Raw genomic sequence first — 922,746 nt, forward strand, 5'->3', positions numbered from 1 at the left:
CTGCTGAGTCAGGCATCCGTACTTTCCGTGCCGCAGATGGCCTATGGGAAGAGCATCAGGTGGAAGATGTTGCAACGCCGGAAGGGTATCGTCGCGACCCTGAGTTAGTTCAAGCTTTTTATAATGCTCGTCGCCGTCAATTGCAGCAGCCAGAAATTGCACCCAATGCGGCGCATCAGGCGCTGGCAGATTTGGAAGCGGTGCTGGGTGATAACTTTGTTCTGATTACCCAGAATATTGATAATTTGCATGAAAGGGCAGGCAGTAAGCGTGTTATCCATATGCACGGTGAATTACTGAAGGTGCGTTGCACGCAGTCTGGCCAGGTATTAGATTGGCCGGGAGATCTCTCGGCTGACGAGCGTTGTCATTGCTGCCAGTTCCCATCCCCTTTGCGGCCCCACATTGTGTGGTTTGGTGAAATGCCGATGGGGATGGATGATATCTATCAGGCGCTGGCTGAGGCTGATTTCTTTATCTCGATAGGAACTTCAGGCCACGTCTATCCAGCGGCTGGGTTTGTTCATGAGTCACGTTTGCATGGTGCTCATACCGTTGAGTTGAATCTGGAACCCAGTCAGGTAGAAAGTCAGTTCGATGAAAAACACTATGGGCTTGCCAGTAAAGTGGTACCGGAATATGTGCGCGAGTTTTTGACTACCCGGGGTGAGAATCGCCAGGGTAGCAGCGGCAATTAGCCAAAATGGCGTATAAATAAACGATAGTCCCTGCGGGTTGATGAATAAATCACCCAGCAGGGTTTTAGCATCCCACCTTATTATTCTGGCTTAAGTTTGCCTAAAGCTGACTTGACGCAATATTTGATCACGATCACTTCCCCATAATGATATTCACTATTATGAGGGTGGGAACCATGGACAAATTACTCGACCGCTTTTTCAACTATGTCTCTTTTGATACACAAGCAAAAGCCAATGTAAAATCCGTGCCGAGCACTGAGGGGCAGCACAAGCTTGCGCTGGCATTACAGCATGAGTTGCAGGCGCTGGGTTTTTCTCAGGTTACCTTGAGTGATCACAGTTGTGTAATGGCAACATTACCTGCAAATGTCTCTTGGCCGGTCCCCACTATTGGTTTTATTGCACATCTCGATACGTCACCTGATTTTTCGGGCAAAAATGTTAATCCACAGATTGTAGAAAGTTACCGTGGTGGGGATATTGCCTTGGGGATAGGCGACGAGGTGTTGTCACCGGTCATGTTCCCGGTATTACACCAGCTACTCGGCCACACATTAATTACCACTGATGGTAAAACCTTGCTGGGGGCCGATGATAAAGCCGGTATTGCCGAAATTATTACTGCAATGGTGCGGTTAAAGCACAGTAATGTGCCTCACGGCGATATCCGCATTGCATTCACTCCCGATGAAGAGGTTGGCAAAGGTGCACGCTTCTTTAATGTGGACGAGTTTGATGCCCAGTGGGCTTATACCGTTGATGGTGGTGGTGTTGGCGAGTTAGAGTTTGAAAACTTTAATGCGGCGTCAGTAACGATCAAGGTTGTTGGTAATAATGTCCATCCCGGCAGTGCCAAAGGGGTAATGGTAAATGCATTATCACTGGCGACCCGTTTCCATCAGGAACTTCCTGCAAGTGAAACTCCTGAATGTACAGATGGTTACGAGGGTTTCTATCATCTGCAAAGTATTAAAGGCACTGTTGAGCGGGCAGAAATGCACTATATAGTACGTGATTTCAACCGTGATGGTTTTGAAGCCCGTAAGAAGAATATGGTGGATATTGCTAAGCGGGTTGGTAAAGGTTTGCATCGTGACTGCTACATCGAAATCGTTATGGATGACAGTTATTACAATATGCGTGAACATATAATCAAGCACCCGCATATCATCGAGTTAGCACAACAGGCGATGCGTGATTGCGATATCACGCCCGTCATGAAGCCGATACGGGGAGGCACTGATGGCGCGCAGTTATCTTTCCTCGGATTACCTTGTCCCAATATCTTTACTGGTGGTTATAATTATCATGGTAAACATGAATTTATTACGCTGGAAGGGATGGAGAAGGCGGTTGCAGTAATCATGCGGATTTCTGAACTGACAGCAGCACGAGCTAAAGCGTCATAAATTGCCTGCTACCTGCTTAACCGCCTATACAAAACGCCACGTAAATGGGGCGTTTTGTATCATATATCACAGAGATTAGTCGTTGAAATACCAATAACCGCTATTAACCAGTTCCGCCAGCAGTGCCAGGAACGCTGGGTCTTCCAATGCATCACCAAGTTGTTGAGCATCCACACTGAAATGTTGACACAAAGCATTGGCAGCACTCATATGCGGCGTATCAATCAGTTCACCGTTAACAAAGCAGCTATCACCAATACGTAAAGCGCGCAGGCCACTAAGGCGGCGTAATGCTTCACCTTGTTGTAGCAAATCATAGATCTCACTGGCCTGATAAGGTGGTTCAGGTGGCGCAACATCCAGCTCATGACGTGATTGAGAAGTAAACTCACCAAACCAGTTTTGGAAATGCTCGGGTTGCTGGAGTAAATCCAACATCATTGCCCGCAGCTTATCGACTTCATGTGGCAAAATATCTGCTGGCTGGTCACGCAGTTGCAAATCAGGATCACTGTAACGGTAGCTCCCCAATTCACGCGAAAGGATATAATCGGCAAAACCACTGACTAATTCACGGCCATTTGGCGCGCGGAAACCGACTGAATAATTCAATGCATTTTCAAGTGCATAGCCTTCATGGGGGAAACCCGGTGGAATGTAGAGAATATCGCCCGGCTCCATTTCCTCATCAATGATGGCATCAAAGGGAGCGACTTGTAGCAAGTCAGGGTGTGGGCAATGCTGCTTCATTTCAGTTTTTTCACCCACTCGCCAGCGGCGGCGGCCAGTCCCCTGAATGATAAAGACATCATATTGATCAAAATGTGGGCCAACACCGCCACCGGGTACGGAGAAGGAGATCATCAAATCATCCATACGCCAGTCAGATAGCTGGCGGAAGGGGCGCATTAATGCAGCGGCAGGCTCATGCCAATGGTCAACAGCTTGAACCAGCAGCGACCAGTTGGTTTCACCTAAGTGATCAAAACTCTCAAACGGGCCGTGGCTCACTTGCCAACGACCATCTTCATGGCTTACCAAGCGGCTGTCGACTTCATTTTCCATCGCTAGCCCAGCAAGTTCATCCGGCGAGAGCGGGTCTATAAAGTTTTTAAAACCGCGTTTGAGGATAACGGGGCGTTTCTGCCAGTAACGTTGCAGAAAGTCAGGCCAATCGAGACAGAGTTGGTAATCCATGTTTATTCCAGAATAGGAGGGAATTTGCTTGTGATTATAACGGAAGCCAGCCTTTAGTATCAGGGGCTGGCAGGCAAATTTTGTTAATCATCGTGATAATCATGTTGCTGGCCAAAAGTCACCATCATTTTGGCTCCACCTAAGGGGCTTTCAGTGATGGAAATCTCACCTTGATACTGTTCAATAATTTCGGCGGCCACGGATAGTCCCAGCCCTTGTCCAGGGCGCAAAGTATCAACTCGCTGGCCGCGCTGGAAAATCAGCAACCGCTTACTTTCAGGAATACCCGGTCCATCATCATCTACCACAATAGTTAGCTGTTTTTCAGAGTGTAGGGCGGTAATCTCAACGAATTCAAGACAATACTTGCAAGCGTTATCCAGTACGTTGCCCATCACTTCCATAAAGTCATTTTTATCACCAAGGAAGGTGACTTCAGGTGAGATATCCAGCGTGAGTACTACCCCTTTACGCTGATAGACTTTATTCAGTGCGCTGCACAAGCTGTCTAACAGCGCCGGTACCGAGTGGATTTCCCGGACCAGTACATTCTGTTCGGAACGCATACTGGCGCGGTGCAGGTAATAGCCAATTTGCTGAGAGATACGGCTTATCTGCTCTAGCATGATAGGTTCGACCTCTTCGATGGTCGTCTGCTTGCCGGTACGTAAAGAACGCAGGGTGGTCTGTAATACCGCCAGTGGGGTCTTAAGGCTGTGGGTGAGATCCGACAAGGTTGTGCGATACTTGGTGTAACGTTGACGCTCATTGGTGAGCAAAATATTGAGGTTTCGAACCAAACTCTGTAATTCACGCGGTGGATTTTCATCCAGTTGTTCGCGTTCACCTTTTTCCAACTGACTGATTTGACTGACCAGTGCTTTAATTGGCCGCAGGCTCCAGTAGGCCGCCAGCCACAGTAAGGGAACCACCAACAGCAAATTAGCCAGTAACACATAGCTAAACCAGTTCCACACCAAGTCAGAACGTTGTAACTCCTGCGGGATGGTATCTACGACCACAATGGTGAGCTGTGGTAAGCGTGAGGTCGCAGGATAAGTATTGACGGAGATTGAGTGCGTTAGGGCGCTGTTATCAGTATCGTCATATTTTTTTAGCTGGTCTTGGGCTTTGGGGTTATCACCCAACATCATGCTACTGATGTGTGTCCCGGTATCCAGTTCGTAGAAGCCGGGTTTTTGTAACCAACTTTTTTCGATATGCGATTCAAGCTCGGGCACATGGCGCTGACGCCACAAAATATTGCCGTCTTTGTCATAAATCAGCACCAACGTTGGGATGTTCAGTTCAAGTTCAGGGGGAACCGAAATACTCAGTTTATTATCATGCCACTGAGCCAAACTGAAAAATAAGTTACTTTCACCGCGATGGGCACTGAAGGTATTTTTATCAAAGCTGACAATGTACCCAACCACGGCAACCATGCCATAAGATAACGACAGCGCTAAAATGACACCTGCTGTCGCCATAAGAAAACGCGCACGAAGAGAGAACGGTTTGCTATTTTTCCTGAACATAGTGTCTAGCTGGCGTCAAAACGGTATCCCTGACCTCGGATGGTCGTAATCACTTCGCCTTCATGTTCTGCCAGTAGCTTTTTACGCAAACGGCCCATTAATACATCGATGGTGTGGCTCTCACGTAGTTCTGCATCAGGATAGAGTTGCAGCATGAGCGTATCTTTGCTGACCACTTTACCGGCATTACGAATAAGGGTTTCGATGATAGTGTATTCAAAGGCCGTCAGTTTAATCTGTTGCTGATTGACACACAACTCTCGGCGCGAGAGGTCAATCTGAAACGGAGGGAATTCAATTACCTGAGATGCTAAACCAATATTGCGGCGCATCAACGCCTGCATCCGTGCGATGACTTCTTCAAGATGAAAGGGCTTAGTCACGTAATCATCGGCACCCGCTTCCAGCACGGCGACTTTATCTTGCCAGCTTTCCCGTGCTGTGAGCACCAGAATAGGTAAGTTTGTTTGATGACTGCGCCAGCGACGAATAAGACTTAAGCCATCTTCCCCGGGAAGGCCGAGATCAATAATCGCGATATCCGGGGCATGCTCTTGCAAGAAATAGTCTGCTTCTTTAGCATCTTCCGCTGCATCAACCTGATGGCCCATTTCACGCATTTGCACCGTAAGATGGTGACGCAATAAAGCATTATCTTCCACAACCAGAACCCGCATACCACATTCCTCGATAAGACTTAACCGGGCAACTCAATATTACCCGGCAAGTAAACAATTAAAATCAATGACTTAGAAGTTGTAACGTAAACCTGCTTGCATTGCTTGATCACTCACTTTCCAGTTATGGTAGGTGTAACCTACTTCCGCTGCAAGGCTCTGTGTTAAGGCGTAGCTCGTCGTAATTCGCGCTTCATGGAATGCCCGGTGGTCATAATTTGCCAGGCGATAGGCAACATCCATACCGATACTTTGCGTGAGTTTGCTCTTAATACCGATTTCACCGGTAGCGCTATTGTAGGTATTGGTTTTTTTACCGTCTTTGCTGGCATCAAATACCATCGCATGGCGGCTGCCACCCACTAAGCTATAAAAATCGATATTAGGTGAAAAAGCAAAGTGGTACCCCAAGCCGAGCACTGCTTGTGCAAGGCCGCGATCGTTATTGGCAATACTGTTCAGACGGGCATCAATAAAGAGATCATTATCAAATCCATAGCCACCATTCAGATAAATGCCGCCCATCTCGCGATTACCCGTCTGGCTGTACTTTTTTTGGTCAAACTGTTTATCAAAACGGGCCTTATTGCTGATGGCACCGTATTGCAAGCCACCCGCTACATAAGTGTAATCACCTGCTATTGCGGCTGTACAGGTACCCATCAGGGCGAGAGATAATAAGGTTTGCTTCAACATATAATAATAGCTCCTGCAATTGTAACGTCCTTTTGGCATCGCGGATATTATCGATGATAACGGCTAAACCGTTGCTAAACAGGAGGGGAGAGTACGCAGGAAAATAAGAGAAATCAGGAGGATAATACAGGTGGCATAGGGCTACCACCTGTATTAGGGATTAAAAAATTACTTTAATTCATCGACCATAGTGGCTGCCCGGCCAATATAATTAGCGGGCGTCATTGCTTTCAACCGGGTTTTTTCTTCTTCCGGTAAGGCAAGGCCATCGATAAATGCCTGCATGCCTGCGGCATCTACCCGCTTGCCACGGGTGAGTTCTTTGAGTTTTTCATACGGTTTTTCAATGCCATAACGGCGCATTACGGTTTGGATCGGCTCAGCCAGAACTTCCCAGTTGTGATCAAGCTCATCCAGTAGGTGCGTTTCGTTGACTTCCAACTTGCTAATGCCTTTCATTGTCGCCTGATAGGCTATTAACGCATAGCCCAAACCAACACCTAAATTACGGAGCACTGTGGAGTCAGTCAGGTCGCGCTGCCAGCGGGAAACCGGTAATTTACTGGCCAGATGTCCGAGCACCGCATTGGACATGCCCAAATTGCCTTCGGAGTTTTCGAAATCAATGGGGTTCACTTTATGGGGCATGGTGCTTGAACCGATTTCACCGGCGATAGTTTTTTGTTTGAAATGATTTAGGGCAACGTAACCCCAAATATCACGGTCAAAATCGATCAGGATAGTATTGAAACGGGCAACACAATCAAACAGTTCGGCAATGTAATCATGAGGTTCAATTTGCGTAGTGTATGGGTTCCAGTTGATCCCCAGCGACGTGACAAAACTTTCGCTGAACTGATGCCAGTCCACTTCAGGATAAGCAACGATGTGAGCATTATAGTTACCTACTGCACCGTTGATTTTACCCAGAATTTCCACTTGTGACAGTTGACGGAACTGGCGCTCCATACGGTAAGCAACGTTAGCCAGTTCTTTACCGATGGTTGAAGGTGTGGCTGGCTGACCATGGGTACGGGACAGCAGTGGCAAATCACGGTACTGGTGGGCCAGCGCTTTAATTGAATCAATAATCTGCCGCCACATTGGCAATACCACATCCTGACGGGCGGTTTGCAACATTAAGGCGTGGGATAAGTTATTGATATCTTCTGAAGTACAAGCAAAGTGAATAAATTCTGACACTGCGTGCAACGCCGGAACACTCGCTACTTTTTCTTTCAGGAAATACTCAACAGCTTTCACATCATGATTAGTCGTGCGCTCAATGGTTTTGATGCGCTGTGCATCTTGTTCGTTGAACTGTTGCACGATCTTGTCAAGGTAAGCGTTTGCGTCGGCATCAAAAGCCGGAACTTCTTTGATCTCTGCGCAGGCGGCCAGTTTTTGCAGCCAACGTACTTCGACCTGCACGCGGAATTTCAGCAAACCGAATTCGCTAAAGATTGGGCGCAGTGCGCTGACTTTGTCGCCGTAGCGACCATCAATAGGTGAAACGGCGGTCAGTGAGGATAATTCCATCGGTGGCAACTCCAATTACTTTGGTATGGTTCAATTATGAGCAAGAATACTCTGTGCCTGTTTAAAAAGACGATTTCGCGAAAACATTAACTGCAAGCGGCTTCCACCGACTTGTTGCCAAAGCACGGCTGAGCGAATACCCGCCAGCAGGGCGGCACGAACTTTTGCCTGCACCAACGTGCTTTGTAAAATAGCGGGTGAACCGGTAACCTGAATGCGTGGGCCGAGAGGGCTGATGACATCAGTATAAATGGATGCCAGTGAACTCATCATTGTTTCTGATTCAAGATCGAAATGTGCCAGTTGGCGATCAAGCTGATTGATTCGGTCACCCAATGTATTCATGGCAGGCTTATTGCCATTGAGCTTGCGTTCTAACACCATTAAGCTGAGGGTATAGCGGGTCAATTCTGCTGCTGGCCCCTGACGATTGGCATTTAAGACCGTTTGCAGCGTCTCCAATCCCATTTTCAGCGATTGCTCATTACCGCCGTACACCGCAAGTGTTGACGGTGGGTCGGTCTGTAGTAGCCCGCCCAAGATGGTGTTCAATGCCTCATTATCGCACTGGCCTTCATGAGCCAGTTGCTGAACCAAGCGAGCGGACTGGCAGATCCCTGCCAGTGCCAGCGTAATGTCATAATAATTCTTCGCCACGGTCACTCCTGTAAACGTTCTGGTTCATTGCTGGGCTGATTTAGTTTGTTACTACGTCAGTCAGTGGATAACGCTCTTCAATGATACCGCCGCCAAGGCAGACTTCACCTTGATAAAATACAGCGGACTGACCCGGGGTTACTGCGGCAACCGGGCTATCGAATCTGACCTCGATACGCTCATCATCCAGCGGGGTGACGGTGCAGGGAATATCCTGCTGACGGTAGCGTGTTTTCACCACACACTGAAAAGCGGCGGTTATCGGTTGACGGTCAACCCAATGCAACTGTTGGGCTATCAGACCGACTGACATTAACCGTGGATGTTCATGTCCTTGCGCCACAAGCAAGATATTATTGGCGACATCTTTATCTACCACATACCATGGGTCATCACCGCCATCTTTGGTGCCACCGATACCCAGCCCTTTACGTTGCCCCAAGGTGTGATACATCAATCCCTGATGCTCGCCCATATGCTGACCGTCAACAGTCATGATAGGGCCGGGTTGTGCGGGCAGATAACGCCCCAGGAAATCACGGAATTTGCGCTCACCGATAAAGCAGATGCCGGTGGAGTCTTTTTTCTTGGCGGTGACCAGATCAAGTTGCTCGGCGATACGGCGCACTTCGGGTTTTTCCAGTTCGCCGACCGGGAATAGGCTTTGGGCCAATTGTTCGTGGCTTAATGTATAGAGGAAGTAACTTTGATCTTTATTGCCATCCAGACCACGTAGTAAACGGCTTTTTCCATTGACATCCTGGCGGCGAACATAGTGGCCAGTGGCAATATAGTCAGCCCCTAAGTCTTCGGCGGCAAACTCAAGGAAAGCTTTAAACTTGATCTCTTTATTACACAGAATATCAGGGTTAGGTGTGCGCCCGGCTTTATATTCTTCCAGGAACAATTCGAACACGTTATCCCAATATTCTGCGGCAAAATTGACGGTGTGCAACTCCATGCCCAGTTTGTCGCATACTGCTTGCGCATCGGCCAAATCGGTCGCTGCTGAGCAATACTCTTCGCCATCATCCTCTTCCCAATTCTTCATGAACAAACCGGCAACTTGGTAACCCTGTTGCTGAAGCAGGTAGGCGGAAACGGAAGAGTCGACACCGCCGGACATACCGACGATTACTTTTTTCTGGCTATTATCTGACATGGGAGTCTCACTAACGTAAATACCTAAGCTTCTGATAGAGACCAAGGCGGATAGCACTATCCGAACACTTTATCGCCACGGGCAAGGCATTATAAAAACAAGCGCCGGATTTTATCACGTTGACCGCTCGGCTGCATTCTAGATTCGCGCTCTCGACGAAATTACCTGAGTAAATCAACGCTACTTTTTATAAAGGCCAGTTAAAAGAACCAACCAGATCAAGGGAATAACGTTCGGGTTGTTGGTAACAGCGGATACTCTCGGCCACTAATGGTGAACGTAAATTGGCTGATTGCAGTATTTCATCAGCCAAGAGCCACCGACAGCAATCAATATCACTATCATGAGGATGGGTGGGTAAGGGGGCCAGCAGTTCAATAACGAAAGCGAAGCGCAAAAATGGGGTCTTGTCCGGGGCTATCCATTGATGCATTCGCAGAAAAGATTGCGGTGTGGCGCGAATTCCGGTCTCTTCCCACAACTCTCTCTCTGCGGCTTGCAACAGAGTTTCATTGGCTTCCAAATGTCCAGCCGGTTGATTCCATAGTTTTTTGCCATTAATCGTCTCTTCGACAACTAAGAATTTCCCTTGTGCGTGCACAACACAAGCGACAGTTACATGGGGCTTAAACATAGTTAATCTCCTTCCATTCGCCGGGCTGTAGGTCGGCAAGGCTTAAATTTCCTACACTAAACCGTATCAGACGCAGGGTAGGGAAGCCAATATGGGCCGTCATTCTGCGCACTTGCCGATTACGACCTTCGTAAAGTGTGATCTGTAGCCAGCAGGTAGGACTATTTTTGCGCTCTCTGATCGGAGGCACCCGCGGCCATAGCCACTCAGGTTCATTAACCAACTCAGCCCCTGCGGGTAAGGTAGGGCCATCTTTTAAGGTGACACCACGGCGTAATTGGCCGAGAGCATCATCGCCAGGTATTCCTTCTACTTGTACAAAATAGATTTTACCTGTTTTCTCGCCCGGTTGGGTGAGTTTGGCTTGCAACTTGCCATCATTGGTTAATACCAGTAAACCTTCACTGTCGCGATCGAGTCTGCCTGCGGCATAAACGTCGTTAAAGGGGATAAATTCCTTCAATGTGCTACGGCCAGACTCATCGGTAAATTGTGGCAAGACATCGAAAGGTTTGTTGAATAACAACACTCTCCTTGGGCCGACAGGCTTTACCCGTTTGGCCGGCGTCTTGGTGCTGAATCGGTTAACTTTGTGATTTTTAACAGAGAATTTATTCATGTTTATTGCGATTCCGAATGATTAGCGCATTATACCTCAATCCGTTTCGGATTGGCGTGGAACGAATATTCAAGTAGTATTGACACGAATCTTACAAGGCATTAACAAAATTGCGCTGAAGGAGAAGGTTGATGGAAAGCAAAGTAGTTGTTCCGGCAGAAGGTAAGAAAATTACTGTCGATGCTCAGGGTAAACTGGTTGTTCCGCATAATCCGATCATTCCATTTATTGAAGGTGATGGTATCGGCGTTGATGTGACCCCTGCCATGATCCACGTGGTAGATGCCGCGGTTAAGAAAGCCTATAAAGGTGAGCGTAAAATCTCCTGGATGGAAATCTACACCGGTGAGAAGTCAACGCATGTTTATGGCAAAGATGTTTGGCTGCCAGAAGAAACATTGGATCTGATTCGTGAGTACCGCGTGGCGATTAAAGGCCCATTGACTACCCCGGTCGGTGGCGGTATTCGTTCGTTGAACGTTGCTTTGCGCCAACAACTTGATCTGTATGTGTGCCTGCGTCCGGTGCGTTATTACGAAGGGACCCCAAGCCCGGTAAAACACCCTGAATTGACCAACATGGTAATTTTCCGCGAAAACGCGGAAGATATCTATGCTGGAATCGAATGGAAAGCCGGTTCACCAGAAGCTGAAAAAGTGATTAAGTTCCTGCGTGAAGAGATGGGTGTGAAGAAAATCCGTTTCCCTGAACAATGCGGTATTGGTATCAAACCTTGCTCAGAAGAAGGGACTAAGCGCTTGGTTCGTGCGGCAATTGAGTATGCAATTACCAACGATCGTGAATCAGTAACTCTGGTTCATAAAGGCAACATTATGAAATTCACCGAAGGTGCCTTTAAAGACTGGGGTTACCAGTTAGCACGTGAGGAATTTGGTGGTGAGCTGATCGATGGCGGTCCTTGGGTTAAAATCAAGAACCCCAATAATGGCAAAGAGATCATTATCAAAGATGTGATTGCTGATGCCTTCCTGCAACAAATTCTGCTGCGTCCTGCTGAATATGATGTTATCGCCTGTATGAACCTGAATGGTGATTACATCTCTGACGCCTTGGCTGCTCAGGTTGGCGGTATCGGTATTGCTCCGGGTGCCAACATTGGTGATGATTGTGCTTTGTTTGAGGCCACTCACGGCACTGCACCAAAATATGCTGGTCAGGATAAAGTGAACCCAGGCTCAATCATTCTGTCCGCAGAAATGATGCTACGTCATATGGGTTGGTTCGAAGCGGCTGACTTGATTATCAAAGGCACCGAAGGCGCAATTCAGGCCAAGACCGTGACTTATGATTTCGAACGCCTGATGGATGGCGCTAAACTGCGCAAATGTAGCGAGTTTGGTCAAGATATCATCGACAACATGTAAATTGTTGAGCAGAACAAAGCCTCGCGGGAGTTTAAGCTACCGTGAGGCTTTTTTTATCCCAAGAAGGGACGAAGTTGATTGCTTAAATATCTACTAGTACAGATTTATCTCTTATTTGTTATTAAATTGTTATTCACCTCTCAAACTGTTCTTGCGGTAGGAATATATGAAGAAAATATTTGACTGATTATGGTAACTCTTTATCCTTTACCGCAAGTTATTTGGCATATAGCTGCTGGCGAATTGTACTGAGCTTATTTAGCTCGCAGTTTTCAAGATATTATAAAAATCTTATTCTTTATTTTCTCTCTTAAAACAGAGGTTTACATTGTGACAAAGGATGTAGAAATTGTTAAAGCACGGCATCCGTTAGATAAGCAGCATATCAAACTGACTTATGTAACTCATTTTTACTGTAATCAGGGAAATATGGATTCTGTTGAATCTTTGTTGAAGGAATATGAAACTTACCCTGATGATATTAAAGATGCAGTGGAGTTTGTCATCGTCGATGATTGCTCGCCATTAGAGTATGACGTAAAGGATTATGATTTGAATTTCACGTGGTTAAGAATAACCACTGATATTCAGTGGAATCAGGCCGGCTCTCGGAATCTGGGGGTGACATACGCGAAGTCAGATAAGATTATCATTACTGATTTAGATTGCTTGCTACCGGCAGACACCCTGCGTTATTTGGTGAATGCCCGTAACCCTGGCCGTTCCCTATATCGTATCTACCGCACAGATGAAAAAACAGGTAAAGCCTATCGTGGCCATCCTAACCTGTTCTTCATGTCCAGAGCACGGTTCTTTAGGTTGTATGGGTATGATGAAGAGTTCGCTGGCCATTATGGCTCGGAGGATTATCGGTTTGTGAAGTTCCATAAAGATCATGGTAGCACACCACGTTATCTGCCTAAGCAGTACCGATGCATTGAGCGTAATGTAGATAGGAAGAAAAGCTACCATTCTCTGGATCGTGATTTGACTCACAACGCCCCGATTGATGACCGGAAGAAGAGTGAAATTGCACGGTTTGGTGCAGAATATGGCCATAGCCGGATATTTCTTAACTTTAACTGGGAAATTAAAAAAGTGCATTCACGTGTGCCGACGGTGCCTGAACGCAAGCTTTGGTGGCGACCATTATGGTGGTTCCGTTACTTGTTTAGATCACTGGCAGCATAACGGCACTCGCCACAAAATATTGCCATAGCTAGTGGTTATCTGATGGTTGGTTATGGCGTAAATTGGGGCTGCTATCCTTTGCGAAAAGGTATCTGATAGCCTCAACTGATTATCAATTCGAAGTGAGTGACTTATGATTTCTCCGGTTTCTACTTCTTTGCCCGGCTCAGCGCCAGTGCATCGATATGTTGGCATGTTTTCCTGTGCTACGGCATTCCTGTTAGGTATTGGTCTACCCACTTCTAATTTCATAATGAATTTGTCGATGGTGTTAGCTGTCATCTGTTTGCTGCTGAACCGCGATACTCGCTATGTGAAAACGTTGGCAAAGAATCCGTTGATTTGGTTGCCTGCCATTATGTTCATGCTGCTGGCACTGTCGTTGCTCTGGCAGCATAACCTATACGGCAAAGTGATGGTCAGCAAGTACTCCAAATTACTGTATATCTTACCGTTAGCGATGTTCTTTGTGCTGTCACGTTCATTGGCTGGCTATTTTGCCAAAGGTTTTTTACTGGCAAATGCCGTTATCCTGGCAGCCAGCCTGTGGGTTGGCCTTCTCCATCTGCCGTTGGGGCATATCGATCCACTGAATCCCTCTGTGTTTAAACTGCAAATTACGCATAATTTCTTTATGGCACTGGCCGCCGCTATCTGGCTTGCTCTGGCTTTTAGAAGCCAAGGATGGAAGCGTTGGGGTTATGGTCTGTTGATGTGTTTGGCTATCTATAACATTGTGTTTATGGTGCAAGGCCGCACCGGCTATGTTGCATTGGCCGCGGCATTTGGCCTGTGGGGGTTACTGTCACTGTCAATCCGCCAGCGCTTGGCGATGGTCGTTTGCGCATTTATCGTCGCGGCCATTGTACTTATGGTGCCTAACCGGGCGGTAGATCGGTTGCAGCAGGGCGTGACTGAGGTTAAAACCTGTCTGGCCGTCTCGAATGGTGATGCTAATGTTTCCTGTGATAGCTCGATGGGGCTACGTACCGCATTTATGCTCGCCTCAGTGAAGTTGATTGAGGATGCGCCGATATTGGGTCATGGGGCTGGGGGTTTTTGGTATTCTTTCTCGCAAAGTGCGTATAGCATCAATCCACATAATGAATATCTGATGCAGACAGTTCAGTCGGGATTGGTCGGGTTAGCCTTATTCCTGGGATGGATGTGGTGTTATTTCCGCTCCGCATGGCGTTTATCTGCTCAGGTTAGAAATGTGCTGATTGCATTACTTGGTGCCTATTTGGCTTGCCACTTGTTTAATTCCTTCTTACTCGACTCTTCAGAAGGGCATCTGTTTATTATTCTTACGGCGATAGTTGCCAGTTATTCAGTTCTGCCGCCGAAAGAGCAAAATGAAATCAGTAGTCAATAAAGTTGGCTGTGAAATAAATAAGACAGGTGCCCGATGTGGCACCTGTTATTTATCTGTTTATTCCGGTGTTGCCGTGGCTGAAGTGATGCCTAAACTGTTGTATCCCTCTTTAAAACCAAATACCTCTAAAAACTCATAAACTATTGAATACATATGGTATGGTGAGAAAAACAACCAGGTAAAAAGTGATAATAAAACCATAATGGCAACTAGCAAGAATTTATCCAGCAGCACTTTTCCTCCTTGTATTTTTTGGCTTCATAAACCTTGCCGAATTGATCTTTTAGGTCGAATACGCAAAGTACAATAACGATAACGTAAAACCATATAAAAATCATGGACAGAGTGAGCGAAAATGACTTTTTAGTCACTAGATCACCCAATTATTATTTCCTTCACCTTTGCCTTAGCACAGGCCTGTACAGCCGCCACGATAGCGATGTTCCAGTAGATACTTCAGCCAATGATGCAGAAAATACGGTGTTCAGATGGGAGATATCAGTAGTAAGGACGACAGTGCTGCTGTATATGCGGGTAATCAGGTTAATCGCCTGACGCGATACCACCGTGTGACCTTAATGGATCATGTTGTCGTTTTAATTGGTTGATTATCATGTTATTGCCATTGTTGAACAACCGGCACGACCCTGAGGATGAACCAATAAAAAGCCCTCAATGATGAGGGCTATAGACTAACGGTTGGCTTTATCATCAGCCTCATCGAGCAGGCCTTTGGCTATTTTGCTGGCATCCAGATAACGTGCTGAGTGTAAGATGCCGCTAAGCGTCTCTCGGACACTGGCCAGGAACTGATCGTTATCTGACTCATTAGCACATTCAACCATTAACGCGACAAGCAAAGCTTCATGGGCGATCAGATGATCTTCACCAGGTAAGTTTGCATCAGTTTCACCTTTGTGAGCGCGGACAGATGTTTGATTAAGTGATGACATAAAACTCCTTATTTAATAATTGAGTAACTACCTGACTACTATAGCGGGATTTTTATTTATTGCTATCGTATAAAAATACAGGTGAAATTTATCCACCTGCATAGTGAGATTGGCTAAATTAGATAAAGCCTAATTATTTATTGACCAAAGTCGACATCACATGCTTGATAAAACGCATTGCCTGAGTCTGCAACAATCCATGCCAGAATAATGACGTGATGGCCTTTTTTACCTTTAGGTAAATGAACCTTGTGCTCGATTTTAGCCACTAACTTATCGTTGTGCGAGTAATAAGGAACATAAGGATAGATATCTTCATAAAACGGTGCTGGCTCTAATTGAGCCCGTGTAATACGTTCTGCTGGGTTCCAATCATCTTTGGTAATAAACCAACGATAACCACGAGTAACATGAGCAACAGTGTAGGCCCAATATATATCAAGGTCACTGCCTGGGTTAACCACGATAGTTGGCCAGGTAAAGTTATCATTAGGGTGACCGATAGACCGTAGCTTGTGTTGCATTTCTTTATCGGTGAAATTCACCACCTCTCGATTACCGCGGTGACCACCACTGAGAATAAGGCCATCAGGGGGTGGTGGGTTGCTCCAACTATCCATTTCGTAAGGGGGGACGAAAGAACCGCCTGTCAAATCAGGGAAGTTTTTTCCTCCTTCCATTTCATTATTTTCCCATTCAGCAATCAATCCTAAATCAGTTGCTACCAAGCCTCGTGTTTGAGGATCAGTGACCCGGCCATGCCGAAGTTGTAATTTATTGTTACTCATGATTTTTACCTCGATAGTTAAGTGTTTTTTTAGATTTTTATGCAACAATATATAAGTATTAATTGGTAATATTGCAGTTTGATATTTTGTAAATAACCTTATTCTACTGTTTATTTAATTATCAAACTTATTATTAATTTGTTTGTGATAAATATCGTTAATGCCAAGTTTGGTGCACATAATGACATTGTGTTTTTTGTGGGGAATTATCGTTTAATATATTATTTTGTGTTTAATTTTTTTATAAGTATGTGGTGTGATAATTCTTTTATCAAATCCTTTAATTGTTACTCTATGAGTGAAATATGTATATCTTCACTGCTATTATATTTAACACAGTTACCGAACATGGCTGAGTTAAGGATTGGTCATCATTTTGATTATTATCATTTTTTAGGGGGCGATTAATTTTCATCCCACGATGGAACGTTGTAATTATGTTTATTTATTAAAGCGAAGTGATTTTCATAAAAAATGATACTCAGCCTTCTGGCGACGTTAAACGCGGCAGTATTATGGCTACTGGGCATATTATATTATGCTGAAAATAAAGGATTACATCTGAGATGTCAGGCCAATAGCCTTAAGTCATGACGGGTCATATCTTATCTGACATTAGCGGAGAATATCTTGCGACACTCTCCGCTAATTTTAATATGAACATTACTGGATGCTGTTCTTAAACACCTCACCAAAGCCTACCGAAGTAGGGCGTTGGAGTATCAGTGCTGGCACTATTTCAGCGTTATGTCATCTAACAACCTATCTCATTTTACTGGGCGGTAAATTCGAACAGCCGCTGTTAGGCGCAGGGTGCGATGCGCCAATTCTTCTGCCGCTCCGGCATACTGTTCAACCATGGCCGCATTCTGGTGTGTCATTTGATCTAACTGACCGATCGATTGGTTAATTTGACCAAGTGCCTGTGTCTGTTCATGGGTTGAGGTGCTGATTTCACTGATTAGGGTAGAAACTTGACCCGCTTGTTTGACGATATTATCCATGGTGGCCCCAGCATTTTGCACTAAGGCGCTACCGTCACGAACCCGCTCCACACTGGTTTCAATTAATTGTTTTATTTCTTTGGCCGCGGTTGAAGAGCGCTGAGCCAGATGGCGTACCTCGCTGGCAACTACCGCAAACCCTCGACCTTGTTCGCCAGCACGTGCCGCTTCAACCGCCGCATTGAGCGCCAGAATGTTGGTCTGAAAGGCGATTCCTTCAATGACACTGATAATATCTACAATACGATGACTGGAGGCATTAATCGTGCCCATAGTTTCAATGACTTGATGCATCAACTCGCTGCCTTGTTCTGCAGCATGGCTGCTCATCGCGGCCAACGATGTGGTTTCATTGGCACTATTAGCACTGTGCTGTACTGTGGCCACTAATTGTTCTGTGGCGCTGACGATATGCTGCAAGTTGGCGGTAGCCTGTTCAGTTCTAACTTTTAACTCACGATTCCCTGCGGCAATTTCACTGCTGGCAGTGTTAATACCATCAACCTGGCCGCTAACATCATCCGTCAGAGAACGGAGATTCAGCCCTAATTGATTGACACTCCGCATCAAGTAACCAATTTCATCAACGCGATTTAGCTGTACGTAATCAACAGCTTGCCCAGAAGAGACATCTTGCGCTTGTTGCAAAATTGCGGCGATAGGGTGGGCAACCTGACGTTCTAACCACCAGGAGGTCACCACGCTGCTGGCAACGCTAACTGCGGCCAAAACGAATAATGGCAAACCGGTTATCCCTATCACTCCGGCGGCCACAGTAGGGAGTAAAGCTGCCCCCAATAATGCCCCGCGCAAGCGCCAGCGTAATGGTAATTTTTGGAACAACGACAATAAAGACAACCAACCGGTACGAACAACTAACCCTCGATATAGTGCTATGCGGCGCTGCCTGGCCTTACCCGAATTAAAATCGACATACAGTGCTTCCGCTTGTTTAACTTCTTCGCGAGTGGGGGCAATGCGTACCGAAATATAACCGGTCAGACGGCCATCATGACGTAATGGCGTAGCATTAGCGCGTACCCAATAGTAGTCACCATTTTTACGGCGATTCTTAACCAGTGATGACCAGGATAAGCCAGCATTCAGGGTTTGCCACATGTCAGCAAATGCCGCGGGTGGCATATCTGGGTGCCGAACAACATTGTGCGGTTGACTCAGTAAGTCCTGATATTCAAAACCACTGGCGCGAACAAAAGCGGCATTGGCATAGGCGATATTGCCGTGAATATCGGTGGTGGATTGCAAGGTGGTATCGCGATCAATGGGATACTCCTGCCGACTGACAGGCTTGTTCACTCTCATAATAACCTCAGTAAATGGGGGAGTTCCCTGATAACAGGTGAATACAATAACTACAGACGGTAATCGGCCTCATAAGATAAAACTTTATACTTTTATTAATTAAATTATTGATTCCCCATAATGGTGCTGATTATTCATGCTATTGCACTTTCCTGGGGCAAGATTGTATTTATTAAATGATTAATATATTTAAATTTATTTTTTTATTCAATTATAATTCTATTATTTAAAGTGATGTAGGTTATATAAAAATACATCAAAAACAACTAGATGGGGTTTTTACTGTAGGGCTGCATTAAATATAATTGATGAAAAGAGTGAATGAGTTCTCTTGCATCTAGTTGTTTGTCTATTATTTAGATAAAACATAGTTCAAATCTGTTTGAATGTTGCAAAAGATGATGCTCATGAGTTTTTTATTTACAACTGACCATTGATTATGAATATATGAATAACTATTTGTTACAGTAGTGGGGGTATTAGTTGAGTCGCTATCAAAGGTAAAACCCCTGAAAGGCAGGGGTAAAAGATGAATAAGACCGTATGGACGTTTAATAGCAAGCTGTTCTAAATCTAATGTTTCATCTGTGCAGCTTGCAAGGTTTTGATGCTTGTAAATGGATTAAACCCATTTGAGTATTGTACTTTTGCACCGTGGATAGGGTAAATCTTCTCGCCTAGCTAAAGTGATTATGACTTTTCTTCAAGCTTTCAATTTTCATCAAAAAATCATAGATAGGTGAAAGACGGAGAAAGTCTTTACTCAACCGGTCAACCAGTTGTCTGGAAAATAATAAATCCATATCTCTGCGGTGGCTAATTAATGCCCACGACTTCTTGTTGTACCAGACCGCCAATGCCGGTGGTAGATCTTTAATCAAAGGGCGCTTGTAACTCTCTCCCTCAATCGAGAAATTGGGATAAATACAGTCAGCTATGGTGAGAAAATCAGCCGGAGCACGGAGCAGTTGTTGTCTGAAAAGATCCATTGTTTCTCGCGAGGCGCTGTAATACCCCAACCCATAACGCCACCAGTCTGGGCCAAATTCGAAAAAGTAAGTTGGAGCATCCGTCCAATTTTTACGCGATCTTTTAAATGTTAACCAAATATTGCTGCGATAGAGTGACTTATCATGAGAGAAACGGGTATCGCGATTCATGCGAGAAATTGTCTTGCCAATCGCCGGACGAACTTCAAACAGTTCATCAATAGTCAGCATATCTGAACTCAGGTCGGTAACCAGTTTTCGCACTGGCTGTAGTAGATGCTGATCATAGATATCGCGATGTTCCTCGAACCATTCTTTGTTATTGTTGTGAGCAATGTGCTGTAAGAATGTCAGCCCATGTTGAGTAAAACCGGTAAATTCACCCATAATATTCCTTTCTATATGCGGGGCGGACTAAGCCTCTGTTGCCAACCATCAACGTTTTCACGTGACATTCATCTATAAGCAGTACACCGAGGTATTCGTTAAGTTATGTTACCGGATAACCGCGATAGGACAATCTTGAATTCGGGTAGTATATGCAGGTGATAACATTTCACGTTTCATCTGCCATTCTTGATTAACTCCTTGCCCGATAAACGCAATTTTACTTTTACCGGATTGATTAATTTTGTCGATAGCCGCCATCAATGATTCACTGTTAATGTACGGTTTGCTCTCATCAAATAGACCCAATTGCGCGATACCCTGATTTGAAAAATCTCCCAACATAATACCTGCTTTCAGGTAATGGTGACCGGGTCGCCAAATTGCCGCTAGGCATTTGAGAGCTGCGGCAATAATATCCCTTGAATCCAAGGTCGGAAAGTTGAGGCGAGTGCTGGCGAGGTTACTGTAATAGACCTCGTTACGGGCAAAAGGGCTGGTTTTGATAAAGGTTGATACATGGCAACAGTATTGGTGCTCCTTGCGTAGCTTTTCTGCTGCTTTCTCGGCATAGCTACAAACGGCTTCATGCATACTTTGATATTCTGTAATGCGTTTACTAAATGAGCGCGAACAGATTATTTGTTGTTTTGTAGGTGCGAACTCAGCCACCGCCAGACAAGCTTCTCCGCGCAATTCTCGCACTGTCCGTTCCAGTACGACGCTAAAGTTTTTGCGAATAAGCGCGGGGCTGGCCTCTGATAATTGAAGGGCGGTGGTTATCCCCATCACTGCCAGCTTTTTTGCGGTACGCTGGCCCACGCCCCATACCTGTGCCGCTGGCATCAGCGCCAGCAATTTGCGTTGACGTATGGGATTGGACAAATCGACTACACCGCCCGTTTTATGCCATAACTTAGCAGCATGGTTTGCCAGCTTGGCGAGAGTCTTGCTTGGGGCGATGCCTACACCGACATTTAGGCCAGTCAATTTGCGTACTTTATCACGCACGCCCTGACCAAACTCTTCTAGTGTAATGCAATGCTGTACACCATTAAGATTGAGAAATGCCTCATCGATTGAGTAAATTTCAATCCCTGGGGCCAGTTGTTCAAGAATAGTCATGACCCGCGCAGACATATCACTGTAGAGTGCGTAATTACTGCTAAACGCGACAACACGATGCTGATGGATAACTTGCTGTATCTTGAAATAGGGTGCCCCCATTGGAATACCCACGACCTTAGCCTCCCGGCTACGGGCAATCACGCAGCCATCGTTATTGGATAACACCACCACAGGGCGACCATACAAATCAGGCCTGAATACCGTTTCACAACTGGCATAAAATGAGTTCACGTCAACGAGAGCAAACATTATCGTAACTTATTGATGCTAAATACAATGACGCCAAAGATAACCCACTCTTCATCCCCTTCACATAATATGAGTGGGGGAGTGGCTGCATTCAGCGCCTCAAGGCGGGGAACCGGTCGTAAATAAAGCCGCTTAATATTGAACTCACCCCCGATGGTTGCAACGACAATATCGCCGTGCTGTGCCTGCAAACTGCGATCTATCACCAGCAGTGCGCCGTTGTTAATACCTGCATCACTCAGGGCGTCACCCTTGGCGGTCATGAAAAAGGTGGCGGCTGGGTGCTCAATGCAGTGTTCATTAAGGTCGATTCTCTTTTCAATATAGTCCTGTGCAGCATTGCCGAATGCACCCATAAAGCCTCCAAATGCGTTATCTAAGGGGAGAGCGTGATAACAAAAAACGACTGATTTACAAAATAACTGGTTATGCATACAGTATATGCGGCGAGGTGTGGACAGAAAAGCCCTGAAGAGATATTTTTATTCAGTATATTGATTTATAAGAAGAGAAAGTTATCTATCAGGATGGAATAGATGAAACGTAGCGCTACCTGGCTGAATGGCGGCTGAGAGGATGTCGATATCGTTTAATTATAATTAATAGCTAAATAATTACTTTTGTAGGTAGGTACTGCTCATTAATTCCTCTATTGTTATTCTCTTCATCACCTCCGTCGCCAGTTAAGAATATGACTAGTCACGTTATATCATCGTGTTGGCAGCGGCGCTGGCTATTGTCATATAACAAGGGATAAAGAATGAAATTAGAAACATTATCTATTCATGCAGGTTATTCACCGGACCCCACCACCAAAGCCGTTGCGGTACCTATTTACCAGACTTCCTCCTTTGCTTTTGACGATACCCAGCATGGCGCTGATCTGTTTGATTTAAAAGTCGCCGGCAATATTTACTCGCGCATCATGAACCCCACCAATGATGTACTGGAGAAACGGGTTGCCGCTCTCGAAGGGGGGATTGCCGCTCTGGCCGTGGCTTCCGGTATGGCGGCGATTACTTATGCTATCCAAACCATTGCCGAAGTGGGGGATAATATTGTGTCGGTGGCCAAGTTGTACGGCGGGACTTACAATCTGCTGGCGCATACGTTACCGCGTTATGGGATAGAAACCCGTTTTGCCGATCATGATGATATCGCCGCATTGGAAGCCTTAATCGATGACCGAACTAAAGCAGTTTTCTGTGAATCAATTGGTAATCCTGCTGGGAATATTGTTGATTTGAAAAAATTGGCTGATGCGGCTCATCGCCATGGTGTGCCATTGATTGTCGATAATACCGTCGCAACACCAATCTTGTGTCGACCATTTGAACACGGTGCGGATATTGTGGTTCATTCATTGACCAAATATATCGGCGGTCATGGTTCCAGTATTGGCGGTATCGTGGTGGATTCGGGTAAGTTCCCTTGGACGCAATACCCTAAGCGTTTTGCTCAATTAAATACCCCTGATCCGTCATATCATGGCGTGACCTATACCGAGCAATTCGGCGCGGCTGCCTATATTGGCCGTTGCCGGGTGGTGCCATTGCGCAATACTGGCGCTGCGTTATCGCCGTTCAATGCTTTCCTGATTTTGCAGGGGCTGGAAACATTGGCTTTGCGTATGGAGCGTCATACTGAAAATGCGCTGAAAGTCGCGCACTATTTGCAAAACCATCCACAAGTCAGTTGGGTTAAATACGCAGGCTTACCTGATCATCCTGAGCATGAACTGGCCCAGCGCTATTTAGGTGGCAAACCAGCCTCAATATTGTCATTTGGTATTCATGGCGGCCAGGAGGCGGGCGGGCGTTTTATAGATGCGCTGAATTTGATCGTGCGCTTAGTGAATATTGGTGATGCCAAATCACTGGCTTGCCACCCAGCGTCAACCACCCACCGTCAGCTTAACGATGAAGAGCTGATCAAGGCGGGCGTACCACGGGATATGGTGCGTCTATCGATTGGTATTGAGCATATTGATGACATTCTCAATGATCTTGCTCAGGCACTGGATGCTGCCAAGTCTTAGTCCGGCATTATTATAAGTTCTAATGGAGAACGGCCGGTAACTTAAGGGGAACCGGCCGAGAATATTTGAATAGATTTAACGTGTCGCTAGCGTTGCAGCAATGACATCTGCATAAGGCGTTGTCGGTCGGCCAATCAGTTTGCTCAATGTATGACTGTCATCAAACAGCCCCCCTTTAGCTGCGCCAGCATCAGAATCTGCTAATAGGCTGGCGAAAACATCAGGTAAACCGGCATCGAGCAATGCTTGCTTGAAATCGGCTTCAGACAAATCGTGGTACACCACAGCTTTACCTGACTGGCGGGCAATTTCTGCCGAGAATTCAGCCAGTGTATAGATATCGTCACCGGCTAATTCGTAAACTTTACCCGCCTGGTTTCCCTGCGTTAGCACCACAGCGGCCGCTTCGGCATAGTCTTCACGTGCGGCAGAGGCGATACGCCCCTCAGCTACTGCGCCGATAAATGCGCCGTGTGCCAGGGCTGGCGCGATACTTGCTGCATAGTTCTCGGTATACCAGCCGTTACGCAATAACACCACGGGCAGACCTGATTCACGTAATAGTGCTTCGGTGGCCCGGTGTTCTTCGCCTAACCCCAGTGGGCTTTTATCCGCATGTAACAAACTGGTATATGCCAACAATTTAACACCTGCACGCTTGGCCGCCGCGATCACGGCGCTATGTTGGGCAATACGCTGACCCACTTCACTCGATGAAATTAACAGTAGTTTATCAACACCTTGAAAGGCGGTATCCAGCGTGGCTGGCTGGCTATAGTCAGCTTTGCGGATTTGAACACCTAACGCCGCCAGCTCGTGGGCTTTGTCCGGGGTACGTACCGCAGCAATAATCTCACTGGCTGGCACTTTTTTAAGTAATGCATTGATAACAAGGCGGCCCAATTGGCCTGTGGCACCGGTTACTGCGATCATAATGACACTCCAGATTTGATGTTATGAGAAAGATGACAGACAGTTGGCAAAGAATAAAACCGCATAATTGGCCAGAAAGTTGCCCTTAAGTTCATCATATGCAATATACTAACTTTACGTAAGTACACACCAAAAGGTTAGTATGAAAATAATAGAGCCGCAAAATTTGAGTCACACTGTTTCGTTTCCCGAACAAGTTCGGCGGGGTGAATTACTCAATGCTGATTGTCCCTCAAGAGAAGTGCTCAAGCGCGTAACCAGCCGTTGGGGGGTGTTAGCCTTGATTGCGTTAAGCAATGAGACTCTGCGTTTCAGTGCGTTGCGCAGAAAGATTGGCGGTGTTAGTGAAAAGATGCTGGCACAAACTCTGCAACACCTTGAAGAAGATGGTTTTGTTGAGCGTATTGCTTATCCGGTAGTACCACCTCATGTGGAATATAAATTAACGCCGTTGGGGAAAGAGATTCAGGAGCAGGTGGAAGGGCTGACTGTATGGCTTGAGGCCAATCTGCACCGTATTATGGCGCAACGACAACAGCGGGCAGAATTAACTACCAATACGTTGTAACAGCAGCCATGGCATCAACCATAGCTGCTGTTAGGATTTATCGCATAAAAGCATCACAGAGTTTTCAACGCTTCCACCGACTCGATAGCCATGGAGGCGATAAACTCGGTCACGCTATAATCGGCAACCGCATTAAACGGATCTTCGGCCAATATCTTATCCAGCTCTTCACGGGCAATACTTTTGGCCAAAATAATGCCACCGGTACGCGGCACTTTACGGCCTGATGCGATAAAAACACCTTGTGTATAGTACTTTTTCAACCACTCTTTATGACTTTCAGTGAGTGCTTCGACCACATCGATAGGTTGATGGTAAGTCAGACTGACAACAAACATGCGAAACTCCTTCAGGGCGAATGTCTAATTAAGATAACGCCTTGGCTGATGGCTGGCATCTTTAAAATGCATAATTATTAATTTTTATCTTAAGTTTTGGCCTTCATAGATAAATTTGGCATATCCAAAGCCATAATCGTTATTTCACCTTTGCGCGCGGCAGCATCTACCCTTAAAGCATCAGTTTCATCCCGCTAGATAAATAACGCAGAGGTAGCAATGGCTAAGATTACAGCATGGTTTATCGGGCTTCCCCTGTGGTGGCCAGCGCATTCAGCCGCGAGCGATACCGTCCCGCATCAAGCGGATGGTGCGCATCTATTAGAAACCATCAATGCTATTGGTGGGTTGTATGGTATTGAGTTTATCCATCACGATGGTGCTTAAACCGCACGGTGACTGCACTAGATGGCGGGCAGAAAATAAAATCATCTGCCCGGATAAACATATTTAACGGTAAGCGGCTAAAGCAGCTCGCATCCCCACACGTTTAATTGTTTGCAACTGTTCAGTAATGCTATTGGTGAGCTGCGGGATGTGATTGAGGTCTTGCCCCCAATGGGTGGCGTCGGCTAATACCAATCGCACTAATCCCTCCATCGGCAGTGAACCGGCGTCAACGTCGTGCCACATAGAGGCGAAACAATTTAGCCAGTGGGCATCATCCTGTAATGCAAAACATTCATCGTCACGTTTTCCTCGATAAAACATCAGTAAGGCGGCAAAGGCAAAGGTGAGTCGTGGCGGTAACTGCCCGTTATTTTGCTGGCTGGAGAGCAACTGAGGCAAAATACGGGTACGGAATTTGGTCATGCTATTGAGGGCAATAGACAGCAGTTGGTGCTGAATAAACGGGTTACGAAAACGGCTCAACACGGCTTGAGCAAAGGTTTGTAGCTCATCCGCGGGTAAATCCAAGACTGGAATAATCTCTTCGCTGATCAGTTGTGCGACGAATTGACTGATTTGCGTGTCGGCCATGGCCTCGCCGACCGTATTTAAACCCGCCAGAAATGCGACCGGCACCAATGCGGTATGAGCACCATTGAGAATTGCCACTTTGCGTTCTTTATAGGGCTTAATATCATCGACGATTCGAATGTTTAGTGGGTATTGATTCAGACGTAGTTCCTGCGCTAATGATTGCGGTCCTTGGATCACCAACAGGTAAAAGTGTTCTGCGGTATCGAGGAATGCATCGTGATAACCCAGGTGGTTTTCCAGGGCGACAGCTTCATCACGGGGATAGCCGGTCACGATACGATCGACCAATGTAGAGCAAAACGTATTGTGCTGTAATAACCATTGACTGAAACCTTCGCCTAAATTCCAGCACTGCGCATAGCGTAGGACTAACTCCAGCAATGCTTCGCCGTTATAATCGATCAACTCACATGGCAATAGCACCCACCCCTTATCGGCTGCCCCGGAAAAATGTTGAAAGCGCTCAAACATGAGCCGCGTTAATTTCGCAGGATAACTGGCGGGAGGCGTATCACTAAACTTATCATCTTCCAGATAACTTATCCCAGCCTCCGTAGTATTGGAGAACACCCAGCGAATATCTTCATTACGGGCGAGGGCGAGGTAGCTGTCAAAGTCCTGATAAATATTGATTTCGCGGTTAACCGAGCGAATGATGCGTGCATCACTGACTTTCTCACCTTGTTCGTTTAAACCGCGAATAATTGTGGTGTATAAGCCATCCTGAGTATTAAGTGATGGGGGGAAATCACTGTTAATCGGGCGGACCACTACGACACCGGCATTAAGGTCGGTATGTTCATTTAGTCGGTCCAATTGCCAATCGACAAAGGCGCGCAGGAAGTTTCCTTCACCAAATTGAATCACTTTATCTGGGTGAGTACGGCCAGGAAAGTTTTCGCGGTTTAACGTTAGCATGGTGTTATATCCTTAAAATGAGTGAGATCAGAATTGAATAACGCCTTTGATAAGATCTTTATTCTTCACGACCTGCTGTTCATAAATATCTGCCAATGTATTGAATTCAAAACGATGTGTCAGGATCATGTCCGCCGATAATTTGCCAGCGGCCATTAATTTCCCCACTTTGTCAAAATCCTCAAAGGTGGCATTTCTGCTGCCCATCATGGTGGTCTCTTTCTTATGGAAGTCAGGATCAGGGAAACTGAGATCACCTTTGAATAAGCCCACAAATACAATGCTGCCCCCGTGACGGATAAAGTTGAGGGTGTTATTCATTGCTCGTTGGTTACCTGTGGCATCAATAACTTTTAGTGGCAACATGCCAGCAAATTGCTGGCGTAAATTTTGCTCAAATCCGGCATCACTGGGATCTAATGTCCGGATATCCAACAGGTTTTCTACATGTTCACGGCGTTGTGCACTGGTGTCGGCCATCACTACATAGGCACCATCGGCTTGCGCAATGGCGGCCACACCCAAGCCAATTGGGCCAGCACCGACCACCAAAACATGCTCATCAGGATGAACATCGGCACGGCGCACGGCATGGGCGCTGATGGCAAAAGGTTCAATCAATGCAGCCGAGACGGGATCTACATCGTCGACCACCAATAAATTACTGACTGGGACGGATAAATACTCACTGAAACCCCCGTCTTGATGGACGCCAATAACAGAAATGTTTTCGCAGCAATTGGTTTTACCACTGAGACAGGAATTACAGTGCTGGCAAGCAACATAAGGAATAACGGCAACGCGTTGCCCGGCATGCATATTATTGACGTTATCCCCTAGCGCTATTATTTCGCCACAAATTTCATGACCCAATACTCGGGGATAACTAAAGAACGGTTGATTACCTGCCCAGGCATGTATATCTGTGCCACAAATACCAACATTTAAAACCTTTATTAAGGCTTCATTAATTCTCGGTAACGGTTGAGTTCGTTTTTGATAAATAAGTTTGGTTGGTTCAAGGCAAACTAAAGTATTCATCGTGGTCATGACTATTCCTCCAAAAGGTGAGGTTTGATATTCATTAAAAATCACAACCAGGTTTAAATCGAATGTGATATTTGTGAGGGATGACGAATTATTCTGTTTTAAATTGGTTTTAAATGAATAAAAAACAGCTAAGGATAATCATGAGCAGAACACAAAATCTTCGTCACAATGTCATCAATCAGATGATCGACGCTATTGCCAAAGGGCATATTACATCACCACTTCCTTCTCAAGCTTCCCTGGCGGAAATGTACAGTATCAGCCGGACAACTGTGCGTAATACCCTGAGTCATTTAGATCACTGTGGCGTGTTGGAGAAGGTCGGCGACTACTACATTATTGTCAGAACACCCCAATCAGAGGACGGTTTTGATTGTATCAGTCAGTCACCAGACGCTCAGGCCGACGTATTTGAACGTGCTTTTTTTCAGATGATTAATCAACGTCAGCTTCGTGCCGGAGATTCATTTTCAGAGTTACAACTTGCTCGTGCCGCCAATGTCAGCGCCGTGGTGGTTCGTGAGTTCTTACTGCGTTTTTGTCGTTATGACCTCATTGTTAATATCCGCCGTGGTCAGTGGAGCATGAAAAAATTTGATCAAAACTATGCTGAAAAATTATTTGAGTTACGTGAAATGTTGGAAACGCATGCGCTAAATCGCTTTTTAAATCTTGCACATAGTGATGAACGTTGGCTGCAAGCCAAAGAGCTATTGGCTCGCCATCGGCAATTGCGGGATACCATTGGCAGCAGCTATCGCATGTTTTCACAGTTAGATCGTGATTTTCATACCCTGATACTTTCTGCCGCTAATAACCCATTTTTTAATCAATCTCTGGAGATTATTTCAGTTATTTTCCACTTCCATTATCAATGGGATGAGAGCGATTTAAAGCAGCGCAATATCGTGGCGATAGAAGAGCATATGGCGATTTTAAGTGCGTTAATCTTTCGCAATGATTTGGATGCGGTGCGCGAGTTACGGCGTCATCTGGATACCGCTAAGCAATCAATGATTCGCTCGATCACGCAATACAGCGAATGATTAACCACCTAGAGAGTATTGCTGAAAGCGCATACTAAGATAAAAAACTGGATAAAAAACCGCATAAAAAACCATTAAGGACAGATAAAATCCAGCAAACTATTAATCATCTCACGTATTCATCACAAAGATATGCTGTATATAGAATGCCCACACTAATCTGAATTTCAGTTAACTTTTCTCTCTATAGTTGACGCTGTAATAAGTCTTTTTTCTTGAGATTTTTATTTCCTAATAGATTCATATCGGACAGGTTTTTTATGAATCGCAATGTGAATATATTATAAAGTTCAGGAGCTGGGCGTGGAAAAAAATAATGTCGTGATAAATAATGATGCGGGTGTATTAAACCCAACATCAGATGAAACCCCCAAGGCTATACTACATACAGAGCGTTCTAGTCGTATTAAAAGAATTCAAACCGTATCGATGGTTTTATTATTCTTGGCCGCAGTCATTAACTTTCTTGACCGTAGTTCTTTATCTGTAGCGAATTTAACCATTCGTGAAGAGCTAGGGCTAAGTGCCACGGAGATTGGTTTTCTGCTTTCCGCATTTTCTCTGGCATACGGTATTGCTCAACTGCCGTGTGGCCCGTTGTTAGACCGTAAAGGCCCGCGCATTATGTTAGGGCTAGGCATGTTTGTATGGTCATTCTTTCAGGCGCTATCCGGGGCTGTTCATACCTTTACGCAATTTATTCTGGTACGTATTGGGTTAGGTATCGGTGAGGCACCCATGAATCCTTGCGGTGTGAAGGTGATAAATGACTGGTTCAATATTAAAGAACGTGGCCTGCCTATGGGGATATTTAATTCTGCGTCGACAATCGGTTTAGCCATCAGTCCACCTATTCTGGCCGCCATGATGATGGTTATCGGTTGGCGTGGGATGTTTATTACCATTGGTCTTTTGGGGATCGTACTTTCTATCGGTTGGTATCTGCTTTACCGTAATCGTGACAGTATCAATTTAACCGAAGCAGAACAAAAATATCTTGATGCAGGCAGTGTTAATGTAAGTCGTAAGCCTATGAATTTTAAAGAATGGCGTGGCTTATTCCGTAATCGCACTATGTGGGGCATGATGCTGGGCTTCAGTGGCGTCAATTATACTGCATGGCTCTATCTGGCATGGCTGCCGGGCTATTTGCAGACAACGTATCATTTAAATCTTGCTAGCACTGGCATGTTTGCTTCTATACCCTTTATTTTCGGCGCGGCAGGCATGTTATGTAATGGATTCGTTACCGATTTTCTGGTCCGCCAGGGTATGGCTCCTTTAAAAAGCCGCAAAATATGCATTGCGGTCGGTATGTTGCTGTCAGCGGCATTTACCTCTGTCGTCGTCCGTGCTGACACTACCGGGAGTGCGGTTATATTAATAGGCATGGCACTGTTCTGTATTCACTTCGCTGGGACATCATGCTGGGGGCTTATACATGTCGCGGTCTCTTCTCGTATGACTGCATCGGTTGGCAGCATACAGAATTTTGCCAGTTTCATATTTGCATCATTTGCACCGGTGATAACGGGTTGGATAGTTGATACCACTCACTCATTTAGCCTGGCATTAACCATCTGTTCTTGCGTTACTGTCCTCGGGGCTCTGTCTTACATATTCATTGTACGTGAACCCATTTTAGATACCGCAAAATAAAATGAGCAAGGCCGATCAGAACTCTCGATGAGATAACGATCGGCCTTTCTTGGTTATCTTTGTGGCTGGCAATGATGGCGGCGCTTAAACCAGGATTGCATCATGCCTGGGCGTGAGAACATCACTAAATTACCCAATAGGATGAGCAGTAAACCAATAATGGCATTCAGGTGCCAGTGATAGCCTTCATAGAAGGTTGATATGGTTAGGGCCACCAGCGGAAATAACAAGGTACTATAAGCCGCACCACTGGCTCCGATTCGTCCAATCAAGCTGAAATAGGCGGCAAATGCAATCACGGAACCGAAGATAGCCAGATACAACAATGAGCCAAGGTAACGTGGCGTGAGTTCGAGAGTAAAAGAGTGTTGTTGAATCATACTGAAAAGTCCCATCACTGCCGCACCATAAGTCATGGCATAAGCATTGGTTGACAGAATATCCAATCCCTTGCGTTGGTGGCGGCTACTGATCATATTACCCAGAGAAAAACCATAGGTACCCAGCAAACTTAAGCCAATACCTTTAAGTAATTCCGGGGCTATTTGTGTGGCGGTCAGATCTTGCCAGAACAAAGCAACAATACCTATCATGCCGAGGATACTGGCTGGCAGCAGGTTAGGGCTAAGGCGTTGGCGAAAGAAAAGCATGCCATTGATGGCATTAAACAGTACCGCCATTGAGAAAATAACCGATTCCAGGCCGCTACTGATATAAGCCGCAGCATGATAAAAACAGTAAAAATTAAAAGCAAAGACACAAACCCCTTGTGCCAGACAAAAAAGGTGGTCACGCACCGTGAGCTGGTGCAGTCGGCGGGCGAGCAGTAAAACGAGCATCATGACACCGGCCGCCAGCACAAACCGATAAAAAATGGACACAGTAATAGCAACATCACCTTGCTGTTGTAGGGTAATGGCAATCCAGGTCGTTCCCCAGATCAGTACAACTAACAAATATAGCAGCGCGTTCATCGTTATTTCTCATCACAGCTAGAAAACAGCAGTATCCGGTATAGGAAGGAGAGGCGCTTTCAGCTGCTTGCTTTAAATTGCAAAATCTTGCGCATTTTTACGATAAATCGCTGGAAAATATAGTCTGCCGTCTGGCAAGCCATTAAACTGGTTGCATCCGCGTACCCAAAGGAAGTCAGCGCAATGTTGGAACGGTATCAAGCCTTTGAAACCCTAAAAGAACACAAAGCGCGCTTGCATGATTGTGTGCAACTCGGCTCGGGTATTCAATTGGCAGCCTGGTCTAACCGTGATGACTGTATTACACAAGAAAGCCCTGATCACCACACCTTGAGCCTGTATGTTGCAGATGGCTATGAGTGCTATCACAAAACGCGCGCTGGCTGGAAAAATGGCGGTGGACCGGATCGTTTTTGTATTATGCCAAAGGGCAGCTTATCCAGTTGGGATGTGCGGGATGACCTGTCATTTGTACATTTGTATTGCACCGATAAGCATCTGCGCCAGCTAGCTGAACAAATTTGGGAGCGCAGCCCCCAGTCAATTCAGGTTGATGAACGAATTTTCGCAGAAGATCCGCAAATAACGTTGTTATATCGCCAATTTTTACTGAATTGTAACTGGCAAGAACAGGCCAATCATTTAGCCCTCAGTAGTGCTGCTACCTTGTTGATGACCCATTTATTAAAAAATTACACCCAGTTGCAGTGGGCGATCCCCGTAATTCGCGGTGGGTTGTCTCCGGCAGTGTTAAAACGGGTGAAAGAGTATATTGACGAACATCTTTCACAGCCGTTGCTGTTGTCAGATCTTGCTGAACAGGCAGGGTTGAGTGAGTTCCATTTCGCACGGATGTTTAAGCAGAGCACTGGGCTGTCACCACATCAATTTGTGTTGAAAGCGCGGTTATCTCGCGCAGACCAGCTATTAAGACATAGCATGATGCCGCTTATTCACATTGCCCTGGAGTGTGGTTTCAGCTCTGCCAGCCACTTCAGTAACTGTTTTAAAGTGGCCTATGGCCTAACGCCCTCGACTATTCGGCAACGCTAATCACAGCACGCTATAAGGGGCAACTTAGGTCACCTTCAGCACAATCAAGGAATGACTGTAGTTCTGCCGAGCGAGCTTCAGTTTTGTGGGTCAAACAAGCCGAGATAATCATAGGATGCACTGAACCGCCTTCGGTGGCTGAGGATTGGAAGGTACAATCTGCGTCACGGTATTTTATCCAGGTAAGTTGCGCACTCTTTAATAATGCTCTTTGGGCTACTGGGGTTTTGGCCAAAACTTGTTTATAAATACGGTTTAGTTCGGTATCGGCTTTCTTATAATCTAAATTTGCGCACTGGTTTATATCCAGTTGTGTCAGTGCGTTCTGGCAGTCAAGTGCCAATGCTTGGTCGACGGGTAATGCCAGTAGCGATATCAATATGATCTTCTTTAACATGATTATTTTTCCCAAATAATAGTCAAAAGATAATGTTAGCCCCACATTGAATAATGTGAGGCTCAGAATTATATTACATTGGTTTCTTAGGTGCCCACTCAATCTCTTTTTTCATCTCAGTAATTTTTTTGTTCGGTGATTTTTTACAAACATCAATCACTTTTGGTGTGTAGACCTGGTCTATTTCCTGGAAATCTACGCTATCGCCTTTTTTATACTGGATATCCCGGTTTAGGATCCAGAAAGCGACGGGGGTCATACTTTTCGGATTAAGATCAAGGAATTCTTTGCAGGTCATTTCTGTTGGGGTGGTGGGTGATGATGCTGCGAATACTGTGTTAACGGTTACGAGCATGAGTGTCACAATGACACTCTTAAGCAGTGATTTATAGAACATGACTATTTCCTTATCTATATATTAAATTTCAACTGATATTATTGTTACATGGATGAGAGTTATATCTCGTTATTTAGCATGAGCTATAAAGGTATATCTTGCCAGCGCCAAGCTTAAATTATCGGGATGAGGGATAAGACGGATTATTATTTTCTGCTAGCGTTCCTCTTATGTGTCTGATTTGCATGAAAGAGATTTAATAGCGATTTATATAAGATTGGTAAACGTAGCTATCAATAGTAATTGTTTATATTTTTTGTTTCTTTATTAACTATGACATGGCTATTTATTTTGAAATAAAAAGCAGAGCAACAAAATATGCCTGCTTTCAATTTATCTGTTGCTACAATACTATTAGCGATACTAATAAATATAACATTTTAAACTTTGTGGTTTTTATCTGATAGCGGTGGAGGGCATGGATACTTGCCATCATGTTGCGGCTGGTTTTTTGCTGGTTGGCTATCATGATGTTCTTTTGCTGGCGGCAACGGGCGGCCACTCTTGTCTTTCGGCGGTTCAGGTGGGCGTTTACATCTCACCCCCGATTGTTTTTGTGCTTCTTTATTAATAGGTTGTGTGGCAAAGCTAGAGGCTGCATTCAATAGCAACATTGATACACCACAAAACATCAGTAACTTCTTCATTCTCGCTCCAGTTATTCAATAGGAATACATCATCACCATAACGGATTGTTCTTTCAGTTTTCTTGGCGAGATTTGTAATGATATTATCAAGTTGAGTGTCTGTAGTTATCTATTAGAGAGTATCATCATTCCAAACCTACACTGATTCATTGGTGTATGTTATAGTTCACAGTGTTATTATTAGCGCCATCAGTAGACTAGTTATAATTTCATTTTTTCTTGTTCTAAATTATAGGTGATTTACTTTATGTCTTTATTTTCTTTTTATCATAACTGCCTGAATGCTTTGACTGGGAAAGTATTTGGTCAGCACCGTAAAGGTGAACCAGTGAAGAGAGAGAATGGGAAAGATAAATTATCTAATCTTCAACTGGATGTACTGTTGAATGCGGAAAAACAGGTCGCGATTATTACCACCGACTTAGAGAGTCGGATCACCATATTTAATGTGGGTGCGGAGCGAATGTTTGGCTATTCTAAAGATGAAGTCTTGGGAAGCCCTATTTCGGATATACTGCACATTCCAGAGTTTGGTAAGGATCAAGCTGAGCTGGATTATTTATTGCTTAATCGGCGTGATGCCAGCGAGTGGTGTTATCAGCGCCAAGATGGGAAACGTTTCTGGGGAGCACTTAGTGTCCATGAAATAACTGCCGATAATAACCAGACCGTGGGTTATATTAGTGTGATTGCTGATGTTTCGGAAAGAAAATTCCTGCTGATGAAGCTGGAAGAAAGTAAGCAGATGATGGATCGTTTAACTAAGAATTTACCAGCAATGATTTATGCTTATTATTTAGATGCAGAGGGTAAATCTTATTTTAAATATTGTAGCGAGGGTGTCAGAAAAATATTTGCTCTGTCACCGGCTGATGTTTTGTATGTGCCCAGAGAGGAAAACCCTCTGTTTAGCCGCGTGCATACTGACGATATGGATATGCTAAAACAGGCGGTAGCCATCTCTCAACAGAATCTATCTGTCTGGCGCTGCGATTTTCGCGTGGTGTTGCCGGGCAAAGGTACACACTGGCTCCATGGTGAGTCTTTCCCGACGCTTCAGGATGATGGGGCTGTTATTTGGTATGGCTCGTTTTTCGATATTACTGAACTTAAACAGTCAGAATCGATCCTCAAGGCGTTGTCACAAACCGATGTATTAACTGGGGTAGCCAATCGTCGCCACTTTGATGATATCTATCAGCACATCTGGCAAAAAAACCAGATCGAAGGCGGTTCTCTGTCTGTGTTGATGATCGATTTTGATAATTTCAAAAGCTTTAACGACCTTTATGGTCATGCAATGGGGGATGTTTGTTTGAAATCCATTGTCGAAACTTTGTCAAAATCTATTCGTGGTGGTTCAGACATTTTGGCGCGCTATGGCGGCGAGGAGTTTATTGTATTGCTAGCACCCAGTACCCTGGCGGATGCGAAAGCGGTTGCCGAGCGCATGCGTCACTCCATTGAGGAGTTAGATATTCCCCATGGGATATCGCCAGAGGGGCGGGTGACCATCAGCATTGGTGTGGCTTCGGTATCCGCGCCGGGTGAGTCTATTTCGGCGACAGACTTGTCGGATGCTGCGGATAAAGCGTTATATCGGGCGAAAACCACGGGGAAAAACCGCGTGGAAGCGGTGGTGCTGAACTGATACGTAAAGAGCGTGTGGGGCAGGGAAGAGAGTCATTACTGCCCCACAGAGAGTCGATTTAGGATAGTTAATGTCTAGTTGTCGTGATCCTGAGCTTCACGCAGGCGTTCTTGCTCTTCAGCTATAACCGCTTTGATTTCCTCCAGTACACCCTCAACATCAGCCGCTTCGGTGCTTTCTGCAAACTCACCAGTCAGTTGCGTTTCTGGATGCAGTTTACCATCCTCATAAAGTGCCCACATCTCTTTGGCATACTTACGATTAAGCAGTTCTGGTGCGTATTGGCCATAATAGTGTGTCATGTTTGCGACATCCCGCTCCAGCATGGCTTTAGCATGATTGTTCGCCGCAGCATTGACGGCTTGCGGTAAATCGATAATGACCGGGCCCTCTTTATCAATTAAGACATTAAACTCTGATAAATCGCCATGAACCAGACCGGCGCAAAGCATCCGTACCACATATTGGATCATCAACGCATGGTCAATCAGCGCTTGTTCTCTGCTAAATGGCACATCACTCAGGCGGGGGGCGGCAAGGCCATCTGCATCGGTGACCAGTTCCATCAATAAAACACCATCAAGGCATGCATAAGGTTGAGGTACCCGAACACCGGCATTGGCGAGCAGGTACAAGGCATCCACCTCGGCAGTTTGCCAGGTCTCTTCCTGTTGCTTGCGGCCAAATTTAGAACCTTTGGCCATGGCTCGCGCGTCACGACTGTTACGAACCTTACGCCCTTCCTGATACTGAACAGCCTGTTTGAAACTGCGGTTTTCAGCTTCTTTATAGACTTTAGCGCAGCGGATATCCTGCCCACAACGGACAACGTATACATCAGCTTCTTTGCCACTTTTCAAACGACGGATGACTTCGTCAACCAAGCCGTCATCAACCAGCGGTTGGATTCGTTTTGGAATTTTCATGGCGTCCTTGTACCCTATTTAAGCCCGCGATGGAATGGCTTTGGCTGAATTTTCCTTCAGTTTACCATTCGCGCCCATCAGCGGGTGGGTTTTTACTGAGTATCAGGCAGCACTGAACTGGGCATTATGCAATTTTGCATAGGCACCTTTACGGGCCAGCAATTCATAATGGTCGCCCTGTTCCACAATCCCTTCCTTATCGACCACAATGATACGATCGGCATTTTGAATCGTGGCTAAGCGATGGGCAATCACCAACGTCGTTCTGCCTTGTGATAATTCCGTTAGCGCAAGCTGGATGGCTTGTTCAGTGGCAGTATCAAGCGCGGAGGTGGCTTCATCCAGAATCAAAATCGGTGGATTTTTCAGGAAAATACGTGCAATTGACAAGCGCTGTTTCTGCCCACCGGATAATTTCACTCCGCGCTCACCAACAACGGTATCCAGTCCATCAGGCAAGCTTTCAATCAACTCATCTAGCCGGGCTTGTTGTGCTGCAACCATTATTTCATCGTCGCTGGCATCGAGTTTACCGTAAGCAATATTCTCACGGATAGATCCGCCGAATAAGAAAACGTCCTGCTGAACAATACCGATATTATTACGCAATGATTGCTGAGTCATATCACGGATATCAATACCATCAATCGTGATTGCCCCCTCATCGAGTTCATAAAAGCGGGGCAGCAGTGAGCATAACGTGGTTTTACCCGCCCCCGATGGCCCGACGAATGCCACGGTTTCGCCAGCCCGGATTTGCAGGTTCAAATGGGTGAAAATTTTATTCTGCGGTGAATAACCGAAACTGACATTGTGATAACAAATATCGCCATGCAAATGGCCAACAGGGCGAGCGTTTGGTTGGTCAACAATATCAGGCAGTGTATCTATCAATTGAGTGAATCGCTTAAAACCGGCAATTCCTTTCGGATAACTTTCCAGGACTGAGGTTATTTTCGCCACCGGGCGAAAAAACACTTCAACTAATAACAGAAATCCGACAAAACCGCCGTAACTCAACTGGTCATGCACGACGTACCAGGTACCGGCAACCATCACAATTAACTGCACCAGACGGGTACTGAGGTAGCTCATAGTCATACTGGTGGTCATGATGCGGTAAGCCCGCAATTTGGTGGTGCGGTAGCTTTCGTTATCTGCGGCGAACAATTTCTTTTCATGAGATTCATTAGCGAAAGCTTTGACGACACGAATACCGCCGATACTTTCCTCAATGCGGGCATTAAAATTGCCAACTTGACCAAACAGTTTGCGCCAGGTTTCGGTCATCTGTGAACCGTAGCGGCTGACCAGATAGGTCATAAAGGGTACGATGATGATGGTGAGCATCGCCAGTGGTAAATGGACGGATGCCATCAAAATGAATGCACCGATAAAGGTCATAATGGCAATAAAAAGATCTTCAGGACCGTGGTGGGCAATTTCTCCAACCTCTTCAAGGTCTTTGGTGACGTGGGTGATAATATGGCCGGTCTTCATATTGTCGTAATAGCTAAATGATAATTTTTGCAGATGGCTAAAAGCCTGGCGACGCATGTCGGTTTCGATACCCACACCCAATGCGTGCCCCCAGTAGTTAACAATCGCCATTAGCGCAGTATTGAGCAGATAAATCATCAACAGGCCAGTTGCCGCCCAAACGATCAACACCCAATCTTGATTGGGAAGTAATTTATCAATGAACAGTTTTACCGCCATCGGGAAACTCAGCTCCAGCAGCCCGGCCAAAATGGCACAGCCAAAGTCCAGATAAAAAAGCCCTTTGTACGGGGCATAATAAGAAAAGAAACGGCGGAGCATTGGGGTATCCTTACAATTACAGAGGAGAAATCGGTACAAATGTCGGAAAAGCTGTTCGCTGCATTATAAATGTAAATGGTTCTTAATAGCATTTATTTTGCTATTTATTATCCGATAATAGAATTCTTATCTGTGAGAATATGCATTGAAGCCAAGATTATATCGAGTATTGTTAGTCAGATAATAGCGAGGAGCAGTAGCAATGAATTTGACCATGACAGATGCCCCAACGACTGAAGATATTGCAGAAATCATTGAGGGGTTGAAGGCTTTTAACCGTAAATTTGTTGGTGATAATGGTCGTAAACCATTAGCCGTATTTATCACAGGAGAAGATGGCGAAAAGTTGGGAGGGATTACCGGATATACATTAGGTAATTGCCTGAGTATTGAATTGTTATGGGTATCGGATGCATTACGTCACTCAGGGGCTGGTACTAACTTGATGAACGCAGCCGAACAGGAAGCAATACAGCGGGGATGCAAGTTTGCCCAAGTAGATACATTCAGCTTCCAGGCTCGCCCGTTCTATGAAAAACAGGGTTATCAATTGAAAATGACGCTAGAAAATGTACTGGGTGAGTACCACCGTTATTATTTGACTAAAAATCTGATTAACTAGTTTGGCAGCACAAACCGACTATGCGCAGTTTAAATTCAAATGGTATCAAGACCTATGTCTAATAGGTCTATTTTGTCACTGATACATAAAGAGGCTACCGCTGTGAGTGTATATACGCCTTAATATTAGTGTCACGCCCACTCAACAGTGAATATTCAGCTTTTAAAGGAGGCTCACATTTTCTCTGAATTGCATCTATAGGCGTGGGTCTTCTATTAGGTTATTCTGTTTTACATTGGATTAGTTAATGTAAATGGAAATGAATATGGCGGCTTCATCAAATAAAAAGCTCTCGCTGTGGTCATTAACCTCGCTGGTCGTGGGTTCAATGATAGGTGCTGGTATTTTCTCTTTACCTGCTACATTCGGCCGAGCAACCGGAGGATTGGGTGCCATCATCGCGTGGATTATTGCTGGTGGCGGAATGTTAACTCTGGCCTTTGTTTTTCAGACTTTGGCACAACGTAAGCCAGATTTGGATTCCGGTGTTTATATTTATGCTAAAACTGGGTTTGGTGATTATGCTGGTTTTGCCTCAGCCATTGGTTTTTGGGCTGGCGCCTGTATCGGAAGTGTTTCCTATTTTGTTTTGATCAAATCAACATTGGGAGCCTTCTTCCCACTATTTGGTGATGGTAATACGTTATCCGCTGTCTTAATTGCGTCATTAATCTTGTGGAGTTTTCATTTTATGGTGTTGCGCGGCATCAAAGAAGCCGCAGCAATCAATACTATTGCCACCTTTGCTAAAGTTATTCCGATATTTATTTTTGTTATTGTGCTGGCATTTGCATTTCATACAGATACGTTTGCATTAAACTTCTGGGGTTCCCAATCTTTGTCTGGTGTCGGTGATCTCTCCCATTTGGATGACTATGGTTATACCGGTCATGCGGCATTAGATATTGGTGCAACATCAGAGACACTATTTGCTCAAGTGCGCAGTACTATGTTGGTCACCGTATTTGTTTTTGTGGGTATTGAAGGGGCGAGTGTTTATTCCCGTTACGCTAAAGAAAGAAAGCATGTTGGTATTGCTACTGTTCTCGGTTTTATTGGTGTTTTATGTTTACTGGTATTAGTGACAATGCTTTCCTATGGCGTGCTGCTTCGTCCTGATCTTGCTGCTTTACGGCAACCCTCAATGGCTGGGGTGTTAGAACATATAGTGGGTCGATGGGGCGCTATATTTATCAGCATCGGGCTGATTATCTCCGTTATGGGTGCGTATCTGTCATGGACCCTATTGGCGGCTGAAGCACTCTATTCCGCAGCAAAAAGTAATATCATGCCGCAGATATTTGCAACGGAGAATAAGCGCGGGGTGCCATCGGCAGCGGTTTGGATGTCGAATATTTTTATCCAATTATTCTTAATTGTTACTCTCTTCACTGAGTATGCGTTCCAGTTGGCACTGGAACTCACTAGCTCATTAGTTTTGATCCCCTATTTGCTGGTTGCGGCTTATGGGCTGAAATTGGCCTGGACCCGAGAAACCTATTCGGTAGGTTCGGTCGAGCTGAAGAAAGATTTTATTTTTGCTTTGATAGCAACACTATATGCCATATTAATGGTCTACGCGGGCGGGTTGAAATACATATTACTGTCAGCAGTGATATATGGTCCGGGAACTGTGCTGTTTATCATCGCGAAGCGTGAGCAAAAGAGAGCAATATTCGCGCCGATTGAAAAATGTCTTTTTGCCGTGGCCATGATTACCGCTTTAGCCGCTCTGTATAGCCTCGCCACAGGGGTAATTACGGTATAATAACGTCGGTGATACAGTAATTGTCCACTGAACAGAGATGACATTATATTATCGCCACAAACACTTAATCAAAGCTAATGTATTTTGCGCCTATCCCTAACTTTACAATGGATGGGCTTGATCTATAACACAGAGTACGACAGGATCGCGTTGGAATAACTAATGATTAGGTTGATATCCGATAGAAATGTATCCATTATAAAATGCGATTTTTCTTATATAGAGTTAGGATTGGTGTGCGCCAATCAGTAGGTATTGCTTTGAAAAAACAACAAAATATTACCCCGAATAGTGATTATTCTGCGGGAATTGGCGATGCGCAATTTGCGCTCGTGGTTTTACTTACAACATCATGTTTGCTGATTGCAATAACATTGATTGCGATCCTATGGTTAATCTAATGATACGCCATAGAAATTAGGGGGAGTGTATGGATAAGAGCTTGTTTGATGACAACAAAGTCATCGCATTGATCGGTTTACTGTTGGCGGCACTCATTGTCGTCAGTGTCATGTTTGCGATGACCTATATGGCGGATCGCCAACGTAACGAAGCACAACCTATTGATGTACAGAATTGCTATAAAAAGAACTGAAAAGCGTTATTCGCCGGAAAGCAGTGGTAAGCATTCAGGCGAATCGTGGGCATTGCGGAGTGTTATGCCAGCTTCTGATGAATAGCATGCAAGGGCAACGCGATATTCAGGTCAATATCAGTATTTTGCCTGAAATCATACGGAGTGATACCGTAACGTTTTCTGAACATGTAAGTAAAATGTGACTGTGAGCCAAAGCCAAAGTCCAATGCGATATCAAAAATCGTACTATCACTACTTCTTAGTTGATAAACCGCGCCCGCTAAGCGTCTTTCCCGAATGTATTTACCCAGCGATACCCCGGTCACTTCTTTAAATATTTTCTGCATATGCCAAAGCGAATAGCCTGAATACACGGCTAACTCTTCAAGGTAGATGACCCGCCCTAGATGGGTTTCGACCCATTTACTGAGGGCGCAGACTAACGCGAGATGATTTTCTTGTGACATTATTTAGTCTGTTTTTTCTGGATAGGAGTAGAGCAGTATACACAAGTTGAATCGAACAACACAAAACACCAAATTGCTCCCGATTGAACAAAATAGACCATAAAGACTTTTCAGACAGTGTTTGCAAAAGATTTTTCTGGTGCCATAGTAAAAGGGTAGTGTCATCAGGAAGGGGTCTATCCCGAGGATAAAGGGTTGAGTTTGGAAAAATAGAAATTAAAAATGATGAGGTGATCGCATGTTAATAACGGTGATTATGACTCTGATAGCGGTTGTCGGCGTAACCGTTTTTTTAAAGATGCCAGTAATGGTCCTGCATAAAGGTAAAGGCGCAGGAGGTGATGAACTGTGAGATTAGGAATATTGTGATCGATTTACATCTAATGAGTTTCCTCTAGAACCAGGTGATTGATAATTTCATGCCTGGTTTTTTTATATCCTCTTCGTACTGACGTTAGCTTTCTTGCCATCTCATATCTGCTTCTTTCTTTCAAAAAGAGGGGGCAATTGATTAAGCACATCATCGACATCGGTTGTAGGTATTTCATTAGCCAAGGATAATGTTAGTCTCTCGAGTCGACAAGAGCAGTGCAGGTTAAAGAAATATTTCAGCAAGCGTGATATCCTTTTACGATATTACTGAGAAGGAATTATGCATGTCTGAAATGTTTACTAATGACCAAGAGCTGGTGTCAGACTTGGTTGCCTGCCAACTGGTGATTAAGCAAATCCTTGATGTGATTGATATCATTGCTCCGGTGGAGGTGCGAGATAAAATGTCCCATCAACTTAAAGCTATTGATTTCTCTACACACCCGGCAGGGGCGGACCCAGTGACTAAGCGAGCGATTGAGAAAGCCATTGCATTAATTGATATGAAATTTAGCCAAAAATAACAGCTACCGTTTAAGGCTGTCTGCAAGTAGGGCGGTAGTATCAGGCTAGCGGCCGTGGGGGAAATGCACTGCGGGTTATGAATAGCAAACCCGCAGTTCAATTATTCAAAAACGTTATTGCCGATCTTTTTCACTAATGGGCAGTTACTGACACCAATGACACCATTTTCACCGTTTATAAATTGAGCGGTTGTAACAGTTCTTGCCGTCAGATATTTACACTGCAAACCAATGCCTGCGGCGTTTTTCTCACTGCCAATAAGCACGCCATAGCCTGAAAAGAGAAGGCCCAAGTATATGATTGCTACCACCAAAACCAGTCTGAATAAACTCATGTAGTCACTCCATGTAATTAGTTTTACTTATTTTTTAGGATAAATATTTAACAGTTTAACGAGTAATGATAAGTTAGTTAATAGTAAAAATCCTAAATCATATTGATTTATAAGACTAAACAGTAAATTCTTATAAAAAATGTTGTTACAGAGCTATAGTGCACATCAGTAATTACATTTTGGCTATAAATGGTTGATGTTTAATACAGTATAATTAAAAAAAACATTACAGAAGGTGCCCGATTTGAACATTAAGAAACTTGTCGCAACGGTAGGGATCATTGCCGTTTGCTGCTTGTTTTATCTATTAGCCCTTGATAGTTATTGCGATCAGGGGGGGACTTTTTCTACCGGTATTTGTGCTATCACTTCGATTATTCCATGGTAAGGATAGCCTATTATGCTTAGCTATAATAACGATAGATAACTATTACTGTTAGTTATCGTTATTAAGTATGAATCACTTATTCAGATCCCCTTTGTGGTGGGCAGAGTGATAAGATAGCGCCTTAGCCACGTATGTCATAGGGTAGTCAATGTTAGATACAAATATGGGGGCACTGGGTGTCATCCCAATTGCTTTATCGCTGCTTACTGTCATTTTCTTCTTGATAGTCTGGTTCTTTTTGAGCCGTGCCAGTGTACGAGCAAATGAACAAATCCGTTTGTTACACGAAATTGCCGAACAACAAAAACGGCAAACCGAATTGCTCAATGCTTTACTGGAAAATGCTACGGGTGTCAGGCATGAGCAAGACGATAGTGATATTGTTTCGCCTCTCGACTTTAAAGGGTTTATTCCAGAGCGATAAATCCCCCCGATTCTGATGCTGTCACCAGGCGGTATCAGAATATCGTCGTAGCTAGAGTGATGGTTTCTCCTGCATAGCCGGCATTATCTTTTTGCGCGATGTGAGTTTGCCCCTTTATTTAGCCCAATATACTGCGCTGATTGTCATAAATTTGTCTTATTTTCGCCGTAATGTAGCCAGAACTTTTCAAGACAACGGTGATTCTAATGATTAAATGGTATGAAGAAAGTGACACTGAAGTGAACCGAAATATTGCACTGCTGACAGGGGAAGATCCCGATAAGTGGTATCCATACGGTGGAGTTAAAGGTAAGGACTACTGCAAAAACCCTTCTGATGCCTGGCCTATCATCTATGCCAATAAAATTGGCCTCTATTCCCCTGAAGTTAATGATAATAATCAGTGGAATGCTCGGATTACCAATCCGCAAGGTGAGTGGCAAGCCTACAGCCAAAGTCCACTTCGTGCCGCGATGATTTGTTACCTGCTCAGCCAAGATATTTGAGTAAATATTGATGATTTTCGACCGCGTGGATACCCATATGCTGAGCGCGTGGCGTGACCAACGGTAAGCGATTCTCTGACTGACTTCTTGGAGCTGATGATGAAACGTATTATTAAAGGGGATTCAAATTTATCTCACCTGGTCATTGCCCATGCGGCGATTGACCACCATCAAAAGTCTTATGGTGAGCGGCGCCAAGGCTGGCCTTCAACTTATCTTATCCGCTATAAAAATAATCGCGTGGCGGTTGAAGTTGTCACCCGGAGTCAATCTTATGTCGCGACATTGATGATTGGGGCCAGGAATCTGAGTAAGTTATGTGGCATATCTGCGTTACAACCCTAAACAGGCAAAGCATCATTGTCCTCTAATCAAATCCTTCCCATGTAAACATCGGCTGATTGATCCTTCTCCGATAGTCAGCTAACCACCTTTATTCTTGCTGCAATTAGGTTTAAGTGTTAAAAAACCGCCGCAGATTCATTTATGAAAGCGCTGTTTAGCACGTTAGTGCGTAATAGGTGCGGCAGAGGATAGGATGGAACAGCAGTTGCAGGATTCAACACTAAAACGCGGTTTAAAAAATCGACATATTCAACTGATTGCCTTGGGTGGTGCGATTGGGACCGGATTATTTTTAGGGATAGCTCAGACGATTAAGATGGCTGGCCCTTCAGTGATACTCGGCTACGCCATCGGTGGTTTTATCGCTTTTCTCATTATGCGTCAGCTCGGTGAGATGGTTGTCGAAGAGCCAGTTGCAGGTTCATTTAGTCATTTTGCGTATAAATATTGGGGCGATTTCGCTGGCTTCTTATCTGGTTGGAACTACTGGGCGATGTTTATACTGGTTGGTATGGCTGAATTGACCGCCGTCGGTATTTATATTCAATACTGGTGGCCAGAGATTCCCACCTGGGTTTCCGCTGCTGTATTTTTTGTCTTAATAAATGCCATCAATCTTATTAACGTACGAATGTATGGTGAAACTGAATTCTGGTTCGCAATCATCAAGGTTGTTGCCATTATCGGTATGATTGTGTTCGGTGCATATCTGCTGGCTTCCGGTACTGGTGGGCCTGAGGCATCGGTTACTAACCTCTGGGCACAAGGTGGGTTTATGCCCCATGGCTTGAGCGGATTAGTGATGGCGATGGCGGTGATTATGTTTTCTTTTGGTGGCTTGGAGATGGTTGGCATTACGGCCGCTGAAGCTGAAGATCCCCATCACAGTATCCCTAAAGCAACCAATCAGGTTGTCTATCGCATCCTCATTTTTTACATCGGTTCATTGGCGGTACTGCTTTCCCTATATCCGTGGGGCAAAGTGGTTGAAGGCGGTAGCCCCTTTGTGATGATTTTCCATGCGTTAGATAGCAATTGGGTTGCAACAATCTTGAATGTAGTGGTTTTGACCGCCGCGCTATCGGTTTACAACAGCGGTGTTTATTGTAATAGCCGCATGTTATTTGGCTTGGCATCGCAGGGGAATGCGCCTAAGTTGTTGACCCGAGTTAATAAACGTGGCGTGCCTATTCTGTCAATCGCACTTTCGGCGTTGGCCACCTCAGCCGGTGTTGTTATTAACTATGTTATGCCGGGCAAAGCGTTTGAACTGCTTATGGCGCTGGTTGTTTCAACATTGGTCATTAACTGGGTGATGATTTGTTTAGCTCACCTCAAATTCCGGGCTGCGAAGGTGCAAGAAGGCGTAGAACCGCGGTTTAAGGCGCTATGGTACCCATACGGTAATTATCTGTGCCTGGTGTTTCTGTCGTTGATTCTGGTCATTATGTATCTCACTGATGGTATTCAGATCTCAGTGCTAATGATGCCAGTTTGGGTTGCGCTATTGTGGTGCGGTTTTATACTCACTCGGCGTAAACATAAGCGGCATAAACTGAATGTAAATGACTCAGATGTAGCCTGATTGAAGTGTTAGCATAAAAGTGCCGGGCGATTAACTGTATGAAAAATCAAGCCCGGCTGTTATCACCTAAGACGCTATTTGTTGTGTTTAAATAATCAGCAATAAACTAAGCGGATACTCAGCATAGTTTTAATTGATGAGAACTATCGTATTTTTTTGGATCAATTAACGCTAATTGAGATTAATTCTTAATAGTCGCCTATAACCACTTTAATTGCATGGTTTAAATAGTTAAATAATAGAGTCCATTAGAATTGCCAGCGCATCCAGGTAAACAAAACATTACCATTATTATAAGTGCCGGGAATATAGGTGCTTTGTAGTGAAAACTTATTATATTCAATAGAAATAAGTGGCAAAGGCAATGGGACAGGAATGTAATAATATTCATGACGTGCGGTAATGCTGGCGGTAAAGCCTACGCCAAAACGCCAGCCGTCCATCGCTCCCGGTATCCACATTTTTTGATAGCCATAACCTATAATGGGTTCAATTTGGTTGTGCGAATCCATAAATGCCATCGCATACACAGAGTGCCAGTTGTTATCCTCATCATAGCGATACTTGCCATAGCCGATACCCCATGGCCGCTCATTGTATGACTCTATCTTGTCATCATCGTAGGTCCAGCGGTTGTGCCAGGTATTCAGCGGGATATACAGCTCCTGGTTTGGTGAATCCCAGGTAAGCGAGATGTTGCTCGTCAGGCGTTGCCACAAGCTTTCATTGCTGGTTTGCGGGTTATGCTGCCCTATAGATGTCGGTGTTGGCTGATAGTCTTCCTCCGCCAATACAGTAGCGGCCTGACCCCACCATAAGCTACTGAGAATACAGGTGTTGATAATATATTTACAATTCATAACATGGCTCTCTGATGCCCATAAGGCGAAATAAGATATCTGTGCATCAGATAATCTTTGTACTTATCAAAATAAGAGTGATTAATAGATTATTTATAATTGCGTGGAGCTTATAATCTCGAACCTAAACCACACTATAACGATAAAGTAATTTAGAGTTTTCAACTGTACATCAGTGCTATTAAATTCTGTTTCAGAAAAGTTAAGAATATATCAAGAGGAATTTCTCACACTAAATGTAGGTGGACTAGGCTACATTTCACCCTGGTGAATTAACTAATAATGCGTGCTTTAGGCGATATTCATGCAGATTAAATAAAGTGCTATCGCACCTTGTTGGTGCGATGCAGCTAATTTTTCTTGTGTATTGCACCTATATAGCACAATACCAGTCCATATGGAGAGCCAATCTTTTAGTATTAAATTTGGCATTTGAGTTTATATTTTTATATAACAAGGGGCTCTCCTTACTGTTGGGGGTAGGTTGTGCAATTGTGCTTCATAACAAAGTCGCCAATAAATTATTTCTGATTTTTGAGCAAAGATAAGATTCAAACTATAACCTGATATTAAGTAAGGGGTTAGCTAGCAAGCTTGCCCCTGTGACAGTCACTAGATGAAGAGAGTGAGCCGTCAGCGCTGGGGAGGGATATATTCAATTATTATATATTTAATGCTAATAAAATTTATACCACTGTGATTTTCGGTTCGATGCTGGGGATGGAAAACAGTAAATATCCACGTAAGCAGTATTATAAAAAGTGTTAGCTGAAATGTTAAAAACCAGTAAGAAAGCGCGATAGGCCAGTATAAAAAAATAGAGCAGAAAATACGATGACCTTCAACAAATTTCAGCATATTTACGCATTCTTTATGAGCAAGCGTTTCAAATATGTGCGACAGGTTCACCCTTGATTAAAAATGGCTTGCCATCGAATACAGAGTATGTGATAACGCATATGGGTAAAACGAGGTACAGTTCTGTATATGTGTGGCATTTTCAGTAAAGAAGTTCTGAGTAAAGACGTTAGCGTTGAATACCGCTTCTCTGCCGATCCTTATCTTAGTGCCTCAAGCAGTAACGACTCTAGTTTGTCTATGTAAACGCCTACGGGCGAGTTAAACAATCCAAAGGAAATACTCAAGATGGCAAAGATCAAAGGTCAAGTTAAGTGGTTCAACGAGTCTAAAGGTTTCGGTTTCATCACTCCAGCTGACGGCAGCAAAGATGTGTTCGTACACTTCTCTGCAATCCAGGGTAATGGTTTCAAAACCCTGGCTGAAGGCCAGAACGTAGAGTTCGAAATCCAAGACGGTCAGAAAGGTCCGTCTGCAGTAAACGTTACTGCAATCTAATCAGCTCTTTTGCTGTAAAAACCCGCCTTTGTGCGGGTTTTTTCGTATTCAGGGTGCGATAAGTATTATCTATCCGTTAAGGCAAAATAATTAAGCCGGAATGTTGATTACGGCCTTTAATCCCTGGATGGGTTGAGTCAATCGCTTGCTGCTGGCTGGTTCGGCGGAAACTGGTATATTTGAAGTGACTTTTATTATCATCATGTTGAATAGTCGTACAAATAGTACAACTGCCCACATGATCGACTTGATGAATACCTGCACTTCGTAATTGGTGTTCAGCAATGGCCGCTAAGTTGAGGTGGCGAAAACGGGGTGAAATGATATTTTTAGCCAGTGGTAATTTATTAGTAAACCTTTCGACCAACTCCTCATTGACTTCATAGCAGCAAGACTGTGCGGCAGGCCCGATGGCTGCAACCCAATTTACAGGGTCATCATCGCGCGCAATACGCTCAACCATCTTTAAGATAATACCATCAAATAAGCCCCGCCAACCAGCATGAACCACCGCAATGGCTCTCCCTTGTTGTTGGCTAAAAATGATTGGCAGACAATCAGCCGTCAGAACGGTCAATAAAATGCCTGCTTGAGTGGTATAGAAACCATCGGCTTCACCACACTCTTGTCCCGGGGCGGTCACATCGATAATCGTAGTGCCATGAACCTGCTTTTTAATGGCTTGTGAAGCCTGATATGGCAAGAGGCAGGAAGGTAACAGGGCCGATTTATTGCCAAAACCATGGCAGAGGGTGGTGATCCGGCTAAGTTGTGGTGAAAAATCAGTCATAGAACCTACCTAATGAAGAAAAAGAACGCCACTCAGTGTAAGCCGATTTTTAAGTTATTGACCAGTCACCTTTTCTTTTAAATCGCCGTTAGTGAATTGTTGCAAAATAATGCATCTTGTATCACTGTTTTGGCACCCGTTAGTGTCTGGGATAGGGTTTAATGGCAGCTATGATGCTCGCTATTCTCCAGGGTTGATCTTAATGATTCCTAAACCAAAAACTGACAGTAATAACTTTATTCGTTGGCGCTTTGGCTTGTTGTGTAGTTGTATTTTAATGTCACTTTTTGGCCTGCTGGCACGGGTTGCCTGGCTGCAAGTTATTGAACCGGATCCGCTGGTAAAAGAAGAGGACATGCGTTCAGTGCGTGTGGTGGCAACACCCAATACACGCGGTATGATAACTGATCGTGGCGGGCATCCGTTGGCGGTCAGTGTCCCGGTCGAGGCCATTTGGGCTGATGCCAAAACGGTACTGGAAAAAGGCGGGGTAGGTACTACCGAACGCTGGCAGGCATTGGCACAGGAACTCAATATGCCAATAGGTCAATTAATCAACCGTATCAATCAAAACCCCAATGCCCGTTTTATCTATCTTGCCCGACAAGTTGAACCTAATGTTGCTGAGTACATTCAACGCTTGAAACTGCCCGGTATCGCGACCAAAGCGGAGTCACGGCGTTTTTATCCGTCCGGTGATGTGGCGGCCAATTTAATTGGTTTCACTAATATAGATGACCAGGGTATTGAAGGCGTAGAAAAGAGTTTTAACTCGCTATTAAGTGGCACCGCTGGCAGTAGAGTGGTACGTAAAGATCGCTTTGGCCGAGTGGTTGAGGATATCTCTTCTACTGATAGCCACCCGGGACAGAATGTTGAACTCAGTATTGATGAGCGTTTGCAGGCTGAAACATCCCATGCGCTGACCAATGCTGTCATGTTTAATAAGGCTGATTCTGGCTCCGCAGTGGTTATTGATATTAATACTGGCGAAGTCTTGGCGATGGCCAACTATCCCACCTTTAATCCGAATAACCGCGCAGCCACGGCGGAAGAGAATTTTCGTAATCGGGCTATCAGCGATATTTTTGAGCCGGGTTCGACAGTCAAACCGATGGTGGTAATGACTGCATTACAACATCATCTGGTAAAGCCAGACAGCGTACTGGATACCCATCCTTATGTGCTGAGTGGGCACCAAATTAAAGATGTGGGTTTTTATCCCGCGCTATCGTTGACCGGCGTATTGCAGAAATCAAGTGATGTTGGCGTCTCTCGTCTGGCGTTGGCAATGCCGTCTTCGGCATTAATGGAAACCTATGCGTTGTTTGGTTTGGGAAAACCGACTCAGTTAGGCCTTACCGGTGAAAGTAGTGGGTTAATGCCACAGCGGCAACGCTGGAGTGATCTGGATCGTGCTACCTTTTCTTTCGGTTACGGCTTGATGGTGACACCGCTGCAACTGGCTCGAGTCTATGCCACCATCGGCAGCTTCGGTATTTATCGGCCATTATCGATTACTAAGGTCGATCCTCCGGTGTTAGGGCTACGGGTATTCCCCGAGGATCTGGTGCGGCAAGTGGAACATATGATGGAAAGTGTGGCGCTGCCCGGCGGTGGCGGAATGAAAGCGGCCGTCAGGGGATACCGGGTTGCCGTTAAGACGGGGACTGCTAAGAAGATTGGGCCAAATGGCCAGTATATTGATAAATATGTGGCTTATACCGCGGGTGTCGCGCCTGCCAGCCAACCCCGTTTTGCATTGGTGGTCGTGATAAACAATCCGCAAGGCGGCAAATACTATGGCGGCGCGGTTTCTGCCCCGGTATTTAGCGATATTATGGGGCAAATTTTGCGCACCATGAATGTTGAACCTGACGCTATCCCGGCAGGGATGGTACACCATAGCTGATATTCGACCGATTTATGGCGTTAAACAGTGGCTTGCAACGGTGGAAGTGCTTCTTTAGACTAACGCCGTGTCTGTCCGCGATTCTGGCGGTTATTTGTCTGTCATCTGGAAATCAACCATGTCTTATCAGTGCCCCCTTTGTCATCAGGCTTTGCAGCTTAGCGTGCAGCAGTGGCGTTGCAGCAATAATCATCAGTTCGATTGCGCCAAAGAGGGTTACGTCAATTTGATGCCAGTGCAGCACAAGGGATCGAAACAACCAGGAGATAGCCCGGAGATGATGCAGGCCCGGCGGGCATTTCTTGATGCGGGATATTATCAGCCCTTGCAACAGCGGGTCTGCGAGCTTCTGGATGCAGCGTTACCACTGGATGCCACCATGTTGCTGGATATCGGTTGTGGTGAAGGTTATTACACCGGCGCTGTGGCAGATAGGTTAAATCGGCGGCGTCAAATGGCTGTTTTCGGTTTAGATGTGGCAAAAGTCGCCGTAAGGTATGGCGCAAAGCGCTATCAACAGGTGAGCTTCTGTGTAGCTTCCAGCCATCGCTTACCTTTTGCCCATAACTCGCTTGATGCGGTATTAAGGATTTATGCACCGTGCAAAGCGGCGGAGTTATCACGTACCGTGAAACCTGGCGGGATTGTGGTTACTGTTGCCCCTGGGCCGCGTCATCTCTATCAGTTAAAAGCACTGATCTACCCAGAAGTACAACTCCACGGTGATGCACAAGAGCACCTTGAGGGGTTTGACTTGCTGAGTTGCGAAAAACTGGCTTATGAAATGAAACTTCCGGGTAAGCAGAGTTTTAATTTATTGCAGATGACCCCTTTTGCCTGGCGGGCATCAATCGAAATGGGGCAGGAGTTGGCTGCGCGGCAGGCATTTATCTGTGAAACTGACTTTGTCATTGCGTTGCACCGCCGCAGAGAAGAGCCTACGGCTGAAATTGCAGCCGTGAGCAGTGACCAATAGTCTATGCTGTTAGCGTTGGCCTGACAGTGTTCGGGCCACGAGTCTTATATAAATTATATCAATCCAGATTTGATTTTTAAAAATCACCAATACCTTAATATTAGCTAACTCCCCTAAGGTAAACTCTCATTATTATTTTAATATATTTATAGTGTGACATTCCCTGGTGTAGAATCATTAATTAACTTAAGTCAAATTCATGGTTTTTTTATATTTTACTGAAGTGGTTTATTTAAGATCTAAGTTTCGCCAGGTTCGACCACCGGATTCAGTCACCAGTATAGAGGGTATGAACCGTACCTCCTCGGCAATTTTTAGTGCTAAATCAGCGACCTCTTGTTTGTTTAGTGTGCCACTGCCATAATTGAATTCCCCTTCAGGCAATTTATAGACTTTTTCCCGACCAATAAGGCGGGTAAAGCCGGCATCAATCATTTTCTTATTAAGTGACTCGTAATCGCCTTCCACTGCATTATGCAAAACAACACTAACCGTAAAGTACGGCATATCTATTTGTTCCAAGCTATAAGATGATTATCTTTATATAGCACAGCACTGACAGCGATATTTTGACCAAAGTCTAATTGCGCGACATACAAACCAATAACCCTGATAAAATTGTGTCATTAAGGGCGATTGAGTTAATGCGCTTCTGATGATTGGTCAATTTGATGAGTGGGTGGCAGTCATCGCCACCCAGACAAGAAGGGTTTAGAGTGAGAGTGATAGCCGGTTACGGCCTGCGTGTTTTGCTGCATAACAGGCGATATCTGCCTGACGCATGGCTTGTGCGGCATTCTCAGTTTGGCGAGTTAGCGGGACGGCGCCCAGACTTGCGGTAAATGTATACGATTGACCGTGCCAATGAAATTGGATGGCGGCAATATCGGCAACCACAGATTCCAGAATGTCTGTTGCAGGCTTGTTTTGACAATTAAACAACACGATAGCAAACTCATCGCCACCTAAACGGGCAACAATGTCATTTTCACGAACGGCTTGTTGCATGGTTTGTGCCACCATTCTCAGCACCATATCCCCAGCTTCATGACCTGCGGTATCGTTAACATCTTTGAAATAGTCTAAATCGACATAACAGAGGATATGCTGCTCGTTATCCCCCAATTGGCTGATTGACTGGGTGAGCCGCTCTTCCAGTCGACGCCGATTAATCAGGCCAGTTAGCATGTCATGATTGGCCTGATATTGCAGTTCGCGCTGTGCATGGCGGGCGCGAGTCACATCCTGAAATACCACGACCGCGCCAGTGAGTATATTGTCACGATCGCGGATCGGCGAGGCAGAACAGCGAATCTCTTGCCGTTCTCCTTGGCTTGATAATAACTGGCTGCCTTCTGGTAATAAGGTATTGCGCCCCTCGGCCAAACACTGATTGAAGGCAAGTAACTGATTTTTATCTTGCAACGGAGACCACAAAATAAAAACGTCTTCAATAGGCAAACCGCAGGATTCATTTTGGCTACGCCCGGTCATCTCTTCGGCTTTGGGGTTCATCAGTACCACACGGCCTTCTGTGTCGAGGGAGATAATCCCCTCCTGGATAGATGACAACACCCGATGCAGTTGCTCGCGCTCTTCATAACGCGCGACCTCACTGGCGCGCAGTGCATCTTCGCGTTGTTTGCGCTCACTCATATCACGGATTATTTCGGCATAACCGAGAAGTTTCCCATTATTGTCATGGACTACTGTTATGACTGTCACTGCCCAGTAGCGCGTCATATCTTTGCGAACCAGCCAGCCCTCACGCTCCATTCGACTCGTCGATGCTGCGGTCTTCAGCAACTTCTCCGGTAACCCGGCGGCAATATCCTCGGGTAAAAAGAAACAACCGAAATGCTGACCAATTATCTCATTACTGGCATAGCCAATATTCCGTTCAGCACCGTGGTTCCAGGTACTGACCCGGCCCCAAGGGTCAAGCATTAAAATAGCGTAATCCTCAACAGTATCAACCATTAAGCGAAAACGCTCTTCACTGATGCGCAGTGCTTCTTCTCGTTGACGACGCTCGGTGAGATCACGGACAATTTTGGTAAATCCCAACAGTTTGCCACTGTCATCATGCATTGGGTTAATTGCTACACTGGCCCAATAGCGAATACCGTTTTTGCGCACATGCCAGCCTTCGCTCTGGTAATTACCTTCTGCGGTGGCTTTGGCGAGTGATTTCTCCGGCACCCCAGCAGAAATATCCTCCTGTGTGAACAGCAACGCAAAATGTTCACCGATTATTTCATCGCTGGTATAGCCTTCATTCCGTTCTCCACCTTTATTCCAGGTGAGAATTCGGCCATGAGTATCGATCATGTAAATAGCATAGTCTTCAACTTCACTGATCAGATGACGAAACTGTTCCTCACTCTTTCGCAGCGCATTTTCGCGCTGCCATTTATCCGTCAAGTCGCGGGTAACATGGACGAATCCCTGCAAAATATGGTCTGAATCATGCAGCGCACTCAGCGTAATATTACCCCAAAAACGTTTACCATTCTTACGCACCCGCCAGCCCTGGGTTTCATAGTGGCCAAACTGATTGGCATGTTGCAGCCCTTTGGTCGGTAATTTGTTCGCCAAATCCTCTGGGGTATAAAACAGTTCGAAAGATTGACCAATAACTTCTTCGCTAGCGTAACCGGCATTGCGTTCTGCGCCACTGTTCCAAGTGAGGATATGTCCTTGAGCATCAATGATGTATATGGCGTAGTCATCAACGGCTTCAATCAAGAGCCGGAAAATATGATCGTCAAATGATGCTGGATGCAAAGCCATTCCTGTATTTCCTTGAATTAATATTCAGCCACCTTTGGCTGAGCGGATCGAGAGCCAGAAGGGTTAATCTGTTATTGCGGTAAAAGTAATGTAGCAGTCTATCGCTAACAGATGAAATTAGGTAATGAGAATTTTCTTACCAGAAATAAATACACGATAAGAATTGTAATGGATATGAGGGTTACGCTTATCAAGCCTGTCATTACGGGACTTCAGGTAAGGAACTGATGTCAATATAACAGGGAGAAAGAATAAATCGCCTTATTAATAATAGGGGGTGGCGTGAATAACCCATAAAAATTGACTTAAGTAGGGAAGGGGAAATTAGTCTGGTCGTATATAAAAGTAATTTACGCAATCATTTCCCCTCATTTGGGGCCATAAGATTACCGACCGAGATCATGTTCATTACATAACTGATCTAATTTTTTCACGATACAAAAAATAACCCCGCAGAAGTGCAGAAATGCTTGCATCGGCAACTGTTATCAGGATAATTCTGAATCCTTATAATAAGCATTCTCATTATTAACAAAATTGCAAACTTCAGGGGCATCAACACGATGAATCAAACTATCTCTACCCGCGCAAATCAGAAGCGGCTTGCACCACGTCTTTTGTGCGTGATGATCGGTGCGGCATTAGGGACTTTGTCTGCATCTGTATGGGCAGCAACAGCCACAGACAATACGGCTGAAAGCAGCAAAAAGGCTAGCACAACAGCTGATGCCACTCAGGTTGATAGCAGCAAAACAACGGATACTATTACCGTGGTCGGGACGCAAGAGACCTTCCGTGCCGGTGGTAATGATCTTATTCCAACCTATCTGGACGGTCAGGTAGCTAACGGTGGGCGTATTGGCTTCCTGGGGCAGCAAGATGCGCGCAACGTACCTTTTAACGTGATTGGCTACACATCTAAATTGGTAGAAGACCAGCAAGCGCGGACACTGGCTGATGTGGTCAAAAACGATGCTTCAGTACAGAACGTGCGCGGCTACGGTAATGCTTCACAGAACTTCCGTATTCGTGGTTTTAATCTCGATGGGGATGATATCTCGTTCGGCGGTCTGTTCGGCGTACTGCCACGTCAGGTGGTTGATACCAGTATGGTCGAGCGAGTTGAAGTGTTTAAAGGCCCGAACGTATTTGTAAACGGTATTTCGCCGAGCGGCAGCGGTGTGGGAGGGATGATTAACCTGGAGCCTAAACGTGCCGGTGATACTCCATTGACGCGTGTTAGTGTGGATTATACTTCTTCTGCCAAGGTTGGTGGTGCGTTGGATGTCGGTCGCCGCTTTGGTGACAATGACCAATTCGGTGTGCGGGTTAATGTGCTGCACCGCGAAGGCGAAACGGCGATTCATGATCAGAACGAGCGCACGACCGCACTCTCAACCGGTTTAGATTACCGTGGTGACCGCGCCCGTACTTCTTTAGATATTGGATATCAAAAACAAACCGTTCACGGTATGCGTACTGATGTTGCCATTGGTAGTGCGACGGTGATTCCAGAACCACCGGCAGCCACCTTAAACTATGGTCAGCAGTGGGTCTATACCGATATGGCAACCACCTTCGGTATGCTGCGTAGTGAGTATGATTTAAGCCAGAACTGGACGGTATACGGTACCCTCGGTGCCAGCCACAATGACGAAACCGGGCAATATGGCTCACCAACGCTGACTGATAATAATGGCAACGCCACCATCAGCCGTCTGTATGTGCCTTATGTTTCGGACTCTATTGCTGGTTTAGGGGGGATTCGTGGTCATTTTGAAACCGGCCCAGTAACCCATAAGATGAATCTCGGTTATGCCGCTAACTACCGAACGGCTAAATCTGCCTGGAATATGTCAGGACCAGTAGACACCAATATCTATAACCCAGGGGTAATCCCATTCCCCCCAACTGCTTTTGCTAGCCCTAATCAAGACCCAACACTAAACAGTCAGGTTCGGGCCAGTAGCATCTCGGTGTCGGATACCCTGTCGGCAATGGATGATAAAGTGCAGTTGATGCTGGGGCTGCGCCGTCAGGAAGTGGTTATTCGCAATTTTGACAGTGGTGTACCAGACAGTAAAAACGTGCAAGATGCCATGAAAGTGACACCGGTATATGGCTTGCTGGTTAAACCGTGGGAAAATGTTTCCCTGTATGCTAACCACATTGAAGCATTATCGCCGGGGAAGGTCGCGCCTTGGTATACCGCCAATGCGGGTAATGTTACCGGTATTATTCATGCTAAACAGAATGAAGTTGGCGTGAAATTCGATAACAAGCGCTATGGCGGTACCTTGGCTCTGTTTGAAATCACCAGACCTGCCGGTGCCATTGATGCAACAACCAATATCTACGCCTTGGGTGGTGAACAGCGTAACCGCGGCGTTGAACTGAACGTATTCGGTGAACCGGTATTTGGTACTCGTCTGTTAGGTAGTGCCGTGTGGTTGGACCCGATACTGACCGAAGCGCAAAGCAGTCAAAATAATGGTAATTATGCTGTGGGTGTGGCTCGCTATCAGTTAGTGTTTGGCGGTGAGTACGATATTAAAGCAGTAGAAGGTTTGACGGCTACTGGTACTGTCACACGTTCTGGTTCGCAGTATGCTAACCAGGAAAACACCTTAAAACTAAAACCATGGACCCGTCTGGATCTGGGCATGCGTTACACCATGCCGCTGAAAGAGACCAATCTGATCTGGCGTGCAAATCTCGAGAACGTGACCAACGAACGTTACTGGGAGTCGGTTGAAGATACCGGTACTTATATGTACCAAGGTAATCCGCGTGAGCTAAAACTGTCTGTTTCCATGGACTTCTAATCAGAGGTTGATGCCCGTTTACTAAGCGGCATCGGAACCATAATAAACCCCGCGATTCTTTGAATGCGGGGTTTATTTTTGCCCAATGATTTTATCGGCAGAATAGACGTGTTTTAGCCATTAAGCGACCCGATAGATATGCTCATACAGAATATTAAAGCCGATCGCTATCAAGACTATCCCACCAATGATTTCGGCACGCTTACCCAATAATGGGCCAATATAACGGCCAATCAGCATACCTAAGGTAGCCATAATCATGGTCGCCAGACCGATCGCCATGGCGGTGTGGACAATATTCACTTGTAAGAAGGCTAAACCGACACCAATTGCCATAGCATCAAGGCTGGTAGCAATTGCGGTCATGACCAAAACCCAGAAGCTGTGGCTGCGCATTTTTTCAGTCTCTGCAACTTGTTGTTTCGCACCCTCAAAAATCATGCGGCAACCAAGAATAAACAGCAGACTGAAAGCAATCCAGTGATCCCATTCCAGAATATATTGACTGGCGAACAGGCCGATACACCAACCTATGAGTGGGGTGATAGCTTCTATTACGCCAAAAATAAGGCCAGTACGTAGTGCTTCTCGAAAACGGGGTTTGTGTAGACTGGCGCCTTTACCAATAGATGCAGCAAATGCATCCATAGACATAGCAAAAGCAAGGATAAGAGTTGCAGATAGATTCATAGCAATAAACTCGGCCGGGCGGCTCCATATACACGTAACCCACCCCCAACCTAACGACGGAGCTACGTGTCTATGGTCTCGCCAACCTTACCTGGCTACCCGTACCACGTTTCAATAGATGAAACGAGTATGTTGATACGGGCGTTTCTGCTTATCAATAAATACCCTTCAATTACGTTAGGTACAATTGCACAGAAACCGGCTACTCCCCATGAACGGCGCAACCTTAACATATAAATTATTATATCGACAACCCCAAAGATAATAAGACAAATTACTATTACTGATAATGATTTTCATTATCGAGATTTTTGTGCGAAATAGTACATATAAACATCGATAACAATGTGGGAATAAGCAGGATAAGAGACAAGAGTCTTGCTGGGAAATTAATCAGTTGAGTAGGCGCTCAATAGACCTATTTCCCAAGGATGTTGTTTTGTTATTGATTTTCAAGGAAAAAATTATAGATTTTCTCTAGGTCATCTAATTGTTTAACCTGGATTAATAATCTGCGCTGCTCTAAATCAATGACTAAAATTCCATCTTCAGATAAATTCATACTTTTTATTCGGCTATATTCAATAAAAGCATTAGCGTAGAAGAAACCGGTATTTTTAAATAATAATTTGGGCCAACGGATATAAGAGATATAAACCGCAATGAGCGCTAAACCCACTAATAAATAGGTGGTTAACGGTGCACCATTCGCCATGACATTATTGTAAATGAGGATAGCTATCAGTCCGACAAAGATGGCGCAGTCGATTTTGCTTTTACGTTTTAAGTGAACTTGCAGCCGGGTCTTCCCTTTCATCATGTTCATGATGAATTCATCATAAATAGCATAAGCGAGCAGTAGGGCGATAAAAACAATTAAAACGAGATCAGTAACCGACATGCAACAACTCCCAAGAGATACATCCCCATCATCTTTCAAACCACAGGTGTGTTGCTGCCACCTTCCTGCACTTTGAAATCTATTGGGTATTGGTATCTATCCTAAAAAAAACCGGGAGTAAACCCCCGGTTTTTACCAAATCTAATCAGAACATTAAGGTGCCAGGAAGCCAATCCAGTAACCGAAGATACCGATGGCGAAGAAGCCCATAATAATCCACAACGCGTTAACTTTACGACGTAATAGCCACATACAGCCGAACGTTAACAGTAATGGCACCAAACCTGGCATCAACTGGTCAAGAATGGTTTGCACCGTAGTTACTGTGGTCTGACCATTCTGATTGGTTATCTTGGAAACCACCACCGGTATGTTGACGTGGGTCCACTTGTTAACCAAGGCCCCCATAACAAACAGGCCGAGGATAGACGCCCCTTCAGTCAGTTTTTGCAGCAGGCCACCGTCCATATCGCTGACGATATTGACGCCTTTTTTATAGCCATAGGCCACACCGTAATAACGGGTCAGCAAACGTACCAGGTTAAACAGTACAAAGAACAGCAATGGGCCAAGTAAACTGCCGCTCATTGCGATACCGGCACCAAGAGCTGCCAACACCGGGCGCACAGTACCCCAGAATATTGGGTCACCGACACCTGCCAGCGGCCCCATCAGACCGACTTTGATCCCGTTAATTGCCGCATCGTCAATCTCGGCACCATTGGCTTTCTGCTCTTCCATCGCCAGTGTTACGCCCAGAATTGGCGCGGCAACGAAAGGTTGGGTGTTGAAGAATTCCAAATGACGTTTGATTGCCTGCTTACGCTCTTCCGAGTTCTCAGGGTATAAACGACGGATCGCCGGCACCATTGAGAAGCAGAACCCCAGCGCCTGCATACGTTCGAAGTTCCACGACCCTTGGAAAAGGTTAGAGCGGATAAACACCCCGCGAATATCAGCAGGCGTGAGTTTCTTTTCACCAGTCGCTGTGGTTTTATCAAGCACAGTTGTTGTATCAACCATTTCTCTCACCTTTTCCTAGTCTAATTCGTTATCAAGGTCATTATTGGACGGGCCAGACTGTACAACCTGAGACTTGTTGTATTTAGGACTGAGCTGGATATAAAGAAGGGCCATAACCACACCAATAACACCCAATGCCACCAGGTTGAAGTTGGTAAATGCGGCGGTCACGAAACCTAAGTAGAAGAATGGCATCAGGTAGCCGGCACGCATCATGTTGATAACCATGGCGTAACCTACTACGACGATCATACCACCGGCGATATTCAGGCCACTGGTAACCACATCAGGAATCGAACTGAGCAGCATCTGAACTTCAGATGTCCCAACAGACAGGGCAACGATCAGGGCAGGGATAGCGATACGCATCGCCTGCAAGAACAGGGCTGAAATGTGGATCCAGGTTATCGCTCGTAGGCTGCCACGTTCGGCGGCTCCGTCGGCGGCGTGCTGGAAGGCCACAGTAATGGTACGGACGATAATGGTTAATACCTGACCGGCTGCTGCTAGCGGAATAGCCAGTGCGATACCTGCACCGATGTCTTGGCCACCTGCAATAACCAGAATAGTAGAGATAATCGAGGCTAACGCGGCATCAGGCGCTACTGCGGCCCCGATGTTCATCCAGCCGAGAGCGATCATCTCCAAAGTACCACCGATAATAATACCGGTTTTCATATCACCTAAAACCAGACCTACCAGAGTACAGGCGACCAGGGGACGGTGAAATTGGAACTCATCCAGAATGGAACCCATCCCGGCGATACATGCAACTATGAATATCAGCACAATCTGAAGAGTTGTGATCTCCATTGTACTTCTCCTATGACCAAAAAAGCTGAGTAAAAATAACCGTGTTCCAAACAGAACAGGGCATTACCTTTCTACGTAGTTTTTAATAAAGCTATTTATTAAGTTTGCTGATTAAATCCATCATCTTGAGTCGGCTATCCGAAGAGACTTTCCGAACTTCCAGCTCAATACCACGGGCATTTAATTTATTAAAAGCTTCAATATCTTTTTCATCAACGGAGACCGCATTATTCACCTGGGTTTTACCCTGACGGAATGCCATACCACCGATATTGACTGACTTGATGTCTACACCACCCTCAACCACACGGACGACGTCAGTTGGGTTAGTAAATAACAGCATGACCCTGTCTTTGGCATATTTCGGGTTGTCATAGACGCGAATCGCTTTTTCAACATCAACGACGTGCGCGGTGACGCCGGGAGGAGCAACTTGCTTTAGCAACGTACTGCGCATTTTGTCAGCAGCAACTTCGTCGCTGACGACAATAATACGATTTACGTTAGTTTCTTTGGTCCAGCGGGTGGCAACCTGACCATGTATTAAGCGGTCATCAATACGCACCAACCCAATCTTCATATGATCATTGGGGCCTAAAGCGACGGCTGGGGCCGCGACTTTACGTGTAGCGGCAGGGGGTTGCGGTTGAGTGGTAGCCACATCAGGTTCGACGGTTTTTAATGCTTTAACTCCCTCACGACCGGTTTGCACCGCGATTTTAACCAATTCAGCAAATGATGGGTTATCATCACGAGCCATAAAGGTTTCAACCAGCATCGGGATATTAACCCCGGCAACGACCTCATAATTTTCTTTATCAGTAACAATACGACTGGCAGCGTTAAACGGGCTACCACCCCAGGTATCAACCAGGAATAGAACACCACTGCTGGTATCAAGCCCGGTCAATTTACCGTTGTATTTCTCAATCAACGTTTCGGCATTTTCACCGGGGACGAAATCGATATAAGCGACGTTAGCTTGTTCGCCTAAAATCATTTCAGCTGTTTTCAGCAGTTGTTCTGCCGCAGCCCCATGTGTGCCGATGATAATAGCTATACTCACTCGCTACCCCCTCTGTTAACTCAGAATTGAGTCCTAGCACGTAACAGAAAATCCAGTAATCACCCACAGCATTTCGGTATACATTGAATCTATTATGATAGTCACAATATCAGCGTACTGCTGATGATTTATTCGCAACACAAATGAATCGATTCAAGTAGGCCGCTTAATGTTGTTGGATGTGATTTATTTTAGTCAGTGAAAAAATAAATTATGTGACGCTGTTCATTTATTCGGACATGTTATGAATGATTTAGCTTACTTGGGTAATTAATCGACAGTTATATAAACGACATTGATGTATTCAGTTGGGCTGCTAGCGTCATATTAGACTTTTTGTGTTAACTATTTGTGTAATCGATATAAAAATTGATTCATAACCACTTTTCGGTGAGGGATAAATTTCAGGTATAGAAAAATAGAATCGCGGCTGATGATGAACCTTAAGGTGAGGAGATGACTGTTTATCGTGGGTCAGGTAATAAATCCCCCTATGCTGATAAAAAAAATCCTGATAAAGTTAACGGCTCTATTAATTGTCAGGAGTTAAGGGCCTCAGCTCTCCCTATGGACTGTCACCGAAGTTACTGTTTATTTAGCGTTAATACCCAACCAGTGGGTTTAAATCTGGTTACTCAATCACGCACCTTTGCTGCGTATAATCTCACCCAATCTTTCTGCGTATCTATACTGACAACCGTGCTACGGCGTTTTGCTGTATCTGTTGCAGTGCGCACATCATCTAAATCGTGTTCTTATTTTCGGAGTCTGACATGGAATTTCTAATGGACCCCTCAATCTGGGCAGGGTTATTGACACTGGTGGTGCTGGAAATTGTTCTGGGTATTGATAACCTGGTCTTTATTGCCATTCTGGCTGATAAACTCCCCCCCAAACAAAGAGACAAAGCGCGAATCATCGGGCTGTCGCTTGCGCTGATCATGCGCCTGGGGCTGTTGTCGGTCATCTCCTGGATGGTCACGCTGACGACACCACTGTTTAGTGTCGGCAGTTTTAGTTTCTCGGGACGCGACCTTATTTTGCTGGTGGGGGGGCTGTTTTTGCTATTTAAAGCCACCACCGAGCTACATGAACGGCTGGAGGGTAACCAGCACGATGACAGTGCCAATCGAGGCTATGCCAGCTTCTGGGCAGTAGTGGCACAGATTGTGGTGCTGGATGCTGTATTCTCACTCGATGCAGTGATTACTGCGGTGGGGATGGTGAATGACTTGGCGATTATGATGACTGCGGTTGTCATCGCCATGGGCGTGATGTTGTTGGCATCGAAAACACTGACCCGATTTGTCAATGCCCACCCTACGGTGGTGGTGCTGTGTCTGAGCTTCTTGCTGATGATTGGCCTGAGTCTGATTGCTGAAGGCTTTGGTTTCCACATTCCGAAAGGCTATCTGTACGCAGCCATTGGCTTCTCTATTCTGATTGAGCTGTTTAACCAGATTGCGCGCCGTAACTTCATTAAGCATGAGTCACGTTTGCCAAGACGCCAGCGCACGGCTGAAGCCATCATTCGTTTGATGGGGGGGCGTCAGCAGCAGGAACCACAAAATGGTGACTCGCAACAGATGATACCTACCGAGGCATTTGCACAAGAAGAGCGCTATATGATAAGTGGTGTGTTGACATTGGCATCCCGCTCGATGCGTAGTGTGATGACACCACGGACAGAGATATCCTGGGTCGATTGTAATCGCTCACAAGAGGAGATCCGTGAGCAGCTCTTAGATACACCACACAGTTTGTTCCCGGTTTGTCGTGATTCATTGGATCAGATAATCGGCGTGGTTCGCGCCAAAGATCTGTTAGTTGCCATTGAGCGAGGTGACTCTATTTGTGAGTTTGCGGCGACAACGCCACCGATTGTGGTACCCGATACCATGGACGTGATTAATCTGTTGGGTGTATTACGCAAAGCAAAAGGCCGCTTAGTGGTGGTCAATGACGAATTTGGTGTGGTACAGGGTCTGGTAACACCACTTGATGTGTTGGAAGCCATTGCCGGTGAGTTCCCGGATGAAGATGAAACACCAGACATTATCACTGACGGTGATGGCTGGTTGGTGAAAGGAGGCGCGGATTTACACTCTCTGGAACAGGCTCTGGACTGTCACGAACTGGTAAGTCCGACCGCCGATTATGCCTCACTCGCCGGGATGCTGCTGTCTCACTCAGGCCATATGCCAACCGCCGGGGATGTGGTTGAACTGCATAACCTGCGTTTTGAGATTATGGAGGTTTCGGATTACCGTATCGAGTTAGTGCGAATCACCAAACTGAATAACGAACTGGAAGAGTAAAACCGGTAATTATCAAATTGCTGAAGTGCCTGGGCCAACACGCCGTTCAGATCGTAACGGCGTAGGTTTTAAATCTTTGCCCACAGTGCGGTAATTACAGCATTTACCATCAAAGAAAAGGGGAGCTTCGGCTCCCCTTATTGATCAAGGCATCACTTATAAACGAAATTAATTACATTGCACTTTGATAGCCAGACCGCCACGGGATGTTTCGCGATATTTGGCATTCATATCTTTACCGGTCTCAAACATGGTTTCGATAACTTTATCGAGGGAGACGCGTGGATCACTGGTGCGGCGCATCGCCATACGTGCAGAGTTAATGGCTTTTACTGATGCGATGGCATTACGTTCAATACAAGGCACTTGTACCTGGCCGGCAACCGGGTCACAGGTCAGCCCCAAATTGTGTTCCATGCCAATTTCAGCGGCAATACAGACCTTTTCTGGGCTGGCACCCAGTAATTCAGCCAGACCTGCGGCTGCCATTGAGCAGGCAACGCCCACTTCACCTTGACAGCCTACTTCAGCGCCAGAAATAGAGGCATTCATCTTGTACAAAATACCGACAGCACCTGATGACAGGAAATAGCGGATAAAGATTTCCGGGGTGACCGGCTCAATAAAGTGGTCGTAATATGCCAGCACTGCGGGGACGATACCGCAAGCGCCGTTGGTTGGCGCGGTAACAACACGCCCGCCAGCCGCATTTTCTTCATTAACTGCCAGTGCAAACATATTGACCCAATCAATAACGTTCATTGGATCACTGGACAGGCTATCGGAAGAGACTAGCAGGCGGCGCAATGCGGAGGCACGGCGCGGTACACGCAGAGGACCCGGTAATACGCCCTCGGTGTTCAGACCGCGATCAATACAGGCGCGCATGGTCTGCCAGATAGCGGTGAAATAGGCTTCAATCTCTTCTTTGCTGTGCATCGCCAGCTCATTCTGCATCACCATACCGGAGATAGACATGCCGGTTTGCTTGCAGTTTGCCAGAATTTCTTCAGCAGAATTAAATGGATAGGGCACGCTGACGGCATTTACCGCAGCTTTGCCGAAATGCTCTTCATCAACGATGAAACCCCCACCGATTGAATAATAAGTTTTGCTCAGCACTTTCTCATCACCGGCAAAGGCGTGGATTTGCATGCCATTTTCGTGCAGTGGCAGATTATCGCTGCGGAACACCATTCCGCCTTCCCGTGGGAAATCAACTTCACGCAACCCATTGGCAAGCATCAATTTCTGGCTTAATCCCACATCACGGATAAAGGCTGGGATGCTGTCGATATCCACGGTGTCAGGCATATTGCCGGCTAACCCCATAATAATGGCGATATCGGTGTGATGACCTTTCCCTGTCAATGAGAGTGAGCCGTAAACATCAACGGCAACACGCGTGACAGATGGCATCAAGCCCTGAGTCACCAGCAAATCAGCAAACTCCTTGCCAGCTTTCATTGGCCCAACAGTATGAGAGCTGGATGGGCCGATACCAATCTTAAACATGTCAAAAACGCTAATCACGCTATAACTCCTTAACAACGCATTTTGTTATTCCCAGTGCATATGAATGTGACTGAGAATATCTATATTAAGTATAAGAGTTCTGTGGATAGCAGCAGGTTACTTCGCATGATAAATATTTATACATGAAGTATTGCCATCACAGACCCTTGTTTATTTGGGTCCTACTGGTGTTAGCCGCATCGATTTGATGCCGCAACAGTTACATATCACGATCAATTTAGGGCTAAAAAACGATCAAAAACCATATGAAATTAACTACATATGGTGTCTGCCTGTGTTATCACCCACGAACTAAATCGAGAGCAGCTTAGGATGACATCAGTGGCGCTCACTATCAGGTTTTAACCTTACATTTTTAGTGGTTTATAGTGATGAATGTTATTTTACAGATATTTCATAACGCTGACAGGCCAGTTTACAGTTTTTTTAAAATGGTTGTGCAAGGAAAGTAGAGTAAAAATCGATGTGATGGGGTGATAGGGATCGCTTTATGCTGTAATTCAGCTTTTTTAGCGGCAACGCTGTGAGGTGTGTCACTCATTACCCATGCTTGAGTGATGGTTTTAGATTAAATACTCACCTGTTGTGCCAGCCGCCGGATAATTGCCGCCGTCAAGCCCCAGACAAACTGGCTCTCATACCAAGAAAGATAGACCCGGTGATTGACACCTCCACGATGGATATCCAGAGAATAGTAGCGTGAAAGGCTAAGCGCCTCGTGTAAGGGCATTTCAAACAGACCAGCCACCTCTTCTTCATTAGCATGAAAGGCAATATTAGCGGGGATCAAACCAACAATCGGGGTGACCTGATAACCACTGGAACTGTCTAATGGCGCCAGTTGCCCGAGGACATGTACCGCCGAAGCAGGAATAGCGACCTCTTCTTGCGCTTCACGCAGTGCGGTATCAATCAGTGAACTGTCTTCCCTGTCTGCTTTGCCGCCGGGGAAGGCGACCTGACCGGCATGTTTACGCAGATGATCAGAGCGCCGTGTCAGCAGTAAAGTAGGCTCTGGTCGACAAATTATCGGAATTAAAACCGCGGCATGGTGGCTATTGGCCGTAAAGCTGCCAGCTTGGGGCAGTTGCAGTTGAAACCGGCTGATAAATTCAGACAAAGTTTGCCCGATAAATAATTCACTCACAGAATGGCTCGCTTATAAGCTGTCTTTTTCAACGCCAGGCATTTCCAGTTGCGGCAAAATGCGGGCGATTTTATCAAATGTTTCCTGATATTCAGCCTGCTCCTGGCTATCAGCCACAATTCCTCCACCGGCAGAACAATAGATTTTGCCGTTTTCGGTCAACAGCGTGCGGATGGTGATGTTGGTATCCATCGTACCACAGCAACTAATATAGCCAATGTTACCGCAATAGGCATTGCGCCGCTGTGGCTCCAGTTGTTCGATGATCTCCATGGCACGAATCTTCGGTGCTCCGGTTATTGAACCACCGGGGAAGCAGGCTCGAAGCAGCGCCGTCGCCGGGCATTCAGCAGGCAGAGTCGCGGTAATGGTGCTAACTAAATGGTGCACTGCCGGGAAAGGCTCAACAACAAATAACTCAGGCACCCGCACGCTACCTGGTTGTGCCACACGGCCAATATCGTTGCGCAGCAGGTCCACTATCATCAGATTTTCAGCCCGATCTTTCGGTGAGTTAGCTAACCGTTCAGCCTGCAAGCGGTCCTGCTCGGGGAGCTCCAAACGTGGCAGTGTGCCCTTGATCGGGCGGGTTTGAATTTGATGGTTTTCCAGCCATAAAAAGCGCTCCGGCGAGACACTCAGTATGGCGTTGTGTGGCAAGCGGATAAAGGCCGAAAACGGTGCGCGATTACTGCGACTCAACGACAGAAAGGCTTGCCATTCATCACCTTGATATTCAGCACTGAATCTCTGTGCCAGATTAATTTGATAGCAGTCACCACTGTGCAGGTACTCTTGAATCTGGCGGAATTTTTCGCCATATTCCGCCCGCGACATATTGGCCTGCCATGGGCTGGTCAGTGTGAATGACTGGGGAGCTTTAGGACTCTGTTGCTGCTGTAGCCAGAGTAGGCGCTGCTCGGCATCCCCATGACACACCAGCGTCAGCTTCTGCAAATGATGGTCGGCAATCAGCGCCCAGTCATACAAGCCGACCGCCATATCCGGTAATGCGATATCTTGTTCGGCCAGTGTCGGCAACTTCTCAACTCGACGGCCCAGGTCATAACCAAATAACCCCAATGCACCGCCCAGAAATGGCAGGTCAGGGTGTGATGGCAGTGGCAAGGCGAATTTATCGAGCTGCTGCTGTAATAAACAGAAGGGATCTGCCGGGGAGCAGACTCGGCCTTGCGCGCTGATTATCTCCGTTTGCAGGCCCCGAGTGGTGAGTGTTACCTGCGGGTCAGCGACCAATATATCAAAACGATTATGAGCATGTTCTGCGAATCCCGAATGCAGCAGCATTGCCCAGCTTTGATTGGCGAGTGGAGCAAATTGTTGGAGCAGGGCGTCAGGCTGATAAGGCAAGGCTTTGATGGTCAGGGATTTCACACTCATGAGTCACTATTCTTTTCTTTCGGATGGACATATTGGGGGCGCGATGACGCAGTTCGCAGCGCGCCGCAGGGAAGATTAGCATAAATTGGCGGGCGGGTCGTCTGGGGCAGTCAATTCACCGCAGACCCGAATAAACAGGTATACTTAATCAATTATATGTTGGAGATGAATCAATGCTAGCGGGTATGCCTTCACTTTCCCATGAGGAACAGCAAGAAGCTGTCGAACGTATTCACAAATTCATGTCAGAAGGTATGAGCAGTGGTGAAGCGATCGCACTGGTGGCCGCAGAAATCCGTGAGCGGCACCAAGATGATCCACAAGCCATGGCTATCTTTGAAGATACTGATTTTGATGATCATGATGAATCTGATTATCGCCGTGATAATGAGCAAGATGCGGATGACATTGAGGATCCGTACGAGGGATAAGCTCGGGATAGCAACTGATTAAACCCGCCGTTAATTGGCGGGTTTTTTATGGGATAACCAGATGAACGGGCTGAGGGTTACCCACTGACCACGACAGCCGCTGCGGCTCGTTTCGCTACTTCGATGGCGGTAGTGATATCATCAGCGACGGCCAGCGCCACCCCTAAACGCCGTTTGCCGGCAATGTCAGGTTTACCAAATAAGCGAATTTGCGTATCGCCAGTCAACGCAGTTTCTAAGCCATGATAAGCAATATTCTGGCTGGTCAATTCAGGTAAAATAACCGCTGAAGCGGCCGCGCCATATTGACGGATAGTGCCAATCGGGAAACCAAGAAATGCCCGGACATGTAATGCGAACTCAGACATATTTTGTGAAATTAACGTCACCATGCCGGTATCGTGCGGGCGCGGTGACACTTCACTGAAAATCACTTCATCGCCACAAACAAATAATTCCACGCCAAATAAGCCATAACCGCCGAGAGCTTTCACCACCTGAGACGCGATCGCTTTTGCGCGCGCCAATGCGGTCTCACTCATCACCTGTGGCTGCCAAGACTCACGGTAGTCGCCATCTTCCTGACGGTGGCCAATAGGCGCACAAAAATGGATGCCATCAACAGCATTGATTGTCAGCAGGGTAATTTCAAAATCAAAACGAACCAAGCCTTCAACAATCACTCTGCCACCCCCGGCGCGGCCACCTTGTTGGGCATAATCCCAGGCGGTTTGCAGTTGACCTGCATTGCGGATCAGACTTTGGCCTTTACCGGAAGAACTCATTACTGGCTTAACGATACAGGGATAACCCACTTCACTAACGGCCTGACGGAATGCGCTATCAGTGTCGGCGAAACGGTAGCTAGAGGTTGGCAATTGCAGGGTTTCTGCCGCTAAACGGCGAATGCCTTCACGGTTCATCGTCAGCCGGGTTGCCTCGGCACAAGGCACGACCCGTTGGCCCATCATCTCGAGTTCAACCAGCATATCGGTGGCGATAGCTTCTATTTCTGGCACGATATAGTGCGGTTTTTCCTGTTCGACCAACTGTTTCAGCGCCGAGCCATCCAGCATATTAATGACATGGCTGCGATGGGCAACATGCATGGCGGGTGCATCTGCATAGCGATCCACGGCAATCACTTCCAGCCCCAGTCTTTGGCATTCGATAGCCACTTCTTTACCCAACTCGCCAGAGCCAAGCAACATGACACGGGTAGCGCCTGGGCGCAGAGCGGTTCCAATAGTTAGCATAGTTAGGTACCTACATCAGTGGGATAGTTGCACATTTATTTGTCGCGCGATCAATTTTACGAGCGCCAGTATACGGCAAAATGGCAACGAAAACGATTGCGTATCTGGCGAATGGCAGTGAGTCGATATCAATATATGCGCAGCGCATTGCGTATTTGGTTTGTTTTTTGCGGTTTAACTCCGGCAATGCCCCCATTTCTGGTATTATCGCGCCAAAATCTTGCGCTTGCCTTCAGGCTGTCGCTGCCATTCCATCCAGTTATAAGAGTTACTGCCGTGAGTACAACTTCCTTTTCTTCCCTGACGCTGCCTGCTGAGCAGTTGTCCAATCTTAATGAACTTGGCTATACCGAGATGACACCGGTACAGGCTGCGGCTTTACCGGCAATCCTCAACGGGCAGGATGTCCGGGCGAAAGCCAAAACCGGCAGTGGCAAAACTGCGGCATTCGGTATTGGTTTACTCGATAAAATTGCGGTCGGTGAGTTTGTTACCCAGGCATTGGTACTGTGCCCGACCCGTGAATTGGCTGATCAGGTCAGCAAAGAGTTGCGCCGATTGGCCCGTTTCACGCAAAACATTAAAATCCTGACCTTGTGCGGTGGCCAACCGATGGGGCATCAATTGGATTCACTGGTACATGCGCCACACATTGTTGTGGGCACGCCGGGGCGTATTCAGGAGCATTTGCGTAAGAAAACACTGGTACTGGAAGATCTTAAGATTCTGGTATTGGATGAGGCTGATCGCATGCTGGATATGGGCTTTACCGATGCCATCGACGATGTCATTGCCTATACCCCGCCACAGCGCCAAACCCTACTGTTCTCAGCTACCTATCCGGTCGGTATCGAACGAATCAGTGCGCGAGTTCAACGCCAACCAATCAATGTTGAAGTTGATGATGGCGATGAAGTTCCTGCCATTGAGCAGGTGTTCTTTGAAACCACCCGCGAAAAACGTTTGCCGCTACTGATATCAGTTCTCAGTCATTATCAGCCGAGTTCTTGTGTGGTTTTCTGTAACACCAAGAAAGATTGCCAAAGTGTCTATGAAGCATTGGAATCTCGTGGAATCAGTGTGCTGGCTTTGCATGGTGACTTAGAACAACGTGACCGTGATCAGGTGCTGGTGCGTTTTGCCAACCGCAGTTGTCGTGTGCTGGTGGCAACCGATGTAGCAGCCCGAGGCCTGGACATTAAAGATCTGGCGCTGGTGGTTAACTTTGAGCTGGCCTTTGACCCAGAGGTTCACGTGCACCGTATTGGTCGTACTGGTCGGGCAGGGATGAGTGGTCTGGCGGTTAGCTTGTGTACACCACAAGAGATGTCCCGCGCGCATGCCATTGAAGATTATCTGCAAATAAAACTGAAATGGACCCCGGCGGAACAGGTGAGCCGTAGTGCTAACACGATGCTAGAGCCTGAAATGGTCACGTTATGCATTGATGGTGGGCGCAAAGCAAAAATTCGCCCAGGTGATATTTTGGGTGCTTTAACCGGTGAGGCCGGTCTGACCGCTGCTGACGTCGGTAAGATTGATATGTTCCCAGTCCATGCCTATGTTGCAATCCGTAAAGCCAGTGCCAAACGTGCCTTACAGCAATTACAACAAGGCAAGATTAAAGGCAAAAACTGCAAAGCCCGTTTATTGAAATAATTACACGAAGGGGAGATGACTGTTGCATCCCCCCGACAACTCACACTATACTGTTTATATGTACAGTTACTTGTGGGCGTGAAAGACATGAAAAGGACATACAGCAATGGCCGTTGAAATAAAATTCGTCGTGGTAAGACAGGGTGAGGAAAAAATGACTTTCACAACCAAAAAAGAAGCCGATGCTTACGATAAAATGCTGGATTTGGCTGACAATTTGTCTGAGTGGCTGTCACAGGCTCCCTTAACCCTTGAAGAAGATCAACGCGAAGCGCTGAGTTTCTTCCTGGCAGAAAATAAAGAGGCTTTGGGGCAAATTCTTCGAGGTGCTAACCCTGCGACTCCTGTCGATGGGCAAGCAAAAGTGAAAGCGGAAAAGAATGTACCAGAGAAAAAAAACAAATCTGAAGAAAATCAAGCCGCTTAATTTGCCAACTTTCAGCAGAAAGTGAAAAAGGGATCTAAAATGAATCGTGAAATCACCTTCTTTAGCCGATTTGAGGCGGATATTCTGGCAGATCGTAAGACGATCACCATCCGGGATAGCAGTGAATCCGATTTCCGCCCAGGGGAAACCTTGCGCGTATGTCGCAATGAAGATGGCGTATTCTTCTGCCACATTATGGTCAAATCAGTCACGCCAATCACGCTGGAGGCACTGTCTGACCGTCATGCGGAGCAAGAAAATATGTCATTGGATGAGCTGAAAAAGGTGATTAAGGAGATCTATCCTGGGCTGGAACAGTTTTATGTGATTGAATTTACGCGGTGTTAATTAAACGGCGTTATCATTATTACCCTGCAACGCTGTTCACTCTGTAACCTACCTTTCAATCATCGTTCCTACCATAGGATAGAAATAATAATATTTGGAGGAATGATGAGAAAGACAGGATTAGCCTTGGTATTGATCACTGCATTGGCGGGTATCACCAGTGGTGTACAGGCCCAAGAGCCGCGAGTAGCGAAATTACCTGCTTGCCCCGGTTTAAACCAATCTCAGGTAGCAACGCAGGTTAAGCGAGATTTTCTGCAAAACAGAATTACGCGTTGGGAAGCGGATAAGAAACAATTGGGTACTGATAGCCCAGTGGTTTGGATTAGCGCGGTAGACATTACAGGCCAGGATGATGTCTGGCAGGTTCCAATGACTGTTCGTGGTAACAAGGGTGACAAAACCTACCAAGTGGTACTTGACTGCAAAGCTGGCAGCATTACCTATAATGGCCCTAAATAGGTATACCTCTCATTAGTAATTGACTCAAATAGGTCTGGGTAGAATAACGTCTGCATAAAGTTAATAGCTGCCAAACAGGTGCTGGAGGAAACGTATCTGGTACCTGTTTATCCCCCCTCACGGCGGATACTCTCTCAGGTCTCTTTTATAATCATATTTATCATTTAATTAGCTCCCTTCAGCTAAATTATAAGCATATGCTGGTGCTTGGCATCCACAGGTAATCGTGTCACTCTCGCGTTAACGAACACAGATGGATAACTCAATCAATGACCATACCTCCAAAGGCCGATAAACGCCCTTATCCAATAACTATGCACGGCGATACCCGTGTAGATGACTATTATTGGCTACGTGATGACGAGCGTACTGACGCCGATGTTCTGAACTACTTGCAAGCTGAAAATGATTTCACCAACGCAGTGTTGCAGCCACAACAACCTTTGCGAGAAACCCTGTATCAAGAGATGGTTTCGCGAATTCCGCCACAGGAAGAATCAGTCCCCTATATCCGCAATGGCTATCGCTATCAGACGCGTTTTGAGCCGGGTAATGAATATGCTATTTACGTGCGTCAACCGGTTTGGGCTGATAGCAGTTGGGAAACGTTATTGGATGGCAACCAACGGGCAGCGGACAGTGAGTTTTATACCTTGGGTGGGTTGGATGTTAGCCCAGATAATCATCTATTAGCGGTTGCAGAGGATTTCTTATCGCGTCGCCAATATGATATTCGGGTGAAACATTTGCAAAGTGATGTTTGGCACGAAGAAGTTATCAGCAATACCTCAGGTAGTTTTGAGTGGGCCAATGATTCAAAAACGCTCTATTACGTGCGCAAACATGAAAAAACATTACTGCCTTATCAAGTGTATCGCCATGTAGTAGGAACCGACCCTCAATTGGACCAACTTATTTATCAGGAAACTGACGATACATTTTATGTTGGGCTGGAAAAAACCACATCTGAACGTTTCATTGTTATTAATCTGAGCAGTACCACTACATCTGAAATCTTGTTGCTGGATGCTGATAAGCCTGAATCCGCACCACAGATGTTTGCACCGCGCCGTAAAGACCATGAATACGGGTTGGACCACTATAAGCAACATTTTTATTTACGCTCAAATAAAGATGGCAAGAATTTCGGTTTGTACAAAATAGCCGAAGAAGGTAAGGAACAACGTGATTTTGTCGATGAATCTCAATGGGTGTCATTAATCGCGCCAACAACTGATGTTATGTTGGAGGGCTTCAGCCTATTCCGTGATTGGTTGGTAGTGGAAGAGCGTAGTGAAGGGCTGACGCATTTACGACAGATTCACTGGGCCACTGACGAAGAGAAATACATTACTTTTGATGACCCAACCTATGTTACCTGGCTGGCTTATAACCCCGAGCCAGAAACAGAATTGCTGCGCTATGGCTACTCCTCTATGACCACACCAAGTTCAATGTTTGAACTTAATATGGATACAGGTACGCGCCAGCTACTGAAACAGCAAGAAGTGAAGAATTTCACCCCGGAAAAGTATCGTAGCGAGCGGATATGGGTCACTGCAACCGACGGCGTAAAAGTGCCGGTTTCATTGGTTTATCACCAAGATCACTTTGTTTCAGGTAGTAATCCACTGTTGGTTTATGGCTATGGCTCATATGGCAGCAGTATGGATCCCGCATTCAGTGGTAGCCGATTAAGCCTATTGGATCGTGGTTTTGTCTTCGCTCTGGCTCATATTCGGGGCGGCGGAGAATTGGGACAGCAGTGGTATGAAGACGGTAAATTGCTCAACAAGTTAAATACTTTCAACGATTTTATCGATGTTACCAAAGCATTGATAACTGAGGGTTATGGTGATGCTAACCGTGTATTTGCCATGGGAGGCAGTGCTGGTGGCTTGTTGATGGGGACGGTCATCAATCAGGAACCCGGGTTATATAAAGGCGTAGTGGCACAGGTGCCGTTTGTTGATGTGGTAACCACCATGTTGGATGAATCGATTCCTCTCACCACTGGCGAGTATGATGAATGGGGCAACCCGAACGATAAGACGTATTACGACTATATTAAGCAATACAGTCCTTATGATCAGGTAAAGGCTCAGGATTATCCGCACATGCTGGTGACTACCGGCTTACATGATTCACAGGTTCAATACTGGGAACCGGCAAAGTGGGTCGCCAAGCTGCGTGAAATGAAAACGGATGACCACCAATTATTGCTCTACACCGATATGGATTCAGGTCATGGCGGTAAATCAGGCCGTTTCAAAGCGTATGAAGACATCGCTTTGGAATATGCATTCATACTGGCTTTGGCTTAATCTAGTCAGGAATATTACGTCAGGTAATAGGTCAGGGTATGGCGCATATCTGGCGTAAGGTCAGTTATTGAAGCTAACATCCAACGCAGATAGTCCGGGTCTTGCCGGGCTATCTGTTCAATGCTTTTGCCCCGGTATTTCCCAAATTTAAATGTCTGTAATAACAGCGGCTGCTGTGTTATCTCGGCCATTTGTTCGGCGTTCCAACCAGAGTCTTGCATAATGCGCTGTAATAGCGCCGCAGTGACATAGCAGTCGTATAAAGCACGATGCGGGTATAGATTATCCGGTACTGAAACATTCAGTCGCAAAGCGTAACGCAGATATTGATTACTGTGCTTAATGTCAGGATAGAGCATTCGTGCCAGCTTAAGCGTACAAATCCATTGGCCGCCCATCTCCGGTAATACCCCACGATCAAAAGGCGCATTATGGGCAACATAATATGGGCTGCCTTGATATCTTCTAATCGCCACCGCAATTCGTGGTTTGCCTTCTACCATTTCTTCAGTGATATGGTGGATTACCATCGCATCAATGCTGATTGGTCGGTCTGGACTAATCAGATCACTCATAGGGTTAGCCAATGCTCCATCAACTAAATCAATAGAAGCAACCTCAACAATCCCACCGGCTAAACCACAGGTTTCGGTATCGATAACACGAAAATACATTTCTATCTCCCACCGACTATTGCTAAATAATAGCAACAAAAAACCCGCCTAATATGGCGGGTTGACTGACGAGACGAAAAGCCCGTTTATTCTGCGCTGGTAGAAGATGACTTCTTAGCGCGTTTCTCCGCTTTTTTCTCAGCTGGAGTTTTTAGTGGCTTTTTCTTCGCGTTCTTTTTGCTGTCCATTCCCTTACTCATGGCTTGCCTCTCTTTACCTTCGGTTAGGTTGGTACGCCCACCTATTAACCACCTTATGAGGGTAAGTTGCAAGGAGATAAAGCATCAATGCAATTAATCTATTGTTTAACAACAGTATTATTAAATCTTAATTTATCTTGTTACCGTTTAAATCGTGTTATCCCGAGGATATAACTGCGCAGAATGCATTGAGATATGGCGTAATTATCGCCAGTTGGAGGAATTAATTGGCTGATTGGCGTAAATGTGATGTTTTATCGTTGACCCTGCGTGCTGTATAGGCTTTGATAACTTTAATGTCTAATAACAAACATGGAAAAATAATGGAACAATTACGTGGGCTTTATCCAGCGTATGAACCCTACGACAGTGGTTTATTAGACACCGGCGATGGGCATCAGATTTATTGGGAACTCTGTGGCAACCCAGAAGGTAAACCAGCTGTATTTATACATGGTGGACCGGGAGGGGGTATTGCACCTTATCACCGGCAACTTTTTAACCCTAAAAAATATAAAGTGCTGCTGTTTGATCAACGTGGATGTGGTCGTTCAAAACCCCACGCCAGTCTGGACAATAATACAACCTGGCATTTGGTCGATGATATCGAACGGCTACGCAAAATGGCGGATGTAGATAAGTGGCTGATCTTTGGTGGTTCATGGGGCTCAACACTCGCATTGGCTTATGGTGAAACACACCCCGAACGGGTCAGTGAGATGGTTCTGCGTGGAATTTTCACACTACGCAAAAAAGAGTTGAATTGGTACTACCAGGATGGGGCCTCTCGTTTTTTCCCAGATAAATGGCAACGTATACTTTCCATTTTATCGCCAGAAGAACGGAGTGATATTACTGCTGCTTACCGTAAGCGGCTGACATCACCTGACAAGGCGGTACAACTGGAGGCTGCCAAAATTTGGAGTTTATGGGAAGGTGAAACTGTTACATTATTACCGACCAAAAGCTCTGCTTCCTTTGGCGAAGATGATTTTGCTCTGGCCTTTGCCCGTATTGAAAATCACTATTTTACCCATCTAGGTTTTTTAGACAGTGATAACCAATTGTTGGATAACGTGACACGTATTCGTCATATTCCAGCAGTTATTATTCATGGTCGATATGATATGGCGTGCCAGCCACAGAATGCCTGGGATTTAGCACAAGCCTGGCCAGAGGCTGAATTGCATATTGTCGAAGGTGCGGGGCATTCCTTTGATGAGCCAGGAATTCTGCACCAGTTGATTCTGGCTACAGATAGATTTGCGCGTAAGTCATAATTGTCTTATTCGGTCCACTCCCGCAACTTGATACCTGCGGGAGTTTTTAGTCGCTTACTTTATCTTGGGCTCATACGGTAAGCGTGAGAATTTAATTGATTCAGCACGGTAGTGAGCTAAGCGTTGTAAAAAATACTCACGCAGTTCTTCCGGCTGTTCCCGGGCGATCATTTCAGCAATCACTGGCATATTGTAACGCTCTTTAAACGCCACACCTGAAGCGGCTAAATCAACATTCATTTTTGCCGTTTCTTCGTCAGAAAGCTCCGTCAGATTATATCCCATCGTTTTCTCCTTCTTAGGCTGTGGGGGTATGGCGCAAAAGGTAATGCAGGTAACGTGGATTGGCAAGTAGCGGATGTGACCAAACCATCACATTAATCGGTTATCTGTATTGGGATAATATTAATACCCACTGTAATTAATTATTATTTTAAGGTGAAAATCAAATAATAATCATTCCTTTTAGTATTTTGCCGGTAATGTGAATGATTCTTATAATAATTACGGTAATTTGTGGGATTTATTATTTTATGATTTAAATCAAGTGGTTGAGTTGTCTTTATCTTTTTAATGTTTTTATTGTAAATGGGGTGTTCTTATTTTGTATTTATCTTGGCATAATACGAAAAATAATCATCGCTTACCTGCATTATAAAAATAAGGGAATTATTATGTTGAAAACAGAAATGGCAAAAAAGCTCAATGAGCAGCTTAATCTGGAGTTTTACTCTGCGAATCTTTACCTGCAAATGAGTGCCTGGTGCAGCGATAAAGGTTTTGAAGGTGCTGCGGCATTTTTAAAAGAGCATTCTCAAGAAGAGATGCAGCACATGCAGCGTTTGTTCGAATATCTCAGCGGGACAGGCTCTATGCCGGTTTTGGGTACGATCAGCGCCCCACCAATTGATTTTGCTTCTCTGGCTGATGTATTCAAGCAGACTTACGAGCATGAGCAGCTTATTACTACTCAAATTAATGAACTCGCTCATGCAGCAATGGAAAACCACGATTATTCCACGTTCAATTTCCTGCAATGGTATGTGGCTGAGCAGCATGAAGAAGAAAAACTGTTCAAATCCATTCTTGATAAACTGGCCTTGGTGGGTAACAGCGGTAATTCATTGTTCTTCGTTGATAAAGATCTGAAAACAATGGCGGCCCAAAGCCACGTTCAAGCTTAATCTGTATTGTTAGAGTGATTGACGCAGTTTTTGATTCTCGATCAACAGAATCAGGAACTGCGATTTTCGTTTTTCCCCGCTAACTTAGCTACACAACTCCCTCCATCTTATTGTTTTCGTGCTAATTGCATATTGTTTAGCTATGGTTTCTCGACTTGCTATATTCAAATCGTTATCATTTGCAATAACGACAAGGCAGTGAGTTGAATTGCTGCCCAATTATTGGTGATATTTCAATCACCACTCAGAATTTGGCGTTTTGTTTTGTGTGCTATCTCACAGGTAGTGCAATTGACTGGAAGTGATAGGGGTTCGCGCTGCCAATATAGGATATGGTTGGTAGCAGATTGATTCTTTTCCCCATTGATTAAGGGATACTATGTTTATTCGCAAAGTCCGTTCTTCTTGCCGCATGCTTTCGGCGCTTATTGTGTTGTTTGTTGGGCTATCTAGCCAGCAAGCTCTGGCTCACGCACACCTGAAAATAGAGTCGCCAGCTGCCGATACCACTATCGGTTCAGCACCAGAAGCAGTGACGCTGGGTTTCTCTGAAGGTATTGAACTCAATTTCAGTGGCGTGAAAGTTACCGGCCCTGATAACAATGTAGTGAAAACTGGTGCGTTAAAATTGGATCCGGTGAATAACACACAGTTGATTTTGCCTATTGATCATGCATTAACAGCAGGGAAATATAATGTTTCATGGCACGTGGTGTCTGTCGATGGTCATAAAACCAAAGGCACATACAGCTTCACTGTGAAATAATATGTCTCTGGCGGCTCTATTCGTTCTGTGTCGCTTCTTGCATTTTCTGGCGGTGATGCTGATGTTTGGCATCAGTATATTCACCGCTGTATTAGCACCAGATCGATTCTCTTCAATACTCAAAACCCGTCTGTCACCTCTACTGATCTTCAGTACTTTTCTGGGGCTTATCTCTGCCGTGGGACTTTTAGCCGTTCAGGCTGGAATGATGGGTGATGGTTGGGCTGATACTTATCGATTGACCGTTTGGTGGTCGGTATTTGGTACACGCTTCGGCCAGGTGTGGCAATGGCATATGGGTTTATCCATTTTGATTATGTGGATAGTGTTGCTGGGTTCAACTCGTAGCAACTATCGACTGATAGCGGGCTGCTCAACGTTGTTACTCGCGAGTCTTGCTTTTACCGGGCATGCGGCGATGCATGCTGGAGTCGTGGGATGGATTCACCAAACTAATCAAATCATACATCTGCTCAGTGCGGGTTACTGGCTGGGTTGCTTACCAGCGCTGCTGATTTGCCTCGTTTATACCCGCAATAATGATGTCAAACGTGAAGCCATCACTACGTTGATTCGATTCTCAAGCTGGGGACATCTGGCCGTAGCATTGGTACTGGCGAGTGGTGTTATTAACAGCATCATTATACTGGGCGATACCGCGCTGACGCTGACATCTACTTATCAGATACTTCTGCTCTGCAAAGTGTTATTGGTGATGTTTATGATTATTGTTGCACTGATTAATCGTTATCTCATCGTTCCATTGCTTAAGCAATTACCCGCTAAAGCTCACTATTGGCTAGTGGTAAATAGTTGTGTGGAAATTATCCTCGGTGTAGCGGTATTACTCTTAGTCAGTGTTTTTGCCACTATGGCACCGGTATAGGGTAAAGCTATAAGTAACAGATATTGCTACTGAGCTTGCATTGGAGCCTTTGGATGCGAGAAAATCTAAGCAATCAATTAATTGAGGATAATTAAGATGAAAGGTTTTGTGCTGACGTTATCGTTGCTGATGCTATCAATTAACGCTATTGCTGCTGGAAAGATAGTGACGGTCAGTAAATTTGAATTTGGTAAGCAATGGGCATTTACCCGAGAAGAAGTGATGCTGGAATGCCGCCCAGGTAATGCTTTATTTGTGATTAACCCGAGTACGTTAGCGCAATATCCCCTCAATGATATTGCTACCGAGCAGATGAAATCTGGCCTTGTATTAGCGAAGCCGTTAGATATTTTGTTGTTAGATGACAGTAACAACCCTGGGCAGAAGATGAGCTTGGCGCCTTTCCAGCAGCATGCAATGTCATTGTGTCAAAATTAAACCTGAAATTGTGAGACTCACCAATATTAACCCGTATTTTTCAAATGATTACTATTACTAGTAATAGGTTTGAGTTTTCGCCATTCAGATTAGTTTACAACCGTAATTAATTAGTTCTATTGCCAAGTTGGCGAAACACATGTACTCGACTACGCTTAAGGAGTACGGCTGAATAAGCCTACGTTAATGCCAACTTTTAGCGCACGGCTCTCTCCCAAGAGCCATTTCCCTAGACCGAATATAGGAATCGTATTCGGTCTTTTTTTAACTATTTGATTTTAAATGTGGATTTTAGGTTTATCGAAATTTGATATTCGGCCTTTTTATAACATTACGTATTCTTTCCCCCTCGTATCAAGATACTTGTTCGTCATTTTTTCCGATTTATGCCCCAGCAGTTTCATCGCAAATTCCTTACCTTTTTCCTTTTCATACAATCGTCCGGCTAGGCTTCTGATCTCATGAAAAGTTGGCGGACTCTCATCAAAACGAAAATCTGTTCCTTTTCTCGCCGTTACGAATTTCTTTGTCAGGCTATCTGGATGCAGTGATCCATCAGGGCTATTTTTTCTGATGCCAGCACTTATCATAAAATCTGTTTTACTGGCTAATCTACATTGTTCAATCACGGTGCTAAGGCGTAGGCCAACGGCTTTAAGTTCAAGATCTAAGGGCAGGGAGATCATGGCTCCGGTTTTGCCTTGGTCTATCTGTAATCTGCCATCAACAATCTGGTCAAAGCGCATCAGAGATAAATCCTCACGTCGTTGGCCAGTGACTAGCGCCAGATCCATTGATAGCCCAAACCACGCCGGTAATGTGTCAGCGACCTCACGAATAGCGAGATACTGATCCAGTTCCAGGCGCTCACGTTTCACCACTGGTTTAGCTGAGCGTGTCGGTGTCACCGGATTATTATCTATATGGCCCTCGACAATCGCTTCTCGGAAAATATCAGACAACACTGACCGCATAGTAGCGGCCATAGTTTTTTTGTCCTGTGCCACCCAAAACTCTAAAAACTCTGCAATATGGCGCGTGCTGATTTTAGCTAACACCTTGTTGCCCATCTTTTCGCTGATCATGGCTATTTGTCCCTTGCGAACTTTATAGGTGTTTTCGGCCAATTCCCGGCGCTTATAGATGACGTCATATCGTTTTAGCCATGCCGCCAGTGTGTACTCCTGCGTGCCTTTGAGCTTTTCTAGTAGCGCGACAGGAGTGTAGTTTTGTTCAATGAAATTATTGGCTTCAATGGCTTGGGATATGGCGTCTCGCCGGGCAATTTTGCCGAGAGATAACTCCTTTCCAGTTAGCGGGTTGCCTGACTAAATCAATATCGACCTGATGAGTACGAACTGATTATACGGCATTATGTGTTGAATCAGTCAAAACGGGCCATTGCTCGGCAGCAGAAACGGGATGAAAGAGCCGTCAGGGTGAGCATGCAGATGGCCGAAGGATTTGTTGATGGTTGCTTGTCGATGATAGACGTTTGCCTAGAAATGGACCCTGCAACAATGAAGTCAGAAATTTATGATGAAAGTGTTGGTGCGGCCGCAAAAAGTGTATTAGTATGATAAGAGTTGGTTATGAAGTAGCGCTTATTCAGTCAAATAAACCTCGCCTTTGTGCGGGGTTTTGTCTTTTCTGGAGTTTGCATTAGTAGACTGAATTATCTGAAAAGTAACCTTGCTGATGGCGTGCTTATAAATTGATGCGTAGACCCCTACGGAAAATTGCCCGGTGCGCCTCTCTGTTGGTAATCATATCTATGAGATATTGGCAACTATTCCAGCCCTTGAGTTAATAGTTATAGGGGGGCTGTTTTGTGAGTCATGCCCACTATAAAACTGGTCATGTTTAATGTTTGTTTATAATTGCACTGTATATTATATAGTGCTGTGATAGTTACCTTGGTGCAAGGATTGCATTATCATTGGTACGGTTACAGGGTCAGCTATCACAGCACCAAACTCAAAGCCTCGGTTAATCGCCGGGGCTTTTTATTTTAAGTAAATCACTGTTCGTTTAAAAATGGGTTATTAATATTTTGATATATTCCCTTAACAAATGATAGGGATGTGATTTATGAGAATGTTAATTGCTGTTATTTTGTGTTTACCATTGTCTGCTTGTTCTTGGAGTTGGATACCAATGCCGTACCCAAGTTCTTCAGAGATATGCCCTCGCGGGACGGATAGTATCTCTCAGCAATGCCGTTGAATTATTGGTGGGAGCTGTAATTACTGGAGGGCTCATTCGCATGAGCGCTGGGCAGATCCACACTATCGACTTTCCAAAAGAAGCTAAGTGTACCTTACTGATGTGAAGTAATGGTTGGGAAAAACAGGCAACTTTCCAGCCCTTGAGTTAATTGCTCAGGAGCTTTTTATTAGCTATCGATGTTGTTCTCCACCATATATACAAAGTGCGTACCAAGGCTCTGACCAAGAATTACAATCTTTATTACACGTGTGACTAACACCCATAGAGACACAAGCAAACGTAGGGATTGCTATTGTAAACAACAATGCCACCGCTCCAAACTTTATAATTTTAAACATAATGATTTCTCCAAATTTGCAGGTGAGTTTTTATATGCTCACGTCCATATACTTGAAATATTTAATGAGTGTCAAAATAAATACATGGATCATTGATGAATCGTATACTAGTTAATAATGAAATGATTATGGTGCTATTTAATTTTGGCCTTTTTTTCATTTCTACATTCGCATGGGTACTGGATTGGTTAATCCAATCGTTGTGAAACAGTATCCAGCCGAATGTGGAGAAAGCCGGCACCGATATGTGGGGATACAAGTGGAACACCAGTGAAACGACATCGGCGAATTCCCCGCCACCACAGAAGTACATTTAAAGGTATGTGGTCAGCACATCGTTAGGTGTTGACGCCGGAACCGTAACCGACTTCAAAAATGATAAGCCCCGACATAAGTCAGGGCTTTTTGGTTTGTGGAATGGGCGGATACCTTCATTGAAAAGCACATGTCCTATTAATGTTCAACAGCGTCACCATTACGCATTCTTTGTATTACTCGCCACACAACAGTAATGACGGATTGGAGTCATCACCTTGATTTACTATTTATTTCGACCACATGGACAAATAATCCTAAAAGGTATTCATCATGTCTAATTCATTAAAATATCCCATTATTCTCGTTCACGGTTTCAGTGGTTTCGATAAGATTGCTGGAATCTATCCTTACTTTTTCGGTATTCAGCAAGCACTGGAAAAAGCCGGAGCTACTGTATTCACTGCCTCTATATCGGCAGAAAACAGTAATGAAGCTCGTGGTGAACAATTACTCAGTTTTGTAAAACAAGTCACCCAATTAACCGGAGCCCACAAGGTCAACCTGATTGGTCACAGCCAAGGCCCTTTGGCCTGCCGCTACGTCGCCGCCATTCATCCCGAACTGGTTGCGTCTGTTACCTCCGTTAATGGGGCAAACTTTGGCTCGGAAATTGCCGATCTGGTCCGTTTGGCGATGAAACCAGGCTCCCTTCCAGAAGCGATTGCGGGCGCAGTGATGAACGTTTTTGGCTCATTCCTTTCCATTATGACTGGTCGTCCCTCGCTGCCACAAGACAGTGTCGCAGCACTTAACTCGCTCACCAGCGAAGGCGTCGCTAAATTCAATGCCAAATATCCGCAGGGTTTGCCAAGCAATTGGGGAGGCGAAGGTAAAGAATATGAGAATGGCGTTTATTATTATTCTTGGGGTGGGGTGATTAATTACAACCCGATTGAGCAGGGACTCAATAATTTTGATCCGCTGCATATTTCAATGGTTGCCCTCTCATTTCTGTTCACAAAAGAACGTTTACAGAATGATGGGTTGGTTGGGCGCTATAGTATGCATCTCGGCAAAGTTATCCGCTCTGATTATTCAATGGATCACCTGGATGCTATCAATCAAACTGCGGGGGTTGTTACCAGCAGTACCAACCCTGTTCAACTATTTGTCGAGCACGTGGCACGTTTAACATCGAAAGGGTTATAACTTTCGGATAAGAGTGCTTGCGAGCTCTGTCACGTTTAGCTAATTGAAACTGCTATAGTCAGGGCTACACCGAGTGCTTTTATAGTGTAATAGATTTAATTTTAGTCACTAGTTTTATGCAACGCTAAGCGATCAATTCACGACAATTTTTAAGGCTCACTTCGGTGATTTTTTATTCATTTTTTTTGGGGGGGCGAGGAGCTCAATAAAAATGAGCGATATTTACTAATTGTTTATGTTGCTAGTGTAAATTATAACTTGCCGTGACAGTTGCTTTTTGATGATTGTGGCTCAGTCGTCCTACCCGTGGTAGTTAGCTATCACTGCATTATATTTCATCGACCAATCCAATATGATTATTAGGCGCAAAAAAAAGCCCTTACCTCTATCTTATTTGGTAAGGGATGCCAATTCGGCCAACACCAGGGAAAGTTATGTTGATTTCATTTTACCGAAGGGATCGTTCCCGTCAATGAATATATAAGTTCAATTAATTGAATTAAAATAGATTATTTATAAATGTGTTTTATATAATTAGCTCGTTATTAATATATATAGATTAAAACTGATATAGCCAGAGAACATCCCGATCACTACAGAATAATTTTAAGGCTACCAATTTGGTGGCCTTTTTTATTTAGCGTCCGTCAAAACAGTCAATTACTGAAAACACCCTCATATCTCCGAGTGACTACGACGGGAGCTATTACCTACTCAACAGCATACGAACCCGACCAATGGCGGGAATATATACCCAACTGGTGGCCACGTGATGTAATTCGTTATAGCGGTGCTGGTTTTGCTAAAATTCACCAACCTGTTATCTGGTAACTCTCGACTCGATGGGTTATAAAAATTATCTAAATATCGTTAAATTCGGGTCCCTGTTGAGCAAATACAACGATTAGTGGTGTGTTTATCCTCAGAATCATCTTAATACAAATAGGAATCGAAAATGGTCAATCTTGCTAACACTAAAGGTAACAATACCACTGGTGTACATATGCTTCAGCGCGACAAAAATGGTGGTTTTCGGATTCGTACCAGCCCAGATTGTCTGAAACGCTTCACTTCAGTTGATATACGGCCAGAACATCGTAGTTGGTTCAACGGGAAAAACGAAATTTACGGTTCGGAGCCTTACAACACGATTGAAGAAGGTGCGGCAGCTCTTTGTGCGTTCATCGAAAAGGTTTGCGGCATCACATGTGTCTGGGAACCTAAGAGAAAATAACGGTACCCTTATCTGGATTGGGGCAGATCAATTATGTCTGATCCTCGCTCTCGAGAGACCAACATAATCATTGGAGGAGGTTTGATTATGAATATGTCGTCGTGGAAAATCCCATCATCGGCCAAAAAAACTTCCTCAGAGATCATATATGGGGGAGATAACGACAGTGCCTATACAGCTTCTTCAGGGCTAGTTCAGGGGGAGGAGTGATGTTTTGAGCAGTCAGTGACCTGCGGGTAATTGCGACATACTAGATTGAGTTTGTTTTTCGGCTCGAAACCTTTATCCAGCATGCATCGTTGAATATTAGCGGCTTTGCGCAGCGTCGGCACGTAAGGCGTCGAACCCAACGGTTGCGGATAACCGCATTGATACATCACCGCCAGTGCTTGCTTGTCGTTTTCAACTTCATGAGAAAAATGCAGCGAGGCTCCCACTTTACGCCAGGTAATCAAGGAAAACTTGCTCACGCCGGAATCCGGCTTAATCGGATGAAACCCTCTGTCTGCAACAAAAGGCAGCGCTTCTAGCTGACTCTGACTCAAGGGATACCCCTGCTCTTGCTTGAGGCAGGCTGGTGTATCATGGTAAACACGAACGCTGCAAATTTTGAATCCGTCTTTACGGGTAAACCCCATATTCTCCATGCATTGGTAATACAGAACTGACTCATTATCCGTTTTGGGAATATCGGAGCCGGGGAGTTGCACGCCGCATTTACCCATCGCGACGCGCACGCCGTCGATATCCGTATCAGGACGTTGCCACTGTGTTAGATCCGGTGCTGGGGAGCATCCTGTCAGCAGGAAGATAGACGTCATCAGCAGGGGTAAAGTTATCAGAGTCGATTTTCGGAACATTAAAATCCCTTATTTATTATTGTTTCAGATCGCATCCATACTGCCCGTATTGCTCCTGTGTGACAACGCTGTCCGGGTTTTGATTATCACTGAAATAAAAATTTCACCCAGCCTGGATTGACTAAATCTCCACGTTCTATTCTGAAACATTCGATCCGCTGATACCAGGAATGTATTTTTCAGTTCTAACTTCCGCACCTCGCTCAGGCTGTGTGAAAACACCTGATCACTTTTTGGTCTAAGCGATGGTTGCATATGATCAACCATTCTTTATAAACCCATGCAACATACTTACTTTTCTATTAAAATTATAAACATACAAGTGAATACTGTGGTACCAACATGGCCAATCACATTCAAGGACATGGCAGGCATCAGGTGACATTGCTCCCTGATGCACTGGACGATTTTGTCACTGAAGATAACCCCGTCAGAGTGGTTGATATATTTGTAGATGGGTTACAGCTTGATTCTCTTGGTTTCAGAAGAGTTGATGCAAAACGAACCGGACGGCCCGGATATCACCCTGCCACCCTACTGAAGCTGTACATTTACGGATATCTCAACCGAATTCAGTCCTCCCGCAGACTGGAAAAAGAGGCCCATCGGAACGTTGAACTGATGTGGTTACTTGAACGATTAACGCCTGACTTTAAAACCATTGCAGATTTCAGAAAAGATAACGGTGAAGGTATCAGGAATGCCTGTCGGGCCTTTATTGGCCTGTGCCGGCAAATGCAAATGTTCACTGATGTCGTTGTTGCCATTGACGGCAGCAAATTCAAAGCAGTAAACAGCAAACCCAACAACTTCACATCCCAGAAAGCCAAAGACCATATTGAGCGCGTTGAGCAAAGTATTACTTTTTATTTAAACAAGCTGGATGAAGCCGACAAGAATACTGAGCCCGATGCAAACACAAAGTTAACAGCCACTAAACTGGCCTGGCTAAAAAAGCGTTTACGTGAGCTTCAGGAGATCCAACAAGCAATCGCACAACAGCCAGATAAACAACTTTCTTTAACCGACCCTGACTCCCGGTTGATGAAAACAAATAATATGAACCGGCAAGTTTGCTACAACGTTCAGACAGCTGTGGATACGAAGAACCATTTGATTGTTGCGCATGAAGTCACCAACACAACAGATAATGGGCAACTTGGTTCAGTAGCAACACTGGCTCAGAAAGCTGTTGGCCGGAAGGACATAACAGTACTTGCCGACAAAGGGTATTACAGTCGCAGTGATATTAAAACAGTTCTGGATAGCGGAGCCGTGGCGTTGGTGCCAAAGGGAGATACCTCTGGTGCTGAACGTAAGGGGCTCTATAACCGCTCAATGTTCAGATATAACAGGGAAAAAGATGTTTATGTATGCCCAATGGGCAATGAGCTTCAGAATCGATTTACCTCAATAGAGGACGGACTGGAGCAACAGTTGTACTTTAACAATATTGCCTGTCGCGATTGCAGCCAGCGTTCCAGGTGCACGACATCAAAACGCGATCCAAGGCGTATACGGCGCTGGGTTCATGAAGCTGAAATGGAAGAAATGCATGCCCGGCTTGAGGCATTTCCTCAAGCGGTAGTCATGCGAAAGCAAACGGTAGAACATCCGTTTGGGACAATTAAAATGTGGATGGGTGCAACACACTTCCTGATGCGGAAATTTAAAAATGTCAGTACAGAAATCAGCCTTCATATATTGGCTTATAACCTGAAAAGGATGCTATCAATATGGGGTACTGAAGGATTGATAATTCAACTACAGGAACAATACGGCTAACGGTTCCAGCCGTTTTACCCTCCAGTAACAACAAATATCAGGTTCTTCCCCGCTTTAAAAACTCCTGAGTCACCCGAAAAAAAACACAGATTACTTCGTCAACTTAAACGACTTTATTAAAACACAGATGAGAAATATTGTTTGGTTACTTGAAGCTATGAGTTTTCACACAGCCTGCGCTCGAAGCTGCCGTAGCAAAGACTTTAAGCAGCCATGAGCAAAAATAAAACGTTAGAGCGTATTTCACAGATCAGGGTTTTACGCCGGAATCTCAGATTTTTCCTGCGGTTAAAACTATACTGAGGTTTGATATTCCGCTTGTGTAACAAATTTACAAATTTCACTGATGATGGCAGGTTCAGGCTTGAGTATTGCGCTTACATGATCTCCCGTTGCCGAAATGAACGCAAATTTGTTCGCTTCGGTCCAGTAATTTAGTTGTCGGTAGTAAACATCTTCCAGTCCAGCCCAAAATAATTTAGGAGTGTTGATCTGAGTAAGCTGTACCGAATCATAAAAACCATCGTACGAGCTGATTGCATTGAAATATGCACGTACTGCTGGTTCTGTAGCTGGTGTTATCCAGTCGGTTAATTCAGGGGCAGTAATTTTTGCGTACGCAAAAAATGTATCAAAATCCAGTTTTCCATTTGGGCCTTCAGGAAGGCCATTTTCAACATCCCATCCCCCAATAACCAGTGAAGACAGGGCTTTTGGATGGTATTTTACTAATCCTGCAGCCAGCCAAGCCCCCGAAGAATAGCCTATTACATGAGCCTGTTGGCACCCTAATGCATTGATTAATAATTTTATATTTAATGCCTGTTTTTCCTGCTCATAAAGACCAATTTCAACTGGCTTATCACTCATTCCATGCCCTAACATGTCAGGATATGCGACACAAAATTTGTGGCTGAGAGCCTCAACCAACCCATTAGTGAGCCATGAATTTCCATCCATCAGTAAGCCATGTAATAGTACTACAAGAGGACCATTACCTTTTGTTCGATAATATAAATGACCATTTTTACCATTCATAATCATATAATACCTTCAATAAAAAGAATTAATTAACTGGTCTAACTCCGGTTGAGAGGTTTTATTCCGTCAGAACGCAGCTGACCATCAGGAAATATATGCCTGTATAGCGTTTGCCTGGTTATCCCCAGTTCCTGGCATAATGTACTGACTTTCGTCTCTGGTCGTCCCATTGGTGCCAGAAGCTGACGTAACCAGTTTTGAAAGAGTACATATGGACGTCGCTAACATCGCGTTGCGTTAAAAATTAGGGGGCAGGTCACGGACTAGATTGAATGGTATAATAACCCAAACTACTATTTGCAAGCACAACTTAATGCAAATCACCATGGACGGATTTAGGCATGACTAAAATATTGATGTTGATGATACTGGCGGCAACTGTTACAGGATGCGCACCACTAACTCCTAAGGATTGTCATAAAAATAGCGCACTTAACTCTTGCACCTACAACCGTTCTGGGAAGGTATCAGATAAAGACCTTTTTGGTTACCAGGCCTTGGGTATCAAAAAAGCACTTGATGCAGCCCTCATTGAGCCCCATGCTTGGGGTGGTAAAAGATGTGATGCACACCTCGATTTCAAAATTGATGGTACCCTACAAAATTTCATCATAAAGAGCGGCGATGAAGGTTATTGTCATGCTTTAGTGGAAGCTTCTAAACGTACATTATTCCCACCATTTACGGATCAGCACGTCTACGACGTAATGGGGTCATCGCGCTGGGATTTTCATGGACAGCCTTGAAAAGCGTAGATAGTCGCTACTACAGCGCACTTACAAACACAGTTATACATCAATGCGGTGTAAGGCCAACTTCCGCTCCTCGCTCATAGCAGTCCCCTGATGTTGCTTCGGCTGCTCTGTGCCAGAAGCGGACGTGGATACTTTATTAATATGCACTGCTCAGAAAAAATTCCCTGTTGCCCGGCAAATTCAATCCTTACGTGCATCCTGACTGAGAAGACGTGTGCGGCACACATCCAGAATCTCATCTGCCAGAGCGGAATCATCTGGGCAGGCACGGGACAGCACCAAGGCACCAACAAGATGTGCAATGGTGTCGATGAGTTCAGCACGCGTTCCGCCTTCCCCATTATTTTCATTTCCTAAAACGGCCAGCTGACGTTCAATTCCGGCCGCATATGTCGCCTTGATTGACTCAGATTGACGGGCTGTATCGGTGCCCAGTGCCGACATCACACACCCCTTTCCCATGTCATCGCGATGTTGTCGGGAGAGATAGTATTCAACAAATTTTTCCCGGTTTACACCTGCCGTGCTTTCGGCGGATCGCGTAAAACCGCAGCTCATTGCCTCCGCCATCAGATCAGCCTTAGAGCCAAAGTGCTTGTAGAACCCACCGTGGGTTAAGCCTGCCGCTGACATCAGTTCCGCGACGCCCACGCCATCGTAACCGCGCTCACGAAAAAGTTCTGAGGCCGTTTCAACAATGCGCATTCGGTTTTCCCGAACCTGCTCTTTCGACACTTTCATGCTTTCCTGCCCCTCTCAAAAGTAGGGTTTAAGTATACATTGATGATGATCATAATCAAACCAATTGACTTTATAGATTATGATCATCATCATTATATTAATGTCTCTACCAACCACTTAGCAGGCGAATAAACATGACGAACCAGACCTTATTTCAACCCTATGATCTTGGGACAATAACACTTGCCAACCATATCGTAATGGCACCACTGACGCGTAACCGAGCAGGAGCAGGCTTGGTACCCGGCGAACTGGCGGCGACCTACTACGCCCAACGTGCCACAGCAGGATTGTTGATTACCGAAGCCACGCAGATCTCAGCTCAGGCGCAGGGCTATCAGGATACGCCGGGGATCTACACGCAGGCTCAAATCGAAGGTTGGCGCAAAGTGACTGACGCGGTTCATTCCAGAGGTGGGCGCATATTTGTACAGCTATGGCACGTAGGACGGATCTCGCATGTCGATTTACAGCCTGATGGCGCTGCACCGGTCGCACCGTCTGCCATTCGTGCTGAGACTAAAACCTTTGTGAACAACGGTTTTGCTGACGTCTCTGAGCCACGTGCGCTGGAGTTGCAGGAAATACCGGGGATTATCGACGATTTCAGAAAGGCATCGGCCAATGCCATTGCCGCCGGATTTGACGGCGTAGAGATCCACGGCGCTAATGGTTATCTACTGGAACAGTTCCTCAAAGATGGTGCAAATCAGCGTACTGATGAATACGGCGGCTCTGTCGAAAATCGTGCGCGCCTGCTGTTAGAAGTCACGGCGGCCGTAAAAGAGGAGATTGGTGCTGATCGTACCGGCGTGCGCATTTCACCGGTTTCACCTGCTAATGCGATTGCGTGCAGTGATCCGCAGCCACAATATGATTACCTCGCTGAACAACTCGATGCATTAGGTATCGTGTACATCCATGTGGTTGAAGGTGCTACGGGCGGCCCGCGTGATGTATCACCGTTCGATTACGACTCCCTGCGCCGGCGCTTTAAAAACACCTACATCGGCAACAATGGCTATGACCTGGCGTTGGCGTCCACTCAACTTGCGCAGGGCAAAGCCGATCTGTTCGCGTTTGGTCGCCCGTTCATCTCCAACCCGGATCTGGTCGAAAGGCTCAATACGGGCGCCCCTCTGGCCTCACTCAACCCTGACACACTTTATGGCGGTGGCGCAGCGGGATATACCGATTACCCCTCGCTTGCTGAGGCTAGCAAGTAAAGCATCGGTGTCACGGTTCTACCTGGGTCGCACATTGCGAATTCTGTTTACATATTAACAAAGAAGATCAACTTATGACTAAAGCTTCAGTTCTCATTACAGGCGCATCCACGGGTATTGGTGCTGTTTACGCTGAACGGTTTGCCCGCCGGGGCCACGACCTGGTTCTGGTCGCGCGCGACAAAGCAAAGTTAGAGACACTTGCCGAGCGTCTGCGACAAGAAAATGATATTTCTGTCGATGTTCTGCCTGCCGACCTTACGCAAACGAGTGATTTAGCCGTGGTCGAAGTCCGCCTGCGTGAAGACGCGCAGATTGGCATTCTTATCAATAACGCGGGTATCGCGCAGTCCGGCAGTTTTACAGAGCAAACGCCAGATTCGGTAGAAAGCCTTATCGCGCTTAACGTCACCGCACTGACGAGACTTGCCAGTGCGGTGGCTCCACGATTTGTAAAAGCCGGAGAAGGCTCGATCGTCAATATCAGTTCCATCGTCGGACTCGCTCCTGAATTTGCCATGACGGTTTACGGCGCAACCAAAGCCTTTGTTCTTTTCCTGTCTCAGGGAATGAATGTAGAGCTGTCATCTAAGGGCATTTATATCCAGGCGGTGCTCCCTGCCGGCACTTACACGGAAATTTGGGATCGTGCGGGTATCGACATCAGTAATTCGGCAAAATTCATGGAAGTGGGCGAGTTAGTGGATGCCGCACTGGTGGGCTTTGATCGCCGTGAACTGGTCACCATCCCGCCTTTACATAATGCCGCCCGCTGGGACACCCTCGATGCTTCACGTCAGGCTCTGCTTTCAGACATCAAACAAGATGAAGCCGCCGAACGATATAAAGCACTGTAATCAATGAGGTGCACTGTGCAGAACGGTCTTCCGGCTGTTCTGCACAGAGGTAAATCCGACATAAATCCCTTACAACCTGTCGTCTCATCAGTGATGAGAAACATCAAAAAAATCATGAAGGCCTTATTCAGCATGACAAAAAAACGTGTAGCACTGGTTACCGGCGCTTCCTCAGGTATTGGTGAAGCGTCTGCTTATAAACTCTTAGCAGCCGGTTATACGGTATATGGGACAAGCCGACGTGGACCTCTGGCGGGTATGCATCCGTTTCCGTTATTGACGCTTGATGTGACGGACGATACCTCTGTCGAGGCTGCTATTGAGGAGTTGCTGCGTCTGGAGGGGCGGATCGATATTCTGGTGAACAATGCGGGCTTCGGGGTCGCTCCGGCGGCTGCGGAAGAAAGTTCTATCGAACAGGCCAGGCGTATTTTCGACACCAACTTTCTGGGCATAGTCAGGTTGACGCGGGCAGTGATCCCTCATATGCGTCGTCAGGGCAGTGGGCGCATCATTAACATCGGTTCGATACTGGGGATTGTTCCGTTGCCGTATGTGGCACTTTATGCGGCCAGTAAGCATGCGGTCGAAGGATATACGGGGGCACTGGATCATGAACTGCGCACGCAGGGCATCAGAGTTTCCGTCATCGAACCTGCCTATACGAAAACGCAGTTTGAAGCCAATAACTTAGAACCGGATGCCAAGCTTGAAGATTATGACCTGATCCGGGCTAAGCTGGCGAAAGTGGTGAGCAAGGCAATGGCCGAAGCGGAAAGTCCGGAGGTTGTGGCTGATGTGGTTGTTAAAGCGGCTCAGACTTTACATCCGAAGGTACGCTACACGGCGGGAGCGCTGGCAGGAAAATTGAATTTTATTCTCAGATTCGCGCCTGCATCATTCCTGGATAAGGTGGTACGCAAAAGTCTTCAGCTTGATGCGAAAGAATAAAAATGAAATTTTCTCAACTGGCTATTCTGACCTCAGTGTTATTTTTCATCCTGGCCACAGTATGGATGTTTTTCCCGGAACAGCTCTTAACTCAATGGGGAATTGAATCTACGAGTGGTACAGGAGTCGTGAGTCGTCGCTCTGCCGCATTTTTTGCGGGAATAGGGGTGATGTGTTTATTCGCCAGAAATGCAGAGCCGTCACTGACCCGCTACGCGCTGGCCGCCGGTATCAGCACGATATCTATTATTTTAGCCGTAATGGGCATAGTTGAATGGCGCGAAGGACACGTTAACGGGCAGATCCTTTTTGCCGTGTTTATCGAGCTATTCCTGGGGATTGCCTTTTTACTCAGCAACAGATCCGCTAAGAAAAATTTCACTCACAAACGCGACAGGGTAAACGACAAATGAAGACTAAGACGATGAAAGCATTTACATTTAAACACTATGGTAAATCCCCTGAATCAGGATTGGATGACGTCGGTTATCCTGCAATTAATGCTGATGAAATCCTGGTTAAAGTTTACGCGGCTGGTCTGAACCCGATAGATAACATGATCCCAACCGGAATATTTAAGCCGGTTTTGCATTTTAAGCTTCCCGCCACATTGGGCAGCGACTTGTCCGGGGTTGTTGTTGCCGTGGGGAGTCGTGTGACGCGTTTCACTCCAGGTGACGAAATCTTTGCCAGTATTTTCGACAGGGGAACGGGATCTCTTGCCGAATTTGCAGTGGTGCCTGAAAGCGCCGCAGCAATGAAACCCTCAAATCTGGATTTCGTTCAGGCTGCTTCTTTGCCGATGGTGAGCCTTACATCCTGGCAAGCGCTGACAGAGCGGGCTAAGTTGCGGCCTGGTCAGAAGGTTTTCATCCCGGCAGGTTCCGGGGGCATTGGCAGTTTTGCTATCCAACTGGCGAAGCACCTTGGCGCAAAGGTGGGAACGACAACGAGTTCAGGCAACGTCGAGTGGGTGAGTCGTCTTGGCGCAGACGAAGTGGTTGATTATAAGAAACAAGAATTTGAAAAGGTGTTGAGCGGCTACGATATTGTTCTCGGCACTGTAAGAGGCGATTTAATTGAAAAATCCACCCAAATTCTTAAGTCTGGGGGAAAGATTGTTTCTCTCATCGGCCCGTTAGATGCCGCGTTCGCCCAGGCGCGGGGATTAAACTTCCTCCTGCGTTTAGTTTTCGGGCTGATGAGCCGCAAGATTATGCGTCTTACGAAAAAACGGGGCCTGAGCTATTCATTTCTTTTTGTCCGTCCTGATGGCGATCAGCTTACCCAAATTGGCAAACTCATAGAAGCTGAACAACTCAATCCTCTGATCGATAAGGTGTTTCCCTTTGCAGAGGCGAAGGAGGCTCTTGCCTATCTTGCTCAGGGACATGCGAAAGGAAAAGTGGTCGTTAAGATGCAGGAGTGATAGCAACTGAAGTTTAAATCGGTGAAAGAGGATAACCACCAAGAACAATCTCCGCAAGTTTGACCATATATCACAGCTATTAAGTAGCTAGATTGATGGCCGTGAATGTCCGCTTTTCGCTCATAGCTGACAGTCAGGCTTGTTCGTACCTTGCTACAGAACACAACCCGAACGCATTAAACGTATCGAAATTTTTACGAATGGTTCCGAATTAGCAGTTAACTATATGAATTTAAAGACTAGGGAAGTAAGGTAATGGAAGGTGTTTTTTGAGATGATATCAATTGCTTAATAGGACTACCATCACCCCTCGTTACTTGTTATTTCATCCCTATCGCCACTTTGTCGCCATGCTTAAATCGGGCTAATGGGTTGAGTGAATAGCGTCTTGCAGGTGGTCTGCCGCGACGTGAGAGTAGCGCATGGTGACCCGAATATCTGAATGGCCGAGGATGTGTTGCAGCACGATGATATTGCCACCGGCCATCATATCCTTCGAAATCGTCTTTATGACTTTGCATTCTCTCTGCTAAGCTGCTCTGCCGGCTTCATAGCCTAACGTGATATAATCTTATTTTTACGGAAGATTTATGCTGACCAACTCATCCACTCGTCTTAACAAATATATTAGCGAGAGCGGTATCTGTTCTCGTCGTGATGCCGATCGTTATATTGAACAAGGACATGTTTTTATTAATGGCAAACGGGCCGCTGTTGGCGATCAAGTATATGGCGGGGATGTAGTCAAAGTTAACGGTCAGCTTATCGAACCGCGTGACGAAAACGACTTGGTGCTGATCGCACTGAATAAACCGGTTGGCATCATAAGCACCACCGAAGAGGGGGAAAACGATAACATCGTTGATTTCGTTAATCACAGTAAACGAGTCTTCCCTATCGGACGTTTGGACAAAGACTCGCAGGGGTTGATTTTTTTGACGAATCACGGTGATTTGGTTAACAAAATCCTGCGCGCCGGGAACGACCACGAAAAAGAGTACGTGGTTACGGTCAACAAACCGGTGACTGACGAGTTTATTCTCGGTCTGGGTGCTGGTGTACCGATGATGGGAACCGTGACCAAAAAATGCAAAGTGAATAAAGTCGCGACCTTTGTATTTAATATCACGCTGGTGCAAGGGCTTAACCGTCAAATTCGCCGTATGTGTAAACATTTTGGCTATGAAGTCACCAAGCTTGAGCGCACTCGTATCATGAACGTCACCCTGAAAGGACTGCCAATGGGTGAGTGGCGAGATTTGACTGATGATGAGCTAATCGAGTTATTTAAGCTGATTGAAAACTCATCATCTGACGAAAAACCGGTGAAAAAAGCCAAGGCTAAGCCCGTGGCAGATAAAAAACCGAGTGTTAGTGGGGCGAAAAAGGCCGAAAAACCCGATGGTAACTCAGCTTCCCGCAAGCGCTTTACCCAACCCGGACGTAAGAAGAAAGGGCGCTAAGCTCACATAATTATCATCGGTCTCAGTACTCAAGCATATAAACTCGGCAATAGCCGAGTTTATATTGATGAAACACCCGGTGTGAAACCAATCATCAGTCTTTTTCCTCATGTCCTGTCAAACCTGACGCTATGGCCTGAGTACGGCATTAGTTCCCAATATTTAATATAGAGCATACTTTCTTGCTCGTATTGACGTCACAATAATAGTAGGTAGACTGGTATACCTATAATTATCCAAAGCAGGAAGAAATTGGCCATGTCCTCACGCGAATTATCAGAAAGTGCCCGAGATCGGCTGCTGAGTGCTGCAAGGGTGTTGTTCTATAACGATGGCATTGCGGCAACGGGTATTGATGCCATTGTTAAAAGGGCTGGTGTTGCCAAGAAAAGTCTCTACAACAACTTTGAGTCCAAAGCAGAACTTGTTGCTACTTACTTACAGATTCGTCATGAAGAGTGGCTCGCACTGTACGCTAATCGTCTGCAACAAACGGCGAGTCCAAAAGAGAGCGTGATGGCTGTTTTTCTTGCTTATGCAGACCATGCTGAATTTGCCTATGAACGTGGATTCAGAGGGTGCGGACTATTGAATGCCGCGGCTGAACTGCCCGCGGGCGCCCCGGGCAGACAGGCAGTGCGCGGGCACAAGGAGCAGGTAGAGTCGATTCTGACTGAACATCTTTGTGTGCTTCTCTCTGGTGATGAACAACGTGCCATACGGATGGCCAGGCACTTTTCATTTTTACTCGAGGGGAGTATGTCTCGCGCAGGCTTGGAAGGGAATGGTGAGTGCGTTCGTCAGGCAATGACAATGGCCGCCGAAATGATGGAGTCGCTATGACTGTCACGCCAAGAGATCGCATGATGGGCAGGGTGGGAGTATTGATTGCGGCCATCTTGTGGGGAACCACAGGAACGGCGGCAACATTTGCTCCTGCGGTTAGTGCTGTTGCCATAGGCGCTGTTGCGATGGGGCTAGGGGGGCTACTCCAGGCGATGATAGCCGCTGGGAGTATCATTAGTTATGTAGATAAACTCCTTCAACAGTGGCGTTTACTGCTGATAGGGGTCATTGCTGTTGCCATCTATCCGCTGGCATTCTATGCCTCTATGCATTTAGCGGGTGTCACTGTCGGGACTGTCATTTCTATTGGTTCTGCCCCTCTGTTATCTGCTCTGATTGAATATGTCTTGGAGGGCGAGCGGTTGACGACTCGCTGGATGTTGGGGGCTGCTCTTGGCATTGCAGGCATGGTGTTGCTTTGTATGGCTGAAAGTGGGGGGCACGGCACTCTGGTTCAGTCACCCAATGTCACGATAGGAGTAATTCTAGGCCTTCTTGCTGGTTTTACTTATGCGCTGTATTCGTGGGCTGCTCGCCGTTTGATGCAGCGAGGACTTCCTTCTCGCACCGCGATGGGGGCGATTTTTGGTCTTGGCGGCATTTTACTAATGCCAGTACTCCTTATGACTGGAGCCCCGCTGCTGGAATCTTGGAGTAATGCGGCAGTGGGTGCCTATATGGCGTTGGTCCCGATGTTTCTTGGCTATATTTGCTATGGATATGGGCTGGCTCGTATAACGGCAAGTATGGCGACGACTATTACCCTCATCGAGCCTGTTATTGCTGCCATATTGGCAGTGATTATCGTGGGAGAAAGACTGCCTATTACGGGGTGGGTGGGGATCGGGCTGGTGGTAGCTTGCCTGATATTTATTACTGTTCCGATAAAATGTGCTCTAATTGTTCGGGTAAGAGAAAACAATAGCCTGTAGTGGCACAATGATGCCTGATCTTGCCCGCTTGCAGCTAGATTTCTCCATTATTGCCACCTTCGCTTCAATTGTTGTTCCGATGGTCAATCGTCCCTCTGTGCTATTGAGGGAAGTTCGCCCAGGCACTTAAGTACGCCACACCCTGTTTATTAACCACAATTTGTGGGGCAATTATCTATTTCAGGATGGTGCACTACGCTCATTCTCGGATAATCCCTATTTATGGGGCGCACTATTCAGTGTGATGTTTGCTTTGTTCATTAACAATATCGTGGTTGTGGTGATATCTAGTATGTTAATATTTTATATCATTGGTTCGGTAGTTTAGTCAGGAAACTAATATCAGCAGTGTGTTTATCAATGGTTTTCTGTGATATTACATTTAACTCAGCAGGCCATTTAACACTTTATTTTGGTGATTAGCATTAATGATTGGCGAATGTGGTTAACGTCACCTTGGTTGTTTTTTTGTTAACTTCCCAATTTCTTACAGATTAAATGTAGGAAATAAAGCACATCCTCTAATATTAAAAATAATATCGGAACAGATGTTCAGCAGATCGAATTAATACAGTGAAACCCTCAATGAGATTGATCGCTGTCAGGCTGGCGGTATACTTCACCGCAAATCAAAACTACATCAGGTCTGCGTTCATGAAGACGAGTAGCTACAGCCATGCATTCGTGGCGTGTTGTATACACATCATCGGTCACGGGCAGTGCCTCGCAAGCATCCATACCGCAGGTGCTAACCAATAAAACAAATCCTATGAGCATATATTCTCCTTATTTATAGGATTTATATGAGTATAGCGCGTTTGCTGAAGAAGTAGTGCTCTCCTTTTCTAAGAAATGGAGTTTACATTTTTTGGTTAAGTATTAGCCAAGTTTAGTTACTGCTACCCCTATCAGAATAATGGCACTGGCGATGAGTCGTAACATCGATGGTTTCTCTTTTAGCATCCAGATTGAGATTATCATGGCGAACAAGACACTGGTTTCACGTAGAGCGGCAACGAGGGCGATTGGCGTGCTTTTCATGGCCCAAATGACAATGCCATAAGCCAGTAATTGCATCGCACCACCAATCACGCCGTGTCGCCAGTGTTGGCGTATTTGACGAAAAACCACATTGCGGTGCATTATCCAAAGTAATGCAAACATGGCTATGCCGTTGCACATAAACAACCAAAAAATATAACTAAGTGGTTCAATGCTGGCGCGGCTACCAGCCCCATCAGATAGGGTGTAACAGGCAGTAAAAGTCGCAGTAATTAAGGCATAGATAATAGCCCTGCCATTGACTTTGTCAGGGCCACGTCGGCCATCAAATGTCATCATGATGACACCGGAGACTAAAATAGCCGCCCCTACTAAGGCTAACGACCTGGGGATTTCCGACAAGATTAACCAAGAGAGCAGAGCACTTAACAGGGGGGCAACGCCACGTGCGATAGGATAGATTTGACCAAACTCGGCTTGTTCATAAGCTTTACTTAGAAACAGGCAATAACCTGTGTGAAAAGCAACCGACAACAGTAACCAAGGAAGCGCGCTCAGCGAGGGTAACGCCACAAAAAAAATACCGAACAGTGAAATCACTCCGGAGAAAATTGCCATCAAAGAGATAGCGACAAAACGATCATTGCCAAATTTAACAAGAGCGTTCCAGCAAGCATGTAACAGTGCCGCGCCCAGCACCGCAAGAAATATTTCACTACTCATTCTATCCCCTTACTTAGGCGTCTCAGTTTACCTTAATTGCATTTATTTTCACGTCTGTAACACGTAAAAATTGTTCCAGCTAGCTGATTCTTAGTGAGGGAAAAGATGAAAAAATGAGCTCAATGTCCCGATTTATTGCAAGAGTAAATATAACTAACTAACAACATCTGTATCATCTTATTTACTTTCTTAAGCAATAAATAAGGGTGGATTACGCCAAGGTGACATTGCTCTGATTAAGTAAATGGGGGTGTTTATTGCATATGATATTCGTTGCTTTTTCCTTATCATTGATAGTAATCGTGTTTCTAATTTTATTTATGATAAAAGGGAATAATTAATTAGGACATATCTTGGATGATCTAAATGGACTAAAAAGAATACCAGTGGATATAATTAAACGGCAATAAATTATTATCAAAAACAGGGTCTGGCTATTATTAGCCAGAGTCTACATTCATTTTATTCTGGGGTGTCTATTTTGTTAAAAAAAAGTGTTTTCCTATTATTTGCTATGGTCGTTGTTCTTGCCGGTTGTTCTGAACCTGAACCAACAGGCACTAAAGTTTTTGGTGGCAAAGCTTACATTGAGATGCCAGCTGAATTCACTTTAATGTCTAAAGAAATGCTGGCAACTAAATACCCTCAGCAGAATGCACCACAAGAAGCCTATTCCGTTGAACAGGGCAGTGTGTCCTTCGCATTCAGCGATAGCAATAGTGCCATACCCGATGGCAAGCTCGCTGAAGTTGTTAATATGATGAAGAAACAATTTGCGCCATTCAAGCCGACTCTGGAAGAGAAGGATGTTGATGGGCGTAAAGCTTATATCATCACTATGGATACCCCGGCTGCTGATGGAACCATCAAGAATGTGATGTTGCTCACTACGATTGATGGGAAACTAGTTATTGCTACGTTTAACACGACTGAAGCTTTAGCTGACAAATATATGGATGTTGGCAAGAATGCACTGCTTTCTTTAAAGTTTAAGAAGTGACCATTATTAGTTAATTCAGTTATTTTAAGTCTAAAAAAATAGATAAAAAGTAATAAAGGTTGCCTGATTAAGAGGGCAACCTTTCTCATTGCTAAAGCAACGTTGTTGAGCGCTAGTGGGGAAGACGGTACGCCGAACACTTCCTAAAACAGCTATAAATTGGCATCATAGAGCTATGTTGTTTTTTTAGGATGAGTAATGAAACAGTTCCCTTTTGATAAACGTTATGAGATTGAAGATGCCAGTGGTGTTGTTGAGTACTACATTGATGGTGATGAGTATATTCGCCGCCAGGATGGCGTACCGGGCTATCGAATCACAGGTTATGAAGTGTATGAACATGATGCAGAGGCTAAACTCGCTGGTTTTCTCGAAGGGAAGCATATAACAACCCCGGATGCGGATATTCTGCTGACAATTTTAGATGACCAACAACCTGCGGATTAGATTTCATTACTTTGGCTTTCGTCTGTGCAATGTTGCTATATAAAGATCATCTGCGGTTTTTGAAACAGAAAATAGGGCGTTATTAGCGATAATATTTTTTTGCAGAAGCTGCTATTCAATCTGGCTAAAACCGATTAACGTCAATCTACTTAGTGATAATCAGTCGGGGTTTCGATGAGCCAGCAAACTATTACGTTGTATACCGATTCAGATTTTTTTAGTCCTTATGTGATGTCGGTATTCGTATCATTGACAGAAAAAGCACTGCCTTTCTCATTAAGCGTCATTAATTTGTCTGCTGGGGAGAATCTGCAACAGGCTTATGCCCGTCTGTCGGCGACACGTCGGGTGCCGACACTGGTTATCGATGATTTTCAACTCTCTGAGTCTTCAGCTATTGCTGAATATTTGGACGAGCGTTTCCCGGCGCCAGATTACGCTCGGCTGTATCCGCAAGATAGGCAAGAGCGTGCCAGAGCGCGTGAAATACAGGCATGGCTGCGCAGTGATTTTATGCCGGTCCGCACTGAACGGCCAACTGAAGTGGTCTTTGCTGGGTTAAGGCTGCCTCCTTTGTCTGATAGCGCGCAACAAGCGGCGAAGAAACTTATTTCTGGGTTGGAGCGTTTGCTGTCGGATGGCAGAAGATATTTATTCAGTGAATGGTGTATCGCAGATACTGATTTGGCACTGATGCTTAACCGGTTAGTTCTTAATGGCGACAACTTACCTGAGTATCTTCGTCAGTATGCAAATTACCAATGGCAGCGGCCTTCTGTGCAGCAATGGCGAGCATTATCGCAGAAATAGAGGTAAGAAAAATTGAGGGTGGGGCAATCCTTCACCTTGTACCAAAGTAGGATTAGCTTCGATAGAATGAAAAACGTTATTGAGTTTGAAACTGAGCGTTTACAGCTACGGCAGTGGCTCCCGTCAGACCGGGCACCTTTTGCAGCGCTTAACGCAGATCCTCGCGTTATGGCATTTTTCCCAGCCCCTCTAACACGTGAAGCAAGCGATATGATGGCTTCACGTTGTCAATTATTGATAGCACAGTGTGGCTGGGGGTTGTGGGCTGTTGAGCTGAAAGCTAGCGGGCAGTTTGTCGGCGCATTGGGGTTACATATTCCTACCGTTAAATTACCTTTTTCACCTTGTGTCGAGATAGGCTGGCGTTTTGCTTTTCCATTTTGGGGGCAAGGGCTGGCAACGGAAGCTGCATTGGCAGTATTGACGGTAGGTTTCGATCAATTAAAACTGGCTGAAATTGTTTCATTTACTGCTTTAATTAACCTGCGTTCACAAGCATTGATGGAACGAATCGGCATGGTGCGCGCGCCAGACCATTTTCCCCATCCAATTGTCAGCCCTGACAGTAAGTTAAGCCAACACTGTTGGTATCATCTTTCTCATCAACAATGGCATAACAGACAGGATGATTTTGTGAGACTATCATCAAATTAGTCTACGTTTAGTCAGTAATATTTGGCCGCATCTGCTAGGACATATAATGATAATAAGCTGGAAATTAGTTCGTTCCATGGCGTTGCTAACCGGAGTTTCTCTATTGGTGGCCTGTAGCCAATTACCTAGAAATCCAGTGCCAGTGGAGTTAATGCCAGCGGCCGAAATCCCTGGAATGCCGGATATCCGTGCCGGGGCAGGGCACATTAGCCCGATATTTGAAGCGGATTTACTGCAATCTTATAAAGATGAATCGAAAGAGATGTTCCGAGCCGCGGATGGAACATTGGTTTATCCCCATCTGGCATTATCTGGTGGTGGCCCAAATGGCGCCTTCGGTGCTGGTTTTTTGAACGGCTGGACGAAAACAGGTAAGCGCCCCGTGTTTAAGGTGGTCAGTGGGGTTTCCACTGGCGCGTTGATCGCACCTTTCGCCTTTTTAGGGAGTGATCACGACCAGGCATTACATGACTTTTATACCACCACCACCACCCGTGATATTTTCCATCTGGATAATCTATTATTTCGCCTCTTTTTCCGCGAATCATTAGCGGATACCAGCCCGTTGTCTAAATTGATTGATGGGCATATTACTCCTGAGTTAATGAGTGAAATCGCCCAGGCACATCGGCATGGTCGGCGGTTGTATATGGGTACGGTGGATCTCGATTCGCAAAGATTTATTGTCTGGAACATGGGGCTGATTGCGATGAAAGGGACTCCTGAAGCTTTAATGCTATTTCGTAAGGTGATGCTGGCTTCCTCTTCAGTCCCTGTCGCGTTCTCACCGGTATTTTTTGATGTGGTGGCTCAGGGTAAGCATTACGATGAAATGCATGTTGACGGCGGTGTGGCGGCGCGGGTCTTCTATAATGGTGGTGTGTACAGTTCAAAAGTCGTACGTACCAGAGCGGGCCTGGCAGACAGTAAAGAAGATATTTATATCATCCATAATGGACAGCTTGGCCCACAACCAGAACCGACCCCACGGTTGGTGCGTAATATCGCTATGCGTACTCTTGACTCAACCAGCAAAGCGGCATTGGTCGGGGATTTGTATCGTATTTATGCATTCTCTTTGGCTGAAAATTCAGGATTCCACTGGATAACGATTCCATCAAATGTTGATACCAATGGCGCAGAGATTTTTGATCCCATCAAGATGGAGCGTTTGTATCAGGCGGGTTATGCAGAGGCGTTACAGGGGCCAAAATGGTCACTACGGCCACCAGGTACCATTGAGATGAACTCCTTACTACAAGATGCTGCTGCCATGCACAGTAACTAGAGGGGGCGCTTTGGCGTTGATGCCATTGTCAGGCTGGTACTTGGGTTACATTAGGTCAAGCAGTGGGAGTGAGCCATCAATAAGCGCCGCGGTGATATAGATAATAAATAGTGAATAGAGAAAGAAATTGCTGATCATTCGGCACCTCAATTACTCACACAGATAAGGTCTTTGTCATGACAAAGCCACTACAATATAGCATGTGAGCTGACTAAAAAACGCACTGATAGTGAATAAATAATGAATCTGCTGGGGTGGATTTAGAATGATGAATGCTTTTCAAGCAAGTTCTGGGCGCGTAGTAGGGTTTTAGAGTGACTGAACAATGAGGTTAGGACCAGATCTTGCCTGTCAGTCTTGGTTGAATATGCTGTAATATCAAAACGTTATCTTCAATTGAAAACAATTTAAGCAGCATATGATCAGAGAGAGTGTAATTGTGCTACACTATGCGACCGATAATCAAGGATAAAACATGAAAAAAGTCTCAATCATTGCTCAGTGCTTAATAAACGCTAAGAGTTTCAGTGAGATGTCCGAAGCTGAATCCTCGATAAAAAAAGTTTTCAACGATAGTTACGCAGAACATTCTTTTGATGAATGGAATACCGACGTTTCTACGTTGAGTGCTAACCGTGTTATCAGTTTGGTTGCTGGTGCTTCCAAGGTTCGGGTCAGAGGGTTGATCCAAGAATTATGGAATCACTGACCCCAGACCAAAGGTTTCCAATAACCCGTCTACCACATCACTACGCCAAGCATGCAAGTCATGCTGCGTGGTGAATGATTTCCCCGTACTTTCCATTTTCCGCTTGTTTTTTTCCCGTTGTCTCCTGCAAAACCGGCTATTTTCGTGAACAAAAATCTGGCCCGGTACAGATAATCTGAGTAAACGCTGACCACTCCACGGTTTATTGCCGTTGGTTAACGTAATCTAACGAGGTTGTACAACTGAGAGGCGAGCATATGTCATTTCTTGATAGCGTCAAAAGATTGGTTAGCAGTGTAAAAGTGAAGATCAAGTGCCCAGATTGTGGCGCAGTCTCTGAGCAGAGCTCAGAAAAAGTGCACAAAAATACGGCCTTGGTTTGCCCAAAGTGTGGTTGCTTATTTTTACCTAAAGACAAACGCTAGCGGTAGTCATATCAGCCAAAAATCATCGACGCCCACCGCAGCAGCATTAATGCGCCACAGATACAGAGTAACACCACAAACATTTTCCAATGTTTCGTATGCAAGCGTTTGGTCACCATAGGGTCCTTATTCAATTTAGTATTATGTCTGACGGGGTCAGCTCTGCGGAATTCATTTGTTTACTGCGACGCTGGTTACTTTAGGTATAGTAGCGAAAATTTATGCTGATGCGAGAGTTAGTCAGTTCGTACCAGTTAAGATAAAGTGTAATATGCGCTGCATCAATAAGATGACGAATAGGAATAATGAAACTATGGCTACAGTCCCACAAAAATATCAAGATGCCGAGCGTTGGGCATTTGGTGATACTGAACAAGTGGCAGATGATGTATTGGCATTAGTACTGAACGGTACGAAAACAGCGACCTGTGCGGCATTGGATGAAGATGGCGTGCCGCAGGCGGGGGATATCTTTGTTGTGGTCAGTGGCCGCAATGAACCGGTTTGTGCGATAGAGTTGACCGACGTAGAATTGAAAACGTTTGATCAGGTTGATGAAGCCCATGCTGTCGCTGAAGGTGAGGGCGATCGAACGCTGACGTTTTGGCGTAAAACGCAACAGCGCTTTTTTGAGGAGTACGAGATGTTCTCCCCAGAAATGATGCTGATTTGTATGCAGTTCAAAGTATTGGAAAAATTCTGATAGCTGGCTTCTAGTGGTCAGTAATTTGATTGATTTTGCACTACAGATATTATCGAGTCGCAACAGAAGAAACCGTCACTCATAAATTGTAGCTATGGGTTGACGGATCTTCTTATTGCAACAATCACGTTACCCTCATTACCCAAGCATCCTGATGTCGATCGTAATGTTGCTTAAAAAGCAACCGGTCTTTCCCATCTAACGTTGCGGGAATGCTGGTATGTTCATCCCACCCATCTAGCTGCATGCACAATTCAGGATCCGATTTACAGGGGATACTGAGGGTGTTTTCGCCTTTTGTCAGTGGTGCAGATAACTCTGCGTCATCAACTTCAAAATCTCTGATTTTTACTAGAGTTTTTCCCATAAAGACTCCTTACCTACCAAGTGGTATGAGGTATGACCAGATTGGTCGCCTTATTGAGAATAGCTGAGTCAGAAAAAAGTGCCAGAGGCCGCATCTAAAAAATACCGCCTCGGCGTAAATTCTATCCGCATCGAATCTGATGGGTGTTAATTATTTAATACCGAGTATGTTTAGTCAGAGTAGCCTAATGGCTGCATTCGCAGGGGAGTTCAGCCAAATTAAATTGGTTACGGCCATTCTTTTTCGAGTAATAAAGTGCTTGATCTGCCGCGAGCATTAAATCCGCTTGATCTGTAATACCACTATGCTGATGGGCTTGATAAACAGTGACACCAAGGCTGATGGTGACTTTACGGAATTTACTGTCATTGTGTTTAATTCCCATAGCACGGATAGATTGCAATATATGCTCGGCCACCAGGCTGGCGCCCTGTTGATCGGTATCTGGCAGAATAGCAGCAAACTCTTCTCCACCATAGCGAGCAACAATATCGGTGCTGCGTTTTAGTGATTTGCGTAATGCCCTGGCGACCAACCGTAAGCAGGCATCACCAGAGATATGACCATAGCAGTCATTGAAGTTCTTAAAGTAATCAATATCAATCATTAAAACTGCTAGCGGAGAGTCTGAGCGTTTTGCCCGCATAAATTCATGGGCCAGCACTTTTTTGAACGCCCGGCGATTAGGCAATTTAGTCAGTGAGTCTGTTCTGGCCTGAATTTCCAGACGTCGATTTGCTTTAACCAGCTTAAGTTCCAGCAATTTTCGTTCATGGATATCTTCTGCGGTTCCATACCAACACAACACATCGCCATTGTCATCTACGCTGGGAACTGCTCGGATTCGCATCCAGTTCCATCCCTTTTCAACATGACAAAAGCGGATTTCAACATCCAGTGGCTGCTGTGTTTGTAAGGAGTGTTCCCAACTGATTAAGGTGGGGTGGCGATCATCTAAATGGATGGTACGCAGCCATTTATCTGCCAGCGCCTCTTCGCGGGTTAATCCCGTAATTTTTTCAAAGCGAGAACTGACATCGGTAATCATGCCATCCGGGGATGCAGTCCAGGGAATTTGCGGATTCAGCTCCACCATATTGCGGTAATGCTGTTTACTGCTGCGCAGCTTTTCTTCCATCTCTTTTAATGACGTAATATCGATCATCGCGACGGACAGCCCACTCACTTGACCACTGGGATATCTGGCGGCATTTATCCGCATAAAGAACACCCGTGCTTTATCCGGCATCTGAAACTCAGCATCGGGGATACTGTCATTGCAATAGGCTTTCAGCAGAGCACTCTGCAAAATAGGAATAATGCCAGGTAGGAAGTCTGCAATTTTGCGCCCATTAATCTCTACTGTATTTTTACCCAGAAGTTCAGCCAGATAATCATTTACAGTAACATAGCGCAGGGTTGTATCGATAAAGCACAGACCAGCCGGAGCACTGGAATAAATCGATTCCAACTCAAATAAGCGTTTACCCGCATCATAAGGTAAATTGCTCAGGTTTCGATCAATTCCTCGATAACCTTTGAATTCGCCGTTATCATCGAACAGTGGGATACCACTGGTTTCAACTAAGACTTCGCTGCCATCAGCGCGAATATTACGGTTTTGCAAACCGGCAAAAGGGATACGTGCAGCCGCAATCTCTGCAAATATCTTTCCTACCCGGCTGGCTTCATCCTGAGGCATAAAGTCAAACGGCGTTTTACCGACCACCTCATGGGGTAGGCGACCAAGAAGCTCAATGGATTTTGCAGATGAAAACGTATAACGGCCGGAAGCATCAACTTCCCAGATCCAGTCTGAATTATTCTCGATGATGTCCCGTAAGCTGTTCATTTCTTTTAACAGACCAATGTCAGCTGATTCTTCCCGATTATCGTAGTCAGTCATGATGTCCACTCCTGTTTAATCTCGGCTTTCCTTAGATAGAAATATGTCGGCTATTATTTAAGCCCGCAGATTGTATAACAGGGACAGATTTAGTACAGTCCAATCGGATTTTTCTTATAAATAAACAATAACTAAAAATTTCAATCATAAAAAAATAAAAGGTTAAAAGACCAATAGTGCATAAAACACAACGAGTTAATGGCTTCTCCTCCTCTGTATTCCGGCACCACACTAGTATTCCAGCACTACACTGACATTGTCCTGATAGGTGCCAACGGTTCTTTGCGTTTGTTGTGCATTGATCATCGCTTTATAAGGGATCTGTTGAGCTGAGCCTGTCGCGGTATCTGATCTTTTGTTGGTTATATTCCAGGGAATCGACCCCGAGCCCTGATACAGTTGATACTGTAAATAGTCGGTAGGGGGGGCAGGTATAACACTCCCTGGGAGTAATTTCATTTGGGGCCAAGGGGCAGAGAAATTATCGCCATTTGTTATGTAGGTAGTGAAGGTGGCGTTCTTGGTACAGGTAGCGGTGATAAATTGATTTACAGGAATAAATTGTGACATTAACGCGTAGCTACCAAAATCGACATTGGGCGCGGCGTTTATGACACAATCGTTGTTGACCACCAATGTGACAGTGACTGTTGATGAAGCCGTTCCTTTGAATGTGCCACCGATACAGACGCCAATAACGGCAGAGCATAAATCATAATTCCAGTTCAAAGAGATAGTATCGGTATAAGTGCCGGCACTGATATTGACGTTAATGGCATTATTACTGCCAGTACGGATATAGATAGGTAAATTGGCTTTTATTTTCCCCAGCACGATGGTGAGTAAATTGCTGTTAGCATAGTTAATATTCCCCCCGACTATAATGGGATTGTTGTAGCCTGGGTCAGAATAGATTGAATAAGGAATTAAGTCGCCGGCGGCATTCTTAAGATTAAGATTATTAGCAGTGCTGGTGATGGTGCTGTTCAATACGGGAGTGGATAATACGCTCAGCGCTGTTCCATCACAGCCAAGTGCCGTTATACCACTGGCACTTTCGGGGAGGGTATTGACATTAAACGATGAATTTTGTGGCAGCTTTACTTCTGCGGCAGCAAAAGTGCACGCGGTGGCACTGCTGACAGACAATAGCCACAGTACAGACAGAACCAACCAATAAGGTAGCCTGTATGGCCGAGGTATCTTGCTGGTAATTCGCGTCGTGAGCGATATCATTAGCTGCTCCTTAAATAAAGTTGCCGATAGCCAGGTACGGAAATTATTGGCATATGGCTGTACCAGCATCTTGTATCCCTTTAGTATTTTTCAATTGGAATTGGCTGTAGCAGCGGGTGCCATTATCAGCCCGCACTATGGTGAGTTTATTCAACTGGGTGGCTTGCTCAATATAAGCCATACCATCCCAACCGACATAACCGCTAGGTGTGTCGCCCGTGGTATATATCGCGCTGCCTTTCGGTAAGTCTTGACCGGATTTATCGGTAAGTCTGATATTTGCGGCGGTAATCTGTGTTATGGGGAAATCAATTAAATAGCCACTGCGTTCGCTGATCGCTAAATTTCGCTCTACTGTTGGCAATATGACATCGGCAGGTAAATTCATGGGGTCAATCTGGAATTTGGCCTGATAATATGAAGAAACTGTCGGAATCAAGATATATCCGTTGTTGTTCGTAGTACCAATCAGTTGGTTTTCGTAACTGACCGGAATATTGCTAAAACCATTGGTTGATACCAAGGCAAATGCATCGTTAATCATATTACTGGCATAAACGCCGCCATTCATCATAACCAGCGAGCCACTTAATTCACCCCAACTATTATAGTTATCACTATTGCCATAAACACCGGCGCGACTTTCCATTATCCGAGTGCGCCAAATAACATCTGCTTGTTGGTAACTGCTATTTTCACTGTTGCCGTTGGCATAAGCGAGATTCCAACCCAGTCCGCCATTAGAAGGAGCTGCCCGGCTATAATTCACGCGTTGGGACCACTGGTTATCAACATCACGGCTGGTGCTGGCGCTGGCTGATCCCCATTCACCCAGCGGGATACTCCAGATCAGTTGTGCGTTGTAACCTTTGGTCCCCAACTCACGATTGAGGGAGAGGTAAATACTGGTATTACGGAATATTGAGGTGCTATAGCTGATATTGACCAACCGGGTTCGCTCACCGAGCGCATCCCTGACATCGAAATAACCAGATCCAAGTGTCCCTAAGTTTCCAAGGCTGATACTGCCGGTTATCTGGTCGGTACGTCGGCTCAGACGAAAGTCGCTTTTGTAATTAGCCAGATCGCCATAATTATCGCTGCGGCTAATGCGCTGAGCATTCAGATTAAAGTAGGAATTACTGTAGGTATAACCTAATGAACGCTGGTTACCGATACCACCACGGGTATTAATGGCAACCTGTGAGGTATTAATGGTTGAATTGTTGATATCAGTGGCTGGTTGACTGATGACATCACTAAATGCATCGGCAGAGGTACTACTCATGCTGTAGGCACCATTCAGTACCCCAAATAGGCCCAGTCGAAATCCGGCTCCGCCACCTACCACATTCATGCCTTTGGCAGCATCCCCTCGGCCTTCTAGTGTCAACCAAGACGTTGTGCCATAACGAACCACGCCACTGGCGACAGGATCAGCATAATCGGCAGAACGGATGGCATAATTGCGGCGTAAAGCACCGGCTGACAGGCTAAAATCCCACATGCCGGGTTTTAGCAGTGAACTGGCAACATAAAATGGCACTGAGGTGCTGATTTGTCTACCGAGGGCATCGGTTGTAATAATAGTCGCTTGGCCAGCACCATTAATACGAGGGGCATTATCGATAACAAAAGGGCCGGGGTTAATATTGGCTGATTGTGTTCTGAAGTTATCAATATACAGTTCGACAGTGCTAGGTACCGCAGCTTGACCGGCAAATTGCGGCATCGGATAGGTAATAAGGTCGGGGCGAATAGCAAAATTACGCGCGATTTGAACACCACCCAGGCGCACCGCGCTACTCCAGGGCAAGGCTCCAGTGATCAGGTCACCTGCGGTATAACGTAGCAGGTTTTTTTCATCATTCCTCTGCCATTGGGTATCAAACCGAATATAGCCGTTATTATCCGTGTCGCCGTTATTACCTGAAAAGTTAGTACGATAAACGCCGGTATTACTGATTAAACCAAAACGGTCAAAAATACGTTGCTCGCTCCAGGCTGAGGCATTACCTGACTGTGGGTTACCACTGTTCTGGCTGACATAAAAATCATAATTTAATAAAAATCCCAGGCTACTTTGTGCAAGATTAAAATCATCGGTTGCGGCAGAGTTAATTTGCTGTTTCGGTAACCACTCGCTGGGAACATCAATTAATAGCCGTTGGTTTTCTCCATCATATTTCACGGCCACCTTATCCATCTTATCAACCGCAACCTCAGCACTAGAGGGTAATCCGATGGTTTTTAACTGTGCTGGTGAAAGATAGTAATGTCCCCCGCGATAGATGACTGGCACAGCATCACCAAAGTTACGGTCATTGACCACTAACTCAAGATATAAGGTACTGTCGGGCATTGCTGCCATAGGTGGCGGCAGATTATCCCCCCAAACTTCCCAGGGGATGAGTGGAGGCAACAACACTGAGCCATACATCAATATTAATAATGGTGACAGCTTGAATCTGATAGTCATTCCCAACCCTAGGTTATTATTAAACACACCTTATCTGCTGTATGCGAACACCTTATTGGTGTGGGATGACTATGGGTTTGGTGCTGTTATTGATAATGGCGCTTAATTCTCCTGTTCTGGCTGTTGGGCTGAGCGGGAAACTCATTTTTGCGCCGGCTAACACATAACCGAGTAAACCTTTATTAATGTCTTTCTCTTGCAGGGTCACCCGCGAAATCCGTGCATGAACAGCGCCCTGATTAGTGATATTCAACCATTGTTTCTCGCCTTGTGAATGCACGCTATAACTGAGTTTCGTCGGCATAACACCGGGGGCTGGCGTGGTATCAGATGCCGCCAGCACACCACTGCCGTAAACAAACAAGGGAACGGAATAGCGCATTTGGAATTTCAGCCCTAACTGAGTGGCAGCGGGGGCGGTTTTATCGTTTGGGTCCTTATAAGGTATTTCATCAATTAATATGCGGTAGGCTTGTTCTTGCCCAGCGGGAACGGGGGCGTTTTTGACTAAACGAATCAGTTGACGCTTACCGGGTTGAATAGTTGCAACCGGTGGGCTGGCGATGATTCTTGATTGCGGGGTGTAATCGTCTTGGGTGTTGACCTGCTGCCAACCTAATACCCGAATCTGCATATAGATAGGCTGACTATCTTTATTTTCCAACCACAATGCAGTGGCTTTATCATTGTCTGAAATTATCGGGTCAATGGGCCAGATCAGAACGGAGGCCGCAGCATACAGTTGGCTACTGGTCAGTGTGGCCGAAAGCAATATTACCCGAGATAGTAGGTTAAATGGCGTCATAGTGAAATCTCCTGCGGCATCGTGCCAGTAATCAATAAGTAACTGTAACTAATAAAGTATCTGTGTAGACGCCAGCGCTGGGTTGCATACTACTGGCAAACAGTTGTGCATATAAAATGACTTGTTGCAGGGTGCCATCGGTGGTCACTAAACGTGTCGATCCCCCATTGGCACCATCCCCCCAGATCTGTGTTCGGGCAGGGTTTTGATATATTTGATACAGCAAATATTCGCCCGTTGTGCTGTTGAGTAAGCGCCTGCCGGCAGAAATGTTACCTGAGGTATTGGCCCCGGAATTAAGCGCCAGTGTGACCGTGGGATTACCACTGCACTGGAGGACGATACTGCCTGAGTTGAGTCCAGATATTGCGTTAGTGGCGTTTGCCAATGAAGAGACGGTGCCGAAATCCAATGTGCCAAAGTTGCTGGTATCGGTGGCTCCGCCCCCAAGGCTACAGCCGGTTTGCACTATTGCATTGACAGTGAAACTTTTAGATACCGGTGAGGTGGCAGCATGGGTAACGGCTATGCTGAGTACTAAAATAAGTAGGGCGCGGGTGAGGTTATACTGAGATAAAGCATATTTCATTGTCAGCATCCTCCATAATATTTACCAATTCACCGTGACCTGAACGGTGTCGGTATAAGTCCCTACCGCCGGGGTCGGTTGGGCAAAAACCAGACCATAAACAGGAATGACCACCACTGATCCGCTAGCAATCTGGGAAATGCCAGTCAGGTTATCCCAAACTTTGCTATGTGCCGCATCGGTATACAGGTTGTAATTAACATGCTGGCCTGACGGGCCGCCGGCCAAATAACGGCTGGCAGTGCTACCACTCTGCCCGCCATTGAGTAGCACATTAAAACTGGTCCCCTTACTGCATTGGACGGAAATGGCACCGTTATTTCCCTGACCGGCGACGGCAATCGGAGTAGTTAACGCCACCACAGTGCCGAAATTCAGGGTACCAAAACTGGTTGCGCCATTAACAATGGTGCCCGCAGTACAAGTGGGCAATAGCGTGGCACGGACGGTGATATTGGCATTTTTCGTTATAGCCCCAACGGGAAAAAGTGGCAGCAGTAACAAGCTGCAAGTGGCGGCCAGAGCAAACAAGCGGCCTGCCATTACCAGGTAACAGTGACGGTAACAGTATCGAGATAGGTGCCGACACTGGGTGTCGCTTGAACAGGGACGCGGGCATAAATAGTCAGTGGGATCGCGGTGGCCAACCCAGTGCCCGTTCCATCAACCGTGCCGGATACTGGCGTCGCATTCCATGGCTGAAGAAAACCGTTGTCTCTGTAAAGGTTATAATTGACGAATTCTGATGTTCCGCCAGCCAGTCGGCGTTGCCCAGAGTTGTCATGCAGCCCATTATCTATTGCGATGGAATAAGCGGTATTATTGCTGCAATGCAATTTAAGTGAATCGTTGGTCGTGCCACTGAATGTCACGCTAAGAGGTGCGGTTAGGTCGCTCACTGTGCCGAAATTTACAGTGCCCAGATTACTTAAGTTGCCACTCCCGAGACCATTATCGATGTAACAACCGGCGATGATGTTGAGTGTTGCGTTTAGTGTTCCACTGGCGGTACCTGCACCTTGCACTGGCGCTGTCTGTAGTACCATCACCGCACCTAAAATAAGTAAAATTTTCTTCATTATTGCTTCCTTAATCATCTAATTTGCAGCCAGGTAAGCGAGAACAGAGTTGCGCCAATAACGTAGCGAAACTAATGTTTATGTAACAAATCATTAAAAATTTAGATATTTAATTAATAGCAGCAAGATTTAGAAAGTGTTTAAAATTAATTAAAAAATCTTTATCCATCTCATTTACATCATTTATTCCTATTTGTACTGGCAAAAATTTAAAAATGGGTTAGCTATTTTATTCAAGATAAATTGATGTTTTTATATCGGGGGTTTACTGGCATGAATCCATTCAGCCAAATAAGGATATGCTGAGATCCATATCAAAGATCCTGGCTATTGATTAGATTTATTTTTTGAATATATTGCAGAAATAGCTAAAGCAGTACCGCCCAATAGGGCGGCTATGCGGTAAGTAAACTGCATTCCCTGGGTGATATGATCCACGGTTGCTAATTGAATGTTTTGCTGGGCGCAGGCAAAGGCGAAAATAGCCCCCATGACAGCGGCGCCAGTAATCAGCCCGAGATTGCGCGAAAGATTCAGCAGGCCGGATGCAATGCCTCGTTGTTGCGCGCCAACAGATTTAATCACCAGCGTATTATTCGCAGCCTGGAAAATAGCATAGCCAGCTGTAATCAGGCAGACCGGCAAAATATAGCCGGGCAGGCCGGCAATTGGCCCGATCATCGACAGTGCAATTGCCCCGGTAGTGATCGCCGTTAATCCTGTAATCACCATCATTTGAGCACCGAATCTGTCGACCAGATAACCCGCAGGAACCCCGATGAGTGCCGCGACTATCGGGCCGGCGGACATCGACAATCCAACCCATGGTGTACTCATGGCAAAAGCCCGTGAAAGATAGAATGGCCCAACGACTAAGGTTGCCATCATGATAGTGGTGACCAATGCACTGACTATCAATGCACTACGCAGTTGTGAGTGGCGCCACATAGCGGTTTGAATTAATGGGTATGGGGTGTTCTTTTCCGCCCAGATGAATAATCCGATGCCGATTACCGCAGCGAGTAATAACACTAAATTAAGTGTGCCGAAGGTGCCATGGCCCAGCGTCATGGCAAGGGCATACAGTGCCAGAGTCAGGCCCAGCAATAGCATCCCAAGAGGATCAAAACCACCATGGGCCTGTTGTAATTCGTTGTTAGTGCTAGGGAATGAGTCGGAGATGGGTAAATAGCGTGATAGCAAAAATAGGGCTAATAACCCAAAAGGGATGTTAATCAGGAACATCGCTGGCCAACCGAATCCGCTGATTAACATGCCGCCCACTGATGGCCCAAGTGCCGTGCCGATAGCCGAGATGCTGCCGAGCATGCCCATCGCCCGCCCGATTTTTTCTTTGCTAATCGCCTCACCGACCAGCGCCAGAGTCAGTGTCATCATGGTGGCGGCCCCTAATCCCTGTAACACACGGGCAGCAATTAACACTCCGATGTCAGGGGCTAACGCGCAACCCAGAGAGGCCACTGTGAATAAACCAATCCCCGCATTCAACAATCGGCGTTTGTTAGTGATATCCCCCAAACGGCCAATGCTGATGGCCGAGGTGGTAATCGCCAGTAAATAGGCTAAAACGACCCACTGCGCCGCTTGAAAAGAGGCACTGAAAGTGAGTGTTAACGTGGGTAAGCCCACATTGGCGATACTGGTTGCTAATGAAGAAAGCAGCATCGGCAGGGAGAGGCTGATAACTATTCTGCTTAGCGCACTGTTGGCGATGATGTCACTATTGATGTTTTCGGTATTGATTTTCATTAATAGATTAACTCCTGAATGACCTGTTCAGGAGAGACTAGGGCATTACATCATAAGGCGGAAGGCGCATGGAATGCAGTTTATCCATGCATAAAACGCCATGTCAGCATGAGGTTGTGCTAGAGTCAGTACATGACAAAACCTGATCTCAATTTATTAATCACACTCAATGTTCTGCTGGCCGAGGGGAGCGTAGCGCGTGCTGCCCAGCGATTAGGGCTTAGCCCATCGGCGATGAGCCGGGCGTTGGCAAGATTGCGTAAAACAACCGGTGATCCCTTGCTGGTCAGGGCAGGGCGCGCCTTGGTACCGACACCAAGAGCACTTGAACTGCGTGAACAGGTCAGCCAATTAGTACAAGAAGCCACATCGGCGCTGCGGCCTGCGGCAAAACTGGACCTGGCACAGTTGATGCGTACCTTCACTTTGCGTACCAGCGATGGCTTTGTCGAAAACTTTGGCGGCGCATTGCTGACTCGGATTCATCAACAAGCCCCCAATGTGCAACTGCATTTCATGCAAAAATTGAATAAAGACAGCGCATTGTTACGTGATGGCATGGTGGATCTGGAAACGGGTGTTGTGGGTTTGGCTGCCAGCCCTGAATTACGCACACGGGCACTTTTCCGCGATCGCTTTATGGGGGTGGTGCGTGTTGACCACCCGTTATGTGGAGAGGAAATCACCCCCGTGCGCTATGCGACCCAAGGGCATATTGTGGTTTCACGGCGTCAGGGCCATAAAGGGCCGATTGATGAGGCACTACAATTACTTGGGATTGAACGGAATATTATCGCCTCGGTTGATTCTATATCCACCGCATTGGCGCTGGTGAGAGGGACGGACTTGGTGGCGACGGTTCCCGAACGGCATAGCCAGAATCTGCGCCGAGGGATGTACAGTTTTCCGCTTCCTTTAACCTTACCGACTATTACGGTTTCGATGTTGTGGCATCCGCGCATGGATGCTGATCCGGCGCATCGTTGGTTGCGACAATGTGTGCTGGATGTGGTGGTGACACCGAGTGAGCAGCAGGTTGCACACGAAGATTAATCTTTACGCAGAAATAATGTTGGGGAATTATCAGGGCAGCCCAGTGTGAGCTACCCTGATGAGCACCTAAAAGCGGGGGATTGCTGTACCCCAATTGCGCCAATCTTTCGGCTCTTCTGGGTTAAGCAAGAAGTGCTGATTTATGCTGGCCTTAGGGGCCAGTGGCGTAGTTGGTGGGGTCGCGAAAGCAATGCCGCCGCGTATAAATTGCTGGAAGGTGCCGCTTTTCACCACACCACCGGTTAGACCGAATTCAAGGTTGTACCCTGATGCCAGCCAGAACACGCTATTTTGCCGCACCAACTGCTGGAATTTCTGGCTGATCCGTATCGATACTTGCACGCGATCAGACATCGCACCAAGGTTAAACCCGGTAACAGTACCTACTTCAAGCCCACGGAAGAGGACCGGTGTGCCAACTTGCAATGATCCTGCCTCAGCGGTATCCAGAATAAGGCTCAGCCCATCAAGATAACGGGAGTCGGTAATAGTGGCGGTTTGCAACTCAAAAGTACGTAATGTGCCACCTTTACCCGGCTCTACATTAATATAAGGTTGGAACAAGGTGTCCAGATTATTGACCCCTGCGGCTGATATCTCCGGCGAGACAATAGAAAAGCGGGTACCGGCCCGGGTAAAGTTCTGCACATATTCTGGATAAAGCACGGCTTTGGCTAACACTTCGTTGCGCTCTGGTGCCAGTTTCAGCGATTCGACTTGGCCAATATTGATACCCAAATAACGAATCGGCATGCCGGTTGCCAGTTTGCTGGCATCAAAGGTGCGCAAGATGATTTGACTACCGACAGCACGGGCGGCGGTTTCATTACCATACAAGGTGCGTTTGGCCCCCTTATCCAGTGTCACACCTTCCAGATTATCAAAGCTGATAGCTCCTTTTAGAGCGCGATTCAATGGAGATGCCTGCACAGTTAGCCCACTGCCGTTCAACTGGACTTTCGCCCCACCTTCGGCCCAGAAAATGCTCTTATCAGTGAGTAAATTGCGATATTCGGGCTGAATATAGACATCTACTTCAAACTCATTGGCTTTTGGCCTGATATGGGTAATTTCACCTACCTGAAACTTGCGATATAACACCACAGAACCGGTTTGCACATCGGGCAAGCTGGCAGCAGTTAAACTTAGTGTTGTGGCGGGGGCGTTGCCTAAAATGCCATCGGTAGCTTTGGCGACACTGCTATACAGCGGATACTTATTCAGGGCTGCACCTTTACTGCCCGGCAGTATCAGAATACCGCCATCAATCCACTCCTGCGCACTGGCACCCTGAATATCAATGCCATCAATCCCGAGTTTTACCTCCAGCCGACTGTTCACCACAAACTTGCTGTCTTTATGCACCAAATCACGGTATTTGGCTTCAATTGCTGCCGTGAAGGTAACACCGTCGGCTGATAGCTCACGGGTCAAGACTTGGCCAATTTTAATTCCATGTAGCGAGATCGGCTGGCCGATATCAATGCCATAACTTTGCGGTGCAGTTAATTGCAATTCGAGCACATTGGGCTGCTGCAACAGACTTTTACTGCTTGGTAGCACGGTAAAGTGTTTTTGTGGTGCCCCTTCACCCGGGATTAACTCTAATGTATTGCCAGTCAAGAGTTCACTCAGTTTGGCATCATTAAGACTGATTCGGGGGCTGTTCATTTCAATGCGGCTGCCTGCACGCATCAAATCGACCACTGAAGGGTCAATGGTCAGTTCACCGGTCACCTTACTGTCCGGTTGAAGTGTCATTTTGGTCAGGGTGCCTACCTGTAACCCTTGATAAATCAGCGGTGTTCTCCCCTCGCTTAAACTACTCCCACTGGGTAAATCCAGCGTGATTGCCACACCACGTTGGCTATGTGCTAAATCGGGGTAGAGCTGAAAGGGTTGGTCCGGTTTCGCATCTGGGCTGTTTTTGGGTGAGTCAAAGGCAATGGCACCATTGACCAAGGCAGCCAGACTTTCCATTTGAACCGACGCGCCACTGAGACTGAAGTCACCTTTAAAACCAGACACATTCCAGAAGCGGGTATCGTTTTTTACCAATTTGGCGAAGCGCCGATCAATCAGTACGTCAATGACAACGCCATTATTATCAGGCGCGATATTGTAGTCATAGACTTTACCCACCGGGATTTTACGGTAGTAAACCAGAGAGCCGTTATTGAGTGAGGCCAAATCGGGGGCATGGAGGTGAACCATCAATTCGCCGGTATTCAGGCGGAACTTAGGCTGGGTATCCAATGCGGTAAAGTGGCTCTGCGGTTTGCCCTCGCCTGGCATCATCCCGATATAGTTACCACCGACTAGCGCATCCAAGCCAGAGACCCCGGCCAAAGAGGCCTTGGGCGTCACTAGCCAGAACTGTGTCCCTTCTCGCAATGAGTCTTCCATATCATTTTTGATACTGGCGGTGACTTTTATATTGCGCAGGTCATCATCCAGACTGATGGATTGCACCATCCCGACTTCAACGCCCTGATAGCGAATCGGGGTTCGGCCCGCCACAATACCGGCGGCAGACTGGAAATCAATAGTGACTTCGGTACCGCGGTCCTGCCAGTTGTTATAAATCAGCCAACCGGCAATCAGCAGGGCAATAAAAGGCAGCAACCAGAAAGGCGATATCCGGCGTTTATGTTTAATTTGTGCCTCAGTCGGTGTACTCGGCGTTTCCTGTTGCATGTGCATCCCAAATCAATCGGCTATCGAGCCATTCAACAGCAAGGATAGTCAAAATGACCGCAGACCCAAAATAGAAGGCTGCCGGTCCCATAGTGAAGGAAAGGAGCTGATCACGATTAATCAGCGACATCATTAACGCAATAACAAAGAGGTCTAGCATCGACCAACGGCCAATCCAGGTAATCAGTCGCAGTAATCGCATGCGCGTTTTAAGGCTATGTTGCGTCTTTAGATGAATGCTGAGCAACAATGTTAGCAACACAATCACCTTGGTAAACGGCACCAGCACACTGGCGATAAACACCACCGCGGCAATGGGCAGGTTACCCGATGAGGCCAAAGAGACCACGCCGGAGAAAATAGTATCTTCCATGCGGGTGCCATTGGCATAAACAATTGATATCGGTAAAAGATTAGCAGGCAACAGCAGGACTATCGAGGCAATTAACGCCGCCCAGGTTTTTTGGATGCTATGGCGGCGGCGATGGCGCAAAGGGGTATGGCAGCGTGGGCAGCGGCCGTGTGCATCGCAGTGCCCGGTATAATGGCATGACAGGCAAATGCGCAATGTTTCCCGGGGGCCGGGGGGCTGCTCCTGGGGATAAAATCGCTCCCACAACTGCTCCAGATTCAAATGCACCAGCGTCAGAATACTGAGTAACGTCAGAGCCAGAAACGCTATCAACCCGCCACCGGGCATAACGTCCGCATACTCTTTGACCTTAATACAGGCCACCGCCATACCGATAAGATAGATATCTAGCATGACCCATTCTTTTAGCCGCTCCAGCATCAATAACACCGGGCGCAGGTTCATGCCAATCCGGCTGCCGATACGCAGATACAGAATCGATGCGGTGAGTGTAACGGGAGCGCCAATAATACAAAATGCCACCATACTGGCTGTAATCGGGCCACCCTGACGACTCATTTGCCAGATACCCTCTAACAGACTGGCATCAATCCGCGTGCCGAGCAGGCGAATGGTAATCAGCGGCTCGGTAAAAGCAAATGGCATCAGCAGTAACATGGCAACCGCCATGGCGGTCAGGCGGGTAAGGGACCAATCGCGCCCACTGGCAATTTTTGCGCTGCATCGTGGGCAATAGGCTGTTTGTGTACCATTGAGCGGCGGCAGGGTAAATAGCGCATCGCACTGGCAGCAACGCTGAACCCTTGCAGTGGAGAGTGGCCGTTGAATGGCATGTACCTTCATATTATAAAACCCTGATGCTGACACCGGTTTATAAAGAATAGCGCGGATGGTAGCAGAGCAATCGGTCAAAACAAGGGGCAAAACGGGCCAAACCCCCGATGGCGATAACTCTTTTACTTCGTTATAGCGGAATAACCTTGTAGCCAAGGGTATTTAATGATTACTTTATATAAGCTAAGCATAACTATCGCCTCTGGCTATTCTTAGGTTTCTAACGGTCATTACATGAAAAAAGCAGAATTCTACGCGGAATTAAAACGTGACTTGAGTGCCCTGATTGCAGGTGAAACGAATTTCATTGCTACTTTGGCTAATGCCAGCGCTTTACTTTATGAGCGTCTTGATGGGTTGAATTGGGCCGGTTTTTACTTGATCGACGGCAAACAATTAGTGCTGGGTCCTTTTCAAGGGAAAATCGCCTGTGTCCGTATTCCAATCGGCAAAGGCGTATGTGGAACTGCCGTGGCAGAAAACCGCGTTCAGCGAGTGGCGGATGTGCATGCATTCCCCGGACATATTGCCTGTGACGCCGCAAGTAATGCTGAAATTGTGCTGCCAATCACTGTGAAGGGTAAAATTATCGGCGTTTTGGATATCGACAGCATTGTTTATGATCGCTTTGATGACGCTGATGAATTGGGTTTAATCTCAGTTGTGGCGGGGCTTTGCGAGCATCTTGACCTGTGTGACAGTGAGAAATATGTCACACAGACTGCAAGTTGATATACGGATAACGTGGCAATTGCTGATGGCGTCATTATAATGACGCCTGTTCATGCCTGCGCTGGTTGGCAAACCCGTTGTAATCAGGAAATTTCATGGAAAATCAACCTAAGTTGAACAGTAGTAAAGAAGTCATAGCCTTTTTGGCTGAGCGGTTCCCGCTTTGCTTCACCGCCGAAGGCGAAGCACGTCCACTGAAGATCGGTATTTTTCAAGATCTGGTCGAACGTGTTCAGGGGGAAGAGAATTTAAGCAAAACGCAATTGCGTTCTGCGCTGCGTCTCTATACCTCAAGCTGGCGTTATCTTTATGGGGTCAAAGTCGGTGCTGAACGTGTTGATTTAGACGGCAACCCTTGTGGTGTGCTGGAAGAGCAACATGTAGAACATGCCCGCAAACAGCTAGAAGAGGCGAAAGCCCGTGTTCAGGCACAACGTGCTGAACAACAAGCTAAAAAGCGCGAAGCTGCCATTGCTGCGGGTGAAACCCCAGAGCCACGTCGCCCACGTCCGGCAGGTAAAAAACCTGCGCCGCGTCGTGAAGCGGGTGTGGCTTCGGAAAACCGCAAGCCTCGTCAGTCACCTCGCCCACCACAGGCTCGGCCACCTCGGCCACAGGCCGAGGAAAACCAGCCACGCCCTGTGCCGGTCACAGATATCTCTAAACTGCAAATTGGTCAAGAAATCAAAGTCAGAGCAGGTAAGAGCGCGATGGATGCAACCGTATTAGAAATCGCTAAAGATGGCGTACGGGTGCAGCTATCTTCCGGTCTGGCGATGATTGTGCGCGCAGAACACTTGCAGTTCTGATACGGAGGCCAACCTAGGCATGAACAAATTTGTCAGACTAACAGCAATCGCAGGCTTGTTACTGGCGGGGGCGAGTTACGCAGCGGATACCACCTATCGCATCGATCAGCTACCTCAACTGCGTCAGGAACCCGAGCATGCAACCGTGAGTGAGCGCGTAACATCGCGCTTCACTCGCTCTCACTATCGTCAATTTACACTGGACGATCAGTTTTCCGCCAAAATATTTGATAGATTCCTCAACATGCTGGATTACAGCCATAACGTGTTGTTGGCATCAGATGTGGCACAGTTTGCGGATAAAAAGCAGTCGCTGGATGATGAGTTAAAATCAGGCCAGTTGGACACGCCTTTCGCTTTATTCAATTTGGCGCAAAAACGCCGCTTTGAGCGCTATCAATATGCATTGTCAGTACTGGACCGGCCAATGGTCTTTACCGGTAATGACACCATTGATATTGACCGTGGTAAAGCACCTTGGCCTACCAGCGAAGCTGAGCTGAATAAGCTTTGGGACGCAAAAGTTAAGTACGATCAGCTTAATTTGAAATTAACCGGTAAAACGGATAAAGAAATCAAAGAGACGCTGACAAAACGCTATCAGGCGGCCATTAAGCGTTTGACGCAAAGTAATAGCGAAGATGTGTTCCAGCTAATTATGAATGCGTTTGCGCATGAAATTGACCCGCATACCAACTATCTGTCGCCACGTAATACCGAACAGTTCAATACTGAAATGAGCTTGTCTCTGGAAGGTATTGGCGCTGTCTTGCAAATGGATGATGATTACACCTTAATCAACTCTATGGTTCCAGGTGGCCCCGCGGCGAAAAGTAAAACTATCGCCGTAGGTGATCGGGTGATCGGTGTGGGTCAAACCGGTAAGCCGATGGTGGATGTGATTGGATGGCGTCTCGATGATGTCGTGGCACTCATTAAAGGGCCGAAGGGCAGTAAAGTGCGGCTGGAGATTTTACCGGCCGGTAAAGGTACTAAACCGCGCACTGTAACCTTGACCCGTGAACGCATTCGTCTTGAAGATCGCGCAGTGAAAATGTCGGTGAAAACTATCGGCAAAGAGCGTGTCGGTGTACTGGATATCCCTGGTTTCTATGTTGGCCTGACCGAAGACGTTAAGGTGCAATTGCAGAAGCTGGAGAAAGAGAATGTCAGTAGCATTATTATTGACTTGCGCAGTAATGGTGGTGGTGCTCTGACCGAGGCTGTGTCGCTGTCCGGTTTGTTTATTCCGAGTGGGCCGGTGGTTCAAGTGCGGGATAACAACGGCAAAGTGCGTGAAGACAGTGATACTGATGGCGTGGTGTACTACAAAGGCCCGCTGGTGGTATTGGTGGACCGCTACAGTGCATCCGCTTCCGAAATCTTTGCTGCTGCCATGCAGGACTATGGTCGTGCATTAATTGTCGGTGAACCAACCTTTGGTAAAGGTACTGTTCAACAGTATCGGTCGTTAAATCGTATTTATGATCAAATGTTGCGCCCGGAATGGCCTGCGTTAGGTTCACTGCAATACACTATCCAGAAATTCTATCGGGTAGACGGTGGCAGTACTCAGCGTAAAGGGGTAACCCCGGATATCGTGATGCCAACCGGTGTTGATCCGGCGGAAACGGGTGAGAGTTTCGAAGACAATGCCTTGCCTTGGGACAGTATCAATGCGGCCAGTTACGTCAAGAGTGGTGATCTGAAGCCACTGGAGCCGGAGTTACTGAAAGCACATACAGCGCGGATTGCCGCTGATCCTGAATTCCAGCATATTCAGCAAGATATTGAGCGTTATAAAGCGTTGAAAGAAAAACGCAACATCGTCTCTCTCAATTACGCTCAGCGTGAAAAAGAGAACCATGATGATGATGCCACGCGACTGAATCGCTTGAATGAGCGTTTCAAACGTGAAGGTAAAAAGCCACTGAAGTCATTGGAGGATTTGCCAAAAGACTATCAGGAGCCAGACCCTTATCTGGATGAGACTGTTCATATTGCTTTGGATTTGGCTCATAAAGAAAAAGCGCAGCCACAAGTTGAATCACCACCAGCGGCAGCACCTGCGGCAAAATAAGTCAGCAGATAATATGAAGGATCCGGGCCTTAAAAAGAGCCCGGATTTTTTTTACGTTTTTTTCATCGCCGAATTTATCAATTGGCGAAAAAATAGCAAAATATGTAATGAAAAGTATCCAAATTTGTAAAGTTATGTTGATTTACTCTGTTAGAACTTAACAAGCCTTGAAAATTTATCAGATGCCCATACGATCAGCGTATCTCAGTAGTAATTTGGCTAAGTCATCATCCAGGATTATGCCAATTTTGACTTAAGACCCATGTGACTCAACACAGTGTCGACTTAAAACAATAAGGAAATAAATTTTTATGATGCGTATCGCTCTGTTCCTTCTCACCAACCTGGCAGTCATGTTGGTGTTCGGGTTGGTACTAAGCCTGACAGGTATTCAGTCCAGCAGTGTACAAGGGCTGATGATCATGGCTGGTCTGTTCGGTTTCGGCGGCGCATTTGTTTCGTTGCTGATGTCCAAATGGATGGCTTTGCGTTCAGTGGGTGGTGAGGTTATCGAACAACCGCGCAATGAAACTGAGCGCTGGTTGCTGGATACGGTACGTCGCCAATCTCAGCAAGCCGGTATTGCTATGCCACAAGTTGCTATTTATCAGGCACCGGATATTAACGCCTTTGCGACCGGGGCTCGTCGTGATGCCTCTTTAGTGGCAGTGAGTACAGGTCTATTGCAGAACATGAGCCGTGATGAAGCAGAAGCCGTTATTGCTCATGAAATTAGCCACGTTGCTAACGGCGATATGGTCACCATGACCTTGATTCAGGGGATTGTGAATACCTTTGTAATTTTCATTTCACGCCTGATTGCGCAAGTCGCGGCCGGTTTCCTATCAGGGGACCGTGATAATGAAAGCAGTAGCGCTGGTAACCCGATGGTCTACTTTGCCGTATCAATGGTCTTGGAATTGGTCTTTGGTATTCTGGCCAGCATTATCACCATGTGGTTCTCGCGCCATCGCGAATTCCACGCTGATGCCGGCTCAGCGAAACTGGTAGGGCGTGAGAAGATGATAGCGGCTCTGCAACGGCTGAAAACCAGCTATGAGCCACAGGAAGCAGGCAACATGATGGCTTTCTGCATTAATGGTAAGTCCAAAACCTTCAGCGAGCTGTTTATGTCACATCCGCCGCTGGACAAACGTATTGAAGCGCTACGTTCAGGCCAGTATCTGAAGTAGCCACCACCAACTCTTCTGATTAAAAACCCCGCCCGCCAGCGGGGTTTTTTTATTGCAACCCGAGTCTAGCCACGTTTCTGGCTTATGCGCAGCACACTCACCAATGCGGCGATACTGGCAAAGCAGCCAGCCAGCACCAGAGAAGCATGAGTGCCACTGGTTGAGAACAGATTGAACATTAATGCCACTAATGCCGCCCCAGAGGTTTGCCCGAGTAAACGGGCGGTGCCTAGCATGCCGCTGGCCCCACCACTACGATGTTGCGGTGCAGCAGAAATAATGGTGTGGTTATTCGGCGACTGAAACAGGCCAAAACCGGCACCACATAGCACCATCCGCCAGATAATATCCACATCACTCGGGTTGGCTGGCAGCAATGCTAGCAGGAACAAACCACTGGCAAACACCGCCAAACCTATCCCGCCTAATAATCCTGCATGATAACGTTCGACTAATCGCCCGGCTATCGGGGCTACCACCATGGTTGCCAACGGCCATGGGGTTAACAGCAGTCCGGTTGCCACTTCATCACGGCCCAGAACAGTTTGTAAAAAGAAGGGCAGTGACACCATTGCCAGCATTTGTGCGGCAAAAGAGCAAATAGAAGTGCCGATTGATAATGCAAAAATAGGAATACGCAGTAAATCAACCGGAAGCAGCGGGAAAGACTGACTAAGTTGACGGCGTACAAAGAAGAAACCAATTAGCAGCAATGCGATAATTTCAGCCGCTATCAGGGTTGGGCTTTGTCCCTGAGCAAAGCCACTGATAGCGGTTATCAGTAAACCAAAGGTCAGAGCATTCATCACACAACTGGTAAAATCGAAACGGTTACCGTTACTTTTCATATTATTGGCAGGCAAATACTTCATACCTAACAACCATGCCAACAAGCCGATGGGGACATTAATGGCAAATAGCCACTGCCATGAAGCAACCGATAGCACCGCCGCGGCAATGGTGGGACCGGCGGCGGCGGAAACGGCCACAATCAATGAATTAATACCGATACCACGGCCCAGTTGTGCTCGTGGATAAATAATCCGAATCAATGCAGTATTAACACTCATTAAGGCTGCTGCGCCAAGCCCTTGCAGCACACGGGCAAATGTTAGCGTCCATAAGGAGTCAGACAGAGCACAGAACAGCGATGTCACACTAAACACCAGTAAACCTGCCTGATAAACCCGCCGATAACCGATGATATCGCCCAGCGATGCCATTGAGAGCAACGACACGGTGATAGCTAACTGGTAAGCATTCACGACCCAAATAGACGTGGCTGGGCTGGCATTGAGGTCACGAGCGATGGTTGGCAAAGCTACGTTGGCGATAGTGCCATCCAACACCGCTATGGTAATACCGAGTGCAATAACCAATATTGCAGCATAGCGCTGAGGAACCGGCATGCCATCGTTTGATGATGGGATCATAGGTTTTATCTGTAAAAATAATGATGTAGGTAAGTGTTTATATGCTAACCAGTATTGTGCTTGAATGCATCCTTGCCAGCCGGCTTATTTGTAAATAGCGATGTGGTACAGTTATCGCAATCAGATTAACAGGCTGATAAGCACAGTAATTTGGCTAAATCAGTAAAAACAGAACCGCGATCACGGAAAAATGAAACATCGTTTCTATAATGTGAGATAGTATTAGCCTGACAGGTTCCCCTGCGGGCAAATTTTAATTCTCTGATGATTTTAAGGACTTTCCTGATGGCCAAAGGTAAACAAATCCCCCTGACATTTCACACATATCAGGATGCCTCTACCGGTGCACAAGTTACACGGTTAACGCCGCCTGATGTCACTTGCCACCGTAACTATTTCTATCAAAAATGTTTCACCCGTGATGGCAGTAAGTTGTTGTTCGGCGGCGCTTTTGATGGTCCGTGGAACTATTACTTGTTGGATCTCAACACGCAAGTGGCAACACAACTGACAGAAGGGCGTGGCGACAATACCTTTGGTGGTTTCCTGTCACCTGAAGACGACGCACTGTTTTATGTCAAAGATGGCCGTAACCTGATGCGGGTCTGTCTTGCCACACTGGAAGAGAGCGTGGTTTATCAGGTGCCTGAAGAGTGGGTGGGTTACGGTACCTGGGTCGCCAATTCAGATTGTACCAAGTTGGTCGGTATTGAAATTAAACGCGAAGACTGGGTCCCCTTGACCGATTGGAAAAAATTCCACGAGTTCTATTTCACTAAACCTTGTTGCCGTTTGATGCGTGTTGACTTGAAAACCGGTGAGTCGGCGGTGATTTTGCAAGAGAATCAATGGCTAGGTCACCCAATCTATCGCCCTTATGATGACAGTACGGTCGCATTCTGCCATGAAGGTCCACACGATCTGGTTGATGCACGTATGTGGCTAATCAATGAAGATGGCAGCAACATGCGTAAAGTGAAAACCCATGCTGAAGGCGAAAGCTGTACCCATGAGTTCTGGGTACCCGATGGTTCGGCGCTGGTGTATGTCTCCTATTTGAAAGGCAGCCCGGATCGCTTTATCTACAGTGCTGACCCACAGACATTGGAAAATCGCCAATTGACCTCTATGCCGGCGTGTTCCCATCTGATGAGTAACTATGACGGTACGTTGATGGTCGGCGATGGTTCAGATGCACCGGTAGATGTACAAGACGATAGCGGCTATAAGATCGAAAACGATCCTTTCCTGTATGTATTCAACATGAAAAATGGCAGCCAGCATCGTGTTGCTCGCCACGATACCTCATGGCAGGTGTTTGAAGGTGATCGGCAGGTGACGCATCCACATCCTTCCTTTACCCCTGATGATAAACAAGTTCTGTTCACATCTGATGTTCATGGCAAACCTGCACTTTATTTGGCTACTTTGCCTGAATCAGTCTGGCAATAGTTAAATTTTGCACTAGCCTCTTTCATGGAAAGAGGCTAATTTGCTGTCTGCAAGGTTAATATCTTATTATTCACATTGGTTTATTGCACAGTCTCGCAACTTCCCTTTATAATAAAACCACTGTTCTATTTTTTTTAAAACATATTGTTTTATGAAACACAGAAAACTGAGTAGGGTAACCAAGAAATGGCTATTGCAGATCTAGATAAACAGCCCGACTCTGTGTCGTCGGTTCTGAAGGTTTTTGGCATCTTACAAGCATTGGGTGAAGAACGGGAAATTGGTATTACCGAGCTTTCCCAACGTGTAATGATGCCTAAAAGTACGGTTTACCGCTTTCTCCAGACCATGAAATCCCTGGGGTATGTTGCTCAGGAAGGCGAATCAGAGAAATACTCCCTTACGCTGAAGTTATTTGAGCTGGGGGCTAAAGCGCTACAAAATGTTGATTTGATTCGTAGCGCAGATATACAGATGCGTGAATTATCTAATGAAACTCGTGAAACTATTCACTTGGGTGCATTGGATGAAGACAGCATTGTTTATATTCATAAAATTGATTCTATGTATAACCTGCGGATGCATTCCCGTATTGGTCGTCGTAACCCACTGCACAGTACCGCAATTGGTAAAGTGTTATTGGCGTGGCGTGACCGTGGTGAAGTAGAGGAAATCTTGTCTCATATTGAGTTCACCCGTAGCACTAAACACACCCTGGATAGCGCGGCTGCATTATTGCCAGTGCTGGATCTGGTGCGTGAGCAGGGCTTTGGTGAAGATGTCGAGGAGCAAGAAGAAGGTTTGCGTTGTATCGCTGTACCTGTTTTCGACCGTTTCGGTGTGGTGATCGCGGGCTTAAGTATTTCATACCCGACACTGCGTTTTTCTGAAGACAGCAAGAGTGACATAGTTAAATCTTTGCATCGCGCAGCACGTAACATCTCAGAGCAAATGGGTTACCGTGATTATCCTTTCTGAGGATAAAGCGAAATAGGGTAAATACTTTATAATTATTGGATATTTTTAATCAGCTGTTAATTATAACTATTTATTCCTTCCCAGCGATGTCGGACGGCTCCTTTAACCAGGGGCCGTTTTTTATTGGTAAATCCCCCGCGCCAAGGTGTAAGCGGCCCGACGTACCAAAATCAGTGATATGACGGTAAGCTGGGTTGTTAAAACAGCCATAACAGCAATTAATTTCTATGTATAATTATCAATCTAATACTATTTATTGTGTTTGGTATTATTCGGTCTTGTGATTTGTTAATTAAATGTATTGTTGACAGTCCATTTAATTCGGTTGGGTCACTATAACCGTGCTTAATCATATTATAGGGAGAAAAATGATGAGGAAGTTATTAAGCGCGGGTTTGTTACTGCTATTGGCGGGTTGTAGTAGCCCTCACAGTGACCGGCCGCATAAACTGATCGACCGTGATGATTATAAAATCGATACTAATCATCCATCAGTGGCTCAAAATGAACGAGTGCGTTTTTTAGTGCTTCATTATACTGCAACAGATGATGCTGAATCACTGCGAATACTGACTCAGGGTAATGTCAGTGCCCATTATTTGGTAAAAACACATCCCCAAAATGTTGAGGGCAAACCGGTTGTTTTGCAATTGGTGCCTGAAAGCCAAAGAGCCTGGCATGCCGGGGTGAGTTACTGGGAAGGGCGCACCAGTCTCAATGATACCTCTATCGGTATCGAAATCGTCAATAAGGGCTTCACTGAGAGGATGTTGGGTAGAAGATGGTATCCTTACAATGAGTCTCAGATTGAATTGATTGAGCGCCTTACCAGAGATATTGTCGAGCGTTATAATATTGCTCCGATGAATGTCGTAGCTCACAGCGATATTGCTCCACAGCGAAAATCTGATCCCGGTCCGCTATTCCCATGGCAGCGTTTGGCGCAGCAAGGCATAGGCGCCTGGCCAGATGACGCAACAGTCGCTAAGTATATTGATGGTCGAAATAAGTATGATATCGGCTCAGTTACTGTTATTCAGCAGGCACTGGCCCGTTATGGTTATCAAATCCCACAAAGCGGCGTGCTGGATAATGAAACCATTCAGGTTATTAAGGCTTTTCAGATGCATTTCAGGGCGCAGAATATTCGCGGCGTACCAGATATAGAAACTGAAGCCATTGCTCTGGCGTTGGTCGAGAAATATCACCCATAGGGTAGTTGACGTCGCCAATTAATTAGCGGCAATAAGCACTTTAAAAGCAGAAAGCCAGTCATTTTACTGACTGGCTTTCTGAGCCATCACAATAGAGTGACTAATTAGCGTCGGTTACTGATGGGCTAAATCGCCATCATCGTCGCTGTTGAGAATCTCTTTATCGGTCTGTTTCATCAATTGGCTGGTAATGGTACCGGCGGTCATTGAACCGCTGACGTTCAGCGCGGTCCGGCCCATATCAATCAATGGCTCAACCGAGATCAATAAAGCAACCAATGTAACTGGCAAGCCCAATGCCGGCAAAACAATCAGCGCGGCGAAGGTTGCACCACCGCCCACACCGGCAACACCGGCAGAACTGATGGTTACAATCCCAACCAGTGTGGCAATCCATACTGGGTCCAGAGGGTTGATTCCCACCGTTGGTGCGACCATTACGGCCAGCATCGCCGGATAGAGGCCAGCACAGCCATTTTGCCCAATGGTGGCACCAAAGGAAGCAGAGAAGCTGGCGATGGACTCCGGGATACCCAAGCGGCGGGTTTGAGCTTCCACATTCAGCGGAATACTGGCGGCGCTGGAGCGGCTGGTAAAGGCGAAGGTCAGCACCGGCCAGACTTTGCGGAAGAACTTCAACGGATTGATGCCAGTGAATGACAGCAACACGGCGTGGACCACAAACATAATCGCCAGACCAAGGTAGGAGGCAACGACAAAGCTCCCCAGCTTGATAATATCTTGAATATTAGAGCCAGCGACAACCTTGGTCATTAGTGCCAATACGCCGTAGGGGGTCAGTTTCATCACCAGACGTACCAGTTTCATCACCCAAGCTTGCAGCGTATCAATAGCAACTAATACGCGTTGTCCTTTCTCGACATCATCTTTCAGCAATTGCAGTGAGGCAATACCGAGGAACGTCGCGAAAATCACCACGCTGATAATTGAGGTCGGACTGGCCCCGGTCAAATCGGCAAACGGGTTTTTCGGAATAAACGACAGGATCAACTGCGGCACTGTCAAATCCGTCACTTTGCTTAAGTAGTTGCTTTCAATGGCACTCAAACGTGCTGTCTCTTGCGTACCTTGTACCAAGCCTTCAGCGGTTAAGCCAAACAGATTGGTAACCAGCACGCCAACCAGAGCAGCAATTAAGGTGGTGAAAAGCAACGTACCGATTGTCAGTACGCTAATTTTACCTAGCGAAGAGGCATTATGCAGTTTAGCGACAGCACTCAAGATTGAGGCGAATACCAGCGGCATAACAATCATCTGCAATAATTGCACATAACCATTTCCGACAATATTAAACCAGGTGATGGACTCTTTCAGTACCGGGTTATCAGCACCGTATACCCATTGCAAGCTCAGACCAAACAGCACACCCAGTGCTAAGCCAACCAAAACTTTCTTGGCCAGACTCCATTGTTTATGCCGGGTTTGTGCCAATAGTAATAGCAGTGCTACAAATACCAGCACGTTAATCACAAGCGGAAGGTTCATCCCCATATCTCCAAATTATTATTTTAAATACTGGCACATATTCTATTACTATTTTTATCTAGAACAGAGCCAAGCACCGTCATGGTGCAATTAGCCGCATATGGTAGCAGTTCCTCTTCAGGCTCACTTATATCCAAAAGGAATTTTATATAAATTTTTACCCTGATTTGTATGGAATACATTCAAATTGGTGATTATTAACCCATTAAAATGTGATCACAGTCGAAAGTTTTTCAATTGTTCCATATAGGATAGCAAGGGAATGGTGGTATCAGTTTGCCAATAGACGGAAAAACAAACTAATAGAACACAGAATACGCGTTCTAATTGATTGCCTTTTTGTGGGCGTAATAGCGGGATACAGAATCGCCAGCGGCAAGGCCATAACAGCGGTACGCCAGCAGGTGTGAGCATATCCGCTAGCAAATGGCTGAAATAGCCAATAATCATTGCATGGAACGCATCTGCGGGAATAATCCAATCGCGTGAGATGTCCATTTGAAATAGTGCCACACCACCAATAACGGCCAATAGGCTATGGGTAAACCCACGATGGCCAAATGCACGAGCAATGGGGGTGGAGAGCCACTTTAACCGCTGGCCAAGGATTGACTTTGGGTGATCAATATCGGGTAGCAGGGAAGTTAGCAGGGCGCCAGGGATAATATGCCACCAGTCACCCTGTGCCAGTTCCGGTGTAAGACCGACTTTTTTGGCAAAGATAGCGCAGGCGACAGAAAAAATAAGGTGTCCTTCCCCTGTCATACTTGAATTCCGAGTCTGTAGCTGTTGATTTATCCAGTATATGAGATTTATCTTGGCGTGGATAGCCGTTACGCTGTAACTAAATGTCTCATTTTTCTCTGGCTGAGAGCAGGGAGTTTAACGTGAGTATTCAGGGGGGAAATATCAGGTCTTGGGCTGAAATGAAGTTACATTGATAAAAAAAGGGGAAAAGTGACCGGGAGTCGACTTTTCCCCAAAGTAATACGGGTATGGGCATAATTTAACAAATAATGATGAGGGTACTCATAACAACATAATAATTAGAAGCTGTACTGCACACCGACACGGTAGCGAGTTTGACGCTCGTCAGTCGTTTTGCTACCTGCTACGTTGCCGATAGCAACATATGGCTTCCAGTTTTTATCCCATTTGTAAGCAATTTTCAGATCATGACTCCATTCTTCTTTTTCTTTATTTGCCAGAATTTCATCTTCAGATTTCTTGTAGTTTAATTCGTATTCTGCTGAATAGTCTTTCAAGAAACTATAAGCAAACAGCATGGTGAACTCATGGCCTTTCTCTGTTGCTTTGGTCTGAGCTGGCTGGTTACGCTTGTAATATGGGCGATAACGCAGTGAGGTAGAGAAATCATCAGTAAAGGACACTTTACCGCGCAGGTAAGGGCGATAGTTGTTCGAGTCAGATGATGACTCTAATGAGAAACCAGGCTCAATCTGGAATGTTTTGTTGAATTGATAGACGTAGCTGGCAACCACTTCGGTACCATTACTGACTTGCTCATTAAATGGTTTATTAGGCGTAGTATCAGAGCTGTGCTGGCCCCATTTCCCTTCTAAAGATAAACCAAAACCATTGGCAAAACGGTTGGAGATCAGTAAACGGTCTTTATGATCAGATTTACTGGTATCTTTCATTTCATGCCGATAGTCAATTGTTGTTGCAACAGAACTAAAACTGATAACAGATGCCACTGCCAAAGTAAGTAATTTAAATTTCATTTTTTATATAATCCCAGGGTTATGGTTATTTAAAACAACAATCATTAACAATTTTATAAAAATCAACATACGACTAAAAAACAATTCCACAATCAAAGAAACAACGTTTCACTTTATGTGGATTCATATTCTATTTATATGGATAATTATTTGTGTGATCCAGATCTTTCTTAGAGATTAATTTTTTAATCAGATATTAATTTGTGATGGCGATCTAATTGGCTATTATTATTTTTTATTTATAAAACAAAACAACCCCGCCAAATCAATGGCAGGGTTTAATAACCACTTAAGTTAAATAGATTTACAGATTATCTCATGGCGCGTTTCAGGATACGGTCACCTTGTTTATTAAAGTATTCCGCAGATTCTTCAACAGATTTCTGACCATAATCGATATATTGGATTGCATCTCGGAACAATGAAACGATTTGCGGGTCATCAAAGTATGGTGACGTTTTCATTTCATGTGGCAGTTCTAATGCCATATTTAAACCAGCAACAGATGGGTCTTCATCTTTAATTACACCGCTGGCACGCAGTTGAGTTACCGCAGTCTTACTCAGTGGTACACCACGCTCTAAGCCCATAGCATCAACACCTTCTTTGCTGTTAAGCAGGAAGTTGATGAGCATGGCACTTTCTTTAGGATACTTAGTCGATTTACCAATAGAGAGCATTTGAGCAGGTTTAAAGAACAGACCTGCATCTTTTGCCTCTGGCAACATCGGATAAGGGCCAAGTATCAATTTTGCTGGTTTAGTCAGGTTATCGGAGTACTTAGTAATGGTGGAGTTCCACATATAAGTACCACCCCATTCACCATTAATCCACGGCTTCATTTCGTACATATTACTTTTGCCGAATGATGCATAGTATTTAGTGGATGGCATTACATGGTTATCAACCATTTTCTTATACATAGTAAAGAACTCAACCCACTGTTCTGGTGTATAAGCAAACTTTTTATTAGCTTCATCGATAGTCGGGGTGTTGTATTTTTGTGTCATGTAAGAGCGAATTAATGCCAGAGTATCCTGGTGCTCTAATACCACAGGGTAATATTGGTCACCCAGTTTTTCTTTAAATACTAAACCTGCTTTAAGTAATTCGTCCCACGTTTTAGGATACTCTAAACCAGACTTAGCCCAGGTCGCGTCATTAAAATAGAAAATACGCGCTGTCACTGAAATCGGGATACCGTTTAATTTGCCATTAACGGTAGTCTGTTGCAGTTCTTTCGGATCGAATTGAGCCAAATCCAACTGCTCTGACACTTTATTTAAGTCATAGAAGCCAGTGCCGTCTTTGGAGAAGATGGGCAACCAGTTCCAGTTTGTTTGCATAACGTCAGGTTCAGTTCCACCCGCAATTTGCGTCGTCAGACGAGAAAGGTGACCGTCCCAGCCAGTGTATTCTGCTTTAACATTAATATTTGGGTGCTGCTTGTGGAACTCTTCCAGAGCCTTAAGTGTCATTTGATGACGCCCATTGCCCCCCCACCATGACATGCGTAGGTTAACGTCATCCTGTGCAAAAGCCTGATGTGATAATAAAGCCAGAGTGGATGCTATCAGCGTGTGTAGGATCGCTTTTTTCATTGGGTACTGCTCCTGTTAAAGAGAGATATTTTTTTCTGTTTTTGCATCAAAGATATGGCATTTATCCATATCAAATTGGAAGTACACGGTGCGATGCAGGCCACTTTCAATAATTGGCCGTGCTTCATCAGACGGTAAGCGACAAGTCAATTCAAAGTCGTCAACCTTGATGTATAAGAAGAATTCATGCCCCATGTTTTCCACACGAACTAATTCACCTTGCGAATGGTTATTGGCAAAGGGTTGTTGTGACATGCGAATAAATTCTGGACGTACACCAAAGAACACTTTTTCTCCGGCATGGGCGGCCACTTTGGCTTGCTGTTTTTCACTCAATACCAGAGTGTATTGGCCAACTGTCAGGCCAATCTGCCCCTCTTTTTCTACCAGCGTACTCGGTTTGATGTTCATTTCCGGTGCACCAATAAAACCTGCAACAAACATGTTGGTAGGGAAGTGGTAGAGATTATCCGGGGTATCAACTTGCATGATGTGGCCCAGTTTCATTACACAGATTCTGTCACCCATGGTCATGGCTTCGGTCTGGTCATGGGTAACATAAACAGTTGTTGCTGCTTTGCCGCTTTTTTTCAATTGCTTATGCAAATCTGAGATGCGGATACGCATTGAGGCACGCAACTTGGCATCGAGGTTCGACAACGGTTCATCAAACAAGAAAACATCAGGTTTTTTCACAATCGCCCGGCCTACTGCCACACGTTGTGCCTGGCCACCTGACAACTGGCGCGGCAGTCTGTCCAGCAGGTCTTCCAGCTCCAGGATTTTGGCCGCTTCTGCGACTTGCGCTTCAATCTGATCTTTTGGCAGCTTGCTCAGTTTCAGGCCAAAGGCCAGATTCTCTTTCACTGTCATGTGCGGATATAACGCATAGTTCTGGAACACCATGGCAATACCACGTGATTTAGGTGCCAGATTATTGACCACCCGATCACCAATTCGAACTTCGCCATCACTGATGGTTTCCAGACCTGCCAGCATGCGCAGAGTGGTGGATTTAGCACAGCCTGATGGACCAACAATAACCATAAACTCGCCATCATGGATTTTCAGATCAATGCCATGAACCGCGCGGAAACCGTTGGAGTAAACTTTGCCTAATTTATTGAAAATGACTTCAGCCATGATAAATCCTCTATTAACCTTTAATTCCGCTGCTGGTTACGCCTTGCACGAAGTAGCGTTGAGCCAGGAAGAAAACAATGATGGACGGCAGAATGGAGATGCTTGCCATTGCCAGAATTTCGTTCCACGGTGCGCCTTCGGTGACGTCAATTGACATCTTCAGAGCCAGCGCTATCGGGTACTTATCTACGCTGTAGACATAAATCAGTGGGCCGATAAAGTCGTTCATTGACCACATAAACTGGAACAGTGCGACAGAGATAATGGCCGGCTTCAAGATTGGCACAACCACATACCACAACACCTGTAGCGAGTTACAACCGTCGATCTGTGCCGCTTCTTCCATATCACGTGGTACACCGCGCAGGAACTGAATCAGCATGAAGACGAAGAACCCTTGGGTGGCGAAGGCCGTCGGCAAATAAAGTGGTAAGTAGCTATTCAGCATGCCCATTTCACGGAACATGATGTATTGCGGAATCAATAACACAGTACTTGGCAGCAACATGGTGGTAATCAATGTTGCAAACCAGAATTTCTTCCATGGGATCTCAAAGCGTGCGAAACCATATGCCACGATAGTGGAAGAGATAATAGTCAGAATGACTTTCGGGATTACAAACTTAAAGGTGTTAAGCATGTAGTGACCGAAGTTATATTCAGTACCGGTTTTCCAACCATTAACGAAACCATCACTGGTTGCGTTTTCTGGCCATAATCCTAATGTGGTGAAAATTTCATTATTGGGTTTAAACGCCGCAGAGAACATCCACAGCAGCGGATAAAGCATCATCAGGCCGACAATAATCAAAATGATGTAGCGGAAAGCAGCACTGACTTTTGCTTTGCGTTCTGTGCGGCTAATTTCCGCATTAGCAATTTCCTGCGCCAGATCTAATTTCTTCTGGTTGGAAGTTTGTTGTACGTCAGTCATTTTTTCCTCCTTTATCGGCGGAGTAGAAGACCCAATATTTAGATGATTTAAATGCAATTGAGGCGAAGAGGGCGACTACCAGGAATAATACCCAGGCCAGTGCAGCACCGTATCCCATATCAAAGTATTTAAACGCGGTATCATAGATATAGAGCGAGAATAAATACGTATAGTGAGTTGGTCCACCGTCGGTAATAACGTACGGCGCGGTAAACTCTTGGAACGCCTGCGTGGTTTGCATAATAAAGTTAAAGAAAATAACCGGCGTGATCAGTGGCACGGTAACTTTCATAAACATTTGCCATTTAGAGGCACCATCAATCATGGCTGCTTCATATTGTGACTGCGGTACGTTCTGCAATGCAGCCAAGAAGATAACCATGGCGGAACCGAACTGCCAGACACGCAGTAATGTCACGGATGTCAGCGCCAGCGCTGGTTCTCCCAACCAGTTGATGGCATCAAACCCGAACACGCCAATAAAGCTGTTTAACAGGCCATCAATGGCAAACAGGGCACGCCATAACACGGCAATTGCAACGCTGCTGCCGAGGATTGATGGAATATAGAAAGCAGTACGGAACAGGCCAATACCGCGTAATTTAAAGTTCAGTACAAAAGCGATCCCTAGAGCAAATGCCAGTTTTAAAGGAATAGTCAGAAAAACATAAGCGAATGTAACGCCCATGGATTTCCAGAATAAATCATCTTCAAGAATCATATGACGATAATTCTCGATCCCGTTAAATACGGGAGGGTTCATTAAGTCATACTCAGTAAAACTGAGAAAGAAGGATGATACAAAGGGGAAAGCCGTAAATATTATCAACCCGAGTATATAAGGCGATAAATAGGCTAACCCCAGCATTCTGTTTTCATTCATAATGCTTACCTATTTTTAATAACATGAAAGATAAATAAAATTACTGATTCAAAAGCGTCGGATAAATAAAATCAATATCATACAGAGTACGGTTTTCCCCGTTCACCCGATAATCTCCATGAATGTAACCACCATTGGTAATAAATTGAGGCATAGCAGCAGACTTATTTTGTTTTGCTGCAATTAAGGCCAATATTGCTAATGCAATTGGATTGTCGATACGGAAATAACGGTGTTGAGCCGATTCAACAAACAGGCCGCGATGGTAATGTTGTTTAAATAGTTCATCGCCAACTTGCCAGGCTAATTCAAATAATCGGCTACATTGGCAGTGTTCTGCCAGTTCAACTAAGGCCAACAATAGGTGTGCAGTGGCAGCAGGTTTTTTACCCACCATCAATGATGCTCGGCGTTTTTGTTTGTTCAATTCAGCAAACTGCCAGCGGTGCAGTAACACACCAATCAGATCCAGCAGCTCTTCATCTTCACTCAAGCGCCAGGCGCGAACTAATGGCAGCAAATAATCAACATCTAATGGGAATGGCGAAATAACCGTACCTTTGGCGCCATAGTAACCATCCCGCAGCAATACATAGCCGCTCATGTCTTGTCCATCGTTCCATAACGGGCGCAATGTATTACTCTCAACGTTATAAGCGAAACGATAGTAGTTCTTTAAGCCATCAATAACCCATTGCAAGACTTGTTCGTCGGGTTGTTGGCGCAGAATATCTAACATCGCCAATGGGTTATCAATCAGTAGCGGGCGCATATCGCGAAACAGCACATTAGCTTCGCGAGCAATGTCACCAAATTCTGGACCAAACTGACGTTTGGCACGATCGCCATACCAAGATTGGGTCTGATTATCGTCCGCCGGGATAGGGCGACGCTGTTGTGGCGAACTGAACTGATAAACCGGTAAACCGGTTTCTGGGTTACGGGCTAATACATATTGACGATAGAGATGTTTCCCCCAGGCAGCAGCAGCGATATCACCGGTATATTCAGCATATTTATATGCGGCATAAATCAGGTCAGTACCCGCATTCACAAAGGTCAGGCCTTTGGTTTCAGGAAGGCGCGGTAAGTCAGTAGGATTAACCACATCGCGGCGAGCATGGGTAAACACATGTGGGTCGCGTAACTTGTCGTAGCTACCGTGGCGGCCCAGATCCAGCGTTTGCCAATCCTCTACATGGGCGTGCCAAAAACCCTGTAAAAAATTAAGTGTTTTTTCCCGGTCAACAGTGACCAGAAAATCGTAATAGGGCAGATGATGTTTCAGTTCATGTACTTGCGCTTTTGATTCTGGCCCTTCGGTCGTTAATGTATCCAGATTGAGGAAACGATGGCCGCCCCAGTAAAACAACCCGCTTTGCTCATGAACGCCAAGGTGCATAAAATAGCTGCTTTGCACTCGTGCTTGTTGGTGATATTGCGGATCCTGAGTCACCAGACTGAGGGCATCCAATGTCCGCAACCAGTTTTGCTGACTGGCAAAATTAGATATTGGTGTATTGTGGCCATCAGGAAATTCCCATACGACCGGTTGATGTGTCAGCACATCAAAGCCATCAGCTAGCAGGGGGGTAGGGTTTTGGTTGCTATGGCCAATAGACTGGACCAGATCAACATAGCTGCGAATAGCGCTGAGCCAGTTAATCATCATTGCGTCGCTGCCTTTAATGTTGCCTATAAAATCCATTGCCATAACCCCATCATCGAACATCAGGATAGAACCGGTTTAAGGTTCCTTATAAATAGAAACGTCGTTTCACAATCTATTATATTTGTATTTACTGACGAGTCATTGAGCGAATGACAAAAGTGTGATCGGAGTCGGAACGTTGTTTTGAATTTTTTATTTTTGCGCTTTTGGCAGAAATTTACCGGTAGATTTATTTGTTAACTAATTGATAAATAAGTAATAAAAAAGGCACAACAGAAGTTGTGCCTTGATGCGTTTTTGAGTCAAAATATTGCGAATAACTCCGCCAGATAGACCTTAACTCAAATTAGTCATGATTATCGGCTTAGCGAGCCAACCAACCGCCATCAACCGCGATGGTGTAACCGCTGATATAATCAGATGCTTTAGATGCCAGGAAGACCACTGGACCTTTCAGATCATCAGGCAAGCCCCAACGACCAGCAGGGATACGGTCAAGGATCTCTTTGCTGCGTTCTTCATCTTTACGCAACTGTTGGGTATTGTTGGTTGCCATGTAACCCGGTGCCACTGCGTTAACGTTGATGCCATGTTTAGCCCACTCGTTAGCTAACAGACGAGTCACACCCATGACTGCGCTTTTCGATGCGGTGTAAGATGGCACACGGATACCACCTTGATAAGACAGCATTGATGCCACGTTGATAATCTTGCCGCCATGGCCTTGTTTGATGAACTGTTTAGCAACCGCTTGAGACATAAAGAACACGGTTTTGATGTTAACGTTCATGACATCGTCCCAGTCCTTCTCGCTGAAGTTGATCGCATCTTCACGGCGAATGATACCGGCGTTATTGACCAGAATATCGATTTGACCAAATTCAGCGACAGCTTGTTCTAACAGGGCAGGAATGTGCTCAATTTTGCTCAGGTCAGCCGTCAGACTAAGGAAACGGCGGCCTAGTGCAGTCACTTTATCAATAGTTTCACGTGGCTCAACAATGTTGATACCCACGATATCACAACCGGCTTCGGCTAAACCGATCGCCATGCCTTGGCCCAAACCTGTATCACAGCCAGTAACCAGTGCAACTTTACCTTTCAATTCAAAGGAATCTAAAATCATAGCTAACATCTCTCTCAAGGCGGTCAAAGATTGCCGCGATTTCAATATTGGGGAGAAAACCGCCCAAAGGACGGATTCGGTTGGTGACGCTTAACGCAATTCGCTAACAGCGATGTGGTCCATATCACTGAAGACTTGGTTTTCACCGACCATGCCCCAGATGAAGGTATAACGCTTAGTGCCCACGCCAGAATGAATAGACCAACTTGGTGAAATCACAGCTTGTTCGTTGTGGACTAACAAATGACGTGTTTCCTGTGCCTGGCCCATCATGTGGAACACCGCTGTTTCTTCGTCCATATCAAAGTAGAAATAGACTTCCATACGACGTTCATGGGTATGACAAGGCATGGTATTCCACAGATTGCCGGGAGCCAGTTTGGTTAAACCCATGGTCAGTTGGCAGGTTGGCAACACATCAGGCACGATGTATTTATTGATAGTGCGACGGTTGCTGGTGGCATCATCACCCAATGTTTGCGGTGCGGCCTCTGCCAACGTGATTTTTTTGTTCGGGTAAGTGGTGTGTGCTGGCGCGCTGTTGTAGTAAAACTTGGCAGGTTTTGTGCTGTCGATACTGCTGAACTGCACCTCTTTCGCACCTTTACCCACATACAATGCTTCTTCATTGTTAATTTCATAACGCTGACCATCAACAACGATAAGTCCTGAGCCACCGATGTTGATAACGCCCAATTCGCGGCGTTCCAGAAAGTAACTGACACCCAGTTGTTTACCTACATCATCACCAATGCTGACTGCTTTACTGACGGGCAAAATACCCCCGACGATGATGCGGTCAATGTGGCTATAGGTCAGGGTGTACTCATCTGCGGTGAATATATTTTCGATCAAAAATTCACGGCGCAAACCGGCAGTATCAAGCTGTTTCGCGTGGTCGCTATGGATGCTTTGGCGAACTTGCATGTCAGTACCTCTTTTACAGAACAGTATCTTGGTGGGTAAAACCCAACTCAGAAAGCAAGACCGGCTCAAACAAGCGCATGATGTCGACAATTGTTGCTGACAACCTGTACTGGTCTGATGTCTGACCGAGTGTTTCTTGTAATGCTGATGATGATAGTGTTTGCGGGAAGTTAATTCAATAAAAATGAAATGATGTTTTATTATTTTTTGAGGGATGTCATGATTTTTGGATTATTTATGGCTTATCTGCCAATTTTGCCCGTAGAATGGGCAGAATTCAGCGTGAAACTGTGACTACGCTACATCAGAAACTTATTCTGCATAATGAGGTGAGACAATGAAGATGTTCTTTATTAATGATGAAACGCCATGGGAAGAGTTAGGAAATGGCATTAAACGCAAAGTAATGACTTGGAGCGATGATCTGATGATGGTCTGCGTTCACTTTGACAAAGGTGCCATTGGTACTGCACACAAACATGACATTCATGACCAGATTGCTTATGTTGCCGCAGGCAGCTTTGAAGTGGAAATTGAAGGGCAGAAACGCATATTGAAAGCGGGTGATGCGTATCGTGCCGTGAAAAATGAGATGCACGGCGCGGTATCACTGGAAGATAACAGTATTTTAATCGACACCTTTAACCCTAAGCGAGATGATTTCCTCTAAAGGGTATTTGGGCGGTTGAGTCATTGGCTCCACCGCCCTCTATCATCAATACGGTAATATTACGTTATATCTTTTTTATTCAATTGCTCTAATGATTCCAACTTAAGATCAGCCAATACCCAGCGTGGGTCTGCGCGGTATTCAGGCGATGGGATCACGATAGAGCGCATTCGTGCTGCTTTAGTCGCAATCATACCGTTTACCGAATCTTCCAGCGTGACGCATTGTAGCGGGTCGATACCGAGATCAGCCGCAGCATTCAGATACACCTCAGGGTGCGGTTTACTGTAGGGCAGGTATTCGGCTGAAACCAGACAGTCGAACTGATTTCTAACACCTAACATGTCCAGCACACGCTCTTGCATATGGAGAGGGGATGCTGATGCCAGGCCGATTTTCAGCCCTTGTTGGCGGCAAAGGTCCAGTGCGTACTCAACGCCTGGCAGCACCGGGCGGGTCTCTTCTACCAGTTCTATCGCCCGAACAATAATCCGTTTGCACACTTCCGCCTGACTAGGACCCTGCCATGGCATGGCTTGGAACCAAAGCTTTACCACTAAATCGATACGTAAACCCAAGGTATCGGGTAATGAATCCCGTGAGGATGTATCCAGCCCAAGATTGGTGAAAATATCGAGTTCGGCCTGTAGCCATAATGGTTCCGAATCTATCAGCAAGCCATCCATATCGAAAATTGCCGCTTTAATCGGGTGAGGGGTTGCCATTTATCATCACTCCTGTGGTTTTTTTAGCTACGGGCTGAATACTTTATCATTAACTTAATGATAAAGCGCCGAATGAGCTAGGCTTGAATTTGTGTTGAGGGTGAGAGTTATAGCAAAAATTTTGCACAAAGAGCGAATGTAGCGGGTAAACTAGAGCTACATAAGTTGTGGTATTTACAAGGAGAAGTCATGACCTATCAACAGGCTGGGCGCGTCGCTGTTATCAAACGGATTGCAGGGTGGCTCGTTTTTATTCCAGCACTGCTGTCAACATTGATCTCAATTATCAATTTTGCCTATCAATATAGTCAAAAAAGCAGCGGGATTAATGCGGTCATGTTGGATTTTATCCATGTAATGACCGATATGATTCGCTTCAATACCACTTTTCTGGATGTTTTCTGGTTCAACTCGCCAGTACCTGATCTTCAGCAGGGCTTAACCGCCGCGAATATTATGTTCTTTATCATCTATATGCTGATTTTTGTCGGTTTGTCACTACAGGCATCTGGTGCTCGTATGTCGCGGCAGGTGCGGCACATTCGTGAGGGTATTGAAGATCAATTGATTTTGGAACAAGCCAAAGGTAGCGAAGGGCGCAGCCGTGAACAGCTAGAAGAGAAGGTGGTTTTACCGCATCACACCATCTTCTTGCAGTTCTTTACCTTATATATCTTGCCGTTAGTGATTGCTGTGGTGGGCTATTTTGTTCTTAAATTGTTGGGATTGATGGCTCAAGGGTGATTCTGTTGTAAGAAAGCCTTGCTGAGTGATAGAGATGTATAGAAACAAGCCAGTGTGTGACACAGCATTCTGGCCTTTTTATTGTCTATTTTATTGATATATAAATAAATTAATGTATTGAAAGAATTTTACCAGAAAACGGTAGTGATACTCTTCTTGCACTCACACTATTTCTGATGTGATTCCCTTATGCTGTAGCACTCTCTCCTCTGTCATATCAGTAAAGTAATGAACGTTTTCATTTCCAAGAAAATGCGTAATTTTATTGTGTTAGCCCAAACAAATAGCATGGCGAAGGCGGCTGAAAAATTACACATGACGGCATCTCCTTTCGGCAAAAGTATTATGGCGCTGGAAGAATTGGTCGGTTATTCCTTATTTACTCGTAATGAGAAAAGTATCAGCCTCAATAAAGCAGGACAAGAGCTTTATCAGGAGCTATTTCCTATTTATCAACGACTTTCAGCTATAGATAACAGCATTGTGGCTATGTCACAGCGTCAGAAGAATATTGTGATAGGAATTGATAACACTTACCCAACCATCATTTTTGATCAATTGTTCAGTCTCAGCGATAAATACGACGGGATTACCGCTCAGCCTTTTGAGTTTAACGAAAACAGTGTGATTGATGACTTACTCGATCGCCGTGTAGATTTTATTATCTCCCCGCAGCAAGCGTCACAACGTGTCACCCATATTGATACCCTGCAAGCCACGGAGCTTCCCTCTTTACGGCTCGGTTTTTTAGTGTCACGTCGCTTTGAGAATATCCAGGCGCTAGAGTTGTTGAATACATTGCCTTGGTTGCAAATGCGCTTCCAAAATAGGGCAAATTTTGAGGCTCTACTGGATGCGCATTTCCGTGCGATTGGCATTAACCCCACTATTATCTATCGCCCCTACAGCTTTATGGCAAAAATCAGTGCTGTTGAGCAAGGGCAGTTTCTGACGGTAGTGCCTCAGTTTGCTTATCGGTTAGTTAACCCCGCAAAGCTGAAATATTTTGATGCACCGAATCAGCCCATGTATATGCGAGAGTACCTATATTCGCTCAAGAATAATCATCACATCGAAAAAGTCATGGGCTATATACATTCAGACCGAGAGGGTGATTAAGGTGCCAACATTGAGCCAAATTCGAACAGATTTTGGTGCAACTGGAATGCTTGCGCCAGATTGTGATGCAAATGTCCGCCTTTGGCCTGTGCCAGATAGCGATGCAGGTAGTCACGATACATCGGATGTGCACAGTTATTGATAATCGTGGTGGCACGCTGCATGGGTGATAGCCCGCGTAAGTCAGCCACGCCTTGTTCTGTAACGATAACTTTTACGCTGTGCTCACTATGATCAACATGGGTACACATCGGCACAATGGTGGAGACCTTTCCACCTTTGACGATGGAGGGGGCCATAAAGATCGACAAATAGGCGTTGCGCTCAAAATCTGCACTGCCGCCAATACCGTTGACCAATTCCGTACCGGCAACGTGGGTCGAGTTGGCATGGCCGTAGATATCAAATTCAAGCCCGACGTTAAGGGCAATAACCCCTAACCGACGAATGATCTCTGGGTTGTTAGAAATCTCCTGTGGCCGCAATACAATGCGGGTAGAGAAGAAATCCATATTGTCATAGATTTTCTTCAATGAGGCGGGGGAAACGGTCAAGCTGGAGGCACTTACCCCCATCACTTTTTCGGTTTCTAATAATTGAACCACCGACTCTTGCAGCACCTCTGAATACATCATAAACGGCGGAATATCTGGGTTTTCTCCCAGACGTTTCATCACGGCATTATTGATATTACCGACGCCGCTTTGCAGCGGGAGAAACTCTGGTGGAATACGGCCCAATTTGAGTTCATTAAGCAGGAAACTCACCACATTGTCGGCTATTTTTTCACATAGTGGGTTTTCGCGATCCAGACTATTACCGGCATCCGGCAGTTCGGTTTCAACGATGGCAAAAATTTTACTCGGATCCACCTGTACATAGGGTTGGCCGACTTTATCCAATGTATGGTAGATAGGCAGGGTATTACGCCGTGGTGGGGCACCGAGCATGATGATATCAGCCAGTTCAGCGACCCGTGGGCTGTGATAATGATTGAGTTCTATGATGATTTTCTTGGCTTTATGTAAAAAAACCGGGGCATTACCAATGCCGCTGCTAAGATACACCTTGCCATCAGCGGTGATCGCCGAGGCTTCAATAACCGCGACATCAATGTCGCCAAAGAAGCCATAGTTAACCATTTGCGCCACTTCACTCAGATGCAGGTCGACAAAACTGACCGCACCCAAGTTGATTTTTTCCCGCAATAATGATGCGGTCTGATAGGGCGCGCGCCAGGCGATAGCGTCAGCCTCAGCCATTTCATCATCAGCTTTAGCACTAATGGACGCGCCGGTCAGTAAACGAATCTGAAAATCTTTTTGCTGCTGATGATGTGCTATAGCGCGCCGGGCTATAGCGGCAGGAAGCGCCTTAGGCGCTCCGGCTGGGGTAAAACCACTGAACACCACCATATGACCATGTTCAATACATTCAGCGGCTTCATCCGCGCTCATTATGCAATATGACCGTTTCATAAAGAAATCCTCTGGTTGAGAAGGTTTAATGCCCCAAAAAGGTAGGCTTACGCTTCTCCATAAATGCACTCATACCCTCGAGATAATCCTCACTATCGTAGACGGCACGCCGCAAACCTTGAATGCGCTCAAACTCATCTGAATTCATGGTGTGGGCTTCGCCTAAAACCCGTAGTTCTTCTTTAATAACGGCTATCGCCAGTGGTGCTTTTTCAGAAATGACGTGGGCTAATTTCAGTGTGAAATCCTCCAGTTCAGCGGGGTCAACCACATGATTGAGAATACCAACCGAAAGTGCACGCTGCGCGGTTATTGGCGCGGCAGTGAAAATCAACTCTTTCACGATATGGAAGCCAGCATCGCGAATAAGGTTGTGGATACCCACCAAATTGTAGGGAACGCCCAGATTCACCGGTGTCATCGAAAAGGTTGAGGTGTTACAAGCCACAATAATATCTGAGCTCATGATCATCTCGAATGCACCACCCCAAACGCTACCTTCGACCATCGAAATGATCGGTTTAGGATATTTTTGGATAGTTCGGGTGATTTGGCGCAGTGGGTCATCATATGACAGTGGGTCCCGTCGGCCAGTGGGTAATTCGTGAATATCATGGCCGGCGGAGAACACTTTTGAACCTTCGGGCGCGCGGAGAATAATGCAGCGGATATCGGTATGATTGAGGTCATGCAGCGCTTGCATCAAATCATCAATAAACACCTTACTTAAGGCATTGAGTTTGCGTGTGTGGTTGAACTCAATAATACCCACCCGATTGGCAATCAACACTTTGACATACTGATAAGACATGGTTGTTCCCTTTAATTGATAATTTTTTGTGTAATAAAATGGGTTACGTCATTAATACCGGCTCGCGGCGAGATTTGATTTTGACGTAACAGATCTTCAATTTGCTGATAGTGCTGGCGGACCTCGGGGTGAGAAAACAGCATTGCAAGTGCATTTGCCTCTACCTGATGACGCACCCAACCAAGATTTTGTTGTTGGCGCAAGGTGGTGAGCTGCCCACTTTGCGTCATGACCGGCCAAAAACTTTGTACTGCTTGCCACACTTCACGGATACCGCGTTTTTCCAACGCGCTACAGGTGAGAACCCGTGGCTGCCATGCGGGATATTTACGGCGAATGATATGCAGTGCGCTGTGATACATATGGCGGGCGATTTCAACATTGCTATGGTTGTCGCCGTCATCTTTGTTAATCACAATAAAATCGGCCATTTCCATAATGCCTTTCTTAATGCCTTGTAGGTCATCGCCCGCACCGGCGATTTGCAAAGAGATAAAGCAGTCCACCATTTCAGCCACTTCGGTTTCAGACTGCCCAACGCCGACGGTTTCAACGATGATGACGTCGTAGCCTGCGGCCTCACAGAGCAAGATCAACTCGCGGGTACTCTGGCTTATCCCACCGAGGTGGCCCCCTGACGGCACCGGGCGCACAAACGCATGCTCAGCGCGTGAGAGATTCAGCATGCGGGTTTTGTCGCCCAAAATGCTGCCGCCACTGATCGGGCTGCTGGGGTCAACGGCAATCACCGCGACCTTATGCCCTTGTGCCAATAACTCTTCGCCTAGCGCCTCAAGAAAGGTGCTTTTCCCCGCACCGGGTGTGCCAGTAACGCCTAGCCGTTTAGCCTGACCGGTATAAGGCATAATGCGGTCTAACAGCCGAGCGCTTAATGCCTGATGTCGGGGGAGGCGGCTTTCTGCCAGGGTCATGGCTTGCGCTAATGCGGCTCGGTCTCCCTGGCGTAAACGGTGAACGTAGTCCGCCATATTGTCGATATCAATCATGGCGGCGGCTGATGAGTTGTAGAACGTCACGCACGCTAACGAGCATTGGTGTACCCGGCCCATAAATTGCTGCCACACCCTGTTCACGCAAGAAGGCGTAGTCCTGTGGCGGAATAACCCCCCCAGCCACCACCAGAATATCTGGCCGTGCATATTGACGCAGCGCTTCAATCAACTCGGGGATCAATGTTTTGTGGCCGGCGGCAAGGGAAGAAGCACCGATGACGTGAACGTCATTCTCCACCGCCAGACGGGCGATTTCATCCGGTGTTGAGAACATCGGGCTAAGATCGACATCAAAACCGAGGTCAGAGTAAGCGCTGGCAATAACCTTAGCCCCCCGGTCGTGGCCATCCTGGCCCATTTTGGCAATCAGAATTCTGGGTCTGCGCCCATTCTCACTGAAGAACGTTTGGGTCTGCGCCACTATTTGATCAAATTCCTGAGCGTCTTTCTCGCTCTGGTGATAGCTGCGCGCAATGACACCGGTAACGCATTCGCTTGGTACCAGGTAGCGGTCAAACACCCTCTCCATTGCATCTGAGATTTCACCCAGTGTTGCCCGCAGTCGTGCAGCTTGAACTGCGGCTTCCAGTAGATTTTCATGGTTTTCCGCCGCATGACGCAGGTTTAGCAATGCTTGTTGAACCGCGCTGTTATCTCGCTCGGCGCGAATACGTTTAAGTTGTGCAATTTGTTCATTGCGCACTTTAACGTTGTCAATATCCAACACCTGAGTTTCAGCTTCTGTCTCTAACTTATATTTATTCACCCCGACAATAACGCGTTTTCCCTGATCGATAAGTGATTGCTGACTGGCGGACGCCTCTTCAATCATCCGTTTGGGTAGCCCAACCTCAATGGCTTTGGCCATGCCGCCCACATCATCGATCTGTTTGATAATGGTTCTGGCTTGTTTCACCATTTGATCGGTTAATGACTCGACAAAATAAGAGCCTGCCAGCGGGTCAATGGTGCGGCAAATCGCCGATTCTTCCTGAATGATTATTTGTGTATTACGCGCAATGCGTGCTGAGAAATCAGTCGGTAGGCCGAGAGCCTCATCAAAAGCATTGGTATGCAAAGACTGTGTGCCGCCGAGTGTTGCGCCCAGAGCTTCGATGGTAGTACGAATAATATTGTTGTAGGGGTCTTGCTCGGTCAGGCTCCACCCTGAAGTTTGGCAGTGGGTTCGTAGCGCTAATGATTTAGGGTCGGTTGCGCCAAATCCACTGACCGCCTCACTCCAGAGGTAGCGTGCGGCGCGTAACATGGCGATGTTCATAAACAGATCCATGCCAATGCCGAAGAAGAATGAGAGGCGTGGGGCGAAGTCATCAATATTTAAACCGGCATTTAAGGCCGCTTTGATATATTCAATACCATCAGCAATAGTAAAAGCCACTTGCTGCACGCAGTTAGCGCCGGCTTCTCCCATATGGTAGCCACTGATGCTGATAGTGTTGAAGCGCGGCATATTTTGCGAACTCCAGGCGATGATGTCGGAAATAATGCGCATGGAGGGTTTGGGTGGGTAAATATAGGTGTTGCGGCACAGATATTCTTTCAGAATATCGTTCTGAATAGTGCCGGTCAGTAGCGCAGGCTCTACCCCTTGCTCTTCGGCCGCGACGATATAAAACGCCAGAATGGGCAGCACCGCACCATTCATCGTCATCGAAACAGACATTTTATCGAGTGGTATTTGGTCGAACAGAACCTTCATATCCTCAACGCTATCAATTGCCACACCTGCTTTACCCACATCACCAGAAACGCGTGGGTTATCTGAGTCATAACCACGATGAGTGGCAAGATCAAATGCTACAGAAAGACCTTTTTGCCCCGCAGCCAGGTTTTTGCGATAAAAGGCATTTGATTCTTTAGCGGTTGAAAAACCAGCATATTGGCGAATTGTCCAGGGCTGAGCGGCATACATTGTGGCTCTTGGCCCCCTGACGTAGGGTGCAAGACCGGGGAATGAGCCAGTAACCTCTAATCCATCAAGGTCACTGGCGGTATAAAGTGCTTTTACCGCAATACCTTCGGGCGTCTTGCTGATCAAATCTTCTATTTTTTTTCCTCGTTTGCTTAATTCTTTATTAGCGAGGTTTTCCCACTCACGCATATCCACCATTTGTCTTGCTCCCAATTACTGGCAATAGAATGCCTATCGAAGGTTATGAGATATTCCTCGACGAAGGCTTTTGATTTTATTTAAGTAAGCGCTTTTTGCCGTGGGTTGTCGCTGGCAAAAAAGAACAGGGTGTCACGTCATTATTAGTCAGTGGAAATGCATCTAATCTGTGGTTTTGTTCATGTTTTTTTAGGAAAGGCGTCTTTCGTTATGAGATGTTGGTCATAAAAAAAGCACCCTTATTGGTTGGCTAGCCAATAATTGGGGGTGCTATTTATAATAGGCGGGTTATTCGTGCTAACCAGCGAGCGGGTATCTCACTAAAAACGTTCGGGGTGCAGCAAATGCTCAACGGCTTTCTGCGCGTTAATCCAGTGTTGTCCACCAAATAAATTACTGCGGTTCAATAAATAATAAAGCTGATAAATAGGTTGGCGCTCAATAAAATCGGCAGGCAGCGGCCAAACACGCTGATAACCATCATAAATTTGGGCGGGTAAGGCAGGGTAGAGCGGTAACATCGCAAGGTCGCACTCGCGATCTCCCCAATAACAGGCGGGATCAAAAATTACTGGCCCTTGGGCACTGGCAGCACAGTTAGCTGGCCATAAATCACCGTGTAGGAGTGAGGGCTGTGGCTGGTGGCCTTGTAAACGTGCGTGAACTAAGTCAGTTATCTGGTCGATATCACCAAAAGACATGCCTTTTTCCGCCGCTAATTGCAATTGCCAACCGATACGCTGCTCAGCAAAGAATTGCCCCCAGCGGCGCTGCCAGCTATTAGGCTGCGGTGTGGTGGCCAGATCATTATCAAAATCCAGCCCGAATTGCAGTTGTTCGCTCCATTGATGCAGATGGGCTAATTGCTGGCCCAGACAATAGGCGTTATGCGCATCGAGTGGCTTTAGGGGGAGATACTCTAGTAACAGAAAACTGTAATCGCGATCGCTGCCCACGCCGTAGACTTCAGGGACTTGGACTGTTTTGCTGCGGGATAATAAAGCGAGTTGATCAGCTTCGGCGGTAAATATGGGTAACATCTCACGGGTATCGCATTTTACGAAAACCTCAGTCTCACCATAACTGAGACGCCAGGCTTCATGAATATCTCCGCCCGGTAATTCAGTCCTTTCCCGAATTTCGGCGGGACCGAGATATTCACCTAACAGACGATTCACTGCTTGCCACATGATTCACCCCCTATTAGCTGCCAGTTAAACCCTGTGAACTTGAAATTACAGGGTTGTTAGCGACGTTAACTTATCCTAATCACTCGACTACATTAGCGCATCAGGATTAATGAGCCTAATCCATAAGGCTCATCCTGCGGGCTAGCATTAATGCTATTTAAATCGACTCCCGGCCGATTTGACATTCGCTGCTACCTGCAAGTCCAATGACTCTGGCTACAGATCATTAGGTTAGCGTCTTTATGCTGCGAAGAACAAGAGCTGGCGCACAGGGATACCCGTGCCGGATCAAACAAAAGACTGATTCTACTGGTAAAGTGTTAGTCGTTTCGCTGTTTTGCTCATATTACGACAAAAATGGCATGGTAAAAAACTTGCTGCTGGCTGAATCTGAATAATAAATATGCCGTACAGCGTAATGGCCATCCGGCATATTTATTGGGACTTAATTGATTATAGCAGGTTACCTTTCGGCAGGTTTTTAGCGCTAGCAGCTTTGGCCTGAGGGGATATTTTTCGGCCCTTTACGGGTTTTATATGGCTATAAATCAGGGCGACCACAAAGAACAGTGCCTGAATAATGACAATACAGGGACCCGTGGCACCATCAATATGGAAACTGATTAAGGTGCCCAGCACACAGGCCACCACTGACACCAGTGTGGCAACAATCAGCATTTGATCAAAACTACGGCAAACCATAAAGGCGATAATACCGGGGGCGATTAACATGGCGATAACCAGAATAACCCCAACCGCCTGCAATGATGCCACGATGGTCAATGCCAGCAGGCAAAGTAAGCCATAGTGCAGCAATTTGACCGGCAGCCCAATCACCCTGGCATGGTTTGGATCAAAGCAGTAGAGCATGAAATCTTTACGCTTTAATAGCACCACCAACAGAGTGAAGCCGGCAATCCACAATGTCTGTTTCAGTTCCGCTAATGAAATACCCAGCATATTGCCGAATAAAATATGGCTGAGGTGCTGGTCTGTATCCATGCGGGAAAATAGCACCAGGCCAAATGCGAACATACCGGAGAACACAATCCCCATAACGGTATCTTCTTTGACCCGGCTATTATCTTTTAAATAACCGGTGGCAATCGCGCAGAATATACCTGAGACAAAGGCACCGATAACCAGCGGAATACCGAGCCAAAAGGCCAGCACAATGCCTGGTAGCACGGCATGAGAGATAGCATCCCCCATTAATGACCAGCCTTTTAACACCAGATAACAAGACAAGACTGCACACACCACACCGGTAATAATCGCGGCCACTATCGCCCGTTGCATAAAGGGGTAGGCGAAGGGTTCGCTGACCAGACTAAACAATGTATTCATACATTATCCTCTGGCAGGTGGGGTAGTGGGTGACGGCGTTTTTGCCGCGAACGAAAACGGGTCGCCAGTAATCCGTGTTTCGGCGCGAAGAAAAAGGCTAAGAGGAAGACCAGTGTTTGTAAGGTCACAATGACCCCGCCTGTTGCGCCGTCCAGATAGAAGCTGAGATATGCACCAAAGGCACTGGTAAAGGCACCAATGGCAATCGCTATCATCAGTAAGCGGCTGAAACGGTCCGTGAGTAGGTAAGCCGTCGCCCCGGGGGTCACCACCATGGCAATGACTAAGATCGCGCCAACAGTCTGTAAAGCCGCGACAGTACAGGCACTTAACAGGGTGAAGAACAAAATTTTCAGGCGCAGGGGTGATAGTCCTATCGACATAGCGTGGCTTTCATCGAAAAACACCGCCAGCAAGTCTTTCCAGATCAGACATAGAATCACAAACGAAACCAAAATTATGATCTCTACCTGCAATACATCTTCGTCTGCTATCCCCAGAATATTACCGAAAATGATCGACTGGACATTGACCGAGGTAGGGTTGAGCGAAACAATTAATAAACCAACAGCAAAAAAGGTCGAGAAGATGAAACCAATGATGGCATCTTCACGCAGACGAGTGATATGGCGCACTAATGTCATCGCCAATGCGGCGAGCATGCCGGTAAAGAATGCACCAGCGGCATAAGGCAGCCCAAGAGCATAAGCGCCAGCAACTCCCGGAACGACGGAGTGCGATAGCGCATCCCCCATCAGCGACCAACCTTTCAGCATCAGATATGCCGATAAGAATGCGCAGACGGCACCAACAATCGCACTGACCCAGATAGCCTTGACCATGTAATTGTAGTTAAACGGTTGCAGTAACAGTTCCAGCATCAGGGGTTATTCTCCTTTGACTGACTCTGTGCCGGCGGGTCATTCTTGGTGTGACCATAAAATACCGCAGGACGTTCATCATCGGTAATGACCGTGACGGTGCGTGGGTCATTATCATCGTGCAGTGCGGTACCGGAGAGATTGATATGGCGCAGAACACCACCAAAAGTCATTTCGAGATTCTTTTGGGTAAAGGTGGTTTCGGTCGGCCCGGCGGCTAGCACGGTTTGGTTAATCAGAATCACGTGGTCACAAAATTCTGGCACGCTACCGAGGTTATGCGTGGAAACCAGAATCAGATGGCCTTCATCGCGCAGTGCCCGCAATAAATCAATAATGGCATTTTCTGTTTTGACGTCAACGCCGGTGAACGGCTCGTCCAATAACAAGACTGAGCCTTGCTGTGCCAACGCGCGGGCCAGAAACACCCGTTTCTTTTGCCCCCCCGATAGCTCACCGATCTGACGTGACCGTAATGCCGTCAAGCCGACTCTCTCAATGGCTTTATCGACAATGGTTTTATCTTCCCGGCTCGGGATGCGCAGAAAATTCATTTTGCCATAACGGCCCATCATGACCACGTCTTCCACCAACACTGGGAAATTCCAGTCGACATCTTCGGTCTGCGGCACGTAAGCGATGGTATTTTGTTTTAAGGCATGGCTGATGGGTTTATGACTCAGCTCTACTTTCCCGACACTGGGTTTAACTAACCCCATAATACTTTTAAACAGTGTCGACTTACCGCTACCATTCACACCGACCAAGGCGCAAATTGTGCCACCGGTCAGTGAGAAACTGGCGTCATAGATAGCAGTATGCCCGTTGTTATAAGTGACAGTGACATTATCCACTACCAGCTCCGGGCGGACAAAAACAGCATGGCTCATTGACCAAATCCTTTCGCGATAGTTTGTACAGTGGCGTTAATCAGATCGATATAAGTGGGGACCGGCCCCTTTTCATTCGACAGAGAATCTACATATAACACACCACCATATTGTGCACCGGTTTCTTTGCTAACTTGTTTCGCCGGTTTATCGGAAATAGTACTTTCACTGAATATCACCGGGATTTTATTTGCGCGCATGGTATCAATCACGTGGCGCACTTGTTGCGGGGAACCTTGCTCTTCCGCATTAATTGGCCACAAGTAAACTTCTTTAAAACCATAATCTTTTGCCAGATAACTGAAGGCACCTTCACTGGTCACCAGCCACCGTTGCTGTGCGGGGATGCGAGATAAACGCTCACGCAACGGGGCATCCAAGGCGGCAATTTTTTCAGCATAAGCTTTGGCATTACGATTATAGGTTTCAGCATGGGTGGGATCGTGCTCCACCAGTGCTTTACGAATATTCTCAATATAGATTAAAGCGTTTGATGGTGACATCCAGGCATGTGGATTCGGAATACCTTTATATGGCCCTTCACGGATAGGCAGGGGGGTGATGCCATCTGTAACCACAGCCGAAGGGACATCTTTAATATTTTCAAAGAAACGCTCAAACCAGCGCTCCAGGTTCATCCCATTCCAGAGAATCAAGTCTGCTGATTGTGCCTTCACGATATCTCGTGGCGTGGGCTGATAGTCGTGAATTTCTGCGCCGGGTTTGGTGATTGACTCAACAATGGCAGCATCACCGGCGACATTCTGCGCAATATCTTGAATAATTGTGAATGTAGTCACAATTTTGAATTTTTTATCAGAGTCGCTGGGTTTATTTTCTGCCAAGGCTGAGTTGCTGATCATCGAGGAGAATGCAACAAGAGCCAATAGGGTAATGGCAGGTAAAAAACGGGGTGTAATACGGCTAATTGAGTGCAGGTAGGGTATTTTTTGCTTAATAAACATGGCGATGTTCCCTTTCTTTAAATGAAAATGATTATCAATATCATTAGCGATGAAGTCAAGCCTTGCCATACAATAAACTAAAACTTACCGATAGTTACTGAATATAGCCTGATCATTATGTTGATAATGGTCAAGCTAGGCCAAAAAATCTATTTGGACGAGGTGACAACTTGTATATGCTACAAAACGGCTTATCAGCACGGGGAATACTGTGAATCCAAAAGTCGGTTGCCTAATGGCAATTTTATTGCTGGCGGGGTGTGCTAAACAAACTCCGTCACCACAAGCAAATAACGGGTGGCTGAAGAAAGCGCCACAGGGTGGTTTCCTTAACGCACCGAAAAGCAGCGGCGGTTCAAGTACAGTTGCCTATAGTGATGTAATTAAACAAGCAGCTAGCCATTACGGCGTTGATGAAACGTTGATTAAAGCCATTATTCAGGTGGAGTCTGGTTACAATCCTGATGTGGTGAGCACCTCGAATGCTGTGGGTTTGATGCAGATTAAAGCCTCTACCGCTGGTCGAGATGCCTACCGGATGAAAGGGCGCGATGGTCAACCGAGTTCAGGTGAATTAAAAGATCCGGTGAAGAATATTGATATTGGCGCGGCGTATATCAATATTTTGCAAAACCAGCAGTTAGCGGGGATAAGTGATCCGCAAACATTGCGTTATGCCACCATCGTTTCTTATGCCAATGGTGCGGGGGCGATGCTACGGACTTTTTCATCAGATAAACGTCTGGCAGTAAATAAAATAAATAGTCTTAGCCCGAACGAGTTTTATCAGCATATACAAAAGAAACATCCGGCCGCACAAGCACCACGCTATTTGTGGAAAGTAGATACCGCGTACCGGGCAATGTCAGAGTAATATTAAAACGCTAACCGATGTAGTCTTATAGGCGCCGTAACTGTTATCAGTATAAACATCGGCTAGCGTTTCCCTCTTCAATCTCACTCTTGGTTATGCAAGTGCTGGATGGTAGTTGGCAATAATGTCCAGGATGCCGTTTATAATAAATTGTACGCCCATACACACCAGCAAGAACCCCATCAAGCGTGAAATAGCTTCAATGCCGCTTTTGCCCACCCAGCGCATAATGGCCCCGGAACTGAGCAGTGAACCCCATAAAATCAATGAAACACAAAGAAAAATCAGCACTGGGGCAACCGTAACGACCCATGGGCTGAATACAGCATGGCCTTTCATTGATGCGGCAGAACTGATTATCATGGCAATAGTACCTGGCCCAGCGGTACTTGGCATCGCCAGTGGCACAAAGGCGATATTAATAGATTTTCGCTTCTTTAAATCCTGCGATTTTGCTTCTAATTGCGTATCTTCAGCTGATTGCTGCGGAAAAAGCATACGAAAACCAATAAACGCCACAATTAGCCCACCGGCAATACGCAAACCGGGAATAGAAATACCGAAGGTATTCATCACAACCTGGCCGGCATAATAAGCGATGGTCATAATAAAGAAGACATAGATTGATGCCATCTTCGATTGCTGATTGCGCTCCTCGCTGGTCATGTTGCCAGATAACCCAAGTAATAGGGCTACCGTTGTCAACGGGTTTGCCAGTGGCAGCAGTAATACCAAGCCTAAACCAATGGCTTTACATAATTCGAAAATATCTTGCATCAGTCTTACTCCGAAAATAACATCAAACGCCCCGATGAAAGTAAAGCATATCAGGCAATTAGTCGTACATTGGGTAAATATATTGCAACAGTGCATTATTCCCTACTTTGCCACTCTACGCGATACGTCAGGCAAAAGGCTATCGGGGATTAACTTGTGGCTGATGAATCACTGGTAAGTGAGCGGGTTGAGTGAATAAATGCTGCTAACGCTACGGTAACTTATATGTGATATAGATCAAATCTCTGGCGAGCAACAGTTGGTTCAATAGGGTAGATCCAGAATAATCATGTCAGCATTAATTTCTGCAAGGAATACGGTTTTGTGCATTTGTGATATCAGCGTTGAAGACGAATATACTCGTCAGCCACTATCGGCTTCTGCTGCATGGGTGTTAGATACGCAGGCCGCGCGTGCGCGTGGTCGGTTACGTTTTTTAAAACCTAAGCGTGAAGCCCGGCCGCGTTGGCGTTTAGCCCCCCTGAAAGATACTTACGAAATTCGTTTTTATCCTAACCGTATGCCAGAACTCTGGTTCTTCAGTGCGGAGAATGCGGCCAGAAAACGGCTCTAATAGTTAAATGTGGAGTAAGCTGATATGGCCTTTAACGCCGATGAACGCAATGCGCTGTTAGCCGTCAAAGGGGTCGGGCCAACGGTAGTCACCCGCCTGGAACAACTCGGTTTTACCTCCCTTGCGCAACTCAGTCAGGCGGATATGGGTGAAATTGTCACCAGTGCGGCGGCCATGGTGGGTTCTACTTGTTGGAAGAATAGCCCGCAAGCGCGCTCAGCGATTCAAGCTGCCATAGAGTTGGCTAAAACGCACACATCTGAGTGAGCCCGTTGCAGCCACCTCCCGTCTGGGCCTCTCTTCATGAGGTCAACTATCTGCATTCACTCACAGCGCTTATTGCTTCTGCTGGGGCTTCTCTGAATATGGCAGCAGTAAGTCATCCAGTATTTGCATTCTTTCTGCTACCGGAAGATATAACCAACGCGTAAACCAAGGTGTTTTGGCGGTGCATTGCTGGTGTGTTTGTTGGAAGTAGCGTTCGAGATCCGACAGATCGTCTGTAATCTTTTGCATTATATTTCTCCCCTCGTTGACCGGTGAACAAATCATAGGCAACAAAATACGGAAGAAAAACGGATGGAAAGTATTATTTTGTTCCGTATTTATCATTGTCAGGGCAAAAGCTAAATAGTGAGAGATGCACGGTAGGGGGCGGTTGCGCGTTTTTGGCGCGAGAAATGGTGGATAGCGACCAAATAAAACGCCCCGATTGCATGAACAATCGGGGCGGCGTTCCAGTAACCATTGCTACACGGAAACGGAAATTGATTATGAGCACATCCTGTAGAAATAGCAATACACCCAGCGCTACTCAAAAGCAATAGATCATAATGTAAATCATTGTTGGTGGTGATAAACACCTTTACACAACCAATGTCAGCCGTCTCTGTAGGTTTTTTGTTCCCAATTCGTTTCTTTGCCAATACCGTAATGCAGCCAACGTTAAATTAGGGGGTGAGTCCCCCTTGTTGCATTCGTTGTTCAATCCAGCGGCGAGCCTGAACAATTTCCGCCACCGGTTCCTCTGCTTTCTCCGTCCACATTTCAATCAGGAATGCGCCGCGATAATTGAGTTGATTAAGTGTCTTAAAAACATTGACGAAATCCACGCATCCTTCACCAAAAGGCACATCACGAAATTGCCCTGGTGACTGGTCAGTGACTGGATAAGTATCTTTCAGATGAATGGCTGCAATACGGTCAATTCCTATCGATAACTCATTACTGACATCATTACCCCAGGCACTCAGGTTGCCGACATCAGGATAAACCGTGAACCACGGTGAAGCGAGGCAGTTATCCCAGACCTTCCATTTACTGATCGAATTGATAAACGGCGTGTCCATTATTTCGACCGCCAACATAACCTGCGCGGCGGCTGCCTGTTGTACTGCCCATTGCAGCCCTTCGGTAAAGCGCTTTAGAGTGCCAGCATCCTGCTCTTCGTAATAGACATCATAGCCCGCCAACTGAATGGTGCGGATACCCACGTCTTTCGCCAATTGAATCGCTTGTTGCATCAAAAGGTAGGCCTGCTTTCTCAACTCGTCATCATGGCTGCCAAAAGGGAAGCGGCGATGAGCCGACAAGCACATGGAAGGGATTGCAATCCCGGTTTCTAACATGGCATCAACCAGAGATAAACGCTGTGCTTTGCTCCAACTGAGCCGCGCTAACCTTTCATCTGTTTCATCGATAGACATTTCAACAAAATCAAAACCACATGCTTTGGCTAAGGCTAAACGCTCAGGCCAGCTCAAGTGTTTAGGCAATGCTTTTTCATAAATACCTAATGGATGTTGGCGCATATTATTTCCCCCAAATAGCGTCAATGGCATGGTGGAACGCGGTGGCGGTGGCTACGGGATGTTCGGCTTCAGACAGTGCACGGCCGACAATAAAGGCACGTACCGCAATGGTGTGGAAGAGGGGTAAATCAGCAGGAGTGATACCGCCGGTAACCGACAGTTCGATTCCTAAGTCGGACAGTGTCTGCATCCTCTCTAGATCAGCCTGACTCCAGCTTTGTCCGCTGGCTTGAGCATCGCGGCCACGATGATAAATGGCTTGAGTTAACCCTAAGTCACGCCAGTTTTTAGCGTCATTTAGCGTCCAGTGGCCAAACAGTTCTATCTGGATATCGCCATCATGTTGCTTTGCCACCTCCAATGCGGCTGCCATGGTGGCGAGAGGGGCTGCGCAAATCACCGTCATCCAGTTTGCGCCGGCAGAAAATGCTTGCTGCGCCAGTGTGGCGCCCGCGTCAGCCACTTTAAGATCAGCGACCAGCGTATGTTGTGGATACCGTTGACGTAGAGTTTTGACCGCCTGAATACCTTCACTGATACACAGGATGGTACCGGCCTCGATGATATCGACATGGCGGTGCAGCAACGCGGTGGTCGCCAGTGCGGCATCAAGCCGGGTATTGTCCAGTGCGAGTTGTAATTGCGGCCTGAGGTGCTGAGTTGTCATAGTATCAATGTCCTAAATAGAGTCGGTGCCGCAACCTTGCCTGAGCAATAGAAGCTCATTGCAAAGTGCCAAGAGCAGCAACCAGTGCCTGATAGCGGAGATATTTCTCCTGATATGCTTGTCGGGCGTGCTGATCGGGTTGCAGAGTGTGCAGTTGCGGGGTTAAGGCCTGCTGAGCATCACTGAAATCGACAAAGCGCCCCGTGCCAACCATTGCCGCCAGTGATGCGCCCAGGCAACCCGTCTCCTCAACTTGCGGCAGCTCTACCGGTAACCCGCTGATGTCGGCAAACATCTGCATCCATTGCAGTGATTGAGCCGGTCCGCCGGTAATCCGTAGTGCGCTGACGGCCGAAAAGCGTTTCAGCATTCGGTTGAGGTGGGTCATATGGCTGAATACCACCCCTTCGTAGATGGCTTGCACCAGATGTTGGCGCTGGTGGAAAGATTGCATGCCATAAAATCCGGCACACATTCCTAATCCAGCGTTGGAGCCATATAAAAACGGCACAAACAGTAGCTGGCTACCTGCTTTGGGTAACTGTGCTACCCATTGATTAAGCTGTTGGTAGTCTGTTTTCCCGCCCTCAGCACCAAACCATTGGTGGGTAAACCATTCCAGATTGGCCGCAGAGGTCGGGCTGGCTTCATGTACGATGTATTTACCTGCTTCGGCATAACGGCCATAAACAAAGGGATATTCAACATCAGCTTTAAGCTGGTCGGTGATTCCCGAGGTCACCGACCAGGTCCCCATCACTGCATTTAATCGGCTTTCATCCTTCAGGCCAGCACAGAGGGCGGTAGAGACCACATCAAACAAACCGCCGACAACGGGGAGGCCAACCGGCAGACCGGTGGCATTGGCGGCAGCCTGAGTGATGGTGCCGACAATTTGTGCCGAACCCACAATCGGTGGCAGGGCTGCCATAACTTCAGGGATACCTAACAGTTGTGCCAGTGCGGGTTGATAGCCACCTTCGGCCATCGGATAGAGATTAGATTCTGAGATATTGGTCTCTTCGCAACCTAATTGGTCGGTCAGGCAGTAACGCAAATAGTCGTGGGCCATCAGAATGCTGCCAATCTGCTCATAACGGCTGGGTTGATGTTCTTTCAACCAGCGCAGCAAGGATACCGGGTGCCCGGTCCACAATGTTTGGCGGGTGATTGGATAGAGCATTTGTGGGATGCCATCTCGTTGCCACTGTTTAACCAATGACAGCGCCCGTTGGTCAGAGGATAATATGGCATTGCCTAATGGCTCACCTTTTTTATCAAGTAAAAACAGTCCCTTACCTTGAGCAGAAATGCCCACGCCCTGAATACTGCTGGGGGGAATCGTGTGGCGGGCTAACAGTTGGCGAATCACCGCACTCATTGCCTGCCATAGCACAGTCATATCGCGCTCAGCCCATCCCGGCTGGGGGCTGATAATGGCTAAATTTTGCCGCGCGATCCCGCATTCGTTACCGTCTCGGTCATACAGACCCGCTTTAATAAAGGTGCCGCCACAATCGATACCCAACCAATATTCCATTTCAGCCTCCGGTCAGCTTTTTTGTCTATTTTGGGCAGCAACAGTGCCAATAAGGAGGCGACAGCTAGTGATATAAATATCAAGTATATTTATATAAAAAGACGCCTTTCCTATTTATTATTAATGTTTAAATTTAAGGATGATTAATTTTTCATCCGAGATTATTCCGCTGGATATTTATTTAAACTCTCGAGGTTAATCCATTGGCTAAATATTTTAAGGACTCACTGCTCTTAATTCTCCTTCAAGATAAAAATAAGTATCCTGCTGAATTTTATTGATTTTAATTACATTTCTAAGATTTTTTTCCAAACCTGGTCATTAATGGGAATACCATCGCGCTGATTTTCCGCTTTAACGCGTGGGAATTTATGCCCTGGTAGACGAATAGCGACATCAGGGTTATCGCGCTCAGCTTGAGTGACATAATCACAAATGCGTTTTAATTTTTCATCGCGAGTTTTGCCATCAATCAGACGGTCGATTTCAATGGCAATAAACACTTGTGAGATACAGAATTCATCTGATTTGTCTTGCGTGACTTCGGCAACGGATAAACCGCCAGAGAGCAGGGTGGCAATCATATCCAGCACAATGGATAAACCAGAACCTTTCCAATAACCCATTGGCAGGATGCGCCGGTTTTTCTCAACAATGGCCGGATCCCGCGTGAGATTGCCGTCATTATCGAAACCACCATCCACGGGCAATGTATTGCCCGCCAATCGGTTAACTTCCAGCATGCCATAAGAGAACATCGACATAGACATATCGACCATAGTGATGGTTTCACCGGGAACGGCAATGATCAGAGGATTGGTGCCGATACGGCACTCTTTGGCTCCCCACGGCGGCATTACAGCAATTGAGTTTGTCCAGCAGATGCCAATATAACCTTGTTCTGCCGCTTGCCAGCCGTAGGCACCACCGCGCATCCAATGGTTAGCATTGCGCAAGGCCACCACCCCAATACCATGCTGATCCGCTAATACCATGGCACGATCCATCATTTGTTTGGCGGTTAAATTGCCAATAGCCTGATGAGCATCCCATTGCTCGATAGCCCCGAGTGCTAATGCCTTCGTTGGAATAGCATCAGGCACGATATCACCGGCTTCCAATTGTTGAATAAAACGTGGGAATCGATTTACGCCGTGGGAATAAACACCGTATTCAGTGGATTGCGCAAACATCTCGGCACAAGCATCAGCGGTAACTTCACTCACTTTTCGCGCCAATAGTACCCGTTTAAACTCTGCCTTTAACTGCTGGTAACTGACTCTCATTGCGCGCTCCCCTGAATAATTTAAAAATTGAAGTGTATTTTTTTGATGCGCTAAATTTCAATATACGAAATCACATTTCAAATTAATGCTATACCTCCACAGAAGTGAAGTCAAAGCAGTGCCGTAGTTAAATGTTTTTTAAAAACAATCAGTTATATTGTTTTTAGTAAAAATGTGATCACCACCTCGTTTTGTTGATTATTTAGGCAGTGTGGCGCACAGATACGACGTGGTCGTACGCAGGATAATCCTGTTTTATTATGGGGTTACGAGGGTTAATGCCGGATGAATCCGGCATGGATAGGGGGCTGGGTTATGGGTTTTTCTCAGCCATAAGTATTCACTCTGATGCGATACAGTGAAGTACCGGCAGTGATATAAAGTTCATCACCGTTCGGTCCGCCAAAAGTGCAATTTGATACCCGCTCAGGAACTGAAATCTTACCCAGTAATGTTGCTTGTGGGGTAAAAACCAGCACACCATCCGCACAACTGCAAAATAGATTGCCCGCATGATCGACACAGAATCCATCAGGGAAGCCCGGTGATATTTCTGCAAAAACACGGCCATCACCCAGTTGTAACCCAATTACGGGGTAAACCCGCAACTGCCGCCGGCCGAGGGTGGGGAAATCGACAATTGACATATCCGCCACATACAGCAGTTGTTCATCTGGCGAAAAAGCCAGCCCGTTTGGTCGCTGTAAGTCACAAGCGGCGATACGTAGTGAGCTATCTTTAGGATCGAAACAGTACAAGTAGCAGCCAATAACCTGACTTTCTGATTTATAGCCCTCGTCGTCGCCGGTAATGCCATAAGGCGGATCGGTAAACCATAAGGTACCGTCTGATTTCACTACAATGTCGTTGGGCGAGTTAAAACGCTTGCCGTCGATACGATCAACTAATAGCGTGATATTGCCTTGTATATCAGTCTGGCTGATACCGCGTCGGCCATGCTCACAACTGACAATCGAGCCATTAGCCATACGGGCATTACCATTAGCAAAGTTGGACGGTGACCGGTAGAGGCTGAGTTCGCCGTCGCGACACCAGCGAAACATCCGGTTCCCTTTTACATCACTGAATACCACCGCATTTTCTTGTGGTAACCAGACCGGCCCTTCCGCCCAGATAGCTGGGGAGCATAAACATTCCAGTGGGCTATCGGCGGCCAACACCGCCGATAATTCACCAATACCTGTCTCAGCCAGCGTTAACGTGGTCATGGTTGCTGCCTCCGACGGCGTATTTACGCCTGACTTATTTCACGCCCCAAATAGCTTTATAGTGACCCTGATAATCGTTCTGTGGGTCAAACATCTGTTTATCACCCCCGTCGCTGCTTATGTTGTCGCGGGTAACCAAATGAGCAGGAGTCACGTAGCCAGAGGGAGGCTGTTTGGCGAATGCACGGTTAAATTCATCCAGTAGTTGCCAGCCATGCAGCTTCAACGGCTCCGGCACCGTAGCTGACTGGCTGTCGCCAGAGCGGATGCGTTGATAGGCAGAAATAGAGCCATCCCCCGCCGAAATATTGTAAGGCGCGTTCTTGCCACCTTTACCAGCCGTTTTCAGGGCAGGGGCCATAAAATCAAAGTAGAGGTCGTTAATTGCTAAAGCGTATTGGAAGTTGTCACCGTATTTTTGTAACAGGCTGAAAGTCATTGCTGGCATACGGTTGGCGGTATCTGCCAACGGGGTATCAATAAATTCAATCACCTGGCATCCGGTGCATTTCTCAATGGTTTGTTTCATCACATTGGCTTTGTCCAACGCGATTTGATACAGCGAATCAGTGAAAATCAGTACCTTAGCCTGACCTTCTGATTTTGCTACGGCATACAGTGCAGCAATACGGGCTACATCATTGGAGTCGGAGGTAACATTATAAAAAATATTGTAATTCTTCACCGGACCCGGCTCTGGGACGGCATGCCAGGCGGTCAGCACAATACCTTGTGCAATGGCTTTTTTGAGTGGTATTTTCGCGACATTGGGATTCCAACCACCGATAACAATACCGTCAGGTTTTTGTGCAATCGCCTGATTTAATGATGATAACTGATCTTTAACCGAGCCTCCGCCATCAAGTGTTTCCAGCTTCCAGCCAGCGGCTTTGGCCGCTTGTGATAAGCCTTCTTGTACTCCTTGCACGCCGCCGTTTTTCATATCAGAAGCAATAAAAATAATATGCTTATTGGGTTGCAGTGCTGGGCCACTGGTGGGGCCATCCCATTCAGTCACCGTTGATGTGGCCTTACTGACTGCGGCCTTGGCTTCATCAAGATAGCTGTCAGCCCAGCCGGGTAATGCTGTGGTAAATAGCGTGGTAAAAACTAAGCCCTGTAGTATCAAATTGCGTTTCATATTCTGTTCCTTGGTGAGGTTAAGAATTTGTAGCTTTTTTAGTGTTGCCCGGCGTTTGGCTGGGCTTGACGGCTTTTTGATTCAATAATCTGCGCCGTTGGGCATAACCGGCTAAGGTGATGGAAAGCAGCAATGTGGCACCGTTAAACAAGGGTTCAACCCAGAACTCGCCACCGAATTGCTGAATACCTGCAATACCAATTGCCAGAATCGCAATCCCTACTACCGTTCCCCATACATTGACCCGGCCTGGGCGGATGGTGGTACTACCGAGGAAGGCACCGACCAGTGCTGGTAACAGATAGTCCATACCGACACTGGCCTGGCCAACCCCTTGCTCCGAGGCGATGAGCACACCACTGAATCCGGTCAACACGCTGGAGGTGATAAATGCACCGACAGTAAAACGGTTGACCGAAATTCCGTTAAGCCGGGCGGCTGCGGGATTCCCACCCACGGCATACATACAGCGGCCAAGCGGGGTATGTTCGGTAATGAGCCACAGCACCACGGCGATAATCAATACATAGAATGCAACAATAGGAATGCCGAATATCTCGGTATGGTGCAGTGCAATAAAAGCATCAGGAAGATCACCGACTATCTGACGGCCACCTGAGTGCCATAACGCGATGGCGTAAAGCACGGTGCCGGAGCCTAAGGTCGCCACAAAGCTATCAATGTCGGCTAATGCTACCAATATGCCGTTTAATAGCCCGTAAAGTGCCGAAATTATCAATACGGTTATGACGGCAGCCTGCCAAGAAAAACCGTATTGCACTTGCAGGGTTATCGCCAGAATGTGCCAGAGCACAATACCGAAACCGACGTTTAAATCGATCTTGCCGACAATCATCGGAATAGTGGCGGCCAGTGCCAGCAAAGCAATTTTTGATTTACTGGACAAAATGGCCTGCAAAGTGAGCATGGAAGCAAACGACGGGGTGGTCAGTGAGAACACCAGCACCAATAAAATACACAATAATAGTAAGCCGTAGCGCGTCATGGCCTGCATGGACCAGGCACCGAAACCGTGTTCACTCAGGCTGACTCGTTGTTCAAGCGCTGTCGATTTTATGGATGTTTTAGACATAACACTCTCCGAAACCTGAGCACCACAATGACACCGCGAGGGGCGATGTAACCATTAGCACAGGTCGCTGTTTTAAACGGATGTAACTTCCCCGGTGCTGGCAGACGCCAACTCCAATAAATTAGCGAACGAGACCTGCTGGTTACGCAGTTCACCAACCACTTCGCCACGGTTAAACACCAATGCCCGATTACAGATATGTGCGATCTCCTCTAAATCATTGGAAATCACCAAAACCGCCACACCTTCTGCTAATGATTTGTTTAATAAGTGATAAATTTCAGCACGCGCGCCAACATCCACGCCAGCAGTTGGATCTTCAAGGATCAGTAATGGCGCGCCCAGGTGCATCCAGCGTGCCATGACCACTTTTTGTTGGTTACCGCCGGAAAGGGCACTGATATCAATATTTACGTCTTTAGGTCGGACATCGAATAACTGCACTTTCCACCAACTTTCCCCCATTTCGCTGCGGGTGCTATAACGGGAAAGTAATTTGTGACCGCTGGCAATTGGGTTAATGAATAGGTTTTCGCGCACCGACATCGACATCACCAGACTTTCACCGGTGCGGTCACCGGCCACCAGGGAAACACCTGCTGCCATAGCTTGCTGCGGTGAGGCGGCGGTATAGGGGCGGTCGCGGAAAATAATTTCACCCTGATCACAATGGCGTAAACCAAATAGCAGGCGGCCTAACTCTTCTTGGCCCGCTCCTCTTAGCCCCGCTAGTGCCAGCATTTCGCCTGGTTGTAGGCTGAAAGTAACCGGGCCAATCTCACCTACCACCACCGCGTTAAGCTGTAATACAGGTTTACTGGCTTCAGGTAACGGTTCACGCTGGGAGTCGCCCATGGCTTCACCAACAATCATTTGCACCAGATCACGCAATGAGTAATCGGCGGTATTCCCACCCGCAACATAGCGTCCATCCCGCATCACACACACCCGGTCGGCAATTTCAATCACTTCATCCAAACGATGAGTGACATAAATCATGCCAACATGTTTATCCCTCAGGCGGTTAATCACTTCAAATAAATGGCGGACATCGTTGGCGGGTAGAGAGGCGGTCGGCTCATCCAACACCAATAGTTCGGCATTAACCGCAACGGCGCGGGCAATGGCCAATAATGACTTTTCAGTGCGCGACAGTTCAAACACGCGCGCATCAGGTGAGAGGTCAATGCCGATATCCTGTAAAGCCCGACTGGCTTGCTGGCGAATAGCTGACCAATTAATCAGACCGAATCGACGCGGAAACCCCATCACCAACGCCATATTTTCGGCAACGGTCATCCAGTCAATTAGCCCTAAATCCTGATGGATAAAAGCAATAGGCTGACGAGTATCACTTTTAATTTCTGCGGCAGAACGTATGTTATTTCCCTGGAACAGAATATCGCCACTGTCCCGTGGGTAGACGCCCGCCAATACTTTGATTAGAGTGGATTTTCCTGCGCCGTTTTCGCCGAGCAATGCCAGTACTTCGCCTGGCATAACATCAAGACTGACATCGTTGACCGCAATATTGCCGCCAAATCCTTTGATGATATGGCGCATCGAGAGAATGGGTTGGCCCAATTCAGTGGTATTCATCAGTGTGACGCCCCTTATCCGGTGAATGTCTTGAGTGAAAGCATTCGCGATTTAGTGGTTATCGAGCATAAACTAGACTTTATATTTCAACATACGAAATCTGATTTCAAAAATAATATGCTGATATCTTCGCTAAAGCAAAAGAAGTGATGAATTAAGTTGCTATAAAAAACAAGTAGTTATTTATTTGTTTGTGGAAATGTGACGAACTACGCACTTCTTATGTTGGATAAATGTTGCGAGATACAGCGCCAGGGATGATAACGAAACACTGTTTCGTGCTTCACACAGACTGCGGCTTTGGAGTACCATTTCATGCTAAACAACAAGGATATCGTCTATGGCCCTTATACTCACAGATGACAAGAAAGATAAGCCGTTAGGCAGCCAAAGTCTGTTCCGCGGGCTGCAACTGATTGAGATATTAAGTAATTACCCTAATGGCTGCCCATTGGCGCATCTATCTGAATTGGCCGGGATGAACAAAAGTACCGTTCATCGGTTATTGCAAGGGCTACATACCTGTGGCTATGTCACTCAGGCGCCTTCTCCAGGCAGTTATCGGCTGACAACCAAGTTCATCTCAATTGGCCAAAAAGCACTGTCATCACTGAATATTATCCATGTCGCGGCCCCACATTTAGAACAACTCAATCTTGAGCTTGGTGAGACAGTCAATTTTTCAACCCGCGAAGATGACCACGTTATCCTGATTTATAAGTTAGAACCTACCACTGGCATGATGCGCACCCGCGCTTATATCGGGCAGCATATGCCACTGTACTGCTCGGCGATGGGTAAGATATTTATGGCGTACGGTAAAAGTGACTATCCAGATGATTATTGGCAGATCCATCAGCATGAGATTCAGCCGCTGACGCACAATACCATCACCGAATTACCCAAAATGTACCAGGAACTGGCAGATATTCGTCAAGCGGGGCTGGCGATGGATCGTGAAGAGAATGAGCTAGGTGTATCTTGTGTGGCGGCTCCTGTTTTTGATATTCAGCAACGGGTACCGTACTCCGTTTCAGTTTCCCTGCCCACAGCCAAACTGCAACAGGTGGGGGTAAAAACCCTAATTAAACCTATTCTGGCTACGGCCCAGCGTATTTCGCAGGAATTGGGGTTTGTGACACCGTAACATATAATTTGTCTGTATGGGGTATTCCAGTGGTCGGGATACCTCATATCAGTTGTTTGTCTTTAGCTATTATCGAAATTCCTAATTCTAAAACAGACACATTTTTTATCAGCAGAACGCGTTTTAGCCATTGGGAGCACGGTATGGTTGGCCCATTTATTAACAGTGCAGGCATTATCCTGGGGGGGATAGTTGGCGTATTACTAGCGCGTCATGTCCCTAAGCGTTTACAGGAAGGGTTACCGGCTACGTTTGCGCTAGCTTCTATCTCCATCGGTATTGTGATGGTGGTAAAAGTACATTTTATGCCAGCGGTTATTTTGGCGTTGATTATCGGGACAGCCGTGGGGGAGTTATTATCCCTTGAGCAGGGGGTAAAATGGGGGGCAAATAAAACCCGTATAATGTTGGAACGAGTTATTCCATCACGCAGTACATTGCCGCCGCAGGAGTTTGCGCAGAGTTTCACCGCGATGATTGTGCTGTTTTGTGCTAGTGGACTGGGAGTTGTCGGTTCGTTGACTGAAGGCATTACTGGTGATTTTCAACTGCTATTTGTCAAAGCGTTAATGGACTTTTTCACCGCGCTGATATTCTCCATCTCGCTCGGTATCGCGCTGGTGGCTATTGCTGTGCCGCAATTGTTGCTCCAAATTGCATTGGTTTTGTTGGCTAAACTGATTATGCCGTATATGGATGATATTGCCTTTGCTGATTTTTCCGCCTGCGGTGGGATTATTATGATTGCAGTGGGGTTACGTATTGCACAAATTAAAATATTCGCGGTGGTGAATTTCCTGCCCGCGCTATTGTTTGTGGTACCCATATCCTATTTATGGCGCTACTTGATGGGATAATCTGTGGAGCGGAAAGATGATTTCTAAAACGGTAGGCTTCTCTGCACAGATTTATCATTGAAGCGACCGTTTCAGATTTATTTAGTTGACTGTTTTAATTGGTTATTTTTCTAATTAGCCAATTTTCCGGCACAAAAACTTACCCTTAATCACGCCATCAAAAAAACGACCTTTCGAAACCACGGACATAAAATTCTGATGAACGCGCTCCGGGACGCCAAGATATTGATAAATCCCTTGTTCGCGAAATTGTATCTCCAGCATGCGATTTTCAGGATCATAACCAATCGACAGAATTCTGGAAGATGTAACAGGTTGTCGCTGCACTAGTTGACCCTCAGTTGTACGGTATTGATATTATAGTGATCGTAGAGCAGTTTGAGCTTGATAACTTTGTCGGTGATCATTATCACCGTTTGGCTGTAGTATTAATAGATTATTCGCTAGGTATTATTCTATCCGTGACGACCGATTGCGGAGATACATCCTCTTTATTGGCATTGGGTCGATCATGCCAGGAGCGGATTGTACTGCCATTCTAAATACAAAAACCGGGCGTAATTGCCCAGTCTATTCTAAGGCTGAAACCAATCATCAGCACTTTCCCATGTTTCTTGTAAAATTTCTTCTACCGCTTTCTTATCATCTGGCGCACCACCTAGAACTGATAGACCATCAGCGCCCGCAAACCTTACTTTCACATCAATATGGTCAAATTTCCTCCCAAGCCGCTTATCCAACTCCTCAGTGAGTGCGTCGGTGTATCCTGCCGGGAATTTATTGATATTTAGCTTATCTATTGTCACTTCGATACGTAGCATGATGTTGCCCTTAACTGTGATAGCCGTTGCTAGTGTGGCTGGTCGTTCCCCGATTCGATGTAGTCTACGCGTTTTTGTCATGCTCTAATCAGTTCATTAGTCGCAATATGGCAAATTCGCCGAGGGTAACGTCGACAGTAACATCGCTGAGTGAAGTGACCAATTATCAGATAATTATCACTCTTTAACGGGGCAGGGATGCCTGATAAAGAAATCATTCTGAGTGGATAAACCAATAATGAGGATGTTAGTATGGTTCGTCCGTTATAGCGTCACACCCTATGTGCAAACAAGTTGTGTACATATGAGTGTATATATCAGGCAAAGTAAAGTCGGATAGCGTTTATAACATATTGATTTTAAATAGTATTAGAATTTTGCATGTGATCTGTCGTGTGGGTCACCACTGTAGATAAGGAATTAGAATGCCCGTTATTACCCTTCCTGACGGCAGTCAGCGTCATTTCGATCACGCCGTTTCTGCTCTCGATGTTGCCTTGGATATCGGCCCTGGTTTGGCAAAAGCCTGTATTGCTGGTCGAGTTAATGGCGAACTGGTCGATGCCAGAGACTTGATCGAATCTGATGCCCAACTGGCTATTATCACCACCAAAGATGCTGAAGGTCTGGAGATTCTCCGCCACTCTTGTGCACACTTATTGGGGCACGCAATCAAGCAACTTTGGCCTGATACCAAAATGGCCATCGGCCCGGTTATCGACAACGGTTTCTATTACGATGTAGATATCGACCGCACCTTGACGCAGGAAGATCTGGATCTGCTGGAGAAGCGGATGCATGAACTTGCCGATAAAGATTACGATGTAATTAAGAAGAAAGTCAGTTGGCAAGAAGCCCGCGACACTTTTGCTGCTCGTGGTGAAGATTATAAAGTGGCGATTCTCGATGAGAATATTAGCCGCGATGATCATCCTGGTTTGTATCACCATGAAGAATACGTTGATATGTGCCGTGGCCCGCACGTACCGAATATGCGTTTCTGCCATCACTTTAAATTGCAGAAAACATCCGGTGCTTATTGGCGTGGCGATAGCAAAAATAAAATGCTGCAACGTATTTATGGCACGGCTTGGGGTGATAAGAAGCAACTAAATGCTTATCTGCAACGTCTGGAAGAAGCGGGCAAACGCGACCATCGTAAGATTGGTAAGCAATTGGACCTTTACCACATGCAGGAAGAAGCACCAGGTATGGTGTTCTGGCATAACGACGGTTGGACTATCTTCCGTGAACTGGAAACTTTTGTGCGGACCAAGCTCAAAGAGTACCAGTATCAGGAAGTGAAAGGGCCGTTTATGATGGACCGCGTACTGTGGGAAAAAACCGGACATTGGGAAAACTATGCTGAGCATATGTTCACCACATCGTCTGAAAACCGCGAGTATTGCATCAAGCCAATGAACTGCCCAGGGCACGTGCAGATTTTCAACCAAGGGTTGAAATCATACCGTGACTTGCCATTACGTATGGCTGAGTTCGGTAGCTGCCACCGTAATGAGCCTTCAGGCGCACTGCATGGTTTAATGCGCGTCCGTGGTTTCACTCAGGATGATGCACACATTTTCTGTACCGAAGAGCAGGTTCGCGATGAAGTGAATAGCTGTATCAAGATGGTGTACGACATGTACAGCACTTTTGGCTTCGAGAAAATTGTGGTTAAGCTGTCTACCCGCCCTGAAAAACGGATTGGGAGTGATGATCTGTGGACACGTGCCGAAGATGATTTGGCCGCTGCGCTGACTGAAAATGGTATTCCATTTGATTATCAGCCGGGTGAGGGAGCGTTTTACGGTCCGAAAATTGAGTTTACCTTGCATGATTGTTTGGATCGCGCGTGGCAGTGTGGTACCGTACAGCTCGATTTCTCATTACCGGGCCGCTTAAGTGCGTCTTACATCGGCGAAAATAACGATCGTCAGGTGCCAGTAATGATTCACCGGGCTATTTTGGGGTCAATGGAGCGCTTTATCGGTATTTTAACCGAAGAGTATGCAGGCTTCTTCCCAACGTGGTTAGCTCCGGTACAAGTCGTGGTGATGAATATCACCGATAGTCAGTCTGATTATGTCCAACAAGTGACCAAAAAACTGCAAGATGCAGGGATTAGGGCAAAAGCGGACTTGAGAAATGAGAAGATTGGCTTTAAAATTCGTGAACATACGTTGCGTCGGGTTCCATATATGTTGGTCTGTGGCGATAAAGAGGTCGAATCAGGCAAAATTGCCGTTCGTACCCGCCGTGGTAAAGACTTAGGAAGCTTGGACGTCAACGTGGTCGTAGACCAGCTGCTAGCAGAAATTCGCAGCCGTAGTCTTCATCAACTGGAGGAATAAAGTATTAAAGGCGGAAAACGAGTTCAACCGGCGCGTCCTAATCGCATCAACAAAGAGATTCGCGCCACAGAAGTTCGCTTAACAGGCGTCGATGGTGAGCAGATTGGCATTGTCAGTCTGAATGAAGCTCTTGAAAAAGCTGAGGAAGCTGGTGTTGATTTAGTAGAAATCAGTCCGAATGCCGAGCCGCCGGTTTGCCGAATCATGGATTACGGCAAATTCCTCTATGAGAAGAGCAAGTCGACAAAAGAACAGAAGAAGAAGCAAAAAGTCATACAGGTCAAGGAAATCAAATTCCGTCCTGGTACCGATGATGGCGACTATCAGGTCAAACTACGCAACCTGATTCGCTTTCTGGAAGATGGCGATAAAGCCAAAATCACCCTGCGATTCCGTGGGCGTGAAATGGCGCACCAGCAGATCGGCATGGAAGTCCTTAACCGTGTCAAAAAAGATCTGACTGAAGATTCTGATTTGGCTGTCGTGGAGTCTTTCCCGACTCGTATCGAAGGCCGTCAGATGATCATGGTGCTCGCACCTAAGAAGAGACAGTAAGGCACTCAAGTAATAGGCCTCTTTCTGATTGCAGAGTAGGGGTCTGTTCGCCTAGCTAGCTCGTTGTAATTAACAATGCGAAGTGGATATATTCAATGCCAAAAATTAAGACAGTACGCGGCGCCGCTAAGCGCTTTAAAAAAACCGGTGCCGGTGGTTTTAAGCGTAAGCATGCCAACCTGCGTCATATTTTGACCAAAAAAGCTACTAAGCGTAAACGTCATTTACGTCCAAAAGGCATGGTATCTAAGAACGATCTAGGTTTGGTCGTAGCATGTCTGCCATACGCATAAGTAATTTTGGTTTGAATTAAGACGATAGGAGAAGTAAATGGCTCGCGTAAAACGTGGTGTGGTAGCTCGTGCACGTCACAAAAAAATATTAAAGCAGGCGAAAGGTTACTACGGTGCCCGTTCGCGCGTTTATCGTGTTGCTTTCCAGGCAGTAATCAAGGCAGGCCAATACGCCTACCGTGACCGCCGTCAACGGAAGCGTCAATTCCGCCAACTGTGGATTGCACGTATCAACGCAGCTGCTCGTCAGAATGGTCTGTCTTACAGCCGTTTCATCAATGGTCTGAAAAAGGCTTCTGTTGAGATTGACCGTAAGATCCTGGCTGACATCGCAGTATTCGATAAAGTGGCATTCTCTGCACTGGTCGAAAAAGCGAAAGTAGCTCTGGCGTAAGTCAGAATTGAAGAGGGAGCTTGTCTCCCTCTTTTAATCTTTATCTTCTTGGTAAGAAGGTCACTTTTATGATGCATGCAGTTACTTTTCGCTTCTTTTTTTACTTTAGCGCCTGATTTCAGGAGGCTTGCGCGTAAGAATAGAAACGAAAAATAACGCCTAAGCCTCCCATCGTGGAGGCTTTTTTGTTTTTGCTCTATAGCATTTATGGCGACTGGAGTAAGGGTATCGCGGATGTGGTACCTTATTGATTTTGTATGAAAAGTTTAGTTTACTTATCGGATTTTAACTCATTATCTATATCCAACGTTATTGGAGTTGCTGGTAGGCAGCAAGCGAGTAAATCCCGATGAGCTTACATAGGTAAGTGATTCGGGTGAGTGAGCGTAGCTAACAACCCAGCAGCTTCAAGAACAAAGGATATAACTACAAGTGGGCCATACTGGCCAGAGGAAGAGAGAACAATGCCACATCTCGCAGAGCTGGTTGCCAAAGCTAAAGCAGCCGTAGAAGATGCCCAAGATGTTGCCGCGTTGGATTTGGTACGCGTCGAATATCTAGGTAAAAAAGGCCATTTGACCCTTCAAATGACATCACTGCGCGAGCTGCCAGCTGAAGAGCGCCCGGCAGCGGGGGCCGTTATTAATCAGGCCAAGCAGGAAGTACAAGAAGCGCTTAATGCACGTAAGGACAAGCTGGAATCAGCGGTCATGAATGCCCGATTGGCAGCCGAAACCATTGATGTCTCTCTACCGGGGCGTCGTATGGAAAATGGTGGGTTGCATCCGGTTACCCGCACTATCGATCGTATCGAAACGTTCTTTGGTGAGTTGGGCTTTTCCGTTGAGTCTGGCCCGGAAATTGAAGATGACTATCATAACTTTGATGCATTGAATATTCCGGCTCATCACCCAGCGCGTGCTGACCACGACACCTTCTGGTTTGATGCTACCCGATTGCTGCGCACCCAAACCTCGGGCGTGCAAATTCGCACCATGAAAACCCAGCAGCCACCTATTCGAATTATTGTGCCGGGCCGTGTGTATCGTAATGATTACGACCAAACGCACACTCCAATGTTCCATCAAATGGAAGGGCTGATTGTTGACCGTGATATCAGTTTCACCAATTTGAAAGGCACCTTGCATGACTTCTTGCGTAATTTCTTCGAAGAAGATTTGCAAATTCGTTTCCGCCCTTCCTATTTTCCGTTTACCGAACCGTCCGCTGAAGTGGATGTGATGGGTAAAAATGGTAAATGGCTTGAAGTGCTTGGTTGCGGCATGGTGCATCCAAATGTATTGCGAAACGTCGGTATTGATCCTGATATTTATTCAGGTTTTGCATTCGGTATGGGGATGGAACGCTTAACTATGTTGCGTTACGGCGTCACCGATTTGCGGGCATTCTTCGAAAATGATCTGCGTTTCCTCAAACAGTTTAAGTAAGGCGGGAATATCTCATGAAATTCAGTGAACTTTGGTTACGCGAATGGGTAAACCCAGCCATTAGTAGTGATGACCTGGCCCATCAAATCACTATGGCCGGGTTAGAAGTTGATGGTGTAGATGCGGTTGCGGGCGAATTCAATGGTGTCGTTGTCGGTCATGTTGTCGAATGTGGCCAACATCCCAACGCCGATAAACTGCGGGTGACCAAAATTGATGTAGGCGGTGACCGCTTATTGGATATCGTGTGTGGTGCACCGAACTGTCGTCAGGGCTTGAAAGTCGCTGTTGCGACTGTTGGTGCTGTGCTGCCGGGCGATTTCAAAATCAAAGCGGCCAAACTGCGTGGTGAACCATCAGAAGGCATGCTGTGTTCTTTCTCTGAGCTGGCTATTTCAGAAGATAGTGACGGTATTATTGAACTGCCTGCTGATGCGCCTATTGGTGTCGATCTGCGTGAATATCTGTATCTGGACGATAAAACCATTGAAATCAGTGTGACACCAAACCGTGCCGATTGCTTGGGCATTATTGGTGTCGCGCGCGATGTGGCGGTTGTGAATCAATTGCCATTAATCGAACCGGATATGAGTCCTGTTGCGGCTTCCATTACGGATACATTCCCAATCCATGTAGAAGCTCCGCAGGCTTGTCCGCGCTATCTGGGCCGAGTAGTTAAAGGGATTAACGTTAAGGCTGCGACACCATTGTGGATGCGAGAGAAACTGCGCCGCTGTGGTATTCGTTCGATTGATCCGGTGGTAGACGTTACTAACTTTGTGTTGCTGGAGTTAGGCCAGCCAATGCATGCGTTTGACCTGGACCGTATTGAAGGCGGGATTATTGTTCGCCTGGCGGCTGAAGGTGAAGAATTAACACTGCTGGATGGCACAAAAGCCAAATTGAATGCAGATACGCTGGTCATTGCTGATCAGCATAAGCCGTTGGCGATGGCCGGTATCTTTGGTGGTGAACATTCAGGTGTTAACGAAGAAACCCGCAATGTCTTGCTGGAATCCGCTTTCTTCAATCCATTATCAATTACTGGTCGTGCGCGTCGCCACGGTTTGCATACCGATGCATCTCATCGCTATGAGCGTGGTGTCGACCCTGCGTTACAGCATAAAGCGATTGAGCGTGCGACACGTCTGCTCATTGATATCTGTGGTGGTGAAGCGGGGCCGGTAATAGACGTGACCACGACCGCAGAATTACCAAAATGCGCCACCATCACGCTACACCGTGAGAAATTGGATCGGTTGATTGGTCATCATGTCCCTTCACAGCAGGTGAGTGACATTCTGCGCCGGCTCGGTTGTCAGGTGACTGAACTCGGTTCTGATTGGCGGGCAGTGGCGCCAAGCTGGCGCTTCGATATGGAAATCGAAGAAGATCTGGTGGAGGAAGTTGCCCGCATCTACGGTTATAACAATATCCCGGATGTGCCTATCAAAGCTGATTTGGTGATGACCAAACACCGCGAAGCTGATTTATCATTGAAGCGTGTAAAAACCGCTTTAGTCGATCGCGGCTATCAGGAAGCAATTACTTACAGTTTTGTTGACCCGAAAGTACAAGCACTTCTGCACCCACAGCAAGACGCATTAATTTTGCCAAGCCCTATCTCGATTGAGATGTCTGCGATGCGCTTATCATTGTTGACAGGTTTACTGTCAGCAGTGGTTTATAACCAGAATCGCCAGCAATCTCGCTTGCGTTTATTTGAAAGTGGGTTACGCTTTGTACCTGATAATACAGCAGATCTCGGGGTTAGACAGGATGTAATGCTAGCCGGTGTCATTGCTGGCCACCGTTTTGAAGAGCATTGGGATCTGGCGCGTCAGCCAATCGACTTCTATGATTTGAAAGGTGATCTGGAAGCAATTCTGGAACTTACCGGCAAATTATCTGATGTTCAGTTCCGTGCACAAGCACATCCTGCACTGCATCCAGGGCAGAGTGCTGCAATTTATTTAGCAGGGGAACACATTGGTTTCATTGGTGTAGTTCACCCTGAGTTGGAACGTAAGCTGAGTCTAAATGGTCGGACTGTGGTGTTTGAAGTGCAGTGGAACAAGCTCGCAGACCGCGCTGTGCCTCAGGCCAGCGAGATTTCACGCTTCCCAGCAAACCGTCGTGACATCGCCGTTGTGGTGGCCGAAAACGTCCCCGCAGAAGATATTTTGGCGGAGTGTAAGAAAGTTGGCGCAAATCAGGTAGTTGGCGTAAACTTGTTTGATGTGTACCGTGGCAAGGGCGTAGCAGAGGGCTATAAGAGTCTGGCTATTAGTCTGGTGTTGCAGGATACCGCACGTACACTGGAAGAAGAGGAGATCGCCGCTACCGTTGCAAGATGTGTAGAGGCGTTAAAACAGCGATTCCAAGCATCCTTGAGGGATTGAACCTATGGCGCTTACTAAAGCTGAAATGTCAGAACATCTGTTTGAAAAGCTAGGGCTTAGCAAACGTGATGCCAAAGATCTGGTTGAGTTATTCTTTGAGGAAGTACGTCGTGCTCTCGAGAATGGCGAACAGGTCAAACTGTCTGGCTTTGGCAATTTTGATCTGCGAGACAAGAACCAACGTCCGGGCCGTAATCCGAAGACGGGTGAGGACATTCCTATTACGGCGCGCCGTGTGGTGACTTTCCGTCCAGGGCAAAAGCTAAAAAGCCGGGTAGAGAGTGCTACTCCAAAAGAGTAAGTATTTCCCCAAACAAAAGGCCGCGCAAGCGGCCTTTTTCTTGCCTGCACCTCATTGAGAAACATCGATTTTATTTTATAAGTGCCCACATCATGACCGCAGGTTGGGGCCATTTCCCTTTATTTGTATTTCTAGCTTAGCCTTAAGGTGGGGTCACAGAAACCAGTGGGGGTTGATTGGAAATGGAATTTTCAGCATTTAGTTTGTCTAGTCTACAACCGTTGCAAAAGCATTAATCTAGAGTAGGATTTGTCATGTTTCTGCTAATGTTCGGTGGAGTGGCACCATTCATTCTATAACATTTTTTTTAATTAAATTGTAAAGACTATATTAATCATTACGTGATAATTAATTTTTGCATCCAAATTAGATTGGCTGAGATTATATTTTCATGAAGTACTTAAGTTAGCACTCAATATTTTATTCTAAATAAATTAGACTATTCTTATTGAATGCCAGTTTTATACTTATTTTTTAGGATGTAATCTAACGCAACTGATGGTTATCATAATGCATCCTTGGGCCGCCACCGCCACCGCCACCGCCACCGCCACCGCCACCGCCACCGCCATGCGGTGGGAATATACAGCAAGCTGATAATGTAGTGCTTAATAAGAGTACTATTGTCATTAACGTTATACGTTGCATTTTATTTGTCTCATCTTTTATTATCCGGCAATGCTTGGATTATAATTCAATACAATAAATGTCACTGTCAGATAAACGTTAAGATATGTTAGGAGTGGTAGTAAATGAAAATGTCCGACTTGTAAGAACTGTATGTATTGCGTAAGCAAGATGAAATGAAAATGAAAAGAGCGGATTGTCTGATAGATGGTTTTTATTTTCGCTGATATAAATTTAATAACTGTTAAATAATACATTCGGATGTATATGAAAAAATATCTGCTATTACTTGGGGTGTTGGCATTAATGCCATCGTTTGCACAGGCAGACGTATCACTTGACATCAATATACCCGGAGTCAGCTTACATCTAGGTGATCAGGACAACCGTGGCTATTACTGGGATGGTTATGATTGGCGTCCGCCACAGTGGTGGCATGAACATCGTGGTGGCCATATTGGTGACCGCAATGACCGTGGCTATTATTGGGACGGGGGGCGTTGGCAACATCCACAACCGCAGGATGGCCATAACCCGTTCCGTGGGCAGCAAGGTAGTCAACGCCATAATGAACGCAGCGATTACGGTAATTCGCCACAGCACAATAATGGCAGTGATAATAATGGACGCGGCCAGCCAGTGAATAATAGCCGACAGGGTAGTGGTGCTAAGCAAGGCGGGCCAAATAATAACGATAATCATAATGGTCAGCCACTCTATCCATCGCAAAATAAGGGCCATCGTTGACAGTAAGTAACCGATGAATGCAGGCTTTGTCGCTAAAATCATCGACAGAGTTTGCGTTCTCTTACCATAAAAAAGTCTTATTCTTCATGCAAAACTTCCCCTTATCGCGTTAACCCCCTACTATCTGTAGCCTAGCTATGGGTATCAGCCCCTAATATTTATGAGACATCTTCAGGTTAATCCTGAGGCAGCGACCGAGGATGTAATGCAGACCAGTCAGTTATTTACTGCGCTTCAACAGCGGCAACAACAACGTGATCACCGTTACCTCAAGGGATTGGTGGTGATACTTTTTTTTGCGCTGGTAGTCAGCTTGTGTGCTGGAGATGCGTGGATTTGGCCCACTCAGTGGTTTGGTGAAAGCGGGCAATTATTCGTCTGGCAGTTGCGTTTGCCCCGAGCCTTAGCCGTAATGATGGTTGGTGCAAGTCTTGCGGTTGCGGGTGCTGTAATGCAGGCATTGTTTGAAAATCCATTAGCCGAACCCGGTCTGCTGGGGGTGGCGAATGGTGCAGGTGTTGCATTAGTTATGGCGGTCTTGCTAGGGCACGGGTTATTACCGATCTGGTTTTTAAGTGGCTGTGCTATTGCTGGAGCCTTACTTATGACGGTTCTGCTGTTAGGTTTCGCTCGCCGGCGTTTGTTGACTAACGCTCGTCTGTTACTGGTTGGTGTTGCATTGGGGATCGTTTGCAGCGCGGTGATGACATGGGCTGTTTATTTCAGTACCAGCTTGGATTTACGCCAGTTGATGTATTGGATGATGGGGGGATTCAGCGGTATAGATTGGCGACAGCAGGGATTGGTCGTAGCATTGGTGCCGATCGTGGTATGGCTTTGTTGCCAGGGGCGAGTGCTCAACTTTATGTCATTGGGTGAGCAGCAAGCCAGGCAGTTGGGGATCCCACTCCATTTATGGCGGAATTTATTAGTACTGGCTATAGGATTGCTGGTAGGTATTAGTGTTGCTCTGGCTGGTGTTATCAGCTTTATTGGCCTGGTTATTCCCCATATCTTGCGATTGACCGGTTTAACTGACCAACGCCATCTACTAAGCGGATGTGCACTAGCTGGCGCTGGAATACTGTTGTTTGCGGATGTTATCGCACGTATCGCTCTATTTTCGGCTGAGCTGCCCATTGGTGTGGTAACCGCAACGTTGGGTTCGCCATTATTTATCTGGTTGCTGACACGAGTGAAAAGTGTAAAGTGATCTGCCTTACACCTATTGATACTCTTGTAAGTTCATCTGTATATCATCGCTGAATAAGGATCCTTCCTGATGAGTAATCCAATTTATTCCATTCCTGTTAAAACCATTGAAAGTGAATCTATTCTGCTGGAAAAGTATAAAGGCTCAGTGCTGTTGGTGGTTAATGTGGCTTCTCAGTGTGGTCTGACTAAGCAGTATGAAGGGCTTGAAAACCTCTATAAAACATATCATCAGCAAGGTTTTGAAGTCTTAGGTTTTCCGAGTAATGAGTTTGCGGGGCAGGAGCCTGGCAGTGATGAAGAGATCCAAGCTTTCTGCCGTGGCACATTTGGGGTTGAATTTCCGATGTTTAGTAAAATTGAGGTCAATGGCCCGCAACGGCACCCTTTGTACCAGCAATTGATTGCGGCTAAGTCTGTTGCAATAAAACCGGAAGGGAGCGAATTTTATCAACGGTTAGCCAGTAAGGGGCGTGAGCCAAAGCAACCGGGTGATATTCTGTGGAATTTTGAGAAATTCCTGGTTAGTCGTGATGGCGAAGTTCTTGAGCGTTTTGCTCCCGATATGGCACCAGAAGATTCGATTCTAATCAGTGCAATTACTCAAGCGTTAGCCACCAAATAATTTACCGACAACAGGTTTATTTTGATGCTTTTGCAACTCAGCAATGTCCATGTCGAAACCCGCCTTGCGCCTTTTTCTGCCCAGGTAGCTGCTGGGTTGCAAATTCATTTGATAGGTCCCAATGGTGCAGGGAAAAGTACCCTGTTGGCCGCTCTGGCAGGCTTGTTGCCTGCTCGTGGTGATATTTTACTGGCCGGGCAACCACTGCCTATCTATGCAGGGCACGACTTGGCCCGTTCACGAGCCTATCTAAGTCAACAGCAATCGGCTCTGACTCTAATGCCGGTTTTCCAATATCTGGCTCTCTATCAGCCAGCCGGTGCTGCTTTGGATGCTGTAGCGGCAACGATTGGTTATCTCTGTAAAAAATTACGATTAACCGATAAATTGCCAAGAATGTTATCGCAACTTTCAGGCGGCGAGTGGCAGCGTGTTCGGCTCGCGGCAGTATTCTTGCAAGTTTGGCCGGATATCAACGCTGACAGCAAGCTGTTATTGCTTGATGAACCCTATACCGGGCTTGATGTGGCGCAAAAAGTGGCACTTGATAGTCTGCTTGCTGAGTTTTGTGCGGCTGGGCGCAGTGCTATCATTAGTGCTCATGACCTTAACCACACCTTGCAACAGGCTGATCAGGTTTGGTTAATGTCTAAAGGGGACGTGCTTGCACAGGGTGGGGCTAAACAGGTAATGGAGGCAGATATTTTATCTGATGTGTTCGAAGTGGAATTTCAAATACATAGTTTTGATGGCCAGAATTGGATTATTACAAAAAGCATATGATACTTACATTTAGCTACTAAGTTTTATTGGGAGTATAAAATTAATAACCTGCATCTATAATTTGCATTAATATTTATTATGGTGCTTATTTTTCTTTTTCTCCACAGAAGAAATCAATTAAATCATTGCGATGAAATATCCCACAGTGTTGTATGTTAATTGATTGATTTTACTATGAAAAAAAATTCCTTTCTTCGTGAAATACCCTTTCTGAATATATCAGCAAAAAAACGCTATCTTAAGGTTTATTTAAGGTTAATGGACTAGAGTTGACCCTAGCAGACCACAGGTTTATCTGATGGGCGTTTAGTTTTCGTTAACTTAAGTGAGCATATAGTTGCCGACAGCTCTGGTGTCCTAAGGGATTATTCAATGCAGAATTTTTTGCCATTTTCACGTCCGTCAATCGGTACGGACGAAATTAATGCGGTCATAAATGTATTAGGCTCAGGTTGGATAACTACTGGCCCACAGAATCAACAGTTAGAAACTGATTTTTGTAAGGCATTGGGTTGCAAGCATGCTATTGCTGTCAGTTCGGCCACTGCGGGAATGCATATCACCTTGATGGCCTTGGGTATTGGCCCAGGGGATGAAGTTATTACCCCGTCTCAAACGTGGGTTTCTACTCTTAATATGATTGTGTTGCTGGGCGCTGAGCCGGTAATGATTGATGTTGATCGCGACACTTTAATGGTAAATGCTGCGGATGTTGCAGCAGCTATCACCGCAAAAACCAAAGCCATTATCCCGGTGCATTATGCCGGCGCTCCCTGTGATCTTGATGCTTTGCGTTTAATTGCTCAGCATCAAGGTATCCCATTGATTGAAGATGCGGCCCATGCTGCTGGCACCCGCTATGGTAATCAATGGATTGGCGAGAAGGGCACCGCTATTTTCTCTTTCCATGCCATTAAAAATATGACTTGTGCTGAAGGCGGCTTAATTGCCACTGATGATGATGAGCTAGCCGACAAAGTACGGCAACTTAAGTTTCATGGCTTGGGTGTGGATGCCTTTGATCGACAGCTACAAGGGCGTAGCCCACAGGCCGAAGTTATAGTGCCTGGTTATAAATATAACTTATCTGATATTCACGCAGCGATTGCGGTAGTGCAACTCAGGCGTTTACCTGAAATCAATGCTCGTCGCCAAGAATTAGTTGCCCGCTACTATAAAGCATTGAACGATTCCCCCTTGCAACCCCTGGCGGTTCCCGACTATGCCCATCTCCATGCATGGCATCTGTTTATGGTGCGTGTTGATGAAGGTCGCTGCGGAATTAGTCGCGACTCACTGATGGAGCGGTTGAAAGAGTCAGGAATTGGTACTGGTCTGCATTTTCGTGCCGCCCATACTCAAAAGTATTATCGCGAACGCTATCCACAGTTGCACTTACCCAATACCGAATGGAATTCCGCCAGATTATGCACATTGCCCCTTTTCCCCGACATGCTAGACAGTGATGTTGACCGGGTAGTTGATGCATTGGCAACTATTATAGGGCCGCACCGTGTTACAAAATGAGCAAATCAAAAAAGTATCAATAGTTATCCCTGTTTATAACGAGCAAGAGAGCTTGCCGGCATTAATAGAGAGGACGTCGGCTGCCTGTAAGTTACTCACCCAACCTTATGAAATTATTCTGGTTGATGACGGGAGTAGTGATAGTTCTGCTGAAATTTTGACAACAGCGGCGAACCTACCTGAAAACCACATAATCGCAGTTTTGCTAAATCGTAATTATGGCCAACATTCAGCCATTATGGCTGGATTCAATCAGGTTAGTGGTGATTTGATCATTACACTTGATGCTGATCTGCAAAACCCGCCGGAGGAAATCCCACGGCTGGTCGGTGTGGCAGAAGAGGGCTACGACGTCGTCGGGACTGTGCGCGCTAATCGGCAAGATTCGCTGTTTCGTAAAACAGCCTCCCGTTTGATTAATCTGATGATTCAACGTGCTACAGGTAAATCTATGGGTGACTATGGCTGCATGTTACGAGCCTACCGCCGTCATATCGTAGAAGCAATGTTACACTGTCACGAACGCAGTACCTTTATTCCCATTCTGGCAAACAGCTTTGCCCGCCGTACCACTGAAATTACAGTTCATCATGCTGAGCGCGAATTCGGTGACTCAAAATACAGCCTGATGAAGCTCATTAATCTTATGTATGACTTGATAACTTGCCTGACAACGACCCCATTACGTCTGTTAAGCCTGGTGGGCAGTGTCATTGCACTTTCTGGTTTTACTCTTGCTGTGCTGTTAGTGGTTTTGCGTTTGGTATTTGGCCCGGAATGGGCGGGCGGCGGTGTCTTTACGCTCTTTGCCGTGTTGTTCATGTTCATCGGTGCCCAATTCGTTGGTATGGGGCTACTCGGTGAATACATCGGTCGAATTTATAACGATGTGCGCGCGCGCCCACGTTATTTCATACAGAAAGTGGTCGGGGCAGAGCATACCGACAATAATCAGGAAGTAGAAAAATGAAAGCGATTGTATTTGCCTATCATGATATTGGCTGTGTAGGTCTAAAAGCACTAGTAGAAGCTGGTTACGATATTCAGGCAGTATTTACCCATACTGACGATCCTAATGAGAATCGTTTTTTCTCTTCAGTGGCCCGGGTTGCTGCTGATTTAGAACTTCCTGTATTTGCACCGGATGATGCCAATCATCCGTTATGGGTTGAGCGCATTAAGCAATTACAGCCGGATATTATTTTCTCTTTCTATTATCGCAATATGCTGTGTGATGAAATTTTGTCGTTAGCACCGCAAGGAGGATTCAATTTACACGGCTCCTTGTTGCCGAAATACCGAGGGCGTGCTCCGATTAACTGGGCGCTGGTTAATGGGGAGACCGAAACAGGTGTAACCTTGCACCAAATGGTAAAAAAAGCTGATGCAGGCCCAATTGTGGGTCAGCACAAAGTTACCATCAGCGATACAGATACTGCATTGACATTACATGCAAAAATGCGTGAAGCGTCGCAAGAGTTGTTACGTGATTTATTGCCAAAAATGAAGCGTTCTTCACTGCATCTGACACCACAAAAAGAAGCTGATGCCAGCTATTTTGGCCGTCGAACTGCTGCTGATGGAGAGGTCAATTGGCAAAAGTCAGCATCAGATATCAATAATTTAGTTCGTGCCGTGACGGAGCCTTATCCCGGTGCATTCAGCTATCTTGGACAGCGTAAACTCATCATCTGGCGTGCGCGGCCGCTGAAGATGGCACACGGAAAGTTACCCGGCACCATACTCTCAATTTCACCTTTAGTTGTCGCCTGCGGTGAAGGTGCGCTGGAGATTGTTACTGGTCAGGGAGACGCTGGTTTGTATGTTCAGGGCAGTCGATTAGCCCAAGAAATGGGCATTGTCACGGATGTGCGTTTAGCTAATAGACCAAGCAATGCTTTGAAAAGACGTACCCGTGTACTGATCCTTGGTGTGAACGGCTTCATTGGTAATCACTTAACCGAACGCTTGTTGCGTGATGACCGTTACGAAGTCTATGGTCTGGATATTGGTTCTGATGCTATTAGTCGTTTCTTGGATAACCCTTTCTTCCATTTCGTGGAAGGCGACATCAGTATTCATTCCGAATGGATCGAATATCATATTAAAAAATGTGATGTCATTTTGCCGCTGGTGGCTATTGCGACGCCAATTGAATATACCCGCAATCCACTGCGTGTTTTCGAATTAGATTTTGAAGAAAATTTAAAGATTGTTCGCGATTGCGTTAAATACAATAAACGTATTGTCTTCCCATCCACTTCTGAAGTTTATGGTATGTGTGATGACAAAGAGTTTGACGAGGACAGTTCGCGACTGATTGTTGGGCCAATTAACAAACAGCGCTGGATATATTCGGTATCCAAACAATTATTGGATCGTGTTATCTGGGCTTATGGTGCGAAAGAAAATCTCAGATTCACATTGTTCCGCCCATTTAACTGGATGGGGCCACGTCTGGATAACCTTGACGCTGCTCGTATTGGCAGTTCCCGCGCCATTACACAATTGATATTAAATCTGGTTGAAGGCTCTCCTATTCAACTGGTTGATGGCGGCGCGCAAAAACGCTGTTTTACTGATATTCATGATGGCATTGAAGCGCTATTTCGCATTATTGAGAACAATGATGGCTGCTGTGATGGTCAGATAATCAATATTGGTAACCCGACGAATGAGGCTAGTATTCGCGAATTAGCGCAAATGCTGCTGAGTAGTTTTGAAAAACATCAATTACGTGGTCACTTCCCACCATTTGCTGGCTTTAAAGATATCGAAAGCAGTGCCTATTATGGTAAAGGCTACCAAGATGTCGAATATCGCACCCCCAGCATCACGAATGCGCGACGTATTTTACATTGGCAGCCAGAAATCGCTTTGCAGCAAACTGTCAGCGAAACCTTGGATTTCTTCCTTCGTGGTGCTGTACTCGAACTGGGTGAAACCCAAAAGGATGAGCATTATCTATGAAGCAAGTTGGACTAAGAATTGATGTGGATACCTACCGTGGAACAAAAGAAGGTGTGCCATCATTACTTGCTGTATTGGAACAGTATGATATCAGCGCCAGCTTTTTCTTCAGTGTTGGTCCAGATAATATGGGGCGTCACTTGTGGCGCCTTTTCAGACCTCGTTTCTTGTGGAAGATGTTGCGTTCTAATGCCGCTTCGCTTTATGGCTGGGATATCTTACTGGCCGGAACCGCCTGGCCGGGTAAAAAAATCGGTAAAGACCTTGGCTCATTAATGAAAGCCACGCTACAAGCAGGGCATGAGGTTGGTTTGCATGCATGGGATCATCAAGGCTGGCAAGCTAAGGTTGCATCGTGGTCAACACAACAGCTAACTGAGCAGGTTCAATGGGGTGTGGATGAATTACAGAACAGCATTGGGCAGCCAGTAACTTGTTCCGCCGCTGCTGGCTGGCGTGCAGACTCGCGGGTGTTAGCCATCAAGCAACCGTTCGCTTTTCGTTATAACAGTGATTGTCGTGGTACTCACCCTTTCCGCCCCCTATTACCTGATGGCAGTCTTGGCAGTGTACAAATTCCTGTTACGTTGCCAACGTACGATGAAGTCGTAGGGAGTGAAGTGCGGGCTGAGGATTTTAATAATTTCATCATTGAAGCTATTTTGCGTGATAGAGGTGTCTCGGTTTATACCATTCATGCTGAAGTTGAAGGGATGTCTCAGGCAGTAATGTTTGAGCAATTATTAGTCCAGGCCAAAAAACAAGGTATCCAGTTTTGCCCGCTTCGAGAGTTATTACCCGATGATTTAGATTTATTGCCGATAGGGACAGTCGAGCGTACCACCTTTCCTGGCCGAGAGGGTTGGTTAGGGTGTCAGACAAAAATTAAGGATGTCGGATGAAACTGTTAAAAGGAGGCGGGGCAGCACTGTTGGCGTTGTTTTTTGCTTTGCTATACCTATTGCCAATCAATAGTCGTTTACTGTGGCAACCTGACGAAACTCGCTACGCTGAGATTAGTCGGGAAATGTTGCAACGTGGTGATTGGGTTGTGCCGCATTTTCTGGGGATCCGCTATTTCGAAAAGCCTATCGCTGGATATTGGTTTAATAATATTAGCCAGTGGATATTTGGTGACACTAATTTTGCCGTCCGATTTGGTTCCATTTTTAGTACCGCGCTGAGTGCAATCTTAGTCTATTGGTTAGCGACTTTATTGTGGCGTAACCGCTCTACATCGGTACTGGCGACATTAATTTATCTCTCCATGTTGTTGGTATTTAGTATCGGCTCCTATGCGGTATTGGACCCGATGATTTCATTATGGCTAACCGCTTCAATGGTCTGTTTTTATCTCACATTGCGGGCCGAAACTTTGGCGCAGAAGGTTGGGGCTTACCTTTTGCTCGGCCTTGCCTGTGGCATGGGCTTTATGACTAAAGGTTTTCTGGCGTTGGCCGTGCCGGTTATTTCGGTATTGCCTATTGTCATACAGCAAAAGCGAATAAAAGAACTCATCATTTTTGGCCCGATAGCGATATTGGGTGCGGTAATCTTGAGCTTGCCGTGGGCATTGGCCATCGCGCAACGTGAACCCGATTTCTGGCATTACTTCTTTTGGGTTGAACATATTCAGAGATTCGCTGAAAAAGATGCTCAACATAAAGCCCCCATTTGGTATTACCTGCCTATTCTTTGCATCGGTGTATTGCCGTGGTTGGGGTTATTACCGGGAGCGTTACTTAAAGGGTGGCGTGAACGGGTGGCAAAACCAGAGCTGTTCTTTTTGCTCAGTTGGGTCGTCATGCCGTTGTTATTCTTCAGTGTGGCTAAAGGAAAACTCCCAACGTATATCTTGCCATGTATGGCTCCACTATCTTTACTGATAGCGGCATATGCAACAGATTGCGCCAGTAACATGCGTATGCGCGCGCTGAAAATAAATGGTGCAATAAATCTTATTTTTGGATTAGTTTGCGCGCTGGCGGTGTTAGTTATTGGTTTGAATTTGGTAGGGCACTTGGTCGCCTATGGGCCACAAGAGCAGCAGAAAGTAGTGTTGGGGATAGTCGCCTTTACTGGATGGGGGTTGGTGGGGCTGATTACATTGTATAATAACGCCCGTTATTGGCGTTGGGCTGCCGCCTGTCCATTATTGTTGGTTTTGCTGGTGGGTTACCTGATTCCTCAACAGGTTATTGATTCCAAACAGCCGCAAAATTTTATTCAGAATAATTTTGATGCGTTGAGCAGCAGCCGCTATGTGCTTACCGACAGTGTGGGTGTAGCGGCAGGGTTAGCCTGGCAACTGAAACGTAGCGATATACTGATGTTCAGCGAAAAGGGCGAGCTGTCTTATGGGCTGAACTATGCTGACAGCAAAGATAAATACATTAGCAATAAAGATTTTAGTGAATGGTTGGCTCATGCAAGGCAGCAAGGTGACGTGTCGTTAGTTGTGCAATTATCTCGCGGTGAGGACATCTCTACCCATTATCCGGTAGCCGACAAGGTTAATTTAATGAATCGTTTGGCACTTTTGTGGTACCAAAAGACACCATGACAAATTATTTGCTATTGATAGTTGTCAGTTTATTGACCTGTGCGGGGCAACTGTGTCAGAAGCAAGCTGCACAATGTTGGGGGCAATCTGGTGAAAAACGGCTTGCGCCCACACTGCGTTGGCTTGCTATCGCAGTGATATTGCTGGGCTTAGGAATGGTGCTGTGGTTGCGTTTATTGCAACATCTGCCTTTGAGTGTGGCTTATCCGCTATTAAGCTTTAACTTTGTGCTGGTGACCTTGGCCGCGCAGTTGTTTTATGGAGAAAAGACAACTTCTCGCCATTGGTTGGGTGTTGCTGCCATTATGTTTGGCATCCTTTTGATTAGTTGGCATTTATGAAAGGTTACCTGTGGGGAATAGGCAGTGTGGTGTTGGTGACCATGGCCCAACTCATGTTGAAGTGGGGGATGATGCATACTCCATTAATATCGTTGGCAGATATTAATGGTCAGTTTTTAGCACATCATCTGACACAATTAATGGCGGTAACTTTCGGGCTAGTCGGCTATGCAGTATCCATGTTGTGCTGGTTTTTTGCCTTAAGGTATTTGCCACTCAATCGAGCCTATCCATTACTGAGTCTTAGTTATGCGCTGGTCTATTTAGCCGCTGTATTGCTACCCTGGTTCAATGAGTCGGCGACGTTACTAAAAACGTTAGGGGCGGGGTTTATCCTACTGGGGATATGGCTGATTCACACCAAACCCATAAAAAGTGATTAAATCTATTATCTCATTCATATAACTTGTTTTTTCCAGACTCGATAGCTAAATTAGCTCTACTGGTACCTCTCGCTGGCCAGATATAGCGCCGAATAGCTTGCTGTGCGGTGGATTGGCTAAGCCTTACTCTGGTGATATCTCGATGCGGATGCGTTTCTGGATCTTTTTGGTCAGTATGATTCTTGCTGGTTGTAGCAGCCATGCTCCAACACCGAGTGGTCACTTATCAGATTCTATTGTGGTAGTCGCTAAACTGAATGAACAACTGCGTCAATGGGAAGGAACGCCATACCGTAATGGTGGGCTGGATCAAAGTGGTGTTGATTGTTCAGGGTTTGTTTACCGCACATTCCGTGATCGTTTTGATATGCAATTACCCCGAACAACAGCAGCGCAGACCACCTTAGGCACTAAAGTCTCTCGTGATGAACTCATGCCTGGCGACTTGGTGTTTTTCAAAACTGGCAGTGGACAAAATGGGCTGCATGTCGGTATTTACGATACTAATGATGAATTTATTCATGCCTCAACGAGTAAAGGTGTGATCCGTTCATCGTTGGAAAATGTTTACTGGAAACGTGTGTACTGGCAAGCGCGTCGCATTTGATGCATTTTCGATATAGTTCTTAATCAATACAGAATGAATCCTCGAACCTAAAGATATCGGCGTTGGTTATGTTATCTTAATAGCTGCTTATTTTGGTTCGGAGCCGCGTTTATGTCATCCCTTCGCTTACTCATTTCTGATTCTTATGACCCCTGGTTTAATCTGGCGGTAGAAGAGTGCATTTTCCGTCAGATGTCCCCGGATCAGCGAGTGCTATTTTTGTGGCGTAATGCTGACACCGTGGTGATAGGCCGTGCTCAGAATCCATGGAAAGAGTGTAATACGCGCCAAATGGAGCAAGATGGCGTGAAGCTGGCTCGGCGCAGCAGCGGCGGCGGGGCGGTATTTCATGATTTGGGCAATACCTGTTTCACCTTTATGGCGGGTAAACCTGAATATGATAAAACGGTCTCCACTCAAATTATTCTTACTGCGTTAGCCTCGCTCGGAATTCAGGCCACCGCTTCAGGTCGTAATGATTTGGTGGTTAAGAACGGTGATGATGAGCGCAAAGTTTCTGGCTCGGCGTATAAAGAGACCAAAGATCGTGGTTTTCATCATGGCACATTGTTATTGAGTGCGGATCTGAGTCGTTTGGCCGATTACCTTAATCCTGATCCGAAAAAATTGCAGGCCAAAGGGATTACATCAGTGCGCTCCCGAGTCACCAATCTGGTGGAGCTATTACCGGGAATTGAGCATCAACAGATTTGTGTCGCCATTGAGCAGGCTTTTTTCGATTATTATAATGAAAAGGTGCTGGCGGAAAGAATCTCCCCACAAGCATTGCCCGACCTACCTGGTTTTACCGAACAATTTGCGAAACAGAGTAGCTGGGAATGGAATTTCGGTCAGGCCCCCGCCTTTAGCCACTTAGTCGATACCCGTTTTATTTGGGGCGGAATTGAACTGCATTTTGATGTATTACAGGGTGCCATCGCTCGCTGCCAAATCTTTACGGATAGTTTGAATCCTGCTCCGCTGGAAGCTTTGGCTGAGCGGCTACAAGGGACGGTGTATCGTCCCGAGGCTATTAACGTTGTTTGTCAGCAATTAAGCGATGATTTTCCTGAGTCACATGCTGAGCTGTTGCAAGTTAGTCACTGGCTGGCTGAGGTATTACGCTGATGACCCCTTTTAACTTTATTCAATCAGATAGCGCTTCAAAATCTGAGAATACGCCTCAATTTAATAATAGCTACGGGCAGCAATTGAGCGGTTTTTATACTCACTTGCAACCAACGCCGTTAAAGGGGGCACGCTTGCTGTACCACAGTTCCCCGTTAGCGCTGGAGCTTGGGCTGGATGAGAGTTGGTTTAGTTTGCCGAAAGCCAGCGTATGGGCAGGAGAGGCTTTGCTACCAGGTATGGAGCCGCTGGCACAAGTATATAGTGGCCACCAGTTCGGCGTATGGGCAGGGCAACTCGGGGATGGCCGTGGGATTTTGCTCGGGGAACAACAACTCAGTGACGGCCGCAGTATGGATTGGCATTTGAAAGGCGCAGGGTTAACCCCTTATTCCCGCATGGGAGATGGGCGGGCCGTTTTGCGCTCAGTCGTCCGGGAGTTTTTAGCCTCCGAAGCATTGCACCATCTAGGAATACCTACCAGCCGTGCACTGACCATTGTTACCAGCGAACATCCTGTTTATCGTGAGCAACCAGAGCGTGGGGCGATGTTATTACGCGTGGCTGAAAGTCATGTTCGTTTTGGCCATTTCGAACACTTCTATTATCGACAGCAGCCTGCACAGGTCAGACAGTTGGCTGATTATGTTATTGCTCGTCACTGGCCGCAATGGGCCGGTCAACCGGAAAGTTACCTGTTGTGGTTTACTGATGTGGTAAAACGCACGGCACGTTTAATCGCTCATTGGCAAACGGTCGGTTTTGCTCATGGTGTGATGAATACCGATAATATGTCGATTCTTGGTATTACCATGGACTATGGTCCATTTGGTTTTCTTGATGACTATGTACCGGGATATATTTGCAATCACTCTGATCATCAGGGGCGTTATGCTTTCGATAATCAGCCAGCGGTCGCACTATGGAATCTGCATCGGTTGGGGCAGGCGTTGTCCGGCTTAATGTCGGTGGAGCAGCTACAGTTGGCACTAGAGGCTTATGAGCCAGAGTTAATGGCAGCTTATGGCCAACAGATGCGCGCTAAACTAGGTTTTGTCGAAAACAGCAGCCAGGATAACGAGTTACTGACAGGATTATTGAGTTTGATGATTCAAGAGGGGCGAGATTATACCCGTACATTCCGCTTGTTGAGCCAGGTTGAAATGCATTCGGCGCAATCGCCACTACGTGATGATTTTATCGATAGAGCCGGTTTTGACAGTTGGTACCACCGTTATCGTACACGTTTGCAACAAGAGCTGATTGACGATGTTCAGCGTCAGCAATTGATGAAAGCGGTTAACCCGAAATATATATTGCGTAACTACCTGGCACAGCAAGTGATTGATCACGCTGAAAAGGATGATATTCAACCTCTACAGCGGTTGCATCAGGCATTACAACATCCTTTCGCAGAGCAACCTGAATTTGATGACTTGGCGGCATTACCTCCTGACTGGGGGAAACATCTGGAAATCTCCTGTTCCAGTTAGTTGGTTGCATATCCAACGTATTCAGTGACTCGGGTGAGTAACAACCGCTAACTTAGCGGTGGCTTCAAGGATGAAAGGTATTTCAATCACTCCTACTCGTCGCTAACAGAAGACGTTTTACCGGCTGGACTCCCCGGCACTCCGCAACTGTTGTAGAACTTGGGGTGTTTGCAGGCCAAAACTCAGTAATGCCCTATCATCAAGTACCAGTAATCGTTGCTTTTTACCCGCAGGAGTCAGAGCTACTCCCGGTAAGCGCCATATATTATCAATGCCACCCAGTGATTTAACGCTATATGACGTAACAATCAGCAGGTCAGGAGCACTGGCGATAATCCCTTCTTGTGATAAAGGGCGATAGCCGCTGAATTTTTGCATGGTGTTGTTCAGGCCTGAAAGGCGAAATAAGCTATCCGCAGCAGTATTTTTACCCGCAGCCAGCGGCGGTAACCCCGCGTGGCTTAGGATAAATAGAACCTTTACCGGCAATGGTGTGGAATCTATCATTGCTAGCTGTTGCTGGTAGTGATTGATCAGTTGTCGGCCTTTCTGTTGCTGATTAACTGCGGTGGCAATCAACTGAATTTTAGTTACCACTGTTTGTGGCGAGCTGTCCGCGGGAATAAGTATGACCTTTACCCCATAGTCAGTGATTTGCTTCAGCGCTCGTGACGCTGAAGCCTGCTTACGACATAACACCAACGTAGGTTGTAACGCGAGAATGCCTTCGGCATTGAGTTGTCGCAAGTAACCCACGTCGGGTAAGGTTTTCAATTCACTGGGGTGCTGGCTGGCACTATCCCTGGCCACCATGTTGGCACCTACGCCTAATGCGTAGGTGATTTCAGAGATATCACTACCGAGTGTGATAATGCGTTGGCTGGCAATGCCACTGATTGGAATTATAAGGGCAATAAATATTAGCCATTTATTCATCAGCGGAGCCTATGGCAGTCAATTCAGCCAGTTGCTGATGCCAGTGGTGCTGCTCTGGTTGGCCTTCGCTACGTTGCCCAAATAATTGCAGAATATGATTACCTTGAGTATCCAGCAGCTCCAGACTTGAGATGTAACCCTCTTTGGTCGGTTTGCGTGTTACCCAACTTTCTGCAATGGCATTCTCATGCAGGTGCAAAGCAAAACGGCGGTTAAGCACACTCATCCAATGAGGCGGCGGTGTTTGCTTCCCCTGACAGGCAATAAATTGTTCTATCACGCCAGTGAAGATCTGCATACACCCGGTGTTACCGACAAAGATCATCACTTCATTCTGGCAAGCCTGTGCCGCATATAAAATTTGCCTTAATGCTTTATTATCAACCGGATAAGCCAGATCATCACCGACAGACCGGAAGGCTTGCCGGCGGGTGATTTTATTGCGTTTGAGTAGCATAAAGAACTGATGGATATCGTTCATCTTGCGCCATTCATTATCTATCGCAGCGTTATCAATGGCTGTCTCTTGAGTTAACGCCTTTTCTGCGGGGGAGAACACCAACCGCGCATTGGTTTCACAGCGATACTTTTCTACCAACTGCTGCCATGCGTTAAGGTCTGTTTCTTCGGTACAGTAGATTTGATGGATTGCTTTGCCTTGCAGATTACAGCAGTGAATACTCAATTGCTTACCCTGTGGTGTCTCCTCGCTCAGGCTAAAAATGCTGTCCCATTGGCGGAAAAACAGCCTTAAATCCAGCGCGCGTGGATTAAGAACCAAGCCTAGGTGACCGTGCAAGCGCAAATTCTGATACTCACCCCAATGCTCATGTATTGCATAATCGTTACGGGTGATCGATTTAGTGACACCGACACTGGCTAACTCAGTCAGCAGTCTATCGGCACTGATATCCAGGCGTTCCGCATCCTGTCCTACCCGCGCATAAAATAGCTCGGCTTCACTGATATTTATCATGAGGGCAATATCGTGTAGAGGCTTGCTGGGGTGTTGCTGCCGAATGTTGAGATAGTGTTGGTAATGTGATGTTTCCATGAGTCGCTTCCTTGTGATTACCACTGATAGCTGATTAATAGTTTGGCATTACGACCATCCTGCGGGATTGCTTGTGGTGAGTAGTGCACCTTATTGAATGCATTACCCAACACTGCGGTGGTGGTGAGGCTATTCAAGCTGCCAGCCCCACGGTAGCTTAGGTAAAAGTCATGGACCGCATAACCAACTTGCGGCGCATAGGAACGGCGTGACGACGTTTTGGCATCGTTATTTTTCATAAACTTGGTGTTTTCTGCCATTGTCAGGATCCAGCCAGTGCTAAAACCACTGTTGGCAATAGGGATATTAAGCCTGCTGGTGACGGTATCTGGATTGATACTGTTAATAAATTGGCGGGTGTCGAGATTAATAGCACGAGTGCGGTTATAGGCCAGCGCCCAGTCAATCCATTGATTTTGGTAATCCAATGACACATCCCAACCCCAGCTTTTACTGCGCGGGATATTGATATAGCTGGAGCTCATCATATTGACATGATTGGTAATGCGGTCTTTAGCGTGGATATCAAAATAGCTGGCTTTAAATTTAACTGAATCATTATCGGCGAATAGATTATCAAAATGCACCCCGAACCCCGTTTCGCGGGTGACGTTGCTTTCTGGCCTTAAGTTTGGATTAGGGAACCAGTAATTAGAGAACCATCTGGTAGAGAAGTGTAGCGAGTTGTTATAAAGCTCCGCTAGCGTTGGGGTACGAAATGCCTGACTGTAAGCGCCAAACAGCATCAACCAATCGGTTGGTTCAATCGTAATTGCCCCTCGTGTTGACCAGTTTTTTGCCTCCTTATCAGCAAATCCTATGCGGCTGTTTTTATAACTGTCGAAGCGGCTGCCTACCAGCAAGGTAACGGGTAAATCACGCAGTGTAACTTCGTCTTGCAACCAACCGGAGGAGAATTTGATTTCAGCGGGGGGAAAACTACGAATAACGCCGATTGGAACTTGCTCTTGATGGTAGGCTTCCACACCATAAGTGAACAAATGTGCGACTGGGCTGTAGGCAAATAGCTTACTGTTATTTTCCAGCTTTATGCCGTGGGTGATCTGTTTACGGCGGCCTGAGCCCTCGCGATTGACGTCATCGCTAATATTGATCTCGGAATAGTAGAGTTGGCTGGTGGCATCCAACCAATCAAGGTGTTGTGGTTGCAGGCGGTAGGTTAACTCGGCATCACGTTGAAGGGTGGAACGATTCATCATTGGATTTTTATTAAGTTTTAAGTCAGGCGTACTAAGGTTAGCCATGCGCGGTTCTAGTGCTTGGTTATTGTAATAACGCAGGGCGGTGGTTAACGATTGGCTGTCAGAAAGATAGGCGGTGCCCTTAAACATCAAGCTGTTAATCGTTTCATCATTCGGCGCTTCATTACCGTTGCCGTGGTAAATATTGCCGACCTTACGTTTACTTAGCGCAATAACGCCGTCAAGACTCTCTGTACGGCCAAAAATGGACATCCCAGAGCCGATACTGTGATAACCCGTGGCACCATAACCGCTGACTCGGAAACCAAGATTTTGGCCCTCTGCCAGCAAATCGGCCGCATCAATGGTCTGGTAAGCAATCACCCCGCCCATGGCGCCACTGCCAAACCTTGATGTTGATGGGCTACGAATGATGCTGACCTGCTTTATCAGGGCCGGATCAAGGAAAGTACCACTGATATTGGCCCCCGTGATGCCCTGACGAATACCATCAATGAGCACCAGCACACCATACTGATCATAGCCTCTGATATTAACGTTCTGTCCATTGGTGCGCCCAACACCGCTAACACTCACACCGGGTACGTTTTGCAGCATTTCTGCGGCGGTGGTAGCAGTTTGTTTGTCTGGTAATGCAGCATCAATGACGGTGACTGTGCCGGGGGTGTTGAAACTGTCAGTCGCCGGTTGAGTTCCGGTAACAATAAGGGTGTGATTCTTACTGGCAGGTGCCGAATGAGCTGTTGCCAGCGGGGATAACGCCACGGTTATTGCCAGACTGCATAAAGACAAACGAAAAAAACGAAGCATAAGCAACTCTCCCTATGTTATTAAACATAATCAATAAGTTGCTGGCTGCCTGAGTATTCAATATAAGGTGGCTGGCGTAGTGGATATTTTTTGCAAATAGGATCGAGTGACTAAAAATTATTTAGTCAGTATTAGTTTTCCTGCTTTGGTTTGGCGCAAATAATAGAACTGCCCTTGGTGATTGATCACCACGACATCATGTTGACCAAGCAGTTGTCCGCTATTGATACAGGATAATTGCAACACCGCAGGAGATGGGGTTGGTGTGCAATTTACGGCTTGATTAGGATAGGTGCCCTTGCGCATAAGAAGTATTCTTTAGAGTATCCAGTTAAGTGATAATCATTATCATCTTCATCTGTGGATGGTTTCAATAACAATCTCTATTACTTTTTATGTTAATTCCTTTATTTTGCTTAGTAATTAATATTTTGGATAGATAGTTTAGAATTGATTTGTAAAAAGGGAGCTTGAGCGGAATGAGGGGGCGTGGACCATTTAATCCAGTGATAGAACAGAGTCAATGTAGCGTGTTAACCCATTCTATCACTGTGTGTTAATTAAAACCGGCTGCTGACAGCAATGGCCAATAAGTTCAATAACTGTTCAGTATCGGCCCAATTCAGGCAAGGGTCGGTAATGGATTGTCCATAGATCAAGGGCTGACCCGCAACAATTTTCTGCGAGCCCTCAATCAGGAAGCTTTCAGCCATCACACCGACAATAGCGCTAGAACCGTTACGGATTTGCTGCCCGATATCAGCGGCAACTTCCAACTGGCGGCGGTGCATTTTCTGACAATTACCATGGCTAAAATCGACCACCAGATGTTCCGGTAAATCGAATTCACGCAGGCTGTCACAGGCTGTGGCAATATCAGATGCACCATAATTAGGCTGCCGACCGCCACGCATAATAATGTGCCCATGCGGGTTGCCGCTGGTTTGGTAAATCGTCATCTGGCCGTTTTTATCCGGGGATAAAAACATATGGCTGGCTTGCGCGGCACGGATAGCATCAATTGCAATGCGGGTATTGCCGTCAGTGCCATTTTTGAAACCCACCGGGCAGGAGAGGGCCGATGCCATTTCTCGATGAATCTGGCTTTCCGTGGTACGTGCGCCAATGGCCCCCCAACTGATCAGGTCGGCAATGTACTGACCTGTCACCATATCAAGGAATTCGGTGGCAGTAGGTAGACCTAACTCATTAACTGCCAATAGCAGTTTGCGCGCCATCTCAATCCCTCGATTGACCTGACATGAGCCATCCAACGCCGGGTCAGAAATTAACCCCTTCCAACCCACGACGGTGCGCGGTTTCTCGAAATAGGTGCGCATGACGACTTCCAGGCGATCCTGATAGCGCTCGCGTAATACATTCAGTCGGGTGGCGTAATCAATGGCGGCATCAAGGTCGTGAATCGAGCAGGGACCGACAACCACTAGCAAGCGGGAGTCTTCGCCGGTGAGGATCTTTTCAATTCGTTTACGTGACGCTGTCACGTTATCGGCAATGCTGGCAGAAATCGGTAATTTTTCCGCCAGTTGTTGTGGCGTGATTAAGCTATCGATGCGCGCAGTCCGCAGTTCATCTGTTTTGTGCATGGAAATTCTCTAAATCTGTTCTTCTCTACGGCAGGAATACCGGGAAGTGATGGCGATCACAATAAACCAAAACTAAATGAATTCAACCGCCACGGCCTTGATTCATACAATTTGTGATGAAATAAACTGTAAATAATATCTCAGGCAAATATTCCATTAGAACATGCGGCGACTCATGCCTAAAATATCCAGGATTTTGGTGGAGATTTCCTCAACGGAGTAGTTAGTGGAGTTCAGATAGCGAATCTGATTCTTGCGAAATAGCGCTTCTACTTCACCCACCTCTATTCGGCATTGGTGCAGCGAGGCATAACGGCTATTTTCACGTCGTTCTTCACGGATTGCCGCCAGCCGTTCAGGGTTAATTGTCAAACCAAACAGTTTTTGCTGAAAAGGTTTCAGCGCGGCGGGAAGTTGCAAATTGTCCATATCATCGGCGATAAATGGGTAGTTTGCAGCACGAATCCCAAATTGCATGGCTAAATAGAGGCTGGTTGGGGTTTTACCGCAACGGGAAACCCCCAATAGAATCACCTGTGCTTGATCCAGATTACGCAGAGAAATACCGTCATCATGGGCCAGGGCGTAGTCGATAGCCGCAATCCGCGCATCGTATTTGCCCAAATTGCTTTCAGTAAGACCGTGGGTTCGGTTGAGCACCGGTTGTGGGGCAACCCCCAGTTCGCCCTGTAGTGGGGCAACCAGTGCTTGCACAATATCCTGACAAAATCCCTCACTGTGCTGAATGAGTTCACGCACTTCCGCACTGATTATCGAATAGAAAACCAGCGGTCTAACGCCAGTGTCTTGATATATCTGATTAATCTTCTGGCAAACCTCTTGCGCACGCGCAGCACTTTCGACAAACGGCAGCGTAAAGGTAGTGGCTTTAACAGGGAACTGCGACAAAACAGCATGACCGAGTACTTCTGCAGTGATGGCGGTACCATCCGAAATATAAAACACACTTCTCTCCACGCTGACTCCTGAGTATTTTTCTGGTCGGATTGACCACACTGATAAATGAGCATCTGGTGACAAGTTTAGCCTAATCAGTGTGCCTGATTCGGCCTATCGGTAAAGCGTTTGCTGTCAGAATCGCCTGAAAATAACTTTTCTTGTTGGGTTGATCGATTCACCTGTCCATGGACTATGGATCATTGTGCTAGTCTGAAATAGCTGATTCGTCAGCCGTGATACCTCCGTCTGTACCCTACTGACCGTCCATAATTAATAGACAATGTAAAAAGGATTGTTTCGATGTCCAACAATGGCCTAAATCTGTGCAATGTGCTTTGGTACAATCAGCTTGGCATGAACGATGTTGAGCGGGTAGGCGGCAAGAATGCCTCCCTGGGTGAAATGATAACCAATCTTTCAGACCTGGGTGTTTCGGTACCTAATGGTTTTGCTACCACAGCTCAAGCATTTAACGAATTTCTGGAGCAAAGCGGTGTTAACCAACGCATTTATCAATTGTTGGATCAGACCAATGTTGATGATATTGCGGCATTAGCCAAAGCGGGCGCGCAGATTCGTCAATGGGTGGTTGAGACGCCGTTCCATCCCGAGTTTGAACAGGCTATTCATGAAGCCTACCAACAATTAGCTGACGGTGAGCCTGAGGCTTCTTTTGCTGTGCGCTCATCGGCTACTGCCGAAGATATGCCAGATGCCTCCTTTGCCGGCCAGCAGGAAACCTTCTTGAATGTGCAGGGGATTGATGCGGTGATGGTTGCTATCAAGCACGTATTTGCCTCACTGTTCAATGATCGCGCTATTTCCTATCGTGTGCATCAAGGCTACGACCACCGTGGGGTGGCGCTATCTGCTGGTGTACAACGGATGGTGCGCTCTGATCTCGCCTCGGCGGGCGTGATGTTTACTATTGATACTGAATCAGGCTTCGATCAGGTGGTTTTTATCACCGCAGCTTATGGTTTAGGCGAAATGGTGGTGCAAGGGGCGGTGAACCCGGATGAGTTTTATGTCCATAAGCCAACATTGCGTAATGGCAAACCCGCGATAGTACGCCGCACTATGGGTTCGAAAAAAATTCGCATGATCTATGCCGAAAGCCAGGAACATGGCAAACAGGTACAGATTGAAGATGTGCCAGAAGTACAACGCAATCGTTTCGCTCTCAGTGATGAAGAGGTACAGGCGCTGGCGCATCAGGCACTATCAATCGAAAAGCATTATGGCCGCCCGATGGACATTGAGTGGGCCAAAGATGGCCATACCGGTAAGCTGTTTATCGTGCAAGCTCGCCCAGAAACAGTACGTTCCAACGAGCAAGTTATGGAGCGTTATCTGCTGAATACCCAAAGTGAGGTGCTGGTGGAGGGGCGCGCCATTGGTCATCGTATTGGTGCGGGGCCGGTTAAGGTGATTAATGATATCAGCGAGATGGACCGTATTCAGGCGGGTGATGTACTGGTAACAGACATGACGGACCCTGACTGGGAACCGATCATGAAAAAAGCATCAGCGATTGTGACCAACCGTGGCGGGCGTACCTGCCATGCGGCAATCATCGCTCGTGAGCTGGGGATCCCAGCCGTTGTGGGTTGTGGTAATGCCACTGATATTCTGAGAGAAGGGCAGAAGGTTACGGTTTCTTGCGCCGAAGGGGATACGGGCTATGTTTATCAAGAGTTGCTCGATTTCTCGATTCAGAGCTCACAAGTTACTGAACTGCCTGATTTGCCGTTGAAAATAATGATGAATGTTGGCAATCCAGACCGAGCCTTCGACTTTGCCCGTCTCCCAAATGACGGCGTTGGCTTGGCGCGCCTGGAATTTATCATCAACCGCATGATTGGTGTGCATCCTAAAGCATTGCTGGAATTCGATAGCCAGGAGCCTGCAATTCAGGCGGAAATCAAAGCATTGATGAAGGGTTATGACGATCCGGTCGAGTTTTACGTTGGTCGCTTGACCGAAGGGATCTCTACCTTGGGTGCCGCTTTCTGGCCGAAACGTGTGATTGTGCGCTTGTCGGATTTTAAATCTAACGAATACGCCAATCTGGTTGGCGGAGAAGCTTATGAGCCACATGAAGAGAATCCGATGTTAGGGTTCCGTGGGGCGGGTCGTTATGTCGCAGACAGCTTCCGTGATTGTTTCGCACTGGAGTGTGAGGCGGTTAAGCGGGTGCGGAATGTGATGGGGTTGACTAACGTCGAAGTCATGGTGCCTTTCGTACGTACAGTGGCTCAGGCAGAGGCGGTGGTGGCAGAACTGGCAAGACAAGGGCTGAAACGTGGTGAGAATGGCCTGAAGCTTATTATGATGTGCGAAATCCCGTCCAATGCATTGCTGGCGGATCAATTCCTTGAGCATTTTGATGGCTTCTCTATCGGCTCCAATGATATGACTCAGTTAACATTGGGGCTGGATCGCGACTCCGGTGTGGTTTCTGAACTGTTTGATGAGCGCAATGAAGCCGTTAAGGCGTTGCTGTCGATGGCCATTCAGGCGGCGAAACGTCAAGGCAAGTATGTGGGGATTTGTGGTCAGGGTCCGTCAGACCATGAGGATTTTGCTTTATGGCTGATGGATCAGGGGATTGACAGTTTGTCCCTTAACCCAGACACCGTAGTACAAACGTGGGTCAGTTTGGCGCAACATACTAAGCATTGATTGGACTCGGGTTATACCGATAGAGAGACATTTAATTATCCGCAGCTTAGGTTGCGGATTTTTTGCAATAATAAGTAAAAAAAAAAGCCCGTCTAAGATGACAGGCAAAGACTACACACAGCAATACGTGTATTCGATTACAGATATTTAAATAAGTCATTTGAAGATGAATTATTTAAATGCCTTGGGGAAAGCACTTTCTAATAATAATATTAAGTAAATTCCGTGGCTTAGTCATTAAGAATCTTCTGAATATAATAGGTTAAATAAATGTTTTTATAGGATTAATTTCATATGGTTATTAATAATCATTCTATTTAATAACTAATGAAATACAGGTTGAGAATAGAAATAGAGGAATTAAAACGGTTGTTCTTAATTGTTAATAGCGAATGTCGCTGGATAATAGGGGTTCGGCAGCATAACTACCAAACCCCCGGTAAGAGCTAAAGCTCTTCTAAATGCTTGGCAACTTCCTTCATACTCTCTTCAGGTTCCGGCGCTTCATTGACCCAGGCAGAAGTCAGGCGGTAGGAGATGGCTAACACCACCGGCCCAATAAACAAGCCAATCATGCCGAATGACAACAAGCCACCAATCACCCCGGACAGGATGAGAATCATCGGCATATCAGCTTCCATACGGATAAGGTAGGGGCGTAAAACGTTATCCATGGTACCAACGATACAGCTCCAAACCAGCAGTGCCGTGCCCCAGGTGGTATCACCGGTCCAATACAACCAGATAATTGCCGGGACCAGTATCAACAGTGGCCCAAGCTGAGCTACGCAGCAGATAAACATTAATACGGTAAACAGTGTGGCGTATTGAATGCCCGCAATCGCCAGCCCAATCCCGCCCAGCACTGCTTGTACCAGTGCGGTGACCACGACCCCCAATGCGACGGCCCGGATAGCTTTAGCGGCCAGCACCACGACGGCATCACCACGTTTATCGGCAGCGCGCACCGCAAAATGGCGGATACCCAGTCCGACTTGCTCACCATGGAAATAGAGTAAAACACTGAACAGCACCATCAGCGCCAGATGAATCAAAAAATAACCGACATGGGCGGCTTGAGCTACCAGCCAGGTCGCGGCCGCACCAATATAGGGTTGAACTTTGGCGATCATCGCATTGCCACCACCGGCAACCAATGTATGCCAACTACTATAGAGTTTGTTCCCCACCATTGGGATCGATTGCAACCAGGTCATATCCGGCATGCGCACATTAGACGGGCTGGATGCCCACTGGATAAGCGGGCCGCTGTTTTCCACCAGGCTGCTGACCAGTAGGGCTATCGGGATGACAAACAACAACACCAGCAGCAGAGTCATGACAATAGCAGCCAGCCAGCGCTTACCCCAAAGTAGCCTTTGCAGCCTAATCAACAGTGGCCAGGTCGCAATGACTACCATGCCCGCCCAGGCAAAACCCATAATAAAAGGCTGTACCACCCAGAAACTGGCGATAATCATTATCATAATGAATATCACCCCAAACATCAGTTTAGGTAAATCGAAACGGCGCTGCTGCGGGTAATTCATCAATGGGTTCTCACATCGAAAGTCATGGCAAGGTGGCCATCGCACTGTTTTTTAGGCACTCATTAGATTTTGAACTAATTAAGCATCTGTACTAATCATGGTGTATTTTTTAATGTTTTAACAGACAACGCCGGATTTTACTGCTGTGATTTGTTAAAAAATAGCATTAGCTTGGACATAACAAAAACACCGACCGCAACCAAGGTGCTGAAACAATGTTCTTTCGGCGTGGTGCGACTATTATTTATACAATATATAATTTTGATACTTAATGATTTATTGCCGCATTTATCCTCGGCAGATACGCATCACTTTCTCATCATTCTGAATTGACATAAATTATTCGACAAAGAGGATTGCTAGCAGATAATCTCTTGGCGGAACCACAAACATACCTATTAGATAGGGTCACACTAATGATCCCACAGATTTCTCAGGCACCGGGTGTCATCCAGTTGGTGCTAGATTTTTTGGATGCTTTGAAGCAAAACGGATTCACCGGCGATACCGCCACTAATTATGCCGATCGCCTGACTATGGCGACGGACAACAGTATTTACCAACTGCTACCCGACGCCGTGGTTTTTCCTCGTTCGACTGCAGATGTTGCCTTGATTGGCCGTCTGGCTGGCCTGGAGAGTTTTAAATCCCTGGTATTTACGCCTCGCGGCGGCGGGACCGGCACCAATGGCCAGGCACTGAACAGTGGCATTGTGGTGGATATGTCGCGCCATATGAACCGTATTCTGGAGATTAATCCCGAACAGGGTTGGGTGCGGGTTGAAGCGGGGGTGATTAAAGATCAGCTCAATCAATATCTGCGGCCATTCGGCTACTTCTTTTCGCCCGAGTTATCGACCAGTAACCGTGCCACATTGGGTGGAATGATCAATACCGATGCCTCTGGGCAGGGGTCGCTAGTGTATGGCAAAACGTCCGACCATGTGTTGGGGCTACGTGCCATATTGCTGGGTGGAACCCTGCTTGATACCCGCGCCATGCCGACGGCATTGGCACAAACGATTGCGCAAGAGGACTCTGTAACCGGCCGTATTTATCATACGGTGCTGCATCACTGCCGTGAGCAGCGCGCGCTGATTCTGGAGAAATTCCCCCAATTAAACCGTTTCCTGACCGGATATGATTTACGCCACGTGTTTAGTGATGACCTGCAAACCTTTGACCTGACCCGAATTTTAACCGGTGCAGAGGGCACGCTGGCCTTCATTACTGAAGCGACACTGGATATAACACCGCTGCCTAAAGTTCGCCGTCTGGTGAATGTAAAGTATGACTCCTTCGATTCCGCTCTGCGTAATGCCCCGTTTATGGTGGAAGCCAAAGCACTGTCAGTGGAAACTGTGGACTCTAAAGTTCTTAATCTGGCCAAAGAAGATATTGTCTGGCACTCAGTAAAAGAGCTGATTACCGATATCCCTGATAAAGAGATGCTGGGGTTGAATATCGTTGAGTTTGCCGGTGATGATAAGGCACTGATCGATAGTCAAATGGAGGCACTTTGTCAGCGCTTGGATGACCTGATGTCTGCTCAGCAAGGCGGCGTTATTGGTTACCAGATTTGCAGTGAGTTAGCGGGTATTGAGCGCATCTATGGTATGCGCAAAAAAGCGGTTGGTTTGTTAGGCAACAGTAAAGGCCAGGCTAAGCCCATTCCGTTTGCGGAAGATACCTGTGTGCCACCACAACATTTGGCCGATTATATTGTCGAGTTCCGCCAACTGCTTGATAGCCACAATTTGAGCTACGGCATGTTTGGTCACGTGGATGCGGGGGTATTACATGTACGCCCAGCGCTGGATATGTGCGATCCACAGCAAGAAATGCTGATGAAACAGATATCTGACCAAGTGGTGCAACTGACGGCGCGCTATGGCGGCTTGCTATGGGGCGAGCACGGTAAGGGTTTCCGTGCAGAATACAGCCCTGACTTCTTTGGTGAAGTGCTTTACCACGAGTTGCGGCGCATTAAATCCGTTTTCGACCCGGATAATCGCTTAAATCCGGGGAAAATATGCTCACCGTTGGGCAGTGATGCGCCAATGATGAAAGTGGATACCTCAGATAAACGCGGTACCTTGGACCGGCGTATTCCGTTAGCAGTAAGAACCTCATTCCGAGGTGCGATGGAATGTAATGGTAACGGTCTGTGCTTTAACTTTGATACACGTAGCCCGATGTGCCCGTCGATGAAGATTACCGGTGACCGTATTCATTCACCAAAAGGCCGGGCAACGCTGGTGCGAGAATGGTTACGGCTGCTATCTGAGCAAGGGGTTGACCCCATTGCACTAGAGAAAGGGCTGGCGACCAAACGCCCCAGCCTGCGTGGTTTGATTGAGAAAACCCGTAATACCTGGGCTGCCAGTCAGGGGGATTATGATTTCTCTCATGAAGTCAAAGAGGCGATGTCAGGTTGTCTGGCATGCAAAGCTTGCTCGACGCAGTGCCCGATAAAAATTGATGTACCGGGCTTCCGTTCCCGCTTCCTACAGTTGTATCACACCCGTTATCACCGTCCACTGCGTGACTATGTGGTGGCTGGAGTAGAGAGTTATGCGCCGTTAATGGCCAAAACCCCAAAAGTGTTTAACTTTTTCCTCAAACAGCCGTGGGTCAGGGAGCTAAGCCGGAAAAGTATTGGTATGGTGGACTTACCGATGCTTTCTAGCCCAACGTTGAAGCAATCATTATCCGGCCATTATGCCAGTACTATGACCCTTGAGCAGTTGGAGAAACTGTCTGAGTCAGAACGCCACCAGCATGTGCTGATCGTGCAGGATCCCTTCACCAGTTACTACGACGCTCAGGTGGTGGCGGATTTTGTTCACTTGGTCGAAAAACTGGGCTTCAATCCCGTGCTGTTGCCATTCTCACCCAACGGTAAAGCGCAGCACATTAAAGGTTTCCTGCAACGTTTTGCTAAAACGGCCCGTAAGACGGCAGATTTTCTTAATCGCATTTCGTTACTGGGGATGCCAATGGTTGGGGTTGATCCGGCGCTGGTTCTTTGTTATCGCGATGAATATAAAGAGATTCTTGGTGATGCGCGCGGTGACTTTACGGTGCAATTGGTGCACGAGTGGCTACAGATGGCTCTGGCTGACCTGCCAGAGCAGCAGATGAGTGGCGAATCCTGGTACCTGTTTGGGCATTGCACCGAAACCACGGCACTACCTGCCAGCAGCCAGCACTGGGCAGCAATATTCTCCCGTTATGGTGCCAAACTGGAAAACGTCAGTGTCGGGTGTTGTGGCATGGCCGGAACTTATGGTCATGAAGCGAGGAACATCGATAACTCGTTGGGTATTTACGCGTTATCCTGGCAACAGGCGTTACAAAAGTTACCGGGTAAACGTTGTTTAGCCACAGGTTACTCTTGCCGGAGTCAGGTTAAACGTATTGAAGGCAATGGACTGAGACATCCGTTACAAGCTTTGCTTGAGCTGGTTTAACCTACGAGCTGACTATGCTATTTACTTCGTGCTACTTGCCGCCGCCTCGCAGAGGCAAAGCCCAAGGATGGGCTGAGTAATCAGAACAGCTATTGCTGCTGTAATTTCAACAACCAAGGGGAAAAGATGCTGTGGAAACGCACCGCAACGCTGGAACAGTTAAACCAGCAATGCCAGGGCTGTATGGTTGGGCATTTGGGCATTGAGTTTACCCGCCTCTCTGATAACGAAATAGAAGCCACGATGCCAGTAGACCAGCGGACGACTCAACCTTTCGGTTTACTTCATGGTGGTGCGTCGGTGGTGCTGGCGGAGTCGCTCGGTTCGATGGCCGGATATCTGTGTACCACCGAAGGCCAGCAAGTCGTGGGGTTGGAGATTAATGCTAACCACCTGAAAGCAGTACGTTCCGGGAAAGTTCGGGGTTGCTGTCGGGCCATTCATATCGGCCGCAGCCATCAGGTGTGGCAGATTGAGGTGTTTGATGAAGAAGACCATCTGTGTTGTACCTCGCGTTTAACCGTCGCCGTGTTGTCCCGATAAGGTCATTCCCACACCAAATTACACGTGATTACCTGACTCAGGGCCACCAATGGCCCTGAGTGACGTCAGCAGCTCATGGCACTTGCTGCAGCTCCCTTCAGACAGTTTCATTTAGCCGATAAATGCGGCGAATCTCTATGATAGGTTTCCCCTGTGAGGGTTTTCAGCTAAAGTTAAAATAGAAATAGGTATTTTTTATGAATGTTTTAAATACTCAGCGGCTGACTGCGATTAGCCCTTGATATAGTAAGGGATTCGAGCGTCACCGAGGAATTTATTCATTTATTTCAGGGTGATAAAAGTGCACTTTTTCCTCCAGACCTCTTCGGCCATCGCAGCATGCTTACTCGTTGCCGCCTCATTCGAGGTTCAAACGGCACTTTTCTTAATATCCCTGCAAAACAAACGGTTGAAGTGATAATTATTATCACTACCATTGTAAATAATCTGTGTTGATTCTCCAATAATCAGCCAGCAAATTGTTAACCTGAAAAGATCAACCTAATGGGTGATTGCGAAATATAAGGTAGGGCATATGCAACAGGAATCAGTCGGGACATTTTCACTCGACGAGAATGTCTGGCAGGGCGTGACGATAACAGAGAGCGCTGCCGCACAAATTACACGACTCATGCAGCAAGATCCGCAAATTAAAGGATTGCAGCTTGGCGTGAAACAATCCGGTTGTGCGGGGTTTGCTTATGTAATGGATATGGCTAAAGAGCCCGCCAGCGACGCTCTGGTTTTCGAACAGGGCAGTGCCAAACTCTACGTACCGTTAAAAGCGATGCCGTTTATCGATGGCACCGAGGTGGATTATGTCCGCGAAGGGCTAAACCAGATTTTTAAATTTAATAATCCTAAAGCTCAGCATTCCTGCGGGTGTGGCGAGAGTTTTGGCGTTTGAGCGATGTAAACGAAATGACACGAAGCAATGTAGAGGTTCCAGATGATGTGCAGGCTTGGGTCAGCGATGGTCGTTACAAAGAAGGCTTTTTTACCCAGCTTGCGACTGATCAGTTAGCGAAAGGCCTTAGTGAAGATGTCATTCGCGCCATTTCAGCGAAACGTAATGAGCCTGAATGGATGCTGGAGTTTCGTCTTGGTGCTTATCGCAGTTGGCTCGAAATGGAAGAGCCTCACTGGCTGAAAGCCAATTATAAAAGTCTGGATTATCAGGACTACAGTTATTACTCCGCGCCATCCTGTGGCAGTTGTGATGACAGTTGTGATTCGCAACCCGGTGCAGTGCAGCAATCGTCTGCGGACAGTGCGGCACCACGTGATCTGTCTGAACAGGCGATGAATGAGTACCTCACCGCAGAGGTTGAATCTGCCTTTGCTCAGCTAGGGGTTCCGGTGCGCGAAGGGGCCGAAGTAGCAGTAGACGCTATTTTTGACTCAGTTTCGGTTGCGACCACCTACCGTGGGAAATTAGCCGAACAAGGGATTATTTTCTGCTCATTTAGCGAAGCTATTCAGGAATACCCGGATTTGGTACGTAAATATCTGGGGTCGGTGGTACCGGCTAAAGATAACTTTTTTGCCGCGCTAAATGCGGCGGTGGCTTCTGATGGCACTTTTGTTTATGTGCCAAAAGGTGTGCGCTGTCCGATGGAGTTATCCACCTATTTCCGTATTAATGCGGCTAAAACAGGGCAGTTTGAACGCACCATTCTGATTGCTGACGAAGACAGTTATGTCAGCTATATCGAAGGGTGCTCAGCGCCAGTGCGAGACAGCTACCAGCTACACGCTGCGGTCGTTGAAGTCATTTTGCACAAAAATGCTGAAGTGAAATATTCAACGGTGCAGAACTGGTTCGCCGGTGCTGATAGCACTGGCGGTATTCTTAACTTCGTGACCAAACGTGCGTTGTGTGAAGGTGCGGGTTCAAAAATGTCATGGACTCAATCTGAGACTGGCTCCGCTATTACTTGGAAATATCCAAGCGTTATTTTACAGGGTGATAACTCAATCGGTGAGTTCTTCTCGGTGGCACTAACGAATGGCCACCAGCAAGCTGATACCGGTACCAAGATGATTCATATTGGCAAAAACACCAAATCAACAATTATTGCCAAAGGGATCTCTGCTGGGCATAGCCAGAACACCTACCGTGGTTTGGTGAAAATCCTGCCCGGTGCGGATAACGCACGTAACTTCACGCAATGTGATTCGATGTTGATTGGGCCGGACTCCGGTGCGCATACCTTCCCGTATGTGGAAGTGCGCAATAACTCAGCCCAATTGGAACACGAAGCGACAACATCAAAAATTGGCGATGACCAACTGTTTTATTGCTTGCAGCGTGGTATCAGTGAAGATGATGCCATCTCAATGATTGTTAACGGATTCTGTAAAGATGTGTTCTCCGAACTGCCGCTGGAGTTTGCCGTCGAAGCACAGAAACTGTTAGCCATCAGTCTGGAACACAGTGTCGGTTAAGTGTGAGTTGAAACACGCATTCGCAGAGTTTTGCGCTCTGGCGCACCAAGGAACCCTATGTTAAGCATTAAGAATTTAAAAGTCAGTGTTGAAGGTAATGAAATCCTCAAAGGTTTGGATCTGGAGATCAAACCCGGTGAAGTGCACGCCATCATGGGGCCAAACGGCTCAGGGAAAAGTACATTATCTGCCGCGTTGGCGGGGCGTGAAGAGTATGAGGTGACCGAGGGGCATATAACCTTTAAAGGGAAAGACCTGCTGGAGTTGGACCCAGAGGATCGCGCGGGTGAAGGCGTATTTTTGGCTTTTCAGTACCCAGTGGAAATTCCGGGTGTCAGTAACCATTTCTTCTTGCAAACTGCCGTCAATGCGGTGCGTAAATATCGCCAGCAAGAGCCATTGGACCGTTTTGATTTCGCTGATTTCATTGAAGAAAAAATTGAGTTACTGAAAATGCCGGCTGACTTGCTGACCCGTTCGGTTAATGTGGGCTTCTCCGGCGGCGAAAAGAAACGTAACGATATTCTGCAAATGGCGGCACTGGAACCCTCGTTATGTATTCTGGATGAAACCGACTCTGGGCTGGATATTGATGCGCTGAAAATTGTCGCTAACGGGGTTAACTCGCTACGTAACGAAAACCGTGCATTTATTATTGTGACTCACTATCAGCGTATCCTTGATTATGTAAAACCCGACTTTGTGCATGTGCTGTATCAGGGGCGGATCATTAAGTCAGGTGATTTCACATTGGTAAAACAGTTGGAGGAGCAAGGCTATGGCTGGCTTACCGACCAACAGTAAAATGCTGGAACAGCAGCATCTGCAACAAAAACAGCGCAGTGATGCACTGAAACAATTCGGTCAACTGTTTAATCTGCGCCAGCATGGCCATTCAACACAGGCCAGTGCGCACTGGCAACAGGTGTTACAGTTGGGTTTCCCGAGCTTTAAACATGAAGACTGGAAATACACGCCACTGGAACGTTTGCTGGTCAATAATTTCAGTTTCGCCAGCCCTGCGCAGGTGACGGCTAGCCAACGCGATGAACTGTCGTTGGTGCAAGATGCTCATCGTTTAGTCTTTATTGATGGCCGATATGCACCTGAACTCAGTGATATTGAGTGTGGCCCTTATCAACTGACCAACCTGAGTGGAAATACGCAGTTTCCTCCGGCGATCCAGTCTGAGGTGTTTTTGCATCTGGCGGAAAGTCTGGCGCAGGAAAGTCTGCATATCCGATTGCCGGTGGGGAAACACAGTGAGAAGCCGCTCTATCTGCTACATATCAGCTCAGGCAATGATTCTGACGTTGTGAATACCAGTCACTACCGACACCATCTGGTGATTGAAGCTAATGCACAGGCTGAAGTGATTGAACATTTCGTCAGTCTGAGTGAGCAGCCTCACTTTACCGGCGCACGGCTTACCATTGAGGTAGGTGATAATGCTGAACTACGCCATTGTAAGTTGGCATTTGAAACCCCTCACAGCTATCACTTTGCCCATAATGATCTGGTATTAAGTCGTGATGCGCGGGCGCGTAGTTATAGTTTCCTGCTGGGTGCCGGGTTGACCCGTCATAATACCAGCGCCCAGCTGAACGGCGAAGGTGCTACGTTATCCATTAATAGCTTGCTGCTCCCGATAGGGCGCGAAATCTGCGATACCCGCAGCTATCTGGAGCACAACAAAGGTTATTGTGAAAGCCGCCAGTTACACAAAACCATTGTGCGTGAACGGGGTAAAGCTATCTTTAACGGCATGATTAAAGTGGCTCAACATGCATTAAAAACTGACGGCCAGATGACCAACAATAATTTACTGTTGAGTAAATTGGCTGAAGTTGATACCAAGCCACAGTTAGAGATTTATGCTGATGATGTGAAATGCAGTCATGGTGCGACGGTTGGGCGCATTGATGCGGAACAGCTTTTTTATCTGCAATCGCGCGGGATTAATCAGGCTGATGCGCAACAGATGATTATTTTTGCCTTTGCAGCCGAATTGACGGAAGCCATTCACAGCGATGCCATTCGCAAAGTGGTGCTGGCGCGGATTGCTGAGCGCTTAGCCGGAGAATCGCTATGAGTTTCCCTATCGAACAGGTCAGAGCTGACTTTCCACTGCTGAGCCGTCAGGTTAACGGCCAGCCGCTGGCCTATCTGGACAGCGCCGCCAGCGCACAGAAGCCACAAGTGGTCATCGACAGGGAGCTTAACTTTTATCGTGAGGGTTATGCCGCAGTCCATCGTGGTATCCATACCCTAAGTAGCGAAGCGACCCAACAGATGGAAGCGGTGCGCAGCCAGGTTGCGGGTTTTATTAATGCCGCCTCGGCTGAAGAGATTGTTTTCGTTAAAGGGACTACCGAGGCCATCAACCTGGTGGCTAACAGTTATGGCCGTCATTTCCTGAGCGCCGGTGACAGCATCATCATCACTGAGATGGAGCATCACGCCAATATTGTGCCGTGGCAGATGTTAGCAACTGACTTGGGTGTTGAAATTCGTATCTGGCCGCTGACGGCGACCGGGGAACTTGAGTTGGCGGCATTGGCGGGCTTGATTGATGATACCACCCGGTTGTTGGCGATTACTCAGGTTTCCAATGTATTGGGGACCGTGAATCCCATACAGCAGATTGTTGCTCAGGCTAAAGCTGCTGGTCTGGTGGTGCTGGTGGATGGTGCGCAGGCTATCATGCATCAATCGATAGATGTGCAGGCATTGGATTGTGATTTTTATGTCTTCTCCGGCCATAAACTTTATGGGCCGTCAGGCATTGGTATTTTATACGGCAAGAGTGAACTGCTACAACACATGCCGCCATGGGAAGGGGGCGGTTCGATGATCAAAACCGTTAGCCTGACGCAAGGTACCACTTTTGCTGATGCGCCATGGCGTTTCGAGGCTGGTTCACCCAATACCGCAGGCATTATGGGGCTGGGTGCGGCAATCAGTTATGTTACTGATGTTGGACTTGCGCAGATCCAGCACTATGAGCAGTCGCTGATGCAGTATGCCTTGGAGCAACTGGGTCAGGTAAACAGCCTGACACTTTATGGCCCGCAAGCCCGTGCCGGGGTTATCGCGTTTAATTTAGGGGTGCACCACGCGTATGATGTTGGCAGTTTCCTTGACCAATACGGTATCGCGATTCGTACTGGTCATCATTGTGCCATGCCTCTGATGGCGTTCTACCAGGTTCCGAGTATGTGTCGTGCCTCATTAGCACTTTATAATACCCGTGAGGAAGTAGATCGCTTGGTGGCAGGGCTACAGCGCATTGAAAAATTGCTAGGTTGAGTGCTATTAATAAGCGCCGTACCTAAAATCAACTACTACCACATTATTGATGCCGCAGGATGAAGCTCATTAATGCCAATGAGCTTACGCGTTCGTGTAATTTGGCGGGGCAGTGGGGCCTTAATCTCCTGCGGCATCAAGTACAAAGGGTATCAGGAAGCACGCTATGGCTGTTTTGCCAGATAAAGATAAATTGATTCGTAACTTTTCCCGTTGTTTGAATTGGGAAGAAAAGTATCTGTATGTGATCGAGTTGGGTGGGCAGTTGGCAGCGTTAACGGAACAGCAGCGCCAGCCGGAGAATCTTATTTCCGGTTGCCAAAGCCAAGTGTGGATTGCCATGACAACCTCTGATGAGGGCCAGGTGGTTTTTGCCGGTGACAGTGATGCGGCTATCGTTAAAGGGTTGGTCGCGGTGGTGTTTATCCTTTATCAAGGTTTAACGCCACAACAGATAATCGAATTGGATGTTCGGCCATTTTTTGCCGACTTAGCCCTGAGTCAGCACCTGACACCATCGCGTTCGCAAGGTCTGGAAGCGATGATCCGTGCTATTCGTATTAAAGCGGCAAGTTTAAAAACTCACTAATTCATGCCAACATTTTGTGCTTTATTCCTCGGCGGTTGACCATTTTTGCGTCATGGGTCACAGTCTTAAAATGGTGGAATTTCAGCAGGTTAAATCGGCTTTCTTGCTGGATAAAGCATAATAAATTACTTTGTAACACCTTGATTTCTAGAGATATAAATTGCCTTTATAATAATGGCTGTTACTATATGTTGGCCTTATAATTGGCTGCTAGAATTAACGTAGATATACCCGTCATCTTTCAAACTGCTGGTGTGTTGGCTGCTCTCATCCCCCCGAATCACTTACTTGCGTAAGCTCAGCGGGATTCATTTGTTTGCCGCCTTCCTGCAACTTGAAATCTATCGGGTATAGCCGTGTAAACCGAATTTGAAGAAGTGATGTAGGAACTAAGCATGAAACGTGCATTAACTTTGATTGGTATGTTATTCGCAACTTGTATGGCGGGAAGTATCACCGCTGCCAATGCGACCGAGTATCCTCTGCCGCCAGCCAATAGCCGTCTGATTGGTGAAAATACTACCTATACCGTTCCAAACGATGGCCGTCCGCTTGAGGCTATTGCTGCCGATTATAAAATCGGTTTGCTGGGGATGCTCGAAGCCAACCCAGGTGCTGACCCGTATTTGCCGTTACCGGGTTCAGTATTAACTATCCCGACCCAGATGTTGCTGCCTGATACCCCACGTGAAGGTATCGTCATCAACCTGGCTGAGCTGCGTCTTTATTACTACCCTAAAGGCCAGAACAAGGTCATCGTATATCCTATCGGTATCGGCCAGTTAGGGCGTAATACTCCGACGATGACGACGTCTGTTAGCCAGAAGATCCCGAATCCGACTTGGACACCGACTGCGAACATCCGTAAGCACTACCTGGCACAAGGCGTTACCTTGCCATCAGTTGTTCCAGCAGGGCCGGAAAACCCAATGGGCCTGTTTGCTATGCGTCTGTCAGCCGGCGGCGGTGAGTACTTGATCCACGGTACTAATGCCAACTTTGGTATCGGTATGCGTGTCAGCTCCGGGTGTATCCGTTTACGTCCTGATGATATCAAGGCACTGTTCAGCTCAGTACCTAAAGGTACTCGCGTACAGATAGTCAACGAACCGGTTAAATATTCCGTAGAACCTGATGGTAAACGTTATGTGGAAGTTCATCAGCCGTTGTCCCGTGTAGACAGTGATGACCCACAAACGATGCCAATTGCGATTAGCAGCAGCCTACTGAAGTTTATGAGTGACAGCCAGACTGATGCTCAAGTGGTCCAGGATGCGATTGTACGCCGCGCTGGCATGCCCGTCATCGTAACGGTAGGTGAGACTGCCCCTGTAGAGGCTCCGGCCGCTGTAGCGCCTCAGGGCGAGCAACAGGCACAACCGCAGACAGAAGAGCAGCAACCGGCTGATGAAGCCGCACCTAAGCTGGTTCAGCCAGGTCCGGTCTACTCCGCCGCTAATTAAGTTTTAGATGCACCTTTGCCATGGCAACTTATCCGTCGTGGCAAAGCGTGTAGCAGTAACCGCAGGATGGCATGGCGAGTCAGTAGCAAAGGAAGGTCGATATCAAGGAAGGTAACGTCAGGGATTCATTTTAGCGGGGTAAAAAAAATGGCGCACAATGTGCGCCATTTTTCATTTTCAGGAAGTAATATTACTTCTTGTAAGCGTGAGCTTGGTTGTCCAGACGTTGGTTAGCACGTGCTGCATCGTCTTTAGCTGCTTGAACGTCAGAACGGATTGCGTTCACGTCGTTGCTCAGTTGGTCAACTTTAGCGTTCAGAGTTTGAACGTCAGAAGACAGTTGGTCGATTTTAGCATTGCTTGAACAACCAGCCAGCATAGTTGAAGCCAGGATTACCGCGCCCAGTACAAGTTTAGTACGATTCATTATTAACACCCTCTAGATTAAGTTAATCTCCATGTAGCGTTACAAGTATTACACAAAGTTTTTTCGAAAGAGAATAAATTTTTAGTGTTAGAGGGGTTTATTTTGATCGTTCGCTCAAAGAAGCACCTTGTTTTAAAAAAAAGTTAAAAAAACGAGGCAAAACAGCCGGATTCTATGGGATAAGTCTTATTTGAAAAAATGACTTTAACGCAGTTGGGATAAAGCAGATTTTTCAGAAAGTTTATTTGGACGGTTTAAAAAAGGAAACGCCGCTATTGAAAGCGGCGTTTTTTATTATCATCCGAGAGGAGGTGTTGGGATTATAACACGTGCACCGAAGCAGTATTGGTGGTGCCACTTGCTACCAGAGCACCAGAAACCATAACCACAACTTCGCCTTTCTGTGCCAGACCGCTGGCCAAAGCAGCTTCCTTACCGATGCGGTAGAAATCATCAGTTGAAGCAATCTTATCGACCAGTTGAGTCACCACGCCTTTAGTCAGAATAAGCTGACGTGCGGTGGTTTCATTGGTGGTCAATGCCAGAATGGTGGCGGTAGGGAAGTATTTACGCACTGATTTTGCTGATTTACCGCCACCAGTGGCAACGATAATCAGTTTTGCTTCCAGCTTTTCTGCTGTTTCTACCGCGCCACGGCAAACGGCTTCGGTGATACGCATTTTACGATTATCATTCAGCGTATCAATGCGGCTAGGCATAATTCGGTCTGTACGCTCACAGATGGTCGCCATGATGGTGACAGACTCTAATGGGTACTTACCCTTGGCGCTTTCACCCGACAGCATCACGGCGTCTGTACCATCCAGAATGGCGTTAGCAACGTCGCCAGCTTCTGCACGGGTAGGGCGTGGGTTTTTGATCATTGAATCGAGCATTTGCGTTGCAGTGATAACAACTTTGCGAGCGCGGTTACATTTCTCAATCATCATCTTCTGCGCGAAGATAACTTCTTCAACCGGGATCTCAACACCCAGGTCACCACGGGCAACCATGATACCGTCAGATGCTTCCAGGATTTCGTCGAAGTTATTCAGACCTTCCTGGTTTTCGATTTTAGAGATGATTTGGATATGCTCGCCACCGTGCGCTTTCAGGTGTTCGCGAATTTCCAGCACGTCTGAACGTTTACGGATAAACGAGGCTGCAACGAAGTCCACACCTTGCTCACAACCAAAGATCAGGTCAGCTTTATCTTTTTCAGCCAATGCAGGTAGCTGGATAGAAACGCCTGGCAGGTTAACGCCTTTGTTTTCACCCAGGTCACCGTTGTTCAGTACTTTACATACCACGGTACTTTCAGTGACTTCAGTCACTTCCATGCCGATCAGACCATCGTCAACCAGCACGGTATTACCAATTTTCAGGTCAGCAGCAAAACCGGGATAAGTCACAGCAACGATGTTGTCGTTACCGATAACACTTTGATCCGTGGTAAAGGTGAAAGTTTGACCGGCAACCAGGGCTGCATCTTTGCCGCCTTCCAGTTTCATGGTGCGGATTTCAGGGCCTTTGGTGTCCAGCAGGATGCCAGCTTTGTGGCCGGTTTTTGCCATGACAGTACGAATATTCTTGATACGTTGACCATGTTCTTCATAGTCACCATGAGAAAAGTTCAAACGCATAACGTTCATGCCGGCATCAAGCAGTTTTGTCAGCATTTCTTCAGATTCGGTTTTGGGACCGATAGTACAAACAATTTTAGTCTTTTTGTCGTTCATGTTCATGAGGATTTTTCTACAAGTTGTGATGGATTAAAAACGAAAGTTCCGTTAATGAGATCAACGGAGTGGGATCTGATTAGTGTCTGGTGTAGCGAAACGTTACAAAGAAGCAAAACATTACTAAGGATAGATGACAGTTGCGGAAGTTGAGCGGAAAACTTTAGCACGAGGCTAACCGCATGATCGGTATACGATGGCGTAAATGTGAGTTGTATTTTTTTAGCGTATCGGCAGATCAAGATGCTGAAACCATTCAACTGAAACGACGGTTCGTATTATAAGCGGTAACTAACGGGAAATGAAATAGAAAACAGAAACTCATTGCCGTTTTTTATAAAAAGGGGGAATTAGTCGCGCAAGTATTGCGAATATTTCTTATTTTGTTGCGCAACTGGTGTGATGTTTAACATTTTTAGCCAATCCAGGGTTGAAAAACAAGCAGGAGGTGGCAGGGCGATTGGTTGATATTTATTGCTTTATCTCGGTTATATATTGCAGGGAATAGGGGGTAAAAGAGTATTGGGAAGATTAAGAAAACAGAGAGTAAACCGCAAATGCAGAGTGGTGCGTTCTAATGGACTCGAACCATCGACCCCCACCATGTCAAGGTGGTGCTCTAACCAACTGAGCTAAGAACGCATCTAAAGATGATAAACCTGTTGCCAGAGTGGTGCGTCCGAATGGACTCGAACCATCGACCCCCACCATGTCAAGGTGGTGCTCTAACCAACTGAGCTACGGACGCACATTACCCTACTGACTTGACGCTACAGTGTTACCAACTGCAACGACTACTACCTTAGCGACTGAACTAACAAAATATTTAACGTTATCTATCTGCAATAAATTTGGTGCGTCCGAATGGACTCGAACCATCGACCCCCACCATGTCAAGGTGGTGCTCTAACCAACTGAGCTACGGACGCATCCTCTTTTATTACTCACCATCAATGCTGACAGCGGGGACGAATATTAACGAGCTGCCCGTCTGCTGGCAAGGGGAAAAACACAATATTCACCGCAAACTCACGTAATTGCTGCGCTTTTGCCCATTGCGCTGTTTTTTTCTCCACCTCGGTGTTTTACGCAGTCGCGACTTGCCAATATGAATTCTGCCTGTCACGCCAGAGACTATCGGTACTAATGCGCCGCCTTTTGCAGGATAAATGCTGCTGGCTGTTTTTGTAACCAGCGGATGCGCAGTGCCATTAAAATCGCCGCAGAAGTTAAGCCAATAACGAACCCAATCCAGAAACCACTTGGCCCCATGGCGGGCACGATATAATCGGTCAGCCCCAGCACGTAACCACTCGGTAACCCCAGTAACCAATAGGCAGTAAAGGTAATAAAGAAGATCGAACGTGTATCCTTATAACCACGTAGCACACCGCTACCGATTACTTGAATCGCATCCGATAGCTGGTAAATAGCGGCCAGCAACATCAAGTGCGAGGCCATCATTACCACTGCCGGTGTTTTGTTGTACAGCAAGGCAATGTGCTCGCGGAAAATAACGGTAAATACCGCAGTGACACAGGCCAGCATTAAACCCACGGCGATACTGGTATAAGCGGCCACTCTCGCTTGTTCTACCGAGCCTTGACCGAGGCGGAAACCAACACGAATGGTGGCTGCTACGCTCAGCGACATCGGTAACATAAACATTAATGAACTAAAGTTGAGCGCAATTTGGTGCCCGGCAACAGCGACAATGCCCAGGGGTGAAACCAGTAAGGCGACAACCGCGAACAGCGTCACTTCAAAGAAGAGTGCCAGAGCAACCGGCAGGCCTAGGCCACCCAAGCGTTTCATTACTTGCCAGTCCGGTGCGGCGAACCCTTTCTCCAGTTTGATATCTTGCTGTGAACGAGCGCGGGTGACATACCAGCGCATCATCAGGAACATCACCCAGTAGACTGTGCCTGTTGCCACCCCGCACCCGACGCCACCCAATGCCGGAGCACCGAATTTCCCGTAGATGAAAATATAGTTAACCGGAATATTCACGAGCAAACCAATAAAGCCGATAACCATCCCCGGCTTGGTTTTGGATAATCCTTCACATTGATTACGTAGCACCTGGAAGAAGAGATAGCCCGGCGCACCCCACATAATGGCATGCAGGAAGCCCACGGCTTTATCTGCTAGCACGGGGTCAATATTATGCATTTGCATAATAACGTGGTCGCTATTATATAGAACAAACATAATTAGCAGTGAAACGCAAAACGCCAGCCAAAACCCTTGCCTGACTTGATGGGCAATTTGATTGCGACGCCCGGAACCGTTGAGCTGTGCAACTGTCGGGGTTAGTGCCAACAACAAACCATGGCCAAATAAAATAGCCGGTAACCAGATAGAAGTACCTACCGCCACGGCAGCCATATCAGTAGCACTGACAGAACCGGCCATAATGGTGTCAACCACGCCCATGGCGGTTTGAGATAATTGCGCGATGACAACGGGAATAGCGAGAGCCAATAAGCTACGCGCTTCGACGATATACTTCTGCACGTATGCACCTTTCTCTACCCGTCGCCCTTCAATATACAGGGGTGTTGGCTGCCCTTGCTCACTCCAGACACTTAGTTATCTAAGCTCCTGGAGGTTCACGCGGTTGCCGCCTACCTGTATCTCGAAGTAACTTGGGTATAACCTAGTTATGATTTCAATAACGACTATTTATCGCGCCATGGGCGATAAATAAAATAGCGGAAAAACAATGAAGGATTGTACCTGCTCATCGCGCTTAAGCAATCTTTGTTGCTAATTATCAGCTAAATACCTCTTATCTGTTTTTTTAGTGTAAGTGGTTTGGTTTTCCTTATCTTCTGAGGCAAAATCAAGGCAAAGAAACTTTCTTTCTATAGATAAGAGGCATGGCGTATGTTTACCGGTATTGTTCAAGGCACCGCGCCGGTGGTTGCCATCGAAGAAAAATCAAATTTCCGCACCCATGTAGTAGACATGCCAGCGGAGATGTTGCCTGAATTAGCGTTAGGCGCTTCTGTTGCCCACAATGGTTGCTGCCTGACAGTCACCGCCGTTGAGGGTAATCGGGTTAGCTTTGATTTAATGAAGGAGACACTGCGTATTACCAATTTGGGCGATATTAAGGTTGGTGATACCGTTAATTTGGAACGTGCGGCTAAATTCAGCGATGAAATCGGTGGGCATCTCATGTCCGGCCATATTATTTGTACTGCTGAGATTGCCAAGATATACACATCAGAAAATAATCGTCAGATCTGGTTTCGTATGCCCAGCTTTGATTTAATGAAGTATGTGTTACACAAAGGTTTTATCGGTATTGATGGTATCAGCCTAACTATTGGTGAGGTTGTGGGGAACCGCTTCTGTGTACATCTGATACCAGAAACACTGTCGCGGACCACATTAGGTAAAAAGCGTTTGGGACATCGGGTAAATATCGAGATCGATCCACAAACCCAGGCGGTGGTGGACACGGTTGAGCGGGTATTGGCTCAGCGGGAAACTGTACTCGCTACGCCGGTAGTTGATAAGGCCACTCGCGGATAAATGTGGGCTTAACGTAAATAGGATAGGACAGGCAGTCCACCTGTCCTCTTTTAAGTATTAACGCGGCACGCGAATCCCACCCTCGACCCCGTTAGGGCTGAATAATACTTGCCACAGTTGGATGTCTCTGGCGCGGAAAGCACCCGCACAGGCATTGAGATAATAGCTAAACATCCGCTCAAATCGCGACGAGTAATTCGCAGCCAGGCTTGGCCACGCGGCTTGAAAACGTTCATACCACGCCATCAGGGTGCGATCATAATCAGCGCCAAAATTGTGCCAATCTTCCATAATAAAATAAGGCTCACTGGCGTTAGCAATATGTTTTACTGACGGCAGGCAGCCATTAGGGAAGATATATTTATTAATCCACGGATCGATACTCAGATCAGTACGATTAGCACCGATAGTGTGCAGTAAGAACAAGCCATCTGGCTTCAAATTGCGGTTTACCACATCAAAATAGGTGTGATAGTTCTTTGGCCCGACATGCTCGAACATACCGACAGAAACGATACGATCGAACTGTTCGTTCAGATCACGATAGTCTTGCAATAAAATAGTGACGTCTAAACCTTCACAGCGTTTTTGTGCCAGTTTTTGTTGTTCAGCCGAAATGGTCACACCGGAAACGGCGACGCCGTAATGCCGGGCAGCATAGGCTGCGAGGCCTCCCCAGCCACAACCGATATCGAGCAATGTCATGCCCGGAGCCAATTGAAGTTTTTCGCAGATCATCCGCAGTTTATTTTCCTGCGCTTGCTCAAGGGTCGTGGCATCTTTCCAGTAAGCGCATGAGTATTGCATATTCGAATCGAGCATTAGGCTAAACAGATCATTACCCAGATCGTAATGTTCTTTGCCAACAATCCAGGCTCTTTTCTTTGATTGTAAATTAATAATACGCGCAGCAGCAATGCGTAAAGTATCTTTTAGATGGTGTGGAAGTTGATTTTCCAGGCCAGCCCTGAGAACCCGTTGGAAAAAGATATCCAAACGGTCACATTCCCACCAGCCGTCCATATAACTCTCACCTAATGCCAAAGATCCTTCTTGAAGTATTCGTTTGAAAAAGTCTGGGTTATTGATTCGAATGTCGAAAGGGCGTGAGCCATTGATTTCAATATCAGCCCGATTCAGCATTTCTTGTACAATGCGAAACCAAGGGGTTTCTTGAATACTCTGGTCTTCTATACAGGATGAACTCATAGCTTCTCCATCACTTTCTTCTGACTTATGACCCGCGATATATGCAGATTCATACCAATAAGGTTGTCGTGACCTTGGTGTCTAATATCCATAACGGACAGAGGAAGATTAAGAAGAAACCCTAATAAAGATTGATTTAGGGTAACTCATCCATAAGCGTAAATGTGACGCAATCCACGCGCACAGAAAGTACTTAAGATAATGCTTTTTTTTAATGATATCGTAATTGGTTAAATCGAGTATAGGCTTGCCGGGAGGCTTTCTCAATAATAAATCACACCCGGCTCACGTGTTCCTTAGTGACTATTTCTATTAGAAATTAATTCACTTCGTCCTTGACGCTACCGCTGTGTTAGCGGCTCTCGTTACTTAGCCCATCCTTGGGTCTCGCCTCTATCAGGCTGCCGCTTGCAGCGTTCAAATCGATTTCCGACCCGAATCATTCCTTATCCAGGCTCATCGTGGTTCATTCGTTTGTTGCTTTGCTGTAACACCGATGACGTTGGGCATCGGATTAGTATCATTTTTTTCTTTTCGCAATGCGTAGCAATGAATGCCATATCCTAAAAACGCCAGCACCACGGTCGACAGCATCACGGTCACTGTTGCCAGCAATGGCTGGCTGATATAGGCCGATACCAACATACTGGCAACAAAACATAACCCGAGCTGAAGCGTATTTTGCAGCGCGGCTGCTTTACCGGTGTTAGCTGGAAAAGGCATTAATGCATTCGCTACGATAATAGGGTAGCAGGCACCATTCACCAGCGCCATTATGCAGAATGGAATAAGTAAGGTCAGCAGCGTCGGCGTGGTTAACGTTGCTATCAGATAAAGTGCAATCATGCTGATTGAATATCCCGCCAACAGCCACGGCAGCAAGGTATTGCCCTTGATTCGGGAAAGAGCACTGCGACAACCAAATCCACCTAACAGGAAGGCCAGGGTCTGGGGGACATAACTTAATCCGATGACATTCGGGCTATAACCCATATCACCCAGAATAAAAGGTGAACCGGTTAACCAGGCAAAGAAACCGGCACTACAGGCAGCAAACATCATCACGTTGCCACTGAATGTTGCCGACTTAAGCAACTGCCAGAAACTGATGTTGGTGCTAATGCGTGCAGCATTATCTTGTGCGGTTTTTTTGCGTTCGTTCAACCGCGCCGTTGGGATCAATAGCAGCAACGTAACGGCCAGTAGCACTACAAAAATTGAACGCCAACTGAAGTGGTTTAATAACCAGGCACCCAGTAGCGGAGCTAACGCTGGAGAGAGTGCTACGAGCGGCATAATGGTGGCAAACACGCGATTGGCCTTGCCATCGCGATAACGGTCTACCACTAACGCCTGCCAACTTACAGCAGCAGAACACACCCCTACCGCCTGAATAAAGCGGAGTACCAATAATTGTGTCGCATTTTCAACCCATAAAATCCCCAGACAACCGATGGCAAATAACGCCAAACCGGCTAACAGTACCGGTTTACGGCCTAACTTATCCGATACGGGTCCCCAGATAAGCTGAGCGATAGCAAAACCGGCGAGGAAGATACTTAAGCTGGCACTGATGGCGCCGGCAGACGTTTGAAGCTCTTGTTGCATTGCGCCAAAAGCGGGTAGATACATGTCAGTGGCCAAATAGCCCAACATACTCAGACCGGCCAGATAGAACATAAAACCAGACGACGTTTTCATTCTTTATTTCTCTTTATATCCTTGGTCTTTGAAACCGCAGAGGTGTTAGCAGCGGCTCCAATGACGTTGGCTAAATTATAATTTTTGCAGGCAAAACTTCTGTTATAGAAAATTAATTGCGGAGGGCATTCTATCCGCTGCGATATTCTGTTGTGAAACGGTAATATTTGCACCATGCTATTAAAAAATTTGATAGCAAATTGGTGATGTAAAAAGGTGAAAAACTATGTGGTCTGAATATTCACTGGATGTGGTGGACGCAGTAGCCCGTACTGGGAGTTTCAGTGCTGCTGCTCAAGAATTGCACCGCGTACCGTCTGCGATTAGTTATACGGTGCGCCAGTTGGAAGAGTGGTTGGCCGTTCCGTTGTTTGAACGACGTCATCGCGATGTGGAATTAACCGAAGCTGGCGTGGTTTTTATTAAAGATGCGCGAGATGTTATCAAAAAAATGAATGACACACGCCGTCAGTGTCAACAGGTGGCGAATGGTTGGCGTGGGCAGTTAAATATAGTAATAGATAAAATTGTTAAACCACAGCGTAGTCGCCGTTTAGTGTTGGATTTTTACCGACATTTTCCTGATATTGAACTGCGGGTACGCTATGAAGTATTCAACGGTGTGTGGGATGCGCTGGTGGATGGGCAGGCGGAAATGGCCATTGGTGCGACCCGCGCGATCCCGGTCGGTGGGCGGTTCATCTTTCGCGATATGGGCTTTTTAAGCTGGCATTGTGTGGTGAGTGTCGATCATCCTTTAGCCCAATTAACCGAGCCACTTAGCGATAATCAGTTACGGCCTTATCCCTCACTTTGCCTGGAAGATACCGCCCGTAATTTACCTAAACGTGACACCTGGACTTTAGCAAACCAGCAGCGATTGGTCGCCCCGGACTGGGCAACGGGAATCGATTGCCTGTGTGCAGGATTGTGCATCGGGATGGTGCCGGCACATATGGTATCGCCGTTGATTGAGCAAGGGAAGCTAGCGGCACTGACGCTGGCTGAACCGTTGCCCGATAGTCCATGTTGCTTGACCTGGGAGCAGAACAACCATTCACCAGCATTGGCCTGGCTGCTGGAATATCTAGGTGACAGTGTCACACTTAATACCGAATGGTTGAAAGATGACAGTGAGTTATCAATCAATGACTGAGGATTAATGAGGCAAGATTAGCCGCCGGTAGAGCTAAACACTACCGGCAGGAGAGGATTAACGGCGATAATCGAGGAACGGGCCATCAGCGACAGAACGGCGCTCAATCAGTTTAGGGTGTACCTCAATGGTCTGCGAATCTTCACGTTTGCTGACAATACGGTCAAGTAACATGGCAAAGGCCGTTTCGCCCAAGCGCTCTTTGGGCTGGTGAATAGTGGTTAGCGCCGGCGAGAAATAGCGCGCATTACGCACATTATCATACCCGATCACCGAAATATCTTGTGGTACCCGTAGGCCCAACTCATCAGCAGCACATATCGCGCCCATGGCCATAATATCGCCGCCACAGAACACCGCCGTTGGGCGATGTTTTTGTGTCAGGATTTGATGCATCGCTTTATAACCGGATTCCGGTTCAAAATCCCCTTGGACCACCCACTCATCACGCAGGGTAATATTTGCTTCTTCCAGTGCTTTCAGGAAGCCCTGGTGGCGGCCACCACCGGTATTACGGGCTAACTGGCCGGGGATAGCCCCAATGTCACGATGACCGCGCTCAATCAGGTAACGGCCCGCCAAATAGCCGCCTTCAAAAGCGTTATCAATAATCGAGTCAGTAAAATCACCCCGTGCGGTTCCCCAATCCATGACGACCATTGGGATATTGCGATATTCTTCCAACATCCCGAGTAGCTGCTCAGGATATTCTGAACACATCACCAGCAACCCATCGACACGTTTTTGTGCCAACATCGCCAGATAAGCTTTTTGCTTGTCCAGATTATTATGAGAATTACATAAAATCAGGGTATAACCTTTGCTATAACAACTATTTTCGACCGCTTCGATCACTTCGGCAAAATAGGGCGCTTCGCTGGATGTTGCCAGTAAACCAATTGATTTAGTGTGATTAACTTTCAAACTGCGGGCTACAGCGCTGGGTGAATAATGCAGTTCTTTAATGGCAGCCCACACCGCAGCCTTGGTATTCTCGGCGACGAAACGAGTTTTGTTGATAACGTGCGAAACGGTGGTGGTGGACACACCCGCGTGTTTGGCCACATCTTTAATCGTTGCCATAAAAAGAATGACTCCTAAGCTTACCGGTTACAGTAGGGTAAGTATTATGTTAATCGTTTGCCTGCATAACCCGAAAACCGCTCAGACAAAAACACGATATTAGGCTGGGAAGTTAAATCAGCTGATTGTCTGAGAGTATTTATTGGACGTTATTAGTCGGTATGCAGTTATGAACTGCGAATTTTGGCTGATCTGGAGGAAAAGTGAAAGGGGTAATCAAAGTTATAAAGTGCGTAATGAGCACAAGATTTTTTTTCTGAACTGTGGGAAAATAATTTAACACACTAACTATGTGCCTTTTCCCTACTACAAACTAACCGGCTAAGGAGTTTTTATGGATACCAATCTGAAAATGTCGCTGATTACGACTGTTGGTGCGCTGGCGATGATTATTGTCTTTAGCTTCGTGGCGGTAATGAATTAATTAAACCGCTTGCCGGTGTGAAGTGATAAGTAGGGCGGGTTAATCCCGCCCTTAATTATTTTTACGCGTAATGCGACGATGGGTTGTCACTCTTCTTGCCGTATCAGGCTAAATTTTTCTCAACGAAAGACCAGTTAACCAGTGCCCAGAAGTTTTCCAGGTATTTTGGCCGCGCATTGCGGTAATCAATATAGTAAGCATGTTCCCACACATCTACGGTTAACACTGGTTTATCGTTGGTGGTCAGTGGAGTTGCTGCATTAGACGTACTGACAATCGCCAGTGTGCCATCTGCTTTTTTAACCAGCCAGGTCCAGCCCGCACCAAAGTTTTTTACTGCCGCATCAGTAAATTGTGCTTTAAATTCAGCAAAAGAACCAAATGATTGATTAATGGCATCGGCAACTTTGCCCGTAGGTTCGCCGCCGCCGTTAGGTGACAGGCAGTGCCAGTAGAAGGTGTGGTTCCAGACTTGGGCCGCATTATTAAAGATCCCGCCATTAGCGGTTTTTACAATCTCTTCCAGCGTCTTACCCGCAAACTCAGTGTCTTTAATCAAGTTATTGAGATTAACCACATAGGTGTTGTGATGCTTGCCGTAGTGGTATTCCAGCGTTTCAGCTGAGATGTGGGGCTCTAGCGCATTTTGCGCATAGGGTAATGCCGGTAATTCAAAAGACATCGCTCTCTCCTTTCGGGGTTGCTCAGGGTGTTTGCTCCTCAAATCACATCAATTGCCACGGGCAGTGAGGTGGCGAAGAGCGGTTAAAGCTTAATTGTTGTATTTTTGTTGTGGGTATTAATCTTAACAACTTTCAACAGGAATGACAGATATAACCATACTGTTTGATGGGTGATTGTATCACCGTTATGCCATGGGGATAACAAGTGCAGGGGCGTTATTGTGCCATCAGCACCCGGTAGGACAACCGGGTGCAAACTGAAGTCTTAGCGGATGGTTTTCGGTGTGACCACACGGCGTGCGCCAACGTAATGATCCTGCCAGTAGTCATTGTCCAGCATACTGATACGAATTTCTTCACCAGTGCGTGGGGACTGAATGAACTTACCGTTACCCAGATAGACGCCTACATGGTCGGCGACGCCACGGTTGGCAATATTGAAGAACACTAAATCCCCGCTCTCCAGCTCAGCACGTTTGACGGGGGCGGCGTCACGCAAGTGATACATCTCGTTCGCGGTACGCGGCATTTTTATTCTGATCACGTCTTTATAGGCGTAATAGATAAGCCCGCTGCAATCAAATCCGGTATTAGGAGAGGTGCCACCCCAACGATAAGGTTTACCGACTTGCTTCATCAGTTTGCTCATCGCGGTCTGTTTGGCGTGTTGATAGCGTTTTTTATGCGCTGGACTGAGCTTGATTTTACTATTGGCGACTAATTCGGTAGCCGCTTTGCCTTGGGTTTTATTTCTGTGTCGGCCATAAGCGACTCTTTCTGTTTTTTTACCTGCAGTCACTTTTTTATTGGCTGCAGTTTTAATATTGGTTTTTTTCGTATTGCTGGTTTTTTTTGTAGCGATTTTACTGACTTCCTGCGTTTTCTTTTTAATGGTTTTAGTCGTGCCGACGGCAATTTTCTTTTTATCGCTGCTGGTTGCTGTTTTATTGGTAGTCACTTTGCTGGTAGGGGTTTTATTGCTGGCTACTTTTACTTTTTTGGTACTTTTATCTGCTTTACGTTTTTTACGATCATCAGGGCTGGCCTGGCTGACCTGTCCTTTCTTCTGCTCAGCAGACACATGAGCCTGCGGCGACGCATGCGCCAGATTTAAAAATAGCTGGGTAAACAGCAGCACAAACAGCGTAAATATTAAACGCATAATAACGCTACCAACCTTGCCCTGAGATGAATATGAAGAGTCACAGTATTGCCGAAACTCACGATATAAAAAAGCAGAGAGCGACAGGATCTTAATCGATATTGTGAGAAAACATTAATGGCTTAGATATTGTCGCTTTTTCACACGTCTAATGGACTTAAATCAACCATACGTCAACGAGTTATCTCTTTCCTACTTGAAACCGCAGGGGGAATCCCATAAAGAAGATAATAGTGAAGTGATGGGATCAAAAATGTTATTCTAAATGCACATATTTGTAGCTGACAATATAACCATTCGTCCACGGAGTAAAGCCCCTGCAAAAGATGGCGTTTTATTCCAGTGGTAACAGTCGCTACAATAGGCCGGACGCAATAATAAAACAGCCCTAATGGATAGGTTCTAAGTATTGTAGCCACTATATGGCTTGAGGAAGCAAGAAATGACGACGATTGATAAAATCCAGCGCCAGATAGCAGAAAACCCAATCCTGCTTTATATGAAGGGTTCACCTAAGCTGCCAAACTGCGGTTTCTCGGCTCAGGCTGTGCAGGCGCTGTCTGCCTGTGGCGAACGCTTTGCTTATGTTGATATCCTGCAAAACCCGGATATTCGTGCGGAACTGCCAAAATATGCTAACTGGCCAACCTTCCCACAATTGTGGGTTGATGGTGAATTGGTCGGCGGTTGCGACATTTTGATGGAAATGTATCAGCGTGGCGAACTACAACAGTTGTTGAAAGAAACCGCTGACAAATACCGTGCACAAGAAGAAAAGCCTGCCGCAGAATAGGGCATGTGTGTTTTCTGTGACAAAAATAAAAAGGTGGCCTTTGGGCCACCTTTTTTGAACGTAAAATTGTTGCGTCTTCTCTCATGAACAATCTTATTTCGTGAACACTGCGCTATTCGGATTCCCCCGCCGGTATAGGCCAGCCACCCAGTTTTTTCCAGCGGTTGACCAGTTCACAGAATAATTTTGCCGTTTGCATGGTGTCATACAATGCGGAGTGCGCCTGACTACTATCAAACGGAATACCTGCCGTCAGGCAGGCTTTCGCCAGCACAGTTTGCCCCAGCACCAGCCCACTGAGCGCCGCAGTATCAAAGGTTGCAAATGGGTGGAACGGGTTACGTTTCAAACTGGCGCGTTCAGCAGCAGCCATCACGAAGCTGTGATCAAAATTGGCGTTGTGTGCCACGATAATAGCTCGGTTACAACCTTGATCTTTCAGCCCTTTACGCACGGCTTTAAAGATGGCGTGCAAAGCATCGTATTCACTCACAGCACCACGCAAAGGGTTGGTTGGGTCAATGCCATTAAATGCCAGTGCTTCTGGTTGCAGATTGGCACCCTCAAATGGTTCTACATGGAAATGCAGCGTTTCATCGGGTAATAACCAACCATCCTTGTTCATCTGCAAGGTCACGGCAGCAATTTCTAATAATGCATCGGTTTGCGCATTAAAACCGGCGGTTTCCACATCAATTACAACGGGGTAATACCCACGAAAACGGCCACTTAGGGCGTTAAGATCACTTTTATCTGCCATCAGTTTCTTATCTTCATCGAATTCAGCGCGCATTATGTCAAATTTTAGCGCGGGATGCAGGGGGATATCGCGATGAGAAAAAAGGCACCTTAGGTGCCTTTGCGCTAATCAGTTGCCAAGGCCGTGTCCGGCGCTCTTATTCTCGATTAACTCGATTTTGTAACCGTCGGGATCTTCGACAAAAGCAATAATAGTATTACCGCCTTTTACCGGGCCGGCTTCACGGGTCACATTCCCACCCGCCTGACGAATTTGATCGCAGGTAGCGGCAACATCATCCACGCCCAGCGCCAGGTGACCAAATGCAGTCCCCATGTCGTAACTGTTCACGTCCCAGTTATAGGTCAGCTCAATCACTGAACCTTCACTTTCATCGCTATAACCGACGAAAGCCAGCGAGTATTTATACTCCGTGTTTTCGCTGGTACGCAGTAAACGCATCCCTAATACCTTGGTGTAAAAATCGATAGAGCGTTGCAGGTCACCAACGCGGATCATGGTATGGAGTAAGCGCTTCATAATACCTCTTTATAATCAACAGTTTAAAATCTTAAAATCATTATAAATCAAAACTGATTCATAATCATATAGTAATATCATCCCACTCTCTACCATGACTCTTCTGATATTTGGTTATCATTATGGCGGGATTGTCCCTGGAAAGGGGGGAATAAATTGACTTTTTTTGTGACATTATGTCAGTACACTATTCTGATTCAGTAAAATATCTGTATTATCCCGTGGCTAGTCGTAGGAATTTTATGGGTACTATTCTTATGGATGAATCATTAAATGGACTCTTTAGTTGTAGCGATAGCAGAAGCTTTATTTAATTTATTGGTAAGCCTATTTTCTTTTTTATTTTCGATAATACTCTTCGTGGTTGAAGCAATTTATTCTTTAACCTAGGGTGCTAAATGGATACGTAGATTAATCACAGTAGGCGTATTGAGGGCTGTTGCGGGTATTATCGTGTTTTTTGCCATCATGTGAAGATCAATTTAATCGACTCTCCCGCTATGCGTTCTTGTGGTTAATCATCTGCATGTTAAGTAATATCATTAAAAAACAATCTGTTAATTTATAGTTGAGTACCGTCACTTCTGAAATATCAGTTTGATGCCTAGCAGCGCCATGACCAAACCACCAATACGGTCAAAATATATTTTGAAACGCATATAATAGTTTCTTGGTACCGGGGCTGACAGGACACAAGCGACGATTGCGTACCAAATGAGGTCAATCAAGAATGCCAGAACAGGTAACACAATATACATCCAGCCCACGATATTCTGAGTAAGGATTGCGGCAAATATGCCGCCAAAAACCAATGCTGTATTGGGATTACTAATTTGTGTAATAAGCCCGATATAAAACGAACGAGACAGACTTGTTTGTCCGCCAACCTCGGGTTCAAATTTTATTGCTTTTTTAGGCGCGAAAAACATTTTAAAGGCTAAATAAATGAGATAAAAACCGCCGCCGATTTTAAGTGACATATATAGCCAAGGTACGGTGAGTAGCAAAGATTGCAAACCAAGCAGAGCGACCAAGGCAAAGAATGCACACCCGGTGCCCATGCCTAAAGCAACGGCTAAACCATTTTTAAGTGAGGATGACATTGCCGTTCGCGCAACAAGGATGAAACTCGGCCCTGGAGACATAGCCCCTAAAGCTATTACTCCACTGATGGTTAAAACAGAAATAATAGTGCTGTCCATTTTATCCTCCCTGTAAGTATTCCTCTGTTTCTACTCGTCATTTTTTACAAAATCAATGGCTTTATCTTGTTTCCAAAGAATTCGAAATGAATCACTAAATACCTAAGTCGATAGCGGGGGTTGTATTACATCATCCGTAGTGGGGGCAATTGCGCCATTTTTTGTGTTATCTCACCTGTAGCCATAAACAAAACAGCCAGTCAGAGGGTTAATCTAACTGGCTGTTATTCAATGATTTAATTTACGGACTAATCACAGAGTTGGGTAGTCGGTATAACCTTTTGCGCCACCGCCATAGAAGGTATCACCATCTGGTTCATTCAACGGAGCCTGTTGTTGCAGGCGGGTTACCAGATCCGGGTTAGAAATATAGCTACGGCCAAAGGCGACGGCATCAATAAACCCTTTATCAATGAGCTCTTCAGCTTTTTCAGCCGTGTATGCACCGGCACCCACAATCACACCTTTGAATTTGGCGCGGACGGCATCACGGAATGCGTCGGAGTAAGGCTTACCACCCGCCCAGTCGGGTTCCGACATGTGCAGATAAGCAATATGACGTTTGTTCAACTCGTCAATGAGGTACAACGCAGCCTCTTCCTGATCCTCGCCATTATCCAAGCCGTTGAATGGCCCCAATGGTGAAATACGAATACCAATATGTTCAGCGCCCCATTCGGCTACTGTTGCATCAACCACTTCCAATGTCAGACGGGTACGGTTTTCAATACTACCGCCGTATTGGTCGGTACGTTGATTGGATGCCGGAGACATAAATTGATGCAGCAGGTAGCCGTGGGCTGCATGCAATTCAATATAGTCAAAGCCAGCTTCACGGGCATTCGCTGTTGCCTGACGGAAATCATTAATGATGCCAGGGATCTCTTCTGTTTCCAGGGCGCGTGGGGTGGAGCAGGGAACGCGTACCCAGGCTCCCGTTTCATCGCGCACGGTGGTGCGGGTATCCGCGGCAATGGCTGAAGGTGCTACCGGCGCTTGCTGACCTGGCTGCAAACTGTTGTGCGAGATACGGCCAACATGCCATAACTGTACAGCAATATGTCCACCGTCTTCATGCACCGCCTGCGTGATTTTTTTCCAGGCGTTTAACTGTTCCTGAGTGTGTAACCCTGGAGCACCCGCATAGCCTTTCGCCTGGAAAGAAATCTGGGTGGCTTCGGTAATAATCAAACCGGCGCTGGCCCGTTGACGGTAATATTCAGCCATCAGAGGAGTTGGAATATCACCTGGCTCAATGCTGCGCAAGCGCGTTAGCGGAGCCATAAATACGCGGTTTGGCAATGTGAGCGCGCCAACTTTCAAAGGGGAGAACAGTTTAGCAGTCTTCATGGTGCGTCCTATATTAATAGACCAGTCAACTAGTAACTGGGTAAATTCTGAAAAACAAAAGTGTTAGCTTCAGAATCATTGGATTATGGGGTTGGTTGTAGAATCAGTTCGATACTTTCTAGCGCACAGGTCAGCGGAGCAACCGATCGTTTCACTTTAGCCCGCAGTGAAGCGCCGAGCCACAAGGCATACAGTGTTTCAGCGGTTGCCGCCGGTGAGAGCGTAATGCGCAGCGAGCCCTCAGCAATACCGGCTTCAATGGCATCTTGCAACCGACCAATCACACGGGCAGTGCCGATATCCAATGCATGACGCATAGGTTCGGATAAGTCACTTACCTCTGCTGATAGTTTAACCGCCAGACAAGCATTGTGGCATTCACTGCCACAATAGTTAGCAATAGCTTGAGCAAAATAGTGCAACAAATGGTGGCGCATATCACCTTGTGAATGGGTGAGCAGGCTTTCCATTTCAGCGTCGTAACGATCAAAATAACGCTGTAGCATCGCTTCACCAAAAACTTCTTTAGAACGGAAATAGTGATAAAACGAGCCTTTCGGTATGCCTGCCGTGGTCAGTAACAGGCTGAGACCCATACCATTAAAGCCAAGACGCAGGCTAAGGCTCTCACCGGTTGCTAACAGATGTTCACGGGTGTCTATGTGTGTGTGCTGTATTTTGTTCATGTCGCAGAGCGTAATAGACCAATCGGTCTAGGTCAAGAAAAAAATGCCAGCGGAGGGAAACACTGGCATCAAGCTCACTATCAGGTATTAACTCTTTACGGACTTTTTTGACTAATTCTTTCGCCCTGAGTTCGGCATTTCTGTAGTAAATCTAGTTCTGATTGGTATTCAGTGGTTTGAATATTCATCATGCCCAATAAGGTATGAAACAGATTATCTTGTGATATTTCATCATGTTGTGCGCTGGAGGATAAGCACTGACGGTCAATGCCATAGTTTTTTGTATATTCAGGTGATAGCCACATTAGAAATGGTATATGTGTCTGCTGACTTGGGGCGAACATATAAGGGGTACCGTGCAAATACATGCCATTTTCGCCTAATGATTCACCGTGATCAGAGAGATAGACCAGCGCAGTGTTAAAGTTATTATTGTGTTGTTGCAATAACTTAATGGTGTTACCCAACATCGCATCGGTATAAAGAATAGAGTTATCGTAGGTGTTTACCAATTCCTGTGGGGTGCAATCCTGAATTTGGTTGCTATCACAGGTAGGGGAAAACTGGCGAATTTCTGGGGTTGAACGGCGATAATAAGCCGGCCCGTGGCTGCCCATTTGGTGTAAGACAATGACACCGTCACCTTGTAGCCCATTAATATAATTATCTAATTTATACAGTAATGCGTTATCTAAACAGACCCCGTTCTCGCAATCGGTGGTGAGCTGCAATTGGGTAACATCCTGATGTGGGATGCGATCGCAGGCACCTTTACAACCCCCGTCATTTTCGCGCCATAAGACATTCAAGCCAGCGTGGGCAAGAATATCCATTAAGCCCTCCTGATGACTGGCGAGGGTGGCATCATAATTTTTGCGCGCCATATTCGAGAACATACAAGGTACCGACACCGCAGTTTCAGTCCCGCAGGATGATGCTTTGCTGAAATAGGTAACATCTTGTTTTTTCAGGTTCGGGTTGGTTTCTCGCTCATAACCGCCCAAGGAGAAATTCTCTGCACGGGCAGTTTCACCGACCACGAGAATGACCAGCGTTTTCTTTTGTTGCCCACTAATCAATGGGCCTTTATGGGCATCTTCACCGAGTGTTACCAGTGGCAGATTACGGGTGAAATATTTGTGTTTAGTGAATTGAAAACTGCCACTGACAAAGTTGGATGGAGTTAACATTTTAACGATGTTTTTATTATTACGAATCAACGATGCATAATCTTTATAAAACAGGGCAGCAACCAACAGAATAATCACTGCTGATATCAAAATATTTGCTGCGCGCAGCCCCAACATATACCACCATGGGCGGCTGACCCGAATACGGGCAAAGCAGACCAGGGTCGCAGGAATAATACCTGCCACCAGTAGCCATAGGGCCATACGGGGAGTGAAAAGAGCGGCCGCCTCTTGTGAGTTGGTTTCAAAGGCATTTTGCATCATATTGGCGTCAATGACGGCACCATAACTAAACATAAAATAGTTTGCCGCCGCGCTGCCCAACAGCAATAGAATAATGATTGGCTTATGCAGAAAGGGCACAGCTAACAGGCTAAATATAATGTTCAGTGCACAAAATATCACCACCGGAATTGTCGCGGCGAAGAAGTAACTGTCACTGCTGTCAAAATGGATCAGCGACCAGGCTTTCGCAATAAACAGTGCGTTATGACCCAGAGTGAAAAAGAGTGCACTGGCCAGGATAAAACTCAGGCTGTTACACCGTAACTTATATCGAACATTCATTGTGAAAATGGAATCCTACAGTTCACTAATTACCTGAATGGTATCGAATGAAACTTAAGATAACCTTAGCGGTTAAGGGCCGCGCCTCGGCGCTGATAGCGGATTTTTACAACCGTAAACAAATTGGACTTGCCAGCCGCGGTGAAGCAGTCTTCAATTAAGGTATCAGCCGCAGGAGGCAGCGTGTCTCAGCAACTTGAGTTTTTCGACATTCCCAGTCCGTGCCGTGGCATCTGCCAATCAGATGACCGTGGCTTTTGTCGTGGCTGCCTGCGTAGCAGGGATGAGCGCTTTAATTGGATGAAAATGAGTGACCCGCAGAAACGGGATGTATTGCGTTTATGCCGCCAACGCCTACTGCGCTTGCAGCGTGGTAACAAACAAGTCGATGAGCCGTTACCAGAACAACCTTCCTTATTCTAATTCGCGCTTAATCGGTCTTAAACTTTACCATTTCTGGCTATTTTACCGCTAAGCCCCCGTTTGACCTTTAATTGATGGTTCAGGGAGGATTTAACCTTACCGCCGGTTGTGTATGCTTATAGGTAGATAAACAGATGAGGTAGCTAATAATGGATACACGTAGCCAACTGGCTCCGCTTGGACCTGAATTTTCACGTATGATTTGCGGTTATTGGCGGCTGATGGAATGGGGCATGACGCCTGAGCAGTTGTTGGTTTTTATCGAGCAACACATTGAGTTGGGTATTACTACGGCGGATCATGCTGATATTTACGGCGGTTATCAGTGTGAACAAGCATTTGGCCAAGCCTTACGGCTTAAACCGTCCTTGCGTGACCAACTGGAGCTGGTGAGTAAATGTGGCATTGCCACCACGGCTAAACCGGAACATGCGTTGGGGCACTACATTACGGATAGTTCACATATCATTGCAAGTGCTGAGCAATCATTGGCCCATTTGCACACTGATTATCTTGATTTACTGCTGATTCACCGCCCGGACCCGTTGATGGATGCCGATGAGGTGGCAGAAGCCTTCACCCAACTGCACAAAAGCGGCAAAGTAAAACATTTCGGTGTGTCAAACTTTACCCCTGCGCAATTCAATTTACTGCAATCACGCCTGCCATTCTCGCTGGTAACGAATCAGGTAGAGATTTCCCCGCTACATCAGCCTGCTATTGTGGATGGTACGCTCGATGCTTGCCAGCAACTGCGTATCAAACCTATGGCATGGTCTTGTCTTGGTGGCGGTAGGTTGTTCAGCGACCCGGAGTACCAGGCATTACGTGATGAGTTACAGGCGGTAGCTGACGAAATCGGTGCAGCAAGCATTGAGCAAGTGGTTTATGCCTGGGTGCTACGTTTGCCGTCAGCGCCGCTGCCGATTATTGGTTCTGGCAAGATAGAGCGGGTTAAAGCCGCATGGGCATCACTCTCCTTGACGATGACGCGCCAGCAGTGGTTCCGCATTCGTCGTGCTGCACTGGGTTATGACGTGCCTTAAGCTTCTTTTCTGCGCCAGTAAGCTTCAGGCTGGCGCAGTTTTGCTTTCCTCAGCAGGAGGGGCCAGTTGCAGTTGTGTCAGTGAGCAATATAATCGCCAAATCAGCCCCGCCAGTTCCCGCCCAGAGGCATCGGGGTATTGAGCCAAAATAGCACTCATTCGTTGTAACTCCTGCAATGTTGCGAGTAACGAACTGGGTTGCACACCTTTTTCGGTCATACACCCCTTCAGGCAGTGAATACAAACGTCCCGTACTGCTGACAAGGGTGCAGAGGTGGTTTGCCAATCCCGTAATTGCCAGACCACATGGCTACAATTGAGCAATACCATCCCCCAACGCAGCAGCCACAGGCGAGCTGACTGATCTTTACTGAGATTGAGTTGGTTAATTCGATGGTAAATCAGTGATTCGAATTGATTCTGGCTCTGTTGTGGATGGCTACTGATTTGATCAATGAAATCGCGGCGGAGCATCCGAATGATACGTCGACTTTTGCGTTTATCAGAACTGGGGCGCAATAGCTGAAAAGCAACACCAGCTAACATTACGCCGACTAATTTACCAATATTATCATTAAGGAACTCTTGATAATCATAGCTCGGCGGGTTGGTTACACTTAGGAAAGAACCCATAAAGACAATCAATTGTCCCCACAATGAAGCATAGGCCGGATGCTGTAGTTTCATCATCTGCATGGTGATTAAAATGGGGAACAGTACGGCAGCAAATTGCCAGAAATCATCAATCTGTACCATCACACCAAACTTAAGAATAAAACAGCCGATAGAAAGCAGAACAATGGCTTTCAATAGTGTAGCAATACTGTCGGTTGGCGACGGGGTTGCGGAGTAGAGCACGCAACTTACCGCGGCCAATGCCAGTGCAGCACTGCCCGAACTCCACTGCGTATTTATCCAAAATGCACAACCAATAACAATACACACGAAGGTTCGCAGCCCATTATAGGCGGCCTCATAGGTATCGGTATGGCGAGCCAGCGCGGTTACTGGTGGCGGTTGTGGCAGGTCGCTGGCAGATTCTTTATCCAACTGTGTCAGCCAACGATTCACTTGCAAATATAACCAACAAAAATGCTGTAATCGTAACCAGAAGGCGCGGTGTCGATAGTCGAACTCATCATGCGGGGCGATTTGTTGCAGTATTTTGGCCAATTGATATTTATCGCAATCGGGTCGCTGTAGTGTTTGTAGCAACTGTGACAGAACTGGTGTCAGGTTCTCCGGTGGCGTTGGCCAGTTAAGCAACATGCGTCGTAAACTGGTAATTACACTGGTTATACGTAATTGACGATGCAAAATAAAATTCAAGACGTTATTTTGCCGCCGCAAGCGGTAATGGCTCCAAAAGGCCTGGATCCGCAGTACATTCATGGTCAGGATCTGGCCAATTACCCCTTCATGTGAGGCACGTAGCTGGGGGTTATGATCGGTTTGCCACAATAACTCGGCATGTTCCAGTAAGCGAGATTGCATGCGGCGCAGTGAGGTCAGTAATGCTTCGCCGTCGGAGGTGCTCGGCATCAGCATCATCATCAGGCCACCACAAAGAATACCGGTAATTACTTCACACACTCGGGCTTGCGCGATATCAAAAATTTGCTGGGTGCCAGCGGTGTTGACCGTAGAAAAGGCAATAATCGCGGTGGTATAACCGGCTAACGCAAACGCATAAGAAACATTATTTTGATAGTGATTGGAGACAAAAGTACAAAGGGCAATCCAGGCTGCAATGGCAAAGGTAAACAGCCAGGGGTCATTTAGGCAATGGCCGGCAATTACCACGGATGCGGCCGCCCCCAGTAAGCTGCCGATGATGCGACCAATACTCTTGCTGATGACCCCGCCGACGGTGGGGAAACTCACCACCGCAGCGGAGGTCATTGCCCAGTAAGGCTCATCTAAATTCAGCGCAAAGGCAATCCACAGTGATAAGCACATTGCCAATGAATTACGCAATGCGTAACGCCACTGACCGGTATTGGCTTTACCCCATGGGGTCTGGTGCCACAGGGGGAAGGAGATACGCATCGTTTAGTCAACCAGTGAAATAGTGCAGGTGGTGCCGGCAATAAGGGTGACATCGGCTGGGACATCCAGCAGTTTGATTCTTACCGGAACCCGTTGGGCCAGCCGTACCCAAGGAACATTAGGTTTTACATCTACCAATAAGTCCCCGCTGCTATCAACACTTTGGTCATAAATAGCACGACCAATACTTTCGACTACGCCGCGTAAAGGAATGTTGCCATTATACAAAACAATCTTGGCTTTATTACCTTCTCTAATATGTTTCAACTTGGTTTCTTCGAAATAGCCCATCACATAGAATGAATTGGTATCGATTAGCGCGACTAATGGTATGCCGGCGGTAGCATAGTTACCCACCCGTGTTTGCAAGTTGGTTATATAACCATCGGTCGGCGCATAAATACGGGTTTTGCTGAGATTCCATTTCGCTTGTTCGACATTCGCCACTGCGCCCTGATAGGCCGCTTTCATGCTATCGGCGGTTAAGTTGGCAATGTCGAGATCTTCACCAGAAATGATATTTTTCGGTAAATTTCGCCGACGTTCTGCTTCATGATTCGCTTTAGCCAGGTCAGCTTGCGCCTTCACTAAAGCGGCTTGTGCGTTATCCAGTGCCAGTTGGTAGGGTTGTGGGTCAATCACAAATAATAAGCTACCCGAGCTTACCAACTGGTTATCATGAGCTACTATTTTAACCAGCCGGCCCGACACTTCCGGGGTGATGCTGACCAATTCAGCCCGGACTTTACCATCGCGAGTCCAGGGTGATTGCATGTAGTAGTTCCACATCCACCAACCCGCACAAAGTGCGAGAGCGAAGACAATGACAGAGGAGAAATATTTAAGAGACTGATGATTCATATCAATTTACCAACTGGCTAATATCCATAAAGAAACGCTGACCGCAATGACAAAAATTGACAGATCCATTAATATTGGATGCCAGATGTCACCAGAGTAGATCCAATTCCGTAGGACATGATGGATCAATAGCCAAAACACCAAACCTAGCATAACCGCCTTAAACATCGGCGGGAAATAGATTGAGGCACCTATAACCAAGTCTGTAAGAGGTGCGTTTATGGGTAACACTGATACATACATAAGGTTAATCCTTAATAGGTATTTTTAGCTAAAACATCATTTTTTCTAAAGGATTCGCCGTATTTATTGCTATTACCCTAGCATCGACGGTATATATACATTTGTGTTTTTAATGTTAATTACCCAAAATAGACGGGACTCTGGGAGTTATGCTAGCACGCTAATTAAAAGGAGGGGCAATTGGAATCGACATTAGGATCTGATTTAGCACGATTAGTTCGCGCTTGGCGCGCGCTTATCGACCATCGGTTGAAGCCGCTGGAGTTAACTCAAACGCATTGGGTTACCTTGCATAACATTAATCGTTTACCGCCTGAACAGTCACAAATTCAACTGGCAAAAGCGATTGGTATCGAACAACCATCATTGGTTAGAACCTTAGATCAACTGGAGGAGAAAGGTTTAATCACACGGCATACCTGCGCAAATGATCGCCGTGCGAAGAGGATAAAACTGACGGAGCAGTCTTCACCGATAATCGATACGGTTGATGGAGTCATATGTTCCACCCGTAAAGAAATTCTTGGGGGGATTTCAACAGATGAGATTGAATTGCTATCTGGTCTGATTAATAAGCTTGAGAGCAATATTAACCAATTACAAAGCAAGTAATAATAAAGATTTACGACTCTATTCACAGCAGAAAGAAATATTTTAGTAAAACAAGCCAGAGTTCATTACGAACTCTGGCTTTTACCTGAAGACAGTAATAGCAGAGTTATTAGCGTGGGCTAACGGTAACGGTGCTACCACTGCTCGCTAGCATCACGCGCTGACCGACGCTAAAGCGAGTTGGGCCTTGTTTTTGCACCACCAGAATGGTTGTGCCGTCATCTTTACGGACTTCAAGTTGCACGCCGTCGGTGCGGTTCATTGCGCCCTGAACACCTTGCCCTGCCATACCACCCGCAACAGCACCTGCTGCAGTTGCCAGGCTACGACCAGTACCACCACCAACAGTATTGCCAAGGAAACCACCCAAGACTGCACCGCCAATGGCACCCATAACATTGTTTTCATCGCCACCCTGAATAGTGACTGGGCGTACGGATAGTAGGGTACCGTAAGTCACAGTTTGTACTTGTCGGGCTTCGGATGCGCTGAAGACATCACCGGACAGGGTGCTATTATTGGCACAACCGGTCAGAGTAACCGCAGCGATAGCAACGGCGATTAGTGGCTTGATCATAAAAACTCCTATTAAAAATGCACAACCGTATTACGGTTCAGTATGCCAGGGATATCCAAATCCAGTCTATTGATGGCCCAGTATTTGCGCAGGGCCGATATTTGCACAAAGTATGGCTTACCCAAATGTTTATTTCACTACTTACTTATTTTAACTTTCTGCTTAATTTTTCGACCACCATCGATGGGTACGCAGCTTAGCGGTTTATACTTCAACGAATATTAAACGGCAGTTTAACTTTCTTAAAGTAAGAAATATCACTGCGATAAATGAAAATGTCAGTAAGAGTGACTTTTATGTGACCTTTCCTACAAATAAAAAGTAGCGTTTAGGACAGGCTCCTATAGCGGTATACACTTTAAAAAGTATATCTTTTCAGGGTGTTAATTTTATTATTCTGACTTGGCTTGTGGAAAGTCTTATTGCTATTTTGTCCCTGAATGAGGGAATAAGGTCATTGCTATGAAATCAGGCCGTTTTATTGGAGTGATGTCAGGAACCAGTTTGGATGGGATTGATGTGGTGTTAGCTGCTATTGATGAGCGTATGGTGGCCCAGCAGGCCAGCTATAGTCATCCAATGCCGCTACAGCTGAAAAAAGATATCCTCGGCATGTGTCAGGGCCAGTCTACGACCTTGTCCGCAGTGGGTAAGCTTGATGCCCAACTGGGTATCTTGTTTGCGCAAGCGGTGCAGGGCTTACTAGCAAAAGAAGGCCTTAGCGCACAGGACATTACCGCCATTGGCTGTCATGGGCAAACGGTGTGGCATGAACCGCTTGGTGAACCGGCGTTTACAATACAATTAGGTGATAATAATCGTATTGCTGCGTTGACAAACATTGCTACTGTTGGGGATTTTCGCCGCCGTGATATGGCTTATGGCGGGCAAGGTGCACCTTTGGTACCCGCTTTCCACCATGCGTTACTAGCCCATGCCACCGAGCGGCGCATGATACTGAACATTGGCGGTATTGCTAATTTATCTATGCTATTACCCGATTTGCCGGTGCGGGGGTTTGATACCGGGCCTGGCAATATGTTGATGGATGCCTGGATCTGGCGTAATCGTGCCTTACCCTATGATAAAGATGCGTGCTGGGCACTGTCGGGGCAAGTTAATCAACCGCTGCTTGAGCTGATGTTCAGTGATCCCTATTTTGCCAAGCCTGCTCCAAAAAGTACCGGGCGTGAATATTTCAATGCCGGGTGGTTGGATAAGCAATTGGCGAAGGTGCCGGGGCTGAAACCGGAAGATATTCAAGCAACGTTGGCAGAGTTAACCGCGCTATCAATCGCCGAACAGGTGCAGTTGGCGGGAGGCTGTGAGCGGCTGTTGGTGTGTGGCGGCGGGGCGCGTAACCCGTTGCTGATGTCACGGATGTCAACCTTGTTACCGGGGACGGAGGTGTGCGTAACTGACAATTTTGGTGTGAGTGGCGACGATATGGAGGCTCTGGCGTTCGCCTGGCTGGCATTTCGGACCTTGTCCGGTAAATCGGGTAATTTGCCCTCGGTGACCGGAGCCAGTTGCGAAACCATTTTAGGAGCAGTCTATCCTGTATCGTCACGCTGAGGGTGTTAAGCTGCCATAGGGTACGGTGCCTTATTCCATCAACGAGGACGACATAATGAAACACTTATTTGTTGCAACTTCAGTATTTGGCGTAACAGCAGTATTGATGTTGGCAGGATGCAGTCTGGTTCAACCTAAAAGTGAAACGTTGCATTATCAGTGTGGCACAACCCGGCTGACCGTTGCTCAGGACAACCGCCAAGATAAAGTCAATTTGGTGTTAGATGGTGAACAGTTGACCTTACCTCAGGTGCGTGCAGCTTCCGGTACTAAATATAGCAACGGCCACTATAGCTTCTGGTCGAAAGGAAATAGTGCTTTTGTTGAGCGTGATGGAAAAGTCATTATCAATGACTGTGTTTTGATCAAGTAATCAGGCCGTTGTCTGCTCTGAGTGATTGTGATTCTTGCTCTGCAAGGGCAGAATAATAGTCACTGCTTTCCTGCGCGTTACAGAGCTTATATGACTGACAAGAATGAATTTGATGTTGCAGATTTACGTCGTGAATATATTCGCGGCGGTTTGCGTCGCAGTGATTTAACCGAAAACCCACTGGACTTATTTGAACGTTGGTTAAAACAGGCCTGTGAAGCGCGTTTGCCTGATCCAACAGCTATGTGTGTGGCTACGGTAGCTGCCGATGGTCAACCTTATCAGCGCATCGTGCTGCTGAAGCATTATGATGATCAGGGTATGGTGTTCTATACCAATTTGGGCAGCCGCAAAGCGCAGCAACTGGCTGAAAATCCACATATTAGTCTGTTGTTCCCTTGGCATATGTTAGACCGGCAAGTCATCTTCCTCGGTACCGCAGAACGGCTTTCAACCCTTGAAGTGCTGAAGTACTTCAGTTCCCGCCCGAAAGATAGCCAGATTGGTGCCTGGGTTTCCCAACAATCATCACGTATTTCTGCTCGTGGTGTATTGGAAAGTAAGTTCCTCGAGTTAAAGCAAAAATTCCAGCATGGTGACGTGCCATTGCCCAGTTTTTGGGGCGGGTTCCGCGTTAAGTTTGACTCTGTGGAGTTTTGGCAGGGCGGTGAGCATCGCTTGCATGACCGTTTTATTTATCAACGGCAAGCAGATGCATGGAAAATTGACCGTTTAGCCCCTTGAGAACGATGAAATAATTGTGGTTAAGCCTAGCGCTCGTGTGACGGGCGCTTTATTCTATACCCTTCGTACTTGAAGCCGCAGGGGGTTTTTACGTTCGTTACTCGGCCCACCCCTGAGTCTCGCCTCTGCGAGGCCACGGCAAGCAAATTTGTCACTCTAATCGCTTATTTCTTATTTGAGTAAGCCCAGTGGGATTTATTTGCTTGCTGCCTGGCTGCAACGCCAAGTTTTTTGGGTATAAATCCTCTTTTCCTGGTAAAAGATAATTTTTGTAAAAGACAATTTTTTGTGAAAAACAATGGAGTCGTTGATGACCAGCAGCAACCTGATTAAACAATTGCAAGAGCGGGGCCTCGTTGCCCAGGTTACGGATGAAGACGCGTTAGCAGAGAGACTGGCGCAAGGGCCAATTTCACTGTATTGCGGTTTCGATCCTACCGCAGACAGCTTGCATTTGGGTCATCTGGTTCCGTTGTTGTGCCTAAAGCGTTTCCAACTGGCTGGGCATCGTCCCGTGGCGCTGGTCGGTGGCGCTACCGGTATGATTGGTGATCCAAGTTTCAAGGCTAGCGAACGCAAACTGAATACGGAAGATACGGTTAACGAATGGGTGGAGAAAATCCGCCGTCAGGTTTCGCCATTCCTGGATTTTGATTGCGGTGAAAACAGTGCTATTGCGGCCAATAACTACGATTGGTTTGGTGGCATGAATGTGCTGACCTTCCTGCGTGATATTGGCAAGCACTTCTCTGTTAATCAGATGATCAATAAGGAAGCGGTTAAGCAACGCCTGAATCGCGATGACAGTGGGATTTCGTTTACTGAGTTTTCCTATAACCTGTTACAAGCTTATGATTTCGCTTGCCTGAATAAAGCTCACGGTGTGGCGCTGCAAATCGGCGGCTCTGATCAGTGGGGTAATATTACCTCTGGTATTGATTTGACGCGTCGCCTCCATCAGCAGCAAGTTTATGGCCTGACCGTGCCATTAATTACTAAAGCTGACGGCACTAAATTTGGTAAAACCGAAGGTGGTGCGGTATGGCTTGATCCGAAGAAGACCAGTCCTTACAAATTCTACCAGTTCTGGATTAACACCGCAGATGCCGATGTTTATCGTTTCCTGAAGTTCTTTACTTTCATGAGTATGGAAGAAATTAACGCGCTGGAAGAAGAAGATAAAAACAGCGGCAAAGCGCCACGTGCGCAGTATGTTCTGGCCGAAAATGTCACCGGTATGGTCCATGGTGCAGAAGGCCTTGCTGCCGCCAAACGTATTACCGCGAGCTTATTCTCCGGTGATTTAAATGAGCTGACCGAAGCCGACTTCGCTCAGTTAGCACAAGATGGCATGCCGACAATTGAACTGAGCCGCGATGCTGATTTACAACAGGCATTGGTTAATGCTGAGTTGGTCCCTTCTCGTGGGCAGGCGCGTACTATGATTGGTTCTAATGCTGTCGCCATTAATGGTGAAAAGCAGGCAGACCCAGAATACATCTTTACCGATGCTGATCGTCTGTTTGGGCGCTATACCTTATTGCGTCGTGGCAAAAAACATTATTGCCTGATTAGCTGGCTATAAGAATGAAATAAGATAAGGGGCTGAAATGCCCCTTATTTTTTGGCTAATGTTTTGTTAGCTGATGTTTTATTCCAGTCAGCGCTGTATTACAAAGTGGGCATGGGTGCCCTTAACTTTAGGCCGTTCCAATGAAAAATATACTTTCGATTCAGTCTCACGTTGTTTTTGGCCATGCGGGTAATAGTGCTGCTGAATTTCCTATGCGCCGAATGGGGGTCAATGTTTGGCCGCTGAATACCGTCCAGTTTTCCAACCATACGCAATATGGTCACTGGACCGGTTGTGTGATGCCCGCCAGCCATTTGACTGAGATAGTACAAGGCATTGCCGATATTGATCGGCTGAAAGATTGTGATGCGGTATTAAGTGGTTATATCGGTTCACCCGAGCAGGGCGATCATATTCTGGCTGCGGTTGCACGCGTAAAACAAGCCAATCCGAATGCCTGGTATTTTTGTGATCCGGTCATGGGGCATCCAGAGAAGGGCTGTATCGTCGCGCCAGGGGTGGCAGAGTTCTTCTGTAAAGAGGCCTTGCCTGCCAGCGATATCATTGCACCGAACCTGCTTGAACTGGAGCAACTTAGTGGTGTGCGGGTTGAAAGTGTCGAACAGGCCGTTAAGGTTGCTCGTGATCTCTGCGCCCAAGGGCCAAAAGTTGTGTTAGTTAAGCACCTAAGCCGCGCCGGTTATCATGCTGACTGCTTTGAAATGTTATTAGTCACGGCCGATGAGGCATGGCATATCAGCCGTCCGCTGGTGGACTTTGGTGCCCGCCAACCGGTCGGTGTGGGTGATTTGACCAGTGGTTTATTGCTGGTGAACTTGCTGAAAGGTGAAGCACTGGATAAGGCACTGGAGCATGTTACTGCCGCTGTATATGAAGTGATGCTGAAAACTCAGGAGATGGGTGAGTATGAACTTCAGGTTGTCGCCGCTCAGGATGGAATTGTTAATCCCGTCAGTAAATTCTCTGCCATCAAGTTATAATCCCAGCTATACAGTGCCCCTTAATGGAGGGGCACTCTAATTAATCAAAGGACTTATTTCTTAACGTCTTCTGCGGCTAATGCGGCTTTAACGGCTGGGCGTTCTGCTACACGGCCCATATATTTATCCAAATTACTGCGCTGGGTAATATCAAGTTTCAGCGCACTCGCCCAACGAGTGACAGTAAATAAATAGGCGTCAGCCACGCTGAATTTTTTGCCTAACAGATAATCGTGTTGTGCTAATACGCTGTCTACATAACTGAATTGTTTATTCAGCCGCTCACGTGCGATCGTTTTATAGTCATCTGGTGTTTTCGGGTTAAACAGTGGGCTGAAACCTTTATGTAATTCAGTCGCAATGAAGTTTAGCCACTCAATGGCATGATAGCGGGAAAGGGTCCCTGATGGGGCAATCAGGTGGCGGTCTGGCACCATATCTGCCAGATATTGCACGATAGCAACACCCTCAGTGAGCAGGCTGCCATCATCCAGTACCAAGGCGGGTACCTGTCCTTTTGGACTGATGCTTAAATAGTCTTCACCCGTTTCAGTTATTTTGGCCGCCAGATCGACACTCTCAATACTAAAATCTAACCCTGCTTCACGTAATACAATATGTGGAGACAGAGAGCAGGCACCGGGTTTATAGAACAATTTCATCACAAACTCCTTAATCGATCACTGAAAGAAAAAAGCTTCCTTAATCCTAAGGCAGGCGGGGGAAAAATGCTGCTAGCGGTGTAATATAATTATGCGGGAAATAAAATTAGTCGCAGAAATAAAGTGTTGTCCTACAGCAGTGAGTATCCACCGCTGTAGGTAATCCCTGTCTGTTATTATCAGGCAGTGGAAATCAGTTACCGTGGTGGGCGAGTGCTGATCGATGCGGACCAGCTAAAAGTGGTGGTACTTGGTGCGGTTTTTTTGGTTTTTCTTTCTACGCGGGTTAACTTGGCGACTTGTTCCCGAGCGTTCATGATTTTATCTATTGCTTCTTCTCTTACTTTATTCTGTTCTGAATTGGTTAAAGCCCTTCCTAAATTTATTCTGGCTCTATCGAGTTGCGTTTTGACGTCACGTTGCTCACTTTCGGTCATTTCTTTTAATGTTAGCCTTTTCATTTTTTTCGCCTTGTTTGCATCAGTCTTACTCAGTGTACAACCTTATCCTGCGTGTGGATGTAAGAGATTGCGATCTGGGCGACATTAATCACCATAAAAGCCTGATATTAGCCCCAGTCAAAGCTAATAAAGCGAGAACCAACGGAGTAACAGCCACCGCTCTCTGTAAATGTTATCAGGAGCGGTGTTAACGAAGGGAAGGTTTGGAGGTCATAATAGCCGTGAACCGTAACCCCACAGCAATACAGTCAGACCAAGGAGTAACTCTAATACCAGCACGCCGATAGCAAATGTGGAACCGGAGAAGATAAAACCTTCTTGTCGGTCTATATTCAGGAAGGTGGGGATGCCCAAATACATCAGGTAGCCTGCATAGCAGAGTGCAATGATGCCAACCAATAAGCACAACCAGATAATCGGGTAGAGGGCAACCACGCCACCTAAAAACATGGGCGTTGCAGCATAACCGGCGAATAAGGTACAGCTTTGCCAACTAGGCCGGCTCTCATAGCGGCGGGCCATCCAATAAATCACTCGTCCCATGAGAGCTACCGCCGCCAAAATCAAAACATAGAAAATAATGGCAAAATAGAGTGCGGTAAGGGGAGCCAGTTTTATTATCTGACCATCACCAAAGTTCCAGCCCACTTGTGTGGTGCCGATAAACGCGCAAATCACGGGAATGGCAGCCATTAAAAGGACGTGATGGGCATACAGGTGGCGGACACTTTCCCCCTCGCGTTTAATTTGCTGCAATTCCTGACTAGGACGGGTCAGAAGCCCCCATACATGGTTTATCATAAATCACCTCCTTGCCGGTTATTGACCGCAAATAACAGACGGGTTTCATTCTGATATCGCTCAAAATGGAGTTAACGCTGTGCGGTCTGTTATCAGTATAGTTTATTTTTTGCGCACAAATAATGTGATGAAGTTATCATTGATAAGGCGAGTGATATTCATCATCTCAGTAAATGTTTAGGATGAATCAGTGAATTAATCAGGTATTTTAATCAGGAGCCGTTTATGGGTATTCAGGGAAATGATAGTCGAATTGACAACATAGAGTTTGCCGTCGGTGATATTGCTCGCTCGAAGGATTTCTATGGCAAGGTATTCAATTGGCGCTTTACTGACTATGGCCCAGGATATTGTGAGTTTACCGATGGCCGACTGACCGGTGGCTTCACCACCCTGAGTGACGTTCAGCCCAACGGTGGGCCGTTAATCATTCTGTATGCTGATGATCTTGAACAGACGCAAAAACGGTTGGAAGAAGCGGGAGCCTCTATTGTGCTGGCGATATTTACTTTCCCCGGCGGGCGTCGTTTCCACTTTACCGACCCGGATGGCTATCAGTTGGCGGTATGGTCTGACAAATAAGTATTGAATTTAGGACTTATTCTCGCCAAACGACAGGCTGTCTGAGTTTTACGTGGGAGTTGGCAGGATAAAGTGCTTAGCACGCGTGCTTTATCCTGCCGGGCAATTATGCGGCGGTTACTGGGGGCGCTTTATGACTCTCTGTTGGTGCGAGAGTCATGCGATACAGTTTTGGTGCAGTGAGCATCATCAATACTGCGATAATGGCAGTGACAATACCAATCTGCATAAATACATGGCTATAGATTGCCAGTGATGCATGGGCATCAGTAACATCACTTGGCACCGCAGTTAATGCTGCAACTTTACCGGCGATCAGGGCTGCTGCTGCTGTCGTCAGGAACCATGAACCCATGATGAAGCCCATCAAGCGCTGAGGTACCAACTGCGCAACCATCGCCAGGCCGAGGCCCGAAATCATCAGTTCCCCGATACTTTGCAATGCGTAGCTCAGGATCAACCAGTTAACGGACACAATGCCATGTTCGTTGGCGAAGCTGGCACCCCATGGTAGAACCAGGAAGGCCGCAGAGCAGAGCACCATACCGAAAGCAAACTTGTGTGGCATTGGCAGTCGGTCACCCATCTTATTATAGATAGCCGCCAGTATTGGGCTGGCTACCATGATCCAGAACGGGTTCAGCGCCTGATACTGTTCTGGTTCGAAGGTAATACCAAAGATTGAATGCTCAACGTTATGAATAGCAAAGAAGTTCAGCGACGTTGGCATTTGGCTATACAGCACAAAGAACACCACCGCTTCCAGCATCAGTAAGAATGCCACAATCATTCGGCGGCGGGCAGTGCCATGCAGAGAGAAGGTCTCTTTGGCAAAGATACAGATGATGCCCAGAGATACTAATGCCAACGCCCAACGTGCCACTATTTGGTTATGCAGCAACCAGCTTGACAGCGTGACCAGTGCAACCACACCCACCAATACCATCAGTAACTTTTTAATCTGTAGTGGTGCAAAGTCAGGTTTTGAACCTTGATTTTTTACCCATTTACGGCAGAACCAGAAGTTTACCAAGGTGATCAACATACCCACTACGCTCAGTGAGAATGCGACGCTCCAGCCATACTTCGCGGCTAACCATGGGGTGGCCAGCATAGAGAAGAATGAACCGATATTGACGGACATGTAGTACATGGTGAATGCGCCGTCTAAACGCGGATCATCTTTGTTATAGCATGTTGACAGCAGAGAGGATGGGTTGGCTTTGAACAAACCATTACCAACCGCAATGGTCGCCATACCCAGATAAACCCAGAAAATGTCATGGCCGGAGTAGGCAATCATGGCATAACCGACTGCCAGCGTTAATGCACCAAGTACGATGACACGTTTGGCACCGAGCACCTTATCGCCTAACCAGCCACCGATGGCCACAAAGCCATAGACCAGTGCACTGAAGGATGAGAACAAGGTGATGGAGTCGGCTTCGCTCATCCCGAGCATTTTTACCAGATAGACGGCCATGATCCCTTGCAGGCCGTAATAACCAAAGCGCTCCCAAAGCTCGATAGAGAAGATCAGGTAAAATGCTTTTGGTTGTTTGAAAGCATTCATACTGATGCTTTCGGGTTGCTCACTGTTGGGTGGCTGTTGACTGTTGTTTGCTGTTGACACGGGGACCTCTGTTTTTCACTACCGACCACAAATGGTGGGAGAGACAAAAGTGAATGCGCGAACCGGCATCCTTTTGCATTGTTATAAGATGTTTAGCGGCGGTTAATGTTCACTATCTTTGTCAGCGAGACAAGGCTTTTGCAATATTCTGTTACATATATCTCAGGCAGGGCTATGCGACCATGTTACAAATGTTATGCAGTATTAACGTTTATGTTTTAGCTGTTTGACGATTTTTTGTTTTGATTAAAAGCTGAACTGATTTTATTTGGTGGTATATTCTGCTATTTGATTGGTTAATGGTTTATATGGTCAGATGTGAGTGAATAAACAATTCAATATTGTGGTTATTGTGAATAATCTGAAATTATCCAAATTTCGTTCAAATGTTAATCAGTAAAATGCCTGAGTTGAAAGATGAAATGGGATCTGGATCAGATAGCTGTGTAAATTTTTCGCGCGAAAAAGGCCAGCACGGCAAAACATGCCACCAAGGGACGATGGTATACTGGATAGAATCATGAAAATCTGAGTATCTGTATGGATATCAAGCAACTGGTCTATCTCTGTAATCTGGAGCGCGAGCGCCATTTTGGTCGTGCGGCTGAGGCCAGCTTTGTCAGCCAGCCAACATTGTCGATGCGTCTGAAAAACCTGGAGCGGGAACTGGGGGTGGCACTGATAAACCGGGGTAATAATTTCGAAGGATTTACCGCCGAAGGTGAGCGCGTATTAGCCTGGGCCAGAGAGATTGTCTCTGTCTATCAAGGGCTAAAGTTAGAGGTGGAGTCCCTTAAACATGGTTTAAACGGCACGCTGCGTATTGGTGTAGTACCACAATGCAGTATCTCGTTGGCACTATTACTTAAAAGTGCCAGTGAACGCTATCCCCATCTGGATTACCGTGTTTCAGTGTTAAGTGCTGACCAATTACTGGAAGCTTTAACCGGTCACTCGGTCGATGTGGGCATTGGTTTTTTTGAATTGACCACCTTGAATGAGCTGCATTTTCAGGTACAACCGCTAGTTGACGGGGGCATTGACCTGGTGTTTCACCTCGGACATTTCCCTGATTTGATGGGGACTGAGCCGCTGGCACTGGCCCAGGTAGCACAACTGCCGCTCTGCCTGGCTGAACCCAGCCGTTACTTCCGCCGCTATCTGGATAACAGTTTTCGTGATGCCGGTCTGCCGCTGCATGTGCGGCTGGAAAGTACTTCTATCTTTCAGTTGTTACAAGGCATCTTTGTCGGTTTAGGCTGTGGCCTGTTCCCGCAGGGTAGTCTACTTGAGGATATGTCACCCGACCTGCAACGGCGGCCGGTGGATATTTTGAAGATGAGTCGGCATGCTGCTGTCGTGGTGGCTGAACCAGGGCGAGTTACACCGCTGGCCCAGCACTTTTTTGATGTCGCTAAAACATGGTTGGCTACCCACTAAAACACTGCAATCCGCAATTGCGGGCGAGTATCAAACAGCTTGCCCCAGCGTTTGTCTTAACCGGTTGGTCCATCCGGCTGCGGCGGTGTCGAAGATGATACTCACCAGTTGCTGATTACTGACACCCAGAGCTAACAATGGACTGATATGTTGATGGCTAAAGCGTTCTGGTGCGCGAGTCAACTCGGCTGCGGCATAGATAAGCCAGTGGATAATCTGCTCATCAGATTGAGTCGCCAAAGCGTTATCAATCCCCGCGTCAAGTGCCGTTATCAATGTGGTGTTAGGGGTTAATTGGTGCAATTGGTGTTTATGGATAGCCAGACAGTAGCGACTGCCATTGATGCGCGCAGTCACCAACGCCACCAATGCCAGCCAATCAGGTGGCAGCAACGGAGGATAATGTTGGCGGGTGATAATGGTGCGGTACGCGAGCAGACTTTGCTGATGGTGTTGTAGCAACTCACTGAGGGTTATCTCTGCGTCATCTGACGATGGCTCAGATGAAATGACCTCATTGATTGTCTTTGAGGGTAACCAACCTTGCCATTGCGCTACAGATGACGCTATCAAGCCTGCGGGAGCATCTTCCATGCGCGGAAAACCGGGCAATATTACCGTAGGATATCCAGCGAGTGCACAAAGGGCTGCCACTACTCTGGCTTGATAACTAACAAAACCAATAATCTGCGATAAAACAATAATATCTGTAGCGGTTAAACCTACATCAGCGAGTTGTTGCAAAGCATGCTTATCAATTAATGTCGGCTGACTGGCCAGTTGACGGGCATATTGGGTTATCTGTGTCAGTCGCATATTACTTTCCCGCGATGCGTCCGGGCTGGAAAGTGGCGTCAGGCGGGCGGCATAATGGCTGCACAACCGTTGAACCCCGGTAACTTGTGCCACCGTCAGTGCGGTACTTAAGCGGTCATACAGTGAAAAGGTGTGGTCTCGGTTCAGCTCGACAGTGAGCGGGAAAAGTGCCTGATACATTGCATCTGAGGCAGACAAAATCGCCGCATGCTGGCGTAACGGGTCATCTAATCGGGCGGGAATAGTATCGGCTAAGCCAAGCAAAAAGATACCCTGTTCAATGCTGTTCTCATTTGTCAGCAGATTATCGCCATTACAACTATTAGCACTGTAACTCTCCTCGGTGACGGGGGCGGCGTAGATCTCCGGGTTACCGCTGCGTTGAGTTTCATGATACCAATGGGCATTATCCTGTTGTCGAAATTGCACCATGATGACCTCCGTTAGGGACAGCAACGCGCCCAGGTTAACGATAAAGAGGTTGTAAGCACCGTTTGGCTATAAACCGAGAGCGAATCAGTGACAAGGGTAGGTAGTGCGGTATCGGACCGGGAGCATAGCAAAGTAGTCGGTATCAACATCGGCAAGATATCCTGTTGTTTTATGGAATGAACACAGTGGATATCATTACTGATTGAGTTTGCGAGATAAAATAATGTTAAACCATAATCCATAACTAAAAGTAATAACATATTATTATATATAACAAAAATGTTGTTACGTTAGCGAATAAATGACTAAAGAAGCAGGAAAAAATCCGCGCTGAGGTGAGCGCGGAATGGGTGATCGTGGAGGTAAATGGCAGGGCAGAAAACCCGCCTAAAAATGGCCTGAGTCCCGCCGCCAGGCATCGGCGGTTAAAGCTTCACCAAAGTGGCTGGAAATCAGCCGCTTAGTCAGATCGTGCAGCGGGGATGCCAGCACCTCGGCCGTGCTACCACGCTCCACCACTTCTCCTTCATGCATCACAATCACCTGATCGCTGATATGTTTCATCATGCCTAAGTGCTGGGTGACATAAATATAAGATATGCCATGTTTTTCCTGTAACTCCAGCATCAGATTAATAATCTGTGAGCGCATGGACATATCCAAAGACGCCAGTGCTTCATCGGCAACAATCACTTTAGGTTGCAGGATAAGTGCCCGTGCCAGTGCGATACGCTGCTTCTGGCCGGACGCCAACATATGCGGATAATAGTTAGCGTGATCGGGCAGTAATCCCACTTGCCGCAAGGTCTGATAGATTCGTTGCTCACGAGCCACCGCGTCTAAATCAGTGTTCAATTTCAGTGGCGCATCCAACAACTGGCCGATGCGCTGACGCGGGTTAAGTGAGGTGCTCGGATCCTGAAAAATCATACGGATACGTTGGCTGCGATAAGCATAATCACCGTAGGACAGGCGATGATCGTCAATCAGCAATTCACCATCCGTTGGTTCAATCATGCCCGACAGCATTTTTGCCAAGGTGGATTTACCGGAACCGTTCTCACCAATCACCGCCAGGGTTTGGCCTTCGCGTAAAGTAAAACTGACCGATTTGACCGCTTCTACGTGCTGACGACGAAATAACCCGGTGCGGTAGCGGAAGGTTTTGCTCAGATTACGGACTTCGAGCAGAGTCTCTGCCATTATTGCTCCTCCAGATTTAAGGGGAAGTGGCAGGCAAAGGCGTGGTTTTTTACCAGCCGCAAGCGCGGTGTTTCAATACAGGTTTTTTGCGCATAAGGGCAGCGAGGCCCAAGACGACAGCCAACGGGCAAATGCTCCAGTGATGGAATAGCCCCAGGCAAGGTATTTAAGCGACTTTTATGTGGCAGGGAGCGGCCAAAATCGGGCATGGCACGGATCAGCGCCTGAGTATAAGGGTGGTGGGGGGCGGCCAGCAGGTCTTCGCAAACGGCACTTTCCACAGTTTGGCCGCAATACAGCACGTTAACCCGATTCGCCCATTTACTCATCATCTGCAAGTCATGGCTTATCAGCAAAATAGTGGTGTTGTTATTCTGATTAAGTCGCGCCAGCAGACGGAAAATTTGTGCCTGAGTGGTGGGTTCCATGGCATTGGTAGGTTCATCGGCGATAAGCAGCCGAGGTTGATTAGCCAGTGCAATGGCAATCATCACCTTTTGGCATTCACCTTCAGTCAGCTCATAGGGATAACTGCGCATAATATCTGTGTGGTCTTTAATCCCTACACGGTGCAGCAACTCAATTGCCCGCCGTTTGCGCCAATGAAAACGTTGCCACCAGCGACCTTTATAGGTCCAGCCCGGTATCGCTTGTATCAATTGCTGACCAATATTTTCTGAGGGATCCAGACAGGATTGCGGTTCCTGAAAAATCATCGAGATATTATGGCCGATCACCTTGCGTCGTTCGCGTGGGGTCAATTGCAACAGATCGATGTCGTCAAAGCGAAAACGGTCAGCGGTAATGCGCCAGTTATCTTTACTGACCCCACAGATAGCTTTGGCGATTAAACTTTTACCTGAACCGGATTCACCCACCAGACCACGAACTTCACCCTCAGTCAGGGTAATACTGATGCGATCAACCGCTTTGACCATCCCTTCAGAGGTCATAAATTCAATGGTGAGGTTACGAATATCAAGTAACGGCATTATTCCACCCCCGCATTAATTGCCCGGCGCATGCCGTCACCCAACAGGTTAACTAGCAGTACGCTGACTAAAATCGCGCCACCCGGCAACATCACGGTCCACGGGGCGACATAGACTAAATCAAGTGAGTCCCCCAGCATCGCTCCCCATTCCGGTGAGGGCAATTGTGCGCCTAAATCCAAAAAACCCAACGCAGCAATATCCAAAATTGCCATTGATAGTGCCCGGGTAAATTCAGTGACCAAAATAGCGGCAATATTGGGGAAAATAGCATAAGCCAGAATATGAGGGGTAGACGCGCCATCTAAACGGGCGGCAATAACATATTCTTTATCCAACTCATCATGTACGGCGCTATAAATGGTTCGTACCATTCGGGGTAGCAGTGCCAGCCAAACCGCGAACATGGCATGTTCTAAACTCGGCCCGACAAAGGCGACCACAATGATGGCCAGCAGCAGCGACGGAATAGAGAGCAGGGTATCCAGTACATGATTAAGAATAGCGGAGCGAAAGCCGTGAGTGATACCGGCAAATACACCAAGGATCACGCCACACAGCGCCGCAGCCAGTGTGACTAACAGTGCCGAGCCATAAGTCGATGCGGTTCCTGCCAATAATCGGCTTAAAATATCGCGGCCGAGATCATCAGTGCCAAGGAAGAACGAAACGTTGCCATAGCGCGACCAGGAAGGCGGGAGCAGTTGGTAGCCCAAAAACTGTTGGTCAAGGGCATAGGGTGCCAGTGTATTGCCCAACACACAAAGCACCAAGAGGGCGAGTACGCCGTAGAAGCCCACCATTGCCAAGGCATCGCCATAAAAAAGCCGCCAGGTATACAGCAACGGGCTGGGCATTTTCTTCTCACGGTAGACATTATCGAAGGGCATACCATTCCTTATGCTTTAGCGGTGTCATCATTGCACCCAGAATATCTGACAGGACGTTAATGACGATAACCAACGACCCGACCACCATTACCCCTGCAGAAATGGCGGCGTAATCCTGCTGGCGAATGGCGTTTATCAACCAACGGCCCAATCCCGGCCAGTTAAACACCACTTCGGTTATCATCGCTAACGTCAGCATGGTGGAAAACTGTAACCCCAGTTTTGGAATGATGGGCGGCAATGCATTATGCAGCACATGGCGGCGAATAATGGTAAAGCGTGATAGGCCGCGAGTGGCGGCGGCTTTAATGTAGTTTTGCCCAATAACATCATCGGTACTGGTGCGCATAAGGCGAATGACTTCGGTCGTTGGGGCCACCGCCAGTGCGGTGATTGGCAGGATCATATGCTGCACAGCGCTGAGCATCATCTCTTTGCGATACGGCGAAGGTGATAGCCATGCATCGACCAGAGCCAAACCAGTGACCGGTTTCACTTGATATAACAGGTCAAACCGGCCAGAAACCGGCAGCCAACCTAAATGCAGTGAAAAGAACAACATCAACAGCAGCGCCAACCAGAATACAGGAATTGAGAAACCAAGTAATGCGACAGAACTGATGGCGATATCAGCCCATTTCCCGCGCATCACACCGGCAATAATCCCCAGCGGAATACCAACAAATAGGGCTAGTGTAAAGGCCAGTACACATAATTCCATGGTGGCGGGGAAGGCTTCACGCAATTGCTCGCTAATAGGTTGACCATTGATGCTAGAAACCCCGAAGTCCCACTGAAACAGGCTATTGAAATAGAAGCGGTAAGCATCCATTAAGGATGCGCCATTTAACGGCGCATGAGGGGTAAAGTAGCTCAGGCTAAAACTGACCAGTGACAACATAAACAACGTTATCACTAATAGTAATAAGCGGCGTAAGGTGAAGATAATCATGGTTTTTTGCCCTCATTGCTCTCACGGAACACGCCAGCAAAAGAAGAATTGCCAAACGGGCTTAATACCAAACCTTTAATATCATAACGGTATGCCTGTAACCGTAATGAAGATGCTAATGGCAACAGTGGCAATTGTTGCTCCAAAATACGCTGAGCTTGCTGATAATATTCAATACGCGCGGATAATTGCTGGGAACGTAATGCTTTTTGTAGCAATTCATCAAACGCCGGATCACACCAATGAGCATAGTTTGTTTGCGAACGAATTGCCGCACAGCTTAAAAGCGGGCGGAAGAAACTGTCTGGGTCATTACTGTCTGTCGACCACCCCGTCAGCGTCAGGTCGTGATTCATCTCCATCAGCCGCGCCTCTTGGAATCGGCCTTCGACCGGCACTATATTGACCGTAATCCCCACCTGAGCCAAATCAGCCTGAATCAGTTCCGCCGTTTTTAATGGGCTGGGATTATAAGATTGCGAGGCGGTCGGCACCCATAGATTGAATTGTAAATTAGTCAATCCAAGCTGTTTTAGAATCTCTTTAGCTTTTTCTGGATTATATTCGGTTACCTGGGCCTGATTGTCATATGCCCATGATGCACGAGGTAAAATAGACGCTGCGGTCTCAGCGGTACCGTAATAGATTGACTGCATTAATCGCTGGTTGTTAATCGATAATGCGATCGCCTGCCGCACCCGCTGATCGTTGAGTGGTGGCTTACGGGTGTTGAATGCCAAATAAGCTACATTCATCCCTGGGCGCAGTGTCAGACGCAGGCGAGGGTCATCTCGTAAAATGGATAATTGGCTGGCTGCTGGATAGGCCAACACATCACACTCGCCGGTCAGTAGTTTGGATAAGCGGCCAGTACCACCCGCACCCAGATCGATAACCACCTGCGGCATGCGCGGTAAACCTTTCCAATAATCACTGTTACGGAACAGACGAATGTATTGCCCGGAGCGATATTCGTTCAACAAGAAGGGACCGGTCCCCACAGGCTCACGATCGATCTGCTCTTGTCGGCCTTTTTGGGTCAACACGTCGGCGTACTCGGCAGAGAGTACTGGTGCATAATGGGTAGCCAGATGCCAAAGGAAGGAGGCATCTGGAGCCTTCAGCTTAAATTCAACCGTATAATCATCCAGTTTTTTGACACTTTGCACTGCGTCGGCAAATTGTAAACTGTCGAAGTAAGGATACTCGCCACCATTGACATGGTGGTAGGGGTGTTGTGAGTCAAATACCCGCTGAAAGCTGAATATCACATCATCTGCGTTCATCATCCGGGTTGGGGTAAACCAATCGGTGGTCTGGAAGGGGACGTCTTTACGTAAATGAAAACGATATGTCGCGCCGTTATCCAGCACTTGCCAACTTTCAGCTAGTTCAGGGATTAAACGGTAGGTATACGGGTCAACGTCCAGCAGGCGGTCGTAAAGTTGTGCTGCCAGGGTATCGATGGTCAATCCGCTACTGGCCATCTGCGGATTAAAGGTATTGAGTATCCCGCTGACACAATAGACGAAGCCACGTTGGCGGATATCCGGCAGCGGTTGAGCGGGTTGAGGGGCCGGGGCGGGTTGCGCCAGCGCTGATGTCGCAAGGCAAGACAACGACAGCAAGCAAATAAGTAAAGCACGCATAAACGCTTCGCAGTAAGTAAGCAATACTCTTAGTGTACCGTAATCTGACACTCTCCCCAATCCATTGAGTAAAACAACTGCACTGTCTGCTGGTTGTTGCAGCAATCGAGGTGAATAAACAGCAAATTGTTGTTTATACGCGAGGATGTAGTGAGAGCAATGGGCGGCGGCGGCGGTGTTCGATGCTGTAATTGAGTATAATTCCATCATAATCAGTGCGGGAATGAGAAAAATTCTCAACAAAGTGTTTGCAAGTGCTATTGATAACCATTATCATCATTTTGCTCTTCGAGATAAGGCCAGTAGCTTCTGGTTTTAGACAGGAAAGCACGACATTGCTCACATTGCTTCCAGTGTTTTTTAAGCCAGCTCGGGTGCTGGCTTTTTTTTTGCCTGGCGTCGCCTGGTCCTTTCATATGTTATGTGTACTGACGTTCGATCACGATTTAATTATAAATGATAATGATATTTATCCTGTGTGCACTCAGTTTTTTTGTATTATGAAATCAATACATCCATTGCTATATTAATAAATGAAAAATATTAGTGATGAAACTGTATTTATATAGTCTGGTGGCGTTATGAAACGATGTCAATTAATGGTTTTATTGTTTATTTCTTATATAATAAGTATGAGTGGTTGGGCTAAACCGCCGGATATTGTTTGGCGTGTTGATACCCGCGATTATCAAGAGATATTCAGTCAGGGTTTTCACTCTTTAGGTGATAATGATTCTGTAGTAGAACACCTTAGTGGCAGAAGTTGCCGTGGTGACCATGCCACATCAGCGGATAGTATATTTATTTCCACTACAGCCGATAAAATCTTTGCTTATAATTATTTAGAGAGAGTTTTGAAAAAAACACAAACGACAATAGGCAGTGATGCACTGGTTTATCTTTATCAGATAAGGGCTGATAGTAATATGTATAGCGCAGATTATACATTGAATTTTATATTACGCGTGGGGGCGAGTGGTATGCAACAGGAGCTTCACCATATTTTTCGCTATTCGCCGTTCTTATCGGAATGGATGGCGCATAGCAGAATTTTAGGAGAACAAATTATGTCAGCAACTTCATACCTGTTGCGTCAGGGCAAAGTTATCGCTAATGAGTTTATGCCTAACCCTTTGTATCGGCAAACACGATCGAGTGCCAGTGCGAATCCTTATCGCAATGCTTTAATAATACCGTCGACTCTGAATATAATGCGAGTCTGGATGTTAAGAATGGGAATAAGACCGATGGTCAGGGCGTGTTTTGGCAGTATGAAGTCAACGAACCACAAGCGGGGTATAGATTCAATTTATCGAGGTCATGGCAGAATGTTTAAGTTAATCGCTATTTTATAAAGTTAATATTCCTAATATGTAGGGGTTATATTATGAAGGTGGTTATTTATGGGGCCATTGTGTTATTTTGTAGTTCGGTATTGGCGACTAAACCTGGAGATTTAAAATCACAATGTGATGCTGATAACAGCATGATGATTTATAATCAGATAATTAAAAAATATAATGCGACTATTATGTGGCGACCGGATGATATGTCGCTTAATGCGATTAATATTAAAATAGATGATAAATGGTATGGAACTATAGCAGAAGATAAAGTTAATGGTAATGGAGCGAAAGGGCTATCCAGTTTTGCACAAGCCGCTTACTTAATTAATCTCCCTGTCGATGTCTGTGTTAAAGGTAAATATCTACGGGGGCTGGAGGGGGTTCATTAGCTTTTCGCTCAGATCAGCCGGTTATTATCCTCTGCACTGAACGAAATGAGAAGCTAATTCTTTTCTACTGACCGATATCACCGCTTAAAATAGCATGTTTCTTTAACATGCCACGTAACTGATGGTAGGTTAGCCCGAGTAAACTCGCCGCTTTGCGTTGATTGAACCGCGCCTGTTCCAAAGCGTGTTTCAACATTTGCTGTTCACTGTTTTGCAACCACTGCTTTAGGTCGAGAGGCAATTGAGGAAGTTCAGAAACGTGAACGTCTGCCATTTGCGGCGCTTTGTTTTCACGAGGCTGTCGGGGTGCGAAAGGATTAATAATGATATTATCCAGTGATTGGTCACTATTCCCGTGGCGATAAACTGAACGTTCCACCACATTTTTCAACTCCCGCACATTACCCGGCCAGTCATAATCCAGTAGTTGCTGTTTAGCTTGTGGCGTAAAACCGGGAAATAGCGGCAGACCTAACTCTCTACACATCTGGATGGCAAAGTGTTCAGCGAGTAACATGATATCTTGCTGACGTTCACGTAACGGTGGTAGTTGCACTACATCAAAGGCGAGCCGGTCCAGCAGGTCGGCGCGGAATTTACCTGCCTGCGCTAAAGCGGGTAAATTGTCATTGGTAGCACAAACCAGCCGGACATCCACTTGCAACGGCTGACTGCCGCCAACGCGCTCCAGATGACCATACTCAATCACACGCAGTAATTTTTCCTGCACTAACATAGGCGCTGTTGCCAGTTCATCTAAAAAGAGCGTACCCCCATCTGCTCGTTCAAAACGCCCCAGATGGCGCTTCTGCGCACCGGTAAACGCCCCCGCTTCATGACCAAATAATTCTGAGTCAAGTAAGTTTTCATTCAATGCGGCACAGTTAAGTGAGATGAATGGCCCTTGCCAACGGTTTGATAAATAATGTAACCGGTGCGCAATCAACTCTTTACCGGTGCCTCGTTCACCAATCACCAACACCGGCTTATTCAACTTTGCCAGCCCGGAAACTTGCTCCAGCACTTCAACAAAAGAGTTTGCTTCGCCTAACAGGTTTTCTAATTGCTCGCTCATGATGAAATTCGCCAATAGTTAGTTAAAACACTCACTTTACATTCTATCTTAATTTAAGCAGAAAATATTTTTTTGTTATTTTTCAACTTATTAAAACTAATGAAAAGTTGGCACGACTCTTGATAATAGTTATTCCACAAGAGTTAGGCGAATGGATGCAACCAGACGCCGCTATTTCAGAAAGCCATTAAGTCAAAGAGGACATACATTATGGGTATTTTTTCACGCTTTGCCGATATCGTGAATGCCAACATCAATACATTGCTGGATAAAGCGGAAGATCCACAAAAGTTAGTACGCCTGATGATTCAGGAAATGGAAGATACACTAGTCGAAATTCGTTCAACATCTGCCCGCGCATTAGCTGAGAAAAAACAGTTGTTGCGTCGCATCGATCACAGCGAAAGTCAGCAGCAAGAGTGGCAGGAAAAAGCCGAGCTGGCTCTGCGTAAAGATAAAGAAGATTTAGCCCGCGCGGCACTGATTGAAAAACAAAAAGTTGCTGCATTGATTGATACACTGACCCGTGAAGTGGCCACAGTAGAAGAAACACTGAGCCGCATGAAACATGAAATTAGCGAGTTGGAAAGTAAGCTAACTGAAACCCGCGCCAGACAACAGGCGCTGACCCTGCGCCATCAGGCTGCTGCGTCATCTCGCGATGTGCGCCGCCAGCTCGATAGTGGGAAACTCGACGAAGCTATGGCACGTTTTGAGCAATTCGAGCGGCGTATTGACCATATGGAAGCTGAGGCTGAAACTGTGGGGGTCGGCAAACAAAAGTCGCTGGAAAGCCAGTTTGCTGAACTGAAAGCAGATGATGAAATCAGTAACCAGTTGGCCGCACTGAAAGCGAAAATGAATTCGGCTGAGTAATGGTCTTGACCCATTTGCGTAAGCCCTATCTTTTGCTCTGTTTTATCGCTTTAGTGGCGAAAATATATCGAGCGGGCCGTAAGCAATAAAGCGGCCTGCCATAATTTAAATGCGGATACCCGCCAGATGATTAAGGGGAACGAATGAGTATCCTGTTTCTTGCCATACCACTGACCATTTTTGTGCTGTTTGTCGCACCTATTTGGTTATGGCTGCATTACAGCAATCGCCAGCAAAGTGGCGCTCAGCTTAGTCATCAGGATATGCAGCGCCTATCACAGTTAACTGATGATGCTCGCCGGATGCGGGAACGGATTCAAACATTAGAAGAAATTCTTGATGCGCAACATCCGAACTGGAGGCAGTCATAATGGGCGATGTTTTTAAAAATAATATGTTAAGTGGCAAAAAACTGTACCGGGTGCCAGAAGAGGGCATGATCAAAGGGGTGTGTGCTGGTCTGGCCCACTATTTTGATATTCCAGTACGATTGATTCGGGTGATGGTGGTGTTATCTCTGTTCTTTGGTTTGTTTGTTTTCACTATCGCGGCCTATATCGTACTGACTTTTATACTGGAACCGGTCCCCGCAGCCAGTTTTAATGGGCAGCATGAAGCAACGCCTCGTCAGCTGCTGGATCAACTAGAGTTTGAGTTGGGCGCCGGGGAACAGCGTTTGCGCCAGGTAGAGCGCTATGTCACCTCTGAGACTTTTGGTGTCCAGAGCCGTTTTCGCCAGTTGTAGTGTTACCAATTATTGCAGCCGGGAATGTTGCCCATAGATGTTACTTACCTATCCATACAGCCTGCCGGAGGGCAAAAGATGAACAATAATCCCGCCCGTTCACGTGCAGGTGTAGTATTAACGTCACTGGTTAAAATTATCTTTACTGTTGCATTGGCCTATGGCCCAGCCAGTGCGGCTGGCTTGATAGTAAAGAGTGTGAGTCGCAAGCCCCTGCGTTGGTTGCTGCTGATGCTGCTCGAGCCAATGTTAAAACGCGCAATGCAGGCAGCTGCTGGCCAATTTGCCAAGGAGAAGCATGAAACGACTGCAAAATGAGATCACGTCTTTGGTTAATCGTGGGATGGATCGCCATCTGCGATTAGCGGTAACCGGCTTGAGCTGCAGCGGGAAAACTGCCTTTATTACTTCGTTAGTGAATCAATTACTTCATGTCCACAGCGGTGCACGTTTACCGCTGTTTTCGGCTGTGCGCGAAGAGCGGCTACTGGGTGTAAAACGGGTACCGCAGCGTGATTTGGGTATTCAACGTTTTACCTATGATGAAGGATTGGCGTCTTTATATGGCACCCCGCCAAACTGGCCAACCCCAACCCGTGGTGTCAGTGAAATTCGCTTAGCATTGCGCTTTCGTTCTGGTGATTCGCTTTTGCGCCACTTTAAAGAGACATCGACACTTTATTTGGAGATTGTCGATTACCCCGGTGAATGGTTACTGGACCTGCCTATGTTGGAACAGGACTATTTAAGCTGGTCCCGCCAGATGGCTGGTCTACTACAAGGGGATCGCGCACAGTGGGCCAAACCTTGGCTAACATTGTGTCAGCAGTGTGATCCGTTAGCACCGGCAGACGAAAACCAGCTAGCGGCCATTGCACAGGCCTATACCGATTATCTTATTCGCTGCAAGAATGAAGGCCTGCATTTCATTCAACCCGGGCGGTTTGTCCTGCCTGGTGATATGGCTGGTGCGCCTGCACTACAGTTTTTCCCGTGGCCGGAGGTGAATGAACTGAGTGAATCACGGCTGGCGCAGGCGGATAAACATTCCAATTTGGGTATGTTACGCACCCGTTTTAGCTATTACTGCAACTCGGTGGTGAAAGGTTTTTATAAAGAACATTTTGTCCGATTTGATCGACAAATTGTGCTGGTGGATTGTTTGCAACCTTTGAACAGCGGGCCGCAGGCATTCAACGATATGCGCCTGGCTCTGACACAATTAATGCAGAGTTTCCATTACGGAAAACGAACGTTATTCCGTCGCTTATTCTCGCCGTGTATCGATAAGCTGATGTTTGCGGCGACTAAAGCGGATCACGTGACGGCGGATCAACACGCGAATCTAGTATCGTTACTCCAGCAATTGGTGCAGGAAGCCTGGCAAAATGCTGCTTTCGAAGGGATCAGTATGGATTGTGTTGGGCTAGCATCGGTACAGGCGACAGAAAGTGGCATAGTCGAACATCAGGGGCAAAAAATCCCTGCATTGCGTGGCCATCGCCTACTGGATGGTGTACCGCTGACGGTATTCCCGGGGGATGTCCCGGCGCGTTTGCCTGGTCCGGCATTCTGGCAGCAACAGGGTTTTCATTTTGATGAATTTCGTCCACAAGCGGTGAATGTTGATAGCCCATTGCCCCATATTCGGCTGGATGCAGTGATGGAGTTCTTATTGGGAGATAAGTTGCGATGAGTGAGCCGTTGAAACCACGGATAGATTTTGAACAGCCTTTGCAGCCTCTTGATGAGCCAGTATTAAAAGCAGCACAGGCTTTTGATCAACAAACCGCGGAGAACTTCTACCCTGCGGCACCTGAACTAGACGCTGAAGATGAAGAAGGGCGGGTGGAAGGGTTGGTGAATGCTGCGCTGAAACCCAAACGCAGTCTGTGGCGCAAAATGGTGACGGCCGGACTGGCACTCTTTGGTGTCAGTGTAATTGCCCAGTCAGTGCAATGGGTTAATCAGGCTTGGCAGCAGCAGGATTGGATAGCACTGGGGGCAACGACTGCCGGTGGGCTGATTGTGGTGGCCGGAGTTGGTTCGGTGTTGACCGAGTGGCGGCGCTTATACCGTTTACGCCAGCGGGCACAAGAGCGAGATATCGCCCGTGAACTCTTGGTGAGTCACGGTATCGGGCAAGGGCGCACCTTTTGTGAAAAACTGGCGCGTCAGGCCGGACTGGATCAAGGGCATCCGGCACTGCAACGTTGGCAGGCGTCCTTGCATGAGACGCATAACGATCGAGAAGTGGTTGAGTTATATGCCAAACTGGTACAGCCAGCACTGGATAATCAGGCACGGGCAGAAATTAGCCGCTACGCTGCTGAATCAGCATTAATGATTGCGGTCAGTCCTCTGGCGTTGGTGGATATGGCCTTTATCGCCTGGCGTAATATTCGTCTGATTAATCGTATTGCTGCTTTGTATGGTATCGAATTGGGATATTTCAGCCGAATTCGGTTATTCCGCTTAGTGTTACTGAACATTGCTTTTGCCGGGGCTTCCGAATTGGTACGAGAAGTGGGTATGGACTGGTTGTCACAGGATTTGGCCGCGCGTTTATCGGCTCGTGCGGCGCAAGGGATCGGGGCGGGGCTACTGACCGCCCGACTGGGTATCAAAGCGATGGAGCTATGTCGCCCGTTGCCATGGCTGGATGGTGATAAACCTAAACTGGGAGATTTTCGCCGCCAGTTGATTAGCCAATTGAAAAATACGCTGCCGAAAAAAGACCAAGCTAAGCCATAGCCGGTTGGCTATTTCAATCGCGGATCGAAGGCGAAGGAGAGTGTTTTAGCGGTACTCAAACAGGTCTGAAAATCTTTGTGGCGTGGGTTGACCAGCATATTGTGTTCTGATGGCACCAGTGTGGACGGGACCAGTAATCCAATTGATGATTCTGATGCCAACCACTCGGTGCCGATATCCATCGTAGCGACAGGTGCGGGGTCGTTACGCCAGTCAATGGGCCAATCCTGTGGCTGTAACAGCATGATATTGCTATCATCAATCTCAATTTGAAATAATTCAAACTCACTGAGTGTTGAGCTGTCTTGAATATGCACCAGTGTTTCCAGCATTGCCAGTGACACACTACTGGCTAAATAGATGGCAGCGTGGCCTTTATGATTCCAGCGGCCGCCATAGATTTCAGCGCCATAGCCGGTCCAGGTTGAAGCAAGATAACGGCGCATCACAATGCGATAGAGCATCATAAGTATTGCCCCGTCGGGTTGCTAGTAATTGTGAACTTATCCATGTCATCTTCCCTATACAACTTTTATCCTTCCTGGCACTCAGCTATGAAAATACACCGTGTTCCAGCCGGCCAATTAAATCACAGATTTCTAGCGCGCCGGTTTCGGTCTCCAACAGTGAGTCAGGGCTGCGATGCCCAAGCCCCTTAATTGGCGTCGACATCCAGACGATGGCTTTGCCTTTATCACCACCAAATAGATCAACGGCGGCATCCATTACTCGCACGAAACGCGCAATTCGCTCGCTCTCTTCCGGTGTGAAACGGCCATCATGGGTGCGTCTGCGGGTTAGACTACGGCTGGGAATACCGGTAGCACGCAATACTTCAGATTTAGGTATGGACGCCCAGAGATGGATGCTATCGATGACATCGACAGAAAAACCCAATTTGATGCTATCCACCAATACCGTGCCACGACTGGCCGGCAAACCAATTTCACGCCAGAGCGCCCCTGCCTTGGTTGTGGGGGTAGGCTGATAAGCTCTCATGTAACCTCCTCGGTCATATGGCTACCTCTACTATAGCCAGTTGGCCGATGGAATGCAAAGTGTCACCTCACCTTGACGAAGGGACTGATATAGTCAGGCATTATATTATTCTGAATTATTCTTATAAAAACTAATAACTCGCTAGATGTATGGCGCACAGGCGCTGAAAATCTTACCTTGCTAGTATTGGTCGGGAAAAAAATCAGCAAAAACCCGATTCCTGTCAACTTTTGCTGACAGACTGCTTCATCAGCAAGGGGGGACAGGGTATTATCATAAGCAGAGACTCCGCACCTGCACTATATAAGGTCGATACTGATGCGCTTGGAAGTTTTTTGTGAAGACCGACTCGGTCTCACCAGAGAGTTACTTGATCTCTTGGTTTTACGCAGCATTGATTTACGGGGGATCGAAATTGATCCGATAGGGCGTATTTACCTGAACTTTTCTCAACTGGATTTCAGTGTATTCAGTGCTTTAATGATGGATATTCGACGTATCGAGGGGGTAACAGACGTTCGAACCGTCTCCTTTATGCCATCAGAACGTGAACACCGCGCGCTGCGAGCGTTACTTGAATCGATGCCAGAACCGGTATTCTCCATTGATTTAAGAGGTAATCTTGAGTTAGCGAACCCTGCGGCCCGTGAGCTTTTCTCCCTTCATGAGGAGCGTATTCGCCACAAAACTGCCGGCAGCCTGCTCGGGGGATATAACTTTGCCCGTTGGTTTGAAGGGGGGGAAACCGCGCCTCATACCGAACGGGTGTTGATCAACAATCAGGATTACCTGATGGAGATAACCCCCATCGAGCTTGAAGACGAGCATCAGCAGAACCAAACAGTGGGTGCAGTGGTGATGTTAAAATCCACGGCGCGCATGGGTAAACAGTTACAAATCTTATCAGTTAACGATGATACTGAATTTAAACAGATTGTTGCCACCAGCGTTAAGATGCGCCAAGTGCTTGAGCAAGCCCGTAAATTGGCGATGCTGGATGCCCCCTTGCTATTGGTCGGTGATACCGGTACTGGTAAAGATCTCTTGGCTCACGCCTGTCACTTGCGTAGCCCGCGCGGGAAAATGCCTTTCCTTGGCCTTAATTGTGCTTCAATGCCGGACGATGTGGTAGAAAGCGAGCTATTCGGCTATGCAGCCGGGGCTTACCCGAATGCCATCGAAGGTAAAAAAGGCTTCTTTGAGCAGGCGAATGGTGGCTCGGTGCTACTGGATGAAATCGGCGAAATGTCGCCGCGCATGCAAATCAAACTGTTGCGATTCCTAAACGATGGTACCTTCCGCCGTGTCGGGGAAGAACATGAAGTGCATGTCGATGTTCGGGTTATTTGCGCCACGCAAAAGAACCTGGTGGAGTTGGTTCAGCGTGGTGAGTTTCGTGAAGATCTCTATTATCGCCTTAATGTGCTGACTATCACCTTGCCACCATTGCGTGAGCGTCAGGCTGATATCATGCCACTGACCGAATTGTTCGTTGCCCGCTTTTCGGACGAACAAGGCGTGCCACGGCCGAAGTTGGCTCCTGAACTGAGCAGTTTTCTGACTAATTATGGTTGGCCCGGCAATGTACGGCAGTTGAAAAATGCCATTTATCGCGCTCTGACCCAATTGGACGGTTTCGAACTACGGCCCCAGGACATTATCTTGCCGGAGTTCGAAGTTGAAGCCGTACTGGGGGACGAAGTGCTTGATGGTTCGCTTGATGACATCAGCAAACGCTTTGAACGCTCAGTGCTGACCCGTCTTTATCGTAATTATCCCAGTACACGTAAATTGGCCAAGCGCCTTGGCGTCTCGCATACCGCGATTGCCAACAAGTTGCGCGAATATGGTTTAAGCAGTAAGCGGCCAGTCAGTGATAACAGCGAAGAAGAGTAAGCAACAGAGCAATACGTTGCTATAAATGGATTGTATTAAAAACGGATTGTATTAAAAAACGGCTGTACCCAGATGGGCCAGCCGTTTTGAGTTAATGCTCCGGTTTAGTTAAACCCAAGTTAACCAGTTACTTCAATGCTGCCAGGGCGGCATCATAGTTTGGTTCAGTGGTGATTTCATTAACCAGTTCACTGTAGATAACGTTATCTTGCCCATCCAGAACCACCACAGCACGCGCAGTCAAACCAGCCAATGGGCCTTCGGTAATGGCCACACCATAAGCTTGTTTGAAATCGGCGCCACGCAGCGTTGATAAGGTCGTTACGTTGCTCAGGCCTTCAGCACCGCAAAAGCGTGATTGAGCGAATGGCAGGTCAGAGGAGATACAAAGAACGACAGTGTTCTCAAGTTCGCCAGCCAATTGATTGAATTTACGTACCGATGCCGCACAAACGCCGGTATCAATACTTGGGAAGATATTCAGGACTTTACGTTTGCCAATGAAGCTGCTCAGGGCAACATCAGATAAATCTTTCGCAACCAAAGTAAAGTCTTTTGCTTTATCGCCAGCTTGTGGCAGTTGACCTGCAACAGTCACTGGATTGCCTTGAAAATGTACGGTCTGTGTCATTATTTGATCCCTTTTACAGATGTGTAACACGAAGTTCAGTTTAAGGTAACAATGGCGGCTTGGATATGAGAAATTTGCTAAATAATTGAGATTTCGCTTACGTTAGGTTCTAACGTCTGATACTCAAACCCGAATTTTGCCAAGGAGCCATAATTGAGAACAATGCGTTTCTACCCTGAGGCATGGCCTTTACATTCTGCGTTTGTTATTTCCCGTGGTAGCCGCACAGAAGCCAAAGTGGTGGTCGTCGAGATTGAAGAGGACGGCATCCTGGCTTGCGGCGAATGTACGCCATATCCACATTATGGTGAAAGTGAATCATCGGTCATGGCACAGCTCGCCTTGGTTGTTAATGCCATAGAAGGTGGCATTTCACGGCAGGATTTACAGCCGCTATTATCCGCAGGGGCCGCCAGGAATGCGGTGGATTGTGCACTGTGGCAGTTGGAATGTTTACAGAGCCAGCAAAGTTTGTGGCATATGAGCCAGACAACGGCTATTCCCCATATTTCAATGGCTCAAACAGTCAGTATCGGCACGCCAGAAGCGATGGCGTACAGTGCCAGTGCATTGGCACATCTTGGCGCCAGATTGTTGAAAATAAAACTTGATGACCATCTTATTGCTGAGCGTTTAGTGGCGATCCGCAGTGCTGCGCCAGAAGTGACCTTAATCGTGGATGCCAATGAATCCTGGCAAACCGAAGGGCTGGTTGCCCGTTGCCAGTTACTGGCAGATTTAGGTGTGGCGATGCTGGAACAGCCGCTACCGGCCGGTGAAGATGATAGCTTGCAGAATTTTATTCATCCGTTGCCGATTTGTGCTGACGAAAGCTGCCATACGCGGGCGGATTTAGCCGGACTGGTTGGCCGCTATGACATGGTAAACATTAAACTGGACAAAAGTGGCGGGTTAACCGAAGCGTTATTGCTAGCCGAGCAGGCAAAATCACAGGGATTTGCCATTATGCTCGGTTGCATGTTGTGTACTTCCCGCGCCATACGAGCGGCCTTGCCACTGGCACCGGGCGCGCGGTTTGTTGATCTCGACGGCCCGACATGGTTGGAACAGGATATTGAGGGTGGGTTGCACTTCTCAACAGGGGCGATCGATTTGTCGGTTTAATCCGCCAACGTGAGTAAATCCACCAATGCAGCCAGATAACATTCACTGGCCGCATCGGCGGAAATTGGCGGTAATTCTGCGGTGATACACGGCAAATTGCGATCAGCGCACCAGCTACCAAATGACCCCGGTGTGGCGTAACCGACACTGTTAACGAGCGGTAATGCGAAATTGGCTGCCAACCGAGCCCCTAGCACAGAGCTATCAGGGTCTTCAATGCAGGCCAGCGGCTCATGGAATGAGACGACCCAGCGGGGAGCAAGTTGCTCAATCAAGGCGCATAAAGCTTGTGTTTCTGGCTCTGAACCTGCGTGTTCGCCCGTCAATAACCGGACATCACGTGCATCAGCGGCACTGTTCCAGCGATAAACCGTCTCGCCTGGTTGCCAGTTTTTTGCCGGGAAATTGCGATTAAGATCAACACCATTGGCATTAGCACGTAACCCTAATTGGCAACCATCCGGGTTCACTGCTAATACCACATGATGGCGCTGTTGTTCCGGGGCAATAGTGCGTAACGCGCAGGAAAGGGCAACAATGGCCGCACTTTCATCGCCATGGGTGCCGGCGATAATCAACCCGGTGTTCACAGATGACGTGGGGGCAGGGAAGTAAAGCAGCGGTGCCCCCAGCAGCGATTGGCCGTAGTGTTGGCCTAAGGTGAACAAATTTCCTCGTGCTGAACGAGGTCGATATTGAGTCATAATGTTCTCTGTTATCCTGAACATATTTATAATACTTTCAACATAGCATTTAATATTATTTCTTTGAATCAATAAGTTATTTTTGATGCTGATGGCAATGGTTCAGAGAACCATAAAGGCTAACGTCAGTCGCTGATTGTATTGTTGAATGCAGTTTACTTTTGATGTTGCCGTGGTGAGCTATATTTTATCATCGTCAGTATAGGGTTTAATCTGCTAGTTTATATCGACAACGTGTTGAGTTGATGTTGAAGCTTTACTGTTTGATTTACTTTAAATAAATAGATCTAGAAATAATGATGCGTTAAATTTACACACACAGTAACCCCAAGGTCATGGCTGAATATTACCTACATAGAATATGTTGGTACGCGCTGTGAGTAGTTAACGTTATGAGCAGTCAGGGGCTGCTTTCGCTGACATGGACAACAACGATAAGGTTATCGATTATGCGCTATTTCCGTTATGCATTGTGTGCCGCATTAGTGGGCACCGCGTTGGGCGCAGCAAATGCTGCTGATGTTCCTGCGGGTACCGTATTGGCAGAAAAACAAGAAATCGTTCGTCATATTAAAGATGAGCCAGCCTCCCTTGATCCGATGAAAGCCGTGGGGCTCATCGAGGCTCAGGTCGCGCGTGACCTGTTTGAAGGCTTAGTGAATCAGGATGCTCAGGGCCAAATAATTCCCGGAGTGGCATTAAGCTGGCAAACAACAGATAACCAAACCTATATATTTACTTTACGTAAAGACGCTAAATGGTCTAACGGCTCACCGGTCACTGCACAGGACTTTGTTTACAGCTGGCGTCGATTAGTTGACCCTAAAAGTTTATCTCCTTTTGCCTGGTTCGCTGAATTAGCGGGGATGGAGAATGCACAGCAAATTATTTCAGGGAAAATGTCACCCGACACGCTAGGGGTGAGTGCTATTAATAATCACACCTTAAAAGTCAAACTCAGTAAACCAGTACCTTATTTCCCAAGTCTGACAGCAAATTTCAGTTTATTCCCGGCACCCCAGTCTGTTGTTGAACAATATGGTAATGATTGGACCAAAGTCGGTAATCTGGTAGGCAATGGCGCATTTAAATTACAAGATAGAGTCGTCAATGAGAAATTGGTCTTAGTACCGAATGAACATTATTGGGACCATGCGCATACGGTGCTGACCAAAGTAACGTTTATTCCAATTAATCAGGAAGCAAATGCCACTAAACGTTATCGTGCGGGTGATATTGATATTACAGAATCATTCCCGAAAAATTTATATCAGAAGTTGCTAAAAGATATTCCTGACCAGGTTTATACGCCTGATCAGCTAGGAACCTATTATTACGCCTTTAATACGCAACGTGCACCAACCAATGATATTCGCGTACGTAAAGCATTATCTTATGCGATAGATCGTAAAATCATTGCTGAAAAAGTATTAGGTACTGGAGAGAAGCCAGCTTATCACTTTACGCCTGATGTTACTGCTGGCTACCATCCGGTTGCAAATTTATTGCAGCAGCAAGATCAGGATGAATTGAACGCACAAGCCAAAGCATTGCTGCATGCTGCGGGCTATGGCCCTGATAAGCCGTTAACATTATCCCTCTTGTATAATACCTCTGATAATAATCAGAAATTAGCCATTGCCATTGCTTCTATGTGGAAGAAAACATTGGGTGTGGATGTCAAAATGATTAACCAGGAATGGAAGACATATATTGACAGCCGTAACACCGGTAATTTTGATGTGGTTCGTGCGTCATGGGTCGGTGACTATAATGAGCCGTCTACCTTCCTGTCACTGCTGACATCCACACACAGCGGAAATATCGCGAAATTTAATAGTGTAGATTATGATAAGTTACTCAATGAAGCGGGTAAACAGACCAATGCTAAAGCACTGAGTGATGATTATAATAAAGCTGAACAGATTATTGCCGAGCAAGTACCTATCGCACCTATATATCAATTTACCAATGGCCGTTTAATTAAGCCGTGGGTGAAAGGTTATCCAATCACTAACCCTGAGGATGTGGCATACAGTCAGACGATGTATATCATCAAACACTAAAGCTGGTGTATTTCTGACAGTTAGGCCGCCAGTATTAATTGGCGGCTTTTTCTATTTTTTTAATTTGCTCTCAGTGGTGATGAGATAATTAAATCTATCTGGTCACTTTATGTTTAGATCATTTTACTACATTTAACATTGCGTTTTCTTAGTGTCAGACGGTTCTGTTATGGCTGCGGCGAGCTATCCTGGTTCATCACCTTTAAAGATCGGGTGGCTAGCGCTACACTGAGCTAATTGCATGATAAATTCCGAAATAGAGGATGTTGTTGTGGATGTAGTCGAAGGGAAAGCACTTCAAGTCTCTGATGCGGTTTATGCCTATCAACTCGATGGTAAAGGGGGGGTGACGTCAATAAGTGTTGATGCGGTCGCCACAGCGGAGCAGCCTTGCTGGTTGCATCTGGATTATACCTATCCGCAAAGTGCAGCCTGGTTGCAAAATACACCCTTACTGCCAGAGGTGGTGCGTGATGGTCTGGCGGGGGAGAGTGTGCGTCCTAAGGTCACCCGGCTGGGTGATGGCACGATGATAACCTTGCGTGGTATTAACTTTAACACCGATGCCCGTCCCGATCAGTTAGTGACGATTAGGGTCTATATCACAGACAAATTGATCGTCTCAACTCGCCATCGTAAGGTTTACTCCATCGATGATGTACTAAATGACCTGCAAAGCGGCACTGGCCCGACAGACAGTGGTAATTGGCTGGTGGAGATTGTCGATGGCCTGACCGACCATACCAGTGAGTTTATCGAAGACTTACACGACAAAATTATCGATCTTGAAGATGATTTACTGGAGCAAAAAATCCCCCAGCGTGGGCAAATGGCATTATTACGCAAGCAGCTAATTGTGTTACGCCGCTATATGGCACCACAACGCGATGTATTTTCTCGATTGGCCAGCGAGCGTTTGCCCTGGATGAATGATGATGATCGGCGTCGAATGCAGGAAATCTCAGAACGGCTGGGCCGTGGATTAGAGGATTTAGATTCAAGCATCGCCCGCACGGCAGTGCTGTCTGATGAAATTAGTTCATTAATGGCTGATGCGATGAACCGGCGGACCTATACCATGTCGCTTTTGGCAATGGTCTTTTTACCGACGACCTTTTTGACCGGTTTGTTTGGGGTCAACCTTGGTGGGATCCCCGGTAATACCGACTCTTTTGGTTTTGCGACTTTTTGCATGATGTTGGTGGCTTTGGTGTTAGGTGTTGCCTGGTGGTTAAAGCGCAGTAAATGGCTCTAATAATGAAGCGGTAGGCGCGTAAAAGAGTGTGCCAGAGATAGGGTTAATCACTGCAAAATTGAGCCACATCAAGATTTGATGGTAATGACTCAGGCATTATCACTGTGCAGGTGAATGCAACGTCAAGCGATGGGCGTTGCGCTCCATATTTGTAATACTTTTATTTTGAATTACTGCATAGCACATAATTGTTACGATGCCGATGTTGTCTCAACATCGGCATTTTTTTTATGCATTTTTAGCAAGATATTTAATTCCTTTCAACCTGCTCAGGGTTGCTGCAATTTCTACTGTTTCATGGATGCATAAACTTACGTATAATAACGCTTTACTTTTTCACTCGGAATTAGTCGCTCTGAACGTTATTAGAGACCTGATAAGTATTTATGAATCAAGAAGATACAAGAAAAGAAACCCTTGAGTTCAATAAACTCCAGAAGCGCATTCGGAGAAATGTCGGCAACGCTATCACCGATTACAACATGATCGAAGATAATGACGTTGTAATGGCATGCATGAGTGGTGGGAAGGACTCGTTTGCAATGTTGGACATCCTGCTCGGCCTACAAAAGGTTGCGCCGATCAAGTTCGATGTTATTGCGGTAAATTTAGACCAAAAACAGCCTGGTTTTCCTGAGCATATTCTGCCTGAGTATCTTGAAAGCCTTAATATCCCTTATTATATTGTGGATAAAGATACTTATTCGGTTGTTAAAGAGAAAATACCTGAAGGTAAAACAACCTGCGGGCTATGTTCTCGTCTACGCAGAGGAACATTGTATTCATTTGCGGAGAAGATTGGCGCTACAAAAATCGCGCTCGGTCACCATATGGATGACATTGTTGAAACGCTATTTTTGAATATTTTCCATGGTGCACGCATGAAAGCGATGCCGCCAAAATTACGTTCTGACGATGGACGTAATATTGTTATCAGGCCGCTGGCATATTGCCGCGAGAAAGACCTGATTAAGTATTCTGAGTATAAAACTTTTCCAATAATTCCATGTAACCTGTGTGGTTCGCAGGAGAATTTGCAACGCCAGGCGATTAAAACCATGCTAGGCGAATGGGATAAAAAAGATCCGGGCCGGGTTGAGAGTGTATTTAAGTCAATACAAAACGTAAGCCCAAGCCAGTTAGCTGACCGTAACCTTTTTGATTTCGTCAACCTGCCGTTAGATCGTGACGGGGATAGGGAAGAGTACGCGTTTAGTGAAGCAACGGTTTCTTCTACCAATATCAATAACGCCCTGTATATAGATGTAACCAATCTCTGATTTTATTTATCTATTAAGTTAACGCGGTAATATCACCTTTGACCCATTCTGCTATTCCCCCATTGATTTATGGGGGAATACTCAGTACGAGAAGAACAATAGAATAGGGTGCCCCCAGAATCAAAACCCGCAGTACAACGCCCCGAATGAGGCGTTGTTATCCTGCTGATAAACGATGTTGATACTGAGTGGACTTATTCCTCAGAGGCGGTTTTTTCTGTTTTCCCTGCCAGTAAGCTCAGGAAGTCGTAGCGTTTTTTCAAGTCTTTCTCCGCCGCCGCGTACAACTGTGCCGCCACCTCCGGCTCTTGGGTATTGAGTCGGCGGAAACGTTGCTCATTCAGCAGTGTGGTGGTCAGGTCACTGCTTGGTGGGCGGGAGTCCAATGCCAAGGCCGCTTTGCCTTCGTCAGTGCGGCGTGGGTCAAAGCGGTATAGCGGCCAGAAACCGGTGGCGGTTAATTGCTTCATCTGGTCATGGCTGTAGGCCAAATCATAACCATGCTCCTCACACGGACTGTAAGCGATAATCAGCGATGGGCCAGGATAAGCTTCCGCTTCTTGAATGGCTTTTACCGTCTGATTGAGCTGCGCTCCCAGCGAAATCTGGGCAACATAGACATGGCCATACATCATCATACTGACGCCTAAGTCTTTGCGCGCCTTACGTTTGCCATGCTCACCAAATTTAGTGACCGCCCCGAGCGGGGTCGCTTTAGATTGCTGGCCGCCGGTGTTGGAGTAACACTGGGTATCGAGCACCAGCACATTGACGTTTTCTGTTAGGCTCAATACATGGTCAAGTCCACCAAAACCAATGTCATATGCCCAGCCATCGCCACCAATCAACCAGATGGATTTATCGACTAAATAATCCGCATCGGTTGCCAATTGTTGAGCATCATTGCCTGGGATGTCACGCAATAGCTGACGCAATTGAGAGACTTGCTCACGGCGTACTTCTGGCGTGGCATCCTGAAGAATTAACTGATCGACCAGCTCTTGCGGTAACTGTGGTGCCAGTTGGTTGATTAGGCGAGTTACCCGCTGACGATGCTGATCGACGGTGAGGCGGAAGCCCAGACCGAACTCGGCATTATCTTCGAACAGTGAGTTAGCCCATGCCGGACCACGACCATCGGCGTTGGTGGTATAAGGCGTGGTAGGTAGATTGCCGCCATAGATTGATGAGCAACCGGTGGCGTTGGCAATTAATAGACGATCGCCATATAACTGGGTCAACAGCTTAATATACGGTGTTTCGCCACAACCCGAACAGGCTCCAGAGTATTCAAACAGCGGGGAAATCAATTGTGACGTACGGATATCAATACGTTCCATTTGGGTTTTATCGATTTCCGGCAATTTGAGGAAGAAGTCATAGTGTGTTTTTTCTTCCACCAGGTGCTCCAGCCGTGGTTGCATGTTGATGGCTTTGATTTCAGGATTCTGGCGATCTTTGGCCGGACAGACTTCATAGCACAGGTTACATCCGGTGCAATCTTCCGGCGCAACTTGTAACACATACTTCTGCCCACGCATATCACGGGCTTTGACATCGAGTGACTGCAAGCTGTCAGGTGCACCAGACATAGCCTCTGGCGGTACCACTTTGGCACGGATTGCTGAGTGTGGGCAGGCGGCAACGCAGTGGTTGCACTGGGTACAGAGGTCGGGCTGCCAGATAGGAATATTTTCTGCAATATTGCGTTTTTCCCACTGGGTCGTACCCACCGGCCAGGTTCCATCAGGCGGGAAGGCTGATACTGGCAGTGCGTCCCCCAAACCAGCCAACATGGTTGCGGTAACTGTTTTGACGAAATCAGGTGCTTGATCGGAGACGATCGGTGGCCGCATCGGGCTATTTTCATTAATCGGTTGTAGCGGGATTTCAATCAGTGCATCAAGGGTCGCATCCAGCGCCTGCCAGTTGCGCGTGACAATTTCTGGCCCTTTATTACTGTAGCTACGATCAATTGCGGCCCGCAACTGCTGTTGCGCCATCGCAGTGGGTAAAATCTGTGTCAGATGGAAGAACGCCATCTGCATCACGGTATTAATACGAGCGCCCAGTTTGCATTCACGGGCAATTTTGGCTGCATTGATCACAAACAGCCGTGCATTGCGCTGGTGCAATACGGCCTGCACTTCTTGTGGTAGGCGAGACCACATTTCGTCTGCACTGAATGGGGTATTAATCAGGAAGATACCACCCGGTTTCAGCCGTTCGGCCATTTGGTAGATATCAATAAACTGCAACTGGTGGCAACCGACAAAATCGGCGTGGCTGACCAAATAGGCGGAATTGATCGGAGTTTCACTGACGCGCAAGTGCGAGACCGTCAGGCCACCCGCTTTTTTCGAGTCATAAACAAAATAACCCTGTGCATACAGTGAGGTACTGTTGCCGATTATCTTGATGTTGTTTTTAGTGGCAGAGACCGAACCATCACTGCCCAGGCCATAGAACAGCGCCTCCAGTGTGGCGCGTTGTTCTATCTTTTCGTCAGTCAATGGCAATGACAGACCAGTAACATCATCAAAAATCCCTACGGTGAAACGTGGACGAGGCAAATCCAATGTCAACTCTTTGAAAATGGCGAGAGCACAATCAGGGCCAAACTCCTTGGAAGACAAACCATAACGACCACCAATCACTTTCGGTAATGTGGCGCGTTCGCCACGGCTATAGGCTTCAGCCAATGCGGTCATCACATCAAGATAGAGTGGCTCGGCCAGTGCACCCGGTTCTTTGGTGCGATCCAACACGGCCACTTTTATTACTGATTGGGGTAAGACACTCAACAGCTGCGCCGCAGAGAAAGGGCGGAATAGACGCACTTTAAGCACGCCGACTTTTTCGCCGCGCGTCAACAAAGTATCGATCACTTCTTCGCAGGTGCCGATAGCGGAACCCATTAAGATAATGACACGCTCTGCCTGTGGGTGGCCGTAATATTCAAATGGTTTATATTCGCGCCCAGTGGCCTCGGCAAAAGCGGCCATGGCATCAGCAACATGCTGATAGGTGTTGTTATACCAAGGGTTGGTCGCTTCACGCGACTGGAAATAGGTATCAGGGTTGGCAGAGGTACCGCGCACAACCGGACTCTCCGGTGACAGCGCTCGGCTGCGGTGGCCATCTATCCCTTTTTGCGGCAATAATTGGCGTAGCGTGTCATCATCGAGTGGCACAATTTTATTGATTTCATGTGAGGTGCGGAAACCATCAAAGAAATGAATAAATGGAATGCGACTATTGAGCGTCGCTACCTGTGAAATCAGGGCGAAATCCTGCGCTTCTTGCACGCTGCTGGCGCACAGCATGGCACAACCGGTCTGGCGCACGGCCATAACATCGGAGTGATCACCAAAGATGGATAAGGCATGAGTCGCAATGGTTCGGGCTGCAACATGCAGTACGAAAGGGGTCAGTTCACCCGCTAACTTATACAACGTGGGGATCATCAACAGCAATCCCTGCGAAGAGGTAAAGGAGGTCGACAGCGCGCCAGTTTGTAGTGCGCCATGCACAGTGGCAATGGCGCCGCCTTCTGACTGCATTTCAACCACGCGGGGAACGTCTCCCCAAATATTGACTTTACCATCACCTGACCATGCATCAGCAAGCTCTGCCATGGTAGAACTGGGTGTAATAGGGTAGATAGCAATAACTTCGCTGGCGCGATAGGCCACAGAAGCTACTGCACTGTTACCGTCAGTAGTAATCATTAATTTATACCTTCACATTGCTTGTCACGCAGAGACCAAAGTAGTAATGGGTGCCTCTGACGGTTAACGAATTATTTGAACTAATACTGAAATTCTAGCAGAGTGCATTTTTGTCAGTTATCGAGTTTGTGTGGCTGGGGGGCTAAATGCTTTCAGTTAAAATGCAGAAAATAAGCCAGTAGCGCAGGCAAAGCTTATATAGATGTTATTCGGATAATAATTATTACAATTAGAAAACTATTTATTGCACTGCTCAGATATCGCTTGGTGAAGCAATACCTATGGGTGCTTTTGTAAAATAATTGTGAAACTGAATTAGATTTAATGAACATTTAATATGGGACGGGCATAATGTTGACCCAATACTGAAATGAGAAAATGATGATGAGCGGTTTCATGTATTTAATGATGGCAATTGTTGCCGAAGTGGTGGCTACTACGATGCTGAAAGCATCTGATGGGTTTACCCGATTGGTACCCTCAATTGTGGTGGTTATTGGCTACGGCATTGCATTTTGGGGGCTTTCGCAGGTGGTTAAAACCATGCCATTAGGTATCGCTTATGCCATCTGGTCAGGGTTGGGTATTGTTTTGGTGTCGATCGCCGCTACCTTTATGTACCAACAAAAGCTTGATTGGGCAGCCATTGCCGGGATGACGCTAATCATTGCGGGGGTTATGGTGATTAATCTGCTGTCTAAGACACCCATGCATTAATCACGCCTGTAGGATACAGGCGGAACTCATCTATTAGCGCGTTATCGTGGTGGGGCGGGATAACACGCTAATGAGTGATGGTCGGTATCACTGAAAGGTAGGACAACGTCCTTTTCAACTATTTAATGTCTAATTGATGTATGCCATCAATAGACAATAACGTCTCATAAAACTGATCGAGACTTTTTCTAGGTGACAAGGTCACTTCCATGGTCAGTTCACAATCGGTATCCTTCTCTTCACGTTTTTGTACCACTGACAGGTTAATTGGCCGCAGTCGCAGTTTTTGCAATGCGACCAGAATAAGTGGCACACTTTCGGGTAATAGTTTGATCGAGACATAATGGTGCTGGCCAAGCAGGCGATTACTCAATTGGCGGAAGATCTCCAGTACCACCAGTGTCATTAGCGTGCCATAGATGCCAATTTCATACAGGCCGCTACCAATCACCAGGCCGATAGCCGCTGTTACCCACATACCGGCTGCGGTTGTTAGGCCTTTAACCATCTGCTTTTGAATCATAATCGTCCCGGCTCCCAGGAACCCCATGCCGCTGACAACCTGTGCTGCGACTCGACTAGGGTCAAAACTGACGTGTTCCAGTGTCAGTAAGTCCTCGAAACCGTATTTTGAAACAATCATAAACATGGCACTGCCGATGCCAACCAGGATATGAGTACGCAATCCTGCTTCTTTTGACCGCAATTGACGTTCAATACCTATTAACCCACCCAGCAATCCGGCAAGGGCTATTCGTAGCAGTAAATCAGTGATCATAGTTATTCCCGTTTTATTTTTATCCAAATCGTAGGTAACTGATTCTCTATCTAATTAGTCTCGGTTTGGTTATTTCGCCAAATTTTTAACAGCAAACTACCTTGATAATTCGGCTATTCACCTTGTTACAGGTTAAGTTTAATTATCGAATTTGCGCTTATTTATGTTGTGTTTTAATTATAACAGATATTATATAAGCCAATTAGCGTAGACGAAATTGCATTAAACAATAGATTTATGCCTTTCTCATGCCGGAGCAGAAGAATGAAAGTATTATCAATGTTTGTGGGTGGCGCTGTGTTCTTTTTAGCCGCCTGTAGCAGCAATGACCCAACGGATACAGCTTTAAATAATGTTGATGCCTATGAACCCGTGCAACAAGCCACCAGCGCCAGTGTCCACCATAATATTAATATGGCCAATCCGGCGGCAGTCAATTGTGCCAATGCCGGTGGTGTATTAACCATTGCCAAACAACTCAATGGTGGCAGCGTAGGGATGTGTCAGTTACCCGATGGTAAACGTTGTGAAGAATGGGCGTTAATGCGCGGCGCTTGTCCGGCACGTTGATACCCGCCATCTTTCAAGTCTCAGGTGTATTGGCTACTTCTGTTTGCCGCCTGCCTGTGCTCGAAATCTATTGGGTATCCCATGCTGCCGCTTGTTATAACGTATAAATAATCAGGCGGTAATAATATTCGGGCAGGGTTCACCCTTTTTCAACTGGGCAATATTCTGCATTGTGGTGGCCGAAATACTGGTCAGCGCCTCTTCGGTCAGAAACGCCTGATGCCCGGTAAATAACACGTTATGACAAGAAGATAAACGGCGGAAAACATCATCCTGAATCACATCGTTGGATTTGTCTTCAAAGAACAGGTCACGTTCATTTTCATACACATCCATGCCGAGCGAACCTATTTTTTGCTGTTTTAGGGCATCAATGGCTGCGGTAGAGTCAATCAGACCACCTCTACTGGTGTTGATGATCATTACACCGTTTTTCATTTGATCAAATGATTGTTTATTAAGCAGATGATGGTTTTCCGGTGTCATCGGGCAATGCAAGGAAATAACATCAGATTCAGCATATAGCGTTTTGAGATCGACATATTCAGCACCCAGTTCCAGAGCTTGCGCACTTGGATAGGGGTCAAAAGCGAGCAGACGCATACCAAAACCCTTCAGAATGCGCATGGTTGCCACACCAATTTTACCGGTACCGATAATCCCGGCAGTGCGGTTATGCATATTGAAGCCGATCAGTCCTTCCAGCGAGAAGTTGGCATCACGGGTGCGCTGATAAGCACGATGAATTCGGCGGTTAAGGCTCATCATCATACCCACAGCATGTTCAGCGACCGCCTCAGGTGAATAGGCAGGGACACGAACTACCTGAATTCCCAGTTCTTTCGCGGCTTCCAGATCCACATTATTGAAACCAGCGCAACGCAACGCTAGAATCTCGACGCCGACACTTTTCAGTTCTTCCAATGTCGCACGACAACCATCATCGTTGACGAAAAGACAGACCGCATCACAGCCAGCAGCCATTTTTGCTGTTTTTGGCGTTAACAGAAAATCGAAAAACTCTAATTCAAAGCCAAAATCTTTGTTGACCAATTCGAGGTATTTACGGTCATACTGTTTAGTACTGTAAACGGCTAATTTCATCGCGATATCTCCGCTAAAATATTGTGATCAATCTAACAGATTTGAATAAATCATACAATTTGCCACAATAATAAGTTAAATAGAGCACTTGTAACTTTTTCATGCCAAAGAGATAAGGTTTTTATTCCAACTTTCAATGGCAACAGTTTTGTCTGAGTTGCAAGGGTAGCGTTATCTATTATGGTATCTTGCAGTGATTTGATTAAAGCACACCGTAAGTCTGGTTGGGGATAAAACAAGGCGAGTCATGGCTAAATGCGCAAAAATAGTGGGTTGGTTGTTATTAATCAGCGCAATTTCTCTGATGGCATTATGGAAAACCCTGCCACAGTGGTTACCCAAAGTGGCACATTATTGGTTACCCGTGGGGAGTCAGATAACGCTGGCTACGCCACCGGTATGGCGTGACGGCGCACTGCGTATCAAGCAATTGCGCTATTCGATACAAGACTGCACCCTCGCAAATATGAATCAATTGAGTGTCGGCTACCATCAGGGGCGCTGGCAACTTGCGGCCGGTAATGTTGCGTTGGATACTGCTTGTTTGAGTAAATTACCGACTAATGGCGACAGCGCACCACTGAATTTAGCTTACTGGCAACAGCAGTTATCGGTATTGGATCTGGATATCAGCAATTTGCAGATTACGCCCTGGCAGCAATATGCCGGTAAACTGACCCTCACCTCGCCCGATAAGCTTAAATTGATTCAAGAGTTACGTTATCAGGGGCCGCAACTGAGCTTTGCCGCGACCCTTGATCAGGATCAACAACTGAGTTTGCATCAATTCTCTATTGCAGTTCCTGGTACCCCGCAGCCTTTCGAACTCAGTGGAAAAATAAAGATTCCTTTGTCACTGGATGATTGGCCGGAACAGGGTGAATTACAGGGGATGCTAACCACCGGTTATCTGTCTAAACCACTGCTTCTAAACTTGAGCTGGCAACAGCAGCAAGGTGTGCTGACGCTCACTGAGCGTGGCGATGATGTGCCGCTCGCACGGTTGCCATGGCGTGTTGCGGTAAACCAAATTCAGCTAGTTAACGGACAGTGGCAATGGCCATACGCGCAGCAACCATTAAGTGGCGGTATTAACCTGACGTTACATGACTGGGACCAAGGGTTGGATCAGACCTCAGTTGACGCGCGAATTAATGTGATTACCTCTGGGCAGAGTGGTAAGGGTAATGCCGTATTGACCCTCGGGCCGGGTAATCTGAGCATGATAAACAGCGATTTAAAATTCCAACTCAGTGGTCAGGCTAATCTGGAGAAAATGGTGCTTAATGCCACCATTCCAGGGCTGCTCAGTGGTTCGGTGTTGAACCCAACGTGGGTGCTGCACCCGGGGGCGTTACTGCGCGCGCATGGCAATGTGACGCCTGAATTGCGGATAAGAGATGCTCGCTGGCCATTGGCTGGTGTCAAGGTCACGGCTGCCGGGGTTAGCGGGCGTCTACAAGCCATCGTTGATGCACAAGACAGCTATTGGGGTAATTTCAACCTGCATTTGGATGGTCAGGCGCAAGAGTTTTGGCCGGATAAAGGTTATTGGCAGTGGCGTTACTGGGGCAATGGTCACCTGCCGCCACTGGCTGCTCGCTGGGATATGGCGGGCAAGGGGAGTTGGCGCGATACATTAATCACCGTTGACCAGCTCTCGACCGGTTTTGATCGGTTGCAATATGGCCTGGTTAAGGTTGAGGCGCCAAGACTGACATTGGTGAAGCCACTCACCTGGCAGCGCGATAACCATCACCCAGCCTTTATTGCCGGTTTTGCGTTAGGGGCGAAAAAAGTGTCGTTCAGCGACGGGGGCGGTTATCTACCTCCCGCTGAATTATCTTTGCAACTCAATGGTCGGGAACCAAACAGCTTTCTGTGGCAGGGGCAATTGCAGGCGCAGCCTATCGGGCCGATCCCACTGCGCGGCCGCTGGGATGGCGAGCGGTTACGGGGTGAGGGCTGGTGGCCGAAACAATCGTTAACCGTATTCCAGCCGCTTATCGCATCCGAGTTAGGCATCAAACTGCGTGATGGAGAGCTGTATGCTCAGGCGGCCTTTTCGGCAGCCCGAGAACAAGGCTTTACCGCCGGTGGTCACTGGGTGGTGAAGAATGGCGGGATGTGGCTGAAAGACGGAGAAATGAGCGGGTTAGATTTTGTCATGTCGTATCGCTTGCAGAATCACCACTGGCAGTTGGGCGCGAAAGACCCGGTGATGTTGCGTATCGCCTCAATAAGCAACTTGTTTGAAATGCAGAATATAACTGCTGATTTACAAGGTACTTATCCCTATTCTGATGATGCACCGTTAACTTTGAGTAACGTCGGTATGGACATTCTTAACGGCCATCTGAGTTTGTCCGCGTTACGCTTACCGCAACACGACGCCGCCGTGCTGAAATTAACCGCCATTGACTTGAGTGAGCTATTTACCGTGCTACAACCGAAACAGTTTGCGATGTCGGGGAAGGTCAACGGGGAATTGCCTCTTTATCTCAATAACCCACAGTGGTTGGTGCGTAATGGTTGGATTGCTAACGATGGCAGGGTGACATTGCGCCTCGATCAAGATCTGGCCAATTCAATCGGTGATAGTAACTTTGTCGCCGGTGCTGCGATTGATTGGTTACGCTATATGGAGATTTATCAATCTTATGCCAAAGTGGATCTGGATAATTTGGGGCAATTGACATTACGCTCGAAGATTCATGGTGTGAATACGCAAAAAAACTCAAAGCGTGAGATAGTATTGAATTATCAGCATCAGGAAAATGTGTTCCAACTCTGGCGTAGCCTGCGTTTTGGTGACAATTTACAAGAGTGGCTACAACAGACGCTTTCTTTACAACCAACAGTGATACCGGCGAGGACGAAGGAATGAAGATCTTGACAGGGGAACATGTGGCAATAGCTTTGGGTGTTTTGATGCTCAGTGGCTGTTTACGCCTTGAGGTAGCGACACCGGAAAAACCGATCACTATCAATATGAACGTCAAGATTGAGCATGAAATCCAGATAAAAGTTGATAAAGATGTGGAAAACTTGCTTAAAAATCAATCCAATCTATTTTAAGGAGCCACGATGAAAAAGCAAAATTCAGGCTGGATTGGTGGCAGGCTAAGGCTGATTCGAGTGATGTTGGGGTGGACGATATTGAGTGGCAGTTTGCTGTTCAGCGCCATGGCTTTCGCCCTGACCGTGGAACAGGCAAAGCAGCAAGGGCGGGTTGGCGAAACCCTAAGTGGTTATTTGGCTCCGGTCAAAAAAGATCCTGAGACACTGGCGTTGGTAGAGCAAATCAATATTGCCAGAACAGAGAAATATCAGGAAGTGGCGCAGAAAAACCATATTTCAACTGAAGATGTTGCCAAGCTGGCAGGGCAAAAGTTAGTTAACCGTGCGGCTGCCGGTGAATATGTGCGCGGTATTAATGGCCAGTGGATGCAGCGCTAATTGTTGCGATGATGGTATCAATGACGCTATGGAAAACGCCCGTCTCAGCACGGGCGTTTTTTATGTCTAAACTTCGGGTTGCTGAAATATTGATTTCGACGGTATTGGCCTTAGCTTAAAAAATAACCAGCTAGCGCTCAGGGTGTAAACTGGCCGTAGCAGGATGCCCAGCGAGGCTATCGAGTGATTCTTTGCGATAATAGGTATCTGCATGCCCTGGTTGCTCAACTTTAACAATCAGGGTCAGCACAGCAGCAATCAGATACAGCGCAGTATAAACCCACACCACGCCAACAATATCGAAGAAAGGTAACACCAGCGAGGCAATCGCCGGGGCAACAAAGTTACTCAGACCCGCAGACAAGTTATAAATCGAGATGGCTGCACCTTTGTGTTCCGGTTCCAATACCGGGAATACTGCGGTCATCGGAACGAAAGCGGCTACGGTTATCCCCAACATTACTGCCGGGATCAGGGCCGCCCAGAAATTATGGCCGAAATGAACCGGAATATAGTAGAACGCCAGACTAGAAAGGGCACAACCGATACAGCCAAACCAACGCACCTGCCGCATCCAACCAATTTTTTCGCCCAAGATCCCCCACATAATATTGGTGAAAATTGTCACGAAGAAGAACACCGCCCAGATTTGCAGCCATTCAGACATGGTAAAACCAAGTCGGCCAACGAACAGGAGCGGCATAATAACGGCAAAACCAAATAATGACAGGGTGTTGATGATGCGGATTAAACAGGATAAGAAGATGTTTTTATTGGTAAACAGAATAGTGACGGCCCGTGACAACTCTTTGATTTTTTCTTTATTTGAGAGTGATGCTTTAGGGCTGGCAGTGCCAACATTGCGCAGTAATATCAACGCCATCATACCGCCGGCCATGACCCAGACAATGGCAAACCACAACGTACCGGTTTCACCAATCACCGGAATGGTGAAACTGGGCAAATAGCTCCCTATGACACCGATACCGACGGAATACATCGCCCAAAACCAACCCATGGCAGAAGAGAGTTGCTGTTTAGGGACATTTTGAACAATTAACATAACAAATGAATAGATAAATAACGGATAGGCCAACCCACGAATACCATAGAACAGCAACATTAGTGGATAACTTTTAATGCCTAAACCGAATACCATAAATAAGCAGTGCATGACCACCCACAGCACAAAACCAATCCGCATGGCGCGTTGTGGCGTGATGATCTCTGCAACCACACCAGAGCTCCAGGCGGCAATGGCAGCAGCTAAGCCATAGAGTGTAAACACAAAGGCTGATTGTGCCGGAGAAAAGCCCATATCAGTAATATGTTTGGATAAGAAGGCCATTTCAAATCCATCGCCGCTCATAAAAATGGCAATGGCAATGTAACCCCAGAACAAATTCATTGGCAAACCAAACCAGTGGGTAGGTTTTTTTTGCATAGTAAGTTCCTCTGGCGCTTGAGCGCCGGCTGGTTGAGTTGCTGGTAGGAGCAACGGTTATAGGGACAGAGAAAAGGGCGATAGGCTCGCCCGGGCTTGTTATATCTTTATTTTTTAGATGGTTATTGCGGCTGTTGTTGGCGTAACTGCCGCTGCTGTTGATAGAGCAGTCGATAGCGTTCAAGGCGGGCAAACAAGGCATCTTGCCGGTTAACATCGGGGATGAAGCGTTGGTCGATTTGTGGTTTGCTGCACACCTCCTGCTCATCACCGCCGCTGGCAAGCCACCCTAAACGTGCGGCACCTAAAGCCCCACCAGCCTCCCCACCGCTGTGGGTGACAATTGGCAGGTTAAGGGTGTCAGCCATCAATTGCCCCCACCACACACTGCGTGCACCACCACCAATCAACGATGATTGGCTCAGTTGGGTACCGGCCTGCTGTAACACCGCCAGGCCATCAGCAATACCGAAAGTCACCCCCTCCAGCACGGCATATCCCAGCGCCGCACGGTCTGTCGCATGAGTCATGCCATGAAACGCACCGGTTGCCAGCGGATCGTTATGGGGGGTGCGTTCGCCTGAAAGGTAAGGCAGGAAAATTGGTGCCAGCCGCTGCTCTGAGCGACTGAGTTGCGCAACCTCGGATAGAAGGGTGGTTTCATTGGTTCCCAGCAATTGGCACAACCAGCGCAGGGCGCTGGCTGCGGTCAGCATGACACTCATCTGATGCCAGCGATGCGGCAAAGCATGGCAAAAGGCATGAACGGCAGATTGTGGATTGGGCCGGTAGCAATCATTAACGGCAAACAATACACCGGACGTGCCCAGAGAGATGAAGCCATCACCAGGATTGATGGCACCAATCCCAACAGCACTGGCTGCGTTATCGCCACCACCGCCAGCAATAATCACTTTATCGGCTAAGCCCCACTCGCGCGCAATATCTGCTTTCAGGTAACCACTGGGTTCATTACCTTCAATCAAGCGCGGCATCACATCGCGGGATAATCCGCAGGCGGCCAGGAGAGAGTCCGACCAGTCGCGCCTGGCGACATCCAACCATAACGTTCCGGCGGCATCAGACATATCACTGACCTTATCGCCACTCATCATCCAGCGCAGATAATCTTTAGGTAGCAGTACCGTCGCCAGTTGTGCGAACACCTCCGGCTCATGGCGAGCAACCCACAGCAGTTTCGGTGCAGTAAAGCCTGGCATCGCCAGATTTCCGGCAATCTGATGCAACTGTGGGGCATTGCGGGTCAACTCATCACACTCTTCGGCACAGCGCGCATCATTCCACAAAATAGCCGGTCGCAAGATACGATCCTCGCGGCTCAACAGCACCGCGCCATGCATTTGACCCGAAAGACCAATCGCGAGGATCTCACCCCAGCGCTGGGGTATTTTATGGCGCAGGCGGCCAATAACCCGTTGTGTCGCCTGCCACCAGTCAGTGGGATTTTGCTCCGACCATAAAGGATGCGGGCGCTGCACGGTCAAGGGTTCGCCTTCACTGGCCAGAATCTGGCCCCGGTCATCAATCACCACGGCTTTAATTTCTGACGTCCCTAAATCAAGTCCAAGATACATAGCAATTCCTTGTCGATGATTAACGGTTAGCAACGAGCCAAGTATTTACCCGGTCAATCGATTGGCGCAGCAGCTGTTCAAACTGGTTGTCACTGGCTAGTGGCCCAAATAGCTTGCTGTCGCGAGCGAACAGACCTACCGGGTCAGTTGATTGGAACATGGCATGGACGGCCGCGGCGTCCAGTATTCCGTCCTGGTATTCATACGGCAGGGTGCCCTGATGCCAACTTTCCATAAATACGAAGAATAATGCGGGTAGTATCGCGGTTGCTGCTGGGGTATCACCTCGTTGGTAGCACTCCATCAATGTGGGTGTAATAAATCCGGGAATTTTGGAAAAGCCATCTGCCGCCACCCGTTGGTTGGTGTCACGAATATACGGATTACTGAAACGGTCCAGCACCACATCACGGTAATTGGCAAGATCCAGTGGGCTTGGCGACAGTGATGGGATGACATCCTGAGTAACATAGTCATAGGCCATCTGGCGAATAGCGTCAGTCTGGGTACTTTCATGAATGTAACTTTGCCCAAGCAAGGTGCCAGCCCAGGCAATACAACTGTGACTGGCATTGAGGATGCGGATTTTTGCCTCTTCATACGGCAGAACTGATTCCACCATCTCTACACCCACATTCTCCAATGCTGGGCGTCCGGCAATAAAATCGTCCTCAATAACCCACTGGATGAATGATTCCCCCATAACCGGTGCCAGATCAGCGAAACCGGTTTGTTCCAGCACCCGTGGTGCGATGTCATCAGCGGGGCGCGGGGTAATGCGGTCAACCATGGTATTGGGACTACGGGTTTGACTTGTCACCCAACTGAGCAAGCTTTGCTGGTCGCGAAGTGCGAGGAACTCAAGCAGGCAATGGCGGAAACGCTCACCGTTATGACGCAAATTATCGCAGTTCAGCAAGGTCACTGGCCCGCTCTGCATCTGTTGGCGTTGCAGCAAGATACGGCTGATAGCACCGTATATTGTGCGGCAATCACCTTTGAGGTCAGCCTGGATATCCGCATTATCCTGTTGCAGGTTAAATTGGTTATCCAGGTAGTAACCGCCCTCGGTCACGGTAAAGGAGATAACGCGCGTTTCTGGCAGACTACCTTGTGCTACCAATTGGCTCAGTTCTTTATCCCAAGGGATAATTTTGCGGATTGATGTGATTTTTTCATATTGACGCTCCCCCCCTGGTGTCACGGTTTCCAAGGTGTATTCGCCGTTTTGGGCTTGTAATGCATTGAGCAACGGGGTCGCGTCATCCCGAATATTAGCCAGAGCAATAGACCAACGATTATCGCCTATGGCCCGTAACCGGTGTAGATACCAGGCTTGGTGAGCACGGTGGAAGGAGCCTGCACCAATGTGCAACCACACTGCATGGGTGGTATTCAGAAAACTGTTCATAAATTATCTCCACAATCACGGTAAGTGTTGGCGTTATAATTTGAGCATAAGCTCTAATGTAGGGCATTTGCTCTAATGGCGTTAGGGTAGTGTAACTTTTGCCCGAAATTTGGGCTTTGGCTCACATAACCGTAAGTAGAGATAAAAATCTGTCAAATAGAGGCGTAAGATGATGACCATTGTGGTTTCACCCCCTATCTCTATTTCAAATAATATTGCGCAGATAACTCATGCAGAAGAGTGATAAGAAGCTGGATCAAGCGGCCAGAGCGGCCTGGATGTATTACGTTGCCGGGCAGACGCAACATGAAATTGCTGATGCCCTGGGGGTTTCGCGTCAGGTGGCCCAGCGGCTGGTGGCGTGTGCTATTGATAACGGGCTGGTCAGTGTCAGCATTGCTCACCCGGTTGGCCGCTGTATGGCGCTGGCCGAACAGGTGCAAAAGCAGTATGGCTTGCATCAGTGTCAGGTGGTCCCCAGCTTGGGGATGGACAGCGCGGGTATCCAACGAGCCATTGCTGTGGTGGGGGCTGAAGTGATGTCGCAATTTCTGCGTCAAGAACAGCCACTGGTCATTGGTGTCGGCTCTGGTCGCAGTTTGAAAGCCGCCATTGATGAGTTACCTGATTTCGAACGTCCTCAGCACAGTTGTGTCTCACTTATCGGCGCTATTGCTGCTGATGGTTCCTGTACACGCTATGACGTCCCGCTGTGGATGGCCGAGAAAACACAAGGACGCTACTTTATTTTGCCCGCGCCTTTGTTTGCTGACAGCGCGGCGGATCGTGACCTGTGGTGTAATCACCGGATTTACCGCACTGTCACTGAGAAAGCAGCTCAGGCTGATGTTACGTTTATCGGTATTGGCTCAATGGGGTATCATTGTCCATTGCATAAAGATGGCTTTATTTCTGCACAAGATGTCGATGTGCTCATGGCCGCGAATGTTGTGGCAGAAATGCTGGGTAATTTCATTGATATCGATGGTCAGCGCGTCGCCTATGAATTGGATCAGCGTTTAACCAGTGCCAGCTTACGTATTCAGCCAGAAAAACCGGTGATTGCTATCGCAGGTGGTAAGGAGAAACATCAGGCTATTAAAGCGGCGCTCAGGGGGCATTGGGTGAATGGTTTGGTTACGGATGAAGAGAGTGCGATGGCGTTACTGGCATAATCACAGAGAAAAAAGCGCGCCGAAAGGCGCGCAATTAACCAATGACACTACTGGGTAACACGAGGGTAATACAAGGTCATTTTCAGTCGCGCATTGACGGAGACACCCACTTCTGCGCGAAAGTTATCAATTAAGCACTGACAACCTGAGCCAGTAACTGTTTGGCATCAGCTTGTGCTTTGGTCGCCACTTCAGGACCATAAGCAATGCCTTCTGCAAACACAAATTCAACATCGGTAATGCCGATAAAGCCCAGGAACAGACGCAGGTAAGGCACCACCAGATCAGTTGGGGTGTCTTTATGAATGCCCCCACGGCTGGTCAGAATAATGGCACGTTTACCGGTTACCAAGCCTTCTGGACCTTTTTCTGTGTAGCGGAAAGTCACGCCAGCACGGGCAATCAGGTCAAAATAGTTTTTCAACTGCGTCGGGATATTGAAGTTGTACATTGGTGCTGCCATAACTATCACGTCATTGGCTTGCAGTTCCGCAATCAGCTCATCAGACAGTGCCAAAGCCTCTTGTTGGCGCGGTGTTAGCGCGGCATCTGAAGGGCGCAGAGCACCCACCAGTTCACCATCTAACACCGGAACCGGTTGAGCGGCCAAGTCACGTACGGTGATTTCGTCGTCAGCATGGGCTGCTTGCCATTGTTCGACAAAAAAGTCAGCTAATTGGTTGGACTGTGAATAAGTTGCCAGAATGCTTGATTTCAGGACCAGTACTTTGCTCATCGTAATTCCTTAACAGGTAACAGAGACTTAGGCGGTTCGCCCTTTCAATGAGATACACTTTATTAATATTTTTCTATTAGTGATAGCGCAATATTTTGCGTTCTTTGTTCGATTTAATTGAACGATGATAATCAGATAGGAAATCTCCGTCGGGTTACAGCGTAATCCGAGGCTGTGTTACCATATCAGGTAAGGGTTTATCTAATAAAAGCTATGGGGCACTCATCTATTTGGCGTCGAAAATGGGTGTATTGGCAGGTTAAAAATTGATACCGATTAATAAAAAATATATGTCAATCAAACTCATAGAATAAAATCATTGGGCTGATACCGTAGGTTGCAGCCGCATCGTAACAAGGAACACAGAACGTGAAATCTTCGCTCGCAGCATTATCCACCCAACTCGGTGAGTTGATGCTCCGTGACCAACAACGCCTGCGGCGTCGGCTGCAAGGCGCACGAAAAATTAATAATCCACAGGCCGTAGAGGCGATTACCCTCGAGCTTGAGGCTGATATAGCAACCGCCATGCAGCGGGTTATTCGTCGTCGAGCTGCTTGTCCGGCGATAACTTATCCTGAAAACTTGCCGGTCAGCCAGAAAAAGCAAGATATCTACCATGCTATTCGTGACCATCAGGTGGTGATCGTCGCCGGTGAAACCGGTTCCGGTAAAACCACCCAGTTGCCGAAAATTTGCCTGGAATTGGGGCGGGGCGTGCAAGGGGTGATCGGCCATACTCAACCACGTCGTCTGGCTGCGCGCACCGTCGCAAACCGTATTGCGGATGAACTGGATACCTCCCTTGGCGGTTGTGTCGGTTATAAAGTGCGTTTTAACGATCAAGTGGGTGAAAACACGCTGGTTAAGTTGATGACCGACGGGATTTTGTTGGCTGAAATTCAGCAAGATCGTCTGTTGATGCAATATGATACGTTGATTATCGATGAAGCCCATGAACGTAGCCTGAACATTGATTTCATCTTGGGCTATTTGCGTGAATTATTACCCAAACGCCCAGATCTAAAAGTAATTATCACTTCGGCGACCATTGATCCGCAGCGTTTCTCCCAGCATTTCAATAATGCCCCTATTATCGAGGTTTCTGGCCGCACCTATCCGGTCGAAGTACGTTATCGCCCCATTGTGGATGATGCCGATGATGTTGAACGTGACCAACTACAGGCTATTTTTGATGCGGTTGATGAGTTAGGCCATGAAAGTCCCGGCGATATTCTGATCTTTATGAGTGGTGAGCGTGAGATTCGTGATACCGCTGATGCATTGATGAAGCAAAATCTGCCCCATACGGAAGTACTACCACTCTATGCCCGCTTATCAAACAGTGAGCAGAATCGGGTGTTCCAGTCGCATCATGGGCGGCGAATTGTATTGGCGACCAACGTGGCTGAAACCTCGCTCACCGTACCTGGGATTAAGTACGTGATTGACCCCGGTACAGCTCGCATCAGCCGTTATAGCTTCCGTACTAAGGTGCAGCGGTTGCCTATCGAGCCGGTGTCTCAGGCGTCAGCTAATCAGCGTAAAGGCCGCTGTGGCCGTGTGTCAGACGGTATCTGTATCCGTCTTTATTCTGAGCAGGACTTCCTCTCTCGCCCAGAGTTTACCGACCCGGAAATTCTACGAACCAACCTGGCCTCCGTCATTTTGCAAATGACGTCACTCGGTCTGGGTGATATTGCGGCATTCCCGTTTGTGGAAGCCCCCGATAAACGCAATATCCAAGATGGTGTTCGGTTACTGGAAGAGCTGGGTGCGATACAAACCGCTGATAATGGTCATCAACAACTGACCCCGCTGGGGCGACAATTAGCGCAATTGCCCGTCGACCCTCGTCTGGCACGGATGGTGCTGGAAGCACAGAAAAGTGGCAGTGTCCGTGAACTGATGATCATTACCTCGGCGTTGTCGATTCAGGACCCGCGTGAACGGCCAATGGATAAGCAGCAGGCTTCTGATGAAAAACATCGTCGCTTTGCGGATAAGGATTCTGATTTCCTAGCGTTTGTTAACTTATGGGATTACCTGAAAGAGCAGCAAAAAGAGTTGTCATCAGCGCAGTTCCGTAAACTGTGCCGTAGTGACTTTCTCAACTATCTGCGGGTGCGCGAATGGCAGGATATCTACACGCAACTGCGCCAGGTGGTGAAAGAACTGGGTATTCCGGTGAATAGTGTTGCAGCCGACTACCGTAGCGTGCATACCGCGATATTGACCGGTTTGTTATCTCATATCGGCCAAAAAGATGTTGAAAAGCAAGAGTATACCGGTGCTCGTAACGCAAGGTTTGCTATCTTCCCCGGTTCCGGTTTATTTAAAAAACCGCCGAAATGGAGCATGGTGGCTGAGCTGGTCGAAACCAGTCGCTTATGGGGCCGCATTGCTGCCCGCATCGAGCCGGAATGGATCGAACCTTTGGCGCAGCATTTGGTGAAACACCATTATAGTGATCCGCATTGGGAGAAAGCACAGGGTGCAGTGATGGCCAGTGAGAAAGTCACCCTATTCGGTTTACCCATAGTTGCTGAGCGCAAAATCAATTACGGCCCGATTGACCCACCGCTATGCCGTGAGTTGTTTATTCGTCATGGCTTGGTGGAGGGGGATTGGCAAACGCGTCACGCTTTTTTCCGCGCCAATCTCAAACTATTGGCTGAAGTTGAAGAGTTGGAACACAAATCACGTCGGCGCGATATTCTGGTGGATGATGAGACACTGTTTAACTTCTATGACCAGCGAATTGGTCGCGAGGTTATTTCAGCCCGTCATTTTGATAGCTGGTGGAAGAAAACCAGCCAGACACAGCCAGAGTTATTGAACTTTGAAAAAACCATGCTTATCAAAGATGGCGCGAACAAAGTTAACCCGCTCGACTATCCCAATTTTTGGTATCAGGGGTCGCTTAAGTTACGGCTTTCCTACCAATTTGAACCCGGTACTGACGCTGATGGGGTAACCGTACATATCCCGTTGCCCATCCTTAATCAGATCCAAGAGCAGGGTTTTGATTGGCAGATACCGGGGATTCGGCGTGAATTAGTGATTGCACTGATCAAGTCTTTGCCTAAACCGGTGCGGCGCAATTTTGTCCCCGCGCCCAATTATGCTGAGGCGTTTCTGGCCCGCGTTACCCCGATGGAGGTGGGGCTGCTCGATGCATTAGAGCGTGAACTGCGGCGCATGACGGGTGTGACAGTGTCACGTGATAGTTGGCAATGGGACCAAGTTCCAGATCATCTTAAAATAACCTTCCGTGTGCTCGATGATAAAAATCGTATTTTGCGTGAAGGTAAAGACCTTGCTGCCTTGAAGCTACAGTTACAAGAGAAAGTGCAGGAAACATTGTCCGCCGTTGCCGACGATGGTATTGAACAAACTGACTTACATATCTGGAGTTTCGGTGATCTACCGCTGTGCTATGAGCAGCGTCGTGGTGGCTATGAAGTCAAGGCATACCCGGCACTGGTGGATGAAAAAGACAGTGTCGCTATTCGCTTGTTTGATACAGAATCTCAGCAACAACAAGCTATGTGGCAGGGGACAAGACGTTTACTATTATTGAATATCCCATCCCCTATAAAGTATTTACATGAGAAATTGCCGAACAAATCCAAGCTCGGGCTCTATTTTAATCCTTATGGCAAAGTGTTGGACCTGATTGATGACTGCATTGCTTGTGGTGTGGATAAGTTAGTTGCGCAGCATGGTGGCCCCGCATGGCAAGAGGCGGAGTTCGCTCGACTACAGGAAAAGGTTCGTGCTGAACTGAATGACACGGTGGTTGAGATTGCCAAGCAAGTTGAACAAATTCTGACGACGGTATTCAGTATTAATAAGCGACTGAAAGGCCGGATAGATATCTCAATGGCATTGGCTCTCTCTGATATCAAAGCCCAGCTAGGGGGGCTTATTTATCGTGGTTTCGTGACCAATAATGGTTGGAAACGTCTGCCGGATACACTGCGTTATCTGCAAGCGATTGAGCGCCGATTGGAAAAGCTGGCTATGGACCCTCATCGTGATCGTGCCCAAATGCTACGCGTAGAACATGTGCAACAGATGTGGCAGCAATGGCTGCATAAATTGCCGCCAAAACGCCAGCAAGATGAAGATGTTAAAGAAGTTCGCTGGATGATTGAAGAACTGCGTGTGAGCTTATTTGCCCAGCAATTGGGGACAGCTTACCCTATTTCTGACAAGCGTATTCTACAAACTATCGAACAGCTTTCTGCCTGATTAGCGATTAATATCACTCCGCGTTCTAAGTATCATTGATTTAGACGCGGAGTCTCTTACTGACTAAATTCCTTCCTAATATACCGCTATAAAATTCACTATCTTTATGATTCATCTATTTTTATCTGCATGTCAACTATGTAATAGATGAAACTTGCTGATGTTGATGCGAAGCCTCTCGAGAATTGTAAATTAACTGGGCTGCATGGCCGCGGCGTTATTGCCTCCTATCTTGAACTCCCGCTATATGGGTACTGATAAATCAGACCATTGGGTTAAAGTTTGTCTGATTTAGGGTCACCATATTTGATTACCTATGGTGAGTTTGATAGAGTTTTTCCAGTGCAGGGATTGCTTATGTATCAAATTAGTTTGTTGAGGTTGGCACAGCGCGAGTTGTTTAAATTACCTGTAGGCATTCAGGCGGCTCTGATTAAAGCTATGGATGAGTTAGAGGCTTATGGTCATGAGTTGCGGGAGCCAGAGGTGCGGGATATTGGGCGCGGGCTAAAGGAATTGCGGGTTAGTGCTAGAGAGGGGGGCGGGCGTGGTTTTTTCTTTTACCACCTGGGTTGGCAGGTTTACATCATTCATATCTTACAAAAGAAGACGCAAAAGACCCCAAGACGAACACTGATGTTGGCTTATCAGCGGATGAAGGAAATCAAACGGAGATTGCAACCATGAAAAAACAAGATGACTTTGACATTATTTCTTTTGCTGAGGTTAAAACAGATGCTTTAAATCATCCTCAGGTCAAAGAAGCTTACACAGACTTGCAGATTCGCGACGCCATGATGACTGAGCTGAAAGCTGCCCGTCAGCAATGTAATTTAACACAAGAGGAAGTGGCGCAACGAGCAGGGCTGAAAAAACAAAATATCAGCCGTATGGAGAAAGGTATCATTTCTCCCAACCTCACCACGTTGAGCCGTTACGCAGCAGCATTAGGTGGGACTTTTGTTTTCAAATTCAACCAAAAGCCCCATTGTGTCAGTAAGAAATAGGGGATATCCCTCACTCTGTGTATCACTGAATAAAGTGGTCACTTTGCTGCATTTTTAGCGAGCGTTTTTAACCGTTCTCTAATCGCCGTTACCGCTAGGGCGCGGTTATCCGCAAGATAGCGGTCTTTGGCGGCCGGTGCAGAACTTTGAATCGCAATTAAAGACCACGTGTCGTCATTTTTTAGTAATAGTGGGGAACCACTGTCACCTGGCAAGGTATCGCATTGGTGTGAGAGTACGCCCTGTTGTGCCCACCCGGTAACCAGACAGTCTTCATGGCTGTATAAAGTTTCAAGATGATCAAGGGGATAACCCGCTTGAGTTATTTTACGATTAACCAATTTAAGCGCTTGTGTCAGCTCACTTGAGGTTCCATCCCAAAGCGGTAACGGCTTAATCGGGATAGGCTTTGTGTTAGTTAACCGAATAAGTGCAAAATCATAAGCGGCGGCGGCGGGTGGAACTATCCAACCATCGCCATCAGGTTTAAGTTTTTTACCTAATTTGGCATCAACCAGCGTTTCCAGTCGGGTAATCTGGTACTTCCAATGACCATCATGAGAAATAAAACGTAAGGCAACAGCGCGATCAATTTTCCCCGGTGGGGTAAGAACGCAATGGCCTGCGGTGAGCGCCAGACGAGGGGAGATTAACGTTGCTGTGCAAAGGTTGCCACTGGTTGTTTCAACTTGCCCAATGGCTTGCCACGGCCACTCCGTACTATTTGTTATCGCTGTACGGTCATCTTTCCCGAAGAACAACGTGGTTTGATCCGCAATGCTGCTTTCATCATCCGGCTTGTCAGTGGGGGGAAGGGCTAAAGCCATAGAGATGGAAAGTGGCAACAGACTCAATAGTAATAATGAAGATAAACGCATAAATAATTAGCCTTGCCTTTATTTACTGACCAAAGGTTATCCATTAACACACCTGAGACCTGCTGATTAGACGACCAATCACGGCTCTACTAGCGCTAACTATAGACATAATAAGTTGTGTCATATGTTGTCAGTAATTGATTTTTCGATAATTTTAGAGCGCTATCGGCCGTTGGTACTATAAATAAAAGAATAATGTGATCAGACCGCAAATAACTAATATGGCTAAAGTGATTTCAAATAAATAATGGCGCAGCATTATCAGCACTCCTAATAAAAAACACCCGGTAAACCGGGTGTCGAGTGAATCGCTGTTGCAGGTCAATCGTGAGAGCCTGTTGTAGCTTTCACAAGTTAAATGCTGCCGCTATTTGGTCACTGGCACTGCGGTTGGAGCTGACTTACTGTGTGTCGCTTTTTTATGGTGTTTTTTGGCTGCCTGTGCTTTTTGCACCGGGGCTGCTTTATCCATTTTTTTCATCGAATCAGATTTTTTAGCTTTCTTGTGGTGCATGGTTTTAGCCGGTGCACTATGAGCTACAGGTGCTGTAACAACGGGTGCTGCCGGTGGTGCAACGGTGTCGGCGGCTATTGCTATAGATGATACACCCAAGGTTGCAGCAACAATCAGAGCTAATACTGTTTTCATAATTTATTCCTCAGTGTTCTGTTTGTATATCGGCCCCGTTGGGTCGTTATAAAGAGAGTAGAGGAAATATATACTGGCTTCCGTGAGTCATTGGTTTCGGCTTGTAACCGATTGTACAACGGCAATAAACCAGATAAATAACCGACTAAATCACTTATTTTAGTTACAACATACATATAGCCTTTTAATAAACTTATCGTCTTATGTAACATCAACGTCGCTTGATAGTGGGGATGTAATTTGAGTTATGCAGGGAGAAGGCGCCCAACCCTAATGAGAGCTTAGGCGCAGACTAACACGCAATAAATTACAAATAGCGCCGCTCTAAATGTTGGCGGAAATAGCGAGGGTTAAGTGTTTCACCGGTAGCCTTGGTAATTAATTCTGCGGTTGAGTAACGACTGCCATGCTGCCAGATATTCTGTTGTAACCAGGTGAATAGGGCGCTGAGATCGCCACTAGCGATACTTTTATCCAGCCCCGGCATAGCATCACGGGCAGTTTGGAACAGTTGCGCTGCATACATTGCACCCAATGTATAGGTTGGGAAATAGCCAAAAGCACCATCGGTCCAATGGATATCTTGCATACATCCGTTACGGTAATTACCCTCAGTATTAATACCGAGGTATTGCTGCATTTTCTCATTCCACAGCATAGGGATATCATCTACTTCGATTTCACCACTGATCAACGCTTTTTCGATTTCATACCGCAATATAACATGGGCAGGATAGCTCACTTCATCGGCATCAACTCGAATAAAACCTGTTTTAACCCGTTGATTGAGAGCTATGAAGTTCTGTTGCGCAAAAGCGGGTTGATCCCCAAATTGGTTTGCTACCAGTGGGCGGATCACTTGTAAGAATTCATTACTGCGTGCTAATTGCATCTCAAACAGTAAGCTTTGGGACTCATGGATGGCGGTTGACCGTGCATGGGAAATGGGTTGCCCTAACCATTCACGTGGTAGATTTTGCTCATAACGGGCATGGCCTGTTTCATGCACAATACCCATTAATGAACTGAGAAATTCTTGTTCGTTATAACGAGTTGTAATGCGTACGTCTTGAGGAACACCACCGCAGAACGGATGTACACTGACATCGACCCGCCCGCCGTCAAAGTCAAAACCGAGTACTTTCATCACTTGTAACCCAAGCTGACGCTGTTTTTCCACGTCAAAAGTGCCCTGTGGTATCAGGCAGTTTTCATTGGCTTGTTTAGCCGTCACTTTTTGTAATAGGTCAGGTAGCCATTGCTTAAGATCACCAAATATACGGTCTAAATCGGCACTGTTAGTCCCTGGTTCATAGAGATTAAGTAATGCGTCATAACCCGAGATACCAGCCGCCTGAGAACGTATCGAGGCTTCTTCACGGCTGAGTTTTACCACTTCCCGCAAGTTCTTTGCAAAACCATGCCAATCATTAGCGATACGCTGTTGCCGCCATGCATGCTCACATCGCGCCCCTGCCAGTGATTTAGCTTCTACCAGTGCTTCTGGCAGCAGGACTGCATTGTCATAATGGCGACGCATTTCGCATAAATTTGCCTGCTCAATATCATCAAGTGTTTCTTGCTCAGCTTGTTTTAACCATTCACCAACCTGGTTGGCCGTTAATATCTGGTGTTGTAAGACATTCAGCTCCGCCATCGCTTCTGAGCGGGCAAGGTTACCTTTCACTGGCATCATAGTCTGCATATCCCATCCGGCAATAGCCGACAGGTGTTCGAAACGTGCAAGCCGGGTAAAGGTTGTACGCAGGTGGTGGTAAGCGGTGGTCATAAAACACTCCAAAGTAAAAGTTAGTGCTTAATCTTGAGCAACGGACAGTGAGTAAAGGCTTTTTACCGGCCAACAGAAACGGAAACTGGCACCGCCTAATGAACTGGCATCGACGGAGATACTGCCTTGATAAGCCAGTGCGATGGAGTGAACAATCGCCAAGCCCAAGCCACAGCCTCCCGTTGCCCGGTCGCGGCTGGGATCGAGGCGAACAAAAGGCTCAAAAACGCGTGCGCGCTCTTCCAAAGGGATACCAGGCCCATCATCTTCAACTTGCAAGCAGGCGTTGTCACCATCAAACCATAATCCGATACGCAGTCGTTGAGTGGAATAGCGTAGCGCGTTATTAACCAGATTATCTAATACGCGCTCCATCAGACGCAGGTCAACAGCACCAAAGTCACCGCGATGGGGGATATCGAGTTCGATTTCCCGATCACTATGGATTAAGCGCATATCCACGACTTTTGCTGTTAACCAGGCGGGTAGGTCGATGGGTTCCAGATTAAGGGAAACCTGCGGGCGGTCCAATCGAGCGTAGGTCAGTAACTCATCAATCAGTGCTTCTAACTGGCCAATATCATGATTTAAAGCCAATTGTTCACTTTCTGTCAGGTTGTCACTCATCGCTAAACGATAGCGTAAACGCACGAGCGGTGTGCGGAGTTCATGAGCAATACCATCAATGAGTAATTTCTTGCTAACAATCAGAGTATTGATATTGTCAGCCATTTGATTAAACGCTACGCCTAAGCGGTTTAAACTGGACGTAGGATCAAAATGGGTTCGCTCGTCAAGATAGCCAGCCCCCAGTCGCTGAGCCGCATTCTCCAGTTTCAGTAGGTCTTTCCAGTGCGGGCGCATCCACAAGAATACTGGCAGCGCTAAGGACATACCAATCAGGATTAATAAGGCCAAGTCGAGCAGGCGCATTTGATGCAAATAAAATAAATAGGGGACTGGGCCGACAGCAAGAACGTAGTGACTGCGTGGGATACGTTGCAGGAAAGTATATTCATCATCTAACGCAATAATTTCACCGGCGCGCAGGCGTTTATTCAACCGCTCGCCGAGATCCCGTTTATCGAGAGGTTCTATATGCAACTGAAAGGAAAGATTTAAGTCCAGTGTAGCAATGGTTTTATTCCAATCCTTCAGGGGAATTTCCCGCAATTCACTGCGCATCAACGAAAGTGAACTTTTCATCAGGTCATCTAATGACTGCCTGCCAGCACGCTCTGCGGTGACTTTGTAAACCAAGCCAACCAGCATCGCCATCACCATAAAACAGACGAACAGCAATAAGAAAAACTGAATAAATAGCTTCCTCATTGTTGCACGGACTCCCAGGCATTGGGGGCGAATAAATAGCCTTTATTACGCACGGTTTTGATGCGAAATGGCTCGAAAGCATTGTCATAGAGTTTGCGCCGCAAACGCGAGATGGCAACGTCTATACTGCGGTCCATGCCGTCGTAGCTGACGCCGCGTAAATTTTTCAGTAGCGCTTCACGGTCCATTATTATTCCTGCATGGGTAGCTAACTCCCATAACAAATCAAAATCAGACGTGGATAATGTTATCTCTTCATCATTAAGATTAACTTGGCGGTTTACCGGATCGATACAGAGTAAGCCGAAATGAATCGCATTATGACCGGTAAATGGCGGACTAATGATCTCTTTGCTTTGTTGCTGATTATGCTGGCGAAGATGTAGCCGTAGGCGTGCTAGCAGTACTGCGGGTGGTGTGGTTTTGAGAATATAGTCATTTGCGCCCATTTCAAGCGACAGAATATGGTTCATATCACTGTCAAGCGAGGTCAGTAGCACAATCGGCCCCTCATAAACCGGCCGCAAATCACGACACAGCGTCATGCCATCTTTTCCTGGCAACATGATATCAAGCAATACCAAGTCCGGTTGTTGTTGTTCAATCACCGCCTGGGCCGTATCGCCACGGGGTTCTACAAACACATCAATGTCATGCTTACCCAGATAGGCAGCAATCAATTTTCCGACTTCCGGGTCGTCTTCCACAAAAACAATTTTGGTCATGTTTTTCAGTTTATAAAGGTGCCAGAATTCAGCATAGCGCGCAGTTGACAGCAATACTATGCATGTTATTTATTCCGCTTATCATTAATGCTGATGAGTGATTGCTAGACAACAGGTAAATCATTTCATTATATTAATAAAAGTGATTATATCGTCATCTCTATTTTGTTGCGCCTATCGTTTATATATCAATACTTACGATTAATGAATAGCTGTATCGATCAGCTGAGGACTGAGGGATGAGTGGCGAACACATTGGTGCGCCAGCGCACAGTGAAAAGGTTTGTTTCAATTACACGGAATTTTTAGCCGCATCATGCAAAAAACGGTGGAGTTTTATCGATGCGATTTATGGTGTTATGCCGATATTTGGCATGGTAGTAAAATCGCAGACTGAATCGGAAAAAACACCGCAAGAGCGGCTTAAAGCATTGGCCTTACAGGTATTATCTACCCAGCTTAATGACCAAACCAATATTGTTCGCTTGATTCGGCTAGCCGAACAACAGGGCATTACGGTGTTGGATATCCAGTTGCCTTACCCTTTGGATACTGATCAATTCGGTGAGATTAAACAAAAATTGCCGGAATCGATAAAATTAAACCAGCAGGGGGAGTGTTTATCGGTGGATTTGGCGGGAGCAGCTAATCATTAGTTAACAGACGATACTCAAACGGGCAAACTGAGGTAACGCGGTCAGCCCATTTGAGATCTTATTTTTCGCCGCTTTTATTCGGGCTTAATGCATCGCGAGCCAGGTTGCTGGAATAGTTGCAATCAACACCAGGCAGATAGCCGCTCGTTCCACGGTATTGAGTAATTTCAGCCCTTCATGCCCTTTGCGCGCATAAATAAATACCAATAATCCTGGGGCATATAACAGAACGGACAACAGCAGGTACACTAATCCGGCAGCATAAATTAACCACAAACCATACAAGCACGCACCACTGGCAGCAACAATCAAACGCCAGTCATGACGCTTTAAGGCGACTTTAAATAAGAAGGCTCCCACGAGGAAATAGGGTACCAGAATCATTTCTGACGCAATTGTTAGTAAGGTATTGTAATTGCTACCCGTCAGCCAAATCAGAATCAGAGCCACCTGTACTGCGCAGTTGGTTAACCACAAAGATTGTGCCGGTGCATTGTTTTTATTCTGATGGCGGAACATTTTGGGAAAAGCCCCGTGCTTAGCTGCAACCATCGGCACTTCAGCAGCCATAATGGTCCAGCTAAGATAAGCGCCACACACAGAAATAATGAGCCCAGTGGCAATGATGACTTCCCCCCAAGGGCCAATCATCTCGACCATAATTCCAGCCATCGACGGATTACGCATGCCTGCTAACTCAGCCCGCGGCACTACGCCAAGAGACAATAGGGTAATGAGCAAATAAACGCACAGGGCAGAAAGTACGGCTAACATGGTTGCCCGACCCACATCTTTTTTATTGCGTGCGCGGGCCGAAACAACGACTGCGCCTTCCACACCAATAAAGACCCAGAGCGTTATTAGCATGGTGTCCTTAACCTGCTGCCAGACCGGGGTATGCAGCGCGACACCACTAAAATCAAAACTGAAAGTATCAAGGCTGAATGCAAGTCCTGCCAACACAATAAAACCACCGATAGGCAGCAGTTTTGCCAAGGTGGCGGCCAGGTTAATACTGGCGGCGGTTTGGACACCGCGCAGAACCAGTGCATGCACCAACCATAGCAGGAAGGAGGCTCCCAGCAATGCCTGCCAAGTATTCCCTTCACCGAAGATAATGTGACCCGATTTATCAGTAAAGAAGCTTAATGCAGCAAAAACAATTACTAAGTAAGAGACATTAGCAATAACGGCGCATAGCCAGTAACCCCAGGCTGAGAAAAAACCGATAAGATCACCAAAGCCTTCTTTGGCATAGGTGAATATTCCGCCATCGAGATCAGGGCGCAAACGCGTCAGTAACAGCATGGCAAACGCCAGGAAGATGATCCCCACGCCGGTAATACTCCAGCCGATAAGCAGTGCCGCAGGGCTGGCAACTTCTGCCATATTTTGCGGTAAGCTGAAGACACCCGCTCCCAGCATTGAGCTAAGGACCAGCGCGGTTAACGCAGTCAGGCCGAGTTTTTTTTCCAATTATGGATCCTGGTTTTGAAAGTATTAATGAATGGTTACTGACTTGTAAGCAGCATTATATGAGGAAATATTATCGATAATTGACAGATAATAGCCCCAAATTTTTGGGGAGATTTTACGGAGTGGAACGCGATCATGCAATGATTGGTTATGCGATTTGGGCAAAAAATTATTCAGTCCGTACCAATAAGAAGCAGGACAACAGCAGACACATAAAAAAAGGCAGCACGGAGCTGCCCTTACAGTAACGATTTAAGCAAACTTATTTGAACAAGTCAGCGCTAACACTCAGGTTACCACCACTTTGGTTCTGCCACTGGCGAGTCACATGGTAATACTTCGCACCTTTTGCCGCAGCACGTTTAGCCACTTCATGAGATACGTCAGTCATGCTGTTGTAGTGACCGCTAAAGGTAATAGAATCAAACGGCACCATCTGTGCGGCTGTCGTGTTATTCAGCTCCTGAATTTGAGTACCATCATTCAGGGTGACAGTGTAACGTTTACCGGTTGATGATTGCGTTTCGAAGAAACGGCCCACATCAGCACTTGGCGTACCTGAAGAGGCAACACCTGGGATTTCAACGTTGGCAGCAGCTGCGCCACCGGCAGCCAGTGCCGCACGACCAGCATCAGAATCGGCAGGAATAACATCCGGGCTCTGGACAACACGTTTTGCCGCATCTGCTTTATAAACATATGCCGTAACAAACTGGTTACCGCCTTGGTTTGCATCAACCTGACGTACGATAAAGAAGGAGTAAGCCCCTTTCTCTTTTGCCGCTTTTGAAATGGCATCGTTGATATCAGGCTGGCTGCGGAAGAAGCCACTAACAGAAACGGTATCATAAGGCTGAAGCGCGTAGGCTTCTGCTTTTGGCAATTCTTTCACATCATTAAAGACGCGATACTGGGTTTCTTTGCTCACTTCCGCTGCATCGTTATGATAAACATCGGCCGTTACACGCCAGTTGCCGCCATTATTGTTGCTGTTGATATCCTGAATATAGAAGGAGTCTGCACCCAATTTGTCAGCACGGCGGGATACCGCATCCGCTGCTTCATTTATTGCATTAAATCGGCCAGTAATAGTAATGCGATCAAATGGCTTAATGGCTGCTGCTTGCTCAGGCGCGAGTTCTTTTGCCGCTTGTGCAGCAGAAAGCGCGGTGAGTGATAGCAATGCCGATGCGATGATCGTGTATTTCAGCTTCATAAAAAATCCTTTCGCCTTGCGCATTAACGTTGATACGTGCGGAACAATTGATGTGTAACAGAATAGCAGATGATTATTACATGTAATAATGGCGGGTGTCTCAGCAATTTATATGACTTAGTATATCAATTCTGAAGATTAGCCCGCCGGTACTTTACAGCAATAATAGGGATAAGCTTTACGAATAATTGCTTTAACGTCATAAGTGCTGATTATTTACATTTTGCTAACCTGATGCCGCGCCATTACTGGGCTGCCTCATTATTGTCCGGCTTGTTATTTTGGTGCAAAGTTGCAGGACAAGCCGCTAGTAAATATTATTTTTGTAGTGAATTATAGAGAGTTCTTTCCGCCTGCCAGTTTTAGTGCAAAAACTGCACCAGAAGCACACACAGATATGGATCATCAGTCACATTTTCAGTAGGTTATAGGGAGCTGTAGCAAAGCAGGTTTATCAGTAACCAAATAGAACTGAAGCATACCCAAATTAGTGGGTGTTGCCGGTAGGCTGCAAGCAAACGAATCCCACGTCAGTGGTTCGGGTGAGTGTAAGTCGCTAACGTCCCAGCAACGCCGAGTAAGATGGATATGGCAATACTCATCATCAAAGACAGGTAAAAAGGGAACATTATGCGTATTGGTGTACCAAAAGAGCGGTTGGCCAATGAAGCCCGTGTTGCAGCAACGCCGAAAACGGTGGAACAACTGCTGAAATTAGGCTTCACCGTGGCGATTGAAAGTGGAGCTGGTCACTTAGCCAGCTTCGACGATGCGGCGTACCAGGAAGCGGGTGCCACCATTACGGATACCACCGATGTGTGGCAATCCGACCTTATCCTCAAAGTGAATGCGCCCCTTGAGGAAGAAATTAGCCTGATGCGTGCTGGGAGTACGTTAGCCAGTTTTATCTGGCCAGCTCAAAACCCGGAATTACTGCAAAAGTTAGCGGAGCGTCAGGTAACCGTATTGGCCATGGATTCAGTGCCGCGCATATCTCGCGCGCAATCGATGGATGCGCTCAGTTCAATGGCCAATATAGCCGGCTATCGTGCCATTGTTGAAGCTGCCCATGAATTTGGTCGCTTCTTCACTGGGCAAATTACGGCCGCGGGTAAAGTTCCACCGGCGAAAGTGGTAATTATCGGGGCTGGGGTTGCAGGTTTGGCAGCCATCGGGGCGGCAGGGAGTATGGGTGCTATCGTGCGTGCATTCGACACCCGCCCAGAAGTAAAAGAACAAGTTCAGAGTATGGGTGCTGAATTCCTTGAGCTGGACTTTGAGGAAGAAGCGGGCAGTGGTGATGGTTACGCCAAAGTGATGTCTGACGCTTTTATCAAAGCCGAGATGGCACTGTTTGCCGCTCAAGCTGCTGAAGTGGACATCATTGTTACCACTGCACTGATTCCGGGTAAACCTGCTCCTCGGTTGATCACCAAAGAGATGGTGGCATCCATGAAGTCGGGCAGTGTGATTGTTGACCTGGCAGCGCAAACCGGTGGTAACTGTGAACTGACCGTCGCCGATAAAGTGACAGTGACAGACAATGGCGTAAAAATTATCGGCTATACCGATCTACCTAGCCGTTTACCCACACAGTCATCGCAACTTTACGGAACCAACTTGGTTAACTTGCTGAAATTACTCTGTAAAGAGAAAAATGGTGAGATAGATATTGATTTCGAAGATACCGTGATTCGCGGTGTAACCGTGGTCAAAACCGGTGAAATAACGTGGCCAGCGCCGCCTATTCAGGTATCAGCACAGCCTCAGGCGGCTAAAGCTGAACCTATTGTGAAAGAAGACGCCAAGCCTAGCTCGCCATGGCCGAAATACATCATTATGGCACTGGTCGTTGTGTTGTTTGGCTGGTTAGCAAATGTTGCTCCGAAAGAGTTTTTATCTCACTTTACGGTCTTTGCACTGGCGTGCGTAGTGGGTTATTACGTGGTGTGGAACGTCAGCCATGCACTACATACACCTTTAATGTCAGTCACTAACGCCATTTCAGGCATTATTGTCGTCGGTGCATTATTGCAGATTGGCCATGGCGGTTGGGTAAGCTTCTTATCCTTTATTGCCGTACTGATTGCCAGTATCAACATTTTTGGTGGCTTTACGGTCACCCAGCGCATGCTGAAAATGTTCCGTAAAAACTGAGTGGTATAAAACTCGGTGGGTATAAAAATAATGTCACACAAAAATATAGGGGTAACTGATGTCTAGTGGTCTCGTTACAGCTGCGTACATAGTTGCTGCGATTTTATTTATTTTCAGTTTGGCTGGGCTGTCGCGCCACGAAACATCCAAACAAGGTAACACTTTCGGTGTGACCGGTATGGCCATCGCGCTTATCGCCACCATCCTTGGGCCGGATTCAGGTAATGTTGCCTGGATCATCATTGCCATGGTGATTGGTGGCGCAATTGGTATCTATCTGGCGAAGAAAGTCGAAATGACTGAAATGCCAGAACTGGTTGCCATTTTGCACAGTTTCGTCGGTCTGGCAGCCGTTCTGGTTGGCTTTAACAGCTATCTGGATCACGGCCCGGTGGTGATGGACGCGGTGATGGTTAATATCCATCTGACTGAAGTCTTCTTAGGTATTTTTATCGGGGCAGTAACATTCACCGGTTCTATTGTTGCCTTTGGTAAGTTACGCGGGATTATCTCATCCAAACCACTGATGTTGCCACAACGCCATAAGTTGAATCTGGTGGCACTGGTTGTGTCATTCCTGCTGATGATTCTGTTCGTCAAAACCGACAGCGTTAGCTTACAAGTGGTCGCGTTGTTATTGATGACGGTGATTGCTTTGGGCTTTGGCTGGCACTTGGTGGCATCTATCGGTGGTGCTGACATGCCGGTTGTGGTCTCAATGCTGAACTCCTACTCCGGTTGGGCTGCGGCTGCGGCAGGTTTCATGTTGAGCAATGACCTGTTGATTGTAACGGGTGCCTTGGTCGGTTCTTCCGGTGCTATTCTGTCTTACATCATGTGTAAAGCGATGAATCGCTCATTTATCAGTGTGATCGCCGGTGGCTTTGGTACTGATGGTTCTTCAACCGGTAATGCTGAAGAAATGGGTGAATACCGTGAAACCACGGCTGAAGAAGTGGCTGACCTGCTGAAAAATGCTAGCTCAGTTATCATCACTCCGGGTTATGGCATGGCAGTGGCACAGGCACAATACCCCGTCGCTGAGATTACTGCAAAACTACAAGCGCGGGGCATCAAAGTCCGCTTTGGTATTCACCCGGTAGCTGGGCGTTTGCCAGGTCATATGAACGTGTTATTGGCTGAAGCCAAGGTCCCTTATGACGTAGTGCTGGAAATGGATGAAATCAATGATGATTTCCCAAGTACTGATGTCGTGTTGGTGATTGGTGCCAACGATACGGTTAACCCAGCAGCACTGGAAGACCCGCGTAGTCCGATTGCCGGCATGCCGGTGTTGGAAGTATGGAAAGCGCAAAGTGTTATTGCCTTTAAACGTTCAATGAATACCGGTTATGCTGGCGTGCAAAACCCATTGTTCTTTAAAGAAAATACCCAAATGTTGTTTGGCGATGCTAAAGACAGCGTAGAAGCAATTTTACGCGCATTGTAATTCGTTATTACGAATCGCAGATCAAGGGCCACCTATTTGGTGGCCCTTCTTTTTGATTTAATCAATGGGTGATGTCAGACAAGGGTTATTCAATCTCTTCCAGATCTTCATGGCCTTCTATCGGACAGGTAAATCCTTCGGGTTTAATTGCCAGTAAGTCACACTTAAGATGGTCGATCACATGTTCGGTAGTATTCCCAATAAAGGCGGCAGATAGCCCAGTACGCCCCAAGGTACCCAGAACAACCACCCCAGCCCGCAAGTGTTCAGCCAAATCAGGGATAACCTCTTCAGGGAGACCTTTTTCAACATGGGTGAATTTTTCATCAATGCCAAATTGCTGGCGTAATGCTTTCATCGCAACCAAATGCTGACCACGAATGGCATCGTTATAGACGCTCGGGTCAAAATCAGGCAATTCAATGGCGATATTAATCGGGGTTACCGGGTAGGCGCTGATCAGATGCACTGGCGTTTGATTGACATGTTCGGCTAACTCTCTGGTCTCTTTGACCAAACGGAGATTTAGTGGGTCATGGAGTGGATCTTCACTTGAGAGGTTAACGGCCACCAGCGCTGTGGCGCCTTCCGGCCAAGGTTGGTCTTTCACCATCCAGACTGGGCATGGGCACTTACGCAATAAATGCCAGTCGGTTGGGGTAAAGATAATCGACTCCAGGCGGTCGTGTTGATGCGCCATTTTTAACAACAAATCGTGCTTGGCGTTCAGGATTTCCTGAATAATGGCCTCATAGGGCCGATTATGCCATACCACTTTGATTTCAATTGGAATACCGGCATCAAGATAAAAGCGGCATTGCTCGCTTATCCATGCGGAACGTTGGCTGATAACCCCTTTACGCATTGCGGTACGCTCATCAGGCGACAGCAGGGTGGTCATATCATATGACAGATCATAAATAGCCAAAAATGCTTTGATTGTGCCGCCATTGCGCTGCACAAGGTAAACTGCACGTCTTAGTGCAGGTTGATCATCCTGATTGGGGTCAATAGCAACCAGAATATTCTGATACTTTGCCATAGAGTCTCCTTACAAACGTGAATTAACAGTATGTTAGTTAAAGAGTAAACCATGAAAGGGAAACAGGATAGGTGGCTGGGGGAAGCAGACCAATAAATTTTCAAGTTGCAGATTTGCTGACGGCTTGTGTTACTCGGTCGATCCTCAGACCTGCTCTCTACGAGGCCGTTACTTACCGCCTTCCTGCAACTTGAAATCTATCGGGTATTTATTATTCTGGTTTTGATCAGGTTACAGACTTGGTCTTGGATTACCCGCCAGTTTGGCCAGAGCTTCGGTATTCTCGATAGTAATGTACTTACCTTTCACACTCAGAATATCGCTTTTCTGGAAACGGCCCAGTAAACGGCTGATGGTTTCTACCGTCAGACCTAAATAGTTACCAATATCACCACGGGTCATCGTCAGGCGGAACTCACGTGGAGAGAAACCACGTTGAGCAAAACGGCGAGACAGATTATAGATAAAGGCCGCCAGACGCTCTTCTGCATTCTTTTTGGAAAGTAGCAAAATCATATCTTGGTCACCTTTGATCTCACCACTCATCAGGCGCATCATCTGCTGGCGCAGATTTGGCATTTTGCCGGATAAATCGTCCAACGTATCAAACGGGATTTCACAAACCATGGATGTTTCCAGAGCTTGTGCGAAGCTCGGATGCTGCAAATTGCTGATAGCGTCAAAACCGACTAAATCACCCGCCAGATGGAAACCGGTGATTTGCTCATCACCTTCTTCGGTAATGGTGTAGCTTTTAATGGTCCCGGAACGGATGGCATACAGGGATTTGAGTTCATCACCCGCTTTAAACAGCGCCTGTCCTTTCTGAATAGGTTTCTTCCTTTCAATGATATTGTCGAGCTGATCCAGCTCGTTTTCATTTAAGGTAAACGGAATACAGAGCTGGCTAATACTGCAATCCTGACAGTGAATTGCACAACCACCAGACTGGATACGTCGGATTACGCGTTTTTCCGGGATCATAGGGTATTCCCATTAATATTGATATGCGTCAATTTTAACATCTTTTCTTGCGTCTGATAAGAGCAACAATAGTTAGCGTGCTAAAAGATAACCCTCATGCATTAATAACCAGCGTTTTCTCTCCACTCCACCGGCATATCCTGTCAATGCACCTTGTTGCCCAATGACCCGATGACAAGGGACAACAATTGAAATAGGGTTCAATCCATTCGCCATCCCGACAGCCCGCGAAGCGGTAGGGCGGTTGATTCGTTTTGCTAACTCGCCATAAGTAATCGTTTCGCCACAGGGGATTTTTCGCAGCTCTTGCCAGACTTGACGCTGAAAATCAGTCCCAGCGGTTTTAACCGGTAAATTATCAATAATGCTCAGGTCACCAGCAAAATAGCGTTGCATACTGTCACTTAGCCCACCGGGATTGCGTTCTTCAACCAATGTAAACGCGCCCTGGCCGTAATGGTTGCCTAGCAACTTCATCAGACGCTCGTAGTGGTCAGTCCAATCGATGGCACGTAGCCGGTTTTCTTGGTCTGCGATCAGTAACAGTTCACCTTGTGGAGTTGCCATCCGATCAATAAAAAACGTTTCCATAAGTCTCCGCTATGCTGCTGTTGGTTGTAGACAGTTTTGCCGATAATGATTGCCTGAAATATGGCATCAAAAGATACCTACTGTGGCGATAATCGCATAACCAAGAAAATTTAGGTATAAATTCGGGGTGGGCGAACCCAACATTAGCGGCTAGGATGATAGCTTATTGATTACGAAAGCCCTTGTTTGTGAGTATTAACTGTTGTGACGACTGATACTTACGATTGCCACTTCATGCCAGGTACTAACTCCATGTCAAATATCATTTTGTTACGTGATGGCGATCCTCAGTCAGCTGTTATCGAGCGCCCGCACAGCCAATCACCATTTATCTTACTGGCCGACCATGCCGGTCAACGGATACCGGTTCAACTTGGTGATTTGGGGTTACCCTCAGGAGAAATTGACCGCCACATCGGTTGGGATATAGGTTCATTGGCAATGGCGCGGTTACTTAGCCAGTATCTGGATGCAACCTTGATTCATCAGCAGTATTCGCGATTGGTGATTGATTGCAATCGCACGCCGGGAATCGCCAGTTCGATCCCTGAAATTTCCGAGCACACACGGATCCCGCGCAATATTGGTGTCACCGTAGCAGAGGCTGAAGCGCGCCGGGTTGAGGTATTCCAGCCTTATCATGATTTGATTACACAAACGCTGAATCAACGTCGTGATAGCGGCCAGATGAGCGTGATCCTCTCCATGCACAGTTTTACACCGTCGTTTAAAAACATCGCGCGCCCCTGGCAGATTGGTACCTTGTTTCATCGTAATCCTGAGTTTGCTTTGCAACTGGTTTCATTGTTACAGCAAGAATGTGACCTGCACGTCGGAATTAACGAACCTTATGCCATGACGGATGCAACAGATTTCACGTTACCCTTCCACGCAGAACAGCGGCAGTTACCTTATGTGGGTATTGAGATTCGTCAGGATCTTATTACGCATCAAGCAGGTCAGGCGCTCTGGGCGAGCCGTTTGGCGCGACTGTTGCCGCAGGTGTTAGCGGCATTGAATTATGCAAAATAAGCAACAATGCCATTTATTGACATGAAAATTATCTGTTCTGCAACAATTATCAACGCACGCTCATGACCAACAGCCATTAATTGGTTATTATCAGCATAATCATCATTTTTTATTCGCTGCATAATATTAAGGTTGATAATTACGTGGAACCAAAACCTGCGCGCATTCTGATCAGTGCCTGTTTAATGGGAAAACCGGTACGTTATAACGGCAGTGCCCTGTCTGTTAGCGATGAAATTATTCAACGCTGGCAGGATGAGGGGCGACTGGTCCTTATTTGCCCTGAATTATCCGCAGGTATGCCGGTACCGCGTCCGCCTGCCGAAATTCAGCAAGGTAACGGCGAGGCGGTGTTGCAAGGACTGGCGCGGGTGACCGAGCAGTGGGGCAATGATGTTAGCCGGGAGTTTTTGCAAGGGGCTTATCAGGCTCTGGAGTTGGCGCAAAAGCACTGCTGCACAGTAGCAATTTTGACCGAAGGGAGTCCATCTTGTGGGAGCAGCCGCATCTATGATGGTCATTTTAGCGGCACCCAGCGCACAGGACAGGGAGTCACCACGGCGTTATTGCGCCGCCACGGAATAACCGTTTTCAGCCATCATCAGCTTAAACAGGCGGATGATTTTTTGCGAAGTTCTTCACAAGTCAAGGTTGAAAATTAACCGAGTGTCATAAAATCTCGCTATACTGTATGAATGTACAGTTGTGGCGTAAAGTCGCATTTTTGGTCACTTCATCTTTCTTGAAACCATTAAGTCGAGGTAGCGATATGACATTTAAGATAGTAGAAAAGCAACCGCAGCAAATAGTCAGTATTCGGCTGGTCGGCCCTTATCACGAGACTATCCCGCAAGGCTTTAACCAACTTTCTTCACTCTATACTCAGTACCAAATCCCTGGGAAAGAGTGGTTGGCTCTTTACTGGGACAATCCTGAGACTAATCCTCCTGCTGAGCTACGGGCTGACGTATCCTTGTCTGTGGCTGACGATTATGTGTTGCCCGCAGAACTCAGTGATCAACTACAACTACAAGTGATTCCCGGGGGGTTGTATGCGGTGTATCACACCAGGGTAACGGATGATGATTATGCCAAAGCCTGGAGCGAGTTGTATAACCAGCATCTGCCACAAAGTGGTTATCGTTCGGTAGAAGGTGCGTGTTATGAGGTTTACCTCAATGACGGCATAACTGATGGTTATTTTGATATCGATATCTGTCAATCGGTTGAAAAAGCACAATAATGAGTGGCGGCTGTGCCGGTTGGTGCGGCTGCCTATCGTGGCAACATTGATTCAGGATAGGCGTACCGGCGTATTATCACTTTATCTCGGTGGCAAGAAATAACTGGCTCAACCAGTCACTGAAAATACGTACTCGAGGGGAAAGCTGGCGGTTGTGAGGATACAGGAACGAGACTGGCATCGGGGGTGGTGCGTATTTTGGTAGTATCTCAACCAAGGTGCCAGCGATTAAGTCAGATTCGATATGGTAACGAGGCACTTGAATAATACCCAATCCAAGACGTGCGGCTGCTACAAAGCTTTCTGCACCACTGACTGATAGAACAGTCGGTAATTTTACTTGCTGAGTTTTAGTAGATGATGACGAAGCAGAGGGTAGATATGCGCTTTCTGTTATTACCCTGGAGGACGCTGCTTTATTATAACCTGTTGTTTTATCGGGGCTAAGGGTGCTGTCAGTGCCAAATTCCAGTGGCATCAGGCTACCGGTTGCGCTAGAACGAAAACCTACCATCTGATGGCCTGATAACTGGTCCAACCGGAGTGGAGTACCCTGTCGTTGTAAATATTGCGGTGCAGCACAGGTGACTTGTGGCAACAACGCCACTCGGCGGGCGACCATATCGCTGTCTTGTAAATTACCTACACGTAGCACCCCGTCAATACCTTCTCGAATAAGGTCGACCAAGCGGTCACCTTCACTGATAAATAACTCAATGTCAGGATATTGAGCAATAAAATCAGGTAATTGTGGCAAGACGAAATGGCGGGCTAACGTGCCCTGTACATCAATTCGTAACAAACCTCGTGGCTTGGCATTGGCAAAGGCCATTTCAGCATCTTCAATATCAGCAATAATACGCAGACAGCGCTGGTAGTAAGCTCCACCATCCAGAGTAGGGCTAACATGTCGGGTAGTTCGCTGCAATAAGCGCACATTTAAACGCTTTTCGAGCTGTTTAATGGCATCTGTCACTGTAGATCGCGGTAGATTTAAATCTTGGGCGGTTTGGGTAAAACTGCGTTGTTCCACTACCCTGATAAATACCCGCATTGCATCAATTCGGTCCACGTGATTGTTCGCTTTATTCGGATAGTGTTAACGAATAATAGATGATTATCCGAAACGATAAAAGTGGCATTCTCTGTTTGCGGGCGGTTAAACATAGCATGCTCCACTTGCTGGATAGCAATCAATGCATCGTCACAAACGATAAAATACACATCGAGGAGAAAATCATGGTGAATACAACCGGGCAGGTTGCCATTGTAACCGGAGCATCACGGGGTATTGGCGCAGCAATTGCTGAGCGTTTGGCTCAGGAGGGGTATACCGTTCTGATCAATTATGCCCGGAGTGACATTGAGGCGGAAACACTGGTGCGCAAAATTCAACAAGCGGGCGGAAATGCAGTAAGTGCGAAGGGGGATATCAGTGATGCTGCAGCGGTTGCACAGTTATTTTCTCAAGCAGAAGCTGCGTTTGGCGGGGTTGATGTCTTGGTCAACAATGCTGGAATTCTATCTCTCAGTGCCATTGCAGACAGTGATGATGAACACTTTGACCGTCAGATCGCCATTAACCTGAAAGGGAGCTTTAACGGGATGCGTGAAGCGGCAAAGCGTTTGAAAGATGGCGGCCGCATCGTAAACTTTTCAACCAGTGTTGTCGGGCTGAAACTGGAAAAATACGGTGTTTATGCTGCAACCAAAGCGGCGGTTGAAACCATGACAGCTATTCTGGCGAAAGAGTTGCGGGGGCGTAATATCACCGTTAATGCTGTGGCTCCTGGGCCGACGGCAACCTCGCTCTTCCTTGATGGTAAATCACCCGAATTAATTGAAAAAATGGCGAAAATGGCGCCACTAGAAAGATTAGGAACGCCAGAGGATATTGCAGCAGCCGTGGCTTTTCTGGTTGGAAAAGACGGTGGCTGGATTAATGGGCAAGTTTTACGCGCCAACGGTGGCCTGATTTAGCCTGTGGTGAACGCGTGGAAAGGTCAGGGGAGCCTGCATTGTCAGAGATAACAATTAATCGCGACTGTCATAAAAGCGTCATTCGCTTGTTCTAGTATCCGTTGTAACCAATCAATACAAATTGTATTACTGTTTTACAACAAGGAATTATACCGATGCAGAACCGCGTATCCACTTTGTCCGGCATAGCGTTATCCAGTCTGATACTCACCAGTTCATTGTTTACACCGAATGCTGTTGCTTCCGCCACTGGCTTATATGACCGTAGCGCCAAGGGAGATGTCACTCAATTTGGCGGGGCACGACGTTTGACCGGTGATCAGACACAGGCTCTTCGTGATTCGCTTTCCAATAAAACCGTAAAGAATGTCATTTTACTGATTGGCGATGGTATGGGCGATTCAGAAATCACCTCAGCACGTAACTATGCTATGGGGGCCGGTGGTTTCTTTAAAGGAATTGATGCGTTACCACTGACAGGGCAATACACGCACTACTCATTAGATAAGAAAACGCAAAAACCGGATTACGTGACTGACTCAGCTGCCTCCGCAACAGCTTGGTCCTCAGGTGTAAAAACGTATAACGGCGCGCTGGGTGTTGATGTGTTCGGAAAAGATCACGTCACCTTGTTGGAGTTAGCGAAGAAAGCCGGTAAAGCAACTGGTAACGTTTCAACTGCTGAACTGCAAGATGCCACTCCTGCGGCACAGTTTGCTCACGTAACTGGGCGAAAATGCTATGGCCCGGAGGAAACAAGCGAGAAGTGCAGTAGCAATGCGCTGGAAAAGGGTGGGCGCGGTTCAATTACTGAGCAGATGATTGCCGGGCGCGCGGATGTCACATTGGGTGGTGGCGCTAAATCATTCAGCCAAGTCGCTAAAGCCGGTGAATGGAAAGATAAATCTCTGCGTGAACAAGCCTTGGCTCGAGGTTATGTTATTGTCGAAAATCTTGACGATCTGAATGCAATAAAGCAGGCAGACCAACAAAAACCGCTATTAGGGTTATTTAGCCCAGGTAACATGCCAGTACGTTGGCAGGGGCCGAAAGCGTCTTATCATGGCAATTTAGATAAGCCGCCGGTAGTTTGTGAAAACAATGCCGAGCGTACTAAAGATATTCCAACCTTGGCAGTGATGACTGAAAAAGCAATTGACCTGCTGAAACATAACGAAAAAGGATTCTTCTTACAGGTTGAAGGGGCATCCATTGATAAACAAGACCATGCGGCGAATCCTTGTGGTCAGTTCGGTGAAACTGTCGATTTGGATGAAGCAGTACAAAAAGCACTGGAGTTTGCGCGTGCAGAAGGTAATACCTTGGTTATTGTGACGGCAGATCACGCGCATTCCAGTCAAATTATTGAAGCAGATGCAAAAGCTCCTGGCTTAACACAAGCGTTAACCACGAAAGATGGCGCAGTTATGGCGATAAGCTATGGCAACTCTGAAGATGATTCTCAAGGGCACACGGGTACCCAATTGCGCATAGCAGCTTACGGACCACATGCGGCAAATGTGGTTGGTCTAACAGACCAAACCGACCTGTTCTTTACCATGCGTGATGCTATGGCGATTAAATAAGTCACGATACACCTGTTACAGCACAATTCGCTGAATAATCCCGGTGCAATAATGGCCGGGATTTTTAGTTTCTGTTAGCTACGATTATATCCATCCTCTAAATATCACTGATTTACATTATCATTTCTTACCAATTGTTATAATAATAACATTTTAATTCATGCCAAACTCCTGTCTTTCGCGTGCTGTGTACTTCAATTGCTGCGATCTTTGTCACACACATAACATTTGTCAGCTGATAATGTTATTGCAATAACATTGCGTGGTAAAAATTAGAATAAAGGGGTTAACAATGGATATTGCAGTAATTGGTTCCAACATGGTTGATCTGATCACTTATATTGATGAAATGCCGCAAGTCGGGGAAACATTGGAGGCACCGAATTTTGAAATTGGGTGCGGCGGTAAAGGGGCCAATCAGGCGGTTGCCGCTGCCAAGTTAGGTGCCAATGTGATGATGATCACTCGGGTTGGTGATGATCTATTTGCGGAAAATACCATAAGGAATCTACAAAAAGCTGGGGTTGATACCCAGTATGTAAAAGCAGTTACAGGGGCCTCGAGTGGTGTGGCTCCGATTTTCGTCGATAAATCATCACAAAATCGAATTTTGATTATCAAAGGCGCTAACAATCATTTGTTACCCGCGGATGTCGATGCTGCTGCTGATGCGCTCAAAGCTTGCCAATTGATTATTCTACAACTCGAAATTCCGCTGGAAACGGTCTACGCCGCTATCGACTTTGCCCGCCAGCACCAGATTAAAGTCATTCTTAATCCAGCCCCCGCATCTAAAGCATTGGATATCGGCTATGCATGTCAGTGCGAGTTCTTTATGCCAAATGAAACTGAGCTCGCGATTCTGACCGGAATGCCAGTTGATAGTCTGGATAACATTTACCGTGCAGGGCGCAGCTTATTGGATAAAGGGTTACATAACCTGATCATTACTTTGGGGCATCGCGGATCATTATGGATGCACGGTGAACACATTAACCATGTGCCACCGGTTAGTGTCCACGCCATCGACACCAGCGGCGCAGGTGATGCTTTCATTGGTTGTTTTGCTCATGAATATGTCCAGCACGGCAATATATTAAAAGCGATGGAAATGGCTTCTGCTTTTGCAGCCTACAGTGTCACAGGAAAGGGAACCCAACGTTCTTATCCTGATGCGTCGCAATTTATTGATTTTTTAAAGACCCTACACCAAGGAAAATAAAATGCGCCTTAATACCGTTCAACTGCCAGATGGCTATTTAAATAAAACACCGTTATTCCAATTTATTTTGCTTTCCTGCTTATTCCCGCTCTGGGGATGTGCAGCCAGTCTGAATGATATTTTAATTACTCAATTTAAAAGCGTATTTGCACTCAGTGATTTTGCCAGTGCACTGGTACAAAGTGCCTTTTATGGCGGTTATTTTCTGATTGCTATTCCTGCCTCTTTGGTCATCAAAAAAAGCAGCTACAAAGTTGCTATATTAACTGGGTTAACACTTTATATTATCGGATGTATGTTGTTTTATCCTGCTTCCCATATGGCAACATATACTATGTTTCTGGCCGCTATTTTTGCCATCGCTATTGGTTTAAGTTTCCTTGAAACTGCTGCTAATACCTACAGCTCCATGATTGGTCATAAAGACTATGCCACTTTACGGCTTAATATCAGCCAAACTTTCTACCCGATCGGTGCATTGATGGGGATAGTACTCGGTAAATACTTGGTATTTCAGGAAGGTGATAGTTTACACAACCAAATGGCCGCGATGACGCCAGAACAGATTCATGCTTTTCGTCTTACGATGTTAGAACATACATTGGAGCCTTATAAATATCTGATTTTCGTTCTGCTGCTGGTTATGCTGTTATTTGTTATTACTCGTTATCCTCATTGCAAACCACAAGGTGATAGCGGTAAAAAAGTGGTTTCACCGTCATTAAAAGAAACCTTGAAATATTTAGCTGGGAACAGTCGTTTTAAAAAAGGCATTGCGGCGCAGTTCCTCTATGTGGGTATGCAAGTCGCAGTATGGTCCTTTACGATTCGCCTGGCCTTAAACCTGGGCGCATCTAATGAACGAGATGCCTCGAACTTTATGATTTACAGTTTTATTTGCTTCTTCATTGGTAAGTTTGTGGCCAACTTCCTGATGACACGATTTAAAGCCGAAAAAGTGTTAATTGCCTATTCTATTTTAGGTGCATTAACGTTGCTTTATGTCGTAACCGTACCCAACTTTACGGCGGTATATGCAGCCGTATTTGTTAGCGTCTTGTTTGGGCCCTGCTGGGCGACTATCTATGCAGGCACCCTGGATACAGTAGACAACAAATATACCGAAGTGGCCGGGGCCATTATTGTGATGTCGATAGTGGGGGCTGCAGTGGTACCAGCATTACAAGGGTTTGTCTCTGACCATCTTGGTTCAATGCAACATGCATTTTTTGTCTCATTATTGTGTTTCGCCTATGTTGGTTTCTATTTTTGGGGTGAACTGCGCAATAAACAACGGACAAGTGCGGCAACATTGGCAAATAATGAGTCTTAATTGAACCGGGAGTAACAATAAATGACCGCCAAAATAACGCTAATCCGTGAACAGTTCAGTCTTCAGGAGCAAGAGATCTATAGCAGTAGTGATTTTACTGTTATCAGTTTTAAATATGCCTCAGGTATTGAAGCTCTGAAGATTGTTAATTCTCGTGGGTACCTGACCGTTTTACCTTATTACGGCCAAATGATTTGGGATGCGGAATTTGATGGGCATAACCTGAAAATGGAAAATATGTTCTCTCGACCTAAGCGTGGAGAGAACATTGTTGATACCTACGGTTGTTTTGCTTTCCATTCGGGTTTGCGCCGTAATGGTTGTCCATCGCCTGAGGACGACCATGTATTACACGGCGAGATGCCTTGTGCTGAAATGGACTACGCTTGGCTCCTTATTGACGGCGACACACTTGCCGTCACGGGCAGTGTGGAATATGTGAAAGGGTTCGGTGATCATTATTGCGCGCAACCGCTGGTTAGGCTCAGGGCCGGTAGTGCGCAGTTCGATATTGAGATGAAGGTGACTAACTTATCCAGTATGCCGATGCCTCTGCAATATATGTGTCATATGAATTACACCTATATTCCTGGGGCCACTTTCCGTCAAAACTTACCCGGTTCAGCACTGAAATTGCGTGAGACAGTACCGGCACATGTACACCCAACCCCGCAATGGTTGCACTACACCCAACAATTACGGGAAAGAACTCAGGGATTAACCGATTTAAATGAATCGGAGTTTTACGATCCAGAAATTGTATTTTTTGCCGATAATCTTGCACAATATGTTGATAATGCAGAATTCTTTATGTTGTCCCCGCAAGGGCATCGTTTTGTGACTCGTTTTTCCACCGCGCAGTTTAATTATGCTACTCGTTGGATTTTACATAATGGCGATCAAAAAGTGGCTGCATTTATTTTACCTGCAACCTGTCGCCCGGAAGGGTATATGGCGGCGAAAGAAAAGGGGACGTTAATAATGTTATCCCCAGGAGAGAGCCGCCATTTCAGCGTGACCACCGGAGTGGTTTAATGTTGTATGCTGGCAGAGAATAGCTATGTTATTAGCGGGCAAGGACGCCCGCAGAGCCGTTAAGTAAATGCCAAACCACTGAAAACTAAATACGACCGTAAAAAGTCATTCTGGCTGTCTCGGATAGCGCAATATCGGGTTGAGCATTATAGGCTAACACTACCAGCATTCGTGTGATATTCCCTTGGGTCGGCGTGACCCGGTGAATCGCATTTCTTCCACGAAATAGCACTAAGTCCCCCGGTTCAATTTGCAATGTTTTAGGTGTGACCTGTTGGTTTAACAGTTGTTCCACTCCTGAGTAATTCATCTCTCCTTTATCGGCATCGCGCATCTCTTCAATATATTCAAAGACGCCACCCGCTTGCGGTTTTTGTACTAATAAGGTGATGGCGAATGATGAATTGTCAAAATGCCAACCTAACTCTTGGCCTTGACTGGCGTAGTGCAAGTTAATTGAAGAAAGTGAATCGGCGTAAGGGTAGAGTTGTTTTTCATCTAATACGGCACACAAGAAGTCTTGGAAATCTTGCGCATTGTACAGCGTTCGTAATGCGGAATCGGTAGGGATTTCTTCGTCAGTAATACAGCCTTTTGATGAAGTAACCAACCGATTACGGGGATGACCAGCAGGGAAGGCGGGATCGGTTTTGGTCAGATAAACATTATGCTGATTAGCGGCATAGTAAGCTCGATGCTTATGACTGACGCCTTCTTGTTTAATACTACTCAGTGCGCGGGGCTGCAAGAAGCCTGATAGTACCAAGGCACCGTATGTTTCTAACGTGTTCTTGCACTGAGTGATGAACATGACATCGTTGATTGGGTTGGCTTCCATATTAATAATTTCGCTGAGCTGCTGCATATATCCTCCCAGTAATGCTAAATGTTGCTTGGTTTCTGTTCCTAACTGTATAGGATTAGTTGTAACTGGAATAACAATAAAACGTTACTGTTAGGTTAAGTTTGGCTATCGGTATCAATATAATGCGTTATGGATAAGGGGGGCTGTTATGAATAGTTTGAAGGCTGTTCGTTTGCCAAAGTTAACCGCCATTTTAGCATTCGAGACAGCCGCTAATACCGGCAGTCTGGCCAGTGCGGCGGCCCGGTTATCATTAACGCCAGCGGCGGTTAGCCAGCAAATACGTCAGTTAGAGCAACATCTGGGGATTCAATTATTTGCCCGTTCGAAATCAGGCGTTGAACTGACCTCGCAGGGCAGTGCCTATTTAGCTTATGTACAGCAGGCATTTGAAACATTACGGATGGCCCAACAGAGTATGGCGCGGGATAAAGGCAATATATCATTAAATATCTCAGCACTGCCCGCCCTGGCGAGTCGATGGCTTAATCCGCATCTCAAACAGTGGTTAGCCCAATATCCCGATGTGGATATTCGGATTCATGCTACTCACGGGGTGGTTGATTTCAACCGTACTGCGGCAGATTTTTACCTGGCTTTTGGTGATGAACATTATCCCCAACAAGAGAAAGAAATGCTATTTCAGGATTGGGTTTTTCCGGTTGCAAGCCCACTGCTATTAACTACCCCTTGGCTTGATGGCAAACACAACATTATCTACCCGATGATACATGTTGATTGGGGCAAAGAAGGGCAGTTCTTACCTGATTGGCATGAATGGCTGCTGTCAGCAAAACTAGATGAGTGTGTTCCCAACCGAGGGCCAATCTACAACTTAACCTCCATGGCAATTGATTCGGCCGTGGCGGGGAACGGTATTTTACTGGGCCAACAACATTTGATTAAAAAAGAATTAGATGAAGGGTGTTTAATTCAGTTGTCTGAACATAAATTACCCGTTACAAAACCTTATTATCTAATTTACCCCAAGCGAACCCTGGACAAACCAAGAGCGGTGGAGTTTATCCAATGGTTGCATAGTCTTTGCTAGCTGAATGCATAATCAACTGGCATAATTGATTTATTGTGCATTCTGGCCTGTTGTTATGGTGGGCAGATGCATTAAATTAAAACACTGACTTATTATTTAACCTGTAAATTGCACTTAAGTTAAATTTACAGGTTTTCTCTACGGCTTTTTGCCGTGGTTTATTTGTGTAAGAACCGTGTGTGAAAAGAGTTATTTATTAAAAATCGCCATTAAAGGCAGAATAAAAATTACTATTTTAAGATAGGGGCATATAAACCATCGTGGCGAAGAGAAAATCTACCGGTACCGGCTGGGTTATCCTACTAATAGTCGTTTTAGGGCTGATTACAGGTATCCCAAGAGAAGTGTGGATTGCACTGAGTGCGGCTATCTTATGCATGTATTTTGTCTGGCAAAATCTTAAAGGGACTAAGCGGTCTGTCGCCTCATCTATTAGCGCGGACATGCAGAAAACTGCAGCGATACCTGATCTTGGCGATTATCCTATTACCCCTTCACAGCTTGAACCCGAAAATAGCATTGAAGGTAGCAGCGCAAATCAGACCCCATCAGTTGATGAAATCAAGAAACCCGCGACTAAAAAACCCGAGACCTCGCGAGGATCTTTAGCCCGAGCTTCCTGGTTACGTCCTGGAGAGTTGGCGGTTGTGGCTGGAATAAATTTACCCGATGGCATGATTTACATTGGTAATAAATACAAAAGTAATCGCACTGGTGCGGAACCTGCATTTATTAACCCATCGATGGATGTGGCAGAACAAGAAATAGATATCTCCTTGCCGCTGATTGATAATGCGCCTGATTACTCGACATGTTCGCCGCAAGCGAGAAGAGCTTATTTACAATGGCTTGCAGATGGGCGTAAATCACCTACTGCGCATATTGGTTACGTCTTCCTATTCTTCTATGGTTTGGAACATCGGATTTTAATCGATGCTGCGATTGATCCGGTAGCGAAAAAAGAACTTCCTGTTCTTGAAGAAGAAATTAATCGCCTGCTAAATATTTATGGGAAAAATAACGCATTTAATCATTATGCGCAGAACTTGTTGGTTTATATATCTCGAGTGAATATAGAAGAGAAACTCTATCTATCTCCACCCCCATTAACCCGCGAGGCATCAACAGAACTTCCGTTGGCGCTACTGGTTGGTTTAGGGCAGTTGGCTGTCGACCAGCAACCTTTGCCTGCCGCCTGGGCGCTCGCCTGGGGCGAGGCTGATCCGGCGATAAATCAGAATATCTCAATGGCACATTGTGCTGATATTTTCTCCTCACTTTTTCAGCAGCGTTATCGTGAGCAGTATGGAGACGGATTTTTATTACCCATAAATAAAACCAAGTTACTGATATTTTATCGCCCTGCATCTGCGGGATTAATGGGGCAAGAGTTCTTTCAGCAGATGGGGGAACTGCCGAATGTGGCTGTGTGTAAAGCGCATAGGGATAAACTGAGGCCAATATTTGAATCTTGCCAGCATGACCTGGATATCTATAACCGTTTTGCCAGTGTTAATCCAAAGAAAAAAATGTCACTGGAAGGGCAACTATTATTACCGATGCCGTTGTGGTCAGCAGCATTAAAAACAGAGTTAGAAAGTATCAAAGCGAGAGTGGGTTATGGTTTGTTGATGGTAACGCTGGATGAGCTTTTTCTTCGGCTCAGTACGGCGTGCGACACCAAGCCATTAGAGCGTTTATCCCGCAGTCAGGTTATGGCATTAACCTTTGCATTAGCATCACTGCAAGTGGGTATTGAACCTGATGTCAGAGCAGATAACCGCACACCTGTTTTGCAAGATACTGTGGCACTGTTCCCTATTGAGTCAATGGTGGCTGAATCTGCCACCTTTGCCGCATACCGCGTGACCATGCTTGCGGTGGAGTTGGCTTGCGCAGCGGTGATGATCGATGGGCGTATCGGTGAGCCAGAATCTATGATATTGACCCGACATATTGATGCCTGGGGTTATCTTAGCCCCGGTCAGCGTATGCGGTTGAAAGCTTATCTCCAACCCGGTATCAGGAAAAATAATACCCTGCTGGCCCTGAAAAATAATCTTGAGCCGCTCTCACTGGAGAACCGTCGGGCCATTGCTCGCTTTTTGGCACATTTGATTCAGGTAGAGGGAACCATTACGCCACCAGAAGTGAAATTTCTTGAGCGGGTATATAAGCGTTTTGCCTTAGACAGCAAATTGGTTTATAGCGATCTTGATAGCCGTGCAACCCCGATGACACTGAGTCTGCCGTCTCAAGCCGCTGAAGTTATTAATGATACAGACCGTATTAATCTGTTAAAAAATGAAAGCCAGGAATTAGTGGTGTTGCTGGAGAGTCTGTTTGTTACTGAAAATACTGAGGTATCGACTCAGGAAGATATTAATCCACAATCAATAGCAGCAATTAGTGCTAATTTGCCCGATAGTATCGTGACTTTCTTGAAATTATTGATTTCCCGCGACTCTTGGGAAAGAGAAAAATTAGCAGATATCGCGTTAGATATGGAAATCAAAATTGACGACGCGCTGATTGAAATCAACCGCAAAGTATTATCGGCGTTTGATGCCCCCTTGGTAACCGGTGAAGAAGTTATCGCAATAAACCGTGATATATCGGCAGCACTATTAATATGATTAGCCAGGTATCGCCGCGGTGTAACTTGAGCTGAATGCTAATAATCGCTACCATAGCGCGCCTAATAATGTCAGAGAGATAGTCGTGATGAAATACCAATGGATACTGTTCGATGCGGATGAGACACTATTTCACTTTGATGCATATCAAGGGTTAAAGCTGATGTTTTCTCGCTTTAATGTGGATTTTTCCGTGCAGGATTTCGATTATTATCAATTGGTTAATAAACCGCTGTGGGTTGATTATCAAGATGGAAAAATATCCGCCAGCGAATTACAAAACACCCGTTTTGAGATGTGGGCAGAGAAACTGGGGGTGGCAGCTACCCGGTTGAACAGTGAGTTTTTAGTCGCCATGGCGGATATCTGTTCACTCCTACCGGGGGCCCGTGAGTTGGTTGATGCCTTGAGTGGTAAAGTGAATATGGGCATTATTACCAATGGTTTTACCGAGCTACAAACGATACGTTTGGAACGTACTGGTATGAAAAATGTCTTTTCTCCGCTGATCATTTCTGAACAAGTCGGGGTGGCCAAACCGGATGTGGCTATATTTGAGCATGCTTTCAATTTAATGAATAATCCGGCCAAAGAGCATATTCTAATGGTGGGCGATAATCTGCATTCTGATATTCAGGGTGGTATTAATGCAGGGATAGATACTTGCTGGCTTAATATGCACGGCAGTGTACCGGATGATAATATTGCGCCTCGTTACCAAGTCAGTTCGCTGGCAGAGTTACAGAAATTACTCTTGGCCTAATTAACCTCCTATCTGATTTTAAAAGGCTGTTAACGGTATATTATCGATAACAGCCGGTTATCTATGCTCGTATATTAGTTGCAAATCTTGACTATATTAATTCTGAAGGAAGGCCCGTAGCCACGGGGTGAGTGCAAGATTTTATTTTCAATAGATTTAAAGAGGAATTTTAAATATGACGTTACTTCGTAAGAATTATCCTCATCTTGCTAACCCTGCGGGGGCTTACGTTCATAGCGTGCAGCACAATGGATTGCTTTATATTTCAGGTATGACAGCGTTCGGTACCATTGCACAAGGGAGAAGTATGGCCGAACAAGCTACAGAGATTTTTCATCAAATCGCTAGTATTGTGCAGGCTGAAAATAGCAGTTTTGCTGATCTTATTAAGATAACGATTTTTGTGACGGACATTTCGCAGCTAAGTACCTTGCGTGATGTTATGTATAAATTTTATGGTGCAAACTTGCCAGCCAGTTCTTTGGTTGAAGTTAAAGGTTTATTCTCACCTGAGATAAATATTGAGATAGAAACGCTATTTGCTATTAATCCAGCCTAAAATTGAGCTAGCCCGCACAGCCGCCAGTAAGCGGAAGTGCGGGTTTACAACTAAGGTCTGCCATCTAACGTAATTCAATGCTAGTGACAACGTCACCGTTGATTGGCAATTAAGTCTTCTACTTGGTCAAAAATAGGCATTTCAGGCCCGAAGCGGCGCACCTGGAGCACATCTTCCAGTTTCTCCAACTGGCTTATCATTTGCAGTAATCGCTGATCATCCAAGACTTGCAGCCAAATGCGACTTTCGTCACCGCCAGCCAACGGCATACACAAAATTCCCTCGACGTTAAATGCGCGCCGGGCAAATAGCCCACAAATATGAGACATCACCCCGGGGTGGTTGCGTACTGTGAGTAACAGTGTCACCTGCGCAGATGTCGATAGGTTTGGTGCTGGTTGTCCTGCCATTTGTTGAGTCGTCATATTACTCCCCTCCAATCATATCGATATTTGCAGCACCCGGTGGCACCATCGGATACACTTTTTCATCTACATCAATCAGTGCGTGGATCAATACTGGGCCTGGGCGGTTTAAGGCTTCATGCAAGGCAGCATAAGGGTCGCTGGCTGTGTTGAGGTCACATGTGGAGAAACCAAACCCTTCTGCGATATGAATGAAGTTTGTGCGATACGGGTAATCGGCTGCAAAAATACGTTTACCAAAGAACAGTTCCTGTTGCTGATGGACTAAACCCAATGATTGGTTATTCATCAAAATAATCTTAACGTTCAGCTGCTCTTCAGCGGCGGTCGCCATTTCCTGAATATTCATCATCAGGCTACCATCACCAGAAAAACACACTACTTTTGCCTCTGGTTTCGCCAGTGCTGCACCAATGGCAGCGGGCAGACCAAATCCCATGGTGCCCAGTCCGCCAGACGTTAACCACTGTCGCGGGCGATGCAACGGATAAGCCTGCGCTACCCACATCTGGTGTTGTCCCACATCAGTGGTAATGATGGTGTCATCATCCAGTGCTTCGGCCGCTGCGCGAATCAAACCATAGTGGCACAGTGGGTTGGTGCTGTTGGGTTGATTGAACGGAAATTCGCGCTGCATATCACTGACGGTTGAGCGCCATTCGCTGCGTGAACGAGTTTCAACTAAAGGCAACAGGTGGGTTAATACCTGCTTAATGTCGGCATTCATCGCCAGGTGTGGTCGGCGGATTTTGCCTAATTCAGCTGGGTCAATATCAATATGAATGATGCTAGCATCAGGGCAGAATTGTTCTGCTTTTCCGATAGCACGATCATCAAATCTCGCCCCAAGTACGATCAATAAATCAGCTTGTTGCATGATCAGATTGGTTGAGCGTGCTGCATGCATTCCCAACATTCCCAAAGATAATGGGTGGTCAACGGGCATGGTACCCAGTGCCATTAATGTCATGGTAGTTGGCAGTCCAGCCTGTTCAGCCAGTTGTATTGCTTGTTGGTGTGCCTGCGAACTAACGATTCCTCCCCCCAGATAGAGCACAGGCCGTGCCGCACGGTTGATCATTTGAGCGGCGTGCGCGATAGCTTGTGGGTCTATTGGGCAAGGTTCATCGGCAACTCCTGGTAGCGGCAAACTCTCAAGCTCAATTTCTGCTGTTTGCACATCTTTGGGAATATCAATCCATACCGGACCGGGCCGCCCAGACTGGGCAATGCGAAATGCCGCCGGGATCACCCGGGGCAATTCGCTGATATCGCGAACCAAATAATTATGTTTGGTGATAGGTATCGATATGCCATAGGTATCAACCTCTTGAAAAGCATCGGTGCCAATCATTGAGGAGGAAACCTGACCTGTAATACACACGAGTGGAATAGAGTCGAGTTTGGCATCGGCAATTGCCGTGACCAGATTGGTTGCCCCAGGGCCGCTGGAGGCTAAGCAGACTGCGGTTTGGCCGGTGGCGCGGGCCATGCCTTGAGCCATAAAGCCAGCACCTTGTTCGTGTCGTGCCAGCACATGGCGAATAATACGGCTTTGCCCTAGAGCATCATACAACGGTAACGCTGCGCCGCCGGGAATGCCTGCGACCGTGGTAATACCTTGCTGCTCGAGCAAGCGAACTATTAGTTGGGCGCCTGTATAACGCATGGTTATATCCTTCATCAGGGCCGGCGGTTAACAGAGTGGGGCTAAAAAGAAACCCCGCTCGGCTGGCGCCGGCGGGGTTTGGGAATCTTTCTGGATTCGGTACCCGTTACGGCGCGCTGCCGACCACCACCACTAGCACGCGTACGACTACCACTGCGTTAACATACGCAGTATTTTGTAGACTGAAGGTGGCAGTGGAATAGTTCACGAGGTATCTCATCAATAAGTGTAATAAGCCTTAAAAGATAAACACGATTCGCCAAAAGGCACAAGCAATCAGAATGATAACAATGCAAAAATCTGAGGCGGATCACAACGTTACTGGTGTGGCTGGACGCGGTAGTTAAATATTTTTTTGTTTAATTATTTGAAAATTAAAGTAATTAATAGATGTTTGGTTAGCGATTTAGCAAGATAAGGTTTTTTATCATATAGCATGAGGTGTCAGCACTCAGATAGCCTATCAACACAGGCTAATCTGCTCTTGTTGATACCTTGTTTAAAATTTAAACATTAAAGTAAAACTCTTGGAGTGTATGGAATAGCCGCTTGATAAGGCATAGAAGGGACTTATGCATAAATCGTTATCTTTGGTTCTCATTGCTGTTATCGCAGGATGTGGTGCGAAACAACCCCCTCCCGAAACGGTCAGCATTGATAATTACACCGCAAATCGTATCACCAGTATTATAGAAGCTAAATTAGAAACAGCACCTTATAGCAATAAGGGTGATGCTATTGCGAATATATCTGCTGAGTTTTTAGGTACACCTTATGAGGCAAATGTACTCATTGGTTCGCTAACGCAACCGGAACAGTTAGTGGTCGATTTCCGTGGATTGGACTGCTTCACCTACCTGGATTATGTTGAAGCCTTGCGAAAATCAGGAAGCAAGGCGGAGTTTGTGCAGCAAGTTATCAGAACAAGATATGTTGATGCTGATGTCAGCTACTTGCACCGAAAACATTTCTTTACTGACTGGTCACAGCGATCCCCTTTAAACGCACAAGATGTTACTGCACAAATAAGTACTCATACCCACACTGTTCTCAAAAATCTGAATCAGAAAAAAGAGGGTGGCGAGTTTATCCCCGGGCTGAGTGCTATTGAGCGTAATATTGTTTATATTCCGGCTGAGTTTATTAATGATGCGGTAGTCGCGGAGTTAAAAAATGGGGATTATATCGGCATTTACACCCCTATTTTAGGTCTGGATGTCACCCATACAGGAATATTTATCAGGACAGCAAAAGGCGCGATGTTCCGTAATGCATCATCAATGAAAGGGAACAATAAAGTTGTCGACTCACCTTTCTTGGAATATGTGAAGAAAACCCCAGGCATTGTGGTACTTAGGGCATTGCCGGTCGGAGATAGTGATTTAGAACCAATGGGTTGAGTTCAGTATGGTGGTATCCGTTATTCCCCCGATTCAACGGAGAATAACGGATATATTACTGATGGTTTACGGCCTGAATTGCGGATTAATCAGCAAGAATATTGCCGCTAATTGTTCACGATTCTGCAAGTTTATTTCGCTGCTGGCAGAATAACCCTGGTTGTGAATAATCATTTCACCTAAGCCAACCAGCCAATCATAAATATAAAATGCAGTATTATTGGTTGGGGTCAATGCCAATTTGGTCAATCGCTGTGATGCCCCCAACGGCGATACTGATTTAGGTGGTTGGGCAAAAATCTTATTTCCCCGATTAATACGGCTATCAGGGCGCTGGTTTTCCTCTATTTGTAAGAAACCAAGCCAGGCAACAAAATCGCCCAATACCGTCAACGCACGCGATACCTGACGATCTGCTTTGGTTTCACGGTGCAGACCAACTTGCTCACTGTCTGCCAGTATCGTGATTAACTGCCCGGCGATATCCAGTCGGATACTGGCGGTAATCAGTTCTGCAACCAGCAATTCAATGGTGGGTTTGGCAATACCGAGCAGTTCAATCAATGGGCCGTTATCGGGCAGTTGTCGCAGGTGATTTATCCAATAACGCTGCACACTTGCGGCATAGGCTGTTTCATAATCATGGCTTATCGCAGGTGTTACCGTGGTTTGAAATGCCGCGGATTCGGGCTGATCACTGAATAAGTCGATATCGATACCGATACTAAAAGGTTCGCTATGGGTCGCTGGGGTGATCAATTCAGCCGCACGGTTTTGCTGTTGTAGATATAAACCGCGTAACTCATCACGAGAGGGCAGCAGTCGCTCTAATAACTCGCCGTGTAAGCCGGTTCGCGTTTGTAAGGCTTTGAGTAAGGTTTCAGCAATACGTTGTTTCTGTTGCAATTCGCTGTTTGCTGGCTGATACCAGCCTGCAAGCAGATTATCGGTCAATTCTCGTTGTAACTCATGAAGTTGTTCGGTTATCCGTTCTGTTTTGATATCACGACGGATCTCTTGGGTCAGATAAGTGACCATTCGTTCAACACCACGAGTGTCCAATGCCAGCATGGAGCCCCAGCTATCACCAGGATTACCCACATGACGTTGTACCGCTTCGTCATAATTTTTCGCACCAGCCAACTGTGGGTCCGCGGTAACCCGTTGATCAAAAGGTGTTAATGCCCAGATTAACCCAGGATTGCGACGGGAACGCACCTGCACATTTTCCCCCTGTGTTTGCTTAACCCAATAATCCAGTGCCTTACTGACAGTTTTGACTTCTGAGCGTTTACCCGCCGCATTACAGACTAATAGCAGGTTTATCTGCTGTTTATCCGTGTAGCGGTCAAGCAAATAGGCATTTTTAGCTTGAGATAGCAAAACGGCCTGCGGATAAGGAGGATGTTCAAGGTATTCTGGTGTATCGAATGGCTCAGTAAAATCAGGGAAATCTAGCAAGTCAATGGATTCAAATACATTTTTACGGGTAGATGTGGTCAGCGGGATATGTAACTCGGCAGCTAAAAAAGTTAGCTCAGCAAGTGACAACGTCACTAAATCAGTCGCATTGTCATCAACTAAAGGTATAACTTGAATGTGGCTATCCGCGGGTGTGTTCAGAGAATAGAGTGTCGCAACATTCATAACGCCATTGGCGGGCAGTAGGGTATCGTCCACTAATACGCTTAGTGGTGACAGTACTTGAGTCGCGCCGCCCAGATGTTGCAAAGTATAGGCAAAATGGCGGTAAGCATCGGTCAATGGCTGTAATTCTGTCCACAGTAATGAGAACAAAAGGGCACGATCATCAATGCTCAGATAAGGAGCCAGTTCAATGGCCACCGGCCAGAAATGAGTTTCCAGTTTTCTCTGGCGCGGGGCGTCATGACGAACCAGATAATCCCACAGCCCAATGACATCATCACTGCTGATACCTGCGTTGGCGATCGGTTGTCTGCGCATAACGAGCTGTTGCAGATGGTCAGTAATATGCTGTTCATCCAGCGAATGCTCTCGTCCATCCTGATGACGGGGGCCTTGAGGGTTATCCAGTAGAAAAGCACCCACAACTATTTTAGCAATATCCACTTCACTGAGAAGAGAAAGCCGTACCGGATGGCTTTCGGAATGACTAACGGCTTGCTGGCTAAAACGTGTTGCCAGCCCGCTGGCCTGATAGCCCGGTTTTATTTGTTGCCAAAAGTCGAGAGTTTTCCCGCCAAGGGTGGTTTCCAAGCGGCCATTTTCATCCGCCGCCAGCGCTGAAATAAGGTGCTGTTTCCCGGCAGATGACTGACCAAAAAAGCCAATGCTCATGCCGGTTAAGGATGTTTCCGTTAGTTGACGTGCTTTATTGCGATGGCGACGCAGTTTGATGGTGAGAAGATCGGCTTCAATATCCAATCGAATGGCGTGTTGGCGCACATTGTTAATCCAATTAATTGTTTGATCAATACCTTGTGTGACTTGCTCAAGCTGGTTATTGAGCTGTTGGGTGATTAATGATTTCATTTTCTAAATACACTCCCACTATCAATCCAATAATGGGTTGATCCTGAACCGTTGCTGGCTAATGTGTTGAGCTTGAGGCGCAGGTGGTGGGATGGCACACGGCTCCCATCTTGCAATACGGCATCCGCTATCTCAAAGCGCTCCTGACCATCGTCATTCTGCTTGTCGCCCTTTGCTAATCTCAGTCTGACATGCAATACGCTGTCACCCGCAACTTTGCGCGCCAGTTCCTGATCAACAATGGATAAGGTATAAAGCGGCGAGGCAGGCCAACGGTCATTATCGAGCTGGCGAAAGCCAAGACACAACGACCCTCTAACCTGAAAATGAGCGTCGGATGGCAAGGCAAAATTGCTGCTATCCAGATCGATATCGCGATAGTAGACATTCTCTTCTGTCAGTGCGTCGCTGCTGTCTAACATCCCGAGGTAGCGTATGGTTGAATAAGGTTGGAAATCACCGGCTTTAAAGTAAAAACCGGCCAGCCGTAAGTCCAGTGCCAGTAAACATAGCATTGCCCCCACTGCGGCAGTCGATTTTGGGTTATCAATGCGACCATGCTTGTTAAACGGATACCAATCGCTGGTGTGATATCCATCCAGCGAGAGAATACGATTGTTGGGCAGAGGTTGCAGATGGCGAAATAGTGCCTGAATGCCGGGGAAGCGTGAAGGGCGGCCAGTCAATAACAGCACATCACAAGAATAGAGTGATACCACTTCAGACAGTGAACGCAGGTTTTGCGTAATACTCATTCGGTTAGATAAAAACTCACCGTGCAACTTGCTTAGCTTTAATACTAACGGAACCTGCAAAATATCAAACCCGCCAGCATCTGTTGCTAGTTCACGCTGAACTTCGCTGTTAATGTAATCAAGGACTTTCTGCGTCGGTAATTGGGGCAATAGCTCGCCAAAATTAGCGTCTATTTCTGCACTGGCATCCAGGGGATCAAAGTTCTCGTAGGCTTCCAGAATAGCCCGGCCTGCGGGCATAAATATCTGCAATGTGGCTTGCTGACGCAGGGCTGATTGCCCATCCATGCGGCCATCATTGCCGAATAATTTATCCAGCAAGGCATCAGTATTGGTGACGCCAGCTTTCTTAAGGCGAGCTTGGAGGGCAGGTAGAAGATAGAGCTGAATAACATCCAGCAAAATATCATCACCGGCCACTTTAAACCCTTCACGGAATAACAGGCGCGGGCTGATTTTGACATTATTGCCAATACCATCATCCAGCCAATATTGCGTAATTGCCAGGTCGGTGGTGCCACCGCCAATATCGATAGAGGCGATACGTAAGGTTTTCCCGGCAACATCCCCAGCTTCCGGCTGTTTATCGGGTCGTGCCATACTGGCAAAAAAGGCTGCGGTACGGCCACCGAAATTAACTTGAGTTTCGTTATACAGATAAACCATCTGACCGCAGGTCGCTTCATCCCATTCCATCTGTACATCTGGTACTGGAACCTGGCTTTTGGCGCGGCCTTGGGTGGATGCAAAGTTATCATCTGCCGGATGCCAACCCATAGATTTCCAAACTAAGGCAATGGCTTCATTCATCCGGCGGCGGAATATCTCGCGCTCCGGTTTTGGCATGGCGGACGGCAGCGTTAAGATAATGGCGCGTAATTGCCGTGGCGCATTGGCATGAGTCATTTTCAAACGTTGTGCCGCGCTGTTGATTTGCATCAGCGCTTGCGCCAATAGTTCCGACAACATAAATGTCATCAATGAACTACGGCTATAATGTGGTGAAAATACCGGGAGCCGTTCATCTACTGGCATCGTATAGAGCGGTTGGCCGTCATCATTGACCAGATTGGTCAGCGGCAACGCCGTCGCCAGCGGTTCATGTATTAGCGTGGTTTGGGTCTCGTTGAAGCGCCAGCCCGCAGTATAGGTCTCTTCATCCCACAGATAGCGGCGGGGGCTGGAAATGCCGGTAGACCCTTCGGTGCCTAAACGGTGTTGTGCCATACGGCTGGCTTCACGACCAACACGGGTAATCGCAGGCCAGATAAAGGCATCGTCACGGCCACTTTCCACCGAAAAATTCTGTTTGCCGAACTTCGCTTGCGCAAATTCAATCCGGCTTTCAAACAGTTCGTTATACAGATAGTGTGGCTCGCTTAAATCACGAATTTGTAATTCGTAAGTCTGTTTCAGGCCATTACTTTCATCGGCATGGTCTTCCACCAAAATGCCGCAGGTATGCGAGTTGCCGACATCGAGGATCAAATCAACATTAACGGTAGGTTCTTGTAAGGTGCTGGTGTGGATTTTTATTTCTGGCACACCAATTTGGCTGCCAAGTAACTCCAGCAAATTAAGATAGTGCGCCTGATATTCGAATTCGCGCAGCGACACACTGATATGCCTTTCGGTGCGTTCTTCCTGCTCTGATGCCTGTTGAACAAAAACTTCCCGCAACCAACCGTCAACCCAGGTTAAATCAAGGAATTCTGCCAATTCTTCATTGTGGTAGGCCAGGGCGAAACTTAATCCGGTTTTGACATCATTTTCATTAGGTGCCAAATACTCATTAGCATCACCTTCAGGATAGACTTTGGTATCAAATGCCATGGTGACACGTAAAGTATTGCCATCTTGATCTGGCGAATCTAGCACTAAAATCTGTACTCTGGCCCAGTTATCAGGCCCATTAACGAAGGTGCGCGGCGGATTAAAACGCAAGAAGGGCAGCGGCAACCAAATCTTGTTCAGCAGTTTTAGCGATTGTTCCAATGGAATACTAAATTCAGGTTTAACAATCTCTGGGGCTGAGCCGGGTACCATTAGCGAATATTTACCGTTATGTGGATGGTAATTCAGGCGTAATAGTGGGCCATTAGCGCTTTTGCGGACGAATTTATTTGGCAGCTCAGTATCTAATTGGGGCTTTAAAGCGAAGTCCAGAAACTGAATGCCGCTGTCCTGAATAAGCGTAATTTTCTGTTTTAAATCCGTGATCGTTGCCAGCATAATATTATTTAGTCTCACGCTTCATCGTCATTGGAAGGGTCGTATTGGCATCGTAACGGCCTTTGCAATCTGCAATCCCGCTCACGCCTTGTTTGCAGACGATCTCAGGCATTTGATATTTTGAACCATCACTGCACTGCGCCCTATAGCGGCTATTGATTACCAAATTGCCTGACTTCATTACACCAGCAGTGATATTTGCGCGGCAAGTCACGTTATCCCCGTGGGTGATTTTCACCGTACCTTTACCGTTTTTAATTTGATACTTCAGGCTGGGTGCTTTACCGGTTTGGGCGGTTTTAATATCCGGGCTGACACGCCAGTTTCCATTAAGGAATGTAGTCGATCCCACTTTGACGGCATCTGAAGGGAGTATCAGCGCACTTTTGCTCTCAACGGTGGTCGGCAATGCGACGGCGGTTGGTTCCGCGATAGCTGATGCAGGCACGACGGTGGCATTATTCAACGGCAGTTGTGATGCAATTGTGGGCTGGATAATTTGAGTAACAGGTGCAGTGGTTACCGGTGCAAGGTCTTTAACTGACAGGGTTCTATCTTCAGTGGCTGATTTATCTTCGAGGACAGTGGGCTTAACATCCGGGGCGGCAGCGGCATTTTCCGGCATTCCACCACTGAATTGCACTATCAAGGCGATGATTAGCGCCAACACCGGTAACATCCAGCTAAATCGTAGCCAACGTGTTGGTTTTTTTACTGCTTTTGATAGCGGGGTGACCTCTGCGACAGGCTCCGGCAGGGGGGGCAGCAACGTAGTTTCGGCCTGAGGTGCTAACTCAATGACAGCAGCGGCAGGCGGCGTGGGCATTGGGGCCGTAATGGTAGCGATAATAGGTTCAATCGACTCGTAAACTTCGGTGGTCTGGCGCAGACAATCGAGTGGGTCAGTGCGTGTTTTTTTATCCGGGCTGACAAATCCCCAAAAGGTCAGTACTGGCTTGCCTGCCACTAAATAAACGTGATTTTGATCGGGGAATTGCATTGTTTTGGCCAACAGTACGCCAAATAGCTGCTGTGCGGCGTTATCTGATTTTTGCGCCCGCTGACACAAGTCATTGGCACTTGCCAGACAGGCTGACAACTGCTTAACCGCTGCCTTGCGCTCAACACTGCTGGCTGCCAGCCATGAGGTCACTTTACCTTCAATGGGGGCATACCAATCTATGCGGTCGCCGCGTTCATTAAGTTGAGGTATGGCCAGACAGTCAGCAATATGTTGCTGTTTTTTAAGGCGTAATGCCTCTCTTATCTGCCGTGCAGAGGCATAAACCGGTTGCCCGTTTTCGCCTAACGCCAGAATGTCGTCCAAACTACCACTGCGTAAAAATGATTTTGCCACGCAAAAGAGACCTTTATAGTGTTGCCCAAGGCAGAAAATAATGTGTTATCTGCGACAACCTATACTTTAGTGTTGGTGAAGGGGAATCAAACGACGGAATAAGTGGCAAAATGTCCTCTTGTTTTCAATGAATGGAGGTTTTTGGTGTAACGCGTGTTTGGATATTTGACCTGTAACGGCAAAATGTTCATTACAGGGCACATTACGTCGATGGACAGTAAAACCGTGTTTTTTACTATGTTTCTGCGTCGGTTAATTGAGTAAGCTAAGCACCGCCTTTACGCGTATTGAAAGGAGATATCTTGAATCAATCACAAAATACCATTCACCTATCAGCCAGCGAAGCGATTGATAGGCTTGAGACGCTATACGAGTCAGCACTTGCGGCATTACGTGATGCTATTAGCGCTTTTATTCGCGATGGCGCTCTGCCGGATGTTGGTGAAAGGGCTAAGGGCTTGTTTTCATATCCACAGCTCAGTGTCAGTTGGGACGGAAGATTCCGCGACCACCAGCGTACCCGTGCTTATGGGCGTTTCTCCCGGACCGGGCAATACAGTACCACGGTTACTCGGCCGACATTGTTTCGGGACTATCTGACAGAGCAACTCACCTTGCTTGAAAGTGAGTACGGCGCGGTGTTTGAAGTGACACCGTCACAACAAGAAATGCCATATCCTTTTGTGATCGACGGTTCTGACCTCATTCTCGACCGGTCAATGACGGCGGGCCTTGCTCAGCACTTCCCAACCACGGATTTGGCAAAAATCGGTGATGGCATTACTGATGGTATTGATACTGCCACCGCTGATTTTCCCTTATCGCATTTCGATGCCTTGCGGACTGATTTTTCACTGGCGCGGCTAAAACATTACACCGGCACCCCCGCAGAACATATTCAGCCTTATATCCTTTTCACTAACTACAGCCGCTATGTTGATGAGTTTGTCAGTTGGGCTTGTGAGCAGATTCTCGACCCCGCCAGCCCTTATAAAGCCTTATCCTGTGCCGGTGGCAGCTACATAACGGCTGAAAATGCTGATCCTGAAAAGACCACCTCTGATCTGGCATGGAAAAAACATCAGATGCCGGCCTATCACTTAATTGCAGAAGGGGGGCATGGCATTACTTTGGTGAATATTGGCGTCGGCCCATCCAATGCCAAAACTATTTGTGATCATCTGGCGGTACTGCGGCCTCATGCATGGTTGATGATTGGGCACTGTGGTGGATTGCGTGAAAGTCAGGCCATCGGCGATTATGTGCTGGCTCATGCCTATCTGCGTGATGATCATGTGTTGGATGCGGTGTTGCCGCCAGATATCCCGATCCCAAGTATTGCTGAGGTACAGCGGGCATTGTACGACGCCACCAAAGCGGTGAGTGGCATGCCAGGCGTTGAAGTCAAACAGCGGTTGCGCACTGGGACGGTAGTCACTTCTGATGACCGTAACTGGGAGTTGCGTTTTTCTGCGTCAGCACTGCGTTTTAGCTTAAGCCGCGCAGTTGCCGTCGATATGGAAAGTGCCACCATTGCAGCTCAAGGTTATCGCTTCCGAGTGCCTTATGGCACATTGCTCTGTGTTTCAGATAAACCGTTACATGGCGAAATCAAGTTGCCGGGGCAAGCTAACCATTTCTATGAAGGTGCTATTTCTGAGCATTTGCAGATTGGTATTCGGGCAATAGATTTATTGCGCGCGGAGGGTGATCAACTGCATTCACGCAAACTGCGCACCTTTAACGAGCCGCCGTTCCGCTAATCTAATCGCGCCATAAACCGGCAAAGTATCAATCGATGTTTTGCCGGTTATGCTCGATGACCATCTTAATAAAATTGTCCCGCACCAAATCAGGAATAGTATTATTCCAAGCGATACCCACTTGCCAACTGAGGGTGTCACCGCTGAGCGCAATAATATTCATCGTCGGGGGCGCGATATGCACCACACTCTGCGGCAGTAATGCCACGCCGAGACCGGCAATCACCAGTGCGAGTATGGTCTGGATATCCTCAACTTCTTGCATCGCTGGCACGTAGAGTTGATTTGACTGTAAGAACAGGTCAATTTGTGCATTTAGCCCGCGCCCACGCTCGGTATATAAACGCAGTAACGGCAGATGTTTTAACCATTCGTCGAGTGTTAGTGCCTTATCTTGCGGGGTTACCAGCACCAGGCGATCGTCAAATAAGGGATGATAATGTAACGGCGCCTTGGGCGGCACTCGAACAAATCCTATTTGCAGTTCACCGTGAGTTAATAATGCATATTGCTGTGCCGAGGGGATATCCTCCAACGTAATGGCAATGCCAGGGAACTGCTCTCTGAATTTGGCGATACAGTGCGGAGCAGTATAGAAAGTCGACAATCCAAAACCTATCGATATAAACCCTTCAATGCCCTTGGCCACTCTGGCGGCATGTTGTAGAAAAAAATTAGACTGATTAATCACTTTCTCCGCCTCTGCCAGCAACTGTTGGCCGCCAGGGGTCAGTAGCGCACCATGACGCCCGCGTGAGAACAGATGAAGATTTAGCATCGATTCCAATAAGTTAATCTGCTTAGACAGGGCCGGTTGCGTGATACAAAGCGCCTGTGCAGCTTCATTGTAATTGCTTTTCTGTGCCAGCATAACAAAGGCTTTTAGCAACTTAATATTCACTGTTTCATTCCAATTGGTAATCGATAAAGGAAAATCATTCATTATAAAGTTATCAATACGGCTGCTGTAATGCCAATGATAAAAATCAGCGGTAGATGCCCTAGGAGGATAATGTGACTGAATTACCATTGATAACAGCAGCAACAGTGCAGTTCCAGCATCAGGCCAATAACAAACAATATAATCTGTTGGTTATTGAGAAGTTTATCGAGCAGGCAGCCCTGCAAAACATCAAAATATTAGCCTTTCCAGAGATGTGTATCACTGGATACTGGCATGTCCCTAAGTTGACTGCGGTGCAAGTCAATGCACTGGCGGAATCGATAGGAAACAGTCCATCAATCGCCTTGGTTCGTGCGTTAGCAGTTAAATATCAAATGCTTATTGGTGTGGGTCTGATTGAGCGGGCAGATGACGGGCGACTCTATAACGCCTATGTTGCTTGCATGCCTGATGGCACCTGGCACACTCATCGCAAATTGCATGCTTTTGAGCATCCAACCATTAGCAGCGGCGATTCTTACACCGTGTTTGACACCCCTTGGGGGGTCAAAGTGGGCATACTTATCTGCTGGGATAACAATTTGGTGGAGAATGTTCGCGCTACCACCTTACTGGGCGCGGATATATTATTGGCACCACACCAAACCGGTGGAACTCACTCCCGTAGCCCTTATGGCATGAAGCCCATTCCACTCGAACTGTGGCAACAGCGTGTTGAACGAAAAGAAGAAATAACCGCGGCAATTCGTGGCATCAATGGCCGGGAATGGCTGATGCGCTGGTTACCAGCCCGGGCACATGATAATGGTTTATTTATTCTGTTCAGTAATGGTATTGGGGCCGATGATGATGAAGTGCGCACCGGTAATGCGATGATACTGGACCCGTATGGTCGCATCATCAATGAAACCTGGGAGGCCGCCGACATGATGGTGTGCGCTGAGCTGGATCTCTCCTTGATCCCACTCAGTACTGGACGGCGCTGGATCTATGGTCGTCGCCCTGAGTTATATACCATTTTGACTGAGCGGCAAGGTTATGAACGGGATGCTATTTCAGCACGTTTTTCCGAGGATGCTCCAGTCCTGAAAAACAGATAGCTGACAGCCAATTTTACAGTCAATACTGGTAAGGCAGGGACTGAAAACACCTGCCTGTATTACCGGCGAATGCCGGTGCCAATGCTGATACTCGATACTCCGCCCGAACCCCCACTCACGCCGACATGACCGGTATTTGCACAGGCAATCAGCAATAGTGTAATCATCATCATGATTAACTTTTTCATTCGGTTTCCTTAGGTTCGCTAGCACGCTACGCGCGCAGAGACAGGAAGGGTAGCTTGCCTGTCTCGGATACTGCCCGATAAGTTATATCAAATAGTATATAGCTAAAGCGGGTTGTCTATGGTTTTCATCTGACAACTGAATAGGTCGCAGAGGGAGTCATATACAGCGTAAATGTATGGCAGTGATAGCTGATTCAACCTGATTGGTAACAGTATCTGTTTAATAATCAGATCAACACTTTTGCAACACTCAATCAAGAGACTCGCCTATGCACTTTACTCAAGCCATTGCCAGACTGCCGGCGGCTACCTGTGGTAGCGGCCAGACCACGTCCCAATTGGGCGCCCCAGATATTGCTGTGACGGGTCACCAATTTTTGGCCTACGTTGATACCTTGCTCCGTCTTGGCCTGAAAGTGACTATTTTACCGGCAGCACCGGCATTCCCTGATGCGCACTTTGTTGAGGATACTGCCGTCGTCATGCCGGAACTGGCGGTGATAACCCACCCTGGGGCACCCAGCCGCCAAGGCGAAGTGGCGACTATCGAGCCGCTATTTACCGACCGCCCGGTCTTTCGAATGAGCGAGCAAGGCCATCTTGATGGGGGTGATGTGCTGTTGGTGGATAAACAATTTTTTATCGGCCTGACTTCACGCACTGATGAAGTCGGGATCAGCGAGTTTACCGCCGCGGTCGCGCGCTATGGCTATCGGGTAACGCCAATAGCAGTGAGTGCGGGGTTACACCTGAAGTCGATTGTTAACTATGTTGGGCGTAACACCTTGTTGCTGACCGAGGATTATCAGTACCATCCTGCGTTTTCTCGGTTTAATACCATTGTTATTCCTGAAGATGAGTCTTACGCCGGTAATACTTTGTGGATCAATGATACGTTGATTACACCGCAAGGGTATCCTTACACGTTGGCGCAAATTGAAAAGCTGGGAATGCCAATTATTCTACTTGATACCAGTGAATTTAAAAAAATGGATGGCGGCTTGACCTGCCTCTCGCTTCGTTTCTAATCTTTGCGGTTTCTATTACTTGCCAACATTGGGATCTTAACCATGAAAAAGACATTAGCTGCAATATTGACCGGCCTGATACTTTCCGCGCCCGTGGCGGCTCAGACCATTGACACTATTAGCTTTGGTGTAGACGGGGGTTATCCACCTTTTGATGTTCTTTCTCCCAGTGGCGAGATCACCGGCTTTGATATCGATATCGCGAATGCCTTGTGTGAAAACCTGCATGCGAAGTGTGTATTCGTTAAACAACCGTTTGAAAGCATGATCGCGGCACTTAATGCCCGTAAGTTCGATGCAATTATTGCGTCGCTGACCATTACTGAAGAGCGCAAAAAAGAAGTGGATTTCACGGATCGATACTATCGCAGTGCCGCACAATTGGTGGCGCGCAAAGGCAGTCCGCTGTTACCGGACACCGCCAGCTTGAAAGGCAAAACCGTGGGTGTGCAAACCGGCTCAATCCATGAGACCTATGCGAAAAAACACTGGGGTGGACAAGGGGTGAAAATCGTCTCTTATGCTAATCAGGACAATGTCTATCTGGATCTGCTGTCTGGGCGCATCAACGCCTCGCTACAAGATAACATTCAGGCTGCCAGTAGCTTTATTGATACCCCGCGTGGGCAGAAATTTGCTTTTGCCGGGCCAGTTATCCAAGACGAAACTATCTCATCTGATGTGGGTATCGCCGTCGGTAAAGATAATCCAGCGTTACGCGATGCATTGAATGGAGCAATTAAGGCGATCCGTGCTGACGGTACTTATGACGCCATTCAGAAAAAATATTTCAGTTTCGATATTTACGGCAACTGAGTGCTCCACCATTTTTTGTGATGTAAACCCGCCGGGCCGATGACTAACGCGCCCGGCACCGGTTTTTCAGCGACAGGGGGCCAATAATGGTAGCCGAATATTTGCCTTTACTGGCACAGGGGGCGGGGTTGTCACTGTGTGTGATGCTGCTGTCACTCGCGGTGGCACTGGTACTTGGGTTGATCAATGCGGTTATCAAACTGTTTGGTCCGCGCTGGTTGCGCTGGATATCAACCGGATACACCACGTTGGTGCGAGGGATTCCTGAACTGGTGATTATGTTGCTGCTATTTTTCGGTGGCGAAATGCTGGTGAATGGGTTCCTCAGTTTATTGGGCGTGGGGCCGGTTCGCTTCAACACTTTTATCTCTGGCGTGTTGGCCATTGGTATTGTATTCGGCGCTTACTACACTGAAACCTTCCGGGGCGCATTTCAAACCGTTGATCGTGGTCAGTTGGAGGCCGCAATAGCTTACGGTATGAGTCCTGCTCAGGTATTCCGGCGCATTATGTTGCCACAGATGCTCAGTTTTGCCATTCCGGGGATCAATAACAACTGGCTTGGTTTAATGAAAGCGTCGGCGTTGATATCCATTCTGGGGTTGGAAGATATGGTGTGGCTGGCTGAACAGGCAGGGCGGGCGACACAAAAACCGTTCTTGTTTTACTTCCTGGTGGCGATGATTTACATGGTCATCACCGCGCTTTCTAGTTGGGGATTCAGTCTGCTTTCACGGCGCTATGCGCTGTCAACCTCTAGTGCAGCGAGGCAAGGATGAATCTGCAAACCATGCTGGAGGCTGCACCGACATTTTTGTATAGCGACGGGTCGGATGTTACCGGGTTGGCCATGACCGCTAAGCTGTTTTTACTGTCCGTGGTGCCGGGTTTATTGTTGGCACTACTGATGGCAGTTGGGCAAGCTTTTGGCCCACGGCCGCTCTCTTGGTTCATCCGCAGCGTAACTTATTTTTTCCGTAGCACGCCGCTCTATCTGCAATTAATGCTGATCTACTACGGTTTGTCACAGTTTGACATCGTGCAGTTGGGTTGGCAGGACGACCAACCGTTCTGGCTGCTGTTCCGTGATGCCACTTTCTGTGCCACGCTCGCGCTGGTGCTGAATACCAGTGCTTATGTGGCAGAATTATTGGCGGGAATGATGGTGACGTTTCCACGTCAGGAGTGGGTGGCTGGCGAAGCTTTTGGCATGAGCCAGTGGCAGATTATTCGCCGGTTGGTACTGCCCGCAACATTGCGGCGCGGTATCCCAGCGCTGAATAACGAGATGGTATTCCTGCTACACGCCACCTCGCTTGCCAGTACCGTAACGCTATTGGATATTACCGGCGTGGCGCGCTCGTTCTATGCGGCAACCTATTCCCCGTTCATCCCGTTCCTGATGGCGGCGGCGCTCTATCTGTTATGCACTTTTATGCTGATTTACCTATTTTCACGTGCAGAACGGCGCTGGCTGGCTTTTGCCCGTCACGATTAAGTATTCCGTGCGGGCACTGCGGATTTAAGTGCGTTTGATGGTTTGTAATTCCGTCAGGGTGACAATTTTATCGACCCGGAATTTTTTACTGGTCAGCCAACTATCAGCCAGTAACCGGTAGTGTTCCATGTTACGACAGCCAATGCGCACCAGGAAGTCGAAGCTGCCACCGACCAACCAACAGTCCAGCACCTCCGGCGTTTTGCATACTTCCTGTTCGAATGCCGCCTGCGAGTGCCCATGGTCGGCCAGTGCAATTTGTGCTTGTATAACAAAAGCATGCGCAGGTTCCGGCAACTCAATAATCGCGCTGTAACCGCGGATAATACCGGCACGCTCCAGTAGCCGTACGCGCTCCAGACAAGGGCGAGCGGTAAGGTTTACCTGTTCAGAGAGCTTTTGATAAGAGATGCGACCATCCTGGCTCAGTATTTCAAGGATTTTTTTGTCAATTCGGTCAAGCCGGGCTTTCTTTTCCACAGATAGGACGTCCAATGAAAATCAATAATCATAAGTTACCTGAACATGCCCTGGGTGGGCAGCGTCAATTAACCAGCTTTCATTTCGGCCAGCAAGGTTTTGGTGAGAAAATCTATCTACAAGCTGGCCTGCATGCTGATGAACTGCCCGGCATGCTGGTATTACATTATCTTAAAAGATTACTGAGTCAGGCGGAACGGCGCGGTGAAATTCAGAGCGAAATAATTATTGTGCCGCTTGCCAACCCGGTAGGTATTGCGCAAGTGCTCCTTAATAGTGGTATCGGCCGTTTTGATCTGGGCAGTGGCCGCAATTTCAACCGTGACTTCCCTGATCTGGCGCAAGGGGTACAAACGCGGCTGGCATCGCGGCCGCTCACTGATAGTGTTGGTATACAGCAACAAGTGCGAGTTGCCATGGTTGAGGCATTGCAGGATTTGCCTGCCAGCAGTGAAGTTGCAGCGCTGCGCCAACACTTATTAAGACTGGCTTGTGATGCGGACCTGGTGCTGGATCTGCATTGTGATGATCACGCTATTTTGCACATGTACGCTGATCCTGCCTGGCGTGAACCCGCCGAAACCTTGGCACGGTTCTTAGATATTGGCACCGTATTACTGTCGCAAGATAGCGGTGGTGGATCCTTTGATGAGGCTTGCGGCTTGCCATGGCACCGGTTAGCGGCGCACTATCCGGCGTTAAAGCTTGAACCGGGCTGCATGGCGGTGACGCTAGAATTACGGGGTCAACAGGATGTTAGCCACGCGTTGGCCAGTGCTGATGCCGAGCGTCTTTATCACTATTTGCAGTACCGTGGCGCAGTCAAAGGGCAATCTTTGGTTATTCCGCAGCGGGAAGTCACCCTGTTGCCGTTTACGGCGGGTGAGATAGTGACAGCACCTGCCAGTGGCATTCTGCTGTTATTACGCCAGCCGGGTGAATGGGTTGGGAAAGATGAAGTGGTAGCTGAAATTATTGATCCGCTCACCGATACGGTAAAAGCGGTTCGCGCTCAGGCTGGCGGCATTATCTACGCCAGTCGGCGGGCACCTTTTGTCACGTTGGGGGCAGAAGTGATGAAAATTGCAGGCAAAACCCCCTACGCAGGTGGCGGGGGGTTAGCGTTGTGATGTTATAGCGCAGCACGATTAATGTTACACACTCAGTTCACGTAACAGGGGGAAAGCCTGTTGGGTCTGTTGTTCGCTGACGACGAACGCGCGTAATTGCTGTGAGTTATCAGTGCCACGCGCCACTATCCCCTGCGCTGTCAGGCATATTTCCCAGTGGAGATCCTCGCGGTTGGTTTCGCCAGCGAAATAGAGCGGTAGATCAGGTGTTTTGACTTTAACTAACATCGGCGGCAGGGTGAGACACGCGGCTCCCCCTAGAATATTTTTTGCCAGTGTCATGGCTCCCACTAATATGGGCTGCAAAAATGGCAGTACTTTCCCCTCGACCTCGGCACAATCACCCACGGCAAAGATATCTGGATCAACCGTTTGCAACTGATTATTGACCTTAATACCACGCCCAATATCGAGACCTGCGGCAGCGGCGAGGGCAGTTTCCGGCATTAAACCAATCGCGGCAATAACAGCATCAACGGTATACGTTTGACCCGCGCGAAGTTCTACTCGCAAGCCGTTGGTGACTTTTGTCACACTGAGCAATTCATTATTAAACACCAAAGTAACACCACTTTGGCTGAGGCGCTGTTGTAAGCGGCTACTGATCTCCACTGGTATCACAGAGGCTAGCAAACTGTGTGCCTTATCCACCAGAATCACCTGCTTACCAGAACGCTGTAGGTCCATTGCCAACTCCGTCCCGATTAACCCGCCGCCCAGCACTAAAACACGCGATGCTTTTTGCAACCTATCTTGATGTTGCCGGTATTCATTTTGGCTATTAAATGTAACGATCATCTCGCTACCGGGCACGGTCGGAACCAGTGCAGACGCCCCGGTAGCCAGCACTAATTTATGGTAATTAAATCCCCGATCACCACAAAAAACGCGTTTAGTGTGCCGCTCAATGGCGGTGACCAACATCGCTGTATGCAAAGTAAGATTATTTTCTTCTGCAAACTTCTCGGCCGACAACCGGGTGAGATCGTCAGCGCTCTGCTGAAGACTAAATACATGACTTAAATCAGGTTTATTATAATCCACGCCACTGTCAGCGGCGATCATCTGGATTGGCACTTGTGGGTTAAGTTTACGGATGTTTTTAACCACTTGGCGGGCGGCAAAACCTGAACCCACAATAATAATGTTATCTGTCATAACATGCTCCATTACAGTGGATCGAACACAGATTTGCCCAAGCCACACTCTGGGCAGAGGAAGAAATCGGGGACATTTTCCCAACAGGTTCCTGGCTTAACCTCTTGAAGAGGCTCACCCAGTGCTGGGTCATATATCCACTGGCAAACACTGCATTGCATTGAAATACCCAGATTCTGTTTCTCGGCGCGGACCTTTTCTTGAGTGAGGGCGATAACGTCGTCAACCTCAGATAAATGGAGGGTCTCCAATGGATGAAGTGCCCATTCACGGGCAATTTTACGCCCATGTTCACGGCACTCTGCTAAAGCATCAGTATCAGGCCGCCATTTCATTTTTAAGGAGAGGGAGATATCAAACCCGGCATCCATCAGGCGAGTTTGAATGCGGTCAACCGCACCGCCAGTCCAGCCAAAGCTGCCAAATGCCGCAGCTTTTTTGTTACGGAAACGTAATCCGGCCAGTTCTTCGAGCATCCCGGCGATTTTTGGCATCATGACGTTGTTCATGGTGGAAGAACCCACTAAAACGCCTTTAGAACGGAAGACCTGGGTGAGGATTTCATTTTTGTCATGGCGGGCAATGTTGTAGATCTTCACTGCCACACCGGGGTCGGTATCGTGAATACCCTGAGCAATAGCATCGGCCATCATGCGGGTATTATTTGACATGGTGTCATAGAAAATGGTTATCCGGTCTTCCTGATAATCTGCCGCCCAAGCCAGATATTGCGTGACAATTTGGGTTGGATTATCGCGCCATACCACGCCATGGGAGGTGGCAATCATTGATACTGGCAGATTGAAACCAAGAATTTCATTGATTTTTGGTGTTACCAAGCGGCTGAAAGGGGTCAAAATGTTGGCATAATAGCGAGCGCACTGTTCATAAAGTTCGGTCTGATCGACCTCGTCATTAAACAGATGCTCATCACAGTAGTGCTGACCGAAAGCATCATTACTGAACAACACGGCATCACCCGTGATGTAAGTCATCATGCTGTCAGGCCAGTGCAGCATCGGTGTTTCAACAAAGATCAATTGCTTACCGTTGCCGATATCTAAGGTATCGCCTGTTTTAACTGTAATGAAATTCCATTCAGGATGATGATGATGTCCGTTGATTGAGTCGATAGCATTGGCGGTGCAATAAATCGGAGTGTTGGGGATACGCGCCATTAACTCGGTTAATGCGCCGGCATGGTCTTCTTCTGCATGATTGATAACAATATAGTCGAGCGCATTTAAGTCGATCTCCCGTGCTAAATTGGCAACAAAATCTCGATCAAATTTCTGATCAACTGTATCGATCAGAATGTTCTTTTCTTCGCAGATTAAATAGCTGTTGTAACTGGTCCCTTTCAGGGTTTTGTACTCAGTACCATGGAAATCACGCACTTCCCAATCACGTTGCCCAACCCATTTGATATTATTCTTAACTTGAATCGCCATGAACCGTTCCTCAACTAAAATAAATGATTTACCTCACCTTAGAGAGCAAATAGCGTGCCATGATTTATAGTATTGATTTTAATCATATAAAAATTAAAGTTAGTCATTATGACATTGATGTGTCATTGTCATAATGACTAACACTATGTCGGAATGACAAAATATGAGTTTATCCATTCAGTCACTGGCCAAAATAGCCATTGAGCTACAGGGCGGCTTATCAGGGCAAGATCGTTTTCAGACGTTAGTCAGTAGCTTGCGGCAATTACTGCAATGCGATGCCTCGGCACTTTTACGTTATGAACATCAATTGTTCCGCCCCTTGGCCATTGATGGTTTATCGCCTGATGTGTTGGGGCGGCGTTTTTCGTTGTCATCCCATCCGCGATTAGAGGCCATTGCCCGGGCAGGGAATGTGGTCCGTTTCCCGACTGACAGCCATCTGCCTGATCCCTATGACGGCCTGATCCCGGGCCATGATGAGCTAAAAGTCCATGCCTGTATTGGTCTGCCCTTGTTTGCTGATCAAACACTTATTGGTGCATTAACTTTCGACAGTATGAACCCGCTGCAATTTGATGGATTCAGTGATGAAGAGCTTAAACTGATAGGCGTATTAGCGGCCTCGGCATTGAATAATGCACTTTTAGTCGATGTGTTGGAGAAGCAAGCGCTCCCTACGGTTAGTTCATTAAGCATCCAAAAACAAGCCACACCAAGCTCGGAAGACGAGATGATTGGCCTGTCACCGTTGATACTGCAACTAAAACATGAGATAGGGGTGGTAGCAGGTTCAGAACTGAATGTGCTAATCACCGGAGAGACGGGGGTAGGTAAAGAGTTGGTTGCTCAGGCAATTCATCATTTATCACCCAGAGCTGCGAAGGCATTAATCTATTTAAACTGTGCCGCCTTGCCCGAGAATGTGGCGGAGAGCGAATTATTTGGCCATGTGAAGGGGGCTTTCACCGGTGCAATACATGACCGAACCGGTAAGTTCGAAATTGCCGACAATGGCACACTATTTCTTGATGAGATAGGCGAGCTTTCTTTGGTACTTCAGGCCAAATTACTCCGTGTTATTCAGTACGGCGACTTACAGCGCGTCGGTGACGACAGTACCAAGCGGGTGAATGTGCGTATTATTGCTGCTACCAATTGTGATCTTAAACAAGCAGTTATCGAAGGGCACTTTCGCGTTGATCTGTTTCACCGTTTGAGTGTATTCCCGTTACATGTTCCACCGTTACGGGAACGGAAAGGGGATATTGTCCTGTTAGCAGGATTTTTTGTGGAGCGGATAAGAAAGAAACTGGGGCTTCAGCAGTTGGGCATCCCGGCAACCACACTAACCTTGCTAGAGAATTACAGTTGGCCCGGAAATGTGCGTGAATTGGAACATGCTATTTATCGTGCTGCGGTATTAGCGCGTGCCTCACAACCGGCGACAGAATCTGCGCAACTGCATGCTGACTTATTTAATATTACAGTCACCACTATACCGGGTATTTCACCGATATCAGTCAGTGAGGACCAAGGTAGCGCGCCTGTAGACCTGCAAGCGGCGACCCGTGATTTTCAGCGGCAGGTTATCATGCAGGTTCTTCAGGAGCATGGGATGAATTGGTCGGCATCTGCTCGTGCGCTAAACCTTGACGCAGGCAACCTCCATCGTCTTGCCAAACGGCTCGGCATAAAACGATAGGAGGCCGCCGTCACCAACAGTCCATTTTATCCAACGGTTAGTGACGTGCCTGGGTAAATGAGCATTAACCGGATAAGGAATCAGGATTTTCGGCAATGAAACGTTCGGCATCCTCAACCATCGAAGAGGTGCCGACAAAGAAGGGGACTCGTTGATGTAATTGCTCTGGTGGAATATCCAGAATACGATTTTTCCCCTTTTGTGATTATGCATCTTCAAATATGACAATTCCCTCTTCCTCAGAAGCGATACCTGCCACTTCCCCACGAGCGTTTTCATGATACGGTCCCTGAATCTACAGTAGCCATCAGTCCTCTGATGTCAGTTCGGTCAATTTTTCTGTCGGTTTCTTTTGACCAAGCGGGTTATTACCCCAACATTGTTCATATTTCCAACCCGTCAGTTCTTCAATCGTTGCGCGGGGGCCAGCAGCAATGTCAGCTATCGCACCACCGGCCTTAATCCGGGCAATCTCTGCCAACAGAACCATATGACTCTTTCTGTCGAGTTTCATCTGTGTGGTATAAAAAATTGCCACTAATGCCAGCGCGGTTACGCCGATGGCAAAGACGCCAACAATCGCCTGAACCGCGGTTTCTGGCTGCACCGACTGACCAGAGACAAAGCCAAATCTGCTGAGTGTCCAGCCCATCGCAAACACAATAACCGAACGAACCATTTTGCCAGCGAATGTCATTGCACCCGCATATAGACCCTCACGCCGACGCCCCGTGAGAACTTCATCTACATCAGCGAGGAAGGTATAAACGGTCCAGGGAATATAATAAATACCGCCGGTACTCAGACCAAAAACAACGGTGATTGCGAATAATACAATGACAGTGGTCGTGTCAGACCAACCGGTAAAATAGAGCGCGGCATAGGCAAAAACACTGACAATCACCACCTGCAATGCAATACGGAAAGGACGGGCAAAGCCCATTTTCACACAGATGCCGATAAAGAATGCGGTCGAGATCAGTTGCATAATCGAACTGAAGCTATTGAGTTGCGACACCAGAACAGCACTTTGGCGTAAACCGAAAATGATAAAGTAGGTGAATGAGGAAGCGAATAACCACTCGGCACCAAATCCAAATAGATACATCCCTAAATGTTTACGGAAAATACGGAGCCGAAATGTTGACGCCATATCAATACACATTTTTTTCAGCGCCTGAAACAAACTACTGGTGGTCTCTTTGACCACTTCACTGGCCGGGCGCTCCCAAGAAGAAACGTACAGGAAGATCATGGCACAACACATGATAGCTCCATATGCGATGCCGGTATAAAGGAAGGGGGCCGGAGAATCCTTGCCATAGAGCGCAATAAATTGCCCTGGAATAAAGGCCGCCATAAAGTTGGCAACTTTTCCGAATATCGCTTTTGATCCCGTCAACTTGGAGCGCTTAGCAAAATCGGTTGTCATCTCTGTGGCTAGCGTTTCGTATGGCACCATGATCGAGGTGTAGATCAATTCAAACATGGCATAGGTTATCAAGTAGTACCAAAAGCCAAAACCACTCACCCAAAGTAGGGGATAGAACAAGACCAGCGGAATACCGATGAGGATAAAGAAGCGACGACGTCCAAACATGCGGCCAAGGCGGGTGTTATAAAAGTTATCGGTGATGTAGCCCATGATAGGGTTACTGATGGCATCAAGAATGCTGGCTAGAGAGAATATGGCGGCAGCCTCAACGACAGAAAGCCCACAAAACGTGGTATAGAAATACATAAGCCACGCGCCACTGATCGCCAATGCACCACTGCCCAACAGGTTTGCACTGCCGTATGCAACCGTGTGCCTGATGGTTATTTTCTTTTCCATTTGCATCCCTTCATTTAAATGAAACAATGTTTCATATTTATCAATCTTGCGTTTCTTTATAATCCTCTTGCTGTGTTTAAAATGAGATCACGATCACGATCTGGTGGGTTGTATGAAAAAAAACGCATTTTTTATGAATAAATATCTATATCTGAATCTCGCTAGAAGAGTTTCTGTGGCTTGCGGGCGGGGAAGGTGTCGCTCAATAATCATGAGCATTATGCAGAGTTACTATTTTTGTGACTCAAATCACAAAAATATTGAAATGCCGTTTTAAAAATAGTAAACTTTGTTTAGTGATGCAGATCACACAAATAAATCTCAACGCTCTCAGAGGAACAGCCAATGAAACACTTAAATGACATCAGTAAATTGTTTGAAAAACTGGGCGATGCTTACGATGATTTCTGCCAGCGTATTGGCTCTATTGTTTCTCCATTTTGATGGGGTACAGTAGCTGTAGTCACTCGAGTTAGAAAAAGGCGTAAACAGAGTTTATCGCCTTTTTCTAGTCGAATTGACTTTATCACTTATGAGCTATAAGTGATCGAAATCTGATGCGTCGTGGCGCTCAGGCAACTGCTCATTTGGTTCTCCCCAGGTCCGATTGACGATACGCCCCCGTTGCACGGCTGGTCGTTTCGCAATATTCTCCGTCCAACGTATCAAGTGGGTATAGGATTTAACATCCAGGAATTCCCCGGCTTCATATTGCAAGCCTAAAACCAAATTGCCATACCACGGCCAGATGGCGATATCGGCAATCGAATATTCATCCCCTGCAATATACTCATGTGTTTTGAGCTGAGTATTGAGCAAATCAAGCTGGCGTTTAGCTTCCATGGTAAAACGGTCAATTGCGTATTCAATTTTTACCGGTGCGTAATGATAAAAATGACCAAAACCCCCGCCTAAATAAGGTGCCGCGCCCTGTAGCCAGAATAACCAGTTCAGTGCTTCCGTTCTCTGTGCGTGATCTTTTGGCAGGAAATGGCCGAACTTATCCGCCAGATAAAGCAAAATAGCACCGGACTCAAAAACTCTCACCGGAGTCGGCGTTGAGTGATCCATCAGCGCGGGGATTTTTGAATTAGGATTCACTGCGACAAAACCACTTGAGAACTGGTCGCCTTCACTTATTCGAATCAAGTGGGCATCGTACTCTGCGCCTTTCTCGCCCAGCGCCAATAACTCCTCCAGCAGAATAGTGACCTTCTGGCCGTTGGGTGTCGCCATGGAGTAAAGCTGTAACGGATGTTTGCCAACAGGCAGGACCGCTTCATGACGTGCACCTGCCGTTGGGCGGTTGATTTTGGACCATACACCGCCACTCTCGTTATTTTCCGTCCAGACCTTTGGAGGCTGGTATTCGTTATCTTTCATCATTGATTACCTTATTTCAGAATGAATACGAACTTAATAATACGCATAGTGATTATGCATCAATAATAAAAGATAACAGGGATAATATTTGTTGTTAAGCGGCAGGCATGGACCGGGCACAGTTGGCAGTAGGCCAAAAGAGCATTACCAGTAAGCATGAGGTCACTCAAATTTCATACAGTACCTTTGATGCTTCTTCAACTTGCCGCTCCAGCAGTTTTAGCGTTTTTGATAATACGTTTTCTTGTTCTTTGAACCAGTTATCTTTATCGGACAAAGAGGTGACAAGCTGCCAAGAGTCTTCATCCTCTAATGCTTCCAGTTCACGCAACATCACGTCAATTTGATCTCTGACCTGCTTAATTTTTCTGCGCAGCCGTTCAAGATCGTCAATACAATCACTTGCCATTAGCGGTTCAAACCCACGTTTTAAACTCTCGAGTAACGCGTTAATTGCGGGGAAATCTCCCCGTTGGCGGGCTTGATTGAGCTGGACCATCAGTTGATGTGCTTTCTCTTTAAACTCATCGGCGACTAAATCTGGATGGCAGAGTCGACTGGCTTGCCGCCACAGGCGTTTTAGCTCTTGGCGCTGATCAACTGAGAGTTTTTGTTCATTACTATGCCGCTGTTCGGCATCTTTTTGCTGCTCCTGATAGCTCTCGTACTTCTCTTTCGCTTCTTCCCGAGCTTTACGGGTTGACTCAGTATTGCGGGTACAAAAACCCTTTTCCAGCTCTTTAATTTCCGCCAGCAGTGCGGCGATTAAATCCGTTTGCTGCTGAATCTGTTGTCGTATCTCAATGGTTTCACTCGACATAGCAGAGAGCGCTAACCAGCGCTGTTTTAACGAGGCAAGTTCATCAATGGCTTGAGATATATACTGCTGGCAGTTGCGATAATCGCGTTCCCTGCGCCGGGCTTCGGCCTCTGCTTTACGCAGAGTACATTCCGCCAACTGTTTACGTAACTGGAGGATTTTATTCATCAATGGGCCAAGGCGCACCAGATAGAGATCATTAAAGTCATCCAGCAACTGAACCCGCTCGTTACGTTTATCGATTAACTCGCGTAACTGTTCCTCCAGTGCTTTTAGCTCCATTTTACAGGCGGCCAATTCAAGGTCTTGCCACTGGGTAACCGCTTGTTTACTCGCCAGCCAGGCTGCAATTGCGTCTAGCGCATGCGTAAATTTCCCTTGTTCAATTTCCATGGCAATAAAAGCCAGCACCGCGTCCTGGGATTCGCTTTTAAGATAAGGCAGTTGTTGTCGGATAATATCCTCATCTTCAAGCTCAATAGCACTTTTAATGATCTCCAGCCGTTTAATGAGTTTTTTCATAAATATTGGATTTGCTGATAGCGTAGACAGGATAGCGACATACTAAACAACAGGTGCAAATTGTTCCAGATTAATAAGAATTTTCTCATTAGAATGGCCCGTTTCATGCCATAAAAGTGACTTTCTTATCATCCAGACCTAATGAGCGGCCAGGGGACATGACTTTCAACACAAAAATTGTAATCGGTGACGATGAAAACAGATATGGTAAAACGAATATATAATTGACTTTAACGCCAAGACTTCTAAGATAACCTCAGTATTCAGTCTTGGAGATCCCATGATTACACTCACGCCATTACAGCTTTTCAAAAATCTGTCCGACGAAACACGTCTGAATATCATCCTGCTGTTGCGAGAGTCGGGCGAGCTATGTGTTTGCGAGCTTTGTGACACATTGGATGAGTCTCAACCCAAGATCTCCAGACACTTAGCAATGCTGAGAGAATCTGGACTTTTACTCGATCGCCGTGCAGGGAAGTGGATTCACTATCGTCTGTCACCACATATCCCAGCTTGGGCGGCCACGGTGATTGAGCAGGCCTATCTTAGCCAACGAGATAAAATCGTTTTGCTGGCGAGCGGTAATGTAGCCTCGGGCGGTAAGGCAATTTGCCGCTAATACAGTAAAAATTCGCCTAATCATATATGAATTTACATATTTGATTGGAAGAGAAAGCAGATAGCAGATAGCAGGAAGGATGGTCTAGCTCATCTGGCCGTTGATGTTTAATCCATTAAAATTTACCGGGCAGGAGAGAACTCTTGCCTTTCGGGGGCGGTATGTTGTTGGCAGGTGCTATTTTTGTCCTGACTATTGTGCTGGTTATCTGGCAACCCAGAGGGTTGGGAATTGGCTGGAGTGCGCTGCTCGGTGCGGGACTGGCGTTACTGACCGGTGTGGTTCACATGGGTGATATTGCTGTGGTGTGGCAGATTGTCTGGAATGCGACCGCGACTTTTATTGCCGTGATCATCATCAGTCTGCTGTTGGATGAATCCGGTTTCTTTGAATGGGCCGCACTGCATGTGGCCCGCTGGGGCAATGGCCGTGGCCGTTTGCTGTTTACTTACATCATCTTATTAGGTGCAGCAGTGGCAGCACTGTTCGCTAATGATGGTGCCGCGCTGATCCTGACACCGATTGTGATTGCGATGCTGTTGGCGCTGGGCTTCAGCCGTGGTGCTACGTTGGCTTTTGTGATGGCAGCCGGATTCATTGCCGATACAGCCAGCTTGCCACTTATCGTCTCGAATTTGGTCAATATTGTCTCAGCTGATTTCTTTAATCTTGGATTCACTGAATACGCGGCAGTGATGGTGCCGGTTAACCTGGCCGCCATTGCGGCGACGCTGGTCATGCTGCATCTGTTTTTTCGCCAAGATATTCCTGCCGTTTACGACCTGTCGCTGTTGAAGGCACCAAAAGAGGCCATCCGCGATATCAACACCTTTAAAACCGGGTGGTTGGTGCTGGTGCTGCTGCTGTTGGGTTTCTTTGGCCTGGAGCCACTTGGTGTGCCCGTCAGTTTGGTCGCCGCCGTGGGGGCGCTGATATTGTTTGCCGTAGCGAAGAAAGGACATGCCATCAACACCGGCAAGGTGCTACGTGGTGCGCCATGGCAAATCGTTATCTTCTCACTGGGTATGTACCTGGTAGTCTATGGCCTGCGGAATGCGGGACTGACTCATTACCTTTCCGCCTTGTTGAATCAACTGGGGGAGCAGGGATTATGGGTGGCTACGCTCGGTACCGGGTTCCTGACGGCGTTCCTGTCTTCCATCATGAATAATATGCCGACCGTGTTAGTGGGGGCGCTATCGATTGATGGCAGCTCTGCCACCGGCGTGATCAAGGAAGCGATGATTTATGCCAACGTTATCGGCAGTGATCTGGGGCCAAAAATCACCCCGATAGGTAGCCTGGCGACCTTATTGTGGCTGCATGTACTGTCACAAAAGAATATGACCATTACCTGGGGCTATTATTTCCGGGTGGGCATTGTCATGACGATCCCGGTGCTGTTGGTCACGCTGGCAGCATTGGCTCTGCGATTATCAATGATGCAATAACTATTATTTACCCTCCAGAAGGCAATGCCGGCTGGGGTTCCAATGAGAGATCACCCAAATGAGCAATGTGACTATTTATCATAATCCGGCCTGCGGCACATCGCGTAACACGCTGGAGTTAATTCGCAACAGTGGCACTGAGCCCACGCTTATTCGGTATCTGGAGACACCACCAAGTCGTGAGGTGTTGGTAAAATTGATCGCCGATATGGGGATCACGGTTCGGGCGTTATTACGTAAAAACGTCGAGCCTTATGAGCAATTAGGTCTGGCAGAAAACACCTTCAGCGATGACCAACTGGTTGATTTTATGCTGCAGCATCCCATCCTGATCAACCGCCCGATTGTTGTCACGCCACTGGGTACCCGGCTGTGTCGACCTTCTGAGGTGGTGTTGGAGATTTTGCCCGATGCGCAACGTGGTTCGTTCACCAAGGAAGATGGTGAACGGTTGGTAGATGAGCAGGGCAGACGTGTAGCTGAATAATCAGGCATTCAGCGGGCATTCTCTATTGAATGACGCTGGGTTTCTCAGCAATCGCGTTAATTGCGTCTGAACTGTCAATTTGCTCGATTAAGTATGCCAATATAATCGAGCAAATTAGCCTGTTACTTCACATATTCAATAAGCTGTTTATCTTGGGATTCTGTGCAACAAACAGACCTTCTAAATAGCTTATATAGGATATTTCGATTGTTTTGCAATATCTAATATTGAGCGAAGTAATGTCCTGAATCCTGGTTTTTCTGTCCAATTTGGCGCTCCAGAACGCATGTATTCGATAGAGACAATATCAGTAACACTAACGTCGGAGAGCTGTTTTAATGAGTGGTAACCCATACTCTCTAACTTCGCGAGAATGATATCACTCCCTCCGCTAATCCCGTGTAATCTCTTACGTAACTTAATACTTTCTTCTTTAGAAAACATGATTTTCTTTACGCTATAAGTAAACAATAAGGATCTTCAGATGAAGAAGTAAACGACAAAATATCACGGAACTTTAAATGATAATGTCACTACGATATTTAACATTTTAAATATAAATGAAAGTTAAACGGTTGGTATATTTATTAATTTGAGGATTTACCGCGCCCTATAGTACCGTTTAGAAAAGTGTTTATAGGTCACTGCTACCATGGTCTTCTTCGGGCATATTATGCTTTAGGGCATATAGAGAGGGTCCAGCACCACCATAAAAAAACTATTAATCACTGACGCTAGTTAAATACAATAAAAAAGTTAAATAAATTAAGCCATATAGTCACATTTTTAATAAATGAAATAATGTTCGCTCATTTGTGCCATATGACTCTTTACTATTACCATCCGAGTGAGTGGGGTCGAAAGCCTATCGATTAGAAAGAAAAGCATCGACGATTAACCTGCTCGATGCTTTAAACTCCGCCTGACTATCTGTTATTGCATCAATTATATAAGGTTGAAATGTTCAGCATTCGCTATTTAAACGGGCATTCTATATTCAATGACGCCGGGTTTCTCAGCAATCCAGTTATACAGTTTTTGCGCCGTCAAATTACGCTCCTGAGTATGCCAGTATAATCGGGCACATTGGCGTCCCTCGGCTTGCTGTTTCACATATTCAATAAGCTGCTTACCAATATGTTTCCCTCGAGACGCAGAAGCAACAAACAGGTCTTCTAAGTAACAAAAATCATTGATAGCCCAAGTTGAACCGTGAAAAACATAGTGAACGAAGCCAAGAATTTTCGAACCTTCTCGCGCAACTGCACAATACATCGGGATCTCTGCGTCAAAGAAACGCTTCCATGTTACAAGCGTTGTCTCTTCCGGCAACTCAACGTTATAAAATTGCTGGTAGTCCAACCAATAGGGCAGCCATTTAGCGTAATCATCTGCTTGTACTGGGCTCACTGAAATAGTATGCGTATTATCAATCATATCAACCTCTTGTATTCATAAATAGAAATATAAGCCTTTAGAGATTGAATCATAGTTTTTATAGTGGTCTTACATAAGGTACACTTTCTTCATTTTTCATGGGTCCACTTTACAATGAAAAAGAACGATGCCAACTTCCCCAGTTTATTGCTTAAGAAAGGCGTAATTAAAGAGCAGTTTCATCATGCGCTAAAAGAATTGATCCTCAATGGGCAATTAAGGTCGGGAACTAAACTTCCTTCCAGCAGAACGCTTTCTGAAATGATGTCAATTTCCAGGAATTCGGTTATTTCGGGTTTCGAACGCTTGATTGATGAAGGCTATCTAATTACCAAGAAGGGCGCGGGTACTTATGTTTCATCCATTATTCCTGATGAAATGATTCATATACAAGCTACTCCCCAACACCAATGTGCTGATGATAAAAACATCGAACTCAATATTAATCCGCAAATGAAAGTAATGTCCTCAATTTGGGATAAATCCTCACCTTATACCGGACAAAATCGAATGTTTAGTATTGGAATAGGGTGTACAGATTTATTTCCCCATGAACTTTGGGGGCGGTTATTAGGGCGAGCGTGGCGGCAGTTTCGCCAACAGATTGGGCAATTAAATGAACCTTTAGGATTTCAGCCATTAAGGATGGCAATATCTGATTATGTTCGAACCACACGTGGTTTAAATTGTAATGAAGACCAAATACTCATTGTTAATGGGACTCAACAGGCGATGAATTTGGCGGCACAAGTTCTGTTGCAAAGGGGCGATGAAGTTTGGCTGGATGAGCCAGGATATGATGGTGCTTTAGGTGCATTTACTGCCATGGGTGCCAAAATTTGCCCTGTAATCAGTGATAAAGACGGTATGGATATTTCCTATGGCATCAGGGGCTGGCCAAATGCCAAAATGATTTTCACTTCTCCTTCACATCAATTTCCGCTGGGAGGAACATTGAGTTTATCGAGGAGGATGGCTTTACTTGACTGGGCGGCTGAAAATAAAACGTGGATTTTTGAGGATGACTATAATAGTGAATTCCGCTATACCGCTCCGCCGATACAAGCTCTTCAGGGGTTGGATAAACAACAACGAGTAATTTATGCCGGAACCTTTTCAAAAATGATGTTCCCCGAATTTCGCTTAGGTTTCCTGGTGATACCGAATAATCTCATTGAGTCATTTAAGCTCGCTAAATACTATGCAGATACGCGTACATCTTATTTAGAACAAGCTACACTGGCCACGTTTATTTCTGATGGTCATTACGCCCGCCACGTGAGACGGGTCAGAAAAGCCTGCTACGAACGTAAAAAAGTAATAATAGACGCCATACAACGATATCTGCCAAATAGTTTTAAGATTGAACCTGCTGATTCAGGTATTCATATTGTCTGCTGGTTATTAGACAATCTAAAAGAGCAAGATATTATCGATAAATGTCGTAAAATTGGGCTAGGGGCACAACCACTTTCTCGTTATTGCCAAACAAATTCGCCAGAACAGGCTATTTTATTAGGTTTTGCCGCTCATTCACCTGCGGAAATCGTAGCAGGGATACAGCGGCTGAGCCAAATAATTGCCTAAATAGTTTAGTTAACCACCCCAGCGGCTTCGAAGGTAACTGACTGCTTCTTGGGTCTGTGGTTGGTTGAGGTTATTCTCTCTAAACAGAATCGTTCCGGTGATTTGTGGTACTGACTCGTTCCAATCGAGCTGCTTTTTCAGCTCTGGCACGCCCCCATTATTCGACCATTCAGGCTCATTTTTTGAAGGTTCACCCACTTTGTACAGGGCAATACCAATATAGAGCCGTGTTTTTGTGGGTTTCACCACGCTAACCCACCATTTGGCTAGCACATCATAACGGGCTACTTGGCGTGAGAAGGGCCAATAAAGCTGCGGAGCAATGTAATCCAGTAATCCCAGTTGTACCCAGAGGCGGGTATCTGCATAAGCTTCATCATATGCCGCCGCTCCTCGCGTGTCGGAACCTGCTGGGTCGTGTGAACGGTTACGCCAGACACCAGAAGGGCTGACGCCGAATTCAACGTTGGGTTTCAATTGCTTGATAGTGCGTGAAACTTGTTGAATAAGTTGCAGAGTGTTGTGCCGTCTCCAGTCCGCTTTTGATTCAAATAATTGACCATACTTTTTGAATGTCTGGCTGTCGTTCAGGGCTGAATCTGCTGACTCGGCATAAAAATAATCATCAAATTGCACACCGTCAATAGGATAACGTGCAACGACTTCGGCCACGATACTGGTGATCCAGTCCCGTACCTCAGGGATACCTGGGTCGAGGACAAAACGCTCGTTTGCGGTGCGGACCCAGTCGCGATGTAGCACAAATACGCTGGCCGGATGTAGCGACAATGTACGGTTCAGTTCTGTAACAGTAGCCGGCTTGGTATTGACAGATACCCGATAGGGATTGAACCAAGCATGGACTTTCATGCCACGTTTGTGCGCCTCATCCAGCATAAACTGCAGGGGATCGTATCCAGGATCCTCACCAATATTGCCCGTCAGCATATCTGACCATGGCAAAATTTTTGATGCCCACAGTGCAGTTCCATCAGGCTTAATCTGGAAGAACACGGTGTTGATACCGAGAGTTTTTAGCTTATCTAACTTATCGGTCAGTGCTTGCTGCTGCTGGCTGATGCGGATAGCAGAGCTGCTGGCATTGACTGACGCTACCGGTGGCCAGTCGAGGCGGGAAACAGTCGCCAGCCAGACACCGCGCACCGGCTCCTGACTCTGCTGAACTTTAGCCACCGAAGGTAGCGGGGTGACGAGCGACCTCGGCGGTTCGGAGGAGCAACTGGCAAGTAAAAGAGTACAAGCGAGAAGTGCACCCCGCGGTGTAACTTTAGTTACAGAGTGAAAGCGATGAGAACAGGCGATAATACTCTCCAGTTTTTGATAATTGCCTGGCAAAGAAACCGACTATCCTCTGCTAAAGTGCAAGCAGCGGCTATGGTCATCAGTGGCAAAAATAGACAATACGGACATTTTTGTCCTCTGTTTGTTTAAGTTTTCAATTGTTTTATTTAATTCTTCTATTGATAACTTCTTCTTTATCTTACTGTTAATGGTGTTAAAAGGCATAAACCGGAGCTAAACAGGCCAGTTGAGCCTTAACTAACGCTAACAGGGATTGTACTTAATATCTGAGTCAGTATTCAATGGTGCCTTATTTATTATTCCTTCGAGCAGAATTATATTCAAATCATCCGATTCTTGTATCCAAATACATGAAATTTGATTTTACTCATTGCTGTGGATACTCGCACATCGTTCCCATAGTCACACAGACCTGCGCGGATCTTCAGCTAACGAATAGAGGAATTATTTTATATGACGGAAAATATATTTACTAACTTCCCAGACGCGGCGAGACAGGCGGCATCAGAAACTTTTGAAGAGTTGATATCTCAACCAAATGTCCATATTGAACGCATAATATCAACCGGGCAATCGAGTCCGCCAGATTTCTGGTATTGTCAGCCACAAAGTGAGTGGGTGATGGTTGTACAGGGATCAGCATGTTTGCATTTTGCAGATGAACCGAGCGTTCGTGAACTACACGCCGGGGATTTTGTTAATATTCCAGCCCAGTGCCGGCATCGAGTTGCATGGACCGATCCGAATGGACCGACTATCTGGTTAGCGGTGCATTATGGCGAGTTAGTTAATAAATAATAACCTTGGGATAATGACATAAATAATTTTAGGTTCGCAAACCATTAAAGATGGTGATGAGGCAGTAAAGAATTATTTCCTGAAACTGATAATGTCGACAGAGGTTGGGGAGTGAATACATGAGAAATCACTCCTGACAACATAACGAACATTCATCAAAATCTGCAATGAACAATGAAGATCATAACAAAATAGAGAGGGGCATCATCAAAGGTAACTGACGGATTTGTGATGGTGGCACAGATAACCATGAAGTTATGGGTTGCTCCAATCAATTTAACATAATATACATTATACGCACCAAGGTGGTGTTAGGTAGAATCTGAGGGTTTAGGCTTTATCATGTATGTGGTTGTTGATTATTTAAATCTCTTCGTTGGTACGCCAGCTCAGGGGAAACTTGCCTGCTCAGGTTGTATCAATCCAGTGTACTTGCCAAGCTCCTGGCAGGTGTTCCGTACTCACGAACATCTTGTACCATTGCGCTGGCGTAGTTCACGCTTCATATTTTACGGTCCGTCATTAATTACTCAACTATCCTTGGCTGGGCCTTTTGAGTTATCTACGTTCTACTAAAAACAGCACTGGAATCGTCTTCCAGTGCTGTGGTTGGATCATTGTTCAAATACGATATTAAGGCACTTCACTTTGCTAACGCGACTTCCAATGCGGAAATATCATCAGAGCTGAGTATGGGAATTAACCGGGCTACTTCGTCTTCAGATTTGTCGTAAATACTTAAATTTAGAATGCGTGTTACGACATCTTGTGTAAAACGAAATTTAATAACGCGTGCCGGATTGCCACCAACAATAGCGTATGGCGGAATGTCTTTTGTAACAACACTCCCAGCCGCGATAACGGCACCCTCACCGACCGTAATTCCAGGCATAATCATGCAACGCATACCGAGCCAACAGCCATCGTTCAGCACTGTGTCCCCCCGGTGCTGATATGAGTTTTTTATCATGCTCATAAATGGATAAAGGCTAATAAAATCAGTACAATGATTGTTATTACCTCCCATCAAGATAACTGTTTCAGCCGCAATACAGACATAATCTCCGATGATAAGCCTGTCTGTATGCCCAAGCGGCTCCCATTCCTGACTGATGGTATCCCCATGCAGGTATCGAACGACAGATCTTTCAAATCCCTGATCCCAGCTATCGCTGTAGTAGCTATGTTGGCCTTTGATTTCAATATTTGGATTTTTAACAGTGAGATGGAGATATTCCACTCTTGACCAATGTTTCTCTTTCATGACTTTTCCCTTTCAAAAAGAAAGCCACGGAACATTTTAATTTCGTGGCAGTGACTACACGTTCAAATAATCACTGCATTCAGTTATTCGGGGATGGAGCAACAGCGGACAGAGGTAAAAATTCATATTCATCACGATCACCTTTTTATCTATTTTAAGCAAATTATCTTATATGTTCAATCGGGCGATGATCCTTGCCCGAATGTGCAAAAATCCTAAAAGCAGCCGATCCACTGGATAAAACCCGCAATGAGAACAATACTTACCTTTCCACTGGAATAAGGCTTCACATAACCGTAAATATTATTGATGAGAGGATACTATGAAATTATTTAAAGCAATGACAACATTAGTTCTTTTAGGGGCATTCTCTTCCGGTGCCATCGCCGCCGAATTGTTAACTAAAGATGAACTGAGTAAAAGCCCAGGTCAATACGAAAAAATCGGCAATATTGTTACTGCTGGCGAGTTAGCGCCAAGTGATGCTAAGGAAGAATTGTCTAAAAAGGCTGATGAGCTTGGTGGGGATTATTTTGTTGTAACATCAGCAAATACCAACACAAAAATTCATGCTACTGCTGATGTTTATAAGAAAAAATAACCATGATAGTTTGCTCGGTAATATCAGAATGGGCTGTGAAGTGACAGCCCAATTTATTAGATGGCAAATCTCCCTGATTGCCTATTTTTTTGTTACACCGTCACCAATAACCCCCCTTTTTAATCCTATCTAGATCCGGTATGCTCGAAATATGTCAGAAAATCTTGTGGATCTGAAACGTGATTCCAGTAGCCAACTTAAATTATCTATTCCAATATAAATCAGTAAATTACCACAACTCCCACTGGTGCGAATGATGAGCCAATCGATAGTGCGCAATTCCGCTCTGCCATTATTGGTTGCTGGCGCTTTCTTTATGGAAAATCTCGATGGGACAGTTATTGTCACCGCCATGCCGCAGATGGCGACGGCATTTGCAGTACATCCCATTGATATGAATATTGGTATTTCTGCTTACATTCTGACACTGACGGTTTTTATTCCTGCCAGTGGTTGGATTGCCAATCGCTGTGGCGCTCGTAATATCTTTGCTGCCGCAATGATTATTTTCACATTAGCATCAGTGCTGTGTGCATTAAGCACTGATTTGATGACATTTACTGCCGCAAGAATTTTGCAGGGTTTTGGCGGTGCGATGATGGTCCCGGTCGGTAGGCTCATTGTATTACGTAATACGGCCAAACCTGATCTGATCAAAGCCATCGCCACCATTACCTGGCCCGGATTGGTAGCCCCGATACTCGGACCTCCTGTGGGGGGCTTTATTACTACCTATGCTTCTTGGCACTGGATATTTATATTAAATGTTCCATTGGGGATCATTGGGTTATGGCTTGCATGGCGGTTAATACCGCAGGAGTCGCCACAGAAAGAAACGCCTTTTGATACCCTTGGTTTTCTGTTAACCGGCGCTGCTTGTTTTAGCCTGATGTTTGGTCTGGAATTATTTAATCATCAAAACTTGTCACGTTTAATCCCACTATTCTGTATTGCAGGCAGCCTGATACTAGGTTCACTGGCGGTGTATCATGCAAAACATCAGGCATTCCCATTGGTTGATTTGTGGGCTTTGCAAATAAAAAGTTACAGCGTCACTATCTGGGGTGGCGGTTTATTCCGAATGGCTATTGGTGCTGTTCCCTTCTTGCTGCCGTTGCTATTTCAGATAGGTTTTGGCCTGAGCGCTTTTAATGCCGGTTTGTTAGTGTTGGCGGTGTTTGCTGGTAACCTGGTAATGAAACCTTTTACCTCTGCTATCCTCTATCGCTTTCATTTCCGCCCTACACTATTGGTTAATGGTTTACTCAATGCCGCGACTATCTTTGCCTGTGCGTTTATCACGCCAGAAACACCAACAACGCTGATTATTGTGTTGTTATTTATCAGCGGATTGACGCGTTCAATGCAGTTTACTGCGTTCAATACGCTGGCTTTTTCTGAAGTGCCTGGTCCGAAAATGGCCGGTGCCAATACGCTATCTAATATGGCGCAACAGATGGCAATTGGCCTCGGCATCGCCATCGGAGCCTTAGCGCTGCGGATAGCTGAGTGGTTTCACCCCCATCGCGCAGGTGTGATCCCATTGGAGAATTTCCAGATAGCATTTGTGGTTATCGCGCTGGTCGCATTACTATCGTTAGTAGATACATTAACCCTTAGCGGTGATGCGGGCGATGAAGTACGTAAGAAACCATCACGACGCTAAAATGTGTAGTGGACTATGCCGGAATAGCTTCCTTCTGTAGTTAAGAGTATGTTAATCATATCAATTATATTTTTAGCAACTAAAAATAAGGAATGTGTATGATCGTTTTCGTCACTGGTGCAACCTCAGGGTTTGGTGAGGCAATCGCTCGAAAGTTTATTAGCCACGGTCATCAGGTTATCGCTACAGGTCGTCGTCAGGAGCGTTTGGAAGAATTGAAGGACGAATTGGGTGAGCAGTTACATATCGTACGTTTAGATGTACGGAATCGGGCGGCTATTCAGCAAGTTATCGATGAGCTACCTACCGAACTAAAAGATATCGATCTGTTAGTTAACAATGCCGGTTTGGCATTGGGGTTGGAACCTGCACATAAAGCTAATGTTGAAGACTGGGATACGATGATTGACACCAACACCAAAGGTTTGGTGAATATGACTCGAGCATTATTGCCCGCAATGGTGGCACGTAATGTTGGTCACGTGATTAACATCGGCTCTACTGCCGCCAACTGGCCGTATGCCGGTGGTAATGTTTACGGAGCCACGAAAGCGTTTGTGAAACAATTTAGTCTGGGTCTGCGTGCTGACTTGCACGGTACACATATTCGTGTGACGGATATTGAGCCTGGTATGGTCGGTGGCACTGAATTCTCAGCAGTTCGCTTTAAAGGCGATGGCGATAAAGTCAATAAAACCTACGATGGCGCTAATCCACTGATACCTGAGGATATCGCTGAAGCCGTCTATTGGGTTGCTACGCTGCCAGCACGGGTCAATATTAACTCACTGGAGATGATGCCGGTCAGTCAATCTTTTGCTGGGTTGAGTATTCATCGCGAAGGTTAATATCAGGCGTTATTGGGTAAAATTGGGCTGGGGCTATCACCGCCCCACCCTTAATTTATCCGCCAGTCCGCAACAATTATCAGCATCCCAATCAGAGCGACCCCTGCGCCGACCCAATCGAACAGTGAAAGTTTCACGCCATCCACTACCCGTAACCAAATTAGCGCTGTCGCGACATAAACCCCACCGTATGCCGCATAAACACGCCCACTGGCAGCGGGATGCAGTGTCAATAACCAGACAAACATTGCCAGACTGGCCGCCGCGGGCAGTAATAACCAGAGAGGGCCTCCTTTACGTAACCACAAATAGGGCAAGAAACAGCCAATTATCTCAGCCAGTGCGGTAACAAAAAACAGTAACGACGTCTTTAACATGTTCTGATCTCTTGATATTGCCAACAACATCTTACCTCTGAGGCAAATGTTTAAAATTAACATTAGGTTACTCTACATATTCCCGACAAACCTGTCGCTGACTGGTTTATATACCGAAAGCAATGATATAATTTTTTATCCGCTGATAGCGTGCCAGTAAACCACATGATGATTTAACATCACCGACTAATAAAGGACTTAAGACGATGAAAATAACTAGCCTGCCACGCCTGACGCGTGCGTTTCTACCGCTAGCTTTGGTTATGCTTGCCTGGCAAACACCGGCCCTGGCACAGGCGACCAATTGCACCCAAGGCAGCACTTGTGTTTCTGTTGGTGGTAGTAATGATTCGATGTCCAAAGAACAGGCTCGCCAAAGCCAACAGCAATGGGATGATACTCATCGCCTGCGCAATAAAGTTAATACCCGGGTTGAAAAGAACTTTGATAAGTTTGATCGGGCTGAAGATGCGAAAGACAACTGCGACCGCAGTGAAAATTTGAACGCCTATTGGGAGCCTAACACGCAGCGCTGTCTGGATCGGTTATCAGGTCGCCAGATTAATCCGTAATGGGTGGCTATGGCTCAGATTTACTTGAGGTTATGAGAATCTGGACTATCCTTTAGGCACGGTTTAAGAATCAATATGTTAGGCAAGCTATTCATCCACATAAGGATTTTATGATGAAAAAAACGCTTATTATCAGTACATTGTTGTTATCGCTGGCCCCTTTGGCTGCTCTGGCATCTTGTGAAAGTGTGAAAGCAGATATCACGCAGAAGATTATCAATAATGGGGTGCCTGAGTCCGGCTTTAAACTGGATATCGTTCCTAATGATCAAGTTCAGCAAGCTGGCGGTCAGGTGGTTGGACATTGCGAAAATGATAGCCAGAAAATTGTTTATACCCGCATAACCGACAGCGAGTAATTTCGCCGTCACCGGTCTGGGTGTGCCTTTCGGTGCACCCTTTTGTTTTATCAATAATTTATTTCTGCATTTCTCAATTTTTACTGGTCATTCATTTGATGGCAAGTAACAATCGATGACAAGTAACACACTCTCCGTCAACTTACCTATCAATCACCAAAGTATGGGGTTTACCTCACTATGTCAGTCAGTAGCGTTGCATGAAACGGCCTGCCCACCTGTATTACTATCGCGCCATGCTGCGTCGACTACTGATTTCGATCATGCTGGGTATGATGGCAGCCTTGATTGTTTGGTTATTCCATCAAGCAATGTTGGGCTTGGAGTGGCTGTTATTTGCCCGAACTGATGGCAGTCTGGTAGCCGCTGCCTCTTCTATTACTGGCTGGCGACGCGCATTAACCCCCGCATTAGGTGGTTTGGCCGCCGGTGCTCTTTTATGGGGATACCAGCGTTACCGAAAACAAAAGCCCAGTGCGCCAACTGATTATATGGAGGCCATCGAGATCGGTGATGGCCGGTTAGATGTTTCCGCCAGTCTGGTCAAGTCTCTCGCTTCATTACTCGTGGTTTCCAGCGGCAGTGCGATTGGTCGCGAAGGGGCAATGGTGCTGTTGGCCGCTTTGTTTGCGTCCGTTTTTGCTCAGCGCTATGCCAAACCTAACGAATGGAAGCTTTGGGTTGCCTGTGGTGCCGCCGCCGGGATGGCCAGCGCCTATCATGCGCCGCTGGCGGGCAGTCTATTTATTGCGGAAATTCTGTTTGGTACGTTGATGCTGGCCTCACTTGGGCCAGTAGTGATCGCTGCCGTCAGTGCATTGCTCACCACCAACCTGCTGCACGGTGGCCAGGAAACCCTTTATCAAGTGCAAGCGCTACCATCACCGTGGCCAATACAATATTTACTGATGGCACTATTAGGCTTGCTGGCTGGCTTCTGTGGCCCCTTGTTTTTAAAAGGGATGGCCGCCAGTGGCGATGCTTTCCGCTCGCTGAATCTTTCTCCCCCATTACAGCTTGCGCTGGGGGGGATAATTGTCGGGCTATTATCGCTGATTTTCCCTGAGGTCTGGGGCAATGGCTACAGTGTGGTGCAGTCACTGTTGACAGCTCCGCCAGGGGTTTTATTGATTGCAGGTATATTGATATGCAAATTGTTGGCTGTATTAGCCAGTAGCGGTTCAGGTGCTCCGGGCGGGGTATTCACCCCGACCTTGTTTGTTGGGGCCGCGTTAGGCATGTTATGTGGGCAGATGTTTGCCTGGTGGCCAGCTCTTGGTGACAATATTGCGTTGTTGATGGCACTGACCGGTATGGCGACTCTATTGGCTGCGACCACTCATGCCCCTATCATGGCGGCATTAATGGTTTGCGAAATGACGGGCGAATACACCCTACTCCCAGGATTACTATTATCCTGTGTTATTTCAACAACAATAGCCCGATGGTTGCGTCCGATTTCGGTATATCATTCACGCTAAAATAGGCAACTAATGCAATAGTGGATAGCCACTATTAATTTAATCAGCCCAAAGGGATAAATAGATGATCAGCCGATCGCCGTCAAATCTAAATATTTCGCCAGCGGCTTCTCTTCTGGATGAGGAAGATAAGGTAATTGCCCTAATTGTGGCGCAGGTAACCGTTCGCGTAGCATAGCAATTGTTTCGGCGTAATGAGCTAATCCGGGATTAATTCGATTTGCGACCCATCCCAATAAGGGTAATCCATCGTTGATAATGGCTTGTGCTGTTAATAATGCATGATTGATGCAACCTAATTTAATTCCGACGACTAAAATAACCGGCAATTGTTCCTGTATCACCCAATCAGAATAGAAACGCTGGTCATTCATCATAACTTTCCAGCCACCACAACCTTCGACCACAACCGTATCGGCTTTGGCGGATAAACGTTGTAATCCTTCGGTCATTGCACCGTAATTAATCAGCGTATCCGTGCAGGCATGGATAACATCCCCTTGCAGCGGGAATGGATTAACTTCCTGATAATCCAACTTTATAGAGGATGAAGCCTGCAAAATAAGTGCATCCTGATTACGCAACCCTTCAGGTGTCTCTTTACTTTCTGTCGCTACCGGCTTATAGCCTACCGCTGTTCTGCCATTTTGGCTTAAGGCCTGAAGTAAGGCCCGTGACACCACGGTTTTACCGACAGCAGTGTCGGTACCCGTCACAAATACACGCGTTAACATAACAATACTCCGCAATCTGGCCACTTAGACTCAAGTCTTTCCGCCTAACATTAGCGAAATTGGCAACATGGATAAAAGTCTAGGCGATGCCGACAACAGACAGCTTGCGTTAGCGCAAGGTTTTGCCGAACTGAGAGAGGTTTTTAACGGATAACACCAAATAATAGGAGGAATACATCGTACATACCCACTAATAATTAACCCATAATTATTAGTGTTAATACCTACCCTTGCAGCAACTTCACCAATAATGAACCGTTATATAACGCTTCTTTTACTAATGCAGCTCCTGGCATTGTGCCCTGATTAAAAAATGCTGTAGGTTCAACCAGAATATTCTCACTGTAAGCAGGTAGTGCTTGTTGACGAATACATGACGCAATTGCCGGATGTAGAATAGATGCGGCTTTATTTAATGGGGAACCGACCAGAATTTTTTCCGGGTTAAATAAATTGACCATAATGGCAATAATTCGGCCAACACTGTGGCCAACGCCCAGAATAATATCTTTAGCTAACTGATCGCCCGCCAGCGCCGCATCACATAAAGATTCAACATTCAGTGGAGAACTGTGTAATAGCGAACTCATTGAACCATTTAATCGTTGCTGGGCAATTTCCAACATATTCTCGATACTGGCAACTGTCTCAAGGCAGCCATGATTACCGCAATAACAGCGCTTGCCGTAGGGATCCACCTGAGTATGACCAATCTCCACTACGCTACGACTACCTGCGTGCAATACCCTTCCGGCAGTGATAACACCAGCACCGACGTTATGATCAATCACCACCTGGATGACATTCTGACAGCCACGTGAAGCACCATACAGTGCTTCGGCCATCGTCCAGGCACAAATATCGTGTTGTAGATAGACAGGTAATCCCGTGCGCTGTTCCAGTGCTGGGCCAAGCAGCATCTCATCAACATCATAAAACGGCATTTTATGCACAATACCCGCCGGGGCATCAATGATGCCAGGCATAGTAATTGCAATCGCAGTTAACCGCTCAAGCTTGTCTTGATGCCGAATAAAGAATTGATCAACTTCATTGAGAATACGATTAAGTAGCGGTTCAGGATGACTATCCGGTAACGGAATTTGATCCTCAACCACCAGTTTACTGCTGAGATCACGCAAGGCGAGAGTAATAGAACCGCGACTGATACGCCCAGAGACATAATGCCAAGCTTCGGTATCAAGAACTAAACCAATGGCAGGCCGCCCACGGCTGCCAATATCTTGATATTCGGTCTCTTTGACCAGATGAGCCTCAACCAGTTCCCGCACAATCTTCGTGATACTGGCCGGGGCCAGTTGCGCCCGTTTAGACAGTTCAATACGGGATATTGGGCCGAACAAATCAATCAGCCGATAAACGGCTCCTGCATTGGTCTGCTTGATTTGATCAATGTGCCCAGGCTGTCCATCCGTTATCACTGAACCGGCTCCTTCTCTGCCAACCGAGTATTTTTCGCGCTTCTAAATAAAGATTATCGGCTATGTTGGGGCTTTTAGTATATGCCGTCAACTATTTGATTAGTTATGTGATTTACTGCACATAATCACCGGTTTTCCTGGCTTTACTGCTGGTTATTTATACGGAGTCAGTTGGCGGGCGTCGCTTGAGTATCCTTAGCCATCAAGCGAATCAACGCTTCTGCTGGGGCGGTTACTGGCCGATGTTTATGATTAACCAACCACACTTCGGTGGTGGCATCAGGTTCAGCCAAAGGTAAATATTTCACCCCATCCACTTTTACTCGGGTAAATGAGGCCGGCAGTATCGACACGCCCAAACCAGAGGACACCAAACCGACGATGGTCATCGCCTCTCCTACTTCTTGCGTAATATAAGGCGTGATACCCGCGCGGGTTAATAGTGCGAGGATTTCATCATACAGGGCAGTACCCACTTCACGCGAAAAGAAAACAAAGGGTTGTTCTGCCAGTGAGCTAAATTTAACACTCCCCGAAGGTAAAGCCGCTAAGGGGCTTTTTTCGTGGACAACGGCAACCAAAGGTTCACGTAACAACAGACGATATTGCAGTGCCTCCGGCAATCGTGTATTGCGCATTACACCAAGATCAAGCCGCCCATCCAGTAAAGGTTCAATTTGCTGTCTACTGTTAACTTCCCGCATTTTGATATGCACTTGAGGATGCAGTTGCCGGAATGCCTGTAAATTTTTAGATACCGTGCTAATAAAAGGTGCCGATGAAGTAAAACCGATAGTCAGTTCGCCGGATTCTCCGCGATGCAAACGCCCCGCTTTTTCCGCTGCCGAATGCACTTGGGCTAAAATTTGGTAAGACTCCTTTAAAAACAAGGAGCCGGCTTGGGTCAGGCTGACATTACGGTTGTTACGCGCCAAGAGTCGGGCACCAATTTGCTCTTCCAAACTCTGAATTTGCTGGCTGAGTGGTGGCTGAGAAATGCGCAAGCGCTCTGCCGCCCTACCAAAGTGCAATTCTTCTGCTACGGCAATGAAATAACGTAAATGTCTGAGTTCAATACTCATTGCGCTCCATTGATATGTTTAAAGTCTCATTTATAATAATTAATATATTAGACAAAAAACTCAGCTATTTCTATGCTCTTCTCATTAAGCTAAATAGTGGCTAAATCGAAACAGACAGTCTTTAATTGGGTTATTGATAAGGAAATACCGTGACCACCTCTTTGCGCACTACGACCACCGTAGCGCCGACATCCGCAGCACACGATGGTGCAACTTCGTTAGTTCCGCTTCCCGAGGTTACACGTTTAACTAAAAGGCCATATATTCAACGTGGTACACCAGAATTTATCCGTGTGACACTGGCTTTCTTTTCAGCAGGATTAGCTACATTCGCCCTGCTCTATTGTGTACAACCCATCCTGCCACTGTTATCTCAAGACTTTAATATCTCACCTGCGGGCAGCAGCTTATCGCTTTCAGCCGCCACCGGCATGTTAGCGTTTGGCCTGATGTTTACCGGTCCACTTTCCGATGCCATTGGACGTAAGTCGGTCATGGTCGTTGCGCTAATGCTGGCGGCTATCTGTACTTTAATTTGTGCCTTTATGACCAGTTGGCAAGGGATTTTGTTGATGCGGGCATTGATTGGTCTGTCCTTAAGCGGCGTTGCTGCTGTGGCCATGACCTACCTCAGTGAGGAGATTCATCCAAGTTTTGTCGCACTCTCCATGGGCTTGTATATCAGCGGCAATTCCATTGGAGGGATGAGTGGCCGCCTGGTGACGGGGGTGTTGAGTGACTTCTTTTCCTGGCGTATTGCACTGGCGGTTATTGGGTTGTTTGCTTTAGCTGCCGCTTGCATGTTTTGGCGAATTCTCCCGCCGTCTAAACATTTCCGCCCAACGTCGTTACGCCCTAGAACACTGGTGATTAATTTCAAGCTGCACTGGCGTGACCCAGGCTTACCACTGCTGTTTGCCGAAGGTTTTCTGATAATGGGCAGCTTTGTCACCTTATTTAATTACATTGGATACCGCTTGTTGGCTCAGCCTTATTATATGAGTCAAGCAGTGGTGGGATTATTATCGATAGTGTATCTGACGGGTTCTTATAGTTCACCGAAAGCAGGTTCGCTCACCAGCCGATATGGTCGTGGGCCGGTATTATTAGCCGCAATAAGTATGATGCTGGCCGGTGTTATTATTACCAGTTTCCCCCCGGTGATTACGATTCTTTTCGGCATGATGATATTTACAGCCGGTTTCTTTGCTGCTCACTCGGTTGCCAGTAGTTGGATTGGGCGCCGCGCTCGTCGCGCTAAAGCTCAAGCCTCATCACTCTACCTATTTTGCTATTATGCCGGTTCTAGCGTAGCGGGAACATTGGGGGGCATTTTCTGGCTTAATTTAGGCTGGACTGGGGTGGTGGGGTTTATTGCGACGCTGCTACTGCTAGCACTGTATGTCGGGCAGCGATTACGTAAATTGCCAGAAGCCGCACGAATTTAATCTTTAATTATCGAGATAAGATCTATTGGGCGCCAAACTATAATTTGACGTCCTGTCGCCTATGTATCTATTATTAATATGAAACTTAATACAGGATTACTGCTAGTTAGCGTGTAAATTAAGTATCTAACGTATTTAGGGATTTTACGAAAAATATTTCCTTAATTTATTTTTTCAGGAGAACATATGGCAAGTCACTTTCTTACGCTTTGGGACATACTGGTAACAACGTTTTCAATTTTCTTCTTTATTGCTTACTTACTGATTCTATTTCAAGTCATTTCTGACCTCTTCCGTGATCATGAGTTAGGCGGCTTTTATAAAGCAATCTGGATTGTATTTCTGCTTTTCATCCCGCTCCTCACGTCTCTTTTGTATCTCATTACCCGAGGGAAAGGCATGGCGCAGCGTTATCGCGCTACGGTACAGAAGTCGGTATCTGATACCAATGATTATATCCGCCAGGTTGCGGGGAAATCACCAGCAGAACAGATTTCTGATGCCAAGAAATTATTGGATGAAGGCACGATAACTGAAAGCGAATACCAGCAATTGAAAGCTAAAGCATTGGCTTAATATTTGAGCTACCTGCCCCCAACAAGGCTAATATGTCACTTTGAATGGCATTTAGCCTTGTTTATCGCGGCCTGCGGCATGTAACACGGCATCAATTTCCTCGATATGCGGCATTGTTTAAATTTTTCCCTTCCCCTATTTGATATAACTTACTGTAAACTGCCTGATGAAAATTCTTAACAATTTGCCTATCTGCGCCATATGTTTAGAGGCAAATTTTTCTTCCCACTTGCGAGATTCATGAATGAGACATTCACCGTTGCGGCGTTCGCTATTATTAGCTGGTCTCACAGTGCCATTGCTCAATTTTACACTACCATCCTGGGCGGCTGGGGCGAAAATGTCATTAGATAATCAACTCGCTGAACTTGAAAAATCGTCAAATGGCCGTTTAGGATTGGCGTTAATCAATACCGACAAGGGCACCAAAGTTCACTATCGTGGCGGCCAGCGCTTTCCATTCTGTAGTACCTTCAAATTAATGTTGGCCGCCGCAGTGTTGGGTCATAGCCAATCTCAGCCAAATCTACTCAGTAAACACATTATTTATCGTGAAAGTGACTTACTCGATTATGCACCGATTACGCGCAAACATTTAGCACAAGGGATGACGGTTGCAGAACTGTGCGCAGCGACTATTCAGTATAGTGATAACACGGCAGCCAATTTGTTAATCAAACAGTTGGGGGGACTCGAGGCGGTTAACCAGTTTGCCCGTAGTATTGGTGATCAGACATTCAGACTGGATCGTTGGGAACCTGAGTTAAATACTGCTTTGCCAAATGATCCTCGAGATACCACAACACCTGCGGCTATGGCAGCCAGTGTAAACAAGTTAGTACTGGGAGATGCCCTCGCTGCACCGCAACGGGAGCAGTTAGCCTTGTGGTTAAAAGGAAATACCACAGGAGCGGCAACTATCCGTGCAGGTGCGCCGACTGATTGGGTTATTGGTGATAAAACCGGTAGTGGTGATTACGGTACGACAAATGATGTCGCGGTGTTGTGGCCGGCTAAGGGCGCGCCACTGGTTTTAGTGGTTTACTTTACGCAGCTTAAGAAAGAAGCAGAGCCACGCCGTGACGTTTTAGCTGCGGCCACCAAAATTGTGTTAGCGCACTTAACCTGATTATCGGTATGGGCATTATATTTATGCCCCACTATCTAGTGAATCTTTTACCATTACGTATAGATATTCCCTTTATTAAAGTTAACAACAGGCTTTCATGGTGCTGTTTTTATTGATATGACATAATGTATGTTGTAACTAAAATCAGCTTAATTGGAAAAGATAATGGCCAAGTATGATTTGATTGAACGAATGAATGGCAGTTTTGCTGCACTGGAAATTGCATTAGATAATCTCCACCAGCAACTTAATGCGCTCCCCCTACTCGCAGCCCGTGTATTTTCGCTGCCTGAAATTGAAAAAGGTACCGAACATCAACCTATTGAGAAAATCAGCGTTACTGCAAAAGTCGGTAATAAAGCAAAAGAACTGGGGTTACAACATTACCAGCGGTTATTTATTCATCATCAGGGGCAAAATGCGAGCAGTAAAGCGGCCCTGCGCTTACCCGGGGTACTGTGTTTCAGCGTGAGTGATAGGCAACTGGGGGAATGTGAAAATACTATTGCTCAGATTAATCAGTTGAAAAGTGAGTTGGAACATATCATTACCGTCGAGTCTGGCTTACCGAGTGAGCAACGTTTCGAGTTTGTGCATACCCATTTGCATGGTCTGATTACCTTAAATACTTACCGCACCATTACTCCACTCATCAATCCTAGTTCTGTGCGTTTCGGCTGGGCCAACAAACATATAATTAAGAATGTCACCCGTGAAGAGATCTTAGTTCAACTGAATAAAAGCCTTAATGCCGGGCGCGCGGTGCCGCCTTTTAGCCGCGAACAGTGGATGGAATTAATTAGCTTGGAAATTAATGATGTAAAACGTTTACCTGAAAATACCCGCCTGAAGATTAAGCGGCCGGTAAAAGTGCAGCCTATCGCGCGAGTCTGGTATCAGGAACAGCAAAAGCAAGTGCAACACCCCTGCCCTATGCCGTTAATTGCTTTTTTCCAGGCACAATCAGCGGCGGAATTGCCTAAGTTAGGTGAGTTAATAGACTACGATATCAACCAAATTAAGCATAAATATAAGCCGGATGCCAAACCTCTGCGGTTACTGGTGCCAAGGCTGCATCTGTATATCGACGTTGAATAAATAATGCGTTGCCAAGATCAATTCCAGTACGGGCAATAACCATAACGAATTCATATACATTTTTTAAGATAGATATCTGGACGGTTTATCTGCCATACAAAGTCGTGACGATTGATCGCCTGAAAACCAGTCTTTTGGAAGAGCATGTTAAAAATGCGTGCATAGCATGAATATCGAAGCGAGATTTGTCTGTCGTAACGATAAAACTTCCCCTGCTGAATTCTTTATGGTTCTCATCCATCGATGTTTCCTTTAGACAAGTTGTATTGCTGATAGTAGCTGCCGTATAGAAAACGGAGATCTGAGTTTGACGGTTGATAACACCGGTTTTTTATCCGTAAAAAACGCCAGTCATAAGGACCGGCGTTAATCGTTTGTTTGGCTGGCCGTTATTTCATACTGCCAACCATATCTTCCGGCTTGACCCATTCATCAAACTGTTCACTGGTCAGATAGCCTAATTTCAAGGCGGCAGCTTTGAGTGTAAGCCCTTCTTTATGGGCCTTTTTGGCAATCTCGGCAGCTTTGTCATAACCAATATGGGTATTCAACGCGGTAACTAACATCAAAGACTCATTCAGTAACTGCGTTATACGGTCACGATTTGGCTCAATACCCACCGCGCAATGTTCATTAAAACCGCGCATACCATCGGCCAGCAAACGAATTGATTGCAGGAAGTTATGAATCACCAACGGGCGGAAGACGTTCAACTCAAAATTACCGGATGCTCCACCAATATTGATGGCCACGTCGTTACCCATAACCTGTGCGCATAACATCGTCATGGCTTCACACTGTGTCGGATTCACTTTGCCAGGCATGATTGAACTGCCCGGTTCATTCTCAGGAATCGCGATTTCACCAATGCCACAGCGAGGGCCAGAGGACAACCAGCGCACATCGTTGGCAATTTTCATCAATGAAGCCGCAAGTCCTTTTAAAGCCCCATGACCATGAACTAATGCATCACAAGCCGCTAATGACTCAAACTTATTAGGCGCAGTGATAAATGGTTGATGGGTAAGCGCCGCAATCTCTTTGGCTACTCGCACGGCATATTCTGGATGCGTATTCAGCCCGGTTCCTACTGCCGTCCCCCCTAACGCCAACTCACACAGATGAGGAATAGTCGCTTCAATATGCTGCACGCTGTGAGATAGCATCGCCACCCAGCCTGATATCTCCTGCCCTAAGGTCAATGGCGTAGCATCTTGCAAATGCGTCCGTCCAATCTTCACGATATCGCGAAAGGCGTCCGCTTTGTGTGCCAGTGTCTCCTGCAATGTTTTGAGTTCCGGTAACAGATGTTGCCGCAACCCGATAACCGCAGCAACATGCATCGCCGTTGGGAAGACATCATTTGAACTTTGGCTTTTATTCACATCATCATTAGGATGCACTAACCGATTGTTTCCGCGCTCGCCACCTAACAACTCACTGGCACGGTTCGCCAAAACCTCATTCATATTCATGTTGGTCTGGGTACCAGACCCGGTTTGCCAGATAGACAGTGGAAACTCACTCGGATGACACTCTTCCAGAACTTCATCTGCGGCGCGCATGATGGCCTTTGCCCGTTCGGCTGGTAGTAGCCCTAAATCCATGTTGACCTGCGCCGCTGCCCGTTTGGTCAGTGCCAGAGCATGGATCAGTGCCGTCGGCATTTTTTCTTGCGAGATACGGAAATGTTCCAGTGAACGCTGGGTTTGTGCGCCCCATAATTGATTTGCTGGTACATCGATAGGCCCCATAGAGTCTTTTTCACTGCGGGTGGTCGCCATCACGGTCTCCTTAGCATGTAGAACTGAACGGTTGAGGTATGTCATACCAGTCTCACTGGCGACATGACAACTATCATGGCACATTTGCTGTCACCTTTATGCGATTGATTCGCATTTATATCATTTTGTGATCAATATTCTCATAACGAGCCGGCGGCTAAAACACACTGCTAATTAGCACACTCATCCTTGTGACCACTCAGTTCAACCATCAAATCTCGGATCCAACCATGGCCAGCATGATTATGACTGCGCTCATGCCAAACTAAGCTGACATCAAATTGCTCCGCAAGCCAGCCAACCTCAACCATCGTGAATCGATCCGGCTGCCCCTGCACTTGCCACAATCGCCGTGGAATTAAAGCAACAAGGTTGCTAGTGGCGACTATCTCAGGAACAAAAAGGAATGACGCTGCCGACATAACAACATTACGTTGAAATCCGAATGCCGCCAGAGCATCGTCTATTGGTGTGGTGAAGCTGCCCCCAGAAGGTGAAACAATGACATGCTCTAGTTGGCTAAAATCTGCCATTGTTAACTTGTCTCTAAGCCCCGGGTGGTCCTTCCGCCCGATGAGTACATAAGTTTCATCGAACAAATGGCGTGCTCTTAGACGCGCATGATAGGCACCTTGTGTAATAACCGCTATATCAACCTCGCCACTGGCCAACTGTTGTTCCAACTGGCTCGGATTATAGTGACGAACGGCAATGCGGACCCCCGGTGATCTTTGCCGTAAGGCCAAAACCAGCGGCATGACGACCGCAGCCTGTATGTAGTCAGTACCAGCAATGGTGACCGTCAGTTGAGCCCGCTCGGGATAAAAATCCTTGTGCGATTGCAGCGTGCGGCGCAGTTGGTCCAAAGACGCACGCAGCGGAGTAAGTAACTCCAGCGCTTTTGCAGTCGGCGTCATCCCCCGTCGCGCAGGAACCAGCAAAGGGTCGTCAAATACCTCTCTCAAGCGATTCAGTTGCGCACTAACTGCGGGCTGGCTGAGATTAAGTCGCGCTGCGGCCTTCGTTACATTCTGTTCAGCAAGCAAAGCTTCCAGGGTGACCAACAGGTTTAGGTCTATCCGTGTGGTATCCATTTGGTGGATTCCTTAATATAAAACAATCGATTTCTCTTATCCCTCAGCCGTCATCATAATGCAAGTTCATGTTGTAGGGATGATCAGGAGACAGTTGATGTTATCGAATAGCAAACCACTCATCACAGTGGTGGGAGCATTGAGTAAACAAGGGCGTAGTGTGGTGCGCACGCTACTAGAGAGTCAGCGCTACCGAGTACGCGCGTTAACGCGGCGGGTAGATTCCCCTGAAGCGCAAGAGCTGGCGCTTCAGGGTGCAGAACTCATGGCAGTGCCGCTAGAGTTGGGCCATAAAGAGACGTTTGTTCAAGCATTTAAAGGGGCATATGGCGCGTTTCTGATGACGCCCGCTATCACGCCGCAGGCAAGCCACGCGGAAACACACGAAACAGCGTTAGGTAAACAAATAGCAGATGCCGCCGTCGAAGCGGGGGTAAAACATATTGTATTCTCTAGTCTGGAAAACGTAGAAAAGATTACCGAAGGGAAAAAGTGGGTGCCACACTTTACCGATAAGAGCCGGGTTGAGAGCTACATTCGTACACTGCCCGTCACCAGTTCATTTATCTACATGGCGTTTTTTTACACTAATCTACTTGAGTTCTATCAGCCACGAATGGAAGGAGATACTTTAGTCTTTCCTCTCTATCTACCTGAAGATTTTTGCGCACCTTTTGTCGACCCATTGACAGCGACCGGCCCAGCGGTGTTAGCGATTTTTGATGATAAGGACCTGTACGCGGGCCAATCTTTGCCTGTTATCGGCGAGATCATTTCACCCAAAGAGATGGTTGAAACGTTTAGCCGTGTCACGGGGAAAAAAGCCCGCTACAGCTCGGCGTTTACACGTGAGGAGCTATGTCAACACTTCCCCACATTTTCCAGCATTGGGGGATTAGTGGATGAGGTAATCGGTATGGCTGAGTATACGGTAGAGTACGGTTACTTCCGTAAAGAGCGAGATCTGCTTTGGAGCCGACAAGTAAATCCGGCCAGTTTAACCTGGGAACAATTCCTGCGTACCACTGGATGGCAAGGGCAAGCGCTATCTTTTGCTCGGTGATTTTCGCCGTATTTACCTTATCGGTTTTCTCACGTTCCTAAATAGGGGCGTCGATGTTACGCCCTCTTCGCGACATTAAACGGCGGTAGTGCCCGTTTTCGTTCAATTGGCCCCCCACCCTCCGATTACTACTTGCAACCCCCGTAGCGCCATTGTTTACTAAGGGACAATTTTATTGGGCGGCAGGGCCAGGCGCGATTAGTCATATAAAATAACTGATTTGTGTGTAACCCTTAATTTGGCCCTTAACAAACGGCAGAATGTAAATATGCAAAAGATGAAGAATGCAGTGCAAAACTACGCTTGGGGCAGTACTGACGCCCTCACTCAGCTTTATGGCATAGCAAATCCACAGGGGAAACCGATGGCTGAACTGTGGATGGGCGCGCATCCGAAGAGCAGCTCACAGGTGGCAGATGCTAACGGCCAGTGGCATTCATTGCGTGATGTGATCGAACAAGATCCCGATGCTAATCTGGGCCATGATGTTTTCAACCGTTTTGGTGAGCTACCATTCCTGTTCAAAGTACTTTGTGCGGCACAACCGTTATCGATTCAGGTTCATCCCAGTAAAACCGCCGCCGAAATTGGTTTTGCCAAAGAGAATCAGGCGGGTATCCCACTGGATGCCGGCGAAAGAAATTATAAAGATGCCAACCATAAGCCGGAGCTGGTCTATGCGCTAACACCCTTTCAGGCTATGAATGGTTTCCGTACACTGGAAGATATTCAGGCATTACTCCACCCCTTGGCGGCAGCGCATCCCGATATCGCCGCATTCCTGCGCGAACCGGATACTGAACACTTAGCGGCTCTGTTTGCCAGTTTGCTGAGTTTGGCTGGTGACCCAAAAACGCTCGCGCTGGGGATTTTGAAAGCAGCCTTAAATAACCAGTTAGGTGAGCCTTGGGATACCATCCGCAGTATCTCGCGTTTTTACCCTGATGACAGCGGCTTGTTCTCCCCCTTATTGCTAAATGTCGTGACCCTGCAACCGGGTGAAGCCATGTTCCTGTATGCTGAAACACCGCACGCCTACCTCCACGGCGTGGCACTAGAGGTGATGGCAAACTCCGATAACGTATTACGCGCGGGCCTGACACCCAAGTTTATCGATATTCCCGAACTGATGGCCAATCTGCAATTTATCCCCAAACCGGCTGATACTCTGCTGACCACGCCAAAACAGCAAGGCAATGAACTGGCCTTCCCTATCCCTGTTGAGGATTTTGCTTTTTCACTGCATACAGTAACGGCCGAGACTCAAGTGTTGGCACAACCTAGTGCGGCAATTGTGTTTTGTATTCAGGGTCAGGCGGTATTGAAAAAACAGCAGCAGGAAATAACACTACAACCAGGCGAATCCTGTTTTATCCCGGCGAATGAATCACCGGTTACAGTGCAAGGAATTGGCTCTATTGCGCGTGTTTACAACGCAGACTGAACGAAGTCACTCATTTTGTTGTCAATAACTGGCTTTTTGCTGTCGTGATAGATAGATTCCATAGTCGCAATGACGGGGTTTTGTTATTACGCAGAACTCGCACTTGCCGTTTCAGGATAGTTATCGTCGCAATAATATTTGTGTCCGGTTAATCTATGCCTATATTAATTTGGTGAATACTGTTTTTCAGGCATTCTCTTGGGTGGTTTTTCACCAGCAACTCATTACCGCGTTCAACATAGTGAATTTGGTGTATTAGAAAAGGATGAACAGAACAATGAAAAAATCGTTAGTGGCTGTCAGCGTCATTGTCGTACTTGGCGCAGCATGGACTGGAGCCTCATGGTATACCGGCAAACTGATTGAACAACGGATGGGCGAGCTGGTTAACACCGCAAACGGGCAGATCAGAACATTGCTGCCTAAAGCCGGTGTCAAACTCGCCTATACAGATTACCAACGTGGTTTGTTCCGTAGCCAGGTTCGCTATGTGCTGCAAGCAGATAGCAGTGTCGTGGGTGAAAAAGCGTTAAAAGACGGTGATGAAATCGCGTTTATCGAAACTATCGATCACGGCCCATTCCCGTTCGCGCAGTTGAAGAAATTCAATTTGATCCCGAGCATGGCATCGGTACATACCGAACTTGCCAATACCCCTGCATTGAAAAAGCTATTTGATGTTACCAAGGGCCAATCACCGTTTACTGCGGATTCACGCATTTCATACAGCGGTGATACCTCTTCCGCCATTACCTTTATTCCTATCGACTATCAGCAAAATACCACCAGCATGAAATTCTCTGGTGCTACCATTGATGCCGATGTTTCGCGCGATATGCGTAATGTGAAGATGAGTGGTAGCAGCGAGAATATCATCTTCACCAGCAAAAATCAGTGGGACCAACTGGAACAATTCAGCGTGCAGGGCCTGACGCTGAAAAGTGACAGCAAAATGGGTAAATTTGATCTCAGCATTGGTGATCAGCAAGTCGCTATCAAGCAAATTGGTTTCAGTCTTGATGGCAAAGAGATGGCAACACTGGTTGGCTTTAACCTTAATACCCAATTGGGTGAAACGGATAAAGACCTGAACGGCAAACTGAGCTACACCCTCGATGCATTAAAAATTCAGGGTAATGATTTCGGTTCCGGTAAATTAGCCTTTGCCTTTGACAAGCTTGATGGCCAAAACCTGAAGCAGTTCACCAGCGCGTATAATCAACAAGTGCTGAAAGCCGTTCAGGCTGGTGAAAATCTCGATCCTGTTGCCTATCAAGAGCAAATGACTGAGATGTTAATTGCCAATCTTCCAGGGCTGTTAAAAGGCAATCCAACCGTGAGCATTGCGCCACTGAGCTGGAAAAACGCTAAAGGGGAAAGTACCTTTACCCTGAATATCGACTTGGTTGATCCGGCGCAGACTAAAGCAAGTGCAGAACCCCTGTTAGCACAGTCAGTGAAGAAAGTTGACGCAACCCTGACTATCCCGATGCCAATGGCAACTGAGTTGACGACCCAGGCCGCACGCCTGCAAGGCTACAGCCCGGAAGAAGCTCAGAAGCTGGCACAACAACAGGTTCAAGGCATTGCCGCTATGGGTCAGATGTTTAAACTGACCACCACCAAAGATGATGTTATCAGCAGCAGCTTCCATTTTGCTGATAATCAGGTCAATTTGAATGGCCAGAAAATGTCACTGCAAGAGTTTGTTGGCCTGTTTGGTATGTTTGGCGGGGCACCTGCTGAAGAAGACACCGGCAGCGCACCAGAAGAGATGCCAGCAACCCCAGCAGAACCTGCGGTTCCGGCACAATAGTTGTTGCAATAAGTCGCAGTAATAACACATAGAACGGAGCCTGATGGCTCCGTTTTTTTATCTCTGGATCCAAACAGTACGCAGGAGGTTGCAATGACAGATAAACTTATGACCGGCCCCAACCCCGACGGCAAGCACCCTATGCTAGGCTTTCCGCAGGTTTGCTTTATCAAAAATACAACGAACAACCCGAATATTATTATCGGGGATTATACCTATTACGACGATCCACAAGATTCGGAAAACTTCGAGCGCAACGTGCTCTATCACTACCCGTTTATTGGTGACAAACTGATTATTGGCAAATTCTGCGCGCTGGCACGCGGGGTTCAATTCATCATGAATGGCGCCAATCATAAAATTTCAGGTATTTCGACTTATCCTTTCAATATTTTTGGCAATGGTTGGGAGCGCGTCACGCCATCAATGGATGAACTGCCCTATAAAGGCGATACCTGCGTTGGAAATGATGTTTGGATTGGTTATGACGTACTTATCATGCCAGGTGTGACCATCGGCAATGGTGCCATCATTTCATCACGAGCGGTAGTGACGCGTGATGTACCGGCTTATAGCATTGTGGGGGGCAACCCGGCAACCGTGATTAAGAGCCGCTTCCCACCAGTAACGATAGCTAAACTCGAGGCTATTGCTTGGTGGGACTGGCCGATAGAAGATATCAGCCGCAACCTGCATCTGATTACCGCGGGCGATGTCGATGCTTTGGCGTTAATGAATAACCCCCAAGATCAGGCATGATCAAGCAGACCCTCGGCGGATCAACACCGGCGGTAATATGACATTTTGCAGTTGCAGGTCAACACCGGCAATACGCTGGAGTAACCGCTGCCCGGCACTGTAACCAATTTCTCTGGCGGAACTGGTGATAAAGGTGAGTGGTGGTTCGGTTAATTCGGCTGCCGGCACGTCACCAAAACCAATCAGTGCCACTTGTTGATCCAGATAGGTGTCTACACCAGCACTACCAATAGTCCGACCGGTGCGTAAGATACCAAAGTAAGCCCCCAATGCCACTGATGCCTGATGACAAATGATGGCACTGACATTGGGGTGATAACGTAGCAGCTCTTCTGCCGCATCTGCCGCCGCCTGCTGTTGCCCGTCACATTCAACCACCCATTCAGAACGGAATGGCAGGCCATATTGAACCAACGTGGCGCAGAAGCCTCCCAAGCGCTCTGCCCGCGTCAATGAATGCGAGTGCCCGCCAAGGTAGGCAATTTGCCGGTGACCACGGCCAATCAAAAACTCAGTGGCCATTTTAGCCGCCTGCATATTATCAGGGCGCACGACATCCACACCTTCCAACACATTCGACCGTGCCGCGCAAATCAATGGGATATCATGCTCTGCCGCCTTCTCCTGCAATCCCATCTCACGTTTGGCTCCCCCGCCGAGGACCAAGCCGTCAACACCCTGAGCGATAAGGGTATCGAAGCAGCGCAATAGACCTTTGCCCTCGCGACCACTTTGCGTCAGAAACAGCAATTTTCCTTCAGCTTCAATTGCTTCACTTAAACCCGCTGTCATTGCGGCATAAAACGGATCGCCGATATCGCGCACAATCAAGCCAATCACGCCGGACTCACCACCGCGTAATTGTGCCGCCTGGCGGTTACGCACATAACCTAACTGTTCGATTGCCTGATTGACCCGGTCAGCGGTTGCCCCAGAGATACGCCCTTTGCCACTTATAGCTAATGAAACTGTCGCCACTGAGACGCCGGCAAACTTAGCCACATCGGTAATTGTGATTTTTTTAATGGTCATACCCGCGGATAAACAAGCCAAGTTAAACGTTTAATCTAATGATTTACTCTAATACAGAAGTAGGATCAGTAATTGTGACATATCACTCATATTATCTGGGTTAAACGTTTTATCTTGTTTAACCTCCAGACAGGGAGGCGAAATAGTCGCCATTTATCGATAAACACACCGTATTAAGAAGCGCGGTGGTTAGAGCAGACATTTTTAACATCAGGCGTTTTGAAAAACAGGAGTCACTATGTCAGCGGTAAAAAAACAAAAAATTACGCTGTGGGAGTTTTTCCAGAGTTTAGGGAAAACCTTCATGCTGCCGGTCGCCTTGCTCTCCTTCTGTGGGATCATGCTGGGTATCGGCAGTTCACTCAGCAGTAAAGATGTCATCACCCTATTACCGGTAATTGGTCATCCTGCCTTCCAGCTACTATTTACCTGGATGAGCAAGGTGGGTTCATTTGCCTTTAGTTTCCTGCCCGTAATGTTTGCCATTGCTATCCCGCTGGGTATGGCGCGCGAAAATAAGGGTGTAGCCGCCTTCTCTGGTTTCGTCGGCTTTGCCGTGCTGAATCTGGCGACCAACTTTTACCTCACCACCAGCGGTGTGTTGCCAACCACCGATCCATTAGTCCTGAAAACCCATAACATTCAAAATATTTTAGGTATTCAGTCGATCGACACTGGGATTCTGGGGGCGGTGATTGTCGGGGTCATTGTTTATTTACTGCATGAACGCTTCAACACCATTCGCTTACCTGATGCATTAGCCTTCTTTGGCGGTACTCGCTTTGTGCCGATAGTGACGACGGTAGTGCTCGGGCTGGTGGGGTTGTTGATCCCGCTGATCTGGCCATTTTTCGCCGCCGGTATCACCGGTCTGGGTCGCCTGATTAACGGTGCCGGCATGTTCGGGCCGATGATTTTCGGCAGTGGCGAACGTCTATTGCTGCCGTTTGGCCTGCACCATATTTTGGTGGCATTGATCCGCTTTACTGAAGCGGGCGGAACCATGGATGTTTGTGGTCATAGCGTGAGTGGTGCACTGACAATATTCCAGGCTCAGTTATCTTGTCCAACCACCACCGGCTTCTCAGAAAGTGCGACTCGCTTCCTGTCTCAAGGCAAAATGCCCGCCTTCCTCGGTGGCCTGCCGGGTGCTGCGCTAGCCATGTATCACTGTGCCAAGCCTGAAAACCGACATAAAATTAAAGGGTTGTTGATTTCCGGTGTTGTGGCTTGTGTGATTGGCGGTACCACCGAACCGATTGAATTCCTGTTCCTGTTTGTAGCACCGTTCCTGTATTTGATCCATGCGATCCTGACCGGTTTGGGCTTTACTGTGATGGCGTTGCTGGGTGTCACCATTGGTAATACCGACGGTAATATCATTGATTTCGTGGTATTTGGTATTCTGCATGGCACTGCGACTAAATGGTATTGGGTGCCAGTGGTTGCCGGGATCTGGTTCGTGGCGTACTACATGATTTTCCGTTTTGCTATTCAGCACTTCAATATCAAAACACCAGGCCGCGAAAGCGAAACCACCGCTAGCAGCAATGCAGAAAAAGCCACTTATGGCGCTGCAACCGGTAAATCCGGTTATAACTCCCCTGCTATTCTTCATGCGCTGGGTGGTGCAGATAACATTGTCTCGCTGGATAACTGTATTACCCGTTTGCGGATGTCAGTTAAAGATATGAGTTTGGTGGATAAAGAGGCGTTAAAAGCCAACCGCGCCATTGGCGTTATTCAACTGAATGACCATAATCTGCAAGTTGTTATTGGTCCACAAGTGCAATCGGTGAAAGATGAATTAGACTCACTGATAAGCAGTACTCAGTTTGCGACGCCTTAGGACGGTAATTCGCTAAGCGCCGTTACCTAAATACCAGTTACATGAAAAATTATACCCAAGGTTATTGGCGTTGCAGGTAGGCCACAGCAAATGAAAAATCGGTCGGGAATCGATTTGAGCGTGATTTGCAGCGGCCTCGCCTGAGGTCCAGGGATGGGCCGAGTAACAGGTGCCGAAACTCCCCGCAACTTCAAGGACCAAGGGTATATTTGATAAGCGAGATGCTGATGTTTGATTTCTCCACGCCTGTCGATCGTCACGGCACTTGGTGTACCCAATGGGATTATATTGCCGACCGTTTTGGTGCTGCTGACCTGTTGCCTTTTACCATTTCTGATATGGACTTCCCTACCGCACCGGTGATTCTGCAAGCGCTGAATCAGCGGATAGCCCACGGTGTGTTGGGCTATAGCCGCTGGCAGCATGAAGATTTCCTTGGTGCAATTCGTCATTGGTATCTGCAACGGTTTCATTGCCATATCGATACCTCAATGGCGGTCTACGGCCCGTCAGTTATCTATATGGTCGCTCAGCTAATCCGCTGTTGGTCTGCGCCCGGTGATTTCGTCGTTACCCACACCCCTGCCTATGACGCCTTCTATAAAGTCATTCTCGGTAATCAGCGCCAGCTACTTAGCTGCCCGCTGCACAAAGTAGATAACCAGTGGCAATGTGATATGGCACATCTGGAGGCACTGTTGGCGCGGCCACAGACGAAAGTGCTGCTGTTGTGTAGTCCGCATAATCCAACAGGGAAAGTCTGGACACCACAGGAGCTGGCGCAAATGGCCGAACTGTGTGAACGCCATCAGGTCCGCGTTATCAGCGATGAGATCCATATGGATATGACCTGGGGCAATCAGGTGCATACCCCTTGGAGTGAGGTAGGTCAGACTCCGTGGGCACTGCTGACCTCGGGTTCCAAAACATTCAATATCCCCGCCTTAACCGGTGCATACGGTTTTATCAGTGACAGTGAAACCCGTGATATCTACACTCAAATGTTGAAAGGCCGTGATGGACTATCCTCTCCGGCGGTACTGGCCATTGTGGCGCACATTGCGGCTTACCAGCAGGCGCAACCATGGTTGGATGAGCTACGCAGTTATTTGCAAGCCAATCTGGTTTATGTGGCACAGCGCCTTAATGTGGCGTTCCCGGCATTAAACTGGCAGCCACCGCAAGCAACCTATCTGGCATGGATAGACCTACGCCCCTTGAACATTGATGACCATCAGTTGCAAGAGGTGCTGATTGAGAAAGAGAAAGTCGCCATTATGCCCGGTTTTACCTATGGCGAAGAGGGGCGTGGCTTTTTACGTCTGAATGTAGGCTGTTCCCGCAGCAAGGTCGAAGCCGGTATGGATAAGCTGATTAACGCTATTCGTTTTTTGCAGGGCAATAACGGCAGTTAAGTAAAACAGCATCGTGTATTACGCCACTTGATGCCTTGAGTGGCGTTTCTCTCCCTCCCCATCTCATCTTTCCCGCTGCCGATAACGTCAATAATCGATATACTACTATCACGCGGCTAGGTTTATCTGTGCTGGACAACCAAATGAAAAAGAAAGAATTTATTGCTCAGGACTTGCTGAGTAAAATGTATCAGTCTGGCGAGAGATTACCTGAGAAATTGCCGCCGGAACGCCAGTTAGCAGAGGAATATGGCGTGTCACGTTTTACCATACGCAAAGCGTTAGAGAAGCTGGCAGCCATTGGTGCCGTGCATATGGTGCAAGGTGCAGGGATCTTCATTAATCCCGGCGTGGGTAATAACCCACTGGTATACAATTCAATTACCGAAAAGAAATTTAACCAAATCAGTTTTCGTTTAATTAATCTGCATAAACGCCGCCCTGATAATGAAGAACAACAGATCTTTAACCTTAGCGCGGATGATTTTATCTGGGCATTCTCACGTTTGCGTTACATTGATAATCGTAAGGTTCAAATCGAAAATTCGCGCATGCCAGTCTCCGCTTTCCCTGATTTGAACCAAAAAGTCATTGAAAGCTCGATACAGCAATATATTCTCAGCAAAGGCTATCGCCTGTCCCATGCATTAACCCATTATCAGGCGATTAATATCAATAAAGAACAAGCTGAACTGCTTGGATGCAAAAAAGGTATTGCCGCCATGCATATCCTGAACCGAGGCATTTTGCAGGATGGCCGCGTATACACATTCAGTGATATCGTGGATATCGACTATTCCTGCACCTATATTATTCCGTTTAATCAGGATAACCTGAAGTTCCGCCAGAGCTGAATCAGCTCAGACCCACTATGGTGTATGAATTGTTCCGTTAGGCAAACGGCTTTGTGTCCATTCATGAGGCCGATAAACAACCGGGAATTCATCGGCTAAACGAGTATCAAAATCAACACCTATCCCCGCCTGTTCAATTGGATACAAATAGCCTTCTGTCGGCTGAACGGCGCCCGGAAATACACTCAGGGTATTCGCCGGATAGGCCACGAACTCCTGAATTGCTGCATTGTGCAAATAGATATTTAAATGGGTGTTAACCGCAGCACCAATCGGTGTCATATCTGGCGGGCAATGCCATGCCAGGCGAACCCCAAAACTCTGACAGAAGCTGCCAAGTTTTAATGCCGGGGTAATTCCGCCAATCTGTGATACATGACAACGCAGGAAGTCGATCCGGCGATTGATTATCAAGTCTTTCCACTCTGCCGGATTGTTAAATAATTCACCCGTAGCAAGTGGTACCGCGGTTTGATTACGGATCTGTTCCAGCCATTCGTTCTGATTCGGCGGCAAAATATCTTCAATATAATAAGGGCGATAAGCTTCTAACTGCTTGGCGAATTGAACCGCTTGTTGTGGGAATAAGCGCTCATGCACATCATGTAAAATATGGAATTGATTGCCGTATTTTTCGCGTAGCGCTTTAAACATCGCCAACGTGTTATCCATATATTGGTCTTGATCGTAGTATGCGCCGATTGTTGGCTGGCGGGTCGCATGCAGATCCTGAGCATTCCCCCCATAGAACCCCAGCTGGCAGCGGATATGCCGATAACCTTGCGCCAGCAAGTTATCCACCTCAACATACAACCCATCCAGTGAGTCACTGGCGGCATGACTATAGGTGGCAATGGCATCTTTAGATTTGCCACCAAACAGTTGGTAGAGCGGCATATCCGCCAGCTTGCCTTTAATATCCCATAATGCCATATCAATCCCGGCAATCGCGTTATTGATCACCGGCCCATTGCGCCAATAGGCATTGACCATCATCATCTGCCACAAATCTTCAATATTATTAGCGTCACGCCCCAGTAATAGTGGCCGGAGATATTCATCCACCATCACTTTAACGGCAAGGGGGCGCTGCTGAAATGTGGCGCAACCCAGGCCAACAATCCCTTTATTAGTTTCAATCTTAACCACAACTAAATTATGGCGATCGGGCCGGGTTATCTGACATTCAATGCCAGTTATCAACGTGGGTTGCATGCAATGCTCCTTTACAACACTCAGATTGCGACTCTTCAACGTGGCAACCAATGATGCATGAATAAATAAATTCGTATGACGTATTCGCTAATTTCACCTTATTTACACTGACCTTGTAAACCTAAAATTTAAATGTTTTTTTTGGTTCGTGAATTACGCAAATTAGCGAAAAAAACCATACCAATTAATAGAAAAAGCATCTAAGAACACCCTAACCATCGAATAATGTGATGTAACCCATGATTTATTGGTTTGTTTTTAACTTTCAGTAAACTTATTATCATTCACAGTGAATAAAAATAATGGCTCAGGTGCGAGGGTTTTATGGGAAGGACTGAGGTATGTCAGTTAATAATTAAACTGGTCGGTGGTCAGGATAATATAAATAAAGTCTGGCATTGTATGACACGGCTGCGTTTTGATTTAATTGATGATAGTAAAGTCGAATGGCAGAAAATCAAACAATTACCCGGTGTATTAGGTGCGCAAAATCAAAGTGATCAAGTACAAATCATTATCGGCCCACAGGTAAATGCCTGGTATCAAGATATTGTTGATAATATGTCACCTGATGAGAATGTTCCCTCAAGCGCGACTACGGCAATAACACCTAAAGCACGGAAAAGTCTGGTTTCACTGTTTATGGATACCGTTTCTGGGGTATTCGGCCCTATCGTTCCGGCGATTGCCGGGGCGGGGATGATTAAAGGCTTACTGGCAGGGTTGATCGCCTTAAAAATCATCTCAGCCAAAAGCGACACCGTGATGATTATCGATTTAATTGCCAGCGGGGTATTCTATTTCCTGCCGTTCTTCCTTGCCGTTTCTGCGGCTAAGATATTTAAAACTAATGAATATCTGGCAGCGGCGGTGGCAGCCTGCCTGATGTATCCCACACTCATTGATGCCGCCAAAGCGCTGGCCACTCATACCCCGGGCGCGGTGAGTGTCATCTATTTTATGGATATCGTGCCGGTATCGGTATTTAACTATTCTGCCAGTGTTATCCCCGTTATTTTCTCAATTCTGGCGCTGAGTTATATTCACCGTTGGGTCGATAAAATTATGCCCGATGTGCTGAAAACAGTATTTACCCCGACACTAACCCTTTTTATCACCGCATTGGTTTCATTGACGTTTATCGGCCCGGCCGGCATTTATTTAGGCAAACTGCTGGCATTCGGTATTCAGGGATTATTTGATATCTCATCGGTATTTGCTGGTTTTATCGTCGGTGCCATTCGCCCGATTGCTATTCTTACCGGAATGCATCACGCCATGACCCCCATTGCATTGCAAAACTTTACCGACAAAGGTTTTGATATGTTAATGCCAATGATGTTTATGGCAAACATGGCCATTGCGGGTTCAACATTTGCTATCTATTTCCATGTCAAAACCCGGCAAGAAAAAACCGTGGTGCTGTCTGCCGCCGTTTCTGGCTTATTGGGCATTACAGAACCCGCACTGTTTGGGGTGCTAACCAAATACAAAAAAGCCTTTATTGCCACGACGATAAGCAGCTCGATTGCCTCTGCATTTATCGCCTTTTTCGGCGTAAGGCTGTACGGCTATATTTTATCAAGTATATTCAGCTTACCGGCCTATATTGGCCCTTACTTTATCTACATCCTATTAGGTGTCACCTTGTCGCTCGGCCTGTCATTTATCCTCACTTATCTGCTGGTAGTGCGAACCGAGAAAAGATTGGTCGCAGTTGAATCGCAATAAATAGTTGAAATTAAAGCCGGCGTCATGGGAGGGCGATATTGTCCGCCCATGCCAATTCGTGATTTATGTCACTTTTTTATGCAACGCAGTGGATATTTTCATTCATTTGTTTTTATAATGTTCTGCACTTTACCTACAAGAATCTACTTCTGATAAAAAGTGAGTGCACAGCATGATTGATCCCCGCCTCCCCCTGACCGACATTCACCGCCACCTTGATGGCAATATCCGTGCGCAAACTATTTTGGACCTGGGTCGCCAATTTAATCTGGCCCTGCCGGCTGATGAACTAGCCGAACTGCGCCCGCATGTGCAAATCACTAAAACTGAGCCAGATCTAGTCAGCTTCCTGCAAAAGCTGGATTGGGGGGTTGCGGTGTTGGCCTCACTTGATGCTTGCCGCCGTGTGGCCTACGAGAATGTCGAAGATGCCGCTAATGCCGGTTTGCATTATGCCGAACTGCGCTTTTCACCCTTCTATATGGCAATGAAACACCAATTGCCGGTCGCCGGTGTGGTCGAGGCCGTCATTGATGGGGTGCAGTCCGGTTGTCGTGATTTTGATATTGATATCCGCCTGATTGGGATCCTCAGCCGCACTTTTGGTGAACAAGCTTGTTTGCAAGAACTTGATGGTTTACTGGCACATCGCGAGGGGATTACTGCGTTGGATCTGGCCGGTGACGAACTGGGCTTCCCTGGCGGTTTGTTCCGCAGTCACTTTAATCGCGCACGCGATGCGGGCCTGCGTATTACCGTCCATGCCGGTGAAGCCGCTGGCCCAGAAAGTATCTGGCAAGCTATCCGTGAGTTAGGTGCTGAACGTATTGGTCACGGTGTGAAAGCCATTGAAGATAGCAAATTGATGGATTATTTGGCTGAACACAACATTGGGATCGAATCCTGCCTGACCTCTAATATTCAGACCAGTACCGTCTCTTCGTTAGCCACTCACCCGCTGGCAACCTTCCTGCGCCATGGCGTAATGGCATCGATCAACACCGATGACCCTGCGGTACAAGGGATTGAAATTGCTAATGAATATCACATTGCCGCACCTGCTGCTGGCCTAACAGCGCAAGAAATCCGCCAGGCACAACAAAATGGCCTGACGATGGCATTTATCACCGAGCAGGAAAAACAGGCACTGCGCGATAAAATCCGTGGCTAAATCGGTCAGGAATTAACTAAAAACGCCGGTATTTCATAGAAGTAGCGGCGTTTTTTATTGCAGATCGCAACCGGCTACTTAGTTTCTGCCCGCGCCGCCGTCGCCAAAGATTCAGTCGCCTCGGCATGCTCTCTGGCGACGCGTTTCGCGTAACGCTGTGCCAGGACGGCACATACCATCAATTGAACCTGATGGAATATCATCAAGGGTAATACCATCACACCGACTACTGAGGCGGGAAACAACACGTTAGCCATCGGGATACCATTGGCGAGGCTCTTCTTCGATCCGCAAAACACAATGGTGATTTCATCGGCAGTATTGAAGCCCAGCCAGCGGGCTGCCATGGTGTTAATGACTAATACCAGTGTCAATAGCACCATCGAACAGACCAGAATTGCCAGCAGTGACCAACCATCAATTTGATGCCAAATCCCCTGCACCACGGCTTCACTGAACGCGACATACACCACTAATAGAATGGATGACCGGTCAGTGATATTAACCAGTTTTTTATGGCGCTCAACCCATTTAGCTATCAGTGGGCGCGATAAATGCCCAACAATGAATGGCACCATCAGTTGCATGATAATAGAACCTATCGCATGCAACGTGTCGGTATCACCCCCTTGGGTATGCATCAACATGCCCACCAGCAGCGGTGACAGGAAAACCCCCAAAATACTGGATGCCGAGGCGCTACAAATTGCCGCCGCCACGTTACCTCCCGCGACGGAGGTATAGGCAATAGCTGACTGAACCGTGGCAGGTAACGCGCACAAATAGAGGAAACCCAGATACAGTGTTGGTGTTAACACGCCAGGTACCAACACATTCATTCCCAACCCTAACAGCGGGAATAAGGCAAAGGTGCTGAGAAACACCACCAGATGCAGTTTCCAATGCCCCATGCCTGAAACTATGGCGGCGCGGGATAACTTGGCACCGTGCATAAAGAATAATAATGCAATGGCCGCGGTCGTCAGGTGTTCGAACCACACCTTAACTTCCCCTTCACAAGGGAAAATAGAAGCAATAATAACGACCAGAATCAGCACTAATAAAAATTTATCTATCCGTAAGCGTTGTAACCATGACATGCCACTGTATTCCTTCAATATAACCTTGGTTCTTGACGTTGCAGAGGGGGGAGCTGTTTGCGTTGTGCAGCCCATCCTTAGGCCTTGCCTCGGTGAGACCGCTGCCAGTAGTGTTCAAATCTGCTGGCAGCCTACCTACAACGCCAGTGACTTTGGCTATCGTTTCTATCAAATAAGCGTATTTGGCTGCAAAATCAACTTGCTGGCGATACCGGCAGCGTTTTTTTCTGTTGATCAGAGGCAATGCCCAGTTCAATTAATTCCATTACTTTTATCGCTTCCGAGGCGGGTACTGGGTTGGCAGCAGTACCTAAAATGGCATCACGGATCCCCGCATAATAAGCAGGATAATTACCCGGCAACGTCAGTAGTGGTTTCTCAGCGAGGATGCCATCATGTGACAGTGTCACTACTCCATCGCGCATATCGTAGCCCCAATCTGCCTGTGGCAAACGTTCACCCGCTTTCAGCCTGTCCTCTTGTGGGTCCAGACCAAATTTAATGTAACTCCCCTGCATGCCGTGCACGATATAACGAGCAGTTTCTGCTGCGGCTAACACCGTACCGTGTAACACTACCCGTTGCCCCGGATAACTAAGAACCGCGTGGAAATAATCAACAGATTGCGCACCGGGGCGCAGCATCCCTAAATCAACATTTAGCGTCTGTGGCAAACCAAACAGTTGTAGCGCCTGATCCAACAGATGTGGGCCTAAATCGTACCAAATGCCACTGCCCGCACCGGCTTGTTCACGCCAACGCTGGCGGATCTCCGGGCGATAGCGGTCAAAATGAGATTCGAAATAGACAACATTCCCCAGTGAGCCTTCAGCCAGCAGTGTTTTCAGCGTCAGGAAATCACTGTCCCAACGGCGATTATGGAACACTGAAAGCAATAAGTGGGCCTCATCTGCTTGTTTCTTCAATTCATTTGCTTGTGACAGTGTCACGGTAAACGGTTTATCCACCACCACATGTTTACCGGCAGCCAGTGCTTGCTGAGCCAGCGGGAAGTGAGTGTCATTCGGGGTTGGAATCACGATAAGATCGATTGAAGGATCATCAAATAACGTTTTGGGGTCAGAAACCACCGTCATTGTCGGCCAGTCAGCATGTACTTTACTGGCATCACTACTGGAAACCCCTGCCAGCTCTAGCCCCGGAGTGCCCATAATCAGCGGCACATGGAACGTTTTGCTGGCATAACCATAGCCCAGTAAACCCACTTTGATTTTTTCAGCCATTATATTTCCTCTCGCGCAGCATATTTGCCAATTGATATCAGTCGATCAATCGATTTGACACCATGATGATTCCCGCGACAAGAGGTAATTTTTGGCTGAATGTCAGTGGCGAGACTAAATTCGCACTATGGCCTCAGCATTATCCCGCCATTCTGGCTGTCGGAGGCTGCGTTGCGGGTAATTGGTTTCAATGCTACGACGCCTGAAATCACTGGGGCTAACACCAACACGCTTACGAAAAACGCGGGAGAAATAGAGTTGATCGTCGTAACCCACCACGCGACCAATAGTGGCAATCGGTTCTTGCGTGGTTTGCAGTAATAACTTAGCCCGAATAACCCGCTGGTCTTCACGCCAACGCAATATATTGATACCAACTTGTTCACGAAACAGATGTGCCAGACGTGACGGAGACAGGCAAACATGACGTGCAACTTCGTCAATGCGCAGCTCACCGGCCAAATTGCCGGTAATAAACTGGCACGCTTCAATCACTCGAGGGTCCATAATGCGTTGTGGACTAAGAGGATCTTCTTCCATTGCGCGCAGCAGTAAGCGCTCAAGTAGATTCATACCCAACTCTTCGCCAAAACGCCGTCCTGATTTTTGCGTCTGTTCAATATTGGCAAACAGGCGATCAAATTCCAGTAATAAGTTGTTGTTAGGCAAAGATAACCGCCCAACTTCATGCGTTTTGCTATGCCACTCCAACCAGTCCGCCCAGTATGCCCGTGGCCGGAAATAGACCCAACGGTGATACCAACAATCACTGTTCGGTGAGCGACCATAATAGTGTGATGCCTTAGGGGGAAAGAGCAGCAAATCACCTGGATTGCTGTAAAAGGTATTCTCACCGTCAAAAATCTTACCTTGCCCCTTAATGGTCAGATTCAGGATATAGCCCTTCATGCCGCCTGGCCTATCGATAAAAAAATCGAGTGGTCCATCGGCCAGAATCGGGGTTAATCCTGCTACCAGATAGGCATTAAAGGTATAGCCGGGTAACAAGGGATTGGGTTGCGGTTCCTGAACCATTCGATGGTACATTTAGCCTCCTTGGAGTCCTGATCTGATTGGCGTGCAAACACATGTGCTTATTTCAGTTTATCGGGCAGAATTCACGCTGCCCGATAGTGATTACAGAACTGTGAGCCAGATAGGCTTTTTATGGACTTTTCTGTCACCGTGCAACTTATACCGTCCGTTTAGCCAACTGTTTGTAACGGTCGAAGATAACCGCTGCCAGCAGGATCAAACCACGGACCACATATTGGGAGAACGGAGAGATATTGAGTAGGTTCATGGCATTTTCCACTGTCCCCAGAATCAAGATACCGGCGATAACATAGGAAATCTTACCAATCCCACCTTTCAGTGACACGCCCCCCAGCACACAGGCCGAGATAACAATCAGCTCATAACCAATCGACGTCATTGGCTGACCACTGGTCATCCGTGATGCCAAAATGATCCCAGCCGCCGCCGATACCAAACCCGATAAGACAAAAATGATGATTTTAGTGCGAACTACCGGCACCCCCGCCAGGCGCGCCGCATCTTCGTTGCCCCCGATAGCCAGGGTATTGCGGCCAAAGGTAGTTTTGTTTAACAAGAAGCCAAACAAGGCCAGACAGGCAATAGTAATCCAGATAGGAGCTGGCAAACCGAGCCAATTGGTGTAACCCAATGCGAAGAAACGCTCATCCTCGATACCCACCGCTTTACCATCAGAGATGATATAGGCCAGGCCGCGAACAATCTGCATCGTCGCCAACGTGGTGATCAAGGCGTTAATTTTCAATCTGGCAATCACAAAACCATTGATCAGCCCGCATAGCGCGCCCAGTAACAAACCGGCGCCTACCCCCAGCCACATATTTTCGGTCATATTGATAACAACTGCCGTCGTTACCCCCGCACAGGCAATGACTGAGGCGACGGATAAGTCAAAATCGCCGGATGCCAGACAAAACAGCATGCCACAGGCCACCATCCCCGACATCGAGATAGCCAACCCCAACCCTTTCATATTGATAAAGGAGCCAAAGTTAGGCACAAATATCACACAACCAATAAATACCACCGCGAAAACTACCAACATCCCATAGCTATCCCAAATACGGGATAGTCCTAGTCCACTTTTAGCGGGTGTATCTTGTGGTGGTTGCGACTGACTATTGTGTGCTCCACCTTTTAACTCAGTTGATGCCGGGTTCTTCTTATCAGAACTCAAAGTAACGCTGGACATGGATAACTCCTTCACAATCAAGCAACCGCAGGCGCGGCATCAGTAGCAATATTCGGGGTGCGTAGCATCGCCAGACTTAACGCCTGTTCTTCAGTGGCAGAACCGTGGTCTAACTCACCAGAGATTGCCCCTTCCCGCATCACCACGATTCGGTCAGCCAGCCCAAGAACTTCTGGCAAATCACTGGACGCAAACAGCACCGCAATACCCTGTTTCGCCAGTTGATAAATCACGTTATAGATTTCATGTTTAGCCCCAACGTCGATACCTCGAGTTGGCTCATCCAACAGGATCACTTTCATATCTTCGGATAACCAACGGCCCAAAATGGCTTTCTGCTGGTTGCCGCCGGACAAATTCATAATCAGTTGTTGAGGGCTGGGTGTTTTGATATTCAAAGACTGAATACGCAGTGCCGCATTCTCCTGCTCCCAGCGGTTGTTGATCAAACAGCCAGCCGTCAGTGTTTTGCGCCGTGCGCTGATATTGATATTGTCCTGTACCGAATGAACCGGAATAATGCCATCTGCTTTACGGTCTTCCGGGCATAACATGATCCCGGCGGTGATGGCATCGATGGGTGAACGAATCGTCAGTGGCTTGCCATCCAGCAAAACCTGACCACTGCTAAGCCTGGTGCCACCAAACAACCCTTTCAGTAATTCACTGCGCCCCGCCCCCACCAAACCAAACAGGCCAACAATCTCCCCTTGATGGACGGTCAGGCTTATTGGCGATTTCACCCCAATCGCCTTCACCTCTTGCAATGTAAGACGCTCTGGCCCTATTTCACGCGGCTGATAACCATAAATATCACCCAAATTGCGCCCAACCATGGCTTGTACCAGCGAGTCGTTATTCACCTGGGTCATATCGTCAAACGTGCGCACATACCGGCCATCTTTAAACACCGTAATGGCATCACTCAGTGCAAAGATTTCTTCCATCCGGTGTGATACATACAAAATGACCCGCCCTTCGGCGCGTAATTCACGGATCACCCGGAACAGTTGTTCTATCTCTCTGGCAGAGAGCGAACTGGTCGGCTCATCAAAAGCAATGATTTTGGCATTACGGGCCAGCGCTTTGGCAATTTCCACCATCTGCCATTGGCCGATGGAGAGATATTTCAGTGGGGTATCGGGGGAGATGTCCAGCCCCAAATGTGAGAGCTGCAAACTGGATTCATAGCGCAATAATTTGCGATCAACCATGCCCATCTTGGTAGGTAATTGGCCCAGATAGATATTTTCTGCCACCGTCATTTCCGGCACCAAATGCAGTTCCTGATAAATGATCGCGACACCGGCATCAAGCGCATCGGTGGTATTGGCAAAATTAACCACTTTGCCCTTAATGTGAATTTCACCCTGAGTCGGTGAGTAGTTACCGCTGAGAATTTTCAACAAGGTTGATTTCCCCGCGCCATTCTCTCCCATCAGGGCATGGATTTGACCGGCCTGACAGGTAAAACTGATATCATCCAGCGCTTGAACACCGGGGAAACTTTTTCCAATGCCACAAAAAGCCAGATAAGGTGACTGTTCGGCTTCCAGCTCGGCTTGTAACGCAGAATGGAGTGCTGACATGATGGCTTCCTTATAAAGTTTGGGTCGCACGGTACCACCCGTCTGTGTGGTCCATTGGGGCAAGCCGTAGCCTGCCCCCGTGCGCCATAGTCTGTATACCCTTCGAATTTGACGCGGCCAGAGGGTTAGCCGCCACGCCCATGACGTTGGGTATAACGGAATTACATCAAGCCTTTCTTCTCTAACTCGACTTTGAAGTTATCCCGGGTGATCAGCACCACATCAGTCACTTCAGTAAATTTCGGTGGTTCAACACCTTTGGTCACCCAGTCATTCAGCATCTGGATACTCTTATAACCATGAATATCCGGGCTTGGTAACAGAGAGCCATAGAAACCGGTAGCCTGGCCTTTGGACAGTTCACTGACTGCATCAACGCCATTGATACCAATGCCAATCACATTGGGTGCTTTAAAGCCCTGACCTTCTGTCGCCCGGACACCACCCAACACGGTGTTGTCATTCATGCCGACAATCAGCCAGTTTTTTACTTCAGGATGCTGGACTAACATGGAGTTGGCGGCATCAAATGCCCCAGGGATATCATTGGATTTGGTCGGTACTTTATAGATTTGCTTTTCTGGGAACCCTGCGGCTTTCAGCGCGTCCATTGACCCACTGGTACGTCGGCGAGCCGTGTCCAGTTCATCAGAAGTGATCGCCATTACCGCCGTTTCACCCGGTTGCCAGCCGCGTTTACTCATCTCTTTCCACAGTTCCTGTCCTTGACGCTCACCAATTTTGGTCGCCGCCATCATGACTAATGGAACACTTTCCATCGGTTTGCCTTTGGCATTCACAAATTGGTCGTCTACTGCGATCACTTTCAGGTTATAACTGCGCGCCTTCGCCTCGATGGCCGGCCCCAGTTTCGGGTCTGGTGTACAGATAACAAAGCCTTTCGCACCACTGGCGGCAAGGCTATCGATAGCATTCAAGGTTTTCTCACCATCGGGCACTGCAATTTTTATCACTTCAAAACCTAAATCTTTCCCTGCTTTATCTGCAAACTTCCATTCGGTCTGGAACCAAGGTTCTTCAGGCTGCTTTACCAGAAAACCCAACTTCATGCTTTCGGCAATAGCTGAATGTGACATAACTGCCGCTAACCCAACGACTGCCAGCGCCTTAGTTAATTTATGCATAGTGTTCTCCGAACTATTTTTGTAGGAAGAGATGATTTTTGTTTATTTAATCGTCAACCACCCAAATCATCTGATTTTTAGTGGAAACGTTATCAATGTTATTTTTCAGTTTTAGTGCGGTTGAATGCTTTATTGAAAGCCACTTAACCTCACCACACCCGGTAAGACGCTGACAGTTTTAACGTTAATTATGCTTTAGAATGTAGAGCGCTATCACATCCAGGGATTACAGTTTATTTATCCATATATTCAGCAAATTTAACCTCTCTCTAACTTTTGACTGACATCACAAAAACACTGTAGGAAGCAGAAAAGTACATACTTCCAGCCATCGGCTCCTCACATCTTGCTGTCACTCACTCCTATGGTTATTGGCAATGAATTCCTGTTTTCTGCAAATGTTAGGAGCAACCACTATGACAACCAGCGTTGTATCGGCGGACCGTCCTTTATTAACCAATAAAGCTATAGCGCTCGGATTAGATTTTGGCAGCGATTCCGTCCGGGTATTGGCGGTAGATTGTCAACATGGCACCGAGATCGATACCGAAGTTGTCTACTACCCTCGCTGGCAGCAGGGCCTTTATTGTCAGGCCGCACAAAATCAGTTTCGCCATCATCCACTGGACTATATAGAAGCCATGGAACAGGCGATCCGTCAGGTCGTCAGCCGCCTGTCAGAAGAGCAGCGCCTCCAAATCGTCGGGATTGGTGTTGACTCCACGGGCTCAACACCCGCGCCGATTGATGAGCAAGGACAGGTATTGGCACTGCGCCCTGAATTTGCAGATAATCCCAATGCTATGTTTGTGCTGTGGAAAGACCATACGGCTATAGAAGAAGCGGAAGAGATTAATCGCTTATGTCGCAGTGGCGAATTTGCCGACTATTCCCGCTATATTGGCGGTGTCTACTCTTCTGAATGGTTCTGGGCAAAAATCCTGCACGTGACACGCGCCGATGCCGCCGTGCGTGATGCAGCGGTGTCGTGGATTGAGTTGTGTGATTGGGTACCGGCACTGTTATCCGGCACCACCGCCCCACAGGATATTCAACGGGGGCGATGCAGCGCGGGCCATAAAAGCTTATGGCACCCATCATGGGGGGGATTGCCACCGCGTGAATTCCTGGCGGCACTGGATACCCGTCTGGTAGACGACCTTACATACCCTATGTTTACTGATACCTACACGGCTGAACGGCCGGTGGGTTTAATTACTGCCGCATGGGCTGAGCGTTTGGGGCTACCGACCGGTGTTGTGCTCTCTGGTGGCGCGTTTGATTGCCATATGGGTGCCGTGGGCGCAGGTGCTCAACCTTATACCTTGGTCAAAGTTATTGGTACCTCCACTTGCGATATTCTGATTGCCGATGACAAGTTGGTGGGTGAGCGCGCCATTGCCGGTATTTGCGGTCAGGTTGAAGGCAGTGTGGTACCCGGCTGGATTGGTATGGAGGCAGGTCAGTCAGCTTTTGGTGACATGTATGCCTGGTTCAGTCGTTTACTGAGTTGGCCATTACGTCAGGCCGCCTTGGCACAACCCGAATTGCAACCCCAGTTAAAGCAGATTGAATCTACCCTCCTCGCGTCACTCACCGCTGAATGGGCAAAGAACCCTTCACTGGATCACTTGCCAGTGGTATTGGATTGGTTTAATGGTCGCCGTACGCCGAATGCTAATCAACGTTTAAAAGGGGTTATTACCGATCTGAATTTGGGAACCGATGCCCCTACTCTATTTGGTGGTTTTATCGCAGCAACCGCTTTTGGTGCGCGCGCTATCATGGAGTGTTTTGAACAGCAGGATATTCCGGTTGAGAACGTGTTGGCATTGGGCGGTATTGCGCGTAAATCACCGGTTATCATGCAAGTTTGTGCCGACGTGATGAATCGACCACTGCAAATTGTTGCCTCTGATCAATGTTGCGCGCTGGGAGCGGCAATTTTTGCCGCCGTGGCCGCAGGAATATATCGCGATGTCCCTGCTGCGCAGCGTCAGATGGCCTGTAAGATTGAGCGCACTCTGACACCAGACGCCAGCCAGGTTGCTCGCTATCAGCAACTTTATCAGCGCTATCAACAGTGGTGTCTGTCAGCAGAACCACACTATATGCCAGTAACCGATACACCTGCGCCAATGACCGAGACGACACACTGATCTTGGCGATCAAACTGATTTATAAATATATTTTTTATAACAATTTATTAAACGGAGTATCAGATGGACGTATTCAAGCAATCAGAAGTGTGGTTTGTCATTGGTAGCCAGAACCTGTATGGCCCGAAAACCCTGCAACAAGTTATGGATAATGCCCATCAGGTGGTTAACAGCCTGAATAGTGAAGCGGGCTTGCCAATAAAACTGGTACTAAAACCGTTGGTGACCACACCGGATGAGATAACTGCACTGTGCCGTGAGGCGAACTATGATACCGCCTGTATCGGGGTAATGACGTGGTTACACACCTTCTCTCCCGCCAAAATGTGGATTGGTGGTTTGAGTATTCTGAATAAACCTTTATTGCAATTCCACACTCAGTTTAATGCGCAGATCCCGTGGGAAACCATGGATATGGACTTTATGAACCTGAACCAAACCGCCCATGGTGGCCGCGAGTTTGGCTTTATCGGCGCGCGGATGCGCCAACAACACAGCGTGATAACCGGTCATTGGCAGGATAAAGCAGCGCATCAACGTATTGGTCAATGGATGCGAGTAGCGGCAGCCAAACAAGAAAGCCAACAGCTTAAAGTGGCACGTTTTGGCGACAACATGCGCGAAGTGGCAGTAACCGACGGTGATAAAGTGGCTGCTCAAATCCAGTTTGGTTACTCAGTTAATGCCTATGGGATCGGTGATTTAGTCACGGTGGTGGATGCCGTTAGCAAAGGTGATATTGATACCTTGGTTGAAGAGTATGAAGCCACTTACCGCTTCACTGATGCGGTAAAACTGAACGGCAATAAACGTGAAAATTTGCTGGATGCGGCCCGTATTGAATTAGGCATGAAGCGTTTTCTAGAACAAGGCGGTTTTAAAGCCTTTACCACTAACTTTGAAAATCTGTATGGCCTGAAGCAGTTACCGGGGCTGGCAGTACAACGACTGATGCAACAAGGTTACGGTTTTGGCGGTGAAGGTGACTGGAAGACTGCCGCGTTGCTGCGCATTCTGAAAGTAATGGGCACTGGCCTGAAAGGTGGCACCTCGTTTATGGAGGATTACACCTATAACTTCCAACCAGGCAATGATTTAGTGGTTGGCTCTCATATGCTGGAAGTGTGTCCCTCTATCGCCAAAGAAGAGAAACCGTTGCTGGATGTACAACACTTAGGTATCGGTGGTAAAGCCGATCCGGCGCGCTTGATCTTCTCTACACCGGCAGGCCCGGCACTGAATGCCAGTTTAATTGACATGGGGAACCGTTTCCGCTTATTGGTCAACGTCGTCGATACTGTCGAACAGCCGCACCCCTTACCTAAACTGCCGGTAGCCCGTGCTATCTGGCAAGCTCAGCCGTCGCTGGCAACGGCTGCTGAAGCTTGGATTATCGCCGGTGGCGCGCACCACACGGTATTCTCTCAAGCCGTCGGGGTGGATGAATTGCGCCTGTATGCCGAGATGCACGGTATTGAATTCCTGTTGATCGACAATGATACGACGCTTCCTGCATTTAAAAATGAAATCCGCTGGAACGAAGTGTATTACCATCTAAATCGCTGAGTTAAGGCTAATACAGCGATTTAATTTGTTGATTTAAATAGACCTAGTAATTTAAATAGACTTAGTGATTTAAATAAATCAATTGATTTAAACATGCTATCCAGGGGCTTAACGGCCCCTGAGTTTAATGACAACCTGTCCGCCACGGTGAAAAACCAGCAGATCGTAAAGACGTCATTTTCCCCGCGCATAATAAGCACCTATTTAGGCTCGAACCGCACCATCCTTGCCACGGATACAATATTTTCTGCCTATTCTCCCCACCAGAGCTCGTGTCGTCGAAGTTTGTCAGCAGTCGAGGAGCTTAACAGCCCTATATGTTTTCAACATCGCCGTCACTGCCGCTAACGTGCTGCCCATAACCAATGAGGTGTGGCCTCTTGTTGTATCGTTGTCTCACTTAACTGTTTATCCAACAAGATATGGCGACAGTGGCTTTCCTGCTGTAGCGCCGCCACCAGCTCAGCAGCATGGGACACCACAATCACCTGGGTATGTTGTGCCGCCTGCCCAATCAACCGCGCTAATGGTTTTAACAGATCAACATGCAGGCTGATTTCGGGTTCGTTCAGGATCATCATTTCGGGAGGTCGTGGCGATAGCAATGCCGCCACCAGCAATAAATAACGTAAGGTACCGTCTGATAGCTCTGCAACCTTGAGTGGCCTTAACAAACCTTGCTGTGACAACAGCAACTCAAAATTGGGTTCAATAGCCAACGTAGTTCCGGGAAAAGCATCTGTAATGGTATGCGTGAGTGCATCGGTATCCCCGATCTCTCTGATCGTTTGTAACGCAGCGGCCAAGTCCGCACCATCACTGGCCAGTACCGGTGTATAAGTCCCCACTTGAAGCTGGCGAGCTGGCGCATGACGGTCGGTACGCAGATTGTCATAAAAACGCCAGGCCCGCATCCGTTCGCGCATAAGCAGAATCTCTGGGGCATCACGGGGGTCTGTGCTGTGGGTCATCATACTGTCATAGGCCGCTAACCCGTGATATGACTCGCGCCAAATTCCGCGCTCATCACGGATGCGAACCCGCGGGCCTCGCCGCTCAGCAAAAAGCGCATTATTGTTCAGGGTATCGCCACACCACAGGCTTTCAAGCTTGATTTCAGGATCCAATGCAAAAAATGACCTGCGCGGTGTGGGGAGACCCAGATCGATAGCATAACCATAGTCCGCGCCAGCAAAGCCCAATTTGAGGCTCACGGGATGATGGCGAGTGGTACCTTCAATCGGTTGTTCTCCTGATTTCATCGACTGGGAAAACGACGCGGGCCCCGCCCAGAGGGTTGATTGTAACCCGCCCTCCGCCGCCAATGATTGGATAACCTGCCCCTGACCAATATCTGACAGCAACCGGAGCGCTCGATAAAGACTGGACTTGCCACTGCCATTCGCGCCGGTAATGACATTCAATTGCCCCAATTCAAGTACCACATCGCGTAACGAACGGTAGCCAGAGATAGCAAGCCGAGTGATCATCATTCTTCCTTCTTCAACAAAAAATCTTAATTTGCGAAACACTGATTATATACACAGTGGTATTCGATGACCCATCTTGTCTTTACCTCGTTTAGGCACTGTTTACGGTTTTGTGATTGGTGTCTTGTATATCGCTGTCGTTTTATTGCCGTTCAATCACTCAATTTAGCGTAACAGAAACCGGTTACAGAAACCGGTTGCATAAATAACGTTTTCCCTAATACACTGAGGATAGAGATTTTATCAAACACCCTTTTTATCCATTACATGAGAGTGATTTTATGTCTGCTTTCCCGAAAAATTTCCTGTGGGGTGCCGCCAGCGCCGCTTATCAAGTTGAAGGTGCCTATGATACTGATGGTAAAGGCCCTTCTATCAGGGACACTTTTGCACATCTGCCCGGTACCACCTATCAGGGAACCAATGGTGATGTTGCTGTCGACCACTATCATCGTTTCCGCGAAGATGTAGCTCTGATGGCGGAGATGGGCATGAAAAGTTATCGTTTTTCAATTTCATGGCCGCGTTTGTTGCCAACAGGCCGTGGGGAGGTGAACGCCGCGGGAGTTAAATTCTACAGTGAATTGATCGATGCATTGCTGGAACACAACATCGAGCCGATGATTACGCTCTATCACTGGGATTTGCCACAAGCCTTGCAAGATGAAGGGGGTTGGGAAACCCGCAGCACCACCGATGCTTTTGAAGAATATGCACGTTTGTGTTATCAGCACTATGGTGATCGGGTCAAGCTCTGGTCAACGTTCAACGAGACCATCTGTTTTATTGGTTTTGGCTATATTACTGGCGGTCATCCGCCGGGCGTCCAGAATCCTGCCCGTGCTATCCAAGCCTGCCATCACGTTTTTGTCGCTCACGCCAAAGCGGTTGCAGCATTTCGTGCCAGCGGTATCGACGGGACAATAGGTTTTGTGAATGTCCTGCAAACCAACACGCCACTGAGTGATTCCGCCGAAGATATCGCCGCATTTCGCTTAGCTGAAGGGATCTTTACCCATTGGTTATATGATCCAGTGTTAAAAGGTGAGTATCCAGCTGAATTGCTGGCGCAGACCCAGGCCATTTGGGGTGTTCCACAATTCGCCCCCGATGATGATGCTCTGTTACGTAACAATATCTGTGACTTTATTGGGTTGAACTACTATAAGCGTGAAACTATTGCTGCCAATAACCAAGAAACGCATCTGACCATGAACACCTCAGGTGAAAAAGGTTCCGGTCATCAACAAGGGAATGAGTTCGGCTTCAAAGATTTGTTTAAATTTGTCCGCAATCCTAACGGGATTTATACCGACTGGGATTGGGAGATTTACCCGCAGGGCCTTACTGAAGGTATCATGAATATCAAGGCGCGCTATGGTGACATCCCTATCTATATCACTGAAAATGGCTTGGGTGCTAAAGACCCAATCATTGAGGGCGAAGTGGTTGATGATGACCGGATTGATTACCTGCGTCAGCATATTGTGGCAATTGAAGATGCCATCAAGCAAGGTGCAGATGTCCGTGGTTACTATCCGTGGTCATTTATCGATCTACTCAGTTGGTTGAATGGCTTCCAGAAGCAATATGGTTTTGTTTATGTCGACCATCAGAAACAACTGGCACGTCAGCGTAAAAAAAGCTTCTTCTGGTATCAAGGGGTGATTAAAACCAACGGTGACAAGTTGTAATCACGCACTGTATGGCTGGTGATAGCTGGGTGAGAGATTCTCACCCAGCGTTATTTTAAGCGAGATTAATAACCCACTGCGCGATGCATTACTCAGTTTGTAACCGCCACAACCGTGCATAGGCTCCTTCCTGAGCAAGTAGCGCCTGATGACTGCCTTGTTCCAATACTTGCCCGTTTCCTAATACCAAAATACGATGACATTGGCGCAATGTATTCAATCGATGAGCAATGCAGATGACGGTGCGATTACGGATAATTTCTGGTAACTGGCGCATAATTGCCGCCTCAGATTCATAATCCAGAGCACTGGTGGCTTCATCAAGAATCAGTATTTTAGGATCCGCCATTAGCGCCCTCGCCAGAGCAACTCGCTGCCGCTGCCCGCCAGACAGCATACTCCCTTTTTCCCCCACCTGGGTTTGATAGCCCTGCGGTAGAGCCATAATAAAATCATGCGCCCCCGCCTGCCGGGCAATCGACTCAACCAGGGTATCATCAGCATTAGGCTGGCACTGGCAGATGTTGTCGCGCAGGCTACCAGAGAACAAGATGCTATCTTGCAGTACCACACTCATTTGGCGACGTAATGCCGTGGCATCTGTAATCGCCAAGTCCTGCCCATCTATCAGAATTTGCCCATGTTGAGGAATATATAACCGCTGTAGTAACTTCGTTAGCGTTGATTTGCCACAGCCGGATGGCCCGGTAATGCCAATAAACTCGCCACCAGCAATATCTAAATTAAGATTTTGTAAAACTTCGGTGGTATCTGATCGATAGCGAAAACGCACCTGTTTAAATGTCAACCGCCCGGTGCACCCATGACTTGATGATAATCCGGTGCAGCCCGGCTCGGTTGGATAATCCAAAATGGTACCAATCCGTTTCAGAGCGACTTGCGTATGGTGGAAATCTTGCCATATCTGAGCCAAACGTAAAATGGGTTGAGTTACGTAACCCGAAAACATTGAAAAAGCAATGAATTGACCTGGGCTTAACCCCCCTGCCAGTACCAATTTAACGCCAAACCACAACACTATGGCTGAGGTGACTTTATTAATAAGTGTAATACCTTGCTCAGCAATATTTGCCATCCTCATGCCAGCAAATGATGCCTGCACATAACGGGCTAATGACTGCTGCCAGCTGCGATTAAACTGGCTTTCGGTGGCAGTGGTTTTTATCGTTTCCAACCCGCTAATTGCTTCAGTTAAAAACGACGTATTATCTGCACTGGCTTCATATTGACGCTCAACCCGCTGACGTAAAACACCGCCAATGGCCCACCAAAACAGGAGGTAACAGATCAGAGAGAACAGAACTATCCATGTCAGTTGGCTGCTATAACAAAACATCACAATTATAAATGTACCAACAAAGATCAGGTCCAATAACATGGTTAATGCAGACCCCGTCAGAAAACTGCGAATCTGCTCCATTTCTTGTACTTTGGCGATAGTTTGCCCTGTCTGCTGTGCGCCAAAATAAGCCAGGGGCAACCCCAGTAAATGGCGATAAAGGCGGGTGTTAAGTTCGGCACCAACTCGGCTGGAGAGATGTGAGAACAGCCAGCCACGCAAGAAGGTGTAACAGGGTTCGGCAATTGCCAATGCTATCATGGCGCAGCCCAATACCATTAAGCTCCCGACGCCGCGGCTCACTAAGACTTTGTCGATCACCGTTTCAAATAGCATTGGCGTCACCAGCAAAATAGCCTGTAATAACAGTGACACTAAAACGATATTACGTAATTGATGGCGATATTTAGTAATAACCGGAATAAACCAACCAAAGCCAAAAGAGGCTTTTTTCGGTCCCTGTAACTCTGCTTTCGCCAATAAAATAGCGTCACCACGCCACAAGCAGGCCAGTGCTTGCTGGCTTATTTGCTGCTGCTGTCCCGTGGCGGCAAAATAAACCACCGCACCCTGATCATTCAGCGCCAGTAGTACATACCACTGATTCTCATCACTGAATAAGATAGGCAGCGCCAGATGTTTCAAACGGTCATATGACTGACTGACTTTTCTGGCCCGCAAACCAATCCAACCGGCACCACGACACAGCGCAATGTAATCTATTTTTTCCGGCGCTAATCCGAGTTGATGCGCCAACTGCGCAGGCTCAACCGCCAGATCAAAACATGCAGCAGCCCGAGCCAGTGCTGCCAATGGCTGGATGACCTGCGTTGATGTTGAATTCTTCATCTCAACGCTCCCTCATGGCTTCGGATTGGTATTCTTGTAATGGGCTGAGTAAGTAATCGATAACCCGCCGCCGGCCGGTTTTAATCTCTACACTGACCGCCATACCTGCGGATAAACGCACCGACTTCCCTTCAACGCTCAGCCTGTCGCTGTCCAGACGGATCCGGGCCGGAAACACTAAGCCTTGTTGTTGGTCCTCCATCGCATCACGAGAAATATGCTTTACTTCACCCGACAACGTGCCAAATCGGGTATAAGGAAAGCTATCAACTTTCACCTCCACCGCCTGCCCTGGCAGCACAAAACCCACATCCTTATTGAGGATCATGACATCGAGTTCTAACTGATGACTTTCAGGCACCAATACCATTAACGGTTGAGCCGTGGTGACCACGCCGCCCATAGTATGAATCGCCAATTGTTGAATCACGCCGGTAACCGGTGCGCGTAAGGTCTGTTGGCGCTGCTTTTCTAGCAATTTGATCTGCTCTTGTCGCAATTGGTTGATAACTTCATGAGCTTGATTTAATCGTTCCTGGTAACTCCGCCTCTTTTCAGCTAAATAGTGCAGTCGGGTTTGTGACAGGTGGTGTGCTTTCGCCTGCAAGATAGCCTGTTCATTGTCCAAACGGCTACTTTCAGCCGTGGCATTTAGCCATTCCCGCTCTTGTAGCAATAACTCCACGTCGGCGATTGACTTGGATTTAGCGAGTGTTCGTAACGCCTGCAACCGTTGATGAATGTTTTTCATTAACACTTTCTGGTGCGTAATATTAGTCATACCCGCTTGAATATGGGCCTGGTTAACCGCCTGTTCACTCTCCTGGCGCGATAACTCTGCATTGACCTCGTTTACTTCTTTGTGCAAAAGTGCCCTGGCGGTGATGTTCAAATCATCAGGGCTACTTTCAGGGGGAGTAAACATCGCGGCGGGGTTCACTGTCAGTAGCGCCACCATACGGGCAGCTTCCAGTAAGCGATGCATTAATTGCTGATTGATATTACCTAGCTCGGCATCAATGCCGATTGGATTTAACTCAATCAACACCTGGCCGGCTTCAACTTTGTCACCATCGCGCACCTTAATTGCGACCACCACCCCCGGTTCTAGCGGTTGGATCACTTTCGAATGTTCAGAAACAATCACTTTGCCCTTAGCTGACGCGTGAATATCAAGCCTTCCAACAATCGACCATACCAATGCCAGCAGCAGTGTCAGCGCCAGAAACCATGCAGTGCGCCGTGCCAGTGGTGCCACTGGCCGTTCCACAATATCCAGATAGGCAGGCAGGAAATCATATTCATCACGGGTGCGCTGAGGCGAGAAATGGCGTTGCCAACGGTTCTTTATGGCATTGAACCATGCTGTTCTATACCAATATTGCATCAACTTCATTTTGATTCCTCATGGCTGAAGTCAGCCTGTTGCTGCCACAATCGGGCATAAACGCCATTTAGCGCCAGTAGTTGATCATGGTTAGCCAACTCAGTAATGCGGCCTTGTGCCATGACACCGATGCGATGGCAATGTCGCACCGTCGAGAGGCGATGGGCAATAGTGATGACAGTACGATTGGCGATAATGCGGGCCATATTTTTCTGTACTTCCGCTTGCGACTCGTCATCTAACGCACTGGTTGCTTCATCAAAAATCAAAATACGGGGATTAGCCAGCAATGTACGGGCAATGGCAATACGCTGACGCTGACCACCAGAAAGCGAGGCACCGCCCTCTGACAGCACGGTGTCATAACCTAGTGGCAAGGCGAGTATAAAAGCGTTGGCTCCCGCCAGACATGCAGCCTTGACCACCTCATCCAATGATGCCGTGGGTCGTGAATGGGCGATGTTCTCCCGTACCGTACGGTTAAACAGATAACTCTCCTGCATCACAACCCCTATCTGACGCCGCAACATGTCGAGGGATAAATTTCCAATTGGGATGCCATCAATATTGATTACACCCTGCTCTGCGATATAGAGGCGTTGTAATAGTCGGGCAACGGTACTTTTACCCGAGCCTGATGGCCCCACCAGCCCGATATGTTCGCCAGCACGCAGAGATAAGGAAAAATCCTGTAGTACCGGGTTTAAATCGACGCGATAACGGAAAATCACCTGTTGCAACGTGATATCTCCTCGAATCGGGTGGTCAAGTGGCACCGCCCTCACCGACTGCTCCGCAGGTAAGCTCAAAATGTCAGAGATCAGCATTAGCCCCACTTGGGCCCGGATGCTCTGTTGCCACAAATCAACCAACTTACTCATTGGCATCAATGCCTGCACCGCCAACATGTTAAAGGCGATCAGTTGCCCGATACTGAGCTGCACCGACATCACTTGATAAGCACCCACCACAATCACCACTGCACCAGCCAGTTTTTGCAATAACTGAGCCGCCTGACTACTGAGATTTTGCAGGTTTTGTACCTGAAAATTCGCTTCAGCATAATCACGTGTTTGGGTTTCCCAGCGTTGATGCATTTGGGGTTCCAGCGCCAGACTTTTTACCGTTTCCACGCCAGAGACAGTTTCAGTTAAAAATGCCCCATTTTGTGCGGCACAACCGCACAGGACTTCAACTTTCTGTTGTAATGGCCGGGTGGTCAGCGCCGCTAATAACAGATATAACGGCAATGTGCCTAAAATGATGAGCGTCAGTAGTGGTGAAATGCACCACATGACAATAAACAACACCAGGGTAAAAACCACATCAACACATAGCGTCAGTGCGGATCCCGTAATAAATTCTCTAATATTGTCCAGCTCCTTCACTCGAGCGACAATATTGCCCACATGGCGTTGCTTAAAATAACTTAGTGGTAATTTGATTAGGTGGTTAAATAGCTTGCCGCCCAATAAAATATCAACCCGAGTGGTCGTGTGAGTGAAAATATATTCTCGCAGTAATTTTAATACGACTTCATATATGCCTACGACTAATAGCACAATAATTAACACATCAAGTGTTGTGAGTGCATTATGGACCAGCACTTTATCCATAATAACCTGAAAGAAAAGAGGAGAAATCAAGGCCAGAAACTGTAATAACATTGATAATACTAATACCTGAATCAATGATTTACGGTGGCGCAGTAATACGGGAACAAACCAGCGAATATTGAAACGCGAATGGCTACAACAAATGATGACACCACTCCAAATCGACGTAAGCTCTTGATAAGTTATTATTTCTGGCTTCCCGCTATCTGCATGTTGCAGTAGCACCTGCTTTTCATTAATACGTGCCAATAAGATAAATTTGCCTTGCATATCGCGAAAGGCAAGTGGCAATTGTTCTGGTTTAATATTATTTAATGACTTTTTTATGATTTTGAAGCGAGCTGCTGTGGTATGTGAAAATTGCGCTAAATAGCGCTGCAATGATGCACGTGTGGCCATGGTCCAACAACCGATAGCATTTTTGTGGCTAAAATCCTCAACAGTGTCTGAATTCAACCCCGCCAGACGGAGTAATCGAGCAGCGCAGACCAATGAGGAATGAACGTGGTTTTCCATAGAGTAGATTACCTAAATTATTAGGAACATCTGTTAACATAAGAAACAGATAATCGCCAAAACAAGTCTAAAAACATATAACGCCGGTATCATAGAATGGTTTTTATATATCGTTCATATCGCGTAAGGATTTATAACTTTTGATAACTCAAAACACCTTAGTTTCGTTATGTTTGTGAATTTTAATTCACAATGGAGCGATATAAATTAGACATATTAGGCCGCCAATATTAAGAATATCTATGGTAGGACACTTAACCTCGGTCACTTCACATTTATTGATTTGTATCGTCAATTATTCATCGCTTTATGTGATAATTTTGCGGTGATTTATAGCCATAGTGGTTGGCTGCCGCCGTTTTATCACTGATAACAGGACTTTTTCTCGCCATGACACCGACAATGCCTTCGACTGCCGATGACCTCCCCCCTCATTCAGATTTTATTCGTCACCCAGCAATGTTGCCAATCATGCATATTGCTCAGCAATTAGGTGTTAGCACCGATGATGTCATCCCTTATGGGCATCATATGGCAAAAGTTGATATCCGGGCGATCCAGCCTGGTCGTGCGCAAGGCAAACTGATTTTAGTTTCCAGTATCACCCCAACGCCGTTAGGCGAAGGGAAAACCGTAACAACGATTGGCTTAAGTCAGGGGATCAACCGATTAGGTCACCGTTGTGTTGCCTGTATCCGTCAACCCAGTCTTGGCCCGGTCTTTGGTGTGAAAGGGGGTGCTGCGGGTGGCGGTGCTTCACAGGTGCAACCGATGGAGAAACTGAACCTGCATCTCACAGGTGATATCCATGCCATCAGTGCTGCACATAATCTGGCCGCCGCCGCTTTGGATGCGCGGTTGTACCATGAGCAACGCTTGGGGCTGGCGTTTAGTCAACAAACCGGATTACCGTTACTGAATATTGACCCGCAGCGGATCCTCTGGCCACGCGTGGTTGATCACAACGACCGGGCGCTACGCCATATTCGTGTGGGGATCGGCGAAAGTACCCACGGTGTGGAGCGGGCAGACCATGTAGAAATAGCCGCTGCATCTGAATTGATGGCTATCTTGGCCTTATCAGAAAACCTGCAAGATATGCGACAACGCATTGGCCGGGTTATTTTGGCTCACTCCACCCACGGCGAACCGATAACCACAACAGATTTGGGCGTCGCCGGTGCCATGACCGTGCTAATGAAAGAGACTATTCATCCAACATTAATGCAAACCAGTGAACACACCCCGGTACTGATCCATGCAGGCCCTTTTGCCAATATCGCCCACGGCAACTCATCGGTTCTGGCAGACCGGTTGGGCTTACAATTAGCGGATTATGTGGTAACCGAAGCGGGTTTTGGTTCCGATATGGGGATGGAAAAATTCTTTAATATTAAGTATCGCCAATCCGGTATTGCCCCCGCTTGTGTGGTTTTGGTGGCGACACTGCGTAGCCTGAAAGCCAATAGTGGCGCGTATGATATTAAGCCGGGTCAGCCACTACCTGCCGAGATCCTCAATAGCAATATTCCCTTGCTCAATCAAGGTTGCGCCAATCTGAAATGGCACATCAATAACGCGAAAAGTTACGGTTTGCCGGTGGTGGTTGCGGTTAATCGCTTCCCCGACGACAGCCCCGAAGAATTGAGATTTTTAGCCGACTATGCTTTATCTGCCGGCGCACTTGCTTGTGAAATCAGTGACGCTTTTGCCCTGGGAGGTGCCGGGACCACCGCACTGGCTCAACAAGTGATAACTGCCTGCGCTCAGGGCGCTGAGCCGACGTTACCCTATCCAGACAGCGCCACACTGGAGAGCAAGTTACAGGTTATGGCACAGCGTTATGGCGCCCACGATGTGACATTTACGCCTCAAGCGCGCCAACAACTTGATGAGATAACCGCAGCAGGTTTCGGCCATTTGCCGCTGTGCATCGCCAAAACACCCCTGTCTATCAGTGCCGATGCCAGCCTGAAGAACGTCCCACATGATTTTGTATTGCCTGTAACGGCCTGTGCCGTGTCGGCAGGTGCCGGATTTGTTCGTATCTACACTGGAAATATCATGACCATGCCAGGGTTGGGTACCCAACCGGCGTATTACCATATTGATATAGATGACGAAGGACACATTTGCGGGTTAAGCTAGCATCATACAAAGAAGTGATAGCGACAGATGGTTATCACTCCTTATTAATAGATTACTAAGGTTCACTATGTCTCAACCGCAGGAATATCAGCGCATTGGCGGCTGGTTATTGGCCCCACTGGCTTATTTGATCGTCACACTGCTCAGCGCCAGCCTGATGCTAGTACTGTATGCCATGGCCATCTTCACCCCAGAGTCACGAGAGTATCTGGTGACCAACTCACAGGCATTTACCCTACAATGGTATTTCTCGGTGATAACAACCTTGGTGATGTGGGCCTATACATTATGGGTCATCTGGTTGTTTTGCAGCCGCTCACGTCGTCTACCGAAATGGTTTATTCTTTGGTTATTGTTAACCGTGCTACTGGCACTAAAGGCCTTTGCTTTCTCGCCGATCAGTGATGATATTGCCTTACGCACTCTGGGATGGCCCTTGCTGGCCGCCGCTGTTTTTGTGCCTTACATCAAACGTTCTCAACGCGTGAAGCATACTTTTACCGAACTTTAATGGGATTGCGCACCTTTTCCCCCTAAAATAGCCAGTAAATCGTAATAACCCTGCACTTCATCTGTTGTCGTCAGGCCGCCAATTTTGGATAATAGGCGGCTTTTATTTTTTTAGGCTTCGTAATGACTGAATACCTGCTCCTGTTTGTCGGTACTGTATTGGTAAACAACTTTGTGCTGGTCAAATTCCTTGGCCTGTGCCCGTTTATGGGGGTCTCCAAAAAACTGGAGACCGCTATTGGTATGGGGCTGGCAACTACCTTTGTACTAACATTGGCCTCTGTTTGCGCCTGGATGGTAAACAGCTTTATCTTGCTGCCGCTTGGTTTGGTGTATTTACGCACATTGGCTTTTATTTTAGTCATCGCCGTCGTGGTGCAATTTACCGAATTGGTGGTACGCAAAACCAGCCCGGCACTTTATCGTTTGCTGGGGATATTTCTGCCACTGATCACCACTAACTGTGCTGTGTTGGGTGTCGCGTTGCTTAATGTCAATCAATCTCATAATTTTATGCAATCGGCGGTTTATGGCTTCAGTGCCGCAGCTGGTTTCTCTCTGGTAATGGTGTTATTCGCTGCTATTCGCGAACGGTTGGCGGTGGCTGACGTTCCTGCGCCATTCCGCGGGTCTTCTATCGCCCTGATTACAGCAGGTTTGATGTCATTGGCCTTTATGGGCTTTACCGGGTTGGTGAAGTTCTAATGATGTCGTTATGGATTGCCGTAGGTGCATTAAGTACATTGGCGCTGATATCAGGCGTGGTGCTTGGTTTTGCTGCTCGCCGTTTTCAGGTTGATCAAGACCCCGTGGTTGAGCAAGTAGAAGCAATCTTGCCGCAAAGCCAGTGCGGTCAATGTGGCTACCCTGGCTGTCGGCCCTATGCAGAAGCTGTATCCTCTCAGGGGGAGAAAATCAATAAGTGCGCACCGGGTGGCGAACAAGTGATGCTTAAGCTGGCTGAACTGCTGGCGGTTGAACCACAACCTCTAGAGGGTGACGAAGCGGCGGCTCATCCACAGCGTAAAGTGGCCTTTATTGATGAAGCCAATTGTATTGGGTGCACAAAATGTATTCAGGCCTGCCCTGTCGATGCCATTGTGGGTGCCACCCGAGCTATGCATACCGTATTGCCAGACCTGTGTACCGGCTGCGACCTTTGTGTTGCCCCTTGCCCGACAGACTGTATTGAAATGATTCCGGTTGCCACCACCACCGCTAACTGGAAGTGGGATCTGAGCACTATTCCGGTCAAAAATCTTCCCAGCCAGTTAGTGGCCTCACAGATGATTCCAGTGAAAATGATAGATGTGGAGCAACATGTTTAAGCTGTTTACTGCCCGCCAACACGACAATATCTGGGATTTTGACGGGGGTATCCATCCACCGGAAATGAAGTTGCAATCCAGCACGGTGCCAATGCGCATCGCATCCTTGCCTGAGCAAATGATCATTCCGTTGCAACAACATCTGGGGCCAGAAGGTGAACTGCGCGTCAGAACCGGTGAACAAGTATTAAAGGGCCAGCCGCTGACCGTGGGCCGTGGCCGCACAGTTCCAGTACATGCCCCCACCTCTGGCACTATTACGGCTATTGCCCCGCATACCACTGCACATCCCTCCGGGTTGGCTGAGTTGTGTGTACATATTACCCCGGATGGTGAAGACCGTTGGCGTGAGCAACAGCCGTGGGCCGACTATTTACAGCGAGATACCGCAGCGTTACTGGATCGTATTCATCAAGCGGGTATCGCCGGTTTGGGCGGCGCAGGCTTTCCGACCGCCAGTAAATTACAAGGTGGCGTGAACAGTGTTACCACCCTGATTATCAATGCGGCTGAATGCGAGCCTTATATCACTGCCGATGATCGGTTAATGCAGGAGCACGCGCAGGAACTGGTCGCCGGTATTGATATTCTAAGACATTTGCTGCAACCACAGCAGGTGTTGATTGGCATTGAAGATAATAAGCCCGCCGCCATTGCGGCTTTACAACATGTATTACAGGGCCATGACGAGATCCAGTTGCGGGTTGTACCGACTAAATATCCGTCCGGGGGTGCCAAGCAGCTCACCAAAATCCTGACTGGTAAAGAGGTGCCTTTCGGCAAGCACTCCTCATCCATTGGGGTATTGATGCAAAACGTGGGTACAGTAGTTGCCATTAAGCGAGCGATTATCGACGATGAGCCATTAATTGAACGAGTCGTGACACTCACTGGTGATGCATTAGCAAACCCAGGCAATTTCTGGGCCAGAATTGGGACACCGGTATTGCACTTGTTGAAACTGGCCGGATTTCAGCCTCAGCACCAACCGATGGTGATCATGGGTGGCCCGCTGATGGGCTTTACCTTGCCAAGTTTGGATGTACCGATCGTTAAGATCAGTAACTGTATTTTAGCGCCGACCGAAGCCGAAATGGGGCTATCTGAACCGGAACAAGCTTGTATTCGCTGTGGCTTATGTGTTGATGCCTGTCCAGCAGGTTTATTGCCCCAACAGCTCTATTGGTTCAGTCGAGGTGAAGAACACGAGAAAGCGCGCAATCATAACTTATTCGATTGTATTGAATGTGGTGCTTGCGCCTATGTATGCCCGAGCAATATCCCATTAGTACAGTATTACCGTCAGGAAAAAGCAGAAATCCGCGCCCTCGATCAGGAAAATGCCCGAGCAGCGGAAGCCAAAGCACGTTTTGAGGCCAAACAAGCGCGGTTGGAACGAGAAAAGCATGCGCGTGAACTGCGCCATAAACAAGCCGCGGTCAAGCTGACTGATGCTGACCAGCAAAAGGTTGAAGCCGCTGTCAGTCGATTAGCTCGCCAGGATAAGAATGCCGACGCGGTTATCAGCGTGATCGCAGGGCAAGCACCGGATAACAGTGCCGTTATTGCCGCTCGAGAAGCACGTAAAGCACAGGCCAGAGCACGTCAGGCAGAAAAACAGCTGACTGTCGCCTCCGATGAGTCAACACCGTCGTCGGTTGATCCGCGCCAAGCCGCTGTAGCTGCTGCCATTGCCCGGGTCAAAGCCAAGAAAGCCGCACAAGCACAGCTTGAGTCCGCGGTTGCGACGCATGAACATGAAGAATCAGAAGAAGATCCACGCCAAGCCGCTGTAGCTGCCGCCATTGCCCGGGTCAAAGCCAAGAAAGCCGCACAAACACAGCTTGAGCCCGCGGTTGTGACGCATGAACATGAAGAATCAGAAGTAGATCCACGCAAAGCCGCTGTAGCTGCCGCCATTGCCCGGGTCAAAGCCAAGAAAGCCGCACAAACTGCTAACCCAGATTAAGAGGTAACACACTGAACTGACGCACTGCCACTGCGGCAGTACATCAGTTCGTCAACATCTGATAGTTATAAACCACCGAGATATCACGCATTTTTGATTCGGCGTGACAACTGTCTATCTCAATAACTTCCATTTCGATACCACCACCAAACTCTTCGCGTAATTTTGGCAGCACTTCATTAAACAAATAAATTGAGAATTTCACACACTCTTTGGCACTACCTTGGTGGGATATGGAGAGAAACTCCCCCGCCGGAATAGAGATATGATCAACCTCACGCAGCCCCTGGATTTCATGCCGCTTGTCTTTATCAATCGCAGTCGAATAATTCACACTGTTTTGCCCTTGTTGACACTCTTTGGCAGAAAACAGCGAGTACACCCGTTGGCATGAGAAATTAACTTCCTTAAAGAAATCGAGCAGAATTTCATCTTTCATCGCCATACAGGAGGAGTGTTGACCACTACAATGGTTGTGTTCGTCAAAATCCAGCCGCCGTGTAAAGCCCACCAATTCTCGCGGTGGTAAAGATATCCGTTTGATTTCTGGGGTGTAATTTTCACAAAAACCGAAACGGGGAATCATCCCTTGCACATCCCAGTGTTCCATTTGACGAAAACTATTTGGGGTAACACCAAAACGCTTCTTAAATGTACGGGTAAAGGTTTGCTGCGAATCGAAACCCAACTCATCAGAGATTTCAATGATAGGACGGCGTGAAATGCGCAATGCAACCGCTGCGCGAGTCAGTACCCGGCCACGTATATAGGAGGCTAATTGTACCCCCACAATACTTTTAAATTTCCGTTGTAGATGCCATTTTGAATATCCAGAAATCTTCGCCACATCGTCCAGTGTGGGCCTCTTTTCTAAATTGATTTCAATCCACTCAATTAATTCTTCTATAAACAATATGTCTTCGTTTATCATCTTATTGTTCTTTAAATATATAATTACAGTGCATACTACATTAATCTATCATTATGCCAACGCTTTTCTCAAATCTAATTTCACAAGTTAATAAATCGTTAACTTACAGTTGATTAGCTACAGATAAAACAAAAACAAACCCATTAAAACAAAGAGTTAAATCTATTTATCTGAGACCAAAGCCTAATACCCACAAGCCGCACAAAAACCCGTTTTTGCTATATGTTTGTTACCATCGCGATATAAATTGCAAGTTAAATTTTTAGATTAGCCTGATTTATTAAATGCTACAGCTTACTTAATATTTCAACACATTATGGATAATAACCCTATGATTAAGGCGTATTACACTTTGTCTGAATAGGGTAGAATGCGGCACAAATATTATCCCCCTGACGGCTGAGTGTATCGATGCCCGCAAGTATTGACTTGCCAGCGCGATAACTGCGTTTAAGAACTCTGTTAAGCATTCGACATATGGTTGTAATTTCATGAAATTCAGGCCAGCAGCATCGACCCAGAACAAAGGGTTGCAAATAGCCAGTTCCCCTTTTACGCACAATCAACGTAGTACCCGTAGCATCATGCTGCTGGTGATTCTGGCCTGCATTCCGGGCATTATTGCTCAGACCTACTTCTTTGGTTATGGCAACCTGATTCAGGTAGCACTGGCAATGGTTACCGCCATGCTAGCCGAAGGGGCCGTTTTGCAGTTACGCAAACAGCCCGTATTGATGCGGTTACAAGATAACTCCGCCCTGCTCACCGGCTTACTGCTGGGGATAAGCCTGCCCCCATTGGCCCCTTGGTGGATGATTGTGTTGGGTACGCTGTTTGCTATCGTCATCGCTAAACAACTGTATGGTGGTTTGGGACAAAATCCGTTCAACCCGGCCATGGTGGGTTATGTTGTTCTGCTTATTTCATTCCCGGTACAAATGACCAGTTGGTTACCGCCGCTGCCATTACAAGCTGCACCGGTGGGGTTTTATGACTCTCTTTTAATTATCTTTACCGGATATACCCACAGTGGCGCTGATATTCATCAACTCCAGATGAGTTATGACGGTGTCAGTCAGGCCACACCGCTTGATAGCTTTAAAACCGCCCTACGCTCACAACCCGTAGATCAAATTCTGCAACAGCCCATTTTTGCCGCAACGCTGGCGGGGGTAGGCTGGCAATGGATCAATCTCGGTTTTCTGGCGGGCGGCTTATTGCTGCTATGGCGTAAAGCGATTCATTGGCACATTCCGGTCAGTTTCTTGTTGGCACTGGCTGGCTGTGCCGCAATTAGTTGGATAGTTGCCCCGCAAAGTTTTGCCCCGCCGATGTTGCACCTGTTTTCCGGTGCCACCATGTTGGGGGCGTTCTTTATTGCCACCGATCCGGTCAGTGCCTCCACCACGCCCCGTGGCCGGCTGATTTTCGGCGCATTAATCGGTATTCTGGTGTGGTTAATTCGGGTGTATGGTGGCTATCCTGACGGGGTTGCCTTTGCCGTACTGCTGGCCAATATTACTGTTCCACTGATTGACCACTATACCCAGCCTCGGGTTTATGGTCACAACCGTGCCGGTAAATAAGGAGCCGTTATGCTAAAAACCATGAAGCGTCACGGCATTACTTTGGCGCTGTTTGCCGCCGGTGCTACCGGATTGACGGCGGTGGTTAACTCACTGACAGAGTCAACCATCGCCCATCAAGCCGCTTTGCAACAAAAAGCGTTGCTGGATCAGGTTGTCCCGGCTGAAAATTATGACAACGATATGCAAGCAGAATGTTACGTTGTCACTGATGCCGCGTTGGGTAACCTGTCGCCTCATCGCTTGTATCTGGCCCGGTTGGCGAATAAACCCGTGGCTGCCGCGATTGAAACCACCGCTCCCGATGGTTATTCCGGCGCTATCCAACTGTTAGTCGGTGCAGATTTCCACGGTAATGTGCTGGGCAGTCGGGTGATAGAACATCACGAAACCCCCGGTCTCGGTGATAAAATTGATATTAGAATCTCTGACTGGATTAGCCATTTCAGCGGCCAACATGTAGCAAGTGAACAAGACAAACGCTGGGCCGTAAAAAAAGATGGCGGTACCTTTGATCAATTTACCGGCGCCACCATTACACCAAGAGCAGTGGTGCGGGCGGTGAAAAGCACCACGCTGTATTTGGAAACCTTGCCAGCAAGGCTTGATAGCCTGCCAGGCTGTGGAGAACGGCAATGAGTGAAGCAAAAAATCTGTTAGCGCAGGGGTTATGGAAGAATAACTCAGCGCTAGTGCAGCTACTGGGGCTATGTCCGTTGTTGGCGGTCTCCTCTACCGCCACCAATGCCCTCGGTTTGGGATTAGCTACCACGCTGGTATTGGTATGTACCAATACCGCGGTATCGGCTTTGCGCCGCTGGGTGCCAAATGAAATTCGTATTCCAATCTATGTGATGATCATTGCTTCCGTGGTCAGTACCGTGCAAATGCTGATTAACGCTTATGCCTTTGGGTTATATCAATCCCTCGGGATATTTATTCCATTGATTGTTACTAACTGCATTGTGATTGGCCGGGCGGAAGCTTACGCGGCCAAGAATCCGGTGGGGTTATCGGCACTCGATGGCTTGGCTATGGGGCTAGGGGCAACCAGCGCGTTATTTGTACTGGGATCACTGCGTGAAATCCTGGGTAACGGTACGTTGTTTGATGGCGCGGATATGCTGTTAGGTAACTGGGCAAAAGTGCTGCGTATCGAAATTCTGCATCTGGATAGCCCTTTTCTGCTGGCAATGCTGCCGCCAGGTGCCTTTATTGGTTTGGGATTACTGCTGGCCGGTAAATATGTCATTGACGAAAAAATAAAAGCGCGCAAAGCACAAGTAGTAGCAACTGCGCCGCAACTTCAGGATGGAGATGCCGGGAAAGCCTTATGAATAAAGAAAAACGTGTCGCGATTCTGACCCGTCTGCGGGACAACAATCCACATCCAACCACTGAACTGGTCTACACCTCACCTTTTGAACTGCTTATTTCGGTATTGCTCTCGGCACAAGCCACCGATGTCAGCGTCAATAAAGCCACTGCCAAACTTTATCCGGTGGCTAATACCCCGCAAGCCCTGCTTGACCTGGGTGTCGATGGCCTGAAGGCATACATCAAGACCATCGGCTTGTTTAATACCAAAGCTGAAAATGTGATTAAAACCTGCCGTATTTTGCTGGAAAAACATAATGGCGAGGTGCCTGAAGACAGAGCAGCACTCGAAGCGCTGCCCGGTGTGGGGCGTAAAACGGCCAATGTGGTGTTGAACACCGCCTTTGGTTGGCCCACAATCGCGGTAGATACCCATATATTCCGTGTCTGTAATCGCACTGGCTTTGCTCCCGGTAGCAATGTAGATCAGGTTGAAGCCAAGCTACTCAAGGTGGTTCCGGCTGAATTTAAACTTGATTGCCACCACTGGTTGATCCTGCATGGTCGCTATACCTGTATTGCCCGTAAACCGCGCTGTGGTTCGTGCATTATTGAAGACTTGTGTGAGTTTAAAGAGAAGGTCTACCCCGAGCATTAATTCACTGACCACGCTCAGTAAATACCTGTGGCGGTGAGCACCGGCCGACGATAAGAATGCTGATACATCACGCTGCCACTCTATGCAGTGAGCGCGATACACTTCTGGCGCGTCTCACCGCATGTTATCAACCACGATAAACCCCCTCTATGCCGCGATTGCGGTATTCGATTAGACGCCATACCGCCGCGCCACTAAACTTGTGACAAAACAGACTCAAACAGTTAATGATTTTGTTACCTGCTTGAAACAAAAAAGACACCTGCGGCGTATCATTATGAAATTTAAATCAGCAATAAAACCCTATACCGGCGCAGCTGGTGGCTGGGGTTCTCTCGAAGCAACCACCCGCTTTGTCCTGGACAGCAAGCAAGCGTTGAAAAATATTCGCAATTTGTTGCGGGTCAATCAGGTAAAAGGTTTTGACTGCCCCGGTTGTGCCTGGGGCGACGATAATCACAGCACCTTCAGTTTTTGCGAAAATGGCGCTAAAGCGGTCAGTTGGGAAGCAACCCGCAAAGCGGTGGAACCCCAATTCTTTGCCGAACACAGTCTGACCACATTGCGCCAGCAGAGTGACTACTTCCTTGAGTACCAGGGGCGACTCACCCATCCGATGCGTTATAACCCACAAACTGACCGCTACCAACCCATCAGTTGGGAAGATGCTTTGGCGTTGATCGCTCAGCATATTAATGGATTGGATAACCCCGATCAGCTGGAGCTGTATACCTCCGGGCGGGCCAGCAATGAAGCCTCTTACCTTTATCAGTTATTTGGCCGCATGTTGGGGACCAATAACTTCCCGGACTGCTCAAACATGTGCCATGAAGCCAGTGGTACCGGATTAAAGCAGAGTATCGGCGTTGGTAAAGGTACCATTCAGATGCAGGACTTCGAACTGGCCGATGCTATTTTTGTTTTCGGACAAAACCCGGGGACTAACCACCCCCGCATGCTACACAGCCTTCGTCATGCCAAAGATCGCGGTGCACGTATTGTTAGCTTCAATACCTTGCGTGAACGCGGTTTGGAGCGTTTCGCCGATCCGCAAAATCCTCTTGAGATGCTGACACCAAAATCCTCCCCTATTAGTTCTGCTTATTTTCAACCTAATTTGGGTGGTGATATGGCGGCGGTGCGCGGCATGGTAAAAGCCTTATTGGAAACCCATCGCTATCAATTGGCGCAAGGGGAATCAGGTTTGTTTGATCAAGCCTTTATTGCGGTACATACACAAGGTATAGCGGCGTATCTGGCGGCCGTTGATAACACCTCTTGGGCGCAGATCACCCAACAGTCGGGCCTGAGTGAAGAGCAAATTCGCCATGCCGCTGATATTTATCAACATGCCGAGCGCATTATCATCACCTGGGCGATGGGGATCACTCAGCATAAACATTCAGTGATAACGGTGCGGGAACTGGCTAATCTCCAACTGTTGTTTGGTCAGTTAGGCAAACCCGGCGCGGGGTTATGTCCGGTACGTGGTCACAGTAACGTGCAAGGTAATCGCACGATGGGCATTGATGAAAAACCCGCAAAAGCCATGCTGGATCGTTTGGCCGACCATTTTGGTTTCACCCCACCACAAAGTGCGGGTCATAACACCGTGGAAGCTCTCGAGGCGATGTTGCGCGGTGAAGTAAAAGTGCTGATTGCCCTTGGCGGGAATTTGGCGGCGGCGGCACCGGATACTGAGCGCACCGCACAAGCATTACGCAGTTGCGAATTGACCGTTCATATCAGTACCAAGCTAAATCGTAGTCACCTGATAACCGGCACTGATGCCTTGATTTTGCCGACACTGGGCCGCACCGAGCGCGATATGCAAGCCAGTGGTTCACAATTCATTACGGTAGAAGATTCTTTCAGTATGGTGCACGCATCTGAAGGTGTCGGGAAGCCGCTGGCAGATACCCAGCACGCCGAAACCGCCATTGTTTGTGGCATCGCCAATGCGGTTTTCGCTAACAAAAAGGTTAATGGTGCAAAGCTGGACTGGCTGGCATTGGCCGCTGACTACAATCTGATCCGTGATCATATTGCCGCCACCGTACCGGGCTTTGATAATTTCAACACGCGTTGTGATCAACCCGGTGGTTTCTATCTGGGTAGCGCCGCCGCTGAAATGCGTTTTGCTACCCCAAGTGGTAAAGCTGAATTTTGCGCAGCGCCCCTGCCAGAGAGTCTATTCCCGCCGATTGCAGGGGGGGCGGCCCCGTTTGTGTTACAAACATTGCGCTCTCATGATCAATATAACACCACCATTTATGGTCTCGACGATCGCTACCGGGGTGTCTATGGTCAGCGAGAAGTTTTGTTCATTAATCCACAAGATTTGGCCGCGTTAGCTTTAGAAGATGGCGTGCTAGTGGAAATAGAAACCTTATGGAATGATGGGATTACTCGTAAAGTCAGTGGATTCAAGTTAGTGAGCTATGATATCCCGCGCGGTAATCTCGCCGCATACTATCCTGAAACCAACCCACTGGTGCCCTTATCCAGCTTTGGTGATCAAACCCACACCCCAACGTCAAAATCAGTGCCAGTGACCATTCGACGCTGGCAACCACCATTGTCACAGCGCATTGCCTGAGTTTGTTAGCTAAAGCCGGCCCTCTGGCTGTTGCCAGGGCTGGCAATCATGGGCAACGGATATGCCCATACCTTTAACAAGGAATTCCCCTCCAACGTGATATGCCGCTTGCCCGATGGGGCTGATTCGCGTAAAACTGTCAGCCGGATTAAACCCACTCACTACACCATTCACTGGACGATATGTTTCAAGATAACCCGCTGCTGGCGCAGCTAAAACAGCAACTTCACACTCAGACCCCGCGCGTTGAAGGCGTGGTTAAAGGTACTGAGAAAGGCTTTGGCTTTCTTGAGGTAGATGGGCAGAAAAGTTATTTTATTCCGCCGCCACAGATGAAGAAAGTCATGCACGGCGATCGGATTATTGCCACCTTGCACACGGATAAAGATCGTGAAATTGCTGAGCCAGAAACATTGGTCGAGCCGTTTCTATCCCGCTTTGTCGGTCGCGTCCAACGAAAAGATGATCGTCTGTCTATCGTGCCTGACCACCCGCTGCTGCGTGATGCCATCCAATGTCGTCCAGCCCGTGAGTTAACCCACGACTTCCAGAACGGTGATTGGGCGGTGGCTGAAATGCGCCGTCACCCATTAAAAGGCGATCGTGCTTTTAATGCTGATTTGACGGCATTTATTACCAATGGTGAAGATCATTTCGTGCCGTGGTGGGTAACATTAGCTCGCCATAATCTGGAGCGTGAAGCCCCGGTTATGGTCGAATCTACCTTACATGATAGCGCCTTAGTACGCGAAGACCTGACGGCGCTCCATTTTGTTACTATCGACAGCAACAGCACCGAAGATATGGATGATGCGCTGTATGTGGAAGACAACGGTGACGGTTCCCTGTTGTTGACCATTGCCATTGCTGATCCAACCGCCTATGTCGATGAAAACAGTGAGTTGGATTTAATCGCCCGTAAACGTGCATTTACTAACTATCTGCCTGGCTTCAACATTCCGATGCTGCCACGCCACTTGTCTGACAACCTCTGCTCTTTGCGGCCAAATGAGCGCCGCCCGGTATTAGTGTGCCGTGTGACTATCGCCGCTGATGGCGCGCTGAGTGATGATATTCGTTTCTCTGCCGCCTGGGTCGAGTCCAAAGCCAAACTGGTTTATGACGAGGTTTCTGACTGGCTGGACGGCAACACAGGTTGGCAGCCACCGGATGCGGATATTGCCGAGCAAATTCTATTGCTGAAACGGGTGTGCGAGGCGCGTAGCAACTGGCGTCAAGAGCATGCCCTGGTGTTTAAAGACCGTCCAGATTACCGCTTCCAATTGGGTGAAAAAGGCGAGGTGCTGGATATCATTGTTGAGCACCGCCGTATTGCTAACCGTATTGTTGAAGAGTGCATGATTGCCGCCAACGTCTGCGCTGCTATTGCCTTGCGCGATAATTTGGGCTTTGGCATTTATAACGTACATACCGGTTTTGATCCGGCATTGGTTGAACAGGCAGCGACCGTGTTGCAGGCCAATGGTGTCGAGGCTGACCCACAGGCTCTACTGACCCTACCAGGCTTCTGTGAGTTGCGCCGTCATCTTGATGCATTGCCAACCCAGTTCCTCGACAGCCGTATCCGCCGCTTCCAGACCTTTGCTGAAATCAGTACCGTTCCTGGCCCACACTTTGGTTTGGGGCTAGAGGCGTATGCCACCTGGACTTCACCTATTCGTAAATACGGTGATATGGTCAATCATCGCCTGCTCAAAGCCATTATTACCGGCCAGCCAGCGGAGAAACCACAAGACGAGATAACGATTCAATTGGCTGAGCGTCGTCGTCTGAATCGCATGGCCGAACGCGATGTCGGTGACTGGTTGTATGCCCGTTATCTACAGCCTCAAGCGGGTACTGATACCCGTTTCCCTGCGGAAATTATTGATGTTACCCGTGGTGGTCTGCGTGTTCGTTTGCTGGATAATGGCGCCGTGGCCTTTATCCCTGCACCGTTTATTCATGCAGTACGTGATGAGATGGTATGCAGTCAGGAAACAGGTACCGTGCAAATTAAAGGTGAAACGGTTTATAGCCAAAGCGATAAAATCGAAGTGCGCATTGCCGAGGTTCGCATGGAAACTCGCAATGTGGTGGCCCGCCCGGTGGTTTGATATTTAGAAAAAACACATTAAGCCGTGGTGATACACAACATCCCACGGCTTTTTCAATTGCCCCCCGTCAATCCCACTTGATGTTCCCTCCAGTTTAGCGCTCTCAGCGTCACAAAATGTAAGCAAATACTACTGAACGTTACGTTAAAGTAATTTATTGATCACACTTTTCACTTTCGCACCTTTTCTTTCACATTAAAGCTCCTATGTTAACTAACGGTTTGTATCTTTTTTCCAAAACCGATGCTGATAACTGTTAAATTTTCCTCATAACAAGGAGTCGTTACCCATGAAGAACGTCAAGACTGTCGTCATATGGCTGACCGTGGCGTTAATTGGTGCATTTGCCTTTGCTATGCTGGCACTCAGCCGCGGTGAGCATGTCAATGCCATCTGGTTGGTGATCGCCTCAGTGGCGTGTTACAGCATCGCTTACCGCTTTTACAGCCTGTTTATTGCCAAGAATGTGTTTGAGTTGGATGACCGGCGCCTGACACCTGCTGAGCGGCGCAATGACGGCTTGGATTATGTCCCGACCAATAAATGGGTACTATTCGGTCACCACTTTGCGGCGATTGCCGGTGCCGGGCCATTGGTTGGGCCAATTCTGGCCGCACAGATGGGCTTCTTGCCGGGGACTATCTGGATTTTGGTCGGGGTAATGATGGCCGGTGCAGTTCAGGACTTCTTGATCCTGTTTATCTCTACCCGTCGCGATGGTCGCTCTCTGGGGGAGATGGCAAAACAAGAGTTGGGCGCTTTTGCCGGGGTTATCACTATGCTGGGCGCGCTGGGGGTGATGATTATCATCTTGTCCGCGCTAGCATTAGTGGTGGTTAAAGCCTTGGCTGACAGCCCATGGGGCCTGTTCACCATTGCAGCGACTATCCCGATAGCACTGTTTATGGGCGTTTATATGCGCTTTATCCGCCCGGGGAAAATCGCGGAAGTATCCTTAATTGGTTTCGTACTGATGATGTCCGCAATTATTTACGGCGGCAATATCGCGGCTCACCCTTATTGGGGACCATTCTTTACCTTACACGGCACCACCCTGACCTGGGTGCTGGTTATTTATGGTTTTATCGCCTCAGTGCTACCGGTGTGGTTGTTGTTGGCGCCAAGGGACTATCTGTCGACCTTCCTGAAGATCGGCGTCATTATTGGTTTGGCCGTTGGTATTGTCTTTGCCATGCCTGAAATGAAAATGCCTGCCGTCACACGTTTTATTGATGGTAGCGGCCCGGTATTCTCCGGTAGCCTGTTCCCGTTCCTGTTTATTACCATCGCTTGCGGGGCCATTTCGGGCTTCCACGCCTTGGTTGCCAGTGGCACTACACCAAAACTGATTGAGCGTGAAAGTCACACCCGCTTTATCGGCTATGGCGCGATGCTGATGGAATCCTTTGTCGCCATCATGGCGCTAATTTGTGCCTCGGTTATCGATCCCGGTGTCTATTTCGCCATGAACTCTCCGGCAGCGTTGATTGGCACCACAGTAGAAAGCGCCTCTCTGGCCATTAGCAGTTGGGGATTTGTAGTCACACCAGAAACCCTGGCCATGATTGCCAAAGATGTTGGCGAGAACTCCATTTTATCCCGTGCGGGTGGTGCCCCCACTTTCGCCGTTGGGATGGCGCATATTATCAGTGAGATATTTAATAGCCGCAATATGATGGCCTTCTGGTATCACTTTGCCATTCTATTTGAAGCCATGTTTATTCTGACCGCCGTGGATGCCGGTACCCGAGCCTGTCGCTTTATGGTGCAGGATTTGGTGGGTGTCGTAGTGCCGAGCCTGGCAAATAACCGCTCATGGTTGGGTAACTTGTCCGGCACCACAGTGGCGGTCGCCTGCTGGGGCTTCTTTGTTTATCAAGGTGTGGTTGACCCATTAGGGGGGATCAATACCTTGTGGCCACTGTTCGGTATCGGTAACCAGATGCTGGCATCGATGGCGCTGATTTTAGGGACTGTCGTCCTGTTTAAAATGAAGAAGCAACGCTATGCTTGGGTAACCATCCTGCCAACAATTTGGCTGTTTATTACCTCAATGACCGCGGGCTGGCAGAAGATTTTCCATGAAAAACCGAGTATTGGTTTCCTGGCTCAAGCGAAGAAATTCTCTGCCGGTGTTGAGCAAGGCGTTCTGATTGCTCCCGCCAAGAGCATTAAAGACATGGAAACTATTGTGTTCAATAACCAGATCAATGCCGCCTTATGTGCCTTCTTTATGCTGGTGGCAGTGACCATGCTGATTTCATCTTTCTTTGTGGTCCGTCGTGCGCTGAAATCCAGCAAACCGACCACCCATGAGACTGAAATTGTCTTCCGTGAGGAGGTTGCCCGTGGCTAATGCAGGTATACCGTTTCGTACCCGAACAGGGTTAGCAACCACGCCGCGCCAGATTACGCGTTGTGTACCGTTGGTTCCTGTGGCTGTCCGCCCGACTCATCTACGGGCTTGGTTGCGCCTTATCGCACACCGCGTGGCACAAAGCTTTCGACTGATGGTGGGAGTACAGGATTACGGCAATTATGTTAATCATATGCGCCGACATCATCCTGACACTACACCGATGACCGAACGGGAATTCCACCGTTATTGTCTGAATGCCCGCTTCCCCAGTGAGGCCGGCAAACTGGGGAAATGCCCTTGTTAAACTAGCAAGCTGAATCATAAAGTGACATCGTCACGCCCTGTTGATGTTTCACAGGGCGTTTTTATTTTCCGTTTGAACACAGGCACCACCAACTAGCTCAAGATTGGCGAGCCAAATGCGCCCTGCCAATCTTGTTCAAATTGTTCTACTGCCGCTTTTACCGCAGGCGCGCTGATAAGTTGCTCTGCTACATCCACCGGAATGGTGACCGACTGACAGCCCGCCAACAGGCAATCTACTACTTGACGTGGCGTACGGAAACTGGCCGCCAATACTTTCGCGCCCGGTGCATGTAAGATTAACAATTGCTGTAACTCACGGACCATCGCAATGCCATCACCGCCTTGTGCATCCAGTCGGTTAACATAGGGTGCGACATATTCAGCCCCCGCCAATGCAGACAGCAGCCCTTGCCCGGCACCATATACGGCGGTACCTAATGTCGGAATAGACATCCCTTTCAATTGCTTAATAGCCGCCAATCCTTCTGCGGTGGCGGGGATTTTGATAACCAAACCGGGGACGCGCTTTGATAGCATGATTGCCTCAGACACCATCAGTTCGCTGTCACTGGCCAGCACTTGTGCGAAAAGTTTACCGGTACCGCCCAGAGCATCGCGCAGCGCAGGTAACACCTCCCAGATAGGCTTGCCCGCTTTGGCCAAAATAGTCGGGTTGGTAGTGACACCTTGTAATGGCAGTACGCGCGCCAGGCGTTTTACTGCAGCTACATCTGCGGTATCAAGATAAAGCTCCATAAGAACCTCCGGTTTGGATTATGTAAGCAGCCAGACTGGTTAAACAAATAAGCCAGTTAAGCAAATGGATTTACCACCAATCATCAGCCGCAATCATAGACCAATCATGAATCGATAATGTGATCTTTATCAAAATACTTTCATTCGAAAGCAAATTAAACTTCAATCAAAAGCAATGTATTTTACATACTGCAAAAAATGCGATGATAGCGTTGTAAGACAGAGTTGTGGCTTGCCTCACTTTTCCCTTAGTAACACAGGGTGTTATCCCTACTATTTAAGGTATTATTTATCATTATGATGTTGTTGTGAACCGGCGAACTTTTACCACCACGTTGGCTGGTTCAATTTTCAGCACACTTTATTATCGGGAATGCCATGAACCCAAGACAGCAAATAATTTTACAGTTGGTAAACGACCGGCAACGAGTCAGTGTCAGTGAATTGGCGCAGGAAACGCAGGTCTCTGAGGTGACAATCCGTCAGGATCTCAATCAGCTAGAGACGAGAGGTTTGCTCAAACGAGTGCATGGTTCAGCCGTCGCTCTTGAGAGTGACGATGTCGATGTTCGCATGATGACTCACTTTGCCATGAAGCAAAAATTGGCTAATCACGCCGCTTCACTGGTCAATGAAGGTGAGACGGTATTTATCGAAAGCGGCAGTAGCAACGCCCTGTTGGCGCATCATTTGGCACAACGCCCTGGTATCACCTTGGTGACGGTGAGTGGTTATATCGCCAGACAATTGAAAGAGTCTTCCTGTGAAGTGATTCTTCTAGGCGGAATTTATCAGAAAAAAAGTGACAGTATGGTTGGCCCATTGACGCAACTTTGTTTGCGCCATGTGCATTTCAGCAAGGCGTTTATCGGTATCGACGGTTATCAGGCAGATACCGGTTTTACCGGGCGCGATATGTTACGCGCCGATGTGATTAATAGTGTGTTAGCCAAAGGCGCTGAAAATATCATTCTGGCCGATGCATCAAAATTTGGTCAGGTGCATCAGAACTCACTGATGCCATTATCGTCCATCAACCGGGTCATTACCGATAACCGCCTGCCCGCAGGTTATCAGCAGCAATTAACGGCACAAGGCATTCAAGTCGATATCCTCAGCGAATAAGAGGAACAACATTCATAACGGAGTAACAGCAATAATGGCGGACATCACCTTCACGCGTGAACAGACTCAACGGATGGCACGTAAAATTCAGGATTATCTGGAGCAGAACCTGAGTATTGAGCTGGAAGATTTTGATGCGGAATTTTTACTGGAATTCATCAGTCGTGAGCTGGGCGCGCATTATTACAATCAAGGTATCAATGATGCCATTGCACAGGTCGAAGCAAAAATGCTCGATATCACTGACTCCGTGCTATGGCTGGAGAAACCCGTGCAAGACTGAACACGGGCCATATTGTCGGCTTCTCAACAGCAGGCCCAAACAGCGATTATTGTCCGTAATAGGCATTTTTACCGTGTTTGCGTAAATAGTGTTTATCCAATAATTGCGGTTGCATATCATCGAGTTGCGGGTTCAATTGGCGTGAGAAAATCCCCATATAAGCCAACTCCTCTAACACAACCGCGTTGTGTACGGCATTATCCGCACTGGTCCCCCAGGCAAACGGACCGTGTGAATTGACTAAAACCGCAGGCACATCTTCTGGTTTAATGCCCCGTTGATGGAATGTCTCAACGATGACATTGCCGGTTTCCCATTCATAGCGGCCAGCAATCTCTTCTTGCGTCATCAACCGGGTACAGGGAATGGTGCCGTAGAAGTAATCTGCGTGAGTGGTACCCCACGCAGGCAAATCTAGCCCAGCCTGGGCCCAAATGGTTGCATGGCGTGAATGGGTATGAACGATGCCGCCAATTTGCGGGAAATTAAGATAAAGCACCCGGTGAGTATCAGTATCCGATGAGGGCTTCTTACTGCCCTCCACCACTTTGCCGGTTTCCAGCTCTACCACCACCATATCGTCCAGTGTCATCACGTCATATTCCACACCGGAAGGCTTAATCACCAGTAACCCATGTTGTCTATCGACAGCACTGACATTGCCCCAAGTGAATGTGACCAAATTGTGGCGAGGTAACGCCAGATTGGCGGCCAGTACCTGTTGCTTCAGTTCGTTGAGCATCGTCGTATCCTGAATGACTGAATTTCTCTCATTTTCAGCGCCACAGGTAAGAACCGGTATGGGATAAATGGCTATAAACTGCGTGCAGATCGGCTGGAAAGTACAGTCTGCGAGGTACACATAGCAGAACGTCATATTTTATTTAGCACTGACAATGGGTTAATCGTGCCTTTAGTCTCAGACAATCCCTAATTCCCCGTCTTGTCAGATCAAATTAGGACTATTTACCTATTAAATGATTCGCGGATATTTATACTAGTTTCTATTGGTGACAAAACGAGTTTTTAGCATTAATTCTGAATTTAAATCTAAACGACGATTTTTATTCTAAACACTAACAAAATGAGACTTCGGCTAAAATTGCTACAACGCCTATACTTAGTTAGGTAATTTCAATTTTGCACGGATACATCAGGATAGATAGATTCAAACTATATGACCTGATCTATCCGTACTTAGCCAACGTCAGGAGAATTATGATGATGATAATCAATAAACGATTTGCCACTGCCGCCTTGGCGCTAACACTGGCCTTGTCCCTGTCTGCTTGTTCTAATATGTCCAAACGTGACCGCAATACCGCAATCGGTGCCGGTGCTGGTGCTGTAGGTGGTGCGGTGTTGACCGGCAGTACGCTGGGGACATTAGGTGGCGCGGCGGTTGGTGGGGTTATCGGGCACCAAGTCAGCAAATAATGTTATCGGTATGATTTGACGTTGCAGGGTGTTAGCTACGCTCACTTACCTGTGTAAGCTCATCGGGATTCGTTTGCTTGCTGCCTACCTGCAACGTCAATTAATTAGGGGAAAACTGATAAATGAAACTGTAAATTATTCTCAGCCACCCGCCAGTTTGACTTTCATCCCTTTGGCTTCGAGCAGTTGCTTAAGAAGATCGCGTTTATCTCCTTGAATTTCAATAATGCCGTCTTTAATCGAGCCACCGCAACCGCACTTCTTCTTCAATTCTGCTGCCAGTTTATCCAGCACCTCATCACTGCCATCAACACCGGTAATCAGGCACACGCCCTTTCCTTTACGACCACTGGTTTGGCGCTGAATACGAACAATACCATCCCCTTTTGGCCGCGCGGGTTTTAGCTCAGGCTCACTGATACGCCCCGAGTCAGTTGAATACACCAAACGGCTATTATAATTCGTCATTATGCCACCTTGCTCAATGATGCCAGAATCTCACTCAGTGTTTTTTCTGGGTCAGGAGATTGGGTGATCGGACGCCCAATAACCATATAATCCACCCCAGCAGAGACGGCTTGCTCAGGAGTCATGATACGGCGCTGATCACCGGCCTCACTGCCCTGCGGGCGAATACCTGGGGTAACCAGTTTAAAATCAGCGCCACAAACCTGCTTGAGGCGCACAGCTTCATGGGCGGAGCACACCACCCCCTCTAAACCGCAATCCCATGTCAGTTTCGCTAACCGTTCGGCATGTTCTGCCGGGCTGATGTTAATACCGATATCACGTAAATCTTCGCCATCCATGCTGGTGAGCACCGTAACAGCAATCAATAGGGGTGCCTGGTGCCCATAAGGCAATAAAGCTTCTTTGGCGGCAGTCATCATGCGTGCACCACCACTGGCGTGGACATTGACCATCCACACCCCAAGCTCAGCTGCCGCACTCACCGCCTTAGCGGTGGTGTTGGGAATGTCGTGAAATTTCAGATCAAGGAAAACCTCAAAACCACGCGCATGCAGATCACGGACCAACTGAGGGCCATATAAGGTAAACATCTCCTTGCCCACTTTTAACCGGCAATCTTGCGGATTAACACGATCAGCAAAGGCTAACGCAGCGTCTTTATTGGCATAGTCCAACGCGACAATGATCGGAGAAGATATCGGGCCACTGTTATTAGTTTTAGTTGCAGACGTCATTTTTAAGCCCTTTTCAGTCAATAAGTAATGATAACGCTCATATTCTACAGGCTGCTCTACTGAAATTACAGCTATCGAGCGACACCAATACTTGCTGTTTATGGGTCGTAATTGCCGCAGAGGGTCAATTTACGTCAAGCAGTGAGATTGTGCTTACCTGCCATTAAGTAAATCAGCTTCAAGAAACGTAAATTCTCAATCAAATATTTTGATTTAGATGCTCAGTTGTTTGTGATTCTCATTCAATATTAATGCTGTATCATTCACTCCATCGCCAGACAGTAATTGTCTACTGAGTAAGTAAAAAATATCAATTATTCAATATAATAAACTAGAAACTGGAGTTTCACATGAAAAGCATTAAATTCATCGCCCCGGCATTAATTCTGTCTCTCGCATCATTTGCTAGCGTCGCCGCCACTCAAATACAAACTAATCAATCAGCAGGATTGAATGAAGCTGGCGTGATTTCTGCCAGTAATGCAACTACCTTGACCGAGTTAGAAAATGCATTGGCGCAGCAAGCCAAAGCTGCCGGTGCAAAATCTTTCCTGATAACCTCTGCGACCGGCAATAACAAAATGCACGGTACCGCCATTATCTATCGTTAATACCCGTCTCTCCGGTTAACGCTTTATCTCTTTCTAAGAGCGCATTTGCGCTCTTTTTGCCGTGGCTAATGTGAATTTTTTGTGACAATTGTGTTATCCCCTAGACAGTTTCGCTTCCCTCGCTTAGCTTGGTATTTCCTCCTAAGTTAAAGGTTATATGATGAGCGAAATATCTACCTTAACCATTAAAATCCCTCTGGAATTAAAAGAGAAAATCAAGGCTGCTGCCTTAGAAAAACAGTTTTCCCTGAGTACCGAAGTGTGCGAAAGATTAGAAAAGAGCTTTGAGGTTGATGTTAAAAGTAGTAAAGCCAGCCGCAAAGATGCCAAGTTGCATCAAGGTGAGATTGATAGCCAAGGTGTAGAAGAGATTTCAGAGCAGCCGTTAAGCCAAAAAGAGTTGAAGAAACTGCGACAATTATTGAAAGACGGTGTGAAAGCGCCTCAGAAGAAAAAATAAAGATAACACCACAATACTTCATCAAAAACTATCGGGTGGCTCAGGTCACCCGATGACTGTCGCGATACCTCTGACAATAGAAACGTTTACTGCCCATCCAATCCCCGGATCGGCTTAACCGAAGCCCAGGCTCGGCATGATGGACAGTGCCAGTACAGAGAGTGCGCGGTAAAACCACATTTATGACAGCGATAACGGGGTTTGGTCCGAATCTGTTCTCCTACCATGTCTCGCAGCAACAGCAAGCTCTCTTTCGCTCGCCCTTCTTCTGCATCTGCCAGGTGATAATCCATTAATCGATAGAAAACACGCATGGTGGGATGGCGTTGTAACTGGCGGTTGATATAGGTTTGTGCCACATCACGGCCTTCATGCTGTTCCAGTATTTCGGCCAGCATTAGTTCAGCCGTAGCACCCGTATTATCTTCAACGCAGCGTTTGAGGAAATTCGCCCACGCCTCGGGCTGTTGTAGATGTTGGTAGCAATCGCTCAACATAGGTAATGCCTCGCTGACCACTTCCTTATCCTGCTCCAGCACACGCTCCAGCGCCTCTACGCCTTTGGCATATTCACCCTTGGCAATATGCACCCGACCTTGCATGATGGAGACACGGGCGCACTGCTTATCCGCAATAGCCGCTTTCTTCAGCAACCCCATTGCTTTCTCTAAATCATCACTCCCCATGGCTTGCAGCGCCAGTTCGCAATAGAAATGCGCTATCTCCAGCCGCTGATTATCTTTGCCCATCTTGACCAGTTTTTCCGCCACTTCAATCGCGTTGTTCCAATCACTGGTGGCCTGATGAATAACCAATAACTGCTGTAGTGCCCCGAGCCGGAAATCTTGCTCTTCAACCAATTGATTGAACATATCCTCTGCCCGATCATATAAACCCGCGGCCATATAATCACGACCAAGTTGCTGAATTGCCAGCAATCGTTGTTCAAAGGTCAGAGAAGCACTTTCCATCAACGCCTGATGAATGCGGATAGCGCGGTCAACTTCACCACGAGAACGGAACAAATTCCCTAATGTCAGATGCGCTTCAACGGTCGAACTGTCTTCTTTCAACATCTCAAGAAACAGATCAACCGCTTTGTCCTGCTGATTAGAGAGAAGGAAGTTAACCCCTGCCACATATTCACGAGACAGGCGGTTAGCATCCTGTTGCTTATCCTGCTGAGCGCTTCTACGCCCCATATACCAGCCATAGGCGGCAGCGACGGGCAACAGCAGAAACAGCATTTCTAACATAGAAAATTATTCCTTGCTGACAGCAGGTGTGGAAACAGCCGCACTGGATTCAATAGGCTGCTCTTGCTGTGACTCAAGACGTTTAATTTTCCGCTCTGCGCGCCCCAGTAAAATTCGAACTCGCAGATAAAAAAGCCCACAAATAACCCACCCAAGTACCAAGCCCGCCGCAAAAAGCGTTGCCAATAACGTAGATACCCGATATTCGCCCTGAGCCAATAAATAGTTAAAGGTAACGACTTGATCGTTATTTGCCCCTAACGTGACTGAAATCACGAAAATCACCAGTACTAACAAAAAAATCAGCAAATATTTCACGTTTTTTCCTAAAGGCCGAATCAACCTGATGAATTATGCCAAAAATGTGGCGCCCTTACTTGATAAATTAGCACTTCCTTACCCAGCAAAGAAACCCTGCACCAAGATAAAGCGCCGATTGGGCACCTAATTGATATTATTTTAAGCGACTGGGCTGAGAATAATAACTAATCACTCAATTTTCCTCATGCTCACGTTTTTCTATCTCGCGCTGTTCTTGTGGCAAAATGGCTAACGAGCCGAACCAACGTTGTACTAAGCTACACACAATGGCGACCAATAACCCGCTGATAAGTGCTGCGGCTACCAGATCCCGTGGCCAATGCATGCCTAATACCAACCGGCTCATCATGACACCTTGCGCCCATATCATTAGCAAAATGACGGTTTTATAATGTCGCCGTGGCCACAATATGCCTACCGCCAACAATGCCCAACTGGCAGCAAAAACCGTGTGACCTGAGGGGAAAGCAAAGCCAGTTTCAAACTGCCAATGACTGCTCAACCACGGCGGAATAATGGTTTGGCTCTGTAGTTGCTGTTTGACCAACTCACTGCGTTCAGCACGGGGAAGCGAATAGAAAAAGCGATTATCAATATGATGTTCTGCCTCAAGCCAGACGACAAATGGACGAGGTTCTTGTACCTGCTCTTTAATCAGTGATTTTATACCCTGACCGACAAGAATTACGCCCCCCATCAGGACCAACAACCCTATCGCGGGCTTAATCCGAAACCGTAGGCACCATAAAAACCAGCAACTGAGCAACGCACTGGTCAAGATTCCCCATGGCGCAGTGACCGTTTCAGTCACCCAGAACACACTTTTCAACCAAACATTATTACTGCCGGGTTGCCACTGCCAACCAGAAAGCCAGATAACAAGGGTGGGTAAGAGTAAGATAAGTGTTCCGACAGTGATTCGTTTCGCTATATTCCACATCTGGGGCCCTTGGTTACACATGATGTCTATATCGTCTTTTCCATGGTGATAGCACGAATTGTACAGCGGCTATAACCACACAGTATAAGTCCCATTAATCATTGATAACACAAACAAAATTATGTTATTACCCAAATATGTTCTCGTCAGACATTTTCTCTTTCCTTTTCGCTGCTTTGTTGAACAGCAGTGAGCCAAAAGTTATGGCAATATAGCTAATAATGATCGCAGAGAAACTTTTTATTTAACCCTATGCCCTAAGATGAAGGGATATAACGGGTTAAAGCGGGTATCCACATCAGGATGCGCGATAACATCCTTAAGGTCTGAAGTTATAATATGAACAGTAAGATGCAGCTTAAACGTGTAGCAGAAGCCAAGTTACCGACGCCTTGGGGTGATTTTTTGATGGTCGGTTTTGAAGAGTTAGCCTCTGGCCATGATCATCTGGCCTTAATATTTGGTGATATCAGTGGTGATAAACCAGTGCTCTCCCGTGTTCACTCTGAGTGCCTGACAGGTGATGCTTTGTTTAGCCTGCGTTGTGACTGTGGTTTTCAGTTAGAAGCCGCATTGACGCACATTGCCGAAGAGGGGCGCGGTGTGTTGATTTATCATCGTCAGGAAGGCCGTAATATTGGTTTGCTGAATAAGATTCGCGCTTACGCGTTACAGGATAAGGGCTTTGATACTGTGGAAGCTAACCATCAACTCGGATTTGCCGCCGATGAACGTGACTTCACCTTATGCTCAGATATATATAAATTACTGGGCGTCAAAGCCGTGCGCTTGCTAACCAATAACCCGAAGAAGGTTGAGATTCTCTCCGAGGCGGGGATTAATATCGTTGAGCGGGTGCCATTGATTGTCGGGCAAAATCCCAAGAATGAACAGTATATGGCCACCAAAGCGGCCAAAATGGGCCATCTGCTGACCAAATAATTAGCCGCGTTCAAGAACAATAAAGGGTGGTTTCTCAACCACCCTTTTTATCGAACAAGCACCGTAGTGACACTGTCACTAATGGCTGTGCCATTCTAATAACGACAACATTCTAATAACTACAGCATTTTGCGGATAACATAATGCAAAATGCCGCCATTTTCGAAATAAACCAATTCATTACCTGTATCTATACGGCAGTGGGTATCTACCGTTTGTTGCCGCCCGTCAGCATAGGTTATCGTCACTGCCACCTTCTGCCCTGGGGACAGTTTTTGTAACCCACTGACGCTAATGGATTCATCACCCGTCAGCCCCAAAGTTTTGCGATTAACCCCTGCTGGGAACTCGAGGGGCAAAATACCCATCCCAATCAGATTGGAGCGATGAATACGCTCAAATGACTCAGCAATCACTACCCGCACCCCCAGTAATCTTGGCCCTTTAGCTGCCCAGTCACGACTCGAACCGGATCCATACTCCTTACCGGCAATCACCGCCAATGGCACATTCTCCTGCTGATAGCGCATAGCAGCATCATAGATAGCCATCTCATTTTGTGACGGAATATGACGAGTGACACCCCCTTCAACCCCCGGGACCATCTCATTACGGATACGGATATTGGCAAACGTCCCACGCATCATCACTTCATGATTACCACGACGGGAACCGTAGGAGTTAAACTCTTTAATCTCGACCCCACGATCACGTAAATAGCGGCCCGCAGGGCTATCAAGCTTGATATTACCGGCGGGAGAAATATGGTCTGTGGTGACAGAATCAGCCAAAATCGCCAAAATACGTGCATGGTGAATATCCTCAACCGGATCAGGCAACGCTTTCATATCACTAAAGAAAGGAGGCAAACGGATGTAGGTGGAATCGCTCTGCCAATCATAGGTTGGTGTACTATTAACCTGAATCGACTGCCACTCTTCATCGCCATCAAATACGGCGGCATATTCCTTACGGAACATCTCAGTTTTAACCTCTTCGACAGCTTTAGCGATTTCAAATCCGCTAGGCCAGATATCCTTTAGATAAACCGGCTTGCCGTCAGGGTCGTTACCGAGCGCCTCTTGTGCCAAGTTGACATTCAAATTACCGGCCAGAGCATAAGCCACCACCAGCGGCGGCGAAGCCAGCCAGTTGGTTTTTACTAAAGGATGAATGCGCCCTTCAAAGTTTCGGTTACCGGACAGCACCGCACCGACGGTCAAATCCCCGACTTTGATGGCATTTTCTATTGGATCAGGCAATGGGCCAGAGTTACCAATGCAGGTGGTACAACCATAACCCACCAGATTAAAGCCCAAATTATCCAGATAAGCGGTTAATCCGGCGGCATTGAGATACTCAGTCACCACTTTAGAGCCTGGTGCCAGCGAGGTTTTCACCCACGGTTTGGTTTTTAGCCCCTTCTCTGCCGCTTTTTTAGCTAACAGACCGGCTGCCATCAGTACACTAGGATTCGAGGTGTTGGTGCAGGAGGTTATCGCGGCAATTACCACCGCGCCGGGCGCCAACTCGTGCGTTTTCCCTTCCAGCGTGAAGCTAACATGGTCAACTTTATCTTTTTTGCTATTGATTTCCAGCTCTTCAAACGCTTTAAAAGCTAAAGGCACTTTGGGTAAAGCGACCCGGTCTTGTGGCCGCTTTGGTCCAGCCATACTTGCTTCCACTGTGCTCAAATCCAATGAGAGCTGGCTGGTGAATATTGGCTCGTCACCGGGATGACGCCACAGCCCCTGTGCTTTACTGTAGCCCTCAACCAAGGCTATCTGTTCATCACTGCGGCCACTTAAGCGCATATACCCCAGCGTCACGTCATCCACCGGGAAGAAACCACAGGTCGCACCAAACTCCGGCGACATATTGGCTATAGTCGCGCGATCTGCCAGTGGCAAATCCGCCAGACCATCACCATAAAACTCAACGAATTTGCCTACTACCCCATGTTTTCGCAGCATTTGCGTTACGGTAAGCACCAAGTCCGTGGCAGTGATCCCTTCACGCATCTTACCGGTCATTTTGAAGCCGACCACATCGGGAATCAGCATTGAGACAGGTTGGCCCAGCATTGCGGCTTCCGCTTCAATCCCACCAACGCCCCAACCGAGTATCCCCAAGCCATTGATCATGGTGGTGTGGGAATCGGTACCCACTAGCGTATCGGGGTAAGCGACCTCCCGCCCATCCTGCTGTTCATGCCAAACCGTCTGCCCCAAATACTCAAGGTTAACCTGATGGCAGATCCCGGTACCCGGCGGTACCACACGGAAACGGCTAAAGGCTTTCTGCCCCCAACGCAGGAAGATATAGCGCTCGTGGTTACGTTCCATTTCGAGCCGGACGTTCTCGCCAAAAGCGGCTTTATCGCCAAACTCGTCAACAGTGACGGAATGGTCGATAACCAAATCTACCGGTGACAATGGGTTAACCTGCGCCACATCGCCCCCCAGCCGTTTGACTGCTTCACGCATCGCAGCCAAATCGACTACCGCCGGTACCCCGGTGAAATCCTGCATTAATACCCGCGCAGGCCGGTAAGCAATTTCCCGGCTGGCATGCCCGGTGAGCTGCCAATCAATAATGGCTTTTAAATCATCCTCTTGAACCTGTTCGCCATCCAGATGACGCAGTAGATTCTCCAGTAACACTTTCAGTGATTTCGGCAGCCGGTCAATATCCCCCAGCACTGCTGCCAGTTGCGGCAGGCTGTAGTAGTGATATTCGTGATTAAGGGCGACCAACTTGGCCATACTCGTTTTTCGCAGATCCAACGACATAGCGCCTCCATTGTTTCTTATAAGTGCTCTAAAACAGCATTCATCTCAACAAGGCTATTCCCTTGTAATTATGAGGTCTGAATTAAATATAACACAAAGAAACATTAACATTTTGGCAACAATGGCGGTTACTGGCAGCGATAGGTGTAAACGATGGTGATGGCCAATTTGTGTCAATTACTCAGATTTACATTATCTACCAAACAGCATCGTCCCATTCATAATGATCTTCCTGCTCAGACACTAATCCATCATTTCTCTCTTCAAGATCTTGAGTAAATTTAACTGAATCAATTTCTAGTTGTTTAAGACCTTTCTCATCATTCTTTATCTCATTTTTAAGAACGCCAGAAAAGTTTGTTATCATTTGTTCAATTTTATTATCACTACACTCAGCTAATTCATTGTTTATATAATGAGTTATTCCATCAAACCCTTTAATAATGGATTGCAATGATTTATTAAAATCATCTGCTTGTTCTTCACGCGCTGCTCGTTCTTCATTCAATCTATTTTCCATTACGCAATAATTACTATCATCCTTATTTATATTTGAAAAGCTCACCGCAATATTTTTTGCCATATCTACATCAGATTGAGTATTTGCCAACACAAAACCATTTAAATTGAATAAATTCATTAGCCAATCTAAAAATTTCTTTATTACAGTTCTGGAGTCCAGAGTCTCTTCTAACACCGTAGGGCATTGAGGGAAAAATTCAATAGAAATTGAAGGTTTTTCATGACTTAATTGACAATCTTTATCAAACAGAAACTCACCCGTCAATTTAAAAAGATTACAGCTCTCTTTACTGTGGATCACCTCATAATGCATCTTCACACCAGATTGACCATTTCTCTCAAAGCAGAAAGTTGGGTTATAATCAGGAGGCAGCCCACATTTATATACGTTGTTGAAACCTATCATCGTTTCTGCCAGTGGGGTCTCAACCAACGAACTCAGTAAATTGTGCAGGTTTGTGTCATGATAATTTGCAGATGGATTAACCCACCCATGTTTACATAACTCATCTAATACTTTATTAATTCCATTCTTTTTTTCTAAAAAAAACTGTTCTTCACCCATTTTTATATTAAAAATTTCACTTCCGACATAGACATTATCATGAAATGAAAACACATTAGTTAATGTATTATTTAATAATGGATAAGATATTGAAGCCATATACTCTCCTAAAAATATTTATAAAAATAACACCATTATTTTCATAAACAAATTAACAGGAGAGGTGACTATTGGCTTTTGAATTTTTACTTATTAGTTCTGTTATGGAAAAGCCATCACGAAAAAGAGATGGCTTTTATTTCTTTATAAATCACTTAGTCGGCAATTTAATGTCCTTGAACATCGCCTCGATATCATCATTAGAACGCAAGGCAACCGCTTTATCCACCACATCACGGGTCAGATGTGGGGCGAAACGCAGAATAAAGTCATACATATAACTGCGCAGGAAAGTGCTGCGGCGGAAACCAATTTTCGTGGTGCTGTAGGTAAAGATATCACGGGCATCAACTATCACCAGATCAGGATCTTGGATCGGATCAACTGCCATACTGGCGATAACCCCCACACCCAACCCTAATCGCACATAGGTTTTAATCACATCGGCATCTGTCGCGGTAAACACAATGCGCGGTGTCAGACCAGCACGATTAAACGCAGTATCCAGCTCAGAACGGCCAGTAAAACCAAAGGTATAAGTCACAATCGGGTATGCTGCCAGCTCTTCAATGCTGACGTGGGTTTTACCTGCTAAAGGATGATCAGGCTTGACTACCACAGCACGGTTCCAGTGATAGCACGGCAACATAATCAGGTCGTCATATAAATGCAGCGCCTCAGTGGCGATAGCAAAATCAGCGCTCCCTTTAGAAACCGCTTCGGCTATTTGGGTCGGCGAGCCTTGATGCATATGGAGCGACACACGCGGGTAGCGCTCGATAAAACCTTTAATCACATTCGGCAATGCATAACGCGCCTGAGTATGGGTAGTGGCTACATACAGCGAACCTTTATCAGGATAGGTATGTTCACCGGCAACGGCTTTGATAGCATCTACTTTGGATAAGACTTCACGGGCAATACGGATGATTTCCAGCCCTGCGGGGGTCACCTGCGTGAGATGTTTGCCACTGCGGGCAAAAATTTGGATACCCAGCTCATCTTCCAGCATTCGGACCTGCTTACTGATCCCCGGCTGCGAGGTATACAGTCCTTCTGCGGTGGACGATACGTTAAGGTTGTGATTGACCACCTCAACAATATAACGGAGCTGCTGCAATTTCATATCGATACCATCCTAGGTTGAACACTGTGGGAACGCCACAGTTTGGTATATCGGTATCACCCGGTATGCCGAGAAGTTATTAACTAAAACCCGTAAACTGCATGGTGCGAAGCTGGTCAGTATTGACCTTATAATAACATTAGGTGATAAGAAAATATTTTATATAACTACTATATCATTTCATCGCTAACTGTATATACCCTTCTTACTTGGTATTACAGTACATCAGCCTAAAAATAATAGTATTTTTTGATAAATGCAGACAGTAGCCAAAGTGTAATAACTTTAGCGGATTAACTAAGACTATAAAGCACTTGAGTAGATTAGCCCAATAAAAAAACCAGCCATTGAGGCTGGTTTTTTGTTGTGGTACCGGAGTACCGCACTATAGGCTTAAGTGTACTCCGATCGGTTTAACCACTTATTTTTTCGCTTCAACCCATTTTCCATCGATATAGAAAGCAGACCAACCCGTGGCTTTGCCATCTTTCTCGGATGAAACATACTGCTGTTTGGTTTTACGGCTAAAACGTACCATGGTTTTATTACCTTCTTTATCCGCCACAGGCGCATCAGCCAGATAACGTAATTTTTCAGGTAAACGATCTTTGAAGCGAACTAACTCTTCGACTAACGGCGCACGGGTTTCGCGCGACTTAGGGAAGGTGTTCGCAGCCAGGAACACGCCTGCAGCACCGTCTCGCAACACGAAATAGGCATCTGACTTCTCACAAGGCAGTTCTGGCAACGGTACCGGATCTTCTTTAGGTGGCGCGACTTCACCACTGCGCAAGATTTTACGGGTATTCTTACACTCGTCATTGGTGCAGCCCATGTACTTGCCAAAACGCCCCATTTTCAGATGCATTTCAGAACCACATTTTTCGCACTCAACAATCGGGCCTTCATACCCTTTGATACGGAACTCGCCCTCTTCTATCTCATAACCATCACACGCAGGGTTATTACCGCAAACATGCAATTTACGTTGGTTATCGATGAGATAGCTATCCATTGCCGTACCACATTTCTGGCAACGGCGGCGGGCGCGTAATGCGTTAGTTTCCGCATCATCACCCTCAAGGATATTGAGAATCTCAGCTTCGGGTACCAGATTGATCGTGGTTTTGCAGCGCTCTTTAGGTGGCAATGCATAACCAGAACACCCAAGGAACACACCGGTACTGGCGGTACGAATCCCCATCTGACGGCCACAGGTTGGGCAGTCGATGCTGGTCATCACCATCTGATTCGGGCGCATACCGCCCTCTTCAGGGTCTTTCTCTGCTTTTTCAAGCTGTTCGCTGAATTCGGCAAAGAAACCATCCAGTACAGCTTTCCACTCGGCCTGATCGTTGGCAACCTGATCCAGGCCACTTTCCATGCGCGCGGTAAAATCGTAATTCATCAATTCGCGGAAGTTTTCTTCTAACCGGTCAGTAACGATTTCACCCATTTTCTCGGCATAGAAACGGCGGTTTTCTACCCGCACATAACCACGATCTTGAATGGTCGAAATGATTGATGCATATGTGGATGGACGGCCAATACCCCGTTTTTCCAACTCTTTTACCAGTGATGCTTCGCTGTAACGTGCTGGCGGCTTGGTGAAGTGTTGGCTTGGGATAAGTTTTTGCAAATCCAGATCACTGCCCACTTCAATTACCGGTAAAGTGCGGTCTTCATCGCCTTTACGTAGCGCAGGCATCACCTTAGTCCAACCATCAAAGCGCAGAGTACGCCCTTTCGCCCGCAGTTGGAAATCGCCAGCCTGAACGGTCAACGTGGTGGAGTCATACTTAGCTGGTGTCATCTGGCAAGCCACAAACTGACGCCAAATCAGTTGGTACAGCTTCTGGGCGTCGGCTTCCATATCTTTTAACTGCTCAGCAATCACACTCACATCTGAAGGGCGAATAGCTTCATGCGCTTCTTGCGAATTTTCTTTGCTGCTGTACTGATTAGGCGCAGATGGCAGATACTTATCACCGAAATTGTCGCCAATATAATCACGCACCATGGTCAGCGCATCCTGACTTAAATTGGTGGAGTCAGTACGCATATAGGTGATATGACCTGCTTCATACAAGCGCTGCGCCATCATCATGGTTTTTTTCACACCAAAACTCAGACGGGTACTGGCAGCCTGCTGCAAGGTGGAGGTAATAAACGGCGCGCCGGGCTTGCTACTGGTCGGTTTATCTTCACGATCCAGCACCTTATAGCGCGCATTTTCCAGTAATTTCAGTGCAGCATGCGTCTGTTCGCGATTTACCGGTTTAAACGGCTTGTCATGGGCATGGGTGACTTCCATTTGAATCGGAACTTCACCTTTCGCCAGCAAGTCAGCATGCAGCTCCCAGTACTCTTCGGGAACGAATGCTTTGATATCCCGTTCACGCTCAACAACTAAGCGCACTGCCACTGATTGCACTCGACCGGCAGACAGGCCACGGGCAATTTTTTTCCAGAGCAGCGGGGAGACCATATAACCCACAACCCGATCCATAAAGCGACGAGCTTGCTGGGCATTAACCCGGTTGATATTCAATTCACCCGGTTGATTAAACGCCTGCTGGATGGCATTTTTGGTGATTTCGTTGAAAACCACACGGCTAAAGCGCTTATCATCACCACCAATCACTTCCCGCAAATGCCAGGCAATTGCCTCTCCTTCGCGGTCAAGGTCGGTTGCGAGATAGATGTGGTCAGCGTTTTCGGCTAATGCTTTCAGCTCGGCAACCACTTTTTCTTTGCCGGGCAAAATTTCGTACTGCGCTTTCCAGCCATGATAAGGATCGACGCCCATACGGTTCACTAACGCAACCTTTTCGTCTTTCTTTACTTTAGTCTTGGGCTTGTCGGTTTTCTTGGCTTTATCTTCAGTTGAGTTAGCGCTCTTCTTACTGGCTGATCCACTGGTCGGCAAATCACGAATGTGACCGACACTGGACTTAACCACGTAGTTATTCCCTAAGTATTTATTAATAGTTTTGGCTTTTGCCGGGGACTCAACTATTACGAGGGCTTTACCCATAATGACCTTTACCTAAATTATTTCTTCTAAAAGAAGGTTTTTATCTTGCCGTACCGCGGCATTCTGAATCTCTTTTTTATATTGCGGTACTTTCTCAGGAGATCAACCTGTTTTTTTGATCGGAGCCATAAATGCGCCTGCCGAGTCTTACCTGACGACCCCTCGATCCCTAAAAATTTTTGCCTACACCCAGCACTACAGCAGCGAATTCTGCCTCATGGCGTCAACAAAACCTTCCACCTAATAGTATAAAATCCCACACTGTACCTGATAAAAAGCGCTACGCAACCTAATTAGCGAGGAATATGAATTTATCCAATCACGGCTACAAAACAGCCAGAGGCTCGAATAAACCTTAGCCGGTTTGCGAACAAATGCTAACCCGCAGTACAATAGTGAGAGAAATTACATTGTAGTAAGGAGATATAATGCACGGAAACACAGCACCGATTGAGCGTAATAAATTATTAGCAGAGGCTAATGAGATTATTCGCCAGCACGAAGATTATATGCATGGGATGCAGGCAACTGAGGTTGAGCAAAAAGGGCCAGTATTGGTATTTCGCGGCGAGTTTTTCTTGGATGCAGACGGTTTACCGACAGCGAAAACAACCGCAGTATTTAATATGTTTAAACATTTGGCTCATGTTTTGTCAGCTAAATACCATTTAATCGATTAATTGCCGGTGACTCCTCCCATTATTACATGGCTAATTTCGCCATTGAGCCACAAATAACAGGGGGCTAAGCCCCCTGCCTTCCTTCACTAAAAACCCTATGCTCTCAGATTATAAAAGGGGTTTTTCGCCGCGCTGCCACCAGCGTAATAATAGACGGTCAGCGCTTTCTGCCGCGCTGCCGGTAAAACGATCCATCAGACGTTTGCGTCGCGAATAACGCACACCGATAACTTCATGATTATCCATTTCAGCAATCAATAAATCATCACTGGTACCAATGGCATCAACCAACCCTTTTTCTTTCGCTTGGGTGCCAAACCAGTGTTCACCGGTCGCAACCGCATCGATGTCCAGAGAGGGCCGCTGTTGCTGTACGAACTGTTTGAATAACAGGTGCGTTTCATTCAGATCTTCACGGAATTTCTCGCGCCCTTGTTCAGTATTCTCACCAAATAATGTCAGTGTGCGTTTAAACTCACCAGCAGTATGCAGTTCTACATCAATATCGTTCTTTTTCAGCAAGCGGTGGAAGTTCGGGATTTGGGCCACAACACCGATAGAACCAATAATGGCGAATGGCGCACTAATAATACGATCAGCCACACAGGCCATCATATATCCCCCACTGGCAGCTACTTTATCGACCGCCACCGTCAGGCGAATCCCTTTATGGCGCAAGCGCTCCAATTGCGAGGCGGCTAAACCATAACCATGCACTACGCCACCAGGGCTTTCGAGTCGCAGCAGCACTTCATCTTGCGCGCTAGCAACCGCCAGAACCGCAGAAATCTCTTCTCGCAATGACGTCACTTCATGTGCATCAATGCTACCTTTAAAATCAATTACATATAGGCAGGGTTTTACCGCTGCCACCGCACCGGCTTTGGCGCGCTGTTTCTTCAGCTTTTGATCCGCTTTTTGCTGCTTCTTAAACTCTTTGCTCCAGTTTTTTTGTTCTGCATGGCTCATGCGCGCTAGCCGCATTTCCCGCTGAATTTCCTTATATTGCTCACCCAAATCAACCAGATTCAATTCACCCCGTTGCCCTTGTTTTCTCATCCCTTGGCTGACAACCAGTAACACTACCGCACCAATGGCGACCACAATCGTCACTACTTTGGCTAGAAACAGTCCGTACAGAGAAATTAACTCCACAAATACCGCCTTTATTCATCTGCTATTAGAGAGATATCTGCATTCTAGCGAACCCGTAAGCTGCCGTCTTGCGCAAATGAAAAATTGCATTGGTTTCGCTTAAATATAAGAATGTAAGAGATATCGCGGCATGCCTGAATAAAATATCCGCCGCCAGTAAGAGGAATAACTATGCATTATCAACCTAAAGACGATCTGCTCAATAACCGCACTATACTGGTGACGGGAGCAGGCGATGGTATTGGTCGCGAAGCGGCACTGACCTATGCCCGTTTTGGTGCTCGTCTGGTGTTAGTTGGCCGGACTGAAAGTAAATTAATGGCGGTACAACAACAGATAGCTGAGGCTCAAGGGTTGCCCGCTGTAACACTGCCACTTGACCTATTACATGCATCGGAACAAGATTGCCAGCAGCTGGCAGACACCCTAAGTCAGCATGTTTCACATCTGGATGGTGTGTTGCATAATGCCGGTTTATTAGGTGATATAGTTCCGATGGCGCAGCAAAATATAGCCGTCTGGCAGGACGTGATGCAAGTGAATGTAAATGCGACATTTATGCTTACCCAAGCACTTTTACCGCTACTATTGAAATCTCACAGCGCCTCGCTGGTATTCACCAGTTCTAGCGTGGGTCGCCAGGGTCGTTCCGGCTGGGGCGCTTATGCCGTATCCAAATTCGCCACTGAAGGCATGATGCAAGTGCTTGCAGAAGAATATAAACACAGCAATTTGCGGGTGAATTGTATTAACCCGGGCGGCACCCGAACTCAGATGCGGGCATCCGCCTTCCCTGACGAAGATACAACTAAATTAAAAACACCTGCTGATATTATGCCGCTATATCTTTATCTCATGAGCGATGATAGCCGTAGAAAAACCGGCATCAGTTTCGATGCACAACCCGGCCGTAAAGCCGGCCCCGCAGAATAAAGGAACATGTTATGTCTGAAGAACGCCACCAGCAGCGCCAACAAAAAATAAAAGAAAAGGTTGAATCACGGGTTGCGGCAGCACAAGAAACACGCGGTATCATGATTATTTTTACCGGTAACGGTAAAGGTAAGACCACTGCAGCATTTGGCACTGTGACCCGGGCAGTCGGGCATGGTCTGAAAGCGGGGGTGATTCAGTTTATTAAAGGTGAATGGCCTAACGGTGAGAAAAACCTGCTGCAACAGCATGGGGTCGAATTTCAGGTTATGGCGACCGGTTTTACCTGGAATACTCAGAATAGAGAAACTGACACTGCCGCCTGCCAAGGTGTTTGGCAGCACGGTTTGCGCATGTTGGCAGACCCAAGCCTGGATTTAGTGGTGCTCGATGAGCTGACTTATATGGTCGCCTATGACTATCTGCCACTTGATGAGGTCATCACCGCCCTCAAACAGCGCCCTGCCCATCAAACCGTGATTATTACTGGCCGTGGCTGCCACCGCGATTTGTTGGAAATGGCCGATACCGTCAGTGAATTACGCCCGGTCAAACATGCTTTTGATGCCGGAATTAAAGCACAACAAGGTATTGACTGGTAATTCGCAGTATTCATGCAAACCAATGAAATGCCGCAGAGGCAATATCTGCGGCATTTTTCGCTATATATAATGAGATCTAAACTTACGGCCCCTTTTGGCAAACTCAGTTTTCCAAATTACTTCTCTAGAGGGATCATGGGTATTTTTGACGGGGTCAATGTCCCAATGGCGGGAGTTAGTGTTGCCATCCCAGGGACCACTTGGCTTGACGACTGCGCTTGGTGTTGTGTGCTGTCAAAATAGCAGATTTTTTTCAATGGTTTAGGGAGCGAACCACACGTGTTTTGGCAATTGTCACCATAGTGAGAGTAAGAGTGAGGCCCAGCACAAGCATAAGTTACAGATGAGAATCCGGTGCCGACGACAAATAAAATAGCCGCGCTGGTCGTTAACAGAGACTTTTTCATATTAATGCTCCTGAGATTTTAAATCCGAGGGGTATTCCCCAAGAGCAATATAGTCACGCCGAATATTTAGAGACTAGCGGTATCTTATCGTGGTTGACGGTGTGTATATGTGGTAAAAACATTTATTATAGAAATATTATACTATCCAATAGATGGATGGTGGTTTTTTATACTTCAGGAAGAAACACAATAGCTGACGGAGGGATGTGAATGCTTAAAATCAATGATGGGGAGAAAATGATCCCTCCCCATTAGACAAATTACCCGCGCTTGTTAGATCCGCGTCGAGCAGTCGTTGCTGCTGGCGCTGCATTACCCGTATTTTGACGAGTAGAACTTTTACGAGCAGAACCTTGACGACCCGCGACCTGACGGCCAGCGACTTCAGTGTGGCGTTTAACCGCACGACGGATTTGATTGGCTTTAACCCGGCGTCGGTCTTTCTCAACAGGCAGTTTACTGACAGTTTCAGAATCCAATTCGACCAACTCACGCAAGTAGTTGGTTGCCTTCAGATCCAATTCGGTCCAGCCACCTCGTGGCAGGCCCTTCGGCAAATTAATATCGCCATAACGCACACGAATCAGGCGGCTAACCTGCACGCCAACAGCTTCCCACAAGCGGCGAACTTCACGGTTGCGCCCTTCGGTCAACGTAACGTTATACCACTGGTTAATCCCCTCTCCGCCTTGGAAGCTAATGGTGCGGAAAGCCGCTGGACCATCTTCCAACTGCACGCCACGGCTAAGTTGTTTGATTTTTTCGTCATCGATTTGACCAAACACCCGCACGGCATATTCGCGTTCAACTTCACGGCTTGGATGCATCAGACGGTTGGCAAGTTCACCGTCAGTGGTGAACAATAATAACCCTGACGTATTAACATCCAGACGGCCTACCGCCACCCAGCGCGAACCGCGCAGTTTAGGTAAACGATCGAATACTGTTGGGCGACCTTCGGGATCATTACGGGTACAGAGTTCACCTTCCGGCTTGTAATACGCCAGAACACGGCAAACAGCCTCTTCAGATTCTTTAATAGAAAGAAGATGACCATCGAGGCGAATTTTGGTGGCCTGAGTGACTTCAACACGATCACCCAGCGTTGATATTTTACCATCAACGCTGACACGGCCTTGTTGGATAATAGTTTCGATTTCCCGACGCGAACCATGACCGGCACGTGCCAAGACTTTCTGTAATTTTTCACCCACAATTTTATCGCCCTGCGGTTTAGGGCTTTGTGGCTTTGAGTTTGGTAATTTTTGGTTTTCTGACTTCTCGCTCATTGAGCAACCTCTAATGTCGCCTTCACAGGCGTCGAATTATATATTGTAATCAACAAGTTAAGCTCGCAATCAAGCGAAACTCACTGAATGTAATACATTTTAGAACACAGCATGGCGCACTAAAAAGGGTGCAGGCGGCCTCACACACTGGTTCGTGACCCGACATATTACACTAATTTCACACTCAAGGATTCAAAAAGTGTCTGACCACCCTTTTCACTTACCCAGAGATCCACAGTGCCATGGCCAAAATGGATAAAAATCGTGCAATACAAGAATAATCCTACACCGATTGGATGCCTGTCTGATTATTTTGTGATCTAAATCAATTTAAGATGTACTCCATCAACTGCCATCTGCAGTGCTAATTCTAACTCGATAAGGCGAGTTTAAACCCGATTAAAAACCAAGCCTTTCTTTTCTCAATTTCTCACTTCTTATTTCTATTCCGTTTTCTTATTTCGATTTTATCTTTCTTGTAATCATTATTATCACCAGGATGTATTCATCTATATGAAACCTATTACAATCCAAAAATTAAATATTATTACCCGCTGCCTGATGGCAACGTTAATGACTGGTGCGGCCTCCAGTGCTTATGCTATTGAGTGTAACGACCCCGCCAGAACATCGGCTGATAGTGCCTGCACGGTCACTACAGCCTCAAGTACTGATATTATCGGCGTATTGGCGCAGGGTTCAGAGAGCACCGATGCCTCCGGGTATACTGTTACTGTCGATACGCCCGCATCCGCCACATTGCAATCTATTCTTGGCGGGTCTGCTGATGCTGTCGCATCAACGTCTAACGTAAGTAATACTGATGCGGTTATGAGCCGTGCTGATGCTAATGGGGCAAGTAATAATAATACGGTTGTCGTCAATAATGGTTTATTTAACGGCGATATTTATGGCGGTTATGCCAGTGCCGATGCCAATAGCGATGCCATGGTAAGCGCTATGGCGATAAGTCACATTGCCGAAAGTGATGCCTATGCAAACGCCAGCAGTAATATGAATACGATCATTATTAACAATGGTGTGTTCAAGGGTGATATTTACGGCGGTTATTCTGTTAGCAATGGCAATGCTTTGGCAAACGCCTACGGTACTGGCAGCATCGCCAGAAGTTTGGCTGATGCGCGCGCCACCAGTGATACCAATAACATTACGATTAATGGCGGTTCGTTTAGTGGCCCTGTGCATGGTGGATATGCCTATACCAATGTGTTTGCTTTTGCCTATGGCGCTAACAGCGTAGATAAAACTCAGGCGAACGCCAGCGCCTCAAGCAGTGGCAATACAATTGTTATTAATGATGGTTCCTTTATTGGTTCTATTTATGGTGGCTACGCAGAAGCTATCACCATGATTGACCAAATAACCCCAGGAGAAAGTAGCAGTATCAGTGTGAAAAGTAATGCCAACACTCTTACGCTGAATGGCGGTGTATTCAGTGGCCTTATTTATGGCGGTTATGCCTCAAGCTTTGGTGGCGCACCAACCCCCGAGAATGCCACTGCAATCAATAACACCATTACGCTGTCAGGCGCTCCGGTATTTAACGCTAATAGTAGTGAAATATGGGGGGGATATGCGGATATGTTCGACGGTATCGCAACCTCATATGGTGATGCTTTCACCGGCAATACTTTTAATTTTTCCGCCAACCCTATCACTCTGAATAAGATCGGTAATTTTGCCTTTTATAATTTCTATCTGAACAACAATATTAAAAATAATGATGTTTTGATTGCACTGACTAACGCGGCTAATATCGACAATGCGGCTATTGCAGTGACCGGTATCAGTAAGGACAGCAACCTGGTCAAGGGTGATGCTATTACGCTTATCTCAAATGTCACCGGGGGTGAGCCGACGTTAAATAACACGCAAAAAGTCACAATTGGTACGGCAAAACTGGCGGATATCAGAGTGTATCGGGAAAATGATGCAGTAAAAGCGTCGTTAGATAGCGTAACCCAATTAAGCCGGGAAAACGGCCCGACCACCGGTTTTGACGCAAACCCACAGACTAAAGCCTATTTGGAAGGCCGTCTGCCAGGCATGTTTTTAATCAATCAAGGCAGCGACCTGCTTGCCGGGTTGGATATAGCACAACTTTACCGTGATGATAATGGGGTGGCACTGTTTGGTCTTACCTCCGGCAGCAAGAGCCGTTACAACACCGGTTCCCACATTGATATGGATAGCTTCGCTTTGACCACCGGTATCACCAAGAATCTGGGGCAACTCACCCTCGGTGGCCTGTTTGAAGCCGGCTGGGGTAGCTATGACGCCTATAATGATTTTAGCGGATTGGCCAGTGTAAAAAGTAACGGAAATGTCGACTATAAAGGTGCAGGTATTATTGCCAACTATGCATTCACTGACGCTATTTACCTCAACAGTTCTCTGCGTGCAGGGCGGGTATCTAGCGACTTTTCTTCTGCTGATTTCGGTGTGAATGGCGGGGTTGCGAGCCATTATGACAGCGCGTCACCTTATGTCAGCGGGCAGCTGAAAACCGGCTATCGCTATGCCATGACGCCGGCGGTGAAACTAGACACCCATGCCAGTATCCTGTCGACTCGAGTGGGCAGTGACAGTGTCACCAATTCCCAGGGTGAGAAGCTGACGTTTTCGGCGTTGAACTCACAGCGTGTGAATACCGGCGTTACTGTTACCTATCATGCCACACCTAAACTGGATGTTATCGGCGGGGTTGCCTATGAATATGAGTTTGATGGTAAAGCCAAGGGGACTATCGATGGGGATAATATCGATTCTGCGGGCATTAAAGGGAGCACGGGCATTGGTGAAGTGGGCATTCGTATCACACCGACTAAAGAAAAGAATCTGTCTATGGACCTGAAACTGTCAGGTTACAGCGGAAAACGCGAAGGTGTAGCTGGCGGGCTTAGTGTGAAATATGCCTTCTAACACCCGTGATTGAGCATGTCATCTGGGTTGGATACCGGTACCTTTCGGTTATGCCGTATCCAATACCCCAGATATTAAAGATATTTAGCGGAACGGCGTGGCGTCCCCCGCTCCTTCACGAATAACTTCAGGAGAGGAATCAGTCAGATCAATAACTGTAGTGGGTTGCTGCCCTAATGAACCGCCATGGATGATTAAATCCACTTGCTTACCGAGATGGTCTTTGATCTCTTCCGGGTCGGATTCAGCAAAGTCATTACCCGGTAGCATCAATGTCGTCGACATCAAAGGCTCGCCTAATACATCCAGCAACGCCAGCGCAATAGGGTTAGAAGGCACACGTAAACCAATAGTTTTACGTTTGTCATTCATCAAACGCCGAGGAACTTCTTTCGTCGCCTTCAATATAAAGGTGTAATTACCCGGGGTATTATTTTTGATAAGTCGAAACGCTGAATTATCAACATATGCATAAGTCGATAACTCCGACAAATCACGGCACACCAGTGTGAAGTTATGATTACCATCTAATTGACGGATACGGCAAATACGTTCCATTGCCGCTTTATCTTCTAAACGGCAGCCAAGGGCATAACCAGAATCTGTCGGATAAACCACCACCCCGCCCTTGCGTAACACATCAACACTTTGGTTGATCAGTCGCGGCTGAGGGTTTTCCGGGTGTATATAAAAAAATTGACTCATGACACTACCTCATCATTCAACGTTCGCGTTAGCTGGCTCTACAGGCCAATCACGCCATACTGGTTCCACCCCTGCGGGCAGCCACAATTTGCGGCCCAATTCAATCCAGGCGCAAGGCTGATGGAAATCAGATCCCTGGGATGCCAGTAAATTATAGTCGCGCGCATACTGTGCAAGCTGCGCTCGTTCATGGGGGGCTTGTTGGCACTGGGCAACTTCCATGGCATCACCGCCATGCTCGGCAAAATGGGCTAATAAACGTTTCAACCATTTGGCGGTTAAATCGTAACGACCCGGATGCGCCAGTACCGCTTGCCCACCAGATTGCTTAATTGCTTCAATAGCTTGTTCTATTGTACACCATTGTGCGGGGACATAACCGGTCTTGCCTTTGGCTAAATACTTTTTAAAAACCTGCCCAACGTTACTCGCCAACCCCAACTCCACCAGATAGCGGGCAAAATGCCCACGGGTTACCTGTCCGCCCCCCGCCAAGCGGTTAGCTCCGTCCCAGGCACCGGGAATACGCGCTTTTTCCAGTCGCGCGCTTATTTCCTGCGCCCGAATATAGCGATAGTTGGACTGCTCACTCAATAATTTGCCAATACTGGCATGCTGGGTATCAATACCTAATCCCACAATATGGATCTCGTGGTTTTCCCATAATGTAGAAATTTCCACCCCAGGGATAAGCCGTAGTGCCAATTGTTGCTGGGCAATGGTGGCGGCGGCTTCAGCCAACCCTGCGGTGGTATCGTGATCGGTAATAGCCAAAACACCTACCCGCATCTGCGCTGCTCTTATTACCAGTGCCGAAGGGGTTAACAAGCCGTCCGACGCAGTGGTATGGCTATGCAAATCATAAAGTGTAAAGGCCGTTGATATGGTGGCATCAGCCCTATCAGATAAGGTGGTGTTATCAGTCAAAACAGGTTTATTTATCAAAATGGTCTTATTAACCAAAACAAAAATCCGAAAAAGCGTGGCGGGCTATCATACCTGTTAATAACACACTAACGTTAATCAAACTTAGTCGTGCTCTGCCACCGTATCGAAATTAAAGTGAAATAGATAACCGCACAGACTTTGTTAGAAAACAATCAATCAAGGGTTGACATTTACCTCGTGAACCAGTTAACTAGTACACAAGTTCACAGGGCACTTAAACGTCTGAGTAAACAGCAAGTGAACGTAGCTAACCCCCTACGGCGTCAAGGGCAAGGGGAATAAACTGAATGCAATCATAGAGAGTAGTGACTGATAATGAAAACTTCCCTGATTTCCTTACTGCGTTGGTGGCACATCTCCCTCTCTCGGGCGATGTAATCACGCATATCAGTCACCAGACAATGCAGATTGCTTCAGCCCGCTAATAGCGGGCTTTTTTATGGTTAGATTTCGGCGTAATCACTTTTCAGGAAAGATAAATGATGCAAACTTCGCGCCCCACATTACAGTTACTGAGCACCCCGGCGTGTTACCGCGATGACCCAACCGCGCTGTTTCACCAGCTCTGCGGCGCACGACCAGCCACTCTGCTGCTTGAATCCGCAGAAGTGACCAGTAAACAGAACTTAAAAAGCCTGCTGATTATTGATAGCGCTTTACGTATTACCGCCCTTGAGCAGAAAGTCACGATTGAAGCACTCAGTCGCAATGGCGCGTCGTTATTACCGCTGTTAGATGCTGCGTTACCGCCACAAGTAGAGATTCAAGTGCGCCCGAATGGCCGTGAATTAACCTTCCCTATCATTAACGAAGTGCAAGATGAAGACTCTCGTTTACAGTCATTGTCGGTTTTTGATGCGCTACGTTTGCTACTAAAACTGGTCGATGCACCCGAAGCTGAGCGGGAGGCCGTATTCATTGGTGGTCTATTCGCTTACGATTTGGTGGCGGGTTTTGAAAATTTACCCCCGCTGCGCCAGGACCAACGTTGCCCAGATTTCTGCTTCTATTTAGCCGAAACCTTGTTGATATTGGATCATCAGCATCGCTCGACGCAGTTGCAAGCCAGTTTGTTTACCGCCGACGCTAGCGAACATTTGCGTCTGACCCAGCGGTTAGAACAAGTTAGCCACCAGCTACAGCAAGCACCACAACCGATCCCTGCCCAGTCAGTGCCTGAGATGGCGTTACAGTGTAACCAATCAGACGCAGAGTACGGTGCAGTGGTGGCCCAATTGCAGATAGCAATCCGAGAAGGCGAAATTTTCCAGGTTGTTCCTTCGCGCCGTTTCTCACTGCCTTGCCCCTCACCACTGGCGGCATACCAAACATTGAAAGACCATAATCCCAGCCCGTATATGTTCTTTATGCAGGATAACGAATTCTCCCTGTTTGGTGCTTCACCGGAAAGTGCGCTGAAATATGACGCCACCAACCGCCAGATTGAGATTTACCCGATTGCCGGTACGCGCCCGCGTGGCCGCCGTGCCAATGGTGAATTGGATCGTGATTTAGACAGCCGTATTGAGCTGGAGATGCGCACTGACCATAAAGAATTGGCTGAACATCTGATGCTGGTGGATTTAGCCCGTAATGATTTAGCCCGCATCTGCGAGCCGGGTAGCCGCTATGTGGCCGATTTAACTAAAGTTGACCGCTATTCCTTTGTGATGCATTTGGTCTCGCGCGTAGTGGGCACGCTGCGTCAGGATCTGGATGTACTGCATGCTTATCAAGCCTGTATGAATATGGGCACCCTGAGCGGCGCACCGAAAGTCCGCGCTATGCAATTGATTGCTGGCAGTGAGGGCGCACGTCGGGGCAGTTACGGTGGCGCGGTGGGTTACTTTACCGCACACGGCGATTTGGATACCTGCATTGTTATCCGCTCAGCTTATGTCGAAGACGGTGTCGCCACGGTTCAAGCGGGGGCCGGTGTGGTGATTGACTCCATTCCACAGGCCGAAGCCGATGAAACTCGCAATAAAGCACGTGCGGTTCTACGGGCAATTGCTAGCGCACACCATGCCAGGGAGATCTTCTAATGGCTGATATCTTGCTGCTCGATAATATTGACTCATTTACTTACAACCTGGTGGACCAATTACGCTCCAGTGGCCATCGGGTGGTGATTTACCGTAACCAAATCGCCGCCGATACCATTATCGCCCGCTTGCAACAACTCGAACAACCGGTGCTGATGCTCTCACCCGGCCCTGGCACACCGGCACAGGCGGGGTGTATGCCCGAATTATTGCAACGTCTACGCGGCCAGTTACCGATTATCGGTATTTGCCTTGGCCACCAGGCCATTGTCGAAGCTTATGGCGGCCATGTAGGACAGGCCGGAGAGATACTGCACGGCAAAGCCTCGGCCATTGAACACGATGGACAAGCTATGTTTGCAGGCATGCCGAATCCGCTGCCAGTAGCCCGCTACCACTCATTAGTGGGCAGCAATATCCCAACAGAATTAACCGTTAACGCCCGTTTTGGTGAGATGGTCATGGCGGTGCGCCATGACGCACATCGGGTGTGTGGCTACCAATTCCACCCGGAATCTATTTTAACCACCCATGGTGCCCGTTTGCTTGAGCAGACGCTGGACTGGGCATTATGCCCTCCACACATGAAGCTGTAGCGGTGTTAGCTACATTCGTTACTCGCATGCTGTCACCTGTAACACCATGTTCTTTGGGTAGGGTGTAATTAAGGACTATAAGATGCAAAACTTATTATTATCAAAAGAATTATTATTGGAAAAACTGTTTCAGGCTAAATCCCTGACCCAAGCGGAAAGCCAAATCCTGTTTAGCTCTATCGTGCGAGGTGAACTGGAAGCGAGCCAATTGGCGGCGGCGTTAATCAGTATGAAAGTACGCGGTGAAACACCTGCCGAAATAGCGGGTGCCGCGCAAGCCTTATTGGCGGATGCACAGCCCTTCCCGCGCCCGGATTACCTGTTCGCCGATATCGTTGGTACCGGGGGTGACGGCACTAACAGTATCAATATATCTACCGCCAGCGCCTTTGTTGCCGCCAGTTGTGGCGTAAAAGTGGCCAAACATGGCAATCGCAGTGTTTCCAGCCGTTCCGGTTCATCAGACTTGCTGGCCGCATTTGGTATTCGCCTGGACATGAGCGCGGAACAATCCAGATTAGCCTTGGATGAGTTAGGGGTTTGTTTCCTGTTTGCGCCGCAGTATCACACTGGCTTTCGCCACGCGATGCCGGTTCGCCAGCAGTTGAAGACCCGCACCCTGTTTAATGTGTTGGGGCCATTAATCAATCCGGCTCGCCCGCCGTTGGCGCTGATTGGTGTTTACAGCCCTGAGTTGGTATTACCCATCGCGCAAACCCTACAAGTGTTGGGTTACCAGCGTGCTGCGGTGGTACATGGTGGGGGAATGGATGAAGTGGCGATTCATGCACCGACTCAGGTTGCTGAGCTGAATAACGGCAGCATCGAAAGCTATGAATTAGCACCGGAAGATTTTGGTCTGAACCGTTATTCACTGGGCGCGTTACAAGGCGGCGCACCGGAAGAAAACCGTGACATTTTAGCACGGTTGTTACAAGGTAAAGGTGAACCGGCACACGCCGCAGCCGTTGCGGCTAACGTGGCGTTATTGCTGAAGTTGCACGGTCAGGAAAACCTGCGCCATAACGCACAGCAGGCATTGGAAATGATTCACAGCGGTCAGGCTTTTGATCGTGTTACCGCTCTGGCGGCGAGAGGATAAATCATGCAGGAAACTGGGCTTAATAAAACCGTGCTCCACCACATTGTGCACGATAAGGAAATCTGGGTTGCCGCTCGGAAATTGCAACAGCCTCTGGCTAGCTTTCAAAACGATATTACCCTGAGCCAGCGCGACTTTTATCACGCGCTGCAAGGCAGTAAGACCGTTTTTATTCTGGAATGTAAGAAGGCATCCCCGTCTAAGGGGGTTATCCGCGAGAACTTTAATCCGGCAGACATTGCAGCAGTTTATAAAAATTATGCATCGGCCATCTCGGTATTAACCGATGAAAAGTACTTCCAGGGCAACTTTGATTTCTTACCACTCGTCAGTGCTGCCGTCACTCAGCCGGTGCTGTGTAAAGACTTTATTATCGACGCCTATCAGATTCAATTGGCGCGTTTTTATCAGGCTGACGCCATTTTACTGATGCTATCGGTGCTCGATGATGACAGCTATCGCCAACTGGCCGCCGTAGCACACAGCCTAAATATGGGGGTGTTGACCGAGGCCAGTAATGCTGAAGAACTGGATCGGGCAATAGCATTGGGTGCCAAAGTGGTCGGTATTAATAACCGGGATCTGCGTGACTTGTCGATAAGCCTTGATCGCACCCGCGAACTGGCCCCACGGCTGCCAAAAGGTGTCACGGTTATTAGCGAGTCAGGTATTAATAATTACCAACAGGTGCGCGAACTGAGTCACTTTGCCAACGGGTTCCTGATTGGCAGCGCGTTGATGTCTGAACCCGATCTCAATGCTGCGGTGCGCCGTGTGTTACTCGGTGAAAATAAAGTCTGCGGCCTGACCCGCGCTCAAGATGCCGCCGCAGCTTATCAAGCAGGTGCCGTCTATGGTGGTTTAATCTTTGTTGGCAGTTCACCGCGTTATGTGGATATCGCCAAAGCACGGACTGTGATTAGCGGCGCACCATTGAAGTATGTTGGCGTATTCCGTGATGCCAAAATTGAAACTGTGCAGCAAACAGCCGAGCGCCTGTCGCTGGTGGCAGTGCAGTTGCACGGGCAAGAAGATCAGAGCTATATCAATCAACTGCGGGCGATACTGCCTGCCAGTTGCCAAATTTGGCAGGCGTTGCGTGTTGACGATAGTGTACCGCAACGCAACTCACAGCATGTCGAGCGTTATGTTCTGGACCACGGCAACGGTGGCACCGGTCAACGCTTTGACTGGTCATTACTGGCCGGTCAACCGCTGGATAATGTGCTGCTGGCGGGTGGGCTAAGCGCTGACAACTGTTGTGCAGCAGCCCAACTGGGTTGTGCCGGTCTTGATTTCAATTCCGGTGTAGAAAGTGCCCCCGGCATCAAAGATCCACAACTGATCGCCGCTGTATTCCAGACGTTACGCGCTTACTGATGGATAATTTTGCTGGCTAACTTTATTCATGATTCATGGACACACTTTAGTAACCCCATAGGACAGAAAAATGACCACACTTAATCCTTATTTTGGCGAGTTCGGTGGCATGTATGTGCCGCAGATTTTGATGCCAGCATTGAAGCAACTGGAAGAGGCTTTTGTCAGTGCTCAACTGGACCCTGAGTTCCAGGCAGCATTTCAGGATCTGTTAAAGAACTATGCTGGTCGCCCGACCGCGCTAACCCTGTGTCAGAATTTGACCGCTGGGACAAAAACCAAGTTATACCTGAAACGTGAAGACCTGCTGCACGGCGGCGCGCACAAAACCAATCAGGTTTTGGGTCAGGCCTTATTGGCCAAACGCATGGGTAAAACCGAAATCATTGCGGAAACCGGCGCAGGTCAACATGGGGTAGCGTCAGCACTGGCTTGCGCCCTGCTCGGCCTGAAATGCCGTATTTATATGGGTGCCAAAGACATTGAGCGCCAGTCACCCAACGTGTTCCGTATGCGCCTGATGGGGGCTGAAGTGATCCCAGTGCACAGCGGTTCTTCCACCTTGAAAGATGCCTGTAATGAAGCACTGCGCGATTGGTCTGGCAGCTACGAAACCGCCCACTATATGTTGGGAACCGCAGCAGGCCCACACCCTTACCCGACTATCGTGCGTGAATTCCAACGGATGATTGGCGAAGAAACCAAAGCGCAGATGTTAGCCCGGGAAGGCCGTCTGCCGGATGTGGTGCTGGCATGCGTCGGTGGCGGCTCGAATGCGATTGGTATGTTTGCTGATTTTATCGATGAGCCAGGTGTTGCTCTGATTGGTGTTGAGCCGGCAGGGCTGGGTATTGAAACCGGCCAGCACGGTGCACCACTCAAACACGGTAAAGTAGGCATCTATTTCGGTATGAAATCGCCGATGATGCAGACCAGTGACGGCCAGATCGAAGAATCTTACTCAATTTCTGCGGGGTTAGACTTCCCATCCGTAGGGCCACAGCATGCTTATTTAAATAGCATTGGTCGTGCTGATTATGTTTCCGTTACCGATGACGAAGCACTCGATGCCTTTAAAGCGCTGTCATGCAAAGAGGGGATTATTCCAGCACTGGAATCCTCCCATGCCTTGGCCCATGCCTTAAAAATGATTAAAGCGTCGCCGGAAAAAGAACAGATATTGGTAGTGAATCTGTCCGGGCGTGGTGATAAAGACATTTTCACCGTTCACGATATTCTGAAAGCACGGGGAGAGATTTAATGGAGCGTTATCAGCAACTTTTCAATCAGTTAGCAGCCAAAAAAGAAGGGGCATTTGTTCCTTTCGTACAGCTAGGGGATCCAACACCGGCTCTATCTTTAGAGATTATTGATACATTAATTGCCGCAGGTGCCGATGCGTTGGAGCTGGGTATACCATTCTCAGATCCACTTGCAGATGGCCCAACCATTCAAAATGCAGCATTGCGGGCTTTTGCCGCTGGCGTGACACCCGGTATCTGCTTTGAAATGCTGGCGGAAATCCGTAAAAAACACCCCGCTATTCCCATTGGCCTACTGATGTATGCAAATCTGGTATTCCACAATGGAATTGATAGTTTCTACCAGCGTTGTGCTGCTGTCGGTGTCGATTCAGTGCTCATTGCTGACGTACCTTTTGAAGAGTCAGCCCCGTTCCGCGCAGCGGCACTGCGCCATGGGATTGCGCCTATCTTTATCTGCCCACCCAATGCGGACGATGATTTACTGCGCGAGATAGCTTCTCATGGCCGTGGTTACACCTATCTATTGTCACGTGCGGGTGTCACCGGTGCTGAGAATCACGGTCAGCTTGCGCTGAATCATCTGATTGATAAACTGCGTGAATATAATGCCGCCCCAGCACTACAAGGTTTTGGTATTTCAGAGCCAGCACAAGTGAAGACCAGTCTGGCAGCCGGTGCGGCCGGTGCGATTTCAGGCTCCGCGATTGTAAAAATCATTGAAAATAATGTCTCACAGCCCGCTGAGATGTTAGCCCAGTTGTCGCGTTTTGTGACTGAAATGAAAGCGGCAACTCGCGGTTAATCTCACCACCAGCGCCTGATTGTCGGTTCCGATCAGGCGCTATATTCGCTCGAACTTCTCGCCTGCCATGCTATATATCTGCTGCAAATTTGAATTAACACTATTCATAACCAATAATTATGTAACGCCCTAAGCATTTCTTTACATTTTGGATGCGATGAGTGATCAGTAGCACGACGTCAATATGTGTTAATAACGCTTTCAACAAGTTATTTTTTTCGTAATGTCCTGTTAAATTATTGGCAAACATGGAGAGTAATTTATGAAGCTTTTTAAGACCCTTTCAGCCTTATGTATTGTAGTAATCATGGCAATGGCAGTAGCAGCCTGTGCACCAACACCTAAATCTGAAGGCACAGGTGGATATCTGGATGATACTGTGGTGACCACCAAGGTAAAATCGGCGTTACTGGGTGAGAAGAATCTTAAATCTACTGAAATCAGTGTTGAGACCTTTAAAGGACGGGTCCAGTTAAGCGGCTTTGTTAGTTCGCGTCAGGATGCAAACCGTGCAGTACAGATCACCCGTACCGTACCTGGGGTGAAATCTGTTAGTGATAGAATGCAAATCAAATAATCCCCTGTTCGGAGGCGCTCTTCGCGCCTCCTTTGTAGGCCCCCGCAATCACATCAGAGATTCCTCAAAGTTATTGCCGTTGCAGGTAGGCGGCCAGCAAACGCATCCCGATGAGCTGACTCAGGTCAGTGATTCGGGTAAGTGAGTGCAGCTACCCCCCCTGCAGCGGCAAGAGCGAAGGCTATTACCCAAAGTTATTGCCGTTGCAGGTAGGCGGCCAGCAAACGCATCCCGATGAGCTGACTCAGGTCAGTGATTCGGGTAAGTGAGTGCAGCTCCCCCCCTGCAGCGGCAAGAGCGAAGGCTATTACCCAAAGTTATTGCCGTTGCAGGTAGGCGGCCAGCAAACGCATCCCGATGAACTGACTCAGGTCAGTGATTCGGGTAAGTGAGTGCAGCTAACACCCCTGCAGCGGCAAGAGCGAAGGGTAATTAGAAACGATAGCCCGCGCCAAACATAAACACCCATGGATCAAGACGGGTATGAATACTTTGCTCTTCACCCCCGGCTTTGAATTTCACGTCAGTTTCGATATTCATCCACCAGACCGACATATTCAGCATCCAGTTTTCACTGACCATGTAGTCCATACCCGCTTGCCCAGCAATACCCCACGAATCTTTAACACTTAAATCCGTCAAACCGGCACCTTGCCCTGTGTTATTAAATTTCTCATCAAAGAAGGTGGTGTAGTTCAGGCCGATACCCAGATACGGGCGCAGTTTGTCTTGTTTATCGCGGAAATAGTATTGCGCCATTAAGGTTGGCGGCAATTGCTTAACTTCAGCAATGGTACCGGTTGCCTCCAGACCAATTTTATGGCGGAACGGCGTAGCAGCCAGCAATTCTACACCGATGTTATCAGTAATCAGATAGCTGAAGGTCAGCCCTAACTGAGTATTGTTATCCGCTTTGAAGGAACCGTAACCTAATACATCATCAGACCCGGCATTTGGTCTGACTGTTGCTGTCCCTGCCCGGAAAATATAATCGCCTGCTTGATGCGCGCTTGCCGCAATGGGAGCCAGAGCTGCTACAGCTAACAATGCCAAAGTGACTTTTTTCATTATCCATTCCATTTGTAGGTATATTCGCGAGCAAAATATACCCATAAATGAGTATTCATGATCCAATCGAGATCACATCTTTGGTAACAAATTAAATAAATCCTATTTTATGTAAGGTTATTTAATTCCTTAATAATATTGAAATTGATCTGGATCATAGAAACCATTTAGCCGCAAATTGTGCTGACAGTCATTGATGAAAAATGGAACTGTTGTCATGCTGCTATGCTTGGATGTTGTATGTGTGAAATCGCGATCGGTTGGCTGTTTACTTTGTAAGGAGCAGTAGATTCAAGATGAACGCTGAAATTAATCCGTGTCAGAACTGTGGTGCGTGTTGCGCCTATTTTAGAGTGTCGTTCTATTGGGCTGAAGCCAAAGAGGGAGGCGGTACAGTGCCCAACGCCATGACCGAACAAGTCACACCCTTTATAAGCTGTATGTCCGGTACTAACTGTAAATCCCCCCGTTGCAGTGCACTTCAAGGTGAAGTCGGTCACACTGTTTCCTGTACAATTTATGGCGACCGCCCACCACCCTGTTATGAATTTGAACGCTCAGGGGATGCCGGAATTCATAATCCGCACTGTGACCGCGCCCGTGCGCACTATGGGTTACCACCGTTAGCTATTGATAACGTCGAGGTAATCAGATTAGAAGAAATCACTGCTAGATTAATGACAGGATCCCACAGCGCCTCATAACAAGGTATAATCATCGGCTAGCGCTATTTTTTCGATCCCAAGGAGCTTTCATGCCTATCACGGCTAACAGTTTATACCGTGACAGTTTTAACTTTTTACGTAATCAACTGCCGGCAATCCTGCTGCTGGCTTTACTGACTGCGTTCATTACCGTCATGCTGAATCAGGCATTTATCCCTGATGCTGAACAACTGGGTATTTTAAGTGCTGCGGACAGTGATATTGCGTCATCAGCAAGTGTCAGTATCAGTGAGATAGTATCGCAGATGACACCGGAGCAGCAGATGGTGCTGCTTAAAGTCTCTGCGGCGGCCACCTTTTCTGCCTTAGTCGGTAACGTGTTATTAGTCGGTGGAATGCTAACCCTGATTTCTATGGTATCGACGGGCCGTCGGGTCAGTGCATTGCAAGCTATTGGTATTTCAGTACCGATCTTGCCTCGCTTACTGCTGCTGATGTTTATCGGTACTTTGTTGATTCAGTTAGGATTAACAATATTTATCGTGCCTGGTGTGGTCATTGCTGTCGCGTTATCACTCTCACCGATCATCGTGACCACAGAGAAAGTAGGTGTTTTCTCGGCCATAAGAGTCAGTATTAAATTAGCATTTGCCAATGTGCGGTTAATCATCCCTGCGATGATGCTGTGGATAGCGGCCAAATTGATTCTGTTGTATCTGGTAAGCCACCTGACTATTTTGCCAACACCGATTGCGACTATTATTTTAAGTGCGCTTAGCAATCTGGTTTCTGCATTATTGCTGGTGTATTTGTTCCGTTTATATATGTTGTTGCGCCCTGCCACTCCAGCGGAGTAAGTACCCCGCCAAGTAAAAGCAAAAAGGGCCATTACGGCCCTTTTTGTTCATCAATGATTGATACCTATGCACTAACTTCAGGCTCGGCACCTATCTCTGGTTCTTGTTTCTCTGCCACCCGCTGCTTACTTTGAATCAGTTTTAGTGCCAGATAGAGATCCGGTACCAGAATTAGGTCATTATCCTGACTTTTCAATTTATTAACTCTAAACCAGCGTGTTAGTTCGGTACGTCTTCCCGCCAGTATCAACTTAATATTGCGTTGCTTCAGGTCACGTTTAAGCTCATCAATCGCCGATAGAACACTGATATCGGCATAGGTAAAACTGGCAACCGCATCAATAACCACCCAATCTGCCTGATGGGGGGTGCTGTCAACCAAATTCAAAATCCGCCGCTTAAAGTACGCCACGTTAAAATAGGTCAGAGGTGAATTAAAACGATAAATCATCACGCCGGGTACAGGTTTGATCCCATTGCCGCTACGCATTGAATGGATCATACCATCAGCATTAACCCCTAATAACTGTTCTGTTGGGCGGAATACCGTGCGCAGGAACTGCAATAGCCCCAATAGTACCGCCAATCCAATACCACTAATCACGCCGACCAATACTACGCTGACAAAAGTAAATATCGCTAAATAGAAAGCCTGAGTATTACGTTTACGTAATTGCCATAAACTCCTGAATCCCAGCAGTGACCAGGCAGCATAAATCAGCACCACGCCCAGCGCTGCGATCGGGATAAATTGCAACGGTCGGGTTAAAAACAGCAACACCATCGCAATCATCAACGCAGCAATAATAGAAACCAACTGGCTTTTGCCATTATTGGCGTCATTTACGGCTGTACGGGTACTGGCCCCACTGATAGCAAAACCTTGTGATAGCGCTGAAACAATGTTGGTAATACCCAAGGCGCGCAGTTCTACATCGGCATCCACCTCATAACCATTTTTGGCGGCAAAACTACGCGCGGTCAGCATCATGCTAACAAAACTGACCACGGCCAGGTTAAGTGCCGGGATAACCATATCGCGCAGCAGGCCGGGTTGGAAATCAGGCCAATGCACCATTGGCAAGCCACCATCGAACCCGCCGACCACCGCCACACCAAATTGCTGCATATTGGCAGCCCAGGAAACAAAGGTCGCCATGACGATCGCCAACAGCGGTGCAGGCCAGTTTGGTCGTAACCACTTAACACCATACAGCACCACAAAAGTCAGTAGTGAAATGGCGACGGTGGGCAAATGGCTATTAATTAAATTATGGGGTAATGCCAGTACCCGCTCAATCAGTTGTGGGGGGCGGGTCATAAAACCAAAAACCTTACCGAGCTGATCGACAATAATGGTAATTGCCACCCCATTAAGTAACCCGGTCAATATTGGCCGGGATAATAGATCAGCCAAAGCCCCCAGTTTGAAACGACTGGCCACCAGACACCATGTGCCCATCATCAATGTCATCATGATGGTGAGCTGCCAATGCACCTCACTGCTCCCCGCAGCCAGTGGCGCGACCACAGCGGCAATCACCGCACAAGTTGCCGCATCAGGTCCGACGATTAATTGTCGCGATGAACCAAAGAAAGCGTAGGCAATCATCGGCAAAATACAGGAGTACAAACCAACAGCGGCACTAACCCCCGTCAATTCAGCATAAGCAATAGCAATAGGTAATGCGACTGCGGCCACGGATAGACCCGCCCTGACATCGGGTTTGAGCCATTCACGTTCATACGCCATCAATTGGGTCAAACCCGGCATCCAGTACCGAAGTGATCTTCTCTGCATATTTACTCCACAACACCTAACCCAATAATTATTACTCATCATGCTGGGTTAACGCACTACTGGCAATATGCTGACAAAATCTGTTACTTGTTTATCGTAAGTTTCTGCAAATTCCACTGGCAGAGCGCGCATTCCGACGGATAATTAAGGATAATAGTATTTTACCGCTGGTACCCTCACACCACTGAATCCGGTATAGTCGGGCTGTGTACAAATGATGGATTGATTCATGAAGCAACTTTTAGATTTTCTCCCGCTGGTCGTATTTTTCGTTTTCTACAAGATGTATGACATTTTTGTCGCCTCAGGGGCGCTGATTGTCGCGACACTACTCGCGTTAGCCTTTACCTGGGTTAAGTACCGTAAAGTAGAAAAGATGACATTAGTTACCGCTGTTATGGTGCTGGTATTCGGGACCTTGACGCTCACATTCCACAGCGACTTATTCATTAAATGGAAAGTGACGGTGTTATATGCACTGTTTGCTGTTGCTTTGTTAATAAGCCAATGGGTTATGAAAAAACCATTGATTCAGCGCATGCTGGGTAAAGAGCTAACGCTACCAGATGCGGTATGGTCAACACTGAATATGTCATGGGCGCTGTTCTTCTTAGCTTGTGGCCTGCTGAACATTTATGTCGCGTTCTGGTTACCGCAAGATATTTGGGTAAACTTTAAAGTCTTTGGTTTAACCGCACTCACCCTGATATTCACATTGATCAGTGGCGTTTATATTTACCGGCATATGCCGGAAGAACAGAAAAAGTCATAATCTTAAATAATAGCTCCCAACATCATTGAGACTGCAGACAGGCATCGCCCTGCGGCCTCAATGACGTTGGTATATTTGCGCTTATTGAAATTTCAGTGAGCCATTCCAGGTGAATAGATTTACTTTTAGAAGTAGGCAGAGATGACTCAGGAACAATTATCACCTCGCGGTGAGCAATCATTACCTAATGGTGAATTGGTACTTCGTACCCTTGCAATGCCCGCAGACACTAATGCTAATGGTGATATATTTGGCGGTTGGTTAATGTCACAAATGGATATTGGCGGAGCCATTCAGGCCAAAGAGATAGCTCAAGGGCGAGTTGTCACTGTTCGGGTGGATGGGATGACCTTCCTCAAGCCAGTCGCTGTGGGCGATGTGGTTTGTTGCTATGCCCGCTGTATTAAAACCGGCCGTAGCTCAATTACCATCAATATTGAAGTCTGGGTGAAAAAGGTCTCTTCTGAGCCAATCGGGCAGCGCTATCGTGCCACTGAAGCGGTATTTACCTATGTAGCGGTGGATGATGCCGGTAAAGCCCGTGCGCTACCTAACGGCAGAGGGAATTTCGAGGTTGGCGCAACGCAATAACCGTTGGCCGAGTTTGTCCTGACGCAAAAAAAGGATCGCCCTGTATAACAGCGACCCTTTTCTTATTATGATATTTGCTGATTACTCAATAGCAGACTGAGTAATATCATAATAACCTTAGTTCATTTCCATATTGCCGCCGATCTTGAACACAATGGTGGTGACATAATCTTTAGCCGCAACCGCTTCAAATCGCCATTTACGCATCACTTGCTTCACCTCACGCTCAAAGGTATTACGCGGCGTCGCTTCCAAAACGCGCACATTAGTGACACGACCATTTTCGTCAATATCGTATTGGACCTTAACCTGCCCTTCGACCCCCAAAGCCAGTGCCCTTGCCGGATAAGTTGGCTTCGCCTTACTCAAGGCTCTTGGCCCAGCCGTGGTTGATGCCCCCGGGACTGACGCTTTCGGCGCGGCTTTTACCGGCGCATTATTGGCAACCAGTGCTGGCTCATCAGATTTAAACGGCTTGTCATCCGGTGGTGCTTCGCTCTTCTTCACTACCGGCTTTTTAACTTCTTTTTTCACCGGTTTAGGCTTGGGCTTTGGTTTCGGCTTCACCGGTTCAGGAATCGGTACAGGCACAGGTTCTGGCAACACCTCAGGCTCTGGCGGTGTTTCTTCAACGGGTTCCGGTTCGGCCTGTGGCTCCGCCGCCGCTGGTTGTGGTGCGGCAAAGGTCGCTATATTGACCATCGTAACGGCCAGCGGTGCATCCTCTATTTCAGGTTGTACCTTCATTTGCTCGACAGAAACGTACAGTAATGCCGCAACTACGCTGCCATGTAAACCAACTGAAAATACGATTGGCCATGTAAGCCGTCGACCCAGGAAAAATTTATTTAGCTGCATAATAATTCAATGTCCTCTAATGCAGCTAAGTGTAAATGCAAATAGCAATCATATTCAATAAGCAACCGCAAACAATCTTCCTCAACAGCCTTAAATGATGCTTTAAACGGCAATATCAACCAAATAATACTTTCTCGTTACGCTTAGTTATCATTTTATTTCATTATTAACTACCGGTGTATTCATCTGAGAATTTTAGATGCCGCCCTTTCTGCACCTTATTGAATTTATGGATAGAACATGGTGTTATGGCGCAACGAATACAAATCATCATATTGAGGTATATACCCTAAATAATTCGAGTTGCAGGAAGGCAGCCAATGCAGCCAATGCAGCCAATGCAGCCAATGCAGCTTGCAGTATGACGGGTATGACAATTTTAAAGGTGAAACATGCTTTATATAATCTTTGCAACGGATGTCCCTGATTCACTTGATAAGCGCTTATCCGTTCGCCCTGCACATCTGGCCCGCCTGCAAGTATTGCAGGATCAAGGTCGCCTACTGACAGCAGGCCCGAACCCAGCCATTGATAGCGCAGACCCCGGTGCTGCCGGATTTACTGGATCGACTGTTATCGCCGAATTTGCCTCGCAACAAGAGGCTGAATACTGGGCGGAACAAGACCCTTATAGCGCGGCTGGTGTGTATCAGTCGGTTATTGTAAAACCCTATAAACGGGTATTCTGAATCACTACAGATGTCTAACATCTATCCAGCCATAGACAAAGTCGGTTGCATGTAGCCATCTCGTCAGGCGATTACATGTATTTAATTATCTTTACTTATAATTACTGAGAATCATTGTCTAATCAGATATCGATTTTTCTATCGTGACGTTGAGTCATTTTGTTAAATGCGGAGATGAAGACTATGCAGTGTCCAGTATGCAAAGATACCCAACTGGTGATGTCTGAACGTAAGAGCATTGAGATCGATTATTGCCCTAACTGCCGTGGTGTATGGCTGGATCGCGGAGAACTGGATAAAATCATTGAAAAATCGGCTGAAAGTACACCGACATCAACATCAGCGCCATACTCTGACACCAGAGAACGTGAACGCGATAATCACGGATATGCAAAGCCTAAACACTACAAAAAGAAAAGTTTCCTCTCAGAGTTATTTGATTAACCACACAGATTGTTTTGCGCTGTGGTGGTAAACAATAGTCAACTTGATCATACGCCTGAATACAGGCGTATTTGATTTTATACTACCAGCCAGAACAAAGACGTTAACGCCGCCTTAAGCTTTGTAGTGCTTCAGCCAATGCTCTTCGCATGCCTCAACTGCTTTATCCAGCATATGCGCCGGTGCTTTTAAAATCATATGGTCTTTTCTTACCCAAACCGGATAAGTGTGTTTGCCAGCAGCAATGACTTGCTCAGAATAAATAGCAGCATGGTATACCAGCTCAGATTCTTCACAATAAATCTCGTACTTATAAAGTGCGGTGCTAACTTTTAAATCCCCGAAGAATACTGTTTTAGCTAATTTATATTGAGACATGAACTATAGCCTTTACCGAAGTAGGGACTCTATCATCCACTCATCAGCCAGATATAACTGTGATATCCACTACAAAAAGTACCCTAAGTTGATGTCCTATCGGAAAAATTTAGCTTTATTCGAGCGACAACTTCTCCACCTCAATCAACGGAAATGAACTAAATAGATAACCTTGCATGGCATCCACCCCGAGATCAGATAACTGAGTAAGCTGTTGATGAGTTTCTACCCCCTCAACTATCACGCACTGGCAGTGCTCACGAAGTCGTGTCAGCAGGTTATCGAACGTGGCACTTCCCCCCCATTGCCAGTAAAAGTGCTTATCAATTTTGACACATTCAAAGAACCCACTGGCAACGGCCGCCAGGTGAGCATTACCGCTACCAAAATCGTCCAACCATAATGAATATCGTTCAGCCAGCTTACTTAATAGTGTGTTCTTCGGCCCATCGCTGAGATTGGGAAAACTCTCCATTATTTCTAGCCGGATAAAGGGCATCATAGCTAATAATGATATGACATCTTCGTCATACAGCACCGTCTGAGCCATATCAAAATCTATATTAATTGAGAGTATTATTTGTTGGTCAATAAACCATTTCTGCTGTGATTTTACCGCACATAATTGGTCAAACAGCAGCTTAGCCTTCATTTGAGCATTAAGTTGATGAAGGAAGCGCTCAGTATAAATAGGCGATTTAAAAGAGGCCGTTGTGAACCGACTCAATAACTCCACAGCAAATAACTTACCATTCTGCCAGTAAACTGGTTCACAGATAAAAGTGCAATCAACTGCAATGTTTAGCCTGCTATCCACAGTAAAACCCTTTTATTTGATTAGAACAGCAGTATTGATCAATTGATAAAATTGATCAATTTTTTATTATTGATCACTAAAAACGATATAAGAGATTCCCAAATGTAGCAACCACTCTGAACAACCCATTGATAGATAAGAAAGTATTATTTAATCATGATGATTATCAATGTTATTATTTCATAATCATTTATTTCATAGGAGAATGGTCGCTTCGAACAACCAAACAGTAACACCCCTGAAACTGAATGATTAGAACGAAGCGACCTAATATATATGGTAGCGCGATGTCATTCTGATGTGAAATAAACTTATAAATGACTATTCTGCACCTTTTATTATTAGTAGTAACATCAGAATTATCGCATTTTGATAATTTAGGATAGGAGTGATTTTTCTGCGAAGAAAAACACTATTTAAAGTAGAAAATATCATTCCAGAATTTAACGCCAGCAACAAATTATTGACAAGTTCATCTGCAACAGCTCAGTTCCGGCAAGTATAATATGAGATATTTTGTGGTGGGAAGTTAATAAAAGCTCAGTGTTTACTATGATTAAAACAAAAACAGCCTCATAAAGAGACTGTTTTTATTACTACCACAGCGGACTACCATTCATAAGCTACAGTGAACAATAGCGCCCGACGATGCTGATGCTCGTGGAGCTGCCTGACACAATAGATATGGCGATAGCGCCGTGATTGACCTTCAAGCCAGCGATTTCTTCGGCGCTGATTTTGCCGCAGCATACGCCAACGGCCCACCTCATTCTTACTCCGTCTCATGAAACAATTCTTCCAAAGCTGAGAACTGGGCTATTATAAACCTTTCATCTTGTGAGCCAAGCCGCTGCACGGCGAAATCGTGGGTTTAGTCCAAATAGCTTATTTAGCTCAGCGTGGGAAGATTAAAAAAATCCCGTTAAATATTTAATTACCCGTTGCAAGTCCTTTAGCTTAAAAGATTTTATCCAGTAATATATCTGATTAAAGGTTTCGCCTTTGCAATACTGTGCGTACACTCTTTAGTGACCGTTTGTGAACAGGACTTCCGCCCTTATGACAACATTTTATACCGTAATCAGTTGGCTCTCGGTTTTTGGCTATTGGTTGCTTATTGCCGGGGTAACATTGCGTATTCTGATGAAACGCAGAGCCGTTCCTTCGGCTATGGCATGGCTGCTGGTTATTTATATTCTGCCGTTAGTTGGGATAATTGCGTATCTCTCATTTGGTGAACTTCATCTCGGCAAGCGCCGTGCTGAGCGAGCAAAAGCGATGTGGCCATCCACTGCTCGCTGGTTAAGTGAACTGAAAGACTGCCAACACATTTTTGCCACTTCAAATAGCGAAGTCGCTACCCCATTATTCCAATTATGTGAACGCCGCCAAGGCATCAGCGGCGTTAAAGGTAATCAATTACAGTTATTGACCACCACCGATGACACATTAAAAGCACTGGTACGTGACATTGAACTGGCCCGTCACAATATCGAGATGGTGTTCTATATCTGGCAGCCTGGTGGCTTGGTTGATCAAGTTGCCGAATCGTTAATGGCGGCAGCGCGCCGAGGTGTTCATTGCCGATTGATGCTGGACTCCGCCGGTAGCCAACAATTCTTTCGCACCCCCTATCCGGCGATGATGCGCAATGCTGGGATTGAGGTGGTCGAAGCACTCAAAGTCAATGTGTTCCGGGTCTTTCTGCGCCGAATGGATTTGCGTCAACACCGTAAAATTGTGTTGATTGATAATTATGTTGCTTACACCGGTAGCATGAATATGGTTGATCCTCGGTTTTTCAAGCAAGATGCCGGCGTAGGTCAATGGATCGATATGATGGCACGGATGGAAGGCCCGGTAGCCACCACCATAGGTATCGTATATGCCTGCGACTGGGAGATTGAAACCGGCAAACGTATTCTACCCCCGCCGCCTGATACTAATATCATGCCGTTTGAAGAAGAGAGCGGTCATACCATTCAGGTTATTGCCTCTGGCCCTGGATTCCCTGAGGAAATGATTCATCAGGCATTATTAATGGCGGTGTATGCAGCCCGTGAGCAGTTAATCATGACGACGCCATATTTCGTGCCTAGCGATGACCTGCTGCATGCCATCTGTACCGCAGCACAACGTGGTGTTGATGTCAGCATTATTGTTCCTCGAGACAACGACTCGATGATGGTCCGTTGGGCTAGCCGGGCATTCTTCTCCGAATTGTTGGAAGCGGGCGTTAAAGTTTATCAGTTTGAAGGTGGCCTATTGCACAGCAAAAGTGTGCTGGTCGACGGTCAACTAAGTTTGGTTGGTACGGTCAATCTGGATATGCGCAGCTTATGGTTGAACTTTGAAATCACGCTGGTCATTGATGATGATGGTTTTGGTGCAGATTTGGCGCAAGTTCAGGACGACTACATTGCCCGCTCGGTACTGTTAGATGGTGAATTGTGGAATAAACGCCCTCTCTGGCATCGCGTTACTGAACGATTATTCTACTTTTTCAGCCCGTTACTGTAATAACTGAGGCGGCTGGTGGTATGCCTATTGTAGATTCTCTGAGTTATTGACTTCAGATAGCATAATAATTGTAAAAGCGGCATAGAGAATGTTTTAATGAGCGCAATCTGCAAATAACAAACGGGAATCGGCAAATGGACCAGAATAGACAAGAGCCAAGCTTAATGGATCTCAATAACCGCCTGACTGAAGATGAAACACTGGAACAGGCTTACGATATCTTTCTGGAGCTGGCGGGGGACAATCTCGATCCGGCAGATATTTTATTGTTTAACCTTCAGTTTGAAGAGCGTGGCGGTGCGGAGTTATTTGATCCAGCCGAAGATTGGCAAGAACATGTCGATTTTGATTTAAACCCTGATTTTTTCGCCGAAGTTGTTATCGGCCTTGCTGATAGTGATGGTGAAGAGATTAATGATGTATTTGCGCGAGTTCTTCTGTGCCGCGAAAAAGACCATAAACTTTGCCATATTTTGTGGAAAGAGTGATCGTTACACGACCCTTCCCCCATGGCTGCTAATACCGTAATCATAACAACCCCCGTCATTTCTCTGACGGGGGTTTTGCTTTTGGACAATCACTATCAGAATGTTATAGCGGATCGACTTTCAGACAAGATACCGCGTGGCGGAAGCTACCCTCTAACAGTGGGCGGGTTTTCGCACACTCCGGCCCGGCAATCGGACAACGAGTGCGAAATACACAGCCTGATGGCGGATTAATCGGTGAAGGCAGTTCCCCCTCCAGTAGCTGAATCACTTTCGCCCTTTCTTTGTCAGGATCAGGGATAGGTACCGCCGACATGAGCGCCTTGGTATAGGGATGCTGTGGATTATGATAAACCTCATCGTAGGTCCCCAGCTCCACTGCGTGGCCTAAATACATCACCAGAACCCGATCAGAAATATGCTTCACCACCGCTAAATCATGGGCGATGAATATTAGTGACAAGCCCATTTCGCGCTGTAATTGCTGTAACAGGTTCACCACTTGCGCCTGAATTGACACATCAAGCGCGGAGACCGGTTCATCACAGATAACCAGCTTCGGTTCAAGAATCAATGCACGAGCAATACCAATACGTTGACACTGCCCCCCCGAAAATTCATGGGGATATCGGTTGATCAAGTTAGGCAACAAGCCGACCTTAAGCATCATTGCTTTAACTTTATCTTTAATTTCTTGACGCGACATTTTGGGATGATAAGTTCGCAGCGGCTCAGCGATGATTTCACCGATGGTCATACGCGGGTTTAGTGAAGCCAGTGGATCCTGGAATATCATCTGAATATCACTACGGGTCGCGCGCCATTGTGCATCACTCAGGCTAAGCAAATCTTTACCTAACCATGAAACACTGCCACTGGTCGCTTTCACCAAACCAATAATGGCACGGGCGAATGTTGATTTGCCACAGCCAGATTCGCCAACCACACCTAAGGTTTCACCTTCATACAAGCGCAATGTTACACCATCAACAGCTTTTAGTGTTTTTGATGGCTGCCAGAACCATTGTTTGCCATCCTGAATATCAAAATGGACTTTTAGATCAGCCACTTCTAGCAATACTTTCTTCTCAGTCATGGCATTCATACTAGTTCCCCTACTGGCTTATAACAGGCACGTAAACGGCCATCACCAAAATGCTCCAATGGCGGGGCCACGCCACAGCGATCCATGGCATATTGGCAACGCGGTTGGAATGGGCAACCTTTCGGCAAGCGCAATAAATTCGGCGGATTACCCGGTATCGTCATAAGAGATTCGCCTTCAGCATCAAGACGAGGAACCGCATTCAGTAGACCAATAGAATAAGGGTGACTTGGGTGATAAAACACATCGCGGGCCTGACCATACTCCATCGTTCGCCCTGCATACATCACCAGAACTTTATTGCAGATTCCGGCAACGACGCCAAGGTCATGGGTGATCATGATAATCGCGGTATTGAATTCATGCTTTAGCTCATTCAGCAACGTCATGATTTGTGCTTGAACGGTGACATCAAGTGCCGTTGTTGGCTCATCGGCAATCAATAATTTAGGGCGGCACAACAGCGCCATTGCAATCATTACCCGCTGACGCATACCACCAGAGAACTCATGGGGATACATGCGCATGCGCTTACGTGCTTCTGGCATTTTTACCGCATCAAGCATACGAATTGACTCTTCAAATGCTTCGCTTTTACTCATCTTTTTATGCAGTTGCAGCACTTCCATTAGCTGCTCACCAACACGCATATAAGGATTCAACGAGGTCATTGGGTCTTGGAATATCATCGAGATTTCCTCAGCCCGCAAACGGTTTAACTGTTTTTCCGGCAGATTTAAGATTTCGCGGCCATTAAACTTTGCAGACCCCCCTATCCGGCCATTACTGGCCAGCAACCCCATCAAAGCAAAAGCTGTTTGCGATTTCCCTGAGCCTGACTCACCTACAATGCCTAATGTTTCACCCGCACGCAGATCAAAATTAAGGGCGTTAACTGCCGTTACATCACCATCTGGCGTACCAAAAGTCACGGTTAAATCTTTTACATCCAGCAGGATATTTTGTTCCAACTGTCTATTTTGTTCCAACAATGCCGATTGCTGAACAGCAGACCGATTATCAATAGTCGTCATAGTGCTACTCCTCAGCGATCTTTCGGATCGAGGGCATCACGCAAGCCATCGCCGATAAAGTTGAAACAGAACAAGGTCACTACCAGAAAACCGGCAGGGAACATCAGCAACCATGGCGACACTTCCATGGAGTTGGCGCCATCACTTAGCAATGCGCCCCAACTACTCAAGGGTTCTTGGGTGCCTAAGCCGAGGAAACTCAGGAAAGATTCAAACAAAATCATACTGGGAACCAGTAAAGAAGCGTACACCACCACCACACCCAACACGTTCGGAACGATATGACGCAATACGATATTACGTGTGGAAACACCGCCCACCAATGCGGCCTCAATAAACTCTTTCCGTTTCAAACTTAATGTTTGTCCACGAACAATACGCGCCATATCCAGCCAGGACACCATACCGATCGCCACAAATATCAATAGAATATTCTGGCCAAAGAAGGTCACTAACAGAATAACGAAGAACATGAAGGGGAATGAGTTAAGAATCTCCAACAGGCGCATCATCAGTGAATCGACTTTCCCGCCGAGATAGCCCGATAAAGAGCCATACAAGGTGCCGACAACCACAGCAACCAACGCCGCAGCCACCCCCACCATCAATGAGATCCGACCACCAATAGCAACACGAACCAACAGATCCCGACCAGAAGAGTCAGTACCGAAGTAGTGCCCAGACTCAATATTCGGGGCGGCTGACATCATGCCCCAGTCCGTGTCTGAATAAGTAAACTGCGCTAACATCGGCGCCAAAATAACAAATAGGGTAATTAACATTAGGATCACCAAACTGGTGATCGCCGCGCGGTTATGAACAAAACGACGGCGGGCATCCTGCCAAAGGCTGCGCCCTTCAACTTCCAGTTTTTCACTGAAAACTTCCAGAGCTTCGCTATTTTTATTGCTCAACATAATTGGCGTGCTCCAGTGCTAGTAACGGATTTTAGGATCGATAACGGCATACAGCACGTCAACAATCGCATTGAATAAAATAGTCAAAGCGCCGACTAAAATGGTCAAACTCAGCACCAAAGAGTAATCGCGGTTTAACGCTCCGTTGACAAACAACTGACCAATGCCCGGCAAACCAAAGATGGTCTCAATAACCATCGAACCGGTGATAATCCCTACAAACGCAGGTCCCATATAGGATAAAACAGGCAACAACGCCGGTTTTAATGCATGGCGTAATACGATGGTCCGCAGTGGTAATCCCTTCGCTCGCGCCGTACGGATAAAGTTAGAGTGAAGAACCTCAATCATTGAGCCACGGGTAATACGCGCAATGCTGGCGATATAAGCCAACGACAGCGCGACCATCGGCAAAATGATAAACTTCGGCGCTCCGCCATTCCAACCACCACCCGGTAACCATTTCAATATAATGGCAAAAACCAACACTAATAAGGGGGCGACCACAAAACTCGGGATGACCACCCCAGTCATGGCAAAGCCCATTACCGTATAATCCCATTTGGTATTTTGATTCAGTGCCGCAATGACCCCAGCACTAACTCCTAATACTACTGCGAGTAAAAATGCTGCAAAACCAAGCTTCGCAGAGACGGGAAACGATGCAGACACCAGATCGTTCACAGTGTAATCTTTATATTTAAACGAAGGCCCAAGATCGCCATGTGCAAGTTGACCCAAGTAGTTGAAATACTGTTTATAAACCGGGTCGTTGAGGTGATATTTTGCCTCAATATTGGCCATAACTTCAGGAGGAAGATTACGCTCGCCAGTAAACGGACTTCCTGGGGCGAGACGCATCATAAAAAATGAAATGGTTATCAAAATAAAAAGTGTCGGAATCGCTTCCAGACAGCGGCGTAGAATAAATTTTAACATTGCCTGTACCTTTAGCCTCTTACTGCGACTTTATATTATCAACGCAATAAGGGCAGCACGCTAATTCAGCTGCTGCCCTTAATATATTAGTGCTTGATAATATAAAGATCTTTTACGTGCATATTATCCAGTGGGTCTTTACCGGTATATCCACCGACATAAGGTTTCACTAAGCGGGCATTCACATAGTAGAACAACGGCACAATAGCAGAATCTTTATCCAGCAATACCTCAGCTTGTTGATACAAACCGGCACGCTCTTTTTCAGATTTTACTTTCAGCGTATCTTGGATCAACTTATCAAAGGCTGGGCTCTTATAATGCACCGTGTTATTGCTGCTGTCAGATAGCATCATGTTCAGGAATGACGACGGTTCGTTATAGTCAGCACACCAGCCAGCACGCGCTACATCGAAAGTGCCTTGATGGCGGGTATCAAGGAAGGTTTTCCATTCCTGATTTTCCAGCTTAACGTCAACACCCAGATTTTTCTTCCAAATAGATGCTGCCGCAATAGCCAATTTTTTGTGTAGATCAGATGTGTTATACAACAGGTTAAATTTCAGTGGTTTATCTTGTGTGTAGCCAGCTTCAGCCAGCAACTTCTTAGCCACTTCATTACGTTTTTCCTGGGTCCAGCCAAACCATTCTGGTGGGGTCAATTCTGCGCCGCTGGTGTACGGAGGCGTAAAGCCATAGGCAGGTAAATCACCTTGGTTTTTCACTTTGTTCACGATGATATCGCGATCCATACCCAGTTTCAGTGCTTCACGAACGCGTGCATCGGTGAATGGCGCTTTTTGGTTATTGATTTCGTAATAATAGGTGCACAGATACGGGTCAACATGAACTTCTTGTGGGATCTCTTTTTTAAGTTTCTGGAATAATTCAATCGGCATGTTGTTATAGGTCATGTCGATCTCGCCGCTGCGGTAGCGGTTAACATCAGTCACTTCAGAAGAGATTGGCAGGTAAGTAACCTGATTGATAACTGTTTTCGCATTATCCCAATAGGTTGGGCTGCGTTCTAACACAATACGTTCGTTAACGGTCCAATCTTTTAACTTATAGGCACCATTACCGACAAAATTCTGTGGCTGAGTCCACTTCTCACCAAACTTCTCAACCACAGTTTTATTAACTGGAGACATGGATGGATGAGCTAACAGTTTATCTAAATAAGGAACAGGTTCGGTCAACGTGACTTCCAAAGTATGGTCATCTAACGCTTTTACACCCAAGGTATCAGGTGATTTTTTGCCGGTAATAATATCGTCGATATTCGCGATATGGGCATATTGTACATAACTCGCATACGGAGAAACTGTTTTAGGGTCCGCCAGACGTTGCCAGCTATAAACGAAATCATGTGCTGTTACAGGGTCACCGTTTGACCATTTAGCATCTTTACGCAGATGGAAAGTCCAAACTTTAAAGTCTTTGTTATCCCAACTTTCAGCGACACCAGGCAGAATCTTGCCGTTTGGATCGTTAATAACCAACCCTTCCAATAAATCGCGCGAAATATTGGATTCAGGCACACCTTCAATTTTATGCGGATCCAGTGACTGAGGTTCGGAACCATTATTGCGAACTAAAACCTGTTTCTCGGCCAGTTGTACACCTGCCGGCACATTGGCGGCAAAGGCAGTTCCCACAGCCATCATACCCATAGCAGCAGCGATACCTGCGGCCAGGAAAGTTTTCTTTGTGATGTTGGTCATGCTGATATCTACTCCAGATTTTATTATTGCGTCGCTCAGAGACTGAGCAAGCTTCACCTTTAAAAGGTATCTTTAAATCACATTGCGCGGGGAACGAACCCGGCCATGTAATGCCCTATATGTATTAGCATCAGACTAAAATCGGTACTGTGCTATACATCCCTATTACCTTGTCTGTCTCTTATTTGCTGTCATGCCACCGCGATTTTCGCTTGTGAACAATTGACATATAAGTCTGTTTTGCTGCGATAAACTTTTATAACTTAATATTTACTGCAACTTACGCATATAAAGATTTTTTAAATCCACTAAATCTTGTGGGTCTTTACCGGTAAATCCGCCGACAGTTGGCCGAATAAGTCGAACACTGACTCGATAATAGACCGGCACCATTGCAGAATCTTTATCCAATAAGTTCTCTGCCTGTTGATATAAAGCAGCGCGCGCCTCGACACTCGAAGTCGTCAGCGTTTTAGCTAACAGCGCATCGAATGCTGGATTTTTATAGAAGAAAGTATTATTGCTGCTATCCGATAGCAGCATATTCAGAAAAGCGGTCGGCTCATTGTAGTCACCACACCATGTTGCTCTGGCAACATCAAATTGCCCTTGATGGCGGCTTTCTAGAGAGGTTTTCCATTCTTGATTCTGCAAGGTAACGGTAGCACCCAAGTTTTTCTGCCACATAGAGGCAGCGGCAATCGCCTGCTGCTTATTTTGATCTGAGGTGTTATAAAGCAACGTAAACTTTAATGGATTTTGGGCATTGAAACCGGCCTCGGCAAGCACTCTTTTCGCCTCTGCATTGCGTTGTTCTTGAGTCCAGTTGGCCCATTCTGGCAATGCGAAATTACCCCCTGCGGTAAATGTCGGGGTAAAGCCATAGGCAGGGATCTGCCCTTGCCCCATAATTTTAGTCGCAATAATGTCGCGATCCAGCGTTAATTTAATTGCCGTTCTCACTCTGACGTCAGTGAATGGTGCTTTTTTATTATTAATTTCGTAATAGAAAGTACAGAGGTATGGGCTGATATGAACCTGCGATGGCAGATCCTTTTTCATTTTGGCAAATAAATTCGGGGGAATGGCACTGTTAGTCATATCGATTTCGCCGCTGCGATAGCGATTAATATCACTGACTTCTGACGTTATCGGTAAAAAAGTCGCCTTATTGATGACCGTTTCGTTGTTATTCCAGTAAGTCGGGCTACGCTCCAGCACAATCCGCTCATTAACCACCCATTCTTTTAACTGAAAAGCGCCATTACCGATAAAATTTTGTGGTAGAGTCCATTTATCACCATACTTTTCAACAGCCTCACGCTTAACCGGCTTCATCGAGGTGTGAGATAACATGCTGATAAAATAAGGAACCGGTTCCGTTAGCGTCACTTGCAAGGTTTTGCTATCTAATGCCTTAACACCTAATTCATCCGGTTTTTTGGTCCCTTTCAATACCTCGTCAACATTCTCAATTTGGGCATACTGCAAATAACTGGCATAAGGTGAACCCACTTTAGGGCTAGCCAAACGCTGCCAACTATAGACAAAATCCTGAGCAGTGACCGGAGTTCCATCACTCCACACGGCGTTATCTCGCAAATGGAAGGTCCAGACTTTATAACCGTCATTATCCCAGCGTATGGCAACTGCCGGAATTATATGCCCATTAGCATCATTGCTCACCAGACCTTCTAATAAATTCAGAATAATATTGGTTTCAGGAATGCCTTCAACCTTATGCGGGTCTAATGAGGCAACCTCGGAACCATTATTAATGGTAATACTCTGATCTATCGCTAATGCCACACTGGCCGGAACTGCCGCCGCCATTGATACAGCCGAAAATGACAAACCCAGAATAGCGCCAATTATTGCCAGTGGTGGTTGCTTAAACTTTATTTGCATTTCAAACCGCCCTTTTACGAGATTTCGTGATGTTTTTCTCAAGGTTTACGTCAATCTGCTGCCCACAACGACTAGCAATAACTATTCCAAAAATCAAAATTCGGTTTAGTTTCATTAAAAAACAAGAAATCTCTTGTCGGGAAGTTGTCCGAAAACTAACAGAACCCGAAATCTGACGCCAATAAATTTTACAGAAATGTTAAGCAATTCTCTTTTCTACAGAGTAACTAACGATATTACCTATCTTAATTAGTCGCCTAAGAAATAATCATCTATATGATTTAGCTCAAAAAAAATTATTTAAAATTTAAATTCACAGCAAAAAAAATGTCAAAAAAGCCGTTCTAGAAACATAAAGTTAACATTAGCACTAATACCAGAATAAACACCTACTGATTACAGAGTAATCACTAATAACACCTAGATAAATTCCGCACAAGCCCTACAGAATGATGTGAGCATTTTAACAACAAATAGCGTATTTAGTTTACTCTGAGGGTCACTGAATGATTTATTAAAGATGAGTAAATAAGCCTTAAGCCAAATTATCTTTATAGAGATAGCATTATTGCAGCATTTAAGTGCAATAGATTAAATTACATACATATTCTGCACTAAAATAATGCTTAGATATTTAAATACCAGGCTGAAAAACAGCAAAGGTCACCCGTAATAATACCGGTGACCTACATACCGTGGGATATGGGGATAGATTAAAGTAATCCGGGGAAAATCGCTTTGATACCGGTGACAATAAACTCGATGCCTAATGCCATCAGCAACAACCCCATAATACGCGTTATAACGTTAATACCGGTTTGCCCTAACAGCCGAACCAGCAGCGGAGCCGCCCGGAATAGCAACCAGCAACAGAACGCAAACAAGGCCACAGCCACCGTCAAGCCTAACAAATTCTGCCAGCTGTGATAGCGGGAACTCCAAACAATTGTTGAACTGATGGCACCTGGCCCTGCCATCAGGGGCAATGCGAGTGGCACAACACCGATACTTTCACGGACCGCCGTTTCGGTTTTTTCCTGCTTGTTCTGCTTATCCTCACCGAGTTTGCCGCTGATCATCGACATCGCAATGCTGACGACCAGAATCCCACCGGCAATACGGAATGAGTCGATGGAAATACCAAAAATTTTCAGAATGGCATCCCCCAAGAACAAGGATATCCACAAGATAATCGCCACTGACAGGTTAGCTGTCAGGTTAGTTTTATCCCGCCCAGCCGCTGCCTGATAGCTGGTCATACTGATAAATACCGGCAATATACCTACCGGGTTTACCAGTGCAAATAAGCCAACAAAAAACTTGATGTAACCTGAAAGGTCCAACAATGATTGACTCACACATCACTCCGCGCAATAGCTGATAAAAACGTCACAGATAACAGGCCATTATAATTTAATGCCCCAAGACAACACACCTTATGGCCCGTGCCTGGAAAATTCGCGACAAAAATAATGTCGCTACCATGCAGAATGGCACCTGCATTATTCAAGCCTCTGACCACAGTTCTTTTCACTAAAAATCACCCTTAGGGCGCTCTTCTACAGATGTGCGCGCTAATGTAATGGAATTAGTCATAGGAATCTATGTAATAAAACAGCATTTATACAAGGTAAATTTTTACCGTTTAAAATGATAACTCTTGTTAATGTCCTGTGGTGTTAATGAAGCTTTGACGTCATGAATTATCAATTTATTCATGTTAATGATAATTACTCTCAACAAATAATTGCTGAATGGTGTCAGCTTGACGATTTTGTGATTTAAATCACGAAAAACATACCTAAGAATAGTTAAGCTCTGAGCAGTGGTAGAGAGTAAGTTCACTGAGAAACAGAGTATAAAGGTTGAAAATGATATTTTCCCCCTCATCTTATTCTTAGTGGAACAAAAGCTCTTTCAGTAAATCAGCGGTAAAAAATGGGAAAGTAAGCTATAAAACTAGCTCTATTTGACCTTACGGCATACTAGAGCCTGACTATACTAGTTGCTTCAACAGCTCATTTACTAAAAGAGTTTAACATTATCAGGAGAGCATTATGGCTGTAACGAATGTCGCTGAACTTAACGAGCTAGTAGCACGCGTCAAGAAAGCCCAGCGCGAGTATGCCAACTTTACTCAAGAGCAGGTTGATAAAATCTTCCGTGCCGCAGCTCTGGCTGCAGCGGATGCCCGTATTCCCCTGGCCAAGCTGGCGGTAGAGGAATCAGGTATGGGTATTGTTGAAGATAAAGTGATCAAGAATCACTTTGCTTCTGAATACATCTACAATGCCTACAAAGATGAAAAAACTTGTGGCATTTTAGAAGAAGATAAAACCTTCGGTACAATTACTATCGCTGAACCTATTGGTTTAATCTGCGGTATCGTGCCAACAACTAACCCGACTTCTACCGCTATCTTCAAGGCATTAATTAGCCTTAAAACGCGTAACGGTATCGTATTCTCTCCACATCCACGTGCTAAAGACGCAACCAATAAAGCTGCAGATATCGTGCTTCAAGCCGCTATTGCCGCAGGTGCGCCAGCAGATATTATTGGTTGGATTGATGCGCCAACAGTTGAGTTGTCTAACCAACTGATGCACCACCCTGACATTAACCTGATTCTGGCAACCGGTGGCCCAGGCATGGTTAAAGCAGCTTATAGCTCAGGTAAACCGGCTATCGGTGTTGGTGCAGGTAACACTCCTGTTGTGGTTGACGAAACCGCTGATATTAAACGTGTTGTTGCATCTATCTTGATGTCAAAAACCTTTGATAATGGTGTGATTTGTGCCTCTGAACAATCTATCATCGTGGTTGATTCAGCTTACGACGCAGTTCGCGAGCGCTTCTCTTCCCATGGTGGCTACCTGTTACAAGGTAAAGAGCTGAAAGCAGTTCAGGATATCATTCTGAAAAATGGTGGTTTAAACGCCGCTATCGTTGGTCAGCCAGCAACTAAAATTGCTGAAATGGCTGGCATTAAAGTTCCTAGCAACACCAAAATTCTTATCGGTGAAGTTAAGGTTGTTGACGAGTCAGAACCATTTGCTCACGAAAAACTGTCGCCTACTTTAGCGATGTATCGTGCGAAGAGTTTTGAAGACGCAGTTGATAAAGCGGAAAAACTGGTAGAAATGGGGGGTATCGGCCATACATCTTGCCTGTATACCGACCAGGATAACCAACCTGCACGCGTTAAGTATTTCGGCGATAAAATGAAAACCGCCCGAATTCTAATCAACACCCCTGCCTCTCATGGTGGTATCGGTGACCTGTACAACTTCAAAGTGGCGCCATCTCTGACGCTAGGTTGTGGTTCATGGGGTGGTAACTCCATCTCTGAAAACGTTGGGCCGAAACACTTGATCAACAAGAAAACTGTGGCTAAGCGAGCAGAAAACATGTTGTGGCATAAACTACCGAAATCTATTTACTTCCGTCGTGGCTCTCTGCCTATCGCGTTGGAAGAAGTGGCAACTGACGGTGCAAAACGTGCCTTCATCGTGACTGACCGCTATCTGTTCAACAACGGTTATGCCGATCAAATCACCAGCGTGTTGAAATCTCACGGTATCGAGACTGAAGTCTTCTTCGAAGTAGAAGCGGACCCTACCCTGAGCATCGTGCGCAAAGGTGCCGAGCAGATGAACTCCTTCAAACCAGACGTGATCATTGCGCTGGGTGGTGGTTCACCGATGGATGCTGCCAAAATCATGTGGGTCATGTACGAACACCCTGAAACCCACTTCGAAGAATTGGCACTACGCTTTATGGATATCCGTAAACGTATTTACAAGTTCCCGAAAATGGGTGTGAAAGCGAAAATGATCGCGGTAACCACCACATCAGGTACCGGTTCAGAAGTGACACCATTTGCGGTAGTTACCGACGATGCAACAGGCCAGAAATACCCATTAGCTGACTACGCATTGACTCCAGACATGGCAATCGTTGATGCCAACCTGGTCATGAATATGCCTAAGTCTTTATGTGCCTTCGGTGGTCTGGACGCAGTAACTCATGCTCTGGAAGCTTATGTTTCTGTATTGGCGAATGAATATTCTGACGGCCAGGCTCTGCAAGCGCTGAAACTGCTGAAAGAATTCCTGCCAGCCAGCTACAATGAAGGTGCTAAAAACCCAGTGGCTCGTGAGCGTGTGCATAATGCCGCAACCATCGCGGGTATCGCTTTTGCTAACGCCTTCTTGGGTGTCTGCCACTCAATGGCCCATAAACTGGGTTCTGAGTTCCATATCCCGCATGGCTTAGCCAACGCCATGTTGATTTCTAACGTTATTCGCTATAACGCGAATGACAACCCAACTAAGCAGACTGCTTTCAGCCAATATGACCGCCCACAAGCGCGCCGTCGTTATGCTGAAGTTGCAGATCATCTGGGTCTGAGTGCTCCGGGCGACCGTACTGCACAGAAAATTCAGAAACTGCTGACTTGGTTAGATGAAATCAAAGCAGAGTTGGGTATCCCAGCATCAATTCGTGAAGCTGGCGTTCAAGAAGCTGATTTCTTAGCTAAAGTAGACAAACTGTCTGAAGATGCATTTGATGACCAGTGTACCGGTGCTAACCCACGTTACCCGCTGATCTCTGAGTTGAAACAGATTTTGATGGATACTTATTACGGCCGCGAATTTAGCGAAGAACTTGACCGTGAAGAAGTTGCTGTTACAGCAGCTCCTGCACCAAAAGCTGAAAAGAAAGCCAAGAAATAATAGTAATCTTAATGTGTAACCCCCATTTATAGCTGGGGGTTACACAACAGAAGATATAGCCCCCAATTGCCATTGCTGTTGGGGGTTTCTTTTTATAAGCACACTTAAAAACATTTGGTATATAACCGCTCAAATCGCCATAGTCCGTTCCTACGGACCACGCATCTAATCCCCGGACTAATCTCAATACGGCTTGCCACATCGCCACCAACCCCTGCTATACCCAAGCTAATGCGTTATAACGTCATCCACCGAATCGGCTATTGATTAAGGAGACATTAGGATCAACACCGTGTCTTTTATTAATTTTGTAAGATTGTAGAAAATGTGGCGATAAAGCCAAAATAATGACCCAGTCCAGGATATAACGTTAAACCAAGGCTTTTCACCCCGCATAAATACGAGGGATAAAGCTGTATGGCTTCATATGGCGTAAACTCAGCAAAAGGTTGGTTACCCCACAGCTTCAATAAGAAATCCCGTGAGGCATCCTTGGTGGACAATGAGTATCTAGGAAGGATTTTGGAGAGAAGCCGCTTTAATCGCCTCTTTATAATGGCGGCGACAAACAGAAACGTAGCTTTCGTTACCACCAATAACGACTTGTTCGCCGTCATGCACAGCTCTGCCTTGTTCGTCTAACCGCAGCACCATGTTTGCTTTGCGGCCACAATGACAAATTGTTTTCAGTTCAACCAATTTGTCAGCCCACGACAACAAATATTTGCTACCGGGAAATAGTTCGCCGAGAAAATCGGTACGCAAACCGTAACACAATACCGGGATATGCAGTTCATCCACCACCTGACACAATTGCTGAACTTGCTCTTTGGTCAAAAATTGGCATTCATCTAGCAAGATACAATGAACAGGCTTTTCCTGATGCTCAGTGGCAATAATGGATAATAGTGAAGTTCCACTATTATAAAGCAGCGCCTGTGAGGACAGGCCAATACGCGAACTGACAGTCCCGACACCAAAGCGATTATCTATCTCTGCTGTAAACACCAAGGTACGCATGCCCCGCTCTTGGTAGTTATAAGAAGACTGCAACAGCGCGGTGGATTTCCCTGCATTCATCGCAGAGTAATAAAAATAAAGTTGAGCCATGGGCCCGTAACTCCAGTGGTATAATAAATGGTCACAATGACAACGAGTATCAAGTTTATCATAAATTCAGACTTAACGAGGAGCAGACTACTTCTCTATATTACTGTTTTCTATATTAAGTAATGGTAGCGTTAATGTAGCTGCCGACACTTTCATTTGAAGCACCTTGCTATTATTAGGTACATTACATGACCAATCTCACAATATTGATACAGCGAACGTATGCTGCTTGAACATTAACCAGATTAGGTGAGTGGGATAGCAATAGGGTCGGATAGGATGTACCGCGATTGGTTCATTAATGATACAAGTAATGTATTACCATGGTTAATTGGTAAAATAGTGATAACAAATATTGTCAGAACCTGACAAAACCAATACAGCATGCTTTTTCCCTTACTCAATCTTTCATCATAGCTATATCAATATCGCACTTTTTGCATGATCAGTTATTGCACACGCTAGCACGATAAGTCGTCTATTTTTACTTTATTGATATAAAGCAAACTTATAACTTAGTGAGAAAATCATGTTTTCGCGTAGGGTCATTAGCGAGCAAAATGAACTTTTACGTTAAAAACACTACCGAGAATAACAAACCGCCATCGCTTATTAGTAGCAAGCAGCAACTTTTCGCTAATAAAATACGTAAATTCGAGGATGCTAATCAAATTGTCTATTGCAGAAATTAAAATAGCACTCTATTATTATCCAGACGCCCCCCCACCAATTATAATTTGAGACCAGGACAATGAGCGAAGCGTTAAAGATTCTTAACAACATCCGTACTCTGCGTGCACAAGCGCGTGAATGCACTCTTGAAACTTTAGAAGAAATGCTGGAGAAGCTTGAAGTGGTCGTTAACGAACGCCGCGAAGAAGATTCTCAAGTACAAGCTGAAATTGAAGAACGCACACGTAAATTGAGCCAATACCGTGAAATGCTTATTGCAGACGGTATTGATCCAAATGAACTGCTGCAAACTATGAGTGCAACTAAAGCTACAACTAAAGCTAAGCGTGCTGCACGCCCAGCTAAATATAAGTATGTAGACGAGAATGGCGAAACTAAAACCTGGACAGGCCAAGGCCGTACTCCAGCAGTGATTAAGAAAGCCATTGAAGACGAAGGTAAATCACTGGATGATTTCCTGCTGTAATAGTATTAGTTAATTTACTATTATGATAAAAGTACCCTCCTATTATACGGGGGGTATTTTTTTACCTCCCTCTTGCCCTGCAATCATAGTTAAAATCCTTATCAATACGGCTGTTGAATTAACATACAATTGCCAAGGAGCACCTAACCTAAACATATCGCATTCGATAAATACCCCTTAGTTATCACTGTGCTTGTAAATCTATAAGAATGCTCTGCTAATTTATAACAATACAATAATCGATATAACTGACTAAATTTCCCATAATATTGTGATATATGAGAATCTTGGAGTGAAAGAGTTGTGTCACCCCCGCCCTACGGCATGAAGATTGAGCACAAAACAGAAACTAATTAAGTTTTGTACCCAACACATAAAATCATCTTTAGAACTTATTACGCTCGATTAATCGATGTACCCCGACCAATCCCATAATAGGTAAAACCTCGGCTATTTAACCGTTCTGGATCGTACAAATTACGCCCATCAAAGATAACCGGCTGTTTTAATCGGAGCTTGATCATATCAAAATCAGGTGCTCTAAAATTCTGCCACTCAGTACAAATAATCAGAGCATCCGCCCCTTGTAGCGCTGATTCTTTTGTCCCCATTAACTTTAGGTCATCCCTTGCACCATAAATACGCTGAGCTTCATCCATTGCCTCTGGATCATAAGCTTGAATAATAGCGCCAGCACGCCATAAAGCCTCCATCAAAATCCGACTGGGGGCCTCTCGCATATCATCTGTATTGGGTTTGAATGCTAATCCCCAGAGTGCAAATGTTTTCCCTGCAAGCTGCGAATCAAAATGGTATTGAATAAATTCAGTTAACTTACACTTTTGTTCGTTATTGATTCTCTCCACTGCACGCAACAGTTGCGGCTGATAGCCACAATTTTCTGCGGTACGAATTAATGCTTGGATATCTTTTGGAAAACAGGAACCGCCATAGCCACAACCAGAATAAATAAAATGGTAGCCAATGCGAGAATCTGAGCCAATACCTTGGCGTACTTTTTCGATATCAGCACCGAGCCGCTCTGCGATATTAGCGATCTCATTCATGAAACTGATTTTTGTCGCCAACATACCGTTTGCTGCATATTTGGTCAGTTCTGCACTGCGGACATCCATAATTAACATGCGGTCATGATTTCTGTTGAATGGCTCGTATAGTTCGCTAATTAAATCAATCACACCATTATCATCAGTATCAATTCCGATAACGATACGCTCAGGCCGCTTACAGTCAGCAACAGCAGCGCCTTCTTTTAAGAATTCAGGGTTCGATACCACATTGAAAGCTATATCTTGTCCACGTTGCTGTAAAATCGCTTTAATCCTTTGCTGCACTTGATCCGCGGTACCCACTGGCACAGTTGATTTATCGATAATAACTTTAGGCGCATCCATATATTTCGCAATAGTGCTGGCAACGTCTAACACATATTTAAGGTCAGCCGCACCATCCTCATCAGGAGGGGTACCAACCGCAATAAACTGAATCGTGCTATGAGCAACACCGGCTTCGGCATCTGTTGAAAATCGAAGCCGGCCCTCGTCGTAGTTTTCTTTTACCAATGGCGCTAATCCTGGTTCAAAAATAGCGACACGGCCTTTTTGTAGGTCGGAAACTTTGTTTGCATCGATATCGATACACAGGACATCATGACCAACTTCGGCAAGTACTGCTGCCTGAACCAGTCCTACATAACCGATACCAAAAACCGTCACTTTCATGCAATCAATCCTCACGTTGGAATTCGATAAGAGACACACCGCCGACCATTATCAAGACCTAACCTTAATTTAGCCTGAGGTAGCCAACCTTATTGCCAGCGAATAATAAAAGTTAACTGAAAATTTTCAGCCACAAGTAAGGAGGAAAGTATATCAACCGATATTTCTTACATCTCGGGCATACTCATTGATTGAAACAAATGAGGTTTATTTCGTAGATTCGTTATAGAACCATTGAGACTTGGAGGGTCATAGCAGTGAATAAGTGAGCAAGATACATAAATTACGTGAACTATTTATTGAGTAATACTTTCAAAATATAAACTATTCATCGGCTGAAAGCATCAACCTCAATCGACTCCCTCCTCCCCATACCTGGCATTGCCATGCTTCACAACGCTGACTAATTTGATTTAAATGTGCTGTTTTTAACGTACCTAAAGGCACACCATTACTAAGTTGAATCTGATTTTTACCCGCACTAACATTCGCGTGAAGACCAGCCGAAACCAGAATTAAATTTTTATATTCCACATGATAATAACCAACGAGCAAAGGAAACTGCCCATCCAAATGAGTACGTCTTAGTAACTGGTTAACTTGTTTAAGTAACGTTGACATCTGCGGTAAACGCTGTTGTTGATGTGCCAAATGCTCTTGAAGAATCCCGTTAAATAACACGCGTAATAATAGTGCGGCTAAAATTCCGTTATCCCCGGCGCGGGTGACATCCAGACAATAAAATGCCAGGTCCTTATCTGATAATGCAGCGATATCAAGGACTAATCCCGGTTTCTCGACCATCGTTAACTGCCGGTAATTTACCCGACAGTGTGCAATGGTTTGCTGTGCCGGTGGTTGCAATTGCTTAAGTAACTGCGCTGCATCATGAGGATTCTTACGTAATGCATCCCAATCCTGGATAAGTTCTGTCTCTTCAATTGCATGAGAGGTAAACAGTATGGGATAAAGGCATGCCAGCACCGCTTCACGTAACCGATTTAAATCCACGATCGGTTTCAACAGTACGTCTTTCACGCCCATACGCATGACTTTAGCAATGTCAGTCATCTTATCAGTAGCCGATATAACTAAAATAGGGATCTTTACTCCTTGCATGAGTAAACGCTCAACAAACTCGATCCCTCCCATCTTAGGCATAGCGAGATCGCAGAGTATCAGGTCAGGTGATTGGACCTTAATCTGCTCTAACGCCTCCAGGCCATTTTCTGCCTGCTGGACTGCCGCACCGAGTGCCCTTAGAAACTCAGTGATTACAGTACGGAAGACCGTTTCGTCCTCGACGACTAAAATATTTTTACCTGCTAATGGTTTTTCCATGTACTGCTTCTCTTGCTAACCTTAAACGTAATAGTGGCCCAAAATGGCTGTTTGTGCTTGTCTGAAATTGTTACGTACTGCTTTACTCACACACATTTGTTACTCATCAGCCCCTTACCAAAGGACGTAACTGCTCTATATTTTTCTCCACAGCCAATTGTCCAGCGGCAATGGCTTCATCCGCCCGATGGAAATCCAGCATTGATATTTGTGGGCAGTAGGGCTGGATCAACACATCGGGAGGATCTCCTGCCATACGGTTACGTTTTAATCTGTTCTCCAATACCTGTATTGAGGTAGACATTATCTCCATGGCGCTGGGAACGGCCATCGTTGGATTACCTGACATATTGGTTATTCGTGCTTTTAAGCGCAAATGCCAACTTGCTGGCATCTCCGGGGGTTTACCTTCAGGAGATGATTGTGAGGAAAACAGATCTTGCCGAATCAGATGTGCATCATGTTGCAAATCAACGGCAATCACAATGTCAGCGCCCATTGCTCTTGCCAAAGAAATAGGAACAGGATTGACTACTGCACCATCAACCAACCAATAGCTACCGAAGCGGACAGGAGAAAGCAATCCAGGCATGCTGCATGAAGCCCTAATTGCCTGTTTAATATCCCCCTCAGTAAGCCATAACTCACGGCCCGTCGTTAAGTTGGTTACAACAGACCCAAAGGGCAATTTACATTCAGTAATGTCCTGCACTTCAATTATTTGGTTTACAGCATTAAAAACCCGCTCACCCCGCAGTAATCCGCCACGACGCCAGGAGAAATCCATCAATCGAATAACATCCCAATATTTAAACGAACGAACCCAGCGTTCCATCACATTCAGGTGATCACTGGCATACGCTGCACCAACCAAGGCACCAACCGAACAACCGGCAACAACATCAACTTTGACGCCCATTCTTCCTAGCGCGTTAATGACCCCGATATGTGCCCATCCCTTCGCGGCACCCGCGCCAAGTGCCAGTCCAATCTTAATTTTTCTCATTTTTATTTCGTCCATTTTCGATCAATTTGGCACTTTACCGCTCAACTAAATAAATCAGACTCTGATTTTGTTATCGACACTGCCGCTTGGCTCTTAACGCTAGCACGCAACAACTTAGCGCTCACTCAGAGGAAAAATCCATATTTACTCGCCAGTGCTATAACCCTACTGATTGAACTATAGTTAACATTTATCCTTCTGGTAAATTGATACAAATAGTTTACATTTCATTACTAAGATATAGGCTGTAAGTGGAAGGATATACTGTGAATATTGAAATATGCCAAACCGATCTATTTAATCCAGATCTTATTGCATTAATTGCTCAATTAGATGCGTATCAAGAAGCACTCTATCCGGCTGAAAGTAATCATACAGAGTCGATTGAGAGTATGGCTCAGAAAAAAACATTCGTTTATATTGCAACACGACAAGGTCGCGCTGTGGGATGCGCCATTCTTTTCCAACCCGAAAGTACATATCCTGAGATTAAGCGCGTTTTTGTCATCCCTGACTGCCGAGGTCATGGCATTGCGTCAATGCTAGTTACAGCACTGCTCGAAAAATCTATCTCTTTGAATTTAAAATATGTTTATTTGGAGACAGGGATTCATCAACCTGAAGCGGTAAAACTGTACCAGCGATTAGGCTTTGAATTTACGTCTGAATTTGGTTGTTATCAATACGACCCACTTAGTTTCTATATGGTAAAAACAGTGGCTAGTTGTCACTAAGTAAAAGATAAAACAGAGAGGTAGCACTCAGTTCATTCAGTAACCGTTGCTATTTTTGACTTTATTGCTTTGACACTCGACATAACACAGCAAAATAGCCACTATAGTAGTGGCTATTCAGAGTAAATATTCGGAGTTAAGACAAATTAAAATATTTAATATTATCTAGTAATATAAGATTCAATAAATAGATAATCGCGTTACATGCTGTCATTTCACCGTTAGCTCTCGTGGGCTATAGTGTTATTAACTATAACTCGACCTTTCTCAGAATATTATGAATTCTTACGGATTATTTAGGAAATAATTAACCGTTAATAGTACCAAATGAGACACTCATTTTTTCGAACATAGCGATAACTTTATTGATCAGTTTCATGGGTTGCTCCTGTAAATATCATTATTTTTATGTGATACACATCACGGTTATTAAGTTACTCCATAATGAAACGCCGGTCAACTATTTTTGTGAGCAACATCACAAAACTTAAGTTCACCCCATATCCCGCGCAAAATTATCAACTTTGAACCTCATCCCGTGATTAGGTAAGATAAGGCCCTATTTGCCCCTATTTGATTGCCCGCCTTCTTCTGTTGCTGACCATTCATTCGCAGATAAGATGGCATTATTGGTTTTTCGGAGAAATTTTGTCAGAACAGTGCCCATGTGGCAGCAGCTTTGAATATCAACGATGCTGTGCGCCTTATATCCTTAACACGCAAGTTGCGGCCAAACCTGTAATACTGATGCGCTCACGCTATAGCGCCTATGTAAAAAAGGATGCGGACTATCTGATTAAAACCTGGCATCCAGACTGCAAGGCACAAGAATGGCGAGATGGAATAATTCAAAGCTTCACCAATACTGTATGGCACGGATTAACAGTTATTGCAGAAACTACTGGCAGTCATGATGACGAAGCCTTTGTTGAGTTCATTGCCCGCTTTACTGATCCAAATAATATGCAGATAAGTACAATGCATGAACGTTCCCGCTTCCTTCGAATAAAAGAACACTGGTACTATATCGACGGAGTCCGGCCGTCGGTGGGTAGAAATGATATCTGTCCTTGCGGTTCAGGGAAAAAATATAAGAAATGCTGCGGGCATTAACAGTAAAATCGTTTCATTACGGACCGTAGCATCAAACATTTACATAACATCAAGTACTGTTAAGACAGGATTTACCACCTTATGCCACACCAGAATGTACAAAAGAAAGTGTTACGCACTATATGCCCTGACGCTAAAGGCTTAATCGCAAAAATTACCAATATTTGTTACAAGCACCAGTTGAATATCGTGCAGAATAATGAATTTGTTGATCATCTGACTGGCCGCTTTTTCATGCGTACAGAGCTTGAAGGTATTTTTAACGATACTACCCTGCTGGCAGACTTAGATGATGCTTTACCCGAAGGCACCAACCGCGAATTACATACCGCAGGGCGTCGCCGTATTGTCATTATGGTCACCAAAGAAGCACATTGCCTCGGCGACTTATTAATGAAGAGTGCCTATGGTGGTCTGGATGTTGAAATTGCGGCGGTGATTGGCAATCATGATGCACTACAGAATTTAGTGGAGCGCTTTGATATCCCTTTCCATCTCATCAGCCACGAAGGTTTGACTCGTGATCAACATGACCAACGTCTGATTGAGCAAATTGAACAATACCAACCAGACTACGTGGTTCTGGCCAAATATATGCGGGTGCTAACACCAGCCTTTGTTCAACGCTTCCCTTACCAGATTATTAATATCCACCACTCATTCTTGCCTGCATTTATCGGTGCTCGCCCTTATCACCAGGCTTATGAGCGGGGGGTGAAAATTATTGGTGCCACGGCTCACTATGTAAACGATAGCCTGGATGAAGGCCCAATCATCATGCAAGATGTTATTCACGTCGATCATTCGTACACGGCTGAAGATATGATGCGAGCCGGGCGAGATGTGGAAAAAAACGTTCTGAGTCGTGCTCTGTATCGTGTTTTAGCACAACGTGTTTTTGTTTACGGTAACCGCACCGTTATCCTGTAAGCGCGCAATAAACAGATGTTTTTTGCCCAGATAAACATCTTCAAGAACAAAAAAGCACCGAACAACTTATTTTTTTCATTTCAAGTCTTTACAGGGGCGCTTCATTTGATATGATGCGCCCCGCTTACCAAGACAGTATTGATAAGCAGTTAGGCCAGTGGTGGGGTTCCCGAGCGGCCAAAGGGAGCAGACTGTAAATCTGCCGTCATCGACTTCGAAGGTTCGAATCCTTCCCCCACCACCATTTTTACCTTGAACTTTAAACTTATCCGCAAATTAATAAATCGAGATGAGCATTTAAGGGGAAGGTAAGAACCTTCGACAAGGTAGCATCACAGATACGGCCAAGTATCTTAGTAATAAAAACCACAAATTCAGTGGTGGGGTTCCCGAGCGGCCAAAGGGAGCAGACTGTAAATCTGCCGTCATCGACTTCGAAGGTTCGAATCCTTCCCCCACCACCATCTCCTAGAGTTATTCCAACCCAATAAAAATAATAAGAATCAAAGATACTGCCATCAGGGAAGGTAAGAACCTTCGACAAGGTTCGCGCCGAGCGTAGCGAGACAACGACGCGCAGCGGCGGCCCGAAGGGTGAGGAACGCAGTGACGAATAATCCTTCCCCCACCACCATCTCCTAGAGTTATTCCAACCCAATAAAAATAATAAGAATCAAAGATACTGCCATCAGGGAAGGTAAGAACCTTCGACAAGGTTCGCGCCGAGCGTAGCGAGACAACGACGCGCAGCGGCGGCCCGAAGGGTGAGGAACGCAGTGACGAATAATCCTTCCCCCACCACCATCTCCTAGAGTTATTCCAACCCAATAAAAACAATAAAAATCAAAGATATTACCATCAGGGAAGGTAAGAACCTTCGACAAGGTTCGCGCCGAGCGTAGCGAGACAACCGGCTAATAGTCTAGATAGTTTTATACCATCGTATGAATGTACTCAATAAGTCTATTTAATACACTTGAATGTGAGCGTGATTTATAAAAATATAACTTATTCTCACTTTCAAAACTGGCTAAATTTATAAAATCCAGTTTAGAATCACCATTAAAATCATCCATTATTGAATCTGTAATACATATATAGCGACCAGAGTAAATAAAGTTTAGGCAGCAAGCCAGGTTATCCACCTGCCTAACACTAACTTTATCATGTTGTTTTTTAACTGATTCTTCAAGATTCTTAACAAAGTCACTTCTATATAGTGTCGGGTTGCACAACCAAACATTCTTGTGGAGAATATTTATAATATCTTGACTTTCATTTATTATATCTTTGCGTCCATAGATACCGAAACCACTGTCTGGCACTTCGTTTAACAACGTAAATCTTTCGCTAGAGATTTTTTCTGATGACAGAATAAGTGAATTTCCATCATAGTCTCCAATTTCATCAATATTTTCATAGTAAAATTTAATTATATTAGCTTGAATGTTATTCTTTTCTGCCTCCCGATAGAGTTTTGTCAAGTTCTCACTTTTACCCCAATCGTAGTAAATATTGATGACATTCGATACGTGCCCAGTAAGGTGTTTTTTTGTGATTTCTTTTTCTTGCTGATATAAATCTTTTAGATCATTATATAAAATCTCACCATCCCTTGTTAAACTCATACCAAATTTCTCTCTTTTAAAAAGTTTTTTTCCTATTATATTTTCAAAGTCTTTGATCGACTTTGCTACCGGAGGTGTAGTCCTGTTCATCACCCTTGCGGCCTTACTCAGCGAGCCATTTTCGACTACGGCCATAAAAGCCTCTAGCTTTCGAGATAGAAACATAATTCACTAATCCTTTGCGTAAAAATTTATCAGAAAAAATGACAGGCATGTCAACATGCACAAGGCTAGCTGTAGATAACATTCAACATTAAATAAGTTTATTATATAAATTGCATTTAAAATAATTGAAAGGTAAATTATAAAAATTTATTACTGCGTAGAAATTAATACTTTGATGTCGTTTTTTACGAAAAAACTGTAAGACTCTGTCTATTAGCACCTCAACATTACACATATTTCTAACAGACAACCATTCGTAGTTCTATGATATTTAATAACTATTTTTTATCCACCCCGTTACAAAATCAGTTAACATACGTAGCTGGAATCGGATGGTTCTGGTAGTTAAAATGAATAGCTCCATTACAAAGAATAAAAAAACGATATTTTCACCCTTTAACTTTCAAGGTGGTTACACCGCTAATAGCCCTGCACTACATTCACAAAAAATATATAATTTTAATTTACAATTGATATTTACAAATACAAAACCACCGTTCACGTTCTATTTTAATAGTGACCACATCCAGATGATTAATTTAAAACATAAATAGACATCTGAGTGGCAACTTAAATTTTAATAACTATAAATGGCAAATAGAATTACTAACAAAATTCATTGGTATTATTTTATTTCACTTTCGTTATCAATCGGTATTATCCAATTTCTTTATTCTTTACCTGTGCGTTACATTTTTATTCAGTATCTGCTAATATCTGAAATCATTTTTATCGAATAAACGGTGCTAACCATGAAGTTTGTCTCTTTTAATATCAATGGCCTACGTGCTCGACCACATCAACTAGCGGCGATAATCGAGCAACATCAACCAGAGGTTATCGGCCTTCAGGAAACGAAAGTACATGATGATATGTTTCCCCTTGAGGATGTCAGTCAGCATGGTTACCACGTTTTTTATCATGGGCAAAAAGGTCATTATGGTGTGGCGCTGTTAACCAAAAATGAACCATTGGCTGTTCGTCGTGGTTTCCCTACTGATGAAGAAGATGCTCAACGTCGTATTATAATGGCTGATATTGCAACGCCAAATGGTCCTCTCACTGTTATTAATGGCTATTTCCCCCAAGGAGAAAGCCGTGATCACCCCATAAAATTCCCAGCAAAAGAGCGTTTTTATGCTGACTTACAACAATATCTGGAACAACAACTTTCAGCAGATGCTCAGGTACTGATTATGGGGGATTTAAATATTAGTCCAACTGACCTGGATATTGGTATTGGCGAAGAGAGCCGTAAACGTTGGCTGCGCACAGGTAAGTGTTCATTTCTGCCTGAAGAGCGTGCCTGGCTGGAGCGTTTACAAAACTGGGGGCTGGTTGATACATTCCGTGCAGCTAATCCTGAGTGTAACAATCAATTTTCGTGGTTTGATTATCGCTCCCGTGGTTTTGATGAGAATAGAGGCCTGCGTATAGATTTATTGTTGGCAAGTCAGCCACTGGCTACCCGCTGCGTTGCGACAGGAATTGATTATGCAATTCGCGGCATGGAAAAACCCTCAGACCACGCGCCAGTATGGTCTGAATTCGCGCTCTGATGACATAAGTGGAGGCCCTATCAAAATGGGCCTACCACTTACCAATACGCGACCAAAGCTGGGTAAACAAAAAATGATTGATGTTGTCGCCGCCATTATTGAACAAAATGGTAAGATTCTGCTGGCTCAGCGGGACTCATGCCGTGATCAGGCCGGTTTGTGGGAGTTTCCTGGAGGGAAAGTTGAGGCGGGAGAGAACCAACCTCAGGCTCTGATACGTGAACTGGCCGAAGAGTTAAATATTGAGGCATCAGTGACCCGATATATCGCCACCAATCAATGGGATTCAGATAAACAGACCATCAGATTGCATGCCTGGCTCGTTGAGAGTTTCAGCGGCAAGCTAGCATTGCATTGTCACTCCGCAGTGGTCTGGTTGGCACCAGAGGAGGCTTACCGTTACCCTCTGGCACCCGCCGATGTTCCGCTTTTAGATGCGTTTATTGCCCAGAAACGTTAGCCTGTTACCTGGTCAACCGCTTCCAAATCAATGGATTGGTACCGATCACACTGCTATCACGCACACACTGCAACACTTCACCTTCAACTCGCAATACAGCACCTTCAGAATAATTCTGATTTTGATAGACACAACAGCGAGTGCACGGATTATTATTCGTGTTGCGATTTGATGAGTTATTCCATATTTCAGGTGGCAAAGGAACAACAACATCGACATTGTTACGATTGGCCATCGCCGCAGCAGAAATAAGCGAGGCAAAACCAATACAACCTAGCAATAACAATATTCTCATGACTTATTATCCTTGGTTTTGGACGGTGCTTTTTTACGTTTCTTTATCGCCCCAGACGGTGCTGCTGGCAACCCGCGAAAAACCTGAGGTGAACGATTTTGTTTTGCCTGACTGATTAAATCTTGCAATGTTGCCACCAGTGGCTGCATGAAATCCTGATAACGACAATTTTTCTCACTGATTTGTGTCAGTGTCGATTCCCAATGGGCCGTCATATCGGGCCGTGCAGCAATATCAGGCAGCGCGTGAATCAATGCTCTTCCCGCAGGGCTTGCATGAATATAACGCCCTTTTTTGAATAAAAAAGTACGTTTGAAAAGTAGCTCAATAATCCCAGCTCGTGTTGCCTCAGTCCCCAACCCATCCGTTGCACGTAACACTTTTTTCAGCTCTTTATCCTGCACAAAGCGCGCGATTCCGGTCATCGCTGATAATAAACTGGCATCGGTAAATGGTCGTGGCGGTTGAGTTTGCCGTTCAACAACCTCACCCCGCTCACACAATAATTCAGCACCTTTCTCCACCACCGGCAACGGCGAGCCTTCATTTTCTTCATCGCGCTCTTTGCTACCAAGCAAGGTACGCCAACCCGCCTCCGCCAGAAAACGGGCCTTAGCGACAAACTTGCCGCCAGCAATATCGAGCTCAATGACACATTTACGAAATTGTGCATCTGGACAAAATTGCATCAGATACTGCTGTGCTACCAATCGGTAAACTTTGCCTTCATCAGTGGTTAGATTCACCTTACTGGCCCGTGCTGTTGGGATAATGGCGTGGTGGGCATCGACTTTTTTGTCATCCCAGCAGCGATTACGCCGATCACTGTCCATTACCTCCAACGGCAATAAGTCAGCCTGATGAATGCTGATGGCATTCAATACCGAATGACGCCCAGCGAAATGCTCTTCTGGTAGGTATCGGCAATCTGAACGCGGATACGTAATCAATTTGTGCGTTTCATATAAACGCTGACAAATATCCAGAACTTGCTGAGCGCTCAAACCGAAGCGTTTAGCAGCTTCAATCTGCAATGTCGAAAGGGAAAAGGGTAACGGTGCGGTTTCTGATTCCCGTTTATCATTATAGGAAGTTACAAATGCAGGCTGACCCGTGATGCGATTAACCACATGTTCAGCCAGTGGCCGATGCAACAAGCGCCCTTCTTCATCCTGATATGACTCGCAAGAATCACTCGGCTGCCATAGGGCAATAAAACGCTCATCCGCAGGCGTGACAATATGGGCTTTAACTTCGAAAAAGTCTTTGGGAATAAAATCTTCAATTTCTTCGTCACGGCGGACAACCAAGCCTAATACCGGCGTTTGTACCCGCCCTACTGACAAAACACCATCATAACCTGCATTACGCCCAAGAATAGTATAGGCACGGGTCATATTGATGCCATATAGCCAATCGGCTCTGGCGCGGGCCAATGCCGAAACACATAACGGGATAAACTCGCGGTTATAACGCAAACGCTCCACCGCACGCTCCACTGCCTGCGGGTTGAGATCGTTAATCAGGCAACGGCGGACATTTTGCCGCTTCTCTGCCACCAAATCGAGGTAATCCAATACTTCATCAACCAACAGTTGCCCTTCGCGGTCCGGGTCACCGGCATGCACCACTTCGTCGGCCTGTTGCAAAAGTTGTTTGATAACATTCAATTGCTTACTGACCGAGGGCCGAGGCTGTAGTTGCCATTTTTCAGGAATAATAGGTAAATCAGCTAACGACCAACGTGCATAGCGGCTGTCATAAGCATCAGGTTGGGCCTGTTCCAGCAAGTGACCCACACACCAAGTCACCATTTGATCACTGCCACAGGCAATAAATCCATCGCCTCGACGATGCGGCTTTGGCAAAATATCGGCAATCGCCCGCGCCAAACTGGGTTTTTCAGCAATAAAAAGTCGCATCATTCACCGCAAAAATGCATCAAAGAAAAGGTCATTCTGTAATCTCAATCAACGCCCGGCGGTTATCCACAGAGCTCAACTCGCCAATAGAACTGAGCGTCATACCGTGCTGAGCCGCAATAGCCTGCACCTGAGCCTCCGCTTCAGGCAATACGGCTAACAACAAACCACCGGAAGTCTGTGGGTCACACAATAACGTTTTCTGTAACTCGGTCATCTCGCCGAGCAGATGGCCATAACTGTCAAAATTACGCCCAGTTCCCCCCGGCACACAACCCGCAGCAATATACTCTTCAACCGCAGGTAATCGCGGTATAGCCGAGAAATGTAATTTGGCCTGAACACCAGACCCTTGACAAATCTCGCTTAAATGCCCTAACAGGCCGAACCCGGTAACATCGGTCATGGCAGTGACACCGGCAATACTGGCAAAGTCCGCCCCTGATTTATTCAACTGACACATGGTTTCTGTTGCTACCCCTTGATGTTCAGGTCGCAACTTACTTTTCTTTTCTGCCGTCGTCAGAATACCAATACCCAGCGGTTTGGTCAGAAATAGCTTACAACCAGCCTGTGCGGCACTGTTTTTCTTAACCTGCTCAGTGCTGACAATTCCGGTGACCGCCAGACCGAAAATCGGCTCAGGCGCATCAATGGAATGCCCCCCTGCCAGAGAAATACCGGCCTGCTGGCAAACATAGCGCCCGCCCTCGATAACCTGTTGGGCAACTTCAGGTGCCAGTTTATCTATCGGCCAGCCCAGGATGGCAATCGCCATAATGGGTTTACCCCCCATCGCATAGATATCACTGATAGCATTGGTGGCTGCAATTCGGCCAAAATCAAAGGGATCGTCAACGATCGGCATAAAAAAGTCGGTAGTGCTGATGATGCCAACACCGCCGCCAATATCATAAACTGCTGCATCATCACGCGTTTCATTCCCCACCAACAGCCGGGGGTCAAGAAGCTTCTGCTGATCGGTATGCAATATCTTATCCAAAACTTTGGGCGAAATTTTGCAACCGCACCCCGCTCCGTGGCTGTATTGGGTAAGACGTATCGCTGGCGGTGTCATAACACTCTCCCGTGTGATGGTCAGTAATAAGCAGTTTATTGAGGAATTATGCTCGTAGGCCTAGTATCCAGACTGCCTATGGTAGCGCCTATGGCGTGGCTTGGTAAGTAGAGGCCGCTGTCGGGCAGATAGGTTGGTCACAAAGCAGACGAAAACACAGCTTAGTTCCTATAAAAGTGCATAAGCTGTGATGTTCAAGACGGCCCCAAGCGATTTGTTGCTTCGCTGGCGCCTTGAAACCTATTGATTATAGACCATATAACTATCAGAAATAGCTCACAAAAGTGGTGTAATCCAGTGGGGCCACTTTCGTCGCTGATTTCAGTTGTGGTGTGCCGAGATAAAGGAAGCCGACTATTTCATCTTGTTCACGGCAGGCAAACCCCTGACGAACCACGTGATGATGGGTCCAGGAGCCGGTACGCCAGATACCATTAAAGCCTTGAGCCAGTGCGGCCATTTGCATCGCTTGTACCGCACAACCGGCGGAAACCACTTGTTCCCAATTGGGCACTTTGGGGTTTTCAGTGACATGAGCAATAACGGTAATAATCAGCGGCGCACGAAACGGCGCTTGTTTTGCTTTTTCCAATACGGCGTCATCAGCACCATCATGTTGCACTGCTTGTTGTAACAATTGGCTAAAACGTTCTAGCCCCTCATTTTCAATCAAAATAAAGCGCCATGGCTGCAATGTGCCATGGTCAGGTGCCCGCATGCCCGCATGGATAATATGATCCAATGCCTCACCCGTTGGGGCTGGGGTGGTCAAACGGGACGCCGAACGGCGGTTAAGTAACAGTTCTAACGCATCCATCATTCTCTCCTGATAACGATTTTCATTTTCAGCACGGTAGCATAAGTTGTCGTTTTGTTGCCAGTGTTGACCTTTCGGCTAGGCTTAACAGTGATTTAAAGCTGACATTTGTTCGTCAGGTCATTAGGATAACCGTACTTGCCCGGTTTTGTTGGAGATAACATGCGCACTTTGTGGCGAATTATTGCTGGCTTTTTCAAGTGGACCTGGCGTCTGCTTAATTTCGTCAGGGAATTTATTCTTAATCTGTTCTTAATACTGTTAATTTTAGTCGGTGTGGGTATTTACCTTCAGTTCCAAAGTAAACCAGCAGAACCGGTTAAAGGCGCGCTGCTGGTAAATTTAAGTGGCGTGGTGGTTGATCAGCCCGCGGTAAACAATAAATTACGTCAATTGGGGCGTGAGTTCTTAGGGGCATCCAGTAATCGCCTACAGGAAAACTCGCTGTTTGATATTGTCGAAACTATTCGTCTGGCAAAAACCGATAAAAATATTACCGGTTTGGTGCTGTCACTGAGTGATTTTACCGGTGCCGACCAACCTTCATTGCAATATATAGGTAAAGCGCTGCGGGAATTCCGTGACAGCGGTAAGCCAATCTATGCAATTGGCGATAGCTATAATCAAACCCAATACTATTTAGCCAGCTTTGCTAATAAAATCTATCTATCGCCACAAGGGGCGGTCGATCTGCATGGTTTCGCCAGTAATAACCTCTATTACAAATCGTTGCTGGAAAAACTTAAAGTCACCACTAATATCTTCCGGGTTGGCACCTACAAGTCCGCGGTTGAACCGATGATTCGTGATGATATGTCACCGGCTGCACGTGAAGCAGACAGCCGCTGGATTGGTGGGTTATGGCAAAATTATCTTACTGCTGTTGCTGCCAACCGGCAGTTAACGCCAGAGCAACTGTTCCCAGGTGCCGCGGGTGTTATCAGTGGGTTGCAAGCCGCTGGCGGTTCTCCGGCAAAATATGCGCTGGACAATAAACTGGTGGATACATTAGCGTCACGCCCTGAGGTAGAAACCGAGTTGGTTAAAACCTTTGGTTGGGATAAAAAGAATAACGACTTTAATTACGTCAGTATTTATGACTATCAACCGGTACCTACACCACAGCAGGGCGAGCAGATAGCGGTTATTTTTGCTAACGGCGCCATCATTGATGGTCCGCAAACTCCGGGCAACGTGGGTGGCGACTCGCTGGCAGCACAGATTCGCCAGGCGCGTTTAGATCCAAAAATTAAAGCCGTAATTCTGCGAGTAAATAGCCCTGGGGGCAGTGTCAGCGCCTCTGAGTTGATTCGTTCAGAATTAGCGGCGTTACGCGCAGCCAATAAACCCTTGGTGGTATCGATGGGGGGAATGGCGGCATCGGGTGGGTATTGGATCTCCACACCCGCTAACTATATCGTTGCCAGCCCGAGCACCCTTACCGGCTCGATTGGTATTTTCGGCGTGATTAATACCTTCCAAAATTCACTGGAAAGTATTGGTGTTCATACTGACGGCGTAGCCACGTCGCCATTAGCCGATATTTCGATTACTAAAAACTTGCCGCCTGAGTTTTCGCAGATGATGCAAATTAATATCGAAAATGGCTACAAGACCTTTATTGACCTGGTCGCAACTTCACGTCATAAAACCCCTGAACAAGTGGATCAAATCGCACAGGGCCATGTGTGGCTTGGGATTGATGCTAAAAGTAACGGTCTGGTGGATCAGTTAGGTGACTTTGATGACGCGGTGAAGAAGGTCGCGGAGCTGGCACAACTGAAAACCTGGCAGTTGAATTGGTTTGTTGATGAGCCGAGTCTTAGTGACTTGATTTTCGGCCAAATGAGCGCATCGGTACAGGCCATGTTACCCGCCGCCATTCAGGCTTGGATACCTGCCCCGCTATCTGCTATGGCGCAAGCCGTGAAAGAGCAGCCAAGTTTACTCAGTACATTGAATGACCCGCAGAATCGCTATGCGTTATGCCTAACCTGTGGTGATGTCCGCTAGAAAATTAATCAAAATACTCCGCCCGGCACCCGCCGGGCTTTTTTTCCTCGTCAGTCTCCCTATAATTCACTCATCTTATTCAGTACTACTTTTCAGGCCCTCATGCTTATGCAGAAGAAATCTATTTATGTTGCCTATACTGGCGGTACCATCGGTATGCAGCGCTCGGAACATGGATACATCCCCGTATCCGGCCATCTGCAACGCCAACTTGCGCTGATGCCTGAGTTCCATCGTCCCGAAATGCCTGATTTCACTATCCATGAATATGCGCCATTAATTGACTCCTCAGATATGACACCCGAGGACTGGCAGCATATTGCCAACGATATTGAGCAAAACTACGACTTATACGACGGCTTTGTTATTTTACATGGCACAGACACCATGGCATTTACAGCCTCGGCCCTGTCATTCATGTTAGAAAATCTGGCCAAGCCAGTGATTGTTACCGGCTCTCAGATCCCGTTGGCAGAGTTACGCTCTGATGGGCAAACCAACTTGCTTAACGCCCTCTATCTGGCCGCGAACCACCCAGTGAATGAAGTCAGTCTGTTCTTTAACAACAAATTATTCCGTGGCAATCGCACCACTAAAGCCCATGCTGATGGTTTTGATGCTTTTGCCTCCCCGAATCTGTCAGTACTGCTTGAGGCTGGTATTCATATTCGGCGTATGGTGTCGGTCGAGTCACCAGCCAATAATGGGCCATTGATTGTCCATAACATCACCCCTCAACCGATCGGTGTGGTGACTATTTATCCTGGGATATCCGGCGCGGTGGTGCGCAACTTCCTGTTGCAGCCCGTTAAAGCCCTGATTTTACGTTCTTATGGTGTGGGAAACGCACCACAAAAAGCCGAGTTACTGGATGAGTTAAAAAATGCCAGCGAGCGAGGTATTGTGGTAGTGAATTTGACACAATGTATTTCCGGTAGAGTCAATATGGAAGGCTATGCAACCGGTAATGCATTGGCCCACGCCGGTGTTATCAGTGGCTTTGATATGACGGTCGAGGCCGCACTGACAAAACTACATTATTTATTGAGTCAATCTTTAACCCCTGAAGACATTCGCCGGTTAATGCAACAAAACCTGCGTGGTGAACTCACTGACACTAACTGATCCGGTGGAATATCAATGAATGCGGCACTGCTTTTAATTGATTTACAAAATGACTTTTGTCCGGGAGGGGCGCTGGCTGTTACTGAGGGTGATCAGGTTATTGCCATTGCCAATCAAGCTATTGATGCCTGCCTTAGCAAAAAGATACCTATTATTGCCAGCCAGGATTGGCACCCTGCCGGGCACCGCAGCTTTGCCGTCAATTCAAATGCGGAATCGGGTACCGTAGGTGAGCTGGATGGGTTACCACAAGTTTGGTGGCCAGTGCATTGTGTGCAAAATGAGCCAGGGGCCGCCTTACATCTGCAATTGAAACAACACGCAATTGATGCCACGTTCCGCAAAGGCCAAGATCCTGATATTGATAGCTACAGCGCTTTTTTTGACAATGGTCGGCGAGCAAAAACCCCTTTGGATGAGTGGTTACGGCAGCAAGGGATAGATCGTTTGTTCATTATGGGGCTGGCAACTGATTATTGTGTGAAATATAGCGTCTTGGATGCATTAGCTCTGGGTTATCAAACAACGGTCATCAGTGACGGTTGTCGCGGGGTCAACCTACAACCGCATGACAGTCAACACGCCCTAAATACGATGCATAAAGCAGGGGCAAGCTTACAAACACTGGCACAGTGGCTAGCTGAAATGGATTCAGCAAGCAAATAACTGGCAATAAAAATAGCACCAACGGAGCCTCACTCGGCTCCGCTGATTTTGATAAATCTTGTGGGTAACAGCCCTATTCTGGCTTCAGTTTTACCAATGTTGGCTGGCTGAATTGCTGTTTCAATTCTTGCTTGGTTTTCATCACAATTTGGCCATCAGTGCCAATACTCATATGCTGAGCATCCTCATTGTGACGGGCTTGCCATAGCATTACCATTTGCAGACTATTCTCTTTCTGCTCAGGTGTCAGTGCCACACCATCCGGCCATTTACCCAACTCAACCGCTTGCATCAAACGTTGATAAATTTCAGGTGTCATCACTGAAATCAGGTCTTCAAGCTCCATCAAAGTATCCTTAGCAAAACGAATAATAAGCTGAATCGATTTTTCAACATGCATAATCGTTGAGTATCAACCGGCAATCTGCTCGCCATTCTGGTCATCAACAAAATTCAATGACGCCGAGTTCACGCAATAGCGCTCGCCCGTAGGCTGCGGCCCATCGGGGAAAACATGGCCTAAGTGAGCATCACAATTACCACAACGAATTTCAACTCGAATCATATTGTGTGAATTATCATCAATATAGCGGATAGAGTCATCTTTGATAGGTTGGTAAAAACTCGGCCAACCACAGCCAGAGTCAAATTTCGACTCTGAGATAAACAAAGGTTGATGACAACACAGACACTCATAGATGCCATCGCGTTTGTTATGCAGCAATTTGCCACTAAACGGGGCTTCTGTCCCGCGCTGCTGGGTGACATGACGCTGAATATCGGACAGTTTCTCAATATCGGGTGTAGAGTTCAGTTCTTTAGCCATTTGTGCGGTTCTCTGGCAGGGAATAAAGTCAACGAAAACAACGTTTAATAATAACAAAAAATTAACAACAAAGCAGTTAAAATTGTCCTAAACTGTATGCCATCAAAGTGACAACCGCATATACCCTTTATACTTGACGCGGCAGGGTTGTTAGCTACGCTCATTCACCCGAATCACTTGCTAATGTAAGCTCATCGGGATTCGTTCGCTAGCTGCCTACCTGCAACGCCAATCATTTTGGGTATAAATGCGATAAAAATCGCAAATATTACCGATTCTCACTTTAAACTGAATAATTCGCCCCAATATAAAAATGAGGCTAATCGTATCTGGAAACGCGTGATTAATGTTCGATCTAACGTCGTTGGTTTGATTTGTAGCAATAATTGACACGATTCCGCTTGACGCTCGGCAAGGTTTTTGTAATTTTACAACCAACCTTTTATTCACTAACAAATAGCTGGTGGAATATATGACTATCAAAGTAGGTATCAACGGTTTTGGCCGTATCGGTCGCATTGTTTTCCGTGCTGCTCAGGAACGTTCTGACATCGAAATCGTTGCAATCAACGACCTGTTGGACGCTGAATACATGGCGTACATGCTGAAATACGACTCTACCCACGGTCGTTTCGACGGTACTGTAGAAGTAAAAGACGGCCACTTGGTTGTTAACGGTAAAACCATCCGTGTTACCGCAGAGAGAGATCCGGCTAACCTGAAGTGGAACGAAGTTAACGTTGACGTTGTTGCTGAAGCAACTGGCCTGTTCCTGACCGACGAAACAGCACGTAAGCACATCGCTGCCGGTGCTAAGAAAGTGGTTCTGACTGGTCCTTCTAAAGATGACACCCCTATGTTTGTTATGGGCGTCAACCACAAAGAATACGCGGGTCAGGAAATCGTTTCTAACGCTTCTTGCACCACTAACTGCCTGGCTCCACTGGCTAAAGTTATCAACGACAAGTTCGGTATCGTTGAAGCGTTGATGACCACTGTGCATGCAACTACTGCAACGCAAAAAACTGTTGATGGCCCGTCTCATAAAGACTGGCGCGGCGGTCGTGGCGCATCCCAGAACATCATCCCTTCTTCTACTGGTGCCGCTAAAGCAGTTGGTAAAGTTATCCCAGCACTGAACGGCAAACTGACAGGTATGGCGTTCCGCGTTCCTACTCCTAACGTTTCAGTTGTTGACCTGACTGCACGTCTGGAAAAACCAGCTTCTTACAAAGAAATCTGTGCTGCTATCAAAGCGGCTTCAGAAGGCGAGCTGAAAGGCGTTCTGGGCTACACCGAAGACGACGTTGTTTCTACCGATTTCAACGGCGAAAAACTGACTTCAGTATTCGATGCTAAAGCCGGTATCGCGCTGAACGACAACTTTGTGAAACTGGTTTCTTGGTACGATAACGAAACTGGCTACTCAAACAAAGTTCTGGACCTGATCTCTCACATCTCCAAGTAATAATGGATTGATGTAGATTTCTGCCAAAAGCCACCTTCGGGTGGCTTTTTTATTTGTAGCTATAATAAATTGCGCAATATCAATGATTCACCACTACGGTGTCGTCCATTTGCTACAAGATTTACAGCCTGTGATATTATCGAGAATCTGAAATTCAAAGGATCCCTGCTCCCTTTCCCATAAGGCCAAACGAATGAACGAGAAAGTATTCACCCTACCTGTTGTTGAACAAATTTCGCCTTACATCAGCCAACGCCAACTGGATGAATTGCCGGTAGTGGTGGTTTCTCATCCGAAGGTGCGTGCCGCAGTAAGCCTACAAGGCGCTCATTTGCTGGCCTATCAACCTAGCGGTGAGCAACCTATCATTTGGCTGAGCAATAACACGCCGTTTAAAGATGGCGTCGCTATTCGTGGTGGCGTGCCAATCTGTTGGCCTTGGTTTGGTCCATCAGCACAACCTTCTCATGGTTTTGCCCGTCTACTGCCATGGACTCTCAGTGCCCATGATGAAAACGAGAATGGAGTTATCCTGACCTTCACACTGGAAGACAGTGATGAATCCCGTAAATACTGGCCGCATGCCTTCACATTGATTGCCCGCTTCAAGCTGGGTGATGAGTGCGAAATGGAGCTGGAATCACACGGTGATTATCAGGCAGTAGCCGCGCTACATACTTACTTCCAGATTGGCGACATCGACCAGATTAAAGTCAGTGGCCTGGGTGAGAAATACTTCGATAAAGTGCTAAAAATTGCCGATGCCACACAACAAGGCGATTTAGTGTTTAACGGCCAGACTGACCGTATCTACACACAACCCGAAGCCTATAGCTTGATAAAAGATGCGGCGCTCAAACGCACCATTGAAGTACATCATCATCACCAAAGTGATGTAGTGGCATGGAATCCAGGTGCAGAGTTGTCTAGTAGCATGGTTGATATGCCAAACGAGGGTTTTAAAACCATGGTTTGCGTGGAAACAGCGCGAGTGAATAAGCCGTTGGTGGCAACACTTGACGCCCCGGCGCGTCTTGCCATGACCATCCGTAGCCGTAAAAATAGCTAACGTTCCAGATGTCGTTAGGCACAAAAATGGGGCGCTATGCCCCATTTTTTATGGCTCAACATTACCGCGTCATTAATTAGCGGAAAGTATAGGTCACGCCAGTCCACAACACGCCGCTGTAAGATGCATCAACCATTGGGCTATTTTTCACTTCACTGGCCAGGCGCACATAGCGGCCGGTAAAGAACGCATTCCAATTCGGATTGATGTTGTAGTTCACCGACAACTCAAGATATGGCGACCAGCTATCACTTGGGTTGTATTGCGCCAAGCCACTACGGGCAGATTCAGCACCGCTCACGCCATAGTAATAACTGTTTTGATCACCACTGTTCCAGTTAAAACCTACCCCCGGCGTCAGCGTCCAGCTATCGACGTTAAAGCGGTAAAGGTAAGCCAAATCGCCGATAAAACCACCACTATTATCCAGCACATCGCCAGAGAACATAGCGCGCAACGTCCCCCAATCCTCAATATGAGAATATGACATCCCCGCCATCATGGTACTGCGGCGTTTATCCAACTGCTTCATCTGCTGATCATCACTGTCACCTGGCGTAAAGTGCAGCGGTAAGTAATAAGCATCGATTGATAAGCGATTATTGTCATCTTTCCACAGGTAATAACCCGCAGCTAAGGTACGGAAGTAGAAATTATCGCTTTCATAAGAAATGATAGGTACCGGATAGACACGGTCATTCTTACCCCGATAAGGGTCTGGGCTGACTAACGCAGAAGCCCCCAAAGACCAGGTCCCTGCCATTGCCGTCGGCATGCAAACGGCCGTAGCGACTGCTAAAGCAGCCAGTGTTTTTATTTGCTTGGCTTTTAAAGAATGTTTTTTCACGGATTAAATCCCATTGGTAACAAAATAATTAGTTAACTTAGTGTAAATCAATTGGTTGCCCGTGGCGAAATCTTTACACATGTCAGCCAGATATCGATATTGCTTGTATAACTTATCGCCGATAACCAAGAGGCTGACAACCTAAAAATTTACGTAGATTTGATTACAATAAAATATCGAGATATTCAAATAGATAAGTTCAAGCAATCATATACAAAACACTACCAATCTAATAATAAATAGATTTAATTACCAAATAATGGTTATTTATTGTTTGAGGGGTGGCAAATCTGTGGTCTGGCTTAACTTGACCTTTGGAGGAGACACGGCCATAACAATAAGGTAGTAGTTTCAAAATTTTAACCCAATAAAGCGCTACTACTATTTTATGTTCCCAACCATTCAAACAGGACGGGCATCGCTATGAACATATTTGATCACTATCGCCAGCGCTATGAGGCGGCCAAGGACGAAGAGTTCACACTCCAGGAGTTCCTCACAATCTGCCAGCAAGATCGCAGCGCGTATGCTAATGCGGCTGAGCGTCTGCTGATGGCTATTGGTGAGCCAGTCATGGTCGATACCGCGCTTGAGTCCCGCATGTCTCGACTGTTCTCTAATCGGGTTATCGCTCGCTACCCTGCTTTTGAAGAGTTTTATGGCATGGAGGAAGCCATAGAGCAGATCGTTTCCTATCTCAAACACGCCGCCCAAGGGCTGGAAGAGAAGAAACAGATCCTGTATTTGCTGGGTCCCGTGGGTGGTGGTAAGTCATCATTGGCTGAACGACTGAAAGCCCTGATGCAACGGGTGCCTATCTATATTTTAAGTGCTAACGGTGAACGTAGCCCGGTCAATGACCACCCGTTATGTCTGTTCAATCCGCAGGAAGATGCGGCGATTCTGGCCAAAGAATACAGTATCCCAAGCCGCTATCTCGGTACGATTATGTCGCCATGGGCGGCAAAACGCCTGCACGATTTTGGCGGTGATATTACCAAGTTCAAAGTTATCAAGGTCTGGCCTTCTATCCTTGAACAAATTGCGATAGCGAAAACCGAACCCGGTGATGAAAACAACCAGGATATCTCGGCACTGGTCGGTAAAGTTGATATCCGTAAACTTGAAAATCACGCCCAAAACGATCCCGATGCTTATGGTTATTCCGGTGCTTTATGCCGTGCTAACCAGGGGATCATGGAATTCGTCGAGATGTTCAAAGCCCCAATTAAGGTGCTGCACCCACTACTGACCGCGACACAAGAAGGGAACTATAACGGAACCGAGGGGATATCCGCCCTGCCATTCAGCGGTATAATTCTCGCGCACTCTAACGAATCCGAGTGGGTAACATTCCGTAATAACAAGAATAATGAGGCATTCCTTGACCGTGTTTATATTGTCAAAGTGCCTTATTGCCTGCGGGTATCAGAAGAGATCAAGATTTACGACAAACTGTTAAATCACAGTGAGTTGACCCATGCGCCTTGTGCACCTGGCACGCTGGAAACGCTGGCACGCTTCTCGATTCTCTCAAGGATGAAAGAGCCAGAAAACTCCAGTATTTACTCTAAGATGCGAGTGTATGACGGTGAGAGCCTGAAAGATACCGATCCTAAAGCCAAGTCTTATCAGGAATATCGCGACTACGCTGGGGTTGATGAAGGTATGAACGGCCTTTCTACTCGTTTTGCCTTTAAAATCCTCTCCAGAGTATTTAACTTCGACCACGCTGAGGTGGCTGCTAACCCGGTGCACCTGTTCTACGTACTGGAACAGCAGATCGAACGCGAACAATTCCAACAAGATGTTGCGGAGAAATATCTCGAACACCTGAAAGGCTATTTAATCCCGAAATATGCTGAATTTATTGGTAAAGAGATTCAAACCGCCTATCTGGAGTCTTACTCTGAGTATGGTCAGAATATTTTTGACCGTTATGTTATCTACGCCGATTTCTGGATTCAGGATCAAGAGTACCGTGATCCTGACACCGGGCAACTGTTTGACCGTGAATCACTGAATGCTGAACTGGAGAAAATTGAAAAGCCAGCGGGTATCAGCAACCCGAAAGATTTCCGTAATGAAATCGTCAATTTTGTGTTGCGTGCCAGAGCCAATAACAATGGCCGTAATCCAAACTGGACCAGTTACGAGAAGCTGCGCACGGTTATCGAGAAGAAAATGTTCTCTAACACCGAAGAGTTACTGCCGGTTATCTCCTTTAATGCCAAGACCTCAACGGATGAGCAGAAAAAACATGATGATTTTGTCGATCGGATGATGGAGAAAGGCTATACCCGTAAGCAAGTTCGTTTGCTGTGTGAATGGTATCTGCGGGTGAGAAAATCGTCATAACCCATTTACCGATTCACTACGGAATCGTAGGTATAGACCCAATAGATTTCACGTTGTAGCAAGGCGGCAACTGAACGAAGTCGCCTGAATCTATACCCAAAACAATTGGTGTTGCAGGTAGGCAGCAAGCGAACAAATCCCGATGAGCTTACTCAGGTAAGTGATTCGGGTGAGTGAGAGCAGCTAACCCCCCTGCGACGTCAAGTGTGAAGGGTAAAGCCAACACAGCTACCGCGTGAAAGATGCAGGGACAGTCCCAATAGATTTCACGTTGTAGTAAGGCGGCAACTGAACGAAGCCCCAGGAGCTTAGTCTACTAAGTGACTGGGGTGAGTGATGGCAGCCAACACAGCTACCGCGTGAAAGATGCAGGGACAGTGACAAAGTCGTTTGGGGGATATATGGGCTACTTTATTGACAGACGACTTAACGGCAAGAATAAGAGCATGGTCAATCGCCAGCGCTTTTTGCGCCGCTATAAGTCGCAAATTAAACAGTCGATTGCCGATGCCATCAATAAAAGATCAGTTACTGATATTGAGAGCGGCGAGTCAGTTTCGATACCTATTGATGATATCAATGAGCCGATGTTCCATCAGGGCCGTGGTGGGTTACGCCACCGGGTACATCCTGGCAATGACCATTTTGTCACCAATGACCGAGTGGAGCGCCCTCAAGGTGGCGGTGGAGGCGGCAGTGGTCAGGGTAATGCCGGTCAGGACGGTGAAGGCGAGGATGAGTTTGTCTTTCAGATTTCCAAAGATGAATACCTCGACTTACTGTTTGAAGACCTTGCGCTGCCCAATCTGAAGAAAAATCAGTATAAGCAGTTGACCGAATTCAAAACCCATCGTGCGGGTTATACCTCGAATGGCGTGCCCGCCAATATCAGCGTGGTGCGCTCACTGCAAAACTCACTGGCGCGTCGTACCGCCATGACAGCCAGTAAGCGCCGTGAGTTACGCGAATTGGAAGAAACGCTGAACGTACTGGAAAACACGGAACCAGCACAATTGCTGGAAGAGGAACGTGTACGTAAAGCCATTGCTGAATTAAAGCAAAAAATCGCGCGGGTTCCGTTTATCGATACCTTCGATTTACGTTATAAGAACTATGAACGGCGTCCTGAGCCATCCAGCCAGGCGGTGATGTTCTGCCTGATGGATGTGTCAGGTTCGATGGATCAGGCCACCAAGGACATGGCAAAGCGCTTCTACATCCTGCTTTATCTGTTCCTGAGCCGTACCTATAAAAACGTTGATGTCGTGTATATCCGTCACCATACTCAAGCGAAAGAAGTTGATGAGCAAGAATTCTTCTATTCGCAGGAAACCGGCGGAACAATTGTCTCCAGTGCCCTGAAATTGATGGAAGAAGTGGTTCAGGAACGTTACGACCCAACGCAGTGGAATATCTATGCAGCCCAAGCCTCAGACGGCGATAACTGGGCCGATGATTCACCACTGTGTCATGAGTTACTGGCCCAAAAGCTCCTGCCAATGGTGCGTTACTATAGCTACATCGAGATAACCCGGCGCGCACACCAGACTCTGTGGCGGGAATATGAAGACTTACAGGCAAAATTTGACAACTTTGCCATGCAACATATCCGAGAACCTGAAGATATCTACCCGGTATTCCGTGAGTTGTTCCACAAACAAACCGTTGATAATTAATACTAAAATTAGCCGGTCAACTTTTTCCATGACAGGAATGGTTTCCCGGCTTTTTCATGGGCTAAAATTGCCACTACGACCTTATTTTCAGAGTTGAATCGATGAAATGGCATGATGGATTACGACAGCCCGGTGTATTAGCCGCATTAAGTGCTGCGGTGCTGTTTGGTGCTGGAACCCCGCTGGCAAAACAGTTACTCAATACGGTCAGTCCATGGCTACTGGCGGGCCTGCTCTATTTTGGCTCAGGTGCCGGTCTGGCGCTCTATCGTCTGCTCACCCAAGCAACAGCCGTGAGCCTACCTCGCAACGAACGGCGGTGGTTTATTGGTGCCATTACGGCTGGAGGGATTGTTGCCCCGGTTCTGCTGATGATAGGGCTAACGGGTATGCCTGCATCTGGCGCATCATTATTGCTTAATGCCGAAGGGGTATTTACCGCCCTACTGGCCTGGTTCGCGTTTAAAGAGAATTTTGACCGTCGCATCGCTCTTGGCATGATAGTGATTGTGGCCGGTGCAGCTATTTTAAGTTGGCCGGGTGAAGCGCGTTTTGCCGGATGGTGGCCAACACTGGCAATTCTGGGTGCTTGCTTTGCCTGGGGGATTGATAACAATCTGACCCGTAAGGTTTCATTGACGGATGCCACCTGGATTGCGTCAGTCAAAGGACTGGTTGCCGGTATCGTCAATCTCGGGCTGGCTTTTGTCCTCGGCGCAACATTGCCACCACTGACAAATCTGGCCGGTGCCCTTCTGGTAGGATTTTTTGCCTATGGCGTGAGTTTGGCACTCTTTGTTATCGGCCTGCGCCATCTTGGCACTGCTCGTACTGGTGCTTATTTCTCTATTGCCCCATTTTTAGGGGCTGTATTGGCCGTTATTATGGGTGACACTGTCACTATACCACTCGTCGTGGCGGGTCTCCTGATGGCTGTAGGGATCGCATTGCATCTCACTGAACAGCATGCCCATCAGCATATCCATGATGAATTGCTGCATGAACATGAACATCACCATGACGCACATCATCAACATGCACATGATTTCCCTGTGACAGTCGGTGTGGCGCATAAGCATCGCCATCAACATCAGCCACTGGCACACTCTCACCCGCATTACCCGGATTCACATCACCGCCACAAGCATTGAGTCGGTATAACTTGCCGCGTTACCCGCGGCTCAGCTATGCAAAGGCTTGGCTATTGCTCTTCGAGTTGGCTAAACCGCAACGCCAGATGATCAAGCACACTGCGAACAGACGGCAGTAATCCCCGCCGTGATGGATATACCGCATGAATAATCTCATGGCGTAATACCCAATCCGGTAATAAGCGAATCAGCGTTCCGGCCATCAGTTGATCTGCCACCATCATAACCGGGAGCTGTACTGCCCCGACACCACTCAGTGCTGCGCTACGAAGCGTTGTCATGTCGGCCGTCACCAATCTGGGCTGGTGATAAATCGCGGCATGCGCGCCCTCTGGTCCGGCTAAATGCCAGATAAATTCTTGGGGCGCGCGGCCCAAGCCAAGACTTGGCCAGCTAGTCAGATCTGCCGGAACATTGACGATACCTTGTCGTGCCACCAAATCCGGGCTGGCCACCAGACACTGACAACGGTTACCCAACACCTTCAACACCAAATCACTGTCTTGCAACGGCGGTGGCCGAACCCGAATGGCAATATCAATGGCTTCAGCAATCGGGTCCACTTGTCGATTGGTCGATTCAAGATAAATCGTCACCAAAGGACAACTGACCATGAAATCCGCCAGCATGGTGCTAACTGTGGCCTGTAATAGCGCCACTGGGCAGGTGATGCGCACCACACCACGGGGTTCTGCCCGTGTTAAGTCAATTGATTCCTGAGCGGCGTTGGCCTCTTCCAGCATCGCTTTACAGTGTTCGTAGTAGGTACGCCCCACCTCGGTAACCGCAAAACGGCGGGTTGAACGCTGAATTAAACGCACGCCCAATCGCTCTTCCAACAATGCCAGCCGTCGGCTCAGTTTTGATTTTGGCAAACCCAATACCCGCGCGGCAGCACTGAATCCACCGTGTTCCACCACTTCTGCGTAATAGTAGAGATCATTAAGATCTTGCATAACCTGCCTCTGTATTACTTGCCAGAGATAACGTCATCATTGTTCTGATAATAGAACAGTGATAACTAATTTTGCTATCTACTGCTTAAATTATCCTAATTATATACTTTATCCAACATGAAGCCCGGCCAGAGGTTGTGCCGGGCTGCAATACCTCATTGATGATGTTTGTAAGGAGTTTACGATGAAAAAAGTTCAAGGTATTTATCGCGCACCTCGCCAGCATTGGGTGGGAGATGGTTTTCCGGTTCGCTCACTGTTTTCATATCAAAGCCATGGTAAACAGCTCAGCCCGTTCCTGCTGCTGGACTATGCCGGGCCGATGGATTTTACCCCGACCAAACATCGCCGGGGTGTCGGGCAACACCCGCATCGTGGTTTTGAAACTGTCACCATCGTTTATCACGGCGAAGTTGAACATCGTGACTCCACCGGCAAAGGCGGCGTTATTGGCCCTGGTGACGTGCAGTGGATGACGGCAGGTGGCGGGATTCTGCATGAAGAGTTTCATTCAGATATGTTCGCACAACGTGGCGGTGCCTTTGAAATGGTGCAATTGTGGGTCAATCTGCCCGCAAAAAACAAAATGGCAGATCCTGGTTATCAGGCCATTCGCAGTGAAACTATTCCTCAGGTAGTGCTAGCTGAAGATGCTGGCAGCCTGCGGGTGATAGCCGGTGAGTATGCAGGTAAAAATGGCCCTGCTCAGACATTCTCACCACTAAACGTCTGGGATATACGGCTGAATCAGGGTAAAAGTACGGAATTTTCACTGCCTATTGGCTGGAACACGGCATTAATTGTGTTGCGTGGTACCGTATTGGTCAATGGCGATGCCGTTGCCCGCGATGCCGAAATGGTATTACTGGATGCGGCTGGCAGCAATGTAACTATTGAGGCCAATAATGATGCAGTGCTGTTGCTACTGAGTGGTGAGCCGATTGATGAACCTATTATCGGTCACGGGCCATTTGTGATGAACACTCAGCAGCAGATAATCGAGGCCATCGCTGATTTTAACGGCGGTCGTTTTGGCTCAATGGATACCCACTCATAACCCTTTATCTATCCGCCATTGCCTGACGAGGTTTTTGTCAGGTAATGGCCGGTTACCTTCCAGCAAAGCATCCCACCGTTTAAAAATAGACCTTAGTCGGAAATAGATTGATTGCTGTCACGTGCCAGCAATCAATCCCACATTTAGCTATCTGGATATCGACTAAACTTAATATTACTTATTCCTCTATTTATCACTGGCTGATTAACACAATGATGTTCATGGTGTGGACACAGAGCGATGTATTGAAATACCACCAGCTTAAATAAGACGGCCGTATTTTTTTAATCTTGATGCTATTAATTCGTATTGGAATATTTGTCATTTATCCTATTTTATTTATTTAAAAATAGTGCTATCCAATGGTTACAGTGGTAATTCATTTACGTAATACGACTGCCAAGCGCTTCTTTTACATAGGAATTCATCATGAAGCCCAAAAAAACAGCAGCATCGCAGGATGCCACGCAGTCTGAATACGACGAAAGTAGTGCGTTATTAAGTGCATTGGACCGCTCATTAGCCATCATTGAGTTTGATCTCAACAGTCGCATAATTGCGGTTAATCAAAACTACCTTGATTATTTTGGCTATCAACGTGATGAAGTCATTGGTCAACATCATCTTATGTTTTGCCATCCACAATATGCCAGTAGCGACGAGTATCAGACACTGAAGAAATCTTTACTGGCGGGGAAGTCCGTTGAGGGCCGTTTTGAACGATTGCACAAAGACGGATCCACGGTCTGGCTGGCCGCCATCTATCAACCGGTACCAGGCCCAGGGGGTAGCGTTACCCGGATGGTGAAAATTGCTAAGGACATTACTTTTTTAATTGAGCAACAAAAAGCCACTCAAGAGTGGGTAGAACTTTTAACCCAATTAACTGATCGCAGCGACAGCGCAATGTTTATTGCCGCTAATAGTGATCACGGGCAACAAGCAGTTTATATTAATCAAGGTTTTACTAAGTTATTCGGTTATACACCCGAACAGGCTCTGGGCCAGAGCATGGTCGATTTACTCCAGAGTGCACATCCTGAACAACTGGGGTTAATTGATTCCACTTCGCCAAATTCACATCAGCAATTACTACCCAAAGAGTTATTCTACAGCAAAGACAAACAGCCGCATTGGTGTTCCGCCATTATCAACTCGCTAGTTGATGAGCAGGGTAAACCGAGTTATAGCATTGGTGTGTTGACTGATATCACGCTGACCAAAATGTATGAAGTGTTGCAATATAAGGTGCTGGAAGCACTGGTTAAAGAGCTGCCACTGGAAGAAGTGATGTCTTTGCTGTGCCGCGAAGTTGAGCGGATTGCCCCCGAGGTGACCGCCAGTATTTTGCAAGCCAGCGGGCACAACTACCTCAGCCATCTCGCAGCACCCAACCTACCCCTGATTTATACTGCGGCGCTGGCCTGTGTGCCTATTGGCCCGGTATCTGGCTCATGTGGCACCGCCGCATTTCGTAAAGAACCGGTTGAAGTCCATGATATTGCCACTGACCCATTATGGGAGAACTATCGGCACCTAATTCTACCCCATGGTTTGTTAGCTTGTTGGTCGACGCCTATTCTGTCAAGCCAGGGGGATGTTCTGGGCACATTTGCCTTTTACTACAAAGAAGCGCAAGGCCCCAGCGAGTTCCACCATCAGTTGGTCAAATTAATCGCAAATTTGTGCTCATTGGCGATGGAACGGGAGCAATCACGTCAGCAAATTCAGCATTTGGCTTTTTATGATTCCCTAACTGGTTTGCCTAACCGCACTCAGTTTCTGGTTTATGCCAAACAAGCTATCGCCCTTGCCGCTGAAATGGATTACACGCTGGCAGTATTAATCATTAATCTGGACCGTTTTAAACAAGTTAATGATTCACTCGGCCTGGCCGCCGGTGATGAATTACTTGCCTTGATTGCCCAACGGTTGCGCAACGACATGCCAAAAAGTGACATTATCGGCCGCTTATCGGGCGACGAGTTTATTATCATTTTAGCCCCCTGCACCATGCAGCAGGCTACCGTGAAAGTTGAGAAAATGCTCAGTCTGCTGTCTCAGCCCTGTCAGATAGCCAACGTCAATATTATTCCTTCGGCCAGTGTCGGGATCAGTTTGTATCCTGAGAATGGTTTAGAAATGGATGCGCTGATGAATCACGCCGACATTGCCATGCATAAAGCCAAGAATATGGGACATGGTCATTTCAATTTCTTCAGTGCAGAGATGAATAATCTCAATCAACAGCGCCAGGATATGGAAGATGCTCTGCGTCATGCATTTCATATCGGGTCTCTTGAGTTATTTTATCAACCACAAGTGATGTTAAAAGATGGGCACCTATATGGTGTGGAAGCCCTTAGTCGCTGGGTTCACCCCATACTGGGGAACATTCCTCCACAGCGTTTTATTCCTATTGCTGAAGAGTGCGGGCTGATCAACGAACTGGCTCTGTGGGCGATTGAGACGGCTTGTCAACAGTTGGCGGACTGGCGTTTACGGAGTATTGATGTGCCCTCGGTTTCAGTGAACTTATCGCCGACCAATTTCCATAATCCAGGCTTGCCGGACATGATTTTACATATCTTGCAGCATTACCACTTGCCGCCGCAGGATCTCACGCTGGAAATCACCGAAGACATATTAATTGCAAATAATCCGGCGATTTTTGCCACTATAGAAAAAATTCATCGACTGGGCGTGCGTTTATCAATGGATGACTTTGGTACCGGCTATTCCAGTCTGAGTTATCTGCGCCATTTGGATCTTGATGAAATCAAACTGGATAAAAGTTTTGTCCATGATCTTGAGCATGACGAAACCAGCCGAACGTTAAGTGAGGCGGTGATCCGTATTGGTGAAAGTTTGCAACTATCAGTGATTGTCGAAGGGGTAGAAAACGAGGCGCAACGTACATTATTGAGCCGCCAAGGTTATCAAATAGGCCAAGGTTTTCTTTTTTCCGAGGCATTACCTGCCGTGAAACTAGAACAGTGGTTAGAGCATCGCACTACTAGTAGCAGTAGCTAATCAATAACAAGAGATTAATTATTAGTTGTAGTACCCTATTAGTCGATTTAGAACACCAATAGGTGACATTGTCACTATCGTTTGGTTGGCTATGGCTAACCTTTTCATTCGTCGATAAATTCTTTATTCTTGTCGCCTTTGCAATCTGGATGTTGTTTTTTTGTTATGCAAAAATTTCTTTTTCTGCTGTTAAGCCTGATTCTGCTCGGCCCATTGGGCATCGACCTCTACTTACCCACGATTCCCGCGATAGCCAAGGGGCTAAACAGTAGCGAGTCGCTGATTCAATCCACTATTGCCTTGTTTATTCTAGTACTGGGTATTGGTCAGCTGATTGCTGGGCCATTAGTCGATAAGTATGGGCGTAAACCCATAGCCATCATCGGTATTATTCTCTACATGCTGGGGGCCGCGATGGCTGCACTGGCCGTCAGCCCGCTGATGTTTGTCAGTTCTCGCCTGTTACAAGGTGTCGCTGTTTGCTGTACTGCGGTGGTGGCATTCAGTGGGGTGCGTGACCGCCTCAACGGTAATGAGGCCGCGCGCGCTTTTGGTTTCCTTAATGGGACGTTAAATATCGTACCCGCATTGGCCCCCTTGCTCGGTAGTTTATTGGCGGAAGCCTTTGGCTGGCGCGCCCCATTCTGGTTCCTGGCGTTATATGGCTTGCTGGTATTAATTCTGATAATTATCTTCCTGCCAGAAACACGGCCAGCGGGTACCCAAGCCGTTAAGGGCTTGCCGATAAAGAACTATCTGCGCATCTTACGTGATGACCGTTTTCTGATTTTCGCACTGGTGAACGCGGGCGCTATGGGCATGGCCTTAACTTATGTCTCGCTGGCACCCAACGTATTGATGGTGGGCGCAGGACTCAGTCCATTACAGTTCTCACTGGTGTTCGGTGCCAATGGCTTTTGGATCATGGCGGTCAGTTTTATTGCTAACCGTATTATCCAAAAAATCGGCCGCCCTACCTGCCTGATGACCGGCAGCCTGTTGATGGCGCTGGGGTGTCTAGGGTTATTATTTGGTCTGACGCAACTGTCGGCAGAAATACAGCAACACTGGCTGGTGTATATGTTACCCGTTGCCAGTGCCTGTGCCGGTTTAGCCTTTATGATGGGGCCAGCCACCAGTTATGCATTGGAGCCCTATGCCAATGAAGCCGGTGTCGCCTCCGCGCTGGTGGGTTTTGTGCAAATGGCCGGGGGAGCTGGATTAGGCTTGCTGGCAATGTCCTTACCAATTGAGCCTAAATTATCACTCGCCATCGTAATGCTGGCAGGGTGTCTACTGGCTTGGCAGGCACGCCGTGCCAGTAAGCATGTCTGTGGTAACTTGCAGAAAATAAACTAAAAACAACCTAAGTGCGCTCGGTGATGACGCTAACGCGACTCGCCAGTGCACACATCAACTCATACCCCACGGTGCCTGCCGCCGCCGCCACATCATCGATAGGCAGATTATCCCCCCAGATCTCAACTTTACTCCCCATTTGCGCCTGCGGACAGGGTGTCAAATCTACGGTTAGCATATCCATTGAAATCGACCCCACCGTATGAGTCAGTATGCCATCCACCCTGATGGGCGTGCCGCTGGGAGCCAGCCGTGGATAACCATCAGCATAACCGCAGGCGACGACACCGATGCGCTGTGTGCCTGTGGCACTGTAGCGGCTGCCATAGCCAACACTGTGCCCTGCTGAGAGCGTCTGTATGGCGATAATTTCGCTGTGCAGCTCCATTACCGGGCGCAATCCAATGCCAGCGATATCGCTTACATCACCACTGGGTGACGCGCCATAGAGGATAATACCTGGCCGCACCCAATCAAAGTGGGTTTCAGGATTGCGCAATATTGCCGCCGAGTTGGCAAAGCTGCGCGCAGCCACCAGATGCCCACTGGCCTGCTGAATCTGCGTGAATTGCTCGCTGGCACCAATATGGTTATCTGCATTGGCAAAGTGGCTCATTAGCGTCACCTTGCCGATGTTATTTATACTGTTAGCCCATTGCCAGATGGCCTCTGCCTGCCCGATGGGAAAACCTAAGCGATTCATGCCGCTATTAAGTTTTAAATAAATATCGAGTGGTGTGCTCAGCCGCGCCGCTTTGATGGCGTCAAGCTGCCAGTCACTGTGTACCACGGTGGTTAACCGGTAGTGGTCGATCAGGACTATATCTTGCGCACGAAAGAACCCCTCAAGCAGCAAAATTGGCCCTTGCCAGCCCTGTTCACGCAACATTATCGCTTCATTTAAATCCAATAACGCAAAACCATCGGTTGCATCCAGCCCTTGCCAAATGCGGGCCAGACCATGGCCGTAGGCATTGGCTTTTACCACTGACCAAATTTTAGCGGCCCCGGCAAGACGGCGAACAATACTGAGGTTATGGCGTAAGGCAGATAAATGAAGCGTAGCGGATATCGGGCGAGGCATGCTTTTTCCTTCTTGGGCGGTATTCAATTATTTACAGCCCGCCAGTGGGCTGTAATGATCAATCGGCGCCTTTTAGCGCACAGGGTGAATGTCGTGTAAAGGCGTGATATTCAGTGGCCGAAAGCCCGCGCTATAACGCGCGACAGATAAATCATCCGCCAGAATCGCTGGGCGACGCCCATACATAATATCAGCCAATAATTGACCCGACCCACAGGCCATGGTCCAGCCCAAGGTGCCATGGCCGGTATTCAGATAGAGATTCTTAAGCGAGGTTCGCCCGACAATGGGCGTACCATCAGGTGTCATCGGGCGCAGCCCGGTCCAGAACGTGGCCTGACTGATATTGCCCCCATGAGGGTACAAATCACCCACCACCATTTCCAGCGTCTCACGACGTGCTGGTGCCAATTGAGTATTAAATCCAACGATTTCCGCCATCCCCCCAACCCGAATCCTGTCATCAAAGCGCGTAATGGCAATCTTGTAGGTCTCATCCAGCACGGTGGAGAAAGGTGCCGAGGCCGGATCTGTAATAGGAATAGTGAGTGAATAACCTTTTAGTGGATAAACAGGAATCGAGACCAACCCGGCTAACAGCTCCGTAGAGTAAGCACCGAAGGCCACTACATAGGCATCAGCGTTAATAATATCGTCGCCACACAGCACACCGGCGATTTGGTCACCGTCCACCAGCAATTTATCCACCGAGCGATTGAACACAAACTTAACCCCAGCCCGCTCGGCCATTTGGGCTAAGCGTTCAGTAAACAGTTTGCAGTCGCCGGTTTCATCATTAGGTAAACGTAAACCACCGGTCAGTTTATGTGCAACTTTCGCCAATGCCGGTTCCACTGTTGCCAGTTGATCAGCCGTTAGCAGTGAATATGGCACCCCCGCATCATCTAACACCGCAATATCCTTGGCGGCGTTATCAAATTGCTGTTCGGTACGGAACAGTTGCAGTGTTCCCCCCTGACGGCCTTCATACTGAATACCGGTGTCTTCACGCAGCTCTTTTAAACAGTCGCGACTGTATTCTGCCAGACGCACCATACGGCTTTTGTTGAGCATGTAGTGGGAAGTGTCGCAGTTTCTCAGCATCTGCCACATCCAGCGTAGCTGGAAGCTGCTGCCGTCAAGGTGGATTGCCAACGGCGCATGGCGTTGGAACATCCATTTAATGGCTTTCAGAGGAACCCCAGGCGCAGCCCAAGGTGCCGCATATCCCGGCGATATCTGACCTGCGTTACCGGCACTGGTTTCCTGCGCGGGCCCCTGCTGACGGTCAATCACCGTAACATCATGCCCGTCTTTGGCTAAGTACCAGGCACTGGCTACCCCCACCACACCGCTTCCTAAAATGACAATGCGCATACCTTCCTCCCCCCAAACAACACCTAAAGCATAATATTCTGTTGACAGAAAATTAACTCAGCAGAAAAATCTAGCCAACATATTAATGCCAGGTCGTGACTTAATTCACAATTAATTTACAATGCAATTACTTTTCAGTTCAATAGCGTTAGGAAAATAGCGATAAGATGCTATTTTTGCCCAATTAAACGTCTAAAAGGAGAGAAAGCGCCATAATACCCACAATTAGCAGCATGAATAATTGGCATGTTGCACAAGACTCTTTTACTAGTTTTATATTCCATAATTAGACCAATAAATCAGAATAATAATCTATAAAATCCAATTAATCGTACAGACTGATACGACAGCAATGATTCTGGTACGAACCGGCAGTCAACCTACCTGTTGTTTGAAAGATGGCGGATATTCATTGACATAAGGTCTTGCCATGCCTCAACTTGTTAATCTTGAGCTAGGATTATTGAAGTGACCAGTATTTTGCAGGGTTATAAAACCGTGAGGATGCGCTAATGACAACTTCAACACCGAAACAAACCGCGCAAGATAAGCGCCTGACTGACGGCCCAGACTGGACATTTGAATTGTTGCAGGTCTATCTGGACCAAATAGACCGGGTGGCAAAACATTACCGGCTAGATACTTACCCCCACCAGATAGAGGTTATTACCTCCGAACAGATGATGGATGCCTATTCAAGTATCGGTATGCCTATCAACTATACCCATTGGTCTTTTGGTAAGAAATTTATCGAAACAGAGCAAAAATATAAGCACGGTCAGCAAGGATTAGCGTACGAGATTGTGATTAACTCCAATCCTTGCATCGCTTATTTAATGGAAGAAAATACTATTACCATGCAAGCCTTAGTCATGGCTCACGCCTGCTATGGACATAACTCTTTCTTTAAGAATAATTACTTATTTCGAGCCTGGACCGATGCCAGTTCGATAGTGGATTATTTGTTGTTTGCTCGTCATTACATCAGTGAATGCGAGGAACGTTATGGGGTGGAAGAAGTAGAGCGGCTACTCGACTCCTGTCATGCCCTGATGAATTATGGGGTGGACCGCTATAAACGTCCGCAAAAGATCTCTTTAGTGGAGGAAACCGCCCGGCAGAAAAGCCGCGAGGAGTATCTGCAAAGTCAGGTCAACTCGTTGTGGAAAACCCTACCGCGCAAGGATCGAGGGGAAGTCCAAGCCCAGGCTCAACGCTATCCCAGTGAACCGCAGGAGAACCTGCTCTATTTCATGGAGAAAAATGCTCCGCTGCTGGAGTCATGGCAACGCGAAGTGCTGCGAATAGTCCGCAAAGTCAGCCAATATTTTTATCCACAAAAACAGACACAAGTGATGAATGAAGGTTGGGCCACCTTCTGGCATTACACCATTCTTAACCATCTGTACGATGAGGGTAAGGTCACTGACCGCTTTATGATGGAGTTCTTGCACAGCCACACCAACGTTGTGTATCAACCGCCGTATAACAGCCCTTATTACAACGGTATTAACCCGTATGCCCTTGGCTTTGCCATGTTCCAAGATATCAAGCGTATTTGCCAATCACCGACGGAGGAGGACTATTATTGGTTCCCGGATATCGCCGGTAAAGATTGGTTGGATACGTTGCATTTTGCCATGCGCGACTTTAAGGATGAAAGCTTCATCAGCCAGTTCTTATCACCGAAAGTAATGCGTGACTTCCGGCTATTCACCGTGCTGGATGATGATAAGCATAACTATCTGGAGATTTCAGCCATTCATAATGAAGAAGGTTATCGGGCTATACGTAATGAATTGTCTGCTCAATATAACTTGAGTAATCACGAACCAAACATTCAGGTATGGAACGTTGATCTGCGCGGAGACCGCTCCCTGACCCTGCGCTATATTCCTCATGATCGGGCACCACTGGATAAGAGCCGTCAGCAAGTGATGAAACATATTCACCGGCTATGGGGGTTTGATATTCATATGGAACAACTGAATGACGATGGCTCGATTGAGCTACTCGACAGCGTGCCGCCAAGAGCCAATAAGCTCTAGCACAGGGCAGACGAGGTGGATAACCGCGCGAGCTATTGCGCTACATCTTGCCATGAAAAAGGGGCATTTAATGCCCCTTTTGCGTTGCAATTTTACGCGATATTCGCCTAACGGCGTGCTTCGGCCAAATCACTTGGCATCGTGCCCTGCATGCTGTGCCAAATAGCACCACTCTCTTTACCGTATGCTCTCAGGCACTCTGACACCTGATCATGGGCTTTTTCATCACACAGCGTTGACAGTTTGCTGTAGAAAGTCAGTGCCAGCTTACGGGCTTCAGGATTCGAGAAATAGTAACGCCCAACCCGGGTATAAAGCCCTTTCATGCCATTTAGGATCAACCCATAAATAGGGTTACCCGAAGCAAAAGCCAAACCACGGAAAATACCGTAATCCAGTGCGGTGAAAGCCTCGGCGTGATCATCAACTGTTTGAGCTTGTGCCAGGATTTCCTGTGCTTTCTCTGGATGATTACGGATTGCCGTGCGAACGAAGATGGTAGCGATATTTGTTCTGACTGCCAGTAAGTTGTCTATCAATTGTGGCACGCTGTCGTGGTCAAGCCGCGCCAGTGTTTCCAGAATATTAAGACCAGACGTTTCCCAAAAATTGTTTACTTTCGTCGGTTTACCATGCTGAATAGTGAGCCAGCCATCGCGGGCTAAGCGTTGTAACACTTCACGCAATGTAGTGCGAGTCACTCCAATCAGCTCTGAAAGTTCACGCTCCGCGGGCAAAATAGTGCCTGGAGGGAAGCGATTATTCCAAATACTTTCAATAATATACTCTTCCGCGAAACCGGCAGGACTTTGCGCCTTTATAACCATATTTTTGACGTTCCGTAGCGATACATATCAGCAATTTAGTGCGCTCATCATACCAGACGACGCTATCGTGACATAGCATCAGGACCGAACAAATGGTGAAAGTAGTCATAAAGTTGCAAAAATTGCGCAGATGGAATGATGTACAGATTATACGTATTGCTTTTAGAGCAATGACGTAAGGTAAAATGTAACTTTAGGCAGTAATTGCACCATAATAATTTTAATAAGGAGACTGTAACTCACAATGGATATGACCATTAGACAAGCTGTACTCAAGAATTTTCTGGGGAATTCACCTGATTGGTACAAGCTGGCAATTATCGGGTTTCTCATTATTAACCCACTGGTATTCTTTTTTGTCAGCCCATTTATTGCTGGCTGGATGTTGGTGGTCGAATTTATCTTTACACTGGCTATGGCGCTAAAATGTTACCCACTGCAACCGGGGGGTTTATTGGCCATTCAAGCCGTTGCCATCGGTATGACCAGCCCACATCAGGTGGCAGAAGAAATTGCTAATAATCTGGAAGTGCTGCTGTTGTTGGTGTTTATGGTGGCAGGTATCTATTTCATGAAGCAGTTATTACTGTTTGTATTTACCAAACTGCTGCTGAACATTCGCTCAAAAATCGTTCTTTCATTAGCCTTCTGTGTCGCCTCTGCCTTCCTTTCGGCATTCCTTGATGCCTTAACTGTAATCGCCGTGGTTATCAGTGTTTCTGTTGGTTTTTATACTATCTATCATCATGTTGCATCAAACCATACCGATAAAGATATCACCGACGACAGTTGGATCGATAATCAGGAAAACCGTAAAACGTTGGAGCAATTCCGCGCTTTCTTGCGTAGCCTGATGATGCATGCGGGTGTGGGTACTGCGCTGGGTGGCGTAATGACCATGGTTGGCGAGCCGCAGAACCTGATTATCGCTAAGAGTGCCGGTTGGAACTTTACCGACTTCTTTATTCGCATGCTGCCCGTGACGTTACCCGTCCTGTGTTGCGGATTATTGGTTTGTCTGCTGGTAGAACGTTTTAAACTGTTTGGTTATGGTGCACAGCTTCCCGAGCGCGTTCGTCAGGTTTTGACTGACTATGATCAACAAGCCAGTGCGAAACGGAGCAAGCAAGAGAAAGTGAAGCTTCTGATTCAGGCCTTGATCGGTGTTTGGTTGGTGCTCGCATTGGCCCTGCATTTAGCCGAGGTAGGCTTGGTCGGATTATCGGTGATTATACTCGCCACCTCCCTCTGCGGAATTACCAATGAACATGCACTGGGTAAGGCATTTCAGGAGGCATTGCCTTTTACTGCCCTACTCACGGTGTTTTTTGCCGTGGTTGCCGTCATTATTGAGCAGAGCCTCTTCTCACCGATTATTCAGTTTGTTTTACAATCTTCACCATCAGCACAGTTATCACTGTTTTATCTGTTTAATGGCTTACTCTCTTCGGTATCCGACAATGTATTTGTCGGTACGGTTTATATCAATGAGGCGCGCACTGCATTTGAGCACGGTATTATTTCGCTTCAGCAATTTGAGTTATTGGCTGTTGCCATCAATACCGGGACCAACCTCCCCTCAGTTGCCACACCGAACGGCCAAGCCGCTTTTCTGTTCCTGCTAACCTCCGCGCTGGCCCCTTTAATTCGTCTTTCTTATGGGCGCATGGTGTATATGGCACTCCCCTATACTATTGTGATGACCCTCGTCGGTCTGTTAGGCGTGGAGTACTTATTAGTGCCAATAACCGAATGGATGATGCAAAGTGGCTGGATAAGTTTGCCTCATCTGGCAGCCGGAGCTAGCATCACACATTGATCGCTTGCATTATAGTATCTGCCAGCCCTACACTTTTGGTCGCCGCGGGGGCTGTTATTAGCTTCGAGGGATTATGGGCTGGCAAAACAAACCAAATATCTCACCCAAAGTAAAATTCAGGCTTGTGATAACTTGTCACGCGCGAGAAAGAGCTGATTTTTGCCTAATTTTACCTTTGGGTGGCTGGCAGCAAAGATGAATTGGTTTACACTGCCGGTACAATTGCTTACTGCATGGAAAATAAAGATATGTTGCAATTCCTTAACCGCTGCTCTAAAGGGCGCGGTGCTTGGCTTTTAATGGCCCTGACTGCACTTGCACTAGAATTGGTCGCACTCTATTTTCAACACGTGATGTTGTTACAGCCTTGTGTAATGTGTATTTACGAACGTGCTGCGTTATTCGGTATTCTCGGTGCATCGTTGTTGGGTGCCATTGCACCTAAATCGCCCTTGCGCTACCTGGCAATCTTTATCTGGATCTACAGCGCATGGCGCGGTGTTCAGCTAGCCTGGGTACACACTATGCTGCAACTCCATCCTTCACCGTTCACGACCTGTGATTTCTTTGTCAGCTTCCCGTCATGGCTGCCACTAGACAAATGGCTGCCCGCTATTTTTGTTGCCAGTGGTGATTGCTCGGTAAAACAATGGGCATTTATGTCATTAGAAATGCCGCAATGGTTGGTCGGTATCTTTGCTGCATACTTATTGATTGGCGTATTGGTGCTGATCAGCCAATTCGTTAAACCGAAAAGACGTGACCTGTTTAGTCGATAATTTCAAACATATCTTTATCTGACAATGGCACCTCAGGGTGCCATTTCTTTTGGATGACAGTGCATTAACGGATGATCCCGCGCGCTGAGCGAGAGAAAAAAGATTTATAAGACTGAAGTATTTGCCATTCTCTGGCCAAAACCTCAATGTCCTGACTGACATCCGCCACCAACTTACCGGTATGGTAAATAAGCTGATAGGCGTTTTGAACCGCTTGGCAATCATCACTGTTCAACCAGTCGTCCCCCATTCCTGCTGCTCGGATACCCACCGGCACGGCACGATTACCCCCCGCAATCACATAAGGGGGGATATCCTGCACCACGCAGGCGCTTTCATTGACCAAGGCATGGGTGCCAATAACACAAAACTGGTGCACAGCACTGGCCGCGCAGATAATGGCGAAATTATCGACCTCTACATGTCCGGCTAATCCTACATTCGACGCCAATAAGCAGTGGTTACCGATAATGCAGTCATGGCCAATATGCACATGATTCATCAGACTATTGTCATTACCGATACGTGTTATACCGTGTCCTTGAACCGTGCCACGGTGTATCGTGACATTTTGCTGAATCAAATTGCGGTCGCCAATGATAACCTGGGTAGGCTCACCCTGGTACTTAAGATCCTGATTAACCTCTCCAATAGAGGAAAATTGTCCAATATTATTGTCACATCCAAGCTCGGTAATACCATTAATTACAATATGCGATTTAAGCACCGTGCCGGAACCAATAGTGACTTGAGAACCAATGTAACAAAAGTGACCAATCTGTACATTCGCACCAATCACCGCACCCTTCTCAATAATTGCAGAAGCAGAAACTATCGCGGTGTTATCAATCAAGCTATTTAACTCTCCAGATGGAGGACTCACATTACTACTTTGTGGGTAACTTCAGCGTCGACTAAGGACTAATCCATCCAGTGGTTTAATCAAATTTACAGCCATAAATGGTCATACAACGAAAAAAGGCCACCATAAGGCAGCCTCATTTTAATTCGATTATAAACTAGTTAAGCTGTGGTATGGGTACAAATGTACTGATTAGCCTGCTCACCATCAACCACCGCCAAACGGATTGGCAGCGCGGAAATATTGAGAGAAGCAATAACTTGCTCCTGGCTGTTGGCATTTTGGAATATTAACGCCTCGCCCTGACCTTCTGGATTAACTTTTACAAACTGGAACACTGATTTATCAATGGTCAATTGCTGATTCGGGCCGTCTAACACTGCGGTCAGGCTGCCTCCCTCTTTCAATTTACAATCAAGATTTATCAATGAGGCCCCAGCGGCCTGAACCTGGTGCGAAATGCTACCTAAAGTAGCAGATATGCCGATGATAACAGCGGCCAACGTTGAATATTTCATTTTATTAAGTTTCTTGGTTAAATTTCGGCGTTAGTATGCCATATCTGGCGTCTGAATAGGCATCTGTTGTCTGAGAGGCTTCAATATAAATTACATATATATCAATGGTTATCTGGCCCACTGCGGTTTATTCAAAATGTGGTCTTGCCAGTCGATAACCTCGCTCTCACGTACGGCAATATGGCGTACCGAGATCCGCTCACCGTGCATCGCAGATTTTGAACCGGCTAACAGTGGATGCCAACTCGCCAGGCCACGCCCCTCGCCCACCATCCGATAAGCACAGGTGGGTGGCAACCACTCAAACGTTACCAAATTCTCTCGGGTTAACTTGATGCAGTCTTCTTCTAATTCAAAGCGGCGCTCATAATTACGGCACTGGCAGGTTTTGAGATTGAGCTGATCACAGGCCACATTGGTGAAATAGATTTCATCCGTGTCCTCATCAATCAGTTTATTCAAGCAACATTGGCCGCATCCGTCGCACAGTGATTCCCATTCACTATCTGACATTTCAGCGAGTGTTTTTTGTTGCCAAAAAGGAAGTTGTGACATATCGGTATCCGGTGTGAATAAATGAGCGGGTCGTTATAGACGCTTTGGCGGTCAGATGCAAGTGTTGCCGCCCAGCCTGATGGCATAAGCGGCAGCGATGCTCTTAGATTATGCGGGTACTCAACGTTTTACCATTTAGCATAACTTTCAGCATATCGCCTGATTTCATCGGCCCGACGCCCTGTGGAGTGCCCGTCAGAATGATATCGCCAGCACGCAAAGTAAAGAAACGGCTGATGTAACTGATTAGCGGAATGATGGGGGTGATCATATCACGCGTGTTGCCTTGCTGACGGACCTCATCGTTAATGATAAGCGATAAGTCAGCCTGTTGCGCATCACCAAACTCCGCCACCGGTATAAAACCGGAAATCGGACAAGAACCGTCAAATGCTTTCGATTTCTCCCACGGCTGACCAGCCTTTTTCAAGCCAGATTGCAGCTCACGCAGTGTCAAATCCAATGCGACACCGTAACCGGCGATTGCGCGTGCCACTCGGTCTTCACTGGCTTGTTTTAACGGAGTACCGATCAAAACGGCTAATTCTACTTCATGATGAACCTCACCGAACTCTTTCGGGATCGATACCGGCTGGCGAATATCACATAGCGCTGTTTCAGGTTTAATAAACAGCACCGGTTCAACTGACACAGTACTCCCCATCTCTTTAATATGTTCGGCATAGTTACTGCCAACGCAAACCACTTTACTCACTGGAAAATCCAGCAAAGCCCCTTGCCAGTCTCTATGTTGATACATACTGCCTCTCCTGAATTAACATCCTGTCTGAATTTACATCTTGATTGGCTCTTGCCGCAGCGACACAACCAAGTCATACCACGATTAGGTGTTCGCAGACATTATTGACTTACGCTATCTGCCATCATACCAATACTAATAGCGAAATAGTAAGAACGGTTCCAGTGCATAATGGTACGAAAATTATCATAAACCAGAAACGCCCGCCCTTGCACATCATCAGGTACGATGACCCAAGCCCGGAGATCTGAGTTGGCAAAGTTACCGCCGGGTATCGCCATTACCCCGAGTTGCTGCCATTGGGCGACGCTTTTGGCTTGGCTGTCTTTTAAGCCCGCCAGCTTAATATCAAATCCTTCGGGCAGCGTCGCTTCCTGGCCCCAATCAACACCCGGTTTCCAACCTTCAGTAGACAGATAGTTAGCTGTCGAAGCAAAGACATCATCGATATTATTCCAAATATCAATTTTCCCATCGCCATCCCCGTCAGCGCCATAGGTCAGGAAAGAGCTAGGCATAAATTGACTCTGCCCCATCGCACCAGCCCATGATCCTTTCAACTCGGGGTCATCAACTTTGCCTTGCTGAATGATTTGCAATGCAGCTATCAGCTCTTTTGTGAAGAATGCCTCACGCCGCCCTTCAAATGCCATGGTGGATAAGGCAGAGATGACATCCTCTTTACCTTGAAACTTGCCAAACCCACTTTCCATGCCCCACAGCGCCACGATGTAACGCTCAGGCACACCATAGCGCGCAGTAACTTGTGATAACTGAGGCTGATAGCGCTGATAAATCTCTTTACCTTGCGCGACTTTCGCCTCAGTCAGAACTCTGGTCAGGTAATCATCCAGTGTGACTTTCTTTTCTAACTGATTGCGGTCTGACTGAATGACTCGGTCAACAAAATGAATATTGGCAAACGCTTTATCAAGCGTAGCCTCGCTGATCCCCTTTGCACGAGCTTGGGCCTTTAATTGTTCGACATAAGCAGGAAACTGCGCCGGATCGCGCCCTTGCTGGGATAATGTCATTTTAGTACTGTTCTTGGCCGCAGCCGGTGGTGAATCCAGCATGGTTGGTGGCGCGGTTGCTGGTGTTGGTGCCGCAATCGGGGCCGCAGCATTTTTATTGGCACATCCCACTGAGATGAGCGTCACCAGAGCAACTGCAATCATTGACAATTTCATCGACGCATTCCTGTGTAAAACAACAACCAGAGAGGAAGCTGGAAATATAAAATCAACCGGGGCTGATACATGGACATCCACCTTAGGGTTGTGATGGATGCCATCACGGTAGGCAGTTTTGATGAAAATCAACGTTATACGTTAGTATCGCCCAAGTGCATTTTCAACAAACTTTCGAGTGGCGGTGGGACTTGCAGATAAAAACCCTGCTCAATGAGTGCACTTTTTACCTTCTCGACATCCGCTGTCGCCAACGTTTTGCGTTCATTTAATGAAAGCAGCATCGCAAATTGCGGCTTGCCAAAACTGGTAAGTAATTCAGCCGGCACCCTGGAAAAATCATCTTTCTTTTCAATATATAGGTAGGTTTGATCCCGTTTCGGGCTTCTATAGATAGCACACAGCATGTTTGGACTCTATTTGATGAATTCAATAATGAGACTGTATATACCCTAAATCATTCGAGTTACAAGAAGGCGGCCAACGCACATGCAGCTTGAAGTATTACGGGTATAGTTAGCATAGTATTATAACACGCTAGCCTGGCTCAGATGCCTGGGATATCAATAGATATTGATGCCTATACTGCTAGCACAGGGATCAGATACAGCATATTGACGTTTATCATTTTCGGCGCGCCGAGCTGGGTAATGTTCTTGCTGTTGGCATTTAGCCTGCTTTTCGTTTTCCCGTTTTGCCGCTTCGGCATCTATCCGCGCTTTCTCCTCATCCAATTGCTTTTGCCATGACTCAGCACTTGGCGCCACCGATCCAAGCGCCTTACGTTTTTCAAGATAATCGGTGGGAACCTTACTGTCTTTTGGGATTTCGGCGTGGTAGCCAAAGTCAGCCCATGCAGTAAATGCAACAGGTAAAGCCATAACACAGATAAATGATAGTGGGATGAAATTCCTTTTCATCGTTGATGTTCCTCAGATAGATTGATGCAGAAACCGCAAAATATCACAAAATGATTATCATTCTCAATATAGAATCATTAAAAATAGCACTGATTAGTGCCATTTATCACTCAGCTTTAATTACCCATGCCAGCGGCAATGTGGTGATACACAGATTACTGGGTGAGATTTCTCTGAAATAATAGTGTGAGGTATTTCACTAAGTCGATAATAACCACACTCAATATCTCTATTTCATCATCTTGAAAGTGATAATAATGGTGAGTCATTACTCTATTTTATAAAAAACAACTTCATCTGATAAAAAAATGACTCATCTCTGATTAAAAATGGTCACTTTTATGGGCGACGTCAAACCCGCCATCAGCATGTTTGCTTGTTGAAAAAATACACAATTTAACGGTGGGAGTGATAACCGCCAAATATAGGCAGGTCAGGGCTAGCGAATAAGCGGAAGTTATGCTGTAATTTCTTGTCAGATTGAAGTCATTATGACCTTAAGATTTCAATATATTGATACGGATAGATTTATCTTTATATTACCTATAACATGCTTGGGAACATCAGAATATTGTACCCCGAGTGGTATTTTGGGGATTAAACGTAGCTGAAACTGAGTCAGGATAGATGTCACAATCGCCAATTGAGTTAAAAGGCAGTAGTTTTACCCTATCGGTCGTTCATTTACACGATTCACGACCGGAGGTAATCCGTCAGGCATTGCAGGAAAAGGTGGATCAAGCCCCCGCTTTCCTGAAAAACGCCCCTGTTGTGATTAACGTTGCAACGTTACCAAACGGTGCTAACTGGAAAGATCTCCAACAGGCTGTCACTTCAGCAGGTCTGCGTATTGTTGGCATCAGTGGTTGTCAGGATGAGCGTCAAAAACGGGCGATAGCACGTGCAGGTTTGCCGTTATTGAGTGAGGGTAAAGGCCAGAAAATGGCACCCGAGCCCGTTATCAGCCCGCCGGAAAACGCGCCGACCAAGACACGTATCATCAACACACCTGTCCGTTCCGGCCAACAGATTTATGCCCGTAATTGCGATTTGATTGTTATCAGCAGTGTCAGTGCCGGTGCTGAATTAATTGCCGACGGCAATATTCATATCTATGGAATGATGCGAGGCCGTGCGCTAGCAGGTGCATCCGGGGATGCCCAATGCCAGATTTTTTGCACACATTTAGGCGCTGAGCTCGTCTCTATCGCGGGGCAGTACTGGTTAAGTGACCAGATCCCGCGTGAGTATTTTGGTCAGGCCGCACGTCTGCATCTGCTGGATAACGCATTAACTATACAACCTTTAAATTAAGCCCTTTTGACAAGGAATCCATTTCATGGCACGCATTATTGTTGTTACATCGGGTAAAGGGGGCGTTGGCAAGACCACATCAAGCGCGGCTATCGCAACCGGCTTGGCCCAAAAAGGTAAAAAAACCGTCGTTATCGATTTCGATATCGGCCTACGGAATCTAGACTTGATCATGGGATGTGAACGCCGGGTAGTTTATGATTTTGTTAATGTGATTCAAGGTGATGCCACTTTGAACCAAGCATTAATAAAAGATAAGCGTACAGATAATCTGTACATTTTACCGGCTTCTCAGACGCGCGATAAAGACGCCCTGACCAAAGAGGGTGTTGAAAAGATTTTAAACGATCTTGGCGATATGAATTTCGAGTTTGTGGTATGCGACTCCCCTGCGGGTATCGAAAGCGGCGCTTTGATGGCGCTCTATTTTGCTGACGAAGCCGTTATTACCACTAACCCTGAAGTCTCCTCGGTTCGTGACTCTGACCGCATCCTCGGGATACTGTCCTCCAAGTCGCGCCGCGCAGAGAATGGCCAGGATCCAATTAAAGAACATCTGCTGTTGACCCGCTACAATCCTGGGCGTGTTAATCGCGGCGATATGCTTAGCATGGAAGATGTCCTCGATATTCTGAGGATCCCACTGGTTGGCGTTATTCCAGAAGATCAATCTGTATTGCGCGCCTCGAACCAAGGCGAGCCAGTGATTCTGGACAAAGAGTCAGATGCCGGTAAAGCTTATGACGATACCGTTGACCGTTTGCTAGGAGAAGAACGCCCCTTCCGCTTCATCGAAGAAGAGAAGAAGGGCTTCCTGAAACGCCTTTTTGGGGGATAAACCATGGCTTTGTTAGACTTTTTTCTGTCCCGCAAAAAACCGACAGCCAATATAGCCAAGGAACGGCTGCAAATTATCGTCGCTGAGCGTCGTCGTGGGGACAGTGAGCCCCATTATTTGCCTGACTTGAAACGCGATATTTTGGCGGTTATTTGTAAATATATACAGATCGATCCTGAGATGCTGCATGTGCAATTCGAGCAGAAAGGGGATGATATTTCGGTACTTGAACTTAACGTGACATTACCGGAAACGGAAGAAACGCCTAAATGATTTCTTCGCAATAAGTACCCCCTGTATTTATTTACAGGGGGTACTTTCATTTAGTTAACTGTATATATATCCAGCCCATTGTGCTATTCAATATATCTGTCACTGAAACAAGAAAAATCTTAATCTCTATTTCAATTAGTCATAAAGTACTTATGAATTAAAATTGAAACACCCAGAGTGAAGCCCACCCCACTCTGAATATCGATTAATACTGTTTCAAAATCTCAGCCAATTCCGTAGACAACAAATCGCCCCGCCAGCCACTTAATAATTCAGGCTGAGTGTCAGTTGATTTTAGTTTCCAATGCCAACTGAGTAATTGGTTTATTTGACGACGTGACGCCAGTAACTCACTACTCAGTCCACTACGTTCACTGACTGACTGGATCAACGCTTTAATATCTTTAAAGACTTTCTTGTAGCCGGGTTGGTCGATCAGGTTAGCTACCGGTTGCGGCAGCTGCTCTTCCGTTACAGCATTCCCCTCAGCCACCAGCGCCAACAAGGTACGCCCATGATAGCGAATCTCCTGCCCACTCAGGCCAAGGGAATCTAACTCACCCAGCGAGGTTGGCTGATAACGGGCGACTTGCCACAGATTCTCTTCACGCACGACAAAGTTAACCGCCAGATCACGCTCACGCGCCTGACGCAAGCGCCATGCCGCCAGCTTCTGCAAACATGCCAACTGATGGCCACGTAACTGCCAGGCATTGGTTATCTCACGGTAGGCCAGCTCAGGGTCAAGTGTTTCACTGCGACGGCGACACAGTAGTTGGCATTCATCTATCGCTGCATCCATTCGCCCAGCAGCTTCGGTGGCTTCCACTAATTTAGCTGCCAAAGGTAACAGATAGAAAACATCAGCGGCGGCATAATCACACTGTTTTTCACTGAGTGGACGGGCAATCCAGTCGGTACGTGATTCACTTTTATCTAGCTCAACACCTTCAAACTCATTTACCAGCATGGCAAAACCGCAAGACAGGGTTCGGCCAGAAAATGCCGCCAATACCTGAGTATCAATCATCGGCGTTGGCATCCGGCTAAAGGCATTTAAGAACACCTCGAGATCTTCGCTACCAGCATGCAGATATTTCACCACATTCAAATCTTGCAGTAGCTCACTGAAAGGTTGCCATTCAGTGATGGGCAAGGGGTCTATGAGTGAAAGTTGTTCACCGTCATACAGTTGAATCAGGCCCAACTGAGGATAGTAGGTGCGCGTTCTGACAAATTCCGTATCCAGCGCGACATGAGCATGTGTCCGGGCTTGTTCGCAGACCTGCTGCAACGCACTATTGGTCGTGATCAACTGATAATTCAAAACGTGATTCTCTTGGTCGTTAGTCTATGACAAACACAACAACGCCGGCGATGACCGGCGTTGTTGATGATGATTGAGTGACGCTGTTAAGTTAGGCTGCGTCTTGGTTGCTACCTTTAGCCTTAACTTGTTCGTCACGCAGTTCCCTACGTAAAATTTTGCCGACATTCGATTTCGGCAACTCGTCGCGGAACTCTACTATTTTCGGTACTTTATACCCTGTAAGGTAGCGGCGGCAATGGGTTAACAGCTCTTCAGGTGTCAGTGAGGCATCTTTTTTCACGACAAACAGTTTTACCGTCTCGCCAGAGACCTCATTAGGCACGCCAACCGCAGCAGATTCCAGCACTTTCGGATGTAACGCTACCACATCTTCAATCTCATTGGGGTAGACGTTGAAACCAGAGACCAGAATCATATCTTTTTTACGATCAACGATACGTAAAAAACCTTGTTCATCAAGGGTTGCGATATCGCCAGTTGCCAGCCAACCGTCTTTCAGCACTTCATCCGTCGCTTCTGGCCGCTGCCAATAGCCTAACATAACTTGCGGACCACGCACCCATAGTTCACCCGGTTCGCCCAATCCAACTTCGTTACCCTCATCATCCACCAGCCGAACATCGGTAGAAGGGACAGGCAGACCAATACTGCCACTGTAGTGTTTCAAATCATAAGGATTACCCGTCACTAACGGCGAGCACTCGGTCAAACCATAACCTTCCAGCAGATGTTTCCCAGTCAGTTTTTCCCATCGTTCAGCAACCGCTTTCTGCACTGGCATGCCGCCACCCACAGAAAGGCGCAGTGTGGAGAAATCTAACTTGGTGAACTCTTCATTATTCAACAAAGCATTAAATAACGTATTTACACCCGTCATGGCGGTGAATGGATAGCGACTTAGCTCTTTTACCATTCCCGAAATATCACGCGGATTGGTTATCAATAAACTGCGCCCACCTAACTCAATAAACAGCAGGCAGTTCATGGTTAAAGCAAATATGTGATAGAGGGGGAGTGCCGTGACCACCAGCTCGTGGCCGGGTTGCAGCAAAGGTGCATAAGCCGCTTTCGCCTGCTCCAGGTTCGACTGCATATTGCGGTGTGTCAGCATTGCGCCTTTCGCCACCCCCGTCGTACCTCCGGTATATTGCAAAAATGCCAGGTCAGTATTGATAATATCCGGTTTAACATATTGCAGACGGCGACCTTTTTGCAGCGCAGTGCGAAACGAAATAGCATCTGGTAGATAATATTTCGGTACCAGTCGCTTGATGTATTTCACCACGAAATTAACCAGCGTCCCTTTGGCCGTCGACAACTGATCACCCATGCGAGTTAAGATGACATGTTTGACTTGGGTTTTAAAAACGATCTTTTCCAGCGTGTGAGCGAAGTTGGAGACAATAACGATTGCCACAGCTCCGCTGTCATTCAGTTGATGCTCTAACTCGCGCGGGGTATACAGCGGGTTAACATTCACCACCACCATACCCGCACGCAAAATACCAAACAAAGCTATGGGATATTGCAGCAAGTTGGGCATCATCAAGGCGACACGGTCACCTTTTTGTAACCCTAAACCTTGCTGTAGATAGGCGGCGAAAGCACGGCTACGCTCTTCCAACTTACGGAAGGTCATCACCTCCCCCATATTGATGAACGCAGGTTGGTCCGCATAACGCAGTGCGGCGTTCTCAAACATTTCCACCAAAGAAGAATAGCGATCCGGGTCAATCTCTGCGGGGACATCTGCCGGATAACGCTTTAGCCATACTTTTTCCAAGGTAGCACTCCTGAAATTATTATTGATCGCCAGAGTAAGACGCAAATTCACACCAGAACTTTAACAATATTTTAACTCAGCTTACCAGTTTGCTTTCAAACAATTTTGAGGTTGGGATATACGTCACTATTTTCTGGCGCCGAGATCTCAAAAATAACTAAGGCAGCCAATGCCGCCCATTAAAATTCAATAAAATCAAAATATTACAGGCGATTTTTAGCATTTAAAACCATAACTCTTTGATTATATAATCTTTTATGTTTTATCGACGTAAAAAAGGCGCTGAATTCAGCGCCCTTCATGCCATTACACCCTAACATCTGGCAGCAATTGAAACCGGTCAGACTACCTACTCCGTAACAATAGTTTGAATCTGTGCTGGTCCCGGGTTGTACCAACCACCCCATCCCGGCCCCCACATCCCAGGGTTGTGGTAACCCCACGGGCCCATTGCCGGTGGCATCATCACTTGTTGTGCAAGATTCCAACGTTTGTAACCTGTGGCATTTATCACCACAAAGTCATACGGCGTCATCCCAATTTTACCGGCTTCAACACCGGTAATCGGCCCAACCACGGTCACCAGGTGACCACGAAAATCAACTGGCTCAAGGAAACCATTAACATAGGCTATCACTCGCCCTTGTGACGGCTCCCCCAAAATAGGTCTGGCACCCGAGTCTAAGGGTACGCTGGCAATTTCAAGCCGGGTGCGATGCGCTTCGTTGGCCACATTGATGACGGTCCCACCAAAACGCGCCTCCTGGCCTATAAAGACCTTCGGATCGGTTCGAACCAAATTAAGATTTTGCTGCGGCGTCGCAGTGGTACCCTGAATAGCAGGCGGGACAGTAACACAGCCGGACAGAAGCAAAACGCCCAATCCTAGCCAGCCACACGTCCATTTACGGCTTCTATTCTTTATAGATTGAGTTGCTGACGTATTTATCGCCATAGTGTGCTGCTCCTTATCATATCTATAGCTATCTGAATATTTTAGACTCTAAACAGGATGACAAGTTGCTATATCGTTAATTTTTCACATTTCCGTGGCGCAGTTCAGTTCTAACGGCCTGGCAGTTTTTTCCAGGTCACTTCATTTCTCAGATACACTGGCTCGGCATTTTCCACACTCACCATCCGCCCGTTCGCCCATGATGATAATGCCAGTGGCAACATATCCTCTGCCTGCGGCAGTAGCATCTGCCCGTCAGCCAGCACCACGTTATCGCTGCTAACCAGATCAGGATACGTCTGCCAGCCAGTGCCTACTGTGGCCCAATGGCCGCTCAGTGATGGCGCGTGTGCCAAGACTTGTGCCGGCGTCATTACTGCCTCAGTCTGTTCACCAAGCCAATCGCCTTGTGCGTCACGCTCAAACTCACCCCAATAGACTTCCCCCATGCGGGCATCAATCGCAGCCAATACGCGAGACGCGCCTGTCAGACGGAATGCCCCCTGAGCCATGGTCTGTAAGGTGGAAATACCTATCATTGGTAAGTCTGCGCCCAGAGCCAATCCCTGACCAATACCGATACCAATACGGACACCTGTAAAGCTACCAGGGCCACGGCCAAAGGCCAATGCATCGAGTTGCGTCAGTGATAAACCTGATTCAGCCAGTACTTGCTGCACCATCGGTAATATTCGTTGGGTGTGTTCCCGTGGACAAAGCTCAAACAACGCCTGAACTTCGCCGTTATTCCACAATGCAACAGAACATGCTTCTGTTGCGGTATCGATCGCTAAAATTCGCGTGGACATGCCAACCTCGGCAGGAAAAGAGTATGAATTCAATACAGGGCGCGCATGATAGCACACCCCTCCTCGCTTTTCCCTTAATCGCGTTGCTTGAGAAAAGCGATGGCTTTCGCCAAATCACGGGTGCGGGGTGCTGGCGGGAGACTATTAAGGAACATCGCGCCATAAGGGCGCATCACCAGGCGATTATCACAGATAACCAGCACGCCGCGATCGTCGATGTCACGAATCAAACGCCCCACACCTTGTTTCAAGGTAATAACGGCATCAGGCAATTGCACATCATTGAACGGGTCACCACCACGTAGACGGCAATCTTCGATGCGGGCTTTCAACAAAGGGTCATCCGGTGAGGTAAACGGCAATTTGTCGATGATGACACAAGATAACGCGTCGCCCCGCACATCCACCCCTTCCCAGAAACTGCTGGTCGCCACCAGCAGTGCATTGCCTGCTGCTACAAACTGTGCCAGCAACTGCCCCTTGCTGGTTTCGCCTTGCACCAAAACAGGTAGCGTCATGCTGGCGCGGAACTCTTCGGCTAAACCACGCATCATCTGGTGTGAGGTACACAAAAAGAAGCAACGCCCTTTATTGGCATCAATCAGTGGCTTTAGCATCACCGCCAGTTTACGGGCAGCCCCAGGTTCATTTGCCGAAGGCAAATTGCGTGGCACACAGAGTAATGCCTGATTGGCGTAATCAAACGGACTGGGCAGGAGTAGCGTTTTGGCGTTCGTTAGCCCCAACCTTGAGGTGAAATGTGATAACTGATCATTAACCGACAGTGTGGCAGAGGTAAAAATCCAGCTTCCCGGTTTTTCTTCTATCAGCTCACGAAAACGATCAGAAACCGACAACGGTGTCAACGCCAGTACGAAATGGCGTGAATTACACTCATACCAATAGCTGTAGCCGGGTGTAGTGACATCTTTTAAACGCTTAAGGCGGTTGCGATACACCGTTGCACGTTCAAAAGCAGCATCCAGCATGGCTGAACGGCCAAGGGAAAGCTTCATCACGTCATAACACAACTCCAGCGCATCATCGAGCAACAGCAACGCCCGCTGAATCGCCGGTTGTTCCAGTACATCACGTAAATTGCCGCGATATCCCGGGTCGCCGAGCACCAGACGGAAATCTTGCGTGCTTTGCGTCAGACGGTCGGCGCTTTTTTGCAATTGAGCGGAGTCACGCACTTCGGTGCGATAGGCAATAATAATATCTTTTGCCAAATCCATTAGTTGTCTACTGGTCAGTTGCTGACCAAAGTATTGGCTGGCAATATCGGGGATCTGGTGGGCTTCATCGAAAATCATCACATCTGCGGTGGGGATCAGTTCGGCAAAACCGCTCTCTTTCACCACCATATCCGCCAAGAACAGATGGTGGTTCACCACCACTATATCTGCATCCATCGCCTTACGGCGGGCTTTGACCACAAAACAATCTTTATACAGCGGGCAATCACTACCCAGACAGTTATCATTGGTACTGGTGACCAACGGCCAGACAAAGCTATCCTCAGCCACCTGGCCACAGGTACTGATATCACCATCGATGGTTTCGGCTGACCAGCCACGCAAACGAACCAAATCAACCAATGTCTCACTGGCTAATTCACCCCCGGCCAATGATTGCTGTTCAAGTCGTTCCAGACAAAGATAGTTTGAGCGCCCCTTTAATAAGGCCAGCTTCCCTTTGTATTTGAGAGCAGTCGCTACCGTGGGTAAGTCACGCGAATAGAGCTGATCTTGTAACGCTTTCGAACCTGTGGAGATAATCACTTTGCAATCAGCACGCAGTGCGGGCGCCAAATAGGCAAATGTTTTACCGGTACCGGTACCTGCCTCTACCACCAATTGTTGTTTGGCATCAATAGATTCACTGATGGCCGCCGCCATTCGGCGCTGAGACTCTCGGGGGTTAAAACCTGTAATGGCCTGCGCTAATGCGCCGTCTGTTGCAAAATCGTCTGTCACGCGTTCTCTTCCGGGCGAAATCAGCGGTGATTATGCCAAGCCTATCGCCCCGCGACCACACATTCTCATCATAAGCTATGCTACCCTACTACTGATAACTGACATTGACATTCACACAAGGGAGTGAAAATGAGTATTGAACGAATTAATCCAGAAAAACGTTGGTCAGATGCTGTGGTATTTAACAACACTATCTATTACACCAGCGTACCGGAAAATCTGGATGCAGACGCCACGGCGCAAACTGCCAACACACTGGCTGCAATAGATATGATGTTGAATCAGCTCGGTTCAGATAAAAGCCGTATTTTGGATGCCACCATTTTTCTGGCAGACAGTGCGGACTTCGCGGCGATGAATGCGGCGTGGGATGCCTGGGTGGTTGATGGCAATGCGCCAGTGCGTTGTACCGTCGAAGCCAAATTGATGAATCCGAAGTACAAAGTTGAAATCAAAATTATTGCGGCTATTTGATTTTGCGATCTGCGGGGCGACTGCACTGATGGGCACTCTGACGGCTCGCGCCCCTTGTATTTTAAACAAATAAGGACCCATTCAGTACATTTCCCCGCTTATCAGCTTCGATTAAAAACTGTCACTCGATATACCCAAAGTAACTGGAGTTGCAGGTAGGCTGCCAGCAAACAAATCCCGATGAGCTTACACCGGTAAGTGATTCGGGTTTGCGCGCGCAGCCAACACCCCTGCTGCATCAAGTACAAAGGGGATATCAGGACAGCTTAATCATCACCATGCCGGCCAGTAGCAAAATCAGGCCGATCCAGCCTTTATAGTTCAGTCGCTGATTAAACAAAATCCAACCTGCGGCCACGGTGGCGGCAATACCGAACCCGCCCCACAAGGCATAAGCCACTGATAATTCAATGCCTTTCACTGCTTGTGCCAAAGCACTGAATGCCCCTAACACTGACAGCAGTGATAATATGCCTAACCATACCCTGCGAAAACCATCTGACATTTTCAGCAAGATATTGGCAATGATTTCCAGGATGACCGCCAAAATCAGAAACGCAATATGGTAAAACTCAAGCTGTTGCATGCTGCTCACCTGAATTGTTGTGCGGTCTGCTTGGTTTCTTCGGCTTACGCGTCCCTGACTTCACTAACATTATGCCGCCGATCAAGGTCACTAAACCGGCAATTTTCAGTGGTGATAAGCTTTCATCAAACCACAGCACGCTAAACACAGTAATAATCAGGATGCCAATCCCTTCCCACAGGGCATAGGCCACGCCTAGCGCGACTTTCTTCACTGCCAGAGCCAGTAAAATGTATGAACCGGTTATCATAAAATACATCACGATATGCCCGGTCATTTCACCACTGACACTGGCATATTTCATTGATAACGTGCCGATAATTTCTGCGACAATCGCTAAACCTAAAAATATCCAATAAATCATCATTCTTCTCCTAACACAGCTACCCTATCGATTTCAAAGTGCAAGCAGCGACCTCAAAGAGGCGAGGCCCATGGACGGCCGAGTAATAAGTGGCCAACATCCCTGCTATTTGAAAAGTAACGGGTAAAACGCACGCTAAGGTCTATTTGTTACGGTTATCCTAATTTGATGCCCTATTCACAAGGAATAGACATGCGCAGGCCGTAAGAAATAGAAACTCACTTGGCGTATAAACTTTTTATACCCTAAATAATTCGAATTGCCGGAAGGCGCTAAGCAAGAGACCCCCGATGAGCTTACATCAGTAAGTGATTCGGGTGATTGAACGCAGCCAACGCACATGCAGCATGAAGTATGACGGGTATTTAAGATGGAAGAATAAAGACGCTACAGCTCGCTACACCAGTGATGCTCACTGGCCAGAATGGCTGACAGGAAAAGTTGACAGGTAGAAGGTTTGAAAGTAATTCCATTAGTTTTAATCATAATATATCTCTTTTTTTTAGCCACACATGCTTTAGCTACATACTTGTTTGCCAAACCTAGTGTGATACGCCTAAAACCCTCATCAAAATGGAATAATTCACTGCTGTATTTTTACCACAGCCAATTTTATAAAGCAAACCATCAATTTTATAAATAGTTTAAAAAAAGAGATTATAAAATAATAAGTTAGTGGTTCTAAAAAAACAAAACCCCTGCATGGCAGAGGTTTATAGTTTGACGAGATTATGCGAATTATCTCGTCAGTTCAGGAGGTTAGAACAGCTTATGCTGTTGCACCCGCCACGGCTTGTTTGGCTAATTCAGTAATACGAGCGTAGTCCCCTTTTTCCAGCGCATCTGCCGGAACCAACCATGAACCGCCAATACACAATACGCTTTTCAGCGCCAGGTAATCACGGTAGTTATTCGGGGTAATGCCGCCGGTTGGGCAGAAACGCACTTGCGAGAATGGGCCGCCGATGGCTTGCAATGCTTTAACACCACCATTAGCTTCTGCCGGGAAGAATTTAAACTCACGCAGGCCATAACTCATACCCAGCATCAGTTCTGAAACGGTGCTGATCCCAGGAATTAATGGGATTGAGCCTGCAGTGGCTGCCTTAAGTAATTCATCAGTCAGCCCTGGGCTGATAGCAAATTGCGCGCCAGCCTCAACCACATCAGCCAACTGCTGTGGATTGAGCACAGTACCTGCGCCGACAATCGCCTCAGGAACTTCTTTTGCGATAGCACGGATAGCCTCAACAGCACAAGGGGTGCGCAACGTCACTTCCAGCACCCGAACACCGCCAGCCACCAGGGCTTTTGCCAACGGTACCGCCTGCTCGAGCTTATTAATCACAATCACCGGGACCACGGGGCCTGCGGTCATGATCTGTTCTGCGCTCGTTTTCCAGCTTTTCATCAGTTGTTATCTCCACTTATGCCGATTGGCATGTACTCACCCGAGGGTGCCAGTTGAAATATGGCAGGCAGAACATGTATTCCTGCTTCTGTCTGCCATAAAGAATCACAATGCGAGCCAGCTAACGACTCTTTATTATTGCGCCTAGGTGAGGCGCTGTTATCGGGAATATACCCGTCATACTTCAAGCTGCATGTACGTTGGCTACGCTCAATAAGCCGAATCACTTACTGATGTAAGCTCATCGGGGTTAATGAGCCTCATCCTTGAGCTTGAGGCTCATCCTACGGGCTAGCATAAATACCGTTCAAATCGCTTCCCGACCGATTTGTCTCTCGCTTGCCGCCTTCCTGCAACTCGAATTATTTAGGGTATAGTCATAACCTAAATATTTATTCGAACTCATTCCATGAACGACCGTCGCGGGTAATCATGGCAACGGATGCCACCGGCCCCCAGGTTCCAGATTGATATGGCTTAGGTGCATCATTATCAGCCGCCCATGCATCCATAATGGAATCGACCCATTTCCACGCTTCCTCAACCTCATCACGGCGCACAAACAGTGCCTGAATACCACGCATGGTCTCCAGCAACAGACGTTCGTAGGCATCAGCAATATGCTGCTCGTTAAAGGTTTTGGAGAAGCTGAGGTCCAGCTTGGTGGTTTGCAGACGGTGTTTATGCTCCAGACCTGGCACTTTATTCAGCACTTCAATCTCGATACCTTCATCCGGTTGCAAGCGGATCGTCAGCTTGTTTTGAGGCAATTGCTGATAAGACTCGCGGAACAGATTCAGTGCCGGATTTTTAAAGTAAACCACCACTTCAGAACATTTTGTTGGCAGGCGTTTGCCGGTTCTCAAATAGAACGGCACCCCAGCCCAACGCCAGTCATCAATATCGACACGGATAGAAACAAACGTTTCAGTGTTGCTGTTCTTATTCGCCCCTTCCTCTTCCAGATAGCCGGGTACTTTATTACCCTGGACAAAACCGGCGGTATACTGACCACGTACTGTGGTTTCCCGCACATTGGTGTGGTCGATACGGCGCAATGATCGCAGTACTTTCACTTTTTCATCACGAATTCGGTCAGTACTGAGATCTGCTGGCGGTGACATGGCAATCATGGTCAGGATTTGCAGTAGATGGTTCTGGATCATGTCACGCATCTGGCCGGCCTGATCAAAATAGCCCCAGCGCCCTTCAATCCCGACCTCTTCGGCAACCGTGATCTGCACATGGTCAATAGTGCGATTATCCCAGTTAGAAGCAAACAGTGAGTTAGCAAAACGCAGAGCCAACAGGTTCAGTACTGTCTCTTTACCTAAATAGTGGTCGATACGGTAAACCTGACACTCGTTGAAATATTCTGCCACTTGATCGTTAATCACCCGAGAAGAGGCTAAATCCTTCCCTAACGGTTTTTCCATTACCACACGAGCAGGCTCTTTATTCAGCCCTGCTTCGCCCAATCCTTTACAAATTGCACCAAACGTATTGGGTGGCATGGCAAAGTAGTTAATGGTGGTACGACTTTTTTGATCCAGCATCTTGCCCAATTTGGCAAAGTGTTTGCTGTCATTGACATCCAAATTACAGAAGTCGAGACGAGAACTGAGCTTTTGCCACAATTCATCATCCATCTTCTCTTTCATAAAGGTATCGAGGGCTTCCTTTACCACGGCTGTGTACGCGTCTTTGTCCCACTCGGCACGGCCTACGCCGATGATGCGAGTATCTGGGTGGATGTGACCCGCTTTCTCTAATTGGTAAAGGGAAGGCAGCAGTTTCCGGCGAGCCAAGTCTCCCTTAGCGCCGAAAATCACCAGATCACACGCCTGGGCTGCCTGGGCTGTATTAGTTACCGCCATGTTATTCTCCTCGTTGCAGGATATTTGTAATTTTCTTACATTACTAATGTACTCTCTTTGACTATAGCCAGTAAACCCAGATAAAAGCAGAGCAAAAAAGGTTAAAAAACATCCATCAGGGTGCCAAGCCGCGCCAAATCAGGCCGTGCAACTTTAAAATGTAATTTTATGACGTTTTTGACAACTATTTACCATTATGAAAATTAGACACAGGTCATATTCTGGTGAAAAAACCTTACTTCCCACCCTATGCCACTGCCAACGGGTCCCAGCTCGTAGTATATTTTCATTAAACCGGCATAGATTTCTCCTTTAAATGAAATCGGTAAAACCCATGGGTGACTCTCGATATATGAATACGCTGGAAAATATCCAAAATAGTCTGGACCTCCTGAGCAAATCAGAAAGGAAAGTCGCCGAGGTGATCCTCGCCTCTCCACAAACTGCCATCCATTCAAGTATCGCGACACTAGCCAAAATGGCGAACGTTAGCGAACCGACGGTTAACCGTTTTTGCCGCCGACTGGACACCAAAGGTTTCCCTGATTTTAAACTGCATTTGGCGCAAAGTCTGGCAAATGGCACACCTTATGTGAACCGCAATGTCGAAGAAGATGATAGTGTAGCTGCTTACACGACAAAAATTTTCGAATCGACCATGGCCAGCTTGGATATGGCGAAAAACAATTTAGATATTGCGGCCATTAATCGGGCAGTAGATTTACTGACTCAGGCGAAGAAAATTTCGTTCTTTGGCCTTGGCGCCTCTGCCGCGGTTGCTCACGATGCGATGAATAAATTTTTCCGTTTCAATATTCCGGTAATTTATTTCGATGACATCGTTATGCAACGTATGAGTTGTATGAATTCCAGTGAGGGTGATGTAGTGGTATTGATCTCTCACACTGGCCGGACGAAAAACCTGGTCGAGTTGGCCCACTTAGCCCGTGAAAACGATGCCACAGTGATTGCTATCACCTCGCGTGATACACCGCTGGCAAATGAAGCAACACTATCACTGCTGCTGGATGTGCCGGAAGATACTGATATGTACATGCCGATGGTCTCCCGTATTGCTCAATTGACATTAATTGATGTGCTGGCAACCGGGTTTACCCTACGGCGTGGAGCAAAATTCAGGGATAACCTGAAACGTGTGAAAGACGCCTTGAAAGAATCGCGCTTTGATAAAGGTTCGCCGCGCGTCAACAGCGGTGAATAACGTCAAGGGCAGAAGTCGCTTTGTTTTGTGTTAGCGCATCTTCTGGAGTAATAATTTGACGTATTATTGGAAAATAGTCCTTGTATGGCGGCGGTAAACGTTACCAAAACCGATAAGGGGTAAATAGCTCGCTTTTGTAATGTTGTCATTGATGTATTGGTGGTGCTCGGATGGGGCCATTTATGCATCAATCGTTTTACATCCGCAAGCGGATAACATGCATGGCGCTGTGTGGTAAAACAGGGTTATCGTATCGCATGTCGTCGTAAAATTTGATCTTAATTACATTTTACTATCGGATTCATTATCCGCTGTTTTAACAACACCATGCTTCATCAGTCAACGGAGTAAGAGATGTCCAGACGGCTCAGAAGGACCAAGATTGTTACTACACTGGGGCCGGCTACCGACCGCGACAATAATCTGGAAAAGATTATTGCTGCTGGTGCTAACGTAGTCCGCCTGAATTTTTCCCATGGTAGCGCCGAAGATCATGAGTTGCGGGCCAATAAAGTCCGTGAGATCGCTGCAAGATTAGGGCGCCATGTTGCTATTCTTGGCGATTTGCAAGGTCCTAAAATCCGGGTATCTACTTTTAAGGAAGGCAAAGTATTCCTTAACGTACATGATAAATTCTTGCTCGATGCCAATATGGCAAAAGGCGAAGGTGATAAAGACAAAGTCGGTATCGATTACAAAGGCCTACCCGCTGATGTGGTTCCTGGTGATATTTTGCTGCTGGATGATGGCCGGGTACAATTAAAAGTCATTGAAGTCCAGGGCATGAAAGTGTTCACCGAAGTTACTGTCGGTGGCCCACTCTCCAATAATAAGGGCATTAATAAGCTCGGTGGCGGTCTGTCGGCAGAAGCGCTGACAGAAAAAGACAAAGCCGATATTATTACCGCCGCTAAAATCGGGGTGGACTTCCTGGCTGTTTCGTTCCCACGGACTGGTGAAGATTTGCATTATGCCCGCCGTTTGGCGCGTGATGCTGGCTGTAATGCACAAATCGTGGCAAAAGTTGAGCGTGCTGAAGCGGTTGCAACCGATGAAGCTATGGATGATATCATCCTGGCCTCTGATGTAGTGATGGTTGCCCGTGGTGATTTGGGGGTAGAAATTGGTGACCCAGAGCTGGTGGGAATTCAGAAGAAACTGATCCGCCGTGCTCGTCAGCTTAACCGTGCGGTTATCACCGCGACTCAAATGATGGAGTCAATGATAACCAACCCGATGCCAACCCGTGCGGAAGTGATGGACGTTGCTAACGCCGTGCTAGATGGTACTGACGCTGTTATGTTGTCAGCAGAAACCGCTGCCGGTCAGTATCCAGCAGAAACTGTTGCTGCTATGGCACGAGTTTGTCTGGGTGCGGAGAAGATCCCAAGTATCAATGTGTCTAAACACCGCCTTGATGTGCAATTCGACAATGTCGAAGAAGCTATCGCGATGTCGACCATGTATGCAGCAAACCACCTGAAAGGTATCACGGCCATTATCGCCATGACCGAATCTGGCCGTACGGCACTGATGATGTCCCGTATCAGCTCCGGTTTGCCTATCTTTGCGATGTCGCGTCATGACCATACTTTAAATCTGACGGCAATCTACCGTGGTGTCACGCCAGTTTATTGTGATACCCATACTGATGGTGTTCTGGCGGCCAGTGAAGCTGTCAGCCGACTGAAAGATAAAGGTTTCCTAGTCTCAGGTGATCTGGTTATTGTAACGCAGGGCGATGTGATGGGGACTATTGGTACGACCAATACCAGCCGCATCCTACGTGTTGAGTAGTTTGCTGTAGCCAATAAATGCAAAAGCCCGCGACTAAAATGTGCGGGCTTTTTTATGTTTAATCACGATAGCGACTGTTAAATATCCTTACGAACATAAGGCTCTATCTCACCCTCTTTACGGGTTTTCAACAACTTAAGAATCCAGGTATATTGCTCCGGGTTGGGTTTTACCAACAACTCAACTTCTTCATTCATACGGCGGGCAATATAGGCGTCATCAGCATCAGCCAAATCATCCATCGGTGGACGAATATAGATATCAAGGCGGTGTTCGCGATAATTATAGACTGGGAACATCGGTACGATTGCCGCACGACATACTTTCATCAAACGCCCTACTGCTGGCAAGGTCGCCTTATAGGTGGCAAAGAAATCAACAAATTCACTTTGCTCAGGGCCATAATCTTCATCCGGCAAATAGTAGCCCCAGAACCCCTGGCGCACTGAACTGATAAATGGCTTGATGCCACTTTCACGCGCATGAATTCGCCCACCAAACCGCAAACGGGCACTATTCCATAAATAATCAACTAGCGGATTGCGCTGATGATGGAACATACCGGCAACTGGTTTGCCCTGTTCTGCGAGCAGCATTGCCGGTATATCGATCGACCAGGCATGTGGCACCAACAAAATGACATTACGCTGCTGCTGCTGCAACTCGTCAAGAATCTCCAAACCGTGCCAATGAACCCGAGAGAGTACTTTCTTCGGTTCACGAAAGCACAGTTCTGCCATCATCATCAACGGTTGCGCCGCAGTGGCAAACATCTGGTCAATGATATGTTCGCGCTCAGCTTCCGGCAGCTCTGGCATACAATAAAGAAGATTAATCCGCGCGCGACGACGGGCGCTCTTGGCAAACTTGCCCGCCAGACGGCCAATCCCTGCTAACAAAGGATCGCGGAATTTCGGTGGCACATAAGCCATCGCGGCCATAGAACCGGCCCCCAACCATACCCCCCAAAACCGTGGGTGGAGGAAAGATTTCTTAAATACCGGAATAAAGCCAGCGGCGTCATGTTTATCTTTATGCATGGGGGAACTCTTGGAATTCTGTGGGCTAATAATAGTATACCCTTCATCCTTGAAGCCGCAGGGTTGCTAGCTACTCCCACTCACCCGAATCACTTAACCTAAGTTCATTGGGATTCGTAGGTTTGCTGCCCCCTGCAACTCCACTGTCTGGGTATAACACTCCGGTAGATAGTGGTTACTGGATAGCGGTTAATCCAGTTGTAACTGCGGAATGACCTGCTTGGCGATAGCCAGATATTCACTGCGGTCTTTACCACTCAAGCCTTCTGAGCGCGGTAATTTAGCGGTTAATGGATTAACGGCTTGCTGATTCATCCAGAATTCATAGTGCAAATGAGGACCAGTAGAGCGGCCAGTATTACCTGACAATGCGATACGATCACCACGTTTTACTTTTTGACCTGGCTTGACCAACAACTTTTTCAGATGCATATAACGGGTGGTGTATTGGCGACCATGCCGGATAGCAACATAGTTACCCGCCGCCCCACTGCGTTTTGCGATCACGACTTCACCATCACCGACGGCGAGCACTGGCGTCCCGACAGGCATAGAGAAATCCACACCTTTATGCGGGGCAATACGCCCGGTTACCGGGTTTAGGCGGCGTGGGTTAAAGTTTGACGACACCCGGAATTGCTTCATGGTAGGGAAACGCATGAAACCACGGGCCAGGCCAGAACCAAGCCGGTCATAAAATTTACCGTCATCGGCACGGATAGCGTAGTAATCCTTACCACCGGAACGCATACGCACCCCGACCAGTTGGCTTTGCTCACTGCGGCCATCAAGAATTTCACGTGACATCAAAACCGAGAATTGATCACCTTTACGCAGTTTGGCGAAGTCAAGCTGCCACTGTAATGCTTTAGTGACCGCGCGAATCTCGGAAGCCGTCAAGCCTGCCTTCCTGGCGCTGGTGACAAAGCTGCCATCAAGGCGACCCGTCAGAACCTTGTTGCTCCACTCACCTTTTTGTAGCTCTTTGGTCTCTTTGAAATTATTGCCAACACGGTCATAAGTCCGCGTTTCACGACGAGAAACTTCCCAAGTCAAGCTCTGTAAATCACCGGTATCATTGACGGTCCAAGAGATTTGCTGCCCGATCTTCAGATTACGCAGATCACGGTTTTGCGTCGCCAATAGCGACACATCAGAGATATCAATGCCGTACTGGGTAAGAATGCTGCTCAGGGTATCCCCAGTTGAAACCACATACTCATGAACACCGGTTTCACTAACATCTTTGGCATCTAGCTCATCTTGTGGAATTTCATCATCAGGCGTGGGCTGATCGATGGGTTCGCTGGCTTCAGGTAATAAAATGCGGGTTTGGCTGGTATCTAATACCACGCTCTTAGCGACAGGTTCATGCTCGGGGTGATAAACAAAAGGCCGCCAAACAGCTACGGCCAGTGTCATTACAGTCAACGACCCCAGCATAATACGGTGGGGTCGAGGGAGATTGTTATACGCCAAGGTGATAGTTCGGACTATCTGCTGCACTTATGAGTATCCTTTTAATCTTACTTCAGGCAGCTCACGTATTGGTTCGACAACTGAGACAAAAAGTTCACATAGCTGTCCTTGCCTAATACGATACCGCTGCCCAAGGGATCCAAGGTGCCTGAACGCACATTTGTTCCTTTAGCAACGGCATTAATGACGGCCGGCCTGAATTGTGGCTCAGCAAAAACGCATACCGCTTTATGCTCAACCAACTGTGTTCGAATTTGATGTAAACGCTGCGCACCAGGCTGTATTTCGGGATTGACTGTAAAATACCCTAACGGGCTCAAGCCAAAGTGTTTTTCAAAGTAGCCATAGGCATCATGAAAGACGAAATATCCCTTACCTTGGGCAGGCTTCAACATAGTAGCAATATTTTTTTCGTTTTGCGCTAGTTGATCCTCGAATCGGCGCAGGTTTGCATCTAATTTGTCCTTATTTTGTGGCATAAGTTCCAATAATCTGTCGTGAATAGCGATTGCAGATTGTTTCGCAATCGTTGGCGACAACCAAATATGCATGTTGTTCTCGCCATGATGGTGCTCGTCACTGTGATTATCTTCAGCATGATCATGGTCATGCCCTGCGGTTTCACCTTCATGTTCATCATGTTCGTCACCTTTGATCAATAAAGGTGTAACTGAAGGTAACTCAGCCAGTGCAATCTTTTTATTATCAGCAACTTGTGTCAATGGTTTTGTTAAAAATGCTTCCATTTCTGGTCCGACCCAAATAACCAGCTCGGCACTGCGTAACCGCTGGACATCCGACGGACGAAGCGCATAATCGTGTGGCGATGCACCATCGGGCAATAATACTTCCGTTGGTAACACCCCATCGGCAATGGCAGAGGCAATAAAACCTAATGGCCGTACTGATGTAACGACCGCCGCTGAGGCAATATTAAATGGGTTGGCAATTAAAATTGCGCTGGCTAGCATTGCCCGCTTTAGCCATTTTTTTTTATGTAACATAATACGAATTCTCGACGTTTTGTTGGGTAAAGCGTAATATTATAACATTCACTCGGTTCTGCAAACGTAATCATAATGTCCACATTGGTAACTCTACATAATATATCCGTCACTTTTGGTAGCCGGCGGGTACTGAACGATATCTCCCTTTCACTGCGACCGGGAAGAATTCTCACCCTGCTTGGGCCAAATGGTGCCGGTAAATCGACGCTGGTTCGCGTGGTTCTGGGGCTGATTCCTCCCACCAGCGGCACGCTTGTCCGTCAGCCGGGCTTACGCATCGGTTATGTTCCGCAAAAACTTCATTTGGATGCCACATTACCGCTCACTGTAAGCCGTTTTATGCGTTTGAAACCGGGTGTCAAAAAGGCGGATATCCTGCCGGCACTCAAGCGTGTGCATGCAGCACATTTATTAGACCAACCCATGCAAAGACTGTCTGGCGGTGAGAACCAACGCGTGCTGTTAGCCCGTGCATTACTGAACAAACCGCAGTTACTGGTACTGGATGAGCCAACGCAAGGTGTTGATGTTAATGGGCAATTAGCGCTATACGACTTAATCGAGCAACTGCGTAAAGAGTTAGGCTGTGCTGTTATGATGGTTTCCCATGACTTGCATTTAGTGATGGCCAAAACTGATGAAGTATTATGCCTTAACCAACATATCTGCTGTTCTGGTGCACCAGAGGTTGTTTCCACTCATCCTGAATTTATTGCCATGTTTGGCAATCGTGGCGCTGAGCAGCTAGCGGTTTATCGCCACCACCATAATCATCGACACGATTTGCACGGAAAGATTATTTTGAAGAACAGCGGGAGTCGTGAGGCATGATTGAATTATTGCTACCTGGCTGGTTAGCAGGAGTATTATTGGCAACAGCGGCCGGCCCGCTGGGGTCGTTCGTCGTTTGGCGTCGAATGTCCTATTTTGGTGATACTCTGGCCCATGCCTCCTTACTGGGTGTTGCTTTTGGTTTACTGCTAAATGTGAATCCGTTTTATGCCGTGATTGTAATGACCATGGTATTAGCCGTGATTTTGGTGTGGTTAGAACGCCGCCCACAGTTAGCAGTCGATACGCTACTGGGGATCATGGCTCACAGCGCATTATCACTGGGCCTGGTGGTCGTGAGTCTGATGCATAATGTCCGGGTCGATTTAATGGCCTATCTGTTTGGTGATCTGCTTTCCGTAACACTGAGTGATATCTGGTTGATTGCCGTAGGTGTTATTGTGGTGTTAGCGGTGCTGTGTTGGCAATGGCGGGCACTGCTGTCAATGACGGTTAGCCCGGAGCTGGCTCATGTTGATGGGGTCAACCTAGAACGGGTACGGATGTTGCTAATGCTGGTCACCGCACTGACTATCGGGCTGTCGATGAAGTTTGTTGGCGCGCTGATTATCACCTCACTGCTAATCATTCCTGCTGCGGCAGCTCGTCGTTTTGCCCGAACCCCCGAACAGATGGCTGGAATTGCCATCGGTATCGGTATTGTTGCCGTGACCGGTGGTCTGACATTCTCTGCTTTCTATGACACCCCCGCTGGGCCTTCAGTGGTACTTTGTGCGGCGGTCATGTTTGTACTCAGCCTGTCACAAAAGGCGCGTGGATAATTGCTCTATTAAAGGGGGGTTTAGAGTAATAAACCCCCTATCCACCCTTACCATTAATGTTCTCAAACCATTAACTCCTGCCACTAATAGCAATAACCTCGTTCACGATTAGCGTCTATTGCTAAATATTCCAACAATCATCAATTCTGTATTTTATATTTTAATTAGTGTGATCAACCACAAATACAATAAAATTGCAGTGTAATACTCTGCCTATCACTCAAATCAATGAGCAATATAATGGTTATGCAGATACCTCTTTCATTTCTGCATGGGCTTGTATGCTCCCAATTTACGCAGAATGATTATTCCGCAGAGGCGGTTCTCATGGATAGATCCACACCCACTGGTTTACTTCAGCAACCCAAACCATTCTTCATGATTTTCTTTGTCGAACTATGGGAGAGGTTCGGTTATTACGGTGTTCAAGGTATTCTTGCTGTTTTCTTCGTAAAGCAGTTAGGGTTTTCACAGGAACAAGCGTTTGTCACTTTTGGGGCTTTTGCCGCTTTGGTTTATGGCCTGATTTCGATTGGTGGATATGTCGGCGACCATTTATTAGGCACTAAACGCACCATGGTATTAGGCGCTATCGTGCTGGCTCTCGGATACTTTGCTACCGGTTTATCACTATATAACCCAAATCTAATCTTCTTTGCTTTGGGGACCATTGCTGTCGGTAATGGTTTGTTTAAAGCTAATCCGGCTAGCCTATTGTCAAAATGCTATCTCCCCAAAGATCCACGCCTTGATGGGGCCTTCACCTTGTTTTACATGTCGATCAATATCGGCTCCCTAATTTCACTGTCATTGGCTCCGGTTATTGCCGAACGCTTCGGTTATACCGTGACCTATTATTTGTGCGGTATTGGTTTGATTTTTGCTTTGTTGGTCTATTTCTGCTGCCGCCATATGGTGAGTCATATCGGTTCCGAGCCTGATGCTAAACCGTTAAATTGGCGAAACTTGCTACTGGTACTGGCTGGTAGTGCGGTGATGATATGTCTCTGTGCTTGGTTAATGAACCATGTGGTGATTGCCAATCTGGTGCTGATCGTCTTATCGTTGATTGTGGTATTTATCTTTTTCAAAGAAGCATTTAAGCAGGATAAATTAGGCCGCAATAAAATGTATGTCGCTTTTATTCTGATGATTGAAGCTATCGTCTTCTACGTGCTGTATGCACAGATGCCGACGTCACTCAACTTCTTCGCCATCAATAATGTTCATCATGAAATTCTTGGTTTCACTATCAATCCGGTGAGTTTCCAGGCACTAAATCCATTCTGGGTAGTGGTGGCCAGCCCGATTTTAGCCTCAATTTATACCCGCCTGGGCAGTAAAAACCGTGACTTATCGATGCCGGCCAAATTTACTTTAGGTATGTTTTTATGTTCACTGGGTTTTCTGACAGCGGCCGCCGCGGGGATGTGGTTTGCTGATGCACAAGGTCTGACATCACCTTGGTTTATCGTTCTGGTTTACTTATTCCAGAGCCTGGGGGAATTGATGATCAGTGCTTTAGGTTTAGCGATGGTGGCGGCACTGGTACCGCAATATCTGATGGGCTTTATTCTGGGGATGTGGTTCCTGACGCAAGCCGCATCGTTCCTGATTGGCGGTTATGTTGCCACCTTTACCGCGACACCAGAAGGGATAACAGACCCACTCGAAACACTGCCTATCTATACCGATGTTTTTGGCAAAATTGGCATCGCCACACTGGCCATTGCACTGGTTATGGCGCTACTCATTCCATGGCTTAATCGAATGATTAACATACCTGTCGGCGAACAAGCAACCGCCTGACTATCACTCCATCAGGGCTGGCATTGGCTCAGCCCTGCATCAAAAAATTTACTCTTCGCGGGTAATCCCAAAATGTTTGTAAGCATGATTGGTGGCAATTCGCCCACGTGGTGTGCGTTGAATAAAACCTTGTTGGATCAAATAGGGTTCCAGTACGTCTTCAATCGTTTCCCGCTCTTCGCCAATCGCGGCGGCCAAGTTATCCAGCCCTACCGGACCGCCCATAAACTTGTCAATCACGGCGAGCAACAGCTTACGGTCCATAAAGTCAAACCCTTCGGCATCGACATTAAGCATATCTAGCGCTTTCATCGCCACATCGCCGTTAATCGCGCCATCGGCTCTGACCTCAGCAAAATCTCGCACCCGGCGCAGCAGACGGTTAGTGATACGTGGCGTCCCTCTTGAACGACGCGCCAGTTGATGAGCCCCTTCTGGCGTCAGTTCCAACCCCATACACTTGGCACTGCGCGCGACAATATGTTCTAAATCTGCCACCTGATAAAATTCCAGGCGTTGCACAATACCAAACCTGTCACGCAGTGGAGAGGTCAATGAACCGGCGCGAGTGGTGGCACCAATCAGGGTAAATGGCGGCAGATCAAGTTTGATTGAACGGGCGGCGGGGCCTTCACCAATCATGATATCCAATTGATAATCTTCCATTGCCGGATAGAGGATCTCCTCTACAACCGGCGATAATCGATGGATTTCATCAATAAACAGGACATCGTGTGGTTCAAGATTGGTCAGCATCGCCGCTAAGTCACCGGCCTTTTCCAAGACCGGGCCGGAGGTAGTTCGCAGGTTCACCCCCATCTCATTAGCAACAATATTTGCCAATGTGGTTTTACCCAGCCCTGGCGGGCCGAAAATCAGGACATGATCAAGCGCGTCGCCACGCTGTTTTGCCGCCTGAATGAAGATTTCCATTTGCTCGCGGACGTGGGGCTGCCCGACATATTCTGCCAATAGCTTTGGTCGGATAGCCCGATCAATGCTCTCTTCATCACTGATAATACCTGCCGATATCAGGCGGTCTGCTTCAATCATCCTGTATGACTCACTCTATAATGCGGAACGCAGAGCGTCGCGGATCAGGGTTTCACAGTCAGCACCCGGTTTAGCAATTTTGCTCACCAAACGGCTGGCTTCCTGTGGTTTATAGCCCAAAGCAACCAGTGCCGAAGCAGCTTCCGCCTCAATATCGGCATCCGATGTTTGCGATGAACTGGCGGGCAACTGAATATCGCCGGTATTATTGAACAGATCGCCATTCAGACCTTTAAAGCGGTCTTTCATTTCCACCACCAGCCGTTCGGCCGTCTTCTTGCCGACACCGGGTAATTTAACCAAAGTGGTAATGTCTTCCCGTTCAACCGCGGCCACAAATTGCTGCGCAGACATGCCGGAGAGAATGGCCAGCGCCAGTTTAGGACCAACACCGTTAACTTTAATCAGTTCGCGAAACAGCGCCCGCTCCTGCTTATCATTAAAGCCATACAAAAGCTGAGCATCTTCACGCACGATAAATTGGGTAAAGATAATGGCTTCCTGCCCCAAGTCCGGCAGCTCATAAAAGCAGGTCATTGGTAATTGGACTTCATAGCCAACACCGTTTGTTTCCAACAGCACCAACGGTGGCTGTTTTTCCAGAATGATACCTCTGAGGCGCCCTATCACGTTGACTCTCTCCTCGTTTACCCGCGGTCGGGTATAAACATAATGGCTGTTTATAGCATAAAAAAGGCTGGATGGATATCCAGCCAACAATAACTGTTAACCTGTTCGCGTCTGGTAATGGGTTAGCGAATTCTGCCACGCGCCAATGTCATTTGGTCATTCCCCAATCGCAAGGTATTTTGACTAAGATGGCAATGGGTTATCGCAATAGCTAATGCATCAGCCGCATCGGCCTGGGGATTCGCTGGCAGTTTTAACAGTGAACGCACCATATGTTGAACCTGACTTTTTTCTGCCGCCCCGGTTCCCACCACAGTTTGCTTTACCTGGCGGGCTGCATATTCAGAAACCGGTAAATTCAGGTTTACCGCAGCAACAATTGCAGCGCCGCGTGCTTGCCCCAGCTTTAATGCCGAATCCGGGTTTTTCGCCATAAACACTTGTTCAATAGCAAAAAAATCAGGTTGGAACTGAGTGATAATTTCAGTCACACCAGCATAAATTAGCTTCAGACGAGTAGGCATATCGTCAACAACAGTGCGGATACAACCGCTGCCCAGATAAGTGAGCTGACGGCCTTGCTGGCGAATAACGCCATAACCGGTGACACGAGAACCGGGATCGATGCCTAATACGATCGCCATACCAGTTTTTTACCTTATTCGCTGCATTGCTTCTCATTAATATTATGTTGAGTAACATTAATGAGCAAAGGCACCGTACCTGTGCAATACCGGGGGTGCCTCTAAAAACACTGGCCACAGAATGCGGCCAGTGAGAATCACATAACTCATTGAACAACCGGATGAGATGACGCTGTTTTACAATGTTGCCGCCACTTCATCAGAGATTTCACCGTTATGGTAAACCTCTTGCACATCATCAGAATCTTCCAGCATATCGATCAAACGCAGCAGTTTTGGTGCGGTTTCTGCATCCAAATCCGCTTTGGTTGATGGAATCAACGCAACTTCAGCACCTTCAGCCACCAGACCCGCTGCATCCAAAGCATCTTTCACCGCGCCTAATGACTCCCAAGCAGTGAACACGTCAATAGCACCGTCATCATATACCACGATATCATCGGCACCCGCTTCCAATGCCGCATCCATCACGGTATCTTCAGCCAGACCTGGTGCGTAAGAGATGACGCCTTTTTTGGTAAACAGATAGGAAACAGAACCATCGGTTCCCAAATTACCGCCGGTCTTAGTGAATGCATGGCGGACTTCAGATACGGTACGGTTACGGTTATCACTCAGACATTCAACCATCACGGCAGTGCCGCCAGGTCCGTAGCCTTCGTAAATAATGGTTTCCATATTGTTATCTTCGTCACCACCAACACCACGGGCAATTGCGCGGTTCAGGGTGTCACGCGTCATATTATTCGATAACGCTTTATCGATGGCCGCACGTAAACGTGGGTTTGCACCGGGATCACCACCACCCAGACGTGCCGCAGTCACCAGCTCACGGATAATTTTAGTGAAAATCTTACCGCGCTTAGCATCCTGTGCCGCTTTGCGGTGTTTTGTGTTGGCCCATTTACTATGACCTGCCATAAATAAGTATCTCCAAAAATACTAGCTTGAATAAAGAACATACTCTTCAATCGCTTGCTGATTACTCCAGGATTTAGTTAATGCTGCGGCATCTGCAGCATCTAACCACTGGTAGGCAAGATGTTCGGTGATAACCACATCCCGCTCTTCGGGTAACGCCAGACAGAACCAATGTTCTTTATTCCGCGTAACACCCGGCGCATAGCGACGGCGCAAATGCACAAAGAGTTCAAATTCCACACAACGCAGGCAGTCGAGTAGATCAAGGTTTTCACCCAGTATATCAATGCCGACTTCTTCCTTTACTTCGCGCTGTGCGGTTTGCCGCGGCGCTTCCCCCTCTTCCAGACTGCCGGTCACCGACTGCCAAAAATCAGGATCATCACGCCGTTGCAACATCAACACCCGACCACTGGATCTGGCGTAGATCACCGCCAGTATTGATTCTGGGCGCTTATACCCGTCATCTTTCAAACTGCAAGTGTGTTGGCTTCGCTCGTTACTCGGCCCGTCCATGGGCCTCGCCTCATTGAGGCCGCTGCTAGCAGCGTTCAAATCTGCTCCCTGCTGATTTGTCATCCGAATCACTTACCGGTGTAAGCTCACCGGGATTCTCTTGCTTGCCGCCTTCCTGCATCTTGAAATCTATTGGGTATATATAATTCATTACTTCTTCTCTTCTTCCGCTACGTCTGTTGCCCCTTTCTTCGCCACTACGCTGATTGACAGCTCTTGCAGAGAAGCAGGATTAGCAAAGCTTGGCGCATCGGTCATCAGACAAGCCGCAGCAGTGGTTTTCGGGAAAGCAATGACATCACGAATGTTATCAGTACCGGTCAGCAGCATCACCAGACGATCCAGACCGAAAGCCAGACCTGCGTGTGGTGGTGTGCCATATTTCAATGCGTCCAGCAGGAAGCCAAATTTCTCACGCTGCTCGTGTTCATTGATACCCAGAATACCAAACACCTGTTGCTGCATTTCGGTACGGTGAATACGCACGGAACCGCCACCTACTTCATAACCGTTAATCACCATATCGTACGCATTGGCGATAGCCGTAGTCGGTGCCGCAGCCAATTGCTCTGGGCTCATCTCTTTTGGTGCAGTAAACGGATGATGCATCGCCGTTAGGCCGCCTTCGCTATCATCTTCAAACATCGGGAAGTCAACCACCCACAGCGGCGCCCATGTTCCCAGTTTGGTCAGTTCCAGATCACGACCTACTTTCAGACGCAATGCACCCATCGCGTCAGTGACGATTTTGTTGCTATCGGCACCAAAGAACAGGATATCGCCGCTTTCAGCCTGAGTGCGAGCCAGAATGGCTTCCAGCACCTCTGCAGTGAGGAATTTCGCAATGGGGCTTTGTACACCCTCAACGCCGGCTGCACGGTCATTGACTTTCAACCATGCCAAGCCTTTCGCGCCATAGATGTTGACAAACTGGCCGTACTCATCAATTTGCTTACGGGTAACCTGTGCGCCACCGGGAACACGCAGTGCAGCGACACGACCTTTGACATCATTTGCCGGGCCAGAGAAGACTTTAAACTCAACCTCTTTAACCAGATCCGCAACATCCACCAATTCCATTGGGTTACGCAGGTCTGGTTTATCAGAACCGAAACGACGCATAGCTTCAGCAAAAGTCATCACCGGGAAATCACCCAGCTCGACACCGTTGGTTTCCTGCCACAATTCACGCACCAGTCTCTCCATCACTTCGCGCACTTGATCGGCGGTCATGAAAGAGGTTTCAACATCGATTTGGGTGAATTCAGGCTGGCGGTCAGCACGCAAATCTTCATCACGGAAGCATTTTACGATCTGATAATAACGGTCAAAGCCAGACATCATCAGCAACTGTTTAAACAGTTGTGGTGATTGTGGCAATGCATAGAACTTGCCTTTGTGTACCCGGCTTGGCACCAGATAGTCACGCGCACCTTCTGGCGTTGCCTTGGTCAGCATTGGGGTTTCAATATCGAGGAAACCATGGCTGTCCATAAAGCGACGGACAAAGCTGGTGATTTTTGCACGGGTTTTCAGGCGGTCGGCCATTTCCGGGCGACGCAAATCCAAATAGCGATACTTCAGACGCTGTTCTTCAGTGTTGGTCTGATTAGAGTCCAGTGGCAACGGCTCAGAACGGTTGATGATATTCAGCGCATTGGCAAAGATTTCCACTTCCCCCGTCGACATATCTTTATTGATTTGGCTATCTGGGCGCGCACGCACGGTGCCGGTAATCTGGATACAGAACTCATTACGCAACTCTGAAGCCTGTTCAAAAGCGGCTTTATGGTCTGGATCGAAAAATACCTGAACGATGCCTTCGCGATCACGCATATCAATAAAAATCAGACCACCGAGGTCACGACGACGGTTAACCCAACCACAAAGTGTAACGCTTTGGCCCACATGGGACAGATTCAACTGCCCGCAATACTCAGTACGCATACAATATCCTTTTACTCAGCCGATGCCACACGCGTTATGCACTGTCCGTGCGACTGTTTTCTTAGGTGTTTTGGATTAAAGAGTCTTGAAAAATGGGGGCCATTATAAAGGAATTTCATGGTATAGATAAGAGCGAACGCACAGCTCAGGCATGACAAAATCCCTTTCAGCGATGTTTTAACACATCATTTAACAAATTTATCCCCTCACAAGGACCGCCCGATAACATATGCTAGCAACAACGGGTCAGCAGGTGGAACCGCTCATCCAGACTTTCGCATAATGATATTGAGGCGTAACAGAATGAAACTTGATGCAAAAACCACCGCACTGGTACTGATTGACCTACAACAAGGGATCTTACCTTTTGCCAAAGGCCCCTATACGGCTGAACAGGTCATCGCCACCAACGCACAATTGGCAAAGCAGTTTCGCCTGCTGGGTGCTCCGGTGGTTTTAGTGCGAGTGGGTTGGTCTGACTCCTTCGCCGAGGCACTAAAACAGCCCGTAGATCAGCCAAGCCCTGCCCCCGAGGGTGGGTTGCCAGACTCATGGTGGACGTTCCCAGAACAACTCGCGGTGGCTGATCAAGATATCAAAATTACTAAACACCAGTGGGGCGCATTTTACGGCACAGATTTGGATTTACAATTACGCCGACGCGGCATAAAGACCATCGTATTGGCGGGGATTGCCACCAATATCGGTGTGGAATCAACAGCTCGTGCCGCTTGGGAGCACGGTTATGAGTTGGTGATTGCCGAAGATGGTTGCAGTACGGCGAGCAGCGAGATGCAGCAGTTCGCATTTACCCATATTTTCCCGCGGATATCCCGCGTGCGCAGCAGTAGCGAAATTCTTGCGGCCCTTAACGCGTAACGCTATAACGTCAGCGCAGCTAACAACGCTGTAGCGCCAAGTGATAAAAGTTTACCCAAATTAATTGGTGTTACAGCTAGGCAGCAAATGAATGACAAATCGGTCGGGAATCGATTTGAACAGCATTTATGCTAGCCCGCAGGGTGAGCCTCAGTATGAGGCTCATTAATCCCGATGAGCTGACATTAGTCAGTGATTCGGGTGAATGAGTGCAGCTAACAACGCTGTAGTGCCAAGTGATAAAAGTTTACCCAAATTAATTGGTGTTACAGCTAGGCAGCAAATGAATGACAAATCGGTCGGGAATCGATTTGAACAGCATTTATGCTAGCCCGCAGGGTGAGCCTCAGTATGAGGCTCATTAATCCCGATGAGCTGACATTAGTCAGTGATTCGGGTGAATGAGTGCAGCTAACAACGCTGTAGTGCCAAGTGATAAAAGTTTACCCAAATTAATTGGTGTTACAGCTAGGCAGCAAATGAATGACAAATCGGTCGGGAATCGATTTGAACAGCATTTATGCTAGCCCGCAGGGTGAGCCTCAGTATGAGGCTCATTAATCCCGATGAGCTGACATTAGTCAGTGATTCGGGTGAATGAGTGCAGCTAACAACGCTGTAGCGCCAAGTAAGAAGGGTAAAATATGTATATCGGACTGCCGCAATGGCAACATCCAACCTGGAACCGGCTGGGTATCAAGGATTTAGCTGACTATAGCCGCTACTTTAATTGTGTTGAAGGGAATACCACGTTTTATGCATTGCCACGGCTGGAAATAGTACAGCGCTGGCGTGATATGACGCCGGACAGTTTCCGCTTTTGCTTTAAATTCCCCTCGACGATTAGCCATCAGGCGGCTTTGCGCGAATGTGAGCAAGATCTACAGGCTTTTTATCACTGTTTGGCTCCACTGCATGAACGCATTGGCCAGTTGTGGTTACAGTTGCCCGCAGCATTTGGGCCTAATGCGTTGAACCATTTGTGGCAATTTCTCGATAAATTGCCCGCAGGCTTCAATTATGGGGTCGAAGTGCGTCATCCTGAGTTTTTTGCCAAAGGTGCTGCTGAGTTGGCGCTCAATCAAGGTTTGCACCAACGGTCAATCAATCGGGTAATATTAGATAGCCGCGCTATTCATGCCGCCAAACCGGCAACTGCGGCCGTACGGGATGCACAAAGCAAGAAACCCCGCCTCCCTGTTCATGCCGTCGTCACTGGCAGTCACCCCTTGGTGCGATTTATTGGTGGCGACCAAATAGATGATAATTTGGCTCTATTTTCGCCATGGTTACAAAGGCTGCCACAGTGGGAACAGCAATATCAGCCTTATTTATTCATTCACACACCAGATAACAGTGACTCGCCGCAGCAAGCACAAAAGCTATGGCAACAGTTGGCAGCACGCATACCGACGCTAGCAACCGCACCTGACTGGCCTGAACAAGTGACGTTGTTTTAAGCTCATCTTTCCAAACACTAAACTGAACCTCAAGAAATGACAATCCATCGATTTTTCTAGCGACAGTGACCCAACAGGCGGTTATCATTATTCCGCCAGTCTATGGTTGGGCAATGGAGTTGAAAATGGTTAGCTCGCTTTATGTCGTGTTGGGCGCACTGTTATTGATAAAGCTTTCATTTGATGTGGTTAAATTGAGAAACCAGTACCGGGTAGCTTATGGCGACGGCGGTTTTTATGAATTACAAACCGCTATCCGGGTACATGGGAACGCCGTAGAATATATCCCTATTGCTGTCATTTTGCTCATTATGATGGAGATGAACGGTGCTGAAACGTGGATGATCCATATCTGTGGATTAATGCTGATAGTTGGCCGCCTGCTACATTATTATGGTTTACGCCATCGCGAAATTCGCTGGCGTCGCTCCGGGATGAGTGCCACCTATGTTTCTTTGGTATTAATGGTTATAGCTAATATTTACTACTTGCCTTGGGATCAGATTTTCAGTCTGACCTGATAGGCATATCGCTTGTTCCGTTGCGAGGTCCCCATCGCCGGAGTTCTATTAGTTTGGGCGGCTGACTACCGCCTTCACGCTCATCTGTGTCTATCAGCCCTCTTCTCACGCATTATCACGCTATTGCGTTTGGTTTTCTGTTATAATATGCGCCTTAAATTTCTTGTTAATGCCAATGACAGTCATGCCAAATCGCGACACTCAATCTCAAAACGACGCACAACGCCATCCGGCTGGGGCTATCGAGCCACTGCGTGACAGCCTATTTGCTGCCCCTATTGCCAAGTTAGGTGACTGGACCTTCGACGAAAAAGTTGCTGAAGTGTTCCCCGATATGATCCAGCGATCGGTCCCTGGTTATTCCAATATTATTTCGATGATAGGCATGTTGGCGGAACGTTTTGTGCAGCCTCACAGCCAGATTTATGATCTCGGCTGCTCGCTGGGTGCGGCCACCCTGTCAATGCGCCGTAATATTAAGGCTGAAGGTTGCAAAATTATTGCCGTGGATAACTCGCCGGCAATGGTCGAACGTTGTCGCCGCCATCTTGATGCTTTTCGGGCGGAAACGCCGGTGGAGGTTGTCGAGTCCGATATTCTAGATATTCGGCTGGAAAATGCCTCCATGGTGGTGCTTAACTTCACCCTACAATTCCTTGAACCGGCAGATCGCCAGCGGCTACTTAACCAAGTGTACCAAGGGTTACGCCCGGGAGGTGCTCTGGTGTTATCCGAAAAATTCAATTTTGAAGATAACGATATTGGCGAATTACTGTTCAATATGCACCTCGATTTTAAGCGCGCTAATGGCTATAGCGAACTGGAAATCAGTCAGAAACGCAGCATGCTGGAGAACGTCATGTTAACCGACTCGGTTGAAACCCATAAACAACGCTTGCATCAGGCGGGTTTTGAACACGCAGAAGTCTGGTTTCAATGCTTTAACTTTGGTTCTCTGATCGCCCTGAAAGCAGGAGAGGCGCAATGATTGAATTTGGCGATTTTTACCGGCTGATTGCCAAAGGCCCGTTAAGCCCATGGTTAGATACCCTGCCCGCTCAGCTCAGTGCCTGGCAGCGTGAGTCGTTACACGGCAAGTTTAAAACCTGGTTTAATGCGGTAGAGCATTTGCCGTTACTTACACCGACCACCTTGGATTTGCGTGACGGTGTACGGGCCGAAATGTCCCCCCCGATCTCTGCCGGTCAGCGGGAAGGGATGGAGAATATGTTGCGTGCGCTGATGCCGTGGCGCAAAGGCCCATTCTCGCTATATGGGCTGGATATTGATACTGAATGGCGTTCTGACTGGAAATGGCAACGGGTGTTACCGCATATTAGCCCACTGGCTGGCCGTAGCATTTTGGATGTCGGTTGTGGTAGTGGATATCATTTGTGGCGCATGATTGGCGAAGGTGCCCATCTGGCCGTCGGTATCGACCCAATGCAGCTGTTTTTATGCCAATTTGAAGCTATTCGTAAACTGCTAGGGGGGGATCAGCGAGCGCATGTGTTGCCACTGGGTATCGAACAGCTGCCGGAACTTGCAGCCTTTGATACCGTATTCTCGATGGGGGTGCTGTATCATCGTCGCTCACCTTTGGACCACCTTTATCAGCTCAAAAATCAGTTGGTCAGCGACGGTGAACTGGTACTTGAAACCTTAGTCGTTGCAGGCGATAGCCAACAGGTGTTAGTCCCGGGTGACCGTTACGCTCAGATGCGCAACGTATATTTCATTCCATCGGCACCGGCATTGAAAGCCTGGTTGGAAAAGTGTGGGTTTGTCGATGTCAGGATCGCTGATATGGCGCTGACCACCACCGATGAACAACGCCGTACTGACTGGATGACCAGCGAATCGTTAGCCGAGTTTCTTGACCCACATGACCCGAGTAAAACGGTAGAAGGCTACCCTGCTCCCCTCCGAGCGGTATTAATCGCGCGTAAGCCATAATAAGGCAGCCCCGGCGTAATTGGCCGGGGCAGTGTACAACGGTTGGCAGCACGCTTGAAAGAGCTAGGCACTTTGTGAAAGAGGGCGGCCCATCACTAATAAACTCTTCATTGCCTCAACGACATCACCATCAACACAATAATGGGCAAACTCATCAACATCACTGTCAGCACACATAGTGACGCCCGCTTTGCGATATTTCATCGTCGATGGGACCGCCCGCCCGGCAGAGCTGTGCAGCTCACGGATACCGGCATCAATAAACTTTTGCATATTCGTCAAACGAACCCCAGCGCCCGCCATGATAACCGGCCCTTTATCCTGAGTTGCAGCAAGCAAATCTTTTAATAACGCCAACCCCAGCTCAGCATTTGGCTGCTGGCCCGAGGTTAAAATCCGCGCCACATTCAGGTCAGTTAATTGCTGTAAGGCAATCATTGGGTTCTGGCACATATCAAATGCCCGGTGGAAAGTGACCGCCAATGGGCCACTGATGGACATTATCTCCCGCATCCGTGGCATATCAATGTGGCCGTCGGTATCCAGTACACCAACCACTACGCCCGCAAATCCCATATCACGGATTCGCGCGATATCATTTTTGATGATTGCAAAATCATTATTGCTATAACAAAAATCGCCACCTCGAGGCCTTACGATAGGATGCACCGGAATAGTAACAGTTTCATTGGCTTGCATTAATGTACCAACGCTGGGTGTTAAGCCCCCTTCGGACTGACCGCAGCACAATTCAATCCGGTCGGCTCCTGCCTTTTCTGCTATCTGCGCGCAATCAACGCTATAGCAACAAATTTCCAATATAGTCATTCTCTCTCCCGTTTGACGAACGCCACTGCGACAGTATTTATACCCGCTTACTTACGGGCATATAAATAAGAACTAAATAATTTACCTGTTGAATAAATAGCGAAGATCGCTCTCAAGTAAAAACAGAAACTAATAAAACATACTTAAGCGTTTACTATGGCACTCATTTTAAATCTATGAGTAGATGTCAGTCACAGTGATAACCATAAGTGAAAGTCGCTATCAAAATAAATAACCCATTAACGTTAAATATTGCGCTCACTGGCTATAATTTGCCGCAAAGTATAGGGATGGAACTTAATGGTTATCTCACCATCACTCACCGCCAGTGTCGGGTTGGCTAAGCGCTCATGTTCCCCTTGTGGAGAACTGAATTTCTCGCTGATACCCTCCGGTAATGTGGCTGGCAATAAAGCACGAGCACGTGACCTCAAGGTATGTGGGTCCCCTGGCAAGACTAGCTCGATATGCTCCCATCCCTGATGGGGGTAATGCGTTTTCCCCGGATAGGGTAATTCCACGCAATCGATCAGCCATGGCCCGACCACCAGAGGTTGAGCTAAGTCGAACAGGTAAATCACCCGACCATTAATCAGTGTCTCGGACATCAAATCACCGCACTGCGCTAACCCACTGCGCCAACGTTGCGCGGTTTCGACTTGGTGGCAACGTAACGAAATATGATCAGCGCTAAATTGCATTAAATCCAAATTCAATCGCGTGGCGAAGCGAGCCAGTTTTTGCTCAAAGCATGGTAAGTCAGTAAATAAGTCCTGTAATTCGGCAATATCTTTCAGGCTACGCATCCGGCTCTCCTTTTGAATTGTTATTGCGGGCAGTAACGCGGCCATAATCTACCGTTATTACCGCTAATCAGCCATATTTAATCTAACCGTTTTGTTCTTTCGCATTCGCCATTGCTAATAAAATAACCGGTTAATCTATTTAGCCATGAGATTAGCGACAACCACTGGCCTGATGCTGACGCCGAGGGTCAAATATGGTATAAATCCTGCCATCTTGTGACTAACCCTCTGCCAGACGGCTCTGCCGCCCATCATTTTTGTGGTGAAAGGCTTTGGCCTTGTTTGAATTAACTGGCACAGAGATTTTCTTGTGCGTCATTAATCTGTCTTTTGTGCGTAATTAAGGTAACCCGGTGAATATTCAGGCTCTTCTCTCAGATAAAGTCAGCCAGGCGCTGATTGCAGCAGGTGCTCCAGCAGATAGCGAAGCTCAGGTTCGCCAATCTGCTAAAGCTCAATTTGGCGATTATCAAGCTAATGGTGTAATGGCCGTTGCCAAAAAACTTGGCATGCAACCAAGGCAACTGGCAGAAAAAGTCATCGAGCTGCTTGATCTTTCAGGCATTGCCAGCAAAGTTGAGATTGCCGGCCCCGGTTTTATCAATATTTTTCTGGACCGCCAATGGGTTGCAGAAAAAGTAGAACATGCGCTGACGGCACCGAAACTCGGTGTTGCACCGGTAGAACCGCAAACTATCGTGGTTGACTACTCGGCACCCAACGTGGCTAAACAGATGCATGTCGGCCACCTGCGTTCAACCATCATCGGCGATGCAGCGGTGCGCACTTTAGAGTTTCTGGGCCACAATGTTATTCGCGCTAACCACGTGGGTGACTGGGGAACCCAGTTCGGCATGTTGATTGCCTATTTGGAAAAGATGCAGAACGAAAATGCCAGTGATATGGGCTTATCGGATCTGGAGCTTTTCTATCAGCAAGCCAAGAAAACCTATGACGAAGATGAAGCGTTTGCCCAACGCGCCCGCGCTTATGTAGTGAAACTGCAAGGCGGTGACGAGTATTGCCGTCAGATGTGGCGCAAGTTGGTGGATATCACCATGGCGCAAAACCAGATTGCCTACGATCGGTTAAATGTCACACTGACCAAAGATGATGTAATGGGTGAAAGCCTGTATAACGCCATGTTGCCGGGTATTGTTGCTGATCTGAAAGCCAAAGGGCTGGCGGTGGAAAGCGAAGGCGCAACCGTGGTGTATCTGGATGAGTATAAAAATAAAGATGGTGAGCCAATGGGCGTCATCATTCAGAAAAAGGATGGCGGTTACCTCTACACCACCACAGATATCGCTTGTGCCAAATATCGCTATGAAACCTTGGGCGCAGACCGCGTGCTGTATTACATCGATACCCGTCAGCACCAGCATCTGATGCAGGCCTGGACTATCGTTCGTAAAGCCGGTTATGTTCCTGAGTCAGTACCCCTTGAGCACCATATGTTTGGCATGATGCTGGGTAAAGACGGTAAACCGTTTAAGACGCGCTCCGGCGGTACAGTGAAGCTTGCCGATTTATTGGATGAAGCTATCGAGCGTGCCGGCAAATTGATTGCCGAGAAAAATCCTGATATGCCCGCAGATGAACTGAAGCAGGTGGTGGACGCCGTTGGTATTGGTGCGGTGAAATATGCCGACTTGTCTAAGAGCCGCACCACTGACTATATCTTCGACTGGGATAACATGCTGGCACTGGACGGTAACACGGCGCCTTATATGCAATATGCTTATACCCGCGTGGTTTCAGTATTTAAGCGTGCCGGTATTGATGAAAGCAACCTGACATTGCCATTGGTTATCACTGAAGACCGTGAAGCAGCACTGGCTACCCGCCTGTTGCAGTTTGAAGAGGTCATCACCACGGTGGCCCGTGAAGGCACACCACATGTGATGTGTTCATACCTGTATGATTTAGCAGGCTTGTTCTCCAGCTTCTACGAACACTGCCAGATCCTGAATGCAGAAAGTGAAGAGATCCGCCAAAGCCGCCTAAAACTGGCGATGCTGACAGCAAAAACACTGAAGCAAGGTCTGGATACTTTAGGTATTCAGACGGTAGAACGGATGTAATTGGTAGCTACATCTATATTCTCGATTCTCGTCGCCCGGCAAAATACAGGGCGGCGGGTATATCAGTGAAAAGGCACCTTTAGGTGCCTTTGTTATAATACGAGCCAGCAGATTAAATCACCGACCGCTAATTACTCTCAGGGACGTCAGGCATAATAAACTCTCCGCTTGAATAATTAAAAATTCCGCCCTGAATATTGTTATTCTTGTTAGTATTATAGGGTGCGCGTATCAGTAACTTTTTCCCTGAATCTGCATCAGCGAGGGTGCCACGGGCGACACCCAGTATAGTAGATGCAAGATTAAAACCACCACCACCCTGATGATAGCTATTACTTATATTCCCCACGTGCAGTTCTTTGATATTAGCAATAACTTTACTCTCCGCGTTATTTATTTGAGCGGCGATCAATGTCGTTTTTCCTAACACCTTAATATCAGCGATTTTTTGCGCAAAAATACCTGACAGATGATCGACGGCATCATTTTTAACTATATTGACATCTAAATTAGCATGGCCTGCGAATCCAGCAGGGCCGGTTAATCCTGTTTTAAATTTATCGCCAAGAAAACGGGCCGTCTTATCTGCGAGGTTTCGTGAGTGAGTTTTGTTTGATAGTGGCGGCAATGCTACAGTTTGCTTATCTTTGCTAAAACTAACACCTCCCATGGTATCTTTGGCCGGAAATTTTTTATTGTATGCGGTACCCATTTTATTAATACCCTTGGTTAACACATTCTTAATTTCCCCCTCAAAGCGCTTGGTGCCAATTTTCGATAGATTACTGATCACACTGCTATTTTTATCATTTGTATGACTCAGGGCAAAATTGACCAATACCTCCGTGATATCTTGTTTATCTTTCCGGCTTTCTATATTGAGATCACCACCGACATCAACGAGTGCGATATCTGCCGAGACATCAGCACCCAACATGCGGGTATCTTTATGACTTTTGAGTGTGAAAGTGCCCGTCTTTATATGGGTGTTTTGGTGCTCAACGACATCTTGCTTATCGACAGCCACTTTTATTCCTGCACCAGTATAATGACTTTTACTGCTACTATTTTTATCAACAAGACCATTGCTGTCTTTATTAAACTTACCGGTTAGCACCAAGTCGGCATTAATATCAAAGTTCCAATTATCTTTTGGCAACACAGTTAGCGCAGACTCCATCAATATGCCCCCTTGATTGGTATTGATATCCATTTTTTTTGCATCAACCTGTAGCCCTTGAGTATAAATCGCCTGATTATCATCACTGTGCGCCTGCAATGAAACCACCCCGGCACTGTATATATTCATTCCTTTACGGACCACTTTGGATTCATTGACTTTATCTGCATTGCCATCACCGCCAATGAAACCCATTTTGCTGCTATCAGTCTCAGAAGCGGCGACCTTACCTCCGACTCTGATATTCCCACCGGCTTTAAGACCATTATTAGCGCTGTCTGACAGCGAGGCTCCTAATATTAATTTTTGACCTGCCATCATCTGAACATTGCCAACCTTGGCTTTTTCATTACCTATTTTAGTCCCAATGAGAGTAATGTTACTCGCATCTAAAGTGACATCATGCCGTGCCTTTATTTGACCTACTTTAGCATTTGACTCATGTCCATGACTCTTTTGGTAACCTCCTCCCAATTCAAGGCGCAACTCTTTAGACCCCACACCACCGCCTACGGCTAATTTACCTTTCCCATGAGTTCCTGTGGCGTTATTACTGCGGTTATCAATGACCTGATCAAAATGTATATCCCCACCAGATTTAATATGAATCCCCCCTTGCTCAGAAGAGATTTCCGTCGCTTGATAATAGGCATTGCCAATTGTGTTAATCAGCACATTACTACCCGCCTTAATAGATGAGGGTAACAACACGCTGCTCGCGCTATCTTTTTCAGACGTCTCGCCTGCGGCTGATAATGCTACTTTTATGTCTTTACCTGTCGTGGTTGAGACCCGAATCGCGCCTTCCCCCTTCTCATTTTCAATATTATTTTGACTGGAGTTTATTGCTGCATGACTGAAATGATGGCCTGCATCCAAACTAAACAGTCCGCCTTGCTTATTAATACCCTTGGCGTGATACTGTGTGCCATCATCAATGATATTTTCTCTGGCAAGCAAAGTAATATCTGCGGCGGCTATTTCTGTTACTGAAGCCAATGAGCTGAGACCTGATTTAGTCGTCTTACCACCACTGGCATAGATATCCACACCAACGTTAGGATCTGAAATTCCTTTGATACTCCCTGTACCGCCTAAATGATGAAGTACATTCGCAGGGTCCTTTATGACTTTTTCTATTTGCCGGGTATATTTATTGTAATTAATATTAAAACCTAGCCCTGCTTTAATTTCTTTTTCAGTGCTGTTACTGATAGTTTTATCATTGCTGGCCATATGATAGATATTTTTCGCTCTTTCATAATATTTCCCACTAACCTGATGCTGAGCGCCCTGATGAGTGATATCCTCTCCAGCAGTAATCGTCATATTTCCATTGATATCAGTCTTTGCGCCAATACTGGTATTAGTTAGCTCATGGCTCTTATTATTACTATATTTACCTTCAACACCACTACCAAATTTATCTATTCCGCCATCATAATGTGCACCACCGGAGTAAATGGTACGCTCTTTATCCGTCATATTGGAATCAATTGCAGCCAGGAATTGGACCCCTTCTTTAGCCGATAACGCCAAGTCCCCCTGATTTGTTTTTATCGCAGTACCGTAAAACCTAATGTCTTTATCCGCATTAATATTGATTGTCTTTCCCATTAATGTGGCAAAATGACTCTTTGTTTTACTGTTTTTTTCTTTGTTATTAACATGTTTAATTTCAAACCCTGCCCGGTATTGCTTATCTTTCTGTTTCTTAGCGAACCATTCCCAACTAAGACGACTGTCTTGTTCATCACTTTGTTGTTGTTGGCGAGCTGCCGTGACAACGAAGTTACCCTTGGCATCGATGTCTAATTTACCGCGAGTATTAACCAATGCACCATCAATAAAGACATTATTTGAATCTAAAGCAACGCCGTTCCCTGATGTTATCTCAGTATCAATAAAACGCTCATTGCTGTTCTTCTTGTTGTTAGAATCTATGATAATATTAAATGCAACACCTGTTTCTTTGCTAGAGCGTTCGCTTGTTTTATTAAGTACCCCTGCCAAAATCAGATCGCCTGACGCTTTAATCGATGTATCATTTAACGCATTAACTTTACTAGCAATAATAGAAATATTTTCATTGGCGTTGATATAAACCTTGCTGCTAGATAACTCTGACGGCTCATTGATATAAGTATATTTTTTATCTGAATCTCTTTCACTGCCTCCTAACGCGTCCCATTGAGTAAAGCCCGTATAACTCACTTTGGAATTTTCAATTTTTTGTGGATTTACGCTAATATTATTACCACTATTTAATTTAAGATAGCCATCTACATTAACTTTCACGCCAGCAATATTGATGTTCCGCCCAGCCTTCAACTCAGCATTTCCATTAGCATATATATTTGTTTTACCTAACGTCTCAAATGTAATTAATTCTCTTGTATTGCCATTTTTTAGATCCCCCCCCAGATCGTTCATTACAACTAATTTATCAGTCGTTTCCTTGCCAATATGCCCGCTGAGAAGCAAATCACGACTTGCATCCAATTTTGTGTCACCGCCACTTTTTAGATTCGTGCCTTTTATAACCAAATCTCCATCAGTAGCCTCAATATTTAAACTATCGATACCGAGTATTAAACTCTCGTCGAATTTCTTCACACTTTGAGTATATTCGGTAATTTTATCACCAATGCCATCACCCTGTTTATCTGAATCTATAATGGTTTTCTTTTCACGCGCCAAACCCTCAATGATTACGGTAGAGCCTTTGACTAATACATCATGTGCCCTAAATGTAACACCGGTTAATTGGTTATTTTCGCTTGCGGTAATGTTAATATTACTGCTGTCCACAAAAATAAGTTCGTCTGTTTTATTCGATCCTTTTGTGGATACAGGGTCTTTAGCCATGATTATATTCTTGGCTTGTAGATCAATAGATTCTCCCTTTACAACATCGCTTTGTAGCCAGATGGTGCCCGCTGCATTGATATTTAGTTCCTCTTGGGCAGTGATATCCCCCACCAATGTCAAACCACTCTCTTTACGGGTATCGATGAGTTGAATACGATTTGCCGCAATGCTGCCAAGGAAATATCCGTCAATCATAGTCTCGTGGGCTTCAGTAGCATCAGACTGGAGTACTTCATTTTGGCTAGAAACCCTGTTTTGCCCAACAATAACATTAACATCCTTAGCCGCCCGAATAGCACTGTCAGCATCGATAGTCGGGGTAATTAACGTCAATACATTAGCCAGATCGGTGGCAGCGGTGTTCTTTATTGTCATTCTTTGTGTGTTGTTTGCAGTATCAAATTGCTGTAATGCCCCGTTATTTACCACCGACTGACCCACCACCAGGGTTACCTGATTGAAATTAGGATCAAAGCTACACCCATCACAGCTAATACCATTCGGATTTGCCAGAACGTAGTCAGCGGCCATACCAACAACTTGCTGCCGCCCCAATAACAGCGAGGCATTACGACCAACCACTTCATTTAGAATCAAACTGGCTGCGTTGCCTTGCAGATTGGGGTTGGCACCGAGTTGCCCCGCATTTGAATTAACACTTTCCAAGGAGTTATTAAATACCGCTCCTTCACGGCCTACATTGAACGCCTCATACTGATTGTGAGACATTCCCGATGCCGAAGGTGGGGCGATATTAATCACTGGCACCCCATTGGTAGCAACATGGATATCAGGGCCATGCGCCCCTGCTGTCGCTGCCAGACTCGACTCCGCTGCGTGAATAACAGATATTGGCGTTAGCATCATCGCCAATAGAACGGTTAATTTTCCTGCTGGTGAAAGTTTAAATTCTTTTTTTCTCATGAGTTATTACCCTTATTAATTTTTTAATCAATATTGTATTAATATTAAAATGCGTAGCTTAGCCGACCTAATATCTGGACAGGTTCTTTACGGCCGGAACTATCTGATAACAGCCAACCACGACTTACCTCGACATCAAGATTTACCTTCTTGTAGTAAAGCGTGACTCCGGCACTCAAACCGGCGTTGCTTTGCCAGCCTTGTTTATTATCACGTTGCAATACCCGCCCAACATCTATACCCACGCGAGGTATAAAGGTTAAATTGGCCCTCGATACATGTCGTGAAAGTGTATTTTTTGTATACCAACCTAATTGCCCTTTACTCGCTCCCCGGCTAAATCCGCGAATAGCATTACGTTCTGTTATGTTGAATTCCTCCGAGCCAGGCAATTGACCATGACTATATTGTCCGGATAAAATACTGTTTAGTTGATACCGTGAATTAAGGACCAGAAAGCCGTAATTTAAATTAAAATTGACACCTCCTTTTGTGAATCTATTATCTATTTTAAACACCTTTTTATGACCACGAACTTTATCATTAGCGAACCATGGCACACCTCTTTCTATATAAGAATTAATATTAATTGCACTTGTGGGCATAATGAATAATTGATTTAAACCAAGTTGCAGCGTAGTCAATTGGTAACTACTTACCTCGATTTTCTTATCATTAAAACGGGTATTTATTCTCTTGTTTTTTAACTGCACACTGAGTGTGTTTATCTTGTTTTTACTGCGATCAAATGTATATTCAGAGCGAAAATTAATGTCTCTTACATCCCCATGAAGTTTAACCCTATTGTAAGTCAGTGTTTCATAGCGCCTATACTGCATTTGGTTGATAAAAGCACTAAATGTAAAAGCACCATAAGGAATTGAATAAAATAGTGTAGTTTCATTTTTATAACGCACTCTTTGGCTGTCTAATGTTCTATTCAGGCTAATGCTGATCACATCTGACAGTCCGAGTGGGCTATCCAGGGTAAAAGATATTTTTTTCTTCCACTCGTCAATATTTTTATAACCATAATTATCGACTGAACCTGATAAGTGCCATGACGTAGACGGTTTGTTTTTTATCAGAATAATTGAGCCATTTTCATTACTGCCCGGTAATATATCCAGGGTAACTTGGTTAGATTGCAATTTGTTGGCCTGATCGATGGCTTGATCAAGCTGTGCTACCTGGAGTGGTTTACCCACCACGCCAGGAAATAGCATTTTGTGATCTGTTCGTTTATCCCCACCGGCAATTCTTTCAACAATACCTTCAGTCACACGCAGCCCAAGCTGTCCCTGTGCATTTATGGGTATAAATCTGACTCGAGCAGCAATATAGCCTTTTTTTATATACTCTTTGGTAATGTCTTTAGCCAGAGTGTTAATGTCATTATTTGTAATACAGTCATTTTCGATATTAATGAGTCGTTCTATATCCTTTAATGAAATAAGTGTATTCCCTTGAACAAAAATTCCTGACATTGCCAGGCACTGTTTTCTTTTATCATTTTCGATCAAGTCAGTCTTATCTGCCTGGGCAATATTACAAATGAAAAAAGCGATTAAAATAGATAGCCGTATAATAAGCATTTATCAAATACCTTGAGTGTACATTTTAAATATTTCATAAACATAAAGACGAATTGAATCACATACTGTGAAAGGTCAATATGAACGAATTTATTTAAATTGATGTGTATATCAACACCCATTCAAAATACATAATACCCAAGCCCAATAAAGTACATGATAAGCTAATGAGATGCTTTTTAATGATTAGTAATATAATTAGTCGATTTAGATGCATTTATTTAATAGAAATAAAATTTTTATTATGTAAACCAATAAAACAGCGTCGTTAAAAGATAAAAAAAGCCCCGAGAAATATCGGGGCTTTGGTTAGATTATTTATTTAATCTATAATTATATTTGGATTGATTGACTCAGGATGTTCTGCGGGCAAAATCCCGAATTTTAAATCCGAGTAATGCCAGCGCGGCAAAATAGGCAATCACCCCTGCGGCAACGACAGCAGACAACCGTAACAAGCGATAGGCCATCCCCCCCACATCCCACGCAGGCATCACCCAGAGCAGCCCCAGTAACACGGCCGACATCACCACAACACCGATAACCAGCTTGGTTAGAAATACGGCCCAACCCGGTTGTGGCTGGAATATTTTCTGTTTACGCAGCTGCCAATATAGCAAGCTGGCATTAAGGCAGGCCCCCAACCCAATAGAGAGTGATAACCCAGCATGCTTGAGCGGCCCGATGAATATCAGGTTCATTACTTGGGTCAATATCAGTGTGATAATGGCAATTTTCACCGGCGTTTTAATATTCTGACGCGAGTAAAAACCGGGTGCCAACACTTTCACTACAATCAGCCCCATTAAACCAATGGAATAGGCCACTAACGCCCGTTGCGTCATTGCCGCATCAAAAGCACTGAATTTACCGTATTGGAATAATGACACCACCAACGGTTTAGCTAAAATCCCTAATGCAACAGCACTTGGCAACGCCAATAGGAAACATAACCTTAGTCCCCAATCCATTAGTCGGGAATATTCATCATGATTGCCACTGGAGAAACTTTTTGCCAGTGAGGGCAATAAAATCGTGCCAAGCGCCACGCCCAGCACCCCCGACGGAAACTCCATCAAACGGTCAGCGTAATACATCCAGGAAACGGAACCTGACACCAAGAATGAAGCAAAAATGGTATTAATAATCAAAGAGATTTGGCTGACTGACACACCAAGGATCGCCGGCCCCATTTGGCGCATAACTCGCCAGACGCCAGCATCTCGCAGTGATAACCGTGGCAGCACCAACATGCCAATCTTCTTCAGATGAGGGAGTTGATAGCCTAATTGCAGCACCCCGCCAACCACCACCGCCCAGGCCAGCGCCATGACTGGTGGATTGAAATAGGGTGCGGCAAACAGCGCAAAACCTATCATGCTGATATTAAGGAAAGTGGGCGCAAAAGCAGGAATAGAAAAACGATTCCAGGTATTAAGGATCGCCCCCACTAAGGAGGCCAGCGAAATTAGCAGAATATAAGGGAAAGTCACTCGCAGCAGCGCGGAGGTTAACGCAAACTTATCAGGTGTATCAGTAAAGCCGGGAGCCGTAATAAAAATCACCCAAGGCGCGGCCAACATCCCCAAAACAGTCACTACTGCCAGTATCAGGGTTAACAGACCAGAGACGTAAGCAATGAAAGTGCGGGTTGCCTCCTCGCCCTGTTGACTTTTATATTCGGCCAGTATGGGGACAAAAGCCTGTGAGAATGCCCCTTCCGCGAATATTCGCCGCAATAGATTAGGCAATTTAAATGCCACAAAGAAGGCATCCGTTGCCATCCCGGCACCAAAAACCCGCGCCACTATCGCATCACGGGCAAAGCCTAATACGCGGGAAAACATGGTCATGGAACTGACGGCTGCCAGTGATTTCAGTAAATTCATAGGTTGTCTGATATGGGGTTCTGATCTGTTTTCCGATCTGTTTTTAATTCGCCGTAAATATCAACGCCTGCAATTAGCAGGCGTCGCTTCTACCCAATTGTTGAGGTACCGAAATTAAGGTGCCCCTGAAACGGTGTGAACACAGCCGCCAGTCTACGTATCCGGCGATGAATATCCATCGCAAGGTGTAACAAATTACTGACTTAGCCCGCTTTTTGCGCCATTTTGCTTTGCATTATCGACTTATTGAACAGTATCCTGCTGTAAAATTTGCTCTATCATTCGCTGCGCATAAATAGCTTCATCACCCGAAACTTGTGGTGCCGTTTGGTTGCTTACTGCATCAATAAAATGCTGCACTGCCCCAGTAAAGCCTCGCAGGTCTAAGGTGGTTTGCCAACTGGCTACCGGCAAACTTATCACCTGCCCATCCGACTCCTGCTGCCAGTGGCTCATATTACTAACCTGATAACAGGCAGCCGTACTGACGGCTTGCACGCTTTCCCGCTGGGTCCCTGCGTGGCGGTGCATACTGGTAGTTATCAGACCATTGCCCGCTTGAAAATGGTGTTCTGCATACAGCATCTGTCCCAACGCATTTGTCTGAAGCGTTCCACTCAGCAGCTTTGCCGCTTCGCCACCAAGCCACAGAGCGGTATCCACCACATGCAGATAATCATCAAGCAAGGTAAAGCGCAGATCATTCGGCCCCACACTGTTCTGGCGATGTTTCTCCATCCGCAGCGATGCCGGGTGAATGACTTGTTGTTTCAGTTGTTGGTATAGCGGAGCAAAACGTCGGTTAAACCCGACCATCAGTGCCAAGTGCCGTTTCGCGGCCAGTGCTATCAATTGTTCGGATTGCTCGAGTGTTTCGGCCAGCGGCTTATCGACATAAACATGAATCCCTGCCTGCAACAGTTCACTGACCACCTTAAAATGGCTGGCAGTACTGCTGTGAACAAAAATAGCATCGCATTCAGCAGCTAACGTATCTAATCGAGAAAAATAGCGCATCCGATAGCTGTCACACACAGGTTGTGCTTTGATTTGATTGGGGGAGAACGCACCAACCAGTTGCCAGTCCCGTGCTTGAGTCAAAATAGGTAAATAGGCCTTTTGTGCAATACCGCCCAAACCGACAATACCAATACGTAGCTTTTTCATAGGATCCTTATTAATCATCCAACTGAATCAATACTTCATCCAACCGACGTGTCAGTGCGACCACTTGCCGTTCAAGTTGGGCAACTCTCTCCTCAAGGGCGCTGCTTTCTCCTTCAGCACTCTCTGCTATTGCCAAGGCCGGGGCCACCTCACCACTAAAAAGATGCATAAAGCGGCTTTCACGTTTACCCGGTTCACGGGCTAAACGCACCACAAATGGCCCATCTTCGCGGATTGCCAGTTGGTTCAATACCTCTTCTGTTTCAGTAACATCGGCAAACTCATACATCCGGTTAGTGCGAGTACGCAGCTCTCCTGGTGTTTGTGCACCACGCAATAATAGCGTGGTAATCACCGCCAACTCAGCAGGTGAGAACTTTAGGTTGCCAAATTCCGAGTTGCAAAAACGGTGCTCGTACTTCATTACTCGGTTACCGCTCTGGGTGCGAATAAGGTGTTTTTTCAGCAAGAAATCCAGTGTCTGCTGGACTTCCGAATCGGATAACTCCATCACCGGTTCACGGTTGGTTTTCTGGTTACAGGCGACGGTCACGCCATTGAGCGACATCGGATATTGCTCCGGTGTTGTCACTTGTTTTTCTAGCAAACAGCCAATAACTCTGGCTTCCTGTGCATTTAAACTGTGTTTCATCCTGACCTCAGCGAGTTGGCGTCCATTCTTTATTAGTCAAAGCAGTCAGCACATGGTCGCGCCACTGACCATCAATCAGTAAATAATCCTTGGCGTAACCTTCACGCTCAAATCCAAGGCGTGCCAGTAAGTTGCCACTGCGATGATTGTGCGGCATATAATTAGCCATGATACGGTGCATCCGTTCCTGCCGCTGCATATAGCGAATCAGCGGCTGCAACGCTTCAAACATTAAACCTTGCCCCTGCCAGCGCTCACCGAGTGAATAGCCCAGAAAACAGGCATGGAACGAACCTCGCAATACATTGCTAAAGTTCGCCACTCCGCGCACTTCTTTCTCTTCGGGGTCCAGCAGAATAAAGTAGTAGGCGCTCCCCTGCTTTTGTAGCTCCATGATCATACCCAGCCGCGCCTGCCAACCGGAAGGCATGCAATGACTTTGATCGCGCACGGGTTCCCATGGTTTGAGAAATACCTGATTTTCAGCATAATACTCAGCCATGCGGTAGGCATCACGTTCATGAACCAACCGCAATGACATGCGGTCCGTCGTCAGGCGTATTTTAGGTGTTGCTGAATGATAGCCGAACATCTGCTCCCCTTGGGCTGCACTCTGTACTTAATTTAGCGACAATCTTTTACTTCAATATACCTGTTGCCCATACCCTGCGTAAAACCACCCTTGCAAACTTTGCATACAGGGACACAATGAAATCACGCAGCTAAAGCGTCAAAATACATATTATTATGAATTTTTGATGAGATAACGTATTGACGATAAAAAAATATTATCAATCTAGCCTCTATCGTTTCTAGCAATTTGGGTACAAACTATAAGCATAGTAAACACTAATATACAAACCTTTGATTAGACTAAAGAACAATAATTACCCACTAACTAACCTCAACATACTTACAATACTGGCATATTCAACTCAACCAACCTTATCATCTCAGCCAAATCTAAGTCGTTAAAGGGATGCACCGTAGCGAATTGGAAGAGACGATCAGCACCGCAATCATTCTTGTCTACGCTGCTGTAGTTTACGATGTAGTGACGATCACCGATACAAACCCCGCAGTAGAAAGTTGTCCCATCTATCTTATCTTGTTCCAACTTAAACATGACTTGATATACTGCATGAATACTCTTGATAACACTTATATCCATTTTATAATTTAAACTAAATTCTATTCTTTGATTCATTAAAGCACCCTCTTATTGTTGTTATAGATGTATTTACTAACTATAAACAAAAAAAGGCTTTAACTAAGAATACTCTCTTAGTTAAAGTCTTTAAATTTTTATCACTAATATACCTAACTACCACACCGTGTTTGCTGAACTATCTATACTCAACTACCTTTTATACTTAATAGAGAAATAATAAGAGCAATGATAGATACTACTAATGCTAATGTCGGTATGTACAAACCTGAGTATCTTGTGAATTTTTCTTTTGGATTAAGATACTCAATAAAATACATTCTTGTTTTCAACCAGTTGACCATCAGGCGGTCTTTCCACGTTCTGCGATGTAATACACCAGTATAACGGTGATAATAAAACAAGTAGCTAACCCATTTTTCAATCCTCTTTCTCGTAATAGTTGCTGCATCATGAGTGTAGTAAAGAATAAGGCTTCTATGTTTCGCTAATGAGTCGTCGGATTTTGCAGGAGCAATTAGGACATTAACCTGACCAATTGCACTATAGGTTATCATCAGTGCTGCACCGCGTTGATAATGATGATTAGAGATTTCCTCTCCATCGTTCCCATTTTTTCGGATCATGTTCCCAGTCCACTTATTATGAATTTGTAGGTTCAGTCCATCAAATCCAAAACCGGTAGGATCTTCTTCATAGTCATATACAAACACCTCAATACCATTAGCATTTGCTTCTTTAGATATATCCTCTAGCATTAACCTTATTAAATTCTTATTATAATTCCAGTTAACCTTTGAAATTGAGATTAGAAGTTTATCTCTCTGAAACTCAATACTATGTTTTTTTATCCAATTCATTGAACACCCTCAGAACTAATACATAATTTCAGAGTTTAACTTAGCTTTCAACACCCACCAATTGATACTATCGATGATAACCTATTCACAAAGGGTAGATGCAAGTTAAACTACTTTAAAGCTACCATTTAGTAATAAATTGAATATACATTTCAGTAGTTTAAGGCCATAGATGATGTGAAAAAACGGAACATCCGTTTTATTTTGATTTTAGTTTTGGAATCAGAATTTCATTACGTTATAATATTACAATAAACTACTAAATCCTTGCATCAAAATAGCCCTACCGCCCCAGAAACCACTAACTTAGTAATATATTAAATCGGTGCGTACAAGGTTCATTATGTTAAATAGCCAAGATATTCACAGGATATGCACCGCCCTACCCTACTCCGTGGAAAATATATTTTTACGGTGATGAAAATATTTCATAATTAAAGTTTAAATAGGACTTTACCTTTAATTATTCAGTAGTATAGTGGTTATCAAAATATAATTTACGGGCTATGCGGGGGAAACTGCGAACCCGTTTTCATTTAGAAGGTGTTTCAAATTTTTTATTATTTTTTTAATCAAATTAAACTACTGAATTAGTAGTGTCAAAATAGTAACCCTTTTACTTTAAACAACTCAGTAATAGTATTGTCTTTCCCAATGAAATTATCATGACTACTGGACATCTGTTTAACTGTCGCATTGAGACTATCTAATAGATAACTAAGCGAGTTACCCTTAATCTTATCTAATGCGAGAGCATCGTCATCATAACTTATACCATCTATTATGATAACTTTACTCTGATTTTTAAACCTATCAAACACTTCAATGCTATCTTTAACTGTATCTAACTCCTTAGCAAAATATTTCAACTGTGAGCAAGCCAAACCAATAGTATTTATGAAATTATAAAAGTAATATTCTCGTTCATTTGATGGATACAACCCATAGGTTTTAGTTCTGAATAGAAGTTTACTTGCTTCTTTATAAACTGAATTTGCATCTTCTGATATACTACTGCACTCAATTAAAATACTTTTTAAAGTAAACATTTCTTTTCCAGATACGCTTTCTTGTTCAATAACTTTATTGATTATAGTTAATGCCGTATTGCATAGTGGGACTACAGCTTTCAATCCTTCATGTTGAGGGAAAACATCATTAACTAACTCAATAGCTATTTTGTACCCTTCCTGTGCCGTAAATTGTGCTAGGTAGTTACGAGCAATAAGAACAGCCCCTACTGCTGCCCCAGCCATTACTACATCCATACAAGCCGACACGAAAGAACTATCAATACCCTTTGTAACGTAAACATCCAGAAGCATCACTACTACGGCACCTATACTAAAAGCCACAAATGGAGAAGTAGCATATACAGAAATCTGTTTTACAATATCTTTGATTTTCATTTCATACTCATTAGAGTTAAGTATTGTGAGCATACACAAACAGAGTAATTTATTTTATTACAAATAAATTAGTGATATGATGATTTCCTTTTATAAAATTCTCATAACTTTCATTTAAGTCACTAACTATATTAAAGGTATTGTCTAGAGCTTGTCTTAATTCTGTATCCTCTCTAATTTCTGATATAACCCCATCCATTGTAGAAATATTTTCATTATTTAATTTTGAACTAAGCGTTGCTATATTTTTAAGATTTCTTTCAACATGGAATAACATACTCCCCAATTTGCCCACATTACTACTCAATTCATCAAGACAATCTATTATATTCATCAGGTCTTCATATCGTTCATCAGAAGGCTCTAATCCATAAGTGCCCACTTTGAATAAATATTCTTCTATTTCACTTTTAAGAGTAAGTATATTATTAGCTTTAGAATGTAAATATTCATGCCTATCCTTAATGTATCCAACATGCCCGAAGTCGATGTCACGAATTATCTCATATAATATTTTCTTACTATTAGAACATATCAACCCTATTTCATTAAGTTCTTTTACTTCAGGTAATACCTCGTTAACTAACTCAATAGCTATCTTGTAACCTTCCTGTGCCGTAAACTGTGCTAAGTAGTTACGAGCAATAAGAACAGCCCCTACTGTAGCTCCTGCCATAACAACATTACAAAAAGCAGATATCCAATCAGTGTAACTACTTTTATCTATTAAATTACTATAGATAGAAAACATAAACTGACCAATTAAGGCAACTACAAATAAAGCAGCGAATGCAATCAATACTTTCTTATTCATTATATTATCTTCTTTTTATATTATCACTGACTACTTTAAATTTGAGAAAACCTTGAAAACTACATTGCTAAAATCACTTAATCCGGTATTCAAAAAAACCTCAAGTTCTTTATCTACAAAATCAATATTCTTATTACTCAAACCTTTATCATCATATACAATAGAAGCGTCTAACTCTACTTTTAGTTTAAAAGCCTCTCTTAAGTTTTCAGAAAGATTAGGTTCTATTAAAGAACTAATCTCATTGACTAAATCATAGCAATTAATGTAATTAACATACATACCAGAACGATCAAGACCTCTATTTTTGTTATTAATAGACAAATTAAAAGCAGTTCTTAACTCTACATTCAATTTGGTAATTAGTTCCCATACCTTTTCTCTACGCCAGTCATTGTAAGATTTATTTCTATTAATTCTACTTATCCATAAATTAACAAAAGCAGTTATCATTACACCAAATAATGCTCCCGCAGCAGCAACTAAAGCAACTGTAGCAGTATCTAAAACAATACTATTCGTATCCATAAGCTTATCTAAGAAGTTGTGTATAAAAGGATATTACTTCAACACTACTAAAACGTGCAAGGACATTAGCTTTTAAGCCCCTGTAAGCCCCGTATAGCCACGATTGATTGAAACCTAATAAATCTCACCTAGCTACATTATTAACACGCTTAGAATCGTTCCTACTGTGTTTTAGAAGGAAATAGTTATCTTCTGGTATTGTGAAATAGCAGTATCCACTACTATCTATAGTGTAGTTAGCATTAAATCCTTTTTTATGGATTATATTCTTAATTTTTGAAGTAGTAGTTACTACTGTCAAAACGCCTGTTCTTAGTTGTTCCCTGAATGATTCCATAGTAATATTCTCCGTAATATAAACTCTGGTAAAGTCCTAATAATAATGAAAAAGTTAAAGTTTGATTTTCGTCTTTCTCACATACTGTTCTTTTTCTTTGGTGTAATGGTAACAGTAGTTTTGCTATGGGTTCTCTATAAAGATCCAACAAGAATAACTGCACCAGCTTTAGCGGCATTAACTGCTATGTGCACTTTCTTACTTGCTTTATGGTCAGCATTTAAGGTTAATAAATGGTTAAACTCTAAAGTTAATGATGCTGCTTTCAAACAAACTGAAAGGATTTTAGAGTCATTCGCTGAAATGCATGTCATAATGGATAAGTTAAAATCACTATGTAAACTACTATGCGATATTAATATGTATAGCGTAGAAAATTTAAAACCAACAGATTCTATCATTGATAACATCAGAGAACTGGATGATGAGGGATTTAAATGCTTTATTACCGCTCTAACTCTAATAGTAACAATAAAACCATGGAATGCTAATATAAATGAAGGAAAAATAATACCATTAATATATCTAATCCAAGTAAACCATGGAAAGCTAAGAATAGACCTTGTCGAAATACAGAAAACATTTGTTAACAAAAATTATCATTTAACTGTTATTGCTGCACAAAATTGCGTCCAATTAAATAAAGAATTGTCAAATACATTCTCTAAGTTTTTCAATTTAAAATATGATGATATTTTTATGTTTAATGTAAAATCTACATCACCCTCAAAAAAGGTTTCTGAGTAGTAGCTATCTCTTCCTCATAAATCCGCATCATTTCATTTAACTGTTCTGGTGCGGTTGTTTCAGTATAACCATCATTCATTTCAGCTTTAGATAGAAACCTTATGGGTAACTCCTTTTTAATACGTTTTTCAATACGTGCTGCTAAGTCGTATTCCATACGAACCTCAAAGTATAATTTATGATGATAAATACTAAACGAATCAGTAAAGTTTTTCCTAACATTACCATCTTGTTTAGTTATACCTATTTTGATTGCGATTAAGTCTTCATCTCTGTATATCTTTTGAATGTACAATGATTGATTATCAAAGTCCCATTTATCATACTCACACCGACAATGTATCAATGGTAATACTTCTATAGGGTGATATATTTCTTTCTTACAATGAATGCACTTCCATTTGTGATCACTACTGAAGCAGTTTTTACTATTCAGTTTAGAAAGTTTCAACACTGGATTGATGCTTGATAAAACTTCTGGTGTTAAGAAGAAAGATAGTGTTTTTTCTGTTATCATTTTTGTTACCTCTGTATATATTTAATTAAAAAAAGCCCCAACACCTTTGAGGGAGTTGGGGCTAAAAAAATAGAAAAGAAAAAGAATAACTAAAAATGATTAATAACAACCATCTAATAGAGCACAACTAATAACCTCAATTCCATGTAGAATCACATCAACATTGTTCTGACCATCTGGATCTGCAATTAAGTTACCATTATCATCTAAGTGATATCCGAAAATTAAAGAACTAGCAGCACCAATAGCAAGCTAAGTTGATTTTTTAGAAAGTAATACTATTGAATACTTTCCAATGGTCTTTATAGTTTTGAGGATTTGAGGATTTGAGTTTTACTTAGTTTGATTTTCTTCATAATATCAATCCTCCATTATGCTTTATTGGGATATCTCCCTGTAGTTAACTACTAAAACGTTATACCCAATCATTACCTAACATGTTTAAATTAGAATAATCATCATTATCCCAATTGATAGTAATTTTACCCATTACCGCCTGTTTAGCTGTAATAGGTGATGAACTATGTCATTTTCTACTTCGATGATTGGACAATCGGCATTTATCAGGCTTAGGAATAGTTGAGCTGCTTCTATTGGGTTTTGCCGTGAAAATCTGTCAACGTTCTCGATCAATAGACAAGCATTGATTATTTCACCTGTAATAACCCCTGTGATAAAAGATTTCAATACGGAACCATCCGCAAGGTTTTTACCTTTAAATGCTGATACACCGTCTGCACGAAGCCAAACAATTTGATCAGAGTTTAGAAGAAAACCTAGTTTCTCTTTATCCTCATAATGTTAACGTAATCTAGGAGACTATCAGCCTGCCTACTCATCCTATAACCACTACCTTGTGTCTCTGAAGAAACACGTGCGTAGCAGTATGAAGTTCTATTATTAGTTGATATCATTATTACTGCTCTCACAAAGGGTATAGTTTGTATAATGCTTCAAACTATAAGCGTGTTTTTTATTCCCTCCTTATTTAATTTCTGACGGTGAAGCATGGCCTTGGTATCGCAAGCTCGGAGCTTGGGTAAGTATTTTTTATTGCTTGATAACTTATTAGTTGTGTTGGGTTTTTTCGTTGTCTTCCCACTCATCTCTATCCGATTTGTCGATCAACTGGGTTGGGCTGCGGTGCTCGTTGGCCTGGCCTTGGGGCTAAGGCAACTTGTCCAACAAGGGTTAGGCATCTTTGGTGGTGCCATTGCCGACCGTTTTGGTGCCAAGCCAATGATTGTTACCGGCATGCTAATGCGGGCTGCTGGCTTTGCATTTATGGCAATGGCCGATGAACCTTGGATACTCCTGCTGGCTTGTGCGCTATCTGGCTTAGGTGGCACCCTATTTGATCCGCCGCGTACCGCTTTGGTTATCAAATTAACCCGCCCCCATGAACGTGGCCGTTTTTACTCCCTGCTGATGATGCAAGACAGTGCAGGTGCGGTGATCGGCGCATTAATCGGCAGTTGGTTGCTGCAATACGACTTCCATTTTGTCTGTTGGACTGGCGCGGTAATCTTCATTTTGGCGGCAGGCTGGAACCTTTGGTTGCTGCCCGCCTATCGCATTTCCACCGTGCGTGCGCCAATGAAAGAAGGTTTAATGCGGGTGCTACGTGATCGCCGCTTTGTGACTTATGTCCTGACGCTAACAGGCTATTACATGCTGTCGGTACAGGTGATGCTCATGCTGCCGATCGTGGTAAATGAGATTGCGGGGTCTCCTGCTGCCGTTAAATGGATGTACGCCATTGAGGCCGCGCTTTCTTTGACATTGCTTTACCCACTTGCTCGCTGGAGCGAGAAACGTTTTCGCCTCGAACAGCGCCTCATGTTTGGGCTATTAATCATGACATTAAGCCTGTTTCCGATCGGCTTGATTTCCCACCTGCAAACACTGTTTATGTTCATTTGCTTCTTCTATACAGGTTCAATTATCGCTGAACCCGCACGTGAAACCCTGGGGGCTTCGCTGGCCGACTCGCGCGCACGTGGCAGCTATATGGGCTTTAGCCGTCTGGGGCTGGCGTTGGGAGGAGCATTAGGCTATACCGGTGGCGGCTGGATGTACGATACTGGCCGAACGCTGGAAATGCCGGAGTTACCCTGGTTCCTGCTGGGCGTTATTGGGGTAATTACGCTGGCCGGGCTTTACTGGCAGTTTAATCAGCGCCGTATCGAGTCTGCCATGCTAAGCGGCAGTTAGCACTATTCTGTCGTTAGCACTAGCGCCAGAGTCGCCAAGCCTCTCTGGCATCTTTTTATTCTCTTTTCAAACCAACGTTGATTCGGGGTTATCCGATTGGCAGATGCCCCCCACCGCCGCATTATTGTCCGCAATCCTGAACCTTGGTTGAACAAATATGGTTAATAATACAAAACAGTGGATTAACCGGTTACTATTGGCCTGTTTGTCTGGTTTGATGTGATGCGCCATCTTGTTTGTTTAGTAAATATTGCTATGAGGTTTTGATGAAGACATTAATGTGGGGCGCTGCTGCGCTGATTGTGACCACGACACTGGTCGGCTGTAACCAATTAACTCAATACACATTGAGCGAACAGGAAATCAATGAATATCTGCAAAAACACAATAACTATGAAAAGCAGATGGGCATACCCGGTCTGGTTGACGCCCACATTATCTTGACGCAATTGCAAAGCCAAATTGGCCGTACTGAGCCTGGTAAAGTGACCTTAACCGGTAATGCCAAAGTAGACATTACCTCGATCCTTGGCCCACAAAGTGCGGATATGACGCTGACACTAAAAGCGCAACCGACATTCGATCGTGAGAAAGGCGCTATCTTCCTAAAAGATATGGAATTGACTGATTATACCGTTAAGCCAGAAAAAATGGATTCAGTGATGAAAGCACTGACCCCTTATCTGAATCAGTCGTTGAAATCCTACTTTAATCAGCAACCGGTCTATGTGTTGGACAGTGAAAAGAGTAAAGCTGAAGGGATGGCGAAAAAGCTGGCAAAAGGTTTAGAAGTGAAACCAGGCCAGTTAGTCATCCCACTGACTGACTAGCTGCACTGCGAGGTTTACAGGCTATCGTTTGCTGGCTCGCAGGGTGAGCCTCAAAGAATGAGGCTCATTAATCCAAAGAGGGTTACTTAATTCGGCAAAGTATCTTCAGACAACTCATCCCACATCGCCTGTAACGCTTCGCGGCTCAACTGAGCCAACGTCCGATAAAAGCCGGTGTTAGCGTGGGCCTCTACTTTGCCGAGAAAGCGACCACACCAGGGCAGTAAATAGTCGTTAAACAGTGCGGTTTGAGCCGCAATCTCATCCTCTGCGGCTTGGTCTTCCAACCAAGAGGCTGCCAATAATAACCCACCAAAATGATCAGTTGGGCCATCGCCCAGCGGCATCCCTCGTTGTTGCAAAAACGCTCTGACCTCAGCTTCTGGGCAAGCATCCTCATAATCGCTGCCATAAGGTGACACGCTACGATCATCGCCGACGAACAACGCGTTATAATCAGCGACCACCGCCGGTGGCTGATACTCTTGTTGCAAACGCGCCAGCAGCTCACCTTGTTCCAGTGGCCAGTGCTGCTCTAATTTGCCCTGACTTATCAGCGCAAAAAGGGGGGCCAGTAGCGGATCTTGTGGTTGGCGATAAAATAGTGACCCAAGAACCCGGCACACCAGAGAGAAATCATTCATTTACATCTTCCTGTTTCTTATGAATATTTAAACCACAAGTGACAATGTCACATACTTTATATTATAAATCAGCCAACTCAGGGATTACCGGGCGGCCACGCTGCTCAAGGTAATTCAGTAACCGGCGCGGGCTAACATTCAAAATACGGTCTGGCGGGAAATTCACCTCAGCAATAATCCGCTCACAATGTTCGAAAATCCCCAATGAATAGGCAATATGGGAGTCAGAACCTAATGCCAACCAGCCACCGGCATCACGGACCGCTTCAGCAATCGCCCGGCAGTTCGCTTCGCTGCCCTTGCGTGAATGCGTAAAGGACGAGTTATTCAACTCCAACGCCACATTGTATTTTGCCGCTGCCTCAGCAATAGCTGGAATATCAACAGGATATTTAGGATTACCGGGATGACTGATGATGTGCACATTCCCCTGTGCCATGGCCGCAATCATTGCCTGAGTATTGGCAGCTTTGTCTTGAGGCGGGAATACAGGCTCATGGAAGCCGGCAATTAGCAGGTCGATGGCATCAAGCATCGGGCCGGTACAATCGATATCACCGTCCAAATTCTTAATATTAGCCTCAATACCGCGCAAAATACCCACACCATCTACCAACCGTGGCCAGACACGCATGTTCATAAAGTGCCAGTAATGCGGGGCATCAGCCATATCCGGGCCATGGTCAGTAATGGCAAACAGCTTAATATTTTTTAACTTAGCTTCGGCAATGTAATCGTGCAGGGTGCTGTAAGCATGGGTGCTGGCGATGGTATGCATATGTAAATCAACAGGATACATGACTACTCCACAAAGTCTTTTAAGGCAGGATGGCTTTTTTGCAGGTAAAGCATAGACTGCTAATGATAGCAGGAATTCTTCTCATCAACAGCGCTAAAAGCCCTTACTTGCAGGGCTATCGCTATATCTCATCGAACCGAGTCAGTATGTAAATCAGTAACCTCGTACCACATCGACCAGGCCCGCTGGCACTCTCCCCGCTTCGATGGCTTGAATATTGGCAACTACCTGATCCATCGCTATCTCCGGCAGGGTTATCGCTGCAATATGCGGTGTAATAGTGATGCGTGGGTGACTCCAGAAAGGATGCATTGACGGTAAGGGTTCCTCAGCAAATACATCCAATGTCGCCGCTGCAACGCTCCCAACACTCATTGCAGTTAATAGATCACGCTCCAATAAATGTGCACCACGCGCAATATTGATCACATAAGCGTTAGCATTCAATTGTGAAAACAGCGATTGGTTCAAGATACCGACAGTTTCGGGCGTATTGGGCAGCAAATTAATCAATAATTGTGTCCCTTGCAGGAAAATCGATAGTTTCTCTTTGCCGGCAAAACTGGTTATACCCTCAATCTGTTTTGGTGTACGGCTCCAACAACGCACGGTAAAACCAAACTCAGCCAATTTGTGGGCCACGCTTTTACCTAATACCCCCGCCCCGAGAATACCTATGGTAAATTTATCATGCTGATGCGGCTCCAGCGGTTGCCACACTTTCTGCTGTTGTTGCAGTTGATACTCATCCATTCGGCGGAAATATCGCAATACACCGGCTACCACATACTCCTGCATTTGCAATGACATACCAGAGTCTTCTAATCGTACCAGCGGCACTCCGGTTGGCAATGTGCCCGGAGAGCGGCGCTCTTGATCCAAAATAGCATCGACCCCCGCCCCTAAAGCAAAAATGCCTTTCAGTTCAACACGTCTGGCGAGCATTTCCTGTGGTGGCTGCCAGACGAGAGCATAATCCGCTGGTTGTGTATCACCACGTCGCCACTGCCTGATTTTCGCCGTGGGCAAGCGAGATTGTATGCCTGACAACCACTGTTTTGCTTCAAAAAACGGGTGATAAAAAATAATATTCATTATTTGCCAACTCCTTGCGAAAGTACCTGATAGATTTCCGCGATTAACGGTCAGATGCAAGTGTTACCCGCAAGAAATGACGATGAAATCAGCAAACTGCTGTAACTTTAGCTAAACAGTAACAAAGCCAATATAAGAGGGTTGACGCTGGGCACACTTTTGCCTACATTACGCCGGTCGACAGCGTTTAGCGTAGTTGATAGCTGTAACACGGTGAGGTGTCTGAGTGGCTGAAGGAGCACGCCTGGAAAGTGTGTATACGTGTAAGCGTATCGAGGGTTCGAACCCCTCCCTCACCGCCATATTTAGTCTGTAGATGAACCTTGGTTTCTACGACAAACGAAGCGGCAATCGATAACATGTCTGGTTTCATACCTGAACCTGTTAACCCGATTGCCGTTTTTTTTCGCCTTTAGATAGCTTTATTTCCTGCCAAATATCGTTTCAGACATATATACCCAAAATAATTCGAGTTGCAGGAAGACGGCAAACGAAATACAAATCGGTCGGAAACCGATTTGAACAGTATTTATGCTAGCCCGTAGGGTGAGCCTCAAGGATGAGGCTCATTAATCCCGATGGGCTTACATTTGTAAGTGATTCAGATTATTGAGCGTAGCCAACGCACATGCAGCTTGAAGTATGACGGGTATAAACATAATCACTTTATTAAATGCCTCTATTACTAATTGGTTTATTTCCAGTTCAATATTACATGTTACAAGATAAGGAATATTATAAATCCGAAATAACCCATATCGAGGTATCAAATGAAAAATAAGCGATTTTATTTTATTTCTTTATTATTCACCCTGTGTGTTAACTCCCTATCAGCCTCGCCGTTAATCGTTGCTCATCGTGCAGGAACAGCCGATTTCCCAGAGAACACTCGACATGCCATCAGTAAAGCGTTATCAAATAATGCTGATATTATTTGGGTCTCGGTTCAACTTAGTAAAGATGGTGTTTTAGTACTATATCGGCCCAAAGATTTGAGCGAATTGACAAACGGCAGCGGCCTGGTCTCTGACCACTCTTGGCAAGAATTACAGTTATTAGATGCGGCCTATCACTTTAAAAGTGACGATCAGTATACATTCCGCGGATGGGGGGTAAAGATCCCCTCATTACATCATATTTTATTATCGTTCCCAAAAGCAAGATTCACTATAGATATTAAGTCTCCTGATGCAGATCCAAAAATAATAGCGAATGCCATAATAGAAATGAGAGAAAGCATTCTCTCACCTGACCGCATTGTTTTCTATTCTACTGAGAAAAAATATCTTGATGCGCTACCTGATTATATAAGTAAATTCGAGACACGTAATAAAACCCGTAAAATTTTAGCTACTGCGGTGATGGCAGATGAATGTATAATAGCCAAAAACAAGGGTAATTCATTCATTAGCAACCAGAATAGACATTATGCCTTTGAATTAAGACGTGATGTAAAGGTCGTCGAGAAATTCACCCTGGGTAAAGGAACAACCCGGACCCAATTGGTTTGGAATCAACAGGCAATGGACTGTTTCAAGCAGAGCGAAGATGCAAAAATTTTGCTGATTGGCATAAACTCTGCAAAAGATTATCAGCTAGCTAAAGATCTCGGTGCCGATTATGTGATGGTTGATTCACCACTGCAGGCGAAAAATTGGCGTTGATTGCTTATAATTTGCCGGTGATTTACGCTATATGCATGCAGAATAACCAGATGAATGGCAACGGGTAAATACTGCTTGACCATCTGCCTGCTGGTCCCTATAGTACCGCCCCGTTGCCGTGCTTAGCGCGGTAACAAACGGTGAGGTGTCTGAGTGGCTGAAGGAGCACGCCTGGAAAGTGTGTATACGCGTAAGTGTATCGAGGGTTCGAACCCCTCTCTCACCGCCATATTCGAGCAAAAGGCTCTGACGAAAGTCAGAGCCTTTTTCGTGATTCCCACCAAGGTGTTTCTACAACTTACGGCGGCGCCCCTCTTTATCTATGCGGTCTCCCAATGGGGAAAATGGCATTAATCGGCTGTAAACCACTTGATTGCGCCCTTGTTTCTTCGCCTGATAAAGTGCTTCATCCGTCATTTTTAATGCTTTTAGCATCGACATTCCAGGCAAATAAAGAGACGCACCAATCGAGATGGTGGCCTTTATTTTACGTCCGTCAGGTAAAACCACCGCGAGATTCTCAACTTGTTGGAGAATTCGCTCGGCAACCGCTTTAATCGTTTGTGGTTCGTGGCGGCGGGTTATAACAATAAACTCTTCACCGCCATAACGGCCAACAAAGTCCTCATCGCGAATGATTGACGTCAGCAGCTTCCCCACTTCTGTTAGAAGTAAATCACCACCGTCATGACCATAGCTGTCATTCACCGACTTAAAATGGTCCAGATCCAGAATCATTAAACCACACGCCTGACGGCTGTTGTGAATTGCCGCTAATCGATAATCAATACTTGCCCGGTTATTTAGCTGGGTTAATTTGTCAATATTCGCCCGGTTTTTCATCGAAAAATAGGCGGAGATATGACGCTCTTTAAAATTCAGTGCATGGTAGCAAATAGCCAAACAGAGCGCGGAAATCAGTTGATATACTATCACCTGGGCCCAGGTCAAAATATGCGGGGCAACTAATACAGCAACGACCATACGATAAATCGCAATAGCGAGGATTGCGGTATAAAAAATACGATTGCTTTTTCGCTCCCAGACTCGTGACAGTATGAGCGGAATAAATATTATTGTTATAAGAATATTGTCGAGGGTAAACCAGCCTGTGAAAGCAAAATTAATCAGCAATGCCGTCAAGCTACTTAACCAACCACCATAGAAAGTGACCAAAATAATCGGAATCAACTCGAAACTATAGAAAAACGCACCTGAAATCACCCACTGATCCTGATTCAGATAAAGTGAAACCAGTCCCGATGCGACACCAAATAGAATACGTTTCCAGACGTCCCCATTGTAAGAAAAAGCACTGTTCTTACTTAAGGCAAAATAACTGATTGAGAGCGTCGCATAGGTGACACAAGCATCTCGGTATAGTGTCGATAGAGATTCTAATTCGCTCATGGCGTAGCATTAATCCTTTGAATTCTCAGCGAGAATTTTGGCTGACATTGGTTTGTCTTATTGCCAACTAGCATTAAGTAACGTTTTACGTCGAATATATTCATTGGAAATCCTAAACATTAAGCATGGTTAATAGCCATAGTTTCTAACTCAAATCTTAGCTGTGAGACAGGTTTTATTCCTGAATAATTTCACTATGGGACCAATCCCTCAATTCATGTAACAAGATGTCGCCTAATCACCCCCCTTTCGATTTCGCACACAGGATGCAGCCCTAGTTTGGATGCTTATTTTTCAATTTCCGATACTTGGGTCTAAAAGAAGGCGCTAGTGGGGATAATAACCACTTTTCATTTATTCAGGGGAGGAATGCACTGGTCCACCATGAATCCGTTCATTTAACCCTCTTTATAAAACCGACAGTTATCTAATTTTCCGACTGAGATTGATATACATCTAGATCTTAGTCACCTAATTGGCGTATCGTTGTGTTCTGCTACTCGAGACGGACCCTTACTGGCCCGCCATTTATTTTGTCTTTTCTTTATTTGGTTTGCACCTTAGATGAAAACGCACGGAATTAACGGCATTAGGCCGTTCAGCGCGCTTATTGACGCTTGCTGGCGAGAAACCTATACACTTCAAAGACTTCTCAAAGATATAATTGCCGGTGTCACTGTCGGTATCATTGCTATCCCACTGGCGATGGCACTGGCTATTGCCAGTGGTGTCCCACCACAATACGGCTTATATACCTCCGCTATTGCCGGTATTGTCATTGCGGTCACCGGCGGCTCCCGCTATAGCGTATCCGGCCCCACTGCCGCTTTTGTGGTTATTCTCTATCCGGTATCACAGCAGTTTGGTTTAGCGGGTTTACTGCTGGCTACACTGATCTCCGGTATATTTTTATTATTTATGGGCCTAGGGCGACTTGGCCGATTAATTGAATATATCCCGCTGTCCGTCACCCTCGGTTTTACCTCAGGTATTGGTATCACCATTGCCACCATGCAGGTGAAAGATTTCTTTGGCCTGCACCTGACAGAAGTGCCGGAAAATTATGCTGGTAAAGTTGCCGCGTTGGCTCAAGCAATGCCAACCATCAACCTCAGTGATACGCTAATTTCAACCGTCACTCTGCTGGTATTAATACTCTGGCCACGGTTAAAATTAAAGTTACCGGGTCACTTACCGGCATTGGTTGCGGGTACTGCCGTCATGGCGGTGTTATCGCTATTTGATCATCAAGTGGCGACTATCGGCTCGCGCTTTGGCTATTTACTGGCCGATGGCACCCAAGGCCACGGTATTCCCCCCATCCTGCCGCAATTTGTCTTGCCGTGGAATTTACCTGCCGCCAATAGTCAGCCATTTGTATTGAACTGGGCAACCTTCTCTGCATTACTGCCCGCAGCCTTTTCTATGGCAATGCTGGGCGCAATTGAGTCATTGCTCTGCGCCGTCGTACTTGATGGTATGACAGGACAAAAGCATCACTCCAACAGTGAGTTAGTCGGTCAGGGACTGGGGAATATCATTGCGCCATTCTTTGGCGGGATCACTGCGACTGCCGCCATTGCTCGTTCTGCGGCTAATGTTCGCGCAGGTGCAACCTCACCAGTGTCAGCCATCATCCACGCACTGTTGGTCTTACTGGCGTTACTGGTACTGGCACCGATGTTGTCTTATCTGCCTTTAGCTGCGATGGCGTCTCTGCTACTGATTGTGGCCTGGAACATGAGTGAGGCACATAAAGTCGTTGACCTCCTGCGCCGAGCGCCTAAAGATGACATTATTGTGATGTTGTTGTGCATGAGCCTGACGGTATTATTTGACATGGTGATTGCAATCACAGTGGGTATTGTGTTGGCCTCACTGCTGTTTATGCGGCGTATTGCGCGCATGACGCGCCTGAGTGAGATACCCGCGGCTGTTGATGAGCATACGCTGGTATTGCGAGTGAACGGGCCACTGTTTTTCGCTGCCGCAGAGCGGATATTTAATGAGTTACTCAGCCGTTGTGAGAATTATCAAACCATTATTTTGCAGTGGGATGCAGTACCGGTTCTGGATGCCGGTGGCCTAAATGCGTTCCTACGCTTCACAGAGGCGCTGGGCGAGCAACAACAGCTCGTTATCACGGATATTCCTTTCCAGCCGCTGAAGACGCTGGCAAGAGCCAGAGTGCAGCCCATTGAAGGCAAGTTGAGTTTTTATGGGTCACTGCCAGAAGCGCTGGAGGCTTTACGCGTAAGAGGTTAGTCCCTTTGAATGAGTATTACGGTTTTCAAAAAAGGCAGTGTAGTTACCTACACTGCCTTTTCTTTATTCAAATATTACCGGCGAACACTTTTACTTGCTGGTATCCAGCACCGGGAAACTCTTCACTAAATCATCGATAGCTTTCATCTGCACCAGGAACGGTTCTAGTTTGTCTAATGGCAAAGCTGACGGACCATCACACTTGGCGCTGTTCGGCTCTGGGTGCGCTTCGATAAACAACCCTGCCAAACCAACGGCCATGCCAGCACGCGCCAGTTCAGCTACTTGAGCACGACGGCCACCGGAGGCTGCGCCAAACGGGTCACGGCATTGTAATGCGTGAGTCACATCGAAAATAACTGGATGACCGCCAGTCGCCTGGACCATAACGTTGATACCTAACATATCAACCACCAGATTGTCATAACCGAAGTTACTGCCGCGATCACACAAGATCACTTGATCATTACCGGCTTCTTTAAATTTATCGACAATATTGCCCATCTGCCCAGGACTGACAAACTGCGGTTTTTTCACGTTGATAACCGCGCCAGTGCGGGCCATAGCTTCAACCAAATCAGTTTGACGCGCCAAAAATGCCGGTAATTGAATAACATCAACCACTTCGGACACCGGTTTTGCCTGGCTGGCTTCATGCACATCGGTGATGATTTTGACACCAAACTGCTGTTTCAGCTCTTGGAAGATTTTCATCCCCTCTTCCAAACCGGGACCACGGTAAGAATGAATTGAAGAACGGTTGGCTTTGTCGAACGAGGCTTTAAACACATAAGGAATGCCCAACTTTTGGGTCACCGTGACATAATGTTCACAAATGCGCATTGCCAGGTCGCGCGACTCAAGCACATTCATGCCGCCGAACAGCACGAAAGGTAGGTCGTTCGCTAAGTTGATATCGCCAATGCTAACCACTTTCTGTTTCATACTAATACCTTTATAAAGGGTAAATCGAGATTAATTACCACGGTTATGCCGCAAGACATGGCTACCATACAACCGCGGTATAAAAGAGATCAGTGCAATGTCACCCGCTGTTGCTCAATGGAGTGGATCTGCATTTTTATCATTTCAGCAATCGGGTCTTCCGGGCACTGTTCAACAAAATAGCTTAAATCAGAGATAGCAATATGGTTGCAATCCAGTTGGGCATAAATCAAGCCACGGTCGCGGATTTCATAGGGGTCATCGGGGTCAAAAGCCAATACCGCTTCACTGGCGCGCAATGCCAACTCCATCTGCTTCTCTTCCATTAATGCCGCTTTCAATGTATCAAGCATTTTACGAACAATCAGGGTGTTTTCCGCTTCTTCCAGATCTTCATCTTCCAGTTCGGCGCTCAAACCCAGGTTGCCCTTAATCCACACTTCTAGCATATGTTCATTAAGCGTTTCACCGTTTAACGGATTAATCAGCCACATTTCTTCATCTAACCAATCAGCCCGAAGAATTAATTGAGTTGGAAAGATAACTGGCATCAAAGGTAGATCCAGTTGATGGGCGATGTGCAGGAAAATGACGCCCAGCGATACTGGCGTCCCTTGACGTTTATCCAACACTTTATCGAGCCAGATAGCGTCTGACAGGCGATAAACGCCACCAGCACCGCCAAATTTCCATTTACGGTAAAACAGATCAATAAGCACTTCTAATTGCTGATCCTGATTGAGATTGGCGGGCATCGCAGCCCGGGCATCATCAACGAGCTGTTGTAATTGGTTGCGTACATCAACCAGTGGAAAATTCTGTCGAATCTCCTGGGTAACCAATAACACCCCATCACACAGGGACGCGTTGTTAAATTCGAAATCAGCAATGCTACTCATAGATATCCCATCAGCAGTGGTAATTTAGTTGTTGCCAGTTTGACAATCAAATACAGGCAACCCAATGCGAGTATGAAAGCAAGCCAGCGACGATTCTGGCTGCGGGTTCGCTTACCTAATGCGACATAGCCAAGCAGGATATAGATAATAACGCCAAACAGCTTTTCAGTCAGCCATGTTCCTTGCGGACTGAAAGGGTAAAATCCGGTGATAAAAATCAGTACAATACCGCTGACAAATAGCAACGTATCATTGATATGTGGCGTTATTTTTACCCAGCGCTTATCCATCATAGCCGAACCGCGACATTTCCAAAAGAAACGTAATACAAACAGCGTAATACTGATAACTACTGTGAGTAAATGTAAATACTTCATGGCGATATAATCAACCCACATGACTCTCGCTTCCTTATCTATGTTAAATATTTATCGTTTTTTTTATTTGTTGCCGAATAAATGCCGCACAAAATCAGATTTTTCTTGATTAGCCGATCCATTGCCCCAAAGTAACACGATCATTATTACCATAATCTTTATACGTCATTACAGCACTAAATCCGGCGTTTTTAAGTAATTTCTGTACTGCATCGGCTTGCTGCCAGCCATGCTCCAACATTAACCAGCCTCCCGCCTCTAAATAAGCCGGCGCACGACGGATAATCTCGTCCAGTGAAGCCATCCCTTCGGCAGGTGCGACAAGCGCACTGTGAGGCTCAAAGCGGACATCACCTTCGTTCAGATGCGGGTCATCGGCATCAATATAAGGAGGATTGCTAACAATCAGCGTAAATTGTCCGTCGACCGCGTCAAACCAGCTACTTTGCAGGAAATGTACATTATCTATGGCCAGCTTTTCTGCATTATGGCGAGCCAGTGCAACAGCGTCGGCTTGGATGTCCACACCCACCACAGCACAATCTGGCCGCTCACTGGCTAACGCCAAAGCAATAGCACCGGTACCGGTACCCAAATCCAAAATATGGCAAGGAGTGGCTGGCAGATGTGCCAACGCCTGTTCAACCAAACATTCGGTGTCAGGGCGTGGAATAAGAGTGGCGGAGGAAACACTGAGTGGCAATGACCAGAATTCGCGCTCCCCAACCAGATAAGCAATAGGTTCCCCCTGCTCACGCCGGGTTGCCAGTTGTTCCAATCGCTGTAACTGATCGGCTGTCAGCTTAGTTTCACCGAAAGCCAACACATAGGTACGCGCCTTTACGGTGACAAAACTCAATAGAATCTCGGCATCGCGCTTTGGACTGTCACTCTGACTGAAACGGGCTGCCGTTAACGACAGCCACTGCTGATAGTCCATTAATCTTGCTCTGACAACGCAGAGAGCTGGTCGGCTTGATATTCCTGCACAATCGGCTGAATCAGCATATCCAGTTTGCCTTCCATCACTTCATCTAGGCGATAGAGGGTCAGGTTAATGCGATGATCGGTCACTCGGCCCTGTGGGAAGTTATAGGTACGATTACGATCAGAGCGATCACCTGAACCAAGCAGATTACGGCGCTCGGAAGCTTCTGCCAATTGGCGCTTTTGCATTTCTGCGGCACGGATACGTGCACCCAACACCGACATCGCCTTGGCTTTGTTCTTATGTTGTGAGCGCTCATCCTGACACTCCACCACCAAGCCCGTTGGAATATGGGTGATACGGATTGCCGAATCGGTGGTGTTAACGTGCTGACCACCGGCACCAGACGAGCGGAAAGTATCAATACGCAAATCACCGGCATTGATTTCCGGCATCTCAGCTTCAGGAATGGCAGGCATTACCGCGACGGTACAGGCAGAGGTATGAATACGGCCTTGTGATTCGGTTTCGGGTACACGTTGCACACGGTGACCGCCTGACTCGAATTTTAACTGACCAAACACCCCATCACCAGAGACCTTGGCAATCACTTCTTTATAGCCACCATGCTCGCCCTCACTGGCGCTCATGATTTCAACTTTCCAGCGGCGTGCTTCGGCATAACGGCTGTACATACGGAACATGTCACCAGCAAAAATAGCCGCTTCATCACCACCGGTCCCGGCACGAATCTCGAGAAAACAATCACGCTCATCATCAGGGTCTTTAGGGAGCAACAACACTTGCAACTGCTGTTCCAGCTCTTCACTGCGCGCTTTTGCTTCTTTCAGTTCTTCCTGAGCCATTTCGCGCATTTCAAGATCTTCCAGCATCATTTCTGCGGCTTCGAGATCATCTTGCACGCTGCGCCATTCTTTAAAACAGCGGGTGACATCCGTTAATTGCGCATATTCACGTGACAACGCGCGGAAACGGTCTTGATCGGCAATAACGCTGGCATCGCCAAGATACGCCAGCACTTCTTCGTGACGCTCTTGTAACGCTTCCAGTTTGGCAACAATAGAAGACTTCATCCGTGGTTTTAAACCCTGTAATTAGAGGAAACTAATGCTGATCCAGCCCAAGGCTGTCGCGTAATAATTGCAACCGCTCCATATCGCCATCGCTGGCGGCTTGCTGGAGGGATTTGGTAGGAGCATGAATCAGGCGGTTAGTGAGCTTATGGGCCAACTCATTCAACACTTGTTCTACATTGGCACCCTGCTCAATGGCGGCCAATGCTTTAGCGGTCATCTCACTACGAACCTGTTCGGCCTGAGAACGATAATCACGAATGGTTTCAACCGCCCCCTGCGCACGTAGCCAGGCCATAAAATTCATGCTTTCCTGCTGTACTATTGATTCGGCCTGCACCGCAGCGGCCTGACGCTGTGCCATATTGTGCTGAATAATCGCGTGCAGATCATCAACACTGTATAAATAGGCATTAGACAGTTTACCCACTTCTGGCTCAATATCCCGTGGTACGGCGATATCGACAAACAGCATTGGCTGATTGCGGCGGCTTTTCAGAGCACGTTCGACCATTCCCTTACCAATAATAGGCAATGGGCTGGCCGTTGAACTGATAATAATATCGGCATCGGCCAATCGAGCATCAATTTCCGGCAAAGTAATCACTTCGGCCCCCACTTCTGTCGCCAGCACTTGAGCTCGCTCACGGGTACGGTTAGCGATAATCATATGCTTGACTTGATGCTCACGCAGATGACGAGCCACCAGCTCAATGGTTTCCCCAGCCCCCACCAACAGCACATTCAGTTCAGAAAGCGACTCAAATATCTGACGTGCCAGAGTACAGGCAGCAAAAGCAACCGAAACGGCACTGGCTCCAATATCTGTTTCTGTCCGAACCCGTTTGGCAACCGAGAAAGATTTCTGGAACAACCGCTCCAACTCGCCAGACAGCGATTGACCACGCTGAGATTCAGCAAAGGCCTTTTTCACCTGCCCCAAAATTTGGGGTTCGCCTAATACCAGTGAGTCTAACCCGCTGGCAACACGCATCAAATGACTGACGGCATCATTACCATGATGCCAATACAGGCTTTTTTTCACTTCGTCCGGGCTGAGTTTGTGATAGGTACAAAGCCAGGCAATAAGTTGTTCATGCAGATTATCTTGCTGCTCTACGCTGAGATACAACTCAGTTCGGTTACACGTAGACAATACGACACCGCCCTGCACCAACGGCTGTTGGAGCAAGCTGACAAGCGCCTGGTCGATAGATTCCGGTGAAAAGTTCACTCGTTCACGTAAAGATACAGGCGCAGTTTTGTGATTAATGCCTAATGCAAGCAGAGTCATGAGAACGGCTTCGAGTAATACTGATGTTAGTATGGATTCTCGTCTGAACCGCATTCTACTTGATGCGCGGGTTCAATAAAAGTCACAGTGCAATATCCTAAGTATTATCATAAATTATGATCAGAAATTGGTTATCTGCTGTACAACAATATTGCGTAAACCCTGTACAAAATAGAACAAGATATTGACGCTCAGCCTTCAGCCCGTTAGCGTGAGCACCTCAGATACCAATTAGCTAGGTATCAAATAATTTGTTTTATCAAAAATTATTATTTATCGGTAACATGACCTCATCAAAGACGCGTCGCCAATGATATCCGTGCGACCGATAGGATTTATAGCCATATGTCGATGTATAAAATCAGTTTTTATCGCCTGCTCCCTTTAGCAACGCTGTTGCTAGCAGCCTGTAGCACCACGCCACCGACCGGTCCGGCGACCAGTCCGACATCGCCACAGTGGCGTCAACATGAGCAACAATTACAGCAATTGAGCCAATTCCAGACCCGGGGTGCCTTTGCGTATATTTCTGAAAAACAAAAAGTCTATGCGCGCTTTTTCTGGCAACAAACTACACCTGAGCGCTATCGCCTACTGCTGACCAACCCATTGGGCAGCACAGAACTGGAATTGGTGGTACAACCAGGCGTTACCCAGTTGACCGATAATCAAGGCAAACGCTATGTCAGTGATGACCCACAAGAAATGATTCAAAAGTTGACGGGGATGTCCATTCCATTGGAAAGCTTACGTCAGTGGATTTTAGGGTTACCCGGTGATACCACTGATTTCATCCTTGATGATAAGTACCGTTTGAAGCAAGTGACTTATAAACAAAATGGTATGACGTGGGTGGTTGATTATCAGGAATACAACACTCAAGTGACGCCAGCATTGCCGAGCCGCATGGAACTGAGCCAGGGCGGGCAGCGAATTAAGCTAAAAATGGATAATTGGACTGTCAAATAACATGGTTAGCACGCAGCAACATGTCTGGCCCTCACCGGCCAAATTAAACCTGTTTCTTTATATCACCGGGCAACGGGCCGATGGTTATCATGACTTACAAACCCTGTTTCAGTTTCTCGATTATGGCGACCAGCTAACTATTGTGCCGCGAGATGACAATCAGATTCGCTTATTAACGCCAGTTGCAGGCGTAGAAAACGAACAGAACTTGATAATTCGCGCGGCGCGATTGCTACAACAACAATGTCTACAACAATTGCCACAACAACAGCCCGGCACGGTAAAAGTACCTCGTGGGGCAGATATCAGTATTGATAAACGCCTACCAATGGGGGGAGGACTGGGTGGTGGTTCATCTAATGCCGCTACGGTACTGGTTGCACTCAATTTACTGTGGCAATGTGGTTTCTCTGATGAGAAATTGGCCACTCTTGGCCTAACATTAGGTGCCGATGTGCCGGTGTTCGTTCGTGGACATGCTGCCTTTGCTGAGGGAATTGGCGAAAAATTGCAACCTGCGGAGCCTTTAGAGAAGTGGTATTTGGTGGTACACCCCGGTGTAAGCATCCCAACACCAATTATTTTTTCTGATCCTGAATTAAAAAGAAATACGCCAGTTCGCCCACTGGCGGCGCTTTTAAGCACTCCGTACGCAAATGATTGCGAACCGATCGCAAGAAAACGTTTTCGCGAGGTTGAACAGGCTCTTTCATGGCTGTTAGAATACGCTCCGTCACGCCTTACCGGAACCGGTGCTTGTGTGTTTGCAGAATTCGACACTGAGGCATCGGCCCGACAGGTGTTAAGTATTGCCCCGGAGTGGTTGCATGGTTTTGTTGCTCGTGGTGTAAATGTTTCGCCACTGCATCGTGCGCGCTCTGGGAAAATTGAAAGTTGTGAGTGCAGATAACGATTTACAGCGTTATGTAAGGTCGATGTAATGGCTCTACTAACCTTGGGTTCTGAAAATACCTGTCTCATTTGATTGAAAGCCGGTTCATAATGCTGTTTTGTACCCAATAGATTTCAAGATGCAGGAAAGCGGCAAACGAGCGAATCCCGATAACCTTACATGAGTAAGTGATGCGGGTGAACGAGAACAGTCGACACACCTGTAATTTGAATGATGACGGTTATTCACCGTGTTTTGGCTTTAAATACCCGTATGTATATTGCAATCAGTATGAATAATCGCCCCTGATTACTGATATGACAATATCTTCTCTGGACGCATGCCTGAGGTTCTTCTCGTGCCTGATATGAAGCTTTTTGCTGGTAACGCCACCCCGGAACTAGCACAACGTATTGCCAACCGTTTGTACACCAGTCTTGGTGACGCCGCTGTAGGTCGTTTTAGCGACGGCGAAGTGAGCGTGCAAATCAACGAAAATGTACGCGGTGGTGATATTTTCATCATCCAGTCCACCTGCGCACCCACGAACGATAACCTGATGGAACTGGTTGTCATGGTTGATGCCCTGCGTCGCGCCTCCGCAGGACGTATTACTGCTGTTATTCCTTACTTCGGTTACGCTCGTCAGGATCGCCGTGTGCGTTCTGCCCGTGTACCGATCACTGCCAAAGTTGTTGCCGATTTTCTCTCAAGTGTTGGGGTTGACCGCGTATTGACAGTGGATCTACATGCTGAACAGATCCAAGGCTTTTTTGATGTTCCGGTTGATAACGTATTTGGTAGCCCAATCCTGCTGGAAGATATGTTGCAGCAGAATCTGGAAAACCCAATTGTTGTCTCTCCAGACATCGGCGGCGTTGTTCGCGCCAGAGCCATTGCAAAACTGCTGAACGATACTGATATGGCGATTATCGACAAACGCCGCCCACGTGCTAACGTTTCTCAGGTGATGCACATCATCGGTGACGTTGCTGGCCGTGACTGCGTGTTAGTTGACGATATGATCGATACCGGTGGCACATTGTGTAAAGCAGCGGAAGCCCTGAAAGAACGTGGTGCCAAGCGTGTATTTGCTTACGCGACTCACCCGATCTTCTCTGGTAATGCGGTTGAAAACATCAAACATTCTGTTATCGATGAAGTGATTGTTTGTGACACGATTCCGTTGTCAGCTGAAATCAAGGCATTAAAAAATGTGCGTACTCTGACCCTGTCAGGCATGTTGGCTGAAGCCATCCGCCGTATCAGCAATGAAGAGTCCATCTCTGCGATGTTTGAGCATTAATCAGTATTAGGTTGTGGATATCCCTGCGGTGCTATCTGGCCGCAGTTAGCCATTAAGCTATTTTCGCGATAGGTCACTTGGTGGGCATCACGAATGGGGTTCATAACGAATTGATACTATGCAATGCATAAATTGAAGCAGATAAAGAAAAACCCGTTGAAGCAGATGCGACAACGGGTTTTCTACTCTCGATCGCTGAGTTCGTGATCAATAGGTGTTTGTTTTATCGCTCGTTGAGCCCTCATTTACCCCTCCTGCACATCAGCTCAATTAAAAAGCCAAGAAAACAGGTCTATGTTTGCCGCTTCGCTGTAATTAGTCGCTAATGATGCCTTGCTCGCTAGGAGTGACGCTGGTTGCGATTACAACGCTTGTCAAAGTGCTTAATCCACCAATAACGATCCGCAACTTCCTCACGCCCACCGATACGCGCGCCAACTAACCACAACAGTGCGCCGACAAAAATACTCATCACGGCACCATGGGCAAAGAATTGCGGTAGACCCAGTTGGGATACCTCTGTCAGGATTGAGTAACCTACCCCTACGACCATGGTAACCAAACCTAATCCCATCAGCACATTACCGACCCTTGCTGCGCTTTTACGTTTCATATGCCACCTCCACCTAGGTTGCCAATAAATAACCACTGAGCCGAGCGCTAAAACTGCTTGCTTAATGCGATTATTCATGTCCACTTAATAACTAAGTATAGTCAGGCTTGCGAGGAAGGTATTGCGCTTGTGATCACAACTGGCAAATATATTCCAACAAATCTTTACATAATCCAGACATTTGGCACTGAATTTGAATTATACATACAGGCAACTATTCACATCTTGAACTATTCACTCTAAATAAATTCATGCTAGCAGTTTTGTTATTACGCGCTATGACAGGTAAACTATGGCACTTTAATTCCTTTAGTTATAGCGAATGGCGACGTGAGCAGTATTAAATTAATCGTTGGGCTGGCAAATCCGGGCGCTGAATATGCCCAAACTCGCCACAATGCAGGTGCTTGGTATGTGGATTTATTGGCGCAGCGCCATAATCAACCACTGAAAGAAGAGGGTAAATTCTTCGGCTACACTGCAAGGCTAAATCTGGCAGGCCAAGACGTTCGCTTGTTGGTACCCTCTACCTTTATGAATCTCAGTGGCAAGGCCGTAGCCGCAATGGCTGGGTTTTACCGTATTCTGCCGGAAGAGATTTTAGTCGCACACGATGAGTTGGATATCCCGCCGGGCGTGGCTAAATTAAAGCTAGGTGGCGGTAACGGTGGCCATAACGGCCTGAAAGATATTCAGAGCAGGTTGGGGAATAACCCTAACTTCTATCGTTTGCGCATCGGCATCGGCCATCCGGGTGATAAAAGTAAAGTCACCGGTTTTGTTTTGGGTAAGCCACCAATCAGTGAACAAACCTTAATTGACGAGGCCATTGATGAATCTATCCGCTGTACTGAAATACTGCTAAAAGAAGACATCACTAAGGCAATGAATCGCCTGCATTCCTTTAAGGCCGGCGTATAATACTGGCCCGGTTCCCCGGCTAACGAACATAAGCCGGGGTGCCTGTATTAGTTGTTATTCATTTTTGTTGCACAGCGCATTAATCCCCTGTTGTCCCTCACCGGTCAATACCACACCTGAAAATATCACCCTCACCCGCCCGAGAAAATTGTTGCTTTTACCATCATATTCGCCCGCAATATCACTCAATTTATCGCTACAAAAAAGCGAATCCCAATCTGATGCCTTTCCTTTGTTGCGCGATAAGTCGTGGCTGCGTTCAAACTTGTCGGTTACTGCGGTAAATTTCAACTGGATGCTGTCGAAATCTTCATAAAGGGTATTTTTTTTGTACCCCACATATCTAACGCTCTTGCCCGAGTGACTTTCAATTTCCACCCCATATTGATCAACCAACTCGGCAAAGGAGGGGGCGGCAGGCTCAACATCTGCGGTAAGAAAACGCATTCCCACAATACCCGCCATCCCCCCGAACAAGATGACGATCAGCCATTTATAGATACTCATTTCCATTGGAATTACCCAAATTCAGTATGCGGACTGTAATAACTAGTTATCGGACATTTATCAGGAAACTTAAGATGGCATAAGCGTGATCTCGGACACAGAGTTAGAAAAATCAATCACCTACTCGCTCTCACAGCATGTTCCATTGCGGCGACGAAACAGCATGATCGAGATAAATCGTCAGAATGTGTATAATAGCGACATAAATTTTGATTACATCAGCACGTTAACCCTAACGAGTTGATTTTTAAGTTATTTAAGGTGATATAAAACATGGGATTCAAATGCGGTATTGTGGGCCTGCCTAACGTTGGTAAATCCACCCTGTTCAACGCGTTGACACAAGCGGGTATCGAAGCAGCTAATTTCCCGTTCTGCACCATTGAACCCAACACGGGTGTGGTGCCAATGCCGGACCCGCGTCTGGACCAACTGGCCGAGATTGTTAAACCTCAGCGTATTTTGCCAACGACGATGGAATTCGTCGATATCGCGGGCCTGGTTAAGGGTGCATCCAAAGGCGAAGGCCTGGGTAACCAGTTCCTGACCAATATCCGTGAAACTGAAGCAATTGGTCATGTGGTACGTTGTTTTGAAAATGACAACATCATCCATGTTGCCGGTAAAGTTGATCCCGTTGATGACATTGATACCATCAACACTGAACTGGCACTTTCCGATCTGGAAACCTGTGAACGCGCAATGCATCGTGTTCAGAAGAAAGCTAAAGGCGGTGATAAAGACGCTAAAGCGGAACTGGAAGCGCTGGAAAAATGTCTGCCACATTTAGAAAATGCTGGCATGCTGCGTGCGTTGAACCTGAGTGCTGAAGATAAAGCCGCCATCCGTTATCTGAGCTTCCTCACCCTGAAGCCAACCATGTACATTGCTAACGTCAATGAAGATGGGTTTGAAAACAATCCATATTTGGATCAGGTGCGTGCCATCGCTGCGGCGGAAGGTTCTGTGGTAGTTGCCGTTTGTGCCGCAGTTGAGTCTGATATTGCTGAGTTGGAAGATGCAGACCGCGCTGAATTTATGGCTGAGTTAGGTATTGAAGAACCCGGTCTGAACCGTGTGATCCGTGCCGGTTATGAATTGCTGAACCTGCAAACCTATTTTACTGCCGGTGTAAAAGAAGTGCGTGCCTGGACCATCCCGATAGGTGCAACTGCACCACAAGCTGCCGGTAAAATTCACACCGACTTCGAGAAAGGCTTTATCCGCGCACAAACTATCGCTTTCGAGGACTTTATCACCTACAAGGGTGAGCAAGGCGCGAAAGAAGCCGGCAAAATGCGTTCAGAAGGTAAAGATTACATCGTAAAAGATGGCGACGTGATGAACTTCTTGTTCAACGTCTAAATCATTTTTGTTGTTTCATGAGGATTCACTGAGTCTCATGAAAAATAACAAATACCATTAAATCCACGCATTTGCGTGGATTTTTCATTTCATGATGTCTCATCTTGTCTCGTGAAAGCGCAGTTTAAAATAAGTATGTGGATAACAATCCGCAGATAACATGCTATTCCCCTTCCCTTTCAAACCGTCAAAATGCTCAGAACGCGCCATAGTTTGACAGGATATCGGCTGCACCTATTTCCGGGTCGTGATAATCCATGCGGCCCAATGACATTGCACTCGTTGCGTCAACGACGCAAAAGCCTCGGCTGGAGCGGTACTTTCAGCACACATGTGACCAGAACAACAGGTAATACCCGTTTAAATAAGATGGGGGAGATACTCCGGGTGGCATCGTAATAGAAACTTTCGCTTTCAGAACGGGCTGGAATTATGGGCTTTGACCCACTCTTCACTGATGGGATGAACAAAATGCAACTCACTGGCGTGCAGCATCAGCCGTGGAGTCCGTTCGGTACCTGGCAGCAGGCGACCGCCATACAGGTCACAGCCCAAAATGGGATGGCCCAACTGCTGACAGTGGATGCGGAGTTGATGAGTACGCCCGGTTTCCGGGGTTAGCTGTACCCGCGTTAATGGCAGTAACGTCCCATCTTCCAACTCATGATAAAAGCGCTCCACGACCCGATAGTAGGAGCGAGCCGGCTTGCCGTGGATTGGGCAAATCGACATCAGCGGGAACAGTGCCGGGTCTTTGGCAATCGCTGCGTCTATCATCCCTTCGTTGTCATCCAGATGTCCGCAGAGCAGTGCGCTGTACACTTTGGTCACGGTGCGCTGGCTGAACTGTCGACAGAGGGTGGCATTTATAGCCTTATTGCGGGCAATCACCATCAGCCCGGAAGTGCCAAAATCCAGGCGATGAACCAGGGTACAGCCGGGGAATATCTGTACTAACCGATGATGCACCGAATCCAGATTTTGCGGATTTTTCCCCGAGAGGCTAAGCAGCCCCGCAGGTTTATTGATAAGAACCAGGTGATCGTCCTGATAGAGAGTCTCTATCTTGTCATGACACGGCGGGGCAATAAAGGTATCGATTATCTTAGACATCAGGCTACCCGGATGAAGAGTGGGAGCGGATGATACCGAATTTTAAACCGACTGGCGAATCCTGAGAGCAGGTCCCACCAGCCTCTGATAACCCCCTCCAAACTCAAGTAATACCGTGATCAGGTCCTGCAATCTGGAACAGACTCAAAAATTACAGGTATAATCCCACAAATTATTCAACTGGTTTAGGAACGAAGATGACAAAACTCACCTTACAAGAGCAGATGCTAAAAGCTGGATTAGTGACCAGCAAAAAAATGGCCAAAGTCCAAAGAACAGCTAAGAAATCACGAGCTCAGGCTCGTGAGGCAAGAGAGGCTGTGGATGAAAATAAAAAAGAACAACTTGAGCGTGATAAACAACTAAGCGAACAACAAAAACAAGCGGCTTTATCTAAAGAGTATAAAGCTCAGGTGAAACAGCTCATTGAAATGAACAGAATCGATATTTCAAAAGGCAATATTGGTTTTAACTTCACAGATAATAATTTAATTAAAAAAATAGTTGTGGATAAGCTCACTCAAGCTCAGCTAATTAGTGGTCGTCTCGCCATTGCTCGTCTGGTTGTTGAGAACAGTGGCGAGAGTGAATACGCTATTATCCCCGCGAGCGTAGCCGATAAAATTGCGCAGCGAGATGCGAACAGTATTGTATTAAATAGTGCGCTTAGTCAGGAAGAGCAAGATGGAGAAGATCCGTATGCCGATTTCAAAGTGCCCGATGATTTGATGTGGTAATTAACAGTTTGCAGATGCTTATGTATGAAAAGCCCCTCAGGGCTTTTCATTAAGATTTTATGCTCAGCCAATTCATGGAAAACGCAAAGCGATTTAACCAATGTGTTGCATCCATCGAGTGAATTCACAGCCAAAAGCGGGTGTTGATATAAATAGAAGACGTTAGCCTGTTAGGCATTGCAGTCATAATGTTTTTTTTGAAAAGCTCACTGACATATGACGGATCTATGATTTTGATTGATAATGCCGATAGCCAATTTATGGGTATTACCTGTTTGCTACTGCATCGCTGGTATGAATTGCACTGGTGGTCGGGATTCCGGGATGCCCACGGTCTCGCTCCCAGGTAAAAGGGGCAAAATCACAGTTTTCATCACGCCAATGAGGTTTGCGCAGTGCATAAATAACCAAAGGTACCATGCAGAAGAACAAGGCTAATGCGATCAAAATAGCGACATACTCCTTGGGGCTACCCACCACAATTTGGCTAGGTGGAATGAAGCTAAAGATGAAAGCAATACACGAACTCAGTAGCCCTGTACCACCAATAATCCACATCCCTGCATTACCGCCAGGTATACAATAAGGCCGTGGTCGGTTTGGTTGACTAAAGCGCAGGTAGATAGCCGCACTGAACATCAACATGTACATAATGAGATACAGGATGACGGTCAATTGGCTCAATATCTGGTAGGCCGATTGAACTGAGGGAAGTACCACGAACAAGATAGATAGCAAGGTAACAATAAGTGCTTGAACACATAGGATATGCGTCGCCATGCCATTTTTATTGATACTCTGCCACCAGCGCGGTAAGTATCCGGCCTCAGCCACTTCCAATAACCCGGATGAAGGCCCGGCAACCCATGTCACTACACCTGCTAATACCCCCACAGCCAGACAGCATGCCACTATCGGCCCTAGCCATTCGATACCAGCCCACTTGAACAGGTCGTAATAAGTCACTAACAAACTTTGCGTCAGATTGATATCAGACTCGGGGATCACAAAAGCTATGGCTAACGTGCCCAAGACAAAAATAAGTACAGTCCCTAAAGCAGCCAACATAATAGCGATGGGATAGTTTCTCTGCGGGTTCTCTACATCTTTGACATGGATGGCATTCATCTCCATCCCAGCATAAAACAGGAAGATACTGGCGGCTAAAACCACATTATCGAAATTAGAAAAGTCAGGAACAACGTTATCCCATGACAACTCTATTTGCGAGGTACCTCCACCAATCAAATATGAAAAACCTAATATGATCAGGATAATTACCGGAATGATGGTGCCTATCAATCCCCCCCATTTAGAGACCTTGGCAAAGGTTTCCACCCCTTTAAAGGCAATAAAGGTCGCAAACCAATAAATACACAACACAATCCCGAGCACAAAGAATTTATTGGCCGAGAGTGCTTGATCCCATGTCTGGTCGGGGCCAATAAAAGCTAATGAAACCGCACCGAACGTCAGGACAGTAGGGAACCATACCGTCACCTCAGTCCACAGCATAAACATGGCTAAAAATGCCCAGCGCGGGCCAAAAGCCTCGCCTACCCAGCGAAATACTCCGCCTTTTTCCGGCCAACCGGTTGCCAATTCAGCCGCCACCAAACAGACCGGGATCAAGAAGAATACAGCAGCAAACAGATAGTAAAAAATAGAACTTAATCCATACTCCGCTTCGGTAGGTAACCCTCTTAGACTGACCACTGCCACAATATTCATTACCACTAGTGTCATAATGCCCAGTTTTTTTATTGACGGGCTGCGTTTGGTTGATACGTTATTGTTCTGCATAAACTCACCTCATAATTAGATTATTAAAAGATAATTAAAAACAATCTATTAGATGTGATTGAAGCGGAATTTGTTTTTTATCAATTGAGTAACTCATTTGTAATGATCCAAAACGAGAATCTAAAAACAAACAATCCATATTATCTGACATAATAAACACCCTATTTATTTAGTTTAAATTTAGCACCATAGTTTTCACAAAGAATAAAAACAAGTCAGCTAATAATTAAGTATAAATCAACCACCATGTCTTATATTGTTTTCAGTTTAAATCTAGAATAAACATGCCAGACAAGCAACACAGAAAGTCAGTATATTTCTCGCATTGATCGTCAACATTTAAAAATGTAGTTTAATAAAAGCCAATTAAAAAAATTTGATTTATAGATATATTAATACTTATTGAATGAAGTTAATTTAATAACAAACAGATAATTCATAGCAAAGACATAAGTAGGCTTAGGTATATTAATAGTTATAAATATTACATGCCTTTCAGCCCATCATTATCATGGCTAGTAAACCGTAAGCAGCAAAGGCGACTCTCTGCCAGAGTGCTGCACTCCATTGGAAAGCAGTAATACGTAAGAAACCACTAATCTACGCAATTCTATGGGTTTCCCCCGTCTCACAAGAAATTGTGAGCCATTTTAGCCTGCCAATTACCACCAATCCTAAACGATAATCTTACACAGGCTTTTGAACCTTATAGTTCGAATGTTAATATAGTTGGCTGAGGGAGTTTGATATCACGGCGATAAAGGAAAAGTTTTGAACACTAAAAGTAGAATGCAGTTGTGGCCATGGTTGGTGGTATACGCAATGGTTGTCTTGCTATTGGCTGGGTGCTCAAACAAATCCAATCGTGACTACACCAAACTGCCAAAAGGCAGTTATAACGATAAATCGTATACCGTTAAGTCAGGTGACACACTTTATTTTATTGCATGGATCAGTGATAGCGAAGTGAGTGACCTTGCCCGCATCAACAGGCTCCGCCCCCCCTATAGACTTGAGGTTGGGCAAAAACTTCAGCTCAGCAGTTCTGCGGCGTCCGGGCGACTGGCATCAACGAAGCGTAAATCCTCAAATACTGTACTCGCTGCATCGACACCACCACCGGGTGCTAATCGATGCTGGCGCTGGCCGACCAGTGGCCAAATAATATCGCGCTACTCCAACGCCGACGGTGGTAATAAAGGCATTGATATTACGGCTAAACGTGGGCAGCCAATCTACGCGTCGGCCAAAGGGCGAGTCGTGTATGTCGGGAATCAGTTACGTGGTTATGGCAACCTGATAATGATTAAACACGGTGAGGATTTCATCACCGCTTATGCCCATAACGACACCATGCTAGTGAACAATGCTCAAGATGTGAAAGCGGGACAAAAAATAGCCACGATGGGCAGCACCGGAACAGACACGATAATGTTGCATTTCCAAATCCGTTACCGAGCAACCGCACTTGATCCACTACGCTATCTGCCACCACAAGGGGCAGCGCCTAAGTGTTAGCAGACCGCGGTGTAAGTAGTCGTTAAGTGTTTTAGCGGAATCAAATAAGCAAAAGGCTCCTGTTCAGGAGCCTTGTTTTGTTCTTCAGCACTCGAGGCTATCGTTACGCCAGTACTTCTTTCACGAAAGCTTTAATCTCTTCAACTTGGCAGTTATCAAAGAAGCACTGCTGGAAACGTGCACCGCTTACTGCGGTTTTCACTAATTCACGGTCAATAGAGCGCAGTGTATCGAGATAGTTTTCTTTCACTACCGCAGCTTTCACTTGGTTCAAAATACCCGCATTACGTACCTGCGGCTCTTTACGATCCAGCGGGTAACCTTCCCCCTTCACGCCAGTAAACGCTTTTTCAAAGATATAACGCACATTTAATTCAGCACCCCAGCCAAAACCTTTGGCGAATGGCAGTGACAATGCATTACCGTTATTGATCTGAGCAAACAGGAAAGCGTCAGCAGGATCGATGCAATATCCACATACAACACCTGGATGGATGTTTAATGACATCATTGCGCCTTGGCCTGTACCACAGCCAGTAACCACAAAATCCACTGCTTTAGAATTGAGCAGAATGCTGGCCATGATCCCCAGATGAATATAAGTCAGGTGATGGTCGTTTTCATCACTCATGCCCACGTTGTATACCGGGTACGCTTTTTCCGAGGCTACAGCATTCAGCTCTTTCAGAATGATGGCGTTTTTAGTTGCCTGACTGTTTTCCATCATCAGTGCAATTTTCATTATGTTCTCTCCTTTGCGCCAATGAGCTGTGGCCCATTGGGTGTGATAGTTAGACTTGACTGTGCAGAACATAGCACTCTAAAAACAAAATTTCAATTTTAATGAAAAGATGTTTTATAAATATCACATTTTGAGATTTAGTCGCCATGCATCCTACCGGATAACCATGAGAATAGCGGGTGTATGTAGCTGTGTGCGTCACTCATCTGCGACGAATACAAAATCAAATCGGTCAATGTTTGGCCTATCGACCCAAATGCTCGCTTGAATAACATACAAAAAGACCATGCGGATGCATGGTCTTCTCTTACTGGAAATAATCGACAACACTAACTTTAGTGATGCAACATCTCGTGAACTATTTCATCTTTGCCTAATGTGATTGGATAAAACGTTGGCCAGTTATCCATTTCTTTAAACAATGCTTCATGCGACTCATTGCTCGTGTAAATATGAAAATGATGGGATTTTTGTGGTTCTATTATATGGTCACTGAATTGGACAAATTTTGGTGCTTTTGAGTTAGCATCTTTACATTCGAATAAATAGCGTACTCCCTTCTTCCCTGAGTCATAGTGCATTATTTTAAAGCCAGAGTAGCTATACTTACATGAATTAACGGCATCTGAGGTGTGAAAATCAATAGTGTTATTCTCTATGCCAATCATAATGATATCAGTATGATAGCCCCGGCGGTAATACTCTCGGTATTCTGTAACCGTTTTATCTTTATTTTTTTTCGCTTTATTAACGAGTACCGAATCCAGATCCCCTTTTAACAGATAGGGATTAACCGATTGCCAGACCCCATCCCAATCACTCAGCCCCCTATCCTTAACATCTTTGTCTACAAAGATGCCTTCACTTGCTGTGCGTGCAGCATCCGATTGATGGTGCTCATGTGAGTGGCTATGTTTACCATGCGCAAATGATTTAAAACTGATCAATGAAATACAAACACTCAATGCAATTATGGATAGGCAGTTATATTTTTTAGACATCTATAGCTCCTTGTTGGATAGCACGAATGTAATGTTATACTATTACATATGCGCTAATCAATAGGCGCTTGTACAGTAGGCCACCAGATATTAGCTGCCGTCGCAGAGGCCGAGCATCGACGTATCCTGGAGAGGGAAAATGGCCGTTGTGCCGCCGCAATGGCTACCAAAATTAAGTCAGGGCAAAAACCACGAATGAAATCAGACATGGCTAGTATTCTTATTAACAAAAAAGCGGGTTATGGCAAAACCGGGATGTCGAGAACCCCTGATTTCCGTTTAGAGAGGAAAGTTAAGGCCGCTATTTAGGCTTACATTGCCTCTAGTTCTTTCTGAGTTCGTCCACAGTACGCAAAAGCTAGCGTTCGAATAACTTTATGGGGCAGACGCCAGACGTCGGGCAGCTTCTATGACAGAGGATCTCCGTCTGGCATGTTCTTCTGCGCTATCTGGTCCCGTTAACATGCGCGCGACCTGTGGAACGGCAGACCACCATCCGGCCAAAGCTAACACCAAAAAAGCCAGATGATCTGCTCCAATGGCTTGGGTAACAATTCCCTCGCGCTGCCCATCGCTCACGGCCTGAATCTTGTATCCATAGTATTCGCGTCGCTGTTCTTCGTCCGGCACCTCATCACTGAATATCAACCCTTCCCAGCGCATGAGCCGACTCAGTTCAGGATTGTCGAGGTGATAATCGTAGGCACGGCCAGCGTAATCGCCAATATCTTCAACCGCAAAGGATGTAATGGGCAACGCCGATGCCACCTTGGCCAACTCACTACGTAATACGGCTGAGAACAGCGCTCGCTTATCGCCAAAGTAATTATAAACACGCTCCTTGTTTACCCCGGCCAACTTGGCAACCCGCTCAAGGGTAGTGCCATCGGGTCCGAGTCGGGCGAATTCGGTCATCGCCGCATCCAGAATTTTGCGTTTCGTCCCTTCAGTATCCCAAGCCATTTTTCTTCTCTCTCATTTATGGGTTGTTGCTGTCACGTAATCATACTATAGTTATTTCCAACTAAAACGTTGGAGTTGTAATTTTACTTTATAATCGGAGTCTGAACTATGAAAAACACCATCCTCATCTGTGGATATGGCCCGGGTATTTCCCATGCAGTCGCTCGCCGTTTTGGTAAGGCGGGTCATCCCGTAGCCTTGATTGCGCGCAATGCTCAGCGTCTCGCTGATGCGGTAACGGAATTGACCGCCGAAGGCATCCAGGCTCGCGCTTTCCCAGCCGACCTTAGCGATGTTAAAGCGATTCGACATGCCGTCACGGACGTACATGAGATAATGGGGCCTATAGGTATCCTGCACTGGAACGTTTTTCTCGATATCGAAGGTGACCTGCTGTCCACTCAGCCCGCAGATCTGAGCAAGAGTTTCGATCTTCGCGTTGTTGGCTACATCACCGCCGTACAAGAGAGCAGGAACGACCTTGCGGCATCAAAAGGTACCGTACTGGTTACCAGCGGCGTCATGGCGCTCGATGACCCACAAATCAATGCGTTCGCCATCGATTATGCTGCGATTGCCATCAGCGTTGCAGCTCAACGTAAAACTACCCATATTCTGGCGCATACCCTCGCGTCACATGACATTCATGTCGGTGAGGTGATCGTCAACGGCTTCGTTGAGGGAACACCGGGCGGTGTGGGTAAAAGTGATACCGTCGCACCAATGGACATCGCTGACCAATTCTGGGAACTGCATACTGCACGTCAGGTACATTCCGTCATCGTTGGGGGTGCTGTACCGATATCGGAAGCAGAGTTCCATGGCTGAAAATACGCAATTCTCAGGCTTGGCTGATGAGACCTTCAGCAAGCCCCCTCACCTCAGACCAGCTCATTACGCGAGTGGGCCAGGTGTCACGCTACTGGTCGCGGTCGCCCTGTTGGTGCTGACCCAGCTTTACCTGGCAATCCCTTTGCTGACGTACGTCGGTCACTCTTTCAGCCCGGCAACACCGGGGGCCGTCTCGTTCGCGCTGGCCACTTGTTTCAGCCTGGCCTATGCTGGCGGGTTCCTGCTCTGGGGGCCGTTATCGGATCAGTATGGTCGTCGGCCAGTGATGCTGATGGGGCTGAGCGCCCTGTCGATTGCCACACTTGCCTGCGCCTTCGTGCCTTCGTTGCCATGGTTGGCGGGACTTCGGATGTTACAGGGGCTGGCAGCGTCCAGTTTTGCCCCGGTAGCACTGGCCTATCTTGCTGAAGCGGTGCGGATACGTCACCGAGCAACCGCCATCGGGGCCATGTCTACGTCTTTCCTCGTGGCCGGCATCCTTGGGCAAGTATTCGCGGCCTGGGTGGCGTTACGATGGGATTGGTTCTGGGTATTTCTGACCACGGGAGGCGGTCTTGTGGTCATGCTTCCATTAATTGCGTTGATGATAAAGGAACCGGCACGCACTATCGTTGAGGGTCATCTGGGCCATCGTTTCGTAGCATTGGGCAAAATTGCCGTGCGGCCTGCCATTCTGCTGCTGTCATTTGCACACATCACACTTCTCCTGTCTTTCGTTGCGATGTATACGGCGTTGGGGCCGCATCTGGCGGGCTTGAACCTTTCTCCTGCCACAGTCATTGCACTGCGCTTGGTTGGATTGCCAGGGATGTTCATCGCCTTGCTGGTCGGGCCGCTTGCTGCTCGGATCGGGATGCCGGGCGTTGCGGGTGCAGGTTATCTGGTTGCGGCCGTGGGCTTGGCCCTAGAGGCTGTGTTAGCGCAATCGCTGACCGGTATTGCCATTGGGAGTCTGGTCTTCGTGGTCGGCGTCGCTCTCGCTATTCCGGCAATGATCACCCAGTTTGGTGATCTGGCGGTACCTAACCGCGCAGCGGGCATGGCCCTCAATGGTTTTGTCCTGTTTATCGGAGCCAGCATCGGTCCATTTATCGTGTCCTGGGTGCCCGGTTTCGTCCCGCTATTGGTGGGGCTTGCGGTGGCACTTTTACTGGCCACTGTCTGCGTTGCGGGCAGTGCATCGCTTGCTTCATCCACGAGGAAATCATGAATTCTATCCGTTCTTCTCTCTCTTCAGTTCTGACTTCCTGCCGTTGGATCCTGGTGTTCCGCATCAGTCTAGGGCTTACCACTGCTCTGTCTGCTTTCGCGTTGCAAACAGCCTCCGGTGCGGTTGGAGATAACCTGATCAGCATCCCAGATACTCATCATCAAACCAGTCAGCGTTCGGTCACGCTGGATGGTCAACCCGCCGCACTCAGCCGTTACGAGAGGCGCGATGAGCGCAATGCCTTCCTGGAGGGAGAACACTTTAGTACGGTGATCGCCGCCGATGGCACACTCAAGGGTTTTGCCAACATCTCGCTCGACCTGGTGGGGAAACCGTTACCGTCTCGTGAGCGCGCTGAGCAGATTGCGGCAGAGTTCTTGCGTAAGGCTGCGCCCGACTTGCTGACCAGCCTGGGGAGAGCGTCTGTTACTCTCCATGATGAACCTATTCGCTTATCACACCCAGGCCGTAACGAGACTGTCCAACTCACCGGTTTAAAATTCAAGGCACGCAATCTGGCTGATGGGCGTTGGTTCTGGGTCATCATCGGTAGCGATGAGAAACCGATGCTGTTCGAGCGCGATCTGGAATGGGCAACCCTGCTCGCTCGCCGCAAAACGGAACAATGGCTGCATGACCGATGGATAAAAGCACAAGATGCCCAACAGATCAGTAAACCAAGCCGTTGGAATCTGCCATGGACTCATTAACTCAGATTGTTCTTGGCAGCAGTGTCGCCGCACTTGTTGTCCCCCAACATCATCGACGCCAGGCAATACTGGCGGGTGGAGTACTCGGTACTTTGCCCGATCTGGACGTGCTCTGGTTCAAAGTATTCAGCAGTGATGTGGTTACAGAAGTGACCTGGCACCGTGGTCCATCGCATTCACTCTTGATGCTAACGTTGTTGGGATTGCTGCTTTGGCTCTTGCTCAAGTCTCGCAGTTCGCTGGTTCGAGGTGCCCCATTGCGGTGGCTGTTGGCGATCTGGCTAGCCCTGATAACACATCCGTTGCTGGATGCCTTTACCGTCTACGGTACGCAGGTGCTATGGCCCATGAAGACCCCACCCGTCATGTGGGCGACAATCTTCGTCATTGATCCGTTGTATACAGTGCCGTTGTTGATAGGGGTTATGGCTGCCTGGCAGCTTTCACCATATAAAACTGCGCAGCAAACGAGTGGCTCAGGCCGAGACAGGGCGGCACGCAATTGGTTGGTAGCAGGCTTGCTCGTCAGCTCGGCCTACCTGGCTTGGAGTGTTGCCGCCAAATCTCTGGTTGACCGGGTAGCCTCGCAAAGCCTGGCTGTTCTGAACTTGCAGAATGCCCCGCGTTTTTCTACACCGTTTCCGTTCAACACGCTGGCTTGGCGGGTGATTGTGATGGTACCGGATGGCTACTGGCTCGGTGACCGATCCCTTGTCGCGGATCGGGGAGCGATGCAATTTACTTTTCACGAAAGCGACAACCAGGCGTTGGCGCAGTTCACATCCGTACCGCAGTTGAAACGTCTATTGTGGTTCACACATGGGTTTATCGCCGCTCACGCTCAGCGACGTGAGGATGGCGAGCTTCGGCTGACCCTTGCAGATCTGCGAATGGGGTTAGAGCCCGATTATTTTTTCCGCTATGACATTGCTGGCATAGATGAAAGTGGCCACTGGGCAGCAGCACCAGAAATTACCCAATTGCCTGAGTCGGGTGATACCGCCAAGATGCTAAGCTGGGTGTGGAGGCGTATTTATGACAGTAAAGCAACACCGTGAGTGACAAATGGAATTGTAATACTCTAGAACAGAGTTAATTGATTTATTGGATTATTTTCGCTAAACGGTGACTATCTGTAAGCCAATGCATTAGTAAAAACTGATACATCATCCTATAAAAAATTATCTGAAATAAAAAATAACTCCGATATTAGTGTGTTTTCTGCGTGATTTGGCCTCAAACCCCAGTAGCACTCAACAGCAGAATGATAGGCTGTTAGTGCTACTGGTTTAATCGCGCCGACTGCGGTTAGCGCTTCTTGCGGTTACGATGCATATCTATGGCGACGGCACTGACAATAATGATGCCTTTGATAATGTCCTGAATGTAGGAGTCCACACCAATAAAAGTAAAACCACTCTTAATCAGTCCTAAGATTACGGCGCCAATTACTGTACCGGTGATACGACCGACCCCACCCATCAAGCTGCTACCACCAATAACGGCAGCCGCAATCGCATCCAATTCATAAGATTGGCCCATGCTTGATTGCCCGCTACTCACCCGGGCGGCCAAAACCACGCCCGCCAAGCCAGCTAATCCCCCGGCAATGGTATAAACCGTTACCAGATATTTATTAACGTTAATGCCTGATACTTTTGCTGAAATCATATTCCCGCCGATGGCATAGACGTATTTACCATAACGGGTGTGTTTCAGTGCAATATGGAATATCACCGCAATAACCAAAAAAATGATAACGGGCATAGCACCTTGCCCAACCGCGGTAAAATCATCGGAGAGAAAACTTACCGGATTGCCTTTAGTGTAATATTGGGCAAGTCCTCTGGCAGAAACCATCATTCCTAATGTAGCGATAAAGGGAGGAATACCTGTACGGGTTATCAAGAAACCATTAATAAATCCACACAGTATCCCGACCCCTATGCCTGCAATAATAGGGATAGCCGCGGGTAAATCCAATAAGTGCGGATACATAGGTGAAATACTTTCTGATGTCTGTGCCAGACTCGCCGCGACAACAGCCGTTAATGCAATTAAAGAGCCGGATGAGAGATCAATGCCGGTAGTGATAATAACTTGTGTCACTCCGACGGCAATGATACCTATAATAGCCACTTGCAGAACGATCAATAATAGCCGATTAGGATTCAATAAAAATGATTGATCGCGAATAAACCAGCCAAGGAACTCAAAAATCAATGCAATACCGATCATGACAATAAAAATACCGGTATCTTTAGGTAATTTCCCTTTAAATCCAGACATGAATGAATGTGTTTTTGTTGACTCAACCGTTAATGATTTAGCAAATTTAACATTACTCATTATCGTTACCTTCCAGTAATTATTCTGAGGCCAGGGCCATTATCTTTTCTTGACTAGCATCTTGTTTGTCTAATATTCCAGTGATGTGTCCGCTGTGCATGACCATAACTCTATCACTCATACCAAGAATTTCAGGTAGCTCAGAGGAAACTAAAATAATGGCTACACCACGGTTCGCCAGTTCACTAATTAAACGATAAATTTCTGATTTTGCCCCAACATCAATACCTCGAGTGGGTTCATCCAGAATAAGTATTTTGGGTTGAGCTAATAACCAGCGTGCTATGAGCACCTTTTGTTGATTACCGCCACTTAAATTATTAATTATTTGATCCATCGTAGGTGTTTTGATGTTTAATTTTTTAATCTGCTCCATGCAGTCTTGAGCCATTTGTCCATGACTGACAAAACCTTTTGTATTAATGTACTCAGAAAGATTTACGATGCTCATATTCTCAACCACAGACAAGACTAAGAATAACCCTGACTTCTTTCGGTCTTCGGTAAGAAAAGCCAATCCTTGTTCAATAGCCTTTGATGGGGAGTCGATATTGACTGGCAGACCATCGATAAAAATTTCACCACTGTCCGCAGGATGCATACCAAATAAGCTTTCCATAACCTCACTACGACCTGCGCCAACCAAACCAGCAACACCCAATATCTCGCCTCGTTTTACGGAAAATGAGATATTGCGAAATAACCCATCTCGCCGTAACTCATTAACTCGCAAAACTTCTTCACCAATATTATTATTAAATTTTGGGAACATATGAGTAAGTTCACGACCGACCATCATGGTGATTAATGATTGTTTTGTCAGGTTTTCCGTTTTATCTGTGGCAACAAACATGCCATCGCGGAAAACACTTACCTCATCAGTAATTTCGAATATTTCATCCATTTTATGGCTGATATAGATAATGCCTTTCCCTTGCTCTTTTAACTCAGTAATAATCGCAAACAGATGAAAAACCTCACCTTCGGTCAGCGCTGATGTCGGTTCATCCATTATTAAAACATCTGCATCATAAGAAACAGCCTTAGCAATCTCTACCATTTGTTGGCTAGCAATATTCAATTCACCAACCAGCATATCTGGTTTCAATTTTATATTTAAATGCTTTAATAAATCCTTGGTTTTGCTGTTGAGCAAATCGTGGTTAACAAAACCATAATGAACGGGCTCTCGCCCCAACCAAATATTTTCTGCCACCGTCATATGCGGGACTAAATTTAGCTCTTGATGAATCATTGCAATACCAGCATGGAGTGCATCTAATGTATCACTGAAGCTAACCGTTTCGCCCTTTACTTTTATTGAGCCTTCATCAGGATGATATATTCCTATCAAACATTTCATCAGGGTCGATTTTCCTGCGCCATTCTCTCCCATTAATGCATGGACACTTCCTGCTTTTATTTTAATGCCCACTTTATTCAATGCCTTGACACCAGGGAATTGCTTACTGATGCCTTCAGCCTCGAGAATGTAAGGATACATATCATCATCTCCTTGGTCATCATAATACGCTCAGTGGGTAAGCGCCGTACTTATCAAAAAAGTGATAACAATAAATACGGCACCACCTATCCATTAAAATATATTTAATGAATATTTGATTTTTCATGTATAAAAATTTGACTTGAAAAGTTAACTTATTTCTGTGTTTTTATAATTAACTATTAGCCAGGGGAAAAGGTTGTTTTCACTTTTTATTTTTATTAGCAAAGTCTTGGTAATTATCTTTAGTGATGAGTTGATAAGGAATCATAACACTGCTTTCAACTTTCTGGCCGGAGGCTAATTTAATCGCAGTTTCTACAGCGCCTTCTCCTTGACCTTTAGCATCTTGGAAAATACTGACATTCAAATCGCCTTTCTTAATAAACTCAAGCGCATCGGGTGTGCCATCAATGCCACCAATTACTACGCCATTTTTCTTCGCTTGTTTTAAGGCTAAAATAGCCCCAATGGCCATTTCATCATTATTTGATGCAATGGCATCTATTTGTTGCCCAGACAAAACCCAATCAGTGGTAACGTCTACCGCTTCTTTGCGGAAAAATTTTGCAGTTTGCTTATCAATGATATGAATATCTGGATACTGAGCTGCAACTTTCTCTACTCCCCGAGTTCTATCACGAGTAGCCTCACTCGAGAGTTCCCCCATCAGGATCATTACGTTACCTTTCCCCCCCATCAGTTTCGCTAATTCCTCCATCTGTAGACGACCTGCAAGCTCAGAATCTGATCCCACATAGGCCATACCAGCTGGTAACGTTATTTCAGGACGGCGATTCACAAAAACCAATGGTATCTTCGCCTGTTCAGCTAATTTGATCATTGGCTTTACACCTTGAGTATCTACCGGATTCAGAATAATGGCATCGACCCCTTGACTGACAAAATTCTCTACCTGCTGAATTTGTTGGGCAATATCCCCTTTTGCATCCTCGAATTGCCCAGTGACATTCCCTTCTTCTTTCATTTTGTTTTGCATAGCCTGACGTAATATTGTCAGGAAGTTATCATCGAAGTAAGCCATGGAAACGCCAATTTTAAGATCTTTAGCATAAGCACCCAATGGCAACAGACAAATAGCGAGTGAGGCGATAATGATTTTTTTCAGCTTCATGAACTATACCCTTCAAAAGTGGAATGCATTAACATCTCAGCGCCTGCTTATTGAAAATATTTTTTTATAACTGCATGACTCGCAGAAGATAAAAATAGTTATTTTAGGCACTTCAATGCACTTCCGTGAATGCAAACGCCCCATTCCCGGCTTGAAATTCACAAATAATCAATATAAAACAATTGGTTAGTTTTTTATTATCTATTCTTCCATCTATCACCTCTTTTTTTAAATATTTATTTCATAATTAAGATTATTGAAATTTTTAACACCAAACAACCGAAATGTGTGTTTTGCGCAGAGCAAATAACAAAACTATGACATGGATCTAACAAATGCTGGTAATTTGAACACTATCGAGTAACCAAGCGCATGCCTTGGCAATGAGGAAATCTTCTTAGTTGCAGTTTGTGTGGCAGAGGGAAATTGTAACAGGTATAGCGGTGATGCCCACAGTATCTATGTGAGCATCAGTTATAGCAGTCTTGCATGTGAAAAAGTAACCCCAAAGAATTGCATCACTTTGGTTTGTAATGAAAATTACAAAAAACATTCCCTTTTACCGCCAAGGAAATAAATCAACCCATAGCAAATGGCTATCCGCAGTAAGAGGCTGTAATTGCCCTCCCTTAATTGCAGGCAACCACCAACAGCCTTGCGAAGCAGTAAGTTGGTGTGTTTCGGTATGGCAAACAAGCCAGTTTCCCTTCACAACGTAGATCAATCCACTATGGGAAACAGGGAGTTTTTGTGCCGAACTCACCGACGATACCGATGCCTGCCAGCAACCGCGCCGCGTCATAATATTAAAGTCTTGACTACTCCCCCCTAATAAACGCGCATGAATAGGGATATCACCGGGGAAAGCAAACGGCTGCAACGGCTTGGAAAGAGTATGTGCCTCCCAGCCTGGGCTGGATAGTTCAACCCCTTCACCTGATAGCAGCGTAATTGACCGATCGATATCCGAAAACATTGAAAACGGGCCATCCTGTTCGATTGTAGCAATGCTGGCACGCCAGGCAAAATCATCTCCACCAACGGGCCAACATGCTATTTCACGGGTTTCGCCGCCGCCATTTCGCCAACGGCTAACGGGTAAGCTGGCAAAATCAAAAAGGGTAAAGCTCATCAGACCTCCTGTTGACAGGCTTTCAATACCGTCAGAAAATCCTGTGCAGATTGCTGTTGCATTGGATGATATCTATCCACTATTACCGCTTTGCCTGCCACATAAACATCGCGAATTTGAGATTTGTCCCCCGCAAATAACCACCGATTCAACAAAGATGCCGATTTTGTACCAGCAATATAAGGATCATCGCCATCCAATACTAACCAGTCAGCGCGGTAGCCTTCGGTTAACTGACTAATTTTGCTGGCACAAGCCTGTCGTCCTCCCGCTAAAGCTTGGCTATAAAGCAAATCAGCCACGGCAGGATATTGCTCACTCGTCAGACGATTGCGGCGTTGATCACGCAGGCGCTGACCATATTCTAACCAACGTAATTCTTCCACCACATCCAATGAAACATGGCTATCTGAGCCGATACCCCAGCGCCCCTGATAATGCAGATAATCGACCCCAGGGAAAATACCATCACCAAGGTTAGCCTCGGTAGTCGGGCATAATCCTGCCACAGCCTGACTTTCTGCCAAACGAACAAGCTCGGATTTATCAAGATGTGTCGCATGAATCAGACACCAGCGGCTGTCGACTGACAAATGGTTATACAACCATGCAACGGGGCGCTGCCCACTCCAATCCAGACAGTCGTTGACCTCCTTTTGCTGCTCAGCAATATGAATATGTACCGGTAATTGATTATCCGAAGCTTGTAGGATCTCCTGCATTTGGCTGAGTTCTACGGCGCGCAAAGAATGAAAACATAAACCTTGGTTTTGTAATGGCTGATTAACCAATTGTTTACTAATAACCTGCTGCTGTTTGAGATAGCTATCGGTGCTCTGAATAAAACGGCGCTGCCCCTGCTGAGCAGGCTGAGCACCAAACCCCGCGTAGCTGTACAATACGGGTAACAATGTCATCCCGATACCCGCCTCTTGCGCGGCCTGACTCAGTTGAGCGGTCATTTCACCTGGGCAATTGTATGGATTACCGTCGGGATCGTGGTGTAAATAATGAAACTCTGCGACTTGCGTATAGCCACCTTTCAGCATCTCGATATACAGTTGACGGGCAATCACACCAACATCTTCCGGTGTTAATTGCTGTACCAGTCGATACATCAGATCTCGCCAAGTCCAGAAGCTATCCTGTGGGTTACCGGCGATTTCGGCTAATCCAGACATCATGCGCTGAAAGGCATGGGAGTGAAGATTCGGCATGCCTGGTACTATTGGGCCGGATAAAACCTGACAACCAGTACCACTGCTGCCGGTCACAATGCGCTGAATATACCCCTGTTCGTCAACAGTAATTTGTACGTTATCTGCCCATCCACTCGGTAAGAAAGCACGCTCGGTAAAATAAACTGGCATAGCGATATCCCAATATTTTGTTCAGAGTCAAACGCGCTAAGCAGCAGCGGCGTCAATTAATTAAACCACTCACTTGTATATACATATACATACGCTAAATTCAACCGTAGACTTAGCATATAAACTTTTTATTTGACGAGGTTAACGCCGTGGCGGAACAACAAAAAGTCTTACAATTAAGTGCCGCAATGGACGATACTCCTGCGCCAATTTATCAACGGGTTAAGTTGGCCATTATCCACCAGATCAGAAGCGAGGTCTGGCAGCCCCATCAACGCGTTCCCTCAGAAAGCGAGCTCGTTGCTGAGCTGGGGGTCAGCCGTATGACCATCAATCGTGCGTTACGTGAATTAACCAATGAAGGTTTCCTTATTCGTATGCAAGGCGTGGGAACTTTTGTTGCTGAAGCAAAAGCGCACAGTGCCTTACTTGAAGTTCATAACATTGCTGACGAGATAACCGCTCGAGGTCATCGCCACAGCAGTAAAATTCTGCAACTAGAAGCTCGCCCGGCAACCCCTGAAGAAGCGGTAGCGTTGGGGATCCTGCCCGGTCAACAGTTGTTCTACTCGCAAATTGTGCATTATGAGAATGACTTCCCTGTTCAAGTCGAAAATCGCTGTGTTAACCCAAGCACGGCCCCCGACTATATGAAGCAGGATTTCAATCACATAACTCCTTACAGCTATCTCACACAAGCCGCGCCTCTGACTGAAGGTGAACATATTGTTGAAGCCGTGATCCCGAGCCAGACTGAGCGACAACTGCTGCAATTGGATGAGCATGAGCCTTGTCTGTTGATTCGCCGAAGAACCTGGTATGGAAAAGTCGTCGTCACTGCGGCGCAATTACTGTATCCAGGCTCACGCTATCAACTCTATGGTCGTTTTACCCCACAAGGCACCGTGACGTCCTGATCAATTTTATTTCTCTGTGAGAACTGCGAAGTGTTACGCAATTGTTTAAATCTCTATCTTGCTGATAGTGACTTTATGCGCTAGGTTGTCCATGATTGTATATACAACTTAATTTCGCTGTGTACTCGCCATCATTAACGCTATAGCAACAAATCAATTTCGGAGCACTGACTTACGCCAGTGATTCAATCAGTGAATAGCGCTGTGGCGTCGGGTATAAAGGGTATAGCTTGAAGGAGTGAGATGGTGTCAGTAATTCACTGTGACAGTTTGTGGTACGGTGCCGATATCGTGACCATGTGTGGAGGGGAATATCATCTGATACCGCAAGGAGCAATAGCGGTCACAGGCGGTAAAATAGTCTGGATTGGGCCACATAAAGAGTTACCAGCACTCCATGCCTCACGTGAGATCGTCTTTCAAGGTGGCCTGATTACCCCTGGTTTAATTGATTGCCATACACATCTCGTCTTTGGCGGTGATCGCAGTGCTGAATTTGAGCAACGCCTTAATGGGGTCAGCTATGCAGAGATTGCCGCTAATGGTGGTGGGATTATCTCGACGGTTAGGGCAACACGGAATACCAGTGAAGAACAATTGCTCGAACAAGCTTTATTTCGGCTGAAACCTCTTCTTGCCGAGGGCGTGACTTGCATAGAGATAAAATCCGGTTATGGCCTTAGTCTTGAAAGTGAAATAAAAATGCTGCGGGTTGCCCGCCGTTTGGGTGAATTACTCCCCATTACAGTTAAAACAACCTGTTTGGCAGCACATGCTTTACCACCTGAGTTTGCCGGCAGAGCAGACGACTACATTGATTTCGTTTGTAATACCGTCATTCCTCGGGTAGCTGAAGAGGGGTTGGCCGATGCCGTTGACGCATTTTGTGAACACTTGGCATTTTCACCGGCACAGGTCGAGCGCATATTCTTGGCCGCCCAGAAAGTCGGTTTGCCGGTCAAACTGCATGCCGAGCAACTGTCGGCACTTGGTGGCAGTACTCTTGCAGCAAAATTTAATGCATTGTCGGCCGATCATCTTGAATATGCCACGAAGTCAGATGTTCAAGCCATGTGCCATGCGGGTACTGTGGCGGTATTGCTACCAGGTGCTTATTACTTGCTACGTGAAACACAATGCCCCCCCATTGAACTGTTTCGCCAGTATGGTGTGCCAATGGCCTTGGCCAGCGATGCCAACCCAGGAACCTCCCCTGCACTCTCTTTGCGTTTGATGCTCAATATGGCTTGCACCTTATTCCGTATGACACCGGAAGAAGCGTTGGCGGGTGTCACATGCTATGCCGCTCAGGCACTTGGTCTGCAAGAGACTCAAGGCACATTGGAAATTGGCAAACTGGCAAATTGGGTCCATTGGCCACTATCCCGCCCGGCCGAATTAGCTTACTGGCTAGGTGGCCAATTATCTGCGACTGTCGTTTTCCAAGGAGAGGTTCGCCCATGAATCTAACTGACCCGTTAAGTTTTCACTCCGGTAAACTGCCTTTATTAATCAGCATTCCTCATGCCGGCACCCGACTAACCCCCGTGGTGGAGGCTGGCCTAACAGCTGCCGCACGCCCTTTATCAGATACTGATTGGCATATTCCTCGTCTCTATGATTTTGCCCGAAATATGGGGGCCAGCTTACTAATAGGTAATTACTCTCGCTTAGTCGTTGACCTTAATCGCCCAGAGGACGATCAACCACTGTATACCACAGCAACAACTGGCTTATTCCCCGAAACGTTGTTCGATGGGCGACCTTGTTTTATCTCAGGCAAAACACCGTCGCCGCAGGAGCGTCAATCTTACCTGTTACATATCTGGCGTCCTTATCATCAGCAACTTCAATCCGAATTGGACCGGCTTAAAGCACAGTTTGGCTATGCATTGCTGTTAGATGCACATTCAATTGCATCAGTTATTCCGAGATTATTTGAAGGACAATTACCCGATTTGAATTTTGGTACCAATAGTGGTGTCAGTTGTGACCCATCATTAAGCAAGCAATTAATTGAATGTTGTCAACATCAATCCACCTTCAGCCATATATTGAATGGGCGCTTTAAAGGTGGTCATATAACTCGGGCATATGGTCTGCCCCAGAATCAGCAACACGCCGTGCAACTGGAATTATCCCAGTTAAACTATATGTCTGAAACTGAGCCTTATCACTACCGACCTGAGCGAGCCACGCATTTGCAGCAGTTACTCGAACAGTTAATTCATATCATGTTGTCATGGGGTGAACAGCACTATCAACGCTGAAACGTAACATTCCACTCACTGAGTTTTCAGTCGGTAATAAATGCAAAAAAGGCGGGGTTAATCCCGCCTTTTTAATTCACCTATTTCCGACACAGAAAAGGGTAATAATTACTGCTAAGTTAACTTAGAAACGGTAAGTCAAGTTAACTGCAACAGTATCATCAGTGCCCAGGCCCAGTGGATTGTTGTCTTCATCCAGTAAGTTAATCTGGTAGTCAACATAGGCAAACATGTTTTTGTTAATATAGTAAGTCACACCGATTTCAGCATATTTCAGCAAATCTGCATCGCCAACAACTGCCAGTTCTTTACCTTTAGACTGGACATAAGCGATGGACGGGCGAATGCCATTTTCGAACTGGTATTGAGCGACCAATTCAACGTTCTGGGTTTTATTCGCAATCAGTGCTTTATATGGCGTCATGTTCAGCGTTTCGCCGTACATTGCTGCGATGTAAACTTGGTTTGCATCATATTTCAGTGCAGTAGCCCAAGCCTGAGCTTTATCCCCTGTCGCACTGTCAGCCAATGTTTTTTGGCCTAAGGTCCGATTGGAAGAAGAGTATGCACCCGCAAAGCCGATACCGCTGCCTTCGATGTCTTGGTAATCAACAGACAAACCAAAACCGTCGCCATTAGCCTTCTGGATTGCGCGCTCATTCTTAGTGGTATCTCCATCGTCATTACGACCTTGATACTGAGCTGCAACATTCAAACCTTTAACCAGGCCGAAGAAGTCAGAGTTACGGTAAGTTGCCAAACCAGTAGAACGACCTGTCATGTAGTTGTCGGTATAAGCGATTGAGTCGCCACCGAACTCTGGCAGCATATCGGTATAGGCCAGCGCATCATAAACTACACCATAGTTACGGCCGTAATCGAAAGAGCCAAACTCAGCAAATTTTAGACCAGCAAAACCCAAGCGGGTTTTATTGCCTTTGTCGCCCTGTGATTCTGCATTTTTAGCGGCTACGTTATATTCCCACTGGCCGAAACCGGTCAATTGGCTATTAATCTGTGTCTCACCCTTAAAACCGAAACGCACATAGGTATCGTCAGCGTTATTATGGTTTGAGAAAAGATATTTAGCGGCTACGCGGCCATAAAGATCCAGCTTATTGCCGTCTTTATTATAAATCTCTGCTGCATTTGAAAGAGTAGGAACGATACTCAAGGTGACCGCCAAGGCCAGTAAACTGCGCTTCATCATTAATTTTCCTTTAAATTTTAATAAAACAAACCCATCGGGCTGAATTAAATTTTCAGCCTCATAAAAGTTAGTTTTTAATTTTTTATAGTTACCTGTCTTGTAAAGCGAAGAGACATTAGCATTAAGCACAAAAAGTTAAAACGGTAAACTTGTAGAAACATAGGTATAAACAGGTAATCAATTGTAACAAAATGTGTTTAATGGAACTTTCCGTAACTGATTGATTATATTTATTTTTAGGTAATTAGATATAACCAAAATAGTGCATAAGCACCAAAATGGTGCGAAAACATTTCAGTTTGTTTCTTTTTTGTTCTATTCGGATATCATATTTGTGAAATGGATCGAATATCACAGTTCCAATGCGATTTTTTATATATCTAAAGTAATTAGATGACTATTTAAAGTACAAATAGAGAGTAATGTCATGTCACCTTTGGTGCAATAACATAAAAATTAAACATTAGGGACGTTAATAGGGTTATAGAAAGTATGACTTTGTTTGGTTATTAATTATCGGTATTTTCATTGGAAGTGTATTTTTTATAAAAATCGCAATAAGAAAAACTTTAATTTAATGCATAAAAAATGAACTTCCATAGCTAAAAGCTCATTTCCTATAGGTTAGAAACAATATACCACTTAAAATTTGGCTTAAGTTGTAGTTCTGGTGGTGATATTACCTCAAGTAACTATCTATGGCGGTATTGGTAACACGGCCTTATTTATACCGTTGGTATCTCACTCTTATCCATTCGTACCAACATAATCCCTGCACGTAATCCAAGGGCTACCTGAGGGTTTGGAAACAAGATCCACTCATCTTCATGTTTAACACGGTAATACTCACCGGATTGCTCCGCCAGCAGTGTACCTTGCTTAAAACGAGTAAAATTAACCGTATCACTGTCAACCCACAGTTTAAAATCAGGATGTTGTTTTAGCAGTGATTTCACCACGCGATAAAACACCATTCCTCCTGAGGGTTGTACAGGCAATGGTTCCCCACTAACTAATGAACGTAATCCCCCGACTATATGCGTAAATTCAGCTAACTGATTTTCGCCAAATGGTAGCGCTTTTCCCAACTCAAGCGTACAACTTGCGGCCTGGCAGTGCTCACTACTAAAATGAGCAAAGGTCCCCCCTGCCGAGGTATGCATCACTAATGCATCCAGTTGAATATCTTGTAACCACCGTAGCATTACTGCGCTATAGGGTGTTGTTTGATAAGGCAACAATCCAAATCGAGTATGATGAGATTCACGAATTGCCGTGTGTAAATCGTAATGCTGGCGCGTCAGTTGACTCTCTGCTCGGAAAAACGCCGACACAGCTTGCTCAATAATTTCAACCCGTCGGGTTTCATTACTGGGAGGATAACGCCGGTGCCGCCCGCCAAACATACGGTTGATATCTGCTGAGAGGAAACGTTTGCTGGCGCTTATCGCCGCTGGATTGCCAAATATGACTAACAAACGGACGGCCAGCGTTAATTCACCCACTAACAAATCTGACACCAATTGATTCAAAATCTCAATCGGGGCCGTTTCATTTCCGTGGATACCGGCAGATAACACCACTGACTGGGTGTAATTGCCAGAAGGTGTCAACATCAGTATCCCGTCATCGAGCCATTGCCACTCGATACTCAGCGTCGCGCCACGAGTCTGTTCTGGCGGATGGCCCGAGAGTGTTATCGCCAGGAAATCTAGCATCATCGTTCCTTCTAATTCTGCTGGAACGGATATACCGAGCCAATATTAAGTATCCGTGTCAATTCATCCAATGCCTGCCGCCCTTCTTGTAATAACTGCGGATCAGCCAAGTCTTTAAATTGCAAATGATCACGATAATGTTGGTCGACCCAATTATTCAGCGTCACAAACAGCGCCGGTGTCATCATTACTCGACTATTAACAGCTTGTAACTCTGTATCGGTCAAGGCAACACGCAAGCGTAAGCAAGCAGGCCCCCCCCCATTACGCATGCTCTCGCGTAAATCGAATACTTTGACACTGTCAATCGGACCACCGCTATTGATTAATTCCGACAGATATCGCCACACGAACGGGTTTTCTTGTGCCTCCTGCGGAATAACCAACAACATTTTACCATCCGGTTTACTCAATAACTGGCTGTTAAACAGATAGCTTGATACTGCATCAGCAACCGACACCTGCGCGTCAGGGACCTCTATACTGATCAACTGTTGTTCAATGCTACCCATTTTACGGCGAATCTCATCCATAGCTTGAATGCCAGGAATGAATGCATGCTGATGATGGAATAACACATTCTGATTGCTGACAGCGATGACATCATTGTGAAAAACCCCTTGGTCGATCACTGCGGGGTTCTGTTGCACAAAAACAGTTCGGTCTGGTGCCAGTTGATGCAGTCGAGCCACTGCTTCGCTGGCCTCTCGCGTTTGGCGAGCAGGGTATCGGCTAGGATTTACTCCGTTTTCCAGTGCGTTGCGGCCATAAACAAAGACCTGAACCGCTGGCAAGCCATATTCTCCCCCCAGACGATTATGATTAGCCGCACCTTCATCACCAAACAATTCCACAGCAGGTAGTGCATCGTGATGAACAAAGTGACGATGGTTATTAAAAACGCCTTTGAGTAAAGCCGACGTGGTTTCGGCCTCAATTGCACGGTGAAATTTGTTATTTAAATTGGCCACAGTAAAATGCACTCGCCCATCCGCGCTATCCGCAGAAGGTGAGACCGTCGCCGCATTCGCCGTCCACATTGATGATGCGGAACTTACCGCAGATAATAGACGTGGAGATTTACGTGCCACTTCACTCAATACTTGTTCATCTGAACCACTAAAGCCCAACTGACGCAAAACGCCTATGGCTGGTCGCTCCTGTGGTGGCAAAATACCTTGTTTATAACCTAAATCGGCTAATGCTTTCATTTTCAGCAACCCCTGCCGCGCAGCCAGGCGAGGGTTGGAAATACTGTTTTGATGCGCAGTAGAGGCTTCATTACCAAATGACAATCCAGCATAGTGATGTGTCAGCCCAACCAATCCATCAAAATTAACCTCATATCCTGCCATCGTATTCTCCATTCATGGCTCAATGGCTATCGGGCAAATCGAAAGAGATACCCGGTGACAATGTTGCTGGTAGCGTCAAACTTTCGCTTTCGAGTGATGCCATTGGCCAGGCACAATAGTCGGCAGCATAGAAGGCACTTGGTCGATGATTACCTGATGCCCCAACCCCGCCAAAGGGTGCAGCACTTGATGCGCCGGTCAACGGTTTGTTCCAGTTAACAATACCGGCTCGGGCTTCCAATAACAGTTGTTCAAATTGTTGCCGGTCCTCAGAAACCAGACCTATCGCCAAACCGAACCTGGTTTGATTAGCAATGTGTAATGCTTGCGTAAAATCGCCATAGCGAATAACGCTGACCAGTGGGCCGAAATACTCTTCGTCAGGGACATTGATACCAGTAATATCAATGATCCCCGGCGTCAGCACTGCACTTTGGCTATCTGGGCGGGTCATGGCTAATAATGGCTTGCCACCTAAATCCAGCAAATGTTGTTGCGCTGCCAGCATTTTTTCTGCTGCTTGTGATGAAATCACCGCTCCCATAAAGGGTGCTGGCTGCATATCCCAGCGCCCGATACGCAGGGCTTTGGCAATAGCGACAAAACGCTGTAAAAATGCATCGCCTTCAGCGCCAGATTTAACCAGTAGACGGCGCGAACAAGTGCAGCGTTGACCGGCTGAGATAAAAGCCGACTGAATAGCAAGATTTACTGCCGCATCACAGTCTGCTATCTGCTCAACAATCAATGCATTATTGCCACCCATTTCCAGTGCCAGGATTTTTTCCGGTTGGCCGGCCAGTTGGCGATGCAAGTGATAACCGGTATGGGCGCTGCCGGTAAACAACAAACCATCAATATCATGTTGCGCAGCAAGGGCTTCGCCTGTTTCACGCCCACCTTGTACTAAGTTTAATACCCCGTCAGGCATACCTGCCTGCTGCCACAATTTGACGGTTTCTTCTGCCGTCTTTGGTGTTAGCTCACTGGGTTTAAATACCACCGTGTTACCGGCCAGCAATGCAGGAACGATATGCCCATTAGGGAGATGCCCTGGGAAGTTGTAAGGGCCAAATACTGCTAATACACCATGGGGACGGTGTCGTAACACGGACATACCATCAGCCATCGGTGTTTGGCTACTCCCGGTTCGGCTTTGATAGGCTTGCAACGAGATAGCCACTTTGCCAATCATTGCTTGCACCTCTGTCAGTGTTTCCCAGAGTGGCTTACTGGTTTCCAAACTGATAGTGCAGGCCAGTTGCTGTTTATACTGCTCAAGTAATGCAGCAAAACGCTGTATCACCACGACCCGCTGTTCCAGCGATGTACGCGCCCAAGCAGGGAAAGCCTGCCGTGCCGCACGACAAGCCATTGCGACATCATGGCTGTCTGCGGCGCGCGCCTGCCACAATAATTGCCTATCTATGGGGTCAAGTTTGTCGAAATGCGCGCCGTTACCGGTGCGCCATTCCCCTTGAATAAACAGTGCTGGGTGAGTCATTTTTTAATCTCCGGGGCAAAAAGGCTGACTATCCGAACCGTATCACCGGCTACGACACCCAGCGCTGCCGCATTTTTAGTCGTTAAATGCAGTAGCTCGTCTGAAAGATGAGTAGTAATCAATATTGAGCGAAAATATTGATAGCTGTCATTAGCCACTAAATAGGCAGTGCCACTCGGGTCAATATCGATGTCATCAATAACCACGATTCGCTTACTGCTGTCGCGCACCGCCCGCACTTCATCTGTGTTGGCCTCCAGTGTTGGACCGCCATCAAAGATATCCACATATCCCTGATATTGCAGGCCTTCGGTTTCCAGCACTGCACGTGCGGGAGCCGTATGTGGATGGACCTGCCCGATGACGGCCCGCGCCTCTTCTGCCAGAAAATCCACATATAACGGGTGTTTTGGCATTAATTCAGCAATAAACGCTTTCTGCCCAGTACCACTGAGATAATCAGCTTTAGCAAATTCAATGGCAAAGAAGTGCCGCCCCACATTTTCCCAAAATGGCGAACGCCCCTGTTCATCGGTATAGCCACGCATTTCCGCAATCACTTTGCGGGAGAAATACTGGCGGAATGCGGCAATGAAGAGAAAACGTACTTTTGATAAGAAGGGGCCATTTTTATCTTTACGGTATTCAGGATCGAGAAACAAGGTACAGAGTTCGCTATACCCAGTGTGATCATTGCTTAAAAACAGGGTCGGTACCGATTTGTACACATTGAGTGTTTTGGATGCATGAACCAACGTGCCGACACGGAAGTTATACCAAGGGTCATGCAAACCAACAGCCACCTCAATAGCACTAACGCCCACCACTTTTTCTCGCTCACTGTCTTCCAGAACAAACAGATAGCCCTGTTCACCCGCAGCCAAAGAACCTTGCCAGGTATTTAACGCGCGCTCAATTCGAGCGGCGAGGTGTTCTTCATTTTGTGGCAGTGAAGTCATGCCGACGCCAGTTTTACCTGCCAATTCAAGGATATCGGCCAGATCACGGCGTTCTACCGGGCGAACTATCATCATAGTCAAGGTCCCTTGCTTACTGCATCAATGTTATGACTTAACCTGTCGACAAACCTGTTCAATACCCATGGCAAGCCGGGCTAAGCCCTCTTTAATATCCTGTTGAGAAATAATCAGGGACGGAGCAAAACGCACCACATTCGGACCCGCAATCAAAGCAATAAGCCCGTACTGTGCGGCAGCCTGAACAATCTCTTTGGCCTTCTCGTCATAATCCTTGTGAAGCACACAGCCAATCAGCAACCCGCGCCCACGGATTTCAGAAAAGACTTTGTGGCGGGCGTTTATTTCAGCCAATCCAGCCAAGAACCACTGATGCCTCTCTTTTACGCCTGCGAGGAGTTCTGGTGTGTTGATAAGAGACAAAACAGTACCCGCCACGGCACAAGCCAGTGGATTACCGCCGTAGGTAGTACCATGACTGCCGACATTAAGTGCGCTGGCATATTTGGTCGTCGTTAACATTGCCGCAATCGGGAAGCCGCCCCCAAGTGCTTTGGCACTGGTCAGCACATCAGGCGTTACACCGTAATGCATGTAGGCATAAAGTTCTCCGGTACGGCCAACCCCGGTTTGTACTTCATCAAAAATAAGTAATGCGTTATGACGATCACACAAAGCTCGCAAGCCATGTAAGAACTCGCTATCAGCGGGTAGCACACCACCTTCCCCCTGAATCGGTTCCACAATGACAGCACAGGTTCGGTCATTAATCAGTTCCTCCGCTGAGGCGATATCATTGAAAATACCGTGGCTGATCCCCCCCGGTAGCGGAGCAAAGTCTTGCGAATATTTCGGCTGCCCGCCCGCAGAAACGGTAAACAGCGTCCGGCCATGAAATGCATTCCTGAATGCCACAATCTGGTTCTTTTCGCCGGCAAGCCCTGGCTTATTACCGAAATTATTCAACGCATATTTACGGGCCAGTTTCAGTGCCGCTTCATTGGCTTCAGCCCCAGAGTTACAAAAGAAAACTTTCTCGGCGAAAGTGGCATCAATCAATTGTTTTGCCAGGCGCAGTACCGGTTCATTGGTATAGCCGTTACCCAAGTGCCATACTTTTTCTGCCTGCTCAATCAGTGCTGCTTTTACTGCCGGATGCCCATGTCCCAAGGCATTTACGGCGATACCACCAGCAAAATCGATATAAGATTTGCCCTGCTGATCCCACAGTGTCGCGCCTTCCCCTCGCACGATAATAAAATCTGCTGGTGCATAGGTTGGCACGATCCATTCATCAAAAGACTGTCGGGTAACGGGGATTGGGTGTTCCATAGTGGCCTCTTTGATCAGCGTAAATATGGGGTTGAGAGACTCATCGGTTGAGGTCACCATACCCCAACAAAAATCTCTTATTCTGTTAACAATAAAGAATGAAATATATTCACCTGATATAAAGTGTACAGCAGCTTTCATGCCACACCAGTCACAATGTGAATAAAATGTACAAATTCTATTAAAACAATAATTTAAATTGCATAGTCATGCAAAACACTCGCATTCATACTGAACTTTAGCGAAGAGGAAAGCCATTTGCGTGGGTTTGAGTAGAAATTATATGCATTTGACATCAATTTTGATTTTTGCTCTGTCAGATCACATTACAGCAACACAAAAATAACAATTAAGCTTTCCAACGCCCTATAAATGGGCAGTGAATGCATCAATTAAGTGCATTTCTCCTGCTAACAAGGCCGGTGATACGAAAGGATTTACTCCGTTTATGCATAAGGGAATGAGGGATATTGCAGAAATAGCGGCAGAAGATAATGCTGTTATGGCTCCATTTTCTGGAGCCAGGTAAATATACTCATAGCGGAAATTAGATGGTTATCGACGCGAGCGGCTATTATCTATGACGCTGGTGAGTTGATTAATCAGTTGCGCCAGTATGCGGATGGCTTGTTCGCTCTGTTCCGACCAGGCAAACGAAGCATTCAGGCGAAAACAGTGATCAAACTGACTGCCCGTGGTAAACATTCTCCCCGGCGCGATGCTAACCCCCTGCGCCAACGCCCGCCGATATAACTCACTGGCATTAAACGGCGGTTCCAACTCCAGCCAAAGGAAATATCCCCCCGCAGGATGGCTGATTTTGACATTTTTAGGAAAATGCTCAATAACCGCCTGATGCAGCGTATTGAGCCGCTGTTCCATTAAGCGGCGCAGGCGGCGCAGATGAATGTCATATCCCCCCTGACTGAGATAATCTGCAATCGCTAACTGAGTCGGCACACTGGCCGAAACCGTACTCATCAGTTGTAAGTGCTGAATTCGCTGCGCATGTTCCCCTGCTGCGACCCAACCGACACGGAATCCCGGCGCCAGGCATTTAGAAAACGATGAGCAATGCAGAATTTGCCGATGCTGATCGAGTGCTTTGGCTGGCAACGGCCGCTCCGCACCAAAGTACAACTCACCATAAACATCATCTTCAATCAACGAGATATTATTCTGCTGTAGCAGGGCTACGAGCCGTTCTTTCTGCGGCCAGGACATCGTGCAACCCAATGGATTTTGAAAATGTGTCATCAGCCAACAAGCTTTGATCGGGTATTGGTTGATCACCTGTTCGAGCGCATCGAGGTCCATACCCTGTTGTGGGTGGGTTGTAATGGCAATCGCTTTTAGCCGCAAACGCTCGATCGCCTGTAATGCACCATAAAATGCGGGTGACTCAATCACTACCCAATCTCCGGGCTGCGTAACCGCTTGCAAGCTCAGGCTTAGTGATTCCATCGCACCCGCAGTGATAACAATTTCTTCAGGGGAGACATTCATTCCACTGGCGGCATAACGCTGAGCTATATTGCGCCGCAAACTTTCGTTACCCGGTGGTAAGTTAGTCACAGAGCTTTGTGGTGATATCTTACGTGCGACGCTGGCCAGCGCCCGTGATAATCGGGGTTGTAACAATAAACTCGGATCGGGAAATGCCGAGCCAAATGGCATTATTGCTGGGTCTTTCCCTGCCTGTAGTACATCAAAAATAAAGGCATTAATGTCTACCTGTTCATCCAGATGCAGTTTTTTCCCTCGCTGTGGCTGGGGTAATTGTGTCGGCCGTGAAGCAACATAATATCCCGACTGCGGCCGGGCCACGATCCAACCTTGGCTTTCTAATAGCTGATAGGACTGCACTACGGTCATCAGACTTAATCCTGATTGTTTACAACTTTCCCGCAACGAAGGCAGCTTGTCACCCGCCTGCCAGACCTTGGATTGTATTTGTGCCCGGATTTGCTGAGCTAACTGTTCATATCGAGTCATAAGCCAACTGTTATAGGTAAGATTGAATTAATTGTCACTATTATAGCCACTTTAACTTATGGTTAACTAACTGCCAAGTTTACTCCGCCAAATAATCGCCTGTTGTCACTACCTGTTATCGGGATAACTAATACCGGCGTGATTCATTTTATAGATTAATGAGGCAGCACCATGTTTGCAGCGAGGTCACTATGTTTGGCTTAACCGCTCTAGAGTTGGCCAGAATCCAATTCGCTTTTACCATCTCATTCCATATCATCTTTCCAGCCATCACTATTGGGTTGGCCAGTTTTCTTGCGGTGTTAGAAGGTTTATGGTTAAAAACCAAAAATGAGGATTACCGCGACCTCTATCATTTCTGGTCAAAAATATTTGCCGTTAACTTTGGTATGGGTGTGGTATCTGGTTTGGTCATGGCCTATCAATTCGGCACTAACTGGAGCTTTTTTTCAGAATTTGCCGGCAGTATCACCGGCCCGTTGCTGACATATGAAGTACTGACCGCGTTCTTCCTTGAAGCCGGTTTCCTTGGGGTGATGCTTTTTGGTTGGAACCGCGTTGGGCCGGGTTTGCATTTCTTTGCAACCTGCATGGTGGCATTAGGCACGTTGATGTCTACCTTCTGGATACTCGCCTCCAATAGCTGGATGCAAACCCCCCAAGGCTTTGAAGTTATTAATGGGCAAGTGGTGCCTGTCGATTGGTTGAAAGTGATATTCAATCCATCCTTCCCCTATCGGTTACTGCATATGTCCACGGCTGCTTTCCTTGCATCGGCATTCTTTGTCGGCGCCTCTGCCGCCTGGCATTTACTGCGTAAACGGGATACACCCGCGATGCGGAAAATGCTGTCAATGGCAATGTGGATGGCGTTGATCGTTGCCCCACTACAGGCGGTTATTGGCGATGCCCATGGCTTGAATACACTGGAATATCAACCGGCTAAGATTGCGGCGATTGAAGGGCACTGGGAAAACAAGCCCGGAGAACCCACGCCACTCATTCTGTTTGGTTGGCCAGACATGAAGCAGGAGAAAACCCATTTTGCGCTGGAAATTCCTTATTTAGGCAGCTTGATCCTCACTCACAGCTTAGAAAAACAGATCCCAGCATTGAAATCTTTCCCAGTGGAAGATCGTCCGAACTCAACCATTGTCTTCTGGTCCTTCCGTATTATGGTCGGATTAGGCATGTTGATGATCTTGGCCGGTATCTGGAGTTTATGGCTACGCTGGCGTGGCAGCTTATACCAATCGCGCCCTTTCCTCTATTTTGTGCTGTGGATGGGACCGTCGGGTTTAATTGCTATTCTGGCCGGTTGGTTCACCACCGAAGTCGGCCGCCAACCGTGGATAGTCTATGGTTTGCAACGCACCAGTGATGCGGTTTCATCTCATGGCGAAATGCATATGAGTATCAGCCTGCTGGTCTTTATTGTGGTTTATGGTTCGGTATTTGGGGTTGGTTACGCTTACATGATGCGGCTTATCCGTAAAGGGCCAAAAGCGCATGAAGGTACCCAGCAACAACCCGGCGGACCCGGTCAGCCGAATACGCCATCACGGCCACTGTCGGCAGTAAGTGAGTCATTTAGTTCTGACAACCACCAAAGCAGGAGCTAATTATGGGTATCGATCTTCCACTGATTTGGTTTGTCATTATCGTTTTCAGTACCATGATGTATGTGGTGATGGATGGTTTTGATTTGGGTATCGGGATCCTGTTTCCACTGGTAAAACACAGCCGTGATCGGGACTTGATGATGAACAGCGTCGCCCCCGTGTGGGATGGTAACGAAACCTGGCTGGTTCTTGGAGGGGCGGCCTTATTAGGTGCTTTCCCGTTGGCATATGCAGTTATTCTGGATGCACTGGCAATTCCTCTTACCCTAATGTTATTGGGTTTGATCTTCCGTGGCGTAGCCTTCGAATTTCGCTTTAAAGCCAGCGCTGAAAAACAGCATATCTGGGATAAAGCCTTTATCGGTGGGTCATTGATTGCCACCTTTACTCAGGGCATAGTGGTCGGTGCTTTTATTCACGGCTTCCCGGTAACGGGGCGGAGTTATAGTGGCGGCCCATTTGACTGGTTGACACCTTTTGCTCTGTTTTGCGGCTTCGGTCTGGTTATAGCCTATGCACTACTCGGCTGTACCTGGCTCATTATGAAAACCGAAGGACATGTGCAACAGGTCATGCATAAGCTAGCCACACCACTGACATGTGTAATGCTGCTCGTTATTACCATCATTAGCCTGTGGACACCGCTTGCACATCCACAAATTGCGGCACGCTGGTTTACGCTACCCAATCTGTTTTTGTTCTTACCGGTGCCATTATTGGTAGTCCTGGCTAGTTGGGTATTACTGCGCTCAGTTAAACGGGGTGGGCATTATGCCCCCTTCCTATTGACGTTATTGCTGGTGTTCCTTGGCTATAGCGGTTTGGGTATTAGCATTTGGCCTTATCTTATTCCGCCATCCATTACTTTGTGGCAAGCGGCAGCTCCGCCGCAAAGTCTGGGTTTTATGCTGGTCGGCGCACTCTTTATTATTCCTATTATTTTGGTTTACACCTTCTGGAGCTACTACGTATTCCGAGGGAAAATCCATCACGATCAAGGTTACCACTAAGTACCAAGTGGATAATGACAATCATGGGCTAGTTCGCTGGCCCTGATATGTTCTTATAGTGAATATTAGAATTTGTATGCATGAGACTTATATGTCTGAAAATAAAACGATAAAATCACAAACAGCCCTTCAGCCAACTGAACAGCTAAAATCGCCTTGGTGGAAGAAGATCGGCTGGATGTTACTTATTTGGTGCGGTAGCGTACTGACTTTATTCGCAGTTTCTATGTTGTTTCGTATGATGATGACTGCGGCCGGCATGAAGTCCCATTAACGCTTACATGACACGATGAACATACGGTAAGGTTGCCACGTTTATTGGTCAAAGGAATATTATGTTATGAAACGTTACCTCATCCCCTTGGTTAATCAGATAGCTTTACTGATGATGCTACTGGGTTTACTGGGCCTTGCCGGTATGACTATCTCGTCATGGATGGCGCAAAGTATTCAGGGTAACGCGCATGCCATCAACAAAGCAGGCTCGCTACGCATGCAAAGCTACCGGCTGCTTTCAATGGTACCGTTAAATAATGGTGATTTGCCCTACCTGGTTGCACTCGAGCAGGATAAAACCAGTAGCGACTTACAACATGCGTTACAGCGAGAAGGGTTAACCAGCCAATATCAACAAATAGAGCGTTACTGGCAAACCACGCTAAAACCACAGTTGCTACAAGCTAAACATCCCGATGACGTTGCCGTCAACGTGGCAGACTTTGTCCACCAGCTAGATGCTCTGGTATTAGCCATTGACCATAAAACTGAACAACGCTTGTTATTGGTTACCATGATTCAACTGGTGTTCATTGTTCTGATAATGAGTTTACTATTGGCCACTATCTATTATTTGCGCCGCCGCATACTGCGTCCATGGCTGCAATTAATCTCCATGGCGAATGCGATTGGTCGCGGTGATTTCAGCAAACGCTATACGCTGTCTTATCAACGAGATGAAATGGGAATGCTGGGTACCGCATTGAATCGAATGTCGCAGGAACTTTCTTTGATATACAGTGACTTGGAGCAACGAGTTACTCAAAAAACCGCTGATTTACAACAAAAAAATCAAGTATTAGCCTTTCTATATCATAGTAGCCGTCAATTACATACCCACCAACCATTAAGCGAGCGCTTAGTTCCAATTATCGAGCAGCTACAAACACTGACACCATTGGAAAATGTGCAGATCTGTTTATATGAAAATCATCTTTATCGCGATCATCTCGCTGATAACGCCGATGGCGAATATCTGCCGCCCCAAAACAGCCCGGCACAACTCACTATTAGCAGCTCATCTGGCGGAGTGAGTAGTGCTGTTTTGCGGGAATCTTTGAGTTGGAGTCTGAGTGATAAGCTTGGTCAATATGGGTTGCTACTGGCAAAACTACCCACTGATAAATCACTCAATTCAGATCAGCAGCAACTGGTCAATATGCTGGTGGAGCAACTGAGCAGTACATTGGCTCTGGAAAGCCAAGCCCGGCATCAGCAGCAATTATTATTGATGGAAGAGCGTTCAGCCATTGCCCGGGAACTGCATGACTCCATCGCCCAGTCGCTTTCCTGCCTCAAAATTCAAATCAGTTGTTTGCAGATGCAAGCGCCCGACATGCCGGAACCCAGTAAACTTTTAGTACAGCAAATGCGCGATGAACTTAACATCGCCTACCGCCAGCTACGTGAATTACTGACGACCTTCCGCCTGAAGCTAAATGAGGCAACATTACAAGCGGCACTTCAGACTTTGGTAAATGAATTCAGCGAGCGAGCCAGTTTACCCATTACCCTCGAGTTTAACTTGCCGTCAGACTGTGTCCCCGACCATCAAGCCATTCATATGGTTAACATTGCCCGTGAAGCACTGAACAACATTTATAAGCATGCTCACGCCAGTATGGCCACAGTCAGGGTTACTGTTGAGCAAGGTGATGTCATCATGTCCATCCGCGATAACGGCTGTGGGATTGGACAGGCCAGCGAGCGGCCTAATCATTACGGTTTGATCATTATGCAGGATCGGGCAAATAGCCTGAATGGTGACTGTAACATCCGCCAACGGGACGATGGCGGAACAGAAGTTCAGGTGCGATTTGCTCCAGATAATGACTCTCTTGACTGATGCTTTCTGTCCAGATGGCCTATCTCTACCGCTTCGTGGCTAGATCTGGTAATCAATCACCACCTCATCTGCTGCCTCTGCCAACACTTTCTCTTTAATATCATGCAAAGAAAGTGTTGGATTACAGAGCTGTATAAAGAACCAAATGAAGTTACGTTGTAACTGACCTCGTTTTAGCCCTAGCCAAACAGTATTAGCATCAAACAAGTGTTCGGCATTTAGTCGTACTAACCCTTTATCACGATGTGCCTCGTAGGACATATCCGCCAGAATGCCGACTCCCATGCCGAGTTCAACATAGGTCTTAATTACATCAGAATCTTGTGCACTGAGTGCAATATCGGGTGTCAGTCCAGCATTTTTGAAGGCATTGTCCAAACGTGAGCGGCCAGTAATCCCCTGACGATAGGTAATCAATGGCAACGTACTCAGCGTTTCAAGGGTGATATTAGGGTCTTGTGTTAGCGGGTGATTATCCGGCACGACAATAGCGTGGTGCCAGCGATAATAAGGAAACGTGGCGACAGACTCGTCACTCATTAATAGTTCAGTAGCAATACCAATATCCGCTTCACCGGAATGCAGCATGGCTGCAATCTCTTGCGGGTTCCCCTGGCTAATAACTAACTTAACTTGCGGGTATAACAGGCGGAATTCTTTAATCACCCGAGGCAAACTGTAGCGAGCTTGAGTGTGTGTGGTAGCAATATGCAACTGTCCACTATCATTATTGCTGAATACATCAGCCAGACGGCGGATTTGATTAGCATCATTCAGCATGCGTTCGGCTACTGTCAGCAACTCCTTGCCCGGTTCAGTCATCCCGAGCAACCGTTTTCCTCGTCGAACGAAGATCTCAATACCCAATTCTTCTTCTAGTTCGCGAATATGCCGGCTAACACCCGATTGTGAGGTAAATAAAGTATTAGCCACTTCGGTCAGGTTATAGTTGCAACGGGCTGATTCCCGAATAATTTTAAGCTGCTGGAAATTCACATTTAGCCCCTTTTGATTTCACTCTATTTGGTAGATAGATTTACGGGGGAAAATGGCCACCAACAAATACAAAAAAACCGTTGCTTATGTTTTTTTGTGCTAAGTAAAGCTTATGGCATACGTAAATCACTATACTATGGTGGTAAAAATTGAAATAACCCAAATTATCAAAAAGATAGGGGAAATAGAGGGGCTTCTAATTTTGGGGAAGAAATTAAAATCAGCTATATTTAATTACTTTTTAATATACCCAGAGCTATTGGTATTGCCGGTAGAGCGCCGACTCCCCTACTGATGCGTCAGTTACCCAGAGGATCGTACTTTGCCGTTAGACGCCCTTTTGGCTCGGTGCTAAAATCGCTTAATAAAATTCATCTGCCAAGACTTTATCTCCTTCATATTCATGCCAGGGAGTGAGTTGACATTGATGTTATTCAGCCTTTTATGTATGTAAGGCTGTTCAGGAGTTACTCATGCCATTGGCTATTATCGCACTCACCATTGCTACCTTTGGCATTGGTACCAGCGAGTTTGTAATTATGGGGTTATTGCCGGAAGTTGCCCATGACTTGGGGGTCAGTATCCCTAAAACCGGGATGTTGGTTTCTGTTTATGCCATGGGTGTGGTAATCGGCGCACCTTTATTGGCTATTGCAACGGCGCGAATCCCGCGTAAATCCACACTTTTGGGTTTAATTGTCCTGTTTATTATTGGCAATGTCCTGTGTGCATTGGCACAAACCTATAACTTATTGATGGCTGCCCGTATTATTGCAGCGCTCTGCCATGGCACTTTCTTTGGTTTGGCATCGGTGGTCGCCACTGATTTGGTCCAACCTAACCGCCGGGCGCGGGCAATAGCATTAGTCTTTATGGGTGTCACACTGGCAAATGTACTTGGTGTGCCATTAGGTACAGCAGTTGGACAAGCTTTTGGTTGGCGAGCCGCTTTCTGGGGTGTCAGTGCTATTGGTATTGTAGCTATCATCGCGGTAATCGCCTGGTTACCGAATAATATTCCGATGAAGAGAATCAGTCCTAAGCTGGAATTCAAAACCCTGATGCAGAAAAAAGTGCAAACCGCCTTACTGCTATCAGTATTAACCAATGCCAGCCTGTTTACTGTTTTCACTTATATTGCACCATTATTGCGTGAGGTGACGCGAGTTTCTGAACATGGCGTTACTGTGGTGTTATTGATTCTTGGGGTTGGGTTGTCCATCGGCAGCGTGATGGGAGGTCGTTTAGGCGACAAAAACCTGGTGGGATCCATGACCCGACTAATCGCCATACTGATAGCTATCCTGCTGGCGCTGCATTACACCATTGGTTTCTATTTACCGGCACTACTGACATTGTTTATCTGGAGTATTGTGGCTTTTGCCTTGTGCCCAATGTTACAACTATTAGTAGTGGATCAGGCCCGTGACGCCCCTAATCTGGCATCAACCTTTAACCAAAGCGCGTTCAATTTAGGTAATGCATTGGGCGCCTGGTTCGGTGGCACCTTGCTGGCTTTTGGTCTGCAATTACAGCAACTTCCGCTGGCTGCAATGGTCGTGATGGTTATCGCACTGGTCACTATGTTGCGTTTAAGATTGCATTTCCGTCGAACGGCAATTGTAAAACCCATCAATTAAGCAATCAATTCATCTTGCCCTACATATCTGTGGGGCAAATGCGCCGTTGCAGCCTATCGCACTCTTTTTATGCAAATAATTATCATTAACATTGGTTGATGTTATAGTTTATCCCTTTATAAGCCACAACCTCTGCTGGCTGATGACCAAGAATAAAACATCATAGGATAAGAAGGATAAACTGTGACCATAGGATCAACCGCAGCAAAACCCACACATCGCCCAGTTCCACCGCGTCTGGTTCAGGTGAAAAAGATAGTGGATACCTCACCGCATTTACGTCGAATCACCTTCCATAGCCCGACATTGCAGAATTACCCGTCTGATTGCGCGGGCGCTCATTTGAAAATCTTCCTACCTTTGGCGAGCCAAACTCAGCCGGAACTGCCAGTACTTGGTGAAAAAGGTCCAATCTGGCCTGCCGCCGAGGTCCGTCCGATTGTTCGAACCTATTCTGTTCGTGCTTCTCGCCCAGAACTGGGTGAGCTGGATATTGAGTTTGCTATTCATGATCACCGTGGTCCGGCGGTCGATTTTGCCCGCAATGCCAAAGTCGGTGATTGGTTAGGGATTACCAATCCTGGTGGACCGGAAACTATGTTGCCAGCAGCGGCATACAGCTATCTGGTGGGTGACCCCGCCTCACTGCCCGCTATTGCCGCCTTACTGGAAACCCTGCCTGCAAATGCCGAAGGCCATGCCATCATCCGTGTAGATAGCCCGCAAGATGTATTGAATCTGATTAAACCTGCCGGGTTGGAACTGAGTTGGGTCATTGGGGGTACGGAAAAAACAGGTGATGTGATAACCCAATTCTGTGCGCTGAATCTGCTGATGGAAGAGTCAACATTCTGGCTGGCGGGAGAAGATAGCATGGTGGTGCAATTGCGCCGTTATCTGCGCCGAGAAAAAGGGTGTGAGCGGCAGCAACTTTATGCTGTACCCTACTGGCGCGAAGGCCTGAATGAAGAAGATTATCACCATAAGCGCCATGAAGTTATGGACAATATTGACGAGTAAGATTAATTAATATCTGTAAAATCAATGGACATTACCCTGTAGTGTCCGTTTTCATAGCTATTTTTTTACCCTTTCCAGTTAAAACCTTGTAAATTTTCTGCGACAATTCCCTGTTATTTGTTAGTCTTAAAGCTACTTAGCCTACAATATGGCACTTAATTATCATTAAATGGCTCTAATGCCCGTTTAATGCAGTAAAGTTATTAGGAGCGCTCTCGAAATGAAGTCGCAAAATGATCCTGGCCGATCTAAATCTCGCCATCACGAATACTCCCTCATCCTGCCGATCATTGCATTGGTCATTCTTAATATCTGGGGTGATACCAGCAATTTTGCTGCTGTTATTGTTATCAACCTGATCGCACTTGTGGGTATCCTGAGCAGTGCTTTTAGCGTAGTGCGCCATGCCGACGTATTAGCACACCGCCTGGGAGAACCCTATGGCTCTTTAATCCTCAGTCTGTCGGTTGTTGTGCTTGAGGTCAGTTTGATCTCAGCCATGATGGCAACAGGTGATGCCGCACCCGCCCTGATGCGCGATACGCTCTATTCAATCATCATGATTGTGATTGGTGGATTGGTCGGTGTTTCCTTGCTGCTCGGCGGTCGAAAATTTGCTACCCAGCATGTCAATCTGGTAGGCATTAAACAGTATCTGATGGCTATATTCCCGCTGGCTATCATTGTGTTGGTGCTACCGAGTACCCTGCCCGGCGGCAACTTTAGCGTGGCTCAATCACTGGTTGTCGCAGCAATTTCAGCCGCGATGTACGGTGTTTTTCTGCTGATTCAAACCAAAACGCACCAAAGTCTATTTGTGTATGAACATGAGGATGAAGGTGACGACCCGAGTGACCCTCACCATGGTAAGCCATCCTCACACAGTAGCTTGTGGCACACATTTTGGTTGTTAATTCATTTAATAGCAGTAATAGCCGTTACCAAATTTGATGCCAACCCATTAGAAGCACTGCTTACTGAGTTAAATGCACCGGCTAAATTTACCGGTTTCCTGATTGCTCTGCTAATCCTCTCCCCTGAAGGATTAGGGGCGTTAAAAGCGGTGCTGGCTAATCAGGTACAGCGTGCGATGAACCTGTTCTTCGGCTCAGTGCTGGCAACCATTTCACTGACCGTTCCTGCGGTTACCTTGATTGCGGTAATCACCGGGCAAGAGTTGAACTTTGGTCTGGAAGCGCCACATATCGTGGTGATGGTCAGCGTGTTGATTTTGTCGCAAATATCATTTTCCACCGGCAGAACCAACGTACTTAATGGTACCGCCCATCTGGCGCTATTTGCCGCTTATATGATGACTATCATGCTGTAACTTCATGCCCGCCAAGGGATAAGCAAAGGGCAAGCGTTTATCGCGCTTGCCCTTTTTTATCGGGTCATCCATTCATAACATTGAGTTATGAATAGGCATTTAGAGTGTGTTGGCAGAGTGCAGAGCGGACACAGTCCTGTTTATCAAAGCGGATGATACCAATCATTTCATCCTCAGCAAAACGCTCCAGCGCGTCACTGAGACCTGATTTCACACCACGCGGAAGGTCGCATTGGGTGATATCGCCATTAACGATGACCGTAACATTTTCACCGAGACGGGTTAGGAACATCTTCATTTGGCTGGCGGTTACATTTTGTGCCTCATCGAGGATCACTACCGCATTCTCAAAGGTACGCCCGCGCATATAGGCGAAAGGCGCAATTTCCACTTTGCCGATTTCTGGGCGCAGGCAGTATTGCATGAAAGACGAGCCGAGCCGGCGCAGCAGAATGTCATACACCGGGCGGAAGTAAGGCGCGAACTTCTCAGAGATATCACCAGGTAAGAACCCCAGATCCTCATCAGCCTGTAGTACAGGTCGCGTCACAATTATCCGATCAACTTCTTTGTGAATCAGTGCTTCTGCGGCCTTAGCCGCGCTGATAAAGGTTTTACCACACCCAGCTTCGCCGGTCGCAAAGATGAGCAGTTTATTGTCTATGGCTGATAAGTAATGACCTTGAGCTTCCGTACGCGCCTGAATAACGGAGGTATCACGGCTATCCCGTGCCATACCTATTGATTCAACACCGCCCATTTGCACTAACGATGTCACGTTTTCTTCCTCACGTTGACGATGGCTACGTGAATCACGTCTAATTACGCGTTTCGCTTCACGACGAGCTTTGATCACTGCTTTCTGTCTTCCCATAGTGGCACCTTACAGTTTGTTTCACCTACCGCAGCAGCGGTTGCCTGCGCGATTATATCCGTCATACTTCAAGCTGCATGTGTGTTGACTTCCTGCAACTCGAATTACTTTGGGTATATGTTTCACATACGGATGAGGTTTTTGGCTTCCTTCGCAGCCAATAATAGCCAATGAAAAATGCGAGTAGCGTCAACACCCAGGCCCCAAAATTACTTGGGTAAAAACAGGTCTGGGGTGAGAACGATATCGCAAGGGAGTTATTACGTGACATGAATACTTGAAACAATAACGCTGGAGACAAAAATATATCAGGGATAGATAATGACAGTACTGCTGGAAAATGAGAGTCGGAGGGGGAGCCCTCGTAACAACGAGTTGCTTGGGTAAAACAGTGGTCTTGTCTTAACAGCCCAATCATGGACTCTAGCATTAGCGATCCCCGCAGTGATAAACAACAGCCTAAGCTATGCACCGTGTGAAAAATACCGCCAGATGATTACAGTATAATGACATTCTTAAGTTTCGCGATCTCAAAATGTAAAAAAATATAATTTTTTTATTTGCTCATTTTTTGCTCTGATTATTTTTTGCATCGCGCTATACTATTAAGCCCTGTTTTACTCCCTGCATCAAACGAGCTTCGTAATTTCGCCTTTACCTTTTTTATTTGGGTTATAAGTAAAGACGAAAATAAAAAAACATCATTAATACAATAGAATAAACTCAAATGTAATTAACCAGATCCTCTCTAACGGCTGATTCTTAAATCCTGTAAACGTGCTATTTGTCGGCCTTCACTATCAAAGTTCTCCAGAGCCAGCCAATCATTAAATGCCTGCTTAATTAATGGCCATTCACGATCAGTTATGGAATACCAATTGGTGTCTCTATTGCGCCCTTTAGTCACAATCGCCTGACGAAATTGGCCCTCATACTGAAAACCAAAACGAGACGCAGCAGAGTTTGAGGGTTCATTCAATGAATCGCATTTCCACTCACAGCGCCGATAGCCTAATTTATCGAAGACATAATGTAATAGTAAATATATTGCCTCCGTCCCTGCCGAGTTACGTTTTAAACGTGGCGACCAATTCACTGAACCTATCTCGATAACACCATTATTCTCATCAATTCGCTGTAAGCCAACCGTCCCCAATGCAAGGCCCGTCTGTGCATCAATAACCGTATAGTGGACAGCCCCCGGTGCCTTGATCAGGGTTTGCAGATAGAGATGAAAATCAGCTTCATTTTCAGGTCGTTCACAATAAAAATAAGTCCAGTCATCGGCCTCTTTCGCCATGTGATACGCCTGATATAACGACGCTTCATGCTTGTCTGCATTCACTGGCGCGAGATAGCAAAAATGGCCGGGTAAAATCTCACGCTGAGGTTGCTGCGCTGATTGCCAATGCGGTAATTCAGTGCCGATAGTTTGCCCAAAATGGTTTTGCTTCACTGTATGCTCCTTTTAAACACAACTGGCAGAGGAATATCAATTATTACGATACTCAATGATTTCACGCGCGGTAATTCCTGCCAAATCATAGCAATATATAAGGCAAGAATGGCAAAACAAAGTGACGTTTTTTGGCGGGAAATAGCTGAAATAATAGCAAGCAGGGTCTGAATACCCGATATAAGTACAGAATAACTTACTATCAGGTATTCAGAGATGATGGCCCATCACCCCCGGCGTAGATTAACTACCGGTGCAACGGTGGGAAGCTGTAGTCCTTCTTTGACGTCCAGCAATTGCCCATGTTCATCATTATATAACGTGAGGCAGGAACCCGCTTGAAGCTGAGCCACCACCTCCGCTGAAAGTTCCATACTGCTAGCCAACTCATCATCATTCAGATGTGGTCGATGCCCACGACGTTCTACCTGAAAACGCACCTGATTGTATTTAGCCCAGACGATGATTACCACGGCATTGAATGCCGCAATCGCCGCATACAATGCCAAGGTTGTCAGGCCGCTAATAATATACATTCTGAACGGAATCGGCCCCATATTCGGCGCTCTACCAATCATGTCGAGAAAACCTTTCACGAACAGAAAGATAAAACCTATCCAGGCCAATGCCGTGATAATAATGTCGATCCAGCGCGGTATCAGCCGCTGTTCAGTGTGAATAAGAGGTGCACTCATGGTTTAACCCTCCCGATCCCACGGTCAGGGCTAACCCAACGCGCACGTTTACGCTTGGTATTGAGCATGACTTTGGGGAACGAAACCACTGTGGTGAACAAGCTCAGCATCCAGTAGACCATGGGATACCAGATAATCCAAAACAGTGAACTACCCAGTTTAGGCTCATAGCGCCGTTCAATGACCAAGCTTATCGCAAACTGCATCAAGCAAGTCAACGCCAGTACCATCCCGGTAAAGGCCGGTGGGAAGACTGTTTGTACATGGATACCTGGCGGTAAAGTAATAACCAATCCCAGTAGGAACAGGATAATACTGAACAGGTAAGTGAACGCCCAGGTTATCGACAGTGAATATTCAAGAAACAGTAACCACATGCGGCGATTACGCCAGCGCCACAGCTTAAACATATTTTTCAGGAAAACTTCAGCCCCGCCCTGCGCCCAACGCAAACGTTGCTTCCATAAACCACGTAAGGTTTCCGGCATCAAAATCCAGCACAAACCACGAGGCTCAAAGAATACTGACCAGTGCCTGATTTGTAATTTCCAACTGATATCGATGTCTTCCGTGATCATGTCCGGGCTCCAGTAGCCCACATCCGCCAGTGCTCGGCGACGGAACGCAGCAACCACACCAGAGACGGTGAAAACTTGACCATAGACACGTTGTGTCCGTTTAATCAGCCCGATGATAGAAGAGAACTCACCAACCTGCACACGGCCAACCAACGTTGAGCGCGTACGGATTCGCGGGTTACCGGTAACCGCACCCGTGCGTGGATTCGCAATCAGCGGCGCGACCAAATAAGGCACCGCTTTGCTGTCCAGTAGGGCATCACCATCAATACATACCAGATATTCACTACGTGCCGCTGCTGCTCCCATACGCAGAGCAATAGCTTTACCCTGATTATGAGCCAGATGAATAACACGCAACCGCGAGTCTTCAGCCAACAGGCCATCCAGCACTTGTGCAGTATCATCACTGGAGCCATCGTTAATGGCGATCACTTCAATATTGGTGTAAGTCTGTGCCAATGCCGCGTGAATGGTTTCCCGCGCATTCTCTCCCTCATTAAAACAAGGGATTAAAATAGACACTAACGGATTACCTTTTAGCTCCGGTGCGGGCACATCATCGCCCCACGGCCAGTGTCTTTCTCGGCGTAGCCAAAAATAGACACCACCGGTTATCCAAATACCGGACATAAAGAGCGGATAGAAGAAAACAAAATTCAGCAACACATCACCAGTAAAGAGCAGGATCATACCCGCAGGTATACTCAGTACTAGGCATAGGATGAGTAACGCAATAATTCTATCGATCATATAAAGGGTACCAGGCAGAAGATAGCACAGGGCGGACATCTTTTAGCGGTGGTTCGCCAGTGATAAAGTTATCCGGATAGTAACCAAAATTTTGCGCGCCATTTAACTGCAACTGGCGCATCCATCCCGCCAGTATCGGGCCGCTGATGGCATTGCTGCCCTCAGGCTTGGTCCAGTCCTTCGATTGCAGTTCAAATACGGTTTTATTCAGGGCCCCAGGGCGCTCTGCAACTTTATTAACTAATTGCGATAGCCACTCATTAGACTCTGATAACGGCACCTTCTCCATTAGCGGCATTGCCATCGGGGCAACCCAATCATAGTTAGCCAGGAAATCATCAAGATTCTGCGCAAACCATGCTTCACTTTCCGGTTCTAAGATCGGCATAGCAAATATATTACGGGCAGATTTTACTTGTGGACCACGGATATCACGCACCTGACGTGTTAACTCATTAGTAAAATCAACCAGATATTTACTCTTATATCGCGTCCAGCGGGCCATGGTTTCCGGGTCTTGGCGTATGGTAGCAATCGAACCTGGGAAACCGGCTTTCTCATATGCACGGATAGCATCCGGCGATGCATCTTCAAAATCAGACATTACCGCGTCGTCATGATAGAGAATCCCGTCAATCGGTGCGCTATAGGCCATATCGCGATAAATATCGATGATGCGCTGTCTGACTTCCGGGTTAAATGGCGATAGGCGACGATATTGATCCGGATCGATACTGGTTTTCCCTGTTTTTGGGTCAATACGCTTAATCCGTGGTAACGACGGGTCCATCTCAAATGCCAACACCGGCATCCAGGCATAAACATCCACATCAGGGCGTGATGCTAGTTGCCAGGCAACGCGGTTAAACAAGTCCTGGCGCATTGGTATCCAACGGTTAGGGAAGTATACCTGACGAATATTGCCATCCCCTTTCGGATCAGAAAATGCTTGCAGGAACACCGTGGTGACGCGTAAATCAGAAATCCGTTGTACCAGTTTGTCGAGATTTTCCTTTTCCTGTACCGGGTCTGGATCGTAGAGATAATCCAAGTCAACATGCGCCACCCGCATGATGTCTTTTTCCTGCACAGAGGTAACCAACTGGGCAAAGTCTTTCAATGACGGATTATTACTGATCAAGATACGCGGTATATTCATCAGATCATTGACGTTACCAATACCGGGCTCCAGTGTCATAGCCATCTGGTAACCGTGTTGGCGTAAGATATTTAACACGGTTCCATTGGCTGCACCGTATGGCCAAACCCAGACTCTCGGTTGCTTGCCCGTTGCCTGAATAAGACGCTGAGTTATCAAGGTAACGTCTTTTTCCATCCGCTGCTTGAAAGCCGCTTCAGTTTCATATTTTTTCGTTTTAGGGTCATAAATCAAGTTGGCTGCTGCCGGTTCGGTATTCCCCTGCGGGTTTGCTATCACGCCGTAATGGGAAGCGTAAGTATGTGCACCGATTTCAATCAGTTTTGATTTAGCCATTTCGCTGATCTGTTTCCAGGTAAGAAAACGATCGCGATCAGTACTTAAACCACCGAAATCCACCTTCTTATTCGGTGGCGTATCGATCCAAGTCCCCACTGGAGCCAGTACTGCACTCAAATTATTGGCTTCTAACAATGGGTAAACACGGTTATAAAAACTACTGTACCCATCGTCAAAGGTCAGTAAAATGGCTTTATTAGGCAGCGGTGCGCCACCATTACGGGCCGCTAAAATCTGATCAACAGACACCACGTTGTAACGATTATCCTTTAGCCAGGCCAATTGTTCACTTAATGCGCTGCTTCTTACTGACAGATAGCGTTGGTCTGCGGATTCATCTTCAACGTCGTGATAAGCAATAACCACAAAGGTATTTTTTTGCCACGGCCTTTCACTTAGCGGCAATGCCCGCTCAGCGGGTGGAACGAATACCGGTTTCTCTGCATAACACACCGAGGCCAGCACCGTTATCATTCCTACTACAAGTATTCGTATAAAAAATAGTATCTTCGCCATGGCGCTGATCCCTTAGAAACGGTAATTCAAATCGAAAGCGAGCGAGAGATCGTGCTCACGGACACCATCATAGGGGCGCTTATCGTAGGTCACTGCTATCCCAGTATCCACGACATCATTCCATTGAATGCGTTGCCCATAACCTGCCGTGGTTACCAGACCATTACCGAAGTTTTTCTCCCAATAACCGCCAACACCGAGCTGAATTTGTTGGCTCCAGACGGTTTTATAGTGGCGATACATAATGTGGTTTAGGGTAATGGCAGGGACGTAAGTGAAATCACTTTTCGGGTTATAGTAAATCACATCCTCTTTGGTGTTATGGCTCGACGCTAACCCTAAGCTAAGATCTGCCGTCAGGTAAGGGCCCGTCCAGACACGCTGGCGTCCGTTGAACTCGTATTCCCAACGGTTGTTGCCGTCAGAGAAACGTGACGGTGTCACGCTAATTTCAGCATCACGCCGATCATCTGCTTTCCAGAACACATATGCTGACGCACTGTTAGCGGATATATTATTTTTTAATGCCCGCAATGGGGTATCTTTGGCCAGTCTCTCAACCTGCCCGCCAACGCGCCAGTGATCATTAAAATCGTACCAAGTCGATAACCGAGCACCGGTTTTGTTACCAAAACCGTAATTCTGATTATTCACTTCAGCCTCAACCCAATGGTCACGGGATGTCCACTCGCCCCCTAGCCGTGTCGCACGATTAATGCCTTTTCCTTCTTCAAATTGCGCATTGTCGTAGCTGCCACCACCGAATACCCGCCAGTTTTCAGCTATCGGGGGGCTATACAGCAAGGTTTCAACGCCAAAATCCTTGTTACCACTGATTGGGCTGTTGGAAGAAATAGTTCGATTCCCGGTTACACGCAATTCATACATGTTATGCACTTTGCGCTGACGATCGAGCTCCTGAGAGGGAACATCTTCAGGAGAACGGGTAATCACATCATCAGTGAGTAACTCCATCTGATGCCATTCCTGCAAATCCATCGCAGTTTCAGCTTGTGCACGTTCCAGAATAAGACTGCGTGGCGCCAATGACTCTACTGCTTTCAATTCTTGTTCAGATTTACGTGGTAAATCTTTTGCCAAATAGATACCGGCCAGAGCAATACGTAAATTCTGGTTAGCAGGAGCAGTACTGGATAGCGTTTCCAGTTTTTTCTGCGCCGCAGGCAGATCATTGAGTGCTACCAGGGATTGAACCAGCAGAGTCTGCCCTTCCATCCAGTCATCATTCGGCTCTTTACCTGGCAGACCATAAACGCCAACCTGATACGGCGTTTGCTCGCTATAGTTTTTAGCGAATTGATGTGCTTTATCCAATTGTTCACTTTCATTCAACGAATAATAGAGATCATCTGCATCAAGTAAATCATCGCTATTACGGAATGTTTTGCCATCGGCGTAATACAAACTGGTCAAGATGGGCGCTGCTTTTTCTGGCATCCGGCGATCGATATAAGCAGATGCCGCCCAGCGACGTGCATAATCCGGCATCTTGTAGCCTTCGGCTTCCATGCCTTCATATTCTTTAATGAGTTGTTCGGTATTACGGCGAACCAATAACGCGCCTAATCTATCGATACGAGCACGTTGATAATCGGCCTGCGCTTCGGGATCTTTGCTCCAACGGGCTAACAAATCCTGATAATCAGCCAACGCTTGATCAGCAATATAAAATCGCTCCGTCTCGCTGCGTGTTGGTAGTACCGCCATACGGACTTGTTCCGCTGCAGCATCTCGCTCAAGTTGCCGATATTGCTCTGCGGTCACTAATTTTGGATTCTCTTTGGCAAGCTGCAACGCAGGATCGGCAATACGGTTTCTTTGCAGAATCTCGAGGTGATTTTTTAATACTTCCTCAGATTCCGGTGCCAGTCGTACCGCCTCACTCGAGGCCTGTAAAGCATCGTAATTGCGGTTGGTTGCCCGATTAAGATAAGAGAGGGTCATATAGTTTTTTGCAGAAGGGTCACGCGCAGCCAGGTCTTTCGCTTGCTGTAAAGCTTCACCACCGCGCCCGGAATCCGCCTGAGTCATTATCATGCCAGTGATAAGATCTGGGTTGGTTGGGTCTTTCTTTAAACTGCTTTGCCACAATGCCAACGCCTGATCCCAACGTTTTTCATTGCGATATGCACGCGCTGCTGACGCTAAGCCCCGCGAAGAGAGATTCATTGAAGAGTGGTATCTTTCGTAAACGTCAATGACCTCTTGATCACGCCCTGCCCAACCGGCTATTTGTAGCCAGTCGTCTACCTGCCCACTATTGAGAGGGCCAGATTTGGATTCTTTTTGTAAGTAGTCAAGGACCGGCGCGGTATCTCCTGATCTGGCTTGGATGATTAACGAATCATACTGTGTATCTGCCAAAACTGGATTAACTGAAAGGCCGGAAATTAATAGCGCTAATAAAGTTATTCTGTGCCGGTGCAACGGGCGCAGTAGTGTTGTAAATGCGTTATACATTATATAACCCTTAAGCCAGCAACTTGTTTGATGATCAAGGAAAGCTACTTCACGAACATCCATTTTTCATTATGGAATTATGATGAAATGAAGTCCTTAGAATGTATTACAGCATGTTACATAGGATAGTTGAAAGAAAATACTGTTGTCGAATTATTATAGAATATTGTTATTCCAGCGATTAATAGAGGTGAAAATGTGTTATAGCGGTTAGTTTTAATGAAATTAAGATTAATCTTAGAAGAAAACTCTTTAAAAAGGCAAAATTTAGCGACGAAATATTTTCACTAAGGGAATCCTGCGATACAGTCGGCTGCAAAAGGGTAGCACGATTTGATTTTCGGGCTGTTTTAGCCTGTTTTTTTTTACTACTTTTAATTTTAATATCTAAAATATTATTTATCTTATAACTAGAAAATAAGTCCGCTATTATTAGCAATAGTAGATTATCACTACCGTTATCATTAAGAATGAACTGATTGAAAATCAGGTCTTACTGCCAAAATGCCCGTAACCAAACTATTAAAACACTTCTACAATTTAACTCATTATTTTATATGAATAATTTTATAACTATTTGAATGTTTGTCATATACGATTTTGACCTAAGAAAAATAGGCTCAGCTAAAATAGCTAGAGTCTATTTTCCAAGATGAATTTAATTCACATAAAGTGAGATGTTCAGCGCAGATTAGTCACAACGTTGTAAGCCGCGATCGAGTTTAGTTAAAAACTCATAACCATTATCAGTAATGAGAATCATATCCTCTAACATAATCGAACCGATCCCAATACCGTAATAGGGTGTTTCAAGGCTTAACACCATCCCAGGCTGGAACGTTTCAGTCGCTAATGTACTGATGAAAGGTGCTTCTTCTAATCCCAAAAATACACCATCACCGTGCCCTAGATGACCACGATTATAATGTGGCAAGCCCGATTTTTTAATGACGTCCATGGTGGAATCAAAAACATCTTTTAATTTAACCCCCGGTGCCACCCTTGAGAGCATATGTTCATGACCGATTCTAATGGTGTCATATATCTGCTTTGCTAGTGGGTCCGGCTCCCCCAGAACAAAAGTTCGCGCCAGATCGGCACCATAACCTGCAACATCCACACCGCAGTCAAACTTAATTAAGTCTCCCGGCTTAGCTGGGGTGTCATCCGCCAGCATTTTAGGCGAGAAGTTATCGCCAACCGAAATAAGATTGAAACGGGAGAAGTTCGTTTCCGGGAACGTCATTACTGCGGCTTTGTATGCCGCCGTCAATTGTGCCGCAGTACAACCGACGCGAATTTCTTTCGCTGCACGGGCAATACCAAACTCGGTTATCTCAGCACTTTTGCGCAGATGTTCAATCTCCCACGGGCTTTTGATCATCCTGATTTCATTAAATAACGGCGTTGAATCAACCAATTTCAGCCCTGGCGCTACTTTGTCCAGAACACCTTTTCCCCCGTTAGACATGGCATGTAATTCAATGGCAATGGTCTTACCCAGCACCCCGGCGTCCTCAAGCGCTGCTTTGACTAAACTAAAAACAGCTTCAACTGGCGGGCCAATCGGCCGCTCACGCTTGGTCTGATGATTAAGGGGATTGCGTGGAGAGTCGACATCGACCCACACCGGAAAGGTTTTTAGCACCATATTCGGCATATCAAAGTGGGCACTGGCTGCCTCAAACTCATTCATGATGATTTGCGAAGGAATTGCTCCATCACGGAACATAATCGCCACCGCCGCACCAGTGTGGCGGAAGGTATACATAAAGAAGCTGGCGAACCCAGTGAGATAGTAGAAATTATCACAGACGGTGACCACCAGAGCATCAAGCCCTTCTCGCTCCATTACCGTACGGGCTTTGCGGCTTACCGCGTCTAAATGCGCAATCTTTTCTTTATTCACCAAACTTTCCTTCAAGGCTTATTTTTATCTGTGATCTGAATAATATACCTAAAGTCATTGAAGTTGCAGGTGCAGAGTCAGGACAATTTATTACCGACTAATCAATCGTGTAATTCACCGACATCACTCCTTTTTTCTCCGAAATGGACTGAACAACAACCTTTCCCACATCGCGCAGCGAACTAACATGTGTTCCGCCACAGGCATACGCGGGCAATTCACCAAATCCGATTTCGCGAAAATCACCCTGGATCAACGTCTGTCGGGCTAAATCCTGATGAATAAACTGCTCTAAAGCTATCTGAACAGTATTAATATCAATTGGATGCGGATTTTCAGTTCGTTTAAATGAGACTCGGCCCTCACCCGGCCAGTGATGTGCCTTTATTGGCAACCAGCCATAACTTTCGCCAATATTGCCAATGATATGCCCAGCGGAATGCATGCGTGCATTCAGAAAACGCCGGTCACTGTCGATACACGCAGGTTGTATCCCTAATGCAACGGGCAGCGCCACATAATGAACTAATTGATGTTGCTGCTGCACCACATGTAATACCGGGCTGCCGCCAATCATACCGGTATCGCAAGGTTGCCCACCGCCTTGTGGATGGAAAATAGTAGCCTGCAATATTAAAGCAAATCGCTCACCATCAGGAGTACAACTCAGGACATTTACATCCGTAGCCAGCGTATCGTTATCAAAAAATAGACGAGTAGTCACAATCATTATCCTTTTATCATTTCCATTATGATTATATTAATGTCAGTCTATCGTGATAATCCGTCATAACCTCAAAGGACTGTTGCGCTGTGAGCATAAATACGCCTCTGACTTTGCTAAGCGAAATGGCTATTTTCGTTAAAGTGGTAGAAACCGGCAGTTTCTCGGCAGTTGCACGCCAGTTAGGCGTTTCACCTTCAGCAATCAGCCGTAGCGTCAGCCGACTCGAAAAAGCGCTGGCTACGCGCTTATTGCAACGAACTACGCGTAAATTGCGATTGAGCGAAAGTGGCGAAGAGGTTTTTAAACGCTGTCATGCGATGCTTAGTGCAGCCAATTCAGTGATGGAAGTCAGTGGCCAGTACAATCTGGAACCGGAAGGGCTTATTCGTATCAGTGTACCAAAAGCGGTTGGCCGTTTTGTCGTTCACCCGCATATCCCTGAATTCTTGCGCCGCCACAGTAAAATAGATGTACAACTGATCTTAGATGACCGCTACGTTGATTTAATTGATGAAAATATCGATTTGGCAATTCGTATTACTGACCAACCCCCTGCTGGAATGATTGGCCGGCAATTGATGACTATCGAACATTTGTTGTGCGCCACACCCGAATATCTCGCCGCCCATGAGGTTCCCCTGCATCCTCATGATTTAGCGCACCATAGCTGTATTTATCTCGGAGAGACGCCGGGAGACGCCCGCTGGAAATTCCGTCAAGGTAGCAAAGCGGTAACTGTCGCGGTACGGGGCCGCTACGCAGCTAACCATACCGGTGTCAGGCTAGATGCTGTCTTGCAGCATATAGGTATCGGCAGCCTACCTTATTTTACGGCCAGAACAGCATTGCAACAGGGACTGATAGTACCGGTATTACCAGAATGGCGCTTTATCAGTTCGTACAGCGGTGGCTTATGGTTACTCTACCCGCCAACCCGCTATTTACCCCCCAAGCTGCGCGTATTTATTGATTATATTGTCAGTTGTTTGCGTAAAGAACCCAACTTACCCCCCGCGGCGGTTAAATTACCCGCGATTTAATATGCTGTATTAAACCCAACTAAGTCGCAGGTTAGGTACCTACGGTGCAATTACCGTTTTTTCGCCAATAGTGTCGCAAAGCGCAGTTTTATCCGATTACCTTCGGCGTCGGTCTTATGTAATTGCCCAACATCTTCGTTGTACTTAATAATATCCCAATCTTTATAGTAATGGCTTAACTCACCCGACTTTAATGTAAAGGAGAACGGCACAGTACAAGGGAAGTCATCCGTAGACATGGCAGAGATAATCAAATTATAACCACCGGACAAGGTACACTCCTGCATATTATTAATAATAGAGGGAATTCTTTCCGGTTGTAGGAACATCAGGACCACAGTCGATAAAATAAAATCATAGCGGTTGTCCACACTGGCTTCATTAATATTGTAAGTGCTGGCGGTAATATTTTGCAGATTTTCCTGTACTATAATCTGCTGTAAATTATGGATACTATCGCTATTTTTGTCTACCGCCGTGACATCAAAATCTAATAAATTCAAATACAAAGAATTACGACCAGAACCACAACCTAAATCTAATGCTTTACCCGGTTTAACCATTTTCACGGCTTCAATGACTTCAGAGTGCGTCGGGGTTAAATTGTATTTTTTATGATAAAAATCTTCTGCCGTGCAATAGAAACTGAGTTGGCATTGCAGGTCATCTGAACATGCGGCAATACGGTGCCAGACTTGGGGTTCTATAAAGGGTGGCTGCTGCTCACAAGAGAAGCTATGCCTCGCCAAAGTATTCCCCGCTTCATCGAGGATCAGAAAATCCATCTCCCCGTTTAGAATGGTCAGTTTGGCCCAAGTACCTGCCTTGGTATTGTGTTTTTCCCGGAACATCGCCGGTACAGCGGTACTATTCCAGACAGGTAACTCTTTATAACACAGCAGTGCTGATGCATTTCCCATACTGATATTCCTCAGATAACTTAAAGATGTATTTAATATGCAACATATAATACAACATTAACATTATCAAATGAAGCCGTCGGAACAAACAAATTCGGCACGAGATTTGGTTTATTTAAATCAGTCAACAAATTGAAATAAAAGATAATATTACATCAAGGCATTGTGTGTTTAATCGTTTTTAAGTTTTCGATATGGTCGGCCAGTTTTTGAATATCGTCATCCGTCAGATGTGCTTTGGCCTTATTACCCCGGCCAACAATCTTGCCATCGCGGCGAGCAGTTAGACCATCAACAATTTCATCACGCGATAACGATATCAGTGGCGGTGCCTTATCCAAGCCTTTGCGATCAGCCGAACGCCCATGGCAACTTGAACAGGTTTGTTTATAAATATGCTCACCGTCAGTGGCCGCCTGAGCCGTGACACTGAGCAACAGGACACCCACGCTTAACAACAGCACTGCTTTCATTATGCACCCGCCGCCCATTGTTGGAACAACGTAACCAGCGCCTGCTCATTACGCGCGCCCTGATGCAATTGCGTCACTTTACCACTGCGGTCAATCAGAAAAGAAGTCGGGGTGCCAATAACCTGGTAGCGTTCTTGTGTGATACCTAATTGATCACGAATAACCGGATAACTAATATTCCGCTGTGCCAACACCGGATTGATATCCACCTGTTCAGGATCGGTGTTAATCGCCACAACCACGATATCATCCCGATATTCCTGACTCAGTTTATCCAGTGCCGCCATTTCAGCCAGACAACCGCCACAGCTAGCTGACCAGAAATTGAGGTACACCTGCTTACCTTTCCATTGATCAAGTGCCACCGGCTTGCCTTTTAGGTCATAAGCTGCCAATTGCGGGGCCGCTTCACCCACCACCAACTCTTCTTGTTTGCACGCGCTAAGTAGCAATAACACACCACACATGCCGATAACTTTTAACCGATTACGCCACATGATGACGGCTCTCTTCATTAAGATATTTACCGTGCTGGAGCCGGATTATCCGATCAGCAACACACCCTAAATCTGGATTGTGGGTAACCATGACAATGGTTCTACCCTGACGATGAATATGGTTTAGCAGATCCAGCACCCGCTGTTCATTCTCTTCATCAAGGTTGCCGGTCGGTTCATCAGCAAAAATGATAGGGGGCTGATTAACAAGCGCACGTGCAATACACACTCGCTGTTGCTCACCACCAGAGAGTTGGCTAGGCAGATGCCCCATACGTGGTGTCATCCCGACCTGTTCTAAAACCTGCCGCGCGGCGTCTTCATCAACCACACTGTGATAATGCTGCGCTAACATAATGTTCTCTAACGCCGTCAGGTAAGGAATCAGGTGAAATTGTTGAAAAACCAGCCCTATCTTGTCAGCCCGAAACTGCCTGCGGCCTTCTTCGTCTAAGCCTGCGGCATCAATACCGTCAAGTAACACCTGCCCTTCGCTAACGGTATCCAGACAGGTCAGGATATTCATTAATGTTGTTTTACCTGAGCCGGACGCCCCCATAATCGCGACAAACTCACCACGATTAATGCGAATATTAATGTCTTCCAGCGCTGTAACTTGACCAAAACGCTTATATAAATGTCGGGTTTCAATGACGGCATCCGCGGTGTATTCAGGTTTCACCCGTGTTAATGGCGATGTCATTTGCTACTCTCCTTTCAGGACTTTAGCGGGTTCGATATGAATAGCCCGACGGGTGGGAACAATGGCCGCCACGGCGGCGACTAACAATGACAATATCAGGGTCAATGGCAGTACTGGTGCTCGCAAAGCGATTGCCGCACTGAACACCGTCTGGCCCAATACTTGCGCCAACACATACCCAAGCAAAGCACCACAGACTGCGGCAGCCAGCGATATAATCAGTGTTTCAGTCAGCATCTGACGAATAATATCGGCACCACTGGCACCCAATGCTTTTTGCAAGGCGAACTCTTTTGAACGCTCACCCACTATCGCCATTAAGGTGGTGTTAACGCACAGTGATGACAAAATGAGGATCACCACCGAGACCAGCCCCATCAGCCCTTTTATTTTATCAAGCACTTGTCCTTCAGAAGCCGAAACCTTACGGATTGGCCGAATTTCAAGATCGGGATATTGCTCACGCAGGCGGCTGGCAAATGTTTCAACCTGCCCCACATCATTACTGACACTTAGGAGCGCATTGCTGATATGCCCCGGTTGATTGAGCCATTTTTGTGCCAGTTCAAGATTGACGATTAACATGTTATCCGTGGCGTCACCCGCTTCAACAATACCTTTGACCTGAAGACGCTGGCGAGTCGCTCCATTCACCAATGTAATGGTATCGCCTACTTTGACGTGCAAGCGTTCGGCAAGTTTGACACCAATCATGGCATTGCGATCATCAAAACTGACGCCGATCCAGTTGCCGGTGACTTGCCAGTAGGGAACGAGCTGTTGTAGGGATTCAAACCATACCCCCATCAGCACCACTTTTTCCAATTCGGTGCGGGCCATACCATAAATATAGGGGCTGGAAGCATTGATAAGCCCTTTGGGTGCCGCATCTATAATTGGCTGAAATCGCTGTTGTTCAAAAGAGTTACCATGCCCTGGGCCGATATAGAAATTGGCACCAAAGGTTCGTAACTCCTGACTCATTTTGGCATTAATATCGAAATAAACTGCTGACATTGCGGTGACAATCGCTGCACCAACAGTGAGTGCGGCAAATACCACACTGACCCGTTGCATCCGCAGGCGCAGTGCACGTAATACTAATCGCCAGAACATACTATTACTGCCTTTATGCTGAATTGCCCGATGATTAACGGCCATAAAGCACCTCCACCGGATAGAGACTGGCAATACGCCGGGCAGGGAACCAGGTACCTATGATGGCAATCAACACGGATATCACCAGCACACAGGGCACCACCATCCAGGCAAAACTGAGTGGAGCGCCAAACAACATCAGGCCAATGGTTTTTGCCAAGCCCCAGCCAGCCAAACAGCCTGCCAGACCACCAATCAAGCCACTGATTGCTGCTTCAAGATAAAACAGCATCAAAATTTGCCACTGACGCGCCCCCAATGCTTTCATCAAACCAATCTCTTTCGCGCGTTCCATAATCGTGCTGGTCATCAGCGATGCAATCCCCATTGCCGCAGCAATCAACGCCGCCAGCGTAACCACCGCCAACAGCAGTTGTATCTTTTCAATCACCACCCCTTCAGATGCAGCAACTTGCCAAATTGGCCGCACTACGGAGCCAGAAATAGCCTCTTCCAATTGGTGTGCAATTGAAGAAACATAAGCAGTGCAATACCACAGGTCATATTCTTCGGCATTAAGGGCTTCAAGGTTTTCGCGCGCTTTACGCGACAACTCATTTTCTGGCACAGTCAATGCTGAAACCCGCACTGCCTGGATTTTTCCTGGCAAGCCGAGGAGTGATTGCACTGCGCTTAGGGGTAATACCAGGCGGCTCTCTTCTTCACCACCACTACTCAGCACCCCACTTATCTTCACCGTTAGTGGGCCAGAGGCACCGTTGAGGTGCAACTCATCACCGACTTTCCAACCAGTTTGCTGTGCCAGTTGTTTACCTAACAATGCCTCAGCCGTTGTCGCATCGGCTTTAACTGGCTCCTGCGGCCAGTTACCACTAACCTGCCAATACGGGCTGATAATTTGCTGACCAGTGTGATAGTCCTCTTCATCGGGTACATCAACCGCCTGGTTAAAATAGGTCCCCAGCAGCGGAATAATTTGCCCCTTAACATCAGTTTCGCCGCTCAGTAATGGCGCAAAACCGACAATATTGTTACGCCAAAAAATATCTTTGATATTGGGTAACTCAGCTTGATCGAGGAAATCCTGCCCGGTAAGTGGGTTACTCTGCTCGCCGAATAATGACGGCAGTGCCACCTGCCCAGCAGGTTCAATCAAAATATTGGCACCATAAGACTTCAACTCACGTGACATTTTATCGCCAATATCTATCGATACCGCCAACAATGACGAGATGAGTCCGGCAGCAAGGAAGACCGTAAATACCGCCAGGGATTTACGCCGGACATTCCTGAACCAAGACTGCTTGAGCATGCGCCATAACATAATTATGGATTCTCCTGCGTGTCACTGTCTTCACTACTGGCAACCGGCGTCACAAACTGCTCCGGGTGTTCACGGAAACGGTTGTAATTCGCCTCAGATGAGAAGAAATAGGTCTTCTCGCCATAACTGTACTTATATTCGGCCTTTTGATTGGTGAGGCGAGTTTTATCAACCGGATCAATTACATCAAGCGTTACTACCGTGGTGAAGTAATTGACACCCGCCTCCAAAGAGGCTTTGGGAATGACTAACTCTTTATCGTCACTTTTCCACCCCTCCAACGGTATCGGGTTACAGCCCCCTGCTTTACCGATCGACGGAATGAAAATATGCACGGCGCAGGCAACGCAAATGACCTGATTGCCTTCCATGACATACCCTTGATCACCACACAACAAGCAGGCATCGAAAACCACACTCAGGCGCAGACGATCGGGATAACGGTTAATAATAAAGAAACGTACTGCTTTACCATCATCGGCGACCCAAACAAAACGATGCAACTTACCATCACGTACCTGCTCTACTGGAATACGGACTAAACCATCAGCCGAGAGTGTCACGGGTAAAGCCTCGGACAACTGGGGCGGTTGAGAAGCGACTTTATCCCAGTAGAGTTGAGCACCTGCGGCTATTACCCATGCCAGCAAGGAAAAAACAAAGATTCGGCGTACATTACGGTAATCAGCTAATGCTTTACGGTGAGCAATCGGGTCTGAATTTTCACCGACGATCCGGCGGGAATTCCGTAACGGTATCAAGTAACACAGCGTCGTAAATGCCAGAAGCAGCGCACAAATGTAACTCAACCAGGCATGCCCATTGGTAACTAAAGCGACATAACTGAGTAGTGATTTGGTCAGTGGCACAACCTGTAACTTCATTAATAACAGAATGCCGTCGCCACTGAGTGGCAAAATCAGTAATACCGTTATCAGTATCAATAGTGGCCAACGACAACGAGGCAATTGCCTGACCATCATCAGCAATAATACGGCACTGAAAATCACCCAGCCAAATGCCACGACAATAGCCGCCAAATTAAGCAGTAAATCGGTGTTGATGACATGGGTATTGGTAAAGGCACCGAGATTCGGGTTATTACCCCAATTGAATGCCGCGCCCAATACCAACAGGGCTTGCCAGACATAACCTAACGATCGGCGGAGCGTAAATTGACTTAACAAGAATAACAGCAGTGCGAGAAGTTGCCCCCCCGCCAGAACTAACTGCAATTGCTGCGATTTTGGGTAATGGGTACCGGCCCAAATACCCAAGATAGCCATGAGTATCGTTATCCATACCACCCGGTTCAATGCAGGAGCTGGCCTGAATGCCCAACTTAACCCCAATAACAACGCTACCGGTAAAAAGGCTTGTAGCACGGAAACAAAAAAATAACTCATTAGCACACACCTTGGGCAAGATAATCACAACACCTGCCAGTTATCACTGATCAGCTTTTACATCGCGCGGATAAAAACGCGCTGACCATCCAGCATTAAGAAAAAGCCGCGATAACTGTTTTAGTCATCGCGGCCATTGTTATCAATTCAAACCGGTATATTTAAAGTCATAGCTCACATCAAACGGTTTCCACCAGCGGCCAACACCCGTTTCGCTATCAGTATGGCGATGTAATCCGGCTTTAGATGGCTCACTGATATGGTAAGTAACTTTATAGTTACCTACACCCATCATTTTAATATTGGCACCGTAGTGTGGACCGTCACTGGCAACCATCGGCATGAATGTGCCTTCTTGTTTGGTACCAGTATCCGTATTCACCAAGGTATAAGCGATAGTCAGGTACGGCATCCACTCACCGGCACCAAATCCATTCTTATTGCCTTCGGTGGCATGGATATCTGCCTCCAGATGAATGTCAGCTTTCGCGGCAGGCAAACCCATGCCACGCGGTTCCATATCGATTGGCTGCAAGTAAACTGCAGCAATTTCCATATCGTTGATCTTGATAGGCTCGCCAGCCGGATACTCTTTAAAGGCGAAAGCAGCAGGCGCTGCAAAAATGCTGGCGATAATGCTGCTGGCAATAATCGTTTTCTTCATGGTCATGTAGCACACCCTCTGGTATCAAATGATAATTACATTGTCGTTATTCACACCGGCATCATGCCGGACCATTACGCTGAGACAGTACGACCACGCCGTTGCATTACCCAAAGAGCAACCAGCGCAGCAATCAGTAATATCCCTTGAGGAATCAATGTTTCCAGATATGGATAGATCCCCAACCAACTGATTTCAGGTACGCCCGGTAGCAATGTCGGCTCAAACAATTTACCTTCAATTAGTTCAAGAACACTCTTACCGGCAAATACAAACGCCATTAGGTACATAAAGCCACCGGTAAACATAAAGAAGGGTTTGAGTGGCAATTTGACTACGGTAAAGCGCATGACCAGATAAGCTGCCAGCAAGAATACACAGCCAACGCCAAAACCTGCCAGAATCGACAAGTGGCCGCTAGTGGTACTGGCATCGCCCATCAGGGCCAGATAGAACAGTACAGTTTCAGCACCTTCGCGATACACCGCCAGGAAGCTTGTCAGCCATAACCCGACCATCGATCCACTACTGAGTGATTTAGAAAATTTCCCTTCGAGATAAGCTTTCCATTGCCGTGCTTCAGTCTTCGACAATAACCAGTAACTCATTGAGAACAGCATCACCACGGCAATCATCATGGTGAAACCTTCTAATAACTCACGACTTTGCCCTGAATTAGCAAATAACCACTGGAAGACGAAAGCGGTTAGCACGCTGGCGATTAAGGCCACTACAACGGATTGACGAATGAGCGGTAATTTATCCTGATGGTTGTTTTTCACCAGATAAGCCACTATCGCGGCAACAATCAGTAAAGCTTCCAGCCCTTCACGCACAATAATCAGCAGGCTGTAGATGAACAGACTCCAGTTGGTTTCATCCCCCCCACCGAGCATCTCTACAGCACTGGCCAAATCCTTTTGCAACGCAACGGCTTCGGCTTGTAACTGTTCGACTGGCTGACCGGCTTTCATCAGGCTGACTAAACGAGTGAAATGCCCCTCTAACGTCGATTTAAATGCAGCATCACGCGAACCAACTTTATTCTCCATGCCACTGGCTTCGAACAAATCAAAGTAGGTATCCTGCACAGCCATCATTGCCGGTGTAGTCAGCCCCTTTTGGTACTGACTAATAGCATCGCTGATGGCCTGATTTATCTTACTGGAAGCAGCCGCCCAATCGGCATTAGCTTGTCCGTCAGAACTAGCAGCCGATGCCGAAGATTGCCCAACGTTGGCTTGATCTGCGGTGACGGGTTGCTGTTCACGCGTTGTGGGTAAGCCTGGAAGGGTGTCTTCGATAGTTTGTAGTAAACCGGTGACACGATAGGCAACTTCCGTTATTTGGTCTGGCTCGCGAGTGAGATCGATTAATGCGGTAAATTGTTGGTTAATTGCCGCTGCTGCTTGTGCGGAACGATTGCCCCGCACTGACATTTCCATTTCAGAGTTTTTAAAACCCTGATAATGAGCCTGTTGCACGCTTTCGCTGGCCGCGGCGAACTTCCCTTCTTGATATTCGCTTATGGCTTGTGCCAGTAAGTCATCAATGATCTTGAAACTCTGCTGCCAGTACAGTGCAATTTCACTGTTTTCATAAGCTGCATGTTGCTGTTCTGCATTAAGTTTATGCCCATCGGTCAGTATAGGCAGTACCGCAGTGAGTTCACTTTTAAGCCAATTAATTTTATTATCAACTTCTGCTTGCGGCTTGCCCTCCCCAATCATGCGCCGGATTTCACCAAAAGCGGCTTCCATCTGATAACTCTTCTGGGCAGAGATATTGATACGAATCGGGCCTTCGAGGTTTTCGAAAACTTCAAAGTACGCCATCTGCACCGTAGTACGGGCTTCATCATTGTTCTGTTGTTGGTACAACTGAGACGTTTTATCGAGACGGGATTGGATATCATTAACCAACTGCGGGTAATCCGTCGCAGCCCAGGCTAATGAGGCTGATAGCCACCAACAGCAGCAAAGCAGAAAGAGTTTGTGCCAAGTTCGCATAATATGAGTAACGCACATGAAGTTGATAATGAGATTTATTAACATTAACACTAAACAAAGGAAATGTGTCTTGATCCGCATCAAAAAATATTTAGTTTCTTGAATTTTTGTTTAAAAATGCGGCGCACTACGCAATTTCTTCTTAGGAAAGTGCAAAAATAATTCAAATAGAAGGTTTTTTATTCGCTGGTTCTGAGGGGGACAAGAGTAGAAAACAACCTGGCCTGCTGCGGAAATACCACAGGCGTGCATAACCTAATTCCGCAGACAGGCATTTATTTAAGTGAAATTTAATCTGAGTAAAATATTAAATAACTAATTTAATTCATGTGGTCGCCAGTAATCTATTAGAAGAAATATTTAAATCTGGCACGTACACCGTAGCGGTCATCGTTTTCAGCATTAACCACTTTATTGTCAGGTGACACTTCCAATTTAGACCAGTAAGCACCAAGATATAAATTAAAGTTATTCATATCCATGATATTGGCAATTTTATAGGAGGTGTGGATCGTGTGAACATCATATTTATCAGGCGAGGTTAATATCCCCGAGGTAACTATCCCTGCATTTGCACTGTTGAAATATTCGATATCATTGTGCGCGTAAATATAACCAATTTCAAAGTTTCGCCATAAGATATTAGCCCCGGCACTGAAGTTCTTCTCATTGGTTGCATCCATATAAGCTGAGCTCAGATTAGCGACAATACCATTGTCAGGATCTTTATCCTGATTATTCCAAGTGAATGTTGCCCCATAGCCATTACGTTTCGATTGGTCCTGAAACTGGCCCTGATCATCACGATAACCATAGGCATTACTGATAACGTTACTTTCCATTGCTATAGCCGCAGAAAGGCTATCTTGTTTCCACGAAATCACCGGACGAACATACGCCACATTTTTTTCATTTTCCAGCGTATTACCATGATAAGTATTATTGGCAAATAACGTGGTTCCGTCTTTTAGAATGGTGTTAACTTCAAAATACCAGTTACCCAGAGTTTTACTGACCAGGAAGTTACCCCCATTGTTGCTGCGCCCACGGCCTTCTTTCATCATATAGATGTAACCATAGCCATCACTGTAAAGATCATTCGCAGTATTACCTGAGTGTTGGACAAACGTATCCTGATTCAGTGGGAACATATCATAGGCTTCAAAGCGACCGACTTTCACCTTCCAATCTTTCTCATGACCAAAGAAGAAGGCTGCATCATCGAGGTTCATATGACCACCAATATCAGCCAGTGGCTGTACAGTGAAACCTGCGAAATTGCCATTATTCATACGCCGATAACCATCCAGACCGATCAGTATTCTGCCATTAATATCCCATTGCTCTCTACTCCCCGCTTTCCAGTCTTTATTTGCACTGGTGCGTAGAGAAGTGAGCTGCCCACTTTTACTGGCAGCATCCATATTAATCTCAACATCACCGTATAATTTCAGATTCCCTTGTGGGGTCTCCCAGGACACTTCAGCGAATACAGGCAATGATAAAAGACTGGTAAGTCCAACCAGTATAAACTTATTCATAATAACCATCTCTATTTAGGATAATGTGAAGTAAAGTATTAGGCTCTCAAAATAAAGGCGATACTCAGCTCACCCATTTTTAAAGAGTTAATGATTTATTTATTTTTATACCCAGAAGTATCTTTTTGGCAAATAACCAGCCATGGTTAAATATTCATATTTGACCTCAGTGCAATAGTTAATTTAAATATCTCTTTGACTTACACAATGAATTTCATTTACCCAAGGCGATTTATCCTCGCTGATATAATAATACTAATTCATTGGTTAATTCACGGGCTAATAACGATGTCATTAAATGATCTTGAGCATGGACCATAATCAGTGTCATCGGTGTTTTGGCTTCCCCGGCATCTTGTTCGATAAGCTTGGTTTGCATCCGATGTGCGGCCTTGGTAAAGCCATCCGATTCTGATAACAGTGCATGCGCTTGAACAAAATCACCTTCACGGGCGGCTCGCAATGCCTCAAAACAAAGACTTCTGGCCTGACCGGCATTGACGATAATCTCCATTACGGCCTCTTCCAAATCAATCATTTCGCTCTACCTCATCAAAACCTTGATTATTTGCCGTTGCCGCAAACCATTCGCCACTTTTTTTCACGATACGTTGCTGCGTTTTCAAATCTAACTGAACAAAGCCATAACGATTCTTATAGGCATTACACCATGACCAGTTATCAATAAACGTCCACATATGATAACCAAGGCAATGGCTCCCTTGCGCCAAAGCACGGTGAACCCATTTTAAATGCTCGGAAACAAACTCAATACGATAACTATCATCTATCTGACCGTTGCGGCTGAATCGCTGTTCATTTTCGACACCCATACCATTTTCTGAAATAAAACAGCGCGGATTGCCGTAGTTTTTTCGTAAGTTGGTTAGGATATCGTAAATACCGGGTTCATAAATTTCCCAACCCCGGTGCGGGTTCATTTTGCAGCCTGGCATCTGATAATAATCGAACAGCCATTCTGGCATGAAGGGGGCTTCTGGATTAACCCGGCTATCGCGGCATTTAATTCTACGTGGCTGATAATAATTGATACCGAGTAAATCTACTTTACCCTCAACAATTAATTCACTGTCTCCAGGTTGGCAGGCAGGCAGCTGATCATAATCTTTCAGTAATGCCGTCAGCTCAGTCGGATACTCGCCGCGTAATACTGGATCGAGGAAACTGCGATTAAAAAGTAAGTCGGCGATATTAGCCGCTTTTACATCCGCAGGATTTTCAGAACGCGGATACGACGGCGTGAGATTTAAAATAATGCCAATCTCACCACCTAACTCACGTTGGCGATATTTTTTCACCGCCAAAGCATGAGCCAGCACGGTGTGATAAGCCACCGTGGCCGCCCGTTTGAAATCCACTACATTCGGATAATGGAAATCGTAGAGATAGCCACCTTCGACTGGCACGATTGGTTCGTTGAAGGTAAACCAATGTTGTACCCGGTCACCAAATAAACGAAAACAGGTATCGGCATATTCAGCATAGGCGTCCACTACATAGCGGCTTTCCCACCCCCCCAACTCCTGCATGACTGTTGGCATATCAAAATGAAACAGATTGATAAATGGGGTTATCCCCTGTGCCAGCAGTTCGTCAATGACACCATTGTAAAAATCCACTGCCTGCGGATTCACTTCACCTCGTCCGTTGGGGATCAGTCGCGCCCATGAGATGGAGGTACGGAAACTGTTGTGATTTAACTGTTTCAATAAAGCAATATCTTGCTGCCAATGTTGATAAAACGTTGATGTCTGTTGCGGCCCAATCTGCTGATGAAAACGCCCCAGTTGCTTGTCAAACCAAGTGTCCCAGACAGTGGCACTTTTACCACCACTCAAGCTTTCACCTTCGGTTTGCGGGGCTGAACTGGCACTGCCCCACCAAAAATCATGTGGAAATTGATACTTCATCATACTCTCCATAAAGATTAATCTAATCACGACTTAGCGGGTTTCAGCTGACTCAGCAAAACTCAGTTGTTGCTCTTTTTCCTGGTCGGCTTTCAGCAGGCTGCGCTCATAAGCTTTGAGGAATGGGTAGTACATCACCGCCGAAAATACCATACATAACATACACATAACTACTGGACTAAACGCCCAATTGGCAGCCCAGGAAGCACCAATTGGCGCAGGCGTCGTCCACGGGGTTAATGACACAACTTGCGCTATCCACCCCAATTTGGTCGCGATATAGGCCAATGTAGCGTTGATCATCGGAACGAAGATAAAAGGCAGGAAGAACACCGGGTTCATGATGATGGGGGCACCAAACAGAATCGGTTCATTAATATTAAAGAAGCTTGGGACTATCCCCATTTTGCCAATAGTACGCAGATGAATGGCTTTGCTGCGTAATAGCAGGAAGGCCAGCGGTAAAGTCGAACCCACACCACCGATCAATAGGTAGTGATCCCAGAAACCTTGCAAATAGATATGAGGTAACGGCGCTCCGGCAGCTAAAGCCGCTTGATTTAGCGCCAAATTGGTCATCCAGAACGGGTTCATGATACCGGTCACAATCAATGCGCCATGGATACCGGCAAACCACAAAATTTGGCATAACAGAACCGACAACAAAATGGCAGGTAGCGAATCTGAGGCAGAAACTAAAGGTGCCAACAGGTGCATAATCGCTTCTGGAATAATCATTCCTGTGGAGGATTCGATAAATAAATTCAGTGGATGCAATGTCGCGACCACTGCCACTACGGGGATCAGAATTTCAAAAGATCGTGCAACCCCGGTCGGCACTTCTTTCGGCAGGCGGATAGTAATATTGTGGCGTTTGAGGAATGCATACAACTCCGTGGAATACACCGCGGTCACGATGGCGGTGAAAATCCCTTGTCCTGAGAAATATTGGGTTGAAATGTGCCCATCAGCATAAGGTGCTGCTACCAGCAAAAAGGACATCAATGCCAGCAGACCGGTCATGATTGGGTCCAACTTATATTGCCGCCCAAGGCTGGCACCAATCCCCACCGAGATAAAGAAGGTCATCACCCCCATGCTGAGATTGAAAGGCAGCATCAATTGCTCGCGATAGGTACTTGAGAAGTTTAACCAACCACGGGCAAAACCCCATGTGGTGTCCGCAGAAAATGGCGGAAAAATGAACACCAGCATAAATGAACCAATAATCATAAACGGCAGTGCCGAGGTAAACCCGTCACGAATGGCGATTATGTACTTTTGTTGCCCCAGCCGCCCAGCCAGTGGCGTAATGGTTTGCTCTATCATTCCAACCATTGCTTGGTAAAGAGAACTCATGGCAGATACCTTTTATTTCACTGCATTAATAAGAGATAAGGCGAAGTCGAGCACCTTATCACCGCGTTGCATACCGTAATCCATCATGTCGATAGTCATCACCGGGATCCCTAAAGGCTCAGCGATTGCCGCCAAATCACGTTGCATATATTTCACCTGTGGTCCCAATAGCACAACCTGATAGCGGCTGAACTGTTCATTGAATTCACTGGCACCGAAAGCATCAATCTGAACCTCAAGTCCGCGCGTTGCTGCCTCAGCCAACATTTTTTTCACTAACATGCTAGTAGACATCCCGGCGGAGCAGCACAACATTATCTTTTTCATTACGTATCGCCTCAGAGTAATTTGTCATATTGAGCCTCATTGGAAACAAAATGGAAACCGGTTTCCATGCAAACAGAATAGATATGAGAGCGCGCTCAAATATTTAACCACTGAAAGATATGCAGTTGTGAAAGACGTCACAAAAAGCTAAGCACTGGGAGCTGTTTTATTGGATACTCCTTGGTAACAACGGTTTCCGTTATGATGATCGCGGTATAGAATAGATGCAGTAAGACTGGAACCAAGGAAATAGGGAACTGACCAGGCCCTCTGGCCATTGATCAGATAAAGTGGAGTGAAGTTATGTCGACTATTAATGATGTATCGCGGTTAGCCAACGTATCTAAAGCTACAGTGTCCCGGGTGTTAAGCGGTACACGCGGCGTCAAGGAAGAGAGCCGTCTGGCGGTGATGAAGGCCGTTGAGACTCTGAATTATAAACCGAATGTCATCGCCCAGTTTCTGACTGCACAGTCAACCGGGTGTGTCGGTGTGATTTGCGCTACTGAACACATTCAGCAAACAACCAGTTATCTGTTTGCCTTGGAAAAACAGTTTAGCCAGCATCAAAAGCATTTATTACTGCGTTTTGCCGACAATAGCATCGGGGTAGCAAATGCTGTCGCTGAGCTCGCCAATGGTTTGTGTGATGCCATTATCATCATCGGCGCACGCTTTGCGCTGCCATCTCATGATGAAAATATCATCATGATTGATTGTCTTGAGTCCTCTACCCCCAACAGTATTTTATTCGACCACTCATTCGCAGCAGAAACTGCCTGTCACTATTTGGTCAGTCAGGGCCGCCGACATATTGCGCTGTTAAATCATGCCTCTGGCACGGTGGCGGAACAGACGCTACTGGGTTATCAACGGGCGTTGGAGAATTACCTGATTCCCTATAACCGCAGTTTAGTGATGGGTAACGTTCACTCCTCTTCAGAGGCGTTGCAGACACTATTGAATAACGGTGCACAATTTAATGCGCTGTTGGTAATGGATGAAATCGAAGCGCAAAAGGCCATCTCGCTATTGCATGTCTTCAAGCATACCGTTCCTGATAAAGTGATGGTTTTCAGCCTGGATGGTTCAGTGCAATTACCCGGTATCCCAGCAGTGCCAGCAATCGAGTATTCATTAGAAACATTGGCGAGAAAGGTGGTCGACTTAATTGATGCCCGCGCGGGTAAACATGTAAATCCGCAGGTTTTCCGGGGTAATTTGGTTGTTCCACATGGATTAATTGAGTAACGCTAGCCCTTTAGGTGGTAGATAATGCATAGCATTCAGACCGAATATGAAACTATCCGCGCATCTCTCAGTAATAGCGCGCAGGTCATCACCCTGCTGCATATTGGTCGTGATGCAAGCACAGTAATTATTGATCCGACTGGTGCTCAATGGCCACTTACCGTGGGTGATACCCATACAGCTCAGCGCTATTTCCGCCATAATCCGCCAACGGCTGATGAGATGGAAACCGCCATTATGGTGGTTGAAGATGAAGTTATCCGTATTAGCCCTGCGCTGAATAAAACCTCGCAATTAGTCACCACCGATAGCGAGATAGCCGAGATAGCTCTGCTCGCGGGTTTGCCTTTACAGAGCGAAATGCACTTATCACTTGAGGCGGTAGAGCGGGTGTTTGACAGGCTGGCGGCGGTAATGATGGGTAGACCCGCAGCCTCTGAAGGGATACCGGCAGATAATGTGTTTGCCGCACGCCTGCTGATCCTGCGTGAGTTTATGCATCACTTGCAGTTCGCGGCGATTACGATATTGAAGTTGTAAAACGAGCATCAGTCATCAGCGCCGCCACAAGGCGCACTGTCGATGAGATTATAGCTGATGGGATTTAAAGCGGGTTGAACACTGACAGTGGCTGTTTTCGCAGCACACTGCCAGGTTCTTTTTAGCGTTTTCTTCTATCAATACAGCATGTTATTTGCGGGCTTTAGGATCCAGATTATCCGCAGGCAATTCACCCGGTAAGTAATCAGGCAAGCGGCCTGCTGGGAAGATAGCCAGCAGTGATAGCAACGCCATAATCAGTAAGCCAAATTTCAGCGCTCGTAAACGCGCCTCTTCATTGACTCGCACCGCTTCGGCAACTTGTTCCGGTGTCGCCGTCGTCTGAGCTAACACACCTTGCAGGCGGTCATTGCTGACGAAGTTGATGCTGTCCATATTGATCTGAGCCTGAATTTCTGGCGTCAGAATTGGCGTTTCAGCCACACCACGCAGCACGTTAGCACTGAGCAAACCGACCAACAAAGCACCGGCAACCGCAGTACCGATGGCATTTGCCAGGTTGTTAGTCGTACCACGCAACGAACCAACATCGCCTGCCAACTCTTTCGGTGATGCACTGACTAATACGTTAAACAGTAAGGTCACCAATGCGCCCTGTGCCAGACCGAATACCACCAGACCGAACAGTACCGCGAACTCACTCCAGTTATTGCGCACCACGAATGCCAACCACAACAGGGCGATAGTACAGGTGATAAAACCATAACGGCCAATTTTGCGTGGTGTCAATTTCTTGTAGAAACGGACTATCAGCATCGCGGAGAAGAACACTGACAAGTTAAATGGCATCATGGCAATCGCTGTGGCCATCGGGGTACTGCCCTGCACTATCTGGATATACAACGGCACTGAGAAGTTCAACATCGCTTCCAGTGCGACCACAGCAAACATAGCGAATACTGCCGCTTTTTCCGTAGATGAGGTAATCACTTCCAGTGCCAGTAACGGTGTTTTACCTTGTTCCTGACGGCGACGGGTCCAAACCACAAACGCCTGACCCAGCACAATACCCAATACAATCATGAAGGGCGCGGGTGAGAAGCCTAACAAATCAAAGGGCGCACCATCACGCACCAGACCGAAGCCCCAGCGGTTCAGGTTATTAAAACCAAACGACAGCAGAATAATCGCCGATGCCGCCAGTACCACCCCAAACACATCGATGCCCACTTCAGGACGACCGTTATCAGATTTCAATCGGAAACTCAGCACAAAGATCACGGCCGATAACACAATCAAAATACCGAACGCTGGACGCCAGCCGATATAGGTACCCAGGACACCACCAATCAGAAACGCCGCGACACCCGCACCGGCTCGAGCTGAGCCTAAAGCACCGAGCGCCGTCGCCTGTTGTGTACCACGATAGTTTTCAGCAATCAAAGCAACCAGAGCTGGCACCAAAGCCGCCCCCGCCAAGCCACTTAATGCTTGCGCACTGATCATTACAGTAACATTCGGGCTGAATGTCATCATGACCTGCGCGATACCAAACAGCAGTACTGTGCTGCGAAATACCACCAGCGGCCCAAAACGTTGGTTGAGTTTGGCGCCCAACATCACGAAGCCCGCAACAGATAATGAGTACATAACAATCGCGGTGGCGATCGTGGTGGGTGGCACATTAAAACTTTTTACCATCCCACCCAATGCGACCGGTAGGGAAGCAACGTTGAATGACATCAGAATCTGGGCTAATGCGATGGTTATCATCGGCACCCAGGATTCTTTAACTTCCGCGCCAGCGCGGTGAGTTGATTGATTCGCCATAAATTCTCTGTCCTTTTGACATGTATTCTTGTTTTCGAGCCCTTTGGTTTGCGAGATAATTTCGTCTACCAAGTGCTCTCGTTCTTAAATCAACCTTGCACACGAAACAATATGACTGTCTGCGCAATGCTCAGATCGTGTAACTCAACTCTTTTCGGTGTAAGGCTCAGAAACAAACATGTCCATCCCAAGACTACGTGATAAGAACCGGGCAGCCAGTTGCCCTTTAACGCTGTTACCCGCACTGTCGAGTAGCGGTGCAAACGTCCCTAACCCCCCCTTTCCAGGTGACACCGTCACAATTCCACCACCAATACCGCTTTTGCCCGGCAGACCAATGTCATAAAGCCAGTCACCAGACGTTTCGTACAACCCTGCTGTTACCATTACCGCTAATGCGTAATGGCATACATCGTTGTCCACCACCCGCTCGCGAGTCAGTGGGTTAACCCCACCATCAGCCAGTGTCGCGCCCATCACCGCAAGATCTTTGGCGCTGACATTCAGCGAACATTGGCGGGTATATAAGTCGGTAGCAATAAGAGGATCGCACCCCAGACGGCCATAACCATGCAGCACATTAGCGATACCACGGTTGCGGAAGTTGGTTTCACAAGCAGATTGATACACTTCTTCGTTTAGTGTCAGCTTGCGTCCGGCAAAACGGCACAATCCGTCATAGATAAATTTCCACTGCTCATCACTGGTTGATCCAGGTACCAGACTGGTGGTGGCAATCGCACCGGAGTTCACCATCGGGTTAGTGCGGCCATCTGGCGTGCGTTCAATCGCAGTAACGGAGTTAAATGCCATACCGGTGCTGTTCACGCCCAGTTTTTCACGTGCAACTTTGGCTCCGATAGCCTGACAAACCAGCGCAAACACAAAGGGTTTGGAGACACTCATGATGGTAAACTCAACATCTACATCACCGGCAGAATGCACTTTACCGTTGGTGCCAACCATGCAGACGCCAAACAGATTCGGCGAAACGCGTTCCAATGCAGGATAAACGCTAGAAACTACACCTTCGGTATCTGCACCAAAACGTTTATGAGCTTCTTGCACCAATTTAACCACAGTGTCTGGGTCAGGTAGATGCCCGGTGGATACGTAGTCGATAATTCCATTCTTGCTATCATCTGTAGGCATATTCGCTATCTCCCGTTTACCTTTTGTTTATTTTTCTGTCTTTTTTTTTTGCCTCTACCACTTATTTTAGGCGACAGTAATACTTTCACATTTTAATTTATATAAAATGGTAATAATGAGTCCTGGCTTCTTTCACCTTTGGTTTTATCAATTAATCATGAAATTCTTAAGCTAAGATAGCTTAGGTTTAGAAAGCTGTATATCAGTTGTTTTCAATAAGATTGATTATTTTTGGTCAGACGAGAGAACAACGATACTATTGCAGTATCATGACATTAGCGATATGTGATAGGCGTAACGACGTAGGAATGATTTAATTAGCGGTAGTAGATTAGTAGGTAAGCTGACATTAAATTAGCATAATAGTGAGTGATTACTGGCAAAGTGTTGGGGAATAATCGCCACAGGGAAAGTGAATGTAATAAGAATCCGCCTGGCCTGCGGACTCTTATTATTAGTTTATTCCTATCGACTGCTGTTCTTTATACCAAGACCCATGCCAACCATACCAAAGCAAATCCGGTTAGCCCCATCAGCGTCGTCAATACTGTCCAGGTTTTTAATCCATCAGCGACGGAAAGCCCCAGATAACGTGTTACCACCCAAAATCCAGCATCATTAACATGGGATAACCCCAAGCCACCAAAACACGCCGAAAGGGTCACCAATACTAACTGCATGCTATCAAGCCCGGTAACCGCTTGGGTCAGCAAACCACTGGTAGTCAGGATTGCCACGGTAGCCGAGCCTTGAGAAGCACGTAATGCCAGCGAGAGCAGAAAAGCCGCGGGAATTAAAGGCAAGTGGATAGCTTCCAGTGAAACCGCCAATGCTTTGCCAACACCAGACTCAACCAGAACCTTACCAAAAGCGCCACCAGCGCCAGCAACCATAATGACCGCCGCCGACGTTGGAATAGCATCCCCCATAATCTGTTCTATTTTGTCCTTGCCCCAGCCACGGCGAATACCCAACAGATAGGTTGCTAACCCCAGAGCAATTAACAATGCAATGGCGGGCGTACCGATAAGCACGATAACCTCCCGCAGCAAGCTCTCTTCAGGCAACTCGGTAGCAGCCAACGAACCTAGCATGATCAAGGCGATGGGAATAATGATAAGTGAAGCAATTAAACCCGCCCCCGGGATTCGGTCACGAATATCCTTCGCCGGTTCAGCAGCAATCCCGGTTTCAGGTTTTGCCAACTGCAACTGCTCCAAAACGTCAATTGAAAGCGCATAGTTACGCCGATTCATACTCTTCGCGACCCAATACCCTATCAGCCCGACTGGAATAGAGATAAGGATGCCAATCATCATTAGCCGCCCCATATCCGCACCCAATAGCCCAGCCGCCGCCGCTGCTCCCGGATGAGTTGGCAAGGCCACATGTACTGTTAGCATGACCCCGGCCATAGGTAGGCCAAATTTAATGGGTGATACTTTAGCAACTTTAGCGAAACCATAAATAAGCGGGATAACAATGATAAAGCCAACTTCAAAAAATACCGGGATCCCCAAAATAAAGGCAGTCAGGGTTAATGCCATGACCGTGCGCTTGATCCCCAATGAGCCAGTAAATCGTTGAGCCAGAGATTCCGCACCACCGGAGGCTTCAATCAGCCCTCCCAGCATTGACCCAAGCACAATAATTATGGTTATCGAACCAAGCAATCCGCCCATACCGGACATAATCACTTTCATGATATTACTGACCGGAATACCTGTTGCTATTGCAACCAACAGACTGACAACCAATAACGCAACAAAGGGATGGACCTTGGCTTTAATGACTAATATTAATAAAAGTAAAACGCTGGCAACAGCAATAGTCAGCAGTAGGGAGGTAGACATTATTTAAACCTCGATAAAAAAAATATTACATAGGTTGTTTGTTATGTGCTTATTGGCACTTTTCTATTAATCTTATTCTGAGCCACACCCGCCTAATGCGAGTAACGAAGAAATAGCGCGCGGCCGCCAAACGACATCACGATGTTTTCTCGACTCTGTAATTATTATTTCTGTGATTCAAACAACCCGGTGAAGTGTTCGATGACAACAGCTATGATTGGTAAGGTTTTATCCAGCCTAAGCCTGCCATCGTATTAGCCCGTGGTTGATACTCGCAACCAATCCAGCCGCTATAGTTAATACTATCGAGTAGATCGAATAAGTACGGGTAGTTAATCTCCCCTTCATCTGGCTCATGACGATTCGGTACCGAGGCAATTTGAATATGGCCATAGCGCCCAGCTAAAGAGGTAATTAACTGACTGAGGTTGCCATCCACTATTTGCGCATGGAAGAGATCCAATTGGGTAAATACATTAGGGCGGTCAATAACATTAGCCAGTTCCAAGGTTTGATACTGACTGGAAAAAAGATAATTAGGTTTTATTTTCGGGTTTAACGCCTCAATCATTACCTTAATATTATGTTCGGCAAAGCGGTCAGCCGCATAGCGAATATTTTCAACAAATGTCTGCTGATAAACTGCACGATCAGCCCCCACCGGCACCACACCGGCCATCACATGGACTGACGGGCACCCTAGCACTAATGCATATTCCAACGCCAAATCTATATCGCGGCGCGCCTCTTGCTCCCGGCCAGGTAGTGCCGTCAGCCCCCATTCACCGCTACTGGCATTTCCAGGTGCGGTATTAAACAGCACTTGCTGCAAACTGTTTTCTGCCAGTGTCTGTGCAAGAAGTGCCGCCGGATAGTCGTAAGGGAATAGAAATTCCACCGCACTGAAACCGGCATCTTTGGCCGCCTTAAAGCGATCCAGGAAAGGAACCTCGGTAAACATCATTGATAAATTAGCCGCAAACTTAGGCATCTTTAACTCCTTAACTCTGCAATTTCGTCATCAGTCAAATAGCGAATAGGTCGGTCACCCAGCGTAAATATCAGACGAGCGGTTTCCTCTAGCTCCTCCATATTATCAGCGGCTTCCCGTAGGCTTTTACCCACCACAACCGGGCCATGATTTGCCAGCAGGAAAGCACGATAATGGGGTGCCAGCTTTGCCAACTCTTCACCCAACCGTGTGTCACCTGGACGATAATATGGCACCACCGGGACATCGCCGACCCGCATCACCACATAAGGTGTAAAGGGCTTGATGGCATTACGGCTATCCAGCCCTTGTAAGCAGGAAAGCGCTGTCAGATAGAGGCAATGGAGGTGAACAACCGCTTCACACGCAGGGTTATTAAGATAGATTGCGCGATGAAAACTGACCTCTTTTGACGGTTTATCACCTGAGATCCATTCACCTTCCAAACTGACTTTTGATAACCGTTCCGCATGCAGTTCACCCAGACAGGAACCTGTTGGTGTGGCCAATAATGTGCCATCAGCCAGTTTCATTGACAGATTTCCCGCAGAGCCAGTGGCGTAGCCCCGTTGGAAAAAGGACGCGCCTAACTTAACCATCTCTTCCCGCGCTTGCTGCTCATTCATACTGCGAACTCCGTTTGTGCTCTGGCAAAAAAGTTTTCGTCACCAAAATTACCTGACTTCAACGCCAGTGAAACCGGATGATCTGTGGATTTTACCCAAGGTACTCCCGGTGAGATTGCCGGGCCGATATGGAAAGCTTGAATACCCAGTGACTGCGCAACAATCCCTGAGGTTTCGCCACCAGCCACGATAAAACGCTGGAAGCCAAGTTGTTGTAAACGGTGTGCAATGGTACCGAACAGCCGCTCTACCGCCTCACTACTGGCAGCCGCCCCCCACTGCTGCTGAATTTTTTGTAACACCTCGGGTTCAGCGGTGGCATACAGTAACGGTGCCAACGGACCGCCCGCATTTTCCATTACCCACGCGCATAACTCTTCAGCATAAGATTCAGGTTCATTTAGGCAACAGGCGATATCTACCGATTGGCTAGGCGCTTGTTGTGCATAACGAGCCACTTGACGGTTGGTCATCGCCGAGCATGACCCCGACAGCACCACACACAGTTTGCCTTGTGGTGCACCAGCAGATGTGGCTTGCGGCTGATGGGACTCATCACCAGCCCATTGCCGTGCCAGACCGATGGCCAAGCCGGATCCCCCGGTCACCAGTACCATGTCGCGTACTGCTTCACCCTGCGTGAGCAAGTGACTCTCGTTTAAGCTATCCAGCACCACATAACGTATGCCCTCTTCCTTTAGGTGAGCGAGCTGTGATCTCACCGCCTGAACCCCTTGGTCCATCACTGTACTGTTGATTAATCCACTGCGACCGCGCGCTTGTGCGTCCATCAGCCGCAAGAGATTGCTGTCTGTCATCGGCGTCACTGGGTGATTACGCATTCCCGACTCCGCCAGCAGTTGCCCCATCACAAACAGGTAGCCCTGATATACCGTCCTTCCATTCACCGGTAGCGCCGGAGAGATGATGGTTTGTTGCTGACCCAGTGCATCCAGTAATGCATCAGTGACCGGGCCAATATTGCCTTGCGCGGTGCTGTCGAAGGTTGAGCAGTATTTGAAGTAGAATTGTTGGCAGCCCTGCGTTTGTAACCATGCCAGGGCCGCCAGTGAGTCCGCCACCGCAGTTGCCGTTGGGCAAGATCGTGATTTCAGGCTGACCACTGCCGCATCGGCATTCACATGATAATCGGCATCAGGCACACCATTGATTTGCACCGTCGACATGCCATTTTCCACCAGAAAACTGGCGATATCGGTCGCACCGGTAAAATCATCCGCAATTACACCGAGTCGCATCAGATATTCTCCTGTTTTTCCGGCAAGGTAATACCACTGAAAATCTTGATTACCGCGCTGTCATCCTGCTGACCAAAACCGGCGTTACTGGCTGAAGTAAACATGTTGAAGGCAGTTGATGCCAATGGCAGAGGAAAGTGCAGCGCTTTGGCGGTATCGGTCACCAGCCCTAAATCTTTTACAAAAATATCTACCGCCGATTTGGGCGAATAATCACCATCTACGACATGGCGCATACGGTTTTCAAACATCCACGAGTTACCCGCGGCATGGGTGACAACTTCATACATCGTATCCAACGGGATCCCCGCGCGCGCGGCCAGAGCCATCGCTTCGGCACCGGCAGCAATATGGACCCCGGCTAACAACTGGTGGATAATTTTCACGGTTGCGCCCAGGCCAATTTCATCACCGATGCGATAAACCTGCCCGGCTACCGCGTCTAATACTGGCTGTAACTTTTCGAAAGCAGCACGACTACCGGAGGCCATTACCGTCATTTCACCCGCAGCAGCTTTAACTGCGCCGCCCGATACTGGCGCATCCAACATAATGAGGTTATGTGCCAACAGCCCTTGCTCGATCAATTTGGCATCCTGGGCTGAGATAGTTGACGACACCATAACGGCAGTGCCGGGCCTTAATTTGGCCGCCAACCCCTGCTCGCCCAATAGAATCTGTTTTACTTGGGCAGCATTCACCACCAGCACCACAACGGCATCCAATTTTTTGGCAAAATCATCCGCGCTGACTTGGGCACTTATCGCGCCATTTTTTCGTAAGGTTTCCAGTGCCAGCGGATTAAGATCAACGCCGTAGGTCTGTAGCCCGGCTTTAATACAAGACTGTGCGGCCCCCATTCCCATAGAGCCTAGCCCGATAACGCATACTGATAGTGTTTCTGCGTGAGTCATATTCTCTCCGTGTTAATTTTGGTGATAATTTGATTTCTTATGTTAAGCATAGCCGGAGGTAAGGGCTGTTATCGTGAGTGAAATCACAATAATTAACACCAAAAATCATTAAATCACATCATTTCACATTTACCCATTCAGTAGCTCACCCCTGCATTCAGCAGCAAAATTAATCGATTAGCTATTTTTACCGCCTTTTTTTACCCGTAACATCACCCATTTCACCGCGGTGCGTAACATTTACGTTAAAAAATGAGAAAGAAATTTTCACTCTTGACGTATAATCACATTAATTACCATCCTATAGCCCGCAAGTGGGTGAATTTGGCGAGGAGTTAACGTGATACCGGTTGAACGTCACCAACAGATACTGGCACTGGTTGCCGAACGTGGAGTGGTTAGCATTGCTGAACTGACTGATCGTTTAGGCGTATCACACATGACTATTCGCCGTGACGTGCAGAAGCTGGAAGAGCAAGGCGCAGTGCTATCAGTGTCAGGTGGGGTGCGTTCCACCGAGCGGCTGGCCGCAGAACCCTCGCATCTGGATAAGACACTGATGTATAGCAGCCAGAAAAATGCCATTGGCATGTCAGCCGCACTGCATATTCCACGTAATAGCTGTATTTATCTTGATGCGGGAACAACGACACTGGCATTGGCGCGCCAATTGGAGGCCAGAGATGATTTATTGGTGGTGACTAATGACTTTGTGATCGCCAACTTTCTGATTGAATCCTGCCAATGCAGAATGATTCACTCCGGCGGCACACTGTGTCGTGAAAACCGCTCATGTGTCGGTGAGGCAGCAGCCCGCGCCCTACGAAACTTGTCCATCGATATCGCTTTTATTTCCGCGTCCTGCTGGGGATTGCGGGGTATCTCTACGCCAGACGAAGATAAGGTGGTGGTCAAACGGGCAGTCTGTGAAGTCAGCAGTAAGCGCGTGCTACTGGCTGATGCGTCAAAATACGGCAAAATAGCCACCTATCTGGCATTACCATTAACTGATTTTGATGTGGTTATCACTGATAGCAGTTTATCGGCAGCGGCCCATGACGAGTTGGCCGATAAAGAGATTGAATTGATCATCGCCTCCGTCCCGCGCTTGGCAAATTGATGATAAAACCGCTTGTAGCGGTTCCTTGCGCGGCAAATGGGACAACCGCCTGACAGCATTCAGTTTGAATAATTATATAAATCGTTATGTAGTTAAAGTAATTCTAAGTCTTAGCATCCTAATAAATAAACGGCGTAAACTATAGGGTAATTGAGTTTACCCGTTTATTTAGCTTACCGCTGATTCACCCACCCCTATTACCTCAATCTAGTGGTCGATGCATCACACTGGTCAGTGTCTCTGGAGCATGACATGAACAACGCAACAACGGCAGCAAAGCAAAAAGTGCCGTTACGGCTCAGCACCACGATTACCTTGATGGTTTCTGGGGTCATTGTCTCGGTGCTGTTGGTGGTTCACACTCTGTTCTTTATTCAGCTCAGTCAAATGGCACAGGATAGTTTGCAAGACAAGGCCGTTGCCGTAGCACGTACATTATCGTTCTCGCCCACGATTATTAACGGATTGAGTGACCCGGCTGCCGGACGGCAGATTCAGGCTTATGCCAGTGAAGTTCAGAAAGCCAATGGTCTGTTGTTCATCGTGGTTACCGATATGAAAGGCATCCGTTATTCACACCCTAATCCTGAAATGATCGGTCAACACTTTATCGGTAATGATCTGCAACCTGCGCTTGAGGGGAAAGAGAACAGTGCGATAAACCGTGGCGTCCTTGAGCAAGCATTACGTATTTTTATTCCGGTCTATGAGCCGCACGGCAAACAGTTAGGGGTGGTCGCCATTGGTATCTCACTGACCAGTATCGATTCGGTAGTGAGCGAAACTCGCTGGACCATTCCCTGGACCATATTATTCGGAGCTTTGATTGGCTCCTTGGGCACCTGGTTTTTAGTCAAAGCGCTTAAACGAATTATGCTAGGTTTCGAGCCGTATGAAATATCTAATTTATTCGAACAGCGTAACGCCATGTTGCAATCCATTAAGGAAGGCGTCATTGCGGTTGATGCCAACTCACGCATTACCGTCGTTAACCATGAAGCAAAGCGCTTATTTAAACAAAGTGGGCCGATGGAGAACTTATTATTAAGTAATGCCAGCAAATATTGGCCGGTGCGCTTGTACTTACAGCAAGTATTGGAAACGGGCATCGCTCGCCGTGATGAAGAGATAAACTTTAATGGCAGCATATTACTGACCAACACCGTGCCGGTAATAGTAAAAGGCGATATTATCGGTGCTATTGCCACCTTCCGCGATAAAACTGAAGTGAGCCAACTGATGCAACGCTTGACCGGTATGGTGCACTATGCCGACGCGTTACGGGCGCAGTCACATGAATTTATGAATAAACTTCATGTCATTTTGGGTCTGTTGCATATGAAGTATTATCAGCAACTTGAAGATTACATCGTTAAAACCTCCAATAATTATCAGGCAGAAATTGGATCGCTGTTGCGTAAAGTAAAATCGCCGGTGATAGCCGGTTTCCTGTTGGGGAAAATTAACCGTGCGCGCGATTTGGGGATAACCCTATCCATCAGTGACGAAAGCCTGCTCCCCGATACCGATAATGAGCAAGTGACCACCACTTTGATTACGGTGTTGGGTAATCTAATCGAGAATGCCATGGACGCCATTGGTAGCCTGAGTCAACGGGAGATCAATGTCAGCTTCCACTATCAAAATGGCCGGCTACATTGTGTTGTCAGCGATGATGGGCCGGGTATCGCATCAGAATTGCAAAGCCGTATTTTTGATAATGGTTTTTCCACTAAAGGAAATGAGCACGGTATCGGTTTGAGCCTGGTGCGTCAGAGTTTAGAGAGTATTGGTGGCAATATAGAATTTGATTCTGAAGCGGGCGTTTTTACCCAGTTCTTTATCAGCCTTCCTTACGACATCACACCGAATGACATTCCTTCAAACAACATCAGCGCGGTAAATCATGATTAATGTATTGATAGTAGATGATGATGCAATGGTAGCTGAGCTGAACAAGTGCTATCTGAGCCAAGTGGCAGGCTTTAACTGCTGCGGTACAGTGTCCAGTTTACAGCAAGCCAGAGAGCATTTGATGACAACAGAACACCCCATTGACCTGGTGTTATTAGATGTTTTTATGCGCCAAGACAATGGCTTGGATTTGCTGCCAGTGTTGCGTGAATTCAGCGAACATACTGACGTGATTGTTATTTCATCTGCCACCGATGTGAATACCATTAAGAAAGCGCTGCAATACGGTGTAGTGGACTATTTAATTAAACCCTTCCAGTTTTCGCGTTTCGAAGAGGCACTCTCCACTTACCGGGAAAAACAGAGTTTGCTGGGGCAACGTGAATATTGTGCTCAGGAAGATGTCGACTCATTACTGCGGCGTAGCAATGCGACGCCAACTGAGCGCAAGAAGCTACCCAAGGGGCTGACAGCACAAACACTGCGCACGGTGTGTGAATGGATTCAGGAAATGCAGGATGGGGAATTTTCAACCGAACAAATGGCGAACGCCATTGGTATTTCACGGGTTTCTTGTCGCAAATATTTGATTTACCTTTCTGATACCGACGTTTTAAGCACTAAGGTACTTTACGGTGCGACCGGTCGGCCAGTTTATCTCTACAAGTTGCTACCCAGCCAGCAAGAAGTCTTAAAGCAGTATTGCCAGTAATGAGCCGCACTGCCTCGAAGCTGTTTTTATCAACCAGCACGCACAGAAACTGTCCTGATAAAAAACCAGCGGCATTTGCTCAGGGATGCCGCTGATGACCTCAGTCTTATCGGGCAGTTATTTACATAATCCAACCCAACAGTAACGTAGCCCCAATGACGGTGGACGCACCGCCGATACGGGTTGCTATCTGGGCAAATGGCATCAGTGACATTCGGTTCGAGGCAGAGAGAATAGCAACATCACCGGTGCCACCTAGCCCGCTGTGGCAACTGGTGACGATCGACGCTTCAACCGGATACATATTCAGATAGGGTGCGATAATAAAACTGACTGCGGCCATCGACAACACCACCGAACCACACACCACCACATAACCGACAGAGAATACGGCGACGACACTTTCCAGTGGAACATACAGCATCCCCAATCCAATCATCAGCGGCCATACCAGTGTGGTGGAGACGAATTTATACCAACTGTGCGCACCTTGTTCCATTTTCGACGGAATAACCTGCGCATATTTACACATCACCGCAATCAAAATCATTAGCACCGGGCCGGGAATGTGGACAATCTTTTCAAATAAGCCCCCGACAATAAAGAAAGCACAGGTCATTAATAACCCACCGCCCATCAGTTGGAAATCGGCTTGCTTTGGCCCTTCTTGGGCGGTAAATACCGCATTATCTTGTGCCGAGCGAATTAACATCCCCTCACCATTGAGATCCTTGCGACGCAGACCAATACGAGCCAGCACCCCGGCACAAATAATAGCGAAAATATTCCCCACCACCGCAGCCGGTGCCAGTTGGGCCACATACACATCAGGAGCCTGACCAAGGATAGCCGAGTAAGCCAACGACAATGGCAAGATGCCCTCACCAATACCGCCACCGATGATAGGTACAATAATAAAGAAGAAGGTGTGATAAAGAGTAAAACCAAATAATTTACCCACCAGCAACCCCGTAACCACCGCCGTAATGGTTCCCACCACTAGCGGGACAAACATCCGGGTCATTCCCTGAATAAGCACCACGCGGTTCATCCCAAGAATACTGCCGACCACCAGACTGGCGATAACAAAATAGAGTAAGTTCGCCTCTTTCATCAGCAAGTGGACAGTATCCAAGGTGTTGGTTTGGAAAATACCAAAATAAACCAAAACCGAGGGTACCATTAAACACAAAATTGCGGGCCCACCGATATCTTTCAACACCGGTATGTGGCGGCCGATATGTGATAAAACAAAACCCATCGTCATGATTACAGCCAGGCCGCCAATCATATTTTTGGGTAAATAACTGGCATAAGCCGAAATGAATACAATAGCTGAAATAGTCATAAATAATGCCATTGGCATAGTATTTATGTTCATCTGATTTAAGTGTGCAATAACTCTCTTGATTGCAGATTTCCCCGACATGTCAATCTGTTCGACGGGGGTAAGCACGACATCCTGATTTATTTTTTTCATTTTAGACCTACTATTGGGTAGCACCTAAGGAACGGGAGGTAACGGATCTAATGCTTTAGCCGGTTATAGTGATTTGATATTTTTTGACTGATGTATCTCAATGAGGCATCGACCAACCTGGCACTTAAAAATTATTATTGATGTTAAAAACAACACAAAAAAATTCAAATGTGAATATAGAATGGCAAACTACCACTCTATTTAAAATAAAAGAACAGTTAAGGTGCAACGATGTATTGTAATTGCGAGGCTATCGTCAAGTTTATTTTAATTAACTTAACTTGGTGTTTTGTAATTAAATAATCTGAAGGATGTGAGATTTGTCTGTTATACTTTTTTGTCGCTGACAGACAAACCTATACTGAAATACCACCTGTTGTTATTTGGTGCTACTCTTCATCTATTGACGAGCCTGCAATACGAACTAAATGAATGATTAAGTACAACATTTCGTCATTTGAGAGAGTAATACTGAGCAGGTTTTTGATGTATTCACCGATTAACATACTGCAACGGTACTCACCAGGGTACTCGCGGATCATTTGTTCAAAAATAAAGTCATCTTTGGTTTCTATCTGGTTACGTTCAATCATTCGCTGGATAAAAAATTGCATATGCGTCAAAAAGCGTTGGTAATTTAGCGAGTCTTGATCAATTACGACATTAAAATGGTATTTTATAATATTAAATATGTCTTTCAACATCTTAACTGAGAGCAGTGTACTTTCCATACTCTGAATATCAGTTTGACCATTAACCAAGTGGAAAGCTATATTTCCCGCTTCCTCTTCAGGTAACTGAATATTGAGTTTCTCATTTAAGTATTTAACTGCTTGTTGCGCAATGGAAAATTCATGCGGATAAAATCTTTTTACTTCGTATAACAATCTATTTTGGATTGAAATCCCTTTGTGAAAACGTTCGATGGCAAAGGTAATATGGTCCGTTAGAGTAAAAAATAGCTGTTCACTAAGCTTTCCCTTCAGGCTGGCATTGGCGTCACTCATAATATTCTGCACCAAAGATATATACTCTTCTGGCGTATTTTCGATCAACCTAACATATTCTCTACTGGTTTGAGTGTTTTGTATCACATAGACTTTTTCTATTTTCCCAGCATCAATCGCATCACCAATTTTGCTATTAAATCCAATACCTTTCCCCATAACAATAACTTCATTATTGTTGGCATCGACAGATAAGACCAGGCTGTTATTCAATACTTTAATGACATCCATTTTTCTAGCCACCCCTGTCTTTGCGCCGCAATGACTTTATATCATGATTAGCCCGGTCTACCGGGCTGTCTAGTATGCCAACTGTTCATGTGCCATGGGCGGTTCTCTACCGCCCAGAATATCAAACTACGGTCAAAGATACTGACCATTTGAGGCAATGACTTGTTGATACCAGGTAAAACTGGCTTTTTTTATACGCCTTAGGTCGAGTAAATCATGTTCAGTCCGATTGACATAAATAAAGCCATAGCGCTTACCATAGCCCTGATGCGTGCTGACAACATCAATAACAGACCACGGGCAGTATCCCATTAGCTCTACGCCATCACTGATAGCCAACTGCATTTGCTCTATATGTTTACGCAGAAAATCAATACGATAGTCATCGTTAACCTGATCGTCGCTTTGCAGCGAATCCGGTGCGCCAATACCATTTTCGCTAATCAGGATGGGCAGATGGTAGCGCTCATACGTCTTACGTAACGTGAGACGTAAACCAATGGGGTCGACCACCCAGCCATAGCGGGTTTTATCCACAAACGGATTTTCTGCTGCGCGATACACTCCCGGTTCACCCAACATGATCTGCTGATCTCCGGCACGGGCCGTGATATCTGAGGCATCGCCCCGGCTGGCAGCAATAGTCGCCGTCGAATAATAGTTAATCGCGACAAAATCCGGCCGCCCTTGTGACAGGATTTCACTGTCGCCACTTTCCACCGTGGGCGCTAATCCACGATCCTGCAAATAACGCCACGCCAACGCATTGTAACGACCATACACCGCCACATCGAGAAAACTCCAGCAGCGTAATGTTTCCCAGTTATGGGCTGCGATAGCATCTTGTGGTGCACAGGTTTCCTGATACATCGATGTGGTATTTATCGCCGGACCAATTTTACCTTCCGGGCACATTTGATGACACAACGCCATCACCTGCGCCTGTGCCAACATCATATGGTGACTCTGCTGATATAAGGATTTTTTATCCGGTAATTGACCATTGGGCGGAGTACCAATTGCCCCAGGATGGAGGATCATGGTGTTCTGCTCATTAATCGTCAGCCAATATTTTACTTTGCTACCAAAATGGCTAAAGAGCACTTTGGCGTATTCAACAAAGGCATCAATCGTGGCGCGATGCCCCCAACCACCCTGCTGCTCCAGACAATAGGGCAAATCAAAATGGTAAAGTGTGACAACTGGCTCTATGCCGTAATGATTAAGTTCATCAATCAAATTCTGATAAAACGCGATCCCCGCAGGATTAACCGCCCCCGAACCATCAGGGATAATGCGGGTCCAGGCGACAGAAAATCGGTATGCCTTTAAGCCTAATTCGGCAAATAACTTAACGTCTTCTTTATAGTGATGGTAGTGGTCACTGGCGATTTTAAAATCTGCCGTCCCTGCTGGATGCTGGCACATATCAATGATCGATGGACTTTTACCGTCTTCATCCCAAGCACCTTCAACCTGATAGGCAGAGGTGGAACCGCCCCAGAGAAATCCTGCTGGGAAGTTCTGTAATTGTTGATAAATCATAACCGCCCCCTAACCACGTGCACCCAGAGTAATAATCGGCTCACCAAACTGAGTTGGCCCGCAAGCTACACTGCTAACCTGCGAATACGCATCACTGTTTACAATCAATACCGGTGTGACGATATCGTAGCCTGCCTGAGTAATGGCGGTGATATCAAAACTCACCAGTAGGTCGCCCACCATGACACGATCCCCCACTTGCAGCGTCGAACTGAAGTGCTGACCATTTAAGTTGACGGTATCAATACCGATATGAATCAAAACCTCAGCCCCGTCGTCTGATTTAATTCCGACGGCATGTTTACTGGGTAAGAACGTCATAATTTCACCTGTTACTGGGGCGCGCATTTCACCCACATCAGGGATAATAGCCACCCCCTGCCCCAACAATCCCAGAGAAAACACATCATCGTTAACCTGGCCTAATGGGATTAATTTTCCGCTTAATGGACTACTTATGACTGCTGCCTGAGCCGCTGTCCCCGTAGTTCTCGCCACAGAGGCAGACAAGGGAACGTTATCACTTTCATCAACTTGCGATTGTTCATCTACCGGGTCTTCAAAGCCCAATACCCAGGTCAGGGCGAAAGTGACCACAATAGCAATAACGCAGGTTATTAATGCGTGCACAATGTTCATTGGGTTTTCGCCAATAAACGCCGGTAATGCAGCAAGCCCTGGTGATACAAAGGCGTAACGCACCACACCACTTAACCCCGCATAAACACCAGCGCAGCCCCCGCCGATCATTGCCGCCACCAGCGGGCGTTTCAGCTTCAGGGTCACACCATATAATGACGGCTCGGTTATCCCCAAAAGTGCAGTGAAGCCTGCTGAAGATGCCAGTTGTTTCAAGTTCTTATTCTTTGTTTTGAAGGCGACACAGAGTGTCGCCGCCCCCTGAGCAATATTGGATGCCAACATACCGGGGCCATTGATCATCTCATAGCCTTGCTTAGTCAATTGCATGGTTGCAATCGGGGTCATGGCCCACGCCGTGCCCGTAATAACCAAGAAGGGTTGCAGCGCCCCCATTAACATGGGAATAAGCCAACTGGCTTTCGTGTTTATAATGGCAGCACCACTGCCCACCATATCATTAAGAAAGATACCAAATGGCCCGATCACGACTAATGCCAAAGGAGCAGTAATCAATAATATAATCATTGGCTTGGTAAAAAATTTAATCATCGAGGGCGAAATTCGCTCGGCAAAGCGCTCGACATAAGACATCAACCAAACGGTAAAGATAATCGGTAATACCGAACCGGCATAATCAGCCAGTCTGACCTGAATACCGATAAAGCTAACCGCGTCACCTTTTACCAACATTTGTGCCAAATTAGGGTGTAACAGTGCCCCGGCAATCGTCATTGCCAAAATAGGATTACATTCAAACTTAATCGCGGCACCATATGCCAGCAGAACCGGCAGGAAAAAGAATGCCGCATCCGCAATGGTATCGAGCAACTGATAAGTGGTACTGCTAGCTGTAATCACACCGGTGAGTTTCAAAATTGCCAGCAACGCCTTAATCATCCCGGCTCCGGTAATAGCCGGAATGACAGGGGTAAAGGTGGTAGAAATCACACTGATTATCTGGCTGAAAATACCATTTTTGGTTTTATTTTTATTGCCCTGCTTCTCTGCTGTTGGCACACTGCCAATCTCTTTCAATATCGTCCGATAGGTTTGCTGCACGTTGTTGCCGACAACTATTTGAAACTGGCCTCCTCGCTCGACCACACTGATCACACCCTCCAGTTTTTCAATCTGTTTAGCATCAACTTTAGTGTCATCGTTAAACTCAAAACGCAAGCGGGTGGCGCAATGTGTTAACTTACTGACATTACGCTTCCCCCCGATCAACGCTAAGATCTTCAATCCTAACTGCTGGTAATCCATCGCTATTCCCCTGAATTTATCACTTAAAAAAAACAAAAAAAAAGACCAAAACAAAAATGCACCCGCGGACGGGGGACACTTTTATTTTGGTCTTGCCTGCTTTACCAGTAACACGCCTCAATAAAATTATGGCAATAAATATAACTATTGCGTTATTAGTATCATCATTGAAGGTGAGAAAATGCAATATCATTCTCGGAAAACTGTGTGTTAGATCTCATATTGCATCTTACGCAGTACGCTTTATGCACAGCACTAAGTCGAGGCTATTCGAATAAGAGTTTCTGCAACTTACCTATTAGATTGAGTCACGTTAATACAACAATCTAATTGCTTGATAAATATCATCGTAAATATTAACTGCGCTACACAAAAATAAATTATAAATTTAACGCTTAGAAAAATAATATATTATTTTTATCTATAATAAGATAAATTGCAATTTTATGTGAAGCAATAATCTTAATAAATACACTCAATCTAAGAAGGGTTTATCGTTGAATAATATACAGCCAATCTATAACTCCGATCCAAAACAATTCTACTTTCATATATGTAACAATAAGTTAAGCAATACTGATATTTCGCCCTATAAGCATAAGTAATACATTACCATAAAAACATTTTTCCTGTATATAATTTAACCTTTCATTTGCAATTACTGATTCCGGTAATAGAACAAAAAAAATAATTTATAAGTGAATATTTTTTTTGCCTCATCACGATAGAAACGATAGCATGCCCTCCCAGAATCCAGTGGCAGCAATAGAAACCATAATAATCGAAGGCGCTAAGACGCTATTTATGCATTAACCTTTAGCAATCAGTTGCTGTAATACATTCACGATGATTGCACGACAGACAGGAAAATAGGGAAAGCTATGATGTCAGGAAAACATACTGCAAAGACCCATCACGCCGCCAAAAAACGCTGGCTAGACTCTCATGATACTGGCTACCACAAAAGTATGGGCCGACGTCATATCCAGATGATCGCTATCGGTGGCTCTATTGGTACGGGGTTATTTTTAGGCACCGGCGCCCGCTTGCAAATGGCTGGCCCCGCACTGGCCTTGGTGTATCTGGTGTGTGGGATTTTCTCGTTTTTTATTCTTAGAGCGCTCGGTGAATTAGTTATGCACCGCCCAACCAGTGGCAGCTTTGTTTCTTATGCCCGCGAATTCCTCGGTGAGAAAGCATCCTATGTTGCCGGATGGATGTATTTCCTTAATTGGGCCATGACCGGGATTGTCGATATCACTGCGGTGGCCCTTTATATGCACTATTGGGGGACGTTCTCTGATGTTCCGCAGTGGTTATTTGCACTGGGTGCGCTCTCAATTGTTGCCACCATGAATATGATTGGCGTTAAATGGTTTGCTGAAATGGAATTTTGGTTTGCACTGATCAAAGTCGCAGCCATTGCTATCTTTCTGGTCGTGGGTGTGATCTTTCTCGGCACAGGGCAAAGTGTTGCCGGGCATCCCACCGGTATACACCTGATAACCGATAATGGCGGATTGTTCCCCCACGGGTTGTTACCCGCGTTGATATTGGTTCAAGGGGTGATATTCGCCTTTGCCGGTATTGAATTAATTGGTACGGCGGCCGGTGAATGTAAAGACCCGGAAAAGATGCTGCCAAAGGCAATTAATAGTGTGATTTGGCGGATTGGCCTATTCTACGTCGGTTCTGTGGTGCTACTGGTGTGTCTGCTGCCATGGAATGCCTATCAGGCCGGCCAAAGCCCTTTTGTCACCTTCTTTAGTAACTTAGGCGTCCCCTATATCGGGACCATCATGAATATCGTGGTACTTTCTGCCGCACTTTCCAGTTTGAACTCTGGCCTTTACTCGACAGGTCGTATTCTGCGCTCATTATCCATGGGTGGCTCAGCACCTAAATTCATGTCCAAAATGAGCCCACAATCTGTTCCCTACGCCGGCATATTGGTTACCGTGGGTATTTATGTCTTCGGCGTGCTACTTAACTATCTGGTACCATCACAGGTATTTGAAATCGTTCTTAATATTGCCTCTTTAGGTATTATCAGCTCATGGGCATTCATCATTATCTGTCAGATGAAATTACGTCAGGCAATAAAGCAGGGAACAGCAAAACCCGTATCCTTTAAAATGCCCGGTGCGCCGGTCACATCCTGGCTGACACTGTTTTTCCTGGCAGGTGTTTTAGTGATGATGGCTTTCGACTATCCGAATGGAACCTGGACTATCGCCACATTGCCGGTGGTGGCCGTGTTATTGGTTGCCGGTTGGTTTAGTTTACGTAAGCGCGCCACTGAGGTAGCTGCCGCACCGGTAGATACAATGCCCAAACAGCGCCCGCGGGAAGATATAAACGCTTCAGAAGTGGCTCTGGCTAAGTTACGCGAACAAAACTCCACCGGTTAAAGCCCATCGTTAGCCCGTAGGTTGATAGAGAGACCTACGGGCTGAATCGACACGCTTAGTGGCGGTTACGCACCAGTTGATAACGGCGCGTTAAATATTCGATGGGTACGCTCCAGATATGTACCAAGCGTGAGAACGGGAATAAAACAAAAAGGGTCAATCCCAAGACAATATGCAACTTGAAAATCAAGGCTACATCTATCAGATAGGCCGATGCTCCGGTGCGGAAAGTCGCAATTGACTGCGCCCAACCGACCAATTTCATCATCTCGCTACCATCCATATGTTGAGCAGAAAACGGAATACTCAGTAGCCCCAAGCTAACTTGTACCACCAGCAATATCAGAATCAGGATATCTACCCGGGTACTGGTTGCTCTGATCCTCGAATTAGTCAAGCGGCGGTGTAGCAGCATGACCCCACCGACTAACATCATCAGACCGCAGGCACCGCCAGCAATCATCGCCATTTTTTGTTTTATCTCTATCGGTAAGAACGATTCATACATCCAATGTGGCGTCAGCATACCCAGCACATGGCCGAAGAATATCCCCAGAATACCGATGTGGAATAAATTAGATGCCAGCCATACACCTTTCTTATCTAACATCTGACTGGAACCTGCTCGCCAGCTATATTGCCCATAGTCGTAACGCAACCAACTGCCCACAAAGAAAATCACCATTGCCATGTAAGGATAAATATCAAAAAAGAATTTATTCAAAAAGCTCATAAGATGGCTCCTTTACGGTCCGTCACCACATGGGACTGAACGACTTTTTTGCCCTCTGAGGCAGACTGAATACTGAGATATTGTGGTAGTACGGCATCGGCAAGGTGTTTGGGGGGCATCCCCTGCTGAGCTGATGCACACCCCTGCGTGCCGAGGAATTTCACTTGCTCCTCTTCCCATACCGCATCCAGTGCTTTGGCGGTGTCATCCCGGCTTTCACCCGCCACTTTATCGCCAAGATTTTCACTGCGAATAGCACTGCCAGACAGCACTAACAGCAGATCAAACAACTGGGCATAGTCGCTATCCCGCTGATGTAAACGTGCCCCCAGCAGCGCCAAAATGGGTGCAATATCCTGCAAACCCAAGGTGATATCCTGCACTGGCTGGTTAGCCAGATACTCAAGATAAAGTGGCAGGAAATCAGGCAACTCTTTACAGTCAAGCACTAACCCCGCACGTTGATACTGTGCCATGAGGTCCACCATGGCCTGACCACGATCGCGCGACTCACCATGCACATGTTCAAATAGCAACAGTGAGGTGGCTCGCCCCCGGTCAAATAAGCCACAATAGCTAGCCTGACACTCAAGCAATTCGCTCTGACATAATGTATTGATAAATTGCCTGAGCCGATGAACCTGTTCCGTCGTGAGTTCGTCGGCGCTGTCGAGCGCCTCAACAACTTCTTGCCGGTTTTGCCACAGATCAATATCTGGGTATTCCAGCAAACGTGAAATGATTCTCAAACTAATCATGAATGGCCCCCTGGTCAGTCTTACGTGTGACATCAACGGCATCAATGCGGCGGCTATTGAACAAATTGAAACGACTGTCACTGCCATGGCAACCATCGCCGAAACTGAAGCCGCACCCCTTACTTTCCGGGAAAGCGTCACGGGCTATTTCACGGTGGCTGGATGGAATGACAAAGCGATCTTCATAATTAGCAATCGCCAGATAGCGGTACATCTCTTGCGCTTGCGCCTCTGTTAGCCCCACGGCCTCCAGTGCACTGAGATCAGTTTTACCCTCAACGGTTTCAGCCCGTTTATAGTGGCGCATTGCCAGCATCCGTTTCAGTGCCATTAATACCGGTTGAGTATCACCAGCAGTCAGTAAGTTGGCTAAATACTGAACCGGGATACGCAGGCTTTCCACATCCGGTAGCACCCCGCTGTGGGGCAGCGCGCCAGAGTCTGCCGCAGACTGAATCGGTGACAACGGCGGGACATACCATACCATCGGCAAGGTCCGGTATTCGGGGTGCAACGGCAGTGCCAATTTCCATTCCACTGCCATTTTGTAAACCGGGGAGCGTTGGGCGGCCTCAATGACACTTAAGGGAATCCCCTGTTTCTGCGCTTCGGCAATCACCAGCGGATCATGGGGATCGAGGAAAATATCCATTTGCCGTTGGTAGAGGTTTTTCTCATCAGTAGTAGCCGCGGCTTGTTCAATGCCATCCGCGTCATACAGTAGTACCCCCAGATAACGAATGCGCCCCACACAGGTTTCTGAACAAACGGTCGGTTCACCGGACTCAATGCGTGGATAGCAGAAAATACACTTCTCCGACTTGCCGCTTTTCCAGTTGAAATAGATTTTTTTATACGGGCAACCGGTCAGACACATACGCCAGCCCCGGCATTTATCCTGATCAATCAGCACAATACCGTCTTCAGCCCGTTTATAAATTGCCCCACTGGGGCAAGTTGCGACACAGGCGGGGTTAAGGCAGTGTTCACATAAACGTGGCAAATACATCATGAAGGTATGTTCAAATTGCCCATACATCTCTTTCTGAATATGGGCGAAGTTCTGGTCTTTAGATCGCTTAGAAAACTCACCGCCCAGAATCTCTTCCCAGTTAGGGCCGTTCTCGATTTTCTCCATTCGTTGACCGGTAATCAGCGAACGTGGGCGAGCTACCGGCTGATGTTTTCCAGCCGGTGCGTTGTGCAAGTGCTGGTAATCAAAATCGAAGGGTTCGTAATAATCATCTAATGCTGGTACATCAGGGTTAGCAAATATCTTGGCGAGGACCCCGACTCGGCTCCCCATACGGGGGGTCAATTTGCCATTAATCTTGCGGATCCAGCCCCCCTTCCATTTATCCTGATTCTCCCAATCGTGCGGATAACCCAGCCCCGGTTTGCTTTCCACGTTGTTAAACCAGGCATATTCCATACCCTCGCGGCTGGTCCAAACATTTTTGCAGGTTACTGAGCAGGTATGACAGCCAATACATTTGTCCAGATTCAGAACCATGCCGACTTGTGAACGGATTTTCATAGTTTGCCCCCGGTTTTGCTCTGGTTTTGCTGTTCGTCATCCAGCCAATCAATCTTATTCATCTTGCGCACCACCACGAACTCATCGCGATTGGACCCTACCGTGCCGTAGTAGTTAAAGCCGTAGGCTAATTGCGCATATCCGCCAATCATATGGGTTGGTTTTGGACTGATACGGGTGACTGAGTTATGAATACCGCCACGTTGGCCGGTAATTTCAGAACCGGGGATATTAATAATGCGCTCCTGTGCGTGGTACATCATGGTCATGCCTGACGGAATTCGCTGGCTGACGACGGCACGAGCAGTTAATGCGCCATTACTGTTAAACGCCTCAATCCAGTCGTTATCTTCTATCAGCAGATCTTTGGCATCATCTTCACTCAACCAAACGATAGGCCCCCCTCTCGACAGTGTCAGCATCAACAGGTTGTCACTGTAGGTTGAGTGAATGCCCCACTTCTGATGGGGTGTCAGGAAGTTAAGTGCTTTCTCTGGGTTACCGTTCGGCTTCTTATTAAGCAAAGGTTGGGCGGCACGAGTATCTATTGGCGGGCGATAGCACAACAAACTCTCACCAAAAGCACGCATCCATTCATGATCCTGATAAAGTTGTTGCCGGCCTGAAAGGGTGCGCCACGGGATCAACTCATGAACGTTGGTGTAACAAGCATTATAGGAAACATGCTCATCTTCCAAGCCGGACCAGATTGGACTGGAAATGATTTTGCGTGGTTGCGCCTGAATATCGCGAAAACGAATTTTTTCATCTTCTTTATTCAGAGCTAAGTGAGCATGTTGGCGACCGGTAAGTTGTTCCAAAGCCTGCCAGGCTTTTACCGCCACCTGACCGTTGGTTTCAGGGGCCAAGGATAAAATCACCTCTGCGGCATCAATAGCAGTATCAATTCTTGGTCGTCCGGCGGCAGGGCCGTCAGGCTGGGTATGGTTAAGTTTTTTGAGGAAATCAATTTCAGTCTGGGTATTCCAGTTAATCCCTTTGCCGCCATTACCTAATTTATCCAATAGGGGACCCAAGGCAGTAAAGCGAGCATAGGTTGCTGGGTAATCGCGCTCGACCACCACAATATGCGGCGCGGTTTGGCCCGGTATCAGTTCACATTCACCTTTTTTCCAGTCCTTTACACCATATGGCTGTGCCAGTTCGGCTGGCGAATCATGTTGGATGGGTAAGGTCACTACATCGGTTTCCTGACCTAAATGGCCGACGCAAACTCGAGAGAAGGTTTCGGCAATATCTTTGTAGATATCCCAGTCGCTTTTAGACTCCCAGGCAGGATCTACCGCCGCAGACAGCGGGTGAATAAACGGATGCATATCCGAGGTATTCATGTCGTCTTTTTCGTACCAGGTTGCGGTGGGTAAAATGATGTCTGAATAGAGACACGTACTAGACATGCGGAAATCCAATGTCACGACTAAATCCAGCTTGCCTTCGCCTCCCTGTTCCTGCCATTCAACCTCTTCCGGCATCACCCCACCTTGCTGGCCCAAATCTTTACCCTGAATACCATTTTCCGTACCCAACAAATACTTGAGCATATATTCATGCCCTTTGCCGGAAGAACCCAGTAGGTTGGAACGCCAGACAAACAAGTTTCGCGGGAAGTTTTGTGGATCATCTGGCTGTTCAGCGGCAAATCTCAGTGACCCGTTTTTAAGGCTATCGACGGTATATTCTACCGGTGTTTGACCGGCTTGTTGTGCGCTAGCGGCAAGGGTCAATGGATTGCAATTCAGTTGCGGGGCCGAAGGCAGCCACCCCATACGTTCAGCGCGCACATTAAGATCAATCAGACTTGGGCTAAAGCGCGAACTGTCGGCCAAGGGAGAGAGTAATTGGGTGGTGCTGACGGTCTCATAACGCCACTGACTGGAGTGATTATAGAAAAATGACGTACTGTTCATATGGCGCGGTGGACGTTGCCAATCGAGGCCAAATGCCAAAGGTAACCAGCCGGTTTGTGGTCGCAGTTTTTCCTGCCCCACATAGTGCGCCCAACCGCCACCACTTTGCCCGACACAGCCGCAGAAAATCAGCATATTAATCAGTGCACGGTAGGTCATATCCATGTGATACCAGTGATTAATACCGGCCCCGACGATAATCATCGAACGGCCATGGGTTTTCTCGGCGTTATCTGCAAATTCACGCGCAATGCGGATAATATCCTGACGTGCAACGCCAGTAATTTTTTCAGCCCAGGCAGGAGTGTAAGCTTTTATATCGTCATAATTGCTGGCGCAGTTGTCATCAGCCAAACCACGATCCAGGCCATAGTTTGCCATCATCAGGTCATAAACACTGGTCACCAGTGCTTCACTGCCATCGGCTAATGGCAACCGTTTTACTGGCAACTTGTGTTGCAGTATTTCCTCTAGCGCAACACTTTGAAAATTCTCACTGATTTCGCCACCAAAGTAGGGAAATCCGACATTAACAATAGCATCATGTTGACCCAATAAACTGAGTTGTAATGAGACTTCCTGTTGCGTTTTGCCCTCGCGCTGCTCAAGGTTCCATTTACCCTTTTCACCCCAGCGATAACCGATAGACCCTTGCGGCGCTACCAACTGCCCGCTGTTAGCGTCAATGGCAATGGTCTTCCATTCTGGGTTATTCTCCTCTCCCAGATTATCCACCAGATCGGCGGCGCGCAGTAACCGCCCGGCGGCATAATCGCCGCTATGACGAGGTTCAAGTAATACCAGCATCGGCATGTCGGTGTACTGACGCATGTATTCAACAAAGTAGCTGCTTTGTCGTTGTAGATGGAATTCATTGAGGATCACATGCCCCATTGCCATAGCCATGGCACTGTCTGTTCCTTGTTTCGGATTCAGCCATTGGTCACACAGTTTAGCGACCTCTGCATAATCCGGCGTCACCGCTACAGTTTTGGTCCCTTTGTAACGGACTTCGGTAAAGAAGTGGGCATCGGGTGTGCGGGTCTGCGGAACATTGGAACCCCAGGCAATAATATAGGATGAGTTGTACCAGTCAGCGGATTCTGGCACGTCAGTTTGCTCACCCCAGGTCATCGGTGATGCCGGAGGCAAATCGCAATACCAGTCATAGAAACTGAGGCAAACGCCGCCTATCAGTGATAGATAGCGCGCGCCCGCCGCGTAGGAAACCATCGACATCGCTGGAATCGGTGAAAAACCGATAATCCGATCCGGCCCATACTGTTTGGCGGTATAGACGTTAGCGGCGGCAATCAGTTCATTCACTTCCTGCCAGTTCGAACGGACAAAACCTCCCCGGCCACGGGCTTGCTTGTAATTCTTTGATTGTACGCTGTCACCAACAATTGAAGCCCATGCATCCACCGGATCACTGTGCAGCACTTTGGCGGCACGCCACAATTGCAACAGACTCTTACGCATCATCGGGTACTTCAGCCGATTAGCACTGTACAAATACCAGGAATAGCTGGCCCCACGAGGGCAACCACGGGGTTCATGATTAGGTAAATCCGGGCGGGTACGCGGGTAGTCAGTTTGCTGGGTTTCCCAAGTGACCAACCCATTTTTGACATAAATCTTCCAGCTACATGAACCCGTACAATTCACACCATGAGTTGAACGTACCACTTTGTCATGCTGCCAGCGGCTACGATAGCCATCTTCCCAATCACGATTGGTGTCCAGTGTCTGGCCATGGCCTTGTGCAAAAGGCTCAGCAAGTTGTTTAAAATAACGAAATCGGTCAAGAAATTTGCTCATCGGGAGATCTCCTGATTGGGGACATAACGGCCCTGTTTATTTTTATAAGTGGATTAACATTGCTCAATGTTGCTTATTTATCGGACCGTACCGGTCAACGTGGTTTTTTGGTCGCCATACCCGCGTTAAGCTTGCGCCCGTAGACAAACCAGGTGATCAATACGCAAACCACATAAAAAACCACGAATAGCTTCATCGCGCCGGCCGGTGAACCGGTTAGGGCCAGCGACGTACCAAAGGATTTAGGAATAAAGAAACCGCCGATAGCGCCAATAGCTGAGATGAAACCCAGTGCCGCCGCTGACTCTCTGACGGCATCATGCTGCGCTTGTTCATCACTACCACCCGCGAGGGTCACTCGATCGACAGTTAACTTGCGAAAGATCACCGCAATCATCTGAAACGTTGATCCACTGCCCAGTCCCGCCGTCAGAAACAGCAGCATGAATACGCCAAAAAAGGCAAAGAAGGAGCCATTAACATTGGTTCCCGGTAAGGTGAGGAAGAGTAATGCTGCAAATATTGCCATCAGGATAAAATTGACGAAGGTGACGCGAATGCCGCCAAAGCGATCAGAGAGCGCACCGCCCATTGGACGAGCCAGTGCGCCCAATAGCGGGCCGAAGAAAGCGTAATGCAGGATGACAACATCAGGAAATTGTGTTTTTGCCAACATGGCAAATCCGGCTGAGAAACCGATAAATGAACCAAAAGTTGCCAGATATAACACCGCCAAAATCCACAAATGGCCACGTTTCAGGACCGGTAATTGCTGGATAATCGACGCTTTTGCAGCAGACAAGTCATTCATACCAAACCAGGCCGCCACACTGAATATCAGCAAAAAGGGGATCCAGATATAGGCTGCGTTTTGCAACCAGAGCTGGCTACCATCCGCTTGTGGATAGCCACTGCCCATAAAGGCACTGAACACCCCAACCGAAATAGCCATAGGGGCGATAAGTTGCATCACACTGACGCCAAGATTCCCCAATCCCCCATTGAGGCCCAGCGCCCCCCCCTGCTTGGCTTTCGGGAAGAAAAAACTGATATTAGCCATGCTAGAGGCAAAGTTCGCACCGGCAAAACCACACAACAATGAAATCAATACAAATGTTCCATACTGGGTGGTGCTGTCCTGTACCGCGATACCTAACCAGAGGCAGGGGATAACCAGAAACAATGTGCTAATAGCCGTCCAGCGACGACCACCAAAGACCGGTATGACAAACGAGTATGGAACACGTAACAGTGCCCCCGATACTGAGGGTAATGCTGTCAGCATAAACAGTTGATCGGTGGTGAAGTTAAAGCCCACTTTATTCAGATTCACTGCGACCGCACTAAACAGCATCCAGACACAGAAACTCAGTAACAATGCTGGTACTGAAATCCACAAATTTCGCCGGGCAACACTATGCCCTACCTGTTGCCAGAACTGTGGATCTTCCGGGTACCACTGCGGTATTGATTGACCACCGGCTAACTTTGCCGGGATAGCGGAAGATGATGAGTTAGTTAATGGTGTCGGAGAGTGCGACATAAAAACCTCAGTCAGGGTGACCACAAACGGGAAGTAATGCGTCACCCTAGGCACCAGAGGCTATTTCAAAGTTGATTTACATCAAGAGGATGTGAAGTTAACTTTTAGCTAACAATACCCATACATCATTTGTGGGTAGTAGGTTTACTGGTAAAAAAGAGCCTCTTTTCATTTAGTTGCCGATGTGAATGTTTTCTTGAAACCGAGTAATACACCCGTTGACTATTAGGGGGTACTCCCTATTGGTTATGGGGTAATAGTCAAGGATGAGGAAGAATATCGATCAACCCTTCCGTTCGAGGTATTTACCCTCTCAGCTACAGGAACTATTCATGAGTGAACAAGACGCCGCGACCATCCTGTTGATTGATGACCACCCGATGCTAAGGCACGGTATTAAGCAATTAATCAGCATGGCACCTGGGTTATCCATCGCAGGTGAGGCCAGCAACGGTGCTCAAGGTATTATTCTCGCCACCAATCTTGATCCTGATTTGATCATGCTGGATTTAAACATGCCGGGCATGAATGGATTGGAAACACTGGATAGATTGCGTCAGCAGCCACTATCCGGGCGAATTGTGGTGTTTACCGTTTCTGACCATCAGGATGATGTCATCAGTGCCTTAAAACGCGGGGCCGATGGTTATCTGCTAAAAGATATGGACCCTGAAGATTTGCTGGTCTCACTGTATGATGCAGCAGCAGGACAAATGGTTCTCAGCGACGCATTGATGTCGATACTGGCAATCAACCTCCGCGAGAATCGGTCTGATAATGAGCGCGATATTAACACCCTCACCCCACGTGAACGCGACATATTGAAGCTGATCGCTAAAGGGTTACCGAATAAAACCATTGCCCGGAAATTGCTGATTGCAGAGAGCACCGTTAAAGTTCATGTCAAACATCTGTTGAAAAAAATGAAGCTGAAATCGCGGGTTGAAGCCGCAGTATGGGTATTACAAGAGAAAATACTATAGCTTGCTAAGCAGAAAATCACGTAACACTACCGCCTGATTCTGTTGCGTGTCGCGACTGCCATACAGCAACGTAATTGGCTGTTGTTTCAGTACGTCTAGTAAAGGTTGCCAGGCCGTTGAGCTATCAAGCTGGGCCTGATAACGCACCACAAACTCTGGCCAATCTAAACATTGATGAAACCATTTTCGTAATGCATTTTCCGGCGCCACTTCTTTTAACCATACCACCCCTAACAGCCGGGTTTTGCTAATGCCTCGCGGCCACAGCCGATCAGTCAGAAAGGTATTGGCTTGATATGGCGGCTGAACATCGTAAACTCGCGCTAAAGTGATGCGATTTTCCATCGTTGTACTCCTCCTTTGTCCGGTATATGCACCATGTTAGCAACCCTATCAACAAGAGTCTGTCGCCCAACCACAGATTTTATTCATTCGGTTAGTCTCATTAATAACCTCAAAGCTGGCATGCCATGGTTCAGCGCTTATTTCTCAACCACTCTTCGCGACTGATTTCCCATATTTCCGTCTGGAAATGCCCACTAACGTAGTCTCGCTCCTGCGTTGCAACCAAACGCATACCATTTTTACGTGATATGGCGGCTGACGCCTTATTCGGTGCGGCCTTTGTCACTCGTAAATAAGGCTGGTCCAATTGTGTAAACCAGAAGTGAGTGACTGCATCACTGGCTTCCGTTATTAACCCCTGCCCTTGCCACACAGGGCTTAACCAAAAGCCACGGTGATCGTCTGTATCACAGGCCAAATTAATAACACCAATCAAGGTCTCTGGTGAAACCTTCGGCCTGATTGACCAGAAAAAACGGCTACCACATTGCATCTTAGGTAATGCAATATCACGGACAAAGGTCAGGGCACCATCGGCTGGGTAAGGCCAAGGTACGGCAGAAGCATCTAAATACTTCACCACTGCCCATACCGGAAATTTTAGCTGTATCTGGTCAGCATCCTGTAGGGTTAAAGGTATTAATAGCAAACGATCCGTCAGTAATGGTTCCATCAAATAGTCCCTTTACAAGGCAGCCTCTAAAGCATCAATATCGTGAAACGCGAGAGTCACGAAAACAGAAAATACCACTGGTGGTTATAGCTCGACAACTGTACTCATTTATAGCAAAGTTTAATCACCACAACCATACGGATAAATGCCATGATAATTATTTCTTCATAAATACGAACATGTTATATTCATTTCAATTAAATATTTGGTGAAGAAAATGACTACTGTACCGCTTAATACCACCCGGCAGATGAAACAAAAAAATATTATGTTGGTTGCAAGCACATTAAAATCGCTGTCATCCGCAACCAAAGGCGATATATCTGCTCAAACTGGATTAAGCTTGGCAACATGTGGCACCATTTTGAATGAATTATGTTCAAAGGGCGAAATTATTGAAGAATCTATTGATGAATCACGTGGTGGCCGGCCAGCAAAGCGCTATATATATAACTCAAATTACTTTAGCATATTAAGTATTTATATTGAAGGGAGCGATACCTCCGGCGTTATATCGTCATACCTAAGGTCTGCAGATGGCAAAATCATTGTTGAGTACGATAAAATATATTCTGATTTAACTGAAGATATGTTGCTCGCGCAAATTCAAGAATTTTCAGATAAATACAATAATATCAAAGCAATAGGGCTAGGATTGCCCGGTGTCATTGTGGATGGAAAAATACTTACTTGCGATATTACCCGCCTGGAGGGATTGGCAATCACTGAATTATTAAGTAACCGATTCGGTATTTTTGTTCAGGCGGGGAATGACATGAATTATACCGCATTTGGTTTTTATCGTAATCACTGCCGTAATATAAATGAACCTATCGCCTATATTTTTATGCCACCAAGACATTGTGCCGGCTGTGGCATTGTTATTTCAGGTAAAATGCTACGTGGTGCAAGTCAATTTGCAGGTGAAGTGTCGCAACTGCCATTTTATGACAATCTAGGGACTAATATAAATTCTCACCATGAACTGGTGCAACAACGACTTATTTATATTACTTCATCGTTGATCGCCATGATTAACCCTGCAACCATAGCCATCTCAGGAGAACATATCAGTCAAAATTGTATTGCAGAATTATCTGCTCAATTACTCAAAAAATTTGATTGCAAACACATACCCCATTTTGTCTATCGCGACAACATTAAGTACGATTATCACAGTGGAATATCAGAATACACTCTTGATGCCTATAATAATTTTCGAGTATTTGAGATCTAGTATTCAGCGGTATCTATGATGAGAAAATTTTTCTAGAGCCCCCTCTCCCACCTTCAGGCTATCCTAACCGTCGTATGCCCTTTTCTCTAGTCGGTAAACCACCTTGGTAGGCAAAAATGTTCTTGACAAGCCAGGTACCCACTGTATATTTCACAACTTAATATAAGTCTTTTATGAAGTGACTTATACTTATTACTTGCTCGCTGCCACTTACCAGAGAAAGGTGCTTAAATGTCTAGCCATGTCGTCGACTACCCTCTGGATACACCGGCTACACGCACATCTACGCGCTCTATCTTCTTTGTCGCTGGATTTGCTATGGGCCTTTGGGCATCGTTGGTGCCCTATGCACAGAATAGACTTCATTTTGATGCAGGCTCTTTGGGGATGTTATTACTTTGCTTGGGAACAGGCTCCCTACTGGCAATGCTATTCTCTGGCAAACTGATTGGCCGCTTCGGCTGTAGAAGAATAATACTATTAGGTATCGTTGTTAGCGCTGTTTTCCTGCCCACATTGGCAATTATTGATCAGTTCCCTTTGATGGCACTATGTCTGTTCTTTTTTGGCGCAGGCATTGGTTTAGTCGACGTTGCGGTTAATGTCCAAGGCTCTCTGGTTGAACAATCCTCGGATAAACCACTGATGTCAGGTTTCCACTGTTTATTCAGCATTGGTTCAATTGCGGGTGCTGGCGGCGGTGCAATATTATTTACTCTTGGCTTAATGCCCCTCCCCGTAACGCTGATTGCCGTCGTGATAATGGCTATAATTACCTCAGTCGTTTTCAAGGAATTAATCCCTTTTGGCGATCATAAAGAACCTAATCAACAGCCAAAAATAAAACCACGCCCAAACTTCAGGCTCATATTAATGGCACTTATGTGCATGATTTGTTTTATGGCGGAAGGTGCAGTATTAGATTGGAGTGGCGTATTTCTAACCAATGACCGTGGCCTTGACATAGCACATGCCGGTTGGGGGTTTGCTATTTTCGGTGGCACCATGTCTGTAATGCGTTTCACTGGTGATAAAGTTGTCAGTATTTTGGGACGCAAGCATGTACTGATTTTTAGCAGTATCATCGCCATGACCGGCTATGCCATTGCCGTCATAATACCTGACTGGAAATTTACGTTATTTGGCTTTGCACTGGTAGGAATAGGTGCAGCTAATATTGTTCCAGTACTTATCACGCTGGCTGGCCAGGAAAGTGTAATGCCCGTGAACATGTCGGTAGCCATGGTCGCAACGCTGGGTTATTTCGGTATTTTAGGGGGGCCGGCACTGATCGGTTTTATTGCACATATAACTGACCTCTACACTGCATTCACAGTGGTTGCCCTGACATTTATTGTCATAGCAGTTGGGGCATTCAAACTGAAATATTCCAGTGACTAAACATTTATCTACCGATAAATAAAGCCGGTGGATAGTGGGTCAATCTGTTTTTTGAAGATAAAAGTGTGACTGAGTATGGTAATTTTACCTGCTAGCAAAATTATGCTAGCTTTTTTTTAGGTATACTATGCCGAGATATTCTCTATCAAACCAAGATGTTAAAGAGGGAAATTGTATGAGCATTAAAATCATTGCTGTTGATATGGATGGAACCTTTCTCAATGATCAGATGAGTTTTGATAGGGAACGGTTTATTACACAATATTCACAACTAAAAGAAAATGGAATAAAATTTGTTGTTGCCAGTGGTAATCAATATTATCAGCTAATTTCATTCTTCCCTGAGATTGCCAATGAAATCGCTTTTGTTGCTGAAAATGGGGCTTATGTCAGTAACAAGAATACTGAAATTTTCTGCGGTTCAATCTCTGATGAAGATTGTAATAAAGTGCTAAAAACATTACTACCAATACCCTATCTTGATGTCATTGTTTGTGGCAAAAATGGCGCTTACATGCTGAGCTCTTCAGATAATTATTTCTACACTACAATGAGTAAATACTACCATCGCCTTAAAATTATCGATAATTTCGATCAAGTAACAGAGTCTGCATTCAAATTTGCGATAAGTTTACCCAATGAGAAACTGGTAGACTTTATGAAATTTATCGAGCAAGAACTCGCAGATATAGTGACCCCGGTATCAAGTGGACATGGTTCTGTAGACCTTATAATACCCGGCATTCATAAAGCCAATGGTATTAAACTACTCCAAAAAATGTGGGATGTAACTGATCAACAAGTCGTAACTTTTGGCGATGGTGGCAATGATATTGAAATGTTACAGTACGCCGGCTTTGGTTATGCCATGGCAAATGCTCCAGACAACATTAAGAATGTAGCAAAGTATCAGGCCGAATCAAATAACGACTCTGGCGTATTAAATATAATTGATAAAATTCTAAAGAAAGAACATCCTTTCTCATAGACATATTTAATAACAAAAATATATTGGCGGGAAAGACTCCCGCCTATTAATTAATTTTCTCTATTATTGCGGCTCTCGCCATTCTATTTGTAAGCTATTTTAGAATATTAACAATCTTCTCTCACCAAAGCAGCTAACGTCTGTAAACCAATATCAGCTTGTTCTTCTGTTGCATGACTGAAGTTAAGTCGTAACTGGCCACAGCCCTCTGACGGATATGGCAGGAACGATTCGCCCGGCATAAATGCAATATTTTTTTCGAGTGCTTTAGGCAATAGTTTACGAGTATCAATACAATGATTAAGTGTGAGCCAGAAGAATAACCCACCGGCAGGTTTCTCCCAAGTGGCAAGAGAACCAAAATGGCGTTGTAAAGAGATCTCAAATGCATCACGACGACTCTTATAATATGTGGCCAGTTGGTCCATATGTTCAGCATGGTTGGCGGCACCTAGCTGTTGCAATACCAGCCATTGGCTGATTCGGCTACTGTGTAGATCAGCCGCCTGCTTTAGCCGTGTCAGATAAGGAATTAACTCTGACGAAGCAACCAGATAGCCTAACCGCAATGCCGGGGATAAACTTTTAGAAAAGGACCCCTGATAAATCCACGGTGCGTGCTGTAATAAGGCACATACCGGCTTTCGCTCACACGGATCATAGACCAGGTCATGATAGGGATCATCTTCAAACAGCGGCAACATAAGGTCATCACACGCCTTTGCTAATGTGGCCCGCTGCGTACTATCAAGACAGTGACCACTTGGATTCTGAAAAGTTGGGATGCTGTAGGCAAAAGCAGGCTTTTCTGTTTTGAGTTTATCAATATCAGGTTGTGCCGAATCATAAGCCACAAATTGTGCCCCGAAGAACCGAAATACCTGCAATGCCGCCAAATAAGTGGGCGACTCAACAGCGACAGGTGTTCCTGCATCAATAAATAATTTAGCGACCAGATCAATTCCTTGTTGCGAGCCTGAAATAATCAGGACCTGCTCCTCAGTGCAAGATAAACCGCGCCTACATAAATTCTGCGCAATATGCCTGCGCAATTCTGTTTCCCCTTCACTGGCCCCGTATTGCAACATCGATTGCGGCATTCCTTCCAGGTGCAAGTGCGGGAAACTTTCAACCGCAGGCAAGCCGCCAGCAAATGAGATCATCCCAGGCCGTTCAATAACAGAGAGTATTTCCCGTATAGGCGAGGGGTGAAGATCGTGCAGCCGTGAGGAAAATCGATTATTCTGATCCACTACAGTCTTATTCATGGCAGTCCTTCCATAAAGGTCAACATATTTGACCTTTATGGACAGTAAAATGGACGGCTGATTACGTCAATAGTATTGACCTAATTATTTTTTAATTTGTGATAAAAATCCGATGGCAACCTCCAAAAACGTCCCGCAACAGGAAGACCAACGACTGCATCAAGCCATCGAACAGTTCTATTTTGGTTATCGGACATTTACTGAACTACCGGATAAATTACTGGCTCAGCGAGGATTAGGTCGGGTTCACCACCGCATCCTGTACTTTGTCGGACACAATCCTGATATCGCCATCAATGCCTTGTTGGGAATTCTGAAAATCAGCAAACAAGCGCTTAATGCACCATTAAAACAATTAGTTAAAATGGAGCTAATCACGGTTACCACCGCCGAATATGATCAAAGAGTGCGGCAGTTATCTCTCTCCCCCGCCGGTAAAAAGCTTGAATCTCAATTAACAGAGACACAAATGCAACTGCTACGACAGGTATTCCAACAACTGGGAAAAGAAACAGAAACAGCGTGGCTGCAAGTAATGCAATGTCTTAATAAGGATTGAGATTAGCATCAAATTATAAGATGTTCTGTGTGAGCTATACTCGAATGAGATTAATGGCTGGCATTTAATAGAAGGGATAAAGAGTGATAGACCATACGGGGATTAACGTTACTAATATATTAATAAGTAAAGATTTTTACAGTGTAGCGCTTGCACCTCTCAATTACGAGATACGTCTAAACCTTGGTGATGCCTGTGGTTTTGGTGTGAAAATTTCAGCCAATGGGGATGATCCCGGCGGTGACTTTTGGGTAATGGAAGGTAAACCTTATACCCCAAGAAGCCATATCGCTTTCCGTGCTGCAAGCAAAAATGAGGTCAATCAATTCTATAATGCTGCCATGGAAGCTGGTGCAATATCGAATGGAGAGCCTGGCTACCGTCCTCATTATCATGAAAACTATTATGCTGCATTTGTTCTTGATCCAGATGGTTACAATATTGAAGCTGTCTATCATGGCAAATAATTTATAAAATAAAGGTTTCTATTTAATCAGAATGGCTATCTACTGATGATATGCACTGTTTTCGTGCATTAATTTTGACACTCACCATCGCCACTAAGCAATACTCCTAATTACTATGTTGCATATCGATTATGCTTTTAATATCTGCTAGCATCCCTGCCAGCGCTATCACATAACTTAATTGATCGGAGAAAGCGCTCAATCCAGCAATGTTGAGCGTTATACGCTATTTTATTAGTTACTCAACCGCGATGAGTATTAATAACACTTTGAATAAGGCAATTTTGGAATTGAAGATAACGTTGATAATAGCCGGTATTGTTGTGATCATCGCGGTGATAGTCTGGCTCATTCTTCGCTCGGCAGCTAAAGACGTTGAGGATGATTATTAAATGATGATCCTCTGATTTAACCTCCCTCCAGCTTGCAGTGCTAAAGAGAAGGTTGAAATCCTTCTATGCACCCAAACAGCCATTGAAAAACCAACGTTAAAATAAGTATTCTGCATATATTACTTGCTTCCCCATACCTTGTGTGGGCCTCGTTATATCAATAAGCGGGTTAGCGAGCAAACTTGTCGTTATGTGATGCATGTCATTTCAAATCAATTGTAACTGATCACTTTTTGATCAATCATTTTAGTGCCAAATCCACAGCGCTTTCATGTCTGTCAACCTGTAAGCAAGCTATGAGACCCTGTAAAAGGTTATGGATTAGGTCTTGCTTCCGCCACGAAACATCATGTCTACAAGTAATTAGATGCTAGTGGCGGCCTTTTGTATTGAAAACCGGACAATCACTTCCTCTACCTTCTTCCACCGAGCAATCATCACATATCAGGTAAATTACCGTGCCACTGGCCCTGGTGTAACACCCTTCATTTTACCAATGCCCCACTAATCCCTTCAGTCCCCTCTTTATAAGGAAACATTAAATACTCCGTCTCACCATCGCCCAGTTTCTCTAGTTTAGTGTTAAAGACCGCTTCATAGAATTTTTGTGCCCGATACATGCCTGCAACACAAATCTCAAACTAGCCACCGATATTTGCTTTCATCATATTCTCTAGTAGGTTTTTTCAGATAACGTCCTAACACTCATTCTTATAAATGGTGTTTTTTTATACAACATTATTAATCAAGTTATCTGAAACTACTTCATTGACGAAATATCAGAACATCGAGGGGTTATTTTTATCCATTATCAAGCTCCAGAAATGACAAAGCCCCAGCGATTAGCTGAGGCTTTAAATTTGGTGCTGTGATAGCTGACCCTGTAACCGTACCAATGATAATGCAATCCTTGCACCAAGGTAACTATCACAGCACCGTATAATTTACATTGTAATTATAAACAAACAGTAAACATGACCAACTTTATAGTGGGCATGACTCACAAAATGGCAAAGCCCCTACCGTTAAGCTAAGGGCTGAAATTTGGCCCGCCACCGAGGTCTCGAACCTCGCACCTACAACAACTATGGTTATCGGCTCTATCCAGCTGAGCTAGTGGCGGTTAGAGAGCGAATTCTACGCATCAATTTATAAGCACGCCATCAACAAGGTTACTTTTCAGATTATTCAGCCCACCAATCCAAGTTCAAAAACGACAAAACCCCACCGAAGCGAGGTTTATTTGGCTGGCTAGGCACTACTGCACAAACAATTCTTATCACACTAATGCACTTTTTGCGGCCGCACCGACACTTTTATCATAAATTTCTGACTTCATTATTGCCGGATCCATTTCTAGGCAAGAAACAGATCAAGGCATGGACAGAAAGATTACAGCAGGCCATCAAGATTGCCGATGAAATAGAAATAGCGCTAAGAGTGAGCAGTATTTATGTACTGCAGCAAAAGTCAGGGCATGGCTACACAAGAGATGGTTTCAATAGTCGGTGGCGCAATGCAAAATTATTGGCCGCAAAGACATTTCCTGAATTGGATTTTGATTTCACGTTTCATGATTTAAAGGCAATGGGAATATCCGATTTAGTCAAATTGATCACTATCTTATTGACAATAACAATATTTGAGGCTTTATTACATCATTAGTGAAATGTTTTTTAATATATTGCCACCACTGAACAAGTGTGAATACTATTGCAGAGTTGTCATGGCAAAATATCGTATTTTCTTACGACAGCATATTTTAGTTTTATTTTTCTAAACCAAAAGACATCAGTTAATAAAATTAATATTCCAATAATCCTAACCTCACCACCAGTGTTAAATGTAACTAGAGCGCCAATAATAGCTAAAATAACCGAGCCTACCTTTGAGTACTTTGTCTATAATTTTTTAACTGATGTAACGCCATTCATTGCATAAGTGGCACCGCTTACCGTAAACAAGCATTTGTAACCCATACATCCCCATGACTAAAGAATTCTTTTTCTTCTATTATATTGTCCCAGAAATAAAGATAGCTATAAAAAATGTGATACTGAAAATTTATCGATAATAAATTACTATCAATTTAGTGATTAGCAAGTTATTTCAAAATTTGTTGTGCTATAGCTCTTACAACCCTATCAGATTGAAGAAGACCATCTCCGATAGCATGCTTCCCCCATGCAAACTCAAATCCAAATCACTGAAATTCTGCGCCTGCTGCACAACCTGATCCGTATTGGTACAGTGGCCGCGGTCGATCTCGACCAAGTCCTGCGCCGCGTGGCGACAGGAGACAATACCACCGGCTAGTTAAACTGGCTGACGCTGCGCGCCGGTCAATCGCGATCATGGTGAGCACCGTCCGAGGGTGAGTAGGTGTTGATATTGTCCCTCGGTGACGAACTGGATACAGCCTTTGTGCTGCGTGGCATTTTCTCTGATGACTTCCCGCCGCCGTCGGCCTCGGCGCATGGCCGACAGCGGAAAACTGGCCGCTGATTGAATTACCCGAACTACCGCAGTGGCTTTTGATTGAAGCGGTGAATCAAGGTTATATCGTTTCCACTTGGCCACTTGTCATAGAATAGCTCACAAGAAATACCGTTAATACACGCTGCCAAAATAGATGTATAGTTATATTTATCATCCAGATAACAGCAATAGGAGCTGTAATGTTCGGGCAAGATAAAACCGCTGGCACCATGATATGGTGGGAAAAAACCGTTGAATACTATTTCGTGGCTAAATATTTGAGTAACACAGCTGCTATAGCCCCATTAGATGGCAATCACGAGAAAGCCGGTGACAATATATTTACTCAGGGCAATAAATGGGTATTAATTGAATTTAAAAGAAGTAAGGCCGACTTAGAATCCGAAAAAACAAAGTTTATTAATTATCAACAGGCTCAAAGCGCTCTATCCGCAATTGATGGTCATCATTTCCTTATTTATGGCGGCATGCTCTACACAGGTGAATTTTCACTATGGGCACAAACCTATTTCTCTGGTAGAACCGGAGTCTCCCTAGATGAGGTCATCAAAAATGGTAAAGGCATAAGAGCTTTTATTATGTATGTCGAAGCATTTATCGCATTTAAAAAAGGTGGTAATCCTGGTAGTTCGGGTGGTCTGGGGGTAACGGATTATGCGCAAGTGGCTTGCGTCAATAAAAATGGGGATATATGTGCCTGTATGTCTCTTGACGAGTTCCGTCGTTCATTAGGTGCAAAACCGACGCCTGACGCAAAATACAAAAGTGCAGCGCCGAGTATGTAATCATCCTTATTTGTTTCTATAAATAGTGGCACTATTACTTAATCAGTAATAGTGCCACCTTATTTTGTGCTATCCCTCACACAGCCCCCATCACCTGCCCCGCGCGTAGCAATCCGGCACCATAACGAATGTTACCACCCTGATCCGTAAAAATGGCTATCGCCTCTTGGGTTCCCGCTCCTGCTCTGATTATCCGCTATTTGCCTTTGAAAACTACATCCGTACCACGCAAATGTTGGCTGACACCATGGGTGAGGCCCATATGTGGGCCAACGATAAGCCGCTCACGCCCTCGCTGGCAAAGACATTTGTGTTGTGAGGCTATTTCACGCAATGACATCAAGCCAGCTCGGTACGCCGATTCGATGGCCTCCCAATCTGGTTTGGTCATTTGTTTACTCCAATAAAAAACCGCCGTAGGTGGTTTGATAATAATATTTAACACATAAAATGTGACTCCCAATATAGGGAATCTTCCACTATTTAATTATTAGTGCATCCGCCGTTAGCTTGACAGTGTCCATGTTCAGGAGTGCCAACATCAGGCCCCGTTGCAGGATCATTACAATACGGCCACCACTTGCTGGATGGATTACATTCTTCAGCCATAGCACCCGCAGATAGCGACATAACACTAACTAACAGTAAGCCTTTTAACATATCTTTCATCGTAACTTCCTCCATGATTAGCCGCCTAAAGTGACGGACGATGCGACGATTGCTTTTAATAACCTGCAATAGCCACCCTAATCATTAATTCATCAAGTCCACTAATCAATCAAATAAGTTGGTTTGTTTAACCGCTGTTAATAATAATTCTTATTTCCATTGGTAATGGCATTAAATTAAGGAAAATCTTATATATCCGCACCATTATCGATGGCACTCAAGGAATGCCACCTGTAATGCTACTTTACTGAGGTAATTGCCAATTCTGAGCTGGCAGGCCAGCACATGTAGCCATCGTCACCGACTTGTCCAACCCTGCAGTTGTCAGGCACTTATTTGACGCCACATTTCGCACATCCGAACCAACACCTTGAAGAGCTTTCCACTGTTGTTTTGTGTTCTGATAATCACAGGTTGCCATGACCGGAGTTGAGCCACCTTCATCTGACAAACACTGCCCACTTTTCAACACGATGTAATGGACGGTGTTTTTTTCTGAACTGGCCTTTGCCACGCTATCACAGGCTAACAAGGTGGGCTTACCTTGGGTATTCTCATCCAAACAGTTACGGCCATTTGCAATATTAAGATGGCCGGATATTGTTTCGGTAGTCATAGTCACTACCTTAGCTCCTTGGATATCTTCTTGTGAAGTTGCTGCAACCGAAGAGAACGATACAGTCAAAGCAACAATTAATGCAGATAAGCGAACTACCATATAATCACTCCTTGTGAATTAATTATCTTTCTAATTATTAACGTATTGTACTTAACAATAAATTAATGACCTGTTTTTTTATACAGTTAAAAGCTGACGCTATCAAGCCTTTATTTACAAGTTATTAACTCCATTTATATAACGTTAATGTCCGATCCTTTTTCATTGCTTCCGGGTGGCGTTCTGCCGCCAGCTAATAACCTCATCGAGCCGCCCCTTACAGATCCGCAACTCACGCTTAAGAGCTAGGGCATACAACCCACTATCGCCCCAAGTGGTACCAACGAATTCAGGTAGCGTACTTGTGCCTCGCAAGACAGGCTGATGTGCTTTCATTACGCAAGGATCAATTCAGAGAATCAGGTATATACATCAGGCAGGGTAAGACAGGGGCAAAACAAATCAAGGAATGGTCGGAGCGATTACGTGACGCTATCGCGCTGGCTGAGTCCCTGTCCTTACAGCCGGGTATCAGCAGTATCTACATCATTCGCCAACGAACGGGACTGCGGTATACACGCGACGGTTTTAATAGTCGATGGCGCAAAGCCAAAGAAGCAGCAAAAGAAGCGTACCCTGAGCTGGATTTTAATTTCACCTTCCATGACCTGAAAGCTAAAGGGGTTTCTGATCTTGAGGGTTCACTCAGTGAAAAACAGGCGATATCAGGACACAAGAATGCAGCTCAAACAGCACGATATGATCGTAAAATTGCGATAGTGCCAGCGGTAGGAGACCAGTAAAGCAGAAATAATATTATGAAGGGATATTATGAAAGGTGATTTCAGGCACAAAAAAACCGCCTCTCGGCGGTTAACGACATACTCATACTACTTTGTTTTACTTAGAATATTTTCCATGGTGCCCGGGGCGGGACTTGAACCCGCACAGCCATAAGCCGAGGGATTTTAAAAACTCTCACGGCATTATGGAAATCAATCACTTACGTAAAATCAGTAAGTTACCAAACACGATGGCGGGTTAGTTTGGGTTGTTGTGGTGGTGGTGGTCAGGCACATTGGACCTTTAATATTGCTACGATAAAAGCTCCTCAACACTGTTAACCTCAATATCTACATTCTTTCTGAGGTACTTCCGTACAGGTGAAGATTTAGATTTTAAAATCTTTAATCTAGCTGCACCTTTTGCTGTTTTTTTTGTAGGATCGTAAAAATCTATATCTTCTGTCAACAGAATCGTAGGAGTACCCATTTCTTGAACTGATTTAGCTGTTCTTACATACCACTTATCACCCCCGACTGGAAAACCAATCTTACTTAGAGATTTTATTATATCATTATGATTATTAACGGTTATTTCATTTATAAGTAATGATTCAATTTGATCTGAATACCAAGCATTAAACCACTCGGAATCCACAACATTCCGCCACTCATTTTCAATATGTACAGTATCATCAACATAGATCTTGAACTTATCATTACGAAAGACTTCGAGAACTGATGCAGTAATTTCTAGTTGCGCCACTTCCATACCCAAGACTTCTTCTTGGTAAAAACCTTTAAAAACATTAGCATCAATAACTATATCCATTAGTTACACCTTTTAATTTTTTTCAATAGTATTTATTTTGCTGTGACGAGCTCTAGCTAAAGCCTTTGCTTCTTCTAATCTTTGCGGGAAAAAACCTTCAGGCCATTCATCCTTAAATACGCCTAAATCATCTAATGTTAGTTTTTTTAATACTTTTTTTCCATCCATAACATGAGAGTAATAAAAAACAATATCCTCTTTAGGAATATTTCCAAGTGCTACATGCTGTTGCAATCTCAATATAAGATGCTCACTGTGAGTCTCAACTATAGTTATTTTTTCCTCTCGATACATATCAAGTATGAATTCTGCCAATTCAGCTTGAGCTCTAGGATGCAAATGAATTTCTGGTTCTTCAACAATTAGCGCTTGTCCTTTGCTTAAATTATAACCCGCAGTTAAAACTGGAATTATTTGGCTATTACCATATCCTACATCGGCATAGTTTTCGTATTCTTTCGTTTCTGGATGCTGGATCTTTATTTCATAATGCCTATCAGATAGATGTACAATTTTTAAATCAGAGGCTATACCCGCAGATTTCAGCCATTTAGCAACTTTAGGAATTATACCTTTACTTTTTTTACCTTTAATAATTTCATCCATAGCTAATATGTTCGCTGCATTATTTCCTGCAATACCTACTTTAGAGTGTCTTTCTCCAGAATATAAGAAACTTCTTTGTGGAGGAATTCTCATTGCTCCAAGATATTCCAATCCTGTCAAAGATCTATGAACACCATCCGTGATACTACCCAAACATCTTGTGATTTGACGCATTCCCGATGTAACAAATTCAGACAAAGCAGTATTGGCGTTTATTTCGAAATTAAATAGCATGTTTCTTGGCAAAAAATTATATACTCTCAAATGTTTTGATATACTTGATCGAAACTCACTAGGTATTATCGTATCATCTAACTCTGTAACGATATAATTCTCACTCTCATCAGATCTTTTCAAGGAAATTATATTTTTATTATCCCCACATATATTAATGCTTTTTAAAACAATCTCTCTCAAACCACTTCTATATTTATATTTTAATTTTAATGTGAACTCTTCATTTTGATCTAGGCCTGCATCCTTAAAACGAGAGGAAAGATACCCCTGCGGGGAGACTGATTTTGTAGAGATACTAATCTCCATTTCTTTTCTAATATTATTTCCATAAATAACATCTTTATAAGTACCAAAATCCCCCATGTATCCATTAAGTAATAATGGAATTGAATTATCGTAACTTTGTAATGTTTGTGCAAGCAATCGAGGTAGTGCTAATGTAGAGGATTTACCTGAGTTATTAGGGCCAAGAAATAAGGTAATTGGTCTAATTTCAACATCTAGACTTTCAAATGCTTTAAAGTTTTTTGCGCTAATTTTACTAATCAATTTAATACTCCTTAAATTATAGAAAATAGTCTGTCATAAGGATTCAAACTCACTGCTGCTTCTAAATGATCCGGTGCAAAGTGGCTATAACGCATGGTCATTTGAATAGTGGAGTGCCCGAGGATTTGTTGCAGTACTAATATATTGCCGCCGTTCATCATAAAATGACTGGAGAAAGTATGGCGTAGAACGTGGGTTAACTGGCCGGTAGGTAATACCAGTTTAGCCCGGTCAATGGCTTGGCCGAATGCGTCATAGGCATTGGCGAATAAGCGCCCTTTCATCTTTGGAATTAGTTTATGCAGTTCTGCAGAAATAGGGACTGTACGGTTCTTTTTACTCTTGGTGTTGATATAGGTAATTTTATTTGGCATCACCTGAGCTTGTCTTAGTTGCTCCGCTTCACTCCAACGCGCGCCGGTGGCCAGACAGATACGAACGATAATACCGAGATCTTTATTACTGGAGTTGTCACATTCATGCAGCAGACGTTTAATATCATCTTCATAAAGAAAAGTTAACTCGTTTTCACTTTCACGAAATAACCTGATACCATCCAGCGGGTTAGCATGATTCCAATGCCCTAGCCTTTTCAATTCATTAAAGACAGCTCGCAGATAAGCATGTTCGCGGTTAACCGTTGCCTCTTTTGGCGGTTTAACGACTCCGTGTTTTGGCTTACGGCTAAACTCACCGGCTAAACGCTGCTTGCGGTAATTGGCGAACACTTCCCGGTCAAAATCGGCAACAGCAGGATCGCCCAAGTTATCACACAGGATATTGAGTTTATCTAATCTAGCTTTGCCGTCACTCAAAGAGCGCCCGTGGAGTTCATACCACTGACCGACCAATGTTTTTAACCTCTGCGCGGCAGTCTCTGCCGGTGTGTAGTCAATATCCAGATCACCACGTTGTGCTAACTGCTCACGTTCAAAACGCAACGCCTCGCCGCGAGTAACAAAGGTTTTCCTAACCCGCTTACTATCACGGCCATCTGAGTAAAAATCACAGACCCACTTCCCATTGGGTAACTTCCGTACTGCCATAAATAAGTCCTCAAGAATAATCCCTTGGGCCTATTTACTGTATATAAAAACAGTAGTCAATGTTTGATATGTAGCGCGACAAACATCTGATTAAAAACTAACGCGTACAGGTTTTCTTTGATTTACTAATAGAGCCATCATTACAGACAAACTTTTCATTTTCACAATGAGATACCCCACCCTTTTTACAGGAACAGGGGTAGTTTCTAGCCATTGATACCGTTGGTAAAGACAGAAGCAAAGCGCCAATAATAGCTGTAGTTAAGAATTTCATCACAACTCCATGTATGTGCGCCAATCAAACAGCAAAACTCTTCCATTGTTCTTCACTAATGATTTTTAAAGGGACACCCTTTTCATCACGATAGTTAATAGCTAACTCTATTTTTCTGCCAAAGCTTTGGAAACGCCAATCACGGGAACTTAAAGTACCAATAATCAAGTAGTCTATTTTGTGAGTTATCGTATCCACAACAACGCCACCGGCAGATTCTATATCTGTCTTGCATTTATTTCGGCTACCACATAGAAACTTACCGGTAAGACAAACTACAGAACCCTGTAAATCAATATTATCCACGTGCTCAATAGGCAATCGTGTTGCCATTCCATCTACAACCCCGTTAGCTATATCACAACCGGTAAAATCAATCAGCGCTTGTTTTAAAGCTTCTCTTTCGTCTGGAGTTATAACGCCATCGGCTAAAATATCCTTGACTAGCTTATACAACTCTTTACCGGGATAATTATTTTTCAACATACCATTCTGGGAAAGCCACCAGTCAAGATAACGGACTTCGCTTTCTACCAATTGGTGATTTGCCAGCATGCCTTTGCATAATCCCTCAAGCAAATGCTGGTCTGATTCAGATGAGTAAAGATCGATATCTGGCGTGTCTAGTAAGTTCTGTTGGATGTCAATCAGGTCAATTTTAAACTGAGCTAACTCTTCTTTTTCAATAACACCATCGTCTAAAATGGTAGCTATTTTTGTTCGAATCGCATCGACACAATAATTTTCACAAATAATTTCAGATTCTAATAACCATGTATCTAAAAAGACCAGTTCTCGGGTATCAACTTCACCATCGCAGGTAATACCTTCGATCATATTGATTAGATTGGTTAACAGTTTTTCTCTATTGCGTGAGTAGTTAAAAACACTGAGTTTCTTATCCATAAAGACTCCGTGAAGCTACAAAAGTTATTTAAAATTAGATATCAATAGCCCGTAATTTCACCGACAACTTTCGCCAGTATATTAACCTCACTAACCGGCCAATTGACATCATTGATTCGCCATACATCACCCGGTAAACGAGCAATATTGCTAATCGAGGTCACACCTGCTTTTTCAATCAACCAAAGACCGTCAGCAACATTTTTAAATTGGCGTTCGACCAGAAAATAGCGTTTCTCATTAGGGAACGAAATTAATTCAGGTTCAATAATCTGAACAGGCAATAATTCTGAATCAAGCAATACCGGGGATGCATCTATCAGCAAGCCATCTTCAAGGCTTTTATGAGCAATAGATTTTGCGGTTTCATGTGCGGCAGGTTTAACCGGTTCTTGAGGTTCCCCCTCACCAGTTGCAAGCCAATGTAATGAAACACCAGTTTCTAAAGCACAGAGCACAATCTCTTTGCCCGGAAAGTAATCACGTTTGATCCAAGTGCTGATTGTTCCCGTTCCTGCACCTAGATAAGCCGCTAATTCTCTTTGTACTTTAAAACCATAGGCTTGCATCATTCTTTCTACAGCTGCAATCCCGCCGCTTAGTTTTTTATCATCCACGCTCGCAAAAACCTCTTTACATACTCACATATGCATAGTTTAATTCGTGAATTGATGGCAAATACCCACCAATACCTATATTAACCACCATCAAACAGGATGCCCTATGAATCAGAACCTTGCAATAACAGTTACATCGCCCTATCTGTCCCTAACTGAGTTCTCAAAATTGAGTGGAATCCCTTATGAAACCTGCCGTGGCATGGTGAAAGATGGTCGTCTACCTATCCGCCAGAAAGTTCGCAAAATGGAAAAGGTTCTCGTAAATATGATCGCTCTCACTAAAGAAGCGGCAAACCAGTAATGTACGATATTCAAATTTGCCAACTAATTGTCGGCATATGTGAGGAAGTAAGCCATGTTTGATTTTTCAGTGTCCAAACATCCGCATTTTGACAACGCCTGCCGTCAGTTTGCTTTAAAGCATAATTTAGTTGAGTTGGCAGCAAACGCAGGGATCTCGGCGCAAGTGTTGCGTAACAAATTGAATCCTGAGCAGCCACACCGCCTAACCGTTGACGAACTACTGTGCATCACCGACCTGACCGAAGACCCAACGTTATTAGACGGCCTGCTGTCACAAATCAATTGCATGCCATCTGTGCCAGTCAATGAAGCCTGCCCCGGTAATATCCCAACTTATGCGCTACATGCTACAGCCGCCGTGGGTTCTATTGCAGCCGCTGCGGTACAAGGCAACCATAAAACAGCATTCAGCAAATCAGCCCTTCTGGATAGTGTCAATACTGCGATTCGCCACCTGTCTCTGATTGGTCTGACAGTGCAATGTCGCATTCAGTCAACCCCTGCGCTTGCTTCAACCGTTGATGTTATTAGCGGATTGAGTGCTGTCGCTGGTTTGAGTTGAGGTGTCTTTATGATTATTTCTATTGCCCCACTGTTAAAACAGCAAAGCCCGGTAAATCTGCGCCATTTCGGCCACGGTATGCTGGAGTTGAAGAACGGCCAGCGCTGGAAGCCGGGAAGTAATCAAAAGGCGCTTTTACAAGAATTGTCCTCTGCAAAGAAGACACCAATATTACGCCGTCTGTTCGGACGTTGATTGGGGGTTATATGCTGCAATTAACGGAAGCTGAAAAATTAAGAATGATGGGTATTGCCCGTATTACTGAATTTAAAGAAAAGTATTTACGCAATAGAAAAAATGTTGCTCAAGAGGCTTTTGATAAGTCACCGGCACATTTGCGTAAAACAATCTGTTTTCATGCTGGGTTAAAAAGCCGCCATGTGAATATGCAGTTTTCAGAATTAACACCAGCAGAAAGAGAATCTGTTGTTGAAACGTTGAATTACTTAATTGAGTTTACCCGTTCGTTGCCGTCATTTGTCAGTAATGATGACTGCGCGCTGAATATTATTAATTAACCCAGCCACAATATATGGCGTTTTACTCGCCGGGTTATTCTATTGTCTATAATAAGGATTAGTGAAATGATCGATAAAGATAAACCAAAGTCGTGTGACATTATTAGAGATATTGGCCGTGCCATTGATATCTTAACTTCATTGTTCGAAAAAAATGTCATGTTTGAAGAAGTGGCAAGTGAAATATTTGATAGCTTGGATAAGGCTGTTGCAGGGGTTTTCTTCCTACCAACGATTTCACAATATGAGCGTCTTTGTGCCAGTGAATCCAAATTGAAAGAGAAAGTGGCGGAGTTGAATAGTCGCATGAAAGAACTAATTATTTGCGACTCTTCATTCGAAGTTAAATGGAAAAAATTAATTTCTACAGTTATGGGTACTGAGATTGCGCTACGCATCTGTGTAGATGAACCGACTGAAGACACAACGGAAAAAGCAATCAAAGCTATAAATAAGCTTAATTCGTTATGCATGCAAAAAGTGAGTACAGGTAAAACATATCTAAGTATGACGCAAGAATCCCTATCGTCACCTAAGACTCATCAATTAAAAATCCTACCTGAGTATTATCAAGCTGTAATTGAGGGAAGAAAAAAAGCTGAGTTGCGGAAAAATGACCGATATTTTTCTATTGGTGATTATTTACTTTTAACCGAGTGGTATGAAGATGGTGAAGTATATACGGGGCGTAAGGTAATCGTTGAGATTACAGATATTACCCAGTGTGATTTTGCCACTCCTAATTTTGTCATGCTTTCATTTGATGGCATCGACTCTATCAATACTTATTCTTTTGATGGAGGCATCCCATTTTGAATAACACTCATCCAGCACAAAATATATGGGTGGGTGTAGACCCCGCCAAGCCGGGCAGTGACCGCTCAGTCACAATGATGTCAGTTGAATCAATGGAGCTAATGCTCAATGAAGCGCGCATGGATGAAAGAAAGAATCAGGCAGCGCTGGTTTCATTTCGTTTGGATGAGATTGCTAATCAAATTCTAAACCGAGAATTGAACGGTGTAGAGGCGGCGGAGCTGCTTAATCAAATCGCTGAGCACATAATCACTCAGTCTTATGACCAGCATTAATAATATGCGTGGCCGTATTACCCCAACAGCGCCGTTACCCTATCCGGGCAGTGGCGCTGCTGTTCCTGCTTACGCCTACCCCGGCAGTAAACCGCGCCAAACCCTTGCACCTGCAAGACCGCTTACCCGTGAACAACTGATTCAGGGGCAAGCTGTTTTAGCCAATATCAATAATCTGCCTCACTTCCTGCGTAGCCAGTTTATTTCTCGCTATGAATACCTGTTAGCCAATAAAGGGCTAAACGACGCTAATAAATGGCTGGTGTTTGTTTTTGACAAGCGTATCTGGCCGCGTATTCAGGTGGTCAATAGTAAAAATGTTATGCGCCTTAGTGCGTCAATGAGCTTTTCCACTGATGCCCCAACCTATGCCAGCTTAGCGGGTATGCATGATAAAGAGCTGCGCCGCTTTGCCCGCAAAATCGGTGATGAACTAATGGTGGCGTACAACCATCATTGTGATGAATGCATTAAGGCTAATCAGGGTGACAGGGCCGTTTTATTGCAGGCTGATACACAGGTACGCATATTCGGCGATCTTGCCAGAATGGCGCGCGCTTTTAATATCACGCCGATGCACTGGCGCAAATACCTGAAAGGCCGGTTAGATATCACCTCTGCTATCGCCAGCCTATCACGTCTGGTTAATCCTGAATGGTGGGAGCGCAAACTCAAAGCACAGCGAACCCGCTGGCGGGAAGCGTTATTGATTGCTGTCGGTAATGTTAGCCGGGATATTTCAGCATCTTCTTATGCCAGTAAGCAGGCTATCCGCGAAGTGTTCGCCCGTCGCCAGTCTAATTTGGAATATCTCAAAAGCTGCCAGTTAGAAAATATTGAAACCGGTGAGCGCATCGACCTGATTGATAAGGTGATGGCGAGTATTTCTAATCCAGAAATTCGCCGCATGGAGCTAATGAACACCATCGCTTTCACGGAAAAATATGCTGCCGGGCAAAAGCACGTCGGTATGTTCCTGACCATCACCACCCCGTCCAAATATCACCCGACTCGCGTTGTTGGGAAAGGTGACAACGAGAAAGTACAGCTTAATCATAAGTGGAATGATGAAGCCTATTCACCCAAAGACGGCCAGCGCTATCTCTGCAAGATTTGGAGCAAGATGCGCACCGCCTTTAAAGACAACGAATTAAGTGTCTACGGAATGCGCGTAGTTGAGCCACACCATGACGGTACGCCGCACTGGCACATGATGCTGTTTTGCCAACGCCGCCAGCGCCAGCAGGTAATCGACATCATGCGCCGCTATGCGTTGAAAGAAGATGGTGACGAGCGCGGTGCCGCTAAATATCGCTTTGAGTGCAAGCACATGAACAAAGGCGGGGCCGCTGGCTACATCGCTAAATACATTGCCAAGAATATCGACGGCTACGCGCTTGAGGGTGAACGTGATCATGAAACCGGTGAGCTGCTGACTGACTCCGCTGCGGCGGTAACAGCGTGGGCGGCAACGTGGCGCATCCCTCAATTTCGCCCGATTGGTCTTCCCTCCATGGGAGTCTATCGCGAGTGTCGCCGTATCCGTTCGATTAGTCTGGCTGAGACTTTCGACGAAACCGTGGAAGCTGTGCGCCATGCTGCTGATGAGGGTGATTTTGCTGCCTACATCATGGCGCAAGGTGGCACCAATTGCGGAAACCAGACCGTCCGGTTAGCCAAGCGCGTCGCCGATGAACTCAACGCCTACGATGAAGAAGTACAGAAAGTCGTCGGTATCTACGCGCCGCATTTGGGCGCTGACCATATTCATGAAACCCGCACAACCCAATGGCGCATCGTTGCTGGTGCCGTTGACGTTGAGCTTTTGACTTTGAAAAGCGCCTCTGGCGCGCCTCGGAGTCCTGTCAATAACTGTGGGTTAGGTGGAAACACCCGAGCGCCAAATGACCCCAATGGGCAGGCTAAAACGCCTGTGATGGCGATGGAATACCCACCGGATGCCGTTATTGACTGGTCGGACACTGCCGCCGTAAAGGCGATTGTGGCCCGCATTAAAGATAAACAGCCAACGATCAGCAAGATACAACGCAGTTATGACCCCACCAAGGGCCGACTTATTGCGCCATCAGCCCGTTTAACCCGTGAAGAACGCCAGCGCATCCCTCAAATCCGTAATGATTTACTGCTGAAAGATATCAGCGCCCAACGCTGGGTACTGGAATCGTTAGCCCGTGGGGCCAAAATGTCTGTTGGTGATGCTGTTATCCATTATCCGGCCTTGTCCGACTGGCCGGAATTCGATGATTAATCTACCTGTGAGGAAAACCATGACTAAAACCGCCGCAACTACCCGCAAACAGGCACAGCGCCAGCGTGATAAATCTGCCGGTATCAATGAAATCCGCGCCCGACTTGAACCAGAAGAATACGCCATGCTGATAGAGGGCATGGCTGCCCGGCGTCTGTTTCGGCCAGCCTATGATTTACCAGAATATATCGCGCTGCTGATTCGGCAAGATAACCAGCGACTAAAAGAGCAACTGGCCGAGATAGGTAAACAACGTTGCGGAAAATGTGGCGATACCTTGCCGGGCGATCCAAATGGATGCTGTTTGCGGGGTGAGGCTGCTTGCTGGCAGACCAAAGGTATCAACAGCCTATTAATTAGTGCAATTAAACCATTGTGACGCGTCACATCAGATTATCTGCAATCAAAATAGCGCGTCACAAGCATCTGATTTCGCTAATTTGCCGTATACGGTATTGACCTTAATATTCTTTTACTTAATACTGTATATAAATACAGTATTATAAGGAACCTGCATGGAACACGTTGATAAGATAGAATTAACGCTAACAAGAATTAAATTTATTGCTGAAGTTTCGCAAGTTGCACAATGCAGTAATAGTGAGTTTCTTGTCGCCATGTCGTTGATATCAGACCTGACCAGCCAGATAGTGACGAGCCAAAATTATGATGAGATTTTCTATAACGCAGGCGGCAAAAAGTCGCACTGATAAATTCCCCATAAAACGATGCATGTGTGGCCCCTTCATAGTGATTTGGGTCATGCATGCATATAGTGCATGATTCCGAATGTCGATCCCCTCCCCTATTTCCTCTGTTAGCGCCTGTACCGGCGCGGTTCTCTATACCTCATGCAAGTGCATGAAAAGCGACCTGCAAAGCGCGCAGGCGTGGCGGGGATAGCATTGCGCGCAAAGGGTTTTGATACCCTTATTTATAGATCTTGGGCGGGCCGTGGTGCTGCGTTCGGTTGGGTTGGGAATCAATGCGCGTTCATCGGGTGCGAGGGCGTGGCGGGCGTCTGGTGGCGTATGGAGCGAGGTGTTGGAATTGCTACTTTTCAGGCAACTAAGACTTGTGGATATTACACCTCTTTTCAGCAGCACCCCGGTAATATATTAACCTTTAGATATATCACATTTAACCCAAGGGTCAGTGACTAGCACAGAGTTACGTCGTAGCGTAGTATGTTTCTAAATGGAACCGCTTTAATTTCATAAGGAAAAGTGAATATGTTGGCAAAAGGATATGGGTATTATGTTGTGGTGGGCGACAAGACGACCTGTGGAGGAACGGTTGTTGAGGGTTTCCCTGACAATACACTCTTTGGGCAATCCCAGTCCTGTGAAACTCATCGAGTGACCTGTGGTCAGCATCCTGGCGAATATTTCATTGTCGGCGGTACGGGCGATAAGATACATGGTAGGCAGATGGCGGGTTCATTACACAGTCAAAGCAGTTGCCCGTGCCGTGCGCGTTTTATTCCGTCAATCATGAATCACATCTACGAACTTACTGTCCCTACCGAAGACGAGCCGCAGCAGTTTGCGCAATCGGCGAAAAAACAAAATCGAGATGGTGTAGATGCCGGATTCTGCGTTGTACCACATAAAACTTCCGTCAGTGAGTTTGAGACCCAGTTATTTATATCGCCGTCGGAGGGTACCCAAGAACTCTATCGTTCACTGAATGGGGCCGGACAAATAAAGGCTGGGTCTATTTTGTTGGTTGTTGACCCTAATAAGCAAGACGCTCACCAAATTGAATCATTGAAGAAAGCTAAAGTTCGTGTTGATGCTGCCTTATCCACTATTACCGATGATGAAGCTAACTTTATGCACAAGCATTATGCAACAATAGCCAATCTTTCCAGCATTGCAGATAAAGGTATTGGTCTGGCTGCTGACTCAGCAGGCAAATATTTTGAACAAATTGAAAAAATTCTAAATAAGATTCACACCACCTATAAAAACCAATATATAACGAGAGGGACATTGATTGGTGAGCAATTCTTCGTAGAAAGAAGGCTATTATTCAAAGAACTTGATACGCTTATGAAAAATGGCTTTTTAGGTAAAACAATGAAGCTTGGTGAATATACAAAAATTAAGAATGCACTAGGTCTATCATCCTCCGCTATCATGCATAAATGGAATAAGAATGGAGTCGGTGATATTGAGGGCTATGCAACACATATCGAACGGTCGGCAAAACTGATTAAAGCGATGCGTTATACCGGATATGCAGCTATTGGGTTCAGTGCAATGCATTCTATCAATGAAGTTAATGAAGCTTGTTCTGTTGGGCGAGAAAATGAATGCACAAGGAAAAAGTACACTGAAACAGGCAGCTTTATCGGTGGGACTAGCGGAGGAATAGCGGGAGGGTTTGCCGGTGGTGCTGTTTGTGCAGTGGTAGGAGTACCTACTATGGGAACCGGGGCGTTAGTTTGTGCTATTGTTCTTGCAGGTGTTGGTGGATATATAGGTAGTGAGTTAGGTGGAAGTGGCGGAGAAAAAGTAGGCGATATTATTTACTCAGTGGTTGAGGAATAATTACGATGGGGATTTATGAATTCATCTTTGTTCTGTGCGGAGTTTTTTCTGTCCTTTCGATATTTACCTTCATAATATATACATTTTTAACAAACAGAAAATATGATGAGCTATGTGATTTATTTAGAGAAAAATTTAAATTCTTACCTGATGAGATTGTTTTATATCGTTCATCTGGCTTTTTCCTCACAATACTCCGTGACACATACTTTATTAATATTTTATTTTTCAAAAAAAATGGTTGGCACAGCAGAAATATAAAAGAAGATCATTATGACTTCATCAGAAGTTGTCCAAAACAATACACTCAGTGGTTAACAATAAAATACCTTATCTTGTTAACCTCTTTCAGTCTATTTTTGGCTTGGGCGGTGAGCTATCAATTATTACCAAGTTAGCGGCAATAGCAATGGTAGATAAGGCTGCAAAAATAAGATGTATCCAAGCAGCCAGTTGTTTTATTTAGTTTGAGTTTCCTATCAATCCTCGCTTATCAGTTCATAAGGCTTAAACCGGATCACCTCTTCCCCTATCCAGTCATTCACCTCTTTCAATCGTTCTTGCAACGGCGTTAACTCGTTACGGACAAATACTTGTGAGGCTTTCGCCACGTCACCGAATCCGCCGGTATTGTTGGGAATAATCCCCATCATCTGCGGTGGCACCCGGTGCACACTGAGCAGGTCGTCGCGGGTGGCGTTCTTGATATTAAAAAAGTCATCTTTGGTGGCGACTTCGCTCAACGGTAAAATCTGGATGCCGTCTTTTTTGCCATTAGGCGCGTACATAAACAGGTTGCGGAAATTGCCTAGCCCTTTGGTGTCGCGCATCGCTTTACGCATTGCCTCAATATCGCTGCTACTTTGCGCTGCATCAGTCATATACAGGATGTATCCCGCGTGAGCGCCGTTCTGATAATACTTGCGGCGAAACAGCGTGGCGGCTTCATTGAGCCATGCCGAATTTAAACCGCTGAGGTATTCCGGTAAACCGTAAAGCTCCTGATTGATATCAGGTTCTATCAGATGGAAAACGCTCCCGGCGGCGAACAGATGTTCATCTTTCCAGTTCTGGACAAACCAATAGCAATCTTTTTCTAATCCACGGCGGGTGTACTTTGCCGGGCTGGGGTCGAGGCGCAGTGGTGCGCCCAGTTGGTTACGGCGCACCTCTAAAAACGCATTGCCGAACACCAGATAATCCAGTGCATAGCGACTAAATGCCTGCTGACTGAGCATTGTATGAGGGGTAAATGTGCTTGCCAGTATGTTGCGCTTCACATACAGCGGTGAGCTGTGATGCACCGCCGCCCGGAAGCTACGCGCCAGCCCGTCAAAGCTGATAGGTGGGTCATACCATTTACCGTTACTGGTGCATTCGATGTAATCCAGTATTTCCCGCTTGTCGAGCACGGCGGAAGGTTCGCCAAAGGTGAACGCCTCCACCGGCTGCTGTTGGCTGGCGGTGTGATTGGTGACAGGTCGGCTTAATGCCTTGCGGCCCTTGCGTTTACTCATTTCACTTCCCCTGCATTGTTTGCCGCTTGTGACCAGTTGCACAAATATAAGAGCTTGAAATCATCCGGCGATGCATACTTTTCAAGCCAATCTTTACCCAAATGTCTTTCCAACAATGTGCAACCTTGCTGAATGGCATCATCAGCCGTAACCGATTGACGGAATACACCATCAGCACAAAAAACGCCGTTATCCGTGTGTATCACCGGTGCGGCTTTTCGTGGGCGGCGCAGTGAGCCATTCCAAATCTTGAACGCGGTATGTGAGCGGGAGGGTGTGGTATAGAGTGTTAAACGATGATTTTTGTGCATTGCCATCCCCTTAGCCATTTGCAGTATTGAACGCGGGTTTTTAGCCCATGCATATTCACCCAGGTACACATTCCCGGCATGAGCGGCTGCGTGACTGTTCTCACCGTGAAAGGCGATAAGTGCGCCATTACCTAACAGCATATTATTCAGCGAGCATGGGTTCACGTTTACCCCGACTACCCGGCAAAACTCGGCAATCGTGGCGCGGGTCGTTAGAGCGCTATATCTTGAGACGGTTAAAAAATGCTGGTTGCGGCCTGTGGTGAGGGCATCCAGTAACGCTTCAAAAGCAAAAAGCCAGTCGGCCCCAATCTGGCGCGATTTAGTGAGGCTGCGGGATGTGCCAGTCTGCCCCACCCGATACCACACTTTTTGATAGTCAAAGGCCGAGTTTTCGAAATGTTCGCGCAGGCCGTCAACTTGACCAGCAGTAAAAGTCATTGATTTCATCCGTAAAACTCCAAGAAGTTAGGGCTGTGACCGCCATATGTCGCGGTAAGGGGTTCATTTAACAGGGCGTGCATAATCGCCCACGCCACATCGGCGTGGCTGGCTTCTTCGCTGCGGCTGGCAACATAAGTCGAACTCTTGCCGCTGGCGGTCATCGTCTTGCGAATGGCCATAAATGACTGGGTGATGTCGGTGTGGCCGGTGTCATATTCCAGACGGCCGTTATTGATGGTGTGCTTGGCTTTTAGCACCATGGCGGTTTTGATTTCAGGGGTGTATTTGATTTCCCTTGCGGCCGGGAAGAACTGGCGCACCAACTGGAAAACGCCTTGCCCGACGGTAGTCGCATCGATACCGATATATTCAACACAATATTTATGCGTCAACTCTTCGATATGCTTGGCCTGTGCTTCAAAATCCATCCCTTTCCACTGGTGGCGCTCCAACACGCGGAACTTACCGCCCGGCACCATTGGTGGCGCAATCACCGCACACCCGGCACTGTCGCCACCGTTGGCCTCGGACGGGTCATAACCAATCCACACCGGGCGATAACCAAACGGCCGCAACGAATAGGGGTTGTAGTCTTCCCACTCTTCCAGACTGTCCACCATGCAAGCTTGCAACTCCTTGAACGGGAAGACTGACGCTTGATCGTCCACAAACTCGCACATCAACAGGTTTTGATATTCTGACGGGCCGTATTCCAGTGAGAGCTGGTTAAGGTCAAACAGGTTACAACCGCCCGCCAGCGCATCTTCAACCGTCACAATCTGCCGCCACTGACCATCAGCACACAGCGCGCCACGGGCTAAATGGCTGTGGCTTAAATCCAGTTGGATATGGTCGGATTTATTGCGGCGGCCTTTATTGAACAACTCACCAGACCAGAACGGGTAGGCGCTGTGGGCCAGACTCGACGGTGTGGAGAAATAGGTGGTACGCCATTTTTTGTGTAATGACATGCCGCTGGCGACTTTGCGCAGCTCCTGAAATTTGGGGATCCAAAAATACTCATCAAGATAGAGATTGCCGGTGTAGCTCTGCGCGGTGCGCACGTTAGTGCCGAGGAAGAACAAGCGCGCCCCGTTCGGCAGTACTATCGGGTCGCCTTTCAGGTCAACGTCAACCATGCGGGCAAAGTCGATAATGTAGCTTTTGAAAACGTGCGCCTGTGCCTTACTGGCGGACAGGAATATCTGGTTACGTCCGGTGGTGATGGCATCCAGCAGCGCTTCGCGGGCAAAGAAGAAGGTTGCCCCAATCTGGCGCGATTTCAGGATATTGCGGATACGGTGAGTAAGTCCGGCTTCAAACCAGTTGCGCTGATAATCAAAGATATTTTCGTGAAAAATAGACTCCAGCTTTTCAATAGCAGATTCACCGAACAGATTTTTATCCGGGGTCTTGCGCTCCCCTTTGTTGCGGTTCGCTACGTTCGGATTTAAATCAGCTTCGCTGCCGGTCTGGCTGTAGCGGTTAACCCGCGCCAGCCGTTCAATCTGGCGGCCTAACAGGTCAATCTCTTTAAAGTCCCGCCCCTCCTTTGCGTCTTTCATGATGAGCTGAATCAACCGCGCTTCCATGCTGGTTTCCACGCGGGAAATGGGCGCAATAGCGTCCCACCCGTCGCGCTTCTTCCAGCTCTGCACAGTCGGCGATTTCAGGGCCAGCGTGTCCGCAATCTGGCGCACAGAAAAGCCCTGCCAGTAAAGCAAGGCCGCCTGTCGCCGTGGGTCGCTGATGATGGTGCTCGGTGTCGTATTCATGCCATTAGGCTACGCGACCAGCCCGACCCTCTGCGCGTCCTCGCTGTTGTGCCAGCCCCGTCACAACTGGCTTTCGTTGTTGCTGCCGCCATACATCAGGAAACTAAGCCCCGAACCGAACAACCATAATCACACTGAATGGAGCCGCTCATGGCTAAGAAAGTTTCTCAGTATTTTCGTATCGGCGTTGAAGGTGATACCTGCGACGGGCGAATCATTTCCGCAGACGATATCAACCAGATGGCCGAGTCATTTGACCCGCGCGTCTACGGTTGCCGCATCAATTTGGAACATTTGAAAAGTTACTCTCCAGACAGCACTTTCCGCCGTTATGGCGATGTCTCAGCACTCAAAGCGGAAACCATTGAAGACGATTCCATCCTGAACGGTAAGCGTGCGTTGTTCGCCCAAATCAGCCCAACCGATGATTTGGTACAGATGAACAAAGCCCTACAGAAAATTTATACCTCCATGGAAATTAGCCCGAACTTTGCCAATACCGGTAAAGCCTATCTGGTCGGGCTGGCCGTGACCGATGACCCCGCCAGCCTCGGCACTGAAATGCTGGAGTTCAGCGCCAAAGCCAAACACAACCCATTAGCCGCCCGTAAATCTAACCCGGAAAACTTGTTCTCGGCAGCGGTTGAAGTGCAACTGGAATTTGAAGACGTGGCCGAGCCGGGTGTCACCTTACTCAGCATGGTGAAGTCAGTATTCAGTCGTAAACAGGCAACCGATGACGCCCGTTTTAATGATGTGCATGAGGCGGTGAATGCCGTGGCAGTGCATGTGCAGGAACAGGGGGAAACCATTGAAGCCCGCTTTACCGCCATTGAGAAACAACTCACTGACAACGTGGTGGAGCTGAAACAGAGCATCGAAAAGGGAAAGCAAGGGGTTACGTCCCTCGAAAACAAACTGTCTATCACTGAAAACTTTAGCCAGACCAAGCGCCCGGAATCCACCGGCGGCAACAATCAAAACGATGTATTGACCGACTGCTAATCGGGGTCACTGGCCCCCCGTGGTGCGGCCCACTGGTTATTTCATTAACACGTTATTTAACTGAATCAGGATTATTATGCGCCCAGCAACCCGTTTTAAATTTAATGCCTATCTGACCCGTCAAGCCGAGCTGAACGGGGTAGAAACCGGCGACCTGAATAAAAAATTCAGCGTTGAACCCTCCGTCACGCAAACCATCATGACCCGCGTTCAAGAGTCCTCAGAGTTTCTGAGCCGCATCAATATTGTGCCCGTCGCCGAGCTGACCGCTGAAAAAGTGGGCCTGAGTGTTACCGGGTCAATTGCCAGCAATACTGACACTGACGGCGGCGACGAGCGCGAAACCGCCGAGTTTGCGGGTCTGGACAGTGAGAAGTATTTCTGTGAGCAAGTGAACTACGATTTCCACATTCGCTATAACACCCTCGACCTGTGGGCGCGTTATCAGGACTTCCAGACTCGCTTGCGCGACGCGATTATCAAGCGGCAGGCACTTGACCGCATCATGGCGGGCTTCAATGGCACCCACCGCGCCAAGACCTCCAATCGTGCACTCAACCCGATGTTGCAGGATATCGCGCCGGGCTGGTTGCAAAAATACCGCACCAATGCGCCAACCCGCGTGATGAGTAACATCATCGGCGAAGATGGCGCGGTAGTGTCGGAAAAAATTCGTGTCGGCCATGGCGGTGATTACGTCAATCTGGACGCGCTGGTGATGGATGCCACGAATAACATGATTGCGGAATGGCATCAGGAAGACCCTGAACTGGTGGTTATCACTGGCCGTCAGTTGATGCAGGATAAGTATTTCCCCATCGTCAATAAAGAGCAGGAAAACAGCGAAACCCTCGCCGCTGACCTGATTATCAGCCAGAAGCGTATCGGCAATTTACCGGCTATCCGTGTGCCGTTCTTCCCGGCTAACGCATTCATGATCACCCGCCTCGATAACCTGTCCATTTACTGGTTGGAAGACTCGCACCGCCGCCATATCGATGAGAACGCCAAGCGTGACCGCATCGAAAACTACGAATCCATTAAACAGGATTATGTGGTGGAGGATTACGCCTGCGGTTGTCTGGTGGAAAACATCGAGATTTTACCGGCAAAAAGTGGCGGTGAAACCGTAATGGGTGCAAGCGCGCTGATGGTATCTGATGCCCCGAACTATGACGGCCTTGCCGCTGCGATTATGGCTGCGGTGAACGTTGCGGCCAACCCGAATGAAACCCAACCGGAAGCCACCACCGATGCGCAGGCCGCGACGGAAAGCACTCCCGAAACACCGGCAACCAAAGGGAGCAAATAAGCCATGACCAGTCCTGCGCGCCGCCACTTTATCCAACAGTCGGCTATTGCCGCCTCACAGCTACGGGATAACCCGTTGCGCCATGCCACCGGCTACGAGCTGATGTTGCTTAAGCTCAATGAAGATAAGCGCAAGCTGAAACAGGTGCGTTCAAATGAACGTAAAGCCGAGCTGAAGCGGCAATTATTGCCGGACTACCTGCCGTGGGTGTCGGGTGTGTTAAGTGAGGGGAAAGGCGCGCAGGACGCCATTGTAATGACCATCATGATTTGGCGTCTGGATGCCGGGGATATCCCCGGTGCACTGGATATCGCCCGTTATGCCCTGCGTTATCAGTTAGTGCCAACAGACCGCTTTACCCGTTCTACCGCTTACCTGATTGCCGAAGAAGTGGCCGAGTCTGCCGGGCGCGCCTATGCCACCGGTAAGCCGGTTGATGTTGACCATCTGCTGCAAACCATTGAGCTGATGGAAGACGAAGACATGCCCGACCAGGTGCGGGCCAAACTGCACAAAATGACCGGTTATGTGCTGCGTGACAGTGACCGGGGCGAACTGGCCCTGAGACACCTTCACCGCGCACTCCAACTGCATACCGGTTGTGGCGTCAAGAAAGACATTGAGCGACTGGCCGTGAAGTTAAAGAACGCCGCCAGTCGCTAAATCGAACGCTCCCCGAGCCGGGCGGCACGATGGCCGCAACAGGGTTTACCTTGTTAACGCCGTCGTCCACCGCCCACCCATTCTGATATTGAGGTTGCCATGACCACTGTTGTTATCCCCGCGCCACGGCCTGACAAAACGGCCGAACCGGTGATTGAAAATACCTTTTTCTGGCCTGCGGTTGACCCGATAAAACTGCGCGAGCTGTTGCGCCTTGAGGGAACCGTCACCGCCGAGCGCCTGCGCTTTACCATCAAAGGCGCTATTTCAGAGGTTAACGCCGAACTGTACGAGTACCGCCGTGACCAGATGGCGGCAGGCTTTAAAACACTGGCCGAGGTAGAGGCCGAGCAACTGGACGGCGAGAGCATCCAGTTGGCCGAGTACCGGCGGGCGGTTTGTGCCATTACAGCCGCACTGTTGGCCGAGCGTTATCGCGGCTATGACGCCAGCGCGCGCGGTGATAAACGTGCGGAGGCCATTGAAAGTACGGTTGATGAGTTGTGGCGTGATGCGCGGATTAGCATTCGCAACATTGCCGGTAAGCCTCACAACATTATTGGCCTTATCTGATGCAGGTCAACGCGTTGCAAGGCGACACGCTCGACGCATTGTGCTGGCGCTATTACGGGCGCACGCAAGATGTGCTGGAGCAAGTCTATGACGCGAATCCGGGGCTGTCGGAACTGGGGGCCATTCTGCCGCATGGTTATCCGGTGGAGTTGCCCGACATGGCCCCGGCGGCCCAACGTGAAACCGTTCAATTATGGGATTGAAAATGGAGAAATTTAGCTCTGCGGTAGCCTATGTCTTGGCGCTGGTGCTGGCGTTTATTGGCGCACTGAGTCCGCAAGATATCGCGTTTTATGTGGCGGCGGTGGCCGCTGCGGCGACCTGTTTTATCAACTGGTACTACCGGCGCAAGAGCTATTTCTTGCTAAAAGAGTTGGCTATCAGGCGGGAGGTGTTCGATGAACTCAATCGTTAAGCGCTGTCTGGTCGGGGCTATTCTGGCGCTGGCCGCCACCTTGCCAAATTACCAGACGCTCAACACATCGCCCGCCGGGCTAAAACTGATCGCCGATTATGAGGGCTGCCAGCTCAACGCCTACCCGTGTAGCGCCAACGTCTGGACAAATGGCATCGGTCACACGGCCGGGGTTAAGCCGGGCAGCGTTATCAGTGAGCGACAGGTGGCGGTCAATCTGGTCGCTGACGTGCAGCGGGTCGAACGGGCCATGGCGGTGTGTATGCCGGTTGCCATGCCGCAACCGGTGTATGACGCGGTGGTGTCGTTTGCCTTTAACGTCGGTACGGGGGCGGCCTGTCGCTCGACGCTGGCCTTTTTTGTCAATAAGGGGGACTGGCGCAGCGCCTGCAATCAGTTGCCACGCTGGGTGTACGTCAACGGCATGAAAACCAAAGGGTTAGAGCGTCGCCGCACCACCGAACAAACACACTGCCTGAGCGGGGTCTGAGATGCGCATAGCCATGATGGTGATAGTCGCGTTACTGGTTGCACTGGGGTGGTATGCCAACCGCCTGAACCACGATATCGACGGTGCTAACCGGATTATTGGCACTTTATCCGCTGGGATTGAGAGCCGGGACAGCGCGATCACCCGCCTGCAAGATGAGGCACGACAACAAGCAGACAATGAGCGGGCATTACGGCAATCACTGAGCCATGCCAGCACCTTGTCATTATCTCGTGAACAGAGAATTCAAAGGTTACTCAATGAAAATAAAGTCTTGCGTGATTGGTTCGCTACTGCTTTGCCTGCTGACGTTATCCGGCTGCACCAGCGCCCCGCGTTCGACAACCCCAACGATTATTTACGTTGGCTGTCCGACGGTGAGCAGTTGCCCGCTGCCGGGCAGCAACCCAGTGGTTAACGGTGATTTAAGTGCCGATATCCGTCAGTTAGAAACCGCACTGGTGGCCTGCGGGCTGCAAGTGGAAGCTGTTAAACAGTGTCAGGAACAACACCATGTTAAAACCCAAACTGTTACGCCAAGCCTTAACCGACAGTCTGCAACTGTTCCAGACTAACCCGGAGCGGCTGAAAATGTTTGTTGATGGCGGGCGCATTGTCTCAACACTGGCCCCGTCGTTGTCTTTTGAAAATCAATATACGCTGACGCTGTTTATTGAGGATTTCCCCGATGATGTTGATTATCTCTTTGTGCCGATACTGGCATGGTTGCGGGAACATCAACCGGACATCATGGCAACAGAAGAAAAACGTCGCACCGGCTTTATTCATAAGGTTGATGTGATGAGCGACGTGTTGAGTGATATCCGTATCGACCTGCAACTGACTGAGCGGGCTATTGTGAAAGAGGTAGACGGTGAATTGCATGTTGACCATGCGCTGGAACCGGCGTGGCTGGGTATGCCAACACGACCAACAGCCATCTACTTTAACGGTGAAACGGTCAAATGAATGAACTGAAACCCTTTGATGATGCACTGGCCGGACTGATTGCCAGTCTGACACCCAAAGCCCGCAAAGCACTGGCGGTGACAGTTGCCAAACGCCTGCGGGCCAGCCAGCAACAGCGCATTAAACGCCAGCAAGCGCCCGACGGCACCCCGTATGCCGTCCGTAAATCTCAACCATTGCGTAAGCCAAAAGGCCGCATTAAACGGGAAATGTTCGCCAAGTTACGCACCGCGCGCTATATGAAAGCCAGCAGTAGCCCTGATGCGGCGGTGGTCGAATTTGCCGGGCGGGTACAACGGATGGCGGCAGTGCATCATTTTGGCCTGCGTGACCGCCCGAACGTGCACAGCAAAGATGTGCAGTATGATGAAAGGCCGTTGCTGGGTTTTGAAGAAAAAGATCTCAAAGAGATTGAAACAATCATTTTTCAATCTCTTGTGCTTCATTAACTTAGTCAATCATTTCTTTTCCATCTTTGATATCGCAAAGTATTCTATTTAAGCAAATGAAGTTATAAAAACCAACGCCTAAAAGAACACTTATCAAAAAGAATGACATAGAAACGAAAGTATATATATATGCTGCCACCCTCTCGTCCCTTATAGCATTAATTAACTCATTTCTCTTTTCTGGCGTGGTGGTCACTAAATAATCGCACGCACCAGTATATATACTTTCTTTACTGGTTTTTATAGCTTCACAATATTCCTTTCTAAGATACTCTTTCTTTTTAGTATCATATATTCTTGAAGAGGAAATCATAATTTCATCACCTCTATAGTTATAAGTGGCATAACCATTTTTATGGTATGGCTTATTACAAATCATTGTTATTGACAAAATAAAAAGTGCAGCAATAAATAAAAACATCAGTACTATTTCAAAATTTACTTTCCTTTTATCTCCAAGCGGACCAAAAAAACCAGAAAAAAAGAAACTAAATCGATTGAATTTTCCTTTTTCAATTCCCTTGGTTACTAATATCACATCATCAATATTTTTTAGATGTGCGCCAGTGAGGAATCTATATATTTGCACATTAAATATATCGTTATTATGTTTTTTTAATCTATCATCAGAAAAATCCACCCTCAGTATTTTCAAGAAAAGTCTCAATAAGAATGAAATCCCTCCCATTCTGATAATCGTCAGAATGATGAGGGTGAAGAATAGTATATCTTTAGCCAGATCGGTCGTAATTAATGGGATTTCAAACATAAGTTTCCTTTCCTATTGTTAATAATATTACTTGAATATTCCTTTTCTTTCATAAAGATAACATATCAATATAATTGCCTGTCAGTTTATTGGGCTTGAATGTTGTTGTTTCTTCGATGAACAAACCCGCACAAATTGCCACCTGACTCGTTGGGCGGCATCCTTTTTGTATGAACACTCAAACCCAACTTACTGAAATTCTGCGCCTGCTGCGCAACCTGATCCGTATTGGTACGGTGGCCGAGGTTGATCTCGACCAAGCCCTGTGCCGTGTGGCGACAGGGGACAATACCACCGGCTGGTTAAACTGGCTGACGCTGCGCGCCGGTCAATCGCGATCATGGTGGGCACCGTCTGAGGGGGAGCAGGTGTTGATATTGTCCCTCGGCGGTGAACTGGACACCGCCTTTGTACTGCCGGGCATTTTCTCTGATGACTTCCCGCCGCCGTCGGCCTCGGCGGATGGCCTGTATATCGCCTTTCCTGACGGTGCAACGTTGCACTATGAACCTGAGAGCGGCGAGTTGCAGGCTGATGGCATCAAAACGGCGGTTATCAATGCCAGTGAATCGATAAATGCCACGGCTCCCACTATCACCTGTGCCGCCTCGGTCAAAATCCTGCTGGATACGCCAGAAGTGGAATGCACGAACAATCTGACTACCGGCACTTTAAACGTGAAGAAAGGCGGCACGATGAGCGGCAACATTGACCATTCCGGCGGCAAGTTCTCATCCAATGGCGTGGTAGTTGATAACCATGACCACGGCGGCGTCTTGCGCGGCGGGGATTATACGGAGGGGATTAAATGACCACTGCCACCTATCTCGGCATGAGCCGCAACGCCGGGCAAACCATTACCGACGCTGACCACATCAGCCAGTCTATCGCTGACATTCTTATCACCCCTGTGGGTTCGCGGGTGATGCGCCGTGCTTATGGTTCGCTGCTATCGGAGCTGATTGACCAGCCACAAAATCCGGCCCTGCGCCTGCAAATTATGGCCGCCAGTTACAGTGCCATTTTGCGCTGGGAGCCGAGGGTCAAACTGACTGCCATCACCTTTGAAACCACTTTTGACGGGAAAATGGTGGTTGATATCACCGGCACCCGCACCGATAGCGCGGCCCCCCTCTCTTTAACCATCCCTGTGAGCTAACCCTATGGCAACCATTGACCTGAGCCTGTTACCGCCGCCGTTTGTGGTGGAAGAACTGGACTATGAAACCCTGCTGGCCGAGCGTAAAGCCACGCTGATATCTCTTTACCCGGAAGAACAGCGCGCCGCCGTGGCCCGCACGTTGTCGCTGGAGTCGGAGCCGCTGGTCAAGTTGCTACAGGAAAACGCCTACCGCGAAGTGATATTACGCCAGCGCGTCAATGATGCGGCCCGCGCGGTGATGGTGGCCTATGCCGTCGGCAGCGATTTAGACCAGCTCGGTGCAAATAACAACGTTGAGCGGCTGGTGATTATCCCGGCTGACCCCGCCGCCATTCCGCCGATTGACGCGGTGATGGAATCTGACAGTGATTTCCGGGTGCGTATCCCGCAAGCCTTTGAGGGCTTAAGCGTCGCCGGGCCAACCGGTGCGTATGAATATCACGCCAAAAGCGCTGACGGCCGTGTGGCCGATGCCTCGGCAATCAGTCCGACACCCGCTTGTGTCACGGTCACGGTGTTATCGCGTGAGGGCAACGGCGAAGCCTCAGCCGAACTGCTGTCTGTGGTTGAGGCCGCGCTGAATGATGAGAACACGCGGCCAGTGGCTGACCGGGTGACGGTGCAATCCGCCCGCATTGAAGATTATGAGATTGACGCGGTGCTCTATCTGCATCCGGGGCCGGAAGCTGAGCCGGTACGCATTGCGGCCGAGAAGAAACTGACCGCCTTTGTCACCGCACAGCGCCGCCTTGGTCGTGACATTCGCCTGTCGGCACTCTATGCCGCGCTGCATGTTGAGGGGGTGCAGCGGGCGGTAATTAATGCCCCCCTGGCTGATGTGGTGCTGGATAAAACCCAAGCGGCCTATTGCACCGGCAGTGCCATCACTGTTGGGGGAACTGATGACTGACCGTTTATTGCCTGTTGGTTCGTCGGTGCTGGAAGTGGCCGCCGCGCGCGCCTGTGCCGAACTGGAGAATACCCCGGTACCCATTCGCCAGCTCTGGAACGCCGACACTTGCCCGTTACCCCTGCTGCCCTATCTGGCGTGGGCGTGGTCGGTGGACCGCTGGGATGAGAAATGGCCGGAAGCCACCAAGCGCGCGGTGGTGAAGTCCTCGCAGTACGTGCACAAACACAAAGGCACCATTGGCGCCATTCGCCGGGTAGTTGAGCCGCTCGGCTATCTCATCAAGGTGATTGAGTGGTGGAAGACCAACGAGACACCCGGCACCTTTCGCCTCGATGTAGGTGTATTGGAAACCGGCATTACCGAAGAAATGTATCAAGAGCTTGAGCGGCTGATAGACGACGCCAAGCCATGCAGCCGCCACTTAGTCGGCCTGTCAATCAATCTCGACAGTAGCGGCCCGCTGTATGTCGCCGCTGGTAGTTACAGCGGTGATGAGCTGACCGTATACCCGTATTTACCTGAAACTATAACCGTGACCGGCGAGGGTTACGCCAGTGCCGCAATCCACATTATCGATGACCTGAGAGTGAACCCATGACAGCGAGATTCTTTGCTTTACTGACCAACATTGGCGCGGCCAAGCTGGCGAATGCCACCGCGCTCGGCACCCGCTTAGAGATTACCCAAATGGCCGTCGGGGATGGTGGCGGAACCCTGCCAACCCCTAGCCCGGCACAAACCAAACTGGTGAATGAACAGCGCCGCGCCGGCCTTAACATGCTGACCATTGACCCGATTAACACCAGTCAGATTATTGCTGAACAGGTTATCCCTGAGACTGAGGGCGGGTGGTGGATTCGAGAAATTGGCTTACTGGATAAAGACGGTGATTTGATTGCCATTGCCAACTGTGCCGAAACTTATAAGCCGCAACTGCAAGAGGGCAGCGGCCGCACCCAAACCATTCGGATGATTTTAATTGTCAGTAGCACTGCTGCTGTCACGCTAAAAATCGACCCGTCAGTGGTGCTGGCTACGCGCAAGTACGTGGATGATAAGGTAATTGAGGTTAAGCAGTACGCCGCTGACCTGCTCACCGAGCATGAGAAATCACGCAATCACCCGGATGCCAGCAAGACAGAAAAAGGTTTTGTGAAATTAAGCAGTGCCACAACCAGCGACAGCGAAGTGTTAGCCGCCACGCCGAAAGCGGTAAAAACAGTCGCCGATAATGCAGCTAAGGCATTAGATGACCACCAAAAAGCAGATAACCCGCACTCGCAATATTTGCAGATGCCGCAATTAACCGGCGTTGTTGGCACATCCCGCAATGCAAAAATGAGTGTTACAGCAGCATCAGCAACGGCAACTTTCACAGCCAGTGAATTAATTGTTCAGGAAGGATTGGGGGAACACCAATATAAGTTAGTCAACGTCAATAAAACTATCAATTTAGCGATAGCCGGTGCGGGTGGTATGGATGAGGGTACAGCACCAGTCAGTGGATATGTGGCGTTATATGTCATTTACAACCCATCTACACAAGCGTCTGCATTACTCGCTGTAAATGCGACATTAGTAGTTGCACCTGAAGTTTATGGCGGTACTAACCTGCCAGCAGGTTACACAGCATCAACGCTCATTGCTGTTTGGGGGGTGGCGGCATCATTGCTGAAAATTGGTTTTCTCTCTGGCCGGCATGTCTCGCTTGTGCCCGTAAGCGCTTATGCCGCAACCGTCGGCACAGTACCTGTAACCCCTTTAAACTTATCCGCCACAGTCCCTCTTAATGCTATTTGTGTTGATGTCTCGATGGTAATCGGTCAAACAACATCGGGATCGGGTGTCGGTATGAGTATCTTTTCTTCACAAACAGGGATTGCACAGATTGGCACGACAGCGGCTACAGGTGGAACAACATCATCATCAGGGGTCACCGGAACACTGCCACTTATCGAGTCCCAACGGCTTTATTATTCAATGTCAAACACGACCATTGGATCGTACAGCGTGTCTTACCGTGGATATGAATTTTAATTATAGGGGGTGACTATGCTTGTTCAATTTTCCAACTCAAAGAAAATAGAAATTATTGCTTATCTGGCCGAGCCACAAGATCCAGAAAATTACCCCAATCAGGGTGAAGTAGAAGCCGATGATCCAGTGTGGGCTGTCTTTTATGACAGAGTACATATGTGGATGGATGGATTGCCAGTCCCAATGCTGGCGGACTAAAAATATGGCCGCAATCTTGCGGCCATAAACTGCGCCATGTACTCATGCAGCCTGCATTTTTTATGCCTTTCCGTTGTACCAGCTACCACACATCCCCTATCAATCGCTCCCCGCGCGGTAAGTCGTCACCATACTCTCACCCTTAACCAACGGAGAGTTACCCCATGGGTGATTACCATCACGGCGTCCGCGTTCTCGAAATCAACGAGGGGACGCGCGTCATTTCCACTATTTCCACCGCCATTGTCGGTATGGTCTGCACCAGCGATGATGCTGACGCAACCGCATTCCCCCTCAACACCCCGGTACTGATTACTGATGTGCGCGCCGCTGCCGGTAAAGCGGGTAAAAAAGGCACTCTGGCCGCGTCATTGCTGGCGATTGCTGAACAGTCGCGCCCGGTTACGATTGTGGTGCGGGTGGCTACCGGTAAAGATGAAGCCGAAACCACGTCTAATATTATTGGCGGTGCTGACGAGAACGGCCGCTACACTGGCATGAAAGCGCTGTTAGATGCGCAATCAGTCACCGGTGTGCGCCCGCGCATTCTTGGTGTGCCGGGGCTGGATAATCAGGAGGTGTCTACCGCACTGGCGAGTATCTGCCAGCAGTTGCGCGCCTTTGCCTATATCAGCGCCTACGGTTGCAAGACCCTTTCCGAAGCCATCTTGTACCGTGACAATTTCAGCCAACGCGAGTTGATGTTGATTTGGCCGGACTTCCTGAGCTGGAACACCACCGCCAACAGTACCGATATTGCTTATGCCACCGCCCGCGCCCTTGGCCTGCGTGCCAAGATTGACACCGATACCGGCTGGCATAAAACCCTGTCTAACGTCGGCGTAAATGGCGTGACCGGTATCTCTGCCAGCGTCTACTGGGATTTGCAGACCGTCGGCACTGATGCTGACCTGCTAAACCAAGCCTGCGTAACAACGCTAATCCGCAAAGATGGCTTCAAGTTTTGGGGTTCGCGCACCTGCTCTGACGACCCACTGTTTGCCTTTGAGAACTACACCCGTACCGCGCAGATTTTGGCTGACACCATGGCCGAGGCGCAGTTGTGGGCGATAGACCGCCCGATGCACCCGACGCTGGTCAAAGACATGATTGGCAGCATCAACGCCAAATTCCGCGAAATGAAATCCGCCGGGCTGATTATTGACGGCGCTTGCTGGTATGACGACAGCGCCAACGATAAAGACACTCTGAAAGCGGGCAAGCTGTTTATCGATTACGACTACACCCCAGTGCCACCGCTGGAAGATTTAACCCTGCGCCAGCGTATCACCGATAAATATTTGGTGAACTTTGCCGCCGCCGTCAACAGCTAAGGAAAACTGACTTATGGCACTGCCACGTAAGCTGAAATTGATGAACCTGTTTAACGATGGCCGGGATTACATGGGGATAGTGTCCGCCATCACCCTGCCAAAACTGACTCGCAAGCTGGAGAACTACCGGGGCGGCGGGATGAATGGTGTTGCGCCGATTGATTTGGGGCTGGACGATGACGCTCTTTCCATGGAGTGGTCGATGGGTGGCCTCGACGAGCTGGTGTTGCAGCAATGGGGGACGCCTAAAGTTGACGGGGTTCCGCTGCGCTTTGCGGGAGCTTATCAGCGTGACGATACCGGCGAAGTGACAGCGGTAGAAGTCGAAATCCGTGGTCGCCATAAAGAGATTGATGGCGGTGAATCCAAGCAAGGGGAAGACACCGAAACCAAGGTGTCCACCCAGTGCACCTACTACAAGCTGACCATTGACGGCAAGGTGGTAATGGAAATTGACGTGGTTAACCTGATTGAAATGGTTAATGGCGTAGACCTGCTGGAAGCGCAACGCAAGGCCATTGGCCGCTAACCCCTGACGGCCAGTGTTAACCCGCTGGCCCCTTACTGACTGAATTGGAAAAACCATGAAAAAACTCACTGTTAAAACTGAAACCACCGCCGAGGTTAACGAGAATGTGGTGGTACTGGAAACCCCGTTAAAGCGTGGCGACACCCTGATTACTGAAATCGAAGTTTACCGCCCCAATGCCGGGGCGCTGCGCGGGGTGCGGCTCTCGGATGTCGCTCATTCTGATGTGGATGCGCTGATTGTGGTGTTACCCCGCATCACGACACCGACACTGACCGCCGCAGAATGCAGCCGCTTGGAATTGCCGGATTTAGTGGCGCTGGCAGGCAAGGTGATTGGTTTTTTGTCGCCGAAACAGGGGGCGTAACGCTCGACCCGAAACTGGAAGTTGACGACCTGATGGCGGATATTGCCGCCATTTTTCACTGGCCGCCGTCAGAGCTTTGGGCCTTGAGCCTCACCGAGCTGGTGCGCTGGCGTCATAAAGCCTTACTACGCAGTGGAGCCGTAAATCATGAGTAAGAACTTACAGTTACAGGTATTGCTCAAAGCAGTAGACCAAGCCACCCGCCCGTTTAAAGCCATTCAAACCGCCAGTAAATCCCTCACTGGGGATATTCGCAACACACAAAGCAGCATCAAATCCCTTGATGCGCAGGCGGCGAAGATTGACGGTTTCCGCAAGGCCAGCGCCCAACTGGCCGTCACCGGGCAGGCGCTGAAAAAAGCCAAAGAAGATGCGGCGGCGCTGGCTATCGCCTTTAAAAACACCGAGAAACCCACCGCTCAACAAGCCCGACTGATGGAGGGAGCCAAGCGCGCGGCGTCTGAACTGCAAACCAAATACAACGGGTTACGCCAGTCAGTGCAGCGTCAGCGCGACGCCCTTAACGCTGACGGCATTGCCACCAAAAACCTGAGCAGTGAACAGCGCCGGTTACGCAGTAGCGCCGCCGAGGCGACTGTTGCCCTGAGTCGCCAGCGCCAAGAACTGCAACGCCTGAGCCTGAAACAGGAGCAACTCAATCGTATCAGCAATCGTTACCAGCAAGGCAAAGCCGCCACCAGTACCGTGCGTAATACCAGCGCGGCGAGTCTTGGCGTAGCAACTGCCGGGCTGTACGGTGCAGCGAAACTGGTTGCACCGGGTATGGAGTTTGACAGCCAGATGTCCGGCACACAGGCGATTTTAGGGCTGGATAAAAATGACGCCAAGCTGACCGCCATTCGTCAACAGGCGCGAGATATCGGTGGCTCCACCGCTTTTTCCCCGACTGATGTAGCGCGAACCCAAGACACACTGGCACGTTCTGGCTATGACGCTAACGCCATTCTGGCCGCGACTGAACCGACGGTTAACCTGTCGCTGGCGTCCGGGGTGGATATTGCCGAGGCGGCCGATATTGTCACCAACATGCAATCGGCGTTTAACCTGCCGTTAGACCAGATTAAACGCGTGTCGGACGTGATGGCGAAAGGCTTTACCAGCTCAAACACCAACCTGTTAGAACTGGGTGAGGCCATGAAATATGTGGCCCCTATTGCTGAGGCTGCCGGGGCCAGCATTGAAGACACCACCGCGTTACTCGGTGTACTGGCTGATAACGGTATCAAGGGCAGCATGGCGGGCACCAGTACCAGTGCGGTGTTTAGTCGGTTGCAAGCACCTGTCGGGCAAGCACCGGCCGCACTGAAAGAGCTGGGAATAACGACCCGCGACGACAAAGGCAATATGTTGCCGGTGGCGAAAATCCTCAAAGATATTGACCGCTCGTTTAAAAAGAACACGTTAGGCACCGCGCAGCAAGCCGAGTATCTGAAAGTGATATTCGGTGAAGAGGCAATGAAAGGCGCGGTGAAACTGGTGGCTGCTGCCGGTAACGGCAAGCTGGCAGAGAAACGAAGTAAGCTGATGCAGGCCGGTGGCACCGCGCAATCAATTGCCACGGTCAGAATGGATAACCTTGACGGCGACCTGAAAAACCTGAGTTCGGCATGGGAAGACTTAGAGATTGAGGTGTTTGAGAAGCAAGACTCCGCACTGCGCAAACTGACCCTAACCGCAACCGACTGGCTGATTAATGTGGCTGCATGGGCCAAGAAAAACCCTGAGCTGGTCAGCACCATTACCACCGTTACTGGCGCGGCGTTGGTACTGGTTGCCGGATTGGGGGCGCTGGGGCTGATTGCATGGCCGGTCATGGCCGGGTTTAACCTGTTATTGGCCGGGGCCGGTTTGTTAAGTACTGGCTTTTCACTGATGGCCGGAACCATTGCTGCTGCGCTCACGGCGCTGACATGGCCGATAGTGGCAGTGGTTGCGGCTATTGTGGCCGGTGGCCTGCTTATCCGTAAATACTGGGAGCCTATCAGTGCCTTTATTGCTGGTGTAGCCGATGGCTTTATCGCTGCCATGGGGCCGGTCAGTGCTGCGTTTGAACCGCTTAAACCGGTATTCAACTGGTTTAGTGACAAGGTGAAACAGCTTTCAAACTGGTTCGCAGACCTGATTAAACCGGTTAAAGCCACGCAGGAAACGTTAGACGTAGCCACCAATGCGGGCAAGTTATTCGGCGAGGGGCTGGCGGCAGCGCTCAGTCTGCCCATGGATGCGCTGAACACACTGCGCAGTGGTATTGACTGGGTACTGGAAAAACTCGGCATCATTGATACCAAGTCAGACGGACTGGCCGATAAGGTACCGAAAGATAACCCTTACGCGGGCGGGTACTCGCCAAGTGGCGGTGTGTTGTACGGCGGTTATCAGCCGGTCACCGCCCATACCGGCACCACCATCGTTGATAGCAGTGTCACCACCAATGATATCAAGATGACTATTCCGCCGGGCATGAGCCGACAGGATGCGGAACGAATGATGGTTGATGCCCTTGCCAAGAATGAACGGAACAAACGCGCTCGCCAACGCGGCCAGATGGAGAATGATTAATCATGATGTTATCACTGGGGTTATTTGTCTTTATGCGCCAGACCACGCCTTATCAAAGCATGGGCCGCAATATTGATTATCGTTGGCCGACGAATAGCCGGGTAGGCTTGCGCCCGTCCGCGCAATTTCTTGGCGTAGACAGTGAAAAAATCACGCTATCCGGTGTATTACTGCCTGAACTTACCGGCGGACGTCTTTCATTGCTGGCCCTTGAGGCGATGGCCGACCAAGGCAAAGCATGGCCGTTGGTTGAGGGGAGCGGCATGATTTATGGCATGTTTGTGATTGAGAGCCTGAGCCAGACCGGCGCACTGTTTTTTGAAGATGGTAGCGCCCGGCGCATTGAGTTCACCCTCAATCTGTTGCGGGTTGACGAGTCATTAACGGCCATGTTCGGCGACATGAAACAACAGGCAGACGAGTTGCTGGGTAAAGCGACAGCCATGACCGGTAAAGCACAGGCAGCTATCGGAGGATTATTCTTATGATGACCGGCATGTCTCTACCGGCCGGGGCGGATATGGCCCCAGACTATATGCTGACGATTAACGCGAAAGATATCACGCAGAATATTCGCGCTCGGCTGTTGTCTCTGAGCCTGACCGATAACCGGGGCTTTGAAGCTGACCAGCTTGATGTCGAACTGGATGACGCTGACGGCCAACTCGCCTTGCCGGAACGCGGCGCGGTGTTGTCGGTGTTCTTGGGCTGGAAAGGGTCGGCGCTGATTGGCAAGGGTGATTTTACCGTGGATGAGGTCGAGCACCATGGCGCACCCGATACGCTGACTATTCGTGCCCGCAGTGCCGATTTTCGGGGGTCTCTCAATGCGCGGCGGGAAGTCTCTTATCATGAGACAACGCTGGGTAAAGTCGTGGCGCAAGTGGCGGAGCGCAACAACCTGAAAGCGATGCTGGCCGAGGGGCTGGCGGATATCGCTATCTCTCATATCGACCAGACGCAAGAAACTGACGCCAAGTTTATCACCCGGTTAGCCTCGCTTAACGGCGCAGTGGCCGCCGTCAAAGCCGGGCGGTTGTTGTTTATCAAGCCGGGCAGCGGTGTCACTGCCAGTGGTAAACCCATTCCTAAAATGACGATCACCCGACAAGATGGCGACCAGCACAGCTTTAGTATTGCTGACCGGGGCGCGTATACCGGTGTGAGTGCCAGTTGGTTGCACACCAAAGACCCCAAACCGGCCAAGCCGAAAAAGGTTAAGTTAAAGCGCAAGCCGAAGTTTAAACAGCTCCGCGCACTGGAACACCCCAAAGCCAAGCCGACCCGCACTAAAGCGGCTAAAGAGAAAAAACCGGTAGAGGAAAAACAAGGGGATTATCTGGTGGGGGCTGAGGATAATGTCTTTGTTATCACGACGGTTTACGCCACGCAAAAAGCTGCCATGCGCGCTGCCCAGTCTAAATGGGAGAAGTTACAGCGCGGTGTTGCTGAGTTCTCTATCACTCTTGCCATGGGGCGCGCCGATTTATTTCCTGAAACACCTGTTGCAGTTAGCGGCTTTAAATCGGTGATAGACCAACAGAACTGGATAATCAGCAAGGTATCGCACAGCCTGAGCAACAGCGGCTACACCACCCAATTGTCTCTCGAAGTTTTGTTGTCGGATGTAACATACGAGGCCACCGAACAGTAAAAATTCAACTAATTGATATTTATTTCACAAATGCGAATACTGGTGATAAGATCAGCATAATTACTGAATATGCAGTTTCGGAGGTAAATATGATGCATTGCCCACGCTGTAAATTTGCAGCACACGCGAGATCCAGTCGTTACCTTAGTGATGAAACTAAAGAACGCTATCACCAGTGCACAAATATTAATTGCGGCAAAACCTTTAAGACCCATGAAACAATCGTTGATACGATAATGGAGCCGGGAATAATTAATGCTGTACCGCCCCACCCTAAAGGGAATCAAGGCGTGTTGTGGATGTAATTGAAGAAGCCTGCAAATTGCAGGTTTTTTTATTATTAAAATTTGGCGTAATTAATATCTTATTGGGGATAATTGGCGGTTTATCGTGCTTGCTACTGGATGCAGCCTTGAGGGTGTAAAAAGTGCCGTAGACACAATGTAGTCATTTTGTAGTCACTCTGTTGCCATTTTCAAATTTCAGGCACAAAAAAACCGCCTCTCGGCGGTTAACGACATACTCATACTACTTTGTTTTACTTAGAATATTTTCCATGGTGCCCGGGGCGGGACTTGAACCCGCACAGCCATAAGCCGAGGGATTTTAAAACGCCGGTAATATCTCTTTCTTTCATAAAGTTAACTGATTTTTTCGCCAAACTTCGCATTTAATTATATGTAACAGATCAACAATTTAGAAAATCAGATCGAAGAATATGGCGAAGAAAACACAAGGGATTAAAAGTAACTTGTAAATAATATTTTTACTGCGAACCACCGTCATGGGGTGTCGGGGGTCGGAGGTTCAAATCCTCTCATGCCGACCAAATATCCCAAAGAAAACCAATCCGTTAGGGTTGGTTTTTTTGTTTGTGGGATTTGGTGATGGTAAAACAATGGTGAAATAATGGTGAAACCCCGACGATACTTTTAGTTATCATCATCGCGCAACGGGTAATTCAGACCACCGGGTAGTGTAAGCTGGCGATAGCATCTCTCGTTTCATCTGCCATGCTTTCTGTATGCCTTGTCCGGCAAACCACACCTTTCCTTTGCCTGACCTATTAATATCGTCTAGCGCTGCCATAAGCGCTGCACTGTTAACCTTGGGCTGGTTATCATCGAACAATCCCAGTTGAGCTATACCCTGGCTGTAAAAATCACCCAGCATCACCCCACCCTTTTGATAGCGATAGCCCTCTTTCCAGATCGCATCGAGACAGCCTGCTGCGGCGGCAATGATGTCACGCGAGTCCTGAGTGGGGATATGAAGCTTAGTGCTCACTATGTTGCCGTAGTAAGACTCATTGAGTGCGAACGGGCTGGTTTTGATAAAAGCTGATATATGTCGGCAGTATTGATGCTCGCCGCGCAACTTCTCAGCCGCACGGACAGCATATCCGCAGATAGCTTCGCGCATATCCTGATAGCTGGTAATACGCTCCCCAAAGGACCGACTACAAACTATCTGCTGTTTTGTTGGGGCGAACTCTTCAAGCTCCAGGCATTGCTCGCCGTTAAGTTCTCTAACCGTTCGCTCTAACACTACATTGAAGTTTTTACGCACAAATTGAGAGTTTGTATCTGCAAGCTGTAATGCCGTGGTGATGCCCAGTTGATTGAGCTTTTTACCAATGCGACGGCCAATACCCCATATGTCCTGTACCGGCGTTATCGCGAGTAACTTACGCTGCCTGATGGGATCTGATAAATCCAGCACACCACCGGTTTGACTCCACAGCTTAGCCGCATGGTTTGCCAGTTTAGCCAGGGTTTTAGTTTGAGCTATCCCTACTCCAACAGTGAGACCGGTCCACTGCAATACCCGCTGGCGTACATCACGGCCAAACTGATCAAGGCTCATACAATTCTTGACCCCGGACACGTTCAAGAATGCTTCATCGATTGAGTATATTTCTGTAGCCGGTGACATGGCTTCCAGTACCGTCATGACCCGGTTAGACATATCAGCGTAAAGCTCATAGTTACTGCTGAATGTAATCACACAATGTTGCTGGATCAGATTACGCATTTTGAAATAGGGTTCACCCATTTTAATGTCGAGCAATTTGGCCTCGCGGCTACGAGCTATCACACAGCCATCGTTGTTTGAAAGGACGACTATCGGTTTCCCCTGTAAGTCTGGCCGGAATACAGACTCACAACTCGCATAAAACGAGTTTACGTCAGCGAGGGCAAACATTTGCAGCATCGTTAATAACGTATTTCACAACACCAAATGTTTCTAAATCGTCCCCGCCATCACTCAAAACAATGGGTGCATAATCTGGGTTCATGGCTTCAAGCTGAATAACAGGATGTAAGCACAGCTTTTTTACTGTGAACTCCCCTCCGACAGCAGCGATAATAATATCGCCATGTTGGGCTGTGATACTGCGATCGACAACAAGTAATGACCCGTCATAGATACCGGCCCCGGTCATTGAATTACCCGACACTCGCACAAAGTAAGTTGCAGCAGGATGAGCAATGCATAGTTCATTCAAATCCAGTGGCCGTTCGACATAATCCGCCGCGGGACTAGGGAAACCAGCGGGGATAGTCTCGTTAAACAACGGGATGGGAACGATTTCACGAAGCGGAGAGAGTGGGTAAAAAATCATCATTCACATCCATTATTAACTGTATATACATACAGCATAAATTGTAGGGACATTCTTGTGAAGTAAGAAAACGAAAGTTTTTTGCAAGCCTCTGGATCTTCGAAGAAGATAAGAAAACTGACGAAGAGATTTTCAAGGATATGTGGGAAAGTGCTGATGATTGGTTTCAGCCTTAGGCATAGCTGGAAAACCTTGAAGAGTCGTAACTAGTCGCTTAGTATTGCATTATCTAATTTCATAAAATAAATGAAATTTATGCAACAAAATTCTAGCGATTTGAAAAGGCATTCAAAAAAACAATGAAAGAAATCACCCCTCACTTGTCACACCCCAAATACCGACCTGATATTGATGGGTTAAGGGCGATAGCTGTAATACTTGTTTTATTTTTTCATGCTAAAATCTTCGGTGTTAATTCTGGATTTGTTGGCGTTGATGTGTTTTTCGTGATATCAGGATATTTGATAACTTTAGGGATAAAAACTGGATTAGAAAAAGGTAATTTTTCATTCATTGATTTCTTCAAAAGAAGATTGTGGAGATTGCAACCTGTTTTTATTACTTTAATAATTGTAGTGACAATAATAACCACACTGACATACCTTCCTGATGATTATTTAAAATATACCAACAGTCTTAGATACGCATCCTCATTTTTATCAAACGATTATTTTTCCAACTTAAATAACGGATATTTTACAGATAATGTGAACATTATGCCTTTATTGCATACATGGTCATTGTCTGTAGAATGGCAATGGTATTTATTGTTACCTTTTTTAATGTTTATATTTTTTAAATTACTTAACATTAAAAAATGGACATATTGGATATTACCACTTACAGCTCTAATGATAATAGGCATTCACTTTGGCTCTCTTGCAATACAAATAAAAGAAATAGATGAGAGTAAAACCTTGTCTTTTATCTTCAACGATAAAAACTCACTGAAGTATTACTATAGCTTTTCTGGCCGCATTTTTGAGATGCTTATAGGATCATCTTTAGCTGTTATTGGCTCGTTAAAAGTAGACCGAATTCCGCAATGGTTAAACTCCATCATTGGCATTGCTTGTATTGCAATTATTGTCGCTATAGGGATGAGAGGCGGAGTTTTAGATTTTTACCCAAATAAATATGCACTATCTGTATGTTTAAGTTCTGCCATTTTAATATATTTGGGTGGTTCAAAAAATAAAGGATTTGCAACAAAAATATTATCAATAAAACCAATAGTATTCGTTGGGTTGATATCATACTCTCTTTATATTTGGCATTGGCCGGTACTAGCATTTATTAGAAACTTAAATATAGAAGAAACATGGAGTGTTATTTTATTAGCATTACTTTTATCATTCTTACTTGCTATTGTCTCGTATCGTTATGTTGAAACTTTTTTCAGAAGAAAAAACTCATTATCCTTATGGAAAACTTTAATAGTTTTAGTGCTAATACCATATATCCTTGTGTCCACCCTGAGCCATAAAAGTAAAGTTACCAGTGGCATTCCATCGCGATTAGGTAGCAACTATATGAACTTGGTTCATAATAAAACAATTCAATACAATTGGATTGATAGAATTAGAAATGAATGCAATGTAGAAAACTTAAGTCTAATAATGCTTAACTGTCACTTTAATGTGGGTGCAAAAAAATCCGCGATTGTCATGGGGGACTCATACTCTGATCATTCTTGGCAATTTTTGAAATCCATCATTGGGGATGAGAGTATATCATTAGATTCAAGTTCACTTGGTGGGTGTTTAGCTGTGGAAGGTGATGAGCAATCTGAAAAAAATATATGTACAAATAGAACTAATGAAAATTACAATAAAATCAAAAAAGGGCTTTATCAGTATGTAATTATAAGTCAAACGTGGGGGCGATATATTAGCAATGAAAATCATGCCAACACCAGCGAAGCAAAGGAAAAGCTAGAGAAAGGACTTGAAAGCTCCATAACTAAAATAATCAATAGCAACGCTAGACCAATTATTATCATTGGAATATTTGATGCATACAAAAACCAAAATCCATTCTATCTTGCAAAAATACAACAAAATTCTTGTGTAATGAGAGAATATAAGTCTAGAGAACTATTACACTCTACGTGTGACTTCGATAGCAATTATGATAACGATCAATATAGAAAATGGATTGATCAAATGTTTTTAAGGTTAAAAGCCAAATTCCCTGAATTGATCTTAATAAACATGTATGAACTTCAATGTTCTACTGGCGTATGCAGGACGGATATTGACGGCTACCCCGTTTATCGAGATTGGTCACATTTAACTGATTACTCATCGCATCAATTTGGCATTGAATACCTTAAGATGCATGGTAATATCTTCAAATAATGACCGGGCAGAAATGCCCGGTAACTTTACAGATATATAGGTTGTGGTAAGAGTGGTTTTAACCACTCAGGAAGGGATTCAAAATATGTAATATATCTTAGGTCATTTGCATAAACCTCTCCTAATAAATGGTAATATTCCGATGATTGTTGGCAACAGAACCAGCTAATAATTACTGTTTCTGTTCCATCAGAAAATTGCACATATAAAATACCCATATAACTCCCGAGTTAAAATACATAATCAACTAAATTAGATGCAAAATTGCTTAATGTGCCAACCGTTGCATTAGCAGAGTAATAAATGGTTTGTGCAGTGATTACCGGGATATTCATAGCTGTATATGTTGACCCATAACCTGCCGTAGTGGTCATTGCGCTTGCCCGCCAAGCGATACCAGAAAGAGACGATGAAAATGCCATACCAACAACGCCATTAGTAGATGTCCCCAATGCGCCATCTACGCTGCAATACTTAGCATTTATAGGTAAGTAATTGGGCATATTTATTGGCAGTAGCGGTGTCGTTCCTGTTGTTGTAGTCAGTACAGTTATTCTAGGGAATGAAATAGAACGGTCTAACTGATACCCGACAGTAAACTGGCTGCTTGCAGTTCGCCACACACTGACCAACGCGGACGCCGTATAACCTGATGGCATATTAGCCCCGCCATACACCTCTGGGACCAGCACTGACGTAGCATTAACTGCAAGCAATGCAGAAACTTGAGTTGTTGGGTTATAAATCGCATACAGAGCCACAAAGCCCGCAGCCGGAACGGTGCCGGTATCCATACCACCAGCGCCATTAGTGGCAAGGTTAATTATTTTGTTGAAGTTGGTAAGCTTATACTGACGCCCACCTAACGCCGTTTGCACGATTAATTCATCTGCCGTAAAAGTGGCTGTTGCTGATGCTGCAGTAACACTCATTCGGGCATTGCGTGATGTGCCAATAACACCGGTTAATTGTGGAAGATGGGCTACATCGCTTAAGCCAAGGTTTGCAAGAGCAGCAGTTACTGCCGCTGAACCAGCCGCCGCAATTTCAGAGAAATTATTACTTGTTCGAAGAAAAAGTTTTTTCAATGCTGTCAATAACTGAGTTCTGTTGGATTTATCAAGCACCACACCAGTGGATTCAACAACCCCAGCGATCTCCTCCTGAATAGCATCAAAATAATCATCATCCAAAGCCGTAGCCGGTACGCCGGTTTGTGGGTTACCGCGCGTAAAGCCGTTCTTACCCACGCCAAATTTATCAATTTGCGCGGAGGGGGTATCAATGCGATGCATAAAGGGTTACTCCAGATATAAGAAAGTCACGTAGGTGTGTGAGGGGCAAAGTTTGTTAATGACGCATTCGGCGGTAGTGTCGCCCCACGTTCTCAGGCTATCGGTACACAGTGAGACGCAAGTCATATCGGTGATCTGTGTGGCGGTCGGCATGTTGACCTGCCACCAGTAGCGCCATTCTTCCGAATAAAGCGAATCAACACAGGTGGATGTGCAGCGAAAAATATCACTTTCAAACTGGGTAATGGTGGCATCCGGGTAACCCAGCGCTGCCAATTGTGCCAGATAGAAACTCTTGTTAATCCCACCGATAATATTGATTTTTGCGTCAAGTCGTTGCTGACGTTGGGCTAAGGTCTGCACGCCTGCTGGCGCACAGGAATCGGGTAAGCCGGTTAACTGTTCATAACGGTCGATCAACTCGGTGGTAGTGCGTGGGTCAATCTCCACCATCAGACTATCCCCGCGCTGATGTACGCGGGAATATGACGGAGCCAGCCCCAACAGTAGGGGATCATCTCCCTCCCATGCCGGACCGCGGGGCAAGAGGTTTTTTAATAATTTGGCATAGCCGTCTGTTAGGTCCACGTCAGTTCTCCCACAATAGGCAATTCAGTGGCAGCCAGCGGTATATCGTCAGTAGGACTGACAAGGACGTGTTTGTATTCGCCAGTCGCAATACTAATGGCCTCATTGATGCGCGAATGATCCAACGTGCCACCAGGCACGCCATCACGCATAAACATGGCGCGTAATTCTGCCACCACTGCATAACGCACTTCGGCAGTATCTGGCGTGAGCCGAATATGGAACGGCACCACTTTGGCAACCGGCGGGAAGGTGTAGAGACTGGCTCCCGCCACTGGCGCTAGCGGTAAAAGGTGATCACGGACGGCGGTCACTACCGCATTATCTGGGATCGGGTTTTCTAAATCGCTGTTGGCCACCATCACACCGACAGTACCGGTCCCCATCCAGTGGCGGTAAGTCCACGCGCGGGTAACGCCAGGCACCTCTTTCGCCCAGATAATATAATCACCATCCGCACCGCCCTGTGGGGTGTAATACCACCGCTCAATGATCCGCGCCCGCCACTCCTCTACCGGCTCAATATCAGCGCCACCCTCTATACTATCCGCCACCGCTGACGATGGCAGGCCGTTAATCGGCTGAGTCAGCACCATGCCGATACCATCATCTGTATTCCCCAAAGTGCCAGCGACTGAACAAATCACCGGCACCCGCAGAACACCCGCAACAGATGTCGCTGCTGCCGTGGTGGTGTACTCCTGCAAATCATCTCGCTGAATAATTCTGCCGGCGGGAACTTCAATGTCGTTAGTTACCCCTTCCCAGCGTACAAAACCGGCCGCCGTTGATGGTTGCTTACGTGGGCATCGCTTCATATTCCCATGCTGCGCTAACCAATCCTCATCACACTGATCCGGTAATAGGTTGCGGGCCAGATAATCGATGTAGCCGTAAACCGTATGCACGGCCGCCGCATGCACCCGGCTATAAACCTCGGTGTCGGTACGGCGAAGAACTGCATCAGTTTGGAATCGAGAATTAAGGTCACTGCGGATTTGGGTTATGAGTTGGGGAAGTGTCGGGCGGTTAAATCCGCTGTCAGCCATTGAGTGCACTCCATAAATCATCGAATGTTATTAGCTGAGAATTGCCATCGTTGCGGTACAGCGTTATCTCTGCGGTCAGTATTTCGGTACCGCGCCGCAAAACATTGATGGCTATTCGTGAAACTACGCCGTCATCTTTTAGCCAGGCTAATGCCTGTTCCAAATAGCCCCGCGCCAGTTCGACCGTCTTATTAGTCAGCGTGGTGCGCTGGAGTAGATAAAGGCGGGAGCCGATGCGGTCATTTTGTATGGTGGGATAGCTGTCACCCCACCACCCCATAGGCTGCTCTGAATCATCATCCGGATCAGCGCGGCGCCAGGTGAACAGAGAAATAATCACAGCGCGAGTGAGATTGTCCGTTGGTGTGGAGACTGATTGTTGCTGGCCGTTCACTATCAGGATCATGGTTTACTCCATCTGCTGGTTAGGAACGTCGGTGTTAGGTTCGCCGTGCGGGTGAGTATGCCCGTTGAACTGATCGCGCATAGCCTCCATGGTGCCAGTTTTATCTTTAACGTCAGCCTCAGACTCAATGTTACCGACTGCTTTTATCTCCCCTTTAGCTTCGATAAGCGGGGTGTTGAATACCGCCTTTTCTTCCGCGTTAACAATAAACTGCTTGGTGTTCACCTCTATTTTGTTACCGCGCTTGAGAATAATGCTGTCACCTTCGTCGCTGTAAATGGCAACCTCCCCATCCTTTAACCCCTTAATCCGGTACCGGCGATCAGCAACTACCAACACCACACCGTGAGAGCGGTCACCATCAGGGAAAGCAGCGAACGCTTCCGCGCCAGTATGTGCGGCGCTGGTGAAACCATAAGGCTCCAGATGTTCGATGTTGTCTTTTAACTCATCCGCTATCATCTGGATTTGCAGCATCTGATTTTTACTGCTGGAATTGAGGCGGCGAACCACAGCGCGAACCAACATATTGGATATCCCGCGCTGCAAACCCCCGAGTAATCTACTCATTAGAATTCGTCCTCTTCGGCTTTTTTGCGTCGCTTGTTTGGGTTGGGAGGTTTTGGTAGGTAAGCATCGGGCGGGCCAACACGTAACTGGGTGATTGTTCCCTGCTCGTTTTTGCTGTAAGTCACCTCTGCTATCAGCATTTCGCGGTTGTTAAAACCAAGCACTGGATCAAACACCGTCACCAGTTGATTGGGTGACCACAAGTCACCGTTACCCTGGCGCCAGCCCTGCACCGTATAGGTCACTTCATCAGTGCGTGCCGCCCGCCGTAGCATTTCAAACTGGCTGCGTTCAATCACCGTGGAGCCAGTCGCATTACCGCTCTGTTTGATAACCATGGGACGATAGCGATTCACGCCACCGTCAACGGTTTTAGCCCGGATCGCATTGGTGGTCGCCTCACCGAAGTCGTCGTCATTGCCCGACCGTTGTCCGGCAACCACATATTCAGAAAAACGGTCTTTAATGCTCTGTTCTGTGTCGCAGGAGATAATATTTTCACCCAGTACCAGGGCAGTGACGGTACGTGAAGCGCCCACAGGACCAATAACCAGTGCGCCCGCTGGATTGTCATAGGCCAGCACTTGCTGGATGCCCATCATCTTATCGAGCACATCCACCACAGTTTCGCCGTAATCAACCTGCAACCCCTGCATGGGTGTGTTTTCCACACCGGCATTGACCACTGACACACCAAATGGCGCGGCAAGCTGGGTCGCTATCTGGATAAAAGATCGGCCGGTAAATTGAGTTATCAGTGCGGCGCAGTCGATCAAGTCTTCTGTTTTACTGCGACCGACAATGCCCACCGATACTGAGCGGGCGTCATACCGCACAGGTGTGGCATCGATATAGCCGGTGACCACCAGGTCAGTGCCAATCAACACTGTGACCTGATCGCCCTTTTTCACTCGCGGCTGGAGGTGTCCGGCCTCTTCACTGCCGGGCCATTGGCGGGTGATTTCTACATTAAAGTCGCGGGCCAATCGCTCGATACCTGCTGAGATAGAGACAGAGGTCCACCCTACCCACTCACGGCCATTTACCCGCAACGTGACATCATTATTCATCGAATAGGTACCTGTAGTGTTTTCACTGGCACAAAGCCGGGATGGGTGATTTTGTTGCGACCGATAATGTCAGTTTCACGCGCGGCTGAGTCATACCAGTCAGCCGCCAGTACCAGTGCGGGCAGCACTTCATCTGGCGTTCGGAAAGTGGTTTTTTCTATCTGCTCGAGCCGCATACTGATATCGCGGTTCACATCAGCGCGAACGGTATTGATAGCCAGGAACAAAGCATCATCCGTCACACGTAGCAGCTCCTGATCAATAGCTGTATTCAGTGTGTCGCGGATCTCAGTTAATGACTCATAAGTCACTGGTGGGATAACGGCTACAGCGTCGCTGAGAGACGTTACCGCCGGATGAGTAACTAGCGGCAGTTGTGCTTGTGGGGTTACTGTTGCTGTCAATGCCGGACGGGTCTGCGGTAAATCAGACACGCTCTGTGCGGCTTCAGTCAGTGCGGTGGTACGGATGGCCTGAGCAACTACGTTTCGCTGTGCGGTTTGGGTCTGAATGGTCTTACTGTCCGTTTTCCATACCCCATGCGGAGCCAGATCACGACCGACAGTAAACCCACTAAGCCCCTTAATTTTGTTGATAATGTTGTCACTGTTACCCAGCAGACTATTACCCGAACGCCACATACGCTGCAGCCTATTAACGAAATTCATACCGGAGCTGGGTGGCATCAGCAGCACAGACAGATCACCATCCAACAATCGTCCCGCATCAGCAATAGCAGAATTAACGCCGTCAAAAGCTTTGATCGCCGTGTTCATCATGTCGCTGGCATCGCTGATAACGCCGTTCTGGATAAAGTCGGCCATGCCATCCAGCCCGAAATCCTTCCCAAACGCATCAGTGACACAATCGGTCATCGCATCACAGGAAGAAACCAGCTTCTGTCCAGTGGCAATGCCGGAAGTCGGAAAAGAGAGTTCACCGGCTTCGACAAAGTTGAAGCTGATGGTACACATGCGGCCATCTGCCGCGCTGTGTCCAACCCTGACCTCACCGCCTATACAAACATTTAACTCGCCGTACTGCGGGTGAATCAGTTTCCCTGGTCCAGCCTGATTAATGGCTGTGATCAGCTGATCGCGCTGTGCCGGGTAATCGTCGCCAATTAGATAGGCTGAAATAGTATCGCGCCGCGTCACCCGCCCCAAATCCTCGGAATAAGGCTTGTCGCGGTTGGGATATTCGTGGGTTTGTGTCCGGCGCCCGAAAGTGGCCTCATTCTCTTGAATTTTAAATGGCACACCCCGAAACGAGGCCGGTAATAGCTTATCTTTCCAGCTCATACATTCTCCGGGCATAAAAAAACCCACCGAAGTGGGTCTATAGGGAATTAATTACTTATTAGCGAAACGGCTATAGCCAACATCATAGCCCACACCAAAACCTGACTGATTGGTTGTAGTGCTGACAACGGCCATATTTGGAGGCGCATTATCAAACTTTACAGTAATTTCCCCATTGATTGCCTGATGTCGAGCCGAGGCTAATGGCACCTTAGAATTTTGACTGCCGTCCATATTTAGCAGCTCTTTCATGCGGGGAATAAACCCTGTATAGCCTCTGTCCTGCTCCCCTTTATTTAGCTTATCAACCAGAATGTCCCCTTTGGATTTATTGGTGGACTGAGACTCTTTACTTAGGTCATCCAGTTGCTTAAATAAGCTAATGATCACACCAATAGTGACCATTTGCCCACCATAAGAAATGAGCGTTTTTAGTGCACCATTAAGCCCTCTGACGCCTGCACCACCAGCGTTAATTCCTTTCAAAAATGAGAAAGCAAAATCACCGGCCATATACAGAGCAAGCCCTTTCATTACGCCTTCCCAGCCACCCACCATATCGACGATAGGCTTAATCTGGTTCCATACATCCTTAAATACCGGTCCCACCGTATCCCAGTTAGCCACAATCAACGCACCTGCACCGATCAGCAGCGTAAGTAACTTACCCAGCGGTGACATTTTGGTGACGAAGTTCATAATACCGATCGCTTTCGTTACCGCTGTAACGCCAGTGGCAACAGAAATTAAATAAACCCCCAATTTAAAAACTGTCTTTATTAATTCAGGATTAGCCTTAACCCATTGCCGAAACTGCTCTAATAAATGTTTAAGCTCTTTAGTACCCTCGGTAATATAGGGCAGGAACATATCCCCGAGCGTAATACTGGCAATCTCTAATTGGTTCTTCAGTAATTGAACTGCGTTGGCCGTAGTTGCCGCTCTGGATTCGTATTCTTTTTGCATTGAACCGGCATAAACCTGAGCATCTGCAACTTTATTAAAATTCTCCCTCAGTAAACCCATATTCGTTAAGAGAGGCGCTATAGCACCTAGTGACTCTCTACCAAATAGTGCTTCCAGTGCAGCAGCCTGCTTAGCTTTGGGTAATTTAGCGACAGAGTCCAACACCTTTAAAATAGCGGTTTTGGAGTCTTTTTGCATATCCGCAGCTAGTTGCTTAGGATCTATTTTTATAGCTTTTAATACTTTCCCTTTTGATCCTTTACCTGTCCCTGAGGTAAGAGACAACATAAAGTTTTTAATGCCTGTTGAAGCTATTTCAGACTCTACCCCCATCCCAGCGATAGTCGCCCCCATTGCGGCTATTTCCCCAGATGCAAGCCCTGCCACACTGCCGAGCGGGCCAATTCGAGTCACAATTTCAGATATTTTCGCCGCATTCGCAGGGCCGGTATTACCCAGGTAGTTAACTTTATCTGACAGTGTTACCACTTCACTTTGAGTCAGTTTAAATGCTGTTCTCCATTGTGCCATCATCTGGCCGGACTCTTCTGCCGTCTGATCGAAAGCAATACCCATCTTCACCGCATCAGTCGCAAAAGCTTTCAGATCGGCGCGGGCAATACCTGCTTGACCACCTGCAGCAACGATGGCAGCTATTCCATCCGCTGCCATTGGCAATTCAGTAGAAAGCTTCAATATATCCTCGCCCATCTCCTTAAACTGGGCGGGAGTATCAAAGTCAACAACCTTGCGCACATCAGCCATGGAGGATTCAAATTCCATTGCCTGGTTGATCGGAATAATGAAAGCACCACCAATGGCCGCGCCCATCATTGCCACACTTTGCATGACGTCTTTAAATTCCCCCTTAAACTTACGCAGATCCTTCTGCATAGTCGTCAACGCCGGAGATAACTTATTGACGCCAGTAATAATCGCCTTTAACTGAAAACTATCTGACATTACTCAGCTCCGTATTAATGCGTTCAGCCTGCGCCTCCATCTCAAATATTTTGGATAGAGGGCAAGCCATGACGGTAAGGGGATTCATTCGCCAAAAATAGGCAATGTTATAAATGCGGCTAGTTAGCTCACCGACACTTCTGATGCCGTAAAAAAACCGACGATCTGCATTGAGATGGTGATCAGGTCTTTCGGCAATAGTTGCTTGGCTGATGAAGGGGGAATGTCGGCCAGTACCGGTAAATATGCCAGCGTACAACTCATGTCAATTTTAGCGCTGCCGTTATCCGAGTAAGAGAACGGCATGCCAAACTTGGCAATTTCATCATATTCAGGTGCGCGAATATTTAACTCTTTGACCTTCTCACCACCAACGGTTATTTCTTTGGTTAATGTCACAATCATTGGTAAAAGCCCTCTTGCCCGTGGAATTCCATATCTACCGTACCCTCTTCGGCATTATGGTTCGCTTCGCCATGCAACCAGCCGCTGGAAAGTACATATACCTGACCGTTCGCCAGCTCACTGGTAATGGTCATGTTATCTGCTGAGGTGATCTTGCTGATGGGGTAGTCTTTCGGGACTTTAAATGTCCCTTTGGTATAGGGCGCGCGGTGGGTTTCTTTGTAATCCACTGAGCCATCCAGCCCGATCACATCATCTTTCACCGCTGTGTTCATTGGCACCTCAATGCCGCCGGTCAGAGATAATTGCTGACCATCAATTTTGAAAAAGCACGTGCCGCCAATTCGAGCCATTTAGGCCACCTCTTCGCTATATTGCAGACGGAACTGATTAAGCACTGCGAATACTCGCAGTTGGTTGACATAATCAGGTGGGAACAGCACATCAAGCCGGTTAGGGTTATCAGCGTTGCGTTCAACAATCAGGTATTGATTGAACAGGTCAAAGTTCTCAACAATGCCCGCGCGCTCCAATTGGCGATAAATGGAAAGCAATTCCCCACGGATCACCTTAGGTGTGACAATCGCCTGACCTGCACCGAAGCGAGTGCCATCGTTAGCCAGCTTATGCCGTGGATATTTGCTGGTGATAACCGACTTTAACCGGCGCAACACATAGGCGCTGGTATGCAGCGTCTCACTATCAAGGAAACTGTTATCGGCATTGCCGTAGGTATTTTTCTGATAAGTGGTGATATCGCGCTGAATACGCAACACCCCGCCCTCGCTATAAGCCGTGGCGATGCCATGAGTTAACAGCGATTGTTGCTCTGACAGAATGAAACGCGTACCCACCGGGGCCGGTAATGCGCCATTCAGCAAGCCGGTTTGCGTTGGTCGTGCCGGATCATTACGAATGAACACCGAATTACGCGCTGTTCGCGCCGCAATCAGCTCATCCGTTGCCATCTGCACGCCAGTTTCATACCCGGCGATTGTTAGATGTGGATCGTTGAATGTGGCACCAAAAGCAACCAGATCCGACAAATCCCCCACCTTGGCGGTATACACATGGCCATATAACTGCCGTGACCAACTCCAGCGCCCGGTATCGTCGTTCATCTCTTTGCCAATAGTGGCCAGTGATGCTGAGTCATTGAACGGGAAAGCGATAAAATCAAACAATTCATCGCCTAAGGTGGCAATGGTTGCAGACAGTACCGGAGCACCGGCACCGCCAGCCATTGGAACAATCGCAACATTCACGCCGGATGGATTCTGCTCACCGCCGACAGTACCGCGATAGTTCAGGCTGATAGGCAAACCGTTACCGGTTAAGCCGCTGTTTTTGGCTGTAAGGGTGACAACACCCGCCGCCGCAACTGCGGTAACCGGCAAATCAAGCAGAGCATTAACCGCTGCAGCGATACTGGTACCGATAATCGCCGGAGTATCCAGCGCAGTAACCACGACTTGAACTCGGACAGAGCCGATATAAATCGACAATGTGCCAGAGGCTTGCGCGGTACCGGTGACAGTGAGTGTGCCGGTTGCTGGTGTGCTCGCTACTTCAGGGACAGCAACTACCCACAATTCACCAAAGGGATCGACAGCCCGGTAAGCTGCCACCATTCGGGCTAGCTGGCTACCCCGACCGGCCACCTGCCCCGCCCGATCTGCCGACGGCATAATGACGAGCGTATTCTTTTCAATCGAACTGGTTGCCAGCGCGTGGGCGATAATGAGCGAAGGCCCACTGTCTTGTGCCGTATTCGCCGCGCTGTTGTCCATTTCGGCAAAGAACAACGGCACCCGTAAATCATTAGGGATGTTGTTAAAATTCATTGTTTTTTGGCCTTCTGCTCAGGTTGAACGATGGGTGCCGGTAGTGCGGTTTCTTCAGGTTCTGCGGCCTTGACGGTCACTTCTCCTGACGCTATCCGGCGGTGCCAGTAGATATTTTCATCGACGTTTCGGCCCTCTGCGGGCAAAAAGTCACCTCTGACCGGGTCAGGAACTGACCGGCCATCTTTGGGGATCACATGCATAAGGGGTTACTCGTCGTTAAGGGGGATGTTTAACTTGTGTTCAATGGTGCCGTCAGGGGTCATAAAATCGACATCAACCATGATTTGCCTCAACTCTTCAAGCTGCTGAAGGTCATCCCATTGACGGGTATCTTCTTCGGATATCTCAATTTTTGCAGAGAAATCATACTGGTAATAAAGGTGCGCGCGGTTGGTGTCCAGCAGATTACCGCCATCATACTGAATCGGGTCATAACACGGTTCTGGTTGCCAACCCAATAGCGCTTTAAACAACTCAGCGCGCAAATCATGCACGGCATCAAATGCCGCTTTCTGGCCTCGCTGATCTGCACTGTTATTCACCACTACCACCACGGCAAATCCATCTGTAATTGTCTGCCAATAGTCAGTTTTTGAGCGCTGTTCACCGGCGGTATCGTTAGTCGGGATAATCCATGCGCTGGGTAGTGCCATCTTGCCATTTTCGAGAAGCAACTCATATTCAGCCGCCCCAGACACTCGCCCCTCAAATGTCGGGCAACGTAGCCGGAGAGCAGCAATAACGAGTGATAATTTCATTTAGCCACCACTGATTTTTTTAGTGCATTGAACAGTACCTTCTCAGACCATGTGCGCCGATTGGCCAGTGCCTCTGTCATGAAGTTTTTACGGGGCGCAATTTTCCAGCCACTCCCTCCTGAGGCACCTTTTCGGTGACTCTTGCCCCGCTTGGCCTTGCGTTTCACGCCGTAGAACAGGAAAGCGGGGTAGAAATCATCACCAGAAGGTAATCTGGTTGCTCGCCTGCCCCCTTTTTGGTTGGGAGCGATACGCACCATAAAGCCCGGACGTCCACCTGATGGTGAGGGGACTTTATAGCCGATGGATTTTGATAGCCCGCCGGTGCGGGTACCAGGTGCTTCCCCCGCCTTTGATATGGCATGGCGTGCTACCAATCGCCGCGCCTCGTCTTGCACACCCCGCCCCACTTTAGCAAAGGCGTTTCTGACCCTTTTCTGGTTGAATTCCAGCTCTTTAGGTTTATCAAAATCAACGTGCAAATATAAACCGCTGGTAGAACGTTCCATTCCCATTAATGCCCCTCCCCAATAACTTCCACGGTACCCAGTTCTTCAGCAGTGATAACCAGAAAGCGGCTGGTTTCATTCAGGTTCGTGGTTCCCTTGACTCGATAAACCATTTTATTGATAACCACTTCATCATCCGTGGTGACACCCGTTCGGTAGCGGATAACAATGCGGTGAGTAATAGCAATATCAATCTGCACCGAACCGATACGGACAGAATCACCAATAGCTGACAGCTTCGCCCAGGTATCAAAGGTATTGTGATAAACGGTATCAACTCCCATATGATCATTGCCGGGAACATCTTCGCGGGTGCGGAACTGGGCGCGCTTATTCAGTTCACCGGGAGCCGGTGGCCGATAGGTAGCATTGATTTCAGTAAACCGGCGTTGAGTCATAGTGGAATAAACCTGTATGGGCCAACGAGGAAGTAGAAGCTCATCGGAACTTCTGACTGCTCAAAATCACTGACCGATGAGCGGTTTTCATACCAATGGCTGACAAGATGCAGCATGGCCAACTTGATATCATCCTCAAGAACTAGCCCGTCAGGGTCTGTTTCGGGTACAGCATCCGCATATAATTTACGGTTGGTGTAGCTGATGACCCGTTTTTCTGCTGCGCCGCCAATCAAGGTTAACAGGTCATTTTCATGGTCAAAATCAGCATCCAGACGACACTGAGCCTTAATTTCTGGCAGTGTTAACAGCATGAAAACCTCCATACCCGCAACCTGAACCCAGATTGCGGGCATAAAAAAACCGCAAAAGCGGCATGTTTTAAATCCAAGTGAAATTAACCACCCGCTGCAGGTTTACCTACCAGCGCTTTAATAGCGGCGGTATCTTCCAAAATGCAGTCAAAACGATGGAAGGCGAGGAAGCCGGTCTGGTCAAATTCGGCATAACGTTCTACCAGGCGTTTCAATGTCATGTAAGTGATACGACGAACAATGAAACGATCAAAGTCGCCACAGAACATAAATTTCTTACCAGCAGCAATGTTGTCGATTGCCTGATCAATCACGTAAGGCACCTGCAATACGGTTGCTGGCGCACCACCAATGATTTCAGGCAACCACAGTGGACGACCTTGCAGATCTTCCATTTCGGTGAGGGTTTTCAATGTTGAATCATTGAATGCCCAACGGAATTTCGGACCATTACGATACGCGGGATCGATGGAGTGCTTGAGAGCATTCATTTCTTTCCATGTAAATGTAGTGGCCGCTGCTGTTGGAGTGACGCCCGTGACAGAAGTCACCAAGCCTTTGGGTTGCACTGGCGTACCCGCGCCGGTCCCCTGAACAAGATATTTAGCCTCGCCGCGCCCAATACGCTGAGCAATACGGCCAGCCAAAAATGCTTCAATATTGACGCCACTATCCTGAAGTAACTCATTAGAAATACGAATTATTTTAGACGACAGCTTTTTAGCACCGAGTGAGCCAGAACCGAACTCAACATCCTGTTCGCTGGTTTCGGTGTTTTCACCCAACAGCTCCCCCTCCTCAGTAGTGCCGTCAGAGGTAGCCCATTCAATATCCTGCCCATTATCGGTATTCATGATCTGCGCAACACTGGCAATGCCACCGTAGGCTTTCATGGCCTCGACAATCATGGCGCGGAATTGGGTTGGGACGGTGTAACCCCCTTTTTCATTAGGGGCAGTACCTTGCGCACGTAACTCGCGCAGAGCGCCGCGCTCTTCGGCACTCAGTTCACTTTGCCCATGACGCAAGAACTTGTTAAATGCTTTTTGGCGCTGTTCTTGTTGCTGGCCCTCTGGTGTGTCAGTCCGTTGCCGCTGTTCTTGCTCCTGCTCCTGAACAAACTGCTGATCCAAGCTTCGTAACTCTTCTTCACGCGAGATTTGATCATCGAGCGCCTGAAGCTCGGTTTTTGCCTTGTTCCAATTGGTTCGTTGCTCATCAGTCCAGGCGTTATCACCTATACTGTCATGCAAAGCGCGCATATCCGTTGAAATGGTATTGCGCTTCTGCTTAATATCGTGCAATTTCATAGGCATACATTTATTTCCTTAGGCGTTAATCAAAGTCAGCAGGCGCTCACGCGCCATTTTGTGGTTAATGGCTTGTTGTAGCGCGCCACTATCTCGCGCTTCCTGCCAGGCTTGCATAGAGCGGACACCAGAATCAGCATCCTGATAGGCTGCATAAGTGACGGGGCTAACGTCATACAGCCGAGAAAATTTAGAAATCTCACGAATAACAATCCCTTCTTCATCCTCGTACCAGCTCTCACCATCGCGGGCAATTGAGAAAGCAAATGAAGATTGGGTGATATCGCCACGCAACATTGGTGCGATAACCAGATCACGAATGGTTTGTGTGTCAGGGGCCACAATGTTGTATTGCAGACCGCGCTCATCGACCGATAAAGTGAGCGTGTTAGCGCTACTGCGACCCAGAATAAAGTTAGGGTCATGGTTAAATAGCCCGCGAACGTCATTACCCAGCACATCATCGAATGCGCCAGGCTTAATGATTTCGCGAAACCCCCACAGCGGTTCTGAACGGGTATTGAACACTGAGCCGTAGCCAATAATGCGGGTTGGCTCATTCTCTCGCTGTTCTGCCCGTACCTCCCCGCTATAACAGCGTTTTTCTGTCTCACTCATTGCTCGATCCTTTATCGTTGGGGTCGATATCAGTATTTGAAGTGGTTAATTTGGCCGCATTTACGCTAACCAGCATTTCATCAAGACCGTCTACCGGGTTCATATCTTCAAAGGCGCGGGCCTCATTGCGCGACATCCAGCCATCAGTAATGGCGAAATGGTAGAAATTGGCGCGTTCTTGCGGAGTACCACGCAACAAACCGGCCAGATTAAAGCGGACGTAGTAACCCGCCGCCCGCTCTGCTCGAGTAAACAACCGGCGGTTTAATTCCTGCTCCCAGTTCACAATCCATGGCATGACCGTGTGACGCACAAACTGAATAGACTGCTGGGTAATGTTGGAGAAAGTGGCCTTTTCCAGGTCATTTATCATGTGGGCCGGTATATTGAAAATCCCCGCTATCTGGGAGCGATTCAGCTTGAGCATGTCAATGATCTGAGCATCAACCGGCGAAACCGTCAGCGCCTTATAATCCAGCTCCGCTGGCAGTAACATGGTTTTGTTCTCTTCATTCCGAAGAGCGGCAGCGGCTTTCTGCCATACAGATTTCAGTCGGTCCCATGCTTTAGTATCAAGGGATTGACCTTTGACTGAAACAATCCCAGCCGGACGCGCGTTGCCACCGAAGAAGTTGCTGGTGTATTTCTGTCCGCTCATGCCCATGCCGATAGTTTCAGCATGTTGCAGAATAGGGCTTAGCCCCATTTTCTGATTATTGCCCAGTGCACGAATGTGGATCATGTCGTCAGGGCTGACAGCAAAAGAACCTTGCTCGTTATAAACACCGTAGGTATAGCGGCCACCGGTATTTAACAGGGTGGTTTCCCATGGCATGCAGGCTTCAAGACTGATTATCTCGCCGCGCCGTGAGCGAATAACCTTGGTGTAACCATTGCCCCAGCCAAGAACATGCCGTTCCTTTAGCTCCCGCCATTTGTAACTGGTTTGCCAGACGTTCGGCTCATCATGCACCAGATAGAAAACGGGATGATCCCGTGCGACTTCAACCGTATTTCCGGTTTTGCGCATCACATGCAGCGGCATCTGTGCCAATGTTGAAGACAGCACATAAATACAGGCATAAACCGCCCCCAGTTTCATGGCGGTTTCAGGGCTGACAAAAACGTCAGATTTAAAGAAACCGGCTTCTTCTGCTGATTCTCCCGTTACAGGTGTCGCTGGATTTTCCAGTGGGTTACTTCGGAACAAAGCATCAAGTAGCACGGTATTTTCTCCTTGCGACGAACAGTGCGAATATCAACATTCCACCACCCGCGCACTGTAATGCCGTCGCTGTGCCAAATTGCAGATAAAGCCCCGCCATGAGTAAACCGAAACCGGCTACCCCGATAATGTCGATAATCAGTGATTTCATAAGATAAGCAGTTCTTCGTCTGGATCGAGGTTGGAAAGGAAATCACCCGGCGTATTCAGCATTGCTCTGCCAACCGCCATGATTAGTGCAACAGCACCGTCTATTTTGTTCTCGGAAGCCTCTTTTATCGGCCTGACCACATCATCGTTGCCCGGCAGATACTTACCCACTACGTTGCTGATGCACCATGTCATGATTGGGTTGCCATCATGGTGAAAGCGCCCAGACTCAACAGCGGCTTCCAGTTCCTTCATGGCGTCGCTCATGTTTGTATAGTTCTGAACGATAGTGATCGGACTTAACCCCTCTTCAGCCAGATGGTGAGAAAGGTTGGTTGCGCCGTGTGGATCAATAGGCGATTCTTCGACTGGATTTAGACGGTTTACCTCTTTGGCAGCCTCAAGAATTTCGCGGTAATCTATTTCGGCACCAGGAGTAGCCTCAAGATGGCCGGTAATTACCCACTTTTGGAAACGCTCAGCAGTGCGCCGATCCTCAACATCAGCACTGAATACCGTGTCATACGGCACCCAGAACTTAGGGGCGATACAGTAATAATGTTGCTTCCCGTCAATAGTCCGGGTAAACAGGCGCGGCATGGAGTTCATATCCAGCTTGCGTGCCAGGTCAAAAGAGAGATAACAGGATTGACCTTCAAACTGTTCCAGTGTCAGGGTGCTATCTTCACAAGCCCGCCAACTCACCATATTGAAGAATGCAGATCGGGCAGATACCCAGATATTCAAATGTTTAGTTTTAAAAATGTTGGCTTGACGGGCATTATTCATTGCCCTTTGTTGCTGGCTCAGTAAGAAATCACTGTAAACAGACACCCCCATATTGGGGTTAGCTTTCTTCAGTGATGCTGGTAATGTCCAGTCGTCACCCTCATCAACGGTATAGATGATCCCGAACAGTTCATCGTTTGGGACGGTACCGTTAAGCATTTCAATAACTTCTCGGCGCTTGTCGTAGCACGGCCCTTCAATGTTATAGCCAGCCGTGGTAATGGCCCACATGATGGGCTGTCTGCGTGACCCCATCCCCGTTAACATGGTGGTGTAGAGTGAGTCTGTTTCGTGTTCGTGATACTCGTCCACGATGGCGCAACTGGGCGATGAACCGTCACCGGGGTTACCGATAACCGGCTCAAACCGCGCACCATCTTCTGGCCGGTTCATGTTGGAAGCATTCACCTCAATGCCAAAGGCTTCACAGAGCAGCGGAGTACGCTTGCACATTAAGCGCGCAGGCCGGAATACTTCCCACGCTTGCTTCTCTGTTGTGGCACCGGAATAAACCTCTGCGCCAAACTCGTCATCACATGAAAAGCAGAATAGTGCCACCCCAGCGGAAATAGCCGATTTGCCATTTTTACGGGGAATTTCGGTGTAGACCTCGCGGAACCGGCGCAACTTACTGCCTTTATGCAGCCAACCGAACGCACAGCAGACGATAAAAAGTTGCCACGGCTCTAAGGTAATGGGCATTCGCTTAAAGGCCCACTCCCCCTTGGTATGAGGAAGCAGTTGAATAAACTTTGCGGCTTTCTCTGCGCGGTCCTTATCGAATCTGTATTTAAATTTACGGCCTTTTTCTGCCGCCAGATCATCGATGTGACGCTGACAGGCATCAATAACAAAACGGCAAGCAATAATCCGCCCCTGCACCACATGACGGGCGTATTGATTCGCCGCATTAACATTCGGATAGGCTTTTCTGGTCATAGGTTTGTGAACGGATTCTTTGAGGTTTTCTTGCCTGCGCCAACTAAACGGGCGCGACTGCTAGGGTCTAAGCCCAACATACCGCCGAAAGAAGCCAACTGTTTCATGGCTTCATTCAATGCCGTTAGAGCAGGGTTCTTTACTGGCCCGCCGGTTGCACCAACCATCACAACGCCATGTTCGGCCACATGCTTTTGGGATTTTCTGGCCGTGGAGTAGGCCACGCAGAACATTTCAAGGTTATGCAGATCAGTGGCACAAAGCACTTGCTGAGCACAAAGCTCTTTTGCCGCCATGATCCACATCGTTGAGGCGTATTCATCAAACCACTCTGGCGGCGATGCCCCCTTGATCGGCGTGAATGCGGGTTCGTCTTTATTCAGAGCACGTTTACCCGGATTGCCCGCCAATTCCTTCCGGGCAGTTGGCTTGGCTCGGCGTCCGGATCGGCCCGGCGCTCCAGCCATAATCCCTCCAGTTTTAATTTCATTTTACGCGGGTAAAAAAATCCAATGAGGCTGGCGGTACGGTAGGACAAGGGCTGCAGAGATTCGATCCCCCCCTCCCATTGATGATATTGATTCTCATTTGATGTGATGAAGCACCGTTTTGGTGCTCACATTGGTAATGTTGATAATCATTATCACTTGATTCGTTCGGTCGCAGTCTTCTTTCTATGGTGCGGCCAGCACAACAGCTCGAGGTTGGATGGGTCATCAGTGCCACCGTGAGCCTTAGCTCTGATGTGATCGACCGTTGTACCCGACACCACCAGACCTTCACGCAAACACTGTTGGCACAACCCTTTGTCTCTGGCCTTTATCAGTGGCTTCAACTTATCCCAGTTAGCACCATAGCCACGCTCATGCCTGGTCTTACCCTGCTGGTGGTTCTCCCATCCGGTATTCTGATGCTCAGGACAATAACCAGTGCTATGGATCGTGGTATTGCGGCACCCATGCTTACGGCAGGCGCGCGGTATTCTGGGTGGCATGGGGTTACTCCAATAGAAAAGCCACCGGCTTATTGGGCTAGTGGCTTAGATATAAAAAACCATTAAGACTGGCTTTTTTAGGCGGTATCGTTAGATCAGATTACCAATATGCTTTGCATTTACAGATAGTTTTGCTTCTGGATTACCATTAACTGAACCAGTCAGGCGATAGCCACCACCTGCGTCATTAATTGCTAAGTTAATTGTGTACTCTTTTAGACCCGGTATGACATTTTGTGCTTGAGGATTATGCTGGGACACATGCAAATCCAATGTATTACCTTGTACCTTTCCTTGATACGTAAAACCAAAGTCTCCACCATTAGCAGCACCGTCTTTTACCACTACAGTGCCGCTACCAATATCATTCTGATTGCTGCTGAAAACAACAAAATAAATACCGTCCTTCATTTTGTATCCTTATATTGTAGTGGCCATATGGCGCATTTATTATACTCGTTAAAAATGAACCACGGTAAATAATTACTGTTTATCTTTACAGTTATCTACTCTCAATTGGCCGTACATGCGTAAACATGAATCCCTCGTAAGGCATTTCAATGTTGCAGGATACCCAGAGAACTAGATCAAAAAACCATTCAGGGTCACCATTAGCGGCGCAAATGTTTGGTTGCTCCGTATGCAGGCCCTTAACATACACAGGGCAAATATTGGCAAACAGTGCCTGATGCTCGTAATCTGTTTTATTAACCCTTCCAAATATAAGAGCCATGTTTAACCTCAAGAAATACTGATGTGGACGAAACTGAACAGCCACAGAATGAACTCAGCAATTCTCCGACTCACAATGGCGAAGATACAGCCAAGTACAATAAACGTAACGGTACCAGGTAGGTCATACATTATATTTTCCGCCCCGCGTTCTGCCGCCAGCTAATGATTTCATCAAGCCGCCCCTTACAGATCCGCAGCTCACGCTTAAGGGTCAGCGCATACAGCCCGCTATCACCCCAAGTGGTACCGACGAACTCCGGCACCTCGCATTGTGTTAATGCTGATTCTGGGGGTAGCAATAGAGGGCAAGTTGTGGCTGGACGTGGTACAGACTTACTCACGCATGATGTTAATGCTAGCGTCAGGCATGCGCTGAATAGCACACTTATCATCTGACGACGCCGCCATAAACCGCTTAAGCCGATCTTCACTTTCATTGCGTAGTTTCCTTTCGTTCTCAAGCTGGCGGGTGGTGGCTGCTCGGTTTGCGGCATCGTTAGCACCGTAAGCATCAATGATGTTACCCAGGGCAATGTTAGTCGCCTGCTCGGTCACCAGCTCTGCTTCCGTCTTATCCACCTTATTTGCCAGATGGTTACGATTGAGAAGCAGAAGAAGGAAAGCCGTAGCAACTAACGCCACTAGAGCGGCGCGCCAAGTAGTCATAGCTGTAGTTCTCGCTTAGCCAACTCAAACCGCGCCTTTCGGTCATTGATACCGTTATTTCCGCCGTTAATCAGCTGAGTGACACGCTGAATATCATCAGCATATTGACCGCAGTTGCGGGATTGCCAGAACCAGGCAGCAGAACGAACAGCATTAATATCGCTCTGCAATTGGTCAGGATTGCTGATTAAGTCCAACTTCAAGGCGGTACCACATGCCCGGTAATTATCTAAACCGGTAATCTGAATCAGACCGCGACCGCGATATTTCCAACCATCACCCGCAGCTTTATTACCCATGCGGCCTGAGTAGACCAAATTGGCGATTGCTTGTTGTCGATTAAGTGGCACCGATTTTTCACCCGGCTGGCGACCCAACGCCGAAGCCTGATCCGCAGACAAACGCTTGCCGAACGTCGCAATCAAACCGTTAACACTGTAATTAAACGATTCCACCAGCAGCGTGAAACTGGCTGACTCATGGCCTACCTGAGCAATAAACATGGCCTGTTGTACTGGCGTGGTAATTCCAAATTCTTTCATTGCCAGGGTAATAGGCTGAATCCAACGTGCAGCAAGTTCGGCGCTGATGTTAGCCGCCATTCTGAATTGATAAGGGGTCATGGTTTTAGTCTCACCGGTTTAGCGAAGTGCATGACATTTCCACCAGCAGCAACAATTGCCACAGCCATGCTGATATTAATAAGAGTTTCGGACCAGTCGGCGTGGTTGTAATCGCCCGTTAAGATCCTGATAGTGACCGAAGCACTAGCAACCATCAGACCATAAGCAAAAATTGAGGCTATCGGTCGATAAGTAGCACCATGTCGGCGGTAAGCAAATAAACGGGCAGCTATCACCGCACAGGCAATAGCATCAAGTGTCAGCAGATAATTATTCATCTGGCTTTCCCCCACCACTTCTAAAGCGGTCGATGATGTTGCCGGGGTTCTTTGACTCTTTGTTTGCCCACATCAATAGACGTATGACAACAGCACCAGCAACCATTGCGCCAACCGGCTCAGCGGCTTTAACTTCATTAGGTGTTAGGAAGTTAATACACGATGTAATGAAAGGGGCTGATAACACACCGGTACCCCATGACAAGCCAAATAGAAACAGTTTCTTAAACAGAGAGAAGTCTGACGCTGATAACACGAATACAGCGGCGCCAGCGAACGCCCCCACAACAACACCAGCATCCAGCCCCGATAACAGCCCGATAAAAGTAACGCCAGTAACAGTTGCAGTGGCGGCTCCGGTGCTGGTGATCGGTTCCGACATGATGGTTTCCTTATATGTGGGGAATTTAGCCCACCAGTGCAGCCACTCATTAGCAGTGATGTGTGTGGAGTTGATTGGGTGACTGATGGGCTAAAATGAAAAAAGGCCACTTAAAGGGACCTTTGAGGTATTTGGAATTCTAATATTTATTGCTTAGCTAAGCGCTCTTTAACGTTATGCATGCATACAGGAAACTGACGGTTGCGGAAAAAATCTTTAGTTTCAGCGAATGGGGAACTCAAAGAGCTGTAAAGCTTCCGCATGGGCTCTCCACCCTCTACCGAAACTTTTCTGTAGTCTTTTTCATCTATTCCAAAATCTGAGTATGAATAACCCAGTCGCTTAAACTTGCTCATTTCATCATCGACTATAGAGACAATGCTAGCATCAGTAGAACCCCATCTTTCGGCCATACTCCATTCACTTTCGCATAAATCTGTAGCTGCTTTGTCGACATTAGTAATCGAAGATAATGCGGGGCTGGAAGCTATCAGTAACAGAAGAATTGTTCGCTTCATATCTAATCCTTTAATGGTTACCTGAAGATATTAAACGATAATGACCAACACTACTCATCATTCTGCTGCTCCAGATAACGTTGGGCCACTCAACTGCCCCGCAGAAATAAAAAGGCCATCGAAGTGAGCCTTAAAACACGTACGTTAACGTTTTCATGCCGTTAACTATAATTTGAAGCCGGTTACGGTTCCGGCGTCAACACCTACCAATGTGCTGACCGCATACCTTTGAAATGCAAAAGCCCCAGCGATTAAGCCAGGGCTAGATTCACTAAATTGGATTTATTCACATTCAAAACTAACTTGTAGTACCGGGGGTTCTTTAAATCGGCAGTCAGGACACCATGATTGCACTATATAACGTCCATCTCCCATATCTCTCATACCGAAATCATCGTAACGATAGAAAACATGGTGACCAACTCTTTCTGAGCAAGACGGGCAACTCTTATAGACTTTCCCTTCTTCTTCAGCAATCAACGAGTCACTTAACGAAGCATCACATCCAGAATACTTTGCCATGCAGCTACTCCTATAAATAATGGAATAGATTGATTAACACGGCTAAAGCGTTATGAATGGCATCAAGATCAAAAAACAAGCAAAAAGTGCATTATCATATGGTAAGTCACTGCCAAATCGACCACCCTTATCACATTACTATGCTTTTTGCGTACGCGTTAATGAATTCTATTAAAGAATGATATATCTTAAATAAGTAGGGTGTTAAGCAAAGCCCCTCAAGAAAAATAATTCCACATTAAATAATTTACATATGTGATTATATATTTACATAGGATCTGGCTATGAATTTTTCGGAAAAAAAACAAAAAGAATTTTCAAAAAGTGCTGTTGTTACTCTGTTTGAAACAAATCACGACAAAGCAGTTTTGTTCTTTGATGAATTAAAGGACAACAAGAACTTCATAGTGGATGCAGATTATAAAATTAATGATGAAAGTCATATTCGCATAAGGGATATTTCTTATGTTGGAGCTGCAGTTTTCGCTCACATAACATTTTATAATCCAAAAGCTAAAGTGTCTGTAACACCAAAAGCTGAAGATAAAGCAAAAGATCTTTTTGATATTGATAACTTTGATAACTGCCATTTATTTTTGTGTGTGAGTGGAAATTACATACGTGCAATCTTCCAATTATCAGTAACTTGGCCTATAACAAGGCTTGATAGATTTTTCAAAACATTAAAGATGTCTCCTAAAATTACGCATGTTATTGACAAAACGGTAATTAAGAAAATTAAAGATGAGGGTTTCAAAGAACTACATCTTCAAACCACTGTACATGCAACCGATTTACCTATAGTAAATACACCTTTGCGTTCACTTATAGCGAAAGAACCTAAAGTTGGTGAAGAGGGTTTATCTGGCGAATTAGTGCTTAAAAGTAAGGCAAACCCAAGACTTGCAGCTGAAATAGAAAAAAACCCTGGGGATATTGCAAAGGATTTATCTGAAGATTTTTATATCATTACGAAGGGCGGTTCTAAAATCAAAGGCGATGATGTAAAAGTTAATAAAGTCTACTTCACTCGTCCTTATGGAACGCGAACCGTTAAACCAGAATATGCATTCGAAATATTAACACATTTCAGCCAAAATGTTGTATAGTGCCCGATCACCTATATAATTACTGTGGTGGAGAGTATACATGAACCGCATCGACACGAAGGGTTTCCTAGTAGTCTTTGTATTTACAATTCTATCTCTCCTTTTTTCGTTTTTTTTCCAAGAAAAAATCAGATTTAATAAAGATCTTCTGAACCTTGTAGCTAATGTTTTTTCTATACTCACTGGTTTCCTTCTTTTGGTTCTGTCTATGTCTAGTGAAGCGGCTTCAATACTTGAGGGGCTATCTAAAACTGAACGAATGAACCAAAAGAAAAGATTTAACATAAGGTTTGCAAGATACTGTTCATTATTCTTTTTGTACTTTTCCGTCTTAGTGTTGATCTTTATCTACTATGCTATTCTGCCACCAGAAAAAGCTGCACTCAGTGACGCAAAACATCCAATATCCAATACCATTCTTACAAGCATGAAGATTTTAGAATACTTAATATGCTTCCTTACTTCATTTTCATTTCTACTTTCAACACTTATCCCTTTGAAAATAAGAGAAATTTATGAGGAAAAAATGCTTTTGAATAGTAATGATAAGAATGGTAAATAACCCCTCAGATATTTTCTGAGGGGCATCATTTAGTCAGATTCTAATTTAATATCTAACATTGATAAACATCCGTATACAAACCCCTCAGCTAACTGCATTTCTTTTCTTATAGTTCCATCCGAACACCTACGCTTACGTGCAATCGACCTGAGTGATACGTTGTACAGATAGTGCAAAACCAACAACTCATACTCATCTGGCTTGAACTTATTGAGCCTTGCAACACAGCTATCAATGATAATCCCGTCATCATCACAGCATGAAAGCCTACTCGGTGATTTTGATGGCAGTAAGCCTTTAAAACCCGCAGCAATATGAGAGTAATCTACCCCGCTGTTATCACTGGCAGCCCAGCCGCCCCAACGCTCTAATACTATAGAGATATCTCTCATGCTAACGTCTCCAAACTGCTGTAACCGGTCCGCATTCCGTTTACTGAATTCATAGTTTTACTCCACACAATTAAGGCCATTAGGCCATTGCCCCGATCGAGATAGACCGGTCCATAAAATGAAACCAAAGCTCAATTTGGCTTCCATGCTCCGCTTCCCATACACGCATATCAGCATGCAGTGCATCATGACAGAGACGGCATAGAGGAATGGTGAATAGGTCGTGGGCCTTGGTACCCATGCCACCCTGACCGTGACCGATGATGTGATGAGGGTCGTCAGCAGAACTACCACACCCACAGCATTGCTGGGATTTAACCCATTTGAGCCACTTCTTGTTCTCCCAGCGCTGCCGCTTTGGAATACGCATAAAACTGGCTGGTGGCTCATCATCAATTTTCAGTGCCAGCACTTTCTTAACCTGCTCAACTTTGCTTTCAATGATTTGTGTCGGGTTTGGCGTCCAAGTGATATCACTCTCCCTCGTTGGCCCTGATTTCATTACTGCTGGCAGCATCCGCAAACTTGCTCGAGCAATTGAGTCGGGGAGCAAGTCGGAAACCTCATTAACGACAGCCCACCAACATAATTCCGGCATAGTGAGCTGGTGGCCCTCAGGAAGCCGAAAATAACTGCATATTGTCGATATTATCCAGGTGATTAGATTGCTGGTCGCCAGTTGGTTCAATCGGGGAAGTGTATGCTCTCTCAGCTTATTATCATGATGCCAACACAGACGAATCGACCGTTGGCCATAGCGTAATGTTGTGAGATTTTGAACGTGGGAATCATCCGGATCATGCCACTGGCACTCTTTCAACTGCTTAACCCATTCTTCCAGCACTCGAGGCCCACCACCAGCATTGATAACTCGTTCCTGTTCAAAGAATGGCAATAAACGCGGATCATTAGCCAGTTGTTGATCAGTTGTTGGTAGCCGACCGGATGGAAGTGCTTTAAATTCCTCCGGTTCAGTGGCCACCAGCAAGCGCCCAGATAAATATGGCAGCAGTTCAGCACCTGGCTTCAATATCACAACACCAAGTTCCTGCTGGATAAATGGGGTTAACAATGCCCTCATGCGGCACCTTTCTTGGCAAGATACTCAATCCACAAGCCACCAATCCAGCGGACGCCCTTTGGTGTAAATCTAGCTTGAGCGAAAGCATGGCTATTTATCTGATTGGTACCGGTTTTAACTTCAAACCGTCCAGCATCAATATGCTGTTGATGCGGTATCAACCCGCCGGATAACCGATACATAATGCGATTATCCATAAGAAAAAGCCTGAATTCCGGTTCTTTAGCACTCAACAACTTACAAACCTGACGGAATACCATTGAGCCAGTAGCCTTAACGTAGCGATCGACAAACTCAACTTTTGGCGCAGCAATAGAAAGCTGGTTTTCAAGTTGCTGCTTTTCCTCTACCAAATTAGCAGCCAGGCGCAATGCCTCTGGTAAGGTTTGAGGGATCAGGTTCTGTTCCAGCTCTTGCCAGCGGTCAACCACCGCAGCTGTGAACTCAGGTGAGAGTCGGGCAACCAATACCAGAGAATTGCGCTTATTGAACCGATACTCAAAATACTTATTACCATTATGCTCAAAATCGAACTGCGCCAACGGCGCGGTTAAAATACCGCCAGCACATAGGCGTTCTGCAGAACGTTTTACATCGCTGTGCTTACTGTTCACCAGCACAGCGATTTCACGACTGCTCATAGTCACAACTAATGTGGAAACACCTGAATAATTATTCATATATTTACCTTTGCAGAGTGAGCAATACGGGCCGCAGCAGTTACCAAATGATCTGGATCTAACTCAATACCAATAAAACTGTACCCCTCAAGTAATGCAGCCTTACCCGTAGAACCTGAACCCATGAAGGGATCTAGCACTGTCCCTGCCGTTGGGGTTATCAGGCGGCACAAATAACGCATCAACTCGACCGGTTTAACTGTTGGATGGGGATTTTTCGCACCACCAGACCGGCCCGCACCAGCTCGTGGATCATTCAATCCAGCGCTCCCCTCTTTGCGCCCGCCGGTCATATCGGTAGCGGAGAAGCTAGTGAAGCGATCCATGCCTTCGTCACGCTCAGCTTTATTAACCTTTGCACAATAAAAGAATCGGGCGGCTGATTTGCTAGTTTCAATGCGGGCTGCATGTTCGCGGGGTGCGTTCATATCGCCGTAGCAAACTCGAGAAGGCCGGGTGTTTCCCGTAGTTTTCAGATCGCCTTGCTGTCCTCTGCTATCAGGAAAAGCAGCGATCACTTCTTCGCTTCCATCATGCATAATATTTGCTGGCCAGCGGCCTAACTGTTCTGGTTGCCACTCGGTGCCGTCAGGCTCTTTACCATCACAAACATGAGATAACAGCCCGCCAGCGCCACCAGAAAGAGACTCATCTGTCGGAACCCGGCATAAATCAATTCGTAATGCACCGGTACCAAACTGATTAACATTCCCTTCCACTGTCCCAACTAACGGTTTACGGGCCATAACTATTGGCTCATGAGCCGGTTTCAACGCGGTACCAAGCCCAGCATTTTCACCAGTGAGATTTTTCGACTTAGGGAAACCGCTGCCGTAAATCCACATAAGCTGATCACGTATTTCGAAACCAGCATCTTCAATATTCACCACCAGGCGGTGATAGGTTCTCGAACCACCAAATGCCAGCAAGTGTCCGCCCGGCTTTAATACCCGTAGGCACTCAGCCCACTGATCCACTGTAGGGACCTGATAATCCCATTTGTTACCCATAAAGCTCAGGCCGTAAGGCGGGTCTGTTACGATTGAATCAACCGAGTTATCAGCCATAGAAAGCAGTACATCTTCACAGCGCCCCATGTTGAGTTGATAGGTCATATTGCCCCCGCGCCATATTTGGCATAAGCCCTTACCAAAATTGGCCGCCACTGAATTTTTGCCGAGGTAATATTCGGTATTGACCCAAGATTGTTTTTATCTGCTTCTGCCAGAGCCGCCTTTTCTGCCGCATTCTTTGGTCGGCTACGGCTACCAAGCAACCGGCTGAATGACTCTTCAAAATCAATATTTTCGGTAACGGAGGTGTCCAGTAGCGGCCTATCAGCAGCAACCCAAGCGTTAGCACCCAACAGGAAACCAGAGAATTTATCCGCCCTGAATATTTCCGGTGCAGTCAGTAACCGTGCCCACTTTGGATTATTTAGAAGCTCTGCAACGCGCCATTCGATAACCAGCAGTAATTCAGCCTCGGTATATTCATCCTGCAAACGGGCCTGAATATCTGCCAACGTTTCGCGGCTTGGGGTGGTTTTACCGTTCGTTAAACGATTTAAAAATTGAAGTACCCCTCTCGCCGTTGTGACCAACTCCACTTCCGGATCAATCGGCTGGGGGGCTATAGGGGGTATTGGTTTTAGATCTTTAACGATTCCTGAAAGATTCCGTATCCCGTTTTTGGGGGTGTTACCGTCCAAAATTGGGTGTGTTACCTTAGATGAAACAATCCCGTTTTCGGTAATGTTCCCGTTTTTGGGTGTGTTTGCATCGACGGGAACTTTCTTTAAACGATCCCGTTTTCGGTAATGTTCCCGTTTTTGGGTATGTTCAACATCGGCAATGCTTTCATCAATACCAATCAGTTTATAAACAATGACTTGCTTTGTACGTCCACGACGCTCGCCCGTATCGGCAAGCATGCCTAAAGCAACCAAATGCTGGAGGCTTGATTGAACCGTTTTCTTATCTAACTCAGTAGCTTCAGCCAACGCCGCGATGGATGGAAAAGCACAATGATCGGCCCCACACATATCAGCAAGCCAAGTCAGCACGGATTTAGCGGATGACCGGCCCGTTTTGACTTTCTTGGCCCAGCGCATAGCGTCAAGACTCATACATCCACCTGTGTAAATTCTTTTTTGAACCGCTTGATAGGCTTTGATAACTCGCCATGCTCATAACCATCACGCAGGTAAATAACCTCGCCTGTGGTGCTGTCATAGCGAATGACGTGAACGCGAACGCCACGCTTATCTTTGTAATAACGATCAAGTAATTGAATTGGGTTTGTTGTAGTTGAGCCAGGGTTAGTCATACACGACCCCACTTACGGCGAACTACACCCACAATTCCCCGCGCTCTGCTGTGGTTGCACGGTTTCCACTGGCCCCTTATCATTCGTTCATACCGGAACGGACTGACACAAACGCAACGCAGTTGCGGAATAGAACGTTTAGCCGCTACAATGTTCATGCGTTAATTACTCCACACGTTTAGTTAATGCACCCGACGCCTCAGTGCCGCACACTGGGGCGTCACCCCATAACATCACCGATATCGCAATAATCTCTGCAATAATTGACTGCGCTATATACCCCTTTGCTTTTAGCCGCTTAGTCTCATCGCGATCTAAAATTCCATCAGCCGTAAACTCATTGTGAGCACGACCAAAATCACCCAAAGCCACCAGCAGATCATTAAATTTGATAAGCAACTCATCGTTGCCAATATCATTAACTTCCGGCAATTTCACGAACACACCACCAGCACGTTTACACATAGCTTCGGTAATGTCGGAACGGCCAGAGATTGATTCCATCTCTACGGCCATCCCAAATGGCACCACCTGCCCGGCTAGCTGACGAACGCGGTTACGTAATGCATTTTCGGTACCGGACAGTGGGCATAGCTGTTTAGCCATCGCGTCATACTTGCCAGGCGTTTGAGTGATAAGTTGGTGTATTGCGTCGCTTATGTCTGGCTGAGTTGGAAAGTCTTTGTTATCCACAATGTTTATCTCTCTTTGGTGGTGATACTAATTGCGGTTGAGTGCTATTGTTTTCGTAAATATCTGGTCTTAGTTGGAATTTGGTTACAACTCCACAAGTTTCATCCTCTAGCTTCTTAGCTAGAGAGAATCCGGCTTTCTTGTAACCGTTAAATACGAGCCTTAAATAACCAGTGCTACTTTCAACACGTATGGCGAGAGCTGTTTGCTCGTCTTTTGTTAGTGCATCCCAATATTCTTTCATTTGTGTACCTCCGAGATACATTATGCATTATTTAAATGAACCCGCAAGGGCCTTGTACCCTCACGGTACACACCGTTAAATGGTAGGCATGAAAACTAATGAAGAAATCCGGCGTGAAAACGCCAGAAAATTGCGGGATAGTGCAGGAGGAAACAATTCTTTCGCTGTATTGCTGGACCGCGAACCAACGCAAATAAGCAGAATAATAGGCAAGAACCCAACAAAAAAAATTGGGGACGATATGGCACGCCATATTGAAAAGTGTTTTTCTTTGCCTGATGGATGGTTAGATCAAGAACATCAGACGACTAATGTTGTGCCTGACGTGGCAGATACAGATCTAAAAATTCATATGGTCCCTGTTATTTCTTGGGTTCAGGCGGGTGCTTGGACTGAAATTGGTTATTCCGAGGTTGACTTAAGCTTGTTAGACACCTATCCATGCCCGGTCCCTTGTGGCCCTATGACGTATATTCTTCGGGTTATCGGCGACTCAATGATTGATGAGTACAGGCCAGGTGAAATGATTTTTGTTGATCCGGAAGTGGCTCCAATGCATGGTGATGATGTAATCGCCATAATGATTGATTCTGGTGAAACGACGTTCAAAAGATTGGTTGAAGATGGTGGGAAAAAATACCTTAAAGCGCTAAATGCAAACTGGCCAGAACAATACATTACCATTAATGGCAATTGCTCAATAATTGGCACGGTTATTTTCTCTGGAAAACCAAGACGTTATAGAGCATAGAAAAACTAATTTAAACATACCCGCTTCGGCGGGTTTTTTTATGCTTGACAATGTACCCTTAAGATACATAATGTACCTACCGAGTACGAAATTATCCGCTTAGTAGGGTTAACAGTGTGGAGTAACCGGAATGGCTAACTACAAAAATATCAGTATCGAATGGCTTCAATACATGCATTCAGATGGGTATATCGCCCTGTGTGATGCCGATCTTCAGGAAGTTTTGAACGTAGTTTTTGAGTAATCGGCACTTATTTTGATTTGAAACGGGCCGCTCCGGTACTAACCGGTGTGTTTTGAGGAAGGCGAACGGCAAGTAACCCCTCCTGCCACGGCAGTAAACGCGGTTGAGCCACCCGCCCGCGCAAAGAATGCCCCGTGAGGCTCAAAAGAAAGGCCGATTGATCCACGTTACGGATCACACAACAGGTAAGAGCATTGACGAGCAAGGCATTGAGTCCGGTTCAATTCCAGACGCCAGATAGATTTTTATTATCTGGTGATGGGCAAGGAAATGGTCTGTTCGATTCAGACACCGGCAATGCTCTTACCGTTGTGATGTGTACAAGCGTACTGCACCGCAGGCGGGAGGAAGACTGGAAATCGGCTGGGCGTCCATCATAACGCCAATACCAAAACCGAGCGGCCAGAAATAAGTAGGGGTAGCGCCCTAGTGTCACAACCTTGTTCCATTGCTGTTGCTGTGTTTTTAGCGGCTGCGCCAGTTCTCAATCAACCAACACCAGGGGGGAGTGAGGATAATGTTCTGACAGGCCAGCCGCTCTTTTTACACACAGAGAAGTGCTCCGGGCGGGTTATCCCTTTAAACCCGTAGGCGAACGTCGCTTTAAATTGCGCTATAGCATTCTTACCGGCGGCAATGTTCCGGTTTTAGTATTACGCATTGTTCAATTGGAAGCAGAAGAAGAAAAGATAGCTGTTGAATTTTTGGAACTACTTACAAATAAATTTAAAGGCGTCGAAGTTGAAACCTTTATCGGTAAATTCAAAGCGTAATTAATTAAACCTTAACTTTTTAGTATCACTTCAAATATCCCAGCAATGGGGTATTTGGCGGGGTATTACCTAAAAACCGTGTGGAGTATATTCATGTCTTATATTACGACTTATTCAGGGCTGGACTTTGATTATCTAAAACCTGTCGCCAGCAGCATTTGTATTGAAGATATCGCGCAGGCGTTATCACATGAATGCCGCTTTGCCGGTCACCTGCCTAATTTCTATAGTGTGGCCCAACATTGCTTGTTAATAAGCACGATTGTGCCAGAAGAATTTGCCCTTGAAGCCTTACTGCATGATGCAACCGAGGCATATTGCAAAGATATCCCCTCACCTCTTAAACGCCTACTGCCTGATTACCAGGCTATTGAGCAGCAGGTCGATACCGTCATTCGTGAAACCTTTGGGTTGCCTGCCGAAATGTCCGAGGTCGTCCACTACTGCGATCTGGTGATGCTGACCACCGAGCGCCAAGAGTTAGACATCGATGATGGTAAAGAGTGGCCCATGCTGGCAGGTATTCCACCGGCAGAAATGGCAATAGTGCCAATGTCATCACGGGATGCGCGGATCGCTTTCTTAGCGCGCTTCAATGAACTGACTGCGGCCAGCAAATCATGATGTACGGCCTGTTTTTACTCGTCTGCTACACATTCCAGCCGTGCCAGTACGAGCCGCAAGGCTACGTATACCCAGATGATAAGAACTGTATAGCCGACATTCAGCAGCAAGGTCTACCACCAGAATATGAATGCCTGCCAGTTGATGGCGTTCTCTATGCGAGGAAACAGTGATGAGCTTTCAACAAAAGTTCGAACAAAAAGGCGACTTTCAAGCCTGGTACGCATGCCAAGCGTGGCTTAATGATCGTGGCTACAGTTACGGCCAAACATCTGCTCGCGCACCGGGGGTCGGTGTTCTTAAGGGGGATTTCTGTATTGCCAAAATGCACAACCTGACAACACAGGAAATTAGACAACTGGATGGAAGAGTTGACGGTGATTTCCGAGAAGGGCCGATCACCCTTCGGCTAAAAGTTGAGCCAGAAGTTATGGTAAGCAGCGAATCAACGAAGCAGCAGCGCCTTGAACATGCCAATCAGCTGATCAGTATTATTGCCGCCCATGGTCGCCGGTTCTTCTTTGACACCAGGACAGAGAGAGTTGCCCGACTCGAATTGAACAACACCGGTAGGGTTTTTCTGATCGATGAATATACCGGTAAGCGAATTTATACCCACTTCGAAAACCGGCACTGGAAGGGGTTTAACCACGGCGGTACTTTGCGGTCGCTGGTCATAATGATGCGGAACTACATCTGTAAAGGTGAGTGCATCGATGCTTACTACTTGGGACCAGAAAACAGCAGTCTACGCAAAGGGAATATTTGGGGCTATCCAGAAGAGGCGATCGAGGCTGTTCGTAATGAAGCTGGCTTGTTACCAATCATCGAGCAGGAGGCATGATGGATAAGTCGATTTTAGATATGTGCTGCGGCTCCCGCATGTTCTGGTTCAACCGTGCCGATCCGCGCGCTGTATTCGTCGATATCCGTGCCGAAAGTCACACTTTATGTGATGGCCGTAAGCTGGAGATTGCCCCAGACCTTATTGCTGATTTTCGTCAGTTGCCGTTTGCCAATAATACTTTCCAGATCGTTGTATTCGACCCACCCCACCTTACTCATTGTGGGCCTGAAGGTTGGCAGGGAAAGAAATACGGCATCCTTAGTAAGTCATGGAAAGACGACCTTACTAAAGGCTTTGCTGAGGCGTTCCGGGTATTACGTCCGGGGGGGGTACTTATCTTTAAATGGAATGAGGTTCATATCCCTACCCGAGACATTATTAAACTGTCGCCGGTACCGCCAATATTTGGGCATCCATCAGGGAAGCGAGCGAATACGAACTGGGTATGCTTTCAAAAGCCAGGTGAAAATTTGATGGCCAACTTGAGCAGGAATTGCATATGAAAGAATTAGTCAATGACGGTGTGCATTTGTTCAAGCTAACTCTGCTTTGGCCTGATGATCACCTGATTAATCAATTGGCCCACGCGCTGATTGAACGAAATGCAGAACTGGCGGCAATTAAAGCCCAAGACCCCACTTACTGGCTAGATGTGCATGGGTACCAAACATACCTCTATTTTAACGAGAAAGATGCTACTGAAGCATGCAGTAAAAACGGTGGGATGTATGTGAAACCTGTTTTTGATGGGCCGACAGTAGCGGAAAAACAGGATGCTAAAGCCATTGAGGATAACCTAATTGAACAAGTTGGATTGATGTGCGACCGAGCTGTAAATATCCATGAGAAGAATGTCTATGGTGAAGCTTTTTGTGTGTTGAAATACGGAATACTCCCTTACCTGCGAAAAAAGGAAAATAATGAATAACTTAATGATCGACCTAGAAACCATGGGTAACAAACCAAACGCACCAATTGTCTCTATCGGCGCTGTATTTTTTGAACCTGAAACAGGTGAGATTGGCCCTGAGTTGTATGCAGCAGTTGACCTCAAGTCAGAGGTCGCGTTAGGTGCTGTTCCTGATGCTGACACTATCTTGTGGTGGCTAACTCAAAGCAGCGAAGCAAGAGCCGCCATTACAGGTGAAGCAATGCCGATCCGTGATGCCCTGTCAGAGCTTAGTGCCTTTGCTGCACTGAATAGTGCATCGCCCAAGTATCTGTGTGTTTGGGGTAATGGTGCCTCATTCGATAATGTCATCCTGCGAGCTGCATATGAACGTTGCCAGATGCCGCCATGCTGGAGTTGGTTTAACGATCTTGACGTTAGAACCATCGTTAAACTGGGCCGTGCTGTTGGTTTCGATCCCAAGCGAGATATGCCATTTGATGGCGAACGGCATAACGCCTTGGCTGATGCTATTCACCAAGCTAAATATGTCTCTGCTATTTATCAGCGGCTAATCCCAGCCACCAGCAACGATATTGAATAAATTTATCACGGCCTGTGTGCGGCGGGCCTTTAAATAAACAGTGTGGAGTAAACCCCATGAGCGAAGATAGCGGAAAATTACTGACTCGCGCTGAATTGGAAGAGATCACTGGTTTTGTTCAACCTAAGAAGCAGTGTGAATGCTTACGAGAAAATGGCATTTTTTTTATCGAACGCAAAGACGGTAGGCCCAGTACAACATGGGCGCATGTTGAGCACCCTCTTTCTTCCCGCAATATCATTCAGAACGTGCCTGAAGACCAACCAAACTATGGGGCTATTTAATGTCACGTCCACGCAAGAACCCAACAGATAACTGGATGCCACCACGGGTTCGTAAAGGCAAGTCTGCATATGAATTCAGGGCAATAGATGGGAGAACAATTCGACTATGTAGCTTTGAATGCAGCCAGGCTGATGTATGGGTTGCCTTTGAAAAATTAATGATTAGCCAAAAAGAGGATTCGACATTTACTGGTTTGATTAATGAATTTCTATTGTCAGGTGATTTCTGTGAACTGGCCACAGAGACACAAAAAGATTATCGAAAATACTCATCAAAGATAATAGCCGTGTTTGGAAAAATGTCTCCAGATAATATAAAACCAGAGCATATTCGAAAGTATATGGATAAACGCGGAGCAAAAAGCAGGGTTCAGGCAAACAGGGAAAAGTCCTTCATGTCGAGGGTATTTCGCTGGGGATATGAGCGTGGGAAAGTGAAGTTAAATCCTTGCCAAGGGGTTAAGCAATTTAAAGAAAAAGCCAGAACTCGCTATATAACAGATGAAGAATACGCTGCACTTTATGATGTTGCTCCATCAGTCGTAAAAGTAGCTATGGAGTTAGCTTATTTATGCTGTACCAGGCAAGCGGATATTTTAGATATGAAAAAAGGGCAGTTGTTGGAGAATGGTATACTTATACAACAAAGCAAAACTGGCGTTGCCCAAATTAAAGCTTGGACACCTAGGCTGCATGAGTCTATACGGCAGGCTGGCACCCTTCCTCTAAACCATGGTGTTATGAGCATCTATTTGTTACACCAACAATCAGGATCACGCTTCACCCGCGATAGTTTTAATGCCCACTGGATGAAAGCAAAAAAAGCGGCGGCTGTGAAATATCCAGAACTGGAGTTTAATTTCACTTTCCACGATCTGAAAGCAAAAGGTATCTCAGATCTAACTGGTTCGCTATATGACAAGCAGGCAATCTCAGGGCACAAAAACGCATCACAAACCGCAAGATATGATAGAAAAATTAATATTGTTCCAGTTGTGGGCGGGCAAGATGTGGCGAAGTGATATGGTGAAACAATGGTGAAAGGTGATTTTAGGCACAAAAAAACCGCCTCTCGGCGGTTAACGACATACTCATACTACTTTGTTTTACTTAGAATATTTTCCATGGTGCCCGGGGCGGGACTTGAACCCGCACAGCCATAAGCCGAGGGATTTTAAATCCCTTGTGTCTACCGATTTCACCACCCGGGCTCTGGAAAACTGGAGGCGCGTCCCGGAGTCGAACCGAGGTAGACGGATTTGCAATCCGTAGCATGGCCACTCTGCCAACGCGCCTTATTCTTCTTTGCCTTTACAGCTGAGGTTCGCCTTAAGCCAACCTACTAATTTGGAGCGGGAAACGAGACTCGAACTCGCGACCCCGACCTTGGCAAGGTCGTGCTCTACCAACTGAGCTATTCCCGCAACATCAGAACTTACTGATTCTTTTGCTATCTTTCGACATTTCGTTGCTGCCGTCTGATGCGATGCATTCTACTTACCTGACGCAATGAGTCAATAAAATTATCTGACTAATGTGTTCGTTTGCTGCTTTTTGCGGCGCTTCGATCAAGGTTCGAGCAAATCATTCCAGGCGGCGTTTAAATATTGAAACATTGACCAGAATGTCAGTACCGCAGCAATGTAGAGAAGAACAACGCTGGCGAGCTCAACATTATGGTCTGGGCGCCAAAGTAAGCCAACCAGCGAACCCATTTGAGCCGTGGTTTTCACTTTACCAATCCATGACACCGCAACACTGCTGCGCTTACCGATTTCAGCCATCCACTCACGCAGGGAAGAAATGATGATTTCACGGGCAATCATAGTTGCCGCCGGTAGAGTGATCCACCAGACATGATAATGCTCAGCGACCAACACTAATGCGATGGCAACCATAACTTTATCCGCCACAGGGTCAAGAAAAGCCCCAAAACGGGTAGTTTGTTTCCAGCGGCGCGCTAAAAAACCATCAAACCAATCGGTTGCTGCTGCAAACACAAATATGATGGCACAAACCATCGGAGCCCAAACGAATGGCAGATAAAACGCCAGAACGAAGAATGGGATGAGTACAACACGAAACAGGGTAAGCCAAGTCGGTATATTCAATTGCATAATGCTACGATAACTATCTGGCTGGGGTGGATATTATGAGTATGGTGCAACATTAGCCTCAGTGTTTCAATGCATTGTAGATTTTTTCTGCCAATGCTTGTGAAATACTCGGCACTTTTGCAATTTCCTCGACGCTAGCATTCAGTAAAGGTTGCAGTCCCCCCATATACTTCAGCAAAATTTGCCGCCGTTTAGGGCCAACTCCCTCTATCGTTTCTAATGCACTGGTATTTTTTACTTTAGCACGACGCTGCCTATGTCCGGTGATAGCATGGTTATGCGAGTCATCTCGGATATGTTGAATCAAATGCAATGCTGGTGAATCTGGTGGCAACGAGAACCCCTCCCCTTGCGCCTCCAGGAACAATGTTTCCAGCCCCGCTTTTCGATCACTTCCCTTAGCAACGCCGACCAATAATGGTTTTTGCTTATCCCACTCAACGGTGAGAGAAGCAAACACGTCAAAAGCCTGAGACAGTTGGCCTTTCCCTCCGTCAATGAAAATAACATCAGGAATTTTTTTGTCATCTAATGCCTTACCATATCGACGTTTAAGCACTTGAGACATCGCCGCATAATCATCACCGGGCGTTATGCCACTAATATTGTAGCGTCTATATTCCGAACGTACAGGACCATTTGCATCAAATACGACACAAGACGCGACAGTCTGCTCTCCCATCGTATGGCTGATATCAAAACATTCCATACGATTGATCTCATCAAGATTAAGAATCTTGGCTAACTCTTTCATTCGCTGATGTATTGTTGATTGCTGCGATAAACGAGTAATCAACGCAGTAGAGGCATTTGTGCGCGCAAGTTTAAGGTAACGCGCTCGATCCCCCCGAGGACGGCTTTGGATCTGAATTTTTCTTCCGGCCAACTCAGAAAGAGAGGAAGCCAGCAGATCCTTTTCCTCTAGGGTAAAGTCCAGCAAGATCTCACCTGGGAGCGTTCGCCCCTGGCTTCCTTGCAAATAAAACTGCCCAACAAAGGTCTGAACGACTTCACTGAGCTCAGTCCCAGCAGGAACTTTCGGGAAGTAACTCCGGCTTCCCAGCACTTTCCCTTGTCGAATAAATAGCACATGAACACAAGCTAATCCGGCATCAAACGCCACACCGATAACATCAAGATCTGCACTGTCGCCCGAAACGAACTGCTGTTCAGTAACTCGCCTTACTGCTTGTATTTGATCTCGAATACGTGCCGCATCTTCGAAATGCAACGATTGACTGGCTTCCTCCATCCGGGAAATCAGTTGTGTCAGTACCTGTTGGTCTTTGCCCGAGAGGAACAAACGCACATAATCAACCTGGCGTTGGTACTCATCATCGCTCACAAGACCTGCAACACAGGGGCCTGAACAACGGCCAATCTGATATTGCAGACAAGGCCGTGAACGATTGCGGTAGACACTGTTTTCACACTGCCTTACTGGAAAAAGTTTTTGCAATAATGCCAAGGTTTCGCGGACAGCATAAGAGTTTGGGAACGGGCCAAAATACTCACCCTTCTCATGCTTAGCACCGCGATGAATAGCTAAGCGCGGGTGAGTATCCGCACTCAAGAAAATAAGAGGATATGACTTATCATCACGCAACAGTACGTTGTAACGAGGCTGATAAAGCTTGATATAGTTATGCTCAAGCAGCAGTGCTTCCGTTTCTGTATGTGTCACGGTCACATCAATTTGAGCAATATTCTTAACCAAGGTCTCTGTTTTTCGACTGGCAACCTGAGCACGGAAATAACTCGTCAGACGTTTCTTGAGGTCTTTTGCTTTGCCGACATAAATAACTGTCCCCGTCTTATCATACATACGGTAAACACCAGGTTGGCTGGTGACAGTTTTCAAAAACTCTTTAGAATCGAAACAATCAGTCACTATTAGACAACGTCTCCGCGTTAAACAGACCGTGGCGAATAGCCAGATGGGTCAATTCAACGTCACCACTTATATTAAGCTTGCTAAACATCCGGTAGCGATAGCTGTTCACCGTTTTCGGACTCAGATGAAGTTGTTCCGAAATGTCGTTCACCTTTTGGCCTTTCGTTATCATGAGCATAATTTGTAACTCACGCTCTGACAAACAACTAAAAGGCGTTTCGGCTGGAGGCTCTAACTGACCCAAAGCCATCTGCTGCGCAATATCAGAAGCAATGTAGCGTTGCCCCGAATGAACCGCACGGATAGCCGTAACAACATCCTGAGGTGCTGCCCCCTTACTTAAATACCCACCGGCACCAGCCTGCATGACTTTTGCGGGCAGCGGATTTTCAGTATGGATGGTTAGCATGATAACTTTAGTATCTGGAGAAAAACGCAAAATCTTACGAGTTGCTTCCAACCCGCCGATACCGGGCATATTCATATCCATCAAAACGATATCAACAACATGGCTACGGCACCATTTTACCGCATCTTCACCACACTGCATCTCGCCCGCTACTTTGATACCCTTGATATCTTCAAGAATGCGTCGAATCCCTGCGCGCACCAGTTCGTGGTCATCAACAAGAAGAACGCTAATCAAAGAAAATTCTCCAAAAATAAGGGAGTAACCTAATCACGCTTTGTTTACGACAATGATATTACTTGTTTTCGACCAAAGAATGAATACAGAATAATTGCAAATTCATATCTATATTGTTTGACAGATATTATTTTTATCATCATTTCGACTATGTACATAAAATCGCTGACATATCAATTAACGACATGATAAAAAAGAAAAGTTTTTTTAAGAGTTTTCTTGGCATTACACTGCTATTCATGCAAACAGTAATTGCTGACACCCCGAAACTTATTTTTACATGAAAAAGCACAACATATTGATACCACACAGGATCGGCTATTTCCGTTCTAATTTTGCGGCATAGGAATTATTCTTAGTTTTGTTTATTTATTGTTTATCTCTTATTCACGCTCAAAATGAGTGATTTTTGACACAAAATTACTCATTCAGAAATGGTATGATTTTTATGAACAAAACTCACTTAATTAAGATAATACTTACATAGTCAGAGGAAGCATCTTCCAGACATACCTATCCCCTGCTCGCCTTCGACCACATTTTGCGCCACAAACTAAAGATTAAGCACATGTTATCAAAGCTGACCATCAGTTTATGATATAATGCTATAACTGTTTAATAATGCCGCGAATGTTCACTGCGATACTGGGTTAGCCCACATCACTTTGTTCACAGGTAAGCTATCACTTCAGGAAAAAAAATGAGTAATCCAGACTTTACCACTTCTGCTGACCCAGAAACTTTAGCAAATGAAGTTGCATGTTTGAAAGCAACATTGACTCTATTGCTAAAAGCGATCGGCCAAGCCGATGCTGGGAAAGTAATCTTAAATATCGAACGTTCCATTGCCGGTATCGAAGACACTGCTCAAGCTGAAGTTTTCACCAATACCCTGGCACAAATCAAGAACGGCTATCGTCAATAGCTTATCAAGATATAGAGTCTTATTTTGCTCCGCTGCCATATATAGGAATTTCTTTGTTTTTCATTGAAATATATTCTATTGGCAGCTTTTTTAAATTTTTCGGGATTGCGATGGGACTGTTACTTAAAGCACTGATCGGCGCCATAGTTGTGGTATTGATTGGGCTATTATCGAGGACGCGCAATTACTATATTGCTGGTTTAATCCCGTTATTCCCTACTTTCGCCCTCATCGCACACTATATTGTTGGCCATGAGCGCAATATCGAAGCACTGCGCATAACAATTACATTCGGTTTATGGGCTATCATTCCCTACTTTATCTATTTGATATCGCTTTATTTTTTAATTGACTATTTACGCCTACCACTCGCATTGACCGCGGCTGTGTTATGTTGGGCCATCGCCGCCTGGATACTTATAGCTGCCTGGAACCAATGGCATAGTTAACGAAAACCATACCATTATCAGCGCAATAGTAATAAAACAAGCGCATGAATAGCCAACAGCGCCACAGAGAAGGTGAGATTCAAATTACTGATAGATTTTGATCTGACTTCATCAGAAGGTATATCACTTACTTGAATTTTTCTGACTCTGTAAACCCAGTACCCGCCGAGCACCACAAAAAGCAAGGCCAGAGACACCGCCAAGAGTGGAGATCCCCAGACTAAGTACTCACTTAATCCTGCAATAGCAAACCAAAGAATGACAAAGACCATGATTAACCACCTAAAGTTTTGATAGTCCGAGCTTAGCACACTCCTTAAAAACCATTAAGACCCACTTACAAGAAAAAAAGGAATGCAGAAAACATAAAATGTCAGTCTAAAAACATCATAAACAGCAGAAATGAAGTTAATAAATAGTTAATTTAAAAAAAGAACCGTATTGAACATCCACAATTAAATAGCATAAGATAAAGCGATAACTAAATTATAAGACAAATCATCTATGACTTTATCTAAAAAATGATAAATTTAGCTCAAAAAGCAACATTATCCTGTATTTTGTACATTCAAATAAAATGCTTAAAAAATCAAATTAAGTAGTTTTATTACATCAAGAATTCATTTTATTTGCCGTTATACATTGCACCTCTATTTAATATACGTAATGTTCATGAAAAAGTTCTCCGACCTATCCATTTTGACAAAGTTACTCTCAGGCTTTTCGGTTGTTATTGTCATGATGTTATTGCTAGGTGCTGTGGCACTATCACAGTTAAGCAGTAATAACGCCAGGCTGGAAGCCTATCGCGACAGTTGGTTACCGGGTGTTCGCTATGCATTAGAGATGCGAGGCGTTTTAGCCGAATTGCGCCTGCAGCAGGTTCAGTATATCGCCTCATCGACAGAAAAAGAGCGCGAAGGACACCGCCTGGAGATATTACAAGCCGTAGACAACTTTCGTGCCGCGCAAGATAGATTTCTGAAATTACCCGAAGGTTACAATCACTCCGAACTATTCAAGAGAATAATGTCAGATTTTGACCACTTTTCTCAGGCAAACAGTCTCGTTATTGATGCGGTTAATAATAATCAATTAGCTGAAGCCACTAAAGTTAGTGGTGATACATCAAGAAAATATCGCACACAGTTGATGAAAGACCTCGCTGAATTAGTCGTACTGGAAGTTCAAGGTGGGGAACAAGCTGCAACAGATGGTCAACAAAGCTTTAATACTGCCAAAAACGTACTTATCGCTTTATTGCTCTTTGCTGTTTTCATTTCTGCACTGCTTGCTGTCATGATTGCCCGCAACTTTTCTCGTTTATTGGGAGGGGAACCGGCCTATGCTGTGGCTATTATGGGCCATATCGCCGCCGGAAACTTATCCACTGAAATAAAACTTCGCCCAGGTGATAATAATAGCTTACTGGCTTCCCTGAATATCATGAACCGGCAGTTGAAGAAAACGATTAATGAGATCATGCATGGGAGCGAATCAATTTCTGTGGCGTCGAATCAGATTGCTCAGGGTAATGCTGACTTATCACAACGTACCGAGGAACAAGCATCCTCTCTGATTCAAACCTCAGCAAATATGCAGGAACTCACCCAAACCGTACGTCAGAATGCGGAGAATGCACGGCAAGCAAGTGAGTTAGCGGTTAATACAGCAGCAACCGCCACAGAAGGCGGAATTATTGTTGATGAAATGCTACTTCGTATGCAAGAAATCACCAAAAGCTCAAGGAAGATCGTCGATATTATTGCTGTTATTGAAGGCATTGCCTTCCAAACCAATATATTAGCGTTAAATGCTGCAGTTGAGGCCGCCCGAGCGGGCACCGAAGGTAAGGGATTTGCCGTTGTCGCAAGCGAAGTACGCACTTTGGCACAGAAAAGTGCAAATGCAGCCAAAGAGATAAAGCAATTAATTGTTGGTACGGTTGAGAAAATTAATGCGGGTTCAGAACGCGCTGACCATGCCAGTCAAGCGATGGGCGAGATAGTCGACTCGGTGGGGAAAGTTGCTCATATCGTTGGCGAGATATCGACGGCATCACACGAGCAACACATTGGTATTCAAGAGATCGGTATCGCTGTAGAACAGATGGATCAAGTTACGCAACAAAATGCCGCATTGGTTGAACAAGCCGCCGCCGCCGCACAATCATTAACGGAGCAAGGCGCGGAGTTGCGCCAGATTATCCGTTTCTTTCAAATTAATCAGCCATCATTAAGCTAAGGAAATAATGACTAAGCGCTAAGTTGTGTGAATTATAGCAACTTAGTGCCTAGCTCAAGATGATATGGCATCTTCTCTGAAGAACATATTCATTATACGGATTACAGAAGTTCTTTCTGTACCCAAAGGCTAATACTCCCGCCATTAACAGGAAATGGCGCCCCACCATCTTCATCTGTAGTAATAATATCCTGACGATTACCTAAGTAATCAGCAAACTCTTTATTTTCAAAACCTTCACCAAGGACGATTGTTTTTTCACTTTCTGCGCCATTCGAAAGAATCACCACACAACCGGGTGCCTCCGCCGTACCAGCACGAACAAAAGCAATACAGTTTTTATCATCAAAATAATCGGTTTGTGCGCCATGAGCGAAGCGTTGTCTGGCTTGAATTAGCCTCTCCAATTCAGCAACAACCGGCATCTCTATCTGATAAGTCCCCCCATCTTCACCGTTATCTTCATAATTGGCACCAAAAAGATCGGGGTAAAAAACACAGGGAATACCTTGTTCTCGTATTAAGATCAACGCGTAAGCCAAAGGTTTAAACCAAGGTTCTACAGGTGCTTCCAGGGCCTGAAGTGGCTGAGTATCGTGATTGGCCACCAACGTAATGGTATGTGACGGGTCAACTTCAATTAATGAGCCATTGAATATTTGCGTTAAATCAAAATCTTCGCCCTGTTTCGACGCTTCGTGAAACTTGTGATGTAAAGCAACGTCGAACAACATTACATTGCCTTCTACCCGTGCCAGATATTGTTGTAATTTTTCGATATCAGGGGACCAATACTCCGCAATAATCAGTAAATCATGTTCTGTTTCATTTTGTATATATTCTATCCATGCTTTAAAAAACCATGCTGGGATATGTTTTACTGCATCCAATCTAAAACCATCAATTGGCAGTGACTCCAGTAACCATTTTCCCCAATATTTTAACTCATCCATAACGGCAGGATTACGGAAATCAATATCCGCCCCCATCAGATAATCAAAATTACCTAACTCATCATCAACCTCTGTATTCCATCCCTCATCGCTATAATCGTTTACTATCTTAAAAACCCCCTCATCTGAGGGTTCTTCAATATAATCAACACCGGTAAAACACTGTTTATCCCAAACAAAGGATGAATAAGTTTCATTGCGGCCAGAAAACGTAAAACGGGTATAGGCAAGGGCGTCGATAATATCATCGTCCATTTCAGTCCGGTTATCAGGATTAACTTTACGGACACTGACCTGTTCTTTTTCATCCGCCCCCATCTTGTGATTGAATACGACGTCAAAAAGAACTTTTATGCCATTCTCCTTCAATCGGTTAATCGCATTCTGTAATCCTTCTTTGTCGCCATATTTAGTCGACTGAGTCCCCTTCTGATCAAACTCCCCCAGATCAAACAAATCATAGGTGTCATATCCTACAGAATATCCTCCTGAGGCACCTTTATATGCGGGGGGAAGCCAAACGATATTAATTCCAAGTTGGCTAATATGTGCGGCTTGATCTGAGACCTCCTGCCATAATTTACCGCCATCAGGATAGTACCAATGGAAAAACTGGAAGATTGTGGGATTATTCATAGGCTTGATAACTCCATTTAACCGTATATCTCACAGTATGGCCCACTTTATAAAAGTTGGATTGGCAATAAGGTAATAGACTGTGTATTCGTTTTAATAGTGAGTTAATGTAAGGTCGGCCAGCATTAAAAAGAGGTAATTTAAATGAAAATAGTGGATATCCCCTTCGGTATCACCGATTGGTCAGAAATAGAAACAACTGAGCATAAGGGGGAGCAAGGGGTTGCCTACTGGCGAACACAACTTTTTGGTCGTGTTAGAGTCCGTATGGTTGAGTACAGTGCTGGATACAAAGCTGACCATTGGTGTTCTAAAGGGCATATATTGCTGTGCCTTGAAGGCGAACTAAGCACTGAATTGGACGATGGGCGAAGCTTTATATTGAAGGCAGGTATGAGTTATCAGGTTGCCGATGGCGCCGAAGCACATCGTTCATCTACAATCTCAGGGGCCAGACTTTTTATTGTCGACTGATCACGTTTTTCGAAGATGTCTATGAGTCCTTTATATTCAGCTAGCAGCCAGTCCTCGGCTGTTAGCTGAAATAAACGTTGTTACTGCCCTTCAGGTAATGAATCAACGGGGTTATCCGGGTATAAAACCCGAATACGTCGTCTGACAATCTCGACCTGAAATGCTGCCATGACTGCAATCATGATCAGGATTTCACCAAACCCGCCTTGTTCCGTTGGTTGATTATAAAGATATTGCAGTGTCCCTATAATCCATTTAGAACCAACCAATAGCAGAAATAAAGTTATCGTCAGTGGTGTTCCCTTGCAAAAAATACGTCCATCAGGTTCACGCCAAATCTCTATAAGGCGACCTTGCAAAACACCGACAACAATACTAAATAAAACTCCGCTACCTAAAACTACCCAGGAAGTCATCGTAGCGGGCATATATGTTCCACCGACTACCAGGCCGACCATCCCGTAAACCCAGGCCCATTTAAAACGGGCGGGGCCTAAAGACACCTCGTGGCTGACCGACTGGCGGTACAATGCAAAAAGTGTTAGCACCAGAATAATCAGTATTTGTACGGGAGTCATCGCTATCTCCTTCAAGAGAAGCATCTAATCAGGGATAAAGTGCCTTAATCTGGCATAGTGGCTACCTGCTCTCGCAGTATATTCACGCTTTATCAGTCTTTGGCAACACCAAACAGAAGGTGACCCTTCCCGAACGGTTAACGAAGTCCGTCAACACGTACTGTATAAAGTTTAGGCTATTTCTCAATAAATAACAGAATCCGCATAATATTAATTTACTCCGCACTCCATATTAAATAGTTTTAACTATCCGTTATTACATCTCAATATCGCTTTAGCTAATCTCAGTCATTTGTATTTATAACAAAGGAATAACATTTGGCGGCTGCTCTGATATATTCAATATCTTTTCATTAGTGCTAAACTGTCGATGTTTTTTATTCAGGAGTAAAAAGTTAATTTAAAGGAGAAGAGAAATGACTCAGAATATTTATGATAATCAGGCATTTTTTTCAGGGTATGCACAACTTCCCCGTTCAGTTGATGGATTGGCTGGCGCGCCAGAATGGGAAGCGATTCGCCAGATGCTGCCGTCGCTGTCAGGAAGTAAAGTTGTAGATCTGGGTTGTGGCTATGGCTGGTTTTGTCGCTACGCACGCTCGCAAGGTGCCAGCGAAGTTTTAGGGCTGGATGTTTCAACGCGAATGTTAAACCGCGCTAAAGAGATGACCACTGACGAAAACATTATTTACCGTCAGGAAGACCTGGAACATTTGCATCTACCACCACAACTGTTCCAATTAGCCTATAGCTCACTCACATTGCATTATATAAAAGCACTGCCAGCACTGTTTTCCACGATTTATCAAGCACTAACTCCTGGGGGCAGTTTTGTTTTTTCCGCCGAACACCCTATCTTTACCGCAGCAAAGCAACCTGGTTGGTTAATTGCCGATAATGGGCAAAAATCCTGGCTGGTGAACAGTTATCAGGCGGAAGGGGAACGTATAACAAACTGGTTGGCAGAAGGCGTTATCAAGCAGCATCGGACATTAGGGACTTATATTAATTTTTTGATAAAACAAGGTTTTATAATTACGCATGTCGAAGAATGGGGACCAACAACACAGCAAATTATAGATTATCCTGAATTGGATGAAGAGAAAGAACGCCCTATGCTATTTTTACTTTCTGCGAAGAAACCTGAATAGAAATCGGGATGGTTTTTATTAAAAATTCCTGCATCAACTCGTGACTCTTGGGGAGGTTTACTCCCCCAGCGCCTGTTTGATATTGACTCGGCGAGCCTAAAAACCACTAACTCATTATAAAACCCCTTAATAGGGTTAAATGACCTATAGTATAAATTAAATGCAACGCTGTATGGGATCCATTATGTCTAATAAAAATCACGAAGAAACAACAGTTAATGAAGGTTTGGCTAAAATTCATGAAGCTTCAGAACAACTTACCGAAGAGCAAATTGAACAGTTGGCTGAAGAAGCCAAAGCCGCAGCCAGAGAGAATGTACAAAAGCATACACACGACTAATCAACAAAATGGGGGATGTATATGAACACTGTGCCGCCAGATGGATTACCAATATACCGGCTGATTACCGGACCAGATGATTCATCATTTTGTCACCGAGTGTCTGATCAATTGAAGCTTGGCTATGTATTATACTGCTCACCATCAATCGCTTATGACCCAGAGAAAAAGACGATAATTGCAGCACAAGCGATCATTTGGCCTGGGAATTGAGCCTGATGGTAATAAAAGCTACCCGATCCACAGTTGGTAATTTGTGATACGGATAAATAGCTTCTTGGATTGAGTTTTACGTCTGTAAAATGTCATCTCACTGATGATAAAATAACTATTTTTCAATGCGTTAAATTTATTTTTGATATTGTTTTGTAGCCACACCCAGTAGTCCTTGGTCACTACTGCTAATCTTTGTTAGCGACACTTCGCGCTAAGTGGATAAGACAAGTAACAGGAGACGATGAATATGCAAGCTCCCCCGATACCTCAAGATGAGGCTAAGAGAATTGCTACATTACGCTCTTATAATATTCTCGATACCTCTCCCGAAGAACGCTTTGATCGTATCACCCGCTTAGCTAAACGTTTATTTAATGTGCCAATCGCGCTTATATCTATCGTCGACGTAAACCGGCAATGGTTTAAATCACATCCCGGACTGGAAACCAGCGAAACCCCCAGGGATATATCTTTTTGTGGTCATGCGATTTTAGGTGACGATATCCTTTTGGTACCCAATGCACTTAACGACCTTCGTTTTAGTGACAACCCACTCGTTACCGACGATCCTGGCATTCGTTTTTATGCGGGTTGTCCGCTGGTTGTTCCCAATGGCAGTAAACTTGGCACACTCTGTATTATCGATCTTAAACCGCGCTCTTTAGATGAATACGACCAACAACTTTTATGTGACTTAGCGAAAATGGCTGAGCAAGAAATTGCTGCCGTTCAATTAGCAACTATTGACGAACTAACACAGTTAACCAACCGTCGAGGCTTTGAAATTCTGGCTCAGCATGCATTAACATTTTGCTCACATAATAATATTCCTGCCACTTTGATTTTCTTTGATCTAAATGATTTTAAAGAAATAAATGACAGTTATGGTCATGCTGAAGGTGATAAGGCATTAGTGACTTTCGCTGAGGAGTTACAGTTTTTCTTCCGTGACACAGATGTTGTCGCCCGATTGGGTGGCGACGAATTTGTCACATTACTCACGGCATCAGGTTGTAGTGATATGCCAGCAATATTAAGCCGCTTTAAGAATGCGTTAGAATTACGCAATAGCCAAGAATTGCGTGGTTATAATATTGATTTTAGCGTGGGGTACGCTAATTGCAATTTAGAGAAAGATACACCGATTAATGAACTACTCGCCGCCGCCGATTCATCCATGTACATGCATAAATTAGAGCTACGCACTAAAAAAACCCCTTTTTCTAAGAGTTAATGTCATGTGTTATTACACTTCTCAAAGCACCAGTAAGTCGTCGTGTTAATAATTAATCAAATCAAAAACTAAATGCCTAAACAATAAATCTGCCAGGAGAGATATACCCGATATGCTCCTAAATGGTGCCGACTCCCTAAATAGGGGCACTAATTTAGTTATCCATAATAAAAATAAACTATTTTTCAATTAGTTAGATATGGCGCAAATATTGCTTGATTAAAGACCATAACAGCAAGGAGGAAGAAATGAGAGCAATGTCTGCGTACTACTTACAATATACTGTATTTCTGCTACTGGTTGCTGGAACCATCAATTTTATTTTTCAGTAACCGCTAAAAGAGTCTCGCTAATGCGCGGCTCTTTTGTTTTATCTCGGGTAAAAAGTACAATAAATTGTCGTATTAATACGCAAAAAAATAATTGTTTGGCTCATTGATCCTCACCCTACATGGCAGTCATACAGCCATCACGCCTCGACGTTTAGCCTAAAGTCGAAAGAATATTCTCAGGAAAGGTAGTATCAAACGTTTGAGCGATTTCCGCTTTCGACCACCATAGGTATTTACTGTTCACAGACCTCTCATATCACGGCCCCTGGATATTATGGAAAATTGAGATTTTTATTGTGCAATGTTAGTGAATAAAGCATTACGATTATCACAACTACGGAGAAAATAAAACTATTCAGCGCAAGCCTATAATCATAATTGATGTTTATTCAACTTTATTTACTCAATTAACATTCGGGTTTTAACGTGTTTTACCCATATTCCTGGTTAAGATATACATAAAAAAGTCAATTATTTAAATCGAGACTTACTATTTATATATCATAAAAAATAGGCTGAGAGAGGATATTGAGATACTAATAAGGCTTGTTCGTGGTTAACCTATCAATTTAATCCAGCATATAAAATAAACAGATGGAATATTAAATATTACCGATACAAATATGGCACGAAAATATAAATAAAACATATGAAATTTAGTGTAACTTATTGATTTTGTTGGTGGGTCGTGCAGGGTTCGAACCTGCGACCAATTGATTAAGAGTCAACTGCTCTACCAACTGAGCTAACGACCCAACGGCGATAATTATTCTCCTGTTAGCCTTGGCTGTCAAACATTTCATCGGATTTTTCTGTTTATGCTGTTTATATCCCTCTCTGGAGATTAATTATTCATCTGTTCTTTACGATTATTGTTAGTTATGTGACTTCATGTTGTAATTCCAGATGCTGTGATGAACTTAACAAAATTCAGTGTGTGAAATATAAACACTGGAAAACGAGGCGTATTGTGCAATTATTGTTGCGAAGATATTAAATAATTCGCAAATTGTACTTAAAACATAGCAAAAAACTAACAGACAGACAGACAGACAGACAGACAGACAGACAGACAGACAGACAGACAGGTTAAGACCAAAGAGCCAACATAGAGCTCAACAACTTCACAAATACAGGAAGAGGGAATGGGAAAGATGGTAGACCAATCCAAGATAGTGGCAGAACAGTTGCCGGAACCTGAAGAGCACCTTCAACGAAGTCTCTCCAACCGCCATATCCAGCTAATTGCTATTGGCGGGGCTATAGGTACCGGATTGTTTATGGGATCGGGTAAAACCATCAGCCTTGCCGGGCCGTCGATTATTTTCGTTTATATGATAATCGGTTTTATGCTGTTTTTCGTGATGCGGGCCATGGGTGAGCTGCTGCTATCGAATCTGAAATATAAATCATTTAGTGATTTCGCTGCCGACTTACTCGGTCCTTGGGCTGGTTTTTTCACCGGCTGGACCTACTGGTTTTGTTGGGTCATCACCGGTATCGCTGATGTGGTTGCCATCACGGCTTACGCCCAATTTTGGTTCCCCGGTTTCTCCCAGTGGGTTGCCTCACTGCTAGTGGTTTTACTGTTGCTATCACTGAATTTGGCCACGGTGAAAATGTTCGGTGAAATGGAGTTCTGGTTTGCCATGATTAAAATTGTGGCAATTGTGGCACTGATCTTTGCCGGCTTAACCATGGTGTTAATGAGCTATCAGTCCCCTTCGGGTACCACCGCGTCATTTACCCATTTATGGAATGATGGCGGGATGTTCCCGAAAGGAATCAGTGGATTCTTTGCGGGCTTCCAGATAGCCGTTTTTGCTTTTGTCGGTATTGAGTTAGTTGGGACCACCGCCGCTGAAACCAAAGATCCTGAAGTGGTATTACCGCGTGCTATTAACTCCATCCCTATCCGTATCATCATGTTCTATGTTTTCTCATTGATTATGATTATGTCAGTGACACCATGGAGTTCAGTAGTTGCCGATAAAAGCCCGTTTGTTGAGTTATTCGTTCTGGTCGGGTTACCCGCCGCTGCGAGTGTGATCAACTTTGTGGTCCTAACCTCGGCGGCTTCGTCAGCTAACAGTGGCGTGTTTTCCACCAGCCGTATGTTGTTCGGTTTGGCAAAAGAAGGTGATGCACCAAAGCAATTTGGTAAGCTGTCGCGCCGTTCCGTCCCCGCATCCGGCCTGACATTTTCTTGTATCTGTTTGCTAGGTGGTGTGGTTCTCATTTACCTAATCCCGAACGTAATGACAGTGTTTACACTGGTCACCACAGTTTCAGCGATTCTGTTTATGTTCGTCTGGACCATCATCCTTTGCTCTTACCTGGTGTATCGCAAAAGACGCCCGGCATTACATAAGAAATCCATCTATAAAATGCCCGCTGGTATTTTCATGTCGTGGGTATGTATGGCGTTCTTTGCCTTTGTCCTGGTGCTGTTAACCTTGGAAAGTGATACCCGCCAAGCGCTGATAGTGACGCCGCTGTGGTTTGTCATTCTGACCATTGGCTATCTCATCTTGAAGAAGCGCAGAAGCTACTTGTACGATAACCGTAATCAGTAAGGCATCATCATCACCTATAGCGGTTGTTTTATTATCATCACCTTACTCCCTGCACGGGAGTAAGGTTTTTATATAGATATACTTAGGCTGCCGTGATTGCTTCGCGTAATCGGCGTGGCGTTAAGCCAAAATGCCGCTGAAAACGTGACGTAAAGCGGGACGGTGAAATATAACCGTGCTGTGCAGCGATCTCGCCAATCGAAAGTGATGTGGTTTGTAATGCATTTAATGCACACCCCATACGAACCTCTTCCAGAATCACGCGAAAACTACGATCTTCTTGCATCAGTTTGCGCCGCAAAGTTGAATCCCCAATATGCAAAGAGTGGGCGACGTCACTCACGCTCCAGTTGCGCGCCGGATCGAGCAGTAAAATTTGTTGTACCTGTTCCGCCCATTTATCTCGTCGGTCGATTAATAACGTCCCTGCCTGTCCAGCCAAGTGCAGCGCCAATAAAACCCCCATCGCCGCATGCTGTAAGAGCGCATCTGGCGCATGACACTTCACGTTGAGCAATAAGCTATCCCATGCAAGGCGGGTATGGCTATCCAGAGGAACACATAGCGATGCAGTTGCCACTGGCGTCACCGCCGAGGCACCGTACCAGTGGCGAAACTGGCGTAATAAACTTTGCGGCAGATAGACCATATCAGAACAATAATGCCCCCGATCCGGGGTATTCGCGATACTGACTTCGATACCGGCAGGAAACAAAATAAGCGACGATTGCCCCGCACTGGCAGCCTGTGCCCCCCATTGCACCAATTTACTGCCCTGACGGACATGGCACAGTGCCGGTGAAAACACCGTGACCCGATGCAACGTATGTGCTCGGCGGGCAACAACTTCAGCGCTGGAGATAGTCATCTGGCTATGATTTATCTGCTGCATACTTCCTGCTCTTGGATTAATAATTAGCGGCCATAAGTGGCAACCAGTTGCGTTTTCGCAATCACATTACTGTTGAGCATAAAACCCACCAATGCACCACTGGCATCACTATTGAGGGGTAATTTATCTGTTTTCAATGCCCACACAGTGAACTGATAGCGATGAGGTTTATCTCCTGCTGGTGGGCAAGCCCCTCCGAATCCCGCATAGCCGAAGTCATTGCGCCCCTGAACGGCACCAACAGGTAAAGTGCCATTTTTGCTCTGCCCAGCATTTGTTGCCAATGAATGAACATCGGCGGGGATATTCACCACCGTCCAATGCCACCAGCCACTCCCCGTCGGGGCATCAGGATCATAAGCGGTAATGGCGAAGCTTTTGGTTCCTGCGGGCGCACCCTGCCATGAAAGCTGTGGCGATTGATTCCCGCCATCACAGCCAAATCCGTTAAAAACCTGCTGGGTTTGTAAGGGTCTACCTTCAGGCATATCGCTACTTTTGACGCTGAAGGTTTGTGCCTGAGCAGATAATGACACTGCGATAATCGCCAGAGACAGTGCTATCTTTTTCATGATGGTTCTCCTGTGAGGTATGTTAGTAGCTTACGCAAACAGGCTTGTTTACATTGTGCCATAACGCTCTGTTAGTGTGCCAAAAAGCTCAATCAAGAGCGTTAAGGCGTTTTATAACCAAGACGTCACGCCATGTGCAGGGTCGTCGCGGTAAAATGCTCGCAACGGCGGTTAAATAAGTCGTGATAAACGTGTCAGAAAGCTGTCGGGAACATGTCATGCTGCTGTCGTGGCAGTGGCGAGGGCTTAAGCATAGGTTTGTTGATATCGCTTCAAACCTCATAGGAAAATCAGTATGAACATGTATCGTATTCGTGAATTGCGGTTGGCCCGGGCCTGGTCACAAGAACAGTTGGCTGAACTTTGCAGTCTGAGTGTACGCACGATTCAACGCATAGAGAATGGTGAACAAGCCAGCTTGGAAACACTGAGTGCTATTGCGGCCGTCATGGATCTGAAAGTCAGTGAGCTGTATTGCCCAAATGTCTCTCAGGAACAGAGCACCCCGTCGCAAGCTGTTGACCAACGCGTCATTGATGCCCGCAAAGCGGTTGAGGATGAAATGTCTTTACTGCGTCAGTTACTGCGGGCGGTTATTCTGTGTGCAGTGCTGTTTGCTATCAATTGGTTTACTTCACCTGGCTATATGTGGGCCTGGTGGGTAGTGCTAGGGCTAAGTATCCCGCTGTGTCTGCGCGCAATAAATCTGTTATTGCTGGGTAATTGGGTCGAGCGCTGGCAGCAAAAACGCCTGCAAAAGAAGTTACGTAATCTGTAACAATATTGCGCTAATAAAACCAGCAGAAAGAGAAGGTTAGCTCATATCCCATTCATTTTGCGCACGACTAATAAGTTGCAGCCTGATTGTATTGGCGTATGGTTAATAGGTGTCATTAGCAGCGACTATGATTACATCATCAGCATTATTCAATAAATTTGATTGGAGCATAGCGAGATGGCGAAAATTTTAGTGCTTTACTATTCCATGTATGGGCATATTGAAACACTTGCCGGTGCGATTGCCGAAGGTGCCCAAAAAGTCAGCGGTGTTGAAGTGACCATCAAACGGGTCCCTGAAACCATGCCACCAGACGCCTTCGCCAATGCCGGCGGCAAAAACAACCAGCAAGCCCCGGTCGCAACGCCGCAAGAACTGGCCGATTACGATGGCATCATTTTTGGTACCCCAACCCGTTTCGGTAATATGGCAGGGCAAATGCGTACCTTCCTCGATCAAACCGGCGGGCTATGGGCTTCTGGTGCACTGTACGGCAAAGTTGCCAGTGTATTCTCCTCAACCGGTACTGGCGGCGGACAAGAGCACACCATCACCTCCACATGGACCACATTAGCCCACCACGGTTTTATCATCGTGCCAATCGGCTATGGGGCCAAAGAGTTATTTGATGTTTCACAGACCCGTGGCGGTACCCCATATGGTGCAACAACCATTGCCGGTGGTGATGGCTCCCGTCAGCCAACTGCTGAAGAGCTTGCTATCGCCCGTTTCCAGGGCGAGCATGTGGCAAAAATTACCGCCAAACTGGTAAGCTAACGCCCTTCAGACCTAATACCGCAGCGGGGTTAGTTTCGCTCAATATTCAGCCCATATCAGGGCTTGGCAAGTAGCGTTCAAATCTGCTTTGAGCATCAACCCTGCTGTCTGGCAATAAAAAAGCACCGCATGAAAGCGGTGCTTTTTCTTACTCATTAAACGGAGTTAGGCTTCAAGCAACCCTTGTGCCAGATAGTGGTTAGCATCAACCACCCCAGGTAACACGAAGAAATATCCCCCACCGATCGGTTTGACATACTCTTCTAACGCCTCACCGTTCAACCGTTTTTGTACCGTCAGGAACGCCTTTTCCAAATCAGATTGGTAGCAGACAAACAGCAAGCCCATGTCCAGTTGCCCTGAATTTGACACTCCCAGCGAGTAACTGTAGCCACGGCGTAACATCAGGTTACTCTGAGTTTCTGCGGTACGTGGATTTGCCAGCCGGATATGTGCATCTAACTTAATCACGTTACCATCGGGATCTTTGGTGTAATCCGGCTCATCATGTTCATGTAGGCTCCCCAAGGGGGCACCGCTATGTTTATCACGGCCAAAGATAGTCTGCTGTTCTTGTAACGGTGTGCGATCCCAAAATTCCACTTTAAAGCGAATAATCCGCGCCGCCTGATAGCTACCCCCGACTGCCCATGCGGGCTCGCCGATATTGCCCTGAACCCATACCACTTGATTAATCAGCGGCTTATCGCTGGTTTTGGGATTCGCAGTCCCATCTTTAAAACCCAACAAATTGATCGGCGTTTCTTTACCTTTGCTACGGGCCGCATGAGCAGAAATAAAACCTTCACGCTTCCACCGCACACTGAGTAAATCTGGCGTGTGCTTGATAATATCGCGCAGAGCGTGAATCACCGTTTCATTGGTATTAGCACAAATTTGCAGCAAGATATCACCATGACACAAACCCGCATCCAGTGAATCATTGGGGAAGCGCGTCATTCTTTGTAGCCGCAGTGGTTTCTGCCCCTGCAAACCAAACCGCTCATCAAACAAGGAATCCCCCACAGAAACCGTAATGGTCAGGTTATCCGGGTAAATTTCCGGCCCCATAATTCCAGAATCCAGCGGTGGCAATTTGGCATTAACCGAAGGTGCATGCCCGCCGCGGGTCAGGAAGGCCAGCCGCTCCGTCAGCAGTTTGAATAATCGGGTCAAGGCCGCCTTATCGGTGGCCAGTACATCAAATGCTACCAGCATCATGGCCGCTTGCTGTGGGGTTAATACCCCTGACTGATGCTGACCATAAAAGGGCTGCTTCTGCCAGCGTTCATCTTGCGCAAGTGCAGCCTCGGGTGCAGGGCAATCTGCCGCTCGGGCTATCTTTGCCCCGCCAAGAGCCAAGGCACCACTCATCATGCCCATACCCAGCAGTAAACGCCGACGGGAGGGCAACGCCGCCCCGCTACCATGTTGATACGACCCGTGTTGCGGGTCGGTTTTCTTACTCATCTTAATGCCTCAATCCAAACCCAATACGCCACGAAGCTGAGCAAGGTCTTCCGCCAGTGCCGTAATCGGCCCTTTCATAGCATTACGATCGGCGTCAGTTAACTTCTCGTAAGACTCATAACCCTCTTTCGTGCGATATTTCGCCAATACGCTATCGACGGTTTTGAAGTTAGCATCGATTTTTTGCAGCAGCGGCTGGTCGGCTTTTTCCAGCAATGGCCGCAGCAGATTAACAATTTTCTGTGCTCCATCAACGTTGGCCTGGAAATCCCACAGATCAGTACGACTATAACGGTCTTCTTCACCACTGATTTTGCTGGCCGCAACCTCTTCGATTAAGCCCGCAGCACCACCAACCACTTTATTTGGCGCAAATGTCAGGCCGGTGATGCGTTGTTGCAGTTCCAGGGTGTCCTTGTACAGTTGGTCGGCGAATTTATCCGCGCCTTTAGTGGTGTTGTCACCAAACAGGATTTTTTCTAACCGATGAAAACCGGTAAATTTCGGATCAGCGGCCTTCTGCTCAAAATCGTCCTCACGGGCATCGATACTGCCATCCAAATCTGAGAACAGTTCAGCAATCGGCTCGATACGCTCATAATGCTGGCGGGTTGGCGCATACAACTTGCGCGCCAGAGCCAAATCGCCTTTCTTGATTGCATCAGTAAAGGCTTTAGTTTGCGTGACTAATTGGGCAACCTCTTGTGTTACATAGACTTTATATTCAGCAATTGGCCCGACCAATGCCATCGCGTCCGGTTTTACCGCCGCGTGATCACCAGCCGCCGTGACTGTCAATTTACCTTTCGGGTTGCTGAGTAAGCCACAGGTCATATCGTATTCACCCGGCTCCAAATTAGCCGTCATCTTCTGGGTAAAACCCGGGGCAATATTTTCGCGTTCCTCAACCACCATCACGCCTTTGAGGATCTCCCACTCCAACCCTTTCTGACTGGCATTATGAACAATAAATTGAGTTTTACCGGCAGGAATAGACAGCGCCATCGGCTCACACTGCTTATCGTTAACGGTAATTTTAATTTGTGGAATATCAGCTGCTTGTACGTTGATAGCCACAGCAGGTAGTGCCAGTAACGCGGCGTGCAATGCAGTGCGACGGAAGAACCGGTTAGACATGTGAAAATTCCTGAATTATTGGTTAGTTTTCCGCGCAGCAGGGGCAATTGTGGCCGCCGTAGTGCGTGGTGGAAGGAAAAAGAGGATCAGTGCCGGAATCAGATAGATAAAGTAGACCGCAACTTCGCTGATTGTTGGTGCTTCCTGATAGCCAAACATCCCTTCAAGGAAGGTGCCGAGCAGTGAATGAGTGGAGAGCACATTCGTCAAATCGAACGCGATATCCTGAAAATGATTCCACAGACCGGCTTCATGGAAAGCTCTGATGGCTCCGGCGGCCAGGCCTGCGGCGACAAACAAGATAAACAGGCTGGTCCATTTGAAAAATTTAGCCAGATGCAACTTAACGCCGCCCCAGTAGATAGCCATCCCCACCAAAATGGCGCAGGTCAGGCCAAGTATTGCGCCAATTGGCGCGCCAATCCCGACATCCTGCTGGAAAGCCGCCAGTAAGAAGAATACCGATTCAAGCCCTTCACGGGCCACGGCAAAAAAGACCATCGCCACCAATGCCCAGCCCTGACTGCGGCCTGAGTTGAGTGCATTATCAATTGCCCCTTCCAGATGGACTTTGACTGACTTGGATACCTTGCGCATCCAGAAAACCATATAGGTTAAAATGCAAACTGCGACCACCGCAATAATACCTTCAAACAGCTCTTGCTGTTTTTGCGGAAACTCACCTGTGGTTTCATTAATAAAGATGCCGATAGCAAGGCATAGCGCGGCTGCCGTTACCACTCCAATCCACACTGCCCCCATCCATTGACCGCGTTGAGTACGCTTAAGGTAACTGGCTATCAAGCTAACAATCAGCGCGGCTTCCAGCCCTTCACGAAACATAATTAGAAATGGGACAAACATGCTAAGCACCCCTGCGCTGGATATGGGTATAAATATGTAATTATGAGTAACGTCAATTTTCGTAAAGAAAAGTAAAACTAAGAACGATAGTGATTATCATTCTGGCAAAAAGAAATTCAAGAGGCTAAATAAGAATATTGTTAAACAAACTGTGGCAAGTTGTTTCTGCTAGGTTAAATAACAAATAAATTCATTAAGATACGTTTTTTTAGGTCGCACCGCCCTCTCAGCCTATTTATCGATATCTGGCGCAATTTTCAGCAAAAAAAAGCCTCCTGTTGTACAGGAGGCGATGTTAAGCAACAGTAAATGCTATTAATAACTGCATGTGTGCGCTATTAAATGGTTTTAAACTCCGCTTCAGCATTACGGAAACGTTCAGTAATGGTATTACTTGGCGTATTGCCCAACAAGCTCACCACCACAATGGCGATACTGGCAAATAGGAAGCCTGGTATAATTTCATACAAGCCCAACCAGGCATATTGCTTCCAGACGATAACCGTAATAGCACCGAGCAACATCCCTGCCAGTGCGCCATTGCGAGTCATTCGTGGCCAAATCACCGAGATAAGAACCACAGGACCAAATGCGGCGCCAAAACCAGCCCATGCATAGCTAACCAGACCAAGAACCCGATTATCCGGGTCCGCTGCCAGTGCGATAGCTATCAATGCCACCAGCAACACCATGGCACGGCCGACCCACACTAACTCTTTCTGGCTGGCCTTTTTACGCAGGAATGCTTTGTACAGGTCTTCCGTCAACGCACTAGAACACACCAGTAACTGGCAGCTTAAGGTACTCATGACGGCTGCCAGAATAGCGGACAGTAAAATACCGGCAATCCATGGATTGAAGAGTAATTTAGCTAACTCAATGAAAACACGTTCGCCATTTTGGCTCACATTCCCAGCTTGTTCAGGATGGTTTTCAAAGTAAGCAATACCAAAGAAGCCCACCGCGATGGTCCCTGCCAGACAAAGGATCATCCAAGTCATACTGATGCGGCGTGCACTACGAATAGTACGGTGAGAGTCTGCCGCCATAAAACGCGCCAGAATATGTGGCTGACCAAAATAACCCAATCCCCAACCGAGTAGAGAGAGGATGGCAACCAGATTCAGCCCTTTAAACATGTCGATATTCGCGGGATTTTTCGCAGCAATGACCATCATGGAAGTGTCGATACCTCCCACCGCCAGAATAACAATAATCGGGGTCAGGATCAGAGCAAAAATCATCAGCGTTGCTTGTACTGTATCCGTCCAGCTTACTGCGAGGAAACCGCCAATAAAGGTATAGGCGATGGTGGCCGCAGCACCAGCCCATAATGCGGTGCCATAGCTCATATCAAACGTACTTTCGAATAAACGCGCACCGGCAACGATTCCTGAAGCGCAATAAATAGTGAAGAAAACCAAGATAACTACCGCTGATATCACCCGCAGCAATTTACTCTTATCTTCAAAACGGCTGGTGAAATAATCAGGCAATGTCAGTGCATTGTTATTGGCTTCGGTATGAACCCGCAAACGGCCTGCGACCAACTTCCAGTTAAGATAAGCACCAATCGTTAAACCAATGGCTATCCAGCTCTCGGAAATACCCGACAGGAATATTGCCCCCGGTAATCCCATTAATAACCAGCCACTCATATCGGAAGCACCGGCAGATAATGCAGTGACCACACTGCCTAAACTTCGCCCACCCAGAATATAATCATCAAAGTTATTGGTTGCCCGGTAGGCCATGAGGCCAATTAATATCATCCCAAAAATGTAAACTAAAAAAGTCACCAACATTGGCGTATTCATGGTCATGCAACGTCTCCATAGTGCGTATTATCGTTTTAATATATCCCGCTATTTTGAGTTCTTTCCGCTCAGTGCGGTGTCATGTTTTCACTCTGGAGAGCCGGAACGTGACACTCAGTTGCACCAGAGATGAATCTCGAACTCAAATAAACTACCAGCACAACTATTCGCTGGCGAACGGCCATCTCGCGGTGGCTATCCTAGTGGAGGAGTTTCCTTACTCACAACAAATTAAACAAATTTTTTACAAAAAATTCACCCTGCATCACATTACGCCATGTTAGAGGTTACACCTTCCATTGCAAAATGAGTCATACCTAAGGTTAATCCCTCACAAAGCCTACCATTGTTAGCATTAGCCTTAGTTAAACATAATATTCGATCCCTCCTACGCCCCGCTCGATTGTTAAAAACAAGACTGAATTCACACTTCATTCACGCCGTGATTTAACACGGTTGCACAAAGTTGCAACATGCCTGATATTATCAGGAATCAAATCATAATCCCCCTTATTAAAGGAGCCGGACAGCATGGGTAGCACCACAATGGGCGTGAAACTCGATGAAGCAACACGCGACCGTATCAAGGGCGCGGCACAGCGTATTGACCGCACGCCACACTGGCTGATCAAGCAGGCCATTTTTAACTATTTGGAACGACTGGAAAGTGGCAGTGAGCTACCCGAATTGCCAACACCCCATGTGACCCCTATCGCGGAAACGGACGATATTATGCCGCAAGTCACTGAAAGCGCACATCAACCATTTTTAGATTTTGCCGAGCAAGTGCTACCACAATCAGTAACTCGTGCGGCCATCACTGCGGCCTATCGTCGTCCCGAAACTGAAGCCATACCGATGTTATTGGAGCAAGCACGTTTACCGGCCGATTTAGCGCAAGAAACCCATAAGCTGGCCTATTCCATTGCTGAAAAATTGCGTAACCAGAAGAGTGCTAATGGTCGCGCGGGTATCGTGCAAAGCTTACTGCAAGAGTTCTCCCTCTCTTCACAAGAGGGTGTGGCATTGATGTGTCTCGCGGAAGCACTACTGCGTATTCCTGATAAGCCCACTCGTGATGCACTGATCCGCGATAAAATCAGTAACGGCAACTGGCACTCTCATTTGGGGCGCAGCCCGTCGATGTTTGTCAATGCGGCGACCTGGGGGCTGCTCTTTACCGGCCATCTGGTCTCTACTCATAATGAGGCTAAGCTCTCCGGCTCCTTAAATCGTATTATCGGTAAAGGTGGTGAGCCATTGATCCGCAAAGGTGTGGATATGGCGATGCGCCTGATGGGCGAGCAATTTGTGACCGGCGAGACCATTGCCGAGGCATTGGCGAACGCCCGTAAACTGGAAGATAAAGGATTCCGTTACTCTTACGATATGTTGGGTGAGGCAGCACTGACAGAGGTAGATGCTCAGGCTTATCTGCTCTCCTATCAACAAGCAATCCATGCTATCGGCAAAGCCTCAAATGGCAGGGGAATTTATGAAGGGCCAGGTATCTCAATTAAGCTGTCCGCCCTGCACCCTCGCTATAGCCGTGCTCAATATGAACGAGTAATGGATGAGCTGTATCCACGGCTATTATCGTTGACCTTGCAAGCACGGCAGTATGATATTGGCATTAACATTGATGCAGAAGAGGCTGATCGTCTGGAAATCTCCCTCGATCTGCTGGAAAAACTCTGTTTCGAGCCAAAATTGGCAGGCTGGAATGGTATCGGTTTCGTCATTCAGGCATACCAAAAACGTTGCCCCGCCACTATTGATGCCGTGATAGATATGGCCCAGCGCAGCCGCCGCCGGCTGATGATTCGCTTAGTCAAAGGCGCATACTGGGACAGCGAGATTAAACGCGCTCAAGTTGATGGGTTAGAAGGTTATCCGGTTTATACCCGCAAGGTGTATACCGATGTCTCTTATCTGGCTTGCGCGCGTAAATTACTGGCCGTACCTAATCTGATTTATCCCCAATTTGCCACTCATAACGCGCATACCTTGTCCGCTATCTATCATCTTGCAGGGCAAAATTATTACCCCGGCCAGTATGAGTTCCAATGCCTGCATGGCATGGGGGAACCGCTATATGAACAAGTCGTCGGGAAAGTTGCCGAGGGTAAGCTTAATCGCCCATGTCGTATTTACGCTCCGGTCGGTACCCACGAAACCTTACTGGCGTATCTAGTGCGCCGCCTGCTGGAAAACGGGGCCAACACATCGTTTGTCAATCGCATTGCCGATGCCACTCTGCCATTGGATGAACTGGTCGCTGATCCTGTTAGTGCTGTAGAAGCCATCGCCGCCAGTGAAGGGCAACTTGGTTTGCCTCATCCACGAATCCCGTTACCACGCGACCTCTACGGTAAAGATAGAGCCAATTCCAGCGGATTAGATTTGGCCAACGAACACCGTTTGGCCTCGCTCTCCAGTGCTCTCCTCACCAGTGCCAGCCAGATATGGCGGGCAGAACCGATGATTGACGCAGAAAGTGATAACGGTATAGGACTTGATAACCTAATAGAGCAAGCCGTTATCAACCCGGCAGAACCCGCTGATATCGTCGGTTACGTTCGCGAAACAACGGATGCTGAAATCAGTCGTGCGCTAGATGCGGCTGGCAGCGCGGGGGCTATCTGGTTTGCAACGCCACCGGCTGAGCGTGCGGCTATTTTAGTGCGCGCCGCCGAACTGATGGAAAGTCAGATGCAAGCATTGATGGGGATACTGGTACGAGAGGCGGGTAAAACCTTCAGTAATGCCATTGCCGAAGTGCGTGAAGCTGTTGATTTCCTGCACTATTATGCTGGAATGGTACGAAACGATTTCTCCAATGATAGCCACCGCCCTCTTGGCCCTGTGGTTTGTATCAGCCCGTGGAACTTCCCGTTGGCAATATTTACCGGCCAGATTGCCGCAGCATTAGCTGCCGGTAACAGTGTCTTGGCAAAACCGGCAGAACAAACGCCACTGATTGCTGCGCAAGCTGTACGTATCTTGCTAGAGGCCGGTATTCCTCACGGCGTACTGCAACTATTACCAGGACGAGGCGACAACGTTGGGGCGACATTGGTCAATGACAACCGTGTGCGCGGCGTGATGTTTACCGGCTCAACCGAAGTCGCTGCTATTTTGCAACGCAGCATCGCAGGCCGCCTTGATCCTCAGGGCCGCCCAACGCCGCTGATTGCCGAAACCGGTGGCCTCAATGCCATGATTGTTGATTCCTCTGCATTGACGGAACAGGTGGTGACCGATGTCGTCGCATCAGCCTTTGACAGCGCGGGCCAACGTTGTTCGGCCTTGCGTATTCTTTGCATTCAGGATGATGTTGCTGAGCACACGTTGCAAATGTTGCGTGGCGCGATGGCCGAGTGCCGGATGGGTAATCCAGAACGCCTGTCTACAGATATTGGGCCGGTGATTGATGCCGAGGCCAAAGCTGGGATTGAGCGCCATATTCAGGCCATGCGCGCCAAAGGGCGTAAAGTTTACCAGGCTGCCCGCACCAACAGTCAGGACGAAACCGAGTGGCAACGCGGTACCTTTATTAAGCCAACATTAATAGAGCTGGATAGCTTTGATGAGTTGAAAAAAGAGATCTTCGGGCCGGTACTGCATGTGGTACGTTTCCAGCGTCAGAACCTTGGCGCCTTAGTCGATCAAATCAACGCATCCGGCTATGGTTTAACCTTGGGCATTCACACTCGTATTGATGAAACTATCGCCCAAGTCACTGAAAAAGCTAAGGTAGGCAACCTCTACGTTAACCGCAATATGGTTGGGGCAGTGGTTGGCGTACAACCTTTTGGTGGTGAAGGGTTGTCAGGAACCGGCCCTAAAGCGGGTGGTCCACTGTATCTGTATCGCCTGTTGTGCAGCCGCCCAGAAGATGCAGTTCTTAAGACACTGGCACATCAAAATATTGAGCAACCACAGAATATGGCTGGTCGCGAAGCATTACAAATAGCCCATCGCGCCCTAATACAATGGGCTGACAAACAACAATATGCTGAATTAGTACCTTTAGCGCAGCGCTATGGCGAACTGGCGCAAGGTGGCACCATACAGTTATTGCCTGGGCCAACCGGTGAGCGCAACAGTTATACCCTACTACCACGTGAACGTGTTCTTTGTCTGGCGGATAATGACACTGATGCTCTAATACAACTGGCAGCCGTTCTGGCAATCGGCTGCGAGATCTTATGGCCAGAACAGGGGATACAAAAGGATCTGTTGCGCCAGCTACCGGCGGTAGTGCAATCCCAAATTACCCTTACCCATGACTGGCAAACCGCCAACGTACCGTTTGATGCCGTTATCTATCACGGTGATGCTGATCAATTGCGCACCTTGTGTGAGCAGATAGCGCAAATTGAGGGGCCAATTGTCTCGGTACAGGGCTTCGCCCGTGGTGAAACAAATATACTGCTGGAACGTCTGCTGATTGAGCACTCACTGAGTGTGAATACCGCCGCTGCGGGAGGAAATGCCAGCCTGATGACCATCGGCTAGCTAACTAAGCTCACTCTTTTTCGCACTTAGAGTGCCTGCACCAATAAGGTCCTTCGGGACCTTATTCTTTACGTAGACTCCGGTCGCAACTGACGGGTTATTATTCGATATGTGCCGCATTCCCCGATGTAAAACGGGTATGAAACTATTTTCCTCTGGTAGCCTCTCGCATATTTCACATCACTCTGTTGAGCCTTCCCTGGTAATTAACTCATTATAAATTCAGACAAATGACGGAACTGTATACGCCCCTAGCTTTCTTCTTAGTGAAGATCTTATGTACAACCCTTCTCAGGAGTGATAATAATATTCATGTCTGATAAAAAGATTGTCGATGAGACTCATCAAATTGCTAACCGGCGGGGTAATGGTCAATTACGCCGTGAAATATGGGCTGATCGGGCCGGTACTATCACCCGTTATAATTTAGCCTATATCAATCACCATTTATCACTGGGTGATAATGGTCGCGTAATAGGTTACGACAATGCGCATGGTTTTCACCATCGCCATTACTTAGGTGGCATTGAAGCAGTTGATTTTGTCAGCTTTGAACAGATAGAGGATTGCTTTCAGAAGGATTGGACTTCATTAAGGAGAAGTTAATGGACAAACTGGTCATCAAAACAGCAACGGAAGATGATTTTTTCAAACGAGGCAAACAACTCGCGGTTCTGGCAGATGCAGGGAAAGCCTTACCTGAAGAACACACTATTACCTTTGAAGACCCATTAGCGATGGTGCGGATATTAAGTGCTGCGCGCATTGTTCTGCTGCGGGCGGTAAAAATGCACCCTGGCTCTATCACCTCCCTTTCAACCCGTTTAAAAAGGGATCGCAGTGCCGTCACCCGCGATGTGGCTATTTTGAAAAAAGCAGGGTTGGTCACCGTCGAACAAAAAGTATTACCGGGCCATGGGCAGATGAAGGAAGTTAAAGCTACCGCGCTTCGCCTTAAGCTGGAAGCCTTTTTGTAAGATGATTTGATAAAACTGGGGGCCCAAAAGTGCCCCCTATTTCGCTGAATTTGGCTATCAGCTTCGCAGTAAATGACTCAGTGATTGTTCAGGAACTTATCAAGGAATAACCGAGTACGCTCATGCTGCGGATGAGCAAATAACTCTTTTGCTGGACCTTGCTCAACAATCCGTCCGTGATCCATAAAAATAGCCCTGTCAGCCACATCGCGGGCAAAGCTCATTTCATGCGTCACAATCACCATGGTGCGTTTTTCCTCAGCCAGTGCGCGGATAGTGTTGAGAACCTCCCCCACCAGTTCAGGATCTAACGCTGACGTCGGTTCATCAAACAGAATAACCTGTGGTTGCATCGCTAATGCTCGTGCTATGGCAACCCGCTGCTGCTGACCACCGGATAAACGGCGTGGGTAAGCATCTTCTTTCCCACTTAGCCCTACTTTTGCCAGCAGTTCACGAGCACGTTTCTCCGCAGAGGCTCGCTTTTCGCCTTTAACAATAACCGGCCCTTCAATAATATTCTCCAGCACCGAACGGTGTGGAAACAAATTGAAGCTCTGAAACACAAACCCGACCTGTTGGCGCAGTGCACGCACCTGACGTTGCTGCTTGCTGATAGGTATGCTGCCATCAATCTCAATATCACCGACACGAATAATCCCTGAATCAGGGACCTCCAGTAGATTAATACTGCGCAATAAAGTCGTTTTACCTGAGCCACTCGGCCCGATGATCGCCACCACTTCACCGCTATTTACTTCAAGTGAGATACCGTGCAGCACCTGCTGACCTTTAAACTGTTTGGTCAGTTGTTTAATGTCTATGGCACTCATGGCTACTCCTGATCCTGACGATTAACATGGGCTTCCAGCCGATTTTGTAATGCTGACAACAATGTCGCCATGACCCAATAAATCAACGAGGCCGCCAGATACATAGTGAAAACTTCCAATGTACGAGAAGTGACCAATTGCGCCTGACGGAAAAGTTCAGGAACCTGGATAGTCGCCGCCAAAGAGGTATCTTTTACCAGACCGATAAAACTGTTCCCTAGCGGAGGTAATGCGGTGCGCCCGGCTTGCGGCAATATCACCCGATAAAGTGTCTGCCAACGTGTCATACCGATACTGGCCGCAGCTTCCCACTGCCCTTTCTCAATTGACGAAATAGCAGCACGCAATGTCTCAGATGTATAAGCGGCGGTATTAAGTGATAGACCGATCAATGCAGCAGGCATCGGATCCAGTTCAATGCCGAACTGTGGCAGACCATAATAGATCATAAATAGCTGAGCTATTAATGGAGTACCACGGAAAATGGAGACATAGAAACGAGAAAGGAGTGATAACGGCAAGAAACGAGATAACCGCATCATGGCCAACATAAAACCTAATGCCAGACCAAAAAACATCCCCCCCAGACTGAGCTGGAGGGTAAACCAGGCACCTTTCAATAAAAATGGTGCTGAATCCAGCACCAATTGAATACTTTCTTGCATTATTTAGTTACGTCCGCACCAAAATATTTCTCAGAGATTTTGGCCAACGTGCCATCTTTTTGCATCTCAGTGATCGCCTGATTGATTGCCGCTAACAACTCTGGGTTGTTCTTACGCAATGCTACGCCAGACTCCTGACGAGCAAACGCCGGGCCTGCAACAGCAAGAGTACCATTGGTTTTCTTTACCAGATCCAATGCAGCTAAACGGTCAACCAAAATGGCGTCCGTACGGCCTACACGCAGATCCTGATATTTAGTTGGGTCATCATCATAGGTACGAATATCAACACCTTTCAGGTTGTCACGTAACCATTGTTCGTAGTTACTACCCAAGCCAACACCGACTTTCTTGCCTTGCAAATCTTCAGGTTTAGTGAAGTTACCTTCGTTACCTTTCTTAGTCAGCACCTGAATACCAGAAATGGTATAAGGCGTTGAGAAATCATATTTTTTCTTACGCTCTTCAGAAATGGTGACTTGGTTAATCGCCACATCAATACGCTTGGACTCCAATGAAGCCAACATGCCATCCCATTTAGTCGGGGTGATTTTGGCCTTAACGCCCATGTGTTCTGCTAATGCATTAGCAAAATCCACTTCAAACCCAGTGAGTTTCCCATCTTCACCTTGGAAACTGAACGGCGGATAAGTGCCCTCTAGCCCAACAATCAGAGTTCCTCGATCTTTGACCTGACTCAGCAAATCACCTGCAGCATAAGACTTCACATTCAAGCCTGTTGCCAGTGCGACTGCCACCATGCCCAGAACTAACCGGCGACGAACAATTGAAAAACCCATAAATACCCCGACTGTCATGTTTATTTTTTGATATTCAGCACTTTATCAGTGCTGTTAATGGAATAAAGGAATATAAACTAATAACGATAGCTATAAACGGAATAAGCAATAACTAAAGGTTACACCCGTGGATGATAAGCAAACAATGCGGGTGCACCACCGGTGTGGATAAACAGAATTGGACCCTCATCGCGAAACTTTTTCTGCGCAAGACCATCCAGTAAACCCGCCATCGCCTTGCCGGTATACACCGGATCGAGCAGTACACCTTCAAGCCTTGCCAACAGCCCAATAGCTGCCAACCCTTCATCGTTCGGCATGCCATATTGCGGGGCGAAATAATCATCCCACAAGATAATTTCTGCCTGCTCCCCAGTAATCCCCAGGGACGCAGCTAACTCTTGCTGAATATGCGCCACTTTAGGGCGTTGCTCATCGGCTTTACGCGATACGGTCACCCCAATCAACTCGGCATCAGGCAATAATTGTTGCAACCCTACTGCCAGACCTGCGTGGGTGCCCGCACTACCCGATGCCACCACCACCGAGCTAAAAGTGACATTCCCAGCCGACTGAGCCGCAATCTCTAATGCACATTGCACATAACCTAAAGCGCCTAAGGCATTAGAACCACCAACCGGCACCACATACGGCCGAAAGCCCTGAGCCTCCAGACGGGTTGCCAGCTCAGCCAATTGTTGGTTCGGGTCATGTAACCCGTCGCACATCACTACTTCTACGTTAAATAGATCCAATAGCAACCGATTACCGTTGGTCAGATAATTTTCCTGTGCCGTGCCAATCGGGTTTTCAAGCAATGCGACACAACGCAGCCCCAATTTCGCCGCAACTGCTGCTGTTTGGCGGACATGATTAGACTGAATAGCGCCCGCGGTAACCAGCGTATCCGCGCCCTGACTTAACGCATCTGCTGCCAAAAACTCTAACTTACGCAATTTGTTCCCCCCTAATGCCAGAGGTGTTACATCATCACGTTTGATATAAATTTCACGCCCCAGATAATCGGAGAGTCGAGATAGTTTTTCCAATGGCGTCGGATTGCCGACCAGATCTAGACGCGGAAATTGCGTCAGTTTGTGTTGAAACGTCACGGATCCCCCAGGGAATTAATAAGTCAACTGTTGCCCAACGAACTTGGCGTGTAGGTAGGTACGGATAAGTCAATGTAACTAACCCCTGCGGCTGCAAGTACCAAGAGGAAATATAGATTTATCAGATGTAACACCAATAATCACTTATTTTTATTATAGATGTCGTTGACGATAGCGCAGGGGAATAACGTAATATGCGGAATAAATAGACGATACTCAGCGATTTCAAGCTATAGAGGGCGGCACTACTCAGCTTAATCAAGTCAGTCATTCGAGGGAACGAGGGTAGCTAACACCTCTACAGGGTACAGAATGAAGGGTATTAACCCGGCACGGGGAACCTTGCCGGGCGTAAAATAATGACTGAAGGGTTTCGCGTTACACTCGCGACTTTGTTAGCGAAAATACAGAGTTTTCTCAACTGCCTGAATGCACGTACTAGTCTCAGTAATTTTTTTGCCATTCCAGATACTGATCATATTTACGCAAGGCAATACGATAATTGTTATGCGCCGCATTAGGCAACTCATCAATAATGCGCTGATGCATGGTCTCACTGGCAAACTTTTCGGCCGGATAATTAGTGGCAACCAACATTTCATCCAGACGACGTAGGCGCACAACATATTCGCGAACAGTACTATGGCTCATCTCAGTTTGTTCAAATAAATATTGCTTGAACGCCATAATATCGAAATAACCGGGCGTGCTATTACAATATATTTCGCTGCAAAAACGACATAATGCAGTCAACTCATGCTGAAGCTTTGACCATACTTGATCGTCAATGGGCTGATCCATACCGGAGATAGCTTCTTTATTAATGATTTGTCCACGGAAAACCAAAGCCATACGGTCAAGTTCTTTATGACAATGTGAACAATGGGTTTGGCCGTGTTTATAATCTTTTAAATAACGGCTCAGTGGCCGTTTTTTTAACTGAAGTCCTGGCATAAGAAGACCTGCATTAATAAAATAGAAACTGTGATATCACTGAGCGGAAGTGAATTAAGAGTCGTTATTCAGGCGGGCGCGTAAGCGTTTTATCGCCTGGCTATGAAGCTGGCTGACGCGGGACTCCCCGACCTCAAGCACCGCTCCGATTTCTTTCAGGTTCAGCTCTTCCTGGTAATACAACGTCAGCACCATCTTTTCGCGTTCCGGCAATGCCTCGATCGCTTCAATCACGCGTTGACGCAGATTTCCTTCCAACAAATGTTGCAATGGATTGGCATCCTCATGCCCTTCCAGCAGGGGTTCGACACTTTCACCATGCTCTTCCCGCCATTCGTCATAGGAGAAAAGCTGGCTATTGTTGGTATCCAACAAAATCTGACGGTACTCCGCCAAATTAATATCAAGAATTTGCGCTACTTCCTGCTCAGTTGCAGGGCGCCCCACCCGTTGTTCAACCTGTTGCATGGCACTGGCTACTTCACGTGCATTACGCCGCACACTGCGTGGAGCCCAATCTCGACTACGCAGTTCATCTAGCATGGCACCCCGTATACGCTGTACCGCATAAGTGGTAAACGCAGTCCCTTGCAAAGCGTCATAACGCTCGACAGCATTCAGCAGACCAATACCTCCAGCCTGCAACAAATCATCCAACTCCACGCTGGCCGGCAGGCGAACCTGCAAACGCAGTGCCTCATGGCGAACCAAAGGAACATAGCGTTGCCAGAGGGAATTTTTGTCGATGATGCCTTCAGCGGTATACAGATCGCTCACAGTGACAAATACCTACAATGAGAATGTTATCGTATCTATTATCCGGTGATAGTGAATAACCAATCGCCGGAATAGGAGCAGAAAAGAGGTGTTATTTGATTTATGTATTTATTTTTAGCGTGGAATACCACTACTGCGTTATAGCAACTTAATGTTACACATTACTCATCATTCTTAATCGCCTAAATAGACCCTATTCTTACTCTTATTCCACTGATTGGTATGAATAATATCGCATTGCTAATATGCTAAAATTATCCATAAGGGCTACTATTTCCCAATAAGCTTTTCCTATTTAACCTTAATAGATACAAATGCATAACAATGCTGCGTTACCTCAACGGGGAAAATTGTGTTACCACAGCACATCAAAGCAATGGTGAAATATGAAAGTAACCAATACAAAAATTCATGATGTCAAAATAATTACACCAACTGTTTTTGGGGATCCACGTGGTTTTTTTCTGGAAACGTTTGAGAAGAATCGCTACAGGGAAATGCTGGATATAGACCTTGAGTTTGTACAGGATAATTATTCACGCTCAGGAAAAGGGGTACTGCGAGGACTTCATTTCCAAAAAACAAATCCACAAGGAAAACTTGTCAGAGTTGTTCGCGGCGAGGTTTTTGATGTAGCCGTTGATATTCGTCCTGCTTCTCCCACATTTGGCCAGTGGGAAGGTATTATTTTATCTGAAGATAATAAATCTCAGTTGTGGATACCGCCAGGCCTTGCTCATGGATTCGCAGTTCTCTCAGATATAGCGGACCTGGAATACAAATGTACCGATTATTACACCCCCCAAGATGAAGGATGCCTACTCTGGAATGACCATACTATTAATATTGACTGGCCAATAAGCAATCCCTTGTTATCCGAGAAAGACAAGAATGGCCATTGTTTGCAGGCATTGTTCTAATGAAAATCCTACTAACTGGGGCAAACGGACAACTCGGCCGCTGTATACAAGATCGCATTCCTCAACAATGGCATCTCGATGTGATGGATTCAGGGCTACTGGATATTACAGATAAACAACAAGTCATGCAGAGGGTTGCTCAATGTTCACCCGACATAATTATTAATGCCGCCGCCTACACCGCCGTCGACAAAGCAGAAAGTGAATCGCTACAGGCTGAGAAAGTTAACGCTCAGGGTGCGAAATTCTTAGCCTTAGCTGCAAAAGAGCACCAGGCACGCTTAATCCATATCTCAACGGATTATATTTTTGATGGTTCTCAATCAACGCCCTATAGTGAAGTCGATATTCCCACGCCAGTTAATGTTTACGGTAAGACAAAACTCGCAGGTGAACAAGCCATCGAGTCTATCTTAACTAATGCAGTAATCATCAGAACGTCTTGGGTATTCAGTGAATATGGCAATAACTTTGTCAAAACCATGCTGAAGCTTGGCCAAGAGAGACAGCATTTGACTATCATTCATGACCAACGAGGATGCCCAACTTACGCCGGTGATCTGGCTCAAACCATTATTGAGCTGATTCAAAACCACCCACAAGCCCAAGGTATTTATAATTACTGTGGCGCAAGTGATGTATCTTGGTATGAATTTTCAGAGTTAATCTTCGATATTGCAGTGAGTGATAATTGGCTACTGACCAGACCCTACATCGAGAAAATAACAACGTCTGAATACCCTACACCGGCTAAACGTCCGCAGTACTCATTACTGGATTGCAGTAAGTTGCTCAATCTGGGAATAGAAAGATCGGACTGGAAAAAATCATTATGCAAGGTAGTAAAAAGCCTCTGTGATAATGAAACTAAATAATATTAAAAGTTATCGCTAAGGCTATTAAAATGAATAAAAGTTTACTTATTTTCCCCAGTAACATGCCTGAATCAAGAACGTTCTCACTGACAGCGGAACGTTTAGGCTTACATGTTATAAACGCCACATCAGAACAAGACGAAAATATAAGCAAAGGCAGCCATCAGTTACCTTATATTACTAATTTAAGTTTTAAAGATCACTTTGTCAGCCTGTTAGTAAAAGAATCCATAGGTTATGTGTTTACCCCCCACCCCGTCATCTGGCATTATTTACATAAACTAAAAGAGGAGTTAGCACCGCAATATAAATTTGAAATATGTAATGATGCGCCACTCGAAGCCAGTTACCGACGATTTGAACGAGCTTTTATATGGGCTGAGGCCTGTTTAAAAAGTCATATTTGCGACCTACCAGAAAAATCAGCCCCCCTGCCACAGAACTACTATGCGAATTTATACCTGAATTATTTAGATATCCCTGGCCAAAGTGATGAGCATAAACTCATGGTTCTGGCTGAAATTGCCAGGAGTGCGGTGCCGGGTGATATCGTCGAAATAGGCACATTCTTTGGCCGCTCCGCATATGCATTAGCTTGGTTGGCGCAAAAACATCAGTTGGGTAATATAATTTGTGTTGATCCTTGGCATGATAAGTCGGCACAAGACCAAGGGGTATCTGCCACTTTAGTTAATGAATCGGCTGATCAGGCTCGTTGGCATGAAATATTCTCCGGATTTATTGCTTCAGTTTCGGGCTTAAGTAATATTAACTATTTACGCCAGCCATCAGCGATTGCATGTGCAACCTACCAAGCCTGTGCACGACAGAAAGAGATAGTTAGCCCAGAGTTAGGGTCCGTGTCTATCTCTGGTAAAATTTCTATCCTACATATCGATGGCAACCATAAGTTTGAAGAAGTACAACAAGATATAAACTTATGGTTACCCTTGATGAATGATGGCGGCTGGGTGTTAATTGATGACTATAATTGGGCATTCGGTGATGGACCAAAACTTGCCGGTGATAGACTTAAAAAGCATCATCGGGTGAAGTATCACTTCGTTTCTGGCGACACTTTATACTTGAAATTATAATATTTAAAATCGGGGAGTAACCCCGATTTTACTTATCAAGCATAAGGTAAATAGATATTGAGCCATTGTTCAAGATTGCTACCTGTCAAGATCCACTCACTCTGTATTTTATGCTGTAATTGCGATCCTTTAGTTCTGCAATTAATTTTATTCTCACAGTGAGAACGAATACTTTCAATCCATGCATTCTTTTTATTCTTCACTAACGTAATCGGTAAATTACATCGATGGCTCACGATATCACTGCAAATTACAGGTACTCCGCAAGCACCATGTTCTAAGATTCTCATATTATTACCACATCGATTCTTGAATAGGTCTGCTCGTGGTACAACAGCCAAATCGAGTCGCAATGACAATAGCTTTTCAGCATATTGTTCCTTAGGCACTCTGCGGTGAAACTCACGGATGTAAGGTTTTAAAATTTTGGGATAAGCGCCGTAGAAGACCCAATCAACATCGAGAAAAGTATTTTCCATTACGCCAAGCAGGATATCAATATCTTCTGGTATTAAGTCTAGAGCAATGCATCCAATACGTGGTTTGCTATGTTCCGTCTCAATTTGCACGAGATATTGCCAAGACGTAGGGAGATAACTATTTACAGAGACGACATCTGGATGCACTGTCTTTAATATTTCACATAATAGAGGAGACGTCACCACTAACCGGTCAGCAACAGAAATATTATTAATAATCTCTATTGGTAAATTTTGAAGTGAGCTGGCTGAGGTACAATACATTGCCAAAGCATCGGCGTCAGCCAAAATAAAGATTTTAGCAATATCTCTTAACTTGCGAATACTATCACTGCTCTCAACCTTAAACGGTAGTGCTACTGAAAGCGTATCAGGTCTATATCGTAGTAATTCAACCAAAGAAGGTAATGTCTCTACCATTAGCCCACTAATCGCGCCAGCAGACGCTAACTCAACATATGAGGTTTCGACTCGCGAATGGCGATCTTCATACGAATTTTTTTTATACGGGTATAGCGCCATAATAACAGGCTGTGAGCTATCATAAACAGATTGGTATGTTAGGCCACTATTCCATTCAATATTAAAACCGCCCCCAAACATCGAAAGATTAATATTGTGTTGTGGGTCGCAAGCAATAATTGGCCACCATTTTTGGTATAGTGTGTTTTTATTTTCCTTAATTATTATTGCAGTTTCTGATTGAGGGTTTTCTGTGTTTTTCTCAACATTTAATGAATCGTATTTATCTAAAACAACGGTAGCATGTGGCGTCCAAATAGCCCTATATCCTATATCGGTTAAACGTAAACTCATCTCAACTGAGTTAATTTGTGGGTCAATGATGTGAACATCACATCCATTTAACTGTGTATAAATAGATTTTCGAATAAGCAAGCATTGCATAGGAAGTGCGCTAACACATTGTTCAACCTGCAATCGCTGCATATAACCTACAGCATCATATCGCTCATGCGTAAAAGGACTATCAGCTAATCCGTTAAGCCCCAAAATATAGCCAGCGGATAGAACCCGCCCCTCTCGTGAAATTATTTTTGGGCCAACCATTCCAATATCACTGCGCAGAGCCTGATTTAATAAATTATCTAGCCAATTTTCTTGAATGATCAATGTATGAACATCAAGTAATTGCAGGTATTCTCCTTTGGCCTCGCTAGCTGCTCTATTATTTGCTGATGGGTAATTTAACGTTGTATCTGAACGGATTACTCTAATTTTCTCAACATCGATAACCTTCAGACCCTCTAACCAATTCGACATCTGTTTATCGGTGTTATTATTATCAAGAATAATCAGTTCATAGTGACTATAACGTGTTTTTTCTAAAATAGATGTTATACATTTTTGTAATGCAACTAGCTGCTCATTAGCTACAATTAAAATACTCACAAGCGGATTAGACGGATGGTTATAGATCAATCGATAACAACCAGGCAGAGGTGAATGCACCTGGCTATCACTATAACCTGATAACTGTAAATACCGTTCCAATACCGACATGATCTCTGTACTGCTTTCTAAAACAGGAATAGCGGCCGATAGCAGTGGGTCAGGAACATGCTTGATAGCTTCAGTCCCTTTCTCACATACTATTCTAACGATTAAATCCAGTTCATAAGCATAAGCCAGATTATTATCTAGCCCTCCTAGCCCCAAAAATATTTCTCTCCGATACAGCCATCTTTTAGCAAAATACTTAGGTACCGAAAGCAGTAATTCCAGATTAATTTCAGGCAAGAACGCCCCACCCCAATTACCTTGCTCATCAAAAATTAACTCATCACAATAAACCGCAACCGACTCATTGTCATTGCACAAAGATAGCCCAAGTTTAACCATTCCATATTCGTTAAAGAGACAACCGGCCGAAACCATTTGAATCCAATCAACATCGGTGGCATTGGTCACTGAGTTTATTTCTGAAACGACATCATCGGCACAAACTGTTTTAATCCAATTTGGTGTTACTGCCAGGGAAAAACTTACCGGCGAAATAACCGTAATCTCTATATTGGGATATTTATTTCTTGCGACCACTATCGACTCTAGCGTTTTAGTGATTGCTTCACCGTCACCAATCACATCAATAATAAAAATATGAAAATGAGGATAACCCACATCATTCCCATAATTTTCTTGTATTTTATTTAACGCTGACATTGGTGGCTTTTTACTTTCCAACCAATCTCTCACATCACCGACTTTATTACTCAATTTCTGACTTGCATAATTTTGTGTTTTCTCGAGGAAAACACAAAACTCCTTTTGGAAATCAAGTTCGATATTTTTAACAAAATCCCGAACTTTATATAATTCACTGCTCACTTTAGTTAAAGATTCTTCATCGTCATGCCAGCTAATTCCAGCATTCCCCATATCTGCGAGTGTTTTTTCTGACATGGCGAAATGTTCATAACCGGCCACAACTTTCGCAACTACCGGGCAGCCACAAAGAGCGGCCAGCGCACATGTTCCCGATGCTTCAAAGGAGTAAAGTACCTTCCCACGTTTCAGAATTTCCGCTAATTCGCTTAAAGGTACTGGGTTAGCACTGGATAAGATATGAATATCTTTCGGCAAAAGGGAGAAATCTATACAGCTCAATGGAATACGATTCAGATTGAGTAATGTCATATCCCGGACATAACCCTCATCACAGAATAAATTTAAATCAATTACAGGTAATGTTAATAAGTCATGACCGACTTCCTGGTCTGCAAATTCACCTCGATAGAAAAAAAAGAGGTCATCACTATTTTCCAAGATAGGATTGCCGTTGATAACACCTTCACGGTTAAGCATATACCTAACACAAACGGGTGCCGACAGCGGATTACCAGAAACAACATCAGGATATACGCCAATGCAGTTATTCACATGCTGCTCATATACTTCTTCGCTCAGCAGTGGGGTGTTCCAATTTGGATTAACCTCAGAGCAACCTGTAATATATGCAGTGCCACCACACTCATTAATTAAGTGGCAAAGCCGATGCATAACCTGAATTCCTGAGGACGATTCTTTATAATCTGGTGCAATAATAAAGTAAGGATGATTTTTGGTACCAAGCATAGTAAGCTTCCCGCAACAGATTAAATAGTGACGATTTATTTCAGGTGAATAAAGTCAGGTTAAACATAATCAGAAAGATATTTTTTCTCTAATTCCAGTAAGTCTTTTTTCCGGTTTTTTAATCTTTTCGCTGGGATGCCAAAATAAATACCCCACGGGTCAGTACTTTTCGTCACTAATGTCATGGCACCAATAGCACATCCTTCAGCAATGATAACACCTGGGAACACAATAGAATTAGTACCTACGATAACATGTTTCCTGAGTACAACATCCGCCTCAACCAGCCCTTTAAGTTCTATTGGAATAGTCGGGTTAGTTAAAAACTTCCCGCTATAGTCATCGCTGCCGGTAAAAATATGGCATCCATAGGCTAGGCCGGAGAAATCCTCAAACGTAATACTACACTCCCCGGCACATATATTAGAAAATGCGGCAATATGCACATTCCTGCCTATAATAACTCTTCCTGAGATCAGGCAGAAATCATCAATCCGGGTATTATCGCCTATTTCTATTTCATAAGGTCTATAGATAGAGGCTCGGCTACTGACTTTAACGTTTTCCCCTATTTTTTTAAACCCCATCTGGGCTAACTCGTTTGCTGTCAGAAATGCCATATTAACCTCTAATTAAGATAATGATGGATATCATAGGTTTGTGTAACACAATATTAGCGACTAATTCACACAGACAAGAATATCTTTTTCCATATTATCAATCATTTCCAACATAATATCTAACGTTGGATAATGAAGAATAATACAGCCTAATGTATCGTGAGAACCACTAAACGCTCTGACTTTATCGCCTGGTTTCACCCATAGATCTAATTCAACAATATACTGCTTAGCGCGTTCGGAAAGCCAAAGAGACTCAAAAGATCCATTGTCAAGGGCATGAATCATATAACTTGACCAATAGCCTTGTGTTGGCAACATAGCCAAACTAGAACAATCCAGACCCAATGCAGCATCAACGGTATATTTTATTAGGTCGACTTGTGTGGAATAACGTATTACTTCAGGGATCTGGCAACCGCCATTTCTTGGGCCAAGCTCAAGGAAAAAGAATTCCCCCTCTTGAGAGAATACAAAATCAAAATTAAGAGCCCCCATTGTCATACCAAGGAGTGTGAGCAGCCGCTGAGACTCTTGATGTGCTATGTCCAGTAAATGATTGGCATGTGAAGTCGGGAACGACTGCCCGATGGGGACTAAGCCATTACAAAGCTTATCGAAATGCTCATCTGCCCAGCAGCGGAAAACCAGTTGCCCATCAACAATAAATCCATCTCCTGCAACCTGGTAACTGGCTTTAACAATCTGCTCTTCTATAACAACTTTTTTCTCTCGAGAAAATGTTAAAGCATGCGCAAAAGCTATATCAAAATCATCTAGTGACTCAAGTCGGGTTACACCTTTACTGCCTGATGAATCTACCGGTTTAATAAACGCCGGCAATTTGATATCCATCAGCCATTGTCGTGCCAATTCTTTATCATAAAAAGAAGCTGAACGCGGAACATTAAAATTATGTTGTTTTAGAAATGCACGAAATAAATCTTTGCGTGCCAAAATCTCGACTGAGGCATAAGGATTGCCAGGAAGACCTAATTGTTCAGCAACATAGGCTGCCGTCGGTGCCGCAGGGTCCGACGCATAAGCGACGATAGCATCAATCTTTAACGTTTTTGCCAACGCTAAGACAGCATCTTTATCCGTTGTGGATACGTTATATGACTCATGTGCTATACAATGCCCGGGATTATCGGGTAGATAATCACAGGTAATAACGTGATGTCCTTGTTCAAGGGCATATTTGATAGGCGGAATTTGTGTAGGTGCTGCGCCGAGAAAGAGAATTTTTTTCATAAGAAACCTTTATAGTTTTAATGATTAAATCAAGACACTCTGAATTCAAAGCGGAGAAAATGGGTAAGCAGAGTATTCTGGCTGAAATATTTCGTGAGACGTGACAGGGTGATTTTTCATTAAGGAACTCCAGGCTATCGAGACTTGGATAAAAATATCTTCTCGCCATTATCCCAGCAACCATTAAAGCGTCTTTTACTTGTAACATTTTCTGTTCCGTGTCAAACACAACCGGAACATAGGCATAGTTATTATTTATATTATTATTGCGCTGCTGAAATGAAATGAGTTCACCAAGATTATCAGCATAATTATGCCAAATTTGACTACGTTGAGCTAAATTCAGCTCTATTTCGTCCAAAACACACAGTCCCATCGCCGCATTAAATTCATTCATTTTGGCATTAATGCCTAATGCTACAATTCTCTCCGGGCCTTCAATACCAAAATTAATAAGTTCTTTAGCTTTATCAAGAGATTCTTTATCTTTAAAGATGATAGCTCCACCTTCTATGGTGTGAAATACCTTGGTGGCATGGAAACTCAAAGTAGCGGCATCGCCCCACAGTAATAAACTATCTCCGTTATGCTTAACACCAAACGCATGAGCAGCATCATAAATAACTTTCAACTGATACTTGTCAGCAATTGCCTTAATAGCCTCAACATCACATGCATTACCAAATACATGGACAGGGACGATGGCCTTAGTTTGAGGTGTAATTGAAGCTTCAATGCAAGTGGGGTCAAGACACCAAGTCTCTGCATCAATATCACAAAATACTGGCGTAATATTTTCCCATTTCAATGTACTGGCCGTCGCCACAAAACTGAATGGTGTGGTGATGGCTTCCGCCGGTTTTCCATTAATGGTTTTTTCGATTCCCAAAGCACGGTATGCCATTTGCAAGGCAAGAGTACCGTTGGCGACCAGCAGTAAGTGCTCAACACCAAGATATTTTTTTAATCTCTGTGTTAATTCTTCAACTAATGGCCCCGAATTTGTTAGCCACTTTCGCTGATAAATACCGTCAATGTATTTTTCTAATTTTTCACGTGCGGGCAAATAGGGCTGAGTGACTGGAATCATGATGTTATTACTCAATGGAAAGCTGCATTAGTTGAGATACTGCATTGATAGAATTGGGTATTTTTCGCCATAAAACTAACTTTGCGATTACGTTTAACACGCTTTCAGAGATAAATACTGCTCAATGAGTGAGGGATGTCTGCTTTATAAACACTATCGAACATAACCCTATGGCAAATAAGTATGTCGTAGATAATCCCTTTTTTAATCCTGATTTAGAGGCCATTTAGTACCTCTGTTCTTGGGATTAACAGGCATAAAAAATCATGACCAAAACAGAGGAAATTTCAGTGTGGAACAGGTGTGTGAATGTCCTATTGGTGATGGAGCCCCTATCGCCAATAGGACTATTACTATGCGAATAACCGATCTTTTACGGCTTAGGCAGCCAAGCCTGCAACCACGCGTTTAGGTTGTCACCTTCAAGCATCCATTTTTGCCGGACAGCGCTTCGTAGCTCATCACCAATACGGGCTGTCGTCTCCATATCATCCAAATGCATGCGAATCGCATCAACCCAATCTTTAAAACGATTATTTATTCGAGTCGCCGGTAGATCACCATGATATGGTTCAATATCGGTACAAATCACGGGTATTCCACAAGCCCCCATTTCCAATAGTCGTAAGTTACTTTTACTCACATTGAATTGGTTCTGTTCTAAAGGAACTACCGCCAGATCTAAATTTAAACTGGCTAATTTTTCAGGGTAGAGTTCAATTGGCACTCCGCCATGAAACTCACAATTAACCCCCTCAGGTTTCATCCCCATAAAGACCCATTCAACTTCATTTTCCAGCGCCTTGACCACGGATTTTATAATAGCAAGGTCACCCGCATGACTTGAGCCGCCGGCCCAACCTACTCGTGCTTTCTTGCCCGTTCGACGGTGGCTGGTGAGATTACTCCACCACGTAGGGGAAAGGGTATTTTGTGCAATACGAATATCTGAATGGAAAGGCGCATATTCCCGAGCAAGTGCCGCCGTGGAAACCACCAGCCAATCAGCACTCTCAATGGCCCGCCGGATACGCTTGATAACATCCTGCGGAATCTGGCGACGATAAGAACTGGCTACCGGTATGTTAGGCAGATAATCATCATATTCGAGTACAATTTTGCTCCCCACATGTTCACGATAATGCTGCATAACCTGTGGAATTCGCTCCCCGGTAATCCCCTGAAGGACAATGACATCAGGAGAAAGACGCGCAACCTCAGTCATATTATCCATGAGTCTGAGGTGAAGTCCCCCCTCAATACCACCATGCTGTTCCAGTGCTTGAAATGGCTGAATGACTCGATAGTGCCCACATCCAAACCAGTCTGCATGGCAAGCCAATACTACTGGCAGTGGTCGCCCTGGCAACGGTTGCTGAATACGGGATTGCATGATATTAAGCTCAAATCCCGGTTTTTCGCGGCTAAATGCGGGGTGATAAGCCGGATCATTGGCAAGCTGAGGTAACCAATGTTGGTAGAGTGGTTTTATATGACTCTCATCAGGTTTCGGTGCCACAGCAAAGCGATCACTTAACAACCGTGTGGCACCACCATAATGTCGAACAACAGCGTCAGGTGTCCATACGGTGAGATAGCCTTGTTGCCTGACTTTTAGTGCCAGATCAACATCGCCAAAATAGACAGGGAAAGCCTGTTCATTAAATCCCCCCACTTCAGCAAATACCTCGCGGCGCATCATCATGCAGGCCGCACTCACCGCCGAAACATTATGGGTGACCTGCAACCGATTCATGTAACCCCCCTCACGGCCCTGCTCACCTTGGAAAGCCGCCCCTACACTGTTGTCTACCCCCAAAATATATCCTGCATGCTGGATACGACCATCCGGGAACACTAACTTGGCCCCTACCGCGCCAACTTCAGGGCGCATCGCGTGATTAACCATTACAGTCAACCAATCGCCTTGCACAATTTCTATATCGTTATTCAAAAACAGGAGTAGTTCGCCGCGAGCTTGTTCCACAGCAAAATTATTTATTGCAGAATAATTAAAGGCGGCAGGCCAGCGTAAGACACGAATTTGCTCAAGTCTAAGTTCCTCTAATTGCGTAAGGAACTGACAAGCGGCCAGGTCTTGTGAGTTATTATCGACAATCAGCACTTCATAACGAGAATATTGGGTTTTCTCCATCAAACTGTCGATGCATTTGCGCAAGAAATCTAAATGATCACGGGTTGGAATAATAATCGAGACCAGTGGTTGGGTTTGATGTTGATAATCGATACGCAGAGTGCCTGATACACTGCCCAATTGTAACGTTGCATTAGAACCTAAGCGCTGCAAGTGAGCCTGTACCGCAGTAGCAGCAAGCTCAATCGTATCTGCTTTTTGCAACCATTCGGTCAAGGGTGTTTTAGCATGGAGTAGCACTTCGGTAATATGGCCTATTGATAATGGCCCGGCATGCTCAATACAACGCCACACGATATCCAATAGGCAAAGGTCACGATAATCGCTATTTAGCCCCCCTAATTGATTGATACCGTGGGGATTAATCGCCATAGCCCGGCCAATAAAAGGAAAACTCCGTAACAAATCAATATTACAATCAGGTTTTAATACCAACAGCGTAGGTTCGCCATCAGAAATAATATCTTCGTCAGTGTAGCAAACTAAAGATTCTGGGTGACAGACACGATGAGTGGCTAACAGGAGTAATGTTTGCGGCTCGAAGGTATCACCGGCATTAGATAACAACACATAACCCTCATCCATTGTGGCCATTAATGGATTAATTGCGTCAACCCAATGATCCGAATATGTGATTGTTACAATATCGCTATCACTTGAATCTACTTCATTTTGTGTTGATGAAACGATCAATATCTGGCTGGCGAGATAAGACTGTTGACGCAAACTACTCAACGAAGCGCTGATCGCCCCACTATCACCTTCACTGTCAATTATCACCACCGCAATACGCCCGGCACTGCCATTATTTTCTAACAACCCGCGTAGCAGCGCGGTGCGCGTAAGCGAGGGAATTCTCTCTTGCTGCCATTTAGTCATCGTCTCTACCGGAGTAATCTCGGTATTAAGCACTCTGCTATGCAACCTGAGTTGGCTGGCTTCCTGCTCACTAATCTGTTTTCGTTGTGTGGAATTGGTAGTCGAGAGCCATCTAACCGACTGCGATTCAAACCCATATTTATCGATAAATAGCGGCTGCTGCGATGCAGAAAACAGTTGGGCGGCTGAGTATCCCTCACGCAGAGCGGCAATAATCTCAGACAACTCAAATGTTTTGCCACCATTAACGCCTAAAAAACCCTCATCGATAAGTGATGCCATATTGGCATGGTCAACATAGCCGTTTCCGCCCCGCTCACCATAAATAAATACCGGAATTCCCATGCAAAGCGCCAGTGTGGCCCCTTCTGCCGCGGTAATAACCACATCAAAAGACGCTACAATTTCTGGCGTTAATTGGCGGTACTCCATAGCATCACAATCGATCCCTGCCGCTGACAACGCATCTAAAAACACGCCGATATCGTCAGGTAGCTGCTGAGAAAGTACCAATACACGGGAAAGAGAGTTGTTAAGCTCATGACATAATGGTGAGCAATAGCGTTGTGGTACCCAATGGCCGAAACCCAATTTTTCAGCGTTGAGACCCGTTTGACTGAGTGTCACCCTATGCTGAGGTGTGCGGGCCAAAATTAGGTCTGCCAGACGATTTTCCATGGCGACATTGACCGGTAAATCGGTGCCTGCCGCTGTATGGCTCCAAACGATAAAAGCGTCCGTCCCTTGTTGTTCCAGGCATGTGAGGAGGCTGGAACTCAAGACCGAATTTTGTATCCAGATAATCTGGTAATCATTACTCCATTCATAATCTTGCTGGTCGGAAATAATGAGCTGATTGCCATAGTGCCGCTTTTCTAATTCTTTTTGACAATCCCCGCCGTAAGATTGTGCTGTGACATCCACTTGCCAGCCCTTTGAAATGAAGTATTCAATCAACTCAAGCGTGACTAGCGCTTCACTTTGCAAATTAAGAAGTTGGTGGGTGGTTATCAAAACATTCGGCATGGAGGGTGTCCTTAAATAACGCTCAGACGCTAAAAAAAGTAATGGGGCAAATTAACATAGGGCCGCTATTAATTAACGGCAGAAAAGACGCCAGATATGCCCCTAAAAGCAAAAAACCCGGCATAAGCCGGGTTGAATATACAGTGCGATAATCGATATTAACGCAGCAGAGACAGAACAGTTTGTGGAACCTGGTTTGCCTGTGCCAATACTGAAGTACCTGCTTGTTGCAGGATCTGAGCACGGCTCATGTTAGACACTTCAGTTGCATAGTCAGCATCCTGGATACGGCTTTGTGCAGCAGTCAGGTTGTTAACAGTGTTGTTCAGGTTAGTTACTGTAGATTGGAAACGGTTTTGTACCGCACCCAGGGAGCTACGCTGAACGTCGATATCTGAAATTGCGGCATCCAGTGCTTTCAACGGATCGCTGGTCGCGCCAGTGGTCAGTTTTTTCAGGCTCAGCGTAGAGGTATCAATGGTAACCGCTGCGGTGCCCGCTGTAGCGGTGTTTGCTGTTTGTGGATCAACAGCGATATAGAAGGATTTAGTATCACCACTAGTAATATCAAAACCATTAGCTTTCAGGTTATTAGCTTCAGTCGCTGAGGCTGGAGTGATATCTACTTTAGTGAACCAGTTACCTGCGCTATCTTTAGTTGGCGCACCAGCAACAGCTACGCTACCAGAAGCTAAGCCCAAGCGGCTTGCCAAATCACCAGGGGTTTTCTCTGCTGAAGTTGCACCCGTAACACTGGTGGTTGAACCAAAGGCTTTCTGGAAATCAGCGGCGGCTAAAGCGGTCGTTGCAGCACCACCTTTAGGACCAGTTACGTTGAAGCCTTCCAGATTCAAGGTTTTAGACGTTACTTCTTTCAGGCTGATATCGATAGTTTCGTTATCGTTAGCACCAACCTGGATAGACATTTTGGTGTCTTGGCTCAGAACTTTCACGCCGTTGAACTGGGTTTGAGCAGATACACGGTCGATTTCGTCCAGACGCAATTGAATTTCGTCTTGGATTGAAGACAAGTCGCTGGTAGAGTTGCTGCCGGTAGATGCCTGAACAGTCAGCTCACGAACACGTTGTAAGTTGTTGTTGATTTCGTTCAGCGCGCCTTCAGTAGTCTGTGCAACAGAGATACCGTCGTTAGCGTTACGTGCTGCCTGAGTCAGGCCTTTGATGTTAGAAGTGAAACGGTTAGCGATTGCCTGACCCGCAGCATCGTCTTTGGCACTGTTAATACGCAGACCAGAAGACAGACGCTCAATGGCGGAGCCTAAAGCTGTCTGAGATTTAGTCATGTTGTTCTGAGTATTCAGAGACAGGATGTTAGTATTAATTACTGACATAGTGAATTCCTTAAATGCAATTGGGTTATGATTTGGGCTTACTGCCCACGGCTTCATCACCGTCACAACTTGTATCGGCGCTCTTTAAGGAACCTTTAGCCATTCTGCGAAATAATTTTAAATTTCGCTAAAAATTATTCTTTATCTCTTCTCTAATTACTGCTCTATTCAATAGGGCAAATAGCCCCCTGTTATCCCCCGTTATTCCAGCCATCATAAATTCTATTTTATGTGTAAACTTTTCCTTTCCCTGGCCGATAACCCCGTAACGACACTTGAATATTAAGGATTAGACATGGCAAGTATCAGTACGCTGGGTATCGGGTCAAATATGGATTTAAGCTCTTTGCTGGATAAGCTAACGGCAGCAGAGCAGACTCGTTTAACTCCGCTAACCAGCCAGCAGACCAGTTATAAAGGCAAACTCACGGCTTACGGTGTGTTACAAAGTTCGTTGGCAAAACTGGAAACGGCCTCTGCAGCATTAATGAAAGCAGATACGCTCAGCACCACGGCAGTCAGTAGTTCTAACACCGCATTCAGTGCGACGACCGATAGCAAAGCGACCGCGGGCAACTATACGGTTGCCGTCACCAATATTGCAAAAGCGCAGTCGTTATTGTCTGGAGATGTCCCGAATGCAACAGATAAATTAGGCAATGATAATAGTACTCGTACCATTACCATTAGCCAGCCTGGGAAAGAAACGCCGCTGGAAGTGACATTGACTAACCAGCAGACTTCACTGACTGATATACGCGATGCCATCAATAAAAAAGAAGGCAGTGTCAGTGCCAGTATCATGAAAGCGGATGACAATACCTATTATTTAGCGTTAACCGCCAAAGACACCGGTACTGAGTCAGAAATGACCATCAGCGTGACTGGCGATGATACTTTAAATGATTTCCTGAACTATACGCCAAGTAGCACTGGTGGTAGCGGCGCAATGACACAGAAAGTCAAAGCCGAAGATGCCAAATTAACCGTCAATGGCGTCGATATTACTCGCCAAAGTAACACGATCACTGACGCGCCACAGGGCGTCACCATTAATATAAAAGCACTCACGAAAACCAACGAGCCGGAACAACTGGTTATTTCCCGTGATAGTTCAGCCACTAAAGCCGCCATACAAAGCTTTGTTGACGCCTATAACTCGTTGCAATCGACTTTTGGTTCTTTAACTAAATATACCGCGGTAGAGGCGGGTAAAGACCAGGCGGCTGGTAACGGTGCATTGGTTGGCGATGGTGTATTGCGTAATATTCAGACACAGCTAAAAAGTCAATTGGCCTCTTCACAAGCGGGGGATTTAAAAACCTTGGCTAGCATGGGGATTACGCAAGATCTCGACGGTAAATTAGTCATCGACTCAACCAAGCTTGATGCCGCACTAAAAGATAAACCAAACAGTGTTACTGCATTTTTTGTCGGTGACGGTAAAACCACCGGTTTCGCCACTCAGACGGACACTTTGCTAAATACTGCGCTCGATACCACCAAAGGCACACTGAAAACAGTGACTGATGGCATCAACAAAACGTTAAAAAATCTGGATAAACAGGTCACGGCAACAACGGAGAGTATCACTGCCACGATCGAACGGTATAAAACACAGTTTACACAACTCGATAAACTCGTTAGTTCGTTAAACAATACCGCCAGTTTCTTAACTCAGCAATTCTCCTCATAAGGGATAGGACATGTACAACCGATCAGGGAGCCAGGCCTACGCCAAGGTAGGACTGGAAAGTGGTGTAATGAGTGCCAGCCCACACCAATTGATCGTGATGCTATTCGACGGGGCGCAAAGCGCCCTGGTTCGAGCCCGCATCCTGATGAATCAAGGAGATATTCCTGGCAAAGGTAACGCTCTATCCAAAGCGATTGATATTATTAACAATGGTTTAAATGCAGGGCTCGATTTAGAAAAAGGCGGTGAAATGGCTGAGAATTTGTCAGCCTTGTACGATTATATGTCACGGCGTTTGCTGCATGCCAATTTGCATAATGACGAGCAAGCAATAAATGAAGTAGCTGCTTTGCTTGAGAATATTGCGGATGCCTGGCGGCAGATCGGCCCCAATTATCAACCCAACTAGGACCCCATTTAATGGAACGTCACCAGCATCTTTTGTCCGAATATCAACAAATCCTGACTCTCAGTGAGCAAATGTTAATGCTGGCTATCGAGGGGAATTGGGATGCGCTGGTTGATCTCGAAATGACTTACCTTAAAGCTGTAGAAAGCACTGCTAATATCACCATATCCTCATGCTCATCTCAGGCATTACAAGAGTTATTACGGGATAAACTAAGAGCTATTTTGGATAATGAAGTAGAAATAAAGCGTTTATTACAGTTACGCCTGGATGCACTCAGTGAGTTAGTTGGACAATCCACTCGACAACAAGTGGTTAATAATACTTATGGTCAATTTCCTGACCATGCATTGCTGCTGGGTGAAACACAGTAGCGGCCCGTTATCGAAAATGATTATACCCTTTGTTGCAAAGCAATTACATGCCACTGCAATTATTAACATGGGAAGTAATTTTTATTGTCATTGTTTTTAACATGGGATTATATTGACAGTAACAATCACTCATATCGAGCTGGCTATTATTCTCACCCTTAATATTTTTCGCTAAAATAGCCAGTTGCTGTAAATTTTCTATTAAAATGAGTTGCTACTCTGCCACTCAAAGCGTAAAGATATTCTCAGGCTAAAATTGTGAAATGAATATCGATGGAACGTACAATTAATTTTTGCCCCGGTGTGGGTAGCTCGGCACATGTTATTCAACACACAGAGCTACTACTCACCTCCGTCTATATTGAGCATCCATTGCTCATTATGGTTAACCGTGGGTACAAAATCATTCGCTGGGATAATCAGGAATGTATTATACAAGCCGGTGAAATAGTCGCAGTGAGTAGTGGTCAAACAGTTGATGTAATTAATGGCTTATCTGACGACGGACTATTTTTTAGCCACCAACTTCGCTGTGATCCCCGTTTGATTGCTACCTTTGCCAATCATCCAGCATCCGCTGGTCTTGGGTATGTTCCAGGCGTTATGCCGGTACGTAATTTAGCACCTGAATTCATCAATACATTCGGCAATACGTTTAAAGCAATATCTGACATTGGTGATATTCCGCCAACTATCGTCAGACACCGCATGCTTGAATTGTTACTTTGGTTGGCTCAGCGTGGCGTTAAATTTATATTAAATGAAAGTGATTCGTTAAGTGAGAGAGTGCGCCGTTGTTTGGCGACAGATCCATACAAAATATGGTCGGCATCAGAAGTTGCAGACCATATGGCGATGAGCGAAGTTGTATTACGCCGAAAATTAGCTGCCGAAAAAATATTATTACGTGACTTAATGATTGATGTCCGCATGACCAGTGCATTGCGTTTATTGCAAGGTACTGATTGGCCAATATCATTAATAGCCAGCCAAGTGGGTTACGAGAGTGCATCACGTTTTGCTGAACGTTTTCGCAAACGTTTTGGCTTTGCCCCTACCGCCATCCGTGGGCACCATCGCTTACATCCGACAGATAATGATCCACCCCCTGACAGCTATCATCGCTATTTAGGTCTGCATGCGTCTGATTTAGGGCCAATATGAGCCTATTGAGGTGATACTTTTAATAATTTCCGATATGGCCTGTTTAATGCCGGTCAGTAAATTCGCTGCATCCCATTCGACTCATCAAGTCCTTTTAACCGCCTAAAAATCGGGCTGCTAAATACTGCTTTTAGATATTCTGCACGTTAAAACATTTTTTTTCTGACTGTGATTGGTTTTTTCATCCAACAATTCCGATGCAATATAAAACAAAGCTTTTACAATCATGCAATTACATACAACCTACTGAAAGATAGGGGAATATGCTGATTATGTCAGTACATTCTATGATTATAAGTAATTAAATAATAAACTTCCGGGATGGCTATGATGCTAAGTAATCTATTCGGGCTAAAAAACCGCTATCCTTTGCATATCCAGATTGCCGCTCTCTTCACCTTGTTGATCGTCTCAATAGGTACCGTCATTATTATTTTTGGTCATAGCCAACTGACTAAATTGACTGAAATCAGCACCAATCGGCAGTATCAAAAAACCGGAGAGGCGATTGCCGCTGAATTGGATGCCGTAACACGACCAATGATAATGTCGGTTAATATTCTTGCCAGTATGCAAATCACAGAACTATCGACCCTTGAACAACGAATGGCCTTTATCGATAAATTTATTGAAATTCTGAAGCAGAATAGTTATGCCAGTGCCGTGTATAGCGCCTATGCTAATGGTGATTTTTTTATGCTGCGGCGTTTAACGGAAGCTAACCGTACATTATTCCATGCCCCTGAAGATGCCGAATGGATGGTTCAAAGTAATCGTTTTCTTGATAGTTTACCGGAGAAACGTTTTATTTATCTTAATAAGCAGCAGCGAGTGATTGCTGTTATGCCGCGTGAAAATGATAACTACGATCCACGGCGGCGGGATTGGTTTATTCTGGCCGCCGCAAGTCCTATGCTGATCACCTCTCCTATTTATATTTTTAAAGGCACCGGAGAAGTCGGTTTTACTTATAGCCGTCAAGCTGAGAATAAACAGACAATCATTGGATTGGACGTTTCCCTGGCTTCACTTTCGCAATTTTTAATAAAACAAAATCTACCGCCAGGTAGCCAGGCCATTATTATTAATTCCCATGGTGAAGTTATCGCTAGCCTGCCAAAACCTAAAGATAAGGCGGCAGATAACACCAATGCAGACCGGCAAATCCCTGTATTGCAAGTTTTGCTCAATAGTCAAAAGAATAGTCAGACAGCTAGCAACTCACCGGCAAACAATGCTAATCGTAGTATCATGTTTGAAGCACAAAATCAGCGCTGGTTCGGCTCAGTTGTTGAGATTAATAGCAACGGCAATGCCTATCAGTTGATTATTGCGACACCCGCCAGCTATCTGACAGCCGATGCAAATTCTATTCGTAATCACTCAACCTTTATTGCATTTATTCTGTTAATGCTCAGCTTGCCGTTAGTTTGGTATTTCTCCAGAAAAATATCCAAACCCCTTATTCGTCTACGCCAGGACGCGGATTCCATCAGCAATCTCCATTTCGAAGAGCGCGAATTAGAACGCTCTGTGATTGAGGAAGTTGACGAGCTCCACAAGTCAATGTCAAAAATGAAATCAACACTGAAGCAGTTTATTTCGATGGGAAATATGCTGACAGCAGAAAGTAATTTCTTCCGGCAGATGCAAGGGCTATTAAGTGAAACCACAGAAATTGCTGCCATGACCGGAGGGATTATTTTTCTGTCAGATAAAGATGAGGGAACCTTCACACCAACGGCATTTCGCTGGAATGGTGAAAATATCCCGGTAGCAGAAATGTCCTCATTACAAATTAAAGAAGACAATCTCACGACTTTCCTGCCGGTACTCGAAGGGAAAACCATTGTAGGAACGCTCAATAAAGATAATATCTTTAGCCAATTACATGACTTCCTACAACCTTATTTGCCCCTCCGCTTTGTTGCCGTACCGATGAAGACCCATGATAACCAATTGCTCGGATTCCTACTGTTATTTAACCCTTATGAGCTAAATGCTGAGCGTGAACGCTCAAAAATTCAATTAGTTAATGCCCTGGTGGGCAGTTTATCAGTTTCAGTAGAAACACAGCGATTATTGCAAGAACAAAAAAACCTGCTCAACGCATTTATTGAGCTTATTGCCGGAGCTATCGATGCCAAAAGTGCCTATACCGGTGGGCATTGCCAGCGTGTGCCTGAAATAACTAAAATGCTCGCCCGTGCCGCAGTCAATATTAAAGAGGGGCCTTTCGCCAACTTTACGTTATCAGAGAATGAGTGGGAAGAGTTACATACAGCCTGCTGGTTACATGACTGTGGCAAGATTACCACGCCGGAATTTGTAGTCGATAAATCAACAAAACTGGAGCTAATTTATGATCGCATCCATGAAATACGCATGCGGTTTGAAGTCTTAAAACGTGAGAAAGAAATCGCCTTCTTACGCCAATATGGTGCGATGAGCGCCAGTGAAGCCGAGCAACAGTTGTTAGCTGAGGAATTACGCCAATTAGATGAAGATTTTTACTTTATTGCCAACTGCAATGTGGGTGGCGAGTATATGTCTGACGAAGCTATCGCGCGTATCCAGCAAATTGCCGCTTACCATTGGACTCGCACATTAGATGATAATGCAGGTATCGCCCAAGAAGAGCGAGTGCGTAAAGCCAGACAACCCGCCGCTCCACTGCCGGTACAGGAGCCGATGCTGGCGGATAAAGATGAACATATTATTTTCCGTGATAATAAAAATAAACGCCCGGAATATTTTGATTTCAAAGTACAAGAACCGAGGTTCCTCTATAACCGTGGCGAAATTTATAACCTCAGTATTCGCCGTGGCACCCTGACAGACGAGGATCGTTATAAAATAAACGAACACATCATGCAGACCATCGTGATGTTAAATAAACTCCCCTTCCCACGAACCATGGCAAATGTCCCAGTGATTGCGGGTGGGCATCATGAACGTATGGACGGTAAAGGGTATCCTTATCAGCTCACCTATAAACAGATGAGTATTCCGGTGAGGATGATGGCCATAGCTGACGTATTTGAGGCTCTGACGGCTGCCGATCGACCTTATAAACCAGGGAAGTTGTTGTCTGAAGCCCTCAATATCATGGTCAACATGGTGAATGAGAATCATCTGGACCGGGAACTGTTTATTTTGTTCCTGCAATCGGGTATCTGGCACGAATATGCCGTTGCTTATCTACAAGCAGATAAAATTGATCCAATTGATATTCCTGTATTATTGCAAAAAATTGGCCACCAGAATATCTCATTGGCAAAGACAGGATAACGACAAGGCGTGTTATTTTCCTGAGTGGTGAGTGTTATTTTTACTCCATTCACCGCTCTCATTTTTACGATAGCTTTGTTTTACCGCACTCCAGGCGACTTTATGGGCAGTCTCTTCATGCGAGTCATGTCCGCGCCGTTCATCACTGTCCTGATATTGATCCCATGCACTGTTAAATGCCGCACGATATATATCTTGCGCATGGGCGGGGAGAACACTCCTCACTGAGTCTGGTAGTAATTCATTAGATTTATAAGGCATAACCCATTCTTTTTTCAGCTAATTACCAATACATAAACATATAACTTACAGCAATAAATAAAATAATAATCCCGATTATATAACCTACCTTTGTCGGAAAAGCTTTCTCACCCGTTTTCGATGAGGGATCACTGTTTGTCTTTCTATTTTCTTCACTCATTATCTAATCCTCATTATGCTAATAGCTGATATGTACCTAAATGAAGCATTCTTTTTTAAATAGATGAATAATAAATATAGCAGTGATAGTGGTCAGATAATTCTCAATTGTAAAAAAACATCAGCAACAAACAGAGTGTGCAGCAGCTAGAATTAGCGCTATGATTTTTAACTTTCTACTTATATATTTTTATTACGTAGATAACAGGGGGCTGTCGGGCATGTTCTATCATTACGGTGAAACAGAAATTAACCATCTCAAACGGCGTGATAAAAAGATGGCCGCAGCCATCGAACGGCTGGGGATGATAACTCGCCCGCTATCCCCTGATTTATTTGCTGCATTGATCAGAAATATCGTTGACCAACAAATTTCGGTCAAGGCGGCACTAACGGTCAACTCACGGTTGGTCGCATTGCTCGGGGTCGTGACGCCAATAACTGTCGCAACTGCAACGGTAGAGGCTATTCAAGGGTGTGGTATGACGATGAGGAAAGCGGGATACATTAAAGGTGCTGCAGATGCTGCACTTAATGGCACGCTGGATTTATCTGCTATTTCTCTGCTGCCCGATAACGACGTTATTGCACAGCTATCAAACCTCAACGGTGTTGGCATCTGGACCGCAGAAATGTTATTGATCTCCTCACTTGCACGACCCGATGTCGTCAGTTGGGGAGATTTAGCGATCCGGCGCGGCATGATGAATCTATATGGCCATAAAACGCTGCCACGAGAACGCTTTGAGCGTTACCGCCGCCGTTACACACCCTATGGAACAACGGCATCCCTCTATCTATGGGCACTGTCACATGAGACGGTATAAGTAGCCTCACACCCCCATATTCATTACATCTTGATAAGCCGCAACTAACTTATTACGAACTTGAATGCCCAGTTGTAAAGATACTGATGATTTTTGCATATCTACCATCACATCATTCAGGCCAACACCGGGCACACCCAATTCAAAATTCTGTGCCTGAGTGCGGGCATGCTGTTGGTTTTCACTGATTTTGCCGATGGCCGCTTTCAACTCACTGGCGAAACCGGCTTCTGCTGGCAACATCTTTGCCGAACCGGATGCCTGCAATGCAGTGACCTGCAACTGCTGTAAAACCCCTTCAATACCTTGAACAGACATGCTCATCCTCAAACGATGTAATGGGTCAAATAACAACATGGAAAGTGAGTCCGTAAATGCAGTTATTCACCATTCGCCACGTGTCACTATTTTCAGGATGACACCCTAACACATCATTTTTGGACTAAAGCCGCTAATTAGACACAAAAATACCGGCTTATTGAGCCATCGAATTCATCACTTACAGCAAATAATGGCATGCCCATAAAAGGGGAGATCAGCTATTGATGCTTTATCGCTCACAGCACTTGGGAGTCTGTTTTGTTTCGACACATTAGTTACATAAAAAATACTAACTCAAACGTTGTTCAGCTTGGCCAAGGACGTGTATGAATGCCTCGATAACTGGCGGTGAAAATCGTGAAAATGTTTTTACGACAACACTGGCACGCCTACGCGCGAATCCAAAAATCCCACTGCTGATTGCTGCGGCTGCAGCCGTCGCTATTATTGTCGCGCTGATGTTATGGGCTAAAAGCCCGGATTATCGCGTCCTTTATAGCAACCTGAATGATCGTGACGGTGGTGATATCGTTACGCAACTGACACAACTGAATATCCCTTATCGCTTCGCGGATAATGGTGGCGCGTTGTTGGTCCCGGCAGATAAGGTGCATGAAACCCGTCTGCGTCTGGCCCAACAAGGCTTGCCTAAAGGCGGTGCGGTAGGTTTTGAACTGCTGGACCAGGAAAAATTTGGCATCAGCCAGTTCAGTGAACAAGTTAACTATCAACGGGCATTGGAAGGTGAACTGGCGCGCACTATTGGCACCCTCGGGCCAGTGATGAATGTGCGTGTTCACTTGGCAATGCCAAAACCTTCTCTCTTTGTTCGGGAACAAAAGTCTCCCACCGCCTCTGTAACACTCGCATTGCAACCAGGTCGTGCCCTTGATGATGGTCAGATTAACGCCATCGTATATATGGTCTCCAGTAGCGTGGCCGGTTTACCGCCGGGTAACGTGACTGTCGTTGACCAAACCGGCCGTTTGTTGACGCAATCCGACAGTGCGGGCCGTGATTTAAACGCCGCACAACTCAAATTTACTAACGAAGTTGAAAATCGCTTCCAACGTCGCATTGAAACCATACTCGCCCCGATGGTCGGTAGCGGTAATGTGCATGCGCAGGTCACGGCTCAAGTTGATTTTGCCAGCCGTGAACAGACCGATGAAGAGTATAAGCCTAATCAGGCCGCCGACAAAGGCGCGGTCCGCTCACAGCAAGTTAGCACCAGTGAACAACTAGGGGGAACCAATGTCGGTGGTGTTCCGGGGGCATTATCCAATCAGCCATCTGCCACACCGGTCGCACCGATTGAAACCCCAGCAGCGACGCCTGCTGCCGGTGCTGCTGGTGCTGCTGGTGCCACGGCCAACAATGCCAACGCGGCTAATCGTCCGGCCACTGCCGCTAAATCGACAGCGACATCAAGCAACAGCCGCCACGACCAAACCACTAACTTTGAAGTTGACCGCACAATCCGTCATACCCAGCAACAAGCTGGCATGGTTCAGCGCCTCTCGGTTGCCGTTGTTGTTAATTACGGCAGTGATAAGGCGGGCAAGCCAGTTGCGCTGACCAAAGATCAATTGGCACAAGTGGAATCCCTGACACGCGAGGCGATGGGCTTCTCTACTGATCGTGGCGACACATTAAATGTGGTGAATACACCATTTAACGCCACCGATGATGCCAGCGGTAACACACTGCCCTTCTGGCAACAACAATCGTTCTTTGATCAGATGTTAAATGCTGGTCGTTATCTGCTTATCTTGCTGGTGGCATGGATCTTATGGCGCAAATTAGTGCGCCCTATGGTCGCTAAGAAACAAGTTGCTGATAAGGCTGCGGCATCGGTCAATAACATTGTCCAGACTGCGGTAGCGTCTGAAAATGCCAAACAGAGTAAAGAAGAGCTGGCCTTACGTAAGAAAAATCAGCAGCGAGTGAGTGCTGAAGTTCAGGCCCAGCGTATACGCGAACTTGCGGATAAAGACCCACGTGTTGTCGCGCTGGTTATCCGTCAATGGATGAGTAATGACCAATGAGCCTGACCGGAACTGAAAAAAGCGCCATCATGCTGATGACTCTGGGTGAAGACCATGCCGCCGAGGTGTTTAAACACCTCTCCTCGCGCGAAGTGCAGCAACTCAGTACCACCATGGCCAGTATGCGTCAGGTTTCTCACCAGCAACTGATTGATGTATTGGCTGAATTTGAAGACGATGCCGAGCAATATGCCGCACTGAGCGTGAACGCCAGTGATTACCTGCGCAGTGTGCTGATAAAAGCCCTGGGGGAAGAGCGCGCATCCAGCTTGTTGGAAGATATTCTGGAATCGCGCGAAACCACCAGTGGCATGGAAACGCTCAACTTTATGGAGCCGCAGATGGCGGCCGACCTGATCCGCGACGAACATCCGCAGATTATCGCCACCATCCTGGTCCATCTGAAACGCGCTCAGGCCGCCGATATACTGGCGCTGTTCGACGAGCGCCTGCGCAACGATGTGATGTTGCGTATCGCCACCTTTGGTGGTGTCCAGCCCGCCGCATTGGCTGAGTTGACCGAAGTATTGAACAACCTGCTCGATGGCCAGAACCTCAAACGCAGCAAAATGGGCGGTATCCGCACAGCGGCCGAGATTATCAACCTGATGAAAACACAACAGGAAGAGACGGTCATGGATGCAGTGCGCGAATACGACGGCGAATTGGCTCAAAAAATTATCGACGAAATGTTCCTGTTCGAGAATTTGGTCAGTGTCGACGACCGCAGCATTCAGCGTTTACTGCAAGAGATAGACAACGAATCACTGTTGATCGCCCTGAAAGGTGCCGATCAAGCATTGCGCGAGCGTTTCCTCAGCAACATGTCATTGCGTGCAGCAGAAATCTTGCGCGACGATCTGGCAACCCGTGGACCGGTACGTATGTCACTGGTCGAAAACGAACAGAAAGCCATCTTGCTTATCGTCCGTCGTCTGGCGGAAAGCGGCGAGATAGTCATTGGTGGTGGCGAGGATATCTATGTCTGACAGGATAAATGCCCTGCCCTGGCAACCTTGGTCACTCAACGACTTTGCCACTACATCGGATACTACTCCGCCAGCGGCTGCGCCGGATATCAGTATGCTGTTTACTGATGAACCGGATACGGGTAGCGATAGTGAATCAACCGGGGTCAGTGAGCAGCAAGCGCTGGTAAATCTGCAACTCGAAGCCGAGAAGCAGGGCCGCCAACAAGGGTTCGCTAAAGGGTTACAAGAAGGGTTGGATAAAGGTTACCAGACCGGTCTGGAGGAAGGTCATCAACAGGCACTGGCCGATGCTCAAAAGCAATTGGCCCCGATGACTGCCCACTGGCAACTGATGGTGAACGACTTCCAAAGTACCCTTGATGCACTCGACAGCGTGATAGCCTCGCGGTTAATGCAAATGGCCCTGGCCGCCGCGAAACAAATTCTCGGGCAACCTGCAATCTGCGATGGCACGGCATTATTGGCCCAAATCCAACAACTGATTCAGCAGGAACCGATGTTCACCGGTAAGCCACAACTGCGGGTTAATCCCGATGATCTGGCTGTCGTCGAGCAACGCTTAGGCAGCACCTTAAGTCTGCATGGCTGGCGCTTGCTGGGTGATAGTCAAATTCATCCGGGTGGCTGCAAAGTCAGCGCCGAAGAAGGTGATCTGGATGCCAGTTTGGCGACCCGCTGGCATGAGTTGTGCCGCCTCGCCGCGCCGGGAGAATTATGATGACCGCGCGCCTTGGTCGTTGGCTCGCCTCTTTAGATAAATTCGAAGAGCGCATCAGCCAGTCAACCACTATCCGCCGCTACGGACGGTTGACTCGCGCCACCGGTTTAGTCTTGGAAGCCACAGGGTTACAACTGCCATTGGGCGCAACTTGTCTGATTGAGCGCCACGATAACGGCGAAGTGCAGGAAGTTGAAAGTGAAGTGGTCGGTTTTAACGGCCATCGCCTGTTTCTGATGCCGTTGGAAGAAGTCGAAGGCATTGTGCCAGGAGCCAGAGTCTATGCCCGGGTGACCACCGGTGGTGCTTCAGCCAGTAAACAACTGCCGCTCGGCCCGGAACTCCTGGGGCGAGTATTGGATGGCAGTGCCAAACCGCTTGATGGTCTACCTGCACCAGAAACCAGTTATCGCGCCCCACTGATCACCCCGCCAATCAATCCATTGCAACGTACCGCGATTGTGCAGGTACTCGATGTCGGTGTGCGGACGATTAATGCCCTACTGACCGTTGGCCGTGGACAACGTATGGGTCTGTTCGCCGGCTCTGGGGTAGGTAAAAGTGTGCTGCTCGGCATGATGGCGCGTTATACCCAAGCAGATGTCATTGTGGTGGGTCTGATTGGCGAACGTGGCCGTGAAGTAAAAGACTTTATCGAGAATATTTTAGGGCCGGAAGGCCGTGCTCGTTCGGTAGTGATAGCCGCTCCTGCCGACGTATCGCCATTACTGCGTATGCAAGGTGCCGCTTATGCAACTCGCATTGCAGAAGATTTCCGTGACCGTGGTCAGCACGTATTGCTGATTATGGACTCGCTGACTCGCTATGCCATGGCGCAACGTGAAATTGCGTTGGCCATCGGCGAACCACCGGCAACCAAGGGTTATCCACCCTCCGTATTCGCTAAATTACCGGCGCTGGTGGAGCGTGCGGGTAACGGTGTCACCGGCGGTGGCTCGATTACTGCATTTTATACCGTATTAACCGAAGGCGATGACCAGCAAGACCCGATTGCAGACTCGGCACGCGCCATTCTCGACGGCCATGTGGTGTTATCACGCCGTCTGGCTGAATCTGGCCACTATCCGGCCATCGATATTGAAGCATCGATCAGTCGTGCCATGACATCACTGATCGATGAGAACCATTACAGTCAAGTTCGCCAGTTTAAACAACTACTTGCCAGTTATCAGCGTAACCGAGACTTGGTCAGTGTGGGTGCCTATGCCGCCGGTAGTGATCCGCTATTGGATAAGGCCATTGCTCTTTACCCGCAAATGGAAATCTTCTTACAGCAAGGCATGTTCGAACGCAGCAGTTACGACGATGCATGCCAGCATCTGAAGAGTCTGTTTCCGGGTTGATAGCCAGTGACTCAAGCCACCGCCCCTGTCGTATACCCAAAGAAATTGGCGTGGCAGGTAGGCAGCAAGTGAATGACAAATCGGTCGGGAACCGATTTGAACAGCATTTATGCTAGCCCGTAGGATGAGCCTCATTAACCCCAATGAGCTTACACAGTCAAGTAATTTGGGTAAGTGAACGTAGCCAACAACCCTGCGGCTTCAAGTACGGAGGGTATAAGGAATACGATGAAAAGTCAGTCACCTCTCATCACCCTGCGCGATCTGGCCCAGAAAGCCGTCGAACAGGCAAGCACGCAACTGGGTCAGGTTCGCCTGTCCTATCAGAATGCTGAGCAGCAACTCACGATGTTGCTGACTTATCAGGATGAATACCGGGTGCGGTTGAATGACACACTGAGTAACGGGATGGCCTCCTCCAGTTGGCAAAACTATCAGCAATTTATTCAGACGTTGGAGCAAGCTATTGACCAACATCGTAATCAGTTGGCTCAGTGGAATGTCAAAGTTGAGCAGGCAGTTAAGCATTGGCAAGAAAAGCAGCAACGGTTAAATGCATTTGAAACCTTGAATGAGCGGGCTGAAACCACCGCGCGCTTGCAAGAAAACCGTTTGGATCAAAAATTGATGGATGAGTTCGCACAGCGCGCCTCACAAAGGAGTCTTAATTCATGAATCTGTCCCTATTGCCTGCCACTGCAACTGCCAGTGAAACTGAGGGCGCATCATCCTCTTCATCGATTGCTGCGTTATTTACTGATGCTGGGCTGCCGGCTGATTTTGCCAAATTATTGGGTGACCAACTGGGTAAAGAGCTGACGGTTATGGATGCCTCGACCCTGAAATCATCGCTGGCTGCAACCACTGATATCACTGCCGATGTGGATGGAGGAAAGTCAATCAGTGGTAACAGTAAATTGAATCAGTTATTGGCCGCCTTAGGTGATATCAGTGCCACGTTGCCTGCAGGCCTGACCCACGCAGGGCAGACTGGAGACGCGGCTAATGTGAAGAAAACCACCTTAGATGATGACAGCACGCTGGATAAAACCACCGCGCTGGCCGAATCCAGTGCGTTGCAGTCGTTATTAGCCATGTTACCCCACCAGGTTGCTACCACGCTGGGCAGCGCCAACAATGGGCAGAAAACGCAGTTGACTGACGGCAATGGCCTGACCAGCGACAAAACCAGCGCTAAGCAGGACTTAGCCACTCTGACCAGTCTGACCTCACAAGATAAAGGTTTGGCGGCATTGATCGGCGGCACAATCGGCACTGCGAAAAGTGACAATGCCAGCAACAACGCACTGCCAGCGGCCACCCCTGGTAAGACAAAAACCACCACAGCTCAAGATAAATTGGTGCGCCTAACAGCAGCACAGGATGCAGATAGCAGTCTCAGCGCGAAAGCAGTTCCTGTAGCAGTACAGGCTGACAAAACTATTGCCACAGCCGCCGTGGATAAAATAGCCGTGAGTTCAGCCACGGTAACACCATCACTCCCTCCGGTTTCCAGCCCGGTCCTGCCAGCGACGGCCAGTGGTGCGGTTAGCGTGCCAGTCAGTGGCCATTTAAGTGCTCAGTTAGGTAGCCAGGAATGGCAACAATCGCTGGGTCAGCAAGTGGTGATGTTCAGCCGTAACGGCCAACAAAATGCTGAACTGCGGCTACATCCGCAAGAGTTGGGGGCATTGCAAATCAGCCTGAAAATGGAAGATAACCAAGCTCAGTTGCACTTTGCTTCAGCTCACAGCCAGGTTCGGGCAGCTATTGAAGCGGCGATGCCAAGTTTACGCTCGGCATTGGCTGAAAGTGGTATCCAGTTGGGCCAAAGCAGTGTCGGCAGTGAAGGACAGTGGCAACAGGCACAACAACAGAGCCAACAAAATCAGCAGAATTTCGCATCACACGGCCAACCCGCTTACGGTAGCAGCGCATCGGGTGATGTACCGAACAGCACACCGCTAGTGACACCTGCGGCGTTGCAATCACTGGCTAATGGTAATGGTGGTGTTGATATTTTCGCCTAAAACGGGTGTTAATTTCAGCAAAAGGTGACAAACGGACAAGTTAGGCCGTTTTTCGCCACCTATTCTGCCTATTGGCATTAAAGATACGCGGGATAATCATCAGTAATAATTCGGATAGCATGGGGTTATTTGTCGGTGGTCAGCGGTTTGTGCCATCCAGCAATGAGATACCCCAGGTTATTGTCGTGATTCACCGGTTTGATACCGAAACAGGAATTTGTCTTCTCCATGTCTGATAATACCTTCCCGGCCAAGCGTAAGAGTTCGATCTGGGTGATCCTGCTAGTGCTGATTGCTGTGGCAGCATCTGCAGGTGGCGGTTATAGCTGGTGGATACTCCATAAGAGTAAACCTACCGCTGCGAAAGCCGTTCCTGTTATTCCGGTGTTTATGCCGCTGGAGACCTTTACGGTCAATCTGATCACGCCAGATAACAATCTGGATCGCGTGCTTTATATCGGATTAACGTTAAGGCTGCCCGACGATACGACTCGCGCTAAACTCAATGACTATCTGCCGGAAGTTCGCAGCCGCTTGCTGTTGCTACTTTCTCGGCAGTCCGCCGATAGCCTGTCAAATGAAGAAGGCAAACAGCGTTTAGTCGGTGAAATTAAAAACGTACTTAGCCCGCCAATGGTTAAAGGCCAACCTAATCAGGTAGTCAGCGATGTGCTGTTTACCGCATTTATATTGCGATAATCATTATGGGCGATAGCATTCTTTCACAAGCAGAGATTGACGCACTGTTAAACGGTGACAGCGGTGGCGATGAGCCAGTTGCTGTCGTCGGTAATGAAACAGACGTTAAACCTTACGATCCGACGACCCAGCGACGTGTGGTGCGTGAACGCCTGCAAGCGTTGGAGATCATCAATGAACGTTTTGCTCGTCAGTTCCGTATGGGGCTGTTTAACCTGTTACGTCGCAGCCCGGATATCACCGTCGGCCCGATAAAAATTCAGCCATACCACGACTTTGCCCGTAATCTGCCGGTACCGACCAATCTCAACCTGATTCATCTCAAACCGCTACGCGGCACCGCGCTATTCGTTTTCGCCCCGAGCCTGGTCTTTATTGCGGTTGATAATCTGTTCGGTGGTGATGGTCGCTTCCCCACCAAAGTAGAAGGTCGCGAGTTTACCCACACCGAACAACGTGTGATTAACCGCATGTTACGGCTGGCACTGGATGCCTACCGTGATGCCTGGGCACCTATCTATAAAATTGATGTGGAATATGTCCGTTCTGAAATACAGGTAAAATTCACCAATATCACCACCTCCCCCAACGATATCGTGGTCACCACCCCTTTCCATGTGGAGATCGGTGCGTTGAGCGGTGAGTTCAACATCTGTATTCCCTTCGCCATGATCGAGCCATTGCGTGAGCTGCTAACCAACCCACCGTTGGAAAATTCCCGACAGGAAGATAGCCACTGGCGCGAAACACTGGTGAAGCAAGTGCAGCACTCCGAGCTGGAGCTGGTGGCTAATTTTGTCGATATCCCGCTGAGACTATCGCAGATACTCAAGCTGCAACCAGGGGATGTATTACCCATAGATAAACCGGATCGACTGATTGCGCATGTCGACGGCGTACCGGTACTGACCAGTCAGTACGGGACATTAAACGGGCAATATGCCCTACGTGTTGAACATTTGATTAACCCTATTTTGAATGCTCTGAATGAGGAACAGCCCAATGAGTGACCCTAAGCTTCCGTCTGATGATGGAAAGGAATCCGTGGACGATCTGTGGGCTGATGCGTTTAATGAGCAGCAGGCAGCGGATAAACCAGCGGCCACCACCGAGGGGGTATTTAAATCACTGGAAGCGCCGGATGCCTTGGGTAACCTACAGGATATCGATTTAATTCTGGATATCCCGGTAAAGCTGACCGTTGAACTGGGTCGCACCAAAATGACCATCAAAGAGTTACTGCGCTTGTCTCAAGGCTCGGTCGTCTCCCTTGATGGACTGGCCGGTGAGCCATTGGATATTTTGATTAACGGTTATCTGATTGCGCAGGGTGAAGTGGTGGTAGTCGCTGATAAATATGGCGTACGTATCACTGACATCATTACTCCGTCAGAACGTATGCGCCGTCTGAGCCGCTAATGACCGCAGCACAGGTTGATACTGCCGCATCCACGGTTACGACACCGGTTACTGGCTTTGCGGCCAGCCACCCAGGTACTGCGGTGCAACAGACAGCACCAGCGATACCTGCCGGCTCGGTGTTAACGCAGGTTGGCAGCGTGTTAGGCGGTATTTTACTGCTGATTTTATGTGGTGCCTGGCTGGTACGCCGTTTAGGTTTTGCCCCGCAGGCACGTAACAACAAATTATTGAATGTGAAGGCCAGTTGTCAGGTTGGTCAGCGCGAACGGGTGGTCATTGTTGAAGTAGACAATACCTGGCTGGTGTTAGGCGTAACTGCACAGCAGGTGACACAACTCCACACTCTGACACGTCCTGCGATTGATGAAGCCACAGCGGCTTCGTCGCCCGACCGTGCGAAACCGGCCGATTTTCGCCAGCTACTGAACAACCATCTATTTAACAAGAAATCGAAACACCCGGAAAAATCGGCATGATGTCTCTTCGCCCCGTGCTTACCGCAGCAAATAGCGTAACAACCGCAGCGGCCAACACTGATTTCACTTATCGGTTGCTGCTGCGCCGTCTTCTGGCTGCACTCATCAATAAAACCACCCTACTGCTATTAGGCTTACTCTGCTCTCCGGCGGTACTGGCTCAACTACCCGGTATCATCAGCCAGCCATTGGCTAATGGTGGGCAGAGCTGGTCTTTACCGGTTCAGACCTTGGTTTTCATCACCACCCTGAGTTTCCTGCCTGCCGCCTTACTGATGATGACCAGTTTTACCCGTATTATTATTGTGCTCGGGTTGCTGCGCAACGCATTGGGTACCCCCTCTGCACCACCCAATCAGGTGATGTTGGGTCTGGCGCTGTTTCTGACATTTTTTATTATGTCGCCGGTATTTGACAAGGTGTATCAGGACGCTTATCTGCCTTTCAGTCAGGACAAGATAAGCATGGAAGTGGCAATGGATAAAGGCTCACAACCTTTACGTGAATTTATGCTGCGCCAAACCCGAGAATCAGATCTGGCACTGTATGCCCGGCTGGCCAATCTGCCGCCATTGGAAGGTCCCGAAGTGGTACCGATGCGCATTCTGCTACCTGCCTATGTCACCAGCGAGCTAAAAACCGCCTTCCAAATCGGTTTTACCGTGTTTATTCCCTTCCTGATTATCGATCTGGTGGTAGCCAGTGTGCTGATGGCATTGGGGATGATGATGGTTCCCCCAGCCAGTATCTCACTGCCCTTCAAGCTGATGCTATTTGTCTTGGTTGATGGTTGGCAGCTACTACTGGGTTCCCTGGCACAGAGTTTTTATAGCTAAGGTAGACTCATCATGACACCTGAATCGGTAATGGCCCTCGGCGTTGAGGCAATGAAGATTGCACTTGCTCTGGCTGCTCCCTTGTTATTAGCCGCCCTGATAAGCGGCCTGATCGTGAGCCTGTTGCAGGCAGCAACGCAAATTAACGAAATGACATTATCATTCATCCCAAAAATACTGGCCGTGTTCGCCACGATGGTGATCGCAGGCCCATGGATGCTGAACCTGATACTGGACTATATGCGTAATCTGTTCACCAGCCTGCCCACGTTGATTGGCTAACGGTGCTTTCCCTCGATACCACTCAACTTAGCCTCTGGGTCAGCCAGTATTTCTGGCCGTTAATTCGGGTGCTGGCGCTGATCACCACCGCGCCGGTGTTAAGTGAGAAGCAGATAAACCGCAAAGTTAAAGTCGGTTTGGCGCTGTTAATTACTTTTCTGATTGCCCCTTCGCTGCCCCCGGTCAATATTCCCTTAGTCTCAACCGGTGCAGTCTGGGTCGCCGCCCAACAAGTGTTGATTGGGGTAGCCATCGGCTTGACCATGCAATTTGCTTTTGCTGCCATCCGGCTGGCCGGTGAAGTGATTGGTTTACAGATGGGATTATCGTTCGCGACCTTCTTTGACCCCTCGGGGGGGCCGAATATGCCGGTTTTAGCCCGGTTACTTAACTTGCTGGCCCTGCTGTTATTCCTCACTTTTGATGGTCATTTATGGCTGATTTCATTGTTGGCCGACAGTTTTCATACCTTACCCATTCAGTTCGAACCGCTCAATGGTAATGGCTTTCTGGCCTTGACGCAGGCCGGCTCATTAATCTTTATGAATGGGCTGATGTTGGCATTGCCGCTGATCACGCTGTTGTTAACTCTGAATATGGCATTAGGCATGCTAAACCGAATGACCCCACAGCTTTCGGTGTTCGTTATCGGTTTTCCACTGACCTTGACCGTCGGGATCATCTCAATCGGATTGATAATGCCATTATTGCCCCCCTTTGCTGAGCATCTGTTCGGGGAAGTTTTTGACCGATTAGCAGGTGTATTGAGCGGATTGGCAAACTGAGTCGCTGCAAAAAAATGGTATGTCACCCCAAACCTTAGTGGGAAAAGATGACACACCAAAAAGTGCACCCGGTTTAAGTACACTTAAGAGGGAACCTGTGGGGTAGACCCACAGGCAGAAGACGGATTACTTATTAAGCTGGAACAGGGACAAACCCTGCATATTGGTAAATGTGGTATATGAAGCCTGTAGCGCAGCCTGCTGCATCACATATGACGAGATAGCCGCGGTCCAATCCACATCCTGCAAATCACTCAAACGCTGTTTATTAATCAAATTACGGTCACTGCCCAAACTATCCAGGTTGTCTAGCTCTTGCAGTTGGGTACCGATTTCGGCTTGAACCGACAACACATTATTCAATGAGTTGGACATCCCACGGATACCTTTATCCATATCGGCATTAGCTTGATCTTTAACCGCATCAGTCGCCCCTTGTAACGGGACTTTCAGTGAGTTCAGCACGGTATCGATGGTATTGAAAATATTGCTTTCTGACGCAACCGGATTACCACTGGCATCATCAGGTTCAGGTTTCGCATTACTGGTCAATGCCATAAAGACACTGGAACCGGTATGTCCAACTGTAATCGAACGGTTAGCATCGACTTTCTGCTCAATAGCGACATCGCCGCCCTGATAAGTCACATCACCGGTAGCACTAACCGCAAACGGCGCTTTGTCACTTTTGAAGCCAGCAAAGATGTAACGACCGTTGCCATCAGTGGTGTTAGCCTGATTGACCAGTTGGTCTTTCAAACCCTGTAACTGAGTGGCGTAAGAGGCACGGTCATCATCACTCAACATATCGCTCTTCGCGCTAATGACTAAGGTCTGAATTGATTGAATGGTACTGGTCGCCTGCGCCAAAACCGTGGTTTCCAGCGAAGAACTTTGGCGAGCGAAACTGCGCGCTAAAGTATATTGGCTATTTTCCGATTGGGCTTGCGACACCATCACCGCTTGAGATGCGGCCATCGGGTCATCGGAAGGGTTAACCACCCGCTTGCCGGTGGAGAGTTGTTGGCCCGACTGCATCCACAGTGATTGGGCGTTAGTCACGCCCTGCATATTTTGCTGATACAGCATGCTGGTACTTAAGCGCATGATGCCAGTTCCTTTTAGTAATCGTTCAGCCCGCCAACCCCGTTTCAACAATCAATCTGTCTTAACTGGGATACTGACTAACCGCTAAATAAGATAAGTAGCGACAGGGACTCTCTGCCGCTGACAAAAAATTAACCGCGCAGACTCAGCAACGCATTAAACAGCGTCGAAGCCGTCTGAATGACCTGGGCATTCGCCAGATAATATTGCTGGAAACGCTGTAAATCGCCGTACTCTTCATCCAGGTTCACGCCGGAAATAGACTGCTGCTCGGCGGTCAACTGTTTGACGATATTGGCTTGCGCCGTGCTGTTGGTTTTCGCGGTGCTGGTTTGGTTACCGACGTTACTGACCAAACCGGCATAAGCACCAGACAGCGTGGCTTTGCCATCAACCAGTTTTTTGGTTTGCAGATCTAACAATGCCTGGGCGTTAACGTTGTCACTCGCGCCACCATCAGCGGTACCGGCAGCAGCAATCTTACTTGAGTCGGTGATATCGACCTGTAAATTAGCAGCCACGTTAGAGACGGTTTTGACGATGAATTTATCTCTGGCTTGCGCGCCGGCAGTGCCGTTATCAACACTGACGGCGACACCATCAAAGCTCAGCCCAGTGGTGTTACCACTGCCGTCTTTTACCGGGTTAGCCGGCACTTTGGTGTTATCAGACAGCCGTGTCACCTGCCAGTCAGTTCCATCAAACTCCACACTATAATCACTGGCTTTGACTTTTGAAGTATCGGTGTAGGACACCGTCAAGCTGGCATCACCCTGATTTCTTGCATTTTTCAACACATTTGGTTGTGCAAAGCTGAAGAAATCAACGCCCGGATCACCGCTGGTATCAAATCCGGCTTTATGCTGAGTATTGAAGCTGTCTGCCATGACCAGGGCCAATTGCCCCAGTTGGTTACGTGCACTGTCGAGTGCCTCACTGCGGAATTTCAGCGTACCCCCCAGGCTACCGGTGGTCAGGCGGCTTTCGTCCACTTCAAGCACATCGCCACTACCATATTTGTAGCCAATGGTTAATCGGGTAGCATCACTGCTGGAAGGTATGGCTTCGACTTTATAAGAATCCGGTCCTTGCACCAATGGCAGACCGCTGGCAAAAGAAACGTTGTAAGCATCGCCGTCTTGCTGGGTCACGGTCACGCCAACAATCTGGTTCAATTCGGTGACCAATTGGTCGCGCTGATCGAGTAACGCATTTGGCTCGCTGCCACTGCTGCCGCGCAAACGGGTAATTTGATCGTTTAACTTGGCAATTTGGTCAGCATAGTTATTGATTTGCGTAACGCTTTCGGTGATCTTCTGGTTTACGCCGGTATCCATATCACGCAGATATTTATCCGCATTCTGGAACTGGTTAACCAACCCTTCAGCCTTGCCCAATACCGTTTTACGGGCCGCATCATCACCGGCATTACTCACCAAATTTTGCAGGTTACTGAAAAAGTCCTGCATGGTGCTGGAGAGGTTATTGGACGAATTAGAGAGCAAATTATCAATTTGCGAAATTTGCTGATAGTAGGTAGTTAAGCCACTGCTTTGCGTTTGTGAAGAACGTAATTGGTTGGTAATAAACGAGTTATATTCGCGGTTAACACCGGTTACTGCAACGCCATTACCAATAAAGCCGGCGGGACTTAAGGTTCCACCATTTTGGGCAAAAATAGTATTCTGACGGTTATAGCCCGCCACCTGAAAATTAGTGATGTTATTACTGACGGTGCTCAGGGCATATTGCGCTGCGCTCAGACCACTCATCGCAGTATTCATTAAACTATTGGACATGAAGAAATCCTTTTACCACAGACGACGAGCATCGCAGCGCCTGCATTAATTAATATTGGGATACTGCCTGAGGAGACCTAAGCCTCCGCACAGCCTGTGATTATTATCGGCTCGACTTTGGAAAACTTGAGTCAAAATATGGGTGTAAATCTCGATCCTCACCAATCCAATAGGCGTTATTGTCGCAGACAGTTTGGGTGCAGCCAGCGCACACCATGACTTTGTAAATTATGGCTACGTAACGGTACCGAGCACTGTCCAATCCCAAAATGGAAAATAAAATAGCCTATTTAGAACAACTGACTTAGGTCGCTGCTGTATGCCTTTACTGCTTGTTCGCCGCTATTTTTCATTTGCTGGATCACGCTGACTAATTTTTGCGCATATTGCGGGTCGGTGGCATAACCGGCTTGTTGCAGCGCATGTGCCCCCTGCTCAGGGCTTTGTGCTGCGGCAACATTGGCGTAGCGCGGGTTTTGTGTCAGTAATTTGACATAATCACTGACGGCCTCGACATATGAGCCATATACCCGAAAGCGAGCTTTGGTTTTCTTCGCCACACCTTGCTCATATTCGGTAGTCGTAATTTCACTGACTGGACCATCCCAGTTGCTACCCGCTTTGATGCCAAATACGTTGTAACTGGTTTTGCCGTCGGCCGTCGGAATTTCGCGCTGACCCCAGCCCGACTCCAGTGCCGCCTGAGCCACAATCAGCTGATGAGGAATGCCACTTTGCTGACTGGCAATTTGTGCCGGAATAGACATCCGCGCCACGAAATTACCGGTGCCCTGTGGCAATGACGCTGAGTTGTTGGCTGGCGGTGTTGGCATGGCGCGACGTACCATTTGTGCCAATGCCTGTGCTGGCAATGTTTGCAGCACTTCATTATCCAGCAGCATCGGCACCGTTCCTGCCGTTTCACTTGGCGAGGTAGAGCCTGAAAGCTGCTCCACCATCATATCGGCCAGACCCAACCCCTTGACCGACATTTGCTGCGCGACTTGTTGGTCATACATCGAGGTATAAAGCCGGGTCTGATCACTGTTCATCACGCCATCTTGCGGCAAGGCAGAACGCATACTTTTCAGCATCATCTGCACAAACATCCCCTCTACCTGCTGGGCAACCTGCCTCAAGTTACCCTGTGGATCTCTTGCCGCATCACGTTTTAAGGTATTCAGTGATTGGGCGTCATACGCCGCCCCAGACATCGCCATCAAATCACTCATCAGATAATTTCCAATTTAGCCCGCAAGCAGCCAGCACTTTGCATTGCCTGCAAGATAGACATCAAATCGATCGGGGTTGCCCCCAGCGAGTTCAGGGCGCGGACCACATTATTCAGATTCGGGCTGGCATTGACGCGTTGCAATACCCCACCTTGTTGCTGAACGGAAATCTGAGTATTCGGGGTAACTACGGTCTGCCCACCACCAAATGGGGTATCAGGCTGGCTGACGGTATTTTGCTTATCAATCACCACCGATAGATTCCCTTGCGCCACAGCACAAGAATCCAGCATTACATTGCGGTTCATCACCACCGAGCCGGTACGAGAGTTGATAATCACCTTGGCATCACCCGCATCGACATTCACTGGGATATTTTGAATATCTGCCAGGAAACGCACTTGCGAGCTGCTGCCGCGCGGGACCAAAACCTGAATGGTGCGAGCATCAATCGCTGTGGCAGAACCAAAACCGCGCTGGCGGTTAATGGCATCACTCACCTGTTGTGCCATGGTGAAATCCTCGGTATTCAATTGAAGATTAATCACACCATCGGTACCAAAGGTCGTCGGCAGCTCACGTTCGATAGTGGCACCATTGCTGATTCGCCCACCGGTCAGTTGGTTGACCTGTACACTACTGCCACCCGATGCCGCACCCGCACCGCCGACCAGCACGTTACCTTGTGCCAGGGCATAAACCTGATTATCCACCCCTTTCAATGGGGTCATCAGCAGGGTGCCGCCGCGAATACTTTTGGCATTACCCATTGAAGAAACCACAATATCAATGGTTTGCCCGGCACGGGAGAATGCCGGTAACTTGGCCGTGACCATCACTGCTGCTACGTTTTTGAGCTGCATATTGGTACCTGGCGGTACGGTAATCCCCAACTGCGACAGCATGTTACTCAGGCTTTGCGTGGTAAACGGCGTTTGCATGGTCTGGTCACCGGAACCATCCAGGCCGACCACCAGGCCATAACCGATTAACGCGTTATCACGTACTCCCTGAACGGTCACCAAATCACGGATACGCTCTGCGGTGGCAGGTAATGACACCAGTGTGAGCAGCGCAATAAGCTGTATAACAAATAGAGTGACAAGTGACTGTTTACGCATCGACGGCCTCTTAGTACGGTGAGATATTAAGGAAGAACCGCTGCAACCAGCCCATGGTCTGCGCTTCATTGATATAACCATTACCCACATACTCGATGCGCGCATCTGCAACCTGCGTTGAGGTCACGGTGTTGCTGCCGCTGATGGTGCGTGGGTTTACTACCCCAGAGAAGCGGATAAATTCAGTCCCCTGGTTGATTGCAATCTGTTTCTCACCGACCACATGCAAGTTGCCGTTAGCGAGCACGCGATCGACGGTAACGGTGATCGTGCCGCTGAAGGTGTTGTTGGCATTCGCCCCGCCCTTACCGCCAAAGGTATTGTCACCTGAGATATCCATATCAGCCCGCGCATTGCCCAATAATCCTTCCAGATAACGCGGCGCGGTGGCGACACCAAATTTGCTTGAACCATTACGGCTAGCGTTGGCAGAGGAGCTTTTGCTGGCACTGACATTTTCCTGCAAGGTAATGGTCAGCGTGTCACCGACATTACGTGGGCGACGGTCTTCGAACAAAGGTTGATAACCATAGTTCATTGGCTGAGCAGCCTGGAAAATAGAGCCATTCGGCAACGGCGCACTGGCCGGTGCCGGTTGTGCCGAGGTGGTACCATCCACCAGTGGTTTATGCGGAATATACGCGCAGCCATTGAGCAGCATCGCCGTCAACGGCATACAGACCCATTTCAATCCACCTGATTTGCGCAGCGGCTTTCTGTCCATCTCTGATTATCAGTCCTGTAACCGGTAAGAGGCCACGCGGTCGGCCTCATCTACTCATTATTCTGTTGCAGTCAGGGGGCTAAATTACCCCCTGAAAGCGGATTTACAATTGGGTCAGTTTTTGCAACATCTGGTCTGAAGTTGAAACCGCTTTACTGTTGATTTCATAGGCTCGTTGCGTCTGGATCATATTGACCAACTCTTCCGCCACATTGACGTTAGAGGTTTCAACATAGCCCTGATACAGCAAGCCCCCGCCGTTCAGACCTGGCGTGGTTTCGTTTGGTGCACCGGAACTGGCGGTCTCCTGATACAGGTTTTCGCCAATACTTTCCAAGCCACTGTTATTGATAAATGTGGTCAATGTCAGTTGCCCGACTTGCTGCGTGGCAGTTTGCCCCTGCAAGGTGACACTGACTATCCCGTCGCGCCCCACCGTCATGCTCAGAGCATTGGCCGGAATGGTAATTGCCGGTTGTACCTGAAAACCGCCGGATGTTACTAACTGGCCGTTTTGGTCCACCTGAAAAGACCCATCGCGAGTATAAGCGTTGGTACCATCAGGCATTTGTACCTGAAAGAACCCTTCACCTTTAATGGCGATATCTTTGGTATTGTCGGTCTTGGACAGGTTGCCTTGACTGTGTAAACGCTCTGTCGCTACCGGGCGAACACCAGTACCAATCTGTAAACCCGATGGCAAGGTTGTCTGCTCGGAGGATTGCGCACCCGGCTGGCGCATCGTCTGGTAGAGCAAATCTTCAAATACCGCCCGCTGGCGCTTAAAGCCATTGGTGCTGACGTTCGCCAGGTTGTTGGCGATGACATCCATATTGGTCTGCTGTGCATCCAAACCGGTTTTGGCAATCCATAATGATCGGATCATCAGTTTATTCCTCTGCGCCTGCGCGCTTAGCCCATTGCTAACAGCTGATTAGCGCGCTGTTCATTTTCATCCACACTGTGAATGACTTTCATCTGCATTTCGAAACTGCGGGCATTGGCAATCATGTCTGTCATGGCTTCAACCGCTTTCACGTTGCTGCCCTCCAGTACACCCGGCATAATTTTAATCAGCGGGTCATTGGCCAACTGAGCACCACGCGCCTGTTGCGTCGCGGGAGTCAAATGGAACAAACCGTCATCACCGTGCATCACTTCACCCGCATTGGCCCTAACCCGTTTGATTTGGCCGAGCTGAGCAATCGTATTCGGTGAGTCACCGGCGTTCAGCGCCGAAATGGTGCCATCAGCCGCAATAGTCACTGCGGCCTGCGGTGGCACTTCAATCGGGCCGTTATCGCCCATCAGCGGGTAGCCCTGCACGGTCATTTGACCGTTAGCCGCAACCTGAATATTCCCATTGCGAGTATAAGCCTCGGTACCATCAGGCAGTTGTACCGCCAGATAACCATCTTGCTGTAAGGCAACATCCAATGGGCGGCCGCTATAATTCATCGTCCCCTGACTGATATCCACACCGGGGGTCGATGCCGTCACCATGGTACGGGTTGCCATGCTCGGCCCGTCGATAGGTACGGCACGCATCGCTGACAACTGCGCGCGGAAACCCGGCGTCGAGGCGTTAGCCAGATTGTTAGCCGTAACCGCTTGCTGCTCCAGCGACTGCCTGGCAGCCCCCATCGCGGTATATATTGCGTGATCCATGAGCTTATCCCGTCAGTTCGATTAACGCAGGTTAACCAGAGTTTGTAAGATCTGATCCTGAGTTTTGATGGTCTGCGCATTGGACTGATAGTTACGTTGCGCCACAATCATATTCACCAGTTCTTTACTCAAATCCACGTTAGAAGACTCCAACGCGCCACTGGTCAAGGTGCCGAAACCACCACCACCGGCGGTACCGAGGATCGGGTTACCGGAAGATTTGGTTTCTTTCCAAACGTTATCGCCTTCAGGAGACAAACCTTCAGGGTTAGAGAAGTTAACCAGCACAATTTGGCCAAGCAGTTGGGTCTGCTGGTTTGAATAAGTGCCGACAACCGAGCCATCGTTGTTGATCTGGAAGCCGGTGAACTCACCTGCGGCATAGCCGGTTTGGTTTTGAGTCACAATACCGTCAGTACCGGTATTTTGCTGTTTGCTACCCCCAACATTCAGCGCGAAGGTTTGCGCCGGGGCACCATTCACCACCGCCATAGGGACAGTCAGATTGAAGTCAGTGGTACTGGCAGCACCCGCGCCATTTTTCACGCTTTTCAGTGCGCCATTGGTATCAAATACCATCGTTCCGCGCAGAGAGGCAGCGGCAGGGTCAGCAGGGTCAAAAGGTTTAGTCGCATCGGCCAATGTCCCGCTGCTGTCCTTGGTATAGACATTCCAGCTATTACCATTGACGGCATCTTCAGCGGTTTTCACATAATACACATTGATAACGTGGCGGTTACCCAGGCTATCGTAGGTGGTCATGTTATTCACAAAGCTGTAAGTATCTGGCTTTTGCGGATCAAAGGTTGCGCTAATAACATCATGGGTTGAGGTCAGGTTAGCGACCATATTGCCCGAGGTGGTGGCTTTCGCGGCAATCATATCCTGAGGAATCGACAGGGGTACCGGGTTTGCCCCTTGCTGTATGGTAGGAGGAGTTCCTGTTGCCGGATAACCGGTCAGACTCAGCCCTTGCATGTTAACGATGTTACGGTTTTCATCAAGTTTGAACTGGCCGTTACGGGCAAAGTACACACCGCCGCTGCTATCTTGCATGCGGAAGAAACCACTCTGGCTGATGGCTAAATCCAAACGGCGGTTGGTGGTGGTTGGCGTACCGTCGTTAAAGTCTTGAGTAATCCCGGCGACTTTAACCCCCATACCGGTCTGTGAACCTGCGAACATATCGGCAAAAGAAACTGAGCCGGCTTTAAAACCTGATGTCGCCGAGTTGGCGATATTGTTACCGATCACATCCAGATTGCTGGATGCTGCGTTCAAACCGCTGACTGCTTGAGAAAAGCCCATTTTCTTCTCCGTTAGATTCGGGGTCCGTTAAAGACCTTGAGCATTGATGACATATCAAACGCTATTTAAAAATTAAGGTAAGTTTTTTCAATTAGTTAACTCACCGTGGTGTTTGTTTGGTTACTGCTTAAGACTGATCTCTGACCTACAAAATCTGACGGACTTTATCCATGGTGATAGTCCCCGCCAGGCCCAGATCCAGCTTGGAACCGTCACTGCCACGGGTCACACCATTAACAACCGCATAGCTCAGCGGAGTAGCAACCAGTGATTCGCTACCACTGCTGGCGGCGATCGTTACGGTGTAAGCACCATCTGGCGCATTACCGCCCGCGTCCAGTGAACCATCCCAGGTAAAGGAGTGGACACCTGCTGACAGACCACCGATTTCAATGGTGCGTACTGCCAGACCATTGCTGTCGCTGATGGTTGCCGTCACTTTGTCTGCTGAACGTTCTAACTCAACACCAAATGGCGTAGTAGTGACGGTGCCATCTTTACTGCCTGCCAACACCGTGGTGCCAGGGATCATCACGCCGTGGCCAATCAGGCTACTGGCTTGCAGCGACTGGCTGCTATCAATCTGCCCGGAGATGGAACCCAGCGTAGTATTCAACTTTTCAATGCCGCTTACGGTGTTGATTTGCGCCAATTGCGTTGTCAACTCGTTGTTTTGCATTGGGTTAGTCGGGTCCTGATTCTTTAACTGGGCAACCAGCAACGTCAGGAAACTGTTCTGCAAATCCTGACTGGTGCTACCGCTACCGGTGGTGGAATTGGTCCCGCTAGTGCTGGTAATACCGTAATCGCTATCGGTCAGGGAATTGGTAATGGCCATGTATACAAGCTCCTGTTATTGACCCAGTGTTAGCGTCTTGAGCATCAGAGATTTAGTGGTATTAAGCACTTCAACGTTGGCTTGATAGCTACGCGAGGCCGAAATGGTGTTAATCATTTCCCCTGTTACATCAACGTTGGGCATGCGGACATAACCCTTGGCATCAGCCAGCGGATTACCCGGCTGATACACCAAACGATCCGGTGCGGGATCGTCAACGATTTGTGATACACGTACCCCGCCGGTTTCCTGCCCTGGTTGAGCCGCTACCTGAAACACCACTTGCTTGGCACGATAAGGCTGACCATCCGGGCCGGTAACGCTATCGGCGTTGGCCATGTTACTGGCGCTGACGTTCAACCGTTGCGATTGGGCTGATAATGCCGAACCGGCAATATCAAAAATATTCAGTAAAGACATACGTCTTATCCTTGTTGTAACACTGACATCATCCCTTTGATCTGGCCGCCAAGAACGGTCAAATCGGTCTGATATTTCAGGCTGTTATCGGCAAAATTAGTACGTTCACGATCCATATCAACCGTGTTACCGTCCATCGCCGGCTGGTCTGGAACCCGGAATAAAAGGTCAAGGTCAGGTGGCGCAACGGTGCTTGCCGGGATATGACGGGCTGACGTTAAACTGAGCGACACCCCTGTACCTGTGGCACGGCCTTGCTCCATCACTTTTTTCAGTTGGCTGGAGAAATCAATATCACGTGCCTGAAAGCCGGGTGTATCCGCATTTGCAATATTGGACGACAGGATCTCCTGTCGTTGCGCACGCAAGTTAAGCGCCTCTTGTTGAAAACGCAGAGCACCGTCCAGTTTGTCGAGCATAGTCCCCCCGCAAGGTTAGAATTTGGAGTCGACAGCATAAACGCCGTATAGGAAAGCCTATCGCCAGAATAAGAGCAAAATGCGTCGCTATTTGTCCCCTTAACCTCATCGCGCTACAGGTACACTAGTGTGCAAAAGAGGTGTGCCCTGGTATTACCTGGTTACACCGGCAGAAAGGAGATTGATGACAATGAATAAAAATGGCGTCATAAAGTTGGCTTGGGGGGTGCTATTGCTGAGTCAGACCGTCACTCATTCAGCGATGGCGGCAGATTTATCAACGCAGGTAAATCAATTCTTCCAACAGCAATACCCGGATAAAGAGAGTCAGGTTAAGGTGGTTATCAAAACGCCACAGAACCAATGGCCACAATGCGAAGTGCCAGAAATTACGCTGCCTGCCAATGCGCGCCCGTGGGGCAATATCAGTTTGTCCGTACGCTGTGAGGGGGTTCGCCGTTTTATTCAGACACAAGTGCAGGTTAGTGGACAATATGCTGTGGCTGGCCGCCAACTGGCAGCTGGTGAGAAAATTGCCGTGTCTGATATTCAGATGAAACAAGGCCGGTTGGATACCCTCCCCCCCGGCGCCTTGCTGGATTCACATTTTGCTCAAGGTGCCGTCAGCTTGCGGCAAATCAGTGCCGGCCAGCCGCTGACGCGCAATATGCTGCGTCGATTGTGGGTCATTAAAGCAGGGCAAGAGGTGCAAGTTTTGGCTCAGGGAGAAGGATTTAATGTTAACAGCAATGGTAAAGCGATGAACAACGCCGCCATACAGGATAACGTTCGGGTGCGCATGGCATCTGGCCAAATCGTCAGTGGCACCGTGGCCGAAGATGGCACAATTCGGATTATGTTATAGTGATTAAAGTTTTTTTAACCTTTGCCGATAACTCTGGTATGCAGTTATTTGCGGGTAGCACAGTGACAATCCCGCCTTTCTTTTTGTTAAAAGATAAAAGTCTCGCGGGTCGATAAACGTCAATCCCGCTATAGAGGGAGCAACACAACATGAGTATTGATCGCACTCAACCGTTATTACCGGTATCGCAAGTGCAGCCACGGGAAACCAGTGACATTGCGCAGCAGATGCGTAAGCCTTCTGCCCAAACAAAAGCACAGGTGAGTGGTACTGAGGTTAAATTAAGTGATGCGCAGGCAAAACTGATGCAACCGGGCAGCCAGGACATCAACGTAGAACGTGTAGAAACCTTAAAACAGGCTATCCGTTCAGGTCAACTAACGATGGACACCGGTAAAATTGCCGATGCTCTGTTAAAGAATGTCGCGGATGATCTGAGAAATAGCTAAACATAACAAAAGTCATTAACCCTAGAACAATCGTTAACCGCAAAACAGTCGTTAACCGTAAAAGGATACGTGGTGGTGGAAAGACTACAGACCAATTTGGACCAGCAACTGGAACTTCTCGAGTCACTGACGACTGTGGTAGCACAAGAGCAGCAATTACTCTGCTCCGGTCGGATTCAAGGTGTCGTGCTGCAAGGTGTGACGGAACAAAAAAGTTCAATACTGGCCACCTTGGCTTATCTGGATCAAACCCGGCTCACCACCGAAATTGCGGCCAATATACAGGCGCCTTATAGCGAGATTCAAGAGTTGGCAATACGTTGGCAACGTATCTTGCAGTTGGCTGAGAACCTTCAGTACAGTAATTTGCACAATGGATTATTGCTACAACAGCATATTGAGCATAATACTCAGGCGCTGGCAGTATTGAATACCCGCCACGGCCAGTCACTATACGGGCCAGATGGTCATTCTAAAGGTGCCAGTCTACTGGGCCGCAAGATCGGTATTTAAAACCTCATCCCTACGGATATAAACCGCCGCTCAGTCGAGGCTTATATCCGTACCGTTCCTCCGCGTTAATTGACTCGTGCCCTCAATGCTTTCTACCTACTTAAAAAATGAGTTTTCCTGTTTTTCTCCGATGTTTTAGTCTGCTGAAACTGAGCAAATGTGCTTAGTTTCAAGGAGGAGATATGAAAAAAAGGTATGTAAGTCTGCTACTGGGGTGTTTTTTTTGCGGGGCGGCAGCACTGTCAATGAGTCAGGCAGTGCAGGCCGTTGAGACCAACAATCAGCTCGAACATCCGGTCTATTTCTGTATGACTTGCTATTACCCCTTCGTCTGGTTTTAGCGATAATTGACCAGCACCTGATTGCTGATCACTTGCAACGGCGGGTTAACTCGGCCTTTACCGGCAATAAAGTAAACAAACCTCAGTTGAGTTGCTGCCGCCTCTCCCGCCAGTCCCCGGCTCTGTCCGCTGCCACCCTCAAGTGGCATACAACGGGTCGGGGTGCATAATTTAACCTGTAACCCCTCTGGCGCTGTCGACATTAATTGGTAGCGCCAGCCAACCGACACGATGCGCGCATTTTCCTGCGCCAGCGCTACCGGTGGTTGCAGTACCGCCGACGAGGTAGCTACCCCGCGCAAACCCTGCGTAACCCCAATATCGTCCGCCACCCAAGTGCCTGAAGCGACAGCATTCAACGGCAATACACATACCGGAAGTAGTGTAGCCAACATTAGGGAGAGACGAGTTAGCATCAAGCAGCTCCTATCGTTGATGTCATACGGATCTGGCGATTATCGCCAATTTCCAGATTAGACAGCACCACCATCTGCGGCAAACTGCGGCGCAAGAAACGGGCTAAAAGTGCCCGCAGTGCATGGTTAACCAGCAACACCGGCGGTGCACCCAGCATCTCCTGACGTTGCAGCGCTTGTTTAGATTGATCCAACAAACGGTCAGCCAGACCTGGCTCCAGACCACCCCCACCTTGCAGCGCCTGTAGTAACAAACGCTCTAATGCCGCATCCAGCCCGATGACCTGAATCTCGCCGGTTCCTGGGAACCATTGTTGCGCAATGGAGCGCCCTAACGCCACTCGAACTACCGCTGTTAATTCGTAAGGGTCGGTCTGGTTTGGCGCATGTTCAGCCAGTGTCTCGATAATGGTGCGCATATCGCGAATGGATACCCGCTCCATTAGTAGATTTTGCAGTACTTTATGCAGCGTGGTTAAGGTGACGACGCCGGGAATGAAGTCTTCCGTCAGCTTCGGCATCTCTTGCGCAACTCTGTCCAGCAATTGCTGGGTTTCCTGGCGGCCAAACAGTTCGCTAGCAAATTGGCTAATCAGATGGTTTAGATGGGTCGCCACGACGGTGCTGGCCTCAACTACGGTAAAACCTTGAATCTGCGCCTGCTCACGTAATGCACTTTCAATCCAAACCGCCGCCAATCCGAAGGCGGGATCATGGGTGGCCTCACCGGGTAACGAGCCAACCGCATTGCCGGGGTTAATGGCTAACCAACGGCCGGGATGAGCTTCGCCACTGCCAATCTCGACCCCTTTCATTAATATCCGATAGTTTGCTGGCGGCAGTTCCAGATTATCTCTGATATGCACCACCGGTGGCAGGTATCCCATCTCTTGAGCAAACTTTTTACGAATACTGCGAATCCGCCCCAACAGCTCACCATTTTGCTGGAAATCCACCATCGGAATCAGGCGATACCCCACCTCCATACCCAGCGGATCTTCCAGTTGAACATCTGACCAGGTCGCTTCAGTGGCTTGTTGCTGGTCTTGCACCACCGGTGATTCTGCCACCATCGGTTGCTTCATTTGCTTACCACGTAAGCGCCAGGCTAATGCCAACAGTGCGCTGGTGAATAGCAGGAAGACAAAGTTAGGCATGCCAGGCACCATCCCCAGTAACCCGAGGACACTGGCACTCAGCACCATCACGCGTGGGTTATTAAATAGCTGGGTGACCATTTGCTGGCCAACATCCTGGTCGGTACTGACGCGGGTCACGATAACGCCCGCCGCCGTCGAGATAACCAATGCCGGGATTTGTGCTACCAAGCCGTCACCAATCGTCAGCAAGGTATAGGTTTCTGCTGCATGGCCCACCGCCATGTCGTGCTGAAGCACCCCGACCAGTAAGCCGCCGACCACGTTAATCACCATGATCAGTAACCCGGCAACCGCATCACCACGAACAAATTTACTGGCCCCATCCATTGAACCGTAGAAGTCAGCTTCTTGCGTAACATCGGAACGGCGTTTTTTGGCTTCGTCTTCACCAATCAAGCCGGCATTTAAGTCGGCATCGATCGCCATCTGCTTACCGGGCATACCATCCAGAACAAAGCGCGCCCCCACTTCGGCAATACGCCCCGCCCCTTTGGTGATAACCATAAAGTTGATTATGACCAAAATAATAAAGACCACGATGCCGATGGCAAAGTTGCCACCAACCAGAAAGTGACCAAACGCTTCCACCACACGGCCCGCAGCCGCCGCACCGGTATGCCCATCCATCAGAATGATACGGGTGGAGGCGACGTTTAGCGATAAACGCAACAGCGTTGAGAACAACAGAATGGTTGGGAAGGCGGCAAAATCCAGCGTGCGTTGGGTAAACATGGCAACCAACAGCACCATAATGGACAGCGCGATATTAAAGGTAAACAGCAAATCAAGGATGAAGGGCGGCAGCGGCAGCACCATCATCGACAAGATCATCAGGATAAGAATTGGCCCGGCAAGGATTTGCCACTGCGTATCTTTAAAATTGCCCGGTAAACGTAGCAGGGCGGCCAAATTAGCCATTAGTCAGTCTCACTCTCTGTTGCAAAATCCAGTGCTTCCGGCACTGGCAGATGTTCAGGTTTTTTCGGGATTAGCCCGCCTTCCCGTTTCCAACGCTTCAACTGGTATACCCAGGCAAGAACTTCTGCCACCGCGGCATAAAGGGTGGCTGGAATATGTTGGCCTACCTCGCTGTGCCGAAACAGTGCCCTGGCCAGCGGCGGCGCTTCTAATAACGGAATACGATGCTCTGCACCTAACTCGCGGATACGCAGTGCCACTGCGCCAGCACCTTTCGCCAGCACCTTGGGTGCACTCATTTTTGCTTCGTTGTATTGCAAGGCAACAGCATAGTGGGTTGGGTTGGTCACTATTACATCAGCTTTAGGGACATCAGCCATCATTCGGCGACGAGCCATAGCCCGTTGCTGCTGACGAATGCGCCCTTTCACATGTGGATCACCTTCTTGATCTTTGAATTCATCACGTATCTCTTGTTTGGTCATACGTAATTTTTTAATGTGGCTGGTTATTTGGAAAAACACGTCGAATCCGACCATCGGGGTCAGGCCTAATACCACCACCAGTCCGCAGAAAATAATCAAGTGGACAGCATCACTTAAAGCCGCCACTGGCGGGGCTGCCATCAACCGCATCATATCTGGCCAGTTATGCCAGAGGAATATTCCCGTGACCCAACCGACCAGCGTGGCCTTGAGGATGGCTTTCAGCAATTCGGCCAGTGCCTGAGAAGAAAACATGCGCTTTAAGCCCGCAATCAGACTCATCCGCTGAAAATCGAACTTGATGGATTCTCCGCTGAACAGCACCCCACCTAACAGCATCGGTACTGCTAGCGCCACGATCACCAATCCGGCAAAGATGGGCAGTAATGCCATCATCGTTTGACTCAGCAGCGTCCCTATTTGGCGCAACATTTGCTTATCATCGCTGATAATGCCATGGTCAAAATGCAGTCCTTGGGCAATCATCGCCGCCAGTTGGCGAGCCATCGACTCCCCAGATACCCACAGGATCGCCAAACCGGCCCCGAGCATCAGCATCGAGGTCAGTTCGCGCGAACGCGGTATTTGGCCTTTTTCGCGAGCCTTCTCCAGCTTGTGGGCTGTGGGTTCCTCGCTCTTTTCCGCGTCGCTATCTTCAGCCACAGCAGGTTTTCCTGTTCAGCGTAAGCGTTCCCATATCAGATAATTAGGAAATAAAAAATTGCTGTCTAGCATGACAAATATTCAGCAAGGTTATGGATGGAACAAAGCAGCAATTAGGGGGTTATTTCTCGGATGAATACATCATGTCAGGCTCAGTAGCCTGTTGGGGGACTGGCTGTCGTCAAATTTGATAGCCAGGAACGTCTACAGCCAGTGATAGATGAAGGAAAAGGGATGAAGAACACGATCAGCCGCAACGCCAGGAATAGCCGGTTTTAAATGAGATTATCACGACGATAAATCCAGCGAGAAATAATGGCAGATGAGATATCCCCTCACCTGCCTATTATGGTCGATCAGTCGGCTTAGAAGCCTAAACTGTCTAGCAGATCATCAACTTGATCCTGGTTGGCAATAACACCAGCACCATTCTTATCCAGTTGTGGCCCATTGAGTAGACTGTCAGCAGATTTTTGCGGTTTAGATGGCATATCTGGGATATTTTCCATCAGTACCATTAATAGCTGCTTCTCAATCTCTTGCACCACATCCATCATGCGTTTGATAACCTGACCGGTAAGGTCCTGGAAATCTTGCGCCATCATGATTTCCAACAATTGTGCATTGGTAAATGAGGTATGTTGCGGTACGACTTCCAGATATTCACGGGTATCAGTGACCAGAGAGCGGGCATCTGACAGCTCGACAGGATTAGCAAACCATTCGTCCCAACGAACTTTAAGCGCCTTCGCCGATGACTCCAGCTCATTTTGGCGCGGCTGTGCTGCCTCAACACAGTTCAGTGCTCTTTCTGCGGCCTGAGCCGTCATATGAACGACATAATCCAGTCGATCACGCGCATCTGGAATGGCTTCCGCAGCCTGTGCAATCGCCTGATCAAGACCTAATTCGCGCAGGCTGTCGCGTAACATCCGCGTCAATTGGCCAATGCGGCTTATTATATCACTGGCCGATGCCGCATCTGTTGCGGGCATTTGATGGTTACTCATCTCGCCTCCTTACATACCCAACTTTTCAAAAATCTTATTGAGCTTCTCTTCCAAGGTAGCGGCAGTGAAAGGTTTCACTACATAACCACTGGCACCTGCTTGCGCTGCTGCGATGATATTCTCTTTTTTCGCTTCGGCGGTTACCATCAGAACCGGCAAAGTACCAAGAGCACCATCGGCACGGATAGTTTTCAACAGGTCCAGGCCATCCATATTCGGCATATTCCAATCAGAAACCACAAAATCAAAGCCACCCGCACGTAATTTATTCAATGCGTCGACGCCATCTTCGGCCTCTTCCACATTGTTAAAACCCAGCTCTTTCAGCAGGTTTCTGACAATACGACGCATGGTCGAAAAATCGTCTACCACCAAAAATCTGAGATTCTTATCCGCCATACCAACTCCTAAGGTTTGTTGCTCACCGCTGAGCGATTAACTATCAACGCCCGATTTCCACCGGAAAATGTCTACTAAATTCGCAGGGCTTGACCACTGCTAATCTGCGCCAACATACGCTGGCTTATCTGGTTCAAATCCAGAACTTCATTAACGCCCCCCATACCAATCGCTTCACGCGGCATGCCGAAAACCACACAACTGGCCTCGTTTTGCGCGATGGTATAAGCACCGGCGCGATACATCTCCAACAACCCGGCCGCACCATCATTGCCCATCCCCGTCAGGATAACCCCCACGGCGTTACGCCCGGCATACTGCGCCACTGAGCGAAATAGGACATCAACCGAGGGACGATGGCGATTAACCGCCGGCCCGTCATGAATGCGAACCTGATAGTTCGCCCCACTACGCGCCAGTTCCATATGCCGATCGCCGGGAGCAATATAGGCATGCCCCGGTAAGACCCGCTCACCGTCTTCTGCTTCTTTCACAGTGATTTGACACAGCTTATTAAGTCGCTCAGCAAATGAACGGGTAAAACCCGGTGGCATATGCTGAGTAATTAACAGTGCCGGGCTGGTCGGTGGCAACGGCTGTAATACCATACGGATAGCTTCTGTCCCCCCGGTAGAGGCACCAATTGCAATTAACTTTTCACTACTGAGCAGTGGTGTATGCGTAAGCATAACCGGCGCGTTTTCTGGGCCGCGCTGCGGCAGGCGAGCTTTAGCAGCTGTACGGATTTTCTCCGCAATCAACTCACTGTAAGCCAGCATTCCCTCTCTGATCCCAAGCTGAGGTTTGGTAACAAAATCAATCGCTCCCAACTCCAACGCACGCATGGTTATCTCAGAGTTCTTACCGGTTAATGATGAGACCATCACCACCGGCATCGGCCGCAACCGCATCAGTTTTTCAAGAAAATCCAAACCATCCATCCGCGGCATTTCGACATCGAGCGTCAAAACCTGCGGATTGAATTTTTTGATCAAATCACGGGCAACCAACGGATCGGGAGCCGTTGCAACCATTTCCATGTCCGGGTGACTATTAATAATCTCGGTCATTAGTTGGCGCATCAATGCAGAATCATCAACGCACAATACTCTGATTTTACTCATCACCTCTCCTTGGTCAGCCCATAAACGGTCTGCCCGCGCAAATAGAATTCCCGACTAATTTGACTGAAATTCTCCGAGTGGCCTGCAAACATCAGACCACCTGGTTTTAGCAAAGGGACAAAGCGACGCAGAATGCGCTCCTGCGTTTCTTTATCAAAATAAATCATCACATTACGACAAAAAATAGCATCAAACTGCCCGGGTAATGCCCACTCTGGTGCCAACAGATTGAGTTGCTGGAAATGGATCATATTGGCCAATTCCGGGCGCACTCGCACCATGCCTTGATGTGGGCCGGTGCCACGCAAGAAATAGCGTTGCATCTGTTGTGCCGACAATGAACGCAATTCATCTTGCCGGTATACACCACTGGTCGCTTTTTCCAGTACTTGCGTATCGATATCGCTGGCTAACACCTGACACGAACCCGCTCTATTTCCCAACACATCACACAGTGTCATCGCGATAGAGTACGGCTCTTCACCGGTCGATGCCGCCGTACTCCACACCGAATAGCTTCCCGGCCGCTGGCGGGCATGTTCAGCCAGAATCGGGAAATGGTGTGCCTCACGGAAAAATGCCGTCAGATTAGTGGTCAAGGCATTAACAAATGCCTGCCACTCTGCACTGTTCGGGTCGGTCTCTAGCAAAGCAAGGTATTGACCAAAATCGTTAATCCCTAGCAATCTCAGCCGCCTGACCAGGCGGTTATAGACCATTTCCCGTTTGTGATCGGCCAGTACTATCCCGGCTCGTTGATAAATAAGTTGGCATATGCGCCGGAAGTGAACATCCGGCAACGGGAGCCGTTGAATCATCTGAGTCAGGATCGACCCAGACTCTTGGGGCGATGGCTGTTTCATCGATGATGGTTTCATCCGGCCTCACCCCACAACAAAGTCTTCGTTACGCCGTTTGACAATCTGGAATTTCCTTAACAGCCGGTTGTTTACCACTGCCGTCTGCTGCCTGCCCCTCCCCGCTGTCGCTATCCTGCTCCAAACGAAAAACAGACACTGCATCGGAGAGCATACTTGCCTGCTCTTCGAGTGCGTTAGCCGCAGCCGCAGCCTCTTCCACTAATGCGGCGTTTTGCTGAGTGACCTGATCCATCTGTGTTACTGCCAGTGAAACCTGCTCAATACCTCGGCTTTGCTCATCCGAGGCGGAAGCGATTTCACCCATGATGTCGGTAACCCGAGTCACTGAGCGAACAATCTCTTCCATGGTAGTACCCGCATTTTCAACCAGAGTGGAGCCCTGGCGAACACGGCTGACCGATTCATCGATCAACCCTTTAATCTCTTTTGCTGCTTGTGCACTGCGCTGGGCCAGATTACGAACTTCACCGGCGACGACAGCAAAACCGCGCCCCTGCTCACCAGCGCGAGCAGCCTCAACAGCAGCATTTAACGCCAGAATATTGGTCTGGAAGGCAATACCATCAATAACACTGGTAATGGCACCAATCTTCTGTGAACTGGTGGCGATATCATGCATAGTTGTCACCACACTGCCCGTCAACTCACCCCCTTTGGCAGCGGTTGCTGATGCGTCTTTCGCCAGCAATGTTGCCTGACGAGCATTATCCGCATTCTGTTTGACCGTCGCGGTCAGTTGCTCCATGCTGGCCGCAGTTTGTTCCAGAGACGCCGCTTGCTGTTCGGTTCTTGCTGACAAATCATTGTTACCCGCAGAAATTTCCTGAATCCCCGTTAGCATTGCTTCAGTGCCATCTCGGACATGACTAACAGTGGTGATAAGCGACTGCTGCATGATGCGTAAACTGGCAAACATCTCGCTGATTTCATTACGCCCGGAGACATGAATCTGCGCTGATAAATCCCCCCGTGCGATGCGGTCAAAATGCGCGCGCATAATTTTCAGCGGCCTGACAAACATGGTGCGCAGCCAAACAAGCGACGAAATCGCCATGGCTATTACCATTACAATCGCCGCACCAAATATCCACATGGAGAGATGGTACGCCTGCTGGTTTTGGGTACCGGCCTCAGCAATCACTTCATTGGCATACTGCAAATACTGTAAAAAATCGGCTTCGAACAAATCCTGTGTTTTCTGGGTGGGTTGGTCCATAAAGCCTTGTAAATTACCGGCTTCCAGAAAATCGATTAGTTGTCGTAACGACGTCCGTAAGTTCTGATAACTGTTTTTAGTGGCATCCAACAATTCGCCACCGTTATCACTCTCATCAAGGCGTGGCACCGCAATAAACTGATTGAAGTAGAGGTCCGCTTTCTGTAATGAGCTGCGCGCATTGCCCATTAATGCGTTGACTTGCTCCTGAGGTACTTTGAGAGCCGAGCGCGTCCCCGCCCGGTTTAAGGTATTACGCGCCTGAAGCAAGGATACCCAACTGAGGCTTAATGCATCCCGTTGCTGGCTACTGAGATCCACCCGGTTCAAATTTTGGTAGTCTGAGCGAAAAGCAGTAAATGACAGACCACTTGAAATTAACTGTATCGAGCAAATTAATATCAGTAACAGGAAAAAGCTGGTAGAAATCCGAATTCGGCCAAACATCGTAACCTCTTCTCAGCCGGCTCATTGGCCAGCTTTATCTATTTTTGTTCACCCAAAATAATTGGAGTTGCAGGTAGGCAGCCAGCAAACGAACCCCGATGAGCTTACTCAAGTAAGTGATTCGGGTTCGTGAGCGCAGCTAACACCCCTGCAATTTCAAGTATCAAGGGTTGTAGGGGACTAGAAAGTTTCCCAATTGTCTTGCAGGTCACTTCCCAGTGTTTTTTTAGCAGTTCCGCTCAAATCCTGTGTCGGCTGCTTTATTTTTCTAACATCTCTTGTAGTACTACCGTTATCCATACGCAGAACGAATACAGACATGGATTGGGTTAACATACTGGCTTGTTCTTCCAGTGCGGCGGCGGCAGAGGCTGATTCTTCCACCAAAGAGGCGTTTTGCTGGGTTACCCGGTCCATTTCAGTGACCGCCTGACCCACTTGATCGATACCGCGACTTTGCTCATCGGAAGCAGAAGCGATTTCACCCATGATGTCGGTGACGCGGGTTACCGCATTAACGATATCTCCCATGGTTTCACCCGCACTTTCAACCAGTACTGACCCCATATCGACACGGCTAACCGAGTCTTCGATAAGGCCTTTAATCTCTTTTGCAGCTTGCGCACTACGTTGTGCCAGGTTACGTACTTCACCGGCAACAACGGCAAAACCACGACCCTGCTCACCGGCACGGGCTGCTTCAACGGCGGCGTTCAGCGCCAGGATATTGGTCTGGAAAGCGATACCATCGATAACACTGGTAATATCTGCAATTTTCTGTGAACTACCGGCAATCTCATGCATGGTTTGCACCACATTCGCCACCACTTTGCCACCTTTCTGTGCCGTTTCCGATGCACTTAAGGCCAGTTGGCTAGCTTGACGAGCATTCTCAGCATTCTGTTTCACTGTGGCGGTTAACTGCTCCATACTGGCGGCGGTTTCTTCCAGTGAGGCGGCTTGTTGTTCTGTACGCGCTGACAGATCGTTGTTACCGGCGGAAATTTCTGAGGCACCGCTATAGATAGCATCGGCACCTAAACGCACATCACTGACGGTGGTAATCAATTCAGATTGCATGTGTTTCAGGCTGGCGGCCAATGTGCCCATTTCGTTGCGGCTATGCACTTCGATAGTCTGCGTTAAATCACCGTTAGCGATATGTTTAATATGTTCTATCAAGTGTTTAAGCGGATTAATCAAGATGTGTTGCATGCCAAGCCAAACAACAATAATTACCGCGAATACCACAATCAGTACGGTAACAATCACCCCCATCGCGAAGCTAAATGACTGGTTGCTGTCTTCCACTGCGGAGGCATACAAGCGATCATTTTGTGTCAGGTAAGTGTTGTAATCCTGTTCAAAAGCATTTTGGAAGCTAGAGGTGGGTTGGTCGAAGAACTCATTGATCTTGCCAGCTTCCATCAATTGGATCAGTTCGGTTAACGCACCAAAATATTGGTCATAAGTCTGTTTTAATTTTTTAGCTGATTCGGCGTCTTGCTGGCTATCCAACGGGATCTGTTCGTAGCTTTTAAAACGCTCCGCCGCCACACCTAATGTCCCTTTGGCTGATGCCAACAGGTCATTCACCGTAGGGCCACTACCGGTATGATTCACATCCATCATGTAGCGGATGCCTGCGCGGTTCAGCGTATTACGGGTTTGCAGCAGATTTACCCAACTTTCATTCAACACCGACTGTTGCTGACGAATAACCTGTAAAACCGCAAAGTTCTCTTTGTCATTTTTCAGGGAATTGAAGAAAAGCCCGCCGGAAACGAACTGTAAGGCACCAAATAGCACTAACACCAACAGGAGGCTGGTGACCACTTTCATACGCTTAAACATGTTATCCCTTCATAAGTACGTCAAAACACAGGTACGCCAAAACATAGGACGTCTAATTAACTGTGTTATCGGCACTGGGAGGGGGAACTTTACCGGAGAGAGACATTATTTTAACGAGATGAGGATGAGTGTTAGCAGTTTGTTATTATCGAGGTGAAAACCGGCCTCATCAGGTTTTGGCCGGACAAGAACGGACCACGGTTTCGATGGAGAGCGGCGTGGTGATTGGTTCGGTTGACATGAGACAGGAGATCACCTGATCACTGAACGAATATCAACCGAAACCCGATAGGCAAATTAACCGAAACTTACCCTTTAATGACAGAGTCAATCAACGACATCTCTTCACTGCTCAACAGCTTTTCGATATCCACCAAAATCAGCATTCTTTCCCCGAGTGAACCTAAACCTGTTAGATACTCAGTTGCCAGAGTGACGGCAAACTCTGGTGCAGGACGTATTTGCTCATTGGTTAATGACAGCACATCTGACACACCATCAACGACAATACCCACCACGCGCTGATCAAAATTCAGTACGATCACTACGGTATTTTCGTTATAGCTCACACCTTTTTGTGCAAACTTAACCCGTAAATCAATAATAGGGACAATGACGCCGCGTAAGTTAGTGACACCTTTAATGAACGTCGGGGTGTTAGCGATACGGGTCACCTGATCGTAGCCACGGATCTCTTGTACTTTCAGAATATCAATCCCGTACTCTTCATCGCCCAGCGTAAAAATCAGGAACTCTTGTCCTACCGTTTCGCCAGCCAGCTTCGTGACGGTTGCTAGTCCTGCCATGTTTTTACCCTTCAATCAATAGGTTGAATTTATGTTTGTTTTCAGGACCGGAACACTCCGTGCCCTATACCTGTTTTCATACGGGTTCCATACAGGCTTCAATTGGTCCACCTGCTAGGCAGCGACCACATCATCAGCCGTTACACGCTTTTCCCGGTTTAATGCCTGCAAAGCCGACACATCAACAATTAATGCCACGCTGCCATCACCCAATATGGTTGCGGCTGAAATACCTGGCACTTTGCGATAGTTACTCTCGAGGTTTTTCACCACCACCTGATGCTGACCAATCAACTGGTCTACCAAGAGTGCATAACGACGCCCGGCACTTTGCAGAATCACAACGATGCCCTGAGTGGCTTCAGTTTTGGCGTTTTCAACATCAAATACCCGGTACAATTCAACCAAAGGTAAATACTCGCCGCGCACTTGTAATACCCGTTCACCGCCGGCTAGCGGGTGTAAATCTTCAGCCAAAGGTTGCAGTGATTCCATTACTGCATTCAATGGCAAGATGAAGACTTCATCACTGACTTTTACTGACATTCCATCAAGAATAGCTAGCGTCAATGGCAATAAAATACGGATTGAAGTGCCAAGACCGGCCTGGAAACTGACTTGCACATGGCCGCCCATCTCCTGAATATTTCGCTTAACCACATCCATACCGACACCGCGGCCGGAAACATCAGTGACTTGCTCTGCGGTGGAGAATCCGGGAGCAAAAATCAGCATCCCAACATCTTCATCGCTCATATGCTCATTAATGGCCATTCCTTGAGACTGCGCTTTTGCCAGAATCTTCTGCCGGTTTAACCCTGCGCCATCATCCAAGACTTCAATACAGATATTACCGCCCTGATGCTCTGCGGACAGCGTCAGATTCCCCACCGGCGATTTACCGGCAGCAATACGGGTTTCAGCATCTTCAATACCGTGGTCCAAACTGTTACGAACCAGATGGGTCAGGGGATCGATAATGCGTTCAATCAGGCTTTTATCCAGTTCTGTAGAACTGCCAAGCAGCGTCAGTTCGACTTGCTTATTGAGTTTACTGGCTAAATCGCGCACCAAACGAGGGAAGCGGCTGAACACATACTCCATCGGCATCATACGGATCGACATCACCGACTCTTGCAAGTCACGCGCATTGCGTTCCAACTGCCCCATACTATTGAGCAAATCACCGTTGATGACGGGATCCAGCGTACTGGAGCGCTGTGCCAACATTGATTGAGTAATCACCAACTCGCCCACCAGATTAATCAACTGGTCAACTTTCTCAACCGCGACGCGAATACTGGTTGACTCACTGGCTTTCGCTTTTGGTTTTACATGTTCCGGGCTGGTCGGTGCGGCAATAACACCCGTTTTAGAGGAACTGTTGGTTTCAGCCACTGGGGCCACCGCCGTTGGCGGTAATTCTGCGATAACCGGCGCCACTACAGCCACTTCAGCTGTAGCTTCTGGTTGCAATTCAGCGGGTATAAAACTGATCTGTTCCGGTTCCAACACAAAACAGAGCACGGCGCTGATATCATCTTCACTGACAGACGTAATCAGGGTGGCTTCCAGGCTATCAGCACTTTGATGTGGATCTTTAACTTCACCCAAATTGCCTAGCTCTTCCAACATCAGTGGGATTTCTTGCTCTTTCAGGCCAGACAAGCGAATGCGCATTCCCCCCTGAACCAATGCAGGTGACTTACCACCCACTTTGGTGTCAGTCATCACAACGCCATTCCCTTGTGCTACTGATGTGTTGGTACCTGTGCTTTGTTGTTCTAAAGCCTCTAATGCCAGTTGGCGCAATGCGTGGCAGATATACTCAAAGCTTTCCGCATTAGGTTCCTGAGAGGTTTTATAGGCGTCCAACTGTTCCTGCATAATATCTTTCGTTTCCAAAAACAGGTTGATGATATCAGTGCTCAACCGCATTTCATCGCGACGAGCACCATCCAACAGGTTTTCCAACAGATGGGTTGTCTCTTGTAATACCGTAAAGCCAAACGTCGCTGCACCACCTTTGATCGAATGAGCAGCACGGAAAATGGCATTGAGTTGTTCTTTATCTGGTGCCAGTGGGTCCAGCAATAACAAGTGCTGTTCCATATCTGCCAACAGTTCATCTGCTTCATCAAAGAAAGTCTGATAAAACGCGGTAATATCCATGCTCACGGTGTCACCTCTACTGTGCGTCGCGGCTTGTCGGAGAGACCGGTGCATTACTTGCAGGTGCCGCTGGCAACGATGTCGTTGGCCCAGTGGTTGCTGGAGTGATGCTCCCCGTGCTCGATTGTTGTGTTTGTGGTGCTGTTGCAGGCTGCGTTATCGTTTTCACAGGTGCTGCCGTTACCGGTACTGCCGCCGCCGATACTGTTACCGCCCCAGTCGCGGGTTGCCCGGTGGAGGTTGCCGTACCCGTTGGCGCTGTCGCAGCAGCAGGCGTCGCGGTTGGCACAGTCCCACTGGTCTCAAGCTGCTTTAAGCTCGCGGCTTTTTCTATATCCAGCGCTTTGTTATCTAAATTCTCATGCTCAATATCATGTTGCGTCTGTTTGTTCAGCACTAAAATACTGATTCGACGGTTAACCGGATCATCCGCTGCTTGCTCTTTCAAGCGCATCGTCGAGGCCATACCCACCACCCGCAGCACTTTCCCCTCATCCAAACCACCGGCGAGCAATTCACGCCGTGAAGCATTAGCACGATCAGCCGACAACTCCCAGTTGCTGTAACCTCGTTCGCCATTGGCATACGGCAGATCATCGGTATGCCCCGACAGACTGATTTTGTTTGGTATGTCATTCAAGATAGGGGCTATAGCACGTAAAATATCACGCATATACGGCTCTACCTGCGCACTGCCCATCTTAAACATCGGCCGATTCTGGCTATCAATAATCTGAATTCTTAACCCTTCTTCCATCATGTTAATCAACAGATGTGGCCGTAATGCTCTCAATCTCGGGTCAGATTCGATTAATTGATCCAGTTTTTCCCGCAACTTGTTCAGTCGATACTCTTCTTTGCGACTCTCTTCTGAATCGATGTGCTTGCGTACCTCGCCCACTTGCTGGGTGGGATCATCACCGCCCCCTGGAATCGGACTGGTACTGGCACTGCTCTTATCACCGCTGGTCAACGCTATTTTCAACGGTGTCCGAAAATACTCCGCAATTTGCGTCAGTTGCTGCGGGCTGGAAACCGATAGCAACCACATCACCAGAAAGAAGGCCATCATCGCTGTCATAAAGTCAGCGTAAGCAATTTTCCATGACCCGCCATGATGACCGCCACCATGCTTAGCTTTTCGCTTTCTAATCACAATAACGGGGTGGTTCTGATGCTTCATGCGTCCTCTTCTGTCGCTTGCGGTGCCGGCGCTTTCACTCTGCGTACATGCTCTTCCAGCTCAATGAACGACGGACGCTCAGTGGTGTAGAGCGTTTTACGACCAAACTCCACGGCAATTTGTGGCGCATATCCGTTCAGGCTGGAAAGCAGTGTCACCTTGATGCACTGCATCATTTTGGTGGTTTCTGCACTCTGTTGACGCAACAAGGTGGCCAAAGGTGAAATAAAACCATATGCCAGCAAAATACCCAGAAACGTCCCCACCATCGCATGGGCAATTAGTGCCCCAAGTTCTGCGGCTGGTCGGTCGGCGGAAGCCAGGGCATGTACCACCCCCATAACCGCAGCAACAATACCGAATGCGGGTAACGAATCCCCCACCATCGCCAAGCTACCTGCGGGAACTTCACATTCTTGTTCGTGAGTTTCTATCTCTTCATCCATCAGTGCTTCGATTTCAAAAGCATTCATATTTCCGCTAACAATTAACCGTAAATAATCAGTAATAAATTCCACTAATAACTTATCGGCCAAGATCCGAGGATAATTAGAGAAAATTTCACTTTCCCGCGGACTTTCTATATCCCGTTCCAGTGACAGCATTCCCTGTTGACGGGATTTAGCTAATAAACGGTAAAGTAACGCCATTAAGTCCATATACAGGACTTTGTTATATTTAGAACGGCGCATCAATTTTGGCATGACCTTTATTGTCGCTTTTATCGCTTTGCCGTTGTTACCCACGATAAATGCACCGATACCTGCACCGCCGATAATTAAAAATTCGGCTGGCTGATACAGTGCGCCAAGGTTGCCACCAACAATCATGTAGCCACCGAAGACCGCACCTAAGACCACGATATAACCCAAAATAACTAACACGCGACATCCTTAGCAAAGTGTGTGGGTGGAAGGTGAGGCGTTAGCACCCTTTGAGTGCAATGAATTGTCATTAACTGGCTACAGGAACGGTATCCATACCGCAGCTGTAACCAAAAAATTCTGACAACTCAAAGAGACTCAAACTGCGCGTCTAACCTGCTCATCCAGCAGTTGTGAAGTAATATCGGCAGATGGCGGAGAAAGTTTACGTTTTTTTACTGCGCGGGAAGGTGGCTGGCAGAGACTGCAAACAAAGCTATTTCGTGGTTGATGCGCATGGGTGATAAAAGTCCCACCACAGCAACTGCAACCTGAGAGTTGCAACATACCACTGTCAACGAATCGAACCAGGGTCCAGGCACGAGTTAACGCCAGTAATGGCGGTACTCCAGACTGATCAGGACACTGTTCCAGATAAAGACGATAGGCCTTAATAACGGCCTCAACACCGGTGCATTGCCCGCTTTTTAGCAGGAAGCTATAAGCGTTATAAAACATCGATGAATGAATGTTTTGTTCCCAGGTCATAAACCAATCAGTCGAAAACGGCAGCATTCCTTTAGGTGGCGGACTCCCTCTCAGCTCTTTGTAGAGCTTAATTAATCGCCCCCGGCTGAGTTGCGTTTCGCTTTCAAGCATCTGCAAACGCGCACCTAAAGTGATCAACTCCATTGCCAAATGAATGTCTTTAGCTTCCTGAACAATACTTTTCACAACCATCAGTCATGCTCTTTTTTTAGGCGCACTACCGTCTTGTAACGATAGCTCGTGGAGTAAGTGACTCGACAATAGGATCCCTGTGTGGATTTGCTGCAAGTCATCGACACGAGATTCTTTCGTCAGATGATGAATAGTGTTGTGGTCACTGAAACGGAAATGACAGACTAATTGGTTAGTCTCAGCTAATTTAACCATTTGCGGTAAAGTTAACTGCGCTAATGCGTCGGCCATAGTATCTGTAATACCCAGACGAAACATCGCTGAGGCTTTTTCATCGTTAATTAACCGTTGTGCTAAAAGCAAGTAAGACAAATTAATATCATAAATATGTTTGAGTAATTCAGACGTACTCATTTTATACATCCCGACTGATTATGTTTTAAAACATAAGTTGGATGATAGAATTCTTCACCCAAGACCTGGGATCCTTCCCGCTATACAGTTAATTAAAACCCATAGAACTAAAAGTAATTAAAACCTACTGGTGTTACATTACAAAAATACCATTTTGGTATGAAATAACATGTCGTAAACTTGGCAGCTCGATTTTGTGCTGCTCTGATAGTGCATCTTGCTATGCAACTTTTCTTACAAAATATTAGGATTATTCCTAAAGAGGCCCAACTCTACTCCCGAATCGTTAGCACATACAATGTGACTAGTGATTCATTTTAAATGTAATGTGATATAGATCACAAAAATAAAATATAAAGCTGTTTCTTACACTCATAATTGTTCACTTTTCACTCACACTCATGGTTAAAAAACACTCACAAGTCAGAAAAGAGCTAAAAAACTAGATATATAGGCCCAATTCTTAGTGTTTTTAGATCAGTTCGAACAAAAGCATTCCTAAAGCAAAATAGCAGAACATAAATCTGTTATAACCCAAAATTATCAGCAGTAAGGACTAAAGCAGAGGATTATAGTTCGGTTATCCTATAAGTACCCTTCCGAAACTATTTTGTTTTAACGAATATTTATGCGATTTCACAAAACACCGCCTACCGACCATTTATTAACCTATTTACCTTTTAACGTTAAAAAACCCAACAACATGTATTAAAAAAGGCAACAGAGGTAACTGCATGTTTCAATTCAACGCTATTGCACACATTTCATTCTGCCGCAGTTTCAACTGCGGTTCATATCCGCGTTTTCACAAGGAATTTGTGAATAAAATGTAATTAAAAATAATTAATAATGTTTGAAACATAAGTTTCAAATATTGCTTATTAGCGACTATTTTAATTAACGCCCTATCACGGCTCGCATTATTGGCTGGTCGTAACCAAATGTGACTGACATCCCATTTATCAAAGGTGTATTCCCCTAACCTTTAATCTATAGCCGCGCTTATGGGAGCTTAATGATGGGATACAGAAATGTACTGGTCGCAGTTGCCCTTTCACCCGATAGCCAACAATTGGTTAATAAAGCCGTTTCTATCGTGCGGCCCTATAATGGCAGGGTTTCGTTAATCACCCTGACAACTGAGCCAGAAATGTACAGCAGTTATGCTGCCCCCATGCTGGGAGACTTGCGTTCTGTGTTGCAAGAAGAAGCGCAACTATTTATGGAGGAGTTAGCGATTAATGCTGATTATCCCATAGAGGATAGATCCATTGTGCACGGGCAATTCGCTGATAGCATGGCTTACGTTTGCCAACAGCAGCATATTGATTTAGTTATCTGCGGTAACCACAGTACAAGCCTGATGAATAAACTCTCCTGTTCTGCTGCCAAGCTGATTAATACCAGTAGTGTCGACGTATTGATCGTCCCACTTTAATTAACCCGTAGCTGTGCATTGCGACAACCGTTCTGTCAGCACCGTAATGCCTTTCGCTGTGTTGCCGCACTATTAGCTGAAATCATCCCGCCGAGTTCTACTATTATTCTCAACACGCGTTATTTTTAATATTCGCTATGTTCACTACCGGCCTTTTTACTCCGTCCAAGTAAGGGAATTTGATGCCTCAAGATAAAACCAGTAACCGCCGTATTCTGCTGGCTTCACGCCCACATGGCACACCAACCAGCGAAAATTTCACCTTAGATATTCAACCTATTGCGCAACCCGCAGCAGGTCAGGTGCTACTTCGCACTCGCTATTTGTCGCTTGACCCCTATATGCGTGGCCGTATGAGCGACGCCCCCTCCTATGCCGCGCCGGTTGAAATTGGTGACGTCATGGTAGGCGGGGCCGTCTCACGCGTTGAAGCCTCTAATCATCCGGGGTTTCAAGTGGGTGATTGGGTTTTGGCCAACAGTGGCTGGCAAGACTATACGTTATCGGATGGTGCTGGTATCCGCAATTTGGGGCCACAACTCTCCCATCCTTCACGCTCTCTGGGCGTTTTGGGCATGCCTGGTTTCACGGCTTATATGGGACTATTGGATATTGGTCAGCCCAAAGCGGGCGAAACCCTGGTCGTTGCCGCTGCCAGTGGCGCGGTTGGTTCAGTTGTCGGGCAAGTCGGTAAACTAAAAGGATGCAAAGTTATCGGGATAGCCGGAGGATCGGAGAAATGCCGCTATGTGGTGGAAGAATTGGGCTTCGACGCCTGTATTGACCACCGGGCAACAGATTTTGCGCAACAATTGGAAAAAGCCTGTTCTGACGGCATTGATATTTATTATGAAAATGTAGGTGGTGCGGTATTTGACGCGGTATTGCCATTGCTGAACCCACGCGCCCGTATTCCAGTATGCGGGTTGATAGCACGCTATAACGATACAGAATTACCGGACGGCCCGGATCGTTTGCCACTGTTACAAAGCATCATTTTGCGCAAACGGATTAGGATGCAAGGATTTATCATTTTTGATGACTATGGCCATCATTTTGGTGATTTCCTACAGCAAATGACCCAATGGGTTGATCAGGGCAAAATCAAGTTCCGTGAAGACTTGGTCGACGGACTAGAAAATGCGCCGCAAGCCTTTATCGGCCTATTGGAAGGCAAGAATTTTGGCAAGTTGGTGATTCGCGTCAGTAATGAATAGTCGAAATAATTCCGGGGCCAACTCGCCCCGGAAACTGTTATATCAATGCCCTGATAGCAACAAATAGTCTTGCCGGATATAAAACCTAGACATTAATCGAAGCAATTACAACCACTCACCGAAGCGGCGAATATAAAATTGCTTCATCATTTGCGCAACAATACAGTAGCTGACTAAGGTACCTGCCAACCAAGGGAAATATTGCCACGGTAATGGTTGCAATCCGACTAATGCTCCCAAAGGTGAGAACGGAATATAGATACCTATTGCCATGATCAATCCGGTCGTCAATAGCACTGGTAAGGCGGCGGTACTTTGAATAAACGGTATTTTTTGTGTGCGCAACATATGGACAACCAACGTCTGCGACAACAGACCTTCAATAAACCAACCGGACTGGAACAAAGCCTGATGCTCAACACTGTTAGCCGCAAAAACAAACCACATCAGTGCATAAGTCGTAATATCAAAAATTGAGGAAGTTGGCCCAATCCATAGCATAAAGCGGCCAATATTCTTAGCATCCCACTTACGCGGCTTGCGTAAAAATTCTTTGTCCATTTTATCCCACGGCAGGGAGAGCTGGGAAATGTCATACATCAGGTTTTGTAACAGCAGGTGGATGGCAAGCATGGGTAAGAAGGGAATAAATGCACTGGCAACCAGCACTGAGAACACATTGCCGAAATTCGAGCTAGCCGTCATATTCAGATATTTGATGATATTACCGAAGGTTTCACGCCCTATAATAACCCCCTCCTCCAGCACCATCAGATTCTTTTCTAACAGAATAATATCTGCCGACTCTTTAGCGATATCAGTGCCAGTATCAACCGATATCCCCACGTCAGCATCGCGTAATGCCGGTGCATCATTGATGCCATCGCCAAGAAAACCAACGGTATGCCCATTGCTTTGCAGCATTTTTAGCACCCGTGATTTTTGCAAAGGGGTAAGTTTGGTAAACACTGTGCGCAACTCGACTTCACGCGCTAACGTTTCATCATCCATACCTTCAATATCACGACCACTCAGCGGCTCCCCCGGCTCCAACCCGACATCGCGGCAGATTTTTGCCGTAATAATCGGGTTATCGCCCGTTAACACTTTTACTGCAACACCATTTTCTCGCAGTGCGGTGATAGCAGCCTCTGCGCTCTCTTTTGGCGGATCGAGGAAAGTCAGTAGCCCTTGAACAACTAAATCACGTTCATCATTAATATTTAACGGTAATTCACTGAGCTGAGTCCCTAATTCACGGGTTGCCAGTAACAAAACACGAAAACCGTCTTCATTATATTGTGTGGCTAACGCCAGTAATTTGGCTCTGCGGGCTTCATCCAGTGGGTATATCTTATCTCCCTCGCGAACTTGGGTGCAGATACTCAGCATCTCTTCCACCGCACCTTTGCAAATTAAGCGCTGGTGCTGCTGCTCATCTTTTACCACAATTGACAGACGACGACGGATAAAATCAAACGGTAATTCATCGACCTTGTTAAAGCCGCGCAAAGCATCTATTTCAGGTTTACCGCGGCTAAATTTTATGACCGCCTGATCCATCAGATTTCGCATACCACTTTGATGGAAACTATTAAGCCATGCTAATTGCAGCACTTTATTGTCATTGCTGCCACTGGCATCCAGGTGGTGTTCAAGAATGATGCGGTCCTGGGTTAATGTGCCGGTTTTATCTGTGCACAACACATCCATAGCACCAAAGTTCTGTATTGCATTCAATCGCTTAACCACAACTTTTCGCCGTGACATAGCAATTGCGCCTTTCGCCAGGTTAGAACTGACAATCATTGGCAACATTTCAGGGGTTAACCCAACCGCAACTGCCAATGCAAATAGTGCCGCTTCAGTCCAATCACCTTTTGTAAAACCATTAATTAGCAATACAATCGGTACCATTACCAACATAAAACGAATCAATAACCAACTGACACTGTTGACGCCACGATCAAATGCCGTCTGTGCGCGTGTGCCAACAATCGACTTAGCAAGCGACCCGAAATAAGTATGCCCGCCGGTAGCCACAACCACAGCCATTGCCGTTCCACTGGCAACGTTAGTTCCCATCAGACAAATATTAGATAATTCAAGTAATTCACTCTCGCTATTGGCATCCGCATCTACTGATTTTGAGCTGATGGCCCCCATTGCGTCGTACTTTTCAATAGGGATAGCTTCTCCGGTCAGGATCGCCTGGCTGATAAACAAATCTCTGGATTTAATGAGCCGTAAATCTGCCGGAATCATATCTCCGGCGGATAACAGAATGATATCCCCCGGCACTAATTGCTTAATCGCAATTTCTTGTTTTGCCGGTTGGGCACTATGGCTACTACGGCGTAATACTGTGGCGGTGGTTCGCACCATCGATTTCAGGGCTTCAGCCGCTTTATTGGTGCGGTACTCCTGCCAGAAACGCAATAAACCACTGATCAATACCATCGTCACAATAATTGTGACACCAATCAGATCAGTCTCCTCACCCTGTTGTAATGGCAGCCAATAATCAGTAAAGAAACTGATTGCCGCCAATACCATCAAAACAAAAATAAAAGGGTTATTAAATGCTGCCAATAACTGAAGCAACGCTGGGGGCGCTTTCTCATGTGCTACCTGATTAATGCCGTATAATTCCAGTCGCTCCCTGGCATCCTCTTCTGTCAGCCCATTTAAATTAGCATTCAACTTGGATAATGTTTGATCCAAACTATTCTTGGCTTCTTGCGCGATAGCAAAAGTTTTTTTATTACTGTTACGGCTGGTAACTGTTTTTTTGAATTGGGTCATAACGCTTCTCTTTTAATTCTAAACGCACAGGGTTTATCCGCTCAATTATTGAGAGATAAATGTGCTGAACTATTATTGCGCTGCCAACTTTGTATTTATATTTAATTAGCAGCGACTAATTTGGTTAACTCCGGGGTGATCGTCCATAACAACTCCTTACTACCACGTGGGTCAGTATTTAATTATTTATTGCAAAAAATTGAACAATTTATTAATGAGTAAATTACTTTATTATTAAGCAGGTAATTCAGATGCGATACGCCAATGGACAGCACTGACGCTCCGCTCCAGACTGACACGGCAAACAATACTTTCAATTTCTCTTTGCGCTGCGGGTGTCGCCATTATTTCTGCACACACTTCCAATTGACCGGGTTTGGCAATATCTGCACTGCAAAGTGACTGTAATCGTAATGCCACACCATTTAACGCCTGTAAAATAAGGGTGCGAACCAATATCTCATCTTCCGCACCACAAGTGACCTGAATCCGGTAACGAACTTCCAGGTCTATGGCTTGTTGTTGAGGCTGCATATTAATCCGTTGCGCCGCCTCCCGTAACAATATATTGGCACACAGAATAACGGCAGTGGCGGCCACTGCATTCCAATACAGTCCCAAGCCACAAAGCACACCAATACCCGCCGAGCACCAGAGTGTAGCTGCGGTGTTCAGGCCACGAATATTCATGCCTTCACGCATAATGACGCCTGCACCCAAAAAACCGATGCCTGAAACAACTTGAGCGGCGATACGACCAGGGCTATCAGGGGATGTGGCATAAGAGCTGAGAATAAATACTGCAGCACCGGTCGCGACTAATGCATTAGTACGTAAGCCCGCCATACGCTGGCGCCATTGTCTTTCAGCGCCAATTAATGCGCCCAAACACATCGCCAGTAATAAATTTACGACAAAAGGAGTTAATGCCATGATTCTCTCCATGAATTAATCATTGGTAGAATAATCATGTGCTATTTAGCACACAGGTAATTGTGCTGAGATATATAACCCGAGGGTATAAATCAGCAATAGTCTGTGTTTCTGCCAGGAGGAAAAAGTGCGTGGTTGTTAAATACCATAATAAAAACCCGAATTATTACCCTCGATGATTAAACATCGAGTTAAATATTACACCCACACTCATTGGCGTTATAACCAGACAACGATTGAATGAATCTCGTTGCGCTGACTAAAACATGGGCTTCAAGTGAACAAACACCACCAGCGCCACGATAACGTCAAGTAATAAGGGTCTACTTGGGTATGCACAACTCAGGAAATAAGAGAGGGTGCTGCCCGCCATTTTCGGCAAGCAACAAATCTGTAGAGAGATAGGTTAGCTTGCCTTGCTTATTTGACTACTACTTTGCGTATCCATTATTTTCTCCACCGAAATTTTTCAAGAGTATAGTTGCGTGTGATAATTATGTAAAGTCTATATTTCTAAACAAAACCTAAACCAGCCCCAATGAATTAAACAATAAATTTAATATTTATAATATATCGATTAATTACATCATACTCTACTCAAGCCATTGAGCATGCGTCAGGGGCATATAAGAATAAAACAGAGATAAGAGAATCAACTCAAACACTCTTACCTGCCATTCCCCGCGTCGGCGCCCATACTCAATCACCTTCGCTAAGACTCGCGCACAATGACACCTATACCCCCTAACTCAACCAACTGAGAGCATCCCCCTGTCCTTACCATCAAGTCATTGACGCAATTACAGAAATCCCATCAATCTTTAATCCAAATTGCGATCGTGATCCCATTTATAACCCTAACTATTTTAGCTCCGTTGCCGATAGGTTCTTAAAGGACTGTTGAAATTTTTTTAGATATAGGGGTGGATTAACTTTAAGTAGCGATGCCTGTACCCACCGTAAATCGGCGTTACAGCGAACCAGGCTATAGCTTCAACCATACCGGGTACATCAGGCAAGGACCTTTCCTCGAGCGACTATAGAAACGGAACTAACAATGAAACGTGGAAGTACGCATCAGCCATTGGATATAAAAATAGCGCCAGAACAGAATAAAAATACGAAAGTATTGTTTATTAATAATATGCGTCTGGTCACGTTGTTTATCGCCATCTTGGCGGGAATACTGCTTTTATTTGCAGCGGCGATTGGGACGTCAGGTTACTTCTTAAAACAGAGTAACCAATCACTGGAAGAGGCGACGCAAGAACTAGATATCCGCCTGGGTCTGTCTAACAGTTCGAACCACCTGCGTACTGCACGCCTTATTCTGATTCAAGCAGCATCAGCGGCACGTATCGGTGATACCGAGGGTTATCAGCAGGGGCTAAAAAACGCTGAGAGCCGTATCGCTCAATCGCAGCAAATGTTTAATCTCTACTATAACCGTCCGGTTAAATCCGAAACGGATAGCGCATTAGATGCACCATTGAAAAAAGCCTATGAACAGTATCGCGACGAGGGAATGAAACTCATGCTCGACGCGACGAAAGAAGGTCATTTTGAAGAAGTTATTTCCCTTGAAGCTGAAAAACTTAATCAGTTGGATGATGCTTATAATGAACCACTGCTGAAAGCAGTTAAGTATCGTACCGAACGGGCTAACCAGATTAATCAGACCGCCCAACAACAAGCCCGTCTTGGTTATATGCTGATGGGAGGCGCTTTTATTCTGGCCATCTTACTGACATTAATTGCTTTTTTAGTGATCAGCAAAGTCATCATCAAGCCGATTAATTGGCTGGTAGCACGTATTCAGCGTATTGCTCAGGGGGATTTGACACAAAGTTCGGTCTCATTTGGCCGCAATGAAATTGGTGTGCTGGGTAACAATATTCAACAAATGCAGGATTCGTTATCCCTAACTGTGGAAGCTGTGCGCAGCAGTGCTGAATCTATTTACCAAGGATCGAGTGAAATTGCACTGGGTAATACCGACCTTTCGGCACGTACCGAGCAACAAGCCGCATCACTTGAACAGACCGCCGCCAGCATGGAGCAACTGACCGCAACCGTAAAACAAAATGCGGAGAATGCCCATCATGCGAGCCAGCTCGCAGCCAACGCATCAGGTAAAGCTGCCCAGGGTGGCGATATCGTTAATGATGTTGTTAGCACGATGGATAAGATATCCCTCAGTTCAATGAAAATTGCTGAAATTACCAATGTAATTAATAGTATCGCGTTCCAAACGAATATTCTGGCTCTGAATGCTGCGGTTGAAGCTGCCCGGGCGGGTGAACAAGGCCGTGGTTTTGCTGTAGTGGCCAGTGAAGTCCGTAATCTGGCACAGCGCAGTGCCGATGCTGCCAAAGAGATAGAATCGTTGATTGAGGCCTCGGTTGACCTGATTGGTGATGGATCCATTCTGGTGTCCGATGCCGGTAAAGCGATGAATGAGATCGTGACAGCCGTTAGTCATGTAACTGATATTATGGGTGAAATTGCCTCTGCTTCTGATGAGCAGAGTCGTGGTATTAGTCAGGTTGCCCAGGCAGTTTCAGAAATGGACAATGTCACGCAACAGAATGCCTCTTTAGTTCAGGAAGCGTCAGCGGCGGCGGCCTCTTTGGAACAACAAGCTGAAATCTTGACTCAAGCCGTTGCAGTATTCCATTTAAAAGGCGGCAACCCTGCCCCGTCACTGAAAACTCCGGCACCTATGTCCACCAAACAGAAGAGCGCGGTCGGGAATAAGAAGTCCGGTGACGACTCACTAAACTGGGAAACGTTCTGAGTTAACACCAGAAACCGTTCAACCAAACTATAGTGACGATATTTAGATAGCAAAACCGGAGGCAAGGTGTACTCACCTTCCTCCGGTTTTTTATTGCGTCGCCCGCAGCACAACAGACAGAACACCAATGTTACGGGTGAAGCGGCTCGACAAAGGTGCCATCATGGCTATCAATCTCGTTAAAGAACCAGACACCTGAGGGGTAATCTTCCAACGAAACCAGATACATAATACCCTCACTAAACTGCTCAACCTCTAACACAACCCCCTCACGCCGTGGGCCGCCATCGGTTTTTACTGTCACCCGATCATTCACTTTCATGATATTACCTTCAATTAAATCAATGCTGCTAGTGTAGTACAGAATAAGGTGAGAATGATAAGGTTTACGTATAAACAACGGTATGCTTTTGGTGAATATATTCGAGGGCAGAACAGTATTGGCTTACTGAGTAAGAGAAGCTGAGTTAATCAGAGTCGAGGGGATAAAGCAGAGGATCTTACTGGATGCCAGAAAGTAAAAAACCCGCCTTAGCGGGTTTTTTTATAATCAGCCAAAGGCCAATTAGATTGCAGTTACGTTTGCTGCAGACGGACCTTTAGCACCGTTCTCGATAGAGAATTGTACATTCTGGCCTTCAGCCAGGGTCTTGAAGCCTTGATCTTGGATTGCAGAGAAGTGAACGAACACGTCTTTGCTGCCATCAGCTGGAGTGATGAAACCGAAGCCTTTAGACTCGTTGAACCACTTTACTTGACCTTTCATCATGTTAGACATGTGTATTTCCTTTATTAAAAAAATTTGCCACCATGGGCGTGTTATAGCCGGTTATCAGTCGTTACTTATGGAGGCACTATGAAGGAAATTCGTCAGTGAAGAGCTATCAACGATAACGCTTTAAATATGAACCACTTTACTCAAGATGTCGTGCATAAATAGGTCTGTACCACAGGCCGAGACGCATTAACTCATGACCGGCTTTTAATAGCAACTCTTTTTAGCGGGCAAACTACAGATTCTTGTTTGCATGGCTAAAATAAAACCAAAAAAGCTATTAATTATACTCTTGATGCCCACTTTTACGCAGAATAATCATAAAATTTATTGTTACTAAACTACTGCTGCCCAAACGCTGGCGATAATAAAAAGAGCAAAATATATTAAATAGGCTGTTTCACGTCATGTTTTCCGATGGGTACTGAAAGTTTATCTCATGAGTTTGCTATAATATGCAGCCACCTACCCCTGAGAGGAACACATGAGGCCGAAGTCTGTCACCTTAGATGATGTTGCACGTCAGGCGGGAGTGTCATATCAAACCGTATCACGTGTTTTAAACCAGGCCCTTCATGTCTCGCCAAAAACCCGCAGCAAGGTCGAACAGGCCATGGCTGACTTAAACTATGTTCCGAACCGCGTAGCACAGCAATTAGCGGGGAAACATAGCCTTACGCTTGGGCTGGCAACGGCAGATCTCGCGTTGCATGCCCCCTCTCAAATAGCCGCAGCGATAAAAAGCAAAGCCCGCGAGTTGGGATACGCAATAGTGATTGCCATGGTTGATGATCAAACTGGCCCAGCCTGCCAGCAAGCCATAAATGAGCTATTAGCTCAACGGGTGGACGGGATCTTAGTGAATATTCCGCTGAAGCCCAAAGGCTGCGAGAAAATTGTCCAACAGTGTGCTGATACTCCAGTGCTGTTCTTGGATGTTGATCCACAATCTACCGCCTTCAGTGTTCTGTTTGATGCCAAGGTCGGGGCAGTTCAGGGGGCTGAACACCTAATTAGCTTAGGCCATCAGCAGATTGCCCTTATCTGTGGACCCAAAAATGCCATTTCAGCCCAGTTACGTTATCAGGGCTGGTTACAGGTACTCAATGATGCCTCGTTAATACCGCAGGCGGTCTATCACGGTGAGTGGAATGCCAAAAGCGGCTATCAGACCACACTGCAACTCATTACCAGCAACATCCCTTTTAGCGCCATTTTGGTCGCTAACGATCAAATGGCTCTTGGTGTATTACGCGCTCTGCATGAGCATAATATCAATGTCCCTGAGCACGTCTCGGTCATTGGTTACGATGACACCGCAGACAGCGCCTATTTCCAACCGCCACTGACGACTGTCAGGCAGGACTTCAAGCAATTAGGGGAAGAGAGCGTTTCCCGCCTGATTGTCAGGCTGCACCACTCAATTGAGCTACCTTCTGAGTCTCTCTTGTTAGCCACTGAACTGACAATACGCCAAACAACAGCACGCTTTAAGCGCTCTATCCTTAAAAACGAATAAATGCGATCACTCTCGACTATTTATCCAACCACTATTTACTTTATCTGTCGTTGAATTCATCTTTACCCCAACACAATTGTGAGCGCATAACATTTTTACCCTTTGATCACTTACCAGCACAAAAAGTATCCACGCACATCGCAGAAATGAGGCTGATATCATGACGTCACAGCAGAAGGTTCAACAGCAGGTTCAACCGCCCCTATCGCAGATTTTGTCACGCAGAGATTGGGAGAACCCGCAGGTGACGCAGTATCACCGCCTTGAAGCACATCCTCCCTTTTACAGTTGGCGTGATAGCGACAGCGCAAAAAATGATACCCCTTCGCCACAACGGTGTTTACTCAACGGACAATGGTCATTCAACTATTTCGACCAGCCAGAAAGAGTACCAGATGAGTGGGTTGAGCACGATTTATCGGGAGCGAGATTACTGCCAGTCCCCGCCAACTGGCAACGCCATGGTTACGACACCCCGATTTACACTAACGTCCAATACCCTATTCCGGTCGACCCGCCGCGAGTACCACAACAGAACCCGACCGGTTGTTATTCGCGTAATTTCGTTTTAGAGCCAGATTGGCTCTCATCAGGCCAAACACGCATTATTTTTGATGGTGTCAGTTCCGCATTTTATCTGTGGTGTAACGGGAAATGGGTGGGTTATTCCCAAGACAGTCGCCTGCCTGCTGAGTTCGATCTCACTCCTTACTTACAGGCAGGTGATAACCGTATCGCCGTTCTGGTTTTACGTTGGAGTGATGGCAGTTATCTGGAAGATCAGGATATGTGGCGCATGAGCGGTATTTTCCGTGATGTCAGTTTGCTTCACAAACCAGCGATCCATTTGCGGGATATCCATATCGCCACACATTTGTCCCCGGAGTTCAGCTCTGCCAATTTAGAGGTAATGGCAGCGATAAATATTCCTCCACTCAGCATCAACGATCCACAGATAACTGGGGCTTATCAAGTCCGCGTACAATTGTGGCTGGCAGATAAGTTAATTAGCAGTTTGCAGCAACCGCTAGGTACCCAAGCCATTGATGAACGAGGGCAATACACTGATCGCACCCATCTTAAGCTGCG

Annotated in this window: 856 protein-coding genes, 12 tRNA genes, 3 other RNA genes, 13 pseudogenes, 1 riboswitch and 2 other annotated features (2 of these 887 cut by a window edge); of the genes and pseudogenes, 417 read left to right on the forward strand and 467 right to left on the reverse strand. The window is 46.7% G+C overall.

From position 1 onward, the window contains the following. Positions 1–698, forward strand: partial view of a Sir2 family NAD+-dependent deacetylase gene (gene cobB / locus V1953_RS08340; protein WP_083158544.1) — the 3' portion only. It extends 148 nt beyond the left edge of the window; 698 of the gene's 846 nt are visible here — the last part of the coding sequence; its start codon lies beyond the left edge, outside the window; it ends in the stop codon at positions 696–698. Positions 699–874: 176 nt separating this feature from the next. Beyond that, on the forward strand, positions 875–2,110 hold the full coding sequence (pepT, locus tag V1953_RS08345) for a peptidase T (RefSeq protein WP_083158545.1): 1,236 nt from the start codon (positions 875–877) through the stop codon (positions 2,108–2,110). A gap of 75 nt (positions 2,111–2,185) precedes the next feature. Here pepT and V1953_RS08350 read toward each other — a convergent pair whose 3' ends face one another. From V1953_RS08350 to rluE, 9 genes are all read right to left on the reverse strand, one after another. After that, the gene (locus V1953_RS08350) at positions 2,186–3,307 is read right to left on the reverse strand and encodes a ribosomal protein uL16 3-hydroxylase (RefSeq protein ID WP_372569282.1); all 1,122 of its coding nucleotides are present in this window, start codon (positions 3,305–3,307) and stop codon (positions 2,186–2,188) included. 83 nt (positions 3,308–3,390) lie between these two features. Beyond that, positions 3,391–4,845, reverse strand: coding sequence for a two-component system sensor histidine kinase PhoQ (phoQ, locus tag V1953_RS08355; RefSeq protein WP_442850829.1), 1,455 nt, complete (start codon positions 4,843–4,845; stop codon positions 3,391–3,393). Between the two features lie 5 nt (positions 4,846–4,850). After that, complete coding sequence (gene phoP / locus V1953_RS08360; RefSeq protein WP_042569971.1) at positions 4,851–5,522, reverse strand: two-component system response regulator PhoP; 672 nt, start codon at positions 5,520–5,522, stop codon at positions 4,851–4,853. 72 nt (positions 5,523–5,594) lie between these two features. Then, complete coding sequence (locus tag V1953_RS08365; RefSeq protein WP_083158549.1) at positions 5,595–6,218, reverse strand: YPO1635 family putative outer membrane beta-barrel protein; 624 nt, start codon at positions 6,216–6,218, stop codon at positions 5,595–5,597. Between the two features lie 168 nt (positions 6,219–6,386). Further along, complete coding sequence (purB, locus tag V1953_RS08370) at positions 6,387–7,757, reverse strand: adenylosuccinate lyase (RefSeq protein ID WP_083158550.1); 1,371 nt, start codon at positions 7,755–7,757, stop codon at positions 6,387–6,389. Between the two features lie 30 nt (positions 7,758–7,787). Then, the gene (gene hflD / locus V1953_RS08375) at positions 7,788–8,414 is read right to left on the reverse strand and encodes a high frequency lysogenization protein HflD (protein WP_083158551.1); all 627 of its coding nucleotides are present in this window, start codon (positions 8,412–8,414) and stop codon (positions 7,788–7,790) included. A 40-nt stretch (positions 8,415–8,454) separates the two neighbouring features. Then, entirely contained in the window at positions 8,455–9,576 is a 1,122-nt protein-coding gene (gene mnmA, locus V1953_RS08380; protein ID WP_442847748.1) for a tRNA 2-thiouridine(34) synthase MnmA, read from the reverse strand. Between the two features lie 187 nt (positions 9,577–9,763). Continuing rightward, a complete protein-coding gene (locus tag V1953_RS08385) occupies positions 9,764–10,210 on the reverse strand; it encodes an NUDIX hydrolase (protein ID WP_083158553.1) in 447 nt (148 codons plus the stop codon). Beyond that, positions 10,203–10,829, reverse strand: coding sequence for a 23S rRNA pseudouridine(2457) synthase RluE (gene rluE, locus V1953_RS08390; RefSeq protein WP_083158554.1), 627 nt, complete (start codon positions 10,827–10,829; stop codon positions 10,203–10,205). Before rluE ends, V1953_RS08385 begins: the two co-directional genes overlap by 8 nt. Before the next feature lie 131 nt (positions 10,830–10,960). Here rluE and icd point away from each other — a divergent pair, with 131 nt between their 5' ends. The 3 genes from icd to V1953_RS08405 all read left to right on the forward strand — a co-directional run bounded on the left by icd (position 10,961) and on the right by V1953_RS08405 (position 14,780). Beyond that, a complete protein-coding gene (gene icd / locus V1953_RS08395) occupies positions 10,961–12,214 on the forward strand; it encodes an NADP-dependent isocitrate dehydrogenase (RefSeq protein ID WP_005183101.1) in 1,254 nt (417 codons plus the stop codon). A gap of 330 nt (positions 12,215–12,544) precedes the next feature. Beyond that, positions 12,545–13,405: a glycosyltransferase family A protein gene (locus V1953_RS08400; protein WP_083158555.1), complete on the forward strand. Its 861-nt coding sequence runs from the start codon at positions 12,545–12,547 to the stop codon at positions 13,403–13,405. Positions 13,406–13,538: 133 nt separating this feature from the next. After that, on the forward strand, positions 13,539–14,780 hold the full coding sequence (locus tag V1953_RS08405; RefSeq protein ID WP_442850830.1) for an O-antigen ligase family protein: 1,242 nt from the start codon (positions 13,539–13,541) through the stop codon (positions 14,778–14,780). A gap of 57 nt (positions 14,781–14,837) precedes the next feature. Here V1953_RS08405 and V1953_RS08410 read toward each other — a convergent pair whose 3' ends face one another. The 3 genes from V1953_RS08410 to V1953_RS08420 all read right to left on the reverse strand — a co-directional run bounded on the left by V1953_RS08410 (position 14,838) and on the right by V1953_RS08420 (position 16,521). After that, entirely contained in the window at positions 14,838–15,014 is a 177-nt protein-coding gene (locus V1953_RS08410; RefSeq protein WP_193784641.1) for a hypothetical protein, read from the reverse strand. 458 nt (positions 15,015–15,472) lie between these two features. Further along, positions 15,473–15,733, reverse strand: coding sequence for a hypothetical protein (locus V1953_RS08415; protein ID WP_083158556.1), 261 nt, complete (start codon positions 15,731–15,733; stop codon positions 15,473–15,475). Between the two features lie 137 nt (positions 15,734–15,870). Then, the gene (locus V1953_RS08420; protein ID WP_083158557.1) at positions 15,871–16,521 is read right to left on the reverse strand and encodes a lytic polysaccharide monooxygenase auxiliary activity family 9 protein; all 651 of its coding nucleotides are present in this window, start codon (positions 16,519–16,521) and stop codon (positions 15,871–15,873) included. A gap of 474 nt (positions 16,522–16,995) precedes the next feature. Here V1953_RS08420 and V1953_RS08425 point away from each other — a divergent pair. Next, positions 16,996–17,244 (forward strand): annotated as a pseudogene (locus tag V1953_RS08425) (IS4 family transposase); the annotation flags it as partial. Positions 17,245–17,288: 44 nt separating this feature from the next. Here V1953_RS08425 and V1953_RS08430 read toward each other — a convergent pair. From V1953_RS08430 to umuD (V1953_RS08445), 4 genes are all read right to left on the reverse strand, one after another. Further along, a complete protein-coding gene (locus tag V1953_RS08430) occupies positions 17,289–18,848 on the reverse strand; it encodes a methyl-accepting chemotaxis protein (RefSeq protein WP_372569278.1) in 1,560 nt (519 codons plus the stop codon). Between the two features lie 677 nt (positions 18,849–19,525). Then, positions 19,526–20,224 carry a DUF2461 domain-containing protein gene (locus tag V1953_RS08435; RefSeq protein WP_083158559.1) on the reverse strand — a complete coding sequence of 233 codons (699 nt, stop codon included), beginning with the start codon at positions 20,222–20,224 and terminating at the stop codon, positions 19,526–19,528. 108 nt (positions 20,225–20,332) lie between these two features. Continuing rightward, positions 20,333–21,601 carry a translesion error-prone DNA polymerase V subunit UmuC gene (gene umuC, locus V1953_RS08440; protein WP_083158560.1) on the reverse strand — a complete coding sequence of 423 codons (1,269 nt, stop codon included), beginning with the start codon at positions 21,599–21,601 and terminating at the stop codon, positions 20,333–20,335. Continuing rightward, on the reverse strand, positions 21,601–21,957 hold the full coding sequence (umuD, locus tag V1953_RS08445) for a translesion error-prone DNA polymerase V autoproteolytic subunit (RefSeq protein ID WP_032905840.1): 357 nt from the start codon (positions 21,955–21,957) through the stop codon (positions 21,601–21,603). Before umuD (V1953_RS08445) ends, umuC begins: the two co-directional genes overlap by 1 nt. Before the next feature lie 404 nt (positions 21,958–22,361). Here umuD (V1953_RS08445) and V1953_RS08450 point away from each other — a divergent pair, with 404 nt between their 5' ends. Beyond that, positions 22,362–23,639, forward strand: coding sequence for a bifunctional O-acetylhomoserine aminocarboxypropyltransferase/cysteine synthase (locus tag V1953_RS08450; RefSeq protein WP_372569277.1), 1,278 nt, complete (start codon positions 22,362–22,364; stop codon positions 23,637–23,639). Between the two features lie 75 nt (positions 23,640–23,714). Here the strand turns inward: V1953_RS08450 and V1953_RS08455 are convergent, their stop codons facing one another. Continuing rightward, positions 23,715–24,572: an SDR family oxidoreductase gene (locus V1953_RS08455; RefSeq protein ID WP_372569276.1), complete on the reverse strand. Its 858-nt coding sequence runs from the start codon at positions 24,570–24,572 to the stop codon at positions 23,715–23,717. A gap of 142 nt (positions 24,573–24,714) precedes the next feature. Between V1953_RS08455 and V1953_RS08460 the strand changes: the two genes are divergently transcribed. After that, positions 24,715–25,140: a winged helix-turn-helix transcriptional regulator gene (locus V1953_RS08460; RefSeq protein ID WP_083158563.1), complete on the forward strand. Its 426-nt coding sequence runs from the start codon at positions 24,715–24,717 to the stop codon at positions 25,138–25,140. 53 nt (positions 25,141–25,193) lie between these two features. Here V1953_RS08460 and V1953_RS08465 read toward each other — a convergent pair whose 3' ends face one another. Continuing rightward, positions 25,194–25,478 (reverse strand): YciI family protein, encoded by a 285-nt coding sequence (locus tag V1953_RS08465; protein WP_083158564.1) that lies wholly within the window; start codon positions 25,476–25,478, stop codon positions 25,194–25,196. Between the two features lie 219 nt (positions 25,479–25,697). On the opposite strand from V1953_RS08465, the gene V1953_RS08470 reads away from it, so the two are divergent. After that, positions 25,698–25,865 carry a hypothetical protein gene (locus tag V1953_RS08470; protein WP_193784642.1) on the forward strand — a complete coding sequence of 56 codons (168 nt, stop codon included), beginning with the start codon at positions 25,698–25,700 and terminating at the stop codon, positions 25,863–25,865. 63 nt (positions 25,866–25,928) lie between these two features. On the opposite strand, the gene V1953_RS08475 is transcribed toward V1953_RS08470, so the two are convergent. After that, complete coding sequence (locus V1953_RS08475) at positions 25,929–27,380, reverse strand: tagaturonate reductase (RefSeq protein ID WP_083158565.1); 1,452 nt, start codon at positions 27,378–27,380, stop codon at positions 25,929–25,931. Between the two features lie 27 nt (positions 27,381–27,407). Continuing rightward, entirely contained in the window at positions 27,408–28,430 is a 1,023-nt protein-coding gene (locus tag V1953_RS08480; protein WP_083158566.1) for a zinc-binding alcohol dehydrogenase family protein, read from the reverse strand. Positions 28,431–28,570: 140 nt separating this feature from the next. Here V1953_RS08480 and V1953_RS08485 point away from each other — a divergent pair, with 140 nt between their 5' ends. After that, positions 28,571–29,476, forward strand: a complete 906-nt coding sequence (locus V1953_RS08485) for a GntR family transcriptional regulator (protein WP_083158567.1) — start codon at positions 28,571–28,573, stop codon at positions 29,474–29,476. A gap of 429 nt (positions 29,477–29,905) precedes the next feature. Beyond that, positions 29,906–31,135, forward strand: coding sequence for an MFS transporter (locus V1953_RS08490; protein ID WP_372569887.1), 1,230 nt, complete (start codon positions 29,906–29,908; stop codon positions 31,133–31,135). Positions 31,136–31,188: 53 nt separating this feature from the next. On the opposite strand, the gene V1953_RS08495 is transcribed toward V1953_RS08490, so the two are convergent. Then, positions 31,189–32,109 (reverse strand): DMT family transporter, encoded by a 921-nt coding sequence (locus tag V1953_RS08495; protein ID WP_083158568.1) that lies wholly within the window; start codon positions 32,107–32,109, stop codon positions 31,189–31,191. 183 nt (positions 32,110–32,292) lie between these two features. Between V1953_RS08495 and V1953_RS08500 the strand changes: the two genes are divergently transcribed. Then, on the forward strand, positions 32,293–33,162 hold the full coding sequence (locus V1953_RS08500; protein ID WP_372569272.1) for a helix-turn-helix domain-containing protein: 870 nt from the start codon (positions 32,293–32,295) through the stop codon (positions 33,160–33,162). A 10-nt stretch (positions 33,163–33,172) separates the two neighbouring features. Here V1953_RS08500 and V1953_RS08505 read toward each other — a convergent pair whose 3' ends face one another. From V1953_RS08505 to V1953_RS08515, 3 genes are all read right to left on the reverse strand, one after another. Beyond that, positions 33,173–33,559: a lysozyme inhibitor LprI family protein gene (locus tag V1953_RS08505; protein ID WP_372569271.1), complete on the reverse strand. Its 387-nt coding sequence runs from the start codon at positions 33,557–33,559 to the stop codon at positions 33,173–33,175. A 73-nt stretch (positions 33,560–33,632) separates the two neighbouring features. Next, complete coding sequence (hdeB, locus tag V1953_RS08510) at positions 33,633–33,956, reverse strand: acid-activated periplasmic chaperone HdeB (RefSeq protein ID WP_372569270.1); 324 nt, start codon at positions 33,954–33,956, stop codon at positions 33,633–33,635. A 380-nt stretch (positions 33,957–34,336) separates the two neighbouring features. Further along, complete coding sequence (locus V1953_RS08515) at positions 34,337–34,603, reverse strand: hypothetical protein (protein WP_083158572.1); 267 nt, start codon at positions 34,601–34,603, stop codon at positions 34,337–34,339. A 247-nt stretch (positions 34,604–34,850) separates the two neighbouring features. Here V1953_RS08515 and V1953_RS08520 point away from each other — a divergent pair, with 247 nt between their 5' ends. Beyond that, positions 34,851–36,254: a sensor domain-containing diguanylate cyclase gene (locus V1953_RS08520; protein ID WP_442820808.1), complete on the forward strand. Its 1,404-nt coding sequence runs from the start codon at positions 34,851–34,853 to the stop codon at positions 36,252–36,254. A 74-nt stretch (positions 36,255–36,328) separates the two neighbouring features. On the opposite strand, the gene V1953_RS08525 is transcribed toward V1953_RS08520, so the two are convergent. Both V1953_RS08525 and V1953_RS08530 read right to left on the reverse strand, forming a co-directional pair. Further along, positions 36,329–37,180 carry a PA4780 family RIO1-like protein kinase gene (locus V1953_RS08525; protein ID WP_083158573.1) on the reverse strand — a complete coding sequence of 284 codons (852 nt, stop codon included), beginning with the start codon at positions 37,178–37,180 and terminating at the stop codon, positions 36,329–36,331. Positions 37,181–37,282: 102 nt separating this feature from the next. Next, the gene (locus tag V1953_RS08530; protein WP_420073735.1) at positions 37,283–39,001 is read right to left on the reverse strand and encodes an ABC transporter ATP-binding protein; all 1,719 of its coding nucleotides are present in this window, start codon (positions 38,999–39,001) and stop codon (positions 37,283–37,285) included. 202 nt (positions 39,002–39,203) lie between these two features. Here V1953_RS08530 and V1953_RS08535 point away from each other — a divergent pair, with 202 nt between their 5' ends. The 4 genes from V1953_RS08535 to V1953_RS08550 all read left to right on the forward strand — a co-directional run bounded on the left by V1953_RS08535 (position 39,204) and on the right by V1953_RS08550 (position 41,986). Next, entirely contained in the window at positions 39,204–39,623 is a 420-nt protein-coding gene (locus V1953_RS08535) for a GNAT family N-acetyltransferase (RefSeq protein WP_420073734.1), read from the forward strand. A gap of 265 nt (positions 39,624–39,888) precedes the next feature. After that, positions 39,889–41,391, forward strand: a complete 1,503-nt coding sequence (locus V1953_RS08540; protein ID WP_083158576.1) for a basic amino acid/polyamine antiporter — start codon at positions 39,889–39,891, stop codon at positions 41,389–41,391. 203 nt (positions 41,392–41,594) lie between these two features. Further along, positions 41,595–41,792, forward strand: a complete 198-nt coding sequence (locus V1953_RS08545) for a hypothetical protein (protein WP_083158577.1) — start codon at positions 41,595–41,597, stop codon at positions 41,790–41,792. A 29-nt stretch (positions 41,793–41,821) separates the two neighbouring features. Further along, positions 41,822–41,986, forward strand: coding sequence for a hypothetical protein (locus V1953_RS08550; RefSeq protein WP_083158578.1), 165 nt, complete (start codon positions 41,822–41,824; stop codon positions 41,984–41,986). A 62-nt stretch (positions 41,987–42,048) separates the two neighbouring features. Here V1953_RS08550 and V1953_RS08555 read toward each other — a convergent pair whose 3' ends face one another. Continuing rightward, positions 42,049–42,435 (reverse strand): helix-turn-helix domain-containing protein, encoded by a 387-nt coding sequence (locus V1953_RS08555; protein ID WP_038632374.1) that lies wholly within the window; start codon positions 42,433–42,435, stop codon positions 42,049–42,051. 656 nt (positions 42,436–43,091) lie between these two features. Between V1953_RS08555 and V1953_RS08560 the strand changes: the two genes are divergently transcribed. Next, entirely contained in the window at positions 43,092–43,331 is a 240-nt protein-coding gene (locus V1953_RS08560) for a DUF2766 family protein (protein ID WP_083158579.1), read from the forward strand. A 101-nt stretch (positions 43,332–43,432) separates the two neighbouring features. Here V1953_RS08560 and V1953_RS08565 read toward each other — a convergent pair whose 3' ends face one another. Beyond that, the gene (locus tag V1953_RS08565; protein ID WP_442820810.1) at positions 43,433–43,666 is read right to left on the reverse strand and encodes a YobH family protein; all 234 of its coding nucleotides are present in this window, start codon (positions 43,664–43,666) and stop codon (positions 43,433–43,435) included. A 244-nt stretch (positions 43,667–43,910) separates the two neighbouring features. Here V1953_RS08565 and V1953_RS08570 point away from each other — a divergent pair, with 244 nt between their 5' ends. From V1953_RS08570 to V1953_RS08590, 5 genes are all read left to right on the forward strand, one after another. Beyond that, positions 43,911–44,054: a PhoP/PhoQ regulator MgrB gene (locus V1953_RS08570; RefSeq protein WP_072081862.1), complete on the forward strand. Its 144-nt coding sequence runs from the start codon at positions 43,911–43,913 to the stop codon at positions 44,052–44,054. Between the two features lie 148 nt (positions 44,055–44,202). After that, entirely contained in the window at positions 44,203–44,478 is a 276-nt protein-coding gene (locus tag V1953_RS08575) for a YebO family protein (RefSeq protein WP_083158580.1), read from the forward strand. 206 nt (positions 44,479–44,684) lie between these two features. Next, entirely contained in the window at positions 44,685–44,984 is a 300-nt protein-coding gene (locus V1953_RS08580; protein WP_083158581.1) for a phage protein NinX family protein, read from the forward strand. A gap of 96 nt (positions 44,985–45,080) precedes the next feature. Further along, complete coding sequence (locus V1953_RS08585) at positions 45,081–45,329, forward strand: DUF4060 family protein (protein WP_083158582.1); 249 nt, start codon at positions 45,081–45,083, stop codon at positions 45,327–45,329. A gap of 193 nt (positions 45,330–45,522) precedes the next feature. Then, positions 45,523–46,914 (forward strand): amino acid permease, encoded by a 1,392-nt coding sequence (locus V1953_RS08590; RefSeq protein WP_442848652.1) that lies wholly within the window; start codon positions 45,523–45,525, stop codon positions 46,912–46,914. A 248-nt stretch (positions 46,915–47,162) separates the two neighbouring features. On the opposite strand, the gene pagP is transcribed toward V1953_RS08590, so the two are convergent. Beyond that, positions 47,163–47,774: a lipid IV(A) palmitoyltransferase PagP gene (gene pagP, locus V1953_RS08595; RefSeq protein WP_083158584.1), complete on the reverse strand. Its 612-nt coding sequence runs from the start codon at positions 47,772–47,774 to the stop codon at positions 47,163–47,165. A 987-nt stretch (positions 47,775–48,761) separates the two neighbouring features. Between pagP and V1953_RS08600 the strand changes: the two genes are divergently transcribed. Both V1953_RS08600 and cspE (V1953_RS08605) read left to right on the forward strand, forming a co-directional pair. Next, a complete protein-coding gene (locus V1953_RS08600; RefSeq protein ID WP_002211058.1) occupies positions 48,762–48,878 on the forward strand; it encodes a DUF2627 domain-containing protein in 117 nt (38 codons plus the stop codon). A gap of 42 nt (positions 48,879–48,920) precedes the next feature. Then, complete coding sequence (gene cspE / locus V1953_RS08605; protein ID WP_002221949.1) at positions 48,921–49,130, forward strand: transcription antiterminator/RNA stability regulator CspE; 210 nt, start codon at positions 48,921–48,923, stop codon at positions 49,128–49,130. Positions 49,131–49,206: 76 nt separating this feature from the next. Here the strand turns inward: cspE (V1953_RS08605) and pgeF are convergent, their stop codons facing one another. Then, on the reverse strand, positions 49,207–49,920 hold the full coding sequence (gene pgeF, locus V1953_RS08610; protein ID WP_420073460.1) for a peptidoglycan editing factor PgeF: 714 nt from the start codon (positions 49,918–49,920) through the stop codon (positions 49,207–49,209). Positions 49,921–50,122: 202 nt separating this feature from the next. On the opposite strand from pgeF, the gene ftsI reads away from it, so the two are divergent. Both ftsI and rlmA read left to right on the forward strand, forming a co-directional pair. Continuing rightward, positions 50,123–51,832, forward strand: coding sequence for a peptidoglycan glycosyltransferase FtsI (ftsI, locus tag V1953_RS08615; RefSeq protein ID WP_083158586.1), 1,710 nt, complete (start codon positions 50,123–50,125; stop codon positions 51,830–51,832). Positions 51,833–51,950: 118 nt separating this feature from the next. After that, positions 51,951–52,808 carry a 23S rRNA (guanine(745)-N(1))-methyltransferase gene (rlmA, locus tag V1953_RS08620; protein WP_083158587.1) on the forward strand — a complete coding sequence of 286 codons (858 nt, stop codon included), beginning with the start codon at positions 51,951–51,953 and terminating at the stop codon, positions 52,806–52,808. 228 nt (positions 52,809–53,036) lie between these two features. On the opposite strand, the gene V1953_RS08625 is transcribed toward rlmA, so the two are convergent. Both V1953_RS08625 and V1953_RS08630 read right to left on the reverse strand, forming a co-directional pair. Next, positions 53,037–53,315 (reverse strand): hypothetical protein, encoded by a 279-nt coding sequence (locus tag V1953_RS08625; RefSeq protein ID WP_083158588.1) that lies wholly within the window; start codon positions 53,313–53,315, stop codon positions 53,037–53,039. Positions 53,316–53,519: 204 nt separating this feature from the next. Beyond that, positions 53,520–55,601: a PAS domain S-box protein gene (locus V1953_RS08630; protein WP_372569265.1), complete on the reverse strand. Its 2,082-nt coding sequence runs from the start codon at positions 55,599–55,601 to the stop codon at positions 53,520–53,522. A gap of 563 nt (positions 55,602–56,164) precedes the next feature. Here V1953_RS08630 and V1953_RS08635 point away from each other — a divergent pair. Next, the gene (locus tag V1953_RS08635; protein WP_193784645.1) at positions 56,165–58,426 is read left to right on the forward strand and encodes a TonB-dependent receptor; all 2,262 of its coding nucleotides are present in this window, start codon (positions 56,165–56,167) and stop codon (positions 58,424–58,426) included. Between the two features lie 120 nt (positions 58,427–58,546). On the opposite strand, the gene mntP is transcribed toward V1953_RS08635, so the two are convergent. The 5 genes from mntP to manX all read right to left on the reverse strand — a co-directional run bounded on the left by mntP (position 58,547) and on the right by manX (position 62,919). Then, positions 58,547–59,116: a manganese efflux pump MntP gene (gene mntP, locus V1953_RS08640; RefSeq protein ID WP_083158590.1), complete on the reverse strand. Its 570-nt coding sequence runs from the start codon at positions 59,114–59,116 to the stop codon at positions 58,547–58,549. 10 nt (positions 59,117–59,126) lie between these two features. Continuing rightward, a riboswitch (yybP-ykoY riboswitch) is annotated at positions 59,127–59,339 on the reverse strand. A 219-nt stretch (positions 59,340–59,558) separates the two neighbouring features. Further along, positions 59,559–60,017, reverse strand: coding sequence for a DUF986 family protein (locus V1953_RS08645; protein ID WP_083158591.1), 459 nt, complete (start codon positions 60,015–60,017; stop codon positions 59,559–59,561). A gap of 153 nt (positions 60,018–60,170) precedes the next feature. Next, positions 60,171–61,040, reverse strand: coding sequence for a PTS mannose transporter subunit IID (locus V1953_RS08650; protein ID WP_083158592.1), 870 nt, complete (start codon positions 61,038–61,040; stop codon positions 60,171–60,173). A 15-nt stretch (positions 61,041–61,055) separates the two neighbouring features. Further along, a complete protein-coding gene (locus tag V1953_RS08655; protein WP_004701713.1) occupies positions 61,056–61,853 on the reverse strand; it encodes a PTS mannose/fructose/sorbose transporter subunit IIC in 798 nt (265 codons plus the stop codon). A 91-nt stretch (positions 61,854–61,944) separates the two neighbouring features. Beyond that, entirely contained in the window at positions 61,945–62,919 is a 975-nt protein-coding gene (manX, locus tag V1953_RS08660; protein ID WP_442850831.1) for a PTS mannose transporter subunit IIAB, read from the reverse strand. A 773-nt stretch (positions 62,920–63,692) separates the two neighbouring features. On the opposite strand from manX, the gene V1953_RS08665 reads away from it, so the two are divergent. Then, positions 63,693–65,237 (forward strand): TerC family protein, encoded by a 1,545-nt coding sequence (locus V1953_RS08665; protein WP_083158594.1) that lies wholly within the window; start codon positions 63,693–63,695, stop codon positions 65,235–65,237. Between the two features lie 168 nt (positions 65,238–65,405). Here the strand turns inward: V1953_RS08665 and V1953_RS08670 are convergent, their stop codons facing one another. The 3 genes from V1953_RS08670 to pabB all read right to left on the reverse strand — a co-directional run bounded on the left by V1953_RS08670 (position 65,406) and on the right by pabB (position 69,321). After that, entirely contained in the window at positions 65,406–66,770 is a 1,365-nt protein-coding gene (locus V1953_RS08670) for an L-serine ammonia-lyase (protein WP_083158595.1), read from the reverse strand. 571 nt (positions 66,771–67,341) lie between these two features. Then, entirely contained in the window at positions 67,342–67,920 is a 579-nt protein-coding gene (locus tag V1953_RS08675; protein ID WP_083158596.1) for a CoA pyrophosphatase, read from the reverse strand. A gap of 12 nt (positions 67,921–67,932) precedes the next feature. Continuing rightward, positions 67,933–69,321, reverse strand: coding sequence for an aminodeoxychorismate synthase component 1 (pabB, locus tag V1953_RS08680; RefSeq protein WP_083158597.1), 1,389 nt, complete (start codon positions 69,319–69,321; stop codon positions 67,933–67,935). Positions 69,322–69,494: 173 nt separating this feature from the next. Here pabB and V1953_RS08685 point away from each other — a divergent pair, with 173 nt between their 5' ends. Continuing rightward, entirely contained in the window at positions 69,495–69,752 is a 258-nt protein-coding gene (locus V1953_RS08685; RefSeq protein ID WP_083158598.1) for a YoaH family protein, read from the forward strand. Between the two features lie 77 nt (positions 69,753–69,829). On the opposite strand, the gene purT is transcribed toward V1953_RS08685, so the two are convergent. Further along, positions 69,830–71,008 (reverse strand): formate-dependent phosphoribosylglycinamide formyltransferase, encoded by a 1,179-nt coding sequence (gene purT / locus V1953_RS08690; protein WP_083158599.1) that lies wholly within the window; start codon positions 71,006–71,008, stop codon positions 69,830–69,832. A gap of 276 nt (positions 71,009–71,284) precedes the next feature. Here purT and dbpA point away from each other — a divergent pair, with 276 nt between their 5' ends. From dbpA to V1953_RS08715, 5 genes are all read left to right on the forward strand, one after another. Further along, entirely contained in the window at positions 71,285–72,667 is a 1,383-nt protein-coding gene (gene dbpA, locus V1953_RS08695; RefSeq protein WP_083158601.1) for an ATP-dependent RNA helicase DbpA, read from the forward strand. Between the two features lie 106 nt (positions 72,668–72,773). Continuing rightward, positions 72,774–73,094 carry a YebG family protein gene (locus tag V1953_RS08700; protein WP_083158602.1) on the forward strand — a complete coding sequence of 107 codons (321 nt, stop codon included), beginning with the start codon at positions 72,774–72,776 and terminating at the stop codon, positions 73,092–73,094. A gap of 39 nt (positions 73,095–73,133) precedes the next feature. Continuing rightward, entirely contained in the window at positions 73,134–73,442 is a 309-nt protein-coding gene (gene yqfB / locus V1953_RS08705; RefSeq protein WP_083158603.1) for a N(4)-acetylcytidine aminohydrolase, read from the forward strand. 105 nt (positions 73,443–73,547) lie between these two features. Beyond that, positions 73,548–73,904, forward strand: a complete 357-nt coding sequence (gene yebF, locus V1953_RS08710) for a protein YebF (RefSeq protein ID WP_265331620.1) — start codon at positions 73,548–73,550, stop codon at positions 73,902–73,904. A gap of 269 nt (positions 73,905–74,173) precedes the next feature. Then, positions 74,174–76,228: a S9 family peptidase gene (locus tag V1953_RS08715; RefSeq protein WP_442850832.1), complete on the forward strand. Its 2,055-nt coding sequence runs from the start codon at positions 74,174–74,176 to the stop codon at positions 76,226–76,228. A gap of 14 nt (positions 76,229–76,242) precedes the next feature. Here the strand turns inward: V1953_RS08715 and exoX are convergent, their stop codons facing one another. Beyond that, entirely contained in the window at positions 76,243–76,902 is a 660-nt protein-coding gene (exoX, locus tag V1953_RS08720; RefSeq protein WP_083158606.1) for an exodeoxyribonuclease X, read from the reverse strand. A gap of 523 nt (positions 76,903–77,425) precedes the next feature. On the opposite strand from exoX, the gene pip reads away from it, so the two are divergent. Beyond that, positions 77,426–78,382: a prolyl aminopeptidase gene (pip, locus tag V1953_RS08725; RefSeq protein WP_083158607.1), complete on the forward strand. Its 957-nt coding sequence runs from the start codon at positions 77,426–77,428 to the stop codon at positions 78,380–78,382. 54 nt (positions 78,383–78,436) lie between these two features. Here pip and V1953_RS08730 read toward each other — a convergent pair whose 3' ends face one another. Further along, entirely contained in the window at positions 78,437–78,667 is a 231-nt protein-coding gene (locus tag V1953_RS08730) for a DNA polymerase III subunit theta (RefSeq protein ID WP_083158608.1), read from the reverse strand. A gap of 389 nt (positions 78,668–79,056) precedes the next feature. Here V1953_RS08730 and ftnA point away from each other — a divergent pair, with 389 nt between their 5' ends. The 4 genes from ftnA (at position 79,057) to V1953_RS08750 (ending at position 81,656) form a co-directional block, all read left to right on the forward strand. Then, complete coding sequence (gene ftnA, locus V1953_RS08735) at positions 79,057–79,566, forward strand: non-heme ferritin (RefSeq protein ID WP_083158609.1); 510 nt, start codon at positions 79,057–79,059, stop codon at positions 79,564–79,566. A gap of 379 nt (positions 79,567–79,945) precedes the next feature. After that, positions 79,946–80,332 (forward strand): CopC domain-containing protein YobA, encoded by a 387-nt coding sequence (yobA, locus tag V1953_RS08740; RefSeq protein ID WP_083158610.1) that lies wholly within the window; start codon positions 79,946–79,948, stop codon positions 80,330–80,332. A gap of 1 nt (position 80,333) precedes the next feature. Beyond that, positions 80,334–81,218: a copper homeostasis membrane protein CopD gene (copD, locus tag V1953_RS08745; protein WP_372569260.1), complete on the forward strand. Its 885-nt coding sequence runs from the start codon at positions 80,334–80,336 to the stop codon at positions 81,216–81,218. 96 nt (positions 81,219–81,314) lie between these two features. Next, on the forward strand, positions 81,315–81,656 hold the full coding sequence (locus V1953_RS08750; RefSeq protein WP_442850833.1) for a YebY family protein: 342 nt from the start codon (positions 81,315–81,317) through the stop codon (positions 81,654–81,656). A 323-nt stretch (positions 81,657–81,979) separates the two neighbouring features. Here V1953_RS08750 and V1953_RS08755 read toward each other — a convergent pair. Next, positions 81,980–82,978 (reverse strand): annotated as a pseudogene (locus V1953_RS08755) (tyrosine-type recombinase/integrase); the annotation flags it as partial. Positions 82,979–82,984: 6 nt separating this feature from the next. Here V1953_RS08755 and V1953_RS08760 point away from each other — a divergent pair. The 3 genes and pseudogenes from V1953_RS08760 to V1953_RS08770 form a co-directional block, all read left to right on the forward strand. Beyond that, positions 82,985–83,236 (forward strand): annotated as a pseudogene (locus tag V1953_RS08760) (antiterminator Q family protein); the annotation flags it as partial. A gap of 1,575 nt (positions 83,237–84,811) precedes the next feature. Next, a complete protein-coding gene (locus V1953_RS08765) occupies positions 84,812–85,690 on the forward strand; it encodes a lipase family alpha/beta hydrolase (RefSeq protein ID WP_083158629.1) in 879 nt (292 codons plus the stop codon). 955 nt (positions 85,691–86,645) lie between these two features. Then, on the forward strand, positions 86,646–86,924 hold the full coding sequence (locus V1953_RS08770) for a hypothetical protein (RefSeq protein WP_083158630.1): 279 nt from the start codon (positions 86,646–86,648) through the stop codon (positions 86,922–86,924). Between the two features lie 194 nt (positions 86,925–87,118). On the opposite strand, the gene V1953_RS08775 is transcribed toward V1953_RS08770, so the two are convergent. Beyond that, positions 87,119–87,784: a hypothetical protein gene (locus V1953_RS08775; protein ID WP_442850834.1), complete on the reverse strand. Its 666-nt coding sequence runs from the start codon at positions 87,782–87,784 to the stop codon at positions 87,119–87,121. Between the two features lie 342 nt (positions 87,785–88,126). Here V1953_RS08775 and V1953_RS08780 point away from each other — a divergent pair, with 342 nt between their 5' ends. Next, positions 88,127–89,569 (forward strand): IS1182 family transposase, encoded by a 1,443-nt coding sequence (locus V1953_RS08780; protein WP_050089838.1) that lies wholly within the window; start codon positions 88,127–88,129, stop codon positions 89,567–89,569. Between the two features lie 294 nt (positions 89,570–89,863). Here the strand turns inward: V1953_RS08780 and V1953_RS08785 are convergent, their stop codons facing one another. After that, positions 89,864–90,607, reverse strand: a complete 744-nt coding sequence (locus V1953_RS08785) for an alpha/beta fold hydrolase (protein ID WP_442847787.1) — start codon at positions 90,605–90,607, stop codon at positions 89,864–89,866. 344 nt (positions 90,608–90,951) lie between these two features. On the opposite strand from V1953_RS08785, the gene V1953_RS08790 reads away from it, so the two are divergent. Beyond that, a complete protein-coding gene (locus V1953_RS08790) occupies positions 90,952–91,356 on the forward strand; it encodes a cell envelope integrity TolA C-terminal domain-containing protein (protein ID WP_083158633.1) in 405 nt (134 codons plus the stop codon). Positions 91,357–91,545: 189 nt separating this feature from the next. Here V1953_RS08790 and V1953_RS08795 read toward each other — a convergent pair whose 3' ends face one another. After that, a complete protein-coding gene (locus V1953_RS08795) occupies positions 91,546–92,106 on the reverse strand; it encodes a TetR/AcrR family transcriptional regulator (RefSeq protein WP_442850835.1) in 561 nt (186 codons plus the stop codon). 134 nt (positions 92,107–92,240) lie between these two features. Here V1953_RS08795 and V1953_RS08800 point away from each other — a divergent pair, with 134 nt between their 5' ends. The 5 genes from V1953_RS08800 (at position 92,241) to V1953_RS08820 (ending at position 96,569) form a co-directional block, all read left to right on the forward strand. Next, entirely contained in the window at positions 92,241–93,332 is a 1,092-nt protein-coding gene (locus V1953_RS08800) for an alkene reductase (RefSeq protein WP_057621276.1), read from the forward strand. A gap of 74 nt (positions 93,333–93,406) precedes the next feature. Further along, on the forward strand, positions 93,407–94,189 hold the full coding sequence (locus V1953_RS08805) for an SDR family NAD(P)-dependent oxidoreductase (protein WP_442850836.1): 783 nt from the start codon (positions 93,407–93,409) through the stop codon (positions 94,187–94,189). A gap of 132 nt (positions 94,190–94,321) precedes the next feature. Continuing rightward, positions 94,322–95,140 carry an oxidoreductase gene (locus V1953_RS08810; RefSeq protein WP_057621284.1) on the forward strand — a complete coding sequence of 273 codons (819 nt, stop codon included), beginning with the start codon at positions 94,322–94,324 and terminating at the stop codon, positions 95,138–95,140. Between the two features lie 2 nt (positions 95,141–95,142). Next, positions 95,143–95,553, forward strand: coding sequence for a hypothetical protein (locus V1953_RS08815; protein ID WP_372569255.1), 411 nt, complete (start codon positions 95,143–95,145; stop codon positions 95,551–95,553). Beyond that, the gene (locus tag V1953_RS08820; RefSeq protein WP_372569254.1) at positions 95,550–96,569 is read left to right on the forward strand and encodes an NADP-dependent oxidoreductase; all 1,020 of its coding nucleotides are present in this window, start codon (positions 95,550–95,552) and stop codon (positions 96,567–96,569) included. Before V1953_RS08815 ends, V1953_RS08820 begins: the two co-directional genes overlap by 4 nt. A gap of 320 nt (positions 96,570–96,889) precedes the next feature. Here V1953_RS08820 and V1953_RS08825 read toward each other — a convergent pair. Continuing rightward, positions 96,890–97,059, reverse strand: a pseudogene (locus V1953_RS08825) (site-specific integrase); the annotation flags it as partial. 100 nt (positions 97,060–97,159) lie between these two features. On the opposite strand from V1953_RS08825, the gene rluF reads away from it, so the two are divergent. The 4 genes from rluF to V1953_RS08845 all read left to right on the forward strand — a co-directional run bounded on the left by rluF (position 97,160) and on the right by V1953_RS08845 (position 100,138). After that, positions 97,160–98,032, forward strand: coding sequence for a 23S rRNA pseudouridine(2604) synthase RluF (gene rluF / locus V1953_RS08830; protein WP_083158636.1), 873 nt, complete (start codon positions 97,160–97,162; stop codon positions 98,030–98,032). 258 nt (positions 98,033–98,290) lie between these two features. Next, positions 98,291–98,875, forward strand: coding sequence for a TetR/AcrR family transcriptional regulator (locus V1953_RS08835; protein ID WP_083158637.1), 585 nt, complete (start codon positions 98,291–98,293; stop codon positions 98,873–98,875). After that, on the forward strand, positions 98,872–99,810 hold the full coding sequence (locus V1953_RS08840) for a DMT family transporter (RefSeq protein WP_372569253.1): 939 nt from the start codon (positions 98,872–98,874) through the stop codon (positions 99,808–99,810). The genes V1953_RS08835 and V1953_RS08840 overlap by 4 nt, the downstream gene beginning before the upstream one ends. Before the next feature lie 160 nt (positions 99,811–99,970). Then, positions 99,971–100,138 carry an AzlD domain-containing protein gene (locus V1953_RS08845; RefSeq protein WP_372569252.1) on the forward strand — a complete coding sequence of 56 codons (168 nt, stop codon included), beginning with the start codon at positions 99,971–99,973 and terminating at the stop codon, positions 100,136–100,138. 254 nt (positions 100,139–100,392) lie between these two features. Here the strand turns inward: V1953_RS08845 and V1953_RS08850 are convergent, their stop codons facing one another. Together V1953_RS08850 and V1953_RS08855 are read right to left on the reverse strand one after the other, a co-directional pair. Then, entirely contained in the window at positions 100,393–100,587 is a 195-nt protein-coding gene (locus tag V1953_RS08850; RefSeq protein ID WP_083158639.1) for a hypothetical protein, read from the reverse strand. A gap of 102 nt (positions 100,588–100,689) precedes the next feature. Continuing rightward, positions 100,690–101,535, reverse strand: a complete 846-nt coding sequence (locus tag V1953_RS08855) for a DMT family transporter (protein ID WP_442850837.1) — start codon at positions 101,533–101,535, stop codon at positions 100,690–100,692. Between the two features lie 481 nt (positions 101,536–102,016). Between V1953_RS08855 and V1953_RS08860 the strand changes: the two genes are divergently transcribed. The 7 genes from V1953_RS08860 to V1953_RS08890 all read left to right on the forward strand — a co-directional run bounded on the left by V1953_RS08860 (position 102,017) and on the right by V1953_RS08890 (position 106,868). Next, positions 102,017–102,535, forward strand: a complete 519-nt coding sequence (locus tag V1953_RS08860; RefSeq protein WP_083158641.1) for a hypothetical protein — start codon at positions 102,017–102,019, stop codon at positions 102,533–102,535. 198 nt (positions 102,536–102,733) lie between these two features. Next, positions 102,734–102,982 (forward strand): hypothetical protein, encoded by a 249-nt coding sequence (locus V1953_RS08865; protein ID WP_083158642.1) that lies wholly within the window; start codon positions 102,734–102,736, stop codon positions 102,980–102,982. Between the two features lie 174 nt (positions 102,983–103,156). Continuing rightward, on the forward strand, positions 103,157–103,792 hold the full coding sequence (gene yfcF / locus V1953_RS08870; protein ID WP_372569251.1) for a glutathione transferase: 636 nt from the start codon (positions 103,157–103,159) through the stop codon (positions 103,790–103,792). Positions 103,793–103,858: 66 nt separating this feature from the next. Continuing rightward, positions 103,859–104,446 carry a GNAT family N-acetyltransferase gene (locus V1953_RS08875; protein WP_083158644.1) on the forward strand — a complete coding sequence of 196 codons (588 nt, stop codon included), beginning with the start codon at positions 103,859–103,861 and terminating at the stop codon, positions 104,444–104,446. Positions 104,447–104,492: 46 nt separating this feature from the next. Beyond that, on the forward strand, positions 104,493–105,734 hold the full coding sequence (locus V1953_RS08880; RefSeq protein WP_083158645.1) for a patatin-like phospholipase family protein: 1,242 nt from the start codon (positions 104,493–104,495) through the stop codon (positions 105,732–105,734). Between the two features lie 475 nt (positions 105,735–106,209). Beyond that, positions 106,210–106,443 (forward strand): hypothetical protein, encoded by a 234-nt coding sequence (locus V1953_RS08885; protein ID WP_005182969.1) that lies wholly within the window; start codon positions 106,210–106,212, stop codon positions 106,441–106,443. A gap of 257 nt (positions 106,444–106,700) precedes the next feature. Then, complete coding sequence (locus tag V1953_RS08890) at positions 106,701–106,868, forward strand: YnfU family zinc-binding protein (protein WP_227746530.1); 168 nt, start codon at positions 106,701–106,703, stop codon at positions 106,866–106,868. 11 nt (positions 106,869–106,879) lie between these two features. On the opposite strand, the gene yniD is transcribed toward V1953_RS08890, so the two are convergent. After that, positions 106,880–106,987 (reverse strand): small membrane protein YniD, encoded by a 108-nt coding sequence (yniD, locus tag V1953_RS08895; protein WP_086018937.1) that lies wholly within the window; start codon positions 106,985–106,987, stop codon positions 106,880–106,882. 194 nt (positions 106,988–107,181) lie between these two features. Between yniD and V1953_RS08900 the strand changes: the two genes are divergently transcribed. Next, entirely contained in the window at positions 107,182–107,571 is a 390-nt protein-coding gene (locus V1953_RS08900; protein ID WP_442850838.1) for an ASCH domain-containing protein, read from the forward strand. Positions 107,572–107,695: 124 nt separating this feature from the next. On the opposite strand, the gene V1953_RS08905 is transcribed toward V1953_RS08900, so the two are convergent. From V1953_RS08905 to V1953_RS08945, 9 genes are all read right to left on the reverse strand, one after another. Beyond that, complete coding sequence (locus V1953_RS08905) at positions 107,696–107,938, reverse strand: DUF1480 family protein (protein WP_083158647.1); 243 nt, start codon at positions 107,936–107,938, stop codon at positions 107,696–107,698. Between the two features lie 184 nt (positions 107,939–108,122). After that, complete coding sequence (locus V1953_RS08910) at positions 108,123–109,844, reverse strand: sensor domain-containing diguanylate cyclase (RefSeq protein WP_083158648.1); 1,722 nt, start codon at positions 109,842–109,844, stop codon at positions 108,123–108,125. Positions 109,845–110,075: 231 nt separating this feature from the next. Continuing rightward, complete coding sequence (locus V1953_RS08915) at positions 110,076–111,080, reverse strand: Csu type fimbrial protein (protein ID WP_372569886.1); 1,005 nt, start codon at positions 111,078–111,080, stop codon at positions 110,076–110,078. Positions 111,081–111,123: 43 nt separating this feature from the next. After that, positions 111,124–113,559 carry a fimbria/pilus outer membrane usher protein gene (locus V1953_RS08920; protein ID WP_083158649.1) on the reverse strand — a complete coding sequence of 812 codons (2,436 nt, stop codon included), beginning with the start codon at positions 113,557–113,559 and terminating at the stop codon, positions 111,124–111,126. Positions 113,560–113,611: 52 nt separating this feature from the next. Next, on the reverse strand, positions 113,612–114,364 hold the full coding sequence (locus tag V1953_RS08925) for a fimbrial biogenesis chaperone (protein ID WP_083158650.1): 753 nt from the start codon (positions 114,362–114,364) through the stop codon (positions 113,612–113,614). A gap of 31 nt (positions 114,365–114,395) precedes the next feature. Then, positions 114,396–114,953, reverse strand: coding sequence for a Csu type fimbrial protein (locus tag V1953_RS08930; RefSeq protein WP_442850839.1), 558 nt, complete (start codon positions 114,951–114,953; stop codon positions 114,396–114,398). 21 nt (positions 114,954–114,974) lie between these two features. Beyond that, positions 114,975–115,496, reverse strand: a complete 522-nt coding sequence (locus V1953_RS08935) for a Csu type fimbrial protein (RefSeq protein ID WP_442850840.1) — start codon at positions 115,494–115,496, stop codon at positions 114,975–114,977. After that, on the reverse strand, positions 115,496–116,032 hold the full coding sequence (locus V1953_RS08940; protein ID WP_372559177.1) for a Csu type fimbrial protein: 537 nt from the start codon (positions 116,030–116,032) through the stop codon (positions 115,496–115,498). Before V1953_RS08940 ends, V1953_RS08935 begins: the two co-directional genes overlap by 1 nt. A 327-nt stretch (positions 116,033–116,359) precedes the next feature. Continuing rightward, entirely contained in the window at positions 116,360–117,802 is a 1,443-nt protein-coding gene (locus tag V1953_RS08945) for an MFS transporter (protein WP_442847789.1), read from the reverse strand. Positions 117,803–117,934: 132 nt separating this feature from the next. On the opposite strand from V1953_RS08945, the gene V1953_RS08950 reads away from it, so the two are divergent. After that, on the forward strand, positions 117,935–118,855 hold the full coding sequence (locus tag V1953_RS08950) for a LysR family transcriptional regulator (protein WP_442850841.1): 921 nt from the start codon (positions 117,935–117,937) through the stop codon (positions 118,853–118,855). Positions 118,856–118,921: 66 nt separating this feature from the next. Here V1953_RS08950 and V1953_RS08955 read toward each other — a convergent pair whose 3' ends face one another. Further along, complete coding sequence (locus tag V1953_RS08955) at positions 118,922–121,552, reverse strand: PqiB family protein (protein WP_083158656.1); 2,631 nt, start codon at positions 121,550–121,552, stop codon at positions 118,922–118,924. Then, a complete protein-coding gene (gene yebS / locus V1953_RS08960; protein WP_420073511.1) occupies positions 121,521–122,768 on the reverse strand; it encodes a membrane integrity lipid transport subunit YebS in 1,248 nt (415 codons plus the stop codon). The genes V1953_RS08955 and yebS overlap by 32 nt, the downstream gene beginning before the upstream one ends. 225 nt (positions 122,769–122,993) lie before the next feature. Between yebS and V1953_RS08965 the strand changes: the two genes are divergently transcribed. The 4 genes from V1953_RS08965 (at position 122,994) to htpX (ending at position 127,573) form a co-directional block, all read left to right on the forward strand. After that, positions 122,994–123,491, forward strand: a complete 498-nt coding sequence (locus V1953_RS08965) for a GAF domain-containing protein (protein WP_083158658.1) — start codon at positions 122,994–122,996, stop codon at positions 123,489–123,491. A gap of 95 nt (positions 123,492–123,586) precedes the next feature. Then, complete coding sequence (gene proQ, locus V1953_RS08970) at positions 123,587–124,300, forward strand: RNA chaperone ProQ (protein WP_005182952.1); 714 nt, start codon at positions 123,587–123,589, stop codon at positions 124,298–124,300. 19 nt (positions 124,301–124,319) lie between these two features. Then, a complete protein-coding gene (gene prc, locus V1953_RS08975; protein ID WP_083158659.1) occupies positions 124,320–126,380 on the forward strand; it encodes a carboxy terminal-processing peptidase in 2,061 nt (686 codons plus the stop codon). A gap of 311 nt (positions 126,381–126,691) precedes the next feature. Beyond that, positions 126,692–127,573: a protease HtpX gene (htpX, locus tag V1953_RS08980; protein WP_005182949.1), complete on the forward strand. Its 882-nt coding sequence runs from the start codon at positions 126,692–126,694 to the stop codon at positions 127,571–127,573. 65 nt (positions 127,574–127,638) lie between these two features. Here the strand turns inward: htpX and V1953_RS08985 are convergent, their stop codons facing one another. Beyond that, positions 127,639–129,006: an MFS transporter gene (locus V1953_RS08985; RefSeq protein ID WP_083158660.1), complete on the reverse strand. Its 1,368-nt coding sequence runs from the start codon at positions 129,004–129,006 to the stop codon at positions 127,639–127,641. A 285-nt stretch (positions 129,007–129,291) separates the two neighbouring features. On the opposite strand from V1953_RS08985, the gene ogl reads away from it, so the two are divergent. The 3 genes from ogl to V1953_RS09000 all read left to right on the forward strand — a co-directional run bounded on the left by ogl (position 129,292) and on the right by V1953_RS09000 (position 132,650). Continuing rightward, the gene (gene ogl / locus V1953_RS08990; protein WP_083158661.1) at positions 129,292–130,458 is read left to right on the forward strand and encodes an oligogalacturonate lyase; all 1,167 of its coding nucleotides are present in this window, start codon (positions 129,292–129,294) and stop codon (positions 130,456–130,458) included. Positions 130,459–130,644: 186 nt separating this feature from the next. Continuing rightward, entirely contained in the window at positions 130,645–131,436 is a 792-nt protein-coding gene (gene kdgR, locus V1953_RS08995; RefSeq protein WP_050077553.1) for a DNA-binding transcriptional regulator KdgR, read from the forward strand. 371 nt (positions 131,437–131,807) lie between these two features. Continuing rightward, a complete protein-coding gene (locus V1953_RS09000) occupies positions 131,808–132,650 on the forward strand; it encodes an N-acetylmuramoyl-L-alanine amidase (protein ID WP_083158662.1) in 843 nt (280 codons plus the stop codon). 114 nt (positions 132,651–132,764) lie between these two features. On the opposite strand, the gene V1953_RS09005 is transcribed toward V1953_RS09000, so the two are convergent. The 10 genes from V1953_RS09005 to kduI form a co-directional block, all read right to left on the reverse strand. Next, complete coding sequence (locus V1953_RS09005) at positions 132,765–134,156, reverse strand: L-cystine transporter (protein WP_372569244.1); 1,392 nt, start codon at positions 134,154–134,156, stop codon at positions 132,765–132,767. A gap of 216 nt (positions 134,157–134,372) precedes the next feature. Continuing rightward, positions 134,373–134,921 (reverse strand): metal-dependent hydrolase, encoded by a 549-nt coding sequence (locus V1953_RS09010; protein WP_005182936.1) that lies wholly within the window; start codon positions 134,919–134,921, stop codon positions 134,373–134,375. A gap of 281 nt (positions 134,922–135,202) precedes the next feature. Continuing rightward, complete coding sequence (locus tag V1953_RS09015; protein ID WP_083158664.1) at positions 135,203–135,901, reverse strand: oligogalacturonate-specific porin KdgM family protein; 699 nt, start codon at positions 135,899–135,901, stop codon at positions 135,203–135,205. A 311-nt stretch (positions 135,902–136,212) separates the two neighbouring features. Further along, positions 136,213–137,502 carry an ABC transporter substrate-binding protein gene (locus tag V1953_RS09020; protein ID WP_083158665.1) on the reverse strand — a complete coding sequence of 430 codons (1,290 nt, stop codon included), beginning with the start codon at positions 137,500–137,502 and terminating at the stop codon, positions 136,213–136,215. 15 nt (positions 137,503–137,517) lie between these two features. Further along, complete coding sequence (locus V1953_RS09025) at positions 137,518–138,645, reverse strand: ABC transporter ATP-binding protein (RefSeq protein ID WP_083158666.1); 1,128 nt, start codon at positions 138,643–138,645, stop codon at positions 137,518–137,520. A 13-nt stretch (positions 138,646–138,658) separates the two neighbouring features. Then, on the reverse strand, positions 138,659–139,579 hold the full coding sequence (locus tag V1953_RS09030; RefSeq protein ID WP_083158667.1) for a carbohydrate ABC transporter permease: 921 nt from the start codon (positions 139,577–139,579) through the stop codon (positions 138,659–138,661). After that, positions 139,572–140,462 (reverse strand): carbohydrate ABC transporter permease, encoded by an 891-nt coding sequence (locus V1953_RS09035; protein WP_083158668.1) that lies wholly within the window; start codon positions 140,460–140,462, stop codon positions 139,572–139,574. The genes V1953_RS09030 and V1953_RS09035 overlap by 8 nt, the downstream gene beginning before the upstream one ends. Positions 140,463–140,502: 40 nt before the next feature. Next, on the reverse strand, positions 140,503–142,170 hold the full coding sequence (locus V1953_RS09040; RefSeq protein WP_083163598.1) for a pectate lyase: 1,668 nt from the start codon (positions 142,168–142,170) through the stop codon (positions 140,503–140,505). 328 nt (positions 142,171–142,498) lie between these two features. After that, complete coding sequence (gene kduD / locus V1953_RS09045) at positions 142,499–143,260, reverse strand: 2-dehydro-3-deoxy-D-gluconate 5-dehydrogenase KduD (protein WP_005182925.1); 762 nt, start codon at positions 143,258–143,260, stop codon at positions 142,499–142,501. 90 nt (positions 143,261–143,350) lie between these two features. Beyond that, on the reverse strand, positions 143,351–144,187 hold the full coding sequence (gene kduI / locus V1953_RS09050; protein WP_083158669.1) for a 5-dehydro-4-deoxy-D-glucuronate isomerase: 837 nt from the start codon (positions 144,185–144,187) through the stop codon (positions 143,351–143,353). Between the two features lie 337 nt (positions 144,188–144,524). On the opposite strand from kduI, the gene V1953_RS09055 reads away from it, so the two are divergent. Next, positions 144,525–144,857 (forward strand): cupin domain-containing protein, encoded by a 333-nt coding sequence (locus tag V1953_RS09055; RefSeq protein ID WP_032905805.1) that lies wholly within the window; start codon positions 144,525–144,527, stop codon positions 144,855–144,857. A gap of 59 nt (positions 144,858–144,916) precedes the next feature. Here V1953_RS09055 and hxpB read toward each other — a convergent pair whose 3' ends face one another. Continuing rightward, positions 144,917–145,582, reverse strand: a complete 666-nt coding sequence (gene hxpB / locus V1953_RS09060) for a hexitol phosphatase HxpB (RefSeq protein ID WP_372569243.1) — start codon at positions 145,580–145,582, stop codon at positions 144,917–144,919. A 189-nt stretch (positions 145,583–145,771) separates the two neighbouring features. Between hxpB and V1953_RS09065 the strand changes: the two genes are divergently transcribed. Both V1953_RS09065 and srsR read left to right on the forward strand, forming a co-directional pair. Then, positions 145,772–146,326, forward strand: a complete 555-nt coding sequence (locus V1953_RS09065) for a YniB family protein (protein WP_083158671.1) — start codon at positions 145,772–145,774, stop codon at positions 146,324–146,326. Positions 146,327–146,554: 228 nt separating this feature from the next. Further along, positions 146,555–147,445, forward strand: coding sequence for a LysR family transcriptional regulator SrsR (srsR, locus tag V1953_RS09070; RefSeq protein ID WP_420073431.1), 891 nt, complete (start codon positions 146,555–146,557; stop codon positions 147,443–147,445). On the opposite strand, the gene V1953_RS09075 is transcribed toward srsR, so the two are convergent. The 9 genes from V1953_RS09075 to yfeA form a co-directional block, all read right to left on the reverse strand. After that, a complete protein-coding gene (locus V1953_RS09075; protein ID WP_083158673.1) occupies positions 147,442–148,923 on the reverse strand; it encodes a succinate CoA transferase in 1,482 nt (493 codons plus the stop codon). The genes srsR and V1953_RS09075 overlap by 4 nt on opposite strands. 25 nt (positions 148,924–148,948) lie before the next feature. Further along, positions 148,949–149,734: a methylmalonyl-CoA decarboxylase gene (scpB, locus tag V1953_RS09080; protein ID WP_083158674.1), complete on the reverse strand. Its 786-nt coding sequence runs from the start codon at positions 149,732–149,734 to the stop codon at positions 148,949–148,951. 11 nt (positions 149,735–149,745) lie between these two features. Then, a complete protein-coding gene (gene meaB, locus V1953_RS09085) occupies positions 149,746–150,741 on the reverse strand; it encodes a methylmalonyl Co-A mutase-associated GTPase MeaB (protein ID WP_083158675.1) in 996 nt (331 codons plus the stop codon). Then, positions 150,734–152,878: a methylmalonyl-CoA mutase gene (gene scpA, locus V1953_RS09090; protein ID WP_083158676.1), complete on the reverse strand. Its 2,145-nt coding sequence runs from the start codon at positions 152,876–152,878 to the stop codon at positions 150,734–150,736. The genes meaB and scpA overlap by 8 nt, the downstream gene beginning before the upstream one ends. Positions 152,879–153,198: 320 nt before the next feature. Beyond that, positions 153,199–154,068, reverse strand: a complete 870-nt coding sequence (locus tag V1953_RS09095; protein ID WP_083158677.1) for a fructosamine kinase family protein — start codon at positions 154,066–154,068, stop codon at positions 153,199–153,201. 453 nt (positions 154,069–154,521) lie between these two features. Then, positions 154,522–155,415, reverse strand: coding sequence for an iron/manganese ABC transporter permease subunit YfeD (yfeD, locus tag V1953_RS09100; protein ID WP_083158678.1), 894 nt, complete (start codon positions 155,413–155,415; stop codon positions 154,522–154,524). Beyond that, positions 155,412–156,296 carry an iron/manganese ABC transporter permease subunit YfeC gene (gene yfeC, locus V1953_RS09105; RefSeq protein ID WP_083158679.1) on the reverse strand — a complete coding sequence of 295 codons (885 nt, stop codon included), beginning with the start codon at positions 156,294–156,296 and terminating at the stop codon, positions 155,412–155,414. Before yfeC ends, yfeD begins: the two co-directional genes overlap by 4 nt. Then, positions 156,296–157,186: an iron/manganese ABC transporter ATP-binding protein YfeB gene (gene yfeB / locus V1953_RS09110; RefSeq protein ID WP_083158680.1), complete on the reverse strand. Its 891-nt coding sequence runs from the start codon at positions 157,184–157,186 to the stop codon at positions 156,296–156,298. Before yfeB ends, yfeC begins: the two co-directional genes overlap by 1 nt. Then, positions 157,183–158,151 (reverse strand): iron/manganese ABC transporter substrate-binding protein YfeA, encoded by a 969-nt coding sequence (gene yfeA / locus V1953_RS09115; RefSeq protein WP_083158681.1) that lies wholly within the window; start codon positions 158,149–158,151, stop codon positions 157,183–157,185. The genes yfeB and yfeA overlap by 4 nt, the downstream gene beginning before the upstream one ends. Before the next feature lie 211 nt (positions 158,152–158,362). Here yfeA and V1953_RS09120 point away from each other — a divergent pair, with 211 nt between their 5' ends. Further along, positions 158,363–159,025: a transglycosylase SLT domain-containing protein gene (locus V1953_RS09120; protein WP_083158682.1), complete on the forward strand. Its 663-nt coding sequence runs from the start codon at positions 158,363–158,365 to the stop codon at positions 159,023–159,025. 93 nt (positions 159,026–159,118) lie between these two features. On the opposite strand, the gene V1953_RS09125 is transcribed toward V1953_RS09120, so the two are convergent. Then, the gene (locus tag V1953_RS09125; RefSeq protein ID WP_083158683.1) at positions 159,119–159,802 is read right to left on the reverse strand and encodes a MarC family NAAT transporter; all 684 of its coding nucleotides are present in this window, start codon (positions 159,800–159,802) and stop codon (positions 159,119–159,121) included. Positions 159,803–160,124: 322 nt separating this feature from the next. On the opposite strand from V1953_RS09125, the gene V1953_RS09130 reads away from it, so the two are divergent. Both V1953_RS09130 and V1953_RS09135 read left to right on the forward strand, forming a co-directional pair. After that, positions 160,125–160,376: a hypothetical protein gene (locus V1953_RS09130; protein ID WP_193784813.1), complete on the forward strand. Its 252-nt coding sequence runs from the start codon at positions 160,125–160,127 to the stop codon at positions 160,374–160,376. Between the two features lie 24 nt (positions 160,377–160,400). Next, complete coding sequence (locus V1953_RS09135; protein WP_083158685.1) at positions 160,401–160,643, forward strand: Pathogenicity locus; 243 nt, start codon at positions 160,401–160,403, stop codon at positions 160,641–160,643. Between the two features lie 69 nt (positions 160,644–160,712). On the opposite strand, the gene V1953_RS09140 is transcribed toward V1953_RS09135, so the two are convergent. From V1953_RS09140 to V1953_RS09180, 9 genes are all read right to left on the reverse strand, one after another. Then, a complete protein-coding gene (locus tag V1953_RS09140) occupies positions 160,713–160,892 on the reverse strand; it encodes a hypothetical protein (RefSeq protein WP_083163601.1) in 180 nt (59 codons plus the stop codon). 434 nt (positions 160,893–161,326) lie between these two features. Then, positions 161,327–162,187, reverse strand: a complete 861-nt coding sequence (locus tag V1953_RS09145) for an L-ribulose-5-phosphate 3-epimerase (protein ID WP_083158686.1) — start codon at positions 162,185–162,187, stop codon at positions 161,327–161,329. A 1-nt stretch (position 162,188) separates the two neighbouring features. Continuing rightward, positions 162,189–162,854 (reverse strand): 3-keto-L-gulonate-6-phosphate decarboxylase UlaD, encoded by a 666-nt coding sequence (gene ulaD, locus V1953_RS09150; RefSeq protein ID WP_083158687.1) that lies wholly within the window; start codon positions 162,852–162,854, stop codon positions 162,189–162,191. Positions 162,855–162,909: 55 nt separating this feature from the next. Beyond that, positions 162,910–164,394 carry an FGGY-family carbohydrate kinase gene (locus V1953_RS09155; RefSeq protein WP_372569240.1) on the reverse strand — a complete coding sequence of 495 codons (1,485 nt, stop codon included), beginning with the start codon at positions 164,392–164,394 and terminating at the stop codon, positions 162,910–162,912. Positions 164,395–164,681: 287 nt separating this feature from the next. Further along, entirely contained in the window at positions 164,682–165,680 is a 999-nt protein-coding gene (gene yiaK / locus V1953_RS09160; protein ID WP_083158689.1) for a 3-dehydro-L-gulonate 2-dehydrogenase, read from the reverse strand. A gap of 326 nt (positions 165,681–166,006) precedes the next feature. Then, complete coding sequence (locus V1953_RS09165) at positions 166,007–166,909, reverse strand: SMP-30/gluconolactonase/LRE family protein (protein WP_227746531.1); 903 nt, start codon at positions 166,907–166,909, stop codon at positions 166,007–166,009. A gap of 34 nt (positions 166,910–166,943) precedes the next feature. Next, positions 166,944–168,050: an ABC transporter substrate-binding protein gene (locus V1953_RS09170; protein WP_083158690.1), complete on the reverse strand. Its 1,107-nt coding sequence runs from the start codon at positions 168,048–168,050 to the stop codon at positions 166,944–166,946. A 19-nt stretch (positions 168,051–168,069) separates the two neighbouring features. Then, positions 168,070–169,143 (reverse strand): ABC transporter permease, encoded by a 1,074-nt coding sequence (locus V1953_RS09175; RefSeq protein ID WP_372559151.1) that lies wholly within the window; start codon positions 169,141–169,143, stop codon positions 168,070–168,072. A 72-nt stretch (positions 169,144–169,215) separates the two neighbouring features. Next, entirely contained in the window at positions 169,216–170,742 is a 1,527-nt protein-coding gene (locus tag V1953_RS09180; protein WP_420071741.1) for a sugar ABC transporter ATP-binding protein, read from the reverse strand. A gap of 340 nt (positions 170,743–171,082) precedes the next feature. Between V1953_RS09180 and V1953_RS09185 the strand changes: the two genes are divergently transcribed. Continuing rightward, complete coding sequence (locus V1953_RS09185; RefSeq protein ID WP_442850842.1) at positions 171,083–171,889, forward strand: IclR family transcriptional regulator; 807 nt, start codon at positions 171,083–171,085, stop codon at positions 171,887–171,889. A 143-nt stretch (positions 171,890–172,032) separates the two neighbouring features. Next, positions 172,033–172,746 (forward strand): DUF554 domain-containing protein, encoded by a 714-nt coding sequence (locus tag V1953_RS09190; protein ID WP_442850843.1) that lies wholly within the window; start codon positions 172,033–172,035, stop codon positions 172,744–172,746. 114 nt (positions 172,747–172,860) lie between these two features. Here V1953_RS09190 and V1953_RS09195 read toward each other — a convergent pair whose 3' ends face one another. After that, positions 172,861–173,073 carry a KTSC domain-containing protein gene (locus V1953_RS09195; protein ID WP_005161573.1) on the reverse strand — a complete coding sequence of 71 codons (213 nt, stop codon included), beginning with the start codon at positions 173,071–173,073 and terminating at the stop codon, positions 172,861–172,863. 248 nt (positions 173,074–173,321) lie between these two features. Next, positions 173,322–173,567, reverse strand: a complete 246-nt coding sequence (locus V1953_RS09200; RefSeq protein ID WP_083163607.1) for a DinI-like family protein — start codon at positions 173,565–173,567, stop codon at positions 173,322–173,324. Between the two features lie 425 nt (positions 173,568–173,992). On the opposite strand from V1953_RS09200, the gene thrS reads away from it, so the two are divergent. The 8 genes from thrS to ihfA all read left to right on the forward strand — a co-directional run bounded on the left by thrS (position 173,993) and on the right by ihfA (position 181,314). Further along, positions 173,993–175,921, forward strand: coding sequence for a threonine--tRNA ligase (gene thrS, locus V1953_RS09205; RefSeq protein ID WP_083158695.1), 1,929 nt, complete (start codon positions 173,993–173,995; stop codon positions 175,919–175,921). Positions 175,922–175,924: 3 nt separating this feature from the next. Then, positions 175,925–176,476 (forward strand): translation initiation factor IF-3, encoded by a 552-nt coding sequence (gene infC, locus V1953_RS09210; protein ID WP_011816226.1) that lies wholly within the window; start codon positions 175,925–175,927, stop codon positions 176,474–176,476. A 95-nt stretch (positions 176,477–176,571) separates the two neighbouring features. Continuing rightward, positions 176,572–176,769, forward strand: a complete 198-nt coding sequence (rpmI, locus tag V1953_RS09215) for a 50S ribosomal protein L35 (protein ID WP_004713020.1) — start codon at positions 176,572–176,574, stop codon at positions 176,767–176,769. A 37-nt stretch (positions 176,770–176,806) separates the two neighbouring features. Further along, positions 176,807–177,163, forward strand: a complete 357-nt coding sequence (gene rplT / locus V1953_RS09220; RefSeq protein WP_004706556.1) for a 50S ribosomal protein L20 — start codon at positions 176,807–176,809, stop codon at positions 177,161–177,163. Between the two features lie 67 nt (positions 177,164–177,230). Then, positions 177,231–177,353 (forward strand) — a sequence feature (Phe leader region). Further along, entirely contained in the window at positions 177,235–177,279 is a 45-nt protein-coding gene (gene pheM, locus V1953_RS09225; RefSeq protein WP_223300610.1) for a pheST operon leader peptide PheM, read from the forward strand. Its footprint overlaps the feature before it by 45 nt. A 274-nt stretch (positions 177,354–177,627) precedes the next feature. After that, positions 177,628–178,611: a phenylalanine--tRNA ligase subunit alpha gene (gene pheS / locus V1953_RS09230; RefSeq protein ID WP_083158696.1), complete on the forward strand. Its 984-nt coding sequence runs from the start codon at positions 177,628–177,630 to the stop codon at positions 178,609–178,611. Positions 178,612–178,625: 14 nt separating this feature from the next. Further along, a complete protein-coding gene (gene pheT / locus V1953_RS09235; protein ID WP_442850844.1) occupies positions 178,626–181,013 on the forward strand; it encodes a phenylalanine--tRNA ligase subunit beta in 2,388 nt (795 codons plus the stop codon). Positions 181,014–181,017: 4 nt separating this feature from the next. Beyond that, positions 181,018–181,314: an integration host factor subunit alpha gene (ihfA, locus tag V1953_RS09240; RefSeq protein ID WP_002211830.1), complete on the forward strand. Its 297-nt coding sequence runs from the start codon at positions 181,018–181,020 to the stop codon at positions 181,312–181,314. A gap of 486 nt (positions 181,315–181,800) precedes the next feature. Here ihfA and V1953_RS09245 read toward each other — a convergent pair whose 3' ends face one another. Beyond that, positions 181,801–181,962: a hypothetical protein gene (locus V1953_RS09245; protein ID WP_442850845.1), complete on the reverse strand. Its 162-nt coding sequence runs from the start codon at positions 181,960–181,962 to the stop codon at positions 181,801–181,803. Between the two features lie 246 nt (positions 181,963–182,208). Between V1953_RS09245 and V1953_RS09250 the strand changes: the two genes are divergently transcribed. The 14 genes from V1953_RS09250 (at position 182,209) to V1953_RS09315 (ending at position 196,320) form a co-directional block, all read left to right on the forward strand. Next, positions 182,209–182,688: a DUF2502 domain-containing protein gene (locus V1953_RS09250; protein ID WP_420073407.1), complete on the forward strand. Its 480-nt coding sequence runs from the start codon at positions 182,209–182,211 to the stop codon at positions 182,686–182,688. A 205-nt stretch (positions 182,689–182,893) separates the two neighbouring features. Continuing rightward, positions 182,894–183,901 carry a vitamin B12 ABC transporter permease BtuC gene (gene btuC, locus V1953_RS09255; protein WP_083158699.1) on the forward strand — a complete coding sequence of 336 codons (1,008 nt, stop codon included), beginning with the start codon at positions 182,894–182,896 and terminating at the stop codon, positions 183,899–183,901. A 69-nt stretch (positions 183,902–183,970) separates the two neighbouring features. Continuing rightward, complete coding sequence (locus V1953_RS09260; protein ID WP_083158700.1) at positions 183,971–184,525, forward strand: glutathione peroxidase; 555 nt, start codon at positions 183,971–183,973, stop codon at positions 184,523–184,525. 24 nt (positions 184,526–184,549) lie between these two features. Then, positions 184,550–185,308: a vitamin B12 ABC transporter ATP-binding protein BtuD gene (gene btuD, locus V1953_RS09265; RefSeq protein ID WP_193784652.1), complete on the forward strand. Its 759-nt coding sequence runs from the start codon at positions 184,550–184,552 to the stop codon at positions 185,306–185,308. Positions 185,309–185,680: 372 nt separating this feature from the next. Then, positions 185,681–186,835 carry a UDP-4-amino-4-deoxy-L-arabinose aminotransferase gene (gene arnB, locus V1953_RS09270; RefSeq protein ID WP_083158702.1) on the forward strand — a complete coding sequence of 385 codons (1,155 nt, stop codon included), beginning with the start codon at positions 185,681–185,683 and terminating at the stop codon, positions 186,833–186,835. Then, positions 186,822–187,805, forward strand: a complete 984-nt coding sequence (gene arnC, locus V1953_RS09275) for an undecaprenyl-phosphate 4-deoxy-4-formamido-L-arabinose transferase (protein WP_083158703.1) — start codon at positions 186,822–186,824, stop codon at positions 187,803–187,805. The genes arnB and arnC overlap by 14 nt, the downstream gene beginning before the upstream one ends. Continuing rightward, a complete protein-coding gene (arnA, locus tag V1953_RS09280; protein WP_083158704.1) occupies positions 187,802–189,805 on the forward strand; it encodes a bifunctional UDP-4-amino-4-deoxy-L-arabinose formyltransferase/UDP-glucuronic acid oxidase ArnA in 2,004 nt (667 codons plus the stop codon). Before arnC ends, arnA begins: the two co-directional genes overlap by 4 nt. Then, on the forward strand, positions 189,802–190,707 hold the full coding sequence (gene arnD / locus V1953_RS09285) for a 4-deoxy-4-formamido-L-arabinose-phosphoundecaprenol deformylase (RefSeq protein WP_083158705.1): 906 nt from the start codon (positions 189,802–189,804) through the stop codon (positions 190,705–190,707). Before arnA ends, arnD begins: the two co-directional genes overlap by 4 nt. After that, positions 190,704–192,368, forward strand: coding sequence for a lipid IV(A) 4-amino-4-deoxy-L-arabinosyltransferase (gene arnT, locus V1953_RS09290; RefSeq protein ID WP_372569236.1), 1,665 nt, complete (start codon positions 190,704–190,706; stop codon positions 192,366–192,368). The genes arnD and arnT overlap by 4 nt, the downstream gene beginning before the upstream one ends. Then, the gene (arnE, locus tag V1953_RS09295) at positions 192,365–192,709 is read left to right on the forward strand and encodes a 4-amino-4-deoxy-L-arabinose-phosphoundecaprenol flippase subunit ArnE (protein ID WP_083158706.1); all 345 of its coding nucleotides are present in this window, start codon (positions 192,365–192,367) and stop codon (positions 192,707–192,709) included. The genes arnT and arnE overlap by 4 nt, the downstream gene beginning before the upstream one ends. Further along, on the forward strand, positions 192,706–193,092 hold the full coding sequence (gene arnF / locus V1953_RS09300) for a 4-amino-4-deoxy-L-arabinose-phosphoundecaprenol flippase subunit ArnF (RefSeq protein WP_083158707.1): 387 nt from the start codon (positions 192,706–192,708) through the stop codon (positions 193,090–193,092). Before arnE ends, arnF begins: the two co-directional genes overlap by 4 nt. A 142-nt stretch (positions 193,093–193,234) precedes the next feature. Next, positions 193,235–193,699, forward strand: a complete 465-nt coding sequence (locus V1953_RS09305; protein ID WP_083158708.1) for an NlpC/P60 family protein — start codon at positions 193,235–193,237, stop codon at positions 193,697–193,699. 111 nt (positions 193,700–193,810) lie between these two features. After that, entirely contained in the window at positions 193,811–194,827 is a 1,017-nt protein-coding gene (locus V1953_RS09310; protein WP_372569235.1) for a lipoate--protein ligase A, read from the forward strand. Beyond that, complete coding sequence (locus V1953_RS09315) at positions 194,827–196,320, forward strand: protein adenylyltransferase SelO (RefSeq protein WP_083158710.1); 1,494 nt, start codon at positions 194,827–194,829, stop codon at positions 196,318–196,320. The genes V1953_RS09310 and V1953_RS09315 overlap by 1 nt, the downstream gene beginning before the upstream one ends. Positions 196,321–196,437: 117 nt before the next feature. On the opposite strand, the gene V1953_RS09320 is transcribed toward V1953_RS09315, so the two are convergent. The 6 genes from V1953_RS09320 to ppsR form a co-directional block, all read right to left on the reverse strand. Continuing rightward, positions 196,438–197,256 carry a heme/hemin ABC transporter substrate-binding protein gene (locus tag V1953_RS09320; protein ID WP_372569234.1) on the reverse strand — a complete coding sequence of 273 codons (819 nt, stop codon included), beginning with the start codon at positions 197,254–197,256 and terminating at the stop codon, positions 196,438–196,440. Beyond that, positions 197,249–198,310, reverse strand: a complete 1,062-nt coding sequence (locus tag V1953_RS09325; RefSeq protein WP_442850846.1) for a hemin-degrading factor — start codon at positions 198,308–198,310, stop codon at positions 197,249–197,251. Before V1953_RS09325 ends, V1953_RS09320 begins: the two co-directional genes overlap by 8 nt. 17 nt (positions 198,311–198,327) lie before the next feature. After that, complete coding sequence (locus V1953_RS09330; RefSeq protein ID WP_442850847.1) at positions 198,328–200,343, reverse strand: TonB-dependent hemoglobin/transferrin/lactoferrin family receptor; 2,016 nt, start codon at positions 200,341–200,343, stop codon at positions 198,328–198,330. Between the two features lie 117 nt (positions 200,344–200,460). Next, the gene (gene hemP / locus V1953_RS09335) at positions 200,461–200,649 is read right to left on the reverse strand and encodes a hemin uptake protein HemP (RefSeq protein ID WP_083158714.1); all 189 of its coding nucleotides are present in this window, start codon (positions 200,647–200,649) and stop codon (positions 200,461–200,463) included. Positions 200,650–200,903: 254 nt separating this feature from the next. Beyond that, entirely contained in the window at positions 200,904–201,950 is a 1,047-nt protein-coding gene (locus V1953_RS09340) for a 3-deoxy-7-phosphoheptulonate synthase (protein WP_083158715.1), read from the reverse strand. A gap of 156 nt (positions 201,951–202,106) precedes the next feature. After that, a complete protein-coding gene (ppsR, locus tag V1953_RS09345; protein ID WP_083158716.1) occupies positions 202,107–202,928 on the reverse strand; it encodes a posphoenolpyruvate synthetase regulatory kinase/phosphorylase PpsR in 822 nt (273 codons plus the stop codon). A 282-nt stretch (positions 202,929–203,210) separates the two neighbouring features. Here ppsR and ppsA point away from each other — a divergent pair, with 282 nt between their 5' ends. Beyond that, positions 203,211–205,595, forward strand: a complete 2,385-nt coding sequence (gene ppsA, locus V1953_RS09350; protein WP_442850848.1) for a phosphoenolpyruvate synthase — start codon at positions 203,211–203,213, stop codon at positions 205,593–205,595. A gap of 76 nt (positions 205,596–205,671) precedes the next feature. Here the strand turns inward: ppsA and rprA are convergent. Both rprA and ydiK read right to left on the reverse strand, forming a co-directional pair. After that, positions 205,672–205,776: antisense sRNA RprA (gene rprA, locus V1953_RS09355), an RNA gene on the reverse strand. 265 nt (positions 205,777–206,041) lie between these two features. Then, positions 206,042–207,145 carry an AI-2E family transporter YdiK gene (gene ydiK / locus V1953_RS09360; protein ID WP_083158718.1) on the reverse strand — a complete coding sequence of 368 codons (1,104 nt, stop codon included), beginning with the start codon at positions 207,143–207,145 and terminating at the stop codon, positions 206,042–206,044. Between the two features lie 416 nt (positions 207,146–207,561). Between ydiK and ydiJ the strand changes: the two genes are divergently transcribed. From ydiJ to V1953_RS09405, 9 genes are all read left to right on the forward strand, one after another. Next, positions 207,562–210,618, forward strand: coding sequence for a D-2-hydroxyglutarate dehydrogenase YdiJ (gene ydiJ / locus V1953_RS09365; protein WP_420073175.1), 3,057 nt, complete (start codon positions 207,562–207,564; stop codon positions 210,616–210,618). Between the two features lie 126 nt (positions 210,619–210,744). Beyond that, positions 210,745–211,161: a hotdog fold thioesterase gene (locus tag V1953_RS09370; protein ID WP_083158721.1), complete on the forward strand. Its 417-nt coding sequence runs from the start codon at positions 210,745–210,747 to the stop codon at positions 211,159–211,161. Positions 211,162–211,696: 535 nt separating this feature from the next. Continuing rightward, positions 211,697–212,068 (forward strand): Fe-S cluster assembly scaffold SufA, encoded by a 372-nt coding sequence (sufA, locus tag V1953_RS09375; RefSeq protein ID WP_083158723.1) that lies wholly within the window; start codon positions 211,697–211,699, stop codon positions 212,066–212,068. A gap of 14 nt (positions 212,069–212,082) precedes the next feature. After that, on the forward strand, positions 212,083–213,609 hold the full coding sequence (gene sufB, locus V1953_RS09380; RefSeq protein ID WP_372559127.1) for a Fe-S cluster assembly protein SufB: 1,527 nt from the start codon (positions 212,083–212,085) through the stop codon (positions 213,607–213,609). Positions 213,610–213,666: 57 nt separating this feature from the next. Continuing rightward, positions 213,667–214,413: a Fe-S cluster assembly ATPase SufC gene (sufC, locus tag V1953_RS09385; RefSeq protein WP_083158725.1), complete on the forward strand. Its 747-nt coding sequence runs from the start codon at positions 213,667–213,669 to the stop codon at positions 214,411–214,413. Beyond that, positions 214,388–215,701 (forward strand): Fe-S cluster assembly protein SufD, encoded by a 1,314-nt coding sequence (gene sufD, locus V1953_RS09390; RefSeq protein WP_442850849.1) that lies wholly within the window; start codon positions 214,388–214,390, stop codon positions 215,699–215,701. Before sufC ends, sufD begins: the two co-directional genes overlap by 26 nt. Next, positions 215,698–216,918: a cysteine desulfurase SufS gene (gene sufS / locus V1953_RS09395; RefSeq protein WP_420073173.1), complete on the forward strand. Its 1,221-nt coding sequence runs from the start codon at positions 215,698–215,700 to the stop codon at positions 216,916–216,918. Before sufD ends, sufS begins: the two co-directional genes overlap by 4 nt. Before the next feature lie 166 nt (positions 216,919–217,084). Further along, positions 217,085–217,507: a cysteine desulfuration protein SufE gene (sufE, locus tag V1953_RS09400; RefSeq protein ID WP_083158728.1), complete on the forward strand. Its 423-nt coding sequence runs from the start codon at positions 217,085–217,087 to the stop codon at positions 217,505–217,507. A gap of 395 nt (positions 217,508–217,902) precedes the next feature. Continuing rightward, entirely contained in the window at positions 217,903–218,970 is a 1,068-nt protein-coding gene (locus tag V1953_RS09405; RefSeq protein ID WP_083158729.1) for a L,D-transpeptidase family protein, read from the forward strand. Positions 218,971–219,160: 190 nt separating this feature from the next. On the opposite strand, the gene V1953_RS09410 is transcribed toward V1953_RS09405, so the two are convergent. The 6 genes from V1953_RS09410 to V1953_RS09435 form a co-directional block, all read right to left on the reverse strand. Next, complete coding sequence (locus V1953_RS09410; protein ID WP_005165631.1) at positions 219,161–219,397, reverse strand: major outer membrane lipoprotein; 237 nt, start codon at positions 219,395–219,397, stop codon at positions 219,161–219,163. A gap of 320 nt (positions 219,398–219,717) precedes the next feature. Continuing rightward, on the reverse strand, positions 219,718–221,136 hold the full coding sequence (pykF, locus tag V1953_RS09415; RefSeq protein ID WP_083163609.1) for a pyruvate kinase PykF: 1,419 nt from the start codon (positions 221,134–221,136) through the stop codon (positions 219,718–219,720). A gap of 565 nt (positions 221,137–221,701) precedes the next feature. Next, a tRNA-Val gene (locus tag V1953_RS09420) sits at positions 221,702–221,778 on the reverse strand. Between the two features lie 29 nt (positions 221,779–221,807). Further along, positions 221,808–221,884, reverse strand: a tRNA-Val gene (locus V1953_RS09425). Between the two features lie 104 nt (positions 221,885–221,988). Then, positions 221,989–222,065: transfer RNA gene (locus tag V1953_RS09430), tRNA-Val, on the reverse strand. Positions 222,066–222,279: 214 nt separating this feature from the next. Continuing rightward, complete coding sequence (locus V1953_RS09435) at positions 222,280–223,653, reverse strand: MATE family efflux transporter (RefSeq protein ID WP_083158730.1); 1,374 nt, start codon at positions 223,651–223,653, stop codon at positions 222,280–222,282. 372 nt (positions 223,654–224,025) lie between these two features. Here V1953_RS09435 and V1953_RS09440 point away from each other — a divergent pair, with 372 nt between their 5' ends. Next, positions 224,026–224,679 (forward strand): riboflavin synthase subunit alpha, encoded by a 654-nt coding sequence (locus V1953_RS09440; protein WP_083158731.1) that lies wholly within the window; start codon positions 224,026–224,028, stop codon positions 224,677–224,679. A gap of 57 nt (positions 224,680–224,736) precedes the next feature. On the opposite strand, the gene cfa is transcribed toward V1953_RS09440, so the two are convergent. Both cfa and punC read right to left on the reverse strand, forming a co-directional pair. Further along, positions 224,737–225,888 carry a cyclopropane fatty acyl phospholipid synthase gene (gene cfa / locus V1953_RS09445; RefSeq protein ID WP_083158732.1) on the reverse strand — a complete coding sequence of 384 codons (1,152 nt, stop codon included), beginning with the start codon at positions 225,886–225,888 and terminating at the stop codon, positions 224,737–224,739. Positions 225,889–226,344: 456 nt separating this feature from the next. Continuing rightward, positions 226,345–227,589: a purine nucleoside transporter PunC gene (punC, locus tag V1953_RS09450; protein WP_442850850.1), complete on the reverse strand. Its 1,245-nt coding sequence runs from the start codon at positions 227,587–227,589 to the stop codon at positions 226,345–226,347. A gap of 226 nt (positions 227,590–227,815) precedes the next feature. On the opposite strand from punC, the gene punR reads away from it, so the two are divergent. Continuing rightward, positions 227,816–228,745, forward strand: coding sequence for a DNA-binding transcriptional activator PunR (gene punR, locus V1953_RS09455; RefSeq protein ID WP_083158734.1), 930 nt, complete (start codon positions 227,816–227,818; stop codon positions 228,743–228,745). Positions 228,746–228,802: 57 nt separating this feature from the next. Here the strand turns inward: punR and purR are convergent, their stop codons facing one another. Next, positions 228,803–229,828, reverse strand: coding sequence for an HTH-type transcriptional repressor PurR (gene purR, locus V1953_RS09460; protein ID WP_083158735.1), 1,026 nt, complete (start codon positions 229,826–229,828; stop codon positions 228,803–228,805). A gap of 334 nt (positions 229,829–230,162) precedes the next feature. On the opposite strand from purR, the gene cydH reads away from it, so the two are divergent. After that, positions 230,163–230,252, forward strand: coding sequence for a cytochrome bd-I oxidase subunit CydH (cydH, locus tag V1953_RS09465; protein WP_019079325.1), 90 nt, complete (start codon positions 230,163–230,165; stop codon positions 230,250–230,252). Positions 230,253–230,355: 103 nt separating this feature from the next. Here cydH and sodB read toward each other — a convergent pair whose 3' ends face one another. Both sodB and V1953_RS09475 read right to left on the reverse strand, forming a co-directional pair. Further along, positions 230,356–230,934 carry a superoxide dismutase [Fe] gene (gene sodB, locus V1953_RS09470; protein WP_083158736.1) on the reverse strand — a complete coding sequence of 193 codons (579 nt, stop codon included), beginning with the start codon at positions 230,932–230,934 and terminating at the stop codon, positions 230,356–230,358. A gap of 266 nt (positions 230,935–231,200) precedes the next feature. Continuing rightward, a complete protein-coding gene (locus V1953_RS09475) occupies positions 231,201–232,097 on the reverse strand; it encodes a C40 family peptidase (RefSeq protein WP_442850851.1) in 897 nt (298 codons plus the stop codon). 442 nt (positions 232,098–232,539) lie between these two features. Between V1953_RS09475 and V1953_RS09480 the strand changes: the two genes are divergently transcribed. Continuing rightward, entirely contained in the window at positions 232,540–232,890 is a 351-nt protein-coding gene (locus tag V1953_RS09480; RefSeq protein ID WP_083158738.1) for a Grx4 family monothiol glutaredoxin, read from the forward strand. A gap of 112 nt (positions 232,891–233,002) precedes the next feature. Here the strand turns inward: V1953_RS09480 and rnt are convergent, their stop codons facing one another. From rnt to eptA, 6 genes are all read right to left on the reverse strand, one after another. Then, the gene (gene rnt / locus V1953_RS09485) at positions 233,003–233,683 is read right to left on the reverse strand and encodes a ribonuclease T (RefSeq protein ID WP_193784653.1); all 681 of its coding nucleotides are present in this window, start codon (positions 233,681–233,683) and stop codon (positions 233,003–233,005) included. Positions 233,684–233,758: 75 nt separating this feature from the next. Continuing rightward, the gene (gene gloA / locus V1953_RS09490) at positions 233,759–234,169 is read right to left on the reverse strand and encodes a lactoylglutathione lyase (RefSeq protein ID WP_005184478.1); all 411 of its coding nucleotides are present in this window, start codon (positions 234,167–234,169) and stop codon (positions 233,759–233,761) included. A 578-nt stretch (positions 234,170–234,747) separates the two neighbouring features. Beyond that, positions 234,748–235,371 (reverse strand): LysE family translocator, encoded by a 624-nt coding sequence (locus V1953_RS09495; protein WP_083158739.1) that lies wholly within the window; start codon positions 235,369–235,371, stop codon positions 234,748–234,750. Positions 235,372–235,623: 252 nt separating this feature from the next. Next, positions 235,624–236,721 carry an alkene reductase gene (locus V1953_RS09500; RefSeq protein WP_083158740.1) on the reverse strand — a complete coding sequence of 366 codons (1,098 nt, stop codon included), beginning with the start codon at positions 236,719–236,721 and terminating at the stop codon, positions 235,624–235,626. 83 nt (positions 236,722–236,804) lie between these two features. After that, a complete protein-coding gene (locus V1953_RS09505) occupies positions 236,805–237,407 on the reverse strand; it encodes a TetR/AcrR family transcriptional regulator (protein WP_083158741.1) in 603 nt (200 codons plus the stop codon). Between the two features lie 95 nt (positions 237,408–237,502). Then, a complete protein-coding gene (gene eptA, locus V1953_RS09510) occupies positions 237,503–239,164 on the reverse strand; it encodes a phosphoethanolamine transferase EptA (protein WP_442820864.1) in 1,662 nt (553 codons plus the stop codon). Between the two features lie 183 nt (positions 239,165–239,347). Between eptA and V1953_RS09515 the strand changes: the two genes are divergently transcribed. Both V1953_RS09515 and V1953_RS09520 read left to right on the forward strand, forming a co-directional pair. Beyond that, positions 239,348–239,587: a DUF1289 domain-containing protein gene (locus V1953_RS09515; RefSeq protein ID WP_420073296.1), complete on the forward strand. Its 240-nt coding sequence runs from the start codon at positions 239,348–239,350 to the stop codon at positions 239,585–239,587. A 149-nt stretch (positions 239,588–239,736) separates the two neighbouring features. Further along, positions 239,737–240,633, forward strand: a complete 897-nt coding sequence (locus V1953_RS09520) for an aldo/keto reductase (protein ID WP_083158744.1) — start codon at positions 239,737–239,739, stop codon at positions 240,631–240,633. Between the two features lie 24 nt (positions 240,634–240,657). On the opposite strand, the gene V1953_RS09525 is transcribed toward V1953_RS09520, so the two are convergent. Genes V1953_RS09525 through V1953_RS09535 form a run of 3 tightly spaced genes read right to left on the reverse strand, consistent with a single transcriptional unit; the run spans position 240,658 to position 243,786 of the window. Next, a complete protein-coding gene (locus V1953_RS09525) occupies positions 240,658–242,682 on the reverse strand; it encodes an FUSC family protein (RefSeq protein ID WP_420073295.1) in 2,025 nt (674 codons plus the stop codon). A gap of 3 nt (positions 242,683–242,685) precedes the next feature. Beyond that, the gene (locus tag V1953_RS09530) at positions 242,686–243,543 is read right to left on the reverse strand and encodes an efflux RND transporter periplasmic adaptor subunit (RefSeq protein WP_083158746.1); all 858 of its coding nucleotides are present in this window, start codon (positions 243,541–243,543) and stop codon (positions 242,686–242,688) included. Positions 243,544–243,549: 6 nt separating this feature from the next. After that, a complete protein-coding gene (locus V1953_RS09535) occupies positions 243,550–243,786 on the reverse strand; it encodes a DUF1656 domain-containing protein (RefSeq protein ID WP_083158747.1) in 237 nt (78 codons plus the stop codon). A 180-nt stretch (positions 243,787–243,966) separates the two neighbouring features. Here V1953_RS09535 and slyA point away from each other — a divergent pair, with 180 nt between their 5' ends. Further along, positions 243,967–244,398, forward strand: a complete 432-nt coding sequence (gene slyA / locus V1953_RS09540) for a transcriptional regulator SlyA (RefSeq protein ID WP_083158748.1) — start codon at positions 243,967–243,969, stop codon at positions 244,396–244,398. Between the two features lie 109 nt (positions 244,399–244,507). Here slyA and V1953_RS09545 read toward each other — a convergent pair whose 3' ends face one another. Beyond that, on the reverse strand, positions 244,508–244,975 hold the full coding sequence (locus tag V1953_RS09545; protein WP_083158749.1) for a glycine zipper 2TM domain-containing protein: 468 nt from the start codon (positions 244,973–244,975) through the stop codon (positions 244,508–244,510). A 462-nt stretch (positions 244,976–245,437) separates the two neighbouring features. Here V1953_RS09545 and anmK point away from each other — a divergent pair, with 462 nt between their 5' ends. The 5 genes from anmK (at position 245,438) to pdxY (ending at position 250,241) form a co-directional block, all read left to right on the forward strand. Beyond that, complete coding sequence (anmK, locus tag V1953_RS09550; protein ID WP_083158750.1) at positions 245,438–246,550, forward strand: anhydro-N-acetylmuramic acid kinase; 1,113 nt, start codon at positions 245,438–245,440, stop codon at positions 246,548–246,550. Between the two features lie 55 nt (positions 246,551–246,605). Continuing rightward, positions 246,606–246,923 (forward strand): MliC family protein, encoded by a 318-nt coding sequence (locus tag V1953_RS09555; RefSeq protein WP_083158751.1) that lies wholly within the window; start codon positions 246,606–246,608, stop codon positions 246,921–246,923. Positions 246,924–247,013: 90 nt separating this feature from the next. Beyond that, entirely contained in the window at positions 247,014–247,667 is a 654-nt protein-coding gene (pdxH, locus tag V1953_RS09560) for a pyridoxamine 5'-phosphate oxidase (RefSeq protein ID WP_372559107.1), read from the forward strand. 310 nt (positions 247,668–247,977) lie between these two features. Continuing rightward, the gene (tyrS, locus tag V1953_RS09565; protein WP_372569225.1) at positions 247,978–249,252 is read left to right on the forward strand and encodes a tyrosine--tRNA ligase; all 1,275 of its coding nucleotides are present in this window, start codon (positions 247,978–247,980) and stop codon (positions 249,250–249,252) included. Between the two features lie 128 nt (positions 249,253–249,380). Further along, positions 249,381–250,241 (forward strand): pyridoxal kinase PdxY, encoded by an 861-nt coding sequence (gene pdxY, locus V1953_RS09570; protein ID WP_083158754.1) that lies wholly within the window; start codon positions 249,381–249,383, stop codon positions 250,239–250,241. A gap of 53 nt (positions 250,242–250,294) precedes the next feature. Here the strand turns inward: pdxY and gstA are convergent, their stop codons facing one another. The 3 genes from gstA to V1953_RS09585 form a co-directional block, all read right to left on the reverse strand. Next, positions 250,295–250,903 (reverse strand): glutathione transferase GstA, encoded by a 609-nt coding sequence (gstA, locus tag V1953_RS09575; RefSeq protein ID WP_372569224.1) that lies wholly within the window; start codon positions 250,901–250,903, stop codon positions 250,295–250,297. A gap of 197 nt (positions 250,904–251,100) precedes the next feature. Further along, positions 251,101–251,364, reverse strand: a complete 264-nt coding sequence (locus V1953_RS09580; protein ID WP_005184457.1) for a DUF3811 domain-containing protein — start codon at positions 251,362–251,364, stop codon at positions 251,101–251,103. Positions 251,365–251,574: 210 nt separating this feature from the next. Further along, a complete protein-coding gene (locus V1953_RS09585) occupies positions 251,575–252,165 on the reverse strand; it encodes a Yip1 family protein (RefSeq protein ID WP_083158756.1) in 591 nt (196 codons plus the stop codon). A gap of 225 nt (positions 252,166–252,390) precedes the next feature. Here V1953_RS09585 and V1953_RS09590 point away from each other — a divergent pair, with 225 nt between their 5' ends. Then, the gene (locus V1953_RS09590; RefSeq protein ID WP_083158757.1) at positions 252,391–252,747 is read left to right on the forward strand and encodes a VOC family protein; all 357 of its coding nucleotides are present in this window, start codon (positions 252,391–252,393) and stop codon (positions 252,745–252,747) included. A gap of 106 nt (positions 252,748–252,853) precedes the next feature. Here the strand turns inward: V1953_RS09590 and dtpA are convergent, their stop codons facing one another. Then, complete coding sequence (dtpA, locus tag V1953_RS09595; protein ID WP_442850852.1) at positions 252,854–254,380, reverse strand: dipeptide/tripeptide permease DtpA; 1,527 nt, start codon at positions 254,378–254,380, stop codon at positions 252,854–252,856. A 540-nt stretch (positions 254,381–254,920) separates the two neighbouring features. On the opposite strand from dtpA, the gene V1953_RS09600 reads away from it, so the two are divergent. Continuing rightward, positions 254,921–255,820, forward strand: coding sequence for a LysR family transcriptional regulator (locus V1953_RS09600; protein WP_442850853.1), 900 nt, complete (start codon positions 254,921–254,923; stop codon positions 255,818–255,820). A 30-nt stretch (positions 255,821–255,850) separates the two neighbouring features. Here the strand turns inward: V1953_RS09600 and V1953_RS09605 are convergent, their stop codons facing one another. From V1953_RS09605 to sapA, 6 genes are all read right to left on the reverse strand, one after another. After that, positions 255,851–257,068: a CMD domain-containing protein gene (locus V1953_RS09605; RefSeq protein WP_372569221.1), complete on the reverse strand. Its 1,218-nt coding sequence runs from the start codon at positions 257,066–257,068 to the stop codon at positions 255,851–255,853. A 387-nt stretch (positions 257,069–257,455) separates the two neighbouring features. Further along, positions 257,456–258,271: a putrescine export ABC transporter ATP-binding protein SapF gene (gene sapF, locus V1953_RS09610; RefSeq protein WP_032906086.1), complete on the reverse strand. Its 816-nt coding sequence runs from the start codon at positions 258,269–258,271 to the stop codon at positions 257,456–257,458. Then, positions 258,271–259,263 carry a putrescine export ABC transporter ATP-binding protein SapD gene (gene sapD / locus V1953_RS09615; protein WP_083158762.1) on the reverse strand — a complete coding sequence of 331 codons (993 nt, stop codon included), beginning with the start codon at positions 259,261–259,263 and terminating at the stop codon, positions 258,271–258,273. Before sapD ends, sapF begins: the two co-directional genes overlap by 1 nt. Then, positions 259,263–260,153, reverse strand: coding sequence for a putrescine export ABC transporter permease SapC (gene sapC / locus V1953_RS09620; RefSeq protein WP_083158763.1), 891 nt, complete (start codon positions 260,151–260,153; stop codon positions 259,263–259,265). The genes sapD and sapC overlap by 1 nt, the downstream gene beginning before the upstream one ends. Further along, on the reverse strand, positions 260,140–261,105 hold the full coding sequence (gene sapB, locus V1953_RS09625) for a putrescine export ABC transporter permease SapB (protein WP_083158764.1): 966 nt from the start codon (positions 261,103–261,105) through the stop codon (positions 260,140–260,142). Before sapB ends, sapC begins: the two co-directional genes overlap by 14 nt. Continuing rightward, positions 261,102–262,754, reverse strand: a complete 1,653-nt coding sequence (gene sapA / locus V1953_RS09630) for an ABC transporter substrate-binding protein SapA (RefSeq protein ID WP_372569884.1) — start codon at positions 262,752–262,754, stop codon at positions 261,102–261,104. Before sapA ends, sapB begins: the two co-directional genes overlap by 4 nt. Positions 262,755–263,335: 581 nt before the next feature. Between sapA and ytxA the strand changes: the two genes are divergently transcribed. Both ytxA and ytxB read left to right on the forward strand, forming a co-directional pair. Next, a complete protein-coding gene (gene ytxA, locus V1953_RS09635) occupies positions 263,336–264,109 on the forward strand; it encodes a putative AB5 enterotoxin ADP-ribosylating subunit YtxA (protein WP_102970402.1) in 774 nt (257 codons plus the stop codon). A 32-nt stretch (positions 264,110–264,141) separates the two neighbouring features. Continuing rightward, complete coding sequence (ytxB, locus tag V1953_RS09640) at positions 264,142–264,489, forward strand: putative AB5 enterotoxin binding subunit YtxB (RefSeq protein WP_083158766.1); 348 nt, start codon at positions 264,142–264,144, stop codon at positions 264,487–264,489. A gap of 64 nt (positions 264,490–264,553) precedes the next feature. On the opposite strand, the gene pspF is transcribed toward ytxB, so the two are convergent. Continuing rightward, positions 264,554–265,564, reverse strand: coding sequence for a phage shock protein operon transcriptional activator (gene pspF, locus V1953_RS09645; protein ID WP_372569218.1), 1,011 nt, complete (start codon positions 265,562–265,564; stop codon positions 264,554–264,556). 210 nt (positions 265,565–265,774) lie between these two features. Between pspF and pspA the strand changes: the two genes are divergently transcribed. The 6 genes from pspA to V1953_RS09675 all read left to right on the forward strand — a co-directional run bounded on the left by pspA (position 265,775) and on the right by V1953_RS09675 (position 269,939). Then, a complete protein-coding gene (pspA, locus tag V1953_RS09650; RefSeq protein WP_083158768.1) occupies positions 265,775–266,440 on the forward strand; it encodes a phage shock protein PspA in 666 nt (221 codons plus the stop codon). 143 nt (positions 266,441–266,583) lie between these two features. Next, on the forward strand, positions 266,584–266,811 hold the full coding sequence (pspB, locus tag V1953_RS09655; RefSeq protein ID WP_032906081.1) for an envelope stress response membrane protein PspB: 228 nt from the start codon (positions 266,584–266,586) through the stop codon (positions 266,809–266,811). Further along, positions 266,811–267,185 carry an envelope stress response membrane protein PspC gene (pspC, locus tag V1953_RS09660; RefSeq protein ID WP_193784654.1) on the forward strand — a complete coding sequence of 125 codons (375 nt, stop codon included), beginning with the start codon at positions 266,811–266,813 and terminating at the stop codon, positions 267,183–267,185. Before pspB ends, pspC begins: the two co-directional genes overlap by 1 nt. Before the next feature lie 78 nt (positions 267,186–267,263). Continuing rightward, positions 267,264–267,503 carry a phage shock protein PspD gene (gene pspD / locus V1953_RS09665; RefSeq protein WP_083158769.1) on the forward strand — a complete coding sequence of 80 codons (240 nt, stop codon included), beginning with the start codon at positions 267,264–267,266 and terminating at the stop codon, positions 267,501–267,503. Further along, positions 267,484–268,881, forward strand: coding sequence for a YcjX family protein (locus V1953_RS09670; protein ID WP_442850854.1), 1,398 nt, complete (start codon positions 267,484–267,486; stop codon positions 268,879–268,881). Before pspD ends, V1953_RS09670 begins: the two co-directional genes overlap by 20 nt. Next, positions 268,878–269,939 carry a YcjF family protein gene (locus V1953_RS09675; protein ID WP_083158771.1) on the forward strand — a complete coding sequence of 354 codons (1,062 nt, stop codon included), beginning with the start codon at positions 268,878–268,880 and terminating at the stop codon, positions 269,937–269,939. Before V1953_RS09670 ends, V1953_RS09675 begins: the two co-directional genes overlap by 4 nt. Before the next feature lie 8 nt (positions 269,940–269,947). Here V1953_RS09675 and V1953_RS09680 read toward each other — a convergent pair whose 3' ends face one another. Then, positions 269,948–270,406 carry an RES family NAD+ phosphorylase gene (locus V1953_RS09680; RefSeq protein ID WP_083158772.1) on the reverse strand — a complete coding sequence of 153 codons (459 nt, stop codon included), beginning with the start codon at positions 270,404–270,406 and terminating at the stop codon, positions 269,948–269,950. A gap of 85 nt (positions 270,407–270,491) precedes the next feature. Beyond that, positions 270,492–270,938 carry a DUF2384 domain-containing protein gene (locus V1953_RS09685; RefSeq protein WP_083158773.1) on the reverse strand — a complete coding sequence of 149 codons (447 nt, stop codon included), beginning with the start codon at positions 270,936–270,938 and terminating at the stop codon, positions 270,492–270,494. A 318-nt stretch (positions 270,939–271,256) separates the two neighbouring features. On the opposite strand from V1953_RS09685, the gene tyrR reads away from it, so the two are divergent. Further along, a complete protein-coding gene (gene tyrR / locus V1953_RS09690; RefSeq protein ID WP_083158774.1) occupies positions 271,257–272,834 on the forward strand; it encodes a transcriptional regulator TyrR in 1,578 nt (525 codons plus the stop codon). Positions 272,835–272,961: 127 nt separating this feature from the next. On the opposite strand, the gene tpx is transcribed toward tyrR, so the two are convergent. After that, positions 272,962–273,465 (reverse strand): thiol peroxidase, encoded by a 504-nt coding sequence (tpx, locus tag V1953_RS09695; protein WP_083158775.1) that lies wholly within the window; start codon positions 273,463–273,465, stop codon positions 272,962–272,964. Positions 273,466–273,618: 153 nt separating this feature from the next. Between tpx and ycjG the strand changes: the two genes are divergently transcribed. After that, a complete protein-coding gene (gene ycjG / locus V1953_RS09700) occupies positions 273,619–274,590 on the forward strand; it encodes an L-Ala-D/L-Glu epimerase (protein WP_083158776.1) in 972 nt (323 codons plus the stop codon). On the opposite strand, the gene mpaA is transcribed toward ycjG, so the two are convergent. Next, the gene (mpaA, locus tag V1953_RS09705) at positions 274,587–275,294 is read right to left on the reverse strand and encodes a murein tripeptide amidase MpaA (protein ID WP_083158777.1); all 708 of its coding nucleotides are present in this window, start codon (positions 275,292–275,294) and stop codon (positions 274,587–274,589) included. The genes ycjG and mpaA overlap by 4 nt on opposite strands. Before the next feature lie 449 nt (positions 275,295–275,743). Here mpaA and V1953_RS09710 point away from each other — a divergent pair, with 449 nt between their 5' ends. From V1953_RS09710 to ttcA, 3 genes are all read left to right on the forward strand, one after another. Then, on the forward strand, positions 275,744–277,360 hold the full coding sequence (locus V1953_RS09710) for a peptide ABC transporter substrate-binding protein (RefSeq protein ID WP_442850855.1): 1,617 nt from the start codon (positions 275,744–275,746) through the stop codon (positions 277,358–277,360). A 271-nt stretch (positions 277,361–277,631) separates the two neighbouring features. Further along, positions 277,632–278,615, forward strand: a complete 984-nt coding sequence (gene zntB / locus V1953_RS09715) for a zinc transporter ZntB (RefSeq protein ID WP_083158779.1) — start codon at positions 277,632–277,634, stop codon at positions 278,613–278,615. A gap of 386 nt (positions 278,616–279,001) precedes the next feature. Next, positions 279,002–279,895 (forward strand): tRNA 2-thiocytidine(32) synthetase TtcA, encoded by an 894-nt coding sequence (gene ttcA, locus V1953_RS09720; RefSeq protein ID WP_083158780.1) that lies wholly within the window; start codon positions 279,002–279,004, stop codon positions 279,893–279,895. Positions 279,896–280,089: 194 nt separating this feature from the next. Here the strand turns inward: ttcA and nifJ are convergent, their stop codons facing one another. Next, complete coding sequence (gene nifJ / locus V1953_RS09725; protein WP_442850856.1) at positions 280,090–283,626, reverse strand: pyruvate:ferredoxin (flavodoxin) oxidoreductase; 3,537 nt, start codon at positions 283,624–283,626, stop codon at positions 280,090–280,092. A 384-nt stretch (positions 283,627–284,010) separates the two neighbouring features. Here nifJ and V1953_RS09730 point away from each other — a divergent pair, with 384 nt between their 5' ends. Next, positions 284,011–284,343 (forward strand): DMT family transporter, encoded by a 333-nt coding sequence (locus V1953_RS09730; protein WP_083163615.1) that lies wholly within the window; start codon positions 284,011–284,013, stop codon positions 284,341–284,343. Between the two features lie 118 nt (positions 284,344–284,461). On the opposite strand, the gene V1953_RS09735 is transcribed toward V1953_RS09730, so the two are convergent. Further along, entirely contained in the window at positions 284,462–285,121 is a 660-nt protein-coding gene (locus V1953_RS09735) for an MgtC/SapB family protein (RefSeq protein ID WP_083158782.1), read from the reverse strand. Positions 285,122–285,385: 264 nt separating this feature from the next. On the opposite strand from V1953_RS09735, the gene V1953_RS09740 reads away from it, so the two are divergent. Further along, positions 285,386–285,691: a putative hemolysin gene (locus V1953_RS09740; protein WP_083158783.1), complete on the forward strand. Its 306-nt coding sequence runs from the start codon at positions 285,386–285,388 to the stop codon at positions 285,689–285,691. Between the two features lie 111 nt (positions 285,692–285,802). On the opposite strand, the gene V1953_RS09745 is transcribed toward V1953_RS09740, so the two are convergent. Further along, complete coding sequence (locus V1953_RS09745) at positions 285,803–286,795, reverse strand: 2-hydroxyacid dehydrogenase (protein WP_083158784.1); 993 nt, start codon at positions 286,793–286,795, stop codon at positions 285,803–285,805. Between the two features lie 247 nt (positions 286,796–287,042). Between V1953_RS09745 and V1953_RS09750 the strand changes: the two genes are divergently transcribed. Genes V1953_RS09750 through V1953_RS09760 form a run of 3 tightly spaced genes read left to right on the forward strand, consistent with a single transcriptional unit; the run spans position 287,043 to position 290,254 of the window. Next, positions 287,043–289,682 (forward strand): YdbH family protein, encoded by a 2,640-nt coding sequence (locus V1953_RS09750; protein ID WP_083158785.1) that lies wholly within the window; start codon positions 287,043–287,045, stop codon positions 289,680–289,682. Then, entirely contained in the window at positions 289,679–289,873 is a 195-nt protein-coding gene (locus tag V1953_RS09755; RefSeq protein WP_193784655.1) for a YnbE family lipoprotein, read from the forward strand. The genes V1953_RS09750 and V1953_RS09755 overlap by 4 nt, the downstream gene beginning before the upstream one ends. 9 nt (positions 289,874–289,882) lie before the next feature. Beyond that, a complete protein-coding gene (locus tag V1953_RS09760) occupies positions 289,883–290,254 on the forward strand; it encodes a YdbL family protein (RefSeq protein WP_083158786.1) in 372 nt (123 codons plus the stop codon). A 130-nt stretch (positions 290,255–290,384) separates the two neighbouring features. Here the strand turns inward: V1953_RS09760 and V1953_RS09765 are convergent, their stop codons facing one another. The 3 genes from V1953_RS09765 to dalD all read right to left on the reverse strand — a co-directional run bounded on the left by V1953_RS09765 (position 290,385) and on the right by dalD (position 294,704). Beyond that, positions 290,385–291,698 carry an MFS transporter gene (locus tag V1953_RS09765; protein WP_050085290.1) on the reverse strand — a complete coding sequence of 438 codons (1,314 nt, stop codon included), beginning with the start codon at positions 291,696–291,698 and terminating at the stop codon, positions 290,385–290,387. Between the two features lie 122 nt (positions 291,699–291,820). Then, positions 291,821–293,293: a xylulokinase gene (gene xylB / locus V1953_RS09770; RefSeq protein ID WP_372569213.1), complete on the reverse strand. Its 1,473-nt coding sequence runs from the start codon at positions 293,291–293,293 to the stop codon at positions 291,821–291,823. Between the two features lie 19 nt (positions 293,294–293,312). Further along, the gene (gene dalD / locus V1953_RS09775) at positions 293,313–294,704 is read right to left on the reverse strand and encodes a D-arabinitol 4-dehydrogenase (RefSeq protein WP_442850857.1); all 1,392 of its coding nucleotides are present in this window, start codon (positions 294,702–294,704) and stop codon (positions 293,313–293,315) included. Between the two features lie 230 nt (positions 294,705–294,934). Here dalD and V1953_RS09780 point away from each other — a divergent pair, with 230 nt between their 5' ends. Further along, positions 294,935–295,879 carry a sugar-binding transcriptional regulator gene (locus tag V1953_RS09780; protein ID WP_083158788.1) on the forward strand — a complete coding sequence of 315 codons (945 nt, stop codon included), beginning with the start codon at positions 294,935–294,937 and terminating at the stop codon, positions 295,877–295,879. A 130-nt stretch (positions 295,880–296,009) separates the two neighbouring features. On the opposite strand, the gene azoR is transcribed toward V1953_RS09780, so the two are convergent. Then, positions 296,010–296,615, reverse strand: coding sequence for an FMN-dependent NADH-azoreductase (gene azoR / locus V1953_RS09785; protein ID WP_083158789.1), 606 nt, complete (start codon positions 296,613–296,615; stop codon positions 296,010–296,012). Between the two features lie 369 nt (positions 296,616–296,984). Between azoR and hrpA the strand changes: the two genes are divergently transcribed. The 3 genes from hrpA to V1953_RS09800 all read left to right on the forward strand — a co-directional run bounded on the left by hrpA (position 296,985) and on the right by V1953_RS09800 (position 301,879). Further along, on the forward strand, positions 296,985–300,872 hold the full coding sequence (gene hrpA, locus V1953_RS09790) for an ATP-dependent RNA helicase HrpA (RefSeq protein ID WP_083158790.1): 3,888 nt from the start codon (positions 296,985–296,987) through the stop codon (positions 300,870–300,872). Positions 300,873–301,229: 357 nt separating this feature from the next. Further along, complete coding sequence (locus V1953_RS09795) at positions 301,230–301,559, forward strand: type II toxin-antitoxin system RelE/ParE family toxin (RefSeq protein WP_193784656.1); 330 nt, start codon at positions 301,230–301,232, stop codon at positions 301,557–301,559. Beyond that, positions 301,556–301,879 carry a helix-turn-helix domain-containing protein gene (locus V1953_RS09800; protein WP_083158791.1) on the forward strand — a complete coding sequence of 108 codons (324 nt, stop codon included), beginning with the start codon at positions 301,556–301,558 and terminating at the stop codon, positions 301,877–301,879. The genes V1953_RS09795 and V1953_RS09800 overlap by 4 nt, the downstream gene beginning before the upstream one ends. Positions 301,880–301,917: 38 nt before the next feature. On the opposite strand, the gene V1953_RS09805 is transcribed toward V1953_RS09800, so the two are convergent. The 5 genes from V1953_RS09805 to rstA form a co-directional block, all read right to left on the reverse strand. Next, positions 301,918–302,757, reverse strand: a complete 840-nt coding sequence (locus V1953_RS09805) for a trypsin-like serine peptidase (protein WP_442850858.1) — start codon at positions 302,755–302,757, stop codon at positions 301,918–301,920. A gap of 367 nt (positions 302,758–303,124) precedes the next feature. Next, a complete protein-coding gene (asr, locus tag V1953_RS09810) occupies positions 303,125–303,406 on the reverse strand; it encodes an acid resistance repetitive basic protein Asr (protein WP_083158793.1) in 282 nt (93 codons plus the stop codon). Between the two features lie 307 nt (positions 303,407–303,713). After that, a complete protein-coding gene (locus tag V1953_RS09815; RefSeq protein ID WP_193784657.1) occupies positions 303,714–305,195 on the reverse strand; it encodes a carboxypeptidase M32 in 1,482 nt (493 codons plus the stop codon). A 27-nt stretch (positions 305,196–305,222) separates the two neighbouring features. Next, positions 305,223–306,527 (reverse strand): two-component system sensor histidine kinase RstB, encoded by a 1,305-nt coding sequence (gene rstB / locus V1953_RS09820; RefSeq protein ID WP_083158795.1) that lies wholly within the window; start codon positions 306,525–306,527, stop codon positions 305,223–305,225. After that, entirely contained in the window at positions 306,524–307,252 is a 729-nt protein-coding gene (gene rstA, locus V1953_RS09825) for a two-component system response regulator RstA (protein ID WP_083163624.1), read from the reverse strand. Before rstA ends, rstB begins: the two co-directional genes overlap by 4 nt. A 239-nt stretch (positions 307,253–307,491) precedes the next feature. Here rstA and V1953_RS09830 point away from each other — a divergent pair, with 239 nt between their 5' ends. Continuing rightward, entirely contained in the window at positions 307,492–307,908 is a 417-nt protein-coding gene (locus V1953_RS09830) for a hypothetical protein (protein ID WP_442850859.1), read from the forward strand. An 84-nt stretch (positions 307,909–307,992) separates the two neighbouring features. On the opposite strand, the gene V1953_RS09835 is transcribed toward V1953_RS09830, so the two are convergent. Together V1953_RS09835 and ydgH are read right to left on the reverse strand one after the other, a co-directional pair. Next, complete coding sequence (locus V1953_RS09835; RefSeq protein ID WP_083158797.1) at positions 307,993–309,384, reverse strand: amino acid permease; 1,392 nt, start codon at positions 309,382–309,384, stop codon at positions 307,993–307,995. A gap of 262 nt (positions 309,385–309,646) precedes the next feature. After that, entirely contained in the window at positions 309,647–310,600 is a 954-nt protein-coding gene (gene ydgH, locus V1953_RS09840; protein ID WP_083158798.1) for a DUF1471 family protein YdgH, read from the reverse strand. 630 nt (positions 310,601–311,230) lie between these two features. Between ydgH and pntA the strand changes: the two genes are divergently transcribed. Continuing rightward, positions 311,231–312,757 carry a Re/Si-specific NAD(P)(+) transhydrogenase subunit alpha gene (gene pntA / locus V1953_RS09845; RefSeq protein WP_083158800.1) on the forward strand — a complete coding sequence of 509 codons (1,527 nt, stop codon included), beginning with the start codon at positions 311,231–311,233 and terminating at the stop codon, positions 312,755–312,757. A gap of 58 nt (positions 312,758–312,815) precedes the next feature. After that, entirely contained in the window at positions 312,816–314,207 is a 1,392-nt protein-coding gene (gene pntB / locus V1953_RS09850) for a Re/Si-specific NAD(P)(+) transhydrogenase subunit beta (protein WP_083158801.1), read from the forward strand. Between the two features lie 85 nt (positions 314,208–314,292). Here the strand turns inward: pntB and uspE are convergent, their stop codons facing one another. The 3 genes from uspE to ogt all read right to left on the reverse strand — a co-directional run bounded on the left by uspE (position 314,293) and on the right by ogt (position 316,824). After that, entirely contained in the window at positions 314,293–315,249 is a 957-nt protein-coding gene (gene uspE / locus V1953_RS09855) for a universal stress protein UspE (protein WP_083158802.1), read from the reverse strand. A 231-nt stretch (positions 315,250–315,480) separates the two neighbouring features. Next, positions 315,481–316,233 carry an FNR family transcription factor gene (locus V1953_RS09860; protein WP_004390269.1) on the reverse strand — a complete coding sequence of 251 codons (753 nt, stop codon included), beginning with the start codon at positions 316,231–316,233 and terminating at the stop codon, positions 315,481–315,483. Positions 316,234–316,305: 72 nt separating this feature from the next. Then, positions 316,306–316,824 carry a methylated-DNA--[protein]-cysteine S-methyltransferase gene (gene ogt / locus V1953_RS09865; protein ID WP_083158803.1) on the reverse strand — a complete coding sequence of 173 codons (519 nt, stop codon included), beginning with the start codon at positions 316,822–316,824 and terminating at the stop codon, positions 316,306–316,308. A gap of 252 nt (positions 316,825–317,076) precedes the next feature. On the opposite strand from ogt, the gene V1953_RS09870 reads away from it, so the two are divergent. The 3 genes from V1953_RS09870 (at position 317,077) to sbmC (ending at position 319,099) form a co-directional block, all read left to right on the forward strand. Continuing rightward, positions 317,077–317,856 (forward strand): N-formylglutamate amidohydrolase, encoded by a 780-nt coding sequence (locus V1953_RS09870; protein ID WP_442850860.1) that lies wholly within the window; start codon positions 317,077–317,079, stop codon positions 317,854–317,856. 143 nt (positions 317,857–317,999) lie between these two features. Then, entirely contained in the window at positions 318,000–318,518 is a 519-nt protein-coding gene (locus V1953_RS09875) for a DUF523 domain-containing protein (RefSeq protein ID WP_083158805.1), read from the forward strand. Positions 318,519–318,625: 107 nt separating this feature from the next. Beyond that, on the forward strand, positions 318,626–319,099 hold the full coding sequence (gene sbmC / locus V1953_RS09880) for a DNA gyrase inhibitor SbmC (RefSeq protein ID WP_420070821.1): 474 nt from the start codon (positions 318,626–318,628) through the stop codon (positions 319,097–319,099). A 76-nt stretch (positions 319,100–319,175) separates the two neighbouring features. Here the strand turns inward: sbmC and V1953_RS09885 are convergent, their stop codons facing one another. Beyond that, on the reverse strand, positions 319,176–320,171 hold the full coding sequence (locus V1953_RS09885; RefSeq protein ID WP_420072823.1) for a LysR family transcriptional regulator: 996 nt from the start codon (positions 320,169–320,171) through the stop codon (positions 319,176–319,178). Between the two features lie 167 nt (positions 320,172–320,338). Here V1953_RS09885 and V1953_RS09890 point away from each other — a divergent pair, with 167 nt between their 5' ends. The 5 genes from V1953_RS09890 to V1953_RS09910 all read left to right on the forward strand — a co-directional run bounded on the left by V1953_RS09890 (position 320,339) and on the right by V1953_RS09910 (position 326,255). Then, positions 320,339–321,079: an SDR family oxidoreductase gene (locus V1953_RS09890; RefSeq protein ID WP_372559059.1), complete on the forward strand. Its 741-nt coding sequence runs from the start codon at positions 320,339–320,341 to the stop codon at positions 321,077–321,079. A 155-nt stretch (positions 321,080–321,234) separates the two neighbouring features. Further along, a complete protein-coding gene (gene phoA / locus V1953_RS09895) occupies positions 321,235–322,665 on the forward strand; it encodes an alkaline phosphatase (protein ID WP_442820877.1) in 1,431 nt (476 codons plus the stop codon). 292 nt (positions 322,666–322,957) lie between these two features. Next, positions 322,958–323,887 (forward strand): ribokinase, encoded by a 930-nt coding sequence (rbsK, locus tag V1953_RS09900; RefSeq protein WP_083158808.1) that lies wholly within the window; start codon positions 322,958–322,960, stop codon positions 323,885–323,887. Position 323,888: 1 nt separating this feature from the next. Beyond that, positions 323,889–325,220 (forward strand): L-fucose:H+ symporter permease, encoded by a 1,332-nt coding sequence (gene fucP, locus V1953_RS09905; RefSeq protein ID WP_083158809.1) that lies wholly within the window; start codon positions 323,889–323,891, stop codon positions 325,218–325,220. Between the two features lie 21 nt (positions 325,221–325,241). Next, positions 325,242–326,255, forward strand: a complete 1,014-nt coding sequence (locus tag V1953_RS09910; protein WP_420072827.1) for an aldose 1-epimerase family protein — start codon at positions 325,242–325,244, stop codon at positions 326,253–326,255. An 85-nt stretch (positions 326,256–326,340) separates the two neighbouring features. On the opposite strand, the gene V1953_RS09915 is transcribed toward V1953_RS09910, so the two are convergent. Further along, the gene (locus V1953_RS09915) at positions 326,341–327,120 is read right to left on the reverse strand and encodes a HalD/BesD family halogenase (protein WP_083158811.1); all 780 of its coding nucleotides are present in this window, start codon (positions 327,118–327,120) and stop codon (positions 326,341–326,343) included. 148 nt (positions 327,121–327,268) lie between these two features. Here V1953_RS09915 and V1953_RS09920 point away from each other — a divergent pair, with 148 nt between their 5' ends. The 4 genes from V1953_RS09920 (at position 327,269) to V1953_RS09935 (ending at position 332,129) form a co-directional block, all read left to right on the forward strand. Continuing rightward, complete coding sequence (locus tag V1953_RS09920) at positions 327,269–328,171, forward strand: LysR substrate-binding domain-containing protein (RefSeq protein ID WP_372569203.1); 903 nt, start codon at positions 327,269–327,271, stop codon at positions 328,169–328,171. Positions 328,172–328,431: 260 nt separating this feature from the next. Next, positions 328,432–330,807, forward strand: a complete 2,376-nt coding sequence (locus V1953_RS09925) for a tellurite resistance TerB family protein (RefSeq protein ID WP_372569202.1) — start codon at positions 328,432–328,434, stop codon at positions 330,805–330,807. Positions 330,808–330,895: 88 nt separating this feature from the next. Further along, positions 330,896–331,570: a pyrimidine 5'-nucleotidase gene (gene yjjG / locus V1953_RS09930; RefSeq protein ID WP_442851309.1), complete on the forward strand. Its 675-nt coding sequence runs from the start codon at positions 330,896–330,898 to the stop codon at positions 331,568–331,570. A gap of 175 nt (positions 331,571–331,745) precedes the next feature. Further along, a complete protein-coding gene (locus tag V1953_RS09935) occupies positions 331,746–332,129 on the forward strand; it encodes a RidA family protein (RefSeq protein WP_420072830.1) in 384 nt (127 codons plus the stop codon). A 92-nt stretch (positions 332,130–332,221) separates the two neighbouring features. Here the strand turns inward: V1953_RS09935 and ilvN are convergent, their stop codons facing one another. The 3 genes from ilvN to V1953_RS09950 all read right to left on the reverse strand — a co-directional run bounded on the left by ilvN (position 332,222) and on the right by V1953_RS09950 (position 334,431). After that, positions 332,222–332,554 (reverse strand): acetolactate synthase small subunit, encoded by a 333-nt coding sequence (gene ilvN / locus V1953_RS09940; protein ID WP_193784658.1) that lies wholly within the window; start codon positions 332,552–332,554, stop codon positions 332,222–332,224. A 1-nt stretch (position 332,555) separates the two neighbouring features. Beyond that, on the reverse strand, positions 332,556–334,223 hold the full coding sequence (ilvB, locus tag V1953_RS09945) for an acetolactate synthase large subunit (RefSeq protein ID WP_193784659.1): 1,668 nt from the start codon (positions 334,221–334,223) through the stop codon (positions 332,556–332,558). A gap of 106 nt (positions 334,224–334,329) precedes the next feature. Then, the gene (locus V1953_RS09950) at positions 334,330–334,431 is read right to left on the reverse strand and encodes an ilvB operon leader peptide IvbL (protein WP_227746532.1); all 102 of its coding nucleotides are present in this window, start codon (positions 334,429–334,431) and stop codon (positions 334,330–334,332) included. Between the two features lie 364 nt (positions 334,432–334,795). Here V1953_RS09950 and V1953_RS09955 point away from each other — a divergent pair, with 364 nt between their 5' ends. Further along, positions 334,796–335,623, forward strand: coding sequence for a DUF1460 domain-containing protein (locus V1953_RS09955; protein ID WP_083158817.1), 828 nt, complete (start codon positions 334,796–334,798; stop codon positions 335,621–335,623). Between the two features lie 66 nt (positions 335,624–335,689). Here the strand turns inward: V1953_RS09955 and V1953_RS09960 are convergent, their stop codons facing one another. The 3 genes from V1953_RS09960 to V1953_RS09970 are packed head-to-tail and all read right to left on the reverse strand — an operon-like array spanning position 335,690 to position 342,481. Next, positions 335,690–338,137, reverse strand: a complete 2,448-nt coding sequence (locus V1953_RS09960; RefSeq protein WP_442820885.1) for a putative virulence factor — start codon at positions 338,135–338,137, stop codon at positions 335,690–335,692. Continuing rightward, complete coding sequence (locus tag V1953_RS09965) at positions 338,134–341,124, reverse strand: virulence factor SrfB (RefSeq protein ID WP_442851310.1); 2,991 nt, start codon at positions 341,122–341,124, stop codon at positions 338,134–338,136. The genes V1953_RS09960 and V1953_RS09965 overlap by 4 nt, the downstream gene beginning before the upstream one ends. Positions 341,125–341,128: 4 nt before the next feature. After that, complete coding sequence (locus V1953_RS09970) at positions 341,129–342,481, reverse strand: SrfA family protein (protein WP_442850861.1); 1,353 nt, start codon at positions 342,479–342,481, stop codon at positions 341,129–341,131. Positions 342,482–342,783: 302 nt separating this feature from the next. On the opposite strand from V1953_RS09970, the gene V1953_RS09975 reads away from it, so the two are divergent. After that, the gene (locus V1953_RS09975) at positions 342,784–344,244 is read left to right on the forward strand and encodes an AMP nucleosidase (protein ID WP_420073401.1); all 1,461 of its coding nucleotides are present in this window, start codon (positions 342,784–342,786) and stop codon (positions 344,242–344,244) included. A 28-nt stretch (positions 344,245–344,272) separates the two neighbouring features. On the opposite strand, the gene V1953_RS09980 is transcribed toward V1953_RS09975, so the two are convergent. After that, complete coding sequence (locus tag V1953_RS09980; RefSeq protein WP_083163631.1) at positions 344,273–345,145, reverse strand: LysR family transcriptional regulator; 873 nt, start codon at positions 345,143–345,145, stop codon at positions 344,273–344,275. Positions 345,146–345,258: 113 nt separating this feature from the next. On the opposite strand from V1953_RS09980, the gene V1953_RS09985 reads away from it, so the two are divergent. Further along, on the forward strand, positions 345,259–346,248 hold the full coding sequence (locus V1953_RS09985) for a nitrilase family protein (protein ID WP_083158822.1): 990 nt from the start codon (positions 345,259–345,261) through the stop codon (positions 346,246–346,248). A 59-nt stretch (positions 346,249–346,307) separates the two neighbouring features. Here V1953_RS09985 and V1953_RS09990 read toward each other — a convergent pair whose 3' ends face one another. Beyond that, on the reverse strand, positions 346,308–346,436 hold the full coding sequence (locus V1953_RS09990) for a hypothetical protein (RefSeq protein WP_442850862.1): 129 nt from the start codon (positions 346,434–346,436) through the stop codon (positions 346,308–346,310). A gap of 269 nt (positions 346,437–346,705) precedes the next feature. Here V1953_RS09990 and V1953_RS09995 point away from each other — a divergent pair, with 269 nt between their 5' ends. The 4 genes from V1953_RS09995 to V1953_RS10010 all read left to right on the forward strand — a co-directional run bounded on the left by V1953_RS09995 (position 346,706) and on the right by V1953_RS10010 (position 349,778). Further along, positions 346,706–347,464, forward strand: coding sequence for a dimethylarginine dimethylaminohydrolase family protein (locus V1953_RS09995; RefSeq protein ID WP_442850863.1), 759 nt, complete (start codon positions 346,706–346,708; stop codon positions 347,462–347,464). Between the two features lie 42 nt (positions 347,465–347,506). After that, the gene (locus V1953_RS10000; RefSeq protein WP_083158824.1) at positions 347,507–348,280 is read left to right on the forward strand and encodes an ABC transporter substrate-binding protein; all 774 of its coding nucleotides are present in this window, start codon (positions 347,507–347,509) and stop codon (positions 348,278–348,280) included. Positions 348,281–348,366: 86 nt separating this feature from the next. Beyond that, the gene (locus tag V1953_RS10005) at positions 348,367–349,059 is read left to right on the forward strand and encodes an ABC transporter permease (protein ID WP_005184240.1); all 693 of its coding nucleotides are present in this window, start codon (positions 348,367–348,369) and stop codon (positions 349,057–349,059) included. Then, entirely contained in the window at positions 349,056–349,778 is a 723-nt protein-coding gene (locus V1953_RS10010) for an ABC transporter permease (protein ID WP_083158825.1), read from the forward strand. The genes V1953_RS10005 and V1953_RS10010 overlap by 4 nt, the downstream gene beginning before the upstream one ends. A 24-nt stretch (positions 349,779–349,802) precedes the next feature. On the opposite strand, the gene V1953_RS10015 is transcribed toward V1953_RS10010, so the two are convergent. Beyond that, on the reverse strand, positions 349,803–350,258 hold the full coding sequence (locus V1953_RS10015; protein WP_005184236.1) for an Lrp/AsnC family transcriptional regulator: 456 nt from the start codon (positions 350,256–350,258) through the stop codon (positions 349,803–349,805). Positions 350,259–350,272: 14 nt separating this feature from the next. Here V1953_RS10015 and V1953_RS10020 point away from each other — a divergent pair, with 14 nt between their 5' ends. Then, entirely contained in the window at positions 350,273–351,388 is a 1,116-nt protein-coding gene (locus V1953_RS10020) for a succinylglutamate desuccinylase/aspartoacylase family protein (RefSeq protein WP_083158826.1), read from the forward strand. A gap of 24 nt (positions 351,389–351,412) precedes the next feature. On the opposite strand, the gene norW is transcribed toward V1953_RS10020, so the two are convergent. Both norW and norV read right to left on the reverse strand, forming a co-directional pair. Further along, positions 351,413–352,546 (reverse strand): NADH:flavorubredoxin reductase NorW, encoded by a 1,134-nt coding sequence (gene norW / locus V1953_RS10025; protein ID WP_083158827.1) that lies wholly within the window; start codon positions 352,544–352,546, stop codon positions 351,413–351,415. Positions 352,547–352,557: 11 nt separating this feature from the next. Beyond that, positions 352,558–353,997 (reverse strand): anaerobic nitric oxide reductase flavorubredoxin, encoded by a 1,440-nt coding sequence (gene norV, locus V1953_RS10030; RefSeq protein ID WP_442850864.1) that lies wholly within the window; start codon positions 353,995–353,997, stop codon positions 352,558–352,560. 163 nt (positions 353,998–354,160) lie between these two features. Here norV and norR point away from each other — a divergent pair, with 163 nt between their 5' ends. Next, on the forward strand, positions 354,161–355,702 hold the full coding sequence (norR, locus tag V1953_RS10035; protein WP_372569193.1) for a nitric oxide reductase transcriptional regulator NorR: 1,542 nt from the start codon (positions 354,161–354,163) through the stop codon (positions 355,700–355,702). A 64-nt stretch (positions 355,703–355,766) separates the two neighbouring features. Here norR and V1953_RS10040 read toward each other — a convergent pair. The 4 genes and pseudogenes from V1953_RS10040 to V1953_RS10055 form a co-directional block, all read right to left on the reverse strand. Further along, a pseudogene (locus V1953_RS10040) lies at positions 355,767–355,898 on the reverse strand (class 1 fructose-bisphosphatase); the annotation flags it as partial. 111 nt (positions 355,899–356,009) lie between these two features. Then, positions 356,010–357,536 (reverse strand): MFS transporter, encoded by a 1,527-nt coding sequence (locus V1953_RS10045; protein ID WP_442850865.1) that lies wholly within the window; start codon positions 357,534–357,536, stop codon positions 356,010–356,012. A gap of 537 nt (positions 357,537–358,073) precedes the next feature. Then, positions 358,074–358,919 carry a glutathione-dependent disulfide-bond oxidoreductase gene (gene yghU, locus V1953_RS10050; RefSeq protein WP_083158831.1) on the reverse strand — a complete coding sequence of 282 codons (846 nt, stop codon included), beginning with the start codon at positions 358,917–358,919 and terminating at the stop codon, positions 358,074–358,076. Positions 358,920–359,085: 166 nt separating this feature from the next. Continuing rightward, positions 359,086–360,261, reverse strand: a complete 1,176-nt coding sequence (locus V1953_RS10055; protein WP_442850866.1) for a DNA repair protein — start codon at positions 360,259–360,261, stop codon at positions 359,086–359,088. Positions 360,262–360,541: 280 nt separating this feature from the next. Between V1953_RS10055 and V1953_RS10060 the strand changes: the two genes are divergently transcribed. From V1953_RS10060 to arsC, 3 genes are all read left to right on the forward strand, one after another. Continuing rightward, positions 360,542–360,883: a metalloregulator ArsR/SmtB family transcription factor gene (locus V1953_RS10060; protein ID WP_102970408.1), complete on the forward strand. Its 342-nt coding sequence runs from the start codon at positions 360,542–360,544 to the stop codon at positions 360,881–360,883. A gap of 161 nt (positions 360,884–361,044) precedes the next feature. Continuing rightward, positions 361,045–362,334, forward strand: a complete 1,290-nt coding sequence (locus V1953_RS10065) for an arsenic transporter (RefSeq protein ID WP_083163637.1) — start codon at positions 361,045–361,047, stop codon at positions 362,332–362,334. A gap of 58 nt (positions 362,335–362,392) precedes the next feature. Then, a complete protein-coding gene (gene arsC / locus V1953_RS10070; protein WP_442820889.1) occupies positions 362,393–362,821 on the forward strand; it encodes a glutaredoxin-dependent arsenate reductase in 429 nt (142 codons plus the stop codon). Between the two features lie 978 nt (positions 362,822–363,799). On the opposite strand, the gene V1953_RS10075 is transcribed toward arsC, so the two are convergent. After that, a complete protein-coding gene (locus V1953_RS10075) occupies positions 363,800–364,258 on the reverse strand; it encodes a GNAT family N-acetyltransferase (protein ID WP_372569188.1) in 459 nt (152 codons plus the stop codon). A gap of 114 nt (positions 364,259–364,372) precedes the next feature. Between V1953_RS10075 and pdxR the strand changes: the two genes are divergently transcribed. Further along, positions 364,373–365,845 carry a MocR-like pyridoxine biosynthesis transcription factor PdxR gene (gene pdxR / locus V1953_RS10080; RefSeq protein WP_083158836.1) on the forward strand — a complete coding sequence of 491 codons (1,473 nt, stop codon included), beginning with the start codon at positions 364,373–364,375 and terminating at the stop codon, positions 365,843–365,845. 9 nt (positions 365,846–365,854) lie between these two features. On the opposite strand, the gene V1953_RS10085 is transcribed toward pdxR, so the two are convergent. Further along, positions 365,855–367,168, reverse strand: a complete 1,314-nt coding sequence (locus tag V1953_RS10085) for a glycoside hydrolase family 10 protein (RefSeq protein ID WP_227746590.1) — start codon at positions 367,166–367,168, stop codon at positions 365,855–365,857. Positions 367,169–367,621: 453 nt separating this feature from the next. Between V1953_RS10085 and V1953_RS10090 the strand changes: the two genes are divergently transcribed. Continuing rightward, the gene (locus V1953_RS10090) at positions 367,622–367,966 is read left to right on the forward strand and encodes a cupin domain-containing protein (protein WP_442848680.1); all 345 of its coding nucleotides are present in this window, start codon (positions 367,622–367,624) and stop codon (positions 367,964–367,966) included. A 643-nt stretch (positions 367,967–368,609) separates the two neighbouring features. On the opposite strand, the gene V1953_RS10095 is transcribed toward V1953_RS10090, so the two are convergent. Further along, positions 368,610–369,230 carry a CatB-related O-acetyltransferase gene (locus tag V1953_RS10095; RefSeq protein WP_083158839.1) on the reverse strand — a complete coding sequence of 207 codons (621 nt, stop codon included), beginning with the start codon at positions 369,228–369,230 and terminating at the stop codon, positions 368,610–368,612. A 322-nt stretch (positions 369,231–369,552) separates the two neighbouring features. Here V1953_RS10095 and yahO point away from each other — a divergent pair, with 322 nt between their 5' ends. From yahO to ydfG, 3 genes are all read left to right on the forward strand, one after another. After that, positions 369,553–369,831, forward strand: a complete 279-nt coding sequence (gene yahO / locus V1953_RS10100) for a DUF1471 family periplasmic protein YahO (protein WP_083158840.1) — start codon at positions 369,553–369,555, stop codon at positions 369,829–369,831. A gap of 256 nt (positions 369,832–370,087) precedes the next feature. Beyond that, the gene (locus tag V1953_RS10105) at positions 370,088–371,497 is read left to right on the forward strand and encodes an MFS transporter (RefSeq protein ID WP_102970409.1); all 1,410 of its coding nucleotides are present in this window, start codon (positions 370,088–370,090) and stop codon (positions 371,495–371,497) included. Between the two features lie 98 nt (positions 371,498–371,595). After that, on the forward strand, positions 371,596–372,345 hold the full coding sequence (gene ydfG, locus V1953_RS10110) for a bifunctional NADP-dependent 3-hydroxy acid dehydrogenase/3-hydroxypropionate dehydrogenase YdfG (RefSeq protein WP_050085366.1): 750 nt from the start codon (positions 371,596–371,598) through the stop codon (positions 372,343–372,345). A 50-nt stretch (positions 372,346–372,395) separates the two neighbouring features. Here ydfG and V1953_RS10115 read toward each other — a convergent pair whose 3' ends face one another. After that, on the reverse strand, positions 372,396–372,722 hold the full coding sequence (locus V1953_RS10115) for a YnfA family protein (protein ID WP_442850867.1): 327 nt from the start codon (positions 372,720–372,722) through the stop codon (positions 372,396–372,398). A gap of 206 nt (positions 372,723–372,928) precedes the next feature. Between V1953_RS10115 and V1953_RS10120 the strand changes: the two genes are divergently transcribed. From V1953_RS10120 to clcB, 3 genes are all read left to right on the forward strand, one after another. After that, positions 372,929–373,294: a DUF1283 family protein gene (locus tag V1953_RS10120; RefSeq protein ID WP_083158844.1), complete on the forward strand. Its 366-nt coding sequence runs from the start codon at positions 372,929–372,931 to the stop codon at positions 373,292–373,294. Between the two features lie 113 nt (positions 373,295–373,407). Next, positions 373,408–373,653 (forward strand): DUF1161 domain-containing protein, encoded by a 246-nt coding sequence (locus V1953_RS10125; protein ID WP_083158845.1) that lies wholly within the window; start codon positions 373,408–373,410, stop codon positions 373,651–373,653. Positions 373,654–373,853: 200 nt separating this feature from the next. Beyond that, positions 373,854–375,134 carry a voltage-gated ClC-type chloride channel ClcB gene (gene clcB, locus V1953_RS10130; protein ID WP_083158846.1) on the forward strand — a complete coding sequence of 427 codons (1,281 nt, stop codon included), beginning with the start codon at positions 373,854–373,856 and terminating at the stop codon, positions 375,132–375,134. Between the two features lie 68 nt (positions 375,135–375,202). Here the strand turns inward: clcB and bioD are convergent, their stop codons facing one another. The 3 genes from bioD to V1953_RS10145 form a co-directional block, all read right to left on the reverse strand. Next, a complete protein-coding gene (gene bioD / locus V1953_RS10135; protein ID WP_372559022.1) occupies positions 375,203–375,868 on the reverse strand; it encodes a dethiobiotin synthase in 666 nt (221 codons plus the stop codon). A 224-nt stretch (positions 375,869–376,092) separates the two neighbouring features. Further along, positions 376,093–377,310, reverse strand: coding sequence for a sugar metabolism global transcriptional regulator Mlc (mlc, locus tag V1953_RS10140; protein ID WP_083158848.1), 1,218 nt, complete (start codon positions 377,308–377,310; stop codon positions 376,093–376,095). 167 nt (positions 377,311–377,477) lie between these two features. Next, positions 377,478–378,392, reverse strand: a complete 915-nt coding sequence (locus V1953_RS10145; RefSeq protein WP_442847829.1) for a LysR substrate-binding domain-containing protein — start codon at positions 378,390–378,392, stop codon at positions 377,478–377,480. A 149-nt stretch (positions 378,393–378,541) separates the two neighbouring features. Here V1953_RS10145 and V1953_RS10150 point away from each other — a divergent pair, with 149 nt between their 5' ends. The 4 genes from V1953_RS10150 (at position 378,542) to tus (ending at position 382,643) form a co-directional block, all read left to right on the forward strand. Beyond that, on the forward strand, positions 378,542–379,840 hold the full coding sequence (locus V1953_RS10150) for an MFS transporter (RefSeq protein ID WP_083158850.1): 1,299 nt from the start codon (positions 378,542–378,544) through the stop codon (positions 379,838–379,840). Positions 379,841–380,026: 186 nt separating this feature from the next. Continuing rightward, positions 380,027–380,416 carry an SHOCT domain-containing protein gene (locus V1953_RS10155; protein ID WP_083158851.1) on the forward strand — a complete coding sequence of 130 codons (390 nt, stop codon included), beginning with the start codon at positions 380,027–380,029 and terminating at the stop codon, positions 380,414–380,416. 244 nt (positions 380,417–380,660) lie between these two features. Further along, a complete protein-coding gene (bla, locus tag V1953_RS10160) occupies positions 380,661–381,545 on the forward strand; it encodes a class A beta-lactamase (RefSeq protein ID WP_442850868.1) in 885 nt (294 codons plus the stop codon). Between the two features lie 165 nt (positions 381,546–381,710). Further along, complete coding sequence (gene tus / locus V1953_RS10165) at positions 381,711–382,643, forward strand: DNA replication terminus site-binding protein (RefSeq protein ID WP_442850869.1); 933 nt, start codon at positions 381,711–381,713, stop codon at positions 382,641–382,643. 389 nt (positions 382,644–383,032) lie between these two features. Here tus and fumC read toward each other — a convergent pair whose 3' ends face one another. Both fumC and V1953_RS10175 read right to left on the reverse strand, forming a co-directional pair. Further along, entirely contained in the window at positions 383,033–384,427 is a 1,395-nt protein-coding gene (gene fumC / locus V1953_RS10170) for a class II fumarate hydratase (RefSeq protein ID WP_442850870.1), read from the reverse strand. 170 nt (positions 384,428–384,597) lie between these two features. Then, positions 384,598–385,521, reverse strand: a complete 924-nt coding sequence (locus V1953_RS10175; RefSeq protein WP_442850871.1) for a LysR family transcriptional regulator — start codon at positions 385,519–385,521, stop codon at positions 384,598–384,600. Between the two features lie 97 nt (positions 385,522–385,618). Here V1953_RS10175 and V1953_RS10180 point away from each other — a divergent pair, with 97 nt between their 5' ends. The 4 genes from V1953_RS10180 (at position 385,619) to vat(F) (ending at position 390,603) form a co-directional block, all read left to right on the forward strand. Continuing rightward, a complete protein-coding gene (locus tag V1953_RS10180) occupies positions 385,619–386,584 on the forward strand; it encodes an NmrA/HSCARG family protein (RefSeq protein ID WP_083158858.1) in 966 nt (321 codons plus the stop codon). Positions 386,585–386,852: 268 nt separating this feature from the next. After that, positions 386,853–388,028, forward strand: a complete 1,176-nt coding sequence (gene manA / locus V1953_RS10185) for a mannose-6-phosphate isomerase (protein ID WP_442820894.1) — start codon at positions 386,853–386,855, stop codon at positions 388,026–388,028. Between the two features lie 277 nt (positions 388,029–388,305). Further along, the gene (locus tag V1953_RS10190) at positions 388,306–389,844 is read left to right on the forward strand and encodes a YdgA family protein (RefSeq protein ID WP_442850872.1); all 1,539 of its coding nucleotides are present in this window, start codon (positions 388,306–388,308) and stop codon (positions 389,842–389,844) included. Positions 389,845–389,937: 93 nt separating this feature from the next. Next, positions 389,938–390,603 (forward strand): streptogramin A O-acetyltransferase Vat(F), encoded by a 666-nt coding sequence (gene vat(F) / locus V1953_RS10195; protein WP_372569175.1) that lies wholly within the window; start codon positions 389,938–389,940, stop codon positions 390,601–390,603. On the opposite strand, the gene malI is transcribed toward vat(F), so the two are convergent. Further along, positions 390,604–391,635 carry a Mal regulon transcriptional regulator MalI gene (gene malI, locus V1953_RS10200; RefSeq protein ID WP_083158862.1) on the reverse strand — a complete coding sequence of 344 codons (1,032 nt, stop codon included), beginning with the start codon at positions 391,633–391,635 and terminating at the stop codon, positions 390,604–390,606. A gap of 238 nt (positions 391,636–391,873) precedes the next feature. On the opposite strand from malI, the gene malX reads away from it, so the two are divergent. The 3 genes from malX (at position 391,874) to V1953_RS10215 (ending at position 395,753) form a co-directional block, all read left to right on the forward strand. After that, on the forward strand, positions 391,874–393,484 hold the full coding sequence (gene malX / locus V1953_RS10205; RefSeq protein ID WP_083158863.1) for a maltose/glucose-specific PTS transporter subunit IIBC: 1,611 nt from the start codon (positions 391,874–391,876) through the stop codon (positions 393,482–393,484). A 227-nt stretch (positions 393,485–393,711) separates the two neighbouring features. Further along, positions 393,712–394,899: a MalY/PatB family protein gene (locus V1953_RS10210; RefSeq protein WP_193784660.1), complete on the forward strand. Its 1,188-nt coding sequence runs from the start codon at positions 393,712–393,714 to the stop codon at positions 394,897–394,899. Between the two features lie 143 nt (positions 394,900–395,042). Continuing rightward, positions 395,043–395,753 carry a GntR family transcriptional regulator gene (locus V1953_RS10215; protein ID WP_442850873.1) on the forward strand — a complete coding sequence of 237 codons (711 nt, stop codon included), beginning with the start codon at positions 395,043–395,045 and terminating at the stop codon, positions 395,751–395,753. Positions 395,754–395,768: 15 nt separating this feature from the next. Here V1953_RS10215 and V1953_RS10220 read toward each other — a convergent pair whose 3' ends face one another. After that, a complete protein-coding gene (locus V1953_RS10220; protein ID WP_083158866.1) occupies positions 395,769–396,968 on the reverse strand; it encodes an enolase C-terminal domain-like protein in 1,200 nt (399 codons plus the stop codon). Between the two features lie 324 nt (positions 396,969–397,292). Between V1953_RS10220 and V1953_RS10225 the strand changes: the two genes are divergently transcribed. Together V1953_RS10225 and add are read left to right on the forward strand one after the other, a co-directional pair. Continuing rightward, positions 397,293–398,699 (forward strand): PTS transporter subunit EIIC, encoded by a 1,407-nt coding sequence (locus V1953_RS10225; RefSeq protein ID WP_083158867.1) that lies wholly within the window; start codon positions 397,293–397,295, stop codon positions 398,697–398,699. Between the two features lie 172 nt (positions 398,700–398,871). Then, a complete protein-coding gene (gene add, locus V1953_RS10230; RefSeq protein WP_083158868.1) occupies positions 398,872–399,870 on the forward strand; it encodes an adenosine deaminase in 999 nt (332 codons plus the stop codon). Between the two features lie 74 nt (positions 399,871–399,944). Here add and V1953_RS10235 read toward each other — a convergent pair whose 3' ends face one another. From V1953_RS10235 to V1953_RS10260, 6 genes are all read right to left on the reverse strand, one after another. Then, on the reverse strand, positions 399,945–400,970 hold the full coding sequence (locus V1953_RS10235; RefSeq protein ID WP_083158869.1) for a bile acid:sodium symporter family protein: 1,026 nt from the start codon (positions 400,968–400,970) through the stop codon (positions 399,945–399,947). Positions 400,971–401,164: 194 nt separating this feature from the next. Continuing rightward, positions 401,165–402,214 carry an oxidoreductase gene (locus V1953_RS10240; protein ID WP_442850874.1) on the reverse strand — a complete coding sequence of 350 codons (1,050 nt, stop codon included), beginning with the start codon at positions 402,212–402,214 and terminating at the stop codon, positions 401,165–401,167. A 114-nt stretch (positions 402,215–402,328) separates the two neighbouring features. Beyond that, positions 402,329–403,261 (reverse strand): arabinose operon transcriptional regulator AraC, encoded by a 933-nt coding sequence (gene araC, locus V1953_RS10245; protein WP_083158871.1) that lies wholly within the window; start codon positions 403,259–403,261, stop codon positions 402,329–402,331. A 145-nt stretch (positions 403,262–403,406) separates the two neighbouring features. Next, entirely contained in the window at positions 403,407–404,462 is a 1,056-nt protein-coding gene (araH, locus tag V1953_RS10250) for an L-arabinose ABC transporter permease AraH (RefSeq protein WP_102970410.1), read from the reverse strand. A gap of 17 nt (positions 404,463–404,479) precedes the next feature. Further along, positions 404,480–406,051 carry an L-arabinose ABC transporter ATP-binding protein AraG gene (gene araG, locus V1953_RS10255; RefSeq protein WP_102970411.1) on the reverse strand — a complete coding sequence of 524 codons (1,572 nt, stop codon included), beginning with the start codon at positions 406,049–406,051 and terminating at the stop codon, positions 404,480–404,482. Between the two features lie 161 nt (positions 406,052–406,212). Beyond that, complete coding sequence (locus V1953_RS10260; protein WP_083158872.1) at positions 406,213–407,196, reverse strand: arabinose ABC transporter substrate-binding protein; 984 nt, start codon at positions 407,194–407,196, stop codon at positions 406,213–406,215. Positions 407,197–407,612: 416 nt separating this feature from the next. Between V1953_RS10260 and V1953_RS10265 the strand changes: the two genes are divergently transcribed. Beyond that, positions 407,613–409,355 (forward strand): ribulokinase, encoded by a 1,743-nt coding sequence (locus V1953_RS10265; protein WP_102970412.1) that lies wholly within the window; start codon positions 407,613–407,615, stop codon positions 409,353–409,355. Between the two features lie 63 nt (positions 409,356–409,418). Then, on the forward strand, positions 409,419–410,921 hold the full coding sequence (gene araA, locus V1953_RS10270) for an L-arabinose isomerase (protein ID WP_083158873.1): 1,503 nt from the start codon (positions 409,419–409,421) through the stop codon (positions 410,919–410,921). A 344-nt stretch (positions 410,922–411,265) separates the two neighbouring features. On the opposite strand, the gene V1953_RS10275 is transcribed toward araA, so the two are convergent. Beyond that, a complete protein-coding gene (locus V1953_RS10275) occupies positions 411,266–412,411 on the reverse strand; it encodes an AAA family ATPase (protein WP_083158874.1) in 1,146 nt (381 codons plus the stop codon). A gap of 281 nt (positions 412,412–412,692) precedes the next feature. On the opposite strand from V1953_RS10275, the gene V1953_RS10280 reads away from it, so the two are divergent. After that, positions 412,693–414,105 (forward strand): GH1 family beta-glucosidase, encoded by a 1,413-nt coding sequence (locus V1953_RS10280; RefSeq protein WP_442850875.1) that lies wholly within the window; start codon positions 412,693–412,695, stop codon positions 414,103–414,105. A gap of 88 nt (positions 414,106–414,193) precedes the next feature. Here V1953_RS10280 and V1953_RS10285 read toward each other — a convergent pair whose 3' ends face one another. From V1953_RS10285 to V1953_RS10295, 3 genes are read right to left on the reverse strand one after another with little or no spacing between them, the layout of a single operon-like run. Then, positions 414,194–416,314: a type I secretion system permease/ATPase gene (locus tag V1953_RS10285; RefSeq protein WP_420073437.1), complete on the reverse strand. Its 2,121-nt coding sequence runs from the start codon at positions 416,312–416,314 to the stop codon at positions 414,194–414,196. Between the two features lies 1 nt (position 416,315). Next, on the reverse strand, positions 416,316–417,710 hold the full coding sequence (locus V1953_RS10290) for an HlyD family type I secretion periplasmic adaptor subunit (RefSeq protein ID WP_442850876.1): 1,395 nt from the start codon (positions 417,708–417,710) through the stop codon (positions 416,316–416,318). Continuing rightward, positions 417,707–419,833: a peptidase domain-containing ABC transporter gene (locus V1953_RS10295; RefSeq protein WP_442850877.1), complete on the reverse strand. Its 2,127-nt coding sequence runs from the start codon at positions 419,831–419,833 to the stop codon at positions 417,707–417,709. The genes V1953_RS10290 and V1953_RS10295 overlap by 4 nt, the downstream gene beginning before the upstream one ends. Positions 419,834–420,223: 390 nt before the next feature. Between V1953_RS10295 and V1953_RS10300 the strand changes: the two genes are divergently transcribed. The 5 genes from V1953_RS10300 to rsxC all read left to right on the forward strand — a co-directional run bounded on the left by V1953_RS10300 (position 420,224) and on the right by rsxC (position 425,788). Beyond that, positions 420,224–421,981 (forward strand): formate--tetrahydrofolate ligase, encoded by a 1,758-nt coding sequence (locus V1953_RS10300; protein ID WP_083158879.1) that lies wholly within the window; start codon positions 420,224–420,226, stop codon positions 421,979–421,981. 67 nt (positions 421,982–422,048) lie between these two features. After that, the gene (locus tag V1953_RS10305) at positions 422,049–422,492 is read left to right on the forward strand and encodes a DUF2569 domain-containing protein (RefSeq protein WP_372558995.1); all 444 of its coding nucleotides are present in this window, start codon (positions 422,049–422,051) and stop codon (positions 422,490–422,492) included. Positions 422,493–422,614: 122 nt separating this feature from the next. Then, on the forward strand, positions 422,615–423,196 hold the full coding sequence (gene rsxA, locus V1953_RS10310) for an electron transport complex subunit RsxA (RefSeq protein ID WP_013649928.1): 582 nt from the start codon (positions 422,615–422,617) through the stop codon (positions 423,194–423,196). After that, the gene (rsxB, locus tag V1953_RS10315; protein ID WP_083158881.1) at positions 423,196–423,819 is read left to right on the forward strand and encodes an electron transport complex subunit RsxB; all 624 of its coding nucleotides are present in this window, start codon (positions 423,196–423,198) and stop codon (positions 423,817–423,819) included. The genes rsxA and rsxB overlap by 1 nt, the downstream gene beginning before the upstream one ends. Then, positions 423,812–425,788, forward strand: coding sequence for an electron transport complex subunit RsxC (rsxC, locus tag V1953_RS10320; protein WP_442850878.1), 1,977 nt, complete (start codon positions 423,812–423,814; stop codon positions 425,786–425,788). Before rsxB ends, rsxC begins: the two co-directional genes overlap by 8 nt. Positions 425,789–425,831: 43 nt before the next feature. Here rsxC and V1953_RS10325 read toward each other — a convergent pair whose 3' ends face one another. Continuing rightward, positions 425,832–426,719 carry a helix-turn-helix domain-containing protein gene (locus V1953_RS10325; protein WP_083158883.1) on the reverse strand — a complete coding sequence of 296 codons (888 nt, stop codon included), beginning with the start codon at positions 426,717–426,719 and terminating at the stop codon, positions 425,832–425,834. Between the two features lie 491 nt (positions 426,720–427,210). Here V1953_RS10325 and rsxD point away from each other — a divergent pair, with 491 nt between their 5' ends. From rsxD to V1953_RS10365, 8 genes are all read left to right on the forward strand, one after another. Then, positions 427,211–428,305 (forward strand): electron transport complex subunit RsxD, encoded by a 1,095-nt coding sequence (gene rsxD / locus V1953_RS10330; RefSeq protein ID WP_193784661.1) that lies wholly within the window; start codon positions 427,211–427,213, stop codon positions 428,303–428,305. A 9-nt stretch (positions 428,306–428,314) separates the two neighbouring features. After that, positions 428,315–428,944, forward strand: coding sequence for an electron transport complex subunit RsxG (gene rsxG / locus V1953_RS10335; protein ID WP_083158884.1), 630 nt, complete (start codon positions 428,315–428,317; stop codon positions 428,942–428,944). After that, on the forward strand, positions 428,941–429,642 hold the full coding sequence (locus V1953_RS10340; RefSeq protein ID WP_083158885.1) for an electron transport complex subunit E: 702 nt from the start codon (positions 428,941–428,943) through the stop codon (positions 429,640–429,642). Before rsxG ends, V1953_RS10340 begins: the two co-directional genes overlap by 4 nt. Continuing rightward, positions 429,639–430,280 (forward strand): endonuclease III, encoded by a 642-nt coding sequence (nth, locus tag V1953_RS10345; protein WP_372558991.1) that lies wholly within the window; start codon positions 429,639–429,641, stop codon positions 430,278–430,280. The genes V1953_RS10340 and nth overlap by 4 nt, the downstream gene beginning before the upstream one ends. Before the next feature lie 277 nt (positions 430,281–430,557). Further along, the gene (locus V1953_RS10350; protein WP_442850879.1) at positions 430,558–432,879 is read left to right on the forward strand and encodes an FdhF/YdeP family oxidoreductase; all 2,322 of its coding nucleotides are present in this window, start codon (positions 430,558–430,560) and stop codon (positions 432,877–432,879) included. Between the two features lie 182 nt (positions 432,880–433,061). Further along, the gene (locus tag V1953_RS10355) at positions 433,062–434,996 is read left to right on the forward strand and encodes an exoribonuclease II (protein ID WP_442850880.1); all 1,935 of its coding nucleotides are present in this window, start codon (positions 433,062–433,064) and stop codon (positions 434,994–434,996) included. Positions 434,997–435,285: 289 nt separating this feature from the next. Further along, positions 435,286–437,352: a carbon starvation CstA family protein gene (locus tag V1953_RS10360; protein WP_083158889.1), complete on the forward strand. Its 2,067-nt coding sequence runs from the start codon at positions 435,286–435,288 to the stop codon at positions 437,350–437,352. Beyond that, positions 437,345–437,659 (forward strand): CstA-like transporter-associated (seleno)protein, encoded by a 315-nt coding sequence (locus V1953_RS10365; protein ID WP_420073496.1) that lies wholly within the window; start codon positions 437,345–437,347, stop codon positions 437,657–437,659. Before V1953_RS10360 ends, V1953_RS10365 begins: the two co-directional genes overlap by 8 nt. Positions 437,660–437,751: 92 nt before the next feature. Here V1953_RS10365 and fsa read toward each other — a convergent pair whose 3' ends face one another. Then, positions 437,752–438,417, reverse strand: a complete 666-nt coding sequence (gene fsa, locus V1953_RS10370; protein ID WP_442850881.1) for a fructose-6-phosphate aldolase — start codon at positions 438,415–438,417, stop codon at positions 437,752–437,754. Between the two features lie 378 nt (positions 438,418–438,795). Here fsa and V1953_RS10375 point away from each other — a divergent pair, with 378 nt between their 5' ends. Beyond that, positions 438,796–439,542: a DeoR/GlpR family DNA-binding transcription regulator gene (locus V1953_RS10375; protein ID WP_083158892.1), complete on the forward strand. Its 747-nt coding sequence runs from the start codon at positions 438,796–438,798 to the stop codon at positions 439,540–439,542. A 34-nt stretch (positions 439,543–439,576) separates the two neighbouring features. Further along, positions 439,577–439,825, forward strand: a complete 249-nt coding sequence (locus V1953_RS10380) for a DUF2164 domain-containing protein (RefSeq protein ID WP_005191610.1) — start codon at positions 439,577–439,579, stop codon at positions 439,823–439,825. 46 nt (positions 439,826–439,871) lie between these two features. Here V1953_RS10380 and araD read toward each other — a convergent pair whose 3' ends face one another. Next, entirely contained in the window at positions 439,872–440,567 is a 696-nt protein-coding gene (gene araD / locus V1953_RS10385) for an L-ribulose-5-phosphate 4-epimerase (protein WP_442820904.1), read from the reverse strand. A 479-nt stretch (positions 440,568–441,046) separates the two neighbouring features. Here araD and osmB point away from each other — a divergent pair, with 479 nt between their 5' ends. Further along, a complete protein-coding gene (gene osmB / locus V1953_RS10390; protein WP_083158894.1) occupies positions 441,047–441,262 on the forward strand; it encodes an osmotically-inducible lipoprotein OsmB in 216 nt (71 codons plus the stop codon). Positions 441,263–441,403: 141 nt separating this feature from the next. On the opposite strand, the gene yciH is transcribed toward osmB, so the two are convergent. Next, entirely contained in the window at positions 441,404–441,730 is a 327-nt protein-coding gene (gene yciH / locus V1953_RS10395) for a stress response translation initiation inhibitor YciH (RefSeq protein WP_083158895.1), read from the reverse strand. Further along, positions 441,730–442,467 carry an orotidine-5'-phosphate decarboxylase gene (gene pyrF, locus V1953_RS10400; RefSeq protein WP_083158896.1) on the reverse strand — a complete coding sequence of 246 codons (738 nt, stop codon included), beginning with the start codon at positions 442,465–442,467 and terminating at the stop codon, positions 441,730–441,732. The genes yciH and pyrF overlap by 1 nt, the downstream gene beginning before the upstream one ends. Positions 442,468–442,817: 350 nt before the next feature. Between pyrF and bhsA the strand changes: the two genes are divergently transcribed. Continuing rightward, on the forward strand, positions 442,818–443,078 hold the full coding sequence (bhsA, locus tag V1953_RS10405) for a multiple stress resistance protein BhsA (RefSeq protein ID WP_083158897.1): 261 nt from the start codon (positions 442,818–442,820) through the stop codon (positions 443,076–443,078). A 160-nt stretch (positions 443,079–443,238) separates the two neighbouring features. Next, positions 443,239–443,538, forward strand: a complete 300-nt coding sequence (locus V1953_RS10410) for a hypothetical protein (RefSeq protein WP_193784662.1) — start codon at positions 443,239–443,241, stop codon at positions 443,536–443,538. An 86-nt stretch (positions 443,539–443,624) separates the two neighbouring features. Here the strand turns inward: V1953_RS10410 and lapB are convergent, their stop codons facing one another. The 3 genes from lapB to pgpB all read right to left on the reverse strand — a co-directional run bounded on the left by lapB (position 443,625) and on the right by pgpB (position 446,055). Continuing rightward, positions 443,625–444,794 (reverse strand): lipopolysaccharide assembly protein LapB, encoded by a 1,170-nt coding sequence (lapB, locus tag V1953_RS10415; RefSeq protein WP_083158899.1) that lies wholly within the window; start codon positions 444,792–444,794, stop codon positions 443,625–443,627. Positions 444,795–444,800: 6 nt separating this feature from the next. Then, on the reverse strand, positions 444,801–445,112 hold the full coding sequence (locus V1953_RS10420; protein WP_005191595.1) for a LapA family protein: 312 nt from the start codon (positions 445,110–445,112) through the stop codon (positions 444,801–444,803). 175 nt (positions 445,113–445,287) lie between these two features. Further along, the gene (pgpB, locus tag V1953_RS10425) at positions 445,288–446,055 is read right to left on the reverse strand and encodes a phosphatidylglycerophosphatase B (protein ID WP_083158900.1); all 768 of its coding nucleotides are present in this window, start codon (positions 446,053–446,055) and stop codon (positions 445,288–445,290) included. 351 nt (positions 446,056–446,406) lie between these two features. Here pgpB and ribA point away from each other — a divergent pair, with 351 nt between their 5' ends. Next, entirely contained in the window at positions 446,407–446,997 is a 591-nt protein-coding gene (ribA, locus tag V1953_RS10430; protein ID WP_442851311.1) for a GTP cyclohydrolase II, read from the forward strand. Positions 446,998–447,116: 119 nt separating this feature from the next. Here ribA and acnA read toward each other — a convergent pair whose 3' ends face one another. The 4 genes from acnA to topA form a co-directional block, all read right to left on the reverse strand. Then, positions 447,117–449,789, reverse strand: a complete 2,673-nt coding sequence (acnA, locus tag V1953_RS10435; RefSeq protein WP_442850882.1) for an aconitate hydratase AcnA — start codon at positions 449,787–449,789, stop codon at positions 447,117–447,119. Positions 449,790–449,985: 196 nt separating this feature from the next. After that, positions 449,986–450,975 (reverse strand): hypothetical protein, encoded by a 990-nt coding sequence (locus tag V1953_RS10440; RefSeq protein ID WP_442850883.1) that lies wholly within the window; start codon positions 450,973–450,975, stop codon positions 449,986–449,988. Between the two features lie 151 nt (positions 450,976–451,126). Next, positions 451,127–452,101: an HTH-type transcriptional regulator CysB gene (gene cysB, locus V1953_RS10445; protein WP_005191584.1), complete on the reverse strand. Its 975-nt coding sequence runs from the start codon at positions 452,099–452,101 to the stop codon at positions 451,127–451,129. A gap of 421 nt (positions 452,102–452,522) precedes the next feature. Then, positions 452,523–455,138: a type I DNA topoisomerase gene (gene topA, locus V1953_RS10450; protein WP_083158916.1), complete on the reverse strand. Its 2,616-nt coding sequence runs from the start codon at positions 455,136–455,138 to the stop codon at positions 452,523–452,525. A 428-nt stretch (positions 455,139–455,566) separates the two neighbouring features. Here topA and V1953_RS10455 point away from each other — a divergent pair, with 428 nt between their 5' ends. Further along, on the forward strand, positions 455,567–455,818 hold the full coding sequence (locus V1953_RS10455) for a YciN family protein (protein ID WP_083158917.1): 252 nt from the start codon (positions 455,567–455,569) through the stop codon (positions 455,816–455,818). A 108-nt stretch (positions 455,819–455,926) separates the two neighbouring features. Here the strand turns inward: V1953_RS10455 and sohB are convergent, their stop codons facing one another. Beyond that, positions 455,927–456,973: a protease SohB gene (gene sohB / locus V1953_RS10460; RefSeq protein WP_083158918.1), complete on the reverse strand. Its 1,047-nt coding sequence runs from the start codon at positions 456,971–456,973 to the stop codon at positions 455,927–455,929. A 171-nt stretch (positions 456,974–457,144) separates the two neighbouring features. On the opposite strand from sohB, the gene V1953_RS10465 reads away from it, so the two are divergent. Further along, entirely contained in the window at positions 457,145–457,906 is a 762-nt protein-coding gene (locus V1953_RS10465; protein ID WP_083158919.1) for a YciK family oxidoreductase, read from the forward strand. An 11-nt stretch (positions 457,907–457,917) separates the two neighbouring features. Beyond that, complete coding sequence (gene cobO / locus V1953_RS10470) at positions 457,918–458,508, forward strand: cob(I)yrinic acid a,c-diamide adenosyltransferase (RefSeq protein WP_083158920.1); 591 nt, start codon at positions 457,918–457,920, stop codon at positions 458,506–458,508. 667 nt (positions 458,509–459,175) lie between these two features. Here cobO and rluB read toward each other — a convergent pair. Further along, entirely contained in the window at positions 459,176–460,204 is a 1,029-nt protein-coding gene (gene rluB, locus V1953_RS10475; RefSeq protein ID WP_102970413.1) for a 23S rRNA pseudouridine(2605) synthase RluB, read from the reverse strand. 513 nt (positions 460,205–460,717) lie between these two features. Here rluB and V1953_RS10480 point away from each other — a divergent pair. Then, complete coding sequence (locus tag V1953_RS10480) at positions 460,718–463,147, forward strand: autotransporter domain-containing protein (protein ID WP_442850884.1); 2,430 nt, start codon at positions 460,718–460,720, stop codon at positions 463,145–463,147. 84 nt (positions 463,148–463,231) lie between these two features. On the opposite strand, the gene V1953_RS10485 is transcribed toward V1953_RS10480, so the two are convergent. Beyond that, on the reverse strand, positions 463,232–463,852 hold the full coding sequence (locus V1953_RS10485) for an L-threonylcarbamoyladenylate synthase (RefSeq protein ID WP_005191561.1): 621 nt from the start codon (positions 463,850–463,852) through the stop codon (positions 463,232–463,234). Positions 463,853–463,864: 12 nt separating this feature from the next. After that, positions 463,865–464,815: an RNase RNM gene (rnm, locus tag V1953_RS10490; protein ID WP_442820910.1), complete on the reverse strand. Its 951-nt coding sequence runs from the start codon at positions 464,813–464,815 to the stop codon at positions 463,865–463,867. Between the two features lie 300 nt (positions 464,816–465,115). Between rnm and trpL the strand changes: the two genes are divergently transcribed. The 9 genes from trpL to V1953_RS10535 all read left to right on the forward strand — a co-directional run bounded on the left by trpL (position 465,116) and on the right by V1953_RS10535 (position 472,959). Further along, the gene (trpL, locus tag V1953_RS10495) at positions 465,116–465,178 is read left to right on the forward strand and encodes a trp operon leader peptide (protein ID WP_002227930.1); all 63 of its coding nucleotides are present in this window, start codon (positions 465,116–465,118) and stop codon (positions 465,176–465,178) included. Beyond that, positions 465,140–465,241: a sequence feature (Trp leader region), on the forward strand. Its footprint overlaps the gene before it by 39 nt. 41 nt (positions 465,242–465,282) lie before the next feature. Further along, complete coding sequence (locus V1953_RS10500) at positions 465,283–466,845, forward strand: anthranilate synthase component 1 (protein ID WP_083158924.1); 1,563 nt, start codon at positions 465,283–465,285, stop codon at positions 466,843–466,845. Further along, positions 466,845–467,441, forward strand: coding sequence for a glutamine amidotransferase-related protein (locus V1953_RS10505; protein ID WP_083158925.1), 597 nt, complete (start codon positions 466,845–466,847; stop codon positions 467,439–467,441). The genes V1953_RS10500 and V1953_RS10505 overlap by 1 nt, the downstream gene beginning before the upstream one ends. 82 nt (positions 467,442–467,523) lie before the next feature. Further along, positions 467,524–468,543 (forward strand): anthranilate phosphoribosyltransferase, encoded by a 1,020-nt coding sequence (gene trpD, locus V1953_RS10510; protein WP_050073272.1) that lies wholly within the window; start codon positions 467,524–467,526, stop codon positions 468,541–468,543. A 3-nt stretch (positions 468,544–468,546) separates the two neighbouring features. Further along, positions 468,547–469,923, forward strand: coding sequence for a bifunctional indole-3-glycerol-phosphate synthase TrpC/phosphoribosylanthranilate isomerase TrpF (gene trpCF, locus V1953_RS10515; protein WP_083158926.1), 1,377 nt, complete (start codon positions 468,547–468,549; stop codon positions 469,921–469,923). Between the two features lie 70 nt (positions 469,924–469,993). Next, a complete protein-coding gene (gene trpB / locus V1953_RS10520; protein ID WP_083158927.1) occupies positions 469,994–471,184 on the forward strand; it encodes a tryptophan synthase subunit beta in 1,191 nt (396 codons plus the stop codon). Next, positions 471,184–471,990: a tryptophan synthase subunit alpha gene (gene trpA, locus V1953_RS10525; RefSeq protein WP_083158928.1), complete on the forward strand. Its 807-nt coding sequence runs from the start codon at positions 471,184–471,186 to the stop codon at positions 471,988–471,990. The genes trpB and trpA overlap by 1 nt, the downstream gene beginning before the upstream one ends. A gap of 262 nt (positions 471,991–472,252) precedes the next feature. After that, positions 472,253–472,567: a BON domain-containing protein gene (locus V1953_RS10530; RefSeq protein ID WP_083158929.1), complete on the forward strand. Its 315-nt coding sequence runs from the start codon at positions 472,253–472,255 to the stop codon at positions 472,565–472,567. Between the two features lie 269 nt (positions 472,568–472,836). Further along, positions 472,837–472,959: a hypothetical protein gene (locus tag V1953_RS10535; RefSeq protein ID WP_442850885.1), complete on the forward strand. Its 123-nt coding sequence runs from the start codon at positions 472,837–472,839 to the stop codon at positions 472,957–472,959. 40 nt (positions 472,960–472,999) lie between these two features. On the opposite strand, the gene ompW is transcribed toward V1953_RS10535, so the two are convergent. Continuing rightward, on the reverse strand, positions 473,000–473,635 hold the full coding sequence (gene ompW / locus V1953_RS10540) for an outer membrane protein OmpW (protein ID WP_083158930.1): 636 nt from the start codon (positions 473,633–473,635) through the stop codon (positions 473,000–473,002). A 296-nt stretch (positions 473,636–473,931) separates the two neighbouring features. Between ompW and V1953_RS10545 the strand changes: the two genes are divergently transcribed. Both V1953_RS10545 and V1953_RS10550 read left to right on the forward strand, forming a co-directional pair. After that, a complete protein-coding gene (locus V1953_RS10545; protein ID WP_193784665.1) occupies positions 473,932–474,339 on the forward strand; it encodes a YkgJ family cysteine cluster protein in 408 nt (135 codons plus the stop codon). 50 nt (positions 474,340–474,389) lie between these two features. Next, positions 474,390–475,157, forward strand: a complete 768-nt coding sequence (locus V1953_RS10550; protein ID WP_442850886.1) for a YciC family protein — start codon at positions 474,390–474,392, stop codon at positions 475,155–475,157. Positions 475,158–475,221: 64 nt separating this feature from the next. Here V1953_RS10550 and V1953_RS10555 read toward each other — a convergent pair whose 3' ends face one another. Further along, positions 475,222–476,958, reverse strand: coding sequence for a SulP family inorganic anion transporter (locus V1953_RS10555; RefSeq protein ID WP_083158933.1), 1,737 nt, complete (start codon positions 476,956–476,958; stop codon positions 475,222–475,224). Positions 476,959–477,187: 229 nt separating this feature from the next. Here V1953_RS10555 and V1953_RS10560 point away from each other — a divergent pair, with 229 nt between their 5' ends. Together V1953_RS10560 and yciA are read left to right on the forward strand one after the other, a co-directional pair. Then, the gene (locus V1953_RS10560; protein WP_083158934.1) at positions 477,188–477,730 is read left to right on the forward strand and encodes a septation protein A; all 543 of its coding nucleotides are present in this window, start codon (positions 477,188–477,190) and stop codon (positions 477,728–477,730) included. Between the two features lie 141 nt (positions 477,731–477,871). Beyond that, on the forward strand, positions 477,872–478,321 hold the full coding sequence (yciA, locus tag V1953_RS10565; protein ID WP_050110472.1) for an acyl-CoA thioester hydrolase YciA: 450 nt from the start codon (positions 477,872–477,874) through the stop codon (positions 478,319–478,321). Positions 478,322–478,438: 117 nt separating this feature from the next. Here yciA and tonB read toward each other — a convergent pair whose 3' ends face one another. Next, positions 478,439–479,179 carry a TonB system transport protein TonB gene (gene tonB / locus V1953_RS10570; RefSeq protein WP_420073394.1) on the reverse strand — a complete coding sequence of 247 codons (741 nt, stop codon included), beginning with the start codon at positions 479,177–479,179 and terminating at the stop codon, positions 478,439–478,441. A 392-nt stretch (positions 479,180–479,571) separates the two neighbouring features. Between tonB and V1953_RS10575 the strand changes: the two genes are divergently transcribed. Further along, positions 479,572–479,868 (forward strand): YciI family protein, encoded by a 297-nt coding sequence (locus V1953_RS10575; protein ID WP_372569142.1) that lies wholly within the window; start codon positions 479,572–479,574, stop codon positions 479,866–479,868. A gap of 183 nt (positions 479,869–480,051) precedes the next feature. Then, the gene (locus V1953_RS10580; RefSeq protein WP_083158937.1) at positions 480,052–480,312 is read left to right on the forward strand and encodes a TFIIB-type zinc ribbon-containing protein; all 261 of its coding nucleotides are present in this window, start codon (positions 480,052–480,054) and stop codon (positions 480,310–480,312) included. A gap of 114 nt (positions 480,313–480,426) precedes the next feature. On the opposite strand, the gene V1953_RS10585 is transcribed toward V1953_RS10580, so the two are convergent. The 3 genes from V1953_RS10585 to V1953_RS10595 form a co-directional block, all read right to left on the reverse strand. Beyond that, positions 480,427–480,690, reverse strand: a complete 264-nt coding sequence (locus V1953_RS10585; RefSeq protein WP_083158938.1) for a hypothetical protein — start codon at positions 480,688–480,690, stop codon at positions 480,427–480,429. A gap of 115 nt (positions 480,691–480,805) precedes the next feature. After that, positions 480,806–481,507, reverse strand: coding sequence for an EAL domain-containing protein (locus V1953_RS10590; RefSeq protein WP_083158939.1), 702 nt, complete (start codon positions 481,505–481,507; stop codon positions 480,806–480,808). 609 nt (positions 481,508–482,116) lie between these two features. Continuing rightward, on the reverse strand, positions 482,117–482,293 hold the full coding sequence (locus V1953_RS10595) for a YciY family protein (RefSeq protein WP_071843552.1): 177 nt from the start codon (positions 482,291–482,293) through the stop codon (positions 482,117–482,119). 273 nt (positions 482,294–482,566) lie between these two features. On the opposite strand from V1953_RS10595, the gene cls reads away from it, so the two are divergent. Further along, on the forward strand, positions 482,567–484,027 hold the full coding sequence (gene cls, locus V1953_RS10600) for a cardiolipin synthase (RefSeq protein ID WP_083158940.1): 1,461 nt from the start codon (positions 482,567–482,569) through the stop codon (positions 484,025–484,027). Between the two features lie 164 nt (positions 484,028–484,191). Beyond that, positions 484,192–484,515, forward strand: a complete 324-nt coding sequence (locus V1953_RS10605) for an HI1450 family dsDNA-mimic protein (RefSeq protein WP_032819973.1) — start codon at positions 484,192–484,194, stop codon at positions 484,513–484,515. 103 nt (positions 484,516–484,618) lie between these two features. Here the strand turns inward: V1953_RS10605 and oppF are convergent, their stop codons facing one another. The 7 genes from oppF to V1953_RS10640 form a co-directional block, all read right to left on the reverse strand. After that, positions 484,619–485,620 (reverse strand): murein tripeptide/oligopeptide ABC transporter ATP binding protein OppF, encoded by a 1,002-nt coding sequence (gene oppF, locus V1953_RS10610; protein WP_372558962.1) that lies wholly within the window; start codon positions 485,618–485,620, stop codon positions 484,619–484,621. Next, a complete protein-coding gene (locus V1953_RS10615; RefSeq protein ID WP_083158942.1) occupies positions 485,617–486,654 on the reverse strand; it encodes an ABC transporter ATP-binding protein in 1,038 nt (345 codons plus the stop codon). Before V1953_RS10615 ends, oppF begins: the two co-directional genes overlap by 4 nt. An 11-nt stretch (positions 486,655–486,665) precedes the next feature. Further along, positions 486,666–487,574, reverse strand: a complete 909-nt coding sequence (oppC, locus tag V1953_RS10620) for an oligopeptide ABC transporter permease OppC (protein ID WP_083158943.1) — start codon at positions 487,572–487,574, stop codon at positions 486,666–486,668. 15 nt (positions 487,575–487,589) lie between these two features. Then, positions 487,590–488,510 carry an oligopeptide ABC transporter permease OppB gene (gene oppB, locus V1953_RS10625; RefSeq protein WP_083158944.1) on the reverse strand — a complete coding sequence of 307 codons (921 nt, stop codon included), beginning with the start codon at positions 488,508–488,510 and terminating at the stop codon, positions 487,590–487,592. An 86-nt stretch (positions 488,511–488,596) separates the two neighbouring features. Beyond that, positions 488,597–490,234, reverse strand: coding sequence for an oligopeptide ABC transporter substrate-binding protein OppA (oppA, locus tag V1953_RS10630; RefSeq protein ID WP_372558960.1), 1,638 nt, complete (start codon positions 490,232–490,234; stop codon positions 488,597–488,599). A 270-nt stretch (positions 490,235–490,504) separates the two neighbouring features. Continuing rightward, positions 490,505–492,142 (reverse strand): ABC transporter substrate-binding protein, encoded by a 1,638-nt coding sequence (locus tag V1953_RS10635; RefSeq protein WP_420073319.1) that lies wholly within the window; start codon positions 492,140–492,142, stop codon positions 490,505–490,507. Positions 492,143–492,855: 713 nt separating this feature from the next. After that, the gene (locus V1953_RS10640) at positions 492,856–493,500 is read right to left on the reverse strand and encodes a YchE family NAAT transporter (protein ID WP_050101351.1); all 645 of its coding nucleotides are present in this window, start codon (positions 493,498–493,500) and stop codon (positions 492,856–492,858) included. Positions 493,501–494,199: 699 nt separating this feature from the next. Here V1953_RS10640 and adhE point away from each other — a divergent pair. Beyond that, a complete protein-coding gene (gene adhE / locus V1953_RS10645) occupies positions 494,200–496,878 on the forward strand; it encodes a bifunctional acetaldehyde-CoA/alcohol dehydrogenase (RefSeq protein WP_372558958.1) in 2,679 nt (892 codons plus the stop codon). A gap of 510 nt (positions 496,879–497,388) precedes the next feature. Here the strand turns inward: adhE and V1953_RS10650 are convergent. Further along, positions 497,389–497,988, reverse strand: coding sequence for a thymidine kinase (locus V1953_RS10650; RefSeq protein ID WP_372558957.1), 600 nt, complete (start codon positions 497,986–497,988; stop codon positions 497,389–497,391). A gap of 751 nt (positions 497,989–498,739) precedes the next feature. On the opposite strand from V1953_RS10650, the gene hns reads away from it, so the two are divergent. Further along, positions 498,740–499,147 (forward strand): histone-like nucleoid-structuring protein H-NS, encoded by a 408-nt coding sequence (gene hns / locus V1953_RS10655; RefSeq protein ID WP_083158951.1) that lies wholly within the window; start codon positions 498,740–498,742, stop codon positions 499,145–499,147. Positions 499,148–499,542: 395 nt separating this feature from the next. On the opposite strand, the gene V1953_RS10660 is transcribed toward hns, so the two are convergent. The 3 genes from V1953_RS10660 to rssA all read right to left on the reverse strand — a co-directional run bounded on the left by V1953_RS10660 (position 499,543) and on the right by rssA (position 503,236). Then, entirely contained in the window at positions 499,543–500,889 is a 1,347-nt protein-coding gene (locus tag V1953_RS10660) for a UDP-glucose dehydrogenase family protein (RefSeq protein WP_083158952.1), read from the reverse strand. A 324-nt stretch (positions 500,890–501,213) separates the two neighbouring features. After that, positions 501,214–502,230: a two-component system response regulator RssB gene (gene rssB, locus V1953_RS10665; protein ID WP_083158953.1), complete on the reverse strand. Its 1,017-nt coding sequence runs from the start codon at positions 502,228–502,230 to the stop codon at positions 501,214–501,216. Positions 502,231–502,336: 106 nt separating this feature from the next. Further along, on the reverse strand, positions 502,337–503,236 hold the full coding sequence (rssA, locus tag V1953_RS10670; protein WP_083158954.1) for a patatin-like phospholipase RssA: 900 nt from the start codon (positions 503,234–503,236) through the stop codon (positions 502,337–502,339). 266 nt (positions 503,237–503,502) lie between these two features. On the opposite strand from rssA, the gene V1953_RS10675 reads away from it, so the two are divergent. From V1953_RS10675 to V1953_RS10705, 7 genes are all read left to right on the forward strand, one after another. Continuing rightward, positions 503,503–503,970, forward strand: a complete 468-nt coding sequence (locus V1953_RS10675; RefSeq protein WP_420073316.1) for a GNAT family N-acetyltransferase — start codon at positions 503,503–503,505, stop codon at positions 503,968–503,970. Positions 503,971–504,618: 648 nt separating this feature from the next. After that, positions 504,619–505,083 (forward strand): YchJ family protein, encoded by a 465-nt coding sequence (locus V1953_RS10680; RefSeq protein ID WP_083158956.1) that lies wholly within the window; start codon positions 504,619–504,621, stop codon positions 505,081–505,083. Positions 505,084–505,164: 81 nt separating this feature from the next. After that, on the forward strand, positions 505,165–506,013 hold the full coding sequence (purU, locus tag V1953_RS10685) for a formyltetrahydrofolate deformylase (RefSeq protein WP_025378136.1): 849 nt from the start codon (positions 505,165–505,167) through the stop codon (positions 506,011–506,013). Between the two features lie 159 nt (positions 506,014–506,172). After that, positions 506,173–506,257 (forward strand) — tRNA-Tyr (locus V1953_RS10690). A 135-nt stretch (positions 506,258–506,392) separates the two neighbouring features. Beyond that, a tRNA-Tyr gene (locus tag V1953_RS10695) sits at positions 506,393–506,477 on the forward strand. 43 nt (positions 506,478–506,520) lie between these two features. Continuing rightward, a non-coding RNA gene (locus V1953_RS10700) (RtT sRNA) lies at positions 506,521–506,647 on the forward strand. A 43-nt stretch (positions 506,648–506,690) separates the two neighbouring features. Then, a non-coding RNA gene (locus V1953_RS10705) (RtT sRNA) lies at positions 506,691–506,817 on the forward strand. Positions 506,818–506,945: 128 nt separating this feature from the next. Here V1953_RS10705 and V1953_RS10710 read toward each other — a convergent pair. Then, positions 506,946–507,806 (reverse strand): LysR family transcriptional regulator, encoded by an 861-nt coding sequence (locus V1953_RS10710; RefSeq protein ID WP_083158958.1) that lies wholly within the window; start codon positions 507,804–507,806, stop codon positions 506,946–506,948. Between the two features lie 752 nt (positions 507,807–508,558). Here V1953_RS10710 and xthA point away from each other — a divergent pair. Then, positions 508,559–509,365 carry an exodeoxyribonuclease III gene (gene xthA / locus V1953_RS10715; protein WP_083158959.1) on the forward strand — a complete coding sequence of 269 codons (807 nt, stop codon included), beginning with the start codon at positions 508,559–508,561 and terminating at the stop codon, positions 509,363–509,365. Between the two features lie 73 nt (positions 509,366–509,438). Next, positions 509,439–509,825, forward strand: coding sequence for a pyrimidine (deoxy)nucleoside triphosphate diphosphatase (locus V1953_RS10720; protein ID WP_083163659.1), 387 nt, complete (start codon positions 509,439–509,441; stop codon positions 509,823–509,825). 4 nt (positions 509,826–509,829) lie between these two features. On the opposite strand, the gene V1953_RS10725 is transcribed toward V1953_RS10720, so the two are convergent. From V1953_RS10725 to V1953_RS10740, 4 genes are all read right to left on the reverse strand, one after another. After that, complete coding sequence (locus V1953_RS10725) at positions 509,830–510,120, reverse strand: DUF1496 domain-containing protein (protein WP_083158960.1); 291 nt, start codon at positions 510,118–510,120, stop codon at positions 509,830–509,832. Next, a complete protein-coding gene (locus V1953_RS10730; protein WP_193784666.1) occupies positions 510,117–512,042 on the reverse strand; it encodes a DNA topoisomerase III in 1,926 nt (641 codons plus the stop codon). The genes V1953_RS10725 and V1953_RS10730 overlap by 4 nt, the downstream gene beginning before the upstream one ends. A gap of 31 nt (positions 512,043–512,073) precedes the next feature. Further along, positions 512,074–513,120, reverse strand: a complete 1,047-nt coding sequence (gene selD / locus V1953_RS10735) for a selenide, water dikinase SelD (protein ID WP_442850887.1) — start codon at positions 513,118–513,120, stop codon at positions 512,074–512,076. Between the two features lie 265 nt (positions 513,121–513,385). Further along, the gene (locus V1953_RS10740) at positions 513,386–513,937 is read right to left on the reverse strand and encodes an NAD(P)H nitroreductase (protein WP_442851312.1); all 552 of its coding nucleotides are present in this window, start codon (positions 513,935–513,937) and stop codon (positions 513,386–513,388) included. 162 nt (positions 513,938–514,099) lie between these two features. Here V1953_RS10740 and sppA point away from each other — a divergent pair, with 162 nt between their 5' ends. The 3 genes from sppA (at position 514,100) to pncA (ending at position 517,741) form a co-directional block, all read left to right on the forward strand. Beyond that, positions 514,100–515,950: a signal peptide peptidase SppA gene (gene sppA / locus V1953_RS10745; protein ID WP_083158964.1), complete on the forward strand. Its 1,851-nt coding sequence runs from the start codon at positions 514,100–514,102 to the stop codon at positions 515,948–515,950. A gap of 108 nt (positions 515,951–516,058) precedes the next feature. Next, positions 516,059–517,075 (forward strand): asparaginase, encoded by a 1,017-nt coding sequence (ansA, locus tag V1953_RS10750; protein ID WP_083158965.1) that lies wholly within the window; start codon positions 516,059–516,061, stop codon positions 517,073–517,075. Positions 517,076–517,090: 15 nt separating this feature from the next. Then, positions 517,091–517,741 (forward strand): bifunctional nicotinamidase/pyrazinamidase, encoded by a 651-nt coding sequence (gene pncA / locus V1953_RS10755; RefSeq protein WP_442820918.1) that lies wholly within the window; start codon positions 517,091–517,093, stop codon positions 517,739–517,741. A 73-nt stretch (positions 517,742–517,814) separates the two neighbouring features. Here the strand turns inward: pncA and V1953_RS10760 are convergent, their stop codons facing one another. Beyond that, on the reverse strand, positions 517,815–518,087 hold the full coding sequence (locus V1953_RS10760) for a YeaC family protein (RefSeq protein ID WP_083163662.1): 273 nt from the start codon (positions 518,085–518,087) through the stop codon (positions 517,815–517,817). A gap of 66 nt (positions 518,088–518,153) precedes the next feature. Beyond that, complete coding sequence (gene msrB / locus V1953_RS10765) at positions 518,154–518,567, reverse strand: peptide-methionine (R)-S-oxide reductase MsrB (protein ID WP_083158967.1); 414 nt, start codon at positions 518,565–518,567, stop codon at positions 518,154–518,156. A 472-nt stretch (positions 518,568–519,039) separates the two neighbouring features. Between msrB and gapA the strand changes: the two genes are divergently transcribed. Beyond that, complete coding sequence (gene gapA / locus V1953_RS10770) at positions 519,040–520,035, forward strand: glyceraldehyde-3-phosphate dehydrogenase (protein ID WP_032819960.1); 996 nt, start codon at positions 519,040–519,042, stop codon at positions 520,033–520,035. A gap of 193 nt (positions 520,036–520,228) precedes the next feature. Further along, positions 520,229–521,104 carry a D-hexose-6-phosphate mutarotase gene (locus V1953_RS10775; RefSeq protein ID WP_083158968.1) on the forward strand — a complete coding sequence of 292 codons (876 nt, stop codon included), beginning with the start codon at positions 520,229–520,231 and terminating at the stop codon, positions 521,102–521,104. A gap of 76 nt (positions 521,105–521,180) precedes the next feature. Here the strand turns inward: V1953_RS10775 and V1953_RS10780 are convergent, their stop codons facing one another. Beyond that, a complete protein-coding gene (locus V1953_RS10780) occupies positions 521,181–521,951 on the reverse strand; it encodes a MipA/OmpV family protein (RefSeq protein ID WP_372558945.1) in 771 nt (256 codons plus the stop codon). Positions 521,952–522,374: 423 nt separating this feature from the next. Between V1953_RS10780 and yeaG the strand changes: the two genes are divergently transcribed. The 3 genes from yeaG to V1953_RS10795 all read left to right on the forward strand — a co-directional run bounded on the left by yeaG (position 522,375) and on the right by V1953_RS10795 (position 527,136). After that, positions 522,375–524,309 carry a protein kinase YeaG gene (yeaG, locus tag V1953_RS10785; protein WP_083158970.1) on the forward strand — a complete coding sequence of 645 codons (1,935 nt, stop codon included), beginning with the start codon at positions 522,375–522,377 and terminating at the stop codon, positions 524,307–524,309. Positions 524,310–524,710: 401 nt separating this feature from the next. Next, complete coding sequence (locus tag V1953_RS10790) at positions 524,711–525,985, forward strand: YeaH/YhbH family protein (RefSeq protein ID WP_442851313.1); 1,275 nt, start codon at positions 524,711–524,713, stop codon at positions 525,983–525,985. 101 nt (positions 525,986–526,086) lie between these two features. Continuing rightward, complete coding sequence (locus tag V1953_RS10795) at positions 526,087–527,136, forward strand: DMT family transporter (RefSeq protein ID WP_083158971.1); 1,050 nt, start codon at positions 526,087–526,089, stop codon at positions 527,134–527,136. 50 nt (positions 527,137–527,186) lie between these two features. Here the strand turns inward: V1953_RS10795 and V1953_RS10800 are convergent, their stop codons facing one another. Then, complete coding sequence (locus tag V1953_RS10800) at positions 527,187–528,092, reverse strand: LysR family transcriptional regulator (protein ID WP_442850888.1); 906 nt, start codon at positions 528,090–528,092, stop codon at positions 527,187–527,189. Between the two features lie 184 nt (positions 528,093–528,276). On the opposite strand from V1953_RS10800, the gene V1953_RS10805 reads away from it, so the two are divergent. From V1953_RS10805 to V1953_RS10815, 3 genes are all read left to right on the forward strand, one after another. Further along, complete coding sequence (locus tag V1953_RS10805) at positions 528,277–529,149, forward strand: pirin family protein (protein ID WP_083158973.1); 873 nt, start codon at positions 528,277–528,279, stop codon at positions 529,147–529,149. Between the two features lie 429 nt (positions 529,150–529,578). Beyond that, on the forward strand, positions 529,579–532,182 hold the full coding sequence (locus tag V1953_RS10810; RefSeq protein ID WP_372569136.1) for a bifunctional diguanylate cyclase/phosphodiesterase: 2,604 nt from the start codon (positions 529,579–529,581) through the stop codon (positions 532,180–532,182). 165 nt (positions 532,183–532,347) lie between these two features. After that, positions 532,348–533,541: a multidrug effflux MFS transporter gene (locus V1953_RS10815; protein WP_442850889.1), complete on the forward strand. Its 1,194-nt coding sequence runs from the start codon at positions 532,348–532,350 to the stop codon at positions 533,539–533,541. A 7-nt stretch (positions 533,542–533,548) separates the two neighbouring features. On the opposite strand, the gene dadX is transcribed toward V1953_RS10815, so the two are convergent. Together dadX and V1953_RS10825 are read right to left on the reverse strand one after the other, a co-directional pair. Then, the gene (dadX, locus tag V1953_RS10820) at positions 533,549–534,625 is read right to left on the reverse strand and encodes a catabolic alanine racemase DadX (RefSeq protein WP_372569135.1); all 1,077 of its coding nucleotides are present in this window, start codon (positions 534,623–534,625) and stop codon (positions 533,549–533,551) included. A gap of 72 nt (positions 534,626–534,697) precedes the next feature. Next, entirely contained in the window at positions 534,698–536,002 is a 1,305-nt protein-coding gene (locus V1953_RS10825; RefSeq protein ID WP_083158977.1) for a D-amino acid dehydrogenase, read from the reverse strand. A 512-nt stretch (positions 536,003–536,514) separates the two neighbouring features. On the opposite strand from V1953_RS10825, the gene V1953_RS10830 reads away from it, so the two are divergent. Then, positions 536,515–538,050, forward strand: a complete 1,536-nt coding sequence (locus tag V1953_RS10830) for a SpoVR family protein (protein ID WP_083158978.1) — start codon at positions 536,515–536,517, stop codon at positions 538,048–538,050. A gap of 107 nt (positions 538,051–538,157) precedes the next feature. On the opposite strand, the gene fadR is transcribed toward V1953_RS10830, so the two are convergent. Beyond that, positions 538,158–538,877, reverse strand: a complete 720-nt coding sequence (gene fadR / locus V1953_RS10835; RefSeq protein ID WP_083158979.1) for a fatty acid metabolism transcriptional regulator FadR — start codon at positions 538,875–538,877, stop codon at positions 538,158–538,160. A 244-nt stretch (positions 538,878–539,121) separates the two neighbouring features. Between fadR and nhaB the strand changes: the two genes are divergently transcribed. Both nhaB and dsbB read left to right on the forward strand, forming a co-directional pair. Continuing rightward, the gene (gene nhaB / locus V1953_RS10840) at positions 539,122–540,696 is read left to right on the forward strand and encodes a sodium/proton antiporter NhaB (protein WP_083158980.1); all 1,575 of its coding nucleotides are present in this window, start codon (positions 539,122–539,124) and stop codon (positions 540,694–540,696) included. Positions 540,697–540,944: 248 nt separating this feature from the next. Beyond that, the gene (gene dsbB, locus V1953_RS10845; RefSeq protein ID WP_032907594.1) at positions 540,945–541,475 is read left to right on the forward strand and encodes a disulfide bond formation protein DsbB; all 531 of its coding nucleotides are present in this window, start codon (positions 540,945–540,947) and stop codon (positions 541,473–541,475) included. Positions 541,476–541,539: 64 nt separating this feature from the next. Here dsbB and lpxA read toward each other — a convergent pair whose 3' ends face one another. The 7 genes from lpxA to V1953_RS10880 form a co-directional block, all read right to left on the reverse strand. After that, on the reverse strand, positions 541,540–542,328 hold the full coding sequence (lpxA, locus tag V1953_RS10850; protein WP_372569880.1) for an acyl-ACP--UDP-N-acetylglucosamine O-acyltransferase: 789 nt from the start codon (positions 542,326–542,328) through the stop codon (positions 541,540–541,542). Between the two features lie 170 nt (positions 542,329–542,498). Continuing rightward, on the reverse strand, positions 542,499–542,855 hold the full coding sequence (locus tag V1953_RS10855) for a hypothetical protein (protein WP_083158982.1): 357 nt from the start codon (positions 542,853–542,855) through the stop codon (positions 542,499–542,501). A 108-nt stretch (positions 542,856–542,963) separates the two neighbouring features. Continuing rightward, complete coding sequence (locus tag V1953_RS10860; protein WP_005190942.1) at positions 542,964–543,410, reverse strand: YcgN family cysteine cluster protein; 447 nt, start codon at positions 543,408–543,410, stop codon at positions 542,964–542,966. Between the two features lie 103 nt (positions 543,411–543,513). After that, positions 543,514–544,170, reverse strand: a complete 657-nt coding sequence (locus V1953_RS10865; protein WP_083158983.1) for a fumarylacetoacetate hydrolase family protein — start codon at positions 544,168–544,170, stop codon at positions 543,514–543,516. Positions 544,171–544,271: 101 nt separating this feature from the next. Beyond that, on the reverse strand, positions 544,272–545,360 hold the full coding sequence (locus V1953_RS10870; protein WP_193784667.1) for a lytic murein transglycosylase: 1,089 nt from the start codon (positions 545,358–545,360) through the stop codon (positions 544,272–544,274). 134 nt (positions 545,361–545,494) lie between these two features. Beyond that, on the reverse strand, positions 545,495–545,767 hold the full coding sequence (locus tag V1953_RS10875) for a YcgL domain-containing protein (protein WP_372558932.1): 273 nt from the start codon (positions 545,765–545,767) through the stop codon (positions 545,495–545,497). Between the two features lie 156 nt (positions 545,768–545,923). Next, positions 545,924–546,280 (reverse strand): hypothetical protein, encoded by a 357-nt coding sequence (locus V1953_RS10880; RefSeq protein WP_372569133.1) that lies wholly within the window; start codon positions 546,278–546,280, stop codon positions 545,924–545,926. Between the two features lie 627 nt (positions 546,281–546,907). Between V1953_RS10880 and minC the strand changes: the two genes are divergently transcribed. From minC to minE, 3 genes are read left to right on the forward strand one after another with little or no spacing between them, the layout of a single operon-like run. After that, the gene (gene minC / locus V1953_RS10885) at positions 546,908–547,594 is read left to right on the forward strand and encodes a septum site-determining protein MinC (RefSeq protein WP_083158986.1); all 687 of its coding nucleotides are present in this window, start codon (positions 546,908–546,910) and stop codon (positions 547,592–547,594) included. A gap of 25 nt (positions 547,595–547,619) precedes the next feature. Continuing rightward, the gene (gene minD / locus V1953_RS10890) at positions 547,620–548,432 is read left to right on the forward strand and encodes a septum site-determining protein MinD (RefSeq protein WP_005190923.1); all 813 of its coding nucleotides are present in this window, start codon (positions 547,620–547,622) and stop codon (positions 548,430–548,432) included. Positions 548,433–548,435: 3 nt separating this feature from the next. Then, positions 548,436–548,705, forward strand: a complete 270-nt coding sequence (gene minE, locus V1953_RS10895; protein WP_002211180.1) for a cell division topological specificity factor MinE — start codon at positions 548,436–548,438, stop codon at positions 548,703–548,705. Between the two features lie 205 nt (positions 548,706–548,910). Here minE and rnd read toward each other — a convergent pair whose 3' ends face one another. From rnd to V1953_RS10920, 5 genes are all read right to left on the reverse strand, one after another. Further along, a complete protein-coding gene (rnd, locus tag V1953_RS10900; RefSeq protein ID WP_083158987.1) occupies positions 548,911–550,032 on the reverse strand; it encodes a ribonuclease D in 1,122 nt (373 codons plus the stop codon). A 91-nt stretch (positions 550,033–550,123) separates the two neighbouring features. After that, positions 550,124–551,818, reverse strand: a complete 1,695-nt coding sequence (gene fadD, locus V1953_RS10905) for a long-chain-fatty-acid--CoA ligase FadD (protein ID WP_083158988.1) — start codon at positions 551,816–551,818, stop codon at positions 550,124–550,126. 349 nt (positions 551,819–552,167) lie between these two features. Further along, a complete protein-coding gene (locus tag V1953_RS10910) occupies positions 552,168–552,773 on the reverse strand; it encodes a Slp family lipoprotein (RefSeq protein WP_083158989.1) in 606 nt (201 codons plus the stop codon). 110 nt (positions 552,774–552,883) lie between these two features. Next, a complete protein-coding gene (gene tsaB, locus V1953_RS10915) occupies positions 552,884–553,582 on the reverse strand; it encodes a tRNA (adenosine(37)-N6)-threonylcarbamoyltransferase complex dimerization subunit type 1 TsaB (protein WP_083163669.1) in 699 nt (232 codons plus the stop codon). 74 nt (positions 553,583–553,656) lie between these two features. Next, on the reverse strand, positions 553,657–555,561 hold the full coding sequence (locus V1953_RS10920) for an ATP-dependent DNA helicase (protein ID WP_102970416.1): 1,905 nt from the start codon (positions 555,559–555,561) through the stop codon (positions 553,657–553,659). Positions 555,562–555,690: 129 nt separating this feature from the next. Here V1953_RS10920 and V1953_RS10925 point away from each other — a divergent pair, with 129 nt between their 5' ends. Beyond that, the gene (locus V1953_RS10925; protein ID WP_083158990.1) at positions 555,691–556,035 is read left to right on the forward strand and encodes a RidA family protein; all 345 of its coding nucleotides are present in this window, start codon (positions 555,691–555,693) and stop codon (positions 556,033–556,035) included. A gap of 256 nt (positions 556,036–556,291) precedes the next feature. Here the strand turns inward: V1953_RS10925 and mdtI are convergent, their stop codons facing one another. The 4 genes from mdtI to zwf form a co-directional block, all read right to left on the reverse strand. Further along, the gene (mdtI, locus tag V1953_RS10930) at positions 556,292–556,621 is read right to left on the reverse strand and encodes a multidrug/spermidine efflux SMR transporter subunit MdtI (protein ID WP_005163022.1); all 330 of its coding nucleotides are present in this window, start codon (positions 556,619–556,621) and stop codon (positions 556,292–556,294) included. Further along, the gene (mdtJ, locus tag V1953_RS10935; protein ID WP_372569879.1) at positions 556,608–556,985 is read right to left on the reverse strand and encodes a multidrug/spermidine efflux SMR transporter subunit MdtJ; all 378 of its coding nucleotides are present in this window, start codon (positions 556,983–556,985) and stop codon (positions 556,608–556,610) included. Before mdtJ ends, mdtI begins: the two co-directional genes overlap by 14 nt. 769 nt (positions 556,986–557,754) lie before the next feature. Next, positions 557,755–558,396 (reverse strand): bifunctional 4-hydroxy-2-oxoglutarate aldolase/2-dehydro-3-deoxy-phosphogluconate aldolase, encoded by a 642-nt coding sequence (locus V1953_RS10940; RefSeq protein ID WP_083158992.1) that lies wholly within the window; start codon positions 558,394–558,396, stop codon positions 557,755–557,757. A gap of 392 nt (positions 558,397–558,788) precedes the next feature. After that, positions 558,789–560,273 carry a glucose-6-phosphate dehydrogenase gene (zwf, locus tag V1953_RS10945; RefSeq protein WP_442847864.1) on the reverse strand — a complete coding sequence of 495 codons (1,485 nt, stop codon included), beginning with the start codon at positions 560,271–560,273 and terminating at the stop codon, positions 558,789–558,791. Positions 560,274–560,607: 334 nt separating this feature from the next. Between zwf and V1953_RS10950 the strand changes: the two genes are divergently transcribed. Further along, positions 560,608–561,495 (forward strand): MurR/RpiR family transcriptional regulator, encoded by an 888-nt coding sequence (locus tag V1953_RS10950; protein WP_372558924.1) that lies wholly within the window; start codon positions 560,608–560,610, stop codon positions 561,493–561,495. Positions 561,496–561,849: 354 nt separating this feature from the next. Next, a complete protein-coding gene (gene pyk, locus V1953_RS10955; RefSeq protein WP_083158995.1) occupies positions 561,850–563,292 on the forward strand; it encodes a pyruvate kinase in 1,443 nt (480 codons plus the stop codon). Positions 563,293–563,369: 77 nt separating this feature from the next. Here the strand turns inward: pyk and lpxM are convergent, their stop codons facing one another. From lpxM to znuA, 3 genes are all read right to left on the reverse strand, one after another. Further along, entirely contained in the window at positions 563,370–564,332 is a 963-nt protein-coding gene (lpxM, locus tag V1953_RS10960; protein WP_083158996.1) for a lauroyl-Kdo(2)-lipid IV(A) myristoyltransferase, read from the reverse strand. Between the two features lie 189 nt (positions 564,333–564,521). After that, entirely contained in the window at positions 564,522–565,838 is a 1,317-nt protein-coding gene (mepM, locus tag V1953_RS10965) for a murein DD-endopeptidase MepM (RefSeq protein WP_102970417.1), read from the reverse strand. A gap of 20 nt (positions 565,839–565,858) precedes the next feature. After that, positions 565,859–566,815, reverse strand: coding sequence for a zinc ABC transporter substrate-binding protein ZnuA (znuA, locus tag V1953_RS10970; protein ID WP_083158997.1), 957 nt, complete (start codon positions 566,813–566,815; stop codon positions 565,859–565,861). Between the two features lie 75 nt (positions 566,816–566,890). On the opposite strand from znuA, the gene znuC reads away from it, so the two are divergent. The 3 genes from znuC (at position 566,891) to dtpB (ending at position 570,240) form a co-directional block, all read left to right on the forward strand. Next, positions 566,891–567,649, forward strand: coding sequence for a zinc ABC transporter ATP-binding protein ZnuC (znuC, locus tag V1953_RS10975; RefSeq protein ID WP_083158998.1), 759 nt, complete (start codon positions 566,891–566,893; stop codon positions 567,647–567,649). Beyond that, complete coding sequence (gene znuB, locus V1953_RS10980; protein ID WP_083158999.1) at positions 567,646–568,431, forward strand: zinc ABC transporter permease subunit ZnuB; 786 nt, start codon at positions 567,646–567,648, stop codon at positions 568,429–568,431. Before znuC ends, znuB begins: the two co-directional genes overlap by 4 nt. 327 nt (positions 568,432–568,758) lie before the next feature. Then, positions 568,759–570,240, forward strand: a complete 1,482-nt coding sequence (gene dtpB, locus V1953_RS10985) for a dipeptide/tripeptide permease DtpB (RefSeq protein ID WP_083159000.1) — start codon at positions 568,759–568,761, stop codon at positions 570,238–570,240. A 48-nt stretch (positions 570,241–570,288) separates the two neighbouring features. On the opposite strand, the gene ruvB is transcribed toward dtpB, so the two are convergent. From ruvB to aspS, 6 genes are all read right to left on the reverse strand, one after another. Then, positions 570,289–571,293, reverse strand: a complete 1,005-nt coding sequence (ruvB, locus tag V1953_RS10990) for a Holliday junction branch migration DNA helicase RuvB (RefSeq protein WP_083159001.1) — start codon at positions 571,291–571,293, stop codon at positions 570,289–570,291. A 15-nt stretch (positions 571,294–571,308) separates the two neighbouring features. Next, complete coding sequence (ruvA, locus tag V1953_RS10995) at positions 571,309–571,923, reverse strand: Holliday junction branch migration protein RuvA (RefSeq protein WP_083159002.1); 615 nt, start codon at positions 571,921–571,923, stop codon at positions 571,309–571,311. A gap of 122 nt (positions 571,924–572,045) precedes the next feature. Beyond that, positions 572,046–572,567, reverse strand: coding sequence for a crossover junction endodeoxyribonuclease RuvC (ruvC, locus tag V1953_RS11000; protein ID WP_005185237.1), 522 nt, complete (start codon positions 572,565–572,567; stop codon positions 572,046–572,048). A 177-nt stretch (positions 572,568–572,744) separates the two neighbouring features. Beyond that, positions 572,745–573,488, reverse strand: coding sequence for a YebC/PmpR family DNA-binding transcriptional regulator (locus tag V1953_RS11005; RefSeq protein ID WP_083159003.1), 744 nt, complete (start codon positions 573,486–573,488; stop codon positions 572,745–572,747). 21 nt (positions 573,489–573,509) lie between these two features. Then, positions 573,510–574,004, reverse strand: coding sequence for a dihydroneopterin triphosphate diphosphatase (nudB, locus tag V1953_RS11010; protein ID WP_442850890.1), 495 nt, complete (start codon positions 574,002–574,004; stop codon positions 573,510–573,512). 150 nt (positions 574,005–574,154) lie between these two features. Continuing rightward, complete coding sequence (aspS, locus tag V1953_RS11015) at positions 574,155–575,951, reverse strand: aspartate--tRNA ligase (protein WP_442847866.1); 1,797 nt, start codon at positions 575,949–575,951, stop codon at positions 574,155–574,157. A gap of 303 nt (positions 575,952–576,254) precedes the next feature. Here aspS and V1953_RS11020 point away from each other — a divergent pair, with 303 nt between their 5' ends. From V1953_RS11020 to cmoB, 5 genes are all read left to right on the forward strand, one after another. Then, entirely contained in the window at positions 576,255–576,830 is a 576-nt protein-coding gene (locus V1953_RS11020; RefSeq protein WP_372558917.1) for a hydrolase, read from the forward strand. 644 nt (positions 576,831–577,474) lie between these two features. Beyond that, positions 577,475–578,290, forward strand: coding sequence for a DUF72 domain-containing protein (locus V1953_RS11025; RefSeq protein WP_083159006.1), 816 nt, complete (start codon positions 577,475–577,477; stop codon positions 578,288–578,290). 125 nt (positions 578,291–578,415) lie between these two features. After that, the gene (locus tag V1953_RS11030) at positions 578,416–578,811 is read left to right on the forward strand and encodes an MAPEG family protein (RefSeq protein ID WP_083163679.1); all 396 of its coding nucleotides are present in this window, start codon (positions 578,416–578,418) and stop codon (positions 578,809–578,811) included. Positions 578,812–578,995: 184 nt separating this feature from the next. Next, positions 578,996–579,799 (forward strand): carboxy-S-adenosyl-L-methionine synthase CmoA, encoded by an 804-nt coding sequence (gene cmoA / locus V1953_RS11035; protein WP_102970419.1) that lies wholly within the window; start codon positions 578,996–578,998, stop codon positions 579,797–579,799. Beyond that, complete coding sequence (cmoB, locus tag V1953_RS11040; protein ID WP_420073092.1) at positions 579,796–580,767, forward strand: tRNA 5-methoxyuridine(34)/uridine 5-oxyacetic acid(34) synthase CmoB; 972 nt, start codon at positions 579,796–579,798, stop codon at positions 580,765–580,767. The genes cmoA and cmoB overlap by 4 nt, the downstream gene beginning before the upstream one ends. Positions 580,768–580,830: 63 nt before the next feature. On the opposite strand, the gene cutC is transcribed toward cmoB, so the two are convergent. Together cutC and V1953_RS11050 are read right to left on the reverse strand one after the other, a co-directional pair. Beyond that, positions 580,831–581,595: a copper homeostasis protein CutC gene (gene cutC / locus V1953_RS11045; RefSeq protein ID WP_083159007.1), complete on the reverse strand. Its 765-nt coding sequence runs from the start codon at positions 581,593–581,595 to the stop codon at positions 580,831–580,833. 245 nt (positions 581,596–581,840) lie between these two features. After that, positions 581,841–582,401 carry a VOC family protein gene (locus tag V1953_RS11050; protein ID WP_083159008.1) on the reverse strand — a complete coding sequence of 187 codons (561 nt, stop codon included), beginning with the start codon at positions 582,399–582,401 and terminating at the stop codon, positions 581,841–581,843. Positions 582,402–582,754: 353 nt separating this feature from the next. Here V1953_RS11050 and argS point away from each other — a divergent pair, with 353 nt between their 5' ends. Further along, positions 582,755–584,485, forward strand: a complete 1,731-nt coding sequence (argS, locus tag V1953_RS11055) for an arginine--tRNA ligase (protein WP_083159009.1) — start codon at positions 582,755–582,757, stop codon at positions 584,483–584,485. Between the two features lie 127 nt (positions 584,486–584,612). Here argS and V1953_RS11060 read toward each other — a convergent pair whose 3' ends face one another. From V1953_RS11060 to V1953_RS11110, 11 genes are all read right to left on the reverse strand, one after another. After that, a complete protein-coding gene (locus V1953_RS11060; protein WP_442850891.1) occupies positions 584,613–589,460 on the reverse strand; it encodes a hemagglutinin repeat-containing protein in 4,848 nt (1,615 codons plus the stop codon). Between the two features lie 44 nt (positions 589,461–589,504). After that, entirely contained in the window at positions 589,505–591,055 is a 1,551-nt protein-coding gene (locus V1953_RS11065; protein ID WP_442850892.1) for a ShlB/FhaC/HecB family hemolysin secretion/activation protein, read from the reverse strand. Positions 591,056–591,408: 353 nt separating this feature from the next. Next, positions 591,409–592,944: a murein biosynthesis integral membrane protein MurJ gene (gene murJ / locus V1953_RS11070; RefSeq protein ID WP_005185199.1), complete on the reverse strand. Its 1,536-nt coding sequence runs from the start codon at positions 592,942–592,944 to the stop codon at positions 591,409–591,411. Between the two features lie 243 nt (positions 592,945–593,187). Next, positions 593,188–594,129 (reverse strand): Gfo/Idh/MocA family protein, encoded by a 942-nt coding sequence (locus V1953_RS11075; protein WP_227746535.1) that lies wholly within the window; start codon positions 594,127–594,129, stop codon positions 593,188–593,190. Beyond that, complete coding sequence (locus V1953_RS11080) at positions 594,122–594,763, reverse strand: YceH family protein (RefSeq protein ID WP_083159014.1); 642 nt, start codon at positions 594,761–594,763, stop codon at positions 594,122–594,124. The genes V1953_RS11075 and V1953_RS11080 overlap by 8 nt, the downstream gene beginning before the upstream one ends. A 7-nt stretch (positions 594,764–594,770) precedes the next feature. Beyond that, positions 594,771–595,355: a ribosomal protein S5-alanine N-acetyltransferase gene (rimJ, locus tag V1953_RS11085; RefSeq protein ID WP_372569124.1), complete on the reverse strand. Its 585-nt coding sequence runs from the start codon at positions 595,353–595,355 to the stop codon at positions 594,771–594,773. A gap of 321 nt (positions 595,356–595,676) precedes the next feature. Then, entirely contained in the window at positions 595,677–595,889 is a 213-nt protein-coding gene (locus V1953_RS11090; RefSeq protein ID WP_442850893.1) for a hypothetical protein, read from the reverse strand. A 230-nt stretch (positions 595,890–596,119) separates the two neighbouring features. Next, positions 596,120–596,791, reverse strand: coding sequence for a hypothetical protein (locus V1953_RS11095; protein WP_442850894.1), 672 nt, complete (start codon positions 596,789–596,791; stop codon positions 596,120–596,122). A gap of 599 nt (positions 596,792–597,390) precedes the next feature. Beyond that, the gene (locus V1953_RS11100; protein ID WP_442850895.1) at positions 597,391–598,200 is read right to left on the reverse strand and encodes a hypothetical protein; all 810 of its coding nucleotides are present in this window, start codon (positions 598,198–598,200) and stop codon (positions 597,391–597,393) included. Positions 598,201–598,249: 49 nt separating this feature from the next. After that, the gene (locus V1953_RS11105) at positions 598,250–599,014 is read right to left on the reverse strand and encodes a hypothetical protein (RefSeq protein WP_442850896.1); all 765 of its coding nucleotides are present in this window, start codon (positions 599,012–599,014) and stop codon (positions 598,250–598,252) included. A gap of 30 nt (positions 599,015–599,044) precedes the next feature. Beyond that, entirely contained in the window at positions 599,045–599,542 is a 498-nt protein-coding gene (locus V1953_RS11110) for a hypothetical protein (protein WP_442850897.1), read from the reverse strand. A gap of 382 nt (positions 599,543–599,924) precedes the next feature. Between V1953_RS11110 and V1953_RS11115 the strand changes: the two genes are divergently transcribed. Then, entirely contained in the window at positions 599,925–600,626 is a 702-nt protein-coding gene (locus V1953_RS11115; RefSeq protein ID WP_442850898.1) for a hypothetical protein, read from the forward strand. Here V1953_RS11115 and V1953_RS11120 read toward each other — a convergent pair. Next, complete coding sequence (locus tag V1953_RS11120; RefSeq protein WP_442850899.1) at positions 600,595–601,143, reverse strand: hypothetical protein; 549 nt, start codon at positions 601,141–601,143, stop codon at positions 600,595–600,597. The two genes, V1953_RS11115 and V1953_RS11120, sit on opposite strands and share 32 nt — an antisense overlap. A gap of 1,008 nt (positions 601,144–602,151) precedes the next feature. Here V1953_RS11120 and mdtH point away from each other — a divergent pair. Together mdtH and V1953_RS11130 are read left to right on the forward strand one after the other, a co-directional pair. Continuing rightward, positions 602,152–603,357 (forward strand): multidrug efflux MFS transporter MdtH, encoded by a 1,206-nt coding sequence (mdtH, locus tag V1953_RS11125; protein ID WP_083159016.1) that lies wholly within the window; start codon positions 602,152–602,154, stop codon positions 603,355–603,357. Between the two features lie 266 nt (positions 603,358–603,623). Next, positions 603,624–604,187 (forward strand): lipoprotein, encoded by a 564-nt coding sequence (locus V1953_RS11130; protein ID WP_442850900.1) that lies wholly within the window; start codon positions 603,624–603,626, stop codon positions 604,185–604,187. Positions 604,188–604,273: 86 nt separating this feature from the next. Here the strand turns inward: V1953_RS11130 and V1953_RS11135 are convergent, their stop codons facing one another. From V1953_RS11135 to ghrA, 3 genes are all read right to left on the reverse strand, one after another. Then, the gene (locus V1953_RS11135; RefSeq protein ID WP_083159018.1) at positions 604,274–604,831 is read right to left on the reverse strand and encodes a TorD/DmsD family molecular chaperone; all 558 of its coding nucleotides are present in this window, start codon (positions 604,829–604,831) and stop codon (positions 604,274–604,276) included. 61 nt (positions 604,832–604,892) lie between these two features. Continuing rightward, on the reverse strand, positions 604,893–605,630 hold the full coding sequence (locus tag V1953_RS11140; RefSeq protein WP_372569123.1) for a phosphatase: 738 nt from the start codon (positions 605,628–605,630) through the stop codon (positions 604,893–604,895). Positions 605,631–605,783: 153 nt separating this feature from the next. Continuing rightward, the gene (gene ghrA, locus V1953_RS11145) at positions 605,784–606,725 is read right to left on the reverse strand and encodes a glyoxylate/hydroxypyruvate reductase GhrA (RefSeq protein ID WP_420073112.1); all 942 of its coding nucleotides are present in this window, start codon (positions 606,723–606,725) and stop codon (positions 605,784–605,786) included. 212 nt (positions 606,726–606,937) lie between these two features. Here ghrA and V1953_RS11150 point away from each other — a divergent pair. The 3 genes from V1953_RS11150 to V1953_RS11160 all read left to right on the forward strand — a co-directional run bounded on the left by V1953_RS11150 (position 606,938) and on the right by V1953_RS11160 (position 608,618). Beyond that, positions 606,938–607,027, forward strand: a tRNA-Ser gene (locus tag V1953_RS11150). Positions 607,028–607,495: 468 nt separating this feature from the next. Continuing rightward, positions 607,496–608,389, forward strand: a complete 894-nt coding sequence (locus tag V1953_RS11155; protein ID WP_442850901.1) for a glycerophosphodiester phosphodiesterase family protein — start codon at positions 607,496–607,498, stop codon at positions 608,387–608,389. Between the two features lie 139 nt (positions 608,390–608,528). Next, a tRNA-Ser gene (locus V1953_RS11160) sits at positions 608,529–608,618 on the forward strand. Positions 608,619–608,680: 62 nt separating this feature from the next. Here the strand turns inward: V1953_RS11160 and V1953_RS11165 are convergent. After that, positions 608,681–609,799 (reverse strand): GGDEF domain-containing protein, encoded by a 1,119-nt coding sequence (locus V1953_RS11165; protein ID WP_442850902.1) that lies wholly within the window; start codon positions 609,797–609,799, stop codon positions 608,681–608,683. A 564-nt stretch (positions 609,800–610,363) separates the two neighbouring features. On the opposite strand from V1953_RS11165, the gene dauA reads away from it, so the two are divergent. Next, positions 610,364–612,064, forward strand: coding sequence for a C4-dicarboxylic acid transporter DauA (dauA, locus tag V1953_RS11170; protein ID WP_442850903.1), 1,701 nt, complete (start codon positions 610,364–610,366; stop codon positions 612,062–612,064). Between the two features lie 90 nt (positions 612,065–612,154). On the opposite strand, the gene kdsA is transcribed toward dauA, so the two are convergent. The 6 genes from kdsA to hemA form a co-directional block, all read right to left on the reverse strand. Next, complete coding sequence (gene kdsA, locus V1953_RS11175; RefSeq protein WP_442850904.1) at positions 612,155–613,009, reverse strand: 3-deoxy-8-phosphooctulonate synthase; 855 nt, start codon at positions 613,007–613,009, stop codon at positions 612,155–612,157. Between the two features lie 89 nt (positions 613,010–613,098). Continuing rightward, the gene (gene sirB1 / locus V1953_RS11180; protein WP_083159024.1) at positions 613,099–613,908 is read right to left on the reverse strand and encodes an invasion regulator SirB1; all 810 of its coding nucleotides are present in this window, start codon (positions 613,906–613,908) and stop codon (positions 613,099–613,101) included. After that, the gene (locus tag V1953_RS11185) at positions 613,905–614,306 is read right to left on the reverse strand and encodes a SirB2 family protein (protein WP_005185164.1); all 402 of its coding nucleotides are present in this window, start codon (positions 614,304–614,306) and stop codon (positions 613,905–613,907) included. Before V1953_RS11185 ends, sirB1 begins: the two co-directional genes overlap by 4 nt. Before the next feature lie 88 nt (positions 614,307–614,394). Next, the gene (prmC, locus tag V1953_RS11190) at positions 614,395–615,225 is read right to left on the reverse strand and encodes a peptide chain release factor N(5)-glutamine methyltransferase (protein ID WP_442850905.1); all 831 of its coding nucleotides are present in this window, start codon (positions 615,223–615,225) and stop codon (positions 614,395–614,397) included. After that, positions 615,225–616,307 (reverse strand): peptide chain release factor 1, encoded by a 1,083-nt coding sequence (prfA, locus tag V1953_RS11195; protein ID WP_005185162.1) that lies wholly within the window; start codon positions 616,305–616,307, stop codon positions 615,225–615,227. The genes prmC and prfA overlap by 1 nt, the downstream gene beginning before the upstream one ends. A 31-nt stretch (positions 616,308–616,338) precedes the next feature. Next, entirely contained in the window at positions 616,339–617,601 is a 1,263-nt protein-coding gene (gene hemA / locus V1953_RS11200) for a glutamyl-tRNA reductase (protein ID WP_083159026.1), read from the reverse strand. Between the two features lie 345 nt (positions 617,602–617,946). Here hemA and lolB point away from each other — a divergent pair, with 345 nt between their 5' ends. From lolB to prs, 3 genes are all read left to right on the forward strand, one after another. Further along, positions 617,947–618,570: a lipoprotein insertase outer membrane protein LolB gene (gene lolB, locus V1953_RS11205; RefSeq protein ID WP_083159027.1), complete on the forward strand. Its 624-nt coding sequence runs from the start codon at positions 617,947–617,949 to the stop codon at positions 618,568–618,570. A gap of 1 nt (position 618,571) precedes the next feature. Then, positions 618,572–619,480: a 4-(cytidine 5'-diphospho)-2-C-methyl-D-erythritol kinase gene (gene ispE / locus V1953_RS11210; protein WP_442850906.1), complete on the forward strand. Its 909-nt coding sequence runs from the start codon at positions 618,572–618,574 to the stop codon at positions 619,478–619,480. A 340-nt stretch (positions 619,481–619,820) separates the two neighbouring features. Next, on the forward strand, positions 619,821–620,768 hold the full coding sequence (prs, locus tag V1953_RS11215) for a ribose-phosphate diphosphokinase (RefSeq protein ID WP_004390739.1): 948 nt from the start codon (positions 619,821–619,823) through the stop codon (positions 620,766–620,768). A 340-nt stretch (positions 620,769–621,108) separates the two neighbouring features. On the opposite strand, the gene ychH is transcribed toward prs, so the two are convergent. Next, the gene (ychH, locus tag V1953_RS11220) at positions 621,109–621,381 is read right to left on the reverse strand and encodes a stress-induced protein YchH (protein ID WP_083159029.1); all 273 of its coding nucleotides are present in this window, start codon (positions 621,379–621,381) and stop codon (positions 621,109–621,111) included. Between the two features lie 330 nt (positions 621,382–621,711). Here ychH and pth point away from each other — a divergent pair, with 330 nt between their 5' ends. Beyond that, a complete protein-coding gene (gene pth, locus V1953_RS11225; RefSeq protein ID WP_372569118.1) occupies positions 621,712–622,302 on the forward strand; it encodes an aminoacyl-tRNA hydrolase in 591 nt (196 codons plus the stop codon). A gap of 54 nt (positions 622,303–622,356) precedes the next feature. Here the strand turns inward: pth and V1953_RS11230 are convergent, their stop codons facing one another. After that, positions 622,357–622,815: a hypothetical protein gene (locus V1953_RS11230; RefSeq protein ID WP_102970422.1), complete on the reverse strand. Its 459-nt coding sequence runs from the start codon at positions 622,813–622,815 to the stop codon at positions 622,357–622,359. 267 nt (positions 622,816–623,082) lie between these two features. Between V1953_RS11230 and ychF the strand changes: the two genes are divergently transcribed. Both ychF and V1953_RS11240 read left to right on the forward strand, forming a co-directional pair. After that, positions 623,083–624,174 carry a redox-regulated ATPase YchF gene (ychF, locus tag V1953_RS11235; protein WP_083159031.1) on the forward strand — a complete coding sequence of 364 codons (1,092 nt, stop codon included), beginning with the start codon at positions 623,083–623,085 and terminating at the stop codon, positions 624,172–624,174. 159 nt (positions 624,175–624,333) lie between these two features. Continuing rightward, positions 624,334–624,549 (forward strand): annotated as a pseudogene (locus V1953_RS11240) (tyrosine-type recombinase/integrase); the annotation flags it as partial. A 39-nt stretch (positions 624,550–624,588) separates the two neighbouring features. On the opposite strand, the gene V1953_RS11245 reads toward V1953_RS11240, so the two are convergent. Continuing rightward, positions 624,589–625,287, reverse strand: coding sequence for an RluA family pseudouridine synthase (locus V1953_RS11245; RefSeq protein ID WP_083159032.1), 699 nt, complete (start codon positions 625,285–625,287; stop codon positions 624,589–624,591). A gap of 197 nt (positions 625,288–625,484) precedes the next feature. On the opposite strand from V1953_RS11245, the gene V1953_RS11250 reads away from it, so the two are divergent. Further along, on the forward strand, positions 625,485–626,024 hold the full coding sequence (locus tag V1953_RS11250) for a DUF2058 domain-containing protein (RefSeq protein ID WP_083159033.1): 540 nt from the start codon (positions 625,485–625,487) through the stop codon (positions 626,022–626,024). A gap of 267 nt (positions 626,025–626,291) precedes the next feature. Here the strand turns inward: V1953_RS11250 and gadC are convergent, their stop codons facing one another. Next, entirely contained in the window at positions 626,292–627,827 is a 1,536-nt protein-coding gene (gene gadC, locus V1953_RS11255) for a putative glutamine/gamma-aminobutyrate antiporter GadC (RefSeq protein WP_442850907.1), read from the reverse strand. 789 nt (positions 627,828–628,616) lie between these two features. Here gadC and actS point away from each other — a divergent pair. After that, the gene (gene actS, locus V1953_RS11260) at positions 628,617–629,345 is read left to right on the forward strand and encodes an amidase activator ActS (protein WP_442851314.1); all 729 of its coding nucleotides are present in this window, start codon (positions 628,617–628,619) and stop codon (positions 629,343–629,345) included. Positions 629,346–629,448: 103 nt separating this feature from the next. Here actS and V1953_RS11265 read toward each other — a convergent pair whose 3' ends face one another. From V1953_RS11265 to V1953_RS11280, 4 genes are all read right to left on the reverse strand, one after another. Then, positions 629,449–630,087 (reverse strand): RpiB/LacA/LacB family sugar-phosphate isomerase, encoded by a 639-nt coding sequence (locus V1953_RS11265; protein WP_005185124.1) that lies wholly within the window; start codon positions 630,085–630,087, stop codon positions 629,449–629,451. A 335-nt stretch (positions 630,088–630,422) separates the two neighbouring features. Then, the gene (gene zinT, locus V1953_RS11270) at positions 630,423–631,088 is read right to left on the reverse strand and encodes a metal-binding protein ZinT (RefSeq protein ID WP_442850908.1); all 666 of its coding nucleotides are present in this window, start codon (positions 631,086–631,088) and stop codon (positions 630,423–630,425) included. Between the two features lie 53 nt (positions 631,089–631,141). Further along, a complete protein-coding gene (locus tag V1953_RS11275) occupies positions 631,142–631,297 on the reverse strand; it encodes a hypothetical protein (protein ID WP_372569116.1) in 156 nt (51 codons plus the stop codon). 166 nt (positions 631,298–631,463) lie between these two features. Beyond that, positions 631,464–632,051: a TetR family transcriptional regulator gene (locus tag V1953_RS11280; RefSeq protein WP_042569675.1), complete on the reverse strand. Its 588-nt coding sequence runs from the start codon at positions 632,049–632,051 to the stop codon at positions 631,464–631,466. Between the two features lie 108 nt (positions 632,052–632,159). Here V1953_RS11280 and V1953_RS11285 point away from each other — a divergent pair, with 108 nt between their 5' ends. From V1953_RS11285 to V1953_RS11300, 4 genes are read left to right on the forward strand one after another with little or no spacing between them, the layout of a single operon-like run. Continuing rightward, the gene (locus V1953_RS11285; protein WP_083159037.1) at positions 632,160–632,879 is read left to right on the forward strand and encodes an SDR family NAD(P)-dependent oxidoreductase; all 720 of its coding nucleotides are present in this window, start codon (positions 632,160–632,162) and stop codon (positions 632,877–632,879) included. Beyond that, complete coding sequence (locus tag V1953_RS11290; RefSeq protein WP_372569114.1) at positions 632,872–634,113, forward strand: MFS transporter; 1,242 nt, start codon at positions 632,872–632,874, stop codon at positions 634,111–634,113. Before V1953_RS11285 ends, V1953_RS11290 begins: the two co-directional genes overlap by 8 nt. Beyond that, complete coding sequence (locus V1953_RS11295) at positions 634,110–634,823, forward strand: hypothetical protein (RefSeq protein ID WP_420073653.1); 714 nt, start codon at positions 634,110–634,112, stop codon at positions 634,821–634,823. Before V1953_RS11290 ends, V1953_RS11295 begins: the two co-directional genes overlap by 4 nt. Beyond that, positions 634,811–635,881, forward strand: a complete 1,071-nt coding sequence (locus tag V1953_RS11300) for a metal-dependent hydrolase (protein ID WP_442850909.1) — start codon at positions 634,811–634,813, stop codon at positions 635,879–635,881. Before V1953_RS11295 ends, V1953_RS11300 begins: the two co-directional genes overlap by 13 nt. Before the next feature lie 250 nt (positions 635,882–636,131). Here V1953_RS11300 and V1953_RS11305 read toward each other — a convergent pair whose 3' ends face one another. The 5 genes from V1953_RS11305 to V1953_RS11325 form a co-directional block, all read right to left on the reverse strand. Beyond that, a complete protein-coding gene (locus V1953_RS11305) occupies positions 636,132–637,172 on the reverse strand; it encodes an ABC transporter permease (RefSeq protein WP_083159040.1) in 1,041 nt (346 codons plus the stop codon). Positions 637,173–637,191: 19 nt separating this feature from the next. Continuing rightward, positions 637,192–638,676 (reverse strand): sugar ABC transporter ATP-binding protein, encoded by a 1,485-nt coding sequence (locus V1953_RS11310; RefSeq protein WP_083159041.1) that lies wholly within the window; start codon positions 638,674–638,676, stop codon positions 637,192–637,194. Positions 638,677–638,881: 205 nt separating this feature from the next. Beyond that, on the reverse strand, positions 638,882–639,811 hold the full coding sequence (locus tag V1953_RS11315) for a sugar ABC transporter substrate-binding protein (protein WP_083159042.1): 930 nt from the start codon (positions 639,809–639,811) through the stop codon (positions 638,882–638,884). Positions 639,812–640,370: 559 nt separating this feature from the next. Next, positions 640,371–640,943, reverse strand: a complete 573-nt coding sequence (locus V1953_RS11320) for a HutD/Ves family protein (protein WP_083159043.1) — start codon at positions 640,941–640,943, stop codon at positions 640,371–640,373. Continuing rightward, complete coding sequence (locus V1953_RS11325; RefSeq protein WP_442850910.1) at positions 640,943–642,313, reverse strand: formimidoylglutamate deiminase; 1,371 nt, start codon at positions 642,311–642,313, stop codon at positions 640,943–640,945. The genes V1953_RS11320 and V1953_RS11325 overlap by 1 nt, the downstream gene beginning before the upstream one ends. 149 nt (positions 642,314–642,462) lie before the next feature. On the opposite strand from V1953_RS11325, the gene hutC reads away from it, so the two are divergent. The 3 genes from hutC (at position 642,463) to hutG (ending at position 645,500) form a co-directional block, all read left to right on the forward strand. Beyond that, on the forward strand, positions 642,463–643,230 hold the full coding sequence (hutC, locus tag V1953_RS11330) for a histidine utilization repressor (RefSeq protein ID WP_083159045.1): 768 nt from the start codon (positions 642,463–642,465) through the stop codon (positions 643,228–643,230). Between the two features lie 243 nt (positions 643,231–643,473). Next, positions 643,474–644,694: an imidazolonepropionase gene (gene hutI / locus V1953_RS11335; protein WP_372569110.1), complete on the forward strand. Its 1,221-nt coding sequence runs from the start codon at positions 643,474–643,476 to the stop codon at positions 644,692–644,694. After that, complete coding sequence (gene hutG / locus V1953_RS11340; protein ID WP_372558863.1) at positions 644,691–645,500, forward strand: N-formylglutamate deformylase; 810 nt, start codon at positions 644,691–644,693, stop codon at positions 645,498–645,500. The genes hutI and hutG overlap by 4 nt, the downstream gene beginning before the upstream one ends. 124 nt (positions 645,501–645,624) lie before the next feature. Here the strand turns inward: hutG and V1953_RS11345 are convergent, their stop codons facing one another. From V1953_RS11345 to V1953_RS11375, 7 genes are all read right to left on the reverse strand, one after another. Continuing rightward, a complete protein-coding gene (locus tag V1953_RS11345) occupies positions 645,625–646,710 on the reverse strand; it encodes a porin (protein WP_083159048.1) in 1,086 nt (361 codons plus the stop codon). A 725-nt stretch (positions 646,711–647,435) separates the two neighbouring features. After that, on the reverse strand, positions 647,436–648,428 hold the full coding sequence (gene astE / locus V1953_RS11350) for a succinylglutamate desuccinylase (RefSeq protein ID WP_442851315.1): 993 nt from the start codon (positions 648,426–648,428) through the stop codon (positions 647,436–647,438). An 11-nt stretch (positions 648,429–648,439) separates the two neighbouring features. After that, a complete protein-coding gene (gene astB, locus V1953_RS11355; RefSeq protein WP_442850911.1) occupies positions 648,440–649,783 on the reverse strand; it encodes an N-succinylarginine dihydrolase in 1,344 nt (447 codons plus the stop codon). A 19-nt stretch (positions 649,784–649,802) separates the two neighbouring features. Then, positions 649,803–651,287, reverse strand: coding sequence for a succinylglutamate-semialdehyde dehydrogenase (astD, locus tag V1953_RS11360; RefSeq protein ID WP_372569107.1), 1,485 nt, complete (start codon positions 651,285–651,287; stop codon positions 649,803–649,805). After that, the gene (astA, locus tag V1953_RS11365) at positions 651,284–652,321 is read right to left on the reverse strand and encodes an arginine N-succinyltransferase (protein ID WP_083159050.1); all 1,038 of its coding nucleotides are present in this window, start codon (positions 652,319–652,321) and stop codon (positions 651,284–651,286) included. The genes astD and astA overlap by 4 nt, the downstream gene beginning before the upstream one ends. Before the next feature lie 30 nt (positions 652,322–652,351). After that, a complete protein-coding gene (locus V1953_RS11370) occupies positions 652,352–653,596 on the reverse strand; it encodes an aspartate aminotransferase family protein (protein ID WP_102970427.1) in 1,245 nt (414 codons plus the stop codon). A 555-nt stretch (positions 653,597–654,151) separates the two neighbouring features. Next, positions 654,152–655,591: an aminotransferase-like domain-containing protein gene (locus tag V1953_RS11375; RefSeq protein WP_083159051.1), complete on the reverse strand. Its 1,440-nt coding sequence runs from the start codon at positions 655,589–655,591 to the stop codon at positions 654,152–654,154. Positions 655,592–655,782: 191 nt separating this feature from the next. Here V1953_RS11375 and V1953_RS11380 point away from each other — a divergent pair, with 191 nt between their 5' ends. From V1953_RS11380 to narX, 4 genes are all read left to right on the forward strand, one after another. Continuing rightward, positions 655,783–657,213 (forward strand): cytochrome ubiquinol oxidase subunit I, encoded by a 1,431-nt coding sequence (locus V1953_RS11380; RefSeq protein WP_083159052.1) that lies wholly within the window; start codon positions 655,783–655,785, stop codon positions 657,211–657,213. A gap of 2 nt (positions 657,214–657,215) precedes the next feature. Beyond that, a complete protein-coding gene (gene cydB / locus V1953_RS11385; RefSeq protein WP_083159053.1) occupies positions 657,216–658,223 on the forward strand; it encodes a cytochrome d ubiquinol oxidase subunit II in 1,008 nt (335 codons plus the stop codon). A 91-nt stretch (positions 658,224–658,314) separates the two neighbouring features. Continuing rightward, the gene (locus tag V1953_RS11390; RefSeq protein WP_227746537.1) at positions 658,315–658,497 is read left to right on the forward strand and encodes a DUF2474 domain-containing protein; all 183 of its coding nucleotides are present in this window, start codon (positions 658,315–658,317) and stop codon (positions 658,495–658,497) included. Between the two features lie 66 nt (positions 658,498–658,563). Beyond that, positions 658,564–660,345: a nitrate/nitrite two-component system sensor histidine kinase NarX gene (gene narX / locus V1953_RS11395; protein ID WP_442850912.1), complete on the forward strand. Its 1,782-nt coding sequence runs from the start codon at positions 658,564–658,566 to the stop codon at positions 660,343–660,345. Positions 660,346–660,384: 39 nt separating this feature from the next. Here the strand turns inward: narX and cbl are convergent, their stop codons facing one another. Next, positions 660,385–661,341, reverse strand: coding sequence for an HTH-type transcriptional regulator Cbl (cbl, locus tag V1953_RS11400; RefSeq protein ID WP_083159056.1), 957 nt, complete (start codon positions 661,339–661,341; stop codon positions 660,385–660,387). Positions 661,342–661,814: 473 nt separating this feature from the next. Here cbl and V1953_RS11405 point away from each other — a divergent pair, with 473 nt between their 5' ends. The 3 genes from V1953_RS11405 to chaA all read left to right on the forward strand — a co-directional run bounded on the left by V1953_RS11405 (position 661,815) and on the right by chaA (position 665,331). After that, complete coding sequence (locus tag V1953_RS11405) at positions 661,815–662,981, forward strand: MFS transporter (protein WP_083159058.1); 1,167 nt, start codon at positions 661,815–661,817, stop codon at positions 662,979–662,981. Positions 662,982–663,164: 183 nt separating this feature from the next. Beyond that, positions 663,165–664,001: a siderophore-interacting protein gene (locus V1953_RS11410; RefSeq protein WP_442850913.1), complete on the forward strand. Its 837-nt coding sequence runs from the start codon at positions 663,165–663,167 to the stop codon at positions 663,999–664,001. A 220-nt stretch (positions 664,002–664,221) separates the two neighbouring features. Further along, positions 664,222–665,331, forward strand: a complete 1,110-nt coding sequence (chaA, locus tag V1953_RS11415; protein WP_083159060.1) for a sodium-potassium/proton antiporter ChaA — start codon at positions 664,222–664,224, stop codon at positions 665,329–665,331. Between the two features lie 85 nt (positions 665,332–665,416). Here chaA and phoH read toward each other — a convergent pair whose 3' ends face one another. From phoH to V1953_RS11460, 9 genes and pseudogenes are all read right to left on the reverse strand, one after another. Continuing rightward, a complete protein-coding gene (phoH, locus tag V1953_RS11420; RefSeq protein ID WP_032906294.1) occupies positions 665,417–666,205 on the reverse strand; it encodes a phosphate starvation-inducible protein PhoH in 789 nt (262 codons plus the stop codon). Positions 666,206–666,327: 122 nt separating this feature from the next. Then, positions 666,328–666,635: pseudogene (locus V1953_RS11425) on the reverse strand (hypothetical protein). 318 nt (positions 666,636–666,953) lie between these two features. Continuing rightward, positions 666,954–667,661, reverse strand: a complete 708-nt coding sequence (locus V1953_RS11430; protein WP_420073787.1) for a GNAT family N-acetyltransferase — start codon at positions 667,659–667,661, stop codon at positions 666,954–666,956. A 227-nt stretch (positions 667,662–667,888) separates the two neighbouring features. After that, positions 667,889–668,356, reverse strand: a complete 468-nt coding sequence (pgaD, locus tag V1953_RS11435; RefSeq protein WP_083159062.1) for a poly-beta-1,6-N-acetyl-D-glucosamine biosynthesis protein PgaD — start codon at positions 668,354–668,356, stop codon at positions 667,889–667,891. Further along, positions 668,353–669,687, reverse strand: coding sequence for a poly-beta-1,6-N-acetyl-D-glucosamine synthase (gene pgaC / locus V1953_RS11440; RefSeq protein WP_083159063.1), 1,335 nt, complete (start codon positions 669,685–669,687; stop codon positions 668,353–668,355). Before pgaC ends, pgaD begins: the two co-directional genes overlap by 4 nt. Further along, entirely contained in the window at positions 669,677–671,701 is a 2,025-nt protein-coding gene (gene pgaB / locus V1953_RS11445) for a poly-beta-1,6-N-acetyl-D-glucosamine N-deacetylase PgaB (RefSeq protein WP_372569103.1), read from the reverse strand. Before pgaB ends, pgaC begins: the two co-directional genes overlap by 11 nt. A 12-nt stretch (positions 671,702–671,713) precedes the next feature. Continuing rightward, on the reverse strand, positions 671,714–674,182 hold the full coding sequence (gene pgaA / locus V1953_RS11450) for a poly-beta-1,6 N-acetyl-D-glucosamine export porin PgaA (protein WP_083159065.1): 2,469 nt from the start codon (positions 674,180–674,182) through the stop codon (positions 671,714–671,716). 691 nt (positions 674,183–674,873) lie between these two features. Then, on the reverse strand, positions 674,874–676,091 hold the full coding sequence (locus V1953_RS11455) for a M24 family metallopeptidase (RefSeq protein ID WP_442850914.1): 1,218 nt from the start codon (positions 676,089–676,091) through the stop codon (positions 674,874–674,876). A gap of 97 nt (positions 676,092–676,188) precedes the next feature. Beyond that, positions 676,189–676,815 carry a hypothetical protein gene (locus V1953_RS11460; RefSeq protein ID WP_083163690.1) on the reverse strand — a complete coding sequence of 209 codons (627 nt, stop codon included), beginning with the start codon at positions 676,813–676,815 and terminating at the stop codon, positions 676,189–676,191. 89 nt (positions 676,816–676,904) lie between these two features. Between V1953_RS11460 and V1953_RS11465 the strand changes: the two genes are divergently transcribed. Next, on the forward strand, positions 676,905–677,858 hold the full coding sequence (locus V1953_RS11465) for a LysR family transcriptional regulator (RefSeq protein ID WP_372569100.1): 954 nt from the start codon (positions 676,905–676,907) through the stop codon (positions 677,856–677,858). Positions 677,859–677,908: 50 nt separating this feature from the next. On the opposite strand, the gene tehB is transcribed toward V1953_RS11465, so the two are convergent. From tehB to V1953_RS11535, 14 genes are all read right to left on the reverse strand, one after another. After that, complete coding sequence (gene tehB / locus V1953_RS11470) at positions 677,909–678,778, reverse strand: SAM-dependent methyltransferase TehB (RefSeq protein ID WP_083159068.1); 870 nt, start codon at positions 678,776–678,778, stop codon at positions 677,909–677,911. Positions 678,779–678,933: 155 nt separating this feature from the next. Continuing rightward, on the reverse strand, positions 678,934–679,251 hold the full coding sequence (locus V1953_RS11475) for a c-type cytochrome (RefSeq protein WP_083159069.1): 318 nt from the start codon (positions 679,249–679,251) through the stop codon (positions 678,934–678,936). After that, a complete protein-coding gene (locus V1953_RS11480) occupies positions 679,251–679,718 on the reverse strand; it encodes a TlpA family protein disulfide reductase (RefSeq protein ID WP_193784819.1) in 468 nt (155 codons plus the stop codon). Before V1953_RS11480 ends, V1953_RS11475 begins: the two co-directional genes overlap by 1 nt. Before the next feature lie 19 nt (positions 679,719–679,737). After that, positions 679,738–680,451 carry an ABC transporter ATP-binding protein gene (locus tag V1953_RS11485; protein ID WP_083159071.1) on the reverse strand — a complete coding sequence of 238 codons (714 nt, stop codon included), beginning with the start codon at positions 680,449–680,451 and terminating at the stop codon, positions 679,738–679,740. A gap of 3 nt (positions 680,452–680,454) precedes the next feature. After that, positions 680,455–681,567 (reverse strand): ABC transporter permease, encoded by a 1,113-nt coding sequence (locus V1953_RS11490; RefSeq protein WP_193784820.1) that lies wholly within the window; start codon positions 681,565–681,567, stop codon positions 680,455–680,457. Positions 681,568–681,601: 34 nt separating this feature from the next. Beyond that, entirely contained in the window at positions 681,602–682,894 is a 1,293-nt protein-coding gene (locus tag V1953_RS11495; RefSeq protein ID WP_420073616.1) for an ABC transporter permease, read from the reverse strand. Positions 682,895–682,896: 2 nt separating this feature from the next. Then, on the reverse strand, positions 682,897–684,300 hold the full coding sequence (locus V1953_RS11500; protein ID WP_442820946.1) for a Fe-S-containing protein: 1,404 nt from the start codon (positions 684,298–684,300) through the stop codon (positions 682,897–682,899). Positions 684,301–684,442: 142 nt separating this feature from the next. Continuing rightward, complete coding sequence (locus V1953_RS11505) at positions 684,443–684,970, reverse strand: iron transporter (RefSeq protein ID WP_083159075.1); 528 nt, start codon at positions 684,968–684,970, stop codon at positions 684,443–684,445. 68 nt (positions 684,971–685,038) lie between these two features. Then, complete coding sequence (locus tag V1953_RS11510) at positions 685,039–686,973, reverse strand: FTR1 family iron permease (RefSeq protein WP_442850915.1); 1,935 nt, start codon at positions 686,971–686,973, stop codon at positions 685,039–685,041. 347 nt (positions 686,974–687,320) lie between these two features. Beyond that, positions 687,321–688,523 (reverse strand): carbohydrate porin, encoded by a 1,203-nt coding sequence (locus V1953_RS11515; RefSeq protein WP_442847885.1) that lies wholly within the window; start codon positions 688,521–688,523, stop codon positions 687,321–687,323. Between the two features lie 223 nt (positions 688,524–688,746). Continuing rightward, positions 688,747–689,052, reverse strand: coding sequence for a PTS lactose/cellobiose transporter subunit IIA (locus V1953_RS11520; protein WP_083159078.1), 306 nt, complete (start codon positions 689,050–689,052; stop codon positions 688,747–688,749). Further along, entirely contained in the window at positions 689,045–690,445 is a 1,401-nt protein-coding gene (locus V1953_RS11525) for a glycoside hydrolase family 1 protein (protein WP_442851316.1), read from the reverse strand. Before V1953_RS11525 ends, V1953_RS11520 begins: the two co-directional genes overlap by 8 nt. A 33-nt stretch (positions 690,446–690,478) precedes the next feature. After that, positions 690,479–691,804, reverse strand: coding sequence for a PTS sugar transporter subunit IIC (locus V1953_RS11530; RefSeq protein ID WP_442850916.1), 1,326 nt, complete (start codon positions 691,802–691,804; stop codon positions 690,479–690,481). Between the two features lie 12 nt (positions 691,805–691,816). Beyond that, positions 691,817–692,131: a PTS sugar transporter subunit IIB gene (locus V1953_RS11535; protein ID WP_042569652.1), complete on the reverse strand. Its 315-nt coding sequence runs from the start codon at positions 692,129–692,131 to the stop codon at positions 691,817–691,819. Between the two features lie 303 nt (positions 692,132–692,434). Between V1953_RS11535 and V1953_RS11540 the strand changes: the two genes are divergently transcribed. Then, on the forward strand, positions 692,435–693,382 hold the full coding sequence (locus tag V1953_RS11540; RefSeq protein WP_083159081.1) for a LacI family DNA-binding transcriptional regulator: 948 nt from the start codon (positions 692,435–692,437) through the stop codon (positions 693,380–693,382). Positions 693,383–693,406: 24 nt separating this feature from the next. After that, positions 693,407–693,922 (forward strand): hypothetical protein, encoded by a 516-nt coding sequence (locus V1953_RS11545; protein ID WP_083159082.1) that lies wholly within the window; start codon positions 693,407–693,409, stop codon positions 693,920–693,922. Between the two features lie 150 nt (positions 693,923–694,072). Here V1953_RS11545 and V1953_RS11550 read toward each other — a convergent pair whose 3' ends face one another. The 7 genes from V1953_RS11550 to ltnD all read right to left on the reverse strand — a co-directional run bounded on the left by V1953_RS11550 (position 694,073) and on the right by ltnD (position 702,508). Beyond that, positions 694,073–695,713 carry an MFS transporter gene (locus V1953_RS11550; protein ID WP_083159083.1) on the reverse strand — a complete coding sequence of 547 codons (1,641 nt, stop codon included), beginning with the start codon at positions 695,711–695,713 and terminating at the stop codon, positions 694,073–694,075. A 144-nt stretch (positions 695,714–695,857) separates the two neighbouring features. Continuing rightward, the gene (gene glsA, locus V1953_RS11555; RefSeq protein WP_083159084.1) at positions 695,858–696,865 is read right to left on the reverse strand and encodes a glutaminase A; all 1,008 of its coding nucleotides are present in this window, start codon (positions 696,863–696,865) and stop codon (positions 695,858–695,860) included. A gap of 482 nt (positions 696,866–697,347) precedes the next feature. Further along, on the reverse strand, positions 697,348–698,718 hold the full coding sequence (locus V1953_RS11560) for a GntP family transporter (protein ID WP_083159085.1): 1,371 nt from the start codon (positions 698,716–698,718) through the stop codon (positions 697,348–697,350). Positions 698,719–698,929: 211 nt separating this feature from the next. Next, positions 698,930–699,709: a 2-oxo-tetronate isomerase gene (gene otnI / locus V1953_RS11565; RefSeq protein ID WP_442850917.1), complete on the reverse strand. Its 780-nt coding sequence runs from the start codon at positions 699,707–699,709 to the stop codon at positions 698,930–698,932. A gap of 2 nt (positions 699,710–699,711) precedes the next feature. Next, positions 699,712–700,335: a 3-oxo-tetronate 4-phosphate decarboxylase gene (otnC, locus tag V1953_RS11570; protein ID WP_372569093.1), complete on the reverse strand. Its 624-nt coding sequence runs from the start codon at positions 700,333–700,335 to the stop codon at positions 699,712–699,714. Further along, positions 700,332–701,594 (reverse strand): 3-oxo-tetronate kinase, encoded by a 1,263-nt coding sequence (otnK, locus tag V1953_RS11575; RefSeq protein WP_442850918.1) that lies wholly within the window; start codon positions 701,592–701,594, stop codon positions 700,332–700,334. Before otnK ends, otnC begins: the two co-directional genes overlap by 4 nt. Further along, on the reverse strand, positions 701,594–702,508 hold the full coding sequence (gene ltnD, locus V1953_RS11580; protein WP_083159089.1) for an L-threonate dehydrogenase: 915 nt from the start codon (positions 702,506–702,508) through the stop codon (positions 701,594–701,596). The genes otnK and ltnD overlap by 1 nt, the downstream gene beginning before the upstream one ends. Positions 702,509–702,848: 340 nt before the next feature. On the opposite strand from ltnD, the gene ygbI reads away from it, so the two are divergent. The 3 genes from ygbI (at position 702,849) to dcuR (ending at position 706,254) form a co-directional block, all read left to right on the forward strand. Then, the gene (gene ygbI / locus V1953_RS11585; RefSeq protein WP_083159090.1) at positions 702,849–703,628 is read left to right on the forward strand and encodes a DNA-binding transcriptional repressor YgbI; all 780 of its coding nucleotides are present in this window, start codon (positions 702,849–702,851) and stop codon (positions 703,626–703,628) included. A 252-nt stretch (positions 703,629–703,880) separates the two neighbouring features. Beyond that, positions 703,881–705,542 carry a sensor histidine kinase gene (locus V1953_RS11590; RefSeq protein WP_083159091.1) on the forward strand — a complete coding sequence of 554 codons (1,662 nt, stop codon included), beginning with the start codon at positions 703,881–703,883 and terminating at the stop codon, positions 705,540–705,542. Beyond that, on the forward strand, positions 705,535–706,254 hold the full coding sequence (dcuR, locus tag V1953_RS11595; protein WP_083159092.1) for a two-component system response regulator DcuR: 720 nt from the start codon (positions 705,535–705,537) through the stop codon (positions 706,252–706,254). Before V1953_RS11590 ends, dcuR begins: the two co-directional genes overlap by 8 nt. A 121-nt stretch (positions 706,255–706,375) precedes the next feature. Here the strand turns inward: dcuR and V1953_RS11600 are convergent, their stop codons facing one another. The 4 genes from V1953_RS11600 to V1953_RS11615 form a co-directional block, all read right to left on the reverse strand. After that, positions 706,376–707,734, reverse strand: a complete 1,359-nt coding sequence (locus V1953_RS11600) for a 2-hydroxycarboxylate transporter family protein (protein ID WP_442850919.1) — start codon at positions 707,732–707,734, stop codon at positions 706,376–706,378. 389 nt (positions 707,735–708,123) lie between these two features. Continuing rightward, complete coding sequence (gene licT / locus V1953_RS11605; protein WP_372569090.1) at positions 708,124–708,972, reverse strand: BglG family transcription antiterminator LicT; 849 nt, start codon at positions 708,970–708,972, stop codon at positions 708,124–708,126. 132 nt (positions 708,973–709,104) lie between these two features. Then, on the reverse strand, positions 709,105–710,517 hold the full coding sequence (locus V1953_RS11610; RefSeq protein WP_083159095.1) for a glycoside hydrolase family 1 protein: 1,413 nt from the start codon (positions 710,515–710,517) through the stop codon (positions 709,105–709,107). A 9-nt stretch (positions 710,518–710,526) separates the two neighbouring features. Then, positions 710,527–712,422, reverse strand: a complete 1,896-nt coding sequence (locus V1953_RS11615) for a beta-glucoside-specific PTS transporter subunit IIABC (RefSeq protein ID WP_372569088.1) — start codon at positions 712,420–712,422, stop codon at positions 710,527–710,529. An 881-nt stretch (positions 712,423–713,303) separates the two neighbouring features. Between V1953_RS11615 and ansP the strand changes: the two genes are divergently transcribed. Next, complete coding sequence (ansP, locus tag V1953_RS11620; RefSeq protein ID WP_372569087.1) at positions 713,304–714,833, forward strand: L-asparagine permease; 1,530 nt, start codon at positions 713,304–713,306, stop codon at positions 714,831–714,833. 55 nt (positions 714,834–714,888) lie between these two features. Here the strand turns inward: ansP and narI are convergent, their stop codons facing one another. The 5 genes from narI to V1953_RS11645 all read right to left on the reverse strand — a co-directional run bounded on the left by narI (position 714,889) and on the right by V1953_RS11645 (position 723,153). Further along, positions 714,889–715,566 carry a respiratory nitrate reductase subunit gamma gene (gene narI, locus V1953_RS11625; RefSeq protein WP_372569086.1) on the reverse strand — a complete coding sequence of 226 codons (678 nt, stop codon included), beginning with the start codon at positions 715,564–715,566 and terminating at the stop codon, positions 714,889–714,891. Then, positions 715,563–716,324, reverse strand: a complete 762-nt coding sequence (gene narJ, locus V1953_RS11630) for a nitrate reductase molybdenum cofactor assembly chaperone (protein ID WP_083159098.1) — start codon at positions 716,322–716,324, stop codon at positions 715,563–715,565. The genes narI and narJ overlap by 4 nt, the downstream gene beginning before the upstream one ends. Further along, positions 716,317–717,861, reverse strand: coding sequence for a nitrate reductase subunit beta (gene narH / locus V1953_RS11635; RefSeq protein WP_372569085.1), 1,545 nt, complete (start codon positions 717,859–717,861; stop codon positions 716,317–716,319). Before narH ends, narJ begins: the two co-directional genes overlap by 8 nt. Continuing rightward, positions 717,858–721,610: a nitrate reductase subunit alpha gene (locus V1953_RS11640; protein WP_442850920.1), complete on the reverse strand. Its 3,753-nt coding sequence runs from the start codon at positions 721,608–721,610 to the stop codon at positions 717,858–717,860. Before V1953_RS11640 ends, narH begins: the two co-directional genes overlap by 4 nt. A 94-nt stretch (positions 721,611–721,704) precedes the next feature. Then, positions 721,705–723,153, reverse strand: a complete 1,449-nt coding sequence (locus V1953_RS11645; protein ID WP_227746592.1) for a NarK family nitrate/nitrite MFS transporter — start codon at positions 723,151–723,153, stop codon at positions 721,705–721,707. A gap of 332 nt (positions 723,154–723,485) precedes the next feature. On the opposite strand from V1953_RS11645, the gene narL reads away from it, so the two are divergent. Next, on the forward strand, positions 723,486–724,136 hold the full coding sequence (gene narL / locus V1953_RS11650; RefSeq protein WP_042569642.1) for a two-component system response regulator NarL: 651 nt from the start codon (positions 723,486–723,488) through the stop codon (positions 724,134–724,136). Here narL and V1953_RS11655 read toward each other — a convergent pair. Together V1953_RS11655 and V1953_RS11660 are read right to left on the reverse strand one after the other, a co-directional pair. Further along, positions 724,131–724,481 carry a DUF488 domain-containing protein gene (locus V1953_RS11655; RefSeq protein ID WP_372558818.1) on the reverse strand — a complete coding sequence of 117 codons (351 nt, stop codon included), beginning with the start codon at positions 724,479–724,481 and terminating at the stop codon, positions 724,131–724,133. The genes narL and V1953_RS11655 overlap by 6 nt on opposite strands. Positions 724,482–724,611: 130 nt before the next feature. Further along, entirely contained in the window at positions 724,612–725,154 is a 543-nt protein-coding gene (locus tag V1953_RS11660) for a GNAT family N-acetyltransferase (RefSeq protein ID WP_442850921.1), read from the reverse strand. A 217-nt stretch (positions 725,155–725,371) separates the two neighbouring features. On the opposite strand from V1953_RS11660, the gene V1953_RS11665 reads away from it, so the two are divergent. From V1953_RS11665 to V1953_RS11675, 3 genes are all read left to right on the forward strand, one after another. Next, complete coding sequence (locus V1953_RS11665; RefSeq protein WP_442850922.1) at positions 725,372–726,391, forward strand: ROK family protein; 1,020 nt, start codon at positions 725,372–725,374, stop codon at positions 726,389–726,391. Between the two features lie 231 nt (positions 726,392–726,622). Continuing rightward, the gene (locus V1953_RS11670) at positions 726,623–727,792 is read left to right on the forward strand and encodes an MFS transporter (RefSeq protein ID WP_083159103.1); all 1,170 of its coding nucleotides are present in this window, start codon (positions 726,623–726,625) and stop codon (positions 727,790–727,792) included. A 175-nt stretch (positions 727,793–727,967) separates the two neighbouring features. Then, on the forward strand, positions 727,968–728,780 hold the full coding sequence (locus tag V1953_RS11675; RefSeq protein ID WP_372569083.1) for a Cof-type HAD-IIB family hydrolase: 813 nt from the start codon (positions 727,968–727,970) through the stop codon (positions 728,778–728,780). 107 nt (positions 728,781–728,887) lie between these two features. On the opposite strand, the gene V1953_RS11680 is transcribed toward V1953_RS11675, so the two are convergent. Then, a complete protein-coding gene (locus tag V1953_RS11680; RefSeq protein ID WP_083159105.1) occupies positions 728,888–730,048 on the reverse strand; it encodes an aminotransferase-like domain-containing protein in 1,161 nt (386 codons plus the stop codon). A 112-nt stretch (positions 730,049–730,160) separates the two neighbouring features. On the opposite strand from V1953_RS11680, the gene V1953_RS11685 reads away from it, so the two are divergent. Both V1953_RS11685 and V1953_RS11690 read left to right on the forward strand, forming a co-directional pair. Beyond that, positions 730,161–730,607: a MarR family winged helix-turn-helix transcriptional regulator gene (locus V1953_RS11685; protein WP_083159106.1), complete on the forward strand. Its 447-nt coding sequence runs from the start codon at positions 730,161–730,163 to the stop codon at positions 730,605–730,607. Between the two features lie 83 nt (positions 730,608–730,690). Then, a complete protein-coding gene (locus V1953_RS11690; protein WP_193784671.1) occupies positions 730,691–731,074 on the forward strand; it encodes a VOC family protein in 384 nt (127 codons plus the stop codon). 1,437 nt (positions 731,075–732,511) lie between these two features. On the opposite strand, the gene V1953_RS11695 is transcribed toward V1953_RS11690, so the two are convergent. Continuing rightward, positions 732,512–732,589, reverse strand: a tRNA-OTHER gene (locus V1953_RS11695). A 218-nt stretch (positions 732,590–732,807) separates the two neighbouring features. Between V1953_RS11695 and V1953_RS11700 the strand changes: the two genes are divergently transcribed. The 5 genes and pseudogenes from V1953_RS11700 to V1953_RS11720 form a co-directional block, all read left to right on the forward strand. After that, positions 732,808–733,131, forward strand: coding sequence for a hypothetical protein (locus tag V1953_RS11700; RefSeq protein WP_193784672.1), 324 nt, complete (start codon positions 732,808–732,810; stop codon positions 733,129–733,131). A 519-nt stretch (positions 733,132–733,650) separates the two neighbouring features. Next, positions 733,651–733,947: pseudogene (locus tag V1953_RS11705) on the forward strand (phage baseplate assembly protein V); the annotation flags it as partial. After that, positions 733,941–734,060, forward strand: a pseudogene (locus V1953_RS11710) (phage tail protein); the annotation flags it as partial. The pseudogenes V1953_RS11705 and V1953_RS11710, both read left to right, overlap by 7 nt. Positions 734,061–734,144: 84 nt before the next feature. Beyond that, positions 734,145–734,750, forward strand: coding sequence for a hypothetical protein (locus V1953_RS11715; protein ID WP_442850923.1), 606 nt, complete (start codon positions 734,145–734,147; stop codon positions 734,748–734,750). 127 nt (positions 734,751–734,877) lie between these two features. Then, a pseudogene (locus V1953_RS11720) lies at positions 734,878–735,063 on the forward strand (phage tail protein); the annotation flags it as partial. Positions 735,064–735,233: 170 nt separating this feature from the next. Here V1953_RS11720 and V1953_RS11725 read toward each other — a convergent pair. From V1953_RS11725 to lysC (V1953_RS11735), 3 genes are all read right to left on the reverse strand, one after another. Further along, positions 735,234–735,419, reverse strand: coding sequence for a hypothetical protein (locus V1953_RS11725; RefSeq protein WP_372558812.1), 186 nt, complete (start codon positions 735,417–735,419; stop codon positions 735,234–735,236). Positions 735,420–735,663: 244 nt separating this feature from the next. Beyond that, complete coding sequence (locus V1953_RS11730; protein ID WP_420073917.1) at positions 735,664–736,137, reverse strand: ricin-type beta-trefoil lectin domain protein; 474 nt, start codon at positions 736,135–736,137, stop codon at positions 735,664–735,666. 162 nt (positions 736,138–736,299) lie between these two features. Continuing rightward, a complete protein-coding gene (lysC, locus tag V1953_RS11735) occupies positions 736,300–736,473 on the reverse strand; it encodes an Rz1-like lysis system protein LysC (RefSeq protein WP_420073916.1) in 174 nt (57 codons plus the stop codon). On the opposite strand from lysC (V1953_RS11735), the pseudogene V1953_RS11740 reads away from it, so the two are divergent. Then, a pseudogene (locus V1953_RS11740) lies at positions 736,425–736,880 on the forward strand (tyrosine-type recombinase/integrase); the annotation flags it as partial. The gene lysC (V1953_RS11735) and the pseudogene V1953_RS11740 sit on opposite strands and share 49 nt — an antisense overlap. Positions 736,881–737,172: 292 nt before the next feature. On the opposite strand, the gene V1953_RS11745 reads toward V1953_RS11740, so the two are convergent. From V1953_RS11745 to V1953_RS11765, 5 genes are all read right to left on the reverse strand, one after another. Continuing rightward, positions 737,173–737,691, reverse strand: coding sequence for a hypothetical protein (locus V1953_RS11745; protein WP_442850924.1), 519 nt, complete (start codon positions 737,689–737,691; stop codon positions 737,173–737,175). Positions 737,692–737,703: 12 nt separating this feature from the next. Beyond that, the gene (locus V1953_RS11750) at positions 737,704–739,083 is read right to left on the reverse strand and encodes an AAA family ATPase (protein ID WP_442850925.1); all 1,380 of its coding nucleotides are present in this window, start codon (positions 739,081–739,083) and stop codon (positions 737,704–737,706) included. A gap of 11 nt (positions 739,084–739,094) precedes the next feature. Beyond that, entirely contained in the window at positions 739,095–740,129 is a 1,035-nt protein-coding gene (locus V1953_RS11755; protein WP_442850926.1) for a phage integrase, read from the reverse strand. Positions 740,130–740,427: 298 nt separating this feature from the next. Further along, complete coding sequence (locus V1953_RS11760) at positions 740,428–741,309, reverse strand: BRCT domain-containing protein (RefSeq protein WP_442850927.1); 882 nt, start codon at positions 741,307–741,309, stop codon at positions 740,428–740,430. A 41-nt stretch (positions 741,310–741,350) separates the two neighbouring features. Further along, positions 741,351–741,926, reverse strand: coding sequence for a phage repressor protein CI (locus tag V1953_RS11765; protein WP_050133635.1), 576 nt, complete (start codon positions 741,924–741,926; stop codon positions 741,351–741,353). A gap of 106 nt (positions 741,927–742,032) precedes the next feature. Between V1953_RS11765 and V1953_RS11770 the strand changes: the two genes are divergently transcribed. From V1953_RS11770 to V1953_RS11815, 10 genes are all read left to right on the forward strand, one after another. Next, positions 742,033–742,230 (forward strand): hypothetical protein, encoded by a 198-nt coding sequence (locus V1953_RS11770; RefSeq protein ID WP_014609005.1) that lies wholly within the window; start codon positions 742,033–742,035, stop codon positions 742,228–742,230. A 54-nt stretch (positions 742,231–742,284) separates the two neighbouring features. Further along, entirely contained in the window at positions 742,285–742,794 is a 510-nt protein-coding gene (locus tag V1953_RS11775) for a phage regulatory CII family protein (RefSeq protein WP_050133633.1), read from the forward strand. 9 nt (positions 742,795–742,803) lie between these two features. Further along, positions 742,804–742,989, forward strand: coding sequence for a phage filamentation protein Fil family protein (locus V1953_RS11780; RefSeq protein WP_032909021.1), 186 nt, complete (start codon positions 742,804–742,806; stop codon positions 742,987–742,989). Between the two features lie 11 nt (positions 742,990–743,000). After that, complete coding sequence (locus V1953_RS11785) at positions 743,001–743,312, forward strand: hypothetical protein (RefSeq protein WP_442850928.1); 312 nt, start codon at positions 743,001–743,003, stop codon at positions 743,310–743,312. Positions 743,313–743,378: 66 nt separating this feature from the next. Beyond that, the gene (locus V1953_RS11790) at positions 743,379–744,128 is read left to right on the forward strand and encodes a DUF3850 domain-containing protein (RefSeq protein WP_442850929.1); all 750 of its coding nucleotides are present in this window, start codon (positions 743,379–743,381) and stop codon (positions 744,126–744,128) included. Continuing rightward, complete coding sequence (locus V1953_RS11795) at positions 744,125–744,403, forward strand: DUF2732 family protein (protein WP_442850930.1); 279 nt, start codon at positions 744,125–744,127, stop codon at positions 744,401–744,403. The genes V1953_RS11790 and V1953_RS11795 overlap by 4 nt, the downstream gene beginning before the upstream one ends. After that, positions 744,390–746,672, forward strand: a complete 2,283-nt coding sequence (locus tag V1953_RS11800; protein WP_442850931.1) for a replication endonuclease — start codon at positions 744,390–744,392, stop codon at positions 746,670–746,672. Before V1953_RS11795 ends, V1953_RS11800 begins: the two co-directional genes overlap by 14 nt. A 19-nt stretch (positions 746,673–746,691) precedes the next feature. Further along, positions 746,692–747,051: a hypothetical protein gene (locus V1953_RS11805; protein WP_442850932.1), complete on the forward strand. Its 360-nt coding sequence runs from the start codon at positions 746,692–746,694 to the stop codon at positions 747,049–747,051. 136 nt (positions 747,052–747,187) lie between these two features. Continuing rightward, a complete protein-coding gene (locus tag V1953_RS11810) occupies positions 747,188–747,382 on the forward strand; it encodes a hypothetical protein (protein WP_442850933.1) in 195 nt (64 codons plus the stop codon). Between the two features lie 522 nt (positions 747,383–747,904). After that, a complete protein-coding gene (locus V1953_RS11815; RefSeq protein ID WP_442851317.1) occupies positions 747,905–749,227 on the forward strand; it encodes a PAAR domain-containing protein in 1,323 nt (440 codons plus the stop codon). A 479-nt stretch (positions 749,228–749,706) separates the two neighbouring features. Here V1953_RS11815 and V1953_RS11820 read toward each other — a convergent pair whose 3' ends face one another. The 3 genes from V1953_RS11820 to V1953_RS11830 are packed head-to-tail and all read right to left on the reverse strand — an operon-like array spanning position 749,707 to position 753,274. Continuing rightward, positions 749,707–750,744, reverse strand: coding sequence for a phage portal protein (locus V1953_RS11820; protein ID WP_442850934.1), 1,038 nt, complete (start codon positions 750,742–750,744; stop codon positions 749,707–749,709). Further along, positions 750,741–751,505, reverse strand: a complete 765-nt coding sequence (locus V1953_RS11825; RefSeq protein WP_442850935.1) for a terminase large subunit domain-containing protein — start codon at positions 751,503–751,505, stop codon at positions 750,741–750,743. The genes V1953_RS11820 and V1953_RS11825 overlap by 4 nt, the downstream gene beginning before the upstream one ends. Then, entirely contained in the window at positions 751,502–753,274 is a 1,773-nt protein-coding gene (locus V1953_RS11830) for a terminase ATPase subunit family protein (RefSeq protein WP_442850936.1), read from the reverse strand. The genes V1953_RS11825 and V1953_RS11830 overlap by 4 nt, the downstream gene beginning before the upstream one ends. Positions 753,275–753,424: 150 nt before the next feature. Between V1953_RS11830 and V1953_RS11835 the strand changes: the two genes are divergently transcribed. The 11 genes from V1953_RS11835 to V1953_RS11885 all read left to right on the forward strand — a co-directional run bounded on the left by V1953_RS11835 (position 753,425) and on the right by V1953_RS11885 (position 759,150). Then, positions 753,425–754,279, forward strand: coding sequence for a GPO family capsid scaffolding protein (locus V1953_RS11835; protein ID WP_442850937.1), 855 nt, complete (start codon positions 753,425–753,427; stop codon positions 754,277–754,279). Positions 754,280–754,355: 76 nt separating this feature from the next. After that, positions 754,356–755,591 (forward strand): phage major capsid protein, P2 family, encoded by a 1,236-nt coding sequence (locus V1953_RS11840; protein WP_442850938.1) that lies wholly within the window; start codon positions 754,356–754,358, stop codon positions 755,589–755,591. A gap of 3 nt (positions 755,592–755,594) precedes the next feature. Then, complete coding sequence (locus tag V1953_RS11845) at positions 755,595–756,254, forward strand: terminase endonuclease subunit (protein WP_442850939.1); 660 nt, start codon at positions 755,595–755,597, stop codon at positions 756,252–756,254. A 99-nt stretch (positions 756,255–756,353) separates the two neighbouring features. Beyond that, entirely contained in the window at positions 756,354–756,827 is a 474-nt protein-coding gene (locus V1953_RS11850; protein WP_442850940.1) for a head completion/stabilization protein, read from the forward strand. After that, on the forward strand, positions 756,827–757,030 hold the full coding sequence (locus V1953_RS11855) for a tail protein X (RefSeq protein WP_011192217.1): 204 nt from the start codon (positions 756,827–756,829) through the stop codon (positions 757,028–757,030). Before V1953_RS11850 ends, V1953_RS11855 begins: the two co-directional genes overlap by 1 nt. Positions 757,031–757,032: 2 nt before the next feature. Next, complete coding sequence (locus tag V1953_RS11860; protein WP_004875931.1) at positions 757,033–757,242, forward strand: HP1 family phage holin; 210 nt, start codon at positions 757,033–757,035, stop codon at positions 757,240–757,242. After that, the gene (locus tag V1953_RS11865; protein WP_442850941.1) at positions 757,226–757,732 is read left to right on the forward strand and encodes a lysozyme; all 507 of its coding nucleotides are present in this window, start codon (positions 757,226–757,228) and stop codon (positions 757,730–757,732) included. The genes V1953_RS11860 and V1953_RS11865 overlap by 17 nt, the downstream gene beginning before the upstream one ends. A 1-nt stretch (position 757,733) precedes the next feature. Further along, positions 757,734–758,150, forward strand: coding sequence for an Rz-like lysis system protein LysB (gene lysB, locus V1953_RS11870; RefSeq protein ID WP_442850942.1), 417 nt, complete (start codon positions 757,734–757,736; stop codon positions 758,148–758,150). Continuing rightward, complete coding sequence (gene lysC / locus V1953_RS11875) at positions 758,038–758,307, forward strand: Rz1-like lysis system protein LysC (RefSeq protein ID WP_442851318.1); 270 nt, start codon at positions 758,038–758,040, stop codon at positions 758,305–758,307. Before lysB ends, lysC (V1953_RS11875) begins: the two co-directional genes overlap by 113 nt. Beyond that, positions 758,246–758,701 carry a phage tail protein gene (locus V1953_RS11880; protein ID WP_442850943.1) on the forward strand — a complete coding sequence of 152 codons (456 nt, stop codon included), beginning with the start codon at positions 758,246–758,248 and terminating at the stop codon, positions 758,699–758,701. The genes lysC (V1953_RS11875) and V1953_RS11880 overlap by 62 nt, the downstream gene beginning before the upstream one ends. Continuing rightward, entirely contained in the window at positions 758,698–759,150 is a 453-nt protein-coding gene (locus V1953_RS11885; RefSeq protein ID WP_442850944.1) for a phage virion morphogenesis protein, read from the forward strand. The genes V1953_RS11880 and V1953_RS11885 overlap by 4 nt, the downstream gene beginning before the upstream one ends. Position 759,151: 1 nt before the next feature. On the opposite strand, the gene V1953_RS11890 is transcribed toward V1953_RS11885, so the two are convergent. Further along, the gene (locus V1953_RS11890; protein WP_442850945.1) at positions 759,152–759,919 is read right to left on the reverse strand and encodes a hypothetical protein; all 768 of its coding nucleotides are present in this window, start codon (positions 759,917–759,919) and stop codon (positions 759,152–759,154) included. Between the two features lie 170 nt (positions 759,920–760,089). Between V1953_RS11890 and V1953_RS11895 the strand changes: the two genes are divergently transcribed. The 14 genes from V1953_RS11895 to V1953_RS11960 all read left to right on the forward strand — a co-directional run bounded on the left by V1953_RS11895 (position 760,090) and on the right by V1953_RS11960 (position 770,998). Continuing rightward, positions 760,090–760,731, forward strand: a complete 642-nt coding sequence (locus V1953_RS11895) for a phage baseplate assembly protein V (RefSeq protein WP_442850946.1) — start codon at positions 760,090–760,092, stop codon at positions 760,729–760,731. Continuing rightward, entirely contained in the window at positions 760,728–761,078 is a 351-nt protein-coding gene (locus V1953_RS11900) for a GPW/gp25 family protein (protein WP_442850947.1), read from the forward strand. The genes V1953_RS11895 and V1953_RS11900 overlap by 4 nt, the downstream gene beginning before the upstream one ends. A 4-nt stretch (positions 761,079–761,082) precedes the next feature. Beyond that, the gene (locus V1953_RS11905) at positions 761,083–761,991 is read left to right on the forward strand and encodes a baseplate assembly protein (protein ID WP_442850948.1); all 909 of its coding nucleotides are present in this window, start codon (positions 761,083–761,085) and stop codon (positions 761,989–761,991) included. Next, positions 761,984–762,592 (forward strand): phage tail protein I, encoded by a 609-nt coding sequence (locus V1953_RS11910; RefSeq protein WP_265534682.1) that lies wholly within the window; start codon positions 761,984–761,986, stop codon positions 762,590–762,592. Before V1953_RS11905 ends, V1953_RS11910 begins: the two co-directional genes overlap by 8 nt. After that, a complete protein-coding gene (locus V1953_RS11915; protein ID WP_442850949.1) occupies positions 762,589–764,031 on the forward strand; it encodes a phage tail protein in 1,443 nt (480 codons plus the stop codon). The genes V1953_RS11910 and V1953_RS11915 overlap by 4 nt, the downstream gene beginning before the upstream one ends. Positions 764,032–764,046: 15 nt before the next feature. Beyond that, a complete protein-coding gene (locus V1953_RS11920) occupies positions 764,047–764,229 on the forward strand; it encodes a hypothetical protein (RefSeq protein WP_442850950.1) in 183 nt (60 codons plus the stop codon). Between the two features lie 164 nt (positions 764,230–764,393). Continuing rightward, on the forward strand, positions 764,394–765,563 hold the full coding sequence (locus tag V1953_RS11925) for a phage tail sheath protein (protein ID WP_442850951.1): 1,170 nt from the start codon (positions 764,394–764,396) through the stop codon (positions 765,561–765,563). 13 nt (positions 765,564–765,576) lie between these two features. Continuing rightward, a complete protein-coding gene (locus tag V1953_RS11930; RefSeq protein WP_050941465.1) occupies positions 765,577–766,092 on the forward strand; it encodes a phage major tail tube protein in 516 nt (171 codons plus the stop codon). A 55-nt stretch (positions 766,093–766,147) separates the two neighbouring features. Beyond that, entirely contained in the window at positions 766,148–766,459 is a 312-nt protein-coding gene (locus V1953_RS11935; protein WP_050297532.1) for a phage tail assembly protein, read from the forward strand. A gap of 32 nt (positions 766,460–766,491) precedes the next feature. Continuing rightward, positions 766,492–766,614: a GpE family phage tail protein gene (locus tag V1953_RS11940; protein ID WP_004875948.1), complete on the forward strand. Its 123-nt coding sequence runs from the start codon at positions 766,492–766,494 to the stop codon at positions 766,612–766,614. Continuing rightward, positions 766,607–769,039 (forward strand): phage tail tape measure protein, encoded by a 2,433-nt coding sequence (locus V1953_RS11945; RefSeq protein WP_442850952.1) that lies wholly within the window; start codon positions 766,607–766,609, stop codon positions 769,037–769,039. Before V1953_RS11940 ends, V1953_RS11945 begins: the two co-directional genes overlap by 8 nt. 2 nt (positions 769,040–769,041) lie before the next feature. Continuing rightward, positions 769,042–769,527 (forward strand): phage tail protein, encoded by a 486-nt coding sequence (locus V1953_RS11950; RefSeq protein ID WP_442850953.1) that lies wholly within the window; start codon positions 769,042–769,044, stop codon positions 769,525–769,527. Further along, entirely contained in the window at positions 769,524–770,693 is a 1,170-nt protein-coding gene (locus V1953_RS11955) for a phage late control D family protein (RefSeq protein WP_442850954.1), read from the forward strand. Before V1953_RS11950 ends, V1953_RS11955 begins: the two co-directional genes overlap by 4 nt. 89 nt (positions 770,694–770,782) lie before the next feature. Then, positions 770,783–770,998, forward strand: a complete 216-nt coding sequence (locus tag V1953_RS11960; protein ID WP_011192198.1) for a DNA-binding transcriptional regulator — start codon at positions 770,783–770,785, stop codon at positions 770,996–770,998. A gap of 637 nt (positions 770,999–771,635) precedes the next feature. Here V1953_RS11960 and V1953_RS11965 read toward each other — a convergent pair. Further along, a complete protein-coding gene (locus V1953_RS11965; RefSeq protein ID WP_442850955.1) occupies positions 771,636–772,898 on the reverse strand; it encodes a Y-family DNA polymerase in 1,263 nt (420 codons plus the stop codon). After that, positions 772,882–773,319 carry a translesion error-prone DNA polymerase V autoproteolytic subunit gene (gene umuD / locus V1953_RS11970; protein ID WP_442851319.1) on the reverse strand — a complete coding sequence of 146 codons (438 nt, stop codon included), beginning with the start codon at positions 773,317–773,319 and terminating at the stop codon, positions 772,882–772,884. The genes V1953_RS11965 and umuD (V1953_RS11970) overlap by 17 nt, the downstream gene beginning before the upstream one ends. 299 nt (positions 773,320–773,618) lie before the next feature. On the opposite strand from umuD (V1953_RS11970), the gene V1953_RS11975 reads away from it, so the two are divergent. After that, positions 773,619–775,679, forward strand: a complete 2,061-nt coding sequence (locus tag V1953_RS11975; protein WP_442850956.1) for an acyltransferase family protein — start codon at positions 773,619–773,621, stop codon at positions 775,677–775,679. Positions 775,680–775,909: 230 nt separating this feature from the next. Here the strand turns inward: V1953_RS11975 and V1953_RS11980 are convergent, their stop codons facing one another. From V1953_RS11980 to V1953_RS12130, 31 genes are all read right to left on the reverse strand, one after another. Then, positions 775,910–776,974 (reverse strand): hypothetical protein, encoded by a 1,065-nt coding sequence (locus tag V1953_RS11980; protein ID WP_442850957.1) that lies wholly within the window; start codon positions 776,972–776,974, stop codon positions 775,910–775,912. A 6-nt stretch (positions 776,975–776,980) separates the two neighbouring features. After that, positions 776,981–777,562 (reverse strand): YmfQ family protein, encoded by a 582-nt coding sequence (locus tag V1953_RS11985; RefSeq protein WP_372558807.1) that lies wholly within the window; start codon positions 777,560–777,562, stop codon positions 776,981–776,983. Beyond that, the gene (locus tag V1953_RS11990) at positions 777,553–778,611 is read right to left on the reverse strand and encodes a baseplate J/gp47 family protein (RefSeq protein ID WP_442850958.1); all 1,059 of its coding nucleotides are present in this window, start codon (positions 778,609–778,611) and stop codon (positions 777,553–777,555) included. The genes V1953_RS11985 and V1953_RS11990 overlap by 10 nt, the downstream gene beginning before the upstream one ends. Continuing rightward, entirely contained in the window at positions 778,604–779,017 is a 414-nt protein-coding gene (locus tag V1953_RS11995; RefSeq protein ID WP_145514704.1) for a phage GP46 family protein, read from the reverse strand. Before V1953_RS11995 ends, V1953_RS11990 begins: the two co-directional genes overlap by 8 nt. A gap of 3 nt (positions 779,018–779,020) precedes the next feature. Further along, entirely contained in the window at positions 779,021–779,587 is a 567-nt protein-coding gene (locus V1953_RS12000; RefSeq protein WP_442850959.1) for a phage baseplate assembly protein V, read from the reverse strand. Continuing rightward, complete coding sequence (locus V1953_RS12005) at positions 779,587–780,657, reverse strand: phage baseplate assembly protein (RefSeq protein WP_442850960.1); 1,071 nt, start codon at positions 780,655–780,657, stop codon at positions 779,587–779,589. Before V1953_RS12005 ends, V1953_RS12000 begins: the two co-directional genes overlap by 1 nt. After that, positions 780,654–781,958 carry a DNA circularization protein gene (locus V1953_RS12010; RefSeq protein ID WP_442850961.1) on the reverse strand — a complete coding sequence of 435 codons (1,305 nt, stop codon included), beginning with the start codon at positions 781,956–781,958 and terminating at the stop codon, positions 780,654–780,656. Before V1953_RS12010 ends, V1953_RS12005 begins: the two co-directional genes overlap by 4 nt. Before the next feature lie 51 nt (positions 781,959–782,009). Then, on the reverse strand, positions 782,010–783,887 hold the full coding sequence (locus V1953_RS12015) for a phage tail tape measure protein (protein ID WP_442850962.1): 1,878 nt from the start codon (positions 783,885–783,887) through the stop codon (positions 782,010–782,012). Between the two features lie 123 nt (positions 783,888–784,010). Continuing rightward, positions 784,011–784,292: a phage tail assembly protein gene (locus tag V1953_RS12020; protein WP_049611660.1), complete on the reverse strand. Its 282-nt coding sequence runs from the start codon at positions 784,290–784,292 to the stop codon at positions 784,011–784,013. Next, complete coding sequence (locus V1953_RS12025) at positions 784,289–784,645, reverse strand: phage tail tube protein (protein ID WP_019081887.1); 357 nt, start codon at positions 784,643–784,645, stop codon at positions 784,289–784,291. Before V1953_RS12025 ends, V1953_RS12020 begins: the two co-directional genes overlap by 4 nt. Further along, positions 784,646–786,136, reverse strand: a complete 1,491-nt coding sequence (locus V1953_RS12030) for a phage tail sheath subtilisin-like domain-containing protein (RefSeq protein WP_442850963.1) — start codon at positions 786,134–786,136, stop codon at positions 784,646–784,648. Beyond that, positions 786,133–786,339 carry a DUF2635 domain-containing protein gene (locus tag V1953_RS12035; RefSeq protein WP_049611652.1) on the reverse strand — a complete coding sequence of 69 codons (207 nt, stop codon included), beginning with the start codon at positions 786,337–786,339 and terminating at the stop codon, positions 786,133–786,135. Before V1953_RS12035 ends, V1953_RS12030 begins: the two co-directional genes overlap by 4 nt. A 6-nt stretch (positions 786,340–786,345) precedes the next feature. Further along, positions 786,346–786,897 (reverse strand): phage tail terminator protein, encoded by a 552-nt coding sequence (locus tag V1953_RS12040; protein ID WP_442850964.1) that lies wholly within the window; start codon positions 786,895–786,897, stop codon positions 786,346–786,348. Then, positions 786,894–787,412, reverse strand: a complete 519-nt coding sequence (locus tag V1953_RS12045) for a hypothetical protein (RefSeq protein ID WP_221872639.1) — start codon at positions 787,410–787,412, stop codon at positions 786,894–786,896. Before V1953_RS12045 ends, V1953_RS12040 begins: the two co-directional genes overlap by 4 nt. Continuing rightward, positions 787,412–787,804: a phage head closure protein gene (locus V1953_RS12050; protein WP_442850965.1), complete on the reverse strand. Its 393-nt coding sequence runs from the start codon at positions 787,802–787,804 to the stop codon at positions 787,412–787,414. The genes V1953_RS12045 and V1953_RS12050 overlap by 1 nt, the downstream gene beginning before the upstream one ends. Continuing rightward, the gene (locus tag V1953_RS12055) at positions 787,801–788,118 is read right to left on the reverse strand and encodes a head-tail connector protein (RefSeq protein WP_061111497.1); all 318 of its coding nucleotides are present in this window, start codon (positions 788,116–788,118) and stop codon (positions 787,801–787,803) included. The genes V1953_RS12050 and V1953_RS12055 overlap by 4 nt, the downstream gene beginning before the upstream one ends. An 83-nt stretch (positions 788,119–788,201) precedes the next feature. Beyond that, complete coding sequence (locus V1953_RS12060) at positions 788,202–789,428, reverse strand: phage major capsid protein (RefSeq protein WP_145514740.1); 1,227 nt, start codon at positions 789,426–789,428, stop codon at positions 788,202–788,204. Between the two features lie 18 nt (positions 789,429–789,446). Continuing rightward, positions 789,447–790,046: an HK97 family phage prohead protease gene (locus V1953_RS12065; protein ID WP_076707136.1), complete on the reverse strand. Its 600-nt coding sequence runs from the start codon at positions 790,044–790,046 to the stop codon at positions 789,447–789,449. Then, a complete protein-coding gene (locus tag V1953_RS12070; RefSeq protein ID WP_442850966.1) occupies positions 790,039–791,271 on the reverse strand; it encodes a phage portal protein in 1,233 nt (410 codons plus the stop codon). The genes V1953_RS12065 and V1953_RS12070 overlap by 8 nt, the downstream gene beginning before the upstream one ends. Continuing rightward, positions 791,261–791,422 (reverse strand): hypothetical protein, encoded by a 162-nt coding sequence (locus V1953_RS12075; RefSeq protein ID WP_175620100.1) that lies wholly within the window; start codon positions 791,420–791,422, stop codon positions 791,261–791,263. Before V1953_RS12075 ends, V1953_RS12070 begins: the two co-directional genes overlap by 11 nt. Next, the gene (locus tag V1953_RS12080; RefSeq protein WP_145514715.1) at positions 791,419–793,149 is read right to left on the reverse strand and encodes a terminase large subunit; all 1,731 of its coding nucleotides are present in this window, start codon (positions 793,147–793,149) and stop codon (positions 791,419–791,421) included. Before V1953_RS12080 ends, V1953_RS12075 begins: the two co-directional genes overlap by 4 nt. Next, complete coding sequence (locus tag V1953_RS12085; protein WP_050139185.1) at positions 793,146–793,616, reverse strand: phage terminase small subunit P27 family; 471 nt, start codon at positions 793,614–793,616, stop codon at positions 793,146–793,148. Before V1953_RS12085 ends, V1953_RS12080 begins: the two co-directional genes overlap by 4 nt. A gap of 176 nt (positions 793,617–793,792) precedes the next feature. Continuing rightward, on the reverse strand, positions 793,793–794,143 hold the full coding sequence (locus V1953_RS12090) for an HNH endonuclease (protein WP_025379070.1): 351 nt from the start codon (positions 794,141–794,143) through the stop codon (positions 793,793–793,795). A 90-nt stretch (positions 794,144–794,233) separates the two neighbouring features. Continuing rightward, positions 794,234–794,554, reverse strand: coding sequence for a GrlR family regulatory protein (locus V1953_RS12095; RefSeq protein ID WP_050135024.1), 321 nt, complete (start codon positions 794,552–794,554; stop codon positions 794,234–794,236). 452 nt (positions 794,555–795,006) lie between these two features. Further along, positions 795,007–795,315: an Rz1-like lysis system protein LysC gene (lysC, locus tag V1953_RS12100; RefSeq protein WP_442850967.1), complete on the reverse strand. Its 309-nt coding sequence runs from the start codon at positions 795,313–795,315 to the stop codon at positions 795,007–795,009. After that, entirely contained in the window at positions 795,212–795,544 is a 333-nt protein-coding gene (locus V1953_RS12105) for a DUF2570 domain-containing protein (protein WP_442850968.1), read from the reverse strand. Before V1953_RS12105 ends, lysC (V1953_RS12100) begins: the two co-directional genes overlap by 104 nt. Then, the gene (locus V1953_RS12110; protein ID WP_442850969.1) at positions 795,541–796,167 is read right to left on the reverse strand and encodes a glycoside hydrolase family 19 protein; all 627 of its coding nucleotides are present in this window, start codon (positions 796,165–796,167) and stop codon (positions 795,541–795,543) included. The genes V1953_RS12105 and V1953_RS12110 overlap by 4 nt, the downstream gene beginning before the upstream one ends. Continuing rightward, a complete protein-coding gene (locus tag V1953_RS12115) occupies positions 796,164–796,445 on the reverse strand; it encodes a phage holin family protein (protein ID WP_050288472.1) in 282 nt (93 codons plus the stop codon). The genes V1953_RS12110 and V1953_RS12115 overlap by 4 nt, the downstream gene beginning before the upstream one ends. Then, positions 796,438–796,827 (reverse strand): phage holin family protein, encoded by a 390-nt coding sequence (locus V1953_RS12120; RefSeq protein ID WP_226717219.1) that lies wholly within the window; start codon positions 796,825–796,827, stop codon positions 796,438–796,440. Before V1953_RS12120 ends, V1953_RS12115 begins: the two co-directional genes overlap by 8 nt. A 146-nt stretch (positions 796,828–796,973) precedes the next feature. Further along, positions 796,974–797,345, reverse strand: coding sequence for a hypothetical protein (locus V1953_RS12125; protein WP_442850970.1), 372 nt, complete (start codon positions 797,343–797,345; stop codon positions 796,974–796,976). Between the two features lie 282 nt (positions 797,346–797,627). After that, on the reverse strand, positions 797,628–797,867 hold the full coding sequence (locus V1953_RS12130) for a hypothetical protein (RefSeq protein ID WP_442850971.1): 240 nt from the start codon (positions 797,865–797,867) through the stop codon (positions 797,628–797,630). A gap of 284 nt (positions 797,868–798,151) precedes the next feature. Here V1953_RS12130 and V1953_RS12135 point away from each other — a divergent pair, with 284 nt between their 5' ends. After that, the gene (locus tag V1953_RS12135) at positions 798,152–798,976 is read left to right on the forward strand and encodes a hypothetical protein (RefSeq protein WP_050139178.1); all 825 of its coding nucleotides are present in this window, start codon (positions 798,152–798,154) and stop codon (positions 798,974–798,976) included. 40 nt (positions 798,977–799,016) lie between these two features. Further along, positions 799,017–799,538: a hypothetical protein gene (locus tag V1953_RS12140; RefSeq protein ID WP_221872898.1), complete on the forward strand. Its 522-nt coding sequence runs from the start codon at positions 799,017–799,019 to the stop codon at positions 799,536–799,538. 29 nt (positions 799,539–799,567) lie between these two features. Here V1953_RS12140 and V1953_RS12145 read toward each other — a convergent pair whose 3' ends face one another. The 8 genes from V1953_RS12145 to V1953_RS12180 all read right to left on the reverse strand — a co-directional run bounded on the left by V1953_RS12145 (position 799,568) and on the right by V1953_RS12180 (position 804,956). After that, positions 799,568–799,930 carry an antiterminator Q family protein gene (locus tag V1953_RS12145; RefSeq protein WP_050118747.1) on the reverse strand — a complete coding sequence of 121 codons (363 nt, stop codon included), beginning with the start codon at positions 799,928–799,930 and terminating at the stop codon, positions 799,568–799,570. Positions 799,931–800,009: 79 nt separating this feature from the next. Then, on the reverse strand, positions 800,010–801,011 hold the full coding sequence (locus tag V1953_RS12150; protein ID WP_442850972.1) for a DUF968 domain-containing protein: 1,002 nt from the start codon (positions 801,009–801,011) through the stop codon (positions 800,010–800,012). Further along, positions 801,008–801,691 (reverse strand): phage antirepressor KilAC domain-containing protein, encoded by a 684-nt coding sequence (locus V1953_RS12155; protein ID WP_442850973.1) that lies wholly within the window; start codon positions 801,689–801,691, stop codon positions 801,008–801,010. Before V1953_RS12155 ends, V1953_RS12150 begins: the two co-directional genes overlap by 4 nt. Beyond that, positions 801,688–802,806 carry a DNA-methyltransferase gene (locus tag V1953_RS12160; RefSeq protein ID WP_442850974.1) on the reverse strand — a complete coding sequence of 373 codons (1,119 nt, stop codon included), beginning with the start codon at positions 802,804–802,806 and terminating at the stop codon, positions 801,688–801,690. The genes V1953_RS12155 and V1953_RS12160 overlap by 4 nt, the downstream gene beginning before the upstream one ends. Next, positions 802,803–803,819 (reverse strand): helix-turn-helix domain-containing protein, encoded by a 1,017-nt coding sequence (locus V1953_RS12165; RefSeq protein WP_442850975.1) that lies wholly within the window; start codon positions 803,817–803,819, stop codon positions 802,803–802,805. The genes V1953_RS12160 and V1953_RS12165 overlap by 4 nt, the downstream gene beginning before the upstream one ends. Continuing rightward, entirely contained in the window at positions 803,816–804,019 is a 204-nt protein-coding gene (locus tag V1953_RS12170) for a DUF4222 domain-containing protein (protein WP_442850976.1), read from the reverse strand. The genes V1953_RS12165 and V1953_RS12170 overlap by 4 nt, the downstream gene beginning before the upstream one ends. Before the next feature lie 165 nt (positions 804,020–804,184). Then, positions 804,185–804,712 (reverse strand): YmfL family putative regulatory protein, encoded by a 528-nt coding sequence (locus V1953_RS12175; RefSeq protein WP_442850977.1) that lies wholly within the window; start codon positions 804,710–804,712, stop codon positions 804,185–804,187. Beyond that, a complete protein-coding gene (locus V1953_RS12180) occupies positions 804,705–804,956 on the reverse strand; it encodes a transcriptional regulator (RefSeq protein WP_442850978.1) in 252 nt (83 codons plus the stop codon). The genes V1953_RS12175 and V1953_RS12180 overlap by 8 nt, the downstream gene beginning before the upstream one ends. An 88-nt stretch (positions 804,957–805,044) precedes the next feature. Here V1953_RS12180 and V1953_RS12185 point away from each other — a divergent pair, with 88 nt between their 5' ends. The 9 genes and pseudogenes from V1953_RS12185 (at position 805,045) to V1953_RS12225 (ending at position 810,994) form a co-directional block, all read left to right on the forward strand. Continuing rightward, positions 805,045–805,707 carry a LexA family protein gene (locus tag V1953_RS12185; protein ID WP_050089035.1) on the forward strand — a complete coding sequence of 221 codons (663 nt, stop codon included), beginning with the start codon at positions 805,045–805,047 and terminating at the stop codon, positions 805,705–805,707. Positions 805,708–806,526: 819 nt separating this feature from the next. Beyond that, positions 806,527–806,724 (forward strand): annotated as a pseudogene (locus tag V1953_RS12190) (DUF2303 family protein); the annotation flags it as partial. A 93-nt stretch (positions 806,725–806,817) separates the two neighbouring features. Then, the gene (locus V1953_RS12195; protein ID WP_226720261.1) at positions 806,818–807,348 is read left to right on the forward strand and encodes an HD family hydrolase; all 531 of its coding nucleotides are present in this window, start codon (positions 806,818–806,820) and stop codon (positions 807,346–807,348) included. 172 nt (positions 807,349–807,520) lie between these two features. Then, complete coding sequence (locus V1953_RS12200) at positions 807,521–808,192, forward strand: hypothetical protein (RefSeq protein WP_442850979.1); 672 nt, start codon at positions 807,521–807,523, stop codon at positions 808,190–808,192. Continuing rightward, positions 808,192–808,698, forward strand: a complete 507-nt coding sequence (locus V1953_RS12205) for a class I SAM-dependent methyltransferase (RefSeq protein ID WP_442851320.1) — start codon at positions 808,192–808,194, stop codon at positions 808,696–808,698. Before V1953_RS12200 ends, V1953_RS12205 begins: the two co-directional genes overlap by 1 nt. Further along, on the forward strand, positions 808,695–809,123 hold the full coding sequence (locus V1953_RS12210; protein ID WP_442850980.1) for a hypothetical protein: 429 nt from the start codon (positions 808,695–808,697) through the stop codon (positions 809,121–809,123). The genes V1953_RS12205 and V1953_RS12210 overlap by 4 nt, the downstream gene beginning before the upstream one ends. Beyond that, positions 809,116–809,688, forward strand: coding sequence for a 3'-5' exonuclease (locus tag V1953_RS12215; RefSeq protein ID WP_442850981.1), 573 nt, complete (start codon positions 809,116–809,118; stop codon positions 809,686–809,688). Before V1953_RS12210 ends, V1953_RS12215 begins: the two co-directional genes overlap by 8 nt. A 56-nt stretch (positions 809,689–809,744) precedes the next feature. Continuing rightward, the gene (locus V1953_RS12220) at positions 809,745–809,972 is read left to right on the forward strand and encodes a DUF4224 domain-containing protein (RefSeq protein WP_050134996.1); all 228 of its coding nucleotides are present in this window, start codon (positions 809,745–809,747) and stop codon (positions 809,970–809,972) included. Further along, entirely contained in the window at positions 809,972–810,994 is a 1,023-nt protein-coding gene (locus tag V1953_RS12225; RefSeq protein ID WP_042569609.1) for a tyrosine-type recombinase/integrase, read from the forward strand. The genes V1953_RS12220 and V1953_RS12225 overlap by 1 nt, the downstream gene beginning before the upstream one ends. Before the next feature lie 103 nt (positions 810,995–811,097). On the opposite strand, the gene V1953_RS12230 is transcribed toward V1953_RS12225, so the two are convergent. The 6 genes from V1953_RS12230 to uvrY form a co-directional block, all read right to left on the reverse strand. Continuing rightward, positions 811,098–811,183: transfer RNA gene (locus V1953_RS12230), tRNA-Leu, on the reverse strand. A 10-nt stretch (positions 811,184–811,193) separates the two neighbouring features. Further along, positions 811,194–811,267, reverse strand: a tRNA-Cys gene (locus V1953_RS12235). 53 nt (positions 811,268–811,320) lie between these two features. Beyond that, positions 811,321–811,396 (reverse strand) — tRNA-Gly (locus V1953_RS12240). A 144-nt stretch (positions 811,397–811,540) separates the two neighbouring features. After that, positions 811,541–812,089 (reverse strand): CDP-diacylglycerol--glycerol-3-phosphate 3-phosphatidyltransferase, encoded by a 549-nt coding sequence (gene pgsA, locus V1953_RS12245; protein WP_442850982.1) that lies wholly within the window; start codon positions 812,087–812,089, stop codon positions 811,541–811,543. 58 nt (positions 812,090–812,147) lie between these two features. After that, positions 812,148–813,980, reverse strand: a complete 1,833-nt coding sequence (gene uvrC / locus V1953_RS12250; protein WP_372569054.1) for an excinuclease ABC subunit UvrC — start codon at positions 813,978–813,980, stop codon at positions 812,148–812,150. Next, positions 813,973–814,629, reverse strand: a complete 657-nt coding sequence (gene uvrY, locus V1953_RS12255) for a UvrY/SirA/GacA family response regulator transcription factor (RefSeq protein ID WP_083159113.1) — start codon at positions 814,627–814,629, stop codon at positions 813,973–813,975. Before uvrY ends, uvrC begins: the two co-directional genes overlap by 8 nt. Before the next feature lie 700 nt (positions 814,630–815,329). Here uvrY and V1953_RS12260 point away from each other — a divergent pair. After that, positions 815,330–815,554, forward strand: coding sequence for a DUF2594 family protein (locus tag V1953_RS12260; protein ID WP_083159114.1), 225 nt, complete (start codon positions 815,330–815,332; stop codon positions 815,552–815,554). A 110-nt stretch (positions 815,555–815,664) separates the two neighbouring features. Further along, on the forward strand, positions 815,665–816,003 hold the full coding sequence (locus V1953_RS12265; protein WP_442850983.1) for a GlpM family protein: 339 nt from the start codon (positions 815,665–815,667) through the stop codon (positions 816,001–816,003). A gap of 17 nt (positions 816,004–816,020) precedes the next feature. Here the strand turns inward: V1953_RS12265 and V1953_RS12270 are convergent, their stop codons facing one another. Beyond that, positions 816,021–816,275, reverse strand: coding sequence for a hypothetical protein (locus V1953_RS12270; RefSeq protein ID WP_083159115.1), 255 nt, complete (start codon positions 816,273–816,275; stop codon positions 816,021–816,023). 400 nt (positions 816,276–816,675) lie between these two features. On the opposite strand from V1953_RS12270, the gene V1953_RS12275 reads away from it, so the two are divergent. Next, entirely contained in the window at positions 816,676–818,247 is a 1,572-nt protein-coding gene (locus V1953_RS12275; RefSeq protein WP_372569053.1) for a methyl-accepting chemotaxis protein, read from the forward strand. 101 nt (positions 818,248–818,348) lie between these two features. On the opposite strand, the gene amyA is transcribed toward V1953_RS12275, so the two are convergent. After that, positions 818,349–819,836: an alpha-amylase gene (gene amyA, locus V1953_RS12280; protein WP_420073789.1), complete on the reverse strand. Its 1,488-nt coding sequence runs from the start codon at positions 819,834–819,836 to the stop codon at positions 818,349–818,351. Positions 819,837–819,980: 144 nt separating this feature from the next. On the opposite strand from amyA, the gene V1953_RS12285 reads away from it, so the two are divergent. Further along, the gene (locus V1953_RS12285) at positions 819,981–820,310 is read left to right on the forward strand and encodes a DHCW motif cupin fold protein (RefSeq protein WP_083159118.1); all 330 of its coding nucleotides are present in this window, start codon (positions 819,981–819,983) and stop codon (positions 820,308–820,310) included. Between the two features lie 80 nt (positions 820,311–820,390). Here the strand turns inward: V1953_RS12285 and V1953_RS12290 are convergent, their stop codons facing one another. Beyond that, positions 820,391–820,888, reverse strand: coding sequence for a hypothetical protein (locus V1953_RS12290; protein ID WP_083159119.1), 498 nt, complete (start codon positions 820,886–820,888; stop codon positions 820,391–820,393). A gap of 416 nt (positions 820,889–821,304) precedes the next feature. On the opposite strand from V1953_RS12290, the gene V1953_RS12295 reads away from it, so the two are divergent. The 4 genes from V1953_RS12295 (at position 821,305) to V1953_RS12310 (ending at position 823,829) form a co-directional block, all read left to right on the forward strand. Further along, positions 821,305–822,039, forward strand: coding sequence for a class I SAM-dependent methyltransferase (locus V1953_RS12295; RefSeq protein WP_442850984.1), 735 nt, complete (start codon positions 821,305–821,307; stop codon positions 822,037–822,039). Positions 822,040–822,211: 172 nt separating this feature from the next. Then, entirely contained in the window at positions 822,212–822,379 is a 168-nt protein-coding gene (locus V1953_RS12300; protein WP_372569050.1) for a hypothetical protein, read from the forward strand. Positions 822,380–822,400: 21 nt separating this feature from the next. Continuing rightward, entirely contained in the window at positions 822,401–822,592 is a 192-nt protein-coding gene (locus V1953_RS12305) for a DUF1737 domain-containing protein (protein WP_442847905.1), read from the forward strand. A gap of 244 nt (positions 822,593–822,836) precedes the next feature. After that, complete coding sequence (locus V1953_RS12310; RefSeq protein ID WP_372569048.1) at positions 822,837–823,829, forward strand: sensor domain-containing diguanylate cyclase; 993 nt, start codon at positions 822,837–822,839, stop codon at positions 823,827–823,829. 1,011 nt (positions 823,830–824,840) lie between these two features. Here the strand turns inward: V1953_RS12310 and V1953_RS12315 are convergent. After that, a tRNA-Lys gene (locus tag V1953_RS12315) sits at positions 824,841–824,916 on the reverse strand. Between the two features lie 399 nt (positions 824,917–825,315). Between V1953_RS12315 and cycA the strand changes: the two genes are divergently transcribed. Further along, positions 825,316–826,737, forward strand: a complete 1,422-nt coding sequence (cycA, locus tag V1953_RS12320; RefSeq protein ID WP_193784822.1) for a D-serine/D-alanine/glycine transporter — start codon at positions 825,316–825,318, stop codon at positions 826,735–826,737. A gap of 82 nt (positions 826,738–826,819) precedes the next feature. Here cycA and V1953_RS12325 read toward each other — a convergent pair whose 3' ends face one another. Further along, on the reverse strand, positions 826,820–827,629 hold the full coding sequence (locus tag V1953_RS12325; protein WP_372569047.1) for a helix-turn-helix transcriptional regulator: 810 nt from the start codon (positions 827,627–827,629) through the stop codon (positions 826,820–826,822). A 23-nt stretch (positions 827,630–827,652) separates the two neighbouring features. Then, the gene (locus tag V1953_RS12330; RefSeq protein WP_083159125.1) at positions 827,653–828,201 is read right to left on the reverse strand and encodes a kinase inhibitor; all 549 of its coding nucleotides are present in this window, start codon (positions 828,199–828,201) and stop codon (positions 827,653–827,655) included. 295 nt (positions 828,202–828,496) lie between these two features. Between V1953_RS12330 and V1953_RS12335 the strand changes: the two genes are divergently transcribed. Further along, positions 828,497–828,979 (forward strand): helix-turn-helix domain-containing protein, encoded by a 483-nt coding sequence (locus tag V1953_RS12335; protein ID WP_083159126.1) that lies wholly within the window; start codon positions 828,497–828,499, stop codon positions 828,977–828,979. Between the two features lie 177 nt (positions 828,980–829,156). Continuing rightward, positions 829,157–829,756, forward strand: coding sequence for an NAD(P)H:quinone oxidoreductase (wrbA, locus tag V1953_RS12340; RefSeq protein WP_083159127.1), 600 nt, complete (start codon positions 829,157–829,159; stop codon positions 829,754–829,756). 165 nt (positions 829,757–829,921) lie between these two features. On the opposite strand, the gene efeB is transcribed toward wrbA, so the two are convergent. The 4 genes from efeB to putP form a co-directional block, all read right to left on the reverse strand. Beyond that, positions 829,922–831,226: an iron uptake transporter deferrochelatase/peroxidase subunit gene (gene efeB / locus V1953_RS12345; protein WP_442820959.1), complete on the reverse strand. Its 1,305-nt coding sequence runs from the start codon at positions 831,224–831,226 to the stop codon at positions 829,922–829,924. A gap of 9 nt (positions 831,227–831,235) precedes the next feature. Continuing rightward, positions 831,236–832,363 (reverse strand): iron uptake system protein EfeO, encoded by a 1,128-nt coding sequence (efeO, locus tag V1953_RS12350; protein ID WP_442850985.1) that lies wholly within the window; start codon positions 832,361–832,363, stop codon positions 831,236–831,238. A 15-nt stretch (positions 832,364–832,378) separates the two neighbouring features. After that, on the reverse strand, positions 832,379–833,227 hold the full coding sequence (gene efeU / locus V1953_RS12355) for an iron uptake transporter permease EfeU (protein WP_372569044.1): 849 nt from the start codon (positions 833,225–833,227) through the stop codon (positions 832,379–832,381). Between the two features lie 338 nt (positions 833,228–833,565). Then, on the reverse strand, positions 833,566–835,050 hold the full coding sequence (gene putP, locus V1953_RS12360) for a sodium/proline symporter PutP (RefSeq protein ID WP_083159131.1): 1,485 nt from the start codon (positions 835,048–835,050) through the stop codon (positions 833,566–833,568). 525 nt (positions 835,051–835,575) lie between these two features. Between putP and putA the strand changes: the two genes are divergently transcribed. From putA to V1953_RS12375, 3 genes are all read left to right on the forward strand, one after another. Further along, positions 835,576–839,565, forward strand: a complete 3,990-nt coding sequence (gene putA, locus V1953_RS12365) for a trifunctional transcriptional regulator/proline dehydrogenase/L-glutamate gamma-semialdehyde dehydrogenase (protein WP_420073312.1) — start codon at positions 835,576–835,578, stop codon at positions 839,563–839,565. A gap of 312 nt (positions 839,566–839,877) precedes the next feature. Then, on the forward strand, positions 839,878–840,171 hold the full coding sequence (locus V1953_RS12370; RefSeq protein ID WP_442848773.1) for a toxin-antitoxin system TumE family protein: 294 nt from the start codon (positions 839,878–839,880) through the stop codon (positions 840,169–840,171). Then, complete coding sequence (locus V1953_RS12375) at positions 840,171–840,542, forward strand: HVO_A0114 family putative DNA-binding protein (RefSeq protein ID WP_420073313.1); 372 nt, start codon at positions 840,171–840,173, stop codon at positions 840,540–840,542. The genes V1953_RS12370 and V1953_RS12375 overlap by 1 nt, the downstream gene beginning before the upstream one ends. 77 nt (positions 840,543–840,619) lie before the next feature. On the opposite strand, the gene tcyN is transcribed toward V1953_RS12375, so the two are convergent. The 6 genes from tcyN to V1953_RS12405 all read right to left on the reverse strand — a co-directional run bounded on the left by tcyN (position 840,620) and on the right by V1953_RS12405 (position 845,683). Continuing rightward, on the reverse strand, positions 840,620–841,375 hold the full coding sequence (gene tcyN, locus V1953_RS12380; RefSeq protein ID WP_005189402.1) for an L-cystine ABC transporter ATP-binding protein TcyN: 756 nt from the start codon (positions 841,373–841,375) through the stop codon (positions 840,620–840,622). A 2-nt stretch (positions 841,376–841,377) separates the two neighbouring features. Continuing rightward, complete coding sequence (gene tcyL / locus V1953_RS12385) at positions 841,378–842,040, reverse strand: cystine ABC transporter permease (RefSeq protein WP_083159136.1); 663 nt, start codon at positions 842,038–842,040, stop codon at positions 841,378–841,380. After that, complete coding sequence (gene tcyJ / locus V1953_RS12390; protein WP_083159137.1) at positions 842,040–842,840, reverse strand: cystine ABC transporter substrate-binding protein; 801 nt, start codon at positions 842,838–842,840, stop codon at positions 842,040–842,042. Before tcyJ ends, tcyL begins: the two co-directional genes overlap by 1 nt. A gap of 119 nt (positions 842,841–842,959) precedes the next feature. Beyond that, a complete protein-coding gene (locus V1953_RS12395; protein WP_442850986.1) occupies positions 842,960–843,952 on the reverse strand; it encodes a D-cysteine desulfhydrase in 993 nt (330 codons plus the stop codon). A gap of 444 nt (positions 843,953–844,396) precedes the next feature. Continuing rightward, entirely contained in the window at positions 844,397–844,906 is a 510-nt protein-coding gene (gene fliZ / locus V1953_RS12400) for a flagella biosynthesis regulatory protein FliZ (RefSeq protein WP_005189397.1), read from the reverse strand. Between the two features lie 54 nt (positions 844,907–844,960). Beyond that, entirely contained in the window at positions 844,961–845,683 is a 723-nt protein-coding gene (locus V1953_RS12405; RefSeq protein ID WP_420073314.1) for an RNA polymerase sigma factor FliA, read from the reverse strand. A gap of 386 nt (positions 845,684–846,069) precedes the next feature. Here V1953_RS12405 and rfbC point away from each other — a divergent pair, with 386 nt between their 5' ends. From rfbC to V1953_RS12420, 3 genes are read left to right on the forward strand one after another with little or no spacing between them, the layout of a single operon-like run. Further along, positions 846,070–846,603, forward strand: a complete 534-nt coding sequence (rfbC, locus tag V1953_RS12410; RefSeq protein ID WP_372569039.1) for a dTDP-4-dehydrorhamnose 3,5-epimerase — start codon at positions 846,070–846,072, stop codon at positions 846,601–846,603. Continuing rightward, entirely contained in the window at positions 846,603–847,478 is an 876-nt protein-coding gene (gene rfbD, locus V1953_RS12415) for a dTDP-4-dehydrorhamnose reductase (protein ID WP_442850987.1), read from the forward strand. Before rfbC ends, rfbD begins: the two co-directional genes overlap by 1 nt. A 29-nt stretch (positions 847,479–847,507) precedes the next feature. Beyond that, entirely contained in the window at positions 847,508–848,575 is a 1,068-nt protein-coding gene (locus V1953_RS12420) for a class I SAM-dependent methyltransferase (protein WP_442850988.1), read from the forward strand. Between the two features lie 35 nt (positions 848,576–848,610). Here the strand turns inward: V1953_RS12420 and V1953_RS12425 are convergent, their stop codons facing one another. The 6 genes from V1953_RS12425 to V1953_RS12450 form a co-directional block, all read right to left on the reverse strand. Continuing rightward, positions 848,611–852,147 (reverse strand): glycosyltransferase, encoded by a 3,537-nt coding sequence (locus tag V1953_RS12425; RefSeq protein WP_442850989.1) that lies wholly within the window; start codon positions 852,145–852,147, stop codon positions 848,611–848,613. A 59-nt stretch (positions 852,148–852,206) separates the two neighbouring features. Continuing rightward, on the reverse strand, positions 852,207–852,767 hold the full coding sequence (locus V1953_RS12430) for an acyltransferase (protein WP_372569035.1): 561 nt from the start codon (positions 852,765–852,767) through the stop codon (positions 852,207–852,209). A gap of 60 nt (positions 852,768–852,827) precedes the next feature. Next, a complete protein-coding gene (locus tag V1953_RS12435) occupies positions 852,828–854,021 on the reverse strand; it encodes a hypothetical protein (RefSeq protein WP_372569034.1) in 1,194 nt (397 codons plus the stop codon). Continuing rightward, positions 853,957–855,111, reverse strand: coding sequence for a DegT/DnrJ/EryC1/StrS family aminotransferase (locus tag V1953_RS12440; protein WP_442850990.1), 1,155 nt, complete (start codon positions 855,109–855,111; stop codon positions 853,957–853,959). The genes V1953_RS12435 and V1953_RS12440 overlap by 65 nt, the downstream gene beginning before the upstream one ends. A gap of 373 nt (positions 855,112–855,484) precedes the next feature. Then, complete coding sequence (locus V1953_RS12445; protein ID WP_442850991.1) at positions 855,485–859,171, reverse strand: glycosyltransferase; 3,687 nt, start codon at positions 859,169–859,171, stop codon at positions 855,485–855,487. 158 nt (positions 859,172–859,329) lie between these two features. After that, on the reverse strand, positions 859,330–860,523 hold the full coding sequence (locus V1953_RS12450; protein WP_442850992.1) for a FliC/FljB family flagellin: 1,194 nt from the start codon (positions 860,521–860,523) through the stop codon (positions 859,330–859,332). A gap of 295 nt (positions 860,524–860,818) precedes the next feature. Here V1953_RS12450 and fliD point away from each other — a divergent pair, with 295 nt between their 5' ends. The 5 genes from fliD to V1953_RS12475 all read left to right on the forward strand — a co-directional run bounded on the left by fliD (position 860,819) and on the right by V1953_RS12475 (position 867,457). Next, positions 860,819–862,219, forward strand: a complete 1,401-nt coding sequence (gene fliD / locus V1953_RS12455) for a flagellar filament capping protein FliD (protein ID WP_372569029.1) — start codon at positions 860,819–860,821, stop codon at positions 862,217–862,219. Between the two features lie 10 nt (positions 862,220–862,229). Continuing rightward, the gene (gene fliS / locus V1953_RS12460) at positions 862,230–862,628 is read left to right on the forward strand and encodes a flagellar export chaperone FliS (protein ID WP_372569028.1); all 399 of its coding nucleotides are present in this window, start codon (positions 862,230–862,232) and stop codon (positions 862,626–862,628) included. 11 nt (positions 862,629–862,639) lie between these two features. Continuing rightward, positions 862,640–863,002, forward strand: a complete 363-nt coding sequence (gene fliT / locus V1953_RS12465; RefSeq protein ID WP_372569027.1) for a flagella biosynthesis regulatory protein FliT — start codon at positions 862,640–862,642, stop codon at positions 863,000–863,002. 273 nt (positions 863,003–863,275) lie between these two features. After that, positions 863,276–864,166 (forward strand): helix-turn-helix transcriptional regulator, encoded by an 891-nt coding sequence (locus V1953_RS12470; RefSeq protein ID WP_442850993.1) that lies wholly within the window; start codon positions 863,276–863,278, stop codon positions 864,164–864,166. Between the two features lie 330 nt (positions 864,167–864,496). Continuing rightward, on the forward strand, positions 864,497–867,457 hold the full coding sequence (locus tag V1953_RS12475; protein WP_442851321.1) for an HD domain-containing phosphohydrolase: 2,961 nt from the start codon (positions 864,497–864,499) through the stop codon (positions 867,455–867,457). A 12-nt stretch (positions 867,458–867,469) separates the two neighbouring features. On the opposite strand, the gene V1953_RS12480 is transcribed toward V1953_RS12475, so the two are convergent. Both V1953_RS12480 and V1953_RS12485 read right to left on the reverse strand, forming a co-directional pair. Beyond that, entirely contained in the window at positions 867,470–867,718 is a 249-nt protein-coding gene (locus V1953_RS12480; protein WP_083159143.1) for a ChaB family protein, read from the reverse strand. A 22-nt stretch (positions 867,719–867,740) separates the two neighbouring features. Continuing rightward, positions 867,741–867,878: a hypothetical protein gene (locus V1953_RS12485; RefSeq protein WP_193784674.1), complete on the reverse strand. Its 138-nt coding sequence runs from the start codon at positions 867,876–867,878 to the stop codon at positions 867,741–867,743. Between the two features lie 220 nt (positions 867,879–868,098). Here V1953_RS12485 and V1953_RS12490 point away from each other — a divergent pair, with 220 nt between their 5' ends. Then, on the forward strand, positions 868,099–868,704 hold the full coding sequence (locus V1953_RS12490) for a DNA-3-methyladenine glycosylase family protein (RefSeq protein WP_083159144.1): 606 nt from the start codon (positions 868,099–868,101) through the stop codon (positions 868,702–868,704). Between the two features lie 6 nt (positions 868,705–868,710). Here V1953_RS12490 and fliE read toward each other — a convergent pair whose 3' ends face one another. Next, complete coding sequence (gene fliE, locus V1953_RS12495; RefSeq protein ID WP_005189374.1) at positions 868,711–869,022, reverse strand: flagellar hook-basal body complex protein FliE; 312 nt, start codon at positions 869,020–869,022, stop codon at positions 868,711–868,713. 329 nt (positions 869,023–869,351) lie between these two features. Between fliE and fliF the strand changes: the two genes are divergently transcribed. The 13 genes from fliF (at position 869,352) to fliR (ending at position 880,677) form a co-directional block, all read left to right on the forward strand. Next, positions 869,352–871,073 carry a flagellar basal-body MS-ring/collar protein FliF gene (gene fliF, locus V1953_RS12500; protein ID WP_083159146.1) on the forward strand — a complete coding sequence of 574 codons (1,722 nt, stop codon included), beginning with the start codon at positions 869,352–869,354 and terminating at the stop codon, positions 871,071–871,073. Next, positions 871,070–872,062, forward strand: coding sequence for a flagellar motor switch protein FliG (fliG, locus tag V1953_RS12505; protein WP_083159147.1), 993 nt, complete (start codon positions 871,070–871,072; stop codon positions 872,060–872,062). Before fliF ends, fliG begins: the two co-directional genes overlap by 4 nt. Further along, positions 872,055–872,783 (forward strand): flagellar assembly protein FliH, encoded by a 729-nt coding sequence (gene fliH / locus V1953_RS12510; protein ID WP_083159148.1) that lies wholly within the window; start codon positions 872,055–872,057, stop codon positions 872,781–872,783. The genes fliG and fliH overlap by 8 nt, the downstream gene beginning before the upstream one ends. Next, entirely contained in the window at positions 872,783–874,147 is a 1,365-nt protein-coding gene (gene fliI, locus V1953_RS12515) for a flagellar protein export ATPase FliI (RefSeq protein WP_083159149.1), read from the forward strand. Before fliH ends, fliI begins: the two co-directional genes overlap by 1 nt. Positions 874,148–874,375: 228 nt before the next feature. Continuing rightward, a complete protein-coding gene (fliJ, locus tag V1953_RS12520; RefSeq protein WP_083159150.1) occupies positions 874,376–874,822 on the forward strand; it encodes a flagellar export protein FliJ in 447 nt (148 codons plus the stop codon). Then, positions 874,819–876,177, forward strand: coding sequence for a flagellar hook-length control protein FliK (locus V1953_RS12525; protein ID WP_442821027.1), 1,359 nt, complete (start codon positions 874,819–874,821; stop codon positions 876,175–876,177). The genes fliJ and V1953_RS12525 overlap by 4 nt, the downstream gene beginning before the upstream one ends. 228 nt (positions 876,178–876,405) lie before the next feature. Further along, complete coding sequence (gene fliL / locus V1953_RS12530) at positions 876,406–876,876, forward strand: flagellar basal body-associated protein FliL (protein ID WP_083159151.1); 471 nt, start codon at positions 876,406–876,408, stop codon at positions 876,874–876,876. A gap of 5 nt (positions 876,877–876,881) precedes the next feature. After that, positions 876,882–877,886: a flagellar motor switch protein FliM gene (gene fliM / locus V1953_RS12535; RefSeq protein WP_083159152.1), complete on the forward strand. Its 1,005-nt coding sequence runs from the start codon at positions 876,882–876,884 to the stop codon at positions 877,884–877,886. Beyond that, a complete protein-coding gene (gene fliN, locus V1953_RS12540) occupies positions 877,879–878,295 on the forward strand; it encodes a flagellar motor switch protein FliN (protein WP_025377918.1) in 417 nt (138 codons plus the stop codon). The genes fliM and fliN overlap by 8 nt, the downstream gene beginning before the upstream one ends. Next, entirely contained in the window at positions 878,295–878,774 is a 480-nt protein-coding gene (gene fliO / locus V1953_RS12545; RefSeq protein WP_083159153.1) for a flagellar biosynthetic protein FliO, read from the forward strand. Before fliN ends, fliO begins: the two co-directional genes overlap by 1 nt. Before the next feature lie 80 nt (positions 878,775–878,854). After that, positions 878,855–879,610 carry a flagellar type III secretion system pore protein FliP gene (gene fliP, locus V1953_RS12550; protein ID WP_372559879.1) on the forward strand — a complete coding sequence of 252 codons (756 nt, stop codon included), beginning with the start codon at positions 878,855–878,857 and terminating at the stop codon, positions 879,608–879,610. A 12-nt stretch (positions 879,611–879,622) separates the two neighbouring features. Further along, positions 879,623–879,892 (forward strand): flagellar biosynthesis protein FliQ, encoded by a 270-nt coding sequence (gene fliQ, locus V1953_RS12555; RefSeq protein WP_083159154.1) that lies wholly within the window; start codon positions 879,623–879,625, stop codon positions 879,890–879,892. A gap of 2 nt (positions 879,893–879,894) precedes the next feature. Then, entirely contained in the window at positions 879,895–880,677 is a 783-nt protein-coding gene (fliR, locus tag V1953_RS12560) for a flagellar biosynthetic protein FliR (RefSeq protein ID WP_102970431.1), read from the forward strand. 126 nt (positions 880,678–880,803) lie between these two features. Here the strand turns inward: fliR and flgL are convergent, their stop codons facing one another. From flgL to flgB, 11 genes are all read right to left on the reverse strand, one after another. After that, positions 880,804–881,784, reverse strand: a complete 981-nt coding sequence (flgL, locus tag V1953_RS12565; protein WP_442847913.1) for a flagellar hook-associated protein FlgL — start codon at positions 881,782–881,784, stop codon at positions 880,804–880,806. Between the two features lie 131 nt (positions 881,785–881,915). Then, positions 881,916–883,583, reverse strand: a complete 1,668-nt coding sequence (gene flgK, locus V1953_RS12570; RefSeq protein ID WP_083159156.1) for a flagellar hook-associated protein FlgK — start codon at positions 883,581–883,583, stop codon at positions 881,916–881,918. A gap of 290 nt (positions 883,584–883,873) precedes the next feature. Further along, on the reverse strand, positions 883,874–884,815 hold the full coding sequence (flgJ, locus tag V1953_RS12575) for a flagellar assembly peptidoglycan hydrolase FlgJ (protein WP_102970432.1): 942 nt from the start codon (positions 884,813–884,815) through the stop codon (positions 883,874–883,876). After that, complete coding sequence (locus V1953_RS12580; RefSeq protein ID WP_372558672.1) at positions 884,815–885,936, reverse strand: flagellar basal body P-ring protein FlgI; 1,122 nt, start codon at positions 885,934–885,936, stop codon at positions 884,815–884,817. Before V1953_RS12580 ends, flgJ begins: the two co-directional genes overlap by 1 nt. Before the next feature lie 10 nt (positions 885,937–885,946). Beyond that, positions 885,947–886,660: a flagellar basal body L-ring protein FlgH gene (gene flgH, locus V1953_RS12585; protein ID WP_102970433.1), complete on the reverse strand. Its 714-nt coding sequence runs from the start codon at positions 886,658–886,660 to the stop codon at positions 885,947–885,949. 103 nt (positions 886,661–886,763) lie between these two features. Beyond that, a complete protein-coding gene (flgG, locus tag V1953_RS12590; protein ID WP_005189344.1) occupies positions 886,764–887,546 on the reverse strand; it encodes a flagellar basal-body rod protein FlgG in 783 nt (260 codons plus the stop codon). A gap of 26 nt (positions 887,547–887,572) precedes the next feature. Then, positions 887,573–888,328 (reverse strand): flagellar basal body rod protein FlgF, encoded by a 756-nt coding sequence (locus tag V1953_RS12595; RefSeq protein WP_005189342.1) that lies wholly within the window; start codon positions 888,326–888,328, stop codon positions 887,573–887,575. Between the two features lie 21 nt (positions 888,329–888,349). Then, a complete protein-coding gene (gene flgE, locus V1953_RS12600; RefSeq protein ID WP_083159158.1) occupies positions 888,350–889,636 on the reverse strand; it encodes a flagellar hook protein FlgE in 1,287 nt (428 codons plus the stop codon). Between the two features lie 145 nt (positions 889,637–889,781). Then, positions 889,782–890,474, reverse strand: coding sequence for a flagellar hook assembly protein FlgD (gene flgD, locus V1953_RS12605; protein ID WP_442850994.1), 693 nt, complete (start codon positions 890,472–890,474; stop codon positions 889,782–889,784). Between the two features lie 15 nt (positions 890,475–890,489). Then, positions 890,490–890,894 carry a flagellar basal body rod protein FlgC gene (gene flgC / locus V1953_RS12610; protein WP_005189321.1) on the reverse strand — a complete coding sequence of 135 codons (405 nt, stop codon included), beginning with the start codon at positions 890,892–890,894 and terminating at the stop codon, positions 890,490–890,492. 5 nt (positions 890,895–890,899) lie between these two features. Continuing rightward, positions 890,900–891,313 carry a flagellar basal body rod protein FlgB gene (gene flgB / locus V1953_RS12615; RefSeq protein WP_083159160.1) on the reverse strand — a complete coding sequence of 138 codons (414 nt, stop codon included), beginning with the start codon at positions 891,311–891,313 and terminating at the stop codon, positions 890,900–890,902. Between the two features lie 184 nt (positions 891,314–891,497). Between flgB and flgA the strand changes: the two genes are divergently transcribed. The 4 genes from flgA (at position 891,498) to V1953_RS12635 (ending at position 893,481) form a co-directional block, all read left to right on the forward strand. Next, positions 891,498–892,178, forward strand: coding sequence for a flagellar basal body P-ring formation chaperone FlgA (flgA, locus tag V1953_RS12620; protein WP_083159161.1), 681 nt, complete (start codon positions 891,498–891,500; stop codon positions 892,176–892,178). A 149-nt stretch (positions 892,179–892,327) separates the two neighbouring features. Continuing rightward, positions 892,328–892,627: a flagellar biosynthesis anti-sigma factor FlgM gene (gene flgM / locus V1953_RS12625; RefSeq protein ID WP_083159162.1), complete on the forward strand. Its 300-nt coding sequence runs from the start codon at positions 892,328–892,330 to the stop codon at positions 892,625–892,627. Between the two features lie 72 nt (positions 892,628–892,699). After that, positions 892,700–893,140 carry a flagella synthesis protein FlgN gene (locus V1953_RS12630; protein ID WP_083159163.1) on the forward strand — a complete coding sequence of 147 codons (441 nt, stop codon included), beginning with the start codon at positions 892,700–892,702 and terminating at the stop codon, positions 893,138–893,140. Between the two features lie 182 nt (positions 893,141–893,322). Next, a complete protein-coding gene (locus V1953_RS12635; RefSeq protein WP_193784676.1) occupies positions 893,323–893,481 on the forward strand; it encodes a hypothetical protein in 159 nt (52 codons plus the stop codon). On the opposite strand, the gene V1953_RS12640 is transcribed toward V1953_RS12635, so the two are convergent. From V1953_RS12640 to flhD, 15 genes and pseudogenes are all read right to left on the reverse strand, one after another. Beyond that, positions 893,478–893,897, reverse strand: a complete 420-nt coding sequence (locus tag V1953_RS12640; RefSeq protein WP_083159164.1) for a flagellar protein FlhE — start codon at positions 893,895–893,897, stop codon at positions 893,478–893,480. The two genes, V1953_RS12635 and V1953_RS12640, sit on opposite strands and share 4 nt — an antisense overlap. Continuing rightward, on the reverse strand, positions 893,897–895,975 hold the full coding sequence (gene flhA, locus V1953_RS12645; RefSeq protein ID WP_083159165.1) for a flagellar biosynthesis protein FlhA: 2,079 nt from the start codon (positions 895,973–895,975) through the stop codon (positions 893,897–893,899). Before flhA ends, V1953_RS12640 begins: the two co-directional genes overlap by 1 nt. After that, positions 895,975–897,123, reverse strand: a complete 1,149-nt coding sequence (gene flhB / locus V1953_RS12650) for a flagellar biosynthesis protein FlhB (RefSeq protein ID WP_083159166.1) — start codon at positions 897,121–897,123, stop codon at positions 895,975–895,977. Before flhB ends, flhA begins: the two co-directional genes overlap by 1 nt. 365 nt (positions 897,124–897,488) lie before the next feature. Beyond that, positions 897,489–898,133, reverse strand: coding sequence for a protein phosphatase CheZ (gene cheZ / locus V1953_RS12655; protein ID WP_083159167.1), 645 nt, complete (start codon positions 898,131–898,133; stop codon positions 897,489–897,491). Positions 898,134–898,142: 9 nt separating this feature from the next. Beyond that, positions 898,143–898,532: a chemotaxis response regulator CheY gene (gene cheY, locus V1953_RS12660; RefSeq protein ID WP_049605622.1), complete on the reverse strand. Its 390-nt coding sequence runs from the start codon at positions 898,530–898,532 to the stop codon at positions 898,143–898,145. Between the two features lie 74 nt (positions 898,533–898,606). Continuing rightward, positions 898,607–899,656 carry a protein-glutamate methylesterase/protein-glutamine glutaminase gene (locus V1953_RS12665; RefSeq protein WP_083159168.1) on the reverse strand — a complete coding sequence of 350 codons (1,050 nt, stop codon included), beginning with the start codon at positions 899,654–899,656 and terminating at the stop codon, positions 898,607–898,609. Then, positions 899,656–900,534, reverse strand: coding sequence for a protein-glutamate O-methyltransferase CheR (gene cheR / locus V1953_RS12670; protein WP_372558662.1), 879 nt, complete (start codon positions 900,532–900,534; stop codon positions 899,656–899,658). The genes V1953_RS12665 and cheR overlap by 1 nt, the downstream gene beginning before the upstream one ends. A 28-nt stretch (positions 900,535–900,562) precedes the next feature. Then, positions 900,563–902,200, reverse strand: coding sequence for a methyl-accepting chemotaxis protein (locus V1953_RS12675; RefSeq protein ID WP_083159169.1), 1,638 nt, complete (start codon positions 902,198–902,200; stop codon positions 900,563–900,565). Between the two features lie 302 nt (positions 902,201–902,502). Then, positions 902,503–904,054, reverse strand: a pseudogene (locus tag V1953_RS12680) (methyl-accepting chemotaxis protein); the annotation flags it as partial. Between the two features lie 308 nt (positions 904,055–904,362). After that, the gene (cheW, locus tag V1953_RS12685) at positions 904,363–904,860 is read right to left on the reverse strand and encodes a chemotaxis protein CheW (RefSeq protein ID WP_083159171.1); all 498 of its coding nucleotides are present in this window, start codon (positions 904,858–904,860) and stop codon (positions 904,363–904,365) included. Between the two features lie 114 nt (positions 904,861–904,974). Further along, positions 904,975–907,032 carry a chemotaxis protein CheA gene (gene cheA / locus V1953_RS12690; protein WP_193784823.1) on the reverse strand — a complete coding sequence of 686 codons (2,058 nt, stop codon included), beginning with the start codon at positions 907,030–907,032 and terminating at the stop codon, positions 904,975–904,977. A gap of 16 nt (positions 907,033–907,048) precedes the next feature. Further along, the gene (motB, locus tag V1953_RS12695) at positions 907,049–908,215 is read right to left on the reverse strand and encodes a flagellar motor protein MotB (RefSeq protein ID WP_083159173.1); all 1,167 of its coding nucleotides are present in this window, start codon (positions 908,213–908,215) and stop codon (positions 907,049–907,051) included. Beyond that, positions 908,212–909,099: a flagellar motor stator protein MotA gene (motA, locus tag V1953_RS12700; protein ID WP_083159174.1), complete on the reverse strand. Its 888-nt coding sequence runs from the start codon at positions 909,097–909,099 to the stop codon at positions 908,212–908,214. Before motA ends, motB begins: the two co-directional genes overlap by 4 nt. Before the next feature lie 138 nt (positions 909,100–909,237). After that, positions 909,238–909,819, reverse strand: coding sequence for a flagellar transcriptional regulator FlhC (flhC, locus tag V1953_RS12705; RefSeq protein WP_083159175.1), 582 nt, complete (start codon positions 909,817–909,819; stop codon positions 909,238–909,240). Between the two features lie 3 nt (positions 909,820–909,822). Continuing rightward, positions 909,823–910,173 (reverse strand): flagellar transcriptional regulator FlhD, encoded by a 351-nt coding sequence (flhD, locus tag V1953_RS12710; protein WP_193784677.1) that lies wholly within the window; start codon positions 910,171–910,173, stop codon positions 909,823–909,825. 1,018 nt (positions 910,174–911,191) lie between these two features. On the opposite strand from flhD, the gene uspC reads away from it, so the two are divergent. Both uspC and V1953_RS12720 read left to right on the forward strand, forming a co-directional pair. Further along, positions 911,192–911,611, forward strand: a complete 420-nt coding sequence (gene uspC / locus V1953_RS12715) for a universal stress protein UspC (RefSeq protein ID WP_083163715.1) — start codon at positions 911,192–911,194, stop codon at positions 911,609–911,611. A 182-nt stretch (positions 911,612–911,793) separates the two neighbouring features. Beyond that, complete coding sequence (locus V1953_RS12720; RefSeq protein WP_442850995.1) at positions 911,794–912,828, forward strand: NADP-dependent oxidoreductase; 1,035 nt, start codon at positions 911,794–911,796, stop codon at positions 912,826–912,828. 105 nt (positions 912,829–912,933) lie between these two features. Here V1953_RS12720 and mgtA read toward each other — a convergent pair whose 3' ends face one another. Together mgtA and V1953_RS12730 are read right to left on the reverse strand one after the other, a co-directional pair. Beyond that, on the reverse strand, positions 912,934–915,633 hold the full coding sequence (gene mgtA, locus V1953_RS12725; protein WP_083159178.1) for a magnesium-translocating P-type ATPase: 2,700 nt from the start codon (positions 915,631–915,633) through the stop codon (positions 912,934–912,936). A 234-nt stretch (positions 915,634–915,867) separates the two neighbouring features. After that, on the reverse strand, positions 915,868–916,566 hold the full coding sequence (locus V1953_RS12730; RefSeq protein ID WP_193784678.1) for an MgtC family protein: 699 nt from the start codon (positions 916,564–916,566) through the stop codon (positions 915,868–915,870). A 1,057-nt stretch (positions 916,567–917,623) separates the two neighbouring features. On the opposite strand from V1953_RS12730, the gene V1953_RS12735 reads away from it, so the two are divergent. Further along, positions 917,624–919,363 carry a methyl-accepting chemotaxis protein gene (locus V1953_RS12735; protein ID WP_083159180.1) on the forward strand — a complete coding sequence of 580 codons (1,740 nt, stop codon included), beginning with the start codon at positions 917,624–917,626 and terminating at the stop codon, positions 919,361–919,363. 130 nt (positions 919,364–919,493) lie between these two features. Here V1953_RS12735 and dsrB read toward each other — a convergent pair whose 3' ends face one another. Both dsrB and cspE (V1953_RS12745) read right to left on the reverse strand, forming a co-directional pair. Beyond that, entirely contained in the window at positions 919,494–919,685 is a 192-nt protein-coding gene (gene dsrB, locus V1953_RS12740) for a protein DsrB (RefSeq protein ID WP_193784679.1), read from the reverse strand. A 243-nt stretch (positions 919,686–919,928) separates the two neighbouring features. Then, positions 919,929–920,141 (reverse strand): transcription antiterminator/RNA stability regulator CspE, encoded by a 213-nt coding sequence (gene cspE, locus V1953_RS12745; RefSeq protein WP_002210893.1) that lies wholly within the window; start codon positions 920,139–920,141, stop codon positions 919,929–919,931. 481 nt (positions 920,142–920,622) lie between these two features. Here cspE (V1953_RS12745) and V1953_RS12750 point away from each other — a divergent pair, with 481 nt between their 5' ends. Continuing rightward, on the forward strand, positions 920,623–921,657 hold the full coding sequence (locus tag V1953_RS12750; RefSeq protein WP_083159181.1) for a LacI family DNA-binding transcriptional regulator: 1,035 nt from the start codon (positions 920,623–920,625) through the stop codon (positions 921,655–921,657). Positions 921,658–921,817: 160 nt separating this feature from the next. After that, a protein-coding gene (locus tag V1953_RS12755) for a beta-galactosidase (RefSeq protein WP_442850996.1) crosses the window boundary here: on the forward strand, positions 921,818–922,746 show its 5' portion. The gene runs 2,233 nt beyond the window's last position; only the first 929 of its 3,162 coding nucleotides appear in the window; its start codon is at positions 921,818–921,820; its stop codon lies off the right edge, out of view.

Source organism: Yersinia sp. 2541 StPb PI (assembly GCF_052217145.1).
Classification (GTDB): Bacteria; Pseudomonadota; Gammaproteobacteria; order Enterobacterales; family Enterobacteriaceae; genus Yersinia; species Yersinia enterocolitica_E.

Bases quoted from the DNA above. Each gene is read 5' to 3' on its own strand.
- V1953_RS12035 (WP_049611652.1), bottom strand. From the start codon at position 786,339: ATGCATGTGATCCCCAAAGATGGCCGGTCAGTTCCTGACCCGGTCAGA.
- V1953_RS11670 (WP_083159103.1), top strand. From the start codon at position 726,623: ATGTCTAGCCATGTCGTCGACTACCCTCTGGATACACCGGCTACACGC.
- yfeB (WP_083158680.1), bottom strand. From the start codon at position 157,186: ATGAGCCATGCTGTTTTTGTCCGCCCGGAGCTGGTAGTGGATAATGTC.
- araC (WP_083158871.1), bottom strand. From the start codon at position 403,261: ATGTACCATCGAATGGTTCAGGAACCGCAACCCAATCCCTTGTTACCC.
- V1953_RS10555 (WP_083158933.1), bottom strand. From the start codon at position 476,958: ATGCAGAGAAGATCACTTCGGTACTGGATGCCGGGTTTGACCCAATTG.
- V1953_RS09185 (WP_442850842.1), top strand. From the start codon at position 171,083: ATGGCCCTTATACTCACAGATGACAAGAAAGATAAGCCGTTAGGCAGC.
- V1953_RS11135 (WP_083159018.1), bottom strand. From the start codon at position 604,831: ATGAATGATTTCTCTCTGGTGTGCCGGGTTCTTGGGTCACTATTTTAT.
- V1953_RS09795 (WP_193784656.1), top strand. From the start codon at position 301,230: ATGTATCAAATTAGTTTGTTGAGGTTGGCACAGCGCGAGTTGTTTAAA.
- pgaC (WP_083159063.1), bottom strand. From the start codon at position 669,687: ATGATCGATAGAATTATTGCGTTACTCATCCTATGCCTAGTACTGAGT.
- astB (WP_442850911.1), bottom strand. From the start codon at position 649,783: ATGGCAGGATATGAGGTTAATTTTGATGGATTGGTTGGGCTGACACAT.
- V1953_RS11060 (WP_442850891.1), bottom strand. From the start codon at position 589,460: ATGAGAAAAAAAGAATTTAAACTTTCACCAGCAGGAAAATTAACCGTT.
- tcyN (WP_005189402.1), bottom strand. From the start codon at position 841,375: ATGAGTGCCATAGACATTAAACAACTGACCAAACAGTTTAAAGGTCAG.
- V1953_RS09245 (WP_442850845.1), bottom strand. From the start codon at position 181,962: ATGCAACGTATAACGTTAATGACAATAGTACTCTTATTAAGCACTACA.
- V1953_RS09475 (WP_442850851.1), bottom strand. From the start codon at position 232,097: ATGCGTTTAATATTTACGCTGTTTGTGCTGCTGTTTACCCAGCTATTT.
- pagP (WP_083158584.1), bottom strand. From the start codon at position 47,774: ATGAATTGTAAATATATTATCAACACCTGTATTCTCAGTAGCTTATGG.
- pdxY (WP_083158754.1), top strand. From the start codon at position 249,381: ATGAAAAATATACTTTCGATTCAGTCTCACGTTGTTTTTGGCCATGCG.
- araA (WP_083158873.1), top strand. From the start codon at position 409,419: ATGGACGTATTCAAGCAATCAGAAGTGTGGTTTGTCATTGGTAGCCAG.
- V1953_RS10860 (WP_005190942.1), bottom strand. From the start codon at position 543,410: ATGTCACAACTTCCTTTTTGGCAACAAAAAACACTCGCTGAAATGTCA.
- V1953_RS12030 (WP_442850963.1), bottom strand. From the start codon at position 786,136: ATGAATTTTAACAACATCCCTAATGATTTACGGGTGCCGTTGTTCTTT.
- V1953_RS09675 (WP_083158771.1), top strand. From the start codon at position 268,878: ATGAGTGAGCCGTTGAAACCACGGATAGATTTTGAACAGCCTTTGCAG.
- V1953_RS12010 (WP_442850961.1), bottom strand. From the start codon at position 781,958: ATGAGCTGGAAAGATAAGCTATTACCGGCCTCGTTTCGGGGTGTGCCA.
- exoX (WP_083158606.1), bottom strand. From the start codon at position 76,902: ATGTATTTTCGTGTTATCGATACCGAAACCTGTGGTTTAGCCGGTGGG.
- V1953_RS08985 (WP_083158660.1), bottom strand. From the start codon at position 129,006: ATGATCCCATCATCAAACGATGGCATGCCGGTTCCTCAGCGCTATGCT.
- lysC (WP_442850967.1), bottom strand. From the start codon at position 795,315: ATGAAAGTGAAGATCGGCTTAAGCGGTTTATGGCGGCGTCGTCAGATG.
- V1953_RS11785 (WP_442850928.1), top strand. From the start codon at position 743,001: ATGCTGCAATTAACGGAAGCTGAAAAATTAAGAATGATGGGTATTGCC.
- narX (WP_442850912.1), top strand. From the start codon at position 658,564: ATGAAACGTTACCTCATCCCCTTGGTTAATCAGATAGCTTTACTGATG.
- V1953_RS11880 (WP_442850943.1), top strand. From the start codon at position 758,246: ATGTTAAAACCCAAACTGTTACGCCAAGCCTTAACCGACAGTCTGCAA.
- V1953_RS11005 (WP_083159003.1), bottom strand. From the start codon at position 573,488: ATGGCAGGTCATAGTAAATGGGCCAACACAAAACACCGCAAAGCGGCA.
- V1953_RS08565 (WP_442820810.1), bottom strand. From the start codon at position 43,666: ATGAGTTTATTCAGACTGGTTTTGGTGGTAGCAATCATATACTTGGGC.
- V1953_RS11645 (WP_227746592.1), bottom strand. From the start codon at position 723,153: ATGTCGCACTCTCCGACACCATTAACTAACTCATCATCTTCCGCTATC.
- V1953_RS09545 (WP_083158749.1), bottom strand. From the start codon at position 244,975: ATGATCAAGCCACTAATCGCCGTTGCTATCGCTGCGGTTACTCTGACC.
- V1953_RS11665 (WP_442850922.1), top strand. From the start codon at position 725,372: ATGACTACTGTACCGCTTAATACCACCCGGCAGATGAAACAAAAAAAT.
- V1953_RS09555 (WP_083158751.1), top strand. From the start codon at position 246,606: ATGAAACACTTATTTGTTGCAACTTCAGTATTTGGCGTAACAGCAGTA.
- prc (WP_083158659.1), top strand. From the start codon at position 124,320: ATGAACAAATTTGTCAGACTAACAGCAATCGCAGGCTTGTTACTGGCG.
- V1953_RS12310 (WP_372569048.1), top strand. From the start codon at position 822,837: ATGAATATGCAAGCTCCCCCGATACCTCAAGATGAGGCTAAGAGAATT.
- V1953_RS11405 (WP_083159058.1), top strand. From the start codon at position 661,815: ATGCCATTGGCTATTATCGCACTCACCATTGCTACCTTTGGCATTGGT.
- V1953_RS08840 (WP_372569253.1), top strand. From the start codon at position 98,872: ATGACTGTCACGCCAAGAGATCGCATGATGGGCAGGGTGGGAGTATTG.
- V1953_RS11550 (WP_083159083.1), bottom strand. From the start codon at position 695,713: ATGGCGAATCAATCAACTCACCGCGCTGGCGCGGAAGTTAAAGAATCC.
- cheW (WP_083159171.1), bottom strand. From the start codon at position 904,860: ATGGCAGGACTAGCAACCGTCACGAAGCTGGCTGGCGAAACGGTAGGA.
- V1953_RS10280 (WP_442850875.1), top strand. From the start codon at position 412,693: ATGTCTGCTTTCCCGAAAAATTTCCTGTGGGGTGCCGCCAGCGCCGCT.
- V1953_RS11935 (WP_050297532.1), top strand. From the start codon at position 766,148: ATGAAAAAACTCACTGTTAAAACTGAAACCACCGCCGAGGTTAACGAG.
- V1953_RS10095 (WP_083158839.1), bottom strand. From the start codon at position 369,230: ATGAAAGAGAAACATTGGTCAAGAGTGGAATATCTCCATCTCACTGTT.
- V1953_RS11960 (WP_011192198.1), top strand. From the start codon at position 770,783: ATGATGCATTGCCCACGCTGTAAATTTGCAGCACACGCGAGATCCAGT.
- V1953_RS08635 (WP_193784645.1), top strand. From the start codon at position 56,165: ATGAATCAAACTATCTCTACCCGCGCAAATCAGAAGCGGCTTGCACCA.
- V1953_RS08955 (WP_083158656.1), bottom strand. From the start codon at position 121,552: ATGCAACAGGAAACGCCGAGTACACCGACTGAGGCACAAATTAAACAT.
- V1953_RS10575 (WP_372569142.1), top strand. From the start codon at position 479,572: ATGCTTTATATAATCTTTGCAACGGATGTCCCTGATTCACTTGATAAG.
- purT (WP_083158599.1), bottom strand. From the start codon at position 71,008: ATGCTAACTATTGGAACCGCTCTGCGCCCAGGCGCTACCCGTGTCATG.
- dauA (WP_442850903.1), top strand. From the start codon at position 610,364: ATGAAAACGCACGGAATTAACGGCATTAGGCCGTTCAGCGCGCTTATT.
- selD (WP_442850887.1), bottom strand. From the start codon at position 513,120: ATGACACCGCCAGCGATACGTCTTACCCAATACAGCCACGGAGCGGGG.
- V1953_RS08545 (WP_083158577.1), top strand. From the start codon at position 41,595: ATGCGATTTTTCTTATATAGAGTTAGGATTGGTGTGCGCCAATCAGTA.
- V1953_RS10760 (WP_083163662.1), bottom strand. From the start codon at position 518,087: ATGGAGCTTGAAGACCTGATTTCAGTGATGACACCTGAAATTTATCAA.
- dsrB (WP_193784679.1), bottom strand. From the start codon at position 919,685: ATGAAAGTGAATGATCGGGTGACAGTAAAAACCGATGGCGGCCCACGG.
- osmB (WP_083158894.1), top strand. From the start codon at position 441,047: ATGATGATAATCAATAAACGATTTGCCACTGCCGCCTTGGCGCTAACA.
- V1953_RS08490 (WP_372569887.1), top strand. From the start codon at position 29,906: ATGGTTTTATTATTCTTGGCCGCAGTCATTAACTTTCTTGACCGTAGT.
- zinT (WP_442850908.1), bottom strand. From the start codon at position 631,088: ATGTCTAAAAAATATAACTGCCTATCCATAATTGCATTGAGTGTTTGT.
- rluB (WP_102970413.1), bottom strand. From the start codon at position 460,204: ATGAGCGAGAAGTCAGAAAACCAAAAATTACCAAACTCAAAGCCACAA.
- V1953_RS09495 (WP_083158739.1), bottom strand. From the start codon at position 235,371: ATGGACAGCACTATTATTTCTGTTTTAACCATCAGTGGAGTAATAGCT.
- V1953_RS10825 (WP_083158977.1), bottom strand. From the start codon at position 536,002: ATGCGCATTGTCATTTTAGGAAGCGGTGTGGTGGGGGTAGCCAGTGCC.
- V1953_RS09065 (WP_083158671.1), top strand. From the start codon at position 145,772: ATGACCTATCAACAGGCTGGGCGCGTCGCTGTTATCAAACGGATTGCA.
- V1953_RS11810 (WP_442850933.1), top strand. From the start codon at position 747,188: ATGGAACACGTTGATAAGATAGAATTAACGCTAACAAGAATTAAATTT.
- V1953_RS11310 (WP_083159041.1), bottom strand. From the start codon at position 638,676: ATGTATCCTTACATTCTCGAGGCTGAAGGCATCAGTAAGCAATTCCCT.
- rsxB (WP_083158881.1), top strand. From the start codon at position 423,196: ATGATGTCGTTATGGATTGCCGTAGGTGCATTAAGTACATTGGCGCTG.
- V1953_RS10090 (WP_442848680.1), top strand. From the start codon at position 367,622: ATGACGGAAAATATATTTACTAACTTCCCAGACGCGGCGAGACAGGCG.
- V1953_RS10285 (WP_420073437.1), bottom strand. From the start codon at position 416,314: ATGAAGAATTCAACATCAACGCAGGTCATCCAGCCATTGGCAGCACTG.
- proQ (WP_005182952.1), top strand. From the start codon at position 123,587: ATGGAAAATCAACCTAAGTTGAACAGTAGTAAAGAAGTCATAGCCTTT.
- V1953_RS11930 (WP_050941465.1), top strand. From the start codon at position 765,577: ATGGCACTGCCACGTAAGCTGAAATTGATGAACCTGTTTAACGATGGC.
- V1953_RS09780 (WP_083158788.1), top strand. From the start codon at position 294,935: ATGCAGAAGAGTGATAAGAAGCTGGATCAAGCGGCCAGAGCGGCCTGG.
- V1953_RS08875 (WP_083158644.1), top strand. From the start codon at position 103,859: ATGAAAAACGTTATTGAGTTTGAAACTGAGCGTTTACAGCTACGGCAG.
- ppsA (WP_442850848.1), top strand. From the start codon at position 203,211: ATGTCCAACAATGGCCTAAATCTGTGCAATGTGCTTTGGTACAATCAG.
- V1953_RS08965 (WP_083158658.1), top strand. From the start codon at position 122,994: ATGAAAAAAGCAGAATTCTACGCGGAATTAAAACGTGACTTGAGTGCC.
- pgaA (WP_083159065.1), bottom strand. From the start codon at position 674,182: ATGTATAACGCATTTACAACACTACTGCGCCCGTTGCACCGGCACAGA.
- V1953_RS09320 (WP_372569234.1), bottom strand. From the start codon at position 197,256: ATGAATAAATGGCTAATATTTATTGCCCTTATAATTCCAATCAGTGGC.
- aspS (WP_442847866.1), bottom strand. From the start codon at position 575,951: ATGCGTACTGAGTATTGCGGGCAGTTGAATCTGTCCCATGTGGGCCAA.
- V1953_RS12430 (WP_372569035.1), bottom strand. From the start codon at position 852,767: ATGGCATTTCTGACAGCAAACGAGTTAGCCCAGATGGGGTTTAAAAAA.
- V1953_RS12095 (WP_050135024.1), bottom strand. From the start codon at position 794,554: ATGAAGGACGGTATTTATTTTGTTGTTTTCAGCAGCAATCAGAATGAT.
- ltnD (WP_083159089.1), bottom strand. From the start codon at position 702,508: ATGACTCACGCAGAAACACTATCAGTATGCGTTATCGGGCTAGGCTCT.
- V1953_RS12325 (WP_372569047.1), bottom strand. From the start codon at position 827,629: ATGCAGCAGATAAATCATAGCCAGATGACTATCTCCAGCGCTGAAGTT.
- V1953_RS11950 (WP_442850953.1), top strand. From the start codon at position 769,042: ATGATGTTATCACTGGGGTTATTTGTCTTTATGCGCCAGACCACGCCT.
- yfeA (WP_083158681.1), bottom strand. From the start codon at position 158,151: ATGTTTATTAAGCAAAAAATACCCTACCTGCACTCAATTAGCCGTATT.
- V1953_RS08880 (WP_083158645.1), top strand. From the start codon at position 104,493: ATGATAATAAGCTGGAAATTAGTTCGTTCCATGGCGTTGCTAACCGGA.
- V1953_RS10880 (WP_372569133.1), bottom strand. From the start codon at position 546,280: ATGAAAAGGAATTTCATCCCACTATCATTTATCTGTGTTATGGCTTTA.
- V1953_RS11865 (WP_442850941.1), top strand. From the start codon at position 757,226: ATGAACTCAATCGTTAAGCGCTGTCTGGTCGGGGCTATTCTGGCGCTG.
- cydB (WP_083159053.1), top strand. From the start codon at position 657,216: ATGGGTATCGATCTTCCACTGATTTGGTTTGTCATTATCGTTTTCAGT.
- V1953_RS12750 (WP_083159181.1), top strand. From the start codon at position 920,623: ATGAGGCCGAAGTCTGTCACCTTAGATGATGTTGCACGTCAGGCGGGA.
- V1953_RS11845 (WP_442850939.1), top strand. From the start codon at position 755,595: ATGACCAGTCCTGCGCGCCGCCACTTTATCCAACAGTCGGCTATTGCC.
- flgE (WP_083159158.1), bottom strand. From the start codon at position 889,636: ATGGGCTTTTCTCAAGCAGTCAGCGGTTTGAACGCAGCATCCAGCAAT.
- fliG (WP_083159147.1), top strand. From the start codon at position 871,070: ATGAGCCTGACCGGAACTGAAAAAAGCGCCATCATGCTGATGACTCTG.
- V1953_RS11660 (WP_442850921.1), bottom strand. From the start codon at position 725,154: ATGGAACCATTACTGACGGATCGTTTGCTATTAATACCTTTAACCCTA.
- V1953_RS11285 (WP_083159037.1), top strand. From the start codon at position 632,160: ATGAAAAACACCATCCTCATCTGTGGATATGGCCCGGGTATTTCCCAT.
- V1953_RS11115 (WP_442850898.1), top strand. From the start codon at position 599,925: ATGAAAAAGTTAAAGTTTGATTTTCGTCTTTCTCACATACTGTTCTTT.
- V1953_RS09520 (WP_083158744.1), top strand. From the start codon at position 239,737: ATGGATACACGTAGCCAACTGGCTCCGCTTGGACCTGAATTTTCACGT.
- mgtA (WP_083159178.1), bottom strand. From the start codon at position 915,633: ATGACCCAATTCAAAAAAACAGTTACCAGCCGTAACAGTAATAAAAAA.
- licT (WP_372569090.1), bottom strand. From the start codon at position 708,972: ATGGATGTCATTAAAGTATTGAATAACAGCCTGGTCTTATCTGTCGAT.
- sapB (WP_083158764.1), bottom strand. From the start codon at position 261,105: ATGATTATCTTCACCTTACGCCGCTTATTACTATTAGTGATAACGTTG.
- V1953_RS09250 (WP_420073407.1), top strand. From the start codon at position 182,209: ATGAAAAAATATCTGCTATTACTTGGGGTGTTGGCATTAATGCCATCG.
- fliM (WP_083159152.1), top strand. From the start codon at position 876,882: ATGGGCGATAGCATTCTTTCACAAGCAGAGATTGACGCACTGTTAAAC.
- nudB (WP_442850890.1), bottom strand. From the start codon at position 574,004: ATGGACGGGCCGAGTAACGAGCGAAGCCAACACACTTGCAGTTTGAAA.
- pyrF (WP_083158896.1), bottom strand. From the start codon at position 442,467: ATGACGTCTGCAACTAAAACTAATAACAGTGGCCCGATATCTTCTCCG.
- pncA (WP_442820918.1), top strand. From the start codon at position 517,091: ATGAATGCGGCACTGCTTTTAATTGATTTACAAAATGACTTTTGTCCG.
- V1953_RS09180 (WP_420071741.1), bottom strand. From the start codon at position 170,742: ATGAATACCACTGAATTGGGCCAACCCATTCTCTCGATGCGCCATATC.
- V1953_RS11640 (WP_442850920.1), bottom strand. From the start codon at position 721,610: ATGAGCAAATTTCTTGACCGATTTCGTTATTTTAAACAACTTGCTGAG.
- minE (WP_002211180.1), top strand. From the start codon at position 548,436: ATGGCTTTGTTAGACTTTTTTCTGTCCCGCAAAAAACCGACAGCCAAT.
- V1953_RS12065 (WP_076707136.1), bottom strand. From the start codon at position 790,046: ATGAGTGAGACAGAAAAACGCTGTTATAGCGGGGAGGTACGGGCAGAA.
- V1953_RS08940 (WP_372559177.1), bottom strand. From the start codon at position 116,032: ATGAAGAAAATTTTACTTATTTTAGGTGCGGTGATGGTACTACAGACA.
- V1953_RS12375 (WP_420073313.1), top strand. From the start codon at position 840,171: ATGGACAAACTGGTCATCAAAACAGCAACGGAAGATGATTTTTTCAAA.
- V1953_RS12445 (WP_442850991.1), bottom strand. From the start codon at position 859,171: ATGCCGAATGTTTTGATAACCACCCACCAACTTCTTAATTTGCAAAGT.
- V1953_RS11140 (WP_372569123.1), bottom strand. From the start codon at position 605,630: ATGTATCCTGTTGATTTACATATGCATACCATCGCCAGCACCCATGCT.
- V1953_RS08800 (WP_057621276.1), top strand. From the start codon at position 92,241: ATGACGAACCAGACCTTATTTCAACCCTATGATCTTGGGACAATAACA.
- fadR (WP_083158979.1), bottom strand. From the start codon at position 538,877: ATGGTTATAAAGGCGCAAAGTCCTGCCGGTTTCGCGGAAGAGTATATT.
- pykF (WP_083163609.1), bottom strand. From the start codon at position 221,136: ATGAACGACAAAAAGACTAAAATTGTTTGTACTATCGGTCCCAAAACC.
- yqfB (WP_083158603.1), top strand. From the start codon at position 73,134: ATGAATCGTGAAATCACCTTCTTTAGCCGATTTGAGGCGGATATTCTG.
- V1953_RS09305 (WP_083158708.1), top strand. From the start codon at position 193,235: ATGCGGATGCGTTTCTGGATCTTTTTGGTCAGTATGATTCTTGCTGGT.
- tyrR (WP_083158774.1), top strand. From the start codon at position 271,257: ATGCGCTTGGAAGTTTTTTGTGAAGACCGACTCGGTCTCACCAGAGAG.
- sufD (WP_442850849.1), top strand. From the start codon at position 214,388: ATGGCTGGCTTACCGACCAACAGTAAAATGCTGGAACAGCAGCATCTG.
- V1953_RS08900 (WP_442850838.1), top strand. From the start codon at position 107,182: ATGGCTACAGTCCCACAAAAATATCAAGATGCCGAGCGTTGGGCATTT.
- araG (WP_102970411.1), bottom strand. From the start codon at position 406,051: ATGTCAGCACTCCATTCTGCGTTACAAGCCGAGCTGGAAGCCGAACAG.
- V1953_RS11315 (WP_083159042.1), bottom strand. From the start codon at position 639,811: ATGAAGCTGAAAAAAATCATTATCGCCTCACTCGCTATTTGTCTGTTG.
- rimJ (WP_372569124.1), bottom strand. From the start codon at position 595,355: ATGTTCGGCTATCATTCAGCAACACCTAAAATACGCCTGACGACGGAC.
- lpxM (WP_083158996.1), bottom strand. From the start codon at position 564,332: ATGCATAAAGATAAACATGACGCCGCTGGCTTTATTCCGGTATTTAAG.
- hns (WP_083158951.1), top strand. From the start codon at position 498,740: ATGAGCGAAGCGTTAAAGATTCTTAACAACATCCGTACTCTGCGTGCA.
- V1953_RS11715 (WP_442850923.1), top strand. From the start codon at position 734,145: ATGTTCGGGCAAGATAAAACCGCTGGCACCATGATATGGTGGGAAAAA.
- V1953_RS10005 (WP_005184240.1), top strand. From the start codon at position 348,367: ATGGTAGCCGAATATTTGCCTTTACTGGCACAGGGGGCGGGGTTGTCA.
- V1953_RS08475 (WP_083158565.1), bottom strand. From the start codon at position 27,380: ATGCTAACGTTAAACCGCGAAAACTTTCCTGGCCGTACTCACCCAGAT.
- V1953_RS08645 (WP_083158591.1), bottom strand. From the start codon at position 60,017: ATGTCGGTTACTGATCTCGTTTTAATTGTTTTTATCGCCCTACTGCTC.
- V1953_RS09605 (WP_372569221.1), bottom strand. From the start codon at position 257,068: ATGGTGCAATTTCGACAACAGGATAATGCCCATTGGTATCATGAAACT.
- V1953_RS12300 (WP_372569050.1), top strand. From the start codon at position 822,212: ATGGGATCCATTATGTCTAATAAAAATCACGAAGAAACAACAGTTAAT.
- V1953_RS10300 (WP_083158879.1), top strand. From the start codon at position 420,224: ATGACACCGACAATGCCTTCGACTGCCGATGACCTCCCCCCTCATTCA.
- V1953_RS09505 (WP_083158741.1), bottom strand. From the start codon at position 237,407: ATGAACAAAATACAGCACACACACATAGACACCCGTGAACATCTGTTA.
- V1953_RS11850 (WP_442850940.1), top strand. From the start codon at position 756,354: ATGACCACTGTTGTTATCCCCGCGCCACGGCCTGACAAAACGGCCGAA.
- V1953_RS10805 (WP_083158973.1), top strand. From the start codon at position 528,277: ATGAAAAAAGTTCAAGGTATTTATCGCGCACCTCGCCAGCATTGGGTG.
- otnC (WP_372569093.1), bottom strand. From the start codon at position 700,335: ATGAATGAGCAGCAAGCGCGGGAAGAGATGGTTAAGTTAGGCGCGTCC.
- hutI (WP_372569110.1), top strand. From the start codon at position 643,474: ATGGTGTCAGTAATTCACTGTGACAGTTTGTGGTACGGTGCCGATATC.
- V1953_RS10855 (WP_083158982.1), bottom strand. From the start codon at position 542,855: ATGAAATATTCAACGTTGGCCGCTGTTATCATCGGCATATCTGCTACT.
- V1953_RS12105 (WP_442850968.1), bottom strand. From the start codon at position 795,544: ATGACTACTTGGCGCGCCGCTCTAGTGGCGTTAGTTGCTACGGCTTTC.
- ydgH (WP_083158798.1), bottom strand. From the start codon at position 310,600: ATGAAGCTGAAATACACGATCATCGCATCGGCATTGCTATCACTCACC.
- V1953_RS11760 (WP_442850927.1), bottom strand. From the start codon at position 741,309: ATGGATAAGAAACTCAGTGTTTTTAACTACTCACGCAATAGAGAAAAA.
- sufE (WP_083158728.1), top strand. From the start codon at position 217,085: ATGGCTGTTTTGCCAGATAAAGATAAATTGATTCGTAACTTTTCCCGT.
- V1953_RS11920 (WP_442850950.1), top strand. From the start codon at position 764,047: ATGCTTGTTCAATTTTCCAACTCAAAGAAAATAGAAATTATTGCTTAT.
- norV (WP_442850864.1), bottom strand. From the start codon at position 353,997: ATGGCGATTCAAGTTAAGAATAATATCAAATGGGTTGGGCAACGTGAT.
- V1953_RS08580 (WP_083158581.1), top strand. From the start codon at position 44,685: ATGATTAAATGGTATGAAGAAAGTGACACTGAAGTGAACCGAAATATT.
- kdgR (WP_050077553.1), top strand. From the start codon at position 130,645: ATGGCTATTGCAGATCTAGATAAACAGCCCGACTCTGTGTCGTCGGTT.
- V1953_RS10410 (WP_193784662.1), top strand. From the start codon at position 443,239: ATGAGCGAAATATCTACCTTAACCATTAAAATCCCTCTGGAATTAAAA.
- phoP (WP_042569971.1), bottom strand. From the start codon at position 5,522: ATGCGGGTTCTGGTTGTGGAAGATAATGCTTTATTGCGTCACCATCTT.
- copD (WP_372569260.1), top strand. From the start codon at position 80,334: ATGTCTCTGGCGGCTCTATTCGTTCTGTGTCGCTTCTTGCATTTTCTG.
- V1953_RS08415 (WP_083158556.1), bottom strand. From the start codon at position 15,733: ATGTCATCACTTAATCAAACATCTGTCCGCGCTCACAAAGGTGAAACT.
- umuD (WP_442851319.1), bottom strand. From the start codon at position 773,319: ATGATTTTTTACCCACTCTCTCCGCTTCGTGAAATCGTTCCCATCCCG.
- fumC (WP_442850870.1), bottom strand. From the start codon at position 384,427: ATGGCGACCACCCGCAGTGAAAAAGACTCTATGGGGCCTATCGATGTA.
- flgL (WP_442847913.1), bottom strand. From the start codon at position 881,784: ATGCGCTTAAGTACCAGCATGCTGTATCAGCAAAATATGCAGGGCGTG.
- V1953_RS08555 (WP_038632374.1), bottom strand. From the start codon at position 42,435: ATGTCACAAGAAAATCATCTCGCGTTAGTCTGCGCCCTCAGTAAATGG.
- V1953_RS10950 (WP_372558924.1), top strand. From the start codon at position 560,608: ATGGGTGACTCTCGATATATGAATACGCTGGAAAATATCCAAAATAGT.
- gstA (WP_372569224.1), bottom strand. From the start codon at position 250,903: ATGAAATTGTTCTATAAACCCGGTGCCTGCTCTCTGTCTCCACATATT.
- thrS (WP_083158695.1), top strand. From the start codon at position 173,993: ATGCCCGTTATTACCCTTCCTGACGGCAGTCAGCGTCATTTCGATCAC.
- V1953_RS10605 (WP_032819973.1), top strand. From the start codon at position 484,192: ATGGATCTCAATAACCGCCTGACTGAAGATGAAACACTGGAACAGGCT.
- tcyJ (WP_083159137.1), bottom strand. From the start codon at position 842,840: ATGGGTTTTTCAATTGTTCGTCGCCGGTTAGTTCTGGGCATGGTGGCA.
- cobO (WP_083158920.1), top strand. From the start codon at position 457,918: ATGTCTGAAGAACGCCACCAGCAGCGCCAACAAAAAATAAAAGAAAAG.
- umuC (WP_083158560.1), bottom strand. From the start codon at position 21,601: ATGTTTGCTCTCGTTGACGTGAACTCATTTTATGCCAGTTGTGAAACG.
- V1953_RS09680 (WP_083158772.1), bottom strand. From the start codon at position 270,406: ATGATGCTCTATCGCATTGTGATGCGCCGTTATCTTGCTTCAACCTGG.
- oppF (WP_372558962.1), bottom strand. From the start codon at position 485,620: ATGAATGCCATGACTGAGAAGAAAGTATTGCTAGAAGTGGCTGATCTA.
- yghU (WP_083158831.1), bottom strand. From the start codon at position 358,919: ATGAAAGATAACGAATACCAGCCTCCAAAGGTCTGGACGGAAAATAAC.
- V1953_RS09955 (WP_083158817.1), top strand. From the start codon at position 334,796: ATGCATAAATCGTTATCTTTGGTTCTCATTGCTGTTATCGCAGGATGT.
- V1953_RS12165 (WP_442850975.1), bottom strand. From the start codon at position 803,819: ATGAGTCTTGACGCTATGCGCTGGGCCAAGAAAGTCAAAACGGGCCGG.
- V1953_RS08630 (WP_372569265.1), bottom strand. From the start codon at position 55,601: ATGGCTTTGCATCCAGCATCATTTGACGATCATATTTTCCGGCTCTTG.
- sapC (WP_083158763.1), bottom strand. From the start codon at position 260,153: ATGCCCTTCGATAATGTCTACCGTGAGAAGAAAATGCCCAGCCCGTTG.
- V1953_RS12525 (WP_442821027.1), top strand. From the start codon at position 874,819: ATGAATCTGTCCCTATTGCCTGCCACTGCAACTGCCAGTGAAACTGAG.
- V1953_RS08470 (WP_193784642.1), top strand. From the start codon at position 25,698: ATGGCTAAGATTACAGCATGGTTTATCGGGCTTCCCCTGTGGTGGCCA.
- V1953_RS09015 (WP_083158664.1), bottom strand. From the start codon at position 135,901: ATGAAATTTAAATTACTTACTTTGGCAGTGGCATCTGTTATCAGTTTT.
- V1953_RS10910 (WP_083158989.1), bottom strand. From the start codon at position 552,773: ATGGCGATAAATACGTCAGCAACTCAATCTATAAAGAATAGAAGCCGT.
- V1953_RS10020 (WP_083158826.1), top strand. From the start codon at position 350,273: ATGAAAATCAATAATCATAAGTTACCTGAACATGCCCTGGGTGGGCAG.
- xylB (WP_372569213.1), bottom strand. From the start codon at position 293,293: ATGTATCTTGGACTTGATTTAGGGACGTCAGAAATTAAAGCCGTGGTG.
- yebS (WP_420073511.1), bottom strand. From the start codon at position 122,768: ATGAAGGTACATGCCATTCAACGGCCACTCTCCACTGCAAGGGTTCAG.
- fliF (WP_083159146.1), top strand. From the start codon at position 869,352: ATGAATGCCTCGATAACTGGCGGTGAAAATCGTGAAAATGTTTTTACG.
- V1953_RS10350 (WP_442850879.1), top strand. From the start codon at position 430,558: ATGAAATTTAAATCAGCAATAAAACCCTATACCGGCGCAGCTGGTGGC.
- arnB (WP_083158702.1), top strand. From the start codon at position 185,681: ATGCAGAATTTTTTGCCATTTTCACGTCCGTCAATCGGTACGGACGAA.
- ulaD (WP_083158687.1), bottom strand. From the start codon at position 162,854: ATGACAACTCAGCACCTCAGGCCGCAATTACAACTCGCACTGGACAAT.
- V1953_RS10635 (WP_420073319.1), bottom strand. From the start codon at position 492,142: ATGCAAATAAAGTTTAAGCAACCACCACTGGCAATAATTGGCGCTATT.
- V1953_RS11990 (WP_442850958.1), bottom strand. From the start codon at position 778,611: ATGGCTGACAGCGGATTTAACCGCCCGACACTTCCCCAACTCATAACC.
- V1953_RS10775 (WP_083158968.1), top strand. From the start codon at position 520,229: ATGAACGAGAAAGTATTCACCCTACCTGTTGTTGAACAAATTTCGCCT.
- V1953_RS09135 (WP_083158685.1), top strand. From the start codon at position 160,401: ATGGCCTTTAACGCCGATGAACGCAATGCGCTGTTAGCCGTCAAAGGG.
- V1953_RS12180 (WP_442850978.1), bottom strand. From the start codon at position 804,956: ATGAAAGAATATTGGGATGCACTAACAAAAGACGAGCAAACAGCTCTC.
- V1953_RS08495 (WP_083158568.1), bottom strand. From the start codon at position 32,109: ATGAACGCGCTGCTATATTTGTTAGTTGTACTGATCTGGGGAACGACC.
- hemP (WP_083158714.1), bottom strand. From the start codon at position 200,649: ATGCGCAAGGGCACCTATCCTAATCAAGCCGTAAATTGCACACCAACC.
- yebF (WP_265331620.1), top strand. From the start codon at position 73,548: ATGAGAAAGACAGGATTAGCCTTGGTATTGATCACTGCATTGGCGGGT.
- minD (WP_005190923.1), top strand. From the start codon at position 547,620: ATGGCACGCATTATTGTTGTTACATCGGGTAAAGGGGGCGTTGGCAAG.
- V1953_RS12480 (WP_083159143.1), bottom strand. From the start codon at position 867,718: ATGCCTTATAAATCTAATGAATTACTACCAGACTCAGTGAGGAGTGTT.
- V1953_RS10740 (WP_442851312.1), bottom strand. From the start codon at position 513,937: ATGGATGCGTTAGAACTGTTACTTAACCGCCGTTCGGCGTCCCGTTTG.
- dtpB (WP_083159000.1), top strand. From the start codon at position 568,759: ATGGATAGATCCACACCCACTGGTTTACTTCAGCAACCCAAACCATTC.
- V1953_RS08435 (WP_083158559.1), bottom strand. From the start codon at position 20,224: ATGGGTGAATTTACCGGTTTTACTCAACATGGGCTGACATTCTTACAG.
- V1953_RS09685 (WP_083158773.1), bottom strand. From the start codon at position 270,938: ATGAGAGCTTATCAGCCTACCCCCACAACCAAGGCAGGGGCGCTCTGG.
- V1953_RS11105 (WP_442850896.1), bottom strand. From the start codon at position 599,014: ATGAATAAGAAAGTATTGATTGCATTCGCTGCTTTATTTGTAGTTGCC.
- V1953_RS11325 (WP_442850910.1), bottom strand. From the start codon at position 642,313: ATGCCAGTTTATTTTACCGAGCGTGCTTTCTTACCGAGTGGATGGGCA.
- V1953_RS10560 (WP_083158934.1), top strand. From the start codon at position 477,188: ATGAAGCAACTTTTAGATTTTCTCCCGCTGGTCGTATTTTTCGTTTTC.
- dalD (WP_442850857.1), bottom strand. From the start codon at position 294,704: ATGAACAGTTTTCTGAATACCACCCATGCAGTGTGGTTGCACATTGGT.
- V1953_RS10065 (WP_083163637.1), top strand. From the start codon at position 361,045: ATGTTGTTGGCAGGTGCTATTTTTGTCCTGACTATTGTGCTGGTTATC.
- arsC (WP_442820889.1), top strand. From the start codon at position 362,393: ATGAGCAATGTGACTATTTATCATAATCCGGCCTGCGGCACATCGCGT.
- ghrA (WP_420073112.1), bottom strand. From the start codon at position 606,725: ATGAATATTATTTTTTATCACCCGTTTTTTGAAGCAAAACAGTGGTTG.
- lapB (WP_083158899.1), bottom strand. From the start codon at position 444,794: ATGTTAGAAATGCTGTTTCTGCTGTTGCCCGTCGCTGCCGCCTATGGC.
- V1953_RS09315 (WP_083158710.1), top strand. From the start codon at position 194,827: ATGACCCCTTTTAACTTTATTCAATCAGATAGCGCTTCAAAATCTGAG.
- V1953_RS11380 (WP_083159052.1), top strand. From the start codon at position 655,783: ATGTTTGGCTTAACCGCTCTAGAGTTGGCCAGAATCCAATTCGCTTTT.
- ribA (WP_442851311.1), top strand. From the start codon at position 446,407: ATGCAGCTTAAACGTGTAGCAGAAGCCAAGTTACCGACGCCTTGGGGT.
- V1953_RS10105 (WP_102970409.1), top strand. From the start codon at position 370,088: ATGAGCCAATCGATAGTGCGCAATTCCGCTCTGCCATTATTGGTTGCT.
- V1953_RS09730 (WP_083163615.1), top strand. From the start codon at position 284,011: ATGAGCGGTTTCATGTATTTAATGATGGCAATTGTTGCCGAAGTGGTG.
- V1953_RS10340 (WP_083158885.1), top strand. From the start codon at position 428,941: ATGAGTGAAGCAAAAAATCTGTTAGCGCAGGGGTTATGGAAGAATAAC.
- V1953_RS12220 (WP_050134996.1), top strand. From the start codon at position 809,745: ATGAGCGAAGATAGCGGAAAATTACTGACTCGCGCTGAATTGGAAGAG.
- actS (WP_442851314.1), top strand. From the start codon at position 628,617: ATGCAGTTGTGGCCATGGTTGGTGGTATACGCAATGGTTGTCTTGCTA.
- V1953_RS12285 (WP_083159118.1), top strand. From the start codon at position 819,981: ATGAAAATAGTGGATATCCCCTTCGGTATCACCGATTGGTCAGAAATA.
- sirB1 (WP_083159024.1), bottom strand. From the start codon at position 613,908: ATGAGTAGCATTGCTGATTTCGAATTTAACAACGCGTCCCTGTGTGAT.
- nhaB (WP_083158980.1), top strand. From the start codon at position 539,122: ATGGATATGACCATTAGACAAGCTGTACTCAAGAATTTTCTGGGGAAT.
- V1953_RS08520 (WP_442820808.1), top strand. From the start codon at position 34,851: ATGTCTTTATTTTCTTTTTATCATAACTGCCTGAATGCTTTGACTGGG.
- V1953_RS12225 (WP_042569609.1), top strand. From the start codon at position 809,972: ATGTCACGTCCACGCAAGAACCCAACAGATAACTGGATGCCACCACGG.
- V1953_RS11230 (WP_102970422.1), bottom strand. From the start codon at position 622,815: ATGGAAATGAGTATCTATAAATGGCTGATCGTCATCTTGTTCGGGGGG.
- V1953_RS09310 (WP_372569235.1), top strand. From the start codon at position 193,811: ATGTCATCCCTTCGCTTACTCATTTCTGATTCTTATGACCCCTGGTTT.
- V1953_RS08855 (WP_442850837.1), bottom strand. From the start codon at position 101,535: ATGAGTAGTGAAATATTTCTTGCGGTGCTGGGCGCGGCACTGTTACAT.
- V1953_RS10125 (WP_083158845.1), top strand. From the start codon at position 373,408: ATGAAAAAAACGCTTATTATCAGTACATTGTTGTTATCGCTGGCCCCT.
- znuC (WP_083158998.1), top strand. From the start codon at position 566,891: ATGTCCACATTGGTAACTCTACATAATATATCCGTCACTTTTGGTAGC.
- ttcA (WP_083158780.1), top strand. From the start codon at position 279,002: ATGAATCAAGAAGATACAAGAAAAGAAACCCTTGAGTTCAATAAACTC.
- V1953_RS08500 (WP_372569272.1), top strand. From the start codon at position 32,293: ATGTTGGAACGGTATCAAGCCTTTGAAACCCTAAAAGAACACAAAGCG.
- V1953_RS11275 (WP_372569116.1), bottom strand. From the start codon at position 631,297: ATGTCTGATTTCATTCGTGGTTTTTGCCCTGACTTAATTTTGGTAGCC.
- V1953_RS08785 (WP_442847787.1), bottom strand. From the start codon at position 90,607: ATGAATGGTAAAAATGGTCATTTATATTATCGAACAAAAGGTAATGGT.
- V1953_RS08350 (WP_372569282.1), bottom strand. From the start codon at position 3,307: ATGGATTACCAACTCTGTCTCGATTGGCCTGACTTTCTGCAACGTTAC.
- malI (WP_083158862.1), bottom strand. From the start codon at position 391,635: ATGACCATTAAAAAAATCACAATTACCGATGTGGCTAAGTTTGCCGGC.
- fliE (WP_005189374.1), bottom strand. From the start codon at position 869,022: ATGTCTGTTCAAGGTATTGAAGGGGTTTTACAGCAGTTGCAGGTCACT.
- rssA (WP_083158954.1), bottom strand. From the start codon at position 503,236: ATGAGAAAAATTAAGATTGGACTGGCACTTGGCGCGGGTGCCGCGAAG.
- asr (WP_083158793.1), bottom strand. From the start codon at position 303,406: ATGAAAACAGTATTAGCTCTGATTGTTGCTGCAACCTTGGGTGTATCA.
- narJ (WP_083159098.1), bottom strand. From the start codon at position 716,324: ATGATTAGTTTGAGAATCATTTCACGTTTGCTGGAATACCCAGATATT.
- V1953_RS08765 (WP_083158629.1), top strand. From the start codon at position 84,812: ATGTCTAATTCATTAAAATATCCCATTATTCTCGTTCACGGTTTCAGT.
- V1953_RS11890 (WP_442850945.1), bottom strand. From the start codon at position 759,919: ATGTTTGAAATCCCATTAATTACGACCGATCTGGCTAAAGATATACTA.
- V1953_RS12195 (WP_226720261.1), top strand. From the start codon at position 806,818: ATGTCTTATATTACGACTTATTCAGGGCTGGACTTTGATTATCTAAAA.
- V1953_RS10010 (WP_083158825.1), top strand. From the start codon at position 349,056: ATGAATCTGCAAACCATGCTGGAGGCTGCACCGACATTTTTGTATAGC.
- V1953_RS12425 (WP_442850989.1), bottom strand. From the start codon at position 852,147: ATGCTTGGTACCAAAAATCATCCTTACTTTATTATTGCACCAGATTAT.
- V1953_RS12045 (WP_221872639.1), bottom strand. From the start codon at position 787,412: ATGGGAATGGAACGTTCTACCAGCGGTTTATATTTGCACGTTGATTTT.
- V1953_RS11535 (WP_042569652.1), bottom strand. From the start codon at position 692,131: ATGAAAAAGATAATGTTGTGCTGCTCCGCCGGGATGTCTACTAGCATG.
- tpx (WP_083158775.1), bottom strand. From the start codon at position 273,465: ATGACACAGACCGTACATTTTCAAGGCAATCCAGTGACTGTTGCAGGT.
- V1953_RS09870 (WP_442850860.1), top strand. From the start codon at position 317,077: ATGTCAAATATCATTTTGTTACGTGATGGCGATCCTCAGTCAGCTGTT.
- V1953_RS09710 (WP_442850855.1), top strand. From the start codon at position 275,744: ATGCGCTATTTCCGTTATGCATTGTGTGCCGCATTAGTGGGCACCGCG.
- pspD (WP_083158769.1), top strand. From the start codon at position 267,264: ATGAACAATAATCCCGCCCGTTCACGTGCAGGTGTAGTATTAACGTCA.
- V1953_RS09145 (WP_083158686.1), bottom strand. From the start codon at position 162,187: ATGCGCCAACATCCATTAGGTATTTATGAAAAAGCATTGCCTAAACAC.
- V1953_RS08590 (WP_442848652.1), top strand. From the start codon at position 45,523: ATGGAACAGCAGTTGCAGGATTCAACACTAAAACGCGGTTTAAAAAAT.
- V1953_RS10120 (WP_083158844.1), top strand. From the start codon at position 372,929: ATGAAAATAACTAGCCTGCCACGCCTGACGCGTGCGTTTCTACCGCTA.
- hutG (WP_372558863.1), top strand. From the start codon at position 644,691: ATGAATCTAACTGACCCGTTAAGTTTTCACTCCGGTAAACTGCCTTTA.
- V1953_RS10295 (WP_442850877.1), bottom strand. From the start codon at position 419,833: ATGGAAAACCACGTTCATTCCTCATTGGTCTGCGCTGCTCGATTACTC.
- scpB (WP_083158674.1), bottom strand. From the start codon at position 149,734: ATGTCTTATCAGTATGTCAAAGTGTTGATTGCCAATCGGGTGGGTATT.
- V1953_RS11940 (WP_004875948.1), top strand. From the start codon at position 766,492: ATGGCGGATATTGCCGCCATTTTTCACTGGCCGCCGTCAGAGCTTTGG.
- V1953_RS10465 (WP_083158919.1), top strand. From the start codon at position 457,145: ATGCATTATCAACCTAAAGACGATCTGCTCAATAACCGCACTATACTG.
- ilvB (WP_193784659.1), bottom strand. From the start codon at position 334,223: ATGCGTTATACAGGCGCCCAACTAATAGTTCGCTTGCTCGAGCAGCAA.
- rluE (WP_083158554.1), bottom strand. From the start codon at position 10,829: ATGAATAAATTCTCTGTTAAAAATCACAAAGTTAACCGATTCAGCACC.
- V1953_RS12085 (WP_050139185.1), bottom strand. From the start codon at position 793,616: ATGGCTGGAGCGCCGGGCCGATCCGGACGCCGAGCCAAGCCAACTGCC.
- minC (WP_083158986.1), top strand. From the start codon at position 546,908: ATGTCACAATCGCCAATTGAGTTAAAAGGCAGTAGTTTTACCCTATCG.
- ytxB (WP_083158766.1), top strand. From the start codon at position 264,142: ATGAAGGTGGTTATTTATGGGGCCATTGTGTTATTTTGTAGTTCGGTA.
- V1953_RS12265 (WP_442850983.1), top strand. From the start codon at position 815,665: ATGGGACTGTTACTTAAAGCACTGATCGGCGCCATAGTTGTGGTATTG.
- V1953_RS12055 (WP_061111497.1), bottom strand. From the start codon at position 788,118: ATGCTGTTAACACTGCCAGAAATTAAGGCTCAGTGTCGTCTGGATGCT.
- V1953_RS08405 (WP_442850830.1), top strand. From the start codon at position 13,539: ATGATTTCTCCGGTTTCTACTTCTTTGCCCGGCTCAGCGCCAGTGCAT.
- V1953_RS11265 (WP_005185124.1), bottom strand. From the start codon at position 630,087: ATGAAAATTGCACTGATGATGGAAAACAGTCAGGCAACTAAAAACGCC.
- V1953_RS11490 (WP_193784820.1), bottom strand. From the start codon at position 681,567: ATGTTCTGGCGATTAGTATTACGTGCACTGCGCCTGCGGATGCAACGG.
- pgaD (WP_083159062.1), bottom strand. From the start codon at position 668,356: ATGAGTGCACCTCTTATTCACACTGAACAGCGGCTGATACCGCGCTGG.
- htpX (WP_005182949.1), top strand. From the start codon at position 126,692: ATGATGCGTATCGCTCTGTTCCTTCTCACCAACCTGGCAGTCATGTTG.
- V1953_RS10060 (WP_102970408.1), top strand. From the start codon at position 360,542: ATGATTACACTCACGCCATTACAGCTTTTCAAAAATCTGTCCGACGAA.
- umuD (WP_032905840.1), bottom strand. From the start codon at position 21,957: ATGGGTGCATTCGGCAATGCTGCACAGGACTATATTGAAAAGAGAATC.
- V1953_RS08795 (WP_442850835.1), bottom strand. From the start codon at position 92,106: ATGAAAGTGTCGAAAGAGCAGGTTCGGGAAAACCGAATGCGCATTGTT.
- V1953_RS10545 (WP_193784665.1), top strand. From the start codon at position 473,932: ATGAACGCTGAAATTAATCCGTGTCAGAACTGTGGTGCGTGTTGCGCC.
- V1953_RS11975 (WP_442850956.1), top strand. From the start codon at position 773,619: ATGAAAGAAATCACCCCTCACTTGTCACACCCCAAATACCGACCTGAT.
- V1953_RS11945 (WP_442850952.1), top strand. From the start codon at position 766,607: ATGAGTAAGAACTTACAGTTACAGGTATTGCTCAAAGCAGTAGACCAA.
- V1953_RS10215 (WP_442850873.1), top strand. From the start codon at position 395,043: ATGAAAAAGAAAGAATTTATTGCTCAGGACTTGCTGAGTAAAATGTAT.
- V1953_RS08885 (WP_005182969.1), top strand. From the start codon at position 106,210: ATGAAAAAAGTCTCAATCATTGCTCAGTGCTTAATAAACGCTAAGAGT.
- V1953_RS08905 (WP_083158647.1), bottom strand. From the start codon at position 107,938: ATGGGAAAAACTCTAGTAAAAATCAGAGATTTTGAAGTTGATGACGCA.
- V1953_RS11525 (WP_442851316.1), bottom strand. From the start codon at position 690,445: ATGAAGTATCAATTTCCACATGATTTTTGGTGGGGCAGTGCCAGTTCA.
- V1953_RS10710 (WP_083158958.1), bottom strand. From the start codon at position 507,806: ATGTTTCTATCTCGAAAGCTAGAGGCTTTTATGGCCGTAGTCGAAAAT.
- cheY (WP_049605622.1), bottom strand. From the start codon at position 898,532: ATGGCGGATAAGAATCTCAGATTTTTGGTGGTAGACGATTTTTCGACC.
- V1953_RS10305 (WP_372558995.1), top strand. From the start codon at position 422,049: ATGTCTCAACCGCAGGAATATCAGCGCATTGGCGGCTGGTTATTGGCC.
- znuA (WP_083158997.1), bottom strand. From the start codon at position 566,815: ATGTTACATAAAAAAAAATGGCTAAAGCGGGCAATGCTAGCCAGCGCA.
- V1953_RS09165 (WP_227746531.1), bottom strand. From the start codon at position 166,909: ATGACCACGTTAACGCTGGCTGAGACAGGTATTGGTGAATTATCGGCG.
- V1953_RS09990 (WP_442850862.1), bottom strand. From the start codon at position 346,436: ATGAAAAAGTTAATCATGATGATGATTACACTATTGCTGATTGCCTGT.
- pepT (WP_083158545.1), top strand. From the start codon at position 875: ATGGACAAATTACTCGACCGCTTTTTCAACTATGTCTCTTTTGATACA.
- fsa (WP_442850881.1), bottom strand. From the start codon at position 438,417: ATGGAGCTTTATCTTGATACCGCAGATGTAGCTGCAGTAAAACGCCTG.
- phoQ (WP_442850829.1), bottom strand. From the start codon at position 4,845: ATGTTCAGGAAAAATAGCAAACCGTTCTCTCTTCGTGCGCGTTTTCTT.
- V1953_RS08655 (WP_004701713.1), bottom strand. From the start codon at position 61,853: ATGGAGATCACAACTCTTCAGATTGTGCTGATATTCATAGTTGCATGT.
- flgJ (WP_102970432.1), bottom strand. From the start codon at position 884,815: ATGAGTGATTTGATGGCGATGTCTGGGGCGGCGTATGACGCCCAATCA.
- V1953_RS12205 (WP_442851320.1), top strand. From the start codon at position 808,192: ATGGATAAGTCGATTTTAGATATGTGCTGCGGCTCCCGCATGTTCTGG.
- V1953_RS12140 (WP_221872898.1), top strand. From the start codon at position 799,017: ATGAACCGCATCGACACGAAGGGTTTCCTAGTAGTCTTTGTATTTACA.
- yfeD (WP_083158678.1), bottom strand. From the start codon at position 155,415: ATGAATACATTGTTTAGTCTGGTCAGCGAACCCTTCGCCTACCCCTTT.
- yniD (WP_086018937.1), bottom strand. From the start codon at position 106,987: ATGGTGACCAAACGCTTGCATACGAAACATTGGAAAATGTTTGTGGTG.
- V1953_RS10045 (WP_442850865.1), bottom strand. From the start codon at position 357,536: ATGGAAAAGAAAATAACCATCAGGCACACGGTTGCATACGGCAGTGCA.
- V1953_RS08450 (WP_372569277.1), top strand. From the start codon at position 22,362: ATGAAATTAGAAACATTATCTATTCATGCAGGTTATTCACCGGACCCC.
- V1953_RS12370 (WP_442848773.1), top strand. From the start codon at position 839,878: ATGTCTGATAAAAAGATTGTCGATGAGACTCATCAAATTGCTAACCGG.
- sapA (WP_372569884.1), bottom strand. From the start codon at position 262,754: ATGCGTGCTTTACTTATTTGCTTGCTGTCGTTGTCTTGCCTTGCGACA.
- V1953_RS11830 (WP_442850936.1), bottom strand. From the start codon at position 753,274: ATGAATACGACACCGAGCACCATCATCAGCGACCCACGGCGACAGGCG.
- ihfA (WP_002211830.1), top strand. From the start codon at position 181,018: ATGGCGCTTACTAAAGCTGAAATGTCAGAACATCTGTTTGAAAAGCTA.
- kdsA (WP_442850904.1), bottom strand. From the start codon at position 613,009: ATGAAACAGAAAGTGGTTAGCATTGGCGATATCAACTTAGCGAACGAC.
- V1953_RS10055 (WP_442850866.1), bottom strand. From the start codon at position 360,261: ATGAAAAAACTCATTAAACGGCTGGAGATCATTAAAAGTGCTATTGAG.
- tcyL (WP_083159136.1), bottom strand. From the start codon at position 842,040: ATGCAAGAAAGTATTCAATTGGTGCTGGATTCAGCACCATTTTTATTG.
- V1953_RS11280 (WP_042569675.1), bottom strand. From the start codon at position 632,051: ATGGCTTGGGATACTGAAGGGACGAAACGCAAAATTCTGGATGCGGCG.
- V1953_RS12640 (WP_083159164.1), bottom strand. From the start codon at position 893,897: ATGCTAACTCGTCTCTCCCTAATGTTGGCTACACTACTTCCGGTATGT.
- V1953_RS10505 (WP_083158925.1), top strand. From the start codon at position 466,845: ATGGCTGATATCTTGCTGCTCGATAATATTGACTCATTTACTTACAAC.
- V1953_RS09805 (WP_442850858.1), bottom strand. From the start codon at position 302,757: ATGCGTTTATCTTCATTATTACTATTGAGTCTGTTGCCACTTTCCATC.
- V1953_RS09600 (WP_442850853.1), top strand. From the start codon at position 254,921: ATGGATATCAAGCAACTGGTCTATCTCTGTAATCTGGAGCGCGAGCGC.
- flhA (WP_083159165.1), bottom strand. From the start codon at position 895,975: ATGGCTAATTTGGCCGCCCTGCTACGTTTACCGGGCAATTTTAAAGAT.
- V1953_RS12675 (WP_083159169.1), bottom strand. From the start codon at position 902,200: ATGTTTGGCCGAATTCGGATTTCTACCAGCTTTTTCCTGTTACTGATA.
- V1953_RS08890 (WP_227746530.1), top strand. From the start codon at position 106,701: ATGTCATTTCTTGATAGCGTCAAAAGATTGGTTAGCAGTGTAAAAGTG.
- cheR (WP_372558662.1), bottom strand. From the start codon at position 900,534: ATGAAACCATCATCGATGAAACAGCCATCGCCCCAAGAGTCTGGGTCG.
- eptA (WP_442820864.1), bottom strand. From the start codon at position 239,164: ATGAATGTTCGATATAAGTTACGGTGTAACAGCCTGAGTTTTATCCTG.
- V1953_RS12060 (WP_145514740.1), bottom strand. From the start codon at position 789,428: ATGAAATTGCACGATATTAAGCAGAAGCGCAATACCATTTCAACGGAT.
- V1953_RS09440 (WP_083158731.1), top strand. From the start codon at position 224,026: ATGTTTACCGGTATTGTTCAAGGCACCGCGCCGGTGGTTGCCATCGAA.
- pgsA (WP_442850982.1), bottom strand. From the start codon at position 812,089: ATGCAATTGAATATACCGACTTGGCTTACCCTGTTTCGTGTTGTACTC.
- pspB (WP_032906081.1), top strand. From the start codon at position 266,584: ATGAGTATCCTGTTTCTTGCCATACCACTGACCATTTTTGTGCTGTTT.
- V1953_RS10275 (WP_083158874.1), bottom strand. From the start codon at position 412,411: ATGATCACTCGGCTTGCTATCTCTGGCTACCGTTCGTTACGCGATGTG.
- ompW (WP_083158930.1), bottom strand. From the start codon at position 473,635: ATGAAAAAAGTCACTTTGGCATTGTTAGCTGTAGCAGCTCTGGCTCCC.
- V1953_RS08850 (WP_083158639.1), bottom strand. From the start codon at position 100,587: ATGCTCATAGGATTTGTTTTATTGGTTAGCACCTGCGGTATGGATGCT.
- mnmA (WP_442847748.1), bottom strand. From the start codon at position 9,576: ATGTCAGATAATAGCCAGAAAAAAGTAATCGTCGGTATGTCCGGCGGT.
- V1953_RS11885 (WP_442850944.1), top strand. From the start codon at position 758,698: ATGAATGAACTGAAACCCTTTGATGATGCACTGGCCGGACTGATTGCC.
- gadC (WP_442850907.1), bottom strand. From the start codon at position 627,827: ATGCAGAACAATAACGTATCAACCAAACGCAGCCCGTCAATAAAAAAA.
- V1953_RS12135 (WP_050139178.1), top strand. From the start codon at position 798,152: ATGAATTTTTCGGAAAAAAAACAAAAAGAATTTTCAAAAAGTGCTGTT.
- pdxR (WP_083158836.1), top strand. From the start codon at position 364,373: ATGAAAAAGAACGATGCCAACTTCCCCAGTTTATTGCTTAAGAAAGGC.
- V1953_RS12200 (WP_442850979.1), top strand. From the start codon at position 807,521: ATGAGCTTTCAACAAAAGTTCGAACAAAAAGGCGACTTTCAAGCCTGG.
- V1953_RS11530 (WP_442850916.1), bottom strand. From the start codon at position 691,804: ATGAGTTCTCTTTACCAAGCAATGGTTGGAATGATAGAGCAAACCATT.
- phoH (WP_032906294.1), bottom strand. From the start codon at position 666,205: ATGGGAAGACAGAAAGCAGTGATCAAAGCTCGTCGTGAAGCGAAACGC.
- V1953_RS11905 (WP_442850948.1), top strand. From the start codon at position 761,083: ATGGCAACCATTGACCTGAGCCTGTTACCGCCGCCGTTTGTGGTGGAA.
- ogl (WP_083158661.1), top strand. From the start codon at position 129,292: ATGGCCAAAGGTAAACAAATCCCCCTGACATTTCACACATATCAGGAT.
- V1953_RS08575 (WP_083158580.1), top strand. From the start codon at position 44,203: ATGTTAGATACAAATATGGGGGCACTGGGTGTCATCCCAATTGCTTTA.
- V1953_RS08540 (WP_083158576.1), top strand. From the start codon at position 39,889: ATGGCGGCTTCATCAAATAAAAAGCTCTCGCTGTGGTCATTAACCTCG.
- lysC (WP_420073916.1), bottom strand. From the start codon at position 736,473: ATGAAAGCACATCAGCCTGTCTTGCGAGGCACAAGTACGCTACCTGAA.
- punR (WP_083158734.1), top strand. From the start codon at position 227,816: ATGTGGTCTGAATATTCACTGGATGTGGTGGACGCAGTAGCCCGTACT.
- V1953_RS11655 (WP_372558818.1), bottom strand. From the start codon at position 724,481: ATGGAAAATCGCATCACTTTAGCGCGAGTTTACGATGTTCAGCCGCCA.
- V1953_RS12115 (WP_050288472.1), bottom strand. From the start codon at position 796,445: ATGAATAATTATCTGCTGACACTTGATGCTATTGCCTGTGCGGTGATA.
- V1953_RS09860 (WP_004390269.1), bottom strand. From the start codon at position 316,233: ATGATCCCGGAAAAACGCGTAATCCGACGTATCCAGTCTGGTGGTTGT.
- V1953_RS09740 (WP_083158783.1), top strand. From the start codon at position 285,386: ATGAAAGTATTATCAATGTTTGTGGGTGGCGCTGTGTTCTTTTTAGCC.
- V1953_RS08815 (WP_372569255.1), top strand. From the start codon at position 95,143: ATGAAATTTTCTCAACTGGCTATTCTGACCTCAGTGTTATTTTTCATC.
- V1953_RS09735 (WP_083158782.1), bottom strand. From the start codon at position 285,121: ATGATCACTGATTTACTGCTACGAATAGCCCTTGCCGGATTGCTGGGT.
- pntB (WP_083158801.1), top strand. From the start codon at position 312,816: ATGTCTAGTGGTCTCGTTACAGCTGCGTACATAGTTGCTGCGATTTTA.
- V1953_RS09830 (WP_442850859.1), top strand. From the start codon at position 307,492: ATGAGTGGCGAACACATTGGTGCGCCAGCGCACAGTGAAAAGGTTTGT.
- narH (WP_372569085.1), bottom strand. From the start codon at position 717,861: ATGAAAATCCGTTCACAAGTCGGCATGGTTCTGAATCTGGACAAATGT.
- chaA (WP_083159060.1), top strand. From the start codon at position 664,222: ATGAAGTCGCAAAATGATCCTGGCCGATCTAAATCTCGCCATCACGAA.
- V1953_RS09405 (WP_083158729.1), top strand. From the start codon at position 217,903: ATGAAACGTGCATTAACTTTGATTGGTATGTTATTCGCAACTTGTATG.
- V1953_RS10325 (WP_083158883.1), bottom strand. From the start codon at position 426,719: ATGATAAACGAAGACATATTGTTTATAGAAGAATTAATTGAGTGGATT.
- arnD (WP_083158705.1), top strand. From the start codon at position 189,802: ATGAAGCAAGTTGGACTAAGAATTGATGTGGATACCTACCGTGGAACA.
- pntA (WP_083158800.1), top strand. From the start codon at position 311,231: ATGCGTATTGGTGTACCAAAAGAGCGGTTGGCCAATGAAGCCCGTGTT.
- V1953_RS11065 (WP_442850892.1), bottom strand. From the start codon at position 591,055: ATGCTTATTATACGGCTATCTATTTTAATCGCTTTTTTCATTTGTAAT.
- punC (WP_442850850.1), bottom strand. From the start codon at position 227,589: ATGAAAACGTCGTCTGGTTTTATGTTCTATCTGGCCGGTCTGAGTATG.
- anmK (WP_083158750.1), top strand. From the start codon at position 245,438: ATGAAATCAGGCCGTTTTATTGGAGTGATGTCAGGAACCAGTTTGGAT.
- V1953_RS08460 (WP_083158563.1), top strand. From the start codon at position 24,715: ATGAAAATAATAGAGCCGCAAAATTTGAGTCACACTGTTTCGTTTCCC.
- arnE (WP_083158706.1), top strand. From the start codon at position 192,365: ATGACAAATTATTTGCTATTGATAGTTGTCAGTTTATTGACCTGTGCG.
- yiaK (WP_083158689.1), bottom strand. From the start codon at position 165,680: ATGAGAGTCAGTTACCAGCAGTTAAAGGCAGAGTTTAAACGGGTACTA.
- V1953_RS11075 (WP_227746535.1), bottom strand. From the start codon at position 594,129: ATGATTAATAAGGATCCTATGAAAAAGCTACGTATTGGTATTGTCGGT.
- flgD (WP_442850994.1), bottom strand. From the start codon at position 890,474: ATGGCCATTACCAATTCCCTGACCGATAGCGATTACGGTATTACCAGC.
- V1953_RS12075 (WP_175620100.1), bottom strand. From the start codon at position 791,422: ATGAAATCACTGATTATCGACATTATCGGGGTAGCCGGTTTCGGTTTA.
- wrbA (WP_083159127.1), top strand. From the start codon at position 829,157: ATGGCGAAAATTTTAGTGCTTTACTATTCCATGTATGGGCATATTGAA.
- znuB (WP_083158999.1), top strand. From the start codon at position 567,646: ATGATTGAATTATTGCTACCTGGCTGGTTAGCAGGAGTATTATTGGCA.
- V1953_RS11510 (WP_442850915.1), bottom strand. From the start codon at position 686,973: ATGCGAACTTGGCACAAACTCTTTCTGCTTTGCTGCTGTTGGTGGCTA.
- fliN (WP_025377918.1), top strand. From the start codon at position 877,879: ATGAGTGACCCTAAGCTTCCGTCTGATGATGGAAAGGAATCCGTGGAC.
- V1953_RS11515 (WP_442847885.1), bottom strand. From the start codon at position 688,523: ATGGTTATTATGAATAAGTTTATACTGGTTGGACTTACCAGTCTTTTA.
- ansP (WP_372569087.1), top strand. From the start codon at position 713,304: ATGATGTCAGGAAAACATACTGCAAAGACCCATCACGCCGCCAAAAAA.
- tus (WP_442850869.1), top strand. From the start codon at position 381,711: ATGGCCAAGTATGATTTGATTGAACGAATGAATGGCAGTTTTGCTGCA.
- sodB (WP_083158736.1), bottom strand. From the start codon at position 230,934: ATGTCTTTTGAATTACCGGCATTACCCTATGCGCAAAATGCGCTAGAG.
- V1953_RS09760 (WP_083158786.1), top strand. From the start codon at position 289,883: ATGAAAAAGCAAAATTCAGGCTGGATTGGTGGCAGGCTAAGGCTGATT.
- yfcF (WP_372569251.1), top strand. From the start codon at position 103,157: ATGAGCCAGCAAACTATTACGTTGTATACCGATTCAGATTTTTTTAGT.
- V1953_RS10810 (WP_372569136.1), top strand. From the start codon at position 529,579: ATGAAGCCCAAAAAAACAGCAGCATCGCAGGATGCCACGCAGTCTGAA.
- acnA (WP_442850882.1), bottom strand. From the start codon at position 449,789: ATGTCGTTGGATCTGCGAAAAACGAGTATGGCCAAGTTGGTCGCCCTT.
- cmoB (WP_420073092.1), top strand. From the start codon at position 579,796: ATGATTGAATTTGGCGATTTTTACCGGCTGATTGCCAAAGGCCCGTTA.
- V1953_RS09075 (WP_083158673.1), bottom strand. From the start codon at position 148,923: ATGAAACGGTCATATTGCATAATGAGCGCGGATGAAGCCGCTGAATGT.
- bhsA (WP_083158897.1), top strand. From the start codon at position 442,818: ATGAAAAGCATTAAATTCATCGCCCCGGCATTAATTCTGTCTCTCGCA.
- V1953_RS12275 (WP_372569053.1), top strand. From the start codon at position 816,676: ATGAAAAAGTTCTCCGACCTATCCATTTTGACAAAGTTACTCTCAGGC.
- cmoA (WP_102970419.1), top strand. From the start codon at position 578,996: ATGCCAAATCGCGACACTCAATCTCAAAACGACGCACAACGCCATCCG.
- V1953_RS10360 (WP_083158889.1), top strand. From the start codon at position 435,286: ATGAAGAACGTCAAGACTGTCGTCATATGGCTGACCGTGGCGTTAATT.
- V1953_RS08700 (WP_083158602.1), top strand. From the start codon at position 72,774: ATGGCCGTTGAAATAAAATTCGTCGTGGTAAGACAGGGTGAGGAAAAA.
- glsA (WP_083159084.1), bottom strand. From the start codon at position 696,865: ATGCCTACAGATGATAGCAAGAATGGAATTATCGACTACGTATCCACC.
- manA (WP_442820894.1), top strand. From the start codon at position 386,853: ATGCAAAAGATGAAGAATGCAGTGCAAAACTACGCTTGGGGCAGTACT.
- V1953_RS11815 (WP_442851317.1), top strand. From the start codon at position 747,905: ATGTTGGCAAAAGGATATGGGTATTATGTTGTGGTGGGCGACAAGACG.
- ruvB (WP_083159001.1), bottom strand. From the start codon at position 571,293: ATGATTGAAGCAGACCGCCTGATATCGGCAGGTATTATCAGTGATGAA.
- V1953_RS11895 (WP_442850946.1), top strand. From the start codon at position 760,090: ATGAACACTCAAACCCAACTTACTGAAATTCTGCGCCTGCTGCGCAAC.
- V1953_RS08505 (WP_372569271.1), bottom strand. From the start codon at position 33,559: ATGTTAAAGAAGATCATATTGATATCGCTACTGGCATTACCCGTCGAC.
- tehB (WP_083159068.1), bottom strand. From the start codon at position 678,778: ATGGGAAATGCATCAGCACTGCTGTGTTATAAAGAGTTACCTGTCTGG.
- V1953_RS12090 (WP_025379070.1), bottom strand. From the start codon at position 794,143: ATGCCACCCAGAATACCGCGCGCCTGCCGTAAGCATGGGTGCCGCAAT.
- meaB (WP_083158675.1), bottom strand. From the start codon at position 150,741: ATGATTGATATCGACAATATGGCGGACTACGTTCACCGTTTACGCCAG.
- V1953_RS10580 (WP_083158937.1), top strand. From the start codon at position 480,052: ATGCAGTGTCCAGTATGCAAAGATACCCAACTGGTGATGTCTGAACGT.
- trpCF (WP_083158926.1), top strand. From the start codon at position 468,547: ATGCAGGAAACTGGGCTTAATAAAACCGTGCTCCACCACATTGTGCAC.
- V1953_RS10830 (WP_083158978.1), top strand. From the start codon at position 536,515: ATGACAACTTCAACACCGAAACAAACCGCGCAAGATAAGCGCCTGACT.
- astD (WP_372569107.1), bottom strand. From the start codon at position 651,287: ATGACTCACCCAGCACTGTTTATTCAAGGGGAATGGCGCACCGGTAAC.
- V1953_RS11165 (WP_442850902.1), bottom strand. From the start codon at position 609,799: ATGAGCGAATTAGAATCTCTATCGACACTATACCGAGATGCTTGTGTC.
- amyA (WP_420073789.1), bottom strand. From the start codon at position 819,836: ATGAATAATCCCACAATCTTCCAGTTTTTCCATTGGTACTATCCTGAT.
- uspC (WP_083163715.1), top strand. From the start codon at position 911,192: ATGGGATACAGAAATGTACTGGTCGCAGTTGCCCTTTCACCCGATAGC.
- btuC (WP_083158699.1), top strand. From the start codon at position 182,894: ATGCAGACCAGTCAGTTATTTACTGCGCTTCAACAGCGGCAACAACAA.
- fliI (WP_083159149.1), top strand. From the start codon at position 872,783: ATGACCGCGCGCCTTGGTCGTTGGCTCGCCTCTTTAGATAAATTCGAA.
- V1953_RS10485 (WP_005191561.1), bottom strand. From the start codon at position 463,852: ATGAGTCAATTTTTTTATATACACCCGGAAAACCCTCAGCCGCGACTG.
- V1953_RS11020 (WP_372558917.1), top strand. From the start codon at position 576,255: ATGAAACTTGATGCAAAAACCACCGCACTGGTACTGATTGACCTACAA.
- V1953_RS08730 (WP_083158608.1), bottom strand. From the start codon at position 78,667: ATGGGATATAATCTGACGGAGCTTTCTGACGAAGAAACGGCAAAAATG.
- V1953_RS11775 (WP_050133633.1), top strand. From the start codon at position 742,285: ATGTTTGATTTTTCAGTGTCCAAACATCCGCATTTTGACAACGCCTGC.
- V1953_RS08925 (WP_083158650.1), bottom strand. From the start codon at position 114,364: ATGACGCCATTTAACCTACTATCTCGGGTAATATTGCTTTCGGCCACA.
- V1953_RS11290 (WP_372569114.1), top strand. From the start codon at position 632,872: ATGGCTGAAAATACGCAATTCTCAGGCTTGGCTGATGAGACCTTCAGC.
- oppB (WP_083158944.1), bottom strand. From the start codon at position 488,510: ATGTTAAAATTTATTCTACGCCGCTGTCTGGAAGCGATTCCGACACTT.
- V1953_RS10455 (WP_083158917.1), top strand. From the start codon at position 455,567: ATGCACGGAAACACAGCACCGATTGAGCGTAATAAATTATTAGCAGAG.
- V1953_RS12485 (WP_193784674.1), bottom strand. From the start codon at position 867,878: ATGAGTGAAGAAAATAGAAAGACAAACAGTGATCCCTCATCGAAAACG.
- yobA (WP_083158610.1), top strand. From the start codon at position 79,946: ATGTTTATTCGCAAAGTCCGTTCTTCTTGCCGCATGCTTTCGGCGCTT.
- V1953_RS12210 (WP_442850980.1), top strand. From the start codon at position 808,695: ATGAAAGAATTAGTCAATGACGGTGTGCATTTGTTCAAGCTAACTCTG.
- V1953_RS10210 (WP_193784660.1), top strand. From the start codon at position 393,712: ATGTTTGATTTCTCCACGCCTGTCGATCGTCACGGCACTTGGTGTACC.
- V1953_RS09025 (WP_083158666.1), bottom strand. From the start codon at position 138,645: ATGGCTGAAGTCATTTTCAATAAATTAGGCAAAGTTTACTCCAACGGT.
- uspE (WP_083158802.1), bottom strand. From the start codon at position 315,249: ATGGCAAAGTATCAGAATATTCTGGTTGCTATTGACCCCAATCAGGAT.
- V1953_RS10220 (WP_083158866.1), bottom strand. From the start codon at position 396,968: ATGCAACCCACGTTGATAACTGGCATTGAATGTCAGATAACCCGGCCC.
- ychH (WP_083159029.1), bottom strand. From the start codon at position 621,381: ATGAAACGTAAAAGCGCAGCAAGGGTCGGTAATGTGCTGATGGGATTA.
- V1953_RS11120 (WP_442850899.1), bottom strand. From the start codon at position 601,143: ATGATAACAGAAAAAACACTATCTTTCTTCTTAACACCAGAAGTTTTA.
- flgG (WP_005189344.1), bottom strand. From the start codon at position 887,546: ATGATCCGATCATTATGGATTGCCAAAACCGGTTTGGATGCACAGCAG.
- V1953_RS10875 (WP_372558932.1), bottom strand. From the start codon at position 545,767: ATGCTGTGTGCTATCTATAGAAGCCCGAAACGGGATCAAACCTACCTA.
- pdxH (WP_372559107.1), top strand. From the start codon at position 247,014: ATGACTGACAAGAATGAATTTGATGTTGCAGATTTACGTCGTGAATAT.
- kduI (WP_083158669.1), bottom strand. From the start codon at position 144,187: ATGCAAGTTCGCCAAAGCATCCATAGCGACCACGCGAAACAGCTTGAT.
- V1953_RS12015 (WP_442850962.1), bottom strand. From the start codon at position 783,887: ATGTCAGATAGTTTTCAGTTAAAGGCGATTATTACTGGCGTCAATAAG.
- V1953_RS09590 (WP_083158757.1), top strand. From the start codon at position 252,391: ATGGGTATTCAGGGAAATGATAGTCGAATTGACAACATAGAGTTTGCC.
- V1953_RS08665 (WP_083158594.1), top strand. From the start codon at position 63,693: ATGGAATTTCTAATGGACCCCTCAATCTGGGCAGGGTTATTGACACTG.
- V1953_RS09670 (WP_442850854.1), top strand. From the start codon at position 267,484: ATGAAACGACTGCAAAATGAGATCACGTCTTTGGTTAATCGTGGGATG.
- V1953_RS12260 (WP_083159114.1), top strand. From the start codon at position 815,330: ATGAGTAATCCAGACTTTACCACTTCTGCTGACCCAGAAACTTTAGCA.
- fliS (WP_372569028.1), top strand. From the start codon at position 862,230: ATGTACAACCGATCAGGGAGCCAGGCCTACGCCAAGGTAGGACTGGAA.
- adhE (WP_372558958.1), top strand. From the start codon at position 494,200: ATGGCTGTAACGAATGTCGCTGAACTTAACGAGCTAGTAGCACGCGTC.
- rluF (WP_083158636.1), top strand. From the start codon at position 97,160: ATGCTGACCAACTCATCCACTCGTCTTAACAAATATATTAGCGAGAGC.
- V1953_RS09370 (WP_083158721.1), top strand. From the start codon at position 210,745: ATGCTGTGGAAACGCACCGCAACGCTGGAACAGTTAAACCAGCAATGC.
- sapF (WP_032906086.1), bottom strand. From the start codon at position 258,271: ATGGCAGAGACTCTGCTCGAAGTCCGTAATCTGAGCAAAACCTTCCGC.
- V1953_RS10075 (WP_372569188.1), bottom strand. From the start codon at position 364,258: ATGATTGATAATACGCATACTATTTCAGTGAGCCCAGTACAAGCAGAT.
- V1953_RS09330 (WP_442850847.1), bottom strand. From the start codon at position 200,343: ATGCTTCGTTTTTTTCGTTTGTCTTTATGCAGTCTGGCAATAACCGTG.
- arnT (WP_372569236.1), top strand. From the start codon at position 190,704: ATGAAACTGTTAAAAGGAGGCGGGGCAGCACTGTTGGCGTTGTTTTTT.
- yeaG (WP_083158970.1), top strand. From the start codon at position 522,375: ATGAACATATTTGATCACTATCGCCAGCGCTATGAGGCGGCCAAGGAC.
- rlmA (WP_083158587.1), top strand. From the start codon at position 51,951: ATGTCTTATCAGTGCCCCCTTTGTCATCAGGCTTTGCAGCTTAGCGTG.
- V1953_RS09500 (WP_083158740.1), bottom strand. From the start codon at position 236,721: ATGAAGACTGCTAAACTGTTCTCCCCTTTGAAAGTTGGCGCGCTCACA.
- V1953_RS11860 (WP_004875931.1), top strand. From the start codon at position 757,033: ATGGAGAAATTTAGCTCTGCGGTAGCCTATGTCTTGGCGCTGGTGCTG.
- V1953_RS09935 (WP_420072830.1), top strand. From the start codon at position 331,746: ATGACGTTACTTCGTAAGAATTATCCTCATCTTGCTAACCCTGCGGGG.
- V1953_RS11900 (WP_442850947.1), top strand. From the start codon at position 760,728: ATGACCACTGCCACCTATCTCGGCATGAGCCGCAACGCCGGGCAAACC.
- yfeC (WP_083158679.1), bottom strand. From the start codon at position 156,296: ATGCTGGAACTGTTACTGCAACCGTTTAACTACAATTACATGGTCAAG.
- ruvC (WP_005185237.1), bottom strand. From the start codon at position 572,567: ATGGCGATCGTATTAGGCATCGATCCCGGTTCTCGTGTCACCGGTTAT.
- V1953_RS12635 (WP_193784676.1), top strand. From the start codon at position 893,323: ATGAAAAAAAGGTATGTAAGTCTGCTACTGGGGTGTTTTTTTTGCGGG.
- V1953_RS12005 (WP_442850960.1), bottom strand. From the start codon at position 780,657: ATGAATAATGATGTCACGTTGCGGGTAAATGGCCGTGAGTGGGTAGGG.
- nifJ (WP_442850856.1), bottom strand. From the start codon at position 283,626: ATGATTACTACTGACGGTAACAGTGCAGTAGCTTCTGTGGCCTATCGC.
- V1953_RS10190 (WP_442850872.1), top strand. From the start codon at position 388,306: ATGAAAAAATCGTTAGTGGCTGTCAGCGTCATTGTCGTACTTGGCGCA.
- V1953_RS11155 (WP_442850901.1), top strand. From the start codon at position 607,496: ATGAAAAATAAGCGATTTTATTTTATTTCTTTATTATTCACCCTGTGT.
- fliL (WP_083159151.1), top strand. From the start codon at position 876,406: ATGTCTGATAATACCTTCCCGGCCAAGCGTAAGAGTTCGATCTGGGTG.
- srsR (WP_420073431.1), top strand. From the start codon at position 146,555: ATGAACGTTTTCATTTCCAAGAAAATGCGTAATTTTATTGTGTTAGCC.
- V1953_RS09480 (WP_083158738.1), top strand. From the start codon at position 232,540: ATGACGACGATTGATAAAATCCAGCGCCAGATAGCAGAAAACCCAATC.
- V1953_RS09325 (WP_442850846.1), bottom strand. From the start codon at position 198,310: ATGGAAACATCACATTACCAACACTATCTCAACATTCGGCAGCAACAC.
- V1953_RS09585 (WP_083158756.1), bottom strand. From the start codon at position 252,165: ATGATAAACCATGTATGGGGGCTTCTGACCCGTCCTAGTCAGGAATTG.
- rplT (WP_004706556.1), top strand. From the start codon at position 176,807: ATGGCTCGCGTAAAACGTGGTGTGGTAGCTCGTGCACGTCACAAAAAA.
- prmC (WP_442850905.1), bottom strand. From the start codon at position 615,225: ATGGACTATCAGCAGTGGCTGTCGTTAACGGCAGCCCGTTTCAGTCAG.
- V1953_RS08775 (WP_442850834.1), bottom strand. From the start codon at position 87,784: ATGTTCCGAAAATCGACTCTGATAACTTTACCCCTGCTGATGACGTCT.
- V1953_RS09140 (WP_083163601.1), bottom strand. From the start codon at position 160,892: ATGCAAAAGATTACAGACGATCTGTCGGATCTCGAACGCTACTTCCAA.
- V1953_RS11925 (WP_442850951.1), top strand. From the start codon at position 764,394: ATGGGTGATTACCATCACGGCGTCCGCGTTCTCGAAATCAACGAGGGG.
- V1953_RS11500 (WP_442820946.1), bottom strand. From the start codon at position 684,300: ATGAGTTATTTTTTTGTTTCCGTGCTACAAGCCTTTTTACCGGTAGCG.
- pgaB (WP_372569103.1), bottom strand. From the start codon at position 671,701: ATGGCGAAGATACTATTTTTTATACGAATACTTGTAGTAGGAATGATA.
- V1953_RS11855 (WP_011192217.1), top strand. From the start codon at position 756,827: ATGCAGGTCAACGCGTTGCAAGGCGACACGCTCGACGCATTGTGCTGG.
- V1953_RS11050 (WP_083159008.1), bottom strand. From the start codon at position 582,401: ATGCGTAGCCTGAAAGATATTGCCGAATTACAGGACTTATTTACTGAC.
- V1953_RS09965 (WP_442851310.1), bottom strand. From the start codon at position 341,124: ATGCTGGCAACGATCACGGATTTAAAACAGAAAATTACGCTTATTCAG.
- V1953_RS11680 (WP_083159105.1), bottom strand. From the start codon at position 730,048: ATGAATAAGACTGTAGTGGATCAGAATAATCGATTTTCCTCACGGCTG.
- V1953_RS12145 (WP_050118747.1), bottom strand. From the start codon at position 799,930: ATGAGAGATATCTCTATAGTATTAGAGCGTTGGGGCGGCTGGGCTGCC.
- V1953_RS09030 (WP_083158667.1), bottom strand. From the start codon at position 139,579: ATGACTGACGTACAACAAACTTCCAACCAGAAGAAATTAGATCTGGCG.
- V1953_RS08600 (WP_002211058.1), top strand. From the start codon at position 48,762: ATGTGTGGCATTTTCAGTAAAGAAGTTCTGAGTAAAGACGTTAGCGTT.
- V1953_RS08780 (WP_050089838.1), top strand. From the start codon at position 88,127: ATGGCCAATCACATTCAAGGACATGGCAGGCATCAGGTGACATTGCTC.
- V1953_RS09095 (WP_083158677.1), bottom strand. From the start codon at position 154,068: ATGTGGCAAGCAGTGAATCGTCTGTTAGGTGAATATCTCGGTCCCGCC.
- nth (WP_372558991.1), top strand. From the start codon at position 429,639: ATGAATAAAGAAAAACGTGTCGCGATTCTGACCCGTCTGCGGGACAAC.
- V1953_RS09910 (WP_420072827.1), top strand. From the start codon at position 325,242: ATGACCGCCAAAATAACGCTAATCCGTGAACAGTTCAGTCTTCAGGAG.
- V1953_RS08915 (WP_372569886.1), bottom strand. From the start codon at position 111,080: ATGATATCGCTCACGACGCGAATTACCAGCAAGATACCTCGGCCATAC.
- V1953_RS10720 (WP_083163659.1), top strand. From the start codon at position 509,439: ATGATTGATGTTGTCGCCGCCATTATTGAACAAAATGGTAAGATTCTG.
- V1953_RS10440 (WP_442850883.1), bottom strand. From the start codon at position 450,975: ATGGCTTCAATATCTTATCCATTATTAAATAATACATTAACTAATGTG.
- V1953_RS08430 (WP_372569278.1), bottom strand. From the start codon at position 18,848: ATGAGAGTGAACAAGCCTGTCAGTCGGCAGGAGTATCCCATTGATCGC.
- ychF (WP_083159031.1), top strand. From the start codon at position 623,083: ATGGGATTCAAATGCGGTATTGTGGGCCTGCCTAACGTTGGTAAATCC.
- V1953_RS08770 (WP_083158630.1), top strand. From the start codon at position 86,646: ATGGTCAATCTTGCTAACACTAAAGGTAACAATACCACTGGTGTACAT.
- otnK (WP_442850918.1), bottom strand. From the start codon at position 701,594: ATGCGACTCGGTGTAATTGCGGATGATTTTACCGGTGCGACCGATATC.
- rssB (WP_083158953.1), bottom strand. From the start codon at position 502,230: ATGGAAAAACCATTAGCAGGTAAAAATATTTTAGTCGTCGAGGACGAA.
- purB (WP_083158550.1), bottom strand. From the start codon at position 7,757: ATGGAATTATCCTCACTGACCGCCGTTTCACCTATTGATGGTCGCTAC.
- V1953_RS11725 (WP_372558812.1), bottom strand. From the start codon at position 735,419: ATGAAAGATATGTTAAAAGGCTTACTGTTAGTTAGTGTTATGTCGCTA.
- V1953_RS12150 (WP_442850972.1), bottom strand. From the start codon at position 801,011: ATGAGGGCATTGTTAACCCCATTTATCCAGCAGGAACTTGGTGTTGTG.
- V1953_RS09000 (WP_083158662.1), top strand. From the start codon at position 131,808: ATGAGGAAGTTATTAAGCGCGGGTTTGTTACTGCTATTGGCGGGTTGT.
- V1953_RS12270 (WP_083159115.1), bottom strand. From the start codon at position 816,275: ATGGTCTTTGTCATTCTTTGGTTTGCTATTGCAGGATTAAGTGAGTAC.
- flgK (WP_083159156.1), bottom strand. From the start codon at position 883,583: ATGTCCAATAGTTTAATGAATACTGCGATGAGTGGTCTGAGCGCAGCG.
- sufC (WP_083158725.1), top strand. From the start codon at position 213,667: ATGTTAAGCATTAAGAATTTAAAAGTCAGTGTTGAAGGTAATGAAATC.
- hxpB (WP_372569243.1), bottom strand. From the start codon at position 145,582: ATGGCAACCCCTCACCCGATTAAAGCGGCAATTTTCGATATGGATGGC.
- V1953_RS08750 (WP_442850833.1), top strand. From the start codon at position 81,315: ATGAAAGGTTTTGTGCTGACGTTATCGTTGCTGATGCTATCAATTAAC.
- prfA (WP_005185162.1), bottom strand. From the start codon at position 616,307: ATGAAGTCTTCTATTGTTGCCAAACTGGAAGCGTTACAAGAGCGTCAC.
- V1953_RS11615 (WP_372569088.1), bottom strand. From the start codon at position 712,422: ATGGATTACCAGCAGTTAGGATTGAAGATCTTAGCGTTGATCGGGGGG.
- topA (WP_083158916.1), bottom strand. From the start codon at position 455,138: ATGGGTAAAGCCCTCGTAATAGTTGAGTCCCCGGCAAAAGCCAAAACT.
- gapA (WP_032819960.1), top strand. From the start codon at position 519,040: ATGACTATCAAAGTAGGTATCAACGGTTTTGGCCGTATCGGTCGCATT.
- V1953_RS11610 (WP_083159095.1), bottom strand. From the start codon at position 710,517: ATGATTTATCAACAATTACAGAACTTCCCAGCAGGATTTCTCTGGGGC.
- V1953_RS12475 (WP_442851321.1), top strand. From the start codon at position 864,497: ATGCTAAGTAATCTATTCGGGCTAAAAAACCGCTATCCTTTGCATATC.
- sufB (WP_372559127.1), top strand. From the start codon at position 212,083: ATGACACGAAGCAATGTAGAGGTTCCAGATGATGTGCAGGCTTGGGTC.
- V1953_RS12420 (WP_442850988.1), top strand. From the start codon at position 847,508: ATGAATAAAAGTTTACTTATTTTCCCCAGTAACATGCCTGAATCAAGA.
- V1953_RS12595 (WP_005189342.1), bottom strand. From the start codon at position 888,328: ATGGATCACGCAATATATACCGCGATGGGGGCTGCCAGGCAGTCGCTG.
- V1953_RS10115 (WP_442850867.1), bottom strand. From the start codon at position 372,722: ATGTTAAAGACGTCGTTACTGTTTTTTGTTACCGCACTGGCTGAGATA.
- rfbC (WP_372569039.1), top strand. From the start codon at position 846,070: ATGAAAGTAACCAATACAAAAATTCATGATGTCAAAATAATTACACCA.
- V1953_RS09960 (WP_442820885.1), bottom strand. From the start codon at position 338,137: ATGAAATCATTAATCACCCAACAGCTCAATAACCAGCTTGAGCAAGTC.
- V1953_RS10480 (WP_442850884.1), top strand. From the start codon at position 460,718: ATGAAACCTATTACAATCCAAAAATTAAATATTATTACCCGCTGCCTG.
- V1953_RS12025 (WP_019081887.1), bottom strand. From the start codon at position 784,645: ATGGCTCGAATTGGCGGCACGTGCTTTTTCAAAATTGATGGTCAGCAA.
- mdtI (WP_005163022.1), bottom strand. From the start codon at position 556,621: ATGCAACAGCTTGAGTTTTACCATATTGCGTTTCTGATTTTGGCGGTC.
- V1953_RS11185 (WP_005185164.1), bottom strand. From the start codon at position 614,306: ATGTGGGTTGATTATATCGCCATGAAGTATTTACATTTACTCACAGTA.
- V1953_RS11480 (WP_193784819.1), bottom strand. From the start codon at position 679,718: ATGTGTGGTGTGTTATTGCTACTTAGCGCGTGCAAACAAGAAGAGTTG.
- V1953_RS09170 (WP_083158690.1), bottom strand. From the start codon at position 168,050: ATGAAACGCAATTTGATACTACAGGGCTTAGTTTTTACCACGCTATTT.
- V1953_RS11730 (WP_420073917.1), bottom strand. From the start codon at position 736,137: ATGGTAGTTCGCTTATCTGCATTAATTGTTGCTTTGACTGTATCGTTC.
- rstB (WP_083158795.1), bottom strand. From the start codon at position 306,527: ATGAGGAAGCTATTTATTCAGTTTTTCTTATTGCTGTTCGTCTGTTTT.
- zwf (WP_442847864.1), bottom strand. From the start codon at position 560,273: ATGGCGGTAACTAATACAGCCCAGGCAGCCCAGGCGTGTGATCTGGTG.
- V1953_RS09580 (WP_005184457.1), bottom strand. From the start codon at position 251,364: ATGAAAAGGCTAACATTAAAAGAAATGACCGAAAGTGAGCAACGTGAC.
- V1953_RS08865 (WP_083158642.1), top strand. From the start codon at position 102,734: ATGAAACAGTTCCCTTTTGATAAACGTTATGAGATTGAAGATGCCAGT.
- V1953_RS11560 (WP_083159085.1), bottom strand. From the start codon at position 698,718: ATGTCTACCTCCCTACTGCTGACTATTGCTGTTGCCAGCGTTTTACTT.
- V1953_RS08560 (WP_083158579.1), top strand. From the start codon at position 43,092: ATGTCTGAAATGTTTACTAATGACCAAGAGCTGGTGTCAGACTTGGTT.
- norW (WP_083158827.1), bottom strand. From the start codon at position 352,546: ATGACAGATAACATTATTATTGTGGGTTCAGGTTTTGCCGCCCGCCAA.
- V1953_RS10795 (WP_083158971.1), top strand. From the start codon at position 526,087: ATGAAATGGCATGATGGATTACGACAGCCCGGTGTATTAGCCGCATTA.
- V1953_RS12020 (WP_049611660.1), bottom strand. From the start codon at position 784,292: ATGATTGTGACATTAACCAAAGAAATAACCGTTGGTGGTGAGAAGGTC.
- V1953_RS09995 (WP_442850863.1), top strand. From the start codon at position 346,706: ATGCACTTTACTCAAGCCATTGCCAGACTGCCGGCGGCTACCTGTGGT.
- V1953_RS08485 (WP_083158567.1), top strand. From the start codon at position 28,571: ATGAGCAGAACACAAAATCTTCGTCACAATGTCATCAATCAGATGATC.
- cydH (WP_019079325.1), top strand. From the start codon at position 230,163: ATGGATACCAATCTGAAAATGTCGCTGATTACGACTGTTGGTGCGCTG.
- V1953_RS10375 (WP_083158892.1), top strand. From the start codon at position 438,796: ATGAACCCAAGACAGCAAATAATTTTACAGTTGGTAAACGACCGGCAA.
- rfbD (WP_442850987.1), top strand. From the start codon at position 846,603: ATGAAAATCCTACTAACTGGGGCAAACGGACAACTCGGCCGCTGTATA.
- araH (WP_102970410.1), bottom strand. From the start codon at position 404,462: ATGTCCAGCGTTACTTTGAGTTCTGATAAGAAGAACCCGGCATCAACT.
- V1953_RS12155 (WP_442850973.1), bottom strand. From the start codon at position 801,691: ATGAATAATTATTCAGGTGTTTCCACATTAGTTGTGACTATGAGCAGT.
- V1953_RS10870 (WP_193784667.1), bottom strand. From the start codon at position 545,360: ATGAAATTGTCAATGATTGCAGTTGCTCTGGTGACGCTCATCTCAGTG.
- V1953_RS12440 (WP_442850990.1), bottom strand. From the start codon at position 855,111: ATGATTCCAGTCACTCAGCCCTATTTGCCCGCACGTGAAAAATTAGAA.
- V1953_RS09175 (WP_372559151.1), bottom strand. From the start codon at position 169,143: ATGTCTAAAACATCCATAAAATCGACAGCGCTTGAACAACGAGTCAGC.
- V1953_RS11520 (WP_083159078.1), bottom strand. From the start codon at position 689,052: ATGATTGATTTGGAAGAGGCCGTAATGGAGATTATCGTCAATGCCGGT.
- V1953_RS11980 (WP_442850957.1), bottom strand. From the start codon at position 776,974: ATGCATCGCATTGATACCCCCTCCGCGCAAATTGATAAATTTGGCGTG.
- V1953_RS08810 (WP_057621284.1), top strand. From the start codon at position 94,322: ATGACAAAAAAACGTGTAGCACTGGTTACCGGCGCTTCCTCAGGTATT.
- yciH (WP_083158895.1), bottom strand. From the start codon at position 441,730: ATGACGAATTATAATAGCCGTTTGGTGTATTCAACTGACTCGGGGCGT.
- otnI (WP_442850917.1), bottom strand. From the start codon at position 699,709: ATGCCTAAGTTTGCGGCTAATTTATCAATGATGTTTACCGAGGTTCCT.
- V1953_RS09815 (WP_193784657.1), bottom strand. From the start codon at position 305,195: ATGACCACCGCTTACCACCACCTGCGTACAACCTTTACCCGGCTTGCA.
- V1953_RS08935 (WP_442850840.1), bottom strand. From the start codon at position 115,496: ATGGCAGGCCGCTTGTTTGCTCTGGCCGCCACTTGCAGCTTGTTACTG.
- V1953_RS12435 (WP_372569034.1), bottom strand. From the start codon at position 854,021: ATGAAAAAAATTCTCTTTCTCGGCGCAGCACCTACACAAATTCCGCCT.
- lysB (WP_442850942.1), top strand. From the start codon at position 757,734: ATGCGCATAGCCATGATGGTGATAGTCGCGTTACTGGTTGCACTGGGG.
- V1953_RS09920 (WP_372569203.1), top strand. From the start codon at position 327,269: ATGAATAGTTTGAAGGCTGTTCGTTTGCCAAAGTTAACCGCCATTTTA.
- rsxA (WP_013649928.1), top strand. From the start codon at position 422,615: ATGACTGAATACCTGCTCCTGTTTGTCGGTACTGTATTGGTAAACAAC.
- V1953_RS09260 (WP_083158700.1), top strand. From the start codon at position 183,971: ATGAGTAATCCAATTTATTCCATTCCTGTTAAAACCATTGAAAGTGAA.
- V1953_RS10180 (WP_083158858.1), top strand. From the start codon at position 385,619: ATGTTATCGAATAGCAAACCACTCATCACAGTGGTGGGAGCATTGAGT.
- tyrS (WP_372569225.1), top strand. From the start codon at position 247,978: ATGACCAGCAGCAACCTGATTAAACAATTGCAAGAGCGGGGCCTCGTT.
- mntP (WP_083158590.1), bottom strand. From the start codon at position 59,116: ATGAATCTATCTGCAACTCTTATCCTTGCTTTTGCTATGTCTATGGAT.
- V1953_RS11780 (WP_032909021.1), top strand. From the start codon at position 742,804: ATGATTATTTCTATTGCCCCACTGTTAAAACAGCAAAGCCCGGTAAAT.
- btuD (WP_193784652.1), top strand. From the start codon at position 184,550: ATGCTTTTGCAACTCAGCAATGTCCATGTCGAAACCCGCCTTGCGCCT.
- V1953_RS11770 (WP_014609005.1), top strand. From the start codon at position 742,033: ATGAATCAGAACCTTGCAATAACAGTTACATCGCCCTATCTGTCCCTA.
- V1953_RS08685 (WP_083158598.1), top strand. From the start codon at position 69,495: ATGCTAGCGGGTATGCCTTCACTTTCCCATGAGGAACAGCAAGAAGCT.
- pip (WP_083158607.1), top strand. From the start codon at position 77,426: ATGGAACAATTACGTGGGCTTTATCCAGCGTATGAACCCTACGACAGT.
- V1953_RS11245 (WP_083159032.1), bottom strand. From the start codon at position 625,287: ATGTCTAAGATAATCGATACCTTTATTGCCCCGCCGTGTCATGACAAG.
- V1953_RS11540 (WP_083159081.1), top strand. From the start codon at position 692,435: ATGTCGACTATTAATGATGTATCGCGGTTAGCCAACGTATCTAAAGCT.
- V1953_RS10240 (WP_442850874.1), bottom strand. From the start codon at position 402,214: ATGGCTGAAAAAATCAAAGTGGGTTTACTGGGCTATGGTTATGCCAGC.
- fliQ (WP_083159154.1), top strand. From the start codon at position 879,623: ATGACACCTGAATCGGTAATGGCCCTCGGCGTTGAGGCAATGAAGATT.
- kduD (WP_005182925.1), bottom strand. From the start codon at position 143,260: ATGATTTTAGATTCCTTTGAATTGAAAGGTAAAGTTGCACTGGTTACT.
- ispE (WP_442850906.1), top strand. From the start codon at position 618,572: ATGGTTAGCACGCAGCAACATGTCTGGCCCTCACCGGCCAAATTAAAC.
- hdeB (WP_372569270.1), bottom strand. From the start codon at position 33,956: ATGTTCTATAAATCACTGCTTAAGAGTGTCATTGTGACACTCATGCTC.
- yciA (WP_050110472.1), top strand. From the start codon at position 477,872: ATGACTCAGGAACAATTATCACCTCGCGGTGAGCAATCATTACCTAAT.
- V1953_RS08945 (WP_442847789.1), bottom strand. From the start codon at position 117,802: ATGAAAATCAATACCGAAAACATCAATAGTGACATCATCGCCAACAGT.
- malX (WP_083158863.1), top strand. From the start codon at position 391,874: ATGTCAGCGGTAAAAAAACAAAAAATTACGCTGTGGGAGTTTTTCCAG.
- V1953_RS12580 (WP_372558672.1), bottom strand. From the start codon at position 885,936: ATGCGTAAACAGTCACTTGTCACTCTATTTGTTATACAGCTTATTGCG.
- cheA (WP_193784823.1), bottom strand. From the start codon at position 907,032: ATGGATATTACCGCGTTTTATCAGACTTTCTTTGATGAAGCAGATGAA.
- V1953_RS11375 (WP_083159051.1), bottom strand. From the start codon at position 655,591: ATGACTCGATATGAACAGTTAGCTCAGCAAATCCGGGCACAAATACAA.
- V1953_RS11505 (WP_083159075.1), bottom strand. From the start codon at position 684,970: ATGACCATGAAGAAAACGATTATTGCCAGCAGCATTATCGCCAGCATT.
- rpmI (WP_004713020.1), top strand. From the start codon at position 176,572: ATGCCAAAAATTAAGACAGTACGCGGCGCCGCTAAGCGCTTTAAAAAA.
- yjjG (WP_442851309.1), top strand. From the start codon at position 330,896: ATGAAATACCAATGGATACTGTTCGATGCGGATGAGACACTATTTCAC.
- V1953_RS09410 (WP_005165631.1), bottom strand. From the start codon at position 219,397: ATGAATCGTACTAAACTTGTACTGGGCGCGGTAATCCTGGCTTCAACT.
- V1953_RS10260 (WP_083158872.1), bottom strand. From the start codon at position 407,196: ATGCATAAATTAACTAAGGCGCTGGCAGTCGTTGGGTTAGCGGCAGTT.
- V1953_RS09755 (WP_193784655.1), top strand. From the start codon at position 289,679: ATGAAGATCTTGACAGGGGAACATGTGGCAATAGCTTTGGGTGTTTTG.
- V1953_RS09190 (WP_442850843.1), top strand. From the start codon at position 172,033: ATGGTTGGCCCATTTATTAACAGTGCAGGCATTATCCTGGGGGGGATA.
- ytxA (WP_102970402.1), top strand. From the start codon at position 263,336: ATGAAACGATGTCAATTAATGGTTTTATTGTTTATTTCTTATATAATA.
- narI (WP_372569086.1), bottom strand. From the start codon at position 715,566: ATGAGCTTTTTGAATAAATTCTTTTTTGATATTTATCCTTACATGGCA.
- V1953_RS11475 (WP_083159069.1), bottom strand. From the start codon at position 679,251: ATGAAAGCAGTGCTGTTGTTAAGCGTGGGTGTCCTGTTGCTCAGTGTC.
- rnt (WP_193784653.1), bottom strand. From the start codon at position 233,683: ATGCGCGCTGAATTCGATGAAGATAAGAAACTGATGGCAGATAAAAGT.
- V1953_RS11030 (WP_083163679.1), top strand. From the start codon at position 578,416: ATGGTTAGCTCGCTTTATGTCGTGTTGGGCGCACTGTTATTGATAAAG.
- ftsI (WP_083158586.1), top strand. From the start codon at position 50,123: ATGATTCCTAAACCAAAAACTGACAGTAATAACTTTATTCGTTGGCGC.
- V1953_RS09765 (WP_050085290.1), bottom strand. From the start codon at position 291,698: ATGCAAAAAAAACCTACCCACTGGTTTGGTTTGCCAATGAATTTGTTC.
- mpaA (WP_083158777.1), bottom strand. From the start codon at position 275,294: ATGACTCAATATCGACCTCGTTCAGCACGAGGAAATTTGTTCACCTTA.
- V1953_RS12125 (WP_442850970.1), bottom strand. From the start codon at position 797,345: ATGAAGCGAACAATTCTTCTGTTACTGATAGCTTCCAGCCCCGCATTA.
- sufS (WP_420073173.1), top strand. From the start codon at position 215,698: ATGAGTTTCCCTATCGAACAGGTCAGAGCTGACTTTCCACTGCTGAGC.
- pabB (WP_083158597.1), bottom strand. From the start codon at position 69,321: ATGAGTGTGAAATCCCTGACCATCAAAGCCTTGCCTTATCAGCCTGAC.
- V1953_RS11495 (WP_420073616.1), bottom strand. From the start codon at position 682,894: ATGTTATGGCGCATGCTCAAGCAGTCTTGGTTCAGGAATGTCCGGCGT.
- V1953_RS09010 (WP_005182936.1), bottom strand. From the start codon at position 134,921: ATGACAGGGGAAGGACACCTTATTTTTTCTGTCGCCTGCGCTATCTTT.
- add (WP_083158868.1), top strand. From the start codon at position 398,872: ATGATTGATCCCCGCCTCCCCCTGACCGACATTCACCGCCACCTTGAT.
- motB (WP_083159173.1), bottom strand. From the start codon at position 908,215: ATGAAGCATCAGAACCACCCCGTTATTGTGATTAGAAAGCGAAAAGCT.
- V1953_RS11590 (WP_083159091.1), top strand. From the start codon at position 703,881: ATGAACAACGCAACAACGGCAGCAAAGCAAAAAGTGCCGTTACGGCTC.
- flgM (WP_083159162.1), top strand. From the start codon at position 892,328: ATGAGTATTGATCGCACTCAACCGTTATTACCGGTATCGCAAGTGCAG.
- arnA (WP_083158704.1), top strand. From the start codon at position 187,802: ATGAAAGCGATTGTATTTGCCTATCATGATATTGGCTGTGTAGGTCTA.
- V1953_RS12170 (WP_442850976.1), bottom strand. From the start codon at position 804,019: ATGACTAACCCTGGCTCAACTACAACAAACCCAATTCAATTACTTGAT.
- astE (WP_442851315.1), bottom strand. From the start codon at position 648,428: ATGCTAGATTTCCTGGCGATAACACTCTCGGGCCATCCGCCAGAACAG.
- fucP (WP_083158809.1), top strand. From the start codon at position 323,889: ATGCGCCTTAATACCGTTCAACTGCCAGATGGCTATTTAAATAAAACA.
- trpB (WP_083158927.1), top strand. From the start codon at position 469,994: ATGACCACACTTAATCCTTATTTTGGCGAGTTCGGTGGCATGTATGTG.
- V1953_RS12000 (WP_442850959.1), bottom strand. From the start codon at position 779,587: ATGAGTAGATTACTCGGGGGTTTGCAGCGCGGGATATCCAATATGTTG.
- V1953_RS11800 (WP_442850931.1), top strand. From the start codon at position 744,390: ATGACCAGCATTAATAATATGCGTGGCCGTATTACCCCAACAGCGCCG.
- pgeF (WP_420073460.1), bottom strand. From the start codon at position 49,920: ATGACTGATTTTTCACCACAACTTAGCCGGATCACCACCCTCTGCCAT.
- V1953_RS08820 (WP_372569254.1), top strand. From the start codon at position 95,550: ATGAAGACTAAGACGATGAAAGCATTTACATTTAAACACTATGGTAAA.
- azoR (WP_083158789.1), bottom strand. From the start codon at position 296,615: ATGAGCAAAGTACTGGTCCTGAAATCAAGCATTCTGGCAACTTATTCA.
- V1953_RS08910 (WP_083158648.1), bottom strand. From the start codon at position 109,844: ATGACTGACTACGATAATCGGGAAGAATCAGCTGACATTGGTCTGTTA.
- V1953_RS10865 (WP_083158983.1), bottom strand. From the start codon at position 544,170: ATGTATCAACATAGAGACTGGCAAGGGGCTTTGCTGGATTTTCCAGTG.
- V1953_RS11545 (WP_083159082.1), top strand. From the start codon at position 693,407: ATGCATAGCATTCAGACCGAATATGAAACTATCCGCGCATCTCTCAGT.
- V1953_RS08930 (WP_442850839.1), bottom strand. From the start codon at position 114,953: ATGAAATATGCTTTATCTCAGTATAACCTCACCCGCGCCCTACTTATT.
- V1953_RS09020 (WP_083158665.1), bottom strand. From the start codon at position 137,502: ATGAAAAAAGCGATCCTACACACGCTGATAGCATCCACTCTGGCTTTA.
- icd (WP_005183101.1), top strand. From the start codon at position 10,961: ATGGAAAGCAAAGTAGTTGTTCCGGCAGAAGGTAAGAAAATTACTGTC.
- pspF (WP_372569218.1), bottom strand. From the start codon at position 265,564: ATGAGCGAGCAATTAGAAAACCTGTTAGGCGAAGCAAACTCTTTTGTT.
- V1953_RS08515 (WP_083158572.1), bottom strand. From the start codon at position 34,603: ATGAAGAAGTTACTGATGTTTTGTGGTGTATCAATGTTGCTATTGAAT.
- V1953_RS09915 (WP_083158811.1), bottom strand. From the start codon at position 327,120: ATGCAGCAGCTCAGCGAAATTATTAATATGGAAGCCAACCCAATCAAC.
- cls (WP_083158940.1), top strand. From the start codon at position 482,567: ATGACAACATTTTATACCGTAATCAGTTGGCTCTCGGTTTTTGGCTAT.
- V1953_RS10595 (WP_071843552.1), bottom strand. From the start codon at position 482,293: ATGAGACGGAGTAAGAATGAGGTGGGCCGTTGGCGTATGCTGCGGCAA.
- fliH (WP_083159148.1), top strand. From the start codon at position 872,055: ATGTCTGACAGGATAAATGCCCTGCCCTGGCAACCTTGGTCACTCAAC.
- V1953_RS10660 (WP_083158952.1), bottom strand. From the start codon at position 500,889: ATGAAAGTGACGGTTTTTGGTATCGGTTATGTAGGACTGGTTCAGGCA.
- V1953_RS12450 (WP_442850992.1), bottom strand. From the start codon at position 860,523: ATGTCAGTAATTAATACTAACATCCTGTCTCTGAATACTCAGAACAAC.
- dsbB (WP_032907594.1), top strand. From the start codon at position 540,945: ATGTTGCAATTCCTTAACCGCTGCTCTAAAGGGCGCGGTGCTTGGCTT.
- pheS (WP_083158696.1), top strand. From the start codon at position 177,628: ATGCCACATCTCGCAGAGCTGGTTGCCAAAGCTAAAGCAGCCGTAGAA.
- V1953_RS10000 (WP_083158824.1), top strand. From the start codon at position 347,507: ATGAAAAAGACATTAGCTGCAATATTGACCGGCCTGATACTTTCCGCG.
- V1953_RS11820 (WP_442850934.1), bottom strand. From the start codon at position 750,744: ATGAGTAAACGCAAGGGCCGCAAGGCATTAAGCCGACCTGTCACCAAT.
- V1953_RS12490 (WP_083159144.1), top strand. From the start codon at position 868,099: ATGTTCTATCATTACGGTGAAACAGAAATTAACCATCTCAAACGGCGT.
- V1953_RS11955 (WP_442850954.1), top strand. From the start codon at position 769,524: ATGATGACCGGCATGTCTCTACCGGCCGGGGCGGATATGGCCCCAGAC.
- efeU (WP_372569044.1), bottom strand. From the start codon at position 833,227: ATGTTTGTCCCATTTCTAATTATGTTTCGTGAAGGGCTGGAAGCCGCG.
- V1953_RS09005 (WP_372569244.1), bottom strand. From the start codon at position 134,156: ATGAACCTTCCGCTTGTGATTAACGTGCTGGTATTTGTAGCACTGCTA.
- V1953_RS08385 (WP_083158553.1), bottom strand. From the start codon at position 10,210: ATGTTTAAGCCCCATGTAACTGTCGCTTGTGTTGTGCACGCACAAGGG.
- cutC (WP_083159007.1), bottom strand. From the start codon at position 581,595: ATGACTATATTGGAAATTTGTTGCTATAGCGTTGATTGCGCGCAGATA.
- V1953_RS09155 (WP_372569240.1), bottom strand. From the start codon at position 164,394: ATGGAATATTGGTTGGGTATCGATTGTGGCGGCACCTTTATTAAAGCG.
- fliJ (WP_083159150.1), top strand. From the start codon at position 874,376: ATGAAAAGTCAGTCACCTCTCATCACCCTGCGCGATCTGGCCCAGAAA.
- V1953_RS12130 (WP_442850971.1), bottom strand. From the start codon at position 797,867: ATGGCAAAGTATTCTGGATGTGATGCTTCGTTAAGTGACTCGTTGATT.
- V1953_RS11295 (WP_420073653.1), top strand. From the start codon at position 634,110: ATGAATTCTATCCGTTCTTCTCTCTCTTCAGTTCTGACTTCCTGCCGT.
- flgC (WP_005189321.1), bottom strand. From the start codon at position 890,894: ATGTCTTTACTGAATATTTTTGATATTGCCGGTTCGGCATTATCAGCC.
- V1953_RS11995 (WP_145514704.1), bottom strand. From the start codon at position 779,017: ATGATCCTGATAGTGAACGGCCAGCAACAATCAGTCTCCACACCAACG.
- dcuR (WP_083159092.1), top strand. From the start codon at position 705,535: ATGATTAATGTATTGATAGTAGATGATGATGCAATGGTAGCTGAGCTG.
- trpD (WP_050073272.1), top strand. From the start codon at position 467,524: ATGCAAAACTTATTATTATCAAAAGAATTATTATTGGAAAAACTGTTT.
- oppA (WP_372558960.1), bottom strand. From the start codon at position 490,234: ATGACCAACATCACAAAGAAAACTTTCCTGGCCGCAGGTATCGCTGCT.
- V1953_RS12335 (WP_083159126.1), top strand. From the start codon at position 828,497: ATGAACATGTATCGTATTCGTGAATTGCGGTTGGCCCGGGCCTGGTCA.
- V1953_RS11965 (WP_442850955.1), bottom strand. From the start codon at position 772,898: ATGTTTGCCCTCGCTGACGTAAACTCGTTTTATGCGAGTTGTGAGTCT.
- V1953_RS11300 (WP_442850909.1), top strand. From the start codon at position 634,811: ATGGACTCATTAACTCAGATTGTTCTTGGCAGCAGTGTCGCCGCACTT.
- xthA (WP_083158959.1), top strand. From the start codon at position 508,559: ATGAAGTTTGTCTCTTTTAATATCAATGGCCTACGTGCTCGACCACAT.
- ftnA (WP_083158609.1), top strand. From the start codon at position 79,057: ATGTTGAAAACAGAAATGGCAAAAAAGCTCAATGAGCAGCTTAATCTG.
- astA (WP_083159050.1), bottom strand. From the start codon at position 652,321: ATGATGATAGTTCGCCCGGTAGAACGCCGTGATCTGGCCGATATCCTT.
- V1953_RS10235 (WP_083158869.1), bottom strand. From the start codon at position 400,970: ATGTCATGGTTACAACGCTTACGGATAGATAAATTTTTATTAGTGCTG.
- V1953_RS12730 (WP_193784678.1), bottom strand. From the start codon at position 916,566: ATGGCATTAACTCCTTTTGTCGTAAATTTATTACTGGCGATGTGTTTG.
- cycA (WP_193784822.1), top strand. From the start codon at position 825,316: ATGGTAGACCAATCCAAGATAGTGGCAGAACAGTTGCCGGAACCTGAA.
- V1953_RS11825 (WP_442850935.1), bottom strand. From the start codon at position 751,505: ATGAAATCAATGACTTTTACTGCTGGTCAAGTTGACGGCCTGCGCGAA.
- V1953_RS08805 (WP_442850836.1), top strand. From the start codon at position 93,407: ATGACTAAAGCTTCAGTTCTCATTACAGGCGCATCCACGGGTATTGGT.
- cheZ (WP_083159167.1), bottom strand. From the start codon at position 898,133: ATGAGTAACCATCAAATGCCCGCAACAGATGCGGCATCGGCCAGTGAT.
- V1953_RS11675 (WP_372569083.1), top strand. From the start codon at position 727,968: ATGAGCATTAAAATCATTGCTGTTGATATGGATGGAACCTTTCTCAAT.
- ilvN (WP_193784658.1), bottom strand. From the start codon at position 332,554: ATGACGACTCAACAAATGGCAGGACAACCAGCACCAAACCTATCGACA.
- V1953_RS08525 (WP_083158573.1), bottom strand. From the start codon at position 37,180: ATGAAAATTCCAAAACGAATCCAACCGCTGGTTGATGACGGCTTGGTT.
- V1953_RS12470 (WP_442850993.1), top strand. From the start codon at position 863,276: ATGGAACGTACAATTAATTTTTGCCCCGGTGTGGGTAGCTCGGCACAT.
- V1953_RS08455 (WP_372569276.1), bottom strand. From the start codon at position 24,572: ATGATCGCAGTAACCGGTGCCACAGGCCAATTGGGCCGCCTTGTTATC.
- clcB (WP_083158846.1), top strand. From the start codon at position 373,854: ATGAAACGGCCTGCCCACCTGTATTACTATCGCGCCATGCTGCGTCGA.
- flhC (WP_083159175.1), bottom strand. From the start codon at position 909,819: ATGGTTGTGAAAAGTATTGTTCAGGAAGCTAAAGACATTCATTTGGCA.
- lolB (WP_083159027.1), top strand. From the start codon at position 617,947: ATGTCGATGTATAAAATCAGTTTTTATCGCCTGCTCCCTTTAGCAACG.
- V1953_RS09055 (WP_032905805.1), top strand. From the start codon at position 144,525: ATGAAGATGTTCTTTATTAATGATGAAACGCCATGGGAAGAGTTAGGA.
- sapD (WP_083158762.1), bottom strand. From the start codon at position 259,263: ATGCCGTTACTTGATATTCGTAACCTCACCATTGAATTTATGACCTCT.
- V1953_RS10815 (WP_442850889.1), top strand. From the start codon at position 532,348: ATGCAAAAATTTCTTTTTCTGCTGTTAAGCCTGATTCTGCTCGGCCCA.
- V1953_RS09040 (WP_083163598.1), bottom strand. From the start codon at position 142,170: ATGGATTTTATAGGCAACATTAAAGGCAGCGACGCAATGATGATTAAC.
- ansA (WP_083158965.1), top strand. From the start codon at position 516,059: ATGCAGAAGAAATCTATTTATGTTGCCTATACTGGCGGTACCATCGGT.
- V1953_RS09535 (WP_083158747.1), bottom strand. From the start codon at position 243,786: ATGTATGTATCAGTGTTACCCATAAACGCACCTCTTACAGACTTGGTT.
- trpA (WP_083158928.1), top strand. From the start codon at position 471,184: ATGGAGCGTTATCAGCAACTTTTCAATCAGTTAGCAGCCAAAAAAGAA.
- V1953_RS12720 (WP_442850995.1), top strand. From the start codon at position 911,794: ATGCCTCAAGATAAAACCAGTAACCGCCGTATTCTGCTGGCTTCACGC.
- cspE (WP_002210893.1), bottom strand. From the start codon at position 920,141: ATGTCTAACATGATGAAAGGTCAAGTAAAGTGGTTCAACGAGTCTAAA.
- rstA (WP_083163624.1), bottom strand. From the start codon at position 307,252: ATGACCAAAATTGTTTTTGTGGAAGACGACCCGGAAGTCGGAAAATTG.
- V1953_RS10925 (WP_083158990.1), top strand. From the start codon at position 555,691: ATGAGTATTGAACGAATTAATCCAGAAAAACGTTGGTCAGATGCTGTG.
- rsxG (WP_083158884.1), top strand. From the start codon at position 428,315: ATGCTAAAAACCATGAAGCGTCACGGCATTACTTTGGCGCTGTTTGCC.
- sufA (WP_083158723.1), top strand. From the start codon at position 211,697: ATGCAACAGGAATCAGTCGGGACATTTTCACTCGACGAGAATGTCTGG.
- V1953_RS08585 (WP_083158582.1), top strand. From the start codon at position 45,081: ATGATGAAACGTATTATTAAAGGGGATTCAAATTTATCTCACCTGGTC.
- efeB (WP_442820959.1), bottom strand. From the start codon at position 831,226: ATGAGTAAGAAAACCGACCCGCAACACGGGTCGTATCAACATGGTAGC.
- V1953_RS12290 (WP_083159119.1), bottom strand. From the start codon at position 820,888: ATGACTCCCGTACAAATACTGATTATTCTGGTGCTAACACTTTTTGCA.
- V1953_RS11745 (WP_442850924.1), bottom strand. From the start codon at position 737,691: ATGGATATAGTTATTGATGCTAATGTTTTTAAAGGTTTTTACCAAGAA.
- V1953_RS11250 (WP_083159033.1), top strand. From the start codon at position 625,485: ATGACAAAACTCACCTTACAAGAGCAGATGCTAAAAGCTGGATTAGTG.
- cfa (WP_083158732.1), bottom strand. From the start codon at position 225,888: ATGAGTTCATCCTGTATAGAAGACCAGAGTATTCAAGAAACCCCTTGG.
- yahO (WP_083158840.1), top strand. From the start codon at position 369,553: ATGAAATTATTTAAAGCAATGACAACATTAGTTCTTTTAGGGGCATTC.
- V1953_RS11805 (WP_442850932.1), top strand. From the start codon at position 746,692: ATGACTAAAACCGCCGCAACTACCCGCAAACAGGCACAGCGCCAGCGT.
- msrB (WP_083158967.1), bottom strand. From the start codon at position 518,567: ATGGCTAAAGAACTGAACTCTACACCCGATATTGAGAAACTGTCCGAT.
- V1953_RS10730 (WP_193784666.1), bottom strand. From the start codon at position 512,042: ATGCGACTTTTTATTGCTGAAAAACCCAGTTTGGCGCGGGCGATTGCC.
- tsaB (WP_083163669.1), bottom strand. From the start codon at position 553,582: ATGTCCACGCGAATTTTAGCGATCGATACCGCAACAGAAGCATGTTCT.
- V1953_RS12160 (WP_442850974.1), bottom strand. From the start codon at position 802,806: ATGACCTATCAACTCAACATGGGGCGCTGTGAAGATGTACTGCTTTCT.
- V1953_RS08420 (WP_083158557.1), bottom strand. From the start codon at position 16,521: ATGAGTAACAATAAATTACAACTTCGGCATGGCCGGGTCACTGATCCT.
- V1953_RS11685 (WP_083159106.1), top strand. From the start codon at position 730,161: ATGGCAACCTCCAAAAACGTCCCGCAACAGGAAGACCAACGACTGCAT.
- V1953_RS12050 (WP_442850965.1), bottom strand. From the start codon at position 787,804: ATGACTCAACGCCGGTTTACTGAAATCAATGCTACCTATCGGCCACCG.
- V1953_RS11345 (WP_083159048.1), bottom strand. From the start codon at position 646,710: ATGATGAAGCGCAGTTTACTGGCCTTGGCGGTCACCTTGAGTATCGTT.
- scpA (WP_083158676.1), bottom strand. From the start codon at position 152,878: ATGGTGGATATGCGTGAGTGGGAAAACCTCGCTAATAAAGAATTAAGC.
- V1953_RS11130 (WP_442850900.1), top strand. From the start codon at position 603,624: ATGAAGACATTAATGTGGGGCGCTGCTGCGCTGATTGTGACCACGACA.
- V1953_RS11090 (WP_442850893.1), bottom strand. From the start codon at position 595,889: ATGTTTAAGTTGGAACAAGATAAGATAGATGGGACAACTTTCTACTGC.
- flgA (WP_083159161.1), top strand. From the start codon at position 891,498: ATGACAATGAATAAAAATGGCGTCATAAAGTTGGCTTGGGGGGTGCTA.
- phoA (WP_442820877.1), top strand. From the start codon at position 321,235: ATGCAGAACCGCGTATCCACTTTGTCCGGCATAGCGTTATCCAGTCTG.
- arnF (WP_083158707.1), top strand. From the start codon at position 192,706: ATGAAAGGTTACCTGTGGGGAATAGGCAGTGTGGTGTTGGTGACCATG.
- V1953_RS08920 (WP_083158649.1), bottom strand. From the start codon at position 113,559: ATGACTATCAGATTCAAGCTGTCACCATTATTAATATTGATGTATGGC.
- tonB (WP_420073394.1), bottom strand. From the start codon at position 479,179: ATGCAGCTAAATAAATTTTTCCTGGGTCGACGGCTTACATGGCCAATC.
- V1953_RS10265 (WP_102970412.1), top strand. From the start codon at position 407,613: ATGACAACCAGCGTTGTATCGGCGGACCGTCCTTTATTAACCAATAAA.
- V1953_RS10585 (WP_083158938.1), bottom strand. From the start codon at position 480,690: ATGTCTCAATATAAATTAGCTAAAACAGTATTCTTCGGGGATTTAAAA.
- cysB (WP_005191584.1), bottom strand. From the start codon at position 452,101: ATGAAATTGCAGCAGCTCCGTTATATTGTTGAGGTGGTCAATCACAAC.
- V1953_RS08530 (WP_420073735.1), bottom strand. From the start codon at position 39,001: ATGCTCCGCCGTTTCTTTTCTTATTATGCCCCGTACAAAGGGCTTTTT.
- V1953_RS11305 (WP_083159040.1), bottom strand. From the start codon at position 637,172: ATGAGTAATGTTAAATTTGCTAAATCATTAACGGTTGAGTCAACAAAA.
- V1953_RS10355 (WP_442850880.1), top strand. From the start codon at position 433,062: ATGTTTCAAGATAACCCGCTGCTGGCGCAGCTAAAACAGCAACTTCAC.
- V1953_RS10290 (WP_442850876.1), bottom strand. From the start codon at position 417,710: ATGAAGTTGATGCAATATTGGTATAGAACAGCATGGTTCAATGCCATA.
- fliZ (WP_005189397.1), bottom strand. From the start codon at position 844,906: ATGCCAGGACTTCAGTTAAAAAAACGGCCACTGAGCCGTTATTTAAAA.
- sppA (WP_083158964.1), top strand. From the start codon at position 514,100: ATGCGCACTTTGTGGCGAATTATTGCTGGCTTTTTCAAGTGGACCTGG.
- V1953_RS10155 (WP_083158851.1), top strand. From the start codon at position 380,027: ATGGCAAGTCACTTTCTTACGCTTTGGGACATACTGGTAACAACGTTT.
- V1953_RS10175 (WP_442850871.1), bottom strand. From the start codon at position 385,521: ATGGATACCACACGGATAGACCTAAACCTGTTGGTCACCCTGGAAGCT.
- V1953_RS12040 (WP_442850964.1), bottom strand. From the start codon at position 786,897: ATGAAATTATCACTCGTTATTGCTGCTCTCCGGCTACGTTGCCCGACA.
- V1953_RS11790 (WP_442850929.1), top strand. From the start codon at position 743,379: ATGATCGATAAAGATAAACCAAAGTCGTGTGACATTATTAGAGATATT.
- V1953_RS09800 (WP_083158791.1), top strand. From the start codon at position 301,556: ATGAAAAAACAAGATGACTTTGACATTATTTCTTTTGCTGAGGTTAAA.
- hemA (WP_083159026.1), bottom strand. From the start codon at position 617,601: ATGACTCTGCTTGCATTAGGCATTAATCACAAAACTGCGCCTGTATCT.
- V1953_RS08535 (WP_420073734.1), top strand. From the start codon at position 39,204: ATGAATTTGACCATGACAGATGCCCCAACGACTGAAGATATTGCAGAA.
- V1953_RS08625 (WP_083158588.1), bottom strand. From the start codon at position 53,315: ATGCCGTACTTTACGGTTAGTGTTGTTTTGCATAATGCAGTGGAAGGC.
- V1953_RS11080 (WP_083159014.1), bottom strand. From the start codon at position 594,763: ATGAAACACAGTTTAAATGCACAGGAAGCCAGAGTTATTGGCTGTTTG.
- V1953_RS10725 (WP_083158960.1), bottom strand. From the start codon at position 510,120: ATGAGAATATTGTTATTGCTAGGTTGTATTGGTTTTGCCTCGCTTATT.
- V1953_RS08950 (WP_442850841.1), top strand. From the start codon at position 117,935: ATGACAAAACCTGATCTCAATTTATTAATCACACTCAATGTTCTGCTG.
- pgpB (WP_083158900.1), bottom strand. From the start codon at position 446,055: ATGTGGAATATAGCGAAACGAATCACTGTCGGAACACTTATCTTACTC.
- V1953_RS12185 (WP_050089035.1), top strand. From the start codon at position 805,045: ATGAAAACTAATGAAGAAATCCGGCGTGAAAACGCCAGAAAATTGCGG.
- V1953_RS10225 (WP_083158867.1), top strand. From the start codon at position 397,293: ATGGGAAGGACTGAGGTATGTCAGTTAATAATTAAACTGGTCGGTGGT.
- efeO (WP_442850985.1), bottom strand. From the start codon at position 832,363: ATGTCTAACCGGTTCTTCCGTCGCACTGCATTGCACGCCGCGTTACTG.
- putA (WP_420073312.1), top strand. From the start codon at position 835,576: ATGGGTAGCACCACAATGGGCGTGAAACTCGATGAAGCAACACGCGAC.
- V1953_RS12735 (WP_083159180.1), top strand. From the start codon at position 917,624: ATGAAACGTGGAAGTACGCATCAGCCATTGGATATAAAAATAGCGCCA.
- gloA (WP_005184478.1), bottom strand. From the start codon at position 234,169: ATGAAGCGCTTACTCCATACCATGATCCGCGTTGGTGACCTGCAACGC.
- dadX (WP_372569135.1), bottom strand. From the start codon at position 534,625: ATGCCTCGCCCGATATCCGCTACGCTTCATTTATCTGCCTTACGCCAT.
- V1953_RS10550 (WP_442850886.1), top strand. From the start codon at position 474,390: ATGCCTATCACGGCTAACAGTTTATACCGTGACAGTTTTAACTTTTTA.
- purU (WP_025378136.1), top strand. From the start codon at position 505,165: ATGCCACACCAGAATGTACAAAAGAAAGTGTTACGCACTATATGCCCT.
- V1953_RS09035 (WP_083158668.1), bottom strand. From the start codon at position 140,462: ATGAATGAAAACAGAATGCTGGGGTTAGCCTATTTATCGCCTTATATA.
- V1953_RS10500 (WP_083158924.1), top strand. From the start codon at position 465,283: ATGCAAACTTCGCGCCCCACATTACAGTTACTGAGCACCCCGGCGTGT.
- murJ (WP_005185199.1), bottom strand. From the start codon at position 592,944: ATGAATTTACTGAAATCACTGGCAGCCGTCAGTTCCATGACCATGTTT.
- flgH (WP_102970433.1), bottom strand. From the start codon at position 886,660: ATGGACAGAAAGCCGCTGCGCAAATCAGGTGGATTGAAATGGGTCTGT.
- V1953_RS08650 (WP_083158592.1), bottom strand. From the start codon at position 61,040: ATGGTTGATACAACAACTGTGCTTGATAAAACCACAGCGACTGGTGAA.
- V1953_RS09525 (WP_420073295.1), bottom strand. From the start codon at position 242,682: ATGCGTATCTCCTTCCCCCTGTGGCACCAGACCCCATGGGGTAAAGCC.
- V1953_RS11910 (WP_265534682.1), top strand. From the start codon at position 761,984: ATGACTGACCGTTTATTGCCTGTTGGTTCGTCGGTGCTGGAAGTGGCC.
- V1953_RS12215 (WP_442850981.1), top strand. From the start codon at position 809,116: ATGAATAACTTAATGATCGACCTAGAAACCATGGGTAACAAACCAAAC.
- V1953_RS10790 (WP_442851313.1), top strand. From the start codon at position 524,711: ATGGGCTACTTTATTGACAGACGACTTAACGGCAAGAATAAGAGCATG.
- fliO (WP_083159153.1), top strand. From the start codon at position 878,295: ATGACCGCAGCACAGGTTGATACTGCCGCATCCACGGTTACGACACCG.
- purR (WP_083158735.1), bottom strand. From the start codon at position 229,828: ATGGCAACGATTAAAGATGTGGCCAAACACGCGGGTGTGTCCACCACC.
- V1953_RS11915 (WP_442850949.1), top strand. From the start codon at position 762,589: ATGACAGCGAGATTCTTTGCTTTACTGACCAACATTGGCGCGGCCAAG.
- ydiK (WP_083158718.1), bottom strand. From the start codon at position 207,145: ATGAATTACCCGCAGCAGCGCCGTTTCGATTTACCTAAACTGATGTTT.
- narL (WP_042569642.1), top strand. From the start codon at position 723,486: ATGAGTGAACAAGACGCCGCGACCATCCTGTTGATTGATGACCACCCG.
- flgB (WP_083159160.1), bottom strand. From the start codon at position 891,313: ATGCTCGACAAACTGGACGGTGCTCTGCGTTTTCAACAAGAGGCGCTT.
- V1953_RS11755 (WP_442850926.1), bottom strand. From the start codon at position 740,129: ATGGCAGTACGGAAGTTACCCAATGGGAAGTGGGTCTGTGATTTTTAC.
- V1953_RS12330 (WP_083159125.1), bottom strand. From the start codon at position 828,201: ATGAAAAAGATAGCACTGTCTCTGGCGATTATCGCAGTGTCATTATCT.
- rsxD (WP_193784661.1), top strand. From the start codon at position 427,211: ATGAAATTCAGGCCAGCAGCATCGACCCAGAACAAAGGGTTGCAAATA.
- V1953_RS08365 (WP_083158549.1), bottom strand. From the start codon at position 6,218: ATGTTGAAGCAAACCTTATTATCTCTCGCCCTGATGGGTACCTGTACA.
- V1953_RS09125 (WP_083158683.1), bottom strand. From the start codon at position 159,802: ATGCAAGATATTTTCGAATTATGTAAAGCCATTGGTTTAGGCTTGGTA.
- V1953_RS09340 (WP_083158715.1), bottom strand. From the start codon at position 201,950: ATGCACAAAACAGATGAACTGCGGACTGCGCGCATCGATAGCTTAATC.
- V1953_RS11100 (WP_442850895.1), bottom strand. From the start codon at position 598,200: ATGAAAATCAAAGATATTGTAAAACAGATTTCTGTATATGCTACTTCT.
- V1953_RS12120 (WP_226717219.1), bottom strand. From the start codon at position 796,827: ATGTCGGAACCGATCACCAGCACCGGAGCCGCCACTGCAACTGTTACT.
- V1953_RS08465 (WP_083158564.1), bottom strand. From the start codon at position 25,478: ATGTTTGTTGTCAGTCTGACTTACCATCAACCTATCGATGTGGTCGAA.
- bla (WP_442850868.1), top strand. From the start codon at position 380,661: ATGAGACATTCACCGTTGCGGCGTTCGCTATTATTAGCTGGTCTCACA.
- ydfG (WP_050085366.1), top strand. From the start codon at position 371,596: ATGATCGTTTTCGTCACTGGTGCAACCTCAGGGTTTGGTGAGGCAATC.
- V1953_RS11025 (WP_083159006.1), top strand. From the start codon at position 577,475: ATGTATATCGGACTGCCGCAATGGCAACATCCAACCTGGAACCGGCTG.
- V1953_RS12665 (WP_083159168.1), bottom strand. From the start codon at position 899,656: ATGAGTAAAATCAGAGTATTGTGCGTTGATGATTCTGCATTGATGCGC.
- V1953_RS11600 (WP_442850919.1), bottom strand. From the start codon at position 707,734: ATGAAAAAAATAAATCAGGATGTCGTGCTTACCCCCGTCGAACAGATT.
- V1953_RS12295 (WP_442850984.1), top strand. From the start codon at position 821,305: ATGACTCAGAATATTTATGATAATCAGGCATTTTTTTCAGGGTATGCA.
- V1953_RS08550 (WP_083158578.1), top strand. From the start codon at position 41,822: ATGGATAAGAGCTTGTTTGATGACAACAAAGTCATCGCATTGATCGGT.
- sbmC (WP_420070821.1), top strand. From the start codon at position 318,626: ATGACATTTAAGATAGTAGAAAAGCAACCGCAGCAAATAGTCAGTATT.
- V1953_RS11320 (WP_083159043.1), bottom strand. From the start codon at position 640,943: ATGAGCTTTACCCTTTTTGATTTTGCCAGCTTACCCGTTAGCCGTTGG.
- araD (WP_442820904.1), bottom strand. From the start codon at position 440,567: ATGCTCAACGAACTGAAGCAACAGGTACTGGCCGCCAATCTGGCGTTA.
- V1953_RS10145 (WP_442847829.1), bottom strand. From the start codon at position 378,392: ATGAGTATTGAACTCAGACATTTACGTTATTTCATTGCCGTAGCAGAA.
- V1953_RS11485 (WP_083159071.1), bottom strand. From the start codon at position 680,451: ATGACATCGCCATTAACACGGGTGAAACCTGAATACACCGCGGATGCC.
- V1953_RS11370 (WP_102970427.1), bottom strand. From the start codon at position 653,596: ATGGAACACCCAATCCCCGTTACCCGACAGTCTTTTGATGAATGGATC.
- V1953_RS10800 (WP_442850888.1), bottom strand. From the start codon at position 528,092: ATGCAAGATCTTAATGATCTCTACTATTACGCAGAAGTGGTGGAACAC.
- mdtH (WP_083159016.1), top strand. From the start codon at position 602,152: ATGGCCTTGGTATCGCAAGCTCGGAGCTTGGGTAAGTATTTTTTATTG.
- V1953_RS11095 (WP_442850894.1), bottom strand. From the start codon at position 596,791: ATGAATTGGATAAAAAAACATAGTATTGAGTTTCAGAGAGATAAACTT.
- V1953_RS08835 (WP_083158637.1), top strand. From the start codon at position 98,291: ATGTCCTCACGCGAATTATCAGAAAGTGCCCGAGATCGGCTGCTGAGT.
- V1953_RS08480 (WP_083158566.1), bottom strand. From the start codon at position 28,430: ATGACCACGATGAATACTTTAGTTTGCCTTGAACCAACCAAACTTATT.
- rbsK (WP_083158808.1), top strand. From the start codon at position 322,958: ATGGATATTGCAGTAATTGGTTCCAACATGGTTGATCTGATCACTTAT.
- pyk (WP_083158995.1), top strand. From the start codon at position 561,850: ATGTCCAGACGGCTCAGAAGGACCAAGATTGTTACTACACTGGGGCCG.
- norR (WP_372569193.1), top strand. From the start codon at position 354,161: ATGAGTTTATCCATTCAGTCACTGGCCAAAATAGCCATTGAGCTACAG.
- bioD (WP_372559022.1), bottom strand. From the start codon at position 375,868: ATGTTAACGCGTGTATTTGTGACGGGTACCGACACTGCTGTCGGTAAA.
- V1953_RS08715 (WP_442850832.1), top strand. From the start codon at position 74,174: ATGACCATACCTCCAAAGGCCGATAAACGCCCTTATCCAATAACTATG.
- pspA (WP_083158768.1), top strand. From the start codon at position 265,775: ATGGGTATTTTTTCACGCTTTGCCGATATCGTGAATGCCAACATCAAT.
- V1953_RS09745 (WP_083158784.1), bottom strand. From the start codon at position 286,795: ATGAAATTAGCCGTTTACAGTACTAAACAGTATGACCGTAAATACCTC.
- V1953_RS10940 (WP_083158992.1), bottom strand. From the start codon at position 558,396: ATGAAAAGCTGGAAAACGAGCGCAGAACAGATCATGACCGCAGGCCCC.
- cspE (WP_002221949.1), top strand. From the start codon at position 48,921: ATGGCAAAGATCAAAGGTCAAGTTAAGTGGTTCAACGAGTCTAAAGGT.
- rsxC (WP_442850878.1), top strand. From the start codon at position 423,812: ATGTTTAAGCTGTTTACTGCCCGCCAACACGACAATATCTGGGATTTT.
- mdtJ (WP_372569879.1), bottom strand. From the start codon at position 556,985: ATGATTTATTGGATATTTTTAGGTTTAGCGATTGTCGCAGAAATTATC.
- V1953_RS09890 (WP_372559059.1), top strand. From the start codon at position 320,339: ATGGTGAATACAACCGGGCAGGTTGCCATTGTAACCGGAGCATCACGG.
- V1953_RS10615 (WP_083158942.1), bottom strand. From the start codon at position 486,654: ATGACGACTATTGATAATCGGTCTGCTGTTCAGCAATCGGCATTGTTG.
- V1953_RS10650 (WP_372558957.1), bottom strand. From the start codon at position 497,988: ATGGCTCAACTTTATTTTTATTACTCTGCGATGAATGCAGGGAAATCC.
- fliD (WP_372569029.1), top strand. From the start codon at position 860,819: ATGGCAAGTATCAGTACGCTGGGTATCGGGTCAAATATGGATTTAAGC.
- flhD (WP_193784677.1), bottom strand. From the start codon at position 910,173: ATGAGTACGTCTGAATTACTCAAACATATTTATGATATTAATTTGTCT.
- V1953_RS09200 (WP_083163607.1), bottom strand. From the start codon at position 173,567: ATGCTACGTATCGAAGTGACAATAGATAAGCTAAATATCAATAAATTC.
- ydiJ (WP_420073175.1), top strand. From the start codon at position 207,562: ATGATCCCACAGATTTCTCAGGCACCGGGTGTCATCCAGTTGGTGCTA.
- V1953_RS11110 (WP_442850897.1), bottom strand. From the start codon at position 599,542: ATGGATACGAATAGTATTGTTTTAGATACTGCTACAGTTGCTTTAGTT.
- pspC (WP_193784654.1), top strand. From the start codon at position 266,811: ATGGGCGATGTTTTTAAAAATAATATGTTAAGTGGCAAAAAACTGTAC.
- pheT (WP_442850844.1), top strand. From the start codon at position 178,626: ATGAAATTCAGTGAACTTTGGTTACGCGAATGGGTAAACCCAGCCATT.
- V1953_RS09530 (WP_083158746.1), bottom strand. From the start codon at position 243,543: ATGAATCATCAGTCTCTTAAATATTTCTCCTCTGTCATTGTCTTCGCT.
- V1953_RS10380 (WP_005191610.1), top strand. From the start codon at position 439,577: ATGGCGGACATCACCTTCACGCGTGAACAGACTCAACGGATGGCACGT.
- V1953_RS10530 (WP_083158929.1), top strand. From the start codon at position 472,253: ATGAAGCTTTTTAAGACCCTTTCAGCCTTATGTATTGTAGTAATCATG.
- V1953_RS08790 (WP_083158633.1), top strand. From the start codon at position 90,952: ATGACTAAAATATTGATGTTGATGATACTGGCGGCAACTGTTACAGGA.
- V1953_RS11390 (WP_227746537.1), top strand. From the start codon at position 658,315: ATGTCTGAAAATAAAACGATAAAATCACAAACAGCCCTTCAGCCAACT.
- V1953_RS11835 (WP_442850937.1), top strand. From the start codon at position 753,425: ATGGCTAAGAAAGTTTCTCAGTATTTTCGTATCGGCGTTGAAGGTGAT.
- V1953_RS12080 (WP_145514715.1), bottom strand. From the start codon at position 793,149: ATGACCAGAAAAGCCTATCCGAATGTTAATGCGGCGAATCAATACGCC.
- ogt (WP_083158803.1), bottom strand. From the start codon at position 316,824: ATGGAAACGTTTTTTATTGATCGGATGGCAACTCCACAAGGTGAACTG.
- V1953_RS12305 (WP_442847905.1), top strand. From the start codon at position 822,401: ATGAACACTGTGCCGCCAGATGGATTACCAATATACCGGCTGATTACC.
- V1953_RS12110 (WP_442850969.1), bottom strand. From the start codon at position 796,167: ATGACCCCTTATCAATTCAGAATGGCGGCTAACATCAGCGCCGAACTT.
- V1953_RS11840 (WP_442850938.1), top strand. From the start codon at position 754,356: ATGCGCCCAGCAACCCGTTTTAAATTTAATGCCTATCTGACCCGTCAA.
- V1953_RS09750 (WP_083158785.1), top strand. From the start codon at position 287,043: ATGGCTAAATGCGCAAAAATAGTGGGTTGGTTGTTATTAATCAGCGCA.
- fliT (WP_372569027.1), top strand. From the start codon at position 862,640: ATGGAACGTCACCAGCATCTTTTGTCCGAATATCAACAAATCCTGACT.
- putP (WP_083159131.1), bottom strand. From the start codon at position 835,050: ATGACCATGAATACGCCAATGTTGGTGACTTTTTTAGTTTACATTTTT.